This is a genomic window from Marinobacter nitratireducens (assembly GCF_000708045.1).
GTDB classification, from domain to species: Bacteria; Pseudomonadota; Gammaproteobacteria; order Pseudomonadales; family Oleiphilaceae; genus Marinobacter; species Marinobacter nitratireducens.
Window position 1 is genome coordinate 1 of record NZ_ANIE01000003.1, and the last position, 922746, is coordinate 922746.

Annotated in this window: 835 protein-coding genes, 22 tRNA genes, 1 other RNA gene, 1 pseudogene and 1 riboswitch (1 of these 860 only partly in view); of the genes and pseudogenes, 468 read left to right on the plus strand and 391 right to left on the minus strand. The window is 55.7% G+C overall.

Annotated elements, in window-relative coordinates; translation table 11 throughout:
- Positions 1-191: 191 nt before the first annotated feature.
- From fliE to flhB, 18 genes are all read left to right on the plus strand, one after another.
- Positions 192-560, plus strand: a complete 369-nt coding sequence (gene fliE / locus D777_RS01850) for a flagellar hook-basal body complex protein FliE (RefSeq protein WP_036128281.1) — start codon at positions 192-194, stop codon at positions 558-560.
- 15 nt (positions 561-575) lie between these two features.
- Entirely contained in the window at positions 576-2291 is a 1716-nt protein-coding gene (fliF, locus tag D777_RS01855; RefSeq protein WP_036128282.1) for a flagellar basal-body MS-ring/collar protein FliF, read from the plus strand.
- Positions 2292-2331: 40 nt separating this feature from the next.
- Positions 2332-3327 (plus strand): flagellar motor switch protein FliG, encoded by a 996-nt coding sequence (gene fliG, locus D777_RS01860; RefSeq protein WP_227501684.1) that lies wholly within the window; start codon positions 2332-2334, stop codon positions 3325-3327.
- The gene (locus D777_RS01865) at positions 3327-4133 is read left to right on the plus strand and encodes a flagellar assembly protein FliH (RefSeq protein WP_081849445.1); all 807 of its coding nucleotides are present in this window, start codon (positions 3327-3329) and stop codon (positions 4131-4133) included. Before fliG ends, D777_RS01865 begins: the two co-directional genes overlap by 1 nt.
- Entirely contained in the window at positions 4114-5505 is a 1392-nt protein-coding gene (gene fliI, locus D777_RS01870) for a flagellar protein export ATPase FliI (RefSeq protein ID WP_036128284.1), read from the plus strand. Before D777_RS01865 ends, fliI begins: the two co-directional genes overlap by 20 nt.
- Entirely contained in the window at positions 5505-5948 is a 444-nt protein-coding gene (fliJ, locus tag D777_RS01875; RefSeq protein WP_036128285.1) for a flagellar export protein FliJ, read from the plus strand. The genes fliI and fliJ overlap by 1 nt, the downstream gene beginning before the upstream one ends.
- A gap of 126 nt (positions 5949-6074) precedes the next feature.
- Positions 6075-6380, plus strand: coding sequence for an STAS domain-containing protein (locus D777_RS01880; RefSeq protein ID WP_036128287.1), 306 nt, complete (start codon positions 6075-6077; stop codon positions 6378-6380).
- A gap of 26 nt (positions 6381-6406) precedes the next feature.
- Positions 6407-8161, plus strand: coding sequence for an ATP-binding SpoIIE family protein phosphatase (locus D777_RS01885; protein ID WP_036128288.1), 1755 nt, complete (start codon positions 6407-6409; stop codon positions 8159-8161).
- 24 nt (positions 8162-8185) lie between these two features.
- Positions 8186-8533: an Hpt domain-containing protein gene (locus D777_RS01890; protein ID WP_036128289.1), complete on the plus strand. Its 348-nt coding sequence runs from the start codon at positions 8186-8188 to the stop codon at positions 8531-8533.
- A 126-nt stretch (positions 8534-8659) separates the two neighbouring features.
- Positions 8660-9814 (plus strand): flagellar hook-length control protein FliK, encoded by a 1155-nt coding sequence (locus D777_RS01895; protein WP_036128291.1) that lies wholly within the window; start codon positions 8660-8662, stop codon positions 9812-9814.
- Between the two features lie 176 nt (positions 9815-9990).
- The gene (locus D777_RS01900) at positions 9991-10503 is read left to right on the plus strand and encodes a flagellar basal body-associated FliL family protein (RefSeq protein WP_036128293.1); all 513 of its coding nucleotides are present in this window, start codon (positions 9991-9993) and stop codon (positions 10501-10503) included.
- Between the two features lie 40 nt (positions 10504-10543).
- Positions 10544-11542 carry a flagellar motor switch protein FliM gene (fliM, locus tag D777_RS01905; protein WP_036128294.1) on the plus strand — a complete coding sequence of 333 codons (999 nt, stop codon included), beginning with the start codon at positions 10544-10546 and terminating at the stop codon, positions 11540-11542.
- Positions 11535-12047 carry a flagellar motor switch protein FliN gene (fliN, locus tag D777_RS01910; RefSeq protein ID WP_036128296.1) on the plus strand — a complete coding sequence of 171 codons (513 nt, stop codon included), beginning with the start codon at positions 11535-11537 and terminating at the stop codon, positions 12045-12047. Before fliM ends, fliN begins: the two co-directional genes overlap by 8 nt.
- Before the next feature lies 1 nt (position 12048).
- Complete coding sequence (gene fliO / locus D777_RS01915; protein WP_036128297.1) at positions 12049-12495, plus strand: flagellar biosynthetic protein FliO; 447 nt, start codon at positions 12049-12051, stop codon at positions 12493-12495.
- Between the two features lie 4 nt (positions 12496-12499).
- Positions 12500-13279, plus strand: a complete 780-nt coding sequence (fliP, locus tag D777_RS01920; protein ID WP_036128299.1) for a flagellar type III secretion system pore protein FliP — start codon at positions 12500-12502, stop codon at positions 13277-13279.
- Between the two features lie 11 nt (positions 13280-13290).
- Positions 13291-13560 carry a flagellar biosynthesis protein FliQ gene (fliQ, locus tag D777_RS01925; protein ID WP_036128302.1) on the plus strand — a complete coding sequence of 90 codons (270 nt, stop codon included), beginning with the start codon at positions 13291-13293 and terminating at the stop codon, positions 13558-13560.
- Between the two features lie 3 nt (positions 13561-13563).
- Positions 13564-14349 carry a flagellar biosynthetic protein FliR gene (fliR, locus tag D777_RS01930; RefSeq protein WP_036128303.1) on the plus strand — a complete coding sequence of 262 codons (786 nt, stop codon included), beginning with the start codon at positions 13564-13566 and terminating at the stop codon, positions 14347-14349.
- Between the two features lie 191 nt (positions 14350-14540).
- On the plus strand, positions 14541-15677 hold the full coding sequence (gene flhB, locus D777_RS01935; RefSeq protein ID WP_036128305.1) for a flagellar biosynthesis protein FlhB: 1137 nt from the start codon (positions 14541-14543) through the stop codon (positions 15675-15677).
- A gap of 44 nt (positions 15678-15721) precedes the next feature.
- On the opposite strand, the gene D777_RS01940 is transcribed toward flhB, so the two are convergent.
- The 3 genes from D777_RS01940 to upp are packed head-to-tail and all read right to left on the minus strand — an operon-like array spanning position 15722 to position 18454.
- Positions 15722-16576, minus strand: coding sequence for a class I SAM-dependent methyltransferase (locus tag D777_RS01940; protein WP_036128307.1), 855 nt, complete (start codon positions 16574-16576; stop codon positions 15722-15724).
- Positions 16557-17813, minus strand: a complete 1257-nt coding sequence (locus tag D777_RS01945; protein ID WP_036128309.1) for a uracil-xanthine permease family protein — start codon at positions 17811-17813, stop codon at positions 16557-16559. Before D777_RS01945 ends, D777_RS01940 begins: the two co-directional genes overlap by 20 nt.
- A gap of 2 nt (positions 17814-17815) precedes the next feature.
- The gene (gene upp / locus D777_RS01950) at positions 17816-18454 is read right to left on the minus strand and encodes a uracil phosphoribosyltransferase (RefSeq protein ID WP_036128311.1); all 639 of its coding nucleotides are present in this window, start codon (positions 18452-18454) and stop codon (positions 17816-17818) included.
- 218 nt (positions 18455-18672) lie between these two features.
- Between upp and flhA the strand changes: the two genes are divergently transcribed.
- The 16 genes from flhA to D777_RS02030 all read left to right on the plus strand — a co-directional run bounded on the left by flhA (position 18673) and on the right by D777_RS02030 (position 36253).
- Positions 18673-20847 carry a flagellar biosynthesis protein FlhA gene (gene flhA / locus D777_RS01955; RefSeq protein ID WP_036128313.1) on the plus strand — a complete coding sequence of 725 codons (2175 nt, stop codon included), beginning with the start codon at positions 18673-18675 and terminating at the stop codon, positions 20845-20847.
- Positions 20848-20904: 57 nt separating this feature from the next.
- The gene (flhF, locus tag D777_RS01960; RefSeq protein ID WP_036128314.1) at positions 20905-22188 is read left to right on the plus strand and encodes a flagellar biosynthesis protein FlhF; all 1284 of its coding nucleotides are present in this window, start codon (positions 20905-20907) and stop codon (positions 22186-22188) included.
- An 8-nt stretch (positions 22189-22196) separates the two neighbouring features.
- Positions 22197-23009: a MinD/ParA family protein gene (locus D777_RS01965; RefSeq protein ID WP_036128316.1), complete on the plus strand. Its 813-nt coding sequence runs from the start codon at positions 22197-22199 to the stop codon at positions 23007-23009.
- 30 nt (positions 23010-23039) lie between these two features.
- A complete protein-coding gene (locus tag D777_RS01970) occupies positions 23040-23783 on the plus strand; it encodes an RNA polymerase sigma factor FliA (protein ID WP_036128318.1) in 744 nt (247 codons plus the stop codon).
- A 158-nt stretch (positions 23784-23941) separates the two neighbouring features.
- Positions 23942-24325 (plus strand): chemotaxis response regulator CheY, encoded by a 384-nt coding sequence (cheY, locus tag D777_RS01975; RefSeq protein ID WP_036128320.1) that lies wholly within the window; start codon positions 23942-23944, stop codon positions 24323-24325.
- A gap of 20 nt (positions 24326-24345) precedes the next feature.
- The gene (locus tag D777_RS01980) at positions 24346-25131 is read left to right on the plus strand and encodes a protein phosphatase CheZ (protein WP_036128321.1); all 786 of its coding nucleotides are present in this window, start codon (positions 24346-24348) and stop codon (positions 25129-25131) included.
- Between the two features lie 18 nt (positions 25132-25149).
- Entirely contained in the window at positions 25150-27315 is a 2166-nt protein-coding gene (locus tag D777_RS01985; RefSeq protein ID WP_036128323.1) for a chemotaxis protein CheA, read from the plus strand.
- A 40-nt stretch (positions 27316-27355) separates the two neighbouring features.
- Positions 27356-28504, plus strand: coding sequence for a protein-glutamate methylesterase/protein-glutamine glutaminase (locus tag D777_RS01990; protein WP_036128324.1), 1149 nt, complete (start codon positions 27356-27358; stop codon positions 28502-28504).
- Positions 28504-29244: a flagellar motor protein gene (locus D777_RS01995; protein ID WP_036128326.1), complete on the plus strand. Its 741-nt coding sequence runs from the start codon at positions 28504-28506 to the stop codon at positions 29242-29244. The genes D777_RS01990 and D777_RS01995 overlap by 1 nt, the downstream gene beginning before the upstream one ends.
- A gap of 18 nt (positions 29245-29262) precedes the next feature.
- Positions 29263-30045 (plus strand): flagellar motor protein MotD, encoded by a 783-nt coding sequence (motD, locus tag D777_RS02000; protein ID WP_036128327.1) that lies wholly within the window; start codon positions 29263-29265, stop codon positions 30043-30045.
- Positions 30046-30244: 199 nt separating this feature from the next.
- Positions 30245-31042, plus strand: a complete 798-nt coding sequence (locus D777_RS02005) for a ParA family protein (protein ID WP_036128329.1) — start codon at positions 30245-30247, stop codon at positions 31040-31042.
- Positions 31035-31778 (plus strand): chemotaxis protein CheW, encoded by a 744-nt coding sequence (locus D777_RS02010; protein WP_036128332.1) that lies wholly within the window; start codon positions 31035-31037, stop codon positions 31776-31778. The genes D777_RS02005 and D777_RS02010 overlap by 8 nt, the downstream gene beginning before the upstream one ends.
- Positions 31779-31911: 133 nt before the next feature.
- A complete protein-coding gene (locus D777_RS02015; protein ID WP_036128334.1) occupies positions 31912-32400 on the plus strand; it encodes a chemotaxis protein CheW in 489 nt (162 codons plus the stop codon).
- A gap of 54 nt (positions 32401-32454) precedes the next feature.
- A complete protein-coding gene (locus D777_RS02020) occupies positions 32455-32847 on the plus strand; it encodes a DUF2802 domain-containing protein (protein ID WP_036129545.1) in 393 nt (130 codons plus the stop codon).
- Between the two features lie 26 nt (positions 32848-32873).
- Positions 32874-35156 carry an ATPase, T2SS/T4P/T4SS family gene (locus tag D777_RS02025; RefSeq protein WP_036128335.1) on the plus strand — a complete coding sequence of 761 codons (2283 nt, stop codon included), beginning with the start codon at positions 32874-32876 and terminating at the stop codon, positions 35154-35156.
- Positions 35153-36253, plus strand: coding sequence for an ATP-binding protein (locus D777_RS02030; RefSeq protein WP_036128336.1), 1101 nt, complete (start codon positions 35153-35155; stop codon positions 36251-36253). The genes D777_RS02025 and D777_RS02030 overlap by 4 nt, the downstream gene beginning before the upstream one ends.
- Here D777_RS02030 and D777_RS02035 read toward each other — a convergent pair.
- The gene (locus tag D777_RS02035; RefSeq protein WP_036128337.1) at positions 36239-36559 is read right to left on the minus strand and encodes an EscU/YscU/HrcU family type III secretion system export apparatus switch protein; all 321 of its coding nucleotides are present in this window, start codon (positions 36557-36559) and stop codon (positions 36239-36241) included. The genes D777_RS02030 and D777_RS02035 overlap by 15 nt on opposite strands.
- Positions 36556-37935, minus strand: a complete 1380-nt coding sequence (gene fliK / locus D777_RS02040) for a flagellar hook-length control protein FliK (RefSeq protein WP_036128338.1) — start codon at positions 37933-37935, stop codon at positions 36556-36558. Before fliK ends, D777_RS02035 begins: the two co-directional genes overlap by 4 nt.
- A 133-nt stretch (positions 37936-38068) precedes the next feature.
- Here fliK and ccmA point away from each other — a divergent pair, with 133 nt between their 5' ends.
- Genes ccmA through ccmI form a run of 9 tightly spaced genes read left to right on the plus strand, consistent with a single transcriptional unit; the run spans position 38069 to position 45284 of the window.
- Positions 38069-38707: a cytochrome c biogenesis heme-transporting ATPase CcmA gene (ccmA, locus tag D777_RS02045; protein ID WP_036128339.1), complete on the plus strand. Its 639-nt coding sequence runs from the start codon at positions 38069-38071 to the stop codon at positions 38705-38707.
- Positions 38697-39422 carry a heme exporter protein CcmB gene (gene ccmB, locus D777_RS02050; RefSeq protein WP_036128341.1) on the plus strand — a complete coding sequence of 242 codons (726 nt, stop codon included), beginning with the start codon at positions 38697-38699 and terminating at the stop codon, positions 39420-39422. Before ccmA ends, ccmB begins: the two co-directional genes overlap by 11 nt.
- Positions 39423-39454: 32 nt before the next feature.
- Positions 39455-40198 carry a heme ABC transporter permease CcmC gene (ccmC, locus tag D777_RS02055; RefSeq protein ID WP_036128342.1) on the plus strand — a complete coding sequence of 248 codons (744 nt, stop codon included), beginning with the start codon at positions 39455-39457 and terminating at the stop codon, positions 40196-40198.
- A gap of 3 nt (positions 40199-40201) precedes the next feature.
- Positions 40202-40438 (plus strand): heme exporter protein CcmD, encoded by a 237-nt coding sequence (ccmD, locus tag D777_RS02060; protein WP_036128343.1) that lies wholly within the window; start codon positions 40202-40204, stop codon positions 40436-40438.
- A gap of 14 nt (positions 40439-40452) precedes the next feature.
- Complete coding sequence (gene ccmE, locus D777_RS02065; protein WP_036128344.1) at positions 40453-40923, plus strand: cytochrome c maturation protein CcmE; 471 nt, start codon at positions 40453-40455, stop codon at positions 40921-40923.
- 36 nt (positions 40924-40959) lie between these two features.
- Positions 40960-42960, plus strand: a complete 2001-nt coding sequence (locus tag D777_RS02070) for a heme lyase CcmF/NrfE family subunit (protein ID WP_036128346.1) — start codon at positions 40960-40962, stop codon at positions 42958-42960.
- On the plus strand, positions 42957-43493 hold the full coding sequence (locus D777_RS02075) for a DsbE family thiol:disulfide interchange protein (RefSeq protein ID WP_036128347.1): 537 nt from the start codon (positions 42957-42959) through the stop codon (positions 43491-43493). The genes D777_RS02070 and D777_RS02075 overlap by 4 nt, the downstream gene beginning before the upstream one ends.
- Complete coding sequence (locus tag D777_RS02080) at positions 43493-43972, plus strand: cytochrome c-type biogenesis protein (RefSeq protein WP_036128348.1); 480 nt, start codon at positions 43493-43495, stop codon at positions 43970-43972. Before D777_RS02075 ends, D777_RS02080 begins: the two co-directional genes overlap by 1 nt.
- A 55-nt stretch (positions 43973-44027) precedes the next feature.
- Positions 44028-45284, plus strand: a complete 1257-nt coding sequence (gene ccmI, locus D777_RS02085; protein WP_036129546.1) for a c-type cytochrome biogenesis protein CcmI — start codon at positions 44028-44030, stop codon at positions 45282-45284.
- A 37-nt stretch (positions 45285-45321) separates the two neighbouring features.
- Here the strand turns inward: ccmI and D777_RS02090 are convergent, their stop codons facing one another.
- From D777_RS02090 to D777_RS02115, 6 genes are read right to left on the minus strand one after another with little or no spacing between them, the layout of a single operon-like run.
- Entirely contained in the window at positions 45322-47070 is a 1749-nt protein-coding gene (locus D777_RS02090; RefSeq protein ID WP_036128350.1) for a BatD family protein, read from the minus strand.
- Entirely contained in the window at positions 47064-48890 is a 1827-nt protein-coding gene (locus D777_RS02095; RefSeq protein ID WP_036128352.1) for a VWA domain-containing protein, read from the minus strand. The genes D777_RS02090 and D777_RS02095 overlap by 7 nt, the downstream gene beginning before the upstream one ends.
- Positions 48883-49908, minus strand: coding sequence for a vWA domain-containing protein (locus tag D777_RS02100; RefSeq protein WP_036128354.1), 1026 nt, complete (start codon positions 49906-49908; stop codon positions 48883-48885). Before D777_RS02100 ends, D777_RS02095 begins: the two co-directional genes overlap by 8 nt.
- Positions 49902-50372 carry a DUF4381 domain-containing protein gene (locus D777_RS02105; RefSeq protein ID WP_036128355.1) on the minus strand — a complete coding sequence of 157 codons (471 nt, stop codon included), beginning with the start codon at positions 50370-50372 and terminating at the stop codon, positions 49902-49904. The genes D777_RS02100 and D777_RS02105 overlap by 7 nt, the downstream gene beginning before the upstream one ends.
- Positions 50369-51301 carry a DUF58 domain-containing protein gene (locus D777_RS02110; protein WP_036128357.1) on the minus strand — a complete coding sequence of 311 codons (933 nt, stop codon included), beginning with the start codon at positions 51299-51301 and terminating at the stop codon, positions 50369-50371. The genes D777_RS02105 and D777_RS02110 overlap by 4 nt, the downstream gene beginning before the upstream one ends.
- Positions 51301-52263, minus strand: coding sequence for an AAA family ATPase (locus tag D777_RS02115; RefSeq protein ID WP_036128359.1), 963 nt, complete (start codon positions 52261-52263; stop codon positions 51301-51303). The genes D777_RS02110 and D777_RS02115 overlap by 1 nt, the downstream gene beginning before the upstream one ends.
- A 161-nt stretch (positions 52264-52424) precedes the next feature.
- On the opposite strand from D777_RS02115, the gene D777_RS02120 reads away from it, so the two are divergent.
- The 5 genes from D777_RS02120 (at position 52425) to D777_RS02135 (ending at position 60830) form a co-directional block, all read left to right on the plus strand.
- Entirely contained in the window at positions 52425-57311 is a 4887-nt protein-coding gene (locus D777_RS02120; protein WP_036128361.1) for an NAD-glutamate dehydrogenase, read from the plus strand.
- Positions 57312-57377: 66 nt separating this feature from the next.
- The gene (can, locus tag D777_RS02125; RefSeq protein ID WP_036128363.1) at positions 57378-58061 is read left to right on the plus strand and encodes a carbonate dehydratase; all 684 of its coding nucleotides are present in this window, start codon (positions 57378-57380) and stop codon (positions 58059-58061) included.
- A gap of 119 nt (positions 58062-58180) precedes the next feature.
- Positions 58181-58351, plus strand: coding sequence for a hypothetical protein (locus D777_RS18035; protein ID WP_201443323.1), 171 nt, complete (start codon positions 58181-58183; stop codon positions 58349-58351).
- 118 nt (positions 58352-58469) lie between these two features.
- Entirely contained in the window at positions 58470-59513 is a 1044-nt protein-coding gene (locus D777_RS02130; protein ID WP_036128364.1) for a class I SAM-dependent methyltransferase, read from the plus strand.
- Positions 59514-59678: 165 nt separating this feature from the next.
- Entirely contained in the window at positions 59679-60830 is a 1152-nt protein-coding gene (locus tag D777_RS02135; RefSeq protein ID WP_036128365.1) for a class I SAM-dependent methyltransferase, read from the plus strand.
- Here the strand turns inward: D777_RS02135 and D777_RS02140 are convergent.
- Positions 60812-61423: a riboflavin synthase gene (locus D777_RS02140; RefSeq protein WP_036128367.1), complete on the minus strand. Its 612-nt coding sequence runs from the start codon at positions 61421-61423 to the stop codon at positions 60812-60814. The genes D777_RS02135 and D777_RS02140 overlap by 19 nt on opposite strands.
- Before the next feature lie 209 nt (positions 61424-61632).
- On the opposite strand from D777_RS02140, the gene D777_RS02145 reads away from it, so the two are divergent.
- The 5 genes from D777_RS02145 to D777_RS02165 all read left to right on the plus strand — a co-directional run bounded on the left by D777_RS02145 (position 61633) and on the right by D777_RS02165 (position 65867).
- Complete coding sequence (locus D777_RS02145) at positions 61633-62535, plus strand: hypothetical protein (protein WP_036128371.1); 903 nt, start codon at positions 61633-61635, stop codon at positions 62533-62535.
- 60 nt (positions 62536-62595) lie between these two features.
- Positions 62596-63273: a TetR/AcrR family transcriptional regulator gene (locus D777_RS02150; RefSeq protein ID WP_036128372.1), complete on the plus strand. Its 678-nt coding sequence runs from the start codon at positions 62596-62598 to the stop codon at positions 63271-63273.
- Between the two features lie 94 nt (positions 63274-63367).
- Entirely contained in the window at positions 63368-63832 is a 465-nt protein-coding gene (locus D777_RS02155) for a L,D-transpeptidase family protein (protein ID WP_406564757.1), read from the plus strand.
- Between the two features lie 23 nt (positions 63833-63855).
- Positions 63856-65088: a mechanosensitive ion channel family protein gene (locus tag D777_RS02160; RefSeq protein WP_036128376.1), complete on the plus strand. Its 1233-nt coding sequence runs from the start codon at positions 63856-63858 to the stop codon at positions 65086-65088.
- Positions 65085-65867, plus strand: a complete 783-nt coding sequence (locus tag D777_RS02165) for an S-methyl-5'-thioinosine phosphorylase (protein WP_036128378.1) — start codon at positions 65085-65087, stop codon at positions 65865-65867. The genes D777_RS02160 and D777_RS02165 overlap by 4 nt, the downstream gene beginning before the upstream one ends.
- Here D777_RS02165 and D777_RS02170 read toward each other — a convergent pair.
- On the minus strand, positions 65848-66633 hold the full coding sequence (locus tag D777_RS02170; RefSeq protein WP_150112588.1) for a CsiV family protein: 786 nt from the start codon (positions 66631-66633) through the stop codon (positions 65848-65850). The two genes, D777_RS02165 and D777_RS02170, sit on opposite strands and share 20 nt — an antisense overlap.
- A gap of 35 nt (positions 66634-66668) precedes the next feature.
- A complete protein-coding gene (mfd, locus tag D777_RS02175) occupies positions 66669-70196 on the minus strand; it encodes a transcription-repair coupling factor (protein ID WP_036128381.1) in 3528 nt (1175 codons plus the stop codon).
- Between the two features lie 160 nt (positions 70197-70356).
- Between mfd and D777_RS02180 the strand changes: the two genes are divergently transcribed.
- From D777_RS02180 to sthA, 10 genes are all read left to right on the plus strand, one after another.
- The gene (locus tag D777_RS02180) at positions 70357-71826 is read left to right on the plus strand and encodes a glyceraldehyde-3-phosphate dehydrogenase (protein WP_036128383.1); all 1470 of its coding nucleotides are present in this window, start codon (positions 70357-70359) and stop codon (positions 71824-71826) included.
- 321 nt (positions 71827-72147) lie between these two features.
- On the plus strand, positions 72148-73494 hold the full coding sequence (locus D777_RS02185; protein ID WP_036128384.1) for a Na(+)-translocating NADH-quinone reductase subunit A: 1347 nt from the start codon (positions 72148-72150) through the stop codon (positions 73492-73494).
- 4 nt (positions 73495-73498) lie between these two features.
- Complete coding sequence (locus D777_RS02190; RefSeq protein ID WP_036128386.1) at positions 73499-74707, plus strand: NADH:ubiquinone reductase (Na(+)-transporting) subunit B; 1209 nt, start codon at positions 73499-73501, stop codon at positions 74705-74707.
- Positions 74700-75503, plus strand: coding sequence for a Na(+)-translocating NADH-quinone reductase subunit C (locus D777_RS02195; RefSeq protein ID WP_036128388.1), 804 nt, complete (start codon positions 74700-74702; stop codon positions 75501-75503). Before D777_RS02190 ends, D777_RS02195 begins: the two co-directional genes overlap by 8 nt.
- Before the next feature lie 2 nt (positions 75504-75505).
- Complete coding sequence (locus D777_RS02200; RefSeq protein WP_036128389.1) at positions 75506-76171, plus strand: NADH:ubiquinone reductase (Na(+)-transporting) subunit D; 666 nt, start codon at positions 75506-75508, stop codon at positions 76169-76171.
- Entirely contained in the window at positions 76171-76779 is a 609-nt protein-coding gene (nqrE, locus tag D777_RS02205) for an NADH:ubiquinone reductase (Na(+)-transporting) subunit E (RefSeq protein ID WP_036128390.1), read from the plus strand. The genes D777_RS02200 and nqrE overlap by 1 nt, the downstream gene beginning before the upstream one ends.
- A gap of 37 nt (positions 76780-76816) precedes the next feature.
- Positions 76817-78043, plus strand: coding sequence for an NADH:ubiquinone reductase (Na(+)-transporting) subunit F (nqrF, locus tag D777_RS02210; RefSeq protein WP_036128392.1), 1227 nt, complete (start codon positions 76817-76819; stop codon positions 78041-78043).
- A 9-nt stretch (positions 78044-78052) separates the two neighbouring features.
- Positions 78053-79102 (plus strand): FAD:protein FMN transferase, encoded by a 1050-nt coding sequence (locus D777_RS02215; RefSeq protein ID WP_036128394.1) that lies wholly within the window; start codon positions 78053-78055, stop codon positions 79100-79102.
- A 12-nt stretch (positions 79103-79114) separates the two neighbouring features.
- Positions 79115-79363 (plus strand): (Na+)-NQR maturation NqrM, encoded by a 249-nt coding sequence (gene nqrM / locus D777_RS02220; protein WP_036128396.1) that lies wholly within the window; start codon positions 79115-79117, stop codon positions 79361-79363.
- A gap of 66 nt (positions 79364-79429) precedes the next feature.
- A complete protein-coding gene (gene sthA, locus D777_RS02225; protein ID WP_036128398.1) occupies positions 79430-80821 on the plus strand; it encodes a Si-specific NAD(P)(+) transhydrogenase in 1392 nt (463 codons plus the stop codon).
- A 6-nt stretch (positions 80822-80827) separates the two neighbouring features.
- Here the strand turns inward: sthA and D777_RS02230 are convergent, their stop codons facing one another.
- From D777_RS02230 to D777_RS02265, 8 genes are all read right to left on the minus strand, one after another.
- A complete protein-coding gene (locus tag D777_RS02230; protein WP_036128400.1) occupies positions 80828-81622 on the minus strand; it encodes a glycerophosphodiester phosphodiesterase in 795 nt (264 codons plus the stop codon).
- Positions 81619-82746: a 3-deoxy-7-phosphoheptulonate synthase gene (locus D777_RS02235; protein WP_036128402.1), complete on the minus strand. Its 1128-nt coding sequence runs from the start codon at positions 82744-82746 to the stop codon at positions 81619-81621. Before D777_RS02235 ends, D777_RS02230 begins: the two co-directional genes overlap by 4 nt.
- A gap of 15 nt (positions 82747-82761) precedes the next feature.
- A complete protein-coding gene (locus D777_RS02240; RefSeq protein WP_036128404.1) occupies positions 82762-83208 on the minus strand; it encodes a tellurite resistance TerB family protein in 447 nt (148 codons plus the stop codon).
- Positions 83209-83241: 33 nt separating this feature from the next.
- Positions 83242-84207 carry a transaldolase gene (gene tal / locus D777_RS02245; protein WP_036128406.1) on the minus strand — a complete coding sequence of 322 codons (966 nt, stop codon included), beginning with the start codon at positions 84205-84207 and terminating at the stop codon, positions 83242-83244.
- Between the two features lie 117 nt (positions 84208-84324).
- Complete coding sequence (gene dusA, locus D777_RS02250; protein WP_036128408.1) at positions 84325-85362, minus strand: tRNA dihydrouridine(20/20a) synthase DusA; 1038 nt, start codon at positions 85360-85362, stop codon at positions 84325-84327.
- A gap of 101 nt (positions 85363-85463) precedes the next feature.
- Complete coding sequence (locus D777_RS02255; protein WP_036128410.1) at positions 85464-86105, minus strand: RES family NAD+ phosphorylase; 642 nt, start codon at positions 86103-86105, stop codon at positions 85464-85466.
- 25 nt (positions 86106-86130) lie between these two features.
- Positions 86131-86673 carry a hypothetical protein gene (locus D777_RS02260; protein ID WP_051668918.1) on the minus strand — a complete coding sequence of 181 codons (543 nt, stop codon included), beginning with the start codon at positions 86671-86673 and terminating at the stop codon, positions 86131-86133.
- A gap of 47 nt (positions 86674-86720) precedes the next feature.
- Positions 86721-87167 carry an acyl-CoA thioesterase gene (locus tag D777_RS02265; RefSeq protein ID WP_036128413.1) on the minus strand — a complete coding sequence of 149 codons (447 nt, stop codon included), beginning with the start codon at positions 87165-87167 and terminating at the stop codon, positions 86721-86723.
- A 161-nt stretch (positions 87168-87328) separates the two neighbouring features.
- On the opposite strand from D777_RS02265, the gene D777_RS02270 reads away from it, so the two are divergent.
- Together D777_RS02270 and D777_RS02275 are read left to right on the plus strand one after the other, a co-directional pair.
- Positions 87329-88099 (plus strand): SDR family oxidoreductase, encoded by a 771-nt coding sequence (locus D777_RS02270; protein WP_036128416.1) that lies wholly within the window; start codon positions 87329-87331, stop codon positions 88097-88099.
- Positions 88100-89014: an AEC family transporter gene (locus D777_RS02275; RefSeq protein ID WP_036128418.1), complete on the plus strand. Its 915-nt coding sequence runs from the start codon at positions 88100-88102 to the stop codon at positions 89012-89014.
- On the opposite strand, the gene D777_RS02280 is transcribed toward D777_RS02275, so the two are convergent.
- Positions 88991-89929 (minus strand): zinc ABC transporter substrate-binding protein, encoded by a 939-nt coding sequence (locus D777_RS02280; protein WP_036128419.1) that lies wholly within the window; start codon positions 89927-89929, stop codon positions 88991-88993. The genes D777_RS02275 and D777_RS02280 overlap by 24 nt on opposite strands.
- Positions 89930-90091: 162 nt before the next feature.
- On the opposite strand from D777_RS02280, the gene gltX reads away from it, so the two are divergent.
- The 3 genes from gltX to D777_RS02295 all read left to right on the plus strand — a co-directional run bounded on the left by gltX (position 90092) and on the right by D777_RS02295 (position 91858).
- Positions 90092-91570 (plus strand): glutamate--tRNA ligase, encoded by a 1479-nt coding sequence (gene gltX / locus D777_RS02285; RefSeq protein ID WP_036128421.1) that lies wholly within the window; start codon positions 90092-90094, stop codon positions 91568-91570.
- 129 nt (positions 91571-91699) lie between these two features.
- Positions 91700-91775, plus strand: a tRNA-Ala gene (locus D777_RS02290).
- 7 nt (positions 91776-91782) lie between these two features.
- Positions 91783-91858, plus strand: a tRNA-Glu gene (locus D777_RS02295).
- Positions 91859-92004: 146 nt separating this feature from the next.
- Here the strand turns inward: D777_RS02295 and D777_RS02300 are convergent.
- Complete coding sequence (locus D777_RS02300; protein ID WP_036128423.1) at positions 92005-92856, minus strand: 6-carboxytetrahydropterin synthase; 852 nt, start codon at positions 92854-92856, stop codon at positions 92005-92007.
- Between the two features lie 56 nt (positions 92857-92912).
- Between D777_RS02300 and D777_RS02305 the strand changes: the two genes are divergently transcribed.
- Positions 92913-93560 (plus strand): nucleotidyltransferase family protein, encoded by a 648-nt coding sequence (locus tag D777_RS02305; RefSeq protein WP_227501638.1) that lies wholly within the window; start codon positions 92913-92915, stop codon positions 93558-93560.
- Here D777_RS02305 and D777_RS02310 read toward each other — a convergent pair.
- The 3 genes from D777_RS02310 to D777_RS02320 all read right to left on the minus strand — a co-directional run bounded on the left by D777_RS02310 (position 93520) and on the right by D777_RS02320 (position 96558).
- Positions 93520-94611: a response regulator gene (locus D777_RS02310; protein WP_036128426.1), complete on the minus strand. Its 1092-nt coding sequence runs from the start codon at positions 94609-94611 to the stop codon at positions 93520-93522. The two genes, D777_RS02305 and D777_RS02310, sit on opposite strands and share 41 nt — an antisense overlap.
- 54 nt (positions 94612-94665) lie before the next feature.
- Entirely contained in the window at positions 94666-95982 is a 1317-nt protein-coding gene (locus tag D777_RS02315) for an MORN repeat-containing protein (protein ID WP_036128427.1), read from the minus strand.
- A gap of 114 nt (positions 95983-96096) precedes the next feature.
- On the minus strand, positions 96097-96558 hold the full coding sequence (locus D777_RS02320; protein ID WP_036128428.1) for a hypothetical protein: 462 nt from the start codon (positions 96556-96558) through the stop codon (positions 96097-96099).
- 98 nt (positions 96559-96656) lie between these two features.
- Between D777_RS02320 and D777_RS02325 the strand changes: the two genes are divergently transcribed.
- Positions 96657-99581 carry an insulinase family protein gene (locus D777_RS02325; protein WP_036128429.1) on the plus strand — a complete coding sequence of 975 codons (2925 nt, stop codon included), beginning with the start codon at positions 96657-96659 and terminating at the stop codon, positions 99579-99581.
- Between the two features lie 63 nt (positions 99582-99644).
- Here the strand turns inward: D777_RS02325 and ppsR are convergent, their stop codons facing one another.
- The gene (ppsR, locus tag D777_RS02330; protein ID WP_036128430.1) at positions 99645-100460 is read right to left on the minus strand and encodes a posphoenolpyruvate synthetase regulatory kinase/phosphorylase PpsR; all 816 of its coding nucleotides are present in this window, start codon (positions 100458-100460) and stop codon (positions 99645-99647) included.
- Positions 100461-100640: 180 nt separating this feature from the next.
- Here ppsR and ppsA point away from each other — a divergent pair, with 180 nt between their 5' ends.
- Complete coding sequence (gene ppsA, locus D777_RS02335) at positions 100641-103013, plus strand: phosphoenolpyruvate synthase (RefSeq protein WP_036128431.1); 2373 nt, start codon at positions 100641-100643, stop codon at positions 103011-103013.
- Between the two features lie 36 nt (positions 103014-103049).
- Positions 103050-103529, plus strand: coding sequence for a ribonuclease E activity regulator RraA (gene rraA, locus D777_RS02340; protein WP_051668919.1), 480 nt, complete (start codon positions 103050-103052; stop codon positions 103527-103529).
- A gap of 64 nt (positions 103530-103593) precedes the next feature.
- Here rraA and D777_RS02345 read toward each other — a convergent pair whose 3' ends face one another.
- From D777_RS02345 to D777_RS02355, 3 genes are all read right to left on the minus strand, one after another.
- Positions 103594-103881 carry a PilZ domain-containing protein gene (locus tag D777_RS02345; protein ID WP_036128433.1) on the minus strand — a complete coding sequence of 96 codons (288 nt, stop codon included), beginning with the start codon at positions 103879-103881 and terminating at the stop codon, positions 103594-103596.
- Positions 103882-103885: 4 nt separating this feature from the next.
- Positions 103886-104557 carry a TIGR04211 family SH3 domain-containing protein gene (locus D777_RS02350; protein ID WP_036129548.1) on the minus strand — a complete coding sequence of 224 codons (672 nt, stop codon included), beginning with the start codon at positions 104555-104557 and terminating at the stop codon, positions 103886-103888.
- 123 nt (positions 104558-104680) lie between these two features.
- Positions 104681-104980 (minus strand): YciI family protein, encoded by a 300-nt coding sequence (locus D777_RS02355; protein WP_036128434.1) that lies wholly within the window; start codon positions 104978-104980, stop codon positions 104681-104683.
- A 108-nt stretch (positions 104981-105088) separates the two neighbouring features.
- On the opposite strand from D777_RS02355, the gene D777_RS02360 reads away from it, so the two are divergent.
- Positions 105089-105967 carry a PHP domain-containing protein gene (locus tag D777_RS02360; protein WP_051668920.1) on the plus strand — a complete coding sequence of 293 codons (879 nt, stop codon included), beginning with the start codon at positions 105089-105091 and terminating at the stop codon, positions 105965-105967.
- On the opposite strand, the gene D777_RS02365 is transcribed toward D777_RS02360, so the two are convergent.
- Entirely contained in the window at positions 105964-106506 is a 543-nt protein-coding gene (locus D777_RS02365; protein WP_036128435.1) for a YecA/YgfB family protein, read from the minus strand. The two genes, D777_RS02360 and D777_RS02365, sit on opposite strands and share 4 nt — an antisense overlap.
- Positions 106507-106513: 7 nt before the next feature.
- Positions 106514-109672, minus strand: coding sequence for a ribonuclease E (gene rne, locus D777_RS02370; RefSeq protein ID WP_036128436.1), 3159 nt, complete (start codon positions 109670-109672; stop codon positions 106514-106516).
- A 611-nt stretch (positions 109673-110283) separates the two neighbouring features.
- On the opposite strand from rne, the gene rluC reads away from it, so the two are divergent.
- From rluC to D777_RS02385, 3 genes are read left to right on the plus strand one after another with little or no spacing between them, the layout of a single operon-like run.
- Complete coding sequence (rluC, locus tag D777_RS02375) at positions 110284-111339, plus strand: 23S rRNA pseudouridine(955/2504/2580) synthase RluC (RefSeq protein ID WP_036128437.1); 1056 nt, start codon at positions 110284-110286, stop codon at positions 111337-111339.
- On the plus strand, positions 111336-111983 hold the full coding sequence (locus D777_RS02380) for an HAD family hydrolase (RefSeq protein ID WP_036128438.1): 648 nt from the start codon (positions 111336-111338) through the stop codon (positions 111981-111983). The genes rluC and D777_RS02380 overlap by 4 nt, the downstream gene beginning before the upstream one ends.
- Before the next feature lie 38 nt (positions 111984-112021).
- The gene (locus tag D777_RS02385) at positions 112022-113062 is read left to right on the plus strand and encodes a S49 family peptidase (RefSeq protein ID WP_036128439.1); all 1041 of its coding nucleotides are present in this window, start codon (positions 112022-112024) and stop codon (positions 113060-113062) included.
- Here D777_RS02385 and D777_RS02390 read toward each other — a convergent pair.
- Positions 113054-113674: a Maf family protein gene (locus tag D777_RS02390; protein ID WP_036128440.1), complete on the minus strand. Its 621-nt coding sequence runs from the start codon at positions 113672-113674 to the stop codon at positions 113054-113056. The two genes, D777_RS02385 and D777_RS02390, sit on opposite strands and share 9 nt — an antisense overlap.
- A 135-nt stretch (positions 113675-113809) precedes the next feature.
- On the opposite strand from D777_RS02390, the gene D777_RS02395 reads away from it, so the two are divergent.
- The 13 genes from D777_RS02395 to putP all read left to right on the plus strand — a co-directional run bounded on the left by D777_RS02395 (position 113810) and on the right by putP (position 127575).
- Positions 113810-114364: a YceD family protein gene (locus D777_RS02395; RefSeq protein ID WP_036128441.1), complete on the plus strand. Its 555-nt coding sequence runs from the start codon at positions 113810-113812 to the stop codon at positions 114362-114364.
- An 86-nt stretch (positions 114365-114450) separates the two neighbouring features.
- Positions 114451-114630: a 50S ribosomal protein L32 gene (gene rpmF, locus D777_RS02400; protein ID WP_036128442.1), complete on the plus strand. Its 180-nt coding sequence runs from the start codon at positions 114451-114453 to the stop codon at positions 114628-114630.
- A 43-nt stretch (positions 114631-114673) separates the two neighbouring features.
- On the plus strand, positions 114674-115675 hold the full coding sequence (gene plsX, locus D777_RS02405; protein WP_036128443.1) for a phosphate acyltransferase PlsX: 1002 nt from the start codon (positions 114674-114676) through the stop codon (positions 115673-115675).
- 112 nt (positions 115676-115787) lie between these two features.
- On the plus strand, positions 115788-116726 hold the full coding sequence (gene fabD / locus D777_RS02410; protein WP_036128444.1) for an ACP S-malonyltransferase: 939 nt from the start codon (positions 115788-115790) through the stop codon (positions 116724-116726).
- A 16-nt stretch (positions 116727-116742) separates the two neighbouring features.
- Positions 116743-117486 (plus strand): 3-oxoacyl-ACP reductase FabG, encoded by a 744-nt coding sequence (gene fabG, locus D777_RS02415; protein WP_036128445.1) that lies wholly within the window; start codon positions 116743-116745, stop codon positions 117484-117486.
- A gap of 135 nt (positions 117487-117621) precedes the next feature.
- Positions 117622-117855, plus strand: coding sequence for an acyl carrier protein (acpP, locus tag D777_RS02420; protein ID WP_008938713.1), 234 nt, complete (start codon positions 117622-117624; stop codon positions 117853-117855).
- 128 nt (positions 117856-117983) lie between these two features.
- Positions 117984-119231: a beta-ketoacyl-ACP synthase II gene (fabF, locus tag D777_RS02425; RefSeq protein WP_036129550.1), complete on the plus strand. Its 1248-nt coding sequence runs from the start codon at positions 117984-117986 to the stop codon at positions 119229-119231.
- 9 nt (positions 119232-119240) lie between these two features.
- Entirely contained in the window at positions 119241-120059 is an 819-nt protein-coding gene (locus tag D777_RS02430; protein ID WP_036128446.1) for an aminotransferase class IV, read from the plus strand.
- Between the two features lie 5 nt (positions 120060-120064).
- Positions 120065-121132 carry an endolytic transglycosylase MltG gene (gene mltG / locus D777_RS02435; protein WP_036128447.1) on the plus strand — a complete coding sequence of 356 codons (1068 nt, stop codon included), beginning with the start codon at positions 120065-120067 and terminating at the stop codon, positions 121130-121132.
- Complete coding sequence (gene tmk / locus D777_RS02440; RefSeq protein WP_036128448.1) at positions 121132-121764, plus strand: dTMP kinase; 633 nt, start codon at positions 121132-121134, stop codon at positions 121762-121764. The genes mltG and tmk overlap by 1 nt, the downstream gene beginning before the upstream one ends.
- Before the next feature lie 38 nt (positions 121765-121802).
- On the plus strand, positions 121803-122582 hold the full coding sequence (locus tag D777_RS02445) for a helix-turn-helix transcriptional regulator (protein WP_036128449.1): 780 nt from the start codon (positions 121803-121805) through the stop codon (positions 122580-122582).
- Positions 122583-122735: 153 nt separating this feature from the next.
- Positions 122736-125921, plus strand: coding sequence for a bifunctional proline dehydrogenase/L-glutamate gamma-semialdehyde dehydrogenase PutA (gene putA / locus D777_RS02450; protein WP_036128450.1), 3186 nt, complete (start codon positions 122736-122738; stop codon positions 125919-125921).
- Positions 125922-126084: 163 nt separating this feature from the next.
- Positions 126085-127575: a sodium/proline symporter PutP gene (gene putP, locus D777_RS02455; RefSeq protein ID WP_406564758.1), complete on the plus strand. Its 1491-nt coding sequence runs from the start codon at positions 126085-126087 to the stop codon at positions 127573-127575.
- Between the two features lie 164 nt (positions 127576-127739).
- Here putP and D777_RS02460 read toward each other — a convergent pair whose 3' ends face one another.
- The gene (locus D777_RS02460; RefSeq protein ID WP_036129551.1) at positions 127740-130334 is read right to left on the minus strand and encodes a bifunctional aconitate hydratase 2/2-methylisocitrate dehydratase; all 2595 of its coding nucleotides are present in this window, start codon (positions 130332-130334) and stop codon (positions 127740-127742) included.
- Between the two features lie 271 nt (positions 130335-130605).
- Here D777_RS02460 and miaE point away from each other — a divergent pair, with 271 nt between their 5' ends.
- Positions 130606-131211: a tRNA-(ms[2]io[6]A)-hydroxylase gene (gene miaE, locus D777_RS02465; protein ID WP_036128452.1), complete on the plus strand. Its 606-nt coding sequence runs from the start codon at positions 130606-130608 to the stop codon at positions 131209-131211.
- Positions 131212-131224: 13 nt separating this feature from the next.
- Here the strand turns inward: miaE and D777_RS02470 are convergent, their stop codons facing one another.
- Entirely contained in the window at positions 131225-132106 is an 882-nt protein-coding gene (locus D777_RS02470) for a LysR family transcriptional regulator (protein WP_036128453.1), read from the minus strand.
- 160 nt (positions 132107-132266) lie between these two features.
- On the opposite strand from D777_RS02470, the gene D777_RS02475 reads away from it, so the two are divergent.
- Positions 132267-133037 (plus strand): ferredoxin--NADP reductase, encoded by a 771-nt coding sequence (locus tag D777_RS02475; RefSeq protein WP_036128454.1) that lies wholly within the window; start codon positions 132267-132269, stop codon positions 133035-133037.
- Positions 133038-133094: 57 nt separating this feature from the next.
- Here the strand turns inward: D777_RS02475 and D777_RS02480 are convergent, their stop codons facing one another.
- A complete protein-coding gene (locus D777_RS02480; RefSeq protein WP_036128455.1) occupies positions 133095-133673 on the minus strand; it encodes an outer membrane beta-barrel protein in 579 nt (192 codons plus the stop codon).
- A gap of 191 nt (positions 133674-133864) precedes the next feature.
- Here D777_RS02480 and D777_RS02485 point away from each other — a divergent pair, with 191 nt between their 5' ends.
- Positions 133865-134851, plus strand: coding sequence for a hypothetical protein (locus D777_RS02485; RefSeq protein ID WP_227501640.1), 987 nt, complete (start codon positions 133865-133867; stop codon positions 134849-134851).
- On the opposite strand, the gene lpxH is transcribed toward D777_RS02485, so the two are convergent.
- Together lpxH and D777_RS02495 are read right to left on the minus strand one after the other, a co-directional pair.
- On the minus strand, positions 134843-135571 hold the full coding sequence (gene lpxH, locus D777_RS02490) for a UDP-2,3-diacylglucosamine diphosphatase (RefSeq protein WP_036128456.1): 729 nt from the start codon (positions 135569-135571) through the stop codon (positions 134843-134845). The two genes, D777_RS02485 and lpxH, sit on opposite strands and share 9 nt — an antisense overlap.
- Complete coding sequence (locus tag D777_RS02495) at positions 135568-136068, minus strand: peptidylprolyl isomerase (RefSeq protein ID WP_036128458.1); 501 nt, start codon at positions 136066-136068, stop codon at positions 135568-135570. The genes lpxH and D777_RS02495 overlap by 4 nt, the downstream gene beginning before the upstream one ends.
- A 138-nt stretch (positions 136069-136206) precedes the next feature.
- On the opposite strand from D777_RS02495, the gene D777_RS02500 reads away from it, so the two are divergent.
- From D777_RS02500 to D777_RS02510, 3 genes are all read left to right on the plus strand, one after another.
- Complete coding sequence (locus tag D777_RS02500) at positions 136207-137886, plus strand: glutamine--tRNA ligase/YqeY domain fusion protein (RefSeq protein ID WP_036128460.1); 1680 nt, start codon at positions 136207-136209, stop codon at positions 137884-137886.
- On the plus strand, positions 137883-139271 hold the full coding sequence (gene cysS / locus D777_RS02505) for a cysteine--tRNA ligase (protein WP_036128461.1): 1389 nt from the start codon (positions 137883-137885) through the stop codon (positions 139269-139271). Before D777_RS02500 ends, cysS begins: the two co-directional genes overlap by 4 nt.
- A gap of 150 nt (positions 139272-139421) precedes the next feature.
- The gene (locus tag D777_RS02510; RefSeq protein WP_036128462.1) at positions 139422-141602 is read left to right on the plus strand and encodes a malate synthase G; all 2181 of its coding nucleotides are present in this window, start codon (positions 139422-139424) and stop codon (positions 141600-141602) included.
- A gap of 96 nt (positions 141603-141698) precedes the next feature.
- Here the strand turns inward: D777_RS02510 and folD are convergent, their stop codons facing one another.
- On the minus strand, positions 141699-142556 hold the full coding sequence (gene folD, locus D777_RS02515) for a bifunctional methylenetetrahydrofolate dehydrogenase/methenyltetrahydrofolate cyclohydrolase FolD (RefSeq protein ID WP_036128464.1): 858 nt from the start codon (positions 142554-142556) through the stop codon (positions 141699-141701).
- A 229-nt stretch (positions 142557-142785) separates the two neighbouring features.
- On the opposite strand from folD, the gene D777_RS02520 reads away from it, so the two are divergent.
- The 10 genes from D777_RS02520 to D777_RS02565 all read left to right on the plus strand — a co-directional run bounded on the left by D777_RS02520 (position 142786) and on the right by D777_RS02565 (position 152160).
- Positions 142786-142862: transfer RNA gene (locus D777_RS02520), tRNA-Pro, on the plus strand.
- Between the two features lie 33 nt (positions 142863-142895).
- Positions 142896-142972, plus strand: a tRNA-Arg gene (locus D777_RS02525).
- A 120-nt stretch (positions 142973-143092) separates the two neighbouring features.
- Positions 143093-143168 (plus strand) — tRNA-His (locus D777_RS02530).
- Positions 143169-143272: 104 nt separating this feature from the next.
- Positions 143273-143357: transfer RNA gene (locus tag D777_RS02535), tRNA-Leu, on the plus strand.
- A 211-nt stretch (positions 143358-143568) separates the two neighbouring features.
- Positions 143569-144876: a trigger factor gene (gene tig, locus D777_RS02540; protein ID WP_036128465.1), complete on the plus strand. Its 1308-nt coding sequence runs from the start codon at positions 143569-143571 to the stop codon at positions 144874-144876.
- A 177-nt stretch (positions 144877-145053) separates the two neighbouring features.
- The gene (gene clpP, locus D777_RS02545) at positions 145054-145689 is read left to right on the plus strand and encodes an ATP-dependent Clp endopeptidase proteolytic subunit ClpP (RefSeq protein WP_036128467.1); all 636 of its coding nucleotides are present in this window, start codon (positions 145054-145056) and stop codon (positions 145687-145689) included.
- Positions 145690-145775: 86 nt separating this feature from the next.
- Complete coding sequence (clpX, locus tag D777_RS02550; RefSeq protein WP_036128469.1) at positions 145776-147059, plus strand: ATP-dependent Clp protease ATP-binding subunit ClpX; 1284 nt, start codon at positions 145776-145778, stop codon at positions 147057-147059.
- 166 nt (positions 147060-147225) lie between these two features.
- Positions 147226-149643 (plus strand): endopeptidase La, encoded by a 2418-nt coding sequence (gene lon / locus D777_RS02555; protein WP_036128471.1) that lies wholly within the window; start codon positions 147226-147228, stop codon positions 149641-149643.
- A gap of 238 nt (positions 149644-149881) precedes the next feature.
- On the plus strand, positions 149882-150154 hold the full coding sequence (locus D777_RS02560) for an HU family DNA-binding protein (protein WP_008174603.1): 273 nt from the start codon (positions 149882-149884) through the stop codon (positions 150152-150154).
- A gap of 152 nt (positions 150155-150306) precedes the next feature.
- The gene (locus D777_RS02565; RefSeq protein ID WP_036128473.1) at positions 150307-152160 is read left to right on the plus strand and encodes a SurA N-terminal domain-containing protein; all 1854 of its coding nucleotides are present in this window, start codon (positions 150307-150309) and stop codon (positions 152158-152160) included.
- A 60-nt stretch (positions 152161-152220) separates the two neighbouring features.
- Here the strand turns inward: D777_RS02565 and D777_RS02570 are convergent, their stop codons facing one another.
- A complete protein-coding gene (locus tag D777_RS02570; protein WP_150112589.1) occupies positions 152221-153093 on the minus strand; it encodes a MurR/RpiR family transcriptional regulator in 873 nt (290 codons plus the stop codon).
- Between the two features lie 280 nt (positions 153094-153373).
- Between D777_RS02570 and zwf the strand changes: the two genes are divergently transcribed.
- The 3 genes from zwf to D777_RS02585 are packed head-to-tail and all read left to right on the plus strand — an operon-like array spanning position 153374 to position 156248.
- Positions 153374-154849: a glucose-6-phosphate dehydrogenase gene (gene zwf / locus D777_RS02575; protein ID WP_036128476.1), complete on the plus strand. Its 1476-nt coding sequence runs from the start codon at positions 153374-153376 to the stop codon at positions 154847-154849.
- Positions 154836-155555 (plus strand): 6-phosphogluconolactonase, encoded by a 720-nt coding sequence (gene pgl / locus D777_RS02580; protein WP_227501641.1) that lies wholly within the window; start codon positions 154836-154838, stop codon positions 155553-155555. The genes zwf and pgl overlap by 14 nt, the downstream gene beginning before the upstream one ends.
- 45 nt (positions 155556-155600) lie before the next feature.
- Complete coding sequence (locus D777_RS02585) at positions 155601-156248, plus strand: bifunctional 4-hydroxy-2-oxoglutarate aldolase/2-dehydro-3-deoxy-phosphogluconate aldolase (protein WP_036128478.1); 648 nt, start codon at positions 155601-155603, stop codon at positions 156246-156248.
- Positions 156249-156251: 3 nt separating this feature from the next.
- Here the strand turns inward: D777_RS02585 and pyk are convergent, their stop codons facing one another.
- On the minus strand, positions 156252-157700 hold the full coding sequence (pyk, locus tag D777_RS02590; protein ID WP_036128480.1) for a pyruvate kinase: 1449 nt from the start codon (positions 157698-157700) through the stop codon (positions 156252-156254).
- Positions 157701-158053: 353 nt separating this feature from the next.
- On the opposite strand from pyk, the gene edd reads away from it, so the two are divergent.
- From edd to D777_RS02605, 3 genes are read left to right on the plus strand one after another with little or no spacing between them, the layout of a single operon-like run.
- Positions 158054-159874: a phosphogluconate dehydratase gene (edd, locus tag D777_RS02595; protein ID WP_036128481.1), complete on the plus strand. Its 1821-nt coding sequence runs from the start codon at positions 158054-158056 to the stop codon at positions 159872-159874.
- The gene (gene glk, locus D777_RS02600) at positions 159874-160845 is read left to right on the plus strand and encodes a glucokinase (RefSeq protein WP_036128483.1); all 972 of its coding nucleotides are present in this window, start codon (positions 159874-159876) and stop codon (positions 160843-160845) included. Before edd ends, glk begins: the two co-directional genes overlap by 1 nt.
- On the plus strand, positions 160842-161450 hold the full coding sequence (locus D777_RS02605; protein ID WP_036128485.1) for a uracil-DNA glycosylase family protein: 609 nt from the start codon (positions 160842-160844) through the stop codon (positions 161448-161450). The genes glk and D777_RS02605 overlap by 4 nt, the downstream gene beginning before the upstream one ends.
- Positions 161451-161462: 12 nt before the next feature.
- Here D777_RS02605 and glpD read toward each other — a convergent pair whose 3' ends face one another.
- The 3 genes from glpD to D777_RS02620 all read right to left on the minus strand — a co-directional run bounded on the left by glpD (position 161463) and on the right by D777_RS02620 (position 165213).
- Positions 161463-162965 carry a glycerol-3-phosphate dehydrogenase gene (glpD, locus tag D777_RS02610; protein ID WP_036128487.1) on the minus strand — a complete coding sequence of 501 codons (1503 nt, stop codon included), beginning with the start codon at positions 162963-162965 and terminating at the stop codon, positions 161463-161465.
- Between the two features lie 112 nt (positions 162966-163077).
- Positions 163078-163836 (minus strand): DeoR/GlpR family transcriptional regulator, encoded by a 759-nt coding sequence (locus D777_RS02615; RefSeq protein WP_036128488.1) that lies wholly within the window; start codon positions 163834-163836, stop codon positions 163078-163080.
- 126 nt (positions 163837-163962) lie between these two features.
- Entirely contained in the window at positions 163963-165213 is a 1251-nt protein-coding gene (locus tag D777_RS02620; RefSeq protein ID WP_036128489.1) for a substrate-binding protein, read from the minus strand.
- 397 nt (positions 165214-165610) lie between these two features.
- Between D777_RS02620 and D777_RS02625 the strand changes: the two genes are divergently transcribed.
- Both D777_RS02625 and D777_RS02630 read left to right on the plus strand, forming a co-directional pair.
- Positions 165611-167758: a methyl-accepting chemotaxis protein gene (locus D777_RS02625; RefSeq protein WP_036128491.1), complete on the plus strand. Its 2148-nt coding sequence runs from the start codon at positions 165611-165613 to the stop codon at positions 167756-167758.
- 98 nt (positions 167759-167856) lie between these two features.
- On the plus strand, positions 167857-168867 hold the full coding sequence (locus tag D777_RS02630; protein ID WP_227501642.1) for an FAD:protein FMN transferase: 1011 nt from the start codon (positions 167857-167859) through the stop codon (positions 168865-168867).
- 7 nt (positions 168868-168874) lie between these two features.
- On the opposite strand, the gene D777_RS02635 is transcribed toward D777_RS02630, so the two are convergent.
- From D777_RS02635 to D777_RS02645, 3 genes are read right to left on the minus strand one after another with little or no spacing between them, the layout of a single operon-like run.
- Positions 168875-170434 (minus strand): hypothetical protein, encoded by a 1560-nt coding sequence (locus tag D777_RS02635; protein WP_036128493.1) that lies wholly within the window; start codon positions 170432-170434, stop codon positions 168875-168877.
- Between the two features lie 12 nt (positions 170435-170446).
- Complete coding sequence (locus D777_RS02640) at positions 170447-172936, minus strand: LamG domain-containing protein (RefSeq protein ID WP_036128495.1); 2490 nt, start codon at positions 172934-172936, stop codon at positions 170447-170449.
- Between the two features lie 7 nt (positions 172937-172943).
- On the minus strand, positions 172944-174179 hold the full coding sequence (locus D777_RS02645; RefSeq protein ID WP_036128497.1) for a hypothetical protein: 1236 nt from the start codon (positions 174177-174179) through the stop codon (positions 172944-172946).
- A 360-nt stretch (positions 174180-174539) separates the two neighbouring features.
- Here D777_RS02645 and D777_RS02650 point away from each other — a divergent pair, with 360 nt between their 5' ends.
- The 14 genes from D777_RS02650 (at position 174540) to D777_RS02715 (ending at position 189275) form a co-directional block, all read left to right on the plus strand.
- The gene (locus tag D777_RS02650; protein ID WP_227501643.1) at positions 174540-177023 is read left to right on the plus strand and encodes an HzsA-related protein; all 2484 of its coding nucleotides are present in this window, start codon (positions 174540-174542) and stop codon (positions 177021-177023) included.
- A 4-nt stretch (positions 177024-177027) separates the two neighbouring features.
- Positions 177028-177795, plus strand: coding sequence for an SH3 domain-containing protein (locus D777_RS02655; protein WP_227501644.1), 768 nt, complete (start codon positions 177028-177030; stop codon positions 177793-177795).
- Complete coding sequence (locus D777_RS02660) at positions 177765-178397, plus strand: outer membrane beta-barrel domain-containing protein (RefSeq protein ID WP_036128499.1); 633 nt, start codon at positions 177765-177767, stop codon at positions 178395-178397. Before D777_RS02655 ends, D777_RS02660 begins: the two co-directional genes overlap by 31 nt.
- Positions 178398-178411: 14 nt before the next feature.
- Complete coding sequence (locus D777_RS02665) at positions 178412-178909, plus strand: TlpA disulfide reductase family protein (RefSeq protein WP_036128501.1); 498 nt, start codon at positions 178412-178414, stop codon at positions 178907-178909.
- 17 nt (positions 178910-178926) lie between these two features.
- The gene (locus tag D777_RS18295) at positions 178927-179166 is read left to right on the plus strand and encodes a DUF4266 domain-containing protein (protein ID WP_081849472.1); all 240 of its coding nucleotides are present in this window, start codon (positions 178927-178929) and stop codon (positions 179164-179166) included.
- Positions 179096-180310 carry a DUF3570 domain-containing protein gene (locus D777_RS02670; RefSeq protein ID WP_081849448.1) on the plus strand — a complete coding sequence of 405 codons (1215 nt, stop codon included), beginning with the start codon at positions 179096-179098 and terminating at the stop codon, positions 180308-180310. Before D777_RS18295 ends, D777_RS02670 begins: the two co-directional genes overlap by 71 nt.
- Before the next feature lie 19 nt (positions 180311-180329).
- The gene (locus D777_RS02675; RefSeq protein ID WP_036128504.1) at positions 180330-180890 is read left to right on the plus strand and encodes a hypothetical protein; all 561 of its coding nucleotides are present in this window, start codon (positions 180330-180332) and stop codon (positions 180888-180890) included.
- 17 nt (positions 180891-180907) lie between these two features.
- Positions 180908-185524, plus strand: a complete 4617-nt coding sequence (locus tag D777_RS18100) for a tetratricopeptide repeat protein (protein WP_227501687.1) — start codon at positions 180908-180910, stop codon at positions 185522-185524.
- The gene (locus D777_RS02690; protein ID WP_227501645.1) at positions 185511-186107 is read left to right on the plus strand and encodes a tetratricopeptide repeat protein; all 597 of its coding nucleotides are present in this window, start codon (positions 185511-185513) and stop codon (positions 186105-186107) included. The genes D777_RS18100 and D777_RS02690 overlap by 14 nt, the downstream gene beginning before the upstream one ends.
- Entirely contained in the window at positions 186104-186436 is a 333-nt protein-coding gene (locus D777_RS02695; RefSeq protein WP_051668924.1) for a hypothetical protein, read from the plus strand. The genes D777_RS02690 and D777_RS02695 overlap by 4 nt, the downstream gene beginning before the upstream one ends.
- Positions 186437-186569: 133 nt before the next feature.
- Positions 186570-187265: a MotA/TolQ/ExbB proton channel family protein gene (locus D777_RS02700; RefSeq protein ID WP_036128506.1), complete on the plus strand. Its 696-nt coding sequence runs from the start codon at positions 186570-186572 to the stop codon at positions 187263-187265.
- Positions 187266-187289: 24 nt separating this feature from the next.
- Complete coding sequence (locus D777_RS02705; RefSeq protein WP_036128508.1) at positions 187290-187802, plus strand: ExbD/TolR family protein; 513 nt, start codon at positions 187290-187292, stop codon at positions 187800-187802.
- The gene (locus D777_RS02710) at positions 187799-188299 is read left to right on the plus strand and encodes an ExbD/TolR family protein (protein ID WP_036128511.1); all 501 of its coding nucleotides are present in this window, start codon (positions 187799-187801) and stop codon (positions 188297-188299) included. Before D777_RS02705 ends, D777_RS02710 begins: the two co-directional genes overlap by 4 nt.
- A gap of 4 nt (positions 188300-188303) precedes the next feature.
- On the plus strand, positions 188304-189275 hold the full coding sequence (locus tag D777_RS02715; protein WP_036128513.1) for an AgmX/PglI C-terminal domain-containing protein: 972 nt from the start codon (positions 188304-188306) through the stop codon (positions 189273-189275).
- 45 nt (positions 189276-189320) lie between these two features.
- On the opposite strand, the gene D777_RS02720 is transcribed toward D777_RS02715, so the two are convergent.
- Both D777_RS02720 and D777_RS02725 read right to left on the minus strand, forming a co-directional pair.
- A complete protein-coding gene (locus D777_RS02720; RefSeq protein WP_036128515.1) occupies positions 189321-191123 on the minus strand; it encodes a PHA/PHB synthase family protein in 1803 nt (600 codons plus the stop codon).
- 71 nt (positions 191124-191194) lie between these two features.
- A complete protein-coding gene (locus tag D777_RS02725) occupies positions 191195-191545 on the minus strand; it encodes a phasin family protein (protein WP_051668925.1) in 351 nt (116 codons plus the stop codon).
- A gap of 156 nt (positions 191546-191701) precedes the next feature.
- On the opposite strand from D777_RS02725, the gene D777_RS02730 reads away from it, so the two are divergent.
- The 10 genes from D777_RS02730 (at position 191702) to D777_RS02775 (ending at position 203275) form a co-directional block, all read left to right on the plus strand.
- Complete coding sequence (locus D777_RS02730) at positions 191702-192022, plus strand: TraR/DksA family transcriptional regulator (RefSeq protein ID WP_036128517.1); 321 nt, start codon at positions 191702-191704, stop codon at positions 192020-192022.
- A gap of 29 nt (positions 192023-192051) precedes the next feature.
- Positions 192052-192762, plus strand: coding sequence for an ABC transporter ATP-binding protein (locus D777_RS02735; protein WP_081849449.1), 711 nt, complete (start codon positions 192052-192054; stop codon positions 192760-192762).
- Between the two features lie 4 nt (positions 192763-192766).
- Positions 192767-195142 (plus strand): ABC transporter permease, encoded by a 2376-nt coding sequence (locus D777_RS02740; RefSeq protein ID WP_036128521.1) that lies wholly within the window; start codon positions 192767-192769, stop codon positions 195140-195142.
- A 43-nt stretch (positions 195143-195185) separates the two neighbouring features.
- Positions 195186-196391 (plus strand): efflux RND transporter periplasmic adaptor subunit, encoded by a 1206-nt coding sequence (locus D777_RS02745; protein ID WP_036128522.1) that lies wholly within the window; start codon positions 195186-195188, stop codon positions 196389-196391.
- A gap of 80 nt (positions 196392-196471) precedes the next feature.
- Complete coding sequence (locus D777_RS02750; protein WP_036129562.1) at positions 196472-197071, plus strand: DUF2238 domain-containing protein; 600 nt, start codon at positions 196472-196474, stop codon at positions 197069-197071.
- Positions 197064-198524, plus strand: coding sequence for an SLC13 family permease (locus tag D777_RS02755; RefSeq protein WP_036128523.1), 1461 nt, complete (start codon positions 197064-197066; stop codon positions 198522-198524). Before D777_RS02750 ends, D777_RS02755 begins: the two co-directional genes overlap by 8 nt.
- 161 nt (positions 198525-198685) lie before the next feature.
- Positions 198686-199486, plus strand: coding sequence for a C39 family peptidase (locus tag D777_RS02760; protein WP_036128524.1), 801 nt, complete (start codon positions 198686-198688; stop codon positions 199484-199486).
- A 60-nt stretch (positions 199487-199546) separates the two neighbouring features.
- Positions 199547-200557: a hypothetical protein gene (locus D777_RS02765; protein WP_036128526.1), complete on the plus strand. Its 1011-nt coding sequence runs from the start codon at positions 199547-199549 to the stop codon at positions 200555-200557.
- 38 nt (positions 200558-200595) lie between these two features.
- A complete protein-coding gene (locus tag D777_RS02770; protein ID WP_036128528.1) occupies positions 200596-202221 on the plus strand; it encodes an OmpP1/FadL family transporter in 1626 nt (541 codons plus the stop codon).
- A gap of 31 nt (positions 202222-202252) precedes the next feature.
- Positions 202253-203275, plus strand: coding sequence for a MalM family protein (locus tag D777_RS02775; RefSeq protein ID WP_036128529.1), 1023 nt, complete (start codon positions 202253-202255; stop codon positions 203273-203275).
- Positions 203276-203284: 9 nt separating this feature from the next.
- Here the strand turns inward: D777_RS02775 and D777_RS02780 are convergent, their stop codons facing one another.
- From D777_RS02780 to D777_RS02790, 3 genes are read right to left on the minus strand one after another with little or no spacing between them, the layout of a single operon-like run.
- Entirely contained in the window at positions 203285-204319 is a 1035-nt protein-coding gene (locus D777_RS02780; RefSeq protein WP_036128531.1) for a polysaccharide deacetylase family protein, read from the minus strand.
- Between the two features lie 34 nt (positions 204320-204353).
- Positions 204354-205019 carry a DNA-J related domain-containing protein gene (locus D777_RS02785; protein ID WP_036128532.1) on the minus strand — a complete coding sequence of 222 codons (666 nt, stop codon included), beginning with the start codon at positions 205017-205019 and terminating at the stop codon, positions 204354-204356.
- A 30-nt stretch (positions 205020-205049) separates the two neighbouring features.
- The gene (locus tag D777_RS02790) at positions 205050-205691 is read right to left on the minus strand and encodes a TetR/AcrR family transcriptional regulator (RefSeq protein WP_036128533.1); all 642 of its coding nucleotides are present in this window, start codon (positions 205689-205691) and stop codon (positions 205050-205052) included.
- 72 nt (positions 205692-205763) lie between these two features.
- Between D777_RS02790 and ttcA the strand changes: the two genes are divergently transcribed.
- Positions 205764-206681, plus strand: a complete 918-nt coding sequence (gene ttcA, locus D777_RS02795; RefSeq protein ID WP_036129563.1) for a tRNA 2-thiocytidine(32) synthetase TtcA — start codon at positions 205764-205766, stop codon at positions 206679-206681.
- Here ttcA and D777_RS02800 read toward each other — a convergent pair whose 3' ends face one another.
- From D777_RS02800 to ccoN, 9 genes are all read right to left on the minus strand, one after another.
- Positions 206682-207377: a sulfite exporter TauE/SafE family protein gene (locus tag D777_RS02800; RefSeq protein WP_036128536.1), complete on the minus strand. Its 696-nt coding sequence runs from the start codon at positions 207375-207377 to the stop codon at positions 206682-206684.
- On the minus strand, positions 207377-207589 hold the full coding sequence (gene ccoS / locus D777_RS02805) for a cbb3-type cytochrome oxidase assembly protein CcoS (RefSeq protein ID WP_036128537.1): 213 nt from the start codon (positions 207587-207589) through the stop codon (positions 207377-207379). The genes D777_RS02800 and ccoS overlap by 1 nt, the downstream gene beginning before the upstream one ends.
- 36 nt (positions 207590-207625) lie before the next feature.
- Positions 207626-210073: a heavy metal translocating P-type ATPase gene (locus tag D777_RS02810; RefSeq protein WP_036128539.1), complete on the minus strand. Its 2448-nt coding sequence runs from the start codon at positions 210071-210073 to the stop codon at positions 207626-207628.
- Positions 210073-210588 carry a FixH family protein gene (locus D777_RS02815; protein ID WP_036128541.1) on the minus strand — a complete coding sequence of 172 codons (516 nt, stop codon included), beginning with the start codon at positions 210586-210588 and terminating at the stop codon, positions 210073-210075. Before D777_RS02815 ends, D777_RS02810 begins: the two co-directional genes overlap by 1 nt.
- A 45-nt stretch (positions 210589-210633) precedes the next feature.
- The gene (ccoG, locus tag D777_RS02820; protein WP_036128543.1) at positions 210634-212064 is read right to left on the minus strand and encodes a cytochrome c oxidase accessory protein CcoG; all 1431 of its coding nucleotides are present in this window, start codon (positions 212062-212064) and stop codon (positions 210634-210636) included.
- A 140-nt stretch (positions 212065-212204) separates the two neighbouring features.
- Positions 212205-213095, minus strand: coding sequence for a cytochrome-c oxidase, cbb3-type subunit III (gene ccoP, locus D777_RS02825; RefSeq protein WP_036128545.1), 891 nt, complete (start codon positions 213093-213095; stop codon positions 212205-212207).
- Positions 213092-213277, minus strand: a complete 186-nt coding sequence (locus tag D777_RS02830; RefSeq protein ID WP_036128546.1) for a CcoQ/FixQ family Cbb3-type cytochrome c oxidase assembly chaperone — start codon at positions 213275-213277, stop codon at positions 213092-213094. The genes ccoP and D777_RS02830 overlap by 4 nt, the downstream gene beginning before the upstream one ends.
- Before the next feature lie 5 nt (positions 213278-213282).
- Entirely contained in the window at positions 213283-213891 is a 609-nt protein-coding gene (gene ccoO / locus D777_RS02835) for a cytochrome-c oxidase, cbb3-type subunit II (RefSeq protein WP_036128549.1), read from the minus strand.
- Positions 213892-213906: 15 nt separating this feature from the next.
- Positions 213907-215337, minus strand: a complete 1431-nt coding sequence (gene ccoN, locus D777_RS02840) for a cytochrome-c oxidase, cbb3-type subunit I (protein ID WP_036128550.1) — start codon at positions 215335-215337, stop codon at positions 213907-213909.
- Positions 215338-215525: 188 nt separating this feature from the next.
- Here ccoN and D777_RS02845 point away from each other — a divergent pair, with 188 nt between their 5' ends.
- The gene (locus tag D777_RS02845) at positions 215526-216215 is read left to right on the plus strand and encodes an alpha/beta family hydrolase (RefSeq protein ID WP_081849450.1); all 690 of its coding nucleotides are present in this window, start codon (positions 215526-215528) and stop codon (positions 216213-216215) included.
- On the opposite strand, the gene D777_RS02850 is transcribed toward D777_RS02845, so the two are convergent.
- Positions 216196-218049 (minus strand): sensor domain-containing diguanylate cyclase, encoded by a 1854-nt coding sequence (locus D777_RS02850; protein ID WP_036128552.1) that lies wholly within the window; start codon positions 218047-218049, stop codon positions 216196-216198. The two genes, D777_RS02845 and D777_RS02850, sit on opposite strands and share 20 nt — an antisense overlap.
- Positions 218050-218164: 115 nt before the next feature.
- Between D777_RS02850 and rlmM the strand changes: the two genes are divergently transcribed.
- Positions 218165-219241: a 23S rRNA (cytidine(2498)-2'-O)-methyltransferase RlmM gene (gene rlmM, locus D777_RS02855; RefSeq protein ID WP_036128554.1), complete on the plus strand. Its 1077-nt coding sequence runs from the start codon at positions 218165-218167 to the stop codon at positions 219239-219241.
- Here rlmM and D777_RS02860 read toward each other — a convergent pair.
- Positions 219238-219528 carry an antibiotic biosynthesis monooxygenase family protein gene (locus tag D777_RS02860; RefSeq protein WP_036128556.1) on the minus strand — a complete coding sequence of 97 codons (291 nt, stop codon included), beginning with the start codon at positions 219526-219528 and terminating at the stop codon, positions 219238-219240. The genes rlmM and D777_RS02860 overlap by 4 nt on opposite strands.
- Before the next feature lie 78 nt (positions 219529-219606).
- Here D777_RS02860 and tusA point away from each other — a divergent pair, with 78 nt between their 5' ends.
- Entirely contained in the window at positions 219607-219855 is a 249-nt protein-coding gene (gene tusA, locus D777_RS02865) for a sulfurtransferase TusA (protein WP_406564759.1), read from the plus strand.
- Positions 219856-219862: 7 nt separating this feature from the next.
- On the opposite strand, the gene dsbD is transcribed toward tusA, so the two are convergent.
- Entirely contained in the window at positions 219863-221785 is a 1923-nt protein-coding gene (gene dsbD / locus D777_RS02870; RefSeq protein ID WP_036128558.1) for a protein-disulfide reductase DsbD, read from the minus strand.
- 108 nt (positions 221786-221893) lie between these two features.
- On the opposite strand from dsbD, the gene D777_RS02875 reads away from it, so the two are divergent.
- Genes D777_RS02875 through pdxB form a run of 3 tightly spaced genes read left to right on the plus strand, consistent with a single transcriptional unit; the run spans position 221894 to position 224926 of the window.
- Positions 221894-222484, plus strand: coding sequence for an elongation factor P hydroxylase (locus D777_RS02875; RefSeq protein ID WP_036128560.1), 591 nt, complete (start codon positions 221894-221896; stop codon positions 222482-222484).
- On the plus strand, positions 222481-223752 hold the full coding sequence (locus D777_RS02880; RefSeq protein WP_036128562.1) for a DEAD/DEAH box helicase: 1272 nt from the start codon (positions 222481-222483) through the stop codon (positions 223750-223752). The genes D777_RS02875 and D777_RS02880 overlap by 4 nt, the downstream gene beginning before the upstream one ends.
- A 16-nt stretch (positions 223753-223768) precedes the next feature.
- The gene (pdxB, locus tag D777_RS02885; RefSeq protein ID WP_036128564.1) at positions 223769-224926 is read left to right on the plus strand and encodes a 4-phosphoerythronate dehydrogenase PdxB; all 1158 of its coding nucleotides are present in this window, start codon (positions 223769-223771) and stop codon (positions 224924-224926) included.
- Between the two features lie 50 nt (positions 224927-224976).
- Here pdxB and htpX read toward each other — a convergent pair whose 3' ends face one another.
- From htpX to D777_RS02900, 3 genes are all read right to left on the minus strand, one after another.
- A complete protein-coding gene (gene htpX / locus D777_RS02890) occupies positions 224977-225858 on the minus strand; it encodes a protease HtpX (protein ID WP_036128566.1) in 882 nt (293 codons plus the stop codon).
- Between the two features lie 94 nt (positions 225859-225952).
- On the minus strand, positions 225953-226420 hold the full coding sequence (locus tag D777_RS02895) for a hypothetical protein (RefSeq protein WP_036128568.1): 468 nt from the start codon (positions 226418-226420) through the stop codon (positions 225953-225955).
- A 17-nt stretch (positions 226421-226437) separates the two neighbouring features.
- Positions 226438-227652: a pyridoxal phosphate-dependent aminotransferase gene (locus D777_RS02900; protein WP_036128570.1), complete on the minus strand. Its 1215-nt coding sequence runs from the start codon at positions 227650-227652 to the stop codon at positions 226438-226440.
- A gap of 291 nt (positions 227653-227943) precedes the next feature.
- On the opposite strand from D777_RS02900, the gene D777_RS02905 reads away from it, so the two are divergent.
- Together D777_RS02905 and D777_RS02910 are read left to right on the plus strand one after the other, a co-directional pair.
- The gene (locus D777_RS02905; protein ID WP_036128572.1) at positions 227944-228429 is read left to right on the plus strand and encodes a glutathione peroxidase; all 486 of its coding nucleotides are present in this window, start codon (positions 227944-227946) and stop codon (positions 228427-228429) included.
- Positions 228429-228899, plus strand: a complete 471-nt coding sequence (locus tag D777_RS02910) for a MarR family winged helix-turn-helix transcriptional regulator (protein WP_036128574.1) — start codon at positions 228429-228431, stop codon at positions 228897-228899. Before D777_RS02905 ends, D777_RS02910 begins: the two co-directional genes overlap by 1 nt.
- Here the strand turns inward: D777_RS02910 and D777_RS02915 are convergent.
- Positions 228862-231192 (minus strand): hybrid sensor histidine kinase/response regulator, encoded by a 2331-nt coding sequence (locus D777_RS02915; RefSeq protein WP_036128576.1) that lies wholly within the window; start codon positions 231190-231192, stop codon positions 228862-228864. The two genes, D777_RS02910 and D777_RS02915, sit on opposite strands and share 38 nt — an antisense overlap.
- A 52-nt stretch (positions 231193-231244) precedes the next feature.
- Positions 231245-232018 (minus strand): hypothetical protein, encoded by a 774-nt coding sequence (locus D777_RS02920; RefSeq protein WP_036128578.1) that lies wholly within the window; start codon positions 232016-232018, stop codon positions 231245-231247.
- 200 nt (positions 232019-232218) lie between these two features.
- Between D777_RS02920 and D777_RS02925 the strand changes: the two genes are divergently transcribed.
- Positions 232219-233229 carry a LysR family transcriptional regulator gene (locus tag D777_RS02925; RefSeq protein WP_036128580.1) on the plus strand — a complete coding sequence of 337 codons (1011 nt, stop codon included), beginning with the start codon at positions 232219-232221 and terminating at the stop codon, positions 233227-233229.
- On the opposite strand, the gene D777_RS18220 is transcribed toward D777_RS02925, so the two are convergent.
- The 8 genes from D777_RS18220 to D777_RS18110 form a co-directional block, all read right to left on the minus strand.
- Positions 233218-234186, minus strand: a complete 969-nt coding sequence (locus D777_RS18220; protein WP_036128582.1) for a GNAT family N-acetyltransferase — start codon at positions 234184-234186, stop codon at positions 233218-233220. The genes D777_RS02925 and D777_RS18220 overlap by 12 nt on opposite strands.
- A gap of 8 nt (positions 234187-234194) precedes the next feature.
- Positions 234195-235346 (minus strand): ribosomal protein uL16 3-hydroxylase, encoded by a 1152-nt coding sequence (locus D777_RS02935; RefSeq protein WP_036128584.1) that lies wholly within the window; start codon positions 235344-235346, stop codon positions 234195-234197.
- A 16-nt stretch (positions 235347-235362) separates the two neighbouring features.
- Positions 235363-236730, minus strand: a complete 1368-nt coding sequence (gene purB, locus D777_RS02940; protein ID WP_036128586.1) for an adenylosuccinate lyase — start codon at positions 236728-236730, stop codon at positions 235363-235365.
- A gap of 86 nt (positions 236731-236816) precedes the next feature.
- The gene (gene hflD / locus D777_RS02945; RefSeq protein ID WP_036128587.1) at positions 236817-237461 is read right to left on the minus strand and encodes a high frequency lysogenization protein HflD; all 645 of its coding nucleotides are present in this window, start codon (positions 237459-237461) and stop codon (positions 236817-236819) included.
- On the minus strand, positions 237458-238636 hold the full coding sequence (gene mnmA / locus D777_RS02950; protein WP_036128589.1) for a tRNA 2-thiouridine(34) synthase MnmA: 1179 nt from the start codon (positions 238634-238636) through the stop codon (positions 237458-237460). The genes hflD and mnmA overlap by 4 nt, the downstream gene beginning before the upstream one ends.
- A gap of 50 nt (positions 238637-238686) precedes the next feature.
- Positions 238687-239136 (minus strand): NUDIX hydrolase, encoded by a 450-nt coding sequence (locus D777_RS02955; RefSeq protein WP_036128591.1) that lies wholly within the window; start codon positions 239134-239136, stop codon positions 238687-238689.
- The gene (locus tag D777_RS02960) at positions 239133-239771 is read right to left on the minus strand and encodes a pseudouridine synthase (protein WP_036128593.1); all 639 of its coding nucleotides are present in this window, start codon (positions 239769-239771) and stop codon (positions 239133-239135) included. The genes D777_RS02955 and D777_RS02960 overlap by 4 nt, the downstream gene beginning before the upstream one ends.
- A 185-nt stretch (positions 239772-239956) precedes the next feature.
- Positions 239957-240256, minus strand: a complete 300-nt coding sequence (locus tag D777_RS18110) for a cold shock domain-containing protein (RefSeq protein WP_036128594.1) — start codon at positions 240254-240256, stop codon at positions 239957-239959.
- Between the two features lie 313 nt (positions 240257-240569).
- On the opposite strand from D777_RS18110, the gene clpS reads away from it, so the two are divergent.
- From clpS to D777_RS02980, 3 genes are all read left to right on the plus strand, one after another.
- On the plus strand, positions 240570-240929 hold the full coding sequence (gene clpS / locus D777_RS02970; RefSeq protein WP_036129565.1) for an ATP-dependent Clp protease adapter ClpS: 360 nt from the start codon (positions 240570-240572) through the stop codon (positions 240927-240929).
- Between the two features lie 18 nt (positions 240930-240947).
- Positions 240948-243218, plus strand: a complete 2271-nt coding sequence (gene clpA / locus D777_RS02975; RefSeq protein ID WP_036128595.1) for an ATP-dependent Clp protease ATP-binding subunit ClpA — start codon at positions 240948-240950, stop codon at positions 243216-243218.
- Positions 243219-243448: 230 nt separating this feature from the next.
- Positions 243449-244486 carry a putative solute-binding protein gene (locus D777_RS02980; protein WP_036128597.1) on the plus strand — a complete coding sequence of 346 codons (1038 nt, stop codon included), beginning with the start codon at positions 243449-243451 and terminating at the stop codon, positions 244484-244486.
- Positions 244487-244548: 62 nt separating this feature from the next.
- Here D777_RS02980 and infA read toward each other — a convergent pair whose 3' ends face one another.
- The 9 genes from infA to D777_RS03025 all read right to left on the minus strand — a co-directional run bounded on the left by infA (position 244549) and on the right by D777_RS03025 (position 251449).
- Positions 244549-244767, minus strand: coding sequence for a translation initiation factor IF-1 (gene infA / locus D777_RS02985; protein ID WP_014421226.1), 219 nt, complete (start codon positions 244765-244767; stop codon positions 244549-244551).
- Positions 244768-244849: 82 nt separating this feature from the next.
- Entirely contained in the window at positions 244850-245563 is a 714-nt protein-coding gene (locus D777_RS02990; protein WP_036128599.1) for an arginyltransferase, read from the minus strand.
- Positions 245564-246277 carry a leucyl/phenylalanyl-tRNA--protein transferase gene (aat, locus tag D777_RS02995; RefSeq protein ID WP_036128602.1) on the minus strand — a complete coding sequence of 238 codons (714 nt, stop codon included), beginning with the start codon at positions 246275-246277 and terminating at the stop codon, positions 245564-245566. It abuts the gene before it with no gap.
- A 175-nt stretch (positions 246278-246452) separates the two neighbouring features.
- Positions 246453-247406, minus strand: coding sequence for a thioredoxin-disulfide reductase (trxB, locus tag D777_RS03000; RefSeq protein ID WP_036128604.1), 954 nt, complete (start codon positions 247404-247406; stop codon positions 246453-246455).
- Positions 247407-247545: 139 nt separating this feature from the next.
- Positions 247546-248457 (minus strand): AAA family ATPase, encoded by a 912-nt coding sequence (locus D777_RS03005; RefSeq protein ID WP_036128606.1) that lies wholly within the window; start codon positions 248455-248457, stop codon positions 247546-247548.
- Between the two features lie 7 nt (positions 248458-248464).
- Positions 248465-249376: a carbon-nitrogen hydrolase gene (locus D777_RS03010; protein WP_036128608.1), complete on the minus strand. Its 912-nt coding sequence runs from the start codon at positions 249374-249376 to the stop codon at positions 248465-248467.
- Entirely contained in the window at positions 249373-250425 is a 1053-nt protein-coding gene (locus D777_RS03015) for an agmatine deiminase family protein (protein ID WP_081849452.1), read from the minus strand. The genes D777_RS03010 and D777_RS03015 overlap by 4 nt, the downstream gene beginning before the upstream one ends.
- A 27-nt stretch (positions 250426-250452) precedes the next feature.
- Complete coding sequence (locus D777_RS03020) at positions 250453-250755, minus strand: hypothetical protein (RefSeq protein ID WP_036128612.1); 303 nt, start codon at positions 250753-250755, stop codon at positions 250453-250455.
- Positions 250756-250861: 106 nt separating this feature from the next.
- Entirely contained in the window at positions 250862-251449 is a 588-nt protein-coding gene (locus D777_RS03025) for a PilZ domain-containing protein (RefSeq protein WP_036128613.1), read from the minus strand.
- 120 nt (positions 251450-251569) lie between these two features.
- Between D777_RS03025 and D777_RS03030 the strand changes: the two genes are divergently transcribed.
- Together D777_RS03030 and lolD are read left to right on the plus strand one after the other, a co-directional pair.
- Complete coding sequence (locus D777_RS03030) at positions 251570-252811, plus strand: lipoprotein-releasing ABC transporter permease subunit (RefSeq protein WP_036128615.1); 1242 nt, start codon at positions 251570-251572, stop codon at positions 252809-252811.
- 13 nt (positions 252812-252824) lie between these two features.
- On the plus strand, positions 252825-253511 hold the full coding sequence (gene lolD, locus D777_RS03035; RefSeq protein WP_406564760.1) for a lipoprotein-releasing ABC transporter ATP-binding protein LolD: 687 nt from the start codon (positions 252825-252827) through the stop codon (positions 253509-253511).
- Here the strand turns inward: lolD and D777_RS03040 are convergent.
- Positions 253499-254044, minus strand: a complete 546-nt coding sequence (locus tag D777_RS03040; RefSeq protein WP_036128619.1) for a DUF2062 domain-containing protein — start codon at positions 254042-254044, stop codon at positions 253499-253501. The genes lolD and D777_RS03040 overlap by 13 nt on opposite strands.
- 85 nt (positions 254045-254129) lie before the next feature.
- Between D777_RS03040 and D777_RS03045 the strand changes: the two genes are divergently transcribed.
- From D777_RS03045 to murB, 9 genes are all read left to right on the plus strand, one after another.
- On the plus strand, positions 254130-256574 hold the full coding sequence (locus D777_RS03045) for a DNA internalization-related competence protein ComEC/Rec2 (protein ID WP_036128621.1): 2445 nt from the start codon (positions 254130-254132) through the stop codon (positions 256572-256574).
- Positions 256575-256646: 72 nt separating this feature from the next.
- Complete coding sequence (locus D777_RS03050) at positions 256647-257273, plus strand: MotA/TolQ/ExbB proton channel family protein (RefSeq protein ID WP_036128623.1); 627 nt, start codon at positions 256647-256649, stop codon at positions 257271-257273.
- A 5-nt stretch (positions 257274-257278) separates the two neighbouring features.
- Entirely contained in the window at positions 257279-257704 is a 426-nt protein-coding gene (locus D777_RS03055; protein ID WP_036128624.1) for an ExbD/TolR family protein, read from the plus strand.
- Between the two features lie 53 nt (positions 257705-257757).
- The gene (gene msbA / locus D777_RS03060) at positions 257758-259479 is read left to right on the plus strand and encodes a lipid A export permease/ATP-binding protein MsbA (RefSeq protein ID WP_051668963.1); all 1722 of its coding nucleotides are present in this window, start codon (positions 257758-257760) and stop codon (positions 259477-259479) included.
- Positions 259476-260522, plus strand: a complete 1047-nt coding sequence (gene lpxK, locus D777_RS03065; RefSeq protein ID WP_036128626.1) for a tetraacyldisaccharide 4'-kinase — start codon at positions 259476-259478, stop codon at positions 260520-260522. Before msbA ends, lpxK begins: the two co-directional genes overlap by 4 nt.
- 18 nt (positions 260523-260540) lie before the next feature.
- Positions 260541-260729, plus strand: a complete 189-nt coding sequence (locus D777_RS03070; protein WP_036128627.1) for a Trm112 family protein — start codon at positions 260541-260543, stop codon at positions 260727-260729.
- A gap of 21 nt (positions 260730-260750) precedes the next feature.
- Positions 260751-261533, plus strand: coding sequence for a 3-deoxy-manno-octulosonate cytidylyltransferase (kdsB, locus tag D777_RS03075; RefSeq protein WP_036128629.1), 783 nt, complete (start codon positions 260751-260753; stop codon positions 261531-261533).
- 4 nt (positions 261534-261537) lie between these two features.
- Positions 261538-262017 (plus strand): low molecular weight protein-tyrosine-phosphatase, encoded by a 480-nt coding sequence (locus D777_RS03080; protein ID WP_036128631.1) that lies wholly within the window; start codon positions 261538-261540, stop codon positions 262015-262017.
- The gene (gene murB / locus D777_RS03085) at positions 262014-263063 is read left to right on the plus strand and encodes a UDP-N-acetylmuramate dehydrogenase (RefSeq protein WP_036128633.1); all 1050 of its coding nucleotides are present in this window, start codon (positions 262014-262016) and stop codon (positions 263061-263063) included. The genes D777_RS03080 and murB overlap by 4 nt, the downstream gene beginning before the upstream one ends.
- Before the next feature lie 44 nt (positions 263064-263107).
- Here murB and D777_RS03090 read toward each other — a convergent pair whose 3' ends face one another.
- On the minus strand, positions 263108-264841 hold the full coding sequence (locus tag D777_RS03090) for a proline--tRNA ligase (RefSeq protein WP_036128635.1): 1734 nt from the start codon (positions 264839-264841) through the stop codon (positions 263108-263110).
- A 123-nt stretch (positions 264842-264964) separates the two neighbouring features.
- Between D777_RS03090 and D777_RS03095 the strand changes: the two genes are divergently transcribed.
- Positions 264965-265582, plus strand: a complete 618-nt coding sequence (locus D777_RS03095; protein ID WP_227501648.1) for a TetR/AcrR family transcriptional regulator — start codon at positions 264965-264967, stop codon at positions 265580-265582.
- Positions 265583-265587: 5 nt separating this feature from the next.
- On the opposite strand, the gene D777_RS03100 is transcribed toward D777_RS03095, so the two are convergent.
- Entirely contained in the window at positions 265588-266085 is a 498-nt protein-coding gene (locus D777_RS03100) for an Lrp/AsnC family transcriptional regulator (RefSeq protein ID WP_036128637.1), read from the minus strand.
- Between the two features lie 145 nt (positions 266086-266230).
- Between D777_RS03100 and leuA the strand changes: the two genes are divergently transcribed.
- Entirely contained in the window at positions 266231-267934 is a 1704-nt protein-coding gene (gene leuA, locus D777_RS03105; protein WP_036128639.1) for a 2-isopropylmalate synthase, read from the plus strand.
- A gap of 81 nt (positions 267935-268015) precedes the next feature.
- On the opposite strand, the gene D777_RS03110 is transcribed toward leuA, so the two are convergent.
- The 3 genes from D777_RS03110 to xseA form a co-directional block, all read right to left on the minus strand.
- Entirely contained in the window at positions 268016-268225 is a 210-nt protein-coding gene (locus D777_RS03110) for a cold-shock protein (RefSeq protein WP_036128641.1), read from the minus strand.
- A 327-nt stretch (positions 268226-268552) separates the two neighbouring features.
- Complete coding sequence (locus D777_RS03115) at positions 268553-270427, minus strand: propionyl-CoA synthetase (protein WP_036128643.1); 1875 nt, start codon at positions 270425-270427, stop codon at positions 268553-268555.
- A 111-nt stretch (positions 270428-270538) separates the two neighbouring features.
- Positions 270539-271918: an exodeoxyribonuclease VII large subunit gene (gene xseA, locus D777_RS03120; protein ID WP_036128645.1), complete on the minus strand. Its 1380-nt coding sequence runs from the start codon at positions 271916-271918 to the stop codon at positions 270539-270541.
- A 192-nt stretch (positions 271919-272110) separates the two neighbouring features.
- Between xseA and guaB the strand changes: the two genes are divergently transcribed.
- The 6 genes from guaB to D777_RS03150 all read left to right on the plus strand — a co-directional run bounded on the left by guaB (position 272111) and on the right by D777_RS03150 (position 278582).
- Positions 272111-273574, plus strand: coding sequence for an IMP dehydrogenase (gene guaB / locus D777_RS03125; RefSeq protein WP_036128647.1), 1464 nt, complete (start codon positions 272111-272113; stop codon positions 273572-273574).
- 103 nt (positions 273575-273677) lie between these two features.
- The gene (gene guaA / locus D777_RS03130) at positions 273678-275255 is read left to right on the plus strand and encodes a glutamine-hydrolyzing GMP synthase (RefSeq protein ID WP_036128649.1); all 1578 of its coding nucleotides are present in this window, start codon (positions 273678-273680) and stop codon (positions 275253-275255) included.
- Between the two features lie 19 nt (positions 275256-275274).
- On the plus strand, positions 275275-275778 hold the full coding sequence (tadA, locus tag D777_RS03135) for a tRNA adenosine(34) deaminase TadA (protein ID WP_036128651.1): 504 nt from the start codon (positions 275275-275277) through the stop codon (positions 275776-275778).
- Positions 275779-275787: 9 nt separating this feature from the next.
- The gene (gene galE / locus D777_RS03140; protein ID WP_036128653.1) at positions 275788-276777 is read left to right on the plus strand and encodes a UDP-glucose 4-epimerase GalE; all 990 of its coding nucleotides are present in this window, start codon (positions 275788-275790) and stop codon (positions 276775-276777) included.
- A gap of 33 nt (positions 276778-276810) precedes the next feature.
- Positions 276811-278154 (plus strand): UDP-glucose dehydrogenase family protein, encoded by a 1344-nt coding sequence (locus D777_RS03145; protein WP_036128655.1) that lies wholly within the window; start codon positions 276811-276813, stop codon positions 278152-278154.
- A 2-nt stretch (positions 278155-278156) separates the two neighbouring features.
- Positions 278157-278582: an HIT domain-containing protein gene (locus D777_RS03150; protein WP_036128657.1), complete on the plus strand. Its 426-nt coding sequence runs from the start codon at positions 278157-278159 to the stop codon at positions 278580-278582.
- 149 nt (positions 278583-278731) lie between these two features.
- On the opposite strand, the gene fabR is transcribed toward D777_RS03150, so the two are convergent.
- Positions 278732-279343 carry an HTH-type transcriptional repressor FabR gene (gene fabR / locus D777_RS03155; protein WP_036128659.1) on the minus strand — a complete coding sequence of 204 codons (612 nt, stop codon included), beginning with the start codon at positions 279341-279343 and terminating at the stop codon, positions 278732-278734.
- 176 nt (positions 279344-279519) lie between these two features.
- On the opposite strand from fabR, the gene aspS reads away from it, so the two are divergent.
- The 14 genes from aspS (at position 279520) to nadA (ending at position 290679) form a co-directional block, all read left to right on the plus strand.
- Positions 279520-281316 (plus strand): aspartate--tRNA ligase, encoded by a 1797-nt coding sequence (gene aspS, locus D777_RS03160; RefSeq protein WP_036128661.1) that lies wholly within the window; start codon positions 279520-279522, stop codon positions 281314-281316.
- A 19-nt stretch (positions 281317-281335) separates the two neighbouring features.
- Positions 281336-281866, plus strand: a complete 531-nt coding sequence (gene ruvC / locus D777_RS03165) for a crossover junction endodeoxyribonuclease RuvC (RefSeq protein ID WP_036128663.1) — start codon at positions 281336-281338, stop codon at positions 281864-281866.
- A 27-nt stretch (positions 281867-281893) separates the two neighbouring features.
- Positions 281894-282523: a Holliday junction branch migration protein RuvA gene (gene ruvA, locus D777_RS03170; RefSeq protein ID WP_036128665.1), complete on the plus strand. Its 630-nt coding sequence runs from the start codon at positions 281894-281896 to the stop codon at positions 282521-282523.
- A 149-nt stretch (positions 282524-282672) separates the two neighbouring features.
- Positions 282673-283704: a Holliday junction branch migration DNA helicase RuvB gene (gene ruvB / locus D777_RS03175; protein WP_036128667.1), complete on the plus strand. Its 1032-nt coding sequence runs from the start codon at positions 282673-282675 to the stop codon at positions 283702-283704.
- A complete protein-coding gene (gene ybgC / locus D777_RS03180; protein ID WP_036128669.1) occupies positions 283697-284158 on the plus strand; it encodes a tol-pal system-associated acyl-CoA thioesterase in 462 nt (153 codons plus the stop codon). Before ruvB ends, ybgC begins: the two co-directional genes overlap by 8 nt.
- A gap of 3 nt (positions 284159-284161) precedes the next feature.
- A complete protein-coding gene (gene tolQ, locus D777_RS03185; RefSeq protein ID WP_036128671.1) occupies positions 284162-284851 on the plus strand; it encodes a protein TolQ in 690 nt (229 codons plus the stop codon).
- A gap of 37 nt (positions 284852-284888) precedes the next feature.
- Positions 284889-285335, plus strand: a complete 447-nt coding sequence (tolR, locus tag D777_RS03190) for a protein TolR (protein WP_036128673.1) — start codon at positions 284889-284891, stop codon at positions 285333-285335.
- Positions 285336-285414: 79 nt separating this feature from the next.
- On the plus strand, positions 285415-286368 hold the full coding sequence (gene tolA, locus D777_RS03195; protein ID WP_036128675.1) for a cell envelope integrity protein TolA: 954 nt from the start codon (positions 285415-285417) through the stop codon (positions 286366-286368).
- Between the two features lie 15 nt (positions 286369-286383).
- Complete coding sequence (tolB, locus tag D777_RS03200) at positions 286384-287697, plus strand: Tol-Pal system beta propeller repeat protein TolB (RefSeq protein ID WP_036128676.1); 1314 nt, start codon at positions 286384-286386, stop codon at positions 287695-287697.
- A 65-nt stretch (positions 287698-287762) separates the two neighbouring features.
- Complete coding sequence (gene pal / locus D777_RS03205) at positions 287763-288332, plus strand: peptidoglycan-associated lipoprotein Pal (protein WP_036128677.1); 570 nt, start codon at positions 287763-287765, stop codon at positions 288330-288332.
- Positions 288333-288356: 24 nt separating this feature from the next.
- On the plus strand, positions 288357-289121 hold the full coding sequence (gene ybgF, locus D777_RS03210) for a tol-pal system protein YbgF (RefSeq protein ID WP_036128678.1): 765 nt from the start codon (positions 288357-288359) through the stop codon (positions 289119-289121).
- Between the two features lie 85 nt (positions 289122-289206).
- Positions 289207-289282 (plus strand) — tRNA-Lys (locus tag D777_RS03215).
- A 68-nt stretch (positions 289283-289350) separates the two neighbouring features.
- Positions 289351-289426 (plus strand) — tRNA-Lys (locus D777_RS03220).
- A gap of 191 nt (positions 289427-289617) precedes the next feature.
- Complete coding sequence (gene nadA, locus D777_RS03225) at positions 289618-290679, plus strand: quinolinate synthase NadA (RefSeq protein WP_036128679.1); 1062 nt, start codon at positions 289618-289620, stop codon at positions 290677-290679.
- Between the two features lie 4 nt (positions 290680-290683).
- Here the strand turns inward: nadA and D777_RS03230 are convergent, their stop codons facing one another.
- On the minus strand, positions 290684-292156 hold the full coding sequence (locus tag D777_RS03230) for a M48 family metalloprotease (RefSeq protein WP_036128681.1): 1473 nt from the start codon (positions 292154-292156) through the stop codon (positions 290684-290686).
- A 165-nt stretch (positions 292157-292321) separates the two neighbouring features.
- On the opposite strand from D777_RS03230, the gene D777_RS03235 reads away from it, so the two are divergent.
- Positions 292322-292549: a sulfurtransferase TusA family protein gene (locus tag D777_RS03235; protein ID WP_036128683.1), complete on the plus strand. Its 228-nt coding sequence runs from the start codon at positions 292322-292324 to the stop codon at positions 292547-292549.
- Positions 292550-292565: 16 nt separating this feature from the next.
- Positions 292566-293651 carry an AI-2E family transporter gene (locus D777_RS03240; protein ID WP_036128685.1) on the plus strand — a complete coding sequence of 362 codons (1086 nt, stop codon included), beginning with the start codon at positions 292566-292568 and terminating at the stop codon, positions 293649-293651.
- On the opposite strand, the gene D777_RS03245 is transcribed toward D777_RS03240, so the two are convergent.
- Positions 293652-294119, minus strand: a complete 468-nt coding sequence (locus D777_RS03245) for a peroxiredoxin (protein ID WP_036128687.1) — start codon at positions 294117-294119, stop codon at positions 293652-293654.
- 74 nt (positions 294120-294193) lie between these two features.
- Between D777_RS03245 and dapA the strand changes: the two genes are divergently transcribed.
- The 5 genes from dapA to D777_RS03270 all read left to right on the plus strand — a co-directional run bounded on the left by dapA (position 294194) and on the right by D777_RS03270 (position 298747).
- On the plus strand, positions 294194-295072 hold the full coding sequence (gene dapA, locus D777_RS03250; RefSeq protein WP_036128689.1) for a 4-hydroxy-tetrahydrodipicolinate synthase: 879 nt from the start codon (positions 294194-294196) through the stop codon (positions 295070-295072).
- Positions 295073-295179: 107 nt separating this feature from the next.
- Positions 295180-296205, plus strand: coding sequence for an outer membrane protein assembly factor BamC (gene bamC, locus D777_RS03255; RefSeq protein ID WP_227501651.1), 1026 nt, complete (start codon positions 295180-295182; stop codon positions 296203-296205).
- Between the two features lie 43 nt (positions 296206-296248).
- Entirely contained in the window at positions 296249-296962 is a 714-nt protein-coding gene (gene purC / locus D777_RS03260) for a phosphoribosylaminoimidazolesuccinocarboxamide synthase (RefSeq protein WP_036128693.1), read from the plus strand.
- Positions 296963-296993: 31 nt separating this feature from the next.
- Entirely contained in the window at positions 296994-297728 is a 735-nt protein-coding gene (locus D777_RS03265) for a TIGR04219 family outer membrane beta-barrel protein (RefSeq protein WP_036128695.1), read from the plus strand.
- Between the two features lie 11 nt (positions 297729-297739).
- The gene (locus tag D777_RS03270) at positions 297740-298747 is read left to right on the plus strand and encodes an NAD-dependent epimerase (protein ID WP_036128697.1); all 1008 of its coding nucleotides are present in this window, start codon (positions 297740-297742) and stop codon (positions 298745-298747) included.
- Positions 298748-298767: 20 nt separating this feature from the next.
- Here the strand turns inward: D777_RS03270 and D777_RS03275 are convergent, their stop codons facing one another.
- Positions 298768-299595: an RluA family pseudouridine synthase gene (locus tag D777_RS03275; protein WP_036128700.1), complete on the minus strand. Its 828-nt coding sequence runs from the start codon at positions 299593-299595 to the stop codon at positions 298768-298770.
- Positions 299596-299713: 118 nt separating this feature from the next.
- On the opposite strand from D777_RS03275, the gene D777_RS03280 reads away from it, so the two are divergent.
- Positions 299714-300424 carry a 5-oxoprolinase subunit B family protein gene (locus D777_RS03280; RefSeq protein WP_036128702.1) on the plus strand — a complete coding sequence of 237 codons (711 nt, stop codon included), beginning with the start codon at positions 299714-299716 and terminating at the stop codon, positions 300422-300424.
- A gap of 2 nt (positions 300425-300426) precedes the next feature.
- Positions 300427-301374 (plus strand): 5-oxoprolinase subunit C family protein, encoded by a 948-nt coding sequence (locus D777_RS03285; RefSeq protein ID WP_036128703.1) that lies wholly within the window; start codon positions 300427-300429, stop codon positions 301372-301374.
- A 56-nt stretch (positions 301375-301430) separates the two neighbouring features.
- On the opposite strand, the gene D777_RS03290 is transcribed toward D777_RS03285, so the two are convergent.
- The 4 genes from D777_RS03290 to D777_RS03305 all read right to left on the minus strand — a co-directional run bounded on the left by D777_RS03290 (position 301431) and on the right by D777_RS03305 (position 304854).
- Positions 301431-301507: transfer RNA gene (locus D777_RS03290), tRNA-Val, on the minus strand.
- 52 nt (positions 301508-301559) lie between these two features.
- The gene (locus D777_RS03295; protein WP_036128705.1) at positions 301560-302510 is read right to left on the minus strand and encodes a DMT family transporter; all 951 of its coding nucleotides are present in this window, start codon (positions 302508-302510) and stop codon (positions 301560-301562) included.
- 147 nt (positions 302511-302657) lie between these two features.
- On the minus strand, positions 302658-303743 hold the full coding sequence (locus D777_RS03300; RefSeq protein ID WP_036128708.1) for a hypothetical protein: 1086 nt from the start codon (positions 303741-303743) through the stop codon (positions 302658-302660).
- Between the two features lie 37 nt (positions 303744-303780).
- Complete coding sequence (locus D777_RS03305) at positions 303781-304854, minus strand: hypothetical protein (protein WP_036128709.1); 1074 nt, start codon at positions 304852-304854, stop codon at positions 303781-303783.
- A 132-nt stretch (positions 304855-304986) separates the two neighbouring features.
- On the opposite strand from D777_RS03305, the gene D777_RS03310 reads away from it, so the two are divergent.
- A complete protein-coding gene (locus D777_RS03310) occupies positions 304987-305403 on the plus strand; it encodes a helix-turn-helix transcriptional regulator (protein ID WP_036128712.1) in 417 nt (138 codons plus the stop codon).
- Positions 305404-305420: 17 nt separating this feature from the next.
- On the opposite strand, the gene galU is transcribed toward D777_RS03310, so the two are convergent.
- Entirely contained in the window at positions 305421-306257 is an 837-nt protein-coding gene (gene galU, locus D777_RS03315) for a UTP--glucose-1-phosphate uridylyltransferase GalU (RefSeq protein ID WP_036128714.1), read from the minus strand.
- A gap of 270 nt (positions 306258-306527) precedes the next feature.
- On the opposite strand from galU, the gene D777_RS03320 reads away from it, so the two are divergent.
- From D777_RS03320 to D777_RS03385, 14 genes are all read left to right on the plus strand, one after another.
- Positions 306528-307646, plus strand: coding sequence for a ShlB/FhaC/HecB family hemolysin secretion/activation protein (locus tag D777_RS03320; RefSeq protein WP_036128716.1), 1119 nt, complete (start codon positions 306528-306530; stop codon positions 307644-307646).
- A 187-nt stretch (positions 307647-307833) separates the two neighbouring features.
- Positions 307834-308514, plus strand: a complete 681-nt coding sequence (locus tag D777_RS03325; protein WP_036128719.1) for a GntR family transcriptional regulator — start codon at positions 307834-307836, stop codon at positions 308512-308514.
- 17 nt (positions 308515-308531) lie between these two features.
- Complete coding sequence (prpB, locus tag D777_RS03330) at positions 308532-309419, plus strand: methylisocitrate lyase (protein WP_036128721.1); 888 nt, start codon at positions 308532-308534, stop codon at positions 309417-309419.
- A gap of 24 nt (positions 309420-309443) precedes the next feature.
- The gene (gene prpC, locus D777_RS03335) at positions 309444-310577 is read left to right on the plus strand and encodes a bifunctional 2-methylcitrate synthase/citrate synthase (RefSeq protein WP_036129568.1); all 1134 of its coding nucleotides are present in this window, start codon (positions 309444-309446) and stop codon (positions 310575-310577) included.
- A gap of 71 nt (positions 310578-310648) precedes the next feature.
- Positions 310649-313273: a Fe/S-dependent 2-methylisocitrate dehydratase AcnD gene (gene acnD, locus D777_RS03340; RefSeq protein ID WP_036128723.1), complete on the plus strand. Its 2625-nt coding sequence runs from the start codon at positions 310649-310651 to the stop codon at positions 313271-313273.
- Positions 313270-314439, plus strand: a complete 1170-nt coding sequence (prpF, locus tag D777_RS03345) for a 2-methylaconitate cis-trans isomerase PrpF (RefSeq protein ID WP_036128724.1) — start codon at positions 313270-313272, stop codon at positions 314437-314439. The genes acnD and prpF overlap by 4 nt, the downstream gene beginning before the upstream one ends.
- A 190-nt stretch (positions 314440-314629) precedes the next feature.
- The gene (locus tag D777_RS03350) at positions 314630-316042 is read left to right on the plus strand and encodes a TIGR03013 family XrtA/PEP-CTERM system glycosyltransferase (RefSeq protein WP_036128725.1); all 1413 of its coding nucleotides are present in this window, start codon (positions 314630-314632) and stop codon (positions 316040-316042) included.
- Positions 316043-316105: 63 nt separating this feature from the next.
- Positions 316106-316750: an XrtA/PEP-CTERM system exopolysaccharide export protein gene (locus D777_RS03355; RefSeq protein ID WP_036128727.1), complete on the plus strand. Its 645-nt coding sequence runs from the start codon at positions 316106-316108 to the stop codon at positions 316748-316750.
- Between the two features lie 41 nt (positions 316751-316791).
- Positions 316792-318318 (plus strand): XrtA system polysaccharide chain length determinant, encoded by a 1527-nt coding sequence (locus D777_RS03360; protein ID WP_036128729.1) that lies wholly within the window; start codon positions 316792-316794, stop codon positions 318316-318318.
- Positions 318318-319139, plus strand: a complete 822-nt coding sequence (locus D777_RS03365) for a P-loop NTPase family protein (protein ID WP_227501652.1) — start codon at positions 318318-318320, stop codon at positions 319137-319139. Before D777_RS03360 ends, D777_RS03365 begins: the two co-directional genes overlap by 1 nt.
- 19 nt (positions 319140-319158) lie before the next feature.
- Positions 319159-320418 carry an outer membrane beta-barrel protein gene (locus tag D777_RS03370; RefSeq protein ID WP_227501653.1) on the plus strand — a complete coding sequence of 420 codons (1260 nt, stop codon included), beginning with the start codon at positions 319159-319161 and terminating at the stop codon, positions 320416-320418.
- A gap of 24 nt (positions 320419-320442) precedes the next feature.
- Positions 320443-321303 carry an XrtA system polysaccharide deacetylase gene (locus D777_RS03375; protein WP_081849454.1) on the plus strand — a complete coding sequence of 287 codons (861 nt, stop codon included), beginning with the start codon at positions 320443-320445 and terminating at the stop codon, positions 321301-321303.
- A gap of 9 nt (positions 321304-321312) precedes the next feature.
- Positions 321313-322644 (plus strand): FemAB family XrtA/PEP-CTERM system-associated protein, encoded by a 1332-nt coding sequence (locus D777_RS03380; protein WP_051668927.1) that lies wholly within the window; start codon positions 321313-321315, stop codon positions 322642-322644.
- 28 nt (positions 322645-322672) lie between these two features.
- Entirely contained in the window at positions 322673-328462 is a 5790-nt protein-coding gene (locus D777_RS03385) for a non-ribosomal peptide synthetase (RefSeq protein ID WP_036128733.1), read from the plus strand.
- A 3-nt stretch (positions 328463-328465) separates the two neighbouring features.
- Here D777_RS03385 and D777_RS03390 read toward each other — a convergent pair whose 3' ends face one another.
- Complete coding sequence (locus tag D777_RS03390; RefSeq protein WP_036128735.1) at positions 328466-329575, minus strand: glycosyltransferase family 4 protein; 1110 nt, start codon at positions 329573-329575, stop codon at positions 328466-328468.
- On the minus strand, positions 329572-330588 hold the full coding sequence (locus tag D777_RS03395) for a polysaccharide deacetylase family protein (RefSeq protein WP_036128738.1): 1017 nt from the start codon (positions 330586-330588) through the stop codon (positions 329572-329574). Before D777_RS03395 ends, D777_RS03390 begins: the two co-directional genes overlap by 4 nt.
- A gap of 97 nt (positions 330589-330685) precedes the next feature.
- On the opposite strand from D777_RS03395, the gene D777_RS03400 reads away from it, so the two are divergent.
- The 3 genes from D777_RS03400 to D777_RS03410 all read left to right on the plus strand — a co-directional run bounded on the left by D777_RS03400 (position 330686) and on the right by D777_RS03410 (position 333775).
- Positions 330686-331468, plus strand: coding sequence for a 4'-phosphopantetheinyl transferase family protein (locus D777_RS03400; protein ID WP_036128740.1), 783 nt, complete (start codon positions 330686-330688; stop codon positions 331466-331468).
- Positions 331465-332592: a glycosyltransferase gene (locus D777_RS03405; RefSeq protein ID WP_036128742.1), complete on the plus strand. Its 1128-nt coding sequence runs from the start codon at positions 331465-331467 to the stop codon at positions 332590-332592. The genes D777_RS03400 and D777_RS03405 overlap by 4 nt, the downstream gene beginning before the upstream one ends.
- Positions 332593-332722: 130 nt before the next feature.
- Positions 332723-333775 carry a DegT/DnrJ/EryC1/StrS family aminotransferase gene (locus D777_RS03410; protein WP_036128744.1) on the plus strand — a complete coding sequence of 351 codons (1053 nt, stop codon included), beginning with the start codon at positions 332723-332725 and terminating at the stop codon, positions 333773-333775.
- Here the strand turns inward: D777_RS03410 and xrtA are convergent.
- The gene (xrtA, locus tag D777_RS03415; RefSeq protein ID WP_036128747.1) at positions 333767-335293 is read right to left on the minus strand and encodes an exosortase A; all 1527 of its coding nucleotides are present in this window, start codon (positions 335291-335293) and stop codon (positions 333767-333769) included. The genes D777_RS03410 and xrtA overlap by 9 nt on opposite strands.
- 128 nt (positions 335294-335421) lie before the next feature.
- Between xrtA and D777_RS03420 the strand changes: the two genes are divergently transcribed.
- The 4 genes from D777_RS03420 to D777_RS03435 all read left to right on the plus strand — a co-directional run bounded on the left by D777_RS03420 (position 335422) and on the right by D777_RS03435 (position 340848).
- Positions 335422-336792: a glycosyltransferase gene (locus D777_RS03420; protein WP_036128748.1), complete on the plus strand. Its 1371-nt coding sequence runs from the start codon at positions 335422-335424 to the stop codon at positions 336790-336792.
- Positions 336793-336832: 40 nt separating this feature from the next.
- Positions 336833-338098: an O-antigen ligase family protein gene (locus D777_RS03425; protein ID WP_036128750.1), complete on the plus strand. Its 1266-nt coding sequence runs from the start codon at positions 336833-336835 to the stop codon at positions 338096-338098.
- Positions 338098-339249 (plus strand): glycosyltransferase family 4 protein, encoded by a 1152-nt coding sequence (locus tag D777_RS03430; RefSeq protein WP_036128751.1) that lies wholly within the window; start codon positions 338098-338100, stop codon positions 339247-339249. The genes D777_RS03425 and D777_RS03430 overlap by 1 nt, the downstream gene beginning before the upstream one ends.
- A gap of 150 nt (positions 339250-339399) precedes the next feature.
- Positions 339400-340848, plus strand: coding sequence for a right-handed parallel beta-helix repeat-containing protein (locus D777_RS03435; protein WP_150112592.1), 1449 nt, complete (start codon positions 339400-339402; stop codon positions 340846-340848).
- A 41-nt stretch (positions 340849-340889) separates the two neighbouring features.
- Here D777_RS03435 and D777_RS03440 read toward each other — a convergent pair whose 3' ends face one another.
- The 7 genes from D777_RS03440 to D777_RS03470 all read right to left on the minus strand — a co-directional run bounded on the left by D777_RS03440 (position 340890) and on the right by D777_RS03470 (position 350147).
- Positions 340890-342233, minus strand: a complete 1344-nt coding sequence (locus D777_RS03440) for a phenylacetate--CoA ligase family protein (RefSeq protein WP_036128754.1) — start codon at positions 342231-342233, stop codon at positions 340890-340892.
- Complete coding sequence (locus D777_RS03445) at positions 342226-343479, minus strand: glycosyltransferase family 4 protein (protein WP_051668928.1); 1254 nt, start codon at positions 343477-343479, stop codon at positions 342226-342228. The genes D777_RS03440 and D777_RS03445 overlap by 8 nt, the downstream gene beginning before the upstream one ends.
- Entirely contained in the window at positions 343476-344447 is a 972-nt protein-coding gene (locus tag D777_RS17625; RefSeq protein WP_051668929.1) for a glycosyltransferase family A protein, read from the minus strand. Before D777_RS17625 ends, D777_RS03445 begins: the two co-directional genes overlap by 4 nt.
- A gap of 11 nt (positions 344448-344458) precedes the next feature.
- Entirely contained in the window at positions 344459-345988 is a 1530-nt protein-coding gene (locus D777_RS03455; protein WP_150112593.1) for a lipopolysaccharide biosynthesis protein, read from the minus strand.
- Between the two features lie 50 nt (positions 345989-346038).
- On the minus strand, positions 346039-347169 hold the full coding sequence (locus tag D777_RS03460) for a glycosyltransferase (protein WP_036128758.1): 1131 nt from the start codon (positions 347167-347169) through the stop codon (positions 346039-346041).
- Between the two features lie 140 nt (positions 347170-347309).
- Positions 347310-347879: a hypothetical protein gene (locus D777_RS03465; protein ID WP_036128760.1), complete on the minus strand. Its 570-nt coding sequence runs from the start codon at positions 347877-347879 to the stop codon at positions 347310-347312.
- 291 nt (positions 347880-348170) lie between these two features.
- A complete protein-coding gene (locus D777_RS03470) occupies positions 348171-350147 on the minus strand; it encodes a PA14 domain-containing protein (protein WP_036128762.1) in 1977 nt (658 codons plus the stop codon).
- Positions 350148-350453: 306 nt separating this feature from the next.
- Here D777_RS03470 and D777_RS18115 point away from each other — a divergent pair, with 306 nt between their 5' ends.
- The 5 genes from D777_RS18115 (at position 350454) to D777_RS03490 (ending at position 354905) form a co-directional block, all read left to right on the plus strand.
- Entirely contained in the window at positions 350454-351203 is a 750-nt protein-coding gene (locus D777_RS18115) for a PEP-CTERM sorting domain-containing protein (protein WP_036128764.1), read from the plus strand.
- 169 nt (positions 351204-351372) lie between these two features.
- Positions 351373-353232, plus strand: a complete 1860-nt coding sequence (locus D777_RS03480) for a carbamoyltransferase family protein (protein WP_036128766.1) — start codon at positions 351373-351375, stop codon at positions 353230-353232.
- A gap of 8 nt (positions 353233-353240) precedes the next feature.
- Complete coding sequence (locus D777_RS18325; RefSeq protein ID WP_036128767.1) at positions 353241-353633, plus strand: SxtJ family membrane protein; 393 nt, start codon at positions 353241-353243, stop codon at positions 353631-353633.
- Positions 353633-353785, plus strand: a complete 153-nt coding sequence (locus D777_RS18125) for a DUF5989 family protein (RefSeq protein WP_227501654.1) — start codon at positions 353633-353635, stop codon at positions 353783-353785. Before D777_RS18325 ends, D777_RS18125 begins: the two co-directional genes overlap by 1 nt.
- Positions 353786-353795: 10 nt before the next feature.
- Positions 353796-354905, plus strand: coding sequence for an SGNH/GDSL hydrolase family protein (locus tag D777_RS03490; protein WP_036128770.1), 1110 nt, complete (start codon positions 353796-353798; stop codon positions 354903-354905).
- Between the two features lie 54 nt (positions 354906-354959).
- Here the strand turns inward: D777_RS03490 and D777_RS03495 are convergent, their stop codons facing one another.
- The 6 genes from D777_RS03495 to D777_RS03520 form a co-directional block, all read right to left on the minus strand.
- Complete coding sequence (locus tag D777_RS03495; protein WP_036128772.1) at positions 354960-357662, minus strand: tetratricopeptide repeat protein; 2703 nt, start codon at positions 357660-357662, stop codon at positions 354960-354962.
- A gap of 50 nt (positions 357663-357712) precedes the next feature.
- A complete protein-coding gene (gene prsR, locus D777_RS03500) occupies positions 357713-359086 on the minus strand; it encodes a PEP-CTERM-box response regulator transcription factor (protein WP_036129574.1) in 1374 nt (457 codons plus the stop codon).
- A gap of 132 nt (positions 359087-359218) precedes the next feature.
- Complete coding sequence (gene prsK, locus D777_RS03505; protein WP_036128774.1) at positions 359219-361345, minus strand: XrtA/PEP-CTERM system histidine kinase PrsK; 2127 nt, start codon at positions 361343-361345, stop codon at positions 359219-359221.
- A gap of 51 nt (positions 361346-361396) precedes the next feature.
- Positions 361397-362344 (minus strand): SDR family oxidoreductase, encoded by a 948-nt coding sequence (locus D777_RS03510; protein WP_036128776.1) that lies wholly within the window; start codon positions 362342-362344, stop codon positions 361397-361399.
- Positions 362344-363159: a lysophospholipid acyltransferase family protein gene (locus tag D777_RS03515; RefSeq protein WP_036128777.1), complete on the minus strand. Its 816-nt coding sequence runs from the start codon at positions 363157-363159 to the stop codon at positions 362344-362346. The genes D777_RS03510 and D777_RS03515 overlap by 1 nt, the downstream gene beginning before the upstream one ends.
- Positions 363160-363185: 26 nt before the next feature.
- Positions 363186-364118 carry a D-hexose-6-phosphate mutarotase gene (locus D777_RS03520; protein WP_036128780.1) on the minus strand — a complete coding sequence of 311 codons (933 nt, stop codon included), beginning with the start codon at positions 364116-364118 and terminating at the stop codon, positions 363186-363188.
- Between the two features lie 156 nt (positions 364119-364274).
- Between D777_RS03520 and D777_RS03525 the strand changes: the two genes are divergently transcribed.
- The 21 genes from D777_RS03525 (at position 364275) to D777_RS03620 (ending at position 383452) form a co-directional block, all read left to right on the plus strand.
- A complete protein-coding gene (locus D777_RS03525; protein ID WP_036129575.1) occupies positions 364275-364940 on the plus strand; it encodes a 2OG-Fe(II) oxygenase in 666 nt (221 codons plus the stop codon).
- 112 nt (positions 364941-365052) lie between these two features.
- An RNA gene (gene ffs, locus D777_RS17740) (signal recognition particle sRNA small type) lies at positions 365053-365149 on the plus strand.
- A 141-nt stretch (positions 365150-365290) separates the two neighbouring features.
- The gene (gene dnaX, locus D777_RS03530; RefSeq protein ID WP_036129576.1) at positions 365291-367228 is read left to right on the plus strand and encodes a DNA polymerase III subunit gamma/tau; all 1938 of its coding nucleotides are present in this window, start codon (positions 365291-365293) and stop codon (positions 367226-367228) included.
- 4 nt (positions 367229-367232) lie between these two features.
- Positions 367233-367556, plus strand: coding sequence for a YbaB/EbfC family nucleoid-associated protein (locus tag D777_RS03535; protein WP_036128782.1), 324 nt, complete (start codon positions 367233-367235; stop codon positions 367554-367556).
- A gap of 33 nt (positions 367557-367589) precedes the next feature.
- Positions 367590-368192, plus strand: coding sequence for a recombination mediator RecR (gene recR, locus D777_RS03540; RefSeq protein WP_036128785.1), 603 nt, complete (start codon positions 367590-367592; stop codon positions 368190-368192).
- A gap of 21 nt (positions 368193-368213) precedes the next feature.
- Positions 368214-369362: a ribonuclease D gene (locus tag D777_RS03545; RefSeq protein ID WP_036128787.1), complete on the plus strand. Its 1149-nt coding sequence runs from the start codon at positions 368214-368216 to the stop codon at positions 369360-369362.
- The gene (locus D777_RS03550; RefSeq protein ID WP_036128789.1) at positions 369359-369652 is read left to right on the plus strand and encodes a YcgL domain-containing protein; all 294 of its coding nucleotides are present in this window, start codon (positions 369359-369361) and stop codon (positions 369650-369652) included. The genes D777_RS03545 and D777_RS03550 overlap by 4 nt, the downstream gene beginning before the upstream one ends.
- The gene (locus D777_RS03555; RefSeq protein WP_036128790.1) at positions 369649-370095 is read left to right on the plus strand and encodes a YcgN family cysteine cluster protein; all 447 of its coding nucleotides are present in this window, start codon (positions 369649-369651) and stop codon (positions 370093-370095) included. Before D777_RS03550 ends, D777_RS03555 begins: the two co-directional genes overlap by 4 nt.
- Positions 370095-370439, plus strand: coding sequence for a hypothetical protein (locus D777_RS03560; RefSeq protein ID WP_036128793.1), 345 nt, complete (start codon positions 370095-370097; stop codon positions 370437-370439). Before D777_RS03555 ends, D777_RS03560 begins: the two co-directional genes overlap by 1 nt.
- Positions 370440-370481: 42 nt before the next feature.
- Positions 370482-372542, plus strand: coding sequence for a VWA domain-containing protein (locus D777_RS03565; RefSeq protein ID WP_036129577.1), 2061 nt, complete (start codon positions 370482-370484; stop codon positions 372540-372542).
- Positions 372543-372560: 18 nt separating this feature from the next.
- On the plus strand, positions 372561-373403 hold the full coding sequence (locus D777_RS03570; RefSeq protein WP_036128795.1) for an AAA family ATPase: 843 nt from the start codon (positions 372561-372563) through the stop codon (positions 373401-373403).
- A 23-nt stretch (positions 373404-373426) separates the two neighbouring features.
- Positions 373427-374605, plus strand: a complete 1179-nt coding sequence (locus D777_RS03575; RefSeq protein WP_036128797.1) for a vWA domain-containing protein — start codon at positions 373427-373429, stop codon at positions 374603-374605.
- A 343-nt stretch (positions 374606-374948) separates the two neighbouring features.
- Positions 374949-375467 carry a hypothetical protein gene (locus D777_RS03580; RefSeq protein WP_227501655.1) on the plus strand — a complete coding sequence of 173 codons (519 nt, stop codon included), beginning with the start codon at positions 374949-374951 and terminating at the stop codon, positions 375465-375467.
- Positions 375468-375470: 3 nt separating this feature from the next.
- Positions 375471-377117: a tetratricopeptide repeat protein gene (locus D777_RS03585; protein ID WP_051668930.1), complete on the plus strand. Its 1647-nt coding sequence runs from the start codon at positions 375471-375473 to the stop codon at positions 377115-377117.
- Positions 377114-379930 carry a tetratricopeptide repeat protein gene (locus D777_RS03590; protein WP_036128799.1) on the plus strand — a complete coding sequence of 939 codons (2817 nt, stop codon included), beginning with the start codon at positions 377114-377116 and terminating at the stop codon, positions 379928-379930. The genes D777_RS03585 and D777_RS03590 overlap by 4 nt, the downstream gene beginning before the upstream one ends.
- Positions 379920-380405 (plus strand): tetratricopeptide repeat protein, encoded by a 486-nt coding sequence (locus tag D777_RS03595; protein ID WP_051668931.1) that lies wholly within the window; start codon positions 379920-379922, stop codon positions 380403-380405. Before D777_RS03590 ends, D777_RS03595 begins: the two co-directional genes overlap by 11 nt.
- Positions 380406-380756: a hypothetical protein gene (locus D777_RS03600; protein ID WP_051668932.1), complete on the plus strand. Its 351-nt coding sequence runs from the start codon at positions 380406-380408 to the stop codon at positions 380754-380756.
- Positions 380757-380776: 20 nt separating this feature from the next.
- Positions 380777-381421, plus strand: coding sequence for a MotA/TolQ/ExbB proton channel family protein (locus tag D777_RS03605; RefSeq protein WP_036128803.1), 645 nt, complete (start codon positions 380777-380779; stop codon positions 381419-381421).
- Between the two features lie 45 nt (positions 381422-381466).
- Positions 381467-381997 (plus strand): ExbD/TolR family protein, encoded by a 531-nt coding sequence (locus D777_RS03610; protein WP_036128804.1) that lies wholly within the window; start codon positions 381467-381469, stop codon positions 381995-381997.
- The gene (locus D777_RS03615) at positions 381994-382482 is read left to right on the plus strand and encodes an ExbD/TolR family protein (RefSeq protein ID WP_036128806.1); all 489 of its coding nucleotides are present in this window, start codon (positions 381994-381996) and stop codon (positions 382480-382482) included. Before D777_RS03610 ends, D777_RS03615 begins: the two co-directional genes overlap by 4 nt.
- Positions 382475-383452: an AgmX/PglI C-terminal domain-containing protein gene (locus D777_RS03620; protein ID WP_036128809.1), complete on the plus strand. Its 978-nt coding sequence runs from the start codon at positions 382475-382477 to the stop codon at positions 383450-383452. Before D777_RS03615 ends, D777_RS03620 begins: the two co-directional genes overlap by 8 nt.
- Before the next feature lie 10 nt (positions 383453-383462).
- Here the strand turns inward: D777_RS03620 and D777_RS03625 are convergent, their stop codons facing one another.
- Positions 383463-383948, minus strand: coding sequence for a MaoC/PaaZ C-terminal domain-containing protein (locus D777_RS03625; RefSeq protein WP_036128811.1), 486 nt, complete (start codon positions 383946-383948; stop codon positions 383463-383465).
- Positions 383949-384137: 189 nt separating this feature from the next.
- On the opposite strand from D777_RS03625, the gene D777_RS03630 reads away from it, so the two are divergent.
- The 3 genes from D777_RS03630 to D777_RS03640 all read left to right on the plus strand — a co-directional run bounded on the left by D777_RS03630 (position 384138) and on the right by D777_RS03640 (position 391182).
- Positions 384138-385811 (plus strand): long-chain fatty acid--CoA ligase, encoded by a 1674-nt coding sequence (locus tag D777_RS03630; protein WP_036128814.1) that lies wholly within the window; start codon positions 384138-384140, stop codon positions 385809-385811.
- Positions 385812-385970: 159 nt separating this feature from the next.
- Positions 385971-389906, plus strand: coding sequence for an ATP-dependent RNA helicase HrpA (hrpA, locus tag D777_RS03635; RefSeq protein WP_201443325.1), 3936 nt, complete (start codon positions 385971-385973; stop codon positions 389904-389906).
- A 154-nt stretch (positions 389907-390060) separates the two neighbouring features.
- Positions 390061-391182 carry a beta-ketoacyl-ACP synthase III gene (locus D777_RS03640; RefSeq protein ID WP_036128816.1) on the plus strand — a complete coding sequence of 374 codons (1122 nt, stop codon included), beginning with the start codon at positions 390061-390063 and terminating at the stop codon, positions 391180-391182.
- Between the two features lie 15 nt (positions 391183-391197).
- Here the strand turns inward: D777_RS03640 and D777_RS03645 are convergent, their stop codons facing one another.
- Positions 391198-391605, minus strand: coding sequence for an acyl-CoA thioesterase (locus D777_RS03645; protein ID WP_036128818.1), 408 nt, complete (start codon positions 391603-391605; stop codon positions 391198-391200).
- A gap of 91 nt (positions 391606-391696) precedes the next feature.
- Here D777_RS03645 and D777_RS03650 point away from each other — a divergent pair, with 91 nt between their 5' ends.
- From D777_RS03650 to dinG, 5 genes are all read left to right on the plus strand, one after another.
- Positions 391697-392485 carry an MlaA family lipoprotein gene (locus D777_RS03650; protein ID WP_036128820.1) on the plus strand — a complete coding sequence of 263 codons (789 nt, stop codon included), beginning with the start codon at positions 391697-391699 and terminating at the stop codon, positions 392483-392485.
- A gap of 28 nt (positions 392486-392513) precedes the next feature.
- Positions 392514-394001, plus strand: coding sequence for a DUF3336 domain-containing protein (locus D777_RS03655; RefSeq protein WP_036128822.1), 1488 nt, complete (start codon positions 392514-392516; stop codon positions 393999-394001).
- A 101-nt stretch (positions 394002-394102) separates the two neighbouring features.
- Positions 394103-395821, plus strand: coding sequence for an ExeA family protein (locus D777_RS03660; RefSeq protein WP_036128824.1), 1719 nt, complete (start codon positions 394103-394105; stop codon positions 395819-395821).
- A 3-nt stretch (positions 395822-395824) separates the two neighbouring features.
- Positions 395825-396592, plus strand: coding sequence for a general secretion pathway protein GspB (locus D777_RS03665; RefSeq protein ID WP_036128826.1), 768 nt, complete (start codon positions 395825-395827; stop codon positions 396590-396592).
- Positions 396592-398790 carry an ATP-dependent DNA helicase DinG gene (dinG, locus tag D777_RS03670; RefSeq protein WP_036128828.1) on the plus strand — a complete coding sequence of 733 codons (2199 nt, stop codon included), beginning with the start codon at positions 396592-396594 and terminating at the stop codon, positions 398788-398790. Before D777_RS03665 ends, dinG begins: the two co-directional genes overlap by 1 nt.
- A 266-nt stretch (positions 398791-399056) precedes the next feature.
- On the opposite strand, the gene D777_RS03675 is transcribed toward dinG, so the two are convergent.
- Positions 399057-401771, minus strand: coding sequence for a LuxR C-terminal-related transcriptional regulator (locus D777_RS03675; protein WP_036128830.1), 2715 nt, complete (start codon positions 401769-401771; stop codon positions 399057-399059).
- A gap of 253 nt (positions 401772-402024) precedes the next feature.
- Here D777_RS03675 and cysB point away from each other — a divergent pair, with 253 nt between their 5' ends.
- Positions 402025-403002: an HTH-type transcriptional regulator CysB gene (gene cysB / locus D777_RS03680; protein ID WP_036128831.1), complete on the plus strand. Its 978-nt coding sequence runs from the start codon at positions 402025-402027 to the stop codon at positions 403000-403002.
- A 52-nt stretch (positions 403003-403054) separates the two neighbouring features.
- On the opposite strand, the gene D777_RS03685 is transcribed toward cysB, so the two are convergent.
- Positions 403055-403777, minus strand: coding sequence for a phosphoadenylyl-sulfate reductase (locus D777_RS03685; protein WP_036129582.1), 723 nt, complete (start codon positions 403775-403777; stop codon positions 403055-403057).
- A 207-nt stretch (positions 403778-403984) separates the two neighbouring features.
- On the opposite strand from D777_RS03685, the gene thrH reads away from it, so the two are divergent.
- Complete coding sequence (gene thrH / locus D777_RS03690) at positions 403985-404599, plus strand: bifunctional phosphoserine phosphatase/homoserine phosphotransferase ThrH (protein WP_036128832.1); 615 nt, start codon at positions 403985-403987, stop codon at positions 404597-404599.
- Between the two features lie 63 nt (positions 404600-404662).
- Here the strand turns inward: thrH and pabB are convergent, their stop codons facing one another.
- The gene (gene pabB / locus D777_RS03695) at positions 404663-406000 is read right to left on the minus strand and encodes an aminodeoxychorismate synthase component I (protein ID WP_036128835.1); all 1338 of its coding nucleotides are present in this window, start codon (positions 405998-406000) and stop codon (positions 404663-404665) included.
- 193 nt (positions 406001-406193) lie between these two features.
- On the opposite strand from pabB, the gene D777_RS03700 reads away from it, so the two are divergent.
- Complete coding sequence (locus tag D777_RS03700) at positions 406194-406799, plus strand: hypothetical protein (RefSeq protein WP_036128837.1); 606 nt, start codon at positions 406194-406196, stop codon at positions 406797-406799.
- A 172-nt stretch (positions 406800-406971) separates the two neighbouring features.
- Complete coding sequence (locus tag D777_RS03705; protein WP_036128839.1) at positions 406972-407886, plus strand: DUF6160 family protein; 915 nt, start codon at positions 406972-406974, stop codon at positions 407884-407886.
- A 131-nt stretch (positions 407887-408017) separates the two neighbouring features.
- Here D777_RS03705 and D777_RS03710 read toward each other — a convergent pair whose 3' ends face one another.
- Positions 408018-408635, minus strand: a complete 618-nt coding sequence (locus D777_RS03710; RefSeq protein WP_036128841.1) for a hypothetical protein — start codon at positions 408633-408635, stop codon at positions 408018-408020.
- 248 nt (positions 408636-408883) lie between these two features.
- Between D777_RS03710 and D777_RS03715 the strand changes: the two genes are divergently transcribed.
- The 10 genes from D777_RS03715 (at position 408884) to D777_RS03760 (ending at position 420025) form a co-directional block, all read left to right on the plus strand.
- Positions 408884-409912, plus strand: coding sequence for a DUF58 domain-containing protein (locus tag D777_RS03715; RefSeq protein ID WP_036128843.1), 1029 nt, complete (start codon positions 408884-408886; stop codon positions 409910-409912).
- Positions 409912-411987, plus strand: a complete 2076-nt coding sequence (locus D777_RS03720) for a transglutaminase TgpA family protein (RefSeq protein WP_036128845.1) — start codon at positions 409912-409914, stop codon at positions 411985-411987. Before D777_RS03715 ends, D777_RS03720 begins: the two co-directional genes overlap by 1 nt.
- The gene (locus D777_RS03725; RefSeq protein WP_036128847.1) at positions 411988-413019 is read left to right on the plus strand and encodes a DNA polymerase; all 1032 of its coding nucleotides are present in this window, start codon (positions 411988-411990) and stop codon (positions 413017-413019) included.
- A 117-nt stretch (positions 413020-413136) separates the two neighbouring features.
- Entirely contained in the window at positions 413137-413487 is a 351-nt protein-coding gene (locus D777_RS03730) for a PilZ domain-containing protein (RefSeq protein ID WP_008171779.1), read from the plus strand.
- Between the two features lie 18 nt (positions 413488-413505).
- Positions 413506-414429: an alpha/beta fold hydrolase gene (locus D777_RS03735; protein WP_036128850.1), complete on the plus strand. Its 924-nt coding sequence runs from the start codon at positions 413506-413508 to the stop codon at positions 414427-414429.
- A gap of 7 nt (positions 414430-414436) precedes the next feature.
- Entirely contained in the window at positions 414437-415333 is an 897-nt protein-coding gene (locus tag D777_RS03740; RefSeq protein WP_150112608.1) for a DUF4892 domain-containing protein, read from the plus strand.
- A 14-nt stretch (positions 415334-415347) separates the two neighbouring features.
- Entirely contained in the window at positions 415348-416571 is a 1224-nt protein-coding gene (locus D777_RS03745; protein ID WP_081849460.1) for a patatin-like phospholipase family protein, read from the plus strand.
- 97 nt (positions 416572-416668) lie between these two features.
- Positions 416669-417574 (plus strand): 50S ribosomal protein L3 N(5)-glutamine methyltransferase, encoded by a 906-nt coding sequence (gene prmB / locus D777_RS03750; protein ID WP_036128852.1) that lies wholly within the window; start codon positions 416669-416671, stop codon positions 417572-417574.
- A 37-nt stretch (positions 417575-417611) separates the two neighbouring features.
- Entirely contained in the window at positions 417612-418706 is a 1095-nt protein-coding gene (gene aroC / locus D777_RS03755; RefSeq protein WP_036128854.1) for a chorismate synthase, read from the plus strand.
- A gap of 176 nt (positions 418707-418882) precedes the next feature.
- Positions 418883-420025, plus strand: coding sequence for an MFS transporter (locus D777_RS03760; protein ID WP_036128855.1), 1143 nt, complete (start codon positions 418883-418885; stop codon positions 420023-420025).
- Between the two features lie 2 nt (positions 420026-420027).
- Here D777_RS03760 and D777_RS03765 read toward each other — a convergent pair whose 3' ends face one another.
- Positions 420028-421176, minus strand: a complete 1149-nt coding sequence (locus D777_RS03765) for a PilT/PilU family type 4a pilus ATPase (protein ID WP_036128856.1) — start codon at positions 421174-421176, stop codon at positions 420028-420030.
- A gap of 23 nt (positions 421177-421199) precedes the next feature.
- Entirely contained in the window at positions 421200-422081 is an 882-nt protein-coding gene (locus tag D777_RS03770; RefSeq protein WP_036128857.1) for a LysR family transcriptional regulator, read from the minus strand.
- A 278-nt stretch (positions 422082-422359) separates the two neighbouring features.
- Here D777_RS03770 and leuC point away from each other — a divergent pair, with 278 nt between their 5' ends.
- The 20 genes and pseudogenes from leuC to cobA all read left to right on the plus strand — a co-directional run.
- A complete protein-coding gene (leuC, locus tag D777_RS03775) occupies positions 422360-423778 on the plus strand; it encodes a 3-isopropylmalate dehydratase large subunit (RefSeq protein WP_036128860.1) in 1419 nt (472 codons plus the stop codon).
- A gap of 17 nt (positions 423779-423795) precedes the next feature.
- Positions 423796-424443, plus strand: coding sequence for a 3-isopropylmalate dehydratase small subunit (gene leuD, locus D777_RS03780; RefSeq protein ID WP_036128861.1), 648 nt, complete (start codon positions 423796-423798; stop codon positions 424441-424443).
- A 35-nt stretch (positions 424444-424478) separates the two neighbouring features.
- Complete coding sequence (gene leuB / locus D777_RS03785) at positions 424479-425552, plus strand: 3-isopropylmalate dehydrogenase (protein WP_036128863.1); 1074 nt, start codon at positions 424479-424481, stop codon at positions 425550-425552.
- 131 nt (positions 425553-425683) lie between these two features.
- Entirely contained in the window at positions 425684-426799 is a 1116-nt protein-coding gene (gene asd / locus D777_RS03790; RefSeq protein ID WP_036128865.1) for an aspartate-semialdehyde dehydrogenase, read from the plus strand.
- Between the two features lie 315 nt (positions 426800-427114).
- Positions 427115-430531, plus strand: a complete 3417-nt coding sequence (locus D777_RS03795; RefSeq protein WP_036128867.1) for a FimV/HubP family polar landmark protein — start codon at positions 427115-427117, stop codon at positions 430529-430531.
- A gap of 95 nt (positions 430532-430626) precedes the next feature.
- Positions 430627-431535 (plus strand): tRNA pseudouridine(38-40) synthase TruA, encoded by a 909-nt coding sequence (gene truA / locus D777_RS03800; protein WP_036128869.1) that lies wholly within the window; start codon positions 430627-430629, stop codon positions 431533-431535.
- The gene (locus tag D777_RS03805) at positions 431532-432161 is read left to right on the plus strand and encodes a phosphoribosylanthranilate isomerase (protein WP_036128870.1); all 630 of its coding nucleotides are present in this window, start codon (positions 431532-431534) and stop codon (positions 432159-432161) included. Before truA ends, D777_RS03805 begins: the two co-directional genes overlap by 4 nt.
- Complete coding sequence (gene trpB / locus D777_RS03810; protein WP_406564761.1) at positions 432154-433362, plus strand: tryptophan synthase subunit beta; 1209 nt, start codon at positions 432154-432156, stop codon at positions 433360-433362. The genes D777_RS03805 and trpB overlap by 8 nt, the downstream gene beginning before the upstream one ends.
- Positions 433363-433382: 20 nt before the next feature.
- Positions 433383-434195 carry a tryptophan synthase subunit alpha gene (gene trpA / locus D777_RS03815; RefSeq protein ID WP_036128874.1) on the plus strand — a complete coding sequence of 271 codons (813 nt, stop codon included), beginning with the start codon at positions 433383-433385 and terminating at the stop codon, positions 434193-434195.
- 43 nt (positions 434196-434238) lie between these two features.
- Positions 434239-435165: an acetyl-CoA carboxylase, carboxyltransferase subunit beta gene (gene accD, locus D777_RS03820; protein ID WP_036128875.1), complete on the plus strand. Its 927-nt coding sequence runs from the start codon at positions 434239-434241 to the stop codon at positions 435163-435165.
- Entirely contained in the window at positions 435149-436477 is a 1329-nt protein-coding gene (gene folC / locus D777_RS03825) for a bifunctional tetrahydrofolate synthase/dihydrofolate synthase (RefSeq protein WP_036129585.1), read from the plus strand. Before accD ends, folC begins: the two co-directional genes overlap by 17 nt.
- A gap of 104 nt (positions 436478-436581) precedes the next feature.
- Positions 436582-437241, plus strand: a complete 660-nt coding sequence (locus tag D777_RS03830; RefSeq protein WP_036128877.1) for an SPOR domain-containing protein — start codon at positions 436582-436584, stop codon at positions 437239-437241.
- Between the two features lie 90 nt (positions 437242-437331).
- Positions 437332-437901 (plus strand): CvpA family protein, encoded by a 570-nt coding sequence (locus tag D777_RS03835; RefSeq protein ID WP_036128878.1) that lies wholly within the window; start codon positions 437332-437334, stop codon positions 437899-437901.
- A gap of 34 nt (positions 437902-437935) precedes the next feature.
- Positions 437936-439462 carry an amidophosphoribosyltransferase gene (gene purF, locus D777_RS03840; RefSeq protein ID WP_036128879.1) on the plus strand — a complete coding sequence of 509 codons (1527 nt, stop codon included), beginning with the start codon at positions 437936-437938 and terminating at the stop codon, positions 439460-439462.
- A 29-nt stretch (positions 439463-439491) separates the two neighbouring features.
- The gene (locus tag D777_RS03845; protein ID WP_036128880.1) at positions 439492-440733 is read left to right on the plus strand and encodes an O-succinylhomoserine sulfhydrylase; all 1242 of its coding nucleotides are present in this window, start codon (positions 439492-439494) and stop codon (positions 440731-440733) included.
- A 6-nt stretch (positions 440734-440739) separates the two neighbouring features.
- Entirely contained in the window at positions 440740-443334 is a 2595-nt protein-coding gene (locus tag D777_RS18225; protein WP_036128882.1) for a DNA translocase FtsK, read from the plus strand.
- Between the two features lie 8 nt (positions 443335-443342).
- Positions 443343-444005 (plus strand): outer membrane lipoprotein chaperone LolA, encoded by a 663-nt coding sequence (lolA, locus tag D777_RS03855; RefSeq protein WP_051668933.1) that lies wholly within the window; start codon positions 443343-443345, stop codon positions 444003-444005.
- On the plus strand, positions 444005-445342 hold the full coding sequence (locus tag D777_RS03860; RefSeq protein ID WP_036128883.1) for a replication-associated recombination protein A: 1338 nt from the start codon (positions 444005-444007) through the stop codon (positions 445340-445342). The genes lolA and D777_RS03860 overlap by 1 nt, the downstream gene beginning before the upstream one ends.
- An 89-nt stretch (positions 445343-445431) precedes the next feature.
- Positions 445432-446706: a serine--tRNA ligase gene (gene serS, locus D777_RS03865; protein ID WP_036128884.1), complete on the plus strand. Its 1275-nt coding sequence runs from the start codon at positions 445432-445434 to the stop codon at positions 446704-446706.
- A 101-nt stretch (positions 446707-446807) separates the two neighbouring features.
- Positions 446808-447542 (plus strand): annotated as a pseudogene (cobA, locus tag D777_RS03870) (uroporphyrinogen-III C-methyltransferase); the annotation flags it as partial.
- Between the two features lie 79 nt (positions 447543-447621).
- Here the strand turns inward: cobA and D777_RS03875 are convergent.
- Positions 447622-448698, minus strand: coding sequence for a 3-deoxy-7-phosphoheptulonate synthase (locus tag D777_RS03875; RefSeq protein ID WP_036128889.1), 1077 nt, complete (start codon positions 448696-448698; stop codon positions 447622-447624).
- Between the two features lie 122 nt (positions 448699-448820).
- Here D777_RS03875 and D777_RS03880 point away from each other — a divergent pair, with 122 nt between their 5' ends.
- Both D777_RS03880 and D777_RS03885 read left to right on the plus strand, forming a co-directional pair.
- Positions 448821-450641 carry a DUF1631 family protein gene (locus D777_RS03880; protein ID WP_036128890.1) on the plus strand — a complete coding sequence of 607 codons (1821 nt, stop codon included), beginning with the start codon at positions 448821-448823 and terminating at the stop codon, positions 450639-450641.
- 25 nt (positions 450642-450666) lie between these two features.
- On the plus strand, positions 450667-451077 hold the full coding sequence (locus D777_RS03885; RefSeq protein ID WP_036128892.1) for a PilZ domain-containing protein: 411 nt from the start codon (positions 450667-450669) through the stop codon (positions 451075-451077).
- Between the two features lie 52 nt (positions 451078-451129).
- On the opposite strand, the gene D777_RS03890 is transcribed toward D777_RS03885, so the two are convergent.
- The 7 genes from D777_RS03890 to gloB all read right to left on the minus strand — a co-directional run bounded on the left by D777_RS03890 (position 451130) and on the right by gloB (position 460393).
- Positions 451130-451915: an enoyl-ACP reductase FabI gene (locus D777_RS03890; protein WP_036128893.1), complete on the minus strand. Its 786-nt coding sequence runs from the start codon at positions 451913-451915 to the stop codon at positions 451130-451132.
- A 65-nt stretch (positions 451916-451980) separates the two neighbouring features.
- Positions 451981-453585 (minus strand): ABC transporter ATP-binding protein, encoded by a 1605-nt coding sequence (locus D777_RS03895; RefSeq protein ID WP_036128894.1) that lies wholly within the window; start codon positions 453583-453585, stop codon positions 451981-451983.
- A gap of 1 nt (position 453586) precedes the next feature.
- Complete coding sequence (locus D777_RS03900) at positions 453587-454609, minus strand: ABC transporter permease (protein ID WP_036128896.1); 1023 nt, start codon at positions 454607-454609, stop codon at positions 453587-453589.
- Positions 454610-454611: 2 nt separating this feature from the next.
- Positions 454612-455697, minus strand: coding sequence for a microcin C ABC transporter permease YejB (locus tag D777_RS03905; protein WP_036128897.1), 1086 nt, complete (start codon positions 455695-455697; stop codon positions 454612-454614).
- Between the two features lie 46 nt (positions 455698-455743).
- Positions 455744-457573, minus strand: a complete 1830-nt coding sequence (locus D777_RS03910; protein WP_036128898.1) for an extracellular solute-binding protein — start codon at positions 457571-457573, stop codon at positions 455744-455746.
- A gap of 125 nt (positions 457574-457698) precedes the next feature.
- The gene (locus D777_RS03915; RefSeq protein WP_036128900.1) at positions 457699-459444 is read right to left on the minus strand and encodes a LysM peptidoglycan-binding domain-containing protein; all 1746 of its coding nucleotides are present in this window, start codon (positions 459442-459444) and stop codon (positions 457699-457701) included.
- Positions 459445-459598: 154 nt separating this feature from the next.
- Positions 459599-460393, minus strand: coding sequence for a hydroxyacylglutathione hydrolase (gene gloB / locus D777_RS03920; protein ID WP_036128902.1), 795 nt, complete (start codon positions 460391-460393; stop codon positions 459599-459601).
- A 72-nt stretch (positions 460394-460465) separates the two neighbouring features.
- Between gloB and D777_RS03925 the strand changes: the two genes are divergently transcribed.
- The 5 genes from D777_RS03925 to D777_RS03945 all read left to right on the plus strand — a co-directional run bounded on the left by D777_RS03925 (position 460466) and on the right by D777_RS03945 (position 465063).
- Positions 460466-461263 (plus strand): class I SAM-dependent methyltransferase, encoded by a 798-nt coding sequence (locus tag D777_RS03925; protein ID WP_227501658.1) that lies wholly within the window; start codon positions 460466-460468, stop codon positions 461261-461263.
- 25 nt (positions 461264-461288) lie between these two features.
- Entirely contained in the window at positions 461289-461732 is a 444-nt protein-coding gene (rnhA, locus tag D777_RS03930) for a ribonuclease HI (RefSeq protein ID WP_036128903.1), read from the plus strand.
- A gap of 27 nt (positions 461733-461759) precedes the next feature.
- Entirely contained in the window at positions 461760-462470 is a 711-nt protein-coding gene (gene dnaQ, locus D777_RS03935) for a DNA polymerase III subunit epsilon (protein ID WP_036128904.1), read from the plus strand.
- Positions 462471-462706: 236 nt separating this feature from the next.
- The gene (locus D777_RS03940; protein WP_036128906.1) at positions 462707-464413 is read left to right on the plus strand and encodes a hypothetical protein; all 1707 of its coding nucleotides are present in this window, start codon (positions 462707-462709) and stop codon (positions 464411-464413) included.
- 2 nt (positions 464414-464415) lie between these two features.
- Positions 464416-465063: a hypothetical protein gene (locus D777_RS03945; protein WP_036128907.1), complete on the plus strand. Its 648-nt coding sequence runs from the start codon at positions 464416-464418 to the stop codon at positions 465061-465063.
- A gap of 66 nt (positions 465064-465129) precedes the next feature.
- On the opposite strand, the gene D777_RS03950 is transcribed toward D777_RS03945, so the two are convergent.
- Complete coding sequence (locus D777_RS03950) at positions 465130-465444, minus strand: SCP2 sterol-binding domain-containing protein (protein WP_036128908.1); 315 nt, start codon at positions 465442-465444, stop codon at positions 465130-465132.
- 229 nt (positions 465445-465673) lie between these two features.
- Here D777_RS03950 and sohB point away from each other — a divergent pair, with 229 nt between their 5' ends.
- Together sohB and D777_RS03960 are read left to right on the plus strand one after the other, a co-directional pair.
- Positions 465674-466738, plus strand: coding sequence for a protease SohB (sohB, locus tag D777_RS03955; RefSeq protein WP_036128910.1), 1065 nt, complete (start codon positions 465674-465676; stop codon positions 466736-466738).
- A gap of 20 nt (positions 466739-466758) precedes the next feature.
- Positions 466759-467757 (plus strand): YhdH/YhfP family quinone oxidoreductase, encoded by a 999-nt coding sequence (locus tag D777_RS03960; protein ID WP_036128911.1) that lies wholly within the window; start codon positions 466759-466761, stop codon positions 467755-467757.
- Positions 467758-467859: 102 nt separating this feature from the next.
- On the opposite strand, the gene D777_RS03965 is transcribed toward D777_RS03960, so the two are convergent.
- From D777_RS03965 to metH, 4 genes are all read right to left on the minus strand, one after another.
- Positions 467860-468366, minus strand: a complete 507-nt coding sequence (locus D777_RS03965; protein WP_036128913.1) for a DUF934 domain-containing protein — start codon at positions 468364-468366, stop codon at positions 467860-467862.
- On the minus strand, positions 468359-470011 hold the full coding sequence (locus D777_RS03970) for a nitrite/sulfite reductase (protein ID WP_036128915.1): 1653 nt from the start codon (positions 470009-470011) through the stop codon (positions 468359-468361). Before D777_RS03970 ends, D777_RS03965 begins: the two co-directional genes overlap by 8 nt.
- A gap of 342 nt (positions 470012-470353) precedes the next feature.
- Positions 470354-470584 carry a DUF2970 domain-containing protein gene (locus tag D777_RS03975; RefSeq protein ID WP_036128916.1) on the minus strand — a complete coding sequence of 77 codons (231 nt, stop codon included), beginning with the start codon at positions 470582-470584 and terminating at the stop codon, positions 470354-470356.
- A gap of 42 nt (positions 470585-470626) precedes the next feature.
- Positions 470627-474325: a methionine synthase gene (gene metH, locus D777_RS03980; RefSeq protein ID WP_036128918.1), complete on the minus strand. Its 3699-nt coding sequence runs from the start codon at positions 474323-474325 to the stop codon at positions 470627-470629.
- Positions 474326-474558: 233 nt separating this feature from the next.
- On the opposite strand from metH, the gene nfuA reads away from it, so the two are divergent.
- From nfuA to D777_RS03995, 3 genes are all read left to right on the plus strand, one after another.
- A complete protein-coding gene (gene nfuA, locus D777_RS03985) occupies positions 474559-475146 on the plus strand; it encodes a Fe-S biogenesis protein NfuA (RefSeq protein ID WP_036128920.1) in 588 nt (195 codons plus the stop codon).
- A 223-nt stretch (positions 475147-475369) separates the two neighbouring features.
- The gene (locus D777_RS03990) at positions 475370-476569 is read left to right on the plus strand and encodes a DUF445 domain-containing protein (protein ID WP_201443326.1); all 1200 of its coding nucleotides are present in this window, start codon (positions 475370-475372) and stop codon (positions 476567-476569) included.
- Positions 476570-476601: 32 nt separating this feature from the next.
- A complete protein-coding gene (locus D777_RS03995) occupies positions 476602-476964 on the plus strand; it encodes a hypothetical protein (RefSeq protein WP_036128922.1) in 363 nt (120 codons plus the stop codon).
- On the opposite strand, the gene D777_RS04000 is transcribed toward D777_RS03995, so the two are convergent.
- The 5 genes from D777_RS04000 to D777_RS04020 all read right to left on the minus strand — a co-directional run bounded on the left by D777_RS04000 (position 476961) and on the right by D777_RS04020 (position 479187).
- Positions 476961-477287 carry a TusE/DsrC/DsvC family sulfur relay protein gene (locus tag D777_RS04000; RefSeq protein ID WP_036128924.1) on the minus strand — a complete coding sequence of 109 codons (327 nt, stop codon included), beginning with the start codon at positions 477285-477287 and terminating at the stop codon, positions 476961-476963. The two genes, D777_RS03995 and D777_RS04000, sit on opposite strands and share 4 nt — an antisense overlap.
- A 2-nt stretch (positions 477288-477289) precedes the next feature.
- The gene (gene tusB, locus D777_RS04005) at positions 477290-477562 is read right to left on the minus strand and encodes a sulfurtransferase complex subunit TusB (protein WP_036128926.1); all 273 of its coding nucleotides are present in this window, start codon (positions 477560-477562) and stop codon (positions 477290-477292) included.
- 39 nt (positions 477563-477601) lie between these two features.
- Complete coding sequence (locus D777_RS04010; RefSeq protein ID WP_036128928.1) at positions 477602-477952, minus strand: DsrE family protein; 351 nt, start codon at positions 477950-477952, stop codon at positions 477602-477604.
- Between the two features lie 6 nt (positions 477953-477958).
- Positions 477959-478375, minus strand: a complete 417-nt coding sequence (gene tusD / locus D777_RS04015) for a sulfurtransferase complex subunit TusD (RefSeq protein ID WP_036128930.1) — start codon at positions 478373-478375, stop codon at positions 477959-477961.
- 92 nt (positions 478376-478467) lie between these two features.
- Positions 478468-479187: a Bax inhibitor-1/YccA family protein gene (locus D777_RS04020; protein ID WP_036128932.1), complete on the minus strand. Its 720-nt coding sequence runs from the start codon at positions 479185-479187 to the stop codon at positions 478468-478470.
- A gap of 250 nt (positions 479188-479437) precedes the next feature.
- Here D777_RS04020 and D777_RS04025 point away from each other — a divergent pair.
- Positions 479438-479528, plus strand: a tRNA-Ser gene (locus D777_RS04025).
- Between the two features lie 223 nt (positions 479529-479751).
- On the opposite strand, the gene D777_RS04030 is transcribed toward D777_RS04025, so the two are convergent.
- Positions 479752-480342 carry an NAD(P)H-dependent oxidoreductase gene (locus D777_RS04030; RefSeq protein ID WP_036128934.1) on the minus strand — a complete coding sequence of 197 codons (591 nt, stop codon included), beginning with the start codon at positions 480340-480342 and terminating at the stop codon, positions 479752-479754.
- Positions 480343-480463: 121 nt separating this feature from the next.
- On the opposite strand from D777_RS04030, the gene D777_RS04035 reads away from it, so the two are divergent.
- Positions 480464-480823, plus strand: a complete 360-nt coding sequence (locus D777_RS04035; RefSeq protein WP_036128936.1) for a winged helix-turn-helix transcriptional regulator — start codon at positions 480464-480466, stop codon at positions 480821-480823.
- A gap of 170 nt (positions 480824-480993) precedes the next feature.
- Here the strand turns inward: D777_RS04035 and D777_RS04040 are convergent, their stop codons facing one another.
- Positions 480994-481419 (minus strand): hypothetical protein, encoded by a 426-nt coding sequence (locus tag D777_RS04040; RefSeq protein ID WP_150112596.1) that lies wholly within the window; start codon positions 481417-481419, stop codon positions 480994-480996.
- 257 nt (positions 481420-481676) lie between these two features.
- Between D777_RS04040 and D777_RS04045 the strand changes: the two genes are divergently transcribed.
- Positions 481677-481874: a hypothetical protein gene (locus D777_RS04045; RefSeq protein WP_051668965.1), complete on the plus strand. Its 198-nt coding sequence runs from the start codon at positions 481677-481679 to the stop codon at positions 481872-481874.
- A 7-nt stretch (positions 481875-481881) separates the two neighbouring features.
- On the opposite strand, the gene hemH is transcribed toward D777_RS04045, so the two are convergent.
- Genes hemH through D777_RS04065 form a run of 4 tightly spaced genes read right to left on the minus strand, consistent with a single transcriptional unit; the run spans position 481882 to position 484358 of the window.
- Positions 481882-482991, minus strand: a complete 1110-nt coding sequence (gene hemH, locus D777_RS04050) for a ferrochelatase (RefSeq protein ID WP_036128941.1) — start codon at positions 482989-482991, stop codon at positions 481882-481884.
- 26 nt (positions 482992-483017) lie between these two features.
- A complete protein-coding gene (locus D777_RS04055; RefSeq protein WP_036128943.1) occupies positions 483018-483449 on the minus strand; it encodes a TIGR01244 family sulfur transferase in 432 nt (143 codons plus the stop codon).
- Between the two features lie 35 nt (positions 483450-483484).
- A complete protein-coding gene (locus D777_RS04060) occupies positions 483485-483916 on the minus strand; it encodes a DUF6691 family protein (RefSeq protein ID WP_036128945.1) in 432 nt (143 codons plus the stop codon).
- Positions 483917-483920: 4 nt separating this feature from the next.
- On the minus strand, positions 483921-484358 hold the full coding sequence (locus D777_RS04065) for a YeeE/YedE family protein (protein WP_036128948.1): 438 nt from the start codon (positions 484356-484358) through the stop codon (positions 483921-483923).
- Between the two features lie 347 nt (positions 484359-484705).
- Between D777_RS04065 and D777_RS04070 the strand changes: the two genes are divergently transcribed.
- The gene (locus tag D777_RS04070; protein ID WP_036128949.1) at positions 484706-485122 is read left to right on the plus strand and encodes a phasin family protein; all 417 of its coding nucleotides are present in this window, start codon (positions 484706-484708) and stop codon (positions 485120-485122) included.
- Between the two features lie 6 nt (positions 485123-485128).
- Here D777_RS04070 and D777_RS04075 read toward each other — a convergent pair whose 3' ends face one another.
- The 10 genes from D777_RS04075 to D777_RS04120 form a co-directional block, all read right to left on the minus strand.
- Positions 485129-485758, minus strand: coding sequence for a TetR/AcrR family transcriptional regulator (locus D777_RS04075; protein WP_036128951.1), 630 nt, complete (start codon positions 485756-485758; stop codon positions 485129-485131).
- Between the two features lie 18 nt (positions 485759-485776).
- Positions 485777-486589 (minus strand): exodeoxyribonuclease III, encoded by an 813-nt coding sequence (gene xthA, locus D777_RS04080; protein ID WP_036128952.1) that lies wholly within the window; start codon positions 486587-486589, stop codon positions 485777-485779.
- Positions 486590-486670: 81 nt separating this feature from the next.
- Complete coding sequence (locus D777_RS04085; RefSeq protein WP_036128954.1) at positions 486671-487405, minus strand: hypothetical protein; 735 nt, start codon at positions 487403-487405, stop codon at positions 486671-486673.
- Positions 487402-487923 carry a DUF2878 domain-containing protein gene (locus D777_RS04090; RefSeq protein WP_036128956.1) on the minus strand — a complete coding sequence of 174 codons (522 nt, stop codon included), beginning with the start codon at positions 487921-487923 and terminating at the stop codon, positions 487402-487404. The genes D777_RS04085 and D777_RS04090 overlap by 4 nt, the downstream gene beginning before the upstream one ends.
- Positions 487920-489200 (minus strand): SAM-dependent methyltransferase, encoded by a 1281-nt coding sequence (locus tag D777_RS04095; RefSeq protein WP_036128958.1) that lies wholly within the window; start codon positions 489198-489200, stop codon positions 487920-487922. The genes D777_RS04090 and D777_RS04095 overlap by 4 nt, the downstream gene beginning before the upstream one ends.
- 4 nt (positions 489201-489204) lie before the next feature.
- Complete coding sequence (locus D777_RS04100; protein ID WP_036128960.1) at positions 489205-489987, minus strand: DUF1365 domain-containing protein; 783 nt, start codon at positions 489985-489987, stop codon at positions 489205-489207.
- Between the two features lie 2 nt (positions 489988-489989).
- Positions 489990-491255: an NAD(P)/FAD-dependent oxidoreductase gene (locus D777_RS04105; RefSeq protein WP_036128962.1), complete on the minus strand. Its 1266-nt coding sequence runs from the start codon at positions 491253-491255 to the stop codon at positions 489990-489992.
- Positions 491256-491273: 18 nt separating this feature from the next.
- Complete coding sequence (locus tag D777_RS04110) at positions 491274-492053, minus strand: SDR family NAD(P)-dependent oxidoreductase (RefSeq protein WP_036128964.1); 780 nt, start codon at positions 492051-492053, stop codon at positions 491274-491276.
- On the minus strand, positions 492050-492517 hold the full coding sequence (locus tag D777_RS04115; protein WP_036128967.1) for a nuclear transport factor 2 family protein: 468 nt from the start codon (positions 492515-492517) through the stop codon (positions 492050-492052). Before D777_RS04115 ends, D777_RS04110 begins: the two co-directional genes overlap by 4 nt.
- Positions 492514-493497, minus strand: coding sequence for an acyl-CoA desaturase (locus D777_RS04120; protein ID WP_051668934.1), 984 nt, complete (start codon positions 493495-493497; stop codon positions 492514-492516). Before D777_RS04120 ends, D777_RS04115 begins: the two co-directional genes overlap by 4 nt.
- Here D777_RS04120 and D777_RS04125 point away from each other — a divergent pair.
- Positions 493496-494512 carry an NAD(P)/FAD-dependent oxidoreductase gene (locus D777_RS04125; protein WP_036128968.1) on the plus strand — a complete coding sequence of 339 codons (1017 nt, stop codon included), beginning with the start codon at positions 493496-493498 and terminating at the stop codon, positions 494510-494512. The genes D777_RS04120 and D777_RS04125 overlap by 2 nt on opposite strands.
- Before the next feature lie 6 nt (positions 494513-494518).
- On the opposite strand, the gene D777_RS04130 is transcribed toward D777_RS04125, so the two are convergent.
- Entirely contained in the window at positions 494519-496003 is a 1485-nt protein-coding gene (locus tag D777_RS04130) for an HD domain-containing protein (protein WP_036128970.1), read from the minus strand.
- A gap of 114 nt (positions 496004-496117) precedes the next feature.
- Here D777_RS04130 and D777_RS04135 point away from each other — a divergent pair, with 114 nt between their 5' ends.
- The 7 genes from D777_RS04135 to D777_RS04165 all read left to right on the plus strand — a co-directional run bounded on the left by D777_RS04135 (position 496118) and on the right by D777_RS04165 (position 501632).
- Entirely contained in the window at positions 496118-497326 is a 1209-nt protein-coding gene (locus D777_RS04135; RefSeq protein ID WP_036128972.1) for a PP2C family protein-serine/threonine phosphatase, read from the plus strand.
- 13 nt (positions 497327-497339) lie between these two features.
- Positions 497340-497831, plus strand: a complete 492-nt coding sequence (locus tag D777_RS04140; protein ID WP_036129590.1) for an STAS domain-containing protein — start codon at positions 497340-497342, stop codon at positions 497829-497831.
- Positions 497832-497900: 69 nt separating this feature from the next.
- Positions 497901-498968 (plus strand): NAD(P)H-dependent glycerol-3-phosphate dehydrogenase, encoded by a 1068-nt coding sequence (locus D777_RS04145; RefSeq protein ID WP_036128974.1) that lies wholly within the window; start codon positions 497901-497903, stop codon positions 498966-498968.
- Positions 498969-498988: 20 nt separating this feature from the next.
- Entirely contained in the window at positions 498989-499438 is a 450-nt protein-coding gene (locus tag D777_RS04150; protein WP_036128976.1) for a SixA phosphatase family protein, read from the plus strand.
- 42 nt (positions 499439-499480) lie between these two features.
- Positions 499481-500377, plus strand: a complete 897-nt coding sequence (locus tag D777_RS04155) for a radical SAM protein (RefSeq protein ID WP_036128977.1) — start codon at positions 499481-499483, stop codon at positions 500375-500377.
- Positions 500378-500399: 22 nt separating this feature from the next.
- The gene (locus D777_RS04160) at positions 500400-500969 is read left to right on the plus strand and encodes a DUF1285 domain-containing protein (RefSeq protein ID WP_036128979.1); all 570 of its coding nucleotides are present in this window, start codon (positions 500400-500402) and stop codon (positions 500967-500969) included.
- A 201-nt stretch (positions 500970-501170) separates the two neighbouring features.
- Entirely contained in the window at positions 501171-501632 is a 462-nt protein-coding gene (locus tag D777_RS04165; RefSeq protein WP_036128981.1) for an FKBP-type peptidyl-prolyl cis-trans isomerase, read from the plus strand.
- 120 nt (positions 501633-501752) lie between these two features.
- Here D777_RS04165 and D777_RS04170 read toward each other — a convergent pair whose 3' ends face one another.
- Positions 501753-503405 (minus strand): electron transfer flavoprotein-ubiquinone oxidoreductase, encoded by a 1653-nt coding sequence (locus tag D777_RS04170; protein WP_036129591.1) that lies wholly within the window; start codon positions 503403-503405, stop codon positions 501753-501755.
- A 420-nt stretch (positions 503406-503825) separates the two neighbouring features.
- Between D777_RS04170 and D777_RS04175 the strand changes: the two genes are divergently transcribed.
- The 3 genes from D777_RS04175 (at position 503826) to D777_RS04185 (ending at position 506427) form a co-directional block, all read left to right on the plus strand.
- On the plus strand, positions 503826-504575 hold the full coding sequence (locus D777_RS04175; protein WP_036128983.1) for an electron transfer flavoprotein subunit beta/FixA family protein: 750 nt from the start codon (positions 503826-503828) through the stop codon (positions 504573-504575).
- Positions 504576-505514: an electron transfer flavoprotein subunit alpha/FixB family protein gene (locus D777_RS04180; protein ID WP_036128984.1), complete on the plus strand. Its 939-nt coding sequence runs from the start codon at positions 504576-504578 to the stop codon at positions 505512-505514.
- Between the two features lie 73 nt (positions 505515-505587).
- The gene (locus D777_RS04185) at positions 505588-506427 is read left to right on the plus strand and encodes a putative RNA methyltransferase (protein ID WP_036128985.1); all 840 of its coding nucleotides are present in this window, start codon (positions 505588-505590) and stop codon (positions 506425-506427) included.
- A 7-nt stretch (positions 506428-506434) separates the two neighbouring features.
- Here D777_RS04185 and D777_RS04190 read toward each other — a convergent pair whose 3' ends face one another.
- Positions 506435-506908, minus strand: coding sequence for a hypothetical protein (locus D777_RS04190; RefSeq protein WP_036128986.1), 474 nt, complete (start codon positions 506906-506908; stop codon positions 506435-506437).
- Positions 506909-506920: 12 nt separating this feature from the next.
- The gene (locus D777_RS04195; RefSeq protein ID WP_036128988.1) at positions 506921-507250 is read right to left on the minus strand and encodes a hypothetical protein; all 330 of its coding nucleotides are present in this window, start codon (positions 507248-507250) and stop codon (positions 506921-506923) included.
- Positions 507251-507466: 216 nt separating this feature from the next.
- On the opposite strand from D777_RS04195, the gene D777_RS04200 reads away from it, so the two are divergent.
- Together D777_RS04200 and D777_RS04205 are read left to right on the plus strand one after the other, a co-directional pair.
- Positions 507467-507910 carry a hypothetical protein gene (locus tag D777_RS04200; RefSeq protein ID WP_051668935.1) on the plus strand — a complete coding sequence of 148 codons (444 nt, stop codon included), beginning with the start codon at positions 507467-507469 and terminating at the stop codon, positions 507908-507910.
- Positions 507907-509142 carry a saccharopine dehydrogenase family protein gene (locus D777_RS04205; protein ID WP_036128990.1) on the plus strand — a complete coding sequence of 412 codons (1236 nt, stop codon included), beginning with the start codon at positions 507907-507909 and terminating at the stop codon, positions 509140-509142. Before D777_RS04200 ends, D777_RS04205 begins: the two co-directional genes overlap by 4 nt.
- An 8-nt stretch (positions 509143-509150) precedes the next feature.
- Here the strand turns inward: D777_RS04205 and cydC are convergent, their stop codons facing one another.
- From cydC to D777_RS04225, 4 genes are read right to left on the minus strand one after another with little or no spacing between them, the layout of a single operon-like run.
- On the minus strand, positions 509151-510767 hold the full coding sequence (gene cydC / locus D777_RS04210; RefSeq protein ID WP_036128992.1) for a thiol reductant ABC exporter subunit CydC: 1617 nt from the start codon (positions 510765-510767) through the stop codon (positions 509151-509153).
- The gene (cydD, locus tag D777_RS04215) at positions 510760-512436 is read right to left on the minus strand and encodes a thiol reductant ABC exporter subunit CydD (RefSeq protein ID WP_036128995.1); all 1677 of its coding nucleotides are present in this window, start codon (positions 512434-512436) and stop codon (positions 510760-510762) included. Before cydD ends, cydC begins: the two co-directional genes overlap by 8 nt.
- Complete coding sequence (gene cydB, locus D777_RS04220; RefSeq protein ID WP_036128997.1) at positions 512437-513438, minus strand: cytochrome d ubiquinol oxidase subunit II; 1002 nt, start codon at positions 513436-513438, stop codon at positions 512437-512439. It abuts the gene before it with no gap.
- 2 nt (positions 513439-513440) lie between these two features.
- A complete protein-coding gene (locus D777_RS04225; RefSeq protein ID WP_036128999.1) occupies positions 513441-514886 on the minus strand; it encodes a cytochrome ubiquinol oxidase subunit I in 1446 nt (481 codons plus the stop codon).
- A 194-nt stretch (positions 514887-515080) separates the two neighbouring features.
- Here D777_RS04225 and D777_RS04230 point away from each other — a divergent pair, with 194 nt between their 5' ends.
- Both D777_RS04230 and D777_RS04235 read left to right on the plus strand, forming a co-directional pair.
- The gene (locus D777_RS04230) at positions 515081-515710 is read left to right on the plus strand and encodes a class I SAM-dependent methyltransferase (RefSeq protein WP_036129593.1); all 630 of its coding nucleotides are present in this window, start codon (positions 515081-515083) and stop codon (positions 515708-515710) included.
- Positions 515711-515791: 81 nt separating this feature from the next.
- Positions 515792-515878: transfer RNA gene (locus tag D777_RS04235), tRNA-Leu, on the plus strand.
- A gap of 55 nt (positions 515879-515933) precedes the next feature.
- Here the strand turns inward: D777_RS04235 and D777_RS04240 are convergent.
- Positions 515934-517529 (minus strand): sensor domain-containing diguanylate cyclase, encoded by a 1596-nt coding sequence (locus tag D777_RS04240; protein WP_036129594.1) that lies wholly within the window; start codon positions 517527-517529, stop codon positions 515934-515936.
- Positions 517530-517780: 251 nt separating this feature from the next.
- Here D777_RS04240 and D777_RS04245 point away from each other — a divergent pair, with 251 nt between their 5' ends.
- Positions 517781-518572, plus strand: a complete 792-nt coding sequence (locus D777_RS04245; RefSeq protein WP_036129000.1) for an enoyl-CoA hydratase — start codon at positions 517781-517783, stop codon at positions 518570-518572.
- Between the two features lie 12 nt (positions 518573-518584).
- Here D777_RS04245 and D777_RS04250 read toward each other — a convergent pair whose 3' ends face one another.
- Genes D777_RS04250 through D777_RS04260 form a run of 3 tightly spaced genes read right to left on the minus strand, consistent with a single transcriptional unit; the run spans position 518585 to position 520786 of the window.
- Positions 518585-519115 (minus strand): DUF192 domain-containing protein, encoded by a 531-nt coding sequence (locus D777_RS04250; RefSeq protein ID WP_227501660.1) that lies wholly within the window; start codon positions 519113-519115, stop codon positions 518585-518587.
- On the minus strand, positions 519079-519840 hold the full coding sequence (locus D777_RS04255) for an ABC transporter permease (RefSeq protein ID WP_036129004.1): 762 nt from the start codon (positions 519838-519840) through the stop codon (positions 519079-519081). The genes D777_RS04250 and D777_RS04255 overlap by 37 nt, the downstream gene beginning before the upstream one ends.
- A 25-nt stretch (positions 519841-519865) precedes the next feature.
- Positions 519866-520786: an ABC transporter ATP-binding protein gene (locus tag D777_RS04260; RefSeq protein ID WP_036129006.1), complete on the minus strand. Its 921-nt coding sequence runs from the start codon at positions 520784-520786 to the stop codon at positions 519866-519868.
- A gap of 131 nt (positions 520787-520917) precedes the next feature.
- Here D777_RS04260 and D777_RS04265 point away from each other — a divergent pair, with 131 nt between their 5' ends.
- Together D777_RS04265 and D777_RS04270 are read left to right on the plus strand one after the other, a co-directional pair.
- Positions 520918-521388: a hypothetical protein gene (locus D777_RS04265; RefSeq protein WP_036129595.1), complete on the plus strand. Its 471-nt coding sequence runs from the start codon at positions 520918-520920 to the stop codon at positions 521386-521388.
- An 89-nt stretch (positions 521389-521477) separates the two neighbouring features.
- Entirely contained in the window at positions 521478-521783 is a 306-nt protein-coding gene (locus tag D777_RS04270; RefSeq protein ID WP_036129008.1) for a hypothetical protein, read from the plus strand.
- On the opposite strand, the gene D777_RS04275 is transcribed toward D777_RS04270, so the two are convergent.
- From D777_RS04275 to D777_RS04290, 4 genes are all read right to left on the minus strand, one after another.
- Complete coding sequence (locus D777_RS04275; RefSeq protein ID WP_201443327.1) at positions 521776-522342, minus strand: hypothetical protein; 567 nt, start codon at positions 522340-522342, stop codon at positions 521776-521778. The two genes, D777_RS04270 and D777_RS04275, sit on opposite strands and share 8 nt — an antisense overlap.
- 136 nt (positions 522343-522478) lie before the next feature.
- Positions 522479-523945, minus strand: coding sequence for a PhnE/PtxC family ABC transporter permease (locus D777_RS04280; RefSeq protein ID WP_036129009.1), 1467 nt, complete (start codon positions 523943-523945; stop codon positions 522479-522481).
- 13 nt (positions 523946-523958) lie between these two features.
- Positions 523959-524609, minus strand: coding sequence for a phosphonate ABC transporter ATP-binding protein (locus tag D777_RS04285; RefSeq protein ID WP_036129010.1), 651 nt, complete (start codon positions 524607-524609; stop codon positions 523959-523961).
- Positions 524609-525484 (minus strand): putative selenate ABC transporter substrate-binding protein, encoded by an 876-nt coding sequence (locus tag D777_RS04290; RefSeq protein WP_036129012.1) that lies wholly within the window; start codon positions 525482-525484, stop codon positions 524609-524611. Before D777_RS04290 ends, D777_RS04285 begins: the two co-directional genes overlap by 1 nt.
- A 116-nt stretch (positions 525485-525600) precedes the next feature.
- On the opposite strand from D777_RS04290, the gene senB reads away from it, so the two are divergent.
- The gene (senB, locus tag D777_RS04295; RefSeq protein WP_036129015.1) at positions 525601-526590 is read left to right on the plus strand and encodes a selenoneine biosynthesis selenosugar synthase SenB; all 990 of its coding nucleotides are present in this window, start codon (positions 525601-525603) and stop codon (positions 526588-526590) included.
- Here senB and selD read toward each other — a convergent pair whose 3' ends face one another.
- From selD to D777_RS04315, 4 genes are all read right to left on the minus strand, one after another.
- Positions 526591-528867, minus strand: a complete 2277-nt coding sequence (gene selD, locus D777_RS04300) for a selenide, water dikinase SelD (protein WP_036129016.1) — start codon at positions 528865-528867, stop codon at positions 526591-526593.
- Positions 528867-529493 carry a helix-hairpin-helix domain-containing protein gene (locus tag D777_RS04305; RefSeq protein ID WP_036129018.1) on the minus strand — a complete coding sequence of 209 codons (627 nt, stop codon included), beginning with the start codon at positions 529491-529493 and terminating at the stop codon, positions 528867-528869. Before D777_RS04305 ends, selD begins: the two co-directional genes overlap by 1 nt.
- A gap of 42 nt (positions 529494-529535) precedes the next feature.
- Positions 529536-529934: a hypothetical protein gene (locus D777_RS04310; protein WP_036129020.1), complete on the minus strand. Its 399-nt coding sequence runs from the start codon at positions 529932-529934 to the stop codon at positions 529536-529538.
- 172 nt (positions 529935-530106) lie between these two features.
- The gene (locus D777_RS04315; protein ID WP_036129022.1) at positions 530107-531627 is read right to left on the minus strand and encodes a bifunctional GNAT family N-acetyltransferase/carbon-nitrogen hydrolase family protein; all 1521 of its coding nucleotides are present in this window, start codon (positions 531625-531627) and stop codon (positions 530107-530109) included.
- A 147-nt stretch (positions 531628-531774) separates the two neighbouring features.
- Here D777_RS04315 and D777_RS04320 point away from each other — a divergent pair, with 147 nt between their 5' ends.
- Positions 531775-533661: a methyl-accepting chemotaxis protein gene (locus D777_RS04320; RefSeq protein WP_036129024.1), complete on the plus strand. Its 1887-nt coding sequence runs from the start codon at positions 531775-531777 to the stop codon at positions 533659-533661.
- Here the strand turns inward: D777_RS04320 and D777_RS04325 are convergent.
- Positions 533658-534599: a transporter substrate-binding domain-containing protein gene (locus tag D777_RS04325; RefSeq protein ID WP_227501661.1), complete on the minus strand. Its 942-nt coding sequence runs from the start codon at positions 534597-534599 to the stop codon at positions 533658-533660. The two genes, D777_RS04320 and D777_RS04325, sit on opposite strands and share 4 nt — an antisense overlap.
- 176 nt (positions 534600-534775) lie before the next feature.
- On the opposite strand from D777_RS04325, the gene D777_RS04330 reads away from it, so the two are divergent.
- Positions 534776-535330: a PaaI family thioesterase gene (locus tag D777_RS04330; RefSeq protein ID WP_036129026.1), complete on the plus strand. Its 555-nt coding sequence runs from the start codon at positions 534776-534778 to the stop codon at positions 535328-535330.
- On the opposite strand, the gene recQ is transcribed toward D777_RS04330, so the two are convergent.
- Positions 535331-537202, minus strand: a complete 1872-nt coding sequence (gene recQ, locus D777_RS04335; RefSeq protein WP_036129598.1) for a DNA helicase RecQ — start codon at positions 537200-537202, stop codon at positions 535331-535333. It lies immediately after the preceding gene.
- A 217-nt stretch (positions 537203-537419) separates the two neighbouring features.
- On the opposite strand from recQ, the gene D777_RS04340 reads away from it, so the two are divergent.
- Together D777_RS04340 and D777_RS04345 are read left to right on the plus strand one after the other, a co-directional pair.
- On the plus strand, positions 537420-538613 hold the full coding sequence (locus D777_RS04340; RefSeq protein WP_036129027.1) for a 1-acyl-sn-glycerol-3-phosphate acyltransferase: 1194 nt from the start codon (positions 537420-537422) through the stop codon (positions 538611-538613).
- Between the two features lie 33 nt (positions 538614-538646).
- On the plus strand, positions 538647-539306 hold the full coding sequence (locus D777_RS04345; protein WP_036129030.1) for an alpha/beta hydrolase: 660 nt from the start codon (positions 538647-538649) through the stop codon (positions 539304-539306).
- Here the strand turns inward: D777_RS04345 and glgP (D777_RS04350) are convergent.
- From glgP (D777_RS04350) to glgB, 3 genes are read right to left on the minus strand one after another with little or no spacing between them, the layout of a single operon-like run.
- On the minus strand, positions 539303-541855 hold the full coding sequence (gene glgP, locus D777_RS04350) for an alpha-glucan family phosphorylase (protein WP_036129032.1): 2553 nt from the start codon (positions 541853-541855) through the stop codon (positions 539303-539305). The two genes, D777_RS04345 and glgP (D777_RS04350), sit on opposite strands and share 4 nt — an antisense overlap.
- 23 nt (positions 541856-541878) lie before the next feature.
- Positions 541879-543345, minus strand: coding sequence for a glycogen synthase GlgA (glgA, locus tag D777_RS04355; RefSeq protein ID WP_036129033.1), 1467 nt, complete (start codon positions 543343-543345; stop codon positions 541879-541881).
- Positions 543345-545228: a 1,4-alpha-glucan branching protein GlgB gene (gene glgB / locus D777_RS04360; RefSeq protein ID WP_036129035.1), complete on the minus strand. Its 1884-nt coding sequence runs from the start codon at positions 545226-545228 to the stop codon at positions 543345-543347. Before glgB ends, glgA begins: the two co-directional genes overlap by 1 nt.
- 193 nt (positions 545229-545421) lie before the next feature.
- Between glgB and glgC the strand changes: the two genes are divergently transcribed.
- From glgC to glgP (D777_RS04390), 6 genes are all read left to right on the plus strand, one after another.
- Positions 545422-546687: a glucose-1-phosphate adenylyltransferase gene (gene glgC, locus D777_RS04365; protein WP_036129037.1), complete on the plus strand. Its 1266-nt coding sequence runs from the start codon at positions 545422-545424 to the stop codon at positions 546685-546687.
- Positions 546677-548407, plus strand: coding sequence for a glycoside hydrolase family 57 protein (locus D777_RS04370; RefSeq protein ID WP_036129038.1), 1731 nt, complete (start codon positions 546677-546679; stop codon positions 548405-548407). Before glgC ends, D777_RS04370 begins: the two co-directional genes overlap by 11 nt.
- Positions 548404-549882, plus strand: a complete 1479-nt coding sequence (malQ, locus tag D777_RS04375) for a 4-alpha-glucanotransferase (RefSeq protein ID WP_036129039.1) — start codon at positions 548404-548406, stop codon at positions 549880-549882. The genes D777_RS04370 and malQ overlap by 4 nt, the downstream gene beginning before the upstream one ends.
- A 106-nt stretch (positions 549883-549988) precedes the next feature.
- Positions 549989-550351 (plus strand): PilZ domain-containing protein, encoded by a 363-nt coding sequence (locus tag D777_RS04380; protein ID WP_036129040.1) that lies wholly within the window; start codon positions 549989-549991, stop codon positions 550349-550351.
- 21 nt (positions 550352-550372) lie between these two features.
- Complete coding sequence (locus tag D777_RS04385; protein WP_036129042.1) at positions 550373-551143, plus strand: SDR family NAD(P)-dependent oxidoreductase; 771 nt, start codon at positions 550373-550375, stop codon at positions 551141-551143.
- A 27-nt stretch (positions 551144-551170) separates the two neighbouring features.
- Positions 551171-553702, plus strand: a complete 2532-nt coding sequence (glgP, locus tag D777_RS04390) for an alpha-glucan family phosphorylase (protein ID WP_036129043.1) — start codon at positions 551171-551173, stop codon at positions 553700-553702.
- Here the strand turns inward: glgP (D777_RS04390) and D777_RS04395 are convergent, their stop codons facing one another.
- Complete coding sequence (locus D777_RS04395) at positions 553703-555115, minus strand: TrkH family potassium uptake protein (RefSeq protein WP_036129599.1); 1413 nt, start codon at positions 555113-555115, stop codon at positions 553703-553705.
- A gap of 249 nt (positions 555116-555364) precedes the next feature.
- Here D777_RS04395 and D777_RS04400 point away from each other — a divergent pair, with 249 nt between their 5' ends.
- The 6 genes from D777_RS04400 (at position 555365) to D777_RS04425 (ending at position 558658) form a co-directional block, all read left to right on the plus strand.
- The gene (locus D777_RS04400; RefSeq protein WP_036129045.1) at positions 555365-555904 is read left to right on the plus strand and encodes a porin family protein; all 540 of its coding nucleotides are present in this window, start codon (positions 555365-555367) and stop codon (positions 555902-555904) included.
- A 26-nt stretch (positions 555905-555930) separates the two neighbouring features.
- The gene (locus D777_RS04405) at positions 555931-556503 is read left to right on the plus strand and encodes an acyl carrier protein phosphodiesterase (RefSeq protein WP_036129047.1); all 573 of its coding nucleotides are present in this window, start codon (positions 555931-555933) and stop codon (positions 556501-556503) included.
- Positions 556503-557105: an ATP-dependent zinc protease family protein gene (locus tag D777_RS04410; protein WP_036129048.1), complete on the plus strand. Its 603-nt coding sequence runs from the start codon at positions 556503-556505 to the stop codon at positions 557103-557105. The genes D777_RS04405 and D777_RS04410 overlap by 1 nt, the downstream gene beginning before the upstream one ends.
- 184 nt (positions 557106-557289) lie before the next feature.
- Positions 557290-557625 carry a hypothetical protein gene (locus D777_RS04415; protein ID WP_036129049.1) on the plus strand — a complete coding sequence of 112 codons (336 nt, stop codon included), beginning with the start codon at positions 557290-557292 and terminating at the stop codon, positions 557623-557625.
- A 65-nt stretch (positions 557626-557690) separates the two neighbouring features.
- Positions 557691-558263, plus strand: a complete 573-nt coding sequence (locus tag D777_RS04420; RefSeq protein WP_150112597.1) for a hypothetical protein — start codon at positions 557691-557693, stop codon at positions 558261-558263.
- 107 nt (positions 558264-558370) lie between these two features.
- The gene (locus D777_RS04425) at positions 558371-558658 is read left to right on the plus strand and encodes a YebG family protein (protein ID WP_036129053.1); all 288 of its coding nucleotides are present in this window, start codon (positions 558371-558373) and stop codon (positions 558656-558658) included.
- Here the strand turns inward: D777_RS04425 and D777_RS04430 are convergent.
- A complete protein-coding gene (locus D777_RS04430; protein WP_036129054.1) occupies positions 558655-559737 on the minus strand; it encodes an aldo/keto reductase in 1083 nt (360 codons plus the stop codon). The genes D777_RS04425 and D777_RS04430 overlap by 4 nt on opposite strands.
- Before the next feature lie 142 nt (positions 559738-559879).
- On the opposite strand from D777_RS04430, the gene D777_RS04435 reads away from it, so the two are divergent.
- Together D777_RS04435 and D777_RS04440 are read left to right on the plus strand one after the other, a co-directional pair.
- On the plus strand, positions 559880-560794 hold the full coding sequence (locus D777_RS04435) for an AraC family transcriptional regulator (RefSeq protein WP_150112598.1): 915 nt from the start codon (positions 559880-559882) through the stop codon (positions 560792-560794).
- A 655-nt stretch (positions 560795-561449) separates the two neighbouring features.
- A complete protein-coding gene (locus D777_RS04440; protein WP_227501663.1) occupies positions 561450-562781 on the plus strand; it encodes a tyrosine-type recombinase/integrase in 1332 nt (443 codons plus the stop codon).
- Positions 562782-562909: 128 nt separating this feature from the next.
- On the opposite strand, the gene D777_RS04445 is transcribed toward D777_RS04440, so the two are convergent.
- Both D777_RS04445 and D777_RS04450 read right to left on the minus strand, forming a co-directional pair.
- Positions 562910-564079 carry an alkane 1-monooxygenase gene (locus tag D777_RS04445; protein ID WP_201443328.1) on the minus strand — a complete coding sequence of 390 codons (1170 nt, stop codon included), beginning with the start codon at positions 564077-564079 and terminating at the stop codon, positions 562910-562912.
- A gap of 23 nt (positions 564080-564102) precedes the next feature.
- Positions 564103-565188: a 2Fe-2S iron-sulfur cluster-binding protein gene (locus tag D777_RS04450; protein ID WP_201443329.1), complete on the minus strand. Its 1086-nt coding sequence runs from the start codon at positions 565186-565188 to the stop codon at positions 564103-564105.
- An 81-nt stretch (positions 565189-565269) separates the two neighbouring features.
- On the opposite strand from D777_RS04450, the gene D777_RS04455 reads away from it, so the two are divergent.
- Positions 565270-566277 (plus strand): AraC family transcriptional regulator, encoded by a 1008-nt coding sequence (locus D777_RS04455; protein ID WP_036129058.1) that lies wholly within the window; start codon positions 565270-565272, stop codon positions 566275-566277.
- Between the two features lie 34 nt (positions 566278-566311).
- Here the strand turns inward: D777_RS04455 and ccoG (D777_RS04460) are convergent, their stop codons facing one another.
- The 3 genes from ccoG (D777_RS04460) to D777_RS04470 form a co-directional block, all read right to left on the minus strand.
- Positions 566312-567706 carry a cytochrome c oxidase accessory protein CcoG gene (gene ccoG / locus D777_RS04460; protein ID WP_036129060.1) on the minus strand — a complete coding sequence of 465 codons (1395 nt, stop codon included), beginning with the start codon at positions 567704-567706 and terminating at the stop codon, positions 566312-566314.
- 114 nt (positions 567707-567820) lie between these two features.
- Positions 567821-569236, minus strand: coding sequence for an aminotransferase-like domain-containing protein (locus tag D777_RS04465; protein WP_036129062.1), 1416 nt, complete (start codon positions 569234-569236; stop codon positions 567821-567823).
- Positions 569233-570141, minus strand: a complete 909-nt coding sequence (locus D777_RS04470; RefSeq protein ID WP_036129064.1) for a LysR substrate-binding domain-containing protein — start codon at positions 570139-570141, stop codon at positions 569233-569235. Before D777_RS04470 ends, D777_RS04465 begins: the two co-directional genes overlap by 4 nt.
- A 119-nt stretch (positions 570142-570260) precedes the next feature.
- Here D777_RS04470 and ycaC point away from each other — a divergent pair, with 119 nt between their 5' ends.
- The 4 genes from ycaC (at position 570261) to D777_RS04490 (ending at position 573713) form a co-directional block, all read left to right on the plus strand.
- On the plus strand, positions 570261-570881 hold the full coding sequence (gene ycaC / locus D777_RS04475) for an isochorismate family cysteine hydrolase YcaC (protein ID WP_036129066.1): 621 nt from the start codon (positions 570261-570263) through the stop codon (positions 570879-570881).
- 81 nt (positions 570882-570962) lie between these two features.
- Positions 570963-572150 carry a low temperature requirement protein A gene (locus D777_RS04480; RefSeq protein WP_036129068.1) on the plus strand — a complete coding sequence of 396 codons (1188 nt, stop codon included), beginning with the start codon at positions 570963-570965 and terminating at the stop codon, positions 572148-572150.
- Positions 572151-572220: 70 nt separating this feature from the next.
- On the plus strand, positions 572221-573138 hold the full coding sequence (locus D777_RS04485) for a pirin family protein (RefSeq protein WP_036129070.1): 918 nt from the start codon (positions 572221-572223) through the stop codon (positions 573136-573138).
- 143 nt (positions 573139-573281) lie between these two features.
- Positions 573282-573713, plus strand: coding sequence for a MerR family transcriptional regulator (locus tag D777_RS04490; protein ID WP_036129073.1), 432 nt, complete (start codon positions 573282-573284; stop codon positions 573711-573713).
- Between the two features lie 9 nt (positions 573714-573722).
- On the opposite strand, the gene D777_RS04495 is transcribed toward D777_RS04490, so the two are convergent.
- Positions 573723-574727: a hypothetical protein gene (locus tag D777_RS04495; RefSeq protein ID WP_036129074.1), complete on the minus strand. Its 1005-nt coding sequence runs from the start codon at positions 574725-574727 to the stop codon at positions 573723-573725.
- A gap of 189 nt (positions 574728-574916) precedes the next feature.
- Between D777_RS04495 and D777_RS04500 the strand changes: the two genes are divergently transcribed.
- The 3 genes from D777_RS04500 (at position 574917) to D777_RS04510 (ending at position 577748) form a co-directional block, all read left to right on the plus strand.
- Entirely contained in the window at positions 574917-576149 is a 1233-nt protein-coding gene (locus tag D777_RS04500; RefSeq protein ID WP_036129075.1) for an NADH:flavin oxidoreductase/NADH oxidase family protein, read from the plus strand.
- Between the two features lie 96 nt (positions 576150-576245).
- Complete coding sequence (locus tag D777_RS04505; RefSeq protein ID WP_036129076.1) at positions 576246-577166, plus strand: NAD-dependent epimerase/dehydratase family protein; 921 nt, start codon at positions 576246-576248, stop codon at positions 577164-577166.
- 225 nt (positions 577167-577391) lie between these two features.
- Complete coding sequence (locus D777_RS04510) at positions 577392-577748, plus strand: hypothetical protein (RefSeq protein WP_036129078.1); 357 nt, start codon at positions 577392-577394, stop codon at positions 577746-577748.
- On the opposite strand, the gene D777_RS04515 is transcribed toward D777_RS04510, so the two are convergent.
- Positions 577742-579193: a malate:quinone oxidoreductase gene (locus D777_RS04515; protein ID WP_036129080.1), complete on the minus strand. Its 1452-nt coding sequence runs from the start codon at positions 579191-579193 to the stop codon at positions 577742-577744. The genes D777_RS04510 and D777_RS04515 overlap by 7 nt on opposite strands.
- Positions 579194-579331: 138 nt before the next feature.
- Positions 579332-580255 (minus strand): AEC family transporter, encoded by a 924-nt coding sequence (locus D777_RS04520; protein WP_036129083.1) that lies wholly within the window; start codon positions 580253-580255, stop codon positions 579332-579334.
- A gap of 102 nt (positions 580256-580357) precedes the next feature.
- Here D777_RS04520 and D777_RS04525 point away from each other — a divergent pair, with 102 nt between their 5' ends.
- The 3 genes from D777_RS04525 (at position 580358) to D777_RS04535 (ending at position 584426) form a co-directional block, all read left to right on the plus strand.
- Positions 580358-581230, plus strand: a complete 873-nt coding sequence (locus D777_RS04525; protein WP_036129085.1) for a LysR family transcriptional regulator — start codon at positions 580358-580360, stop codon at positions 581228-581230.
- Positions 581231-581450: 220 nt separating this feature from the next.
- A complete protein-coding gene (locus tag D777_RS04530) occupies positions 581451-582416 on the plus strand; it encodes an ABC transporter substrate-binding protein (protein ID WP_036129087.1) in 966 nt (321 codons plus the stop codon).
- A gap of 9 nt (positions 582417-582425) precedes the next feature.
- Complete coding sequence (locus tag D777_RS04535) at positions 582426-584426, plus strand: methyl-accepting chemotaxis protein (RefSeq protein ID WP_227501665.1); 2001 nt, start codon at positions 582426-582428, stop codon at positions 584424-584426.
- A gap of 6 nt (positions 584427-584432) precedes the next feature.
- Here the strand turns inward: D777_RS04535 and D777_RS04540 are convergent, their stop codons facing one another.
- Together D777_RS04540 and D777_RS04545 are read right to left on the minus strand one after the other, a co-directional pair.
- Positions 584433-585053 carry a hypothetical protein gene (locus tag D777_RS04540; protein WP_227501666.1) on the minus strand — a complete coding sequence of 207 codons (621 nt, stop codon included), beginning with the start codon at positions 585051-585053 and terminating at the stop codon, positions 584433-584435.
- A gap of 115 nt (positions 585054-585168) precedes the next feature.
- Entirely contained in the window at positions 585169-585417 is a 249-nt protein-coding gene (locus D777_RS04545; protein ID WP_036129089.1) for a YdcH family protein, read from the minus strand.
- 165 nt (positions 585418-585582) lie between these two features.
- Between D777_RS04545 and D777_RS04550 the strand changes: the two genes are divergently transcribed.
- Positions 585583-586551: a beta-ketoacyl-ACP synthase III gene (locus D777_RS04550; RefSeq protein ID WP_036129092.1), complete on the plus strand. Its 969-nt coding sequence runs from the start codon at positions 585583-585585 to the stop codon at positions 586549-586551.
- A gap of 17 nt (positions 586552-586568) precedes the next feature.
- Here D777_RS04550 and D777_RS04555 read toward each other — a convergent pair whose 3' ends face one another.
- The gene (locus D777_RS04555; RefSeq protein WP_051668937.1) at positions 586569-589013 is read right to left on the minus strand and encodes a YbcC family protein; all 2445 of its coding nucleotides are present in this window, start codon (positions 589011-589013) and stop codon (positions 586569-586571) included.
- Positions 589010-590617 carry an NADH-quinone oxidoreductase subunit L gene (locus tag D777_RS04560; RefSeq protein WP_081849462.1) on the minus strand — a complete coding sequence of 536 codons (1608 nt, stop codon included), beginning with the start codon at positions 590615-590617 and terminating at the stop codon, positions 589010-589012. Before D777_RS04560 ends, D777_RS04555 begins: the two co-directional genes overlap by 4 nt.
- A gap of 106 nt (positions 590618-590723) precedes the next feature.
- On the opposite strand from D777_RS04560, the gene D777_RS04565 reads away from it, so the two are divergent.
- From D777_RS04565 to D777_RS04580, 4 genes are all read left to right on the plus strand, one after another.
- Positions 590724-591632, plus strand: a complete 909-nt coding sequence (locus tag D777_RS04565) for a LysR family transcriptional regulator (protein WP_036129094.1) — start codon at positions 590724-590726, stop codon at positions 591630-591632.
- A 95-nt stretch (positions 591633-591727) separates the two neighbouring features.
- Positions 591728-593215 carry a flavin-containing monooxygenase gene (locus D777_RS04570; protein ID WP_036129095.1) on the plus strand — a complete coding sequence of 496 codons (1488 nt, stop codon included), beginning with the start codon at positions 591728-591730 and terminating at the stop codon, positions 593213-593215.
- Between the two features lie 83 nt (positions 593216-593298).
- On the plus strand, positions 593299-593982 hold the full coding sequence (locus D777_RS04575; protein ID WP_036129098.1) for a FadR/GntR family transcriptional regulator: 684 nt from the start codon (positions 593299-593301) through the stop codon (positions 593980-593982).
- Between the two features lie 2 nt (positions 593983-593984).
- Positions 593985-595016 carry a bile acid:sodium symporter family protein gene (locus tag D777_RS04580; RefSeq protein WP_036129101.1) on the plus strand — a complete coding sequence of 344 codons (1032 nt, stop codon included), beginning with the start codon at positions 593985-593987 and terminating at the stop codon, positions 595014-595016.
- On the opposite strand, the gene D777_RS04585 is transcribed toward D777_RS04580, so the two are convergent.
- A complete protein-coding gene (locus D777_RS04585) occupies positions 594972-595607 on the minus strand; it encodes a molecular chaperone DnaJ (RefSeq protein ID WP_036129102.1) in 636 nt (211 codons plus the stop codon). The genes D777_RS04580 and D777_RS04585 overlap by 45 nt on opposite strands.
- A 179-nt stretch (positions 595608-595786) precedes the next feature.
- Here D777_RS04585 and D777_RS04590 point away from each other — a divergent pair, with 179 nt between their 5' ends.
- From D777_RS04590 to D777_RS04600, 3 genes are all read left to right on the plus strand, one after another.
- A complete protein-coding gene (locus D777_RS04590) occupies positions 595787-597889 on the plus strand; it encodes a TonB-dependent receptor plug domain-containing protein (protein ID WP_227501667.1) in 2103 nt (700 codons plus the stop codon).
- 237 nt (positions 597890-598126) lie between these two features.
- The gene (locus tag D777_RS04595) at positions 598127-598900 is read left to right on the plus strand and encodes an ABC transporter substrate-binding protein (RefSeq protein WP_227501668.1); all 774 of its coding nucleotides are present in this window, start codon (positions 598127-598129) and stop codon (positions 598898-598900) included.
- Positions 598893-600842, plus strand: a complete 1950-nt coding sequence (locus D777_RS04600; RefSeq protein WP_036129110.1) for an ATP-binding protein — start codon at positions 598893-598895, stop codon at positions 600840-600842. The genes D777_RS04595 and D777_RS04600 overlap by 8 nt, the downstream gene beginning before the upstream one ends.
- 11 nt (positions 600843-600853) lie before the next feature.
- Here D777_RS04600 and gorA read toward each other — a convergent pair whose 3' ends face one another.
- The 11 genes from gorA to gspE are packed head-to-tail and all read right to left on the minus strand — an operon-like array spanning position 600854 to position 610715.
- Positions 600854-602212 (minus strand): glutathione-disulfide reductase, encoded by a 1359-nt coding sequence (gorA, locus tag D777_RS04605; RefSeq protein ID WP_036129113.1) that lies wholly within the window; start codon positions 602210-602212, stop codon positions 600854-600856.
- Positions 602213-602238: 26 nt separating this feature from the next.
- Positions 602239-602910: a GNAT family N-acetyltransferase gene (locus tag D777_RS04610; protein WP_036129606.1), complete on the minus strand. Its 672-nt coding sequence runs from the start codon at positions 602908-602910 to the stop codon at positions 602239-602241.
- A 54-nt stretch (positions 602911-602964) separates the two neighbouring features.
- Complete coding sequence (gene gspM, locus D777_RS04615) at positions 602965-603495, minus strand: type II secretion system protein GspM (protein ID WP_036129115.1); 531 nt, start codon at positions 603493-603495, stop codon at positions 602965-602967.
- A 3-nt stretch (positions 603496-603498) separates the two neighbouring features.
- Positions 603499-604803, minus strand: coding sequence for a type II secretion system protein GspL (gene gspL / locus D777_RS04620; RefSeq protein ID WP_036129117.1), 1305 nt, complete (start codon positions 604801-604803; stop codon positions 603499-603501).
- Positions 604804-604805: 2 nt separating this feature from the next.
- Positions 604806-605813 (minus strand): type II secretion system minor pseudopilin GspK, encoded by a 1008-nt coding sequence (gspK, locus tag D777_RS04625; protein ID WP_036129119.1) that lies wholly within the window; start codon positions 605811-605813, stop codon positions 604806-604808.
- Between the two features lies 1 nt (position 605814).
- Positions 605815-606570, minus strand: a complete 756-nt coding sequence (gene gspJ / locus D777_RS04630; protein ID WP_036129121.1) for a type II secretion system minor pseudopilin GspJ — start codon at positions 606568-606570, stop codon at positions 605815-605817.
- Positions 606570-606944 carry a type II secretion system minor pseudopilin GspI gene (gspI, locus tag D777_RS04635; protein ID WP_036129123.1) on the minus strand — a complete coding sequence of 125 codons (375 nt, stop codon included), beginning with the start codon at positions 606942-606944 and terminating at the stop codon, positions 606570-606572. The genes gspJ and gspI overlap by 1 nt, the downstream gene beginning before the upstream one ends.
- Positions 606941-607468 carry a type II secretion system minor pseudopilin GspH gene (gene gspH, locus D777_RS04640; RefSeq protein ID WP_036129124.1) on the minus strand — a complete coding sequence of 176 codons (528 nt, stop codon included), beginning with the start codon at positions 607466-607468 and terminating at the stop codon, positions 606941-606943. Before gspH ends, gspI begins: the two co-directional genes overlap by 4 nt.
- Positions 607469-607474: 6 nt before the next feature.
- Positions 607475-607942 carry a type II secretion system major pseudopilin GspG gene (gene gspG / locus D777_RS04645; protein ID WP_406564751.1) on the minus strand — a complete coding sequence of 156 codons (468 nt, stop codon included), beginning with the start codon at positions 607940-607942 and terminating at the stop codon, positions 607475-607477.
- A gap of 49 nt (positions 607943-607991) precedes the next feature.
- Entirely contained in the window at positions 607992-609203 is a 1212-nt protein-coding gene (gene gspF, locus D777_RS04650) for a type II secretion system inner membrane protein GspF (protein WP_036129125.1), read from the minus strand.
- A 3-nt stretch (positions 609204-609206) separates the two neighbouring features.
- Complete coding sequence (gene gspE, locus D777_RS04655) at positions 609207-610715, minus strand: type II secretion system ATPase GspE (RefSeq protein ID WP_036129127.1); 1509 nt, start codon at positions 610713-610715, stop codon at positions 609207-609209.
- Between the two features lie 166 nt (positions 610716-610881).
- On the opposite strand from gspE, the gene D777_RS04660 reads away from it, so the two are divergent.
- From D777_RS04660 to D777_RS04680, 5 genes are all read left to right on the plus strand, one after another.
- The gene (locus D777_RS04660) at positions 610882-611529 is read left to right on the plus strand and encodes a type II secretion system protein N (RefSeq protein WP_036129129.1); all 648 of its coding nucleotides are present in this window, start codon (positions 610882-610884) and stop codon (positions 611527-611529) included.
- An 8-nt stretch (positions 611530-611537) separates the two neighbouring features.
- On the plus strand, positions 611538-612200 hold the full coding sequence (locus tag D777_RS04665) for a transglutaminase-like cysteine peptidase (protein ID WP_036129132.1): 663 nt from the start codon (positions 611538-611540) through the stop codon (positions 612198-612200).
- Positions 612201-612334: 134 nt separating this feature from the next.
- The gene (locus tag D777_RS04670; RefSeq protein WP_036129134.1) at positions 612335-613939 is read left to right on the plus strand and encodes an FAD-binding oxidoreductase; all 1605 of its coding nucleotides are present in this window, start codon (positions 612335-612337) and stop codon (positions 613937-613939) included.
- Between the two features lie 8 nt (positions 613940-613947).
- Positions 613948-615540 (plus strand): glycerol-3-phosphate dehydrogenase/oxidase, encoded by a 1593-nt coding sequence (locus tag D777_RS04675; RefSeq protein WP_036129136.1) that lies wholly within the window; start codon positions 613948-613950, stop codon positions 615538-615540.
- Positions 615530-617089, plus strand: a complete 1560-nt coding sequence (locus tag D777_RS04680; protein ID WP_036129140.1) for an FGGY-family carbohydrate kinase — start codon at positions 615530-615532, stop codon at positions 617087-617089. Before D777_RS04675 ends, D777_RS04680 begins: the two co-directional genes overlap by 11 nt.
- Positions 617090-617238: 149 nt before the next feature.
- Here the strand turns inward: D777_RS04680 and D777_RS04685 are convergent, their stop codons facing one another.
- The 5 genes from D777_RS04685 to D777_RS04705 form a co-directional block, all read right to left on the minus strand.
- Positions 617239-617868, minus strand: a complete 630-nt coding sequence (locus tag D777_RS04685; RefSeq protein WP_036129142.1) for a hypothetical protein — start codon at positions 617866-617868, stop codon at positions 617239-617241.
- A gap of 298 nt (positions 617869-618166) precedes the next feature.
- On the minus strand, positions 618167-619876 hold the full coding sequence (locus tag D777_RS04690; protein ID WP_051668938.1) for an ATP-binding domain-containing protein: 1710 nt from the start codon (positions 619874-619876) through the stop codon (positions 618167-618169).
- Positions 619857-624662, minus strand: a complete 4806-nt coding sequence (locus D777_RS04695; RefSeq protein ID WP_051668939.1) for a DUF3883 domain-containing protein — start codon at positions 624660-624662, stop codon at positions 619857-619859. The genes D777_RS04690 and D777_RS04695 overlap by 20 nt, the downstream gene beginning before the upstream one ends.
- Positions 624663-624695: 33 nt before the next feature.
- Positions 624696-625622 (minus strand): DUF5655 domain-containing protein, encoded by a 927-nt coding sequence (locus D777_RS04700; RefSeq protein WP_036129144.1) that lies wholly within the window; start codon positions 625620-625622, stop codon positions 624696-624698.
- A 56-nt stretch (positions 625623-625678) separates the two neighbouring features.
- Positions 625679-626053, minus strand: coding sequence for a hypothetical protein (locus D777_RS04705; protein WP_150112599.1), 375 nt, complete (start codon positions 626051-626053; stop codon positions 625679-625681).
- Between the two features lie 59 nt (positions 626054-626112).
- On the opposite strand from D777_RS04705, the gene D777_RS17795 reads away from it, so the two are divergent.
- On the plus strand, positions 626113-626340 hold the full coding sequence (locus D777_RS17795; RefSeq protein WP_081849463.1) for a hypothetical protein: 228 nt from the start codon (positions 626113-626115) through the stop codon (positions 626338-626340).
- A gap of 37 nt (positions 626341-626377) precedes the next feature.
- On the opposite strand, the gene D777_RS04710 is transcribed toward D777_RS17795, so the two are convergent.
- From D777_RS04710 to D777_RS04745, 8 genes are all read right to left on the minus strand, one after another.
- Positions 626378-626809, minus strand: a complete 432-nt coding sequence (locus tag D777_RS04710) for a hypothetical protein (protein ID WP_036129149.1) — start codon at positions 626807-626809, stop codon at positions 626378-626380.
- Positions 626806-628170, minus strand: a complete 1365-nt coding sequence (locus D777_RS04715) for a restriction endonuclease subunit S (RefSeq protein WP_036129151.1) — start codon at positions 628168-628170, stop codon at positions 626806-626808. Before D777_RS04715 ends, D777_RS04710 begins: the two co-directional genes overlap by 4 nt.
- Positions 628167-629783 carry a class I SAM-dependent DNA methyltransferase gene (locus tag D777_RS04720; RefSeq protein ID WP_036129154.1) on the minus strand — a complete coding sequence of 539 codons (1617 nt, stop codon included), beginning with the start codon at positions 629781-629783 and terminating at the stop codon, positions 628167-628169. Before D777_RS04720 ends, D777_RS04715 begins: the two co-directional genes overlap by 4 nt.
- Positions 629784-629832: 49 nt before the next feature.
- Positions 629833-633348 carry a type I restriction-modification system endonuclease gene (gene hsdR, locus D777_RS04725; RefSeq protein WP_036129156.1) on the minus strand — a complete coding sequence of 1172 codons (3516 nt, stop codon included), beginning with the start codon at positions 633346-633348 and terminating at the stop codon, positions 629833-629835.
- A 196-nt stretch (positions 633349-633544) separates the two neighbouring features.
- Positions 633545-636190 carry an AAA family ATPase gene (locus D777_RS04730; RefSeq protein ID WP_036129159.1) on the minus strand — a complete coding sequence of 882 codons (2646 nt, stop codon included), beginning with the start codon at positions 636188-636190 and terminating at the stop codon, positions 633545-633547.
- Positions 636187-637308, minus strand: a complete 1122-nt coding sequence (locus D777_RS04735) for a metallophosphoesterase family protein (protein ID WP_036129160.1) — start codon at positions 637306-637308, stop codon at positions 636187-636189. Before D777_RS04735 ends, D777_RS04730 begins: the two co-directional genes overlap by 4 nt.
- 198 nt (positions 637309-637506) lie before the next feature.
- Positions 637507-637580 (minus strand) — tRNA-Cys (locus D777_RS04740).
- Between the two features lie 60 nt (positions 637581-637640).
- Positions 637641-637716, minus strand: a tRNA-Gly gene (locus D777_RS04745).
- A gap of 154 nt (positions 637717-637870) precedes the next feature.
- Positions 637871-637968, plus strand: a riboswitch (TPP riboswitch).
- A 55-nt stretch (positions 637969-638023) separates the two neighbouring features.
- Between D777_RS04745 and thiB the strand changes: the two genes are divergently transcribed.
- From thiB to D777_RS04780, 7 genes are all read left to right on the plus strand, one after another.
- The gene (gene thiB / locus D777_RS04750) at positions 638024-639025 is read left to right on the plus strand and encodes a thiamine ABC transporter substrate binding subunit (RefSeq protein ID WP_036129163.1); all 1002 of its coding nucleotides are present in this window, start codon (positions 638024-638026) and stop codon (positions 639023-639025) included.
- 4 nt (positions 639026-639029) lie between these two features.
- Entirely contained in the window at positions 639030-640667 is a 1638-nt protein-coding gene (thiP, locus tag D777_RS04755; protein WP_036129165.1) for a thiamine/thiamine pyrophosphate ABC transporter permease, read from the plus strand.
- Positions 640660-641274, plus strand: coding sequence for a thiamine ABC transporter ATP-binding protein (locus D777_RS04760; protein ID WP_036129168.1), 615 nt, complete (start codon positions 640660-640662; stop codon positions 641272-641274). Before thiP ends, D777_RS04760 begins: the two co-directional genes overlap by 8 nt.
- Positions 641275-641390: 116 nt before the next feature.
- Positions 641391-642485 carry an MlaE family ABC transporter permease gene (locus D777_RS04765; RefSeq protein WP_150112612.1) on the plus strand — a complete coding sequence of 365 codons (1095 nt, stop codon included), beginning with the start codon at positions 641391-641393 and terminating at the stop codon, positions 642483-642485.
- Positions 642486-643289 (plus strand): ABC transporter ATP-binding protein, encoded by an 804-nt coding sequence (locus D777_RS04770; protein WP_036129171.1) that lies wholly within the window; start codon positions 642486-642488, stop codon positions 643287-643289. It abuts the gene before it with no gap.
- A gap of 5 nt (positions 643290-643294) precedes the next feature.
- Positions 643295-644236, plus strand: a complete 942-nt coding sequence (locus tag D777_RS04775; RefSeq protein ID WP_036129173.1) for an MlaD family protein — start codon at positions 643295-643297, stop codon at positions 644234-644236.
- Entirely contained in the window at positions 644233-644871 is a 639-nt protein-coding gene (locus tag D777_RS04780) for an ABC-type transport auxiliary lipoprotein family protein (protein ID WP_081849465.1), read from the plus strand. Before D777_RS04775 ends, D777_RS04780 begins: the two co-directional genes overlap by 4 nt.
- Here D777_RS04780 and pgsA read toward each other — a convergent pair.
- The 5 genes from pgsA to D777_RS04805 all read right to left on the minus strand — a co-directional run bounded on the left by pgsA (position 644837) and on the right by D777_RS04805 (position 649899).
- Positions 644837-645382 (minus strand): CDP-diacylglycerol--glycerol-3-phosphate 3-phosphatidyltransferase, encoded by a 546-nt coding sequence (gene pgsA / locus D777_RS04785; protein WP_036129174.1) that lies wholly within the window; start codon positions 645380-645382, stop codon positions 644837-644839. The two genes, D777_RS04780 and pgsA, sit on opposite strands and share 35 nt — an antisense overlap.
- A 7-nt stretch (positions 645383-645389) precedes the next feature.
- Positions 645390-647252, minus strand: a complete 1863-nt coding sequence (gene uvrC / locus D777_RS04790) for an excinuclease ABC subunit UvrC (protein WP_036129176.1) — start codon at positions 647250-647252, stop codon at positions 645390-645392.
- Entirely contained in the window at positions 647236-647895 is a 660-nt protein-coding gene (gene uvrY / locus D777_RS04795) for a UvrY/SirA/GacA family response regulator transcription factor (protein ID WP_036129178.1), read from the minus strand. The genes uvrC and uvrY overlap by 17 nt, the downstream gene beginning before the upstream one ends.
- 100 nt (positions 647896-647995) lie before the next feature.
- Entirely contained in the window at positions 647996-648247 is a 252-nt protein-coding gene (locus tag D777_RS04800; protein WP_036129180.1) for a YheU family protein, read from the minus strand.
- A 32-nt stretch (positions 648248-648279) separates the two neighbouring features.
- Positions 648280-649899 (minus strand): methyl-accepting chemotaxis protein, encoded by a 1620-nt coding sequence (locus D777_RS04805; RefSeq protein WP_036129182.1) that lies wholly within the window; start codon positions 649897-649899, stop codon positions 648280-648282.
- A gap of 160 nt (positions 649900-650059) precedes the next feature.
- Between D777_RS04805 and D777_RS04810 the strand changes: the two genes are divergently transcribed.
- The gene (locus tag D777_RS04810; protein ID WP_036129185.1) at positions 650060-650764 is read left to right on the plus strand and encodes an AzlC family ABC transporter permease; all 705 of its coding nucleotides are present in this window, start codon (positions 650060-650062) and stop codon (positions 650762-650764) included.
- Positions 650757-651095, plus strand: coding sequence for a branched-chain amino acid transporter permease (locus tag D777_RS04815; protein ID WP_036129187.1), 339 nt, complete (start codon positions 650757-650759; stop codon positions 651093-651095). The genes D777_RS04810 and D777_RS04815 overlap by 8 nt, the downstream gene beginning before the upstream one ends.
- A 14-nt stretch (positions 651096-651109) precedes the next feature.
- Here D777_RS04815 and D777_RS04820 read toward each other — a convergent pair whose 3' ends face one another.
- Complete coding sequence (locus tag D777_RS04820; protein ID WP_036129193.1) at positions 651110-651508, minus strand: DUF1330 domain-containing protein; 399 nt, start codon at positions 651506-651508, stop codon at positions 651110-651112.
- Positions 651509-651727: 219 nt separating this feature from the next.
- On the opposite strand from D777_RS04820, the gene D777_RS04825 reads away from it, so the two are divergent.
- Positions 651728-652675: an AEC family transporter gene (locus D777_RS04825; protein ID WP_036129196.1), complete on the plus strand. Its 948-nt coding sequence runs from the start codon at positions 651728-651730 to the stop codon at positions 652673-652675.
- Between the two features lie 9 nt (positions 652676-652684).
- Here the strand turns inward: D777_RS04825 and D777_RS18230 are convergent, their stop codons facing one another.
- Positions 652685-653026: a fructosamine kinase family protein gene (locus D777_RS18230; protein WP_264673427.1), complete on the minus strand. Its 342-nt coding sequence runs from the start codon at positions 653024-653026 to the stop codon at positions 652685-652687.
- Positions 652924-653442 carry a fructosamine kinase family protein gene (locus D777_RS04830; RefSeq protein ID WP_264673428.1) on the minus strand — a complete coding sequence of 173 codons (519 nt, stop codon included), beginning with the start codon at positions 653440-653442 and terminating at the stop codon, positions 652924-652926. The genes D777_RS18230 and D777_RS04830 overlap by 103 nt, the downstream gene beginning before the upstream one ends.
- A gap of 90 nt (positions 653443-653532) precedes the next feature.
- Between D777_RS04830 and D777_RS04835 the strand changes: the two genes are divergently transcribed.
- Entirely contained in the window at positions 653533-653811 is a 279-nt protein-coding gene (locus D777_RS04835) for an acylphosphatase (RefSeq protein ID WP_036129200.1), read from the plus strand.
- Positions 653812-653856: 45 nt separating this feature from the next.
- Here the strand turns inward: D777_RS04835 and D777_RS04840 are convergent.
- A tRNA-Ser gene (locus tag D777_RS04840) sits at positions 653857-653947 on the minus strand.
- 191 nt (positions 653948-654138) lie between these two features.
- Between D777_RS04840 and D777_RS04845 the strand changes: the two genes are divergently transcribed.
- A complete protein-coding gene (locus D777_RS04845) occupies positions 654139-654669 on the plus strand; it encodes an isochorismatase family protein (RefSeq protein ID WP_036129203.1) in 531 nt (176 codons plus the stop codon).
- A gap of 11 nt (positions 654670-654680) precedes the next feature.
- Positions 654681-655334, plus strand: coding sequence for a cupin domain-containing protein (locus D777_RS04850; protein WP_036129208.1), 654 nt, complete (start codon positions 654681-654683; stop codon positions 655332-655334).
- Between the two features lie 27 nt (positions 655335-655361).
- Here the strand turns inward: D777_RS04850 and D777_RS04855 are convergent, their stop codons facing one another.
- The 6 genes from D777_RS04855 to D777_RS04880 all read right to left on the minus strand — a co-directional run bounded on the left by D777_RS04855 (position 655362) and on the right by D777_RS04880 (position 660362).
- Positions 655362-655727, minus strand: a complete 366-nt coding sequence (locus tag D777_RS04855; protein ID WP_051668941.1) for a DUF7352 domain-containing protein — start codon at positions 655725-655727, stop codon at positions 655362-655364.
- A 102-nt stretch (positions 655728-655829) separates the two neighbouring features.
- Positions 655830-656729, minus strand: a complete 900-nt coding sequence (locus tag D777_RS04860) for a LysR family transcriptional regulator (protein WP_036129211.1) — start codon at positions 656727-656729, stop codon at positions 655830-655832.
- A 20-nt stretch (positions 656730-656749) separates the two neighbouring features.
- A complete protein-coding gene (locus tag D777_RS04865) occupies positions 656750-657367 on the minus strand; it encodes a flavin reductase family protein (protein WP_036129213.1) in 618 nt (205 codons plus the stop codon).
- Entirely contained in the window at positions 657367-658563 is a 1197-nt protein-coding gene (locus tag D777_RS04870; protein ID WP_036129215.1) for an MFS transporter, read from the minus strand. Before D777_RS04870 ends, D777_RS04865 begins: the two co-directional genes overlap by 1 nt.
- Positions 658564-658567: 4 nt before the next feature.
- Positions 658568-659395 carry a CheR family methyltransferase gene (locus D777_RS04875; protein WP_036129218.1) on the minus strand — a complete coding sequence of 276 codons (828 nt, stop codon included), beginning with the start codon at positions 659393-659395 and terminating at the stop codon, positions 658568-658570.
- Between the two features lie 37 nt (positions 659396-659432).
- On the minus strand, positions 659433-660362 hold the full coding sequence (locus tag D777_RS04880; protein WP_036129220.1) for a chemotaxis protein CheV: 930 nt from the start codon (positions 660360-660362) through the stop codon (positions 659433-659435).
- A gap of 184 nt (positions 660363-660546) precedes the next feature.
- On the opposite strand from D777_RS04880, the gene flgA reads away from it, so the two are divergent.
- From flgA to D777_RS04895, 3 genes are all read left to right on the plus strand, one after another.
- Entirely contained in the window at positions 660547-661248 is a 702-nt protein-coding gene (gene flgA / locus D777_RS04885) for a flagellar basal body P-ring formation chaperone FlgA (protein ID WP_036129223.1), read from the plus strand.
- A gap of 181 nt (positions 661249-661429) precedes the next feature.
- Positions 661430-661756 (plus strand): flagellar biosynthesis anti-sigma factor FlgM, encoded by a 327-nt coding sequence (gene flgM / locus D777_RS04890; protein WP_036129224.1) that lies wholly within the window; start codon positions 661430-661432, stop codon positions 661754-661756.
- 7 nt (positions 661757-661763) lie between these two features.
- Positions 661764-662234 carry a flagella synthesis protein FlgN gene (locus tag D777_RS04895; protein WP_036129227.1) on the plus strand — a complete coding sequence of 157 codons (471 nt, stop codon included), beginning with the start codon at positions 661764-661766 and terminating at the stop codon, positions 662232-662234.
- Positions 662235-662307: 73 nt separating this feature from the next.
- On the opposite strand, the gene D777_RS04900 is transcribed toward D777_RS04895, so the two are convergent.
- A complete protein-coding gene (locus D777_RS04900; RefSeq protein WP_036129231.1) occupies positions 662308-663042 on the minus strand; it encodes a hypothetical protein in 735 nt (244 codons plus the stop codon).
- 181 nt (positions 663043-663223) lie between these two features.
- Here D777_RS04900 and D777_RS04905 point away from each other — a divergent pair, with 181 nt between their 5' ends.
- From D777_RS04905 to D777_RS04915, 3 genes are all read left to right on the plus strand, one after another.
- The gene (locus D777_RS04905) at positions 663224-663844 is read left to right on the plus strand and encodes a peptidylprolyl isomerase (RefSeq protein WP_036129235.1); all 621 of its coding nucleotides are present in this window, start codon (positions 663224-663226) and stop codon (positions 663842-663844) included.
- A gap of 3 nt (positions 663845-663847) precedes the next feature.
- Positions 663848-665710, plus strand: a complete 1863-nt coding sequence (gene mnmC / locus D777_RS04910) for a bifunctional tRNA (5-methylaminomethyl-2-thiouridine)(34)-methyltransferase MnmD/FAD-dependent 5-carboxymethylaminomethyl-2-thiouridine(34) oxidoreductase MnmC (protein WP_036129238.1) — start codon at positions 663848-663850, stop codon at positions 665708-665710.
- Positions 665711-665802: 92 nt separating this feature from the next.
- The gene (locus D777_RS04915) at positions 665803-666438 is read left to right on the plus strand and encodes a CBS domain-containing protein (RefSeq protein ID WP_036129241.1); all 636 of its coding nucleotides are present in this window, start codon (positions 665803-665805) and stop codon (positions 666436-666438) included.
- Positions 666439-666467: 29 nt separating this feature from the next.
- Here the strand turns inward: D777_RS04915 and D777_RS04920 are convergent, their stop codons facing one another.
- From D777_RS04920 to D777_RS04940, 5 genes are all read right to left on the minus strand, one after another.
- Positions 666468-669197 carry a hypothetical protein gene (locus D777_RS04920; protein WP_036129244.1) on the minus strand — a complete coding sequence of 910 codons (2730 nt, stop codon included), beginning with the start codon at positions 669195-669197 and terminating at the stop codon, positions 666468-666470.
- A gap of 201 nt (positions 669198-669398) precedes the next feature.
- The gene (gene ligA, locus D777_RS04925; protein ID WP_036129245.1) at positions 669399-671435 is read right to left on the minus strand and encodes an NAD-dependent DNA ligase LigA; all 2037 of its coding nucleotides are present in this window, start codon (positions 671433-671435) and stop codon (positions 669399-669401) included.
- Positions 671436-671458: 23 nt separating this feature from the next.
- Positions 671459-672478, minus strand: coding sequence for a cell division protein ZipA (zipA, locus tag D777_RS04930; protein WP_036129248.1), 1020 nt, complete (start codon positions 672476-672478; stop codon positions 671459-671461).
- 127 nt (positions 672479-672605) lie between these two features.
- A complete protein-coding gene (smc, locus tag D777_RS04935) occupies positions 672606-676106 on the minus strand; it encodes a chromosome segregation protein SMC (protein WP_036129250.1) in 3501 nt (1166 codons plus the stop codon).
- Between the two features lies 1 nt (position 676107).
- Positions 676108-676791 carry a GntR family transcriptional regulator gene (locus D777_RS04940; RefSeq protein WP_036129253.1) on the minus strand — a complete coding sequence of 228 codons (684 nt, stop codon included), beginning with the start codon at positions 676789-676791 and terminating at the stop codon, positions 676108-676110.
- Between the two features lie 276 nt (positions 676792-677067).
- On the opposite strand from D777_RS04940, the gene D777_RS04945 reads away from it, so the two are divergent.
- A complete protein-coding gene (locus tag D777_RS04945; protein WP_036129256.1) occupies positions 677068-677994 on the plus strand; it encodes a GGDEF domain-containing protein in 927 nt (308 codons plus the stop codon).
- On the opposite strand, the gene rluB is transcribed toward D777_RS04945, so the two are convergent.
- The 13 genes from rluB to sdhC form a co-directional block, all read right to left on the minus strand.
- Positions 677991-678959 (minus strand): 23S rRNA pseudouridine(2605) synthase RluB, encoded by a 969-nt coding sequence (gene rluB / locus D777_RS04950; RefSeq protein WP_036129259.1) that lies wholly within the window; start codon positions 678957-678959, stop codon positions 677991-677993. The genes D777_RS04945 and rluB overlap by 4 nt on opposite strands.
- A 36-nt stretch (positions 678960-678995) precedes the next feature.
- On the minus strand, positions 678996-679625 hold the full coding sequence (gene scpB / locus D777_RS04955) for an SMC-Scp complex subunit ScpB (RefSeq protein WP_036129260.1): 630 nt from the start codon (positions 679623-679625) through the stop codon (positions 678996-678998).
- Positions 679626-679667: 42 nt separating this feature from the next.
- The gene (locus D777_RS04960; protein ID WP_036129263.1) at positions 679668-680498 is read right to left on the minus strand and encodes a segregation and condensation protein A; all 831 of its coding nucleotides are present in this window, start codon (positions 680496-680498) and stop codon (positions 679668-679670) included.
- A 57-nt stretch (positions 680499-680555) separates the two neighbouring features.
- Positions 680556-681770, minus strand: a complete 1215-nt coding sequence (locus D777_RS04965; protein ID WP_081849466.1) for a tryptophan--tRNA ligase — start codon at positions 681768-681770, stop codon at positions 680556-680558.
- A 120-nt stretch (positions 681771-681890) separates the two neighbouring features.
- Positions 681891-682763 (minus strand): succinate--CoA ligase subunit alpha, encoded by an 873-nt coding sequence (gene sucD / locus D777_RS04970; RefSeq protein WP_036129269.1) that lies wholly within the window; start codon positions 682761-682763, stop codon positions 681891-681893.
- Entirely contained in the window at positions 682763-683929 is a 1167-nt protein-coding gene (gene sucC, locus D777_RS04975; protein ID WP_036129272.1) for an ADP-forming succinate--CoA ligase subunit beta, read from the minus strand. Before sucC ends, sucD begins: the two co-directional genes overlap by 1 nt.
- Before the next feature lie 196 nt (positions 683930-684125).
- On the minus strand, positions 684126-685568 hold the full coding sequence (gene lpdA / locus D777_RS04980) for a dihydrolipoyl dehydrogenase (RefSeq protein WP_036129274.1): 1443 nt from the start codon (positions 685566-685568) through the stop codon (positions 684126-684128).
- Between the two features lie 35 nt (positions 685569-685603).
- Positions 685604-686821 carry a 2-oxoglutarate dehydrogenase complex dihydrolipoyllysine-residue succinyltransferase gene (odhB, locus tag D777_RS04985; RefSeq protein WP_036129277.1) on the minus strand — a complete coding sequence of 406 codons (1218 nt, stop codon included), beginning with the start codon at positions 686819-686821 and terminating at the stop codon, positions 685604-685606.
- 25 nt (positions 686822-686846) lie between these two features.
- Positions 686847-689684 (minus strand): 2-oxoglutarate dehydrogenase E1 component, encoded by a 2838-nt coding sequence (locus D777_RS04990; protein ID WP_036129280.1) that lies wholly within the window; start codon positions 689682-689684, stop codon positions 686847-686849.
- A 309-nt stretch (positions 689685-689993) separates the two neighbouring features.
- Positions 689994-690698 (minus strand): succinate dehydrogenase iron-sulfur subunit, encoded by a 705-nt coding sequence (locus D777_RS04995; RefSeq protein WP_036129283.1) that lies wholly within the window; start codon positions 690696-690698, stop codon positions 689994-689996.
- Between the two features lie 14 nt (positions 690699-690712).
- Entirely contained in the window at positions 690713-692485 is a 1773-nt protein-coding gene (gene sdhA / locus D777_RS05000) for a succinate dehydrogenase flavoprotein subunit (RefSeq protein ID WP_036129285.1), read from the minus strand.
- Between the two features lie 3 nt (positions 692486-692488).
- Positions 692489-692833, minus strand: coding sequence for a succinate dehydrogenase, hydrophobic membrane anchor protein (sdhD, locus tag D777_RS05005; protein ID WP_036129287.1), 345 nt, complete (start codon positions 692831-692833; stop codon positions 692489-692491).
- Entirely contained in the window at positions 692827-693201 is a 375-nt protein-coding gene (sdhC, locus tag D777_RS05010; RefSeq protein WP_036129290.1) for a succinate dehydrogenase, cytochrome b556 subunit, read from the minus strand. The genes sdhD and sdhC overlap by 7 nt, the downstream gene beginning before the upstream one ends.
- Positions 693202-693679: 478 nt before the next feature.
- Between sdhC and gltA the strand changes: the two genes are divergently transcribed.
- Positions 693680-694954, plus strand: coding sequence for a citrate synthase (gene gltA / locus D777_RS05015; protein WP_036129292.1), 1275 nt, complete (start codon positions 693680-693682; stop codon positions 694952-694954).
- A 230-nt stretch (positions 694955-695184) separates the two neighbouring features.
- Positions 695185-696060 carry an NAD(P)-dependent oxidoreductase gene (locus tag D777_RS05020; protein WP_036129294.1) on the plus strand — a complete coding sequence of 292 codons (876 nt, stop codon included), beginning with the start codon at positions 695185-695187 and terminating at the stop codon, positions 696058-696060.
- A gap of 37 nt (positions 696061-696097) precedes the next feature.
- Here the strand turns inward: D777_RS05020 and topA are convergent, their stop codons facing one another.
- The 3 genes from topA to fadB all read right to left on the minus strand — a co-directional run bounded on the left by topA (position 696098) and on the right by fadB (position 702374).
- On the minus strand, positions 696098-698743 hold the full coding sequence (gene topA / locus D777_RS05025) for a type I DNA topoisomerase (protein ID WP_036129296.1): 2646 nt from the start codon (positions 698741-698743) through the stop codon (positions 696098-696100).
- A gap of 274 nt (positions 698744-699017) precedes the next feature.
- Positions 699018-700193 (minus strand): acetyl-CoA C-acyltransferase FadA, encoded by a 1176-nt coding sequence (fadA, locus tag D777_RS05030; protein ID WP_036129298.1) that lies wholly within the window; start codon positions 700191-700193, stop codon positions 699018-699020.
- 33 nt (positions 700194-700226) lie between these two features.
- On the minus strand, positions 700227-702374 hold the full coding sequence (gene fadB, locus D777_RS05035; protein WP_036129299.1) for a fatty acid oxidation complex subunit alpha FadB: 2148 nt from the start codon (positions 702372-702374) through the stop codon (positions 700227-700229).
- A gap of 464 nt (positions 702375-702838) precedes the next feature.
- Between fadB and D777_RS05040 the strand changes: the two genes are divergently transcribed.
- Positions 702839-703660, plus strand: a complete 822-nt coding sequence (locus tag D777_RS05040; protein ID WP_036129300.1) for a hypothetical protein — start codon at positions 702839-702841, stop codon at positions 703658-703660.
- A gap of 146 nt (positions 703661-703806) precedes the next feature.
- Positions 703807-704238 carry a universal stress protein gene (locus D777_RS05045; protein WP_036129302.1) on the plus strand — a complete coding sequence of 144 codons (432 nt, stop codon included), beginning with the start codon at positions 703807-703809 and terminating at the stop codon, positions 704236-704238.
- 43 nt (positions 704239-704281) lie between these two features.
- Here D777_RS05045 and D777_RS05050 read toward each other — a convergent pair whose 3' ends face one another.
- The 6 genes from D777_RS05050 to D777_RS05075 all read right to left on the minus strand — a co-directional run bounded on the left by D777_RS05050 (position 704282) and on the right by D777_RS05075 (position 709442).
- Positions 704282-704950, minus strand: coding sequence for a DUF6901 family protein (locus D777_RS05050; protein ID WP_036129304.1), 669 nt, complete (start codon positions 704948-704950; stop codon positions 704282-704284).
- Positions 704947-706893, minus strand: a complete 1947-nt coding sequence (locus D777_RS05055; protein WP_036129306.1) for an ATP-binding cassette domain-containing protein — start codon at positions 706891-706893, stop codon at positions 704947-704949. Before D777_RS05055 ends, D777_RS05050 begins: the two co-directional genes overlap by 4 nt.
- Before the next feature lie 8 nt (positions 706894-706901).
- Positions 706902-707696 carry an MOSC domain-containing protein gene (locus tag D777_RS05060; protein ID WP_036129308.1) on the minus strand — a complete coding sequence of 265 codons (795 nt, stop codon included), beginning with the start codon at positions 707694-707696 and terminating at the stop codon, positions 706902-706904.
- A gap of 136 nt (positions 707697-707832) precedes the next feature.
- Positions 707833-707908, minus strand: a tRNA-Gly gene (locus D777_RS05065).
- 85 nt (positions 707909-707993) lie between these two features.
- Positions 707994-708731, minus strand: a complete 738-nt coding sequence (locus tag D777_RS05070) for a TetR/AcrR family transcriptional regulator (RefSeq protein WP_051668942.1) — start codon at positions 708729-708731, stop codon at positions 707994-707996.
- A 108-nt stretch (positions 708732-708839) separates the two neighbouring features.
- The gene (locus tag D777_RS05075; protein ID WP_036129310.1) at positions 708840-709442 is read right to left on the minus strand and encodes a DUF924 family protein; all 603 of its coding nucleotides are present in this window, start codon (positions 709440-709442) and stop codon (positions 708840-708842) included.
- 53 nt (positions 709443-709495) lie between these two features.
- Between D777_RS05075 and D777_RS05080 the strand changes: the two genes are divergently transcribed.
- From D777_RS05080 to D777_RS05090, 3 genes are all read left to right on the plus strand, one after another.
- On the plus strand, positions 709496-709867 hold the full coding sequence (locus D777_RS05080; protein WP_036129312.1) for a sirohydrochlorin chelatase: 372 nt from the start codon (positions 709496-709498) through the stop codon (positions 709865-709867).
- 28 nt (positions 709868-709895) lie between these two features.
- Positions 709896-710801 (plus strand): TIGR01777 family oxidoreductase, encoded by a 906-nt coding sequence (locus D777_RS05085; protein WP_036129314.1) that lies wholly within the window; start codon positions 709896-709898, stop codon positions 710799-710801.
- A gap of 109 nt (positions 710802-710910) precedes the next feature.
- A tRNA-Glu gene (locus D777_RS05090) sits at positions 710911-710986 on the plus strand.
- Positions 710987-711030: 44 nt separating this feature from the next.
- On the opposite strand, the gene ccoM is transcribed toward D777_RS05090, so the two are convergent.
- Complete coding sequence (gene ccoM / locus D777_RS18330) at positions 711031-711183, minus strand: cytochrome c oxidase subunit CcoM (protein ID WP_201443330.1); 153 nt, start codon at positions 711181-711183, stop codon at positions 711031-711033.
- Positions 711184-711423: 240 nt separating this feature from the next.
- On the opposite strand from ccoM, the gene D777_RS05095 reads away from it, so the two are divergent.
- Genes D777_RS05095 through pta form a run of 3 tightly spaced genes read left to right on the plus strand, consistent with a single transcriptional unit; the run spans position 711424 to position 717243 of the window.
- Positions 711424-713844 (plus strand): bifunctional diguanylate cyclase/phosphodiesterase, encoded by a 2421-nt coding sequence (locus D777_RS05095; RefSeq protein ID WP_036129316.1) that lies wholly within the window; start codon positions 711424-711426, stop codon positions 713842-713844.
- Positions 713845-713865: 21 nt separating this feature from the next.
- Complete coding sequence (locus tag D777_RS05100) at positions 713866-715062, plus strand: acetate/propionate family kinase (protein WP_036129319.1); 1197 nt, start codon at positions 713866-713868, stop codon at positions 715060-715062.
- A gap of 27 nt (positions 715063-715089) precedes the next feature.
- Entirely contained in the window at positions 715090-717243 is a 2154-nt protein-coding gene (pta, locus tag D777_RS05105; RefSeq protein WP_036129321.1) for a phosphate acetyltransferase, read from the plus strand.
- 20 nt (positions 717244-717263) lie between these two features.
- On the opposite strand, the gene der is transcribed toward pta, so the two are convergent.
- The 13 genes from der to trmJ all read right to left on the minus strand — a co-directional run bounded on the left by der (position 717264) and on the right by trmJ (position 730000).
- Entirely contained in the window at positions 717264-718685 is a 1422-nt protein-coding gene (gene der / locus D777_RS05110) for a ribosome biogenesis GTPase Der (RefSeq protein ID WP_036129323.1), read from the minus strand.
- A gap of 57 nt (positions 718686-718742) precedes the next feature.
- Entirely contained in the window at positions 718743-719894 is a 1152-nt protein-coding gene (gene bamB, locus D777_RS05115; RefSeq protein WP_406564762.1) for an outer membrane protein assembly factor BamB, read from the minus strand.
- Between the two features lie 20 nt (positions 719895-719914).
- Entirely contained in the window at positions 719915-720568 is a 654-nt protein-coding gene (locus D777_RS05120) for a YfgM family protein (RefSeq protein WP_036129326.1), read from the minus strand.
- 41 nt (positions 720569-720609) lie between these two features.
- Positions 720610-721890 (minus strand): histidine--tRNA ligase, encoded by a 1281-nt coding sequence (gene hisS / locus D777_RS05125; protein ID WP_081849467.1) that lies wholly within the window; start codon positions 721888-721890, stop codon positions 720610-720612.
- Positions 721891-721942: 52 nt separating this feature from the next.
- Complete coding sequence (ispG, locus tag D777_RS05130; protein WP_036129330.1) at positions 721943-723061, minus strand: flavodoxin-dependent (E)-4-hydroxy-3-methylbut-2-enyl-diphosphate synthase; 1119 nt, start codon at positions 723059-723061, stop codon at positions 721943-721945.
- A gap of 36 nt (positions 723062-723097) precedes the next feature.
- Positions 723098-724114, minus strand: coding sequence for a RodZ domain-containing protein (locus D777_RS05135; RefSeq protein WP_036129331.1), 1017 nt, complete (start codon positions 724112-724114; stop codon positions 723098-723100).
- On the minus strand, positions 724104-724910 hold the full coding sequence (pilW, locus tag D777_RS05140) for a type IV pilus biogenesis/stability protein PilW (RefSeq protein WP_051668943.1): 807 nt from the start codon (positions 724908-724910) through the stop codon (positions 724104-724106). The genes D777_RS05135 and pilW overlap by 11 nt, the downstream gene beginning before the upstream one ends.
- Positions 724911-724948: 38 nt before the next feature.
- A complete protein-coding gene (gene rlmN / locus D777_RS05145) occupies positions 724949-726061 on the minus strand; it encodes a 23S rRNA (adenine(2503)-C(2))-methyltransferase RlmN (protein WP_036129333.1) in 1113 nt (370 codons plus the stop codon).
- A gap of 62 nt (positions 726062-726123) precedes the next feature.
- Positions 726124-726552, minus strand: a complete 429-nt coding sequence (gene ndk / locus D777_RS05150) for a nucleoside-diphosphate kinase (RefSeq protein ID WP_036129335.1) — start codon at positions 726550-726552, stop codon at positions 726124-726126.
- A gap of 69 nt (positions 726553-726621) precedes the next feature.
- The gene (locus D777_RS05155; protein ID WP_036129337.1) at positions 726622-727770 is read right to left on the minus strand and encodes an IscS subfamily cysteine desulfurase; all 1149 of its coding nucleotides are present in this window, start codon (positions 727768-727770) and stop codon (positions 726622-726624) included.
- 19 nt (positions 727771-727789) lie between these two features.
- Positions 727790-728290 (minus strand): Fe-S cluster assembly transcriptional regulator IscR, encoded by a 501-nt coding sequence (iscR, locus tag D777_RS05160; protein ID WP_036129340.1) that lies wholly within the window; start codon positions 728288-728290, stop codon positions 727790-727792.
- Positions 728291-728367: 77 nt separating this feature from the next.
- Complete coding sequence (cysE, locus tag D777_RS05165) at positions 728368-729144, minus strand: serine O-acetyltransferase (RefSeq protein ID WP_036129341.1); 777 nt, start codon at positions 729142-729144, stop codon at positions 728368-728370.
- A complete protein-coding gene (gene trmJ / locus D777_RS05170) occupies positions 729137-730000 on the minus strand; it encodes a tRNA (cytosine(32)/uridine(32)-2'-O)-methyltransferase TrmJ (protein WP_051668944.1) in 864 nt (287 codons plus the stop codon). Before trmJ ends, cysE begins: the two co-directional genes overlap by 8 nt.
- Before the next feature lie 184 nt (positions 730001-730184).
- Between trmJ and D777_RS05175 the strand changes: the two genes are divergently transcribed.
- Complete coding sequence (locus D777_RS05175) at positions 730185-730985, plus strand: inositol monophosphatase family protein (protein WP_036129342.1); 801 nt, start codon at positions 730185-730187, stop codon at positions 730983-730985.
- A 69-nt stretch (positions 730986-731054) separates the two neighbouring features.
- Here the strand turns inward: D777_RS05175 and secF are convergent, their stop codons facing one another.
- The 18 genes from secF to D777_RS05265 all read right to left on the minus strand — a co-directional run bounded on the left by secF (position 731055) and on the right by D777_RS05265 (position 748885).
- Positions 731055-732008, minus strand: a complete 954-nt coding sequence (secF, locus tag D777_RS05180) for a protein translocase subunit SecF (RefSeq protein ID WP_036129344.1) — start codon at positions 732006-732008, stop codon at positions 731055-731057.
- Positions 732001-733875, minus strand: a complete 1875-nt coding sequence (secD, locus tag D777_RS05185) for a protein translocase subunit SecD (RefSeq protein ID WP_036129346.1) — start codon at positions 733873-733875, stop codon at positions 732001-732003. The genes secF and secD overlap by 8 nt, the downstream gene beginning before the upstream one ends.
- Before the next feature lie 82 nt (positions 733876-733957).
- On the minus strand, positions 733958-734320 hold the full coding sequence (yajC, locus tag D777_RS05190) for a preprotein translocase subunit YajC (protein WP_036129348.1): 363 nt from the start codon (positions 734318-734320) through the stop codon (positions 733958-733960).
- 29 nt (positions 734321-734349) lie between these two features.
- Positions 734350-735471 carry a tRNA guanosine(34) transglycosylase Tgt gene (gene tgt / locus D777_RS05195; RefSeq protein ID WP_036129615.1) on the minus strand — a complete coding sequence of 374 codons (1122 nt, stop codon included), beginning with the start codon at positions 735469-735471 and terminating at the stop codon, positions 734350-734352.
- 14 nt (positions 735472-735485) lie between these two features.
- On the minus strand, positions 735486-736589 hold the full coding sequence (gene queA, locus D777_RS05200) for a tRNA preQ1(34) S-adenosylmethionine ribosyltransferase-isomerase QueA (RefSeq protein ID WP_036129349.1): 1104 nt from the start codon (positions 736587-736589) through the stop codon (positions 735486-735488).
- Positions 736590-736620: 31 nt separating this feature from the next.
- A tRNA-Leu gene (locus D777_RS05205) sits at positions 736621-736707 on the minus strand.
- Positions 736708-736789: 82 nt separating this feature from the next.
- On the minus strand, positions 736790-738013 hold the full coding sequence (gene flgL / locus D777_RS05210; protein WP_036129351.1) for a flagellar hook-associated protein FlgL: 1224 nt from the start codon (positions 738011-738013) through the stop codon (positions 736790-736792).
- 35 nt (positions 738014-738048) lie between these two features.
- Positions 738049-740082, minus strand: a complete 2034-nt coding sequence (gene flgK, locus D777_RS05215) for a flagellar hook-associated protein FlgK (RefSeq protein ID WP_036129354.1) — start codon at positions 740080-740082, stop codon at positions 738049-738051.
- A gap of 3 nt (positions 740083-740085) precedes the next feature.
- Positions 740086-741093, minus strand: coding sequence for a flagellar assembly peptidoglycan hydrolase FlgJ (gene flgJ / locus D777_RS05220; protein ID WP_036129356.1), 1008 nt, complete (start codon positions 741091-741093; stop codon positions 740086-740088).
- An 8-nt stretch (positions 741094-741101) separates the two neighbouring features.
- Positions 741102-742199, minus strand: a complete 1098-nt coding sequence (locus D777_RS05225) for a flagellar basal body P-ring protein FlgI (RefSeq protein WP_036129358.1) — start codon at positions 742197-742199, stop codon at positions 741102-741104.
- Positions 742196-742897: a flagellar basal body L-ring protein FlgH gene (gene flgH, locus D777_RS05230; protein ID WP_036129616.1), complete on the minus strand. Its 702-nt coding sequence runs from the start codon at positions 742895-742897 to the stop codon at positions 742196-742198. Before flgH ends, D777_RS05225 begins: the two co-directional genes overlap by 4 nt.
- A gap of 4 nt (positions 742898-742901) precedes the next feature.
- On the minus strand, positions 742902-743690 hold the full coding sequence (flgG, locus tag D777_RS05235) for a flagellar basal-body rod protein FlgG (protein WP_036129360.1): 789 nt from the start codon (positions 743688-743690) through the stop codon (positions 742902-742904).
- Positions 743691-743772: 82 nt separating this feature from the next.
- Positions 743773-744525 carry a flagellar basal body rod protein FlgF gene (locus tag D777_RS05240; protein ID WP_036129362.1) on the minus strand — a complete coding sequence of 251 codons (753 nt, stop codon included), beginning with the start codon at positions 744523-744525 and terminating at the stop codon, positions 743773-743775.
- Between the two features lie 75 nt (positions 744526-744600).
- Positions 744601-746511: a flagellar hook protein FlgE gene (locus tag D777_RS05245; protein ID WP_036129364.1), complete on the minus strand. Its 1911-nt coding sequence runs from the start codon at positions 746509-746511 to the stop codon at positions 744601-744603.
- 27 nt (positions 746512-746538) lie between these two features.
- Positions 746539-747216 (minus strand): flagellar hook assembly protein FlgD, encoded by a 678-nt coding sequence (locus tag D777_RS05250; RefSeq protein WP_036129365.1) that lies wholly within the window; start codon positions 747214-747216, stop codon positions 746539-746541.
- Between the two features lie 18 nt (positions 747217-747234).
- Complete coding sequence (gene flgC / locus D777_RS05255) at positions 747235-747684, minus strand: flagellar basal body rod protein FlgC (protein WP_036129366.1); 450 nt, start codon at positions 747682-747684, stop codon at positions 747235-747237.
- Between the two features lie 45 nt (positions 747685-747729).
- Positions 747730-748128, minus strand: coding sequence for a flagellar basal body rod protein FlgB (gene flgB / locus D777_RS05260; protein ID WP_036129367.1), 399 nt, complete (start codon positions 748126-748128; stop codon positions 747730-747732).
- 202 nt (positions 748129-748330) lie between these two features.
- Entirely contained in the window at positions 748331-748885 is a 555-nt protein-coding gene (locus tag D777_RS05265) for a nitroreductase family protein (protein ID WP_036129368.1), read from the minus strand.
- Positions 748886-748987: 102 nt separating this feature from the next.
- Here D777_RS05265 and D777_RS05270 point away from each other — a divergent pair, with 102 nt between their 5' ends.
- Together D777_RS05270 and D777_RS05275 are read left to right on the plus strand one after the other, a co-directional pair.
- Complete coding sequence (locus D777_RS05270; protein ID WP_036129369.1) at positions 748988-749299, plus strand: Mpo1-like protein; 312 nt, start codon at positions 748988-748990, stop codon at positions 749297-749299.
- Between the two features lie 2 nt (positions 749300-749301).
- Positions 749302-750741: an adenylate/guanylate cyclase domain-containing protein gene (locus D777_RS05275; RefSeq protein ID WP_036129370.1), complete on the plus strand. Its 1440-nt coding sequence runs from the start codon at positions 749302-749304 to the stop codon at positions 750739-750741.
- Positions 750742-750766: 25 nt separating this feature from the next.
- Here the strand turns inward: D777_RS05275 and queF are convergent, their stop codons facing one another.
- From queF to D777_RS05290, 3 genes are read right to left on the minus strand one after another with little or no spacing between them, the layout of a single operon-like run.
- Positions 750767-751585, minus strand: a complete 819-nt coding sequence (gene queF / locus D777_RS05280) for an NADPH-dependent 7-cyano-7-deazaguanine reductase QueF (RefSeq protein ID WP_036129371.1) — start codon at positions 751583-751585, stop codon at positions 750767-750769.
- A gap of 14 nt (positions 751586-751599) precedes the next feature.
- Complete coding sequence (locus tag D777_RS05285) at positions 751600-752373, minus strand: ABC transporter permease (RefSeq protein ID WP_036129617.1); 774 nt, start codon at positions 752371-752373, stop codon at positions 751600-751602.
- 5 nt (positions 752374-752378) lie between these two features.
- Positions 752379-753329 (minus strand): ABC transporter ATP-binding protein, encoded by a 951-nt coding sequence (locus D777_RS05290; protein ID WP_036129372.1) that lies wholly within the window; start codon positions 753327-753329, stop codon positions 752379-752381.
- Between the two features lie 227 nt (positions 753330-753556).
- On the opposite strand from D777_RS05290, the gene D777_RS05295 reads away from it, so the two are divergent.
- A complete protein-coding gene (locus tag D777_RS05295) occupies positions 753557-754675 on the plus strand; it encodes a hypothetical protein (RefSeq protein WP_036129373.1) in 1119 nt (372 codons plus the stop codon).
- Here the strand turns inward: D777_RS05295 and D777_RS05300 are convergent.
- From D777_RS05300 to D777_RS05310, 3 genes are all read right to left on the minus strand, one after another.
- Positions 754665-755972, minus strand: coding sequence for an HD-GYP domain-containing protein (locus D777_RS05300; RefSeq protein ID WP_036129374.1), 1308 nt, complete (start codon positions 755970-755972; stop codon positions 754665-754667). The two genes, D777_RS05295 and D777_RS05300, sit on opposite strands and share 11 nt — an antisense overlap.
- A 177-nt stretch (positions 755973-756149) precedes the next feature.
- Entirely contained in the window at positions 756150-756731 is a 582-nt protein-coding gene (locus D777_RS05305; protein ID WP_227501671.1) for a hypothetical protein, read from the minus strand.
- Position 756732: 1 nt separating this feature from the next.
- Positions 756733-757011, minus strand: a complete 279-nt coding sequence (locus tag D777_RS05310; RefSeq protein ID WP_036129376.1) for a PilZ domain-containing protein — start codon at positions 757009-757011, stop codon at positions 756733-756735.
- Positions 757012-757195: 184 nt separating this feature from the next.
- Between D777_RS05310 and D777_RS05315 the strand changes: the two genes are divergently transcribed.
- Both D777_RS05315 and D777_RS05320 read left to right on the plus strand, forming a co-directional pair.
- Positions 757196-758212 carry a Fe(3+) ABC transporter substrate-binding protein gene (locus D777_RS05315; protein ID WP_036129377.1) on the plus strand — a complete coding sequence of 339 codons (1017 nt, stop codon included), beginning with the start codon at positions 757196-757198 and terminating at the stop codon, positions 758210-758212.
- A gap of 146 nt (positions 758213-758358) precedes the next feature.
- Positions 758359-760047, plus strand: coding sequence for an ABC transporter permease (locus D777_RS05320; protein ID WP_036129378.1), 1689 nt, complete (start codon positions 758359-758361; stop codon positions 760045-760047).
- Here D777_RS05320 and D777_RS05325 read toward each other — a convergent pair.
- Both D777_RS05325 and D777_RS05330 read right to left on the minus strand, forming a co-directional pair.
- Complete coding sequence (locus D777_RS05325) at positions 760044-760517, minus strand: thioesterase domain-containing protein (protein ID WP_036129379.1); 474 nt, start codon at positions 760515-760517, stop codon at positions 760044-760046. The genes D777_RS05320 and D777_RS05325 overlap by 4 nt on opposite strands.
- A 174-nt stretch (positions 760518-760691) precedes the next feature.
- A complete protein-coding gene (locus D777_RS05330; RefSeq protein ID WP_036129380.1) occupies positions 760692-762359 on the minus strand; it encodes an AMP-binding protein in 1668 nt (555 codons plus the stop codon).
- Between the two features lie 225 nt (positions 762360-762584).
- Here D777_RS05330 and D777_RS05335 point away from each other — a divergent pair, with 225 nt between their 5' ends.
- The 3 genes from D777_RS05335 to D777_RS05345 all read left to right on the plus strand — a co-directional run bounded on the left by D777_RS05335 (position 762585) and on the right by D777_RS05345 (position 765331).
- The gene (locus D777_RS05335; RefSeq protein ID WP_036129381.1) at positions 762585-763559 is read left to right on the plus strand and encodes an ABC transporter substrate-binding protein; all 975 of its coding nucleotides are present in this window, start codon (positions 762585-762587) and stop codon (positions 763557-763559) included.
- Positions 763560-763624: 65 nt separating this feature from the next.
- Positions 763625-764527: an ABC transporter permease gene (locus D777_RS05340; protein ID WP_036129382.1), complete on the plus strand. Its 903-nt coding sequence runs from the start codon at positions 763625-763627 to the stop codon at positions 764525-764527.
- Positions 764528-764536: 9 nt separating this feature from the next.
- Entirely contained in the window at positions 764537-765331 is a 795-nt protein-coding gene (locus D777_RS05345; RefSeq protein ID WP_036129383.1) for an ABC transporter ATP-binding protein, read from the plus strand.
- Between the two features lie 66 nt (positions 765332-765397).
- Here the strand turns inward: D777_RS05345 and D777_RS05350 are convergent, their stop codons facing one another.
- Positions 765398-766216 (minus strand): DUF6160 family protein, encoded by an 819-nt coding sequence (locus D777_RS05350; RefSeq protein WP_036129384.1) that lies wholly within the window; start codon positions 766214-766216, stop codon positions 765398-765400.
- 584 nt (positions 766217-766800) lie between these two features.
- Between D777_RS05350 and D777_RS05355 the strand changes: the two genes are divergently transcribed.
- The 9 genes from D777_RS05355 to D777_RS17995 all read left to right on the plus strand — a co-directional run bounded on the left by D777_RS05355 (position 766801) and on the right by D777_RS17995 (position 774947).
- Complete coding sequence (locus D777_RS05355) at positions 766801-768939, plus strand: adenosylcobalamin-dependent ribonucleoside-diphosphate reductase (RefSeq protein WP_036129385.1); 2139 nt, start codon at positions 766801-766803, stop codon at positions 768937-768939.
- Between the two features lie 27 nt (positions 768940-768966).
- Positions 768967-769662, plus strand: a complete 696-nt coding sequence (locus D777_RS05360) for a TSCPD domain-containing protein (RefSeq protein ID WP_036129386.1) — start codon at positions 768967-768969, stop codon at positions 769660-769662.
- Positions 769663-769945: 283 nt separating this feature from the next.
- Positions 769946-770647 (plus strand): hypothetical protein, encoded by a 702-nt coding sequence (locus tag D777_RS18050; protein ID WP_036129387.1) that lies wholly within the window; start codon positions 769946-769948, stop codon positions 770645-770647.
- A 93-nt stretch (positions 770648-770740) separates the two neighbouring features.
- Positions 770741-771214: a DUF6998 domain-containing protein gene (locus D777_RS05370; protein ID WP_051668971.1), complete on the plus strand. Its 474-nt coding sequence runs from the start codon at positions 770741-770743 to the stop codon at positions 771212-771214.
- A gap of 117 nt (positions 771215-771331) precedes the next feature.
- Positions 771332-772360: a DUF4062 domain-containing protein gene (locus tag D777_RS05375; protein ID WP_036129388.1), complete on the plus strand. Its 1029-nt coding sequence runs from the start codon at positions 771332-771334 to the stop codon at positions 772358-772360.
- A gap of 85 nt (positions 772361-772445) precedes the next feature.
- Entirely contained in the window at positions 772446-773255 is an 810-nt protein-coding gene (locus tag D777_RS05380) for a DUF3800 domain-containing protein (RefSeq protein WP_036129619.1), read from the plus strand.
- A 411-nt stretch (positions 773256-773666) separates the two neighbouring features.
- Positions 773667-774209: a DinB family protein gene (locus D777_RS05385; RefSeq protein ID WP_036129389.1), complete on the plus strand. Its 543-nt coding sequence runs from the start codon at positions 773667-773669 to the stop codon at positions 774207-774209.
- Between the two features lie 21 nt (positions 774210-774230).
- Positions 774231-774719 (plus strand): P-loop NTPase family protein, encoded by a 489-nt coding sequence (locus tag D777_RS17630; RefSeq protein ID WP_051668946.1) that lies wholly within the window; start codon positions 774231-774233, stop codon positions 774717-774719.
- 66 nt (positions 774720-774785) lie between these two features.
- Positions 774786-774947: a hypothetical protein gene (locus tag D777_RS17995; RefSeq protein WP_160171425.1), complete on the plus strand. Its 162-nt coding sequence runs from the start codon at positions 774786-774788 to the stop codon at positions 774945-774947.
- 46 nt (positions 774948-774993) lie between these two features.
- Here D777_RS17995 and D777_RS05395 read toward each other — a convergent pair whose 3' ends face one another.
- Both D777_RS05395 and D777_RS05400 read right to left on the minus strand, forming a co-directional pair.
- Positions 774994-775218: a DUF2798 domain-containing protein gene (locus D777_RS05395; RefSeq protein ID WP_036129390.1), complete on the minus strand. Its 225-nt coding sequence runs from the start codon at positions 775216-775218 to the stop codon at positions 774994-774996.
- 47 nt (positions 775219-775265) lie between these two features.
- On the minus strand, positions 775266-775757 hold the full coding sequence (locus D777_RS05400) for a DUF2938 domain-containing protein (protein WP_036129391.1): 492 nt from the start codon (positions 775755-775757) through the stop codon (positions 775266-775268).
- A gap of 79 nt (positions 775758-775836) precedes the next feature.
- Here D777_RS05400 and D777_RS05405 point away from each other — a divergent pair, with 79 nt between their 5' ends.
- Entirely contained in the window at positions 775837-776292 is a 456-nt protein-coding gene (locus D777_RS05405) for a helix-turn-helix domain-containing protein (protein WP_036129392.1), read from the plus strand.
- Here D777_RS05405 and D777_RS05410 read toward each other — a convergent pair.
- Together D777_RS05410 and D777_RS05415 are read right to left on the minus strand one after the other, a co-directional pair.
- Positions 776264-777304, minus strand: coding sequence for a M14 family metallopeptidase (locus D777_RS05410; RefSeq protein ID WP_227501672.1), 1041 nt, complete (start codon positions 777302-777304; stop codon positions 776264-776266). The genes D777_RS05405 and D777_RS05410 overlap by 29 nt on opposite strands.
- Complete coding sequence (locus D777_RS05415; RefSeq protein ID WP_227501673.1) at positions 777301-778809, minus strand: hypothetical protein; 1509 nt, start codon at positions 778807-778809, stop codon at positions 777301-777303. The genes D777_RS05410 and D777_RS05415 overlap by 4 nt, the downstream gene beginning before the upstream one ends.
- Positions 778810-778937: 128 nt before the next feature.
- Here D777_RS05415 and D777_RS05420 point away from each other — a divergent pair, with 128 nt between their 5' ends.
- The 9 genes from D777_RS05420 to D777_RS05460 all read left to right on the plus strand — a co-directional run bounded on the left by D777_RS05420 (position 778938) and on the right by D777_RS05460 (position 785939).
- Positions 778938-779420, plus strand: a complete 483-nt coding sequence (locus D777_RS05420) for a cupin domain-containing protein (protein ID WP_036129394.1) — start codon at positions 778938-778940, stop codon at positions 779418-779420.
- An 88-nt stretch (positions 779421-779508) separates the two neighbouring features.
- The gene (locus D777_RS05425) at positions 779509-779718 is read left to right on the plus strand and encodes a DUF3565 domain-containing protein (protein WP_036129395.1); all 210 of its coding nucleotides are present in this window, start codon (positions 779509-779511) and stop codon (positions 779716-779718) included.
- Positions 779719-779828: 110 nt separating this feature from the next.
- On the plus strand, positions 779829-781931 hold the full coding sequence (locus D777_RS05430; RefSeq protein WP_036129396.1) for a TonB-dependent siderophore receptor: 2103 nt from the start codon (positions 779829-779831) through the stop codon (positions 781929-781931).
- A 98-nt stretch (positions 781932-782029) separates the two neighbouring features.
- Positions 782030-782869, plus strand: a complete 840-nt coding sequence (locus D777_RS05435) for a DUF6544 family protein (RefSeq protein WP_036129397.1) — start codon at positions 782030-782032, stop codon at positions 782867-782869.
- Positions 782870-782884: 15 nt separating this feature from the next.
- Positions 782885-783202, plus strand: coding sequence for an antibiotic biosynthesis monooxygenase family protein (locus tag D777_RS05440; RefSeq protein ID WP_036129398.1), 318 nt, complete (start codon positions 782885-782887; stop codon positions 783200-783202).
- Positions 783203-783212: 10 nt separating this feature from the next.
- On the plus strand, positions 783213-784136 hold the full coding sequence (locus D777_RS05445) for an AraC family transcriptional regulator (RefSeq protein ID WP_036129399.1): 924 nt from the start codon (positions 783213-783215) through the stop codon (positions 784134-784136).
- 35 nt (positions 784137-784171) lie between these two features.
- Positions 784172-784570 (plus strand): hypothetical protein, encoded by a 399-nt coding sequence (locus D777_RS05450; protein WP_036129400.1) that lies wholly within the window; start codon positions 784172-784174, stop codon positions 784568-784570.
- A 26-nt stretch (positions 784571-784596) separates the two neighbouring features.
- On the plus strand, positions 784597-785073 hold the full coding sequence (locus D777_RS05455; protein WP_036129401.1) for a GNAT family N-acetyltransferase: 477 nt from the start codon (positions 784597-784599) through the stop codon (positions 785071-785073).
- Entirely contained in the window at positions 785070-785939 is an 870-nt protein-coding gene (locus D777_RS05460; protein ID WP_051668947.1) for an AraC family transcriptional regulator, read from the plus strand. Before D777_RS05455 ends, D777_RS05460 begins: the two co-directional genes overlap by 4 nt.
- On the opposite strand, the gene D777_RS05465 is transcribed toward D777_RS05460, so the two are convergent.
- The 3 genes from D777_RS05465 to D777_RS05475 all read right to left on the minus strand — a co-directional run bounded on the left by D777_RS05465 (position 785911) and on the right by D777_RS05475 (position 787897).
- Positions 785911-786498 carry a LysE family translocator gene (locus D777_RS05465; RefSeq protein WP_036129623.1) on the minus strand — a complete coding sequence of 196 codons (588 nt, stop codon included), beginning with the start codon at positions 786496-786498 and terminating at the stop codon, positions 785911-785913. The genes D777_RS05460 and D777_RS05465 overlap by 29 nt on opposite strands.
- Before the next feature lie 92 nt (positions 786499-786590).
- Complete coding sequence (locus D777_RS05470; RefSeq protein WP_036129402.1) at positions 786591-787469, minus strand: alpha/beta hydrolase family protein; 879 nt, start codon at positions 787467-787469, stop codon at positions 786591-786593.
- Between the two features lie 14 nt (positions 787470-787483).
- On the minus strand, positions 787484-787897 hold the full coding sequence (locus D777_RS05475; protein WP_036129403.1) for a MarR family winged helix-turn-helix transcriptional regulator: 414 nt from the start codon (positions 787895-787897) through the stop codon (positions 787484-787486).
- A 198-nt stretch (positions 787898-788095) separates the two neighbouring features.
- Here D777_RS05475 and D777_RS05480 point away from each other — a divergent pair, with 198 nt between their 5' ends.
- Complete coding sequence (locus D777_RS05480; protein ID WP_036129404.1) at positions 788096-788524, plus strand: META domain-containing protein; 429 nt, start codon at positions 788096-788098, stop codon at positions 788522-788524.
- Positions 788525-788616: 92 nt separating this feature from the next.
- Complete coding sequence (locus D777_RS05485) at positions 788617-790803, plus strand: OsmC domain/YcaO domain-containing protein (RefSeq protein WP_036129405.1); 2187 nt, start codon at positions 788617-788619, stop codon at positions 790801-790803.
- 70 nt (positions 790804-790873) lie between these two features.
- Here the strand turns inward: D777_RS05485 and katG are convergent, their stop codons facing one another.
- Together katG and D777_RS05495 are read right to left on the minus strand one after the other, a co-directional pair.
- Positions 790874-793042 (minus strand): catalase/peroxidase HPI, encoded by a 2169-nt coding sequence (gene katG, locus D777_RS05490; protein WP_036129406.1) that lies wholly within the window; start codon positions 793040-793042, stop codon positions 790874-790876.
- Between the two features lie 135 nt (positions 793043-793177).
- Complete coding sequence (locus D777_RS05495) at positions 793178-795232, minus strand: dehydrogenase (protein WP_036129407.1); 2055 nt, start codon at positions 795230-795232, stop codon at positions 793178-793180.
- Positions 795233-795386: 154 nt separating this feature from the next.
- Between D777_RS05495 and D777_RS05500 the strand changes: the two genes are divergently transcribed.
- On the plus strand, positions 795387-796400 hold the full coding sequence (locus tag D777_RS05500; RefSeq protein WP_036129408.1) for a class I fructose-bisphosphate aldolase: 1014 nt from the start codon (positions 795387-795389) through the stop codon (positions 796398-796400).
- A gap of 30 nt (positions 796401-796430) precedes the next feature.
- Here D777_RS05500 and D777_RS05505 read toward each other — a convergent pair whose 3' ends face one another.
- The 6 genes from D777_RS05505 to D777_RS05530 all read right to left on the minus strand — a co-directional run bounded on the left by D777_RS05505 (position 796431) and on the right by D777_RS05530 (position 801709).
- On the minus strand, positions 796431-797408 hold the full coding sequence (locus tag D777_RS05505; protein WP_036129409.1) for a tRNA dihydrouridine synthase: 978 nt from the start codon (positions 797406-797408) through the stop codon (positions 796431-796433).
- A 289-nt stretch (positions 797409-797697) separates the two neighbouring features.
- Entirely contained in the window at positions 797698-797916 is a 219-nt protein-coding gene (locus tag D777_RS05510; RefSeq protein ID WP_036129410.1) for a DUF2835 domain-containing protein, read from the minus strand.
- Positions 797917-797921: 5 nt separating this feature from the next.
- On the minus strand, positions 797922-799814 hold the full coding sequence (gene htpG, locus D777_RS05515) for a molecular chaperone HtpG (protein ID WP_036129411.1): 1893 nt from the start codon (positions 799812-799814) through the stop codon (positions 797922-797924).
- A gap of 216 nt (positions 799815-800030) precedes the next feature.
- On the minus strand, positions 800031-800465 hold the full coding sequence (locus tag D777_RS05520; RefSeq protein ID WP_036129412.1) for a PaaI family thioesterase: 435 nt from the start codon (positions 800463-800465) through the stop codon (positions 800031-800033).
- Positions 800462-800932, minus strand: a complete 471-nt coding sequence (locus D777_RS05525) for a PaaI family thioesterase (protein ID WP_036129413.1) — start codon at positions 800930-800932, stop codon at positions 800462-800464. The genes D777_RS05520 and D777_RS05525 overlap by 4 nt, the downstream gene beginning before the upstream one ends.
- Positions 800933-800950: 18 nt before the next feature.
- Complete coding sequence (locus D777_RS05530) at positions 800951-801709, minus strand: DUF599 domain-containing protein (RefSeq protein ID WP_036129414.1); 759 nt, start codon at positions 801707-801709, stop codon at positions 800951-800953.
- Positions 801710-801960: 251 nt separating this feature from the next.
- Here D777_RS05530 and D777_RS05535 point away from each other — a divergent pair, with 251 nt between their 5' ends.
- From D777_RS05535 to D777_RS05550, 4 genes are all read left to right on the plus strand, one after another.
- Positions 801961-803190, plus strand: a complete 1230-nt coding sequence (locus D777_RS05535; RefSeq protein WP_227501674.1) for a M48 family metalloprotease — start codon at positions 801961-801963, stop codon at positions 803188-803190.
- A gap of 164 nt (positions 803191-803354) precedes the next feature.
- The gene (locus D777_RS05540; RefSeq protein WP_036129415.1) at positions 803355-803900 is read left to right on the plus strand and encodes a hypothetical protein; all 546 of its coding nucleotides are present in this window, start codon (positions 803355-803357) and stop codon (positions 803898-803900) included.
- Positions 803900-805087: an iron-containing alcohol dehydrogenase gene (locus D777_RS05545; protein ID WP_036129416.1), complete on the plus strand. Its 1188-nt coding sequence runs from the start codon at positions 803900-803902 to the stop codon at positions 805085-805087. The genes D777_RS05540 and D777_RS05545 overlap by 1 nt, the downstream gene beginning before the upstream one ends.
- Before the next feature lie 162 nt (positions 805088-805249).
- Positions 805250-806023, plus strand: coding sequence for a substrate-binding periplasmic protein (locus tag D777_RS05550; protein ID WP_036129417.1), 774 nt, complete (start codon positions 805250-805252; stop codon positions 806021-806023).
- A gap of 8 nt (positions 806024-806031) precedes the next feature.
- Here D777_RS05550 and D777_RS05555 read toward each other — a convergent pair whose 3' ends face one another.
- Both D777_RS05555 and D777_RS05560 read right to left on the minus strand, forming a co-directional pair.
- Positions 806032-808518, minus strand: a complete 2487-nt coding sequence (locus D777_RS05555) for an ABC transporter permease (RefSeq protein WP_036129418.1) — start codon at positions 808516-808518, stop codon at positions 806032-806034.
- Positions 808518-809237, minus strand: coding sequence for an ABC transporter ATP-binding protein (locus D777_RS05560; RefSeq protein ID WP_036129625.1), 720 nt, complete (start codon positions 809235-809237; stop codon positions 808518-808520). The genes D777_RS05555 and D777_RS05560 overlap by 1 nt, the downstream gene beginning before the upstream one ends.
- Before the next feature lie 60 nt (positions 809238-809297).
- On the opposite strand from D777_RS05560, the gene D777_RS05565 reads away from it, so the two are divergent.
- Positions 809298-809927 carry an arylesterase gene (locus D777_RS05565; RefSeq protein WP_036129419.1) on the plus strand — a complete coding sequence of 210 codons (630 nt, stop codon included), beginning with the start codon at positions 809298-809300 and terminating at the stop codon, positions 809925-809927.
- A gap of 10 nt (positions 809928-809937) precedes the next feature.
- Here the strand turns inward: D777_RS05565 and D777_RS05570 are convergent, their stop codons facing one another.
- Complete coding sequence (locus D777_RS05570; RefSeq protein WP_227501675.1) at positions 809938-810837, minus strand: YheT family hydrolase; 900 nt, start codon at positions 810835-810837, stop codon at positions 809938-809940.
- 125 nt (positions 810838-810962) lie between these two features.
- Between D777_RS05570 and D777_RS05575 the strand changes: the two genes are divergently transcribed.
- Positions 810963-811038 (plus strand) — tRNA-Asn (locus D777_RS05575).
- A 56-nt stretch (positions 811039-811094) separates the two neighbouring features.
- Here the strand turns inward: D777_RS05575 and D777_RS05580 are convergent.
- Positions 811095-812384, minus strand: a complete 1290-nt coding sequence (locus tag D777_RS05580; RefSeq protein ID WP_036129421.1) for a M18 family aminopeptidase — start codon at positions 812382-812384, stop codon at positions 811095-811097.
- A gap of 121 nt (positions 812385-812505) precedes the next feature.
- On the opposite strand from D777_RS05580, the gene D777_RS05585 reads away from it, so the two are divergent.
- A complete protein-coding gene (locus D777_RS05585) occupies positions 812506-812991 on the plus strand; it encodes a hypothetical protein (protein WP_036129422.1) in 486 nt (161 codons plus the stop codon).
- A gap of 110 nt (positions 812992-813101) precedes the next feature.
- Positions 813102-813722, plus strand: coding sequence for an outer membrane beta-barrel protein (locus D777_RS05590; protein WP_036129423.1), 621 nt, complete (start codon positions 813102-813104; stop codon positions 813720-813722).
- Between the two features lie 146 nt (positions 813723-813868).
- Here the strand turns inward: D777_RS05590 and rlmKL are convergent, their stop codons facing one another.
- On the minus strand, positions 813869-816043 hold the full coding sequence (rlmKL, locus tag D777_RS05595) for a bifunctional 23S rRNA (guanine(2069)-N(7))-methyltransferase RlmK/23S rRNA (guanine(2445)-N(2))-methyltransferase RlmL (RefSeq protein ID WP_036129424.1): 2175 nt from the start codon (positions 816041-816043) through the stop codon (positions 813869-813871).
- Between the two features lie 318 nt (positions 816044-816361).
- Here rlmKL and rmf point away from each other — a divergent pair, with 318 nt between their 5' ends.
- Entirely contained in the window at positions 816362-816574 is a 213-nt protein-coding gene (gene rmf, locus D777_RS17805) for a ribosome modulation factor (protein ID WP_081849469.1), read from the plus strand.
- Positions 816575-816755: 181 nt separating this feature from the next.
- On the opposite strand, the gene D777_RS05600 is transcribed toward rmf, so the two are convergent.
- Positions 816756-817784 carry a quinone-dependent dihydroorotate dehydrogenase gene (locus tag D777_RS05600; RefSeq protein WP_036129425.1) on the minus strand — a complete coding sequence of 343 codons (1029 nt, stop codon included), beginning with the start codon at positions 817782-817784 and terminating at the stop codon, positions 816756-816758.
- Between the two features lie 406 nt (positions 817785-818190).
- On the opposite strand from D777_RS05600, the gene D777_RS05605 reads away from it, so the two are divergent.
- Positions 818191-819351: a cation diffusion facilitator family transporter gene (locus D777_RS05605; protein WP_036129426.1), complete on the plus strand. Its 1161-nt coding sequence runs from the start codon at positions 818191-818193 to the stop codon at positions 819349-819351.
- 16 nt (positions 819352-819367) lie between these two features.
- Here the strand turns inward: D777_RS05605 and D777_RS05610 are convergent, their stop codons facing one another.
- Positions 819368-820867, minus strand: a complete 1500-nt coding sequence (locus tag D777_RS05610) for a RimK family protein (RefSeq protein WP_036129427.1) — start codon at positions 820865-820867, stop codon at positions 819368-819370.
- Between the two features lie 201 nt (positions 820868-821068).
- Here D777_RS05610 and D777_RS05615 point away from each other — a divergent pair, with 201 nt between their 5' ends.
- Positions 821069-822202, plus strand: coding sequence for a GNAT family N-acetyltransferase/peptidase C39 family protein (locus tag D777_RS05615; protein WP_036129626.1), 1134 nt, complete (start codon positions 821069-821071; stop codon positions 822200-822202).
- Here D777_RS05615 and uvrB read toward each other — a convergent pair.
- Positions 822188-824245 (minus strand): excinuclease ABC subunit UvrB, encoded by a 2058-nt coding sequence (gene uvrB / locus D777_RS05620; RefSeq protein ID WP_036129428.1) that lies wholly within the window; start codon positions 824243-824245, stop codon positions 822188-822190. The two genes, D777_RS05615 and uvrB, sit on opposite strands and share 15 nt — an antisense overlap.
- 189 nt (positions 824246-824434) lie before the next feature.
- Between uvrB and D777_RS05625 the strand changes: the two genes are divergently transcribed.
- A complete protein-coding gene (locus D777_RS05625) occupies positions 824435-825619 on the plus strand; it encodes a pyridoxal phosphate-dependent aminotransferase (RefSeq protein ID WP_036129429.1) in 1185 nt (394 codons plus the stop codon).
- Between the two features lie 70 nt (positions 825620-825689).
- Positions 825690-825765: transfer RNA gene (locus D777_RS05630), tRNA-Asn, on the plus strand.
- 227 nt (positions 825766-825992) lie between these two features.
- Here D777_RS05630 and pyrF read toward each other — a convergent pair.
- The 12 genes from pyrF to purU all read right to left on the minus strand — a co-directional run bounded on the left by pyrF (position 825993) and on the right by purU (position 840319).
- A complete protein-coding gene (pyrF, locus tag D777_RS05635) occupies positions 825993-826703 on the minus strand; it encodes an orotidine-5'-phosphate decarboxylase (protein WP_036129430.1) in 711 nt (236 codons plus the stop codon).
- Positions 826704-826732: 29 nt separating this feature from the next.
- Complete coding sequence (lapB, locus tag D777_RS05640) at positions 826733-827902, minus strand: lipopolysaccharide assembly protein LapB (protein ID WP_036129431.1); 1170 nt, start codon at positions 827900-827902, stop codon at positions 826733-826735.
- On the minus strand, positions 827902-828204 hold the full coding sequence (locus tag D777_RS05645) for a LapA family protein (protein ID WP_036129432.1): 303 nt from the start codon (positions 828202-828204) through the stop codon (positions 827902-827904). Before D777_RS05645 ends, lapB begins: the two co-directional genes overlap by 1 nt.
- A gap of 71 nt (positions 828205-828275) precedes the next feature.
- Positions 828276-828572 (minus strand): integration host factor subunit beta, encoded by a 297-nt coding sequence (locus tag D777_RS05650; protein WP_036129433.1) that lies wholly within the window; start codon positions 828570-828572, stop codon positions 828276-828278.
- Positions 828573-828704: 132 nt separating this feature from the next.
- Complete coding sequence (rpsA, locus tag D777_RS05655; RefSeq protein WP_036129434.1) at positions 828705-830396, minus strand: 30S ribosomal protein S1; 1692 nt, start codon at positions 830394-830396, stop codon at positions 828705-828707.
- A 130-nt stretch (positions 830397-830526) separates the two neighbouring features.
- Entirely contained in the window at positions 830527-831207 is a 681-nt protein-coding gene (cmk, locus tag D777_RS05660) for a (d)CMP kinase (RefSeq protein ID WP_036129435.1), read from the minus strand.
- Positions 831207-833432: a bifunctional prephenate dehydrogenase/3-phosphoshikimate 1-carboxyvinyltransferase gene (locus tag D777_RS05665; RefSeq protein WP_036129436.1), complete on the minus strand. Its 2226-nt coding sequence runs from the start codon at positions 833430-833432 to the stop codon at positions 831207-831209. The genes cmk and D777_RS05665 overlap by 1 nt, the downstream gene beginning before the upstream one ends.
- A gap of 1 nt (position 833433) precedes the next feature.
- Entirely contained in the window at positions 833434-834558 is a 1125-nt protein-coding gene (hisC, locus tag D777_RS05670; protein ID WP_036129437.1) for a histidinol-phosphate transaminase, read from the minus strand.
- A 33-nt stretch (positions 834559-834591) separates the two neighbouring features.
- Positions 834592-835689: a prephenate dehydratase gene (gene pheA, locus D777_RS05675; protein ID WP_036129438.1), complete on the minus strand. Its 1098-nt coding sequence runs from the start codon at positions 835687-835689 to the stop codon at positions 834592-834594.
- Between the two features lie 2 nt (positions 835690-835691).
- A complete protein-coding gene (gene serC / locus D777_RS05680; protein WP_036129439.1) occupies positions 835692-836774 on the minus strand; it encodes a 3-phosphoserine/phosphohydroxythreonine transaminase in 1083 nt (360 codons plus the stop codon).
- Complete coding sequence (gyrA, locus tag D777_RS05685) at positions 836771-839338, minus strand: DNA gyrase subunit A (RefSeq protein WP_036129440.1); 2568 nt, start codon at positions 839336-839338, stop codon at positions 836771-836773. Before gyrA ends, serC begins: the two co-directional genes overlap by 4 nt.
- 126 nt (positions 839339-839464) lie before the next feature.
- Entirely contained in the window at positions 839465-840319 is an 855-nt protein-coding gene (gene purU, locus D777_RS05690) for a formyltetrahydrofolate deformylase (protein ID WP_036129441.1), read from the minus strand.
- A gap of 143 nt (positions 840320-840462) precedes the next feature.
- Here purU and ggt point away from each other — a divergent pair, with 143 nt between their 5' ends.
- From ggt to ftsH, 3 genes are read left to right on the plus strand one after another with little or no spacing between them, the layout of a single operon-like run.
- Positions 840463-842229, plus strand: coding sequence for a gamma-glutamyltransferase (gene ggt, locus D777_RS05695; protein ID WP_036129442.1), 1767 nt, complete (start codon positions 840463-840465; stop codon positions 842227-842229).
- Between the two features lie 30 nt (positions 842230-842259).
- Positions 842260-842508: a YkoF family thiamine/hydroxymethylpyrimidine-binding protein gene (locus tag D777_RS05700; RefSeq protein WP_036129443.1), complete on the plus strand. Its 249-nt coding sequence runs from the start codon at positions 842260-842262 to the stop codon at positions 842506-842508.
- Positions 842505-844415 carry an ATP-dependent zinc metalloprotease FtsH gene (gene ftsH, locus D777_RS05705; RefSeq protein ID WP_036129444.1) on the plus strand — a complete coding sequence of 637 codons (1911 nt, stop codon included), beginning with the start codon at positions 842505-842507 and terminating at the stop codon, positions 844413-844415. The genes D777_RS05700 and ftsH overlap by 4 nt, the downstream gene beginning before the upstream one ends.
- Here the strand turns inward: ftsH and D777_RS05710 are convergent, their stop codons facing one another.
- The 6 genes from D777_RS05710 to D777_RS05735 all read right to left on the minus strand — a co-directional run bounded on the left by D777_RS05710 (position 844416) and on the right by D777_RS05735 (position 851150).
- Positions 844416-845150 carry a ZIP family metal transporter gene (locus D777_RS05710; protein ID WP_227501677.1) on the minus strand — a complete coding sequence of 245 codons (735 nt, stop codon included), beginning with the start codon at positions 845148-845150 and terminating at the stop codon, positions 844416-844418.
- Entirely contained in the window at positions 845147-846013 is an 867-nt protein-coding gene (locus D777_RS05715) for a universal stress protein (protein WP_227501678.1), read from the minus strand. The genes D777_RS05710 and D777_RS05715 overlap by 4 nt, the downstream gene beginning before the upstream one ends.
- Complete coding sequence (locus tag D777_RS05720; protein WP_036129446.1) at positions 845979-848375, minus strand: AAA family ATPase; 2397 nt, start codon at positions 848373-848375, stop codon at positions 845979-845981. The genes D777_RS05715 and D777_RS05720 overlap by 35 nt, the downstream gene beginning before the upstream one ends.
- Positions 848376-848518: 143 nt before the next feature.
- Entirely contained in the window at positions 848519-849400 is an 882-nt protein-coding gene (gene yghU / locus D777_RS05725; RefSeq protein ID WP_036129447.1) for a glutathione-dependent disulfide-bond oxidoreductase, read from the minus strand.
- Positions 849401-849496: 96 nt separating this feature from the next.
- Positions 849497-850123 carry an NAD(P)H-dependent oxidoreductase gene (locus D777_RS05730; protein ID WP_036129448.1) on the minus strand — a complete coding sequence of 209 codons (627 nt, stop codon included), beginning with the start codon at positions 850121-850123 and terminating at the stop codon, positions 849497-849499.
- Between the two features lie 130 nt (positions 850124-850253).
- Positions 850254-851150, minus strand: coding sequence for a LysR family transcriptional regulator (locus D777_RS05735; RefSeq protein ID WP_036129449.1), 897 nt, complete (start codon positions 851148-851150; stop codon positions 850254-850256).
- A gap of 113 nt (positions 851151-851263) precedes the next feature.
- Here D777_RS05735 and D777_RS05740 point away from each other — a divergent pair, with 113 nt between their 5' ends.
- On the plus strand, positions 851264-852172 hold the full coding sequence (locus tag D777_RS05740) for a DMT family transporter (RefSeq protein ID WP_051668949.1): 909 nt from the start codon (positions 851264-851266) through the stop codon (positions 852170-852172).
- Here D777_RS05740 and D777_RS05745 read toward each other — a convergent pair.
- The 5 genes from D777_RS05745 to puuE all read right to left on the minus strand — a co-directional run bounded on the left by D777_RS05745 (position 852159) and on the right by puuE (position 855871).
- On the minus strand, positions 852159-852740 hold the full coding sequence (locus D777_RS05745) for a hypothetical protein (RefSeq protein ID WP_051668950.1): 582 nt from the start codon (positions 852738-852740) through the stop codon (positions 852159-852161). The two genes, D777_RS05740 and D777_RS05745, sit on opposite strands and share 14 nt — an antisense overlap.
- Positions 852741-852751: 11 nt before the next feature.
- Positions 852752-853474, minus strand: coding sequence for a HupE/UreJ family protein (locus tag D777_RS05750; protein ID WP_319802597.1), 723 nt, complete (start codon positions 853472-853474; stop codon positions 852752-852754).
- 109 nt (positions 853475-853583) lie between these two features.
- On the minus strand, positions 853584-854072 hold the full coding sequence (locus tag D777_RS05755; RefSeq protein ID WP_036129450.1) for an ureidoglycolate lyase: 489 nt from the start codon (positions 854070-854072) through the stop codon (positions 853584-853586).
- 18 nt (positions 854073-854090) lie between these two features.
- Positions 854091-854939 (minus strand): bifunctional allantoicase/(S)-ureidoglycine aminohydrolase, encoded by an 849-nt coding sequence (locus D777_RS05760; RefSeq protein WP_036129451.1) that lies wholly within the window; start codon positions 854937-854939, stop codon positions 854091-854093.
- Positions 854939-855871, minus strand: a complete 933-nt coding sequence (gene puuE / locus D777_RS05765; protein WP_201443345.1) for an allantoinase PuuE — start codon at positions 855869-855871, stop codon at positions 854939-854941. Before puuE ends, D777_RS05760 begins: the two co-directional genes overlap by 1 nt.
- A gap of 292 nt (positions 855872-856163) precedes the next feature.
- Between puuE and D777_RS05770 the strand changes: the two genes are divergently transcribed.
- Both D777_RS05770 and D777_RS05775 read left to right on the plus strand, forming a co-directional pair.
- Entirely contained in the window at positions 856164-856913 is a 750-nt protein-coding gene (locus D777_RS05770; protein ID WP_036129453.1) for an aspartate/glutamate racemase family protein, read from the plus strand.
- Positions 856914-857029: 116 nt separating this feature from the next.
- Entirely contained in the window at positions 857030-858403 is a 1374-nt protein-coding gene (locus D777_RS05775; RefSeq protein WP_036129454.1) for an NCS1 family transporter, read from the plus strand.
- Between the two features lie 83 nt (positions 858404-858486).
- Here D777_RS05775 and D777_RS05780 read toward each other — a convergent pair whose 3' ends face one another.
- The 6 genes from D777_RS05780 to D777_RS05805 all read right to left on the minus strand — a co-directional run bounded on the left by D777_RS05780 (position 858487) and on the right by D777_RS05805 (position 863281).
- Positions 858487-859224 (minus strand): GntR family transcriptional regulator, encoded by a 738-nt coding sequence (locus D777_RS05780; protein WP_036129455.1) that lies wholly within the window; start codon positions 859222-859224, stop codon positions 858487-858489.
- A gap of 79 nt (positions 859225-859303) precedes the next feature.
- On the minus strand, positions 859304-859951 hold the full coding sequence (locus tag D777_RS05785; protein WP_150112600.1) for an esterase/lipase family protein: 648 nt from the start codon (positions 859949-859951) through the stop codon (positions 859304-859306).
- A 136-nt stretch (positions 859952-860087) separates the two neighbouring features.
- Positions 860088-861140, minus strand: a complete 1053-nt coding sequence (locus D777_RS05790; RefSeq protein WP_036129456.1) for an NAD(P)-dependent alcohol dehydrogenase — start codon at positions 861138-861140, stop codon at positions 860088-860090.
- Between the two features lie 227 nt (positions 861141-861367).
- The gene (locus D777_RS05795; protein WP_036129457.1) at positions 861368-861775 is read right to left on the minus strand and encodes a DCC1-like thiol-disulfide oxidoreductase family protein; all 408 of its coding nucleotides are present in this window, start codon (positions 861773-861775) and stop codon (positions 861368-861370) included.
- 22 nt (positions 861776-861797) lie between these two features.
- Positions 861798-862073 carry a YrhK family protein gene (locus tag D777_RS05800; RefSeq protein ID WP_036129458.1) on the minus strand — a complete coding sequence of 92 codons (276 nt, stop codon included), beginning with the start codon at positions 862071-862073 and terminating at the stop codon, positions 861798-861800.
- 50 nt (positions 862074-862123) lie between these two features.
- A complete protein-coding gene (locus tag D777_RS05805) occupies positions 862124-863281 on the minus strand; it encodes an FAD-dependent monooxygenase (RefSeq protein ID WP_051668952.1) in 1158 nt (385 codons plus the stop codon).
- A 105-nt stretch (positions 863282-863386) separates the two neighbouring features.
- Here D777_RS05805 and D777_RS05810 point away from each other — a divergent pair, with 105 nt between their 5' ends.
- Positions 863387-864265 (plus strand): LysR family transcriptional regulator, encoded by an 879-nt coding sequence (locus D777_RS05810; RefSeq protein ID WP_036129459.1) that lies wholly within the window; start codon positions 863387-863389, stop codon positions 864263-864265.
- A gap of 152 nt (positions 864266-864417) precedes the next feature.
- Here D777_RS05810 and D777_RS05815 read toward each other — a convergent pair whose 3' ends face one another.
- The 5 genes from D777_RS05815 to D777_RS05835 all read right to left on the minus strand — a co-directional run bounded on the left by D777_RS05815 (position 864418) and on the right by D777_RS05835 (position 867079).
- Positions 864418-864732 (minus strand): cupin domain-containing protein, encoded by a 315-nt coding sequence (locus D777_RS05815; protein WP_036129460.1) that lies wholly within the window; start codon positions 864730-864732, stop codon positions 864418-864420.
- Between the two features lie 94 nt (positions 864733-864826).
- Positions 864827-865645, minus strand: a complete 819-nt coding sequence (gene lgt, locus D777_RS05820; protein ID WP_051668953.1) for a prolipoprotein diacylglyceryl transferase — start codon at positions 865643-865645, stop codon at positions 864827-864829.
- A gap of 13 nt (positions 865646-865658) precedes the next feature.
- Positions 865659-866102: a hypothetical protein gene (locus tag D777_RS05825; RefSeq protein WP_036129461.1), complete on the minus strand. Its 444-nt coding sequence runs from the start codon at positions 866100-866102 to the stop codon at positions 865659-865661.
- 93 nt (positions 866103-866195) lie between these two features.
- Complete coding sequence (locus tag D777_RS05830; protein ID WP_036129462.1) at positions 866196-866582, minus strand: tautomerase family protein; 387 nt, start codon at positions 866580-866582, stop codon at positions 866196-866198.
- 152 nt (positions 866583-866734) lie between these two features.
- Entirely contained in the window at positions 866735-867079 is a 345-nt protein-coding gene (locus D777_RS05835; RefSeq protein WP_036129463.1) for a 4a-hydroxytetrahydrobiopterin dehydratase, read from the minus strand.
- A gap of 190 nt (positions 867080-867269) precedes the next feature.
- Here D777_RS05835 and imuA point away from each other — a divergent pair, with 190 nt between their 5' ends.
- The 3 genes from imuA to D777_RS05850 are packed head-to-tail and all read left to right on the plus strand — an operon-like array spanning position 867270 to position 872508.
- Positions 867270-867959 carry a translesion DNA synthesis-associated protein ImuA gene (gene imuA / locus D777_RS05840; protein ID WP_036129464.1) on the plus strand — a complete coding sequence of 230 codons (690 nt, stop codon included), beginning with the start codon at positions 867270-867272 and terminating at the stop codon, positions 867957-867959.
- 5 nt (positions 867960-867964) lie between these two features.
- A complete protein-coding gene (locus D777_RS05845; RefSeq protein WP_036129634.1) occupies positions 867965-869383 on the plus strand; it encodes a Y-family DNA polymerase in 1419 nt (472 codons plus the stop codon).
- The gene (locus D777_RS05850; protein WP_036129465.1) at positions 869383-872508 is read left to right on the plus strand and encodes an error-prone DNA polymerase; all 3126 of its coding nucleotides are present in this window, start codon (positions 869383-869385) and stop codon (positions 872506-872508) included. Before D777_RS05845 ends, D777_RS05850 begins: the two co-directional genes overlap by 1 nt.
- Positions 872509-872723: 215 nt before the next feature.
- Here the strand turns inward: D777_RS05850 and D777_RS05855 are convergent, their stop codons facing one another.
- The 4 genes from D777_RS05855 to dbpA form a co-directional block, all read right to left on the minus strand.
- Positions 872724-874058: a sodium ion-translocating decarboxylase subunit beta gene (locus D777_RS05855; RefSeq protein WP_036129466.1), complete on the minus strand. Its 1335-nt coding sequence runs from the start codon at positions 874056-874058 to the stop codon at positions 872724-872726.
- A 13-nt stretch (positions 874059-874071) separates the two neighbouring features.
- Positions 874072-875856: a sodium-extruding oxaloacetate decarboxylase subunit alpha gene (gene oadA / locus D777_RS05860; RefSeq protein WP_036129467.1), complete on the minus strand. Its 1785-nt coding sequence runs from the start codon at positions 875854-875856 to the stop codon at positions 874072-874074.
- Between the two features lie 41 nt (positions 875857-875897).
- Positions 875898-876149, minus strand: a complete 252-nt coding sequence (locus tag D777_RS05865) for an OadG family protein (protein ID WP_036129468.1) — start codon at positions 876147-876149, stop codon at positions 875898-875900.
- Positions 876150-876375: 226 nt separating this feature from the next.
- Positions 876376-877749: an ATP-dependent RNA helicase DbpA gene (gene dbpA / locus D777_RS05870; RefSeq protein ID WP_036129469.1), complete on the minus strand. Its 1374-nt coding sequence runs from the start codon at positions 877747-877749 to the stop codon at positions 876376-876378.
- A 104-nt stretch (positions 877750-877853) separates the two neighbouring features.
- On the opposite strand from dbpA, the gene D777_RS05875 reads away from it, so the two are divergent.
- The 10 genes from D777_RS05875 to D777_RS05920 all read left to right on the plus strand — a co-directional run bounded on the left by D777_RS05875 (position 877854) and on the right by D777_RS05920 (position 885136).
- Positions 877854-878390 carry a DUF2058 domain-containing protein gene (locus tag D777_RS05875; RefSeq protein ID WP_036129470.1) on the plus strand — a complete coding sequence of 179 codons (537 nt, stop codon included), beginning with the start codon at positions 877854-877856 and terminating at the stop codon, positions 878388-878390.
- A gap of 108 nt (positions 878391-878498) precedes the next feature.
- Complete coding sequence (atpD, locus tag D777_RS05880) at positions 878499-879905, plus strand: F0F1 ATP synthase subunit beta (protein ID WP_201443333.1); 1407 nt, start codon at positions 878499-878501, stop codon at positions 879903-879905.
- Positions 879895-880323 carry a F0F1 ATP synthase subunit epsilon gene (locus D777_RS05885; RefSeq protein WP_201443334.1) on the plus strand — a complete coding sequence of 143 codons (429 nt, stop codon included), beginning with the start codon at positions 879895-879897 and terminating at the stop codon, positions 880321-880323. The genes atpD and D777_RS05885 overlap by 11 nt, the downstream gene beginning before the upstream one ends.
- Complete coding sequence (locus D777_RS05890; protein ID WP_051668954.1) at positions 880316-880627, plus strand: AtpZ/AtpI family protein; 312 nt, start codon at positions 880316-880318, stop codon at positions 880625-880627. The genes D777_RS05885 and D777_RS05890 overlap by 8 nt, the downstream gene beginning before the upstream one ends.
- Positions 880620-880937 carry an ATP synthase subunit I gene (locus tag D777_RS05895; RefSeq protein WP_051668955.1) on the plus strand — a complete coding sequence of 106 codons (318 nt, stop codon included), beginning with the start codon at positions 880620-880622 and terminating at the stop codon, positions 880935-880937. Before D777_RS05890 ends, D777_RS05895 begins: the two co-directional genes overlap by 8 nt.
- Positions 880934-881647: a F0F1 ATP synthase subunit A gene (locus tag D777_RS05900; protein WP_036129472.1), complete on the plus strand. Its 714-nt coding sequence runs from the start codon at positions 880934-880936 to the stop codon at positions 881645-881647. Before D777_RS05895 ends, D777_RS05900 begins: the two co-directional genes overlap by 4 nt.
- An 11-nt stretch (positions 881648-881658) precedes the next feature.
- Positions 881659-881937, plus strand: a complete 279-nt coding sequence (locus D777_RS05905; RefSeq protein ID WP_036129473.1) for a F0F1 ATP synthase subunit C — start codon at positions 881659-881661, stop codon at positions 881935-881937.
- Between the two features lie 3 nt (positions 881938-881940).
- Positions 881941-882708 carry a F0F1 ATP synthase subunit B family protein gene (locus D777_RS05910; protein WP_051668956.1) on the plus strand — a complete coding sequence of 256 codons (768 nt, stop codon included), beginning with the start codon at positions 881941-881943 and terminating at the stop codon, positions 882706-882708.
- A 4-nt stretch (positions 882709-882712) separates the two neighbouring features.
- Positions 882713-884242: an alternate F1F0 ATPase, F1 subunit alpha gene (locus D777_RS05915; protein ID WP_036129474.1), complete on the plus strand. Its 1530-nt coding sequence runs from the start codon at positions 882713-882715 to the stop codon at positions 884240-884242.
- Positions 884243-885136, plus strand: coding sequence for a F0F1 ATP synthase subunit gamma (locus tag D777_RS05920; protein WP_036129475.1), 894 nt, complete (start codon positions 884243-884245; stop codon positions 885134-885136). It begins immediately after the preceding gene.
- Here the strand turns inward: D777_RS05920 and D777_RS05925 are convergent.
- The 7 genes from D777_RS05925 to alaS form a co-directional block, all read right to left on the minus strand.
- The gene (locus D777_RS05925; RefSeq protein WP_036129476.1) at positions 885118-886515 is read right to left on the minus strand and encodes an MBL fold metallo-hydrolase RNA specificity domain-containing protein; all 1398 of its coding nucleotides are present in this window, start codon (positions 886513-886515) and stop codon (positions 885118-885120) included. The genes D777_RS05920 and D777_RS05925 overlap by 19 nt on opposite strands.
- 187 nt (positions 886516-886702) lie before the next feature.
- Positions 886703-886779: transfer RNA gene (locus D777_RS05930), tRNA-Arg, on the minus strand.
- A 29-nt stretch (positions 886780-886808) separates the two neighbouring features.
- Positions 886809-886885, minus strand: a tRNA-Arg gene (locus D777_RS05935).
- 62 nt (positions 886886-886947) lie between these two features.
- Positions 886948-887037 (minus strand) — tRNA-Ser (locus D777_RS05940).
- A 126-nt stretch (positions 887038-887163) separates the two neighbouring features.
- Positions 887164-887361, minus strand: a complete 198-nt coding sequence (gene csrA, locus D777_RS05945; RefSeq protein ID WP_036129477.1) for a carbon storage regulator CsrA — start codon at positions 887359-887361, stop codon at positions 887164-887166.
- A 182-nt stretch (positions 887362-887543) separates the two neighbouring features.
- Positions 887544-888782 (minus strand): aspartate kinase, encoded by a 1239-nt coding sequence (locus D777_RS05950; RefSeq protein WP_036129478.1) that lies wholly within the window; start codon positions 888780-888782, stop codon positions 887544-887546.
- A gap of 105 nt (positions 888783-888887) precedes the next feature.
- On the minus strand, positions 888888-891518 hold the full coding sequence (gene alaS / locus D777_RS05955) for an alanine--tRNA ligase (RefSeq protein ID WP_036129479.1): 2631 nt from the start codon (positions 891516-891518) through the stop codon (positions 888888-888890).
- Positions 891519-891658: 140 nt separating this feature from the next.
- Here alaS and D777_RS05960 point away from each other — a divergent pair, with 140 nt between their 5' ends.
- Positions 891659-892195 carry an RDD family protein gene (locus tag D777_RS05960; protein ID WP_036129480.1) on the plus strand — a complete coding sequence of 179 codons (537 nt, stop codon included), beginning with the start codon at positions 891659-891661 and terminating at the stop codon, positions 892193-892195.
- 18 nt (positions 892196-892213) lie between these two features.
- Here the strand turns inward: D777_RS05960 and lptG are convergent, their stop codons facing one another.
- A complete protein-coding gene (gene lptG, locus D777_RS05965) occupies positions 892214-893275 on the minus strand; it encodes an LPS export ABC transporter permease LptG (protein WP_036129481.1) in 1062 nt (353 codons plus the stop codon).
- A complete protein-coding gene (gene lptF, locus D777_RS05970) occupies positions 893268-894371 on the minus strand; it encodes an LPS export ABC transporter permease LptF (protein WP_036129482.1) in 1104 nt (367 codons plus the stop codon). The genes lptG and lptF overlap by 8 nt, the downstream gene beginning before the upstream one ends.
- Positions 894372-894612: 241 nt before the next feature.
- Between lptF and D777_RS05975 the strand changes: the two genes are divergently transcribed.
- The 5 genes from D777_RS05975 (at position 894613) to D777_RS05995 (ending at position 901081) form a co-directional block, all read left to right on the plus strand.
- Positions 894613-896106 carry a leucyl aminopeptidase gene (locus D777_RS05975; RefSeq protein ID WP_036129483.1) on the plus strand — a complete coding sequence of 498 codons (1494 nt, stop codon included), beginning with the start codon at positions 894613-894615 and terminating at the stop codon, positions 896104-896106.
- Positions 896093-896605, plus strand: a complete 513-nt coding sequence (locus tag D777_RS05980; RefSeq protein WP_036129484.1) for a DNA polymerase III subunit chi — start codon at positions 896093-896095, stop codon at positions 896603-896605. Before D777_RS05975 ends, D777_RS05980 begins: the two co-directional genes overlap by 14 nt.
- Positions 896606-896751: 146 nt before the next feature.
- Positions 896752-899604, plus strand: coding sequence for a valine--tRNA ligase (locus tag D777_RS05985; protein WP_036129639.1), 2853 nt, complete (start codon positions 896752-896754; stop codon positions 899602-899604).
- Positions 899605-899608: 4 nt separating this feature from the next.
- Positions 899609-900502 (plus strand): ketopantoate reductase family protein, encoded by an 894-nt coding sequence (locus D777_RS05990; protein WP_036129485.1) that lies wholly within the window; start codon positions 899609-899611, stop codon positions 900500-900502.
- A gap of 21 nt (positions 900503-900523) precedes the next feature.
- The gene (locus tag D777_RS05995) at positions 900524-901081 is read left to right on the plus strand and encodes a cob(I)yrinic acid a,c-diamide adenosyltransferase (protein ID WP_036129486.1); all 558 of its coding nucleotides are present in this window, start codon (positions 900524-900526) and stop codon (positions 901079-901081) included.
- A gap of 27 nt (positions 901082-901108) precedes the next feature.
- On the opposite strand, the gene D777_RS06000 is transcribed toward D777_RS05995, so the two are convergent.
- From D777_RS06000 to D777_RS06015, 4 genes are all read right to left on the minus strand, one after another.
- Positions 901109-903136 (minus strand): methyl-accepting chemotaxis protein, encoded by a 2028-nt coding sequence (locus tag D777_RS06000; protein WP_036129487.1) that lies wholly within the window; start codon positions 903134-903136, stop codon positions 901109-901111.
- 126 nt (positions 903137-903262) lie between these two features.
- Positions 903263-904153 (minus strand): regulatory signaling modulator protein AmpE, encoded by an 891-nt coding sequence (gene ampE, locus D777_RS06005; protein WP_036129488.1) that lies wholly within the window; start codon positions 904151-904153, stop codon positions 903263-903265.
- Positions 904154-904741 (minus strand): 1,6-anhydro-N-acetylmuramyl-L-alanine amidase AmpD, encoded by a 588-nt coding sequence (gene ampD, locus D777_RS06010; protein ID WP_264673433.1) that lies wholly within the window; start codon positions 904739-904741, stop codon positions 904154-904156. It lies immediately after the preceding gene.
- Positions 904742-904851: 110 nt separating this feature from the next.
- The gene (locus D777_RS06015; RefSeq protein WP_036129490.1) at positions 904852-907104 is read right to left on the minus strand and encodes a DUF1631 domain-containing protein; all 2253 of its coding nucleotides are present in this window, start codon (positions 907102-907104) and stop codon (positions 904852-904854) included.
- Between the two features lie 235 nt (positions 907105-907339).
- Here D777_RS06015 and nadC point away from each other — a divergent pair, with 235 nt between their 5' ends.
- Positions 907340-908179, plus strand: coding sequence for a carboxylating nicotinate-nucleotide diphosphorylase (gene nadC, locus D777_RS06020; RefSeq protein WP_036129491.1), 840 nt, complete (start codon positions 907340-907342; stop codon positions 908177-908179).
- Between the two features lies 1 nt (position 908180).
- Here nadC and D777_RS06025 read toward each other — a convergent pair whose 3' ends face one another.
- From D777_RS06025 to D777_RS06045, 5 genes are read right to left on the minus strand one after another with little or no spacing between them, the layout of a single operon-like run.
- Positions 908181-908516 (minus strand): YqcC family protein, encoded by a 336-nt coding sequence (locus tag D777_RS06025; RefSeq protein ID WP_036129492.1) that lies wholly within the window; start codon positions 908514-908516, stop codon positions 908181-908183.
- Positions 908517-908528: 12 nt separating this feature from the next.
- Complete coding sequence (locus tag D777_RS06030; RefSeq protein ID WP_036129493.1) at positions 908529-909326, minus strand: ParA family protein; 798 nt, start codon at positions 909324-909326, stop codon at positions 908529-908531.
- A 48-nt stretch (positions 909327-909374) separates the two neighbouring features.
- Entirely contained in the window at positions 909375-910091 is a 717-nt protein-coding gene (gene hda / locus D777_RS06035) for a DnaA regulatory inactivator Hda (protein WP_036129494.1), read from the minus strand.
- Complete coding sequence (locus D777_RS06040; protein WP_036129495.1) at positions 910070-910630, minus strand: CDP-alcohol phosphatidyltransferase family protein; 561 nt, start codon at positions 910628-910630, stop codon at positions 910070-910072. The genes hda and D777_RS06040 overlap by 22 nt, the downstream gene beginning before the upstream one ends.
- A 24-nt stretch (positions 910631-910654) precedes the next feature.
- Entirely contained in the window at positions 910655-911938 is a 1284-nt protein-coding gene (locus D777_RS06045; protein ID WP_036129496.1) for a DUF2066 domain-containing protein, read from the minus strand.
- A 157-nt stretch (positions 911939-912095) separates the two neighbouring features.
- On the opposite strand from D777_RS06045, the gene purM reads away from it, so the two are divergent.
- The 3 genes from purM to D777_RS06060 all read left to right on the plus strand — a co-directional run bounded on the left by purM (position 912096) and on the right by D777_RS06060 (position 914653).
- A complete protein-coding gene (gene purM / locus D777_RS06050) occupies positions 912096-913160 on the plus strand; it encodes a phosphoribosylformylglycinamidine cyclo-ligase (RefSeq protein ID WP_036129497.1) in 1065 nt (354 codons plus the stop codon).
- Positions 913157-913822: a phosphoribosylglycinamide formyltransferase gene (gene purN / locus D777_RS06055; RefSeq protein ID WP_036129498.1), complete on the plus strand. Its 666-nt coding sequence runs from the start codon at positions 913157-913159 to the stop codon at positions 913820-913822. The genes purM and purN overlap by 4 nt, the downstream gene beginning before the upstream one ends.
- 81 nt (positions 913823-913903) lie before the next feature.
- Positions 913904-914653, plus strand: a complete 750-nt coding sequence (locus tag D777_RS06060; RefSeq protein ID WP_051668957.1) for a DUF3108 domain-containing protein — start codon at positions 913904-913906, stop codon at positions 914651-914653.
- Here D777_RS06060 and D777_RS06065 read toward each other — a convergent pair.
- From D777_RS06065 to apbC, 4 genes are all read right to left on the minus strand, one after another.
- Positions 914650-915927, minus strand: coding sequence for a valine--pyruvate transaminase (locus D777_RS06065; protein ID WP_036129499.1), 1278 nt, complete (start codon positions 915925-915927; stop codon positions 914650-914652). The two genes, D777_RS06060 and D777_RS06065, sit on opposite strands and share 4 nt — an antisense overlap.
- A gap of 83 nt (positions 915928-916010) precedes the next feature.
- Complete coding sequence (locus D777_RS06070; protein WP_036129500.1) at positions 916011-916610, minus strand: YjaG family protein; 600 nt, start codon at positions 916608-916610, stop codon at positions 916011-916013.
- On the minus strand, positions 916607-917173 hold the full coding sequence (gene dcd / locus D777_RS06075) for a dCTP deaminase (RefSeq protein ID WP_036129501.1): 567 nt from the start codon (positions 917171-917173) through the stop codon (positions 916607-916609). Before dcd ends, D777_RS06070 begins: the two co-directional genes overlap by 4 nt.
- A 248-nt stretch (positions 917174-917421) precedes the next feature.
- Positions 917422-918522, minus strand: a complete 1101-nt coding sequence (gene apbC / locus D777_RS06080; RefSeq protein ID WP_036129502.1) for an iron-sulfur cluster carrier protein ApbC — start codon at positions 918520-918522, stop codon at positions 917422-917424.
- A 190-nt stretch (positions 918523-918712) separates the two neighbouring features.
- On the opposite strand from apbC, the gene metG reads away from it, so the two are divergent.
- The 4 genes in view from metG to rsxC are tightly spaced (at most 29 nt apart) and all read left to right on the plus strand, a layout consistent with a single transcriptional unit that may run on beyond the window.
- Positions 918713-920743: a methionine--tRNA ligase gene (gene metG, locus D777_RS06085; protein ID WP_036129503.1), complete on the plus strand. Its 2031-nt coding sequence runs from the start codon at positions 918713-918715 to the stop codon at positions 920741-920743.
- A 29-nt stretch (positions 920744-920772) separates the two neighbouring features.
- Complete coding sequence (gene rsxA, locus D777_RS06090) at positions 920773-921354, plus strand: electron transport complex subunit RsxA (protein WP_036129504.1); 582 nt, start codon at positions 920773-920775, stop codon at positions 921352-921354.
- Positions 921355-921369: 15 nt separating this feature from the next.
- Positions 921370-921948 (plus strand): electron transport complex subunit RsxB, encoded by a 579-nt coding sequence (gene rsxB, locus D777_RS06095; protein WP_036129505.1) that lies wholly within the window; start codon positions 921370-921372, stop codon positions 921946-921948.
- Positions 921948-922746, plus strand: the start of a protein-coding gene (gene rsxC, locus D777_RS06100; protein WP_036129506.1) for an electron transport complex subunit RsxC. Its footprint extends 1034 nt past the window's final position; the window shows 799 of its 1833 coding nt (coding positions 1-799); its start codon is at positions 921948-921950; the stop codon falls past the right edge of the window. Before rsxB ends, rsxC begins: the two co-directional genes overlap by 1 nt.

The window sequence follows — 922746 nt, forward strand, 5'->3', positions numbered from 1 at the left end:
CCCCCCCCCCCCTCAGTTGGGCTGTGCTCCTGTCAAAAGTTCGTCGGCAACATGGCACTTACCTTTTTCATTGCGTTTAAGTTTATGAAAAATATAGATAAACGAGTTTTGGCCTGCTGCTTGCTTTTAAACCCGTAACAATGGTTCAAGAGAACGTCCGCCTTTAGAACGGGTGGCATCGGGAGAAAGTTATGGTTCAGCGTGCCGACATCAACAGTGTGCTTTCTGACATCCGCTCATTGCGCGCCCAGATGATGCAGAACCAGCAGATTGAGCAGGATCAGTCGGTTCGTGGTCGTATCGACGGGCCGCGTCAGGTACAGGAAACTCAGGAAACACCCAGTTTCAGTGACATGCTGGGGAATGCGGTCAATAACGTGAACGAGTTGCAGCAGAACGCCAGTGCACTTCGCACCTCCTACGATATGGGGGATCCGAACGTCGACATTACCCGAGTTATGATTGCTGCCCAGAAGTCCTCTGTCTCGTTTGAGGCGCTGACCCAGGTGCGAAACCGGGTCGTTCGCGCCTACGAAGACATCATGAATATGCCTATTTGATAACGGAGCAGAGACATGGCCAGCGTTCCTGCAGAAACAGCTACCCAGAATATGCCAGCCTCCCAGGAGAGCGATGACGCTCCTGAAAACCGTAGCGATCTGTTTCTCGGCTTTAATCGACTGAACCTGCTTCGTCAGATTGGCCTGATGGTGGGGCTCGCCGCCAGCGTCGCGCTTGGCGTTGCGGTTGTGCTTTGGGCGCAGGAACCGAATTACCAGCCGGTGGTCGGGGACCTGTCCGCCTATAACCCTCAGGACGTCACCACGATCCTGGACAGTAATGGTATCGACTACAAAATGGACCCGCGGACCGGTGCGCTGCTGGTGCCGTCCGAGCAGGTTTACAACGCCCGCCTGAAGCTCGCTGCTGAGGGCGTCACCGATCAGAAAACACTGGGCTATGAGTTGCTGGACCAGGAGCGTGGACTTGGAACCTCCCAGTTCATGGAAACGGTCAGCTATCGCCGTGGTCTTGAGGGCGAGCTGGCTCGCACGATTGCAGCCATGCGAGGTGTGCGGAACGCCCGGGTTCATCTGGCCATACCCGAGCGCTCGGTATTCGTACGGGATGCGAGGGAACCTTCTGCATCGGTATTTCTTGAGGTATTTGCGGGTCGGCGTCCGGAGCAGGAGCAGATTGATGCGATCGTGAATCTGGTCGCCGGTAGTATTCCAATGATGAAGAAAGGCGGCGTTACCGTGGTCGATCAGAACGGTAATCTGCTCACTGGCAAAGAGGCGAAGAATGACGCCGATCGGATGAAAGACCAGTACGAGTACACGGCCCAGATTGAAGAACGGCTCAGCCGTCGTGTGGCATCACTGATTGGCCCCATCGTGGGCGAGGGACGTTATCGAACGGAGGTTTCGGCCGATCTCGATTTTTCTTCGGTGGAGCGTGCCGAGGAAGTATTTAACCCCGACCAGCAGGCGGTCCGTAGTGAGCGGGAACTGACCGAACAGCGCAGTTCCGGCGGTCCTGTGGGCATACCAGGGGCATTATCAAATCAGCCGCCCGCAAACGCTACCGTACCTGAGCAGGCCAATGCGAACGCCAATGCAGACGGCAACCAGGGGCAGGCTGCCCAACCCGTCAATGTTCGCAAAGAAGCCACCCGCAACTATGAGATGGATCGCAGCGTCAGTTATGTCCGTCAGGAGCTGGGGCGCGTTAAGCGGGTAACGGTCGCTCTTGCTGTTGATGATATGAAAGTTGTCGACCCCGAGACGGGAGAGGTCAGCTACCAACCCTGGCCCGAACAGGAGCTTCAGCGCCTGAACATGCTGGTGCGCGATGCTGTGGGCTATTCCGCCGCCCGGGGAGATAGCGTGACGGTCATGAATACGGCCTTTGCTCCGGAAGAGGCAGTTGAGTTCGAGGCCCCCGGATTCTGGGAGCAGCCCTGGTTCTGGGACCTGATGAAGCAGGTCCTTGCGGGACTGGTCATCCTGGTGTTGGTGCTCGGATTGTTGCGTCCGACGCTGAAAACCCTGTCCGGTGGTGGCCGCCAGGAGCGTGGGGGAGAACTGGCTGAAGGTGGCTACGGCGAGCTTGAAGGTATGGAAGGTGGCGATGCTCTTCGTGAAGCCATGTCCTCACAGGATGAACTGCTTTTGCCGGGCGCTACGGACAGTTATGATAGGCAGTTGAATGCACTGAAAGGCCTGATTGCAGAAGACCCGGGTCGGGTTGCTCAGGTCATGCGCCAGTGGGTGAATGTCGATGACTGATCAAGCCAATCAGCAGGGTGCGGATGCCCCGCAGAAGCCGATGCGGAAAATTCCGCGGGTGGAGCAGGCGGCAATTCTACTGATGTCACTCGGTGAGGCCGACGCCGCCGAAGTGCTCAAGCACATGGGGCCGAAAGAGGTTCAGCGTGTTGGTGTCGCGATGGCTCAGATGCAGGATATCAGCAAAGACGAAGTCACCTACGTACTGAATCAGTTTGTGGATGCCGTTGGTGGGCAGACCGGGCTGGGCGTTGGTAACGATGACTATATCCGAACCATGCTGACCCAGGCCTTGGGAGACGACAAAGCTGCCAGCCTGATCGACCGAATCCTGATCGGTGGAAACACAACAGGCCTCGACACGCTCAAGTGGATGGAGCCGCGCGCCGTTGGCGACATTATTCGCTATGAGCATCCGCAGATTCAGGCCATCGTTATTTCCTACCTTGATCCGGACCAGGCGTCTGAAATTCTGGCGACGCTGGACGAAAAAGTGCGACTTGATGTGATGATGCGGGTTGCCTCTCTCGAAAGCATCCAGCCCCAGGCGTTGCAAGAACTTAACGATATCCTCGAGAAGCAGTTCTCCGGCGGCTCCGCGGCCCAAACCAGTCGTATCGGCGGCATCAAGCGCGCTGCAGACATCATGAATTTCATGGATCGCAGTATCGAAGGATCCCTGATGGATTCCATCAAGGATATGGATCCGGACCTGGCGTCCACGATCGAGGACCTGATGTTCGTGTTTGATAACCTCAAAGACATTGACGATCGTGGCATTCAGGCTCTTCTCCGGGAAGTGTCTTCGGAAGTGCTCGTGGTTGCCCTCAAGGGTGCTGATGACGCGGTCAAAGACAAGATCTTCAAGAACATGTCCAAGCGGGCGGCCGAGTTGCTGCAGGATGATCTTGAAGCGAAAGGCCCGGTTAAAGTCAGCGAGGTTGAAGGCGCCCAGAAGGATATTATTACAGTGGCACGGCGCATGGCCGAGGCCGGGGAAATTTCCCTCGGCGGTGCCGGTGAAGAAATGATGTGATGAAAGATTCTTCCAGGGATTCCCGTCGTATACCCAAGGAGCAGCTCACCGCCTACGAGCGTTGGGAGCTGCCGTTGCTTGATGCCAGCGGCAACGAAGTGGCCCGGGAAGAGGAGCGCGAGGTCAAGCCGCTGACCGCATCGGATATCGATGAAATTCGTCAGGCTGCACGCGAAGATGGATTTCGGGAAGGCCGCGACGCGGGGTATCAGGAAGGATTTGCAGAAGGACAGGAAAAAGGCCACCAGGAGGGTCTTGAAGCGGGGCTTGCCGAGGGACGTGAGAAGGGCGAGCAACAGGGCCGGGAAGAGAGCCGGCAGGACGTAGACGCGAAGCTCGAACGACTTGAGCAGGTCATGGGTGAGTTGCTGCAGCCAATCAGTCGTCACGAGGATGAACTCGAGGCGGCGCTGGTGAATCTTACGACGGAGCTGGCCCGGGCCGTGGTCTATCGAGACCTGGCGACTGATTCTTCACAGATTCAGGCGGTTGTGCGCCGGGCAATTGAGGCTCTGCCGTCCACCACAGACAATGTTCGCATTCACGTTCATCCCGATGACGCGGCCCTGATCACCGAAGTTGCAACGCGTCTCGACGCCCCATCGTCCATTGTCGAGGATCCAGCGATCATGCCGGGAGGTTGTAAGGTCGAAACCCGCAACAGCCTGGTGGATTTTACCGTTGAAAAGCGTTTCCAAAAGGCCGTAAGAGGCATGTTCGACAAGCAGTCCGAACTGGATAGTGCCGTCGGTGCCGAGCGCGAAGGCGGAGAAGCAGGAGACGGCGATGACATCAACGCTGGCTGAACGCCTCTCACGATATCAGGCCACGTTATCCGATGACGAGCCCAAACCGGAGCTGTCTGGACGGCTGACCCGAATGGTCGGTCTGACCCTGGAATGCGTCGGCTGTCCCATGGTTGTCGGGGATCGCTGCATGATCCAGGGGCATGGTACCGGCAATGTCGAAGCAGAAGTCGTCGGGTTTGAGGACGATAAAGTCTATCTGATGCCGCTGACCGCCATTGAGGGTCTGAAACCCGGGGCCAGAGTGATTCCGCTGTCCGCAACCAGCCGGGTGCCCGTGGGACCTCAAATGCTCGGGCGGGTCGTTAACGGCAGCGGCGAACCATTGGATGGCAAGGGGCCGTTGCAGGAAGAAGCCCGAGTATCCCTCACAGGTGACATCATCAACCCGCTCAACCGGGCGCCAGTCCGGCAGTCCATGGACGTCGGTATCCGTGCGATTAACTCACTGCTGACGGTTGGGCAGGGCCAGCGACTGGGACTGTTCGCGGGCAGTGGTGTCGGTAAAAGCATGCTGCTGGGCATGATGACCCGGTTTACCGATGCCGACATCACCATCGTTGGATTGATTGGTGAGCGTGGCCGCGAGGTCAAGGAATTTATTGAAGACATTCTCGGTGACGAAGGCCTGGCGCGTTCTGTGGTGGTGGCATCGCCGGCCGATGACTCGCCGTTGATGCGCTTGCGGGCTGCAATGCTGACCACCCGTATTGCCGAGTACTATCGCGATCAGGGCAAGCGTGTGTTGTTGCTGATGGACTCGCTGACGCGCTATGCGCAGGCCCAACGTGAGATCGCCCTCGCTGTCGGAGAGCCTCCCGCCACCAAGGGTTACCCGCCATCGGTATTCGCGAAGCTTCCGCAACTGGTCGAGCGTACTGGTAATGGACGACCTGGGGGCGGGTCTATTACCGCATTCTATACCGTCTTGACCGAAGGTGATGACCAGCAAGATCCCATTGCAGACGCTGCACGGGCGATACTGGATGGCCACATCGTATTGTCCCGGCGTCTGGCCGAGGAAGGGCATTACCCGGCCATTGATGTCGAGGCGTCCATCAGCCGCGTGATGCCTCAGGTGACGGATCCGGAGCATTTCTCCCGTGCCCAACGTTTCAAGCAAGTCTATTCCCGCTATCAGCAGGCCAGGGATCTCATCAGTGTCGGCGCATATGTCAAAGGCTCTGATCCGGAAACCGACTTTGCTATTGCCCACATCGGGAACATGATCCAGTTCCTCAAGCAGGGCTTGAATGAAAGTGCTCCGCTCCAGCAGAGTATCGATCAGTTGCTGTCAGTTGTTCCGGAACGCCGCTCACCAGAACGTCGTAATGCACCGGCTCAGGCTGGATCCCCAGGAGAGCGTAGCTGATGTTGCGTTCCAAGCGACTGGCCGTGGTGCTCACCCTGGAAGAGAGAAAGGAGCAGGAAGCGCTGGAACGTATGGGGGAGGCCAGGGAAGCGGTAGACCAACAGCGCCAGCAGGTGGATAACCTGAACCGTTACCAGCAGGAGTATCGGGATCAGATTCGGAACAGTCAGCAAGGTGTTGTCCAGGTGTCTCGGTTGCAGGCCTGGCAGGCGTTTATCGCCCAGCTGGATCAGGTGATACGACAGCAACAGCAGCAGCTCGAGAAGGCTGAGCAAGTATTTGAGGCCCGTCGGCTGGAATGGCAGCAAGCCTGGGAGCGCAAACGGGGAATGGAAAAATACATAGAGTCCTGTCGGCAACAGGAACAGCGAGACCAGGACATCCGGGAGCAGAAGCTCGCTGATGAGGCCGCAGGAAGAGCATTTGCTCGACGTCACCGTTGAACTTGCGCCACGTCAATCCTTTGTCCATGCCAATTTCATGCAGGTAGACTATCCTTAGCCGAAGACAAGCCGCAGATCTATTCTGTTGGTTATCGGTATTAATTGAAGATCTTCGGAGGTTCCGGTATGTCGATACAGACGCGCCGTGGAGGGGATGGTGAAACCCTGATCATAAGCATTGAGGGGCGATTCGATTTCAGCACCCATCAGGCCTTTCGTGATGCCTACGAGCATGGCGAGAAGGATATCCGGAACTACGTTGTAGACCTTTCCAACACCACTTATCTGGACAGTTCAGCCCTTGGTATGCTCCTGCTGCTCCGGGATTATGCCGGAGGTGACAGCGCCCGCATCTCCATAGAGAACTGCAATAATGATGTCCGCCGCATTCTCTCCATTTCCAATTTCGAGCAGTTGTTCGCCATTCGGTGAAACAAAGGCTTCCGCAGGCAACCTCTGTGACTGAGCCAGCGCTTGATGACCAGCCCCTCAAGATACTGATAGCTGATGACAGCGACAGTGATCGCCTGATTCTCAAGGCATTGATAAAGCGTCTGGGGCACGACGTCAGAGACGCATGCAACGGCCGTGAGGCCGTTGAGCAGTATCAGACATACAGGCCGGATCTCGTCCTGCTTGATGCTCTGATGCCGGTTATGGATGGTATGGAAGCGGCCCGGCAGATCAAGACGCTGGCCGGTGAACGAATGGTTCCGCTGATCTTTTTGACCTCTTTGTCGGAAGCTGGCGCCTTGGCTCGATGCCTGGAGGCCGGGGGCGATGATTTCCTGAGTAAGCCCTACAACCGCGTGATTCTTGAAGCAAAGATCAATGCGTTTAACCGGATGCGCTTGATGCATCAGACGCTATCGGATCAGCGGGACATCATCCGCGAGCGAAACCAGCAGCTGACGGAAGAGCAGGAAGTGGCCAAGAGGGTGTTTGATAATGTCGCGCATACCGGATGTTTGCACGCGGACAATATTCGATATCACGCGTCGCCCCTCTCAATCTTTAATGGTGATGTCCTGTTCGCCTCTCCCGGACCTGCCGGTGGGATGCTGATATTTATTGGTGACTTCACGGGGCATGGTTTACCCGCAGCCATCGGTGCAATGCCGGTCGCTGAGATCTTTTATGGCATGGCGGCCAAGGGGTTCAACGGAGCCGATATCCTTAGAGAAATCAATCAAAAGCTGAAACGTATTCTACCGTCGGGCATGTTTTGTTGCGGCGCCATGATCGAGGCGGACTTCAAGCATAACCAGATAAAGGTGTGGAATGGGGGGCTTCCCGACGGTTGGCTGATCAGTCCGTCCGGGCAACGGAAGCCCTTGCCATCGCGGCACTTGCCGCTGGGGATTCTCGAACCTGAACGTTTCGACGACAGCATGGAGGCGGTTTCCACCGCAAGGCAGGACCGGCTGCTGCTCATGACGGACGGCGTGTTGGAGTGTCAGGATGCCAGCGGGCAGTTGTTTGGCGAGGGCAGGCTGCTTAGGGCCTTGGATAGGGCAGGCGATGTCTACGATGCTGTCATGGAGGAAGTGCAGACATTTACCGGGAATCAGAGCGGCCGGGACGATCTGACCCTGCTTTGTCTAGAAATGATTGAAGAGACACACAGCGCGGCCATGCCGGAGAGATCCGTGCCGTCGGTGCTGTCAGGCCCTCGGGAATGGCATTGTGCCTACGAGATTCGTGAAAGCACATTGGGTGAATTCAGTCCGCTTCCACTTTTGTTGCACATTTGTATGGAAGTGCCAGGACTTCGTCGTAAAAGTGGTGAGATATATACGCTTCTTGCTGAACTTTATAATAATGCACTCGAGCACGGTGTTCTGGAATTGCCGTCAGGTTGGAAGCATTCGCCGGATGGCTTTGGGCGCTACTATGAGGAGCGGCACAAGCGCCTGAAGGACGTAAAGGGACATTTCATACGCTTTGATCTCCGGCATTCTATGAAAGCGCATGGCGGCCAACTTCGTGTAATATGCGAGGATAGTGGCCCCGGTTTCGATTTCGAAAATCATCCGGCTCTGCATCCAGATAACGGGGAACGGAGTAGCCTTAACTATGCTGGAAGGGGACTTATGTTGCTCAGGCGTTTGGCCCAATCCGTCACGTTCCACCACCGGGGCAATCGCGTGGAAATTGTTTATGATTGGGAATATACCGGCGTCTCTTCTGGAGAAGAGGTCTCGGTCGGATGATCGTCAGGACCACAGGGGGTTGGTATGGTTGATAAGCCACACCTAGATGAAGAGGCATTGGCCGAGCTTCAGGACGTTATGGAGGATGAGTTTGAGGTTCTGATCCATACCTTCATCAATGATTCCAGGGATCGGATTGCCGGGTTGCGGCATGCAGCCACAAATGGTGACGCCGATGCCTTCGCAAAGATGGCGCACAGTTTCAAAGGAAGCAGCATCAATATCGGTGCTCCCCACCTCGGGGAACTCTGTCTGGTTGCAGAGAAAGCGGGAAAGGCTCAATCGCTTGAGGATTCTGAGTCGATGCTTTCGAATATTGAAGAGGAATTCCGGACCGTCACCGACATGCTAGAAGGTTTGATGGTCAGGTGACTCCGCTAGACGGGACTCTGGCATTGGTTTTGCTGGCTATAGGGTAAATCACTCGAAAACGGTTGCGCATTGTGTCCAACCGGCAAAAAGCGGGTGTTAACCAGACAATAGCGGCAAGAGGTTGCCATGCCACAGATGGTTCTTCCCCAGGCCCCCGCACCAGCGGGCGCAAAAGAGACAGGTTCCAGCAAGCCGGTGACTGGCAAAGACGCCGGTGGTGAAAGCCGCTACGAGTCAGTATCCCGCGCCGAGCAGGAGCGCACGGAACGTAAAAGGTCCGAGCGCAGTGAAGCTTCGCAGGCAAAGGACGAACCCCGGGAATCGGAGACAAGCCGGAACGATGAGAGCGTCGAATCACCCTCCGACGCTTCCGCGACATCTGAGACTAAACACTCTGAAAACCGCGCAGATAAGGCGACTGCCAAGCCCGGCTCCGTGGATGAGGAAGCCGAGACTACGGGTGATGAGCTGACGTTTGTGAATCTTCAGACGTTGTTGAGTCCGGTTACAGGCGAAGCCAAATCTGCTGAGGGCTCTGCTGTAAAAGCCGCTGCGACTGAGATGAGTACGCCCGTAGGTCAACAGATGGCAGCGAAAAGCCTGCTCGGTGGGCCGAACGCCGGCAAGCCGGGGCAGTCACTGCCTGGCGTCACTCAGGGGCTCCAGTTGCAGGAGATGATTTCTGGTTCCCAGGGGGCGGAAAGCAGTCGACCGGTGGATGCATCCAGTCTTGTCGCGTCAGCGCGTTTCCAGGGAGCCCTGGACGTAGCCTCCCAAGCAGCAGGGAGTCAGGCGGCAAAGGTCGCCACGGAAGCGGCGATTCCCCTCAGAAGCTATACCACGTCCATTGATCTTCCGGTCGGCCACACCGAATGGGGCGATAAAGTTGTTGGTAAACTCAGCTTCCTCACGGCCCGGAACATGTCGGTGGCTGAGATTCATCTGACGCCGCCGGATATGGGCCCGATGGAAGTCAAGGTCAAGGTCCATAACGAGCAGGCCAATATTACTGTTCACGCCGCCAATCCTGTTGTTCGGGATCAACTGGAACTGAACTCTCATCGTCTCCGGGACATGCTGGGGGAGCAGGGGCTGTCACTGGCGCAGTTCGATGTCTCCGACTCCCCGCAGCAACAAACCGGTGAACAGTCGTCTGGTGGCGAGGGCCACGCTGCAGGAGGAAGTGGTTTGGCCTCCGGAGTAACGGAGTCGGAGGCTGGCATAACCGAATCGGGTAGCCTTGATCTCAGCTGGAAAGGCGAAGTCGACGTATTTGCATGATTTTCGCCTGAAAGCACCCTCCCATTCTGCCCAATCGATTTTGCCCATCCTCCCTGGCAGCGCTAAACTGCGGTTCTGAATAGGCAGGGTGGGCCTTCTGGCCCAACCTTTGCATTCCATCCACTAAAGTCGCCAAAAAATGCTCCAGGTGACGGATTTCTGGCAAAGCGAAGATTATGGCTGAAAATAACGCGTCCGAAGCGGCACCCGCCAAGAAAGGCAAACTGAAGATGATCATCATGCTCTTGGTGGTGATTGTCCTTGCGATCGCTCTCTCCGTTGTTGGCACACTCTGGTTTCTGGGAGATGGGCTGCCAGGTATGGGAGGAGACGAGGGCGAAGCATCAGGAGAGCCCGCCGAGGAGCAGTTCGTGCCGAGTACCTACGTAGAGCTGGAGAAACCGCTGGTCACTACGGTTCAGGCAGAAGGCCGCCAGCGATATGCCCAGGTGTACCTGTCGCTGGAAGCTGTGGATCCCCAGGCACTTGCCGCTGCGGAATTGCATCTACCATTGATTAGAAGCCAGTTGGTCATGCAGCTGGGTAGTAGTGATTTTAATGAACTCCAGACACCGGAAGGTCGCCGCAGTCTTGCCGACAGAATGTTGGCAACGGTGAATCAGGTACTGGAGCAGGAAGGTGAACCCGCAATCAAGGCGGTGTTATTCCGGAATTTTGTGGTGCAATAGGCCCCTGAACGGGTAAGGCAACTGACGGGTAGGACGACACATGCAGGACTTGTTGTCACAGGACGAAATTGATGCGCTCCTCCACGGTGTGGACGATGGTGACATCGATACCTATGAAGAGACTGACGATACCGGTGTAAAGTCCTACGACCTTGCCAGCCAGGACAGGATTGTTCGGGGCAGGATGCCGACGCTGGAGATGATCAACGAGCGGTTTGCCCGTTATACCCGAATCAGTCTCTTCAACCTGATGCGCCGGAATGCTGACGTTTCCACCGGCGGCGTCCAGATCATGAAATTCGGTGAATACATCCATACGCTGTACGTTCCGACGAGTCTTAATCTGTGCAAGGTTCGTCCCCTGAGAGGTACGTCCCTGTTCGTTCTCGATGCCAAGCTGGTGTTCAAACTGGTGGACAACTTTTTTGGTGGGGAAGGGCGACACGCCAAGATTGAGGGGCGGGAATTCACGCCGACCGAAACCCGAATCGTACAGATGGTCCTGGACCAGGTATTCCATGACATGCGCGAGGCATGGCAGGCCGTGCTGAAGGTGGACTTCGAGTACTTGAGTTCCGAGGTTAACCCGGCCATGGCCAATATCGTCAGCCCCAGTGAAGTGGTGGTTGTCAGCACCTTTCACATAGAACTGGACGGTGGCGGGGGTGAGCTTCATTTCGCTTTGCCATACTCCATGATCGAACCGATTCGCGACGTGCTTGATGCGGGTGTCCAGAGCGATATTGACGATGTGGACGAGCGCTGGGTCAATGCCCTGCAGGAAGACATCAAGGATGTGAACGTGCCCGTTAACACCATGGTCTGCCGCAGACGGATTTCGCTGCGGGAAATCGCCAAGCTGAAGGAAGGGGATATTATCCCGGTGGAAATTCCCGATAAGCTGACCGTCACTGCTAACGGCATACCGATCTACAAAGCGACCATGGGCTCGCGGGACGGAAAACTGGCACTGAAGATTCACGAAAGGGCAGCGCTGCCCAAGGTCAAGAAACAACTGAAGGTGGGACGCAATGGCTGACGACGACAAGAAAGACGAGCAGGAACTCAGCGAAGACGAAAAGCTGGCTGCCGAGTGGGAAGCGGCTATGGAAGAGTCTGGTGACGCCGAAGAGGGCGATGCTGCGGAGGAATCCGGTTCCGGCGAAGATGAATGGGCAGCCGCCATGGCCGAAGCCGACTCCGCAGAACAGGACAATGTCCAGACTGCGCCAATGGAAGAGTTCGACCACAATGGCCCGGTTCAGCAAGGTGATGGACTGGCGCCTGATCTGGACGTGATTCTGGATATTCCCGTCACTATCTCGATGGAAGTGGGCAACACCCAGATCCCGATCCGTAATCTTTTGCAATTGAACCAGGGCTCTGTGATCGAGTTGGACCGGCTTGCCGGTGAGCCGCTGGATGTCCTGGTTAACGGAACATTGATTGCACATGGCGAAGTGGTGATGGTGAACGAAAAGTTCGGCATCCGTCTCACCGATGTCATCAGCCCGGGCGAACGCATCAAGCGGTTGCAGAAATAACATGTTGCAGAAACTTGCCGGACTCCCGCTGTTGCTTCTCGCATACCCTGTCATTGCACAGGAGGCGGCCGAGACCGCCCAGGCGGCCCCCGTTAAAGCGCCCGATACCGTTGGAACATTGGTCAGCCTTGGTATTGGTCTGGTTGCGGTGATCGCGATTATTTACGGTTGCGCCTGGATCATTCGCCGTATGAGTGGGATGACCGGCGCCAACAACAGTGCCATCAAGGTGGTATCCGTGATGGCGCTGGGTGCGCGGGAGCGTATCGCACTCATCGAAGTGGGTGGCCAGCAGATTCTTGTGGGCATCACCCCGAGCACTATTCGCACGCTCCAGGTTTTCGATGAACCCGTTGTCGACGCCGCCAGCGGCCCCTCGGGAGACTTCGCCCGCCGCCTGCAGGGCATGATCGGGAAATCCTGGACTTCGCCGACAAGGAACGACTGACTCAATGATTGTCGCCACGCTCAAGAGAATGAGCCCCTTCCTGATTCTGCTGATGGGACTCACCTGTGCGCAGCTGGCGCTCGCCCAGGATGCACCATCCGGCATCCCCGGCATTCCCGCCGTCACCGTTGGGCCGGGCGAAACAGAAGGGTCTCAGGAGTACTCGGTAACGCTACAGATTCTGGCGTTGATGACCGCGCTGACCTTCCTGCCGGCAATGTTGATGATGATGACGTCCTTTACGCGCATCATCGTCGTTTTCGCGATACTCCGCCAAGCGCTGGGGCTGCAGGCGACCCCCTCCAACCAGATTCTGCTCGGGCTGGCCCTGTTTCTCACCATCTTCATCATGAAACCGGTGTTCGAAGAGGCGAACCGAGTAGGGCTGCAACCCTACCTCCAGGAAGAAGTGACTTCCCTGGAAGCAGTGGAACTAGCCAGTCAACCGTTCAAGAATTTCATGCTGGCGCAGACCCGGGAAAGCGACCTGGCGCTGTTTATCCGCATGGCTGATGAGCAGTACGACACCCCGGAAGACGTCTCCTTCTGGGTGTTGATGCCGGCGTTTGTCACCAGTGAACTGAAAACGGCGTTCCAGATCGGGTTTATACTGTTCATCCCGTTCCTGATCATCGACATGGTGGTTGCCAGCGTCCTGATGGCCATGGGTATGATGATGCTGTCACCGATCATCATCTCATTGCCGTTCAAGATCATGTTATTCGTACTCGTGGATGGCTGGGCTCTGATCATGGGCACACTGGCCGCCAGTTACGGACTCTAGGAGAGGGCGAAATGACTCCGGAAACCGTGATCGACATACTGCGAGAAGCCCTCTGGCTGATCGTTCTGCTTGCCTCGGTTATCATTGGTCCCGGGCTCGTGATCGGCTTGGTGGTCAGTACCTTCCAGGCGGCCACCCAGATCAACGAGCAGACCCTGAGTTTCCTGCCCCGACTGCTGGTGACTCTGATTGTGATCATCGCTGCTGGCCCGTGGATGCTGACCCAGTTGCTGGATCACGCAAATCGCCTGATCTCCAGCATTCCCTACCTGATCGGTTAATTCATGGTCCCGGCTGAAATTGGCGCAGACGTCATCGGACAGTGGGTCGGCCAACACCTCTGGCCGCTGTTCCGCATCGCCAGTTTCTTGATGGTGATCCCGATCTTCGGCACCCAGCTCGTCCCGGCACGAGTCCGAATGGGGCTGGCATTGCTCATGACCGTCCTCATCGTACCAATGATCCCCGACGTACCTCAGGTCGAGGCGCTAAGCGCGGATGCCGTCGTTATCACCCTGCAGCAGATATTGATCGGTGTCGGCATGGGCTTCGCCCTGACCGCACTCTGGCAACTTTTTGTCATCGCCGGCCAGATGATCGCCATGCAGATGGGCCTCGGCTTCGCCTCCATGGTCGACCCGGCGAACGGCGTAAACGTACCGGTGCTCTCCCAGATCTACACCATCACCATTACCCTGCTGTTCCTGGCCATGAACGGCCATCTCGTTGCCTTTGAAATCTTTATCGAAAGCTTTCGAACATTGCCGATAGGCCTGGAAGGCCTCGGACAGGCCGGAGTGTGGGACCTGGCGCATCGAATCAGCTGGATGTTCGCCTCCGCCATGTTATTGGCATTGCCGGCGGTCACCGCTGTGCTGATCGTCAGTATCTCCTTCGGTGTCATGACCCGGGCGGCGCCCCAGATGAACATCTTCGCACTGGGTTTCCCGATTGGCCTGATTTTTGGATTGTTTGCCATATGGGTCCTGCACGCCAATTTCCTGCCGCACTTCGATCAGTACACGCGGGAAACCTACGATTTCATGCGACAGTTGCAGGGGCAGCCATAGTGAGCGGATGCTTGATCGTTTGAGGCAACGTGCAGGCGATACCAGAATTTTGATAGGCAGGTGGTGCCGGGCATCCAAAACTGTGCGGAGCCATGGATGGCGAAGCTCAAGCGTCACATGGACGTGCCAGAGCGGGTTTTGGATGCCCGGCACCGCCTGCCGACACACCAGGGTTTTAGGTAAACCGGCTAATGGCTGAAGAAAACGACAACAGTCAGGAAAAAACGGAAGAGGCCACGCCCCGAAGGCTTGAAAAAGCCCGAGAGGAAGGCCAGACCGCGCGTTCACGGGAACTGGCCACCATGGCCGTCCTGCTGGCGGGCGCCGGAGGCTTGCTCATGTTTGGCTCCAGCCTCGGGGCGTCGCTGGAGGGCATCATGCGGGATAGCTTCACGTTAGAGCGCTCCGCAATCTTCGACACGCGCCACATGAGCGTCCAGCTCATCGCCTCCGCCAAAGACGCTGCCTTTGCTCTTTCACCCATCCTGATCCTGCTGCTCATTGCCGCCATCGCCGGTTCCATTGGCATCGGCGGCATGCTCTTTAGCGGCAAAGCCATCGCGCCAAAGCTTAACCGCATGGACCCGATCAAAGGCCTCGGGAAGATGTTCTCAATGCGGTCTCTGGTCGAACTCGTTAAAGCCATTGCCAAAGTCGGTCTGGTCATGGCGGTGGCCATTCTGATACTGAACCTTCGAACCGAAGACCTGCTCAGCATCGCCGAAGAACCCACGGTTCCCGCCATGGAACACGTTGTCTGGACCCTGGCCTGGAGCTTCTTCCTGCTCTCGTGCGCGACCATTATCATCGCCATGATCGACGTGCCTTTTCAGATCTACGACCACCAGAAGAAACTGCGAATGACCAAGCAGGAGGTCAAAGACGAGTACAAAGAGACCGAGGGCAAGCCCGAAGTTAAAGGCAAGATCCGGCAGCTCCAGCGTGAAATGGCCCAGCGCCGTATGATGGAGGATGTGCCCAAGGCTGACGTCGTCATCACCAACCCGACTCACTACGCCGTCGCGCTGCAGTATGACCAGAAGAGCATGGGGGCGCCGGTCGTGGTTGCCAAGGGCGCCGATGAAGTCGCCTTCAAGATTATGGAAATTGCTCGGGAGCACAAGGTCGAAGTGCTGCGAACCCCGCCGCTGACCCGGGCCGTTTACCACAACACCGATATCGGAGAAGAGATTCCCGACGGCCTCTACATGGCGATTGCCCAGGTTCTTGCCTACGTATTCCAGTTGCGGCAATTCCGCAAGGGGCGCGGGGCCAAGCCGGGTATGCCGGATTTTCCGATTCCTTCTGATTTGCGGCGGGATATCTGAGTGCGTTCCATCACCATCAGGCTACAAACATTCAGCCAGAAAACTCAGGAGCAAGCCTCAATAACCCGAACCATCGGTTCCCCACGGCTCTCCGGTATTGGTAAATTTCCGTACCATGATCGGGGATCGTGAACGGTTGCCGATTTGAAACCGCGATCAATGAAGTGCTGATGGGCTTGCTGGTCTGTCTGGAAGTGGAACGACACCTGGCTGCGGGTTACGGAACCAAGTATTCCGCCCAGGGCCGTCAGGGAACCCTTCAAGAGCGGTGGTCGGGGGCGGTAGTAGCTTTCCGATAGGTAAACCGAACCTGGGCGATGGGTCAAAATGTCTGCCAGGCGGCGCCAGAAGCCGCTTATGACCTCTAACGAGAAATAGCTGGTCAGCCCTTCGGTCACGATAACGATGGGCTTGTCGTTGTCGAACACACGGCTCACGACGGCCTCAAGAGTGTTGTTGCCGGTGGTGGCCAGGATGTCGATGGGCGTCACCTGGTGATGATCTCCCAATTTTCCGGCAGCCAGAAGTCTTGTTGCCTTGCGAGTGGCCATATCGGGCAGGTCGGCCTCGACCATGTGCAGGTTAGGGTGTTTTTCCCGTAATCGAATCCCGCGGGGTGACATGCCACAGGCAATTTCCAGAACCTGGTTAATGCCCTGTTTTTCGATCGCCTGATCAATCAGGTGGTCAATGATCAGGTGCCGTTGCAGCAGGAAAGTTCGGATATTTCCGCCGATAACGGCCTTGCTGGCGCTTTCGAACGGCGTCATCAAGTGGTAGAGGAGTTTGCCCTGGGCGGTTGCCAGGGCATCGTCGGAGAGTCCGTACCGGTGCCAGACGGCACCGGTATACAGGGCAGTGAAACTTATTCCTGAACTGTCAGTTGGCGTTTTGCTCATAAACGGCTTTTCCCCATGCCTCGCGGCGACCGGGGAGTACCAGGTTCAGGGCTATGGCGACGACTGCACACAGAGCAATGCCTTCCAGATGGCCCAGAACCATGCCACCAATCCCGAATACCAGAGTCACGCCCACAATCACCAGATTGCGAGATTCCGCCAGATCCACCTGGTGGCGGATAAGCGTGTTCAGGCCTACCACGGCAATAGAGCCAAAGAGCAGGCACAGAATGCCACCCATAACCGGAACCGGAATGGTCTGGAGGGCGGCGCCAAATTTACCGACAAACGCCAGGACGATCGCAACAACCGCAGCCCACCACATGATCCGGGGGTTGAAGTTCTTGGTGAGCATCACGGCCCCGGTCACTTCAGAGTAGGTCGTATTGGGCGGTCCGCCGAAGGCGGCTGCTGCGCTGGTTGCCAGACCGTCGCCAAGCAGGGTTCGGTGAAGGCCGGGCTTGTCGAGATAGTTCTTGCGGGTGATGTTACCGATGGCGAGGATGTCGCCGATATGCTCAATCGCCGGAGCAATTGCTACAGGTATCATAAACAGGATTGCGCCCCAGCTGAATTCAGGCGCCACGAAATTGGGTACGGCGAGCCAGGCGGCTTCTTTGATTGGTGTCAGATCGACAATGCCTGCAAACGCTGAGAGCACATACCCCACGATGACACCGAACATGATCGGAATGAGGCGGAAAATGCCTTTGGCCCAGACCGAGGCGATAATTGTGGTTGCCAGTGATGCCATGGCAATGAGAATGGCCGTGTCATAGGGAACCAGTTCGGCCGCGCCATCACCTGTTCGCCCGGACGCCATGTGAACGGCGACCGGGGCAAGGCCAAGACCAATCGACATGATGACCGGGCCGATGACCACTGGAGGGAGAAGATTGCGGATAAAGGCATTACCACGCAGCCGAATAAGGCCACTGAGAAGAATATAGAGAATCCCTGCAGCCATCAGGCCACCGAGGGTTTCTTCCATGCCGAACTTGCCCTTGGAGGCAATCACCGGTGCTATAAATGCAAATGAGGAGGCCAGAAAAATGGGAATCTGGCCACCGGTCACAATGTGGAATATCAGGGTACCGATGCCGGCAGTGAACAGGGCGACGTTGGGGTCCATGCCGGTAATCAATGGCATCAGGACGAGGGCGCCGAAGGCCACCAGCAACATCTGGGAACCCGCGATGACCTGCTTCCAGATTGGGTCGTGCGTGTGGTCCTGCATGGTTATACGTCCTTCTGCTTGGTGCCGAAGATCTTGTCTCCCGCATCACCGAGTCCCGGCAGGATATAGCCTTTTTCGTTCAGCCGCTCGTCAATTGAGGCCGTATAGATAGAGACATCCGGATGGGCCTCAAGAACTTTCTCTACGCCTTCCGGGGCAGCGACAAGCACCAGGGCGCGAATTTCCGTGCTGCCCGCTTTCTTCAGCAAATCGATCGTGGAGATCAGGGAACCGCCGGTGGCCAGCATTGGATCCACAATCAAGGCCAGACGCTGGTCGAGTTCGCCCACCAACTTTTCCAGGTAGGTGCTGGCTTCCAGAGTCTCTTCGTTGCGAATCTGTCCAACCACGCTCACACGTGCGCTGGGAATCAGACTGAGCACGCCATCAAGCATACCGAGACCGGCCCGGAGGATGGGGACGATGGTGACCTTTTTGCCCTGAATCTGCTCCACCTTGACCGGGCCGGCCCAGCCCTCAATGGTTTCTTCCTGAAGCGTGAAGTCCTGGGTCGCTTCGTAGGTCAGCAGCGTTCCAACCTCCTGGGCCAACTCGCGAAAGTTCTTGGTGCTGATGTCGGCACGGCGCATCAGGCCGAGTTTGTGTTGAATCAGCGGGTGTTTAACCTCGTGGATGGGCATGGGGTCACCTGTGTGTCTGGATTGGTTGGGATAAGCGTACAAATGTCGCAAAGGATACCGTATCTCGCCTGCTGCGTCAGGCCGCCAGGGGGGAAACGGCCGCAATCTGTGTAAGGAGTGGTACGGATCTTGCCACGTTTCTAACAAGTGATGCTTCGGCGTCAGATTTTCGACCCTGAAAACGCCTGCGGGCGCGGCCAAGCGGAGATGTTTCCGGCATGGACAGAGCTCTAGTCCTCAACAACGTCAAATCCCTGACGCATGGAAATCTGGGCATTCCCATAATGCTGATGGGGCTTCTGGGTATGATGATCCTGCCCATGCCTGCGTTCCTGCTGGACGTCTTCTTCACGTTCAATATCACCCTCGCCATCGTTATTCTGCTGGTATGTGTTTACGCGCTGCGTCCCATGGAATTTGCCTCGTTCCCAACGGTGCTGCTGGTCGCAACGCTGCTACGTCTGGCGCTGAATGTGGCGTCGACCCGAATTGTATTGCTCGAAGGGCACGAGGGGGGCGATGCTGCGGGTAAGGTCATCGAATCCTTCGGTGCCGTCCTGATCGGCGGTAACTATGCCGTCGGTCTTGTGGTGTTTGCCATCCTGATGATTATCAACTTCCTGGTGGTCACCAAAGGTGCTGGCCGGGTCTCCGAGGTCAGTGCACGTTTTACCCTGGATGCGATGCCTGGCAAGCAGATGGCGATTGATGCTGATCTCAATGCGGGGCTGATCAATCAGGAAGAGGCCAAGCACCGTCGGGCGGAAATCGCCCAGGAAGCGGATTTCTACGGATCGATGGACGGTGCATCGAAATTCGTGAAAGGCGATGCGGTTGCCGGTCTGCTCATCCTCGCCATTAACATCGTTGGTGGTGTTGCTATTGGCATGCTGCAGCATGGTCTGGATTTTGGTCTGGCTATGCAGCGCTACGCGTTGCTGACCATTGGTGATGGTCTGGTCGCCCAGATCCCCTCTCTGTTGCTGTCTACTTCTGCGGCCATCATGGTCACCCGGGTTACCTCCAGTCAGGATATGGGCGGCCAGATACTCAGCCAGATGTTCAGTGCGCCCAAGGCCTTGGCCATTGCCGCCGGGATCCTGATCATCCTCGGTCTTATCCCAGGTATGCCCCATGTGGCTTTCCTCGGGTTGGGCGGGATCGCAGCCGGTGCCGCCTGGTATATCTGGAAGCGAGACCGGCAGACCGTGGAGGAGGAAGGTGTCTTTCCGGGGCGCGGTGGGCCAGCGCCTGGCGTGCGGCCAGCGGGGCGTGATCTGCCCCCCGGTGGAGAAGGCGAGTCTGGTGGTCAGTTGCCGGCTCCCAATGAGAGTAAAGAGCTGGGTTGGGATGATGTAGCAACGGTCGATATCGTCGGACTGGAGGTCGGATACAGGCTGATTCCTCTGGTCGATAAATCCCAGGGTGGTCAGTTGCTCAGCCGTATCAAAGGCGTGCGGAAGAAACTGTCACAGGACCTCGGCTTCCTGATGCCGTCCGTGCATATCCGCGACAACCTCGACCTGATGCCCAATGTTTATCGCATTACGCTGATGGGCGTGACCCTGGCAGAAGCGGAGATTCATCCGGATCGGGAGCTGGCCATTGATCCGGGGCAGGTATTTGGCAAGGTTGAAGGGATTGAAGGCAAGGATCCCGCCTTCGGTCTGGATGCCTGCTGGATTGAGGCAGACAAGAAAGACCAGGCGCAGACCCTGGGCTACACGGTCGTGGACGCCAGCACGGTTGTCGCGACCCATCTCAACCAGGTGCTTCAGAAGCATGCCCACGAGCTGCTGGGGCATGAGGAGGTCCAGAAGTGGCTTGATCAGCTGGAGAAGATTTCCCCGAAACTGGCGGAAGAGCTGGTGCCAACCACTATTTCTATCAGCTTGCTGCTGAAGGTGCTCCAGAACCTGCTGAAAGAGGAAGTGCCCATCCGGGATATGCGCTCCATTGCGGAGGCCGTCGTCAACGTCCATCCGAAGAGCCAGGATCCGAAACTGCTGACCACGGTGGCCCGCCAGGCGCTGCGTCGGATGATTGTCCAGAGTATCTGCGGCAACGAACCCGAAATCCCGGTGATCACCCTGGACCCAGAGTTGGAACAGTTATTGCTGAAGTCTGTTCAGCAGAGTCAACAATCCGGCGGTCAGGACGATATAGGGCTGGTTCTTGAACCAAACATGGTTGAAAAGCTGCAGCGATCGCTGCAGGACAGCGTCCAGCGTCAGGAAATGCTCGGTAAACCGGCCATTCTGCTGGTTTCCGGGCCGTTGAGACCGGTGCTGGCGAAGTTTGCGAGTTACGGCGTGGAGCGGTTGCACGTGCTCTCGTACCAGGAAATACCGGATAACAAACAGATCACGATTGTCGCGTCAGTTGGCCAGTAGTGGCTGGCTGACAGGAGAACCAGCGCATCGAATGTCGCCGGTGGAGGATGAAACAGCATGAAAGTAAAACGTTTTTTTGCTCAGTCAATGGCGGAAGCCCTGAAGCAGGTCAGCGAGCAGATGGGGCCCGATGCCGTAATCCTCTCCAATCGCCGGGTTGATGGAGGTGTCGAGATCGTGACGGCCCTCGACTACGACGAAAACATGGCGCGTCAGAAGCTTGGCGATCAGGCCCGAGAAGCCACCAATGGCTCTCGACTGGCGGAAATGCAGGCAGACCAGCATCGGCTTCTCCAAGACGAGTTGAGCCGCTCCCGGGATCGAATCCGGGAAGTTCGCGAAAAGCGGGCCGGCGTGGGCGCTTCCTACATGGATGCGGTCATCCCCGAGGAGCCGGAAGACGATCATGGTTTTGCCGACCTGACCTCGCCGGTAAAATCGGAGGGCTACTCTGATGAGCTGGCACAGATGCGCGCAGAAATCAGTTCCCTGCGGGACATGATGAGTGCACGGCACGGAGAGCCAGAAAAGCCGGTCAACACCGCAGTGCAGCAGCGTCTGGCTGAGCGGCTGCAGGAATTCGGATTGGGTGCTGAGCTGGCCACGTCTCTGTCCCATCGTCACAAAGCCGGGCGTCTGGAGGACGGCTGGAAGCAGTCTCTCAAGATGCTGGCGACCGGTGTTCGCACCTCCAGGCAGGAGTGGCTCGATGAGGGGGGCGTCTATGCGCTGGTTGGTCCGACCGGATCCGGAAAAACCACAACCATCGGCAAGCTGGCAGCACGTTATGTATTGCGTCATGGTGCCGATTCTCTGGCGCTGGTAACCACGGATCGGTACCGGGTCGCTGCCCACGAACAGTTGTTCGTGTTTGGGCGGATTCTAAACGTTCCGGTCAGGGTGGTGGACGAGAGCCATTCTCTGGATGATATTCTCGATGAGCTGTCGGACCGCCACCTGGTTCTGATCGATACGGCCGGCCTGACCAGCTCCGATCGCGGGTATCAGGAGCAGTTGGCCGAGCTGGCTCGTAGCCACCACAACATCCGGACCCATCTGGTGGTATCCGCCACGAGCCAGCCGCGCATCATGAAATCCGTCTGGCATTGCTATAAGATGGCAAATCTTGCGGGCTGCGTCATGACAAAAATTGACGAAGCCCTTACCCTCGGGGAGTCGCTGGGGTTTGTGATGGAAACGGCGTTGCCTGTGGCCTACTACACCGACGGACAGAAAATTCCCGAAGATCTGCATCATGCAGAAGCTGTCCCGCTGGTGCGACTGGCTGTGGAGCGGCTTAAAACGTTCAAACAGCAGCAGTCAGTCGCGGAAGGAGCCTGATAGAGATTATGAGCAAATCACATCCGGTACAGGTGATTGCGGTATCCGGTGGTAAGGGAGGGGTTGGTAAAAGCAACGTCTCGGTAAACCTCGGGATAGCCCTGGCTGAAAAAGGTCGGCGCGTTGTTTTGCTCGATGCGGATCTTGGCCTTGCCAATATCGATGTACTGTTGGGCCTGACTGCGAGCCGGAATCTGTCAGATGTGCTTTCAGGTGAGTGCGACCTCCGGGATGTCCTGGTTGATGGCCCGGGCGGCATCAAGATTGTGCCGGCCTCTTCCGGAACCCAACGTATGACGCAACTCAGCCCCATGGAGCATGCCGGGCTGATCAATGCGTTCAGCGAACTGGGCGACCAGATCGACGTGCTGATTGTCGACACCGCAGCGGGTATTTCGGAATCCGTTGTCAGTTTTTTGAGGGCGTCGCAGGAACTGCTGTTGGTGGTCTGCGACGAGCCAACCTCGATCACAGATGCCTACGCTTTGATCAAACTCATGAACCGTGACTACGGTACCAATCGCTTCCGCATTCTCGCTAACCAGGTGAGGAATGAGCAGGAAGGACGTCATCTCTTTGAAAAACTGACCCGGGTCACCGAGCGCTTCCTTGATGTGGCACTACAATATGTGGGTATGGTGCCTTACGACGAAGCCGTAAAAAAGGCCGTTCAGCGTCAACGGGCAGTGCTCGACGCTTATCCCCGGGCCAAAGCCTCCCTGGCTATAAAAGCCCTGGCAGACAAAGTCGATAGTTGGCCGCTGCCCTCAACGCCCCGCGGCCACCTGGAATTTTTCGTGGAGCGGCTCGTCGAAGTCTGAATCTGATCCAGTCAAAACAACACCGGATACGTGACATTGGCGAAAAAACTGGGACTTTATCAGCAGGCTAGCGCGCAGGGGCCTTCCCTCCTTATTGAGGAACATGCGCCGCTGGTCAAGAAAATTGCCCTGCATTTGATGGCCCGGTTGCCTGACTCAGTGCAACTGGACGATTTGATGCAGGCTGGCATGATCGGCCTTCTCGAGGCTGCCCAGCGCTATAGTTCCACCAAGGGGGCAACCTTTGAAACCTACGCGGGTATCCGAATCCGCGGAGCCATGGTGGATGAAATCCGAAAAGGTGACTGGGTGCCGCGCTCGGTTCATCGCAATGCCCGCCGAATTTCTCAGGCCATCAAGGCGGTTGAAGACCGTCTTGGCCGTGAAGCCCAGGATTCTGAAGTGGCCGATGAGCTGGGTATTGAACTAACCGAATACCATGCCTCTTTGTCTGACGCGAACGGCGGTCGACTTTTTAGCCTCGATGAACTCAATGAATCCGGAGAGTTGCCGATAGAAGAATCAGAGGGCAGCGGAAATCCGTTTGACGGTATGGCATCTGATGCATTCCGCCACAGCCTGGCAGCGGCCATTGAGGATCTGCCCGAGCGGGAAAAGCTGGTGTTGAGTCTTTACTACCAGGAAGAATTAAACCTTAAAGAAATCGGTGCGGTGCTTGGGGTTAGTGAAAGTCGAGTCAGCCAGATTCATAGCCAGGCGGCATTGAGATTACGAGGGCGCCTGTCTGATTGGCAGGAGGGCGCCGGAGAATAGGTTCTGGGCGGTCCATGAACCCTTTTGCTCTGTAGTTTTTGGTAACCGGTGCTTTACAACCGGAGTAAAGATCTGAAAATAAGCGATTAAACCAGCGGCCTGCTAGACTTCGAACACAAAGGTCAAACGAATTCCGGGTGTTACAAACGGAGGTCCCATTGGACAAGAACATGAAAATCCTCATCGTGGACGATTTCTCCACGATGCGACGGATCATCAAGAACCTGCTGCGTGATCTTGGCTTCACCAATACGGATGAAGCGGATGACGGCAACACCGCGTTGCCCATGCTGAAAAGCGGCAAGTACGATTTCCTGGTGACTGACTGGAACATGCCAGGCATGACCGGGTTCGATCTGCTGAAGGCGGTCCGTGCTGACGAGGATCTCAAGACCCTGCCGGTCCTGATGGTCACGGCGGAGGCGAAACGGGATCAGATTGTTGCGGCGGCGCAGGCTGGGGTTAATGGCTATGTGGTAAAACCGTTCACCGCGGCGGTCCTCAAGGAGAAAATCGAAAAGATTTTCGAGCGAATTCAATAACCAGAGGTCGGGTGGCTCTCATGAGCGATAGCAAAAAGCCCCATCGCGGCCTCGAACCCGAGGTGGCGGAAAAACTCAAACAGCAGGCCGCTGAACTCGCTGAAAGTACGCAAAACGGTGATTATGCCCGGTCGATGACCCTGATCAATGAACTCAGTGAGGTTCGCGATCAGAGTTTGTACCGTGAAGTGGGCCGGCTAACCCGGAGTCTTCACGAAGCGATACGGAACTTCCAGATTGATCCTCGCAGCGCCGAGCAGCAAGAGGCTCTGTCGAAGATGACCGACGCCTCGGACAGGCTTGAGTATGTCGTCCAGATGACCGGGGAAGCGGCCAATCGAACCATGGACCTGGTCGAAGAGACCATGCCGGTTGCCAGTGGGGTACGGGAGGAAGCCACAGCCCTGAGAGATGAGTGGCAGCGCTTGCGCCGACGTGAAATGGAGCCTGCGGAGTTCCGCGAGCTATACGGTCGTATTGACCGGTTTTTCGTTGGCCTGGCAAAGGATTCGGACACCATTTACGGAAATCTGTCTGAAATACTGATGGCGCAGGATTTCCAGGATCTCACCGGGCAGGTGATTCAGAAAGTTACCACTCTGGTGAAAGAGGTCGAAGAGCAAATGCTCAGTCTGGTTGTCATGGCGAGTCATGTTGATCAGTTGACGGGCACCGTGCACCAGATAGAGGAAAAAGAAGAGTCGCCAGAGAAGGGTGTAGGTCCTCAGATCAAAGCGGAAGAGCGTGAAGATGTAGTTTCGGGACAGGACGATGTCGATGACCTGCTGTCCAGTCTCGGTTTCTGAATAATAAGAGGATGACGCATGGCGTTTGATGCTGACGAAGAGATCCTGCAGGACTTCCTTGTTGAAGCGGGCGAGATACTCGAAAAGCTGTCCGAACAACTGGTAGATCTTGAGCAACATCCTGACGACAGCGATCTGCTCAACGCCATCTTCCGCGGATTCCACACGGTAAAGGGTGGTGCCGGCTTCCTGCAATTGGAAGCGCTGGTTAACTGCTGCCACTCCGCAGAAAACGTTTTCGACATTTTGCGCAATCACAAGCGTAAAGTGAGTGCTGAACTGATGGACGTTGTTCTGGAAGCTCTGGACAACGTCAACGCCATGTTCGAGCAGGTGCGCAACCATGAAGAACCAACACCGGCCCCGGAAGAACTGATCAATGCCCTGGACGCCTTTGCATTGCCCGAAGGTGAAGGCGAATCAGTCCCGGCTGTGGAGTCGGAAGCACCGGCCGAATCTGAACTGCCGGCCCAGGCTGAGACGGCAGGCAGTGATGAGTCGGGCGACGATGACGGTGGGGATATAACCGACGAAGAGTTCGAGCAGCTCCTGGATGCGCTGCATGACGGTGGCGCGCCGGGGCACGATGCGCCCAAGACTGCCGATGCTGATAGAAGCGCGGCAACCGGTGCGTCAGACGCTAACGGCGATGATGATATCACCGATGACGAGTTCGAGGCGCTGCTTGATGAGCTTCATGGCAAGGGCAAGTTCTCCGGTGCGCAGTCCGCGGAGGAAACTCCGGCGGAAACTAAGTCTGAACCGAAAGCAGCCTCGGACGGTGGTGACGATCTGATCACCGATGACGAGTTTGAAAAGCTGCTAGACGATCTTCACGGCAAGGGCGGCAGCCCGACTGCCCAGTCTGGCGGAGAAAAGGCTTCGGATAAGTCAGCTGAGGTACCCAGGCCGGAAACCAAGCCGACACCGAAGCCTGAACCCAAGCCAGAACCAAAAGCGGAAGCCAAGCCGGTGCCCAAGACATCGACGCCCGCAGCCCCGGGCCGGGATGCCGCACCTGCCGCTGAAACGACGGTTCGCGTTGACACCAAGCGCCTCGACGACATCATGAACATGGTGGGTGAGCTGGTGCTGGTCCGAAACCGGCTCCAGCGTCTGGGTGCCGAGAGTGAAGATGAGCAAATGCATAAGGCGGTGTCCAACCTGGACGTGGTGACCACCGACCTCCAGTCCGCGGTCATGCAGACTCGTATGCAGCCCATCAAAAAGGTGTTTGGCCGCTTTCCCAGGGTTGTTCGGGATCTTGCCCGCAGTCTGAAGAAAGAAGTCAATCTGGTGATGCATGGTGAAGACACTGATCTGGACAAAAACCTTGTGGAGGCACTCTCTGATCCGCTGGTTCACCTCGTCCGGAACTCGGTGGACCATGGGATTGAGGCTCCGGACGTCCGGGAGAACGCTGGCAAGCCCCGCAAAGGCACCGTGACCCTGTCAGCGGAGCAGGAAGGGGACCATATCCTGCTGTCGATCCAGGATGACGGTGCCGGCATGGATCCCGAGGTTCTGAGGCGCAAGGCTGTTGAGAAGGGCATCTATGATCAGGACGCCGCTGATCGCCTGACGGATAATGAGTGTTTTAACCTGATATTTGCGGCCGGATTCTCCACCAAAGAGCAGATTTCCGACGTGTCCGGTCGTGGCGTCGGCATGGATGTCGTCAAAACCAAGATTGGTCAGCTCAACGGCCAGATCAACATTGTGTCGGAGATGGGTAAAGGCTCTACGATCATTATCAAAGTGCCTCTGACACTGGCGATCATGCCGACCCTGATGATCATGCTTGGAGATCAGTCGTTTGCCTTGCCGCTGGTGAACGTGGTGGAAATTTTCCATCTGGATCTGACCAAGACCAACATTGTCGATGGCAAGGAATGCATCGTGGTCCGGGACAAAGTGTTCCCGCTCTTCCATGTCAAACGGTGGCTTGTGAGGGACAACGCAGGTGAGGTTGAACCTGAGAACGCCCATGTTGTGATCGTGGCCATGGGTACGAAGCAGGTGGGATTTGTCGTTGATCAACTGATCGGACAGGAAGAGGTGGTGATCAAGCCACTCGGCAAAGCTCTCCAGGGAACGCCTGGAATGGCTGGGGCAACCATCACCGGTGATGGTCGGATCGCGTTAATTATTGATGTTCCCAGCCTGCTGCAGCATTACAGCTGAGGCCATGCTTGCAGGGATAGGCTATCTGTAGGAGAAATGGATGACAGTTTCTGTCCTGGTCGTTGATGATTCAGGCTTTTTCAGAAAACGGCTGACGGAAATCCTGGCCGCCTCTGGCCAGATCAAGGTAGTCGGTGCTGCCACCAACGGCCGTGAAGGAGTTGAGCTCGCAGAGAAGCTCCGGCCTGACGTCATTACAATGGATTATGAGATGCCCGTTCTTGATGGCATCTCCGCCGTGCGTGAGATCATGAGAAAGCACCCCACGCCGGTGCTGATGTTCTCGTCATTGACCTATGAAGGCGCTCGAGTCACGCTCGATGCCCTCGAGGCGGGGGCCGTGGATTTCCTGCCCAAAAACTTTGAAGAAATCGCACGGGATTCCAGTCAGTTACAGAAGATTTTGATACAGCGCATCCTGGATGTTGCAGGTAGTCGTCCGGGCTCCCGACCAGCGCCGTCTCCGGCCCCTGCGCGTCCCACCGCATCAGCACCGCGAAGTCGCCCGGAGCCCACCAGGCCGGCGGCCAGAACATCCATTGCGACACCAGCCCGATCACCTGAAAAGAACGCCGAGGTTCAGGCACCACGTCGGCCTGCCCGCCGTGGTCCCGCCAAGCACTACAGTGTCGTTGGTATCGGTACGTCCACGGGCGGTCCGGTGGCACTGCAGAAGGTTCTGACCAAGTTACCGGCGTCCTTTCCTGCGCCGTTGGTATTGGTACAGCACATGCCTGCCAGTTTTACTCCGGCGTTTGCCGAGAGACTGAATAAGCTGTGCCAGATTGAAGTTCGCCAGGCGGCGGATGGTGATATGCTCCGGCCAGGCTTGGCGTTACTCGCCCCCGGGGGCAAACAGATGATGATCGAAAATCGGGGAGGGCAGCCCCGTGTCCGGATTTTGCCGGGTGACGAGCGCCTGAATTACAAACCCTGCGTGGACGTCACTTTTGGATCTCTGGCCAAAAGTTTCCCTGGTAAGACCCTTGGTGTGATCCTGACGGGTATGGGAGCGGACGGGCGCGAGGGTTGCCGGATGATGAAACAGAGTGGGTCGGACGTCTGGTCTCAGGACGAGAGGTCGTCGGTCATCTACGGCATGCCAATGGCGGTCGCCAAAGCCGGACTCAGTGACGAAGTGCTGGCCCTGGACGACATCGGCCCGCGGTTGATTGAAGGTGTCAGCTGATGGATATCCTCAGTCTGCTGGGTATCGTCCTTGCGTTCGCGGCAATTCTTGGTGGTAACCTGCTTGAAGGCGGGGCTCTGAGCTCGCTTTTCAACGGTCCTGCGGCGTTGATCGTGGTCGGTGGCACCCTGGCGGCGACCATTCTGCAAACGTCCTGGCCCATGCTGAAGCGTGCGTTCAGCCAGGTTCGCTGGGTGTTTGTTCCTCCGTTCATTAGCCTCGAAGATGGCATCGGGAAGGTGATCGACTGGAGTGTGAAGGCGCGTAAGCAGGGTCTGCTGGGGCTGGAGGGGCTGGCTGAAAAGGAGCCTGAGAAATTTGCCCAAAAGGGCCTTCAACTGCTGGTTGATGGTGCTGAAACCGAGACGATTCGAAGCATACTGGAAGTGGATCTGGAATCCAGAGAGCAGAGGGATCTGGAATCCGCTAGAGTCTTTGAAGCAATGGGCGGTTATTCGCCGACCATTGGTATTATTGGTGCCGTTATGGGACTGATCCAGGTGATGACCAATCTTGAGGATCCCCAGTCTCTGGGCGCCGGTATCGCGACTGCGTTCGTGGCGACAATCTATGGTGTCGCACTGGCCAACCTGCTGTTTTTCCCGGTGGCGAACAAGCTCCGGGGGATCGTCCGTGAACGCACGCGATACGAGGATATGATGATCGATGGGATCATCGCCATCGCAGACGGTGAGAACCCAAAATCCATCGAATTGAGGCTGCGGGGCTTCCTGCAGTAGCTCGTGAAAGGTCACCCCATGCGTCGCCGTAGACAACCCCAGGACGATCTTCATAACAAGGAGCGTTGGCTGATCTCCTACGCGGACTTCATTACGCTGCTGTTTGCCTTTTTTGTCGTAATGTATGCGGTCTCCTCGGTGAATGAGGGTAAATATAAAGTGCTGTCGGAAACGCTCACGGGCGTCTTTAATGCGCCGCAGCGTTCGTTTCAGCCGATTGAGGTGGGCGATCGACCGCAGCGCTCCCTCAATGCCCCCGCCGATACGGTCATACCACCGGCAGTGACAGAAGCTCCGAGGAATTCTGAGCGCGACACTCAGGCTCGCACCGAGGTGCTCCGGGCAATGGCCGACCAACTCTCGTTGGAGTTTGATGAGCTGATCAATCAGGGGGTTGTTACTCTGGAGACCAGTGATACCTGGCTGGAACTCAATCTGCCCAATAGCCTCCTGTTTGGCAGTGGTGACGCTGAGCCACACTATGATGCGTTTGAAGTTGTCGAGAAGATTGCCGTTGTGCTGAGGAACCGCGATAACGCGGTCAAGGTCGAGGGCTTTACCGACAACCAGCCGATAAACACCAATCGTTTCCCTTCCAACTGGGAACTTTCTGTCGCCCGGGCATCCGCAGTGGTTCGTATGCTGATGATGGAGGGGATTGAGCCGGAGCGCCTTGCCGCCGTTGGTTACGGGCAGTATCAACCGGTCGCCCGTAATGATACCGAGGAGGGGCGACGGCGTAACCGGCGCGTCGTGCTCCTGATTTCCCGTGATGCGAGCATCCGGGGAGCCATGCGGTAGTCTGCGACTCGGCTCTTGCGTATGTCCTCGTTGGCACGGTTCCTGTATTAATCCCCTTTAATGAGCAAACAACGGCAACGGGTTGCCGGTTTTCGTCTCCAGGCGCGGGCTCCCGGTTCAAGTTGAGTCCGTTCCGGCCGATAAACCCTGAAGCCATGTTTGAAACTGAAGTCAGTGACGTATCTCTGGAGATGCAAGCGTGCGAATCTGGGCGGTAGCCAATCAGAAAGGTGGTGTTGGAAAAACCACGTCCGTGGTCTCTCTGGGAGGCTTGCTTGCCGAGCGTGGTAAGCGCGTTCTGGTGGTGGATCTTGATCCCCATGGTTCCCTGACCAGCTGGTTTGGCTACGATCCGGACACCATTGCCCACAGTGTTTTTGATTTGTTCCAGCACCAGGGCAAAGTGCCGGAAGGTCTGCCGGCACAGCTGATCACCGAGACCGGCTGTAACGGGTTGTCACTGCTTCCTGCCAGTACTGCGTTGGCAACGTTGGAACGTCGGATGGTGGGCGTGGAAGGCATGGGGCTGATCATTTCCCGCGCCCTGGCTCAACTGTGGGACGATTTTGATTACGTCATTCTGGATAACACGCCGTCGCTGGGCGTGCTGATGGTCAATGCCCTGGCCGCGGCCCAGCACCTGATCATTCCAGTACAGACCGAGTTCCTTGCCATCAAGGGGCTTGAGCGCATGTTGCATACCCTGAAGATGATCATGCGATCCCAGAAAAATGAGCTGCCTTACACCATTGTGCCGACCCTGTTTGATCGACGCACCCAGGCTTCGGTGAAGAGTCTGAATCTGCTCCGAAAAACCTACCAGGAAAGTCTCTGGCGTTTTGCGATCCCGGTCGACACGAAATTCCGCGATGCGAGTCAGATGGGAAAAACGCCTTCGGTGCTTGATCCTTCCACGCATGGTGTCAGGGCATACACTCATCTGCTGGACGACTTGCTGGCCAGAACCGAATCCGTGACGGAGCGTCAGCATGGCTGACGAAAAATTGACAAAGCTGGCCGATCCGAAAACGGCCATCGCCAGCTATTTGGATGATCTTCTGCACACGGCCACGGATTCCGCCCGTTTGGAGGAGGAAGAGGTGGTCGTTGCAGAGCCCGTGGCTGAAGCCAGGTCAGAGTCTGCTCCCGAGCCAGAGCCAGAGCCAGAGCCAGAACCGATCGTAAAACCGGTCGTCAAGGAGCCGCCAAACCCGGTTGAAGTTGCTTACCCGGAACCAAAACCTGAGCCCGCAGCGCCTCCGGGGCGCCCGGAGTGGTCGGAAGAGCCGTTTGAGTGTCTGATCTTTACCGTGGCGGGGTTGCAGTTAGCCGTACCACTGATCCTGCTCGGTGCAATCCACCGGATCGAAGAAGAAATTCGACCGATTCCCGGCAGCCCTCGCTGGTACATGGGTATTCGGGCAGATCGCGACCAGAATCTTCGTGTGGTGGATACAGCGGAATGGATCATGGCAGGGCGCGTGCCAGAGGGTGTCCGTGACAATTACCGCTTTGTGATCCGGCTTGATAACAGCGAATGGGGATTGGCCTGTGACGATGTAGCGCAGTCGTTTACACTTCGACCCGATGAGGTTCGTTGGCGTACGGCCCGGAGCAAGCGGCCATGGCTAGCCGGAACGGTTATTGATCACATGTGCGCGTTGATTGATGTACGCACAATGGCAGATTTACTGGTCCGGGCAGAGCGAGAGCACCATCTGGACCTGAACTGAAGAAAACTTCGGTTACTCAATGAAACCGAGCCGGACTGGCACGGTTTGTGCCCTTAACTATAGTATTGGGCACTGATGATGAATTTTTGACGATCAGGTTGCCCGCGGGCAGCCTCACAGGAGATCTAGCACTATGGCTTCCCCCAGCGGACAACCGAATCAGTCCCAGGACGATCAGGTACTGCAGTACGTGACCTTCCGCCTGGATGATGAGACCTACGGTCTGAACGTCATGCAGATCCAGGAAGTGCTGAGATACACCGAGATCGCTCCGGTTCCGGGAGCGCCGGACTACGTGCTCGGCATCATCAACCTGCGGGGCAACGTGGTTACGGTTATCGACACCCGTCGCCGGTTCGGCCTGGCGGACGCAGATGTCACGGACGCCACCCGTATTGTGGTGATGGAATCTGCAAACCAGGTCATGGGCATTCTGGTGGATTCCGTGGCGGAAGTGGTTTACCTGAAATCCAGTGAAATTGAGACTGCGCCGAATGTGGGTAATGAGGAAAGTGCCAGATTTATCCAGGGCGTGTGCAACAAGGATGGCGAGCTGATCATTCTGGTCGAGTTCGACAAGATGCTGACTGAAAACGAATGGGCGGAAATCGCCTCGCTGTAACATTCAGCGACAACGATGGACGCCTTTCGTGAATACCAACGGGAGACGTCCGTCATGTTTGCAGAAATTCCTACCTATGTTCCCTGGGGCCTGACAGCCATGGCCCTTTGTCTTGTCCTCATCCAGGGCGTCCGGCAGAGTCGCCAGATCCGTCAGCTCCGAGGTTCTCTCAAGGAGCGATGCGACACACTCGGTCGTGAGCTTCACGCCACTACTAGCGGCAGTATGGGGGTGGGGCAGCGGCTGGTGGCGTGCGAGCGACAGCTGCACGAGCTGCGGACCATGCTTGATGAGATGCGCCAGAATGATCCTCTCCGGATTTCTTACGATGAAGCGTCCCGGTTGGTTGATTTGGGGGCAGAGATCGACGATCTTATGAATACGTGCGGAATATCCCGCCCCGAGGCCGAACTGGTGTCCGCGTTGAGAAAGCGCCAGGCGGCCTGAGACGCTGCCGTTAAGAGCGCTATTGAATGAAAGCTATTTACCCGAGGGCCCGTGAGGCCCTCCTTGCCGTTTCCCGACATGAATTTGTTGCCGGTTCGGATCTTGTAGGATCCATCACTGGTCATTCCATTCCCAGAGAAGAAACTGTCAGTCATATCCTCGAGGTGATGCCGGAGGTGGAACCGGATCAGATCGTGATGCACGTCGGCGGTGGCTCTGGTTACCTTGCTGCGGTTCTTTCCGGCCTGGCGCAGAGAGTGATCTACGTCGAGAAAAATGCCGCCGTTGCCGAGGCGGCCCGGGAACGTTTCTTCAGGCTTGGTAAGCATAATGTGGATGTGGTTGCCAAGAGTGTTGAGCAGACACTGGATCTCGATCAGCCGTGCGACACCATCCTTTGCACCACATTCATTGATGACCGGAACGTTATGGCTTCCTATCTTCGGGAAGGCGGTCATCTGATGTGTCTCGAAGGTCGGGCGGGCCCTGTTCCCAGCCTTGCCATGTTCGAGAAGCATGACGGCAAGCTGCAGCGTGTTCGAACCCTTGGCTGGATCGACTTCAACCGTAATGCGGAACAAATTCTGATTGACCTCGGTGTCGTAGACGAGCATGCGTTGGCTGCGGCTAAAGATGAAGCAGCCAGGGAAGACTGCCGTTTGCTGGATCTGCTGCGCCGAAAACTCAATCTTGAAGAGGCTGAGTTGTACAAATCTCTGGCCCGGCAGAGGGGGATGGAGTTCCGGGACGGCGACGAGTTACTGAACAGCCTTCAACCAAAGCTGTTCCGCCGGTTTTCCCGGACTTTCCTGGACCTCTCCCGGATGATTCCGGTTCAGGAAGAGGGAGACAAGGTTGTCGTAGCGACAGATGATCCAGACGCCAGGACAGACCAGCTTGAGCGGATGACCGGCAACCAGGCCGTGGAGTGTGTTCTGGTGACACCGACGGATTTTCGGCGCCTCTGGTCTGCTCTGGATCTGACGGTCAAGGGTAATCGGTTTGTGGCAGATCATGCTGCTGCGCCGGAAACCAGTGACAAAGCATCGAATGGGGATCTTCTGGGCGGCGACCAGAAAAATAGTAATGGCCACGTCAGCCCCTATCTGGTGTCCGTCTACGAGGCCATTCTGCTGGACGCGGTCAGTGAGAAAGCCAGCGATATTCATATCGAGCAGTACGAGGACCGGGTTCGTATCCGGCTGCGGGTCGACGGGGATCTCCATGACCTTCCCCAGTACCAGTTGTCGCCCCGTGAAATCAAAGGTGTCATTAACGTCATCAAACTCCGGGCTGAGCTGAATATCGCCGAACACCGATTGCCTCAGGGTGGGCGTTCGCGCTTGCAGCTCGGGGACATGGCATACGATCTCCGGATTCAGACCCAGCCTTCATTACACGGCGAAAACGCGATTATCCGTCTGCTGCCCCAAACCGGTCGGGCAATGACCATTGAAGAGCTGGGGATGTCAAAACAGATCGGCGGTCGCTATCAGCGCCTCCTCGATAACCCGGCAGGGCTGGTGTTGGTTGTCGGCCCCACGGGCTCGGGCAAGTCAACAACGCTTTACGCCGGTTTGCAGACGTTGGCGGATGACGGTCGCCGAAAGGTGATTACCGTTGAGGATCCCATCGAATATTCCATCGATAACATCCAGCAGACTCGGGTGCGGGCAGAGATTGGCTTTGGCTTCGCCGACGCCATGAAAGCGTTCGTCAGGGAAGATCCGGATGTCATTCTGGTCGGTGAAATTCGTGACCAGGAGACGGCTCTGGAAGCCATCCGAGCCTCCCAGACAGGCCACGTGGTGTTGTCGACCCTACACTGCAACGATGCCGTGGATTCCCTGCAGCGGCTCTATGATCTGGGCATTCACCCAAATTCCATTGCCGGTGAGCTGCTGGCGGTCATTGCCCAGCGACTTGCCAAGCGAATTTGTGAGCATTGCCGGAAACCAGCCACCCCTGACGCAGATATTCTCGAGGAGTTGTTCCCTGACGGACCACCCGCGAATTTCCGATGCTTTGAGGGAGATGGCTGTAACAACTGCAATGGGCGCGGAACTCATGGGCGAGTGGCCATTGTTGAATACATGGAGGTCGATTCCGATATCCGCAATGCCATTTCCAGTCAGCCGCCGATAGGAGAACTGCGTTGGCGGGCACTGGACGCTGGCTTGGTCACCATGCGTGACAGTGCGTTGGACCATGTTATTGAGGGCATTATTCCGTTGTCGGAGCTGCCACGTATCCTGCCCAGGGAGCGGATGGCTCCGGAAGTTCGTGGTGGCCGGAGGTCCCGTTCATGAGCGCGAAGAAAGAATACAAATCTGCCCAGCGAGAACCGGTTGAAGTGGCCTACGCGGATGAGCTGCAAAAACTTGCCTCCCTGGGGGAGGGGCCGGTGCCTCCCGGCTGGCGAATGTCCCCGAAGTCCGTTGAGAAATTTGTTTTGGGGGACGAGGCGCTGGGGATCGAGCGCAAGTTCGTTGCCGATCAGGCCATGGTGACCCGTATCATCATTTCGCTGTGTACCAGCCGCGGTTCTTTGCTGGTGGGTGAGCCGGGGACAGCGAAGTCCTGGCTGTCCGAACTGCTGGCTGCTGCGGTTTCCGGATCGTCCACGTTGACGTTGCAGGGCGGCGCTGTCAGTCAGGTGAGCCAACTCCTCTATGGCTGGAATGAGGCTATCCTGCGCTCCGATGGTCCCTGCCTCAAGGCGCTGGTTCCCAGCCCGCTGCTGCGGGGGATGATGGAAGGGCGCATCGTCCGTTTTGAGGAGATCGCTCGGTGTCCGCAGGCGTTACAGGACGCTTTGCTGTCGGTCCTGTCTGACCGGATCGTGGTGATACCGGAACTGGCCGGTGACGACGGGATCGTTCTTGCCCGGGAAGGGTTTAACGTGATTGCCACCTCCAACAGCATTGATGAGGGCGTTCACGCCATGAGTGCGGCGCTGAAGCGGCGAATGGACTTCGAAGAAATTCGCCCGATCCGTGATCTCCCGGATGAGATGGACGTTGTATTGAGAGAAGTCCGGAAGGCGAATACCCGGGTGGGTATTGACATGGAACTGGACGAGTCTGTCATTGAGGTGCTCGTGACCATGTTTCACGAACTGCGTAAGGGTCAGACGCTGGACGGACGAAGCACAGACCGTCTGGCAGGGGCTGCGCTTTCAACGGCCGAGGCGGTCTCCGTTGCCCATGCCGCCAGTCTGAATGCGTGGTACTACGGGGACGGTGCGATGACTGTGGCGCATCTGATGCACCATATCATTGGTTCGGCGCTCAAGGACCAGCCTGAGGACCGACGCCGCCTGAAGCATTATTTCGAGACGACGGTCGCACTTCGTACGACAGAAAACTGGCGCCAGGCCTGGGAGATGCGTTCACTCATCCAGTGAATCGTTGTCGGTTCGGGTTGGCCGGGTATCAGATGGTGTTCGACCACGTATGTGAAACGCGAAAGCCAGGATTTCCGCGATAACGCGATACAGGCTTTCCGGAATCTCGTCGTTCAGGGAGAGGCGCGCCAGAATGCCGGCCAATTCGGCATTCTCGTAGAGCGGCACGTTGTGCTCACGGGCAATCCGGATGATCTCTTCCGCCAGCTCGTGCGTTCCCGTGGCTGTAATGGTTGGCGCCCGATCGCCGTCATACTTGAGCGCGACCGCTGCATTGCCCTGATTGCCTTTGTGCTCGTTCGTCATGCCCGCGTATCCACCAGTCTGTGTTCCAGTCGCGTCGAGGCCCCTGCGGGGCTGCCTCGTCGACACTCGAGGTCGGTGACTTCCAGACCCAGATCCGTCAGGCTGCGCCTGAGCAAAGGCAACTCTTCATTCACCTGCTTCAGAGTTGCTTGCCGCTCTGCCCACACCCGGGCGCTGACGGCTTCCTGGCGTAGCGTTACATCAAAATGCAGGGGGCCGGCCTCGTCCAGATCCATAGCCAGCGACAGTCGCCATTCACTTCTGGCGGATGCCGGTTTGTCTCGTTCTTTGCCGGATTCGTGGTCATGCTGCTCTATCTTCAGTTGGGCGGTTCTGGGCTCGTTCTGTGGCGTCAGCCAGGGGAGTTCGATCAGCATGGTTGAGGTGGGCGCGGCAGCTGCCTCGCCACCAGCCCGGGAGGTCAGTACCTGACTATGCAGCTGATTAACCGTAATCCTGTTCAGCATGCCTGCGAGCATCCGGAGCATCTGGCCGACCGTCGAGGGTTCATTGCCGGCGGACGGTTGAGGGGTGGTCACAGGCTGGGGGAACTGAAGTGGGTTCTGGACCAGATCCGGGCTTGTCAACGGTGTCAGCCGGTTGAATTGTTCAGGGGCCTGTCCCTGATGGGAAAGCAACGCGGTAATGACGCGAGTGATGGCCAGTTTGAGGTCGGGTAATGTGGGGGAGGGCGTCTGTGTCAGTCGCGACTCGGCAAACAGGCCGCTTTCGGATAACCATTGTCGAATCTGATCCGGTGTTGCTTTGTTCGCCCCTACGCCTGGTGACAGGCTGCTGCTCGCGGGTAATCTGGAAACAATTTGATCGATCACCTGACGTGCTGATTCCGGCAGCGGCTGAGCCCCTCGTGTGGATGGTAGCTGTCCGGGAGATAAGTCGGGTTTGATGCCTCGAGTCAGGCTGCCAAGCAAATTTGTGAGGCCGGATTCCAGGTTGTGTTGCCAGGGGATTTTCTGGGCCAGAGCGCGGGCGATACCTGCTTCCTGGGTCGGGGCGAGTTTCCCGATCAACTGGAGTTCGTTTCCCGCGCGCATGACTTTTACCCAGTCGTCCACCGCGAGCTCTGTTTTCCCAAGAGATGCTTGTACGGTCAGGGACTTTCCTCTGATATCGAGCAGCAGTTCCGAGGCTGAACCTCCCTGTTGCCGAATTACCTGAGCGACGCGAGCGAGGGCGGTTTCACGGTTGGCCAGTTGCAGGGCATCGAGTTGCACTCTCGCCGAGCTGGCCACCGAGCCTTGTGCCGGGAGGCTGGCTGCGTCCCGGGTCGGCGTCGCAGCTTCGCCCGTCTTTGTGGACACATGCTGCGACGGTGTTGAGGGTTGTGGCGGTGGCTGGTTGCTGGGTAGTTTCATCGGCAATGATTTGATTCCGGACAAGAGTAATCCGCAAACGCTTTCGTTATAATACGCCGCGCCGGCGATTCTCGCCGTGAATAATGCACTCGATGCCTCGTTTTGTAAGCATCGTCCTTGTCATGGGGCCCTGATGTCTGAGCCGCTACTACAGGCTGTCAATCTGCAGTGTGAAAGGGATGAACGCGTACTGTTCCGTGACCTTTCCTTCTCCATAGTGCCCGGTACGGTCACCCGTGTCGAGGGTCCTAATGGCTCTGGCAAGACCACCCTGCTTCGCATCCTTGCCGGTTTGAACGATGCCTGGTCAGGTGAGCTCCTGTGGCGTGGTGAGCCGCGAGTGAATCTCCGTGAAGAGTTCCAGAGAAATATGCTCTATCTGGGGCATAGGACGGGTATCAAGACACTGCTGACACCCCTGGAGAATCTTCGGGCTTTGATGGCTGGCCGTCGCCCGCTGTCTGACGACGTACTGAGGCAGGCCCTGGCGGGCACCGGGCTGGCTGGTTTCCAGGACGTTCCCTGCCGCAACCTCTCCGCGGGGCAGCAGCGCCGGGTTGCTCTGGCCCGTTTACTGGTTGCCGATGAACCACTCTGGTTGCTTGATGAAGTATTCACGGCCATTGATGTGGATGGAGTTTCGGCGATTGAGTCTCTGCTGCAACAGCGTGCTGCTGAGGGCGGTGCCGTCGTCGTGACAACCCACCATGATCTCAGAATGGCCGGCATGCACCGAATTGTGTTGGGTGGAGGGCTCGACGATGAGCGCTGATCTTCGGCCGGAAATAAAACCGGTAAGTGCTGGCGTCGGGACCTTCGCTGCCATGAAAGCCGTCTTTGGCCGTGACCTGAAAGTCGCGTTTCGGCAAAAACAGGATTTACTCAATCCGTTGCTTTTCTTTGTCATGGTGGTGTCCCTATTCCCCCTCGGAGTTAGCCCGGAAGTGTCATTCCTGCGGGAGGCTGGGGCAGGTATCCTGTGGGTAGCAGCGCTTTTGTCTGTTTTGTTGTCACTGGATCATCTGTTCCGTCATGATTTTGATGACGGCTCTCTGGAGCAACTGGTGCTTCAGCCGCAACCGTTGTTCCTGCTGGTGCTGGCCAAGACGCTGGCTCACTGGATGCTGACAGGGTTGCCTCTCGTGGTGCTGACACCTGTGTTGGGCGTTATGGTCCATCAGGAAGGGAACTCTATTGCAGTTTTGTGTCTAACGCTGCTGATTGGTACACCGGTGCTGAGCCTGATTGGCGCCATCGGTGCGGCATTGACTCTGGGTTTGAGGTCAGCGGGCGTGCTCTTGTCGCTGCTGATCATTCCGCTGTACATTCCCGTGCTCATCTTTGGCACGGGAACGGTGGCCGCGGCGGCAGATGGGGCATCGGTTGGTGCCTACGTAGCGTTAATGGCAGCGTTTCTGGTGCTGGCTGTGACGCTGGCGCCTTTCGCCGCGGCGGCGGCTTTGAGAATCAGTCTGTCGAATGGCTAGGAAATCGAAATGAATAATGGGGTATCCCTCTGATGTGGCAATGGTTTCATAAACTGGGCTCTCCCAAATGGTTTTTCGGGATTGCAAACCGGTTGATGCCCTGGTTGTTAGCCGGTGGATTAATCATCCTGGCTGTTGGTGTTGTCTGGGGGTTGGCCTTTGCGCCGAAGGATTATCTGCAGGGCAACAGCTATCGGATTATTTTCATCCATGTTCCGACGGCATTCCTGGCCCAATCCGTTTACATCATGATGGCGGTCGCCGCCGTGGTAACACTGGTTTGGCGGATGAAGCTTGCCGACGTTTTTGTGAAGGCTGTGGCACCTGTTGGCCTTGTGTTGACCTTCCTGGCCCTGTTTACCGGCGCGGTTTGGGGCAAGCCAACCTGGGGAACCTGGTGGATCTGGGATGCCAGGCTTACTTCAATGCTGATTCTGTTGTTCCTCTATGGCGGTGTCATTGCTCTAGATCGCGCCATCAATGACGAGAAATCCGCCGCCAGGGCGGTGGCAGTGCTGGTGCTGGTTGGGGTGGTGAATATCCCTATCATCAAATATTCGGTTGAATGGTGGAATACACTCCACCAGCCGGCGACGTTAAAACTCACCGAGAAGCCCTCCATGTCCTCGGAAATGCTGATTCCGCTTCTGCTTTCCATTCTGGGCTTGTATCTACTGTTTGGCTGGTTGGCCTGTATTCGTATGCAGACAGAAATACTCGTGCGGGAACAGCGAACCAAGTGGGTTCGGGAGATGGTCATGGCGGGGAGAAACTGATTTATGGCATTTGACTCTTTTTCGGCGTTTCTGGCGATGGAGGGGCATGGCCCATACGTTTGGGCCTGTTACGGTGCGTTTGTTCTGCTGATGGCGACCCTTATGGTGTGGTCGCTTCGTCGCAGGAAGGCGGCGTTTGACGCCTGTCGCCGCGGATTTGAAGAGACCAGGAATACCGGCCGCACCGCGGCCTCCGGGGCGCAAGCGACCTTCGCCCGGGTAAATGTTTCCCAAGACTGAATGGCAGGTACTGAATGCATCCTCTGCGTAAAAAACGGCTCACTATTGTTCTCTTTCTGGTCGCGGGCATTGCGATTGCTGTCGGGCTGACGACCTATGCATTGCGGCAGAACATCAATCTGTTCTATGACCCCACACAAATCGCGGCGGGTGAGGCTCCTGTGGATGTCCGCATCCGTGCCGGTGGTATGGTAGAAGCGGGTTCCGTGGTCCGTGAACCGAACAGCCTGAAGGTGATTTTCCGGGTCACTGACTTCAATGAATCGGTTCCGGTTGAGTACGAGGGCATCCTGCCGGACCTGTTTGCAGAGGGGCAGGGCGTGGTCGCGATGGGGCGTCTGAATGACAGCGGCCGTTTTGTTGCCGACCAGGTACTGGCCAAACACGATGAGAACTATATGCCGCCTGAGGTTGCCGATTCCCTGAAGAAGGACGTGGCCGGACAGAGCTCGTCTGCCGAGACTACGGGTTCGGCTACCTACTGATTTTAAAGACTCACGCCAGATAGCTGGAGGCACTGAATGTATCCGGAACTTGGACAGCTTGCACTGATACTCGCACTGTTGCTGGCCGTACTCCTTTCCGTTGTCCCATTGGTGGGATCCATTACCGGACGGGATAACCTGCAGGCGTTTGCACGTCCTTTGGCATCGGGGATGTTTGTCTTCATAGCGATGGCGTTTGCCATCCTGACGCACTCCTTCCTGATCGATGATTTCTCCGTGGCTTACGTAGCCAATAACAGCAACAGCATGCTGCCGTGGTACTTCAAGTTCAGTGCTGTCTGGGGAGGGCACGAAGGCTCCCTGTTGCTCTGGATCCTGATGCTTTCAGGATGGACGCTGGCGGTGGCCATTTTTAGCCGGCGCCTGCCTTCGGAGATGATCTCCCAGGTGCTTTCCGTGCTTGGCATGGTGGCGGTGGGTTTCCTTCTGTTCATCATTATTACGTCCAACCCGTTCGACAGGCTGTTGCCCAATGTGCCGACTGACGGTACGGACCTCAATCCGCTGCTACAGGATTTCGGATTGATTGTGCACCCGCCTATGCTCTACATGGGTTACGTCGGATTTTCGGTTGCCTTTGCCTTTGCCATTGCGGCGCTGATCAATGGCCGCCTCGACGCCGCCTGGGCGCGTTGGTCCCGCCCTTGGACTACTGTCGCCTGGGCGTTTCTCTCCGTTGGTATCGCACTCGGCAGCTGGTGGGCCTATTACGAGCTTGGCTGGGGCGGCTGGTGGTTCTGGGATCCGGTGGAAAATGCTTCTCTGATGCCCTGGCTGTCCGGGACGGCGTTGATGCATACCCTCGCGGTGACGGAAAAGCGTGGTGTCTTCAAAAGCTGGACTGTTTTGCTGGCCATCGTCACCTTTGCGCTAAGCCTGCTCGGCACCTTCCTTGTTCGGTCTGGCGTGCTTACCTCGGTGCATGCCTTTGCCTCGGATCCTGAGCGGGGGGTATTCCTGCTGGCACTGTTGGGCATCACAATGTTTGCCAGCCTGGCGTTATATGCATTCAGGGCGCCGGTCGTGCATGTCAGGGCAAGCTATGCAGGCTTGTCCCGGGAAGTATTTCTGCTGCTCAATAACGTGTTGCTGGTATCGGCTACATTGTTGGTAGCTGTAGGCACACTCTACCCCTTGGTTCTGGATTATCTGGAGCTCGGTAAACTATCGATCGGTGAGCCGTTCTTCAACAGTACCTTTACACCCCTGGCGGTGGCGACAGCTCTGTTGCTGGGGGCGGGTATTTTCTCCCGCTGGAAGAAAACCGACGGTGGCTGGCTTGGCCGAAAACTGCTGTGGCCGATCGCCGTGAGTCTGGTTGCTTCCTGCTTCGTGGTGCTTTCATATGGTGGCTTCAAGCCCTGGGCCTTTATTGGGGTCTTCAGTGCGATGTGGATTGCAGTCGCCACCGCCTGGGATCTGTGGGATAAATCATCGTCCCGTAAGGGGCGTCTCCAGGGCCTGAAGCGTCAGTCCAGAAGCTATTACGGTATGGTGCTCGGTCATTTGGGGCTGGCGTTGACCATTGCCGGCGCCACAGTCGTGTCCAACTATGGCATTGAGCGGGATGTACGTATGGTCCCTGGTGATACCGCCACCGTTGGTGATTATCAGTTCGTGTTTCGTGAAATCGGCCAACGGCAGGGCGCCAACTTTACGGCGCAATACGGGCGCTTTGATGTGATCCTGGACGGCGAGCGTATTGCCCAGTTGCATCCGGAGAAGCGCCAGTATCCGGTTGGCATGAGCGTCATGACCGAAGCGGATATTGATGCCGGGCTGTTCCGGGATATCTTTGTCGCTGTCGCTGAGCGCCTGGATGATCGGGCCTGGGCCATACGTTTGCAGTACAAGCCTCTTATTCGGTGGCTCTGGCTCGGTGCTCTGGTGATGGCTATGGGTGGGTTCCTCGCGATCTCGGACCGCCGCTACAGGCTTCGCGTGCGTGATGAGCAGCCCGAAACCAAAACGGCTCAACCGATCAAGACGGACGACCCTGCTGGAGCGGTATCATGAAGAGGGTGTTGCTGTTTCTACCACTGATCATTGTTCTCGGCCTTGGTGTCGTCCTTTTCGCAGGTATCGGTAAAGATACGACGACGCTGGAATCGGCTTTGATTGGAAAGCCGGTGCCATCCTTTTCTCTGGCGGACCTTCATAGTCCGGGGCGACTGATCAGCAATGACGTTTTCAAGGGCAAGGTCCAGCTTCTCAATGTATGGGGCACCTGGTGTCCGTCATGCCGGGATGAGCATCCGGATCTGTTGCGCCTCGCCAAGCAGAAAGGTGTGTCCATTATTGGATTGAATTACAAGGATAGTCGCGATGAAGCTTTGACATGGCTAAGCCGCCTGGGCGACCCATACAGCACATCAATCTACGATCCGAAAGGCACCCTGGGCTTTGATCTTGGTGTTTACGGGGCGCCTGAAACCTTTGTGATTGATGCCAGCGGTGTCGTGCGCTACCGCCATGTTGGGGTGGTGAATCAGAAAGTCTGGGAAGAAACACTGCTTCCAGTGATCAACGAGGCGAAGGGGAACGGCTGATGTTGCGAGCTTTATTGGCCATTGGCCTGGTCATCGTTTCCACGCTTTCACTGGCAGAAGTCACCGATGTTTATGATTTTGATTCGCCGCAGCAGGAAGAACAGTTCCAGACCATGATCGAGGAATTGCGCTGCCCGAAATGCCAGAACCAGAACATCGCCGATTCTCATGCGCCCATTGCCAAGGATATGCGTAATGAGGCGTACCGGATGATGCAAGGCGGCGCTTCCCGGGATGAGGTTGTTGATGCGCTGGTCGACCGGTTCGGTGAGTTCATTCTGTACAAGCCTGCAGTCGAGAAACGCACATTCTTACTTTGGGCGACGCCCGTCATCGCCGTGTTTGTGGGGCTCCTGGCGGTGATCGGCGTCGTGATCCGCTCCCGGCGCAACGCCCGTTCCATCACCGAGCTGACCCCGGACGAAAAGGCCAGAGCAGAAGAGTTTCTGGCGGACATGGAGCAGGAGAAGCGGTCCTGAACCGCTAAATCAACCCGTTCCCGCACCCTTGATTCGAACCATTGACGATAACTTCATGACTGAAACATTCTGGATTGCCTCAGCGGTACTGATCATTCTCGCTATTGCCTTTGTACTTTACCCGGTCCTGTTCCACCGTTCCGGTGCCCGTGAGCGTACCGATCTGAGGAACCAGAACCTGATGGCTTACCGAACACGTCGGAAGGAACTTGATGACGAGTACGAAGCCGGTGCTGTTGATGAGGAAACCTACCAAAAGCTCAAGGATGAGCTGGCCGGTAGCATGCTGGATGACGTCGAGGACGGGCCGGTCCGTTCAAACCGGCACACCGGGCGCCGCAGCGCGATGGTTGTTGGCCTGTTGGCAATTGCCCTGATCCCGGCGTCGACTTTCCTGCTTTATCAGAAATGGGGCGCTATGGACCGCGTGGAGCAGTACATCACCATGCAGCAGATGGGTAACTCCGACAGCGCACGGGCTGAGCAAATGGGTGAGTTGGTGGCCAAGCTCCGTGAAAAGCTGGAGGCGAGTCCCGACAACCCGGATGGCTGGGCAATGCTGGGCCAGAGCTATATGCGTCTGGAGCGATACGATGACGCGTCCTGGGCATTCCAGCAACTGGCCGGTGTGACCGAGACGGAAAACGCCAAGGCCGTGGCGCTCGGGTTGGCAGCGCAAGCGCTGTTCTTCGGCAGTAAAGGTGAAATGACCGATAAGGTGACTGAGGCCATCTCGGCAGCCCGCGAGGTCAACCCGGACGAAGTGAATGCGCTGGGTCTTCTGGGCATTCATGCTTTTAGCCAGGAACAATACCGCGATGCCATCCGTTTTTGGGAACGGATCGTGACAGTGGCGCCGGATCATCCTCAAATTGCCTCGATCCAGGGTGGAATCAACGAGGCATACCGTCGCCTGGGTGAGGAGCCACCTGCGGTTGCAGAAGCGGCATCCGGTCCGGGTGTGACAGTTCGAGTTTCGCTGGATGATGCCTTCAAAGGCGACGTGCCCGACGATACAACGCTGTTTGTCTTTGCCCGCCAGGTAGGCGGTCAGGCGGGCCCCCCGCTTGCCATCGCCCGTTTGAGTGCCAGTGCCCTGCCTGCCGAGGTGCGCCTGGATGACAGCCGTTCCATGTCGCCACAGGCCCGTATCTCGGCAGCCGATCAGGTACTGATTACCGCACGGCTCAGCCGCTCAGGCACCGCAATGGCTCAGGCCGGTGATTGGCAGGGCAGCCTGGATAACCCGGTACCAGTCTTGAAAGACGGAGACACCGTCGAAATTGTTATTGATAAGCAGCTTACAAATTAACAGCCTTATCGAAAGTGCCTGCCGCTTGATTTTAGCGTCACGCGGTCAGGTTTTGCGGGTAGAGTGGGGGCAACTTGGCCCCCGCTTTTCCAGCGCCACGTTGGTGGCGATTCCGCAGTTCCTGTAATGCCCTCGCCAGCCCTTTTCCATCCCAGTTCGGAGGCATGTTCTGCCCGGAAAACAGGTGGGACTGAAGCTTCTCAAATTCTGTTTTCAGTTCTGGATTCTGCGCAAAGCGAACGGCGTCTGTAGCCGATTGGAAGTGATGCCCGGTGAAGCGGAGATTCATCCAGCGAACCAGCAGGGCTGGTGCCGTCGGGGATCCCTTGCGGGCGGCATCGATCAGCGCCTCAAAGGCGACAGATTCCCGGCCATCCTCCTGCTCATGGCCAACCTTTCGTTGCGTATTGGCGGCGCGTTTTCTGGTCACCCACCAGGCTGCCAGGGTTATTAGCCAGAGCGTACAGAACAGAATCGCCAGCCACTGCCAAGGGCTATGGTCACTGCCGTCGGCGGAGTCGGTTGCAGCCGGTTGAGCTTCAGCGGGCGCGCTTTGATCGCGAACTGGCGAGGCGGCCGCGGGTGTTTCCTCAGCTTTCGCAGGCGTAGAGCCTCCTACCTGAAGCGTCTTCGCTTCAACGATGGCAAATTTCTGACTATCCGTTTTCGTATCCCACCAGGGAATCCGTATCTCCGGCAATTCCATGGCACCGGGTTCAACCGGTACCAGGGCGGTTGTCTGAGCAAGCGTGGATGTCAGACCCTCGGGTGTTTTGATGGTTGTTCTCTCGGGCTGCTCAGGGTAGCTTCTTATGCCGTCTGGAACTTCATCCGGAAGCGGTGGGAGAGCTTCGGAGGGTAGGCCCTCGGCCTCAAGTACCAGTTCCCGTGTCAGGTTCTCCCCGGTTTCCACATTCATGGTTGGCGGCAGGCCTGATTCGGTCAGGCTGAGTTGGCTTGCAGGCAGCCAGGTGTCGCCGGTAAAGCTGGCCGGGATGTCCTTGACCGGAACATCGTACAGTTGCTCACTATCTCGCAGGAACACCAGTTTCCCATCGGCATCCCGGGCCTGCCCTTCGAATTTGATGGGCGACAGGGTCAGGGTGCCCGGCTTCTGCGGGAACAGCGCGTATCGGCGTTCCACCACACGGTAGCGAACGCCGTCCCGGTAGCGCGAAAATTCCTGCTGCTTGCCGAGCGGCTCAATGATCGCGTTCGGGTGTTCTGGTTCGGAAAGGTCACCCCTGATCAAATTGCCATTGAAGAACAACCGTACGGTCAGAGTAAGTTGCTCCTGAACGTAGACTTCGGCTTTGTCTGCAGAGAGTTCGATAAAACTGTCCCGGGCGTTGCTGGTGCCCTGGTCCGGTGGGGAGCCACTGATGACCTCGATGGTTACCGGGTCCGACGTGGAATCCCGGAAGGTGAGCGCGGGAATGGTTAACTTTCCGGTTTTTTCCGGCGCGAGCTGGTAGGTCCAGGTAATTTCGCCAACCATGTCATTGTTGACGGTTCGGATACTGTAACGCTGATTCTGGGCCAGGACCTTGAAATCCGGTTCAACCTTCTCAATGTCAGGCGTTGGTAAGTCCGACAGGTTGAAATCAAACAGATTGCTCAGGTTGATGTCGAGCTTCATGGTGCCTTTCACCGTGAGCGTAAGAACCTCTCCCTCATAAAGCTGGGTGCGATCCGGCTCTACTCTGAGTTCTTCGGCCTGTACCAACATCGCCTGCAAGGCCAGGATAGCGAGGAGGGTCAGTGGGAAGAAAAGCCGTTTTACCATGGTGTATCGCTCTCGTCGGAAGGTGTCTGCCTTTCCTGATATTGCTGCAGGAATTTGCGCCGTAACAAGCCACCGGGGTTGTCCGGTACTCGCCTTAACCATTGCTCCTGTCCTTGGGTCAGGGGCTGCTCAGAAATGTCTGCGGGTGCCTGAGACGGCTGTTTCGGAGTGTCCTGTTGGCTGCCCTTTTCGGGATTCTGTTGTTTGTCTTGCGCGTTATCCGCTTGATCTTTCTTGCCTTGTTGAGACTCATCGGATGGCGATGACTGTTTGTCCTGTTGCTGTTGCCCGTTCTGGTCGGACTGACTGTTATTTTGCTGATTCTGATTCTGATTTTGTTGTTGGCCCTGGTTGTTTTTTTTCTGTTGCTGATTCTGCTTCTGTTGGTTGTTCTTGTCGGACTGGTTTTTCTGGTCTTTGCTCTGGTTCTTGCCAGAGTTCTTCTGTTGCTGCTTTTGTTTCTCCAGCAGCTTCTCCACCAGTGCACGGTTGAACGTCGCGTCTTCCATTTTCGGGTTTTGCTTCAGGGCCTCATCGTACGCATCAAGGGCTTCTTTCAGCTTTCCGGCCTTGGCCAGGGCGTTGCCGCGATTGAAATCCGCAGCGGCGCCCGGGACCTCGGCAAATGTCTCAGCGGCCTGCTCAAACTGGTTTGCCCGAAACTGAGCCGAGCCACGCCAGGAAGGGGTGGTCAGGGTTTTTGCGGCGTTTTCAGGGTCGTTTTTAATCAGATCCGGTGCGCGTTGATCTTCCCGCTGCCAGAGGCTATCCCAGTCCATTGCCTGAGCCGGTCGGGGGGCCGCGAGCGGGATCAGGCTCACTGCAATCACTGCAAACGCCCCGCGCCGCCAACCCAATAACAACAGTGGCAGCAATGCCCAGAGAAACCAGTAGCCATCATCCTGCCATCGTTTGATCGTTCGCTCTTGCTCCGGATCCTGCCAATCGCTCTCGGCGTCCGGAGCCAGATTTAGCGCGTCGATATCCTTGTTGTCCAGGGTCAGGGTATGGCTCGTTCCATGGTTCTTGCTGGCAAGGAAAGTCATACCTTCGGGGTCGGCGCGGGTAATGACAACCTCGCCGTTATCTCGGATGAAGCCGCGCTTGGCCAATGGGATTGGGCCTCCCTCCGGAGTGCCGACGGTCAGGGTGCTGAGTGAGAGTTCGGTGTCCCTCAGGCTATCCCGTATGGCGTCGAAATAGCGGGCGGGCACGTCATCACTGATCAGCAGGATTCGGCCCTTGCCTGGTGCGCCCTGTTCAAGGAGAGAGCGGGCCTGGTCAATGGCCAGATCGGCCCGGTTGCCAGGTGCTGGCATGATGACCGGGTCTAGAACCTCCAGCATTCCTTCGATGGTCCGGCGATCCTCTGTCAGAGGTGAGACCACGTGGCTGTCAGCCGAATAGACAACCAGACCGTTGAGGCTGCCTTCACGCACGCCGAGGATGTCGCGGATTTTTCGCTTGGCCAGGGTTAAACGGTCAGGCTCAACATCGGTAGCCAGCATCGACAGCGAGAGGTCCAGAACTATGACAAGGCTGTCGCCTGGTTGCTTCAACGGTGTTGGCGCCTCTCGCCACGCAGGGCCAGCAAGGGCGATAGACAGAATGGCCATAGCCACCATCGCAGGAATGACTGGTGACTTGATCCGTTCCCTGGCGGTTCCCCGGCCGCTTAGTATCGGCGTAAGCAGTTGTTTGGGAATCAGACGGGCCCATCCGCTGTCGCCGGATCTGAGATGGCGAATTGTCACGTACAGAAAGGGTAGCGCCAACAGCATCAAGAGCCATGCGGGTCTGAGGAAATGAAACTCAGCCATGGGCACCCTCCCGGGACTCCAGGCGACGCTGCTCTCGCCAGGTGCCCAATGCCCGGCTCAAAACAAAAATCAGCCAGATGATTCCCGCGATACCAGCGGGCCAGGCATAGAGCTCTGTAACTGGACGATAAAACTGTCCTTCCAGTTCAATGGGCTCAAGTTGGTTAATGCTTTCGTAGATCATTTCCAGCTCCGGAAGGCTGCGAGCCCGGAAATAACGACCGCCAGTCTGTTCGGCCATTCGGGTAAGCAGCGCTTCGTCCAGATCACGGGATGGGTTCACCTGGCGGGAACCCAGAAAGCCCCGTTGAATCATCGATTCGGCGCCAATGCCAATGGTATAAAGGCGTACACTGGCGGCTTTGGCGATTTCGGTGGCTTTGTCGGGCGTGATTTCGCCGGCGGTATTGGCACCGTCTGTGAGCAGAATAACAACCCGTTGATCCTGAGGGCGGTCACGAAGCCGTTTGATGGAGAGCCCCACGGCGTCACCGATTGCGGTGGCGCGCCCTGCCATACCGAGCCCGGCCTCTTCAAGCAGGGTTTTTAGCGTCTTGAGATCGAACGTTAACGGTGCCTGCACGTAGGGCTCGGTGCCAAACAGTATAAGGCCCAGGCGGTCTCCCTGTCGGCGGGAGATGAAATCGTCCAGAACGACCTTGACGGCCTGAAGTCGGTTAATGCTTCTGCCCTGGATGACCATGTCTTGTTCATCCATGCTCGGGGAAATGTCCACCAGGAGCATGAGATCCCGACCGGTAACCGGCAGTTGGACCTGTTCGCCCACGTGCTGGGGTCGGGCGACGGCAATGACCAGAAGTAACCAGGTCAGAAATAGAATCAATCGTTGCCAGAGAGGGCTGACTTTGCCCCGTTGACTGACGCCCGGCAAGTCGGAAAACCAGTGCCCCATGGGCAAAACGGGTGCGTCCACAAACTGCCTGCCGGGTCGTAACCACATGAGAACCAGGGGCAGCAGTCCAAGCAGCAGTAGCCAGGGGTACGCAAGGCTCAGCATCTCTGATCCTCCAGCCAGCGTTGGGCAAACGACATGGCCTGGGCGGGCTCTGCGCTCACGGAGGGTTGCCAGGTACTGTGAACGATGGCTTCCACGACAGGGCGGGAGGCAATGCGTTCGTTTTTTGACGTTTCAAGCAGGAAGCATACCCAGGCGTCGCCTGTCAGGGCTTCCGGATACTGATCCGGATAACGCGTTCTTGCGGCTTTTTTAAGGAGCGCATTCAGAGCGCTGAACCACTGACTGTCCCGCGAGGATGCTGTTTCCAGTGTGGCAAGTTCCTGCATGGCGAGCCGGAGCCAATGGTTGCGGCGGCGTCTCCAGAGATACAGCCAGATGGTCGCGGCCGCGGCAAGGAGAATGGCCAGCGCGAGTAACCACCAGCCCGGTGCCGGCGGCCAGAAACCACCCGGTTCCGGCAGATGAATGTCCCGGAGTTCGCCCAACGGGTTCTGGGGAGTCATCCGATCCTTCCTCCCGCCCCAAGCAACGGTTTTAGTGCCGCGGCGGGGTCGTCGGCCGTCAACAGGTTGGCTGCCTGAACGCCTGAGGTCCTGAAACATTGCTCCAGCAAGTGCTCGTGAGCCTCGACTCTGTCTTTCCAGGCTTGCTGGAAGCGGTGGTTGGAGGCGTCAAACCAGACCGGCCCATCGGGGCCTGCAACGGCAAACTGACCGTTTTCGGGAAGGTGAAGCTCCAGTGGGTCGATAATCCGCAACGCACTGACGGCGTTGTGTCTTGCTAATGATCCAAGCAGCGTGGCGGTTTCTTCTGAGACGCCCATGAAATCGCTGATGACAAAGATGCGGCTGCCCGTGTGAGCAACCCGTCTCGCCTCGGCCAGCGCCTGGTCCAACCCGAATGCCTGGTCCGAAACTGGCTGCCGGGCTGTATTTTCTCCAGGCTGGTGTTGAAGGTCTGCGAGAGTGTCGAGCAGCTTCAGCACGGATTTCTTGCGCCGGGCCGGGCGCTGGACAACCAGATGCGGGCCATTGAAAACAATACCTCCGACCTGGTCACCCGCCCAGAGTGCGAGCCAGGCCAGGAGAGCGCCCACTTGCGCGCAACGAACTTGCTTGTACGCGCCGGTACTGGCAAAAAACAGGCTGGGCCCGAGATCGCAAAGCAAGAGCACTGGGCGTTCGCGTTCTTCCTCGTAAAGCTTGGTGTGTGGGGCCTGCCGCCTGGCCGTGACCCGCCAGTCGATGCTTCGGATATCGTCGCCGGGCTGATACTGGCGCACTTCGGCAAACGCCATACCGCGCCCGCGCTGGGGCGAGCGCTGAAGGCCCGCCTTCCGGGTCCGGATTTTGCGGGCCGATGGTAGTTTCAAGGCACGAGCCTCGGCTTGCAGTCGGATCAGCTCGGGCAGGTCGATGGTGACGTCAGCCATTATGCGGTAACCGGCACCCGATCAATCAACCGTTCGATCACGGCATCTGCCGTCATTCCTTCAGCTTCCGCTTCGAACGTCAGGAGAATTCTGTGCCTGAGGACGTCGAACGCCATGGCGCGCACGTCATCCGGAGTTACATAGTCACGCCCCTCCAGCCAGGCCAGCGCCCGGGAGCAACGATCCAGCGCGATGGTTCCCCGTGGGCTGGCACCGAACGCCGTCCAGCGGGCCAGCTCAGGGTCAAGGCTGGCAGCATCGCGGGTTGCGAGCACCAGGGCAAGCAAGTATTTCTCGACGGCTTCAGCCATGTAGATGTCCGCAACCTCGCCCCGTGCTTCGAATACTTCATCGGCCGAAAGGCGAATGTCGGCCTTTGGCTGCCCCTGTCTGTAATCGTTGCGGGCAAGGTGAAGGATGGCGCGTTCGGAGGCGGCATCGGGGTAGTCAATCACCACGTGCATCAGAAAACGATCCAGTTGTGCTTCTGGCAGCGGATAGGTGCCCTCCTGCTCAATGGGGTTCTGGGTAGCCATGACCATGAACAGTTTGTCGAGGGGGAAGGTTTGCATCCCGACACTGATCTGGCGCTCCCCCATGGCCTCAAGCAGCGCGGACTGTACTTTTGCCGGAGCCCGGTTAATCTCATCCGCCAGTACCAGATTGTGAAAAATTGGCCCGCGCTGGAACTCGAATTGGCCGGTCTCTGCCCGATATATCTCGCTACCGGTAACGTCGGATGGCAACAGGTCCGGGGTAAACTGGATGCGGTGGAAATCTCCTGCGAGATGCTCCGCGAGGGCCTTGATGGCGGTGGTTTTCGCGAGCCCGGGAGCGCCCTCCACCAGAAGGTGACCATCTGCGAGTAATGCAATCAGTAGACGATCAACCAGCTTTTCCTGGCCTATGATCCGTTTGGCTAACTGATCCCGCAATTCACCGAACGTATGCTGTAGCGACATTGGAAGTGATTGCCCCTCTTTCTGAGGTTTGTTTGAAGAATCCGCATGTTGCGTAAGTAGTTGCCGCAGTTTTTGCGTCTGGACGGCAAAAATCAAGGGTTTGACTATGCTTATGTGACGATACGTTGATTACGTTTATTTCACTTTAACCGAGGTCGAACATGAATGCGCTGACAGTGGCCAGCAAGGATCAGTTTTTCGAGAAGTTGGCTGACGCTTTCGCACAAAAAATTGCCAAAACCGAAGCAAAGAAAATCAGCGAATTTGCCAAGCAGCATTATGCCCATATTCCCCTCGAGGAATTGGTCAGCCGACGATTCTCGGATACGTACGGTGCTGTACTGGCCGCCTGGCAGTTTCTTCAGAAACGCAGCGGCGAGGAGACTCCGGTCTCAGTATTCAACCCAGATCTCGAAAGCGACGGTTGGCAATCGACCCACACCGTGGTTTTCATTCTGCACCCGAACATCCCGTTCCTGATTGATTCCCTGAGGATTGCAATCAATCAACGGGAGATTGGTACCCATTCTATCCAGCATTCCATACTCCAAGTAGAGCGCACAAAGGAGGGCAAACTCAAGAAGCTTCTGCCCACGAAAAAAAGCAGCTCTGGTGCTGAGTATGAAGCTTTCATCGTGCTTGAGATTGATCGCCACAGTGATCCAAAAGATCTGAAGGCGCTGGAGGAGGCTCTGCAAACCGTACTGCATGAAGTCCGGATAGCGGTTTCCGATTTTCCCGTGGTAACAGAGAAAGTCAGCGAAATTCTGGCCGGTCTGGACAAGACCAAGGCCGGAATAACGGATGAGGAAAAGGAGGAGGCCCGTGGCTTCCTGAACTGGCTTTTGCAGGATCACTTCACCTTCCTCGGCTATGACGAATACGACTTTGCCAAGGACAAGAGCGGCATCGTTGTTCGTCGTGTTGAGGATTCAGAGCTGGGGATACTGCGTGTCAATAACGAACGCCCGGACCGGGTACGGCTGAATGAGTTGCCCCAGCGCACCCGTCATGAAATGACCCGTACCGACGATATATTCATCTTCGCCAAGTCAGCTCAACGCTCCCGGGTGCATCGTCCGGCCTACCCGGACTACATTGCGGTGAAGAAATTCAACACCAAAGGCGAGGTAGTTGGCGAGCGTCGCTTCCTGGGTTTGTATACAGCCCGTGCCTACAACGAGCGCCCGGATGAAATTCCGCTATTGCGGCGCAAGTTCCAGTCTGTGATGAAACAATCCGGTTTTCTGAAAGACGATTATGCCGGTAAGGAACTGGAGCAGATTCTCACCCTGTACCCAAGGGATGAGCTGTTCCAGATCAAAACAGACGAGTTGCTCCGGGTTGCCAAGAGTATTCTCTATATTCAGGAGCGCAGGCGCATAGAGCTGTTCCTGCGCGAAGACGTGTACGGGCAGTTCGTGACTTGTCTGGCGTTCTTTCCGCGGGATATCTATAACACCGAATTGCGTCTGAGGGTTGAGCAGGTTCTCGTGGACACACTCGGGGCGGAGGACGTCGAGTTTGTAACGCATTTCTCAGAATCGGTTCTGGCTCGGGTCCAGTTCACGATTCGTGTGCCACAGGTTGAGAACCGGCAGCTGCCGGTAGCGGAGATCCGCGAAAAGGTCATTGCCTTGGCACAGTCCTGGCGTGACGGGCTCTACGATGCTCTGAGCGAGACCTATGGGGAAGAGCAGGGGAATGAACTCTATCGGTTGTGGGCGGGAGGATTTCCGGCCAGTTATACCGACATGTTCTCGGCTCGTCGTGCCGCCATTGATCTGGAGCATATTGCTTCCTCCGCTCAGACAAATGATCTGGCTATGAGCTTTTATCGTGCTCTCGAAGAAGATGAGAACACTCTGCACTTCAAGCTGTTTTTCCCGGACCAGCCATTGCCTCTATCCGATGTCATGCCGATTTTTGACAATCTCGGCTTTAGGGTTCTGGGTGAGCACCCGTTTGAGGTCATTGATCGAAACGGAAAAACCGTCTGGATCCATGACTTTTCACTCAAGGTGCACACGGGGGATGTCGTAGATATCCATCGTATTCGCCCCATTTTCGAGGATCTTTTCCGTAAGGTCTGGCACGGCGATGCAGAGAACGATGCCTTCAACCGGATGCTGCTCTCCTCCTACATGAGTTGGCGGGAAATCGCTCTGCTTCGCACGTTTGCCCGCTACATGAGGCAGATACGGTTTTCGAACAGTCAGACGTTTATTTCCAATACCCTGGTCAATCACGTGGATCTCACCAGGATTTTGCTGGATTACTTTGAGGCCCGATTCAATCCGGACAGGAACCAGAGCCCTGCAAAGAGCAAAGCCGCCCAGCAGAAACTTGAAATCGAGTTCAACGCCGGTCTGGATGAAGTGGAAAACCTCAGTGAAGACCGGGTGCTCCGGCTTTACCTGGAATTGATGCAGGCAACCCTCCGGACTAATTATTATCAGCCGGATGCGGAAGGCGGCACCAAGCCTTACATCAGTGTGAAGTTTGACCCATCGCGCATTCCGGATATGCCGTTGCCGTTGCCGATGTTTGAGATTTTCGTCTACTCGCCACGAGTCGAGGGTGTGCATCTGCGCGGTGGCAAGGTTGCCCGCGGCGGTCTGCGCTGGTCCGATCGGTTCGAGGATTACCGGACAGAGATCCTGGGGCTGGTGAAGGCGCAGCAGGTCAAGAACGCGGTCATCGTGCCTGTGGGTGCCAAGGGCGGATTCGTAGCCAAGCGTCTGCCTGATCCGGCAGACCGTGAGGCCTGGCTTGCCGAAGGCATCGAAGCCTACAAGACCTTTATCCGTGGACTTCTGGACATCACCGATAACCTGGTGGAGAGCGGGATACAACCGCCGGAGCGGGTAGTTCGCCACGACGAGGATGATCACTACCTGGTCGTGGCGGCTGACAAGGGCACCGCCACCTTCTCCGACATTGCCAATGGCCTGTCCGCGGAATACGGCTTCTGGATGGGCGATGCGTTCGCCTCCGGTGGCAGCAATGGTTATGACCACAAGAAAATGGGCATCACCGCCCGGGGTGCCTGGGTATCCGTGGAACGGCATTTCCGGGAAATGGGCATCAACCCGGCGCTGGATGAGTTTACTGCCATTGGTATTGGTGACATGGGCGGCGATGTATTTGGTAACGGCATGCTCTGCTCCGAGAAAACGAAGCTGGTCGCAGCCTTTAACCATGTCCATATTTTTGTCGATCCATCGCCAGACCCGGAGAAGAGTTTCAAGGAGCGTAAGCGGCTGTTTGAGCTTCCCCGTTCCGCCTGGACCGACTATGACAGCAAGCTGATATCAAAAGGGGGTGGCGTATTCAGCCGAAACGCGAAATCCATTCCTGTCAGCCCGGAGATGAAAAAGCTGCTGGGTATCAAGGCTGACCGGGTGCCGCCAAATATGCTGATCTCCCATATTCTCAAGGCCCAGGTGGACCTGTTGTGGGTTGGAGGCATCGGAACCTACGTCAAAGCGGCTTCCGAATCTCACGGTGATGTTGGTGACAAGGCCAATGACGGTCTCCGGATCAATGGCTCCGAGCTTCGATGCAAGGTTGTGGGTGAGGGCGGCAACCTCGGGTTGACCCAGTTGGGTCGGATTGAGTTTGCTCTCAAGGGCGGTCGCCTGAATACCGACTTTATCGACAACTCCGGTGGTGTTGACTGCTCGGACCACGAAGTCAACATGAAGATCCTCCTTAACCAGGTGGTGACCATGGGGGATCTCACCGACAAGCAGCGTAACGTCATGCTTGAGGAAATGACCGATGAGGTCGCCACATTGGTCCTGAAGAACAACTATCGCCAGACGCAGGCCATCAGTATTGCCAGCGAGGACGCGGCAACCCGGCTGGAGGAATACCGGCGTTTGATGAACACGCTGGAAAGCGAAGGCAAGCTCAATCGCGCCCTTGAATTCCTGCCGGATGACGAAACCCTCTCCGAGCGCAAACTCGACAAGAAGGGCCTGACCAGGCCAGAGTTGTCAGTGCTGATTTCCTATGTGAAGGGAGATCTCAAGCAGGCGCTGATTGACAGCAGTCTGCCGGATGAACCGTTATTGGCGGGTGAAATGTACAAGGTTTTCCCAAGGGAGCTGACTCAGAGATTCTCCGGAGAGTTGGGGGAGCACCAGCTCAGGCGTGAAATCATTGCCACACAGATTGCCAATGACATGGTCAATCACATGGGCATCACGTTTGTTGAGCGGTTGAACCAGTCTACGGGTGCGGATGCTGGCTCTATTGCTCTGGCTTGGATTATCGCCCGGGACGTCTTCCGAATTGACAACTGGTGGGACAAGATCGAAGCTCAGGATTTCCATGTGTCGGCGAAGCTGCAGATGGAACTGATGCAGGATCTGATGCGGTTGATGCGCCGCTCGGTTCGCTGGCTGTTGCGTAACCGTCGTGCCGAACTCAGCATTCAGGCGCATATGGAGCGGTTTGCTGACAGCGTCTGGGCGATTACTGCCGGGTTGCCGGACTACCTCGGCGAGCAGGCCCGGGTCGCGTGGGAAAAACGCCATCAGGCCCTTGTGGATTCGGGGTTGCCGAAGGAGTTGGCGTCTGTCGTTTCCGGAACCGATTATCTCTATTCCTCTCTTGGCATTATCGAGGCGAAAGAGGCCACTGGCCTGCCGCTGAAGACGGTTGCCAACCTGTACTACGAGCTTGGCGACAAGCTGGATCTGAACTGGTTCGCCAATGCCATCGCAGCGCTCACTCCGACTTCCCACTGGCAGGCGCTGGCCCGGGAAAGCTTCCGGGAAGATCTGGACTGGCAGCAACGGGCGCTGACCACCGGCGTTCTCAAGCTGGCAGGTAAACCGGAGAAGGTGCCCGCCAGTATCGAAAGCTGGCTTGAGTACCATGAGCCCATGATCGACCGCTGGAAATCCATGCTGGCGGAGCTGAAGGGGGTGAGGGAGCCTGAATATGCCATGTTCTCCGTGGCGTTGAGAGAATTGCTGGATCTGGCACAAAGCACGCTTCATTCAACCCAGGCGGAGAGTGATGGGCAGACTAACTGAGTATTGCTTTGTAGAAGTGATTCGCGTTCAATCACGGCCTTGGTATCAATGATGGGAGTGCACTGAATGGGTCAGTTAGACCACCTGCTCGACAAAAACCGGGCATGGGCCAATGGGATCAAGGCTGCCGATCCGAAGTTCTTTGATCGTCTGTCAAACCAGCAGGCGCCAGAGTATCTGTGGATCGGATGCGCGGACAGCCGGGTTCCGGCCAACCAGATTGTCGACCTGCTCCCCGGCGAGCTGTTTGTTCACCGAAATGTCGCAAACGTTGTTGTCCATACCGACTTCAACTGCCTCTCGGTGCTGCAGTTCGCCATTGAGGTACTCAAGGTTCGTCATGTCATGGTGGTCGGGCATTACGCGTGCGGTGGCGTCAAGGCGGCGTTGCTCGACGAGGGGTTTGGCTTGATCAGCAACTGGCTTCGCCATGTTCAGGATGTTCGGGATCGGCATCAGGGTGTTCTTGATGCGATTCCAAGTGAGCAGGACCGGATCGACCGGTTGTGCGAACTGAATGTTCTGGAGCAGGTCGGCCATGTATGCCAGAACAACATCGTTCGGGAAGCATGGACACGCGGTCAGCAACTGACCGTTCACGGCTTCGTGTACGATGTCGCTGACGGTATTCTGCGGGACCTGGGGTTGCACATTTCCAGTGAAGAGGATCGTGAGCAGACGCAGCAACGTGCTCTTGAGGAGCTGATCCAACGGCCTGTCCGGTCTGGTCGCCAAAAATTGGTCGACTGAAAATGTAAAATTGCGTCAAAAATTCGTGATGAGCGTCACTTCTAGACCGGTGGCGTCATCACATCTCGACGACCTCTGTTTTGTTACAGTGGCAACTGTAGTGAGTGAGGAGGTTGATCATGAAAGAAATGATGCAGAAAGCGCTGGACGCGATCGTTCACCGGAAGACCGGACATGCTGCTGAACGACGGCCATCCAGTGACCGGGGCCAGGTTGCCCCTCATCGCGAAGACTGGGGCATGTCTCCTGAGGATGCGCTCAGGGTCGGGACCGTCGCCCAGTACAAGTGACATCCGTTTTCGAGTTTCCTCCATTCGGTTCCCGGGGACGCCAATCCAGGCAAGACTCGGGGGCTGATTCCGGTTAGAGTAGCCCGCTTGACTGTTTGCTATCAGGGTACCTCTCTCCATGTCCATGCCCAACTCCCACGAAGCTCTTCTCAGAAACCGCCAACTGCTGGATGGTCGTCTGGCTTTGATTGGCCCCTCGTCTGTTGAACTACTCTCGGCCTTGCCGCAGGGCGGTATCGCGGTATGTGAGCACGTGGGTCAGGTTCAGGCGCTGAATACCCAGGGCAACTGGCGGGTGCATTATGGTTATGACGTCACGGAGCTTGAACGGGGTGGCTGTGATGTGGTGGTTGTATTTCTACCAAAAGCTCGAGCGGAACTGGATCTCCGGCTGGCGCTCGCTCGCTGGTTAACACGTGAGGGTGGTCGTCTTGTGCTGGTCGGAGAGAAAAAAGAGGGCATTTCGGGCGCTGTCAAACAGCTCCGGTCTGTGGCTCCGGACGCCGGCAAGGTCGACAGTGCCAGGCATTGCCAGGTGTGGGTGGCAACCAATACGGATTCGTTGTCAGACTTTGACGTTACCCAATGGCTTGACTGGCATACCATTGATTTCCGTGACGTAAGCGTGGACGTTGCCGGGCTGCCTGGTATTTTCAGCCGGGGAGAGTTGGATAGTGGCACCCGGTGCCTGCTTGAGACGCTGGCTGATCAGCCGCTTAAGGCATCTACTGTTCTTGATTTTGCCTGTGGAGCTGGCGTGATTGGAGCGTGGCTCCAGTCATGGCAGGCTGCCAACCATCTTCCGGTATCAACCGTCGATGGTGTCGATGTACAGTTCCAGGCGGTTACCTGTGCTCAGGCAACCTATGATCGTGCCGGCTCCAGGGGGAGCATCACTGCCTCAGACGGATTGAAGGCGTTGGATGGGCGTTGGTCTGCGGTTGTCACCAACCCCCCGTTCCATTCCGGGGTAAAAACGGACACGTCAATGACAGAAAGCTTCCTGCGGGAGGTGGCTCGCCATCTGACCTCGGGCGGCGAGTTGCGTCTGGTTGCAAATACTTTCCTGCCTTATGGATCGCTGATCCAGCGTTTTGTAGGGCCGGTTGAGCGACTGTACGAAGATCGACGCTTTACTGTTTACAAAGCGGTTCGTAGATAGCAGGCAAAAAAAAGCCCCTGGGGTGAGGGGCAAAAGGTTCGCGTCCATAACAACGGAGCCAACCGGAAAGGTTCAAGCGTGAACAGTTTCCAATCTAGGGTTAATTTCTAGAATAATCAGCCTAAAATGCCGCCCCTGTGATGAATCACCCACTGGATGCCTGAAATGACAAGTGCTGTATTCGAAACTCTGACCGGTCCCCTGACCTTGATGCGACCCGGCGCCGGGCGTTCCTTGCGGGCTTGGGATGCGGCTGACGAGTTGCTGGTTCAGCAGGCGCAGGAGCGTCTTTCGGGTTGCTGCGACCCCCGTGTTCTCGTAGTCGATGACAATTTTGGTGCGCTTGCTCTAGGCCTGAACTCGTATTCACCGGAACTGGTGGCAGACAGCGCTGTTCTCGCAGGCGCTCTGCCTCGCAACGCGGCGCTGAATCCAGACGTCGGTGATGTCGCGGCCGTTCAAAGCTGGCTGACCCCTCCTGAAGGCCCGTTTGACCTTGTGGTGATGCGGATTCCCCGTCATGCAGACTATCTGGGTTGGTTGCTCCGTTGGATTAACGGCGTACTTGCCGAAGGTGGGTTGCTCCTTGCGGGGGGCATGATCAAGCATCTGCCAGATCGCAGTGTTGACGTCTTTGGAGCTGCCGTCACAACCGAAGAGGTGTTGCCAGCCCGGAAAAAAGCCCGGGTTGTGGTCTGCCGTGCCGGGGTGTCATTACTTGACGGCTGGTCTGATTGCTGGAAAGGCTATGGGCTGGACTCAGGGATGTCTGTGCAGGCTTTGCCGGCTGTCTTCGCCCGGGATCGGTTGGATGTTGGTACCAGACTGTTCCTCCCGCAAGTTAGGAAGGCTGTGGCGACGTTGTCGGAGGGAAGTCGGGTTCTGGACCTTGCTTGCGGTAACGGCGTGGTTGGGTTGACGGCGCTTGAGCAGAATCAAGGCTTGTCGGTCACCTTTAGTGATGTGTCCAGTCAAGCTGTCATGAGTGTTCAGCGTAATCTGGCGGCCTGCTTTTCCGGATGTCACGTCGATGTGGCGCATGCTGATGGTATGCCCCGGGATGCCGGCCGGTTTGACCTGATTCTGTTGAACCCGCCGTTTCATGAGGGCGGCACGGTGGGTGATCACATTGCTCTGAGACTATTCCGGCAGGCTGCACGGCATCTTGCGCCAAATGGTCGCTTGCTGATCGTTGGCAACCGTCACCTGGGTTATCATCGCACGCTGCGTCAGTGGTTCGGTGACGTAACGCAGGTGGATGCTAACCCGAAATTTGTCGTCTTCTCGGCGCAGCGGCCTCAGGCTGGGCGGTCGTAACCCAGGCGGGCGAGGGTGTCGACAATTGTCTGGGTCTGACTGTCCACCTCAATATTTACTTGATCGCCCTCAGCAATGGAACCGAACGTTGTGGCTCTGAGTGTTTCCGGAATCAGGTGAACGTTGAAACGGTTGTCCTCAACGTCGCCGATGGTCAGGCTCGCTCCGTTGATGGCGATGTAGCCTTTTGGAAAGATATAGCGTTTCCAGTCTTCCGGCACGTCAAACCAGATGGTGACATTGTTTTCCGGACGCTCGATCTTCGACACCCGGGCGGTGGTGTGAATGTGGCCTGAGAGCAGGTGTCCGCCGATCTCATCGCCTATTCTGGCTGCTCTCTCAAAGTTGACGGTATCTCCCGACTCCAGGGCGCCCAGCGTCGTCAACCGCAAGGTCTCCTGCATGGCGTCGAAATAGAGCACATTGTTCTGCTGGCGGGTCACCGTCATGCAGGTGCCGTTGATGGCCACCGAAGCGCCAATGGTCACGCCTTCAACGCTGGTTTCCGGAAGGCGGATGGCGAACGTATTCAGGCCGGGTGCTCTGGTGACTTCGTCGATGGTTGCGATGCCTTGAACAATACCTGTGAACATTTTCAGACCTCATGGCGCGGTGGCGAAATGCCGACTGGAAAGATCGCAAAGGATAACGACCGAACCTTCTGTTGCCAAGGCGCGTCATAGTCTTGGGCTCGCAATAGAGGTGAATTGGGGCGGTGTTCGTTCAAGAAGGTGAGCGTCCGGCCGATAAGACGGGTATGGCCAGCCAAGTTAAGAGGCACGCTCACCAATGGAAAGGACCCATGGCAGAGAATCAGACCACCGCTGAACAAACCGTCCCGACTGCAGAGGCAGTTGCGTCGGCCGCAGGTGCTCAAGGCGCTGTTTTAAGGCCTGGCAGGGCAGCTGATCCTGTGCCCGCTGATGATTCTTCCAGACCCGCCATCAACGCAGGCCAGGCTCCGGCAGGCAGTGAACCTGATAAAGATGACGGTAAAGCGGCTTCACAAGTCAGCCCCGAACACCTTGTCACGGAAGATGGACCCAGCAAGGACATTGAGGAGGCGCTCGCGGAATCGCGCCAACGCAAGCTACGGCTGATATTGCGCCAGTGCGATCGAGTGCTATTGATGGACTTCGAACTTCTGGCAATGAACGGCTGGCCTGATAACTATTCACTGGCAGCGGCACGCAAGTCCCGGGATCTGTGGGTGTTCAGTGCGTTAATTGCTGCCAGTGTCTTCCTGAGTGGGCTGACGGGCTTCGTTCCTGCCTGGATTGCCGGCAGTGGGTTCGGTGCTTTCGTGATCATTCTACTGCTGGGTTTGCCCGCCATTCGACGCATCTATACCTCCAAACCGTCCTACCTTGATCTGGTCTTCAAGCGCCAGCGCATGCTGCGTGATGCACGGAAGCATATTGCGCATCTTGAGGGAGACGACGGGCTGATCTGGCAATGCGCCCGTATGGTGGAATTCAATCCGGCGCTGCGGAACACCCGGTTCAGCGATTTGCTGCGTCTGTCCGAGCAAAAGGTGATTTCCAGGTATCTGACCAGGAGAGAGCATATTAGGCTCTACCTCATATACTTGCTTGAGGCGGAGAAAGCCTACGCACGCGCTCAGAAGGCATTTTTCGAAGGGAATCAGGAGGCGCTCGACAAGGGTTGGCGTGAGGCTGTTGCCGAACCGGAGAGCAGAGCTTGACATGACTGAGTCTCAAACGTATGTTTCAAACAGACGTTTGCTAGAGGCACAGATAATAAAATGGCGCAGTCTGATACCGTTGACCGGATTCTCGATGCAGCCGAAGAGCTGTTCGCGGAGCGAGGGTTCTCCGAAACCTCGCTTCGAATGATCACCAGTAAGGCTAAAGTAAATCTCGCCGCTGTCAATTACCACTTTGGTTCCAAGAACGCGCTGATCCACGCGGTATTTGCGCGGTTCCTGACGCCGTTTTCGTCTACGCTTGAAACCGCTTTTGACGAACTTGAAGAGCGCTGTGCCGGCAAGCCACCCACACTGAACCAAACTCTCTGGGCGCTGACAGAAAGTGCGGTGCGCATGCCGCAGCGTACTGAAAAGGGTATTTCCATTTTTATGCGCCTGCTGGGTCTTGCCTACACGCAGTCCCAGGGGCATCTCAGGAAGTTTCTTGAGGATGAGTACAGTGAACCGTTCAGCCGCTTCATGCGTTTGTTGAAAGAAGCCACACCTCAGCTCTCGGCGGTTGATCGGTACTGGCGTATCCAGTTCATGTTGGGGGCGACGGCGTTCACCATGTCCAGCAGTGACGCCCTGATTGATATTCTCCAGAACAAGATCGGCGTAGACACGACCGTTCAGGAGATTGCCGCCCGCCTGGTGCCGTTCCTGGCGGCCGGCATGCAGGCCGAGGATGCCATGCTGGTTCCCCCTGCCGGAAGCAAGGTCTCTATTGCCTGACTTCCTCCCTCTCGGTTAGGCTTCCGATTGGCATCTGCCCCAGGGAGTCTGACCGGTTTTGAACGCACATCTCAGTAAGTTACCTCATATAGATATCAGTCTGGGCGACCAGACGCTTCGCTTGATTGACCCCGCGGGCAACCTGGTCAGGGAGTACTCCGTCTCGACCGGCTTGAACGGTCCTGGTGAGCAGGATGGTAGTGGCTGTACGCCCAGAGGAGAGCACTACATTCGAGCCATGATTGGCGGCGGGCAGCCGGAGCGTTCGGTCTTTCGGGGACGCCGCCCAACCGGCGAGGTCTACTCGCCTGAGCTTGCCGAGGAATTTCCCAACCGGGACTGGATTCTGAGTCGCATTCTCTGGCTTTGTGGCCGTGAATCGGGCACAAACCGGGGCCCTGGGGTCGATACTTTTCGTCGCTTCATATACATTCACGGCACGCCGGACTCCGAGCCCATGGGCATTCCCATGTCCCATGGCTGCGTGCGCATGCGTAATGCCGATGTTATTGATCTGTATGCCCGGGTAAGCCCGGGAACTGCGGTCGTTATTCGCTAAACCGGACCTGTCAGAGGAAGACGATGATCGATCAAGTAGTCTCGATGGTAAATGGCTGGATTGAAAATTTCGATCTGCTCTCCGAGGGCTGGCGGGCAGGTATTGTCGTGTTCGCGCTGGTCTTCGGCACGGCCACCGCGGCGTACCTGGCGGGGCACATGATTGTTGCGCTTGAGCGCAAGTTCACGAAAACCAAAAACCTCTGGGACGATGCGGTTCTCCATGCCGCACGAAAACCTGTGGTGGCGTTTGTCTGGTTGCAGGGCGTGTATTGGGCGGCAGAGGTCGCACACCACTATTCAAAAGCCGAGATATTCACGGTGAATGGAGCGGTCCTGCAGGTCGGATTTATCTGGATCGTGGTGTGGACCATGCTGCGGGCGATCAAGGAGATCGAGAAGATCCTGGTGTCGCCGCTGAAGATGAAGAGTCCGATGGACTACACTACGGTCAACGCGGTCAGCAAGCTCTCCCGGGCGGTGGTTATCATTACCGCGATCCTTATCGTGATGCAGACCCTGGGTTACAGCATTTCCGGTGTTCTGGCCTTTGGTGGCGTTGGCGGTATCGCTGTCGGTTTTGCGGCCAAGGATCTATTGGCGAACTTCTTTGGCGGATTCATTGTGCACCTTGATCGTCCCTTCAAAGTCGGTGACTGGGTGCGGTCGCCTGATAGGAGCATTGAAGGCACGGTAGAGCATATTGGCTGGCGGATGACCACCATTCGTACCTTCGACAAGCGTCCGCTATACGTTCCCAATGCGGCGTTCACGACTATCGTTGTCGAGAATCCATCGCGGATGACGAATCGCCGGATCAGCGAAACCATCGGGATCCGATATACTGACGTGAGCCACATGGCGCCGATCGTCTCTGACATCCGGACCATGCTGGAAAATCACGAAGACATTGATAGCCAGCAGACCCTGATCGTGAACTTTCTGGCGTTCAATGCGTCGTCCCTGGACATCATGGTGTACACCTTTACCAAGACCACGGAGTGGGTGCGCTTTCATGAAGTGAAGCAGGATGTCCTGCTGAAGATCAGCAACATTATCGAAGGTTATGGCGCTGAGGTTGCGTTTCCCACCCGCACATTGCATTTGCCGGATGGTCTCCGTCTGGAGAAAGACCGCAGTCCCACGGGGGCCACGTCAGAAGATCCGGCCCGCAAGCAGGGTGATGGCAAAAATACCGAATCGGCAGGTTCTGCCACGAAACTGGGCGATGAAGGTGAATCAGGAGAGGGTGAGTGAGCAGCGAATCTGAGCGTGGTCCGGTTGGCATCATTGGCGGTACTGGTCTGACAACATTGGCCGGTCTGAAAATAACAGGAGAAGAGGCGCGTAGCACGAGTTGGGGTGAACCGTCAGCTCCGCTGGTGCAAGGGCGTCTGGGGCATCAGTCGGTGGTGTTCCTGTCTCGGCATGGAAACCCTCATCGCATACAGCCCCACCAGGTGAACTACAGGGCGAATATTCAGGCTCTGTACGATGCTGGCGTCCGAACGGTGGTCGGGGTTAATGCGGTTGGTGGTATTCATCCAGACATGGGGCCGGCACATATTGTCGTTCCCGATCAGATCATTGATTACACGTGGGGGCGGGGAAGCACCTTCTTTGAGGGCGATCTTGAGGAGACCACGCATATCGACTTCACCTGGCCTTACGACGCTGACGCCCGGGCGATTCTTATTGCCGCAGCGACGGCCAGAGGCCTGCCGTTTTCCGATTTCGGAGTCTATGCGGCGACTCAGGGGCCTCGGCTGGAAACCGCTGCCGAGATCCGGAGACTTGAACGGGATGGTTGTGACCTTGTCGGCATGACGGGTATGCCGGAGGCCGTGTTGGCGGCAGAGCTGGGAATGCGTTATGTCTGCCTGGCGCTGGTGGTGAACTGGGCCGCCGGCAAGTCGGACCACATCATTACCATGGAAGAAATAGAGGCAGCCATTGAGCCAGGGATGTCCGGAGTGAAGGGCATCCTTGAGGCCTCAATGGCTGAGCTTGGTGCGCTTACTCCGAAATCTTCTTGAAGAAGACCAGAACGCCGATGGTCGGGGAGTCCAGAAAGTGGATCTCCTCGCTGCGCATTCTGCGGGTTTCCCGGATCCAGGTCAGTAGCTCCAGCGGTTTTTCAGTAGAAGCGGCGGTGATGCCCGTTGCCATGGCGGCTACATCGGTTTGCGCGGGTGAGTCCAGTTGCCCTGGTTGTTGGGGCGTCGGCTCTTCCGGTTGTGCCGGTGCGACGGTCTGCGGGTCAGCCTGAACTTCCTGCCAGTGATTCAGATGAACGCCGACATGAAGGTAGCGCTTTCGGTCTACAGTGATGGTGCCTTCAATTTCCCTTGTGCCGGCGTTCTCAAGCCAGTCTCCCAATTCCACGCGAAGTGGCTTCCCCTGGTAGTCTGGTGGGAAGGCTTCATACCAACCGGCTTTTGCCAGTACCCGATAGCGCCCGCTGCGCTCCAGCCTCTGGGCGGCGGCGTTTAGGTACATCTCGCTGCCCGGAACGAGCGATTGAGTGCTCTCCACAGAGCCGCCCGGGGCTACAGACCATAGAACCCCTTCGGTAGCTTCGGTGGGTTCAACAGCGCGGTCTGCCATGTGCTCATTGATCGATTCCGGATCGACAATTCGCTCCAGGATCACGAACTCGGCGCGATAGTAGTCATCGGGTACGCGCTGCGTGGTCTGCTGTTCGGGGGATTGAGCCAGTGCGGCGTCCGTCAGGGAAAACATCAGCAGCAGGGCCGCGACTACCGGGCGTGCCACCAGGTGGCGCAATTGATTACCGTCCATCTGCAAAGGGTCTACTCCACAATTGACTCAAGCGTTCATTGGGCGGCAGCGGCCGCGGGTTCTGGTACCAGCTCATTGAGCATGTCGGAAATGCCGTCGAGTTTACCATCGGTTGACGTGTCCTTCAGCCGGAAACGGAAGCTGTTGGCACCTTCGAGGCGGTATTGGTCCGGTGCGGATTGCATTTTCTTAACCAGAATCAGCGGATCCACGGGCGTCGTGTTGCCGAATTCCAGCCTCGCCCACTCATTACCCGCATCAATTTTGACGATGCCGAGGGCTTCAGCGCGAAGCCGGAGTTCGGTCTGCCGAACGAGATTCTTTGTGGATTGGGGTAACAATCCAAAGCGGTCGATCATTTCAACCTGAAGTTCTTTTAATGCGTCCTTGTTGTCCACACTGGCGATGCGCTTGTAGAGCATCAGTCGGTTGTGAACATCTGGCAGGTAATCCTCCGGGATGATCGCCGGGATCCTCAGGTTCATCTCGGTGCCATGGCTCAACGGCAGGTCGGCGTTGGGGGTGCGGCCCTCCCTGATGGCTTTGACGGCTTCATCGAGCAGCTGCATGTACAGCGTGAAACCGATGCTTTCAATCTGACCGCTCTGTTCCTCGCCGAGCAACTCGCCGGCGCCCCGGATTTCCAGGTCATGAGTCGCCAGCATGAAGCCGGCGCCCAGGTCCTGGGCTTCCGAAATAGCATCGAGTCGTTTTTTTGCATCCGATGTCAATGAGCGGGGTGGTGGCGTCAGGAGATACGCATAGGCCTGGTGGTGGGAGCGGCCGACTCGTCCTCGGAGCTGGTGTAGCTGGGCCAGGCCGAACTTGTCCGCCCGCTCGATAATGATGGTGTTGGCGCTGGGGATGTCGATCCCGGTCTCAATGATGGTGGTGCACACCAGTACGTTGAAACGCTTGTGGTAGAAGTCCGACATGATCTGCTCAAGTTCGCGCTCTCGCATCTGGCCGTGAGCAACGCCGACGCGGGCTTCGGGGATCAGTCGGCGAAGATCTTCAGCGGTCTTCTCGATGGTCGCGACGTCGTTGTGCAGGAAGTAGACCTGACCGCCCCGCAGGATTTCCCGGAGAATGGCCTCTTTGACCATAGCCTCTTCGCGCTGGCGAACAAAGGTCTTGACCGACAGGCGGCGGGCCGGAGGCGTGGCGATGATGGAGAGGTCCCGCAGGTGGCCCATGGCCATGTTCAGGGTTCGTGGAATCGGTGTGGCGGTGAGGTTGAGCATGTCTACTTCAGCTCTCAGCGCCTTCAGCTTTTCCTTCTGCTGGACACCGAAACGATGCTCCTCATCGATAATGACCAGGCCAAGGTTCTTGAACTTGATGTCACCCTGGAGCAGCTTGTGGGTGCCGATCACGATATCCGCCTTACCGCTTTCAATGGCTTCCATGGCCTTGGTGGTTTGCCCACCGGTGCGGAAGCGGCTCAGAAGTTCGACATTGACCGGCGTGTCGGAAAAGCGGTCACGGAAGGATTCATAATGCTGTTGGGCCAGCAGGGTGGTGGGTACCAGTACGGCCACCTGCTTGCCGGAATAGGTCGCCATGAAGGCGGCCCGCATGGCGACTTCCGTTTTACCGAAACCCACATCGCCGCAAACCAGGCGATCCATGGGACGCTCGCTGGTCATGTCTTCAATCACCGCCTGAATGGCGACTTGCTGATCCGGCGTTTCCTCAAACGGGAAGCCGGCCGCAAAGGCCCGGTAGGCCTCCTTGGGATCTTCGAAGCTGAAGCCCTTTCTCGCTTCCCGCCGGGCGTAAACATCCAGAAGTTCCGCGGCGGTATCCCGGATTTTCTCCAGGGCTTTCTGCTTGGCGTTGCTCCATTTCTCGGTACCGAGCTTGTGTAGCGGTGCATGCTCCGTGTCATTGCCGGCATAGCGGGAAATCAGGTGCAGGCTGGATACGGGGACATAGAGCTTTGAGCCGCCCGCATACTCCAGCATCAGGAATTCGTTGGATTCATTTTCCACGGTAATGGTTTCGAGCCCGCGGTATCGGCCAACGCCATGGTCGATGTGAACCACTGGGGCACCAATCTTTAGCTCGGACAGATCCCGGAAACCGGCGTCATCGGTTTCTGTCGGCTTATCCCGGCGCCGGCGTTGCAGGACGCGCTCGCCGAAAAGCGCGGTTTCCGTAATCAGGGCAAGGTGTTGGTCGGGCAGAAGAATGCCCTGTTCCATGGGGGCGATGCTGATGCCCAGAGTGCATTGGTCATCGTTCAGGAATGAGCGCCAATCCTCGACGGGGCGTGGCTTGAGCCCGTGGTCTGCCAGGTTTTCGATCAGCGCCTCCCGGCGGCCAGAGGACTCGGCACAAATGAGCACCCGTCCAGAAAAGTCGCCGAGGAATTGTTTGAGGCGGCGCGCGGGTTCCGTTGCCCGTCCGTCCATTGAAATATCTGGCAGTGCCTCGGCGGCGCAGTTAACGGCGCCTCCTCCGCTGGCGGTGTCGGTGAGGGTGGTGACCCTGGGGAATGCTTTCAGGTGTCCGAAAAGCTCGTCCTGTTGCAGAAACAGCTGAGTCGGAGGAAGAATCGGGCGCAGGCGATCGTGTCGGCGATCTTCGTGGCGGTTACGAGTCTCGGTGTCAAACTGGTTTACCGCCTCGTTCAGGCTCTCAGCGGTAAAGACCAACGTCTCGCCTGGCAAGTAATCGAATAGGGTAGCCGTGCTGTCGAAAAACAGGGGCAGATAGTATTCGATACCCGGGGGCGTAATGCCGTGGCTGACGTCCTGGTAGATGGGTGCATCCTTGTCGGCATTCGGGAATTGTTCGAACCACCGGTTCCGGAACCCGGAGCGGGCTTCCTTGTGCCAGGGGAATTCATACGCGGGCAGCAATTCGATGCGTTCGATCTTGTCGATCGAGCGCTGGGTTTCTGGGTCGAATGTTCGCAATGTTTCGATTTCATCGTCGAACAGATCGATCCGGTAGGGGAGATTGGCTCCCATGGGATAGATGTCGAGAATGGCGCCTCGCACGGCATACTCGCCGTGCTCGTAGACGTTGTCGGCGTGTCGGTATCCGGCAGCCTCCAGCTGCATGCGCCAGGAATCGATTTCCAGTGCCTGGCCCACCTCCAGAAGCAGGGTGTTTCCCTGCAGGTAGTCAACCGGAGGTAGGCGATGCATGAGCGTCCGTGCCGGCACCACGAGTACACCGTGTTTAGTGCTTGGCAGGCGATGCAGGGTTCGTATGCGGCGTGACGTTATATCCTGGTGTGGAGAAAACAGATCGTAGGGCAGGGTCTCCCAGTCCGGAAGGGATAAAAGCTCAAGGCCGTCTTCGGTGATTGCCGGCGCGTCTTCGTCCGTCGGCAGGCCCAGGAAAAACCGCATGGCCTGTTCGAGGCGGATTGCATCATTCGTACTTCGGGTGATGACCAGTGTCAGCCCTTCGTGTGCCCTCGCGCTCTCACAGATTGCCAGGGCGTCAGAGCTGCCCTTGAGTTGCCCCCAGGATCGGTGATCCGCCGGTTTTGTCGGGTAGTCCGGGGCGATCAACGGGCGTTGCGAATTCGATTCACCGTGGCTCATGGGCAGTCATTTTCTCCTGCTGTGGGGTCCGGAGTGGAGCGAGGCGCGTATTCTACCGCCGGTTGGTTTCGGTGTCATGGCAGCATGATTTGCCGTCGGGCCGTTTAAGTTGGATAATGTGCGCCCCAAATTATTACCAGTGCTAACAGAGGTCCCAACCGTGAGCCACGAACAGATCAATCAGCACCTGTCTAACTGGACTGAAAGAGAATCCACTGCGGAAGCAATGATCCCGCTGATCGGCCGTCTCTACCGCAAGAATAATGTGGTTACGTCCGTTTATGGTCGAGCCATTATCAATCAGTCGGTCATCGACATTATTCGTGCCCATCGCTTCGTTCGTCAGGTAGAAGACAGTGAACTGTCTGTTCATGACACCATGCCGATTCTTGAGGCCATGGATAAGCTGGACCTCGGCCGTGCTCACGTCGATATCGGCAAGCTGGCTGTCAAATTCAAAGAGGAAGGCGGTGATCTGACTGAATTCCTCAAGCGCGAAATTGGCCCGGTTGTGGGGCAGTACGCTGCCCAGTCAGAAGCGGATGCCAACAACGAAACCAAAGACGTTGTGCTGTACGGTTTTGGCCGTATCGGTCGTCTTCTGGCCCGCATTTTGATCGAAAAGGCGGGCGGCGGTAACAACCTGCGTCTGCGTGCGATTGTTGTGCGTCAGGGTGGTGCTGACAACGATTTGGAAAAGCGTGCCAGCCTGCTGCGTCGTGACTCTGTTCACGGGCCGTTTGATGGCACCATCACCGTCGATGAAGAAAACTCCGCTCTGGTTGCCAACGGTAACTTCATCAAGGTGATCTACTCTGATGGTCCGGACAAAGTGGATTACACCGAGTACGGCATCAACAATGCGATTGTTATCGACAACACCGGTAAGTGGCGTGACGAGGCCGGCCTGGGTCTGCATCTCAAGTCCAAGGGCGTAAGCCGCGTTATCCTGACCGCGCCCGGCAAAGGCGATATCAAGAACATTGTGTACGGTATCAATAACGGCGATATCACCGAAGACGACAAGATCCTGTCGGCCGCTTCCTGTACCACCAATGCCATCACCCCGGTTCTGAAGGCGATCCATGACGAGTACGTCATCGAAGACGGCCACGTTGAGACGGTTCACTCCTATACTAACGACCAGAACCTGATCGATAACTACCACAAGGGCAGTCGTCGTGGTCGCAGCGCTCCGTTGAACATGGTTATCACCGAGACTGGCGCTGCGAAGGCGGTTGCCAAGGCGCTGCCTGAGCTTAAGGGCAAGCTGAGCGGTAATGCGATCCGTGTTCCGACTCCTAACGTGTCCATGGCAATTCTGAACCTGAACCTGGAGAAAGATGTCACCACTGAGGGGGTCAACGACTACCTGCGCGATATGGCTCTGCACTCCGAGTTGCAGAAACAGATCGATTTCGTGAACTCTCCAGAAGTTGTTTCCACGGACTTCGTGGGTTCCCGCCATGCCGGCATTGTTGATGCGCAGGCAACCATTGCCAACGGCAAGCGCGCGATCCTGTACGTATGGTACGACAATGAGTTCGGGTACAGTGCTCAGGTGATCCGTTGCGTTAACCAGATGGCTGGCGTTGAGTACCCGATCTTCCCGAAGCGGGCACGCGACTAAAGTCGTAGAGCCTTTGTGCTGAAGGTCCTTGAAAAACCCCGCCAGCCTCGGCTGCCGGGGTTTTTTACTGCCTAAGAGGTACAAATCTGGCCCGGTTTCTGGTGGAAATAGGATTCCTTAATCTCTATAATTGGCGCGATTTTGGGTATGTCTGGCGCCCAGTTCCTCACCCTTATTCGTGTCGAAAGTCTGATCGCGTGCTGGCGGTTGTGAGTTTCACTGATCTTGAATAGCCATCCGGTCTGAGCCGGGTTAAAGCTGAGGCAATGGGGCCTGACGTTACGAATCCATAGAATAGTTTCTGATGATTGGATGAGGCTAATGATTAAGATCAAAAAAGGCCTGGATCTTCCCATCAGCGGCGCTCCCGAACAGACCATTACAGACGGCAAACCCGTGCGCCATGTGGCGCTGATCGGTTTTGACTACAACGGCATGAAGCCGACAATGGCTGTGAAGGAAGGGGACCGTGTCAAGCGCGGCTCGCTGCTGTTCACGGATAAGAAGACCGAAGGCGTTCGTTATACCTCACCTGCCGCCGGTGTGGTGAAAGAAGTCAATCGCGGTGAGCGTCGCGTGTTTCAGTCTATCGTCATCGAAATCGATGGCGACGACGCAGAAACCTACGCCAGGTACAGTGATGCCGATATTGCAGGTCTTGAGCGCCAGCAAGTGGTGGACAACCTGGTGGAATCCGGCCTCTGGACGGCCTTCAAGACCCGTCCTTACAGCAAGGTTCCGGAAATCGACGCTGCTCCGAACTCCATCTTCGTATCCGTCATGGATACCAACCCCCTGGCTGCAGATCCAACAGTCATCATTGGCGAGAACAGCAAGGCTTTTGAAAAGGGCCTTACCATCATTGCCAAGCTGACCGCAGGCAAGGTGTTCGTGACTGGCAAGCCCGGTGCGAACGTGTCTGTTCCTCAGGCCTCCAATATCGAAGTCCAGCAATTCGACGGTGTTCACCCGGCAGGCAACGTGGGTACTCATATCCACCACCTGGATCCGGTTTCTGTCAGCAAGACGGTCTGGAGTATCAACTATCAGGACGTCATCGACATCGCCAAGCTCTTCGAGACTGGCGAAGTGCCCGTCGAGAGAGTGGTTGCTATCGGTGGCCCCAAGGCTGTCAAGCCACGTCTGGTTCGCACCCGTATTGGTGCCTGTCTGCCTGAACTTCTTGACGGTGAAGTCGAGAATGGGACTGAAGTGCGCGCCATTTCAGGTTCTGTGTTCGGCGGCCGTCGTGGCGATGGCCCCTGTGCTTACCTGGGACGTTACGCCAATCAGGTTTCCGTCCTGGAAGAAGGCACCAAGCGTGAATTCATGGGTTGGTTGTCGCCCGGCGCCAACAGGTTCTCGGTGTTGAATATCTACCTGTCCAAGCTGGCTGGTGGCAAGTTGTTCAACTTCACCACCACCACCAATGGCAGCGAGCGTGCCATGGTGCCGGTTGGTGCTTATGAACAGGTCATGCCTCTGGATATTCTGCCCACTCAGTTGCTGCGTTCCCTGATCGTTGGCGACACCGAAATGGCGCAGAAACTGGGTGCTCTGGAGCTGGACGAAGAAGATCTGGCGCTGTGCACGTTCGTGTGCCCGGGCAAATATGAATACGGTCCGATTCTCCGCGAGAATCTGACCCGAATCGAGATCGAGGGCTAACGCGATGGCTATCAGACAGTTTCTCGATGGAATCGAGCACCACTTTGAAAAAGGTGGCAAGTATGAGCGCTGGTATGCGCTTTACGAAGCCGTAGATACTATTTTCTACACTCCGGGCAAGGTTACCTCAACCACGGCTCATGTACGCGACGGTGTTGATCTGAAGCGCATCATGATCACGGTGTGGATGTGTACCTTCCCGGCCATGTTCTTCGGTATGTGGAACATCGGCTACCAGGCAAACAGCTTCCTGGCCGCCAATCCTGATGCCCTCGTTGGCGACGGTGGTCTCCGAACAGCGTTTATTCAAGCGCTTGCGGTGACTGGTGCCGGTGCTGGCGCCTGGGATAACTTTGTATACGGCATGGCGTACTTCGTACCCATTTACTTTGTCACCTTCGTGGTTGGCGGTTTCTGGGAAGTGCTGTTCGCGACGGTTCGCCGTCACGAAGTGAACGAAGGCTTCTTTGTAACGTCAGTGCTGTTTGCACTGATCTGCCCGCCCACCATTCCGTTGTGGCAGGTGGCTCTGGGTATTACCTTCGGTGTTGTGATTGGCAAGGAAGTGTTCGGCGGTACTGGCAAGAACTTCCTGAACCCGGCACTGAGTGGTCGTGCCTTCCTGTACTTCGCCTATCCGGCTCAGATTTCCGGGGATACCGTCTGGACCGCAGTCGATGGCTTCAGTGGCGCGACAGCCCTGAGCTGGGCCGCATCCGGTGGTGTGGAAGCCCTGCAGAACCAGATTGGCTGGATGAACGCATTTATGGGCACGATTCAGGGCTCCATGGGTGAAACCTCCACTCTGGCGGTGTTGATTGGCGGAGCCATCCTGCTGATGATGAAGATTGCCTCCTACCGCATTGTCGGTGGTGTGCTGATCGGCATGATTGCCACGTCGTTGCTGTTTAACGCGATTGGATCTGACACCAATGCGATGTTCGCCGTACCGGCTCACTGGCATCTGGTCATGGGTGGCTTTGCCTTTGGCATGATGTTCATGGCAACGGATCCTGTGTCTGCCGCGATGACCAACACCGGTCGCTGGTGCTTCGGCATTCTGGTGGGTGTCATGACGGTACTGATCCGTGTGGTTAACCCGGCGTTCCCGGAAGGCATCATGCTGGCGATCCTGTTCGCTAACCTGTTCGCACCGCTGATGGACCACTTTGTGGTTCAGGCCAACATCAAACGGAGGCTTGCTCGTGGCTAAAGCTAAAGAAACTGTCTCCAGAACGGTTATTGTTGCCCTGGTGCTGAGTGTTTTCTTCTCAGTCATCGTATCCACCGCGGCCGTGTCGCTGAAACCGCTTCAGGTCAAGAACCAGACCCTCAACATGAAGATCAATATCCTCGCGGCCGCCGGTATGCTCCCGGATGGCGCGAGTCCGACGCAGGTTGAGGATGAGTTCTCGAAGTTTGAAGTGCTGCTGGTCGACCTTAACTCAGGTCAATACGTCGAGCCGTCTGCGGTAAACGTGGAAGACCCGATGAAGTACGATATGTACAAAGCAGCTTCCGATCCTCAGCTTTCAGAGGCGATTCCGGGCGATCAGGATCGAGCGAGCATTAAGCGTCGTCCTGACGTTGCTCGAGTGTTTGTCCTGAAAAACGGTGACGAACTGCAAAAAGTGGTTCTCCCGATCCATGGCTATGGCCTGTGGTCAACCCTTTACGGCTTTGTGTCGTTGAAGGGCGATGCCAACACCATCGAAGGTCTCGGCTTCTACCAGCACGCGGAGACACCGGGTCTGGGTGGTGAAGTGGATAATCCCCGATGGAAGGCGCTCTGGGAAGGTAAGGTTGTCTATGGTGACGACATGACCAAGCCGGAGATCCAGTTGGTTAAAGGCGGTGTCAGCCCCGATGCGAAGGATAAGGAGCACAAGGTTGATGCTCTGTCCGGCGCAACGCTGACCAGCCGTGGTGTGGAAAACCTTGTCAATTACTGGTTGAGTGACAGCGGTTACGCCCAGTATCTGAAAAACCTGCGTCAAGGGGAGGCCTGATCATGTCGACTGCATCAGCCAAACAGGTTCTGTTTGAACCGATTTTCAGTAACAACCCGATCGCGCTACAGATTCTTGGTATCTGTTCAGCTCTGGCGGTAACCGCCAGCCTGAACGTAACCATTGTCATGTGTCTCTCCGTGATCGCGGTAACTGCGTTTTCAAACCTCGCGGTATCCCTGATTCGTAATCAGATTCCGGGCAGCATCCGGATCATCGTTCAGATGACTATCATTGCCTCGCTGGTCATCGTGGTTGACCAGCTTCTCAAGGCGTATGCCTACGAGATCAGCAAACAGCTGTCGGTATTCGTTGGCCTGATTATCACCAACTGTATCGTTATGGGACGCGCTGAGGGCTTCGCCATGCAGAACAGCCCGGGCATGAGCTTCCTTGACGGGATCGGTAACGGCCTGGGCTATTCCGTCCTGTTGTTGTTCGTTGGCTTCTGGCGCGAGCTGTTCGGTTCCGGTTCCCTGTTTGGTGTCACCATCCTGTCTCCGGTTAACGAGGGCGGCTGGTACGTTACTAACGGTCTGTTGTTGCTGCCGCCGAGTGCGTTCTTCATCATCGGGCTTGGCATCTGGGCACTGCGTACCTGGAAGCCGGATCAGGTCGAAGAGCCGGATTACAAAATGTCAGCTCATAAAGTCAGGGAGGCCTTCTGATGGAACATTATCTGAGTCTTCTGGTTAAGGCTGTTTTTATTGAAAACATGGCGCTGGCCTTCTTCCTGGGGATGTGTACGTTCATTGCAATCTCCAAGAAAGTAGAGGCTGCCATTGGTCTCGGTATCGCCGTTATCGTGGTACTGACCATCACCGTTCCGGTTAACAACCTGATCTACAACAACGTGCTTCGCGAAGGTGCGCTTGAGTGGGCGGGTATGCCGAACACGGATCTTAGCTTCCTCGGGCTGATTACCTACATCGGTGTAATCGCTGCCATCGTACAGATCATGGAAATGGTGCTGGACAAGTACATTCCCGCGCTGTACTCGGCATTGGGTGTTTTCCTGCCATTGATCACCGTTAACTGCGCCATTATGGGTGCGGCGCTGTTCATGGTAGAGCGTGATTACAACTTCGGTGAGAGTGTGGTTTACGGTTTTGGTGCCGGTCTCGGTTGGGCGCTTGCCATCGTAGCCCTGGCGGGTATCCGCGAGAAACTGAAGTACAGCGATGTACCTCCGGGCCTGCGTGGCCTGGGTATCACGTTCATTACTGTTGGGCTGATGTCCATGGGCTTTATGTCCTTCTCGGGCATCTCTCTCTAAGGCATCCGGTGATTCGGTTTAACGAAAAGGCGAAACCATGAGTACAGAGATCATTCTTGGTGTAGTCATGTTCACCGTTATCGTGCTGGCGCTGGTCGCAGTTATTCTTGCGGCCCGTTCCAAGCTGGTAAGCACCGGTGACGTGACAATCGAAATAAATGACGACCCCGAGCACGAACTGAAAACCAGTGCCGGTGGAAAACTTCTTGGCACCCTGGCAAATAACGGCATCTTCCTGTCATCTGCCTGTGGTGGTGGCGGTACCTGCGCCCAGTGTAAGTGTAAGGTTCTGGATGGTGGCGGCGCTATGCTGCCCACGGAAAAAACCCACTTCACCAACCGTGAAGAGAAGGAAGGCTGGCGCTTGTCCTGTCAGGTTCCTGTCAAACAGGACATGAAGATCGAAGTGCCGGAAGAGTTCTTTGGTGTGAAGAAGTGGGAATGCGAAGTCGTGTCCAACCACAACGTCGCTACCTTTATCAAAGAGCTGGTTCTGAAGCTGCCTGAGGGCGAGGAAGTGGACTTCCGCGCTGGCGGTTACGTGCAGCTTGAGTGCCCTCCGTACGAGATCAACTTCAAGGATTTCGATATCGAGGAAGAGTTCCACGAAGACTGGGACAAGCACGATATCTGGCGCTACAAGGCTGTAAACAAAGAAGACACCATCCGGGCCTACTCCATGGCGAACTATCCGGAAGAAAAGGGTGTTCTCAAGTTCAACATCCGTATTGCCACGCCGCCTCCAGGAACGGATCATCCGCCGGGCATCATGTCCAGCTACGTGTTCAACCTGAAGCCGGGTGACAAGGTCACTGTGATGGGGCCGTTCGGTGAGTTCTTCGCCAAGAAGACCGACGCCGAAATGGTATTCATCGGCGGTGGTGCGGGCATGGCGCCCATGCGCTCCCACATCTTTGACCAGCTCAAGCGCCTGAACTCCGATCGCAAGATCAGCTTCTGGTACGGTGCTCGAAGTGTCCGCGAAATGTTCTACGTGGAAGACTTCGACATGCTGCAGGAAGAGAACGAGAACTTCGAGTGGCATGTGGCGCTCTCCGATGCGCTTCCTGAGGACAACTGGGAAGGCCCGACAGGCTTTATTCATAACGTACTTTATGAGAACTACCTGAAGGATCACCCGGCACCTGAGGACTGTGAGTTCTACATGTGCGGGCCTCCGATTATGAACGCGTCCGTCATCAAGATGCTCAAGGATCTTGGTGTTGAGGACGAAAACATCATGCTGGATGACTTTGGAGGTTAATCGGCTCCAATGACATCCCGCATGCATGAACCCGTCAGGGTGGTTCTGGCCAGCATCCTTGTGATGCTGGTCGTTACCGCCCTGGCGGGTTGTTCGTTTAAGCCCGAGGAAAAAGTCTGGGAAATTTCCGGGCCAGTCTTCGGCACCTCATACCACATCAATGTCGTATTGACCGACGATCCCGAACGGCTTGAAAATCTGGCATCAGGTATTGAAGCCGAGCTGGAGAAAGTCGACGCCGCCATGTCCACCTGGCGAGACGACTCTGAACTTTCTGCCATCAATCAGCACGCTGATCAGACCGACTGGATTAACCTGTCAGATCCGCTATACGAAGTGCTGACCAAGGCTGTGGAAGTTTCGGAACTCACGGGCGGCGCCTTCGATATTACCGTAGGGCCCGTCGTCAATCTGTGGGGGTTCGGACCGCGGGCCAGGCCGGAAACAGCGCCGACTGATGAGGAGCTTGCAGAGATGCTCTCCCGCATTGGCTATGACAAACTCGAATTAAAGGAAGCGCCAAAAGCCCTACGCAGCGATATTCCCCAATACATCGATTTGTCGGCGATTGCCAAGGGGTATGGTGTGGATGTTGTGTCCCGCTATCTCCAGAAGGAAGGGGTAACAGCGTATCTGGTGGAGATCGGTGGTGAAGTGCGCGTCAATGGTCGCAAGCCTGATGGTAGCGCGTGGCGCCTGGCAATAGAGCAGCCTGTGTCAGAAGGGCGCCAGGTTAATCGCGTCGTGGCGCTCGAGCAGCGTGCAATGGCGACGTCTGGAGACTATCGTAACTATTACGAATCGGAAGGTCGGCGCTATTCCCATACAATTGATCCATCTACGGGTAAACCGATAACCCACAACTTGGCGTCGGTGACGGTTATTGCCGGTGACTGCATGACTGCGGATGCCTTGGCGACCGGATTCAATGTTCTCGGCTATGAGCGTGCAAGCGAGCTTGCAACCCGAGAGAACATTCCGGCCTATTTCATAGTCCGGACGGACGACGGTTTTGAAACTCATCAGACACCGGCGTTTTCGTCTTTTGTTACCCAATAGGGGGAGGGCAACATGAGTACCTTTTTTCTGGTTCTGGCGATTGTAATCCTGCTGGTGGCGGGAATGTCTATCGGCGTTATCTTCGGTCGCAAGCCGATCAGCGGCACCTGTGGCGGTATCGGTGCTCTTGGAATTGATGCGTCCTGCGAAATCTGTGGCGGCAACACCAAGAAGTGCCAGGAAGAGAATGAGCGGCTGGAGAGTGAAGGAAAAGGCGCCAGGGATCTTGCCTACGACGCCAGCAATGCCGACCAACGTTGATTTCGGACACCTATAACCAAAATTAAAATCCAACATTTACGACGTAGATAAGGAGTTACTGCGGGCATGGCAGAGCATCATTACGACGTCGTCGTTATCGGCGCTGGTCCTTCCGGTGAAGGTGCGGCGATGAATGCGACGAAGCACGGTAAGCGTGTCGCGATCATCGAAGACAAACCCACCGTCGGGGGTAACTGCACTCATTGGGGGACTATCCCCTCCAAGGCCCTGCGTCACTCGGTCAAGCAGATCATTACCTTTAACACGAACCAGATGTTCCGTGATATTGGCGAGCCACGCTGGTTTTCGTTTCCCCGGGTCCTCCAGAATGCCCAGAAGGTAATTGGCAAGCAGGTAAAACTGCGAACACAGTTCTACGCCCGAAACCGGGTCGACCTGATCAACGGCCGGGCGTCGTTCCTCGACAGTAACCGCCTCGAAATTCGCGGCAACAAATCTGTAGAGGTTCTGCACTTCAAGCAGGCGATTGTTGCGACCGGCTCACGCCCGTATTTGCCGCCCGATGTAAACTTCCGTCATCACCGTATCTATAATTCCGACACCATTCTTAATCTGTCCCACACCCCGCGGACACTGATTATCTATGGTGCCGGGGTCATTGGTTCGGAGTACGCGTCTATCTTTGCCGGTCTGGGTGTCAAGGTCGACCTGATCAACCCGGGCAGCCGCCTGCTGTCGTTCCTGGATGACGAAATTTCGGACGCATTGAGCTACCACCTGCGTAATAATGGCGTTCTGGTTCGCCATAATGAGCAGTACGAGTCAGTGGAGGGAGACGATCACGGTGTTGTTCTCTCGCTCCAGTCCGGCAAGAAAATTCGTGCTGATGCATTCCTGTGGTGTAACGGCCGTAGCGGCAATACCGACAAGCTGGGCCTTGAGAACGTCGGGCTTGTTCCAAATGGCCGGGGGCAACTTGCGGTCGACGAGCACTATCGGACCGAGGTGGAACACATCTATGCAGCGGGTGACGTGATCGGCTGGCCAAGCCTTGCAAGCGCTGCCTACGATCAGGGACGCTCCGCGTCGTCCGATATCGTCAAAGATGATTACTTCCGTTATATCTCCGATGTGCCGACTGGTATCTATACCATCCCGGAGATCAGCTCTGTTGGTAAAACTGAGCGTGAGCTGACTGAGGCTAAAGTGCCGTATGAAGTTGGTCAGGCCTTTTTCAAGGACCTTGCGCGGGCTCAGATCACCGGCGAAGCGGTGGGGATGCTCAAAATCCTGTTCCACAGAGAAACCCGAGAGCTTCTTGGAATCCACTGTTTTGGAGACCAGGCTGCGGAAATCGTCCACATCGGTCAGGCGATCATGAACCAGGAAGGGGAAGCCAATACCCTGAACTACTTTATCAATACCACGTTCAACTACCCGACCATGGCGGAAGCCTACCGGGTAGCTGCGTTGAACGGCCTGAACCGGATCTTCTGATCCGGTTCAGCTTGCGGGCAGCACCCGGCTGCCCGGCATTCCCTCCGCCCCGCTCAGGGGTAACGCCATGAGTGCTCTGGCCCGGTTGTCGAAGAACATCCGGGTGCTTGTCGGATAGTCCGTAATGATGCTGTCGACGCCCATTTCCTCCAATTGGAGCATGTCGTGGATTCGGTTAACGGTCCAGGTCGACACGTGCATTCCCCGGCGGTGAGCGTTGTCCACCATCGCTTTTGAGCACAGCTTCCAGTTCAGTATCAGGTATTCGCAACCCAGGCGCATGGCGCTGTTGAGGGGGCGTGGGAATTTGCGCTCCGCGACCAGACCAATGTGGATGTTCTTGTTCCGGCGGCGTATTTCCTTCAGGAACCAGGTGTCCGTAGAGGTAATGACCACACGTTGATACAGCTCCCGCCGCTGAATGATCTCGGTGACCCGATTGCACAGTATGTTGAGCCGCTGGCGGCTGTCTTTCTTGACCTCCAGTTGCAGGTGTTCGAGATCGTCAAACTCGTCAAGAAGCGTTTCGAGCGAGGGGATGCCGACGGGTGTTGGCCAGGCGCTGGTGTTGCACCTGGCGTCCATGGCAGCCAGTTCCTGGGAGGTAAAACTGTGAACACTGCCTTTCTGGCCGGTTGTGCGGTCTACCGTCAGATCATGAATCAAAACGGGGATGCCGTCTTTGGAGAGCACCAGATCCAGCTCAAAATGCCGGATGCCATGGCGGTAGGCATGCACAAATCCGGGCAGGGTGTTCTCGGGAGCCTCACCTTTGGCTCCCCGGTGTCCGTAGACAATCATTCTGATACTGAATCCTTCAGTCGCTGATAAATGTCCTGGCGCTTCTTCCAGGTCTCATGGCACAGGCGGATGTCTTCAAGATAGGCAGGAAGTTCGTTCATCAGCAGTGCCTGGGGGCCGTCTACGAGCGCTTTCTCTGGTTTCGGGTGGAAGTCCACCAATACCATGTTGGCACCGGCAATAACGCCCTGAGCGGTTGCGTGCATCACGTCCAGAATGCCGTCAGGCGAGGCCTCACGGCTGCCCACGGAGTGAGACGGGTCAACACACACCGGCATACGGGTCAGGCGTTTGACTGCCGGCACATGGGCGAAGTCCACCATATTGCGATGGGGCTGGCCGGCTTCGGTTTTCATGCCGCGGAGGCAGAAGATGACGTTGGCGTTGCCTTCGCTCGCCAGGTATTCGGCGGCATTGAGTGATTCATTCAGGGTGATACCGAAGCCCCTCTTGAGCAGCACCGGATAAGTGCTTTGCCGGCCAATGGCCTTGAGGAGCTCGAAGTTCTGAGTATTGCGGGTGCCAATCTGCAGCATGACACCGGTTGGGCGCCCCAGTTTCTCGAGACAGGTGTCGATTTCCTCAATGTGGCTTTCATGGGTGATTTCCATGGCGACCACCTTGATGCCATGCTTTCCAGCTTTTTCGAACACCCACGGCAGGCAACCTTTTCCGTGTCCCTGAAATGAATAGGGGTTGGTGCGAGGCTTGTAGGCGCCCATACGGGTGCAGACTTCACCATGCTCTTCCAGGGCCTGCATCATCATTTCCACATGCTCGGGAACGTCGACCGCGCAAAGACCGGCGAAAATATTCAGGTTGTCCTGGCTGAAATCGACCCCGTTATAGTGGAAGCCGCTTTGGCGTCTGTCGTCTCGATGTCGGCCAAGAATCCGGTAATCATCGGAAATCCGTATGGCTCGCTCTACCGCCGGCAGGGCTTCGATTTCTTCCTTGTCCAGGGATTTTGTGTCCCCCAGAAGGTAGATTTCTGTCAGGCGCTGGCTGGAACCCTGGACTTCGTGCACCCGCAGGGATACCCCTGGCAGGTTTTCCAGGTAATGGAGGGTCTGCCGGTAGGCGTCGCTGTCCAGCGGGGTGTTGGGATGAAGAATGGCGAGCATGCTGCTGTCTCCTTGTTAACCGGTTGCTTCTGCCCGGTGTCGCGCCTGCATGTATTCCCTGTGATTAAGGTGCAACAGATCCGCCATGCGGCGAATCAGGTGTTCCTCGTACTTGTCGATCCGCCCGTCCGCGAAGGCCACGCGCCATATGTTGACCAGCAATGCCAGCTTGGCTTCCTGATCCAGGTGCTCATTGAGCTGGCCGGTAAACTCATACATGGAGGTGGCATCATCGGCGTGCCCGAGAGCGTCCTGCAGAATTTCCTCTGCCTCTTCCCGGGTCACCTGATTGGCTTTCACCGCGCATTCCACAATGATCTGCAGCTCGCGCTCGTCTTCATCATGGTCGATGCGGGATAGCTGCACCATCAGAGCGGTGGAGGCGACGGCCAACTGATGGGCATCCGGCGCCTTGTTCGTGGCTTCCGGTGAGGCAAAGAGTTGTTTCAGGCGTTCGATCATAGTCGGATCAACAGGCTCCCATTAGAGTGCATTTCAGGCGGCTTTGGCCAGTTGGCGGACGCGATTTTCCAGTTCGATCTGGTCGATCGTGAAGCGGCGAATGCCATCAGCCAGTTTTTCCGTCGCCATGGCATCTTCGTTGGACTCCCAGCGGAACAGCTTCTCATCGATCGGTCCAAATTTATCCGAGGAGTTTGCATTCTCAGAGGACAGGCGGCGGCTGAGGCTGCCGGTATCGTCCTGAAGCTCCTGGAGAAGGGCCGGGCTGATGGTCAGTCTGTCGCAGCCTGCCAGCATCTCGATTTCACCCGTGTTCCGGAAACTGGCGCCCATAACGACGGTGTCGAAGCCGTGGGTCTTGTAGTAATTGTAGATTCGGGAAACCGAAAGTACGCCAGGGTCTTCCGCAGCCGGGAAACCGTCCCGGCCGGAATTGGCAACGTGCCAATCAAGAATGCGGCCAACAAAAGGCGAAATCAGGAATGCACCGGCTTCAGCGCAGGCGGCGGCCTGGATGAACGAGAACAGCAGCGTCAGGTTGCAACGAATGCCTTCTTTTTCGAGCTGCTCGGCAGCCCGAATGCCTTCCCAGGTGGAGGCGATCTTGATCAGAACCCGGTTGGTATCGACGCCTTGTTTGTCATAAAACTCGACCAGTCTGCGAGCACGATCCAGAGTTCCTTCGGTGTCGAACGACAAACGCGCATCGACTTCGGTGGAGACAACACCAGGAATCAGATTCAGGATTTCCTGGCCGGCGAGCACGGCCAGCATGTCCGTTGCGGTTGTCAGTTGCTCGGCATCCGAGCCGCCGTACCGACGAGCTTCTGCGACGGCTTTGTCCAGCATTGGGCGGTAGGCGTCTGAGGCCGCGGCTTTCAGCAGCAGTGAAGGGTTGGTTGTCGCGTCTTCCGGTCGCCACTTGGCAATGGCTTCAATGTCGCCGGTATCCGCCACTACCGTGGTCATGGTTTTCAGTTGGTCGAGCTTGTTCGTCATTCGTTCTGTCGTCCCGGTTGATCTGTTTTGTAGGCATCCGTCTCCCGGATGTGGTGCTAATGCCTACAATAGCGGGCTGCTCTGACAGGAACAAGACAACAAAAGGTATGGAGCTGATTAAGCTTCCGCAATGGCCGGGGCTTCAGGTTCGCGAACCTTGCCGAGCGCCGTTTCGATAACTTCAATACCCGCTCCGGGCTTGTGCGCGTTTTCGCTGATGTAGCGACGGAACTGACGGCCACCGGGCATGCCGTGGAACAGTCCCAGGAGGTGACGGGACATGTGGGTCAGGTATACGCCGCGCTCGAGTTCACGTTCAATAAACGGCAGCATGGTGCGCAGAGCCTCGTGGCGGCTTTGAACGGGCGCTCCCTCACCAAAGAACACTGGGTCCACACCGGCCAGTAGCCACGGGTTGTGGTAAGCCTCCCGGCCCAGCATGACCCCATCGGTATGCCGTAGGTGCTCGTGGCATTCGTCAAACGTTTTGATGCCGCCGTTGATGATGATCTCAAGATCCGGGTAAGCCTGCTTCAGGCGATACACCCAATCGTATTTCAGGGGAGGAATATCCCGGTTTTCCTTCGGGCTCAGCCCCTCCAGTATCGCGATACGGGCATGGACAATGAAGGTCCTGCAGCCGGCGGCGGACACCGTCTCGATAAACTCGCACAAATCCTCCCAGGATTCCCGGCCATCGATGCCGATCCGGTGCTTGACCGTCACCGGGAGTTCTGTCGCCTCGATCATGGCTGCAACGCCTTCGGCGACCTTATCCGGGTGTCCCATCAGGCAGGCGCCAATCATGTTGTTTTGCACTCGATCGCTGGGGCAACCAACGTTCAGATTCACCTCATCAAACCCGAACTGCTCAGCCAGCTTCGCACAATGTGCCAACTCGCCGGCATCACTGCCGCCCAACTGCAACGCCAGGGGGTATTCCGCCGGATCGTGACGCAGGAACCGCTCGGTATCGCCATGAATCAGGGCGCCGGTGGTCACCATTTCGGTATAGAGCAGGGTGTGGCGGCTGAGGATGCGGGCCAGGTACCTGAAATGCGGGGTGGTCCAGTCCATCATCGGGGCCACGGAAAACCGGCGGGAGAGGGGGGCTGGCGTCTGCGGTGTGGTGCTTGTTCGGGGCATCACGGACATTTCAAGAACCTGTTTACAAATAATGTCGGGGGTATACGAGTGTTCTGGCGGCGTAGTTTAACAGGAACTCGAGGGTATTATCTGTAGGGCTTTGACGAAGACTAAAGCGGACTGTACTCCTCCAGCCGGGCATACTGGCTAAAGCGTTCCCCGTTCCATTGCAGCACATAGTGGCCTGCCTGGATAACGGGGGTGGTTCCGGGTGGCCGGAGCAGAGCAATGGCCTCGGCGCCGGGGTTGCGAATGGAGCTGAACAGGATGCCATATTCGCCGGCATTCAGCAGATCCGCGGCAATGTGCTGTCCCGGGGCGTAGTTGGTGTTGTGCATGTATTGAGGCTGGTTTCGAAGATCCACCAGCGGCTCGGCGGCGTGGCCGGTGTAGCAGCGAACAACAGCAGAGTAGTCGTTTCCGACGCCGAATCCCCGCCAGGTTTTGCCCGCGTGGTAGCTCCATTCCCTTAATGCCGTTTCAAGGCAGTCGCCGGCGTAGTAGGCCCCGCGGGACCGCGTATTGAAGCGGCCTTCTGCGGGGTAGCAGAAAGACGCCATGACTGCGCCCCAGCCGGGCCCGTAACGGAAGTCCTTCTCGTCAACGTATCGGGGCCAGTGTGCGATACGATCACTGGTGGCGGATTCCAGTTCCGCGAGCAGCAGGAAATCTTCGCTTTCGAAGCAGTCCAATGGCGGGAATTTACTGTGGATGACACGGTGGTGCTTCCAGTCAGGCTTGATTCGATCCAAGTGAGCCTCCTTGCCAGATATGGATTCAGCCGCGCATGGCATCCAGGTTACGGCGCACATAATACAGTGCGTCCATTGAGCCTTGCTCAAGCAGGTAACTGCGAATGGAACGCCCCTGTAGCCCCATCAGTTCAACAGGTTTCTGGAACCATTCGTAGGCCATGTTTTCATGCCCGGCCGGCGAAAGCAGCGTGAGTGCTTTATGGATGCCCAGCAGTAAACTGATTCTCTCCATGGTATCGCGGGAGACTTCCACCTCTGCTCCGGTATTCACCTTGCGTTGCCAATCCGTGAGAGTTCTGCGGCGAACACCCCCCAGGAGGGTTCCTAGCTCATCCATGGTGAGGTTCCAGCGCTCACGACGTTCGAACAGCCACCGCAGGCCTGCGGTGCTATGTTTGGCCGTCAGCTTGGGGCCGGATTGTGTCGGTGGAGTTGTATCGACCGGCTGCTGTTCTCTTAACCCGATCATGTTCTTGGCCTCCCAAAGCGTGAGATTTCGGGGGATCTGGCGTCCTCCTACAACCAGATTATAGGGCTGGCGGGCCAAAGGGGCAATATTGCTCATGTTCTCCAGTGTTGAGCGGGAGTGCGCATTTCGATGCCAGGGCTTGGTTACTCTCCCGCGTGGCTAATCAGAACTCCCGGCGCGCCCTCGTCTAGCAGGTCCCGGATAGGGCCTGGTATCGCGACCTTGGTCATGCTGGATGATTGAATCATGACGTAGGTGATATCCGCGTCCGCCACAAATTGCTCGTCCCCGTACCGATAGAATTCAAGGTGCAGGGTGAACGAGGTATTGCCTATCCGGCCCGCCTTTATTCGGGCTTCCAGGACGTCATCGAACCTTGCGGGTGCTTTCCAGTTCACCGTCAGGCTGACGACCTGAATGTCCAGATCCTGATCGAGAAGTTGCTGATAGCTCCCGAACACCGTGCGAATGTACTCGTTCACGGAAATGTCCACGAAGTCTGCGTAACGGGCGTTGAATGCCACGCCCTGGGCATCGCATTCGCCATAGCGAACCCGGAATCGGAAATGAAAGGGGGTGTTGTCAGTCATTCAGGTTTTCTCCTTAACGATGTGGCTAAGGCTAACGGATACGCCTGATGCTGTCTCCCGTCCTCATTGGCCTATTGTCCCTGTGATGGGTTAGTGTTTATCTATTGCTTTTCCGGGGCTTAGTTGTACTCCACCAATACTTATACAAAAGGATCTCAACCGTGACTCAATCCATCTTCATCACCGGCGCAGCCGCTGGCATTGGACGGGAAACTGCCCGCCTGTTTGTTTCAAAAGGCTGGTTTGTCGGCGCCGCCGATCGCGATGAAAAGGCTCTGGCAGAGCTGAAATCGGAGCTGGGGGAGGGGAACTGTTCGATTCACTTGATGGACGTAACCGATCAGGCGTCCGTTGCACGGGGGCTTGCGGACTTCGTCCGGCATACGGATGGAAAGATTAACGCGTTGCATAATAACGCGGGGATTCTCAGGGTAGGAGCCTTCGAAAATATTGAAATGGCCGAGCATCGGGCCATTGTGGAGGTCAATGTTGTTGGTCTGATGAATGTCCTGCACGCAGCGTTTCCGTACCTCAAGGAAACACCGGGGGCTGTGGTGATCAACATGAGTTCTGCCTCTGCCGCTTATGGTATACCGGATTTCGCTTCATACTCTGCCAGTAAGCACGCGGTGCGGGCGTTGACAGAAGCGCTGGATATTGAGTGGGAGGCCCACGATATTCGGGTTTGTGATCTGATGCCTCCGTTCGTTAACACCGGCATGGTCAAGAGTAATGCCGGTGGCTCAGGGCTGTTTGATAGCCTCGGTATTAACATGAAGCCGGAGCAGATTGCGCCCGAAGTTTGGGCGCAGGTCCAGTCGCCGCGCCTGCATCGACCTATCTCTGCCCAGTTCAAGGCGCTTTGGCCGATCACCCGGTCGGCACCAGCGAGTGTGACCCGCACGATCCTCAAGAAGCTGCGAGGGCGTTAAGTGCCTGTTGTAATACAGGCAATTTTCCCCGTCTTTGCTTTGATTCTGCTTGGGCACGTCCTGAACCGAGTGGCGTTCCCTGGTGGTGATTTCTGGTATCGGGCTGAGCGGTTTACCTACTACGTGCTGTTTCCGGCGATGCTGGTGTTCAAGCTCGGGCAGGCGCGTCTACCGCCCTCGGCTTACCTGGATGTTGTGCTGATTATCTGCGCCATGCTGGGTTCAATGAGTCTGGTGCTTGTACTTTCCCGGTGGATCTGGAAATGGCCGGGTGCGGTGTTTTCGTCCGTCTATCAGGGGGCGATACGTTTCAATTCCTATGTGGGGCTGGCAGCGGGTGGAATGCTGCTTGGAGACGAAGGCCTGTCGCTGACCGCCATTGCGGTGGCGGTCATGGTCCCGTTGCTGAATTTGCTCTGCATTCTTATGTTTTCCATGGTGGCCAGTCAGGACAAGGTGCGGCTGGCGTCGGTCATGAAGGCAATTGCCACCAATCCTCTGATTGTGGGTTCGGTTGTCGGGGTGCTCTGGAGCTTGTCTCAGGTCGGGTTTCATCCGCTTCTGGCAGGCATTCTGGAACCTCTGAGTAACCTGGCGTTGCCGATGGGATTAATGACGGTTGGGGCAGGGCTTCAGCTCAGGGCCCTTCGGGGCGCGTCCATGCCATTTATGGTCTCGTCTGTACTCAAGCTGTTTGCGTTTCCGTTGATGGCAGCCGGTCTGGCCAGGTTGTTGGGCATCGAGGGTTTGTTGGTGCAGGTCGTGGTTCTGCTTGCGGCGCTGCCCACCGCAACCTCGGCCTACATCCTTGCCAGGCAGCTCGGGGGCGATGCGCCTCTCACGGCCGGGATTATCAGTGGCCAGACACTGCTGGCCATGATCTCTATTCCGTTAATGCTGGGCATTCTCTGGTAGGCATTTCAAAACGGCATCGGCGATGCTGTTCTGGAAATCGAGGTAGCCGGTTTTGGTAACCTCGATGTCAGTCGCCAGTGGATCCCAGGTGCTGAATGACACATCCAGGCCGCGGGTGATGGATGTCCACCATTGGCGGTTGAACTGTGGCTCGGTGAGCAGGCAGGGGTGAGTCGCTTTTTTCAGCTTCGTCTGAACCTCTGCGATATGACGTGCACCCGGTGATAGTTCCGGGTTAAGCGTGAGAACGTCGGCCAGTTCAAGGTTGTAGTGCTCTGCAAAGCGCGTGAAGGCGTCGTGATAGGCGAAGAGGCTGATGTCGTGTACAGAAGTCAGGCGCGCCCGGATTCCGGATTCGGTTTCAGCGACCTGCTCACGGAAACGGGTAAAGTTTCGATCCAGGCTTTTTTTATCCGCGCCATCCAGCTCAGCCAGCGCATCCCGGATTTTCTCGGCCATTTCCACCGCCCGCTGCGGATCGGTCCAGATATGCGGATCTTCTCCTTCGCCGTGGTCGTGAGTGCCATGGCTGTGTCCTGAGTGTTCTTCGTCCCGATGGTTGTCTTCGGCTTCGCGGTATTCTGAATTGTCCTCGCTTATCAGTGATATGGCTTTGGCGTGGAAATCCTCTCCTGACAACAGCCGGGTCAGAAAGCTTTCCATTTCCGGTCCTACCCAGAAAATAACATCGGCTTTCTCCATCGCACGCCGCTGCGAGGGTTTCATGGTGTAGGTGTGAGGGCTTGAGCCCGCAGGTACGATGGTGCTGGTATGGGTGTCTTCGCCGGCAATGGCATGTACCAGCAATTCCAGGGGTTTGATGGAGGTCACGACCTCGGTGGCTGCTGCGAGTGAGGGCAGGGTCATCAGAGCGCCAGCGGTAACGGCGGTGATCAGGGGGTTGTGTTTGCGCATGGTGAAAAGCGTCCTGTACATCGTTGGAATGTTATAATGTTACATTAATGCCGGCGTGCAGCCAATAGGCCGGGTTTCGGTATTGCCGGTTATGCGAAATGCAGAGCGGGTCGGTATAATGCCGGCCTTAATAAACGGCCACCGATAATTCAGGAAGCTTTCATGACAGTACGTACCCGAATTGCACCTTCACCTACCGGTGATCCTCACGTTGGTACCGCCTACGTGGCCCTTTTCAATCTGTGTTTTGCTCGTCAGCATGGCGGCCAGTTCATTCTGAGGATTGAGGATACGGATCAGGTTCGCAGCACACCGGAATCCGAGCAGGATATCCTGAAGGCGCTTCGCTGGTTGGGGCTGAACTGGGATGAGGGCCCCGACGTGGGTGGGCCACACGGTCCGTATCGTCAGTCCGAGCGCAAGGATTCCTATCGCCAGTATGCCGAGGATCTGGTCACGGCAGGTCACGCCTTCTACTGCTTCCGTACCCCGGAAGAGCTGGATGCGATTCGTGAAGAGCGTAAGGCTAACGGCCAGAACCCGGGAATTAAAGGCGATCTGGAGTTGCCGGAAGACGAAGTCAAACGTCGCCTGGATGCTGGCGAGCCTCATGTTATCCGCATGAAGGTGCCAGATGAGGGGGTGTGCGAGATTCAGGATATGCTCCGCGGCGTCATCGAGATCGATTGGGCGCAGGTGGATTGCCAGATTCTTCTGAAATCGGACGGTATGCCGACCTACCACCTGGCCAACGTGGTAGATGACCATCTGATGGGCATCACGCACGTGCTCCGTGGGGAGGAGTGGATTAATTCCGCCCCGAAGCACAAGCTTCTTTACCAGTACTTTGGCTGGGACATGCCAGAGCTGTGTCATTTGCCGCTGCTGCGCAATCCGGACAAGAGCAAGTTGTCCAAGCGTAAGAACCCAACCAGCATCAATTTCTACGAGCGTATGGGGTTCCTGCCCGAGGCTGTCACCAACTACCTGGGCCGTATGGGCTGGTCGATGCCGGATGAGCGCGAGAAGTTTACTCTGGATGAGATGATCGAAAACTTTGATATCCAGCGTGTGTCTCTCGGTGGACCGGTGTTCGATGTTGAAAAGCTGCGGTGGCTAAACGGTCAGTGGCTGCGCGATGAACTGACCGACGAGCAGTTCGTGGAGCGCATGCGCCAGTGGTGGTTCAACGAGGACGCCCTGCAGGCGCTGATTCCACACATCAAGGGGCGGGCCGAGGTATTCTCGGACGTGGCGCCGATGTCCCAGTTCATGTTCTCCGGCATGTTGAACCTGACAGCGGAAGATTTTGCTCACAACAAGCTGGAAGAGGCGCAGGTCAAGCGGGTGTTGCAGTTTACGCTCTGGCGCCTGGAAGCCCAGCGCCATTGGAGCAAGGAAAACATCTTTGCAGACGTGAAAGCCCTGGCCAAGGCGATGGACCTGAAGATGGGGGATTTCATGTTTTCTATCTTCGTCGCCATTGCGGGTACCCCAAATTCCTGGTCGGTGATGGATTCCATGGCTCTTCTGGGGCCGGATATGACCCGTTCCCGCCTGCGCCATGCGCTCAATGTTCTGGGTGGTTTCTCCAAGAAAGAAACCAAGAAAGTGGAGAAGGAGTACGCTGCCCTGGGTTGAGTTGACTGCAATTTGACCGCTTTGAGCAAGAAGTAAACGGCTGCAGCACCGATGTTCAGAAAACTGCAAAAAAGTGTGTTTTAGAGGTTGACGCCCATAGGGCGGATCCTTAATATACGCAGCCGTTGAGGGGCCATAGCTCAGCTGGGAGAGCGCAACACTGGCAGTGTTGAGGTCAGCGGTTCGATCCCGCTTGGCTCCACCAATTTCTAGTCCCCTTCGTCTAGTGGCCTAGGACTCCGCCCTTTCACGGCGGCAACAGGGGTTCGAACCCCCTAGGGGACGCCAATACGGCTTGACGGTTTAGTCCACCGGAAAGCCATCAAAAAAACCGCCTTCGGGCGGTTTTTTTGTGTCTGAAAGAAATTCGTATACAGAAAAAGGCCAGAGGAGCGAGTCCTTGGCCTTTTGTGCTTGTGCATGCTGGGTGTGTTTTATCGTTCGGCGATGGCGCCTTTGCCGACGCCTTCGAATGCTTTGACCCGAATCGCGTCGGTGGGAAACTCAACCTTGAGAGTGTCGGCGATGTGGGCCGCAATCAGCTCTACGGTGGTGTCGGTGTCCAGCATGTAGACACGCTCCTCCGGCAAGGTCAGCGCGAATTCCCCCTGATTGGCTTCGTATTCGAAGGTCACATAGGGAACGCCGTCGTCACCGACGTGGCGACGTGCTACGTCCTCCTCAGAGCCGACGTAGATATCCCGCCACAAGGTTGCCCAGTGCTTTTCCAGGTCATAGTCCCGATGACCATTCCGATCAATGCGTATCGGGGAGCGGTGGCCATGGGCAATGCGCTGGCAGTTGCCGAGATGCTTTTTGAGGCCGTGCACATAGTGGTAGTAAGCGCCTTCAATGACCTCTTCCCGCAGGTTGATCTCGATGGAAACCACATTGGCAGGTAGCACGGATTTCAGTTCGCGTTCGAGCAGCGCGGCAACGGCAGAGGGTAACACCCGGTCAGTTGAGAGCCATGCCACGGCCTCGTCGGGGCCCTTGTGCACCAGTTCGCTGCCATCGGTCAGCGCCCAGGTGAAGGTGTCTTGCTGGTCTTCATCGATGGTGAGGCCCTGGTAGCCACGGGGAACCACGAGCCGATGGTCCACTCGCTCATCGATGATGCGCTTGATGGTGCGTTTGACGTTGCTGAAGTCGAACACCATACCCTGTTCGTCGAGGTTTCCTCCCAGGACAACGTCCACGATCCAGCTTTCACCAACCAGCCCTCTCGTGGGGTCCAGGTAGGCGAAATCGATAACAGTCAGGTTGTCCACAAACAGGTGATTCATCAGGGGTCCGGAAGGGTATGGTTGATTGATGGGCGGATTCTAGCAAAAATCGGGGTGTGAAAATAAACCTGTCCTCTGTTTCAAGCGATCAGCAATTCCCGGTACTTGTCCTGGCCGCGGGTGCATCTAGCCGAATGGGGCGTCCAAAGGCCCTGTTGCCGTTGGGTGGTGGCTGCGGAATTTTGCTGGATCGAGCCATCGCCCAGGCGCGGGTGTTGAGTCGCGATGTCCGCGTTGTCTGCGGGGCATGGTATCCGCTGGTCCGCTTTCGTTGCTCGGTCACCCCCTCTGCCTGGTTGCGAGCCGACGATTGGGGCGAAGGCCTGGCTGCGTCACTGCGTTGTGGCTTGTCTTCCGTGGGGCCGGAGGCTAAAGGCGCTTTTGTGTTGGTGGCAGACCAGCCCATGCTGGATGTTGTTGCGCTGCGGGCTTTCGGAGAGGCTGCCCGTTATGTGCCGGCACAACCGGTAGCGGCTGATTATGGCGGCAGACCAGGAGTGCCTGCCTATTTACCCCGGTGGTTGTGGCCGGAGGTTATGGGGCTGGAGGGCGACCGGGGGGCAGGGGGGCTGCTAGCCCGGGCCAAGGCTACCAGGGTCGGCATTCCGGGGGTGCTGGAAGATGTCGACACCCCGGACGACTGGCGGCGCATTCGCGCCCGGATTAGCCAAACAGGCCTGACAGCCAGGCAATACCGACGCTGAAAATGCCGAGGCTGATGGCCAGGCCCAGGGTGTATACCTTGGAAGAGGCCGTTCGTTGCTGGGCCACGAAAAGGTCGATGGTCCGCTGTGCGATGTCCTCGGCGGTTTCCCGGGAGATCTCGTGAGCCTGCTGGATCGCTTCTGATTGCAGCGTCTGCCAGAACTCGGTGTCGATGGTCTGCACGCTGGTGATGTGGTCTTTCAGTTCTGCCATGTGCTCGCCAGTGAAGCCGGTGTTCTGTTTCAGCTCCCGTTTCAGGTCGGCCAGCTCCCGCGCCAGATTCAGGTTTACTTCTGCCGCCACCTCGTCCCGGAGGTGTCGTGTGCGCTCCTCAATCAGCTGGTTCATGGCTTCCAGCTTGTCCTGGATTGCGCTTTCCTGTTTGTTGCGGGACTCGTCCAGCGCGCGCTTCAGGTGATCAAACTGTTCATCGAACAGGGAGCTCAGGAGTTCATGCAGGCGATTATTGATATGGGTTTTGACCGCAGAGCGGGCAATCTGCTCGATGAGCTCGCTGGTGAGCGGGACAACATTGGCTTCTGAGCCAACTGCAGCGGCGCCATTGCCCCCTTTGACTGACATCTCCACCGAGGCATCCTGGGGAACTTCCAGTTGCTCTTCTTCGTGCTCAACGATGTCGCCTACGGGTGGTACCTCGGGGAGTGTGCCGTCCGTTACATCCCGATCGAGCTGATCCAGTACCAGCGTCAGGCCCTCTGTATGGGGGGGCTTGGTGAGGATGTTATAAACGCCGAAGTTCCTGGCCTCTTCCATGAACGACGACGATTTTTTCGATGTACACATGATGATCGGAATGCCGGAGGTGTCCGGATTGCCTTTGATGGCCTTGGTCGCCTCGACTCCGTTCATCCCGGGCATCAGGTGATCCATGAAGATCACGTCTGGGCGGTCATGGCTGTTCAGGAAGTCCAGTGCTTCTTCCGCAGAACCCGCCATGTTTACTTCCATGTCACGACCCTCCAGCAATTTGCTCAAGGCAAATCGTGCTACCTTGGAGTCGTCCACCAGCAGAGCGTTCTTGATCGCCATGTCACTACCTCAATCGTTTACTGCAAAACGCGTGTGTTATCGAGCTGACGCCTGTCACCAACCTTCCAGTTCAGGGCACTGAGTCGCTCGGTAGCTCTTTTCCCGATAACAAACACCGGGTTCTGTAGTGCGGGCTGTGAAAATCTCTCCCGCCGCCGTTGTCAGGCGCACCTGTCCGTAGGGTTTGCCGTGTTTGAAAGTGGCTTCGATGGAGCTGCCGTTAGGGTTAAGCAGCAGTCCTTTGCCGTGAAACTTGCCTTCCATGTACTCGCCTTCGTATTTTTTACCGTCGGCGAAAACTTCCGACCCGTTACCGTGGAAGGCTCCGTTCGAAAACTCGCCCTCGTAATGCCTGCCATCCGGATAGGTCAGGGCGCCGCGGCCATGAAACTCATCGTTCCGGAAGCCGCCGACGTACAGCATTCCGTCTGCAGTGGTCAGTGAACCGTGGCCATTGAGGCGGCCTTGCTGCCAGTTTCCGGTCAGAATGTCGCCACTGGCCATGGTCAGGGTACCTTTGCCATTGAACTGGTCGTTCTTGAACGATCCGGTGTAATGGGAGCCGTCAGCGTCCCGCCAGACACCTTCACCGTTGCGCATTCCCGCTTCCCAGTCGCCTTCGTATCGGCTGCCGTCGGAATACCAGGCAGTGCCTTCGCCACTGAACTGACCATCAATGAAGTGGCCTTCGTATTTCAGTCCGTCACCGTTTTCGTAGGTCCCGTCGCCAGTCTTGACGCCGCCGACCCACTCCCCGTTTCGATAATTCACGGTCGTGTAGGCTTCAAGCTTGCCGACCAGTGTCAGCTCATTTCCAGCTTCCAAAGACACGCTCTGGCGCCACGGCTTGAATCCGTCCTTGCTGATAACAACTTGGTACTCACCGGGTTTCAGTTCCAGGTCCAGGCGGGTGGCGCCGTAGGTCTTGCCGTTGATTGATACTGAGTCATCAACGACGTTCGATCGCAGGGTCAGCATGCCGGTGGTCGGGGCCGGTTTTTCCGGCTCTGGTTCAACTTCGGGGGTTGCTGCTTTTTCAGCGCGCTTGGGCATCGCCTGTGGAGGTTCTGCCATGGCCAGCGTTTGGGGTTCGTCGGCCAATGGCGAAATCTCGAAGACCTCTGGCTCGGAGGCTTCGGTGTCCTTGGCAACCTTCAGGGTGGGCTCGGGTGCAGGTTCGGGGGTGGGGGGCGCTTCGGGCTCAGCGGCAATCACTCGTGAAGTGTTGGCGATCGCCGGGGCTTCAGCCTTTAGAGGTGTCGCAGTGTCGGCCATGCTTGCCATGTCCCTCTGCACCGATGCGAATCCGGCCGTTACCAGAAGCATCAGCGCCAGTGCATTAATGAACAGAAGTGGTCTGAAATCGACCATGGCCAAACCTCTTGAACCTGCTTTCCCTGGAATCTTTCTATCCGGTTATCTTAACCAGTGATTGCAACCTTATGTAACAGAAAGTGTCTGTAGTTAACCAGAATGCAGGCCAAATCACACTTTGTCCGGAAGCTGATCATGGTTGAGCTGTTCCCAGGACCGCATGTACACGTCTGCTTCATATTCATAGGGTGAGCGGAACGGTGTCAGCACGAAATCAAATACCAGGAAAATAAAGCCAATTGAGGCCCAGGCAATCGTCAGTGTGCTCAGGGTTGTCGCCTGGACTTCCGGGTTGGCATCCACGAAATCCTGGAGGAGCGGGATGAATTCCGAGGCCATAACCACGGGATTGAAGCTCGCCAGCACAAAGGGAATCCAGAACGCGATGAATATCGGGAAGAACCCAAACGACCATAGCACCCGTCGCAGAAGGTAGATGGCAACTTCCCGCCAGAATCGTTGCCGAATTTCCGGAACTTTCCGGATGCGCTCGATGTAACGCCGACGTTCAGCCCAGTAGGCGGCGACTTCCGGGGCATCGACGGATTTTGTTTTCGGGGGGGCGGTGGTCATGGATTGAAGTACTACCTTATCGGTTCTGGACTGTGCATGATAATCGAAACTACGTGTTACCCTACAAGTCTACTTACGTTAAAGACAGGATAGTTTGAATGGCTGCAGTGATCGACAACGCAACCCATCCGGCCTTTGAAAAGCTTCGTACGCACCGGATTGGCACCCTCAATCTCGATGTTGAGGAATATCGCCATAAAAAAACCGGTGCCCGTCATCTACACCTGGCGGCAGATAACGATGAAAACGTATTCTTCGTTGCCCTGCGAACCTTCCCGATGGATTCCACCGGCGTAGCCCACATCCTGGAACATACGGCGCTATGTGGCAGTGAGCGTTTCCCTGTTCGTGATCCGTTTTTCATGATGATCCGGCGTTCCCTTAATACCTTCATGAATGCTTTCACCAGCAGTGACTGGACGGCCTATCCGTTTGCGTCCATGAACCGAAAGGATTTCGATAACCTGCTGTCGGTGTATCTGGATTCGGTCTTTTTCTCCAAGCTCGATCCCATGGACTTCTCCCAGGAAGGTCATCGCCTGGAGTTCGACAAACCGGACGATCCTGAAACCGATCTTGTCTACCGGGGGGTTGTCTACAACGAGATGAAGGGGGCGATGAGTTCGCCTACCTCCCAGCTCTGGCAAAACCTGAGCAGCCATCTGTTTCCGACCACCACCTACCACTACAACAGTGGTGGTGAGCCGGATCATATCGTTGATCTCAGCTATGAGGACCTGGTCAAGTTTTACCGCCACCATTACCACCCCAGCAACGCTATTTTTGCCACTTATGGCAACATCCCGGCCCGGGAACACCATAACCGATTCGAGGAGCTGGCTCTGAAGCGCTTTGATCGTCTGGACATCAAGCTTCCGGTGCATGATGAAAAACGGATGTTCGCGCCTCTTCGGGTCGAGCAGGGGTACGCAGTGAACGAGGGTGAGGGGACCGACAGCAAAACCCATATCGTGATGGGGTGGCTGCTGGGTCACAGTTTTGACCTGCAGGAAAACCTGGAGGGGCAGTTGCTGTCTGCCGTGTTGCTTGAAAACAGCGCGTCTCCCCTGATGCGGGCGCTGGAAACGACCGAGCTTGGGCATGCCCCTTCTCCCATGTGCGGTCTTGAGGACTCGAACCGGGAAATGACGTTTGTCTGCGGCATCGAAGGCAGTGAGCCAGAGAAGCAGGCGGAGTTGGAGGAGCTGATTGAGGCCACACTGCAGAAGGTCGTAGACGAAGGTGTCAGTGAGGATCGCCTGGAAGCGATTCTGCACCAACTGGAACTGCATCAGCGAGAAATTGCCGGTGACCAGTTTCCTTACGGGCTTCAGTTGATCATGAGTGCCATCGCGCCGATGGTTCATGGGGGAGATCCGGTTGAGCTGTTGGACCTGGAGCCTGTGCTGGCAAGCCTGAGGGAGAAGATCAAGGATCCACAGTATGTGCCGGGCCTGATCCGAAAGAAACTGCTGGATAATCCGCACCGGGTGACCCTGACGTTGCGTCCCGATGACAAGCTTGAAGGCCGTCGTCAACAAGCGATTCGTGAGGCTCTGGCGGAGAAGAAGGCCAGGCTCACCGACGAGGAGAAGCAGCAGATCGTCGACCGGGCGAAGGCTCTGGAAGAGCGTCAGATGCATAAGGACGACCTGTCGATTCTGCCCAAAGTGGATCTGACCGATGTTCCCCTGCAGATGCCTGAACCTGAAGCGCGTTACGATGGGGATATTTCGGCCACTGTCTATGCCCGTGGTACCAATGGTCTCGTGTATGAGCAGGTCGTGGTTCCGGTGCCGGAGCTTTCTGAGGAAGAGCTATTGCTGGTCCCGTATTACACCACCCTCATTTCAGAGGTGGGCTGTGGTGATCTGGATTATCTTCAGATGCAGGACCGCATTTCAGCGGAATCCGGTGGCATCGGCGCGGCGTTTAGTTCGAAAGGCCGAATTGATGACGTGCAGGATCTGTCCGGCTACATCATCTTCAATGGCAAGGCCTTGGCACGTAACCGTGGCGCATTGACCAAACTTCTGAAAGATGTGTACACCAGCGCACGTTTCGATGAAAAGGGCCGGATCCGGGAGATCATTGCCCAGATTCGCGCGCGTCGTGAGCAGGCCGTGACTGGAAGCGGTCATGCGCTGGCAATGGGGGCAGCGGCTCAGGGCATCAGCTCTGGCGCGTGGTTGTCGTTCCGCCTCGGTGGGCTGGCTGGTATCCGCGGCACCAAGCAGCTGGATCAGTCTCTCAAAGAACCGGCAGAGCTGGACGCGTTCTGCAATAAGCTAGCGGCGCTCCATCAGAAGATCAGCCAGCAGCAACGTCAGTTCCTGGTGATCGGTGAGGATGAACAGCTGTCGGCCATGGTCGATGATCTCAAATCATGCTGGACCAATGAGCCCGGCGTTTCCGGGGTAGCCTGGAAGATGGATCCGGTCAACTACACCACGCGTGAAGCCTGGTTGACCTCGACGCAGGTCAATTTCTGCGCCAAGGCCTACAGCACTGTGCCGGTGGATCACCCCGACGCGGCAGCGCTGACGGTGCTGGGTGGGTTCTTGCGTAACGGGTATCTGCACACCGCCATTCGGGAAAAGGGCGGCGCCTATGGTGGGGGTGCAGGGCAGGACAGCGTGAATGGCACCTTCCGGTTCTTCTCCTACCGGGACCCCCGACTGGCTGAAACCCTGGATGACTTTGACAAGGCCCTGGAGTGGTTGCAGAAGGAAGAACATGATGCCCAGGATCTGGAGGAGTCCATTCTTGGTGTGATCGGCCAGCTGGATCGCCCCCGTTCACCGGCCGGTGCGGCCCGGCATGCCTTCCATAACAAGCTGTTCGGGCGCACCCCGGAGCAACGCGCGCGTTTCCGGGAGCGTGTGTTGTCGGTCACCCTGGAGGATCTCAGGCGAGTGGCCAGCACCTGGCTAGTGCCGGAAAACGCCAATACGGCCGTTGTGACCAGTCCTGAAAACCGGGATCTGGTGACGTCATTGGGGCTGTCCGTGCAGGAGCTGTAATCCGCCGACTGATCCGATTGAAAAAGAGGGCCGTTTGGTCCTCTTTTTTTCCACTCGGGTGACTTAGCGATTCCGTTTCAGGCCGGTTGTCACCATGATTCGCGTGGAAATCTCTTCCACGGAATAGGCTGTGGTGTTCAGGTAGGGAATTCGTTCCCGTCGGTACATCAGTTCAATCTCTTCGATTTCGTGCATGCACTGTTTCAGAGAGGAATACCTTGAATTGGGACGGCGCTCGTTGCGGATCGTGGCCAGCCGCTCGGGATCGATGGTGAGACCAAAGATCTTCTGCTTGTGCGGCCGGAGAGCGCCCGGAATCTTTTGATCCTCCAGGTCCTCTTCCGTGATCGGGTAGTTGGCTGCCTTGATTCCGTATTGCAGGGCCAGGTACAGGCAGGTTGGCGTTTTCCCACTTCGGGATGCGCCCACGAGAATCAGATCGGCTTCATCGTAATGGCGTGTGCGTGCGCCATCATCATTGTCCAGAGCGAAGTTGACGGCGTTGATCCGGCGCTCATAGCCGCCCTCGTTGTTGATGGAGTGGGATTTGCCGACGGTATACGAGGACGAGGACTGAAGCTCCTGCTCCAAGGGGCTCAGGAAAGTGCCGAAAATATCCACCATGAATCCGTCCGCCGTGGAAATGATGGCGCGGATATCACTGTTGACGATGGTGTCGAACACCAGCGGACGTTCACCGTCGGTTTCTGCGGCCTTGTTTATGCGCTTGACCATGTCGTGGGCCTTTTCTTCATCATCGATATAAGGCACCGTAATTCTTTCGAACTCAATTTTCTCAAATTGGGCCAACAAACTGTGGCCGAGTGCTTCAGCGGTCAGACCAGTGCCGTCTGAAATGAAGAAAGCAGTGCGTCTCATGGCAAAATATCCGGTAATGAATGGTCAGGGAGTTGGTTGTGTCCCTAGGTAATTTCCGCAGGTTACAGTATCATACACGCCAAGTTCGAGACTCCGCAGCGGATATTGTTTACTTCAGAGACTTCGATATCACGCTGGCCGGGCAGGCTCTTTGCAATACAGATTCAAGGGAGACGTGCTTTGGAAGATTACATTATCTGGTTTGATCACCTGGGAATGTCCGATGTTGACCGGGTGGGCGGAAAGAATGCCTCTCTCGGAGAAATGATCAGTAATCTCGCCAACGCAGGTGTTACCGTTCCGGGTGGTTTTGCGACCACAGCCCACGCCTACCGTGAGTTCCTGGCGACCGACGGACTGAAAGATAAGATCGACAACGCGCTGGACCAGCTTGACGTTAACGATGTGAACGAACTGGCTCGCGTAGGCGCCCAGATTCGTCAGTGGGTTATCGAAACCGATTTCCCGGATGTCCTTGAGAAATCGCTGGAAGAGGCGTTTGCCAAACTGCAGGATGGCAACGAACACATGGCCGTGGCAGTGCGCTCTTCTGCAACGGCTGAAGATCTGCCCGATGCATCATTCGCGGGCCAGCAGGAAACCTTCCTGAACGTGATCGGCCTGGAGCAGGTTAGAACATCGGTCAAAGAGGTCTTTGCCTCACTGTTCAACGACCGTGCCATCTCCTACCGCGTGCACCACGGCTTTGATCACAAGCTGGTTGCCCTCTCTGCCGGTATCCAGAAGATGGTCCGCAGCGAAACCGCCGCTAGTGGCGTCATGTTCACCCTGGATACCGAGTCGGGTTTCCGTGATGTCGTGTTTGTTACCGCCTCTTACGGGTTGGGGGAAACCGTGGTTCAGGGGGCCGTAAACCCGGATGAGTTCTATGTCCACAAGCCAACGCTGGCGGCGGGCCGTCCATCCGTACTGCGCCGTAACCTGGGTAGCAAGGCCATCAAGATGGTTTACCACACCAACCCGGGTGAGGGTGAGTTTGTGGAAACCGTGAAAGTTGAGCAGGAAGACCGTAATCGTTTCTGTATCACCGACGCGGAAGTTGAAGAACTGGCCAAGCAGGCCATGATCATCGAGAAGCACTACCAGCGTCCGATGGACATTGAGTGGGCCAAGGACGGTGATGACGGCAAGATTTACATCGTTCAGGCGCGTCCTGAGACGGTCAAGAGCCGTGCGTCAGCGAATGTCATGGAGCGGTACCTGCTGAAAGAAACCGGCAACGTGCTGGTAGAAGGCCGCAGTATTGGTCACAAGATTGGCAGCGGCCCGGTCAAGGTTATCACCAGCATCAATGAAATGGATCGGGTTCAGGCTGGTGACGTTCTGGTCACCGATATGACCGATCCGGACTGGGAACCGGTCATGAAGCGCGCTTCTGCCATTGTGACTGATCGTGGTGGCCGTACCTGTCACGCCGCGATCATTGCCCGCGAGCTGGGTATTCCGGCGGTTGTGGGTTGTGGCGATGCAACCGAGGTTCTGAAAGAAGGGCAGGAAGTCACGGTTTCCTGTGCCGAAGGCGACACCGGCATGATTTACGAAGGCGCACTGGACTTCGAGCTGCGCGAGAATACCGTCGATTCCATGCCGAACATTCCGTTCAAGATCATGATGAACGTGGGTAACCCGGATCGCGCGTTCGATTTCCAGGCACTGCCAAACGAAGGTGTGGGCCTGGCGCGTCTCGAATTCATCATCAACCGCATGATTGGTGTGCATCCGAAGGCGCTGTTGAATTTCGATGGCTTGCCGCGGGACATCAAGCAGACGGTTGAGAAACGGATCTCCGGCTATGATTCACCGGTCGACTTCTACGTGGACAAGCTGGTTGAGGGCATCTCCACCCTGGCAGCCGCGTTTGCGCCCAAGAAAGTGATCGTTCGTCTGTCCGACTTCAAATCGAACGAGTATGCGAACCTGATTGGCGGCACTCTCTACGAGCCGGATGAAGAAAACCCGATGCTGGGCTTCCGGGGTGCTTCCCGTTACATCTCTGACACCTTCCGGGACTGCTTCGAGCTGGAATGCCGTGCCCTGAAGAAGGTGCGTAACGACATGGGGCTGACCAACGTTGAGGTCATGGTACCGTTTGTCCGGACCGTCGGTGAGGCCGAGCAGGTGGTTAACCTGTTGGCGGAGAATGGTCTCAAGCGTGGTGAGAACGACCTGCGCGTGATCATGATGTGTGAGCTTCCGGCTAATGCATTGTTGGCTGACCAGTTCCTCGAGCACTTTGATGGCTTCTCAATCGGCTCCAACGATCTGACCCAGCTCACTCTTGGCCTGGATCGGGACTCAGGCATTATTGCCCACCTGTTTGATGAGCGTAACGATGCGGTCAAGGCCCTGCTGTCGAATGCGATTCAGGCGTGCAAGAAGGCTGGAAAATACATTGGCATCTGTGGCCAGGGGCCGTCAGATCATCCAGATCTTGCCAAGTGGTTGATGGATCAGGGGATTGATACTGTGTCCCTGAACCCGGACTCGGTTCTGGATACCTGGTTCTTCCTGGCCGATGAAAAAATCGACTGAGACCCATTATTCAATCCAGGAATAGGAGAACGAAAAGTGGCAGATATTATTACGCCTGATCTTTGTGACGAGTTTCCGGATGTGCAGGTGGTGGAGCCTGGTTTTAACAACTACGGTGGCATCAGGGCGTTTGGTGGTGAGATTGTCACCGTCAAGTGCTTCGAGGACAACTCGGTGGTCAAGGAGCAGGTCGGTCAGCCAGGCAATGGCCGTGTTATGGTCGTTGATGGTGGGGCGTCCAAGCGCAACGCCCTGCTGGGCGACATGCTGGCGGAGAAGGCAGCCAAGAACGGTTGGGCTGGGCTGGTCATCTATGGCTGCATCCGCGATGTCGATGAGATTGGTAAAACCGATCTGGGAGTGCAGGCGCTTGGAACAGTGCCCATGAAAACGGAAAAGCGTGGTATTGGTGACCTGAATGTACCGGTCAAATTCCACGGTGTGACATTCTACCCGGGACAATACATCTACGCCGACAACAACGGCATTATTGTCTCCGAGAAGCCTCTCGTTTAAGGCTTGTCTGTGTCTCGGGTGGTGCGGTTTCGCTGCACGCCCGGGACAGCTCCGACCCTGGCGGTCAGGTCACTTCATTGATTGTGGTTCCGATCAGGAATCCTTCTCCCTCAAGTTCACACCGAAGTACTTCACAGACCGTCTCGAGGGGCGGAATGGCATCCCCGGTAGGGTGAAGAACCGTTTTCAGCTCCTCCCCTACGGCGACTGGCCGATCTACAAACAGCTGCATGCCTGTGGCGCTGAGATCGCGGCAGGTGCCGCTGAAAACCTCGCCCTTGCTGTTGGTGATCTCAATTTCCGAGTTCACCTGCATGCGATGAAAATCGCGCTTTTCCGAATAGTCCTTCATAGCGTCATGCCCAGTTGTCGGTTTTTCTTGTCGGTTTCAGCATCGGGATAATCAGTGCGAGCAACACGCCGCCAAGTACGAGTCCTGCGCCGAGCAGCATGAAGTCGGACTCCTTGCTTGCTTCGAGGCGCTCATTCTCGGCGGTCAGTACTTCCAGATCGTTACGGATCTTCTGGTTTTCTTCAAGTAATTCTCTGTTGCGGCGCTCAAGATTGATTGAGTCGGCCGCAATGTTCTTGATGCGCTGAAGCTCTTGCTGCAGGTTCTGGGACTTCGAAGAAAGGGCGGTCTCGGAGCTTTCCAGCTGGTTCCGCTCGCTGGTTACCTGGGACAGTTGTTCCTTAGCCTTTGCAAGCTCCTGGCGAGCCTGCTCCAGTTCGCGGTTAGCTCGGCGAAGCTGGTCCTCCGCAACCGGTGTTTCGCTGATGTACTGGCTGGAGACCCAGCCCTCATTGCCCTTCGGGGTTCGTACCCGGGTGTAGCCACTATCGCTGGTCTCCAGCAGTTCCAGCGGGGTACCACTGGGGAGGGCGTTCTCTATGATTCTGTATTGGGTGCCAGCTCCGGACCTGACCGGTAGGTAGAGCATGTCATCGACCCAGACAGTTCGGGCCTGGGCTACGGCAACGGAAGACAGGATCAAGAGTGTGCTGAGGAGGAGACGAAAAGGCGTCACTGGATACGTTCCCTGAGTTGGACGGTTAAAAATTCGGTCGTAATACTGAAAGCGCAATTCTGTCATAGATGGACCGCCGTTCAAGCGGCCCATCATTACAATAAGCTCATCGATTGCCGCTACTCAGGGCAACACAACCTTGTACGGCTTGACGACAACTCGTGCGTAAACCCCGGCTTCAATGTAGGGATCAGCATCCGCCCAGGCCTGCGCAGCTTCGAGAGAGTCGAACTCGGCCACGACCAGGCTGCCGCTGAAGCCGGCGTCGCCGGGATCGGGCGTGTCGATGGCCGGGTGAGGGCCTGCAACCAGCAATCTACCCTCGGCCTTAAGCTTTTCCAGGCGTTCAAGGTGAGCGGGGCGGGCCGATTTCCGCATCGGCAGGCTGTTCTCGACATCTTCACTGATAATGGCGTAGTACATTCACAACTCCCAATTGAATGATCCCGACCGACAGCGTCGGTTGGAGAGACGAATACAGGGTTGGGGAGGGCTGATATACTGGCACCTCAACCCGAAACAGGATTTTTTGTGACTATACCGCAACACCCCGGCTTGTGCATTGATCTGCATTGCCATAGTACAGCCTCAGACGGCGCACTTGCGCCCCGAGATCTGGTCAGGCGCGCGGCTGAGCGCGGCGTCACTCATCTGGCACTAACCGACCACGATACGGTTGCGGGGCTTGCTGAGGCTCGCAGTGAAGCCGAGGCTTGTGAGGTAGAACTTATCGCCGGCGTCGAACTTTCCTGCCAGTGGAAAGGGCGGACCATCCATATCGTCGGTCTGGATTTTGATGAGCAGGATGAGGGCTTTCAGGCAGCACTGTCGCAGCAGAATGAAAACCGTTGGGCTCGGGCCCGCAAGATTGTTGATCGTCTGAGCCGGCTCAAGGTCGAGAACCTCCTGGAAGAGGCTACGCAAATTGCCGGAGGCGATGTGCCCGGGCGTCCCCATTTCGCTGAGGTAATGGTCAGTCAGGGGTTGGTGCGCAACACGGCACAGGCATTCAAACGCTACCTTGGCAACGGTAAGCCGGGGGATGTGAAAGCGTTCTGGCCGGAACTTCCTGAGGTGGTGCAGTGGATCCGGGCGGCCGGCGGTATGGCAGTTCTGGCCCACCCAAGGAAGTATCAGCTGACGGCCACGAAACTTCGTGAACTGACGAAGGACTTTATTCGGGCTGGCGGTCGCGGTATCGAGGTCTCGACATCCGGGCAGTCAAGTGGTGATCTCGGCTTTCTGGCGGAACTTTGCCGCCGGGAGGAGCTTCTGGCCTCGCAGGGCAGTGATTTTCACTTTCCTGGAGCTCCCTGGTGTGAGCTGGGAAAAATTATGAAAATGCCAGAGGGGCTGGAGCCCGTCTGGCATCATTTCAAAGTACCTGTTGACGTCCCTGCGCCGGCTTAGTCCGGCGCGTGGAACAGCAGGTAGAGGTCTGTCAGGGTATCGGGAATAGCATCTGCCATTTGTCGTGACAGCTTGTCGCTGTTGCGAACCTTCTGGAAGTCCTCATCATCGAACAGGCCTGACAGTGTCAGCATCGGCACCATCAGGTCTGCCGTTTCTTCTTCGCTGGCGTTTTCGAGCCACGCTTCCTCGTGCTCAAGGAAGGTGTCCACGAACCCTGCGCACCAGTTTTCCAAGGCGTTCATCGGGTCGCCATCTTCGGGTTCGGGGAGCTCGAGCGCCTGGCCCATATCCAGCGAGCTGGCCATGTCCTCAGCCAGCTGCTTGACGCAGCGGCTGAAAACTTCCGGGATATCGTTGTCAGCAATGCCGTCAACGCCGGTCGCCAGGCAGAACATTTCCCTGGCGCCGAGTTCCACCGGACCGATGACGCTGGCGCAAACCACGCCGTGCAGTCCGAAGAAGTCCAGAGCGTCATCGCCCCAGGGTTCAGCGAACAGAATGTCTTCCAGCGCTTCAATATCGGAATTCGATAGCATCGGTCATTTACTCCCCGGCTTTTTTGGCCTCTTCCGCTGCGCGCTGGCGCCGGCGGACTTCCCTTGGATCATTGTAGGCACGGCCCGGAGTTACCGGGAGTTCGACCTCTGGCTTCCGATCTGCCTCAGACGGCTTGCTTTCTGTCTGAGCAGGCTTCGGTTCAGGCGCTTCCGATTGTTTGGCTTCAGGCTTCTCATCGGCCTTGGCGGCTGGTTTGCTCTTGATTGGAGCCGGCTTTTCATCAGGCTTTGACTCAGCCTTTGGGGCCTCTGGTTTTTCAGCTGGCGCCTTTTCGGCCTGTTTTGTCTCAGCCGTCTTGCTGTCTGACTTGCTTTCCGGGGCCTTGTCGGTAGACGGAGCGGTTTTCTCCGTCGATGCGTCTTCGGTCGCCGGCTTTTCCTGGGCTGAGGCTGTTGCTTCGGCCGATGGCTTGGCTTTCGCTTTGGGTTCTTCCTTAGCTTTGACCTCGCCGCTCTCCGGAGCCTGCTTCGGTGCAGGTTTTTCGGCCGCAGGTGCTTTGTCTTCAGAGGACGCTTCCTTCACTGAGGTCTGCTCTGCCGGAGCAGGCTGTTCTGGAGGCGTTGAGCTCTTCTGTTCGTCAGCGGGCTTCGCTGGCGTTTCTGCTTTGGGCGTAGTCTTGGCCTTGGCGTTTTTGCTAGTCGCGTCTTCAGCGGGTTTGTCATCGGCTTTCGGTTTGGATTCCGGCTTTGCCTTTTGTTCGACATGACCCTTGGGCTCGCCTGCGCTTCTGGTTTCGGGTGCATTCTCTGCCGGCTTGGTACTCACCTTGTTGTCGGAGTCTGCCTCAGATTTCGGAGCGTTTTTCTTTCCGCCCTTTGGCGCACCTTTCTCTGCCTGGGGCTTTGCTTCTTTTGGCTGTTGTGAGCGTGCATCGGTGGACTGCTCGGGCTGAGTATCCTTCTGATGCTTTTCACTGCGAGCCGCTTTGCGATCCGCAGGCGTGGAACTCGGGGTTTCCGTTGGTGAACCATCGCGCCCACGTTGGCGACGTGGCTTGCGACGCTTGTCGTCTCCGCCTTTGTCGTTGCCCTTATCGTTGCTTTGTCCCTTCTGGGTATTGTCCTGATTACCCTTCTGGTCTTTCTTGTCGCGGTTGTCTTTCTGATCGCGCTGTTGTTTGTTGCGACCCTGGCCGCGGCCGCGACCCTGGCCGTCCCGGCGATTATCTCCGCCTTTGGCTTCAGCGCCTTTGTCCTGACCCTGGCGATTTTGTCCGCCACGGTTCTGGTCGTCATTACGGTTACGACCGCGTCCGCGATTATCGTCGCTGCGATTCTGCTGACCGCTCTGACGGCGATCGTTGCCACTGCGCTTGTCGCCGGTATTCTGCTCGTCCCGGGCTACTCGGGATTTACGGCGGTCCTGGCGGCCCTGGGTGCGGCGATCATCGCGGCTATTGCGATTCTTCTGGGGTGCAACGGTCTGTTCTTCCTCGCCATTGAAGAAGCAGGCAATTTTGCGCCCAATCCGGCGGAACAGGCCTTCTTCCTGCTCACTGGATTCTATGTTTTTGGCCTCAGGTTTCGGTGCCGGTGCCGCAGGACGGATAGCTTTGACCGCAGCCTGCTCTCGGGCTGGGCGCTCAGCGGCGGGCGCCTCGAACACTTCCTCTTCCCGAACGTTGTATTCTTCGGCAACCTGGTGGCTGGAAATGTGCTCCGGAGTTGTCTCGTCCTGGCGGATGCGGAGGATCTCGAAGTGCGGGGTCTCCATGTGCGGGACCGGCACGACGACAACGTCCACTTCCTGGCGTCGTTCGATTTCTGCGAGCTGGCGCCGCTTCTCGTTGAGGAGGAAGGTGGCAACGGATACCGGAACAACGGCGCGAACTTCTCCAGTCTTCTCCTTAGAAGACTCTTCGTAGATCAGGCGCATGATGCTGAGAGCAAGAGACTCAATGCCGCGAATGGTGCCTTGCCCTTCACAGCGGGGGCAGACCTCGCTGCGGGTCTCGCCCAGAGACGGGCGCAGACGCTGGCGCGACATCTCCAGGAGGCCGAAACGCGAGATTTTTCCAACCTGAACGCGGGCGCGGTCGATCTCCAAGGCTTCACGCATTTTCTGTTCGACCTCGCGCTGGTGCTTGGCGGGAGTCATGTCGATAAAATCGATCACGATCAGGCCGCCCATATCACGAAGCCTCAGCTGGCGAGCGATTTCCTCGGCCGCTTCCAGGTTTGTCTGGAGGGCCGTTTCTTCAATGTCGTGGCCTTTGGTGGCGCGTGAGGAGTTGATGTCGATGGACACCAGAGCCTCGGTCGGATCGATGACGATTGAACCGCCTGAGGGGAGTTTCACTTCCCGCTGGAAAGCAGTTTCGATCTGCCCTTCGATCTGGTACCGGCTGAACAGAGGGATCTCATCCTTGTACAGTTTGATCTTGTTCTCGAAGGTCGGCATCACGGCGCGAACGAAGTTAAGCACGTCTTCGTAGACATTCTCGGCGTCGATCAGAACCTCGCCGATGTCCTGGCGCAGGTAGTCACGCACCGCGCGGATGATGACGTTGCTTTCCTGGTGGATCAGGAAGGGTGCCTTGCGTTCGCCTGCGGCCTGCGTAATCGCTTCCCAGAACTGCACGAGGTAGTCGAGATCCCATTGCAGCTCTTCTGTGGTGCGACCAATGCCCGCGGTGCGAACGATGATGCCCATGGATTTGGGAACCTGGACGTCGTTCATGGCTTCTTTCAGCTGAGCCCGCTCTTCACCTTCGATGCGACGGGAGATCCCACCTGCGCGAGGGTTGTTGGGCATCAGCACCAGGTAGCGGCCAGCCAGGGAGATGAATGTGGTCAGGGCCGCGCCCTTGTTGCCACGCTCTTCCTTGTCCACCTGCACAATGACTTCCTGGCCTTCGGACACAACATCCTTGATGTTGATTTTGCCCTCGATCTGACCCGGAGATTTCTTGAAATATTCCTTGGAGATCTCTTTCAGGGGCAGGAAGCCGTGGCGCTCTGCACCGAAATCGACAAAGGCAGCCTCAAGGCTGGGCTCAACGCGGGTAATGCGGCCCTTGTAAATGTTGGCTTTTTTCTGCTCGCGGGTGCTTGATTCGATATCGAGATCAAAAAGTCTCTGGCCATCGACCAGTGCTACGCGCAACTCTTCTGGATGAGTTGCATTAATGAGCATTCTTTTCATGGAAGGAAAGGGTTCCTGTCGTTTGGTTTTGACAGAAAGCCGCGGGGGTTCGCATCAGCGAAGCAGGATGTGCGCGTTTGGGCCCGTATTACAGCAAAAGCGCGGGCCCACAGTCAGACGGATCAGGCCCGGTTGGGGCGTGATTGTTCTGGTTGTAAACCATTGCCGACAGTCCGGCTGCCATTTGGCAGGGGGAGGTCGTATTTTGTCTGTCTTTGTTGACGCATGTTATCCGTATTTCAGGTTCACACATGTGCCTGGGTCTCACGTCGTATTCTTAAGCTGGACGGCCCGGCCTTGCGTGACAATGAATCTTCGCGATGTCGCCCGACGGTTTTCCGTACGGTTTCTTGCTCTCCCGGTGCCGGTTCATTTGCCGTCATCGGCCAAATCCGGAGTGCCGGGAGCTCTTCTGTTCTCTAGCGCCGCTCCCTTGCATAGCGAATGGGTGCACGGCGTTCAAACTCTTCAATAGTGTCGGTATACTTCTGCCGCTCCGGCTTCTGATCAGAGTTTTGGATCAGGCCGTAGACAAACGGCAGAGCACGCCGGAATATATCAGTATTCCCAGGCCTGTTCAATGCTGCATTCAGATCGCAATAAGGAATTCCATGTCTCGCAAGCCTGCTGTCGGCAGAAAGCGCTCCGGGCATCGTCCCGCCAAGGCCGTGTCCCCCGGTTCAAAGCCGGGAAAGACGCCAAACGGTGAGATCCGTCAAAGTGTTCAGTGGGTTGATGTCGACGAGGAAAATGATGGCCAGCGTGTCGATAACTTTCTGATGTCCCGGCTGCGCGGCGTGCCGAAGAGTATCGTCTACCGGATCATTCGAAAGGGCGAAGTCCGGGTAAACAAGGGGCGGGTGAAGCCGGATACCCGGTTGAAGTCGGGCGATCAGGTTCGCATACCACCGGTCACCCAGAAGGAAAAAGCCACACAGCCCAAGCCTGGAGACAGGGTTCAGGGTGTGGTGGAAGCGGCTGTCGTTTTCGAGAACGAGCAGATGCTGGTGGTTAATAAGCCCTCAGGTATCGCCGTTCACGGTGGAAGCGGTCTCAGTTTCGGTTTGATCGAAGTGCTGCGCTCTGCGCGCCCGGAGGCGAGATTTCTTGAGTTGGTGCATCGTCTGGACCGGGATACGTCCGGGTTAGTGATGATTGCCAAGAAGCGTTCGGCGTTGCGTTTTCTTCAGGATGAGCTGAGACACAAGCGCATACGTAAGTACTATCACGCGCTCGTTGCGGGTGTGTGGCCGGAAAAGTTGAGCCGGGTTGAGGAGCCACTGCTGCGCTACGAAATGCCTAACGGTGAACGTAGGGTAAAGATCAGTTCAGAGGGCAAGCCGTCGCTTACGATGTATCGCCGCCTGTCCGTATTTGAGGGGTACAGTCTGGTTGAGGCGTCTCCGGTCACCGGCCGAACGCATCAGATTCGGGTTCATTGTGCCTCCTCCGGCTATCCCATTGCTGGCGACGACAAGTATATGGATGACGCTAGCCAGAAAGCCTTTCGCGCAGTGGGTGGGCAGCGTCTGATGCTGCATGCGAGGGCGCTTGAATTTCGTTTGCCGGGTAGCGAGGAGGCGATGCGTCTCGAGGCGCCCTACGATGAGGCATTTGCTGCCGTGCTGAGCACTCTCACGACAAGGTCAACAGGAAGTAATCAATGAACGTCAAAGTTGTCATATTCGATTGGGATGGAACGTTGGTGGATTCCGTCGACCATATTGCCGACAGCCTTCATCAGGCCGCTACCGATCTCGGGTACCCGGCGCGCGAGCGCGAAGCCTATCGGGACATCATCGGTCTTGGGATGGTTGAAGCTCTTGAGAAGCTTTATCCAGGGTTGAGTCGAGAGGAGATGGACGCAATCCGTGAAGGTTACGCCGGTTATTTCTTTAAAAAGGTTACCACACCTCAGAATGTATTTGCCGGCATGGCGGAGGTTGTGGCAGATATCCGGCGGAATGGCTGGGGCTGTTCGGTTGCGACGGGCAAGAGTCGTCGAGGGCTTGACAGGGCGTTGGGCACAAGCGGGCTCGGACCGCATTTTGATATCACCCGATGTGCCGATGAGACCCGCTCGAAACCGGACCCGGCCATGTTGGGTGAAATTGTTCGGTTTTATGGCATTGAGCCAGAAGAAGCGGTGATGATTGGTGATACCCGTTACGATCTGGATATGGCGCGGCGCATTGGAATGCCGTCCATCGGTGTTGAATGGGGGGTGCATAAGCGCGACGTGCTCGGTGACTATGCACCGCGAGCGATTGTGGATACGGTCCCGGAACTGCGTCGCGTTCTGGGGTTATGATCACCGGTCTAATTGAATGTTGAGGGAGGATGCCAGGAATGAGTGATTGGGAGTCGGACAAGGCCGCCGGGTGGGGTGACAAGCCTTCAGAGCCGGAGGCGACTGAAAAGCGCGGGTCCGGATCTCCGTCGCTTCCGCCCGAAAATGGGCGTGACTGGAAACTGATCGAAAAACTGGTGATGTCCCTGCAGTCAGAGCAGCGAAAGCATCGTCGGTGGGGCATTTTTTTCAAACTGCTCACGTTCGGATACCTGTTTGCTCTTTTGTTTCTCATCAAGTTTCCTCTGACAGACTCGATTGATGGTGTGGCCGGGAGCAAGCATACGGCCATGGTGGAAGTGGAGGGGCCGATTGCCGCAGACGAATCGGCCAATGCGGACGATGTTGTGGGTGCGTTGCGGGCCGCATTTGAGGAAAAGAATGCGGTGGCGGTCGTCATGCGTATCAATAGCCCTGGCGGAAGTCCGGTGCAGTCGGGCTATATCTACGACGAGATCCGGCGCCTGCGTGCGGAATATCCGGACAAGAAGCTTTACGCGGTGATCTCGGATATTGGAGCGTCAGGTGCATACTACATTGCCTCTGCGGCCGATGAGATATACGCGAATCGGGCGAGTCTGGTCGGTTCGATCGGAGTGGTCGCCGGAGGCTTCGGGTTCACCGGCATTATGGATAAGTTGGGTGTTGAGCGCAGGCTGTACACGGCCGGCGAAAACAAGGCATTTCTGGATCCGTTTTCGCCTGAGCAATCAGAAGAGGTTGCGTTTTGGCAGGGCGTGCTAGAGAACACGCACAAACAGTTTATTGAGGCGGTAAAGCAGGGGCGTGGTGATCGCCTCGGAGATGACGAGCGTTTGTTTAGCGGGTTGGTCTGGAGCGGTGAGCAGGCTCTCGAGTTGGGCTTGATTGACGGGCTAGGCAGCTCCTCCTGGGTGGCTCGGGAGGTTGTCGGCGAGGAAGAGTTTGTGGACTATACTCGCCGCCAGTCTCGTTTCAAGGATATCGTGGATCAGTTGGGCGTGGCTGTGGGCGAGGGTGTTGTCTCGCAGTTGATGGAGTCCCGGCTGGAATTACGCTGATCGGGTTTGAGGTGGCTCAGGGGGCAGGAGCGGGTTTCTGTCCCAGGCCCTGAGCATGTCGATTAGAGCGATCAGCGGCAATCCGATGAGACTGTTGGGGTCTCTCCCTTCCAGCTTGTCGAACAGAGCAATGCCCAGCCCTTCCATCCGGAAGCTGCCAGCGCAGTCGTAGGGTTGTTCCTTGCGGAGGTACGTCTCGATTTCCTCCGGCAGCAGGTCACGAAAATGGACTGAGAAGGGCTCGCAAAGTCGCTGAATGTCGCCAGTTTCGCTGTTGAGCAAGGTCAGACCAGTCAGGAACTGGACATGCTGTCCGCTGCTCCTGGCCAATTGATGGGTGGCGGCGTCGTGGTTTTCCGGTTTGTTCAGCAGGGTGCCGTCCGGCAGACAGGCAACCTGGTCGGAACCGATGATCCAGTGGTTTCGATGTGTTGTGGCAAGGGCCCGGGCTTTCTGCTCGGCCAGGCGCAGCGCGAGTGCTTCGGCGCTTTCTCCGGGGGTAGGTGTCTCATCAATGTCGGGGTTTGCACACTCGAACGGAAGTTCCAGACGGGACAGCAATTCCCGGCGGTAGGGGGAAGAAGAGGCCAGTAAGATTGGCAGTGCCTTCATATGCGATATCCGTGAATGGATCGGTAAACTGTCGTGGTTGTTATCGTAAAATACACTTATTCCACGGGGAAGCACGTCTTAAAACCGCAGGAAGTCTTTGACAGTCGAGGGTTCCGCCCCTAAAATTGCGCGCCTATGTCAAAAGCGTCACTCGCCGAGCTGCCCAAATCTGTCGATCCTTATCGATTGGCGGAACAGAACAGTACGCTGGAGGGAATCATTCCCCTCGGCGCGCTGAGTCGTTTTCAGGACGCGGTTCTGGGGTTTGATGAAGAGGCTGCGTGTAGCGTCAAGTTGTCCTTTTATATGGATGCAGAGCGCCGACGCATCGTCTCGGGAGAGCTGGAAGCTCCGGTCAGCCTGGAGTGCCAACGTTGCATGGGAGCCATGCCGGTGGCACTGACATCCCGGTTTAGCCTGGGGTTGGTTACCAGCGATGAGCAGGCGCAACAACTGCCGCGAGACCTTGAGCCGTTCCTGACCGATGATTTCAGTGCGGATCTCTGGTCAATGGTAGAAGACGAATTGTTGCTGGTGCTGCCACCGTTCCCGCTGCACGACAGAAATGAGTGCCCGGCTGCGGAAGATCTGGAAGCGTTCGAGTCTGATGGCTTGGAGGTGGAACCGGAAGCGCCGAAAAAAGAGAATCCGTTCAGCGTGCTGGCGGAACTCAAAAAGACGAAGCATTAATCTGGGCGCGGTGTCCTGTCGGAAGCCAGCGCGATTTTACGAACAAACGTTATTCAAGTTTACGTTAACAGGTCAGGAGCATAATCATGGCTGTACAGCAAAACCGTAAGACTCGTTCCAAGCGTGGTATGCGCCGTTCTCACGACGCGCTGAGCGCTACTACCCTGTCCACCGACGCGACCACTGGTGAAGTTCATCGTCGTCACCACGTGTCTCCGGACGGCTTCTACCGTGGTAAGCAGGTAATCGAAGCGCGCGACGAGTAATCTCGTTGCAGCCAGGCACCGCCAAGAGTCGGATGGACGAACGGTGAAACCGGTCACCATCGCGATTGATGCCATGAGCGGCGACCGCGGCCCTGCGGTTGTGGTCACGGCTGCACTTGAAGCGGTGCGCGAAAACGAAGCCTTGAGTCTTGTTCTGGTGGGTATCCGGAGCGAGCTTGAGGCTTTGTTCCGTGAGGGGCATGCACGAATCCGTGTGGTCGAAGCGGCGGATGTGGTGCGTATGAATGAGCGCCCGTCCCACGCCCTCAGGCATAAAAAGAATTCCTCCATGGCTGTGGCTCTTGGGCTGGTTCGTGACGGCGAAGCGCAGGGCTGTGTCAGCGCAGGCAATACCGGAGCCTTGATGGCCTTCGGGCGGTCGATCATTCGTATGTATCCTGGGATCGAACGGCCTGCCATTTCAAAGTTGATTCCTTCCCTTCGTGGTCGTTGTCACGTTCTGGACCTGGGTGCCAACGTCGATTCAACTGCCGAGAATCTCTACCAGTACGCCCTGATGGGCTCTTTGATGGCATCGGCTATCTCCAGCCAGCCAGAGCCCAGAGTGGCCCTTCTGAACGTTGGTGAAGAAGAGATCAAGGGGAATGAGCAGGTTCGGCTGGCCTCTCACATGTTGGCCCAGTGCGATACCATCAACTACATTGGTTACGTCGAGGGCAGTGATCTGTTCCGTGATGTGGCCGATGTGGTGGTGTGTGATGGTTTCGTGGGTAATATCGCCCTGAAAACCGGGGAGGGTGTTGCCGGGCTCCTGATCGAATTAATGGAGCAGGCTTTTACGAAAAACCTCTACGGGCGCTTGGTCGGGCTTCTGGCTCGCCCCATTGTCGGGCGTCTTCTGCAATTAATGGATCCCTCCCGCCACAACGGAGCCAGTCTTCTGGGCTTGCAGGGCGTGGTAATCAAGAGCCATGGCAACGCTAACGAGCGGGCTATGCTGGCAGCCATTCGTCAGGCCGTGAAAGAGGTCGAGCTTGAGGTGCCGCGACGCATCAACGAGCGCCTCGATGATTTGATGCTTTGACCTCCTGAGACTAAAGTCTGTTCCGTTTTTGTCCCTTAAAGCCGGATAATCGGCCAAACTTGTACTATTGGCTAATCTCCCGCAACCGTTCAATGACGATAAGATTCCGCCTATGAAATCAGCGTTTATTTTCCCCGGTCAGGGTTCACAGTCTGTTGGCATGCTTTCAGCCGCTGCCGAAGCGTGGCCCATCATCAACAAAACCTTTGCCGAAGCCTCGAATGTCCTTGGCTACGACCTGTGGCACGTATGCCAGAAAGGGCCGGCAGAGGAACTCAATCAAACCATGGTGACCCAGCCAGCGTTGCTGACGGCCAGTGTTGCTCTCTGGCGCCAGTGGTTCGTGGCGGGTGGTCAGGCCCCGGATTTCGTGGCTGGCCATAGCCTGGGCGAATACAGTGCCCTGGTGGCTGCCGAAAGTCTCGATTTTGTTGAGGCGGTCAAGCTGGTTCGCCTTCGTGGTGAGCTGATGCAGGAAGCGGTGCCGGCAGGCGAAGGCAAGATGGCTGCGATTCTCGGGCTTGAGGATGCGGATGTCGTTGCTGCCTGCGAAAGCGCGTCAGAGGGCGACGTGGTATCCGCGGTCAACTTCAATGCGCCGGGGCAGGTGGTCATTGCGGGATCTTCGGCAGCCGTTGATCGCGCAATCGAAGCCTGCAAAGAAAAGGGTGCCCGCAAGGCCATGCCGTTGCCAGTCAGCGTGCCTTCGCATTGCGCCTTGATGAAGGATGCGGCCGCGGAGCTTGCCAAGGCGCTGGATGACGTGCGGTTTAACGATGCTGTCATTCCCGTTATACAAAATGTTCACGCGGCTGCCGAGACGGATTCCGGTACACTCAAGGCCAATTTGCTGAAGCAGCTGTATTCGCCTGTGCTCTGGACCGATTCTGTAAAAACTCTGGCGGGCAACGGCGTAGAGCAGGCCGTAGAGTGTGGCACGGGCAAAGTCCTTGCCGGCCTGATTAAACGCATTGACCGGAGCCTGACCGTATATGGTTTCGAGGATCCGGATTCTCTGGCCAAAGCGCTGAGCGCGTTCGGCGAGTCATAACGAAAGGGAGTCATTCATGTCTCTGGAAGGAAAAATCGCACTGGTTACCGGCGCGACTCGCGGTATCGGCAAAGCAATCGCTCGTGGGTTGGCTGAGCAGGGGGCGGAAGTCATTGGCACTGCGACCAGTCCCGAGGGTGCTGAGTCCATCAGCGGTGATCTGGAATCCGCTGGGCTCAAGGGGTATGGCATCGTGATGAACGTCGCTGACCCCGAGAGCATCGAGGCCGGACTGAAAGCCATTGCCGAAAAGTCCGGAGCGCCACAGATCCTGGTAAACAACGCTGGTATTACCCGCGATAATCTGCTGATGCGCCTGAAAGATGATGACTGGACGTCGGTGCTTGAGACCAACCTCTCGAGTGTTTATCGCACCAGCAAGGCCGTGCTGCGCGGCATGGCCAAGGCAAAGTGGGGGCGTATTATCAATATCAGTTCCGTGGTTGCCGGCATGGGTAACCCGGGGCAGGGCAATTACTGCGCGGCGAAGGCGGGTGTGGAAGGCTTTACCCGCAGTCTAGCGAAGGAAATGTCAAACCGTGGTATCACGGCAAACTGCGTGGCTCCGGGCTTTATTGACACGGATATGACAAAAAAACTGGACGACAAGCAGCGTGAGGCTATGCTGGAAATCATACCTGCAGGTCGTCTGGGGGAGCCGGAAGAAGTGGCCGCTGTGGTTGCCTTTCTGGCCTCCGATGCAGCCGGTTACGTGACAGGCGAAACCATCAACGTAAACGGCGGAATGTACATGGGATAAGCGTTTCGGGGAGTGCGGTTTCGCAACTCCTTGTCGCACAACATGTTTAACCGAATCCCTGCTTGTTTGCAGGTGGGGTTTAATCTAAACTGGCAGCACTTGAGTTGCTTGGTTGACACACAAAGTGAGGACATTATGAGTACAGTTGAAGAGCGCGTTAAGAAGATCGTTTGTGAACAGTTGGGCGTTAAAGAGTCCGAGGTTCAGAACACATCTTCTTTTGTAGAGGATCTTGGCGCTGACTCACTGGACACCGTTGAGCTGGTCATGGCACTGGAAGAGGAATTCGAAACCGAAATTCCTGATGAAGAGGCCGAAAAGCTGGGCACCGTTCAGGACGCAATCGACTACATCGTCGCGCACACCTGATACTCTGCGTTTCAAGAAGCCAGGCAAAGCCGTCCTTGTTGTAAAATGAAGGACGGCTTTTTTATTGCCTGAAAATCGGGTTGAATCGGCGACTGCAATTTCACGGAAAAGATCGGGTGAAAGAGGTTATGAGTAAACGACGGGTTGTCATCACTGGTATGGGCATGTTGTCCCCACTGGGTAATGATGTGAAAACGTCATGGGAGGGTGTTCAGGCAGGTCGGAGCGGCATCGGTATGATTGATCGCTTCGATGCGACCGACTACAACACCCGTATTGGCGGTGCCATCAAGGATCTTGATCTGTCCACGTGGCTCTCACCCAAGGAAGCCCGAAAGCTCGACGCATTCATTCACTATGGATTGATCGCCGCGCAGCAGGCGGTCGATGACAGCGGTCTTGCTGAAGACGAGGCGCTGGATAAGGAGAGGGTCGGAGTCGCCATAGGCTCGGGGATCGGTGGTCTCGAGTACATCGAGAAAAGCGTGCTGACAATGGACAAGTCCGGGCCCCGAAAGGTGTCGCCGTTTTTTGTGCCAGCGTCTGTGATCAATATGATTTCCGGTAACGCAGCTATCCGTTTTGGCTTCAAGGGGCCAAACATTGCGATCGTTACTGCCTGCACCACCGGCACCCACAACATTGGTTACGCTGCCCGCACGATTGCCTACGGTGATGCCGATGTGATGCTGGCTGGCGGTTCCGAAATGGCAACGACGAGAACCGGTATCGCCGCGTTTTCTGCGGCGAGGGCCCTGTCCACCCGCAATGACGAGCCGGAGAAGGCCAGTCGCCCATGGGACAAGGACCGGGATGGCTTTGTTCTCAGTGACGGCGCCGGCGTCATGGTGCTCGAAGAGTTGGAACATGCCAAAGCCCGTGGCGCCACCATTTACGGCGAAGTCATCGGCTTCGGAATGAGTGATGACGCCCATCACATCACTGCGCCGCCGGAGAGTGGCGAAGGGGCTGCCCGTTCCATGGTTAACGCCATTCGGGACGCAGGCATTGATCCGTCTGAAGTGGGTTACATCAACGCTCACGGTACATCAACCCAAGTAGGGGATGTCGCCGAAGTGGGTGCCGTCAGGAGTGTGTTTGGTGCTCACGCAGACAAGCTTGCCATGAGCAGTACCAAGTCCATGACCGGGCATCTGCTTGGGGCAGCTGGGGCAGTGGAAGGCATTTTCTCTGTATTGGCGCTTCGTGATGGGATCCTTCCGCCGACCATAAATCTTGAAAATGTCGATGAAGGTTGTGACCTGGATTTTGTGCCCAATCAGGCCCGGAAGAGCGACGTTCGCATAGCACTTTCCAACTCGTTCGGCTTTGGCGGCACCAACGGAACGCTGATTTTCCGCCGCTACGACGATTGATTTCGAGGCATGATTAACCGTATCTGGGCTGATGAGGCGAGTCTGCCTGCCAATGACCGGGGGGCAGCCTACGGTGACGGCCTGTTTGAAACCATACGGATGGCGGGACGTAAAGGCGTACTCTTATCCCGCCACATTGAGCGCATGGTGAGCGATGCTCATCGGCTCGGCATTTCGGTCTCGCGCCATGAGCTGGACGCTGCTGTTGCGCAGGCTATTGAGCGTTGGAGCTCAGATGCGGGCGATCAGGGCTGGGTGCTCAAGCTGACGCTGACGCGAGGCGCTGGCGGGCGGGGTTACCGTCCGAGTGCCGGAATGGCGCCAAACCTTCTGATAAGCTCTGCGGGCCTGCCGCCGGAGCCTCCGGCGGGCGGTGTTGATGCGGATTTTTCGAGGGTGCCTCTGACGGTGAATCCTCTGCTGTCTGGCATTAAGTCTCTGAACCGTCTGGAACAGGTTATGGCTGCCCGGGAGCTGCATGAGCCGCTGTTCGAGCTGATTATGTCGAATCCGGAAGGGCATCTCGTCGAAGGCACCCGCACCAACCTTCTGATCAAGTCTCGTGATGGTTGGCTGACTCCTCCGGTTCGTGACCTGGCGGTTGCCGGCATCATGCGTCAATGGACGCTGGAGCGCCTGAGAGAGCTCGGTAACGTGGTTCAGGAGCGCTCTGTCGAAGTGGGCGATGTTCTGTCTGAGGCCTGTGAGGGGCTGTTCCTGCTTAATAGCGTGCTGGGTGTGGTGCCCGTCTGCAACCTGGCAGGTCACGATTTGCCTGTCGACCCCGGACTTGCGACAATCTGCCATCCTCTGGAATTACTGGAATAATTCGTTTGTTCAAGAAGTTAATTGTTGCCTCGCTTTGCGTTCTCATCTTGGTACTTGCCGGTAGTGGTCTCTGGGTATGGCAGGGATTGCAGACCCTTGAGCGCCCCGTCACCCTTGATGAGCCACTGCTGTTTAATGTGCCTGGTGGCTCTGCTTTCAGCCAGATTGCCCGCAAACTGGAGAATGAGGGACTGGTTCAGGACAGCCTGTGGTTGCGCATTTATGGCAGGCTTTATCCTGAGCAGGCGCGAATCAAAGCCGGCGAGTACGAGTTCTCCAGTGGTATGAGTCCTCTGTCCATGGTCGAGGCTATGGTGGCGGGCGATACCAAGCACTGGTCCGTGCAGTTCATTGAGGGATGGACCTTCACGGACATGCGGGCAGCGCTGGCCAGATCTGAGCGCCTGGCGCAGAAAACCGTGGATTGGACGGACGCCGAAATCATGAAGGCGATCGGCGCCGAGGGCGAACACCCTGAAGGGCGTTTTTTCCCTGATACGTATCTCTATGTCAGCAGTGACTCGGACCTTGATCTGATGCGCCGTGCCTATAAGAAAATGGCGGAAGTGCTGGCAGAGGAGTGGGAAGCTCGAGAGGAGGGGCTTCCATATAAGACACCCTATGAGGCGCTGATCATGTCATCCATTGTTGAGCGCGAGACGGGGGCTCCCCATGAGCGTGATCAGGTGGCAGGCGTTTTTGTTCGCCGGCTTGAGAAAGGCATGCGTTTGCAGACTGACCCCACGGTGATCTACGGCATGGGCGACAAATACAAGGGTAGAATCAGCAGCCGGGATCTGCGAACTCATACGCCCTACAACACTTATCGCATCAACGGGCTTCCTCCCACTCCTATTGCACTACCGGGCCGTGAAGCTATCCACGCGGCCCTGAATCCGGACGATGGTGACGCGCTCTACTTTGTTGCTCGGGGGGATGGTACTCACAAGTTTTCCCGAACCCTTCGGGAGCATCAGAAAGCGGTGCGTGAGTTTCAGCTGAACCGGAGGGACGATTATCGCTCATCTCCGTCAACGCCCTCAGAAACCGACCAGGATGAGGGGGGCTCGTGATGTCACTTCGTGGACAATTTATAACCTTTGAGGGTACCGAGGGAGTGGGTAAATCCACACAGATTCGCACTGCCGCAGAGACCCTTGAGTCGCTTGGTGTGGACTTTGTGGTGACCCGGGAACCGGGTGGCACCCCAATGGCTGAAGCGATCCGTGAGCTGTTGTTGGCGCCGAGAGATGAGCCAGTGAATGATCTCACGGAGCTGTTGCTGATGTTCGCCGCCAGGGCCCAGCACCTCTACACCTATATATTGCCGGCTCTGGAAAGAGGGCAGTGGGTGTTGTGTGATCGTTTCACCGACGCCACTTTTGCCTATCAGGGCGGCGGTCGAGGCGTTCCCCGGGAGCGGATTGAACTGCTCGAAAGCTTTGTTCAGGGCGAGATCCGGCCTGACCACATCATTTTGCTGGATGCACCAGTCGAAATCGGAATGAGCAGGGCGCGACAACGGGGAGAGCTTGATCGTTTCGAGCAGGAGGCCATCTCCTTTTTTCAGAGAATTCGGGATACCTACCTCGAGCGGGCGGATGGCGATAGCCGATACAGCATTGTCGATGCATCGGCATCCCTTGGGCAGGTCAGCGCTCGTGTAAAGAACCTGATGTGCAAGTTCCACGCAGATCTGCTTTAATTGAGTTACGTTCTCAGTTAAAGGCTTGATTTCCGGTTATGTTGGATGCCCGGTTACTTAAATTGCCCATCGCATCGCATCAGCATCGGCATGAACACCACCAGATTGTGGTGGGTGTTCAAGGCGAAGCAGACCTGAGCGTCGACGGAACCGGCTCCCATCTTGATACCTGGCGCGCTTGCCTGGTACCGACTGAGGCGCGTCACGATTATTGTGGTGATAACCAGAATCATGTGCTGGTGATTAACCTCGATCCCTACATTCCGGCAATCAATACCCCGGCTCACGCCGACTACGAACGTCTTTCCCCTCTTTTCGAGAAGCCGCGCACGCTGGACATGGATAACAAGCTTCAGGGCCTGGTCCAGTTCGCTGCTGGCGAATTTGACCGGGCGCCCGAGAACGAAGGGCTCAAGCGGCATCTTGCGGCCAGTATTCTGCACTGCATGGCAGAGCGATTGAATGACCGTCGCAGAACACATGGCAACCGGAACGCGTTGAGTCCGGATACCATACGCCGATACGTGATGGAGAATCTGCACAGGAAAATCAGTGTTCGTGACCTGGCCGGCGTTGCCTGCCTGAGTGTGAGTCGCTTTCACGAACTGTTCAGGGACGTTACCGGTCTCACTCCCCACCAGTTCCTGCTGCAGGCACGTCTCGAGCAGGCTGCCCAGTTGCTGACTTCCACATCGTTGTCCGTCTCGGAAGTCAGTTTTCGAACCGGTTTTTCCTCTCAGGGTGCGTTGACCAATGCCCTGAAAAAGCACAAGGGCACTACCCCAACAAAACTACGATTTGGTGAAAAAGTAGCCTGATTTGCGAATTTTTAGGCCTTTCAGGACAAATTTGCAAAAGAATCGTAGGAATTTGTAAGTCTTGGGTCCGTACTACTACTAAGTTAGCGTTAACTGGTTATGGCCAGGAGGCGGTGCTGCACCGAAGGTCCAAAATTCACAAGGGGCGTCCCGATGTTTCAAGCAAGCAGGGTTCTCGAACCTGCTTTCCAGGAGCAGCCAAGGTCGTTTTTCTGGCAGGGCATCACTGCGAACCATGCCGTGGACGAAGCTTTGTACCTGAAGGAACTGATTCCCCTTGCCGAGAGTGACGCAGCGGAACACCTTGCCGTCACAGAAATGGCAACAGACCTGATCCAGTCCGCCCGGGCGCGGGACGACGCCATTCACATGATCGATGCCCTGCTGCAGGAGTACAGCCTTGATACTCAGGAGGGCATCCTTCTGATGTGTCTGGCCGAGGCACTCATGCGAATTCCTGACCGGGAAACTGCAGACGCTCTTATCCAGGATAAGCTCTCGATTGCCGACTGGAACAAACACGTTGGTCGCAGTGAGTCCGCATTGGTTAACGCGTCAACTTGGGGGTTGCTGCTAACTGGCCGTGTGGTCCGTTTGGACAAGGATCTTGATGGCTCTCCCGGAGCGATATGGAAACGCTTGATAAAAAGCAGTGGCGAGACGGTCATTCGCAAGGCGATGTACCGAACCATGGCGATCATGGGGCAGCAGTTCGTGCTGGGGCAAGATATTGACGAGGCGCTCGCCAATGCTCGCGACTATTTCCAAAAAGGCTATACCTACTCCTTTGACATGCTTGGCGAGTCTGCAATCACCGCGGATGTCGCTGAACGCTATCTGCGCGAGTATCGCAGAGCCATTGATGCGGTAAGCAGATGCGACTCGGTATTGGCGCTTAGGGCTTTGCCATCGGTTTCCGTGAAGCTGTCTGCATTGCACCCCCGATTTGAAACGTCGCAGGAGCAACGGGTAATGACAGAACTCTACCGGAGTCTGTCCGATCTGGTGCTGTATGCGCGCGAACGGAATGTGGGTATCACACTCGACGCGGAGGAAATGGACCGGCTGGAATTGTCGCTGCGGCTCTTCGAAAACGTGTTCCAGTCAGATGTTGCGAGGGGGTGGGGACAGTTCGGGCTGGTGGTTCAGGCGTACTCGAAGCGTGCACTGCCAGTGCTTTGTTGGCTGAACCGGTTGGCGAAAGATCAGGGAGACCGGATTCCTGTAAGGTTGGTAAAAGGCGCCTATTGGGATACGGAAATCAAAATCTGCCAGCAACGAGGGTTAGAGGCGTACCCGGTGTTTACCCGCAAGGAGGCAACAGACACGTCCTACCTTGCGTGTTTGCGCTTTCTGTTGAGTGGCTATACCTGTGGATCCCTGTACCCCCAGGTCGCCAGCCACAATGCTCTCACAGTGGCTTCTGCCATGGTTATGGCGGAGCGGCAGGGCCGGGAGCTTGAGTTCCAGCGCCTCCATGGTATGGGCGTCGCACTCTACAACAGTGTTCTCGAGGCGGGAGATGTCCCTGTTCGCATATATGCCCCGGTCGGGGCACACAAGGACCTATTGCCCTATCTGGTTCGTCGTTTGCTGGAAAATGGCGCGAACTCATCGTTCGTTCATCGCTTGGTTGATGCCCGGACGCCGATTGAGGCACTGGTTCAGAACCCGGTGCAGGGGCTGTTCAGCTACGACTCATTGGTGAACGATCGCCTCGCAGCCCCTGCCGATATCTATGGGCCACAGAGGCGAAATGCCAGCGGGGTTAATTTGAATGCCTCGGTGGGACGGGAGCAATTGCTTGAAGAGCTACGGCATTGGCAGAACCATAGCTGGTCTGCGGCGCCGTTGGTGAATGGAGAATCCTGTTCCTCTGATGAGGTCTTGCCTGTTTACTCACCCTCCGAATCATTGCGGGTTGTTGGGCATATATCAGGTGCAAATGCCAAGCATGCGCAAGAAGCCCTGAAAGTGGCCTCCTCCGGGGTTTGGGCCTGGACAAGGCTGCCAGTGAGTGAGCGTTCCGGCTGTCTTGAGCGCTTTGCCAGGCTTATGGAACAAAATCTACCGGAGTTGGTGGCCCTGTGTTGCTACGAAACCGGGAAAACCATTCCGGAAGGCGTGGACGAAGTGCGCAGCGCCGTGGATCACTGCCGTTACTACGCGGTTCAAGCCCGCGCTTTGTTTGGTGATCCCATTGCAATGCCCGGCATCACGGGTGAAAACAACGAACTCTATCTGGAAGCACGGGGCGTTTTCCTCTGTATCAGCCCTTGGCATTGTCCGCTGGCCGTGTTTAGCGGTCAGGTTGCAGCGGCGCTTGTGGCGGGAAACAGTGTACTGGCGAAGCCCGCGAAACAGGCAACACTGATTGCATACCGTGCGGTGCAACTGATGCTGGAAGCCGGCATTCCGGCAAATGTCGTTCAACTGTTACCCGGTGATGGCTCTAAACTTGCCAGCGTCCTGATCCCGGACCCCAGGATCGCGGGCATAGCCTTCACCGGCTCTAATCATGTGGCCCGTGAGATAAACCGGACGTTGGCCGGGCGTCCTGGGCCTATCGTGCCTTTCATGGCCGCAACCGGCGGGAAAAACGCGATGATCGTTGACAGCAGTGCCGTGCCGGAACAGGTGGTCAAGGATGTTGTCCGATCTGCGTTCACGGGTGCCGGGCAAGGGTGTTCTGCGCTGAAGGTGCTATACCTTCAAGAGGATATTGGCGATCAAGTCGAGGAATTGTTGTCCGGGGCAATTGCGCAGCTAAGCGTCGGAGATCCGGAATGCCTGTCGACGGACGTTGGTCCGATGATTGATGGGCAGGCAAAGGAAAATTTTCAATCCAGTTTCGGTGGCCTGGAGGGTTGGGGCCGCCTCATTGCCAGGGGCAATACGCCGGTCGCCGGCAAACAGGGCAATTTTGTCGCTCCGGTTGTCTATGCTATCGACAGCATTCTGGAAATCAACGGCGAGGTTTCAGGGCCTGTCCTCCACGTTATCAGGTATCCCGCAGAGGGGTTGCAGGAGGTTGTCGATGAGATTAATCAGACCGGCTTCGGCCTGACTCTGGGCATTCATTCCAGGAGCGAATCCATGGCCGCCTGGATCGAGCAGCGGGTGAGGGCGGGTAACTGTTATATCAATCGGGACCAGATTGGTGCGGTTGCCGGCGCCCAGCCTTTTGGAGGTCTGGGACTGTCTGGCACCGGGCCGAAGGCGGGTGGTCCGCATTACTTGCTGCGCTTTTGTGTCGAGCGCACCCGAACAGTCAATACCGCGGCGGCCGGGGGAAATGCCTCGCTGCTGTCGCTGGGCATTGAGAGAATTAAGGAATGAAAACGATAACAGTGACAGGAGCGTCACAGAAAGTAGAGAAGGCTGCTGGCAAGCCTTCCATGCAGGGTTGTCCCTCTCATCCTGTGCTCAGGGTGCAGAAGGAGAGCCGTACCAAAGCCAATAACAACCAACCCAGATAGCGCACGGGGAGAAAACCAATATGATAGGAAACAGTGTAGGAATCAGTATTACGTTCCTTGCGTACATACTGCTGATGCTTGCAGTCGGCTATGTTGCCTGGAAGCGTACTTCGAATCTTTCTGATTACATTCTGGGCGGCAGGAGTCTCGGCCCTCTGCCATCGGCGATCAGTGCCGGCGCTTCCGATATGAGTGGCTGGCTGTTGCTGGGTTTGCCGGGCTACGCCTATGCGGCCGGTTATGAGGCAATCTGGATTGCTGTCGGTCTTCTGGCCGGTACCTGGCTGAACTGGCTGTTCGTGGCAAGTCGTCTGCGGACATACTCGGCAGCCGCTGGTGATTCTCTGACTCTGCCAGCATTCTTCGAGAACCGTTTTCACGATACCAGTCGCATCCTGCGGGTCGTGAGTGCGTTCTTCATTCTGCTGTTCTTCCTCTTCTATACCAGTTCTGGCCTCGTTGCAGGTGGCAAGTTGTTCGAAACGGTCTTCGGTCTCGATTACCAGGTTGCGGTTATCGTTGGCACCGTTGCGGTGGTTTCCTACACCTTCTTCGGTGGTTTCCTTGCGGTCACCTGGACCGATGTTATTCAGGGGCTGTTGATGTTCGCTGCGTTGCTGCTGGTGCCGATCATGGCGATCAATGCTGACGGTGGCTGGGCTGCAGTGACCAGTTCGATGGAAGCCAAGAACCCTGAGTTCCTTGATGCTTTCACCGGAACTGACGGCGCGGCTCTGGGCGTGCTCTCCATTCTGTCACTGCTTGGCTGGGGTCTGGGTTACTTCGGGCAGCCCCACATCCTTGCCCGCTTCAAGGCAATTCGCAGTGAGGACGACGTTCCTAACGCACGCCGTATTGCAGTAACCTGGAGTGGCCTCGGTCTGTTGGGCGCCCTGCTGTGTGGTTTCGCTGCGATTGGCTATTTTGAAACCCCGCTGGATGATGGTGAGCGTTCCTTCATGCTGCTGGTCGATGCGCTGTTCCATCCAGTCATTGCCGGTATCCTTCTGGCAGCCATTCTGGCCGCGATCATGAGTACTGCGGATTCCCAGCTGCTGGTGTCTTCTTCTGCACTCGCGGAAGATTTCTACAAGGCGCTGTTCCGTAAGGAAGCTTCTCAGGAGGAACTGGTATGGGTCGGTCGCTTTGCCGTTGTCGGCATAGCGGTGATTGCCTGTATTCTCGGTTTGAATCCGGACAGTAAGGTGCTGGAGTTGGTCTCCTATGCCTGGGCAGGCTTTGGTGCAGCGTTTGGTCCGGCATTGATCCTGTCTCTGTTCTGGCGCGGTATGACCCGTAACGGCGCGATTGCCGGTATCGTGGTCGGCGGTGCGACCGTGGTGATCTGGGGCAATATGTCCGGCGGTATTCTCGACCTGTACGAGATCATCCCGGGCTTCATCTTCGCTACAATCGCCATTGTGGCTGTATCCAAGTTTGGCGATGAGCCCCACGCGAAGATCCTTGAAGGCTTCGATAAGGCCATCAAGGCTCGGTACCACAACCTGCCGTAATGGCGGGCCAGTCCGTCAGGCCTGAGTCTGACGGCGCATAAAAAAAGCTCCCTTCGGGGAGCTTTTTTTATGCCCGATTCGCGGCTGACTAAGATTCCTTCAGGCACAAAAAAACGCCAGCCCGGAGGCTGGCGTTTCCTGAAGATCACCCTTCAGGCGGAAGCTTACTCGACGGCAGCTTCAGCAGCTTTGGAGGTGTAGTCTTCCATCTGGTCGAAGTTGAGATACTTGTAGATCTCTTTCGACATGCTGTTCAGGTCCTTGGCGTACTCCATGTACTCCGCAGGTGAGGGCAGCTTGCCCAGTACAGCACCAACAGCCGCAAGTTCCGCAGAGGTCAGGTACACGTTTGCGCCATCACCCAGACGGTTCGGGAAGTTACGGGTAGAAGTGGACAGAACGGTAGACTTCGGAGCTACACGTGCCTGGTTACCCATGCACAGGGAGCAGCCCGGCATCTCGGTGCGAACACCGGCGGTGCCATAGGTGTTGAAGTATCCTTCTTCCATCAGCTGGGCCTGGTCCATCTTGGTCGGCGGAGACATCCACAGGCGGGTGCTCAGCGGGCCTTTGTGCTGCTCAAGAAGCTTACCAGCGGCACGGAAGTGACCGATGTTGGTCATGCAGGAACCGATGAACACTTCGTCCACCTTGTCGCCGGCAACTTCGGACAGGAACTTGGCATCGTCCGGATCGTTCGGGCAGCAAACGATCGGCTCTTTGATGTCAGCCAGGTCGATTTCGATGACGTGAGCGTATTCAGCGTCCTTGTCGGCACGCATCAGGCTCGGGTTCGCCAGCCAGTCTTCCATGGCCTTGGCGCGACGCTCCAGGGTACGTGGATCGCCGTAACCTTCAGCAATCATCCAGCGCAGCATGGTGATGTTGGAACGCAGGTACTCAGCAACGGAGTCTTCAGACAGGTTGATGGTACAGCCGGCAGCAGAACGCTCAGCAGACGCGTCAGACAGCTCGAATGCCTGCTCAACGGTCAGGTGTTCCAGGCCTTCGATTTCAAGGATACGACCAGAGAACTCGTTGATCTTGCCTTTCTTCTCAACGGTCAGCATGCCTTGCTTGATGCCATACAGCGGGATGGCATGTACCAGGTCGCGCAGGGTAATGCCTGGCTGCATTTCGCCTTTGAAGCGAACCAGAACAGATTCCGGCATATCCAGAGGCATAACGCCGGTAGCCGCTGCGAAAGCAACCAGACCGGAACCGGCCGGGAAGGAGATGCCCATCGGGAAACGGGTGTGGGAGTCACCACCGGTACCCACGGTGTCCGGCAGCAGCATGCGGTTCAGCCAGGAGTGGATGATGCCGTCACCCGGACGCAGGGCAACACCGCCACGGGTCTGGATGAAGTCCGGCATGGTGTGCTGCATTTCAACGTCAACTGGCTTCGGATAAGCAGCGGTGTGACAGAAAGACTGCATAACCAGGTCAGACTGGAAGCCGAGGCAGGCCAGGTCTTTCAGTTCGTCACGGGTCATCGGACCAGTGGTGTCCTGGGAGCCAACGGTGGTCATCTTCGGCTCGCAGTAGGTGCCAGGACGAACGCCTTTGCCTTCTTCCAGACCGCAGGCCTTACCAACCATCTTCTGTGCCAGGGAGAAGCCTTTGGTGCCAGCTTCCGGATCAACCGGCAGACGGAAGGTGTCGGTAGCGCCCAGACCCAGAACTTCGCGGGCCTTGTTGGTCAGTCCGCGGCCAATGATCAGCGGGATACGACCGCCGGCCTGAACTTCGTCCAGGATGACGTCGGACTTGAACTTGAACTCGGAGATCACGTCGCCGGCTTCGTTCAGGATCTTGCCTTCGTACGGACGGATTTCGATCACGTCGCCCATATTCATGTCGTCAACCGGCGCTTCGAATACCAGCGCGCCAGCGTCTTCCATGGTGTTGAAGAAGATCGGGGCAACCTTGTTACCGATGCACACGCCGCCGGCGCGCTTGTTCGGTACGCCAGGCATGTCTTCACCGAAGTACCACAGCACGGAGTTGGTGCCGGACTTACGGGAAGAGCCGGTACCTACAACGTCACCAACGAAGGCAACGGGCAGGCCCTTGGACTGGATTTCTTCGATCTGCTTGATCGGACCGGTGACACCAGGCTCTTCCGGAGTCAGGCCGTCACGCTCCATTTTGTACATGGCGCGGGCGTGCAGCGGGATGTCAGGACGGGACCAGGCATCGGGAGCGGGAGACAGGTCATCGGTGTTGGTTTCACCAGTCACCTTGAACACGACCATTTTCATGCTCTCGGGAACGGCTTTCTTGCCAGTAAACCACTCGGCGTTGGCCCAGGACTCCATGATGCTCTTGGCGACGGCATTGCCAGCGTCCATCTTTTCCTTCACGTCGTTGAAGGCATCAAACATCAGCAGGGTTTTCTTCAGCTGCTCGCCGGCCAGTTCTGCCAGGTCAGCGTCGTCCAGCAGCTCGACCAGAGTGGCGATGTTGTAGCCACCCTGCATCATGCCCAGAAGCTGGACGGCCTTGCTCTTGTCGAGCAGGGGGGAGGAGGCTTCGCCTTTCACGATGGCGGTCAGGAAAGCGGCCTTTACGTAGGCAGCTTCATCCACGCCAGGCGGAATACGGTTTTCCAGGAGGTAAACGAGCGTTTCCTCTTCGCCGGCCGGCGGGTTTTTCAGCAGCTCAACCAGGGCTGCAGTTTGCTCGGCGTTCAGCGGCTTGGGAGGAATACCCAGGGCTTCACGTTCTTTCACGTGCTCACGATAGGCTTCTAACACGATATGGACCCTCATCAGTTGGAATGTTCCGCGCCGATGGCGTCATGCCTGGCGGGTGTTTTATGGCGAAAAGGCCACGGGAGCCTCTGAATAACGCCTCAAATCGCCGCCGGGGGATAACAGGTTTTATTCAGAGACTCCCTGATCTGGCGCTGCATTCTATAGGAAACCCCTTATAAAGTTAAGTTGGACAGAGGTCTGAGAGTTCTGTTATGGCTCCCGCCGAGTGCGATATACTCCGGCGCTCCAATGAATCACGCCAAATGCCGACATGAAAGAAGCCCTGCAGAACATTCACGATTTTTTGCCCTGCCGCACGCCCAAGCTATGGATTGATAATGCCCTGGCTAACCCCGACCTGATGCTTATTGATCATGCCCACTGCGAGAAGAAGGCAGCATCCACTGCGCTCAGTCTGATGTACCGGTACGTGGACAACGCCGATCTGCTGAACAAGATGTCGCGGTTGGCCCGCGAGGAGTTGCGCCATTTTGAACAGGTGCTGGCCATTATGAAAAAGCGGGGGGTGGAGTATGGACATCTGAGCCCGGCCCGGTACGCAGCCGGGTTGCGGGAGGAAGTGCGCAAGGAAGATCCCGGTCGGTTGGTGGATGTCCTGATCGTGGGCGCAATAATTGAAGCTCGTTCCTGCGAGCGGTTTGCGGCCCTGGCTCCTTATCTGGATGAAAAACTCGCCGATTTCTATAACGGGTTGTTGAAGTCCGAAGCCCGGCATTATCAGGACTACCTGAGCCTGGCCGAGCAGGCAAATGGCGGGCCTGTGAGCGAGCGAGTCGGGCGATTCCTGGCGATTGAGAAACGGCTCATTGAGGAACCGGATACAGAGTTCCGGTTCCACAGCGGTCCGGTCCAATAGCGCCGTTTGGGTTCTACAGTTCCCGACACAGGGCCATCCAGGCATCGATGCCCGCGCTGCGGTATTTCTGCTTGTGCAGGATAAAGTAGAACTGGCGGTCGAAGCGGCGATGGTCCGGAACTGTGAGCGGCACCAGGCTACCACGCTTGAACGCGTCCGCCAGTACAACCTCCGATAGGCAACCGATGCCCAGGTTGGCTTCAACGGCGCGCTTGATCGCTTCCGTGTGCTCCAGCTCCAACAGGACATTGAGATCCGGAAGCAGTCCGTGCATGCCACGCTCAAAACTTTGCCGGGTACCTGAGCCCTGTTCCCGCATGATCCAGGTGGCATCTCTCAGATCATCATCGGTGAGGTCTTTCTTCTGGGCATAGGGATGATCCGGGGAGCAGAACACCACCAACTCGTCGCCCCGCCAGGGCAGTACTTCCAACTCGGAAGATTGAAGCTCCCCTTCAATCAGGCCGATATCCAGCTCAAAATCCCGTACCCGCCGGGCGATGGTGCTGGTGTTGGCGACTTCCAGCGAAACCCTGGGATGGGTAGGGGTATTCATGTATTGGGCCATTACGCCAACGGCCAGATAGTTTCCAATAGTAAGGGTTGCGCCGACTTTCAGGGCGCCTACCTCGGAGTGTTTGCTGAAGGCCTGCTCCAGTTCGTTGGCCTGTGCCAGAACGGCCTCGACTTTGGGCCGATACAGCCGCCCAAGTTCATTCAGTTGCAGCCGTTTTCCGACGCGATCGAAGAGCTGGATGTCGAACTGGTTTTCCAACTCCTTCAATGCACTGCTGGCAGCTGACTGTGACATGGCGAGGGATTCCGCGGCGCGGGTGATGTTCTGGAAATGGGCGGCGGCGAGGAAAACTTCCAGCTGACGGAAACTGTATTTCATGGCAAATTGCTCTAAATCGATTTTGTCGAATAAGGTTATGAGTATAACCCATTTTCCCGATAGGTTGGTGCGGGAGTAGAATAAGTGCATTCCAAATTTGAACTGTAGCCGCTTTAAAGAGATAAGGCGCGCTCTGAATGGGTACGAGGTCCACAGCGAAATGAGCAATCTGATTAAAGAAACCGTCACCAGCGTTCATCACTGGAACGATACCCTGTTCAGTTTTAAGACCAGTCGCGATCCGGGCTTCCGTTTCAAGAACGGGCATTTTGTGATGATCGGTCTCGAAACCGAGGGCAAGCCGCTAATGCGTGCTTACAGTATTGCCAGCGCGAACTACGAGGAAGAATTGGAGTTCTTCTCTATCAAGGTCCAGGATGGCCCGCTTACCTCGCGCCTTCAGAAGATCCAGCCAGGCGATGAGATTCTCGTGAGCCGGAAACCGACTGGAACTTTGGTGCTGGACAACCTGTTACCCGGGAAGAACCTCTGGCTCATCAGTACTGGCACTGGTTTGGCGCCATTTATGAGTATCATCAAAGATCCGGAAGTCTACGAGGCGTTTGACAAGGTCATCCTTACTCACGGCGTTCGCTACGTATCAGAGTTGGCTTACCAGAAAGATATCGAAGGTTTGCCGGAAAATGAGTTCTTCGGTGAGATGGTGGAGGGGAAGCTTCTGTACTACCCCACGGTGACTCGTGAAGAGTTCCGTAATCAGGGGCGCCTGACGGATGCCATGGAAACCGGCAAGATCACCCGTGATCTGGGGCTCCCGGAGTTCGACCTGGAGAATGATCGATTCATGATCTGTGGTAGCCCAAGTATGCTCAAGGATACCTGTGCGATTCTCGATAACATGGGTTTCAAAGAAGCGCGGGGTGGTGATATGGGTCACTACGTGATTGAGCGGGCCTTTGTGGAGCAGTAAGGCAGAGGGCGAGTCGTATTGAAAAGCCCCGGCAATTCATTTGCCGGGGCTTTTTATTCAGAAGCGGTAGGTGGCGCCGAAGCTCAACACATCTATATCGTAGGTGTCGAATCGGGCAACAACTGCAAGGTTGTTTTGCAGGTTATAGCGGGCGCCGATACCAATGCCAAGCTCGATCGAAGAATCATCTGCCGATCCCGCCCAGGTGTTCGCTTCGGCATTGACGTAAACAAGGCCGCCGCGACCCAGAAGTTCCAGGCCCTTTACCTGAGGGTCGAGATCAAGCGTGTAAGTGGCATAGCCACCCAGCCCGAAATAGCTGCCTTCAACGGTGACAGAGTTTCCGAAGCCGTCGGAAACGGTCGTTTCGGCGTCGGAAGCGGTCAGTGTAAGTTCCGCTTCGGCGCCCAGCCCCGGCAGGAACTGATCAAGTGACGTCCCGAATGTGCCGGCAATAACAATGGCGTCGTCGCTCAGACCCATGTCCGCGAAGCCCAGGCGAGCTTCTGCGTAGCCATTGTTGATCAGATCGTTGGTGGTCAGCGCTCTTGAGTCTGACTGGCCGTGGTTGTCTGCGTTAGCAATACCGGACATGAGGGAGGCACACAGGGCCGAGCAAACCAATGCGTTTTTCATATAACGTCCTTTTTCTGATTTATTATTTCCGGTTCGGCATGCGAAGCCGGTGGCGTGACCATACAGAATTCAGGAGTCCCATTCGGTAATGCATCAGTAACACTTTGAAGTGGATCACGGAAAAGAGTTCTCGCGCCGTTGTTGAGTCAGACGAATCTAAACGATCTTTAAGTTGGTTGTTATTAATCTTGATGAGACGTTTGGCCATACTGGGGTTTTCTGATCGACGAAAGACCATGTTCCGGTTTGACCGCCATGTGGTTGCGGAATGGAGAAATGCCTTGTTTAAAGAAACGTCGGTTTTGATTGGGGTGCTCAGTGCTGTGATGCTGAGTGCCTGTGATTCTCAGTCGGGTGACGCTGCTGGTAAGCAGTCCGAAGCTGCATCTCACGTATCCTCTTCCCCCCAGACAGCTTCAGACACCGATATTTCGCTGGCACTCGAGCCTGCTCAACTGGACTGGGTGGGTGAGAAAATCTTTCAGAATGAATGCGCCGGAAAACTGGAGTGCCTGGTGCACTGGAATAAGGGGGAGGCTTTCCCCTCGCTTGGGATCGGGCACTTCATCTGGTATCCAAAAGGCGTCGATGGGCGTTTCACGGAAAGTTTCCCGAAGCTGATCCAATACATGGTTCAGCGTCAGGCCAGCCTTCCTGACTCGTTGGTTGGTCTTGATCCTTTTGATGCGCCCTGGCCCGACCGGGATGCATTCCTGCAGGCGAAGAATTCGCCTCGTCTGGCGGAGTTGCGTCAGTTTTTGGCAGGTACGCAGGGCCTGCAGGCCGAATTTATCTTTCGTAGGGCAAGGGAATCGCTGGAAAAGGTCGTTCAAGCAGCGCCTGAGCCGCGTCGTGAGGAAGTGCGTGCGAGACTGGTGGATCTGAGCGCAACCCCCGGAGGCGTTTATGCCCTGGCGGACTACGTCAATTTCAAGGGAGAGGGGATTGCACCCGCAGAGCGCTACCAGGGAAAAGGGTGGGGGTTGTTGCAGGTCCTGCTCAATATGGAGGCGGCCTCGGATAGACCTGCCCTGGATAAGTTTCGTGAGGCTGCGAGCTATGTCCTGACTCGTCGGGCGCAGAATGCGGAAAATCCAATCGAGCGGGAGCGTTGGTTGCCCGGATGGCTCAGGCGGCTCGAGAGCTATCGCGAACCACCTGAAGTAACGTCACGATAACGGCGCTTTTTTCAGCTCTGGCTCCTGTCCGGGCCGGGCTTCCAGCCACCAGACGTTCCGGTCCCAATCGCCCAGAACGATTCGCCATGCCTGCTGGCCGTTAGCGTTTAACTCGTGGATTGCCGGCCGGTGCGTGTGGCCATGGATCAGCCGCTGCACACTGTGCTTTTCCATTTCTTTCACAACTTCTTCCGGAGTCACGTCCATGATGGTCTCGGCCTTGCCCTGATTCTTGGCCATGGAGATTTCCCGGAGTTGACGTGCCATCTGCTGACGATCTTCCAGCGGCCGGGCGAGCATCATCTGGATCATCTGCGGATTACGCATACTGGCCCGGAATTTCTGATACTCCACATCGGCTGTGCACAGGCTGTCGCCATGCATCAACAGGGTCGGGGTGCCGTACAGATCGATGACAGTGGGGTCAGCGAGTAGCGTAGCCCCGGCCCGGTTGCAGAATGCCTCGCCAATCAGGAAATCTCGATTGCCGTGCATCAGGAAGATTTCGGTTCCACCGGCGCTTACTTCTTGCAGTGCCTCTGCGATACGTTCCTGAAGCGGAGTCTTTTCATCATCGCCAATCCAGGCTTCGAAGAAGTCCCCCAGAATATAGAGCTGTTCAACGCCACTGGCTTTTTGCTTCAGGAAGGAGAGGAATGCCTCCGTAATGTCGGGACGCGACTCCTCCAGGTGCAGGTCTGAGATAAACAGCGTGGTCACGCGTCCTCCAGGACCTCAGCTTTCTCGATCACCACGTCGTCGGCAGGCACGTCCTGATGCCCGGCGCGCATGGTAGTGCGAACGGCCCGGATCTTGTTAACGGTGTCCATGCCTTCGACAACCTTGCCAAACACGCAGTAACCCCAACCCTCGGCATTTTTGGCGGTGTGATCCAGGAAGCCATTGTTCTCAACGTTAATAAAGAACTGGGCCGTGGCGGAGTGGGGGTCCATGGTGCGGGCCATGGCGATGGTGCCCTGCATGTTGCTCAACCCATTATCAGCCTCGTTCTGGATGGCGTCACGGGTTTTGCGAGGTGCCATGCCTGGCTCGAAGCCACCGCCCTGAATCATGAAGTTGCTGATTACACGGTGGAAAATCAGACCGTCATAAAAACCGTCACGGACGTACTGCTCGAAATTTTTGGCGGTTTCCGGTGCCTTGTCATAATCCAGATCTAGTTTGATGTCACCGTAGTTGGTAGTCAGCAGAATCATCAGGGTTTCCTGTTTGCAAAGGTTAATCACAATAGTACGGCTATTGTACTCAAGAGTTTGCCGCTATGCATGAGTCCGGAAGGGATTTGTGGGTATAATACGCGGTTTCAGATTCACATCCCTGTCAACAGAGAACGTATGAGCGCCGAGTCGAAGAAAGCCCATAACTTTATCCAGAGCCTGATCGAAGACGCCATCGCGAAGGGCGAGCACACCGGAAAGGTGGTTACCCGTTTCCCGCCCGAGCCAAATGGCTACCTCCACATTGGTCACGCCAAGTCCATCTGCCTGAACTTCGGTATCGCAGAGACCTTTGCTGGTGACTGTAATCTCCGGTTTGATGACACCAATCCGGAGAAGGAAAGCCAGGAGTATATCGACGCCATCAAGCAGGACGTAGAGTGGCTTGGCTATAAGTGGGCGGGCGATGTTCGTTTTGCATCCGATTACTTTGATGCCCTGTACGAGTTTGCCGAAGAGCTGATTCGAAACGGCAAGGCTTACGTCTGCGAACTATCGGCTGAACAGATGGCCGAGTATCGGGGCAGCCTGAAGGAGCCGGGCAAGAACAGTCCATACCGTGATCGTCCCGTTGAAGAAAACCTGCAACTGTTCCGGGATATGCGGGCAGGCAAGTTTGGCAATGGCGAAAAGGTGCTTCGCGCCAAGATTGATATGGCGTCTCCGAACATCAATATGCGGGATCCGATCCTTTACCGGATTCGCTACGCGGATCACCATCAGACCGGTGATAAGTGGTGCATCTATCCGATGTATGACTTTACCCACCCGATTTCCGATGCCCTGGAAGGCATTACTCATTCCTTGTGTACGCTGGAGTTCGAGGACCATCGCCCGCTGTACGACTGGGCGCTGGACAATATTTCCGGTCCCTGTCATCCGCGTCAGATCGAGTTCGCCCGACTGAACCTGAACTACACCATTACCTCCAAGCGTAAACTCAAGCGCCTGGTTGACGAGAAGTTCGTGGATGGCTGGGACGATCCGCGGATGCCGACGATTTCCGGCATGCGCCGCCGTGGCTATACGCCGGAATCCATCCGCGCGTTTTGCGACATGATCGGTGTCAACAAGGCGGGCGGAACTGTCGATGTGGGTATGCTTGAGTATGCCATCCGGGAAGATCTCAATGCCCGAGCTCCGCGCGCCATGTGCGTCATGCGGCCGTTGAAGGTCACTCTGGTCAATTACCCGGCTGACAAGACGGAAACCCTGGTGTTGCCGGTTCATCCTCAGAATCCGGATATGGGCGAGCGAGAAGTGACCTGGAGTCAGACGCTTTTCATCGATCGGGAAGATTTTGTTGAAGAGCCGCCACGAAAGTGGAAGCGACTGGCGCCAGATCAGGCGGTGCGGTTGCGCGGCGGGTATGTGATGACCTGTCTTGAGATTGTTCGAGATGACAATGGCGAGATTGTCGAGCTGAAGTGCGAGTACGATCCCAATACGCTGGGCGTTAACCCCGAGGGCTACAAGCCCAATGGCGTTGTCCACTGGGTGTCCGCTACCGATAGCGTTGAGGCTGACATTCAACTCTACGACCGCCTGTTCAATCACGAATCGCCTGACAGTGACAAGGACGGCGACTTTGTCGATCATCTCAATCCCGAGTCGCTGGTGACACTGGCGGGTGCCCGAGTGGAGAAAGGCCTGGCCGATCCACGCACGGATGTGCCATACCAATTTGAGCGGGAAGGTTACTTTTTCTGTGACCCGGCGTTGACCGAAAAAGCCGGGCGTCCGGTATTCAATCGCACCGTTACCCTCCGGGATTCCTGGGGCAAGGGGGGCAAGTGATCCGTATATACAACACCCTGACGAAAGAGAAAGAAGAGTTCCGCCCGATCGAGCCGGGCAAGGTTCGCATGTATGTGTGTGGCATGACCGTTTATGACTACTGCCACCTCGGCCACGGGCGAGTGTTGGTGGCGTTCGACGTCATTACTCGCTATCTGCGGCACCGCGGCTTTGATGTGCATTACGTGCGGAACATCACTGATATTGATGACAAGATTCTGATTCGTGCTGACGAAAACGGTGAAGTCTTTACGGAACTGACTGGGCGTATGATTCAGGCAATGCATGAGGACGAGGCTCGGCTGGGCGTGCTTTCACCAAGTGAAGAGCCCCGAGCGACGGCCTACATTGACGATATTGTCGCCATGATTCAGCGCCTGATCTCCACAGGCCATGCCTACCCGGCCGATAATGGCGATGTTTACTTCGCCGTTGAATCCTTCCCGGAATACGGAAAGCTTAGTCGCAAAAAACTGGAAGATCTGGTTGCCGGTGCGCGGGTCGATGTGCAGGAAGCCAAGCGCAGTCCCGCCGATTTTGCACTCTGGAAAGGTGCAAAGTCCGGGGAGGTCAGTTGGCCTTCTCCCTGGGGCGATGGTCGCCCCGGATGGCATATAGAGTGTTCCGCGATGTCCACGAAGTGCCTGGGTGATACGTTCGACATTCATGGGGGTGGGCCCGATCTTCTTTTCCCGCATCATGAGAACGAAATCGCTCAATCAGAGTGCGCGACAGGGCACAAGTTCGTTCATACCTGGATGCATGCGGGCGCGATTCGCGTAAACAAGGAAAAGATGTCGAAATCTCTCGGCAACTTCTTCACGATTCGCGAGATACTCGAGAAGTATCCTGCAGAGGTCGTTCGTTACTTCCTGGTTTCCAGCCATTATCGCAGTCAGGTCGATTACTCGGAAGAGAGTCTGGAAGAAGCTACTCGCACGCTGACCAAGCTCTATCACGCACTGCGCGGCCTTGTTCCGGCGAAGCCAGGTGATGTCGGCGAGACTGAGCACGACCGCCGGTTTACGGAAGTGATGGATGATGATTTTAATACCGCGGGCGCTATTTCCGTCTTGCATGCGGTTGCCGGTGAAATCAATCAGCACCGTCGGGATGGGGATGAAGAGGCTGCCCGGAACAGTGCGGCCGTACTGGTTCGCCTGGGGGTAGTATTGGGGTTGCTACAGCAGGATCCTGAGGCCTTTTTCCAGAGCGGTTCGGATGACGATCTGACGGCTGAGGATATCGAGGCAATGATTCAGGCCAGGGCAGACGCCCGAAAGGCCAAGGATTTTGCTGAGGCTGACCGGATCAGGGATGAGCTTATGGCGAAAGGTGTCATCCTCGACGACTCCCGTGAAGGAACGAGCTGGCGTAGAGCCTGATTTAACGAAGATCGCGCATGGTCAGACCAGTTTTGTGCCTGAAGGAATGATCTCATAGGCATTTTCCCGTACAATGCGCGGCTCAAATTTGAATGCCCCCTTAACGTTGAAGGGGGAGTCGGGAAACGTAACCCACTGAGGCAGACAACGATGACAGAACGCGTACAAATCGGCGGCATTCAGGTCGCGAAGAATCTGTATGATTTCGTAAACAATGAAGCGATTCCGGGAACCGGGGTTGATGCGGAAAAATTCTGGGCCGAATTTGACAAGATCGTTAACGAGCTGGCCCCGCGCAACCGCGAGCTGCTGGCCAAGCGCGACGCGATTCAGGAAAAAATGGACAGCTGGAACCGTGACCACAAAGGTCAGAAGCTGGACATGGCTGAATACAAGTCATTCCTGACTGAAATCGGTTACCTCGTTGATGAGCCGGCGGATTTCAAGATTTCTACCTCCAACGTAGATCCTGAAGTCGCAACCATGGCTGGTCCTCAGCTTGTCGTGCCGATCATGAACGCGCGCTTTGCGCTGAATGCCGCGAATGCCCGCTGGGGTAGCCTGTATGACGCACTGTACGGCACCGACGCGATTTCTGAAGATGGCGGAGCCGACAAGGGCGCTGGCTACAATCCGGTTCGTGGTGCCAAGGTTATCGAGTGGGCACGCAACCTGCTGGACAGCTCTGCTCCGCTGGCATCTGGCAGCCACAAAGATTCTGCCAAGTACTACGTTGACGGTGGCAGGCTGGTGGTCAAGCTGCAGAACGGCGACGTTACCGGCCTGAAAGACGAGGCAGGCTTTGTTGGTTACGTCGGTGCTGCTGATGCCCCGACCGGTATTCTGCTGTCCAAAAACGGTATGCGTTTCGAAATCCAGTTCGATGCCAATCATCCGATCGGCAAGGATGACGGCGCCAACGTCAAAGACGTCCTGATGGAATCTGCTCTCACCACCATCATGGATTGTGAGGATTCCGTTGCTGCAGTAGACGCTGACGACAAGGTAGTTGCCTACAAGAATTGGCTTGGTCTGATGAAGGGTGACCTCGAGGAAACCTTCGAGAAGGGCGGTAAGTCTCTGACCCGCAAAATGAATGGTGACCGTTCTTACACCGCTGCGGATGGTGGCGAATTGAGCGTTAAGGGCCGTAGCCTGCTGTTCGTTCGTAACGTTGGCCACCTGATGACCAACCCGGCGATCCTGCTGAGCGATGGTAACGAGATCCCTGAAGGGCTGATGGATGGTCTGATGACCTCCCTGATCGCCATTCACGATCTGAAGGGCAACAGCCCATTCCAGAACAGCACCAAGGGTTCTGTTTACATCGTTAAGCCGAAGCAGCACGGCCCGGAAGAGGTTGCGTTTACCAACGAATTTTTCGGTCGTGTCGAAGACGCGCTTGGCCTGCCGCGTTTCACGTTGAAAGTCGGCATTATGGACGAAGAGCGTCGCACCACGGTTAACCTCAAGGCCTGTATTCACGCTGCCAAAGAGCGTGCGGTCTTCATTAACACCGGCTTCCTGGATCGCACCGGTGACGAGATTCACACCTCCATGGAGCTTGGTCCGTTCATCCGCAAGGGTGAGATGAAGCAGGCTGCCTGGATCAACGCCTATGAGAACTGGAACGTTGATATCGGTCTGGAAACCGGCTTCTCCGGTGTCGCTCAGATTGGTAAAGGTATGTGGGCAATGCCGGACCTGATGGCGGGCATGCTGGAAGCCAAGATCGGTCATCCGAAGTCTGGCGCTAACACTGCCTGGGTTCCGTCCCCGACCGCTGCAACCCTGCACGCGACCCATTATCATCAGGTCAATGTGTTTGACGTTCAGAAAGAGCTGGCTTCCCGTCAGCGCGCTGCTCTGGAAGACATCCTGACGGTGCCTGTTCTGGAAGATGCATCTTCTCTGAGTGCTGACGATATCCAGCAGGAGCTGGACAACAATGCCCAGGGCATTCTTGGCTACGTTGTACGCTGGATTGATCAGGGTGTGGGGTGTTCCAAGGTTCCGGACATCAACAACGTTGGTCTGATGGAAGACCGCGCCACCCTGCGTATTTCCTCCCAGCTGCTGGCCAACTGGCTGCACCACGGTGTCTGCACAGAAGCGCAGATCGAGGAAACCATGAAGCGCATGGCGGCGGTTGTGGATCAGCAGAATGCTGGCGATCCGGCTTACCGCAGCATGGCGCCTAACTTTGACGACAGCGTTGCCTTTGAGGCGGCTATGGCGCTGGTTCTGAAAGGTTGTGAGCAGCCGAATGGCTACACTGAGCCGCTTCTGCATGCCTACCGCCTGAAGGCGAAAGCCAAGTACGGCGCGTAAGCGAGCAGTACAGACACAAAAAACCCCGCTCAGGCGGGGTTTTTTGTGTCTTGCGCAAAGAGTTGAAAACCGCTGGCCGCGATTCCCGGAAGTGTCTCAGTCCTTGTGCAGAACGTCTGCGGCGTAGAGGGTGTTCTGGAGGAGCGTGGCGATGGTCATCGGTCCAACCCCGCCTGGAACCGGGGTGATATAGGCCGCGCGTTCTGCGGCAATGTCGAACTCCACATCGCCTCTCAGTTTGCCGTCCTCCATGCGATTGATGCCCACATCAATGACAGTTGCGCCGGGCTTGATCCACTCGCCTTTGACCAGCCCGGGCTTTCCGGCAGCTGCGATCAGTATGTCGGCCTCGCCCACGAACTTGTCGAGGTTCGGAGTGAAACGATGGCATACCGTGGTGGTAGCGCCTTTGAGCAGCAGTTCCATACTCATTGGCCGGCCGACAATGTTGGATGCGCCGACAATGACGGCGTGTTGACCCTTGTAAGGTGTGTCAATGCTGTCCAGCAGGGTGATGACGCCGGCCGGTGTGCAAGGGCGCAGTGTCGGTTTGCGTTGCATGAGGCGGCCGATGTTGTACGGGTGGAATCCGTCAACATCCTTGTCCGGGCGGATCTTGACGAGAATTGGGTCGTCGTCCAGGTGGTCGGGCAGGGGGAGTTGAACCAGAATGCCGTCTACCGCCGGGTTCTCGTTCAGTTCATCGATAAGAGCTTCCAGTGCCTCCTGAGAGGTGTCTGCGGGAAGGTCGTAGGACAGGGAGAGGATGCCAGCCTCGTCGCAGGCCTTGCGCTTGTTGCCGACGTATACCTGGGAAGCGGGGTCGTCGCCCACCAGAACGACGGCCAGTCCCGGAGCTCTCAGCCCTTGCTGTTTGCGGGCTTCCACACCGGCGGCGACTTGTTGTCTGACGGTGGCCGCGATTTCTTTTCCATTAATAAGTTTGGCGCTCATGTCTCGTCTTTGTAGATTAAGCATGGGTAAATGAAGATCGCGCATTGTCTCATGGTTATGAGTGAACTCCAATTGGCGCTTTCACGGTCGGAGTTGGAACTTTTCACGCCTGTGATGGTCATCCGTTAAGCAAGTGTTTCAGATAAATTGGAATTGCGTGTTGACGGGGCCGTTCGGCGCCGGTAATATGCGCGCCAACTTTGCTGAGGCACTTGTTGTTCAGTCGAAACGGGGTATAGCGCAGTCTGGTAGCGCGCCTGCTTTGGGAGCAGGATGTCGGGAGTTCGAATCTCTCTACCCCGACCATTTTTCTGGATATTCAGGTGGGCGAACGGTTAAGCGCCCGTAGCTCAGCTGGATAGAGCATCCGCCTTCTAAGCGGATGGTCGCAGGTTCGAGTCCTGCCGGGCGCGCCATTAAGCCGTCGGTATGGGCAGGTGTTAAGTGCCTAAGTGCCGCGGCCACCGTCGCCAGCAAAGTTGAAGTGTCAATGGTCGGCCGGGTGCCGACAGTACCGAGAGGTACATCTCTTTGTGGTGGACGTAGCTCAGTTGGTAGAGCTCAGGATTGTGACTCCTGCGGTCGAGGGTTCGAACCCCTTCGTCCACCCCACTTTTCCTTCTCTGTTAACGATCAGGGTTTGCCGCCGGGAGCGGTAAGGTTCCCGAAAGTCGTTATTCAAGTAGCGGAGTTGGAAAGCACCGAATTCAGGTTTTGCTCAGGTGGCGGAATTGGTAGACGCGCCAGATTTAGGTTCTGGTACCGAGAGGTGTGAGAGTTCGATTCTCTCCCTGAGCACCATCCTTTCTTGAAAAGCCCTCATTATCTGAGGGCTTTTTTCATTTCTATGCCTTGTCCTGCAATCTGCTTTTGGTAGGTGATTCTCTCGGCGGTGCAAACCGTGATAAACTACGTGCCTTTAATTTTTGGTCTTATTGTCGGCTGTAGTCCGGGGAAAGACTTTTAGGTTTAAATTCATTCACATACTGAACCTGTAATTTGAGGATCTTCCATGCAAGTGTCTGTTGAAACGACCTCCAACATCGAGCGTCGCATGACGATTGGTGTGCCCGCCCAGGAAATCGATCAGGCGGTCCAGAAACGCCTGCAGGAGACCGCACGTACCGTTCGTCTGAATGGTTTTCGTCCGGGTAAGGTGCCCATGAGCGTGGTGAAGCGTCGTTTCGGTGCCAGCGTTCGCCAGGAAATCGTTGGCGAGGTCATGCGCGACAACTACATCAAGGCGCTGCAGGAGCAGGACATTAATCCTGCCGGTTGGCCGCAGTTCGAGCCGAAAACCATGGAAGAAGGCAAGGACCTTGAGTTCGTTGCCGTTTTTGAGGTTCTGCCTGAAATTGAACTTGGTGACCTGAGCAAGATCTCCGTCGAAAAGATGAAGTCCGAGGTGACTGACAAGGATATCGACACCATGATCGATAACCTCCGTCGCCAGCAGGCCACCATGAAGGAAGTCAAACGCAAGTCCAAGAACAAGGACGTGCTGACCATCGACTTCAAAGGCTTTGTCGATGGTGAAGAGTTCGAAGGCGGCGCCGCAGAAGGTCATCGTCTGACTCTGGGCTCCGGTCAGATGATCCCTGGCTTCGAAAAGGCGGTTCAGGGTGGTAAGGCCGGTGAAGACATGGAAATTGAAGTCACCTTCCCGGAGGATTACCACAATGAAGACCTGGCGGGTAAGCCTGCCAAGTTCGAAATCAAGATCCACAAGGTTGAAGAGCCTCAGCTGCCAGAGCTGAACGCCGAATTCTTCCAGAAGTTCGGTATTGAAGCTGAGGACGAAGCTGCGTTCCGTGAAGAAGTTAAGAATAACATGGAGCGTGAGCTGAAGCAGGCCATCTCTAACAAGGTCAAGAACGATGTTGTTGACGGCCTTCTCGAAACCACCGAACTGGATGTGCCGGCTGCTCTGGTTGATCAGGAAATCGATCGCCTGCGCCAGGACGCGGTTCAGCGTTTCGGTGGTCAGGTGGATTTCAAGCAGCTGCCGAAGGAAATCTTTGAAGAGCAGGCCAAGCGTCGCGTCAAGACCGGTCTGTTGTTCCAGGAAGTGGTTAAGCAGAACGACCTGAAAGCTGATCCTGCCAAGGTGGATGAAAAGATCCAGGAAATCGCTTCTACGTATGAACAACCTGCAGAGGTTGTAGAGCACTTCAACAGCAATCCTGAACAGAAGTCCCAGATTGAGTCTTCCGTTCTCGAAGACGCTGTTGTTGACTACGTGCTGGAGCAGGCGAAGGTCAAAGAGAAGAAATACAAGTACGAAGATGCCGTCAAGGCTGGCCAGGCCCAGCAGGGCTGATCGTACCGGAGTTGGAGTTGAATCCGGCTCCGATGGCCGACCCGAGAAAACAGCCGGCATGTCCGGCTGTTTTCATCTGGGGCCACTGCTGGCAAAGTATGGGGTGGAATTACACCTATAATGAATGACGTGGCGGCGAGTCCACGATCCATTGTCCATAAGGAGTTCAGGCGCATCATGACGCAGAAACCAATTGATGGTCCCGCAATGGTAACCAGTTCCGGCCTGGTGCCGATCGTAATCGAGCAAACCGCTCGGGGTGAGCGATCTTTCGATATCTATTCCCGTTTGCTCAAAGAGCGCGTGATTTTCCTGGTCGGTCCGGTGGAAGACCACATGGCCAATCTGGTCGTGGCCCAGTTGCTTTTCCTGGAATCCGAAAATCCGGACAAGGACATTCATTTGTACATCAATAGCCCTGGCGGGTCTGTGACCGCGGGGATGTCCATCTACGACACCATGCAGTTCATCAAGCCGGATGTGGCCACGCTCTGCATTGGTCAGGCGGCCAGTATGGGTGCTTTCCTGCTTGCGGGGGGCGCCGCTGGCAAACGTGCCTGCTTACCCAACTCCCGGGTCATGATTCATCAGCCGCTGGGTGGCTATCAGGGCCAGGCGACCGACATCGAGATTCACACCCGTGAAATTCTCAAGATTCGCCATACCCTGAATTCAATCCTGGCTCACCACACCGGGCAGGATCTTGAGACTATCGCCAAAGATACAGATCGTGACAATTTTATGGATCCGAATCAGGCGAAAGAGTACGGCCTGATTGATTCGGTACTTGATAAGCGCGTACCGAATCAATAATACTGGAAGTAAGTGCATCATTATTGGCCGGCGCTCCAGTCCGTAGCGTCCCGTAGCGTCGGCAAAACGGAAACAGAGGTAATTCAATGGCAGATGAAAGAAACGGCAGGGGCGACGATAACGGCAAGTTGCTTTACTGCTCGTTTTGCGGAAAGAGCCAGCATGAAGTCCGCAAGCTCATTGCAGGGCCCTCGGTGTTCATCTGCGACGAGTGCGTAGACCTGTGCAATGACATTATCCGGGAAGAGATCCAGGAAAATGCACAGGAGGAGGCGAGTGATCGTCTGCCGACGCCGGCCGAAATCCGCGACACTCTGAATGAATACGTGATTGGTCAGGACCGCGCCAAGGTCGTGTTGTCTGTGGCGGTGTATAACCACTACAAGCGCCTGCGCTATGGCGAGGGCAAATCCGACGTTGAGCTTGGCAAGAGTAACATTCTGCTCATTGGTCCTACCGGGAGCGGTAAGACCCTGCTGGCAGAAACTCTGGCCCGGATGCTGAATGTTCCGTTCACCATCGCAGATGCCACCACGCTGACAGAAGCGGGTTATGTGGGTGAGGACGTCGAGAACATCATCCAGAAGTTGCTGCAGAAGTGTGACTATGATGTCGACAAGGCGCAGCGGGGAATTGTATACATCGATGAGATCGACAAGATTTCCCGTAAATCGGACAATCCGTCGATTACCCGTGATGTGTCGGGTGAGGGCGTGCAGCAGGCATTGCTCAAGCTGATTGAAGGCACTGTGGCGTCCGTACCTCCCCAGGGTGGGCGGAAGCATCCGCAGCAGGAATTTCTCCAGGTTGATACCGGGAACATCCTTTTCATCTGTGGTGGGGCCTTTGCCGGGTTGGACAAGGTTATTCAGGAACGATCCGAACGAAGCTCCATCGGTTTCTCTGCCACCGTCGTCAGCCAGGACGATAGCAAGAGCACCGGTGACATCATCAAGGACGTCGAGACAGAGGACCTGGTCAAGTTTGGATTGATTCCGGAGTTTGTTGGTCGTCTTCCGGTGGTGGCAACGCTGACCGAGTTGGACGAAGCGGCATTGGTTCAGATTCTGACCGAGCCCAAGAATGCCCTGACCAAGCAATACCAGAAGCTCTTTGATATGGAAGGTGTTGAGCTCGATTTCCGTGAAGACGCCCTCAGGGCGGTGGCCCACAAGGCTATGGAGCGGAAAACCGGTGCTCGAGGCCTGCGCTCAATCATGGAAGCGACGCTTCTGGATACCATGTACCAGATTCCGTCCGAGCACGATGTGAGCAAGGTTGTGATCGACGAGAGCGTTATCAAGGGCGACTCCGAACCTTTCAAGATATACGACAGTAGCGACCATGCGAAGGCTGTTCCCGAGGATTGAAGCTTTCGTGCTCGCATTGTTTATGAGAAAAGGGGCGGCAACGCCCCTTTTCTCATTCTGTATCCCTTTTCTCCCTTCTCGTTTCGTTTCGTAAAAAGATTGCAATTTCCGAAGCTGCCCCAATGAAGGGTGATATGCTGAAAGAAATACCGTCAGAGGATTCCCTATGACCCGGATACCCGAACATACCGTGCAAGATTACCCGATGCTGCCGTTGCGAGACGTGGTGGTCTTCCCGCACATGGTGGTCCCGCTCTTTGTGGGCCGAGAGAAATCCATCCAGGCGCTTGAAGCGGCCATGGAGGGAAGCAAGGAAATCCTACTGGTAGCCCAGCGCGATGCGTCTACTGATGAGCCCGGTCCTGAGGATGTGTTCGAGATGGGCACGCTGGCCACGGTTCTGCAGATGTTGCGTTTGCCCGATGGCACAGTAAAGGTGCTGGTTGAGGGCAACTCGCGCGCCACAATCAGCGATATCGCCGAGGGTGACTACCTCTCGGGCGGTGCAGTGTTGATGGATGAAGAGGCACTGCCTGAGCGCGAGCAGGAAGTGTTGATCAAGACCTTGATGGATGAGTTCGAGAAGTATGTGAAGCTCTCCAAGAAGGTCCCCTCTGAAGTATCCAACGCGCTGACAGGTATTGACGAGTTGGAGCGGCTGGCAGACACCATGGCGGCGCACCTGGAAATGCGCATTCCCGAGAAGCAGGAACTGCTGGAAGCGCTGGATATCCGCAAGCGGGTAGACCTGTTGCTTGGCAAACTCGATGGCGAGATTGACCTTATTGAGGTTGAAAAGCGCATCCGCGGGCGTGTGAAAAAGCAGATGGAGCGCAGTCAGCGGGAGTACTACCTCAACGAGCAGATGAAGGCCATCCAGAAAGAGATGGGGCAGCTCGGCGAGGGCAACAACGACTTCGAAGAGCTGGAGCAGAAGCTCGAAGAAGCCGGTTTGCCGGAAGAGGCCAGGAAGAAAACCGAGACCGAACTCAACAAGCTTAAGATGATGTCACCGATGTCTGCTGAGGCAACGGTGGTTCGCGGCTACATCGACTGGATGCTGGCGATTCCCTGGAAGAAGCGGAGTCGTGTGCGTCATAACCTCGAGAAGGCGCGGGAAATTCTGGATCGGGATCACTACGGTCTTGATGAAGTCAAAGAGCGTATTCTCGAATATCTGGCCGTCCAGAGTCGGGTGAAGAAGGTCAAGGGACCAGTGCTGTGCCTGGTAGGGCCCCCGGGGGTTGGTAAGACCTCGCTGGGGCAGTCTATTGCCAAGGCAACTAATCGCAAATACACCCGTATGGCCCTGGGTGGCGTGAGGGACGAAGCTGAGATTCGCGGCCATCGTAAGACCTATATCGGCGCCTTGCCTGGTAAGCTTCTGCAGAAGTTGTCCAAGGTCGAGGTCAAGAACCCTCTGTTCCTGTTCGACGAGATCGACAAGATGGGAATGGATCACCGTGGTGATCCGGCATCTGCGCTGCTCGAAGTCTTGGACCCCGAGCAAAACCACACATTCAACGATCACTACCTTGAGGTGGATTACGATCTCTCGGATGTGATGTTCGTGTGTACATCGAATTCAATGGATATTCCGCCGGCGTTGATGGACCGGATGGAGATTATTCGCATTCCGGGCTACACCGAAGACGAAAAGGTGAACATCGCCCTCCGATACCTGCTGCCGAAGCAGATCAAGGCCAATGGTCTGGGTAAGGACGAACTTAAGATTCCCGAGGAAACGCTTCGGGACCTGATCCGGTACTACACCCGTGAGGCCGGTGTCAGGGGGCTGGAGCGGGAGATCGCCAAGATCTGCCGCAAGGTGGTCCGCGAGCATGTAGAAGGCTCTGAGAAGGCACCTGTGACGCTCAGTCCGGACATGCTGGAGGACTACTCCGGCGTCAAGAAGTTCAAGTACGGACTGGCTGAAGAGAAGAATCAGATCGGTCAGGTAACGGGGCTGGCATGGACTCAGGTTGGCGGTGAATTACTGACGATCGAATGTGCGCTGACTCCGGGCAAAGGCCGAGTTGTCAAAACCGGTTCCCTGGGCGATGTCATGCAGGAGTCCATCCAGACGGCCTTGACCGTGGTTCGAAGCCGGGCTCCGGGACTGGGTGTGGCCGACGATTTCCACGAGAAGCACGATCTTCATGTCCACGTTCCCGAGGGTGCGACCCCCAAAGATGGTCCCAGTGCGGGTATTGGTATGTGCACAGCTCTCGTTTCCGCGCTGACAAGGATTCCCGTGCGGGCAGACGTCGCAATGACCGGTGAGATCACTCTCCGGGGTCGTGTTCTGGCGATTGGCGGACTCAAGGAAAAGCTGCTTGCAGCTCATCGCGGTGGCATCAAGACGGTGTTGATACCGGATGAAAATGTTCGGGATCTCAAGGAGATACCTGACAATATCAAAGAGTCGCTAGAGATCCGGCCGGTCAAGTGGATTGATGAAGTTCTGGACATTGCGCTGGCCTACCCGCCGGAGCCCCGTGCGGAAGATTCGTCGGCAAAATCCGGGGCAGGAAATCCTCGTGACGATGAAAGCGACAGTGCGGAGCGCATAAATACGCATTAAAGCCTTGATGAGTTGTTGACACGCCGGAGAGCCCATTGGTATAACTGTTTCGCCGTGAAGCAGCCAATACCAAGGGCTCCCGCGCAGTAAGTGCCTATTCCGAACGCCGGCTAACAACCGAAAGGAATAAGAAAACTGAAGAATGGAATTCTCTGACCGCTTATGCGATAGTCGAGAACGTCCGAGAAAAAACAAACCAACCTATAACATCTTCAACCTGGAATCGAAGGGGTTTAGTGTGAACAAGTCCGAACTAATCGATGCAATTGCAGAGTCCGCAGATATCTCCAAAGCCGCCGCTGGCCGTGCTCTGGACGCAATGACCAACTCTATCACCGGTGCACTGAAAAAAGGCGATCAGGTAACTCTGATCGGTTTTGGTACTTTCTCTGTTAAAGAGCGTGCTGCTCGTACTGGTCGTAACCCGCAGACTGGTGCCGAGATCAAGATTCCGGCCTCCAAAGTGCCTGGCTTCAAGGCTGGCAAGGCCCTGAAAGACGCCGTTAAGTAACGGTTCTTTCTCTGGCGGTTCCCTTCAAACGGAGCTGTCCTAGAAGATTCAAGGCGCATTCCGACAGGGTGCGCCTTTTTACGTTCAGCGCACCCAAAGATCGTCGCTAATTGATAACAACCGCACGACCTTGACAGGGATTCGAGAAAAACATGCTTCAAGATATTCGGGAAAACTCCCAGGGCACCATTGCCAAGATCATTATTGGTCTGTTGATTGTGTCGCTTTCGATCTGGGGAATGGATGCCATCATTGGCGGGTTCTCCGGCGAGCCGGAAGTGGCTACAGTGAACGGCGAAGACATTACCGAGCGGGACTTTCTGCGTCTGGTTCAGATTGAAAGCCAGCGCCGCCTGGCCAACATGGAGACGCCTGATCCGTCCTTGCTCAATGAAGATCAGATCCGCAAGGATGTCTTGGAGTCTCTGATACAGCAGCAGGTGTTGACTCAGGATGCGAACGAGCAGGGCCTGGAGCTCAGCGACAGCGACATTGATGCCCTGATCAGGCAGATGCCCCAGTTCCAGATCGACGGAAAATACAGTCCTGAGCGCCTTGCCGCGGCGGTTCGCAATATGGGTATGGGAATCGCCGAGTTCCGCCAAACCATGCGCAAGCAGTACGTGATCAACCAGATCCGGGCAGGCATTGCCCAGAGCGGTTTCGCCGCCGGAGAGAATGCCAGCCAGCTTCTGAGTATTCAGAACCAGACTCGTGATTTCCGCACTCTGACCATTCCGGCTGAGTCTGTTGCCGATCAGGTTGAAGTGACGGACGCAGAAATCCAGTCCTACTACGATGACAATCGTTCAAGCTTCCAGCAGCCTGAGCAGGTTGATGCTGCGTACATTTCCCTGTCACTGGGCGCGCTTGCCGAGTCTGTGGACGTGAGTGATGAAGAGCTGCAGGCGTACTATGAGCAGCGTTCCGATGACCTGGCTCGCGAAGAACGCCGGGCTGCCCATATTCTGATAGAAGACGGTGCCGATGCCGATAAGACCATTGCTGAGATCCAGAAGCGTCTGGCTGATGGCGAGGCGTTTTCCGATCTTGCGAAAGAGTACTCCATTGACACCATATCCGCAGAGCAGGGCGGTGATCTCGGGTTTGCTGGCCGGGGAGTGTACGATCCCGACTTCGAGGAGGCTCTCTTTGCGCTGGAGCCGGGTGAGGTTTCTGCAGCGGTGGAGACCAGCTTTGGCGTTCACCTGATCCAGCTAGAAGATGTCCGCCGTTCCGAGGTGCCACCTCTGGAAGAGTTGGCGGGACAACTTCGCGGCGAGCTGGCGCGTGACAAGGCTGAGGAGCGCTTTGCCGAGGTGCGTACCCAGTTGGCGGATGCGGCTTACTCTGCCGAGAATCTGACTGATCCTGCCGAGGAGTTTGGATTGGAGGTGCGTGAGGCGCGTGGCATCACTCGTGACGGCGGTTCTGCTCCGTTCGATCACGAGGGTCTGGTGAGACAGCTGTATTCCGAAGATGTGTTACAGGGCGGCTATAACACGGAGCTGATTGATATTGGAGACAATGTGTCTGTGGTTGCCCGGGTGCGCGAGCATCGGGACGCGCAACAGCTGACTGTTGATCAGGTTCGGGAAGATATCCGGGGCGTGCTTGTTACCCGGAAGACCCGGGAAGCGCTGGCTGATCGTGCCGAAGAAATCATTTCGTCCCTGGAAGACGGGCAGTCCCTGGAAGATCTCGAAGCGGGTAGTTGGCAGGCATTCGAGGAGCAGGGGCGAACGTCCCCGGAAGTGGGTATGTCGGTGATGCAAACCGTCTTCTCCATGGCGCGCCCGGATGAAGGTGGTGTCCGCTATGGTAAGAACGTAAGCCCTGAGCAGGCTGTGGTGGTTGCTCTTGATGACGTTCGCGAGGGCGAAGTGGATCAGGATGCTTCTGAGTTCCAGCAACTGACGCAGTTTCTGGCTTCGCTGGAAGGGCAGCGAGAATACGCCGCCTATCAGCAGTATCTCCGCAACAAGGCGGAGGTGGAGCGCCCGTAACGGTGCCCAGGCGGTATAGCGAAAGCCCGGCAGTTTGCCGGGCTTTTTTGTGCCTTTAACTCAGGAGGATGGGAAACGGGTTGGTTTCAGGCTTTCCTTGATCTTCTTGAGGTGACCGAGGAAATCTGCGCCACGTTTGAGGGTGACACCGGTTGCGAGGATGTCGATCACCGTAAGATGAATGATGCGTGAGGACATGGGCATGTAGACCTCGGTATCCTCCGGTGCGGTGACACCCAGGACGGCCGTACAGATCTCGGCCAGCGGTGAATCCGGGTTGGTGATGCCGATGACCGTCGCACCGTTGGACCTGGCTAATTGCGCGATATCGACGGTTTCACGGGTTCTGCCGGTATAGGAGATGAGCACCATGACATCACCAACATTTGCACCAGCAGCAACCATCCGTTGCATCAGTGCGTCATCATAGGACATGACGGGAATGTTGAAGCGGAAAAACTTGTGCTGGGCATCCATCGCGACGGCGGCGGAGCCGCCCATGCCAAAGAAGTTTATCTGCTTGGCCTGGATCAGGTAGTCGATGACAACGGACAGTTCTCTCGGATCCAGTGCTTGCCTTGCCTTGTCCAGATTTGCAATGGTGCTCAGCATGATCTTGTCAGCGAACTCTGCAACGGTATCGTCCGGTTCTACGTTCTGCCCGACGTAAGGTGTACCAGTGGCGATGCTTTGCGCAAGGCGAATCTTGAAGTCTGGAAAGCCGGTGGCAGAGAAGCCGCGACAGAAGCGGTTGACTGTCGGCTCGCTAACATCTGCGGCACGGGCCAGGGCGGCAATGCTGTAGCGGGTTGCTGCGCTCGGGTCCCGGAGTATCGCTTCCGCCACTTTGCGCTCGGATTTGTTGAGGCTGTCGAGACGGGCCTGAATATCCTCAAGCAGGTTGTCGTCGCGGTGTGCCTGGTTGCTGGCCATCAAGGAGGCTCCCATGATTCATGGCTGTCGTTGATTTAAAAACGGCCCGATTATACCGCTTTTCTAAAGGTTTAGCGTAGTAAAGCTATCATACTGGCAGTGGAGTTCTTGGATTCGTCAGATTTCAATGCCAATATTTACTTAAAGTTACGACATTCCGCCCATGTCCTACCTGTCCGCTTTCAGGGTCAGCCCGTTGTTGGCGAGATAGTTGCTTGGCTCTAAAGTGTTGGGGAGCGCCCGTCGGAACACAGTGGAATGACACGGAGAATCAGAGATCATGGTCAGTAAGGTTGATACCCGTTGCGATCTCATGCTGTTCGGTGCGCTGGGGGATCTGGCGCAACGAAAGCTCTTTCCGGCGCTGTATCAGCTGGCGCGTGCGAATTTGCTGGCTGAGGGGAGTCGGATCCTGGCGATCGCGCGGACCGAGACGGATACCGCCGGGGTCAGGGAGCAATTACTAGACAGGTTGCAGCAGGTGATACGCCCCGACGAGTTTGATCGCTCCGTGGCAGAGGCTTTTCTACAGCGCGTGGAATACCAACTGCTTGATTTCAATGACCCGGACGGATTTTCGGCGCTCAACAACTGGCGGGATAGTGCCCATAACGAATTGATTGTCTATATGGCGACGCCGCCGGCCATGTACGGCGTGATTGCGAGAAACCTCCGCACAGCCGGTTGCTGCACTGACAGAACCCGGGTGGTCGTGGAAAAACCCATCGGCCATGACCTGGAGTCTTCCAAGGTCATCAACGACGAGTTGGGTGAGGTGTACAGGGAGAATCAACTGTTCCGGATTGATCATTATCTGGGTAAGGAAACGGTTCAGAATCTGATCGCACTTCGATTTGCCAACAACCTGTTTGCGTCCCAGTGGGATCAGAACCACATCTCCCATGTGGAGATCACCGTCGCCGAGGCGGTAGGGATAGAGGGTCGCTGGGGCTATTTTGACAAGGCGGGCCAGATCCGGGACATGATCCAGAATCACCTGCTCCAGTTGTTGTGCCTGATTGCGATGGATCCGCCGTCGGATCTGTCTGCGGACAGCATCCGTGATGAGAAAGTGAAAGTGCTCAAGGCATTGCGCGAGATCACGCCGGACATGATGGAGCGCTATGTAGTCCGGGGGCAGTATACCGCCGGAACCAGCGGTGGCCAGCCGGTTCCGGGCTATCTTGAGGAAGAGGGTGCCAATCGCGGGAGTGAGACGGAGACCTTTGTCGCGCTGAAAGTGGAAATAGACAACTGGCGCTGGTCCGGGGTGCCCTTCTATATCCGGACGGGTAAACGGCTTCCAGAAAAGCTTTCCCAGATCATCATTCATTTCAAGCCGGCCCCGCACTACATTTTTGACCCGGACCAGAAACATCTGGCCAATAACAAGCTGATTATCCGGCTGCAGCCGGACGAGGGTATGGCCCTGAAAATTCTGACCAAGGACCAGGGCCTGGACAAAGGCATGCGCCTGAGGCAGGGACCACTGGAGCTGACATTCTCTGAAACCTTCGACGCGGAACGAATCCCGGACGCGTACGAGCGCCTGTTGTGGGAGGTGATGAAGGGAAACCAGTATCTGTTCGTCCGCCGCGATGAGGTTGAGCACGCGTGGCGTTGGGTGGACAGGGTCATTCGCAACTGGCACGACAGTGGCGAGCCTCCCAAGCGTTATGCAGCAGGAACCTGGGGGCCTGTTGCCTCGATTGCCATGATTACTCGGGATGGTCGGAGCTGGTATGAAGATGTCTGATATCGCTTTGCCAGCGGGTATTCAGTCCCAGATCGGGCGAAACTCACAGCAACTGGCGGAGTCACTGGCCGACGCGGTGGCGGATATGATTGAGGCTCGCCTGAAGGTAGCTCCCCGGGCCAGCCTTGCCGTTTCCGGCGGCTCTACCCCGGTGCCCTTTTTTCGGGCTCTGGCAACGAAGGCGTTGGACTGGAAGCGGGTAGACGTGTTGCTGGTCGACGAACGATGGGTGGATGAAGAGTCTCCAGACAGCAATACCCGCCTTGTCAGGGAGAACCTGCTCCAGGCCGGGGCGAGCGATGCCCGTTACTTCGCGCTGAAGCAGCCGGGAAACTCACCATCAAAAGTTTTGGGAGCGGTCGAGCGTGCGCTGGAGCAGCTTACTTTACCGCTGGATGTGCTCATTCTGGGTATGGGCAACGACGGGCATACAGCGTCACTGTTTCCCGATGCACCAGAGCTGCCTCGAGCCCTCGCTATCGACAATCCATCGAGGGTAGTGGCGATGACGCCGGTTTCCCAGCCCCAGGAAAGAATCACCCTGACATTGCGTGTGCTTTCAGCGGCGCGCGAAACGGTGCTTTACCTTCGTGGAGAAGACAAGCTCGAAACCCTGGCGGCAGCCTTGTCGGAGCCTGATCAGGTTGCGGCGATGCCGGTCAGAGCGTTCCTCAAACCCGGGCTAAAACTGTTCTGGAGTCCTTGAGCCGCCGTCTCGGGCGTAATCTGTAACGATTTCATGGAGAGAATCATGACTCAGCTTTCAAGCGATCATCGCGAGCGTATCCAGACGGTACTGGCGGCTTCACCTCTGGTGCCGGTGATTGCCATTCGGAATCTTGAGGATGCTGTGCCTCTTTGTCAGGCTCTGGTGGATGGCGGGATCAAGGTATTGGAAATTACTCTGAGAACGGAGCATGGGCTGCAAGCCATCAGGCAGGTACGAGAGGCGATTCCTGAAGCCTGGGTAGGGGCCGGCACCGTCACGAGTATTGCGCAGTATCGTCAGGTGGAAACCGCGGGCGCCCAGTTCGTGATCACGCCGGGTGTTACTGAGGCTATCCTGGAATTCGGGATAACGTCGGAAGTGCCGCTTTTACCCGGGGTGGCGACTGCGTCCGAGCTAATGCTTGGGTATGCGCTGGGCTATCGTGAGTTCAAGTTTTTCCCTGCTGAAATAGCGGGTGGTATCCCGGCGCTGAAGGCATTGAGCGGGCCTTTTGGAGATGTGACCTTCTGTCCTACGGGAGGTATTGGAAAGGAGACCGCCAGGGACTATCTGGCGTTGAGCAATGTGAAAGCGGTCGGGGGATCCTGGCTGACCCCGTCGGACCTGATGGCAGAGAAAGACTGGCCGAGGATCACGGAAATCGCCCGGTCCAGTCTTGAGGTCCTGTAGAGGTCAGCGGATATCAGGGCCGACGCGTACAATTTTCATCGTGTTGGTGCCGCCCTGGGCATTGACGTAATCACCTTTGGTCACCACAACCAGGTCACCCTCCTTGACGACGCCCTGGCTCACCAGCTCAGAGACCGCCAGCGCATTGGTCTGCTCGTTCGGAACGGTGGCAGAATCAAATGGCACTGTCTGGACCCCACGGAACAGTGCAACTCTGTGCTGGGTTGAATGATGCCGGGAGAACGCGAATATCGGCAGGCTGGACTTGATTCGTGACATCAGTCGCGGTGTGGCGCCGGTTTCTGTGAGGCAGATGATCGCGGTAACGCCAGTGAGGTGGTTGGCTGCGTACATGGCTGACAGTGCAACGGCCTCGTCAATCCGCTCCATAGTTTCATGGATCCGGTGCTGTGACTGGTGCATGGAGGGGTGCTTTTCAGCGCCCAGGCAGATTCGCACCATGGCCTCCACCGCTTCAGCCGGGTAGTCGCCTACCGCTGTTTCGGCCGAGAGCATGACCGCGTCGGTGTAGTCCATCACGGCGTTTGCCACGTCCGAGACCTCTGCCCGGGTCGGCATCGGGTTGGTGATCATGGATTCCATCATCTGCGTCGCGGTGATGACCGCCGTGTCGAGCTGGCGGGCCCGTCGGATGATGTGCTTCTGAACCGCAACCAGCTCCGCATCGCCGATCTCCACGGCGAGGTCGCCCCGGGCCACCATGACGGCATCGGAAGCCTCAATAACCGCGTCCAGGGCGGCTTCGTTGTAGGCGAGTTCAGCGCGTTCGATCTTGGCCACGAGGCCGGCATCGGAACCAGCTTCTTTGAGTAGCTGGCGAGCAATGTTCATGTCCTCGGCGGTGCGAACAAAAGAGACGGCCACGTAATCGGCGCCCAGCTCGGCCGCGGTCACGATGTCTTTCTTGTCTTTTTCTGTCAGCGCGTCTGCAGATAGCCCGCCGCCGCGCTTGTTCAGGCCTTTGTTGTTGGAAAGCGGACCGCCGATCAATACCCTGGAGGAAATGCTGTGATCGTCCACCGACTGCACTTCCATCTCAATTCGACCATCATCCAGAACCAGAATGTCGCCCGGCTCCACGTCCTGGATCAGTTGTTCATAATCAATGCCGACTCGCTCCTGATCACCCGCGCTTTTGTCCATGGACGCATCCAGCACGAAGGTCTGGCCGGCAATCAGAGTGACCTTGTTGTCAGTGAATCTGGCGATTCGGAGTTTGGGACCTTGAAGGTCCGCAAGAAGAGCAACAAAACGGCCCTGGGCAGCAGCTTCCTGGCGAACCCGTTTCGCTCGCTCCATGTGCTCATCGGCGCTGCCATGGGAAAAATTCAGGCGGGTGACATCGACCCCGGCCTTAATGACGGCGGCGAGGGATTCGGGGGCATCCGTGGCCGGACCTAATGTGGCGACAATTTTGGTGCGCCTGAGCATGCTGTGTGTCCTTATGGTTGGTTGTGTAGTGCGGATTCCTGATTCCACGATACCGTTACTCGTTCATGGCGTCGTTTAGCTTTTGGTCGTTGGTGCAATAGTTGCTGGGAATCGAGTGGGGCGCTGCCCGGTTACTTGATGCAAGCTATCATAAATGGTCAGACAAAATTGTTTCAGCAATACCTGATACCTCGGGCCGAGACGATCGTGCCATAACGGCTGGTGCTGCGATGCAAATATGTAGTAAAAGTATCAATTATTCACCCATGGTGCACGATATTTATCGTTATTACCGCCAGAAAGAAAGTAATGATACGTTTATTGGGTGAGGGCAGGAATTATGGGAGGTGGTCATGCACGCAACGGTTGAGAGGGTCACGCGACGGATTGCAGAGCGCAGCCGTCATACCCGGCAGGTATACCTGGAGCGAATGAATCGTCTAAAAGAGCAGTCACCGCACCGGAGTAGTCTTTCCTGCGGGAATCTCGCGCATGGATTTGCGGCGTGCAATCAGGGTGATAAAGACACCCTCAAGTTCATGAACCGAGCCAATGTGGCCATCATTACGGCCTACAACGACATGCTCTCCGCCCATCAACCCTATGAGGGATTCCCCGACGTTATCCGGGAGGCGGCCCATGGCATGGGGTCGGTCGCCCAGGTTGCGGGCGGTACGCCGGCCATGTGTGATGGCGTCACTCAAGGGCAGCCGGGAATGGAGCTGAGCCTGTTTTCCCGGGATACCATTGCCATGAGTACTGCAGTCGCCCTGAGCCACAACATGTTTGATGCTGCCCTGTTGTTGGGCATCTGTGACAAGATTGTGCCAGGTTTGTTGATCGGTGCGCTGAGTTTCGGCCATTTGCCTGCTGTTCTGGTCCCTGCTGGCCCAATGCCTTCCGGGCTCCCCAACAAGGAAAAGCAGCGGATACGCCAGCTCTATGCTGAGGGCAAGATTGGCAAGGAGGAGTTACTGGAAGCCGAGAGTAAGTCCTACCACAGCCCGGGAACCTGCACCTTCTATGGGACCGCCAACAGCAATCAGTTGTTGGTGGAGGTGATGGGGTTGCACATGCCTGGGGCCGCATTCATCCATCCGGGAACGGAATTACGAGACGCTCTGACCCGGGCTGCAACTGAGCAGGTCATCAAGCTCTCCAAACCCCATGGTGGCCAGTTAGGGCTCGCTGATCTGGTCAATGAGAAAAGTATCGTGAATGCCCTGGTGGCGCTGCTGGTTACCGGGGGCTCAACCAACCATACAATCCACTGGATTGCGATTGCGCGGGCCGCCGGCATCATCATTGACTGGAATGATTATGCCGAGCTGTCCGCCGTCGTGCCTTCGATGACCCGAATCTACCCCAATGGCCAGGAAGATGTGAATGCCTTCCATGAGGCGGGGGGTACGCCGCTGCTTATCCGCGAACTCCTTAATGCCGGGTATCTGCACAACGATGTGGAAACCGTGATCGGATTTGGTCTGGACAACTATGCGCAGTCGCCTTTTATGGACGATGGGCGTTTGTCCTGGAAGGCGGCACCGGAGAGAAGCCTGCGTCCCGATGTGCTTAGCTCCGCGGCAGAGCCTTTTGCGCCGGACGGCGGCCTGAGGGTATTGGATGGCAACCTGGGAAGGGGAGTCATCAAGGTATCGGCCGTCGCTGAGGAACATCGGGTGGTTGAAGCGCCCGCCGTGGTATTCAACGACCAGAATGAGCTTAAAGCCGCTTTCGAGGACGGGGAGCTGGACAGGGATTGTGTTGTGGTTGTTCGTTTCCAGGGACCGAAAGCCAATGGCATGCCTGAGCTGCATAAACTGACACCCTATCTGGGCGTGCTTCAGGATCGTGGGTTTCAGGTTGCCCTGGTGACAGACGGACGTATGTCCGGGGCTTCAGGTAAGGTGCCAGCTGCCATTCATGTCTACCCCGAAGCGCTCGATGGCGGGCCGCTTGCCCGTATCAGGAACGGCGACCGGGTCGTTGTTGATGCGAATCATGGGCAACTCCGGGTTGAGGTTGGTGAGGCTGAGTTTTCAGCGCGCGAGGTAGCCCAGGTCGATTTGACCGCCAGTCATCAGGACTACGGGCGTGAGTTGTTCGGCTGGATGCGGCGGGCCGCCGGAACGCCGGAAGAGGGCGCCAGTTTCTTCTGGACGACGGAGTCATAATGACGACGGTGCATATTCTGCTGGGTGACATCGGCGGAACCAACGTCCGGTTTGCGGTTATGCGTGAAGAAGGCGGAGCTCTTGAGTTGATCGACTCACGACCCTGCAGCCAGTATGGGAATCTTGAAGCAGCGATCCAGGACTATCTGATCCTGCAAGGTATTGATCGGGTAGACGTCGCCTGCCTTGCCGTCGCCGCGCCGGTTCAGGGTACCCGTATCCACCTCACCAACAGCAGCTGGCAGTTTGATTGCGAAGAACTCCGCACGCGATTTGGCTGGCGGGCTTGCCACGTTGTAAATGATTTTACCGCTATGGCGTTGGGCGTGCCGTGTGTACCTGAAAAGGATTTGGTGCGCGTATGCGGAGGGCCTGCTGAGGGCGCTGGTGTTCGTCTTGTGATGGGGCCGGGAACGGGACTTGGGATGTCTGGCCTTTTACCGGTTGGGGAGCGCTGGATCGCGCTCAGAACCGAGGGTGGGCACGTAGATTTTGCGCCGACCAACGAGATAGAAATGGCGATCCTGAGGATTCTACAGCACCGCTTTGGCCGGGTTTCTGTGGAACGAATTCTCTGCGGCGAGGGGTTACTCAATCTCTACCGTGCACACGCCGAGATTGTCGGGGGCAGGGCGGCCTTTGACGCGCCAGAAGAGATAAGTGCCGCTGCGCTCGCTGGCATCGATGATCTGGCCGTTCGCACACTCACCCATTTCTGCGAGATACTGGGGCGTACAGCCGGGAATGCCGCATTGACACTGGGGGCGACAGGCGGTGTCTTTCTGTGTGGCGGTATTCTTCCGGCCATACAGAGTTTTTTTCTGAAGAGCCCATTCCGTCAAGGATTTGAAGACAAGGGGCGAATGCGTTCTATCATGGAGAAAACGCCAGTCTATCTGGTAACCGATCCTTTTACGGCGTTGCGGGGAGCTGCGGAATATACTGCAACAGGTTCCATGGGAGGGCCATGAACCCAGGGTTAGATCAATTGAACTTTGATGAGTTGGTACGTCGGGTTCGAGCCTGCACGATCTGTGCGGAATCGCTTGATCATGAGCCTCGACCCGTCATACAGCTATCGGAATCTTCCAGAATCCTGGTGGTAGGGCAGGCTCCGGGGCGGCGGGTTCATGAGACCGGGTTGCCCTTCAACGACCCCAGCGGAGATCGTTTGCGGGACTGGATGGGCGTAACCCGCGATACATTCTACGATGAACAGCTGTTGGCGATCCTGCCCATGGGGTTCTGCTACCCAGGTACCGGAAAGTCCGGGGATTTGCCGCCGAGGCCTGAGTGTGCGCCGGCATGGCGGCAGTTGCTCCTGGACCGCCTGACAAATATAGAGCTGACGCTGGTGATTGGCCAGTATGCGCAAGCCTGGCATCTTGAGGCGCCGTCCAGCACGGTGACGGAAAACGTCAAACGTTGGCAGGAGTTCTGGCCGACCGTCGTTCCCTTGCCTCATCCCAGCCCCCGAAACAACCGGTGGTTAAGAAACAATCCCTGGTTTGAATCCGAGGTGGTTCCGGCCTTGCGAACGGAAATCCAGCGTTTGCTCGGTGCAGCCGTATGCTGACAACAGTGCTCGTCAGCGCCTTTCCGGAACCGTTTCTGCCAGATAGTGTTCCAGCAGGCTGAGCTTCTCTCTGGTGATATAAAGTCCCTGTTTGGTTCTCCGCCAGAGAACGTCCTCGGATGTCCGCGCCCATTCATTTTCAATCAGGTAGTCTACTTCGCGCTGGAACAGGGTATCGGTGAAGGCGGTGCCCAGATCGTCCCGGGCATGGCAGCCCTCAAGAATCCGGAAGCTATCCGTTCCATAGGTTCGAACATAGCGCTTGATGATCCGTCGGGCGAGCCAGGGAAACCGGGTTTCGAGTTGTTCGGACAGGGTTTCCTGGCTGCCGAATTCACCGCCCGGCAAGATCGCGCGACGGGTCCACGTGCTGCCCGCTTCCGGGAAATAGTCACACAGGCGATTGGTGGCGGCTTCTGCCAGCTTCCGAAATGTCGTGATCTTGCCGCCAAATACTGAAATGAGGGGCGCCATACCTTCAGATTCATTGACTTCGAAGGAGTAATCCCGTGAGGCCTTCTGGGCTGACTCGCCCTCGTCATCCATCAGTGGCCGTACACCGGAATAGGACCAGACGACATCGTTGCGTGTTAGCTGGTTCCGGAAATAGTCGTTGACGATGCCAATCAGGTAGTCTGTCTCTTCTTCTGAAATTTGCGCTTTTTTCGGGTCACCACGGTATTCCACGTCTGTTGTGCCAACCAGCGAAAACTGATCTTCATAGGGGATCACAAAAACAATGCGCTCGTCTTCATTCTGCAGTATGTAAGCTTCGTCGCCCTGATTGATTCTCGGCACGACGATATGGCTGCCTTTGACCATTCGGATCTGCTTGGGCGCTCTCATAGAAAGGCTTTCATCAAACAGGCGGCTGACCCAGGGGCCGGTGGCATTCACGATGACTTTGGCGGATACGCTCTTTTCGGTTCCCGACACCATGTCCCGCAGCGTCGCGTTCCATTGCGTCTCGCCCCGCTCGGCATGGATGCATTTTGTCCGGGTCAGGATCTTGGCGCCTTTCTCTTGGGCTTTGCGCGCGGTCAACACCACCAGGCGCGCATCATCGACCCAGCCATCGGAGTACTCGAAGCCTTTACTGATCTCAGGTTTGAGGGGGGAATCCGCGCCGAATCTGATGGAGTGCGAGCCTGCGAGTGTTTCCCGTTTGGCCAGGTGATCGTAGAGGAACAAGCCCGTGCGGATCATCCAGGCCGGGCGCAGGTGCGGTCGGTGTGGCAGGCGAAAGCGCATGGGCCACATGATGTGTGGGGCATTGCGAAGGAGAGCCTCCCGTTCCGCAAGGGCTTCCTTTACGAGCCTGAATTCGTAATGTTCCAGATAGCGCAGGCCGCCGTGTATCAGTTTGCTGCTGCTGGAGGAGGTGGCAGACGCGAGATCATCCATCTCGCACAGGAGCACTTTCAGTCCACGGCCTGCGGCGTCCAGGGCGATCCCGGTGCCGTTAACGCCACCCCCGACGACCAGAACGTCGTAAAGGTTGGATTCACTTTCCATGATTGAGTTTCCAAAACGAACATTGAATGTTTGATTTCGACTATAAATAGTTGGCGAGGGTTCGTAAAGGAAAACCTTTTGTGGATGCGCTAATTGTGACCCAAGGCGGAAATCAGACGACGTGAAGGCGAACGCTGTGGTCTTTCAGGATTCGGGAGATTTCGCGGGGAGGTTGGGCATCCGTAAACACCTGATCGGCCTGATCGATACTGCCGAGCCGGACCATTGCGTTGCGGCCGAATTTCGAGTGGTCTGCAGCAAGCAGTACCTGGCCGGAGTTGGCGATGATCGATTGGGCAACCCGAACCTCCCGGTAGTCAAAGTCGAGCAATGAGCCGTCATTGTGTATGCCACTGATGCCGATGATGCCGAAGTCCATTTTGAACTGGTTGATAAAATCCACCGCCGCCTCGCCAACAATCCCTCCGTCGCGATTACGAACTTCACCGCCTGCAATAATGATATGAAAGTCTTCTTTGGCCGAGAGAATGGAAGCGACGTGAAGATTGTTGGTCACCACTCGGAGGTTTCTTTTGGCCAGCAGAGCCCGGGCGATTGTTTCGGTCGTAGTGCCGATATTGATGAACATGGATGAGCCGTCGGGAATATCAGCCACCAGAGCCTTGGCTATGCGTTCCTTGGCATCCAGGTTCATGATCTTGCGTTCCTGATAGGCGGTATTGACGGTACTCGAGTCGATACCGGCACCACCATGATGACGTGTGAGTTTGTTTTGGCTCGCCAGCTCGTTCAGGTCTCGCCGGATGGTCTGTGGCGTAACGCGAAACTGTTCGACCAGTTGTTCGGTAGTGACAAACCCGTTGCGCTGGATCATATCCATGATCTGGTCGAGGCGGTGTTTCTGGGACATGCAGACATCCTGAGGGAGTTTTCGAAAACGAAAGTCTAAGCGTTCATTTGAGAACTTTCAAAATGAAAAAGCCTCCGTGTCTGCGGAGGCTTCTATCACTCAGGACAGTATTCCTGTCCATTCGGGTCAGAGGGAGGTCGGCTTTCCGGCCGCTCGCCGTCTTTGTTCCCATTCGGAACGCGTCTGGACCGCCTCATCACCGGGTAGGGAATCCACGATGGTAAAGTAGTCCGAGCTATATTCGTCAGCGACGATGCTGTCCCGGGGTTTTACCTTGACGACATAAACCGTTTGGACGTTCTGGTGGTCAAACGCTCTCCAGTACTGTTCATCCTTCAGGGATGTGTAGCGATGCCCTTCCAGTGCTTGGATCACACGGCCCGTGTTGGTGCTGCCGGCACGCTCAACCGCATCCTTGTATTGGTAAACGATGCTGTAGGCCGACGCCGCAGCGGTAGATGGGCGCATTTCGTAGCGCCGGGAGAAGGACTCAACGAACTCTTTGCCGCGAGGGTAGTTTAATTCGTAGGGAGCATTCCATACCCAGGGGGAGCCACCGACGACGTCTTCCATAATGGTTGGCCCAACCTGCCTTGCCATGCCAAGGGTAAGATTCGGTACCACGATCTGCATTTTGTCCTTCAGGCCCATTTCATAGGCCACATTCAGCGCCCGGACCATATCATCGCCAAAAAGCACCATCATCAGGACTTTGGCGCCACTGGCCTCCGCTTTCTCAAGAGCGCTCCGGAAATCGCTTATTAGAGCCCTCGGAAAGGGGGTTTTTACACCCGGGTGAGCCTCGCTATCTGTTGTCTCGGAAAACTTCCGCACGGACTCCTCAACGGACCAGCCCCAGGTATAGTCTGCCGTGATGTAAAAATACTTCTGGTTGGCATGGTTGGCCTGAAGGTACTTGCTCAGTGCTTTTGCTGTCATCCAGGCGTTGTAGGGCTCCCGGAACATGTGGGAATGACCTTCCTCTCCGGTCGTCGCGTTTGAGTAGGTCAGAGTACCGAAATACAGTCTGTCACGATCCCTTGCTGCTTTGCCGGAGGCGATGGCAACAGAGCTGGAGACGCCTCCGAAAACCATGCTGGCACCCTCCCGGTCAATCAGCTCAGCGGTGTTTCGGGCGCCCTTTTCAGGTTCGCTGCGGCTGTTTCGTATGACCAGCTCGAGTTGCCGCCCCATCACGCCGCCGGTCTTGTTGATTTCATCGACTGCAAGGAATGCTCCCAGTCGTTGTTGAAGCCCCTGGTCTTTGTATCGTCCGGTCTGGGGATAGTTCAGTCCGAGTTTCAATGTTTCAGCGGATACCGTGGTGCATGCGAGTGCGAGCACACACGCAGAAACGAGCGCTTTTCCGAAGTTCATTGTATTGGCCTCTGGGAAACTGCCCCACCTTGGGCGGAACAGAGGAGTTATTGTTTATTTGTTAGGCATATCTAGTCTCTTCCGAGCCACACCGGTCAACAATCGGACCAAAGTGGAAGTTTGCGTAACAAATTGTTATGCCGGATTGGCTGTCATTCAGCGACGCGCACTAACATGGTGCCTATATGGGCCTTCTGTCTCTCTATGCATTCGTCTGGTGCACTATAAATCCCTCGATTGATTCCGGTATTGCTCCAAGTCACTGAAAGAATGGAAATATTTGATAGATCCTGGCGCCTTTGTGTACAGGCCCGCTTTTTGCAGCGTTGGCTATTTTCCGAATTGGTTGCACCGGAATCGTGCCGGTAGGCCTGACGTACGGATCAAGGAGACAGAAATGACCCTGAAGAGTGACACCATGAATCTGACCGATAAAGAACGGCGATGGTTACCAGTCTGGGGCTCCACGGGAAAGTTGGCTATGGGCTGGTCATGCTTCCTGAACAGGTCTATGTACAGTACCAACGAGCAGATATTCGAGAGTATTGCACGAACCCGACGGGATGCGCTGATGGCCTGGGCGGAACATAAATGGGCCTTCCTGGATCAGTTGGCGGCCAGGCTGGATGGCCTGGATACGGCAACGGTTGAGGGGGTCATTCGAGCTTCTTCTGGACGGCTGCGTGAAATTTCCGAGCTGTTTGTTATTGATGGGGCAGGAACGGTACTGGCTTCAACCGCAAATGGCCGCCAGGGCCGATGCGACCTGCCACGGGGTGCGTTCGAGAAGGGGGTTCGGGAGCGTTTCTTACACGGCCCCTACCGGGATCCGGTCACCCTGACGCTCGGCCCGACGACCTCCCGGTTTCATGATGCGGTTACCCTGATGTTCTACCAGCCGATTACCCTGGGGAGTGGGCAGTCGGGCGCGGTGTGTGCACGGATACCCAATGACGTCATGAGCGACCTCATCCAGCGTGAGGCCGGCCATGTATTTGAGGAATCGGGTGACAACTACATCTTCATGAGAGAGAGTCGCTTCGATACCAGCATCCTTCCCGGTACAGCTCTGTCTCGCTCTCGGTTTGAGGATGCGACCTTCAGCCACGGAGACAACCTGAAAGACGGCATTCGCACTGGGTTTGGCACCGTAGGCGTTCGTGAGCATACCGAATTCGAGATTCGCTTTACCGACCCGGCGACCGGGCAACTGCATCCTGGTGTCCGGGAAACCATGGCCAGAGGCGAGAATCTCTATGTGAAATACCCGGGATACTCGGATTATCGGCACATACCGGTCATAGGCAAGGGCGTTACCTTTCAGCTTCCCGGGTCCCCGGATCGCTGGGGTATGATGTGTGAGGGGGATCTGGAAGAGGTCTATCGTCGTCGTTCGGTATCCTATTTGCTATCGGCGAGGCTGGCATTTTTTGTGGCCGCCTTCTGGGGCATCAATGTGGGCCTGGCATACAGTAGCGTTCCCTTATGGATCGATGCGAGCATCAGTGCTCTGGCTGCACTGGTGACGGTGCTGTTGTTCCGAGCGAGTTCAGTCCGGCCCTATTCGGAGCGCCTGGGGGCGATGGCCGATGTGATCAGAAACATAGCGGAGGGCGGAGGTAACCTCCGTCAGCGCCTCGATCTGTCAAAAATGAAGCGTGATGAATCTGGCGATCTGGCTCGTTGGATCAACAGCTTCATTGATAGTCTCGATGGTATGGTAGGGCAGGTCATTACCCTGGCAGCCGACACTCGGCAGGCTGGTGATCAGCTCATGGCTCAGAATCAGCTGGCCAATGAGAGGATCCGTCAGGTTCTGGAGCACATTGACGGCATGGTGAAAGGGGCGACGGAACAGGAAAACGAGATCACCAATGCGTCCACAACTGCCCAGGAAATGCGTTCCAGTATGGAAGAGGTGGTTGAGCGTGCCAGGGAGCAGTTTGCTCGTGTCAGTCAGGAAACCCAGAGTATACGTGACGTCATCAACCGGTCTGCCGAAGGCATACGGGCGGCCAACGATCGCACTGAAGAAATCAGCAAAACGGCCCTGGTCATCAACGACATTGCCGCTCAAACCAATCTCCTGGCGCTGAACGCCGCGATTGAAGCCGCCCGGGCCGGGGAATCCGGCAAGGGGTTTGCGGTTGTTGCCGATGAAGTCCGCCAACTTGCAATCCGAACCGCTCAGGCAACCAAGGATATTGGCGAACGCCTGGAGGGGGTTCAGGAGGAAACCCGCAGGGCGGTCCAGACCATGGAAGAGGGGATGTCGGAAATGGAGGAACGGTTGCAAAAGGCCGAAGCGGCCGCTGACGACAACTCCGCCTTACACCACATGGTCGAAAAACTGTTCAGGGCGATATCCGGAATCGAAGAAACCAACCGGCTGCAAGGTACGCAGACGTCTGGTGTGGCAGAGAGCGCATCGGTCATGAATGGCGTCATTGATCAGCTGATTCTGAGCTCTGAGCGGGCCCAGGCATCGGCCAACAAGTTGCAGCGACTGACCAGCCAGTTCCAGGTGACGACACACGCCGCATGACTCCTTGAACCAGTCGTTGGATTCCCCCTCTGGAGCCGGATACACTCGGTGCCCGAAGCGGGTGTCGGAGGCCTGCCGGTTGCTACAGGGGGAATGCTGTGACGTCAAACCACCCATGGTGTCTCAGGGCAGTAGGCCCGGCACTTTTGTTTTCGCTTCTGATGATTCCTGTTACGGCCCAGAGCGAGTGGTTCTATTATGCCGATACGGCCATGACGACGCGCGTGGAGCTGGAACTCTGGGCAGACAGTCGTAGGCTGGCAGATCCGATTGCCGAGCGGGTTCTAAGAGTCTTCCATAAGGTCGATCGTAGCATGAGCCGCTACCGTGAAGACTCTGAACTTTCACGGTTGAATCGGCAAGCGGCTGAGCGCCCAGTCGAAGTCAGCGAGGGGTTGTTCGACGTCTTCCGGAAAGCTCAGACGGTCTCTGAGCTCAGTAATGGTGCCTTTGACATCAGTTTTGGCTCTGTGGGCTATCTGTATGACTACCGTACCGGTGTAGCCCCGTCAGAAGAACAATTGTCCTCTCACCTTTCCCACATCAATTATCAGGACATAGTGCTGGATGATGCCAGCAGGACGATATTCTATCGGCAGGAGGGATTGCGGGTGGATTTGGGGGGAATCGCTAAAGGATATGCGGTCGACCTGGGGATAGAGCAGTTGAAGGCTGCCGGGATACGCCATGCGCGTCTCAGTGCCGGGGGGGATATGCGTCTGCTCGGCGACCGCCACGGGCGGCCCTGGGTAGTCGGGGTTCGTGACCCTCGCAGCAAAGATCGTAACGCCGTTGTTCTACCGCTGATGAATGCCGCACTCTCTACGTCAGGAGACTATGAGCGGTTTTTTATTGATGAGCAGGGCGATCGAGTCCACCACATCCTTTCCCCGAAAACCGGCAAGCCAGCACGGGGTGTTCAGAGCGTCAGTATATTGGGATCCGATGCCATGACCACCGACGGGCTCTCGACAGCGGTGTTCGTGTTGGGCACGGCACGAGGGCTGGATATGATCAATCAGCTCCCTGATATCGATGCCATCATCATTGATGAGGCTCGTCAGATGCATTATTCCGATGGTCTGCAACCCCCCGGTCCGGATGACTGACGAGTCCCTAGATTGTCCCTGTGACGATGCTCGACATGGCGATCAGACTATCCTGCATGGTGCTGTTTCCAAGTCCGTGGCCCGCGAATCGGTTACCAAAATCGGACTGCTCTCCATGAAGTGCCATGTAGTTAAGCAGTACCGTTTGCACCAGCTGATTTACATTGTTGGCGGCAGGGCTCGAAGCGGTTTCCACCGATGCATCCGGGCGCATGAATCCTATCTGGTTTCTGATAGCCTGGGGTCTCCCGTTTGGGTTGTAGACCAGAAAGAACGATGCGGCCGTTTGTTGATTGTCGCCGGTCCATTCGCCCTTGCCGCGGCCATCAATGGAGTCGTCGATGCGGCCATTGCTGGCAACGGACCCATCGCTGAAAACATAGAGCATCAGCGGCATTCCCAGTCGGGCAGCGTACTCGAGGCAGGCGCCCATGCAGCGACCGGCCTGTTCATCCCGGCGTTCTCCGGTGCCACGTTCGCCGGTATGGTAGTCGTAACCTCCCATGGTAACGGTGCCGGCTCCGGCATACCCATTCAGTACCAGCTTCATGACCGATGCGGTTTTACGGAATTCCCGGTTGCTGTTGAATTCATCGCGGCTGAAAATCCCGGATGATCCGACGATCTCCAAATCCAGTTCCGGATCCAGGGCGCTTGGATTCCCGAATCGATCGGCCAGGTCAGCGCTTTTTATGTAGCCACACCGGACCAATTCCTTGATGGTTTCATCGGTGGAGATCCCGAGCTTGGTATCGACATTTTTCATCTTGGCATCGCTGATGCGCGCAATGGCCTCCATGACCGCCACGGCGTCATTCTGATCCAGTATCCCGATCAGATCGCCCACATCCACCAGCCCGGTGACGTCGGAGGGGCGGTCGATCTTCGTTGGTCGCTTTTCCGGATCAAGCAGGTTCATTGGCGATAGCGAATTGCCGCCGGATTCTGAACTCTGGGAGCCCACCAGAGAGAGCAGTGAACCGTCGGCGCCTGCTTTATTGATGCCATACATGGGGTTGTGCGGGTTGTTACCGGTGTCGTTCTCTGAACGTGCGGCGATAATCGCCCCATTGACACCCGCTCTTGTCCCCGCGCTGGTGCTCTGGAGAATGCCCCGCAGAAACCCGCTATCAGAGTGAAACGCAAGGCCAAGTTCGTTGTTCACGAAGGTGGCGTTGCTGGGGAGCATATCCCCGGGGAGGCCCAGTTTGTTGTAGCCAGCGGTACTCAGGAAGTCCATCTGGCCGCCTGATTTTCCCATTAGCACGTTGGAGCCGGCGATATTGGCGCCACCGGCCAGATCGAAACAGATAAATGGTATTTTGCCGGCCCCCTGAACCGCGATGCCGCAGCTCTGTTTTAACGCCTCCAGATCCGATGACAGTGCCGCGGATGCCGTTCGGGGATTCCCGAAGAGGCTGAACACCGAGGCCCCGAACACGGTTGCGGATCCGGCTCTGAACCCCTGCGCCAGAAACTCGCGGCGGGTGCGTGGTTTGCCATGATCCAGATGACGCAGAGGTTCATTGTTGTCGAGAGGCTTGATGCGAGATCTACGAATAAACATGAAAAGCGTCCTTTACTGAACCAGGGTTGTCGCGCTACCCAGTACGGCGGCACAGCTTGCTTTGACGATGGTTTCGGTTCGGCCCGCAGGGCAGCTGGAGCCGCAGGCCGACAAGGTGTCGATCAACCCGTTCAGCTCGGCTTCGGTCTCTACCGTTGCCGGTTGTGAGGTCAGATTGTTCCCGACAAACCGGTTAATCAGTGACGTGATCACCAGGTTGCGACCTGACGAATCAAACGCCGTCGAGACTGGCGCGGAAAAGTCGAAGCCGGGGAAAACCTCATCTCGCGCCAGGGTATCTGAGACCAGAACATCGCAGTACTGGATGGCCATCTGGGTGATTGCCATTTGATGAGAGGAAAGAAAACCGCGGATACCTTCAACCGATGGAAGTTGCTGCCTGACGGTCCTGAAAGTGGCGTCCACATCGGCCTGGGTTTTGGCGATTCCGGTCATCCGGGACATGGATTCGTTGACCTCATCAAAGGTCTTCAGACCAATCTCGGAGCTTGGCTCCAGATCTGCTGGCTCGGGCGCCGGCAGTAGTCCCGGCTCAGTGCGGGCGAACGTGTTATCACCTGCCTGATCAAAGGTCAGGAAAAATTCGTCGCTCTCTGGACCGTTTTCAAGTGCGATAACGGTGCCCAGTCGTGACAGGCGCTGCCCACTGCCGGGTTCGTATTCGTCACTGTCGAGGACGATATCGAGGTTGGCCCAGGCTTGGCCCACGGTTGCTTCTTTCCCGTTGATACCCAGGCGCATGCCTTTGAGGGGAATGCCGCTTGGTACCGCATTGCTGTCGAGGCTAATAAAGAACGGACTGACGAATCGGTAGCTGTAACTATCGAACTGGCTCACCTCGAATACGATGTAACTTTGGGGCACGTCGACGAGGTGTGAGACGCCGAAAAGCAGGTAGAACTTCTCGCCAACGCCGACTTCGTAGTTCGCCTTCACCTGATCGGGAGTCAGCGCCCGGTTGTGGAGGGCAACGAGCCTGATAGCGCCCTCCCACGGAGAGTTACCATCGGTTTCATTGCCGAGAACGAGTGCAAAGCTGTCATCCCACTCCGAAAGGAGGCCGGCTGGGTCAGAGTCGACATCTCCGCTACTCTCACCGTTAACATAGATCTGCCTTCCCGTGCCGGGCGCATAGTTGACGACCACGTGCTGGAGCGTGGCTTGCAACAGCATGTCGGCGTCCTGAGTGCTGAAAGCCGTATTCTCATCGCTTGTGGTGCTCCGGTGCAGAACTTCGTAACGCTGGAGAGACTGGCTCAATGTGGTGTTGCGGGTGGTCGATGAGCCGGAGTAGGTTACGATTCTAGCGTCTTCCTGGGTCACGTTCCCGGGCGCAATCCAGGCTTCTATAGCGTACTCGCCGGTTGCTGTCAGGAGGGAGTGGAGTTTTCGGCTACTGGCGGTCGTTCCCTGAGCCTTACCGGCTGGAACCGAAAAGCCCTGATCGTTTTCATAAGCTCCCCCGAGTTTGATCCCCCAGCCACCGACCCAGTCCACATTACCGCTCAGGGTCAGGTCCAGGGCGGGGGAGACACCGCTTGTATCGAATGCAGTCTGCCCTTCACCGGATTTGAACTCATAGAGTGCAATAATGTTGTCTTCATAGCGGCCGCCGGAATTCGCAAGTAATCCATCTGCCGCAAGGTTCAGAGCTTTGCTCGTCAACAGGGCCGGGTCGACGGGCCGGGGTTGCTGGAGCCCAGCAAAGTCCTCAATCGCCATTTCCATCATCAGCGCCGAAGCGTCGCAGTCGCCATCCCAGCAATTGTGAAAATCATTTCTTAGCCTCTCTACCAGACGAGAAGCGGAGGGGTTTTCCAGGTTAATCCTGCTCTTGGCCTGGTCATAAGCTATCTGCACATCATCGCTGGCAATCAACGGCGTTTGAATGCCTTCAATGTGACAGTCGCTGCAGTACTGGGACAGAACCGGGTAGATCGTAGAGGAAAAGTCGCCCGAATCTGCAGGAAATGACAGGGTAGAGCCCGGCTCTTTTGCTTCGGGGGCGCGTAACTCAACGGTTTTGACCGACCCCTCGGAGCCGCCGGCCCAGTTTGTGATGTAGGTGGTTAGTATATCTGCGCAGGCAGAGGTGCTGCTCAGCCAACAATTGTGTCCTCCAGCGACCTTGGAGACCATTAGCGACTGCGACGGATCAGACAGGTTTACGATGGTGTTCGCCTGAGCGTAGGCGGTGTTTATGTCCTGATTATCAACAAACGCGGGAGTCTGGCCGCCAGCTCCATGGCATGCGCCGCAGCGATCCTGCGCGACCAAATTATCCCAAAGGTTGATTTTGAAGTTCTGGACATCGGCGCTGGCCGGTGCCGGGCCAGTGTAATTCACTTCGCTGGAGCCGGTGCTGGTGTTGGGTAACGGTTCTGTGGATTCACCGCCACATGCGCTCAGCAGCATTGCAAATAACGCGAGGCTCAGGAGCGAATTCAGGGAGTGTATAAGCTGCTTCCTGTTGTTGTTCATGACTGTTTCACTCCCCCATGCAATAAACAGCGGATTCGGCAAAGACCTGTTTCAGGTCGAACCCATGGCTGCGAAAGCTATTCACCATACTGGTCAGTTGGGCCCGATCTGCGCTATTCGATGGCGAGCGAAGACAGACGTTTTTGAAAACCTTGGTTACCTGGCATTCTGCAAACGCCTCTGAATGGGCAAACTCCTGCCCCAAACTCTTGGCACCGGTTCCCGAGCCGGGCAAAGCCTGATCCCAGCCCAGGCTGCGATTGGCTCCTGATCGCCAATAGTTATCCCAATGGTCATCGGGTGTGACGTACCCGTACTCAAACGTTGTGGCATTGATATGGTACTTGGCTTGTACCCGGGTCCCGGTAGCGGGATCGATATCGTTTGTCGTGTTGTACACGAGTCGGCCAAGCGTTCCGTCAGGATCGGTATTGGGATCGTACTCGTAGTCGTAATAGGCGAAAGCCTGGGTCATGGGGTCCATGCCACTGTGGCAGCCCACACAGCTGTTGAGAAAAACACGGCTGTCTCCACCAGGACTTCGGGAGACATCCTGCCGGATACGATCTGGCGGTAGGGTGACATCGGCGACTTGCTCCAGGTCGTTACACATATGGTTGAGCAGCGTGAAACGGAACATGGCGCGATTGGTTCCCGCACTGAAAAAAGCTCTGGCGGCGGCTCTGGAAGTGATTACACCAGCGGTGGCAGGAGAGGGAAGGCCGTTGTAGGTGGATTGATTTACCCGAACCAGATTGTCCTTCAGGCTCATGCCGGCATTTTCCAGGGCTTCGTAATGATCGTTGTTGCTGGTGGAATAGCCGGGAAGCCCGAGCGAGGGATCGGCAATATACAGGACGTCGTCAAACAAGACCTTCCTGAAGTCCTCGCCATCTCTGACAAGGCCGATCACTGTCGCGCTGTAGTCATTCAAGGGTACGAACTTCGACATGGCCTCGTTGGTCCATGGTGCAACCATGTTCTTGAGAGTGACGTCGAAAAATGCGCTGTCTTCCATGGCGGTATAGGCTGCATTCAATGCAGAGCCCGACTGTATGTCAGAGGCCATGTCGTCCAGAACCACGGCTGAAGGTGGCACACCCGCGATACGGTCGTGTATTCGTTTGGCTTGTTCCCTGGGGCCGGCACCTGCAATTCCGACCTGACATGCGAAGATAGCGGCGAGGAGAGATGTGCAACCGCCCTTGATTGTCGGGCTCCAGGTCCTTCTCAGTTCACACATTTCCTTACCCTCGCTGATTGTTCGCTTTTGCACCTTAATGCATATTTGACATCTATTAAAAGTTTATGGGTTGTAATAATCTGCGTTTTGAGTTCTGGGCCACGTTATTACATTGTGTTACGCAAATGCCGTAGTGAGTGGCGCCGAAGCGGACTTAATTTATGTCATGGAACGTATGCAATCACAGGGTTTAGTGAATTGGGAATTAAGTCATTTCATCCGCATTTTCATAGGCTTGGCCGCGTGTTTCCGATTCTGGGAGCGGTGGTGCTAAGTACTGGCTGTCTTTCCAGCAGTGAGAGTCAGCAAGCCGACCCGGTGGTTGTCGAGAATCCGGTGATATTTATCAAGAGACCGTTGATGTTTGATGAAAACACCGGTGCTCTCGTTGAAGATAATCTTGCCGACCCCTCTGCATTTCGTCCCGGTGCCAGATTATTTCTGAAAAAAAGCGCATCTGCGGATTCGACAATCAAAGATATTTCCTCCTCAGCGTTCTCCGCTGCGCCGGCTAGTGGCTACGACGTCAAGGATCTGCATGTCTCGCACGACGGTCGTCGCGTCCTATTCGCTATGCGAGCGCCAGAAATTGAGGGTGCTGATGACGATGAACAGCCTACCTGGAACATCTGGGAATATGACCTCGACAGCGCCGCTCTGAGCCGGGTTATTGATTCGGATGTGATTGCGAAGGCTGGCCAGGATATTGCCCCGGCCTACCTTCCGGACGGGCGGATCGTGTTTTCTTCAACCCGCCAGAGAGCCTCGAAGGCCATTCTTCTTGATGAGGGAAAGCCGCAGTTCACGGCTCAGGATGAAGAGGGGGACTCGCCCGCGTTTGTTTTGCACGTTATGGATGATGATGGCGGAAACATTGAACAGATTACGTTCAATCAGAGCCATGATCTTGATCCGTTGGTTGCGGAGGATGGCAAGATCCTGTTCAGTCGTTGGGACAACGCTGGCCAGACCCGGAACAACGGCGTCAATCTGTACAGCGTTAATCCAGACGGTACGGAGCTGGGGTATCTTTATGGTCGCCATTCCCACGATACCTCGAGTGGCTCTCTGGTTGTGCATTATCTGAACCCGCAGAAAACCGATTCTGGCTCTGTGCTTGCGCAGCTTCGACCGTTCGAAAGTGCCGACTATGCCTCTTATCCCGTCGAAGTGTCCGTTGCCCAGTACGTGGAAGCCGATTTGCGGGTTGACGGCGCACCGGGCTCGGGCCAGAGAGCGCTGGTCACCGGCGCCGGGTTCGCTGGCGAGGTGTCCCTGAACGGTAGTTTTGGCGCGGTTTCTCCATTGCTTGATGGCACCGGGCGGTACCTGGTGAGTTGGACCCCTTGCCGGTTGAGGGAAACAGCAGGCAACCGAATCGTAAACTGCACGCAGGAGCGCTTGAACTCAGAGAATTATGAACCTGCGGAGCCGGTATACGGCCTCTGGCTTTTTGATATTGCCGCCGGAACTCAGCGCCCCGTCGTGGAGCCGGTGGAAGGCGAGCAGTTTGATGAGGCGGTGCTGATGAGAGAGCGGCCACTGGAAACGTTTATTCCGGAGTCGCAATTTCCGGGTGAAGAGGCCACGCTGGCTGATTCGGGATATGGCGTGTTGCATATCCGAAGCGTCTACGACGTTGATGGAACAGATACTGCGCCGGGGAGCATTGCTGCCACCGCAGATCCGGCCCAGACTGATCCAAATGACCGGCCCGCGCGTTTTCTGCGTCTTGAGAAACCGGTATCCATGCCTGATGACAGTGTCCGCGATTTTGATAACAGTGCCTTCGGCCGAAGCCGTGGGCAGTTGATGCGGGAAATCCTGGGTTATGTGCCGATAGAGCCGGATGGTTCGGTGAAAGTGGCGGTACCTGCCAATGTTGCCTTCGCCGTGAGCGTCCTCGATGCAAATGGTCAACGTCTGGGGGCCCGCCATCAGAACTGGCTGACGGTTCGACCGGGCGAAACCCTTGAGTGTAATGGATGCCACAACCCGAATAGCGGGATATCCCATGGACGCGCTGACGCCACCCCAGCTTCAGTTTGGCCAGGTGCGGCTACGACGGGGCTGCCTTTCCCTAACACGGAGTCGTCACTTTTTGCGGACATGGGGGAAACAATGGCTGAGGCATATGGGCGTATCAACCAGATCCGTAAACCCGCACCCAACGTGGTATACGCCGATGAATGGACGGACTCCGCTGTCGTACCCAAGGCTGACTCTTTCGATTTTTCCTACAGCGATCTGCAGACACAGGCACCGATCTCTACGTCCTGTTCTATCGAATGGGCAGCGAACTGCCGAATCGTCATCAACTACGAGCAGCACATTCATCCGCTGTGGGATCTTTCCAGGGAGGTCCGTGATAGCGACGGGGTAGTCGTGGCTGATTACACCTGCACCGGTTGCCATACTGATCGCGATGCTGCGGGCGCGCAACAGGTGCCGGTGGCTCAGTTGGACCTTACCGATGGACCGTCGCCCGATGAACCTGACCATCTCAAGGCCTATAGGGAGTTGCTGTTTCCGGACAACCAGCAGGAACTGAGCGGAGGGGCGCTGATTGATGTGTTGGTGGATTCCGGTGACGTGCTCAGGGATGACGAGGGGAACCCGATTCTGGATGCCAATGGTGACCCTCAGCCGATTTTTGAAACGGTACCCGTCAATGCGTCCATGTCAGTCAATGGTGCGGCAGCGTCCTCCGTATTCCTGAATGTTTTTCGTCGTGGGGGAACCCATGAAGGGTTCCTGTCCCCAGCGGAGTTGCGCCTGATCAGTGAATGGCTGGATATCGGGGCTCAATACTGGAATAACCCGTTCCTGGCACCGGAAAACTGATGTCGTGATAGGCCTCCACATCGTGCGAATTCTCGTTGTGATCTTCGGATTGTTGCCCGCATCGCTGATGGCTGGTGGATTCTGGAACAGTGGCGACACGACTGACCTCAGGGTCCGGATTGTTGAGCCCTATATTGAAGTGCGCACCGGTCCTGCGCCCGGCTATCCGGTCGTGCATGCAAGCGAAAAAGGCGAGTGGCTGACGATTCTCAAGCGCAGAACCCGATGGATACAGGTCCGCGATGATCGGGGCCGCGAAGGCTGGGTGAGCGTCGCAGCCATTGCCAAGACCGAGGACCCGACGGGCGCCACGGTCGATCTGAAGGTAAGGAATTTTGACGAGTTCGCGCGGCGGGATTTTGAAGCGGGTCTGCTGATGGGAGAGTTTGATGGCGCCCCGGTCACGTCCGTTTATGGTGGCTACTCGATGACGCGAAATCTTGCCGCAGAGCTATGGGCAAGTCACGTCCTTGGAAGTGCCTCCGAGATCCGAATGGTCAATGCCAATCTGGTGCATCAGCCGTTTCCTGAATGGCGGTTTTCACCATTTTTCACGTTAGGGATCGGGCATCTCTGGGTAGACCCGAAGGTTACCCTGGCGCAGCCTGAGGAACGTGATAACAGTGTGGGCCATGCCGGTCTGGGTATCAGAGCCTACATTACGGACCGTTATTTTATCCGCGCCGAACTGAAGGAATACAAAATCTTTACCACCCGCAAGACAAACGAAGAAGCGACAGAATGGAAAATCGGATTAAGTATCTTTTTCTGAGCCTGGCACTGGTGCTGGTGCCAACGCCTGGTGTGGCGGAGAGTCTGCAGCCAATGATCGAGCCAGATGTTTCGCCGGTGCCGGTAGACGAAGCTCTGATTGATACCGAGGATTTTGAAATTGGCATTTTTGCTGGCGTCCTCAGTATCGAGGACTTTGAGTCCTCATTGCTCTATGGCGCGAGACTGAGCTATCACCTCAGCGAAACCCTGTTTTTTGAACTGGATGCCGGGTTTGCTGAGGGGGGCCAAACCAGCTTCGAAAAACTGGCAGGTAATGTCCAGGTTTTGAGTGATAGCGAGCGGGAATACAGCTATTACAGCATCAACCTTGGCTACAACGTGCTGCCGGGTGAGGCGTTTTTCAGTGAGAACTACGCGTTCAATACCAACTTTTATCTGATTGGCGGTGCTGGCGCTACGGAGTTTGCGGGTGATACCCGCTTCACCATCAATGTCGGCGCGGGTTATCAGATACTGTTGACGGACAGCGTTGCCATCCACCTCGGTCTGCGTCAGCACTATTTCCGCATGGACGCGTTGGGTGCCGAGAAAACCTCAATCAATACCGAAGTGAGCACAGCGCTCTCGGTGTTTTTCTAGTTGTAGGAGTCACTATGAAGACCGCATTTAAGTCCTTGCTGGCAGCCTTCCTGTTGGCCTGTGGTGCAGGTGCAAGCCAGGCTGAGACACTTGATGTTGCTGCACCGGATTTCACCCTCAAGAGCAGGAGTGGAGAGAACCTGAGGCTTGAGGACCATCGTGGACAAGTCGTTATGCTCAATTTCTGGGCATCCTGGTGCGGCCCCTGTCGTCAGGAAATGCCCTTGATGAATGACATATACGGCCAATACAAGGATCTCGGTTTTACGATCCTGGCTGTGAATGTTGATGAAAACCGGGAGGAAGCCCTGCGGTTCCTTGAATCGGTACCGGTGAACTATCCGATTCTCTACGATCCTGAAAGCCAGGTCAGTGAGCTGTACCAAGTTCAGGCCATGCCTACTACCGTCATGATCGATCGGAACGGCCAGGCCCGCTACATCCATTATGGTTTTAAGCCGGGCTACGAAGACGATTATGAGCAGCAGATTCGGGAACTTATTCGTGAGTGATTTTTTCGGGTGATGATATGGCCAGTCCGTTTTCTTTTATCGGGCCGCTGTTGATTGCGGTTTTGACAGTTTCAAGCGCCGGGTGCACTTCGATAAAACCCTGGGTAAAGCCCTATGAGCGAGATCGTTTGGCGGATCCGGTGATGAGCCTGAGCCGACATGGGAAGGCGGATGTCTATATGCACCATGTCTACCAAGCCAGGGAATCAGCCAGAGGCGCTGAGGGTGGTTCAGGGGGCGGCTGTGGCTGTAACTGATTTTCGTCCGGTCGGTGCCTTTCTGATCCTGGCACTTTTACCGTTTGCCGCTCCAGTTGCGGAATCGGCCACTCTTCCGGCAGATAACGTTGATGTTCTCTATCATCGATATGACGGCGGAGGAATGGTTATCGATGGCCCCTCCGTGCTCGTACGCAAGAGCGCGGGATCGCAGGTATCCCTGACTGGACAGTACTATGTTGATTCCGTGTCTGCGGCATCTGTTGATGTACTGGCTACGGCCAGTCCGTACCAGGAGGAAAGAACCGAGTATTCGGTGGGGCTCGACTACCTCTACGACCAGTCCACGATGAGTCTTGGTTTTACCAACAGCTCCGAAAACGATTTTGAATCCGACACCGTGTTTTTCTCTGTTACGCAGGAGTTCTTTGGTGGTATGTCCACATTGAAAATGGGATTTGCCAGTGGTTGGGACGAAGTGGGCAAAGTCGGAAACCCATCGTTCGAAGAAGATGTGGACCGACGTAATTACCAGCTGGGCCTGAGTCAGGTCCTCACACGTAACAGCCTGCTGGGAATTGATCTGGAGGTAGTGACTGATGAAGGGTATCTGCAGAACCCCTATCGTCAGAATCGCTACCTGAATCCGAACGACACGACCTCGTTCCTTTACCAGCCAGAGCGTTACCCGGAAACCCGGACCAGCACTGCTGTCGCTGCCCGCGCACTGTATCACCTGCCATATCGAGCGTCGCTGAGGGGAGAGTACCGCTTCTTTACCGACAGTTGGGGTATTGATGCCCATACCGTTGAGTTTGCCTACGTTCACGCATTGGATGCGCGCTGGACACTTGAAGGTTCGGTTCGCTACTACACGCAAAACGCCGCTGACTTCTACAGCGATCTTTACGCCTTTGAGAACTCTCAAACGCATCTGGGCAGAGATAAGGAGCTCAGTACCCTCTCCGGTACGACTCTGGGCACTGGTGCCGTGTATGAATGGAAACAGACGAGTCTTCCGGGTATAGATCGGCTCCAGTTCAGTCTGCTCTTGAGCTGGCTGAGTTTTGACTATGACGATTTCAGGGATGTGACTGCCGGGGACAATTTCCTTCCCGGCGAGGAACCGCTTTACTCCTTTGATGCCTGGGTGACGAGGGCATCAGTGATACTTGACTACTGAGTCCGTGGGAATACTGAACATGACTATTTTCTCTCCAATCAGATTAACGGCCCGGATGGTGCTCATCATAGCCGCAGGCCTCTGGCTTGGATCGGTGCTTCCTGCGACAGCAGCGCCGGAAGGCGAGGCCAAGGATCAGGCGGTCGCAGAGCAGGTGGAAGCGCTAAAAAAGAAAATCATCCGACTCAACCGTGACCTGTTTATCCTCGAAGAGGATCTGTTATTTCCAGCCAGTACTCAGTTTGCCGTATTTGTGAGCGTGGACGCGGGGGAATTTCTCAAGCTCGATGCAGTGAAACTCAAGGTCGATGGCCGGGTCGTCGCATCCTACCTCTACACCGAACGTCAGGTTAGGGCCCTGGAGCGCGGCGGAATGCAGCGCCTGTACATGGATAACCTGAAAACGGGCTCCCATGAGGTGACCGCTTTTGTTGAGGGAATCGGGCCGGATAACCGGGCCTACAAACAGGCCGCAACGCTGGCCTTTGATAAGGGAACGGGGACCACTGCCCTGGAAATCCGTGTGAAGGATCGGTCGTCAGATTACCAACCCGAAGTCACCATCGTGGAGTGGGAGTAATCCTGATCGTGGGACGGATGCGTCGTTTACCATTCTGGCTATTGCTCATGATGGCCCTCAACAGCCTGTCCCTGGTGGCGGTATCAGCATCGGCCAAGGCTGCGTCGGCCGCACCCGGGCAAGTGCACCCGGAACGCCCTTTGGACCTCCGTTATGGGGAGGTTCTCTACAACTACTACCAGGGGCAATCCTTCGAGGCACTGACGTTGCTGTCAGTTGCCGAGCAGCAAGGGGGCGTACGAAACCACGGTGACTACCCTGAACTGGTTAAAGGCGGACTGCTGCTCACCTACGGCATGACCCGAGAGGCTGAGAAACTCTTTACTGATCTTCTGGGCGAAGACGGTGACGGGCGGTTATTGCCGCCTGAGGTTCGCAACCATGCTTGGTTCTACCTGGGCAAGGTGTTTTTCTTGCGTGGCAAAACAGACGAAGCATTCGCAAACCTTGCTCGGGTCGATGGGGCAAATCTCAAGCAGACAGATCCTGCGTTATTCTCCGAATGGCAATACCTTCGGGCTCGCCTGGCGATGTCCGCTCCCCGATTGGGTGGTCACGAGGAGGCCGTTCGGATTCGGGCGCGAATGAACCCGACAACCCTGTGGCAGGCCTATCTGGATTATAACCTGTCGGTGTCGCTCATCGAGGACCGGCAATGGTCGAAAGCGATTCCCGCGCTCGAAAGCCTCTGCGCACGACTTGCGGATTTCTCAGAAACCCCTGATGGGATAGGCACCGAGCAAGAGGGACTTTTGGGACAGGCCAGGCTGACACTGGCACGAGCCTACCTGAACGAGGAACGCCTCGATCAGTCCCTGAAGATATTGGACGCCATGCCTGAAGACGGGATGTTTTTTGATCGGGCGCTGTTTGATTACGCCGTCGCAGCCTCGGGGCAAGGAGACATGGAAAAGGCGTTTCAGGCTCTGGACCGGCTGACTGACATTCGGAACCCTGGTGCTACCTGGGCTCAACCGGTTCCCTATGCGCGTGGGCAGGTCCTTGAGAATCTGGGCAGGCCCGTTGAGGCCTTGTCGGCATTTCGGGCTGCCGCTGAGCAGTATGAGCTTGAACAGGTGCGGTTGAAAGAGAGCCGCGCCGGATTTAGCGAATCGGCTTTGATGTCGAAGCTTGATGTTGAGTCCGATGGCGCCGGCTATGTCACCGATGCCTATGGACATCTGACCGTGCTCCCCCGGGATAGCGGTTTCTCAGATCTTTTGGCAACGGAGCCCTTCCAGCAGGCATTGTCTGAGTTGCAGGAGTTCTATCGATTACAGGCGTTGCTTGCAACATGGCAGCGTCAATTGGGCTCCTTCGATACCATGCTCGAAACCCGCGAAATTCAACGCGAGGAACGGATTCAGGAAACCCGGGCGGCCATGATCGAACAACGGGCAGAGGAGTGGTTAACACTGCACCAGCGCTATCGAGAGCAGATCGATCACGCTCTCGATAACGAGGATTATGCGTTTTTCCTCAGCAACGAACAGAAGCAGCTCAAATCGTCGCTGGAGCAGATCGCCGCCACATTGGAACATTTACCGATCGACGAGCGAACCCGGGCTCAGCGTCAACAGTATCGCCGAATGAAAGCGTATTTCGATTGGTCGATCGTGAATGATTATGGCATCAATCGGTGGGAGGTCCAGAAGCAGCAGGGTCAATTGGACCGAGCCATGGAAGTCTTTAATGAGCGGCGAGTGAAGCTTGATGAGCTGGTTGTTGGCGACGGGCAGCTTGGCGATCTGTCGAGGCGTGTCGAGCAGAAAAAGGATGAACTCACGGCGATCCGTCTGGAGCTTGATGAGGCGGTTGCGGACGCGCGTGAACGCTTAATGAGTCGCGTCGACTCAGCGCTGGCAGAGCGCCAGGCTGAACTTCAGGACTATCTGCGCGCCTCTCGTCACGCTCAGGCTCGTCTGGCTGACCGGCTTTACGAGGAAGACAAGAGTGACGCCTCGCTGGACCTTGTCGTGATGAGTTACGCAAGCCTGCTACCGCTGGTTAACGATCCTCGTAAGCGGATACAAATCCGTCACCGTCTCGCGGATTTGGAGTTCACCAGGGCCGAGCGTGTTCTGGCGGAAACGGCGGTGGATGAGCTGTCTACCGTCATAGGGTCTTATCAGAGGCTGCTGAAGGAATATCCGAATCGGAGTGCCAACGATCGGATTCATTATCAGATGGCCAGGGCTTGGGAACTCCGTGGAGAGGTCAACAAGCAGTTGCAGTCGCTTGACGCGTTGGTGGAAAGATATCCGGATTCCGATTATTGGATCGAGGCCCAGTTCCGGCGAGGGGATTTGTTGTTTTCGAATGGGCAATATGCCGCCGCCCAGCAGGCTTTTGATGACGTTGTCATTGCGAGTCAGGCCCAGGGGGCTGACGAATCATTCCTCGTCAACGCGCATTACATGAAGGGCTGGAGTCAGTTCAAACAAACCCGGTATCAACAGGCGTTATACAGTTATCTGGAAGTCCTTGATCTCGTTTTGCCGGAGGGGAAAACCCCGCAAGGTGCTGATCAGATTCAACAAACTCTCATTGAGGACCTGTTCCGGGTTGTGGGCCTGTCACTGTCATATCTGGATGGGGCAAAAACGCTGCAGGACTTGTTTGCCACTACGGGCAGCAGGCCTTATGAAACGCTCATTTATGATCGTTACAGCAAGCTGCTTGTTGAAAGAGAGCAGTATTCCGATGCGATTGATGTATATGCTGCCTACATCGAGACTCACCCCGAAAGCCCCTGGGCACCCCGATATCATATCAAGATGATACAGACGTTGGAGTTGGCTGGTTTCACGAGCACGATCGAACAACTCAAAGCCGACTTCATCCTGGATTACGGTCTCGGCGGCAGTTATCGGCTTTCAGCAGACGTTAAAACTCTGGAATACGTGGACCAGCAGCTAGAGCGCCTGTTGCCCGAACTGGCAGACCAACACTACCTGATGGCCTCAACGTCCGACAGTGATTCTGCCCGCAGCAGCCATTACCGACAGGCCGCGAACTACTACGCCGAGTTTGCATCGACGTTCCCGAACCATCCGAGAGCGCCAGAACGGCTTTTCCTGCTCGGGGAGTCCTATCTGGCTCTTGAGGAGTGGGCGCCAGCGATTGAAGCATTCGAACGAGTGGCCTACGACTTTTCCTATGATGGAGCTGGTGCCGCTCGGGCCGCTGAGGCCGGTTACGCGTCCGTATTGGCTTATCGGGATTACGCCCGCACATGGAATGCCAAGCCGCAAGGCCAGCTTGAATCTCACCGTGAATTTCAGCAACTGAACCGTTTGCGGTTTGCCAACGCCTTCCCCTCCGATAGCCGTGCACCGGGCGTGTTCTATGCCGCACTTCAGTATGAATACGAGAACGGAGAGTGGGAGGAAACCGTCAGTATGACGGCGCGGTTGCTTACCTGGCGTCCGCAGGCCCCGTCCTCACTGATTACCGAGGCGGTTTTGCTTTCGGGCCACAGCCTTTCGGAGCTCGGGCGGCATGAAGAAGCCGAGCAGGCTTATCGGGATGCCCTGGCACTCATGGGTGAAAGCGATGCGCGTCGGAAGGATACTCGTGAGAATCTGGCGGCATCCATCTATCGACAAGCCGAGGCATTGGCTGACGACGAGCAGATCGATCCGGCGGTGACCCAATACCTGAGGATCGGCAAAGTGGTCCCGGAGTCGGCCCTGCGGGCGAACGCAGAGTACGATGCCGCTTCGTTACTGATTGGCGCCGGTCTCTGGGAACGTGCCATTGGCGTGTTGAACGGATACCGTTCTGCCTTCCCGGAGCACCCATTGGCCAACACGGTGCCCGCCAAGCTGGCGCTTGCCTACCGAGAGACCGAACAATGGAGCAAAGCCGGCGACGAGCTCAACCGCATGGTTGATCTCGCCAACACCCCGGAAGAGCAGCGTGAGAACCTGCTAATTGCAGCCGAGTTGTACGATCGCGCGGGCGACACCGGCAAGGCAATCACGGCATGGCGCCGTTACGCGAACACATACCCGGAACCTGGAGATCAGTACATGGAGTCGGCTGATCGGCTGGCCAGCCTGTACCATGCCTCGGGCGACCTGGAACGGCGGAATTACTGGCTCAATAGGCAAATGGCGTATGTGGACAGCCACCCGTCGTCTTCCGATGACCGCATGCGTTGGCTGGCGGCCTCCGCTTCAGCTCTCTTGGCGCGGGAGGCGTTACAACGGTATGACCGTATTCGACTGACCCTTCCTTTGACCAAGAGCATGGTGGCCAAAACCGACGCCCTTGAGTCAGCCGTCAAAGCTTTCCAGAGGACGGCTGGCTATGGGGTGTCCGCGTATTCAACAGAAGCCGGGTATCAGATTGCCCGTATTTATGGCCGGCTCGGAGCTGACCTCATGGATTCGGAACGTCCTGAGGGGCTGACTCAATTGGAATTGGAGCAATACGAGATTCTGCTTGAAGAGCAGGCTTATCCGTTTGAAGACAATGCCATTGATATCCATGAACAGAACATCCGGCATGCCAGGGACGGGATCTATGACCAATGGGTCAAGCGCAGCTATGAGTCCCTGCAGCGTTTGCTGCCGGGACGTTACAACAAGACGGAAGTGAGCGTCGGGGTAGTGAATGATCTGGATTAGAACATACTCGATGACTTACCTGTTCTTGGCCATGCTTGCCATGTTGGCAGGTTGTGCCAGTGGACCCCGGCAGCCTGGAGAGGTAGCCGAGAGTGTGGCCCACCAGCAGGCTGAAGAGGCCCTGCTTGAGGAAAGATTTCAGCAAGCGGTTGCACTGATGGAATCGGGTGAGGCGGACGCGGCAGAATCGCGTTTTGTTCAGTTGGTCAAAGACTATCCGGGGCACACGGGGCCTCTGGTAAATCTGGGTATCCTGGCTTTTCAGAATGGCGACTTTGAAAACGCCACCGCCTATTTTAAGAGCGCGCTGGATTTGGATTCCGGTCATCCGGTGGCTCTCAACCAACTCGGCGTGATTGCCCGAATGCAGGGGAATTTTGACGCTGCGGAACAGAACTACCGTGAGGCCCTGAGGGTTGAACCTGACTATCTTCCCGCGATGCTCAATCTGGCGTTCCTGCTGGATATCTACCTCGGGCGTCCCGCCGAAGCGCTCGCGCTTTATGAACGATACCAGTCGCTGGCTGAAGAGCCTGATCCCAGAATCGAGGACTGGATTTTCGATACCAGGAACCGCTTATGACCCATCGAGTGCAGCGCAGTGCGCCATGCAGGCTGCTGATACCGATCATAATCCTGCTGATCGCTGGCCAGACCGGTTATGCCTCGGAGCCGGAGGTCGTTACGATCGAAGGCATAAAAGTCCGTGGTGATCAGGAAATGCCAACCGTGATGTACCTGGTGCCTTGGCAGGAACCAGTCGTTGATGGACTGGACGCGACCGATGAACGACTGATGATGGAGCCCGGTCACGAGGGGCTGGATCGCTATGAATTTCAGAGACGGGTTCGTTACCACCAGGTTTTCCGGGAGCAGGCAGAAAGAACAAGCCAGGGACAGAGCCGGGATTGAGAGCCAGATCACACAGTCACTGTGTCTGAGTGCAAGTTAAAACACTCTGCAACAAAGACTTTCCCTTACTTACCCCCCGGGTCGTGGCGTCGCCTTAAACTGACCCAAAACATGGACCATGGAGTGCCCAGCAATGATTGATACCGCCGCTCGTTTCTTTCAGGAAGGTGGCTTTTTTATGTACCCGATAGCCGTCGTCCTGATCATCGGAGTGATTGTGGCGATTGAGCGCTTCGTCTACCTGTCTGCCCAGAAAATGACCAATCGCAGGGACTTTAACCGACTTCATCAGTTGATCGCCAAGAAGGAGTTGAAGGGAGCGCTGAATTACGCCCAGGAATCCGGAACCGCCATGGCGACCATGATTGGGTTCGGGCTGCAACGTCTGGCTCGTCGTCAGGGCCGCGAAGAAATCGAATACGCCATGGAGGAAGGGCTACTCGATGTCATGCCTCGTTTGGAAAAACGGACACAGTATCTCGCGACACTGGCAAACATTGCCACGCTCCTGGGCCTCCTGGGAACCATTATCGGTCTGATATCCGCTTTTACTGCCGTAGCCGCAGCGGATCCTGCTGAAAAGGCGAGCCTGCTGTCCCAGAGCATTTCTGTTGCGATGAATACCACGGCGTTTGGATTGATGTCAGCCATTCCCCTGCTGGTCGTCCACTCGTTGCTACAGACCAAAACCAATGAAATTGTCGACAGTTTTGAAATGGCTGGCGTCAAGGTGCTTAACCTGCTGAGCGACGGCGCAGTGCCGAAGGCGACTGCCGCAAAAGCCAATGCTTCCGGGCAAATGGCAACACCGGCTGGGTCGCTCGCCTGATCAGCAACGAAAAGGAAGTCAGCCATGAGACGGAGACATCGACGGCTAAAGAGTGATGCCGACCTGGACATCACGCCATTCATGAATCTGATGATCGTTCTGGTACCGGTGTTGCTCCTGAATATGGTGTTTGCTCATACCAGTGTTCTGGAGTTGAACTTTCCTACCGGTGAGAGTTCGTCTCAGGAGACTGAGGAGGATCTGCAAATCCAGGTTGTGATTCTGGACAATCGCCTGTTCATTGCAGACAACAAAGGCGGCGCCATAAAAGATATACCTGCCCGGGAAGGGCAGTACGACTTCGCCATGCTTAAAGACGTCATGAAGGAGCTGAAGCGCCGTGTCCCGGAAAAGCGGGACGTCGTCATTATGCCGTCGGGAGGCACTTCGTATCAGACGCTTGTGACGGTCATGGATACGGTCAGGTCCTATGAAACCATGGTGGCAGGTGATGTCGTCGAGGCAGAGTTGTTCCCTGACATCTCACTGGGGGATGCGCCCGAGACATTTTCGGCCAGTGACGAGGTGAGGTCATGAAAGAATCCACCAAGGCCAGACGGCACAAGCGTCACTACCGTCGCAATAGGGCGCAGAGCAAAATGAATCTGGTGTCTCTGATGGATATTTTTACCATTCTGGTGTTCTTCCTGATGGTGAATTCCTCGTCGGAAGTTCAAGTCCTGACCCAGAACAATACCATTAAGCTTCCAGAATCTACTGCTGAGCAACGCCCGAAGGAAGTTCTGGCGTTGACCGTAACGGACCGTGACATACTCGTAAATGGACGGCTAGTTACGCAAAGAGCGGTTTTCCAGGCGTTCGAGGGGCAGGTTGAACCTCTTTTAAAAGAGGAGCTGGAGTATCAGGCCAATCGATCGGAGGCGAAGGTGCCAGAGACCGGGCGGCCGATAACGATACTGGCTGACCGGGAGCTGCCGTACGACCTACTCAAGAAGATCATGTCCACCTGCGTGGAGGCAGGCTACGCGGCTATTTCCCTGGCAGTGAGTCAGCAAGCAGAGCAGGGAGCCTGAGTTCATGGATTATCGGTACGGACTGCCCTGGAACCGCGAGCAAGGTGAGCGTAAGCGGCTGACAGCGATTTCTTTGATCATCGTTCCCCTGTTTCTGGGTTTTGGGGCTTACGTAACACTTGTGGACGTGCCTGAACAGGATCGTAAAGAAAAGGAAGCTCTGCCGCCGCAGCTGGCGAAGCTCATCGTTCAGAAGAAAGAACCGCCGAAACCTGTGCTCCCGGAGCCAAGGCCCGAGCATAAGCAACCAGAACCTGAAGAAAAACCGGAATCCCGGATGGTGCGGGAACCCAAACCCGTGTTACCGCAACCTGAACCCAAGGTGGCTGAAAAAACAGCGGAGCCCGAGCCCCAGAGAGTCGAGAGAGCGCGAGAGAAGGCAAGAAACAGCGGGATTCTCGCCATGGGCAGTGAGCTGGCAAGGTTGAGCAACCTGGCAGACTCGGTAAAGCTTGATACGCCGGTCACCAAGACGTCGGAGCCCGTGGCAAAATCAACGCCTGACACACTGGCTCAGAGGGCGAACGCCAAGACCAGTAGTGCGGGCGTTGATGAAACACGGCTCAAGCGGGAAGCCGGTCAGGTCGCCCTGGCTGAGCGTCAGCGGGCTGAAATCGCTGAGGCTGAGCGAGTCGCAGTGGCCAAAGACGTCGCGCGCAGAAAAGCTCAGGAAGTGGCGAACAAAACTCGGAGCAAGGAAGATCTGAGGCGCACCATGGATGCCAATAAGTCCGCAATCTACAGCATTTATAACCGGGAGCTACGCAGAAAACCCTCTTTGCGTGGCAGTATCACGCCGGAGCTGGTCATTGAAGAGAATGGGGCGGTGTCCAGTTGTTCCGTGGTGGAATCTACCCTCAATGAGCCCCGGCTCGAGCGCAAGATATGCAGTCGCCTGCGCCTGGTTGATTTCGGCGCGAGACCTGGTGTGGACAAGACCCGCATCCGGTACCCTATTGAACTGCTACCGGGCTGACGTGATGTCCCGGCGCCACGTGGTGGGTGGTGCCGGGGCATCATCCTAGGCCTTGGCGGCCTCAGCTGCCCTCACTTTTACGTAGCTGCCCGGCGCGTCCTCAATAGCTTTGAGTTTGCCGTCACCAGGGATTCGGGCCTCTATGGGTTCTCCCATATACTGCTCGAGCCATTCAAGCCAGTGGGGCCACCAGGAGCCCGGTTGGTGCTCGGCCTGAGCGAGCCATTCATCCGAGTCTGCGGGCAGGCTTCCGTTCGTCCAGAAGCCATACTTTTCCTTGTACGGTGGGTTGATGACACCGGCAATATGGCCCGAGCCGGAAAGCACAAACCGGACATCGCCACCGTGGACACATGCACCTTTGTAGGTTGTCTTCCACTTGGCGATGTGATCCTGGCGTGCTGACAGAAAGAACGACGGGATCGTGATTTCTGACAGATCAATTGACTCACCCGCCAAGGTTAAAGAGTTCGGCTGAACGAGCCGGTTGTTCAGGTACATCTCCCGGAGGTAAAAGCTGTGCATTTTCGCCGGGAGGTTCGTGCCATCGGTATTCCAGTAAAGCAGGTCGAACGCTTTCGGCTTTTCGCCCTTGAGGTAGTTGTTCGTCCAGAATGACCAGAACAACTCATTCTCCCGCAGTAGATTGAATGTGAAGGCCATGGCTCGACCATCCAGGTATCCCTTGCGTTTGAGCATGCGCTCGATACCGCGGATGGAGTGATCGTTGATGAAGACACCAATGCCGCCCGGGTCAGAAAAGTCCAGCAGGGTTGTCAGGTAGGTCGCGCTGATCACCCGGTTCTGTTTCCGTTTTTCCAGCCAGGCAAGGGTTGATCCTAACAGCGTGCCACCAATGCAGTAGCCGATCACATTCATCTTCTCTTCGCCGGTGGCTTGTGTGACGGCATCCATTGCCTCCAGCGGTCCCTGTGTCATGTAGTCGTCCCAGCTCTTATCGCGCAGAGAAGGGCCCGGATTGCGCCAGGAAATAATAAAGACTGTTTGTCCCTGATCGACCAGCCATTGAATGAATGAGTTTCGGGGAGCCAGGTCCAGAATGTAGTACTTGTTGATCCAGGGGGGGACGATGAGTACCGGAACACGAGCGACCGATTTGGTCGTCGGTGAATACTGGATCAACTGCATCAACTCATTCTGGTAGACCACTTTTCCCGGTGTTGTGGCGAGGTTGCGACCTACCTCAAACGCGGAGCGATCCGTCATGCCGACGTTGAACAGCGATGGGTTTTGGCGCAGATCCTCCATCAGTTGTTGCGTACCCTCGAGCAGATTCATGCCCTTGCGCTCCCAGGTGATTCTGAGAACTTCCGGGTTGGTGGCGGGAAAGTTCGAGGGTGACAGGGCACTGGTCAGTTGGCGGGCATAGAAGGCCATCTGATCTCGGTTCGCTGAGGGCAGGGCGCTCATGTCGCCCACCCAGTCGAGAAATGCGCGGGAATTGATCAGGTAGGCCTGGTGGAGTACGTCGAAGGGCAGAGAGCTGCGCCAGTCCTCCGCCATGAAGCGACGGTCGTCCGGGGCGGGAAGAGCAACGGGATCGCGCTCCCTTCCCATCAAGCGGGCAAGCGTGTAGGCGCCCAGGGCCAGGTGCTTTCGCGCCAGGTTGATTTCCGCATTGGCGAATCTGACAGGATGCATCAACAGGTCTTCGGCCATGGCCCGGTAGGCGTCGGACATTTCGTTGATGGTGGACAGTTTGGCGGCATCAATGACGCCGGTATCGCCAAACCATTCTTCCAGTTGATGCTGCCCCCGGTGAACATTGTGTTCAAAGGCTTCAACCAGACGGTTCGCGGTTGAGCTCAGAAATTCCATGCCGAACATAGGTGATCCCTGACGTAATAAGGAATGATGTCGGTAAGGGCGAGGCCCTTACCGTAAATCAGGCGTGGTCTTCAGGCGGCGTTGTTTTTGCTGTCGCCGTCTGTGTTTGCGGGCTCTTCCGGCGTATCAGTCTGTGCGCTAAACGCTTTCTGCAATTCCTGGCGCGTTTCAGAAAAATAGTCCTGCCATTGTTTCCAGTCAGAGTTGAACTGCTCGCTCAGGGACTTGAGTGTTTCTGCCTGGTCGCCAGTGACGTTTTTGAGACTATCCAAATCCTTTACATCAGAGATCTTGCGAGCCTGGTCCATGGCAACGTCGGCATAGCGACGGAATGCGTCCATCTGCATTTCTGCAGCTTTGCTGAACTGGGTCATCAGTGTTTCGTTCAGTCGGTTCATACGTTCAATCATTTCATTGGTCATCGATACAGCTCCTTTGTGTTGACGGTTGTACACTTTTTATTCTGCACTAAGTTTCATTGCGTGATTTTGACAGGCATCAAGCCGGGGTTCGGCTTATGATTTAGTGTATGCCTGAGTCGCAATGTGCGAATGCAATGGCGTAACTGGAGATGTGTTATGACCAACCGGAAATCGGAACTGGAAACACTCAGAGCGGACCTCAAGGCACGACTGGCCCGTTATGAGGCCCATCAGCGCCGGGAAGACGGCGCTCTGGAGAAGGATTTTGAGGAGCAGGCCACCCAGACTCAGAACGATGAAGTCGTTGATTCCCTGGAGACGGAAACCAGAGACGAGCTGAGTCAGATTGAGCATGCGCTGGAACGGATCGAGCATGGTCTTGGTGACAGCTGCGAATCCTGCGGTGAACCCATAGACCCAAGGCGGCTTCAGGTCTTGCCCTATACAACGTTGTGCGTCGACTGTGCCGGTGACTGAACCCTCAGCCTAAACCATGGATGGCCGTGATGAACCGGGAGCTGGTATTCCAGACACGAGGACTCACCAAGATCTATGATCAGGGGGAGGTAGAGGTCCGTGCCTTGCGTGGTGTGGACCTTGATCTTTATGCCGGAGAGCTGGTGGTGATGCTGGGTGCATCCGGGTCAGGCAAATCCACGTTGCTGAATATCCTCGGTGGCCTCGATGTCCCGACCGGGGGTGAGGTGCGTTACCGGGATGTGGATCTCAGTAACGCCGATGATCGAGCGCTGACCCGTTATCGGCGCGATCACGTCGGTTTTGTGTTCCAGTTCTACAATCTCATCCCCAGCCTCACGGCCCGAGAGAATGTCGCCGCGGTCACTGAAATAGCCCGCTCGCCGATGACACCTGAGAGCGCCCTGGACCTGGTTGGTCTCGGCAACCGGATGGATCATTTTCCGGCCCAGTTGTCCGGCGGTGAACAGCAGCGCGTCGCCATTGCCAGAGCCGTCGCTAAACGGCCTGAGGTCTTGTTGTGTGACGAGCCCACAGGCGCTCTGGATTCGACCACCGGTGTGTTAGTTCTGGCAGCCCTGGAAAAGGCGAATCGGGAGACTGGTACGACCACCGTGATCATTACCCACAATGCGTCGATCGCCGGCATGGGCGACCGGGTTATCACGCTTTCCGACGGCAATATCAGTGGCGAGCAACGTAATCTCCGGCGCCAGGATCCCACGAGCCTTACCTGGTGAGTACATGAAAGTGTTCACCGGTGTTCTGGCCATCAAGCTCCGCCGCGAATTGTGGCAGATGCGCGGTCAGGTACTTGCCATTGCTCTGGTGATTGCGGGCGGGGTCGCGGTATGCGTCATGTCTCTGGTGAATTATTCCTCCCTGAACGCGACCCGCAGCGAATATTACGATCAGTACCGTTTTGCCGATGTGTTTGCGGGTTTGAAAAGGGCCCCAGGACACGTCGCGAAACGCATCAAGTCACTGCCTGGGGTCGAAACTGCCGACGCTCGTGTGGAAGGCTGGGCGAAGCTCGAAGTACCGGGGTTCGACGATCCGGTTACCGGTCAGCTCTTGTCGCTGCCCCCCTCTGGCCAGCCGCTCGTCAATCAGGTGTTTGTCCGTGAGGGGCGTTTACCAGTAGGAGAGCGACGTCGAGAGGTGGCTGTCATTGGAAGCTTTGCGGACGCTCACGGGCTGGCACCCGGTGACCGTATCGGGGCGATTATCAATGGCCGTCGGCAACTGCTGACCATCAGTGGCATTGTTGAATCCCCTGAGTTCATCTATGTGATTCCTCCGGGTGGGATGCTTCCGGATTATGAGCGCTACGGGGTGCTCTGGATGAACCGGGAAGCGTTGGCCGCGGCCATGGATATGAAAGGAGCGTTCAACAGCCTGGTGCTCACGGTAAAAAGTGGATATCCAGCGGCGTCTGTGATTGACGCTCTCGATCGTCTGCTGGACAGATATGGTGCGACAGGCGCTTATGCAAGAGAGGATCAGTTTTCCCATCGTTTCCTGACCGACGAACTCAGGCAGCTGAAAACCATGGCGACCGTGTTCCCGTTGATTTTCATGAGCGTTGCGATGTTTCTTCTCAACGTTGTTATTACGCGGCTTATCAGCACCCAGCGAGACATCATTGCGGTTTTAAAGGCTTTTGGATACGGCAATCGGGACATTGCCGCGCACTACAGCCAACTCGTGCTGGTGATTGCTGTTATTGGTTTGGCCATTGGGCTCGCACTTGGCCTCTGGCTGGGGCAAGGGCTCGCGGAAATGTACATGCAATACTACCGTTTCCCCGGGCTTCTGTTTCGCATTAACCCCGGGTGGATTGCTCTCATTACCGCTATCACCCTCGTGGTTGCCTGGCTCGGGGGCTGGGCAGCGATTCGCAGGGCGGCGGCCTTGCCTCCCGCAGAAGCGATGCGCCCTGAGGGTCCGGCAACCTATCGAGTCTCTTGGGCAGAGCATGTTCTGTCCGGCATCGGTTTCAGTCAGCCGTCCCGGATGATAGTGCGACAAACGATGCGTCGACCCCTGCGGACTTTTTTATCCATGCTGGGTGTGGCCATGGCGACAGGCATTATTATGGTTGGCAACTTCCAGTTCGATTCCGTCACTCTGATGGTCCATACCCAATTCGCCCGGGTGCAACAACAGGATGTGACCGTTGCGTTCATCGACCCGGTCAACAGTGCTGCCCTGTTTGGTCTGCAGCGGCAGCCGGGCATCCGTTATGTTGAGGGGCGGCGCATGGTGCCGGCGCGGCTCATTAACGAGCAGCTTGAGTGGCGCACGGGCATTGCTGGCATCCCGGAAGGAGCCCGCTTACAGCATGTCATTGATGCCAACCTCAAGTCTGTAGAGCTGCCTGCACGAGGATTGTTGCTGACAGATTTCCTTGCGCAAAAAATGGCGGTGTCCCCAGGCGACGTTGTGAAGGTTGAGATTCTGGAAGGAGATCGCCGAATCCTGTCTGTTCCGGTTGCCGGTGTGACCAGCGAATTCCTTGGCGTTGGCGCCTACATGAGCCTTGAAGGTCTGAATCGGGCGCTTGGAGAAGGGCCGGTGATCAATCAGGTGGTGATGAACGTGGATCCCCGGTATGCGGACCGTATTTACAACGATCTCCGGGAAACCCCGAAAGTGCTCGGGATTGCCATTCGTCAGGCAATGTTGGACAGTTTTTACGAGACCCTCGCCAAAACTTTTCTGACGTTTACTTTCTTCAGCAGCCTGCTTGGTGGGGTTATTGCCTTCGGAGTGATCTATAACACGGTGCGTATCTCGCTTGCTGAAAAGGGACGAGAGCTCGCAAGTCTCCGGGTTCTTGGATACACCCACAATGAGATTGCCCACATCCTGTTGGGGGAAATGGCGATTTTGTTGCTCCTGGGGATACCCATGGGCTGGCTGATCGGTAACGGACTGGCCATGTTGTTGATTACGGCCATGCAAACCGAGCTGTATCGCGTACCCTTGATAGTGACTTCCCAGACACTTGGGGTATCCGCAGCAACTGTGGTTGTATCGGCAGTGGCATCAGGCGCAATCGCCTGGTGGCGGCTGAAAAAACTGGATCTCGTTGCGGTTTTGAAAACGCGGGAATGAGCGTCGCTGAGAATTGCACCGGCAAGATGAAGGAAAAGAACCTATGACGACAAAAACGTCGGTCGGAAAGTGGGGATTCTGGGCTTTTGTGGCAGTGCTCGCAGGGGCTGTGCTGTATCTTGCTGTGCGTCCCGATCCCGTTTGGGTGGACCTGGCAACGGTGTCCCGTGGAGCCCTTGAGGTGTCGATTGATGAGGAGGGGAAAACCCGGGTCAAGGATCGCTACCTGATTTCCTCGCCGGTGGCCGGTTACCTTCATCGCGTGCCCAATGAAGTGGGGGACCGAGTGTCCCCGGGGCAATTGCTCACCGAAGTCGATCCCATGCCTGCCAGTGTGCTGGATGCCAGGAGTCGGGCCGAGGCTGAAGCGCGTGTGGCAGTGGCTCGGTCCGCGCTGAACTCTACCCGCCAGAAGGTTGCCGCTGCGCAGGCGGAGGCCGATCTGGCGAGAAAGGAGCTGGCACGTTTACGGTCCCTGAGTGCGGACCGGTTTGTCTCGGAGGACCGACTGGAACAGGCGGTGTCTGCCGCGGACAGAGCGAACGCCATCCTGCGCTCAGCGAGGTTTGACGAAGAGGTGATGACCCATGAGTTGAAAGCGGCCAGAACTCGCCTGGAGGTTTCAGCAGCGCGTTCATCCGGCAATGGCAATGTCGAGCGTGTATCCGTGCGTTCCCCGGTTGAAGGAGCGGTGCTGGGCGTTGTGAGAAAAAGCGAGGGCGTCATCCAGGCCGGCGAGCCTATTCTTGAGGTCGGTGATCCTTCAGCGCTGGAGGTGGAGGTGGACGTTCTCAGCTTTGATGCAGTGAATCTCAGTCCCGGGATACCGGTGCGACTGACCGGTTGGGGTGGGCAGGTGCTAGAGGGGCGGGTACGTCGTGTAGAGCCGGTTGGCTTTGAAGATATTTCTGCTTTAGGGGTAGAGGAACAGCGGGTCAAAGTGGTTGCAGATATCGTCAGTCCGACTGGCGAGTGGTCTACCCTGGGAGACGGCTATCGGGTGGATGCCTCATTTATCCTGTGGTCAGGAGAGGATGTATTGATCGTGCCCACGTCCGCCATCTTTGACCACAATGGTGGTCAGGCCGTATTCGTCGCTGACAATGACGTGGCACGCCTGGTACCGGTGACGACGGGGCGAAGCAATGGGTTGCATACGGTCATCACCGAGGGGGTGGCCGCGGGTGGCATGGTCATTCGGCACCCGGATAGCGAGATTTTCGATGGCGCAAGAATTCGCGAACGGTAAGATGAGGAAGCCCTTTGAACGACAGTAACGGATCTGGTTTGAAAGTGTCGCTGTCAGCCCTGATTTGGGTTGCCACGTTCATGGCTGTCCTGATTTGGTCGGGCATCGAGCCGAAGGACCGCATGACATGGGTCCTTGAGGTTTTGCCTGCGATCATCGGCTTTGGGCTGGTTGTCTGGTGCTGGTTTCGCTATCCACTGACACCGCTTGTGTATGGATTGATTCTCGTTCACGCGATTATCCTGATGATCGGGGGACATTACACCTATGCGGAAGTACCGTTTTTCGACACCATCGGTGATTGGTTCAGTTGGGAGCGAAACAACTACGACAAGCTCGGTCACTTCGCACAGGGTTTCGTGCCCGCAATGATTGCAAGAGAGCTAGTGTTGGGGCTCGGGGTGTTTGCAAGACGAGGCTGGCCGGCATTCTTTATTGTCTGCTTCTGTTTAGCATTGAGCGCGTTCTATGAGCTGATCGAGTGGTGGGTTGCGCTGGCGAGTGGGCAGGGCGCTGAGGCCTTTCTTGGAACCCAGGGCTACGTTTGGGACACACAATCGGATATGGCCTGGGCGCTGTCTGGCTCAATATTGGCATTGATCATCTTGGGTCGCTGGCATGACCGTCAGATAAAGGCGTTGACGTTAACTGCATCGAGTCAGGGCGACTCGAATGCTTGATCGCGGAGCTTCCAGCAACACTCGTGGGTTGCCCAAGAGCCAGATCGCAGGCCTGCTGATTGGTGCGTCGTTTCTGCTAATGACGTTGCTCGCGCCCGCACCTGAGTCAATGGAGCCGAAGGCTTGGGCCGCTCTGGGCATGATGCTACTGATGGCCACATGGTGGTCGACTGAAGCGATTCCTATTCCCGCTACCGCTTTAGTGCCGATCGTTTTAATTCCGGCACTTGGCCTCGGCAGCATTGCAGAAGCGACGGCTCCTTATGCTCACCCCATTATTTTTCTTTTCCTGGGTGGGTTTACCCTGGGCCTTGCAATGCAGCGCTGGAACTTGCATCGCCGTATCGCCCTGGTGACGCTGAAAGCCGTTGGGGATCGGCCCAAACGCCAGATTGGCGGTTTTATGACCGCTACGGCGTTTCTGAGTATGTGGGTCAGCAATACTGCAACGGCGATTATGATGCTGCCGATAGGCCTTTCCGTTGTCGCCATGATGGATGGCTCCAACCCGGATGCGGTCAGGCGATATGCGACGTCTTTGTTGTTGGCGATCGCGTATTCAGCGAGTATCGGGGGAATCGCAACCCTGATCGGTACGCCGCCTAATGCGCTGCTGGCCGCCTATTTGAGTGACAGTCAGGGTGTTGAGGTGGGGTTCGCCCAGTGGATGCTCATCGGATTGCCCGTTTCGCTGGTTATGCTCGTGGCTGCCTGGTGGTGGCTGACTTTCCGGGATTTTGGTGTCACCCGAAGCGGTGACGCTGACGGAGGTATTGAGCAGGAATTGGCCGCGCTCGGGAAGCTGTCTCGGGGCGAAAAGCTGGTCGCAACGGTGTTTTTGCTGACTGCGAGTGCCTGGATTCTCCGTCCGCTTCTGTCCGAAACGCTGATGCCCTGGTTGAGCGATACCGGAATTGCCATCATCGCCGCAATCGCAATGTTTACAGTGCCTGTGGACACCCGCCATCGTGAATTCCTGCTTGATTGGGAAAGTGCCAAGGGCATTCCCTGGGGCGTGCTTTTACTGTTCGGAGGCGGGCTCGCAATGGCCGGTGTTATCAGCAGTTCCGGGCTTGCAGACTGGATTGCCGTCTCGCTCGGGGCCGCCGGTGCCTTGCCACTGCTGGTGATGGTTGCCCTGGTAGCTGCTGTCATCATTTTCCTGACCGAGGTAACCAGTAATACAGCAACCGCTGCAGCATTTCTGCCCTTGCTCGGCGCTTTAGCGCTTTCACAGGGAGTGCCGCCTGTGTTGCTGGCAGTGCCTGCTGCCCTGGCTGCCAGTTGCGCCTTCATGATGCCGGTAGCCACGCCTCCCAATGCCATCGTTTTTTCGTCTGGCCATATGCAGATTGGTGACATGATCCGTGCCGGTTTTGCGCTCAATCTGATCGGAATAGTGGTCGTGACTGCCTTCAGCTACGGCCTGTTGGGTTTTGTGTTTACCCTCTGATCTCTTGAACCAGTTCTCATACCGATTCCGATAGGCCTCTTCTGCAGCGGTAGATTTGAGGCACAGTTATCTTTCAGCGGGCAGGGTTTTCGGTATCTTACCGTAACAATATGTAACCCCGCTCAATGGTACAGCCAATAACAACAGGGATTGCCTCAAACATGTTGCTGGTGCTCGCCGGATCTATTCTCACATTCACCATGGTGCAGGAAGCAACCGTGGTGGAGCCTTTTGATAAGGGTACTGTCGTTATCGAGCAGGATCTGGATTCCGGGCCGGTTGAGCTGCGCTCGGATATCCATGTCGAGCCGTTGGTCGAGCAGAAATACCGCAACATTGTGCGTCAGGCCTATGACTACAGCTGTGGCAGTGCGGCACTGACAACGGTCTTGAATTATTACCTGGGGCGGACCCTGTCGGAACGGCAGGTGATGGAAGGTCTGCTGCATTACGGCGAGAGTGATCGGATCGTCCAGCGTCGGGCCTTCTCAATGCTGGATATGAAGCGTCTGGTGACGGCTTTGGGCTACCCATCTGGAGGGTTCAAGGCGTCCATCGAGGACCTTAAAGACCTCGATCACCCGGCGATCGTTCCGATTCACCATGCCGGTTTCAAGCATTTTGTTGTCCTGAGGACGATCAAGGATGGGCGGGTGTACATGGCCGATCCGTCGGTGGGCAACATCTCCTTCCCGCTGGCTCAGTTTGAAGAGAAGTGGGACGGCAATGTGCTGTTCATCGTTTTCCCGGGGAGCGATAAACCGCTCGATAACCTTGAGCTGAAAGAAGAAGACCTTCGTTTTGTGGATGACCAGACCATGACGTTAATGGCGCTTGAACGGATTCCGGCGTTCCACGAAGCGACAGAAAGGCGAATTCAGAATCTCCTGGAGCGTCAGAAAAATAATCCGGACGGTAGTGTCGAGAATACTCGAAAACAACTCTACTACCGCCGCAACTAATGAATGCTCCGGAGTGATGTCCGGACAGGAATACGACAAATAAAATCAAAGGGAGTCAGGATGAATCGTTGGTTTGTGCGAGGCGTTATCCTTTTTTCCGCGACCGGTCTGCTTCCAGGAATGGTTCTGGCGCAGGAAGGCAGTGTGGATCAGGCGCGGGAAGCGCTGGCCAAGCAGGAAGGTGATCAGGACGCCTCCCAGCAGCTGGAAGAGGTATTCCAGGCGGCCGAGAAGAACTATTCCCTGCAAAAAAAGGGCACCCATGCCCTGAACTACTCGTTTGACTACTCCTACACCGGAGATCAGCGACTGGATCTTGAGATTATTGGCGGCTCGGTACGGAACATGGATATTGTCCCTTCCGCTACCCATAGCTTCACGAACTCGTTTTCTTATGATTATGGTCTTCTGGACAACCTGACCATCGGTACCCGTGTGCCGTTGGTGGTGAAGTACGATACCGAGGACGAACTCAACGTCTACGACTTTGGTGATGTGTCCTTTACCGGGCGGTGGCAGCCCTTTGCTTACGTACCGGGCAAGATGTCCACAACCTTCTTCGGCACACTGACAACGAAAACCGGCGTCAGCCCGTACGAGATCGATATCAAGGAGCAACTGTCCACCGGGAGTGGTTACTACTCTCTGGGCGGCGGTGCCAGTCTCTCGAAAGTCCTTGATCCAGTGGTTGTCTTTGGGTCGATAAGCGCGACCTATAACCTGCCGGCGGAAGATCTCCAGCAGGTGCGCGGTGCGCGATTGCTGGAAGAAGTGAACCCGGGATTTGGTTTGTCCGGATCGGCTGGTTTTGCCTACTCCCTGTCCTACGATATTTCCCTGAGCATTTCCGCTCAGATCAGCTACAGCGATGAGACCACCCTGAGTTTCAGTGATGGGACCGAAGCAGTTGCACAGGATCAGATGACAGGATTCCTGAGCATGTCCCTGGGGACGCGAGTGAGTGATACCACGATTGTTAATACCAGTCTTGGTATCGGTCTCACCGAGGATGCCCCGGACTTTTCCCTGGGTATATCCCTGCCCATTAATTTCTCCGGCCTCAAAGAGTGATTGGAGCCGCAGACGTTCTACGGGAAGGGAAGGACTTCATGGGACATAATAGCCACAAACGGCAGATTCTCGCGGCGGTCATTGCCACGACCCTCTCGTGTGGTGCCGAGGCCCAGTTTGCGCAGAATCTGACCATTCACCCGAAGGCCCTGGCACTGGGTAATGCGGTGACCGCTGATCCCCCGGGGGTGATGGCAATCCATTACAACCCCGCAGGGTTAACGAAGCTGGACGATCGTCAGCTTGAGGTAAATTTGATGAGCATTTACCTCGATATTGACGCTGATTTTATCGCACCCGATGGGTATGAAATTTTTGGCATTGATGGTCTGGAAACGGACCCGCTGACCGGCAAACAGAGGGATCCGGTCGCCAACACCCATAGCCATACCAATAATGTCGCACTCTATCTGCCGGGTTTTGGGATTTTGAGGGCTCCCCCGGGGCCGGCTATCGCGCCGTCCGCTGGCATCAGTATCAACCCTCCAGGGTCCAAACTGACGTTCGCGAATGCGTTCTATCTGCCTCTTGCGGCAGGCTTCTATCGCGAAAAGGACGATCCGGGGCGCTATCAGCCTCAGGCCACCGCGTTGCAAAGGACGACCTATCTATCGCCCACCATAGGTTACGAGATAAACGATGAGTGGTCTGTGGGTGCCGGTATACACCTGTCCCACATGGGCATTGCCGCTGACCAGTACATGCGGGCCCCTAACATGCTGCTGGGGGTGGCAGAGGTTCTTCAGGATGCCTTTAACTGCGAAAGTGGCGATGAGCCACTGCAACCCTGGCTGGCGTTGTGCGGCGGTAATGTCGGCCCCTGGGACGACATCGGGGCCCTGAGTATCAACGTGCAGGAAACCATCTCACCGACCTATGCCCTCGGTGTGATGTGGGAACCTACAGACTGGTTCAGCTGGGGGGCAAGTTATACCTCTGAAGCTGAAATGAACATGAAGGGCACCTTCGAGATTGAGTACACGGACGACTGGTCGGGCTTCTGGCAAAGCGTGAACGGCTCGGTTCTTGGTGCGATCACCTCTGCCATACTGAGTTTGCCATCCGGTGCTCCCCGGGAAGCGGGCAATGTCAGCATGGATCTGGTCTATCCTCAGCACTTTCAGACTGGCATCAGTCTGGATGTTCATCCCAAGCTGACCCTGAACGCTGACATTGGCTGGACCGACTACAAGCAATGGGATGCGTTTGTGTTCCGGTTTGACCGGAACCTTGAGTTCCTAAACGCGGCGCGGATTCTGTCCCCGGCGAACGCAACGCCAAGCACTCTGAGGCTGCCGCTGGGCTTCAAAAGCCAATGGAACTGGGCTTTTGGTGCTGAGTTTCATGCCTCCTCACGACTCGATCTGAGGGCCGGTGTGGAAATCCGGGATTCCGTTATTCCGGACGACCAACGGCAGGTCATGGCCCCATTTGGTGGCGCAAACCTTTATAGCGTTGGCATGGGGTACAGGTGGGACAAGGATACGGAAATCGATATGAACCTCAGTTACCTGCATTCCATTGAGACCATTCCTGCAGACAGCAGTTGTAACGTAAACTGTGACAACATCACGAACATCATCTACAACCCCTATGCGGGCCTCGATATCAAAACATCGCTTCGGGTTGTGATGGCTGGTCTCAGCTTCAGGACGAAGTTCTGAGGGGCCAGAAGGCCGGGGATACCGTCGGGTTATGATCAGGTTCAGGTTGATTGGCGTTGTCTACGCAATACTGGCGTCCGTAGCTCTTGGTGGGTGTCAGGTCGGTGGCTCAACGGTTTCAGAGAGAGAGGGGTATTTCACTTGGGTCGATGAGCAGGGGCGGGTGCGCTATACCCCGATTGCCGAATCCGAGGAAAAGAATTCGGTCCAGGCGCTTGAAGCTGATGAGGCCAGCGCGGTCGTCGACGGCGCTGCAGGTGACGGGGAGTTTAACCTTGAAAACTATCCCGACGCGGAGCAGCTCGAGCAGAATGGTTATGTCCGTCCCGGTGATCCTCAGCCGTACTTTACCTGGCAGGATGCAGAAGGAAATGTCCGGGTCAGCTACTATCGACCAGACGTTCGCTCAGACACCGACAAGGGGGTGACGGCTACGCCGATTGAGATTACACCAGCCAGTGTGTATTACCCCGGTGTTGTTCCGGTGCCGGCAGAGCCAGTTGACGGTTATGACCCGGATGCGTTGGCGGTTCTGGGGGTTGAGAACCGCTCTGAGTCCTATTTCGAACGATTTACAGAAAGCTGTTGCCAGGGCCTGGACACCGAAGATCATACGGAGTGGCAGCAGGGCCGGGAGTTTGGTGTTGATATCAGCCCAGAGGCATCGGTTCATACGTTCATAACGGGTGAGAGCCCTTTCCATCTGGTGGCTCTGTCTAGTGTGATCACCCGTCCCGATTTCGTGATGCGATTGCGTTCCTATGAAAATGACGGGGTTTTTGTACCCTCTCTAGTCTTCCTGGATCGCAACTTTAAACCGCTGCGACTTGTGACTGATCTGGTACCGCGCTATGAGCCGGAAAACTGGCACCGGAGAGGATTCCTCGAAGCCTGGGTGCCCGTTTTCCCGGCTCAGGGCGAGCGTTGGGTGGTGATATTCACCCGGGACGAGGATCTGGCTGCCCAGGAAGTTATTGAGACTGCCAGTGGGCCCCGGGTCATATCGCACGTAAGGTCGGGTGAGCTCGGGTTGATGATGTTTGAGGACGAGTGACTGCTTGCCTCAGTCCTCAGGCTGTTCCAGATCCAGCCATTGCTGTGACATCCAGTAGTATTGTCCATTGCCTGATGGGTACGTGCAGTTGTAACGGAAGCGCCGGCTGTTGAACGGTTCTGGCGCCTCCACTGAAACCGCTCCATCGCCTGTTTCAAAAATCTCAATCTGCCCCATGCCAGATCCGAAGCAGGTGAGGCGTGATGCCGTGAAACCATCCGGAAGCGTAAATGTCAGTACCGGAGGATTATCTTCGATGACACCATCAGGTAACTGGCTTCCATCAATGGGGAACGCTTTGCTGAGAAGTTTATCCTTCAAGCTACCGAGCTGACCGTAAGCATTGGCCATTGGAAACCGCGGCAGTCTTGTCGGGTCTGAGCCTTTACCAATGGCGCCTGACTGCTGTCCATAGCCATACCAGCCGCGCTCCTGAACGGCGTGCAGTAAGCCTTTGTCAAATTCACCGTATGGATAGGCAAACAGAGGTGTACCGCTCCCAATACGTTGTTGCAGCTCCTCTGCTGCATCGTCAAGGCTGTATGCGATGCGCTCTGACCATCGGTCCTGTGATTCTCCCGGCTTGCGCGCCAAGTGTCCGTGATCGGTGCTGTGATTCGCCAGGGTAACGTGCTCTGTTGACGAAATCTCAGCCAGTTGTTCCCAGGTCATGTAACCCTGGCCTCCGACGGCGTCCGTATTTACAAACACGGTGTAGGGAACCCCCCTGGATTCAAGCAGGGGCCTGGCATTTCGATAGACCGATTCGTAGGCGTCATCGAAAGTGATGGCAACGAGTTGCTCGTTTTCGGCCTCGCCGGCTAATGCTTCTCTGGTTGCACTCTCGAGCGGCACGACGGACAGGTCCATTTCTGAGATCAGGTCCAGTTGGGCTGCAAACAGTGAGGTCGAGGTGCTCGTGGATGCCGGTGTTGCATCACTGACATGGTGGTATTGGAGCACGACCAGATCTGCACAGGCATTGCCGGAAAACGCAAGAATGGCGGGGGCAAGCAGGTTGGCGGATACAAGTCGTTTTGCCATGGAATCTCCTGTATGGATCTTGTGAGCCAAGGGATCAGGGGTGGGGCAATGCCCGAAAATGGGCCTTCAGCAACGAAAACGCCTGATTGAGTCGTTGAATCGTTTCCGTTTCACCACCGCGATCGGGATGGGCCTGCATAACGGCCCGCCGGAACCTGCGTTTCACCTGCTGAAATTCCGCAGGAACCTTATCAAAGCCGAGGGTTTCCGCCGCGGCGACCACGTCTGCCCGCGCTGGTTGGCCGGCCGACCTACCAGCCCAGAAATTGTCCATCATCTGGTGGATTACGGCTTCGGACATCTCGTACTGGGACAGATCCAGGTAGAACTGACGAAGACTGTCAACGCCGTCCGGCAGACCAGTACCAGCGACGGTGTCTTGCTTTGTCAGCCGTATTGCCAGGGGGGATATGTCTAGCTGTTCTCCCGATTCCGCGACCTGGTCCCGGAGCCGGTAAAGCACATGGAATAAGAGAAAGTGAACCGGGTAGAGCGCTTCTGGTCGATGGAACGAAACCTCGCCAATCAGCGACCAGGGCGGGCGCTGCAACGCTTTGATAAGCTCCAGTTCGCTCAGGCCACCCTGGGTCTCACGAAGTTCGTGTTCCACCGCGACCAAGAGGTGTTGGATATGTGCGTCCAGCACTCTGTCGGGTTCAGGCATGTCTGTGTTGGTGTCGCGGAGGCCCAAGTTGGTCATAGTCCAATTCTAGGTGAGTCAGGCTTACCCTTAAAGGCTGGAAAGCCTGGCTATGCCTCCCAGGAACAGATTCGTAGAGAATACAGTTGCCTTGCGGGCTTCATCATCAGCCTGTTGAGGGTGTTCATAGGCACGACGTGCCAGTGCAAGGCTGATCTCGTAGGCGACACCGAAAAATGCGGCACACAGGTATTCATGATCCATGTCGGGTAACAGTCCCCGCTCTATGGCCTCCCGGACGTCTTCCTCCAGGGAAAGCATCGTTAGCCCCAGGATGTCCGATCCGAATAACTCTCGTAGCGCCCATTCATTCCGGTGTGCCAACTCGTAGACCAGAGGGTCTCGCGCTGTGGCGGTATAGAGCGCCAGGTACGCCTGATGGATGAAATCCTCCCCGTCACTTGCCCCGCGCCGGCTCAGGCTCAGGTTGTCGTTGAGCCGAGAAAGAAAATCGGTGAGCAGGGCGGCGAAGATGTCCTGTTTATTGGAAAAGTAATTATAGAATGTGCCCGCTGCCAGCCCTGTTCGCCGGACGATGTCCCTGATCGTGGAATTGTCGTATCCCTGCTCTCTGAAGCACTCTCGTGCGGCACTGAGAATCGCCTGGCGGTTTCTGATCCGGTTACGTTCCCGTTTACCGGCAACGGCAGTGGTCGAATGCAACATATCCATGTCTGTATCCTGTCCCTGGCCTCTCGGGAGGCGTATAATTCGCGGTTCATTTTCCCTATGAACGTAGTTGGTATGTCTGAAGCAACAATCGCCAGTCCCGAATCATCCGCTGCTCCGGAGCTTGAGCGCCGCCAGAAGCAGGAACTGAACAAGCTGCAGAAGCGTCTGCGCCGTGAAGTCGGTCAGGCCATTGCCGATTTCTCGATGATTGAAGCCGGCGACAAGGTCATGTGTTGTCTGTCAGGCGGCAAGGATTCCTATGCCATGCTGGACATTCTGCTCAACCTGCAGAAAAGTGCGCCGGTGTCGTTTGAAATCATTGCCGTTAACCTGGACCAGAAACAACCAGGGTTTCCTGAAGAGGTGTTGCCGGCTTATCTGGCATCGATGGGAATCGAATACCACATCATCGAGAAAGACACTTACAGTATTGTTAAGGAAAAAGTCCCCGAAGGGAAGACCACTTGCGGGCTTTGCTCACGCTTGAGGCGAGGCATTTTGTACAACTTTGCCGAAGAGCACGGCGTAACCAAGATTGCCCTTGGTCACCACCGGGACGATCTGCTTGAAACCCTGTTCCTCAACATGTTTTATGGCGGCAAACTGAAGTCCATGCCGCCGGTGCTGCACAGTGATGATGGCCGCAACACCGTTATTCGCCCGATGGCCTATTGTCGCGAGAAGGATATTGCCCGCTATGCTGGGCTGCGAGAATTTCCGATCATTCCCTGTAATCTGTGTGGTTCTCAGGAAAATCTACAGCGGCAGGTGATCAAAGAGATGTTCCAGACGTGGGATAAGCAGCACCCGGGGCGCCTCGAAACCATGTTTCGTGCCATGTGCAACGTTGAACCTTCTCATCTGGCAGACACCGATCTGTACGACTTCAAGGACGGTAAAAGGCTTGGTGGCAAGCGTCAGGCTGTTGTTCAGTCTGGTGGGGCGGAAGACGGAGGTGATTTCGGCCGGTTGGACGTGTTGAATATCTGATCAGGCAAATGCCGTCTGGACGCTTGCCCAGGGCAGGGTCCAGAGGCCAAAGGCGATCAGGAAAAAGCCGGTGGTGCGTCTGAAAAGTGGGTTGCTCTGGACGTTTCGGACCCAGCCTGCGGCGTACCCTGTTGCTAACATGGAGGGCAGGGTGCCGAGACCAAAAAAGACCATGGTCAGCGCAGCTGAAGTCACTGTTGGTTGCAGCGCTGCCCAGCCCAGGGTGCTGTATATCAGCCCACAAGGTAGCCAGCCCCATAGCGCGCCCAGCGCCAACGCCTGACTCCCGTGATTGACGGGTAAAAGTCGGCGCGTTAGCGGCGACAGCCGTTTCCAGATTGGAGCGCCCACCCGTTCGATGTAACGGATGCCCTGCCACCATTGGACCATCGATAGCCCCATCATGATGAGAAGCAGTCCTGCGATCGCTCTCAGAACCAGGCCGACCCCTGTCCAATGGGTGGCGGCGGAGGTGCTCATTATTGCAATGAGCGTCGCAATGGTTGCATAGCTCGCAATGCGGCCCAGATTGAAGGCGAGAAGCATCAGGGTCTGGCGCGTCCGGAACCCTTTGCCTACCGGAAGCGCCATTGAGAGAGAGGCACTGATACCGCCGCACATGCCCAGGCAGTGGGCGCTCCCAAGCAAGCCAATCAGGAATGCGCTGGGGTAACTGATGTAAAGCTCTGGCGCCATCAGCTTTTCGGTTCACCCTCGTCTTTGGCTGTCTCGTCCCTGTCAACACGGGCTTCTTCCGGAATCATGTCTTTGTCATCGTCATAGAGAATGCGATGGGCTGGCCCCTCCAGGTCGTCATATTGACCACTCTTCACAGCCCACGAGAACAGGAGAACTCCCAAGCCAACGACGATCAGCACGAGCGGTACCAGGATCATGACAATTTGCACGGTACTATCTCCGAAAAAGGGTTTGAGTTCACGGTATCAGGACGGAACACGGGCGCCAACCGGTGTGTTGATGCTATCCGGCTCCGATCCGGGTGTCCGGCCCAACCTGAGTGCATTGAGAACCACAACCAGTGAGCTGATGGACATGCCGATGGCCGCGAGCCAGGGAGCGACCATACCTGCTGCGGCCAGGGGCAGGGCGCAGAGATTGTAAATTAACGCCCAGATCAGGTTCTGGCGAATGATTTTTCGGGTTTTCCGGCTCGTGCGCAAAGCTTCTACCAGTTGCAACAACTGGCCATTTAACAGCACGGCGTCTGCTTTCATCTGGGTCAGGTCTGCAGCGGATCCCATTGCCACGGAAACGCCAGCTCCGGCCATTGAGGGAAGGTCGTTAAGGCCGTCACCCACCATCATGATGTGGCGTCCCTGGTCCCTCAGTTGTTCCAGCACCTCAAGCTTCGTTTCTGGTGAAGCTTCGCCAATGGCCTCTTCGATCCCGAGACGACGTGCAATACTGGATACGTGTCCAGATCGGTCGCCACTGAGAAGCACGGTGTGAATGCCTGCCTGCTGGAGGGATTCAATCGCAGCCGCGGCGTCAGCTCTCGGCTCATCATCAAGCCGATAGCAGGCCAACCATTCCTGCTCGGAGCCGAGCCAGATTTCCATGCCATCGTGGGCGCTCGTTGAGGGGGGAAGAGCGTTCACGTGGTCGGCAACAAACGATTTGTGGCCAATGAAATACACATGATCGCCGAGAGAGCCCGACAGACCACCACCGAGATGGTTGGTCACGTCCTCCACAGCAGCTGCCGGGAATCCGTGGAAGACTCTGGCAATAGGATGTTCGGAATGCTTCTCCAGGCCCGCTGCAAGTTTGCGACAGGCCTCCTTGTCCAGCGACCCCGTGGTATCCTGATCAACAAGCGCAAGCTCGCCTCGGGTCAGGGTGCCTGTCTTGTCGAACACGACGGTATCGATATCATTCATGGCCTCCAGGGTGTGCCCCCTTGTTGGCAGGAAACCAAGCCGCCGCAATTTTACAGTTGCTGAGGTAATCGCCGTTGGTGTGGCCAGCGACAGGGCACAGGGGCAGGTGACGACAAGAACTGAAAGGGTAATATCAAACGCGTTGTCGGCGCCGGCAAGCCACCACCCAATCCATACCACCGGAGCGAGGATGAGCACCCGTCCCACAAACTTTCCGGCCATACGATCCGCCATCATGGCGACCTTCGGTTTATCCTCCTGGACCCGATCCAATACTCTCAAAATGCCGGACAAGCGGGTGTTTGCTCCGGCCTTGACTACCCGGATGTCCAGCGGGTTTTCGCCGTTGATACTGCCGGCGTGTACGGTGTCTCCCGGAAACCGGGTTTCGGGGAGGTATTCGCCGGTCAGAGCGGCCTCGTTCAGCGTGGATTGCCCCCTCGCGATTTCCCCGTCGACGGGAAGGGTTTCGCCGGGGCGGACCCGGATTATGTCGCCAGGAACGATCTCATGGATAGGGAGTATGTCGGTTTGTTCACCCTGCACTCGTGCGGCAACGGTCGGATGAAAGCCTGCGAGAGCATTGCCGGTCAAGCCTGCGCGGTAACGCGCCTGAACTTCAATGTAGCGTCCCAAAAGCAGGAAAAAAGTGAACATGCATACGGACTCGAAGTATACCTCTTCGCCGCCGGCCACCGTTACCCAGGCGCTGGCGGCATAGGCCAGGCCAATGGCGATAGCAACAGGGACATCCATGGTCAGGTGTCTGGACTGAATATCCCGGCGTGCGTTCCGGAAAAACGGTGCTGCACTATAGAACACCACCGGGGTGGCGATAAGCAGACTGAACCAGCGGAAGAAGGTGACGAACTCCGGGTCTACGCTGGTGATCATGTTGAAATAAAGCGGAAAGGCTAGCATCATGCTCTGGAAGGAGCCGATTCCCGCAAGAGTGAGCCGAATCAGCATCGAGCGATGCTCTGCCTTGAGTGCCTGTTCAGCCTCGTCAGGTTGATAGGGGCGGGCTGTGTAGCCCAACTCGTGTATGGCTATCAGGAGGTTACTCAGCGATGTCTGGTCCTGTGCCCAAACCAGACGCGCACGCTGAGTCGTATGGTTTACTGAAAACGACAGCACGCCAGGCTGCTGTTTCATGTGATTCTCAAGCAGCCAGATACAGGCTGCGCAGGTGATCCCGCCAATCAGGAGTTGGGCTTCCTGACCGCCTTTGACCGGTACAACAAAGGAGCGCTGGACCAGTGGGTGATCCAGTTCGCGTAGACGGGCTACCTCCGACTCTGTGAGCTCGCGAGGTGTGACCGCGGGCTCAGTTCGGAAGTTGTAGAAGCCGGTGAGGCCTTCCTGGTGGATGGTTTCGCAGACAGCTTTGCAGCCCTGGCAGCAGAAGGGGCGCGTTTTTCCATCCAGCTCAAGGCTGATTGGCGGCTCACCAGTGGCAGGCTCACCGCAGTGGAAGCAGTTGTCCGGCATCAGCCCTTGTCAGTATCTTTTGCGCGAATGGTCAGTCCATTTTCGGCAGGTAGCCAGGCTTCTCCCTTCAGTCGCCATTCGTTGCTCGGGCCGCGCAGGTCGTAGTACCAGCGGCCATCGATGTTGTCCATCATGCGACCCTGATAGTGTCCATCGCCAGTCGCCTGGAACTGAATGGTCCGATCGTTCTGAGACAGTGTGGGGTGGTACAGGTTGAGTACCAGGTAGGGAAAGTCTGTCGGCCCCTCGGTGGAGTCCAGTGACATATAGACTTCCCGTCCCTCGAAATCCAACTCGGCTGCCAAGCCCAAAGCACTGGCCCGTTCATCCCGGGCAATGTCCATATTAATGCTCCTTCCTTCCTTGGAATAGTCATCGGTGACCATGGTGTCTTTCATGTTGATCGCGACGATGATCATGAAAATACACCAGATGATGGCTGCCAGTGGAAAAATGGTCAGAAACCAGAACCAGGGCTGGCGATACCAGGGTGCTACAGGAGCTTGTTCACTCATAATGCTATATCTCTGTGATGTCTCAGTCGGGCGCTGATCTGCGGATCAGCGCGTTGGACCGACAAATCGGCTTTCAGTTTCAAGAGACAGTGATGTATCTGTTCCCGACGTTGCCTGGAAGACGATTTCATTGTTGGATTCGTTGATGGATTCCGGTGGAACGTCAACGACCGTCGGCAGCGAGCGGTTCTCACCACTGGCAACAGTGACTTCCGTTTCGGTGAGGATCTGAATGTCTTCAAGACCGGCCACGGACAAGGTGAAGGTCTGGGGAACCTCGGTCATATTGGCTATCTTCAACGTGTACGAGTTCTCGATCCGCCCCTGGCCGTTAAAACTGAACAGTGCGCCACGATCCCTGAGAACGTCAAGTTGGGCTGGTACGCGGGTGGCAATCGTGACGATGATCGCTGAGATCATCAAGGCCAGCATGATGCCATAACCAAACGTGCGTGGACGCAGCAGCTTCGATGTCTTGCCCTCGAGTTCATTTTCCGTGGTGTAACGAATGAGCCCTTTCGGGTAATCCATTTTCTCCATGATTTCATCGCAGGCGTCAATGCAAAGTGCGCAGCCAATGCACTCGTACTGAAGACCATCGCGAATATCGATGCCGGTCGGGCACACCTGTACGCATTGGCCGCAGTCGATACAGTCACCCAGTCCGACTTCGGACGGCGCGACGCCCTTTTTACGTCCGCCGCGTGGTTCACCACGATTGGGATCATAGGACACGACACGAGTATTCGGATCGAACATCACGGACTGGAATCTCGCGTATGGGCACATGTACAGGCACACCTGTTCGCGCATCCAACCGGCATTGAGGTAGGTGGCTATCGTGAAGAAGGATACCCAGAAATAGGCCCAGCCATTGGCCTGGAAGGTGAAGAGATCAACGATCAACTCCCGTATCGGATAGAAATAGCCAACGAACGTCAGACCCGTGGCCAGTGCTATCAGAAGCCAGGCCGCATGTTTGGCCGACTTCTTGAAGAGTTTTTCGGAACTGCTGGGACTCTTGTCCAGCTTCATGCGCTTGTTACGGCTGCCCTCTATGCGCTCTTCCACCCACATAAAAATGAACGTCCAGACGGTCTGAGGACAGGTATAACCGCACCAGACACGGCCAAACAGGGTGGTGATAAAGAACAGTCCATAGGCGCAGATGATCAGCATGCCTGAAAGTAATATGAAGTCTTTCGGGTAGAATGTGGCGCCGTAGAGGTGGAATTCCCGGGCCGGCAGGTCGAAGTGAATCAGCGGCTGACCATCCAATGTAAGCCACACGAACAGAAAATACATACCCATCAGCAAGGTCAGACTGACATTACGGATGCGCTGGAAGAAGCCTTTGACTTCCTTTACATAGATCTTTTTGCGGCTGGCGTACAGCTCGACGGCTTCGCCTTTTTTATTGTTTTTGGAGGGGCCGGGGGAAGGGTCAACCTGCTTGACCGGAATTTCACTGCTCATCGTTACCTCCCGAGGATACGGAAAATCTGGGAGCGGGCCCGGAGGGGTCTGCTGATCTTTTCAAGCCTGTGCCCGCGAGGGATCTCAGACACAGGGTTGAAAAGACCAGCCAGAGCGTTACCGCCCTGACTGAGTCACTTTCAGTTGGACAGACTGTAAACGTATGCCGCCAGGATCTGGATTTGATCTTCTGACAGACGTCCTGCCTGGGCCGGCATCTGGTTCTGACGACCGTTCATGACTGTTTCCTTGATCCAGTCATAGGTAGAGCCGTAGAGCCAGGTGTTGTCGGTCAGGTTAGGCGCTCCCATGGCCTGGTTGCCCTTGCCATCAGGGCCATGGCAGGCCACACAGGCTTGAGCAAACACGCCAGCGCCAGCTTCAGCAGCAGCAGCGTCTTTCTCACGACCACTGAAGCTGAGGACGTAGTTGACGACCTGGTCAACCTGTTCATTGGTCATGCCAGGCATGACGCCCTTGGCAGGCATATTGCCCATGCGGCCATTGTGGAGGGTTTCCAGAATCTTTTCCGGAGTACCACCATACAGCCAGTCATCGTCGGTCAGGTTCGGGAAACCGACCTGGCCGCGGGCCGCAGAGCCGTGACAAACGGCACAGTTGTTGGCGAACAGGCGTTGACCAATCTTCAGGGCGTCCTCGTTGGTAGCCAGCTCTTCCACCGGAGTCTGCCCGTACTGAGCATAGATTTCGCCGTACTTCTCTTCTGCTTCAGCGACCTCGGCTTCCCACTGGTTGTGAGATGTCCAGCCCAGCAGTCCCTTGTAGTTACCGAGGCCTGGATAGAGTGCCAGGTAACCCAGTGAAAACACGCAGGTTGCCATGAAGAGGTAGAACCACCACTTCGGCAGAGGGTTATCGTATTCCTCGATACCGTCAAAGGAATGGCCCATGGTGCGGTCTGTTTCAACGTCTGTGGTCTGGTTCTTACGGGTTGCCCACAGAAGCCAGACACAGCCAAAAACAGTACCGAGCACGATCACACTGATCCAGATGCTCCAGAAGGTACTCATTGTTTCTTCTCCGTTTTTTCCTGTTCCAGAGTACGCTTGTCGACTTCATCGTCGTCGAAGGGCAGGTGAGCTGCCTCATCGTTGGCCTTCTTTCGGTGGGCGCTGTACGCCCACCAGATGATTCCGAAGAATGCGGCCATGACGAGAAGGGTTTGAATTCCGCGTAACTCGTTCAAATCCATGGGGATCACCGTTTGTCTGAAATCACAGTACCCAGCTGCTGCAGGTATGCGACCAGAGCTTCGATTTCGAACTTGCCTTCAACCTGCGATGCAGCATTGGCGATCTGCTCGTCGGTGTAGGGAACACCCAGAGTTTGCAGAGTCTCCAGCTTTGCCGCGGTTCCGGTGTGGTCGACCTTGTTTTCAAACAGCCACGGGAATGCTGGCATGTTTGATTCAGGTACCACACTGCGAGGGTTGAACAGGTGCTGGCGCTGCCAGGCGTCCGAGTAGCGACCGCCTACACGGGCCAGATCCGGACCAGTCCGCTTGGAGCCCCAAAGGAACGGGCGGTCGTAAACAAACTCGCCCGCAACGGAGTAGTGGCCATAGCGCTCTGTTTCAGCCCGGAACGGACGAATCTGCTGCGTGTGGCACACGTGGCAACCTTCACGGATATAGATGTCCCGTCCTTCCAGTTCCAGGGCGGAGTAGGGCTCAAGGCCCTCTACCGGCTCGTTGGTCTCTTTCAGGAAGAAAAGGGGAACGATCTCAACGAGAAAGCCGCCTGAGATGGTCAGGATGATCAGTACGATCATCAGGCCAAGGTTCTTTTCTATAATTTCGTGATTCATCTGGTCTCTCTCCCGTTACGCCGCCTGGGCCGCTGCGTTGTCCTGCGCAACCGCATCTTTCTGGCGAACGGTCATGTACACGTTATAGGCCATGATCAGCATGCCGCTGAGGAAGATGGCGCCACCCAGGAAGCGGACAAAGTATCCCGGATAGGAAGCTTCGACAGATTCCACAAAGCTGTAAGTCAGGGTGCCATCAGCATTAACTGCGCGCCACATCAGGCCCTGCATGATGCCGTTTACCCACATGGCGACGATGTACAGAACAGTACCGACGGTAGCCAGCCAGAAGTGGATGTTGATCAATGCAGTGCTGTACATGGCCTGAACTCCCCAAAGCTTTGGAATCAGGTGATAGACAGAGCCAATGCTGATCATCGCTACCCAGCCCAGTGCACCGGAGTGTACGTGGCCGATGGTCCAGTCAGTGTTGTGAGACAGTGCGTTCACAGTTTTGATGGCCATCATCGGGCCTTCGAAGGTGGACATGCCGTAGAAGGACAGGGAAACCACCAGGAAGCGAAGGATCGGATCAGTGCGCAGTTTGTGCCAAGCGCCTGAGAGAGTCATCATGCCGTTGATCATGCCGCCCCAGGATGGAGCCAGAAGGATCAGGGACATGATCATGCCTGCAGTCTGAGCCCAGTCTGGCAGGGCAGAGTAATGCAGGTGGTGACCACCCGCCCATACGTAGGTGGCGATCAACGCCCAGAAGTGAACGATTGACAGGCGGTATGAGTATACCGGGCGGCCAGACTGCTTCGGAACGAAGTAGTACATCATGCCCAGGAAGCCGGCAGTCAGGAAGAAGCCTACCGCGTTGTGGCCCCACCACCATTGCATCATGGCGTCAGTCACACCTGCGTAGGCAGAGTAGGACTTGAATGCGCTGACTGGCAGCTCAAGGTTGTTGCCAACGTGCAGGAACGCAACCGTGATGATGAAGGCACCGAAGAACCAGTTAGCAACGTAGATGTGCGGTGTGCTCCGCTTCATCACGGTGCCGAAGAAGACCAATGCATAGGTCACCCAGACCAGGGTGATAGCAATGTCAATCGGCCATTCCAGTTCGGCGTATTCCTTGGTTGTTGTCAGACCCATTGGCAAGGTAATCGCTGCAGATACAATGATTGCCTGCCAGCCCCAGAACGTGAAGCTTGCCAGGCTGTCAGAGATCAGACGGGCCTGACAGGTGCGCTGCACGATGTAGTAGGAGGTGGCGAACAGGGCACTTCCACCAAAGCCGTAGATTACAGCGTTGGTATGCAACGGCCGCAGGCGGCCGAAATGGGTAAAGGGCAGGTCCAGGTTCATTGCAGGCCAGACGAGTTGAGAAGCGATCAACACGCCAAGGCCCATCCCGACGATACCCCATACCACTGTCATGATGGCGAACTGTCTCACCACCTTGTAGTTGTATGTCAGGTTTGGATTTACTGTGCTCATAGCCTTACCAATGGATTTAGAATGGGGAAATGTGCGGGCGCAAGTATGGAGAAACCATTAGCTGTTTGCAATGACTCAGGTCAACTGTAGATTCCCGTCAAATGCGCCGAAATCAGCAACATGCATCCTTGCAACCTTCGTTATTCAGCGGCTTTCTTGTGCAGGTTTTAGACGTTGCTTAGGAAGCAATGATAGCCCCTTGGGCCAGTGAGGTGAATTTCGTGAAATTGATTTATACCAAAGAAACTGCAAATAGTGCTCAAGTTGTACTTATTTTAGCCCATGGAGCCGGCGCCCCAGCCGATTCTCCCTTTATGGAAGCGCTTGCATGTGCTCTGGAGCAGGAGGGAATTGCCTGCGTCCGGTTTGAATTTCCTTACATGCAAAAACGCAGGGATGATGGCCGAAAACGTCCACCGGACCGGCAGCCCAAGCTGCTGGACTGCTTCTCAGAGGTAGTTGATCAGGTTAAGGGGGCGTTGGGTCCGGATATCCGGTTGCTGGTTGGCGGAAAATCCATGGGTGGTCGAATGGCGAGTATCCTGGCGGCAGACAAGCCCGGCATTGATGGCGTTGTGTGCTTTGGTTACCCGTTTCACCCGCCCGGTAAGCTCGACCGTTGGCGCATCGACCACTTTTCCTCTATTCCGGTGCCTATGCTGGTGCTGCAGGGAACCAGAGATCCTTTCGGCAAACCGGATGAGGTTCGTGAGCGCGTCTCGGAATTAGGTGGGGTCAGCGTGCAATGGCTTGAGGGCGGGAACCACGATTATTCGGCCCCAGTGCGTCTTAAGCGCTCACAGCAGGACCTGATCGATGAAGCTGCATCCGAAACGATGCGATTTGTCCAGCAGGCCATTATTGGTCGCACTGACTAACCGGCACGGCTTCCGAGACGATCGAACGGTTTCTTCCTTGTTCTTTGGCTTGGTACAACGCCTTATCTGCCCGGTCAAAAAGCTGTTCTTTGTCTTCATTCTCCCCAAGTGAGGCAATGCCTGCGCTCAGCGTGATGCGCGCGGGTTCGCCATCGGGGCCGGAAAGGGAAATGTGTTCAGCGTTGCCAAGTATGGCTTCGGAAACTTTCTGGGCGCCATGGACGTCTGTACCGGGTAACAGCAGAGCGAACTCCTCACCTCCGAAACGAATGGCAATATCGCGAGGTCGCTTAACATGCCGGGTCAGAATTTCAGCGATGACCTGAAGGCAGGTGTCGCCAAACCCGTGGCCCCAGGTGTCATTTATGGTCTTGAAGTGATCGGCATCGATCAGCACAAGTGTGAGAGGCTGGCCTGTTCTCCGGGCTTCAGCGCAGAGCTCTGGCAATACGTTGTCCATGTGGCGGCGATTATAAAGCCCGGTCAATGAATCGTTCAGGCTAAGAGTCGCCAGCTGCCGGTTAGCTTTCTCAAGCTCTCTCATTGTATTTCGCAACTGGGCTGTACGCTCATGGACCTTGAACTCAAGTTCGGTACGGGCACCGTGCTCGACCGCCAGAAGCTTTTCATGAAGCAGTCGCCAGCGCTGGACCATGGCGTAGTTCAGGAGAATAACCTGGCCGCCCACGGCCATTTGCATCAGTGATTCCCGGGCCAGGAAGTCGGCGAGATAGCCAAATGCCGCCATCGCATAAATGAGGGCGCCGATGAGCATGATGAGCCAGGAGCCCACGTACCAGATGGCGGGCTGGTAACCCTGTCGCCAGCGAATCAAGGCAATAACAAACAGGCTGGAGATAACAACGAGCGCCAGAACGGTATTCAGGAGTATGGTCTTCGTGTAGGGGAGCACGAAGGTCAGCGCCAGGAAAACAATGCAGGCCCAGGCGAGGGTTTTGACGGCCAAGGCTGGTCTGGTTCGTTTATCGATCTCAAGAAAAGAGCCCCCGAACAGTGTCATCGACAATGCGCATAGCGCGAGAGCCAGTGGTATCGAGGTATTTGCAAAGCCGGCGCTTTCCGGCCAGAAATACTGATTGCCGAAACCTCCCATGGCGAAGAGAAAAAGCCCCATGGCGGCCATGTAGAAAGCATTGTAGAAATAGTACGCCGTGCCCGAACTGAAGAATAAAAGTAGGTTGAAGGCGGCAAACACCAACATGGCGCCATAGAACATGCCGTGAGTCAGCGTTAGATGATTGCTATGGGAAATTACCTCTTCCGGGGTTTCGAAGGTAAGAGGTACGTTCAGGGCGCCACTGCTCTTCACCCGCAGCGTGATCGTGCGACTTTCATTGGGTTCCAGGGTGACGGGGAGCAGGAAATACCGGTAGTCTACGCCCCGCGAGGCGAAGGGGTAAGAATCACCTGTCTGTATTTTCTCCGGGGAATTGGGTCCCGACTGCCAGAAAGTCACCTCATCCAGTAGTGGGTAGTTAAGCTTGAGGTACCATAGGCGCTGGGTGCTGCCGGAGTTTCGGACCTTCAACTGAACCCAATACACGGAGTTGGTATGGCTAAAAACGAGATCGTGGCCGTTGGCAGGTGTCCAGTTCAGGTCTTGGCTAAGCTGTTCCGGGGATTTTGCCTGATGAGCGGGGTCTTCCGGTGGGGCGCTGTGAAAGCATACGTAGCTCATCAATGATTGCCGTGCCAGATCATCGGTAGCATCGAGGGTATTGCATCCAGTGTCAGCGCCGGGGTTCTGGGCCATGGCGCTGATGGCAAACAGGCCAAAACCGATGGCGAGGAACAGTCGGGTCAACAGTGACATTTCGGGCTTCCGCAATCCATAAGGCGGAGAATGTAGCCGATGTACACAAGTTTCGCTGTTAAACAGATTCAAATTTACGGAGTTGGTTGCTGCCGCTCCTCCAATTGGACCGCTTATGGACCAGATTCTTCTATTCTGTCGCCCCGGTTTTGAAACCGAGGCGGGGCGCGAGTTAACTGATACCGCAGGCAACCTGGGGATATTCGGATATTTCGAGCCGGTGAAGGGGCAGGGACTCGTCTGGTTTTCCCTGACGACGCCCGCAACATCCGATCTTTTGATGCAGCGGTTGCCGCTCGAGAAACTGGTTTTCACCCGTGACTGGTTTGTGGTTGTCGGCCGCTTTCCATTACCTGACAAGGATCGGGTTGGGGCTGTTATTGATGCTATAAGGGAGCTTGATTGCGACTTTCCTGAGTGCGCCCGTCTGGAGGTCCGGCTGCCCGAAAATAACAGTGACCGGGATCTTGGAAATTTCGCCAGGAAGTGGGTGTCACCGCTCTCCCGGGGCTTGCGAGATACCGGTTTCCTGATGAAGGCCCCGGACGCGCAGGCGGACGCTCGTTTTGAGATTCTGGTGCCGGATTTCTCTGTCGTGGTGATCGGATACAGCCTGAGAAAGAATCGGGCCCGGTTCGTTGGTGGGATACCTCGCCTGAGATTGCCCGCCTCTGCGCCCAGTCGCTCGGCACTGAAGCTTGAGGAGGCCTGGAAGGTGTTTCTTCCACCGGCGCAGGAGTTGGACTATCTCGGTGGCGGAAAAAAGGCTGCTGATCTGGGGGCGGCTCCCGGTGGCTGGACCTGGCAGTTGGTTCGTCAGGGTATGATGGTCACCGCCGTCGATAATGGTCCCATGAACGAGGACTTGATGGCCTCGGGCCATGTTGAGCATGTTAGGGCAGACGGTTACCTATGGCGGCCAAGGCGTGGGATCGACTGGATGGTCTGCGATATTGTCGATCAGCCCAGAAAAACTGCAAAACTGGCGGTTGACTGGCTAGCAAATGGACACTGCAAGTACACCATTTTCAATCTCAAACTACCGATGAAGAAGCGCTACGACGAGTGGCTGATCTGCCGTGATATGATTGAATCCGGTCTGGCAGAGGCCGGGGTTGGATACCAGCTCCGTGCCCGCCACCTGTACCATGACCGGGAAGAAATTACGTGTTTCATCGAGCGAACTGGTTAGACAGAACTTTGCTCCAATACAGTAATGGTCTCGTCGCGGTCCATCATTGGAACCAATTCACTCATCAGGTCCCGTCGTGCTTCCGAATGGTACCAGCGGTCCCAGTCGGCCTCAGAGCGCCAGTTGGCAAGAGTAATTCGGTGATTGGGGTCATGGCTGTCGGAGAGTGTCTCCCCGGAAATAAACCCCGGCGCTGCGACGGCTTGTTGGAGGACTTTGCGAGCGCGTTCCTCGTAAGCGGATTCCAGAGATTCGGCGATATGGCGTTCGATCAATACCCGGATCATTGTGTACCCCTCAATTATTCACGGTTATAAACAGTAATTTAGCAGATATTTTTGAAAATACAGGTGAAATTCAAGGAGCTGGCTTTGGTGGCAGACGCGTATGAATCCGAGTTGGATGCCCGGGGTTTATTCTGCCCGGAACCGGTCATGATGCTGCACAACCGTATCAATGACGTGTTGCCGGGAGAGATCCTGAGAGTCCTCGCAACCGACCCTTCAACCACGCGGGATATCCCGAGGTTTTGTCAGTTTCTGGGCCATGAATTGGTCAGCGAAGCTGAAAAAGATGGAGAATACGTGTATCTGATCCGTCGTGGGGGTGCTTGACGACGTTTCAGGCGCCCAGCTTGAGACCTTTCAGGTGCGCAACAAACTCTTCCTTATCCATTTCTCCCAGAACTCGTTGCTCTGTCCGTTCATTACCGTTCCGGCCGTAAAAAAGAATGGCCGGTGGGCCGAATAGACCGAGTTCATTTAACAGAGCTTGCTGTTCGGGCGTATTTTCAGTGATGTCGATTTGGAGCAGTCTGAATGACGACATGGCCGCTTGTACGTCGGGATGGCTGAATACGTTGCGCTCCATGACTTTGCAAGAGATGCACCAGTCGGCATAGAAATCGAGCATCACGGGTTGCTGCCGGGTGCTTGCCTGACTCAGGAGTTCCCGGATCTCCACAGGCGAGTCGGTGCGGAGGAAGCCGCCGTGCTCTGCTACCGCGATGGGGGAGGCAGCGGATGATGGCGACGCTGCAATAGCTGCCGTAAAGGGTGCCAGAGGTCTGAGCGGATCGTTTGCGCCGCTGACTGCGCCGGCCAGCAATGCAATACCATAGGCGAACATAACCAGCCCGAGTCCTTTACGGGTGCGTTCCCAGCCGGCTTTGGCCGCATCGAAGGCGCCGAGCTGAACGCCCGTGATTGCAACCAGCATTCCCCACAGGAACAGAGACGCCCATGCTGGCACCAGTCGCTCAACAAGCCAGATGGCAACGGCCAGCAACATCACCCCATAGAAGTGTTTGACCGAGGTCATCCAGTGGCCTGTGGTCGGCAGAAGTTTGCGTCCACCTACGGCAACCAGAATCAGGGGGACGCCCATGCCGAGGCCGAGTGCAAAAAGAGAGAGTCCGCCGATAACTGCATCCTGGGTTGTCGATATGTACAGCAGGCTGCCGGCGAGAGGGGCCGACACGCAGGGAGAGACAATCAGTGCAGACAGCGCACCGATGCCGAAAATGCTCAGCACCCTGGAACCTGTCAGGCGATGGCTTGCATCATTCAGGGGCTCCCGGATGAAGCGCGGCATTTGTATCTCGAACAAGTCGAACATGGAGAGCGCAAAGATGACGAAAAGAACCGCAAACACGCTGAGCACGAGGGGAGATTGCAGCTGGGCCTGAAGATTGAAACTGGCTCCCAGCAGACCTGTGATCACACCTGCAGCTGCGTAAGTCAGGGCCATACCCGTTACGTAGCTGCTTGACAGCATCAACGCGTGGCCAGTGGTTCGTGTGTTGTGGCCGGACACCAGGCTCGAGATGATGGGGACCATTGGCAGCACGCACGGTGTAAACGTCAGGCCGAGGCCGAGCAGGAAGAACACGCCGACAATCACGGCGGTGGACTGGCGGGCCAGGAAACCGGCAAGCCCTGTTGCGGAGGACGTGTCGAGCTCCTCTGTCTCTGCGGTCTCATTCCCAGCGGAAGAGCCTTTTCCTGAGGCTGTAGGTGAAGGTTCCGCTGCGGCCGTTGCTGAAGTGCCCGGATAGAACAGAACCTCACGTGTTTGAGGTGGGTAGCAAAGGCCGGCTTTGGCGCAGCCCTGATAGGTAACCTGTAGCGTGGCCTCTTCGACACCGCTTGCCAGGCTAACGGGAATTCGTGCCTCGACCGGGTCGTAGAAAACCTCAACGTCGCCGAAATATTCGTCCTGGTAAGCCTCGCTCTCCAGCGAGTAGGCGGGCTTACCGAGGGTAGCGCCGTCGGAATCGGACCTGACGCTGATTCGCCCTTTATAGAGATAATGGCCGGGTGTGATATCCCACGACAGTACAACGGCCGTGTCGTCGGTGCGATAGCTGAAAGGTAAGGCTTCGTCGACAGGCAGGAAGCCATTATTACTGTTTCCAAAAAGCGAAGAGCCGTTGCCCAGTGCCAGGCTTGGCAACGACGCACCGAGCAGGGGCAGAGCAACCAGCAGGTAGGCGATCAACCATTGTAGAGAGAGCTTCCGGGGACGAGTGGCTGATTTGCTCATGGGGCGTCGCTAATCCTGTCTGTGGAAAGGTTCGGGCCAGTGGACATAAAGTGGGGAATAAAGTTCCCTCTGGTATTGACGCGGGTAAAGTCGCACAATAGCCACCCAATGAAACACTGTCCAAATGATCTTATCATGCTGTTTAATGACCTGTTCCGGGAAGAGTACCGGACCATTCTGGTCAAGGGCAGTGATGAGCCAGAGTATATCCCTGTGTCCGATCCGGGTGGAATGGCCAAAGTGGTTTTTGCTCACGGATATTATGCCAGCGCTTTGCACGAAATCAGTCATTGGTGTATTGCAGGTGCGCATAGGCGCACACTTCACGACTATGGTTACTGGTACTGTCCCGATGGGAGGACACCGGAACAGCAGCGGCAATTTGAGCAGGTTGAGGTAAAGCCGCAGGCGATTGAGTGGCTTTTTTCCCTCGCTGCCGGCACCCGCTTTCACATCAGCGTGGACAACTTGAGTGGAAACGGTGCGGCGGACGATACCGGATTCCGCCAGCGGGTAAGGACGCAGGCTGGGCAGTACCTGAAATCCGGCCTGCCGTTGCGGGCAACCCAGTTTTTTGACGCATTGATGACCTTTTATGGCACCGGCGAACAGCTTGCTCAGGTATGGGAGCAGGACAAACATCGTATTGCGCCGTTGCAAACTGAATCCGACGTTCGAATAGAAACAGAGGCTGTATGACATCTGACACAAAGCACACCGGTGATCTGCGATTCCAGGATCTCCATCTGGACAAGCGTTTGCTGGACGCCATTACGGCCATTGGCTTTGAATACTGCACCCCGATACAGGCGGAAACCCTGCCATGGACCCTTGCTTGCGAGGATCTGATTGGTCAGGCCCAGACCGGAACAGGCAAGACCGCCGCGTTTCTGATTACGGCAATTCAAACGCTTCTTGAGACGCCCGTTCCCGAGAAAGAGCGGTTTGCATCGGAGCCCAGGGTCCTGGCGTTGGCACCTACCCGTGAACTGGCCATGCAGATTGCCAAGGACGCAGAGCAGCTGTGCAAGCATACCGGTCACAACGTAGTCACCGTTGTCGGCGGGATGAATTACGACAAACAGCGGGACCAGCTGCAGAACGAGATCGTGGATATCCTGGTCGCGACGCCCGGGCGCCTGATCGATTTCCTCGGCTCCCAGGATGTCTTCCTGGATCAACTTGATATCCTGATCCTCGACGAGGCGGACCGGATGCTGGATATGGGATTCATTCCGGACGTCAAACGCATCATCCGCAAGTGCACGCCAAAAGATGACCGCCAGACTCTTCTGTTCTCAGCCACCTTCAACCAGGACGTGCTGAATCTGGCGTCCATGTGGACCAAGAATGCCGAGTTCGTTGAAATCGAGCCGGAACAGAAAACTGCCGAGCGTGTGGAACAGACGGTCTACCTGATTGGCGAAGAAGAAAAGCTGCCGGTATTGGTCAATTACCTGAAAAATCCGGATGTGGAGAAGGCCATTGTCTTCGCCAATCGTCGGGACCAGTGTCGTGACCTGGAAGAGGACCTGCGTAACCAGGGTGTCAAAGTGGCACTGATGTCCGGCGAAATCGCGCAGAACAAACGTCTGAAGACCCTGGAACAGTTCAAAAAAGGGACCATTCAGGTTCTGGTTGCGACAGATGTTGCGGGCCGTGGTATCCACGTGAACGGTGTCACCCACGTCTTTAACTATAATCTGCCAGAGAACGCCGAAGATTATGTGCATCGGATTGGTCGTACCGGCCGGGCAGGGCAGACGGGTGTTTCTGTCAGTTTTGCCGGAGAGGACGACTCCTTTGCGCTGCCGGAAATTGAAAAATACATCAGCCAGAAGCTGAAAACCGCTGTACCGGATGAAAACCTGATGGCACCGCTGGAGAAACCACGCATCACGCGCCGGCGTGGCGGCGGTGGACGTCGTCCCCAGGGCGGTCGAAATCAGCGCCCGCGCAGGAACTGACAGGACAGAACCAGAGATGTTGATCGTAGCCGACGAAAATATACCGTTACTGGATTCCTTCTTTGGGGATATGGGGGACATCCGGCGGGTCCCGGGGCGAACCATGACAGCGGAACAGGTTCGCGATGCAGACATCCTGCTGGTTCGGTCCGTAACTCAGGTTGGGCCACGCCTGCTGGAGGGGAGTCGTGTTCGCTTCGTAGGCACGGCAACCATCGGTACCGATCATATTGATCTCGATTGGTTGGAGCAGCAGGGTATCGCGTTTTCTGCGGCTCCAGGGTGCAATGCAAACAGCGTCGTGGAATATGTTCTCTCTGTGGTCCTGTTGCATGCCGAACGCAAGGGGCTCGACGATTGGAGCAGTCTCAGTGTCGGTGTTGTTGGCGTCGGAAGCGTTGGAGGCAAGGTTGCCCGCAAGCTTGAGCGCCTCGGCTTTGATGTTCATCTCTGTGATCCGCCGCGAGCCGAAGACCCTGACGATGAGGACGCGGAAGGATTTGAATCCCTTGCCGACGTGCTCAAATGTGATGTTGTCACCCTGCATACGCCATTGACCCGTGACCAGGCGCATGCCACCTACCATATGATCGGTGCGGAGGAGTTGTCGCTCTTGCGATCGCCGCAATTGCTGATCAGCGCAGGCCGAGGTGCAGTTGTCGACTGTCAGTCGCTGTCTGACCGTTTGGATCAGCCGGATGCCCCGGCGGTTGCCCTGGATGTCTGGGAGCCAGAACCCGCGGTGGATCCCGCCTTGATGGACAAGGTCTGGTTGGCAACTCCCCATATTGCCGGCTATAGCCTTGAGGGGAAGGTGCATGGGACTGAAATGGTCTACCAGGCGTTGAGCCGGTACCTGGGACTTCCGGTTCGTAAAAAGTCGGGTCAGTTTCTGCCAGAGCCTGCGTTGAACAAGGTGTCCTTTACCAGTTCGGCGGACGAGGCCGATGCTCTCAGGATATCGCTCCTGTCCTGTTACGATCCGCGTCGGGACGATGCTCGGATGCGAGTGGCGATACGAGGCGATGAAGCGGAACGGTCGAAAGCGTTTGATCGACTGCGGCGGGACTACCCTGTCCGGAGGGAGTGTTCAAGCCTGAAAGTTCAGCTCAAGGGCACCAGCAAATCCCTGCAGGACAGTTTTCGGGCGATCGGTTTCAAGATCAAGATCTGACTGTGATCCGCCAGAGGTCCAAGAAAAACGGGGCATTTCGCCCCGTTTTTTTATGATTGAGCCTGCTGCAGCGCCTGAATCCTCTCTTCCAGGGGAGGGTGAGTCATGAACAGTGCGCTCAAGCCGCCTCGGGCACCTCGATTGATGCCGAATGCCTGCAGGGTGTCGGGCATCTGGTCAGGTACCTCGCTTTCCTGCTTGAGTCTGCTGAGGGCGCTGATCATCGCAGAGCGACCGGCTAACTGGGCGCCTGCAATGTCCGCTCTGTACTCCCGGCGGCGCGAGAACCAGAACACGATGGTGCTTGCCAGAATACCCAGAATCAGCTCCGCTATGATGCTGACAATGAAGAAACCGATGCCGTGGCCGTTCTCGTTTCTGAAAACCACTCGGTCCACAAAGGACCCAATAACCCTGGAAGCGAAGATGACAAAGGTGTTCACGACGCCTTGGATCAGGGTCAGTGTGACCATATCGCCGTTGGCCACATGTCCGATTTCGTGGCCGAGGACCGCGCGGATTTCGTCTTTGTCGAAGCGCTGCAGTAGCCCTTCACTGACCGCGACCAGGGCGTTGTTCTTGTTCCAGCCCGTGGCAAAAGCGTTTGACTGCGAAGCCGGAAAGATCGCGACCTCAGGCATGCCGATGCCGGCGTTCTTTGCCAGTTGTGCCACCGTGTCGACGAGCCACCGCTCTGCTGGTGTTCTCGGTGATTCGATCACTTGAGCGCGGGTGCTCCACTTCGCCATGGGCTTGGATATAAGGAGTGAGATGAAGGCACCTGCAAAGCCGAAGACGGCAGCAAAGGCGAGCAGAGGGCCGTACTGGATTCCATGTTGGGAGAGGTAGCTGTCTACGCCCAGTAGACGCAATGTGAAACTGGCGACCAGGATGACGGCCAGGTTTGTTGCCAGAAACAGCAGAATTCTCATGTTATATCCCTGAGTAGTTAAGCCAGTGTAGGAGGTTGATCCTCTGACAGGGATATGTGGGCGCGGTTCACCGCTTCAATAACTTTACAGCGATTTAATGCGACTGGTCCGCAAAGAACGTTGCCTGGATGATTCTACTGATCCGGCTTGAGTGGCCGTCCTTCAATGCCGTGCGAACCAGGTGGATATACGTTGAAAGATCCTCCTGCACAGAGGGAGGAAGGCCTTCGTCCACCCGTTGGTGTGCCTGACCGAATTCCCGCGTCAGGGCGGACGGGGCGGGAGCGCTCAGACGCACAAACGCGTTGCGGGTCAGAACCGCCTGATCCAGGGCCTCCTGGCGGATGGTGTCGACATAACGCAGCAATCCTTCCTCTTCAAGCCAGAGCAGAGCGCCAAAGCAGGCCATGTGCCGTTTGCTGTGGAGTCCAAATTCATCTGGCTCATCGGGACCGGCGATGTCCTCAACGAACAGGTTTACACGCCGGGGGAAGGCCCCATAGAGCTGAACAAGGGCAATGGCTACGTCCTTGTAGAATTCTTCAACGTGAATGTCGGCCATGGTGGATGGTGGCTCCGTTACTGCTGATAATTGTCCAGGAATCGTCCCAGGCGCATCATGGCATCTTCCAGGGCGTCTGCTCGGGGCAGGAATACCACGCGGAGGTGTTGTTTATCGTCGATGTTAAAGGCAGAGCCCTGCACCAGAAGAATCTTCTCCTGCAGCAGAAGGTCCAGAACCAGCTTTTCGTCGTTGGCAATGGGGAACCGCTTCGGATCCAGCTTAGGGAACAGATACAGAGCACCTTGCGGTTTCACACAACTGACGCCGGGAATGTCATTGAGCATGCGCCATGCCGTATCGCGCTGCTCGAACAGCCGGCCTCCAGGTGTCACCAGATCATTGATCGACTGATACCCGCCCAGAGCAGTCTGAATGGCAAGCTGCGCTGGCACGTTCGCACACAGGCGCATATTTGAGAGCATCTCGATACCCTCAATCAGATCGGTGGCGCGGTGCTTGGCGCCACTGATGATCATCCAGCCGGAACGGTAACCGGCAGCTCGATAGTTCTTGGACAGCCCGTTATAGGTGAAAAACAGCACGTCATCGGCCAGCGAGGCTGTTGATACGTGGGTTGTGCCATCGTAGAGGATTTTGTCGTAGATTTCGTCGGACAGGACGATCAGGTTGTGCTTGCGTGCAAGTTCAATAACCTGTTCGAGCAGTTCCGTCGAGTAGACTGCACCCGTCGGATTGTTCGGGTTGATCAGGACAATGGCACGGGTACGACTGGTGATCTTCTTCTTGATATCGTCGATGTCGGGAAACCAGTTCTGCTGCTCATCACAGCGATAATGAACGGGTTTACCGCTCGATAGCGTGACAGCCGCGGTCCATAGCGGGTAGTCAGGCGCTGGGATCAGGACTTCATCACCAGTGTTCAGCATTGCCTGCATTGACATGACGATCAGCTCACTGACGCCATTTCCCAGGAAAATGTCATCGATATCGACTTTGTCGATACCTCTTTGCTGGCAGTAGTGCATAACCGCTTTCCGGGCCGAAAAGAGCCCCTTGGATTCAACATAGCCCTGGGCCTGGTGCATGTTGTAGATGACGTCCTGCTGGATTTCCTCGGGAACGTCCAGTTCGAATGCCGCCGGATTGCCAATGTTGAGTTTGAGCACCCGATGGCCTTCTTCCTCCAGACGGCGCGCCTCCCGCAGAACTACGCCACGAATTTCGTAACACACATTATCCAGCTTGGCGGATTTGTAGTAGTTCTGCATGGGAATAGGACTTCCTTCGTCTGGGTTCTGAAAATATTTCTTGAAAACAGACTGTTATTCTAGCGGAGCCAGGGGGGGCGGCAATAGGGGAATTATGATGAATTGTGGCGTGTTCATGCAGATTTAGACGGTAAACCTGAGATTGGTTTGAGATCCTATCTGATCTGGCCCAAACAGCCTTTGCGTGGCAATAAATATTGTGCACAATTAAGTTGTGCAATCTGTTTTGAAATGAGCCACAATTTTTGTGGGTAAACAACGGTTGAGAAAATAGTCAGAAAGGAGAGCCGCATGGCCGGTGAAAACGTTTACGATTTTACGGTTCGGGACATCCAGGGGAACGAGAAAAGCATGGCCGACTACAAAGGCAACGTGCTTTTGATCGTCAATACAGCGAGCAAATGTGGCTTCACGCCACAGTTTGAAGGCTTGCAGGGGCTGCATCAGGATCTGGGGAACAAGGGCTTTGAGGTATTGGGCTTTCCCTGCAACCAGTTCATGAACCAGGATCCGGGAAACGATGATGCCATCAGCCAGTTCTGTAGCCTCAACTATGGCGTCGATTTTCCGATGTTCTCGAAAATCGAAGTAAATGGCCCCGATGCCCACCCCCTCTACCAGTTCCTCAAGAAGCAGGCGAAAGGCCTGATGGGGTCAGAGAAGGTAAAGTGGAACTTCACCAAGTTCCTGGTGAACAGGGAGGGTAATGTCGTCAAGCGTTATCCGCCGACGGCGAAACCGGAATCCATCCGCGCAGATATCGAGAAGCTGCTGTAATGGAATTGGAATCTGACGATGTGCTAGCGCTTGATAATCAGATCTGTTTTGCGCTGTACGCCGCGAACCGGGCGGTTACCGCCCGGTATCGGCCATTGCTTGATGAGCTGGGCCTGACCTATCCCCAATATTTGGCCATGCTTGTGCTCTGGGAGCGGGAGCAGGCGGGTTTGACGACCCGTGTATCCGATCTGGGGCAGCGGCTGCGACTGGACTCAGGAACCCTGACGCCATTGCTGAAACGCCTCTCCGAACGCGGCCTGTTGACCCGTGAAAGGCAAAGCCAGGATGAAAGAGTGGTGACGGTTGCGCTGACGGAGTCAGGGCGACGCCTGAGAGAGCGGGCGCAAGAGGTACCGGAGCAGTTGCTGTGCGGTCTTGAAATCGAGCCGGAGCGCCTGGTCGCCCTGCGTCAGGAGCTGAAGGATATGATCAGGATTCTGGAGGGAGCGGCGGCATCCAGCGATTGATGGCTGATTTCAGTTCATCGCGCTTGTAGGGTTTGGTGATGTAGTCATTCATACCCGCCGCCATGCAGTCCTCACGATCCCCCTGCATCACATTGGCGGTCATGGCGATGACCGGAAGGTTTTGCCACTCTGGGTTCTGTCGGATTTTTCTGGTGGCCTCGTAACCGTCCATCACCGGCATTTGGCAATCCATGAGCACGAGATCAAACGGCTGATGTTCGAGGGCTTCGAGCGCTCGTTGCCCGTTCTCTGCATGATAAACCGTGTGTCCCATCTTTTTGAGCATGCTGCTGGCGACCAGTTGGTTTACCTGGTTATCTTCGACCAGCAGGATGTTCATTGGTCTGGATAGCGCCTCGGCCTCGCCGACCCGAGCGTTCTTCTCCTTGCCCGGCTCATGAGCCAATCCCGCGACTCTGCACAGCGTCTGGTAAAGATTGTTCCGGTTCAGAGGAAGCGAAAGCACCTGGCAACGGGAGGTTTCATTTGAAACCGTACCAGTGGCATCGGCAATAATGCTGCCATGGCCCCGCCAGTGGTTTGCGAGTTCCGGAATAGCCGGGCCGTTTTCTGCCAGCGTGATTAAAATGGCGTCCGGCGCATCCTCGGGCAGGCTCACTGGTATGTTCCAGGCAAGGAGCTGTCGCCTGATGGCGTCACCGTGTGGGTTCCCGTTTGGAAAGGCAAGGGCAACGCCAATGGTCTGAAGATCGGCGGCAATGTCGGGTAGCTTCGTCGATCCGCTGTCTTCGTGTATCGGCAGGGGTAGGGTGACGGTGAAATGGGTGCCTTGCCCTTCGTGCGATTCGACAGATATCTGGCCGTGCATCCGCTCCACTAATTGCCGACAAAGCGCCAGCCCAAGGCCCGTGCCACCATAGAGCCGCGTTGTGTCTGCATCGGCTTGTGAGAACGGTGAAAAAATCCGCTGCATCCCCTCATCGGACATGCCAATACCGGTATCTGTCACATCCAGGCGGAAAATGCCCTCGTTGTGACTGGCTTCAATGCTCACGGTACCTTGCTCGGTAAATTTGATGGCATTACTTACCAGGTTATTAACGATCTGGCGTACCCGGGTCGGATCGCCAAGAAAGGTTTCAGGCAGATCCGGGGCCAGGTTTGTGACCAGATCGATATGCTTTCTGCGCGCCTGCTGGGCATGCAGTGTGGCGCATTCCTCTATCAAGGACCGAGAGCTGAACGGAATGTTTTCGAGGTTGAGCTTTCCGGCTTCGACCTTGGAAATATCGAGGATGTCATTCAGCAGGCCCAGCAGGCTTTCCCCAGCGTTCAGGGCGATTTCAAGTCGCCCCCTCTGACCCGGGTCGAGTTCCCCTTCGAGAGCAAGCCCGAGCATCCCCAAAACGCCGTTTAACGGGGTGCGTATCTCATGGCTCATGCTGGCAAGGAAGTTGGCCCGTGACCGGGCTCTGCGGACGGCGTCTTCCTTGGCTCGGACCAGTGCCCGGTTGCCGCGCTGCAGGGCTGTGTTCTTCTCCGAAATCTCGCGGGTCCGGTCTTCGACTTCCTGTTCCAGCTGGCTCGAGTAGTTTTTCATGGCGCTCTCGGCCAACCGCATCTGGGCAAGGCTGGAGTCAATGGTTTCAAGGTGCTGGTTGATAATACCCACCATGGTCCCGATTTCGTCCTCTCGGTGATTGGCGGGCACCGGGAGCCGGACCTTCTCCGGGGAGCTGGGGCGCACCTGACTGAGTGAATTGATCACATTAAGCATCGGGCGGGTCAGCACAAAGTAGAAAATACCCAGCAGAGCTGCGGAGAGCACCAGGCTCTTCAACAGGCCACTGACCAGCGTGTAGCTTGACCGTTGAAGGAACTGCAGTCCGTAATGATAGGTGTCGATGGTCAGGGTCAGGTGCCCCAGCGGCAGATTCTGGAGTTGGGGCACCTTCAGGGGCTGGCTGAACACGCGGCTGGAGCCGAATAGCAGGTCGCTGATCCATCGGTAGGCAGAGTCCGGGCTGCTTTGGCTGGCAGCAGCCATGGTTTGACCCTCACTGTCGATGATCCTGGCATCAATCGTCGCCGGGTGTCGAAGAAGGCCATCCAGCAATTCCTCGGCCAGGCGCACGTCGATGTTGTAGGCAATCTGGGAAGCGGGGCTGAGGCTGATACTGAGCAATGCCTGGATTTCCTCTTCCATGGAATCCCTGGCACTGAAAAAGTCGAGGGTGATCTGGACCACATTCAGAACGAGGCCCAGCGCCATGGCAACCAGCACTGTATCCCGCGTCAAACGGTAGGAAAGCCGCTTTCTGAAACCTTTCATCACGAGTGTTTACAGTCCTTGTTGGCCGGCATGACTGGATTTTCCGAGCGAATTAGTTGTCGTAGTCAGCCTTCTTCTTCCATTCATCGTCGTGGAGAAAGGTGTCCCACTCACGATCCAGTTTGGCCTGCGACTCCGCGCTCGCTTGATCCTTACCTTCGGTGTTCATCGCCTCAAGCTCCTTGATGCGGGTCCGGAAGCTTTTCACCGCTTTCATGGCCAGTGGGTTGTCCCGGGATTTGCCCATTTCCGTGCTCGCGAGGTGATAGGCGTGAATCGCTTTGCGGATCTGGTTTTGGCGCACGTAGTCTCGGGCCTGGAAAACGTGAAGATCCGCGTGGGTCTTGTGGATCAGAAACAACACATATTTCAGGTTCTTTTTGGCTGTGGCGGTGTTGATCTCCCCGCTCTTATGCATTGCTTCGATCATCTTGAACAGGTTCTGCAGCAGTTCTTTGACCTGCGCGGATTTCTCCGGCGAATCGATCTTGACCGGTGTTCGGGGATCACGCTTTTCAAGAATCTGGCTTTTGAGTTCCTGAGCGTCCGCTTTCCATTTGCTGACGGGCAGGTCTGACTTGAGTGCGGCGAGCTCGTTGCACGCGGCTTCCATGCGCTTGACCAGCAGAAGCTTGAGGTCAGGGTTCAAGTATTGTCCAGGTATTTCGGAGAGCAGCCTGTTCGCACGGTTATAGACGTCTTCCCGCATCGTGATCTTGCGGGAACGCTCGATGCGGGCTTTCTCACGCATCTGGCTCATAACGATAATGGCGATCGACAGAGTAACAATACCCGCCAATACAAGAACGATCGTGGTGGTATCCATGCTGTCAGTAGTGACTCCGGTTAAGGACAGGTTCAACAATTCTAGAAAGACTAGCAGAAATCCGGGGTTGAATCTGTTTTCTAAAGTTAACGGTCATTACTGTATTTCTCAGGTGAATTATTTGTGTAATGCATATTGGTTCTGTGAATGATAGCCTGTTGGCCGATCAATTCCATTGAATAACTGCTCCGGAGTCCGTCATGGATATATCCCGCGTTGATCTTAACCTGCTGGTGTATTTGGACGTACTGCTCCGTGAGCGGAATGTGACCAAGGCTGCGAACCACCTTGGTATCACCCAGCCCGCCATGAGTAACGGCTTGCGTCGTCTGAGGGACCTTTTCGGCGATCCGCTTCTCGTGCGCACCAGTGAGGGGATGACTGCGACGGAGCGAGCGCGGGAACTCCAACCGTTAGTGCGGGGCATACTGTCCGACATCGAGCAGGCGGTTCAGGAAAAAACACCGTTCTCCGCGTTGGAAAGCCAGCGGGTTTTCCGGATCATGGCCAGTGACTATGCCGAATCCTGCCTGATGCCCCGGGTGCTCAGGCGAATCCGCCAGGAGGCCCCCCATGTCACCCTGGACGTCCTGACACCCAGTGACGTGAGCTTTCTCGACGTGGAGCAGGGTCGGCTGGACATGGCCATAAACCGTTTCGATAAAATTCCGCAGTCATTCCACCAGAAGACGCTTTGGACCGAATACTTTGCGTGCTTGATGAACGCCAGGAACCCGATCCTCAAGGAGCCCTTCACGCTTGATACCTATCTTGATGCCAGTCATATCTGGGTGAGCAAGACGGGGTTTGGTGTCGGTGTGGGGGTAAACCCCAAGGACGTGCAGCGCCTCGGTTGGGTCGATGAAGCCCTTGCCCTGATTGGGCGCAAACGCCAGATCTCGGTGTTCACCCGCCATTATCAGGTGGCGATGCTGCTGGCCGAACAGCATGACCTGATTGCCACGCTGCCTTCCCGGGCTGCCTGGTTGCAGAAAGATAATGCGCACCTGGTTGTGAAGGTTCCACCTTTCGAAATCCCGCCTTTCGAACTGAAAATGGCCTGGAGTCCGCTGTTACAGCACAACACGGACCACCAGTGGTTGCGGAAGCTGATTGCGGAGGTGGCGGAAGAGGTCGATCAGGAATTTGCCGCCTTTGGCGCTCGCTTTGAGTCTGCGGACTTGCCCCAGGCTCACCACTCAGAGCGGTAGCTCTCTGAGTTCGAGGGAACTTCTGGCGGTATCCCACATCCTCTGAAAGGTCTCGGTGAGCAGTTTGACCCGTCCACCGTCGGCGAAGTTTGCGAACCCTTCGGGTTTGTCAAATGCGTGCCGATAGACCACGCCCTCACGGTCGGCCAGCATGAACGGCTGATCGTCTGCCGGGTAGTCATCGTTGACCAGCCTGAGCTCGATTTTACTGGGCAAGCGGCGCATCAGCTCAACCAGTTGGTGGCGTCTTTTCACCAGAGGTTTGTCATCATGTATCAGGATTCGTACTTCACTGAGCCGGTGTCTCCGGGCCAATGCGGAAATCAGTTCCCGAAAACGATGGCGGTCGTACAGATCATGATCGAGGAATCGGTCATAGAGCCAGAGCCGCTGACTGGTCTGGCCTGCCAACGTATCGACAAGGTCGAGCATCCTGAGCTCGTCCGAAAACAGCCACGATCGGGAATCGTGCCCGAGCAACAAAGGCCGGTTTCGGGATTCGAGGCCCTCGGCCTGTAGTGTTGGTGCCAGGCAACGCATATCGACATGGGGAATGCCGGCATCCTCGTAGGTGTCCGAGCAGACGTGGAACCCGGAGCTTTCATAGAAGGGGATGGCATACTCCTGGGCTGATAATCTCAATTCGCGGTACTGATTGTCGGCGGCTTCATGAATCAGGTGCTGAAGAAGAGTCTCGCCGATACCTTGCCCGCGGTACTCGGGAAGGATGGCCATTCGTCCGATACACGCCGTCTCTTCCAGTGCGGTGAACATTCGCGCGACACCAATGGGCGTATTGTCCGGCGTCACTGCGAGGAAATGATCGGCAATCTCGTCGGTATCATCCCACTCAAGTTCCGGCGGTACTCTCTGCTCGTCAATGAATACCCGTTGCCGGATATCCCTGATGTGGCCGGGTGCCAGCTGCCAGCTGTATTTCCGGATTCTTGCTTTCATGGCAACACTTATTCGAAATAGACGGAACCCTGATTATACAGGTTGCAGAGTAGGCCTAGCAGGGCCTCGTCTTCTGCGAAGGTTCGCAGAGCGCCCATGTCAATCCGGGAGCTGGCACAAAGGAGTGGGGCCAGGGGGCTGGCGTCACCGCGAAGCAGATATTGTTCACCATCCACAAAGAGTGCCGTTTCCTCGCCGAGATCGTGATAAGCAAACCGTGAGCCCTCATTCCACCGAAGTTGTTCGCCTGCGTTCAGTGCTTCGGCAAAGTCCTCGGGTTTCGCGGGCTCTTCAGCGGGTACAACAATGTCCATGCTCTTGGGAGAGGTCGTGAACTGACCGAACCACAGTGCGAGGTTGCGCTTGTCTTCAAGTTCCTCGCGAATGATTCGATCGAGTTTGTCGATGACACCGCTTTTGATGGTGCCTGGGTTATCCTGCACGGTCAGTTCCGGGTCGTTGATGTGCTGCGCGGCTTGCGATTTGCTGCAGAGGAAATCTGTGAAACCGGTCAGCACGTCTTCGATGGTTGGCGCCCGGAATCCGACCGACAGGGTGATGCAATCATCTTCGGCGACACCGTGATGGCCGATGCCCGGCGGCAGGTAGAGCATGTCGCCCGGCGCCAGGGTGACGGTCTCTTCGCCATCCCAGCTGCTGAGAATGCGAAGAGGCGTACCTTCAACCCGTGGTGAGGTATGGTCGCAATGACCTCCGAACGTCCAGCAACGATGGCCCTGGGCTTGAAGGAGGAAGACATCATACTGGTCATAGTGAGGGCCGACGCTGCCTCCGACCGGCGCATAACTCGCCATGATGTCGTCCAGTCGCCAATTGGGTATGAACCGAAAGTGTTCCAGGATGTCGGAAATCTCGGGCACCCAGTGATCCAAGCCCTGAACCAACAATGTCCAGTCTTTTTCTGGAAGCTCGCCGAATCGGTCTGCGGAAAAAGGGCCATTGTGCAGCTGCCAGGGTTTTCCGTTATCGTTTTCGATCACGATGCGGGATTCAACCCCTTCCTCACAGGCCAGGCCGGCGAGCTCATCGGCAGTGACAGGGCATTCAAACCCGGGAAAGGCCTGGCGGATCACCAAAGGCTTTTTCTGCCAATAGTCACGCAGAAATTCGTTGGGTGAGAGGCCGCCGAGCATTTCCATGGTTTAACTCCCGGATTCAGATGTTGTTTGCCTGATCGACCGCGTTGCCGATGTACGAACCTGGTGTCAGGTCCATCAGCTCGGCTTTGGCGGACTCAGGAATATCGAGTGTCTCAACGAAATTCTTGATCACTTCCGGCGTCATTGCCTTGCCCCGGGTCAACGCTTTCAGCTTTTCATAAGGCTTTTCGATGTTGTAGCGGCGCATAACGGTCTGGATGGGCTCGGCCAGAACCTCCCACGCGTGGTCGAGATCCTCGTCCAGACGCGTAGGGTTGATTTCCAGCTTGCCGAGGCCCTTCAGTGTCGCTTCATAGGCAATCAGGCTGTGGGCGAAGCCTACGCCCAAATTGCGGAGTACGGTGGAGTCGGTGAGATCGCGCTGCCAACGGGAAATGGGCAGTTTGGCCGACAGGTGGCCGAACAGGGCGTTAGCAATGCCCAGGTTGCCTTCGGAGTTCTCGAAATCAATCGGGTTGACCTTGTGGGGCATGGTGGAGGAGCCAACCTCCCCTTCAACGGTCTTCTGCTTGAAGTAGCCCAGGGAGATATAACCCCAGACGTCCCGATCCAGGTCAATCAGAATGGTGTTGAAGCGCGCAACGGCATCATACAGTTCGGCAATGTAATCATGAGGCTCAATCTGGGTGGTGTACGGGTTCCAGTCGAGGCCCAGGCTTTCAATAAACTCACGGGCATTCGCGGCCCAGTCAATCTGGGGGTAGGCGGAAAGATGGGCGTTGTAGTTACCCACCGCGCCGTTGATTTTGCCAAGCAGTTCTGTGGCGCGAATCTGCTTGAGCTGGCGGCGCAGGCGGTAGACCACGTTGGCCAGTTCTTTGCCAACGGTCGATGGGGACGCTGTCTGGCCGTGCGTGCGCGACAGCATGGGCTGTTGTGCGTGTTCGCGGGCAAGGTCTTCAAGCTTGGTCACGACCCGCTCCATGGCGGGGAGCATGCCCTGATCCAAACCTTCCCGGAGCATCAGTGCGTGGGAGAGGTTGTTGATGTCCTCCGACGTGCATGCAAAGTGCACAAATTCAGTCACGGCGTGGAGTTCGGGAACGTCTGCGATCTTTTCCTTGATAAAGTACTCGACGGCCTTTACATCATGATTGGTGGTCCGTTCAATGGCCTTGATGCTTTCGGCATCTTCCAGGCTGAACTCGCTCACCAGCGTGTTCAGAAACGCATTGGCTTCGGCGGAAAACGCCGGCACTTCAGAAATCTCGGGATGAGCCGCCAGTTTCTGGAGCCAGCGGATTTCGACGGTCACCCGGTTCCTGATCAGGCCATATTCACTGAATATTTCACGAAAGACGCTGACTTTGCTGCCGTAGCGTCCGTCCACCGGGGAAATGGCAGTCAGGGCGGTGAGTTCCATCGAAAACCTCTCAAATCGTCAAAGAATCGGGTCAAAAAAGATTGGGCCGCATATGATACACCAGCGCTGCCCCGGAATCAGTTGAATCAGTGGTAAAGGGAACGGTTGGCTTGCTCAGCCAGCTCCCGGGCGTGACGGATAACCTTCTTGCGGGCGAAGATTAGCTGCCAGCGACGACCACCGCACTGGCGCCAAAGAACCGCTGAGCGGATTCCGGCCAACAGAAGGGCGCGTATTTTTGCCGCATTTTCGTCTCGCTGGAGAATGGAGGGATTGCCAGTCACCTGAATTCGGAGGCGGAACGTGCTGATGGTATCGGCGTATATCGACGCAAGATTACTGATCAGGTTGGTATGGGTGTAGCCGAAATGGCTTGCCGTATGACGAGCCTGATCAATCCGGCTGGCGATAACGTCCAGCATATCTGTCTGTCGGTTGAGCTTCGATTCAAGGTGAATCAAGTTGAGGGCGTAGCGAAGAACTTCAACGTCCTGCTGTTTGCTTTGCTGGCTCAACACCGAAGACAGAGTAACCAGCCCTTCACGGATATCACTCAACTCCCCACCGAATACATCCAGCGTGGTGTCTGGGTTGGTGGCAAACAGCGAACGAATACAGGTTTCCAGGCTGGCATCGGAGCATTGACCGTTATGAGCAATCTGCTGAACCAGGTTCGTTGCCTGGAACAGCCCTGCAAGGGCCAGTGTCTGATCATGAATGGAGCGACTCATACACGAGCTCCCTGCGCCGGCTGGTCTTCAAGGCGTGCGGGAAGTGCTTCTCCATCACGCCAGGTTTCCTCAATAACCCCTCCACCGAGGCAGATATCGCCGTCATAGAACACAACGGACTGGCCCGGGGTAACGGCGCGCTGAGGCTCATCAAACACGACCTTGACGCCATTATCCAGAACGGTCACTTCACAGTCCTGGTCGGGCTGGCGGTAACGGGTCTTTGCCTTGCAGCGAAAGCTTGCGGCTGGGGGTTCCCCGGCCACCCAATCGATCGGGCCGGAAACAAGGCCGCGGGAGAATAACAGGGGATGATGCTTGCCCTGAACCGCAATCAACACATTGCGCTTGAGGTCTTTCTCTGCGACGTACCATGGGTCGTCGCTGTAATTACTCAGACCGCCAATGCCGAGGCCCTGACGCTGGCCAATCGTGTGGTACATCAGGCCCTGGTGCCGGCCTATCTTATCGCCTTCCGGGGTTTCGATATCGCCGGGTTGGGCGGGAAGATACTGTTTTAGAAAATCGGTGAACTTCCGCTCTCCGATGAAGCAGATCCCCGTGGAGTCTTTCTTGTCATGGGTGACGAAGCCTTGCTGTTCGGCAATGCGGCGTACTTCCGGTTTTTCCAGTTCACCAACCGGGAACAGGGTGCGGGCAATGCGGTCGCCCGACACGGCGTGCAGGAAATAGCTCTGATCCTTGTTGGGGTCCAGTCCTTTCAGCAGCAAAGCTTTACCCGAATGGTCATCCAACGGGCGCTGCCGGGTGTAGTGACCGGTCGCTATGTAGTCCGCGCCAAGCGTTACTGCATAATCAAGGAAGGCTCGGAATTTGACTTCTTTGTTGCAAAGGATGTCCGGATTGGGCGTTCGACCGGCCTTATACTCCGCCAGAAAATGTTCAAACACACGATCCCAGTATTCGTCTGCAAAGCTGGCGGTATGAAGCTTTATGCCGATAGCGTCGGCCACTGCCTGGGCATCGGCCAGATCCGTCATGGCGGTGCAGTATTCAGTGCCATCGTCCTCATCCCAGTTCTTCATGAACAGGCCTTCAACCTGGTAACCCTGCTCCTTGAGCAGCCAGGCGGCAACGGATGAATCCACGCCGCCAGACATGCCGACAATGACGCGAGTGCTTTCCCGGGGAGGGGTAGATGGTGTTGTGGTCATGAGTGCTTCAGTGCCAGTGAAAAGTTCGGAATTTTAACACTTCTGGAGGACTACGTCTGTGCGTCGACGATAACCTCAAGGGGGAAGCGGCGACCGTTTCGGTAATCTTCTATGCACTCGAGCACGAGGGGGCTGCGAAGTTTGTCACCGAGATCACGGATTTCCTCAAGGTCGAGCCAGTGCGCAGCGATTATGCCGTCATCCAGCTTGTTGGTGACGTGGCGAACCGCCCGGGCTGAATAGCAAAAACGGTAGTAGGTCACGCCATTAGCGGGTGCTCTGTAAGTGTACACGCCGAGAAAATAAGCCGGATCGACCTCCCAGCCGGTTTCCTCCAGAGTTTCCCGGCGCACGGCATCCAGAATGGCTTCGTTCTCTTCGATGTGGCCCGCCGGTTGGTTGAAAACAACGCGCCCACCGCTGAGTTCCTCCACCATAAGAAATCGGCCGTTCTGATCTTCAACGATGACTGCCACTGTGGCATGAGGTGTCCAGGTCATGATGATTTTGTTCTTCTCGGGTTAGGGGGACGTTTCCGGGATCGAGGGCCGGACTTTCTCGCGGGTGGCGCCGGAAGGTTGACCTGCTCGGTTCGGTACTCACCGGGGGAAAGCCCCTCCAGGGTCCACTGGCCGATTCGGAAACGAATAAGCCGAAGAGTTGGAAAGCCGACGGCTGCCGTCATGCGCCGGACCTGGCGGTTGCGGCCTTCGGAAATGGTCAGCTCAATCCAGCTGGTAGGCACGGATTCGCGATAACGAACCGGTGGTGTTCGATCCCAGACCGTCGGTGCCGCCATCCGCACTGCCTGGGCTGGTCTCGTTCTGCCGTCCTTGAGCTCGACCCCTTGCCGGAGCCTCGCAAGCGCGTTCCCGGTGATGTCACCTTCTACCTGTACCCAATAGGTTTTTGGCATTTTCTGAGAGGGGGAGGCGATCCGGTGTTGTAGGGCACCGTCATCGGTGAGCAGCAATAACCCCTCGGAATCGAAATCCAGCCGCCCTGCGGGATATATTCCGGGTGTGCTTATCCAGTCAGCGAGAGTGGATCGGGTTGGCTTGCCGCTGTCACCCCGGTCGTCAGTGAACTGGCTGAGCACATGGAAAGGTTTGTTGAAGAGAAAAAGGTCGGCCATTCCGGTCAGTATGATCCATCGGTTTGTCGGGGAACCAAGACCGCAAGGTTACTGGATCAAACAGGATTGGCAAGCCGGAATGAGGCTTGTGGCGAGTCAGCGTGTAAAATAGTGAGCACGCAGTCCTTCGCATCGCCCACCAGAACCAGGGATGGGCGAAGGGGGTTGCGGAGCGGGTGAGCCAATCAGGCGTTTACCGCGCGGGGCGGGTAGTCACCGTGATTGGAATCGCCAGAATCCGCCTTCTGCTCCGATGCAGCGCCATGATGCGATTGGGGCTGCTCGTCAGGAATAATGTTGACCGCATGAATGCCTTTTTCGCTGGGCTTTTTGTCAAACGTGACAGCCTGCCCGGCCTTGAGGGTCTTGTAGCCATCCATTTGCACCGAAGAAAAGTGAGCAAACAGGTCGTCACTGCAGCCATCTTCGATGATGAATCCGTACCCTTTGGCATTATTGAACCACTTTACTTTGCCTCTTGGCATGATGAACTCCCCTGTTCCTTTCCTGTCACATCTTATTGTTGGTGTTCTGTGTTTCGGAACCGGTGCAACCGGTCCGTTATGGTTACAAAAGCATTGGCTCTATTTACATTATTTTACATTGCACATTAACTTTCGACCAATCATGGCGTCGAGTCAATAGTTTCTATGGCCGGAATGTGTGGTTGAACGCAGTCTGGAAGCGGTATCATGCACGTAGTGTTAAATTTCTCGCACCCGACGCTCGAGTTAGCTTGAAAACGGGGGAGCGGACATCCACATTTAGGAAAGAGTACCGATCAACCGGTTAAGAATGATGCGAACTATCGAAAATTCTCTACTAGTATTTAATCAGGGGGAAGACGATCAGCCGGAGCGGCATGACGATCTCAGCGTCGCCCCGGAAAAGCCTGCTCTGAAGCGCCCGGCGCGTTATCGGGTGGTGCTGTTGAACGACGACTACACGCCCATGGACTTTGTGGTAGACGTATTGATGAAGTTCTTCGGAATGAACGAAGAGAAGGCGACGCAGGTGATGCTGCTCGTCCATACGCAGGGAAAAGCCGTATGCGGGGTGTATACCCGGGACATCGCCGAAACAAAGGCAGCACAGGTGAACCAGTATTCCTCGGAATGCGAACATCCGCTCCTTTGCGAGATTGAACGTGCGGACTGACAGACGTTGGGGTGGCCCATGCTGAGCAAAGATCTAGAAATTACACTGAATACGGCTTTCAAAAATGCCCGTGACAAGCGTCATGAGTTCATGACCGTCGAGCATTTGTTGTTGGCCCTCCTGGACAACGAATCGGCAGTGGGGGTGCTCAAGGCCTGTGGGGCAGACCTGACCAGGCTTCAGGAAGAGTTGGTCGAATTTGTTGATTCAACCACGCCACTCATTCCGAACAATGACAGTGAACGCGAGACACAGCCGACGCTGGGGTTCCAGCGGGTGCTGCAAAGGGCGGTGTTCCACGTCCAGTCCTCTGGCAAGAAGGAAGTGACCGGGGCCAATGTGCTGGTCGCTATCTTCAGTGAGCAGGAAAGCCAGGCGGTCTATGTATTGAAGAAGCAGAACATTGCGCGGATTGATGTTGTGAACTTTGTTTCCCATGGAATCTCCAGGGTTCAGGGTGCAGAGGATCAGGAAGGTCATGACCAGTCAGCTGCGGATGAAGTCGGTGAGGAAGGCGGACAGGCCAAGCCACTGGAAAGTTATGCGACAAACCTGAACGAACAGGCCCGGCAGGGTCGTATTGACCCGTTGATTGGTCGTGAGCATGAGGTTGAGCGGGTCGTACAGATTCTGGTGCGCAGGCGTAAGAATAATCCGCTTCTGGTCGGCGAGGCCGGTGTCGGCAAGACCGCTATTGCGGAAGGGTTGGCCAAGCGCATTGTTGACGGCCAGGTTCCGGAGATCATATCCGACGCGGTGGTTTATTCCCTGGACCTCGGCGCATTGCTGGCAGGAACCAAGTATCGCGGTGATTTTGAAAAGCGGCTGAAAGGCCTGCTGGCGGAACTGAAGAAAGAAAATCACGCCATCCTGTTTATCGATGAGATTCATACCATCATTGGTGCGGGTTCAGCGTCCGGCGGCGTGATGGATGCCTCGAACCTGCTCAAGCCCATGCTCAGTTCCGGCGAGCTGCGCTGCATCGGTTCCACAACCTTCCAGGAATTTCGTGGCATCTTCGAGAAGGACAGTGCCCTTGCGCGGCGCTTCCAGAAAATTGATGTGAATGAGCCGAGTGTCGAGGATACCTATCTGATTCTCAAGGGTCTGAAACCGAGCTTTGAGAAGCATCATGATCTCGAGTACACGGACAAGGCGCTGAGGGTTGCTGCGGAGCTGGCGGACCGGTACATCACCGATCGTCATTTGCCGGACAAGGCGATTGATGTCATCGATGAAGCCGGTGCCCGGCAGCGGTTGCAGGCAGAAGACAAGCGCAAGAAGACAATTGATGTCGGCGATATCGAGGATGTCGTCGCGCGTATCGCCCGCATTCCACCCAAAAATGTATCCACGAGCGACAAGGACCTGCTCCGCAACCTGGAGCGGAATCTCAAGATGGTGGTGTTTGGGCAGGATCCGGCGATCGAATCACTATCGACGGCCATCAAGCTGGCTCGCGCCGGCCTGAAGGCGCCCGAGAAGCCGGAAGGTGCCTTCCTGTTTGCCGGTCCAACCGGTGTCGGTAAGACAGAAGTGACCAAGCAGCTTGCCAAGGTACTCGGTATCGATCTGGTTCGCTTCGATATGTCGGAATACATGGAGCGTCATACGGTATCCCGTCTGATTGGCGCACCTCCCGGTTATGTAGGATACGATCAGGGGGGCTTGCTGACCGAGGCAGTAAACAAACAACCGCATTGCGTGTTGTTGCTGGATGAGATCGAAAAGGCGCACCCGGAAGTGTTCAACCTGCTGCTGCAGGTCATGGACCACGGTACGTTGACGGATAACAATGGTCGTAAAGCCGATTTCCGTCATGTGATTCTGGTGATGACCACGAACGCGGGGGCAGAAAGCATGGCCCGCCGTTCCATCGGCTTCAGCGAGCAGGATCACAGCACCGATGGTATGGAGGTGATTACCAAGACCTTCACGCCCGAGTTCCGGAACCGTCTCGATGGCATCATCCAGTTCGGCGATCTGCAAAAGGATACAATCACTCATGTGGTGGACAAGTTCCTGACCGAATTGCAGGCGCAGCTGGATGAGAAGCATGTCGTTCTGCACGTAGACGAGGACGCCAAGGTCTGGCTGGCGGAAAAGGGTTACGATGTCACCATGGGCGCACGTCCGATGTCCCGGCTGATCCAGGACAAGATCAAGCGCCCGTTGGCAGAGCAGATCCTGTTTGGCCGCTTGTCCGAGAAGGGGGGGGACGTCTTCATCCATCTCAAAGGCGACGAACTGGAGTTCGAGTACGAGGACGAACCGGCCGAAGCTGTCTAACAGACAACGTTGTACCTTACCTGAAAACCGCTGCATGACGCAGCGGTTTTTTTATGCGTGCCGGTCGTGTTTTGAGAAGGCAAGTGTCAGGTTGACCCCAGGGCAGGGGGCAGCGCGCTGTTGTCGTCAATTCATTCCATAACAGACTCTGTAATTCTATTGTCTGACAGCCCCTGTCTTTCGAGAAGGTGAGCTGCATGGTCACAATAATCACAATAGGGAGCAGACGAATGAAAGGCTTATGGTCTGTACTGCTGGTTTGCCTGGTGCTAACGAGTATTGATGCGCATGCCAGCGAAGGTGGCGACAAAAAGACGTTTTGTGTATTTGATGTGGCGGGCGCCGGAGGCTTTGTTTACCGAACCCTGCAGGATTACCACCGCAAGGCTCTGATGGCTGGCGTTGCGATGACGATGAAACCCTATACCGATGAGGATAGGGCCGTGGCTGATTTTCGCCAGGGTCTCTGTGATCTGGTCGCCGTGACCGACATGGGGGTTCGACGTTTCAACAGTTTCAGTGGATCGATCAGTGCTATCGGTGCTGTTCCTTACTACGAGGACCTGAGGGTCCTTCTTCACATACTGTCGAGCCCGCGGGTAGCGGATCATCTGGAAGAGGATGGGTACCAGGTGCTCGGCGTTGCGCCCATGGGAGCAGCGTACCTGTTCGTCAATGACCGCAGTATCGATCACGTAGACGCGCTCAAAGACAAGCGTATTACGGTGTTTGAAGGGCATTATGATGCCCGTCACATGGTCGAGTATGTGGGGGCGGTGCCTGTTGATGCCAGAATCTCCAATTTCGCCCGGCTTTTCAATACCGGCGAGGCCGATATCAGTTACGCGCCCGCGGCTGCTTACGAAGTCCTGGAGATGTTTCGGGGGATGGGTGAGTCGGGCGGTATTGTCCGTTACCCGGTTGGGCAGGTTACCGTTCAGCTCGTGGCAAGGTCCGGCACGTTCTCCGAAGCTTTTGTTCGAAAGTCCCGGAAGATTATGTCGCGACTCTACCCGGAAGCTATGCGTATCGTGAGACAGTACGAAAATGCCATCCCCGCTGAGCGCTGGATTGAAATTTCACCCAAGGCCATGCGCGGGTATCAGGAAATGCTGCGCGAGGTGCGTATTGATATGCAGGCGTCGCCCGAGAGCTCTGGCATGCTGGCGGCCGGAGTGTACGACGATGATATGATGACAATTCTCCGGAAGGTGCGGTGTTACACCAATCCCGGAGCGGTCGAATGTTCCGCGGATAACCGGGAGTAGAGCGGCCAGGGTTAACAACGAAAAAAGCCCCGGGGACGGGGCTTTTTCAGATGTCTGCAGGCTTAGCGGGCCCGGTAGACGATGCGCCCTTTGCTCAGGTCATAAGGCGTCAGTTCGACCTTGACCTTGTCGCCGGTGAGGATACGGATGTAGTTCTTGCGCATCTTGCCTGAAATATGAGCCGTGACCACGTGCCCGTTGCTCAGTTCAACACGGAACATGGTATTTGGAAGCGTATCGATGATAACCCCTTCCATTTCAATGACATCTGACTTCGCCATTCAGTAGAAACCTCGTTTGGAATATGCTTCTCGTGATTTTAAATTGCGCAATTCTGCCTGAATTCACGGCATTTGGCAAAATTCAGTCGGGATCAAGCTCTCGCCAATGACCATCCCGCAGTGCCTCAATGGGTCTGAAGCGGGTTTTGTAGTTCATTTTCCGGCACTCACGAATCCAGTAGCCCAGGTACAGGTGCGGTAAATCCCGACGCTGGGTCTCCTGTACCTGCCACAGTACGGCGAACGTACCCAGGCTACGGTCTTCAAGGTCCGGATCGAAAACGGTATAGATCGCGGAGAGGCCGTCATCAAGCAGGTCGACCGCTGCCAGCCCCACCAGTTCGCCTTTTAGGCGTATTTCCAGGAACCACGAATCGGTTGCCCCTTCGACCAGAAAGGAGATGAACTGCTCTCGGGAGGGCGGGTACATGTCTCCGTCTTTGTGGCGCTCTTCGATGTAGCGTTCATAGAGGCGATAATAGGTTTCGGAAAATGATGCAGGTGCAAACGTACAGTCCAGGTCCTGATTTTTTTTGACGATTCTGCGCTGGTTGCGGTCGGGCTTGAATTCACGGACATTGAGGCGAACCGGCACGCAGGCATTGCATTGCTCGCAATGGGGGCGGTAGTAATGTGATCCGCTCCGGCGGAAACCCAGGGCAGTCAGCTGGCTGTACAGCTTTTTGTCGATGTTGGCCCGGGGATCCACGAACATGGTGGTAGCCTCGCGGTCGGGAAGGTAGCTGCAGTCATGAGGGGGTGTCGCAAAAAACACCAGTGTCCTGAGATTGCTCATTCACACCTCCGGCTTCTGCCAGTGCCAGTGAATTTCCCAGTCATGTTGATCCGGTCGTTGATCGACATTTGCCTTGAGTATAGATAAAAACTCGCCCCTGGGAATACTTCGGGCTCCCATGGTTAGCAGATGAGGGCTTTCCACCTGGCAGTCGATGATTCGGTAACCCCAATGCTGTAGCTGATTGGCAAGATGCACCATCAGGACTTTTGAGGCGTTGGTTTCCAGCGAGAACATCGATTCGCCGAAAAAGCAGCGGCCAATGGCCAATCCATACATTCCGCCTGCCAGTTCGCCCTGCTGGTTCCATACTTCGATGGAATGGGCAACGCCCTGGCGATACAGCTCTGAATAGCTTGTGATCATGTCCTTGGTGATCCATGTGCCTTCGGCCCGGGTATTCGCACAGAGGCGAATGATACGCCCAAAGTTGCGGTCGGCCGTGACGGTGAATCGCTGCTGGTTCAGGGTTCTGCGCAGGCTGCGGGATATGTGAACTTCCTCCGGGAACAGGACGCAGCGAGGGTCAGGTGACCACCAGAGTATGGGCTGGTCGTCGCTGAACCATGGGAAGATGCCGTTGCGGTAGGCCAGGAGAAGCCTTTCCGTGGATAGGTCGCCTCCGAGGGCCAGCAGGCCGTCAGGGTCTTCCAGGGCTTCTTTGGCGGGGGGAAACCAGAGTTGGTCCGGGTCAAGCCAGGGTAGTGAGGTCATCCTGCTCGCTTTCAGAGGTTAGTCTGAGAACACGCTATGTATACCGGCCCTCGGGCCACTTCTTTCAGAAACACGCTGTAAATACCTCCAGGTACGCTTGGCTGCGCCATCCCTGGCTTTGCACAGTTTCCGAAAGAAGCGGCCCAAGGGCCTCCGGCTGTTCTCTCAGCTTAGTTCAGTCCTGCTGATCCAGGAACTTTTCTGCGTCCAGTGCCGCCATGCAGCCGAAGCCGGCAGAGGTTACCGCCTGGCGATAGACATGGTCTGCCACGTCACCGGCTGCAAATACGCCGGGGACGCTGGTCTGGGTCGCCATGCCTTCCAGGCCGGACCGGATCTTGAGGTAACCATTGTTCATATCCAACTGACCCTCAAACAGCGTGGTGTTCGGCTTGTGGCCAATCGCAATGAATACGCCTGCCAAGTCGATGTCCTGGGTTGCGTCGTTTTCGGTGCTTTTGATGCGCATGCCGGTCACGCCGGTGCCGTCGCCAAGGACTTCATCCAGGGTGTGGTTCCAGACGATGTTGACGTTTCCGTTTTCCGCTTTGTCAAACAGCTTGTCCTGCAGAATCTTTTCAGCCCTGAGGCTGTCTCTGCGGTGCACCAGGGTGACTTCATCGGCTATGTTGGAAAGGTACAGAGCTTCTTCAACGGCGGTGTTACCGCCGCCGATCACGGCAACTTTCTGCTTGCGGTAGAAAAAGCCATCGCAGGTTGCGCATGCAGAGACGCCCTGGCCTTTGAACTTTTCCTCAGATTCGAGGCCCAGGTACATTGCAGAGGCGCCGGTGGCGATGATCAGGGCATCACAGGTGTACTCGCCACTGTCGCCCTTCAGGCGGAACGGGCGATTCTGGAGATCGACTTCATTGATGGTGTCGTAGACGATGCTGGTTTCAAAGCGCTCAGCGTGTTTCTGCATGCGCTGCATCAGTTCCGGGCCCTGGACGCCATCGTTGTCGCCCGGCCAGTTGTCGACGTCGGTGGTGGTGGTGAGCTGACCACCTACTTCAATTCCGGTGATCAGAGTGGGGTTCAGGTTGGCTCGGGCTGCGTAAACGGCAGCGGTGTAGCCGGCAGGGCCGGAGCCAAGAATGATCAGTCGGGAGTGTTTGGATTCGCTCATTTGTGTGTCTCTCACTTCGAATTCGATGCAATGCTGACGTCTTTTGAGCGCCAGTTTGGCGAGGAAAGGGCCAAAGGCTACCACGAATACAGCGGGCTGCCATTTATTTTGCCCAATCTGGCTTATAAAAGTTTGCTATTTAGTCAAGGACGGATACGGCAGCCAGCAGCTGACGCACGCGTTCGGTGCTCTTGCCGGAATCGCCCTGTTCCAGGCGATGTTCCGCAATGGCGGGGAACACGGTCTGGATGTCATCAGGCAAGACATGATGGCGGCCCTCCATGAGCGCCCAGGCCTTGGCGGCACGAAGAAGTCCCAGGCCGGCACGTGGAGACAGCCCATAGAGCAGTCCCGGCATACGCCGGCTCTGTTCGAGCAGCCTTTGTACGTAATCAAGAAGGGCAGGGCTTGCGGTTACCCGTTCTACGGCTGCCTGCAAGGTACGGAGCTCCTCATGCGGTAGCAGAGCCTTGAGTCGGGCGGTCATGGCCCGTCGATCTTCACCTTCCAGCAACTCTCTTTCGGCGCGCGGGTCAGGGTAGCCAAGGCGCAGGCGCATCAGAAACCGGTCGAGCTGCGACTCTGGCAGAGGAAAGGTGCCGCCCTGTTCGATCGGATTCTGGGTGGCGATGACAAAAAAGGGTTCCGGCAGCGGCCTGGTTTCCCCCTCGATGGAAACCTGTCGCTCTTCCATCGCCTCGAGCAAGGCGCTCTGGGTACGCGGAGATGCCCGGTTAATCTCATCGGCAAGCACGACCTGGGCGAAAATCGGTCCGGGGTGAAAGACGAGGCTGCCGGCCTCCTTGTCGTACATGGAGTAACCGAGCACATCGGCAGGCAGCAGGTCGTTGGTAAACTGAATGCGCTGGTAGCTCAGTCCCATCACCTTGGCCAGGGCGTGTGAAAGTGTGGTCTTACCCATGCCCGGTATGTCTTCCACTAGTAGGTGACCTTTCGCCAGAAGGCCGCAAAGGGCAAGGCGGATTTGTGGCTCTTTGCCGAGCAATATCTGGTTCAGTTCCGCGACCACGGAATCAATCAATTTTTTCATTATCCGGTCAGTCTCTTACCCTTTTCAGAATGTCGCCGTACGCATCAATACGACGGTCTCTCAGGTACGGCCAGATGCGTCGGACGGATTCGGTGCGGGTGCGGTCCAGGGTGACAGACAACACGGATTCGTCATTTTCGTTGGCTCTCGCCAGCACTTCTCCCTGGGGACCACAGATAAAACTGTTGCCCCAGAATCGTATACCATCAGAGTGGCCGGAGGGGTCTGGCTCTGTCCCAACCCGGTTCGGAGCGATAACCGGCAAATTATTAGCGACGGCGTGGCCGCGCTGTACGGTGACCCAGGCTTCCAGCTGGCGGGCCTGTTCCTCGGGCTCATCGGTAATGTCCCATCCAATGGCTGTCGGGTAAATCAGGATTTCTGCGCCTGCCAGTGCCATCAGTCGTGCCGCTTCCGGGTACCATTGATCCCAGCATACCAGTACACCGAGTTTGCCGACGGATGTCTGGATCGGTGTGAAGCCGCTAGACCCGTCGTTGAAGTTGGCGTCTCCCGGGGTGAAATAGAATTTCTCATAAAAACCGGGATCATCAGGGATATGCATCTTGCGGTACAACCCGGCGAGACTGCCGTCTTTCTCAAACACGACGGCCGTATTGTGATACACCCCGTTCATCCGGCGTTCAAAGATCGACCCGACGAGAACAATGCCCAGTTCCCGAGCCAGGTTGGCGAGTCGCTCACTGGTGGGGCCGGGGATGGGTTCGGCAAGGTCGAAAATGCCGGTGTCTTCCGTCTGGCAGAAGTAAAGGGTTGAGTGCAGTTCCTGCAAAACAACCAAATCGGCACCATCTCCGACCGCCTTGCGAACCAGTCGTTCGGTGATATCCAGACTGGTGGCTTTGTCGGCGGAGCAGGCCTGCTGGATGGCGGCTACGTTCAGACCGGAGGCGCTCATGGATTCACCACGCCGGCTGGGATCTGCATGGTCACGCAATGGAGGCTCCCGTGCTGGTAGATGAGTGGGCGGCAGTTGATCGGGATAATTTCCCGTTCGGGAAAAATCCCCTGGAGTATCGTCACCGCCTGGCCATCCTGGGCAACGCCATATACGGGCAAAAGGACCGCCTCATTGATGATCAGGAAATTGGCATAGGTTGCAGGAAGGCGCTCGCCGTCTTCATCGTAAACAGGGTCGGGCCAAGGTAGGGCTGTCAGCCGGTAGGGTCGGCCATCTGGCTGACGAAATTCTCTCAGTTCCTCTTCCATCGCTGCCAGCGCGCTGTAGTGTTCATCGGCAACCTCGGGGCAGGCGACGTAGCAGATATGATCCGGGGCACAGAAGCGGGCGAGTGTGTCGATATGACTGTCCGTGTCGTCGCCGGCAAGGTAGCCGTGGTTGAGCCAGAGTAGTCGGCTTGCGCCGAGGGTCTCCGCCAGCAGTTGCTCAATATCTGTTCGGTCCATTGAAGGGTTGCGGCTGGGCGTCATGAGGCATTCGCTGGTCGTCAGAATGGAGCCCTGACCGTCGGATTCGATGGAGCCGCCTTCCAGTACGAAATCCACGGTCCGGATTGGCGAATCACCGAACGCGCCCGCGTTTGCCAGGTGACTGTTCAGTGCGTTGTCTTTCTCCCATGGGAATTTTCCGCCCCAGGCATTGAAGCGAAAGTCCAGAACGACGGCTTTGCCATCTTCCTCAATGGTGATCGGCCCGTGATCCCGGGCCCAAGTGTCATTGGCCGGCGCTGGCACGGTTATGACCTTGCCCGGTAACCCGTGTTTAGCGGCATAGGCCTTCAGATCCCGATCCAGTTCCTGAAGTCTGGCTACGTGTTCGCAACTGATCAGCAGGTTCTGGTAGCGAAGGACAGATTTAGCGATCTCTAAAAAAACCGGTTCAACGTCTTTCAGGGAATTGGCCCAATCCGTGCCGGGGTGGGGCCAGGTAAGCATTACGGCGCTTTGTGGAGCCCACTCGGCGGGCAGCACGCGTCTGGATGTCACGTTTGAATCACCTTGGGTATCTGGGAATCAGTTTTTCCGTTTTACAACGGTATGCAGGACTGTGTCATTTTCGAAATAGACAATAAAGTCCGGGTAGTGCCACTGAGTGATGGCGGGCTCCCCGACTGGCCCGTCGATGCCCGCGGGGGCACCCCACGAGGCACGTACAGCGCTCTTGCTCAGGCCGGTCCGGGGGATTTTCACCGCACTGCGATCAGCCTGCTTCCCGACCGGAACGGCAATTTCCTCAGCGTTCACGCTGGCCACCGGAGCTGCGAACAGGGTGGTGGCGACCGTCAGGGCGCAGAAAAGAGTTTTGGTCTGGTTCATCCGTAGTCTCCATTGATACTTCGGGCCATCCCGGGCGTGCCGGGATGGATATGGATAAAACGTAATATCCGAAAAAGACTGGTAAAAGTCACTTCTTTTTCGGAGTCTATCCTTTTTGTCGCTGGCGAATTTGCCAACGCATCACATGTCGAGCGATTTGCTGGCGATCACCGTCATGGATCTGTTCGTATTCGGTGTGGACTGTGACACCGCCGTGTTCGGCGGGCGTCACGTCGATGACCCGCGCCACTGCCTGGGGTTGAAAAAGCTCCGGTGGCAGGGTCAGGCGAACCGCCAGTCGATCTCCGGATACCCAGTCGCTGGTGTGGCTATGGAAAGCCAGCCCGCCCTCACTCAGCGTCACATCCTGCCAGTCAGCCTGTTGCAACGGATTTTGCTCAAAGGCCATAATGCGCGCGAGCGTATCCAGCTTGCTGTTCAGGGACTTGATGAGGCTGGTCAGAAGCCGGTCGCGTTCAGCGAGGCTGGCCAGCTGAGATTTCACGTCCTGATCCAGTCGCCGGAACTCGGCCTTCAGGCTCGAAAGGTGGTCGTCTTCAAAGGCCGTCTCCCCGGTGTGCGCTGAGGCAGCAGGCAGCCGCCGGATCTCCAGGCCGATGTGGTCATCGATGCGAAAGAAATCCCGGCGCTCCGATGTGTTTCCTGCCGGGGTTGGTTGGTTGTCAGACGGCATCCTGGCTCCGCAGATCAGAATTTTTATTGGTAAATAACAGTTTAGCAGTTTCCTGCCGCGCTGAAAGCGCGCGGGGAATACCCGAATCATCAGACCCCAAGGTAGCGGCAGGCTTACTCAATGTTCAAACCCTTATCGCTTTATATAGGTTTGCGGTACACCGCGGCCAAGCGTCGCAATCACTTTATTTCATTCATATCACTCACATCCATGATTGGCCTCATGCTCGGAGTTGCGGTGCTGATTATTGTGCTCTCGGTGATGAATGGGTTTGATCGCGAACTCAAGCAGCGAATTCTCGGCATGGTGCCCCATGCCATTATCGAGGGTGTCGGGCCTTTGCCGGACTGGCAGGAGGTTGACCGTCGTGTTGAAGAGCACCCTCGGATTCTGGCTGCAGCACCTTTCATCCAGGGGCAGGGGATGGTCACCGGCGGTGGCAATGTACGGGGTGTGATGCTCAATGGCGTGCTGCCAGAGCAGGAAAAGACCGTTTCCATCATCGAAAACCACATGGTTGAGGGAAGTATCGACGACCTGGTGTCCGGAGAGTTCGGCATCATTGTCGGTAAGCTTATGGCTGCCAGCCTGCGGCTGGAGATTGGTGACCGGGTGACGGTCGTCCTGCCCGAAGCATCGGTGACACCGGCTGGCGTGCTGCCCCGGCTCAAGCGTTTTACCGTCAAGGGCATTTTCAGCGTTGGTGCCGAATTGGATGGTAACTACACCCTGATTCACATGGAAGACGCCGCGAAACTGATGCGGACCGGCGGCAAGGCGCAGGGCGTCCGGCTGCTGGTCGATGATCTGTTTGCGGCACCCAAAGTGGCTGAGGAGGCTGCCCGGTTGCTTGATGGCCGCTACTATATCTCGGATTGGACCCGCACCCATGGCAACCTTTTCCAGGCCATTCGCATGGAGAAGACCATGATTGGCCTGCTGCTGATGTTTATTGTTGCGGTGGCGGCCTTCAACATTGTCTCGACGCTTGTGATGGTGGTGACTGACAAGACCGCTGACATCGCCATCCTGCGCACGATGGGCGCCACGCCCGGCCGGATTATGCGGATCTTTATTGTCCAGGGCGCGGTTATTGGCATTTTCGGAACGCTAGTAGGAACAACGCTCGGCGTTGTCGGCGCGTTGAATATCAGTGCGTTCATTTCATGGCTGGAAGGTGTGCTTGGCCACCAGTTCCTGAATGCAAACGTCTATTTCATCAGCTATCTGCCTTCCCAGTTGCAGTGGGTGGATGTGTTTATCATCAGCGGCGCGGGCCTGGCGATGAGCCTGCTGGCGACCATTTATCCTGCCTGGAGAGCCTCCAGAGTAGATCCGGCGGAGGCACTTAGATATGAGTAAGGTTAGTTCGGGTATGCAATCTGCACTGGTGATTGACTGTCGTCAGGTGACGCGGACCTACAGCGAAGGGCCGGAAAAGCTGACCATTTTTTCTGACATCTCACTGGAGGTGACCTCCGGGGAAACCGTTGCCATTGTGGGTAGCAGTGGCGCTGGCAAGACCACACTTCTGAACCTGTTGGGCGGTCTTGACCGTCCTTCCTCTGGTGATATTTCTATCTGCGGCCAGGATATCCATCGGCTTTCGGAAGCCGGGCGCGCCCGTTTCCGGAATCGTCATCTGGGCTTTGTCTACCAGTTCCATCACCTGCTGCCCGAATTCACCGCATTGGAAAATGTGATGATGCCATGCGCCCTTGGATCCCGGTCCCTGCCAGAGTCGAGGGAGAAGGCGGAGGCTCTGCTGGAAAAAGTGGGGTTAAAGCATCGTCTGACCCACAAGCCGGGAGAGCTTTCGGGTGGCGAGCGGCAGAGGGTTGCCATTGCCCGTGCTCTGGTGAATGAACCCGAGTGTGTATTGATGGATGAGCCGACCGGAAACCTGGATGAGCACACCGGAGAAGGTGTCCGGGCTCTGATCGAGGATCTGAGAGATCAACTGGGCATTTCTTTCGTCATGGTGACTCACGACATGGGTATGGCGAGAAGTCTGGGCCGGGTGCTGCGGCTTGAGCAGGGTCGGTTGATTCAGGAGGTCTGATCTGACGAGCGACGGCGTTTGCAGCGCTCCGATTGTCTGATGTGCCAGTCAGAGCGGATTTTTCGGCGCCAGAGATACTGGATAACGAGGTAGGCCAGGCAAGCACAGATGGTGGCAACGATCAGCGAGCCAAGGTAGAGCGGCACGCCGATATCCACCAGACGGTGGCTGATCCAGGACCAGGACAGTTCAAAATCAAAGTCGAGAACCGGCCGGTTCAGGGCAAGGGCACCAATCTTGTAATTGAAATAGAACAGCGGTGGCATGGTAATCGGGTTGCTGATCCATACCAGCACCACAGAGAGTGGTAAATTCGCATTGAACCAGATGGCGAAAAAAGCGGCTGCCACCATCTGAAAGGGCATCGGGATAAAGCAGAACCAGATACCCACCAGAAAAGCACGGGCCACACTGTGACGGTTGATGTGCCAGAGGTTGGGTTCATGAAGGATATCGCCGAGGAAGTGAAGCGATTTCATATCCTTCACCTTCTCCGGAGAGGGCAGATAGCGTTTCATGAACTTCTTTGGCATTGGAAGTTCTGCCTGTTGATGAAAAGATCACCTGCTGCACGGACGTAGCAGGCAAGTATTAGCAACACAGTCAGGAGGACACGGATTGTCCGAAGGCAATTACCCCTGTCCCGGGTCCCCGGTCCGACACGGCCTGGCGAGACTCGGCATCTTCGCGTTCGCGTGCGGCGCTATCTTACTGTATCGGTTGTCGGTGTTGCCACCTTGGCAATGGCTTATAGTATCGATTATCACCGTTTTTTTGATCTTTATCGCTTCCCGTTCCGGGAAATTTTTGGCGCTATGGTGTGTTGTTCTGGGCCTGGCTGTTGGCCTCGGATGGGCAGGGCTGCACTCTTGGGCGCGGTTGGCGGAAAGGATGCCGCCTTCCCTGGAAGGTCAGCGCCTGGCGGTTTCTGGTTACCTCTGTGATGTCCCTTCTGTAGGTAGTTTCCACAGCGTCCGCTTCAGTTTCTGCGTCACTGAATGGCATGTTCGCGAGGTGGCATCGGATGCCGGTTTGCGCCTTCCGAGCTTGTTGCGGCTGTCATGGTACGGGGCTTCGCCAGCAGACCTCCCCGGTCGAAGGCTCCGGCTCGAGGTTACCCTCAAGCGACCGCATGGAACGCTCAACAGTGCGGGGTTCAGGTACGAAGACTGGCTGTTCCGAAAAGGATACAGGGCCACCGGCTCGGTGAAGTCAGTGGCTGAGGACCTGCGGGTACCCTGTGGTATCCGCTGCACTTATCAGGGTGTCTATGCGGGTGCGGTGAGTTGGGTTAATCGGGAATTCGGTGATGCTGATCATTTCCCTCTTATTGCTTCACTGATCGTCGGCTATCGCGGTTATCTGGATGATGCACAATGGGATGTTCTTAAAGCTACCGGCACGATACATCTTGTTGCTATTTCTGGCCTTCACCTGGGGTTAGTGGCGTTGGGTGCGGGATTCATTGCGCGTCGTTTGTTCCTGCTACTGCCAGGTGGGCTCATGTCAGAATCCGGAAGCCGCTCCGGCACCTTTGCGCTCGTGCTTTTGTGTTGCCTGCTGTACGCGTTGACGGCGGGCTTTACCGTGCCAACACAGAGGGCGCTGGTTATGGTGGCAGTGGCGAGTTGGTCGGTACTTCTGGGGCGGGAGCAATCCCCGTGGCTGGCCTTGCTGATGGCCCTGGTGGCTGTTTTGCTGCTTGATCCCTTTGCGCCTCTGGATCAGGGGTTCTGGTTATCCTTTGGCGCAGTCTCGGTGCTGGTTTGGTCATTTGCCGGGCGATTCAAGCAGGCTGGCTGGCTCAAATCCCTGTTGATCGCCCAATGTGCGATATTCGCGGGCCTGTGGCCTGTTCTGGCGTTGCAGGGGCAGGGGCAGCCGTTAATGGGAGCCGTGGCCAATCTGCTGGCCATTCCGTGGGTTTCGTTGGTGGTGATGCCCGTGCTGGCTTTTGCTGCCGCGATTGCGGGGTTGGTGCCGGACGCATCCGCTGACCTGATACCTGTTGTCGATGCGGTTCTCGGGAGCCTCTGGTTTTTTCTGGATTGGGCTGCATTCTGTGGGGTGCCAGAACTCCAGCCTCCGGATTCGATATTGTTGTTGCTGGCTCCACTGGTATTGCTAATCGTGATTGTGCCCTGGGGACCGTGGCGAGTTGCGGGGGTGTCAGCGTTGTGCGTCTGGTTTCTCCAGGCGCCGGAAGCCGTGGAAACCGGCAATCCGTACGTTTCCGACCCGGAGGTCCACATCTGGGATGTGGGGCAGGGACTGTCCGTGCTGGTTCGGCATCAGCGGGACGTTCTGCTCTACGATACCGGGCCAGCGGTGCCAGGTGTGTTTTCCAGCGTCGAGTCGACGTTGCTGCCGAGCCTGGCAGCGCTGGGGGTGCGGCGTATCGACACGTTGGTGGTCAGCCACGGCGATAACGACCATTCCGGAGGTTTGCAGAGGCTCGTCGAGGCACTTCCTGTCGGCGCGGTAGTTTCGGGTGAGCCGGGCGTCGTTCAGGGCAAGTTGTCCGCTGCAGATATCCAGGTCTCTCCGTGCGAGGAGGGAGAGAGCAGAACGCTGGGTCGATTAACGATACGGTACTGGAGGAACCCGGTTGCGGAAGAAGGAAATGACGCCTCCTGTGTGGTGACTGTTCTGGATGACAAAACCGGTGCAGAGTGGATTCTGCCAGGTGATATCACCGGCGAGTCGGAAACCGCCTTTCTGCAGTACAGAAGCGCAATATCGGATCCGTCCGATGTTAGTGAAAGATTGGTTCTGGCACCGCATCATGGCAGCAAGACATCCTCGACCCACGCCTGGGTTGAGACTCTGTCGCCTGACTACGTTATTTACTCCGCTGGGTATCACCACCGTTTTGGCCATCCTCATCCCGATGTAGTAGCCAGATACCGGGAATCCGGAGCCGTTTCTTTGAATACAGCTTGTTCCGGAATGATTATGGTGAGGTCGGCGGCTAATCGCATGATCCTAAAGGAAATCAGAGACCAGGCGCCGTTCTGGATCAGTGCTCCCGGATTGACCCGTGACGATTGTAAAATACCGTGACATTCCGGGTGTGGCCTGCGCCTGCAGCTATGCTAAAGTAGCGCGGCTTGTAAATTTTCAGGGAGACCGAGCGTGTTCGAGCTTTTGAAAGCCGGTGGCATTCTGATGGTGCCAATTGTTGCCTGTTCCATTCTGGCCCTTGCCATTATCTTCGAGCGTTTCTGGACGCTGCGTGCCTCCAGAGTCGCGCCGCCTGAAACCATTAATGAACTTTGGCGCTGGATCAAGAAAAAAGACGTTAACGGTCGCAAGCTCAAGGCATTGCAGGGCTCGTCTCCCCTCGGGCGGATCCTGGCCGGTGGCCTGCTTAACGCAAAGCATGGTCGCGAGATCATGAAGGAAAGTATTGAGCACGAAGCCAGTCAGGTTATTCACGACCTGGAGCGTTTCCTGAACCCGCTGGGCACCGTCGCAACGATTGCGCCGCTGCTGGGGCTGCTCGGAACCGTTATCGGGATGATCAAGGTTTTTGCCGAAATCCAGCTGGCCGGTGTTGGTAACGCTGGCAATCTGGCCGGTGGTATCTCCGAAGCACTGATTACGACCGCAGCTGGCCTGAGTGTGGCCATTCCGGCGCTGATTGCCCATCGCTACTTCATCCGCAGGGTGGACGAGCTGGTTGTGGGTATGGAGCAGGAAGCCATCAAGCTCGTGGAAGTTGTTCACGGCGATCGCGAAATCGACGTGGAAGGAGCCTGAACGCCGTGAAGTTCAAGCGCCAGAGAAGCCAGGAGGTTGGGGTAGACCTGACGCCACTGATCGATGTGGTGTTCCTGCTGCTGATATTTTTTATGGTTTCCACCACGTTCACCCGGGAAAGTCATCTCGAGGTCGAGTTGCCTGAAGCCAGTGGCGAGCCAGCGTCACCCGCCGAGGTCAGGCAGATTGATGTTGTGATCAACGCCGCGGGGCAATACACGCTGAATGACAAAGCGCTGGTGAATAACCGCCGGGAGACCCTTGAGCGAGGCGTAAAAGAGCTGGCCGGGGGAGACAGTTCTCTGCCTTACATCATTACGGCTGATGCTCGCACACCCCACGAATTTGTAGTTCGTGCCATGGATGTTGCTGGACGCCTGGGATTTGCCAAACTCAGCATTACGACCGAGCGGGAGGCTGAGAGCGAGTGAGCAGTCCGGAGCCGGATCAGACCCTGTCTCAGACACCGCCTAGTAGCAGCTGGATGACTTACAAGCGGCTGCTGGCCTACGTAAAGCCTTTCTGGCTGGCGTTTGCCCTGGCTGTCGTTGGTAACGTGATATACGCAGGGGCTTCGACAGGAATGGCTGCCGCGATGGAGTATGTTATCGCGGCGATCGAGAATCCCACCGAAGGCAATCGCCTGTTGCTGACTCTCGTGATTGTCGGTGTCTTTGCTCTGCGTGGTGTTGGCACGTTCATGAGCCAATACTTCATCAATTATGTCGGGCGGCAGGTCATTAACGCGCTCCGTAACGACGTATTTGACCGTCTGCTGACGCTACCTTCCCGTTATTTCGATGACAATGCCGCCGGTCGTCTCGTTTCCAAGCTGACGTTTAATGTAGAGCAGGTCGCTGAAGCGACGACCAATGCGGTCACCATCTCCCTCAGGGAAGGTCTGACCATCGTTGGTCTGCTCAGTTTCATGCTGTACACCAACTGGAAACTGACCCTCATATTTCTGGCTGTCGGGCCCATCATCGGCGCGGTTGTCAGCTACGCCAGTAAGCGATTCCGCAGGATAAGCAAGCGGATACAAGGATCGATGGGGGACATCACGCATGTTGCCTCGGAATCCATCAGTGGGTATCGGGTAGTTCGTACCTTTGGTGGTGAGGACTATGAGCAGCAGCGTTTCCGGGAGGTCAATGAGCGGAACCTGAAGCAGAGCCTGAAGATGGCATCCACTCAGGCAATCAGTGTACCGGTCATTCAGGTTCTCGTGGCGATTGCCATTGCGGCGCTGGTCTGGACCATGCTGGCACCGGAGATCCGCGGCGGCATGACCACTGGCCAGTTGGTTGCGTTCATTACCGCGGCTACGACCATGGCCAAGCCGATCCGTCAGGTAACCTCGGTTCACGCCAAGATCCAGAAAGGGGTGGCCGCAGCTTACGATGTGTTTGAAACTATTGATGAGACGCCCGAGAAAGACCCGGGGACCTATGCTCCCGAGCGGGTCAAAGGCACCATCCGTTTTGAGGATGTCTCCTTCCGGTATCGGGACCAGCTGGACGACGTACTCGAAGGTATTTCCATCGAGATACCTGCAGGGCAGAGTGTTGCATTGGTTGGGCGCTCAGGGAGTGGCAAATCCACGCTTGTCAGCCTGTTGCCCCGTTTTTACGAGTTTACCGGTGGGGACATTGCGATTGATGATCGCTCCCTGCGGGACTACTCACTGAAAGCACTGCGCGCACAGATCGCACTGGTTACCCAAAATGTGGTTCTGTTTAACGACACGATTGCGGCCAATATTGCCTACGGGGCGTTGCGGGATTGCAGTCGCGAGGAGATTCAGCAAGCAGCGGCCAAGGCTCATGCGCTGGAGTTTATCGAGCGTATGCCGGACGGTCTGGATACCATGATCGGCGACAACGGCGTGATGTTGTCCGGCGGCCAGCGTCAGCGCCTCGCTATTGCCCGGGCGCTTCTCAAGGATGCGCCCATTCTGATTCTTGATGAGGCGACATCGGCACTGGATACGGAGTCCGAGCGTCATATTCAGGAAGCGCTGGAAACGGTTATGAAGGGCCGCACCACGCTGGTGATTGCGCACCGGCTTTCAACCATCGAAACCGCAGACAGGATACTGGTGATGGATAACGGCCGGATTGTTGAGTCGGGCCGTCACGATGAGTTGCTGTCTGCCGGTGGGGCATACGCCCAGCTTCACCAGATGCAGTTCAGTGAACAGGGATGAGTTCTCTGATTGATCGAATCTGGTATGGCAAGACCAGGCCCTTGCGGTTCCTTGCGCCTCTGGCGTGGCTGTATCAGTCGATCGCCGAGTCGAGGCGCCGGAAGGCCTGGTTTGCAAAAGATGACGGCCTTCCGGTACCGGTCATCGTCGTCGGTAACATTACCGCCGGGGGCACCGGAAAATCACCGTTGACGGCCTGGTTGGTAAAGCGCCTGAGCGAGGAAGGTTGGCGTCCGGTCATCATAAGCCGTGGTTACGGCGGAAAGTCCTCCTCTTACCCCCTCTTGGTGACCGCCGAGTCCGATCCGGCGGTAGCCGGTGACGAGCCAGTCATGCTTGCCCTGGCCACTGGAACGCCTGTGGTTGTCGATCCTGAACGACGTCGGGCAGCGGCCTGGGCTCTTGATCAGGATCTGGGTAATGTACTCGTCTGTGATGACGGGTTGCAGCATTACCGCTTGCCAAGGGATATTGAGTTGGCTGTCTTCGACGGTGAGCGAGGGGTTGGTAACGGGGCCATCATCCCGGTCGGGCCTCTCAGAGAGCCGGTGTCCCGTTTGTCTTCCGTCGATTTTCTGGTCATCAACGGTGGCGAACCGCTTCAGGATCAGCCCCTTGAGTCTTTCGACGGCATTGAGCATCCGGCCATCTACTCGATGGCCCTTGCGCCTGCGGCGCTGATAAATCTGCAATCCGACGAGTCAATACCACTCACCGAGCTTGTGGGCAGAAAGGTAAAAGCGGTCGCAGGCATCGGTAATCCTGGCCGCTTTTTCGATACACTGAGGGGCCTTGGCGCTGAGGTTTCCGAGGCCCCGTTTCCGGACCATCATGCGTTTCGGGAACAGGATCTGTCATCGTTGCCGGACGAGTGGGTGGTGATGACATCAAAGGACGCCGTAAAATGCCGGGCGTTCGCGGGCGCAAATGCCTGGGTGTTGTCTGTCGAGCCAGAGCTCCCCAAAGGCTTCGAGGAATCTTTATTGGCATCCGTACGAGCGTGTTTCGACCGGACGGCTACCACCATTGATGAGAGTCATTGAGAATATTCGAGAGCAATCATGGATAAAAAACTTCTGGGCCTGTTGGCCTGTCCGGTATGTAAAGGCGAACTCAAGCTTAATGAGAGCAAAACGGAACTGGTCTGCTACCAGGATGCTATGGCGTTTCCCGTGCGTGAGGGTATTCCGGTGATGTTGGCAACAGAGGCCCGCACACTGAGTACCGATGAGCGTCTCGATAAACGATAACTGAGCTTTGAGGCCGTTGCCATGTCTTTCACTGTCGTGATCCCGGCCCGTTATGGGTCCAGTCGTTTACCCGGCAAGCCGCTAGCCGATATTTGTGGCAAACCCATGGTGCAGCATGTGGTCGAGCGGGCTCAGGACAGCCGTGCCGACCGGGTGGTGGTTGCTACGGATGACGATCGAATCCGACGTGTCTGCGAGCAATTTGGTGTTGAGGTGGTCATGACCTCGCCGGAGCATGCCAGCGGCACAGATCGGTTGGAGGAAGTCTCCCGTGTGCTCGGGTTTGAGAGCGATCACCGGGTCGTCAATGTTCAGGGTGATGAGCCGCTGATTCCGCCTGCGCTGATCAATCAGGTCGCTGATAATCTTGAGCGTTACCCGGAGGCTGCTATTGCGACTCTGTGTGAGCGGATTCATGATCCAGAGCACGTATTCAACCCCAACGTTGTGAAGGTTGTGTTTGATCATCGGGGCATGGCTCACTATTTCAGTCGTGCGCCAATACCTTGGGCGAGGGATCTCTGGCAGGCAGGCACGCCCCTTAGCCGGGTGGATGTTTCGCTTCCCGAGAGTATTGGGTATTTCCGGCATATCGGCATCTATGGATACCGCGCCAGCGTCCTTGGAGAATTTGTATCCTGGGCGCCAGCACCAACGGAAAGGGTGGAGTCACTGGAGCAATTGCGGGCACTTTATAATGGTGCGGCGATCCATGTGGATGTGGCTGCTGAAAACCCACCCGCCGGCGTGGATACCGAGGCTGACCTTGATCGGCTCCGTCAGCGAATGGAATCCCGGAGTTAATGTGATGTCCCATTCAGTCAAAGTATTGTTTGTCTGCCTTGGCAATATCTGCCGCTCTCCCAGCGCTGAGGGCGTATTCCGGATGCTGGTCGAGAAGCATGGCCTCACAGAGCGGATTGCGATCGATTCCTGCGGTACGGGAAACTGGCATGTTGGCAGCAGTCCCGACCCCCGTGCCATAGAAGCGGCATCACGGAGGGGCGTCGATATCAGCGGTCTGAGGGCGCGACAGTTTGTTGCCGACGACCTGGACGAATTTGACTATGTCCTGGTGATGGACCGGCAAAACCTGGCTGACGTGAGGGATATCTGGCATCAGAACGGAGGTACGGAGCCTCGGCTATTCCTCACCTTTGGTCAGTCTTCGCACCCGGAGGTACCTGACCCGTATTACGGTGGTGACGACGGCTTCGAGATGGTGCTCGACCTCATTCACGAAGCCGGTGAGGGCCTGCTGATGGACATCCGGGAGCGATTCGATTGAGTATCGAGCTGGCCATCCAGAGCGGAGTTGAGCTCGAGGAGTTCAATACGCTTCATTTGCCGTCCATTGCGAAATACTACCTCGAGGTCACGGACTCCCAAACCTTGCTTCGTGCCTTGCATTGGGCTGACGAGAATCGTCTGCAAGTACTGATACTGGGCGGTGGTAGCAACCTCGTTTTCAGTGGTGATTTCGAGGGGCTTGTTATCCGGATTTCGATAAGAGGCCGATCCTGGGAGCAGGCTGCGAATTCGGAAGCGACTCTCGTCCTTGGTGCTGGGGAGAGTTGGCACGATGCGGTTCTTTATGCGGCCCGCTCCGGTTATCGGGGAATAGAGAATCTCGCCTTAATACCGGGTACCGCAGGTGCTGCCCCTGTCCAGAATATTGGCGCCTATGGCGTCGAACTTCAGGACACGTTGGCATCAGTCACTGCCTATGACCGAGAGGAGGGCGGCTGGGTCACCCTCAACAAAGAGCAGTGTGGGTTCGCCTATCGAGACAGTGTGTTCAAACGCAATCCGGGTCGTTTCATTATTACCGAGTTGCGACTCAAGCTCTCCCGCGATAGAGCACTTCAAACCGGGTATCGAGACCTTCAGGAATACCTTGGCGACCCGCTGCCCGATAAGCTTGAGGCCATTGATGTTGTTGAGGCCGTGATGGCGATTCGTCGCCGAAAATTGCCGGATCCCGAGATTCTGCCCAACGCCGGCAGCTTCTTCAAAAATCCCGTCGTACCGAACGAGGTTTACGAAGGCCTGCGGAACCAGTTTGACGGTATTGTCGGCTATGCACAGCCGGATTGTGTGAAGCTGGCAGCGGCCTGGCTTATCGACCAATGCGGGTGGAAAGGCTTCAGAAATGAGACCGTGGGGGTTCACAACCGTCAGGCGCTGGTTCTGATTAATCACAGCGGTGGCAGTGGCCGGGATATCCTGGCTCTGGCAGATCGTATCCGGCAGTCAGTCTGTGAGCGTTTTGGCGTGGAGCTGGAAATGGAGCCGGGTATCGTCGGCTCAGGATGTTCTTCAGAAATCGGATAAGCCCGCCGGTTTTGTTACCCGCGGGCTTATCCTCATGGCCCCGGTCAGAGGCCTTTGCGTGGTGATGTCTTGATCAAAAATGACAGGGCTTCCTCAACGGGAATGTCCTGCTTATCGGCGTCCCGGCGGCCTTTGTATTCGAGCGTGCCGGCCTTGAGCCCGCGATCAGATACCACGAACCGGTGGGGAATACCGATCAGTTCCATATCCGCGAACTTGACGCCGGGGCGTTCGTTCCGGTCGTCCAGCAGCACGTCGTAGCCAGCCTGGCGAAGCTGTTCGTAAAGCTTCTCGGCGGCTTCTGCCACAGCGGGGGATTTGTGGCCGTTAAGGGTCACAATGGACACCTCGAATGGCGCAATGGCGTCGGGCCAGATGATGCCCTTATCATCGTGGTTCTGCTCGATGGAGGCGGCAACGATTCGTGACACGCCGATGCCATAACAGCCCATTTCCATAATCGCATTCTTGCCGTTCTCGTCCAGCACTGTGGCGTTCATGGCCTGGCTGTACTTGTTGCCCAGCTTGAAAATGTGCCCGACTTCAATGCCCCGGCGGATCTCAAGGGTGCCTTTTCCATCCGGGCTGGCGTCGCCCTCAACGACATTGCGAAGGTCTTCGACGCGTGTCAGAGGCACGTCCCGCTCCCAGTTCACGCCGGTCAGGTGGAAGTCGTCTTTATTGGCGCCACACACGAAGTCGGCCAGGTGCGCAGCACTGCGATCTACGATGATGGGAACGTTAAGATTGACGGGGCCGATAGAGCCGGGTTTGCAGCCGGCGGCTTTCTCGATCTCTTCGTCGGTCGCCATGGTGAGAGGCTCTGCAACGCCGGCAAGATTCTCTGCCTTGATTTCGTTGAGCGTGTGATCGCCACGGAGGATCAGGGCAACCAGTCCTGCTTCTTCACCTTCATCGGCTTCTGCTTTGACCATCAGGGTTTTCACGGTGCGGGTCGCGTCGATACCAAGGAACTCGGAGATGGCGTCAATGGTTCGCTGGTCAGGTGTGGACACCTCTGTGAGCGCTTCTGACGGTGCCGGCCGATCTCCAGCAGGTGCAAGTGCCTCGGCCTTCTCGATGTTGGCCGCATAATCGCTTTCAGTGCTGAATGCGATGTCGTCCTCACCGGAGGAAGCCAGAACATGAAATTCGTGGGAAGCGTTGCCGCCAATAGCCCCGGAATCAGCCTGCACCGGGCGGTAATCCAGACCTAGTCGATCGAAGATAGCGCAGTAGGTGCGGTGCATCACGTCATAAGTTTCGTTCAGGGACTCACCATTAAGGTGGAATGAGTACGCATCCTTCATGATGAATTCCCGGGCACGCATGACGCCGAATCGGGGGCGGCGTTCATCCCGGAACTTGGTCTGGATCTGATAGAAGTTGGCCGGCAACTGCTTATAGCTGCTTAGCTCATTTCGAATCAGGTCGGTGATGACCTCCTCGTGGGTCGGCCCAAAACAGAACTCCCGGCCGTGCCGGTCATTCATTCGCAGCAATTCGCCACCGTATTGAGTCCAGCGACCGGATTCTTCCCAGAGTTCGGCAGGCTGCACCGCCGGCATCAGCACTTCCTGGGCGCCACTCTTGTCCATCTCTTCGCGAACGATCCGCTCTACTTTGCGCAGGGTTCTGAGCCCCATCGGCAGCCAGGTGTACAACCCCGCCGCAAGCTTACGGATCATGCCCGCACGCAGCATGAGCTGATGACTGATAATCTCGGCGTCTGCCGGAGTCTCTTTCTGGGTTGCAATAAGGTAGCGGCTCGCTCGCATTGTGTTTTCCGTTTGGTTCCGAAAAGGGTTGCTAGACTAATGGACAGGTGGCGGTTGGCCCGCCCAAACCTTTAATTGTCGTAGAGTGGTGGTATTGTACGGAGCCTGTGGAACAAGGTACAGATGATGACTGACGAATCTATCGATGTTAGCCCCCGACGACGGCCCGTTCAGGCGCGAAGCCGTGAGCGGGTAAACTCAATATTGGCGCACGCTGCGGAAATATTTCACGAGAACGGTGTCGATGCGACGAGCATGTCTGCAATTGCTCGTGAATCTGGCATGTCTCTGGCGTCGCTTTACCGTTATTTCCCGAACAAGGCCGCAGTGGTCCATGCCATTGCCGAGTTGCACGTGGAAAGGATGGAAACGGCACTTCGGGAGCGGTTGCCTGAACTGGATGTGATTGAGGCGGTGGATGTTCTGCTTGATCAGTTCTATGAATTTTACCGGACCGAGCCTGCGTATTCCGCGATCTGGAGTGGTATCGAGGCGATGCCGGAGCTTCGGGATCTGGATCTCAGGGAACTCTACAGCAACGCTGAAGACCTGAATGCGAAGTTGGCACAGGCATGCCCCCAGATTCCGGAGGATCGTCGCTGGACCGCCAGCCTCCTTCTGCCACGATCAGCAGGTACCATTTTGAGACTGGCGGCGACCCTGCCGGAAGTTGAGGGCCGTCGGATGGTGGATGAATTCAAGTGCATGGCGGCTTCTTACGTACGCGAACTCGTCAGTTGATCCTTTCAGTCCAGATACCCAAGGGGCAGTGCATTTGTATCGATAACCCGCCGAAGCACGAAACTTGAGTGCACCCCGCTGACTCCCTGGATTCTTGTTATCCGGTTCAGCAGGAACTGGTGGTAATGGTCCATATCCGGGACCACGATTTTTAACATGTAGTCTGCATCCTGCCCGGTAATCAGGTAGCACTCCTGCACTTCCGGATACTCGGATACCTTTTCTTCAAACTCTGCAAATCGTTCCGGTGTGTGACGGTCCATGCCGATCAGGATGATCGCGGTCAGATCCAGCCCAAGTTTTTTTTGGTCCAGGATGGTGACGGTGCGAACAATGATGCCGGCCTCCTCAAGTGCACGAACCCTTCTCAGGCACGGGGAGGGGGACAACCCAACCTGTTCCGCCAGCTCCTGGTTGGTAAAGGCCCCGTTTTTCTGGACCTGTTCAAGGATTCGGCGATCTGTTCGATCCAGTTTTACCAGTTTTTTCGACTTTATGGGCATAAAATGTCTATTGAGAAGTTGTTTGAGAAAATATATGCCAAAAAATAGCTTTCCGGAGACAAGAACGCAATCAAATGCTTCGGATTTGGCGTTAATCTGTACCCAGCTAATGACATTATTCGGGGAACTGAAAGGAAACACTAAAATGGCTTTCGATCATCGTAAATACGAGGCTTTCAAGCCGATCAGGAAAACCAACCGCCGCTGGCCGGACAGCGTTATCGAGAAGGCGCCGGTGTGGTGTGCGGTAGATCTTCGTGACGGTAACCAGGCATTGGTTAAACCGATGAATGTTGCCCAGAAGCAGCGGTTGTTCGACTTGCTCGTCAAGCTGGGGTTCAAGGAAATCGAAATCGGTTTTCCCGCTGCGAGCCAGCCGGACTTCGATTTTTGCAGGAAGCTGATTGATGAGAACCGTATCCCCGACGACGTCAAGATTCAGGTGCTGACCCAGGCGAGGCCGGAGCTCATTGAGCGTACCTACGAAGCTCTGAAGGGAGCCAAACAGGCGATTGTCCATGTCTACAATTCCACGTCGACGGTTCAGCGAGAGCAGGTGTTCGGGCTTGATCGAGACGGCATCCGGGATATCGCTATCAACGGCGCGGAACTGGTCAGGGATCTGGCGGCAAAGCACCCGGAAACCCAGTGGACATTCCAGTACTCACCAGAGAGCTTCACGGGGACCGAGCTGGACTTTGCAGTCGATGTCATTGATGCGGTGACCGAAGTCTGGAGGCCGGATCAGGGGCAGCCTGTGATCATTAATTTGCCGGCAACAGTTGAGATGGCGACACCCAACGTGTTTGCCGATCAGATCGAGTGGGTATGTGACAACATTCAGCGTCGCGAGCATATAAGCATCAGTTTGCACACCCACAACGATCGCGGGTGCGCGGTCGCTGCGGCAGAGCTCGGTGTTATGGCTGGTGCTGACCGCATTGAAGGCACCTTGATGGGGAACGGGGAGCGGACCGGCAACATGGACCTCGTCACCATGGCCATGAATCTGTACTCCCAGGGAATTGATCCCAACCTGGATCTGTCCGGTATGGCGGAGATTACGGAAGTTGTTGAGGCCTGTACCGAAATTTCAACACATCCCCGTCATCCATACGCAGGTGAACTGGTATTCACTGCGTTCTCGGGAAGTCACCAGGATGCGATCCGTAAATGTCTGGCTCGCCGCGAGGAGGGCGATGTCTGGAATGTCGCTTACCTGCCCATCGACCCGTCGGATGTAGGGCGTCGCTATGAAGAAGTCGTGCGGATCAACAGTCAGTCAGGAAAGGGCGGTGTAGCCTATGTTCTTGAGAGGGACTATGACATTACCTTACCCCGCTGGCTGCAGATCGAGTTCAGCAAGGTCGTACAGCGGGAGGCGGAGAGCAATGGAGGTGAGATCGACTCTCTCACCATTCACCGATTGTTTGAAGATCAGTACCTGAAGGTTCACAGGGATTGGGCACTGCGTTCTTACGACCTGCATCGTGACGATAACGGGGTCAAGGCCGACGTCTGCGTTGGAAGCGAGGAACGCCCGGTCAGGTTTGATGGTCGGGGCCTGGGCGCTGTGGAGGCGGTCTCGGATTCTCTGGAGAAAACGTTTGGTACATCCATTGCCGTTGAGGCTTATGACGAGTTTGCTCTGGGCGAGGGTACCAATGCCAATGCACTGGCCTGTATTCGTCTGACCGTCGGCGGCGATCCGAGCAGTGCTGCGGCTCTGGCGGAGGATACCACCTCTGCGACGCTGCAGGCGTTGTTGTCCGCAGTCGCCCGGGTGATCGGCCTGAACATGCCGGTGCCGGAGGGCGAGCGTCGGGGAATAGAGAGTGAAATGGCCTAGTCAAAAACAAAGAACCGGCGATGAGTCGCCGGTTCTTTGTTTATCCAATGCCCGTGAGGGGCAAAGGCGTCATCGAAACCCTTAGACCGGGGTTACGTTTTCCGCCTGCGGGCCTTTCGGGCCCTGAGTCACAGTAAACTGCACCTGCTGACCTTCAGCCAGGGTGCGGAAACCGGATGCATTGATTGCGCTGTAGTGAACGAATACGTCACTGCCACCGTCCTGAGCAATAAAGCCAAAGCCCTTGGCTTCGTTGAACCACTTCACGTGGCCGGTTTTGGTATCGGACATTGATCTTTCCTGTCTTCCTGAAATTTTTTGCCCTCACGGGACCTTCGTTAATGCATGTTCCTGAAATGAACATGTGCTGAGAAATCCAGATAGTACTGAGGAAGGGGCAACGCTGAGCTCGTGGGCAGGACGTTGAAACGCATTCACCAAATACCGCTGTATTTTCACAGCAATTTCAGTATAGACCGAGTTTGGGGGGCGTCAACGCTTTTTTGTGGATTTTTATGTATTTTTTATCCTTAAAAAACAATGAGTTGCTTGGCGCGAGAATAAAAAATCACCCGACCCTGGGGTAAGGGCCGGGATGGCAGGTTGTTGGAAGCGTGATCAGGCGTGGAACCGCTCGCTGATCTCGTCCAGTATTGCCGGGTCATCAATGGTGCTGGGTACGGTGAAGTCTTCACCATCCGCGATCTGCCTGATTACCCGACGCAGGATCTTGCCGGAGCGGGTCTTGGGCAAACGCTCAACCACCATGGCCCGCCGGAAGCAGGCAATTGCACCGATCTTGTCGCGAACCATCTCCACGAGCTCATCTTCCAGTTCATCGTGGTCGATGGTTGCTCCGTCCTTGATCAGTACCAGGCCGATGGGAATCTGGCCCTTCATGTCATCGTGAGCCCCAACAACACAGCATTCTGCTATGGCCGGGTGGGAGGCGACCACCTCTTCCATCTCACCGGTGGACAGCCGGTGGCCTGCCACGTTTATTACATCGTCTGTACGACCCATGATGAACACATAGCCATCGTCATCGATGTAGCCGCCATCACCGGAGCTGTAGAAGCCCTCAATTGGCTTGAGGTAGCTGCTCTGGAAGCGCTCGTCATCACCCCAGATCGTGGTCAGGCATCCGGGAGGCAGTGGCAGCTTCACGGCAACCTGGCCTTGCTCACCGGCAGGAACCTGGCCGCCGTTCATATCAACAACCTGCACATTGAACCCGGGTGAAGGCACGGTTGCGGAGCCGGGCTTGGTTTCCATCATCTCGATGCCAACCGGGTTACAACAGATTGCCCAACCGGTTTCGGTCTGCCACCAGTGATCCAGTATCGGCAGGCGGGTGTGCTCCCGCAGCCATTCGTAGGTTGGCGGGTCAAGGCGCTCGCCAGCCAGGAAAATTCGCTTGAGAGAGCTTACGTTATAACGGGACAGTTGGTCTGCCTCCGGATCTTCCTTTCGGATGGCTCGGAAGGCGGTCGGGGCGGTAAACAGCAGATTAACGCCGTGATCCTGCACGACGCGCCAGAATGCGCCGGCGTCCGGAGTTTTGACTGGCTTGCCTTCATAGAGAATCGTTGTGCAACCGGCGAACAGGGGGGCGTAAACGATGTAACTGTGGCCTACAACCCAGCCAACGTCCGAGGCGGCCCAGTAAACATCGCCGGGGCTGGCATCATAGACGAGGTTCATGGAGTAGTTCAGCGCCACTGCATGGCCACCGTTGTCCCTGACCACGCCCTTGGGTTTGCCGGTTGTGCCGGAGGTATAGAGGATATACAGCGGATCCGTGGATTTTACGGGCACCGGATCAATGGGGCGCGCAGCGGCTGTCAGTTCGTTCCAGTCGTAATCGCGGCCGGCTTGCATGCTGGCCTGGACCTGGGGTCGCTGGTACAGGATGCAGCAATCGGGTTTGTGGCTTGACTGCTCGATGGCCTTATCGACCAGCGGCTTGTATTCAATGACCTTGGTCACTTCGATACCGCAGGACGCGGTGATGACGGCTTTGGGCTGGGCGTCTTCAATCCGGACGGCCAATTCATGGGCCGCGAAACCGCCGAATACGACCGAGTGAATGGCGCCGATACGAGCACAGGCGAGCATGGCAATGGCGGCCTCAGGAATCATCGGCATGTAGACGATGACCCGGTCGCCCTTGCTGATTCCTCGATCCTTGAGAGCGCCGGCAAACGTTGCCACTGCATCGCGCAGCTCGTTGTAGGTATAGGACCGTTTCGTTTCGGTAACCGGAGAATCGTAGATCAATGCAGTCTGGTCACCGCGGCCAGCCCGGATATTGGCATCAAGAGCCACGTCACTGCTGTTCAGGACGCCGTCGGGAAACCATTGTCCGTGGCCATTGTCGGTTGGCTGCCAGATGGTTTGTGGTGCTTCGATCCAGTCAATCTTGGCAGCCTGATCACGCCAGAAGTCTTCCGGTTGGTCCACCGACCGCCGGAATTCTGAGTGGTAGTCCATACATTCCACCTCGTTGTGCCTGTTGTTGTTTTGTTAGTTATGTGAACAACTGTAGGCAGTTTGGTGGCTGGGACTAGTAGACCATAGGCTTAGTCAGTCGAAATCGGTTGGTCAATCGGTTGCAGATTTGATCGAGGTCACCTGTGCGCTTATTTCACCTTCGGACACCCTGGCAGTGATCTGGTCTCCGGAGCTGAGCGAGGCGGGGGTGCGAACTATATGGCCGCCGCTATCACGGACAATGGCATAGCCTCGTCCTAGAGTGGCGAGAGGGCTGACCACGTGGAGCGTCTGGGCTGAGCGTTCCAGGCGTTCCCGCTGGCGATTCAGTCTCTGTTGCATTCCGGTCGCCAGTCGTTCCGAGAGCCGGCCCAGGTTGTCAGTCGCTGTCGTAATCTGCCGTTTGGGCGTTTGCATGGAGAGACGCTGCGCCAGATGCTGCTGCCGTAGACTGATTCGTTCAATGCGATGTGTCATCACTTTTGCCAGCCGCAGTTCCAGTTCGTCCATGCGCTGGGCCTTTTCCTGCAATTCCCGCCTGGGGTCCCTGAGCCTGGCTTTGAGGTGTCCGATCTGGGATTCAAGACGCCTTAAGGTCTGCGCCAGGGCTCCGGATAGCCGTGTTTCGCGCTCTGCGAGCTGTTTTTGCCAGGTTGCCTGATCCGGGGAAATTTTTTCGGCAGCGGCGGATGGCGTTGGCGCACGAAGATCCGCGACAAAATCGGCGATGGTCACGTCAACTTCGTGCCCGACGGCGCTTACGGTTGGAATAGGGCAGTTGGCAATGGCCCGGGCCACCGGTTCCTCGTTGAAGCACCAGAGATCTTCGAGCGATCCACCGCCGCGACCAATGATCAGCACGTCGGCAACGTTGTGTTGAGAGGCCTTGTGTATCGCATCAACGATGTCTGCTGTCGCGGCCTTCCCCTGAACCGCAGTCGGGTAGAGTGTGACCGGGATGGCGGGGCATCGCCGTGCCAGGACGGTGAGAATGTCGTGGATTGCGGCGCCAGTGGGTGAGGTGACCACCCCGATATGCCTGGGCGTGGTCGGCAGAGCCTTTTTCCTTGCGGCGTCAAACAGGCCCTCGGTCTGCAGCTTGCGCTTCAGCTCTTCGAACGCCTGCTGGAGGGCGCCCAGCCCCGCGGGTTCCATGTGCTCGATAATGATCTGAAAATCGCCCCGGTTTTCGTACAGCGTAACCTTGCCCCGGATGCGGACCTGGTCCCCCTCCTTTGGAGTCATCCGTAAACGCTGGTTGGCGCCACGAAACATGGCGCACCGCACCTGGCATTTGCGATCTTTTAACGAGAAATACCAGTGCCCCGATGATGGACGGGAAAAACCGGACAACTCACCTTCTACCCACACCTGCATAAAGCTGGACTCCAGCAGGTGTCTGGCCTGATGGTTGAGTTCGCTGACACTCAGTGCTCGAGGGCGAGTGTCCTGGAATGAAGTCGGGGGTGGGGGTGTGCCGAACGGATCCATACGCAATAGCCGAAAAGTGGGAGGGTAAAAATAGCGAAAATTCAAAAAGATGCAACCGAACCTTCAAAAAGCCCCGGTTTACTGTCCCTGAGAGCCCCTTTATAATAGATCGATTAAGGATTTTGCTTTGCTGCGCCGTCGCGGCGGCGGCACGGAAATTCCCAACTTAGCACGTTCAAAAGGCGGATCCCAATGCTGCGTATTGCCGAAGAAGCCCTCACATTCGATGATGTTCTGCTTGTCCCTGGTTATTCCGAAGTTCTTCCCCATGAGGTGAATCTCCAGACTCAGCTGACTAAAGGTATTACCCTGAATATTCCGCTGGTGTCCGCTGCAATGGACACAGTTACCGAGGCTGAACTGGCCATCGCCATGGCTCAGGAAGGCGGCATCGGTATCATGCATAAGAATATGTCGGTCGATCAGCAGGCAGCGTCCGTTCGCAAGGTCAAGAAGTTTGAAAGTGGGGTTGTGAAAGACCCGATTACCGTATCTCCGGAAACGACCGTTCGTGAGCTGGTGGACATCACCATGGCGAACAGCATCTCCGGGCTGCCGGTTGTTGACGGGAACGATCTTGTCGGTATCGTCACCGGACGCGATATCCGCTTCGAAAGCCGCATGGAAACGCCTGTTCGGGACATTATGACCCCGAAAGAGAAACTGGTGACCGTCAAGGAAGGCGCCAGTCTCGATGAGATCAAAGAACTTCTGCACCGGCACCGCATCGAGAAAGTGCTGGTCGTCAATGACAACTTCGAGCTGCGTGGCCTGGTGACGGTCAAGGATATTCAGAAGGCAAAAGATTATCCGCTGGCGTGCAAGGACGATCAGGGCCGCCTGCGTGTGGGCGCGGCTGTCAGCACCGGCGGTGATACCGAGGCGCGGATTTCCGCTCTCGCTGAAGCCGGCGTGGATGTCATCGTAGTCGATACCGCCCATGGCCACTCCCGTGGGGTTGTGGAGCGTGTTCGCTGGGTCAAGCAGAACTTCCCGGAAGTCCAGGTGATTGGTGGCAACATCGCCACGGCCGAGGCTGCTCTTGATCTGGCGGAAGCCGGCGCAGACGCCGTTAAGGTCGGTATCGGTCCCGGTTCTATCTGTACCACCCGGATTGTTGCTGGAATCGGTGTGCCCCAGATTTCTGCGGTTTCAAATGTGGCCGCTGCCCTCAAGGATCGCGGCGTTCCGCTGATCGCCGATGGTGGCATCCGTTTTTCCGGTGATATCGCCAAAGCCCTTGCAGCAGGCGCTCATTGCGTGATGGTTGGCAGCCTGTTGGCCGGTACCGATGAAGCACCGGGCGAGGTTGAGTTGTTCCAGGGGCGTAGCTACAAAGCCTACCGTGGTATGGGTTCCCTGGGTGCCATGGGGCAGGGGTCCAGTGACCGCTACTTCCAGGATGCCAGCAAGGGCGTTGAGAAGCTGGTGCCGGAAGGTATTGAAGGCCGTGTGGCCTGCAAAGGGCCGATGCGTAACATCGTTCACCAGCTCGTTGGCGGTATCCGTGCGTCCATGGGGTATACCGGCAGTGCGACCATGGAAGTTATGCGCACTAAGCCGCAGTTTGTGCGAATTACCAACGCCGGCATGCGTGAAAGCCACGTGCACGACGTGACCATTACGAAAGAAGCACCAAACTACCGGATCGGTTAAACTACGGTTTCGGTAATGTCGGCACGCTGATTGATGCCTGACTTCAACGCGGCTCTCTACTTTTAAAGTGGGCCGCGTTTGTTATTTCTGACCCGAGGACTCCATGGCCCAGAACATCCACGACCACCGTATTCTGATTCTCGATTTTGGTTCCCAGTACACCCAACTGATTGCGCGACGTGTGCGTGAAGTCGGTGTCTATTGTGAAATCAGGGCGTTCGATATCACCAACGAAGAACTCGAAGAGTTCAATCCCAAGGGGATTATCCTGGCTGGCGGGCCGGAGTCCGTGACCCAGCTCGGAGGCCCGCGTGCCCCGGAAGGTCTGTTTGATCGCGGTGTACCGGTTTTGGGTATCTGTTATGGCATGCAGACCATGGCAGAGCAGCTTGGTGGGCGGGTCGCCAGCTCCGAAAAGCGTGAGTTCGGATACGCCCAGGTCAAGGTTCGTGCACAGGGTCCGCTGCTTGCGGACATCACCGATCACCTGACGCCCAGTGGCGAGTCCTTGCTGGATGTCTGGATGAGTCATGGTGACAAGGTAGTGGCGATGCCTGAAGGCTTCGAGCTTCTGGCGTCTACCGAGAGCGCGCCGATCGCCGCCATGCAGGATGTCAGTCGTAACCTTTACGGCGTCCAGTTTCATCCTGAGGTAACCCATACCCTCCAGGGCAAGCGCATCCTTGAGCATTTCATTCTGGGCATCTGCCAGTGTGAAGCTCTGTGGACGCCGGCCAAAATTGTGGATGATGCGGTCCAGCAGATTCGTGCCCAGGTGGGTGGTGACAAAGTGCTTCTCGGCCTGTCTGGAGGTGTCGACTCGTCGGTGACAGCCGCACTGCTTCACCGTGCCATTGGCGATCAGCTGACCTGTGTCTTCGTTGATAACGGTCTGCTGCGCCTGCACGAGGGTGATCAGGTCATGGATATGTTCGCCAGCAACATGGGCGTCAAGGTCATCCGTGCTGATGCCGAAGACTTGTTCCTTTCCAAGCTCAAGGGCGTTGATGATCCTGAGCAGAAGCGCAAGATCATTGGTAACACCTTCATCGATGTGTTTGATGAGGAAGCGGCGAAAATCACTGATGTGAACTGGCTTGCCCAGGGGACCATCTATCCGGATGTGATTGAATCTGCGGCGTCCAAAACCGGCAAGGCCCATGTGATCAAGTCTCACCACAACGTCGGCGGCCTGCCGGAGACCATGAAGCTCAAACTGGTGGAACCGCTGCGCGAGCTGTTCAAGGATGAGGTCCGTCGTATCGGGCTGGAGCTGGGCCTGCCTTACGATATGGTTTATCGCCATCCGTTCCCGGGACCTGGTCTCGGTGTCCGGATTCTGGGCGAGGTGAAGAAAGAGTACGCGGATATCCTGCGCCGTGCGGATGCCATTTTCCTCGAGGAGCTGCATCGGGCGGATCTTTACCATAAGACCAGTCAGGCTTTTGCCGTCTTCCTGCCGGTTAAATCCGTTGGTGTTGTGGGTGATGCGCGTCGCTATGAATATGTTGTCGCGCTCCGTGCGGTGGAGACCATCGATTTCATGACGGCTCGTTGGGCGCATTTGCCGTACGATTTGCTGGAAACGGTCTCCAATCGGATCATCAACGAGATCTCCGGCGTTTCCCGGGTGACCTACGACGTGTCATCCAAGCCACCTGCGACCATTGAGTGGGAATAATCGGGGCGAGTGACGGCTGATGCCTGAACAGTTGCCCTCGGACGAACACTGGATGGGTAGAGCCCTGGAATTGGCGGCCCAGGCGGCCGGGCAGGGCGAGGTGCCCGTCGGCGCGGTTGTGGTTCTGGAGGGGCGCGAAATTGGTGCCGGGTTTAATGCACCGATCAGCGGGTGCGATCCTACTGCCCATGCTGAAATCCGGGCGCTCAGGGATGCAGCAGCGAGAGTCGGAAACTACCGGCTCTCCGGTGCCACACTCTATGTGACGCTTGAGCCATGTACCATGTGCGTGGGGGCTATTGTCCATAGCCGGATCAGCAGGCTGGTGTTTGGCGCAACCGAGCCAAAGGCCGGCGCTGTTGAGTCGGCAAGGCGTACTCTGGAAGAACCGCGCCTGAACTGGATGGTTGAGGCGGTTTCCGGGGTTCTCGCCGATCAGTGCAGCAAGACGATCAGTGATTTTTTCAGCAGGCGTCGACGAGAAATCCGGCAGCGGCGCGAACAAACATCAGGGAAGGAGTGAGTAGCTGACATGAAAGTTCTCGTGACCGGCGGGGCCGGTTATATCGGCAGTCATGTGGTGCGGCAATTGGCACAGGCAGGGCATGACATTGTGGTGTTCGATAACTTGTCGACAGGGTACCGCTGGGCGGTAACGGCCGGGGAGCTGGTCGTTGGGGATCTGGCTGACGAGCAGGCCATCGACGATGTGTTTTCCCGCCATCGGTTCGAGGCAGTACTGCACTTCGCGGCCAACATCGTGGTTCCTGAGTCAGTTGCCAACCCTCTCAAGTATTACAGCAATAACACCCGCAACACCCTGAATCTTCTCAAAGCCGTCGAAAAGTACGACATCCCTTACATGGTCTTCTCTTCTACGGCTGCCGTTTATGGCATGCCGGATGAGACCGTGCTGACCGAAGATATGCCTCTGGCGCCCATTAACCCTTACGGTGCCTCGAAGATGATGAGCGAGCGGATGATTATGGATCTGTCTGCTGCTTCCAATCTTAACTACGTCATTCTACGTTACTTCAATGTCGCCGGAGCCAACCCGGAAGGGCTTCTTGGTCAGGCTACGCCCGAGGCAACCCACCTGATCAAGGTTGCCTGTGAATGCGTGACTGGCCAGCGGGAAGGTATGAGCGTCTTCGGCACTGACTACGACACCCGCGATGGCACCTGTATCCGTGATTACATTCATGTGGAGGATCTTGCCAAGGCTCATGTTATGGCACTGGACTACATGAGTTTGGGGGGAGAATCTCAGGTGCTGAACTGCGGATATGGGCGAGGATTTACCGTCCATGAGGTCATCGATATGGTCAAGCGGAAGTCCGGTGTGGATTTTCCGGTGGAGCTGGCTGGTCGCCGGGCGGGAGATCCAGCAGCATTGATGGCAGACAATGCCCGCGTGCGGGAAGTGCTCGGATGGAGTCCGGATCATGACGATCTCGAAACCATTGTGAGCACGGCCCTGGAATGGGAACACCGTTGGCTTGCGAAAAGACAGGCGCAATAGAGTTTTTTGATTCGAACAGCAGGGAATTAACCCATGAAGATTACGATTTTCGGCAGCGGGTATGTTGGACTGGTCACGGGTGCATGTCTCGCCGACGTTGGCCACGATGTGCTGTGCATGGACGTTGATCAGGGCAAGATCGAGCGATTGAAAAATGGCCAGATTCCGATTTATGAGCCGGGGCTGGACAGCATTGTAAAGCACACCGTAGAAGCTGGCAGGCTGTCTTTTACGACCGATACTGCTGAGGCGGTGAAGCATGGTTTACTTCAGTTTATTGCTGTGGGTACGCCCCCCGATGAAGATGGCTCTGCCGATCTTCAGTACGTCACCGCCGTTGCCCGGTCCATCGGTGAGCACATGGACGACTACAAGGTTGTGGTGGATAAATCTACGGTTCCCGTGGGTACCGCTGACAAGGTCAAGGCGGCCGTTCGGGCTCAGCTGGATCACCGCGGGCTGGAGCTGGATTTTGATGTGGTGTCGAACCCGGAATTCCTGAAAGAGGGTGCGGCCATCAACGACTTTATGAAGCCTGACCGCATCGTGGTTGGAACGGATAGTGACAAGGCCGCCGAGTTTTTGCGGGAAGTCTACTATCCGTTCAACCGCAACCATGACCGGATGATTTTCATGGATGTGCGTTCTGCTGAGCTGACCAAGTATGCCGCCAATGCCATGCTGGCCACCAAGATCAGCTTCATGAACGAAGTTGCCAATCTTGCCGAGCGCCTGGGCGCGGATATCGAGGCCGTACGCCGGGGTATCGGCTCTGATCCACGAATCGGTTACCACTTCATCTACCCTGGTTGTGGCTATGGCGGCTCCTGCTTCCCGAAAGATGTCCAGGCGCTTGCCCGGACTGCCCGTGACTGCGATTACGACGCGCGGTTGCTTAAGGCGGTCGAGTCGGTTAACTACGCGCAGAAGCACGTTCTGTTTGACAAGATCAGCCACTATTTCCGCGGGGATCTCAAAGGCAAGGTCATCGCCCTGTGGGGTTTGGCATTCAAGCCGAATACGGATGATATGCGCGAAGCATCAGCCCGAACGCTGATGGAAGATTTGTGGAAAGCTGGCGCTTCCGTTCAGGCGTTTGATCCCGAGGCAATGGAAGAAACCCAGCGTATCTATGGTGACCAGTCTGGGTTGACGCTTTGCGGAACCAAGGAGCAGGCGCTGAAAGGGGCGGATGTGCTGGCTATCTGCACCGAATGGAAGGAATTCCGCTCCCCTGACTTCGATACGGTTTCTGCGGCACTTCGGGAGCCAGCGGTCTTCGATGGTCGTAATCTCTATGAGCCCGAGATGGTCGAGCGGTACGGTCTTATTTATTATGCCATTGGTCGAGGCAAAAACCAGTTCCATTCGGAGTGAATATGGCCCGCACCGAGGATTTTCAGCTTCACGAACGGCTGGCGGCTGACACTGTCAGCCTTGGATGCAGCCGGTTATGTGAGGTCCGGTTGATGAACGATTCTTCGTGGCCCTGGATCATCCTCGTGCCGCGAGTGGCCGGAATTCGGGAGATCTACGAGCTGTCAGGCGATCAGCAGGCGCGTCTGGTGGAGGAATCGTCGATTCTGAGCCGGGGGATGATGGCGCTTTTCAGTGGCGACAAAATGAATGTTGCTGCACTGGGTAACATGGTTCCCCAGCTTCACCTTCATCACATCGTCCGCTTTCAGGCGGACCCTGCCTGGCCAGGTCCTGTCTGGGGTGTGCAGCCACCGGTTCCATACGAGGGCGGGCAGCTGTCCCGGATGGTTGAGCGTCTCAACCCGCTGTTGCAACAACTCAAGTAAATAACGGCGTTTCTGTCGGCCATAAAAAAGCCCGCCCAAAAGGGGCGGGCCAAAATTGCCCACGAGGGCAGCGACTCAACAACGGGTAGGCTCTTACCCGTAGTGATTAAAACGGACGCTGCCCAAAAAGGTTCCATCCCTCCCGGAAATTATTTTTTTGCCAGCGCCTGGGCGCCTACCAAAATCATTCTCAGCTCGGTTTTCAGCTTTGTTTTCAGGTCTTCCCGCTCTCGGGGTGTGGCGTCCAGGGCTTCCGCGCCTTGGTTGAACACCAGGGTTACCATCGCTTCGGCGACCAAGCGGGCATCGGATAGCGGCTTGTTCTGCTCATCTGCAAAGCGCTTGAGGTCATCAACAAGCTCTGTCACGAAATGGTCAATCTCAGCCTTGATGGCGGTACGAAAGGGTTTTGACACGCCCGTACGCTCCCTGAGCATCAATCTGAACAGGTTGGCGTTATTGCCAAGGTACTCCATGAACGTTTCCACCGAGGTGGAGATGGCGCTGCCGTCTCTGGCAATGCGTTTTCTGGCCTGGCGCATGAGCTGCCGGAGTGCAACGCCCCCTTCGTCAACCAGGGCAAGGCCCAGTTCGTCCAGTTCCGCAAAATGTCGATAGAACGAGGTTGGTGCTATACCTGCCTCCCGGGCGACTTCCCGCAGGCTCAGGCTACCGAATCCCCGATCGGCACTCAGTTGGGCCAGGGCGGCGTCCATGAGTGCTCGACGGGTGCGAAGTTTTTGCTCTGCTCTGGATGACAAGGCAGGACTCCATCTGCTGCATGAAGGCTGCATTCTAGCCGCCTGCTCACGGTGAGTCATCCGGCACGTTTTTGCGCTAGAAACACGCCTGATTTTCGCGCCTATTGTGTTTATAATGGGCGGCTTTTCCAGACATCGCGAACAAACGAACACATCAGACATTTACGGGAACCGGTATGCGCAGTCATTATTGCGGTGGGATCAACGAATCCCACATTGATCAGGAAGTCACTCTCTGCGGATGGGTACACCGCCGCCGTGACCATGGTGGGGTAATTTTCCTGGATCTGCGGGATCGGGATGGCATTTCCCAGGTGGTTGTGGATCCTGACACCCCCGAGAGCTTCGCGCTGGCAGAGAAAGTTCGCAGTGAGTTTGTAATTCAGGTGACCGGCCGCGTGCGTCGTCGCCCGGCAGGTACCGAGAATAACAACATGCCGACCGGTCAGGTCGAGCTTCTCGGCAAGCAGGTTGCTATTCTCAATGCCGCTGCAACGCCGCCGTTCCCGCTGGATGAGCACGTGGATGTGGGTGAGGACGTCCGTCTTCGATACCGCTTCGTGGATCTCCGTCGCCCGGAAATGATCAATCGCCTGCGTTTCCGCTCAAGGGTGACCAGCTATATCCGTAACTACCTCGACGGTAATGGGTTCATGGATGTGGAAACCCCGATCCTGACCCGCGCAACACCGGAAGGTGCCCGCGACTACCTCGTGCCCAGCCGTACCCACGAAGGTTCTTTCTTTGCACTTCCCCAGTCGCCGCAGCTCTTCAAGCAACTGCTGATGGTGTCTGGTGTTGATCGTTACTACCAGATCGCCAAGTGCTTCCGGGATGAAGACCTTCGCGCTGATCGTCAGCCTGAGTTCACCCAGGTGGACATCGAGGCGTCCTTTATTGATGAAGAAACCCTGATGGGCCTGAACGAGGAGATGGTTCGTTCACTCTTCAAGGATGTACTGAGCGTTGAACTGCCTGAATTCCCGCGTATGCCGCACTCCGAAGCCATGCGTCGGTTCGGAAGCGATAAGCCGGATCTGCGGATTCCGTTGGAGCTGCTTGACGTTGCAGACCTGGTCGAAAGCGTAGATTTCAAAGTGTTTGCCGGTCCTGCCAAGGATCCGAAGGGCCGCGTTGCAGCATTGCGCGTCCCGAAGGGTGCCGAGCTGACCCGTAAGCAGATCGACGACTACACCAAGTACGTTGGAATTTATGGTGCCAAGGGGCTGGCCTACATCAAGGTGAACGAATTGGCCAAAGGTGCTGAGGGTCTGCAGTCGCCAATCATCAAATTCCTCGGTGATGAGGTCGCCATGGCTATCATGGAGCGTGTGGGTGCTGAAGACGGGGACATCGTGTTCTTCGGTGCGGACAAGACTACCGTGGTAAACGAGGCGCTTGGTGCACTGCGGATCAAGGTTGGTCACGACCTGAACATGCTGACCAGAGAGTGGGCACCTTTATGGGTAGTGGACTTCCCGATGTTCGAAGAAACGCCGGATGGCGGACTGACCGCCATTCACCATCCGTTCACTGCACCGTCCTGCTCGCCGGAAGAGTTGGAGGCCAATCCGGCCGACGCGCTGTCCCGGGCGTATGACATGGTGTTGAACGGTACCGAGCTGGGTGGCGGTTCAATCCGTATCCACGATGAGAAAATGCAGGAAACCGTCTTCCGTATTCTCGGTATCGGTGAGGAAGAGGCTCGCGCCAAGTTCGGCTTCCTGCTGGATGCGCTGAAGTTTGGTTGTCCTCCTCACGGTGGACTGGCCTTCGGCCTTGATCGACTGGTGATGCTGATGACCGGTTCCAGCTCCATCCGTGATGTGATCGCCTTCCCGAAAACCCAGAGTGCGACCTGTCTGATGACACAGGCTCCGGGCGAGGTGGATGAAAAGCAATTGCGAGAGCTGAACATCCGCCTTCGCAAATCCGCCAAGGCGGCAGAGGCCAATAAGGCAGAGAGCCAGTAATACGGCGGCGAGGTACGATGTGGCGATCATTCTGGGGGTAGATCCGGGTTCAAGGATTACCGGTTACGGCATCATCCGTGCCCAGGGTCGCCACATCGAGTATATTGACAGTGGATGCATTCGGGTCGGCGAGAAGCCGATGGCCCAACGTCTACAGTCTATTTTCCAGAGTCTCGCCACACTGATTGGCGAGTACCGGCCTGAAGAGTTTGCCATAGAGCAGGTGTTCATGGCCCGGAATCCGGATTCGGCGCTCAAGTTGGGTCAGGCCCGTGGCGCTGCGATTGTCAGCGCCGCTAACAGCGGGCTGGAAGTCCACGAATACTCCGCGCGGCAGGTCAAGCAGGCCGTTGTCGGTAAAGGTGGCGCAGACAAATCCCAGGTCCAGCACATGGTTCAGGCTTTACTGGCCTTATCCAGAAAACCCCAGGCAGATGCTGCCGATGCACTCGCGATCGCACTTTGCCATGCCCATATGAGTCAGAGCGTGTTGAGGGTGGCCAGTGCTGGAGGCAAAGTCCGGAGTGGTCGGGTCAGACAACAGTCATAACGCTCCACGGAGCGGCAGGAGAATCTCTTGATCGGTCGTATCCGCGGCATACTTGTTGAAAAGTCACCGGGTCAGGCATTGGTTGAATGTTCCGGCCTGGGTTACGAAATCGACATCCCCTATACCACCTTTTTCCACCTTCCCGAGCTGGAGCAGGAAGTTCTGCTTCATACCCATTTTGCTGTTCGTGAGGACGCTCAGAGTCTTTATGGGTTCGCATCCAGGCTCGATCGTGATCTTTTCAGGTTGCTGATCAAGGTTAATGGCGTGGGGCCAAAACTCGCGGTTGGCATTTTGTCGGGCCTGGACGCGGCGCAGTTTATTCGTTGTGTTGAGGCAAAAGACGCAAATGCGCTGGTCAAGCTGCCGGGTGTTGGCAAGAAAACCGCGGAGCGGTTGCTTATTGAAATGGCGGACCGTATCGGGCAACTTGAGGGGCAGTTTGTGCCCTCATCGACCGACAGCGCCGTATCTGCTGGGCCAGCGGATGGCACGGTTGCGCGGGGGGCTGCTCCCAGTGAAGAGGCGGAAGCCGCGCTGATTGCCCTTGGTTACAAGCCGCAGGAGGCGGCCAAGGCAATCAGTAAGGTGGCGGAGGACGGAATGTCCAGCGAAGCCCTGATTCGACTGGCCCTGAAGAATATGATTCCGGCCTGATAACAGGTCGGTAATGTGTCGTTTGTATAACGCCAATTGTGTAGAGAGCGTAACGTGACAGCCCAAGGCCCGTTTGTACAATTGGGGCAACGTTAACTTCGAGGCGAACGCACAGGCACGATGTTGATTCCCAATAAGCGGGTGATGCCATGATTGAATCCGACCGACTGATTTCAGCCGGCGCCGGTGAATACGAGGACGTTCAGGATCGCGCCATTCGTCCGACGTTGCTTTCCGAGTACGTCGGGCAGCCTTCTGTGCGAGAGCAGATGGAGATTTTTATCTCGGCTGCCCGGGGGCGCAAAGAGGCACTGGATCATGTGCTGATTTTTGGTCCTCCCGGTCTCGGTAAAACGACTCTTGCCAACATCATCGCCAATGAAATGGGGGTGTCTATCAAGACGACCTCCGGGCCGGTGCTTGAGAAGGCCGGCGATCTTGCCGCGATGCTAACCAACCTCGAAGAAGGCGATGTCCTTTTCATTGATGAGATCCATCGCCTGAGTGCGGCAGTGGAAGAAGTGCTTTACCCGGCGATGGAAGACTATCAGCTGGATATCATGATTGGAGAAGGGCCGGCGGCTCGCTCCATCAAGCTGGATCTCCCTCCGTTTACCCTTGTGGGCGCTACCACACGCGCCGGCCTGCTGACATCGCCTTTAAGAGACCGATTCGGCATTGTTCAGCGTCTGGAGTTCTATAACACGGAAGATCTGACCAGCATCATCATGCGATCGGCCAGGCTCTCGTCAGTTGACATCGACGAGGCGGGTGCCTTCGAAATTGCCCGACGTTCCCGGGGTACACCCCGTATTGCCAATCGTCTGCTGCGGCGTGTGCGCGATTTTGCTGAAGTGCGGTCGAACGGCCATATCAGTTCGGATATCGCCGATCAGGCATTGAACATGCTGAAGGTCGATAATCAGGGCTTTGACCACATGGATCGGCGCTTGTTGCTCGCCATGATCGAGAAGTTCGATGGCGGGCCGGTGGGCGTGGAGAGTCTGGCAGCCGCGATCAGCGAAGAGCGGGGCACCATCGAAGATGTGCTTGAGCCTTTCCTGATCCAGCAGGGGTTCATGGTACGGACGCCGCGGGGAAGGATGGTGACCTCCAATGCCTACCAGCATTTCGGTGTGGTTCCGGCCAAATCGGGCAAGGAGGACGATCTCTTTGACTGATCTGGTCGAGTCCCCGCTTTTCGAGCTGCCCATTCGCGTGTATATCGAGGATACCGATGCCGGTGGCATCGTGTTTCACGCGCGATACCTCCACTACATGGAGAGGGCTCGAACCGAGTGGGTCAGAAGCTGTGGTGTCGGACTGCGTGCCGGCCTGGCGGACAATATCAGCTATGTCGTTCAGAAGATGGCCATTCATTACGTCGCTCCGGCCCGCCTCGACGATCAGTTAGTGGTCACGGCTGAGCCTGTCGGGTTTGGCCGGGTCTGGATGACTTTCCGGCAGCGGGTGCTGCGCGCCGAGGACAGAAATCTGCTGTGTGAAGCGGATGTGCGGGTCGCTTGTGTTGCGCTGGACAGCGGGCGCCCGAGACGGCTTCCGGAAAATATGCAGTCATTGCTGAGCGAGAACGTTCAGCCTATGGAAACAAATAACGGAACTAGCCAGGAGTAGAAGGTGGAATCGGAAGTTTCAGTCTGGTCTCTCATTGCCAATGCAGGCGTTCTTGTGCAGCTGGTCATGCTGCTACTCATGCTGGCATCAGTTATCTCATGGGCCCTGATTTTTCAGCGTTTGCAGGTGTTCCGGAAGGCAAAACAGGCACAGTTGGCGTTTGAGGATCGCTTCTGGTCCGGCATGGACCTCGGTCAACTGTATCGTGAGGTGAATGCCGAACCGACCCCTTACTCTGGCATGGAGTCGGTTTTCCGCGCCGGATTCAAGGAGTTCTCCCGATTGCGCCAGCAAAGCCGGGATGCGGACGCGGTGATGGAAGGCGCGCAGCGTGCCATGCGTGTTGCGTTTTCCCGGGAGCAGGAGCGTCTGGAACTCCACCTGCCTTTCCTTGCAACCGTCGGTTCCACAAGCCCATACGTGGGCCTGTTCGGTACGGTTTGGGGCATCATGAACTCCTTCCGTGGCCTGGCACAGGTCCAGCAGGCAACCCTTGCCACCGTCGCACCGGGTATTTCCGAAGCCCTGATCGCGACGGCGATGGGCCTGTTCGCCGCGATTCCCGCAGTTATTGCCTATAACCGCTTCTCCGCGATGTCCGACGCGCTGCTCAAGAACTACGAAACCTTTGCGGAGGAGTTTTCAAGCATCCTTCATCGCCGTGTGCACAGCAGTGAGAAGAGCAGCGCATGATGCCGGTTTTGGATGGTGAAGAACGGAGTGTAAGACAATGAAGGGCATAGGAATGATGCCTCGGCACGGGCGCAAGCCGATGTCCGAGATCAACGTTGTCCCATACATCGACGTGATGCTGGTATTGCTCGTGATCTTTATGGTGACAGCTCCCATGCTGACTCAGGGAGTAAAAGTCGATCTGCCGGAAACCACGTCGGATCCGATTCAGTCTGATAAGGATGTGGAGTCGATTATCGTATCTGTAGACACCAATGGGGCTTATTACGTCGAGATCGGTGATCAGGGAAGTGACCCGATGTCGCTGGCGGATCTTCGGGAGCAGATCTCCAAAATCCTGTCCCAGAGGGCCAACAGTGAAGTCCTGGTTCGTGGTGACGAACATGTGGAGTACGGCACGGTGGTTCGTTTGATGGCTGAGCTTCAGGGTGCTGGAGCCAGTAGCATTGGCCTTATCACTGAAGCGCCCGAGAACGACAAGTGACATTGGTGCAGGCGGGATTGTTGTGATAGGTCACGAGCGGGAACAAGACAGTACCGGAGTGCCGCCCTGGAAATCACCTGTGGCCATGTCGGTGGCGCTGCATGTATTGATTCTTGTGGTGGCGTTGGCGGGTTGGTCCTGGTCGGATCCGGACCATGAGGTTCCACCGCGCAGTATCTCTGCCAGATTGATTGCCCCGCAGCCAGAGCCCAGCCCGGTTGTGGACACTAAGGATCAGCCTGATCGAGATGCCCAGCGTCGTGAGGAAGAGCGCAAGCGCCAGCTTGAGGAGCAAAAGCGCGAGGAGCAGGCGAAAAAGGCGGCTGAAGAGAAGGCGCGGGCTGAACAAAAACGCAAAGCGGAAGAGCAGGAGCGAAAGCGGCAGGAAGCGCTTGCGCGTGAGCGTCAGGAAGAAAAGGCAAAGGCGGAAAAAGCAGCGAAGCAGAAGGCTGAAGCCGAAGCGAGGGAACGGGAGCGTCTGAAAGCGGAAAAAGAAAGAAAACGGCAGGAAGCAGAAAAGCGCAAAGCTGAAGAAGAGCGTCGAAAGCGCGAGGAAGCGGAGCGCAAACGCAAGGAGGAAGAGGCGCGCAAAGCCGCAGAGCAAAAGCGCCTGGAGGCAGAGCGAAGGCTGAAAGAGCGGCAGCTGGAAGCACTGGCCGAAGAGGCGCGCAAGGCTGAAGCCGCGGAAGCCCGGAAGCAGGCTCAGGCAGCGGCTGCTCGTGCCAGAGAAGCGCAGATGCTGACTGAAAGCGAAAAGTATCAGGCTCTGATCCGGGAGAGGCTGAGCCAGGCCTGGTATCCGCCGTCTTCGGCGACAGAAGAAATGACGGCCCGCTTGCAGATCACGCTTTTACCGACGGGCGAACTTGCCGGGGTAAAGCTTGTAAACAGCAGTGGCAATACGGCGTTCGATAATTCCGCGTTAAGTGCGGTGCGCTCGCTGGCTCGTTATCCCATACCGGATGAGCGTGATACCTTCGAGCGATATTTCCGGCAGTTTACGATCGAATTCAACCCTCGCCGGCTGAAATAAGGAATGGATGGCAACATGAGACAGCGGATTCACACGACGTGGTCTATCAGAATACTCTCGAGCATCACTCTGCTTTTGATCATCTCGGCGAATGCAAATGCGGAATTGCTCATACGCATCACGGAAGGGGCCGATTCCGCGCTTCCGATTGCCGTTGTGCCGTTTGCTGAAAACGGACAAATCCCACCCGGCGACAAGCTAAGCAATGTGGTGCAGAGTGACCTGACCATGAGCGGCGAGTTCAGAGCATTGCCGCCGTCGAAGATGCTCAGCCTTCCTTCCAAAAGAGAGGAAGTTTTTTTCCGGGACTGGCGGATGCTTGGCCAGCGCTATGTGCTGGTTGGCGAACTCACGCGGAGTGCGGACAAAATCAACGCGCGCTACGAACTGTTCGATGTGAACCGGGAAGAGCGCATTCTGGGTGAGCGGGCTGCCGCCTCAGTGAATAATCTCAGATCCCTGGCTCATCACATCAGCGATAAGGTCTACGAGGCGATCACCGGTGTTCCAGGAGCATTTTCAACGAAGCTGGCTTATGTGACGCTGGATTCCTTTAATGGCAAGCCGCGGTATCGACTTCAGGTCAGCGATGTAGACGGCAAGCGCTCCCGGATCCGTCTGGAGAGTGAGGAGCCTATTCTGTCTCCGGCCTGGTCGCCGGATGGAAAGCGCTTGGCCTATGTGTCGTTCGAGACGGGCAAGCCGGTGATTTTTGTTCACGAGCTGTCGAGCGGTAATCGCACCAAGGTGGCCGATTTCCCCGGGTTGAATTCCGCGCCGGCCTGGTCTGATGACGGGCGTTCCCTGCTGATGACCCTGTCCAAGGACGGTAACGCCGAGATCTATCGGATGGACCTTCAAAGTCGGCAACTGACCAAGCTGACTAATCATTGGGCCATCGATACCGAGCCGAGCTGGGATCACAACGGTAGGGGAGTGTTTTTCACCTCCGACCGGTCCGGCGGCCCGCAGATCTACCATATGGAAAAACCGGGCGCAGAGCCCCGGCGTATCACGTTCGGCAGTCGCTACAATGCTCGCCCGCGTCCGGACAGCGAGGGAAAATACGTCTATTACGTTCATCAGCGCGAGGGTTCGTTCCACATCGCGAGAACCAACCTGAAAACCGGGGAGGAGACAATCCTTACCAGAACTCAATCTGACGAGTCCCCGAGTGTCTCGCCTAATGGGCGCATGCTTATTTATGCAACCAAACAAGGGACGGACAGCGTGCTTACGGTGATTTCTGCTGACGGTGGCGCGGCATATAGTTTGCCCGCTTCCGAAGGCGATGTTCGTGAGCCGGCGTGGGGGCCATTGATACGTTGATTGCGGGCCTTGGTCCGTGGTCTTGTAAACTGTAAATAACACCAAGCAACTGAAAGGAAAAAACTATGACATTCTCGGCACAAACCAAGGCATTTGCTCTCCTTCTGTCCGTTGGCCTGTTCGCAGGCTGTAGCTCGACTGGCGAGACCATGGAAGACGGCTCCTATGGTTCTGACGTTGCCGCTATCGACCAGGATGGTGGATCCACTGTTTACGGTGGCGACGATCAGGGCGGCATCTCTTCTTCCACACTGACCGAGGAAGAGCGCATGGCAGCAGAGCAGCAGGCAGCGCAGGAAGCCCTTCGTGATATCACCACGTTCTACTTCGATTTCGATACCGCCGAAATCAAGCAGGAAGCGCGCGATGTGCTGGTTGCCCATGCTCAGTTCCTGGCCGCCAATCCTGGCCAGAACGTGCGACTCGAAGGTCATGCCGATGAACGCGGCACCAAGGAATACAACCTGGCTCTGGGTGAGCGTCGTGCCAACGCTGTTCAGCGTTTCCTGATTGTTAACGGCGCTTCCCGTGGTCAGATCGAAACCGTAAGCTACGGTGAGGAAAAGCCGGCGGTCATGGGCTCCAATGAAAGTTCCTGGGCTCAGAACCGTCGTGTTGAGCTTGTCTTCGATTAAACCTAAGACCAATCGGGTATCTCCATGAGAAAACGCCTCATGGCGACAGTGATTTTCCCGCTTGCCCTCGGGCAGGCGGGAGCGGCACTGGCGCAATCATCGACTCCTGCATTCCAGAGCAGTGCCTCTGAAGCGCAGCGTAAGGCCAACAGCAGCCAGGCTACTGCCGAACTCTTCTATATGATTCAGCAGCTTCAGGGCGACGTCAGGCGTCTCCAGGGGCAGGTCGAAGAGCAGCGGCACCTGATCAACAAACTGCAGGAGCAGGGCAGAGATCGCTACATTGATCTCGATCAGCGTATTCTGGACCTCTCTGAGAAGGTCTCTGAGAAAGCCGAAGCGCCCCAGTCAGCCAGTGCAGGTTCCTCCGGACCGGCGATGGAAACGAAAGAATACCGGCAGCCGGATTCAGAGGAGCGCAAGCGGTACGAGCAGATTCAGGACCTGATCCGGAACCAGAAGAAATACGATGAGGCGATTGGGCGTATCTATGAGTTCATCGATACTTACCCGGAAGGCGATCTCACCGTGAACGCCTATTACTGGCTCGGTGAGGTGTACTTGGTGAAGCCGCAACTTGAACAAGCCAAGCAGGCGTTTACCATTGTTGCCACTCGTTACCCGGACCACCGGAAAGCGCCTGATGCCGTTTACAAGCTCGGTATCACCCTTGACCGGATGGGGGAGAAGGATGAAGCCCGTCGGCGCATGGAACAGGTGCTGAGCAGCTACCCCGAGAGCAGTTCAGCCAAGCTGGCGGAGAAGTATCTGTCTGCGGAAAATGGCTGAGCCGGGGGTGAAGCAAAAATGTTGAGAAACCTTAAAAAAAGGGGTTGATCAACGGAAAAAAATCATTACTATATGCGCCTCGTTTGGGTCGTTAGCTCAGTTGGTAGAGCAGTTGGCTTTTAACCAATTGGTCGAAGGTTCGAATCCTTCACGACCCACCAAACACGATCTGTTGAAGTTATCTGAGTGACTTCAGCGGAGGTCAGGAAAGTTTCTGGCCAGCGGTCATGGGTCGTTAGCTCAGTTGGTAGAGCAGTTGGCTTTTAACCAATTGGTCGAAGGTTCGAATCCTTCACGACCCACCAAATAACCGGAATCCTGGGTTCCGGCGAAAAAAAGAGCCTTCGGGCTCTTTTTTTTTGCCTGTACGATCTTACCTAGTCAGTAAGGGCTGCCAATACCTCACCACCACGCTGTTACAGAGGTATGTCAGAACCATGAAAAAGGGTATTGAAGTGATATACTCCCCGGGTAAACGCAACACAGAGACGCAGTAATGACGCAAGCAGAAGACCGTATCCTCGTTCAGGAACATCTGGCCCATGCGGCGGAGCCCAAGCCGCTGAGTGCCGAGGAAAAAGCAGAGCTTGAGGCTCGAATCAAGGCAGAGCTGAAAGCCCGCGATGCTGTGCTGGTTGCTCATTACTATACGGATCCGGATCTCCAGCGTCTGGCGGAGGAAACCGGTGGTTGTGTTGCGGACTCGCTGGAGATGGCTCGTTTCGGAAATCAGCATCCGGCATCCACGGTGGTGGTGGCAGGCGTGCGTTTTATGGGAGAGACGGCAAAAATCCTTAACCCGGAAAAGAAGGTGCTGATGCCGACTCTGGAGGCGACCTGCTCGCTTGATGTGGGGTGTCCGGCCGATGAGTTTTCGGATTTTTGCGACCAGCATCCCGATCGCACCGTGGTGGTCTACGCCAACACATCAGCAGCGGTGAAAGCTCGGGCAGACTGGGTTGTTACCTCAAGTTGTGCGCAGTCCATCGTTGAGCACCTCGACAGCCAGGGGCAGAAGATTCTATGGGCGCCGGACAAACACCTTGGTCATTATGTTCAGAAAACCACCGGCGCTGATGTTCTGCTGTGGGATGGCTCCTGCATCGTCCATGAGGAGTTCAAGTATCGTGGGCTGGAGGATTTGAAGGCGTTGTACCCTGATGCCGCTGTTCTGGTTCACCCGGAATCACCGGACGCCGTTGTGGAAATGGCTGATGTGGTGGGCTCCACGTCCCAGCTTATCCACGCTGTGCAGACCTTGCCGAACGAGCAGTTCATTGTTGCGACTGACAACGGCATCTTCTACAAAATGCAGCAGCTGGCGCCAAACAAGACGTTGATTGAGGCGCCTACTGCCGGAAACGGCGCCACCTGCCGTAGTTGTGCTCACTGCCCATGGATGGCAATGAATGGCCTTGAAAACCTTCTGCACGTATTGGAAACCGGTGACCAGGAGGTGCTGGTTGATGACGAGTTGCGCGAGGATGCGCTCCGGCCATTGCGTCGTATGCTGGACTTTACGGCCAACATGAACTTGCAGGCCGCAGGAAACGCCTAGTCTTTCATTGCCCAGGCTGCATGCGCCGGGACAATTCCGCAAGCCGCTCGGTGACCACCTGTCTTTCGGTGGAGCCGGCCGGCAGCTTCTCCTGAGCCTGGCGTAGTTGACGTTGGGCGGATTCCAGGTCTCCCATCAGCGCATAGTATTCGGCGCGTGCGCGATGTACGCCGACGATATTGCGCGCCATTCCCTCCGCCTCCGCCAGGCGCAGCCAGAGGTGCTCCTGATCCGGCAATCTCCGGGTTAGCTGATGAAGGTATTCCGCCGCAGCCTGGCCATTACCGCTTTGCAGTTCTGTCTTCGCCAGTGTCAGAGTGATCGGATAGTTGTCCGGGTTTCTTGAAAGGGCCTGGGTCAATAGCTCCCGTGCGTTGCTGATCTGGTCTTGCGCCAACATGGCCTCAGCCAGCGTGACCTGAAGGGTGATCCTGCCTGGGTTGCGATCGAGCAAATCACGCAGAGTTGCTTCGGCTTCATTCGCTTGTTGATTCTCTAGATAAGCGACAGCCAGCCCGTAGCGTATGGCGTCGTTCGGCTTGCTGTCCGGGTGGTCCAGGTAGGCCTTGAACGTATTGACGGCCACTTCCGGGGACTTGGCGTAGTGGACCTGTAATCGGCTGCGGATAAGGTGGTATTCCTGGCCGTCGCGGATATCCGCATGGGGATACTGTTCCGCCCGATTTCGTGTATCAGAAACCCTGCTTTGCGTGAGGGGGTGTGTTGAAAGGTACTCAGGCAAACGATTTCCCTGCAGGCGGTTTTGACGCATCATGACCTCAAACATCTCTGGCATGCCGCGGGGGTCAAGGCCGGCGGATGCAAGAATATCCAGCCCGACCCGGTCTGCTTCCTGTTCATGGGCGCGACTGTAGGCCAGCATATTCTGCACTGCCATTGCCTGGGTGCCTGCAATGGCCGCGATGCCGATGTCGGACTGGGTCACTGCCGAGAGTACAATTCCGGCAATCATGCCGGCGAGGGTCAGGGGCGCGCTGGTCTCCTGCTGCTCGAGCCGGCGGGCAAAATGGCGCTGGCTCAAATGTGCCAGTTCGTGTGCGAGTACCGAGGCAAATTGCTGTTCGGTCGCCGCATTCAGGAACAGGCCGCCGTTAACGCCAACCACACCACCTGGAACTGCGAAGGCGTTGATCGCAGGATCGTCAATCAGAATCAGGGTGAGATCTCGATTTTCCAGTGGTGCTGATGGGACCAGTCGATAGGTGATTGCGCTGAGGTAGTCGTACACCAGAGGATCCGTGATCCTTGGGGTAGAGCGCCGAATCGTTGTTAGTACCTGTTGGCCAATCTCGGTTTCCTGCTGGTCCGAAATAAGTCCGCCTCCGGCACCACCGATGGTGGGGAGTCGGTTTTCCTGGGGGTAAGCTGGCGTGGCGGACAGGGCCAGCGCAATGCTGAGAGCCGTGGCTTTTACCAGTGCTCGGGGGCGTTCTGTCAGAAGTCTTGCGGGGGTCATGCGAATTGAATGGCCTTTGAATCGGATCGCCTGTGTGACAACAGCTTACGATAAAACGTTCCGGGCTTTCGATTAAAAAGTATTGTGATGCAATACATTAACACTGCCGGCATAATGCCGGCTTGCTTCATTTTTATTGTATTACAAGCAGGGTGCCCCTTCTCCATGGCTGATCGTACTCTTGATGCATCCGGACTCCGTTGCCCGATGCCACTTCTGAAAACAAAGCTGGAACTCAATGCGATGTCTCCTGGCGAGGACCTTGAGGTGATCGCCACCGACGCCGGCTCAGCCCGGGATATTCCGGCATTCCTGAATCTGTCCAGCCATACGCTGGTAGAGAGTACGGAAGCCAATGGTGAGTACCGGTTTGTGATAAAGTGCGGCGGCTAACCATACGGAGACATTCATGCTCAGAACACTACGCGGCCTTGCGCACAAGTATTTCTCAGATGAAGAAGCGGTCATCCTGTTTCTGCTTCTGGTTGCCGGTACTGCGTTCATTATCTGGTTTGGTGCCATGCTGGCACCGGTCATTGCATCCCTGATCGTAGCCTTCATCCTCCAGGGACTTGTGACCAAGCTGAATCGTATGGGGGTGCCGGAACTGGTCTCCATACTGGGGGTCTTCACGGTGTTTCTGGGCGTCATGGTCGGCGTTATTTTTGGGCTACTGCCATTAATCTGGACCCAGGTCAGCAAGTTGGCTGGCGAGACGCCCAGAATCGTTCGGGAGATGCAGTCTTACCTTGAGCTCCTTCCCGAGCAGTATCCTCAGTTGGTGTCGGCTGACGCGGTGAACACCATTTACCAGCAGGTGTCCACAGAGGTAGGACACATGACCCAGTTGCTGGTGTCCTTTTCCCTGTCCAGTATTCCTGATCTGGTGGCCTTGCTGATATATGTGGTGCTGGTGCCGATTCTTGTGTTCTTCTTCCTGAAGGATCGGGAAGTGCTGCTGAACTCGATTGCCAGGCTATTGCCGCCCCAGCGCCCCATGATGTTGAGAATATGGCATGAAGTGAATCTCCAGTGCGCGAATTATGTTCGGGGCAAGGCGCTTGAAATTGTCATCGTTGGCGGCGCTACCTACATCGCTTTCAAGTTCCTCGGGATGCCATACGCTGCGTTACTGTCGCTTCTGGTGGGTTTAAGTGTAGTCATTCCCTACATTGGTGCCGCGGTTGTCACTATCCCCGTCGCGATGATTGGCCTGTTTGCGTTTGGCTGGGGCACTCACTTTATCTGGGTGATGGTTGTTTACGGTGTCATTCAGGCACTGGACGGTAATGTGCTGGTGCCGGTGTTGTTTTCCGAGGTCAACAACCTGCATCCGGTGGCGATCATTGTTGCGGTGCTCTTCTTTGGAGGAATCTGGGGGCTTTGGGGGGTGTTCTTTGCCATCCCGCTGGCCACCATGCTGAAAGCCGTGTTCGCCGCGTGGCCGGTCGAGTACTCGGTACCCGAACCAGCCGAGGATGAAGCGAAAGCTTGATCAGAGGGCTTTTACGGCGTCGAGTACCTCATCGGCGTGGCCTTTGACCCGGACGCCCCGCCATTCCTGGCGTAGCACGCCTTCGGCATCAATCAGGAACGTGCTGCGCTCGATGCCAAGATGTTCCTTGCCGTAGAGCTTTTTCAGCTTGATGACATCGAACAGCTTGCACAGTGTCTCGTCTTTGTCGGAGATGAGGTGAAAAGGAAACTCGTGTTTAGCCCGGAAGTTCTCGTGGGCCTTCAGTCCATCCCGAGACACGCCGAAGATTTCCGTATCCAACTCGGCAAAGGATTGCATACGGTCACGGAAGTCCTGGCCCTCGGTGGTGCAGCCCGGGGTGTTGTCTTTGGGGTAAAAGTAGATCACAACATTTTTGCCGCGCAGATCGGCGAGGCGAACAACCTGATCACCGGTGGCTGGGGCCTCGAAATCGGGTACAGATTTGTTCAGTACAACGGATGACATGAGTTCTCCTTGAATTCCCTTGTGTCAGTTCGTGCCCAACATTACCATATCGGTTTTATTCGGACGGAGCTTTTATGATTACGGGTAGCCTTGTCGCACTGGTCACGCCCATGCACGCCAATGGAGATATCCACTGGCAGGAGCTGGACAAGCTGGTCGACTTTCACATCGAAAACGGTACGCATGGCATTGTTGCCGTAGGTACTACCGGCGAATCCGCGACCCTGGACCCTGAGGAGCATATCCAGGCGATAGGGCACATCATAAAACGTGTGGACGGCCGAATTCCTGTCATCGCCGGCACCGGTGGTAACAGCACCCGGGAAGCCATTGAGCTGACAAGCGAAGCTCACAAGCTTGGCGCCGATGCTTGCCTGCTGGTTGTGCCGTACTACAACAAGCCGACCCAGGAAGGTCTCTATCAGCACTTCAAGGCCATTGCCGAAGCCGTACCCGGAATGAAGCAGATGCTCTATAACGTGCCTGGTCGTACCTCCTGCGACATGCTCAATGAGACGGTGCTGAGACTCGCGGATATTCCGAACATCGTTGCAATCAAGGACGCGACCGGAAATATTCCCCGCGGCGCAGAGCTGATCGAGGCGCTTGAGGGACGTCTGGCGGTATACTCCGGAGACGACGCCACGGCTGCCGAGCTGATGCTTGCCGGAGCCAAGGGCAATGTCTCTGTCACCGCCAACGTGGCACCGAAGTCTATGGCACAGCTATGCGAAGCGGCTGTTGCAGGAAACAAGGAAGAGACTGAGCGTCTGAATGAGCTTCTAAGCCCGCTGAATCGCAAGCTTTTTCTCGAGGCAAATCCAATTCCAGTGAAGTGGGCCCTGCATCGCATGGGGATGATCAGCGAGGGTATCCGCCTGCCGCTGACACCGTTGAGTGAAAAGTTCCACGCGGAAGTGGAAGATGCTCTCAAGGCCTCAGGTGTACTCTGAGTTTGCTGAAATCGTCTATTACCCGGAGTAACACGATGTCGGTTCTTCAAAGAACCCGTAAGCCATTGTTTTCTGGACTTTTAGTGTGCGCAACTGGACTGCTGGTATTGACCGCAGTCTCCGGTTGCAGCCTGCTCGATGACCGCTCTGAACGATACGTCGATGCCCGGGAAGGTCAGCCTCTGGCGCTTCCCGAGAAGGCTGATTCATCCCGCTTTGGTCAGGTGATGCCCATCAGGGATATCACCGTGGCTGATGCCAGCAAGATGTACCCATCGGATATTCCCCGTCCTCCTGATATGACCTCCGGCATTCTGGATGAAAACTACGTCATTGAGGAGCTGGATGGGCGTGCCTGGTTGTTGGTGAATGATGTACCTGGCCGTCTCTGGCCCGCCGTTACGGCCTATATGACGGACCGCGGCCTTGGCGTGAGTCAGGAGAATCCCCAGATTGGCCTGCTGCAAAGCGAACTGCTGAATTTCAGCAAGCGCGCCCGCGAGTTGGCAGAGTTGCCCTCCGATCCCGGAGCTGAGGAAGCGCGGGTCGTACTCCAGCTCAAAATGGCACCGGGCGTTCGGCGAAAAACCACCGAGATTCAACTCCGCAAGCTGGAAGTGGCCGGTAACGGTGGTGAATTGGTTCCCTGGAGCGGGAGTGTTGCCCCCAGCCCGGAAGCGTTATCCCTGCAGAAGCGTATCCTGGCGGACCTGGGTGAGTTCCTGAAGAGCCGAGAGGAAAGCAAGTCATTCTCCCGCGCGGCGTCGGGGATGGAGAGTGCGCCACTGGTGCGCCTGGTATCTGATGGCGACGATGCTCGCGCGATATCAATGTCTCTCGATTTTGGCCGTTCCTGGGCCGAGGTCAGCAGGGCGTTGTCAGAGGCCGATATTCCTGTCGTCGATCTTAACCGGAGCGCCGGCTGGTTCTACGTTGACTTCCGGACGGCTGATGAGCGTGAACCCGGCTGGTTCGACTGGTTCAGCGACAAAGAGAAGCCCCGGCACACCCACACTCTTAATCTGGTTGAAGGTGATGGCACCATCGAAATCACCGCACAGCGCCAAGACGGCTACGAAGGCGATCAAACCGCCCCGGATTTGCTGACACAACTGTTTGACTACCTATACTGATTCAGTGAGGGCTGGTTAGGCGGCCCCACGTCGGAGACCTCTAATGGAAAAGCGCGAAGAACTTTACGCTGGTAAAGCCAAATCCGTATTCAAGACCGATGATCCGGATCGGTTTGTCCTTGTTTTTCGAGACGACACCTCGGCATTTGATGGTGAAAAGAAGGAGCAACTGAATCGCAAAGGTATGGTGAACAACAAGTTCAACGCCTTTGTGATGGAAAAGCTCGAAGCAGCGGGTGTGCCAACCCACTTCGAGGGGTTGCTTTCGTCCACGGAATCGCTTGTCAAGAAGCTCGATATGATTCCGGTGGAATGCGTCGTGCGTAACATTTCTGCAGGCAGCCTTTGCCGTCGTCTTGGTGTTGAGGAAGGGCAGGAGCTTAACCCGCCCACTTATGAACTGTTTCTCAAGGACGACGCCCTGCACGATCCGATGGTCAATGAATCTCTCGCGGTCAGCTTCGGCTGGGCGACCGCTGACGAGCTTGCCCGCATGAAAGAGCTGACCTACAAGGTAAACGATGTCCTCAAGACGCTGTTTGATGACGCGGGCATGCTGCTTGTGGACTACAAGCTCGAGTTCGGGCGTAGCGGCGGTGACATCGTACTGGGTGATGAGTTCAGTCCGGATGGCTGTCGTATTTGGGATAAGGAAACCCGCAAGAAAATGGATAAGGATCGTTTCCGCCAGGGGCTGGGTAGCGTTATTGAAACCTACGAAGAGGTAGGTGCCCGTCTGGGAATCGAATTCGACTGAGTTTGAAATACAACAAGTATAAGGGTGTGTTATGCGTAAACTGATGATAGCCGTAGGCAGTTCCATGGTTCTGGCTACGCCTCTGGCGCAAGCGGATGTTGTTGGCCTGGGCGCCAGCGTCAATTACTGGGATTCTGAGTTGTCCGGAAAGGTTCAGGACAATGGTGATGTTGTCGATGTCGAAAACCAGCTCAACCTGGACAGCGACACCAACGCTAACGCATCCCTCTACGTTGAGCATCCGATTCCGGTTTTGCCCAACGTCAGGCTGAGCTACACCCTGGTAGAACAGAGTGGGCGAGGGCAGCTCACAGCAGACTTTGGTGGCGTTAGTTTTGGTGGGGCTGATGTTCAGTCCGATCTTGATCTCGAGCAACTGGATCTGACGCTTTATTACGAAGTTCTCGACAACTGGGTGAATCTGGATCTGGGTCTCACCGCGCGGGATCTCGATGCCGAGCTTATCGTTCAGGAAGTAAACGGCACACTGACCAACAAGACTTCCATTGATGGTGTAGTGCCCATGGGGTATATCGCTGCACGTTTTGATCTGCCTCTTACAGGTGTCTCGGTTGGTGGTGAGGGCAATGTCATCAGTTTTGATGGTGATTCGCTCCATGATTTCAATGTGTACGGCCAGTATGAAATTTCGCTGCTACAGCTCAGGCTCGGCTATCGCCAGATGTCAGTGGATTATGACGACGGCGACGACCAGTTGGATATTGAAATCGACGGGCCTTTTGTTAGCGCCGGTCTTGCGTTTTAAGGAGAGAAAACTTGAAGATTCTCGTAACGGGAACCGCGGGATTTATCGGTTCACATCTGGCCCATCGCTTGCTGGATCGTGGCGATGAGGTCATTGGCGTGGACAACGTCAATGATTACTACGATGTGAACCTGAAGGAAGCCCGCCTTGAGCGCCTGACCTGTAAACCCGGCTTTACCGAGGTCCGGCAGGATGTATCGGACCGGGCTGCCATGGAAAAGCTGTTTGCCGAGCATCAGCCTGAGCGGGTTGTGCACCTGGCTGCTCAAGCCGGTGTCCGTTATTCCATCGAGAATCCTCATGCCTATGTGGATGCCAACCTTGTTGGCTTTATGAATATTCTGGAGGGGTGCCGACACAATGGTGTTAAGCACCTCGTCTATGCTTCCAGCAGTTCCGTGTACGGCGCTAACGAAACCATGCCGTTTTCCGTGCACGACAATGTAGACCATCCGCTAAGTCTGTATGCGGCCTCCAAGAAGGCCAACGAATTGATGGCCCACACCTACAGCCACCTCTACAACCTGCCGACGACTGGCCTGCGGTTTTTCACCGTTTATGGTCCCTGGGGACGGCCGGATATGGCATTGTTTATTTTTACCAAGAAGATCCTGGCGGGCGAGCCCATTGACGTGTTTAACCATGGCCACCACAAGCGGGACTTTACCTATATTGACGACATCGTCGAAGGGGTCATCCGAACCCTCGATAACGTTGCGCAACCCAACGAAGCGTGGACGGGTGCACAACCTGACCCGGGTACCAGCAAGGCGCCGTATCGTATTTACAACATCGGCAGCAACAACCCTGTCGAGCTGTCCCGCTTCATTGAAATCATTGAGGAACGTGTCGGCAAGAAGGCTCAAAAGAACCTTCTGCCTCTGCAGCCCGGGGATGTTCCCGCAACCTATGCGAACGTGGATGACCTGATCAACGATGTGGACTACAAACCGGCCACCTCGGTAGATGAGGGCATCGCCAACTTCGTTGACTGGTATCGCAACTTCTACAACGTCTGAGCTTTCGAAAGGTGGAACAGCTAATCTGACCGATGATTTGCAGGCGCGACGTCATCGGTCAGTGAATGGAGGCTTTCCGGCAATGTGAGTTCCACTCGGCGGCGAGTCAATGGACAGTCGAAAGTGAGTGCCACGGCAACCAGTTGAAGCGGTGCGCGAGCCTGGTTGCCATAGAGTCGGTCGCCGATGATTGGGTGGCCGATTCCAGCCAGATGTTTCCGGATCTGGTGCTTCCTCCCGGTCTCGATCCTCACCTCGACGGTATCGCCGGACACCGCCGATACCCAGCTCCGAGCTTCTTTGCCGTCTATGGGGGCGTCGATCAATCGATTTTCCGACACGAGCTTGCCTTCAACCCGGGCCCGGTAGATTTTGGTCATTTCGCGTCCGGAGAGGCATTGAGACAGGGCCGCCGCAGCCTTGCCATCGTGGGCGATCAGCATCAGGCCGGCGGCATCTGCATCAAGTCTGTGAACCAGAAAGCAGGGCCGGTTTAATCTTTGCTCGACCAGTCTCAGCAGACTGCAGTGATCTCCCCACTGGGAGCCCTGGGACAGGAGTCCATGGGGTTTGTACCAGACGCTGTAGCGAGACTTATCTTCGAGCAGTTCCGGTGTTTCCGGCGTTCTTGCGAGTACCTGCTCGTCGTAAAACAGCTGCAGCCGAGAACCTTTCTTTAGCGTCCGCTTGGCTTTCCGCAGTCGAACCTGCTTGCCTTTCTGGGTCCACCAGCAGGCGCCTTTGGCCATCGCATCCTTGATCCGTTGTTTGGGTAGACCTGATGCATCAGCGAGCGCATCTACGGCGGTGACAGGTGATTCGGCAGTAATATCGAAATGTTTTCTCATCGGGTACTTTGCGGGAAGATTTTCTGGGAGCAGGGTGCTGCATGTACACTCGCTATAATACCCCGAAACCCTCGCATTGCGTGAGCTTCACTACCCGTTCAAACAGAGACAGTGCTCGATGACACCAGTCCCAAAATTCGAAAACGCCGGCATCGGGTCCTGGATGGTTCGTCTTTTTGATGCCATTGATGAGGACAATCTCGGTTGGATCCTGTCGTTGGCCCGTCGATGTGAGACGCTATTTGGCACCGCGCTCGTTGATCTCGTGCCTTCCTATACCACCCTGCTGATCCAGTACGATCCGCTTACCTTCACGCCGGACGAAGCGCGGGCCGTGATTCGGCGTGCAGCAGATGGCCTTGCGCCGGAGAATGGCCCATCGGAAGCACCGGTCAAGAAAATCCCTGTGTGGTATGACCCGACGGTTGGCCCGGATTTGCCGAAGCTGGCGTCGAGATGGTCCATGGGGGTGGATGAGGTGGTTGAGTTACATGCAGGTACTGAGTACCGGGTCTATGCTCTTGGATTTGCGCCTGGCTTTGCATTCATGGGCGTTGTTGACCCTGCGTTGGAAACCACCCGGCTATCCACGCCGCGCCAACGGGTTCATGCAGGCAGTGTCTCCATCGCAGGTCGTCAGACATCGGCCTATCCCGCGGTGTCGCCCGGGGGTTGGAACATCATCGGCCGGACGCCCATAACGCTGTTCGACCGGCAGCGGGACGAGATGAGCTTTCTGCAGGTTGGCGACCGGGTCAGGATGGTTCCAGTGACCAAGGGCGAGTTTCTGAAGCTTGGCGGTGACCCAACACCTCAGGAGGAAGCGTGAGTATGGGGTCAGAACCTGTGTTCCGAGTGGTAACGCCAGGGCCGTTGGCAATGTTGCAGGATGCGGGCAGGTTTGGTGTTCGCCATCTGGGCATTACTCAGGGTGGAGCGGCGGATTTACATGCCTGGGCCTGGGCGAACTGGTTGCTGGGCAATGCATGGGGCGCGGCAACCGTGGAAGTGACCTTTGGAGGATTGGTTCTTGAGGCGGTCAGGGGCGCGTCGGTAGCACTGACAGGGGCAGACCTGGGGGTGACACTGGATGATGTGGCAGTAACGCCGTGGCAAACACTTCGGCTTGAGCCTGGTCAGCGGCTAGCCTTCGGGTCTCCCCGGTCTGGCCTTCGAGCCTACCTTGCTGTCGCGGGTGGTTTCTGCGCCGAAAACGTACTTGGCAGCCTTTCGGCCGTTGGTCGGGAACGGCTCGGCGGTCACGATGGGGAGGGTGGGGCTCTGGCAGTGGGTGATGTTGTGCACGGCATGCCGGAGGACGATCTCGCGGTCGATCATGCGGTGAGGAAAGTGCCTGAATCAGAAAGACTTGATTACAGCGAGTTGCCTGAGCTGGATATGATTCCCGGAGCCCAGATCGCGCACTTTACCGGGCGCAGTATCTTCGATGTTTTCAATAAAGTCTGGGAAGTCGACAACCGGTCAGACCGTATGGGCATTCGATTGAATGGCCCTCTCATTAGGGGGGCTGTAAACAATATGATATCTGAGGGGTTGGCGCTTGGTGCGGTTCAGGTACCGCCTGATGGGCATCCGATTGTTCTTCTGAACGACCGCCAGACTATTGGGGGATACCCCCGTCTGGGAACCGTGACTCCGTTGGCGTGTAGCCGTCTGGCACAATGTAAGCCCGGTACCCGGGTGCGCTTCCGACCGAAATCTCTTGAAAAGGCCCACCGACAATATGCTGAATTTTTGCGATTTTTTCGGGGAGGGTGAAATAAAAAAAGCCAGTTCTCACGGTTGCCGTAAGTAACTGACTTTCTTGGCAGGATTGGTAGGACCACCCAGATTCGAACTGGGGACCTCTACCATGTCAAGGTAGCGCTCTAACCAACTGAGCTATGGTCCTGTCCTGCAACGGGGTCGTAATATACTGATGCGCCTGTTGGCGGTCAACCACTTTATGCGGTTTTTTGTTTCCGCAGTGTGCTCTTGATGGCTTTGCTCAAGACGCCCCAGCGGTTGACGATCAGAGCTGCGAAAATCAGTCCACAACCGCCCATTTGCAGTGGCGTCATCATCTCTCCAAACCAGCCCGCAGCGAATAGCGTCACCCATACAGGTTCCAAGATAAGAATGACGACACCATGGCTATGGGCCGAAAGGCTCTGAGCCAGGGTTTGCAGCAAAAAGCGACCGGCAGTGCCAATGACAGCACTGGCTGCGACCCACCAGATCAGCATCGGGTCCGGGTTTTTGAATGTCGGGGCCCAGGATTCGAGGGTAAAGGAGATGGGTAACGTAACAAGACCTACCGTGAGCAGCGCCAGCGCCGTGAGGGGCAAGGGCGGAACCTTCTGTTTCTCGACGATCTGCCCGGAGCGTTTAACCACGGTCCGTTGGTTGGCGGCCCGGGTATTCAGTGTGAAGTAGAGCGCGAAGATCGTGGCGGCTACAACAAAGAAAATCTGCCCGGCTTCCGGATTGAAGCCGTTCTTGAGCGACAGGAGTGCCAGCCCCGCAACGGCGATGGGGAGTGCCAGCCAGGTTGATGCGGGCTGAGCTTCCTTGAACAGTAGTCGAGCAATGACCGGCACAATCACCACGCCAAGGCTGGTGAGAAATGCACCTTCACCGAGGCTGGTGATATGGAACAGCCCCATGACCCAGAAGCTCATAGCGATGCCGAAAACCGTCCCAACACCGGCGCTTCGGCTAATCTGATCCAGGCTTAGCTTTTTAACGGACGGCCAGGCGATGAGGGTAAGAACAAGACCGGCAATGAGAAAGCGAGACGCGGAAAACAGAAGCGGGGGCATGAGCAGAATTGCCTCTTTCGAGAACATCCAGCTTATAGCCGCAAGTAAGGTAACGACAACGAGGAGGAGATCGGATTTCTGGGCGTTCGACATTGCTTTTCCGTTTGTTGGATTTCGGCGACGGGAAAGCGGAACAATGTATAGTTTGCGAACTAAAAAAGATAGATCGGTGAAACCGATAGTTTCAAATTGGCTCTTCCCTGAGCCCCTATATCCTTTATTGGAATGGCGTTTCAGTGATCAGTTGTTCAGCGTGGTGTAGACCAGTGTCGACATGTCGGTCTGATCCGAACCGGGGACTTCAATGTAAGTGTCGCCGGCCCCCCACAACTGCCACCATGCCCGCTGATTGTAAGTACGGCTGGCGAAATCGACCTGCACCCCTAATGTACGGTTGTTCACCACAGGCACCGAGATGTTGCCGGTTTCTGTGCCCAGCACACCGCTATGGGTAACGCCTTCGTTCATCAGAATGGGAAAGTGGTTGTAGTAAAGTGCATCAGGGCCATCCTGGCTGGTTACTTTGCCGGCGAGGCTGATCGAATCGGAGCACGAATCGATCCCGACCGCGGTCGTAGCGCCGCAAGCCGAGTGAGTGGGTACCACACCGTCGTCAGTGCCGGAAATGAAGGGCTTGGTGATTCCACCGTAGGACGAGCCCCCAGCAACAAAGCGAAGCCGCGGGATTGTATTGGGGGAGACTGCAAGGTTACGGGACACGTTGGTCTGAAGGTCGTTAACGACGCCCAGTTTACCCGGCTCTGGCTCAATGCCAGTGAACGCCTCAACCGCCGCTCTCAGTGGCCAGTTGTACCAGCTGTCGTTGTAGGCGAGATCCATGGCCAGGTCGGCGAGGTCTGTGCCGCCACCGGCACCGGAATAATCCAGGGATGCCAGGATCTTAAGGGGCGGGAGCCCCTCTGACTGGAGCCAGCGCGCCTGGTTTTCCAACAGATAACGGGTCACCAGGTCTCCGGTTGAGTGGGATACGATGATGCAGTAGTTGTTGCACAGTCCCTGCTGGCTGATCTGACGAACCTGTTGGTAGGCTTGTTGTGCAATTTTGCCTTCAACCCGGCCGTCGCTTGCCCAGTCGATCCGTGCTTCAGCCCGAGACAGCCAGAACGTCCGCCAATAGTCTTCGCCCGCATCCTTGACCGCCTGCAAGTCGGCTGGCGGGTTGGCCAGATCCTCCTGCTGGAATCCATGCACCAGAATGACGTTGTGTCCAGCCAGCTGGGCCTGGGCGCTTCCAACAAAGAGGCTGCTGGTTACAGCAACTGCAAGGGCGGTTTTACAGGCACTTCCTAGTTTCATTGTTGTCATGATTGCTCCGTGTTTCTTGATTTATTGTTTTACGGCATCAGAACTTGTCGGCCAGCCGCTTGAGCAGGGCTGCCCGTTGTTCCGATTCGGGATTCACCGCCGGCGTGTCTTGGAGCGATTCGAGGTCCGGTGGTGTGAATGAATAGCCATCTTCAGGCCCGTAACCATAATTGGTGCGGTCACCGGGACGAGCGGGCATCTGTCTCAGCTGAAGATAGCGAATGGAAAAGTCGTTAATGGGGTCGAGGTTGGCCAGAACCGTACCGTGAGCGCGAAGCTTGAATGTATCCGATGATCCGTCAAGCTGCTTTTCCGCCTGGAGTTGTGCAACCGGGGTAGCGCCAGCATAGAGTTGTGCGGACAGGGAGTAGAAGCCTGATTGCTCAGCATCGAATTTGACCGGGATGATGAGGTTGTTGCCTTCGACGTAAGTGTCTCCGAGCCCTTTAAATTCGCCAAGAAAAGGCTCAATGGTGAGGGTGGATACGTGCCGGACGGGCGAGCCATCAATTCGGGCTTCGACAATCAGGCGGTATTCTCCGGGTTCATGATCACTTGAGAGTACGCCTTCGTAGTAACCGGATGTGCCGTCAATGGTGAGATCTGTCGCATCCACCTTTGAGGCGGTTTCAGGCTGAGAGAGTGTTGCCTGCAGTGTGCGACCCGCGACCTGGGGGCCGGTTATTGTGGCAATAACCAGAATGGATTCTCCCCGGGTAAATCGGAATTTGTCCAGGGTGACAACGAATTGGCCAGAATCACCCAGTGGTAGCGAGAGTGGGGAGTAAGTGTTGCCCTGATAGCCCTGGGCCTGACCAGGATTAAGTGGGATGGACCAGGAAGGATACCGAATAGATTGCTCGTACTGATCCGCCACGCGAGCTAACATGAACCCCATCGGATTTGCTTCCGGCGCGCTTTGAGTGTCATCTTCGGTGTCTTCAAAGGATTCGTGAGCAGCAGGGCGGGGAGCTAAGGGCTGCGTTTGCATTTCTGCCTCGCTGTATTGCCAGCTGAAACCGCTATTATTGTCTTTCAGTAATAGGAAGCCGGCTCCACCAACGCTAATGACGAGGAGGGCGCCTGCCAGCAGGATTCCCTTGTAGGGCATCAGACCAGTCCTTCTTGTTTTTATAGTGTGCCTGGCCAATTAACATACAGTTTCATTGTTTGAAACGGCAAAAGGTTAGGACGAAAATGTAACAAAATGTGTTTAGCTTGTGAGAGGAGTCACAATTCAGTCATGCGGTACCTCGAAACGTTCCATCGCCGCTTACGGCGTATTCGCGAGGCAGGCAAGCTTTCGACGCTGGATGTTGCCCAGATGTGTGGCGTGGATGAGAGCCAGGTGAAGAGCTGGGAGGCGACAGATGTCCGGAAGCGAAGCTACCCTGGTGTTAGTGAGTTGTTTGACCTGTGCCTGAAGACTGAAACGCCTTTGGATAACCTGCTGGATCTCGATGCCGCCGGGGATGACGGGCAGTTGGAGTTGCCGGGGCTGGCCTTCAGTAACAGTGATGATCTCTCTGCCGCGCTGAAACAGCTGGAGGAGGAGATTGATCGGGTTCAGCTTTCTGAGGATGAAGCCGAACTGCTGCGCCGGTTTCGGAAAAGCTCCTCCGATAACCAGCGCATGGTGCTGCAGATTCTGGGCGACTGATCCCAGTCGCCCGGTCTTTATTTGCCTTTCTTGTAGATGTTCTCGTAGACGTAATTTGTGGCTTCCACAAAACCGTCGATGCTTCCGCAGTCAAAGCGGCGCCCTTTGAACTGGTAGGCCAGCACGCAGCCGTTCTGTGCTTGCTGGAGTAGCGCGTCGGTAATCTGCACCTCACCGTTCTTTCCGGGCGGCGTATTCTCAATGATCTCGAATATATCCGGAGTAAGAATATATCGGCCGATAATGGCCAGGTTGCTTGGCGCGTCTTCCGGTGCCGGTTTCTCGACCATATCTGTAATACGGTAGAGTCCATCCTTCATGGGTTCGCCGGCGATGACGCCGTACTTGTGGGTCTCGTTCTCGGGCACTTCTTCAATGGCTACGATGGAGCACCGGAACTGCTTGTACAGCTTGACCATCTGGGTCAGTACGCCATCTTCGCCTTCATTCCCCAGACAGAAGTCATCGGCCAGGACGACGGCGAAAGGATTGTCGCCAACCAGATTGCGACCAGTCAGAATCGCATGGCCGAGGCCTTTCATTTCATTCTGGCGGGTAAAGGCAAAGCTGTTGTTGTTGATCAGATCCCTGATGGAGGTGAGAAGGTCCTCCTTACCGGAGCCGGCGATCTGGTGCTCCAGCTCATAACTGATATCGAAATGGTCCTCGATGGCCCGTTTGCCTCGACCGGTTACAAAGCCGAATTCGTGAATGCCGGCGTCAGCCGCTTCCTCAACCCCGTACTGAACCAGAGGTTTGTTGACCACCGGAAGGATTTCCTTGGGCATGGCCTTGGTTGCAGGGAGGAATCGGGTTCCGTAACCAGCAACGGGAAACAGGCATTTTTTGATCATGGTGCTCATCCTTCTGTTCAGCTTTCTGCCTTGAATTGAATATGTATCAGTTAGGGCTATTCACAAAGTGTGCCGAGTGTACCCAAAGCTATCTGTTAAATGGAGACCTTCCGGCGAAGAGCCTTCATTTCAGTACCGTCATAGAGTGATTCGAACTGAGTCGAATTGTAACGTTTGGCAAGCGTTGCTGGCGTGTTTCGGGCGCAACGAATACATTACATGAAATTAAGGATTGCCGGCTTGGCGCCGGGATGTTTCTTCGGTCACTAGATGGCTTGGTTTGTGAACAAACTCTTTTGCATCGCACTGATTTGGTGCGCTTACATTGCATCAGCTTCCGCGGCGCTCGTCACTGAGCATCGTCCACACTGGTTGGACTCCAAACTTCAGTTCTCTGGAGCATCTGCGCAGACCAGGGAAACGTTTCGTGGCAATGTCGGGGTGGAGGCGAATAGTCTGATCTTCCCGGGACACACCATGGGAGTTCGGTTCTATAATGACTCCGTCCCGAAAGCCGACCGTCATCGGGATTTATTGAGGTTGCAATACTCGTTCCCGCTGGAAGGTGCCCGTGTTCAGCTTAACCTCTCTGACCGAGGCTACCAGGACGCCGAGACGTCGAACGGGGCCAGGGTGTCTGAAGCCGTTCAGCGGCGTTCGATGGCGCTCCTGGTCACCAGACCTCTGATGTCGGCGCGCGGTATACGTTTTAATAGCACGATCAAGCATTTTGCAAGGTCCTCAGACGAGTTCCAGTCTGGAGCGTGGGACAGTAGTACAACAGAGCGGCGCTCTTCGATGGGGTTGCAAGCGGTTGGGGAAGGTCAGGTGCTGTCGCTGTTTTCGTTACAGACCCGAGTAGATGCCCAGGTCGGAACCGAATATGAGGCTACCCGCGCTTCTGAGCGGCGGGACGAGTCGAACGTCAGTTATCGCAAGTTGGCGGTTTCTTCGTCGCTCTCCCGCGAGTTAACAAACTGGCGTGTATCGCTGGATGGACACTATCAGTTTTCTGAAGAGCCGTTGCCGGATTCAGAACAGGTTACAGTCGCCTCTTCATCTCTTTTAACGGGATTTGCCGGTAACTCTCTGTCTGCAGATGAGGGTGGCTGGTTAAAACTGGGTGCTCAAAGCCCGTCGTTTATTGTTCCGTATGTGGCTGATGTTCGAACTAACTTCCGCCTGGCAACGCTGCGAGGGTGGGTGCCTGACACTGATGGCCAGCTCGGCCAGTCTGCGCGGGCGACCGCTTATGAGGCGTCCTTGTTTTTGCGGTCCGCCAGTTTTGACGCCAGCCTGACGGTTGGTAAGATGTTTGAAGCGGATGGCGGCAGCTTTGCTGTGCCCAAGTCTCCAGACGTTTCCTTGTCTTTGCATATTGACCTGTAGGTTCGGTAAGCCGGTTTTGTTAACAAAACCGAGTCCCATTTTCTTTCCTGTCCTCTAAGTTGCTGATTTCCTGTTGATGGCTCTGACCTGGTTGGCGATCCCTACTGACCTGCCCCTTCCTTTTTGTTGACAATCTCGCGAACTCGGCGTAATTTTCCATCATTCGATACAGGATTGTTAACAAAATATGGCTGAAGCACCGATCCAGACCCAAACCCGAGCCGATGAAGCCTTCGATTGTCTGCAAACAGCAATCGTCACGGGCGATCTGGCACCCGGCGAAAAGATTGGCGAAGTCGAGCTGTGCTCGCGCTTTGATCTTACCCGGGGGCCATTGCGAGAGGCGTTAGGGCGCCTTGAGTCTCGCGGTCTTCTGATTCGTCGCCCGCATGCGGGTGTGAAAGTGGTCTCTGTCAGTGCTTCCGAACTGCTCGAACTCTACCGAATCCGGGAAGTGATGGAAGGGTTGGCGGCAAAGCAGGCCGCTGAACGCATGACCGATGAGGAAATCAGAGATCTGAAGTCTACATTGGACAGCCACGAAAAAATGATCGAAGAGGCTCAGGGCCAGGCGTATTATCAAGCCGAGGGCGATTACGATTTCCATCATCGGATTGCCACAGGTAGCCGCAATACTAAGCTTGCTCAGATGCTCTTGGGCGATCTCTATTACATGGTGCGGATGTACCGTTACCGGTTAAGCACCTCAGCCGGGCGCCCCCATCTGGCGCTTGGTGAACACCGCCGTATCGTCGAAGCCATTGCTCAGCGCGATGGTGAACTCGCCGAATTCCTGATGAAAAGACACATCAATGCCGCGCGTTTGAATATCGAGAAAAAGATTGAAGAAGGCGTTCTAACGATCTGATAAGAGAGGATATTGTTATGGCCGATAAGCTTTCCCCGGGTGCCCGTTTCCGCAAGGCGCTGACAGAAAATCAACCGCTTCAAATCGTTGGCACTATCAACGCCTACGCCGCCATGATGGCGGAACGGGTGGGGCATCAAGCTATCTACCTGTCGGGCGGCGGTGTTGCAAACGCCTCTTACGGCCTTCCTGATCTTGGCATGACCAGCATGAACGACGTCGTTGAAGATGTCCGTCGAATCACTGCTGCGACGGATCTGCCGCTGCTGGTGGATATCGATACCGGTTGGGGTGGGGCGTTCAACATTGCCCGCACCATCAAGGAAATGGAACGAGCTGGTGCTGCGGCTGTCCACATTGAGGATCAGGTCGCCCAGAAGCGTTGCGGCCACCGTCCGAACAAGGAAATCGTCTCCAAAGAAGAAATGGTGGATCGGATCAAAGCCGCTGCCGATGCCCGTGAAGACAAAGATTTCTTCATCATGGCGCGTACGGACGCCTTCCAGAAGGAAGGCCTCGAAGCCGCCATCGACCGTGCAAAGGCCTGTATCGAAGCGGGTGCGGATGGCATCTTTGCTGAGGCCGTTCATGAGCTTTCTGATTACAAAGCATTTGCCGAGGCCATTGATGCGCCGATTCTGGCAAATATCACCGAGTTTGGAGCCACTCCGTTGTACAACAAGGCTGAGCTCGCCGAAGCCGGCGCCGCGATGGTGCTTTATCCGCTGAGCGCCTTCCGTGCCATGAACAAAGCGGCGCTGACTGTCTACCAGAACATTCTGGAAAAAGGCGATCAGAAAGATGTTGTGGACCTGATGCAGACTCGCATGGAGCTGTACGATTTCCTCAACTACCACGACTTTGAGCAGAAGCTGGACAAGCTTTTCACCCAGAACAAAGGCTAAACAACGACTAGAGGGAGAATGACCATGGCTGAAGCAAAGAAACTTGGTGGCGCAGGCCTGCGTGGACAGGTTGCCGGTGAAACCGCTCTGTGTACCGTCGGAAAAACTGGTACCGGCCTGACCTATCGTGGCTATGACATTACCGATCTGGCCGACAATGCCCAGTTCGAAGAAGTGGCGTACCTGCTACTGCGTGGAAAGCTGCCGAACCAGCAGGAGCTTGATGCTTATAAGCAGAAACTCCAGAGCCTGCGTACGCTGCCTGACGCGCTGAAGACCGTTCTTGAGCAGATTCCCAAGAACGCTCACCCGATGGATGTCATGCGCACCGGCTGCTCCATGCTGGGCAATCTGGAAACTGAAAACGACTTCAGTGAACAAGACGACAAGATCGACCGGATGCTGGCGGTATTCCCGGCCATCATTACCTACTGGTATCGCTTCGCGCATGAGGGTATCCGCATTGATACCAGTGCCACTGAAAGCGATTCCATCGGTGGTCTGTTCCTGGAGCTACTCCATGGCAAGAAGCCGAGCGAGCTGCATGAGCGTGTGATGAACGTGTCGCTGATTCTCTATGCAGAGCACGAATTCAACGCGTCTACCTTTACTGCTCGTGTGTGCGCCTCCACGCTGTCTGACATTCATAGCTGTGTCACCGGAGCAATTGGCTCCCTGCGCGGACCGCTGCACGGTGGTGCCAACGAGGCTGCCATGGAGCTGATTCAGAAGTTCCAGAGCCCGGAAGAGGCTGAAGCCGGCCTCATGGGTATGCTGGCGCGCAAGGATAAGATCATGGGCTTCGGTCACGCGATCTACAGCGAATCGGATCCGCGTAACGTGATCATCAAGAAATGGTCCGAGAAGCTGGCACAGGAAGTTGGCGATACCGTTCTTTACCCGGTGTCTGTCCGTTGCGAGGAAGTCATGTGGCGCGAGAAGAAGCTGTTCTGTAACGCGGACTTCTTCCATGCCTCTGCCTATCACTTCATGGGCATTCCGACCGAGCTGTTTACGCCGATCTTTGTGATGTCACGGGTATCTGGCTGGACTGCTCACGTTAAGGAGCAGCGGGCCAACAATCGGATTATCCGTCCAAGTGCCGAGTACACCGGCCCGGAAAGTGAAGAGTGGCTGCCAATCGACCAGCGTAGCTAAGGGCAATTCGAGGGCTGCCGCGGGCAGCCCTGTTTTTAGGACGAATGCCACGAATTGAGAGACCAACGACCATGAATACTGAATACAGAAAGTCCCTTCCGGGTACCGACCTGGAATACTACGACACTCGCCAGGCGGTAGAAGCGATCCAGTCTGGGTCCTACGACAAGCTTCCGTACACCTCCAAGATTCTCGCCGAGCAGCTGGTTCGCCGCTGCGATTCCGAGTCTCTGACCGATTCGCTGAAACAGCTGATCGAACGCAAGCGTGACCTGGATTTTCCCTGGTATCCGGCGCGGGTAGTGTGCCACGACATTCTCGGCCAGACCGCGCTGGTGGATCTGGCTGGCCTGCGTGATGCTATTGCCGAAAAGGGCGGTGATCCTGCCAAGGTAAACCCGGTGGTTCCGACTCAGCTGATTGTGGACCACTCGCTGGCGGTCGAAGCGCCGGGCTTCGATCCGGACGCATTCGACAAGAACCGTGCGATCGAGGATCGTCGCAACGAAGACCGTTTCCACTTTATTGACTGGACCCGTACCGCGTTCAAAAACGTGGACGTGATTCCGGCCGGTAACGGCATCATGCACCAGATTAACCTGGAGAAGATGTCTCCGGTGATTCAGGACCGTGCTGACGACGATGGCCACCGCATTGCATTCCCGGATACCTGTGTTGGTACCGACAGCCATACGCCCCACATTGACTGCCTGGGCGTGATCGCCATTGGCGTTGGCGGCCTGGAAGCAGAGACCGTGATGCTCGGCCGTCCGTCCATGATGCGCCTACCGGATATTGTCGGTGTGAAACTGACTGGCAAACGTCAGCCCGGTATCACTGCGACCGATATCGTTCTGGCTATTACTGAATTCCTGCGTAAGGAACGTGTCGTCGGTGCGTATCTGGAATTCTTTGGTGAGGGCGCGTCCACACTGACCATTGGTGACCGTGCGACCATTTCCAATATGACACCGGAGTACGGCGCCACCGCAGGTATGTTCTACATTGACGAACAAACCATCGATTATCTGAAACTGACTGGTCGTGAGCCGGAACAGGTTGATCTGGTGGAGAAATACGCCAAGGAAACCGGCCTGTGGGCAGACCAGATGACAGAAGCGCAGTACGAGCGCGTGCTGGAATTCGATCTCTCCACGGTCGAACGCAACATGGCTGGCCCGTCCAACCCGCATCGTCGCCTGCCGACGTCTGCATTGCATGAGCGCGGTATTGCGAAGGACCTGGACAAGGCCCTGGCTGAAGAAAAAGAAGGCAAGATGCCGGATGGTGCCGTCATCATCGCGGCCATTACCTCCTGTACGAACACCTCCAACCCCCGTAACGTCGTGGCTGCTGGCCTGCTGGCGAAGAAGGCCAATGAGCTGGGGCTGATTCGTCAGCCGTGGGTGAAGTCTTCCTTTGCACCGGGTTCCAAAGTTGCCCGTCTGTACCTCGAAGAAGCAGGATTGCTGCCCGAGTTGGAAAAGCTGGGCTTCGGTATCGTGGCCTACGCCTGCACCACCTGTAATGGGATGTCCGGTGCCCTGGATCCGAAGATCCAGCAGGAAATCATCGATCGTGACCTGTACGCCACGGCCGTGCTCTCGGGTAACCGTAACTTCGACGGCCGGATTCATCCGTATGCGAAGCAAGCCTTCCTGGCGTCACCGCCGCTGGTGGTTGCCTACGCGATCGCCGGTACCGTCCGTTTTGATATCGAACAGGATGCGCTTGGGTACGACAAAGACGGCAATGCCATCACGTTGAAGGATATTTGGCCTTCGGATGAAGAGATCGATCGCATCGTTGGCGAATACGTGAAGCCTGAGCAGTTCAACCAGGTTTATATCCCGATGTTCGATCTGGGTGACGCAGAGCAGGCCGAAAGCCCGCTGTACGACTGGCGTCCGAAGTCCACCTACATTCGCCGCCCGCCATACTGGGAAGGTGCTCTCGCTGCGGAGCGCACCCTGACCGGTATGCGTCCGCTAGCGGTGCTGGGCGACAACATCACAACGGATCACCTGTCTCCGTCCAATGCCATCATGATGGACTCCGCTGCGGGTGAATACCTGCACAAGATGGGCTTGCCGGAGGAAGACTTTAACTCCTATGCAACGCACCGTGGTGACCACCTGACTGCACAGCGTGCAACCCTGGCCAACCCGAAGATCCTGAACGAAATGGTTCGCGACGAGAACGGCGAAATCATCCAGGGTTCACTGGCGCGCCTGGAGCCGCAAGGCGAAGTCAAGCGTATGTGGGATGTCATTGAAACCTACATGGAGCGCAAACAGCCGCTGATCATCGTTGCCGGCGCTGATTATGGTCAGGGCTCGTCCCGCGACTGGGCCGCCAAAGGTGTTCGCCTTGCAGGTGTTGAAGCGATCGTGGCGGAAGGTTTCGAGCGCATCCATCGTACCAACCTGGTGGGCATGGGCGTTCTGCCCCTGCAGTTCAAGGAAGGGGAGACCCGCAATACCTATAACATCGACGGTACTGAAACCTATGATGTGAAGGGTGATATCGCCCCGGGTGCAGAGCTGACTCTGATTATTCATCGCAAGAATGGCGAGAGCGTTGAAGTGCCAGTGATCTGCCGCCTCGATACCGCTGCCGAGCTGAGCATCTATTCTGCGGGCGGCGTATTGCAGCGCTTTGCCAACGACTTCCTGGAGTCAGAGGGGGCAGCATGAGCTTCGCACCTCAAATAAAGGTACCCGCCACCTACATGCGTGGCGGAACGAGCAAAGGTGTGTTCTTCCGGCTGCAGGATCTGCCGGAAGCCTGCCAGGTCCCGGGTGAAGCCCGGGACAAGCTCCTGCTGAGGGTGATTGGAAGTCCTGATCCGTATCAGAAGCAGACGGACGGTATGGGCGGCGCAACCTCCAGTACCTCCAAAACGGTGATTCTGGCTGAGCCGACTCAGGCGGATCACGATGTGGACTATCTGTTCGGCCAGGTTTCCATCGACAAGCCGTTCGTAGACTGGAGCGGTAACTGCGGGAACCTGACAGCGGCGGTTGGGGCTTTCGCCATCAATGGTGGCTTCGTTGACAAAGACCGGATTCCGGAAAATGGCACCTGTACCGTTCGGATCTGGCAGGCCAACATCAAGAAAACGATTGTGGCCCACGTGCCGATTACCAATGGTGAAGTCCAGGAAACCGGCGATTTTGAGCTCGACGGGGTAACCTTCCCGGCGGCCGAAGTGCAGATCGAGTTCATGGACCCCGCTGATGGTGAAGGAGCGATGTTCCCGACAGGCAATTTGGTCGATGATCTTGAGGTTCCCGGGGTAGGGGTCCTCAAGGCCACCATGATCAACGCCGGCATCCCGACCATCTTCGTGAATGCCGATGCCATTGGATACAAGGGCACTGAACTGCAGGACGACATCAACAGCGATCCCAAGGCGCTCGAAATGTTTGAAACCATCCGCGCCCATGGGGCCGTGAAAATGGGTCTGATCTCGGATGTCAGCGAGGCTGCGGCACGCCAGCACACCCCGAAGGTCGCGTTTGTTGCCAGCCCGCAAGATTACATCGCCTCCAGTGGCAAAGCCATTGCCGCCGTAGACATTGACGTACTGGTTCGGGCTATGTCCATGGGTAAGCTGCATCATGCCATGATGGGCACCGCAGCTGTGGCCATCGCAACCGCGTCGGCCATACCCGGTACCCTGGTGAACCTCGCCGCTGGTGGCGGTGATCGCAACCAGGTAACCTTCGGTCATCCCTCCGGAACCTTGCGCGTTGGCGCCGAGGCAAAGGAGGTGCACGGTCAATGGACAGCAACGAAAGCCATCATGAGCCGGAGTGCTCGGGTGTTGATGGAGGGCTGGGTTAGGGTGCCTGGTTGAGTAAACAGGGGGTCAGGCAAAAGCCTGGCCCTTTTTTATATAAATTAACGAGTTACTGCGAATAGTTTAATAACTTCACAATCAAGTAATTGAACTTTCTAGCGATTTCGTTAAAATCGTGCAACATCTTGTTACATTTCCTGCAACGGACGCTTGTAGTACGACAGTGTGAACAGCACAAGGAGTCGGCGTGGCCCACGTCAGATTGTTCAGACACTATATCCACCTGCCTTTTGTCATCCTAGGTCTGATTGACTTTGCGGTCCTCGCCCTGGCTTTGGCTCTTGCCACGTTTTTCCGCTTTTTTGGCGATGTGGATCTCTTCTTCGGCAACATAATGTTTGTCGTGCCTTCCTGTATTGTTTTCTCTGCGCTTAACCTCGTGGTCATGATCGCGCTTGGTGTCCATCAATCGCGAGTTGAGGAAGGCATGTCCGGCATGATGCTCCGGACAATCATGGCATTGATCATTGCGCTACCTTTGTGCGGTTTTGCCTGGTTTCTCGGCAGCGACTGGCTATGGTATCTCGGTGATAGCGGTGTACTCACCTCTGCCTCAGTGTTTGGTGTATTTCTGTTAGGTATCGCCAGGTCTGTGTTCTTTGTTCTGGTTGGCAAGGACGCTTTCAAGCGTAAGGTTCTCGTGCTGGGTGCCGGGGTGCGAGCACGCCAATTGCTTCAGGATCTAACCACGCCATTCAATCGAAAGGGGTTTGTGCTTGCCGGCTTTGTACCCATGCCGGATGCACCGGTGGAAGTTAATGAGAAATACCTCCTCAACGTGCCTGGCTCCTTACACGATTATATCCTTCGGAACCCTGTCGCCGAGATCGTTGTCGCGGTCGATGACCGCCGCAAGGGGTTGCCCATGGAGGACCTCCTCGAATGCAAGATGGAAGGCATTCGCATCGTCGACGGAGCAAATTTCTATGAGCGAGAATCCCGCAAGGTTGCTCTGGAGATGATCACACCAGGCTGGCTGGTGTTTTCTGATGGTTTCAAGGTGTCATCAGTATTCGGGGTAGGAAAACGTTCCCTCGACCTACTTGCCGCGGGTGCGCTATTCATCGTGACTTGCCCTTTCATGCTGCTGACTGCAATTGCCATCAAACTTGAAGATGGCTGGAAGTCACCCGTCTTTTACAGTCAGGAACGAGTCGGGTTGAACGGAAAGCCGTTCATGGTTCACAAGTTTCGATCGATGATCACTGACGCTGAAAAAGACGGCGCTGTCTGGGCCAAGAAGAACGATGCCCGCGTGACCAAAGTTGGCGAGTTCATCAGGAAGGTCAGGATTGATGAGCTTCCACAAATCTTTAATGTCCTAAACGGTACCATGGCATTTGTCGGACCACGGCCGGAACGCCCGGTCTTCGTGGAGCAGCTGACAGAGAAAATCCCATTCTATAATGAGCGTCACCGGGTCAAACCCGGCCTGACTGGATGGGCCCAACTGTGCTTTGCCTATGCTGATAACGAGGAAGACACTCGGGAGAAGCTTCGGTACGACTTGTACTACATTAAGAACCAGAGTCTGCTGCTGGATTTGTTGGTTATAATTCAGACAGTAGAGGTGGTATTGTTCAAGAAGGGTTCCCGGTGATTTGATCTGAGCCGGTAAGAGCTGTGTGGGTTGTAATTCATGGATAAGAAGAGAGGAACCACTATGTCGAGGGCGATTTTCAAACGGGCGGCGTTGCTTTCCACTTTTGCAGTAGTTCTGCTGAGCGGGTGTGCGTCAACAACCTCATCATCTCCAGAGAAAATTGAGCAGGCACTGGCTCCTCTGCCCTCAGAGGAAGCGAAAGACTACGTTTTGGGGCCCACGGATGTGGTCCAGGTGTCTGTGTGGAGAAACGACGACCTCAGTATTTCGGTACCTGTACGTCCCGACGGGAAGATCTCTGTACCACTGGTGGGTGATGTGGTTGCAAGTGGCCGCACTCCCGAAGCGCTTGCTGAATCGATCGAAACTTCATTGATGCAGTACATTCGGGAGCCTCAGGTAAGTATCGTTGTTACGTCAATGGGTAGTCACGAATACACCGACCGGGTGCGTGTGACGGGTGCTGTGGCCCAACCTACCTCTGTGGCGCATCGCGACGGTATGACGGTGCTTGATATGATCCTTGGTGCGGGTGGCGTCACGCCGTTTGCGGCTCCAAACAATTCAATGCTTTACCGTGTCCACAAGGGGAGCGTAGTTGCGATTCCTGTTCGTCTTGGGGATATCCTCGAAAGGGGGGATGTCGAAACGAACTATTCTCTGAGACCCGGCGACATCGTCACAGTTCCAGAACGTAGCCTGTAATTTGCTTGTCGTTGATGTTTAAGCAGGAATAGGTACCAAAAATGGCATTACCTCTAAGCCAACTGCCACGTGAAGCCATCCGCGAAGTGCGGTCACGAAAGTGGTTGGCCTTCTTTTTGTTTGCTGCTGTTAGCATGGCTGTATTGGCGGTGGGCTATTTGTGGCCATACAAGTACCAGTCAAGTGTAGTGATATTCGTGGACGACCAGAATATCATTCGCCCACTCATGGAAGGCAGTGCGGTTACTACGAAGATTAATGAGCGAGCATCTGCAGCAAAGGAACTGTTGTGGTCCCGCAATGTAATCGAGAAAATTGCCCGGGATCCCGATATATATGGAGAGGGCACGTCTGATATCGGCCCGGCCGAACTTGAAGGTCGCATTGCAGGTTTGAGGGGAAACTTGATTGTCCGGCCCCGGGGTGACTCCTATTTCAGTATTGAATACACCGATAATTCTCAGCTTCGAGCGTTCAAGATTGCGCAACGCCTTGGGCAGTTGTTCATAGAAGAGAATAACGAGCGAAAGCGGGCTGAAAGTCGCGCAGCATACGAATTCATCGATAAACAGGTGAAGTCTTATGAACAGCAACTCGCTCAGGTTGAGCGTAATCTGAAGGACTTCCTCTCGGAAAACGTGGATGGAACGGAGTCGGAAGCAAATAGCCGGATGGCAGACCTGCGGCGTCAGCTAGAGCTTGCGACTCTTGAACGTGAGGAGCTTGAGACTCGTGCTGCCTCACTGCAGCAGCAACTGAATAGCCTGTCTCCATCGCTGACACAGAAGAAAACAGAAGACTCATTCCAGCAGAGAATCAATGCCCTTCAGGCTCGTTTAGATACTCTCAGATTGCAGTATCACGATAGCTACCCCGATATTGTCATTCTTCAGGAGCAACTGACTGAACTCAAGAATCAACGTAGGCAAGCCCTGGCGAACAGTGCTTCCGAGGATACGGCTGTTGAAGGGGAAAGCGTCGCAAACCCGGTGTATCAGGAAGTCCGATCCGAGCTGGTAACCACGCGCGCGGATGCCCAAACCATTCAGACGCGAATCAGGTCGATTGAGCGCTTGATCCAGGAACAGGCCAAACGTATGGAGCGTATCCAGGGAAACAAGGCCCAGTATTCTGAGCTCACCAGGGATATGGAAGTCAACAAGCAGATCTATGACGACCTGTTGAAGCGCAGAGAGAAGGCGCGTGTTTCCATGCATTTGGATATCGAAGGCCAAGGTCTTAACTACAGAATTAATGAGACTGCTCAATACCCATTATCTCCTGACGGGCCACGCTTCGAGTTGTTCGCAATCGCGGGGTTGCTGATTGGTATCGCTGCGCCTTTTGGAGCGGCGGTTGGTTGGGCCCAGGTTGATCCCCGGATTCGTGTTCGGGAGCAAATTGAGGAAGTGTTTGAGTTTCCAGTGCTGGAACAGCTTCCGGAAGTGAGAACTCCTTATGAGAAACGCAAAGACAGAAAGGTCACCGCTGTGATTATTGTCTTTAGCCTCATCGTTGTTGCTGTTTACCTGGGATTTGCCGGGGCAACTGTTTTCGGGGTGAATTAATGAGAGACTTTGATGCCGGCAAGAATGTTGAGCCTATTCCGGAGGATCAGCCGCCTGAGAATGCCGGTGACTGGAACGACTCAAGGCTTCTAGTTCCCAGTTCACTCGAACTCGGTAGCGGGGCGGTAGACAAGTATGTCATCAGTAAACAGATTTCTCGGATGCAAGAGCCGCGACGTCTTACTAATGACGACCTGGACGAGCGCAGAATCATTTACCCCGAATCCCCAAACCGAGATCTCGTCAATCGATTTCGTAATCTCCGGACCAAACTTCTTGAACGTTCCGGGGGCAACAACTTCACGATTGTTGTCAGTGGGGCTTCAGAGGGCGCAGGTTCATCTTTCGTAGCGTTGAATCTGGCAGCCGCATTCGCATTTGATCATGCCAAAACGGCTTTGGTCATTGACTGCAATTTGAGAGAGCCAGCGTTGCATTCATCTCTCGACATCATTCCTGAAAACGGCTTAACAGATTTCCTCGACGATCCTGACTTCGATATCGGGCGCATTCTTTACCCAACCGGAATTCCACGTCTACGTCTTATTCCTGCGGGTAGCCGGCGGGAAACGCCTGCCGAGTTCTTTACTTCTTTCCGGATGAAACAGTTCTTGCAAGCCGTGCGTCGCCGCTACCCCGATCGGTTTATTGTTCTGGACACCGCGCCGATTTCCGATTCACCTGACGCACGTATTTTGACAGAGCTATGTGACTACGGCCTGTTGGTTGTACCACATGGAAAAATCACAACGGCTGGCGTTGAGCAGGCCGCTGGGGCGTTCAGTCGGGAGAAGTTTGTAGGGGCAGTGATCAATGGATAGCAGGCGATTCAGGGGCAGGATGCCCGCTCTCAGCGCGATGATCTTTTGCTTGCTGGGCGCAGCGCCAGCCAGTGTCTATTCGGCGCCAGCGACCATAACAGGCGCACTCGACAACCGTTTCAGCGATAACATGGCGCAAAGCGCTGACAATGAGAGTAGCGATACTGAGACCAGAGTTACTGTCGGTATCTTTCATGAGACCGATCCCGGGAAGTGCTCTGCACAGACTGGTGCAGAGCTCGGCTATGGCCGGTGGTGGGATCGCACATACGACCCTGAAACCTACGTCGACGGGAATTTCTTTGGTCTATGTGAACTACGCGCTGGGCTGACTTGGGAAGTAAACGATAACCTGAGCCAGGTCAAACGCGATTCACGAGGCACAGATACGCCGGATAACCGGTCCGTTAAGAATATATTTCGAACCGGACCGAGGTACATGATCCCACTTGGCGCCCGGGATCAGTTGAATCTGTCCATCCAATATCAAAACACGGAGTTCAGGGAGCCTGAAGAAACAGACAGTGAACGGTACATTGGGTCAGCGGGGTGGAACCATGTGTTTCATCCGACCTTGTCCGGTGGTGTGAGCGTATCAACTAATCGGGCCGATCTGGACACTGGTGGAGAGATAGATACCAATGTTGTGTCCCTGAACTGGATAAAGAACTGGGCGGCAACGGATTTTACGGGAAGCTTGGGATACAGCAAGCTGACCAGTCGTTTCGGGACGTTCGAGCAGAGCTCCGACGGTTTGGTCGGTCAGGTGAGTATTGAACGTGACGTTTCCGGATCTCTTCGTCTTTATTTGAATGCCAGTCAGGAACTGACCGATCAAACGTCCGATTTTGATGTTCGCTTCGAAGATTTCACCTTTAACCTTCGTGAAACAACAGAGGTTCGGGTAACGACACTCAACTTTGGTGGCGAGAAAGAGTTCAGCTCTGGTGCCATTACGCGAATCAGTTTCTTCGCCAACCGGGCGGATTACCTGAGAGTGGATGACAAAGAAGATACTGCGGGCGTGGATGTGACTTATTCAAGGCCAATCAGCCCTCTGTGGTCATTTGATGCTGCCGGGCGATATGAATACGCTTATTTTAATAGCAATGGTCAGAACGATGAGACATTCAGTCTGTCTACTGGGTTGAGCTATTCAATGACACAGGACTTTCAGTTGACGGGTAGTGTTGGTCACAATCAAAGGCAAAGTGATGCAGCATCCAGCGAGTACAAGGAAAACTGGGTCATTCTCGGTTTAAATTATCAATTCCGATAGACAGTGTTTCCGGAGCGCAAGGAAGTGATCAAGAACGCTTTGACCATCGACGTAGAGGACTACTTCCAGGTTGCTGCATTAGCTGAAGCAGTCAAGCCGGAGGATTGGAATGCAATGGAGTACCGGGTCGAGCATAACACCGACCGGATTCTAGAGCTTCTTGATCAGAAAGGAATCAAGGGAACATTCTTCACGCTTGGCTGGGTCGCCAACAAATCCCCCGAGCTCGTACGTCGAATACACGAGGCCGGGCACGAAATTGCCAGTCACGGGTACAGCCATCAGTTAGTTTATAATCAAAAGCCAGAGGTTTTCGTCGAGGAAACCCGGAAATCAAAGAAGCTCCTGGAAGACATTGCCGGTACTGCCGTCACCGGTTATCGGGCTGCAAGCTATTCAATCACCGCTCAGTCGCGGTGGGCGCTTGACGTGCTCTGCGAGGAGGGATTTACCTGGGATTCCTCTATCTTTCCTGTCCACCATGATCGCTATGGGATGCCCGGAACTCCTCATGAGCCATACTTACTCAAAGCTCCTAATGGAGGGGTGCTGAGGGAATTTCCCCTGTCCACGTGCCCAATCGGCAATTATCGCCTTCCAATAGCAGGTGGCGGCTATTTCCGATTATATCCTTATTGGTTAAGTCGATGGGGGCTAGGCCGTATTAATAGAGCAGGGCAGCCGTTTATTTTCTACCTCCATCCGTGGGAAGTGGATCCGGAGCAGCCTCGCCTGAAAGTAAGCGCAATTTCTCGTTTCAGACATTACAACAATCTGAACCGATGCTTGTCACGCCTGGAACATCTGTTGGATGACTTCAGTTTTGGAACGGTCGACGAGGTTCTGTCGTTGGTAGATATCCCGTCAGAACCTGTTGCGGTCTGAGGCGCTTCTATGGGAACTGCTTTATCCGCAACCGACTTTGGTCAAATCAAGTCGCGTATTAACTCGCTGAAAGCGCAGAAGGCCGAGTTAGGGCGACATATAGCGAAAGCCAGGCGCCTGGACCCGGAATCAACAGGCTCTCTGATTGAACAGATGAAGGCTGTTTCCGATGAGCTAAAAGCTCTTCAGAAAACATTGAAGAAACGGCTAAAGGCGGTTGGTGAGGAATCAGACAGAACAACGCGTTGGTCGCCCGAGCTTGGAACAATCCCGAACGCTATTGGCGACCAACACGTAAGCCAATTCAAGATTTCCGACTATTTTTCCGACCCTTCCCGGAAATCTGCTATCAATAAATACGTTGCCGAACACCCTGCCGGGAGTATTTGGCATACGGTTGAGACGGTGGAGTTCATCGCCAAGACATATGGCCATCCCTCACGGTACCTGATAGCTACTGACGCTACTGACGGTGTGGTTGGGATCTTGCCTTTGGTTCAGCTCAACAGTCGATTGTTTGGAAACGTAATTGTCTCAACTCCGTATTTCAATTACGGAGGCGTATTGGCCGCAAATCGGTCAATAGCCGACGCTCTACTTGAGGAAGCGGCTGCCTGGAGACAGCAGGTAGGCGCCGACAGCATCGAACTCCGACATGTACCGGATTCTAAGTTGGGGCTAAAGCAACGCACCGATAAACTGACTTTTTGGCTACCGTTGCCGTCTGATTCCAAGGACCTCTGGGACAGTTTTCAACCAAAGGTACGGGCGCAGATTCGGCGCGGGGAGAAAGAAAAGGCAGAAATACTATTCGGTAGGCATGAACTCCTGAATGATTTTTATGCTGTTTTTTCGCGCAACATGAGAGACCTGGGAACGCCAGTTTACGGAAAGTCGTTCTTCGGCAACCTTCTGGACGCGTTAGGATCTCAAGCCACCCTTGTTGTCGCTCACATAGATAGTTTTCCAGTTGGGTGCGCGTTTATTACGGGCTTTGGCAATCGCATGGAGATCCCCTGGGCATCTACGTTGCGAGAATATAACCATACTGGCATCAATATGCTTATGTATTGGAAGGTCCTCGAGTTATCGATCGCCAAGAACTGCAACCTATTTGATTTTGGTCGATGCAGTAAGGACGCCGGAACCTACCGGTTCAAACAACAATGGGGGGCAACGCCAGTTCAGCTCAACTGGGATTATGTCCTGAATGATGGCGAAGAACTGCCAGGTTTAAACCCTCAGAATCCGAAGTTCCGGTTCCTTATCGCGGTATGGAAACGCATGCCAGTCTGGATGAGCCGTGTCATTGGTCCCCGTGTTGTGAAGTTTTTACCCTGAAGTCAGCAATTCAATGGATGTGATAACAATGGATTCGAAGATGTCGGAGTCTGCCGCCAATGTTTGTTATGACTCGATGGCTGTGAGTGAATGGCCAAACCAGTCGTTGGAGCAGCTATTTCTTGGGCATTGTGAACGCCAGCCCGGGAAAGAGGCGGTTCGGGGTAAAGACGGCTCGTTGACGTACTCTGATCTGGACGCCAGAAGTAAGGCTTGGGCGGGGTGGCTGATATCCCGGGGACTGGGTGCCGGTGATAACATTCTTGTATGTGTTGATCGAACCATTGAGTTACCCGCAATCCTGCTCGGGATTCTCCGAGCTGGCGCATGCTATGTGCCTGTTGATCCGGCTCTTCCGGCGGATCGCGTCGCAATCATTGTAGAAGACTCTGGTTCAAAGGCCGCAGTGACTGACCGGGCCAATACCCACCTGATACCGGAGGCATTTTCAGATAGAACGTTTTTGGTCGAGAGCCTACCAGAGTTAACCGAATACCACGCCTTACCATCATGGAACCCTGACGATCTTGCGTATCTGCTATTTACCTCAGGTTCAACCGGTAGGCCCAAGGGAGTGCCTATTCCCCGAGGGGCAATGGTTAACTTTCTTTTGGCAATGGCGAATGAACCGGGTATAGAGCCTTCGGACCGGGTTCTGGCTTTGACCACAGTATCGTTTGATATATCAGTTCTTGAGATTTTTTTGCCACTGATCTCGGGCGCCTCAATCTATTTGGTGTCTCGCAATGATGGACTGGATCCAGCACTTCTGTCTTCGATCATTGATGAGAATCAGCTGACGCTCATGCAAGCGACACCTGCTACATGGCGGATGCTCACAGATTACGGCTGGAGGCCTAACGGGGCTCATAGGCTGATCAGTGGGGGAGAGGCGTTTCCGGTCGGATTGGCCAAAGTTCTTTGTTCCTCTGCGGGCGCAGTTTGGAATTGTTATGGGCCTACCGAGGCGACCGTCTACGCGAGTGTTCATAGAGTAACGCTGACAGATGTTGAAAATGCGCAGATTCCTCTGGGCAGTGCTCTTCCGAACCTGGTTTACCGGATAAGCGATGAGAACGGTCTACCTTGTCGGGTTGGGCAGCCAGGTGAATTGTGGATTGCTGGTGTTGGCGTCACTCCGGGGTATTATGGGCGCCCAGAATTGAACCAGGAGCGTTTCGCAGAGGCGGAGCACGATGGCCAGGCTTTAAGATTCTATCGCACCGGTGATCTTGTCTGCATGACGGATGATGGTGCTTTGCTTTACATCGACCGCCTTGATAACCAGGTAAAGATTCGAGGGTTCCGTGTAGAGCTTGGAGAGATCGAAACGGTCCTTTCCAGCCTTCCCGGGATTGGAGAAAGTGCGGTAGTCCTTGCCGGCCCTGCTGGCGCTGAGCCGGCCTTGGTGGGGTGCATCCGAGGAACTGAGTCTGGAGATCAGAAAGCGCTGGAGTCTGCGTTAGCAGAAAAGCTACCGTCCTATATGATTCCAAAAGCTTGGCGTTGGTACCCGGACCTTCCAGTAACTCCGAGCCGTAAGATCGACCGGAAAGCTCTGAAAGCCTGGATTCAGTCTGAATCTCCTCAACAGGAGAACAGTGAAGAACGTGTCGAATTCGCGGATCCGTCTTTCGAGAACATGGCCCGATGCTGGCATGAGCTCCTGGGTGCTTGGCCGGAGAATGAACAGTCGGACTTTTTCTTGCTTGGCGGGCATTCGCTCATAGCCGCCAGCTTGTCGGTTATGCTCCTGCGCAAAACAGGCAAGCATGTCAGGCCGGTAGATCTGCTCACACACAGCAAGCTCGCAGAGCATGTTCAACTGTTTGAGCATGCGGAGCAGTGTGTTGATAGAAATCCGATGTACGCGAGAATTGAGGACCTTCCCGAGCGAATACCATTCTCCAGCGCTCAAAAGCGTATGTGGTATGCCGTGCTCGCAGCGAAGAGTGCCGGGGTATTCTATGAATCAGAAGCCTATCAGATAGACGAAGAAATTGATCTTGAGTTATTGAAGGAATCAATCCGGTCTGTTCTCGCAGATCACGTGGCGTTCCGCATGGTTATCGCAGACAGTGACGAGCTGGAATGGGTTATCGTCGATCCGCGCCAGGATGTGGATGTTGTCACCGTTGACCCTGAGGGCGGTTGGGATTCTCTTCCGGATACAATGACGGAGCGTGCGCGCCGGCCCTTTGATTTCCACGCGGAGCCGCTGGTGCGGTTTATTGTCTATACCGATCATGAAAAGCGGCACGTCATTCAGTATGTGGCGCATCACATGATCATCGATGGGCTTTCGCAGTCCGCTGTCTGGAAAGAAGTTGCCCGGAACTACGACAAGGGAACCAAAGAAGAGCGGACTGAAGCCGATCTCGGGTTTGCTGGGTACCTTAACGGCAAAAGAGAGATTGATCAGCGTTCTGATCTGGATTACTGGGTAGAGACTCTCGCAGACGCGCCGGGGCCATTGGATATCAAAACAGATTATCCCAGGCCACCAACGCAATCGTTTGATGGCGCCACTGTCTCCGTGGATCTACCGGAGGTGGTGGGTGAAAAACTGTTCACGGTTGCAAGGGACCTTCAGGTAACCCCATTCGCCGTTGCATTATCACTATATGCTCTGTTTTTAGATAAACATGCTCAGCAGGGAGCTTATGTCATTGGAGTGCCTGTCAGCGGCCGGCAACCGCCGATTACGCAGGACATGGTCGGGTTATTCATCAACACCATCGCTGTCCCCGTCAGAGTCGATCAGCATTTGAGCTTTGATAAATTGGCAAGGGACGTAAGTGCGTCGTCACTGGAGGCGATGCAGCATGACGGCATTCCCTTTGATGAAGTGGTTAACGCCGTATGTCCCGATAGGGATCCTTCTCGTATGCCCATTTATCAGACCATGCTCGGCCTCAACGACTACACGGGCAGGCCAAGTGGACTTTCTTCTGTTGTGGGCTGGGAACCTGTGGTCGTCGATACTGGTTTTTCGCAGTTTGACCTGCTGATGTTCGTCGAGACCTATTCAGATCGCCTCAGGCTGGTATTACAGGGCAACACATCACTGTATAAGCGCTCAACCCTCCAACGTTTTGTTGAGCGATTTGGCACGATGATGGAGGCGGCTCTGGATTCTCCAGACACGTCCTGTGAGAAGATCGATAGCGTAACGGGTATCGAAAAAAGGTTGATCGATAATTGGCATCTGGACCAAAGAGCCTATCACCGGGACTCCAGTGTTTTTCAGTGCTTTGCGGCTCAAGCGCGATCTACACCGGAAGCATCGGCAATCGCATGCGGCGACCTCGAACTCAGTTATCGTGAGCTCGAAGCCTATTCGGCGCGCATTGCAGGCAAGCTGATAGATTGCGGTGTGGAACAAGGGGCCAGGGTTGGTATTTCCTCAAGACGGACAGTGGAAACCGTTGCGGGCATTTTGGGAATTTTACGCGCTGGTGCGTCGTATGTTCCATTGGACTTCAACTATCCAGATGAACGGCTAGCGACCATTCTGCAGTTAACGGAAGTCCGCCATGTTCTAGTCGACGAAAGCGACGGTCCTCTGCTTGAGCAACGGAAGCTTTCTCTGCAAGTCATTACCGTTGCTCCTTTTGACGCGTCGAATCTAGCCGATATGTCGCACGTTGATCCCAGGCAGGTTGATCCCCTTGATGGGGCCTACGTCATGTTTACGTCGGGTTCGACGGGACTTCCGAAAGGGATTGAGGTCTGCCATCGCAACATCCTACGTCTTGTTCTCAACAACAACTTTATGCCATTGGATAGCGACACCCGATTCTTGATGTACGCGCCAGTTGCATTTGATGCGTCCACCCTGGAGATATGGGGCCCGTTGCTGAATGGCGGAACCCTGGTCATTCCAGAAAAAGAGCAGATTTCGATGGAAGAGCTCGGAGACGTTCTGGAATCCGGGAAGGTATCAGCCCTTTGGCTGACGGCAGCATTGTTTCATTACGTGGCCGAGTACTCGCCAGACATTTTTAAGAATGTCCGGCACCTACTGGCTGGGGGAGATGTACTCTCTCCGAAATGGGTAGCGAAAGTGCTAGAGGAAAACCCAGGTCTGACTTTGATTAATGGGTATGGTCCGACCGAGAACACCACGTTCACATGTTGCTACCCCATGCATTCTCCAGATCAGGTTCCGACGCCAATTCCAGTTGGTTTTCCGATCTCAAATACAACAGCTTATATATTGGATGCATACGGTAACGATTGTCCGATTGGTGTGCCGGGGAATCTCTTTACGGGGGGAGATGGCGTTGCGCTTGGATATGTGAACGATCAAGAACGGACCGACCAGGTATTTGTTACAAATCCGTGTGGAAGAGCAATTGGGCGCGTGTATAACACCGGAGACCTCGCATCCTGGCGGGAAGACGGCGCCATAGAGTTCCTTGGTCGAGTTGATAATCAGGTGAAGATCCGCGGGTTCCGTATTGAGCCAGATGAAATTTCGACATTGCTGGAACAATACCCCGGGGTTGAGCAGGCAATTACAGTTCCCTGGATAGCCCCATCCGGCGAGAAACAGCTCGTAAGCTATGTGACTCCTGAGTTCAAGAACGCGTCTCAAAGGCGAGAAATTGTCAGCTGGTTAAAGCAAAAACTTCCACGCTATATGGTTCCCGACTATCTGATCGATCTTTCTGTATTCCCGGTCGGTCAAACCGGAAAAGTTAATCGTAGACAGCTTCCCGAACCCCAGACTCAAAACAACGAAGAAGATGAGGGCCGCAAGACGCCACCCTCAACACCAACAGAAAAACAGCTCGCGGAGATCTGGAGCAGGGTGCTGAATCAGACGGTAATCGCTCGCGAGGACGATTTTTTCCGATTGGGGGGAACGTCAATCAAGGCGCTTCAGGTTTTCACCGCCATCGTGCGTGACATGAAACGTGACATCCCGCTTTCTACATTGCTGGAATACTCCTCATTGGTGGAACTCGCCCGGGTACTTGATGATCAGTTGGAACAGAGTGGCTCCGGAACGCGGCAGAAGAATGTTTCGAAGAATCGATCCTGGACCAGTCTGGTCCCAATGGGTGGAGAGGGAGTAGTCGGACCTCTTGTATGTGTTCATGCAGTGGGCGGTAACGTACTCAGTTATCGGACGACACTAGAAAAGATTGGCCAGAATCGGCCCCGCGTCGGATTTCAGTCAAAGGGGCTGGATGGTTATGGCGAGCCTAAGCCAACCCTTCGAGAACAGGCAGACGACTACGTGGCTGAGTTGCTCGACGCTGGATACACCGGCACCTTTACCCTGATGGGAGGTTCTATGGGCGGTACGATCGCGCTCGAAATGGCTTCTATCCTGACGGACAAAGGGTACGATGTTGACTATGTGGTACTTCTCGATACGATCGGTCCCTATGGGCGTGATAATGAATCCGACGAAGGCGCGGATGGGGGGTCTGAAGCGATACAGAGTATTGCCAAAAGAATAGTGCCTTCCTTAAAGAGTCGCGCCACGTACGCGCTGAAGAAACTTTCCATTGCGATCCATCGGATAATGGGAAAACCCGTCCCTTATGGACTGCGCCCCTTTTTCATTGAGGAACGGAACAAGCGAGCCTTGACCAGACACACCGAGAGACCTTATGCCGGGGATGTGCTACTGGTAAGGGGCACTGAGAAATTTGGTGGTGTTTACAAGGATCCAAAGCTTGGTTGGGAGGGCGTCCTCACAGGAAAGCTTGAAATCCGGGAAGCGCCAGTGGCCCATGAAGAATTCATGGAGTCACCGGAGGTGATCGATATTCTCGAAACATTTTTCTCGTCCTCAACTTGAGGGCTAGGTGAGTGATTGATAAAGAGCTATGTACTTCCGGACGTTTTCTCGCCGATCAAAATGCTCTCGTACATGACTCTCTCCGGCGGATGCCTTGAACTGGGCGTCTGCTGGCTGCTTAATCAGCCGATCCAGAGCTGCCGCATACCCAGATGCGGAATGTTCTTTTACGAGAGTTCCGCAGCGACCGTAATCGAGAGCCTCTGGTATGCCGCCTGTGTCATGGGCTACCACAGGAATCTTCAAGGCCAGCGCTTCAATGAGCGTCATTGGAAGGCCTTCGTGATCGGATGGCATGAGCAGCGCGTCGAGTTGCCTTATTGCGGGTGTAGCCGGGTTGAGAAAACCAACGAATGAAATATGTTGATCCAATTCATGCTCACGAGTTCGCGCTTCAAGGGATTTCCTGAGAGGCCCATCGCCGATGATTACTCCTCGCACATTATGCCCAAAGCGTTTTCTGAGTAAATCGAGGGCTTCAATAAAAAGATCCGCGCGTTTGACTGGTACCAAACGGCCGACCAGCCCGACAGTGAAAACCTGGCCGGCCTTCTCTTCGGCGGGCTGATGCTGCTCCTGCGATAGCTCCTGGACGTCGATAAAGTTATGAATCAAGGATGTTTTCCCGGGATAAGGGCGCTCTAACAATTCCTTGAGTTGCTTCGATACCGCGACAATGCCTTGCTGAAACCAGCGACCAATCAAGGTATCAATACCATCGAGAGTTCTTTTTACCGGTTTTTTCCAGCTTCGGGTATGTTCGGGATTACCGTGTACGGTTCGCACAGAACAGCGAACGCCGGCAAGACGTTGAGCTGTTACGCCAAGGATGTTCTCTTTGAATCCATGAGTGTGTATGACATTGGCACCATTACTCCTGATATGACATCGAATGGACTGAATCATCTGATAGGCGCTGAGTGAGGTTTCATCCGCCACTGTCACGGGAACCCCCAGGCTCTGGAGCTTATTAGCCAGTACGCCGTGGTTGAAGACGATGGCTGTGGGATTAATTTCGCGGGTTTCAGACAGGGCTTTGATGAGCTGATAGACCTGTACTTCTGCACCAGCCCACAAATCTCCTGACGCAATGTGAGTCACGGTGAGGCTCATGAGGAAAACAGGCTCCGTCCGATCGTAGACAGGCTTAAGCGGCGGGAGCGGCCATTGCCGTCATGAAAGTTAAAGCGCTTCAGGTTATGGACCGGTGTGGTCGTGTCATTCAGGCCATTTTGTGTCGTGCAGGCGCCGAGATAATTACCGCTGACAAGGTGCTCACCTTTGTCGGTAATGTCTCCATTGGGATAGCAGAACAAGGATATCGGGCCGATATTCAGTGATTCCAGTTCGTGCTTGCAAAGCACTATCTCATCTTCAAGGGATGCTTGATCCAAGAGCATATTGAGCCTGAAATGTTCTCTGGTATGGGCTCCAAAACGTACCAGACCTGATGAAGCCATTTCCCGGAGTTCGCTGTTATTGAGGATCAGGCGAGAGGATGAAGGATGGGGTGCTTCATTCAGTGTTATCCCGGAAAGGATCGTGTTGTCATCAAGCGATTTGAGATTGTTTACAAGGCCATCCGCCTCTTCCACAGATAGGCCACGTTCACTGAACGGCGTACCTGCGGCATACTGTTTCAGCCATTCATTGATTTCTGGCGGTCTGCTGGAAGGCTCAAGCCGTGATAGCTCGATGACGCGTTCCGGCCAGAACACGCGATTTGTGTTGAGGTACTGACTGACCAGAAATATCGTTGCAGGAACACGGTATTTCTCAAGCAGTGGGAAGGCGTAGCTGTAATTGTCTTGCCAGCCATCGTCGAAGGTCAGGGCGACGGCAAGTTTGGGGAGTTTTTCTCCGGCTTTTCTTTTTCTAACCCACTCATCCAAGTGGACGAACGAAGCGTTCAGGGATTGAAATAGCTCAAGATGGCTATCAAGGGTTTCAGGCGACGCGACCATTCCGGGTTGCTCGATGTTTCGAAGAGGGGATTCTGTGGGCAGTATCCGGTGGTAGGTCAAAATAACAAGAGTCGGCTTTTTTGCCATCCTGAGTCGAAGCAGGCCAATGTAAGAGAACGCTGAGTGCAAAGCACTTTTCACAAGACCTTTTACAATCGTCATTCAAGCCATCCCTGTGTATCTGTTAACCGGCTGTAAACGGCCGAATCCGACGATCGCTATGGTAACATAACGGATTGGATGCATACGGATCAGCTCCATGGATATAGGACACCCAGCCAACTTTCTTTTTGCCCTGGACGGTATTGTACTGTCTGACATACCAACTTGCGTCCTGGACAGCCTACCTCGTATTGAATCGGAGTATTGCCGAGCGTTCAGTAGAGAAAGCGACCAAGTCATGGCTTTCTGTTCAAGGCTATTACGTCGAGCATTGATCTCTGCGGCAACAATTACTGAAAAGCAGGAACTGGTATTCGGCAATACTCCAACAGGAAGGCCGTATGTCGACTCTGACTGCAGCCCATTCCCGGATCTTGAGTTCAATATATCCCATTCGAATGGTTTACTGGACGTGCTGCTGGTACCCGAGGGGGCGTGCGGCGTGGATATCGAAGTACACGACGACCAGATGGTTCCAGCCGATTTGATGACTGCCGCTCATTTTTCTGACAAAGAACTGGGATTTATGTCTCAGGCACAGGGTGAGCATGATCTGAAGCGTCGTTTCTATCTCGTGTGGACGCTTAAAGAAGCTTTATTGAAACATCGTGGCGATGGCTTGGCAGGAATCGGGGAGTTGGACATATTCGATGTCGTTAATGTATCGCCGCAGCGTCACACTTTTGATGTTCTGGGTTTGGATCCCGAACTCGAGTTTTACGTCGATTTGAATGAGCGATATTCTCTTGCCTGCGTGTACAGTAAACGATTGATGCCATTAAACTCCCGATTCTATTCACCAGAACAGAGTCTGGACTTTATTAAGGATCTTGAGAGGCGAGATAAGCCAAACACTATCACAAGGATGATGTTACCGTGATTGAAGTACTTTTCTGGGTTGCTTTGCTCGGCTCTGTTTACAGCTATTTTCTCTACCCGTTTGCCTTGAGTCTTATACCGACACGGGTTAGCCAAATGCGTCAAGCAGATGGATACCAGCCTCGGATTTCTTTGATTGTGACGGCACACAATGAAGAAGGGAGAATCGTAAAAAAGCTGGAAAACTGTCTGGCCATCGACTATCCCAATCTCGAAATTATTATTGCTTCTGACGCATCAACCGATCGTACGGACGACATCGTTAAGGGGTATTCCCAAAAGGGTGTAACCCTTGCCAGAGCGGACGAACGAAAGGGAAAAGAGTATGCCCAGTTGCAGGCGATTAAAGCTGCTAAGGGTGACATCCTGGTCTTTTCTGATGTGGCAACGGACATCCCGACTGATGCGCTGCAAAAGATGGTTTTTTACTTCCGAGATGACAGCGTCGGAGCCGTTTCAAGCGAGGACCGCTTCATCACCCGGGACGGGGGAATTGCAGGTGAAGGCGCCTATGTTAAGTACGAAATGTGGTTACGGAGCCTGGAATCCAAGCGGGCGGGCCTAGTTGGTCTCAGTGGTTCCTTCTTTGCCGCACGTAAGGAAGTTTGCCAGCAATGGGACATCGCTGCGCCAAGTGATTTCAACACCGCCCTTAATTGTGCGTCTCAGAAACTCGTTGCTGTCTCAGCGCCAGATGTACTCGGTTACTATCAGGATGTGGCGGACAGCAAAAAAGAATACGAACGAAAGCTACGGACCATAATCAGGGGCCTGACAGCGATTGAGCGTCACCCAGAGGTGATGAACCCTGTTAGATACGGATGGTTTTCGTTCCAGGTTCTCAGTCACAAACTGATGCGTTGGGCCGTTCCCTGGTTCCTGCTTCTTCTAATCGTTACCTCGGTACCAATGGCAGACGAGGGCGGTTTGTATTCATTGGCCCTGTTTGGCCAGCTTATTTTCTATCTGTGCGTGTTTCTGGCCTACGCGAGGCCATCGCTTCGTGACAACAAATTTCTGAAAATCCCGTTCTTTTTCATTCAGGTTAATCTGGCTATTGCTCATGCAACAATCCGCTTTTTATCGGGGACGAGGATGACTGTCTGGACACCGTCAAAACGATGATTTCTATGGAGTTATCCTGGGGGCAGACAGAATGACCTTGAGCATGTTGAGGCCTGTGGGAAATCGTGTTCCCCTGCCTGAAGTCTCAGCTGAGGGGGAATACCCTTGGCATTCGTACAATACGGAGTTCATGGATTCTGGTACCTCGTCGCTTTATGTCGCGTTGGTTTGTGCAAAGAAGTTAAGGCCTGATGTCGAAGATCCGGAGGTAATCATGCCCGCCTATGGCTGCCCTGATCTCATAGCTGCCGCTGTTGCAGCCGGGGTTCGGCCTGTGCTGGTAGATTTGGTCAAGGACTCGCCCTGGATGGACGAGGAAGGGGTAACATCGCGCGTTAGCGAAAATACGGTTGCCATACTGGCAGTGAACTTTCTCGGTATTCTTGCTCCCCTTTCGGGCCTCAGAGTGATCGCTGACGAGCACTCTATTTTCTTGATTGAGGACTCGGCACAGGCGATTCCGCCGTCGTCCGCACATAGCAACGAGGCGGATTTTGTTGTGCTTAGTTTCGGGCGAGGAAAGCCTGTGAACCTGATGGGAGGTGGGGCGCTCCTCTATAGGCATTCCTACAATTCTGTGGTGTCAGATGTAATCAATATGTATCCCGGCACTTCAATTGTTTGCGATGTCCGTTGGCATTTGAAGCGCGGCTTATTCAACCTACTTATGAGCAGGATAGCGTATGGGGTATTGCTCCGTATCCCAATGCTCCATCTGGGTGAAACGCGCTTCCATGCCTTGGGTGAGATAAGACGACTGTCAATTCCACGGGCATTGGTACTGTCTGGTATCACCAAATTTTCGGGGTCTTCGAGCCGGGTCCGCGTCTGGTTCCAGGAGCTTCACCATCTGGAAGAAGAGGGCTGGCTCTTACTCCATGGGAATAATTCTGAGTCGGATGAACCCGAATCGAACTTCCAACAAGCCTTGCGGTTTGGAGTACTCGCCCAATCAACGGTAGATCGGGATTGTGCCATCAGAGAGTTAAATAAGATCGGTATAGGTGCTAACGCTTTGTACGGTGTGTGTTTGCCTGCTATCTCAGGTGTTTCTGAGTATACGAAGGACGACGAGAACAGTTTTCCCAATGCCGAGAACTTTGCAAAACGCCTGTTAACCCTTCCAGTCCATGATGGTGTGACGGACCAGGATATCCGAAAGGCTGTTGGGGCGTTACTGTGAGTACTCGGTTTCACTCATGAATCGAATAAGTGATTGCCTTGCTTCTGTGCAGTCAGGAGATTCTCTTCCCTCACATTCCGCGGCAATAGCCAAAAAGCTCCCATTAGACCTTCCTGAGAGCCCACGAAGGCCACCGTACAACTTGATCTCAATGCGGGAAGCTGAGGCCAAATCCCCCAGGCGATACCATGACCATAGCAATACCGAGCGCCCATCTTCGAGGCTGACAAGTTGGGTTTCTTTCACGCGATCAATACCGAAGCCATTTTGGCGCGGGGCGGAGACCATAGACTGATCGAGGAGACTCCACTCAGCTTCGTCGTACAGATTATTCTTATAGTAAATCAGCTCTTTGCCCTGTTTTTGCTGTCGATAGGCTTCGATTTGAAACTGAACCTGCTGCAGTTGTTCAGATACATAGGTGCCGGCTGCCGAAATGTCGGGGTTAACGAATGACGGTGACCAGATGGTTGCAAACCGCAGAGGGCCCCGCCACTGTTCTCCGGCTACTGGCAGGCTTGGCGACCAGTCATTGTTGGAGTCTTCGAAAATGACGGTTTGCGAATAGAACGTCACAGGAACAAGTAACACAATGACAGAAGCGAGGAGGGCAGCGCGGTAACTCAACGATCTACTACCAAGAGGTGTAGCTTCTTGATCAACCGCTGATTGGATTCTTAGTTCAAGCGGAGTCGGATTGTTTGCCTCTGGTTCCAGGCGACGGGCTATAAAAAATAGGGGAACCAGGCAGATGGCTAGAAATGTTAGCCACCCGAACGCTTCGTGATCCTCGATAATTGAGCTTTGCATATCGGTCACATGACCAATCACGATGATCCCAAATACCCTAATCCAATTAGCCAACATCGAGAGCAGCGCCGCGAAAACAGTCAATATCAATGACCGCTTATATCCAGGGAGGTACAGGAACCCATAGAGCGGAGCAAGAAAAAGTCCGACCATCAGATAACGTACGCCGGAGCAGCCGCCCGCAACGAAAAAGGTACCGGCGGGTATCGTAATATAAAGTTCATGAATGTCTGCAGGAATGCCTACAACTTGAAGTAGCAAGCTATTAACGAAGACCGTAATGGCCTGAAAAATGGGCGACATATCGTCCCATATGGGGGAGGCGAAGATCAGTAGTCCGATGGGTACGCCTGCAAGTTTCAGGAACCGGGGGCCATAGATGGCCCAGCCCCAGCTGGCCATGAGGAACGGTAAGCAAAGGAGGCGAAGAGTCTTTATATCCGCAGATTTAGCAATCAGCATCACCAAGCTTACAAGTAGCAAGCTCAAAAAACCAATTCCGGACGGGTTGGGGGCGAGGTTGTAAAGCGCGCACCTTACTTTGAACAAAAGATATAGGCTAGCGCCAAGCACGAGAAATCCGTGCCCATATATGGTCCCTTGAAACCAAAGTTCAAAGAACTCAAGCCATTCAGGTAGAAAGAGTAAAGGTAAAAAGGTAGCATAAAGCCACGCTGTGGGACGGGGCCCTAAATGGACTGACTGCATTGGGTTGAAAGTCCTTTTCTTACGTCATAACAGAGCAGCAGTCTAGCACTACTCAGCAGGACGCAACAGCAATAGACGGCAGTTGGCTGAGCCAACGATGTGAAGTAAAGCAAAGGACAGCCTAGGTAATGAGCAAGCGTGTATTACTGATCTCGTATTATTTTTATCCCGATGTTGCCATTGGCGCCAAGCGACCGAGTCAGTTAGTGAAGGCGCTCATTGCGGAGGGGTGGTCTGTTGATGTTATTACCAATCGCTTAGGCGCAGCAGAAGAAGAATGTAGAAGAGGCTCATCAGATTATGGTGAAATCCTGTCTATTTATCACCATCCGGGGATCTTAAACCCTACTTGGAAATTCTTGAAGAGGCTAAAACAAAGAATTTCAAAGAGTACTGGTGTTGAAAGCACCCAAGAGCAGAAGCACGAGTTGACCGAAGCACAAAGCACGCATGCGTCTGGATTAAAGCGATGGCTTTTGTGGTTGCGTAGCCATATATTCTCATTACAGTCGTTATTTAGTGAGACGAAAGCTTGGGCCGCATTATCATTGGCTCGAATTCTTTTACTATGGAGCACTCGTAGAAAATACGACTTGGTAATTAGCACTAGCCCCCCAGATTCAGTCCATTTTCTAGGTCTCATATCGAAAAAGCTCTTCAATGCCCCGTTAATAACTGATCTTCGTGATCCATTGATTATGTGGGAGGAGGTTGATCCTCAGACAGTCACGAAGTTCAGACAGAGCTTTGAAGAGAGCATGGAAAAGACGTATTACAAAAATTCTGATCATATCGTCGTCACGTCTCCCAGATTGGAGGCTGAGTTGCTTCATAATCATGGTTTGAAGGTTGGATCTGTCACGACAATTTATAACGGGTTTGATGGGAAAATCTCAGATGCCATTGTGCCAGTAATGCCTCCGGTAAAAGGGGTGTTCGCGGGAAATCTTTATTTTAAAAGAAATCCTATCCCCTTATTTGAAGCAATCAAGGAATTGAAGAAAAATAATATTGTTAACGGTGACGTCTTTAGGTTCGATTTTTATGGTGACTGTGCGATTTGGAATGGAATAGACCTGAGGGAATGGTTGGAGGAAAATGGAATTGATGACATTGTATCAATTAAGGGGCTAATCTCTCCTCAAGAGGTCGAATCTATTTTAGGCCAGTATCATATCTTATTGAATTTCACACAGTTTCAGCCAAGACAGATTCCGGCAAAGACCTTCGAATATTTGAGGTTCCCAGGAAGAATGCTCCTTATTTCTGAGCCAGGGTCCGATGCCGCTAATCTCGTAAAGGATGATGAGCTTGGAGTAGTGGTAGCCCCGGATCGCGACTCTATATGCCGCGAGCTCAAAACAATAATAGATGGATGTGAATCCGAATTACGTATCGATAGAGAAGAGATGTCGCGGAGAATGAAATATTCTAGAGAGTTGCAGAATAGACGTTATGTCGCTCTAGCTGAACGAGTAGCTTTTAAAGAGTCGTTATAAGATGGTGTATTTTAGGGGATATGCCTAAAGGCAGGGTTTGATGACTAGCATACCTAGAACGACGCGTCGCATTAGGCCGGGCGGGCAAAAAAGACTCGTTAGCGGTGGTTTTCTACTAGTCATAATATACTTTATCTTTGAATATCTTCGGGTGCAGGATAACGTTGCTCCGTTTATGGCTGCAATAAAGGTTCCGGCATTAATAACTCTCTCTCTGTGTGTTTTCTTTCTGCGTACCGAAAAAGAGTACCTCAAAGATCCAATAGTTTTAGCATTATTATTTTTCTTCATTGAAATTGTCAGTTGGGTCCCGTTTGCGAAGAACAATTTCTACGCCTTTCAGACGGCTAGGAACATGTTTATTACCCTGGTTTCTGTTTTTGCACTCGTTGCAAGCATTAATAGCGAAGATAGGCTTTTTTATTTCTTAAAGTTCTACTCAATTTTGTTGTTTATAATAGCTATCTGGGTGCTCACTCATGGTGGGGTAGGTCCTGGTGGTTTTCTTCAAGATGAGAACGATGTTGCTTTGGTCTTGGTGACGGGGCTTCCAATTGTATTTTACATCCTTATTGGTAGTGAGGATAAGGTAGAAAGGGTTTTAGGATTAGTTATTTTCGTATTGGTCGTGTCTGCTGTTGTCGCAAGTGCTTCAAGAGGCGGGTTTTTAGGCCTGGTATCTTCCTTGTTGTTTATGCTTTGGAGTTCCAGAAAAAGGTGGCGAAATATTGCATTGGTTTTCTTTTTATCTATCAGTGTGGGAGGGGTATTTGTTGCTTTGCTACCAGATGATTATGTTGCCGAAGTTAAATCAATCAAGAATACGAATGAAGGCACTGCGAATATAAGATTCCTTCACTGGACTACCGCTATAGAGATATTTAAAGATAATCCCGTATGGGGGGTCGGACCTAATAACTATCCATGGACGTCAGGTGATTATTTGCATCTTAGCCCATATTTTGTAGAAGGGGCGAGATTTAGATCGGGAAGGCAAGCTCACTCTCTCTATTTTACTCTCATACCTGAACTTGGGGTTGTTGGAATCTCATTATTCTTTTTCATGACGTATAAATATTTTAAAAGATTTAGGAAACTTGGCCGATCTTCTACTGATTTAAGTCACCGAAAACTAAACATATTAGCAATATCAAAAGCCATGAAAGCCGCGATGGTGGGTTTTCTCGTTACCGCAGCATTTATTTCAGTTCTATACTATCCTGTTTATTGGCATCTTCTTGGTTTATCTGTGGTAATTTTTCGGATTGCACAAAAACCTGAAGGCTTAGATCATGGAGATCATTAATGAGCGGTGATCCAAAAGCTGGAAAAGAGCGTATTCTTTTGATCTCCCCTGGGCCGAAATTTAACCTTGAATATTCATTTTTTGATAGGTGCTCTGGCCTCTCGAAGCAGTACGAGGGGGTGATATTAACCAGTGGCCCGGAGAGAAAACGTTGCACGTTTGGTGATTTTGAAGTTATTTGTGTTGGGGACGCAAAAGGACACTCTTTATTTACATTTATATGGTTTATATTCAAAGGATTACGGTTGGTCTTGGGAGGAAGCTTTCTTAGGGGGGAGCGCCGCTTTAAACTGATTGGCACCTATGATCCGCTTAAGACAGGGCTTGTAGCTTTTTTTCTTGGCCTGTGTTCAAGGATTCCATACGTAGTAGAAGTTAATGGTGATTACACTTCAGATGCTCTTTACGTAGACATTGATAGTAAATTGAAAAGACAGGCAAGAAAGTGGCTTCTTTGTAAGATTGAGAAACTCGTACTTGATCATTCCTCTGGAGTAAAGCTTCTTTATGATAGTCAAATTGATTATTTTTTACCCCTTTTAAATAACGCTGTCATAACCAGGTTTCCAGACTATGTGAATACGACAAATATGGAAAATAAAGGTGAAGAAAAGCAAATACTTTTTATTGGGTTTCCATATTACGTTAAAGGCGTAGATATATTGATAAAAGCTTTCAAGTCACTATCAGATCAGTTCCCGGAGTGGAGCCTAAAGATACTGGGATACTTCCCTGATATGGAAGAACTGGAGTGCGCTATAGACAACCATCCTCAGATCAGCTACCACCCTCCCGTGGATCCAGCAGACATACCCGAGCACATCGGGCGTTGCGGAATCTTCGTGCTGCCGTCTAGAACGGAAGCGATGGGCAGAGTCCTCATCGAGGCGATGGCCTCAGGAAAACCCAGAGTAGGATCGAACGTAGGTGGCATCCCTACGGTGATTACACACAATGTTGATGGATTTCTCTTTTCCCCAGGTGATGAAGCCGACCTAGCATCCAAGCTTGAGATCTTGATGGCGGACGAGGCGATGCGTCGACGTCAAGGAGACGCAGGATTAGAGCGTTACAAGATCGAATTTGGTAATGAGCAGTATTTCAAGCGGTTGTCCAATTTTTATCAATCTGTAATTTCCTGTTCCTCTTGAGTTCATTTGTGATTGAGTTACGGATGAGAGCTTGCAGCCGCTCTATAGTGGGACTGTGATTTTAGTGTCTAAACGAAAAAGTGTAATTACCGCTTTTTATAACAGCTAGCTAGATTATGGGCTAAGATCTTATGGAGGAGATCACCCATCATGAGGTTTCGTATGAAGACGACGAATGTGATTTTTCTAATCGTGACACTAGGTTTGATAGGTACTCCTCTGATTGCCGCTTCCCAAGAGCTAAAGTCAGGAGCCTACTACGTATCGCCCCTAGGAGACGATTCAAACGACGGAAGGCTTGTCGAAGATGGCGGAAGTGGGCCCTGGCGCACGATTCAGCATGCCGCTCAGAAGGTAATTGCAGGGGACACGGTATATGTAAGGGAAGGAGTGTACACCGAACCCGCTCCAGTAGAAGGCTCGACGAAATATTGGGGGATAAGGCCAGCTAACGATGGTGCTGCGTCTTTGCCGATTACCTATGCTGCATATCCTGGAGATAGGGTGGTGATCGACATGAAGGACCAGGCGCCTTGTTTCACTTTGTATGGCAGACAGTACATTACTATCGAAGGGTTTGAGCTCACTAACTGCGTCCAGGGAGGGGTGTGGATTATGAGCGGCAGCGGGCGCGAGAATAGTAATATTAGTGTTATAAGTAATATCATCCATAATATCGACGGTGGGACCGGAAATAACGTGGCCGGCGTTAGAATTGATGATGCTGGCTATTCCCTGATATCTGACAACACTATTTATAATATTAGGGTTGGCGGTGTAGATAATGCCAATGCCGCTGGCGTTTTATCGTATGGGATGTACGAAACGACTATACAGAATAATAATATTTCTGATGCTTATTCTGGAGTTTTCCATAAAATTCCTGATGTGAATGGAAGAAAAGGCGGTGTATTTAAAAAGAATGTTATCCATGATGTAAAATTGGCATTTTATTTTAATAATAACGACGGCGTTCCGGAATCGACCATCCATTACAACACCGAGCTGGTTCAGAACATCGTTTACAACACTACAGCTTTTCTTTATGAAACAACTCATATTGCTTACGGTCAGAGTCGAGGGTTGAAGATATACAATAATACAGTAATTGGGGCTGACTTAGGTGTGCGCGGGTTTTCCGATGTAGAAATAAAAGATAATATATTTTATAATTTTACTGGCCTAAAGACTGTTTATCAACCTGATGCCTTGACTGATTCCAAGGTGCACTATCCATCCATAGCGCTATCTGATTACAATGTTTTTTATCCAGAATTTATTGGAGCGGTTGGCGTATATAGCGGGAACGAAATTCGCGCGTATTCTTTGTTGGATTGGCAGGGTATAGGTTACGGTGGTGATCCGCTAACTATGGACGTGCCTGCCCCTGGTCCGGATTCGCACAGTACGACTAGCGACCCTCTATTTGTAGACGCCGCTAATAACAACTACCATCTTTCAGATCAGTCTCCGGCGAGGAATATGTCATCTGAAGGTGGAGCCGTTGGGGCTTATATCACCGGCACAGAGATTATTGGTGTCAGAAACGCCCCTACGACAATTGCCAGACCTAATGCGCCGCAGCTATTGGTTGAATAGATATTGGTCAGGAATTTTTGCGTAGGGGGAGTTTTCTTCCCCTACGTATTTACTTGTGATTTCACTAATCGCAACTTACCCGAAGCTTCTCTTCGAATTGTATCGACATACCTAAAATTAAACTTTACCCCTTCGCCGAATTTTGATTTCAATTTATTCTCAAGAGTGCGCTCTGTCTGGTCTAAAAAGTTCTCTTCTTTAACCAGACTAATTTCCATACTCAGGTCTTTATGCTGTAAAACTTGGAATTGTTTAATTCCTCCAACGGTATCCTTAATTTCCTCAAACACATACATCACATATTCTGGGTGAATTGGGTTGAATTGGCTGTCATATAGAGTGTCGTATTCTCGCCCATGTATTTTTTTAAGGATCGATAACGTTCGGCCACAGCTGCATTGATCATTTGATAGTTGTGCGTTGTCGCCTACTTCATATCGTATTAATGGCATAGCATAGTTATGGAAGTCAGAGACAAGCAAGCTCCCACTACCTGAGGAATGGTGTTTTGATTGGGCCTCTAGGTAAAGACTCTCGTCCATGATATGCATGTTGCCCTGTTCACACTCGTGTGCGATTGAGCCCACTTCTCCACACCCATATTCATTGTAAACTTTAAGTCCGGTGACAGCTCCAATACGAGTTCTGGTGGTCTCTGTTAGTATCTCGGAAGTAGTTATAATAGATGCAACGCTATCGGGCAGGGTAAGATCATTTTCATCGAGAAAATTAACGAACTGAAGTATTACTGACACATAGCCATAAAGGTATTGTGGCCGAAACCTGTGGAGTTTTTCATAAAATTTTTGGAAACTATCGGGACTTATATCAAAAGCAGAGAAGCGCTGCCGATTTGTTACGAGATCGATGAGTCTGTACTTTCTTTGATTAAATTGCGAAAGAGGGATTCCCCAAAAACGTGCTTGTGGCGAACCAATAGTAACTCCTGCCCATTCATACGACCTCCATGTAACGGCCCGCTCATGGGCCAAAGCTCTAGCATTTTTAATAATAGTGACGGCCCTGCCAGTCGACCCGCCCGTAGTTTTATGCGTCACAAGAGGGCTATAAGAGCATTTTGTCCTGATCGTCGAAAAATGTTCTACGATATCTTGCTTCGATACCGTTGGAAAATTACTAAAGTCTTTTAGTTCTTTGAGGTCATTCGGGTGAACACTATTTTCGTCATATAACTTTCGATAGAAAAGAGAATTTTCATATGCAAAGTTGACTAACTTTCTTAGCGAATTTAACTGAAATGCAGAAATATCATCTCGGTCCCAGTACTGGAATTGCCGGGAAAACTTAAGGTATCTAGAAACATTTTCACCTCTCAGATACGTGGACGGGAGGTAGAAAAGGTATTTGGAAATCGTGCTATTCATTATCGTCTCGCATGAGCGTTTTAAGTTTGAGAGAATATCTCATTGCTATTGACTCAAAGGAATATTTTTCTGCGACTAGTTTGGGGCCATTCGCCGACAGGCGTTTTCGAAGATTCCTGTCAGAAAATATTCTTTCTATCTTCAAGTAAAATTCCTCTGGAGAGGAAGCATGTTCCACGGTTACGCCTTGCTCTACATCTATTCCTATAGTCGCAAATGGGTGTGAGACAACCGGGCATCCCATTGCTAATGCATCTAATATTTTAAGCTTAGTACCACCACCTTCTCGAATTGGGCAGACGTAGACATCTGCACGCTTTAAATATGGGCGTACATCATCTACAAATCCATGTACAAGAAAGTCCGGATCTTGTTTCGCCAAAGATAGGAACTTATTGGTCGGATTCCTGCCAATCAAGTGCATTGTCACATTCGGCATTTTCATTTTTAATAAAGGCCAAATCTCATCGACAAAATAGTTCATAGCGTCAAGGTTTGGATACCACCCTAACCCCCCAGCGAAAATCAGACTGAAATCCTCATATTCGCTTTTTTCATGCTTAAAGTATTCCGTATCAACGCCATTTGGAACAGTTAGGCAGTTGACTCCAGGGCTCTCTCTCGTTAATAGCGACGAATCTTGATCTGAGCACGTAATATTTAAATCGAACTTTGATAATACGCTGTGTTCATATGATCTGAGCTTTCTTCCTTCCAATCTATAATATAATCTTTTCGCACCATTGCCTTCATTGATTGAACGCTCGCACATCATTTGCGACTCGACATTATGATGGTTTAATACTGTCGGAATGCCTCGACAACACTTTAAATAAGGCGCGAGGCTTATCGTGTCAAAATGAACTACATCAGGTTTAACTATTTCGTACATCTTGGACAATTGGGATTCTGCTATCCTGCTGTGGAGCCAATTTATCGTATAGGGGCGGCTAGAGAATAAAGAGCGGAGTGCGAGAAGATACTTTCCAAGGGGCACTCTCTCGGACGGAATGTCAACAACCCTAATTTCTTTAATGTATGGTGCCAGGCCAGCCTTAGCATCTTCCAGCGGCGATGTGCTTTCAGTAAAGCTACTTTTTAGAAATGCTGACTGGTTAAATGTAAAAAGATAAATGTCGAAATCTTTGCTTAGGTATTTTATTAAGTTGAATGAGCGTTGAAGAACCCCCCCTTTAGGTGGGTAAGGGACTAGGTGTGACACCCAAAGTAGCTTCGGTTTAGTCATGATTGGTTTCGCGCAAACTTTTTAATGTTTAGCATGATAGCTGATGTGACCCTGATCTTTAGTGAGAGACCTCTTAGTGCGTTTGGGCCTAATGTTTTATATGCATCGGAATAAAGTTCGGACATTTTTAATATATTTCTCTCGATCCAGAGTTTATTTAAGCAGTATATGACTTCGAGACTAACTCTCCGAATCTCGGAATTGGGTAATAGGTCAGCGTAACTGAGAAGTTTTCTGGAATAATATATATGCTGGTCGATATTTTTTTGAAACCTACAGAATTGGCTGTTTCGAGAGTCGTTATTTTTTCGGCAAAGAACTTTAGGGCTAATAGCTTGAGATTTGGTATGAAGGCGAAATCTTATTAAGGAATCAGTGATCTCCCAAATTTTAAGATTTTCATCGAAACCACCCGATTTTAAAAATATGTCTTTGTCTATACAAAATGATCCGGCTGCTATATTTTCTATGAGTTTAAAGTTGAACCGACTGAACTCTCTGGGTTCTTGAGATTCATATGAATCGAGTCTACTGGTTAGTATTTGTTCTTCTGATACATCTTTTAATACATCATATATTTCGAATGAAACGTACGTTAATCTTGATTTTGGGAATAACTCTCTTAGCCTTAAGTGCTCTTCGCAAACTCCTTCAACTAACTCGTCATCTGCATCGAGGAAAACCAAGTGCTTATTTCTTGCGTGCTTGGCACCTAAATTTCGTGCAGATGACGGGCCTTTGTTTGTTTGTCGGTATAGTGAGATATTTTCAGAGAATTCTTGTGCAATTTTATATGATTGATCGGTGCTACCGTCGTCTACAACGATGATTTCATTTGGGTACGGACCAACTTTTAAAACCTGTGTAAGCGTTTTTCTTATCGTGTCTTCTTTGTTGAATAGCGGAATTATTATGGATACGGCGGATCCAAGCGGCATTTGTCGTTCAGTGCACTTGCTTTTGGTCATTGGTTTCTCGATTAGTTCCTGTTTCCGGTCCATTTAAGAGGTAGAAGCGACTTTAAATTTGATTTAATTATCGATTTCTCACTTTCGTTTGTGACAAACAGTACGTAAACTGAAACGTATGACAAATATAAAGGTATTGCCATTAATAGAGCTAATAAGAATGAGTGGTTATCTGAAAAAGATTTCAATATCAGGTAAACGGGATAGTGAAGCGCTAAAGATATAGCGGTGAAGTAAAGCGTCGAATAGTATGTTTTTCTTGCTGGCTTATTCCAAGCCATGCTGAGTAAAAGTGGTAAAACTAAGAATCGTGAAACCGCCAACGTTACACCTATCCCGACCGCTATTCCAGAGATTCCATAACTCTTGGAAAGCACAATTGTTACTAAAACAATTAAAAGGCTTTCAAGCAATTCATATCTAGAAAAATATTTATGTTCAGCAAGCGATACGAGAAGCTGGAATGTGGGGTAGTGTAGTAGAACGAAAAAATATCCAATGGCCATCGCCGAAACGGCGATATAAGCCTCATTGTATTCAGGACCTATCCAGAAAACGATAAAAGAATTTCCTAAAGATATCAATCCACCACACAAACACGATGAAATTAAAGCAGATACCTTTAAGGAAAAATCGTAGTTTTTAGAAAGTTGGTCATGCTTTCGCTCCCCGAGGAGTCTGGTAAAAGATGGCATTAATACGCCCAAAATGCTTGATTGCAGTTGGTTTATGTATTGTATTAATTGTGATGCGATTTGAAAGAGTGTCACTGTGGAAATTGAAAGAGCGCCAGCTATGACCATGTGAGGTCCCCGATCGCGAACCTGTCTTCCAATAAACATAACCAAGCTATTTACTCCAAAGTCTAATAGTTCAAACACCCCTTCTTTTTTGACTAGAGCGATCTTGGGATCTAACCAGTTTGCTTCGCGTTTTGCAAACCTAAGAACCAGGAGTTGTGATATTAAGTCGAATAATACTGTGATGAGTGCTAGATTTATAACGCTGGCATCTATTTGAAATATCAAGAATATCGTTATTGCGCGAAGTATTGATTTTGATATGTCAATGTATGACTGTATGTCAAATCGTAGATAGGCGCTGAGGATTCCATAATAAGCGTTCATTATGAAGTGTATAGAGAATGTGCTACCCATAACCAGGATTATCGTCTGGAAAACCTGTGCATCATCTTTTCCGGTAAAAAATACAGGGGCTGATACCGCAATTGCTATGCTTGCTAATACTGCAATTACCGCGATAAAGGTGTAAATGAATAGAGAATTGGAAAAGATCGAATTCAATCTTTCCTGGTCATGTTCACCGAGTGCGTGAGCAATATAACGTTGCGTAGCGCTGGCTATACCTAAATCGAACATGCCGTAGAAGCCGAGAGTGCTTGCTACAAGTATCCAAACCCCGTACCAATGATCGCCAAGGTTTCGAATAAGGAAAGGCATCATAAAAAATGAAATTGCCATTCCAATTATAAGCGCAATTGTCCGAAGGCCCGATCCAGTGATAAGTCTTTTTGCACTCACCTGTCAGTGTCTCTTTATGGTTGAAATTTATGGCGAATTTTGTAAGCAGACTATCGAACGAGTTTGAGAAGATCACAGTACAGGTGAAGGTACTTCATGTTGCAAGCGGATCTGGAAAAATATTTTCGTGCAACATTTTGCCCATATTTTCCGTATTTCTGCCTTGCTTCCGAATTCGTGACTAGTTCCTCTAGTGCGCTCGTTAATTCGGCAAGGTTCTCACTTTCAACGAGAATACCGTTCTCCCTGTCTCTGACGATTTCGCTGTTTCCTCCGACGTTACTTGCTATAACAGGCAAGCCTGTTGAGATTGCTTCTAGAATACTGCGCGATAGGCCTTCAGTTGTAGAGAACTGTACGAAGATATCGGCTTCTGATAACCATTCATCGACGTTCTTTTGTACTCCTCGGAGGAAAACTGTTTTATTTAGCAGGTCTCCTGCTTCGTTTGCGATCGATTCATGCTCTGGACCTTCACCGAGTATTTCCAGTCTTATGTTTCTATCTGCAGATAGAGATGAAAATGCTTTTACGATCAGGTCTATATTTTTCAGCTTTATCAATCGTCCAACGCAAATAACCACGATTTGTTTAGTGCTGCCACTCGTGTTTTGACTATTACTGTTTTCTCTGTTTTTATCTGAATTGTCTATTTCTATGCCATTGTAAATGGTGGTGATTGCGCTATCGTTGAAGCCGCAGATCTGTCTGTAATAGTTCTCCATGTTCTTCGAAACTGTTACAAACTTGGTGCCGAAAAGGCGTGCTAGCTTGAGTATATATCGTCGGGCTGTTTTTTCTTTGAGCATGTAGACGTCGTGAAGGGTGCCTACATGCGGGATGCGGGATAACGCAGCTGCTCCTGCTGCCCCTGTTATAGGGCCAAAAAGGTGGCTATGAAGAAGGTCAATGCGCTGCACCTTAAGAAACTTTGCGAATTCTAGTGCAAATAGAGGCAGCCTCGCTGTACTTTTAAAATGGCGGCGGAAAGGGATGACGACGTGCTCGATCCCGTACTTTTCACATTGCTCTCTTATCCATGGATGGTCGAAATGCAATACCACAGGAGTAAAAGTGTTGGTTTGCTCTTCAGTGTAACGACACAAATCAATCATGACCTGTTCGGCACCGCCAGCAATACCTGTTTCTATGAAGTGTCCTATTCGCATGTTCTTGGCCACTTGCTCTTCCTTGATTGCTGTGTCCCCGGAGCGAGATGGCAGTATATTACAGGTGGGGCCAAGATATACAGCGGCGGTCACAAAGGAGTTGCAGCGAACCTCGAATGTTCCCTTATGTTAGGGGCGTGTAAATGTTGTCATCAATCTATTTTTTTGAAATGCCTTATGGCTACGACGAGTAGTGCAAAGCAGGCGAGTAAGAAGCCAGAGGGTTCGTGAACCTTGGTGACTTCCAAGGTGATGTTGTGCTCGATACCAACCACCCAGTTCATGTCGCCGGAGAGGTGTGTGATTTGGTAGGTCATTGCTCGGTCATCTCCAATCTTTCTTAGCGTCCCTTGATCTGAGACCGGTCTGACACCGCTATATCCTGAGTACCTACCATCGAATTCTTTTGTTTGCAGGAAGGAGTAACCCGTGGGGAAGGTAACGGCGGCCTCAAAAGCTGGTCCCACAGCTGAGTCCATGAACATAATTTCCAACGCAAGAACTTCGATACGATAAGCGCTTGGGTCAGCAAAATAAGACGAGATCTCTTCAGAACCTATGGGTTGGTATGTGGAAAGGACATAGTCTAAAGACCTGCTGATCGTCCTTGATTCGCCTGGTACAGAATTTTGCCATGTCATGCCCATGGTGCCGTATGAGTCGATCACAAAAGCACTAACTGGTGAAGATGCAAAAAATAATGCCAGGATTAGATGTCTCACTTTACGCTCCTTGTATAGTAGTTTCGAAGGAGCTGTAGCAAAATTGAAACCAACTCTTAATGGCATGATTTTTATAGGATATCTCTCCGTTGCAGTTTCGTTATGTAAAATATGTCGACAAGGTAAGGAGGGGCAAGATTAATGAGGTTACGGTCCCCAGCGATCATTGGGTCTTGGGGCTTCCTGAAACGCTGATGATATTCCTTGGGGATTGCCATCACCGTCGTATGCAGGACCCCCATAGGATTGTGCCCAATTTAGACCAAACCTCTAACGAATTTCCATACAGATCTACTGCACGAGGAAATTGACAGGGGCTGATGGCTCGCTACTCAGTCCCTGAGTGTCAACTACTCTGACGGTAAAATACCAGGTTCCTGGAGAAAGCTGGTCAAAGGTATGACTCGTTTGAGTGCTGTCTATTTGCAGCGACTGATCCAAGCTAAGTTCCGATAGGCCATAGCTCAATACATAGTACGCAATCTCGCTAAGGGAAATTGACGTACCATCTGTTCGTGTCGAAGGTGCTGTCCAGCTTAACGTTACTGTGCCAGTTGGTGCTGGGGTCACACTTTCGTCTGTGCTGCCCGATGGCGTAGAAGCGGGGGTGGGTTCTAGAGTCCATGGATGCAGGTTTGATTGGTATGCCTCAAGAGCAGTTATTCCCTCTCCGTTAAATGCGATAGCAGCGTCGTTAACGAGAACGTCGGTTCCATACGTTAACTCCCAAATGTCGGGAAGGCTGTCACTGTCTGAATCGGTGACAGAGTTCCCGCTCAGATTAGGGGAGCTGATGATGTCCTGAGGGGGGAAAGTGGTTCCGGACTGTGCGTCTGCAATGGTCAGAGATGCAATAGCTGCCCCTGTTTTTTCATAGTACTCGACTTGAATGGGGACAGCAGTACCCGCCTGAAAGCTTCGCTCGACAACGTCGGACGTTGTGCCGCGATCCACCCATGAGTTAATGGCTGTCTCAGTACCGAGTTTCATACGCACACCGTCATCAGACGTCAGCGTAAACCTGTAGAGTCTTTCACCTGAATCGTGAGGGGGGGTGAATAATCCGTACCACCTTGCGCTAAAGCGATCTTTCGGTAGTTCCGGCAGTGGCGGGTTAGTGGACCAGTCAAATTGGAGCGTTTCTCCTTGGCGGGTTAAAACATAGCTGTCGAATTCTGTTCCGGAAAAGTACTGGCCCGTGAAGCCGGCTACCAGTTCTGTTGCAGTGGAATCTGTTTCCGTTACTGGAGAATCGGCTGAGTCATCCATGTTCGTGCCGGCTATAAATTCCTCAAGGTTGCTGAAGCCATCACCGTCCTGGTCCATGGCAGCATCTGCTGCATTTAGAGGATCTAAAGAATAAGCAAACTCCGCTCCGTCGGGGATTCCGTCTCCGTCTGTGTCGATGTTGTTTTCTCTTGTTCCAATTCTGAACTCTTCAATAGCGGTAAGAAGGTCGTTATCGGGGTCGGAAGTAGCATCACCGCTGTTTGAAGGGTTTAACCCCATAATGACTTCCCAGTTGTCATAGAGCCCGTCCTGATCCGTATCGAGTGGTGGGTAGGACTGTGAAAAGCTAAGTCCTTCAGAGCCGTCAAGGAAGCCTACTCGATATCCTAAAGAATAAGCATCAGCGGATGTTGCATCTGACTCATAAATCGGTGTGGCCCAGGAGTACAGTGCGCTTGAGTCAATGACCTTCATCGGAAATCCGGGCCCTTCCCACGCGACGCTGAAGTGGTCATCTCCAACCGCCTCTTTGAATAACAGTTTAAAGTAGTATTTGGCGCCGGCTTCTAGGTAAACAAGACCGGATGTTTGAGAACTGTACTGGTTATAGCTTTCTGTGTAGGTCCAGTTCGGCACAGATGCTATCGCCGAGGCGTTATCGGGGGATTGATCGCTACTTAGCCAAAACTCGGCACCATCGTCAGCGCTCAAAAAGAAACGGTATTCACCAGTTGTGGGAGGGGCAATAAAGCCCTGAACCATTGCCCCGTAGCTTTCGGCCCTGTTCACCAAAGACTGTAATGTCGTCAGTTCCGCGATTTCCGAGGGAGTGTCAGGGTATGTTGAGCTGGCAGTCAGGTCGCTAACCAACGTGCCTTCGATGCCATCCCAGTAGAGGATCTGTACCTTACCCGGTTCACTTTGTGCCGGGGTAGCAGCGGTGGCATCGAGTCCCTCTATATCCTCTATTTGCCAAGCCTGACAGCCAGACAGAACGATAGCCAACAATACTGGAACGATTAACTGATGAGTTTTCATAGGGCACCATTGATCAATGGATTCGGCCAATAATTTCAGTATTGGTTTCAGCGAGGCAGGTTTCCAATCGACGGTTGTATCGTTTTTTCATGCTTGAGGTGTGTTTATGCGATAAATACTTAAGTATGCGTTTCCATGCTCAACAGTGTCGGGAATCTTTACGATCGTTGGTTCTTTGCAGTCTTTATGGCTTATTAAAATATTGAAATAAAATGAAAAAATGTAGTTGGCGAGAAGATTGCTTAGTTTTTTCGTGCGGGTGATGACGAAAGCCCAGAAATGGCAAGACATTAAAGGACTGATACTATGAAAACGCTGAACAAAGTACTGATAGGATCATTGTTGTCGATGGGCATCGCATCCGGTGCTTCTGCGTACTCTATCGATGATAATGGTGCTGACCAGTTCATCGGTGCCAACAATAATCCTCTCGCGACAACCAACAACGACGTATTCGGCAACCCGGCAGAGTACGATGTGTTCGGGATGGATGTCTCCAGTGATGTAAACAACCTTTACGTGAGCGTATACACGAACTTCGATCCTAGTGCATCGACGTTTGATTACGGTGACCTCTTCATCAGCACTGATGGCTGGAACCCGTTTGGCACTGCTCCGTACGAGAACGACGATTACACGAACGGCGAAGATTGGGAATATGCGGTTGACGTTAGCAGCCTGTCCGGCGGCCTTGCTGACGTTGTCGACATCTCACTGTCTGATGGCCTCAATATTACGTCTGATTCTCCGACTCGAATTGGCCAGGAAGTTACCGTTGATCGTGCGTCTATCCTTGGTTTCCCGACAGGAGCAGACAAAGCCGGAGACGCTGGTCTGAACATCACGACTGGCGGCCTTACTACTTTGAGCTTCCAGATTGCCCTGAGCGACCTGGGTTTGAATGCTCTGACCCCTCAAGAGATCGGTCTGCGCTGGTCCATGACTTGTGCAAACGATATCACCGAAGGTTCATACACCGTTCCTGAGCCTGGAACTCTGGCTCTGCTGGGTCTTGGCCTGATCGGTCTGGGCCTGCGTAAGCGCGCAAAGGCGTAAGCCAGGCGGATAGAGTTCATAGCTCTGTTCGGTAGTGGAAAAGGGTGGGGTGCGTTGATTCGCATTCCGCCTTTTTTTTGGGCGTGCAACAACGTCGAATTAGTTTACAGTTGTTTCAGAAGAGCAAGTTGGACCAATCTTGCCGGCAAAAGGGGAGTTGAGACATTCCATGGAAGGCTGTAAGAGCCATGCTGCTACCTACATATTGGGGATCTCAGCCTACTATCATGATTCCGCTGCCGCTCTCATTAAAGACGGGCACATTGTGGCTGCGGCACAGGAAGAACGCTTTACCCGGATAAAGCACTACTCAGGCTTTCCTGGGAAGTCTGTAAAATATTGCCTGGAATTCGCTGGAATTGGCCTTGAGGACGTTCGATGTATCGTCTTCTATGACAAGCCCCTGCTGAAATTTGAGCGCCTGCTTGAAACTTACCTTAGTTTCTCACCGAGCGGGCTCAAATCCTTTCTGAAAGCTATGCCGGTATGGCTGAAAGAGAAGGTATATCTTAAGAGAGAACTTAGGCGAGCGCTTACCGAGGTATCCGGTTTAGCGCCAAAACAGTTGCCCAAATTACTGTTTACCGGGCATCACCAATCCCACGCGGCGTCAGCCTTTTTTCCATCACCGTTTGATCGGGCCGCCGTTCTTTGTCTTGACGGCGTTGGTGAATGGGCGACGACCTCCGCCTGGAATGGCGATGGTGCGGCCCTGGAACCACTTTGGCAGATAGACTTTCCGCATTCCCTAGGCTTGCTGTATTCCTCTTTCACCTACTACCTGGGGTTCAAGGTGAATTCCGGTGAGTACAAGGTGATGGGCCTGGCGCCGTATGGCGAGCCGCGTTTTGTAGAACTGATTCGCACTGAACTAATTGATATTAAAAGCGATGGGTCGTTTCGTTTGAACATGGCCTACTTCAATTATTGCACGGGATTGACCATGGTTAACCGCAGGTTCGAAGAGTTATTCGGAATGCCTGTAAGGAAGCCTGAGTCGGAATCTTTGACCCAGTTTCATATGGATGTCGCAGCATCTATCCAGCAGGTGCTCAATGAGTGCGTGGTATGCCTGGCTTCTGCGTTAAGGAAAGAGACTGGTCATGACAAGCTTTGTCTTGCCGGCGGTGTTGCACTGAACTGTGTGGCGAATAGTGAAGTGATCCGGCGTGCCGGATTTTCTGAAATATGGGTTCAGCCTGCGGCGGGGGATGCCGGGGGGGCTCTTGGTGCTGCCCTGTGTGCGTGGTACCAGCTGTCGGGAGAACGACAGCGTAACCAGGTTGATGGCATGTCAGGCACTTATCTTGGGCCTGAGTTTTCGAATGCCGAAATACGCGAAGCACTCGACGTGAGCGGCGCTGTTTATGGGTATGAAAATGAAGAGACATTGTATGCACGTACAGCGAGCCTGATTGAGGGTGGGAACGTAGTGGGCTGGTTTCAGGAACGAATGGAGTTTGGCCCCAGAGCCCTGGGGCACCGTTCTATCCTTGGAGACCCTCGGCGAGGCGAGATGCAGGAAACCATGAATTTGAAGATCAAGTTCCGGGAATCGTTTCGTCCTTTTGCGCCTTCAGTTTTGCTCGACGATGCCAAAGATTGGTTCGAGTGCCCGCAGGAGAGTCCTTACATGCTTTTGACTGCACCAGTTCATCCATCCAGGCGGCTGGCGGAGGCCAGTAATGCAGTGCGTGGGCTCGAGTTGCTTAAACATGCGCGTTCGGAAATTCCGGCCGTCACCCACGTGGATTACAGCGCCAGGTTGCAGACGGTTGGTGACCAGGGCTCAGTCAGATACCGCAGATTGCTGGAAGCGTTCAAGTCTTTGAGCGGATGTCCTGTCCTCATAAATACCTCCTTCAACGTGAGAGGTGAGCCGATAGTCGCTACTCCGGAGGATGCGTATCGATGCTTTATGGCAACAGGTATGGATTATCTGGTTATCGGGAACTATATCCTTGAGAAGACATCTCAACCCAATCAGGAGCAATACCTGGACCACATCAATCAGTTTGAACTGGATTAATTCTAATCATGGACGTTAGAAAAGAGCGTGAGGAAGCGAGAACCTTTGGGTATACCCTGGCCATTTTCCTGGGTGTGGTATTTGGGCTTTTGTTACCGTGGTGGGCTGAATACTCATTACCGGTCTGGCCCTGGGTTTTGGGGGCCGGTTTGGGTGTTATCGCGTTCCTTCATCCCACTGCCTTGAGCCCTTTGCGGAGAGGCTTTATCCGCGTTGGAGAACCTCTTGGTCGATTCAATTCCGTTTTCCTGCTGTCGCTCGTCTATTTTGTATTGATCTGCCCGATGGGTTTTTTAATGCGTTTGCTTGGCAAGGATCCGATTCACCGTTCATTTGATTCGCGGGTCTCCAGTTATCGTAAGCAGAGTGAATCAAGCACAAGTTTGGAGTTGCCGTTCTGATGTGGGAACTGTTAAAGGATTTTTCTCTGTTTGTTCGAGCCAGGAAGAAATTCTGGATGATTCCATTACTGGTCACATTAATTCTGCTTGGCGGGCTAATCGTTTTTGGCCAGGGTTCCGCATTTGCCCCGTTCATCTATACATTGTTCTGAGGTGATCTTGATGTCGCAGGGAGAGCGGAATAGGAATGCTGCTTTTGCCATAGCGAGCGCTGTGCTTGCGGTTGTAATGGCTGGGTCTGTTGTTGAGTGGGCCTTGAGGGCGTACAGCAATACCATTAGCGAATCTGAGTCTATGGACGATGGCTTTGTGCTCTACGATCCGGCCCTTGGATGGAAACTGAATCCGGGATGGTCCGGGCAGCACCATCACTACGATTTTAATGTCAGCTACTCTGTAAATGAGGAGGGGTTCCGAGGACCCGTCCCCGGGCGACTGACGGGCGATCCTGATATTTTCTTCGTAGGCGATTCATTTACATTCGGATTGGGCGTCAATGACTCCGAGACATTTGTAGCGGCTCTGAACAGGAAGCACTCTGAGGATACGGTTCGGTTCTCAAATCTGGGAGTGCCGGGCTATGCCCCGGACCAATCGCTTTTAGCTTTGGAACCTATACTGAAGTTTCAGCCCAGTAGCGTTATTTGGGTTGTCTACCTTGGTAACGATCTTCTTGATATTCGGTACCGGTTCCCATTACAGGCAGCGTATGGTAAGCCATTCTTTGATCTGGTCGGCGACCGGTTAGCATTGCGAAACAGCCCGGTTCCTATGGTGAGCAAGTCCACCTCGTTCCGCCCTGATTCTGTCCAGTCGGCGATTTTAAGAGACTTTGAGCTGTATAGCGCGGGGCGGGATGCCTTGAATGAGTTTCAGATAGGCAGGCGCCTGAATAGCCTGGTGGGCATTGATGAGCCTGGCCTGACCCAATATCTCGAAAAGGCGAACGAACAGGACATTCAGCTGTTCATGGCAATCACTTCTCGTGCCCAAACGTTGCTGAGGGGCGCCGGGGTGGAGCTTGAATTCGTTTTAATGCCTGGTTCTGGGTATTTCAGGGAGGGAACAGTGCCTGGGATATATCAACAAACGCTGGAACTGCAGCTCTCTCAGGCATTTGATCGGTTGGGTATCAGAGCCGTGAGTCTGGGCCCTCAATTAAGTAAATTGTATGATCAAGGACAGGTGTTGTTTCACCCGAACGAAGGGCATTTGACAGCCGTTGGCCATTCGAGAGTGAGCGAGATCCTTGACCAGGCATTCAGTTGGTGATGTTCCGGGATTAGAGAAAGGGGGGTAATCATCCCCCCCTTTCTCTCATAGCTGTCAGCCTCGCTCCCCAATCCCCTCAAGTATCACCTTTGCTTCGGCATTTTTTCCCGTGGCTTTATAGGCCTCTGCTAAATGCATGGCGATCTCGTCAGAGTTCGGCTGCAGTTTGTAAGCCTTCTCCAAAACAGGAAGACTCTCTTCGGCCTTGCCTGCCTTGAGCAGAATCCAGCCATAAGTATCTGCGATCGCGGCGTTTTCAGGGTTCAGCTCGTAAGCTCGGCCTGCGAGCTCCATGGCCCGTGCGTCGCCTTCTTCATGATAGAGCCAAGCCAGGTTGTTCAACGCAACAACGTTATCTGAGGTGATGTCGAGAAGGGCCTCGTAAGCGGATTTTGCTTTCTCAGTCTGCTGCTCGTTTTGATACAGCATCGCCGCATTCATCAGCAGAGTAGGGTTAGAGGGGTAGCTCTCCAACGCTGCGGCAGCCGCTTTAAGAGCACTGTCTTTTCGACCGTCTTTCTGGAGTGTTCGGATGTAGGCCACGTGGGTGTTGGCAGAGTCGTCCTTGGTGAGAGCGAGCTCATACAGCTCTGCGGCTTGCCGGAACTCTCCCTCCTGTTCGTAGAACGTCGCTTCTATCAAGTACGGATTGGCTGAATCAGGGTGAGCCTGTTTGGCCTCCTGAATAATGTTCCGCGCTTCGCTTTCGTCACCTGACTGGAAGGCGAGGTCAGCGGCTTGAAGTGATACACGTTCACTCTCAGGGAAAAGCACTCGGGCTCGGTCCAGAACGGTCTTGGCTTGCTCGGGGTTGCTCTTGCGTAGCCTCGTTGAGACCGCACTGTAGATATTAATCACAGCAGGTTCGGCCGCTGATGGTACGTTCTCTTCGGTCCGCTCAAGCAGTGTTGCGGAAAGCGAGTCAGCCTGGGTGTTGTCACCATTGGTCAACGCTGCTTCAAGCAAGACAAGCTTCGGTCCGACGGCATCTGGCTGGTCCTCAGAAAGCTGTGTTACCAGCTCAAGAACCGCGTCCTGAGAGCTTACCCGGGAGAATCCTGCCAGCGCTGCACGGTTATCTGCATTCAGCTCAAGGGCAGTTCTGAAGAGGGCTCTGGCGTTGTCGGATTTGTCCTGAGTCATGGCCAGGTTGCCAAGCGCTACCAGTGGCGCGGTAGATTCGGGGAATGCCTTCCTTGCGCGCTCAAAATAATCCTGAGCCTCACCTTGCTCGCCGGCTTCCAATGCAAGCTGTCCCCTTGTAAGAATTGCCGTCATGCTGTCCGGGGAATCCTTGATCCATTGATCGGCAACCGAAACAGCCTTTGTCGGCTGCTCAGAACGAAGGTAGGCCTGAATCAGCACCGCTCGCGCGGATTCGTTATCGGGCGCGGCTTCTTTGACTGTGTTGGCACTCTTTATAGCATCGTCGAATCGACCAATTTCGATGAGATAGCGAGCGTAGCGGATCCGAAGTTCATGATTGTCAGGATTCTGCTGAAGAGACTTCTGGATCAGCGCCTCACCGGTGTCCTGGTCGCCCGTTGAAAGCGCGGCGATGCCGGCAAGCGCAAGCGTTGCTGGGTTGCTGTCCGAGTCGTCCAGATCTTCGAGGACAGATTTTGCGCCCTCAGGGTCTTTTAGCTGAAGCCGAGTAGCGGCAAGCAGGCGGCTGGCTTCACTGTCGTGGGTCATCTCAGCAATGGGCGCCAAGAGCTTCTCTGCTTCTTCAACTCTTCCCTGGCGGAAACGGATCATTCCCAGCATCAGGTTGCTTTGTTCGTGGCTTGGAGCCTGACGAAGAATTTCTTCGAGATACTTGGCCGCTTCGTTCAGGTCTCCGCGGTTATAGGCATCCTGAGCCGCGATAAGATTGCTACGAACCATGCCCGGACCGGACTTGGCCAGAATCTCTTCATAGACAAATGCCTCCGAAGATTTTCCCTGGGCTCGCAGGACAGAAATCAACGCTGAAATGGTTTCATACTTACGCCGGGTCATGACATCAAACTGACCGATATCCTCCAGCGCCTTGATATAGGCTTCTTCAGCGGCTTCCCATTGTTCGCGGGCCTGGGCAAGCTGGCCTTTCCAGAGCCAGAGTTCAGGTTCTTGCGGATCCAGCTTTTCGGCCTCCGCCAGGTACTGGTCGACAGCCTGCTGATTGTCCTCGCTGAACGCGAGGCGGGAGAGACCTATCAGAGGTAACGGAGAGTTTGTGTCGATTTCCTGAGCGCTTTCAAACGCCGCACGTGCTTTGTCTGTCTTTCCGGAGGCATGGTAGATCTTGGCTTCCAGTATTTTTCCTTTGAGTTCCTTGGCTCTATCACCAAACGACGCTTCTGAAAGTGCACGGAGGGCCTCTTTGAAGTCCCTCTGATAGAAGTTTGCCTCGGCACGAATCAGGCTGGCTCGGGTCTGGTTTGCCTGGCTGATATCTGTCTCGTTCTCTTCCATCGCGTCGAGAAGCTGATCAAGCTGACGCTCGGCATTTTCGGCATCACCGGCTTTAAGCAGGTTCTCCAGGATAACGAAGTAGGGGTCGGGTTGATCTGCTTGCAGTTCGATAGCGCTGCGGGCTTCGAGGGTACTGGCTTTCAACTCCCCCTGGCGCTGAAAGAAACGAGCCTGATCCAGGTGGCTGATGTACTGAATTTCTTCCTGCGTCATTTCCTTCGCTTCTTCGCCACATCCGGCCATTGTCAGAGCGATGGCCGTGGAGAGGAGAGTCGTTCGCGCTAGCTGTAGTGCTTTCATGCCCTGTTCCTTCGTTAATCGGGTCTTGTTTCGAATTCCGCGTTTGCGCTTCAAGTACCGGTTTCGGTTTGTGACGTTTCGATCCTGTACTTGTCGGTCAGGTTGTATAGGGTTGGCCGGGTGATTCCGAGCAACCGGGAGGCCTGAGCCATATTAAAATTGCAGGATCTCAATGCCTGAATAATAGCTTGCCGCTCGGCGATTTCACGTACCTGGCGCAGATTGAGCTGGTTGCCAGTTACGGTCCCGTCACAGGAAAGCTCCAGGTCCTCGGCGGTGACGCGCTTTCCGTCGGCCATGATGGTCGCGCGCTTCACTTTGTTGATCATCTCGCGGACGTTACCCGGCCAGCTATAGCTGCTGATGGCGTTGACGGCATCCTCAGCGAAAGAGAGGTTAGGGCGGTCGAGTTCCTTGCCCAGAGTCTTGAGAAGCGATTGTGCGATGACAAGGGCGTCCCCATCACGTTCCCGAACAGATGGAACATCAAGCGTAATTTCGCTGATGCGGTAATAGAGATCTTCGCGGAAGTCTCCGGCATCGATCAGGTCTTTGACGTTGCGGTGGGTGGCGCATACCACTCTCACGTCGACTGGGATTGGTTGAACGGAGCCGACGCGATCAACCATGCGTTCCTGCAGAAAGCGCAGTAGTTTGGCCTGGAGCGCCATGGGCATATCCCCGATTTCGTCCAGGAACAGCGTGCCCCCATTGGCACTCTCTATCTTGCCCTTTTTGCTTTGAGTGGCCCCGGTAAAGGCCCCTTTCTCATAGCCGAAGAGTTCACTTTCGAGCAGGTTTTCGGGAATCGCAGCACAGTTGATGGCGGCAAATGGTTTACCGGCTCGGGGACTGAGGTCGTGAAGGGCGCGGGCCAGTAGCTCCTTGCCAGTACCGGTTTCCCCGGTGATCAGAGTAGTAACATCTGTCGGGGCAACTTTCTCAAGCGTACGGCAAATACCAAGCATCTGGGGACTGGCTGCTACGATGCCTTTGATATTGGTGCCATTGCCCTGGCGAGCCAACGCCTGGTTTTCTCGCTCAAGCTCTGCGAGCCGGAAAGCGCGATTGACCACAAAGGTGAGAATGTCGGCATCCAGAGGTTTCTGGTAAAAGTCAGACGCGCCCATTCCGATGGCTTTGACGGCGTTTTCCTTATCCTCCCGTCCGGTCACGACGATTACTTTGGTCATCGGCGACAATCGGAGGATGTCTTCTAACAGGGCAAAACCTTCAGTGGCACCGCCGGGATCTGGCGGCAAACCTAAATCCAGTGTAACAACGTCAGGTTCTTCACGTCTCAAGGCGGCTAGCGCAGAGTCTCTGTCAGACGCGACGGCCACTTCCAGATCTTCACTGAAGCACCACCTCATCTGACTCTGCAGGCCGGGATCATCCTCTACAATCAGGAGTCGTCTAGTCACAACAGCAACATGTCCCTTGTTTGTATTTTTTACAGCGTCGGGATCTTCCATCCCGATCCTTCCATAGCTAAATTCTCAACTGAACATTGACACTTTGCAATGCTTTGATCATGAGAAGTTTAGAATAGACAGTTAATTGACGCCTTCTTTGGGCTGGGGAGTGTCAGAAACTGAACTATTTGTCGGTTCTTTGGCCAACTCTGCAATCAGAGGGATGCGGACCGAGAAGCATGAGCCCACGCCAGGCTCGCTGGTAACGTCAATATTGCCGCCCAGCTTCTGGATGTATTCCCGTGCCTGATAGGCGCCAATGCCCATACCGGTAAGCCCTTTTGTGCTCTCAAACGGTTTGAACAACTGCGTACTGATGAACTCCTCGGTCATTCCCGAACCGGTATCCTGAATAAACAGCACCACACTGCCACGTGTGTTTTTGATTGTCAGGGTGATCTCGCCGTCTGCCGGTGTCGCATCCTGCGCATTCTGAATCAGGTGTCCGAGGACACTTCTGAGCTGCTCTGCATCTGCTTTGACAACCATAGACTCTGCAGTTCCCTCAAACTGTGGCGGCGGTTGTTGTCGGCCGTAATGCTCAACAAGCTGAGCCACCATGGCTGCAAGGTCTATAGGCGTGCAGGTGTCAGTATCATCGCGGGAGGGCTTGCGTATATGATCGACCAGGTTCGACATTTTTCGCACGGCGTGTTCGGTGGTGTTGATCATATCGTCAATGAACGCCGGGTTGTTTCGATGTTTGGGCGCGTTTTTGACGAGAAGAGAGAGCTGTGCGATCACGGTTTTCAGGTCGTGGACCATGAAGGCCGAGGCCTTGCTAACAGCTTCAAACTGCATGGCACGAGACAGCCGGTTCTGTGCGTCGGCCTGGGCCAGAAGGTTGCAAGCCTGGCGAGCAACAACCTTGATCAGGTCGAAGTTTTCCCAGTTCAATTCGACCCGTGCGTACGGGTTACCGACCATGGCAATGCCATAGAGCTCGTTGTCCAGAAACAGGGGAATAATCAGCCACGCATCGGGCGTCTGGGAGATGGCGTCGGGAATTTCGACCAGGTTGTAGCTGACCGGGTCATTGCGGTACTCATGAAGATTGATAATCCACTCACGGTCGCGGAAAAAACGGACCAACTCTGCGTCCTCATCAATCATGGTGTACTTGGGCATGGTGAGGTTGATTGATGAATTTAGGCTGTAGCTGTTCTGATCATTTTTGAGCCAAAGCGCCCCGGCGTTGCTTTCTACAAGTGCGGCCAGAATCCGGATAACCCGCTGGGGTAACGGGGGCTCCTGGCTCAGGTCCGAAAGCTCCCGGGTCATTTTCAGCCATTCTTCCCGGTAATCGTATTTGTAATCGAAAAAGTTCTGGCTGATCAAAACCATCAACTTCGCACGAATTCGGCGGGATACCAGCAGCGTGACCAGGAAGGTCAGGGAAATAGTCAGAAACAGCACTTGGAGAGCTTCGCCCCAATCCCCGCCGAGTGCGCGCACATAGTAGCCGCCGATTGAGAGGAAGAGCAGGTAGCCACCCGCAAAGACGAGTGTTCCCGCGTGGAAGACGGCCGAACGGGATAGCTGAAAATCGACGGGTTGTTTGCGGGTATTGATCACGTTCACTGCAAACAGTGGTACCAGCAAGGCATTCACCAGGCCTCGCGCATTCCAGAACGAATCGGCAATCTCGCCAAAGAGCAGGGCGTCGGCATACATGAAGAAATCAAAGGCGAAGATGGTCGCGATGCCGATGCAGATGTATTTAAGGCTGGACCTTCCGAATCCCGGATGGTTACGCCAGATTTGTTCGACCAGAGACAGGGCAAGCAGTGAAAGCGCGATCTGCCCCAACACTTTGGTTTTGCCGTCGAGGACCGACAAACCCGCAAAGTATTCAAGCAAACCGAAGGTGACCAGAAGTACAAGCAGGGCCACCGCAGAAGTGCCAAGCACTCTCTTTAGACGACCGGTAATGTTGCCCTGGCGAAAGGAGTCCCTGAGCATGGCGAAGAGCAGGGTGATCCACGATGCGTCGCGCAGCAGTTCAAGAAAATATCGGATGAAGAAACCGGGGAAGTCCCAAAGCGTCTGGGTGACGAGTGCCGAGGCCCAAATGGTCGTTACCAATGCAGACAAAAAGAGCGCCCGATCTACGTCGCGCCTGAGATATCGGGTGGCTACCAGCACCGACAGCAGCGCAAACATGATGGCTGCAGCGGCGTGGCTGATGAGGCTGAAATCGCTGAGCATCCCTTGCTACCTGCGTCTTCTCCGGGGCTTGTGGACCGCTGAACGCGGGCCTCACACCGGCTTTTTGTTGTCCCGGTAAAACCGGAAGATTTCCATGAGCGGTCGTTTGGGTTCGAAATCAAACTCTCGAGCGAACGCTCTGCCGTCTATAACGACAGGATACTTGAAAAAGGCCATCAGATACGATGGAAAACTTCTCAGCTTCAGAGTGTTAAGAATAAATTTTGGCACTGCCGGCGGAATTGATGGTATCGGGATTCGTCGGCAACCACACAGTTTCAGCGCGTGCTGATACGCAACCCAGTCCTGAGGTGCGACATTGAACACACCGCGCACAGGCTTGTTGTAGGCGAGCACAATGGCGTCTGACATGTCGTCAATGTGGATGAACTGCATCATTGGAGAGAATCCTGCCAACACCGGTGCGCGTTCACTGGCAAGCAGTGTGCTCATGGTGTTTCGCACGCCCGGGCCTACGATGTTGCAGGGGCGCAGGATCGTAATGTTGAGGTCCGGGTAGCGCCAGAGGTATATATTGGCGAGGTTTTCCAGTTCCACCGAATCGACCAGATCAGCGCTCAGGCCGACGCTCTTGAGTGGGGCGGATTCATCGATGAGGGCCGGGTTGTAGGCAACGGCACCATAGACGTGAAACGTGGAGAGTACGACAACTCTTTTGATGCCGTACTTGTGGCTCAGATCCAGAAGCTTCTGTGTGCCGAGAACATTGGCGTTATAGCGTCTCATGCGAGTCAGTTCGCTGGACATGATGCGGCCCAGGTGAATCACGCCATCAAACTGGTAGCGCCGGAAAAGGTCCTCGAATACCCGCTTGGTGAAGTCGATCCGGTAGCTCGGAATATCATCGCCCAGATAGACCTGCTCTCGAAAATCTACTGCGACCAGGTCGCAAGTATCCCTGAGCTGGCTGATGACTTTCTGGGCCAGGGCACCCGCAGCGCCTGTTACAAGAATGTGGGGTCTACGTTGTTGCGTCATCAGAACAGCCTTTTCCTTTCGCTGAGTCCCTTGTCAATCAGACGGTTAATTTCGGCCTTAACCATTTCAACCCGTTCCGTTACCTGTTCCTCTGGAATTTCCAGATCATCGAAATGCATGGGATCACCAAAGTTGAGATGGACCTTGGCTGGGAACACGACCGGGAGTGCGACGGGGGCGTAGGGAATGCCGAGGGCTTTGGCGAGCGGTTTGATGTTTGCAATCGCAGGAATGGTTTCCTCGCACCCGACCACGCCGACCGGAACAATCGGGGCGTTATATTTCATTGCCAGGTGCATGAAGCCATTTCCGAACCGCTTGAGTTCGTAGCGGTCGTGATAGAGCTTCCCGGAGCCGCGCACACCTTCGGGGAATACGATCACCGCTTCATCATTGGCCAGCATCTTGGCGCAGTTCACAGGGTCACCCAGTACCGCTCCAACTTCGTTGAGGAGATTGCCCAGCCAGGGGACGGTTGGGAAGAAGCGTTCGATCATTGCTCTGGGAATTCGGGGGTCTTTTTTTCGTGAGGCCAGGGCGTAGCCGATCAGCAGGCCGTCGATCGGGAGCTGACCGCTGTGGTTTGCAATGATCAGAACCGGTCCATCGGCGGGGATCTTTTCAACGCCGTGAGCGGATACCCGGAAGTATTTCTCGTAAATCTGTTTGGTCAATGAAAAACCGTATTTGACCGCATCGGCATTAAACCCCCATGGGTCGTAGCCCAATGTGCCTATTGGCTTGCGAATGCGGTTGATGTGTTGGTCCAGTTCCGCTGGAACCAACTTGGATTTCAGAAACGTTCCCAGACTCATGAGCTTTCCTGTTTGAAAAGGCGAGATTAGTAGTCGAATGTCTTGCGCCCGATAAACACCCCGAGGGTGTGACTTTGGCCTTCATTAAGCACGCGATAGTCGCTCGCGGCATTGGCGGTTTCGACACATAGCATGGATTTCCAGCCAGTATCCGGAAAATCAGAGAGCCTTGCTGCTTTTTCCGGCCCCGGGTTCCAGACCACAATTGAGTCGCTGCCGACGGATGTCAGGGTGCGGCCACCTGTCGGCGTCATGATGGTGAGTGGCTCATGGGATTCATAGATGCGATCCGTTTCACCGTGGAAATAGACGGGACCCTCCTGCGCTCGGTACTCCCAGTTGTCGAGCGTATCAATATAATGGCTGTCGCCAAGCCCGAGCACACGGGTTCTCTCGATATCCGTCGTCGGAAGGTAGGTGTGGAGAGCCTGGCTGAAGGCGAGGGGTGCAGACGATAGGTTGGTTGTTGTCAGGGCTATCTGGCATCCCCTCACCGAAAACACAAAGGTAACCAGGGCAAGGGCATGGCCATTCCAGGCGTCGGCGAAATCCTCATTGGCATCCAGCGAGAGGCTGATTTCCACTTCGTGAGCGCTCTCCCGGACATCTTCCAGTTTCCAGAGCGCGGTTCTCGCGAAACCGTGGGCGCTGTCGGTGGAAATACGCTTGCGTACCTCCGGTGCGTTTCGGGCCGGGTCACCGAACCACGGCCAGCAAATGGGAATGCCGCCGCGTATGGCGCGGCCTGGCTCGAATCGCGCGGTGTTGCTCAGCCAGAGCCAGTCGGCATGATCCTGGGGCGCAAAATGGGTTAGATGCGCACCTTGCAGGAACAGCGTTGCCCGAAACAGCGGGTGATGTATTTCAAGGGCTTCCAGTTGCCCAATGGTTTTCCAGCGCGTAAAGGACCATTGGCCCGGAGTGATGGAAAGCGGCGGTCTGTTACTGCTCTCAGACATGATGTGACGGTAGCTTGGCCTGGGTTAAGTGTATCTGCCTATACGTAAAGAGTAATTTAAAACTGCCTGCCCGGCGAGGAATGCGCATAAAATACTCGCAATTCTTTCAGGAGATTTGCTGTGGACGCACAGGTTGTTACCCCTCTTCATGCCGGATTGCCCGAAGGCGAGCCTCGTTCGCAGAACAGTACGGACGTTGTTGATGGCTGTATTGACTCTATCGCATCAGCGCTGAGCGAGTACGGCTGGTTGACGCTTGATGCCGGGGAGTTGCTGGGCCACGCCTTGTTGCGTGAGTTGGCTCATGAAGTGCGAATTCTGGATAAAACTGACAACCTCAAAAAGGCGGGTGTCGGAAGGGGGAGTGATCACCTTAAGGATCGCTCGGTGCGTCGGGACAAGATTGCCTGGTTGCAGGGGGAAACGGTGCCGCAGCAGGCATTGTTTTCCGTTCTGGAAGAGCTGCAGCGGAGTCTGAACCGCCGTCTGTTTCTGGGGTTGAACCGGTTTGAGGCTCACTATGCCACTTTCCATTCAGGTGATTTCTACCGTAAACACTTGGACAGCTTCCGTGGAAGGGCCTCGCGGGTAGTGAGCCTCGTGCTGTATCTCAATGATGACTGGAACGCCGGCGACGGCGGTGCCCTTCAGGTGTTTAACCGTGACAACGACAATGAAGTGTGCGGCGTTGTGACCCCGGAAATGGGGCGAATGGTGGTGTTTCTGAGTGAGGAAGTGCCGCATGAAGTGCTGCCGGCAAACCGCACGCGTTACAGCCTGGCCTGCTGGTTCCGCCAGGATGAGGTGCCTTTGCCGCTCTGAGGTCATCTCCTCAAAATGAATGAGGGGATTTCTCGTTGTAGTCCGTAAACCCTTTTGTTAATATGCGCGCCGCTTTCAGGGGAAATCCCCGGAAACGCCGTTATGGTGGCCCCATTGGTGCCCCCGCAACATGAAACCGTGAACCCGGTCAGGCCCGGAAGGGAGCAGCCGCAGCGGTGGAATTGTGTGCCGGGGTGTCGCTGATGGGGTCACCCCCAGATTTTCCTCTTTCTCCCTGTTATTTCTCGATTTTCTACTCTTTTTCCTGACAATTCCGGAATCATCTTAGCTTCTTATCAAAGCGGGTCCATGCTATGGTTAAGCCCGTTTTTCACAGCAGTTGGCGGAACATGAGCTACCAGGTACTTGCCCGTAAATGGCGCCCCCGGACCTTCGAGGATATGGTGGGGCAGGAACACGTTCTCCAGGCGTTGATTCACGCTCTGGAGCACCAGCGACTGCATCATGCCTACCTGTTCACCGGAACCCGCGGCGTGGGTAAGACCACGATTGGCAGACTGTTGGCCAGATGCCTGAATTGCGAGACCGGCATCACGCCAACGCCCTGCGGTGAATGTTCCAGTTGCAAGGAGATTCAGGAAGGTCGGTTTGTTGACCTGATCGAAATCGACGCCGCATCCCGCACGGGTGTGGACGACATGCGAGAGCTGACGGACAACGTTCAATATGCGCCGACCCGTGGTCGATATAAGGTGTACCTCATCGATGAGGTGCACATGCTCACCAATCAGTCGTTTAACGCCTTCCTGAAGACCCTTGAGGAGCCGCCTGAACACGTCAAGTTCCTGCTGGCGACAACGGATCCCCAGAAGCTGCCTGTCACGGTTCTTTCCCGCTGCCTTCAGTTCAATCTGAAACGAATGACCCCGGAGCACATTGCGGGGCACTTGCAGCACGTGCTGACCCAGGAGGAGATCCCGTTTGAGGAGCCGGCCTTGTGGTTACTCGCCCGCGCGGCGGACGGCAGTATGCGGGACGCGCTGAGTCTGACCGATCAGGCGATTGCCTTCGGGAATCAGAAACTGGCGGCCAGTGATGTCAGCAGCATGCTGGGTACGATTGATCAGCGAGACATCGAACGACTCGTCAATTCACTGGTCGAAAGGGACGGTCCGGGATTGCTGGCGGAAATTGGCCGTATCTCCGACTTTGCACCGGACTACGGCGTGATACTCGCGGACCTTCTATCCCTGTTCCACCGCGTCACGATGGAGCAGGTGGTTCCGGGTAGTGCAGATAACGCCCTCGGGGATGCAGCGCAGGTAAAGGCGCTGGCCCGAAAGCTTAGTGCGGAAGACGCACAGCTCTTCTACCAGGCCGCCCTGATGGGGCGCAAGGATCTGGCAGTCACCCCGGACGCCCGTATGGGGTTTGAAATGACGTTGTTGCGGATGCTGGCGTTCCGTCCGGGAACGGATCGTCGTGAGCCACCCGTTGTCAGTTCCGCAAACGGCTCGGGCGGCAGAGATTCCGGGGATGATCCTGAACCTGCGCCCTCGGTAACCCGAGAAACAGCGCCTGCCATAGAATCGCCTGCCGAGCCGGTTCAATCCGAGGATGGTCCGGAGACCGGTGCCAGTGAACAAGCCACTGAGCCCTCTGCATCGGAACCGGAGCTCGAAAAGGACGAACAGGACGACGCGCCCTTCTTTACCGACACGCCTCCGGTGCCCGAAATCGAGCCTCAGGCCGAGTCCGGGCCGCCGCCGGAAGAGCAGGTTGCTCCCGCGCCCCAGCCAGAACCCGAGCCTAAGCCAGAACCAGAATCTGCGAACCTGGCGCCAGAGGCCTCTGGAGCGGCTCCAGAGTTGGAGCCGCCGAACGTTGAATCAGTCGCGCCTGTCATTGACCAGTCGTTGCCCGTAGAAGAGCAGCATGATGGCTTCAGCTGGGAGCGGGACTTCCGCTCTCTGGGCATTGTGGGCATGCCTGGTAACCTGGCGAGCCATGGCTCGATGACGTGGGATAACGATACGGTCGTGCTGACAATCGACGAAGGTCATGCCCGGCTGCTTAATGCCCGGCATGAAGAAAAAATTCTGGCCGGCTTGAGAAATCGTTTCGGCGACACTACTCAGTTAAGGATAGAGCAGGGCGAAACCGGCCCGCATACACCGGCAGCGTTCGAAGAGCGTCAAAGGGTGGCGCGTCAACAGGCTGCCGAGGATTCGATCCGCCAGGACCCAGTGGTGCAATCGATCGTTGAACGATTTGAGGCACGGGTAGTCGAAGACAGTATCCGGCCAATAGAGACAAGCAGGAGATAATTGCATGATGAACAACATGGGCGATCTGATGAAAAAAGCCCAGAAAATGCAGGAAGAGATGCAAAAGGCCCAGGAAGAAATTGCCAAGGCCGAGGTGACCGGGGAGTCCGGCGCCGGGTTGGTGAAAGTCACCATGAATGGGCGTCACGATGTCCGGAAGGTCGAGATTGATCCATCCCTGATGACCGAAGACAAGGAAATCCTGGAAGACCTTCTTGCGGCAGCGGTCAATGATGCGGTCCGCCGGGTTGAAAGCAACCAGAAGGACAAGATGTCCGGCATGATGTCGGGAATGGGCATGCCTCCCGGCTTCAAAATGCCATTCTGAGGTAAAACACCCGGTAAGCAGTAAGGATCCCTCATGGCGTTTAGCCCCCTGGTTGACGAGTTGGTTGAATCTCTTCGGTGTTTGCCCGGTGTCGGGCAGAAGACCGCTCAGCGCATGGCATTCCATCTCCTGGAGCGAGGCCGTTCTGGTGGCTCCAGGCTGTCTGAGGCACTCGGCAAGGCAATGACAGGCGTTCGCCGCTGTGACCGGTGCCAGAATTTCGCGGATACTGACCTATGTGGCATCTGCGAGAACCCTCAACGCACCAACGGCACCATCTGCGTCGTTGAGAGTCCGTCCGACCTGCTGGCTATTGAGCAGGCAGGGGATTACCGGGGTGGGTATTTTGTCCTGATGGGACACCTCTCGCCGATTGATGGTGTCGGGCCCGAGGAAATTGGTATCGAACGGCTGCTGGATCGCATTCAGCAGGAGGGTGTCAGCGAATTGATCCTTGCCACCAATCCCACGGTGGAAGGCGAAGCGACCGCCCATTATATTGCCGACCGTCTGGACGGGCGAGGTATATTGATCACCCGGCTGGCTCACGGAATCCCGGTGGGCGGTGAGCTCGGGTATGTCGATGGCTTTACCCTCACTCATGCGTTCCGCGGACGCAAGCCGCTCAGCGATTAACCCCTTCAAGCAGGATGCTTTATGGCGCCTTCCATCCCGGCAGTTGATGTTCCTCCGGTTCCTGAAATCATTCTCTGGATCGATACCCCTGAAGATCTGGACCGTTGGCTCGCAGACGCCGCTGGTAAACTGCTGTCACTGGATACCGAGTTTGAACGGGTCAATACCTTTTACCCGATTCCTGGCTTGGTTCAGCTGGGTCTGGCCGGAGAGTTCCGGTTGGTCGATCCGTCCGTAGCGGAGGCATCGGAGCGGTTTCGGGAGCTGCTTGGCGATCCGGACACGACCAAACTGCTCTACGCCATGAGCGAGGATCTCGAACTGTTTCGGCATTGGCTGGACATTGATCTGAAAGGTGTCCTTGATCTTCAGATAGGCGCTGCCCTGGCGGGTGAGGGCTTCTCTCTGGGGTATGCCCGTATTGTTGAGGCTTTGTTTGGCGTTGTGCTGGACAAATCGGCGACGCGTTCCGATTGGTTGGCCAGACCCCTGTCCGATGCTCAACAGCATTATGCCGTGGAAGACATCCGGTTTCTCGAACCGATGTACGCACGAATCCTTTCCAGTTTGCGCGAAAAAGCTCTGGAAGGGGCATTTGTCGAAGAATCTGCGCGTTTCGCCAACGAACTGGCCCATCAGGAAAGCCCCGCCGAACACTACCTGAAACTGCGCGGTGGCTGGACGCTGACACCGCAGCAACAGAGTGTTCTGAAGGAGCTGGTGCAGTGGCGAGAACACGAGTGCGCCAGACGAGACAAACCCAGGAACCGGATACTAGCCGATGCACTGCTGATCGCTATCGCCGATCGTCTCCCGGAATCCTTGGCACAGCTCAGGAATATTCAAGGGGTGCCATCAGGGGTTGTCAGGCATCACGGCCAGGCATTGCTAGACCTTGTTGAGACTGGTTGTCACGCTGATAATTCCGGGATGACATTGATCTCGCCGCCCCTGACAAGGGATCAGCAGGGTCAGTTCAAGAGCCTCAAGAAGATTATAAGAAAAATGTCGGAACACTTTGATATTCCGATGGAAATACTTGCGCCACGAAAGCGGTTGGAGAAAGCGATCCAGCAACGCAGTCTGGCAAACCAGGAGTTTTTCACCGGGTGGCGGGCGAACATCCTGGCGCCGGTGCATGCTGAGATTGAGGAATTGTTGAAATCATGACTGAACGCCAGTTCGTATCCGTTTTTCGCAGTAGCAAGAAAAACGACACCTACATCTACGTCCGCCGCGGGCAGAATTGGGAGGATTTGCCGGAGGCTCTCCGGGGCATCTTCGGGCAACCTGTGCACGCCATGGATCTGATTATGACACCGGATCGCAAACTCGCGAGAACCACCGGAAAACAAGTTCTGGAAGCGATTGAAGAAAAGGACTTCTATCTTCAGATGCCGGAAGAGCAGGATAGCTACATTGTCGAGTTCCAACGCAAACTGGATCAGCGCAAACAATGATTGCCCAGATTCCGTTCTGGCAGAGAAAGCGTCTGGACGAGATGACACCCGCGGAATGGGAATCGCTTTGCGACGGTTGTGGTAAGTGTTGCCTCAACAAGCTGGAAGATGAGGACACAGGCGAGGTCTACAACACCGATCTGGTCTGTCGATATATGGATGAAGCGACCTGTCGATGCACGGTGTACTCTGACCGGCTCAAGAAAGTTCCCGGCTGCACGGTACTGACGCCAGATACCGTTACCGACTACCATTGGTTGCCGTTGACCTGTGCCTATCGGACCCTCGCAGAGGGGCGGCCGCTGGCGGAATGGCATCCACTGGTGAGTGGCGACCCAGAGTCGGTTCACCGGGCTGGCGTTTCCATTCGTGACAAGGTGATTTCGGAAGACCGCGTCGCGGAAGAAGACTGGGAAGAACATATCATTCACTGGATTTTGTAATGATCGATACTGATGCACAACTGGCTTACGGCATTTCCTGGGCGGCTTACGCGGTTGCCTTCATTGTGTTTTTCTACATGATGAAGCGGCTGTTCCGCATCTTGCCGTTGTATGGACTCCGGACGTTACTGTTGGCTGCTCTGGTGGTTCTCTTTCTAACCCCGGTGGAGTCTCCTGATGTAGCGGGCTGGTGGGTGCCTGCGTGGCTGTTCGGAGGCTACGAAATGATTCTTGGGGATGCTGATGCCGCTGGCCGGGCGCTGTTTAACCTGGGCATCGCCGGTTTGGTGATGGTACTGGTCTGGATTCTGGACCTGGTGAGGTATCGGCTGGTGAGCCGCTAGTTGGACAGCCTTCATGACGTTAAGGATCTAACAGGAATGGTGATGCGACGTTTCTTCGTAATACTGACGCTGACGTTTGCACTGACTCCGGGAATTCTCCTGGCTCAGTCGGCAACCGATTTGGCGCTCCCGGAGCAGTCTGATGTCCGTATCATCGTGGATATCTCGGGTTCGATGAAGGACACAGATCCGAACAATCTCCGGCAACCTGCCGTCAGGCTTCTCGCCCGAATGCTGCCGGAGGGTACCACGGCCGGTGTGTGGACCTTTGGTCAGTATGTGAACATGTTGGTCCCCCACCGGGAGGTTGACGACCCATGGCGCGAGAGCGCCATCATTGAATCTGCGAAGATCAACTCGGTCGCACTCAGAACGAACCTTGGAAAGGCGATCGAAGTCGCCAGCGACGACTATTTCACCAAGGGAAAGCTTGATAACACGCACTTTATTCTGCTTACAGATGGCAATGTGGACATCTCCGACAATTCAGCCGCCAACCGCGAAGAGGAAGCGCGCATCCTCAACGAGGTGGTTCCCGGATTGATTGCCAGAGGCGCAACGTTTCATCCGGTTGCACTCTCTGACCAGGCTGACGCGAATTTTCTTAAACAGCTGGCTGACAGGTCCGGCGGCCGGTTTCAGGTTGCCGCCAATGCGGATGCGCTGAGCCGGGCGTTTCTTGAGGCCCTCAATGCCGCAGTGCCCCAGGAACAGATCCCTCTGGAGGGTAATACCTTTACCGTTGATGGCGGCGTGGAGGAATTTACCGCGCTGGTTTTCTGGGGGCAGGATGAAACCCGCGACACCCGAGAGATGGCACTGATCGAGCCTGACGGCACCACATACACGGTCGATTCATCGGCTGACAAGGTTCGTTGGGCCCGCGAATCCGGTTATGACCTGGTGACGATCAATAAGCCGGCCTCAGGGACCTGGAGCATCGAGGGTGAGTTGGGAGAGGGCAGTCGTGTCACGGTTGTCAGCGATCTCAGAATGGTTGTGAGCCCGCTGCCACCAAACTTTTCAGAAGAGAATCCGGTTGAACTGAGCGTCGCCTTTTTTGAGGAGAACGAAAAGATTACCAGCCCGGATTTTCTGGGCGTTATCAACGTCAGCCTGACGATTACCGCCGAGGATGGTCGCAGCGGTTCCAAGGCATTGTCTGATGGTGTGCCACCCGAAGACGGTGTCTATACCGACACCATTGCCAAGCTCCCGGCAGCGGGTCTTTATAAGATTGACGTCATCGCCGATGGCAAAACCTTCGCCCGCAAATTCAGCACAACCACGGGCTTCACGGTTCCAGAGGCGGCTTCGGAGGTTTCCCCTGCGGTAGTCGATCCGGTTGATGAGGAGCCTGTTGCCGAGGAGCCCGCTGTTGAGCAACCACCAGAGCCCGAACCGGAAATACCGGCCCCGATTGATGTGTCTCAAGTAGAGGAAGCGGTGGAGCAACCCGCGACGCCTGAGCAGGAAGAGCCTGCGGCCTCCGAAGAGGATGAAAAGGCTGCCTCTGAATTACCATTCCCACTCTGGGTCCCTATTGCTGCCGGAGGCGTCCTGCTGACCCTCGTGGTGGTCTGGTTTGCATTGAAACAACGTAAATCCAGAGCCGAGGCGCAGGAAAAAGCCGCTGCTGACCGCGAGACAGTAGAGGATCTGGAGGAGGAGCTTCCAACAATCGACGAGGAAGTCCCAGAAGACCTTGTCGAGCCAGAGCCACAACCTGAGTCTGAACCAGAACCGGAGATGGACGTGGTTACCGAGGAGAAGGCAGTTCCCGAGGCTTTACCGGAAGAGGGCGATGAATCCGATCTGGAAGCCGTCTTTGATGAGGTGGAAGAAGAGATTCCCGTTGCCGATTCGGTCGTAGAGCCCGAACCGGAGGTGGTTGAAGAGGATATTCCTGAGTTGGAACCGGAGGCAACTGACGAGCCCGAAGATGCTTCAGAGGCCGATATGGGCGGGGATGAAGAAGAGTTCGGACTGGAAGACTTTGATCTCTCTGAATTTGATGACCTGCCAGACTATGAAGAAGATGACGGGAATGCGGATAAAAAAGCTGCAACCGATCAGACGAACCCGAAAGACCAGAAAAAGTAACGAACAGGAACGTGACAGATGAAGTTTACCGGTACCGATAAGTACGTAGCCACCGATGACCTGCAGATGGCCGTTAACGCGGCGATCGCTCTGCAACGCCCGCTGCTGATCAAGGGGGAACCCGGAACCGGCAAGACCCTGCTGGCAGAGGAAATGGCGGCTGCCCTCGGCATGAAGCTGATCCCCTGGCACATCAAGTCGACCACCAAGGCCCACCAGGGGCTTTACGAATATGATGCGGTCTCCCGTCTGCGGGACTCGCAGCTTGGTGATGAGAAGGTCAAGGACATCCGGAACTACATCGTCAAGGGTAAGCTTTGGGAAGCCTTCGAAGCGGATGAGCAGGTCGTGCTGCTGATTGATGAGATCGACAAAGCGGATATCGAATTCCCGAACGACCTGCTGCTGGAACTGGATCGGATGGAGTTCTTCGTTTACGAGACCCAGGAATTCGTTAAGGCGCACAAGCGGCCTATCGTTGTTATTACCAGTAACAACGAGAAAGAACTACCGGATGCCTTTCTGCGCCGTTGCTTTTTCCACTACATCAGCTTCCCCGATCATGACACCATGAAGGATATCGTGGACGTCCACTTCCCCGGCCTGCAGCAGGAAATTGTTCGCGATGCACTGGAAGTGTTTTTCGATGTGCGTAAGGTGCCGGGCTTGAAGAAAAAGCCGTCCACGTCTGAACTGATTGACTGGCTGAAGCTTCTCATGGCGGACGAGCTATCAGCCAAAATGCTCCAGGAAAAGGATTCCAGCACAGCGCTGCCACCGCTTTACGGTGCTCTGGTCAAGAATGAGCAGGACGTTCACCTCCTGCAGAAACTGGCGTTCATGACGCGGCGTCGTAGCTGATATCCGGCAAGAGTTGCATTGATATGCTGATTGATTTTTTTCTTGAAGTGCGGCGGGCAAAGGTGCCTGCCAGTCTGCGCGAATTTCTGGATTTGCTTGAAGCGCTCAGGAACCGGCTGGCATTTGCAGACATGGAAGAGTTCTATTACCTGGCCCGCTTGTGCCTGGTGAAGGACGAGCGCCACTTCGACAAGTTTGACCGTGCGTTCAAAGCTTACTTCGAGGGCATCGAGAACCTTGATGATCTGATGGAAGCGCTGATTCCGGATGATTGGCTCAGAGCCGAATTCGAAAAGCATCTGTCGGAAGAGGACAAGGCGAAGATTGATTCACTCGGCGGTCTTGAAGAGCTGATCGAAACTTTCAAGAAGCGCATGGAGGAGCAGAAAGAGCGCCATGCGGGCGGGAACAAGTGGATTGGTACCGGGGGAACCTCACCATTCGGTGCCAATGGCTATAACCCGGAAGGCTTCCGTATCGGGCAAAAAGACGGCCGGCAGGGAAGAGCCGTCAAGGTTTGGGAGAAGCGCCAGTACAAGGATCTGGACGACGGTATCACCCTCGGGATACGAAATATCAAGGTGGCGTTGCGTCGGTTGCGAAAATTTGCCCGCCAGGGGGCAGCCGATCAGCTCGATATGGATGACACCATTCGGTCCACCGCCAGGAATGCCGGATACCTGGACCTGAAGATGGTTCCTGAGCGCCACAACGCGGTCAAGGTGTTGATCTTTTTCGACGTAGGTGGATCCATGGATCCTCATATCCGGGTTTGTGAGGAGCTTTTCTCTGCCGCGCGGCTTGAGTTCAAGCATATGGAGTATTTCTACTTCCACAACTTCATTTATGAAAGCGTCTGGACAAATAATATTCGGCGGATGAACGAAACCACCAGCACGTGGGATATACTGCACAAATATACGCCAGACTATAAAGTGATCTTCGTCGGTGACGCCACCATGGCACCCTATGAAATCAGCCACCCGGGCGGCTCGATTGAGCACTGGAATGAGGAGGCTGGCGCAACCTGGTTTGAGCGGGTAACGGACCATTTTCGCAAGGTTGTCTGGCTCAACCCTCTGCCAGAGAGCTACTGGGGGACCGGAGGTTCACTGGGAATGACCCGCCAATTGGTTAACGATCATATGTATCCGCTTACCATTGAAGGCATGGAAGCTGCGATGAAGCAGCTCAGCAAATAAAAAAAGCCGATGCGGTTGAGGGCATCGGCAAAGCTCGGCATATCAAACGGGGTTGCCGGTCTATGGGCTACCCCGCCAAGCATTTACAAGCAATAACAAGGCCATTGCAAGAAAACGCATGTAAAACAGTCTATTACATGCTCGTTTGAGTGGTCGTCTCAGACTTGATCTGACACTTTGTCACTTCCGTGTCAAATTACTCGACACATTCCCGATCCTTCCAAGCGCTTTTTCATTTGGTGACCTGGATACCGTTCTTGCGAGTTACCAAGTGTTACTCTTCCTGTCGTCTTGTTACATAAGATTGCTCTGTGCACGCACAGGCAGGAGGCAGTTTACCCCCATGTTAACCCCTGCACGACTGGCCCAGTATGTCTTGCCGCTGATGGTATTGGGCTCTACCCAGCTCATGGCGTCGACAGCTGTCGACCAGCAGATCGAACAGTTGCGAGCCAGAGTCTCTGCGCATTCAGTCGAGGTTAACCGCTTTGAGCAGGAGCTTTTGCACCCCGTTGACACGAGAGTGGCAGTTTTTCTGACACTAGCGGGCAGAAATGGGTTGGAGGTCGACGCTGTGGAGTTGTTTATTGATGGTCAGCCTGTTGCCTCCCATCTTTATTCAAAGCGGGAACGGAATGCTCTGGAGCGAGGCGGCGTACAGCAGCTATTTACCGGCAACCTGAGTAACGGTGGCCATGAAATTAAGGCTGTAATTTCAGTAAGAACCGCTAAAGATCAGTTCATTCGACGCGAGAGTGTGCACCGCTTTACCAAAAGTACGGGCACTCACCGCTTACAACTCGCGCTCGACGCACACGCCCCTGATTACGAACCCGATGTAACGATCACAGAGTGGAAGTAGATCATGACAGGGTTGTTCCATTCCTGGGTAAGTGCTCCGGCTATCAAAATCTTCCTGTTGATTGCGTTGTTCTGCGACCCTGCAAAGGCAACATCACCGACCGTGCCTGAAGAGTTGTCCGAGGGGGTCGTCCGTTTTGCACTTGCAACCGGTGATATCACAGCGGCTTTACCGCTGCAGGACCGTTTGAAAGGGGATTCCGCAGACTATCTCCGGGGAAGGCTGTTGCTTGAGAGCGGGAATGTCCAGCAAGGCCTGGATACGCTTGTTCAAGTAGCTCAGGGCCGCTACCACCGTGGGGAGGCTGCTCTGATGGTTGCTAGACACTACGGTGCTGAAGGTGACGCTGACGAGTCACGAAACTGGTATCAGGTCGCAGCGAAAAACGGCTTCGGTGAAACCCGGCAGAAGGCCCGCTTTGCGTTGGCTGAGCTACAACGGCATGCAGGGAGGCTCGATGCGGCGGGTAAGACGCTTGCTGGAATGGATGAGGGCTACTGGACGGCGGTGGGTTATCTGAACCTTGCCACCGACTTCGCGCGTACGGACCTTAACCCTTCTCGCGCACTGGTTTCCTTGCGCGTCGCATTGGCCATGTGCGAGACGGATACCAATAGAGAGCGTTCGAAAGAGTTGAAAAGCCGCTTGCTGGTCAGAGCGGGGCAGTTGGCATACGCCCACGAGGACTACGACAAGGCCATCGGCTTTCTCAAGAAAGTCTCCCTGGACAGTTATCGGACCCCTCAGGCGCTGTATCTGCACGGCTTGGCATTGTCTGAACAGGGGAACTACCGGGCAGCCATGCAGAGCTGGCATCGCGCAAAGAAGTATCCGCTGGCCTATCCCGGGGTGGAGGATGCCTGGCTGGGAATGGGGCGCGGATATGATCTGGCGGGGTACCTTGGCCAGGCCGGCGAGGCCTTCCTGGCGGCCAGCGCCGCCTATGAGGGCGAGCGGGCCACACTGCGTGAGCTGGAAAAACGCATACGGGAGGCGGGGGCCTACAAGTCTCTTGTAGACGATGCGCGAAACGCGGATCTTGAATGGTTCCTTGCGGACAGCCGAACCCTGACGCAGCCACGCCTGGCTTACCTCCTCGGCCTGATTGAGAACCCGGTAACGCAGCGGGCGGTTGCGCGCGTGGCAGAACTGGAGGAGATGATCGCCAGCCTGGAGCAACAGGAGCGGGATCTCACCGTGTTTATGGCAGCGCTAGGAAACAAACCATCGAGCGATACCCAAGGGCGCTCTAAACAACTGTCTGCAGATCAGGATGCGCTGACGAACGCCGTTGCAGCGCTTTCCGGACCCAATATTTCTCCGGCCCAGAAACGCCATATTCGGGAGCTTCGCGATGCCCTGAATGCCAGCGGCTCGGTACTTGAACGTCTGAGCAACGTGGGCGGTGGTAACAATCAGAGGCAGCCACGGAAACGTCAGGCTGAACGGTTACGAAAGCAGACCCAATCGCTTCTCGTTGAGGTAAGAGCCGTCAGGGATGAGGCTGGCAAAGCGCTTGACCGTCTGGCACTCGAGTTCATAGAGCAAGAGGACCAGCGTATGGCCTTTGCTCTGGATAAAACGGAGCAGCAGATCGCCCATCTCTATGAGTATCTCGCGCTGAAGAAACTGGACGGAGGCAAACCATGAATCGGATGCGCTTTGCCATTTTCGCCATGGTCTGTGCCACCCCCTTGCTGGTGCAAACGAGTTTGGCGCAAGAGAGCTTTCAGGTTGAGTTGGGGAAAGACGGCGAAACGATTGAGGACATGCGCCCGGTTTTTCTCACCTTCGAAGCCCGTCCATTGCCCGCCATATCGCCGACGGAAGTGGCTCGCCGCTATCAGCGGCTGTTTGATGCATCCGATGAGCCTGAAGTTCGAATTGATGCGCTCAATCGCCTGAGTAACATCCAGGACGTATCTGGAGAAGACGTTGGCTTTTCGGCGGATCAGGAAGCCAGGGTCTATCAGCAGGCTCTGGAGAGTTACGAGAGTATCCTCACTCGAGGTTCCTACTCTGGAAAGCTTGATGAGCTGTTGTATCAGATGGCGCGGGCTCATGCCCTGACAGGGGAATCCGAGAAATCCATTGATCGCCTGGAGCAACTGGTCGGCCTATACCCTGACTCATCCTTGGTGCCCGAGGCTCATTTCCGCATTGCTGAATCAGAGTTTGCGTCGGGAGAATACTTCCAGGCAGAGGCCGCTTACCTGGCGGCGATCGAGGCTGCCGAGAATCCCGAGCTGACGCGGAAAGCCCGTTACATGCTTGGCTGGAGTCAGTTCAAACAAGGTGAGTCAGCGTGGAGCAGAGCCGGCAAGACCTTCTACACCGTGCTGGATTCGCTTTTACCGGATCCGCAATCGGTCAACGCCCTCAGCGACACCGAGGTGGATCTGATTGACGACGCTCTGCGAATCGTAGCGACCATGGCGGCGCGGCAGGGCGGCACCGACACCCTGGTGCAATGGCTGGGGGACGGGAATGAGCGCGCATGGACATACCTGGCATTTGATCGGCTGGCGGACTATTACGCAGCCAATGGTGCGTTCGAGCAAAGTGTTCAAACCAACAGGGCGTTTGTGGATTTTTCCCCGGAGCATGCCGCCAAGCCATTGTTCATGGTCCAGATAGCGGACGTTTGGCGGATGGTGGGGGATGCGGCCAAGGTTCGGCGCGCCCACGCGGATTATGTCGCCATGTTCGCGACGGATACGGCATTCATCCAATTGCCCCCCGAGGAACAGCAACGGTGGCGATCAGTCAGCCGGGAACTGGCGGACTACTACTATCATTCTGGTTCCGGACTGAAAGAGCAGGCTGGAGCCCGGGCGGAGTCCGCATTCGCGACAGCTGCTGGCTACTACCGTGCACTCGGGGATCGGCAGGATCGGCCGGGTGAGGTTTTGCGATTGGCCGGAGACGCTTACCTGCAAGCCGGCGACATACAAAATGCCCTTCAAAGCTTTCAACAGGCAGCTTACGACACCGCCGATTACGGTGAAGCGGCCGACTCTGGCTGGGCTGCTATCACGGTATTGAGACAGCAGTGGCTTGAAGGTGAGGGTGCTGCTACTGATCGCTTGACAGGATTAACGTCGGAAGCCGACCGGTTTGCCGGCAAATTCCCTGAAGACTCCCGGGTGTCGGGTCTTATGGCCGATCTGGCAGGAAAGTGGCTGGAAGCTGGTGACCGGGAGCAAGCGCTCAAGTACGCACAAACAGTGCTCACCAACCCAAGGGCAACACCCTCCACCCGGTATTCAGCGTGGGTGGTCACCGGGCGTGGGCGGCAGCAACTCGGAGAGTTTGGGCTGGCCGAACGAGCATGGAAGCATGCACTGGATCTGACTGCAGATCCCGCTGTGCCCGACGAGATCGCCGGGACCGATGATACGATTCGTTCCCAGCTCGCAACCGCCATATATCGCCAGGGTGAGAATGCCGCGGCAGCTGGGAATGCCGCCGCTGCGGTTGCTCATTTCCGTCGCGTCGGTCCGGTTGTTCCGGGGTCTGATATAGCTATCAAAGCACAGTTTGATGCCGGTAATACCCTGTTAAAAGCCGGGGAATACGCTCTGGCCATACCGGAGCTCGAAGCCTTTCGTCGCGATTACCCCAGCAATCCGTTGGCCTCCGAAATCAGTGAAAAACTTGTCCATGCGTATGTGTCATCCGATCAGCCAGCAGCGGCAGCGCAGGAATTGCTCGACCGGGCAAAGAACAGTCCCGATCCATGGCCGTTGAAACTCCGAGCCGCGGGACTCTTCCACGAAGCAGGAAGCATACCGAGGCGAAATCAGGTCTATGCGGCCTATCTTGATACTCAGCCCGCGGCTACCAGCGCCGCAGAACACATAGAGCTACAGACCCTGAGGCACAGACTTTTAATCACGGTTGAGGCGCCGGAACCCTATCGTCAGGCGTTGCTGAGTCAGGAGATGGACAGCCGTTGGCATTCAGACCAAACCCTGGCCTGGGCGGCGCGTCAGTCGCTGATACTTGGCGCGAAGGCGGCTGCATCCTTCGCAACAATCCGTCTCGGCCAGCCGTTGGCAGAATCATTGAGTGCGAAACAGGTGGCGCTTGAAAAGGCGCGCAAATATTTTCTTGATGCCGAAGCTCTGGCCGGGGACGCAGTGCTTTCTGAATCCCTCTACCGTCGGGCGGAATTGTATCGAGCCTTGGCGACGGACCTGATGAATTCAACGGTTCCGGGCGAGCTGAATGAGCTCGAGGCGATGCAGTATCAGATGTTACTTGAGGAAGAAGCGTTTCCGTTCGAGGAAAAAGCCATCCGCCTTCACGCGGACAATCATCGGAGGATTACATCCAGTGGCTATGACGCCTGGATCGGAAAGAGCCTTGATGTATTGGCAACCCTGAATCCGGGCAGGTACGACCGCTCTGTACGCTGGATGAGTTGGGCAAATGATGAGGAGGGCGACGATGCTGGCTAAACGACTCTATCGGGTAAGCCTGTTTATTCTCCTGACGGCCTGGTTGGCTGCATGTTCTACGCGATCGGCTGTTGAGCAGCCGGCGCCCCGGGCGGTGGCCGAGGACCCGGTATTGGCAGCAAAGCTATCCCTTAAAGGGCAAAAAGCCTATGAAGCCGGGCGAAAGGTGGCTGCCTTGAAAGCCTGGGAGCAGGCGGTGACACTGAATCCTAAGGACGCAGCTACGATCAACAACCTTGCTCTTCTCTATGCAGAGGATAAACAGTTCAGCAAGGCCGTTGAGTTACTGAAAACCGGCCTTGAGCATTCTCCCGACGTCGCGCAGCTGCATTTCAATCTTGCCGTGATCAGTGAACTCTATTTGCTGGATCTGGGCACGGCGCTTGAACATTACAAGCGATACGAGGAGCTCGCGGAATCAGAAGACAGCAGGGTAGCCGGTTGGATAGCCGACCTCGAACGGAGGGTTGACTGAATGCGTGTGCGCGGAATCCGGTTTGTCATCCTGAAACTGTGTTTGCTCGTCAGCATTCTCGGCGTTTCCGGGGCCGTTTGGGCGTCCTCTGAGAATGGAGCGGGCTCGAGAGGGGGGCACCTTGGCGTTGCGGGTTTGTCCGATACGGCAGGCGATGACGAGCCCCGCGTTCTCTATATCCTTCCATGGAAGCCGCCCACGCTGCCCAGACGCCAGCGGGCGGAGCTGGAAAGTGCCGCACCCAATCTGGAACAGACGCTGGATCCTCGTGTCATTGAGCGCCACCGTCTGTTCCGCAATACCCTTGATCCCCTGACTCTGAGTCCCAACCGGGACCAGGGCTCGATGTAGAAGGAAAACGGAGAAATAACATGCTGGATACGACCATTCGGTTTTTTCAGGAAGGCGGGCCTTTCATGTACCCCATCGCGGTTGTTCTGGCGATCGGACTCGCGATCACGGTGGAAAGGTTTTTTTACCTGGGCTCTGTGCGCCGTCGCAACCGGGTTGCCTTTGAAAAGGGCATTCTGCCGTTGCTTGAGAAACGGGACTACGAACGAGCGATGAAAGCTGCCACCAGCTCCAACAGCGCCATTGCGTCCGTCATGGGAGCCGGACTTGGCCGACTTCTTTCTAACAGTCGCCGAGAGGATATCGAATACGCGATGGAGGAGGGGCTGATGGAAGTGCTTCCTCGTCTTGAGAAGCGAACCCAGTACCTGGCGACGCTTGCCAATATCGCCACGCTCCTGGGGCTGCTCGGAACGATCATTGGCCTGATAGCGGCGTTCACTGCCGTAGCAGCGGCAGATCCGGCTCAGAAAGCCAGCCTGCTCTCAGAGAGTATCTCGGTGGCTATGAACACAACGGCGTTTGGGTTGATGTCGGCGATACCCCTGTTGATGTTCCATGCCGTGTTGCAAACCAGAACCAACGAGATCGTCGACAGCTTTGAGATGGCCGGGGTGAAGTTACTCAACATCGTGACTGAGCCGGCGGGGCGGGCAGCAGCCTGACCCTTCCAGTCCAAGAAAGCCCAGGAACGAATTGGAGAGTGATAGATGCGCCGTCGACATCGTAGACAATCCGTCTCGCCGGATCTGGATATCACCGCATTCATGAATTTGATGATCGTCCTCGTACCGGTTCTGCTGCTGGGGATGGTATTCAGTCAGATCAAGATGATCGAGCTCAACTTCCCGGGGGAGTCAGCCGGCAGCAGTGCCAAAAACGAGCAACTCAACCTGGTGGTGACGCTGCTGCCCGCCGGAATGGAAGTAGCTGATAGCAAGCGGGGGCTGCTCCGGGTTTTGCCAGCTCTTGATAGAGGTCAGGACTATACCGCGCTTCGGGAGGTGTTGCGTGGCATCAAGACTCGGTACCCCGACAAGACCGAAGTGATTCTGGAAGTCGGCCCCGACGTGGATTACCAGACTCTGGTTACCACGATGGATACGGTTCGATCCTATCCGGCGGTCGTTGCGGCCAGTGTGGTTGAAGGTGAACTGTTTCCCGACGTCTCTCTGATGAACGCCGCCGATGACCGCGTCCTTGCGGAGGCGCCCCCCGTTGAGAATGAGGAGGGCGCATGAAAACGTCTCGTAAATCCAGGCGTATACAACGCCATTATGGACGAATGCATCGGGCTGGCGGTCTGAACCTGGTGTCCTTGATGGATATCTTTACCATTCTGGTGTTCTTCCTGATGGTGAATTCCTCCGATGTAAAGGTGATGCAGAACAACTCTGACGTTACCTTGCCGACGTCTACGGCCGATCAGGCAGCGAAGGAGAACCTTACGGTGCAGGTTGTGGACGGTGCCGTGCTCGTTCAGGGGCGGGAAGTGGCCCGAATCGACGCGATCAACGCCGATGACACGACGGTTGCCGGGCTGTCGGAAGAGCTGGCCTACCGTCGTAGCCAATGGACAGACGTTCCAGAGGCGGGGCTGGAGGTGACGGTCATGGCTGATCGCGATACCGATTACCGGTTACTGAGGAAGATTATGCAGACCTGCGTCGACGAGCACTTCCGACAAGTACGACTGGCGGTGGAATCGGAGGTCCGCAATGGCTAGTTCGCAGGTTGTACCTGAGTACGGTGTGGCCTTACCGTGGTCATCGGGCACGAGGGAGAACCGGTGGTTCGGCGTTATCCTTGGGCTTACACTCGTTCTTTTTTCAGTGCCCGCCTTGCTGATTCCGTTGTTTGACCTGCCCGAACAGGCGCGGTCCGAGGCGGAAAAGATTCCTCCGCAGTTGGCGAAACTGGTGCAGCGGCCTGCTCCGGTTAAAGCTGAGCCCGAGCCTGTTGCCGAGGGACCTGAAGAAGCTCCGGAACCTGTTAAAAAAACACAAGAATCCAAGAAACCCAAGCTTGTAAAACCGAAAACGGAACGACCGAAGGCGCCACCAGAGCAAACTGTCGAAGCGGCGAGGGAAAAAGCCTCTCGCTCGGGGCTGCTGGCCATGAAAAGCCAGTTGGCGGCACTACGGGAACCGGAACCGACACAGACGCAACGCTTTGTGGCCAACGTTGACGCCGGCGCTGCCGACGTCGGCAAGGGAGCAGCGTCGAGCCAGGGGGCCAACGTGCTGCGGGGTAGTGGTGGAGTGTCTGAGGTGGCAGTACCGGATTCCAACGTCGACGTTGCATCCCACGAGGTAAAGACAGTGAGCGCCCCGGTGAGTGCTTCGGGGCAAGTGGCTGCAGCTGTAACACCGGCCGCCGCTGGGGAGAGTGCTCAGGAAGGCACTGCCGAGCGGGCGATGAGCAACATTCGTAGTGTATTTGATGCTCAGAAAACGGCGCTGTATTCCCTGTACCGTAGAGAGTTGAGGCAGGATCCAACGCTTGAGGGGAAGGTAATGCTCGAGTTGGTTATCGAGCCCGATGGCACGGTCTCGGCTTGCAGGGTGGTTAGCTCCGAACTGTCGAACCCGACGCTAGAGCAGCGGATTGTCATGCGGGTGCGTCTGTTTGATTTTGGGGCAGAAAATGTCGAGACGCGCAAAGTCCGGTTCCCGATTGATTTCCTGCCCGGTTAAGAGATAGGGCTCAGTCCTCGATCTTGATGTCAGGAAGTATCGGTTTTGGCAGGGAAACCTTTTCGGTGGGGGCAATGACCTTGGCCTCGCCGGATACAACCTGCTGATTATTCTGGTTTTTGACATCACACTGCAAGGTAACCCGGTTTTTCGGGGCTTTGGTCAGAACGGTGAGCGTGACGGTTAGTGTGTCGTCGAGTTTTACCGGGCGCTTGAATGCCAGGTTCTGTTCCAGGTAGATGGTACCGGGGCCTGGCATGACTGTTGCGAGAGCAGCAGATATCAGCGATCCACTCCACATACCGTGGGCAATTCGTTCACCAAACATGGACTCTGCTGCAAATTCCGGGTCCAGGTGGACGGGATTGACATCACCGGAGACTGCCGCAAAGAGGATCAGGTCGTTCTCCGTGAGTGTGCGAGTGAACGTGGCGGAATCGCCTTCATTCAGTTCGTCGTAAGTAATGTTTTCAAGCGTATCCAGGGCACTGCTCATGATGTAACTCCGTACGTTATTGATTTGAGTACAGCTGTTCGGACATATTTGCTGAACGCTACCTCATCGTTAACAAAACTGCTATTCTCTCCCCACTTTTTCGAGGGTGATACTTTTGTAGGGTTGATTTTTAAGTCAGGTCTGCAGTGGTGAGTCATTACAATGAAAAACGCCAAACAGGAGATGGTGATGGATTTTGAGCAGTTCTATCAGGATAAATACCCCGCCGGCGTACCCCGGGAGGTGGACCTGAACAAATACAAGAGCATGGTGGAGGTTTTCGAGCAGGCCGTTAAAAAATACGCGGACCGGCCGGCCTTCAGTGCTGTTGGTGCGACGCTCACTTACCGTGACCTTGATACCCAGAGCCGTAATTTTGCGGCCTGGTTGCAGAATAAGACCGATCTGAAGCCCGGCGATCGCATTGCAGTACAGATGCCGAACGTTTCACAGTATCCGGTTGTTGTTTTCGGCGCCATGCGCGCTGGCTTGATTGTGGTGAACACCAACCCGCTTTACACCACACGTGAAATGGAACACCAGTTTAACGATTCTGGTGCCAAGGCTCTTGTGGTGCTTGCCAATATGGCCGAGAACGCTGAAAAGGTTCTGCCGCATACGGGCATTGAGCACGTGATCGTGACCGAGATTGCAGACATGCACTCTCCGATCAAGCGTACTCTCATGAACGCTGTGATCAAACACGTTAAAAAGATGGTGCCACCGTTCAACATTCCCGGCGCGCACAAACTGCCGGCCGTGCTCAGTGCAGGTGCCCGGGAAAAGTTTACGCCGGTGGAATGCAAGTCTGATGATATCGCAGTGCTCCAGTACACCGGTGGTACCACGGGTGTGGCTAAGGGTGCGATGCTGACCCACGGTAATCTGGTCGCGAACCTGCTTCAGACACGACCGATGATGGGCGATATCGTGGAAGAGGGTAAGGAAGTGGTCATCGCTCCGCTGCCGCTCTACCACATTTACTCCTTTACCCTGAACTGCGGCATCATGCTGGAAGCTGGCGCCCACAACGTTCTGATCCCGAATCCCAGGGATATTCCGGGCTTTGTCAAAGAACTCAAGAACCATAAGTTCACTGCTTTCCTGGGGCTGAACACCTTGTTTGTTGCCCTTTGCAACAATGAAGATTTCCAGGGTTTGGACTTTAGTGCCCTCAAGCTGACATCTTCCGGTGGTATGGCACTCACCAGTGACACCGCCAAGATGTGGGAGCGTGTGACCGGTTGTGAGATTTCCGAAGGTTACGGCATGACCGAGACCTCGCCGGTTGTGACCTTCAACCCGCATGTGGCCATTCAGCTTGGCACCATCGGCCTGCCGATTCCTTCTACCGTGGTCAAGACCATTGACGAGGATGGCAATGAGACTCCTCTGGGTGAGCCGGGCGAGCTGTGTGTGCAAGGCCCCCAGGTGATGCGTGGATACTGGCAGCGTCCGGAGGATACCCAGAAGTCTTTCACTGAGGATGGCTTCCTGAAAACCGGCGATGTAGCCCTGATCCAGGAAGACGGCTATATCCGGATTGTTGATCGTAAGAAAGATATGATCATTGTGTCGGGCTTTAACGTCTTCCCGAATGAAATCGAAGACGTGGTAAGCAGCCATCCGAAAGTGGTGGAATGTGCCGCCGTTGGCGTGCCCGATGCGAAAAGTGGTGAGGCCGTCAAGGTGTTCCTGGTTCCGACCGAAGAAGGCGTGACCGAGAACGAACTCAAGGAATTCTGCCGTGAGCGACTGACCGCTTACAAAGTGCCGAAGCTGTTTGAGTTCCGGGAAGAGCTGCCGAAGACCAACGTGGGCAAGATCCTGCGCCGTGAATTGCGTGATGAAGCGAACGGCTGATGATCGCTGTTAAGTTTGCGTAGGTCAGCCCGCCCCGATGGCTGACAGCATGAAAACCCCGCTCAGGCGGGGTTTTCTGTTTTTACACAGGTCGCATTCCCGATAGACTGTCGCAGTTTTCTGACAATCACTGGTAAACGAAAGTAAGTCGAATCACCGATGACAAACCCCAGCACGGATAATCCTGCGGTCCCTGAAACAGCAGAGCAGAGGCAGGCCGCCGTCAAATCCATCATGGCGAAACTGGATACCTGCAATCAGCAGGAAGCGGCCCGTATCGTCCGCACGGTCGCGCGCACCAAGGGGAAACCAGGAACCAAAGACCTGGAGAAAATGGCCAAATGGCTGGAGCGAGGCTCCGAAAAGGTATCTGCCCGCCGGGCCATTCATAAAACGGCAACGTTTCCGGATGGGTTACCGGTCAGCAGTCGCGTTGATGATATTCGTGAGGCGATTGACCATAACCAGGTGGTGATCATCGCCGGTGAGACAGGGTCGGGTAAAACCACCCAGATACCCAAGATTTGCATGAACGCCGGTCGCGGAACTCGTGGCCTTATTGGTCACACCCAGCCTCGACGAATTGCTGCCAGGAGCGTTGCCGCTCGCATCGCTGAAGAGTTGGGTGAACAGACCGGGGAACAGATTGGTTACCAGGTACGGTTTACGGATACGACCTCCGAACAGTCTCGAGTGAAGGTCATGACCGACGGTATATTGCTGGCAGAAGTCCAGCATGACCGCTTCCTGGACCGTTACGACACGCTCATCATTGATGAGGCTCATGAGCGCAGCCTGAATATTGATTTTCTCCTTGGTTATCTGAAGCAGCTCCTGCCCAAGCGGCCGGACCTGAAAGTGATCATCACCTCGGCGACCATTGAGGTTGAGCGCTTCAGTGAGTTTTTTAACGAGGCGCCGGTGATCGAGGTGAGCGGGCGGACATACCCGGTTGATATCCGCTACCGTCCCCTGACGGGCGACGAGGACGACCGTGATCAGGGCACGACAGACGGCGTGATCCAGGCTCTGGAGGAGATTGAACAGCACGAGCGCCAGGAAAAACAGCCACCCGGTGACGTGCTCGTGTTTCTGCCCGGCGAGCGGGAAATTCGTAATCTCAGCAAGGTCCTGCGTCACGTAGATCTCAAGCACACCGAGGTCTTGCCGCTGTACTCCCGGTTGAGCAACCAGGAGCAGAATCGCGTATTCCAGTCCCACCGTGGGCGGCGAATCGTGCTCTCGACAAACGTTGCTGAGACGTCGTTAACGGTGCCAGGAATCCGTTATGTGATCGACACCGGCATGGCCCGGATCAGTCGATACAGTGTGCGCTCCAAAATTCAGCGACTACCAATTGAGCCGGTCTCCCAGGCCAGCGCAAATCAGCGGGCAGGGCGATGCGGTCGCGTTGCTCCGGGTATTTGCTTTCGTCTCTACGACGAGACCGATTTCATTAACCGCCCCGAATACACCGATCCTGAAATTCTCCGAACCAACCTGGCGTCCGTTATCCTGCAGATGGCGACGTCTGGGCTTGGCGAAATCCGGCAGTTCCCATTCCTGGAAGCCCCTGACCGACGGCAGGTTAACGATGGCTATAAACTCCTGGAAGAACTCAGCGCCGTGGATGACAAACGGCGGGTTACCAAACTGGGCCGGACCATGGCGCGTCTGCCATTGGATCCACGCTTGGCGAGAATGCTGGTAACCGCTGCGGAACTGGGTAGCCTGTCCGAAACACTGGTGATTATCGCCGGCTTGAGTGTTCAGGACCCGCGGGAACGGCCTCAGGAAAAACAACAGGCGGCCGATCAGGCCCACGCGCCGTTTAATGACAAAGAATCGGATTTTGTCACGTTGCTCAATATCTGGAATTTCTATGAGGAGCAGCGCCAGGAGTTGTCACAGAATCAGCTGAAAAAGCTCTGCCAGAGGACCTTTCTCAGCTGGATGCGGATGAGGGAATGGCGAGATATCCATCGACAGCTCACATTGATCTGCCGCGAACAGAAACTGGCTTTCAACAAAGATGTTGCCAGTTACGACAAGCTTCATAAAGCCATTCTCGCGGGCCTGCTCGGCCAGGTCGCTGTGAAGGTGGAGAACCGGGAATACCTCGCAACCCGAAACCGGAAAGTGATGATTTTTCCGGGCTCGAAAGTCGTGAAAACGGCCCCGAAGTGGATTGTGGCAACCGAAATCGTTGAAACCAGCAAAGTTTTTGCCCGAATGGTGGCAGCCATCCAGCCAGACTGGATTGAGCCTTTGGCGAAGCACGTTGTGAAGCATCACTACTTCGAACCTCATTGGGAGCAAAAGCGTGCTCAGGTGATGGGGTATGAGAAGGTGACGCTTTACGGCCTTGATGTGGTGCCCAAGCGCCGCATTGCCTACAGCAAGGTGGATCCTGAAGAGTGTCGAAACCTGTTTATTCGCAGGGCGCTGGTTGAGGGCGATTACCGGAGCAAGGCGCCGTTTATCGCCCGGAACCGGGCGCTCCTTGATACCGTTGAGAATCTCGAGAAAAAAATCCGCCGCCGTGACTTGCTTGTGGACGATGAAACGCTGGTGGGTTTCTATGATCAGCGGTTGCCGTCAGAGATCGTCAGCGGCCGGCATTTCGAGTCCTGGTGGAAGCAACTCTCAGCGCAGGGACTGAAAGATCTGGAGCTGAGCGAGGAGGACATTCTTCAGCGCCCTCTGGATGACGCCGCCGCACACCAGTATCCAGACTACCTGGAGTGGGAGGGCGTCCAATACCCGCTCAGCTATGAATTCGAACCGACCAGTGAGCGGGATGGTGTGACCCTTAAGGTGCCGCTGATGGCGCTGAAGCAAATCCCGACTCGCCGTCTCGAATGGTTGGTACCGGGGCTGTTACGGGAAAAGTGCATCGCACTGGTAAAAGGACTGCCCAAGTCCCTGCGCAGAAACTTCGTGCCTGTACCGGATTTTGTCGATGCGGCACTGGCAAACATGCAGCCGTCAAATGAGCCGCTGGCGGTGCAGCTCTGGGAACAGCTAAGACGAATGACGGGTGTCCGGATTGATCCGGAGGCCTGGTCTGACAAAGAGCTGCCAAGGCATCTTCGGATGAATGTCCGCGTGGTGGGCGATAAAGGGAAGATTCTGGCAGAAAGCCGTGATACGTCCAGCCTGCAGGATCGCCTGGAAGGTCGGGCAGAAGAAGCTCTGGCATCGGCCGCCTCGACCGAGGCCGAGCCTACTGAAACAAAAGAGTACAGTGACTGGCAGTTCGGCACCTTGCCGGTCGAGGTTCAAACCGAAAAAGGTGGCATGCAGGTCACGGTTTATCCGGCACTGGAAGACCTCGGTAAGCACGTTCGGCAGATCCGCTGCCTTGATCGTCTGACTGCTGAGGATGAGACCCGAAAAGCCATTGCGCGATTAATTCTAAACCGGTTCGGGAAGACCCTTGAGGGTCTGGAGCGCAAGCTGCCCAGGTTCAAACAATCTGCACTCATGTTTGCCCCGGTAGGTCAGGCCAAGCTGTTGCTGGATGATTTGCTGGTTTCCACAGCCATGCAACATTTTTTGTCGGAGGAGCTACCTCGATCCGCAGAGGCCTTTGATCGGCTCTATGATCGTCATCGTGGCGATTTTATTCCGGCACTGGAGGAGGCCGACGAGCGACTGTTTCAGGCGATGTCGGGGTATCAGAAGCTGGCTAAGCAGCTCAAAGGCAAGATTAGTCTGGCACTCGCGAACAGTATGGCGGACATAAAATTTCAGCTCGAGAACCTTGTCTACCCGGGGTTTCTGGTGGCAACGCCGCGGGAATGGCTGGATCAGTTCGGGCGATATTTTGATGCGGCCCTGATCAGGCTGGAGAAGATGCCACGGGAAATGGGCAGGGAGCGGGAGTTCCTGCACTCGATCGACCCGCTCTGGTCCCGTTACGCGAAAAAGCGCGACGAGCAGCAACGACAGGGCGTGCGGGACCCGGAACTGGTGCTGTATCGCTGGATGCTGGAAGAATACCGGGTATCATTTTTCGCTCAGCAGCTTGGCACTATTATGACCGTCTCGGTCAAGCGCCTGGACAAACAGTGGGAGCAGACCAGGGTCTAATCACCGGGAAATTTGCTTGGACGTTGGTCGAAAATGCACTGGATCGGTGCTGTCTGCACTGTTTGCTGGCGAGCAAATGCTAGAGACTGTGATAGTATTTTATCAAGAACGACATTCTGGTCGCCCGATTCTATAACCATGACGTGGGGTTAGCGTGATTAAAGCCGTCATTAGCGGAACAGGTCTCTACACACCGCCTGCAACCATTGATAACGACGAGCTGGTTGAAGCATTCAACCAGTACGTCGAGCTGTACAATGCTGAAAATGCCGATGCGATTGCCGCAGGGGATCTGGCACCGCTACAGCCGTCTTCTTCAGCCTTCATTGAGAAAGCTTCCGGTATCAAACGACGCCATGTGATCGACAAGACCGGTATTCTCGATCCAAAAAGAATGGCGCCTTTGATTCCCGAGCGAAGCAACGAAGAGCCTTCGGTCCAGTGTGAAATGGCAGTCTCTGCCTGTAAGGAAGCCCTGGAACAAGCCGGTAAGACGGTTGCCGATGTGGACGCACTTATTGTTGCTTGCTCTAACATGCAGCGTCCGTACCCTGCGATCTCCATTGAGGTTCAGGAAGCGCTTGGCATTGATGGGTTTGCCTACGACATGAACGTGGCCTGCAGTTCGGCCACCTTCGGCCTGCAAGCAGCGGTTAATTCCGTTGAGAACGGTTCTGCTCGTGCGGTGCTGGTTGTGAGTCCGGAAATCTGCTCTGGCCACCTTAATTTCAGGGATCGCGACAGCCACTTTATTTTCGGCGATGCCTGCACAGCGATTCTGGTGGAGCGTGAAGAGAATACCCGCGCGGGTGAGGGGTTCGAGATCCTTGGGACCAGCCTGAAAACCAAATTCTCCAATAACATCCGTAACAACTTCGGTTTCCTGAATCGCGGGGATGAATCAGGCATTGGTAAGCCGGACAAGCTGTTTATTCAGCAAGGCCGTAAGGTGTTCAAAGAGGTATCGCCTTTGGTGGCTGAAATGATCCAGGCTCAGCTGCGGTCACTCTCCTTGACACCGGATGATCTGAAGAGAATGTGGCTTCACCAGGCCAACCTGAACATGAATCAGTTGATTGCAAGGAAGGTACTGGGTCGAGATGCCAGCGAGGAAGAGGCGCCGGTGATTCTGGACGAATACGCCAATACGAGTTCGGCCGGGTCCATCATTGCATTCCACAAGCACAAGGAAGATCTGGTTGCCGGCGATCTGGGTGTGATTTGCTCGTTTGGTGCCGGTTACTCGGTCGGCAGCGTAGTGCTACGCCGCCGGTAATTCCGTGGGTGTTGTTCAGCGGGCTGCCACTGCTCTCAAAGCGTCTGGCAGCGCCGTTGAGGCTCTGGCCGAGCGATCGAACCAGACGATCTTGGCATAGCCTTCCGCGTATACCTCACCACTATCCGCATCCGTTAGCAGATGGTAAGAATCCAGGCTGGTATTGCCGGCCTTGTCCGCGTATGTTTTCACAACAACGTTGGCCGGGTGGGTCAGTTCCTTGAGGAATGTAGCGCTGGTTTTGATAATAACAGGTCCCGTGGGCTCTTCAGGCCCGCCTACTTCCAGTGAGGCCAGCCACACTATGCGTGCTTCCTCAAAGAACCGGAAGTAGACCGTATTATTCGCATGGCCGTATGCATCCATGTCCCCCCAGCGGAGAGGCAATGTAATAGTATGAACAAGATTTCCAGGTACTGACATCAGGTACCTCCAGAACAGCGGTTAAATAAGAATAAAAAAGCGCCGGTATTTTCGACGAACTGAAACCATTAAGACAACCCAAGAGCAGGCGATGACACAATCTTTTTTCCGGTGCTGGCAGTTTGCACTCGCTGTGACGGTTTCACTGGCCGCGGGCCAGGCGGGTATGGTCTCTGCCCAGACCGTAGACGAGGGCATGGTGTCTTCAGGGGCGGCGGACGTTGACCCCAAGGACCCATACGAAGGCTGGAACCGCAAGGTATTCAGTTTTAACGAAACCATCGACCGCTGGTTTCTTAAACCTGTGGCCCAGACCTATCGGGCGATAACGCCGGGGTTTGTGGATCGGGCGGTGACCAATTTCTTCAATAACCTCCAGGAAGTCCGGAATTTCACCAACAGCGTGTTGCAACTCAAAGGGGAGTCCGCCGTTGTTGCTGCGGGGCGGTTCACCTACAACACGGTATTCGGGCTGGGAGGGTTGATTGATGTTGCCACAGAGTTTGATCTGCCGGAGCGGCCAGAAGACTTCGGGCAGACGCTTGGCCATTGGGGCGTCGGCTCTGGGCCTTACCTGATGATGCCATTCCTGGGGCCCGCTACCCCGCGCTATTTTTCCGGGCTCGCAACGGATGGGTTCGTGTTTCCGTCATTGTGGGATAACGTGGACAGCCCTGAAAACTGGTACGCCCGGGGCGTTCAGATTGTCGACAAGCGAGCAGACCTGATTCCTGCTGAGGGCTTCATTTCCGGGGACAGCTATATTTTTGTCCGGAATGCCTTCCTGCAGCGCCGGGAATTCCTGATCAATGATGGTAAGGTGGTCGAAGACCCCTTCGCCAGTGGTGAAGATGAAGACCTGATGCTTGAGGATTTCTGAGCAAATCCGTTGCGGAAAGGAGATCAGAGTGATTAAGGATCCGAGGATCAGCAAGTTCCGGAAGATGCTTGCCGAGGCGCCCAACTATGAGGTGTGGAAGGCGGCAGCACTGGAACTGGACTTCCTGGAAGGCAATGCCGACTGGAAAGAGGACTTTGCGTCGGATCTTTACCACTTCGAACTGATCTATGACCGCCTGAGCAATTTGAAGCAATACCGTCAGCAGAACGACTTTGATCGCCTCAAGCGAGCCCTTCGGGAGGGGTTGCACCACGATCTGGGCAATATGGGAAACCCGGCGCTTTATACGCGCTCCAGGGTAGGCACCAAACACCTTATTGAAGAGTACATAACCCAGGTATGTGAGTCCCTTGATTACCTCTGTGATCACCCGGTTCCCGGTTTTCCGGTTGCGGATAAGCTTCAGTTTTTCCGGGACACCCTGACCAGCTATGGCCGGCCAGCACTGCTGCTCAGCGGTGGAGCGACGCTGGGTATGTTTCACTTCGGGGTCATCAAGGCACTGTGGGAAAAAGGGCTGTTACCCCAGGTGATCGCAGGTTCCAGCGCCGGCGCAATCATTGCCGGCATGCTTGGGGTGCATACCGATGCCGAAGTTCCTGAAATGCTCGTGCCGGAAAGCCATAACCTTAACGCCTGGAAATGGAAAGGTTTTCTGAGCGCCCTGAGGGGGGAAGGCATGATGGATCAGGAACAGCTTCGGTCCTGCCTGCGCGCAAACATCGGTGAGTATACCTTTGAGGAAGCCTTTCAACGTACCGGGCGTTCCATTAACGTGAGCGTTTCGCCGGTACAGGCACACCAGAAAGCGCGACTGCTGTGTGGGTATACGTCACCCTACCTTCTGGTCTGGAGTGCGGTCTTAGCCAGCGCCGCCGTGCCCATGGTGTTTCCGCCAGTAACCCTGATGAAAAAGGATCTTCAGGGTAATTCCTTGCCCTATATGCCACGCCTGCGATTTGTGGACGGCTCTGTGGTGAGTGACTTGCCGGTTGACCGCCTGATGCACCTGTACGATGTTAACTTTACGATCGTCAGCCAGACCAACCCCCATGTGGTTCCGTTCCTCAACGAAAAAGGGCTGGATGAAAAGCTGTCACTGGCCAATCTGCCGATGCATCTTCTCAAGTCCGAGATCCAGTTCCATGGAACCGGCGTGTTCGATTATCTGAGGAAACGGGTCAAGCCGGAGTTGTTCCGGCAGATTTCCGGCCAGATTTACACAATGATGGCCCAACGATACTCCGGTGATGTGACGATCGCGCCGTCATACTCACCACGGCATTACCGCCGGATCGTGTCCAATCCGGACCCGGAGTTTATTCGCGAGCTCATTCTGGCCGGCGAGAGAGCGACTTGGCCGAAGATATCCATGATTCGATCCCACGCGCGTATATCGAAGACTCTGGAGCGATGTGTGCAACGCCTCAAGCATCAAAACCGGCGCACGGCCGAACTTCGGTTGATAAGTAATTCCGATTCCAGCAGTTCCTGAGATGACAGCCCCTTGAAGCGGACGGTATGATACCGCCATACCAAGGCGGCATAGCGCCATTGGGGCTGCACCTCAACGCCTGAGCACCAGACTGGACATCCATGTATTACGATTTTTTCGGCTTTCGGGAACCGCCGTTTTCCATTGCCCCTGATCCCCGGTATCTATACCTCAGTGACCGCCACAAAGAGGCGCTCGCACATCTGATGTATGGGGTAAAAGGGCAAGGCGGGTTTATCGTAATCACCGGTGAAGTGGGTACTGGAAAAACCACGGTGTCACGCTGCTTTATCGAAAACGTGCCGGAGAATGTCGACATTGCCCTGGTACTCAACCCCAGGCTCTCTGCCCGGGAACTGCTCTCCAGTGTTTGTGATGAACTGGAAATTGATCACGAGGTGGGCGCGAGCATCAAACAACTGGTTGATCTGATCAACCAGGATCTGTTGAAGGCCCACGCGGCGGGCCGCCACAAGGTGCTGATGATTGACGAGGCTCAGAACCTGTCAGCGGAGGTTCTCGAACAGCTCCGCTTGCTCACCAATCTTGAAACAGCCGAGAAAAAGCTTCTCCAGATTGTTCTTTTGGGGCAACCCGAGTTGCAGCAGATGCTGGCATTGCCAGAACTGCGGCAGCTCAATCAGCGGGTGACCGCGCGATATCATCTCGATGCCATCGAAAAAACGGAGCTGCCGGCCTATCTTCGTTATCGATTGAGTGTCGCAGGTCTCAGGGGCGACATCTTTTCGCCGTCTGCCATCAAGCGCCTGTACAAGGAAAGTCAGGGCGTACCCCGTTTGATCAACCTGATTAGCGACCGGGCCCTGCTAGGTGCCTATGCGGAAGGTGAGCACGAGATTACGTCTTCCCACATACGACAGGCCGCCAGAGAGGTTCGCGGTAACGATCTGGGTCCCATACCCTACGGCAATGAAAGCAGGCGCCCTGCAATGCAGCGTTGGCTGATGGTGGCATCATCGGCATTGTTGGCCGTCATCCTGACGGTATGGCTGGTGGAGCAGTGGCCGATGTCAACGGCTGCAATCAGTAAGGCCGAGACCGCGCCAGACTCAGCCGACCCGGAGAATCAACTGGGAGGGTCTGTAGAGCGGACAGAGCCTGAGGCCAGCTCGATGCCGGCTCCAGACTCAGCGGGTCCTTCTGTTAGGGCATCAGAGCCCACGACCAGTCGCTTTTCGTTTGATCGTCAATCCACGGACCTTTCTACGGCGTTCCAGTTGCTGTTTTCTATATGGGGAAGGGAATATCAGCCCTCCCAGTCACCGATTGCCTGTGATTTTGCCCAACAGGCCGGGCTAGGGTGTCTGGAACGTCAGGGCAGTCGGCGCAGCCTGGAATTTCTTGATCGCCCGGTGATATTGCGCCTGCATGCAGACGGTGCGAATCAGGCCTTTATAGTCATTAAAAGTCTTCACAACGATCAGGCGCGAGTGCTTTTGCCGGACGGAGAGCAAGTCCTTTCTTTTGCGAGTATCGAGCCCTATTGGTTCGGAGAATATCGAATTCTATGGCGATTACCTGAATACCAGACCGAAGATCGTTTTTACGGCTCAGAGAATGGGCAGTCGCTGTGGATCGGTGCCCGCATGATGGAGCTCGCGGACAGATTGAGCCTTTCGGAATCCGAAGGCGAGAGGATCAAGCGACTGGCCTCTGAAGATCAGGTCCGGTGGTACCAGAAACAGAAAGGGCTGCTCGTAGATGGCATTGCAGGAGCGATGACCATTATTCAGATGAATAATGACCTGGATTCCGAGGTACCACGCCTGGTACCTGCTTCGTTACCGGAGGAGGGGTGAGATATGTCATACATTCTCGACGCCCTGAGAAAATCAGAAACCGAAAGACGACAGGGCAAGGTCCCTGACCTCGGGCAGCAGGTTCAGTTAATCCACCGCCCGAAGAAAAAGCCGGTCTCGCCGGCGATCTGGGTCGCGCTGGCGCTGGTGATTAATGCCGGTGTTCTGATTGCCATCTTCTGGCCGGCGAAACTGCCCGGGGAAATGTCCCAGACAGCGCCACTCAATGTGCCTGACCGTTCTCCTCCGCCTGCCGCCGTAGCGGCAGAAAACGCCGCAAAAGAGGTTACGCCACCATTACCCGAGGGTACGTCGTCAGCTTCGGATACCCAAGTAGCCGAGACGGTGCCGATCCCGGGACCTGTCGAGGAATCAGACGATGGTCCGGTGTCTGAACCGGCGATACAGGCAAGTGGCGGCAACGAAGCTGAGCAGGTTGAGCGTGAGCGACCGACCATCATCGTTCCGAGCAGCAGGGAAGAAAACACCACAGAAGCATTTCCTGAGCCGGAGTTCACTGGTAGGGTACCGCACCTTGTTGAGTTACCCCTTTCGTTTCAGAAGAGCATTCCGGATTTGACCTTCAACAGCCATATTTACGCATCCGATCCCTCCGCACGGCGGGTCATGATCAATGGTCAATACCTGCGGGTTAACGATAGATTTGATGGACTTCAGGTTGAGAGCATCACAGAGGAAGGTGTGGTTCTCAGTAAGCAGGGCCAACGGTTCCGTGTCGGCATTGTGCGCGATTGGGTGAGCCCACGGTAATGGCGCTGACTGACGACATCAAACAGCAGATTCAGCAGAGTTATCGGGAGGTTCTGGCCGGCAAGGGGATCAAGGCCCGTTATGGCCAGCGCCTGATGATTGCGGAAATTGCCCGTTACATGGGCGAGATTACTGAGAACGATGGCCTGCGCACGTCACCGCCGGCAGCCTGTGTCGTTGAAGCCGGAACGGGTACCGGCAAAACCCTCGCTTACCTGATTGCCGCGATTCCTGTCGCCAAGGCCCTTGGTAAGACGCTGGTGATCTCCACGGCAACCGTGGCGTTGCAGGATCAGATCGTGCTCAAGGATCTTCCGGATCTGAAGAAGCACAGCAAACTGGACTTTTCCTGGACTCTGGCAAAGGGGCGTGGCCGTTACCTCTGTATGTCCCGCCTGGAAGCCAGACTTCATGATGAGGGGAATACCGACAACGACACGATGCCGTTGTTTCTACTCGATGGTCCGCAGGGTGAGGAACCGGGCACCAGGGCGTTCTTCGAGGAAATGCTGGCAAGCTATGGATCTCGGGACTGGGATGGTGATCGGGATCATTGGCCGGAGCAGATCCCTGACGACGTCTGGCGACAGGTGACCACCGATCACCGTCAGTGCACCAATCGCCATTGTAGCTATTTCGACAGCTGTGCCTTTTTCGACGCCCGCAAGGACCTCGACGACGCGGATGTGATTGTCGCCAACCATGATCTGGTGCTGGCAGATCTGGCACTCGGCGGTGGGGCAATCCTGCCTGAGCCGGAGAACGCCCTGTTCATCTTCGACGAAGCCCACCATCTGCCGGACAAGGCACTGAACCACTTTGCGGCGTCGGTCCCGTTGAACGCCACCCGTCAATGGCTGAAGCAACTCTCCCAGGCCTTGACCAAGATGCAGCCGTACCTGGCGCCCGGTACGCAGGGGGCCAAGGCACTGGAGAAAATCGGGTCGGCATCCCGAGAGGTGGATCTGGCGCTCGGGAAGGTTTACGAAGACGCTGAAGAAAATACCGGCTGGGAGTTCAACGAGGAGCGGCGCACGGCCCAGTGGCGGTATCCTGAGGGTGAATTACCGGAAGGGCTGGCGGAACTTGCAGCGGAAGCCCGGATTGCCACCGCCAACCTGGTACGGCAACTCGGGGTACTGAATGACGAGCTCCAGGCTGCCTTTGATGATCGTAAGGAACACGATATCGACCGGGACACTGCAGAAGCCTGGTTTCCGGTGATCGGCTCATTCCATAGCCGGGCAGAAGATCAGCTGCGCCTCTGGGCGGCATGGTGCGAGCAAACCGGCAACCCGAAGACCGAGGAACAATCGGACGCCGAATCCGGCGAGCAACCGGCATCCGTGAAAAGCTACAAGAGCCCGGCACCGGCCCGGTGGTCGGTGAAACAACGTTGGGACCACGCCGAAGACATCACCCTGTTCAGCTCGCCAGTCCTGGCGGATAACCTTCTGTTTTCCCGGCTGTGGTCCAGAACCTTTGGTGCCGTTCTGACCAGTGCGACGCTGACGGCCCTGGGTAGGTTCGATCGGTTGAGATCCCGCGCCGGATTGCCGGAAGGGAGCCGGTATCTCGTGGTTCCGAGTTCATTCCGATACGGCGAGATGGCCACTGTGGAAGTCCCATCGATGCGGGCATTGCCGACCGATGATGGCTTCGGGGACGCGCTGGTCGAACGTTTGCCGGACCTGTGGGCAGGCGAAAAAGCGACTCTGGTCTTGTTCACGTCCCGGCGCCAGATGCAGCAGGTGCGCGATGCTCTCGCGCCCGAGTATCCGGATCTGATTGTTACCCAGGATGATATGGCGAAAGGCGAGGTGCTGAAACAGCATTGCCAGCGGGTTGATGAGGGCAGACCCAGCGTCCTGTTCGGCGTGGCGAGTTTTGCCGAGGGTATCGATCTTCCCGGTAAATATCTTCACCACGTGGTGATTACACGGCTGCCGTTTTCGGTTCCGGATGACCCTATTGAAGCGAGCCTTGCCGAGTGGGTGACGCTACGAGGCGGCAATCCATTTATGGAAATCACGGTTCCCGACGCATCGATCAAGCTGGTGCAGGCGGTAGGCCGATTGCTTCGTACCGAAAATGATACCGGGCGGGTCACCATCCTGGATCGTCGGATTGTGGCGAGGAGGTACGGCCAGCTACTGCTGGATGCATTACCCCCTTTCCGGCGAATCATTGAGCGCTGATCTGCGATCCCTCTTGCCATACGCCATAAAAAAAGAGCCAACCCAATCGGGATGGCTCTTATCAAAGTGGGTTCTTTCGAACCCGGGCGTCGAAACAACGCGGAACAAGAAATCTGAAGGCCTGAAGTTTCAGAATTCGTGGTAAGGGTTTGCCTCACCTTGGAAACAATAATAGGGGAGTAGGGGGCGTAAACGGATCGTCCAAAGGGCGTAGCCCCCGCAGAAATAACCGGATAAATGTGATGCGCGTCACAAAACGAGAGGCTTCAGCTCTGGAGTAACCCCAGGTCTCTGGCCCTTGCCAGTGCCTCAGTACGGCGCCCAACACCGAGTTTGCCATACAGGTTTCGGATGTGAGCCTTGACCGTGGCAGGCGCCACATCCATCTTGCTGGCGATCTCCTTGTTGGCGTACCCATCGTTGATCAGGATGAGGACTTCCTTTTCCCTGTGGCTTAGGGGTTCGAGCAGGGTTTCAGTCGGTTGCTGAGTGGCCTTAGGTTTCCCATCAACCGGCATTTCGGATTCGCCCTGGTGCTCATCGCTGAGTACGTCCCTTACCCGAGACTCCCATTGGCCCGCCGAGGACTTTATGGCCGGGTGGTCTTTGACAATGGCCCGCAGTCCGGCGCTTTCCTCAGCAAACAGCCGGATAAATCCGGCTTCCCGTGCCCTGTTCAGGGCGCGATCAACCATTGCGACTGACTCCTCCAGGCGACCAACCTGGTGCAATGCGTCGGCGTAAACCAGCAGTATTTCCACCAGGTGCCGGTTATGGGCGTTTCTCTCGGCGGCGGGAAGCAATCCGGAGAGCAGGTTCATTGCCCGTTCAGGATCCTCAAACGCGATCGCAAGTCGGGCTTCACTGATCCGGTTCTGCTCAAGGTGAAGGGGGTTGGTCAGCTGTTTCTTGTCTTCGGCTTCAAGGCAGGTTCGAGCCTGATCCAGGGTGCCAAGTGCAATGTAGCAACGGGCCAGCAGAGCCGAACTTGCAGGAGGCTCGAACAGAATGCTGTCTCGGCGCCGACGGCCTACCTGGGCGGCATCCTGAAGATACTCGATGGCGTCCTGAATGCGGCCTTCACTGAACGCAAGGTGACCGCGGACGTACTGAATGATCACGTGTTGGCCCGCCTCGGTGCCGCGTTCCACGTGTTCCAGGAGCGGGGCGAGATAGGTCGCCGCCAGTTCAGGCTCATTCCGTTCCCGGTAGATTTCCGTCAGGGCACTGTTTTGCCAACACGAGATGAGCCGTGGTTGTGTCGGATCAGAATAGTGATCATCCACCCACCCCCGCACGTTCGTGCAGGTCTCCAGCGCAATATCGATATCACCCCGGTTGTACTGAATCCACGCCAGCAGGCCGCCGCTGGTGAGGACCGTACTCGGTTTGCGTTCAACCTGCCCGTAGCGGACGGCCGACTGCAAGGCTTCTTCAGCGCCGGTGAAATCTCCCTTGCCGTAGTTGTCCAGACCGACTCCGTAATAGGTCACGGATTTGAGCGGTATCTGGGTGTGGTCGATGTCTTTAAGTACCTGACGGGTAAGATCGGTTGCACTTTTCGCATCGCTTCTAGAGCGGGCCAGATAGGAGCGAATGAGTGAAATTTCACTTTGCAGGGCCAGGGCGCCTTCCGCGTCCGGGTGCGAATCCGCAACCCTGCGGTCCAGGAGGTCCTCAAGCGAGGTCAACAGAGGGTCGAGGGTCTCAACACGGTTGGCAAAGAACAGCCCCCAGATCCGGAGCATTTGAAGTTGGGGGCGGTCATCGACCAGATGGGCCGGTAGGGCGTCAATCCAGTCCAGAACCGGCAGGTGGTAGCCGCCATGAATCAGGTTATTGCCATGTTCAGCCAGTACCAGTGCAAGCCAGTCCCAGTCTCTATGTTGAACGATCTGAGCGATCCCTTCCTGGACATGACTGTGGCTCAACAGCCAGTCAACGGTTTTGCGCCAGAGGCTCTCGGCTCTCTCCGGTTCCGTGTGCTGAATCCGGAGCAGCAGGGCTTCCCGGAAGAGGTCATGGTAGCGGAACCATTCATTTTTGGTGTCCAGAGGAATCAGGAAAAGATTCTGGGCCAGCAGGTTCTCAAGCTGGGCCTGGCCGTTGTCGGAATCCAGGATCGAATCGCACAGAGAGGCGCACAGCCTTGGACAGCAGGCGGTATCCAGTAAAAAGCGCCTCAGTTCTGCGGGCTGCTGTTCAAGAACTTCCGACAAAACGTAGTCACTGATGTGTCGTTCATCGAGATCCAGTTTCGGGCTCGTGTTCGCGTCGTTTGCGCCACTACGACCGGAAAGGGCGGACAATTGCATGGCGGCGACCCAGCCCTCGGTTCTTCGGCAGATATCCGTTGCTTGCTCGGCGGAGATATCCAGCCCCATCGTATTCTGGAAGAACTCCCTGCATTCGCTTTCGGAGAAGGCCAACAGGCCCGGGTGGATGTCCTGGATCCAGCGGCGAACTCTCCAACGGGCCAGGGGAAGGAGGGGTTCGGTACGAGAGGCGAGCGTTATGGTAATGCCCGGTGGCAGGTAGTCGATCAGGTACGCGAACTGGCGTTGAATGATGTTGGAGCTGATAAAGTGAAAGTCATCAATGACCAGGTTCCAGGCCGCACCGTCTGAAGCCAGTGTATTGATCAGCCCGGTTATCGCTGCATCAACGGCATCGTCCGAATCCCGGGTTAACTGCCTTCGGCTGTCCTCAAGCCCGGTCATCCCGGCGTATTCGAACGCGCCCAGGATGTACTCCCAGAACCGACGCGGTTCGTCATCATGCTCATCGAGGGATAGCCAGGCCGTCCGGGAGGGGTGCTGTGAGCACCATTGCGCCACCAGCGTGGTCTTGCCAAAACCGGCAGGAGCAACAACGAGATTGAGGCGCTTTGGATCGCCAGATTCCAGCAACGCACTCAGGCGCTCCCGTTTTACCGAGCGCGGGTCTGAAGTGGGTCGAAGAAACTTGGTGGTCAGCAGCATTGAGTCCCTGAATGCAAAGAAAAGTGTCGATAACGGATTGTCTGCTTTGGGGCGGCCAAGTCAAGGGCCGGGGCGACAAAGAGTTCTGTCACAGGCTGCGGAAATTCATTTTTGGTCTAAACTGATTTGGAGAATGTCCCTATACGAAAAAGAAATGAAAAAATCTTTTTTTATGCGTATTCTTTAGACCCATACAGGCTTTTATGAACACGCATCCGGACAGTGGCCGGGAATCCAGGGAGCAACCAACCCAATGAAATTACAACAGTTGCGTTACATCTGGGAAGTCGCACATCACGATCTTAATGTGTCTGCAACGGCCCAAAGTCTTTTTACCTCGCAGCCCGGCATATCCAAACAGATCCGTCTTCTGGAGGATGAGCTTGGGCTGGAGGTGTTTGCGAGAAGCGGAAAACACCTGACCCGAATCACCCCGGGCGGAGAAATTATCATTCGGGAAGCCGGTGAAATTCTGCGTCGGGTCGAAGGCATCAAAAAGATTGCTCAGGAATTCAGCAATCAGCGCAAGGGCGATCTGAGCATTGCCACTACCCATACTCAGGCGCGTTATGCTTTACCGCCGATCATTGGTGGCTTTATAGAAGCGTTCCCGGATGTGTCTCTGCATATGCATCAGGGTACTCCCATGCAGATCTCTGAGATGGCCGCCAATGGTGCTGTCGATTTTGCCATTGCCACTGAGGCGATGGAGCTTTTTAACGACCTGATTATGATGCCCTGTTACAAGTGGAACAGGACGGTGATCGTACCGAAAGATCACCCGCTGGCTCAGAAACCGGAGCTCACGCTGCCTGAACTGGCTGAATATCCGTTGGTGACCTACGTGTTCGGCTTTACTGGACGCTCCAAGCTTGATGAGGCGTTCCAGTCCCAGGGGCTGACCCCAAAGGTGGTCTTTACCGCTGCGGATGCGGATGTCATTAAAACCTACGTCAGGCTGGGGCTTGGCGTCGGCATCATCGCATCCATGGCGTTTGATCCGAAGGCGGATCCGGATCTGGTGGCGCTCGATGCCAGAAAGCTGTTCCGTCCAAGCGTTACGAGGATCGGTTTCCGTAAGGGGACCTTCCTGCGCGGTTACATGTATGACTTTATCGAGCGATTTGCGCCGCATCTGACCAAAGAGCGGGTAGACGAGGCCGTTGCTCACCAGGGCAGTCGTTCGGAAATAGAGGAATTGTTCAAGGACGTTGAGTTGCCCACCTATTGATCAGGCGGGCAACGTCACAGTTAAGTGCCAAACAGAATTAAGAGGGCGGCTGTCAGCTTCGGGCGATCAGGTTTCCGGCGTGAAGGCCGCACTCCTTCTGAGTGGCTTCTTCCCACCACCATCGGCCTTCCCGCTCATGCTGACCGGGCAGTACCGGCCGTGTGCAGGGCTGGCAACCGATGCTGATAAAGCCCTTCTCGTGCAATTCGTTGTATGGCGCTTCGGACATCCGGATGTAGTCCCAGACCTCTTTTGACGTCCAGTTTGCCAGCGGATTGAATTTCACCAGCGTGTTTGTCTCTGTCGAGAACGTCGTATCTTCCTGCACGACGGGGACGTCGTTGCGGGTCCCTGGGCTCTGGTCCTTACGTTGGCCGGTAATCCAGGCGTCAACGGTGGCCAGCTTCCGTTTCAAAGGGGCGACCTTACGTATACCGCAGCACTCGGAGTGCCCGTCTTCGTAAAAGCTGAAAAGGCCCTTTTTGTTTACCAGATCCTGAACGGCCTCGGTATCCGGGAACAGCACCTCGATCTCGATACCGTAGTGTTTGCGCACCTTTTCAACAAACTCGTAGGTTTCCGGATGAAGCCGGCCGGTATCGAGAGTGAATACCTGGAGGTTGTCGGTCAGTTTGTGGGCCATTTCAATCAGGACGACGTCTTCGGCACCGCTGAAGGAAATTGCGATGTTGTCATACTGTTTTAACGCTGCTTTGAGGATGGAGCGGGGGCTTTCGCCGGCCAATTCCTCTTGCCATTGCTCGATGTTGGTCATAGTCATCACGCGGCTGCTCAAAATGTAGGGAAAGGCTACCACTAAACCCCTCATACCCTGAAGGAATGACAATCTATATCTTTATGCCTTTGAATAGAGTGTGAACTTTCAATATCCACGATGCATTCCTGCGCGGATTTTCTTATCATACGGCGCTGATCAACGGGCAATACGGCCCAAAACCATTATTTCTATCAGGAGACCACTGTGGAACTCGCATGCCTTGACCTTGAAGGAGTACTGATCCCGGAGATCTGGATCGCATTTGCCGAGAAAACCGGTATTGAAGAACTCAAGGCGACAACCCGTGATATTCCTGATTATGACGTGCTGATGCAGCAGCGCCTGCGCCTGCTCGACGAGCATGGTTACGGTTTGCCCCAGATTCAGGAAGTGATTGGTGAGCTGGATCCGCTCCCGGGCGCTGCAGATTTTCTGAACTGGCTGCGTGAGCGTTTCCAGGTGGTGATTCTGTCAGACACCTTTTATGAGTTCGCGATGCCGCTCATGAAGAAGCTGGGTTTCCCGACCTTGCTTTGCCACAAGCTGGAGGTCGCGGAAAACGGGCAGATCACGGATTACCTGTTGCGTCAGCGTGATCCCAAACGCCAGTCTGTACGCGCGTTCCAGTTGCTCAACTACCGGGTGATTGCGGCTGGCGATTCCTACAACGACACCACCATGCTGGGGCAGGCCGAGGCCGGCATCCTGTTCCATGCGCCGGATAACGTCATTGCCGAGTTCCCGCAGTTCCCGGCGGTTCACAACTTTGACGACCTGAAACAGGAATTCCTGAAGGCCAGCGCGGTGCATAGCGCCTGAGAGCCATAAATCCGGTTTTAGTGTGTCAGCCCGGGGTTGGAGACGGTTTTCTCTGGTCCCGGGTTACAGGCTTTCCAAAAAACGCATTAACGGTCCCACCTTCGCCAGCGTCTCCTGGTATTCCTCCTCGGGGACTGAATCCGCCACGATGCCACCGCCACCCCAGCAACGAACCCTACCGTTGCCTTCGCAAAACAGCGTTCGAATAGCGATGTTACTGTCCAGCGTGCCATCGAGGCCCCGATAGAAGATCGAACCGCAATACGGCCCACGCCAATGTGGTTCCAGTTCGCGGATGATCTCCATCGCCCTTATTTTGGGCGCACCGGTGATTGAGCCGCCCGGGAATGCGTCAAACAGCGCCTTCATGGGCGAGGTGCCGGTAGCCAATTCCGCGCGGATATGACTGACCAGGTGATGAACATTCCGGAAGGACTCCAGTGCAAACAGCTTATCCACGCTGACACTGCCGGTCTCCGCATTGACGCTCAGATCATTGCGTAGCAAGTCCACAATCATCAGGTTCTCAGCCCGGTCCTTTTCCGATGCCAGCAGTTCTTCTGCCAGCCGGCTGTCTTCGACCGGAGAGGCGCCCCGGGGGCGCGTGCCCTTGATCGGGCTGGTCCTCACGATGCCATCGCGAATATCCAGAAACCGCTCTGGTGATATGGACAGCACGGCGTCGTCACCGCTGCGAATAAACGCGCTGTAGGGTGTTGGGTTGGCGTTGGAAAGCGCCATGAATGCCTGCCACGGATCACCTTCGCATTGGCCCGAAAATTCCTGGGACAGGTTCGCCTGGTAGCAGTCACCGGCTTCAATGTAATCGCGGATCGTCTGTACGCTGGCTTTGAAGGCGTCTGGGCTTTGCCGTGGCTTGAAAGGGGAGAGCATTTGCCAGTTTTCGACGGTTTCGGGTACTTCGTCCGTCAGCCAGCGCTCCAGTTCGGCCGTTGTCTGTTCCGGGCATTTCGGATGAACCCACAGATAGAACCTATCACTTTCCCGGTTGTAGCTGGCGCACCAGAGATAGAAGCCAGCGGACACCAGGGGCGCCGGAAGTTCAGGGCAGAGATCCGCTAGACGATTCTCTTTCACATAGCCGAGTTCGTAACTGAGGAAGCCTATCCAGCCACCGGTCAGGTATTCACCGGCCGTTGTCACGTACGTTTCGGTTCGGGATTCCATCTCTGCGGCGAGCAGATCGGTATCCGTTGCTCTGTCATCCGTCACATTCAGGCTCACGGAGGACTCGGCGAGCGCCGAAAATCCACTGGACTGCCCCCGCCCCTTGCCAGCACCCACGCTCCCGATATACGCGAAATCTGGCTGTGTTGACGCATGAGCCAACAACCGCTGATAGGTTTCGCTGGAAATAGGTTGGTTAAAGTGCTGGCTCAAAGCGTCCTCATGAAATTTTGGAAGAATGATAAACAGGCCACAAAAAGGCCGTTGTAGGCGCTGGAGCCACACTGATCTAATAAACGGGTTCGGCAACCACGGTGGCCAGCCCTCGACCTGGCGGGGCGGTATTTTACCTGAGTTGGCCGCGTTTCGCGTGGGAATTCAATGACAATAAGACAGGAATAACAAGATGCATTACCTCAGAAAATCTCTTATTTGCGCAGCGATGGTTGTTTCGTTTGGTGCTTCTCCGATGGTTGGGGCGCAAGACAGTATTGAAGTGGAAATACCAGAAGGTAGCGTTCTTTCCGATGGGCAACTGTCGAAAGAAGAGCTAGCTCACTACGCGATAGTTGGTCAGCGGCAGTTGGTCTACCTGACAGAAAAGGCTATGGAACAGTATTCATCCGAACTTTTGGATGAGGAACCAAATATGCCAGCCGCATGGATGCTGATGATGGATGGAGAAACTGTTAAGCGAATCAATATCGATTCGCAAGTGGGTGATGCTCCTGCACAAGTCAGAATACTTATGTATCGGGCTGCCCTTAAATCGGTAGCGCGTCGTGGAAAAATTAATGCTGTGGCGATCCTCTATACAGGGAAAGTTAAGGAGGGGAGTAACGAGGAGGCGTTAGTCATTGAGCACGAGCACCGACTTGGCATCTCCGGAAACAAAGTGATTCCGTACGATCTCGATAAAGGAAAAGTGAACTACTCAGATGCCGTTACATCCGAAAAGCCGTTTCAGCTTTTCTACGATGGTAAGCCTAATAGTGGCGCAATTCAGGGGTGATGTGAGAAGTAGTCGTGGTTTGTTTCAGGTTGTAAGCAAGTGGTAAAGAACTGTGAGCAGAGTCACGGACTAGGACTGTAAAACAATCTTAAATGGAATCGTGGAGTCGCGAATTCCACGACTAAAACCAAAAAACTCAGATAAGAACAAAAGAGTTTATAAGGAGATAAGAATGAAAGGCCTGAAGAAAATTGCTCTTGCTACCGCAATCGCTGCCGCTCCGTTCGCAGCCAACGCTGACCTGAAAGCTCTGGATGACAGCGCGATGGGTAACGTCACCGGTCAGGCTGGTGTGACCATCGAACTGGAAACCAAAGTAAGCATTGGTCAGTTCAAGTACACTGACGAAGGCTCCTTCGCTGTTAACGATATCGTTCTTGGTGGTGCTGGTGTGACTGCTGGCGGCGCAACTGCTGGTTACACTGACCTGCTGGACCAGCTGAAGATCGATATTGATGTGGCCGACGACGGCGACGCTATCATTCACGTTGGTACTCTGGACGGCAACCCGATCGACTGGGGTCTGACCGTTGGTTCCATGGAGCTGCTGGCCGGATCTACCGGTACTGACAGCACTACTCTGATCTCCAACATGAGCGGTTACGGTAACCTGGCGCAGTTGGACATCTCTGTTGATACTGCCACTGACCACCTGAACGTTGCGGCTGCGTTTGACGTGCAGGACATGGACTTCGACGTTGAGTTCCTCGGCGTTGGTATCCGTGACATGGTTATCACTGGTGCTGGTGATAACTTTGACTACAATGGCGATGGCAGCACTGCCGGTGAAGACAAGGCAGCTGTAGCCGCTGGTACCCAGGCAACTGTAGAAGGTATCGACGCTACTACTCCGCTGGGTCAGAAGATGATTGGCCTGACCACTCAGTTTGCCAACGTCAACCTCGACGTATACAAAGGCGCTGGTCTGGGTGCATCCACAGCTACCGACGTTCTGCGTATCGACGTGAACAACGTCTACATGGATATGTCTATCGGTGCAGTTGAAATCGGTGGTACTTCCATCGGTTCCCTGGCCATCGACAACCTGGCTGTAACCAACACCAAGCTGGCTGTATACGGTCACTAATCTGACCTGACACCAGTACTGGTGAAATGCCCCGCCTCGGCGGGGCATTTTTGTTTGGGCTCAGATACTATCCGCCCAAAAAAAGCGGCAGCCCGAGGGCTGCCGCTTTTGTACCTGAGTTCGGGAATGACTTACTGATCCGGTACCGCGATTGAGAGATCAAAGCCGCCGCCCGGGCGCGGAGTCAGGCTGATCGGCCCCTCGTTAATGGCCTGTGGAATCTCGATCTGGTCGATGCCGGGCGGGTTGCCGATGGAAAAGTTCAGGTTCTGGCCATCGAAGGCAATGCCAAGCTGATCATTCATAAACGTTTGCGCGAAGGGCTCGTCGGGAATCACGGCCTGTTGACCGAAAATAATCGGCGGGATGTTGGGGGTGAATTCCGCCGGGGGTTGTGCCCGGGCGATTTCATCGACTGGCAACAGGAGGGCGCGTCGAAGAAACTCGTCTTCTGCACTTTCCAGTGCGTCTGACTTATCGGCATCCACGTATCGCTGCAGCGCGTCGCGATAGGCCTGTTCTTCTGCTTCTGTTAACACCGGCTCACCGGGAGAGATGGTCAGTGACTGGAGAATACGCTTTCGATCCGCGTCCGATTTCCTGGTTTCCTTGGGGATGATGATAACGGCAGAATCCTTGACGTAGGTTTCAACCATCTCATCGGAGGTCAGCGTTTGTACGCCAGCGACTGCGGGAACGGACAGGGCCATCCCGGCAATTGAGGCGGCAAGTATCTGTCGACGTTTCATGACGAGACCTTTTCGTAAAATGGAGTCTTGGTAGCGTCCCTGAAACAGCTCCAGTCAGCACGCTCCTCACGTCGAGTATTCGGTTTGTCGGACACGTTTTCAAGTTCGATTCCCGTCATTTGTGATCAGTATCCGCGATTTGAGGGTATTGTTAATGTGAGGGCCGAAAAAGGTTATATTCCCGGAACTTTTTAGTGTCTCGAAGGCCTCAAGCGATGGGCTCACGAAGGCCGTATAACACGAGCGTTATGATGAAGAGTTATATGCGAGGGCGATGGCAGCGCTGGGTCAACCGGCGGATTCCGCGGTCCGATACACAGGCATTTCAGCAAAAGAACATCTTTATCCTGCCAACCGGCGCCGGCGTGGTGTTCGGCATGTTGTTGCTGATCATGCTGATTACCGGCATTAATTACCAGAACAGCCTGATCTATCTCATCACGTTTTTGCTTGGCGCGGTGTTTGTCGGCGCTATGCATCAAACCCATCGAAATCTTGCCGGCCTCGAGCTGACGCTATTGCGACCCGGTGAGGGCGTTGCCGGTGACGACATCCCTTTTCGTTTCCGCGCCGCGGCGGGGAAGGACGATGCGGTAGCCATTGTGTTGTCCGTCGAAGATTCTGAACTGGCTCCCGTGCACGTTGCGGCCGGGCAGGCGGTGGACGTGTCCCTCCCGATACCATCGGCCTACCGGGGCTATGTTCGGCCCGATCGGGTTCGTATTGAAACCCGCTTCCCGTTTGGCCTGTTGAAAGCCTGGTCCTGGATTCGACCGGCATCGGCCGGAATAGCGTTTCCCAGGCCCTTGAAGGCACCGGATCTCGATGCCACCGTAACGGATGGGACGGAAACAGAGCAGGCACGTTCGCGCGAAGGTAACGATCACGCTGATCTGCGCCCGTGGCGAGAGGGTGATATGAGTCAGCGCGTGATGTGGAAGCGCTATGCCCGCAGCGGTCAGATGGTCGTTGCCGACTGGGAGGGCGAGCAGGGCAGTCCGCATTGGTTGGATTTTAATGCATTCCCAGGAACAGACCACGAACTCCGTTTGAGTTACCTTGCCTACCTGGTGTCCGAGCGGGATAAAAAAGGCTCACGTTACGGGCTGAACCTGCCAGGGCAGATGATCGAGCCAGACGTTGGCGCTGCCCATGCCATGCGGTGCATGAGGGCGCTCGCGGTGTGGGGGGAGGAACCGCCGAGGGAAATGTCTCGAGAGGTGCATGGATCCCGAAGCGAAACGGACACCCCCGACCAGCTCGCGGAGCATGCTTGATGGCGTTACTGGATGTGTTGAAAAGCGGCGAGAGCGATGGCCCGATGCCCGCGATTCCCTCGAAGGCACTGATGTGGCTGCTGATCAGTTTTACGTTATTGATGGTTCCCCAGTGGGACCGGTTGCCAATCTGGTTGATTGCAGCTTGTGCCGTCCTCGCTGGGTGGCGCTGGCTGGCTCAGTTTGGGCGTGTAAGGCTGCCGGGACGTTTCCTTCGCATTGGTGTCATGCTACTCCTCATCGCCGTCTATGTAGCGACGGTACGTGGTCGTTTCACGGTCGACACGGCCGCCTCGTTCTTTGTCCTCGCGGTCGGCCTCAAATGGTTGGAGACCCGCACAAGCAGGGATTTCTACGTTCTGTTTTTTATCCTCGTCTACCTCGCTACGGTTAGTTTTCTGTTTCATCAGGAGATCCTCTGGACCCTGGTGAACATCGCGGGACTCGGCACCTTGCTGGTGGGTTTACAGGTGTTGAATGCGCCGGATCTGCCAGCCGGCATGCAGTCGGGGTGGCGCAGGTTGGGGTGGCTGCTGGTCAAGACATTGCCCATTGTCGTTATGCTATTTGTGTTTTTCCCGCGAATGGCGCCGCTGTGGAGCGTACCTCTGGTTTCCGGTGAAGCCCGCACTGGTATCAGCGACACCATGCGCCCCGGGGATATTTCCAATCTGGCCCAGAGTAGTGAACGTGCCTTCCGGGTGACGTTTGGTGGACAACTCCCCGTCTACCGCGACCGCTACTGGCGCGGCCTGATTCTGGATTACCTGGATGGGGAGACCTGGAAACAGTCCGCATATGAACCCTATCAACCACCGGGCAAAGTGGATCTTGATGGCGGAGTTGGCGATCTCCGGCCGGCGGAGTATGACGTGCTGATGGAGCCAACAGACCAGCGGTGGGCGTTTGCTCTTGCAGACTCCAGGGCGGTTTCGGCCAACATAGTCGAGCGGGAAGAGGACTTGTTCCGGTTCAGGCGGCCCGCGGACACGTCCGTTCGCTATCGTTTGGTCAGGGAGCAGGAGAACTCCGGAACATCAGAACGTCTCTCGCGATCGGAGGTTCGTCGTTATCTCCAGTTGCCGGCGTCCGGGAATCCCCGAGCGCGGGCGCTGGCGGACAACCTCCGCAATAGCGGCAGTGACATGGCTGTGGTTCAATCTTTGCTGACCCGGTTCCGGGGCCAGGAATACTACTACACGTTGCGGCCGCCGGAGATGCCCGAGGACGGTGTCGATACTCTGTTGTTCGACGCCAAGCGAGGCTTTTGCGCGCATTACGCGGGGGCGACGACCTTTGTTCTCAGGGCGGCGGGTATACCGGCTCGGATCGTCGTCGGTTACCAGGGTGGCGAGCCCGGAGCGGGTGGTGATTACCTCATTGTTCGTCAATACGACGCACATGCCTGGGTCGAAGCCTGGGTCAGGGGGCAAGGCTGGATACGGATTGATCCGACCGCCGCGATTGCTCCGGATCGCATTGAATCCGGTCTACGCGATGCGGTGGCTGAGGAAGGCTCGTTTCTGGAGCAGGATTGGGCGTCCCCGCAACGCTACGGAGATCTGGCTGTCTTGCAGTGGGCCAGCCTCCAGATGGACCGAATCAACTATCAATGGCAACGTTGGGTTGTTGGCTACCAGGGACAAAGCCAGATGGACCTGATGTCACGGTTGCCCGGTGGATTCGGGATGAAAGAGCTGGGATACCTCACCGCTGGCATTGTTGGATTTGCTCTGTTGATGGCGGGCGTTGTATCCGCCTGGCAGATGCGCAAGTCCGAGCGTCATGATGCGTTCAGGCGTATCGTTGATGCCTGGCATGGCCTGTGCGCGCGGTCGGGGGTTCCGGTAAGGCACGGCGAGACCCCGTCCGCACTGGCAGACCGGCTGGCTGTGGCCAAACCCGCGGCATCGGATTCCACCCGGCTTTTTGCCCGGATGGTTAACAGCCATTACTATAGCCCTGCGCCTGCAAAGGCCAGTGAGATAAAGCGAATGCGCAGATTGCTGTCTACCATGAAAAAGCAAGTGCGGCGTTCCCCGACAGATCCTTTGAAGCAACATGGGAAAGTGTGAGTGACTGATATAGCCGATGAAATGCCCTGGTTGAAGCAGGCCTGGAACCTTGTGCAGCATCGGTATGCCGAGGACCGATTGCCCCATGCCCTGATCGTTAATGGCGAACGGGGTGTCGGAAAACGACGTTGGGCGGATGCTGTTGCCGGGCTCCTGTTGTGTGATTCGCCAGAGCAAATCAGTCCAGGGGAGCCCGTAGCCTGCGGGCGCTGTAAGCAATGCGAGCTTTATGAGGCATCGAGCCATCCAGACATCAGGGTGTATACGCCGGAAAAATCACGGATGGTCAAGGTCGATCAGGTGAGGGCGTTGACAACGTTCGCGGTTGCTTCGCCCCAGGTCGGGCATCACAAGGTGGCTATCATCGATCGAGCCGATCAATTGAACATCAACGCCGCCAATGCGTTGCTGAAAACTCTCGAAGAGCCGTTACCGGATGTCACTCTGCTGCTACTTCAGGAAAGTGGTCGGCCTTTACTGCCTACCATTCGTTCGAGGTGTCAGACCCTGACCATCCCTCAGCCGACCCGAGAACAGGCGAGCCGCTGGCTTGTGCAACGTGTTGAGGCTTTGGACGATGAGAATCGGCCAGCCCAGGAAACCCTGAGCAAGGCGCTGATGCTGGCCGGCGATGCGCCCAGATTGGCGCTTGAGTACGCGACAGGGGACTTTATCCCTTTACGGGATGAGGCGTTTGAGCGCTTCAAAGAATTTATGAAAGGCAAGATCCCCGTCGGTGATGCTGCAAAAGCCTTCAAGGCTCTGGGGCTGGAAGACAGTCTGTGGTTGTTTGAAGGATGGGCGGCCGATCTGGCTCGGCTGGCTGCCGGTGGCCAACCTGCTGATACAGAGGCTGGGGAGATGCTCGGGTTTCTGGCCTCGCGAAACCCGCCTTGGCGTGCCCATGAGTTGTTGGATCTCGTCAAGGAATCGCGAGAGGCTGGAATATACAATGCCAATCCGGAACTGGAGGCCAGCCGGCTGCTGATTGCCTGGCAGCGACTTATGCCGGTCAAACGCCGTTCAGCCTGAATAGAAAGCCCTTTGCTGTTGCGTTTTTGGCTTCAACTACTGCTATGATTGTGAAATGTCGGGTTTTTTACCCCGAACCGCACAAACTCTGTGACACGTTAAACAAAGGTGTGAATTATGGGCCCCGGATTCGGTGCACGCAGTGGCATTCTAACCCTGACCATCAAGGATAAGGCGGTTCTGTACGCAGCCTATATGCCGTACATTCGCCAGGGAGGATTGTTCATACCGACCCAGAAACAATACCAGTTGGGCGACGAAGTGTTCCTGTTGCTGAACCTGATGGACGAACCCGAAAAGATTCCGGTAGCGGGAAAGGTTATTTGGATCACCCCGAAGGGCGCCCAAGGGAACAGGGCTGCGGGCATCGGTGTGCAGTTCAACGGCGATGACGAGACGGCTCGCACCAAGATCGAATCATACCTCGCAGGGTCTCTTAGCTCTGATCGACCAACCCACACCATGTGATGTGGGGCACGCTTCGAGATGAATGATATCGCCATGCCCGCCAATGCAATTCAGAGTGTCTCCGCGTTTGATGAAGCGAACTGGCCCCTTAGAAACATTAACCTGACGGGGTTGACCTGGCCGGCAAGGGTTGCAGGCAGCGAGTCGAAGCGACCGTTGCTGATGCTCCATGGTTGGCTGGATAACAGCCTTACCTTCGTGAAGCTGGCTCCAGAGCTTGCCGGTCAGAGGACGGTCCATGGAATCGATATGGCGGGCCACGGTCGGTCAGGCCATAGGCCAGCAGGTCAGAGTTATCTGCTGATGGATTATGTCGCGGACCTCGCAGAGTTGATTGAAGAGCACATCCATGAAGTGGATCCCGTACCCGTCGATCTCGTTGGACACTCACTGGGCGGGATAGTCTGTGCGCTCTATGCCGCAGCGTTTCCCGAGAACGTACGCAAACTGGTCATGATCGACAGTCTGGGGGCGATCAGCCGCCCGGTCGAAGAGACCATCCCTCAACTGCGTAAATCGATCCGCAAGCGGATTTCCGGTTCCGGAAGACAGGTCGTTTACCCGGATATCGCCACGGCGGCCAAGGCCCGGGAGGGTGGTTTGAGCCCCCTTAGCCCGGAAGCGGCACTGACCCTCATTCCCCGAAACATGAAGCCGGCATCTGGCGGCTATGTGTGGCGTACTGACCCGCGATTACGCCATCCTTCACCGCTGATGATGACGGAAGAGCAGGTGTATGCGTCGCTCAGATCCATCCAGACGCCAACCTTGTTTGTGAGAGCCGAAAAAGGTCTGCTGTCGTATCGAAAGGGGCTGGATGAACGCGCCGACGCGATACCCGACCTGAAAATTGCTCATGTTCCAGGTGGCCACCATTGCCATCTGGACGGGGATACAGGCCCGGTCGTGGAGGCAATCATGAAATTTTTGGGCGATGAGTAACTCTGTGATGAGATTGTTTGCGCTCAGCTGCGCGGCTTTGCTGTACTCGGCAGCTGCTGCAGCTGCTGCAGCTGCGGAAGTGAGTTTCCCGCAGGCTTTTCCCGAGTCTTCCCTGGAAGCCACAACCGAGATTGAATCGCCGGGTCACCTGGTGTTGTTCAGTCCGGTTCGTGAGGTGAATAACGAGATTCGATCCGAATCCATGGCGAGACTCCCCGTGATGGGTGAGGGTCGCCTTTACGAGATATCCCGGGATTCCAACCGGGAGAAAGCCCGGGACTACTACGTGCAGCTGCTTCAGGGCCGCAATGCAAACATCCTGTTTGAATGCCGGGGAATCCGGTGTGGCAGAAGCAATGTCTGGGCGAACCAGATCTTCGGGCAGCGCGTGCTCTACGGACGGGACGCAACTCAGGATTACCTGGTGGCCGGTACGGTTGATGACGAAGGCAGCCGCTGGCTCACCTCAATTTATACGGTGACCCGCGGTAACCTGCGGGAGTACGTCTGGGTGGAGCACCTGAGGCTGACCCGTGGTGCCTCTGTTCCCGGAATGGACAGGGGTAACAGTCGCGTCCTTGGCCCCATCGTGGTTCCCTGGGAAGGAGGCATCACGTACCGCTTTGACTGGAGTGCAAACGATCGTCGCAAGGTCCTTGAGTGGGCTGGTGATAGTGGCACTCAGGTTGCCATTACTGGTTTTTCGTCGCTGGTTCCCGGCCAGAGCATTGAGGAGGCGTTTGACCGCGCTGAGCAGGCGGCGATTTCGTTATCCGAGGTGTTGGCGAAAACCGGGGTGCCGGCAGAGCGCCATCGGATCATTGTGGCGGGACCCGCAATACCGTTTTCCGACCCGGATCGGCAAGGTAACCGTGTAGAAGTCACGGTTGTGCGGCAGCCATAGGGAGGAGAAACGATATGGACCCATCCAAAGACAACGATCAGGCCGGTGATCAATCTGGTCGTGTCCCTGAAACGCCTGCGCAGGATCAAGGTCTGTCGACCACTACTGAAAACCCTTCGGCTGGGAGCGTCACTGAACCCACTGAGTCATCCTCCTCTGCCAGAGCCCAGAAGAAAAAGATCTCGGTTGCGTTAACCCTTGGCAGTGGCGGTGCGAGGGGCTATGCCCATATTGGCGCCATCGAAGTGCTCACCGAGCGGGGCTACGACATTACCGCCATATCTGGCTGCTCAATGGGTGCATTGATTGGCGGCATGTACGCGGCGGGTAAGATGAAGGATTACAAGGATTGGGTGACCGGTCTGGGGCAGTTCGATGTGCTCAAGCTGCTCGATGTAACTTTCAGCTCGTTGGGGGCAATACGTGGTGACAAGATATTCTCGGTTGTTCGGGAGATGCTTGGAACGACTCGTATTGAGGATCTGCCGATGCCGTATACGGCGGTAGCGACGGACCTGCTTGGCCATAAGGAAATCTGGTTTCAGGAAGGCCCTCTCGATCAGGCAATTCGCGCATCGATTGCCATCCCCGGGGTCGTCACTCCTCTCGTTCACCAGGGACGCGTGCTGGTGGATGGTGCGCTTCTGAATCCTTTGCCGATTATTCCTACCATATCCGCCCATGCTGACCTGATTGTGGCCGTGAACCTGGCCGGCGAGGACGAGAAGAAGCAGCGCATTCCAGATGCGGCCTTCATCAGTGAGGATGAGGGGTCGGATATGGAAGAGTGGGTGGCCGGTCTCCGGGAAAAGGCATCGCGCTGGTTTGACTGGGACGCGCTCAGATCACTTGCTACGAAAAAGGGCGATCACGACGAGAGCCCGGAGGACAAGCTCTCCCGGGAAGTGCGGAAAAAAGAACAGCTCAAACGCGATGCCGAACCTGAAACGGCGGACAGGAAAGCCCATGAGGAGCACGAGACGATTGACTGGGACAAGCTCGGTATTGGCAAGTTTGATGTGATGAACCTGGGCATCGAGACCATGCAGAGTGCGCTTGTTCAATACAAAATCGCGGGGTATCCGCCGGACCTTCTGGTTAACGTCCCGAAAAATGCCTGCCGGAGCTATGACTATCATAAAGCACCTGAGCTGATTCAGCTTGGTCGGGACCGCATGGCTGCGGCACTGGATCGCTTCGAGGAAAATCGCGCAAGCTCCGGGCCGTTGTCGATCTGAGCGGCCGGTAAAGGCCGTTAATGACAGAAGGCTGCAGGGGCTATGATAAACAGCGTATAATTCCGCGCTGACACATACCCAACAGGATCTCTCTTACGTGACCAGCCCCATAACTGAGCTTCATACAATCCGCGACTATCTGCGTTATGCGGCTTCCCGTTTTGCTGAATCGCCCATTTTCTATGGCCATGGCACTGACAACGTGTGGGATGAAGCGGTTCATCTGGTTATGCGAACCCTGAAACTGCCCCTGGAAAACAATACGCTGTTTCTCGACGCCCGGCTGGTGCACGAAGAGCGTCAACAGATCCTTGAACGCATTGACCGTCGGATCAATGACCGGGTTCCTCTGGCTTACCTTCTGGGTGAAGCCTGGTTCATGGGGATGCCGTTCAACGTGGACGAGCGTGTGCTGGTGCCACGATCTCCCATTGGTGAATTGCTCGAAAACGGTCTTCAGCCCTGGCTGGGTGATCGGCAGGTCGTGCGCCTGCTGGACCTCTGCACCGGAAGCGGCTGTATCGGCATTGGCGCGGCAACGGTCTTTGAAGAGGCGGAAGTCGATCTTTCAGACATTTCATCCGACGCTCTGGACGTCGCTCAATCCAACATTGAGATGCACGGTGTGGGGGATCGCGTTCGTACGATCCAGTCCGATGTATTCGACAGCATTGATGAAATCTACGACGTTATCCTCAGCAACCCACCGTATGTGGATGCTGAGGATATTGCTGACATGCCGGATGAATTCCGCCATGAGCCCGAACTCGGCCTTGCCGCCGGGAACGACGGGTTGGATATCGCACACCGCATAATTGACAAGGCCGCGGACCACCTGGCCCCCGGTGGGCTTTTGATTGTAGAGGTGGGAAACAGTTGGGTGGCACTGGATGAAGCGTATCCGGATTTGCCGTTTACCTGGCTGGATTTTGAGCGCGGTGGTGACGGCGTGTTTGTGCTGACGGCTGAAGACCTTCGTGCATGGAAGGCTGGAAAGAATTAATCTTATTTCTTACAAAAACTGGATAACTGGCTGAAATATGTCTGGAAATACCTTCGGAAAACTGTTTACTGTCACCACCTTTGGCGAAAGCCATGGTGTGGCGCTCGGCTGCATCATCGATGGCTGCCCGCCTGGACTGGCGCTGTCCGAGGCGGATCTGCAGGCCGACCTGGATCGTCGCAAGCCTGGCACCTCTCGCCATACGACACAGCGTCGGGAAGCGGATGAGGTTCGAATTCTCTCCGGCGTGTTCGAAGGCAAAACCACGGGCACACCAATCGGCCTGCTGATCGAGAATACTGATCAGCGCTCCAAGGACTATTCCAAGATTGCCTCACAGTTCCGCCCGGCCCATGCGGACTACACCTACATGCACAAATACGGCACGCGGGATTACCGGGGTGGTGGTCGTTCCTCGGCTCGTGAAACGGCGATGCGTGTTGCTGCCGGGGCAGTGGCGAAAAAGTTCCTGGCGGAGCGGCTGGGGATACAGGTGCGTGGCTATCTGTCACAGCTTGGTCCGATCAAGGCAGAAAAGCACGACTGGGATCAGGTCATGGAAAACCCGTTCTTCTGCCCGGATGCTGACAAGGTTCCTGAGATGGAAGCCTATATGGATGCCCTGCGAAAGGAGGGCGATTCCATTGGTGCCCGGATAAATGTCGTCGCAGAAGGCGTTCCTCCGGGGTTGGGTGAGCCTATTTTCGACCGTCTTGATGCCGATCTGGCCCATGCGCTGATGAGCATCAATGCTGTCAAGGGTGTGGAAGTCGGCGCAGGCTTCGATTCGGTTGAGCAGAAGGGCACCGAGCACCGGGACGAAATGACCCCGGAAGGGTTTCTCTCAAACAACGCCGGCGGCGTGTTGGGAGGCATTTCGTCGGGGCAGCCGATTGTTGCGAGCATCGCTCTGAAGCCGACGTCGAGCCTGCGTTTGCCGGGGCGGGCAATCGATGTGGATGGTCATCCGGTCGAGGTCATCACGACCGGTCGCCATGATCCCTGTGTCGGCATTCGTGCGACGCCCATTGCCGAGGCGATGATGGCGATTGTGCTGATGGATCATTACCTTCGGCATCGTGGTCAGAACGGGGATGTTGAGGTTACAACGCCGGTGCTCGGCCAGCTCTGATTGTTAATCCGGATTGCCGGCTCTGGTGTAGGGCCTCCGTGAGGAGGCCTCGCTCAAAAGCGCCCTTGAATACGCCCGTGTAGGGCTTGGTCGCGCCGTCCCTGGCGCTCCACATTTTTGAATGGGCCGTCAGCCGGGGCCGCCAAACCCTTTTTTAAACCTGCAGGAGTCTCCGTATCTACTGGCGACTTTCCAACCTGTATTTCTGGTTCTTCGCTCTTCTGGGCGGACTTTTGCCTTACTGGTCTTTGTATCTTCAGGACCAGGGGTTTTCCTATCTCCAGATCGCCACCCTGATGGCAACCATTCAGTTAACCAAGATTATCGCGCCCAGTGTCTGGGGATGGCTTGGTGACCGGAGCGGTCAGCGGGTACGCCTGGTACGGTTTGGGGCGTTGACCGGGTCGCTGTTCTTTGCCGGCGTTTTCCTGGAGCCGGGGTTTTACGGTCTGTTGCTGGTCATGCTGGCGTTTACGTTCTTCTGGAATGCGGTTTTGCCTCTCTATGAGGTGATCACGCTGCGTACCCTGGGTGCACAGAAAGAGAAGTATGGTCGGGTTCGGCTGTGGGGGTCGGTCGGGTTTATCGGAGCGGTTGCGGGTGTGGGCGGCATCCTGGAGTTGGTCCCTGTTCAGTTCCTTCCGTGGCTATTGCTGCCGGTGTTTGCAGGAATTGCGGTGTCATCGTTTCTGGTTCCCTCTGAACGGGGAGAGGTTAGAGAGCGTGCGCCCTCGGGGAGTCTCAGGAGGATTATCACCAATCCGACGGTTGTGACGTTTTTCCTGATGAACTTCCTGTTGCAGGTATCCCACGGGCCTTACTACACGTTTTTCAGTATCCATCTGGAGCAACACGGTTACGGTAAGCTGCCGATTGGTCTGCTGTGGTCGTTGGGTGTGCTGGCAGAGATCGCTCTATTCCTGGTGATGCACCGCTTTACCCGCCGTTTTTCGGTCCGACAGATTGCGCTTGGCGCGCTTGGCCTCAGTATGATTCGCTGGGTTCTGATTGCCGAGCTTACGGATGAGATTGTGGTGCTGGTGTTTGCGCAACTCCTGCATGCGGCCTCTTACGGTGCGCTTCATGCGATTTCGGTGCAATACATTCAGGGCTTCTTCGGGAAGCACCATCATGGTCAGGGGCAGGCGCTCTACAGCGGGTTGACGTTCGGTGCCGGTGGTGCGCTGGGAGCGTGGATGTCCGGTTTTCTGGTCGAGGGCTTTAATACCTCGGCCGCGTTCCTTGGCGGAGCGGCCGCGCTGGGCCTGGCAATCGTGATTACCTGGCGGGGGTTGAAGCCGCCGCCAGGCGATCACTGAGTTTACTCTTCGGGATCTTCCTCATCTTCTTCAAGCTGAAGCGACAAACCACTTCCGGTTGGCCCGGACGGCTTTGAAGGGGCTGAGCTGTCCTGGCCATGCAGTTTAATCTTGAGGCGAAGGTTGTTTGCGGAATCGGCGTTTTTCAGAGCTTCCTCTTCCGAGATTTTTCCATCTTTCCAGAGATTGAACAGGGCCAGGTCGAAGGTCTGCATGCCCAGGTTGGCGGACTTCTCCATGATCTCCTTGATGCCCTCGATCTCACCCCGAAGGATCAGTTCGCTAATGGTGGGAGTTCCCAGCAGGATCTCGATGGCTGCACAGCGCTTCTTATCGATGGTGGGAATCAAGCGCTGAGACACGAACGCCCGGAGGTTCATTGCCAGGTCCATCAACAATTGAGGTCTCCGTTCTTCAGGGAAGAAGTTGATGATCCGGTCCAGGGCCTGGTTGGCATTGTTAGCGTGCAGGGTAGAAATACACAGATGCCCGGTTTCAGCGAATGCCAGTGCATGCTCCATGGTCTCCCGATCCCGGATCTCGCCGATCAGAATAACGTCGGGCGCCTGACGTAGCGTGTTCTTCAGTGCTTGATGGAAACTGCGGGTGTCAACGCCCACTTCCCGTTGGTTGATGATGCTTTTCTTATGCCGGTGGATATATTCCACCGGATCTTCAATTGTGATGATATGGCCGGCGGAATTGCTGTTCCGGTGGTCGATCAACGCCGCGAGTGACGTGGACTTACCCGAACCGGTGGCACCCACAAACAGAACCAGCCCCCGTTTGGACATCACAACGTCTTTCAGGATCGAAGGGAGCCCAAGGTCATCCGCGTTCGGGATTTCAGTCACAATATTCCGGGCGACAATGGAAATCTCATTACGCTGGCGGAAGATATTGATCCGAAAACGGCCAACATTTCGGATGCTGTAGGCGAGATTCATCTCGAGCTCCTGCTCGAATTCGCCGATTTGCTCGTCATCCATGATGCTGTAGGCGATCTCCTTGATCGTCCCCGGGGCCATCGGGGTTCGATCAATGGGCTTGAGGGTACCGTGAAACTTGGCACAGGGCGGGGCTCCGGTGCTCAGGTAAAGGTCCGAGCCGTCGTGCTTGGCCAGAATCTTGAGGTAATCGTCAAAGCCCATGATGTCTCCTGATAATGAGAGTATTAAGTTGAATCGCCTGTTTCTTCTTGTCTGACTATATCAAGCAGCGCCTTGGCCGCCTGGCTGAGCTGCCGGCCTGACAGGCCGATTGCCCCGAGAACACGGCTGATCGAATGGCCGGATTCCAGTCTGTGGAGCGACTCATCCGCCATGCTCAACGGCAACACACTCCAGCCGAGCCCCACGCTGGTCATCATCTTGATGGTTTCAAGATAATTGGTGGGAATCTGCTGATTAAGCGGCAGATTCGCCTCAAGGAACAGCCGACTGACTGTCCGGTACGTCGCGGTCGTCGTATCGGGAAGAATAGCTGGATAACGCGAAAGATCTTCCAGCGACGCCGAATCCTGAACCGATAAATCGTGGTCCGGCCCCACCACAAATGCCATCGGGTCCGGCCATTGTTGGTATACCATGAACTGGCTGCCCATACTGTCACTAAGTGTGACAAACGCCAGCTCAGCGTTACGCTTGAGCATCTGCGTGTAAGCTGCGTCAGATTCCATGAACTGCAGATTCAGCCGCACCTCGGGATACTCCCGGGAAAACCGTCGGAGCCACGTTGGCAAGTGATGAAGGCCAATATGGTGGGAAGCAATGATGTTCAGCTCACCCTGAATCGCTCCAGTGTTTTCGGACAGCGCCATGCGCGCGTTATGAATCTCATCAAGAATCCTGCGGGCATGGGGCAATAGCCGCGCGCCGGCATCCGTCAGACGAATCTCCCGGTGACTGCGATCCACCAACTTTTCACCCAACAGGTTCTCAAGCGCTGCAAGCCGTTTGCTGATGGCCGGTTGGGTCAAGTGGAGCACCGCCGCCGCCTCGGAGAAAGAGCCTAGGTCGACGATGGTGAGGAATGCCTTGAGGGAATTTGAGTCCATTAATAATCTCTTCTGGTAACTGCAGCACGGAGTCTGGGCGCAGGTCTGAATTGTTCTCCCAAAACTGTGCGGAGCCAAGGATGGCGGAGCTCAAGCGTCCCATGGACGGGCTAGAGCGGGTTTTGGGAGAACAATTCAGACCTGAGCTTCCACCAAAGCTAAAGTATTCCCCTGGGGAATTCAAAGAATAAAAAACATGAATTGAGGTTATCGGATAGAGGAGTAAGATAGCCCCATAGCAGTAGAAACCAGAAACCCCCAGACAGTGAGAGAGAATCATGGCGGGCAAAACCTTATACGACAAATTGTGGGACGACCATTTGGTCAAACAGCGGGACGACGGCTCCGCACTGATCTACATCGATCGTCAATTGCTGCACGAAGTCACCTCCCCGCAAGCCTTCGAAGGCCTGCGCATTGCCGGCCGAAAACCCTGGCGCCTGGACGCCAACCTGGCGACACCTGACCACAACGTACCGACCGTTGATCGTGAAAAAGGCATTGATGGCATTGTCGATCCGGTATCCCGCACCCAGGTAGAAACCCTGGACAAGAACTGCGACGAGTTCGGCATCCTGGAGTTCAAGATCAAGGACCAGCGTCAGGGCATCGTTCACGTTATTGGGCCTGAGCAGGGCGCGACACTGCCGGGCATGAGCATTGTCTGTGGTGACTCCCATACGTCTACCCACGGCGCGTTTGGTTGCCTGGCTCACGGTATCGGTACTTCCGAGGTCGAGCACGTGCTGGCAACTCAGTGCCTGGTGCAGAAGAAGATGAAAAATATGCTGGTCAAGGTCAACGGTAAACTTGGCCCGGGTGTAACCGGCAAAGACGTGGTGTTGGCCATCATCGGCAAAATCGGTACAGCCGGCGGAACTGGCTACGCCATCGAGTTTGGTGGTGAGGCCATTCAGAGCCTGAGCATGGAAGGCCGGATGACCATCTGCAATATGTCCATTGAGGCCGGTGCCCGTGTTGGCATGGTTGCAGTGGACGACACCACCATCAATTACGTCAAAGGGCGTCCCTTTGCGCCGACAGAGGCCCAGTGGGATCAGGCGGTCGAATACTGGAATACCCTGCACAGCGATGCGGATGCGGTGTTTGACAAGGTCGTTGAGCTGGAAGGCTCTGAGATCAAGCCTCAGGTCAGTTGGGGAACCTCCCCGGAAATGGTTGCCGGTGTTGATGGTTCTGTGCCGGATCCCGCCAGGGAAGAAGATCCGATCAAGCGCGAAGGCATTGTCCGCGCTTTGAAGTACATGGGTCTGGAAGCCAATCAAAAGATTACGGACATCCAGTTGGATCGCGTTTTCATCGGCTCCTGCACCAACAGTCGAATCGAAGATTTGCGTGAAGCGGCTGCGGTTGTCAAAGGCCGCAAGGTCGCTCCCTCCCTGAAGCAGGCGATGGTTGTACCGGGCTCCGGCCTGGTGAAGGCTCAGGCTGAGCAGGAAGGGTTGGATAAAGTGTTTATCGAAGCCGGTCTGGAGTGGCGTGACCCGGGGTGTTCCATGTGCCTGGCAATGAACGCCGACAAACTGGGGCAGGGCGAGCACTGCGCCTCCACGTCCAATCGCAACTTCGAAGGACGTCAGGGCTTCGGTGGCCGAACCCATCTGGTGAGTCCTGCGATGGCGGCCGCTGCTGCGGTGACTGGCCACTTCGTTGACGTCCGTGAACTGACCCACTGATCCACAGGAGAGAGACCATGCGCGCATTCACGCAACACAAGGGCATTGCGGCCCCCATGGACCGTTCCAATGTGGATACGGACATGATTATTCCGAAACAGTTTCTGAAATCCATCAAGCGCACCGGATTCGGTCCCAACCTGTTTGATGAATTGCGTTACCTGGACGAGGGCAAGCCCGATCAGGATTGCTCCAAGCGTCCGTTGAACCCGGATTTCGTGTTGAACCAGGACCGATATAAAAACGCCAGCGTTCTGTTGGCCCGTGCAAACTTCGGCTGTGGGTCCAGTCGTGAACACGCTCCCTGGGCGCTGGATGACTTTGGATTCCGGGCTGTTATCGCCCCGAGCTTTGCAGATATTTTCTACAACAACTGCTTTAAGAATGGCTTATTACCCATTGTTCTTGAAGAAGAAGTGGTGGATAAGCTGTTCCGTGAAACAGAGGAAACCGAGGGTTATGAGCTGACCGTCGATCTGGAATCAAAAACCGTCACGACACCGTCAGGCGAATCTTTCGGCTTTGAAGTTGATGACTTCCGTCGTCACTGCTTACTGAATGGTCTGGATGATATTGGTGTCACTCTCGAGGATGCTGATGCGATTCGAGAGTACGAAAGCAGCCGCAAGCAGACAGCGCCCTGGCTGTTCAACGCCAGCAACTGAATTGATTCTGATTCATAAACAATAAGGAAGTCTTCATGTCTCGAAATATTCTGTTACTGCCCGGCGATGGCATCGGTCCTGAAATTGTCGCTGAAGCAGAGAAGGTGCTGGCGAGCGTCAACGAAAAATTCTCGCTCGGCTTGAGCTTCGATACCGCCCTTGTGGGTGGTGCGGCCCTGGATGATTCCGACTCCCCGCTGCCAGATTTAACGCTGGATAAGGCCCGGAATGCAGACGCCATTCTGCTTGGCGCCGTTGGCGGGCCGAAGTGGGATAGCCTTCCGATGGCCAAGCGCCCGGAAAAAGGGCTTCTGGGGTTGCGTTCCAACCTGGAGCTGTTCGCTAACCTGCGTCCGGCGATTCTGTATCCGCAACTGGCCTCGGCGTCGTCGCTGAAGCCGGAAGTGGTATCGGGCCTGGATATCATGATTGTCCGGGAGCTGACGGGTGGTATTTACTTCGGCCAGCCCCGTGGTGTTCGCGAACTTGAGAATGGTGATCGCCAGGGCTACAACACCTATGCCTACACAGAATCGGAAATCCGTCGTATCGGACGGGTGGCGTTTGAAGCCGCGCAGCAACGCGGTAAAAAGCTATGCTCCGTAGACAAGGCCAATGTCCTTGAAGTCACTGTACTGTGGCGGGAAATCATGGAAGATCTCAAACGGGAATATCCCGATGTTGAGCTCTCACACATGTATGTTGATAACGCGGCAATGCAGCTCGTTCGCGCGCCCAAGCAGTTCGACGTGATTGTGACTGGAAACATGTTTGGTGATATTCTTTCTGACGAAGCGGCTATGCTCACCGGTTCTATTGGCATGCTGCCTTCGGCGTCCCTGAACTCCCAGAAGCAGGGTATGTACGAGCCGTGCCACGGTTCTGCGCCGGATATTGCCGGTCAGGGCGTTGCTAATCCTCTGGCAACCATTCTGAGTGCTGCCATGATGCTGCGTTACAGTCTGGGAGAAGAAAGCGCTGCAGAAGCCATTGAGGCGGCTGTCAGTAAGGTGCTGGATCAGGGCTTGCGCACCGCAGACATTATGTCTGAGGGAGCCACCAGGGTATCCACCCGTGAGATGGGTGAGGCGGTTCTGGCTGCGCTGTAATCGAATAGCCCAGATCCAATTAAATTGAGAACCCGACGGCAACAACATGCTGTTGCCGCGGGATCATCCATCCTGTCCCTGCCAGCGATAACGGTAGCGGGCGGGCATAAAACGAGGTTCAAAGGTCGCACATGAAGCGAGTTGGACTTGTAGGTTGGCGTGGCATGGTAGGCTCAGTCCTCATGCAACGCATGCGTGACGAAAACGATTTTGCCGATATCGATCCGGTGTTTTTCTCAACTTCCCAAACAGGGAAGCCTGCGCCGGACGTTGGTAAGGACGGTGTTCCTCCTCTGCAGGACGCTTTCGATATCGACACACTGAAAACCATGGATGTCATCGTGACCTGCCAAGGTGGCGATTACACGTCCAAGGTTTATCAGCCATTGCGTGATGCGGGTTGGGACGGCTATTGGATTGATGCCGCGTCCACCCTGCGTATGGTCGATCATTCTGTGATCGTGCTGGATCCGGTAAACCGCAACGTTATCGATGCGGCGCTGGACAAGGGCGTAAAGGACTATATCGGCGGTAACTGCACGGTCAGTTTGATGATGTTGGCCCTGGGTGGTCTGCTGGAGCAGAATCTCATTGAGTGGGTTTCACCAATGACCTACCAGGCGGCATCGGGTTCCGGTGCCCAGAATATGCGCGAACTGCTCAATCAGATGGGCGATCTGCGCGATTCCGTGAAGTCCGAACTGGAAGATCCGTCCTCGGCCATTCTGGAAATTGACCGCAAGGTAACTGACACCATGCGCGGCAGCAGTTTCCCGACCGAGCACTTTGGTGTTCCTCTCGCGGGCAGTCTGATTCCGTTCATCGATAAGCAGCTTGATAACGGTATGAGTAAGGAAGAGTGGAAGGCGGGTGTTGAGACCAACAAAATCCTTGGTCGTAGCGACAATCCGATTCCCATCGACGGCATCTGCGTGCGTATCGGTGCTATGCGCTCTCACAGCCAGGCGCTGACCATCAAGCTCAAGAAGGATCTGCCGGTCTCGGAAATCGAGGCTATCCTTGCCAAGGCCAATGACTGGGTCAAGGTGATTCCGAATGATCGCGATGCGACCATGGAAGAGCTGACACCGGCCAAGGTTACCGGCACGTTGAGCGTTCCGATCGGCCGCATTCGGAAACTCGCCATGGGGCCGGAATACATTTCCGCGTTTACGGTGGGTGACCAGTTGCTGTGGGGGGCTGCAGAACCGCTACGGCGCATGCTGCGGATCCTTCAAGAGCGTTAAAAATTGTTACACAGGGGTAATTAATGCCAACTGTGTCCGGTTTTCATAACGCCGGCGAGGGGCGAAGGCTGATTTCGGTCTTCGCCCCTGTTATTTTCAAGACCACTAGGAAATTCCGGTGGATAGATAAAAAATTGGTTCAAGGATTGCGGCTGATTGATTGATAAAGCGGGCATTATCAACAATACTTGCCCAATCCCATGTTTAGAACATGACACAATAACTAGAATGAATTAGACGGAAGTCATCCAACCTCGTCCGATGTCTGCTCAAGAGATAGCAGCAATGAACAACGGAGACTGGAAAGGAAGAAGCATGAAGGTACGCAAGCTTGCGGTTGCACTGGCTCTGGCGGGAGGGCTGGGTTCCGGCGTCGCACAGGCCCTGGGGCTGGGGGAAATCGAACTTCAGTCATATCTGAATGAGCCATTGGACGCGCAAATCGTTTTGCCGCAGAGCCGTGGCGTCAATCCCAACGATGTGTTTGTTAACGTTGCCCCTGAAGCGGCTTATGAAAGGGTGGGCCTTGATCGCAACCTTTTCCTGAGCAAGCTCCGGTTTCAGGTTATTACTGGTAACGATGGCAGTCTGATCGTTAATATTTCGTCCCGCGAACCGCTGCGGGAGCCGTACCTCAATTTCCTGCTGGAATTGACCTGGCCGAGCGGCCGGTTAATGCGGGAGTACGCCGTTCTGGTTGATCCGCCCGTGTACGCTGAAGAATCCGGTGTCCAGGAAACGGTCTCCGCTCCAGCGGCGGCGCCAGCTTCTACTCCTGCGTCTACAACCAGTCAGCGTGAACCTGCGCGGAATGTCGAGTCGGTTCGTCGTCAGGCTGAAGCCGAGCAAAGCCTCGGTCGTGGATATCAGGCTGATACCTTTGGCCCGACGGGGCCCTCAGACACGCTCTGGACCATTGCCTCTCGCGTTCGCCCGAACGACAGCGTGTCCATGCAGCAGGTGATGCTTGCGCTCCAGGACCTCAACCCGAACGCGTTCATTGGCGGCAATATCAATCGTCTGAAGCGTGGCGAGGTTCTTCGGATTCCGTCGATCGATCAGATCCAGTCCCGGACCCGCGCGCAAGCAACCCGTGCGGTTACCGCCCAGAACGAAGAATTTCAGTCCCCGAAACGCACCGTTGATGCAACGCCTTCCGTTTCTGCCGAATCCCAGGCCTCCGCTCCCGCTGAGACGTCTGGCGGTGGTGATGAGCTCAAGTTGCTGGTTGCCGATTCAGAGTCTGACATGTCGGCTGACTCCGGCTCAGCTGGTGGAGATAGCGATATCGCCGGTGGTGTTGATGCCGGATCCGCCGTTGCCATGGAAGAGCTCGACAGTGCTCGCCGGGAAAACGAAGAGCTAAGCGGCCGGGTTGAAGACCTCCAGGATCAGGTCGAAACCTTGCAACGTTTGCTTGAGTTGAAGAACAGCCAGTTGGCTGAGATGCAACAGCGGGGCGCTGAGACCGAAGAAATGCCTGCTGCGGATACCGCAGATGGCGGTGCAGCAATGGCCGAAGATGGTCCTGACGCTGGCATGGGTGACGACGCCTCTGGTGTGCCGGCTGATGCCGCTATTGAAGAAGCAACCGGTGATACCGCGATGGCGGCCGGGGCTGATGCTGCACAAGACGATGCTGCGATGGAAGGCACTGCCGAAGAGGCTCAGCCTGGCGCTGAGGTGGGCGCGGAATCCGGGATGGTCGCCGAGGAGTCGTCTGCGGATATGGCTGGCGATGACATGGCCGCAGTGGATTCAGAGGAAGGAGGCATGGATCAGGTCTCTGCTGAACCTGAGACCATGGAAGAGCCTGTCGCGGAAGCTGAAGAACCTGCAGCCGTGACTGAGTCTGCCCAGTCCCAAGCGCAGCCAACGACGGAGCAATCCCAACCGGCGCCCAAGCCTGCTCCTCAGGCGCCAGCCGCCGAGAAGAGCTTCCCCGGTAACGTTATTGACATGATCATGGGCAATCCGTTGTATCAGATTGCTCTCGGCGGCGGGCTGATTGTTCTGCTGTTGCTGCTGCTGTTGGTTGCGCGCCGCAATGCGAACCGCGAACAGAAGTTTTACGAAGAGCTGAATGCCGAATCGGATGAAGGTTCTGAAGAGCTGGATCTTGGCCTCGATGATGAAGCGGAAGAGGGCGCCAGCGCCTCGGATGCCATCTCAGAAGCGGATGCCTACATTGCTTACGGCCGACACGACCAGGCTGCGCAAACCCTGGAGAGTGCCATCTCTCGTGAGCCCAGCCGTACCGATCTTCGCCTGAAGCTGCTGGCTGTGTATGCGGACTCGCAGGATCGCGCGTCGTTTGAAAAGCAGTTCGGTGAAGTTGAAGCGCTGGACGACGAAGACGCACTGGCTCAGGCCGCCGAGTTGAAAGGTCGCCTTGAAGAAGCTGAGTCCATGCCGAGCATTGACGACCTGGAGTCCGAGCTGCGGTCCGACTCGTTCAACGCATCTCACGACGTTACCGAAGAAAGTGAGCCGAGTTCGGAGGAGCTCCTTGCTGATCAGTTTGAATCCAGTGACGAGGGTCCGGCCGAGAATGAGTTCGGCGACCTGGATTCTGATCTCACCGATTTTGATTTGAGTGATGAGTCAGCCTCTGAGGCTTCTGCACCCAGCGAAGACGAAAAGCTCGAAGGCTCTGATCAGGATTCACCGATCGAATACGATCTGTCTGATATCTCCCTCGATACGGATGAAACCGACGTGACCGGCGAGGATCAGCTCGCTGTCGAGGGCGAAGGCGAATCCGATTTCGGTGATTTCAATATCGATCTCGAAGAGTCTTTGGAGACCGAAGAAGGCGGTAGCGAGAGCGCGGATGCTGACACCGCTGAGGATCTTGGCTTGGACCTCGGAGAGTCCCTGGAGGATACGTCCCTTGAAGAATCGTCCGAGGACAATCTCGACGATCTGACGTCTGATCTTTCTGACGTCGATCTTGATGAAGGTGCGGATTCCGGTTTCGAGCTCGAGATTGACGAGAGCGACCTCGATGTGGGAGAGCTTGGCGAGGAGGCTTCCGTCGAGGAAGAGTCCGCCGGAACTGAAGGTGAGGATCTCGGCCTTGGAGATCTTTCCTCCGAAGGCGATATGGAATCTCTCGATGAATCCTTCCTCGATGAGCTGGATGCAGAGTTGGATAAAGTTGCTGGCGAAGATGAAGATCTTGGCGCGGCAGATGCGGACGACTCAACACTCGAGGATCTGGAACTGGATGTTTCTGACGAGGATCTGGCCCTGATGGAGGAATTTTCCGAGCCCGAAAGCCCGGCCTCCGAGGAAGAAACTCCGGCACTGGATGAAGAGCTTGGACTCGAAGACGCGCTGGAGGCGCCTGAGGAAGAGGCGGGTGACACCGAGTCCGACGACTTGGATAGTGGTGAAGTTCCGGATCTGGGTGATTTGGATCAGGCTATCGAAGAGCCCGAAGCCGAAGAGAAGCCTGAAGCCGGTGAGGATGTGCCTGTTGCTTCTGAATCGGTTGAGCCTGCGGCTGGTCCATCCAGCCTTGATCTCGATGAGAGCGATCTTGGCGAAGATGATGACTTTGATTTCCTGGCGGGAACGGATGAAGCAGCCACCAAGCTTGATCTGGCCAGGGCCTACATCGAGATGGGTGACAGTGACGGAGCCCGTGACATTCTTGAGGAAGTCGCACTCGAAGGCACAGAGGAGCAAAAAGCGGAAGCTCAGGAACTCCTTAAAAATCTGTCCTGATTCGTTATAATCAGGGCAATCAGGCTAAAGCGCCGGCGACCGGTATCAAACCCGGTTTGTGCCGGCGCTTTGTTTTTTGCAAGACGGAATCGCAATTGTTTCTTCAACCTCAGCATCTGACATCCGATATCAACATTGGCGGCGGGCGTGTTGTTCTGGCCTTCGAGTACGACGGCCGTGGTTTTCATGGCTGGCAGTTTCAAAAGTCCGGTGTCAGGTCAGTCGAGGGTGATCTCGCCAAAGCTGTTGCCAAAGTCGCCAACCATCCGGTGGAGCTGGTGTGCGCAGGTCGCACCGATGCCGGTGTGCATGCCAGTTATCAGATCGCTCATTTTGAGACAGCCTCCATTCGGAATCTTCGTTCCTGGGTTATGGGCATCAATACCTCTCTACCAGGTGATATCGCAGTGCATTGGGCAGGAAATGGATCGGATGATTTCCACGCGCGGTTCTCAGCGGTATACCGACGGTATCGCTACGTCATCTACAATCATGCGGTCCGTCCCGGAATTCAGCGGGGGCAGGTTAGCTGGACGTTTCGCCCATTGGATGCGGATCGGATGAACCAGGCGGCCCAGGCCCTGGTTGGTGAACATGATTTCTCGTCTTTCCGTGCGGCAGGGTGTCAGTCACGTACGCCTGTTCGCTTCATGGAGCAGATTTCGGTAACCCGAAAAGGCGATTACGTCGTAATAGATGTGCAGGCCAATGCCTTTCTTCACCATATGGTCAGAAACATCGCCGGCGCGCTGATGTCGGTAGGCGCAGGGCAGCAGCCTCCGGAATGGATTCGTGAGATACTGGCGCAAAGGGATCGGACAGTCGCTGGTGTGACGGCGCCGCCACACGGCCTGTATCTGGTCGATGTTGGCTATCCGGCGTGGTGTGGCGTGCCCGATGCTGCCTGTGGGCCAGGATTCCTGCGACCCTGGTTCTGCGATTCGGAGAATGCGCCAATTCCGCCAACCCACATTCATCCAAAAGAGCCGATGCAGCAATCGTGAAAAGCAGGGTCAAAATCTGCGGTCTCACCCGCACGGAAGATATCGATGGTGCCGTTGCTGCCGGGGCTGATGCGATCGGTCTGGTGTTCTATTCGCCTAGCCCACGGGCGGTGACGATCGAACAGGCAACGGTTTTGGCCCGGAGGGTGCCGGCGTTTGTCTCCTTGGTGGGCTTGTTTGTTAATCCGGAACCGCACGAAGTAGAAGCGGTCCTCGAGCGCGTCCCGCTGGATCTGTTGCAGTTTCACGGTGATGAATCGCCCGAGTACTGCGGCAGTTTTGGCCGCCGCTGGATTAAGGCCATCCGTGTTCGAAAGCCAGGCCAGATTGAGCAGGCATTCGAGGAGTACCGAGAGGGTGCAGGGTTGCTGGTGGATGCCTGGGACCCCGAGCGCTATGGAGGGACGGGCCAGTCCTTCAACTGGCAGCTGATTCCCGAACGGCGCCCGATGCCGCTTATATTGGCCGGTGGATTGACTTCTGATAACGTGTCCGGCGCCGTTGAGCAGGTCAAACCGTGGGCTGTCGATGTCAGCGGGGGTGTTGAAAAAGGCAAAGGTATCAAGGACATCGCTAAAATATCTGAGTTCATTAAAGAGGTTCACCGTGTCTGTAAAACTGACTAAAGAAATGCTGAGTGCGCTTCCGGACAACCGGGGTCACTTTGGTGTATTCGGGGGGCGTTTTGTCTCTGAGACCCTGATGGATTCCCTGATGACGCTTGAGCGAGAATATCTTCGTCTGAAGGAAGATCCCGATTTTCAGGCAGCATTTGACAAGGATCTTGCTCATTACGTCGGTCGCCCGAGCCCGCTTTATTTTGCTGAGCGCCTGACGCGGGAAACCGGTGGCGCCCAGATTTGGCTTAAACGGGAAGACCTCAACCACACCGGTGCCCACAAGGTAAACAATACCATTGGGCAGGCATTGCTTGCCGCGTTCCTCGGCAAGAAACGCATCATCGCCGAGACGGGTGCCGGCCAGCACGGTGTTGCTACGGCAACGGTCTGTGCCCGCCTGGGTCTGGAATGCCATGTATTCATGGGCGCAGAGGACGTTCAGCGTCAGGCGTTGAACGTTTATCGTATGAAGTTGCTAGGCGCTCAGGTTCACGCAGTTGAGAGCGGTACACGAACACTCAAGGATGCTATGAACGATGCCATGCGGGACTGGGTATCGAACGTTGATGACACCTTTTACATCATTGGCACCGTTGCAGGCCCACACCCATACCCGCTGCTGGTTCGTGATTTTCAGGCAGTGATTGGACGTGAAACCCGTCAGCAATCGCTGGACCAGGCTGGCAAGCTTCCTGATGCCTTGGTCGCCTGTGTCGGTGGCGGTTCCAATGCCATTGGTATGTTTTATCCGTTCCTGACCGACGAATCCGTGGAGTTGTACGGTGTCGAGGCGGGTGGACTGGGTATCGAAAGCGGGCAGCATGCCGCACCGCTGTGTGCCGGGCGTCCTGGCGTGCTGCACGGCAACCGCACCTACCTGATGGAAGACGAGAACGGCCAGATTGCCGGCACGCATTCGGTCAGTGCCGGGCTTGATTATCCTGGCGTAGGGCCGGAACACTCGTGGCTCAAGGATGTTGGCCGGGCGAACTATGTGTCCGTGACCGACGAAGAAGCACTCGACGGCTTCCGAACCCTGACCCGTGTTGAAGGCATTATGCCGGCGCTGGAGTCCTCCCACGCTGTGGCTTATGCTCTGAAGCTTGCCGCTGGCATGGACAAGGATCAAATGGTTGTGATCAACGTGTCGGGTCGTGGTGACAAAGACATCCATACCATCGCTCAGCTTGATGGCATTGAGATCTGATTATAGAGACAGGAGCAGGCATGAGCCGGATTGAACAGGTTCTGCAAACCCTTAAGGGGCAGGGAAGAAAGGCCCTTATTCCGTACATCACAGCCGGGGATCCGCACCCGGATCGAACCGTCGAGTTGATGCATACTCTGGTATCGGCAGGTGCGGATATCATTGAGCTGGGTGTCCCTTTTTCGGACCCGATGGCTGATGGGCCGGTCATTGCCCAGGCTTGTGAGCGCGCTTTGTCTCACGGTACGTCCTTGAGACAGGTCATTGCGATGGTCAAGGAGTTCCGGAAGACCGACAACGAGACGCCGGTCGTGCTGATGGGCTATCTGAACCCCATGGAGGCTATGGGCTATGAGGCGTTTGCCGATGCAGCGGCTGACGCTGGAGTCGACGGCATTCTGACCGTTGATCTGCCACCGGAAGAAGCGGAAGACGTCGCGCCGCTGTTTTCGGCCCGGAATCTCGACCCGATATTCCTGCTTGCGCCGACCACCACCGACGATCGTATTAGTGCGATCAGCGAGCACTCCTCCGGTTATGTGTACTATGTTTCATTCAAGGGCGTGACCGGAGCTGCCAAGATAAACGTCGAGGAAGTTGCGGAAAAAGTCGGGCATATTCACGCCTTGACTGCGCTTCCGGTCGGCGTCGGGTTTGGCATTCGTGATGCTGAAACCGCTGCCGCGGTCGGGCGGGTATCCGATGGTGTAATTGTTGGTAGTGTGCTGGTCGATACAATAGCCAGAAATCAAGCAGATACCGACCAGCTTAAACGGGCCCTGACGGATCTGCTCCACCCAATGCGTGAGGCACTGGATAGCCTGGCTTCCTGAGAGGGGCGCCAGGCTTGCAGGCATCAAAGGACAGGATGAGATCATGAGTAACTGGCTGGACAAGATAATGCCGAGCAAGATCCGCTCGGAATCCAAGCAGAGAACTGGCGTCCCCGAAGGTTTGTGGAAAAAATGCCCAAAATGCGGCGCCTTTCTCTACAAGCCGGAACTTGAGAAGAACCTGGATGTTTGTCCAAAGTGCAATCATCACCTCAGGGTCAGTGCGCGCCGCCGTCTCGATGTATTCCTGGACCCGGATGGCCGCGAGGAAATTGCCGCAGAGCTGGAGCCCTGGGATCGCTTGAAGTTCAAGGACAGCAAGCGGTACAAGGATCGTCTGTCTCAGGCTCAGAAGGCGACCGGAGAGAAAGATGCCCTGTTGGCAATGAAGGGAACCACGCTTGGTGTACCCCTGGTTGCGTGCGCGTTTGAGTTCAACTTCCTCGGCGGTTCCATGGGACAGGTAGTGGGCGAAAAATTCGTCCAGGCGGCCAATGTGGCGCTGGAGAATCGTATCCCGCTGGTTTGCTTTTCTGCCAGTGGGGGCGCCCGGATGCAGGAAGCGATTCTCTCACTGATGCAGATGTCCAAGACGGCTGCCGTTCTTGAGCGGATGAAGCAAGAAGGCATTCCCTATATTTCGGTGATGACCGATCCGGTATTCGGCGGGGTATCCGCCAGTTTGGCCATGTTGGGTGATCTGAATATTGCGGAGCCAAATGCGCTGATCGGTTTTGCCGGTCCCCGGGTTATTGAGCAAACGGTTCGAGAGAAACTCCCTGAGGGTTTCCAGCGCAGTGAATTCCTGCTGGAGCATGGCGCGATCGATATGATTCTTCACCGCCACCAGATGCGTGAGCGGATCGCCCACCTCCTGGCCAAGTTCACAGGCGACGAGCGTCCGGGTACGGAAGAGCCCATTGAATTTGAAGTGACTGAAAAATCGGATGCTGATGCCCCCACCGAGTAGCACCTCTGCAAGGCCCCCGGCGCCGCCGGGGGCAAATGCCTCTTTAGACAAGTGGCTGTCTTATCTGGAAGCAATACATCCCACGGAAATCGATCTCGGGCTCGACCGCGTTCTGGTGGTCCTGAGGCGCCTTTTTCCACGCAAGCCGGCGGCTCGAATCATCACTGTGGCTGGTACCAATGGCAAAGGCAGTTGCGTTGCCGCGCTCGAGGCTCTGTTACTTGCTGATGGGCGTACGACCGGCGCTTACACCTCACCGCACCTGCAGGACTACAATGAGCGGGTCCGGGTTAACGGTGTTGATGTTGATGACGAGGCATTGGTCAGCGCGTTTGAGCGGGTTGAAGCCGCAAGAAAGAGCGTCTCATTGACCTACTTCGAGTTCGGAACCCTTGCAGCCTTTGTTGTTTTTGCCGATTCGGGTGTGGATGACTGGATTCTTGAGGTGGGGCTTGGTGGCCGACTGGATGCCGTGAATGTGATGGATGCGGATTTTGCCATTCTCACATCGGTCGACATTGACCACGTCGCTTTCCTTGGTAATGACAGGGAAGTCATCGGGTTTGAAAAGGCCGGTGTGCTGAGGCCGGGAATTTCGGCGGTATATGCGGAGCCGGATCCGCCCCGCTCCGTCCTGCAGCAGGTCCAGGCCCAGAAGGTCGCGTTGGCTCTGGCAGGGCGAGACTATACGGTCGTTAAACCGGGCGATGAGGGCGGTGATCATCCCCTGCGGTTCGGAGCGGTGCGTCTGATTTACGGTGACGAACGCATAGAGCTTCCGGAGGGACCGCTGCCGGTGAATAGCGTGGCTGCGGCTGTCGTCGCTGTTCGTCAGCTCCAGCCCGGTCTGCCGGTTTCTATGATCGAGAATGTATTAAGAGGGCTTGCGGTACCTGGACGGTTAGAGCGCCTTGCTGAAAAACCGGCTATCTACGTCGATGTGGGTCACAACCCCCATGCGGCTGAATGGCTGTCCGGGCGGCTGGCCTCACTGCACAAGGATGGCGCAAAGGTTCGTGCCGTCTACGCGGCACTGGGTGATAAGGACGTTGAGGGCGTTGTGCGGGCCATGTCGAAGGTCGTCGACCATTGGTACCTTGCTGGCCTTGACGTTCCTCGCGGGTTGACCGGCCGTGAGCTCTTGCGGCGGTTTTCCAGCGTTGTCGATGCCGGAGCTGATGTCTCTGAGGATGTGCCGTCGGCGCTGTCCAGAGTGCGGGAAGATGCCGTTAACCAGGATCTGGTGATTGTTTTCGGTTCGTTTTTTACGGTTGCCAAGGCTAGGGCTTCGCTGGGTGCAAGCAGAACTTAAAGTTTGTCCATGGCAGGCTCCGGCCTTTGAGTTATTGGTAAGTGGCGGTTAATATCGTCGTGAAATCACGCTAGGCGGAAGTTCCAATACGGGGGTCGTGAAAGGTGGATGGATTAAAGCAAAGGATCATCGGAGCGTTGGTTCTTGTTTCGCTCGCGGTTATCTTTGTACCCATGGTGTTCGACGAACCACACTCAGAACGCACCTCGACGACCATCAAAATCCCGGAAGAACCGCCGTTCCCTGAAGTAACAGCGCCTGAGTCCAGGGCAGTAACTCCTCCGGATTATGAAGAGTCCAGTGCCAGTGCGAGCGCTGGTGCCGTCGACTCTCCGGCTCCGCAGGACACCTCTGACGATGCCCCCGGTTACCGGTTGGTCGAAGAGACTGATTCGGAGCCTGCGCCTCAGCCGTCCACTTCAGACACCACCGCAAAGACTACGCCTCCACCCGAAGTCGTCGAGAAAGAGGCGGAGCCTCAGCAAGATCCAGCCGTCAAACCCAAGGAATATACCCGATCCCTTGAGGGGGCTTGGGTAGTACAATTGGGCAGTTTTGGTAATTCCGACAATGCGAAGCGCCTTCGCGATGGCGTCCGAGAAAAGGGATATGGAGCCCATCTCCAGCAAGTCGAACGAGGTGATTCCGTGCTGACCCGTGTCTTCAGCGGGCCTTTTGCCAGCAAGGGTGACGCGGAATCCGCCAAAAAGGTACTGGATACCGCGTTTGGCTTGAACAGTTTGGTGACAACCGGCGATAAATAACGTTTTCCGCACGTTTATCGGTACGAGGCAGTTTGGTGAAGCTTCGATTCCTGATAGAATTCGCGCTTCCTTTTTTGCACCGGGTTCCTCATGGAAGCGCTGATCTGGATTGACTGGGTCATCATCACCCTGATAACAGTTTCCACCCTCATCAGCCTGAAACGGGGGTTCGTCAGAGAAGCGCTTTCTCTGGTGACCTGGGTGGGCGCGTTCATCCTGGCGCGTACCTTTCATCCGCAGATGCAAACCCTACTTGAAAGCACCGTTGAGACACCTCTGGTCAGGTTGATCGCAGCTTTTGCAATCCTGTTTTTCGGTACATTGATTGTTGGTGCCATCATCAACAATATGATCGGGCATCTTGTCAGGGCAACCGGACTATCTGCGACAGATCGCGTGCTCGGAATGGGATTCGGATTATTAAGGGGCGTTGTGGTGGTGATCGTTGCCATCGCATTCACCCGGTATACGCCGCTGGCACAGGACACCTGGTGGCGAGAGTCGCTGATGATCAATCGGCTCGCAGTCGTCGAGGACTGGTCTCGACGTACCCTGGGCGATGAGTTCGCCCGTTTTCTGGGCCCTGCTTCGGAGGGCAATGGTGCACCAGAAAGCCAAGCAGAGCAGGAAGGCGTGGAACCGGCGTCCACGTCCAGCTAACATTCAGTTTTAACACTCGGAGAAAACCGTATCCATGTGTGGCATTGTCGGCATCGTCAGTACATCCAACGTTAATCAGCTGCTTTATGATGCGTTGACCGTTCTTCAGCACCGGGGCCAGGATGCAGCGGGCATTGTGACATTTCAGGATGATCGTTTCTTTCTGCGAAAAGACAACGGGCTGGTGCGGGATGTTTTCCATACCCGTCATATGCGCCGCCTGGTTGGTAATGTCGGTATTGGTCATGTGCGTTACCCGACCGCCGGTTCATCAAGTTCAGCCGAGGCCCAGCCCTTCTACGTCAACAGCCCTTATGGCATTACGCTGGCGCACAATGGAAACCTGACCAACGCCGACGAGCTCAGCAAGGATCTGTTTCGCACCGACCTACGCCACATCAACACCAACTCCGATTCCGAAGTCCTGCTCAACGTGTTTGCCCACGAGTTGCAAAAGCAGGGCAAGCTGAACCCGACGCAGGAAGAAATCTTTTCAGCGGTTCAGGCCGTGCACAAGCGCTGCCGTGGTGCCTATGCGGTTATTGCGATGGTCACTGGCTATGGCATTGTCGGTTTTCGTGATCCCAACGGTATTCGCCCCGCCTGCTACGGTGTGAAAGAAGGTGAGGGTGGTCGCAAGGAATACATGATCGCCTCTGAAAGCGTGGCTCTCAATGCGGCAGGATTTACGCTGGTTCGTGATATTGCACCCGGCGAAGCCGTCTACATTGAGACGGATGGCACGATATACACCCGCCAGTGTGCCGAAAACCCGCATCTTTATCCGTGTATTTTTGAGCATGTCTATTTTGCCCGGCCGGATTCCATTATCGACAAGGTGTCGGTATATAAGGCGCGACTGCGGATGGGTGAGACCCTGGCCGACAAGGTCCTTCGTGACTTCCCGGACCATGATATCGATGTGGTGATGCCCATTCCGGACACCAGCCGAACCTCGGCTATGCAAATGGCGCATCGGTTGGGCGTCAAGTTTCGCGAGGGTTTCATTAAAAACCGCTACATCGGCCGAACGTTCATCATGCCCGGCCAGAAAATGCGCAAGAAATCGGTCCGCCAGAAGCTGAACCCCATTGATCTGGAGTTCAAGGACAAGAACGTCATGCTGGTTGATGATTCCATAGTCCGCGGTACAACCTGTAAAGAGATTGTTCAGATGGCAAGGGACGCGGGCGCCCGTAATGTGTATTTTGCCTCAGCGGCTCCCCCCGTCCGCTATCCCAACGTGTACGGTATCGATATGCCTTCTGCGAGCGAGCTTATCGCTCATGATCGCACGGTCGAGGAAATCAGGGATCAGATCGGCGCCGACTGGTTGCTGTACCAGGACCTTGACGATCTGATTACCTGTGTCAATGACGTTAACGAGGATATTGAAGGCTGGGAATGCTCGGTGTTTACCGGTAACTACGTGACCGGGGATGTCGATCGCGCCTACCTGGATCGCCTTGAGGACGCCAGGAACGACGAAAAGCGGTCGAAGCAGAATGGCGGCAATTCCAGTGATAACGGAATTATCGACCTGCATAACGATGAAGCCTGATACGGCCTGCAGAACCACAGGAGTAGACCATGACTAACCGCCGAGAAGAAAATGTCTGGATTCCCGAGTCGGATCTGGACGGTATGACGGTGGATACCCTGGCGGTTAGGGCAGGGCAGATTCGCACGGGGCAACTCGAGCACAGTGATCCGATTTTTCCGACCTCAAGCTTTGTATACGGCAGTGCTGCCCAGGCAGCCGCGCGTTTTGGTGGTGAAGAGCCGGGGAATATCTATTCACGCTTCACCAATCCAACGGTTCAGGCCTTCGAGGGTCGTATCGCGGCTATGGAAGGTGGTGAAAGAGCGGTCGCGACTGCATCGGGAATGGCCGCCATTCTCAGCACCTGCATGGCACTGCTGAAATCCGGTGACCATGTGGTATGTTCCCGGGGTGTCTTCGGCACCACCAATGTGCTGTTCCAGAAATACCTGGCAAAGTTTGGTGTTGAGACCACGTTTGTTGGTCTAACCGATATGGACCAATGGGAACGTGCTGTACGGCCGGAAACCCGCATGCTGTTCATAGAAACGCCGTCAAATCCGCTTTGTGAAGTGGCGGATATGAAGGCGCTCTCGTCGCTGGCCAAGGCCAACAAAGCCCTTTTCGTGGTCGATAACTGTTTCTGTACGCCGGTACTGCAGCGCCCTCTGGAGTTTGGTGCCGATATTGTCATTCATTCCGCTACGAAGTATCTGGATGGCCAGGGGCGGTGTGTCGGTGGCGTGGTTGTCGGGCCGAACAAACTGATGGAAGAGGTCTATGGTTTCCTGCGTTCAGCAGGGCCGACCATGAGTCCGTTCAATGCCTGGGTGTTCCTCAAGGGACTGGAAACGTTACCGATTCGTATGCGCGCCCACTGTGACAATGCGTTAGAGTTAGCGCTATGGCTGGACCAGCAGGACAACGTGGAAGAAGTCTTTTATGCCGGGCTTGAAACCCATCCACAGCACTCGTTGGCTAAATCGCAGCAAAGTGGGTTCGGCGGCGTGTTGTCGTTTCGGGTTAAAGGTGGTCGCGACGAGGCGTGGCGGTTCATCGATGCTACCCGGATGATTTCCATCACTGCCAACCTGGGTGATGTGAAAACAACCGTAACCCATCCGGCAACGACGACTCACGGTCGTCTGTCCCCAGAAGATAAGGATGCTGCCGGTATCACCGAAAACCTGATACGGATTTCGGTGGGCATCGAAGCAGTTGAGGATCTGAAAACCGATCTCGCCAGAGGGCTTGAAGCCCTTCAGAGTTCGAGCAACGGAAACGTCTAGGTATTCATGGCAGAGTCCGCAAAAGCGAAGAATGCACCGAAGGAACTGACGGAGAAGCAGTTACGCTTCCGCCGTCTGGTCGCACAAGGCGCACGGGAAGGGGCAGTCATCGGCCTGATTTCCCTGTGCATCTACCTGTCCATGGCCCTTGTGACATTCAGTCCCTCCGATCCAGGGTGGGCCAGCATTGGGCATGACACCAGTGTTCATAACTCGGCTGGGCGGACCGGAGCGTGGCTAGCGAGCCTGTTCATGGATTTCTTTGGTCACGTTGCGTATCTGTTCCCGGTGATGATTGCCGGTTACGCCATCATGTTGATCCGGCGGCGGAACGACTCTCTCGATTTGCACTGGCCACTGTTCATGGTTCGTTTCGGTGGTTTCCTGCTGATCCTTCTCTCGGCGACTAGTCTGTTGTCGCTGTACTCCGTTTTCGGCCTCGGTGCATCATCCGGTGGCGTGCTTGGCACTGCGGTGTCCGATGCCATGGTGCGGTTTTTCAATTTACCGGCAACCACACTGCTGCTGATCGCGATTTTCCTGTTTGCGCTGACCGTCACCACTGGTCTGTCATGGTTTTGGCTCATGGACCAGGTTGGTGGGCTGACCCTCAAGTTTGGGTTGGCTCTGAAGGGCATGGTAAGCAACGCATCCGAGCGAAAAGCCGAATCTGCGAATTCGGAGCCCAAGCCAAAGCCAGAACCGCCTATCGTCAGCGAGAGGGTCATGGGTAAACAGGGCCGTGCTGCTGAAACCAGCGGCTCGCCGTCGCCATGGTGGCGAAAGTTGCCCGGATTGGGTTCCAGAAAATCCAAAGGGGAACCAAAACCAGTCAAAGAGAGGAGGGAGCCCGGGCTGGAAGGTGACCTGCCTGAGGTCGATGACGAGCCGGTTCAGCTGGAAAGTTTCAGCTCACGGGGCCAAGAATTGGCGGCGACACCGAAACCCTCGGCTAAGAAGAAGCCTGCACAAGAGGCTTCTCCTCAGCCAGCGTCCCGATCTCTTAAGATATCCCCCTTCAAGAAAGAAGATCAGGGCAAGGCAAAGAAATCCGGTGACAGTAACCAGGCCTCGTTGCTGGAGGATATTGAGAGTACCTTGCCGCCTCTGTCACTGCTTGACCCTCCTGAGGAACATAAGGAAAGGGGCTATTCTGAAGAATCGCTGGAGCACATGTCCCGGCTGCTAGAAGAAAAACTGGCAGACTTCGGGGTATCGGTGGAAGTTGTCGAAGTGAACCCAGGCCCCGTTATCACCCGGTTTGAGATCAAGCCTGCGCCAGGGGTGAAGGTTAGTAAGATATCCAACCTGGCCAAGGACCTGGCTCGCTCACTTGCAGTATTGAGCGTCCGTGTCGTTGAGGTTATTCCCGGAAAATCGGTCGTCGGTATCGAGATCCCCAACGAGGAGCGGGAAATCGTACGGCTCAGTGAAGTCCTTGGTGCGCGGGTTTTTGAGGAATCATCGTCTCCGCTCACCCTGGCGTTGGGTAATGACATTGGTGGCAACCCGATGGTGGCCAATCTGGCAAAAATGCCGCATCTGCTTGTGGCGGGTACCACGGGGTCCGGTAAGTCAGTGGGCGTGAATGCCATGCTTCTTAGCATGTTGCTGAAAGCCACCCCCGAGGAAGTCCGCTTTATTATGGTCGACCCGAAGATGCTCGAGCTGAGCATCTATGACGGTATCCCGCATCTTCTCGCGCCGGTCGTCACTGATATGAAAGAGGCGGCTAATGCGCTGCGGTGGTGTGTTGCTGAGATGGAGCGGCGTTACCGCCTGATGGCCAGTCTTGGTGTCCGTAATATTGCCGGCTACAACCGGAAAGTGAAGGATGCGGCTGCGGCTGGTGAGCCGCTGTTGGATCCGTTGTGGAAACCGGACGAGTTCCTGGCAAATGATGAGCAGGAACGTCCCGAACTTGAAGCTCTGCCATTTATTGTCGTGGTCATTGACGAATTTGCTGACATGATGATGATTGTTGGCAAGAAGGTGGAGGAATTGATTGCCCGTATCGCCCAGAAGGCAAGGGCGGCCGGTATTCACCTGGTGCTGGCGACACAACGGCCTTCCGTTGACGTTATCACCGGTTTGATCAAAGCGAACATCCCGACGCGGATGTCTTTCCAGGTGTCCTCCAAGATTGATTCTCGTACTGTTCTTGACCAGGGCGGCGCCGAGCAACTTCTCGGCCATGGTGACATGCTCTACCTGCCGCCGGGCTCAGGACTGCCGGTTCGGGTTCACGGGGCCTTCGTAGATGATGATGAAGTGCACCGCGTCGTCAGTGCCTGGAAGGCCAGGGGCGAACCGGTGTACGTGGATGACGTTCTCAATGGTGCCGAGGGTGAGAGTCTGCCTGGCGTTCCAACCCTGAATGAGGGGGGCGGAGACAGCGAGGGCGATGCCCTGTATGACGAGGCTGTTGCCTTTGTGACCGAGGGCCGCAGGGTGTCTATTTCGTCCGTACAGCGGAAATTCAAGATCGGCTATAACCGGGCTGCAAACCTGGTAGATGCAATGGAAGCATCGGGTGTTGTTAGTGCGGCTGGGCACAATGGTGCCCGCGAAGTACTGGCTCCGCCACCGCCAAAAAACTAGGAGTAGTGATGATGCAGAGTCGAATGGCAAGCGTGGTTTTTGTGGTTTTCGCCATGATGTTGGCGATTGGCGCCCAGGCTGCGGAAAAAGGTGAGCAGGCGCAGCTTGAAGCTGCCAATGATCTCTCGGCGCTGCTGAGAGGGTACGAATCTTTTCAGGCAAAATTTATCCAGATTGTGGTAAACGAAAACGGCAACCAGGTTCAGGAAACCCGCGGGACACTCAAAGCCAAGCGTCCGGGCTTGTTCTACTGGGAAAGCAGTGCGCCGCTGTCACAGTTCATCGTGAGCAATGGCCAGACCGTTGAGGTCTATGACCCAGATCTGGAACAGGTCACGATTCACAAGCTGGATGAGCGGGTTCAGACTACCCCGGCCCTGCTGCTGAGCGGTGAAGTCGGTAATCTCGAGGAAACCTACCGTGTTTCACAGCGATCCATTGGCGACCACACCCGTGAATTTACGCTGGAGCCCAAAAGCCCGGATTCTCTGTTTGTCTCCCTGAGGCTGACCTTCTGGGATGGCGAATTGCAGGAAATGAGGATGAAAGACTCCCTGGCGCAGATGAGCATCCTCAGCTTTGATCATATTCAGCTCAACGAGTCACTCGACAACGGTGTGTTCTCTCTCGAATACCCTGACAGCGTGGACGTTATCCGGGACGGCGCCTGATGCAGGAGGGGCTGTTTGACGAACAGCCGGGTTTCCGGCCCCTGGCAGCCCGCATGCGGCCCGGGTCACTTGATGATTATGTTGGTCAGGAGCATCTTGTTGGTCCCGGCAAGCCCTTGAGGAGAGCCGTTGAGCAGGAACAACTCCACTCAATGATTCTCTGGGGGCCTCCCGGAGTAGGAAAGACCACGTTCGCCCAACTCCTGGCTAATCTTGGCGGCCTGAGTTTCGAAACCATCTCCGCCGTGCTCAGCGGCGTGAAAGATATACGCGCTGTTGTCGAGCGCGCACGCAGCCGCAAGCAGTTAGAGGGTAGGGACACTCTGCTTTTCGTTGACGAGGTTCATCGCTTCAACAAGAGTCAGCAGGATGCCTTTCTTCCTCATATTGAAGACGGCACCTTTATCTTTGTCGGCGCAACGACGGAGAATCCTTCCTTTGAGCTGAACAGCGCCCTGTTATCGCGAACCCGGGTTTACGTCCTGAAGAACCTGGAAGAGCCGCATATTCTCAAGCTCCTCCAACGGGCACTTAGCGCCACTGACGGTTTCGACGGTCGTCTTGAGGTTGATGTCGATACCCTTGGAATTATCGCCTCGGCATCCGGTGGCGACGCACGGAGAGCCTTGAATATTCTTGAGGTAGCTGCGGATCTTGCTGAACCATTGGCCGATGGTCGGGAGTGTATCGGTCCCGAGCAGCTGGAGCAGGTGATGCAAACCAGTTTGCGTCGCTTCGATAAGGGCGGTGATGTGTTCTACGATCAGATCTCCGCGATGCATAAATCCGTTCGTGGCTCTGACCCGGATGGTTCACTTTATTGGTTATGCCGGATGCTTGATGGTGGCTGCGATCCTTTGTATGTCGCCCGCCGCCTGGTCAGGATTGCCAGCGAAGACATCGGAAATGCAGACCCGCGCGCACTCCAGCTCAGCATGGACGCCTGGGACTCCCAGGAGCGTCTTGGATCGCCTGAGGGCGAGTTGGCGCTCGCCCAGGCGGTAACCTATCTCGCGCTGGCGCCTAAAAGCAACGCGGTGTACAACGCTTTTAACCAGTGCATGGCGGATATTCGTCAGGACCCGGATTATGATGTCCCGGTGCACCTTCGCAATGCGCCAACCAAACTGCTCAAGTCCATGGGACATGGTGAATCCTACCGATACGCCCATGACGAACCGGAGGCCTTCGCCGCCGGAGAGTCCTACCTGCCTGAAGCGATCCATGATCGTCGTTATTATCAGCCCGTGAACCGCGGCCTGGAAATCAAACTCGGGGAAAAGCGCGAACGGCTTCAGCGTATGAATGCTGAGAGTGCCCGTAAACGTTATTCCTGAGCGGCGCTCCCGGTAGCCAGCAGACTTTGGGCAGGTATAATGGCCTGTCATTCAATTCAACACCCAAATCGGATATTTTCAGGATAACCATGCTCGATCCCAAACGCGTCCGCACCCAGACAGAAGAGATCGCCCGTCGGCTGGCCATCAAGAACTATGACTTTGATACCGCCGCCTTCGAGCAGTTGGAGGAACGCCGCCGTGAACTTCAGGTGCGTACCGAAAGCCTCCAGAGCGAGCAGAACAAGCGGTCGAAGTCCATCGGCAAGGCCAAGGCAGCTGGTGAGGACATTCAACCTCTGCTGGACGAGGTGGAAAGCCTGAAAGCCCAGAGATCGGCGGCTGAGGACGAGCTGAGATCCCTTCAGGAAGAGCTGAACGGCTTTCTTGCCGGCATTCCCAACTTGCCGGACGAGGATGTGCCGGCTGGCGAGACTGAAGACGATAATGTTGAGGTTCGGACCTGGGGCACGCCGAGAGAAATGGCGTTTGAGCCCAAGGATCATGTGTCCCTGGGCGAGGGGCTGAAGGGGCTCGACTTTGAAACGGCCAGCCGGCTGGCGCATTCCCGCTTTGCGGTCATGCGCGGCCCGATTGCTCGCCTGCATCGGGCGTTGGCCCAGTTCATGTTGAATCTGCACACCGGTGACCATCAGTACACCGAGGCGTACGTGCCATACCTGGTCAATGCCGACACCCTTTACGGTACCGGCCAATTGCCGAAATTTGAGGAAGACCTGTTTAAAACCGAGGGCGAAAACCCTCTGTACCTCATACCGACAGCCGAGGTTCCGGCGACGAACCTGGTGGCGGATTCGATCCTTGACGCCAGCGAGTTGCCATTGAAGATGGTGTGCCATACACCGTGCTTCCGTAGCGAAGCCGGCTCTTACGGACGCGACACCCGGGGCATGATTCGCCAACATCAGTTCGACAAGGTAGAGCTGGTTCAGGTTGTTCGCCCGGAAGAGTCCGATGACGCTCTCGAGGCCCTGACAGGCCATGCTGAGAAAGTACTGCAACTGCTGGACCTCCCGTATCGCGTTGTCTCCCTGTGCGGCGGTGATATGGGCTTCTCGGCGGCAAAGACCTACGACCTGGAAGTATGGTTGCCCGGGCAACAGAAGTTCCGCGAAATTTCCTCTTGCTCCAATACGCGGGACTTTCAGGCACGCCGTATGCATGCTCGTTGGCGTAACCCGGAAACCGGGAAGCCGGAGCCTGTGCATACTTTGAACGGTTCAGGTCTCGCAGTCGGTCGCGCGCTGATTGCGGTGATGGAGAACTATCAGCAGGAAGATGGCTCAATTCTGGTTCCGGATGTACTTAAGCCATACATGGGAGGCATCGAACGGATCCAATGAGCAACACATCAGGCAGTGCACCAGGGAAGGGCGTGGGCACGACCCGTGCACCGGTAAGGTACAAAAGCAATCCGGTCACGGATAACCCGAACAACTCGGCCGGTGAGGTCGCTCTGGTTGGGGCCGGCCCCGGCGACCCGGAGCTCCTGACGCTAAAAGCATGGCGGTTGATCAGCTCCGCAGAGATTGTGCTGTTTGATCGGTTGGTGTCGCCTGAGATTCTTGCACTCATTCCGGAGACGGCAGAGAAGATTCACGTCGGAAAGCGGCGCTCGGATCATACATTGCCCCAGAACCAGATCAATCAGAAGCTGGTGGATCTGGCCAGGGCCGGTCACAAGGTTGTCCGCCTGAAGGGGGGCGATCCGTTTATTTTCGGGCGGGGCGGCGAAGAAATCGAAACCCTGGCAGAGGCCGGCATTCGTTTTCAGGTTGTCCCGGGCATCACGGCCGCGTCGGGATGTGCGGCCTATTCCGGCATTCCGTTGACCCATCGTGACCACGCACAGTCAGTGCGTTTTGTCACTGGCCACCTCAAGAACGATACCTGCGATCTGCCATGGCAGGATTTCGTCCAAAATAACCAGACCCTCGTGTTTTACATGGGACTGGTGGGCCTGCCCATCATCAGTCGTCAGCTGATTGAGCACGGTATGTCGCCGGATATGCCGGTGGCGCTGGTATCAAAAGGCACGACACCTGAGCAGGTTGTGGTCCAGGGAACGCTATCAAATATTGTTGAGCGAGTGGCTGACAGTCAGGTCCAGGCGCCGACACTCGTCATTATTGGTCATGTTGTCAGGCTGAGGGAGCGACTGGACTGGATTGGTGCGTAGTCAGCCGGTTCATGGCCAGGGAATCAAAAAGGGGAGCCTGGGCTCCCCTTTCTTGTGCACCGGAATCCGATTCGGATACTTACCTGGCGTTCCGGCCTGGTAGAACATCCTTCAGCTTGTCACGCATTTCGCGAATTGCTTTTTCGGTGGTTTCCCAGTCGATGCAGGCATCGGTCACCGATACGCCGTATTTAAGGTCGGCCTTGTTCTCGGGGATTGACTGGTTGCCCCAGTTGATATTGCTTTCAACCATCAGGCTCTGGATGGACTTATTGCCTTCGAGAATCTGGTGAGTGACATCCTGCATGACGAGCGGTTGGATCCCCGGATCCTTGTTGGAGTTCGCATGGCTGCAGTCCACCATGACGGAGGCGCGGAGGCCGGATTTCTCGAGCGCCTTTTCGCACAGCGCGACGCTGACGGAGTCATAGTTTGGCTTGCCGCCACCACCACGGAGAACAACATGGCCGTAGTCATTGCCTTTGGTGCGGATAATCGCGACTTTGCCTTGTTGGTCAATGCCCAGGAAGCTGTGGGGGTGAGAGACTGACTTCATGGCATTAACAGCTACATCCAGGCTTCCATCCGTTCCGTTCTTGAAACCGATGGCCATTGACAGGCCGCTGCTCATTTCCCGGTGAGTCTGGGACTCGGTGGTACGAGCCCCGATCGCTGACCAGGCAATGGTGTCCTGAAGGTATTGCGGAGATATTGGGTCCAGGGCTTCAGTAGCCGTTGGCAGGCCGAGCTCATTAATATCGAGCAACAGACGACGGCCAATATGAAGGCCCTCGGAAATGTCGAAGGTGTCGTTGAGGTGCGGATCGTTGATCAATCCCTTCCAACCGACAGTCGTGCGCGGCTTTTCAAAGTACACGCGCATAACAATGAGAAGGGTATCGCTAACCTCGTCAGCCAGTTTTTTCAGGCGCTGAGCATAATCTCGGGCAGCCTCCACATCATGGATCGAACAGGGCCCAACAACGACGAACAACCGGTGATCTTTACCATCCATGATGTCATAAATGGCCTGGCGACCATTAGCGACGGTCTCGGCGGCCTTATCGGAGAGTGGCATCTCCTGTTTTAGTGCTTCAGGAGTAATCAGTGCTTCCTGGCTTGCCACATTAAGATTCTCAAGTTTGTTGCCCGACATGTTGTTGTGCTTCCCAGATTAATTCGAATTACGCCGGTTTCAGGTTGCGGTAAACCCCGGCGAGGTGGTTATACTGCGACATTTAATAGGCCTTTTCAACGCTTCTTCTGTATAGGAACCGGATGTCACATCAAGCGAAAACTGGCCCTGGAGGCACTCATCAGAGTCGGTCCGATAAGATCAATGACGTACTTGATGGAATACGAGTACCTGATCTTCCATATCCCGCTGGCAAAGTGACCCAGGACGCAGCCAGCGACTGGCGACCACTGCTGCTTTCCTGCTGGAATGAACAGAGGGACGAGCGGGTTACCCACGTCATTCGATCGGTGCATCTGGATTGGTCCGCAGAGCAAGTCAACGCAGCGTATCTTGCGGACCGGATTATGGATCTGTTCCTGCAGACCAGCGGCCTTCACCCGTCGCTCGCCGGCCGCATTGCACGATTGCGATTCTACCTCGCCTGGCGGATGAATCTGGAGGGCGCCGGGGCATTCACGCCATCTTTAACCGAATGGCTGGACAGTCTTCAGGAATGGCGGGGCTGGAGTGATTCCGGTGGTCGATCCGCCAAAGCGCTTCTGGATCAGTTGGATGCTCTGGTGATCGCGGTTTCAGCCAGCTTTGAATCGGGCAGTTCGGAGCCAGTCGAAGCGTTTTGTGAGAAGTGGCAAAGCGATTCGCGCAAACGAGCGACTCAGGAAGCAATGCTTCGGCGGCGGCTTTTGGAAAAGGAGCAGGGGGTTGCTCGGCAATACCGTGCAGAACAGACGGCAAGAGCCCTGATAGGGCGAGCGCTGCAAGGTCGCCATCTTCCGCCTGCCATTATTGAATTTATCTTCAATCGTTGGCAGGGCCTGCTGAAACAGGCAGTCCTCGAGTATGGGCTTGAAAGCGATTCGTTTCGTCATGGCTCCAAGCTACTGGAATGGTTGGTGTGGGTCGGGGATCCGTCCTTATCCGATAAAGACCGGAACCGCCTCTATCACGTTGGCGAACAGATCGGCGATCGGCTTCTCGATGTCTGGCGAAGGGTCTACTCCACAGAGTTTCCAGCCGGAGATCTGACCGGGATTGAACAGGTGATGATGTCGAGGTTGAAGGGCGAGACCCCCGAACTCGAAGCTGCACTCCCGCCGCCTGACTCATTTCCGTGGAATCCGGAATTCCTGGAGCCCCCGACCGAAATTACGGACGCGGTACTTGAGGCCGAGGGCAAGTGGTATGTCGAAGGCGAGGGTCATAACGAACAACGCCGCTATTTCTATGCCTTTCTTCAGGACAGTGGGAACATTCTCTGGACCAACGGTGGTGGCGTGAAGTTTGGGCTCCAGCCATGGTCGGATTTTCAGTCAGCCAAAAGCCGTGGCGATATTCGGTCGTTGCCGCAGCTGACGCCTTTCGGCGATGTGCTGGCGGATACCGTGAATGTTCTATCGGCAGTCGCATTAAAGCAAAGGCAACAGCGCGAGCTCGCCGCCAGGAAGGCACGGGAAAAAGCAGAAGCGTTAAGGCAGGAACGTCAGGCGGCGGAGGAGGCTCGGCGCAAAGAAGAGGCTGCTCGGGAAGCTGAACTAAAGCGCCAGCGAGAAGAGGCAGAGGCCAGGCGGCTTGCTGATGAGAAAGCGGAACTTGAAAGGCTCGAAAAAGAAAATCTGCTCGTCGCGCAACAACAGGTGGATGGCATCAAGCTTGGAGGCTGGATATCCGTCGAACCGGATGGCGACAGGAATGAGCCACTACGAATGAAGTTGGCGGTACGGATAAATGCCTCCAGGAAGTTGATCTTTGTGGATCGCCTGGGATTGAACCGACAGGAGTATCAGGAAAAAGATCTGGTGTCGGGCATTGTTGATAAGCGGATCAGGGTGCTCGGAAGCACCGCTGAATTCGACGACACGCTCAGCCGGGTCGTCGGCAGGATTCGAGTTGGTCGCAGCTGATTTGGATGCACGCAGGACAATAATAATGAGAGACACTGATTACAGTTTCGGAAACAAAAGCGAGACTCCCGGTCGACAAGACAACCGGGGCGACTATCGCCTGACAGCACGGGCAACGGCAACGCTTGAACTGGAGGCATCCGGGCCGGGCATCAGCGGCCCGGATACAGATGGTCGACGACTTGAATGTCGTATAAGAGACATCTCCGCAGCGGGATGCAGTCTCTTCGCCAGTGAACCTTTGTCAATCGGCGCACTGCTGCCGGTGACCGTATTGCTTGAGCACCAGGATGAACCCATCAGCCTAGCGGCAGAGGTAGTGTGGTGTCGGCCAAATGATGCCGGCTTCCTTGTTGGTCTGCACGTCCTTGAGTCTGATGGCACAGGCTATGTGGAATGGGTTGAGGCGGTTGCAGCTGCCCTGGGCGAGGGATAAAAAAATAGCCAGCAAAAGCTGGCTATGTATCACTATCGTGGAGGACGAAGGTCTACTCTTCCATCTCGCCCATACCGGTGATGTTGAATCCGGCGTCCACGTACATGATCTCGCCGGTAATGCCGCTGGCAAGATCGGAACTCAGGAACGACGCAGCGTTACCAACTTCCTCAATGGTTACGTTTCGCTTGAGCGGCGCGCGTTTGGCGTTTTCAGCCAGCATGCGACGGAAGCTCTTGATGCCTGAAGCCGCCAGAGTCTTGATCGGACCGGCAGAGATGCCGTTAACCCGGATGCCATCCCGGCCGAGGCTGACCGCCATATAGCGTACGTTGGCTTCCAGAGAGGCCTTGGCCAGACCCATCACGTTGTAGTTTTGCAGAACGCGTTCCGCACCAAGGTAGCTCAGAGTCAGCAGAGAGCTGCCTTCGTGCATCATCTTACGGGCACCCTTGGCCAGCGCAACAAAGCTGTATGAGGAGATGTCGTGGGCGATCTTGAAGCCCTCACGGGTAGTGACGTCAACATAGTTGCCATCAAGTTCATGTCCCGGGGCGAAGCCTACGGCGTGGACAATAATGTCGATGTTGTCCCAGTGTTTGCCGAGCTCGGTGAATACGTTCTCGATTTCTTCATCGCTGGCGACGTCACAAGGGAAGGTCAGGTTGCTGCCCCATTGTTCCGCAAATTTCTCAACGCGCGGCTTCAGTTTGTCATTCTGGTAGGTGAAGGCCAGCTCCGCGCCTTCACGTGCAAACGCTTCGGCAATACCGTAAGCGATGGACAGTTTACTGGCGACACCAACAATCAGCGCTTTCTTGCCACTGAGTATTCCCATGGGTAGTTCTCCCTTGTTCCTGATTTTCGAGCATTATCCCCGATGCCTTGGCCGTCGGGTAACGCTCAATTGGTCGTAGTGGTGTTCTGGTAGAAGAAAGCCGCATTCAGAAGGTTACGAGTGTAATCCTCCCGGGGAGACTGGAATATGTCACCGGCATTTCCGTACTCCACGATCGTTCCCTGCTTGAGAACGAGCAATTTGTGGCTTAACGCTCTGACCACTGATAGGTCGTGGCTGATAAAAATGTAGCTTAGACCATATTTGGTCTGGATATCCCGTAGCAGTTCTATCACCTGTTTCTGTACGGTGCGATCCAGAGCAGACGTCGGTTCGTCGAGAATGATGATGTCCGGCTGCAGTACCAGCGCACGGGCGATTGCGATTCTCTGTCGCTGACCGCCGGAGAACTCATGGGGGTACCGGTGTTTTGCGTCCGGATCCAGGCCCACATCCCGTAGTGCCCGGGTAACTTTTTCGTCGTGTGTATCGGAGCCTTCAGGATCATGAATGCCCAGCCCCTCGCCAACGATCTCTGCAATCGACATGCGGGGACTCAGGCTCCCGAACGGATCCTGGAAGACAATCTGAATCCTGCGACGCCAGGGCCGGAATTCCCTCTGGTTAAGCCCTGAAAGGTGCTCTCCATCGAGCTGGAAATCACCCGTAGACGCGGTCAGTTTGAGCAGCGCATGTCCGATCGTGGTCTTACCACTACCACTTTCACCAACGATCCCGAGAGTTTCTCCACGCCCAAGTTCGAAGCTCGCCCGTTGAACCGCATGGAAGCTTTCCGTCACTTTGCCAAACAGGGAGCGTTTGGTCGGGAACTGTACGTCCAGATCCCGAACCTCCAGGAGAGGTTCAGGGTTTTCGGAAGGACTGGGTGGCGAGGATGGAGGTTCTGCATCCAGCAGTTTCCGAGTGTAGGGATGTGCTGGGGACTCAAACAGATGTTCTGCCGTTGCAGACTCCACCAATTCTCCTTTCTCCATGACGGCAACCCGATCGGCGTAGCGCCGAACAATGGTCAGATCATGGGTGATCAGCAGAATGGCCATGCCGAGTTTTTGCTGAAGTTCCCGAAGCAACTCGAGCACCTGCTGCTGCACGGTGACGTCCAATGCCGTTGTTGGCTCGTCAGCAATGAGGAGGTCGGGCTCATTCGCCAGGGCCATGGCGATCATAACCCTCTGTTTCTGGCCGCCTGACAACTGATGTGGGTAGCTTCCCAGGCGGCTCTCGGGGTTATGGACCCCAACGAGGTTCAACAATTCAAGGCAGCGTTTACGAGCCTGAGGACCACGCATGCCTTTGTGAAGCTCAAGCGTTTCGCTGATCTGTTTCTCGATGGTATGCAGCGGGTTTAGCGATGTCATCGGCTCCTGAAAAATCATGCTGATTTCTCGTCCGCGGATTTGTCTGAGGCGCTTTTCCGGTGCGGTTAACATATCTTCCCCGCGGAAGAGAATTTTTCCGCCGGGATAAGAGGCATGGCGCTCATCCAGCAACCGAAGCACCGATAACGCGGATATGGATTTTCCCGAGCCGCTTTCCCCCACCAGGGCAAGGGTTTCTCCGGCGTTGATACGCAATGACAAACTGTTCACCACCCGAGGGCCGTGGTCGAAGCAAATGGACAGATCGGAAATCTCTAGAAGATCACTCATATCAGTTCTTTCTTGGATCAAAGGCATCGCGAACGGCTTCGCCGACAAAAACCAGCAGCGTCAGCATGATCGACAGTGACACAAACGCTGAGATTCCCAGCCAGGGTGCATGCAGGTTGGCTTTGCCCTGAGCGATCAGTTCTCCGAGAGAAGGGGAGCCGGATGGTAAACCAAAGCCAAGAAAATCGAGAGACGTGAGGCCGGTTATCGCACCCGTTAGAATAAAGGGCAGGAAGGTCAGGGTGGCGACCATGGCATTGGGCAAAATGTGTCGGAACATGATCTGCCGGTTGCCAAGGCCCAGGGCTCTGGCGGCTTTCACATACTCGAAGTTTCTTGCCCTCAGGAACTCGGCGCGCACGACATCGACCAGCCCCATCCAGCTGAACAGCAGCATGATGCCAAGCAACCACCAGAAATTAGGCTGCACGATACTGGACAGAATGATCAGCAGATAGAGCACGGGCAGCCCGGACCACACCTCGATAAAGCGCTGGCCCAGCAAGTCTATCTTGCCTCCGTAGTATCCCTGGATGGCACCGACCACTACGCCGACGACGCAACTTGCGATTGTCAGTGTCAGGCCAAAGAGCACCGATACGCGAAAGCCGTAGATGACCCGGGCGGCGACATCCCGCCCCTGATCATCCGTGCCGAGCCAGTTCACGGGGCTCGGTGGCGCGGGTGAGGGCACGTCGAGATCGTAGTTGATGGTGTCGTAGCTGAACCGGATTGGCGGCCAGATCATCCAGCCATTGGCCTTGATCTCATCGGCGATGAACGGGTCGCGATAATCGGCTTCGGTTGGCAGGAAGCCTCCGAACGTTTCCTCGGTGACGGTTTCCACGACCGGGAAGTACAGGGACTCCTTGTAGGAAACCACCAGTGGGGAATCGTTGGCAATGACCTCAGCAATCAGAGACAGTCCGAAAAGCACCAGGAAAAGCCAGAGGGACCAATAGCCCCGTCGATTAGCCTGGAAGTTATTCAGGCGCCTTTGCTGGATGGGGGAGAGCGGCTTCAACGTTACGCGCCCTCCCTGCTTTCAAAGTCGATCCTCGGATCGACGACGACGTAAGTGATGTCGCTGATCAGCTTCAGGATCAGCCCCATGAGGGTAAAGATATACAGGGTGCCGAACATCACCGGATAGTCCCGGTTCAGCGCAGCTTCAAAACCCAGCAGTCCAAGGCCGTCCAGAGAGAAAATGACTTCGATCAGCAGCGATCCGGTGAAAAACAGAGCCACAAGCACGCCAGGGAGGCTGGCAATAACGATGAGCATGGCATTGCGGAAAACATGGCCATAGAGTACCTGCTTTTCCTCAAGCCCTTTGGCTCTCGCAGTGACCACATACTGCTTACTGATTTCATCAAGGAACGAGTTTTTGGTTAGCAGGGTCAGTGTGGCAAAACCGCCAATCACGTTGGCTGTTACCGGGAGCACCAGGTGCCAGAAATAGTCAGCGATCTTTTCGTACCAGGTAAGCTCGCTGAAATTCAGGGAGGTTAAGCCCCTGAGTGGGAACCAGTCGAAATAGGTGCCGCCGGCGAACAGCACAATCAGCAGCATGGCAAACAGGAAGCCGGGAATCGCGTAACCAATGACGATGGCGGAACTGCTCCATACATCAAATCGGGAGCCATCTGTTACCGCTTTGCGGATACCGAGGGGAATGGAAATCAAGTAGATGACAAGCGTCGACCACAGTCCGAGGGAGATAGACACGGGCATCTTGTCGATGATCAGCTCAATGACCGATTTTTCACGAAAGAAGGAGTCGCCGAAATCGAAGGTGGCATAGTCGCCAAGCATCTTCATAAACCGCTCGTGAGCCGGTTTATCGAAGCCATACATGACTTCGATCTCTTTCAGGAGTTCGTCCGGTATTCCCCGGGCCGCACGACTGTCACCAGAGCCACTGGAGACTTCACCGCCGGTATCACCACCGGATGCCCTGGACAGAGCGCTGCCGCCATGCCCCTCCATTTCTGCAATCAACTGCTCAACAGGGCCGCCAGGGGCCGCTTGAACGATAACGAAGTTAAGGAGCATGATCCCGATCAGCGTCGGGATAATCAGCGCAAGCCTGCGAAGAATGTAGATGCCCATTTAGCGAAGTATTCCTTCCGAAACAGCGTTGGTCAGAACCATTGGCTCAGGGTTTCATCCACCAGTTGTCGGGATCGACCCCGTTTTTGGGCGTATTTTTTGGTCGCTCGACAGTGCTCCAGTAAGCCACCCGATCCTTATCGAGGTACCAGTTGGGAATAACATAGTGTCCGTGCAGGAGAACCCGATCCAGTGCGCGGACCCGGTAAACGAGCTCTTTCCGGTCTGGTGCCTGGATCAGCAGGTCCACCAGTTCATCAACGACCGGGTCGTTCACGCCCATATAGTTGCGCGCTCCGGGTACATCCACGTTGGATGAGTACCAGAACTGCCGTTGCTCATTCCCCGGCGAGTCTGACTGGGGGATGCCCTGAACGGTCATGTCGAAATCAAACTTTCGGACCCGCTGTACGTACTGGTTGGTATCCACGAGCCGAACGGACACGTCGACGCCCAGCCTTGCGAGATTGTTCTTGAAGGGCAGAACCACTCGCTCGAACGTCTTCTGAGCCAGAAGGAACTCAAACGCCAGAGGATCACCGGTTGATTTGTTGACCATTTTGCCATCGCGAATCTCATACCCAGCCGACCGCAGAAGCTCCAGAGCTTTCCTGAGGTTTTCACGCAGGCCTTTCTGGCCGTCTGTTGTGGGAGGGGTGTAGACCTCGGTGAAGACGTCGTCGTTCAACTGATCACGGTAGGTCTCGAGTATTTCGAGTTCCCGGCCTTCGGGCAGACCGGAGGATGCCAACTCGCTGTTCGCGAAATAACTGTCCGTTCGGGTGTACTGGTCGAAGAACAGGTTTTTATTCGCCCACTCGAAATCAAACGCGTACGCCAGCGCTTCGCGAACCCTGGGGTCACTGAATATTTCTCGGCGGGTATTGAATGCAAACGCCTGCATGCCGGCGGGGCGGTGATGCTGAATGGCCTCGGTGATGATGGAGCCGTTATCAAACTGTGGGCCGGTGTAAGCGGTTGCCCAATTCTTTGCAGATGATTCCACCCGGAAGTCAAAGTTACCCGCTTTGAAGGCCTCCAGAGCCACGGTGTCGTCGGTGTAATAGTCGAAACGGATCTTCTCGAAATTGTATCGGCCTTTACGGGTTGGCAGGTCCTTGGCCCAGTAATCCGGCACGCGTTCATAGGTGATTGACCGACCTGCTTCGAAATCGCTGATCCGATAGGGGCCACTGCCCACCGGAGGTGTCAGCCCGTTTTCACCGAACTCCCGGTCTTTCCAGTAGTGAGCTGGCAGCACAGGAAGCTGGCCAAGTATCAACGGCAATTCCCGATTGGTGGTTTCCTTGAAGTCAAATCGCACCCGATGCGGATTTTCAACGGTTACGCTGTCTACGTCGGCGTAGTAGTTCCGAAACAGCGGGTGTCCTTTTGTGGTCAGCAGCTCAAAGGAAAATTTCACATCCGCGGCCGTAATTGGCTCACCATCATGAAACCGGGCCTCCTTGCGCAGGTTGTAGATGACGTAACTGCGGTCTTCCGGGGTTTCCAGGGATTCGGCAATGACGCCGTAGGCTGAAAACGGTTCGTCTGCGGAGGACGCCATGAGCGTGTCATACAGATAGCTGCTGATGCCGGTCGCAGCAACACCCCGAATCACAAACGGGTTGAACGAATCAAAGCCATTGGACACGACAGCACGCCGGAACGTACCGCCTTTCGGGGCGTCCGGATTCACATAGTCGAAATGGGAAAACCCGTCGGGATATTTTGGGGTTCCGTGCATTGCAATGCCGTGTCGGGGCTCTGCGTTGTCTGCCGGAGGCTCGCTGGCCAGTGATGTGGAAGAGGTGACCAGTAAGGCCAGGGAAGAAAGGATGGTTGTAAGGGTTGTGGCTGTCCGTATGCTCGTCATGGGTCTCGCACGTTCCGGATGATCAGGCCGGCGCCCGGAATCCGCTCCAAGGCGCCGTTGGACTCTTCACGAGCCCTTATGATTCTTATCGTTACGGAAAGTTCCGGTACACCGCTTTGTGTTTGTCAGGGACTGTTCCGAATGTCCACGTAGAGTACCAGACTTTGTCCCGGTTGCAGATAACGGGAGGTGTTCAGGTCGTTCCAGCTTGCGATGTCGCGCACATTCACGGAGAAACGGCTGGCGATTGTCGAGAGCGAGTCGCCTTTACGAACACGGTAGCCAACCTTTCGAACCATCGCCTTGCCCCGTGTGCTGTTGCTGGCCATGATGGTCGGCTGAGTTGTCTTGGACCAGATTACCAGCTCCTTGCCGGGAATAAGCGGGTCGCCAGGAGCCATACTGTTCCAGCCCGCAACCTCACGAACGGTGACCCGGTGTTCCCGGGCAATATCCCAGAAGGTATCGCCGCGGCGCACGGTGTAACGCACTTTGTTCCCATCGCGCTTGCGCTGCTGTTTGCGCTCGAGACGCTGTGACGCACTCAGTGCGTAGGCGTCAGACCCTTTGCTGGCGGAGGGGATCATCAGTCTCTGGCCGATACGGATCATGTCACCATTCAGCTTGTTTACCTGGCGGATGACGGACGGTGTGGTAGAGAATCTGTTGGCAATCCTGATCAGGCTGTCTCCGGACCGGACCTTGTAATTGCGCCATGAAACCCGCTTTGAGGGTGGGATTTCCGCAAGTGCATGCCGAAACTGCTCCGCGTTCTGGCGGGGCACGAGGAGGCGATGAGGGCCATCCGGGTTGGTAGCCCAGCGATTATAGGACGGGTTTAACAGGTAGATTTCGTCGATGTCGACACCGGCCAGCTTGGCGGCCTGGGCAAGGTCCAGTTGCGAGCCGGTTTTGACCACTTCGAAATAGGGTTCATCGTCCAGCGTCGGCAAGGTTATTCCGTAGGCCTGTGGGTCATCGAAGATTTTGGCCAGGGCAATCAGCTTGGGTACATAATGACGGGTTTCCTGGGGAAGCCGAAGAGACCAGAAATCCTGCGGCCGATTGGCTTTGCGGTTACGTCGCATGGCACTGGACACAGTGCCACCGCCGCTGTTGTAGGCTGCCAGCGCCAGTGTGTAATCACCATCAAATCGGTTGGCCAGACGCTCCAGATAGGTCAGGGCGGCATCTGTGGCGGAAATGACGTCTCTACGATCGTCGTGCCACCAGCTTTGTGTCAGCCCGAAATATTTTCCGGTAGACGGAATGAACTGCCACAGGCCGGCAGCACGCCCATGGGAGTAGGCGAACGGATCGAAGGCACTCTCGACCACGGGCAGCAACGCAAACTCAGAGGGTAAGCCGCGTTTCTCAGTTTCCGAAAGAATGTGGTGAAGGTAGCGGCTCCCCCGGTCAACCACGCGGTTAATATACTTCGGGTGCTTTGCGTACCAATTCAGCTGATCGCGTACCCGCTTATTGTCGACACTATGATCAAGCGCAAACCCATTCCTGAGACGGTGCCACAGATCCGGGGTTTCCTCGGGCACCGCTGACGCTTGTTGGGATGGGTTGTCCAGTGCCTCTCGTGCGTCCTGCGCTGCGGCCCTGAGTTCCGGTGCGATTGCATCATCAAGGGCACGCTGGGCGTCTTCTTCGGAACCACCCTCGACGGCCTGCTTAAGTCCGTCATCACCAGTGGCAACGGTTAGCTGGTCGGAATCCAGGGGATTCCTGGCATCGGATTCGCCGGATTTCTGGAACCACTGACTGGGCGACGCCCAGTAGTTATCTTGCTGGTTCAGCGAGCTGCAGCCGCTGACGAGTGTGCCGGTGAGGACCAGCACGGAAAATCGTTTGACCGACATAACATCATTCCGGTTCGGGGTTCTTACCGGCGTCTGTCTAAAATGCCGGCATATTTAAGGGCTTACGGTCACAAAGTTGCAATGATTCTATGGGAGCCCTTTTCCAGGGGTCAAGAAACCTCTCGTTACCACAGTGAGAGGATTTGTTAATCGATCAGAAATTGTCCTTGCCATGGCGTATGGCGGCAAAGATTGCATCGGCTGAATCGGATGCCAATCCCTGGTCGGCGCAGTAGTGTTCAGCTGCCGAAATCACCGCCGGATCGTCCCAGCGCAGGAAGGGGTTCAGCTTCTTCTCTACGTCCAGGGTCGAGGGTACGGTAAATTCGCCGGCCTGGCGCTTACTCTCGCACTCGCTTTCGAACGCTTTCAGGGCCTGATCGTCTGGCAGCCAGTGGCGGGCAAAACGCAGATTGGCGAGGGTGTATTCGTGGGCACAATAGACGGCGGTTTGTCCCGGCAGGGACCGAAGGCTCTCCAGCGAAGCTCTCATCTGTGCTGGTGTGCCTTCGAACAGCCGGCCGCAACCACAGACAAACAGCGTATCGCCGCAGAACAGCACCGGCCTGCCGGAAACTTCCTGCTCTGAGAAGTAGGCGATGTGGTCCAGCGTGTGGCCGGGCACTGCGAAGACTGTGAACTGAAGGTTGTGCCACTGGACCTTGGCGCCGGCCTCAACCTGTTCCGTTGCATTCTGGAAAGGGGAGGCCTTGGGAGCAACAATGCGGCATTCCGGCCACCTGTCTTTCAGGCTCTTTACGCCTCCCACGTGGTCGGGGTGATGGTGGGTGATCAGAATCGTGTCGAGCCGGAGGTGGTTGTTGTTCAGGAATTCCTCAACGGGTGCCGCCTGGCCCGGGTCGACAACGAGTGCGGTTTTCGTCGTGTTATCTGAAATGCACCAGATGTAATTGTCAGAAAATGCGGGGATGGCGGTAATGGTCAGCATAAGGGCCCCTGTAGGCGTTCTGAAAGTGTGGCTGATATGATAGAACATCGGGCAGCGACTTAGGAATTGCTCATGTTTAGGCTGAAGCACGCCGAGCCAATCGATTATCCGGCACGCCATGAGAGCTTTGAACGTTGGTTTCAGACTCCGCTTGGGCGGGCATTGCTGGCGGACCAGCGTCGTATGCTGGATCGGGAGCTTGCGTCGCTGACCGGTGCACGGCAGTTGCAGGTAGGCATCAGTCACCGCTTACCATTGGCGACCAGTACAGATTTTGTTCAGCGCATCATTACAACTCCCCGATGGTACCCTCATATCCCCGATGGCGTCGCTGTCTGCGATGCCGATGAACTGCCATTCCCGGGGGAATCCATGGATCTGGTGGTGCTGCACCATACCGCCGATTTCACTCGATACCCTCACGAGGTACTTCGCGAAGGGGCTCGGGTGCTGCGGGGCGAAGGGACAATCGTGTTGATGGGGTTGAATCCGGTCAGTCTCTGGGGTGCACGGCGGCTGCTCTCCAGACACCGAGAGGGGCCATGGGGGGGGCGGTTTCTTCTCCGGGGGCGTATGGAGGACTGGCTTCACCTGCTCGGCTTCAATGTCGAATCCTCTGTTACACGCTTTTTCCGGCTACCCCTTCAACGGAGTGGTCGAAAAGCAAGAGGCCGGATCGAATCCAGACTGTCGCAAAACAGGCTCCTGCCAGTCGGCGCATATTACTGTATCCTTGCGCGAAAACGGGTAGCCGCGGGCATACCAAAACGACCGGTCTGGCGACAGGCTAAGGTCATCGCGTTGCCCGGTGGTGGAGCGGTCGGTGCATCCAGAGGATGTGCCAGGACCAAACCCGGCAACGGAACATAACGATTGATCGTCAACAGGAGTAGTGATGTCCGGCAAGGTTGTTCTTTATACCGACGGGGCCTGTAAAGGGAATCCCGGCCCCGGCGGATGGGGCGTGGTACTTCGTTATGGAGATGCAAAGAAGACGCTCCATGGCGGCGAAGCCGATACCACCAATAACCGGATGGAACTGATGGCAGCGATTAAAGGGCTTGCCGCGTTGAAACGGGCCTGTCAGGTCGAGCTTTACACGGATTCCCAGTACGTTCGTAAAGGCATTACCGAGTGGCTGGCCGGCTGGAAGAAAAATGGCTGGAAAACCGCCGCGAAAAAGCCCGTCAAGAATGATGACCTGTGGAAGGCGCTTGATGCCGAAGTGGCGCGACATCAGGTTAACTGGCATTGGGTGAAAGGCCATGCCGGTATCCCGGACAACGAACTGGCAGACGAGCTGGCCAATCGGGGCGTCTCAGAACTCGCTAATATATGAACTATCCGAACACAGAAGAACTGAGCTATGAGACAGATTGTACTGGATACTGAAACAACGGGTATTGATCCGAACGAAGGGCACCGGATCATCGAAATCGGGTGTGTTGAGGTCATAGAGCGCCAGCTGACCGGCCGTCATTACCACGTGTACGTCAACCCCGAACGAGAGGTTGAGGCGGAAGCCATCACGGTCCACGGGATCACCAACGAATTCCTCGCCGACAAGCCAAAGTTTGCGGACGTTGCCGATGAGTTCTTCGAATTCATCAAGGGTGCGGAGCTGGTTATTCATAACGCGGCGTTTGACGTTGGCTTTATGGATTCCGAATTTGCGCGCCTGAAGCCGGTTCGCAAAACCGCCGATCATTGCGGCATCGTCGATTCGCTCGCGATTGCCAGGGCGAAGCATCCGGGTCAGAAAAACAACCTTGATGCACTGTGCAAGCGTTATGGTGTTGATAACAGCAGCCGTGAACTCCACGGCGCATTGCTGGATGCGGAGATTCTTGCGGATGTCTATCTGCTCCTTACGGGTGGCCAGACAGCCCTGTCTCTGGATGCAGGCTCGGAGGACGGCGGGGCTGCCGGCGGTATCCGCAGATTGTCCGGCGAACGGCCAGAGCTGCCCGTGATCCGGGCGTCTGACGACGAGTCGAGCGCCCATGATGAATTTATGGCCATGCTCGAGAAGCAGGCGGGTGAAACCGTCTGGGGGCGCTTGAAGTCCTCGGAATGAGAACTGGGTCGGTCTGTACCAAATGTTACATTCCGGCTTTCTTGAGGTACTTGAGTTTTGTGTTATAAGTAATGATAAGTTCGCCAGTTTTTTACAAGCACGAAAGGTACTTGGGCGAACCATGACCGGAGGGGATTGAGCCGGTTGATTACAAAAAGGTCCGCTCGATACGGCGCGAGCGGATCGCTGTCATTGTGAGGAAGCGGTAGTCTCCGCAAAGTTAACAGGAAGCGTTTATGGTTCAATCGTCTCTGGCGACGAAATCGCAGTCGTTTGATCTGGTCAAAGGTGAAATTGAACAGACCATCAAACAGGCAGAATCCAGCCTTGAACGCTTCCAGGAAAACCGGGAAAGTGGCGAAGATCTCCAGAACTGCGTGGACTTCATCAATCAGCTCCGGGGAATTTTTGTGCTCGTTGAGCTCCGGGGCGGCACGCTGCTTTGCCAGGAAGCCGTCAGCATGGCTAATGACGTACCTGTTGGCGCCAATGACGACAAAAACATCCTGCTTACCACGCTGAACACGGCACTGTTCATTCTTCGCAGGTACGTTGAGTATTACCATCAGCAGCGGGAAGATCATCCGGAACTGTTGTTGCCGGTTATCAATGACCTGCGCGAAGCCCGCAAAGAGAAACCTTATCCCGATTCCTGTTTTTTCGATGTCGACGTCAAGGAACGCCCGAATTTCTGTTCCAGCGTTCAGCTCCAGCCCTTTGATGGCGATGACAGTGAATATGAGATTCTCGCTCGACGCATGCGTCTTACCTTCCAGGTGGCACTGTTGGGCATCCTCAGGGATCGCAATGATGTCGTCAGCAAAAAGTTGATTGCTCGGTCGGCTCGCGGTTTGGCCCGCCTTTGCCAGGGCGCTCCGATGGGGCAGATGTGGTGCTTGCTTGCCACGGTAGCCGACACCATGCTCGATCGGGCGATGGCCATCGGCAAGGCCAGAAAGCGCATGTTCATGCGAATTGAGAAGTATGCCCGGGAAGTTGTCTATGTTGGCAAGGTGGCAACGACAAAGGACGCCCCCGATTCCCTGATTCGCGATCTTATCTATATCCTTTACCGGAGCGGCTCTGCCAATCCGGAAGTGAAGGAAATTCTGTCAGCGTACAAACTGGCTCCGGCCGAATATCCGGACTCCATGCTTGAGGCTCATGCCCGACGTCTCTATGGACCGGGTAGCGATGTCCTGCGTTCGCTCTCTGAAGCTCTCCAGGACGAGCTGAATCAGCTCAAGGATAAACTGGACATCATTGAGCGGGGCATTGAACCCGATTTGGCGGAACTGTCGTCCATCGCAGATGCGCTTGAGAGACTGGCCAACACACTGGTCATGCTCGATCTGAACAAACTGGCGTCGGTCTCCCGGGAAGAGGCGGCGAAGCTTCGCAGCTGGGAGGAGGAGTCTCGCTTACCCGGTGACGAAGAGCTATATCGTCTGGCCGACTCTGTTTTGGGTATTGAGGACGCGATCATGCAGATCGTTACCCGCGGTATCACCTCGGAAACCGATGCCCTGGCCAGCAGCCACCGCCAACGGGATGAGTCTCTTTATCTGCGCGAAGCACTCATTGTGGTTGCCGACGAGGCCCGTAGTGCACTGACCCTCGCAAAGCGGGCAATTACTGCGTTTATCGAGTCGGATTACGACAAACTCCACCTCGCCAACCTGCCGGGCACGCTCCATAGCATTTGGGGTGGCCTCCAGATGGTCAACGATCCCGATGCTGCAGACGTTCTTCAGCGCGTTGCCGGCTCAATTCAGGACCGACTGCTTGATGAGCGAGATGCGCCATCACGTCAGGTTCTTGAAGCGCTGGCCGATGCGCTGACCTCTCTGGAATACTACATCGAGAGCATTGGTCAGCGGGAAGACCGCAATGCCGACCTGTTGAAGCTGGCGGTCAATTCGCTGGATGATGTAGGTCTGTAAGCATGTCTCAGGAGCTTGCAACCATCGTGCTCGCAGCCGTTGGCTCGATACTGGTGATTGCAAGCCTGCTTTTCTTCCTTCGCCCACGCTGGCTGCTTGGCTGGTTGAAGGGGATGGCGGTTTTCGGCGTCCTTCTGTTTGGCCTCTACACCCTCGCCGTCGCTGTTAACGTCGCCCGATATCAGTCGCTCAGCGGCATGCAGACTGTTGCCAGTATTGCTACGACAAAGCAGGCCGAGCGATTGTGGCGGGTCACGTTTGAGCCGGTGGAAGGCGCACCGACGATTGAGACGGTAAACGGCGACCAATGGCAGGTTGATGCCAGGATTATCCGGTTTGCCGGCCCGCTCCGGTGGCTGGGTATTGCACCGGGGTACAGGCTTGAACGACTTTCAGGCCGTTACACCTCTCTGGAGCTTGAGCGAACTGCGCCAAGGTCGGTGATCCAGCTGTCGGACACCGGCTGGCTCGATCTTTGGGATCTTGATCAGGAGTTTGATCTGCCGTTTGTTGAGGGTGTCTATGGCAATGCCACATTCATGCCGATGCGGGACGGGGCGGTGTTTGAAGTTCGTTTGTCATCATCGGGACTGGTTGCCGTGCCGATGAATGAAGCGGCGAGACAGGCTGTTCAGTTCTGGAATGGGTAGTTGGCTTCAGGCAAAAAAAAACCTGCGCGTTGCGCAGGTTTTCTCATCACTGCTGAAAAAGGGCGATTAGCCCATTTTGAACAGTTCACCCAGCTTGGTTGCAAGCATCATGTCGCCTTCAGCGCGCAGCTGGCCAGCCATAAATGCCTGCATGCCGTCAGTCTCGCCAGATACGATACCGTTCAGGGTTTCGGAGTTCATAATGAGGGTAACGGACGGATCGTCATTAGCACCTTCGTGCAGCTTGCAGGCGCCATCGTTGATAACCAGGTGGTAGGTCTTGTCGTCTTCAATGTCGAACTGGAACACCAGGTCCAAGCCTTGTGCCGCGTCTGCGTTGAAATTCTGTTCGAGCTGTTCAAATACCTGTGCTACAGACATTGTTTTACCCTTTTGGTGGTTGTCGTGTCATGTGATGACGGCTTTGCTATCCGAGGCTGCCGGAGCCTGTACGGGAGCCTGGTGGTGCCGACCTCGCAATCCGACTTTATGGTTAGCGATGAATCCTGTCAAGCTCGATCGAACGCTTGTTTTAATTTTTTGATCTTCTTATCACTGAAGATCCGGTAAGTTACACTTCCGTCTTTCCATAACGACCTGGAGAAGCATTTTGGAGTTTCTTAGTGAATACGGATTGTTTCTGGCCAAGGTTGTCACATTTGTCGTGGCAGTCGTGGTTCTGATCTCGGTAATTGTCTCGGCAGCCCAGAAAGATCGTGATGATCATGAAGGCGACGGCGAACTGAAGATCCGCAAGCTCAACGAAAAGTACCAGAAACTGCGGGAAGCAATTCAGGCCAGACTAATGACCGACACTGAGCGCAAAGCGTTTGAGAAGAGTCGGAAGAAAGAACAGAAGGCTGAGAAAAAGGCCTCTAAGGCCAAGGCGAAAGAGGCCGACAAGTCCGAAGAGGGCAAATCCCGGATATTTGTTCTCGACTTTGACGGTGATATCAAAGCGAGCGATACCGACCCACTGCGACGCAGCATTACTGCCGTGCTGAGTGTTGCAGATCCAGAGCATGACGAAGTGGTGATTCGCCTGGAGAGCGGCGGAGGACTTGTTCATGCCTATGGACTTGCGGCGGCGCAACTGGACCGGATACGAAGCAAGGGCATTCCGCTGACAGCCTGCGTTGATAAGGTGGCTGCAAGCGGTGGTTACATGATGGCCTGTGTGGCCGATCGTATTGTGGCCTCTCCCTTTGCGATTCTCGGATCTATCGGGGTGGTTGCGCAGCTCCCGAACTTCCACCGATTCCTCAAGAAAAACGACGTTGATTTTGAGGTGCTGACCGCGGGTGAGCACAAGCGCACAATGACGGTGTTCGGGGAGAATACCGACAAGGGGCGCCAGAAATTCCTGGAAGATCTTGAAGATACCCATGTTCTATTCAAGGAATACGTGAGTGAACGGCGCCCTGATGTCGACATAGCCAAGGTGGCCAATGGGGACATCTGGTTTGGCCAGCGCGCACTTGAGGTGAAGCTGATTGACGAGATCAAGACCTCAGACGAATATCTGATTGAGGCGTGTGAGCGGGCAGAGGTAGTGTCGGTAGCCTATCAGCGTAAACGCACGTTGCCCGAGAAACTTGGCCTCGCAACCAGTGCCGCGCTTGAACACACCGTCTGGCGGGTGCTGAGCGCCTTCCGGAATCAGAAAATTCAGTAAGATCAGGAGGCGGTAGAATTATGACAACGAATACCGAATTCCAGGCCTGGCGCGTTGAAGAACGTGATGGCGAGTACGTTGGCGGTACCCAGACACTGAATACCGCAGACCTTCCCGAAGGCGAGGTGTTGATTCGCGTATCCCATTCGTCGCTGAACTATAAGGACGCACTCTCGGCGTCGGGCAACAAGGGTGTAACCCGGAAGTTTCCTCATACACCGGGCATCGATGCCGCCGGTGAGGTCGTGGAATCGTCCACCGGAACACCGGCCGTAGGGCAGCCGGTCATTGTTACCGGCTACGATCTTGGTATGAATACCGACGGCGGCTTCGGCGAGTATATCCGCGTGCCGTCGGCCTGGTGTGTGCCCATGCCAACTGGCTGGAATGCACGAACTGCCATGATCTACGGCACGGCGGGGCTCACCGCCGGTCTTTGCGTGCAGAAACTGTTAACCATGGGCGCCAAGCCTGATCAGGGCAAAGTGGCGGTCACCGGCGCTTCTGGCGCGGTGGGATCGGTCGCCGTTGAGCTTCTGAGCAAGCTCGGCTTTGACGTTGTGGCTATCAGTGGTAAGGCCTCCCACGCCGATGAGCTGAAAGCACTTGGCGCGTCAGAAGTCGTGGGTCGTGACGTTCTCGCAGCAGACAAGAAACCGCTTTTGAAGCCTGGTTTTGCCAACGCGGTCGATACGGTTGGAGGTGATCCGCTGGCTGAACTCCTTAAGCAGATACAGCCCAGTGGTTCGGTGTCCTGCTGCGGCCTTGTAGCCGGTCCGGGCCTTCAAACCACCGTACTTCCTTTCATTCTTCGCGGTGTTAATTTGCTGGGCGTGGATTCCGTCGAGATTCCACTGGAGGCAAAAGAGGGCGTTTGGAAGAAGTTTGCGTCTGACTGGGTGTGCAGCAAGACCGAAGCGGCTGCGAAGGACATCGGCAGGGACGATCTGGACAGCGCGCTGAAAGCGTTCTTGAAAGGTGAGTCATCCGGAAAGATCGTTCTGGATCATTCCAGATAATGGAGCTGAAAATCGTTGATTTGCTGACAAAGTGCAGAAGCCAGCACGCAGCGTTTAGATACAGAAAAGGGCCTTTCAAAGGCCCTTTTCTCGTACTCAGAGTCAGGAAGCCCGACGGCGGAACAAAGGCTCATCCGTATCAGTCGCAGCCTGGTACCCCTGACTGAAGAAGTTCAGACACTTCGCCGCCTTGTTGATGTCCTTGTCGGCACGAAGCACGTAGGTGTCGAAGCCGCAGCGCTTCATGAACTGAAGTTGATCCAGCAGCACATCACCGATAGCTCGAAGCTCATTGCGGTAACCAAACCGTTCCCGCAGCAGACGCGCAATGCTGTACCCACGGCCATCACTGAATTTCGGGAAGTTAACCGCAATCACCGGTAGCTCGTTGACCTTGTCTGCCAGTGCTTCCGGTTCCTCGTGGCTGTCAAACCAGACGCCGATATCATCACGTCCCGCATAGTGCTCATGCCCTGCAAGCCAGAGATCGGCAGGAATGAGTGCGGCCTGATCGTCAGGAACAGCCAGAGACTCGCCTTCGGCAGGTCGTGATACCACGACCCAGTTATCGTTGCGGATGCTTCCATCCAGAGTAATCAAATCAGGCATAGACCCGCTCCTTGAAAGGATCGATACCTACGCGGCGATAGGTATCCAGGAAGGTTTCTTCTTCGGTGCGCTTCTCGACGTAGACATCGATGATCTTCGATACCACGTTGGGCATATCCTCTCTCGCAAAGGAGGGGCCGAGGATCTTGCCGATTGACGCATCGTGATGGGAGGAGCCGCCAAGGCTGATCTGGTAGAACTCTTCACCCTTCTTGTCGACGCCCAGAACGCCAATGTTGCCAACATGATGGTGGCCACAGGCGTTCATGCAGCCTGAAATGTTCAGATCAATGCTGCCGAGGTCATACAGGTAGTCCATGTCGTCAAAACGGCGCTGGATTGCTTCCGCGACCGGGATCGACTTGGCGTTGGCCAGGGCGCAGTAGTCACCGCCAGGGCAGCAGATGACGTCGGTCAGGGTGTTCAGGTTCGCCGTTGCAAACCCCATCGGAGTGATGGCCTGCCAGAGTTCAAACAGACGATCCTGGCGAACATCGGCAAGAACGACGTTCTGCTGGTGCGTGACCCGAATTTCGCCAAAGCTGTACTCATCGGCGAGATCGGCAATCTGTTCGAGCTGGCGATCGGTGACGTCACCCGGAGGAGTTCCGGTCTTTTTCATGGTCAGCGAAACGATGGCGTAGCCGGGCTTCTTATGCGTATCGACGTTGTGGGTCAGCCACTGGTCGAACGCCCGATGCTCGAAGCGTTGTTCGGCGAGCAGATCCGTGGCGTTATCCAGAGCGGCATAGTCCGGTTCTGTAAAGTACGCCTGGATGCGTTGGATCGCTTCTGGCGTCAGCTTCGTGGGCGAGTCCTTGATGTGCGCCCATTCCGCTTCCACTTTTTCGGCAAACCCTTGCGGGGTTAACGCTTTCACCAAAATCTTGATGCGAGCCTTGAATTTGTTGTCGCGACGGCCGTATCGGTTATAGACGCGCAATACGGCTTCAAGGTAGGTGAGCAGATCCAGTTCAGGCAGGAAATCCCGAATGACCGGTGCCACCATTGGGGTGCGGCCGAGGCCTCCACCTACGTGAACCCGGAAACCGAGCTCTCCAGCATCGTTACGTACAATCTGGAGGCCGATGTCATGAACCTGGATGGCTGCACGGTCGGTATTCTCGGACGCGTTCACCGCAATCTTGAATTTCCGGGGCAGGAAGGCGAACTCCGGATGGAACGTGGACCACTGACGAATGATTTCGCAATAGGGCCGCGGATCAACCAGTTCATCGGACTGGACGCCTGAGAACTGATCGGTCGTGGTATTACGGATGCAGTTGCCACTGGTCTGGTTGGCGTGCATTTCCACTTCCGCCAGTTCGGCAAGAATGTCCGGCACATCTTCAAGCTCCGGCCAGTTGAGCTGAACGTTCTGGCGGGTCGTAAAGTGGGCGTATCCTTTGTCGTAGTCGCGGGTTATCCGGGCCAGACGACGAAGTTGAGCAGAACGCATCATGCCATAGGGCACCGCAATCCGAAGCATGGGAGCAAGGCGCTGAACGTAGAGGCCGTTCTGCAGACGCAGAGGAAGAAATTCGTCTTCTTCGAGTTCACCGGCCAAAGCCCGTTCGGTCTGGTCACGGAATTGGGCCACGCGCTCGGCAGCCAGTTGCCGGTCGTGCTCGTCGTATACGTACATAAGAGAAGGTCCTGCCTGAAACCGTTTCAATGGACCCGAGGGTCGGGTCCTTATATCTGCGAGGCAGGATATCACCCAGTTTTTATTCTTAAAATGATTATTTCAAAATATGTTTATCGGCTCAGGCGATAAGCAAACGGCGCCGGGACTGGACGGATATCAATTTGCAGGCTTAACTGAGACAGACAAAACAACAAGCTTAACGAGCAACTGGAAGAGGTGAGGTCCATGAAAAAGAATTCAGCACGTACCGACAGCCATGTTGACGCCATCGCGGCCGTATCTCTGGTGATGCTGGTTGTGGCCTTTGCGGTGGTCTGGGTGTCTGGGCAATAGGGATCGTCACTGGTTGGCAATGACCAGTTGAACCACAACGATCAGCCCCGCAACAAATATCGCCGTAAACAACACCCCGGCAATAATGTAGGGCCACGGGCTGTGGCTTGAAAAATCCTCTTCCCGGCGCCTGTTGGACTGAACGCCAATGGCGCCGGCAAGCACGCTTTGCATGATTTTCAAAATGCCGGGTTTGTTTCCGTTCTTGTTGTTCTCGGTTTCGGAGACATTGGTCATAGATTTCCCGTTTAGCAGGCGTACTGACGCTTCGATCCCTCGTTATTCTGCCGGGTCGTACGCCAGGCTGGGCGCCAGCCAGCGTTCTGCCTCGGCTTTAGAGATCCCCTTGCGTTCAGCATAGTCTTCAACCTGATCAACGCCAATTTTACCGACGGCAAAATATTTCGAATCCGGATGGGCAAAGTACCAGCCGGAGACCGCGGCGGTGGGGAACATCGCGAAATGCTCTGTCAGCTCGATGCCGGTGTTCTCGGTGGCCTCAAGCAGACGGAACAGCGTCGCCTTCTCCGTATGATCCGGGCATGCCGGATATCCGGGGGCAGGGCGGATACCACGGTAGCGCTCTTTGATCAGGTCGTCGTTGTCCAGGCTTTCCTCTCCGGCATAACCCCAGAACTCCTGCCGCACACGCTCATGCATACGCTCTGCAAAGGCTTCGGCCAGGCGGTCGGCCAGAGCCTTCACCATAATGGAGTTGTAGTCGTCGTGGGCATCTTTGAATTCCTGTGCGAATTCTTCAGCGCCAATGCCGGTCGTGACCGCGAAACCGCCAACGTAATCGGTATTGCCTGACCCTTCCGGAGCGACAAAATCCGAGAGCGCCATCATTGGCTTGCCCGGTGCCTTTTCGTCCTGCTGACGCAGATGGTGCAGGACCGTCAGCTCCTCGGAGCAGGACTCATCGCGATAGACCACGATGTCGTCACCGCGACGGTTTGCCGGCCAGAAACCAATGACCGCACGGGCTGTCACGCGTTTCTCGTCAATGATCCGGCGCAGAATTTTCTGGGCATCGTCGAACAGGGTGCGAGCTGCCTCGCCACGCTTGGGGTCGTCAAAGATAGCCGGGTATTTACCGGACATATCCCAGGAAATGAAGAACGGTGTCCAGTCGATGTAGTCAACGAGTTCGTTCAGGTCATATTCCTCGAACACACGCACGCCGGTGAACGCAGGCTTGGGAATGTCGTAACCCTCAAAGCCAATCTCCGGAGCGCGGTCGCGGGCTTCCTTGATGGAAACCAGCTTGGTGCGTTCTCCGCGGTTTTTCCGGCGTTCACGAATTTCGTCGTATTCCTTGCGGGTCGCCTCAATCAGGGCAGGCTTGGCTGTTTTGCTAAGCAGTTGTGAGGCCACGTTTACGCAGCGGGAGGCATCGGACACATACAGCGCGACGTCGTTCTTGAACTGCGGCTCGATTTTAACCGCCGTGTGGGCCTTGGAGGTCGTCGCGCCGCCGATCATCAGCGGAATATCAAAATCCAGACGCTGCATTTCCCGGGCCACGTGAACCATCTCATCCAGAGACGGTGTGATCAGCCCGCTGAGTCCGATGATGTCGACATTTTCCTGGCGAGCCGTCTCCAGAATCTTGTCGCACGGCACCATAACGCCAAGATCGATGACTTCGTAGTTGTTGCACTGCAAGACCACGCCGACGATGTTCTTGCCGATATCATGAACGTCGCCTTTAACCGTAGCCATCAGGATCTTGCCTTTCGCTTCCTGACCCTCGGATTTTTCCGCTTCAATAAACGGAATCAGGTGGGCAACGGCCTGCTTCATCACCCGAGCGCTTTTAACCACCTGGGGCAGGAACATCTTGCCGTCCCCGAACAGGTCACCGACCACGTTCATGCCGTCCATCAATGGCCCTTCGATAACCTGAATCGGCCGCTCGGCGTTGAGTCGGCAGGCTTCCGTGTCTTCAATAATGTAGTTGGTGATGCCTTTGACGAGCGCGTGTTCAAGGCGCTTCTCGACGGGCCATTCGCGCCATGCAAGATCTTCTTCCTGGGTCTTTCCGCCTTTGCCTTTAAAGCGCTCTGCGATTTCCAGAAGTCGATCGGTCGAATCGTCCCGGCGATTGAGTACCACATCTTCAACCAGTTCCTTGAGCTCGGGATCAATCTCGTCGTAGATCACGAGCTGGCCGGGGTTGACGATGCCCATGTTCATCCCTGCCTTGATGGCGTGATACAGGAACACCGAGTGAATGGCCTCCCGTACTACGTCATTCCCACGGAAGGAGAAGGAAACGTTGCTGACACCTCCGGAAATGGACGCATGGGGCAGATGCTCACGGATCCAGCGGGTGGCATTGATGAAATCCACCGCGTAGTTGTTGTGTTCCTCAATACCCGTAGCAATGGCGAAAATGTTGGGGTCAAAGATAATGTCGGCCGGGTTGAAGCCAATACCGGTGAGAACCTCGTAGGACCGTTTACAGATTTCGGTTTTCCGCTCAAAGGTATCTGCCTGGCCACTTTCATCGAAAGCCATGACCACAACCGCAGCGCCATAGCGCATGCAGTCCCTGGCGCGCTTGATGAACTCTTCTTCGCCTTCCTTGAGGCTGATGGAGTTGACCACCGCCTTGCCCTGAATGCAGCGCAGGCCAGCTTCGATCACATCCCACTTGGATGAATCGATCATGATGGGTACGCGTGAGATGTCCGGCTCAGAGGCCACCAGATTCAGGAACGTCACCATGACTTCCTTGGAATCCAGCATGCCTTCGTCCATGTTGATGTCGATGATCTGGGCACCGTTTTCAACCTGGTCGCGGGCGACGCTGAGCGCTTCCTCGTACTGCTCCTCCTTGATCAGGCGCAGAAAACGCTTGGAACCTGTGACGTTGGTGCGTTCGCCGACGTTGATGAACAGGGTGTTCTCATCGCCGGTAAACGGCTCAAGGCCAGACAGGCGCAGGGCCTTTGGGCGTTCAGGGATCTTACGGGGTTCGTATTTGGCGACCGCTTTTGCAACCGCCTCGATATGATCAGGGCGGGAGCCGCAGCAGCCACCGATAATGTTCAGGAAGCCGTCACGGGCAAACCCTTCGATGATCTCCGCCATTTCCTCTGGCGTCTGGTCATACTCCCCGAATTCGTTGGGAAGGCCGGCGTTGGGATGGGCGCTGACATAGGTTTCCGCTTTGGTGGCCAGTTCCTCGATATAGGGGCGTAATGCATCCGCGCCCAGGGCGCAGTTGAGGCCCACGGAGATGGGCTTGGCATGGGCCACGGAATTCCAGAACGCTTCGGTGGTCTGTCCGGACAGGGTACGGCCGGAAGCATCGGTAATGGTTCCGGAAATCATGATCGGCAGCTCGATGCCGCTGTCCTGGAAATACTGCTGAGTTGCGTAGATTGCCGCTTTCGCGTTCAGGGTATCGAAGATGGTTTCGATAAGAATCAGATCACAGCCACCTTCGACGAGGCCTGCTACGGCCTCGTAATAGTTGTCTACGAGGGTCTGGAAATCGACATTCCGGAACCCGGGGTTGTTAACGTCTGGTGAAATGGACGCGGTACGGGAGGTGGGGCCTACAGCGCCAGCAACAAAACGGGGTTTGGATGGGTTCTTGCGGGTAAATTCATCGGCAATTTCCCGGGCAAGCCTGGCGCCTTCAACGTTCAGTTCCTTTGCGATCTCCTCGAGCCCGTAGTCGGCTTGAGACAAACGGGTGGAGTTAAAGGTGTTGGTTTCGATGATATCGGCGCCGGCGTCAAGATAGTCAGCGTGGATGTTCCGGAGCAGGGCAGACTGGGTCAGATTGAGGAGGTCGTTATTGCCCTGTACTTCGCGCTCGTAATCCGCAAACCGATCACCACGAAAGGCCGTCTCGTCCAGCTTCTGGTTCTGGATCATGGTACCCATACCACCATCGAGAACCACGATACGATCCTTGAGGGCTTGTTTGAGCTGTTCCAGACGGGTGTTGCGATCGGTCATAGCGTTTACTTCCGGATGTCGTTGTTAACGGCGCATTTATGTCAATGGCGCGGGATCATAGCAAAAATGGTGGGTGTCGTCTTAGTACCAATGATGATTATCAACTACCGCCAGGTTTTACCGCGAATAAGGGAAATTCAGTAGTACCGATAATGCCCGACTATTTTACTCGGTCTTTTATGTTCCTGAGAACTCCCTTAAAATAGAGTCAAACTTACTAACGGGTTGGAAACATGGCATTGGTTACTGTGACAGATCCCGCACGGGATTATCTTGCTCAACTTATCGAAAAGCAGGACGTGGAGGGCATGGGGGTGCGTATCTTCGTCACTCAGCCCGGTACCAAGAACGCGGAAACCTGCCTTGCCTACTGTCCGCCTAACGAGATTGTGCCGACTGACGAGCAGGTTGATCTGGGCAAATTCACACTGTACCTCGATCACGCTTCGGTCCCGTTCCTTGAGGAAGCATTCGTTGACTATTCCAAGGACCAGATGGGTGGCCAGCTCACCATCAAGGCTCCGAATGCCAAGGTTCCGAATGTTGATGAGAATGCGCCATTGCCGGACCGTGTCAATTATGTTCTGGCTTCCGAGATCAATCCAAACCTGGCGGCTCACGGTGGCGAAGTGTCTCTCGTTGAGATCGTTGATGGTTCGGTGGCGGTTCTGCGTTTTGGTGGTGGGTGTCAGGGCTGCTCTGCGGTCAGCCTGACGCTCAAACAGGGCGTCGAGACAACGTTGACGGAGCGTGTCCCTGAAATTACAACCGTCCGCGATGTAACGGACCACACCAACACCGAAAACGCGTACTACCAGTAATTCCTTTCTGAGCCCTGCCCAGCCGTGCCTACCCGGGCACGGCTCACACTTCTGCAAGCTGCCGTATTTTCACTGTTGCCAGGGCGTCACGGCCAATGTTGTGACATTCCGGTTACTTCATGATTTGTCATATAAACGGCAGCGGCCCGAGGTTACCATGCTGTCTGCCAACGAACTTATAACTGTCGGCAACTAAGGCCGAATTTCTGACTCGGGGTTTCACTTGTTCGACGCTGCGCTTCTGTCCGTGCCTGTCATGGCCGCCGTGGTGGGCTGGTTAACCAACTGGCTTGCCATTCAGATGTCCTTCTATCCGGTTCAGTTCATCGGGATCGGAATGGTGGGCTGGCAGGGTGTTATCCCCAGGAAAGCGGAAAAGATGGCGCACATCTGCATTGACCGAACGCTCCAGCAGTTCGGTGACCTCAATGCCGTTTACCGAAAACTGGAACCCCAGCGCATTGTCGAACAGGTGGTGTCGCAGGTAACGCCGAGGCTTGATGAGTACATCGACGAAGTGATGTACGAGATTCAGCCGGTGCTTTGGGACAATCTGCCGCTTTTCCTTCGTAATCGAATCTACCAGTGGGCTCGTGAGCAACTGCCTTCACGTATTGAAGAGCTTGTGGAAGATTTCGGCGATGATCTTGATGATCTGGTGGACCTGAAAGCGCTGCTCAGTCGTGAGCTCGCGGGCAATCCGGATCTCATGAACCGGATCTTCCAGCAGGCAGGTGCTGTCGAACTGAAATCCGTCATTAATCGCGGAGCAATCATCGGCGCGATCCTCGGTGCTGCGCTGGTGCCTCTGTGGGTTCGGTATCCAGAGCCATGGTTGTTGCCGGTGGGCGGGTTCGTCATCGGATTCCTGACGAACTGGGTTGCTATTAACCTTATCTTTGCGCCGGTTCGTCCTCATCGTGTGTTTTTCTGGAACGTGCAGGGGCTGTTTCTGCGCCGTCAGCCGGAGATCAGCGATATCTGGGCCAAGCTGGTGGCCGAGGAGCTGATCACGGTGGAAAAAGTCGCGGATGCGATGATTCATGGCAGCCATGGTGATCGTACCCGCGCCATTATCCAGAAGCATCTGCGGCCCCTGCTTGATAACTCGATGATCATGAAGCTTTCTGCCCAGGTCACGGTCGGCATGACCGGTTACACAGAGCTCAAGAAGGCCATGAACCAGAAAGCGGTGCTGGCCACCCGGGATGTCTTTAGTGACCCGGAATTCAACCGCGAGCGGGCACCGGTGGTGGCTGAAGTGCTTTCGGGGCAGATGAAGTCGCTCGGGCCGACAGAATTCCAGGACATACTCAGGCCCGCGTTCCGTGAAGAAGAACTGCAGTTGATGGTTGTGGGGGGCATATTTGGAGCCCTGGCCGGCGCGTTGCAGTTCGTCTCGTTTACGTACCTCACTTTCTGAAGCGCGAACCTCGGCGCGCAGGAGACATTGTTATGCCGATCTGGTTATCCGTACTGGCTCATGCCCTGGCGTCAGCGACCTTGGTCCTGGCGGTTCTTTATGGGTTCTGGCGTGGCGTTGTTCGCCCCTACCTCGACCACAAGGTGGAAGAGCTTGTTGAAGCCACGAAGGAGATTGAGCCGTCCGTGACCCGGGGCGTCAAGAAAGGCGTCGGAGAAACTCTGCGAGAGCTTCCCGAGAGCGCGCTGGATGGAACGGTGCGCGAATCTACGCGTCAGTTCCTGAAATTTGGCTCAGGGCTGTTCGAGAACGGGCTTTCTTCTTTTCTTGGCACCGCCGCAGATGTGAACCGGCGCTCCCAGACCGACAACGATTCTTCACGCCGGGATTATTAAAGGCAATTCGTCGGCCTGGGTAATCCGGCAATCCGACAGGCCGTCTTAGCCGGTGTCCCCGGGAACAGCTGCATAAGGTAGATGCTGTTGCCCTTTTCCTCGCCCAACGCCTCCCTGACTGCTTTTACAAACAGCCGGTTTGAGGGAGGAGAGATTTCATGTTCTTTATAGAAATCCCTTAAAAACTCTATGATTTCCCAGTGTTTTTCACCAAGAGAAATGTCGTCTTCGGTGGCGATTTCCGCGGCGATGTCGTGAGTCCACGCGGAAGCGTCCTCAAGAAAGCCTTCGTTGTTTCTGGCAGGGGAGGTTGGGCTGTTCATGATTACCACGAGATGACTCGTTCGGCCTTGAGGGTTAAAGAGACCATGTCAGTGTAGTCCAGCAGCCCCTCAGAAGCTGTTAGGCCCCTGGCTCTGGCGTCTGGCGACAAGGCGTAGACCTTTCGGTCTGAAAGTCGTTCAGGACTGGCCAGCGCGAGTACACCGTTCTCGATCAGAAGCAGGGCGTCATCAGAGGACGACATGCCGAGGCATTCTGCAAATCGGGGATGCTCGGGCGGCTTGTTCAGGATGTGCAGGGTGTGAAAGTCGCTCATGGGGTCATTTCCGGTTCATTAGATTGTGCCGAAGGTCGGTTAGCCGGCAAAAAGCACCTGGGTAAAAGAAGCTATCACCTTGGCATCGGTATCGACCACAACGACACCTGCCGGCAAGTCCTCCTTGTCCAGGTTGTAGCGGAGACACGACGTTTCGTCCGCCAGCAGTTTCTCAATGCCAAAAACCGGCGCTGCCGACAGATTTTTCTCCACCGATTTCTGGTAAATCTCATCCGGCATCTGTCCCTTGCGCAGCCAGTTTACTCCGGCGCCCGTGAACAAGAGGCTGACAGGCTGATCGAATGCGGCCAGTGAGAAGGCCATATCCAGCGCCTCCCGCCCGGAGAATCCACCGTAGGGTGCCTGGTCGATAATGATCAGGGTTTCCATGGCGTTTCAGCTCCCGGCATGAAAGTAGATGGTTCTGGTGGACTTCACATTGCTCTCCACCCATTCACCGAGGCCGGCTATCTCAAAGGCTGGAAGCACATTGCTGGCACCGAGTTCATAGCGATCCTGCTCTTCCTGGTTTACCAGCCCGCGCCGGAGTGCGGAGGCGATACAGGCAACCGCTGGCACTTTATGCTCGGTCAGAAACTCAGACCAGGCGTGGGGCAGATGAAGTTCATCGGATGGGGGGGCGATGAGGGTTGAGGCAAGGTGGACGCCGTCGCCATACAGGAATACCCGGTCAATTAGGTGGCCGGAGTCCACGACGGCCTTGGCAAAGGCCAGGGCGGTCTGGGGAGCCTGGGAGGAATAGGGGGCTCCGGTAATGACCAGTGAAAATGTATTGTCGGGTGCGTCGCTCATGAAAGCCGGTCTCAAATTATCTGGTGTTCAGTGTACTGAAAGCAAAAGCCCCGGCAAGTGCCGGGGCTTTCTGGACGGATTGCAGTGGGCAATTAATCTTCGCCGCTGAATGCGCCGATCAGCTGAAGCAAGGCCACAAACAGGTTGTAGATGTTCAGGTACAGGCCTGTGGTCGCCAGGATGTAGTTCTGCTCACCGCCATTAATGATCCGGCTGGTGTCATAAAGGATGAAGCCGGACATCAGGAAGACGATCGCAGCGCTGATGGCCAGGCTGAATGCGGTGATTTCTACACCAAACATGCCGGCTACCATAGCACCAAGAGCCGCGACGAGAACTACCACGAGGCCTGCAACCAGCATGCCGCGCATGAAGCTGAAGTCTTTCTTGGTTGTCAGCACATAGCCTGACAGCGCGAAGAAGACCAGGGCAGTTCCGCCCAGAGCCTGCATAACGATCTGGCCGCCGTTAGCCATCTGCAGGTAGAAATTCAGGATAGGGCCAAGTGACAGGCCCAGCAGACCGGTGAAGGCAAAGACCACGCCGATGCCGGTACTGCTGTTAGCTGTGCGGGGGAGAACCAGCCATACAAGAGCAAGAGCACCCAGGCTGCACAGAAGGCTTGCGCCGCGGCCAAGGCCGATGCTCATGGATACGCCTGCCATTACCGCGCTGAAGAGCAGAGTCATCGCAAGCAGTGTGTAGGTGTTCTTGAGCACCTTGGAGGCAGCCGGGCTGATGGCGGCTGTCGCCGAACCACGGGCGATCATGTTTCCACGGTTCTGTTCGTAGTTGTACTCTCGGTTTTGCATCTCTTTCTCCGTCGGGGCCTGTTTGTATTCAGGTGTCCCTGAGTTGTTAATGAAAGAAGTTGAGTAATCTAACACTGATGATAATGACAGTTTACGGACTTTCAATCGTTTATGACCGAAAACCCGGCGCCAGATTCCATTAATTACAGTTAATGTTGGAAAGGGAGGCTAGATTTATGCAGGGCGTTGACAGCGCAGGCAATTCCGGTATCATGCACACCGCTGTCGACACAGGCAGCAATGGAAAAACGGTGGGCTGGCAGAGTGGCTGAATGCAGCGGTCTTGAAAACCGCCGAAGGTTAGTAGCCTTCCCGGGGTTCGAATCCCTGGCCCACCGCCATTTTCCAACTTTTCAGTATATTTCGATCTTCTATCCTTTCTTTTGGTTCTCCGAATATATCCTCTCGAATCGGTTTTTTATCCGTCTGGATAAAAAGGTTTCAAAGCGGGACGAGTTTTAGCCTTGTTGCTCATCGAGTTCGCTAATAAAGGCGCATCTAATCAAAGGCCGACATTCAGAGCTCGCAAGGCGGGTCGGAAACCCGACCGCCCGTGCTCATGACTTATCCCGGAATGTGGGCTTCGAGGTGTTTGGAAAAGCGTTGGAAGTCGTTTTCCACCCGCGGGTTTTTCATCACGTCGTAGCAGGCGAAGGTTTCCAGCGCTTCCATGGCAAAGAAGCGGAAGTTCATGTGCATCGGGAACAGCAGGTCGTCCATACTTTTGCCCTGGAACAGGTATTCGTTCGGATCGTCGAAGGATTCTTTCGGCGCGTTGAAGGTCAGCGAGATCAGGTACTTTTTTCCTGCCAAGGTGCCGCCGGTGCCGTAATTTGTTTTGGGCGCGTCTTCCGTGCGCCCATCACCATTGCATAACGCGCCACCCATGCCGGCGGTGTACACCTCGTCCATGTATTTTTTGAACGTCCAGGGTACGCCCATCCAGTTGACCGGGGTCTGGAGGATCACGATGTCTGCCCACTGATGGTTTTCCAGTTCCTGGTCCACGTCCCAGCCCTTGTCCACTTTTACGATGCGAGTCTGATGACCCTTGGCGGTCAGCAGTTCGTCGGCCATCTGGACCAGCGTGCCGTTCAGTTTGCCTTCGGCAAAGGAGTAGTGGTGATGGGCGTTAATGATGAGGATGTTGCTCATTGGGCCTCCGATCTCTTCAGTTGGTAGGTTACTAATTCATTTCAGGTATACTATGGGTACCTGTATTCTTCGATCAATTAGTATACTTTTAGTAACCTGCTTTTTTATTCAAGGTGTAACCATGGGAAGCCATGTAGAAACAGACGCTCAAGGCCGAAAAACCGCGATCAATGTCTGCCTGGAACCCTGCGCCATTGAGCGCGGCATGCGCATCATCGGAGGCAAGTGGACGGGGTCGATCATCTTTCACCTGAAAGACGGTCCGGTGCGCTTCAATGACCTGGCTCGCATGCTCGGCGGTGCCAGCAAGAAAATGATTGATCAACGGCTGAAGGAGTTGGAGGCCCGAAAGATGGTGGTGCGGAAAGTGATCAACGACCGGCCAGTGGCGGTGACCTACGAGCTGACGGACTTTGGGCGCAGTGCATTGAAGATTCTGGATGAGTTGCGGGTGTGGTCAAATGAGCACAACATCAGGTAACTGATCTACAAAGCGGTTTGAAGTCTTGGATTGTTAATGTCCGCTTTGTGACCAGTGCTCCTAGAATCCCCGTCCTGCCGAAGCACTGTCGACCAATCTTGTGAACTTAGGTATAGCTCAAAGAGAATTATGGGGAGCAGACTCGTGACCTCCGTCTTAGTCCAGACCAATTAGAGGGCGCGACATTTCCCGGCGACCAGCCAGGGGCTGCGATTGGAGCTGGCAGCCAGATGGCTGCCCGGGGAAGTCGCTACGAAGCGCAGGTTGGCCAAATTTAGCCGGAAGGTGGTTTGATTGTGAAGATCGCTGACCACGTGGTTATCCCGAACCTGGTAGTTGGCAAACGACACGGCGGGGCCGTCGCCTTCGCGCACAGTAATAAGCCGGGGCTTTTCCACCAGGAAGACTAAGCGTTTGAGCCGGTTCTTCTCTCGAAATCCGGTGCGATAACCCGCCGTGCTGATCACGTGGTCACCCCGACAGACGTATTCGACCTTTTTTCCGACATCTTCTTCCGCAGTCACTGGGGCGGAGAACAGCGTCAGCAGGAGCCCGGCAACCAGATATTTGAGCATGGCTGTGTTACATGTAGTCAAAAGTCCTCCCGGAGGCCGTTGGGCATTTTACGCGTCTAGGCGGGAAGTCTATCGTTCAATACGAGCCAGTCAAAACCCTAGCAGACGTTTACGATATGAATATCTGTCCTAACCTAAAGCCCACACCTACCGGCAGCCATTCGACGCCCAAGCGTTCCGTCGCCGTTATGATGTTTGCCGTGCAGGCGGGTTTCCCTTATTGGCGATGTGTTGCCGATTCCAAGATAATTGGATTAAGGCAGACGTCGGAGGGCACTATGTCGCAACACGAAAAAGAAAAGCCTCGGGAAGAGATCGATCGCGAGCAGCGAAAGTTCTTTGTCTCGGCTAATCGAGGGCAGGCAAGTCATCGGATCCGGTACGTGGAATCCGGAGGTGCGGCGGTGGATACGGAAGAGTGCACGTTCTGCCAGTCAGTTCCGACCGCATCCACCGAAGGGAGTAAGAGCGAGTAGGGCCCGGTCAGATTTTCCTGCCGGGGTAGGTGGCTTCTTGACGCTGATCCGCCAGCTGCTGGCGCCCTGAGAGCTCCTCCGGGGAGTTTGATGGCATATCCCACCCCTTCAGGTTTTCCTCAATGAGTGCCACCAGAGCCTCAATATGCACCGGCGAAGCATTCAGGGCCGGGATGTAACTGAACCCTTTGCCGCCGGACTCCATGAAGTACTCGCGGTTCTCCTCATTAATTTCCTCCACCGTTTCCAGGCAGTCCGACGAGAAGCCGGGACAGAACACATCAATGGTTTTTACACCTTTGCCGGGAAGGGACTTGAGGGTTTCGTCCGTGTAGGGTTTCAGCCATTCCTCACGCCCAAACCGAGACTGGAAGGTGGTCATGTAGTCGTCTTCGCCCAACCCGAGTCGTTCTGCTAACAGGCGCGATGTCTTATGGCACTCACAATGATAGGGGTCGCCCTTGAGCAGGTATTTCAGCGGAACCCCGTGGTAGGAGAGGATCAATTTGTCGTGCCGGCCGTGGTTGGCCCAATGGGCTTCGATGTGGCGTGCCATCGCCTCGATGTAGGGCGGGAAATCCGGGTAATGGGAAATGAACCGAAGATCCGGAAGCCACCGGCGTTTGGCGAAGTCACTGGACAGCGCATCAAAGGTCGAGGCGGATGTGGAGGCCGAATACTGTGGGTACAGGGGCAGCACGACGAGTTTCCGCACGCCTGCGTCCTGCATCTCGTCCAGAACCTTGCTGATGGACGGGTTGCCGTAGCGCATGGCAAAGCCGACCACCACGTTCTGCCCATATTTTTGCCGCAGGGAGTCCCGGATACCTTCAGCTTGCTTCGCGGTGTGGATCAGGAGCGGAGAGCCCTCGGGTTGCCAGACACCGGCGTAAGCCTTCGCAGACCGCCTGGGGCGAATACGAAGAATGACGCCGTGCAGGATCAGCCACCAGATCGGCCGTGGTACTTCAACGACCCGGGGGTCTGCCAGAAATTCCGCAAGGTACCGTCTGAGCGCCGAGGGTGTTGGCGCGTCCGGAGTGCCGAGATTGGTAATCAAAACCCCAACGCGCTCCGGCTGGTTATGACTGAAGTTCTCCGAACCTTTGTACTGCATGCGGCGTTTCCTGACCCTATGGCGTGTTATTGCTGATGACTGGCTTGTTGAATCATCCTGGGAGTGAGCCCGCTGATGTCATAGCCTGCGTTCCTGGCTCTGGCCACAACACTGGCTGGCTCTTCCGTGCGTGCTGCGCTCAGTGCCCACAGGATGGTACAGCGTGTGCCAGAACGACAGAAGGCCAATACGGGCTTTTCCGCATCCCGGATCATTGGTGCAAAGCTGTCGACGTCAGTGTCCGTGATGTTACCTGACTCGACCGGCAGGTATACCCAGTCAAGCCCGTGAGTCTTGGCCGCCTGTTCAATGTCGGACATCAGCGGCTGTCCGGGTTCCTCGTGATCCGGCCGATTGGCGACGATGGTTCTGAAGCCGAGGCGCGCCAGTTCCGCCACGTCATCGACGGTGATCTGGGGTGAGACGGAAATCGTTTCGTCGATCTTTCGTATGTCCATGAGTCCTCCGGATATTGTTCAGTCAGCGTGTATGATTACACAGCTGCCCTGGATCTTGCGCGCTCAATCACTTCGAAAATGATCATTCCCGAGACCATTGAGGCCACAAAGACGGCGGCCTTGGCTTCGCCGGCACCCAGTGCGACCAGTCCCGGCCCCGGGCAGAATCCAGCGATACCCCAGCCGGCACCAAACGCAAGGCCGCCGATAATCAGGCGCTTGTCGATGTGGTTATTGGTAGGGATCCTCATGTCGAAGCCCAGGAATGAGAGTGTGCGCTTTCGAGCGATTGCAAACGCACCGAGCCCGACGATGATCGCGCCGCCCATGACGAATGCCAGGGATGGGTCCCAGAGGCCTGCAATATCCAGGAATCCGAGTACTTTCTCCGGATTGGCCATGCCCGAGACAATAAGACCAAGCCCAAAAATCAGGCCGGAGAGTAGGGAAGCGAGCGAATATTTCATGGTGTCAGGCTCCCAGCAGGTGTCGGATGATGTAAACGGTGATGAAGCCGGCTGCCATGAAGCTCAGCGTAGCAGCCAGTGAGCGCACGGAGAGGCGCGACAGTCCGCAAACCCCGTGCCCGGATGTACAACCGGAACCGTAGCGTGTGCCAACACCAACGAGCAGGCCAGCGGCGATAAGCGCCGGGTAATCCGCGTTGATTTCGATGGGGGGAAGGTCTGAGCCGAGCATCCACACGGTGGGTGCGCCGATCAGGCCCAGAAGGAAGGCCACTCGCCAGGCGGTGTCACCGCGGGCGGGAACCAGCAACCCGCCCAGGATGCCGCTGATACCGGCTATCCTGCCGTTCAGCAGCAGGAATGCTGCGGCGGCGAGTCCAATCAGTACGCCGCCCAGAAGCGCGGCCCAGGGAGTGAAGTTACTCCACGCAATATCAATCATTTCAGTCTCCATGGTCATGCAAATGCCTATTATGGAATAAGCTTATAAGTATGCGCAATAACGGGCAAAAAAAGCCCGGCAAAGATTGCCGGGCAGAGGCGTGCGAGTAGTATCCATGAAAGACTTCCAGACAAACCGGCATCAGCAGGGATACCGGTATAGGGAAGTATTGACTATATTTTGAACACTTCAAGCGCGACTCACTCTCGTTTGAAAACATTTTTTCATATTGAAAGGGTGTTTATATTGAAGCCTTGTGTGGCGCGGGTTTCAGGCAGACTGAAATCACCGATCCAGTGTAATACAATAGGCCTTCAACGCGTATTTCCCATCCCCGAGGTTGTTACATGTCTGAAGAAAATGACAAGAAGCCGGAGAATGATCCGCAACTGGCAGCAAAAATCAAGGATTCTGCCCGGCAGATCTGGCTTGCAGGTTTGGGGGCGTATACCAAGGCCGAGGAAGATACGGGCCGCTTTTTCGATCGGCTTGTGCAGGAAGGCGAACAGCTGGAAAACAAAACCCGTGGTGTCGTAGAGAAACAGATCAAGTCTGTAGAGGACCGGGTTGGTGACGTGAAAGACCGTGCGACGGGTACCTGGGACAAGCTCGAAAACATGTTTGATGAGCGGGTTTCGGGCGCGTTGCGCCGCCTCGGCATTCATCGGCGCGAAGAAATTGAGGCCCTGGAACGCCGGATCGAGATCCTTGAAAGCGAGCTCAACAGGCGCCGCAGCTTGGAAGGAAGTGACGAGGAGGAGTAATCCGCCTCAAAGATAGTCCTGGCTCATGAGCAGCGCCTCGGCCTGCTCAGCCGGCGCGAGGTAGGGAATCATCAGGTGCATCATCTGGTACACCCCGCGGCCGGGATCAACCGAATCCCTGTCGTCAAGATGTGAAAGGCTATCAAAACTGCTCCAGTAACAGGCGGTTAGCGTTAACTGTTCACAAAGCGCCTCAAGTTGATGAGGCTCAATGTCCATGAAACCCTGGCGTCGGAAGCTGGCGCAGATGGTCGCAAAGGCGTCCGTCTTTTTCTTCAGAACTCTTCGAAAGCGGCCCTGCAACTGATCGTAGCGAGAGAGGATGTTCACCAGGTCTTGATAAATGAATCGGTATCTGGCGACGGCCTCGAACAGCAAGTGTAGGAAAAAGGCTTGCTGATCAAGACTGATATCGGCCTCGGTCGGCACGGCGAGCAGGTCGAGCATTTCCTCCTCAAATCCCGCAAACAGTTCCTCAACAATGTCACCTTTACTCTTGAAGTGGTAATAAAGGTTGCCTGGGCTGATATCAAGCTCATCCGAGATCAGCAGCGTCGTGACATTAGGTTCGCCGACGCTGTTAAACAGCGCCAGGCTGGTGTTGAGGATGCGGTCGCGGGTTTTGATTTTTTTCATAGCGAGCCGGAAAGTGCCTTAAAGGTCGAAACGCGCCCAGATCGGGCAGTGGTCGGATGGTCGTTCCATGCCCCGAATGTCATATGAGACACCGGATTCCGCCGCTTTGGACAGGAGGCTGTCGCTGGCCATGATCAGGTCGATTCGTAGCCCGCGCTTGGGCTCTCGCTCGAAGCCCTTACTGCGATAGTCGAACCAGCTGAAGGTATCCGACTCGTCAGGGTGGAGATGACGAAACACATCCGTAAAGCCCCGTTGCTCAACCTGACTGAGCCATTCCCGTTCTTCGGGAAGGAAGCTGCACTTGCCGGTTCTCAGCCAGCGCTTGGCATTGTCTGCACCGATGCCGATGTCGCTGTCTGTCGGCGATATATTCATATCTCCCATTAGTACCACATGCCCGCCCCGTTGTTTGAGTTCATCCAGGTATTTCATGAGGTCAGCGTAGAACTTTTCCTTGGCCGGGAATTTGACCGGATGGTCGCGGGATTCGCCCTGGGGGAAATATCCGTTAATGACCGTGAGTTCTTCGCCGTTGACTGTGAAATGGCCGGTGATGAGGCGACGCTGGGAGTCTTCACCGTCCCAGGGATACCCCTTCACAACCTCATTGGGTTCCATGCGGGAAAGCAGTGCAACCCCGTAATGGGTCTTCTGGCCATGGAAGTGAACGTGGTACCCAAGGTCCTTGATCGCTTCGACCGGGAATTCTTCATCGCGAACCTTGGTTTCCTGCAGGCCGATAAAGTCGGGCTTCAGGGTGTTCACGACCGCTTCGAGCTGGTGCAGTCGTGTACGTATGCTATTGACGTTGAAAGAAACAAACATCATGAGTGCGGTGTCTCCGGCGTGGATTCCGACCGGAGTTTACCACAGGACCGGGGTATTCAGGCTGTGGCTTGTGGGACGCGTCTAACCTGTCAGATTACAAGGTGACTGGCGTCTCATCTCATAGCGGATGTGAGCCGTGTAGTTTTTTTCCTTGGTCTTGCGAATGTTGGTCAGGCCAACATAGTCGGTCAGGAAACCGGAATTGCTGTATCCCAGAACAATCGGGTCGACAACAAACCGGAGCAACATGCCTCTCGGGCGTATCTGAACCACGTGATCCGCATCCACCCGGCCATCGTCAGCCGGCTCAAGAATGAAGTCGTAGGTTTCGCCCCGGGTCGGTGCCAGGAACTGGAACGTCACGGGTTCTCCGGATCGGATCTTGCGCCAGTTATTCTTCACCAACTGGTCAAAACCTGCGTCAACCACGACATTATCGGAGAAAGGCACAGTGAACGTCTTTTCTTGCTCGCCTGGCGGTACCCACGCAATAAGAAGCCTGGCGGTTTCCGGGTAACTGATTGACAGAGATTCCCGAAAATCCGGTTGTTCGAATGTGATGGCCGGTCTTAGAACCGAATTGTCATAGCGGATCTCTTTGTTGGCGAACACTGTCCCTCCGTCGGCGTGGCGATACTCCACATTCTGTCGGGTAGGGCGGAACTGCCCGGACTCACAGAGTCCCGAGACCTGATGACTTTCCGTGTACAGCAGTTCACCATTGCTGGACGTTGCAACTCCCTGGAAGGTCATGGTTGCGCTGGCGCAAACACCGATAGGCATCGCCAGGCAGCAGGCAACCACAAGCGTTTTCATGCCAGTAACTCCGGGTACAGAAGTCGGCGCAGGTACAAAAGCCCCGGAAAGATGACCAGCCAACCAATGGCCAGGGCCACGATGGATAACCAGAAATCAGGCAGTTCAACAGCGCCCAATTGGCTGGCGCTCCAATAGGCGAAGGGGCCGGCAAGCGGCGGGAACGCGAACAACAGCCAGCGCTGCTTGCTGATCCAGTCAAGTGAGTGACAGAGGGTCGTCATGAATAGCGCCCAGATTGCCACTAACCATGGCGGGGTGAGTAATACAGTGCCGCTGCCGTCATCCAGAATGCCGGTACGGAACCAGACGCCGTCCAGTATCCCGCCGAGCACGGTGCCCAGTCCGATGAACTGCAACTCGCTCCAGCGGTTTCGGCTAATCACCGCAATATGGAAACCGAGAAACAGGAGAGCGAGACCTGCAGCTGGAAGCCCAGGATAAAGCACGCATGCGATCCAGCCGGCCTGGAACAGTACGAAGTTGATGACGTTGCTCGCCGGGCCTGATTTGATCATACGCTTAGCAGGTTAGGGTTCTTGTTGCCCGGTTTGGCAAACAGAATCTGGGACACGCCAATGGCGCGTTCGCTGAACCCCGCTTCGCAGTAGGCAAAGTAGAAATGCCAGAGCCTGCGGAATTTCTGGTCGTATCCCAGCTTTTCGAGATCCTCGCTACGGGCCATGAAACGCTCGCACCAGTCGTTCAGTGTGCGGGCATAATGGAAGCCGATATCTTCCGCGTGGGTCAGAACGAGATCGCCCTGGCTACGTACGGAGTCCAGAATGGCGCCAAACGACGGGATGAAGCTGCCGGGGAAGATATAGCGCTGAATGAAATCGACGTTTTTCAGGGCTCTGCGATATCGTTGTTCCGGCATATTGATCGCCTGGATCAGCGCAATGCCGTCCGGCTTCAGCAGTGTGCTGATCTGGTTGATGTAACTGTCCAGATACTGCGGCCCCACCGCTTCGATCATTTCGATGGAGACGAGTTTGTCGTACTGGCCATGTAAGTCGCGATAGTCATCGAACAACAGGGTTATGCTGTCCTGCAGACCTTCCTCGGCCACGCGCGCTTGCGCCCAGGCCAGCTGCTCTCGAGAGATAGTTGTGGTGGTTACGTGACAACCGAAGTGCTTGGCGGCGTGGATGGCGAAACCACCCCAGCCGGTTCCGATCTCGATGACCTGATCGCCCGGCTTGAGATCCAGTTTCCTGCAGATGGTGTCCAGCTTATGGACGGACGCCGCATCGAGGGTGGAATTCGCCTCCGGGTAGATGGCGGAGGAATACATCATGGTCGGATCCAGGAACAGCTCAAAGAGGTCGTTGCCCAGATCGTAATGGGCACTGATGTTCTTTCTGGACCCTTCAGGCGTGTTTCTGTTGAGCCAGTGCAAGCCTTTGAGTGCGGGCTTGGTTATCCAACTGAAACGGTCCTCGAACTCGTTCATCCGGTCGACATTGCGAGTAAAGAAACGGAGCAGGGCGACAAGATCCGGTGTCGACCAGTCTCCGGCTACGAACGCTTCGGCTGCTCCGATGCTGCCGCCTGTGAGCAGGTCACTCCAGGTGCTATGGTCATGAATCACAAGCTCAGCCGCCGGGAAGGCGGTATTGCCATCCCCGAACACGAGATCATCAAATCCGGCTTCCCGGATGGTGAGCGTTCCAGCTTCCAGTCGTTTCAGCTGCTGTAGCACAAGGTTCCGGGCGATACGGCTGAACGCCGATGAATTCGTGCGGGTCGCCGCCGTGGAAGTCGGAGAGAGGGAGCCATTGAGGTTCGCCATAGAGTTACCTTTCCAGTTTGTCCGGGTGCGTGTAAAACGGCGCGCCCTTGAGCTTTAGCCTGAGTGCATTCCAGTAGATACCTGCCGTCACTTTTATCGCTTCGATGGGAAAGCGACGCAGGCTTCGATGTAGAACAGTACGAGTCAGTGGGGTTCTTTGGACCACTAGCGTGGAATCAAACTGCTTCTGGTACTGTTCGAGTACGTTCATGTGGATTCTCAGTTCGTCACCGCGAAAGCTGAATACCCACTGGTAGGTCTGATCCATGCCGTTGAAGGGCGAAACATGGAACTGCTTTTTGAAGGTAAATCGTTCCGTTCGCCATCCCGAGCCGTTCGCCAGCCCGCCTTTCGGCTGCAGGCAATACACATGGCGCTCTTTCCAGGGGGTGTTGGTGATCTGGGCCAGAATGACCCGGGGAACAGCCCCCTGAAGTGGATCGTCTCCGGCCTCATAGCAAAAATAGAAACTGACCGGGTTAAACACGTAACCAAAGTATCGGGGATGGGTGATCAATTCGATGGGGCCATCCGGAACCCATCCCGTGGCCTCACGGACATAGTCCGATACCGCGTCCCTGAGACTCCCATCGGCGGGGTTCAGATAGTCCGCGCGCTTTAGCCCCAGCCAGTTAAAACGCTCCAAAGAGAACAGGGGGCTGAGCCCAGTGACCGAGTTCCACTCATTCAGGTTGAGAGCAAGCATTCCCGTGCCGTACTGGAACTGATGGTTGATGGGGGACAGCCGCCGGTGCCGGATTGTGCCCTCCAGCCATTGGCTTCGCATGGTCAAAGCTCCACACCGAACGCCTCGGTGACCCGCAGCGCACTTTTCACGCCGTCTTCATGGAAGCCGTTGAACCAGTAGGCACCGCAATAGTGCGTCCGGTTACGATTTCCGATTTCGTGGTAGCGGTTCTGGGCGGCGACGGCGTCGAGCGTGAACACCGGATGGGAGTAGTCAAAACGCTTGATGATCCGGTCCGGAGAGATGTCGGAGGTCCTGTTCAAGGTGACGCAGAAGGTCTCCGGTGCATCGTCAAAATTCTGGAGAATGTTCATGTTGTAGGTGACCGAGACCGGTTCGGTGCGGTGGGTCGGGATGAAATAGTTCCAGGCCGCCCAGGCACGGCGGGTGGAAGGCAGGACCCGGGCATCGGTGTGCAGTACCACCTCGTTACTCTGAAACCCGATGGCCCCAAGGATCTGTTGTTCCTGCTTGGTGGGGTCCGCAAGCATTTTAAGCGCCTGATCGCTGTGACAGGCCATAACCACCTGATCGAAACGGTGTTCCTTGCCCTGGACCCGGAGTGTTACGCCGTTTTCGTCACGGGTGACGCTGTCTACCGGACAGTTGAGGTGTGTTCTCTCGCCAAGGCGTTCCATCATGCGCTCAACGTAGCGAGCGGAGCCTCCGGTTATAACCCGCCAGGTCGGTCGATCATCCACTGATAACATGCCGTGGTTATTGAAAAACTGCAGGAAAAAGCGAATAGGGAACTGTTCCAGGACTATCTCGGGGGCAGACCAGATTGCAGCGCCCATGGGTACGATGTAGTAGTTTCGAAAATACCGGGAATAGTCGTTGCGGTTGAGGTATTCACCGAGTGTTTCCGAGTCATTGATATTTCCCGCCTCCAGATCCGCACGGGTTTCCCGGTTGAATCGGAGTATCTCCCGGATCATTCGCAGAAACGGCAGGTTGAGCAGGTTCCTGCGTTGGGCAAACAGAGTATTCAGGCTCGTGCCGTTGTATTGAAGGCCCGTATTCTGGCAGTCAACGCTGAAGCTCATATCGCTGACTTCCGACTCGACCCCCAGACGCTCCATGAGGCGAATGAAGTTGGGGTAGGTCCAGTCATTGAATACGATGAAACCGGTATTTACCGGCCAGGTGCGTCCACCCAGTTCCACTTGCTCGGTATTGGTGTGTCCGCCGGCATAGTCATTCGCTTCGAAAATGTCTACATCGTGGTGTTCAGCAAGCAGCCAGGCTGCGGTGAGGCCCGACACTCCTGCTCCTATCACGGCAATGCGCTGACGTTCTTCGTTCATTCAATCAGATCCTGGTGTTTAATTGTTTTGCCTGGTCATGCTTGCGGCCATGCGGTCCACCAGGGGGCGTGGAAGCCCACCCAGAAACCGGATCAACCAGGTGAACCGCTTCGGAAATGCTATGTCGCTGGCCCCTTTCATCACACCGCTAACAATCCGCTCGGCCGCTTCTTTGGGCTCTATCAGAAAGGGCATGGGAAAGTCGTTCCGGTCGGTCAGCGGTGTTTTCACAAACCCCGGGGAGACGACAACGACATCGATACCTTCATGGGCGAGATCCGCGCGAAGCGCGTGGGCAAAGTAGGTAAGAGCCGCTTTCGAAGCCCCATACCCTTCCGCACGGCCAAACGGAAACCACCAGGCTGATGAGCTGATGATGACGATGGTGGCAGGTTCGCCCCTTGAGCGCGCCTTCCTGAGTAACGGCAGCGCGATGTCGAGGCTCCGGGCCGTTCCCACCACGTTGGTCTGGATGTTTCGCTCAATGACATCGCTGTCGTACGCCGCCACGTCCAGATACTCGCAGGTGCCGGCATTCAATATCGCCATGTTCAGGTGCCCGAGCGATTGCAACTCAGTCCGAACGTTGCTCAGGGAGTGCTTGTCAGTGGTATCACCCGGGCACACGTGGATCCGGTTTGGCGCCAGTGCTTGCAGCTTCTTGAGCGGTTCTTCCCGTCGGCCGGTCAGGGCCAGGCTATGCCCCTGGGAAGCGAGCGTGTGCACAAGTGACTCGCCGATGCCGGAGCCGGCACCTGTGACCCAGATATTGGATGGTTGAGAAAGGCGGGCACTCATCCTGCGTATCCTTTAACCCAGCGAACGACACGGCCAACGACTGGGAGGTTTTCATAAAGAAGCTGCCCGGCATCGAAGAAGTCCCGGTGATAAACCACACGCCCTTGATCGATTTTCAGTTGGCTGATGCCGTCCACCTGAATTTCCCGGCCTGCACGGATCCGCTTGTGGCGAAGCGTCATAACCCATGGGATGGCCGCGTAGGGGCCGTTCACAATCGCATCGCCGAATTCGAATCGGCAACTGATGGCATTGGCGTAAGCATGGGCGAAGTAATGGGTCAGTTCATCCAGTCCAGTTGCGCCCCCGAGAGGGTCTTTGAACTCTATGTTCTCACCGTAAACCTCGGGCAGGCGGTTGAGGTTGCCTCTGTCGAGCTCGTTAAACAGTTTTCGGAACCGCTCCAGCGTCGCTGGCACAGCGGATTCGAATGAGCCGATTTCTATGTTGGAGGCAGTAGTCATGAGCGTTTCCTCCTCAGACTGTCCAGCGTTTCGGTTTCCTTCTGGATATGCTCGGGTATTGGATTCAGGTCCCAGATGATGCCGAGTTTTGACATTAACCAGAGTCCGTACCAGGTAACATCAATCTCATACCATCGAAAACCCTGGCGGACCGACTGCGGCCAGCGGTGGTGGTTGTTGTGCCATCCTTCGCCAAGAGTGAGAAGCGCGAGCCAGAAATTATTCCTGCTGTCATCGTCAGTATCAAAACGGCGCTTTCCCCAGACGTGAGCAAGGGAGTTGATCGAAACCGTGGCGTGGAACAGGGCAACCGTGGAAATAAAGAAGCCCCACACCAGCAATTGAAGGCCGTTGGTTTCGAGACCGGGAGCCCATGCTGCAAGTGCTTCGCCAAGGCCGTATATGCCGACCGCAGCAAGGGCTGGCACCATCGAATCAAAGCGATTAATCAGTCGCAGTTCCGGGAACTTGAGCCAATCTCGGACACGTCGCTCGTCGGTAATAAATCCGGCGTCGCAAGTAAACCAGCCGGCGTGTGACCACCAGAACCCGCCCTGATGGGGGGAGTGCAGATCCAGCTCATGGTCCGAGTATTGATGATGATGGCGGTGATGGGCCGCCCACCAGAGAGGACCCCGCTGAGCGGAACTTGCGCCCAGCAAGGCGAAAAGGAACTGGGCAATGCGGCTTGTCTTGAAGGTTTTATGGGCAAAGTAACGGTGATAAAACCCTGTAATGGCAAACATCCGCACCAGGAAGAAGCCCACGGCGAACCAGGCAGCGAACGCGCTAACACCAGTGAAAATCGCAAGGAAACACGCAAGGTGAAGAGCGATAAAGGGGAGCACGCGTATAATGTTGAACGATCGGGAATGCGCGTCAATGTGATCCGATCCCGCGTTGGAGTCGAACCACCTCAGAATGTTTGTCAGCAAGTATTGCACGTTGTTACCACTCATTTTGGATACAAGATAGATCATGCCCGATAAAAGTCATCACTCGCATATACGTCGAATCGCCGTTATTGGTTCAGGACTTTCAGGATTAACCAGTGCAATTCTGCTTCGCCAAAAAGGCCACCAGGTTACTGTTTTTGAAAAGAGTCGTGGACCGGGCGGGAGGTTGGCCTCGAAGCGCGTGCCGGATAGTTCGGCAGATGTTGGAGCCCAGTATTTTACGGCCAGGAACCCGGAGTTCTTGCCCTTCCTGCGGCGCTATGCGGGCGCCGAGAGCTTCGCGCTCTGGCACGGAAAACTGGGGTTCCGGGACGCGGGCGGTGACTGGTCTGACTTCCCGGATGATGCCCGATACGTCGGTGTCCCAAGGATGACGGCGATCAGCCGCCAACTGTCGGCCCATGTGGATCTTGTGACGGAAACGCGAATAGAGCAACTGATTTGTGACAACGGCTCCTGGTGCCTGATTGACACCAGTGGACATCGTTACAACGGGTTTGATCAGGTCCTGATAACCGCCCCGCCGGCTCAGACCCAGGATCTGCTCAAGGCCAGCGGTCTTGACCCCATCGCCGAGTCGCTCAATGAGCCGGTAGAGGCCGTTTTGCCGTGTTGGGCGGTAGCCGCACGCTTCGACGAATCGCCCTGGGATCACTTTGAGGGCGCGAGAGTGGAGCATCCGGTGCTTTACTGGATAGGTAATAACTCCAGCAAGCCGGGCAGGCATGATGACGGGCAATGGTGGGTACTGCATGCGGGCGCAGAGTGGACCACTGCGAACGTGGACCGTACGCCCGAAGACGTTGCGGACGTTCTCCTCGAAGCCTTTAGCGAATTGACAGGGTACCGAGGCAGCCCATCAGACGTGGTAACCCACCGCTGGCTCTACGCCCGCTCCGAAGGCGACTGGCAGCCTGGACATCTGTGGTATCCGGACGATGGTATCGGTATTGCCGGAGACTGGCTGGCGGGCGGCCGAGTCGAAGGCGCCTTTAACAGCGCGTTCGACCTTGTGACTGCCATCGACGGAGAGCACTGACCCTATCTATTCGCTGAGACGCTCCGAAGTCTGAGTGGTGACTTCGGGTCGGACATAAAAATGGGTGATGGTGCCGTCACCGAATTTGCTAAAGAAGGCACTGATCTCCGTAATCTTGTGAAGAGCGCGGGTGCGATCAATCGGGTTGCGGGTCAGCACCTTGATGCCGTTGAAGTTTTCCTGGATTTTCGAAAACCGTGCCCGCATGGAGCAGGTGACCACCGTATCCGGGTCGAGATTGAGTTCGTTGGCGAGCCAGGCACAGTGCCGATCGATGGCTTTGCGGGACAGATCCTCCCGGGTGTCGAGGTGCTGTAACTTCACCCGATTGACAATGCAGAATGAGAAACTGCGAGGGTTCTTCCGCGCAACTTTCCGGAAGGCTTCCCAGAAAAAGTTATCTGTAAGTTCAGCGAACCAGCGCATATCACTCAGGCAGGTGTCGACCCATTCAAAGCTATCCGGATCATCCAGCACCTCGTTGATTGCCTCCCGCAGTAGCCAGTCAAAACCAAGCGCCGTTTTGTGGGCATACACCTTGCGGTACATCTGATGGCGGCTGTAGACGAAGTCTTCCAATGCGCCCAGCCCCTTCTGGGTGATGGCGAGTCCCAGCCAGGGTTCGTGTACGTCCCAGCCGAAGCGGAGGTTGCTGACCAGGTGGTCCAGGTTGAAACCGCCGATGGTGACCGATGAATGGAATCCGTCGCGAAGCATGTAATCCGCCCGATCGGCATCAATTTCGCCGGACACGATGGAGGACAGCAGGTCCATAACCAGTCTGGGAATGTTGTCGTTGATCAACGCTCCAGCGGCGGCTTCCTCGCCGGCGATAAACCCCCAGAAGGTGCGGGCATGCCGGCAAAAGGCCTCGCTTGGGTCAACGTCAGTGGTTTCCATGATGCCGACGATGTCTTTTGCACACAGCCCGGCGCTCTCCAGATCGATGGAAGAGAGCACTTCATGAGCCACACGAACCGAGTAGTGTTCATGTTCCAGTTCATCCGGTTCTTCACGGTGATAAACCGAATAATCGACTCCGGCCCACAAATCCCGGAACCGCTCCGGCCGGGACATCAGTTCCCGAATGCGTCTGGCCTGGGTGAACTGGTGGGAAAAGCTCGAATGGCCGCTGTCGTGTAAAAGGCATCCAAGTCGAATCGTTTTGGCGAGATAATCGATCGAATCGAGTTGGCTCAGGCTGAGATCGGTCTGCTCACTGAGCTTTCGCTCCCTTAGATACGCATCAATCATGGCCCGGAACATGCGGGTACCAACGTGCATCACGCCGATGCTGTGCAGGAAGCGGGAGTGGGTGGCGCCGGGGAAGACCAGGCTGAGGATGTCGTTCTGACAGATATTGCGCAGGCGCTGAAACAGAGGGTGATCAATCACCTGGATCTCATGCCGGTACAGGGGGATTCCACCGTGAACCGGATCCATGATCAGCTTGTCATAGGCTCCAAGCAGGTCGTTAACGGCACTCCGCATCGTTACGATTCTCCCAAATTCACCAAACTGGCCTTGTTATATCACAGGGGCGTGCCAGAATAGGCTTAAACATGGCAATTTTTCTTTTATCGCTGGTAGTTTAGGGCAGTAGCAATGACTTCGCGCACCGAGCGCATTCTTATTATTGATGCCGATGAAAAGGCTCGAACCGATCTGTCCCGATATCTGGAAGCCAGGGGCTTCTACGTGACCGGCTACAGCGATCTTTCCGCCGCCAGAGCATTGTTTGACGATAACATTCCCGATGTCATCTTTGCAGACCTGCCACCGGCGGCCATTCGGGACCTCGATACCCGCCTGGAAGAGGCTGAGACCTTTACGCCGATCGTCGCCTGTTATTCCACCGAATCCAGTGCCGATGTCGTCAACGCACTCCGGGCCGGGGCTGCAGATGTGGTTCTCAAACCCTGTAGTGACGATAAGGGAGCTCTCGATGATGTCATCGAGAAGTTGTTTGACCGGGTACGGGTGAATCGTCTTAACCAGCTTTACCGCCAGGAACTGGAAGAAGCCAACAGGGACCTCAGGGACGGTATTTCGGAGCTGCGGGCGGACCAGAGAGCCGGACGCAAGGTTCAGCTGCGGATGCTGCCAGACCGGGAGCAGGAATTCGCGGGGATACACGTTGACCACCTGATCAAACCGTCGCTCTATCTGAGTGGCGATTTCCTGGACTATTTCCCGATATCAAAGGACGAAGTGCTGGTTTACATCGCGGATGTATCCGGCCACGGCGCAAGCTCCGCGTTTGTGACAGTACTGCTCAAGAACCTGACCAACCGGCTGCAGCGCAATCTCAGGCGCGAATCCTCTGACGATATTCTTTATCCCGAACGGTTCCTCGAAAGAATCAATTCCGAATTACTCGACACCGGCCTTGGCAAGCACGTGACGGTATTTGTTGGCATCATATCGATTGAGAAGCGCACGCTGCGCTACGCCGTCGGTGCCCATTTTCCGATGCCCATTTTGTCGTTCGAGGGCGGGGAAACGGCGTTTCTCGAGGGCAGTGGTCTTCCGGTTGGCCTCTTTGAACAACCTGAATGGGAAGTCTACGAAGTCGCCCTAGACAAGCCTTTCCGGCTAATTCTGTTCTCAGACGGTATCCTTGAGGTCATAAAGGCGAAAAGTCTCGATGAAAAGGAGGGCACACTACTTGAACTCGTATCCGGAGGTCGTCACACTATCGCATCTCTTAATGAAGCTCTGAATCTCGACGGGATCACAGAGTTACCTGACGATATCGCTATTGTATCGGTTACTGATACGATAAACGGAACAGACTTCACGTCGTCGAAATAGTGGCAGTGTGAACATGGTTGGCTATAAAATCCTGCAAGCTGAGAAACAGGGCATCTATGTCCTGAAGTTTATTGGGGAAATCCGGCTGAACCTGTGTTCGACGCTGGACAACCTGGTTGAGTCCATCACCCAGGATCCCAACTTCAAGACCGTGGTCATCGATCTTACCGAGACCGAGATCATCGACAGCACCACCCTCGGCTTGCTTGCCAAGATCGCCATGGCAGCCCAGAAACAGAGCCATTTCCTACCTACACTGATCTCCACGAACCCAGACATCACCCGCATCATTACCTCCATGGGCTTCGACAAGATATTCATCATTGTTCGTGAGCCAGCCTCCCGTATTGAAGAGCTTGAAGAAATTCCTGTGCTTAAAGCCAGTGAACAGCAGGTTCGTGACAAAGTACTGGACGCACATCGGGTTTTGATGGGGCTTAACAGCCGTAACCGGGAAGAATTCAAGAATCTGGTGCGTGCTCTGGAGTGCGAAGAAGCCGGCTGATTCCGCCGCCTTCGCCATGCCCCCGGAGCGTTCCGGATTCCCCGACCAGACAGACATAACGGGACAACTATGCCTGAAAATACAGCGTCTCAGGATAAAGAGACTCAGGAGCGGGTACACGACGTCACGGTACTTGGCGGTGGCAGTTTCGGAACTGCCATGGCAAAAGTACTGGGAGAAAATGGTCATCGTGTTCACTTCTGGATGCGTGACGAAGCACAGGTGAACGAAGTCCGGGATACCCGGATAAACAGCCGGTATATGCCAGGCATCAAGCTCGAAGGTGATATCCAGCCAACGTCAGACTTTGAAGACGCCATCGGAAAATCAGAAATCGTATTTGTTGCCATACCCAGCAAGGCATTCCGCGCGGTGATCCGTCAGCACAGCGATCAGTTCCGGGAGGGACAGATTGTTATCAGCCTGACCAAGGGGATTGAAGAGCATGGCTTCAAGCTGATGAGCGAGATCCTGCAGGAAGAGATACCACGGTGCCAGATTGGCGTGCTGAGTGGCCCGAACCTGGCGGCCGAGATCGTGAACCGGGATCTCACCGCGACGGTTATTGCGGCAAAAGACCCCGATGTAAGGCGTGCCGTACAAGACCTGCTGGGCTGCGAGTACTTCAGGGTATACGCCAACGTTGATATATACGGCGTTGAGCTCGCCGGGGCATTGAAAAACATCTATGCCATTGTTGCCGGCATGGCATCAGCGCTGGACATGGGTGAAAACGCCAAGGCGATGCTGATTACCCGGGGGCTGGCGGAAATGAGCCGGTTTGCGGTCAGCCTGGGCGCCAACCCGATGACCTTCATGGGTTTGGCGGGCGTCGGTGACCTTATCGCAACGTGCACCTCTTCCAAAAGCCGTAACTTCCGGGTCGGATATGCGGTCGGCAAGGGCAAGCAGCTTGATGATGCGGTGGCAGAACTCGGGCAGGTTGCCGAGGGTATCTACACCCTCAAGCTGGTTAAGGAAAAGTCCGAGGCCATCGGTATTTACATGCCTTTGGTACGCGGGTTGTACGAAATCCTCTACGGCTCCGCGTCCATCAACGCGGTCATCAACAGTCTGATGATGGCGGTTCAGAATTCCGACGTGGAATTCATACTCCCTCGAACCATCACGCAATAACGACCCCGGGGAGGTTGCCAGTGCATCTGATCATAATGCGTCACGGTGAAGCCGGCTGGCATACCCTTGACCAGGAGCGGGAACTGACTGAGGTAGGGCGGGCTCATACCGCGCAAACGGCGGCCAGGATTGCCGAGTCCCCCTGGCGCCCGGAAGTAATCTGGACGAGCCCGTATACCCGGGCTCGTCAGACCACAGGGATTGTGTCTGAAATACTGAATTGCCCCGTTGAAGAGAAGTCTTTCATCACGCCGGATGATGACCCCGGTGTGTGTCTGGATGCGCTGCTGGACAATCAGTCCACGCCGCTGATGATCATCTCCCATATGCCGCTTGTGGGCAGCTTGTCCACGTTGCTGGTGGATAGCCATCGCCGCGGCATACCGTTCATGACATCCCAGGCGGTGTTGCTGGAAATGCCGGTGGTCGGGCCGGGCTGTGCGGACTTGAAAGCGCAGTTTTTGCCCTGATCTGCATAGCAATGCCCCGTGTAGAATTTTTGAGAGTCAACGATGTACAGTTTTCCAATTGAGTATGTGGAGCCGGTGTTCCGGCCGCCCAGCGAGGCCAAATCGCTGATCCTGCCGGTCACCAATGGGTGTTCGTGGAACAAATGCACCTTTTGCGAAATGTACACCCAACCCCAGAAAAAGTTCCGGGCCAGAAAGCCCGAGGATATTCGTGCCGATATCGACAAGGCTGCGCGAAGCCTTGGTGGTGTGAGAAGAGTGTTTCTCGCCGATGGTGACGCCATGGTGTTGCCTACGCGCCGTCTGCTGGAGATTCTGGCTGACCTCAAGGCCGCATTCCCGGATCTCCAGCGGGTGTCCAGTTATTGCCTGCCCAGAAATCTGGCGAAGAAGACGGTCGAGGAGCTCGCTCAGCTTCGGGAGGCGGGGCTGCAGATTCTGTATGTCGGGATGGAGTCAGGTGACGATGAGATCCTGGCTCGCGTCAATAAAGGTGAGACCTGGGAATCCACACGATCCGCACTACTCAAAATCAAAGAGGCCGGCCTGACGAGCTCGGTGATGGTGCTGAACGGGCTTGGCGGTGAATCGCTGTCACGGCAGCACGCCATCAACACGGCGACACTCTGCAATGAGACTCAGCCGGACTACCTGTCCACGCTGGTGGTCAGCTTTCCGCAGGGAGAGGAGCGTTTCCGGGAAGGGTTTGGTGATGATTTTGTGCCGCTGTCCCAGGAAGGCCTGTTTGAGGAGATCCGCCTGTTCCTCGAACATCTTGAGCTGGATCGGACTATTTTTCGTAGCGACCATGCCTCCAACTACCTGGTGCTGAAAGGCACGCTCGGAAGAGACAAACAGAAGATGCTTGATCAGGTGAACCTCGCCATCACCAGCCCCGGGGCGGTGCCATTGCGTGCCGAGTGGATGCGGGGCCTTTAATCATGTTGAGCGGACCATCTCTATGACTCAGGATCCGGAAAAGCTTGCCTCCCAGTTGGAGAGCACCCGCCAGGCCAAAGGCCTGCCACCACTGGATAAATGGCATCCCGAATTATCGGGTGACATGGATCTGATTATCACTCGTGACGGCAAATGGCTGTTCAAAGGCAGCCCCATCGCCCGGGAAGAAATCGTTCGCCTGTTTTCCACCATTCTGAGGCGGGAAGACGATGGCGAGTACTATCTCGTAACGCCTGTTGAGAAATGGCGAATCCGGGTTGAAGACGCGCCGTTGCTCGCTCACACCCTGGAGGTGGCTGAGCCGGGACAGGGCACCCAGGTCGTCAGCGTAACCACCAATGTTGGAGAGACCCTTGAGGTTGGCGCCGAGCACCCGCTTGTCATCAGCACCTATCCCGATTCGGACGAGCCTCGACCGGTTGTCTATGTCCGTCATGGCGTGGAAGCCAGACTCGTTACCACCGCCTTTTACGATCTCGTGGAGCACGCCATCGAACGGGAAGATGATGGAAAGGTTGAAGTGGGCGTTGTGAGTCACGGAATTTTCTACAAAATCGGCGATGCCGGTTGAAAAACAACGGTACGCCCCCAAAACTCACGGTAGAAAGCACGCTCCTACACTTGTTAAACTGTGCTTTCAGACTTGTTATCGAGCCTGGCTCTCTAACGAGGCCCGGTGGTCGTTAGTCCCTCTGTGCAGTCTGGCTGTTCATGATCACTTTCGATTACCTAATTTAAATCAAACAGTCATTGCTACACGCAAGGAGAACACATGGCCCAACCTCGTGTTGTTACCATCCACTACACGCTCACTAACGACCAGGGTGAAGAACTCGATTCCTCCCGCGTAGAAGGCCGTGAGCCTCTGACTTACCTGGAAGGTGCACAGAACATTATCGGTGGTCTGGAAAGCGCTCTGAACGAGAAGAACTCTGGCGATCAGGTGAAGGTATCTGTTGAGCCTGCCGAGGGCTACGGCGAGAAAAACGAAGAGCTGATCCAGCCGGTTCCTCGCTCCGCGTTTGAAGGCGTAGACACCATCGAGCCGGGCATGCAGTTCCAGGCTCAGACTCCGGGCGGCCCCCAGATCGTTCGCGTTGTTGAAGTCAGTGACGAGACCGTCACCATCGACGCAAACCATCCGCTGGCCGGTGAAACTCTGCACTTCGACGTTGAAGTGGTAGAGACCCGCGAAGCAACTGACGAAGAGCAAGAGCACGGTCACGTGCACTAAGCTTTTTGGCAGTATCAAAAACGGCTCCTCGTGAGCCGTTTTTTTATGCCTGTATGAAAATTGGCAGACCCAAATAAAAAAACGGCCCCAATTGGGACCGTTTTTCTCGGAGCGCCGAACTTACATGTTCGGGTAGTTCGGGCCGCCGCCGCCTTCCGGTGTCACCCAGGTGATGTTTTGTGCAGGATCCTTGATGTCACAGGTCTTGCAGTGAACACAGTTCTGGGCGTTGATCTGGAACTTATTACCGCTTCCGTCGTCAGCTTCGACAACCTCATAGACACCAGCAGGGCAGTAGCGCTGCGCCGGCTCGTCATATTTCGGTAAATTTTCCTTCAGCGGGATGTCCGGATCAGTCAGCTTCAGGTGAATCGGCTGATCTTCCTCATGGTTGGTGTTGGAGATAAACACCGAGGACAGGCGATCGAAGGTCAGTGTGTTATCCGGCTTCGGATAGCTGATCTTCTTGCAGTCGGACGCCGGCTTCATGGTGGCGTAGTCCGGAGTGGTATCGTGGAAGGTAATCGGCAGGCTGCCGCGCAGAATGTTCTGCTCGAAGAACGCAACCGCACCACCAACGATGTTACCGAACTTGTGCATGGCCGGGCCAAAGTTACGCTCGGCGTAGAGTTCTTTGTACAGCCAGCTGTCTTCAAAGCGCTTCTGGAAGCTGGTGATTTCTTCACCGGACTTGCCTTCCTTCAGGGCTTCAAAGACGGCTTCGGCACCCAGCAGGCCAGACTTCATGGCGGTGTGGGATCCCTTGATCTTGGAGCTGTTCAGGGTTCCTGCGTCACAGCCAAGCAGCAGGCCGCCCGGGAAGCTCATCTTGGGCAGAGCGTTGTAACCGCCTTTTGCGATGGCACGTGCGCCGTAAGCTACGCGCTTGCCGCCTTCCAGATATTTTTTCACTTCCGGATGGTGCTTCAGGCGCTGAAATTCCTCGAACGGGCTAACGTGCGGGTTGCTGTAGGACAGGTCAGTGATGAGGCCGACATAGACCTGGCCATTTTCCAGGTGATACAGGAAGGAACCGCCGGTGGAACCGGACTCGTTCAGCGGCCAGCCGGTGGTGTGAACAACCAGGCCTGGCTCGTGTTTGGCCGGGTCGATATCCCACAGTTCTTTGATACCGATGCCGTAATGCTGCGGGTCCTTGCCTTCGTCCAGCTTGTAGTCGGCGATCAGGCGCTTGCCCAGGTGACCCCGGCAGCCTTCGGTAAACAGGGTGTACTTGGCACGGAGTTCCATACCCGGCATGTAACCGTCTTTCTCGGAACCGTCACGGGCAACGCCCATGTCACCGGTGATGATGCCTTTAACCTGACCATCTTCAACAATGGTCTCGGCGGCAGCGAAGCCCGGATAAACTTCCACGCCCAGTTGCTCGGCCTGCTCGGCGAGCCAGCGGCACAGGTTGCCGAGGCTGATAATGTAGTTGCCGTGGTTGTGCATGTTCTTGGGCACAAAGGCATTCGGAATCTTGGTGGCGTTTTCCTGGTTCTTAAGCAGGAAAATGTCGTCACGGGTGACCGGTGTATTCAGCGGTGCACCTTTTTCTTTCCAGTCCGGGAAAAGCTCGTTGAGGGCAGTGGGCTCAAATACGGTACCGGCGAGGATGTGCGCGCCGATTTCCGAGCCTTTCTCCACTACACAAACGGTGAGTTCTTCGCCAGCTTCCTGCGCCAACTGCATGACACGGCAAGCTGCTGACAGGCCCGCAGGGCCGCCGCCGACGATCAGAACATCAAATTCCATCGATTCGCGTTCCACGTTGGTCTCCTCAAACATCTTTCTAATGGGTATTTTCAGCCCGGAGGCACTTGTCACTGGGTCGTCATCATACCTGTAAAAATACCTACAGACGACCGCAAGAAGCCGATAACTCCGACTTTTATACTCAGGAAGGATACCGTATTTAATGTATCAAACAAACGTTTGTTTGAAATTTGGATTATCCTTTGGCATTGTACGTGTACACCGAAACATCGTGTGTTTTGAGTCGAAATCTAGTATCGTCTCACCGCCAATTTCAGTCAACACATGAAATTGGCCAGAAAAGCAGTTCTGGCGCGTCGCTTGAGGCTATTGATTCTGCTGACCGTTGCCTCCATCATTAGTGCGCACTGAATTTCGGCAGGCTCTGCGCGAGATCTGCAAGTCATAAACCCATCGTAGAAGAACGAGGAATCTATGAAGGTTCTGGTCGCTGTAAAACGAGTAATCGACTACAACGTGAAGGTGCGCGTCAAGCCGGACAACACCGGCGTTGATCTCGCCAACGTCAAGATGGCAATGAACCCTTTCTGTGAAATCGCGGTTGAAGAAGCGGTTCGCCTGAAAGAAAAGGGTGTTGCCAGTGAAATCGTGGTGGTTTCCATTGGTCCCAAGGCTGCTCAAGAGCAGATCCGTACCGCTCTGGCTCTGGGTGCTGACCGTGGTATCCACGTCGAGACAGACGAAGAGGTTCAGTCTCTCGAAGCGGCCAAGCTGCTGAAGTCTGTTGTCGAGAAAGAAGAGCCGAAGCTGGTTATTCTCGGCAAGCAGTCTATCGACTCTGACAACAACCAAACCGGCCAGATGCTGGCTGCGCTGTCCGGCATGGGTCAGGGCACATTCGCTTCCGAAGTGGTTGTTGAAGGCGACAAGGTTAATGTAACCCGTGAGGTTGATGGCGGTCTGATGACTGTAGCTCTGAACCTCCCGGCTGTGGTCACCACTGACCTGCGTCTGAACGAGCCGCGTTACGCTTCTCTGCCGAACATCATGAAGGCCAAGAAGAAGCCGCTCGACACGACCACCCCGGCTGATCTGGGTGTCGATATTGCTGCACGTCTGTCCACCCTGAAAGTGGAAGCTCCGGCTGCCCGTCAGGCAGGTGTGAAGGTAGCGGACGTTGCTGAGCTGGTCGATAAACTGAAGAACGAAGCGAAGGTGATCTAAATGAGCATCCTGGTAATTGCTGAACATGACAACAGCAGCCTGAAGCAGGCGACCCTGAGTGTTGTAGCGGCTGCCAAGGCCATCGGTGGCGACATCGACGTGCTGGTTGCGGGTGAGAACGTAGGCGCCGTCGCTGAAGCCGCTGCCAAAGCAGAAGGCGTGAACAAGGTTCTGGTTGCAGACAATGCTGCCTACGGCCACTTCCTGGCAGAAAATCTGTCTGAGCTGGTTGCCGAAGTGGGTAAGGGCTACAGCCACATTCTGGCTGCTGCCGGTACTACTGGTAAGGATTTCATGCCGCGCGCTGCTGCGCTGCTGGATGTTGCCCAGGTATCCGACATCATCCGCGTTGAGTCTGACGACACTTTCGTTCGTCCGATCTACGCCGGTAACGCCATCGCGACTGTGAAGTCCAGCGATAGCATCAAGGTGATCACCGTTCGTCCGACCGCATTCGACGCTGTTGCTGAAAGCGGTTCTGCGGCTGTTGAAGCCCTCGACACTGTTAAGGACGCTGGTCTGTCCACGTTCGTTGGCGAAGAGAAGGCCGAGTCTGATCGTCCGGATCTGGCTTCTGCCGGCATCGTTATCTCTGGTGGTCGCGGTATGCAGAACGGCGACAACTTCAAGATGCTGGAGCAGGTTGCTGACGTACTGGGCGCTGCGGTTGGCGCATCCCGTGCCGCTGTTGACGCTGGCTTCGTACCGAACGACATGCAGGTCGGTCAGACCGGTAAGATCGTTGCACCGCAACTGTACGTAGCGGTTGGTATCTCCGGTGCCATCCAGCACCTGGCAGGTATGTCTGACTCCAAAGTGATCGTCGCGATCAACAAGGACGAAGAAGCCCCGATCTTCCAGGTAGCCGATTACGGCCTGGTCGCGGATCTGTTTGAAGCAGTACCGCAACTGGAAGAAGAGCTGAAGAAAGTCGTCTGATTTTCTGTCATGCTTGAAAAAGGCACCTACGGGTGCCTTTTTTATTGTATTCAACAAAAGATCCGACGAGCCGATGACCATCTCCCCATTTCAATCTCTCGCCTGTCCACTGGACGGAACTCCGCTAACCCGATCAGACCGATCCTGGACCTGCTGTTCCGGCCACAGCTTTGACATTGCCCGGCAGGGCTACGTGCATTTGCTTCCCGTGCAGAAAAAGCGGTCGAAAGATCCGGGTGACAGTAAAGAAATGGTCGCCGCCAGGCAGCGATTCCTTAATACAGGTCATTACGGTCCGATTGCGGATGCGGTTAACAGGGCTGTTCTTGAGGGAAGCGAAGAAGGCGAGTTGGCCTGCCTCGATGCGGGATGCGGTGAGGGCTACTATCTGCGCAAACTGGCTGCGTCGATTCCGGTGTCGTTGGCGTTGTCCGCTCTGGGGCTGGATATCTCGAAGTGGGCAGTCCTGGCCGCAGCGAAACAGGAAAAGGGGGGCGGGTACGTTGTCGGCAGTAATGCGAACCTGCCGGTGCTTCCTGGTTCTGTCGATCGAGTGCTTTGCCTGTTTGGCTTTCCTGTCTATTCCGAGTTTCATCGAGTGCTCAGGCCCGGAGGTCGGGTCATTCAGGTCGATGCAGGGCCTGACCATCTGCGGGAGTTACGCGAAATCATTTACCCGGAACTGAAACCCACCCGGGACAGGGATCCTGCCGCGCCAGAAGGCTTTTCCGCTGTCAGCACCGAAGAGATTCGGTATGAGCTGGCACTGGATGGCCGAGACACCATTGGGGATCTTTTGGCGATGACACCACACCTCTATCGCGCGAGCGCGGAGGGCAGGGAAAAGGCCCAACGGCTTGAGAGCATCCGGGTAACGGTCAGCGCGCTGGTGCGGGTCTTAGAAAAGCTCTGAACCCGGGTCACTGACCGGGTTTGCCACCCGAACGTGGGCGCTTTGATGCGCTCTGTTTTTCGGATTTACCAATAATCAACGTATCCGCCAGGATATGGAGAGCCCGGTTGGTGGTCCGAACGGACCGGTAGATCTTCTGGCTGGTCTGATCGTGGGATTCCTTGGCCTTTTGGGCACTTCGCCGGAAATCCTCATCGTTCGAAAACATATCGATCAGGCCGAACGTGGTGTCCGTGATGGCCTTATGAACTTTTTCCACGGCTGTGGCACCGCCGGTAACGGAATCTTCCAGTAACTTGGCCCGGTTACGCACCTCAAGCACCTCCATCCGCCGTTTCTGGATGGCACTGTGTGCCGCTATGCGGTGAGAATTCAGAATCCTTAGCTGGCGCCGATTTTGTAGGTGTTGCCAGTAAACGGTCCCCGCCAGAGAAGCGCCGGCGACCAGAGCGATGAACGTAAAGATGGCCTGTATGTTCATGGAATAAGTCTCCTAGCGGTACTCGATCCCCATCTCGACTTCGATTTCCCGTTCGTAAAGCTCCTGTTCCAGTTCTTTCATCACTTCCTGGTAAACCATCTTGCGAACCATCACGGGAAGTCTGTCTGCCAGCATCCGCGCTGAACGGGATTCTCGTTTGGCCACAGAGATCGGATCCACGACCCTGAGCGTAAGCACCAGCTCGGGATCCTGTTCCGAACTGGCCAGGTCTTCACTATCCATCATATGGGCAATCAGCTTTTTCTGTTCCTGAAGCTGCCAAAAGAGAAACCCGGAAAAACCGACCAGAAGCAGGCTGAAAATCAAAAGAAATGTGATCAAGGGGTCATACCTCCGGAACAACACAGTTCATGCACTGAAGTGTGCCTGACCCGGCCGCTCAAACGATTGGCCCTGTCGACGACACATCGAGTCAATTCCTGAAAGTGGTCCAGGCTCGCAAAATTGGTAACATGCTTTGACGTTGACAGCCCGAGGGCACAGAATCCTCGAAGTAGTCTAGCCGGCCTGCTTCCTACTAAGATCAAGGACAAGGACATGAACTGGATCAAGGCATTTCTCGCGGGCTTTCTCGCTACGCTGTTCTTCCATCAGGGGTTATTCACCGTATTTTATCTGGCGGGCGCGGTGCCGGTTGCACCGTTCAACCTCACTGCCGTTCCCCCGTTCGGGGTGCCCGCTGTCGTTTCACTGGCGTTTTTCGGTGGCGTCTGGGGCATGGTTTTGTGGGCTCTAGCGGCTCGCTTTACAGACTGGAAATACTGGCTGACGAACATCATCGCTGGTGCCATCGGGCCAACGGCCGTCGCCATGATCATTGTGTTCCCGTTGAAGGATCTGGATGTTTCCAGCAAAACCTGGATCGGGGGCCTGATCCTGAACGGATTCTGGGGCTTTGGGGTCGGCATCTTTATGACGCTTTTCGGTGGACGCTCCACCGGCCAGAACGATTCAAATCAAGACAACAAGGATAGGACATGACTGATTCAGCCAATGAGACATACGATCTGGTCGTCTTCGGCGCTACCAGTTTTGTCGGGCAGATTCTCACGCGTTATCTGTTCGAGACCTATGGGACCGATAAAGACGTTCGGTGGGCCATCGCCGGACGCTCCGACAAGAAGCTGCAAACGCTCAAAAACGAACTCGGTGCGAAGGATCTGCCTGTGATTCTGGCGGATGCCTCCGATGAGCCGGCCCTGCAGGCAATGTGTGAACAGACCCGGGTGGTTATCTCCACCGTTGGTCCCTACGCGCTCTATGGTGAGCCACTGATCCAGGCCTGTGTGCGAGTGGGCACGGATTACTGCGATCTCACTGGCGAAGTGCAGTGGATCCGGCGCATGATTCAGCGCTATGAAGAAGAGGCAAAGTCCTCCGGTGCGCGCATCGTTCACTGTTGCGGGTTTGATTCCATTCCTTCAGACATGGGCGTCTGGTTCCTGCAGCAGCAGGCTGAACAGACGTTTGGCATCACCTGTCAGGATGTGCGCATGCGCGTCAAGGTTGCCAAGGGCGAGTTCTCAGGTGGTACGGTCGCTTCAATGATTAATGTTGCCAAGGAAGCGTCAGCCGACCCTGCGTTGCGCAAGGAGCTGGCCAATCCGTTTTCGATTTGCCCACCCGAGCATCGCTCCAAAACCCGTCAGCCGAGCCTCAAATCCGCAGAACATGACCGCACGTTCGATGTCTGGCTGGCACCGTTTGTGATGGGCGCCATCAATACCCGGGTGGTTCATCGTTCCAATGCCCTGCAACAGGCACGGTATGGCCAGGAATTCACTTACGATGAAGCGATGATGACAGGGCGTGGCGTGAAAGGTCGTCTGGCCGCAACCGCCATTACCGGTGCGCTCGGGGCGTTTTTTGTCGCGTCCGCCATCAAGCCGACGCGCTGGCTGGTCGAAAAGTTTGTGCCTCAGCCGGGCGAGGGCCCAAGCCCGGAAGCACAGAAAAGCGGTTTTTATGACCTTCGGTTTGTCGGTCGCACCGGGGATGGAAAAACCATCATTACCAAGGTTACCGGTGATCAGGACCCGGGCTACGGGTCCACAGGGAAGATGCTGGGCGAGGCCGGACTTTGCCTCGCATTCGACATCCCGAAAGACGTACCGGGAGGCTTCTGGACACCGGCATCACTGCTCGATGGCAGTCTGCTGGATCGCCTGACCAGTAAGGCCGGTTTGACATTTGAGGTGGTCGAAACCCGCTAAATCTGGAATCACGGCGCCAGGTGAATCAAGTGCTGAACGCCGGGCAGGGCATCACTGGTGTGGGCGAACCCAATCATGGTTCGCCCCTCCAGCCAGGGTGTCATGCGTTCACTGATACGGCTCGCCGTTTTCTGATCAACACCGGTGAAGGGTTCATCCAGCAACAAGAGCGGTGCCGGATTAATCAACACCCTTGCCAGCGCGATTCGGCGGGCTTCGCCACCGGACAATCGGCTTCCCGAACTTCCCAGCCAGGTATCGAGCTGTTCTGGGGTTTCCGCAAAGCGCCCCGCCAGATCGAGCGCTTCGAGCACACGCCACAAATCCGTGTCGTTCGCGCCCGGATTCCCAATCAACAGATTCGCCCGTAGCGTGTCATCAAAAATCACGGTTTGTTGGGTCAGATAACAGCATGATGCAGCAGATAGTTCGCCGTGACTCGGTGTGATAAGCCCTGCAAACGCATCCGCCAGAGTCGACTTCCCGCTCCCCGAATGCCCAATAATCCCCAGCCGGTCTCCGGTTGATACCTGAAGGCTGAAGTGGGTGAGAATTGGCGGTAAATGCTCATGGCGAAGGCTGATATCGCTGGCCAGGAGTGCGGTACTTTCAGGGAGCGAAGAGGCATGCTTTTCGGGGCGATGCAGCTCTGTGCTCGTTAGGTTATTGAGGCGTGCTGCTGACGCCTGAGTGGCCCCGAGGCGACCGAATGCATCCGGAAGCATGCCATATACCTCGCCAAGACCCAGCAATACGATGGGCATCATCACGAGAACCGGCCCGGAGATCAGTTGGTGCTGATAGATTGCGAGCCCAAAGCCGAGTGCAGCAACGGCCGACAGGTTAATGAGCAGCCCGGAAACGGCCTGATGCCAGCCCGCGCGCCGGTCTGATCGGGCCTGGTCCGTATTGGCTTCAAGTCCTTGTCTCAGGAGGCGACTGGCATGTTTGCCGGTTCGTCCGGCAGCGGTGAGCTCGGCGAAGCCCTCCAGATGCTCGATAACGTCGCTCCTCAAGTGTTCAATTCGGTCACTTTGACGCCCGGCAAGCTGGCGTGTTCGCCAGTACGTGCCCACGGTGGAGAGAAGAAACGCGCTGGCCAAAGGAACCGCAAGCCAGGCCGCCGGGCCGACCCCGAATACCAGCGCCGAGCCGAGTAATACGAGCAGGGTTACCGCCAGCGCCAGTGCCGTGGGTGCAATCACCCGCAGGTATACCGTATCCAGTGCGTCCACGTCTGACGTCAGGCGGGAAAGCCATTGAGCACCGGTCAGGCCCGATCGGTTCAACCTGGGTGCCAGGGCAAGCCGTTCAAACAAGGCCACCCGGATATCGGTCAATAACCGAAGCACCGTATCGTGGTTGTAGACCCGCTCAAGATAACGCGTGACGGTTCGTGCCACCGCGAAGAACCGGATACCGCCACCCGGAGTATAGAGATTGATGGTGGCCTGGATTCCAGCAGCCAGCAGCAGGCCCACGAGGGCGGTTTCCGTAATAAACCAGCCAGAGAGCGCCAATAGTCCGATTCCAGACAGCAAGGTGAGCAGAATCAGGACGGCACCCAGCACAAGCCGTTTGGGCCGACGGAAAATCAGACGAAGCCAGGGAATCAGCTCACGCATCCCGAACCTCCCCGTCAGCAACGAGCAGAACGCGATCTGCCAGGGCCAGCAGTGCCTGGTGATGGGTTGAAAAGATCAGTGTCCGACCGGTTTCAGTCAGCTTATGCAATGCCTCAATCACGTACAGCTCGCTGTCGGTATCCAGGCCTGCGGTGGGTTCGTCCAGGAGAACAAGCGAATAATCGGAAACGAAGATCCGCGCCAGGCTCAGCCGCCGTGCTTGTCCACCTGACAGCCCCTGGCCATCCTCGGAGACCAGACTGTGTATTCCTTCGGGGCGAGCATCAATCAAGGCGCCCAGACCCACTTCCCGGATCGCATTCTCGATCGCAACGTCGGTGGCAGCAGGCGTCGTCAACCGAAGGTTATCTGCCCACGACCCATGAACCAGAAAGCCCCGTTGGCTCAGCCATCCAAACCGCACTGAGCCGGGTGCGTCGCCAAACACTGAGATCGACCCGCTATCCGGTGCAACAAACCCGGCCAGAAGGTGAAGCAGAGAACTCTTGCCGCTGCCGGACGGGCCGCTGAGGGCCACGCATTCACCTTGACGGATGGTCAGGTCGATATGACGGAATATCGGTACGCCATTTTCGTAGGACAGGCTGATATCACGCAGTGAAATTGCCTGCTCACCCGACGATTCCTTTATCGAAGAGGGGATAGGCCCATGGGGATGCCCGGAACGTAAACGAGCCAGAACTTCCGTACCGGCACCAAGGGCGGCGGCACGGTCGTGATAATGTTGGGACAGGGTTCGCAATGGCTGGAAGAACTCGGGCGCGAGCAACAGAATCAGCAAGCCTGAATAGAGGGTGAGCCCGTCAGATGGCCCATAACTGATGTACCCCAGCAGCCCGAAACCGATGTAGATCGCAACCACCGCAATGGCAACCGAGGCAAAGAACTCGAGCACAGCGGAAGAGAGAAACGCCACTTTCAGCGTCTTCATGGTGATGCGCCGGTAGTGGTCCGAACGCGCCTGAATCGTGGCATTTGCCTGCTCGGTCTGCCCGAACAGCTGGAGGGTGGTGATACCGCGAACCTTATCCAGGAATTGACCAGACAACCGGCTCACGGTTTCAAAGTGCTGTTGGTTCACCTTTTCGGCGCCCATCCCTACAAGGGCCATGAACAGCGGGATCAGCGGGGCGGAAAGCAACAGAAAAATTCCGGCCAGCCAGTCCAGCCAGAACACCACCACAAGGATCATCAGCGGAACAAACACCGACAGCATCATCTGCGGCAGAAAGCGGGCAAAATACCCGTGCAGGGCTTCGATATGGTCGATCCACTCCCGTGCCAGCGCTCCTGCCGAATAATGCCCGATGTCGATGGGCCCCATGGCCTGCCAGTGGTCACTCAACTGCCGCCGGGCATCTCTGCGCACCTGCTCGCTGCAGCGGGCGGCAAAACGCGTCTGCATTCCCTGGGCCAGCGCACGGACCACAATGGCCGCCACTAACCCAAGGAATAACGGGAGCAGGCCCTGCAGCGGTACTTCGTCAATGACACCCAGATGAACAATCCGCGCCAGCAGTGCCATCTGAACGATGGTGGCCATGCCGGCAACGACGCCCGAAACAATGGCGCCGTTAATCCAGCGTTGGCTTTCCTTGGCGAGGGCTTTCAGCCACTGGCTGACTTCCCGCTGCTCCGGGGGTGCCACTTAGTGGTAACCCTCACCGGCGCGTACCTTGCCCCGGAACACCCAATAGGTCCAGGCGGTATACACCAGCACAATCGGGATCACGAACAGCAAGCCAAGCAAAAGGAAGAGTTGCGACTCATAGGCTGAGGCCGCCTCCCAGAGGGTGTATTCCGGGGGAACCACGTAAGGCCAGCGGCTGACGATCAGGCCAAGGTAGGTGGTGACAAACAGTCCCATGGTGGCCACGAATGGCATGCCCTCAAACCGGTTGCGTACCGACCGGAAAATCTGGAACGCGCACAGCAGGGTCAGTACCGGTAGCACCCAGATGATGCTGAGATTCGAGAACCAGCGCTCGCGAACGAGATCGTCCACAAACGGCGTCCAGACACTGATCAGACCAAAAATGATCAGTACGGCAGCCAACAGGGGCAGGGTGATTTTATAAGCCCATTCCTGAAGGCGTCCGTCGGTTTTCAGGATCAGCCAGGTAGAGCCCAGCAGGGAGTACCCGGCGAGCATGCCGAGGCCCGTGAGCACGGTAAAGGGGGTCAGCCAGTCCAGCGCACCACCCACGTAGACGCCATTGGCCGTCTCAAAGCCCTGAATGTAGGCACCGACCACCGCACCCTGAGCAAACGACGCAATGGTGGAGCCACCCGCAAACGCCCAATTCCAGAGATACCGCGAGGTGCGGGCCTTGAACCGGAATTCAAACGCCACACCCCGGAAAATCAGGCCCGCCAGGAGCAGGAACACACCGATGTACAGCGCCGGCAGGAAGATGGAATACACCATCGGGAAAGCGGCAAGCAGCCCGGCACCGCCGAGAACCAGCCAGGTTTCATTGCCATCCCAGATGGGAGCCACCGTATTCATCATGGTATCCCGCGCCTCTTCATTGGGGGCAAACGGGAAAAGAATGCCAACGCCCAGGTCAAACCCGTCCATCAGCACATACATGATGACACCGAAGCCGATGATAAAGGCCCAGATGAGGGGGAGATCAAACAGTTCCATAATCAGTTTCCTCCCTGGTTAGCAGGCTTAACGAGAGCACTGTCGATTTGGTCATCGTGCTCGATCTCGAACGGAACATGAGCCGCAGAGAAAGGACGCATCGGGCGCTCGGCTTCGTGTTCGTCTTCGTCGTGGCGATCTTCAAGGCCAACGTAAAGAACCCGCATCAGGTAATAGACCCCGGCGGTGAACACCAGTGCATAGACAACCACATAACCGATCAAGGTAAAGAGCGCCATGCCGCCGGTCAGGGACGGAGTAACCGCCGAGGCCTGATCCATGATGCCGTAGACGAGCCACGGCGCGCGGCCGATCTCGGTCACAAACCAGCCGCTCAGCACTGCGAGGAAGGGGGAAATGCTCATAAATCGCAGCCCCTGCAGATACCACGTCGATTTGTAATAGCGCCCTCCGGCTCGCAGGAACAGGCCAGCAACCGCAAACAGAATCATCAACACACCCAGCCCGACCATCACGCGGAACGACCAGAACACGATGGCCACCGGCGGTTGTTCCGCCACGGGTACGTCCTTCAGACCGGGTACCACACCGTCCCATTTATGGGTGAGGATCATGCTCGCCAGGCTCGGAATACCGATCTCATAGAGGTTTTCCTGGTTTTCCTGATCCGGAATCGCAAACAGCAGCAACGGAACATGAGACGACGTCTCCCAGTTACCCTCCATGGCAGCTACCTTCGTGGGCTGGTGTTCCAGGGTATTCAGACCATGGAAATCACCCACAACCAGCTGTGCAGGGGCGATGAAGAGCAGCAGCCAAAGGCACATCGAAAGCGCCTTGCGGTTCGCTTCCACTTCTCGACCTCGGAGCAGATACCAGGCGCTGACACCGGCCACGACAAAACTTCCAGTGAGGAAAGAGGCCAGGGCCATATGCATGAAACGGTAGGGGAAAGACGGGTTGAAGATTGCTTCACTCCAGGAGGTTACATGAAACACGCCGTCACGAAGCTCAAAGCCGGCAGGCGTTTGCATCCAACTGTTCGCAGAAAGAATCCAGAAGGATGAAATGAATGTGCCGGTAGCGACCATGATCGCCGCAAACAGATGCAGTCCCGGTGGCACCTTGTCTCGACCGAATAGCAACACGCCGAGGAATGCGGCCTCCAGGAAGAAGGCGGTGATCACCTCATAGCTGAGTATCGGCCCAAGAAAGTTGGCGCTGGCCTGGGCGAAGTTGCTCCAGTTGGTGCCAAACTGGAACGACATGACAATGCCGGAGACGACACCCATCCCGAAAACGACGGCAAACACCTTGGTCCAGAAACCGGATAGCTTGGTCCATACCGGATTCTCGGTTTTGTAGGCCAGGCCTTCAAGAACCGCGATGTAGGAAGCGAGGCCGATGGTAAACACCGGAAAAATGGCGTGAAATGACACCACAAACGCGAACTGCATTCGCGATAGGATGAGAGGATCTAGTTCCATGGGAACCCTCCGGTAGCGCACTCATGACAAATAGCGGGAACAGCGTTCCTGCACGGCCGCTGCACAGGCTTATTTTGTTGATTGTTGTTACCGGCAGTGTCGGAATTATTACGAAAAACAGCAGTCACAAACATGGGGCGAAATGTCGCACCCTTGATTTATGACAAGAGTCAGCAATCAGTATGGGCCAGCCGATGAGCTTTTACGAAGACAAGATACTTCCACACATCATAGATAAAGCCTGTTCTATGGGCCAGGTGATGAAACTGCGCAGCCAGGTGGTGCCGCAGGCCAAAGGTAAGGTACTGGAAGTGGGCATGGGCTCGGGCATCAACCTTGAATTCTACAACCCGGAGCACGTTGAACTCGTGTACGGCCTGGAGCCATCGGAGGGTATGCGACGCAAGGCCCTGCCGAACCTTGAGCGTGCCAGTGTCGACGTGGAGTGGCTCGACCTGCCCGGAGAGCAAATTCCGCTAGCGGATGAGAGCGTAGACACGGTATTGCTGACCTTTACGCTGTGCACCATTCCGGACTGGCACGCAGCTCTGCAGCAAATGAAACGCGTCCTGAAACCGGGCGGGGAGCTGCTGTTCCTGGAACACGGTGAATCCCCGGATACGAGCACGCAGAAGTGGCAGCATCGAATTACCCCAGGCTGGAAAAAACTCGCCGGCGGCTGCCATTTGAACCGCAACATCGCCGACCTTATCCGCCTCGCAGGGTTCGAGATCCAGGAGCTGGAAAACCTGTACATCCCGAAGGCACCCAGGATCGCCGGCTACATCTACAAGGGCAGGGCAACCAAGCCCACGCAAAGCTGAATTGGACCGGGGGAGTGATTCGGAATTGCGTTACCGAACACGGCCTTATACAATTCCGCCCGTCATAATCTCCCTCCGAATGCCCGGATGGTGAAATTGGTAGACACAAGAGACTTAAAATCTCTCGGCCGCAAGGCCGTGCCGGTTCGATTCCGGCTCCGGGCACCATCATTGACGACGGTTTACGTTCTAAAAGCTGTCGACCCGTTTCGCAGATGTGAACTCAAACCACGGCCTCAGGCTTTCGATAACAGAAAACCCGATTCCTTCCGTTTGCCTTGGCGGCATAAAGCGCCTTGTCCGCGCTTCTCATCAGCGCAGTCGCTGAGCGGGTTTCGGCTTCGCGGGTGCTGGTTACGCCCACGCTCAGGGTGACCACGCTCGCCATGGGCGAGGCCTCGTGAATGAGCGCCAGCTCCTCAACGGCTTTCCGGAGCTTTTCGGCGTAGCGTGTTGCTACGTCCAGCGAAGTGTTCGGCATGAGCACGCTGAACTCTTCTCCGCCGGTTCGGGCGATCAGGAAGCCGGTGCCTTCCAGGCTTTTCTGCATACCCTCAGCGACCTTTACGAGGCACACGTCGCCGGCCTGGTGGCCGTACTGGTCGTTGTACTTTTTGAAGTGATCGATATCGACCATCATGGCCGATAATTCCTTTTCGTCGCCCTCAGCCAGTTGCTGCTCCAACGTCGCGTCATACTTGCGTCGGTTGGGCAGAGTGGTCAGTGGGTCCTGCATGGAGAGGGCTTTGAGGGTTTTGGCCTGATTGTTCTGTCGATTAATCATGCGCTGGAAGTGCCGGGCCAGTTTGCCGAACTCATCTTTACGGATGAGCAGGCTAGAGGGCACTCGGGACAGCTCTCCGAAATTGGTGGTGGATTCGAAGGTGTGCTGATTACTGGTAAACCGGATGAATTGGCTTAGGGGTCGTAACACCACAGTAAACAGCAACAGTAGGACCAACCCGATCACGGCAATGAGCAGCGCGGCGGTCCAGCTCAGAGCATAGCGAAAGGTTTCTGTGCCAGCTTTAAAGCGGTCTCTGGGAATGCGAGTGTTTAGGATCAGATCGTACCCGGGGGTGTCGCTCCGCAGGTAGTGGGACGATCGGAGTGCGTCGTCACTGCGCTGCAGGTTGATTTGATGGTCCGATTGGCTACCGGCGGGCTGCGCCAGGATTTGTACCGGCAGGCCGGTTTGTTCTTCCAGAAGATTGGTCAGCCTCGCATCGATCAGTCGAATGGTTAATAGCCAACCTTTGCGTGGGCCCTGACGATCGGTACGCAATATCGGTGCAATGGCGGCGAGTGAGGCTCTGGGGTGGGCCAGATTAAAGGACAAACCCGAGTCCGGAACGTCTGCCAGGATAGGGCGTACGCTCTTTACCATCGGTTCCGCCCACTCGCAGGGGCCCATCGCGCGGGTACACAGGCTATAGGCGTTTGTTTCCGGATCGATACCCGCTACAAACGCCGGGGCACCTTCGGCATCGAAGAACACCATGAGTTGTGTGTGCAGGTCCTCGAACATCTCTTTACTGAAGTTCGCATCGGCATAGGTGGTGTGTTGGCCCTGAATGAATTCGTAGGTGTCGTCCCAATGCGCCCAGTCCCTGACGTGAGCCATCAATGCCGCGCGGTTCTGGTTCAGGGAGTTTTCAATGCGAAGCAGTTCTTTGTTGGCTAATGCTACTTCTTCCCGCATTAAAGCCGGTGCGAACACGAAGTGGTCAATGAGAAACAACGCAGATACGGCCACAACAAGGAGAGTGCCGAGATAGGCCACAAAGCGGCGAATAAGTGAGTGGAAGCCAGATGTCATCTGTGTGTGTCTCGTGATCATTTGAACAGTGTGCATTATGCACCTGTTATCTTTCCTTACCAGTTAAAGCTTACTATGTTGCTAAAATGGACACATTGGGTAAAACACCTAGGTTTTGGCAGGTTTTACGGTAGTTGACGTTTTTGAATGGGTACGTCCTGTCCTGCGACAAAAGTCGCTTCGACACGGTGAGTTTGCTAGGGAATACTGAAACCATCCCATAATCCACAGAATAACCAGATGGAGCGGCTATGAGCACGAATGCGAAGCCCTTGGTGCACAAGTACAGCGAGCACGGAATAACCACGCTGACCCTGGATCAACCGGAACGCCGTAACAGCTTGTCGATGGCGATGCTGAAAGCGCTATCGGATGAGTTGGACCAGATCGCCGAGGACCCGGCTACCCGGGTAGTGGTGCTTGCCGCACATGGAAACGTGTTCTGTGCCGGGCACGATCTCAAGGAAATTCGGGAGCAGCTGGACAGTGATCAGTTCCAGCTGGAGCTGTTCCAGCAGTGCAGTAAGGTGATGCAGCAGATCGTGAATCTTCCCAGACCTGTGATTGCCCGTGTTGCCGGTATCGCCACGGCGGCAGGCTGTCAGCTTGTTGCCAGTTGTGACCTGGCGGTGGCGGCAGATACCGCAAGATTCGCAACACCCGGCGTCAATATCGGGCTGTTCTGCTCCACGCCGATGGTGGCGCTGTCTCGCAATGTCTCTCGGAAACACGCCATGGAGATGCTGCTGACAGGGGAGATGATCGGCGCCATCAAGGCCGAGCGCATCGGGCTGGTGAACCGGGTTGTCGACGAGCAGGTGCTCGATGAAACAGTCTACTCCCTGGCCAACACCATTGCCGGCAAGTCCAGCCATACCCTGAAGATCGGGAAGGAGGCCTTCTATAAGCAACTGGAAATGCCACTCTCAGAAGCCTACGACTACACCTCACAGGTGATGGCAGACAATCTCAAAGCGGATGATGCGGGCGAGGGGATCTGTGCGTTTCTGGATAAGCGCAAGCCGGACTGGAAGGATAGCTAAAGCCCTTCGCGCTTATTCTGGGCAGTTGGTGGCGCCGACAAGCAGGCGGTCACCAACGCCAATCCTGTTGGTCTCGAAATACCCCGAATTCATCTCAATGGCATATCGGAAGGGCTTCCCGGCGGGGTAGGTGGGGCACTGGCTGCTATCGGACGAGGCGCATGGCGTCATGGTCTGGATGTTGACGATACGCTTGCTTGACGAAAGATAGGCGATATCCAGCGGTATGAGTGTGTTGTACATCCAGAAGCCGTGGTCAGGGGACCGGTTCTGGTCGTAGATAAAAAGCATTCCAGTGTGCTCGGCTAATCGCGTGCGCTCCATCAGGCCTCGTTGCCGCTCGTTGAACGTCCGGGCGATCTCCAGGACAACTGGGAAAGCCCGGTTGCCGCTGATGAAGCACCCCGGGCGTTGTTCCAGACCGGTTTGTGGTGCGGCGACGGCAGACAGACTACCGGCAACCGCAACGGCAAGCGCCGCTCCACGAGCGCACCGCCGCAACCGGTTCATGAGCGGAGACGGTACCCGGTTTTGAAGATCCACCAGATGCTCGCCATGCAGCCCAGCATGAACACCATTGTCATCCCTACGCTGATGCCCACGTGCACGTCGGAGACCCCATAGAATGCCCACCGAAATCCGCTGATCAGGTACACCACCGGGTTGAACAGACTGATGGTCTGCCAGACCTCTGGCAGCATGTCGATGGAATAAAAGGTACCGCCAAGGAATACCAGTGGTGTCACCACCATCATGGGGACGATCTGGAGTTTCTCGAAGCCATCAGCCCAGATGCCGATGATGAATCCGAACAGACTGAAGGTGATGGAGGTCAGTATCAGGAACGAGATCATCCAGATTGGATGGAGAACACTGTAATCCACAAACAATCGAGCGGTCGCGAGGATGATCAGCCCGAGGATGACCGACTTGGTGGCGGCTGCGCCCACGTAACCAAGCACCACTTCCACGTAGGACACCGGTGCCGACAGCACCTCGTAGATGGTGCCAGAGAATTTGGGCATGTAGATACCGAAAGAGGCGTTGGAAATGCTCTGCATCAACAGCGACAGCATGACCAATCCGGGAATGATGTACGCCCCGTAACTGATGCTGTCGATGTCGCCCATTCGGGAACCAATGGCCGAACCAAAGACCACGAAGTATAGGCAGGTGGAGATGACCGGGGCGAGCACACTCTGCATTACGGTGCGTTTCATCCGGGCCATTTCGAAGTTGTAGATAGCGCGAACGCCGTAGAGGTTCATGCGTTTCTCCTGTTAGCCGGCTGGCTTATTCGTGGACCAGCCCGACGAAGATCTCTTCTAGGGAGCTCTCCCTGGTTTGCAGGTCTCGGTATTCGATGCCCAGGTCCCCCAATGTGCGGAGCAGTCGCGCTACTCCGGCTTGTTGCTGCTGGGAATCAAAGGTGTAAATGAGCTCATAGCCGTCTTCGGACAGCTCAATCGGTTCGAGGGTCAGTTCACCGGGCAGCTTGTCCAGTTTTGCCTGAAGCTGAAGGCGAAGTTCTTTCTTGCCCAGCTTGCTCATCAACCGGTCCTTCTCCTCAACGAGGATGATTTCCCCTTGCCGAATCACGCCAATCCGGTCGGCCATTTCCTCGGCTTCTTCGATGTAATGGGTTGTGAGGATAATGGTGGTTCCGTTCTCCCGGAGTTTACGAACCATTTCCCACATGTCGCGGCGGAGCTCGACATCGACACCGGCTGTTGGCTCATCGAGAAACAGGATCTGGGGCTCGTGGGAGAGCGCCTTGGCAATCATCACGCGCCGCTTCATGCCACCTGATAACGACATGATCCGATTGTTGCGCTTGTCCCAGAGCGAGAGATCCTTGAGGACTTTCTCGATGTGCGTGGGCTTGGGCGATTTACCAAACAGCCCCCGGCTGAACGAGACGGCATTCCAGACGGTTTCGAAGGAATCAGTATTCAGTTCCTGTGGGACCAGCCCAATGGCTGCACGAGCCTTGCGGTAGTCTTTTCGGATGTCGTAGCCAGACGCTTTGGCTTCGCCACTGGTCAGGTTGACGATACCGCAAATGATGCTGATGAGCGTGGTCTTACCAGCACCATTGGGGCCGAGCAGGGCAAAAATCTCGCCCCGGTTGATCTCCAGGTTAATCCCTTTCAGGGCCTGGAATCCGTCCTCGTAGACCTTGCTGAGGTTCTTTACGGAGATATCCGGCTGCACGGGCGTGTCCTGTTTCAAAATGGGTAAGGTATGGAGGCGTGGCATTTTCTCATGACTGGCGCCACTTTAGAAACCTTTGCCTTGTTGCGGATTACCTCCATAATGCACTCCGGATTTTACGTGGAATGGTTATGTTTAGAGCAATAGCAATTGTCGGATTGATTGTTGGCCTGGTCGCAGCCGTTGTTTTTGGTCCCAGGTATCTGCAGAACGATTCATCGTCAGAAACGGCAGGCATTGATCGGCCAGCCTGCGACTTGCTGGCAGGCCCCTGTACCTGGGCGGATGAGCGAGGTGACTGGCGGATGGTGCTCAAGCCGTTGGGCGATGATGGGCAAGGGCAGGAATACCGTCTTGAGATAGACGCCCCGGTGGAACCAGTGCGTTTCCTGGCGGTGCTGAGGGGCGAGTCCATGTATATGGGGGAGTATCCGGTGCCGTTGAAACGGGTTGCGTCGCGCACTTATGAAGCGCGTTTTACTGCCCCCGTCTGCACCGAGGATAACGCCATGGTTTGGCGGATTGACTTACAGTCCGGCCAAGCGCCTCTTCAAGGTGGTGGTTCGATGAAGCCTATCTTTCAGGCGGCGTCTCATGAATAGGCCTGATGATCCCTCGATCATGGCTGACATCACCCTGATTTGATGTAAAATTCCTGACACTTAATAACTCAAACGCCAGGGACTACGTGATGGATTACGGGGACAGCGTGCAGAAAGTGCTGCTACGCAAAATCAGAAAGGCCGAGCAGGATCTGGTTCAGCTCAAACTGGATTACTGTCGGTTCGTGTTTGGACTAACCCACCGGGCCCGAGTGGTCTCGGCAGGCGTTACCTATGTGGTGAGTTCCGTTGATGTGGAATCCATGGCCAATACAGACGATGGCGAATTCACCCGCCCGGTGATTACGGGGCTGCCGGCGGATCAGGCTGGGAGTAATGCGGTCGTGCTTGGAACAGACTGGACGCTCGAGAAAACCGCGACGGCCATCAAATAAAGGCGTTGGCAGTGATCGCCTGATACAGGCTCTGTTCTGGAGACACGTAGTGGTGTCGGCTCCAGAACTCGGCCCCTTCAAGCCCCCCACGAAAGCAGGCCAAGGTCATGCTGCTTGCGGCGATTGATTGGATTGCCTGTGAGGCGGTGGACTGAGCCAACCCCGTTTTCCGATTAGCGATATAAGTGACCAACTCAATCAGCGACTCCGAGTGACGAACCGACTTGTCGCACAGAGAACAGGCTGCGCCATAGAGCCACGCAGCCGCATAACACCGCACCAGTTCCGGCGCCTCGGCCAGATTGAGCCCCTGTACCCGACAATCCCGCTCCTGGAGCCCGGCCAGGATATGAAGCTGCGTGAACAATTCCGTCCGATCCAGTGTTGAAACAGGTGCCTTCTGGCTACCCGACCACCGGTACTGAGCAGTGGCACTGGCATCCTGGTAGGAAGCCGCTGCAAGAGGCTCGGATCGCGATAATGCCACCATCCTGAGTGCCAGTACGCCCAGCAGTGCAACGAGCCCGGCCTGGGTAATCAATACCAGTGCGTAAGCCATGATCCTTGTACGCTCACATATTTCTGAATGTAAGCAGAGTGTAACGCACTGTAACTGGGGTGAGGGGTAAACCGTTTGGCAAATTGCAGACAGAATTGGCTGAAATGACGTTTCTGTGACGGAATTCTCAGCGAAATTAGCAGGTTGGCATGGTCTGCAACGCGAGCTTGCTACGGATGTAGCGGCCGAGGGCGTCAATGCCAATGTTGAGACCCGCTGTAATCAGGATCAGCACCATGGCCTTGTCGAACTGAATGTTCTGAATCGCGCTGTCGACGTAAAAGCCGAGTGTATAGATACCCAGTATGCCGAGAATCGCGGTCTCCCGCATGATGATTTCCCAACGGTAGAACAGGAAGGCAAGGAATGAGCGGTAGATCCTGGGCACCAGCTCCCAGCTGTATCGACCGAAGCCCGTTACGGCATCCGGGCGAAGACGGATACCGTTGGTCTGTCGGCCGATCAGGTGCCCGATAATTGCACCGTTATGAAGTGCCAGAGCAATGACCGCCGGCAGCATGGACGGGCCCCAGAGCTGGAGGAGGATGTAGGCCAGTATGTACTCCGGGGTGGAGCGGGCGACAACCAGGAAGACATGCCCGGATGTGCGCCGAACAGGGCCGCCAAAATGTTTCGAAATCAGCGGAAACATCAGCAAGGCGAGTATGCCCGTCGCAACCAGCGCAACCTGGGTAAGTACCACGGTGTTCCAGATGCCCGGGAGCGCCTGCTCGACCATCAGGTCCCCGGCCCATGACATTAACCCGGACAAGCCTTCGCCATCTTTGAGCGGCGACGGAATGATATCTTCGGTAAAGAATCGCTCTACATTGCCCCAGACAATGGGCAAGCCCTCCCCGAGAAAAAAGGGCGCGCCCAGCACGTAGACCGGGAGAAGTTTGGGGCGAACCCAGAGTGGGATTGTGGCAATCAAGACGTAAAACAGGATGAGCATCGCACCCGCGTCCGAATACAGGCCCTGGGAGAACGAGGCCTCCAGATAGAACCCGAGGGTGGGCAGGCCCACAAATCCGAGAATCGCGCTGGAGCGCAGGCCGCACTCCAGTCGGTAGGCGGTGTAAGTGCGCATCTGGGCCCAGCAGTCTGGAATCCGGGCATAGAGAAACGCGGCAATCCGTCCCGTGCCCGGTGGCAGGAGTCGGCCAGGTTCGGGGTCCGCTTCGTCAAGGATCTCCGAGTACACCTTGGCAAAGATGCCCGAGTAGGGAATGGCAATCGCGAGCACGCCAGTCAACGGGTGAAAGCCAAAGAACTGGAGAAAGATCAGTGCCCAGAACAGTTCGTGTATGGCGCGAATGAAAGCACAGAAAATGCGCACCGGCCACGCACGATAGACAAGTGCCAGGAAGAAACCAAAAAAGCTGCCCAGTGCGACGCCGACAAACGCAAAGGCGACGGTACGGAGCAGGGCGGTCAGCAGCCCTTCAGAGCTGAAAAAGTTGGGGGTGATGACACCGAGAAAGAAGTTGCCCAGATCCCGCCATGGGTTGGCTGCGGTGATGGCGATATCGGCAAAGGCGAGCCCGACAACCGCTATCGCCAGAAATGCGAGACTTGTGCGCACCGTCGGGTAGGAAAACATCTGGGCGTTCGCTCTAGTAGAGGGCCATGATATCGGCGGAGGTCAGGCGCTCACTGTGCTCATCGAGAGCGACCTGGCCATCCTGGATACCAATGATCCGGTTGCAATATTTCAGCGCCAGATCTACATCGTGCAGGGCAATCACACTTGTGGCAAATCGCTTTTTCAATTCGTTCATGACCAGATGTGCAAGTGGCCCATCCAGCGCAGATACCGGTTCGTCCGCGAGCAAAAGGCCGGCATTGCGGTAAATGGCCCGGGCGATTGCGACGCGTTGGCGTTGCCCGCCGGAGAGTGATGCGGTTGGTGTCCATAGCTTCTCGGGCATGCCGAGTGCTTTCAGCAGCGCTTTGATCGATGAACGATCGGCTGAGAACGGACGGATCAGGGAGAGCGTGTTGTACCAGGTGGGATGCCGGTCCAGCTGCCCCATAAAAACGTTGTGAAACACCGGCAAGGCGTTGACCAGACCAAGTTCCTGAGGCACCAGTGAGGATTCACGGCCAACGTGTTCATGAACGAGGCGGATGAGCGTTGATTTACCTGCACCGCTCTTGCCGACCAGAGCGACCTGCTCACCGTCGTTCACTTTCAGTGAGAGCGGGCCAATCACCCGCTCGCCACCGAAAGAGGCCGTAAGGCCGGAAAGATCGAACCCTGACATCAATCGAGGATTCCGATCTCTTCTGCCGTTTTGCGAATTGGCTCGTAGTCGTCATTGGACGCCGGGATAAAGCCGGAACGCGGGAAACTCTCGAGCAGGGCAGGATCATCCAGATTCAGCAGAGCCTGCTTAACGCGATCCTTGAAGCCATCTCCGAACCGCTCGTCCACATCGCCACGAATGGTCCACTGATAATCCGGATAGGCCGGGGTCTTCCAGATGACTTCAACGGCATCCGTGTCGATGTTGCCGTCGCCCAGTTCCTTCTGCCAGACCTGGAAGTTCAGTGCGCCCACCTGGTAGGTGCCTGCTTCTACAAGACGTAGCGTGCGGGTATGGTTGCCGCTAAATCCGACACGGGAAAAGACGTCTTCCGGCGCGTCGCCAAAGGTGTCACGAATATAGAACTCTGGCATCAGGCGGCCGGAAGTCGATCCTTTCGAACCGAATGTGAAGGTTTTGTCCCGGAGCTGGTCTTCCAGACTTGCGAAATCGTCAGCAGGCTCGATACCGGTGGACGTATTCGCGATGAAGTAGGTTTCAAACGCTTCGTCCTCAACGCCCTGGGCGATTGCCTCGGAGCCTGGCACCAATCGACGTGCCTGAACCCCGGACAGCCCACCAAACCATGCCAGTTGTACCTGGTTATTGCGGAAAGCAGACACCGCTGCCGCATAGGATTTCACGGGAATGTAGCGAACCTCGGCATCCAGCTCCTCAGAGAGGTAATCCGCCACACCGCGGAATCGCTCAACCAGTTTGGTTTCGTCTTCGTCCGGAATCGCCGTGAACACGAAGGTCTCGGCAGAAGCGGTCACGGTCGCAGTCATCAGCAAGCTGGAAACCAGAAATTTCCGTATATGGTCAAGAGCCATGGGTCGTCCTTACTTGGAAGAGTTGGAATTTGTTTAGAGGATACCTTGATTTACGTTAACTCTGAACCGCTATACGATTTAAGCCTTTATATGGCTCAAATAACCAAGATGCCTCTATGCACATAATAATTATTACGCCGGCTCCGCCGGGATCGCGGGCCGGCAATCGGGCCACCGCGCTGCGTTGGCAACACCTACTTCAGTTGTCTGGCCACCGGGTCGATGTGGTTACCCGGTACAGTGGCGAGCCCTGTGATTTGTTTATAGCCCTTCATGCCTGGCGTAGCCATCAGGCAGTGAGGGAATTTCATGATGATTGGCCTGATCGTCCGCTTATCGTGGCGCTGACCGGTACGGATGTTTATCGTCACCAGTTTGAGTTCCCGGAGGAAACCCTTGCGTCTATGCGCCTCGCTGACGCCCTGATCGGTCTTCACTCACAAGTCGCAAACGATATTCCAGCTGATTTCCGCGCCAGGCTGATAGCACTTAAACAATCGGCTCCTGATCCCAGCGTCGCCTGGTCTGCGAATCACTCAGGTACTGACTTCAAGGTCTGCGTTATTGGTCATCTGCGGGAAGAAAAGGACTCATTGCTTACCGCGCGGGCGGCGCGATTGCTCCCTGAACGTTCTCAGGTTCGGGTGTGCAATGCGGGGAAGGCGAATGACGACAGCTGGCAACGCATGGCGGAGCAGGAAGCGGCGGTGAATCCCCGATTTGAATGGATTGGTGAGGTGGACCAGTCAGACGTTGAGTCACTGATGCTCTCCAGCCAGGCCATGGTCATCAGTTCCGTGATGGAAGGCGGCGCCAACGTTGTATCGGAAGCGTGTCGCATGGGCATTCCGATTCTCGCTTCCGATATTCCCGGTAATCGCGGGCTGCTGGGGGACGACTATAGCGGTTACTTTAAGGCACAAGACGCAAAGCAGCTCGCTACGTTGCTGGCCAGGGCAGAGAACGACCCCGGATTCCTGGCAACGCTGGCGTCGCAGGTAGCCGCCCTGGCGCCGGAATTCACGCCAGAGCGGGAGAGCGCTTCCCTTGATGAGGCCTTAAAGCGGGCCATCGAGCACTGCTCTGAACGGCAAGCCAATGAGTGATCAGTCAATCAGCGTAATGGGCTCGATGGCGCCTTCCATGTCCTGTTCGGTAACCCGTCCGATCACGGTGGTATGAGGGTAGCCCAGGGCCTTGAGCTCATGAATACAGGCTTCCGCCTTGTCTGCTGGAATACTCGCAAGCAGACCGCCGGCGGTTTGCGGGTCGAAAATCAGGGGGTAGCGCGGGTGGTTTACCCACTTGGCCTGATCCCGTATACCCCGGCGGAGTCTCACATTGGCCGGTTGCAAGGAGCTGAGGATGCCCGCCGCAGCGGTTTCTTCCGCTCCGGGTAGCATGGGAATGGACGACAGATCCAGTTCGGCATCAACGCCTGATGGCCGTGTCATTTCCACCAGGTGCCCGAGAAGGCCAAATCCGGTTACATCCGTACAGGCCTTTGAGCCATAGCGCCTCAGGCATTCCGCTGCCAGCCGGTTGGACTGAACCATGGATGCGAGGGCCGAGTCGATCCACCGGCCTTTGGCGGCAAGTCGTGCATGAGCAGCAAAGAGGGTGCCGGTTCCGATGGGCTTGGTCAGGATCAGAACATCTCCAGCCCGAAGGCCGCCCTTGCTCATGACCTCTTCGGGATCAATCAGCCCGTTGACGGCAAAGCCCAGCGCCAGTTCTTTGCCTTCGCCGGTGTGGCCGCCCACCAGGGCGCAACCTGCCTCGTTAAGCACCTCAACGGCTCCGGACATCATCTGGTAGACAACGTCTTCCACTTTCGATTCGATGCCATAGGGGACCGTTGCAACGGCGGTTGCACTCTGGGCTTCGGCACCCATGGCGAAGACATCGCCCAGGCTGTGATTGGCGGCAATGCGACCGAACACGTAGGGGTCGTCAATGAAGGCTCTGAAGAAGTCGACAGTGTGAACGACGGCTTTACCGGGAGGCACCCTCAGTACGGCGGCATCGTCCGGCGCGTGAAGGCCAATGATAATGTCATCCCGCTCTATCGGCTTCAGCTCTCCTAGTGCCCGGGAAAGCACGGTGCTGCCCACTTTGGCACCGCAGCCGCCACATCGCATGGCGACGGCGGAAATAGCCTGAGAAGCTTCCTCCGCCGACTGTGCGGCGCCTGTATCCGGCAGGGCGGCGGCGTCCTCCATGGGCGGCAGATCGTTGAATTTGGCCATAAAGCGCCGGTCGATCCAGTCTTTCCAGCGCCACACCCAGGCGCCGTCAAACTGGGTGTCACCCCTGGACGCCACGGCGTACTTGTCCCCGGTACTGATCAGGGCGAGCCATTTCTTCTGGGGGTTAAAATCTTTCGGGGCCTTACCGAGCGCCATTCGCTTGAGATTGTCGGCCAGCGGTGGCCCCTGGCGAACGGCAAACACACCGGCTTTTTCGCGGGGGTGATTGATGACATTGGCGATATCGCCTGCTGCGAAGATCGCGTCATCGGTTTCCGTTTGCAGGGTATCGCGCACCCTCAGAAACAGTCCGTCGTCCAGGGCCAGACCAGTCTCTTTCAACCATTCGGGACCGCCGGCGCGGGTCACCCAGAGTACCTCATCAGTTTCGAAGGACTGGCCGTTTTCCGTGACCAGCACACCCTGTTTCACCTGTTGCACAGGCGAGCCGAGATGCATCTTGACGCCTCGTTCTGACAGCTTTCGGCGGAAAACACCCCGCACCTTCGGGTTGTGAGTCGGTAGAATCTCATCGGCCGCATCAAACAGGTGGAAGTGAAGCTGATCAGGATCCTTTCCGCGCTGCCTGAATTCATTCTGGAGCCGGAACTGCATGGCGAGAGTGAGCTCGACGCCACCGGCACCTGCGCCAACCACGCTGATGGTCAACGGTCCTTCGTGGTTTTCCATGCGTGAAAGCAGGGCAAGCCAGCGGGCGTTAAACCCGTTGATGGGCTTCACCGGGACGGAATGCTCTGAAGCACCTTCAACGTCCTTTACCCGGGGCGACGATCCGATATTGATCGACAGCAGGTCATAGGGCACATCCGGACGGTTGCGACAGATGACTCGCTTGCGGTCACGGTCGAGCCCGACGGCTTCATCACGATAGAAACGTGCGCCCGCATACTCCGCGAGTTTGCTCAGATCAATATGGACGTCGTCGTAGCTGTAATGGCCGGCGACGTATCCAGGAAGCATTCCGGAGTAGGGCGTGTGGGTATCGCGGCAGATGAGTGTTAGGCGCACGCCGGGGACCGGGTTCATGGCGAACCGTTTGAGTACCCCGACGTGACTGTGCCCGCCGCCAACCAGGACGATGTCCCGTAATACAGGCTGGTCAGGCGTTCGCATTAGAGGAGTTTCTTGGCTTCGGCGCTAAACTCGGCAGAGCCTTTGACGTTGGAAAATGCTTTCAGCTTTTCCTGATCCGCCGCAGAGGGATTGGCGATCTGATCGATAGAAGTAATGCCCGCCTCTTTCATTTTTTTGGCGGTTGCGGGGCCGATGCCCTTCACCAGGGTGAGGTTGCTCTTGTCGAGCTTCTTAGGAGCTGCCGGTTTCTTGGCCGGGGCCTTCTTAGCCGCAGGCTTCTTGGCTACCGGCTTTTTGGCGGGGGCCTTCTTCTCAGCGGGTTTGCTGGCCTTGGCTGCAGGTTTAGCTGCGGGCTTTGCGGCCGGCTTGGTTTTCGGCAGATCTTTCTGCGCGACACCCAGGCGCTCAAGCACGCTGTTCTGAAGTTCCTGGAACTCCTTCATGCGGCGCTCGAATTCTTCATTGAAGCGTTTCATTTCGCGTTCACGGAGGTCATCGACTTCCTTGAGCAGCTTTTTGAACGGGTCCTGAATTTGATTCTGAAGCGAATCAAATTGCTTGAGGGCATCGTTAATCAGGCCTTCAATTTGCTGGGAGGTCTTCTCGATCTCCTTGTTGACCTTTTTCACGATCTTATCAACGCTCGGTTTGGCTTTCTTTGCCATGGAACTGTCTCCTTAGGGGACGAGGGGAATGATAAATCGAGATCAGGCCATTTGCCGGAAACCGGAGACTGGCCCTGAGGAACGCCTGGATTTCAGGCTCTGTTTCTTCGACAGCACTTCACGGATTCGACGCAGCTTTTCTGCGAGCGGCGAACGGTTGCCTGTGTCGGGCTCAACAAAATCAATCGAGTAGAAGAAGTTGCTGCAGTGTTTTCTACGCTCGGTAACGAGGCCTGACACACCTTCAGCCCGAATCTGATCGAACGGCATGTCCATGACCACATCCATAACGATCGTATCGCCCGGCTCAAACACCTTGTCTGTCTTGATCACGCAACCATAGGCGTCCAGCTCGTACAGGAAGGCCTCCACAAGCTCTTTCCGGAACAGGCTTTTTCGGATCCGGAAGCGGGCGATAAGATCTGGTAATGCTTCGTTCATGAACTCGTTTCTCTGATGATTTCCGTATCCAACAGCTGCCTGTCGAACCCAAGACAGGACTGGATAATGCCTAAACAATAGACACTGATGATGACTTTGACAATATCATCAGTGTCCTACAATGAATCTCTCATGAATTTTATCAACGTAACGGCTTCGCTTTTGAGGCCAATCACTTTTTGTTCAATTCGTACATATCAACGCGGCGGTCTTTGAGGTTCGTCACCGAGCCCTCGTTTCTAACCAGTGTCAGTTTTTCCAGATCCATATCCGAGAACATGATCATCTCGGTATTGGGTGTGGTTTCAGCCATCACCGCATCATGGGGGAACGCAAAATCTGACGGAGAGAACACCGAGGATTGCGCGTACTGTACGTCGAGATTTTCCACCTTGGGCAGGTTACCGACACTGCCGGTAATCACCACATAACACTCGTTTTCGATGGCCCGGGCCTGGGCGCAATGTCTGACTCTCAGGTAGCCGTTTTTGGTGTCGGTCCAGAAGGGCACCATGATGATGTCCACGCCCTGGCTCGCCGCAATACGGCCCAATTCCGGGAACTCGATATCGTAGCAGATCATGATCGCCACGCGGCCAGCGTCAGTGTCGAACACCTGAAAATCGTTACCGCCTTCAATAACCCAATCACGGCGCTCGTGGGGTGTTATGTGAATCTTGCGCTGTTCATCCACGCGGCCGTCACGGTGACACAGGTACGAGACGTTGTAGACCCGGTCGTTTTCGATCAGCGGCATCGAGCCGGTAATAATGTTGATGTTGTAGCTCACCGCCATTTCTGACATCTGGTCACGGAACTGTTCAGTGAAGCCGGCGAGGAAGCGGATGGCCCGAGTCTGGTCCACCTGATCGGTGAGTCCCATTAGCGGGGAATTGAAAAACTCCGGGAAAAGCGCGAAATCGCTCTTATAGTCCGAGAGCGCATCAACGAAGTATTCCACCTGCTTCAGAACCTCTTCAACGGAACTGAATTCACGCATCTGCCACTGCACCGCACCCAGCCTGACTTGAGTTTTCTTGGCATTGAGTACGAGAGAAGGCGGCGTGTAGAGGATGTTGCGCCATTCCAGCAACGTGGCATATCCCAGAGACTTCTCGTCTTCCGGAAGATATTTGTGCATCAGGCGTGTGACCTGAAAATCATTCGAGAGCTGGAATGTCAGGATCGGATCGTAGATTTCTTTGCGATCCACTCGCTGGATGTACTCCTCCGGCGTGTATTGATCCGCGTACTTGAAGTAACTGGGAATTCGCCCACCGGCCAGAATAGCCCGCAGGTTCATGGAGCGGCAAAGCTCCTTTCTGGCTTCATAGAGCCGGCGCCCCAAACGATAGCCGCGGTATTCGGGGTGGATGAACACATCGAGACCGTACAGTGAGTCGCCATTGGCATTGTGCCAGATCTTCTCGTTGCGAAGAATCAGGTCATCATAGGTGTGTGGGTTGCTGAACCGTTCGTACTTAACGCAAACCGTGAGCGCGACCGCGACCAGCTGGCCGTTGTCCTCGATGCAGATCTGCCCATCCGGAAACTGTTCCACCAGCGCCTTGATGGTGTCCTTGGGCCAGGCACCGCCAATGTCGTCGTAGATCCGGTCCATCAACTCCTGAAGCTGGCTGTAGTCCTCAAGCGTCAGGTTGCGGAGATTGAGATGCAGCTCCTCGTGGGCCATTCAGGTGGGCTCCCTAAAGATCATTAAAGAAATGTCATAAAAACGCGGGTTGTGAACTAAGTTTATCAGAAGAAATTAAAGACTTTGTACCACGGGCCGTAACTCTGATTAGTTCCGTGCACTTTTACGATACATGAGGGTCTCATCGTGCAGCTGAGTTTTGGACAAAAATTACTCATCGCGTTTGGCGTGCTCCTGGTGCTGGTGATGGCCGCTTTTACCATTTCAGGGGATATTCGCCTTCGGGATACCACCTCAACGTATGTGGACGCCTTGGTTGACGACACGGTGGCTCAAAGTACGTCGAGCATTGCTGATTGGCTCAATACCCGCCTTGCAATGACTGAATCGGCGGCCAAAGCCCTGGAAAGTGCCGGCAATGATGCGCAGGCCCGGACATTGCTGCAGGCCATGACGGCAGGCGGTGGTTTTCGCGATGTGTACGTGGGCACTTCCGGCGGTTACATGCTGATGAAGACCGCGGCGGACAACGCGACCTTACCCGCTGACTACGACCCCAGGTCCCGTCCCTGGTTCCAGAAAGCCCGGGAAACCGGACAAGCCTCGTTTACCGAGCCATACCATGACGCCAGTACGAACGACACCATCATTTCCACCATGGCGCCGGTCAAGCGTGGGTCCTATGAAGGGGTTGCCGGGGCTGACATAGGCCTGGGCGCCATCGACAAGATTCTTAAAACGATCACTCTCGCCGGTACCGGCTATGCTGCCCTGATCAATGAGGCGGGCACTATCCTGTTCCATCCGAATCAGGAGTTGGTTGGCAAGAACATTAGCGTTCTGATCGGGGCACAACCGAAACTGGACGGCTCGGAACACAGCTTCGATGTTGAAGGCGCATCCTGGCTCGCCAGTTTTCATGGTATCCGGGACGCACGAGGCGTTGACTGGTATCTCGCCACGTTTGTTAATCAGGACAAACTCAATGCGCCAGTTCAGGATGCCAGAGTCAGCGGGTTGATCATTGCAGCCGTTGGTTTGCTGATCTCTCTGGTCATCCTTCGCTTTGGTATCAATGTACTGCTCGCTCCGGTGCGCCGACTCAATACCGCGATGGCGGATATCGGCAGTGGTGACGCGGACCTTACCCAGCGTCTGGATGATAGTGCTCGGGACGAATTCGGTACGCTCGCAGGCAGTTTCAACCGCTTCGTCGAGAACATTCAGACGGTCGTTCGGGATGTTCAACACGGCAGTCGGGAACTGGGTGAGAACGTGACCGCACTGCGGGAGACTGCTCGCACCAGCCGTACCAGCGTCGAGAGCCAGCAATCTGAAGTGGATATGGTGGCAACGGCCATCAACGAAATGTCGGCAGCGGCCGGTGAGATTGCGCAGAATGCGCAGCAGACGGCCGATGCCGCCAACACGGCGGACCAGGACAGCCGAGCCTCTCTGGAAACGGTGACTGCGTCCCGAGATGCCGTTGAAAAGCTCGCCAGGGAAGTGACAGAGGCTGCCGAAGTGATCGATACCCTCGGCAAGGATGTCACCTCGATTACGTCGGTACTGGAAGTCATTCAGGGCATTGCCGAACAGACGAATCTGCTCGCTTTGAACGCGGCGATCGAAGCCGCGAGAGCTGGGGAAGCAGGCCGTGGCTTCGCGGTCGTTGCCGATGAAGTGCGCAATTTGGCTCAGCGCACGCAGGCCAGTACTGAAGAAATCAACAACATGATCGAGCGCCTGCAGAAGGGCGCGAATGACGCCGTGGAAGTGATGAAGGCGTCAACGGCGGTTTCCAATGTCAGCATGGAAAAAGCGCAGGATGCCATGGAGTCTCTCAATAGAATCGCGGAGGCAATCACGGCCATCAGCCAGATGACGTCCCAGATCGCGACGGCGTCGGAAGAGCAGACATCCGTCACCGAAGAACTGAATTCGTCCATCACGCGGATTTCTGATCAGGGCCAGGAGGCGGCTGCGGCGGCCAGCGAAAACGACGTATACAGCGGCCACATTGAGACGATCGGAGAAACCCTGAACCGTAATGTTTCCCGGTTCCGGGTCTAACGGGTAAGTATGTCGAGGCGGCGCTGGAGGTTCTCCAGTGTCCGCCGCCCTACGTGCCAGGACTCTTCGGTCAGGTAAGGGTTGTCCAGCACAACAACACTGCGACGATGCAGGTTCAGCATTTCCACGGCACGGCCATAGTATTTCTTCAGAAACACCGCAAAGCTGCCATCGCTGATTGCCCGCTCCATCCCCAACTGAAGGCGGTGGGCGGTCTCGTGATCCCCTGGCGCGACGAACAGGTAGGAGGGCATCGGGTAGGCGAGCAAAAGGTTTGGCTCGATCACCAGGTCTGCGTCGTGCTGGTTTTCCATATCATAGAGGACCTCACTGACGCCCCTGGCAAAGCATTCAAACCGGTTCTTCTTGAGCATTCCGAATAGAATTTCGAACCGGGTATGGGTAATCACCTTGATTCCATTTGCCTGCAGGACGGAGGTGTCCGGCCAGTGCGAGCCCTGGCCGATGCGAATGTCGGAATTGACCAGATCTTGAAGATTATGGATGCCTTTAAACATATCGAGCTTGTCGGGCATCACGAGACAAACCCGAAACCCCAACAAGCCACCGTCGATAGGGATAGGGATGGGCGTCAGGAATTCTTCCCTCTGGGCTGAGGTAGCTACATTTGCGATATCAACGAGTCCGGAGCGATTACTGCTTAGTTCGCGAAGCACCCGTCCCTGACTGAGTTCCTCGCTGCGCAGCACCCGGAAATCGCCGTACTCGGGGGTCTTTCGGAGTGATAGTTCGACCAGGGCTCGAATGGCAGGGCTGTCGTAGTTGCGGTACCAGAGAATGTAGTCTTTCGAAGAAACGACGTTCGCCTTCAGGGACGGGCACACCAGCGCAACGGCACACAGCAGCGCCGTTAGCGCCCTGATCGTTCGGTAGCGTCGTATTTGGGTGTGCGCCTGAGAAGCAACAGAGTGTTCCAATATCAGAGTCCTTTCTCCCGGGGGAACGGTTCAGCCTCAGCCCTTACTTTAGAACAGAATTGGTCTCAAAAACGCTAATACATTCAAAATAGTGTTAAAAGTTTTGGCATTGCACCTTGCGGCGAGGGGAAGTGGTTGTAATGATTCCCCTCCAACGACAGCATTGGAGCAGCTTCATGGCCCTTATTGACAACCTTATTGGCGCCACTGGTAGTTTTATCGCGGGGACCGACTCTCAGGCAACGCTTGCCAGCCCGCTTGAGTGGCTGAAAAAAACCGGCGGCTATGCCGCCGTGAATCGGATTATCGGATTTTCGATTCCTTTTGCCCCGAGAAACGGCTTCAGTGTGGAGGAGATCAAACCGGGATACGTACGCGCCAGAATCAAACTCAAAGGCAACAAGAACCACTTCGGTAGCCTCTATGCGGGCGCGTACTTCCTGGTTGCAGAGATTCCCGGCGGTGTATTGACACTATTCGATCTCGGCCCTGCTTACACGCCGATCCTCAAGGAGATGACGCTGCAATTCCTGCAGCCTGCGAATTCAGATGTTACGGTGGAGTTTTCACTGACCAAACAGGACGTGGCGAGCATTCTTGCGGACGCCGATGCTACGGGGCGGGCAAAATTCAGTCTGGAAGGGCAGTTGCGGGACGAGCAGGGCAACCATGTGGCCACATCCATTGCCCATTACCGGGTACGGAAAAAAGGGTTCAAACAGACCGCCTGATCAGGCTTCCTGTTGATCCAGATTGGCGAGGGCTTCCAGGAAGATCTCGCCATATTTCTCCAGCTTGGCCGCGCCGACACCGTTTACTTCCGCAAGATCTGACAAGGTACCCGGACGGCGCTCGAGCATGTCGAACAGCGTTGCGTCGTGGAAAATCACATAGGGCGGCACGCCCTGTTGCTCGGCCAGTTCTTTACGGCAGGCACGCAACGCCTCCCAGCCCGCCTGATCGGTAATGTGTTCACGGGTAACCGCGCTTTTGCGGCCTTTTGAGTTGCGACGTTCGGCTTTGACCACCGGATCCTTGCGTAGCTGAACCTGCTCCTGCCCCTTTAGAAGCGGGCGGCACTTCTCCGTTAGCTGAAGTGCACCATAACCGTCGGGATCCGCCCGAAGGTAACCATTCGCAACCAGTTGGCGAAATACGGATTTCCATTCATTGGCGGAAAGTTCGGTCCCGATACCGTAGGTCGACACCTGATTGTGGCCGGATTGGATAATCCGTTCGTTCTCGGATCCCCGAAGTACGTCTATCAGGTAAGTAACGCCAAACCGCTGTCCGGTGCGGTAGACACAGGAAAGTGCTTTCTGGACGGCTACGGTTCCATCCCAGGTTTCAGGCGGTGTCTGGCAGGTATCACAGTTGCCGCATGGTTGATCAAGCGTATCTCCGAAATACTGCAAAAGTACCTGCCGCCTGCATCCAGTGACTTCACAGAGTCCCAGCATGGCATCCAGTTTTTGCCGCTCGATACGTTTGAAATGGTCCGTGCCCTGGGATGCCTCGAGCATCTGGCGGAGCTTGATGACGTCCTGCAACCCGTAGACCATCCAGGCCGTAGAGGGTTTGCCATCCCGCCCGGCGCGCCCAGTTTCCTGGTAGTAGGCTTCGAGGCTTTTGGGGAGATCCAGGTGAGCGACAAAGCGAACATCGGGTTTGTCGATGCCCATTCCAAAGGCGATGGTGGCAACGATAATCACGCCATCTTCCCGCAGAAACCGCTCCTGATTCCTGGCTCGCTCCTCGGAGGACAGGCCTGCGTGATAGGGCAGTGCGGTGTAACCTTTGTCCGCCAGCATACGTGCCGTGGCTTCGACCTTGTTCCTGGAAAGACAGTAAACAATGCCACAATCACCTTCATGTTCTGCATCAATAAATGAAAGTAACTGTTTGTTCGCATTTGTTTTTGGTGAAATACGGTATTGAATATTCGGGCGATCAAATCCGCTGATAAAGTGCCTGGCCTCGGTCAGCGACAGGCGCTCCGCAATTTCCTTCCGTGTTCGCTCGTCAGCCGTTGCGGTCAGGGCAATCCGGGGCACACCGGGGAATGCCTGGGCGAGCATGCTGAGTTGGAGATAATCGGAACGAAAGTCATGGCCCCACTGGGATACGCAGTGAGCTTCGTCAATCGCAAACAGGGAAATCGAGGTGTTGTGCAACAGTTCCAGTGTGCGGGGCTGTATCAGGCGCTCAGGCGCGCAGTAGAGCAGATCCAGCTCACCGGTGTTCAAGGCGTATTCGGTATCGCGGGCCTGCTCGTAATCCATGGTTGAATTGAGAAACGCGGCGTTGACACCCAATTCACGAAGCGCAGCGACCTGATCCTGCATCAGAGCAATCAGTGGCGATACAACGATTGCCGTGCCGGGCCGGACCAGAGCCGGCACCTGGTAGCAGAGGGATTTACCACCGCCCGTTGGCATCAACACCAGCGCATCTTTTCCTTCAACCACCTCGCGTATGATGTCTCCCTGGAGCGGGCGGAAGGATTCGTATCCGAAGACTTCGTGGAGCACCTGTTCCGGATCCTTCTGCTGCCCGGTAGGGCGCTCAGTTGCCAGTTGTTCGAAGTCCTGATCAAAAAACATAAGGTAGCCCGATTGTCCGGCGCGCAGCCGGGTTTGGTGCAGAGATACAGAAAATGCCTGAGCAGCGGGCGCAAATGATAACAGATTAACCCGCGAATATGCGCCAACAGACCTTTCAATGAGGCAAATCAGGGAGAGAAACGCTACAATATCGCGCCTTTGAACAATAGCTTCCTGGCAGCCGTTTCTGCCAGCTTTCGAAAACAACAGGGCTTACATGCAGGAATTTGATGCCATCCGTCCATATTCGGACGAAGAAACCGGCCCCGCGATCAACCGTCTGGTTAATGACCAGGAGTTTCTGGACATGGTTGGCCGCTTCAAATCCCCTACGATGGCGCGTTGGGCACCCGCCGTGTTGCGGATGTTCGTACGCCGCTGGCTGATCAGTCATTTTGGCAAGTACCACCGGGTGGATGACCTACAGGCCAGGCTATCGAGCTACGTATCCGAACTGGTGGACGACACGACAACCCGGGTGACGACCAGCGGCCTGGAAAATCTCGATAAGAAAAGCGCCCATCTGTTCATATCCAACCATCGGGACATCGTCTTTGATCCGATGGTGGTCAATCACCTGCTTTTCCATAACGGTTTCAAAACCACCCGGATCGCCATCGGCGACAACCTGCTTTCAAACCGTGTGTTTGCCGAGATGATGCGCCTGAACAAAAGCTTTGTGGTGCGCCGGAACATGACCAGCCCCCGCGAAATGCGTGATGCCTATCTGACGCTGTCCGGTTTTATCAATCACAGCATTCAGACCAACCACAGCATCTGGATTGCTCAGCGCGAAGGGCGGGCAAAAGACGGGCTGGATTTCACCGACCCGGCCATCATCAAGATGTTTTACATGAGCCTTAAAAAGAGCGGGCTCAGCTTTGCAGAAGCGATGAACAGCCTTCACGTGGTGCCGGTTTCGATTGCCTACGAATACGACCCCTGTGACGCAGACAAGGCAAAAGAACTCGAGACCAAGGCCAGGACCGGCAGCTACACCAAGGCGGAAGGTGAGGATTCCGAGCAGATCATGCGTGGCCTGACGGGGTTCAAGGGGCATGTGCATGTGCATTTTGGTGCCCCGATCACCGATGCACCGGATAACGCCAAAGACATGGCTGCGCGGATCGACCGTGAAATGCATGCCAACTACCATCTGCACGCCTCCAACCTGGTGGCCTACCAGATGCGTGGCATTCACCCGGAAGCCCACGACACGCCAGACAGCGTGAGTGATTCCGTGGTTACCGCGGAAACCTGGTCTCCGGCGGAGATTGAAGCGGCCGAGGCCGAACTGGAACGCCGTCTTGATGCCTGCGACCCGGCTATTCGTCAGTACCTGCTGGACATGTACGCCAACCCGGTGGTTACGGCGCTGGACGCCAATGCAGAACTGAACAAACCGGAATAACGCCGGCCAACTTTTCCCGAATTGAGGTGACCTGTGCAGGACTTGCAGTACATCGAACTCGAAACCGCACCGGAACCCACTGCCTCCGTGATCTGGCTGCATGGCCTCGGGGCCAGTGGCCATGACTTCGAACCGGTTGTCCCGGAACTGGGGTTGCCGGAGGATGCTGCCGTGCGCTTCATCTTCCCGCATGCGCCAAATCTTCCGGTTACGATCAATGGCGGTATGGTGATGCCGGCATGGTATGACATCAAGGCGATGGATATTGACCGGGTTGTCGACACCGAGCAGCTCCGTGCATCCGCCGTAGCCATCGCAAAACTGATCGATCAGGAGATCGAACGGGGCATCAAGCCAGAGCACATCGTGATCGCCGGGTTTTCCCAGGGCGGGGCGGTTGCCTACGAAGTGGCGCTGACTTACCCGAAGCGGCTGGCCGGCGTACTGGCACTATCAACGTACTTTGCGACTGCGGACAGCATCGATCCGAATCCCGTAAATGCGGGCATTCCGATCAACGTCTACCACGGCACCTTTGACCCGATTGTGCCGGAATCTCTTGGTGTCCGGAGCGTGAAAACCCTGAAAACCATGGGCTTTGATCCCGCCTATCAAACCTACCCCATGGAACACAGCGTGTGCCTTGAGGAAGTCGTGGACATCGGTCGTTTTATCCGCCGCCACGCCCTCTAGATCCAGAGCATGGCGCCCATTTCCAGAGGGTGGGACAGGGCGTCATGATACGGATACATCCTCAGCTTCAGGGTTTGAAGGCCAGGATAGGACGGTGGAACGCGGGCTGAAAACAGCGTCCTGCCGTCAGACTCGGATTCATATTCGAGGAAAACGTGACCGGGCCCGGAATCCTCATAGGAACCGGTGCAGCGAGGTTCAATCAGGCACTGAACCTGGACGTCACTGGCACTGAGACCATTGAGTTGCGCCTCGACACGAATCTCTACCGCCTCATCATGTGCGCAGGTCTGGGACACACTCCCGCAAATGGTCAAGGAAACCCCGGGCCATGCACGATTCACCTTTGCTTTCCATTCAGCCAACTCGGCAGCCAGTGCGCCGTGTTCTGCGGATAGTCTCTTACCCTGTGCCGTGGCTGGACCGTAGTACTTTTCAACATAGTCCATCACCATGCGCTGACTATTGAACCGGGGGGTGATGGATTTCATGGAATTCTTGGACCGGCGAACCCAGCCGCTCGAATATCCCTGAGCAGCCCGATCGTAGTAGAGAGGCACCATTTCGTACTCCAGCAGGTCGAGCAGGTCCCGCGCCTCTTCTTCATTACGGAATTCCGCATCCAGCTCGGTGTCCCTCGGGGTAATGGCCCAGCCGTTGGTGCCGTCGTAGCCTTCACCCCACCAACCATCCAGGACGCTGAGATTCAGTGCCCCATTTAGCGCGGCTTTCTCACCCGAGGTTCCGCTGGCTTCCTTCGGGTACTGCGGTGTGTTCAGCCAGACGTCCACACCGCTCAGCATCCGCCTGGCCATCGCCTGGTCGTAGTCCTCGAGCAAAATGATGTGCCCCATAAATCGGGGATTCATCGAAAGGTCATGGATGACTTTGATCAGATGCTGACCGGGCTTGTCTCGGGGGTGAGCCTTGCCGGCAAACACAAGCACAACCGGGCAATCCGGGTTGGTAAGAATTTCCTCAAGCCTTTGCAGGTCCGAAAAAATCAGGGTGGCCCGTTTATAGGTGGCAAATCGACGCGCGAATCCGATGACCAACGTGTCTTTATCCGGTGACACCAAATGCCTGGTCATTCTCTCGGTAATCGAGTGGCCCGTACCGTTGCGCCGGTGTTGTCGACCGAGTTGATCCACCACAAATTCACCCATCTGTTGTTTCAGTGCTTTGTGAACGCTCCAGTAGTGGTAGTCAGGAATGTTGTCCACAAAACTCCAGAATTGGGGGTTACGCAGCTCGCTTTTCCAGGAGGGCGCCTGGATGTCGAACAGACTGGCCCATTCGGGCGCAAGAAACGTTGGAACGTGAACGCCATTGGTGATGTAGCCAATAGGGTTTTCTGCGGCGGGAACCTGTGGCCAGATATCGCCTTCCATTTCAGAAGCAACGGTACCGTGAATCCGGCTGACGCCGTTATGGAAACGTGATCCCCGAAGCCCCAGGCTGGTCATGTTGAAACTGTCCCCACCGTTTTTGGCTCCGAGGGAAAATACTTTCTCAAAGTCCAGGCCGGAATCGCCGAGATAGTCGCCCAGAGCGTGCTGCATCAGGCTGCGCTGAAAGATGTCGTGGCCGGCCGGCACCGGCGTGTGGGTAGTAAAGAGGGTGGCGCCGGCTACCGCCTCCAGTGCGGCCTCGAACTCCAAACCTTCGGCCATCTTCATCCGGCAACGTTCGAGAATCTGGAAGGCCGCGTGCCCCTCATTGATGTGCCAGACTGTCGGTTCCAGGCCAAGGGACTGCAGCACTCGCGTGCCGCCGATGCCCAGGAGCATCTCCTGGCTGATGCGCGTCGATTCATCACCGCCATAGAGCTGCAGGGTCAACTCCTGATCTTCAGCGCTGTTCTCTTCGGTGTGGGTATCAAGCAGATAGAGCCGAATATGACCAACCCGGGCTTCCCAGACGCGCGCGGTCACGGTCCGACCCGGAAACGGCACCGACACTTTCATCAGCGTGCCGTCTTGCTCGACCGGCACGATCGGTAGTTCATCGCTTGAGTGGGAGTGATAGCGGGCGATTTGATGGCCCTGAGAATCGATGGACTGGATGAAGTACCCCTGCTGGTAAAGCAGACCAACGGCAACGAAGGGCAATCCGAGGTCACTGGCTGCCTTGCAATGGTCTCCTGCGAGAATGCCTAGCCCTCCGGAGTAGATGGGAAAGCTCTCATGAAAACCAAACTCGGCGCAGAAATAGGCGACCAGGGATGTCTCCGGAGCCAGGTTGTCGACCACTTCCGGTACCGGCTCAGCGTCCAGATAGGCGTCATAACTGCTCAATACGCTTCGGTATTCGGCGAGAAAAGAGCGATCCTCGGAGGCCTCATCCAGTCTGGCCTGGGCGACCCGCCGGAGAAACAGCTTGGGATTGTGTTCCACCTTTTGCCACAGGGGAAGATCAATTCTGGCATAGAGGCTCCTTACCCCGTTGTCCCAGCTGTAGAACAGATCATTTGCCAACTCTTCCAGACGGCTAATCGGTTCCGGGATATCCGGACGGGCTTCAAGACGGAATTCAGTTACCTTGCGCATGATTGCCTCCTTGGGCACATCCCTCAGGGATCCTCGGCTAACTGCTCGCGTTCCTTCAATATGTCTTGGTATAGCTCACCGTAGAGGCGGGCGCTCTTTTTCCAGGAGTAGTCACCGGCCATGCCGTTTTCCTGAAGCCGGCGCCAGGCTTTACGATTACCCATCAAATCCAGGGCACGCTCAATAGCGTGCAGTAATGCGCTGGCTTCCGCTTCCCGGAAACAAAAGCCGTTTGCCTCGGCGCTTTTGCAGTCCTCGGGATCAAATACGGTATCCCGGAGCCCGCCAACGGCATGAACGATCGGGACAGTCCCGTAGCGCAAGCTGTACATCTGGTTCAGGCCACACGGTTCAAAACGTGACGGCATAACGAACAGGTCGGCGCCCGCGGTAATCCGGTGCGCCAGGGCTTCGTCGTAACCCAGGGTCAGTGAGAACTGTCCGGGCCATGCCCGCGCCAATTCGCCTAACGCCTCCTGATAAGAATCTTCACCCGATCCCAGCAAGGCAAATTGGCACCCTCGCTTAAGAAGTGGCGGAATAACCTCAAGCAGCCAGTCGATGCCTTTCTGCTCCACCAACCGGCCGACAAATCCGATCAATGGGGCTCCGTCGACCTCCAGGCCCAGTTGCTGGCGAAGTCTGGTCTGACACTGAACCTTGTCCTTGAGGTGATCTTGCCCGTAATGGAATTCCAGGTGCTCATCGTTCTCTGGATTCCAGAGCCGGGTATCAATGCCGTTCAGAATGCCCACGAGGGCGTGGCTGCGATGCTGGAGAAGTCCATCGAGACCGTAACCATGGTCGGCTCGCCTGATCTCATCCGCGTAGCTTGGGCTCACGGTGGTTACCCGGTCACTGAACACCAGCCCTCCTTTGATGAAGGACAGCTGACCATGGAACTCCAGCTGATCGAACTGCCAGAGCGAGTCCGGCAGTCCCAGCGCTCGAAAGGTTTCATGGGAGAACAGACCCTGGTATGCGAGATTATGCACCGTGAATACGGTGGCCGGGCGGCTCCGGTAATGGGAAAGGTAGGCCGGGATCAGCCCGGTTTGCCAGTCATTGCAATGGACGACATCCGGTACCCACCGAATGCCGGCCTGGCCGAGCGCCATCATCACGCCGACCCTCGCGAACAGATGGTAGCGATGCGCGTTGTCCCACCAGTCCTCACCTTCGTCATTCTGGTAAGGATTGCCTTCCCGCTGAAAAAGGGAAGGGCAATCAACCAGCCAGAGCGTTACCGCTGTGCCGGGTAAACGGGTGCGCCACAGGCTCACATCGTATTGCCCAATACTGAATCGACCTTGCCGGCGAGAACCGGCATCCCTGGCGGCAGAAAGGGCTTTGGGGTAGCCTGGAAGCAGGATGTTGACGTCATACCCCTGACGGCAAAGGGCCTCCGGTAGACTGGCGGACACATCGGCAAGGCCTCCGGTCTTGACCAGTGGAAAGACCTCGCTGGTGGCAAATAGCACGCGGATCATTACGACGGCCTCAGGACAACGGCCCCGAGTGGGGGGAGAGTCAGTTCGACGGACCAGTCCCTCCTCATCCATGGCTGCGGGTCCGGACGTATCGGCAACGGGTTGCCAACATTACTACCACCATAATATTCGGAATCGGAGTTAAGTATTTCCTGCCAGGTTTCACCGGAGGGCACGCCGATTCGATACCGGAACCTGGCGACGGGGGTGAAGTTGAGAACGATCACAGTGGCATCGTTTCCTTGCTGCCGAACATAACTGATGACGGACTGCGGGGAATCGTGGCAGTCGATCCATTCGAAACCCTCGTGGTCAAAATCATTGGCGTGCAGTGATGGCTCTTGCCGATAAACCCGGTTGAGGTCTTGCACGATCTTCCTCAGGCCCTGGTTGCTACCATTGGCGAGCAGCCCCCAGTCAAGTTCCCTGACTTCGCTCCACTCACGTTGCTGGCCGAACTCGCCGCCCATGAACAACAGTTTCGCGCCCGGATAGGTGAACATGAAAGTGAAGAGCAGGCGGATGGTTGCCCGCTTCTGCCAGTCATCCCCGGGCATCTTGTTGATCAGGCTTCCTTTACCATGGACAACCTCATCGTGGGACAGTGGCAACATGAAGTTTTCAGAGAAAGCATAGAGCAATCCGAACGTCAGTTTGTCGTGGTGATACTGCCGGTGAATCGGTTCATGGCTGAGGTAACCAAGGGTGTCGTGCATCCACCCCATATTCCACTTGAGGTTGAAGCCCAATCCTCCGAGCTCGGGTGGTCGCGTTACCGCCGGCCAGGAGGTGGACTCTTCTGCAATGATCAGTGCACCCGGGAAACGCTGCTGACACACCTGATTCAACTCTTTCAGAAAATCGATGGCCTCAAGGTTCTCATGGCCGCCATGAACATTGGGCAGCCATTCGCCTTCTTTGCGGGAATAGTTGAGATAGAGCATGGAAGCGACGGCATCGACTCGTAGTCCGTCAATGTGGAACGCATCCAACCAGAACAGCGCACTCCCAATGAGAAAATTACGAACCTCGTGGCGGCCGTAATTGTAGATCAGGGTGCCCCAGTCCTGATGCTGACCTCGCCGCGGATCTTCATGTTCATACAGTGCGGTGCCATCGAAACGCGCAAGGGCATGAGCATCGGTCGGGAAGTGCCCCGGGACCCAATCGAGGATAACCCCGATTTCGTGTCGGTGGCACTGATCAACCAGATATCGAAAGTCATCCGGTGAGCCGAAGCGGCTTGTGGGCGCGTAGTAGCCAGTTGTCTGATAGCCCCAGGATTCATCCAGTGGGTGCTCGGTGACAGGCAACAACTCGATGTGAGTGAACCCCATCTCCAGGACATAAGGCACCAGTTGATCCGCGAGTTCTCGATAGGTCAGCCAGCGTCCGGAACCATGGTGCCTCCAGGAAGCCGCGTGAACCTCATAAACGGAAATAGGGGACCTTTGCCAGTTCCAATGGGTTCGCCGGGCGAGCCAATCACCGTCGCCCCAACCGTAGCTGCCACGCTTGGTTACGACAGCGGCATTAGAGGGTCGTAATTCGAAACTCTGACCGTAGGGGTCTGTTTTAACAAGTTCGTGGCCATCCCTGTTGGTGATCGAATACTTATAGATCGCTCCGGCGTCTATTCCGGGAATGAACGTTGACCATACGCCGGTAGAGTCGTGCCCCTGCATCTGATTCCGGCCGGGCTGCCAGTCATTGAAGTCTCCAATTACGCTTACCTGCGCCGCATTGGGAGCCCAGACAGCGAATCGAACACCTTCAACACCTTTTACCCTGCACAGGTGTGCGCCGAGCACGTTATAGATATGCCAGTGGCGGCCTTCGCCAAAAAGGTGCAGGTCAAACTCGCTCAGAGGGGGACTTTCCATAGACCACGCTCCCGACAGGACAGAGTTTTCATTGAACGCGATAGTGAATGATCAAAAAATGATCCAAAACAATTTCACGTCACAATACTGAGATGATGTTCTACTATTATTACTGACGTCAAAAATATGTCGAACCTGGCGTTCGGTGACAGGCAAAGGGGCAGAAAGCCTGCTGGTTTTCAGGGAAGCTGCTATGCAAACGACCAAGCGTTACGTCAGCCGCCTGACGCGGCAAACCCTTGCGCTGGTTCTTGCCGGGGGGCGAGGATCCCGTCTACATGATCTGACGAAATGGCGGGCAAAACCCGCCGTTCCGTTTGGCGGTAAGTTCCGGATCATTGATTTTCCGCTGTCCAACTGCATTAACTCCGGCATCGGCCAGGTCGGCGTAATTACTCAATACAAAGCCCACTCACTGATTCGTCATATACAGCGCGGCTGGAGCTTTCTTCGGGCCGAGATGGACGAATTTGTCGAGCTGCTTCCTGCCCAGCAACGAATCGAAACCTCCTGGTACTCAGGCACCGCCGATGCGGTCCTTCAGAATCTGGACATCATTCGCAGCCACAATCCGGAATATGTGCTGATTCTCGCGGGTGATCATGTCTACAAAATGGACTACGGCACCATGTTGGCTGCCCACGTCGAAAGTGAAGCGGATATCACCGTGGGCTGCATCGAAGTGCCGCTTAAGGAGGCCTCAGCGTTCGGTGTGATGGCGGTTGATGACGATCTCCAGATAACGGAATTTTCAGAGAAGCCCGAGCACCCCAGGTCCATGCCTGGAGATCCGGAAAAGGCGCTCGTTTCCATGGGGATCTACGTATTCAGTACCCGGGTACTCCAGGAAGAATTGCTCAAAGACCATAAACAGGACGACAGCTCATCCCATGATTTCGGAAAGGACATTATCCCTTCCGTGATAAAGCGCCTGCGCGTGACAGCCTTTCCATTCCGGGACCCGGTCCACAACAAAGTCGCGTACTGGCGGGACGTTGGCACCGTCGATGCGCTCTGGCAGGCCAATCTGGAACTGATTGGCGTCAGCCCGGATCTCAACATGTACGATTCCGAATGGCCAATCTGGACCTACCAGGAACAACTCCCACCTGCCAAATTTGTATTTGATGATGAGAATCGCCGGGGAACCGCCGTCGACTCCATGGTAGCAGGGGGGTGTATTGTCTCCGGAGCGCAGGTACGGCATTCATTGCTGTTTTCACAGGTTGTCGTTCATTCCTACAGTGACGTGCAGGATTCGGTCATCTTCCCGGATGTTGAGATCGGCAGGCACTGCCGTATCCAGAAAGCATTGATTGATCGGGGATGCCGGATACCAGAGGGTACTCGGGTCGGCTTCGATGTGCGGGAAGACCGCAAACGATTCTTCGTGTCTCCCAATGGTGTCGTCTTAATCACCCCGGAAATGCTGGGGCAGGATTATCCTCATGGCCTCTGATACCCGCACGCCGGTTGTCTTGTGCTGGCACATGCACCAACCCTGTTACCAGGACCTTCGGACCGGAGAATTTCGCTTCCCGTGGGTGTATTTACACACCATCAAGGATTACAGCGATATGGCCGGTCATCTTGAAGCCCATCCGGAAGCACGGGCGGTCGTGAACTTTGCGCCCATCCTGTTGGAGCAGATTGAAACCTATCTGGTGCAAATTGAGCGCTGGCGGCATGGTGCTGGAACCATTGGTGACCCGCTATTGGCGGCCCTGGTAGCCGAGGATCTGCCGGAACCCGGAACGCCACCGTTTCTGGACTTGGTTGAGAAGTGCCTGCGGGCAAATAATGATCGAATCATCCAGCGTTTCCCGGCCTATGCAAAGCTCGCGGAGCTTGCCGGTTTCTATCAGACCAAGCCCCAGTTGCAGCGCTACATTTCGCCGACGCTGTTATCGGATCTTGTTGTCTGGTACCACATCGGCTGGATGGGGGAAACGATCCGGCGGAACAACGTTAGTCTCCAGGGCCTTCAGGAAAAGGCGCACGGTTTTACGCTCGTCGACAGGCACTCGCTGCTGGAACTGATTTTCGAGACACTCACCAGCATTGCCCCCCGATACCGGCAACTTGCCCAGAAAGGCCAGGTAGAGCTTTCTGTCAGCCCCTTCACACACGCCATACTGCCCCTGTTGCTGGATCTCGGCTCAGCCAGAGAAGCCATGCCGGATATTGATCTGCCGGCAAGCGCCGCCTATCCCGGCGGTGACGCACGGGTGAACCGCCAATTGGAAGTCGCTCGGGAGGTCTTCGCGCGATTCTTTGGTATGGAGCCAGTGGGTTGCTGGGCATCCGAGGGAGGACTCAGCCAGACTACGCTGGCGCATCTTCAGGAAAACGGCTTCAAGTGGACTGCCAGTGGCGATTCGGTCATCCATAACAGCCTGAATCAGGCGAAAGCCGCCGGCGTCAATGTCAAGGGAGCGGGGATTCACCAGCCTTATTACTTCGGCGATGGGCACACCGCGGTCTTCTTCAGAGATGATGGCCTTTCAGACTCCATCGGGTTCAACTATGCCGATTGGCACGCCAGGGACGCGGTCGGGGATCTTGTGCATCATATGGAGAACATCGCCAGCCACCGCGATTCCACTCAGTACAGCACGGTGATATCGATCATCCTTGACGGAGAAAATGCCTGGGAATATTTCCCCGAGAATGGGTATCACTTTCTGGACGAGCTTTACCGTGTTCTGGCACATCATCCAAACCTCCGGTTAACGACCTATAAAGAACTGTTGGATGAGAGCAGTTTTGTTGCCGCTAACCTGCCGCATCTGGTGGCCGGAAGCTGGATTTACGGCACCTTCTCGACCTGGATCGGTGATCCTGACAAAAACCGGGCCTGGGATCTGCTCTGCGAAGCAAAATGCCATTATGACCGGGTTATGGACAATGGCACGTTGACGGCGGAGCAAAAACGGGCTGCTGAGCGACAACTCGCCATCTGTGAGGGGTCAGACTGGTTCTGGTGGTTCGGTGATTACAATCCGGCGCAGGTGGTCAGTGATTTCGAGCATCTGTACCGCCGGCATTTGGTCAACCTCTACGAGTTGATCGAGTTCGAAGCGCCGACCTCGGTATTCCAGCAGCTTAGCCAGGGTGGTGGCGAACCAGCGAGAGGAGGTGCCATGAGACCCGGGCACGATCAGGGCGACTCGCCATGATCAGCCAGAATGATACCGATATTTTTTCCAGCCGACGGGCAGGCGTACTTCTTCACCCAACCTGTATCAAAGGGCCGGAAGGAGTACTCGGCGGACACGCCAGGGCCTTCGTGGATTTCCTCGCCGAGGCCGGGATAACCGTCTGGCAAACGCTCCCGCTCGGGCCCACACACAGTGATTTATCGCCGTATCAGTCACTCTCCGCCCATGCGGGCAACGCCGACTTGATCGATGTGGCCGAGTTGGAAGCGATGGGGCTACTTCAGGCATCCGAATTGGATACCGGGCTTGAGTCTCACGGTAGGGAAGCCCTTCTGGCACGCGCCATAACCCGATTCCTTCAGGGCGATGCGCCGCAATTTGACGCGGATTTCGAGGCATTTCGCCAGGAAAACCGTTACTGGCTCGACACCTATGCCGAGTTCATCGCAATTCGCAGGAAATATCCGGGGACAACCTGGCAGCAATGGCCGGTTGGCCTGAGGGATCGGGAAAGGGCTGAAATGGACGCACTTTCCCGGGAAGCGTCGGACATGATTCGCAGGGTTCAGTTCGAGCAGTTCCTGTTCCTGACCCAGTGGCGCGCAATCAAACGCTATGCCCACGATCGTGGCGTTCTGCTGTTCGGAGACATTCCGATCTTTGTTGCCCACGACAGCGCCGATGTCTGGGCCAACCGGCGCTGTTTCAAGCTAGACAACGAAGGCAACCCTCAGGTCGTCGCCGGTGTGCCTCCGGACTATTTTTCCGATGAAGGGCAACACTGGGGTAATCCTCTCTACGATTGGGATTACATCGCCGCTGATGGCTATCAGTGGTGGCTGCAACGGCTCGAAAGCCAGCGACATCTCTTTGATCTGATCCGCATTGACCACTTTCGGGGGCTCTCAGCGTATTGGGAAATCCCCGCAGATCGTCCTCAGCCCCGGAATGGTTATTGGGTGCCAGGCCCTGGTGCTGCGTTTCTCGACGCCTGCTTCGCGAAATTCCCGGACTTGCCTTTAGTCGCCGAAAATCTGGGAATCATCGGCCCGGAAGTTGAGGAACTCAGGCATCGATTCCGCCTTCCCGGTATGACGGTTCTTCAGTTCGGATTTGACGGTAGCCCGGATAACCCACACTTGCTGGGGAACCACAAGCAGAGGGATCTGGTCTATACCGGAACCCATGACAACGACACTACGCTGGGGTGGTACCAGAGCCTGGACGACCGTAGTCGTGATTACGTCAATCAGTATTTCGACACTGATGGCCGGGACATGCCCTGGCCGTTAATTAAAGCGGCGTTTCGTTCGGTGAGTTCCATTGCGCTTGTCCCCATGCAGGATTTTTTGGGTTTGGGGAGTTCTGCGCGATTCAACACGCCGGGCACCACTGAAAACAACTGGCTCTGGAAACTGGATCTGGCTGACTGCACGCCTGACCTCTCTTTGAAAATCAGGGAGATGCTGCAGATAAGCAATAGAACGTTTTAGTGGCGATCAAATGTTGATCAGGATCAATGTGGCGCTCGGTGAAATTGGATAAAAAAAGACCAGAATTCGAATAAAAATATCGCTCACTGATTCTATGGGGGGAACCATGGAACATCGACTCAGCAAACGCATCCCGGGCAAACTCGGGTTGCTTGTCTACAAACGGGGTCTGCCGGTTGCCACGGGCCAGATTCGTGACGCATCCAAACGCGGGCTCTTCATCGCGACCGACTACAACGACATTCAGCTCAACCAGATACTTGAGGTGGAGTTCCGCTTTCCGGAACGGGACGAAAAACATTTTCGTCGACTGAAGGCCCACGTCGTTCGGAAATCCGACAACGGTCTGGGCCTGGATTTCGACGGCGTCGAAAATGATCACTTCACGATTTCCGCCCTGATTCGCTGGCTGCATGAACACCATCGCGCTCAGGACTACTTTCCCGTTTCAAACTCAGCCATGCACTAGAGCGATGCCAGGAGGGACGAAATGAACCGATTAAAAGGAAAGGTTGCCGCTGTCACCGGCGGATCGCACGGCATTGGCGCAGCAGCGGTTACTCGCATGAGCGAGGAGGGCGCATCTGTAGCTGTCCTGGATTGCCTGGATGAAGAAGGCAAAGCTCTTGTCGAAAAACTGAAAGCCAAAGGCGGAAACGTGGCTTACTGGCACTGTGATGTCAGTAAGGAAGACGAGGTGAAAGCCGCGCTCAATGCGACTGCCGAGACATTTGGGCACCTGGACGTATTGGTCAATAACGCCGGTATTGCCGGTCCCAACAAGCCGACCCACGAACTGAGCGAGGAGGAGTGGGACAGAGTACAGACAGTCAATGTGAAGGGGGTTTTCTTCGGCACCAAACACGCTATACCTCTGATGAAAAAGGCAGGGCGGGGCAGCATTATTAATCTCTCCTCGATCTATGGATTGGTCAGTGCCCCGGACGTCCCCCCCTATCATGCTTCCAAAGGTGCTGTGCGGCTGATGACCAAGACCGATGCCATGCTTTATGCGCCTGACAACATACGGGCCAATTCCATACACCCGGGCTTTATCTGGACACCGATGGTCGAGGGGCATTTGAAATCCACCGGCTCGGATCTGGAAGAAGCGAAAGCAGCGACGGCTGCACTTCATCCGCTGGGCCACATGGGTGAACCGGACGACATTGCATGGGGCATCGTGTTCCTTGCGTCTGAGGAGTCAAAATTCATGACTGGCAGCGAACTCGTTATAGATGGGGGCTACACCGCTCACTGATTCCCGTAACCTGCTGGACGTTCAGCGATGACACTGGCCGCCTACACGCCAAGACACGTTCCTGAGGCACTGTCGGGCCTCTTTGATATTGCGCTTGATTTGCGCTGGACCTGGCATCATGGCAGTGACGAACTCTGGCGTGCTATTGATCAAGAGGTCTGGGACGCCACAGGCAATGCCTGGCTGGTGTTGAATAGCGTTTCCGGCGAATGCCTTGAATCTCTGGCCCAGGACCCCGCGTTTATGGCGCTCTATTCGCGGCAGCTCGAGTCACACCGTGAATTCACCGAGGCACCCACCTGGTACTCAGACACTCATCCCGATGAATTGGGACACGGCATTGCCTTTTTTTGTATGGAGTACGGTCTGGCGGAGTCCTTGCCGCTCTATTCCGGGGGACTCGGCGTTCTCGCCGGGGATTTTCTGAAGGCCTCCAGTGATCTGGGGGTGCCAGTGACGGCGGTCGGGCTTCTTTATCAGCAGGGATATTTCCGGCAGGCCTTGAATGCACAGGGGGAACAGCAGGAATTTTATCCCTACAACGACCCAACGATGCTCCCGGTCTCGCCTTTGACGGACAGTGACGGGCAATGGATCCGGATTCTGTTACCCTTTCCCGGGCGGGAATTACGGCTCAGAGCATGGCGCGCCCGTGTCGGAAGGTGCCAACTACTGCTTTTAGACAGTAACGATCCCAGAAACGAGCCGGGCGATCGTGGTATTACCAGTGAGCTCTATGGCGGAACGCCTGAAAAGCGTCTTCAGCAGGAGATTGTACTGGGCATCGGTGGATGGAGGCTGTTAAGCCAGCTCGGGTTAGCGCCGGACATCTGCCATATCAACGAAGGGCACAGTGCCTTTGCGTTTCTGGAACGTGCGGTCAGCTGGGCGCTGACTCATGACACCGACTTCGACACGGCAAGAGTTGCTAACCGCGCCAGCAACCTTTTTACCACGCACACATCGGTCGAAGCAGGCTTTGATCAGTTCCCAAACGACCTCATCCGGCTCTACCTTGAGCCCTGGATGGCCGAGTCTCACGTCTCAATGAAACAGCTGATGAAACTGGGCAGCAGTAGCGGCGGCCATTCACAGAGAGTGGGCGATGAAGGCACTTTCAATATGGCCTACCTCGGGCTCAATCTATGCGGCCGTCTGAACGGCGTCTCAGCTATTCATAGCGAGGTTACACAGGCCGTTCTGCAGCCGTATTTCCCTCGTTGGCCGAAATCCGAGATACCTGCGGAGTATGTGACCAACGGCGTTCATACTCCGAGCTGGGATTCCCGGGAAGCCGACACGGTATGGACCCGAGCCTGCGGAAAGGACCGATGGCGCCGGCCAATGGAATCAAGCTGCCCGATGGAATGCATTTCCGATGAAGAACTCTGGGGGATGCGGCAAAAGCAACGTAGCCATCTTGTCAGCTACCTGAGATCGAAGCTCCAAAGTCAGCATTGTGAACATGTACCGGGCGGCAATCCACCAGCGATGTGCGGACTCCTTCTCGACAGCGAGACCCTGACACTCGGGTTTGCCCGCAGGTTCACCGAATACAAACGACCGGATCTGCTACTCACAGACACGGATCGCCTTGCGGCGCTGATAAACGATCGTGATCGCCCGCTTCAGATTGTTCTGGCTGGCAAGGCACACCCCAGGGACGACTATGGCAAGGTTCTGATCCGGCGGTGGCGGGAGTTTGCTACCAGACCTGACGTGGAAGGCAAAGTCGTCTTTATCGAAGACTACGATCTTGCGGTGGCCGCGCATCTCGTTCAGGGCGTTGACGTCTGGCTCAACAATCCTCGACACCCGTGGGAAGCTTGTGGCACGAGCGGCATGAAAGTGTTGGTTAATGGAGGCCTGAATCTCTCCCAATACGATGGCTGGTGGGCCGAGGCGTGGACCCCGGAGCTGGGCTGGGCGATTCGACCGGGCGCAACCGTTGAGGAGCTGAGCCAGAACAATGAGCACGATTTTTCTGATGCCAATGAACTTTATGACCTGCTGGAAGGCTCGGTCATACCCGAATTCTACGACGTGGATGAGGAGGCCCGGCCGAAAGCCTGGATCAATCGTATTCGGGGGAGCATGAACCGCCTGACGGCACGCTATTCGGCCAACCGCATGGTTCGTGAGTACACAGAAAATTTCTACCTGCCAATGGTCAGCACTGGCTCAGAGCGCTCGGCAGATGAGGCCCGGGCAATGGTCGAGGAGTATCGGCAACTGGAGTGCGACTGGCCCAAGCTCCGTTTCGCCGGAATGGAAGTCGAGGAAGGACGTGAGGTCGACACGATCAAGGTTAACGCGTTCCTGAACGGCGTTAGTGAAGAACGGATTCGGGTCGAGCTGGTTGCGGAGGAAAGCGATTACGGTCCCAGAGAAGTGATCGAAATGCAGCGAATCCACTCTCTGGAGGGTGCGGTTCATGGCTTTGCCTATCAGGCATGCGTATCCAAAAGGCCGGCCGGTCATTTTACCCCAAGGATTCGGGTTCAGGATGACCGTCTCAACCTGCCACTGGAAAATGCATCCATTCTCTGGCTGAAATAATCAACTACGCCAGAATGCCGGCGAAAGCACGATCACTACACTCAAGATTTCCAGACGGCCCATCAGCATGCCGACCGAAAGCACCCATTTTGCGCCATCTGGGAGAGGTCCGAAGTTTCCGGCAGGGCCAATAATATCCCCGAGGCCGGGCCCGACATTGGTCAGGGACGTAAGCGCTCCGCTCAACGCGGTTACAAAATCGAGCTGCATGGCTGCAAGCGCCACGGTGATCAACAGCAGACACAGCAGAAAGATGAAGGTATAGGCAATCATCGAGGAAATTATCTCATCACTGACTGCCCGCCCATTGTAATTCCGGGTCATCACAGCGCGGGGGTGGAGCAGACGCATAAGCTGCTCCTTGAGGATGATGAGGGAAAGCTGGAAACGGAAAATTTTCATACCCCCGGCGGTGGAGCCCGAGCAGCCACCCACAAACATCAGGAAGAAGAAGACCACAAACGCCAGAGGCCCCCAGGCAGAGTAATCCTCGGAGGCGTATCCGGTGGTCGTCACCACGGAGGTCACGTTGAATAACGTTGCGGTGTAATTGTGAAGAGGGTCGAAGGGTACGGGGGAAACCGCCCAGCGGTATAGTGTCAGCAACGCTGGCACGACGAAAAGGATTGCCAGGAACATACGAACCTGCTGGTCCCTGAACAGAACGCCATGCTGGCCGTGCATCTCCCGCACAAACAGGAAAAACGGCAGACTGCCAATGATCATGAATAGTGTCGCTTCCATCAGGATCAGATCATTGAACTTGCCCATGGACATGTCTGAGGTGGAAAAGCCCCCAGTGGCGATGCTGGTAAGGCCGTGGTTAAAGGCGTCGAAGAGCGTCATACCTGAAAACCAGTAGGTTATGACCGCGATGACAGAAAACACCACGTAAACAAACAAAAGCCCGCGACTCAGGGTTTTCATCCGCGGCAGGGCTTTATCGGTCCACTCGGAGGATTCAGTCGCGAACAGACGCATGCCACCAACCCGGAGAAAGGGCAGTACGGCAACGAACATGCCGATGATACCGATGCCACCAATCCACTGGAGAATGGACCGCCAGAGGAGCAGATCCCGATCCATGGTATCCAGACCGCTGAGCACCGTCGCGCCCGTCGTGGTGATGCCGGACGCACCTTCGAAAAATGCATCGGCGGCAGAGATATTGTTATCACTCAAATAGAACGGCAGTGCGGCAAGGAGGGCAATAATGAACCAACTCGACACCGTGAGGACAAACATATAGCGGGGCTTGAGGTCCCGTTCCTGCCGATACGTCGCCAGGATGCCCGCGGTGCCGATACCAAAGGCAATAGCCGCCGACTCCGCAAACGCCATAGCGTTCGGCGCTTCGGAACCAAGCAACAGAAAGACCGGTAACGTCATGAAAATGCTCAGCAACACGAACATGACGCTGACGATAAAGATTACGGGAGTCAGATTTTTCAAAAGACGCTCTAGCCAGCTTGAACTCAGAGTCCGCGCCAGAATACCCGTGGCAGATAGTATGCGCAACAAATGGGGCGGTTAAGACAAGAATTAACCACATATTAAATGCCGTTAAACCATCGGTTATTACGGATCTATCCAATGTCGAAGATCGTCAGGATGATAGGTCTTGAGCAAATGCCGAATCGTCGGCCAAGGAGGAGTACCACTATGAACAATTATTCAAAAGCTGCATTCGTGATTGCCGGCCTGGTTGCGGCCGGGTCTGCAGGTGCACAGGATATGTACAAGTCTGGCATGGGAGGCGTGTATGCAGGCCTGAACTACACCTTCATGATGCTCGATGATAACGACCTGGACGCTGATGTCGGCACACTGTCCGGAAAAGTGGGTGTTGACGCGACTCCGTTCCTGAGTCTTGAAGGGCGAGCCGGGTTTGGCGTGGATGATGATACGATCAGCGGCGTCGACCTCTCTGTCGATAACTTCTTCGGCGGCTACGCCAATATCAAACTGCCCAACGAATCACCTGTGACGCCCTACGCCGTCATTGGTTTTACCCGGATTGAGGCGGAAGCGAAGTTTCTCGGCAACAAGGTCACAGACGACGACTCGGACCTGTCCTATGGTGTCGGCCTGAATATGAAGTTCCAGCAGAACCTTTCCGGTAACCTGGAATACATGCGTTACTATGACGACGACAACCTCACCGTAGACGGCCTGGGACTGGGCATTCAGGTGAATTTCTAACGATAAAACATCCATGGGGAACACGTTTGAATTACCTTGCCCACGCATTTCTCGCTCCGGACTCGGCCGAAGCCCGCGTAGGCAGTATTCTCGGTGATTTCACCCGTGGCGTGGATCTTGGCGGACTGCCTGCTGATGTATTAGCCGGTGTCCGCCATCACCGTGCGATTGATGCTTTTACCGATCGCCACCCGGCCGTGCTGGAGAGCAAACAGTTGTTCTCACGCCAACGGCGCAGATTTGCCGGCGTTGCGCTCGATATTCTGTACGACCACTACCTGTTGAGGCACTGGGAACGGTACGCAAACTGCCCGCGTGATCGCTTCATCAACCTGGTCTATTGCGAATTGCAGGAATATGAGCAGATCATGCCGGCAACAATGCTGACGATGTCCCGGCGCATGGTGTCGCACGACTGGTTCAGCGCCTACGCGGATCTGGACAATGTTGGTTATGCATTAGACAGGGTCGCAGGGCGATTGCGTTTTCCGAACGGGTTTGCCGGTATCATTGAAGAGATCCGCGAGTCAGATCGAGAACTAGAATACCTTTTTCTTGAATTTTTTCCAGATTTACAGAGTCATGCAGGAGATATTTAATGCGTTTTGTAGTAGTGGTAGCTACCGCAATTTCATTGATGGCGAGTTGCATGGTGGTGGCAGGCACCGACACTGATCCCGAGGATACCCGGGTTCCCGAAGTGCTTGGCTTTGTGGAATGGGCAGTTATCAACGACACCGGCCTTCGAATGAAAGCCAGGATGGACACGGGCGCAAAAACCTCCTCACTGCATGCGATCGATATCCGGGAATTCCAGAAAAACGGCGAGAAGTGGGTTAAATTCAATATTCCATTGGGAGATCACGAGGACCAGCCTTCCTCGGGAGAGTTGGACCACGACGCCGTCACGCTGCAATTTGAGCGCCCCGTGTATCGCACGGTTCTGATTAAACGAAAGGGCCTAGACTCCCAGAGACGCTACGTCGTTAAAATGAGCTTCTGCATTGCCGGAACTGAGCACGAAACTCAATTCTCCCTGGCCAATCGCAGCAACTTTTCATACCCGATGCTGCTGGGCCGTCGATTTATGGCGGACGACAACATCCTTATCGACTCTTCTAAAGCCTTCAAGGCTGATAAGGAATGTGAGTACCAGACACTGGAATCATTGGCTGGCAGTGCCCATAGGGTAAAGTCCTGAGCATTTGTCCAGACCGCTTTGTTGAGTCTCATTCTTAAGTACTACACCTAAAAGACGCCAACAATGGCACCACTTACAGAGTTCATGGCGAGACTATAAGCGTTAAGTTAAGGCTTAAGGAAGCTGTATAAACTACGCCCAGCCACGGAGGCGAGACACCAAAAACGCTTAAAAGGTGATCGTCATGAAAGCCCTGCAACAACCCGCCTTTCTCAAACAGGAAAACCAAAGGTTCGCTGGCACAGGTGGTGTCAGCGAAAACAACCGGCAAGCCTTCTTTGTTCCCGCTTTCAAAAACGCCCTGACAGGCGAGGTGGCACTTTCCAGGTTCCGGGACGGACGCATCGCACCCTGTCATCTGATCGATGGGCTACCTGACGAGTGGATCGCCGACCGTGACGGTTCTGGCCAGGTAACTGATATCAAGTCTTCCATCATTTCCGGGTTCGTCCGGCTTGGCCGCTTCTTTACCCGCCAGGAAGCCTGTGATTATATGGAGCTATGCAGTAAAGCTTCGTGATTGTCTGTCCTGCTTTACCCTGACGGTTGACGCACGGACAAACCGAACAATTCAGGGTAGGGCGGATGTCTATGAAACGAAAGGTGGGCCTGTTGGCGTCGGCCGGGTTAATGTTGAGCGGCTGCGCTCCCATGGCGGGTATCAGTAGTGGGGGCGGTCCCGTGACGGTGACAGGGATGGATGACCCGCAACAGGGCCAGGTTCAGGTTTCGAGCCTGAAATTCGCCCAGCCGTTACTGGGTTCAACAACCCTCAATACCGCGGACCCGTACCTGTATGGCGTTTACGATAAAGGAACTCAGCAGGTACGACGTATCGAACTTCATATAACGGCCAACAGTTCCAGCCAACATGACTGGAGTACGGTCAGTTTTCCCGACTACCCGGAACTACTTCCGATTGATCTTCAACGCAATCACGAACAGCGTAACTGCAGTGTCACCGACGATAACTGCTCGTACGTCGCCGAACTGACTGGGCATCTGGAGCTCAAACAGGTGAGCTGGATGGCCGCCCAGAACCAGCCAATCAACCTCTACGTGAATTCAACGTCCTCCCCGCCACTCATCCTGAAAACGAAGCTCATACCACTGGAAGCACAGACCTTTCTCCAGGCCCTCGAAAACCTCTCTCCGTAATTCGTCGGAACAATTAGAGGTCTTTTCTCAGCCACCTCGGCTTCAGTATCTGATTTATTGTGATACACTGTTCATATATACAGTATGCCAATGACATGAGGTGATACATGGCTGTTGAAGCACTCTATTTTTCAACGCGGGACGGACTCGATATGGCCAAGAAAAACCCGGACACGATGTTGTTTGCTTCCAAAGCAGAGGCGGATGCTCGGGACAAAATGCTGGAACTGACCGAAGAACTCCGGGAATTTCTGGTCAAACGGGTAGATGGCCTGAGTGAGGAACTGGCTGATCAGTGCGCCCTGGCCATCGCAGAAAACAGGGATCTGTTCCAGCGAGCGCTCAAGAAGCCTCATTTATTGAACGAGGCTTCTGAGGGCGGCGAAGAGGCTTAGCTCTTCATATGAGCGCGATATTCACCCTGGCGTTGTAACATCCAGCCGGGGTACTCCTCTGGGAGCCTGCTGACGTCATCTAGAGCGGTTAACTCGCCTTCTGATAAGCGGATCCCGGCTGCCTGTATGTTATCCATCAGTTGATCCACCCGCTTGGCTCCGACAATCACGCTGGTCACAACGGGCTGGTGCAGGAGCCAGGCGAGGGCGATTTGGGCAACGCTGACGGGTTTGCCGTTCACGTGCTTACCTACAGCGATTTCTCGCATAGTGGCGATAATCTTGCTGCCTCGCTCCCGGTTAACCGGCGGGAAATCGAACTTGGCGCGCCGGTTTTCCCCGGACACATCCGGGCCCTCGTATTTGCCAGACAGATAACCGCCTGCCAGAGGGCTCCAGACCATAAGCCCAACCTGCTCAGATTCCAGCATTGGCGTGACTTCCCGTTCGAGATCCCGGCCGGCGATTGTGTAGTGAGCTTGTAGAGAGAGAATAGGGCATAGCCGCCTGCTTTCTGCGATACCAATCGCTTTCATGACTTGCCATGCGGCCCAGTTAGAAAGTCCGACGTACCGCACATGCCCCTGTTGTACCAGGGTATTCAGGGCCTCGAGGGTTTCGACAATTGGTGTGGCCGGGTCGAAGCCGTGAATCTGATAAAGGTCTATATAATCGGTCTGCAATCGGCGAAGACTGGCTTTGCATTCATTCATGATATGAACACGAGAGGCACCGCGAGTATTCGGAGACGCCCCCATAGGGCCAAGCACCTTGGTTGCCAACACGATGTCTTCACGTTTAATCGCAAGATTCTGTAACGATTGACCAACGAATTGCTCGCTCGCACCAGCACCGTACACATTGGCGGTATCGATGAAGTTGATGCCGGTATCAATCGCGGTCCCCATGAGCCTATCGGCTTCGTCCTGCTGGAGCTGGCCGATCAGCCCCCACATGTCGTCACCGCCTCCAAACGTCATCGTGCCCAGGCACAATTCGGAGACAAATAGACCCGACCGTCCAAGTGTTCGGAGCTTCAAAGGGGCGTTGTTATCGGAATGCGGAACATTGATCGTCATATTGAATTCCTCATATGAATAGAGCCATCCAGGCTGTCGTTGAGGATTCATATTACGGCGACAGATACGGAATGAGGCTGTCAGAAAATCGCACCTTCTTGTACGATTCTCTCAACCCGCTTTTCATTTTAGGTAGTCGACCTTGTCTATTCCCCGCGAATTACATCTAACGAACCTACGAATACTCGTTGAAGACCAATGGCTTAAGGCTGGCTCTGAAAGTAATGTTGAAGGGCTTCGGCTAACAAGAGCAACTGAAGCCAGTGGCACAATCCGAGCAGTGTATGACACGTCTTTCTGCATGGTTCTCCAGGGAGCGAAGCTAAGCTCGATTGGTCATTGTTCGTTCAAGTACGGCGAGGGCCAGTGCCTGTTCGCCTCTGTGAATGTTCCCGTGACATCACGAATCATTGAAGCAGACCCGGACTCACCATACCTTGCACTGAGTTTGTCCATCGATCCGATGATGATTTCAGAGTTGCTCGTATCAAATCCTGAGATGGTTGATGACGGGTGCCAACAACAGGCCCTGATCACTGCCGACATCCCGGATGAACTTTACGACCCGTTTGTGCGCTTACTGCAACTTGTCGGAAAGCCGGAAGAGGATAGGCAGGTTCTGGAACCGATGATTCGCCGCGAGATCTGTTGGCGTCTGTTGCGATCACCACTAGGGCCAGCACTGCAAAGAACCGGAATTAAGGACAGTGAAACCGCTCGAATCGGGAGGGTAACCGCCTGGATCAAATCGAACTACCAACAACCATTCAAGGTCTCCGATCTGGCGGCCATGGCGAACATGAGCCCGGCGACATTTCATCGCCGCTTCAAAAACATCACACAGTTAACGCCGATCCAGTTTCAGAAGCAGGTTCGTCTCCAGGAAGCCAGACGGCTTTTGCTGGACCATCAGGAAGTCGCAAACGTAGGCTACGAAGTGGGCTATGAAAGCCCATCGCAGTTTAGCCGTGATTACAGAAAGCTGTTTGGTGCACCGCCAGGCAAGGACAGAGCGGTGATGCGCTCCAGTGTGGCAATCGAGATAACGGAGGTATGAGGGGGTTATGTGAGGATTGCGCTTTGGCATCCTCTATATCGAATTTAACATAATATACATTATGCGCAGTTATGTGTTGAGATAGATAGGAAAAGGTGAAAAGGATACGGGTATCTCCATATCCCCCGATAGCGGTTTCCGCATACGCGCTGAGGCAATGTAGCGAGTAAACTAAACATGAGCTTAATATCGATTCAGCGACCGAGAGACTATCAGCGCTGTAACCTATCACCTGAGGGGTTTAAAACTCATGAACATTATCCCAGTCGTTACTTTGTTTGGCGGTTTGGCAGCCTTTTTCATGTTGTCAGTCGCTCTGACCTATGTTGCTGGTAAAACGCGAGTAAGCAGCAAATAGTAACCAGTTCCTGACCCAAAACTGAAACGTAGGATCTAATTGATCCTACGTGTCACGCTCTTAGCCATCAACGGATGCCATGGGGTTCAGCCGTTGGGGTTTTAAGAGTGTCGCAGAGTCTCACAAACGTCGGGTATTCGTGGCGTGCCGGCGTCCTCCCCAAACCTGCCGGATCGTTTCGCGCTCGGCATGACACCTCCAGCTTTTTCCTGGCAGAGTTTTCTAACTCAGAATAGATAAACTGGCGTAATACGTTGATTTTATGCGAATATAATCCATGTCCAATATTTAGGAGTATTGGACATTTTAAGCTACCCACCAGTAAAGTCAGCAAAGAATCTAAGGAACCCGATAATCCTAATGAGCTCCAAGACGCGATTTCCGGGTTTTCCGCTCTTTGATACAGCGGAACTCGTACACGAACAGGCTGAACTTTCAACGTATCCTGATCTACAGGCAGCTTTGGCTGCTCTCGATGCTGGACTTGAATCCGTTCAGCACGACTACGAAATCACCCAGCGTTTTCTCACGAGATACAGCGATGTTTCAGGTACCTACAATCGGTTTCGGAGCGAGCTTCAGAGGTTTCTTAATTACACCTGGTTGATCGCAAAGCGCCACCTTTCGCAAATTGATCCCGATGTGGTAAGCAGCTATTTCAACTTCCTCAAAACGCCGCCCGCCTCTTGGGTGTCATCAGGCATATACCCCGCGTTTACAGACAAGGATGGTCTCCGGCGATCCAATCCAGCGTGGCGCCCAATGGCCCAACGCTCGAAAGAGCTGGAGGCCCCCTATTCTGTTTCTCAGGCGAGCCTGAATGCCAGCCGGACGGCACTGCAGACGTTCTTCAAATACCTCGTGTCGAGGGATCATCTTCAGCGGAATCCGCTTCTGGATGTCCGTAAACGGGATCGTAATGCCAAACCGAATTTAAATACCGACCAGGATGCAGCGGTTCGTAGGCTCACCGATTGGCAGTGGTCCTTTCTGCTGGAATCGCTCACCGATTTGGCCAGCGCCAACCCCAAATTCGAGCGCCACCTCTTCGTGATTGTCACGATGAAAAGTCTTTTCCTTCGTGTTAGCGAATTGGCTCCTCGACCCGTAGACCGAAACCAGATGCGAACACCGAGCTTCGGAGACTTCAGGCGAACCATAGTCGATGGCGAACCTTATTGGATCTATTCGGTTTTCGGAAAAGGCGATAAAACACGGCAAGTGACACTCCCGGATGCCTATCTGGACTACCTAAAACGTTGGCGTGCCCATCTGGGGTTACCGTCTCCCCTACCCGTACCCGGAGAATCCATTCCGATCCTCCCTTCCAGTAAAGGTGATGCTATCGGTAAAAGGCAGGTGCAAAGGATCTACGAGCAAGCCATGGTTGCTACGGCAGACCGGATGGACAAGCAAGGTTACACTGATGAAGCCAAGCAATTGCGCGCTATTCGATCCGAAACTCACTACCTCAGACATACCGGTGCAAGCCAGGCAATTGAAGCCGGTGGCGACATCCGCCATATCAGTGAAGAACTCGGCCACGCCAATGCGACGTTTACAGAGTCGGTTTATGTGAATTCGGAGCAGGCCCGGCGACGCACTGAAGGGCGCAGACGTTTGGTCTAGCGGCACAGTCTCGATGATCTACGGAAAGGCCATATAAGGTATTTGAATGAAAAATATTCGCACTCAGCTCAGTTTCTAACCGAATTCGCGCCCCTCAACAGCTAGCGTACGAGGGGCGCTCTTTGGCCTCAGCTCCTGTCGATGTTAAGAGCCGCTATTCCACTCCGGGCGTTGGCTTGTGCCGCGAGTTGGCGTTCCTCATCTGAAGCAAATCGCCGGTCCCAGTCGAGAACCTTGGGCGTCATCAGTTTGTGCCACAGCGGGGGGATCATCGCGACTACGATGGTTGTCAGATACCCGCTGATCATCATCGGCGCCTCCGGGAATGGCTTAAGATCCTGATACGGCACCTCACCCTGAGCATGATGATGGGAATGGCGAGTAAGATTGAACATGGTCCAGGAGCTGATGCGCTTGTTGGTGTTCCAGGAGTGGCGGGGCTGAACCGGCGTTTCAGGATTCCGCACCATACCGTAATGCTCCATGTAATTGACGATCTCGAGAAGGGCCTTACCCCAGAGACCACAAGCGACAAAGAACAGTGCCGCTTGCCATCCACCCATGGCGAAAGCAAATGCGACAAGCAACAAACTCATTAGATGGCCGCGAATCACTGCGTTGTGCCAGGACCAAAGCGACTGCCCTTTCCGAGATAGCCGACGTTTCTCGATCTTCCAGGCGCTGACATTCCCCTTCAGTGTCGATGCAAGTATGTGGAAGTACACGTTCCGGCCACGGGGAGCGGTGGCCGGATCTTCCGTCGTCGAAACGTAACGATGATGTCCGTACACGTGTTCAATAGAGAAAACCGTGTCAAAACTGAACGCCAACAACCAGCGACCAACGAGCAGGGATACCGGGTCCCAGGTGCGGTGGGTAAGTTCATGGCCAGTAATCGTCCCGATAATGCCGATCATCAAACCCGTCAACACCACCGCGGATACATGATGCCCCCAGAAAGTCGCATCCCGGGCGGACAAGGCATCGTAGCCAGTCAATTCTGTTATCCGGGCACCAAAGCTGAGGACATCGTCCGGAGAAAAGCTCCAAACCGCTGCAAACACGATCAGCGCCAACAGCGGCAAGGCCATCCAAAGCTGAACCGTGAGGATTGTCGGATGTTTGAATGTGGGCGTGGTTGTGTCATCCCCCAACAACCCATCACCGACAATGTAGAAGACCAGTACGGCGGCCAGGCCAAGGCTGATCCATGGCCCACCAGCCACCAGGGCCGCCAAAGCAATCAGCCCTACACCATGGAACATAAAGTACTTTAAGTAGTGAAGAAACATCATCATGCGAATCCTTTAAATATCACGTATCAATTAACCAACTCGGCAGAGGCATCAGCCTTTGCGGCATCCGCCGCCGTGGTGAACCGGTCTGCGTGCATACACTTTCTGTCGATTCCACCCGCGATCAGAAGCGATTCGGCCGCATCAATCATGGCCGGAGGTCCGCACAGGTATGCTTCGGAACCAATCAGGTTCAGCTTGGGGATGACGTCGGTGACATTGCCCCGGGCTCCTTGCCAACTTGAAGCGTCATCCTCCCGGGACAGAACCGGAAAAAACTCAAAACTGACAGGCCACTGGTCCTTGATTGCCTGGATCTGGTCGAGCGCATACAAATCGCTTTGAGTCTGGGCACCAAACAGCAAGGTGGCCGGCCGACGGCAGCCCTCGGCCAAGCTGTCCTGTAAAATCGCCAATATTGGTGCGAGACCGCTACCGCCCGCGATCAGGACCATCGGAGCCTCGGAGGTGCGTAGCCAAAAGTCTCCAGAGGGGCCGCTGACGGTCATGTCCCGCCCTATGAGATCTTCATTATTTACTTCACTTGAGAACACACCTCCGGGGACACCTCGAATAAAGAAGGAGACACAGGCATCCGGCTGCGAGGGTGTGGCGAACGAATAGCTGCGAGAGACGCCAGGCAAGGAGTCCAGCGAAAGATCTGCAAACTGCCCGGCGCGATAGCTAAGCATTTCGCCAAGTTGAATTTTGAGGTGGGTAATGTCGTGGGTCAGTTTTTCCTGCAGAACCACCCTGCCCTTCAGGGTTTTCCGTTTATTCTGGGCACGTAGATCGACGTCAATCTTCACGTCGCTTTGGGGCACGGCCTGGCAAGCAAGAATATAGCCCCGATCAAGCTCTTCATCGCTCAGGATATAACCGATATCGGTCAACTCTTTGACTGTCCCACTGACCAAACGACATTTGCAGGACGCGCACCCACCCACGCGGCAGCTGTGAGGGAAATCGAGGCCTTCCCTCAGCGCGGCGTGTAACAACGTCTCCTTTGGCTGAACCTCAATCCGCTTCCCATTGATTTCCGCATCGTGCGATTTCGCGGCACTCTTTTTGAAGAAAGAAAACATATAGCGCTCCCCTTTTTTGTTCTTCATCGGGAAACATGCTACCGGTGAGGGAGCGCGAATACGGGGTTATTTATTGACACCTATGGGTTATAAACTGACAATCAGGTCATGAGTCATCCAAGCGTAACCCTGCCAAATCATTACATCCTTCAAATTATCGACATTGTCCAGAATGCCGGCATTCGCACGGAGCTGTGGCTTCGCCACCTGGGTATAAGTCCTGATAAGGAGGAGGAGTCTTTGGTTACCATGCCCTGGGCAACGTTCCGGCAATTCCTGCTACAAGCCGGTAAGTTCTGTAATGATCAGGCCTTGGGGTTACTGATAGGCGAACGGTTGTTGATTAATACCCATGGCATCCTGGGCTATGCGGCAATGAGCAGTGGCACCATTCGCCAGGTGATAGAGCTGCTGGAGCAATACCTGGTACTAAGAACGGACCTCCTCTCAATGGAAACCGTCACCGAGGGCGACCGACTGTGGGTTCGTTTTCTGGAAACCCGGCCACTGGAAGACATACAACGTCCAGTCACAGAAGCCATCGTTCTGGCCATCCGGAACATCCTCGACTTCACCACAATGGGTACCTGCGACATACGTCAGGTCACCTTTCCATTTGAAGGCGATGCGAAGCTGGCAGAGGCCATGTTCCGTAGCCCTGTTTCCTATAACCAGGATGTTGCTGCTTTTTCCCTGCCCCTGAAGACCATCGATAAGCCTCTGAAAATGGCGAACAGCGTGAGTTTTCAGGAAGCCCTGAAGGTCTGTCGGCAAGAGCTGGACAAGCTTCCCACGGAACAAAGCTGGTCGGCTCGGGTGCGTCGGCTGCTGTTACAAACGCAGCACGGATTTCCAACACTGGATATAACCGCAAGGCGCTTTTATCTCACGCCGCGCACCCTTCATCGACGCCTGATTGAGGAAGGAACATCCTATCGTGAAGTGCTGGAGGGCGTGCGCCACCAACTTGCCGTCCGATACCTCGAAACCGGTCGAATGACGATTCAGGAGATTTCTTTCGCCCTGGGGTATTCCGATATCGCCAACTTCCGGAAAGCATTCAAACGCTGGGAATCAATCCCGCCATCCCAATATCAGCGGCGAGGTGAAAAGTAGCGGAATACCCCAGTCGCTCTCCAGCCAGGTTGGATTAATTATTACTCGGACCAATAAACGTGCTGGTCTCTGTAACCATTTCCCCTGCCCCATTTAGCGTGCTGACCTCAAAAACAAGCTCCTTGGCACCGGCGGTGCTGGCAGACGGTGGATACGCTACAGCTAAAGGTACCTCCGCCTTTTCGCCTGCTCCCAGAGCGACGCCTCGTGATCCGGTTATGCTGATGTCGTCACGCCCTTTAACCCCTATCAAGAGATACCTTGGCTGGCTGTCTTTATTGGTGAGCTTGAGCAGATAGCTGTTTTCAACTTTGCCGTCGTTTGTAAACCGAAACATGCCCCGGTCTCGCTCAACGTCCAGGGTGACCAGCGGCCTGGAGACGACGCCCCACGAGAACAACCCGATCATCAGGACCAAAAAGGCGAAATAGCCTATAAGGCGAGGCCTCAATAGTCTGGACGTTCCACCCTTGAGCTCCCGCTCGCTGGCGTAACGGACAAGCCCTCTCTGGTAGCCCATCTTGTCCATGATTGAATCGCAGGCATCTATGCAGGCGGCGCAACCGATACACTCCATCTGCAGACCATCACGAATATCAATACCGGTCGGGCAAACCTGAACGCACAACTGACAATCAATACAGTCGCCCAGGTGTGCAGGTACCTGTGAGGCATCCTTTTTTCGGGACCCCCTCGGTTCTCCACGGGCCGAATCGTAGGAGACAACCACGGAATCCGAATCCACCACGGAAGACTGAAACCGTCCATAGGGGCACATGTGGAAACAGACTTTCTCCCTGAGCCAACCAGCGTTCAAATAGGTAGCGGCAGTAAAAAACAGTATCCAGAAAACGGCCCAACCGGATGCATCAAACGATATAAGTTCAGTGACAAGACTCCGGATGGGAGAAAAGTAACCAACGAAAGTGACTGCGGTAACGAGACTGACCAACACCCAGAGACCGTGCTTTGCCGCCCTGCGGACAATCTTGTTCAGAGTATTTGGCGCGGCGTCCATCTTGAGACGTCTGCCCCGATCGCCCTCTGTCACCTTCTCGGCCCAAAGGAAGACCCAGGTCCAGACGCTCTGTGGGCAGGCGTAACCGCACCATACCCTGCCGGCCCAGACCGTGAGGAAAAAAAGGCCAAACGCGCATATCAGAAGAATCCCAGAGAGCAACACCAGGTCTTCGGGCCAGAATGTGGCCGAGAATATATGAAACTTCTTCTCCGAGAGGTCCCAGAGCACCGCCTGCCTGCCCTCCCAGTTAAGCCAAACCACACCAAAATACAGCGTAAAGAGCACAGAGCCGCCGGTGATTCGGAGGCGCCGGTAAAAGCCGGTAAAACTCCGTGGTTGTATTTTCTGCTTGCTCTCCGAGCCTGGAGACGTGGGTTCAATTTGCGTAACTGATATCAGGCGACTCATTCGCTCCGCACCTTGCCATGATCGTTCAAGAATGGATGGCAGGAGGATAATGGGTCAGAACCGATGGGGGCAGGACCAATTTTTTAAGATTTAATAGGTACAGTTGACTTCAGGTCAGAACAATAATTCAGGTAACCGCCTCAATGCGGCAACACGATCTTCATTCCAAGGATGGGCAAAGCTGATTCTCAGGCAATTTGTGAATTTTCCCGATACAGAGAATAGTGTGCCGGGCGTAATCACAATGCCTTCCGCAAGCGCAGTCCGAAAGAGGCAAAGGGTGTCTACTTCTTCCTGCAGCTCAACCCACAGAGCAAGGCCTCCATTGGGTGCTGTTGCCCGGAGCGGGACGTCCCAATCGGCGAGCAGCTCAAGCAATTGATCTCGCTGCTGGCGCAGTTCCTGCCGACGCCGGCGCAAAAAAGACCCATAGCCGCCTTCAGCAATAAATCCAGCCACGCCCTTCTGAAGAAAGCGACTACTCGCCAATTGGGAGGTCAGTTTCAGTTTGAGTATCTTTTCATGCCACCTGGCCCCGGAAATCCATCCCAATCGGAGATCCCGGGACAATACTTTGGAGAAAGAGCTGCAATGAATCACGCGGTCAGATTGGTCGATTGCTTTCAGCGTATCGGGCACGCTGAACCAACCTGATTCCCCATAGATGTCATCTTCGATTATCGCGAGGTCATATCGATCAGCAAGCTCCAGCAATCGTGCTCGGGCGTCGGGAGGCATAACGGCCCCGGTTGGCGTTGCAAATGCCGGGGACACCACACAGGCTTTCACATCCCAAACCTCCAGTGCATCTTCTAACGCCCTTACATCCAGTCCGCTTTCTGGAGATGCGGGTATCTCGATCACCTTCAATTGCAGCTGTTCAAGTAACTGCAGCACCCCATAAAACCCCGGGGCCTCGACAGCGACCACGTCGCCATGACGGCAAACGGCCATCAAAGCGAGGAATAACGACTGCTGGCATCCTGAGGTGATACAGAATTGGCTGGCATCAGCGAGCCATCCCCTTTTGGCGGATCTCAGAGCCAGCTGAGCCCTTAACTCTGAATCCCCAGCTGGCTCCTCATAGTACTGAAATCGGTCGGCTTGTTTCCGCAATGCCCTTGCAATGGAACGATTGAGTTGAATGATACCCGGTGGCAGCTCATCGCCGTCAGCATCAGGTAGCAGGTCGAAGGCTGCGCTGCGGCTCATGATGCCTTGAAAAACCTGGCTGACAGTGACCGGTTTAGGAGCCGCCAAAGTGGGCGACTGCCTGGGAGGCTCAAATCGTTTCTGCACAGCGGTCACAAAAAAACCACTTCGCTCGCGGGCCTCAACCAGCCCGAGTGCTTCCAGACGCTGCAAGGCATGCTGTACCGTAATTTTGGAAAAACCATAGATCTGGCACAGTGCTCTTATCGATGGCAACCGTTCACCCGCTTGCCATCGACCACGCGCTATCTGGTCTCGGAGGGTTCTCTCAAGTTCCAGGTATCTCGGCAATGCATGGGGCGCGGACAACACGTTCATAATTCGAAATCCACGTCATTCATCGACTCAGCGAGATAGTCCAGCAACGCCCTTACCGCAGGAAGCAAACCGCGCCGGGAGGGGAACACGGCATGGAGAATCCCGCCACGTGGTTGCCATCCTGGCAGAACATTAACCAATCGACCTTCCGTCAAATCCCTGCCGCCGACAATCAGCGGCATTCGAACTATGCCCAATCCCGCCAACGCCGCTTCTCGAAGGGTGAACACATCATCCGTCACCAGCCGCGGCGTGTGATGCACTTGAGCTGTGGCTCCATCAGGACCGTCGAGGCACCAGGCGTGTTTTCCGTGTGGATCCTCGAAATCGAGGCTCGGCAGGTTTGCCAGGTCGGAAGGTGTTTCAGGTTTTTCGTGGTAGTCAAAAAAATCCGCAGATGCCATCAGACACTGGGGACTTTTGGACAGCACCTTCATTGCGAGATCGCTGTCTTCCAGCGGAGGGAATCGTACTCGCAATGCCAGATCCAGCCCTTCCTGAATGACATCCACCCGGCGACTCGTCGCGTCGATCTCGACCTTTACCTGGGGATATTTGCTCATGAAACGGACCAGGATCTTACCAACATGAAAATAGATCAGGCCAGGCGGACAGCTCATCCTTACAACGCCCCTCGGCTCAGCACGTGATCGATCAATCGCCTCCTGTGCTGCTTCCGCTTCAACCAGCATGGCCACGCAATGACGGTAATACTCCATACCTAATTCAGTGACTGTAAATCGCCGGGTTGATCGGTTTATCAGACGCGTATCAAGGCGATCTTCAAGTGCAGCAATCCGGCGGCTCAATTTTGATTTCGGTATGCCCAGGGCCCGGCCTGCAGGCGCAAACCCTCCGTGATCAACCGCCTGAACAAAGAAATAAAGATCGTTAAGGTCCTGCATCAATCATCGTCCTATATATGAAACACAGAGTACAAAAACTGGAGGCTACTCAAGGCACTTAGCTCCGCCTAACCTTTGCAGGCCAACCCACCCATCAATGAAACATCAGGAGAATCATGATGGCATTTACGTACAAGCGCTTGAACAAAGACGATGTGGCTTTACTGATGGTAGACCATCAGGCTGGTCTGCTATCTCTGGTTCGGGACTTTAGCCCGGACGACTTCAAGAACAATGTACTGGCCCTGTCGGACATCGCCAAGTTTTTCAATATACCTACAATTCTGACAACCAGTTTCGAAGACGGCCCCAATGGTCCGATGGTACCTGAGCTTAAGGAGGCTTTCCCGGATGCCCCCTACTTCGCCCGCCCAGGCCAGATCAACGCATGGGATAACGAAGATTTCGTAGAAGCCGTAAAGGCAACCGGCAAAAAACAACTGCTGATCGCAGGTGTCGTCACTGATGTATGCGTCACCTTCCCCGTGCTATCTGCCCTGGAGGAAGGCTACGAGGTATTCGTTGTGACCGATGCCTCCGGCACGTTCAATCAGACCACTCGGGACGCTGCGTGGAGCCGGATGGAACAGGCTGGTGCGCAGCTGATGAACTGGTTCAGCGTAGGCTGTGAGCTGCACCGCGACTGGCGTAACGATATAGAGGGCTTTGGTGGCATCCTGGCCAATCATCTCCCTCACTATGCCAACCTGATGCAGAGTTACATGGCCCAGAAAAACTAACCGCACTGGGCTATGCTCGATACCCACAAGGAACGTGGGTACGACCATCGCCTGACTCTCATTGAGTGCTAAGAGGAATGTATGCTGGCTAATGATTCCAAGTTTTTATTTCGAATAAAAGGGAGCGATAACGAACACAAGGTCTCCTTCTCGGAACTCTTCTTTGACCTGGTGTTTGTCTACGCCATTACCCAGAGCGCCCACTTTCTGATTGGCCATTTCACCCCTTATGGACTGTTTCAATCGCTTTTAATCCTCCTGGCAGTGTGGTGGTGCTGGGTTTTCACTACCTGGGTAACTAACTGGCTGGATCCTGAAACCATTCCGGTTCGTCTATTGCTGTTCACGCTGATGTTACTGGGCATGTTCGTCGCTATTGCTATACCTAAAGCGTTCGAACAACACGGACTGTTGTTCGCCTGTTCTTATGTGGCGCTTCAAGTGGGGCGCACACTGTTCGTTTGCATTGCAAGTCGTAGAACAAAACCGGTTTTACACAACGACTTCTTTCGCATGGCGATCTGGTTTTCAGTCGCAGGCCTGTTCTGGATTACGGGCGCATTGCAGGACGGCACCAATCGGACTGCGCTTTGGACCCTGGCGCTCGGCGTTGAATATCTCTCAGCCTCGATGTCGTTTTATGTGCCCGGCATCGGTCGATCTGATAGCAAAAAATGGGATATCTCCGGGGCACACATGGCGGAACGGTGTGGCCTATTGATTATTATTGCATTAGGCGAGTCATTGCTTGTCACCGGCAACACGTTCTCCCACACCCCTTGGAATACCTCGACTGTCTTGGCATTCGTCAGCGCTTTTGTTGGTACTGTCGCCATGTGGTGGATTTACTTCAGCCTCTCCGCAGAGCGCGCCAGTGAACGCATCACAACCAGCGAGAGGAGCGGACACCTTGGTCGCCTCATCTATACCTATGTGCATTTCGCAATTATCGCCGGCATTGTGGTCGTCGCAGCGGCCGACGAATTCATCCTTGCTCATGCCTCAGGGCATGTCGGGAATAGCATGTTGATCGCCTCCATTGGCGGCCCTGCCCTTTACCTGATCGGCAACATTTTGTTCAAAAGGCTCATGTTCAATAGTCATCCACGCTCCCATTATGTAGGTCTGGTGCTACTGGGATGTCTTGTGCCCATGGCTCTGTTCGTCGCTCCGTTTGTGTTGGCACTCCTGACCACATCCGTATTGGTGATCGTTGGCACATGGGAAACCGTGGCTGTAAGACGTTCTGACTTGAAACAGACTCTGTAATTTTCAGCTAGATTGAAGCAAAGGCATCTTACCAATCGGCGATCTGAACCAGGCACCCAAAGGATACGTTATGAGCATTTCTACCCAATCACCGACGCTTGAATGTGACGTCACTCAGTCCTGCGGTGCCATCGAGCTATTGATCCAGCCCAGAAAAAAAGATCTTGGCGGGTTTTCTGTCAGGCGTGTCTTGCCGACGAAAGAGCGACAAATGGTTGGCCCGTGGATCTTCTTTGATCACATGGGGCCCGCGAATTTTCCAGCCGGGGACGGAATTAATGTTCGGCCGCATCCACACGTTAACCTGGCAACGGTTACCTACCTGTTTGAGGGCGAAATCCTGCACCGGGATTCCCTTGGCAGCATCCAGCCTATCAGGCCTGGTGATATTAACCTTATGGTCGCCGGCAAAGGGATCGTCCACTCTGAGCGAGAACGCCCGGAGGTAACCTCAACAGATCATACACTTCATGGCCTCCAACTCTGGCTGGCCCTCCCCAAAGACAAGGAAGAGATCGAGCCCGCGTTTTTGCACTATCCAAGTGCTGACATACCCGCCATCAAGGTTCAAGGTGTTCCCGTTCGGGTCATTATGGGCAGCGCATACGGCGTTGCATCTCCCGTGGCAACATTCGCTGAGACGCTGTATCTGGAAGCGCACCTTCAGCAAGGCCAGTCGCTGATACTCCCTAACGCACCGGAGCGTGCGATTTACGTTGCACAAGGTTCACTTGATGCAGGCGGAACGAATATCCCGGAATTCTCGATGGCAGTTCTCGGTCCGGAGGAAGGCGTGGAAATAACGGCCTTGGAGGCGTCTCGCATCGCCGTCATCGGAGGCGAGCCATTTGATGAACGTCATATGCTTTGGAACTTTGTATCCAGTCGGGCCGACCGTATTCAACAAGCCAAAAATGACTGGAAGGATGGGCGTTTTCCCACAATCCCTGGAGATGATGAAGAGTTCATTCCTTTTCCAGGGAAATAGGCGCCGCGGGATGGCGGCAGGAGTTTTCGGCCTAATGAACAATTCGGTAAAGTATTGCTTAACGAGCCAGAACTTAGGCGAAAGCGTTGTAATCAAAACTAACTGGCACTTGAAGTTATTCACTCAGATTCGGTTGAACTCAGATGAAAATAGGTGAGTTAGCAGATATTTCTGGCCTCGCGCCGTCACGAATCCGTTTTTATGAGCGCATTGGTTTGCTCCGCACGGTTGACCGGCAGGCGAATGGCTATAGAAGTTATCCTCCTGAAGCAGTGACTATGCTCAAGCTGATTACAACCGCCCAGCAGGCGGGTTTCACGTTAGAAGAGCTAACAGCGTTATTGCCGTCCAACATTGAGAATTGGGATCACGGGTCATTGCTCGATACCCTCAAGCAGAAGGTCCGCGACATCGAGGAGGTTCAGAAAAGGCTGGCCGAAAGCAAAAGTCAGCTTTTGGAAGTGTTAGCCGAGATTGAAAACAAGCCATCCGATATGGATTGCGCAGACAACGCAAAACGGGTTCTTTCTCAATTCGGAATGGTGCAGGCCAGCTCACCGAGTTCGGAAAGCTGACCCATAGTGTTAATGCTCTGCAAGCATGGCCGTCAGTGGTTTGGGCGCATACAGGGCGCTCTGGAAGGATGGCACATAGTCGTATCTGACCATCTCACCCAGATCGAGAGACTTGATGTACCGGGAGAATTCGCCGTCACCCAGCGTCAGATTGACCGCATCGTCATCCATCGTCGAGCCGTAGACCATTTGGCGTGACACAGCATAGCCCGTCGTCAGATTGCCCTGCTGATCAATATTCGTAAAGCTGTTGGTCACCAGCGCCGGCTCATCAGAAACATCTTCAAGCTTGTCCGTTTCGAACACGAAATCCACTTCGCCGGTCTCCGCGTCCATTACCTCAAAAGCGATTGAGTTGGCGTTATCCTTGTAATGAATTCCGGTCAACCATTTAGGCAGGTTGTAGCCAACGACACCGCGGACCCGTGCCAGTTCTGTATCAACAGGCAATTTGAGCACGTAGCCCCAGAGGTCCTTAGACATCGATTGGCTCAGCAAGCTGATCGGCCCAAGATTGGAGCTCCCGGGCTTGTTGGTCACGATAGCCAGGGAGATCTCGTTGTAGGTGTCATTGTCGCAATAGTGGTAGGCATAGCCCGTAAGTGCGACAAGCCCTCGGCCAGGCCATATTTGAATTGGTTGAACCTGTTCCAGAACCTCTTCCGGCATGAGCTCTTTCAAGCGATCAACATCAGCAGTAAATACCGCCGTGGTTTTCGTATTCTCGTAGTAGAAGTTTGGTGACCAGGATTCAAAACCGATATCGACCTTGGTCTTTTCAAGGGTTTTAAACCAGCTCAAATCAGTGTCTGGCGACTCTTTCTCGATTACGGACATGGGAGGATTTGAGCGATATCGATCGTACAGACCATCTTTCACGACAGGTACATCATGTCCTGCAATATCAATGACCGTGACACCCTGACCTGGCTCGGCCACCGGCGTTTGTGCAGATACTGATGTTGCCATCGCGCCCATAACAATAGCTGCTAATGCGAAGTTACTCACCCTCATGAACAATTACCTCTATCTAGCGATCTTTAGGTGTCGGCGGCGCTGCAGAAAGAACAGCCCTCCGACATAACACGGGTGCAGGCTATGATTAAACCTAGCTTTAAGGTCAACCAAAAATTTACCGTTGACCTTAAACTTAACTTCAAGGATAGAGTGCGATCACATTGAGGAAACCTGAGGTGATCGACTATGAGCGTATTTTCAAAACTGCCCCTCCCTAACGGTTCTGTTATCCCCAACCGTATCGCCAAAGCGGCCATGGAAGAAAACATGGCGGGTAGCGATTTTGCGCCATCAGACAAATTGATTCGTTTGTATGAAGCCTGGGCTGAAGGCGGCGCTGGCCTCCTTATAACAGGCAATGTCATGGTGGATCGTCGAGCCATGACGGGGCCTGGCGGTGTTGTATTAGAAACGGAAGAACAACTTGAAAAATTTCGACGGTGGGCAGAGACAGGACGATCAAACGGCGCCCACTTCTGGATGCAGATCAATCACCCTGGGCGGCAAATGCCAGGACAATTGGGCCAGAAAACCTGGGCACCTTCGGAAGTGTCGGTAGATCTTGGGAAGCTATCAAAGCATTTCAATCCACCTCAGGAAATGACCGAAGAGGTCATAAAAGATGTGATTGAACGGTTTGCCCGCACAGCCCAGCTGGCGGAGAAGGCAGGCTTTACGGGTGTGGAGGTACACGCAGCGCACGGTTATCTTCTGAGTCAGTTTCTATCGCCACTGACCAACAAGCGCACAGACCAATGGGGTGGATCTCTCGAAAACCGTGCTCGTATGCTACTCGAGATTGTCCGCAGAATTCGCGCGTCGGTCTCGAAGACGTTTGCTGTAGCTGTAAAGCTCAATTCGGCGGATTTCCAACGAGGTGGCTTCAGTACTGACGACGCTCGCAACGTCGTGACCAGGCTAAACGATCTTGGGGTGGATCTTGTTGAGCTATCTGGCGGAAGCTACGAGGCCCCGGCCATGCATGGACGCGCTCGCGACGGCCGAACACTAGCTCGAGAGGCCTATTTTCTGGAATTCGCAAAGGACCTTCTTGAAGTAGCGAGAATGCCTGTCATGGTTACGGGAGGGATTAAACGCCTGCAGGTGGCGCAACAAGTAGTCGACAGCGGAGTGGACATGGTTGGAATCGCGACAGCCCTCGCGATCGACCCGCAGTTGCCCAACGAATGGCGGCAGGGAAAAAACAGCGCTCCGGAACTTCAACCCATCACATGGAAGAATAAACCACTGGCCTCCCTCGCCTATATGGCGGTAGTGAAATACCAGCTGGTCAGACACAGCAAGCAGCGCAAGGCCAGCCCGAACGTTTCTCCGATGTGGGCGCTTATGATCAATCAAATTGATAACAATGTCAGGAGCCGGAAATATCGGCATAAACTGGCTTTGGTCTCACAGTAAATTCGGGCTTTAAGGCTCTCGGCGATGCACAACCGAGATGCTTGAACAGAGATTCGCATGAAGACTGAATCACTACCTATCCAGGAGGCACGCACCATGCAAACGATATTGGGCGCCAGTGGGCAAATCGGACGTGAATTGGCGCTAAGCCTTAAACGTGAATTTACCAGCAACATTCGTGTGGTCAGCCGAAATCCAAAGAAGATCAACGACACTGACGAAGCGATCAGTGCTGACCTGATGGATCCTCAGCAGACCCTGGATGCCGTGAAAGGTTCAGAAATCGTGTACATGACGGCAGGATTGCCCATCGACAGTCAGATGTGGGTTGAACGCTGGCCAGTTATGATGCGTAACGTCATAGACGCTTGCGCGACGCATGGAGCCAGGCTCGTTTATTTCGACAACACCTACATGTATCCGCAGACCAATACCCCACAGCGGGAAGACGCTCCGTTCCAGCCTAATGGGCCCAAAGGTCGCGCTCGGGCTGAGATAACCCGGATGCTGCTGGATGCGATGGAACAGGGGCGCGTTGAGGCGGTGATTTGCCGCGCGCCCGAGTTCTATGGGCCGGGCCAGACCCAGAGCATTACCAATACAACGGTCATTGACAACCTCCTGGCCGGTAAACCCGCCAAGGTTTTTCTTCGGGATGACACCCTGAGATCGCTGATCTATACACCGGACGCCAGTCGGGCGATGGCGTGGCTCGGCAATGCAGCTGACGCTTACGGGCAAACCTGGCACTTGCCCTGCGATGATAACCGACTGACCTATAAACAGTTTGTGGAACTGGCTGCCGATGTGTTCGGCACATCCAGCAACTACAAAGTTCTCAAGCGCTGGCAACTGTGGCTTGCATCGCGTTTCAATAAAACGATAGCGGAAACAGAAGAGCTGCTTCCCCGCTATAGCACCGACAACGTCTTTATATCGGATAAGTTCAAAGCGCGTTTCCCTGAGTTCAAAGTCACCACTTACCGGGAAGGTTTAACCGCGATTCGCGAGCAATAACCTTTGCCTCACGACCACCCAACAGCTTTTTGGTGTAGATCTGGTGACGAGGCTACCCGAATCGGCAAAATTAGTGATTGATTAATGATCAACGGCGGAGTGAAAATGTGATCAGAGTCCAAACGTACACTATGTAACACAAATGTACAGGTTTTGGTGCCGGTGGGCATATTCAGCCAGGTTCGTTAGCAATACAATTATATTACTAACGAATCAGGAGGTCTTGTGCGTTCACATCAGATCCATGCTTCCGGGCAAAAATTCACCGTAAGAGTCGTTACATGGATCGTAACCAGAACGTTGTTCGCAGCGGTCACTACACTCGCCGTTTGGTACGGCTTGTATGAACTCAACGCCATGGCGGAAGTTAAGTTCGCCACTGTGGGGTACCAGCTCAACCTGCCGCTGATCGACCTGCTACCTTTAGCAAATATTCCCAACCCTTCACTCAGTCTGGGCATGCCCTCTTGGGGAGCCACTATCCAGGAGAAAACTTCCGCAACCCTGGCAGTGGCGTTTGGCCTGGTGGCGTACTATCTGATCATAAAGGTTGTTGCCTTCAGGAAACCCGCGACTTACTGATCTATCCCCAAGCGCTTGTTAACAGCATCGCGAATTTCCCGGTACCGCTCTGGATCAGAAGCAAGCTTCTCCAGATCGTCCTCCGGGAATATCTCCTTCATTTTTTTCCTGGCTTCGTCCTTCGAGCACGCGGATGGAAGTAACTGCTCAAGCGCCCTAAGCATGACTTCCGGCGACACCGACGCACCTGGAGAAGCGCCAAGTAGCGTGCCATATGTCTTGTCACTGGATACCAGGATTTCAGTACCCATCTGAAGATCGCCGTCCTTGATAATCTGTACCCTCTGGCCTGCCTCAATGGGTTTCCAGTCAAACCGCTTGCTCATGCCGGGCGCAAAGCTTTCTAGCTCCTCAAACATACTCTTTTCCCCTTTGAAGGTTTCGGAAACCAGGTACTTCACCAAGGGGAAATGCTCCAGCGCGACGTTTAACAACCCGGGAATATCATGCAGCCTCATAGCTCTCAGATAATCGACGAACCCGCGCCCTTTTTCCAAAACCGGCTTGAAAGAGGCAAATGGACCAAACAGGAGATAGTGCTGGCCACCAGACACCCGCAAATCCAGGTGTGGAACCGACATTGGCGGTGCGCCAACTGCAGCTTTGCCGTAGGTCTTGGCACGGTACTGCTCGGCCTGTTCCCGGGTAACCGCTGCCTGCAGGAAGCGACCACCGACGGGAAATCCGGTAAACCGCCTCGCGAACGGTAGATGGCTTTTCTTGAGGATGGGGAAAGCGCCGCCACCCGCACCGACAAACAGCACATCCGCGCGGTACTGTTCTGGTCCCCCCGGGCGTTCGGTCTCGACCAGCCAGGTTCCGGAGGGGCTTTTATGAACTCGCTTCACATGGGTTCCGAATTCCATCTTAACGCCCAGCTCCCTTACCGCATAACTGGCCATCTGCTCAGTCAGGGATCCGAAATCCACATCTGTTCCAGTTTCAATCACCGTCGCCGCCATTTTGTCCGAACGAGGGCGGCCCTCCATCAGGTATGGAATCCAGCTTTTGATCTCGTCAAAATCTTCAGAAAACTGCATCTTTTCGAAGAAATGGTGGGCCGACATTTCCTTGAATCGCAGCCTGAGTTCTTCAATCGAAGACTCTGAAACGATGGTGCAATGCTTGGTTCGATTAATGAATGTCTTCGGATCAGGAATCGCGCCCTTCTCAACGAGGTAAGCCCAGAACTGTTTGGCAACATTGAACTGAGCATGAATTTTCAGGGCCTTGTCGACCGAGATAACTTCTTCATCCACGGGCGTGTAGTTGAGTTCACAGTTCGCCTCATGGCCAGTGCCGGCATTATTGAACACCCATGAATTCCCGGCCCCCGGGCCCGGCAACCTCTCGAGAATGGTTATATCCAGATCAGGAGCCACTTCTTTCGCCAAGGTGGCAAACGTGGTTCCCATGATCCCTGCACCGATAATGATTACATTCATAGCCCGTCCAATAGCCTCTGTGATCGGAAGTCGTTAAATGTATGTACCGAAGTTAGCACGCTTCGGACCAACACTGTAATCATCGGCTCGAACCAACTCATGCCACGGCGAGGTTATGACCACCAGTCTGATAGCGTTTCAGATCCAGAACAGAACGATAGACAGGGTAATGATCGACCCAACCGTCGACCAGAGGATGGAGTGGGCTACAACCGACGCCTCTCGCCCATAAAACTCCGATAGCATGAACGGCCCTGTCCCGGTTGGGAGGGCGCACAGGAGCAAGGCTGCTTTGGCCCACAACGCCGGTAACGCAAATACGTGAATTGCCAGCCCCCAAACGATGAGTGGATGAATCACAAGTTTGATACCGACCAGCGCCGCAGCACCGCCCTCTTGCGCCTGTTCCTTCTTGGCCAGGAATGCACCAAGAGAAATCAATGCGCAGGGCGTGGTAGCTGCGCCGAGCATATCCAGGAATCGACCGGCGGATGTTGGAATTTCCAGGCCTGAGGCAGCCCAGAACCCACCAAGGATTGGCGATACAACCAGCGGGTTTTTGGCCAGAGACATGGCCACCTTGCGGAGCGCTTTTGACGCTGAACCCTCATCCTGAAGGCCAACTTCCACAAACACGATCGCGACAGAAAACAGAACGCAGACCACAATGAGCGTTGCGATCAGCGCGGGTTCCAGCCCTTCATCGCCCAGGACCAGGATACACAGCGGGATACCGATATAACCGGTATTGGCGTATGACGCGCTGAGAGCATCGATGCTGGCATCGGAGAGGGAACGCTTGCCCTTCCAGCGCACCAGGAGCGTCACGAAAAAGACAAAGAGCGTGCCGATGGTCACAACCGCGACAAATCCCGGGTGCCAGATTTCTTCCAATGAGGCCGTGGCAGTGGCTGTGAACAACAATGCTGGCAGGCAGAGCCACACCACAAACCGGTTTAACTCGGTGGCGGCGTATTCACCCAGGCACCCGGTACGACGGCAAACGAAACCGGCCAGTATGAGCCCGAAAATAGGGAGAATTACATTGATAACGTTGGACATACTGGCACTCTTCCCGGTGTTGGAACCCCTAGCCTAAGCCTTGATGACCAATGCAGTCTAATGCTATATAAATTCCTTATTAATGCTTTCTGTGCATAGTTTATGGATTTACGTCACCTCCGAAGCTTTCTGATGTTGGCGGAAACGCTCAACTTCAGCCGAGCCGCCCAACGCCTGAACATGACCCAGCCACCGTTGAGTCGGCAGATTGCCGCGCTCGAAGCAAGCGTAGGAACCGCCCTTTTCTGGCGTCATTCTCGTTCCGTTGTACTGACACCTGCCGGTGAACAGTTCCGCAAGGACATCAGCCGCGTCATTGGCGATCTCGATTTCGCAGTCGAAGCCGCCAGGTCCGCCGCCTACGGCGAACGTGGAAAACTCACATTGGCATTCACCATGTACGCCGCGTGGAACGTGTTGCCGGAGCTGGTTGCGACGTTTTCACATGACTACCCCGAAGTAACCCTCTCCCTGAGCGAGACCCTCCCCCGGGACCTTCACGACTTGCTTATTCAGGGGGAGGCGGACATCGGGCTGAGTTTCCCGCTGCGCTTCGAGCATACCCTGCAGTACAAGCCGGTGTTCCGGGAGGCGCTGTGCGCAGTGGTGCCGGCAAACCATCTTCTGGCTGGAAAGGGTGTGATATCAGCGGGCGATCTCGCTCGCGATGAATTCATCACCTTCCCAAAATCTACCGCCCCCGCACTGCATGAGGCGGTCACAACGTGTTGCGAGAGCTATGGCTTTGAGCCTGCGATCAAGGTAGAAACCCAGCTGCAGCAGACCATCGTGAACCTTGTCGCGAAGGGCCTCGGGGTGGCCCTGGTTCCTGATTCTATGCGTAAACTGCAGCTTGAAGGGGCAGTTTTTGTCTCACTGGCGGACTCGCCCGTGATTGAGCAGGGGCTTTACTGGAATGAGCACAATCCCAACCCCTGCGTGCAACGGTTTATCGAGTCAGGATCGGCTACCTGATAAACAGTTTGTCTCGCTTTCCGGACAACCGGTCCGGGTTTTCTGACACTTTGGCGCCATCTGATGCGACCACGTCCGAAACGCCGGACACCCGGCAAGGTTGCACCCCGTAAAATCCGCGCAGGCATATAATTTATAACTTAATATCAACATCTTAAGACAATGGCACGGTTCGTGTATTTCTTCCTGAGATTCAACACAACAACAAGAAGGAAGCTCTATGCGCCTGCTGATTCTGGCTCTTATGCTAGTGAGCCCGCTGTGTTTCAGTAAAACCGTCGTTATCATCGAAAGCTATCACATCGAATACAAATGGGATTCGGACTACATCTCCGCGGTACAGTCTGTACTTGGAGACAAACACGACATCCACGTACTGGCGCTGGATACCAAGCGTCTCAAAAAATCGGAGTGGCCTGACAAGGTCGCGGACATTCAGCAATCGATAGAACAACTCAACCCCGACATTGCCATTCTCGGCGACGACAATGCGTTTTCCCTGATGGCGCAGAACCTGGTGGATTCCGGAATCCCGGTTGTCTTCCTGGGCGTGAATGGCGGAGCAGCACAACACCCTGCCCTTGAAAGCCCGCTGGTTACAGGCATCCTCGAGCGCCCATTCTTCGAAAAAAGCATCCGTCATCTGAAAAAAGTGTTACGCCAGAACGACCGCTTTCTGGTTCTGATGGACGACTCTCCGACGATGCGCAATGCAGTCAATGAATACTTTGGCGACAAGCGACAGGATACGATCTACGGGTCTCAGCTCGATATCGTGCTGACCAACGACAAAGACACCTGGCTCGATTCGGTTGTGAATGCCCACGAAACCTACGATGCCATCATCGTGGGCACTCATCACACCATCAGGGATAACGCCGGAAACTACGTCACGCCGGACGAGCTGATGAGTACGGCTTTCCGGCAAACCCGGGTACCGATTTTTTCCTTCTGGGACATCTTTATAGGTAAAGAGAAGAGCATCGGTGGTTTTACCGTGTCTGCCCACCAGGAAGGATTAACGGCCGCCCGTCTGGCCAGACTGATCATGAACGGAGTTCACCCGAACAAGATTCCCCAGCTAAAATCCCTGAGTGGTCACTTTGTTTATAGCGACAGTGGTCTAAAACACTGGAATCTGGAACTGTCACCATTGATTGCCAGCCAAGCCAAGTTTGTTCCTTGAGGCCTGATTGTGAACAACACTGTATTTAAAACCATTGAGCGTCGCCTGGGTGTGAGCGGGAAACTCCTGATCGCGCCGGTATTTATTTTGCTTCTCTTTGCCTTCGTGACCTACTTAAGCATCAAAGAGTTTCAGACTCTTCAACTGCGCATGGATACCGTTGCCAGGGATATCGCGCCTGAGACCTCGGTTGCCACCGGGGTGCTTTTACACCTCTATCAGATGAGACTTCAGGTCTTCGATTATTATCAGACCGGCAGTGATGAGGCATTGACTGGTTTCGGCGAGACCCGGGATCGGTTATTCAAACAAATTGCGTCCGCTCGGGAACAGATCAAGGCACCAGAGCGCCTTGCTCTCGTGGGTAAGATCGAAAAATCTGCGCGGGAGTACTCGGAGGTCTTTTCGAGCGAATTAGTGCCGGCCAAGCAGCAAGTACGATCGATCATCACAACACAGCTTGTTGACCATGGCGCCGATGCCTCCGAGGCCCTGAGGCGCGCGATGGATGGCATAACCAATCGCCAGCCGGACAGTCCCCTGAGGGTAGTGCTGGAACAACTGATTCATGACACTCTGCTGATGCGCCTCACCGCCCAACGTTACTTTGCTGATCCCGTGCAATCCCGCGAGCAGGATCTCAGCTACGCGATTGAGGACGTTACCCTCGCCCTCTCCTTCATTGATCCGGAAACGGTACCGGCGTTCGTTCGCGATTACATCCAAACCGCAACGACAGCGGTTGGCCAATATGAATCGTCAGTCCAGGACCTCCTCGCTCAGCAGGCGGCTCTCGCCAAGGCCAAAAACGAAAAACTTGATGTTGCCGGCCCCGCGATCACCGAGCTTGCCCGAACACTCGAAAGTCAGGTGTTCAAGGCGTTGGACACCGTTGCAGACGAAGCCGAGTCAGAAACCGAAACAGCCCTTCGTTATACGCTGAGCGCGTTTGCGGTTTCGGTCGTGCTTGGCATTATCGCGGCGGTTGTTTTTAGCCGGCTGATCGCCGCCAGTGTCAAAAAAGCGCGCGTGGAAATTCAGGATTACCTGCAGGCTATCGACAATAACGCCGGCAATCTTTCAGCCCGTTTGAGTGCAGGCCGGCCAGATGAGGTCGGTGACTTTATCCAGGCTGTTAATGCATTGCTGGAGACTCAGGAGGACATTATTTCCAGCATCGCCCGAGCCTCAGGCCAGCTTTCAACAGCGTCGGAGACGCTATCGACGATAACCAGACGTACCACGGCCAACTCCGAGCAACAGCGGGACCAGATAACCCAGGTCTCCGCTGCAATGCAGGAAATGGGCAGCACGTCTGATGAGATCGCAGGGAATACCAACGAAACCGACGAGTCCGCCCGGCAGGCCGCCAACCTCGCGGGTGATGGACAGGCCACCGTCGCATCCGCCATCCATGCGGTGTCCTCTCTGGCCGGACAGGTTGAGGAAGGTTCACAAAAGGTTCAGCGGCTGGAGCAGGAATCCGGCGAAATTGGCAACGTGCTTGAGGTCATCCAGAGCATTGCCGAACAGACCAACCTTCTTGCTCTGAATGCGGCCATTGAGGCAGCAAGAGCCGGAGAAGCGGGCCGTGGGTTCTCGGTCGTTGCTGACGAGGTCCGAGGACTGGCCAAACGGGTTCAGGCATCAACCGTCGATATCGAGCGTATCGTTTCAAACCTTCAGCATGGGGCTGCGGAGGCGGTGGTGAGTATGCAGCAGGCTCGTCAATTGGCAACCAACGCCAGTGACGAGGCGGGCAAGTCCGATACGGCGCTTGCCAATATCCTTGAGGCCACCCATCGGATCGTTGAAATGACCACACAGGTTGCGAGCGCGACCGAGCAACAACGGGCGACAGCTGCGGAAATGACACGCAATGTCGAAGCAAGCAGCGTGGCCATCGACAGCCTTGCTGAGGACATCTCGCAAGTGAATGAATCGGGGAAATCACTATCGGAAATGGCGGACCAACTGCATCGACTGGTCCGCCGCTTCAACATCGCCTGAGAAAACTTATTCGGCCTGGCGGCGCTCGATATCCCTCTCGGCGTCTTCCAGGAAGGATTCAACCGTTTCGCCGGGCAGCAGTAACTGCTTTTCAATCATCGAATCCCGCCACTCGGACTCTTCGAAGATGCACCGGTAGTGGTCCGGGAACTCGATGTACAGGCGCTTGAAATATTCCCGGGCCCGAGCCTTGTTGGGCGGTTCATTCCGGGAATGGAGTACCGCCATGTTGTACAGGGCGGCTGCGCGAACGGAGTCGGTCTGCTGCGGATCCCGGTATATGGTCTCAAGCCGTTCAACAACTTCCTTGAACCCGCTCAGCCTGTACTTTTTGATGATCTCGACAGCAGAGTCCAGAACACGATCCTCGCCATTGGTGCACGGCGAATCCGCATGATCCGCGATGTAGAGATCGACAGCCCTTTCAACGTTATGCTGGTATTCGTACTTGCGTTCCTGCTCAAGAACGATGCCGGTGCCCACCGCCGTTTCGATAGTGCCCGGCATGCAGGCCGTGAGCGCCCACGGCAACAACAGGCCGACGATCAGGCTTTTGCCTTTTACATAGCCAGTGGCGCGAGGTCCATACTCAGCATTACGGAGCATCCCTGTCCGGGAATTCGTCATGGTTTCTTCCCCAATCAGACGTCGTTGTTAAAAAATGTAACAGCGACGCCATTTAACCATGAGTCAATGCAGGTAAATGTGAGCCTGGTTGTAAAATCAGGATTGGCTCTGCGTATTATCCCTTACCATTTCCGGAAAGCGTCTGATAAAGCTCATCCTTAAGCTGAGCCCGTTTCTGTTTCAGGCGGTGAAGCTTGTCATCCCCGATGGGGGCATCCCGTTTCTCCAGCCCTTCTATTTCCTGATCCAGCTCTGAGTAGGCCTTGTACTTCTCGCCAAAGGCGAAATCCGTCGTTTTGAGTTCGTTGATCAAATCGCTGAACTGGGGGAATTCCTTGTGAAGTGCGTGGTTCGAGATACCCATTGTCGTGCTCTCCTGTTGATCGCAGTGCATTGGATCGTTGTTCACTTCAATCATAGTAGAGCCTGCCAATTTCAGGGGTCTTTGACAAATCGCTAATAACGCACGAAGTTACTTGGGTATAGCATGAGTGGATCTTATAACAGCTTTTCTTCGGGACACTCACGAATGACCTTTGCACGAATTACCGGCACTGGTTCCTATTTGCCGGACAACATCGTTACGAACAAAGACCTCGAACAAAAGGTCGACACTTCCGATCAGTGGATTCGCGAGCGGACCGGCATCGAACAGCGGCATATTGCGGTTGAGGGACAAACAACGGTGGACCTGGCCGAGCAGGCTGCGCTGAGAGCCATTGAGGCTTCCGGCGGCAAGGCCGATGACATCGACCTGATTGTGTTCGCCACCTCAACACCCGACAAGATATTTCCCAGCTCTGCCTGCATCCTGCAGGCCAGGCTCGGCATCCAGGGTTGCCCGGCCTTCGACATTCAGGCTGTCTGCAGCGGTTTCGTTTACGCGCTGGCCACGGCTGACAAGTTCATCAAAACCGGCACCAGCAAAAAGGCCCTGGTCGTGGGTGCCGAAGTGTTCTCCCGCATCATCGACTGGGATGACCGTGGCACCTGCGTCCTGTTTGGTGACGGTGCCGGCGCCGTCATCCTGGAAGCCGACGAAGAAACCGGCATCCTGTCGACACACATCCATGCAGACGGCCGTTACGAAGAGTTGCTGCACGTGCCCTGCGGCATTGCGGACGGCTACGATCAGGTCAAAGCCGGAAAGGCCTTCGTGGAAATGAAAGGCAATGAAGTCTTCAAAGTGGCCGTGAACACCCTTGGCAAGATCGTGGATGAGACCCTCAACGCCAACGCCATGCAGAAATCCGACATCGACTGGTTGGTTCCCCACCAGGCCAACCTTCGGATTATTGCGGCAACGGCCAAAAAGCTCAGCATGTCCATGGATCAAGTGGTCGTTACCGTGGACAAGCACGGCAACACTTCCGCCGCCTCCATACCGCTTGCGCTCGATGTGGCCGTGCGGGACGGACGCATCAAGCGCAATGATGTGATTCTGCTGGAAGCCTTTGGCGGCGGCTTTACGTGGGGCTCGGCTCTGGTTCGATTCTGATTCAAGCCGGTAACGGTTCAGCAAACCTGAACCGTTACCCATTCCCCGTGGTGATACTGCTCGATCCCGTCATCAACAAATCGGCATAACCACAGCCATTGATTCTCGACCAACCTTGCCACATCCGGCTGGGAGCCGATCACTGCTTCAATCCGCTTCCTCGGCGCATCTATGACAACGGTCAGCCTCACGGGCTCGTGGCGCCATTGCTTGCCATCATGCACGGACTGAAACGGCAGGCCCACTCTCAAATCAGGGTTGTTCCCTTCAACAACTCCCAGATTACCGCCCACGACTGAATGCAGGAGTTTGTTCCCTGCGCCCAGAACGTCCGGTGCCACAACCGATCCCATGTATTGAAGGTTTATCCAGTTGGCAACAATCATCGGCGCCGTCATCAGCGCTTCCAGGATCTTGCCATCACTGTCCTTGTGCTCGTCATAGTCGTGCAGGAATGCGCGGCCGCCAAGGTCCAGGGCCCGCGTCCGCGATCGCTTGGCGAATATAATGGAGGCGTTGTTCGCCAGCCCCCACTCAGCCCGAACCTGTGACCAGTCACCCGTCCGCCTGGCAAGGCTATCCGCGAGCTCTTCGTCCGTCAGGCCATTGCAGCCCAGGCTCGTTGCCCGCTCACGGCGGCAGCTCATGCCTGCCTGATGCAGCTTGCCCTCCAGATCACGGATTCTCCGGCGATGGGTTTCGGGCGTCTCATCAAGACCGAACAGCGTTATCTGATCCGTGACTGTGCAGTGTTCCGCGGCAAAGGCTCTGGTGGTTTCGGGGATCGATATTCCCGTGTCCCGGAGGCGGCTACGAACCTCCGGGTCGTTGATCAATTCCGCCGCCAGCCTGGCATTCACTCCACCGTTCTGACCTCCGCAAGCCCCACAAGCAAGGCTTGCCTGATGCGGGTTATTGTCGGCATGGCTACCATGGCCGGTAAAAACGATCACCGGTGCAAAGTTGTCCACCAGAGACATGCCCCGCAACATGGCTTCCGCCAGTTTTGCACGCTCGCCATCCGTCACCGGGTCCCCGCCATGCCGGTGATACAACCGGCCATGGGTGCAGGTCGCTGCCTCTTTTTTGGCCCTGGCGTAGTTTGGAAAGCTGTCCTTCAGTAATTTCCAGGCCCAGGCCAGCCCCGTGGTCTCTACCAGGGTAAAACTCGAGAGACTGTTGTATTTGGCCTTGCGGACCGACTGCCGGGTGAGTTCTCGCTGATCCCGGGATCTGGATAGCTTTCTGTCATCCGAGCCGCTGCCTGTTGTTTCGGCGTAGCGATACGATGGTGCAAGCAGACCGGGTACCGCGGGTAGCTCCTTGCCGGGCGCCAATGGACGAAAGCTGATCGGCAATCCGAAGAATCCGGCAAAGCCAACCGTCTGTATACCGGGGTTCGCGCTTTCGAGGTGGCGACGTACCGGTTCGGACCGTACATCAATGCAGAAGGCCATCTGAACCTCGGGTATCGAGAATTTCGCCTCCGGCTTTCCGCTGCCACCGGCCGTAAGCTTTTTGAACAGGGTTCTCTGGTACCCGGCTTCAAACGCCCGGTGCCACAGCCACCAGATCTGTTGCGGTGTATTCACGGATGATTGACGGCGATATCGCTGCCAATCTGCTTGCCATTGCAGACGTTGCTCGGTGTTCTTCAACTGCAGTGCACAAAGTTCCCAGGCCAACAAAACTGCGACAAGCTCTCTCATCAGGTTCGATTCACGACCCTCTTGTTGAGAACGCCAGGCCACACCCTGGCACCAGGATGCCCAGCCGTTCAGACTCCAAAGAAGCTTCTGAACCAGTGCTTCAAACTCTGTTTCGCTCAGTTCAAGGACCTTGAATGCCTCTGTCATGATCTTATCTGCATCTGCCGAGAGACCACTCAGGAATTTCCTGGCACCTCTCAGGTTGACTCTCTGATCGAGCCCGTAGTCGTACCTGAGGTCAGCCAGCCAGGCTGACAGTAACCCGTGGTCCTCGTTATGCTCCAGCCAGTGGGACTGACGCTTATCGAAGTACAGGCCAGACACCCGCGACACTTGCTCCAGTATGTGCACATTGACAACCCTGTCGCCCGCAGACGTTTCCACATCCATGGAGGATGGGACCACTGCCCTACCGATGACCTTCTCCCCTTCCAACGCACTGATCAAATCGGCTGGAGTCAGACCTGAAGCTGATTCCCGGATCGCGTACGCAAGATCCTGACGGGAAATACGACCACTTTGCCAGCAACTCCGGTAATACGCCGGCGGCATCAGCAAGGAGTACCCCGCCCTCTCCATTGAAAGGCGATCAACATGTTCGACAGGCAAATGACGGGATCCCCACCACGGATTGACCGCAATCCAACGATTGAGAGGCCACATGGGAGCAATTGAGGCCTCGGCCTCCTGTACCGCGCGCTTAACACTCGCCAAAAATGACGTCTCTCCAGCGGTGGCCACAAATCCACTCATGACGATTCTCCTGCTTCCGAACGAACACCTGCATTGCTCTGTGTCATCACGGCCTTCCTGCCTAACGCGGCCGACAAACGCCGGGCTACCCGATCAAAGGGAATGGCCAGGTAAAACCCGTGGGCTATATGCACACGAAGGTAACGCGCCGCCCCGGAGCCAGGTGCCAGGACAAGAATCAGTGAAATGCCAGCCAGAACGGCGATCAGGGAGACGCCTGCCGCAACTGCAGACGGAGGCAGAACCACACTGTCATAGGCCGGCAGCACCGGCCCAACCAGCCAGTGCAGTACTCCATACAAGGGCACCAACGCCAGGGCCAGCACGCCCAGGCCGGTACGACGCAGTGGAGACGCCCCGGCCGGGATCCCCATCGCCGCTCCGGCCACCGCAAACACAAGTACCGCACCCAGGACCGGATTCCGCTCAACCAATGCGGGATACTGCCAGAGGATGGCGACGGCGGTTCCCGCAATGGCGGTCGCCCAAACCACCTGCGTGGCGATACCTGCGCGCCCGAAATCCGGCACGTTAGAGGCACGGACGACCCGCCCTGACGCAAGGAAGGAGTGAGCCTTGTAAAGCGAATGTGCCAGCAGGTGAAGCAGAGCCAGGGTGTAGGCGCCCATACCGATCTCAAACAGCATGAACCCCATCTGGGAGGATGTAGACCAGGCCAGCGCATGTTTGACTGAGGCCTGACTCATCATCGTGAGTACGGCGACCACAGCGGTAATACCACCCACCATCAACAGGACGCCGTGCCCCGGGGTAAAGCCATCGAAAACGGGAAACAACCGCAACCAGAGAAAGCCCCCCAGGTTTACGACACCCGCGTGTAGCAATGCAGACACCGGTGTGGGCGCCTCCATCACCCGTAGCAGCCAGCTATGAAAGGGAACCTGGGCGCATTTCAGAAGCGCTGCCAGCGCCAGCAACACCGAAGCAACCTCAAGTTCAATTGAGCCTGGTGCCGCACTCGCGGCGAACACCTCCGGCAGACGAACGCTGCCGGTCACATGGTAGATCAGGCCAACAGCGCCGATCACACATGCATCGCCAATCCGGCTGATGATGAACTTCTGCAAGGCGGCAATCCGAGCTTCCTCACGATCGGCGTAGAGCGTCAGCAGATGGTGCAGTGCAAGGCTGACGCCTATCCAGGCACCGGCCAGCACCAGGAGGTTGTTGGTAAATACGAGGATCAAGACACAGGCCAGCGTAGTCAGGAACCAGGGCAGGAAACGTTCGCGAGCAGCGTCGTTATTGAGGTAGTTATTTGAGTAGCGAAGAATTGTCCATCCGATGAAACCAACCATCAGAGCCATGCACACCGCCAGAGCGTCGGGGTACAGCCCCAGGCTCGCGCCAAACTCCAGCAGCCCCCCAGGGGCAGACCACAGCCCGGTGGCAAGCAGCAGCCCGAGTACCGCAGAGGCCACCATCGACGCCGTCAGCAAACGGCTGGCTAACCGCCAGCAATGTTGAACCTTACGCTCATTTCTCGTCCAACCGCTGTAGCCAGCGAGAATGAGCAGCGACAGGGGCAAAAGTAACCACACGGTTAATGCCGGCGTGGAAAACACGGCTAAAATTCCATTCATGGGCGACCTCCGTATTCGAACGCTGCTACTTTGCCTTTGCCCAATACATAAATAAAATGGTTTATAAAGATCCATTCATTCTCTTTTACGGAACGGTATTGCGATCATGAAACTGAATTACCACCACCTGTACTATTTCTGGACGGTCGCCCGTACAGGCCACCTGACACGAGCCGCAGAATCCTTGCACGTGTCCCAGTCCGCACTGTCCGGACAGATTCGAAAACTCGAGGATGCCCTCGGACATGACCTGTTTATCCGTGAAGGCCGACGACTGAAACTCTCGGAAGCCGGTCGGATTGCGTTTGGCTACGCCGAGGAGATATTCAAACAGGGAGAGAAACTGACGGCCGTTCTAGGCTCCGGCACTGAAATCAACCGTGAAACCCTCAAGATTGGCGCCGTTGCAACACTTTCAAGGAATTTTCAGGAAGGGTTCCTGAGGCCGCTGCTTGGCCGTGAAGATCTCGAACTGAAACTCGTCAGTGGCACCCTTGAAGATCTGCTTCGCAGGCTTTCCGCGCACCACCTGGACCTGATTCTCTCGAACCAGCCCATTCAGGGAGATGAGGAAAACCCTTGGCGTTCGCGGCGCATAGCGCGGCAATCCGTCAGCATTATCGGCCCGCCAGGCGACGAGCAATCAACCAAAATACCGGAATTCCTTGATGGACGGAGCCTGATCATCCCCGGGCGGGAAAACAACATCCGTCACGCCTTCGATCAGCTTTGTGACTACCACAACGTGCGCCCCAGGATTGTGGCGGAGGTCGATGACATGGCCATGATGCGTCTGTTGGCCAGGGATACTCGCCACTATGCGGTGCTGCCCCCTGTCGTCGTCCGAGACGAATTGGAAACCGGATCCCTTGAGGACTACGGCGCATTGCCAGGAGTCTACGAGGAGTTCTATGCCATCAGCATTCGCAGACGGTTCGAACCTACCCTGCTCACCGAGTTGCTGTCACAACCCGCTGAGGAACTGCTAACCCGTTCAAGTAATTGGTCGTTCTGACAAGTAGATCTGTCACTTACCATCATGTTGAATGCCTGCGACAGATCGTATACTGGCCTTTTTGAGTGTCAGCAAAACAACAATCAGGTGAGAGTATGCCCCACAGTCCTTCAGCGCCATCCCCGTCCGTGATCATCATTGGAACCGGTTTCGGAGGGATTGGTATGGCTATTCAGCTTAAGAATGCCGGGCTGTCCGATATAACACTCCTTGAAAAGGCAGATAGGGTTGGCGGCACATGGCGCGACAATACATACCCTGGTGCCGCCTGCGACGTTCAGTCCCACCTGTACTCCTACTCGTTTGAACCCAAGCATGACTGGTCCAGAAAGTTTGGACTTCAGGCAGAAATCCTCGGTTACATGGAGCACTGTGTCGAGAAATACGATCTGGCCCGGCACCTTCGCCTGAATTCCGAGGTCAGTGACGCCTGCTTCAATGAGTCCAGTAACACCTGGACCGTCACGCTGAAAAATGGCGACACCCTGACTTCCGACATACTGATCACCGCTACGGGCCAGCTTAACCAGCCAGCCTGGCCCGACATCAAAGGCATGGACCGTTTCGAAGGAACCATCTTCCACTCCGCGCGCTGGAACCATGATTACGACCTGACCAACAAACGGGTTGCTGTGATCGGCACCGGTGCAAGCGCGATCCAGTTCGTTCCGGAAATTGCCAGCAAGGTGAAATCACTGACTCTGTTCCAACGCTCGGCCGCCTGGGTGCTTCCAAAACCGGACCGGCCATTCACCTCTCTGGAACAACACCTGTTCAAATCGGCGCCGCTGTGGGACCGGGCCTACCGTGCTTTCATTTATTGGAAAAATGAGAGCAGAGCCCTGGCGTTTACCCGCTTCAACCGACTACTGGACCTGTTTGCTTACCAGGCAAAAAAAGAGGCAGCCAAGCAGGTAACCGATCCGGATAAGCTCAAACGCATCATTCCCGATTACCAGATCGGTTGTAAGCGGATACTCATTTCCAATGACTGGTACCCCGCCATCAACCGTTCCAACGTAAATCTGGTCAGCGACGGTGTTGATCACATTGACGAGGACGGCGTCGTTGCGAAGGACGGCCACCATTACCCGGTGGATGCCATCATTTTCGGTACCGGATTCCGGGCCACCGAATTTCTCTCGCCGATCCGGATCACCGGCCGCGCCGGCCAGACGCTCAATGACGCCTGGAAAAATGGCGCATCTGCATTCAAAGGCATTACCGTCAGCGGGTTCCCCAACCTTTTCATGCTCTATGGCCCGAATACCAACCTCGCGCACAACTCCATCATTTACATGCTGGAATCCCAGTTCAACTATATTCTGGATGCGGTGAGCGCCCTGAAGAAATACCCGGGCTCCGCAATGGATGTGCGCCAGGATCGGCAGGATAGATTTTCACATGTCATCCAGGAAGGGCTTCATAACAGCGTCTGGGAGGCTGGCTGCTCGTCCTGGTATCTGGACGAAAACGGCCGTAACACCGTCAACTGGCCCGGGTTTACATTTACCTACCGGGCGAGTACCCGGAGGCTGGACACTGCGGACTACCAGTTCATCTACCCCGAAACCCGGCCCTGAATCCAGGGCTGGCGCGTCCACCGGTTGCGTTGCGCCCAGATTCATAGGATGATTGGTTCATATGTTTTCCGGATGACCAGACCATGCTAAAACCGATACAAAAGGGCTCCCTCGTCGAAACCGCGATCGATAGCCTGCGGAGCACCATCGAAGGCGGCCAGTGGCCTATTGGCGCCAAGCTGCCAATTGAAGCTGAGTTGTCGGAAGCACTCGGCGTCAGTCGGAACACGGTCCGGGAAGCCGTCAGGGTGCTGGTTCACATGGGTATGCTGGAAACCCGGCAGGGGGATGGCACCTACGTTCGCGCCAACCGTGATGCCGGTGAAACCCTGCGCCGGATTGCCCGGACAAAGCTGGCGGAACAAATCGAAGTGCGGATGATGCTGGAGACCGAGGCGGCAGCACTCGCCGCAACACGCCGCACCGATGACGATCTCAGAGTCATGTCGGAAGCACTCGATGCGCGGGCGGCGGCTGGCGACAACCTGGATCAACGGATAGCGCATGACGAACGCTTTCACCACGCCCTGATCCAGGCCGCGCACAACACTGCGCTAAAGGAGTTATACAGCTACTTTGCCCATGCCATAAGCCAAACCATCGAGCAGACCGAAACCCAGAGTGATTTGCCCGAGCCCAGTCAGGAGGATCACGAACTCCTGCTGGCGGCTGTGCGCCGCAAGGATGCGACCAAGGCCGGGGAACTGGCTCGTGCCCTACTCTACCCCAGCCTCAACGTGCTTAACCGGGATGGTGACCGGAGGTGAGCATGAAACTCGATAAGTTCACCCTGCTCCTCCTCGGTGCCATCGTCCTCGCATCGATTGTGCCGGTTACCGGAACCGCCGCGGATATCCTTGCGACCGCTGGTACGGTTGCAGTCGCCTTACTGTTCTTTTTCCACGGTGCCGCGTTGTCGCGGGAGCAGATCGTCGCGGGAGCCACTCACTGGCGCCTGCACATACTGATTACCACGCTGACCTTCGTCTTTTTTCCGCTGGCCGTCATGCCCATCAATGAACTGTCGGGCATAGCCCCGGCCTGGATGCCTGCGGATCTGGGTCTGGGATTTCTTTACCTGGGCGTACTGCCCTCGGCGGTATCTTCCTCGATTGCCTACACCGCCATGGCCCGCGGCAACGTGCCCGCTGCCATTTGCAGCGCGGCTGCCTCCAACGTGTTCGGCATGATGTTGACCCCTTTTCTTCTGCTCCTGCTGGTTAGCACGGCGGGGGCTGGCGAGTTCTCGGTTGTTGAGGCTCTGAAGGACATTGTGTTGCAACTCCTGCTGCCGTTTGCAGTCGGGCATGCCCTTCGCCCCTGGCTTGGCGGATTCCTTGGCAGGAACGAGGGCCTCATGGCCAGGTACGATCAATGTGTGATCTGGCTGATTGTTTACTCCGCCTTCTCCCACTCTGTCGAGAGCGGACTCTGGGAGAATCTGCCAGTGCAGGCGATCGTCTTCGCCATCGCGCTTTGCCTGGGGCTGCTCGGGTTATTTATGTGGGTTGCGCGCCTTCTGGTGCGCTATTTCGGCTTTGACCTGAAAGACGAGGCCGCCGTGGTGTTCTGCGGCTCAAAGAAAAGCCTGGCGTCCGGGCTGCCAATGGCGAAAGTTTTGTTTTCGGGGCATCCCGGTTTCGGCATGATCGTCCTTCCGATCATGTGCTACAACCAGATCCAGGTGATTGTTGGTGCTATCCTCGCCCAGAAATACCGGGCCAGGATTGATGCGGAAGAGCACAAAGGCGCGGAGTCAGTTGCCGCCCATGCCCCCAAAAAGAACGGAAAGAATCACTAAGGCCACGATCCAGCCAACAACGGCTGGCCAGAAATTGACCATTTGAGGCGATTCTTCTTCACCCGACGCGGCGTCCTCGGGTTCGGGATAGTTTCGGATATCCGCCGGCTCAGCGACATCCTGAAGGCTTCGCCAGTCGAACCACTCACCCAGAAACTGCGCAACCGGCAACGACAGGCTGCCATTCTCCGCCATAGGCCGCACCTGCGGCTCCAGCTGACTGGCAATCTCCCGCCTGATCGGTGGCTTGTCCGCAGGTGGTTCGCACAGGATGGCCTTCCAGATACCCGCATCGGCACTGCGACCGGAATCGTTCAACAATGCCTTGATCTGTATGACCACCTCACGAACGATCTGGCCGTCGTTGCCATCAAGTTGAGGCTCCGGAGTCGCGCTTTCCGGACTTACCTCTTCCGGAGCGTCTGCCGCTGTTGCCAGCTCATCCGGAACCTCTCCGGTCGCCTGCCGGAAAGCCTGCTGCAGCTTTTCGGCTTCCTCGCCCGAGGCAAACTTCATTTGTTGCTCGTACGCCTGTTGGATTTGACGGCGGTCGCCGGTCGGCTCAATACCCAGAATTTCCCAGCAATTCATTCAGAGACTACTCCCAACCCCGAGAATCATTACATTTATGAGAGACAAATGCCGTGTAGTTCCCTACGATAGATGGCAAAGAATATAAAGATATAATTTTAACTACCTCGGCAGATTATAAAACGTCCCCCATGAAAGTTTCGACCAGAATCAGACCTGCGGCAGCAACGATAACCTCTGTGAAACCATTCACTGCTGCAGTGGCTCTGGCGACGGTATTGCCCGTTGCTGGATACGCTCAATCGGACTCCCCGGATTTTTCAGCGGACCTGTTGGCACTGGATGGCAACAACTCTGAGATCCCCGAAGTTCTCACCACGACCCGATTGCGCCAGTCAAAACTCAAAGTACCGGGAAGCACCACCATCCTCACCGGCGATATGCTCCGAAACCTTGGCGTCCAGAACCTGGTTGAAGCGTTCCGACTGGTCCCCGGCATGGTGGTAGGGGATCGCGGCAGCACCAACCCCGTCACCAGTTATCACGGCACGTCCCAGTATGAGCAACGGCGTTTGCAGGTTCAGATTGACGGCCGAACCGCCTACCGGATCAGCCTGGCAGATGTGGATTGGATCGCAATGCCGGTCGCGCTCGAAAATATAGAGCGCATTGAAATCAGCCGGGGTCCAAACTCGGCAGCATACGGCATCAACGCGTTCCTGGGCAGTATAAACATCATTACTCGTTCACCCCAGGACACCGCCGGCGCAGAGGCCTATGCCTCAGCCGGATCACGAGGCCATCTGCGTACCTTCACATCCGTTGGGGACTCAAACCTGGGGGGGAGTTGGCGTCTTTCCTATGAAAAACGAAAGTCCAATGGCTATGACTCCCAGGTAGAAGGAGGGGAAGAGATCCCCTTCCATGATGGCCATGACGTCAATAACTTTAATTTTGACAGCATCATCAGGCTTGATGATAACCACTCCGTCGATGTTCGGGCTGGTGTTCTGGAGGGCGTCAACGAAGAAGACCTCAACAAGTCCGGCAAGCTCGGTGCCACCACCGACCCGGACATCCAGATGAACGACTACTATCTCCAGCTGCGCTTTGACGGCGCGACATCCGACACCCATTTCTACCACGTGCAGGCCAGCTACCAGAATCAACGGCGACGCCAGCGCTGGTCAGTGAGCATTCCTGCAACAACGATTAACGCGTTACTGCCACCCGGATCCCCAGCCTTCCCCACGAACCAGGGCCCGTTCATCGCGGATCTCAACGAAGACTCGGAAGAAGCACGGCAGGAATTTGAACTCCAGGATACGTTGATCTTCAATGACGATCTGAAACTGGTGTCAGGGCTTGGCTATCGAAAAGACACCTATATCTCCGAAACCTTCTTCAACGGGCGTGGCAACAATTACCAGTCACGGGTGTTCGCCAACCTTGAGTACTCCCCGCAGCGCTGGGTTACCTTCAATTTTGGCGGTAACTGGGAGAAAACCACCACCACAGACGAAGGCTACTTTTCACCCAGGGCCGCCACCAACCTGATTTTCAATGACAACCATGCCCTGAGATTTGTCTTCTCGCGCGCGGTGCGCACACCCGATGCCTTTGAACAGAGCCCGGATTGGTCGTATCGTCCAAGCAATGTCCAGGCACCCTTCGAGGCCCTGGAAGGCTACCGCATCGTCATCGAAGACCTCCTCGACCCGAGCACGTCCACTTATGGCAAAGAGCTTGAAGAAGAGTGGATAACATCCCGGGAAATAAGCTATTTTGGTCAGTTTCACTTGGACCGTGCATTGCTTTCCGTCGAGATCCGGTACTTTAATGATCACTTCCGCGACATGATCAGCGGCATTATTAACGAGGAAGAATGGTACATTGACAACAACGTGGCCATTGATCAGGAAGGTGCGGAACTGGAAGCATCGCTCGATTTCTCGGGCACCATGCTCCGCGCAAGCTATGGTTACCTTGAACAGGACGAGTGGTACACCGGTGACCCATCAGCCCTGCCCGCAAAGCAGCAGGAGAAAGCCGTTGATCTCATGGGCCGCCTCTCCGCCCGCAACTCGGGAAGTGTCGCCTGGATCCAGGACTGGCCACTGGAACTCACCTCTTCCCTGGCCTATTACTGGACCAACGAAGTTCGTGAAAGCCGATTCGAACGTGCAGATTTCCGATTAGCTCGACGGGTAGATTTGCCGGACTATAGTTATGTACTGGCACTTACGATTCAGCATTACCTGAATCCCAAACCCTGGATGAGTCCAGACAATCGCATCGAGGACCAGAACCAGTATTTTGTAGAAGCAGGTGTAAGATTCTAAGTCTCACAAGGACGGCACGAGCCATAAGGCAGTATGGAGCAAAGGAATAGCGACGCGTTGACAACCAGATCCACAGGAAGGTCGGGGAAGACAATCTCCCGACTTCTTCCAGGGTTGATTCTGCTGTTCTTCGTAACGGTCGTTTCTGCTGCCGGGGCGCCCTCAAGGACCGTCTATGTTGCAGGGTCCGGCAACACAGCTCTTGATCAGCATCTCACAAAACTGCTGCAGCAAAGGGTGGGAGAAAACACGGCGGTCCTGCCGATTGCTGAAAACGAGCTCTCGTCCATCAAGGATGCGCCGGTTGTTGCCGTTGGGCCCTCCGCATTCTCAAAAGCCCGCCAGGCGAATCGATCAGCCGCCATTCTTGGCATGTTGGTTGAGGAAGATCTGGTCTCGCGGTTTGCCGAACGGTCACCTGGCCAGATCAGCGCCGTCTATTACAACGTGCCTCTGCTACGCCAGGCCCTGACCGGCAAGGTCATCCTGCCTCATGCCACCAAGGTGTCCATTCTGGCAACCCCCACATCCGCAGGGCTGTATGAGGCCGTTCTTGATCAATTGTCCGGGTACGGAATGCAGGGGCGGGTGTTTCTGGTCGAAAGCTCAGATGATTTGATCCCGACACTGATCCGAGCCCTCGGTTATGGGGACTTTCTGCTGGCCGCCTCAGACGATGCCATTTACAACCCCAGAACCATAAAACACATCCTGCTGACAGCGTACCGCCGTAACCGAATCGTCATTGGTCCGAGTCAGGCTTACGTCAAAGCCGGATCGCTCGCATCCAGCTATGCGCCTTTCCCGGCCATGGCTTCGCTTGCAGCCGACTACATCAACGCCTACTTCAATGACGGCACATTGCCTCCGCCTGCCTATCCTGAGCAGTACCGCGTGGAAGTTAACGACCAGGTTGCCAGGTCTTTGAACATTCCCTTGCCAGACAGGGAAGAGATTGCAGGACTGGTCAATGAAAAGCTTGCCGAAACGGGAGGGCCAGACAATGAATAGGCCCGATAGAAAACAGGCACCTCTCGCGCGGAAATTGCTCCTTCTCGGGGCTTTACCTGCAGTTTTGATGTTTGTTGTGCTGATGGTGTTTTTTACCTCCGCCAGGTTGGAAGATGCCCGACGTGACCTGTCACAAAGCAGTCAGATGATGGCAGACAGCCTTGCGCCTGCGCTCGAGTACGCGGTGGTCTCTGGTAATGCCCTGGCACTCGAGCAGGTACTGACGCAATCGCTGAAACACAGCCGAGCCGAGTGGATCAGAGTCTATGACGTACTCGGCGACCAGATCGGCTTTGTGACAAACGCTCCGGATAGTGAGACGCTGAACAGCGATCGCTACAATGTGTATGAAGCCGAAATACTTCAGCAGCCATTGCAGCTCGACACAGGGCGGGAAGCGGAATGGTTCGAGCCTGACTATGGATTTGACTCCGGCGCCCTCCGGGTAGGCACGGTTCAGGTTGGCGTGAGCACTGATCTCCTGGCAACCCGGCGCCAGGATATCCTGTGGACCTCGCTGGCCGTCGGCGTATCCCTGCTCCTGTTTATTGTCATTCTCATTAATCACTACCTGAACACCGTGCTCTCGCCCATCAGGATGCTGTCTGACCGAATCGGAAAGCTGATTGATCGGGACTTCAGCCCGCAACCGCTCCATGACCAACGCAGCTCCCGGGAAGTCATTGCTATCGAGCGGCAACTCAATGAACTGGCCGCCCACCTGGAAGAATTGAGGGAATCGAGAGTACAAACACTGAAGGCCTCCGAAACAGCGCGCGAGAAGGCAGAGAAAGCAAACCAGGCAAAATCCGAATTCCTCGCCACCATGAGTCATGAACTGCGCACACCCCTGAACGGTATGCTGGGCATGATTGATCTGGTTCAGGAGGACCCGCTAACCAATCGCCAACAGGATTACCTGTCGACGGCCCGCCACTCAACGGAAGACCTGCTGATGGTCATCAACGACATCCTGGACTATTCCCAGATGGACGGCGGAACGCTGGAACTGGCCAATCAGGAATTTGACCTGCGCAAGGTCATCACCAATTGCACGGCCACCTACCGGCAAATGGCGGAGCAGCAAGGTCTAACACTGAACGTGAGCCTCTTTGGAGACTGGCCGGCCGAGCCGATTGTTATGGGCGATGCGCCGAGATTAAGGCAGGTGCTTTCCGGGCTGCTCGATAACGCCATCAAATTTACCGGCGACGGTTTCATCAACATACAGGCCGGCTATTTTGCCCTGGAAGACGATTGCATCATTCTTAACTGCTCGGTAAGCGATTCCGGCTCCGGTATTCCCCAAGACCGAGTGTCCGACATCTTCAACTCGTTCCAGCAACTGGATTCCGGGGATCAACGAGCCCACGGCGGCACTGGCCTAGGGCTTTCCCTCGTTCAGCGGTTGATCGAACTGATGGGCGGGCATATCCAGGTGGAAACTGACCTTGGAAAAGGGTCGTCATTCCGATTCGAATTACCGTTCGACACCGTACCGGATAGCGCGCCAGTGGTCCCGGCCATCGAAGCATCCCCGCTGGCAGCCGAGAACATGACCGGTAAGGCGCTGGTTGTGGAGGATAACCTCGTCAATCAGAGGGTCGCGAAGGCGATGCTCACCCGCTTCGGCTTCGAGACCCACGCCGCCAATAACGGCCAGGAAGCCCTCGAGCACATTCAGACACAGCATTCAGGCTTCGACGTGATCCTGATGGACTGCCAGATGCCCGTGATGGACGGCTACGAAACAACTCGCCTCATCCGGGACTGGGAGCGCAGTAATGGTCAGGCCGGAACGCCCATCATTGCCCTGACGGCCGATGCCCTGCCCGGCACCGAGGTGAATTGCCGGGAATCAGGGATGAACGACTATCTGGCCAAACCAGTACGCAAGGAAAACCTCAGAGAGGTTCTGAGCCGGTGGGTCCAGATCAAATAGATCGCCGGCCCTCAGACCGGCTCACGCATGGTCACAAACTCTTCGGCTGACGTCGGATGTATTCCGACCGTCGCGTCAAACTGAGCCTTGGTCGCCCCGGCCTTGATTGCCACGCCAAGCCCCTGGGTGATTTCTCCGGCATCCGGACCCACCATGTGGGCGCCGAGAACCTTGTCCGAAGTGTCGTCGACCACCAACTTCATCAGGCAACGCTCATCCCGGCCACTCAACGTGTGCTTCATGGGCCGGAATTCGGATTTGTAGATCCGAAGGGTATGCCCCTGTTCCCTGGCCTCTTCCTCGGTCAACCCAACGGTACCGATATTGGGCTGACAGAACACCGCAGTCGGAATGGCCGAGTAGTCCATCTCCCCCTGGCCATCCCCAAACAGCCTGCGAGAAAGCACCATGGCCTGGCCAATGGCAACCGGCGTGAGCTGGGGTGTGCCGATGACGTCGCCCAGTGCGGTAATCGACTCAACAGAGGTCTGGAAATGATCGTCCACCTGAATGTTCCCGGCCGACGTCAGTGCAACGCCCAACTCCTCAAGCCCCAAACCTTCGACCAACGCTTTCCGGCCCGTGGCGGCCATCACAAGCCCGGTTTCGATGACGTCACCGGTGGTCAGTCGAACCCTGTAATGGGAATTCTCCGCCTCAACGGACTCGATGTTCACACCAAACTGCAGGTCGACGCCTTTTTTCCGCATTTCCTGCTCGGTAAACCGGCGCACATCGTTGTCGAACCCACGAAGGAAAAGATCTCCGCGATACAACAACGTGGTCTCCACGCCCAATCCGTTAAGAATGCCGGCAAACTCCACCGCAATGTAGCCGCCGCCCCATACCACCGCGTGTTTTGGTAGCTGGGGCAGGTAGAACATCTCGTTTGAGGTAAGAACGCATTCCTTACCGGGAATATCGGGCACGACGGGCCAGCTCCCGGTAGCCACCGTGATGTGCTTTGATGAATATTCCTGGCTTCCCACCACCACGGTGTTGGCATCCTTGAACGTTGCCGTTCCCTCAATGAGCGTCACGCCGGCATTCTCGAGCAGTCGCCCGTATATGCCATTCAGGCGCTCAATCTCGGCGTTCTTGTTCGCCACCAGGGTCGGCCATTCAAACGTTGCCTGTTCCAGAGGAAGCTTCCATCCATAACCGGCCGCATCCTCCAGATCCTCATGTACGTGTGAGCCATAAACGAACAGTTTCTTTGGTACACACCCCACATTGACACATGTGCCCCCGAGATATCGGGACTCAACTACCGCAACCCGGGCTCCCCGCTGGGCCGACATACGCGCCAGCCGAACGCCACCCGAGCCGGCGCCGATTACGATCAAATCAAAATCATGGGTATCAGACACAGTGTCTCCTGTTGCTCAAGTAAACATCATCCCAGGCTTTCGCCCATTGCCTTTCCGTCGGCGTGAACTTCCCTGAACAAAACGTGATCTTCAAAATCGCCCAGGCGAATCTTGCCCAGGCTTCGGAATCCCTCGGATTCATAGAACGGAAGATACCGACTGTTGCCGGTATCGAGCACCAACCCGCTGCCTCTCGGGTTTTCCGAGCAGAGTTTTTCGACCGCTTTCAACAGAACCCGGCCGTATCCACGGTTCTGGTACTTGGGATTGACCCCCATTAACGGCAATTGGTGCGCCAGCGGCTGCGGCAGAAGTTCGCGGATTTTGTGGTGGTAATCGAGGTACCGACGCGTGGAGGCGAAGCCGGCGGTAAGGACCATTCGAATACGCCACCCGAACTGCTCAGTGAGGTTCATTCGAAGCTCTGGATCGCCAATGAACGCAACCGCCACCAGAGTGTCATCCACCATGACACCGATCGCTTCCTGATCAAGCTCCAGATAAAGATCAATCAGCTCTCGAATCGTCGCCCTGACGCGGGTCTCGTATCCGGGTCGTCGGTGATCAAACAGATACTGGAATGTCGGCTCATCACGATACGCGCTGAACAGAATCGATCTCGCCTCGTTGGTCGCCTCCTCATCCAGACGCACAATAACAGGCTCAACGTTGTTCTTGTTTTCGTTGTTGTTGCTCATCATGCACTCTCCTGCTTCAGCCAGAGCCAATGGCTCTTCACACTGGTTTAACAGTCAGATTGCCAGAGTCAGCCTGGCCGACACCAGCCCGGGCTCCCTTGAGCGATCCATGGCAGCCTGGTCAATAATAACGCCATGATTGGACTTGAGGGACTCCAGCCACGCAGCGACCTCCGCGAATGGGGCATCTTCAATCCAGACCCGAATCGCATCATCACCGCTGGGTTCAAAACGCTGCAGCGACAGCCCGCCTTCCCTCGCCGAGCGAGTCACCAGTGCCATCAGTGCCCTGCCATCGGCCGGTGCATTGGCCGTTGAAGCGCTGGAACCGGTCCCCGCAGAGCCAAGCCGTTTGATCGTTGATTCATTCGCCTGCATCCAGGCCAGCAGTTCGCCGGCGTTTTCACGCTGGGCTTCCGCTTTTTCGCTGAACGCCATGGCCGGGCGCCATATTGCGAAGTACAGAACCCCCAGAAAAACAGCCAGAGCCAGTACCATCAAAGCCTGCTGATCCCGCCGGGGCAACTGGTCGTATTGCGCAATTAACTTGCCGACGGCCGGCTGATCCTTGAGTTTTTCGAACATCCCTTAACCTCCAGAGACCGTGAGACGACCACGGGCACCATCAGACTCATTCACGACTGACCCGATCTGTGCTTCCAACCCCTGATTCGCCAGTCCGTTGCGAAGGGCGCTCAGTCGGTCGTAGCTGTCCGCCCGCACATCAACCACCAGCTCTGCACGGTTGCGGCTGTAATTCACGGAGTTGAAATTAACCGACGCGTTCGACGGCAATCTGGAATACTGCTCTCCGGTAAACTTCATCAAGGTAATAAAGTCCAGCTCCGGCCCTTCTGAACCCGCGACCCGTAACTGCCCCTGAATGACGCGCCGTACGTTGCCAGCCGTGGTCCGGCGGTCCTGAGGGAATGCCTGCCGGTAGATCTTCATGGCCTGCTGCTCCAGTCCCCGGGCCTGTTCCTGATGATAGAACCCCATCCCGACTTCCAGCGCCACCTGCACCACAAACCATACAGCCGCCACGGCAATCAGTGGCTTCCAGGGTTTGAGTGCACTGGATTTGTTGCCGCCAATCGCAAACGGCCCCTGGCACAGGTTAATCGGCTGACACAGATGATGATGGTGGGCATGCGCCAACAATTCGAGCGGCATGAGTTCCAGGATTTCCTGCTTTACCGTCAATCGGCCTTGCCCACCCATTTCCGCAATCAACGCAGGCTGATGTTCGTAATCCGCCTCGGTGGCATAGACCGTGACCGGCACCTCCGCAATCACTTCCTCGGAAGGCGGCGCAGCCAGTGTCTGGGCAAACATACCCAGGTTCGCTGACTGCATGCTCAACCATTCACCGTGATCACTGGCCATCAGCGCGGTATCGCCGGAAAGGCAGGCCGTCCAACCACCCTCGGTCACCGGCAACAACGCTGCATCGGGATAAATGGCTTCCAGCCGGATATGCTCCCAGCCTGTGAACAGTGCCGCCCATTGGGCCATGCGTTCCTGGTCAATCACGGCAACCCGGTAACCCGCATCGCCATGACGACCCAGTGCCAGATGAACGGAATCAATGTCCTGGGCGATCTGCTCTTCAACCGCGTAAGGAAGCGCCTGGTGGATAAACCGGCTCTGTTTCGCTGGAATGTCGGCCGTGCAGAAAAGGGCCTCTTCGCCCGGGATCAGGCCGACCAGCAATACATTTTCCAGCGCATTCTGAGCCAGGGTTTGTTCAATGGTCGCCCTTGGATCCGCCGTTCCCTGAGCCTGAGAGTCACCACTGGCATCCTGAAGTACCCAGTTAAACAGCTGGGCTTCCGGGCTTTCGTCCAGATCCGCGAGTGGTAACGTTGGTCGCACATAGAGGCGATATGACATGTCTATCCTTCTGAAATGGTAAAAGGCTCTTTTGTGATTCTGTTTTTCTGCCCGGTATCCCTATGAACCGTCCGGACCTGACCTTCCTGATCGCGGAACACAGTGCTGACCATATTCACAATCCGGTCATCGTAGGTAATCCGCGAAACAACTTCAAAAAATCGCGTCTGCACCGTCAACCCGGTGGATTTAACCCCCAGCCCGGCCAGCTCTGGCAGCGCCAGGAAATCCTGCACTTCTTCAAACCGTTCGTCCTGCCGTGTCTCAAGAATAGACTCGACCTGGGCGTCCGTCAGCTCTTCATTCAGGGTGCGCAGCACGTCCGCCGGGGCGGTATTCACATTGATGCCAATCCCGGTCACCGGAAGCGCAGCGACGTTCGGGCGAAGTGCCTGGTAGGCTTCCTCGGTCATGCCTTCGATCAAGCGTAATTCCGTCACACTGACAAACGGTTGGTTCCCGGCACGGTAGCCTGGGTCCGCCATCAGGTACTGTCCGTCCTCGGCACCATAGGCGCTGGTGGTCTGGTCATTCGGGTCAATCCAGTCGATCAGGGCGTCGACCCGAAATTCCGTGATCCCCAGATTGGTCAATAAGCGCTCCAGCCGCCCCTTGGTTTCCGGGTCAACCTTGCCATTCACATCGACCAGATCATTGAGGTTGAGACGACCACCCAGATCATCAATCTGAACCTCGACCACCCCAATCTCATCAACGGGCAGCACCGCCGCGTTTTTCGCCCAGAACTCATCAAGGCTATCGACCATGGCGTCGTCTTCCTGGTCCTCCTCGAAGTCCCGGACCAGAATCTGATTGGCGAAGGCTTCGGCACCCAGGGCAATGCTCATACCCTGCTGTTGGGCCAGTGCATGGCCAGCCTTGAAGATCCTCAGGCTCTGGTGCTGCGTCATACCCGCGGCCAGGATGACCACCAGTGCCATTGCCAGCAGCACCATGATCAGGGCGACGCCCGTCTGCTGTCGTGTCGATGCAAGCCTCCGGCTGGTCATATCAAGAGCCCTGCCCGCCAGCGTTATTCTGGGTACCGGATGCCTCCCCCGCATCGTCCTCATCGGCGGATGCGTTAAGGTCGTTGACCAGCCCCTGGGCCTGATCGACACTGAAATCCGGTAGTACGAACGTGCGCACGAGTTCGCCGAACACGTCGTGCTCAATCGTCAACTCCAGACCGATCGGCATCGGGATCTCTGGCCGGCTTCCCTGGGTCAGGTTTGCCATCATCTGGTCCGTGGGCCACTGGTCCTGCCATGCCCGGTTTTCATCCAGGAAACGCACCTCCAGGTCGGTAACATTATCCAACAGCAACAGATCAACGCTGTCGTCTTCCTGCCCCTGATCCACATTGGGCCAGTACCGCCGGTGCAGTTCACTCCCGGTAAACTCCCAGGCAACGCGCTGAAGCCCGCTGCGACGCGTACCCAGGGGGTTCCGCCAGCCCTGTCGTGTGAGCACCAGGGCAAATCCTTCCTGGCGGGTGGTCAGTGCCGGCTGGTAGTCCCCGTAAACGTCCCTCGCCGACCGATTGACGATCTGGGTGATGTCGCGTTCCAGAAGCAGCATCGCTCTCTGGAGGCCGTCGAACTGATCCGCCACTTCGTCGACCCGATCCCGTGAACGGACCACGCCATTGATCACCTGCCACACTCCGAGGCCAATCACGGCGGTAATGGTCACCGCGATCAGCACTTCCATCAGAGTGAAACCGCGCTCCCGGTAAAAGCCGCTGGGCAACCGAACAACCGCCATCAGTTTTCTCCCAGGAAGGCTGACAGAGTATGAATGGGTGCCGGCTCCGAACGCTCGTCGGTGTACCGTGCCACCGTCACTTCAATACGCCGCATCTTGGGGTCTTCGGTGGCCATCACCCGGGTTGTGACCTGCCATCGGTAGGGGCCGTATTCTGTATCGCGGCTATTCTCGGAAATGCCGGGCAGGTCTTCTTCCAACCGGAGTTCGTTAATGCGGTTGTCGGCAAGCCAACCGGCGAGGGTTTTGTCACGAATCCGCTCATAGCTGCCAATATACTGGCTGCCGACTTCGGCGGCTGCCGTTGCAATCAGTCCGAACACGAGCAACGCAACCAGCACTTCAATCAGGGTAAAACCGCGGACTCGTTTCACTGATCGCCCTCATCACCGGGCTTTCGCCACTCCATCGGTGAAAAACCGTCCGAGGCGATTACATGCATGGAATCCGTGTTCTTGCCGATGGTAAATTCCAGCTCGAAAGGTGTTGTCTCACCACTAGAGAAAAAGACAACGTCCGGGAGCAGATCATCCTCTTCGCTGGCCAGCTTCGGTGCGTCGGTTTCGATGAATTCGGTCACAACCATCCACTCAGGAAAGCTGCGCGCCTTGAACATGCGCTCCCCCGAGCCTTTCCATTCGCGGTTTTGGTCCTGAAAGGCAATAAAGCGATAACCGTCTTCGGTCAGTTTCAGGCCCATTTCAAGGTTATTCAGAACCGCCTGCTCCGATGCCGTCTGCATCAGCAGGTAAAGCTCCCGAACCTGGTTCTCCATCTCCCGTTGCTGGGAACTGCCGCCCATGCTGAACACCGCAAGAGCCGCCAGCAGCCCAACGATGATCAGGACAACCAGAATCTCGATGAGCGTGAAACCTGCCTGATGCGCCCGGGACTGCACAACAAATCAGCCCTCGGTATTCCAGACGCTGATGTCTGCGGCATCACCGTCACCACCTTCCACACCGTCGGAACCGTAGGAATACAGGTCGTATGGGCCTTCAACACCCGGGCTTACGTATTGGTACTGAGCACCCCACGGATCTTCCGGGACACTCTTCAGGTAACCGTCCGGGTTCCAGTTCCGGGGCTCAGGGGAACCACTGGGCTTGGAAACCAGTGCTTCAAGGCCCTGCTGGGTTGACGGATAGTGGCTGTTATCCAGGCGGTAGAGGTCCAGCGCGTTGGCAATGTTGCTGAGCTGGGTTTCCGCCACCGTAACCTTGGCCTGGTCACTGCGCCCCATGATGTTCGGTGCAACAATCGCAACCAGAAGGCCCAGGATAACCATGACCACCATGATTTCGATCAGGGTAAAACCCTGACTGGCGTTCCGTTTCATAATCGTTTGAGTCGTCATTTTCTCACTCGTCATTGACAGGAAATCCTTTCGTTTGTTTCGTTTGCTGTGGCCACACCCGTGACTAACCAACCAGGTTACTCATATTCAGGATAGGCAACATAATCGCCAGCACGATAATAAGCACCACCACACCCATGAATAACAGCATCATTGGCTCAAACAGCCCGACAATTGCCGCAATTTTCGACTGCAGGGAGTTCTCCTGCATGCGCGCGGTTCGCTCCAACATGCTGTCGAGTTCGCCACTGGCTTCTCCACTGGCAATCATGTGCAGCATCATGGGCGGAAAGTAACCACTCTGGTCAAGGGAACGGTGAAGCGAGCCGCCTTCACTGACCTTCTTCGCCGCCTCACGTAATTCCGAACGCAGATAATCGTTCGAGAGTACTTCGCCGGCGATTCTCATCGCCTCCACAAGCGGCACGCCACTGGTGGTCAGAATACTCAGGGTACTGGCATAGCGGGCCGTGTTCACACCCCGCACCATGCCTGAGAACAGAGGCAGATGCAGCAAGCGCTTGTGGAACTTCATGCGAAATGCCGGCTTTGATAACGCGAACCGGAAACCGACCAGGGCCAGAATGATCAGAATCAGCAGGTAAATGCCATAACTACCGAGGAAATCAGACACCACCAGCATGGCCTGGGTTAACGCGGGCAACTCCTGCCCTTGCTTCAGAAACACCTCGATGATGTCCGGCACAACGTAAGTCAGCAGGAAGACCACAATCGCAATGGCGACCACACTGAGAATGATGGGATAGATGGCGGCCAACTGGATCTTCTGCCGGGCCTCTTGCCGTCCTTCGGTGTAGTCAGCCAACCGGTTCAGCACGAGATCCAGGTGCCCGGCGTGTTCACCCGCCGCTACGGTTGACCGGTACAGGCGAGGAAACGCGCGTGGGAACTCGCCGAGGCTGTCGGCCAGGGTATACCCCTCCATGACCTTGGCCCGGATGGCGATCAGCATGCTGCGAATGCGGGGTTTCGTGGACTGCTGGGATGCGGCAGACAGCGCCTGCTCCACCGGAATACCGGACTGGATCAGGGTAGCGATTTGCCGGGTGACCAATGCCAGATCGCTTGCCGACAGGGTTCCGCCGCCGCTGAATGGCGTGCTTTTGGCCTGTTTTTCCGCCGCCGGCTCAACGGCCAGCGGTGTCATGCCCTTTTCACGGAGTTGCTGGCGCACCGCTCGCGCGGCATCCGCTTCCATCACACCCTGCTTCTGTTTGCCCCGGGCATCCAGTGCCTTGTATTCGTATGCGGGCATGGCTTACTGACCCCGGTGTGTGACGCGAAGAACCTCTTCGACGGTGGTAACGCCATCCAGTATCTTGCGCACCCCATCCGCGTGAATACTCGGGCCCTTAAGCCGGGCTTCCTTCTCAAGCTCCAGTTCACCCGCGCGTTTATGGATCAGGGCGCTAATTTCCTCGTTAACCTCAACCACTTCATAGATACCGATACGGCCACGGTAGCCAAGCTGGTTACAGTGCTCACAGCCCTTGGCGCGATAGATGGTCGGCGGATTTTCAGGATCTTGCTGAAGGAACTCGCAGTGTTCAGTGGTCGGCGTATAGGGCTCGCAACACTCTTTGCAGAGAACACGCACAAGCCGCTGGGCCACAATGCCCACCAGACTGGACGAAATCAGGAACGGCTCAATGCCCATATCCATCATACGGGTAATCGCACCCACCGCCGTATTGGTGTGCAGGGTCGACAGTACCAGGTGCCCGGTCAAACTCGCCTGGACCGCGATTTCCGCGGTTTCCAGATCCCGGATCTCACCAATCATCACCACATCGGGGTCCTGACGCAGAATGGCGCGCAGGCCACGGGCAAAGGTCATATCCACTTTCGGATTGACCTGGGTCTGACCGATACCCGCCAGGTTATACTCGATCGGGTCTTCGACGGTCAGTATGTTGCGGCTACGGTCGTTGATTTCCTGCAGTGCGGCATACAGCGTAGTGGACTTACCGGAGCCCGTGGGACCCGTCACCAGCATGATGCCGTAGGGGCGATGGATCAGTTTGCGCAGAATGGAAAGATCGGCTTCGCTCATTCCGAGAGATTCCAGACGAATCGCTCCCGCCTGCTTGTCCAGCAGACGCAACACCACACGCTCCCCGCTGGAAGACGGCATGGTCGATACCCGAATATCCACTTCCCGGCCGGCCACCCGGAGCGCTATCCGGCCATCCTGGGGAACCCGCTTTTCGGCGATATCCAGCTTGGCCATAACCTTGATACGGGAAACCAGCAAAGGCGCCAGCGCCCGTTTGGGCTGAACCACTTCCCGAAGAACACCATCCACCCGGAAACGAACAATCAGACGCTTTTCGTAGGTTTCGATGTGAACATCCGAGGCACTGGTCTTGACGGCTTCGGTCAGGATCGCGTTGATCAGGCGAATGATCGGCGCATCGTCTTCCTGTTCCAGCAGATCCTCGGTTTCAGGAACAGAATCCGCCAGCGACGCCAGGTCCATATCGTCGCCAATGCCCTCCACCATCTGCATCGCCTCGGCCGAATCGTTCTGGTAGGCGGCGTTGAGCGCTTCATCAAAACTGTCCGGGTCGATGGTTGAGAACCTGGCCCGACCGCCGCTGATCCGGTTTGCCTCGGCCAGCGCTGAGTGCGATGCCCCGGGCTTAACCAGAATAACCGGGTCCCCGTCGTCCGAGCGCGTCAGAATGACACCGTTGCGCTTGGCAAATGTGAAGGGAAGACGGCCCAGCGGAGCATCCTGCTGCTGAAGTTCGGTTTCTGTCGTCAAGGTCGTTCTCGTTATGAAATTCTTTTTGATTCAATTAATTCAGAAAGGCTACCACAGGATATGGACCCGCTGAATAACTCTATACACTATACTGCCACTATAACGTTTCAGTCTGATAACCTGTGGGCCTTTTTCTTCGCCCACCCAATTGCATCCGGGACGATCAATGCAGTTAAACAACCAACGGCTCCCTCTTATTCTAGCTCTGGCAGCCGGAGCCGCCATGCTGGGTACAACCGCCTGGCAGGGATACAGCGTATGGCAGAAGGAAAGCCAGCCCGCTGTATCGACGAATCAGAACGCCATCGCAGCGGACTCATCCAACACGCCCAAAGTGCCAACCGTCAATCTGGCCTCATTGGCGCTGTTTGGCGATGCAAGCGGCGTGAAGACGCCGGCGGTCGCGAACACAGAAAACCTGCCGGAAACCAACCTAAGGCTCTATCTTCGCGGCGTTATGGCCGCTGACGGCGAGTTCCCGGGAAGCGCCCTGATCGAGGATGAGAAACGAAACACCGAGGCCTATCTTGTGGGCGATGAACTTCCCGGTAACGCCACACTCCGTTCGGTGCATCCCAACAGAATCATCATTGAAAGAGGCGGCAAACTCGAAAACCTGTTCTTCCCGGAGGAAGACGATCCGTCAGGCATGACGGTGGCCGCAAACGACACTCCAGAGCCAGCCCGGACCGCCTCCCCCGAACCTTCGCCCTCCCCCCGTGCTGCGTCACCCAGCAATGGCGAACAACAGCGCCGGGAAGAAATACGCAGGCGCCTGGAACAACTCAGGGAACGCCTGCGTAACAACAACTGAGGTTGATCATGGTGTCGGCAGCCTCTTACCCGCGCCGCCGCTCCATGCTTATGCCAGCCTTGTTGCTGGCTACCGCCATCGTCAGCGCGGTCGAATTGAGCAACCGCTTGATGGACTACGTACGGCAGACCTTCGGCCAGGAAGCCCACCAACGGCTCGAAAACTGGCAACGCCTTGAGGCACTGGCCCAAAACGCCCCCATAGACCGCCAGCTACGGCTCATCAATTCCTTCTTCAACCGCGTCGCCTTTGTCAGCGATATCCAGCATTGGGGCGAGGAAGACTACTGGGCGACCCCGGTGGAACTGCTCACCACCAACGGTGGGGATTGCGAGGATTTCTCCATTGCCAAATACCTCAGCCTGAAATCCATGGGCGTACCGGATGAACAGCTCAGAATCGTCTACGTCAAAGCGCTCGAACTGAATCAGGCCCACATGGTTCTGGCCTGGTATTCGCAACCGGACGCCGACCCGCTAATCCTCGACAACTTAACAAACGACATAAAGCCTGCCTCACAACGTACTGATCTTGAACCCGTTTACAGTTTCAACGGTGAAGGCCTGTGGCTGAACAAATCGGAAGGTGAAGGCAAACGAATCGGCGAAGCGCAGAAACTGTCCCGCTGGCAGGAACTCAACAATCGACTGACCGAGTCGCTGCGCCCCTGAACCGGAATTGGGTCAGCCGTGATATCGGCCGTGACGCCAAATGACACCGTAATTGTCGCCAACCGACATCAGCGAATCACGCCAACACCCTACAATGCCGGCAACCGCACTATTTTTCATGGAGTACCAGAGCTATGCGACGATGGAACGGCTGGGGAGATGAGAACTTCGAGTTGACCCTCCCAGACGAAGGCCAGGGTTTTCTTTCAGCGCGAATATGCTCGGCAAAACCATTGCCGGATGCCTCCCTTGAAGCCGTTTGTCAACAGGTTCCTGCCTCAAGGCTGCCATCCGACGCCGATGTCGACCACCTGATCGATACCAGCGAAGAATGCCGGGTCCGTCACGCCCGCGGGCAAAGCCTCGCCGACTGGCTGGCGATGCGTAGCGGTGAATTCGGAATCTTTCCGGACGGTGTGGCATTGCCCAACACCAGCCTCGACGTACAAAAGCTATTGAAATATGCCGAGGCCAACAGCGTCACCGTGATCCCCTATGGCGGAGGCACCAGCGTTGCCGGGCACATCAACCCGGCGGATTCCGGCCAACCGATACTGACGATCGATATGGGCAACATGAACCGCCTGATCGACCTTGATCGAGAAAGCCAGATCGCAACCTTCGGCGCAGGCACCCCCGGGCCACTGGTTGAATCCCAGCTTCGCGCCCACGGTTATACCCTCGGCCACTTCCCTCAATCATTCGAGCTGTCCACCGTTGGCGGCTGGGTGGCGTCCCGTTCCAGCGGACAACAATCACTGCGGTACGGACGTATTGAACAGCTCTTTGCTGGCGGGCGGATTGAAACGCTCCAGGGCACACTCGACATCCCCACCATACCGGCCTCAAGTGCAGGGCCGGATATCCGCGAGATGATCCTCGGATCTGAAGGGCGGATGGGCCTGATTACCGAAGTCCGCGTTCGGGTCACACCGTTACCCGAAAAAGAAAGTTTTCATGTGGTGTTTTTCCCGGACTGGGACCGCGCCCGAACCGCCTGCCGAAAGCTGGTCCAGAGCCGGACACAGCTCTCCATGCTACGCCTGTCCAACGCGGTGGAGACCGAAACCCAGCTGGCACTGGCCGGCCATCCGAAACTGATTGGCCTGCTGGAACGCTACCTCTCCGCACGCGGTGCGGGAGATGGCAAATGCATGATGACGTTCGGACTCACAGGCACCCGGGCCCAGTGTCGTACCGGGCTGAAGGAGACCCGCGCGATCTGCAAGCAATACCAGGGGGTCTACACGGGCACCAAACTCGGCGACAAGTGGGCGGCCAAACGATTCACCATGCCCTACCTGAGAGAAGCGCTGTGGGGACTCGGCTATGCCGTCGACACCCTTGAAACCGCCACGGACTGGGACAACGTCGATAACCTGCTTAACAAGATAGAAAACAACCTCCGGGGCGGACTTAAGCCAGTGGGTGAAGACACCCACGTGTTTACCCATCTGTCGCATTTCTACGGTCAGGGTTGCAGCATCTACACCACCTACGTGTACCGAGTGGCGGATTCCTACGAAGAGACACTGTCCCGCTGGGAAACCCTCAAACGGACCACCTCGGATCTGATCGTTCGCAACCGGGGCACCATCAGTCATCAACACGGTGTGGGGAAAGACCATGCGCCCTACCTGCCCATCGAGAAAGGCGATCTCGGCATCCAGGCCATTACCGCCCTGTGCCACTCATTTGACCCCAAAGGCCTGCTCAATCCAGGCACACTGATCAAATGAGGACAGCCATGACACGGCAAGCCATCATCGACACGCTCCGAGCAGGCAACCAACGATTCGACGTTGTGGTTGTAGGCGGCGGCATTACCGGTGCCGGTGTTGCACGGGAAGCCGCCGGTAGTGGCCTGCGCACGCTGCTGGTCGAACAGAAGGATTTTGCCTGGGGCACCTCCAGCCGATCCTCCAAAATGGTCCATGGTGGCCTGCGTTACCTCGGTAGCGGTCAATACGGCCTGACCCGTGACGCTGTCCGTGAACGCCAGCGCCTGATGGCCGAGGCGCCCGGGCTGATCGAACCCCTCCCGTTCATCATGCCCCACTACAAAAAGCAGTTCCCCGGCCCCGCTCTGTTCCAGCTGCTGCTGCGGGTTTATGACCGGCTCGCCGGATTTCAGTCCCGGATCCGACTTAGTCCAACCGAAGCCAGCCAATGGGTACCGGGCCTTGCCTGCGAAAACCTGCAAGCGGCCAGCGGCTTTACCGATGCGGTCACCGACGATGCACGCCTGGTTCAGAGGGTCATTGAAGAGGCCCAACGAGACGGCGCACTGTGCCTGAACTACGTCAAAGCGACGGACATACAACGCACCGATGGCAAGGTGTCCGGCATCCAACTCCAGCCGGAAAATGAGTCAGAACAGATCCATGTGGAGACACCGCTGGTCATCAATGCGACCGGTGCCTGGGCCGGCCAGTTGCAGGATTCGGCATCCCGGACCATGACCATTCGACCATTGCGGGGCAGTCATCTCGTCGTGCCCTGGCAGCGACTCCCCGTTTCCTGCTCAGTGTCACTGTTTCATCCGGATGACGGCCGCCCCGTGTTTGCCTTCCCCTGGGCTGGCACCACGGTATTGGGAACTACCGACCTGGATCATCAGGGCGATCTCTCAACCGAGCCCTGCATTTCCGAGCAGGAAGTGGAGTATCTCCTTAAAATCGCCGGGCGACTCTTTCCCGGCAGCGGATTGTGCGAATCCGACGTCATCTCAACCTGGGCGGGTGTGCGCCCCGTGGTGACCGACGGCTCAGGAAAGGCACCCTCTAAAGAAAACCGGGAACATGAGATTCGTGCAGACAACGGCCTGATCAGCATCGCAGGCGGGAAGCTCACCACTTTCCGGCTGATTGCCCGGGAAGCGCTGACCGACGGTATTTCCCAAGAAGGCTCGCAAACACTTCGCGAGAACGACCTCCCCATCTTCGCACCGCCGGCAGACATCGAACGCCCGGAGCTCATAGGGCATCAGACCTGGAACCGGTTACGCGGGCAATACGGCCCCGACCTCCAGGAACTCCTGACTCACTCCGATGCGCAAGGTCTGGCAACGATCCCCGGAACGGATCTGCTTTGGGCGGAACTGGGCTGGGCCTGCCGCATGGAGTCTGTGCAACACCTGGACGACCTGATGCTTCGCCGGACCCGTTTGGGGCTGATTTGGCGGGATGGCGGCCGCGTATTGATGCCATCGATTCAGGCACTTTGCCAGCCGGCTCTGGGTTGGAGCGACCGCCAGTGGCAACAGGAAGTAAACCGCTATTTCGAGATTCACGAGGCGGCGTACAGTTTGCCACGCCGGAGGGCTGCCAATGGTTGCTGACCCTCTGATACTCGCCATTGATAACGGCACCCAAAGCATCCGGGCATTGCTGTTTGATACCAACGGCAACCTTGTCGGCAAGGGCAAACAGGAAATCGAGCCGTACTTTTCCGAGCATCCCGGTTGGGCCGAGCAACACCCGGAGTACTTCTGGGACAACCTTGGGGCAGCGTGCCGTCTCTTGTGGAACAGCACCGATGCCACCCCGGATCGTGTGGTCGGTGTCACGGTGACCACCCAGCGAGGCACCGTGATCAACCTGGACGCCGAGGGGCAGCCGCTCCGCCCCGCCATAATCTGGCTGGACCAGCGCCATGCCGAGGTCAAGGGCCGAGTCCAGGGCCCCTGGGGCTGGCTGTTCAAGATTGCCGGACTTGAAGACACCATCCATCGCTTTCGCGAGAAAACCCAGGCCAACTGGATCGCCCAGAACCAACCGGAGATCTGGGGCAAAACCCGGCATTTCCTGCTCCTCTCTGGCTACCTGAATTACCGGCTGACCGGAGAATTCCGGGACTCCACCGGCAGCCAGGTAGGCTACCTACCGTTTGATTATCGCCGCCACCGCTGGGCAGGAACACGCGATTTCAAGTGGCAAACCATGCCGGTGCGCCCGGATATGCTGCCCGAGCTCGTCAAACCCGGTGAGTTGGTGGGACACCTGACCCCGAGCGCAGCGCAGCATCTTGGACTACCAGAAGGTTTGCCGGTTCTCGCAGCCGCGTCTGACAAGGCCTGCGAAATACTGGGCTCGGGCGGCCTCACCCCTGAGGTCGGCTGCATGAGCTACGGCACCACGGCCACCATCAACACCACCAGCAAGCGGTACATCGAACCCATCCGACTGATGCCACCATACCCATCAGCGCTTCCGGGGCACTTCTCTACCGAAGTGATGATCTATCGCGGCTTCTGGATGGTGAGCTGGTTCAAGCGTGAATTCGGGCAGAGGGAGCAGAAGCTCGCCGATCAGCGCGGCATCGAACCTGAGGACCTGTTCGACGAACTGGTACGCTCCGTACCACCCGGCTCAATGGGGCTGATGCTGCAACCCTACTGGTCGCCAGGCGTCCGCCAGCCAGGCCCAGAGGCCAAGGGTTCTATTATCGGGTTTGGTGATGTCCATACCCGATCCCACATCTACCGCGCCATTCTCGAAGGGTTGGCCTATGCCCTGCGCGAAGGCAAAGAAAAAATCGAGAAACGCAGCGGCACCCGCATCAAAACGCTTCGGGTGGCCGGCGGAGGCTCCCAGAGCGATGCAGCCATGCAGCTCACTGCCGATGTCTTCGGACTGCCGGCAGAACGCCCTCACACCTATGAGACCTCAGGACTCGGCGCCGCCATTGATGCCGCCGTGGGGCTTGGATTGCATCCAGACTTTGAAACCGCGGTAAACGCAATGACGCGTGTGGGCGACGTTTTCCATCCTCAGGAAGAGACAAGAGAGCTGTACGAGCGGCTGTATTCTGAGGTGTATTTGAAGATGTATCGGCAGCTTCAGCCGCTTTATCGGCGGATCAGGGATATTACGGGGTATCCTAAGTAGCAGAGAGCCAGTCCAGGTGAACCTGCTGGAAGGTTAGCGACTGGTACTGTTCGTAAAAAGCTCTAGCCTTCTGGCTGTATACGTCAGTCACGGGTACCTATTCCGACAAGGGATATAGGCATTAACTCCGACCACTCTTAAATTGTCGATCAGGTTATCAAGGAAAGCGCGCTCGGATGAAACTCTGGCCTGAACCCACTCCTGAAGATATTTACCACCGAATGAGGCGTTAAAACATCAACAGTTTTTGGAAGGTTTTCCTTTTTGGCCGCTGAGTAGCCTTCGAAATCCCATTTTAAAACCTCGCCATCAAAGAGTGCATAGGTTTCGTCACCAGCTTTGAACATGGTTCCGTGAGGTAGGTCTGCCAAGGAATGCGACCAAGTGACTTTTTGACCATCATCCAATCGCTCAGTATGTAGAACGCCATCCATTTCAGGAGCACGAATGACAGATTTTCCCTCCTCGTTGTTGGCACGAATCCAAGCATCACGAAATTCGTTATACCGAGGCCGACGACACTCAGCACACGGGCGATGCCCGGCGGCGAAAGCTGTCACCTCATCGAGGAAAAATAGCTCCGTGTAAAGGCCGGGAGACATCAATTCGCGTTGCCTACCTTTGAACTCCAGTAGACAGGTAATCCAGGATTTTGTCTTGAATTGCCGTTTAAGCTCCTTCTTCGGAGTGTGGAGAACACCCCTATTGCCCATAAGGGTGCCTCTAGCGCTTTTTCTTTCAATAGTGCCGGTTGGGGTTACACGGTTCTCTAATGGCATGAAGGAAAACTCCTTTCTTCTACCTATGACATATCGTCAAAATCTGGGGGTCGGGTTAAGCAATGACTATGACTAAGCTGAAAAATCACTGCTCATTATCTTGAAATAATTCCTGTTAGCGTTTGGCATACCTCTCATACATTACTTTCGGAGGAAACGGTTCAATCAGCCGGCCCAAATCGTCCGGACTCAATTTCTAGAACTTATCCTCAGGTTGCTTTCGGAAACAGCGCCCCTGCTTTAACTCCTTGAGAAACATTTTTGTAAACGGCCCATTCGAGCTGCGAAAGCATTTTTACTACTGTAAACCATCGATTGTCGCCACCGTCCCGGAGACTATCAACAGGGACTTAGCTCTGCTCATACCGACATACAAAACCTCTCGATTTACCTCAGGATCAAGACCATCCAGGCCCCATAAAAGGACAACTGGTGACTCCAACCCTTTAAACCGGTGAACTGTCTCTAGCAATACAGTATTTTCAGCTCGATGCCCTTCCTCTAGCCATGAAGCTCCACCTGGTAAGGGGAGGTTCCGCAAGCAACCGTAATAGTTAAATTTATTCTGGGCGTCACCAATCAAAACAGTGATCTCATGTGGCGCAACGTGCTGTCGATCAATCAAGTCAACAATTTTTGAGTGAATCTTTCGAGCCTGAGCTGCGTGATTCGGGGCAGTGTCAAAAACCAGGTCAGAACCTTCAAGTTCTGGGGGATCGACTGCAGCGCCACGGTAATGGGCATAAGCTGCACGATGAATTGCAGAGGTATTGCGACAATTCTTGGTCAACGTAATTGGCGGTGTTTCAATCGGAAATGTCCCAGCTCGAGAATAAATATTCTGGTTTTCATCATAGAATACATAAAATGGACTCGAATCTGAGTCCGACAACAGAAGTTCGAGCGGTAACCAGTACTCTTCCCCAAAATCCTGGCCCTCATCACATACGATAGCCTCGTAGCGCTCAGGAACCTCATCAAGAGCAAATGACAATGCCACCGGGAGTTGCACGTCAAAAAAGCCTGCCCCAGGATAGTTTACTTTTGCCTCATGTTTAAGCTGCCTTCCCGAGACTTTCTCAACGCGCTCAACCCAATGATGGCAAAGCTGGTGAAACCCCATAACATCGAGGTTCTCGATATCGTGGCATAGACTTGCGAGGTGATCGGCCAATTGTCGGTTGTAACAGGTAAGTAATGTCCTAAAGCCTTCAGAAGCGAGACGACGCCCCTTTTCCAATGCCAAAACAGTTTTGCCAGTACCCGCACCACCTCGGATTGCTACTCGCCGGTGAGACTGGAGCAGGTCCAATGTTCTGATTTGCTCATTTGTAAGCTTGATTCGTTGTTGCTCAAGCTCATTGAGCTGCGAAGAAACCAGAGGGGCTACTGTAAAGGACCTGGCAAATACTTTCTCTATAAGGTCAATACCTGACTGCCCAATTGGCTTGTTACCGCTGTCCTCGGCGCCCCAATATGAGAATACTTCGTCAATCCATTCCTCGGGATTCCGCAGCGTCGCCTCAGTACCAATTAGACTTGCCGGCATGTCAGGCCTTGAAAGCGGTTTCGAATCTCCTATGTCAGGAAAATATACCGCATGCCCCCGAAGAACCGTGTTCAGATTGTAACCCCGAGATGCGGGATGCTCTTTGAGCTTGGAGAATAAAGAGTATTTGGCTCTGAGAGCTTGTTGAACAGGATCCTTTATTAGATGTTTCTGGCGGTGCCGGTCAAGCGAGTACCAGGCATTTGAGCCGGCTTCATAGGAGACGCCGCCGCCTTTTACCTCAATACAGAGATACCCCAGCTGGGGATGGCAGATAATAAAATCACACTCCCCATCTCGTGCTCTATCCTGCTCACGCTTCAGAATCCAACCAACTTGAAAAAGGGCTGTATAGGAGGAATCTAAGTTATCCCGAAATGACCTATAGACTTTGGCCTCAGCCTTAGACGGGAGTTCATGCAGTTGAGCCTCCGATAGTTCAGGAATCATCTTTGCCATTTTCAGGCTCCAAAATCTGCATTTGGTGAATATTTGCAAGAACGTTTCGGGTTGGCTGTGGTTTCCCTTCGAATTGCACAGTTAAAGACTTCACCAGTCCACGTTTTTTAACTTCAATAATTTCACCAACACCCATAGTAGAGTGCTTAATTCGAGCCCCTGGCACAAAGCCAGCAGCAGGGTCTTCTACTTCATCAACAGTCGCCGCCCTCCAGTTTCCATCAAACATAAAGGAAGTTACTTGAGAAGCGGGATTTTGAATGGGATGCACTCGAACGTTATCGGGGTCAGATACAAACTCGACCACGTACAGCCAATACCCATCGCCGTACTTCTGAGCACTATTAAACTGCAACCGTGAGAGCCCGACCCCAGCATTATTCCACTCGCCATTGATTCCTTTGACTTCGATCAACCGGCTTTCACCTGTTTCTGGCTCAATGCTCTCTATATCGTGACCAGGATGGGTTTGGGGCATTTGAGTGGGTATCCGTCCTCGATTTTCCTCATACTCGCGAACGGCTTGTCGTGCCGCAGCCTCAACCGCGAGATTATGCTCCCTGCCGCCACTATCTTCGGAAGAACCGTCTTCTTGTAAATCTCTCATCCTCACATAAGACAACAGACGCTTGTCCCATTGCTCTTTATGCTTGGGGCGAGCTTTGTGGTGGTTTGGCTTCACACCGTCATTTTTGTCAAATCTTCCCGATGCGGATTCAGATACGTCATTAACTTTCCGCTTCTCCGCCCCGCTGTCTTTGTCATTGGCCCCACTCGTCTCTAATGGAGCAGTTGGCTTGACCAACACATCATCAGGTTTACCTTCTGCAGCTTCATCACTTTTAGGCGTATCAGCTTCCCCTCCTTGATCCTCTGCCTCTTTTGGTGGCAAATTCTCAGCTTCTTCATCCACAGTGCCAGTATGTCCCAGCTCACCAAGTTGTTGAGTGCCAAGGTCATAGCCCTCCGACTCATCATCCATGGCAAGTTCTGGAACCCCAAAACTGGTCAGATGGGCATTCGCATCCTCAGGTGGCATTTTCAGCACAGAATGGAACATAAGCGTAAGCTTTGTAACATCCGTGCCAGACTCATCAGGCATAAGTTGATGCAAAAGGGAGGTAAGAACAGGCGCCCAACTCCCCTCAGCAAAGGGGCTCGTAACCAAAAGTTCGTCTTTGGTGTAGTCAAAAAATGCCTCCGCGGAACAGACCGGTGCTGGGATTTCCTGCTGGTCTACTACAGCTAATGCCTGCACGTGAATGCTCTCTACGCTATATACCCGTAGCTTGGTAAATGCCTCTGTGACGCGCTCTTGGACACCTTTTGGTTTGTCGTGCAAAAGTCTTCGAATAATTCTTGCTCTTTGGTTAAGGATTTCGCTGACTTCCCCTTCCAGAGAGCTCTCTCCATCTATCCGATCCAAGCTCAAAACACAGGCATTACTCAAAGCCTCAACACCCAGCTCTTGGGCCAATTCCCATAGTTCGGGATCTAACTTACATAGGGCAGAGTTAAGTTCCTCATCAAAGAACTTCGACAACCACTCGCTGTCATGTAGCAGTACTTCATCCGGATAAGCAAAGAGATCTTTTAGGTTTAGGATGGACGGAGCCTCCCGGAGCCTCACCAAGTCCTCGTCCTCCACTGAACCCTCGGAAAGCGCTTCAGCGATTCCACGCATGCATAACTCATATACCTTCCGATCAGCTCCGAACAAGGGCTCTGATCGCGGATAAAATTCGTAGATGATCTCGAGAACGATTTCAACGAGATCATCACTGCCAGGTGAGTCTTTTACCCCGATGACCTCGAAAAAATTCGTGAAACTCTCTAGCTTCGCGGGAACCCTGTAGGCAAACCGCCCCAGCTGCTGTTGAGACCAATAGACCTTACTGGGTTTAACAAATCCCTTGAGCTGATCAACGTAAATGCACCGAGTTCCGTGGAGCGTGGAAACTTCAGGGTCGTCTTTTGCCCTCTCGCTCAATATTCGATAAGTGGTTTCGTGCGGTGCAATACCGTTCTCGATGCAGTGTTGGAGGTGCGAGATCACCAGATCTGTAGGCGGCCTCTGGTTTATACCCAAATCATCTAGTAGGTTCAGGCTCAATCTCGCTGTATTCCGAAAATCCAGAATGTTAGCTTGGCTTTCAAAACCTTCAGAACGAAATGGTGCATAAAGCTCGCTTGGGTAGTACCAGTTTTCCTCATCACCTTTGGCAGGTAAGCAACGCGAATTTTTAAGTTCGGATAGTGCTATCGAAAGATTTTCTCGGTCCACTTGCCTCAGGGCCACTTCGCCAAGCGTGTAGAACGCCTCTGAGCTCAATTTCTTTACATCTTCATTTGGTACAAATCTCTCTGAGAGACTCTTCAGGCGATCAACAATATGAATCGGAGCAGGGTCATGCAAGACACCAAGCGCATCGACAAATACTCGAACTGATTGCTCTGGCGGGAGTTTCGAAAAGTCCAACCATAGGTGTTCCTCTCTTCCCAATACCTTTTCCAACCAATCTTTTCTCTCATAAACATTTCCCGGAGTTGCCCACCCGCCATCCTGAGTTGGCAGAATTGGCAAGCTACGCAAAGTTTTTAATGGGCTGGGGGTATCTAAAAGATCCGGATGATTCGAGAGCTCACGAATGAGGACGCCATAATGCTCTTCATCAGTGGGGCCAGAAGGGTCAAAAAACGAGGGCAATACTGTCTCAACGAAGGCGCTAATCGTCTGCGTCTTGACACCTAGCTTCTCAGAAACAAACTGCCTTGCCGCAGGGCTCAGAATCGAGGTATCTAAAAGAGCTCCACTGCCTGTCGGGTCTTTAAAATTACCTGGCAGTAGTGCTTTTGACGCCTTGATCAGACCTCGACTGGAATACCAGAGTGGAAGCTCTCGAAGGAGTGAATATACCTTGTCACTACTGGGGGCGGCCTCATCCAGATCAGCGAGGAGAGTGTAGAATGCGCGCAGAGCAGCAGGCTCAGCTTCTATTACATCCTGAACTCCATAGAGAGACACTTGTGAGTCAAGATGTTTTGATACCGATTCAAGATCAAGCCTATCAATTAGACGGCTCAGCTTCGGGTATCGGTTGATTTGGCGTGAGGCAATTGCCAACTTGGGGAATACATTAGTTGGACGACTTGCATCAATTGAGCTGGGAGATCGATATGCTGATCCCAGCGAAACTATGAACAAGTTCTCAGTTGCAAGGCACTCAAGGTTCTTCAAATGGTTGATAACTTTGTTACCAAAATACGGACGAGAACTTTTAACCGGCTCAGGTAACAGCTCTTCTAATACCTCCCACAAAGGCACCCAAAACTCTTGAAGCATCTTCTCATCGGTTTTCGGCGCTCCCGCTGTCACTCCCTCAAGACCATTTGAAAGAAGCCCCACCAGGCGATCAAGGCCAAGAATCGGAGTGCCAACCTTGCTGAGGGTATTCCTATACGGTGACAAGCTTGGCGAGATGAGATGGATGCCCAGACGATTCAACGCGGACACCTGAATTTCACTGGGAGTAACCCCTTTCGGCAAATAAACCTGATCGGGAGTTCGCAGCTGGCCATTATTATCAATTGCAACCTGGCTCTGCGAGACGCTAACGCTTAAGTGTTCCCAGAAAAAATCAAAACAGTCAGGGTAATCTGAACCGCTGTGAGGCATTTCAGCGGCTTGATGAACGATCCTCCAAAGGTTTTCTTCGCCTATCAGATGACCCAAAGCCTCTGGATCCTTAGCCAACTCGATCGCAGCAGCCTCGATGAGCATCTCATTCCAATATCGTGAGTGCTGATTACCTGCGAAGATGAGAGCCTTCCGATCAGCCTCCGGGAAAAAATCTGCATTGATATGTAGCGGCAACCCCGTGGCCTGCTCTGTGGGCAAAAAGGCATAAAGTAGACCCGCCCTCGGGGATTCAGATTCAAGGTTCAGGGCGATGGAGAACTCAGAACTGCGGTCATAAGTTTTCAGTAGCTCGTACTCTGCTGCCAACCTTGCTGCTGCTTGCTCAGCATCTCCTCGAATAATGTGCCAACGTTCAGTCTTATTCTCAGGGGTGTAAGTAAGAACCAGCAAGGATTCTCGGGGCCGAGAAAGCTCACAGCAAAGAAGCAATTTACCATTTCGGTGAACTTCGGCCTTTGTAACATAACGCAGAAAGAGCAAACTTTTTCGCAAGACAGATAGAAAGTCCTCCTGAAGCTGATCGATATCTCTAGATCTTACGGCGGAAGCCCCAAGTCCCTTGCGCGCCACTGAGTCCGGGTCAGTCGCCCACGGAAGATAAAATTTGGTCCCCCCTTCCTCAGTTACTCTAGAGGACAAACACTTGCCTCTTTCTGGAATTAGCTGAAGTTTTAATCCCGCCGAGTAGATTTCCGGACGATCCGTAATTTGATACGCAGATACGAACCCTATTCCGAATCTGCCAATGTTCTCGCTCTTCGCAAGCTTTCCCCCGCTACCGACATCGGAGACACGATGAAAATCACAGCTGTACCCCTCTTCTTGCATCATCCGACATTCAGGCGTCATTTCTCCACAATAGGAAAATGTTCCGCTGTTCCACACAACGAGAGCGTTGTCGGTAATATCGAAAACCACAGCGTCAGCTTTGGCATCGTCGGCGTTTTGAATAAGCTCCAACGCCATAATGTCGTAGCCTTGGAGCCCAGCGAGATGACTTCGTATATTTCCTAGCAAATTGGAGGTGTAATCACTCTCGGTAACGCGAGAGCCCTCTGGATCGCCGTTTTTTTTATTTTCTTCCATGTCTTTTTCCTTCCAATACCGAACTAATTCGAGTCAACTCTCCTGATATGCCTTGTCGACCAAATGGCGAGCCTTTTCCCAATCTTCTGGTGTTCGAACATTAACCTCAAGGTTTCCGGTCCCCCAGTGACCAATGTGAGTGACATCACGGCTGAAGGAGCTTTCTTCTCCTAGTTCTCCAGAAAGCTTCAAATACATCTGAAGCCGCGGATCTTTACCCGGTTGAACAACAATAGAAACGAAGTTTCGAATGCGCTTGAAGGCAGTGTAGAGCTTTAACTCTTTACGCTGGACCTCATCCCCAAGTTGCTCAACGTACTGGCAGGCGGACTCGTATAGGTCAAGAAGGGACGTAGACGCTTCGGCAAGGCGCTCTTGCTGACTTTTATCGCGAGGGTTGGACTTGGAGGGTTTCTTGGTGGTGGCCGAGGCTGCAGCTAGGACTGCCTGATTCACCGTTTGGGCATTCACCAGCTCCAGCAACAATAGCTCGTTGCCGAAGTAACGATAACGCATGAGTTCAATATTTCGATTGATCTGTTGGACGGCATGTTCGTCATATCGGTTAAAGTCAGAGGCGATGCATATCAATCGAGTACCACCCCATTCGATCGATTCGGCGGCTGGCTTGCCAATTCTCTCCATAACAAGCCATTTGAATTCGGCTTGATGGTCCAGAAGCCAATCTAGATAGAATAGCCCCTGGTTAATCACGTTTTCATTGCTGTGGCGCTTGTACTCAACAATAACGGGACATCCATTTTCATCCAGCCCGAGGGAGTCGATCCGGCCTTTGTGAGTTTTTCCGGTGCCATATTCGCTAGCCAAAAAGCGAACGCCAATCAGCGCTTCCATGTTGGACTCTATATGGTTCTGAAGGTCTTTTTCCAGCTGTGCGCTTTTACCACCCAGCTCTGTAGCGATTTCGCCATTTAGCTGAAAAAGCTTGATATCGCTCATTCGGTGGCTCTCCTGACTTGGCGTTATCCACGGACCCTGTGGCCGCGATGCTGGTTTCAATCGTGGTTTTCATCCCGGAGTGACTCCGACAGATCCTTTGAAAGGTCCAACAAAGCAGCTTTAACGTCCGGATCCATGCGTTTGGGAGCGACATACTGCGGTACAACAAGTCCGGCCTTCTCGACATCAGGTAATTGGCGCAGAACGTCAAGGTAACGTTCCAGCAACTCGGGCTTCGTTGTTGGCCGCGTCAGTTCCTTCTTGAGCCGCTCCTCGAACCGCTTCAGCTCGCCCTCATCATCAGTGTCATTCAGCTCCCAATGCAGCTGACGGGCAAGCGCCTTGCGTGACCATCCCACTCTCGCGATCAAAGACTCAATGGCCTTTTGAAGCTCCAGCGTTCGTTCAGTCCCCATTTGTCCCCGACCCATTCTGTATCTTTTGAACTGTCCCAGCGGGGACATAAACCAAACATTGATGGAGAAATACCATGAGCAAAGCAAAAACACCGATGTCGCCGGCCGCTGCTGCACGTATCCAGAGTGCAACCGCAAAACAGCATGGCGGGAACACCCCGAAAGGCTCTTTTGCTGCGAAAGCACAATCGGCTGCTGCCAGAAATATGGCTTCCAGTGGGCAACGACCACCGAATGGTCCGAGCACCACAGGTGGCAAATCTGGTAAGGGACGTGGGAACAATCCGCCCCGCTCCAAGTAAACCGAGCTGCACAAGCGGGGGCATGTCTGCCCCCGTTTTACCTGCACTCCTTTGCGCTAGCTGACAGCACGGTTTTGAGTTCAGATTTGCGCTCGTCGAGTTCGTTGTAGGGCAACGCTTCCACAGTTTTACCCACAGCGCAAAGACAGATCTCCTGCTTTGATTCGTAAAGCCCGCGTGGCAGAACGTTGATATCCCCATTGGTACACGCATTCACCATCGCATACTCCAGCTCCATGGGGTAACGCCTGCTATCCAGCAAGTTGCGATCGACCAGGCCGTATCCGGTAAAACCAACCGTAAATGCCAGAACTGCTGGCAAAGCACCTCGTGCGCCGTACTTCTGCCCCGTGATGGGTTTCTGGCACTTTTCGCACTCGATGTTGCGGTGCTGATCCAATTCGTTGACGGCAGAGCAGGCAGGGCAATTGACCGATACAGTGGTCGAGTGTTCGATTTCTTTGGTCATTTTGCAGCCTGTTCGGTTTTCCTGATTTTTGTGCGGCGCACTCCGGGTTTTTTCGCCGCTCGCTCCGCCTTGATCCGCTCCAGCAACGCCTCCGCACTGTTCTCCCCGCTGATCAGCTCCGGGTTGTCCTTGCGCCATTGCTCGGTGAGCTCGCCCCGGAAGGCCTTGGCCAGGATCGACTGGGTAAGGTTGTTGACGCGGGCCAGTGCGTTGTTGACCTGTTGTTCGATGCGGTCGGCGTGGGCGAAGAGTTGGTCTACTCGGCGTACGATTTCGGTTTGGTCGGCAATAGGTGGGAGTGAAATCGGCGTTTCTGAAACCGTTTTCTGGTTGATTTTTGGCATATTTCCGGACGTGCCGGTTGCGTTGTCTCTAAAGTATTTCCTTGTAGGCTCTGAGAGAAGTGTTAGATGTAAAAATTCCGGAATAGCACGTTCGTTGGTTGTGCACTTCATCATTAAGTCCGGATAAACATAGGCATTATCAGGCCCGCGATACAGAGCACTGATGCCAACATAATCAAGCGTGTTGGCGCGTTGTATCAGGATGTCACCATTTTTGACCCAGAGGTAGGAATCATCACCAATATCTAGCTCGACATATTTGAAATTGCCGTCCAAGAACTGCCCTGATGTAGTCGCGGAGAGTGTTAAATTTCGATACGGAGTCTCGTAATTCACCCCTTTCGGAGACCGGCCATTTCTCGGCTTTTCGGTGACAATATCAATAAGCTGAGCCCTGTCCCATTTGCTAATGTCACTGCCATTGATGCGCCCGCTCACCGCCGCAGCCAGCACGGACTGGCGGAAGCGTTTGAGGATTTGCGGGATTCGTTCGAGGCGGGCATTGGTGTTTTCCACCTGGGCCAGCAGGGTGTCTAGTTTGTCGGCGATGACTTTTTGTTCAGCGAGGGGGGGAAAAGCAACGTCGGTAGCTTCAAATTTGCCCTTTGTTACGTGCCGAAGCCCAACTCCTCCGTGCGCACCGGAAATGAGTTCGTCCAATGTTTGGTTGATTGCATATCGCAAAAAACGCTTGTCGATTAGAGCTTCAATAAATTCAATCTTGAAGATGTGTTGGTTGAGTGCCGCAGTCTCTCCCTTCCAAACATGGGCGCCGAATGATGTTCCGGGCGTTCCAGACCAGGCGAAAAGTAGTTCACCATTTTCAATCCTATGCTTGTCTGCCAGCTCTCCGTCATAGTGGTTATACGTTGCATTTGGATTGTTCAGGTTTTGAATTCTGATAATCGGAAGTCCTGCTTCGCTCCACTCCTTGGGCTTGAAGGCTCTTCCGTTTATCAAGTTACAGAGACTGCCAATACTGGTTTGTAACCATTTTGTGGGTTTTTCTACACTCATGATTGGTCAGCGTCCTTGAATCCAAAGGCTTCACTAAGGAGAGTCCTCGCCCCATCAGCCTCCTCCCCAGCCCCCAATTCCCGCATCAACGAATCCAGCTCCCCCAGAGCCTGCACCAATTCTCCCATCGCCTCACCCGCCAACACACTCGGCTCCGGCAGATTGGCGGCATCCACACTGTCACTGTCCTTGAGCCAGGCAATATCCAGCGAGTCGCCCTTGTGTTCGGCAATCCACTGGCGGCTGAAGCTGCGCCAGCGGCTATGGGCCAGGCGGGGGTCGATTCCTTCGTTTTCGTCGCTGTGTTCCGGCAGTTCGATGGCGTCGGAATGGAAGCTGTATTCGCCTTCCTTGCGCTCGCTGTCGCCATACACAGTTTCAAATGGCTTCAGGTGCTGGTCGCCGAAGGGGGTGCGTTTGCCAAAGCTGGGCATGTTGGTGCGCAGGTCGTAGACCCAGACGTGTTCGGTGCAGTTTTCTTCCTGGTATTTGTCGGTGGCACTGCCTTTGGTAAAGAAAAGCACGTTGGTTTTCACGCCCTGGGCGTAGAAGATGCCGGTGGGCAGGCGCAGTATGGTGTGCAGGTTGCACTTGTGCATCAGATCCCGGCGCACGTCGGTGCCCACGCCGGCTTCGAACAGTACGTTATCCGGCAGTACCACGGCAGCGCGGCCACCGGGCTTGAGGTTGCGATAGATGTGCTGCAGGAAGGCCAGCTGCTTGTTGCTGGTTTTGTAGGTCAGGTCGTCCCGGGTGATGCTGGCGTCGCCGCCCTTGCTGGTGCCGAACGGCGGGTTGGCGAGAATCACGTCGGCCTTTTCCAGCCCGGCGCCGGTCTGGCCCAGGGCGTTGCCCAGGTGCACCACGCCCTCGGCATCCCCCTCCATGCCGTGCAGCAGGCAGTTCATCAGGGCCAGGCGGCGGGTGCCGGGCACCAGTTCGATGCCCACATAGGCCTTGGTGGTCTGGAAGGCCTTCTGTTCGGTGCTCAGGTCGTACAGGTCGTCGGTCTGGCCTTTGATGTATTCATGGGCCGCAATCAGAAAGCCGGCGGTGCCGGCGGCCGGGTCCTGGATGCGCTCGCCCGATTGCGGCTTCAGGCAGCGCACCATGGTGTTGATCAGGGCGCGGGGGGTGAAGTACTGGCCGGCGCCGGATTTGGTTTCGTTGGCGTTCTTCTCCAGCAGGCCTTCATACAGATCACCCAGGCCGTCTTTCTGGGCGCTGAACCAGTCGATCTGGTCCAGGGTTTTGATCATCTGTTCGAGGTGGCGCGGCTCCCGCAGGCGGGTCTGGGCGTCAGCGTAGATAGCGCTGATCAGTGGGTCGTCGTGTACCCGGTTGCCGTCGCCGTCGTTGCCGGTGGACAGGCTGAGCAGAATGCGTTTGTAGTCGTTCAGTAGATTGATGCCGGATTTGCCATTGATGTCCGTCCAGCGGCAGCCTTCAGGCAGCGGGTGCTTTTTGAGGGTACCGGCTTCGGTGTTCTCATGGACCATTTTGATGAACAGCAGCAGTACTAATTCGGTCACATAATCCGAATAATTGATGCCATCGTCACGCAGGACGTCGCAGAGATTCCAGAGTTTTTGGACGATGTCGTTGTTGGTCATGGGTTCCGATAATTCAGATAGAGTTGAAAGTTAAAATTTGGTTCGCTCTTCAGGCACTTTGGCGAGGCCACATCGCTTCATTCAGTTCATCTAGCACAGTATCCAGCTGCTCCCCCAATATTTTGTCCATTTGCCGGGCACCGCCGTCGTCAGCAAAGCGGTTGTTAACGAATTCCCGATCTATGATCACTTCATGTACCAGTTGCTTTGCTAGCCGATCGAGCCATCGGCGCTGGTTCGGGTTCCAGTTGTGCTGAGTGTAAATCCGGTCCATAGCCTCTGCGACCCGCTGCTCGAACGGAATCAGTGGTTCACCGAGGGCGGCTCGACGGATGTAGCCAATGATGCTGGCGGCAATGTCCTTATTGGTCTGGTTGCGAACGGCGGTCTGTAGTCTGGCTTCAGAGTAACCGTTGTTATCCAGGAGTAGCCTCACTTCCCGAAGCTGGTCCCGGGTAAGATCCCGGGGTTTGTTGACTACCACGGCCAGGGCGGCAGACTGGTTGAGCTGCTCGTTAATGAATCGGTTGAATTCGTACAGGTAGTCTTCCGGTCGTTCGTGAATACCATAGGTTTGCGTTCGTTTTTCGAACTCATCCTCATGATTGGAAATCAACGGCATGTATTCGGTACCCGCGAGCTGTTTCACCTCGGCAAGCTGATTCAGTAGTCCGCTGTGCTGGCGAATGAATTCAGAGGCTTGTCGAGGACCCAGTTTGTGGAGGTGTTGGTGAAGGGATTTCGGTTCAACACCCCATACTTGCTGCAGTTCGTCCAGTTTCTTTCTTAGTGCAGGACGGCTTTCGGCCTTGCTTTCTGCCTTGCGAAGCACCCGCATCAGTTTCTGGCTCAGCTGACTGAGGACCACATCGGCCTGGCTCTCATCTTGCACTTCACCCGGGCTGTTGAGGGCTTTTTCCAGCTGGCTCTCGTCCGAAAGTTCGTCGACCAGTTGTTCCAGGGTGATGGCTGGGTCCTTCACCAGTGGCTTCATGGTGCTCACATCCTGAAGGGCGGCGTAGATATCCACCGGATCGTAGATGCGGAATACAGTCTTGCCAATTTCATCACAGCGACGGGTGGCACGGCCGATCATCTGCTCGTAAAGGATACGTGATCGTACCCGGCGCATGAATACGAGGTTGCAGATAGGTGGCACGTCGATACCGGTGGTGAGCAGATCCACGGTAATAGCGATACTGGGGTAGCGCTCGTTTTTGTAGCGGCGGATCAGCTGATTTACTTTGTCGCTCTGCCCGGTGATCTTGGCGACAGCGGCTTCGTTGTAGCTTCCGTTGTAGAGATTCTTGAAAGCATCATCCAGCAGACGCTTGACCATGTCTGCGTGCAGATCGGTGGCGCAGAAGATCATGGTTTTCTCGTCGCCTAGTGGATCGATCTCATGCACCAGTTGCTCGCAGATCACGCGATTGAAATTCTCGTTGATCACACGGCGGTTAAAGGCGTCCACTTCGAAGTTCAGCTCGTCTTCCAGTTCGGTGGTGTCGACCTCACCCGTCTGGGTGTTGATCACTTCCACCGGTTTGCCCTTCTCGAACTGGATACCGTTCCGGGTGAGCAGTGTCTCGTATCGGATGGGGGGTTCGTGGTCGATCAGCCAGTCATCTGCTACCGCCTCCCTGTAGGAGTAGGTGTAAACCGGTTTACCGAAGATTTCGCTAGTGTGCTTGGCCGGGGTGGCGGTAAGGCCAATTTTGACCGCATCGAAGTAGTCTAGGACCCGGCGATAGCTTGAGATGTATTGGCTGGTGTCTCGGGTGGCGAGCTCGCCTTCGGTCATTTCCTGGTCCAGCGTGTAGCCCCGGTGAGCTTCGTCGATGATGATGCAGTCAAACTGGTCGATTGGCGGCGGCTCATCACTCATAAAGATTCGTTTCACCATGGCCTGTACCGTGGCTACCTGTACCCGAGTTTCCGCTTCGGCGGCCATGTCGCCCAGCTCTGCAACGTTGTAGATCTCGCTGAGGGTGTGGCTCTGTTCCAACGGCGCTTCATTAAAGGCATCAATGGCTTGCTGGCCAAGGGCAGTGCGGTCAACCAGAAACAGGATGCGCCGGAAACGTTCCGTTTTGAGGAATCGGTACATCAGGCCAATAACCGTGCGGGTTTTACCGGTCCCAGTGGCCATCGCGAGGAGTGCAAACCGTATACCCTGAGCCAGTGTATTTTCAGTAGCGAGAATGGCTTTCTGCTGATAATCCCGTAGTTTCAGGTATCCAAAGGGTTCGTTCTTCAGTAGTTTTTCAGCGTTGTCCTTATCTCTTTCCAATAGGTCCAGTAGGCCTCCGGGGGTATGAAAGCCCGGAAGGGCTCGACGTATGTTGCTTGACTCTCTGACATCGCGGAACCAAGTGCCGGATTGCTCCGCCAGCTGAGGTATATAAGGCCGCCCGTTGCAGGAGTAGACAAAGGGCACAAGGAAGTGACCATCATCATCCGTCGGCCAGGCGATAGTGCGCCCGGTGATTTCCCAAGCTCCGATCATGGGCGCTTCAACCTTCAGGCCCTTGCTGTATCGCTCGGCCTGTCGAATTTTGCCGGCGACGTTAGTGTTTTCTTTCTTGGCTTCGACCACAGCGATAGGCGTTAGCCCGGCGAAAAGCAGGTAATCAGCGCGGCCTTTCTCCCCATTGTGATTGGTGGGCCACTCAGCAATAGCGCGGTAAGTGCCTTTCTCTGGCCGTGCACCCTTCTGATAGGTGAGTTCCTGGCTGTCCGCCTCCCAGCCTGCCTCAACGAGTTGCTGGTCGATAAGAATTCGGGTGAGCTCTTCATTTAAAATCAGGGTGTCGCTGGCCGCCTTGGTTTGCTTAGCCACCTCGTGGCGCTGCTCATTGACCGAGTCTTCGCCCTTTTGACTCAGCTGATCTTGCAGCGCTCGTATTTTCTTCTCGTAGTCTTTTTGCTGCTGCTCGAGGATTTGCTCATGGGCCTGCGCCTGTTCAGCCAGAGCGCGAGACTCTATATCCATCTCCAGAGCCAATGCTTCGTATTCCGCCTTCTCTTTTTCAATGAGCTGGCTCAGTTGCTGGCTGCTGTCCAGCTCCATGTTTGCCTGCTGAAGCTCATGGCGGAGTTTTTCAATGTCCCCATGGAGTTGGCGCAATTCGGCACTGGGGTCAGGTGGTGGAATAAAGGGACCAGGCTTAAAGCTTGCGCCTGCTTTTCCGAAGGAACGGTGGAACCAGATGGCCAGTTCTCGCGCCAGCTTGAGACCATCCATTGCTTCTTTATGGCGAGTGCGAAATTGGTGAGTGGCTTTGTTGCCCTCTATTCGCAGGGTGTGAAAAAGTTCTTTTACTTGAGGTTCCAGCCGCAGCTCTTTGTTGAGCCGGTAAAGAAGATCGGATTGACTGGTTTGCTCGTCGAACTCAACGCCGGACAGCGCGGCTAGATGCTGGGCTAGAGCCTCACCTAGTTGGCGAAGTTTGATCAGCGTGGAGTTCGGGTCGCTGGAGAACACTCGCTCTGCTGCACCTGCCAGATCTGCAAACAGCGGATCGTGTTCGGCGAGAAAGCCAAAGTTGGGTGATGCTTGTTCCATTTTATTATTCAACGTATCCCTCGAGAGCAACAACTTAAAGAGACAATAGCAGACTAACGAAAGGTTCAAAAACATCCCGCCAGTTTCCGCTCGCCCCAGCGCTTCGTCAGGCTACCCAAACATTCAACGAGGGCCAGATCAAAAGCAAAGCGGAGCCGGCACGACTGCCTTAAAGACTATGTGGTGGTATCGAAAATCAAAAATCGGACTTGCGCTCCTTCGATGCCTGAATATCCACAGGCGGCACTCCCAAGTCCTGCCACTTCTCCGGATGACAAGTAAACAGCAGTATCTGATGCCGGCTTGCCGCATCGAACAGGATGCGCTTCATGTCTTCAAGTCGATCGCTATCACTATGCACGAGGGTATCGTCCAAGATAACCAGCGTTGGCCTTCCGGCTTCTCGCAGGAGATCGGCATAGGCCAGGCGGCTGACCAGGCCCATCTGTTCCCTTGCGCCAAAACTCAGTTCAGTGATCTGCCCCAGTTCGGTGCCCCGGCTGAAGGTGCCCGGCCGAAGCTGTTCATCCACTTCCAGCGAGGCTTCCGGGAAAAGCACCGACAGGTAATGGTTGAGGTGCTTCTGCAGCGGTGCCTGCAAGCGACGTGTGAGGGCCTGGCGCCTTTCTGTGAGCAGGTTGAGCAACAGGTCCAGCGCCTGGGCACGGCGGTGCAGTTCCTCATAGCGGCGGTTGCACTGGTCGTACTCCGCCTCTTTCTCGTTGAGCTGTTCTTCCAACCCTTCCGCGCCCCAGGCTTCCAGCCTGACTTTGATGTCGCGCAGTTCTCGGCCCCGGTTTTCCTGGGTTTGGCGCAGTTGGTTGACCGCATTCTGGTAGCGTTCGATGTCCTGTTTTAGGAACTCCGGGCGGGCATCGCGGATTTCCCGTTCGCGGCGCTCAAGGCTGACTTCCATCTCGGCCTGCTGTTTGCCGAGGTTGGCCAGGTCGGTGGTTATCTGGCGAAGTTGCTGTTGGCGTTCCGGGCTTTTTTCTTCATCGGCCAGCCGCTGCCATTCGGTTTTTGCATTGTCACGAGCCTGTTTCAGGGCAGACAGCCTGGACTGGTGCTCACGGTCATCGGATTCGGCTTTGTCCAGCGCACTGCCAGCCCGGGCGAACGCTGCATCCGCTTCTTCCAGGGCCGGCAAATCCTCTTTCGGATCCGGTTTGGGGGTGGCTTCCAGTTGGCTTCTGGATTTCTCCAGTTCGCTTTCCGCCTCGTTCTGCTCGGAGAAAAGTTGCTCAATGCCGGCCGGTGCCACGGATTTCAGCAAGTCTTCGGCATGCTTCTGGGCTCTTTCAGCATTTTCAAAGGCAGCAAGACGTTCCTCTGCCTGCTCCACAGACTCCACGCGGACAGTTTTTAGCTGTTCTTCCAGGCTTTCCTCAAGGGTTTTGAGTTTCCTGCGGGTACTGGCCAGTTCTTCGCCGCCGGGTGTTATGCCGAGGGTGCCCACGCCGGGGATCACCAGTGTGGATTCTTCCAGAAGCTGCTGTTCGCCCTGCCCGGTGAGCGTTTCGTTGTTCAGCGTGAGGGATGCGTCGGCCTCCAGCTGCCAGCTTAATCGGGTGGCGATGGTTCGTGAGCGAATGGTTTCTTCGTTCAGCTGGTTCCCGGTTGCTCGCAGCTTCTTGACCAGCTCTGAATCGATGCGGTTTTCCCGGGCTTGCTGCCTGGCCTGCTCCAATTGCTGGTGGTATTCCCTTGCTTTGCCCAGGCTATCGGTCAGTACCTGTTTCTGCTGCTCAAGCCGGCGGACATCCTGCTCCAGCCGATGTCGCGTTTGCAGCAAGCCTGCGAGTTTGCGTTGCTTTTCCGCTTGCTCATAGGCGGCTCTGGCTTCTTGCAAACGGCCTGTAACCACCGGGGTTTGGGCTTCTGCGGTGGCGAGGTCTCGCTCCGCCCGGTCCAGTTCGGCTTTTCGGCCTTCAAGTTGGCGACTGAGCCCTTCGAGGTGTTCCTTGTTCTGCTGCAACAGGTGGTGGTTTTGCTTTAGCTGGCTGAGCGTGGCTTTCTCCTGGTTCTGTTGCTGCTCCAGGCGCTCAACCTGTTGATAGCGCGCCCGCGCTTCCTCCAGCTGGCGTTGGGCGTCTTCCCAGGGGCGCTCGGCCTCGGCCTGATCGTAGTCATGGGTCAGTTTGCCCAGCCGGTCGACCTGCTCCTGGTATTTGTGCACCCGCTCCTTCAGTTCTTCAATCTCAACTTCGTATTGGGCGCGGTCTTTTTCCAGTTTCAGGTAATCGCCCCGGGGCTTGCCGGTGCCAGTCAGCAGGGTGTCCCGCTGGCTACGGACCGTCTCGATAAGGTCGTCGCCTCCAGAGCTGGCTACCTCGCCCACCATGGAATTCAGAGCGGATTTCAGGTGATCGCCGGCGTGCTCTATGGACTGTTCGATGTCCTGCCCGGTGCCCTGCTCCACCCAAAGCAATCCCGGTATACCCCAGTGTTCGGCTTTGCTGGCACCCCGTTTCGGGTACTGATAGCCCAGGAGTTCGGCCAGTTTTTCTTCGGCGTCGTCTTCACTGTAGGTCTCGGTGCCTACAACCAAGTCGCAACGCTTGCGCTGAAGAAAGCTTTTGGTGAGGCGCCAGGCGCGGCCTTCGTGCTCGAAATCCAGCGCAATGGTGGGCGCCGCGGCGGAGTCGCCCCAGGGGCGCAGGTCGTCTACCGCCGTTGAACGATAACGCTCGAAAAACGCGGCGCGGATGGCACGTACCAAGGTGCTTTTGCCGGACTCATTGGGGCCATGAATCAGGTTTAGGCCGGGTTGCAGGTTGCCCAGAACAAAGGGTTTGCGGAACTGTCGCAGCTGTTCAATGCGCATTCGCTGCAGCTTCATTGCGCTGCCTCCTGTTCCCGTTCCCTGAGCAGCCCCGCCAGAATGGCCAGGGCATCCCGGGCGATATCGTCCTGCGCGCCTTCTTGCGGCTCCCGCAGGCTTTCAACCACCTCACCGACGTAGCCATCGGCCTTCAGGGCGGCGATATCCTCATCGGTGGGTGCAAGTTGAAGCCCGCTCCGCTCGCAGCGAAGGCTGCGGAATCGGGCTTCGGCAATCGACAACGCCTTCAACAGGGTTTCCTCACCAGCCAGGGTCACCGAGCCGTCGAGGCGCAGATCGACAACGACGGATTCGGGCAAGGTGTTCAAACGCGCCAGCAACTGCTCAAGATCGGACTGCACCGCCAGGGTTTCCCGGAACTGGTGCCATTGGTACCGCCCTGTTGGAACACGGGTTACCGCGGGTGTCGCGCCGGGTTCGGCAACCTCAACAATCAGGGCATTACCCGCTTCGTTGTTTCTGAACCGTTCGGGCTCTGGCGTTCCGCTGTACCAGGTGCGTTCACCGATCTGTTTGGTGCCGTGCCAGTCGCCCAGGGCAAGGTAATCGAGCTTGCTGGCTTGCGCCCGGTTCGGCGCGATGGGGTTGGTGGAATCAATCTCGTCCGGCAGCAGGCCCTGAACGCTGCCGTGGGCCAGGCCGATTCTGAGAAAACCTTCCGGGGTTTCATAGCCGCTGAAGGGCTCGGTCAAATCGCCGTAGGTGTGGCGCTGGGTCAGTGGCGCACAGAGGATGCTAAGTTTCTGGGGTTCCAGATCAATCACGCCGGGCTGAAGCGCGAGATGCACATTCTCGGGTATCGCCCCAAGACGCTGGGCCCGGGTCCACACGCTCTCGGCCAGCGCGGCGTCGTGGTTGCCGGGCAGCATGACCCAGGGGCCGGCAAACCCTTTGGTGGCGTTAAACACCCGGCGAATGGTTCGGTCGGAAACGGTCTGGGCATCAAACACATCACCGGCCACGAGGACAGCATCGCACTGGTGCTCGTTGGCCAGCCGCGCCAGCGTTTCTATGGCCTCGAAGCGGGCCTCCACCAGGGCAGCACCGTCTTCGGTTTCAAAACGGGTAAACGCCCGGCCCATCTGCCAGTCTGCCGTATGCAAAAACTTTGGCATTTTATCTACCTGAAAGATCTCGGAATTTCGGCGTTATTCTAGACTACCTGCGGCTGTTTTACAGACGTGATCCGATGAACACGGGCATCAGAGTTCCAGGAAAGCAGCATGAGATGAATCAGGCATCGCCAGACGCAAGCGAGTAAAGGGTTGCTTGGGGCGAATTAGTAACTTTAGATGAGTAACTAAGGGAAATAATGGAGGCGCGGGTCGGAATCGAACCGGCGTACACGGAGTTGCAGTCCGCTGCATAACCACTCTGCCACCGCGCCGGAAAAGATCAAAGGGATCCGATCTTTGTGCTCTCAGGTGGGCAATGAGAGACTTGAAATTGGAGCGGGAAACGAGATTCGAACTCGCGACCCCAACCTTGGCAAGGTTGTGCTCTACCAACTGAGCTATTCCCGCTCTTCGTGTCAGAGGCATTGCCTCGTCAACGGCTGCGTATTCTACGGATTACCGTTCGGGCGTCAACACCTTTTTTACAGGTTTCTGTTTTTTCTGGCTTTTGTGGACAAAGTTTAGCCAACTCCCGTGCGTATCCTGGCCCGTGATACACTACCACCACTCATCGGGGTGCCCGGTTTTATCGAGGCTGAGACCATACCCGCGGAACCTGATCCGGCTGATACCGGCGAAGGGATTGAGCGCTCACCTGTTAATGGTGGATTCCGCGATTGTGCCCCACACAAACAATTTCCGGAGGATCCACCCCATGCCGTTCCGCTCGACGCTTCTACTCTGTGCCGCCCTGCTCTGGACAACCTCGGCCATGGCAACAGATCAGCTCACCATCTACACCCACCCGTCGTTTGCTGCAGACTGGGGCCCGGGGCCAGCGATCAAGGAAGCGTTCGAGGAACAGTGTGATTGCGCGGTGAATCTGATCGCGCTGGAGAGTGGCGGCGATATTCTTCAGCGTCTCCGCCTCGAGGGTGAAAGCAGCCCTGCGGATATTGTCCTGGGCCTGGACACCGGCACCATGGAAACAGCCCGCCAGACCGGGTTGCTCGCGGCCCATGAAACGGCTTTGGATCGTTTGAACCTTCCCATTGAATGGACCGATCCACTGTTTGTGCCCTACGACTGGGGATATTTTGCGTTCGTCTACAACACCGACCAACTGCCAGAGCCGCCAACGAGCCTGGAAGCGCTGATCAATGCGCCAGATGACCTGAAGATCATCATCCAGGATCCTCGCACCAGCACACCGGGGCTCGGCCTTCTGCTCTGGATGCGGCATGTCTACGGCGACAAGGCACCGGAGAAGTGGGCTCAGTTGAAGGGTAAGATCCTGACAACCACCAAAAGCTGGAGCGATGGTTACTTTTCCCTGTTCATGAATGGCGAAGCGCCGATGATCCTTTCCTACAGCACGTCACCGGCTTATCACATGGCCATCGACAAAACCGAGCAGTATCAAGCTGTCAGGTTTGACGAGGGCCACTATTTGCAGGTAGAGGTGGCGGCTCTGGTTGCCTCCTCCAAAAACAAAGCGCTGGGAAGGCAGTTTCTTCAGTTCATGCTGACCCGCGATTTCCAGCGCCACATTCCGCTCAAGAATGTGATGTACCCAGCCACGGATATTGGGACAGAGTTACCGGATGTCTTTGGCAAATTGATCCAGCCCGGAAAAACGCTCTATTTCGATCCCGCCACGGTGGCCGACAATCGCCGCTCCTGGCTGAATGAATGGCTCGACGCCATGACCCGATAAGCCCATGGTTCCAGGCTCCAACACTCCGCCATTCACGCACCGCGGTTGGCGAATCTGGCCGGGCACAGCCCTGTCGCTGTGCCTGTATGGGTTGGGGATGGGTGGTCTCGGCGCCCTGCTCTGGCAAGCTCCGGCCATTGATATCCAGTCGCTGTGGAGCAGCGCCTACCTTCGTGGCGTACTGCGCTTCACCTTGTGGCAGGCAGCGATCTCTGTCTTGCTGAGCCTGGCGATTGCCATTCCCGTGGCCAGGGCTCTGGATCGCCACCGGAACTTCCCGGGCCGTGCAGCCTTACTCAGGGTGATGGAGCTGAGCCTGGTGTTGCCCACCATCGTCGCCGTATCTGGCCTCGTGGCCATTTATGGGCGACAAGGTTGGGTGACCCCATTCTTTGACTGGCTTCTGCCGTCCCAGGGCTGGAACCTGTATGGGCTTAACGGAGTCGTGCTGGCACACGTATTCTTCAATGCGCCCCTGGCCTCCCGCATTCTGTTGCAAGCTCTGGAGAACACCCCCGATTCTCAGCGCAAGGTCGCCAGTCAGCTGGGATTGGGTTCCCTGTGGTTATGGCGGACGCTGGACTGGCCCGCCATTCAGGGAATCCTACCGGGCCTGGCTGGCCTTATCTTTACACTCTGCTTTACCAGTTTCGCCATCGTGATGACCCTCGGTGGCGGGCCCTCGGCCACCACGCTTGAGGTGGCGATCTATCAGGCGCTGCGGTTTGAGTTCGACTTTGGACGTGCCGCGCTGCTGGCTCTGGTCCAGCTCATTATCTGTTCTGCGGTCTGGCTCATACTCGTTCGAGGTAAGACCGATTCGGCGTTGATGCCTGCCCAGGCCGCGATGAATTCTCTACCCCCGCGGCCAGACAGTCGTGGCCTGTACCGCCTGATGGATGGCATTCTTCTGCCGGTATTTTCCGCCTTCCTGCTGTTACCCCTGGTCGCCATCGCAATCAGAGGCCTGCCCGGTTTGAGCGACACGCTTCTGTCGGGACAGGGGCTGGTGCCCGCAACGGTCCGGAGCCTCGCTATCGCACTACCCGCAGGGTTACTCGCGGTACTGACGGCCATGATGATCTTGATGATTCCAACGGCTCGGGGACTCGGCAAACTGGCGAAGCTGGGCGACATGGCTGCTCACCTTCCCCTGATCATCCCAGCCCTGGTTCTGGGCACCGGGCTGTTTCTCCTGATTCGTCCTAGCCTGGGTGTCAGTTCCGAGGGGTTGGTTCTGGTCTCCCTGATTAATGCGATCATGGCGTTGCCATTCATCCTGCATTTGTTGCGCTCCCCCCTTAACGGGCTTGATTACGCCAGTGTGAGATTGGCAGACCAACTGGGGATACGGGGCTGGTATCGCTGGCGGTGGATGCACTGGCCTCGCATGAGGAAACCTCTGGCACTCGCCATGGCCTATGGGACAGCGCTCTCGCTCGGCGACTTTGGTGTCATTGCCCTGTTCGGCACACCCGCGCAGCCGACTCTGCCGGTTCTGCTATACCAGCAGCTGGGCAGCTATCAGGTATCGGCTGCCGCCGGCACGGGGCTTTGGCTCATCCTGCTTCTGCTGATCAACTTCAGCGTGTTCAATCTGATCGGTCGCTCATCGCGTTCACGAGGTTTACCGGATGCTTGATATTCGCCGCCTGACGTTTGCTTATTCCTCTCAAGCCACCCCCTGGGTTTTCGACTTCAAGGTTGAGCCCGGTCAATGCCTGGCGATTCAGGGCCCCAGCGGTTCCGGAAAATCCACGTTAATGAATCTCATCGCCGGTTTTCTGGCTCCTGAAAGCGGAGATATTCGTTTTAATGGCCAAAGCCTGCTTGCCGCGGCTCCCTGGGATCGGCCCGTGACCAGCGTGTTCCAGGACCACAACCTGTTCGAGCATCTGGATGTAAAAACCAACGTCGGGCTGGGCGTTCATCCGGGCATGAAGCTGTCCAGCACCCAAATGAACAGCATCATCCACGGGTTGCAGCGGGTTGGTCTGGCAGGCCTTGAAAACCGGTTACCCTCGGAATTGTCCGGAGGACAGCGGCAACGAGTCGCCCTGCTGAGAGCCGTGATGCGGAGCCAGCCGGTCCTGTTGCTGGATGAACCACTAACGGGCCTTGATAGCGCCACCCGAACCCAACTCAGAGACCTGTTGTTGGAACAGAAGTCCCGGGGTGTCACCATGATTCTGGCCAGCCATGACGATGAAGATCGCCACGTACTGGCAGACGCCTCGTGGAGCCTATAAGCTTGTACTGAAAAGCGTTTTAAACCAACACACTGGCAACGAATGTGACACCCGCTTCCAACGACCCACCGGCAGATTATGACGACCCGCCTTTCGCTGAGCATGGTAGCGCCGCAATCTCGGGTGACACGCTGTCGATACGAGGAAACTGGACGCTCTCAGGCTACCTCGAGCAAAAATCTGTGGCGTCACAGTTTCCCGACAGCCGCCTTGACGAGTTGCACGTTGACCTCACCAGCCTGGGCCAGGTCGATACGGCGGGTGTGTCCCAGCTGGTTTCGTTTCTCGGCACCGAAAAACTGAAGGCTGCACTCGCATCCGATGCCGTTCCCGAAGAAACCTCAGCACTGATCAATGCGGTTTGCACGGCAATGAGCGGCCGCACCCAGCCCTCGCCCCCGGCCGAGCCATGGTGGCTCAAGCTGCTCTCAGAGACCGGGCGGCAGGTCGAAGGGCTGTTCCAGTTGTTGAAAGCACTCAACGGATTCATCGGCCAAACCCTGGCCGCGCTGCTCTGGACGCTGCCACGCCCCCATCGCTGGCGATTCACACCGTTTGTTGCCGCGGTTCAGGACACGGGGCTGAACGCCCTGCCCATTGTTGCCCTGCTCACATTCCTGGTCGGCGCGGTGGTTGCGTTCCTGGGCGCTACCGTACTCGAAGAATTCGGCGCCACCATCTACACCGTCAACCTGGTGGCTTTCTCCTTCCTTCGGGAGTTCGGCGTACTCCTGGCAGCGATACTGCTGGCCGGCAGAACCGCAAGCTCGTTCACGGCGCACATTGGTGCCATGAAGGTAAACGAGGAGCTGGATGCGATCCGCACTCTGGGGCTCAACCCCATTGAGCTTCTGGTTCTGCCGCGCGTGCTGGCAATGATGGTGAGCCTTCCGATCCTCACGTTCGTTGGAATGATTGCTGGCCTGATCGGCGGTGCGACCGTATGCGCATTGGTGCTGGACATCTACCCGGCGCAATTCCTGGCGATTGTGGAACGGGATATCGACATTCGACACTTCCTGGTTGGGTTATCGAAGGCGCCGATCTTTGCGTTCCTGATTGCCGTCATCGGTTGCCTGGAAGGATTCAAGGTTCAGGGCAGCGCTCAATCCGTTGGCGAACACACGACCTCAAGCGTGGTCCAGTCCATCTTCACCGTTATCCTGCTCGACTCGATCGCTGCCCTGTTTTTCATGGAAATGGGGTGGTAAATGGCCTTAACCAGGGACACCGTCATTGAAGTCAGAGGTCTTGAAAACCGCTTTGGCAACCATGTTATTCATCAGGGGTTGGATCTGGATCTCTACAAGGGAGAAATCCTCGGCGTGGTCGGCGGCTCCGGCACCGGGAAAACGGTACTCCTGCGCAGCATCATCGGCCTGAACAAGCCCGCCTCCGGCCACATACGGGTGCTCGGCAAGGACCTGGACACGCTCAAGGCCCGGGAACGTTCCGCGATTGAGCAACGGTTTGGCGTACTGTTCCAGGGTGGCGCTCTGTTCACCTCTCTGAACCTTCAGGAAAACATCGCCATCCCGTTGATCGAGCACAAAGGGCTATCCCGCGCAGACGCAGAAGCCCTGGCAAGAGTAAAACTCGCACTGACCGGATTGCCGCAAGAAGCCGCACTCAAATACCCGTCTGAACTCTCCGGCGGTATGGTGAAAAGGGCAAGCCTTGCCCGTGCTCTGGCCCTGGACCCGGAGATTCTTTTTCTCGATGAGCCCACAGCCGGGCTGGACCCTATCGGTGCCGCCGCATTCGACCGGCTACTGGTGACCCTTCGGGATGCCCTCGGCTTTACGGTCTTCCTGGTGACTCACGATCTGGATACCCTGTACGCCAGCTGCGACAGGATTGCGGTTCTGTCACAGAAAAAGGTGCTGGTGACAGGCACTCTGGAGCAGGTCGCAACCACGGATGACAAGTGGGTTCAGGCGTACTTTAATGGCCCCAGAGGGCGGGCTGCCAGCCACGCAGCCCAAGCCCTGATACGGAATACCCCCCGGGAGTAGGCACTATGGAGCCTCGTGCTCATCACGTTATTATCGGACTATTCACCCTGCTCGCCTTCGCCTCGGCACTGATTTTTGCGCTGTGGCTGTCAAAATCGTCAGGTGACCGGGATTGGGCCTACTATGAGATCGGTTTTGACCATGCCGTCAGCGGCCTGTCTAAGGGAAATCCGGTCCTGTACAGCGGCGTTCAGGTTGGCGATGTCCTGGAATTGAATCTGGACACCCAGAACCCAAGCCACGTCCGCGCACTGGTCCGCGTGGATCGCGAGATCCCGATCCGTGAGAACACCCGGGCCGGGCTGATCCTCGCCAACATCACCGGCAGCATGAGTATCCAGTTCAGCGGCGGCACAACGGACAGCCCTCAACTCGCGGGTAATGAGGAAGATCCGCCGCTGATCATGGCGGAGCCGTCTGCGTTCAGTAATCTCGTCAACAATGGTGAAAGCTTGTTGGCACAGGCCGAGGATCTCCTTGTTAACGCCAACCGCGTTTTTTCCGAGGACAACGTCGACAACCTCTCTGCCCTGCTTGCGAATGCCCGCCAGGCCTCCAACGCATTGCTGGCGCAGAGGGAAGATCTGGTAGCCCTGCTCGAGCGCTTTGACACCGCGGCCCGTCGGGCGGAAGAGGCGGCCATCAAAGTGTCGCGGGTTTCTGACAATGCCAATGACATCCTGACGAATCAGGGCCAGGAAGCGCTTGACGCCATGACTCGTGCGCTGGGCAGCCTGCAAACCGTCACCAACCGTATTAACCGGATCACCCTTGAAAACGAAGGCGCCCTGGCCTCGGGATTTCAGGGTATGGGCGAGCTATCACCCGCGCTGCGGGAGTTGAGGAGCACGCTTCGTAACCTCAATCAGCTCACCCGGAATCTGCAGGAAAATCCGAGCGGTCTGATCTGGGGCGGTGAAACCTTCAAGGAGATGTCAGAACAATGAGAAGGATAGCAAAATCAGGAGCCGCACTGTTGGCCATCTCGGCGTTGGCAGGGTGTACGGTGTTCCCGAATGCGGAACCGCCACGGGTGATGGATCTGGCGGTCAAGCAGCCTGTGGTCGAGGTTCTGAAGCGCTCTTCGGTCAGCATCAGGGTGAGCACCCCCCAAGCCTCAGAACCCTTTACCGGCTCAAGAATCCTCGGTAAACCGACCCCGTACGAATACCGGGTTTATGGCAAGGTTCGCTGGCGCACAACGATGCCGGTGCTTGTCAGGGATTTGATGACGGATAGCCTGCGCTCCAGCAACGCGTTCCACACGGTGCTGAGTGACGCAAGTTCGGCCGAGGCCGACAAGACGCTCACCAGCGAGTTAACGGCGTTTCATACGGAACGGAAGGAAGGCGGACTCCAGGCGCTCATCGAACTGCATGCCCAGGTCGTCGACAACCAATCGAAAGCGATCCTCTGCAGCGCCAGTTTTCAGGCTACCGAGCAGTCCATCAGTGAGGATGTGGACCGGGTGACTCAAGCGTTCAGTGTTGCTGGCCAGTCACTGGCAACGGACATCACCCTCTGGGCAGTGAACTGCCAGCAGGAGGCTACTTCGGGAACAGGTCAGCCCACGCAGCCTTGAGGTAGAGCCCCATGGACCAGAGCGTCAGGCCGGCTGCCAGATAGAGCAGCGCGATGGAGACATCCGCCCAGATGATGCCGGGAGGGAATGCCAGCAGACCGACAATGGCCGCCATTTGAGCCGTGGTCTTGATCTTGCCGATGTAGGAAACCGCCACACTGGCCCGGCTGCCAATTTCAGCCATCCATTCGCGAAGTGCGGAGATCACGATTTCCCGACCGATAATGACCGTTGCGGGAATGGTCAGCACAATGGCCGCATGCTCTTCAATCAACACGGCCAGCGCCACGGCCACCATCAGCTTGTCCGCAACCGGGTCCAGAAAAGCACCGAATGGCGTGCTCTGGTCCAGTTTGCGGGCAAGGTAGCCGTCCAGCCAGTCCGTCGCGCCCGCCAGGGCGAAAATACTGGCACTGACGAGGTAACTCCACTCTACCGGCAGATAAAAGATCACCACGAAAACCGGGATCATGATGATGCGGGAGAGTGTCAGTATGTTGGGTAAATTCATGCTGTCCTTACTCGTCATGCAGTGCTGCGTAAATAGATTCGGCCAACGATTTACTGATGCCCTGAACCTTGGTTATCTCATCAATGCTGGCTTTTCGGATTTCCTGAATACCACCGAAGTACCGGATCAGCTCGCGGCGACGCTTTGGCCCAACGCCCTCAATGCCTTCCAGCGTGGACTGTCGGCGTTTCTTGTCACGGCGCGCCCGGTGGCCGGTGATCGCGAACCGGTGGGATTCATCCCGAATGTGCTGGATCAGGTGAAGTGCCGGAGAATCCGCCGGCACTCGAAATACATCGCCGGTCATGGCATCAATCAGTTGTTCCATGCCAGCCCTGCGTGTGACGCCCTTGGCGACACCTATCAGGGGTATATCAGATATACCCAGCTCATCAAACACTTCGCGGGCGATATTTAACTGCCCTTTGCCGCCGTCTATGAATACCAGATCCGGCCTTTTTCCCTCACCACCGACCATTCGTTTGTACCGGCGGGTAAGAACCTGACGCATTGCAGCATAATCGTCCCCGGCCGTCACGCCTTCGATGTTGTAAATCCGATAGTCGCTTTTCAGCGGGCCATTCTCATCGAAAACCACGCAGGATGCGACGGTATTCTCGCCATGGCTATGGCTGATGTCGAAACATTCCATGCGTGACGGGGTGTCGGTAAGGTCAAGCAGATCCCGAAGGGCCAGCAACCGACGATACACGGTTTCCTTGCTGGCCAGATGGCTGAGCAGTGTTTGCCGGGCGTTGGTCATGGCCAGCTCCAGCCAGCGCCGCCGCTCTCCTCTCACATTACCGCGAATGCGGGTTTCCCGATTGGCGGCCTCGCTTAACGCTTCCGCCAGCAGTTCCTGGCCTTCAACCGCCACCGGTACAAGAATATCTCTGGGAATTTCACGCCGGGTGTTGCCGCCAAAATAATATTGGCCCAGAAAGGCACTCAACAGCTCGCCTTCGGTCTGTTCGATGGAGAATCTCGGAAAATAGTCTTTGGTGCCCAGCACCCGACCACCCCGGACAATGATCACAACCACACAGACGATGCCGGCATCCTGTGCAATGGCAACGACGTCCGCATCGCCACCATCGCTATCCACGGCCTGCTGTTCCTGAACGTGCCGGAGATGGTTGATCTGGTCGCGATAGGCTCCCGCCTTCTCGAACTCGAGGTTCCGGGAGGCGTCTTCCATCGCAGCCATCAGGTCGTGGATGATCGCTGGGTTTTTGCCTTCCAGGAACATGGTCGCATGGCGAATATCTTCCAGATAATCCTCTGGTGAAATGTACTCCACGCAAGGCGCCGTACAGCGGTTGATCTGATACTGGAGGCAGGGTCTCGTTCTGTTCCTGAAATAGCTTTCATTACAGGATCTTATGCGAAATATCTTCTGTAGCACATTAAGACTTTCCTTGACCGCACCAGAGCTGGGAAACGGGCCAAACCAGGTGCCGCCCCCCTTTTTGGAGCGACCGCGCCGGAATGTCAGCGACGGGTAATCGCTGTGCGAGGAAAGGTAGATATACGGGTAGGATTTGTCGTCCCGAAGCAGGATGTTATAAGGCGGCCTCAAGGACTTGATCAGGTTCTGTTCGAGCAGCAGCGCTTCGGTTTCGCTGCCGGTAATCGTCACCTCGATCGACTCTATTTTTGAGACCAGAGCCTGGGTTTTCGGGGACAAACCACTCTGTCGGAAATAGCTGCTGACCCGGTTTTTAAGATTCCGGGCCTTGCCAACATACAGCACCTCGCCGGCCTCATCGTACATACGATAGACGCCGGGGCGCTCTGTCAGTTGTTTCAGGAAACTTTTGCTGTCGAACTTCCTGATATCGGCTTCTGCCGGATCAGACCTTTTCGGCATCAAGCAACCCAAGCCGAACGGCCATCAGTGCAAGTTCAACGTCACTGGAGATTTCCAGCTTTTCGAAGATGCGGTAGCGGTAACTGTTGACGGTTTTCGGGCTCAGGCAGAGCTTGTCAGAAATATCCTGAACCTTCTGACAATCCACCACCATCATCGCGATCTGCATTTCCCGCTCTGACAAACGCTCGAACAGGGACAGCTCGCCGTCTTGCTCACCGTCTCCGCCCAGCTGTTTCAGGGCCATCTTCTGGGCGATTTCAGGGCTGATGTAGCGCTGCCCTGAGTGAGCCATGCGGATCGCGCGGACCATCTCTTTGATGTCCGCGCCCTTGGTGATATAGGCGCTCGCTCCGCTTTGCATGACCCGCGTTGGATAGGGATCGTCTGCACAGGCGGTCACTACAATTACCCGAATGGAATCATCGATACGAAGGATGCGGCGTGTCGCCTCTAGACCACCAATTCCGGGCATGCGGATATCCATCAAGACGATATCCGGGCGATCCTTTCGCACAAACTCTATCGCATCTTCTCCCGAAGATGCCTGCCCGATGACTTCCAGGTCGGGGTTATCCGCCAGCATCCGGGTTATCCCGGAACGAACCAGCTCATGGTCATCGACAACCAGTACCCTGATCAAGATTCACCTCGCATACGGCTTTCGAAAACAGCAGGATTGTACCGTTTACCGCGAACGCGCGGTAGGTATCCTTGCAAATTCTGCCATCTGGTTAGTGTATTCAGGCCGGGGCTCCGAGGCCTGCTGTGTTCTCGACGGGATCGAACCAGACAACCAGTTCCCCCCGCTGGACGGCACCTCGAACCACCGCACGCTCTGCAAGAGGATTTTCGGTGTCATTAACGCCATGATAACGCGTGCAATATTCGTCTACCAAACCCTCCAACTGGTCTTCAGTCAGCAAGGCGGTATCCACGACAAATTTTTCCTGCCGCGGATCGGGTTGCGGCTCCTGGCCGGCATCGTTGGTCATGTTTCCTCCTGTCTATAGCGACATGGTAAGGATTATGACGCCTGGGGAGAAGTCCGGAATTGCGCAATCACCTGCCGCATACCCAGGGATTCCTGACGAATCTGCTCGCTGATGCTTCGGGTTGTCTCTACATTCTGGATCAGAAAATCCGCGCTTTCGTCCAGCACAGCAGAGCGACGCCCCACCCGACCAATCTCATCCCGCTGGTAGACCACGGCCGAACCGATTTCTACGCTGTGTTTTTCAAGCTCAACAAACTGATTCTTCAGATTTTCCAGATGTTCGCGCAGGGCAACGAGGTTGGTCCGGTTTTCGCCTCCTGCCGCACGCATTTCATCAAGCAATCCATCAACACCGCCCACCCCGGCGACAAGGTCCTGAACCCATTGACTGATATCCCGGGTAGACTCTGACGTCCGGCGAGAGAGCGTTCTAACCTCGTCCGCCACGACCGCAAAGCCCCGGCCATGTTCGCCGGCCCGCGCGGCTTCGATGGCGGCATTCAGCGCCAGCAGGTTGGTCTGTTCCGCAATATCCGCGATGACACCGATCACCTGCTCAATCTTGCCCGTGGATTCGTTAAGAGTATGGATGGAGTCCGACACCCGGCTGATGACATCCACGGTATGCTCGGCTGCCTGCTCACTCGCAACCAACCGTTGCTGAACCTCGTCATTCGCGACAACAGCGTCCTTGACCGTTTCAGCGGATTGGGAGGTTGCCGTATCGATCGCAGACGCCTGATCCGCGATCACCGACATGGCCTGGGTCACGTCCCGGATTTGCTGCCGGGTTCGTTCCGAGGCTTCCTGCAAGGACTCGGCGCCGTTATCCAGCGCACCGGAGCGCTCATCCAGCCCACCGGCAGCGTTCCGGATATCCGCGATGAAGTGCTCGAACCGTCCAACCAGGCCGCCGAGAGCGCGGCTCACGCCGGCTACCTCATCGCGACCGGTCAATGAAGGGACCCGGGTGAGATCAGAATTGGTTTCCATGTCGGAAAGGTCCTGCTCCATTTTCTGGAGTCGAAGAATGACCGAACGCCGGAGCCACAAGGTCATGCCGATAACGACCAACAGGAAGAGCACAGATCCAGCGGTGAGCCATACCTGCTGCTCGGAGAGAAACCGAAGCAGATCGTCGGCGCCGGCTGTGACTTGTTCACGGCTTTCCAGTTGCCGTTCATCGATGGCGGACAACATCGGCTCAAGACTGGGAAACAGCTGAAAATCCACCACCTTGCCAACGCTGTAGTAGCTCTTCTCGGCAACGCCGCCGGCCATTTCGTCCATCAACCCAGTGACCTGGGCAAATTTATCCCTATTGTCTGCTGCCCAACCAGCGAGCCCGTCGGATTCGGCAATCGCCTGCCAGTGCTCGGGTAATGCCGATCGGATCTCTTCAAACGCCGGCTGGATTTCATTCCACAACAACAGCTGGGCTTTGATCTTGAACGCGAGATCCTGCAGCTTGCGATGGTCCTTCTCCAGATCCGCAAGTAACCAGGATTCCTGGAGACTGGTACGAACCAGCGTATCGGAGGCTTCTTCCGCTTTAAGAATAATGGTCCACGACAGTGCGCCAAGCCCCGCCAGGGCAAACACCGATAAAAAGGCAAAACAGAGGATTCTATTGCGGACAGTACCGAGCATGACTACTCCAACGGTGGGATTCTAACGGCATGTTATGTCGAATACATGACACTTTTGTGTCACCCCCGGTGGATAGCGCCGCCCCTCCTACCACCAATCGCTGGCTTCCAAAATCGGCATGCGTTCTCTATTATCGCGGCTTTTGACACTGCGGATTCTCATGAACCGAACGGTATTCCCCCTGACCCTGCCCGTGCTATTTGGCTACCTTCCTCTTGGAACGGCTTTCGGTGTTCTATTTTCCACCCAGCTTGAATACGCCTGGTGGATAGCGCCATTGATGGGCATCGTGATCTATGCGGGCGCCGGGCAAATCCTTGCGGTCAGCTTGTTGGCAGCCCATGCCGGTTTGCTGGAGGTGTTCGTGGCCATGTTCGTACTCAACGCCAGGCACCTGTTTTATGGCCTGTCGCTACTTGGCCGCTTTCGTGGCGCCCGGTGGCGCAAGCCCTATCTGATTTTCGGCTTAACCGACGAAACGTATTCTCTGTTGACCAGCAGAGCCCGCAGTGAAGACCGTGAACATGAGCAGGAAATCGACTTCAGAATCACGGCGTTCAACCAGTGCTACTGGGTCATTGGCTGCACGATCGGAGCCCTGCTAGGAAAAAACGTTGCATTTGACAGTACCGGTATCGAGTTTGCCCTGGTCAGCCTTTTCATTGTTCTGACCATTGATCAGCTCAAAGCCCTGGGGGAAGGCTTTCCAATCTGGATCGGAGCCGGGGCCGCCGCTATCGCGGTGTGGTTGATTCCGCCATCTCATCAACTGATTGGCGCCATCGCGATCGTTTCGTCCGTATTACTGGCGCAATACGCTAGAACACGGGAAACGGGCATTGAGCGGGGATCTGAACATGGCTGAGGAGCTGTACGTCGGCGGTTTCATCGCTGCGGCCGCGCTGGCTACGTTTGCGACACGGGTAATCCCGTTTTTGTTCCTGCACAGGCACACGGATCACCCACTGATCAAACACCTGGGGCGATACCTACCGGCGGCGGTGATGGCATTGTTGGCGGGGATATTTCTGCAGCGCTCGGCGGACTGGTCGCTGAGCGCTCCGGGAGCAGACGCCCTGATTCCGGGAATGCTCGTGGTGGGGGTGCACTTGTGGCGGGGAAATGCCCTGCTCTCGATTGCGGTCGGCACAGCCTCGTACATGGTCACTCAGCAGACCGGCTGGTTGGCGAGCTAAGCCTAGCCCTCGACCTAGCCCTCGAGATTGGCCACCAGGCGTGAATCCTGAACAGCCGCCGTGCGATGCCGGACAATGCCTTTGTAGTCAGGGCTTTCGATCATGGCCATGAAGGCATCGATGGACGGATAACGAACCAGAAGCACCTGATCCCAGGATTCATCTGGTGGCGCAATCAGTGAACCCACGCTTCTGCCGGACCAGATAACCTCAGCGCCAACCGACTTCACGCATTCGGCAGCTTCCTGCATGTAAAGCTTATAGGCTTCCCGCCCCGTCAACTCAGGCTCATCATCCTTGTAGGCGGCCCAATCCCGGAAACGAAGCAGATTCAGCATAACCACCGGCTGATCTTTAGGGGTGTTGGCGAGCACTTGCTCCAGTTGCTCTGGCGTGGGATTGACGGCTTCCATTCTTATCCTCTTATTCTGCTGTGGTTCGGGCTTACTATAGCCCACCCGGGTGACCGTAACGCAACCATTTTCTCGGCTTTTTAGCCAATCCGATATGGGCTGGCTGCCAGCATGTCGCGGGATTAGACAAATTTCCGAGACGGCATAGATAGCTTACTATCCGACAACGCTCTAGACTGGCCTGCTTTTCCACTGAAAACGTACCGATCGAGACCGCCCATGACCCTGGCCGATGTATTCCTGCAGACCCTTGAAACCACGTTGCCGGTTTTCTCCATGGTGTTTATTGGCCTGGGCTTGCGGCGTGTGGGCTGGATTGACGCCGCCTTCATCCACACCGCATCAGCACTGGTATTCAAAGCCACCCTCCCGACACTGGTCTTTCTGAGCATCATCCGCGCAGACCTGAACGTTGCCTTGAATCCAGGCCTGCTGGTCTTTTTCCTCTGCGCCACCCTGGCCAGCTTCGCGCTGACCTGGCTATGGGCGGGCTTTCGGGTTCCGGAGAAGGATCGCGGTGTCTACGTGCAAGGTGCATTCCGGGGAAATTGTGGCATTGTCGGGCTGGCACTGGCGGCCAACCTCTATGGCGATTTTGGGCTCTCAGCAGGCGGCATACTGCTCGGACTGGTGATCATCTCCTACAATGCCCTCTCGGTGGTGGCCCTCATCGCTCATCAGCCGGGGCAAACCACGAGCTGGCGCAGGATTCTCCATGACATCTGCCGGAACCCACTGATACTGGCCGTCGTATTCGCGATCCCCGTGGCTTGGCTTGACCTGACGTTCCCGCAGTGGGTCCTGACGTCAGGCGACTATTTCGCCTCATTGACACTACCTCTGGCACTACTTTGTATCGGAGCAACCGTATCTTTAAGTGCCATTCGGGGCGACAGCGGAACCGCCATCAGTTCCAGCATGCTGAAGATGGTTATCTTACCCGCGCTGTGTACCGCTGCAGCCTGGTTGGCAGGCTTCCGAGGTCCCGAACTTGGCCTGCTGTTCCTTTATTTCGCCAGCCCGACAGCAGCGGCCAGTTTCGTCATGGCCAAGGCCCTGGGCGGTAACAGCCGGCTCGCAGCCAACATCATCGCCCTCACCACCCTGCTGGCAAGCATCACCGTAACGCTGGGGGTGTTCATCCTGCGTAGCGCCAATCTCGCCTGAACCCCGCACTCAGCGAATGGCCGCTATCTGTTCTAACCCTCGTTCACAGCCGCCAAGATAGCCGCTCCCGAACAGATTGAAGTGGTTCAGGTAGTGGTAAAGATTGTAAATCTCGCGCTTCTGAGCGTAGTCAGGCGAGCGGGGGTAAATCTGATCGTATGCCTCGTAGAACGAGGGGCCGAATCCCCCAAACATTTCGGTCATCGCCAGGTCGGCTTCGCGATCGCCACAGTAGACTGCTGGATCAATCATCCAGGGCGCATCCCCTTCAAACAGGACGTTGCCAGACCATAGATCTCCATGAAGCAGGCTGGGATGCTCACAACGCGCACTGAGCCACTCAGCCAGCATGCCCCCCTGATACCCAGAACACCTTCAATTCGATCACGAATATCGCGATCCCGAATGCGGGATACCTGGTATTCAAGCCGGTTGCGGACAAAAAACTGGCCCCAGGATTGAGACCAGCCATTCTTTTGCGGAGAAAGCCCAATGTAATTATCACGCCCCCAGCCATACTGAGGCTGCTGCCGTTTGTGGAGCCGGGCCAGCCCTTCTCCAAACTGAGCCAGCGCTTCACTGGTCGCGGGCCCGGACTCAATTTCTTCGATTTCCAGTACCGCCTCGTCAACATGCTGAATGCGCGGGACCCGGACCATCGAGCCGGATTTCTGGAGCTCTTCCGCAAGACACTCAAGCCCCTCCGCCTCACAAATCAGAGCATCCGGATACACCGTGGCATTCTGTTTTCTGAAGATCCTCGCCATCGCTGATCATCCCTTCTTGAACACCGCTGCGCGGTAGCGGTAGATTCTGTTAGATCAACACTGGCATCTGAATCCTGAAAGGACAAATTGATGGGCATAAAACGCTGGAAACTGCGTGTTTCAGGCATTGTTCAGGGTGTCTACTTCCGGGCATCGGCCGAAAAAAGCGCCACGGAAATCGGGGTTACCGGTTACACCCGAAACCTGCCCGATGGCGACGTGGAAATCGTTGCGGAAGGAAGCGAGGGGCAGCTGCAACAGTTGAAAGACTGGTGTCACCAGGGGCCACCTGCGTCACGAGTTGATGCTGTGGAGGTGATCGAAGAGAGCGCAACAGGTGAGTTTTCGGGATTTGTGATCAGGCGCTGATGCAGGCAATAAAAAACCCCGGCATTTCTGCCGGGGTTCTTCTATTGGCGGAGAGGGAGGGATTCGAACCCTCGATACGCTATTAACGTATACACACTTTCCAGGCGTGCGCCTTCAGCCACTCGGCCACCTCTCCAATAAACTGTTTCAAATCAGCAACCTTGTCGCTCATTTGAGGGCGCAAACTGTAATGGTTTTTCTGACGTTTGGCAACTCCCCTTGCTAAAATTCTCCAAAAAATTAGCCTATCTCTCCCGATTACACTGACCATCGGGCTGCTGGAGCGTATGGTTGTCAGCAAGCCCTCCCTAAACAAGGAACATCACCATGTTAATGAAAGCCGAGCAGTCCAGTCTTGTCTTCATCGATCTTCAGGAAAAACTGATGCCGGCAATCAGCCATGGCCAGGAGGTCATTGATCAATCCACGATCCTGGCGACCATCGCCGGCCTGCTGGACGTTCCCGTTCTCGGAACCGAGCAATTGCCGGAAAAGCTGGGGCCGAACGTTGCCGAAATCCGTGAACTTTGCCAGCAAACCATCGAAAAGCACCATTTCGATGCCTGCCCTGACGGCTTGATCGACAGCCTGCCGGAAGGCCGACCGCATATCGTGATCGGAGGATGCGAGACACACGTATGCATGCTCCAGACCGCCATGAGCCTTCTCGATGCGGGTTTCAAGGTTTGGGTTGTGGCGGACGCAACCGGATCCCGAAATGAGTTCGATCGCGATGTCGCGCTCGATAGGCTCCACCAGAGTGGCGCCAAAATTGTCACCGTTGAAATGGTGGCGTTCGAATGGATGCGCGACAGCCGGCATCCGCGCTTCAAAGACGTACAGGCCCTGATCAAGTAGGAGTGCTGGCAATGCTCAACATGGATTTTTCCGAACGCGTGGTTATCCGAACCGGAGATCAGCCCTGGATTCAAAGCCCCGCAGGCGGCGTACTGAGAAAGCCGCTGGCGCGTGAGGAGGCCGAACGAGGCCATGCTACGAGTATTGTGAAATATGAAGCAGGCGCCTCATTCAACCGGCACGAACATCCTCTTGGCGAGGAAATTCTGGTTCTGGATGGTGTTTTTTCAGACGAGACCGGTGATTACCCGGCAGGCACCTACCTCCGCAACCCACCAGGCAGCGGGCATGCTCCGTTCAGCGAGCACGGCTGCACGCTCCTGGTGAAGCTCCATCAGTTCAACCCAGACGATCTGGCTTCTGTCAGGGTAAACACAAAGACGTCAGAGTGGTTGCCAGGGATTGGCAACCTGCAGGTTATGCCATTGCACGATTTTGAGGGAGAGCACGTTGCGCTGGTCAAATGGCCAGCCCATGAGACGTTCCAGCCCCATCGCCATTTCGGCGGTGAGGAAATTCTGGTTCTGTCCGGGGAATTCTGTGATGAATATGGCCGCTATCCGGCGGGCACCTGGATCCGAAGCCCACACATGAGCAGTCACCACCCTTTCGTGGAGCAGGAGACGGTAATCTGGGTGAAAACCGGCCACCTCCCGATCACCTGAAAAAGGGGCCTCTCGGCCCCAAAACTGTCAAAAGACCCGTGCTTGATGAAGCTCCCGCCCCTGGAACTGATCACCACCGCCTTCAACGGCGTGGTAAACCTCCTGTTGATGCTCACCCACCGGTATCTCGAATACGTGATACGCCTCGGGTCCGAAAGGATCCAACGCTGTACCGATGTACTCGTTTGAATCGGCAACCGGCTGGCCGGAATATACCACCCGGAACTGACGCTCGACCGACGGAATTCCTACATTCAGGGGTTGCTCGATCCAGATGTAAACCGCTTTATCAGGAACGATGTACTCACAACGAACTACTCTGTGCCCCTCTCGCAGGGTTAAAGATGTTGGCTGGCTGCCAACTTCCAGGCGAAACTTGTGAATAGTCTTCATGGCTGCTCCTCCTTGGGTACTGCACTACACAGCTTCATGATGACGACCCACTAGGGTCGAAAAAATAAGTTTAAATGATTTTTTAAAACAGATTTTTTCGATCTATTCAGAGGGAAAGCTGAATTCGCTCTCACAGATCGCCCGAACCCCATCATGGGTCAGTTTCTTGCCTCGGGTAATCGCAAAAAGCTCATCCTTCACCTCTTCGATGGAGGTAATATGTTCAACCTCGTACTGTCGACAAACCTCGTCACGAATCACAGTTGGAGCCGCAAAGACGCCCTCGCCTTCCCGCCCGAAAACCTTGATCAGCGCACTGTCATCAACTCTGGCCACCACGTTCATTCGAACCCCATGCAGCGAGAACCAGTTCATCAGCCGTTCAAAGTACGGCGCGTCAGTCGCATTCGCGAGCAGTGGCTGCCCGTTGAGTGACTGCGGAAACCCGTCACGCAGCCGGTCCGCCATCTTGGGCTCTGCGAAAAGGCTGATACTCGAACCTACCAAGGGATGCACGGTGAAGGCACCGTATTCGTCCATACTGGGCATGCGATCCGTAAGCACGAGATCCAGCTCATTTCTCTTTAGCCCGAGTGTGAGGTCCTCTGTTGCCCCGGTCCGGCATTCAAGGTGCACAGCCCTTGGCAACTTCATGGCCGGCTGCAGCAGATAAAACGCAATCATCTTGTGGATCGACGCTGACACACCGGCTGACAGCGTCAGCGGACGCTCCTCCGGCGCTTGGCGCAGGATGTCATTAAGTTCGCCGGTTAGCGCAAAAATATCATTCGCATACCCGAGCACGGTACGCCCGAGGTCGGTCATCACCAGGCGCCTGCGTTCGCGCTGGAACAGCAACCCGCCAAGCGCGGATTCGAATGTCGCCAGTTGCCCGCTCAGAGTCTGTGGTGCGAGCTCCAGTACTTCGCTGGCACGCGCAATGGAGCCTTCACGACTGATCACCCAGAAATAGTACAGGTGGCGCAGATTGAGCTGATCCATAAATAATAATTCCCTGAACTTCAGGATGGACGCGGGATCTTGAGAATTTCGCCGAAGGTGACATATTCACTGCCCCCCAGTCGACCGATGGGGTCAATGGCGTCACCACGAATTTTCAGCCGCCCCTTGTCGTCCTCGGAGGTCACCGTATCGTCCAGATAGACGCCCTTCACTCGCCCGAATATGAGGGATTGCGGACCGGCTCCGATCTCCTTGATCTCTTCCAGCTCGCAGGCCATGGCCACCCGACAGTCTTTCAACCTCGGAAGACGGGAGCCGGAGAATGACACCAGTTCGAGGCCGAGATTATCAAGCTCTGATTCGCCCAGCGGCAAGGTTCGGGAGGTTTCTGTTACCGCACCGGCGAGTTCTCGATGAGCAATATGCAACACGAAGTCCTTTCTCTGTTCGATATTGACCCGCGTATCCTTGTTGGTTTTATCCGTTGGCTTATGCCCCACCGATAGCATGACCAGAGGCGGATTGCTGGTAATGGGCGTAAAAAACGAAAACGGCGCGAGGTTGTAGCCCCCATCCGGATTCTCGCTCAATACCCAGGCCACAGGCCTCGGAATAGCAGTCTGGGTGAGTACGTGATAGATATCGGTCGGCTTCATCCCCTCAAAATCGATGAACACTAGTCGTCTCCTTTGACAATTGCCTTGTTTTCCGGTCGCCGTGAAAGCCAAACCAGCATAAGCATGCCGTGCAGAATGAGGAACGGAACCGGCAACATCACCAGCCCGGACCAGCCCAGCCAACTCAGAACCGCACCCGCCGAGAGCGCCGCCGTCGCCTGAGATCCAAAAACCATCATGTCGTTCAAACCCTGAACGCGGAAACGCTCTTCATCACGGTAACCCTGCGGCAACAGCGAGGTTCCGCCCACGAAGAGAAAGTTCCAGCCCACGCCGAGAAGCAATAAGGCCCAAAGGTAGTGGTGAAAAGAAATACCACTGGCTGCCAGAACAACGCACACGGCATAGGCCAGCAGGCCCGCTGCCATCATGCGAGGGATCCCAACAACCCGAACCAGCCACCCACTGACAAGCGACGGCAGATACATGGCAACGATGTGGAGCTGGATGACCCGCTTCGCGTCGTCCAGTTGGTGGCCCGCCATTTCGGTCATGCTCAGGGGTGTTGCCGTCATGATGAAGCTCATAACGGCATAGCCCACGCCCGCCGCGCTGATGGCTGCCCAGACCAGCGGATTCCGCAAGATCTCACTTAACGGGCGACCACCGCCAACATGGTGCTCAGCGACCCGTTCGGAGCTTGCTCTGTAGCCGAGGCCGAGGATGACAAACGCTGAGAGCTGCACCAGTGCCAGGCCCACCCAGCTCACCAGAAATGGATAGGATTGGTCGGAATGGCTCCCCAATGCGGCGATTTCAGGCCCGAGCCAGGCCGCCCCCAAGCCGCCGAGGAGGACTCGAGCCGCAGCGGTTCCAGCTAACCCGGGCGGCACCGATTCCATGGCGGCAAAACGATACTGATGAACGACTGCCAGACCGGTTCCGCCAACGATCGCCGACAGACACAACAGGGGAAACATGCCTTGCCAGGACGCAAGCGCGCCAAGGACGCCCGCAACGATGCCCATGCCCGCGCCCAACAGCATCACAAGCTTTCGCCCGACACGCTCCATCAACCAGGTCGCGGGCTTGATCGCGAGAACCGTGCCGACAACCACAAGTCCCACCGGCAAGGTCGCAAACTCCGGTGCGGGAGCGAGCAGGCGCCCCTGGATACTACCAATGAAAACAATAAACGGCGCTGTGCACATAGCCAGCGCCTGAGCGGCTATCAGCACCCATACGTTCAGGGGCATGATGCTATTTTTTCCTGTAGATAATGCCAGGGTGGCACTGGACCATCTCATACAGGTGAGGCAATCCGTTCAGGGATTCCGATGCACCAAGAATGAGGTAGCCTCCCGGGTTCAGCGTGGCGTGAATTCGGGCAAGTATGTCTTTCTTGAGCTCCGCAGAGAAATAGATCAGCACATTGCGGCACATCACAATGTCAAACTTGCCGAACATATAGCGGTCCAGGAGATTAAGCTCCTTGAATTCCACCATGCTTTTGAGCTGTGGCCGGATCTGCCAGCCACCATTTGGTGAGGGGGAAAAGAACTGCTTTTGCCGTTCCGGTGAGAGCCCGCGACCAATCGCGAGCATCTCGTATTCGCCTTTGCGGGCAACCTCGAGGACACTCTTGGATATGTCGGTTGCTGTAATCCGAACATCACGGAGCTTACCCGGGCGGGTTCGACGAAATTCCTCCAGCACCATGCCGATCGAATAAGGTTCCTGCCCCGTCGAACACGCGGCAGACCATATTCTTAATGGCTGCAATCCATTGCGCTCGGCAAACTCCGGCAGAAGCTTCTCCTGAAGGATTCGGAATGGATGGTTATCGCGAAACCACAGGGTTTCGTTGGTCGTCATCGCGTCGATGACCACTTCCCTGAGTCCGCCGCGCCCAGGGCGCTTGAGACGCTCAAGCAACTCACCCAAAGAGTTGAGCTGATTTTCCTCCAGAATACGACGTAGCCGGCTTTTTACCAGGTACTGTTTATTTTCTCCGAGCAAAATGCCACACGCATCCTGCAGGAATGTTTTGAATGCTTCGTATTCCTGTGGGGTGATATCCGCTTTCATTGGATCTCTGTTCTGAGTGAATCCGTGAGCAACACCATCATTCGCGGTCGATGATTTCCATTACTCGCTCTGCCAGTTCATCAGGACTGAACTTGGCCATAAAATCATCCGCACCGACCTTCTGAACCATCGCCTTGTTGAAAACACCGCTTAACGAGGTGTGCAGCATGACAAACAAGTCACTCAGCGCCGGGTCCGACTTGCAACGGGTAACCAGGGTGTAGCCATCCATCTCAGGCATTTCCACATCGGAAATGACCAGCTCGAAATGATCTGTCGCTTTGCTACCGTCTTCGGTGATTTCTTTCAGATACTCGTATGCCTGCTTTCCATCGTTTTTGAGAACGACCTCCATGCCAATGGCTGTGAGGCAGCGCTCAATCTGACGGCGAGCGACGGCGGAATCATCCACGACGAGCACAGGCTTGTGCCCCGGAACGCGCTCAGCGCCTTTGCTGGCAATCGCTTCAGTGACCTCCTCCCGAAGCGGAGAAACTTCCGAAAGAATCTTCTCTACGTCGATGATTTCTACCAGTTTATCATCAATTTTCGTCACTGCGGTAAGGTAAACGTCCTTACCCGCGCCCTTCGGTGGCGGAAGAATGTCCTCCCAGTTCATGTTCATGATCCGGTCCACACCAGCGACAAGGAACCCCTGGGTTTTCCGGTTGTATTCGGTGATGATGATAAAACTGGTTGCCAGGTCTTCCTGGGGAATGCCGGAAAGACCGATGGACATGCCCAGATCAATAATGGGGATCGTTTCACCCCGGATATGAGCAACCCCTCGAACAACGGTTTTGCTGTTGGGAATGGAAGACAACCGGGGACACTGCAGAACCTCTTTCACTTTGAAGACATTGATGCCATACAGTTGCCGCCCCCTCAAGCGGAACAGCAGTAGCTCCAGGCGGTTCTGCCCTACCAGCTGGGTACGCTGGTTAACACTGTCCAATACCCCTGCCATGTTTTTTCTCCTGCCCCGGAATCACACCGGCATGCATTTTGCTCTTATTCTGATCAGGAACGGTTCGACAAAAAGCCGACACCGTCGCATACAGTCAGCCCGATTATCGGCGGGCACTCCCGAATCCTTAGTGGTATTCGGAAAATACGCCCCATAAACGACAGCATAGGACAAACTGACACTGATGCGCACCACCATTTTAAGCCTGATACTGTTATTGCCCGGTGTTAGCTGGGCCGCCTCTGGCCAAACCACGGCGGAACAGATCGATGGCGCTGTGAGCCGGTTTCTTGAGAACTTTGCCGCAGAGCAGGCCGAGTCCGGGTATCAGGTCAGCTATGAGGCTGGCGATCTTGATAACCGTCTTACGCTGGCACCCTGTAAAGCGCCTCTGGCCGTTGAATTCACCGGTGATCCCTGGAAAAGCACACGCCCATCACTGGAGGTCTCTTGCGAAGGCAAGCGCCCGTGGCGCATGTACGTTTCACCAAACGTCTCCATTCAGGGCCCGGCCCTGGTTGCGGCACGACCGCTGGCAAGAGGCGAAGTCCTGGACAGCAGTATGGTCACGAATCGCGAGGTACAGATCAACGCCAGCCGGCGTGGCTATATCCGGGATATCGCGAATGCCGAAGGCATGGCGGTGCGCCGCCCGATAAGCAGTGGATCGCTCCTCACGCCCGATCTGCTTGATGCACCGATCGCCGTGAAACGAGGCGACCATGTTATGATTGTCGCCCGTAGCGGAACCTTCTCAGTGAGTTCTCGTGGTGAAGCGCTTGCGAACGCTTCGGTTGGCGAACAGGTACAAGTGCGGAACCTTCGATCTGATCGCACGATCCGCGCCAGCGTCGTTGCCCCAGGCAAAGTAGAAATTCCCATGTGATTCGTCCCCCGACCGGCAATCTTTTGCCACTCCGGCGGCACTGGTTTGCAGGTAAATGAACGGACGTTAATAAAAAGATGCCAAACAAGGCTAAAGAACCCGACGGCATGGCCGTTAAGCAGATATAAACTCGAGTAGGCTGTGCGCGTACAGCATGGCATCCAAACAAGCAGGTATTGATATGTCAGTTGACTTTAATGGAATTGGCCCCGGCCAGGTCAACACCCAGAGGACCACGGCCGACAAGTCCACCGCCACCCAAAACACCAAGCCTTCCGCTGGCGAACAGGCCCGCACACAGGCACAGGGCGCACGTGGAGACCAGGTTAGTCTGAGCAATCAGGCCAAGAACATGAAACAGCTTGAGCAGAAGCTTGGCGACTATCCGGAAATGGATGATGAGCGCATTGCCGAGATTCGCTCTGCCCTTGAAAGCGGCACCTACAAGGTTGACGCAGACAAAGTGGCCCAGAAAATGCTTGAGATGGATGAAAGCATTTTCGGATGAGTAAAACATGGCCGCAATTGATGATCTCAAGCAACTCCTTTCTCAGGATGTTCGTCAGCTGGAAGCACTGACGGACATCCTCAAATCCGAGAAGGCATGCCTGGCCTCCTCTGACATCCAGTCCCTGCAAGCGCTGACCACTGAAAAGAACCAGCACCTTGGTGAGTTACGTGAGCGGGCGAAGAAGAAAATACACGCCCTGGTCGCCATGGGATATCGTCCGGAAACCGGCGATCCCTCGCGCTTTATTCGGAGTGCCGGTTTCACAGAGCTCTACGATGTCTGGCAGCAGGCGGATACTGGGCTAAAGCAATGCCAGGAGCTCAACCGTCATAACGGCAGGGTCCTGGGGCACCTCCAGACACGCCTCAATCGACTCACCGACATCTTCCGGGGCGCCAGCGGCCAGCAAAAGCTGTATGGTTCAACAGGGCATCAAACAACGGTGTCCAGCCGAAACGTACTCGCAAGCGCCTGAGGCCTCCTCCTGCAACGGATCTAAAAAGCCCACCCGTGGATCGGGGTGGGCTTTTTCGTTTCGAGCCCAAAAATTACCGTGTGTAGATCGTCATCCGGGAATCAGGATGAAAGCGGATATCGTTGATGCTGATATTCCCCATCGCGGGACTGGCTCCTCCAACCACACGGATGTTGTCCATTCTGACCTGATCAATCCGCTCCGGCAGTGCCAATATGAGCGCGCCATCCTCGCGAACGGAAAAGCGTGGCTGACCGTCCCGATAGTGAACGCCGGAAATCGTCAGGTCAGAATCGAGAAAATTAAGGACAGGCACAAAGATGTTCGCCGTAAGCTTGAGCCCTTCGATCGCATCGACCTGCTCATCCTCTCCGGCCGCACCCGCCGCGGGCATATCCGAAATGCGCTCGATCCTCTCGAGCAGAGAGGTATCGCCCTGACCGGCGATGGATGACATCTCATCATCCGTCATGGCCAGCAGCCCTTTCCCCTCATATAACTGCCCGGCGTCATCTACCTGGGTGGCATTGGCGTTACTGCTGGCAGCAAAACTGACCAGAGGCTGGAACGGCAACGCAACCATGGTGACCAATGCTGCTGCGTTACGATAGCGGGATTGGTGTTTGAGGACACGATGCAGCTCTTTTTCGCTGATCCATCCTGCCTGGATAAAGACTTCACCCAGGCGTTGGCCGGTATCGCGCTGGAGCTTCAAGCCTTCCTCAAGCTGCGCTTGCGACAGATACCCTCGATTGATGAGAAGTCGACCGAGTCGCGACTTTTCTTCAAATCCCTGACGGATTCTCACGTGCTTCTCCTTATTTGACAGTGAAAACCGTACAACCCGGCCCGGTGTCTAAATTTTTTGTAGCCCTTTGAGCCTAGCAGACCTAAAACCAACACAATCTGCTAACATCCTGCTCAATAGTCGGGACAGGCTGATTATTGCAGGAATCCCGGCCAACACTCACCAGGAGAAGCGTTTCGAAATGATAAATTCCGTAAAAGCGACACATAATGTGATCCCGACCCTGCTTTTCACGCTGATGACCATGCTTTTTGTGCCATTCGCTTCGGCGGACACAGGGGAAGCATCCGGCGATCCCGAGCTGCCGAAGGTTCGAGTACTCACAAGTGAAGGCGCGTTTGTGCTTCAGTTACGGCCTGATGTCGCCCCGGAAACCGTCAAGAACTTCCTTCAATATGTGTCTTCCGGCTTTTATGACGGAACTGTTTTTCACCGCGTGATCCCGGGCTTTATGGTTCAGGGCGGAGGCTTCACCGCCGACATGTCCCGTAAGACCACCCGTGATCCGATTACCAACGAGGCAACCCGCTCCCTGCCTAATCTCAGGGGCACCATAGCCATGGCGCGAACCAGCGCGCCCGACTCCGCCACATCACAGTTTTTCGTCAACGTGGTGAACAATGGCTTTCTGGATGCCGGTGTACGCGGAGCTGGCTACGCCGTCTTTGGTAAGGTAACCGAAGGCATGGGCGTTGTTGACGCTATCGCCTCCAAGAAAACCGGTGTTTCACGAGGTATGGCCGATGTGCCGGTTGAGCCAATCATCATCGAAAGCATGTCCGTTATCGAACCGTCTTCCTGATTCATGGCTCAGAGCGCATCAGGCCCGGCAATCGAACCGGCAGAGTTGGCGTGGAACGATGGCATTCCCGAATCGACGCAATTCGGGGATGTCTATTTCAGTCGCGACAACGGACTGGAAGAAACACGGTACGTTTTCCTGGATCACAACAACCTGGCGGATCGATTCGCCTCGATTGAACACGGCAGCCACTTCGTGGTTGCAGAAACGGGGTTCGGTACAGGGCTGAATTTCCTTGCAGCCTGGCAACTGTGGCGGGAATCGGTCACGGACAGTGACGCCATCCTCCACTTCGTCTCCGCAGAACGCTATCCGCTAACCCTGAAGGACCTCACACGTGCCCTGGCGGCGTGGCCAGAACTTGCGCCTTTGGCAGAGGAGCTCTGTGATCATTACCCGCCACTGACCCGCGGCGTACATCGTATCGTACTGGATGGTGGCAGAGTCCGGCTCACCCTGTTCTTTGGTGACGTACTTGATGCCTGGAACCAGCTCTCCTTCACCGCCGACGCATGGTTTCTGGACGGCTTCGCACCATCTCTGAACCCGGAAATGTGGCTCGACCAGGCCATCACACTGATTCGTTCCCATAGCGCACCCGGCACTACCCTCGCCACGTTCACCGCGGTCGGTCGCATTCGTCGTGCACTGGCCGATGCCGGGTTCACCATGCGGAAAACAGCGGGCTATGGGCGCAAAAGGGACATGCTGACCGGTGTCCTTGACGACGCAGGTACAGCCATGAGGGCGGGCCACAACGCGCCTGTTGCTATCGTGGGTTCCGGTATTTCCGGTTGCCTGCTGGCGCGGAATCTCGCCGGGCGAGGTATTCGAGTGACGTTAATTGATGCCGCTGACCGCGCCGGGGCTGCTGCGTCAGGCAATCTGCAAGGGGCGCTCTATGTAAAGCTCGGCGTCGAGTTTAACGATCAGACCGAACTGGGGCTGACCGCCCTGCTCTTCAGTCAGCGCTTCTATCAACCCTTTTCTGACAACTTCTGGCACCCGACCGGGCTTTTGCAGCTGGCATACGACGACTCGGAAGCGGACCGCCAGCGGCGATTTATCTGCCGAAACCATTATCCGGAGGACATTCTCAAACCAGTCGATCAATCCGAGGCGTCTCGTCTGAGCGGCGTAACCACTCAGAGTGGAGGACTGTGGTTTCCGGCTTGCGGCTGGCTTGAGCCCGCCAATGCCTGTGAAGTGCTCTCTGAACACCCGTTAATCGAGAAACGATTTGGCTGCCGGATCTCAAGCCTTACGCACCAGGGCAAGCAATGGCGGCTTAGGGATCACCAAGGCGGGGAAATCGCAGCGGAGCGCGTCGTTCTGTGCACGGGGCATTCAAGTGCTGATCTTATCCCGTACGAGGGCGACATCCGCTTGAAGCCCATTCGCGGCCAGGTTACGCACCTCCCGGCTGAGAGCCTGAACAGTCCGGATAGTGTTATCTGCGGGAAGCGGTATCTGAACCCGTTTAACGGTGATTGTGCGGTGACCGGGGCAACCTTCGACCTCCGCGACGAAAACCCGAACCAGTCGATGGAAAGCCATCGTGAAAACCTGACGGAACTGTCGAACATGATACCCGGAGTGATAGACACGGATTACCTCAGTCCCGATGGGGCCGAACGGGTTGACGGGCGAGTGGGTTTCAGATGTACCACCCATGACTATCAACCCGTAGCCGATGCCCTGGAAAACCAGCCCAATGGGCTATACCTGTTCACCGGGCTTGGCAGTAAAGGTCTCACCTATGCTCCCGTTCTCGCCGAGTATCTTGCGGACCGGTTGACGGGCCAGCCAGCCTGTCTGCCCAAGAAGCTGGCGCGAAGGGTCAATGCTCAACGTATACTTCGTTAATGATGGCCATTTCGTAATGAGTTAGCTGTGAAGATTTTCGCATGCTGGCCGTTAACCGGTTGTGAAGGTATGAAACTCGGAGTGTGACCTAGATGTCGATATTTGTCAGCGAACCCGGTCGCCCGGTTGGGACAAGGCTTCCGGAGGTCTATCGCGGCCGGCGGGTGGACGATGTGTCTGAGCTGACCGAAAGCCATCCCATCAATCCCAGTCGAAGCGAAGCCACCGATGCGGAATTCCAGCAGGCCGCACATTCCGGGCGCCAGGATCGAGCTGTTGCGGAATATGGTGCCGCAGCTGCCGACATGCCCAGAACCGAGCGCCCCTATCTGCCGGTGTCTTCCTTCTGCTCGCAGGCACTCTATTCTGTATCGGCCTCGGCCACCGTGTCAGAGGCCCTCTCCTCCATGGACGAACACGGAGTTAACCACCTGGTGGTGATGTCCGAAAACAACGTGGCGGGTGTTGTTGAGTTACGCTGGCTACTTGAATGGCTTCACGAACATCAGGTTAATGCCATGAGCCAAAGCCTGTTACACATTGAGCTACCGGCTTTTCTCACCGCCTCTCCGGAGACTGACGCGCATCAACTGGCAAGACTGATGCTCGCCCACCGCCTCAATGCGGCGCTGGTAATCGATGCCAACGGAGCGCCCGCCGGCATCGTCTCCAGTACCGACTATCTCCGGCTATACGCCAGCTCTGGTCGACAGGAAGGGGCGATCTGATCCAGCGCTGATAATGCGCCACTCGCCGGTTAATTCAGCGGCGTCAGCAATTCCCCTTCAGGGCTGTACACGAGAACCAGCCATTGACCGGCCTGGCGCGCGAGCATGGTGATCTCGTCGTCTCGATAGTTCGCAAGCGCGGTAATCTCAGTATCTCCAACAGGGAGCTGAGCTCGCCACTCATTTCTGAACGCCGTGTCCTCTTCACCGGCTGGCTCAAGCAAAGAGATGCGGGTCGCAATGCCCTGGCCCTGAGCTGAGCCTGCAGCGCCACCCTCGAAGTCACCGTCGGATTTGCCAGCAGCAACCAGGTCGCCACTGAAGACCATCACAGCCTCGAACGCCTCCTCTGCCGAATCTGACGGATCGTTTAGTGTGAACGCCCGATTGATATCTCCGGTCGAGGAGTAGCCGAGCAGAAAACCGGCTGAAGTGTTGATTGGCGTATGCACGAGCTGCCTGCTCTCTTCACCGGTCTCCTGAACAGAATACTCACCGGCACCGTTACCCAACAACCACAACCCGCTTTGCTCAAACAAACCATCGGAAACCGCTTCATCGCCCGCTGATCCAACCTGATTGACACTTATATCGCCCGCGCCGGCCGTTGCACTGTAGAAGTAGGCATCAACGCCACCGATAACCGGCGCGCCCCCCACAGAGCCCTGGGCGGACCCAAACAAGATGGGCGTCAGCGAAAGCGCACTGACACCGGCAACCGAATCATCGGCAGCAGAACCCACCTGGCGAGTCCAGGCAAGCTCAGGGACATAGCTGTTGCCATCCAGAGGAGCGTCAATGCGCTGCAGAAAGCTGTCGAAGCCACCGGCAGGGACCTGTTCGGGCCAGGATCCATTGGTCTCACCGGCCACCAGGACATAACCATTCTCACCAGCCAATGCCAGGGAACGAACGATATCGTCTGCCGCCGTGCCAGTACGGAAAACCCAATCTTCAACATACTCGCCACCGTTAACCGCGGTGTCATACCAGAACCGGTGCACAACCACATCCTGCCCGCCGTTTTCGTTTGTGCCTGTCAGGGGCTGGTCTGTGCTGTAGGCCACGGCAAACTCGTACCGGTCAACCTTGGTGGAGCCGGATGGCACTTTGCGCTTGAGCGTTGCCAGAGCTGTTTCAGGCGTGTTCAGGGCAACAGCCGGATCAGAGACTGGAATGTTCTGAAGCAAAGCGCCCTTCTGGTCAAAAATCTTTACCAGAACCTGATCATTATTGAGCTCATCATAGCCGGAAACGAAAATCCGGCCGGAATGTGCGATGTCGACATCCGTGGCGACGAAGCCATCCCCCGCATTCAGTGCAAGAGGTGCCGCCAATTCGTTCAGGTTTACCCTCAGAATCGAGTTATCGGCTGCCCTGGCGTAATACTCCCGCCCTGCCTGATAGCCTTCGTTCAGTGTCAGGAGAATAAAGCGATCATCGAGAGAGGGATTTGAGTAACCGGCACTGTCTACACGAATCCGAAAAGGCACCTCGTTTTCTGACGCGGGGAACACAACCTCATCGCTCTCCGCCCACGAATTATTCTGGTAGGTCTCGATCACAAACTCGGTGCCAAGCCTCGCCGTGGAATCCTCTGAGTGACCTAGCTTGGCCCTGTATTCCCAGGTTCTCTCGCCTTCAATACGGGCAACGTATTCCCGATAATCGCCAACGTTCAGAGCGTCACGTGTTCCACCCGCCGCCGTTTCGAGAACCACAACGGGTTCATCGTCATCGATGACCAGGCTTGACCTGACACCGCTGTTGCTCTCACCCAGCCCTGCCAGACCGGAGCGGACTTCCGTGAGGGTCAATCGTGCAGCTTCCGACGGCTCGGGGAAACTGTCATCAACCACTTCCAGGCGGATATAGCATTCGGTAATTCCCGGCTCGAAGGTCACCACACCCTTGGTGTAGTTGCCGTTGTTATCCAGTTCATATGTCAGGTAGTCGAGCTGTTCCAGCAACAGGTCACTGTTGCTACCCAGGGCCACCAGATCCTGGCCGACAGCGGCATCACCGGCGTTAGCCTCGCTGTAGTCACACCGCTGGTGCGGTGCCGTGAAGCCGTTGTCGCAGTCCGTCGCGTCGTACTCTGAGGTAAGGTCAAATGCGACGGCTACCCGGGTGACGGAGGGTTGATCCAACACCACCTTGACCACAACCGGGTGGGTCTCCACCGTCAACTGTTTGGTGCCGGTGACAGAGCCGTCGCTGGCATATTGATTGATCGTGAATTCATGCTCACCGGAAGATTCCAGATCCGGTAACGTACAATGATTACGATACCCTTCTTCAAGCTCCGCCGTGCTGCCTTCGGTAAACGTGTCAGCCTCCAGCGACAGTGGGTTGTATTTGACCTCGATATCAAACGGCTGCAGCCCGGCCATCCGGCTGTCCGTCGTGACCAGATTGATATCCTGAATCTTGCCAAGATCTGCGTCGCCCCGGTTGCCCCCGGTCAGCCCCGGCACGCCCCGCATGATAATGCCCTCACGGGCTTTATTGCTGGTGTCTTCCAGAGCAAGCCAGGATGGTGCATTTGTCAGGGAATAATCGAGGATATCCTCGCCACCGTAGGCCCCGAAGTTGTAGTAGTACTCGACGCCGAGATAGGCCGTGGAAGGCGGTACACCGAGAATGGTCGGCTGATCCGGAGCCTTCTCTGTCTTACACGCAGATAACGCGCTCACCATCAGGATGACGGTGAGGAGACGGGCGACTGAGGTAAATCGGAGGGCGGAATCGACGCGCATGAAAAAATCCGTTTAACACGTTGTTGTTATGGCCAAACCGAGCAGAACCCCGGTTTACATACCGTTACAGATCTGCACCATGGTAGCCAAATTATGCGCTCGGGGATCTGCGCGAGTTCTCAGATTCTTCGGCCAGCCTGCGTCCTTGCATGACTGGCACGAAATGAGATTTCTATGAAGGGGCAAGGCACAAACCGGCGTTTATTCTTCGGTGAGCCCGTGATGTCTCAGGAGTTCGGTCAACGCCGCCTCATCACGAACCTCAACTCCCAGCTGTTCCGCTTTGGCGAGCTTGGAACCGGCCGCCTCACCGGCAACCACGCAAGCCGTCTTTTTCGACACACTACCGGCAACCTTCGCGCCCAGCTGCTCCAGTTTCGCCTTGGCTTCATCCCGGGTCATGGTCGACAGCGTGCCGGTGAGCACCCAGGTCTCGCCTTCCAGTGGGCGTTCGCCCTCATTGATCGCTTCTTCCTGCCATTCAACTCCGGCTGCTTTCAGCGCATCCAGGGTTTCACGGTTGTGAGACTGATCGAAGAAACTGCGGATATGGCCGGCAACAATTGGACCGACATCGTTTACGGTCTGAAGGGTCTCCTCATCCGCTGCCGCGATGGCTTCCAGGGTTCCAAAATGGGAAGCCAGCCCCTTCGCCGTCGCTTCTCCGACTTCCCGGATTCCAAGAGCGTAAAGAAAGCGCCAAAGCACCGGATGTCGGGATTTGTCGATGGCAGCCACAAGGTTCGACGCAGATTTGTCTCCCATACGCTCAAGACCGGTCAGATCGGCCTTTTTGAGACGGTAAAGGTCGGCAACGGTTTCCACCAGTTCGCGATCCACCAGGATGTCTATCCATTTGTCACCCAAGCCTTCGATATCCATGGCTTTGCGTGAGGCATAGTGACGGATTGCCTCCTTGCGCTGCGCCGGACAATAGAGGCCGCCGGAGCAGCGGGCAACCGCCTCCCCTTCAATCTGGATGACATCGGAATCACACACAGGGCACCGGCTCGGCAGTTCTACCGCCAACGCGTTCTCGGGGCGCTTGTCGGTGACCACTTTCACCACCTGGGGAATCACATCCCCGGCGCGTCGGATGAATACCGTATCCCCGATATGCACATCAAGACGCCGGATTTCATCCATATTGTGCAGGGTCGCGTTGCTGACCGTGACACCGCCTACAAACACCGGCTTCAACCTCGCGACCGGGGTCACTGCGCCCGTGCGACCAACCTGGAATTCCACATCCTCAATGGTCGTCAGTTCTTCCTGTGCCGGGAATTTCTGGGCAATCGCCCAACGCGGCGCTCTGGATACAAAGCCAAGCTTCCGTTGCAAATCCAGTCGATTTACCTTGAATACAATGCCGTCGATCTCATAAGGCAGCGTATCTCGCTTTGCCATCAGGTCCTGGTAGGCCTCCAGGCAAGCTTGCGCTCCGACAGCTTTGCGCATCTCCGGGTTGATCCGGAAACCCCACTGACGGACTTGCTGCAAACCATCCCAGTGATTGTCCGCCAGCTCACTATCCTCTGCGAGTGCCACGCTATAGGCACACATTTCCAGAGGCCGCTTGGCTGTCACCGTTGACTTTTTCTGGCGAAGACTGCCTGCTGCCGCATTCCGGGGATTGACGAAGGTTTTCTCGCCCTGCGCAGCCAGCCTCTGGTTAAGCGCTTCGAACCCGGCTTTCGGCATGTACACCTCGCCTCGCACTTCGACGAGGTCCGGGATGTTTTCACCCCTGAGTTTGAGAGGAATGGAGCGAATGGTCCGAATGTTCGCGGTGATATCTTCGCCGGCATAACCGTCGCCCCGGGTAGACGCAACGGAAAGTGTGCCGTTTTCGTAGGTCAGGCTCACCGCCAGGCCATCAAGCTTTGGCTCGCAGACGTACTCTACCGGGCTATCATCGCCAAGGCGGTCCCGGACCCGGCGATCGAAATCTTCCAGTTCCTCTTCACTGAACGCATTGTCCAGCGACAGCATCGGGATACGATGAACAACCTCAGCAAAGCTGGTTTCCGCAGCACTGCCAACCCGCCGGGTCGGCGAATCATCGGAGGCCAGTTCCGGATAATCCGCCTCCAGCTTCTGCAACTCCCGAAACAGGCGGTCATACTCGGCGTCCGGAACCCTGGGGTCATCCAGAACGTAATAATGGTAGTTATGGTCATCAATGATCGAACGCAGTTCATCGACCCGCGTCCGGATGTCCGGCGTGGCTTTACTCATGGATTGCTGCTCTCACCCGCCGTTTAAACCTGATGAAACCGTTGCTTACGCTCAAATTCACGAATGCGTTGCCGACAATGCTCGATGGTCTGGCCGGTCATCACGCTCCGTCGCTCATCTTTGAGTTCGCCACCGAGGTTGCGAACCACGCATTGAGCGGTCTCCAGCATGAACTCAAATGCCTGAAGCGCGCTGGTGGGCCCCGGCATGCTCATGAAGAAACTGATACCCGGGGTCGACAAGGTATCGATATCGGACTGCCGAAAGGTTCCTGGCTCAACGGCACTGGCAACACTGAATTGCACCGGGCTGGTCGTGTCTGACGCTTCGTGGCGGTGATAGATGTCCATATCCCCGAACTCAAGACCGCAGGCCTCGAAAAGCTTTTTCAACGCAGGCCCCTTGTACTCCTGCTCGGCGGGCGCCAAGACGTTGATCACGATAACCTCTCTCGCCTCCGGACGGTTGGCGCCAGCGAGGGGCTGATCTTTACGGGGTTCTGAATCTCGTGACGCCGTGTCCTCTTGAACATCACGCGTAGGTGAAGGCCCAGATACCGCCTCTGGGGCTTTCGGGGATTCCATCTCCGGGGGATCTTCCTGCGCTGGCTCTTGTGCAGCGACTTCCTCAGTTGCACTCCAGCCCGATTCCAGTTCCGGCACTGGCTCGTCATGGGAAGAAAACCCGCCGTCTAAATCGTCGTCGCCAGTGGTGACTGGATCAGCAGCGACAAAGTCATCCTCCCGACTCTGTTTCACGGGACGAGTTGGCTTTGGTGAAGACGTCGCAACCCGAACGGGCTTTTCAGCCCGGACATACCCTCTTTCCTCAAGGATCTCTCGGGACACTGTTCGAGCGCCGCCGTTCGGCAGCTCAGGATTGTAGTCCTCATCCAATGGTGACTCTGCGAGGTCATCGGCGCCCATACCGGATGATATGGCCATGGACTCTTTACGAGCCCGCCGCATCCGCCTTACGCCATCGATGACAATGCCGATGATAACCAGGGTACCGATGGCAATTAACCATTCCCTAAGTGACATAGTGCTGCTGTCCTGTTTGCAGGTTCTGTAACGTTGCTACTCTAAGAAAAGCCCGTAATGAATACAACGCACACCGGGGCCAGATGGCGTTTTTGTCATGCTTGCCGAATTTCTGTGCACGGCTTTATCAGGCTTCCGCCAGCGCTGCGGCCTCGTCAACGTCGACGGACACCAGCCGCGAACAGCCAGGCTCATGCATGGTGACGCCCATTAACTGGTCCGCCATCTCCATCGCGATCTTGTTATGGGTAATGTAGATAAACTGAACCTGCTTGGACATTTCCTTGACCATGTTGGCGTAACGGCCGACGTTCGCGTCATCCAGCGGCGCATCCACCTCATCCAGCATACAGAACGGCGCAGGGTTAAGCTGGAAGATGGAGAACACCAGGGCGATGGCCGTTAGGGCCTTCTCGCCGCCAGACAACAAGTGAATGGTGCTGTTTTTCTTACCCGGGGGCCGGGCCATGATCGCCACCCCGGTTTCCAGCAGATCCTCTCCGGTCAGCTCCAGATAGGCGTTTCCGCCACCGAACACCTTCGGGAATAGAGCCTGTAGCCCGCCGTTGACCTGGTCAAAGGTCTCCTTGAAGCGCTGCCTGGTCTCCCGATCGATTTTCCGGATGGCGTTGTCCAGGGTTTCCAGAGCCTCAATCAGATCTTCGTGTTGGCTGTCAAGGTAGTTTTTACGCTCGCTCTGAACCTGATACTCCTCGATAGCCGCGAGGTTAATCGCACCAAGCCTTTGGATGCGGTTGCCAATCTTTTCAAGCTCGTCTGCCCATTCTTTCTCGTTTGCGTCCTCCGGCAACTGCTCCAGGACTTCCTGGAGTTTCACGTCCAGCTCCCTGAGCTGCTCGATATGGTTTCCGGAACGAATTTCGAGGGCCTGACATTCCATCTTCAGCTTTTCCAGCCGGGATCGAACGTCCTGAATCTTGTGATCGGTGCCGGAACGTCCCTGCTCTCTTTCCCGAACTTCGCGATCAATTTCCTCAAGCGCATCACGCGCTTCCGCGAGCTTTTCCTCTTCCGCAAGACGTCGGTCGAGAAGCCCCTCCAACTGCATCTGGAGGTCTTCGATGGGCTCTTCCGCACTTTCTCTGGACTCCCGCAGGATTTCCAGGCGCTCCTCGAGTCGCTCCTTCTGCAATTGCATGCGATCGATGGTCTGGCGAAGGGCATCCCGCTGGCTCGTCAGGGTCTGCGCCTGCAACTGCATCTGGTGCGCGTGATCACGGTCGTGGCGGGCATCCTGGCGCAATCTGTCGAGGTTTTCGCGAAGACTGTCTCGCTGCTCGAGCAGCCGCTCCTTCTCCTCGTCGCTGTCTTCCGTCAACGCGAGCGCTTGCTGCCACTCCTCTTTCGCCTCTTCCAGGCTTTCCTGCTGGTTCTCCAATTCCATGGAGACATCCGAAAGATCTTCTCGGATCCTGACCAGCCGGGCATCAATCTGTTCCGCGCGGGCTCGCAAACCACTGACCCGGGACTGCAAACCGCTCAGCTCCCTGTCAGCGTCCGCCAGCGAGGACTGGGCATCATCCCGGGTAGCTTCAGCCTTCTCCGCCCGCTCGACGAGCGCTTCCTGACGCTGCCCAAGCTCCTCCAGCTCCGCTTCCGCCTCTGAAAGCAGGTGGGACAATTCATTGACCTTGGCCTGGCGTTCAATAACACCGACCTGCCCCTGATCCGAATCGGGCATGAGCACCCAGTCGCGGGACACCCACACCCCTTCCGGCGTGATCGCGCTCTCTCCGGCAGCGAGTTCTGTGCGCATGCCAAGCGCATCAGACAGCGTTTCAATTGCGCGAATTCCCGAGAGCAGTGACGCAACTGCAGGCAAGCCTGACACCTTTGCCGCCAACCTATCCTGGCTCTCTTCTCGGGCCACTTCGGAAGAGCGGTCAATAACAGCAAGTCCTTTCGGAGCGCTGCTGAAGGCAGTGTCCAGGTGTCCTATCCCCGGCAAGGACAGTCCTTGCGTAAAACGACCAATCACCTGCTCGACGGCGAACTCCCAACCGCCCTCTATCGAAAGCTGACTTGCAACCCGGGGTGAATCGGCCAGATCATGCTGTGCCAACCAGCTCTGAAGATCGTCGTCCTGACTGCCCATCTGCTCATCAAGCAAGGCTTGCTGGGATTCCAGGGAGGCCCGAAGGGACTGGACGGTCTGGCGCTTTTCGGAAACCTGCTGTTCGGCTTCCTTCTGCTGATCCCTGGCCTCGTACAGGTCGTCCTGAACAGACGCGATCCGCTCAGCCGCTTCCTCTCTTCGAAGTTCGAGCGTCTCCTGTTGCTCCAACAGGTCTTCCAGCTCTTCACGGTCCACCTGATCATCAAGCAATGCCTGTTCATCAAGTAACTTCTGGTGACGGGTCCTCAGCTGTTCGATGGCATCTTCCGTCGAGCGGATACGGGATTGAGCCAACTCAGCCTGTCGACGGGCGTCGGAGGATCGGGAACTGAAGGATTCCCACTGATGCTGCCACTCAGTCATGGCATCCTCGGCCATTTGCAGCTTCTCACCCGATTCCTCAGCTCTGATCGCCAGCGCCTCTTGCTCGGGCTCGATCATGTCGAATTCTTCCTGAAGCGTGGCCAGCTTTTCTTCGTCCTGCTCCAGCTCCCGACTGATTTCCCGCTGATTGGCCATGGCCTGATCGAGCTCCGCGGCGGTTTGCCGACTCCGTTCCCTCTGGTGCTCCAGACTCTGCTCAATTCGCGCGATGTCCGCTCCGGCTTCGTAGTACCGGGCCTGGGCCCGATTGAAATGCTCGGTGCGATCCTGATGGTCATCACGGAGAGATTCCAGGGAGGTTTCGAGGCTGACTCGCTCGGTCAGATACTTTTCAAGTTCCAACTCGGTATCGCGAATCCTGGCGCGCCAGGTTTCGAGGTCATTATCCAGCGAACGCCAGCGGAGTACGGTCAACTCCGCTTTTTTCTGTCGCTCATCTTTCTTGTAAGCCTTGTACTTTTCTGCGGCAGCAGCCTGACGTTCCAGATGCTGCAACTGACGTCCGAGTTCTTCTCGCAGGTCCGTCAGACGCTCCAGGTTTTCCTGGGTCCGACGAATCCGGTTTTCGGTTTCCCGTCGTCGCTCCTTGTACTTCGAGATGCCGGCCGCTTCCTCAATGTAGATTCGCAGCTCTTCAGGCTTGGCTTCGATGAGCCGGGAAATCATCCCCTGCTCAATGATTGCGTAACTGCGGGGACCAAGACCGGTTCCCAGGAAAAGGTCGGTGATATCGCGGCGACGGCATTTGGAGCCATTGAGGAAGTACTCTGATTGCCCTTCCCGGGACACCCTGCGGCGAACGGAGATTTCGTTGAAGCTGACAAATTCACCAGGTGCAGAGCCATCGCTGTTATCGAAAACCAGCTCAATCGAGGCCTGTCCAACAGGCTTTCGCGCACTGGAGCCATTGAAGATGACGTCAGTCATGGATTCACCGCGCAGGTACTTGGCGGAACTCTCCCCCATGACCCAGCGCACAGCATCAATGATGTTGGACTTGCCACAACCGTTCGGCCCCACCACCGACGTCATGTTGGTGGGAAATGGTACCGTTGTCGGATCCACAAAGGATTTGAACCCGGCAAGCTTGATGGATTTAAGGCGCATATCAGGCGCTCTCCTCCTCCCTGAGAATCGTCAGAACCTGCTGCCGCTGATGCTCACCGAAGGCTTTGATAACCGATTGAAGACGCTCGGCATCGTCATTCACCGCGGCATCGGCCAACTGACGGAAAAACGTCGCCGTACCGGCGATATCTTCGCGAAAGTGCTCAAGCGCAACGTAATAGGTACGGCTGATCGCCGGCCTGAAATTTTCCAGGGTTTCCTGGAGAAACGGGTTTTCCACCAAGCCATAGGCATATTGCATGACGCCGAATCCGGCTTCGATCACCTTTTCTGCAGCATCGCTACCGGCCGTATTGAAGGCATCAACCACCGCCTGCAGCTCCCGCACCTGGCCCATCAGTCCGCCAAGCTGACCACCGGGCCAGCGTTCAAGAACTTTCCGGCCAAGCATGCAGAGCAGATCGATATAGATATCGTACAGCGCATTCACGCTGTCAGTCGTCAGGCTGGACACAACGGCACCGCGACGAGGAAAGATCTCCACCAGGTGACGACGTTCCATGATCAACAGCGCTTCGCGCACGGAACCACGGCTCACGTTCAGATCACCGGCAACCTTGAGTTCCTGAATACGCTCTCCGGGTTTGAGATCCCGGGTCACAATGCGCTGGCCAAGATGCTGGGCGATTTGTTCGGACAGACTTTCCGGTGCCTGAAACCTCATAGAATTGGGCGCTCACTTCTGCAGACGGCTGACTTACAAAGCGCCGAGTTTACCACAGCACACCGGCATCCCAATGCCCTTGTCGGACATTTTGACTGGCCGACGTCCGGGAGCGGCAAATAACTGCCGGATTTTTGACGATAGAACGGCTTTCAACGCCAACATTGACGATCATGTATGAAGTATCTCTCCTATCATATTGTTTATTATCATTTTATATTTTTAGGCATGGGATATGCTGAAACAGGGTAACTGACATTGATCGAGTAGATTTCCGTGAAACAGATTACCAGCATCCACACCTCTTCCTCGCAGCCTCAGAAGCTTGCCGCATTGCGCCAGGCACACCAGGATTGGGTATCTGCGCCGGACGTTCTCACGCGACTGACCCGCCGACTCTCCACAACCCTTTCCCTGGAAACGCAGCTGGGCGTGCTCGCAGACGAACTCGATCAGATTATCCCCTTCGATTCACTACAGTATCGCCACAGAATCGCGAACCAGGATTTTGTCTTCTCTACCGGCATGGGTGGCCCCCATCGCTGCGAATACCGCTTGAATCTTGAAGGGGAGCACTACGGCACCCTCACCCTCAACCGTAGACAGCGATTCTCAGAAGAAGAGCTACAGGGAATTGAAACCATCATCAGCGTCGTTATCTGTCCTCTGCGCAATGCCTGCCAGTTCCTTGCGATCGAGCAGACAGCGCTGACGGATGCACTGACTGGCGTTGCCAACAAGCGCGCGCTGGATGCTGAATTATCCCGCTCCGGACAACTCGCCGACAGACATAATCAGGAATATTCCCTCATTCTTTGCGATCTTGACCACTTCAAGGCAGTCAACGACAAGCATGGTCATGTCGTCGGCGATCACCTTCTCCAGATGGCGGCAAGTGCCATGGAGCAATCGCTGCGGACGTCCGATAGCATCTATCGATTCGGTGGTGAGGAATTTGCCATACTGTTGCCGCTGACAGGAGAGCGTGACGCTCGCGACGTGGCCGATCGCCTTCGTCATGCCATAGGTGGCATCCGGATCGACTGCGGCGGCGAGGCACTGTCTGTTACAACGAGTTGCGGGGTTGCCACTCATCTACACGGAGAGACAAGCGAGCAGTGGCTCGCCAGGGCGGATGAAGCGCTCTACCAGGCAAAACACCATGGGCGTAACTGCACCCAGGTGTTTGCCTCCATACGCTAGGACCGTTTCTTACCGGATTTGGGGCCACCGGTGCGGCGACTTCCAGCGGACTTGCCGGGTTTACTGTCACTCACCTGCCACCGACCGCCGGCCGGCTTGCGGCTTCGAGCAGGGCCTTTTCGACGCTGGCGTTCCTGAGCGGCTTTTTCGTTGGGTGTCTTTTGCGGTATTTCGACCGGCGCCAGATCAACGGTGCGACTCAGCGTATCCACCGCCTTCTGATCCAGCTCTTCCCACTTTCCGAGCGTGAGCCGGCTTGGCAGGAAAATCGGCCCATAACGAACACGTTTCAGGCGGCTGACTTTGACGCCCTGGGATTCCCATAATCGCCGAACCTCACGATTACGACCTTCCAGCAGCGTGACATGGAACCACCGGTTCATGCCGCTTCCGCCCGCTGGCGAAATATCGGTAAAGCGTGCCATCCCGTCTTCGAGAAGTACGCCTTCCAGCAGCCGATCCAACATAGCATCGTCGACTTCACCGAAAATACGTACCGCGTATTCGCGATCGATCTGTCGGGACGGATGCATCAAACGATTGGCAAGTTCTCCGTCCGTCGTGAACAGCACCAACCCGGTGGTATTGATATCCAGGCGCCCGATGGATATCCAGCGATGTTCCTTGAGCCGCGGTAAACGATCGAAAACCGTCGGGCGTCCTTCCGGATCCTTACGTGTCGTCACCTCGCCCTCGGGCTTGTTGTAAATCAACACCCGCCGCACCACTGCGGCTGCAGAGGAGACATCCAGACGCCTGCCATCAAGCTCGATCTGGTCTTCAACGGTCGCCTTCTGACCGGGGGTGACCACGACACCGTTTACAGTCAGTCGACCAGCTTCAATCCAGCCTTCGACCTCTCTGCGGGACCCAACACCGGCACGGGCCAGGAGTTTTTGAATACGTTCCGGCTCCTTATGACTGACAGGATCGCCGGCAGGCTTTTTTGGGCGTTGTGACGCCATGAATAAAATCCTTAGGTATGTGACACGCTAGCGGTGTCAGTGAAGTGTCTGCTCATCCGAGCTGTCACCCTTGGGGGATTCAAACTCGATCTCACCTTGCATGTTCTTCTCAATTTCCCGGCCGATCTCTTCGAGATCCCGCACTTCCGAAAGCGGCGGCAACTGATCCAGACCGTTCAAATTGAAATAATCGAGAAACTGCTTCGTGGTGGCATACATGGCCGGGCGCCCGGGTACATCACGGTGCCCGACAACACGCACCCACTCTCGCTCAAGTAAGGTACGAATGATATTGCTGCTAACCGTAACACCACGGATATCCTCGATTTCACCTCGGGTGATGGGTTGCCGATAAGCAATCAACGCCAGCGTTTCAAGTAGCGCCCTGGAATAGCGCTGGGGCTTTTCCTCAAAAAGGCGCGCAACCCAGGTGGCATATTCCTCACGCACCTGTAACCGGTAGCCGCTGGCAACCTGTTTTAGCTCGAAGCCCCGCCCCTCACAGGCCTGCTCGAGCATGACCATGACGTGCTCCATAACCTGCTTGGCGGGGCGCTCATCTTCGGTGAACAGCTCTCGCAGCTGTTCGAGCGAGAGGGGCTTCCCCGAAGCCAGTAATGCCGCTTCGACAATGGCCTGAATACGTCGCAGATGTTCGTCACTCATAACCGTCTTTCCGCTTACCGGTTCTACTCACAGATGAAGGAATCAATCCGCCGCGCGAGCCCGGACATGAATCGGCCCGAGCACTTCCGCCTGGACCAGTTCGATCAACTGCTCCTTGACCAGCTCCAGCGTTGCCAGGAACGTCACGACCACGCCAAGCCGCCCCTCCTCCGGAGTAAACAGGCTTTCAAAGCTCACAAACCGGTCGCCCTGAAGTACCGAAAGGATGCCAGACATCCGTTCCCGGGTAGAAAGTTTCTCCCGTTCAACATGGTGACTGGTGAACAGGTCTGCACGTTGCAAGACGCCCCGGAGAGCCAGAAGGAGCTCTTTCATGTCCACATCCGGATGCGGCTGGCTGGAAGGCAACTTGGGCAACGCCGCAGATGCCGCGAAGTTATCCCGCTCCAGCCGAGGCATCGTATCAATATCCTCGGCAGCCTTCTTGAATCGTTCGTACTGCTGCAATCGCCGAATGAGCTCCGCTCTTGGATCGAGCTCTTCGTCGTCTTCGCTTTCCTGCCGCGGAAGAAGCATACGGGATTTGATTTCCGCCAGCGTTGCTGCCATGACAAGGTACTCGGCCGCCAGCTCAAAGCGCATCGCCTCAACGACGTTGATGTAATCCATGTACTGGCGGGTAATTTCGCTGACATCAACATCCAGAATGTCCATGTTCTGGCGACGGATCAGATACAGCAAAAGGTCCAGCGGCCCTTCAAAGGCCTCGAGAAAGACAGCCAGCGCGTCAGGCGGAATGTACAGGTCCTTGGGAAGGTCCACCACGGGCTTTCCAGACACGAGCGCAAGGGCCGACTGATCCTCAGCCGGCTGCTGCTCTGCTTCTGATGTAACCGTGGTGTCGTCCGTCATACCCTCTCCCCGGGAAAAGCCGAAGCCTTTCCCGGCACGTTACCCCGAACTCGAGGATCAGCGATATTGCAGCCCCATGGCTTCCCGCACTTCTTCCAGGGTATCCCGGGCCGCATCCCGCGCCTGCTCACGCCCTTCCTGAAGGATAGAGTGAACCAGATCCGGGTTGCCCTCATATTCCCTGGCCCGCTCGTGGAGAGGACACTGCTCTTCAATGATGGCATCGATCAGGGGTTTCTTGCAGTCCAGACATCCGATACCCGCACTCCTGCAGCCAGTCTGTACCCATTCCTGAGTCTCAGAGTCCGAGTAAATCTGGTGCATACCCCAGACCGGGCATTTCTCCGGATCACCGGGATCGGTGCGCCGCACACGTTGCGGGTCTGTCTGCATCTTGCGGACTTTGTCGGCAACACTGTCAGGCTCTTCCCGCAAACCAATGTAGTTATTGTAGGACTTGGACATCTTCTGCCCGTCGAGCCCCGGCATCTTCGATTCCGGCGTCAGCAACGGCTGAGGTTCCGGCAGGATGACCTTGCCACCGCCCTCGATGTAACCATACAGGCGCTCACGGTCGCCAAGAGATATGTTTTGCTGCTCCTTGAGAAGCGCACGAGCTGTCTCAAGCGCTTCCATATCGCCCTCTTCCTGATAGCGCTTTTTAAGATTGCGATACAGCTTGGCGTTTTTCTTACCCATCTTGCCGATCGCTGCTTCCGCCTGTTCTTCGAAGCCAGGCTCACGACCATAAATATGGTTGAAACGACGGGCAATCTCCCGGGTAATCTCGACGTGAGACACCTGATCTGCGCCCACCGGCACCTTGCCAGCCCGATACATCAGAATATCGGCACTCTGCAGCAGCGGATACCCCAGGAAGCCGTATGTCGCGAGATCCTTTTCCCGTAGCTTTTCCTGTTGATCCTTGAAGGTGGGGATGCGCTCCAACCAGCCAAGCGGCGTAATCATCGACAGCAGCAGGTGCAACTCGGCGTGTTCGGGCACCTGTGACTGGATGAACATGGTGGAGGAACCAGGATTCACACCGGCCGCCAGCCAGTCGATGACCATATCCCAGACACTCTGTTCGATGCCGGAGGGATCGTCGTACTGAGTGGTCAATGCGTGCCAGTCCGCCACAAAGAAGAAGCACTCGAATTCGTGCTGAAGTTTCACCCAGTTTTTCAGCACACCATGGTAGTGGCCAAGGTGAAGCTTGCCGGTCGGACGCATGCCGGACAAAACTCTTTGCTGGGAATCTACAGAACTCAAAGCGCGAACTCCTTCTTTTTAAATGTAATCCGCCATGATTGTTCACGGCGATTGCGCATTATAAATAAAAAACCCCCGCACTGCAGAGCAGAAACGGGGGTTTCGTGAAAGAAGACGGACTTACCAGCCAGTTACTTCCTTCAGTGCCTTACCGATCTCGGCGAGACTACGCACGGTTTTTACGCCTGCGTCTTCCAGAGCAGCAAACTTCTCGTCCGCAGTACCCTTACCACCGGAGATGATCGCACCGGCGTGACCCATGCGCTTACCCGGAGGCGCAGTCACACCCGCAATGTAAGAAACAACGGGCTTGGTCACGTTTGCCTTGATGAAGGCAGCGGCTTCTTCCTCGGCGGTACCGCCGATTTCGCCGATCATAACGATGGCTTCAGTTTCCGGATCTTCCTGCAGAAGTGTCAGGATATCAATGAAGTTGGAACCCGGGATCGGGTCACCACCGATACCCACACACGTGGACTGACCGTAACCGAAGTCCGTGGTCTGCTTGACCGCTTCGTAAGTCAGAGTACCGGAACGGGAAACGATACCAACCTTGCCCTTCTTGTGGATGTGACCAGGCATGATACCGATCTTGCACTCGTCCGGAGTAATCAGACCAGGGCAGTTCGGACCAATCATGCGAACGCCTTTACGATCAACGTATTCTTTGGCGTACAGCATGTCGATGGTCGGAATGCCTTCGGTGATGCAAACAATCAGCTCAATGCCAGCATCTGCAGCTTCGATGATGGCATCTTTACAGAACGGAGCCGGTACGTAGATCACGGACGCCTGGGCGCCGGTCTTTTCAACTGCTTCACGAACGGTATTGAATACCGGCAGACCCAGATGCTCTGTGCCGCCTTTACCGGGGCTAACGCCACCAACCATCTGAGTTCCGTACTCAACGGCCTGCTCAGAGTGGAAAGTACCCTGTGCGCCGGTAAAGCCCTGGCAGATAACCTTGGTGTCTTTGTTGATCAGGATGCTCATTACTTACCCCCTGCGGCTTTAACGACTTGCTCTGCGGCATCCGCCAGACTGGTGGCGGCAATGATGTTCAGGCCACTTTCGGCGAGTACCTTGGTACCCAGCTCCGCATTGTTGCCTTCCAGACGAACCACAACGGGTACTTTTACACCAACTTCTTTAACGGCACCGATGATGCCCTCTGCGATCATGTCGCAGCGAACGATGCCACCGAAGATGTTGACCAGAACCGCCTGAACAGCGTCGTCGGACAGGATGATCTTGAACGCCTCGGATACGCGCTCTTTGGTCGCGCCGCCGCCTACGTCCAGGAAGTTTGCAGGCTGGCCTCCGGACAGTTTGATGATGTCCATGGTACCCATGGCCAGGCCAGCGCCGTTAACCATACAACCGATGTTGCCCTCGAGGGCGACGTAGTTCAGCTCCCACTTGGCCGCTTCGGCTTCACGAGCGTCTTCCTGTGAAGGATCGTGCATCTCGTGGATCTTCTTCTGGCGGTAAAGCGCGTTGCCGTCGATACCCACTTTGGCGTCCAGGCAGTGCAAATCACCAGCCGGCGTGATGACCAGCGGGTTAATCTCTACCAGAGCGAGGTCGCACTCTTCGAAAAGCTTGGCCAGACCCAGGAAAATCTTGGTGAACTGACCGATCTGCTTGCCTTCAAGACCCAGTTTGAAAGCCAGCTCGCGGCCCTGATACGGCTGTGCGCCGACCAGCGGATCGATTTCCGCTTTCAGGATCTTTTCGGGGGTCTCTTCAGCCACTTTTTCGATTTCAACGCCACCTTCGGTGGAAGCCATGAAAACGATACGACGGCTGCCGCGATCGACAACGGCACCGAGGTACAGTTCTTGATCGATGTCGGTGAGGGATTCAACCAGAATCTTGCTTACCGGCTGGCCATTTTCATCAGTCTGGTAAGTTACCAGGTTCTGGCCCAGCCACTTCTCGGCAAACTCGCGAATTTCGTCTTTGCTCTTGACCAGCTTTACACCGCCAGCCTTACCACGGCCACCTGCGTGAACCTGAGCTTTGACAACCCAGCCGTCACCGCCAATTTCGTCTGCTGCTGCGACAGCTTCCTTCGGAGTATCGCAGGCAATGCCCTTGGATACGGGCAGACCGTATTCAGCGAACAGCTGCTTGCCCTGATATTCGTGCAAATTCATAGTTAGTGTCCCGTCTTTTGATGGAGGATAACCACGTACGGATATGAACCCGCGGGCATGCCGCCATTGACATACCTGAAGCGAATTCTGTTTAGCGAGTCAGGGATCACCCGAACCCGCTTGTTACGCATCCGAAATGCTGCCTTTATGATGGCAGCGGGGCGCCGTATTTGGCGCCCCGAATTTCAGAACCGCGTTACTTCTTTTTGCGGCGGTTAGCGATATGAATCGCTCCGCCAGCAACGCCCAGCGCCGCTTCGTGCACAGACTCAGACAGAGTCGGGTGTGCGAAACAGGTAAGAGCGAGATCTTCCGCGCTGGAACCGAATTCCATGGCGATAACGCCCTGGGCAACGATTTCAGACGCTTGCGGACCACTCACGTGGAAGCCCAGAATACGGTCAGTCTTCGCGTCTGCGATGATCTTAACCATACCTGATGCCGCGTTGGCAGCCATGGCGCGGCCATTGGCTGCAAACGGGAAAGTACCCACGTTGTATTCTTCACCCTCGGCCTTGAGCTGCTCTTCGGTCTTACCGACCCAGGCAACTTCAGGGAACGTGTAGATAACGTTCGGAATGCAATCGTAATTGACTTGCGGCTTGTGTCCGGCAATGCGCTCAGCGACAACAACACCCTCTTCAGAGGCTTTGTGTGCCAGCATAGGACCGCGTACAACATCGCCAACCGCCCAAACACCCGGTGCTTCGGTTTTGCAGTTGTCATCCACGAAGATAAAACCGCGCTCGTCCATACTGACACCGGAATCCTCAGCCAGAGCACCGTCGGTGTACGGACGACGACCAACCGCAACAATCAGCTTGTCGAACTTGGCTTCCTGCTTGCCCTTGCTGTCTTCGTAGGTCACGTTAACCAGCTTGCGCTTCACCTCTGCGCCGGTCATACGAGCGCCAGTGATGATGTTCAGGCCCTGCTTCTTGAATTGCTTGAGCGTGTCCTTGGCAATTTGCTGATCGACCGCGGGCAGGAACGTATCCTGAGCTTCCAGAACGGTCACTTCAGAGCCCAGGCGAGCCCAGACACTGCCCAGCTCAAGGCCGATCACGCCGGCACCGATGATACCCAGACGTTTCGGAACTTCCGTGAACTCTAACGCTCCCTCGGAATCGACGATGTATTCGCCGTCGAACGGAGCGGGCGGAATCTCAATCGGCTTGGAGCCGGTCGCGATGATGACGTTATCCGCTTCATAGGTACTGGTCTTGCCATCCTTGTCGGTGACTTCAACCTTGCGACCTGCCAGCAGTTTGCCGTGACCATGAATGGAGGTCACGCCGTTGGCCTTGAAGAGACCTGCAATACCACCGGTCAGCTGCTTCACGATGCCGCTTTTGCGTTCCATCATCTTCGCAACATCGATTTTCACGCCACTGGTCTGAATGCCGAAACCATCGAAATCATGGCTTGCTTCTTCAAACTTGTGGGTGACTTCCAGCAGTGCTTTGGACGGAATACAACCTACGTTCAGGCAGGTACCACCGAGCACCTGGCTTTTGCCGTCCGTTGACGTCCAGGATTCAACGCAAGCGGTTTTCAGACCCAACTGAGCCGCTTTGATCGCTGCCACGTAACCACCGGGGCCCGCACCAATGACAATAACGTCGTACTTATCAGACATAATCTATCCCGTTTCCTGATTCGTTGAATATTGGTTTACACGTCCAGCAGGATACGTGCGGGGTCTTCCAGCATTTCTTTGATAGCGACCAGGAACTGCACTGCTTCCTTACCATCGATCATGCGGTGGTCGTATGACAGCGCCAGGTACATCATCGGCAGGATTTCTACCTTACCGTTGACCGCCATCGGACGCTCCTGAATCTTGTGCATGCCCAGGATGGCTGTCTGTGGTGGATTCAGGATCGGCGTGGAAATCAAGGAACCGAAAATACCACCGTTGGTGATGGTGAAAGTACCTCCGGTCATCTCCTCGATGCCGAGCTTGCCTTCTTTCGCCTTGGTACCGTATTCAACAATCTTCTTCTCGATATCGGCCAGGCCCATGGCGTCGGAATCACGGAGTACGGGCACAACCAGGCCGCGGTCGGTAGAGACAGCAACGCCGATGTCCTGATAGCCGTGGTACACCATGTCATTGCCGTCGATGGACGCGTTCACGGCCGGGAAGCGCTTGAGAGCTTCGGTTGCCGCTTTGGTGAAGAACGACATGAAACCGAGCTTGATGCCGTGGCGCTTAACAAAACTCTCCTGGTACTGTTTGCGCAGCTCCATGATCGGAGCCATGTTCACCTCGTTGAACGTGGTCAGCATGGCGGCGGTCTGTTGAGCATCCACCAGACGCTTGGCGATGCTTGCACGAAGGCGAGTCATCGGAACGCGTTTCTCGGCGCGCTCGCCCTGGGCAACATTCAACTCAGCCGCCGGTGCTGCCGCCGCTGGTTTGGCAGCGGGCTGGCCTTTGTTGCTGTCGATAAAGCTCTGAACGTCTTCCTTCGTCACGCGACCGTCTTTACCGGAACCTTTTACTGCGTTCGGATCAACGTTGTTTTCGTCAGCCAGCTTACGGGCAGCCGGGCTCAGAATCGCGTCACCGGAAGACGCTTCCTTGGCTTCTTCGGCCGGAGCCTCTTCAGCAGCCGGCTTACTTTCGGCGGGTGCGGCGGAACCCGCCGCGCCTTCCTTGAACTTACCAATGACCTCACCGCTCTCTACGGTATCGCCTTCACCCTTCAAGACTTCCTCGATAACACCATCAGCAGGTGCTACCACCTCAAGTACGACCTTGTCAGTCTCAATATCGACAATCAGCTCGTCGCGGGAACAGGCTTCACCCGGCTGTTTGTGCCAGGTCGCGACGGTACCCTCTGCGACCGACTCCGGGAAAACGGGGGCTTTAATCTCAGTTGACATTACAATTCCTTAGTTCGGTAGCTCGTCAGATTTCAAACGCGTCGTTAACCAGACTCTTCTGCTCTTCAATGTGGACAGACATGTGTCCGCACGCAGGAGCAGCCGAAGCCTCACGACCGGCATACTGGAGGTACAGCTTGGGGTTCAGGCGTTGCAGTGCATTACGCATGTGATGCTGACTGCAATACCAGGCACCCTGGTTCATCGGTTCTTCCTGACACCAGACAACATGCTTGAGCTTCGGATACTGGCTCAGCAGTTCGTCGAGGTCGTCCGCCGGGAACGGATAAAGCTGCTCGATACGGAGGATGGCTACATCGTCGCGCTCGTCAGCTTTTTTCTTTTCCAGAAGATCAAAATAGACCTTGCCGCTGCACATGATCAAACGGGTGATCTTCTTCGGATCGGAAGGCTCTTTCTCCGGCAATACCGTCTGGAACGTACCGCTGGTGAGATCATCAAGGTCAGACACGGCTTCCTTATGACGCAGCAGACTCTTTGGCGTTATTGCTACCAGAGGCTTGCGCAGTGGCCGCTTGACCTGCCGACGCAACATGTGGAAAACCTGCGACGGCGTGCTCGGAACGCACACCTGGATGTTGTGCTCGGCACACAGCTGCAGATAACGCTCAAGCCGCGCAGAACTATGCTCCGGCCCCTGCCCCTCATAACCATGAGGCAACAGGAGAGTCAGGCCACACAGACGGCCCCACTTGTGCTCACCGCTGGTCAGGAACTGGTCGATAACGACCTGCGCACCGTTGGCGAAGTCACCGAACTGGGCTTCCCAGACTACCAGCCCATTCGGCGAGGTGGTGGAGTAACCGTATTCGAACGCCATGACGGCTTCTTCCGACAGCAAGGAGTCATAGAGCTGGAAGCTCGGCTGATCCTCCGAGAGCTGCTGCAATGAAATATGGGTGGAACCATCTTTCTGGTTGTGCAGCACCGCATGCCGGTGAGAGAAGGTACCGCGACCGACGTCCTGACCGGTAATCCGGATGGGATGCCCTTCCGTCAGCAATGACGCATAGGCCATCATCTCGCCGTAACCCCAGTTAAGACCAAGGGCGCCTGCGGTCATCTTCTCGCGGTCGTTAACGATCTTGGAAACCTGGCGCTGAATGCTGAAGCCTTCCGGTACCGAGGTAATCTGCTTACCCAGTTTCTTGATGGTCTTCAGATTCACACTGGTTTTGCACTTGGCTGTCCACTCGTGCCCCAGGTAAGGCGTCCAGTCGACGTAAAGCTCGGTGTTCGGCTCTTTGACCAGTGACTTGACCACGTGCTCGCCTTTATCCAACGCGTCACGGTAGTCAGTTTCCTTGTGCTTCGCCTCTTCCTCGGTGATCACACCGGCAGCAACCAACTGCTCGGCGTAAAGCGCGCGCGTGGTTTTGAGCTTACGGATCTTGTCGTACATCAGCGGCTGGGTTGCTGCTGGTTCATCGGCCTCATTGTGGCCCCGACGACGGTAGCAGACCAGATCGATGACCACATCGCGCTTGAACTCATTGCGGTAGTCCATGGCCATCTGGGTGACAAACATCACCGCTTCCGGATCATCCGCATTGACGTGCAGGATAGGCGCCTGAACCATCTTGGCGACATCCGTACAATACTCAGTCGAACGAGCATCTTCCTGCTTGCTGGTGGTGAAGCCAACCTGGTTGTTGATCACGATGTGGATGGTGCCGCCGACACCATAACCACGAGTCTGTGACATCTGGAACGTTTCCATGACCACACCCTGACCGGCGAAAGCCGCATCACCGTGCATGACAATGGGAACTACCTGGCTGCCATCCGTATCACCACGACGGTCCTGGCGGGCCCGAACGGAGCCCTCAACCACCGGAGACACGATTTCAAGGTGCGAGGGGTTGAACGCCATCGCCAGGTGAACCTCACCACCCGGAGTCATAACGTTGGAAGAGAAGCCCTGGTGATACTTGACGTCACCGGATCCGGAGTCCGCCAGTTTTTTCCCCTCGAACTCATCAAAAAGTTCTTTCGGGTTTTTGCCGAGTGTATTTACCAGTACATTCAGTCGCCCGCGGTGTGCCATGCCGAGCACGATTTCCTTCGCTCCATAGGAGCCTGCACGCTGGATCAGCTCATCCAGACAAGGGATCAGGCTTTCGCCACCCTCAAGACCGAAACGCTTCACGCCCGGATAACGGGAGCCAAGATATTTCTCCAGCCCCTCTGCCGCAGTCAGGCGTTCAAGGATGTGCTTACGAGTAGACGCTTCGTACTCTGGCCGTGACCGGACCGGCTCCATACGCTGCTGGAACCAACGCTTGATGCGGGTATCGACGACGTGCATGTACTCTGCGCCAATACTCTGACAATAAGTTTTGCGAAGCCCATCTACGATGTCCGAGAGTTTCATGGTCTCGGAACCAAAACTCAGAGAACCGGTCTGGAATTCCAGATCAAGGTCGGCCTCGCTGAGTTCGTGGAATTTGGGATCGAGATCTTCTACCGGTTCGCGTTGCCAAACACCGAGGGGGTCGAGTTTGGACTCCTGATGACCTCGGAACCGATAGGCGTTGATCATCTGGAGAACACGAATCTGCTTTTTATCGGCATCTGAGGTCGCTGAGGCAGGAACGCCGCCAGAAACCAGAAAACGCTGATTACGGGAGATGTGCTCGAATTGTTCGCGGATTGAAGAGTGAACGACGTCCTGGCCATGATAGCCATCAACACTGGGCAACTTATCGAAGTAGCTGCGCCACTCTTCAGGTACGGCGTTGGGGTCTGTCAGGTAGGTCTCAAAAAGCTGTTCAACGTAGGCAAGATTTCCACCTTGCAGGTGGGAAGTCTGCCATAACTGCTCCATGATGCTTTCGTGCATTTGAATAGCTCACCTTGGGCTGGTGCGGGGAGCCGGTATGGTCGGTCAGGGGTAATTCTCAGTCAATACGCGTTATTACGGCATGACTTTAACCACCACACGCGACATGGATGTTTTCCTATCCCCAGTGGTTTTTATACTCGGCAATTCCGCGGAGGAATTTTATAAACTCCAGCCACGGCTTGCGTAGTTTGCACCCATGTAATACTTATGACTATAAGCCTTTGGTTGAAGGCCCTGCGCCGTTGCAGGGCCTTCTGGGTGCTAATCTGGTCAGAACAGTATAGCGGTTGCTGAGAATTCTGCTGCTTAAGTAGCCCGTTGCAGCAGGAGGTTCCGAATATGGCCGATAGCCCTTGTGGGGTTCAGGCCTTTCGGGCAAACACTGACACAGTTCATGATGCCGCGGCAGCGGAAAACGCTGAACGGATCATCGAGATTGGCAAGACGCTCGGGCTGAGCGGTATCCCGGCTGTCAGCCAGGAAGCGGTAGGCCTGCAGGAGACCGGCGGGACCGATGAACTTGTCCGGGTTCCACCAGAACGACGGGCAAGAAGTGGAACAGCATGCGCAGAGAATACACTCGTACAGGCCGTCCAGCTTTTCACGATCTTCCGGAGTCTGCAGACGCTCAATGGCCGGTGCCGGGTTGTCGTTGACAAGGTAAGGCATGACCTTCTCGTACTGCTTGTAGAAAAGGCTCATATCCACAACCAGGTCACGAATAACAGGCAGACCAGGCAGAGGGCGCAGAACGAGCTTGCCATTCTTGACCACTTCGGACACCGGAGTGATGCACGCCAGGCCGTTCTTGCCGTTCATGTTCATACCGTCCGAACCGCACACACCTTCACGACAGGAGCGGCGATAGGCGACAGTCGAGTCCTTCTCTTTTGCAAGAGCAAGGACATCCAGAACCATCAGATCCTTGCCTTCCGGCAACTCGATCTCAACGTCCTGCATGTAAGGGGCGTTATCGGTTTCCGGGTTATAACGGTAAAGGCTTACCAACATATCGTACTTCCCCCTTAGTAAGTCCGGATTTTCGGCTCAAACGTGTCGACGGTCTTCGGAGTGAAGTTTACGTCACGCTTACCAACCCGCTTGTCCAGCGGGAAGTACATGGAATGCTTGAGCCAGTTGTCATCATCACGCTCGGTGAAGTCATTACGGGCATGGGCACCACGACTTTCCTTACGCTCGATGGCCGACTTCGCTGTCGCATACGCAACCTCGAACAGGTTATCCAGCTCGAGCGCTTCGATGCGCGCTGTATTGAAGGCGTTGCTGGTATCGGTCAGCTTGGTCTTGCGGACCCGCTCGCCGATTTCCTCGAGCAACTTGAGCCCCTTCTCCATGCTATCGCCGTCACGGAATACACCGAAGTACAGCTGCATGCAGCTCTGAAGATCCTTACGCACCTGCGCAACATCTTCACCTTCAGAGGCACTGTTCAGACGATCAAGACGGGCCATCGCACGTTTGATGTCTTCCTCGCTGGCGCCATCAACCTCAAAACCGCCACGAAGCTGCTCTTCAATGTGGAGACCGGCCGCACGACCAAAGACCACAAGGTCAAGCAGAGAGTTGCCGCCCAGACGGTTGGCACCGTGAACGGATACACAGGCTGCTTCTCCACAAGCAAACAGACCCGGAATCGGTTTGTCGTTGCCATTCTCGTCCTGGGTCAGAGCCTGACCACCAACGTTGGTCGGAATACCACCCATCATGTAGTGACAGGTCGGAACAACCGGGACCGGCTCTTTAACAGGATCCACATGGGCGAACGTTTTCGACAGTTCGCAGATACCCGGCAGACGCAGATTCAGGGTTTCTTCACCCAGATGATCCAGCTTCAGCAGAACGTGATCTTTCTCAGGACCGCAACCACGACCTTCCAGGATCTCAAGAACCATGGAACGGGCAACAACGTCACGACCAGCCAGGTCCTTCGCGTTCGGAGCGTAACGCTCCATGAAGCGCTCACCCTCGGAGTTGATCAGGTAACCACCCTCACCCCGACAACCTTCGGTCACCAGAACACCTGCACCGTGGATACCGGTCGGGTGGAACTGCCACATCTCCATATCCTGAACCGGATAGCCGGCACGCAGCGCCATACCGATACCGTCACCGGTATTGATCAGGGCGTTTGTGGTTGAGGAGTAGATACGGCCAGCACCGCCGGTTGCAAGAACGGTCGCCTTACACTTGATGTAGGCTACTTCGCCGGATTCAATTTCGATGGCCACAACACCAACGACTTCGTCTTTGCTGTTTTTGACCAGATCGACCGCATACCACTCATTCAGGAAGGTGGTGCCGCCCTTGAGGTTGGCCTGATACAGCGTGTGCAGCAGCGCATGACCAGTACGGTCTGCAGCGGCACAGGTACGGGCAGCCTGACCACCCTTACCGAAGTCCTTGGACTGACCGCCGAACGGACGCTGGTAGATGCGGCCCTGCTCGGTACGGGAGAACGGTAGACCCATGTGCTCAAGCTCAAAAACAGCCTGAGGACCTACGGAACACATGTATTCGATCGCGTCCTGGTCGCCGATGTAGTCGGAGCCCTTGACGGTGTCATACATGTGCCAACGCCAGTCATCGTTGGGATCGGCACTCGCAATCGCACAGGTGATGCCACCCTGAGCGGAAACGGTGTGCGAACGCGTGGGAAATACTTTTGTAATACACGCAGTATTGATACCGGATTCGGTCAACTGCAGGGCGGCTCGCATACCGGCACCGCCGCCACCGATAACAATCGCGTCATAAGACATGGTCTTGATATTCGACATTACTTAAAGCCCCCAAAGAATCTGAATGCCCCAGACCACATATACGAACATGGTCAATCCACACGCTGCCTGAACCAGGAACCTGGGACCCATCGCCTTGATGTAGTCTGTCGTAACGGTCCACAGGCCGACCCACGCGTGGGCGCCAATTGACAGCAATGCCAACAGACTAAAAATACGGAACCATGTCTGGTCAAAGAGAGAGGACCAAGTTTCATAGTTGACGTCAGTGGTCACCATGAAGCCAAGCAGAAACACTGTGTACAACGCCAGTACGTAGGCGGTTACCCGCTGGATCAGCCAGTCGAAAACACCACTGCGACCCAGGTTCGTGACGCTATTTACCATACCCAGACTCCTGCCAGAACGATGAGAATGACGGAAACCACAATAGTAATCTTCGCGGCGAGGCGGCCGCTCTCCAGATCTTCACCGATACCCATGTCCATAAACAGGTGCTTGATACCTGCAACAAGGTGGTAAAGCAGAGCAGACAAGATGCCCCAGATAATCAGCTTGGCAAGGAAGCTGTCCAGCAGTTCACTCACACGACCGAAACCTTCTTCCCCAGACAGGGAAAGCTGCAATCCGTAGAGCAGGAACGCAACACCGACAAAAATGATAATGCCGCTGACGCGATGCAATATGGATGTAATGGCTGGCAGTGGGAAATGAAACTTGCCGAGATCGAGATTTACTGGTCGTTTGCTATTCACAGCGCTCTCACACTCTCTCTTGGTACCGCGAAACCGAAAAACCGGATGCGGATAGTTGGTATGTAAGGATCAATATGCAGTTACGAAACCGGCATACGATTGGCTCAGGAGGGAGGCTCACACCAGTATGAACTGCCGACAGGCGTCGCCAGCTACCGGGTGTATCCCCGTTTCCGGGCTACGGATTATAAGGAGTACCCGTAGTAATTACAAACCTGCAACAAGGCGCGACCCCTGATTTGGCGGGGCCAGCAGCAGCTATAAGGATTATTGACAAATCAGTTTTGTGCCCGAAAGCGCCATTATTCGGGTTATCACGGATTTACAGGAAAAGCTAAAAAGTGAGTTTTCCGCCCTCTTCCATTGACAAAAAAAGCCAACGCCCTATATTTTGCCGCCAGTTTTGCGATAATACGCGCCTTCTAGCGCATCTATAAATGCAGAAAAAGCTGTTTAAGCTGATAAATAGGAGAGCACCATGACCGACAGGAAAGCCAAGCTCTCGGTGGGAGACAAGTCCATTGAGCTACCGGTATATTCCGGCACCGTCGGCCCTGACGTTATCGACGTACGAGGCCTAGTCCAGGAAGGCGTTTTCACTTACGATCCAGGATTCGTATCCACAGCAGCCTGCGAATCGGCCATCACATATATCGACGGCGCAAAGGGCGTTCTGCTGCATCGCGGCTACCCTATTGATCAGCTCGCAGAGCATTCAGACTACCTCGAAGTCTGCTACCTGCTCCTGAACGGCGAATTGCCGTCTGCAGAGGAAAACAAGCGTTTCCACGACACCATCAAAAACCACACCATGCTGCACGATCAGATGCGCAATTTCTTCCACGGCTTCCGTCGTGACGCGCATCCCATGGCCATCATGTGTGGTGTTGTCGGAGCCCTGTCTGCGTTCTACCACGACCAGATGGACGTGACCGACGAGCATCAGCGCCAGATTACGGCTCACCGCCTGATCGCGAAAATGCCAACGATCGCCGCCTGGTGCTACAAGTACAGCCTCGGACAGCCGTTCATGTACCCGCGGAACGATCTATCCTACTCCGAGAACTTCCTGCAGATGATGTTTGGCGTTCCCTGCGAGGAATATAAGCCGAACCCGATTCTCGCGAAGGCAATGGACAAGATCTTCATTCTGCACGCAGACCACGAGCAGAACGCGTCCACCTCAACCGTCCGCCTGGCCGGCTCTACCGGCGCGAACCCTTACGCCTGCATCGCCTCCGGCATCGCGGCCCTATGGGGTCCAGCGCACGGTGGCGCTAACGAAGCGGTTCTGGACATGCTCGCCGAAATCGGTGACGAAGCGAACATTGAGCAGTTCATCGAAAAAGCCAAGGACAAGGACGACCCGTTCCGCCTGATGGGCTTTGGCCACCGCGTTTACAAGAACTTCGATCCGCGCGCCAAGGTGATGCGCGAGACCGCACATGAAGTTCTGCAGGAACTCGGCCTGGAAAACGACCCACTGCTGAAAATTGCCCAGCGCCTGGAGCAGATTGCCCTGGAAGACGAATACTTCGTAGAGCGCAAGCTGTACCCGAACGTCGACTTCTACTCCGGCATCATTCTCAAGGCGATCGGTATCCCGACCTCCATGTTCACAGTGATCTTTGCCATGTCCCGCACCATTGGATGGTTCTCTCACTGGAACGAAATGGTCAGCGGCAACTACCGCATCGGTCGCCCACGTCAGCTGTATACCGGCTCCGACAAGCGCGACTATCCGAAGAAGTAAGCCCCTCAGGGACCTACTCCAAGGAAACGAAAAGGCCGCTGACATCAGCGGCCTTTTTTGTTCAGTATCTCGCTCTGAAGCACCCGCATTAACAACACGGCACATAGGCAATTCATCGTAGATTTGCCAAAAAACACCTCAACTAGGCTATTCTCGCCTTACGCTAAAGATCACGAACACCTCGGAATATCACTCACCAAACCGTCACCTGATTTAGAGGGAGTATAGCAATGACAACAACCGCCACCTTCATTGGTCTGGGCGTTATGGGGTACCCAATGGCCGGTCACCTTGCCAATGCAGGCATCTCCGTACGGGTCTGGAACCGCAGCCAGGGCAAGGCCGAGCAGTGGGCAAAGGACTACCCCGGTAAAGCCTGTGCATCCATTGCCGAGGCGGTGAAAGGAGCCGACTTTGTGATGACTTGTGTCGGGGCCGACAAGGATCTTGTGGAGGTCTATGAAGATGATTCGGGCATTATCGCCAATGCTCCGGAGGGTGCCATTCTTATTGATCACACGACCGCCTCCGCCAGCATCGCAGAGCGCCTCGCGAGTGCCGCCGCTACCAGAAACCAACCATTTATTGATGCCCCCGTGTCTGGCGGCCAACAAGGTGCCGAAAATGGCCAGCTGACCATCATGTGCGGTGGCCCGGAGGCGGCATATGAAAAAGCCCGCCCGGTCATGGATCACTACGCCAGGGCACTGAATCTCATGGGTCCAGCAGGCAGCGGACAGAAAACCAAGATGGTGAATCAGATTGCCATTGCCGGTTTGGTACAGGGGCTGTCCGAGGCACTGCATTTCGCCGAGCAGGCCGAATTGGATGTTAGCAAGGTGGTGGACGTTATTTCCAAAGGTGCCGCTCAGTCCTGGCAGATGGAAAATCGCTCGGGAACCATGATCGCGGGTGAATTCGAACACGGATTTGCGGTTGACTGGATGCGAAAGGATCTTGGCATCTGCCTGGACGAGGCCAGAAAGGTCAAGGCATCGCTGCCAGTAACAGCGCTGGTAGACCAGTTTTATGCCGATGTTCAGGAGATGGGAGGACAGCGCTGGGACACGTCTTCCCTGATACAGCGGCTGCGCAAATTCCGTTAACCAGACAAAAAAAGGGGGCCAAGCCCCCTTTTTTAACTTACTTTTTCGACTTTTCCTGCGGCTGCCATTTCCCGTTGACGTACCAGGCCGACCAGCCGGTCGCCTTGCCATCTTTCTCTGACATAACGTACTGCTCCTTGGATTTCCGACTGAACCGGATAACCGTCGGATTCCCCTCCGGGTCGGTCTCGGGCGCCTCCATCAGAAAATCGTACTTGGGGTCGATTTCCTTGCGATGCGGTTTAATCTCTTTGACAAGAGGTGGCCGGGTTTCCCGGTTTTTCGGGAACTTGCTTGCTGCCAGGAACAGACCTGACGCACCATCCCGCAGCACGTAGGTATCTTCAACCTTCTGGCACTGAAGCTCGGGCATCGGCACCGGATCCATCTTGGGCGGCGCAGGCTCACCATTCTTCAGCAACTTACGAGTGTTTTTGCACTCAGCATTGGTGCATCCAAAGTACTTGCCGAAACGTCCTGTTTTGAGCTGCATTTCCGAGCCACACTTGTCGCATTCCAGTGTGGGACCGTCGTACCCCTTGATCCGGAACGTACCGGTTTCAATTTCATAGCCTGAGCAGTCCGGATTATTACCGCACACATGAAGCTTGCGAGTCTCATCAATGAGATAGCTGTCCATGGCAGTACCACACTTTGAACAACGACGCTTTTTACGGAGAAGACGAGTTTCACCCTCACCTTCCACATCGTCATCCGCGCTCACCACTTCATCGCCGGATACGAGGTTGATCGTGGTCTTGCAGCGCTCTTTGGGTGGCAGAGAATAGCCCGAACACCCGAGGAAAACCCCGGTGCTGGCAACCCGAATCTGCATGTTTCTGCCACAACTCGGGCACGGGATATCCGTCTCCGTTGGCGTGTTGGCGCGCATGCTTCCGTCGCCGGAACCTTCCGCCGATTCCAACTGCTGCCGGAACCGACCATAGAAATCATTCAGAACCTTCTTCCATTCAACATCCCCCTCAGCGATCTCATCCAGCTCATCTTCCATTTTGGCCGTGAAATCGAAATCCATCAGATTCGGGAAGGATTCTGACAAGCGCTCGGTAACAATCTCCCCCATTTTCTCGGCATAAAAACGCCGATTCTGGAGTCGGACATAGCCACGATCCTGAATGGTCGAAATAATCGAAGCGTAGGTAGATGGACGCCCAATACCCTGCTTTTCAAGCTCCTTGACCAGGCTGGCTTCCGTGTATCGCGGAGCCGGCTTGGTGAAGTGCTGACTCGGATCCAGTTTCTTGAGGTCGAGCATATCGTCAACCTGGATATCCGGCAGAGCAACGTCCTCGTCTTTTTTGGAAGACTGAGGCGCGGCTTTCAGGAACCCCTCAAACTTGATGATTCGGCCTCGGGTTCGGAGTTCGTATTCACCGTTCGCGACGACGATGGATGTACTGAGGAACTCCGCATCGGCCATCTGGCACGCAATAAACTGGCGCCAGATCAGGTCATAGAGCTTTTCAGCGTCCTTCTCGAGGCCACTGATATCCGCCGGCCGACGGGCTACGTCAGTAGGACGAATCGCCTCGTGAGCCTCCTGAGCGCCTTCTTTACTACCGTATACCCTAGGCTTTTCCGGAAGGTACTTCTCACCAAACTGTTTGCTAATGAAATCCCGGCACCCAGCCACCGCCTCCTGGCTGAGGTTAGTGGAATCGGTCCGCATGTAGGTGATAAAGCCGGCCTCATACAGGCGTTGCGCCAACATCATGGTTTTCTTGACGCTGAAGCCCATGCGATTGCTGGCGGCCTGCTGCAACGTCGAGGTAATAAACGGCGCCGAAGGACGTGATTTGGTTGGCTTGTCTTCACGCTTGGCGACCCGGAATGAGCCAGCCTTCAATCGTGCAACATGATCGTTGCTCTGGCTTTCGTTCTCCGGTCGGTAATTCTTGTCCTGATAGCGTGTAACCTCAAACCGAACCTGCTTTTCGGCCTTTTCCGGAAGCAGATCCGCGTGCAATTGCCAGAATTCCTCTGGCACGAATTTTCGGATTTCCCGCTCACGTTCGACGATGAGCCTCACGGCTACCGACTGCACTCGGCCCGCAGACAGACCACGGGCAAGCTTGGCCCACAACAGCGGAGACACCATATAGCCGACCACGCGATCCAGGAATCGGCGCGCCTGCTGGGCGTTTACCCTATTATTATCGAGGGTACCAGGGTCTTTGAACGCTTCCTGAATCGCTCGCTTGGTAATCTCGTTAAAAACAACACGGCGATATTTTTCGGGTTCACCACCAATGGTTTCCTGGAGATGCCAGGCGATCGCCTCCCCTTCGCGGTCCAAATCCGTCGCGAGATAGATGTGGTCAGCCGACTTTGCGAGACGCTTGAGCTCGCTCACCACCTTTTCTTTCCCCGGCAAGACCTCGTATCGGGCATCCCAGTTCTTGTCCGGATCAACCCCCATCCTGGCAACCAGCTGCTCCCTGGCCTTGCGCTTCTTGTGGGCAGCCTTTTCCTCCGGACTCATCTTCCGGGTGATGGCCGCCTGTCTCGCGCGCTCTTTCGGATCGCTCTGGGAACCACTTCCACTGACAGGAAGATCACGGATGTGCCCTACGCTCGACTTTACAATAAAGTCAGAGCCCAGGTATTTATTGATGGTCTTCGCTTTCGCTGGTGACTCGACAATTACGAGACTTTTACCCATATCGGAGATCTGTATCCTTGGCGATAAATCGGTCAATTAATCAGCAAACCGTAAACTCGCTGTAAAATCAGTCGGCTAGAAAACACACAAGCGCCGCCATTCTGTATAGGCTCACTGTTTTACAGGGTCAAGAATAGCAAGACAACCCATTCTTTGGTTTCGTTTGTGGTTTTTTTTCGCGATGCGAGCCTGCAAATGGACTCCTGGCCCAAATAGAAAGGCCCGGCATGATGCCGGGCCTTTCTGGACAGCGTTTCCTATTCCGTAACGGAAATCAGAGACGCTCCCACACAGTGGCAATGCCCTGACCCAGACCGATACACATGGTGGAAACACCATACTTACCGCCCTTGGCTTCCAGAACATTCACCAGGGTAGTGGAAATACGGGCACCGGAGCAGCCGAGCGGATGGCCAAGGGCAATCGCACCGCCGTTCAGGTTAACCTTCTCTTCCATAACACCCAGCAGTTTCAGGTCCTTCAGGACCGGCAGAGACTGCCCCGCAAACGCTTCGTTCAGTTCCCAGAAGTCGATATCTTCAACTTTCAGGCCTGCGCGCTTGAGCGCCTTCTTGGTTGCCGGAACCGGGCCGTAACCCATGATTGCGGGATCACAGCCAGCGACCGCCATGCTCACGATGCGGGCACGCGGCTTCAGGCCAAGGGCCTCGGCACGTTCAGCAGACATCAGCACCATTGCAGCAGCACCGTCAGTCAGCTGAGAAGAAGTACCAGCTGTCACTGTACCGTTCTTGGGATCGAATGCCGGACGCAGCTGACCCAGGGACTCGGCAGTGGTCTCGGGACGAATAGTCTCGTCTTCCTCGATCAGCGCCTTGAAGCCATTTTCATCGTGACCTTCAATGGGAACGATTTCGTTCTTGAAACGGCCTTCGACAGTGGCTTCGTGGGCCAGACGGTGAGAACGCGCGCCAAACTCGTCCTGCTGCTCACGGGTAATACCGTGCATCTTCGCCAGCATTTCTGCAGTCAGGCCCATCATGTTGGAGGCTTTCGCAGAATACTTGGAAGCTGCCGGGTTGTGGTCAAAGCCTTCAGTCATGGGTACATGCCCCATGTGCTCGACACCACCGACCACAAACACATCACCGTTGCCGGTCTGGATTGCCTGAGCCGCAGTGTGGATCGCGGACATGGCAGAACCACACAGGCGGTTCACTGTCTGAGCTGCGGACTCATGCGGGATACGGGTCAGCAGGGAAATCTGCCGCGCCACGTTAAAGCCCTGCTCTTTGGTCTGGTTCACACAGCCCCAGATAACGTCTTCTACTTCTTTCGGGTCGAGCTCAGGGTTACGCTCGAACAGTGCCTCGATCAGGGCAGCCGACAGGGTCTCCGCACGCACGTTGCGGAAACATCCGTTTTTGGCACGACCCATCGGAGTCCGCACGCAATCGACGACGACAACGTCTCTCGGATTAAGGCTCATAGATCTTTCTCCGTTCGGAAATCTCGTTCAGGGTTAGCCAAAGAACTTCTTGCCAGTCTTGGCCATTTCACGCAGCTTCTCGGTCGGATGGTACAGAGGACCAAGATCTGCATACTTGTCTGCCAGCTCGACGAACTTGTCTACACCCATGTCGTCGATGTAACGCAGGGCGCCACCACGGAACGGCGGGAAACCGATACCGAAGATCAGGCCCATGTCGGCGTCGGCCGGAGCCTCAACGATACCGTCTTCCAGGCAGCGAACTGTTTCCAGGCACAGAGGAATCATCATACGGGCGATGATTTCTTCTTCGTCGAAGTCCTTCTGACCCTGAACAACAGGCTCGATAAGCTTGTAGGTTTCTTCGTCTACAACCTTCTTCTTCTTGCCTTTGCGATCCAGTTCATACTTGTAGAAACCGAAGTCGTTCTTCTGACCGTAACGGTTGTTCTCGAACATAACGTCGATGGAGGACTTGTTCTCATCCTTCATACGATCCGGGAAGCCTTCAGCCATCACTTCGTTGGCGTGCTTCGCGGTATCCATGCCAACAACGTCCAGCAGGTAAGCCGGGCCCATCGGCCAGCCGAACTTCTCCATGACCTTATCGACTTTCTGGAAGTCGGCTCCATCGCGTACCAGACCGGCAAAGCCACCGAAGTACGGGAACAGAACACGGTTTACCAGGAAGCCCGGGCAGTCATTTACAACGATCGGCGTCTTGCCCATGGCCTTGGCGTAGGCAACGGTGGTCGCGATGGCGCGATCACTGGTCTTCTCGCCACGAATAACCTCAACCAGCGGCATCATGTGTACCGGGTTAAAGAAGTGCATGCCACAGAAGTTTTCCGGACGCTTCAGGTTCTTGGCCAGAAGGTTGATGGAAATCGTAGACGTGTTGGAGGTCAGAATCGCGTCCTCACGAACCTGATCTTCGGTTTCACGCAGAACAATGTCCTTGACCTTCGGGTTCTCAACAACGGCTTCAACAACCAGATCAACGTTCTTGAAGTCACCGTAGTTCAGAGTCGGCGTGATGCTGTTCAGAACATCCGCCATCTTGTCTGCCTTCATCTTGCCTTTGCTGACGCGTTTGGTCAGCAGGCCCTTGGCTTCCTTCAGACCCAGGTCAATACCTTCCTGGGCGATATCCTTCATCAGGATCGGGGTGCCTTTCAGTGCAGACTGGTAGGCAACACCACCACCCATGATGCCGGCGCCCAGTACGGCGGCCAGTTTCACATCAGAGGCTTCCTTCTCCCAGGCGCTGGCTTTCTTTTTCAGAGCCTGGTCATTCAGGAACAGACCGACCAAGCATGCAGCCACGTTGGTCTTGGCCATCTTGGCAAAACCTTTGGCTTCAACCTCGATTGCCTTGTCACGGGTCATGCTGGCATGTTTCTGCATGGTCTTGATGGCTTCGACCGGCGCAGGATAGTTCTTGCCAGCTTTACCACCAACGAAGGCCTTGGAGATCTCAAATGCCATCATGCTTTCCATGGCATTCAGCTTGATCTTGCCCTTTTTCTCTTCACGACGAGCCTGGTTGTCCAGCTTGCCTTCGTTGCACTGATCAATGATCGCAACAGCCGCCTCAACCAGTTTGTCGGCTTCAACGACGGCATCAACTGCGCCGATCTTGAGGGCGGCGTCAGCGCGGTTCTCAGTACCACCACAGATCCACTCGACAGCGTTATCCACGCCGACCAGACGTGACAGACGAACGGTACCACCAAAGCCCGGGAAGATACCCAGCTTAACTTCTGGCAGGCCAACCTTGGCTTTCGGAGCCATTACCCGATAATCGGTCGCGAGGCACATTTCGAAACCACCACCGAGCGCGATACCGTTGATTGCGGTAACGGTCGGGAACGGCAGGTCCTCAACGGCGTTGAAAACTTCGTTAGCCTTCAGGTTGTTGGCTACCAGATCTTCTTCCGGCCCTGCGAACAGGTCGGTAAATTCTGTGATATCAGCACCAACAATGAAGCTGTCCTTGGAGCTGGTTACAACCAGACCCTTCAGGTTATTCTGCGCCTTGATGGCGTCGGTAGCGGCACCCAGCTCTTCAATAGTGAGACGGTTGAACTTGTTCACTGACTCGCCCTGCAAGTCAAAGTTCAACTGAGCGATCCCGCCTTCGATCTCTTTAACCGTGATGGCTTTACCTTCGTAAATCATCAACTGATCTCCAGTCTGTGTTTGGAACTGCTTCCAGGCCCTGGGCGTACTGGTAGATACGCACTCCCCGAGCCTGTTTGTGCAGCGAGATTTCGGTCACTGCCCGATCAATCGATCCAAAATTCATACAGTCGTTTGAATCGTGAGGGCACACGATGAAAAAAAAACGGGCGTTTGTCAATTTGTTTCTTACCTAAGGGGCGCAAAAGTCTCCGCTGCATCGGAGGCGCCGAAAGAGAGGACTGCGAGATTTCTTGTAGTTCAGCGGCGTAGATCATACACCGCAGATAAAACCGGAACTTCGTCACGTAAATTTAATAGATATTTACAGTTATCGCCCGGGAAGCCGGCAAAACCGCTTGATTGGCCGACCCAGTTACTTTAACTTCGATCTACGACTTTGGTCCACAAACATTAGGGACTTTGGGTCAAAAACAATAAAACGCACTACGGAGAAGCATCCGATGAATGACACTCGCCTTCGGGTCCAATCGCTGGTCGCAGCCCTGATCCTTCTGGCCCTGACCTCCCTCGGCGCCCGCGCCCAGGAAACACCTGGTGGCTTTCTCTCCGATCTGCACACATTCCGGATCAGCAACTACATGGCCCTGGACGCCTACTACCGGTTCAGCGCCAGTGGCGACACCAACACCCTGAACGAGATTGTTGCCGGTATCAATGCCGCCAACGACGCGATGAACACCGTGGCAGGTAGCACCAGCGGCATCCTCTCCGAAGAGCAGGTCGAGTCGCTCAATAAAGAATTCGATACGTTCAAGGGACTGATGCGCGATAACATCAATGATGTTCGCAAGACGGGCTACCCGGACCTGCGACTAGTATCCGATATGGCAAACCAGGCGCTCGGCATGAACAACATGGCCACCGAGCTTTATCAGGTTGCGCAGGACAGTAGCCAGACCGAGACAAGCCCGCGCATTGAGGCGGCCCGTATGGCGGCCGTTAAAATGGCACAGATGATGGCCAAGTATTCCGCCCGCACCAATTCCTCTGTTTCTCAGACGTTCCAGGGGTCCTCCACCGAAACGCCGCTGGATGAGCAGGCTCGGGAGTTCGACGAACTGCTCGAAAAAGTCAAAAAAGGCAATGGCTCGAACCGGGAACTCAAAGCAACCATCGAGGATGTCGCTTCGAAATGGCTGTTTATCCGGAAGTCCTATATCAACTATAACGAGAACAACGTCAGCTTCGTTATTGACCGCTACTCAAAAGGCATTCTCGAAGGCCTTGCTACCACCATCACGCTCCTCGAAGAAACCGCCTGACTGTCATGCCTGGCGGGCGTAATTGCCCGCCATTCCTCATATTTTCTCGCCCGTTTGTTGATACCCGTCAGTTTCACACTACACTTTTGGGATTAGATTTGGAGTACTATCCTTGTATCAAGCCCGTTTATTAAAGGAGTGAAACGATGTCCGCCTTCAACAAAATGCTTGTTGCCATCGACCTGACCGAGGAGGCCCCTCAGGTTCTGAACAAAGCGAAGGCCATGAGCGAGGCACATAATGCCGAATTATTGCTGGTTCATGTTGTTGAACCCGTTGGTTACGCCTATGGCGGGGACATCCCGATGGACCTGACTGAACTTCAGGACCAGCTTGACAAGGCTGCTCACGAGCAGCTTGAGAGCTACGGCAACCAGTATGGCGTACCGAAAGACCAGCAGATGGTGACCGTTGGCCGGCCAGAGTCCGAGATACATCGCATCGCCAAGGAACAGGGCGTGGACCTGATTGTTGTGGGTAGTCACGGCCGTAAGGGCTTTCAGCTGCTCCTCGGCTCAACCGCGAACGGTGTGCTTCACGGTACGGAGTGTGACGTACTGGCTGTGCGAATCAATTGACACGATAGAAACTAAGAGCCCGGAGCCTTGGCTCCGGGAGCTCCTACTCTTCCCCGCTGATTTTCGCTTCAAGTTTTCTCAACTGGCTTTCCAGCGAAAAACTGACGCTCGACGCCATCGAAAAGAAATTAAGTAACGCTTTCAGGTTGCTATCACCCTGACAGACCGAATGTATTCGCTGCCACAATGCCTGATTGACCAGCTGAAGCCGTTGATTGCGCTCCACCAGACCCTTGAGGTCCCAGTCTGGCTCTTGATGATGGCGCTTGGCGAAGTATTGCTGGAGCAGATAGTAACCGACGCTGCGCATGATAAATTCGTCTGAACTGGCGAAAGGCAGGTGATGGATCGCCATGGGCTTGAGTTCCGCCAGCACGGGACAGCCACTGGTGGCCATTTTCAGACCCAGCAGCGAACGTAGCGCCTCTTCCAGCGTGGTTTCTTTGCGATAAGTTCGCCTCTCGTCAGTAACAACCACTTCGACACGCTGGTAGGCATCGTCCGCCTGAAACGCCTCGACAACGGGCAGTATCTCGGTCGCGGCAGGGCAATGCTGCACGTCCGCCGATTTCAATGGGCAGTTCGAGCACTGACAATGCTCTAGCCTCGTCCAGGCAGGCAGCTCTTTATCGTTCCGCCTGGCTGGCTGATCCGTGACCCGAAACTCAACGGTCCTGCCGTTCTGAAACCTGAAATCGTAGTTTACGTTCATCCGCTCGCCTGTTCTTCCAACTCCATCCACCTTTCGATCACCTGCTCCAACTGAGACTCCTTCTCTGCCAGAGATTCCAGTGTGCTCGATACCTCATTCGGTGGGCCTGAATAGAAATCAGCCGCTGATATGACGTCGTGCAAATGAGCGATTTCCTGCTCCAAAGCCTCAATCTGCGCGGGCAATTTCTCCAATTCAAGTTTAAGCTTATAGCTTAGCTTTGCGGGTTTTCTTTTTGTCGACTCATCCACAGCTTTCGGGGATTTAACAACTGGTTCGGCGTTGTCGCCAAATGCGGCTTTAGTGCCCGCCCTGTCCTGCCGGTCCGGTCGATTGCCAGTTTTCTCGGAGGGGAAACAGCCACCCTGACGGCGCCAGTCACTATAACCACCTACATATTCGCGAACCCTGCCCGTTCCGTCCAGAAAGAGCGTTTCAGTGACCACATTATCGAGGAATTCCCGGTCGTGACTGATGACGATCACCGTACCTTTGAACTCTGAGAGTTGTTCTTCGAGTAACTCCAGCGTCTCAACGTCAAGATCGTTAGTGGGTTCGTCCAGCACGAGGATGTTGGCAGGCTTACTGAAGAGTTTTGCCAGCAACAGGCGAGCCCTCTCCCCACCGGAAAACACGCTGACGGGTGATCGCGCGCGCTCCGGCGTAAACAGGAAGTCCTGCAGGTACCCCAATACGTGCTTTCGCTGACCATTGATGTCGATAAATTCCCGACCTTCCGCCAGGTTATCCAGCGCATTGCGCTCCAGATCAAGCTCACCACGCAACTGATCGAAGTAGGCGACCTCAAGGTTGGTGCCGAGGCGAATCTTTCCTTCCGTCGGTTGCAGGTCACCGAGCAGGAGCCTGACCAGCGTTGTCTTACCAGTGCCATTTTCGCCAACGAGTCCAATCTTGTCACCGCGAAGCACCGTGAGGTTCATGCCCTTGATAATCTGAGCCCCGCCGCTCCAACCAAAACCGGCGTCAGCTGCTTCTACGACCAGCTTACCGGACCGCGCTGCGTCTTCGACGGCAAAACTGGCCGTTCCCGACCGAACCCGGCGCTGACGGTGCTCCTCCCGCATAGCCTTGAGAGCCCGCACGCGCCCCATATTCCTGGTACGACGGGCCTTGATCCCCTGCCTGATCCAGGCTTCTTCCTGCTTGAGGCGCTTGTCAAACAGGGCATTTTGACGCTCCTCCTCCTCGAGCGCCTTTTCTTTCAGATCCAGGTAACGTTCATAAGTCGCTGCGAAACTGACCAGCTGACCACGGTCCAGTTCGACAATACGAGTTGCCATACGGCGGATGAAGGCCCGGTCGTGACTGACGAACAACATCGCTCCCCGGAACTGTCCGAGGGCTTCCTCCAGCCAGGCTATTGCCGGCACATCGAGGTGGTTGGTCGGTTCATCCAACAACAGGATATCCGGATCAGCAACGAGCGCCCGGGCGAGGAGTACACGGCGCTGCCAGCCACCGGACAGGGTGTTCAGGGTACAATCGGGATCAATACCGTATTGCCCTAGAATCGTGTTTACCTTCTGATCCAGACGCCAGCCATCCAGGGATTCGAGACGCTCCTGAACCTTCATCAGGCGTTCCAGGCTGACCTCGTCGGCCTGCTGCGAGAGACGGTGAAACTCGGCAAGCAATTCGCCAGTCTCTGGAAACGCTCCGGCAACCACATCGTAGGCCCGACGCTTGTCATCAAACGGAAGGTTCTGGGGTAACACCGACAACACGGATCCGTCTTCGAGCCTTACCACACCACCATCCGGCTCTACCTCGCCGGCAACGATCTTTAACAGCGTAGACTTTCCTTCACCATTTCTCCCGAGCAGGCAAACTCGCTCTCCCGGTTCAATCACCAGTGACGCATGGTCAAGTAACGGGTGCATCCCGAAGGCGAGGGATACGGAATCCAATGTTAATAATGGCACCTTCGAACTTACTCCTTATCGATAATTGAAACGGTATCGCCGACCTGCACCATGCCAGCCGATTCATGGATCGCGTTCATACCAAAGATGACGCCCTCCTCCGTTTTACGGAATCCTGTCAGCGTTCTCAGGGGCTGCACGCCGGGATCTTTGGTGCCTGCGTCGGGGTCAACCGTTGTCATGACACATCGGGAACAGGGCTTCACCACGCTAAAGCGAATTCCGCCAATGTCCAATGCCCGCCAGTCGTCTTCGCTCCAAGCCTGAGCCCCATCAAGAACGATGTTGGGTCTGAAGCGGCGCATTTCCACAGGCTGCTCCAAGCGATGATTCAAGTCATCCAGCGATGAACTGTTGGTGATAAGAAAGGGAAACCCGTCGGCAAAACTGACCCGTCTGCGGTCAGACACCCGCGCTACGTCCACCTGGCGAAATGAGTCGTCCGGCATGAATACAAACCTGAACGCCTGACCACAGTACCGACTCAGGGCCTCACTCGCGTCAGCGCTACCAATGCGGGCAAGTGCCCAGTCTCTCCAGACCTGCACGCGTACATCTTCGACTGTCGACATAAGAGGAAAGCGACCTTCACCGGGTATATCAACGATGACCCTGCCGTCGACGAATGATGTCTTGATCCGCGCCAACTCGGGGTATTTGCGCTGGGTGACAAAGTGGCGGTCGTCATCAATAATCATCCAGCGGCGGTCACCCGCCGGACCGAAGTCATCCAGCTCGAAACTCTGTACCTGGATGCCAGCCAAGGATTTGACCGGATATACCCAAAGTGCCTGAACGTTCATTTCCACCGGCCTCCAAACGCCCTGAAATAAGGTGATAAGGCAGCAGAGTATAACTGACGGCGAGGTCCGAAACCGACATTACAAAGGCGAAAAACGAAAAAACCCGGACTCTTTCGAGACCGGGTTTTCTGGAATCTGGAGCGGGAAACGAGATTCGAACTCGCGACCCCAACCTTGGCAAGGTTGTGCTCTACCAACTGAGCTATTCCCGCTTTGCTGACGGTTGATGCCGACAACGGAGGCGTATTTTACGGATCAGATCCCCGTCGTCAACAACTTTTCTTTGTTTTTTTCGATTCATCTATCTCCCACACCGAGCGCAAGATCCACAATACGCTCGACGGCCCTGGCCAGGGTGCCATCATCATCTCCGGGGACACCAAGCATCAGATCGTAGCCCATACCCAGTACAACGTGCACGATCAGAGAGGCGTCTTGCGTGGCGGACGGCGAATCAAGTTTCTCAAGCAACTCTGCGAGACCGGACACCCAGGACTTTCGGTACCGTCTGGCCAACCGTGAGAGACGATCATCCCGCAAGGCCTCAATAAGGAATGCCTGCTCGGCAAGCAGGTAAGCCCTTCGGTCCCTGAACTGGGTTTCCAGGTAAGCGGTAGCCACAGACGCCAAACGTTTTGCGAGCTGCGGTCTCTCCGGACTGGTGCGGAGACGCATCTCCGGAGACAGGCTGTCCAACAACACCTGTAGCGTGTCATAGAATGCCCGAACCTGCTCTCCCGCTTCTTCGGAAAACAGAATAAAGGCGTCATTGAGCAATTCATCAATGTCGCGGAAATAGTAGGTTGTTGCAGCCAGCGGCACATCCGCTTCGCGGGCAACGGAACGATGCTTGACGGCCCGAACGCCATCGCGCGCCACAATCCTCAGCGCCGCTGACAGAATTTCCTTCCGGCGCATTTCGCCTTTTGCCCGGGCTCCGCGACGCCCCCTGTATTCCTCGGCAAACTTGGACGCCGCCTGATTCGCAACAACGTAGTCCCGATCTGCCTGTGTCCTCCCTCTCATGTCGGCCATGCCTTCGATCCGTCATTAATAGTTCTGGTGTGAACCTCCGATTATGGAGAACGAAACCAGGGCAAACGTTGAACGGATCGGCAGAAATTCCCGCGAAGGTACCTTGCGTCATTGTCCGAATCGGCGTCCTCCCTTCAGATACGCCAACTCTTCTGGAGTCGAACTCCGACCCAATGCCCGGTTACGGTGGGGAAAGCGCCCAAATTGGTAGATAATGTCGCGATGATCACGGGCGGCCTCCACAAAGCTCCCCATGAACTCTCCCAGAACCCCATCATTTGCAGACGCCAACTGCTCATAACACTCGACCGATAGGTCCTGGTCATTTTTGCGCTCCGAGTGCTGCAACGGCATGTAAAGAAACGCCCTCTGCACCGGCGGTAATGCCATGTCGTACCCTTTCTCCATTGCCTGCCGACACAGGATCCGCGCCTGCCCGTCCTGATCGAAGGCCAGGGCCGCGCCTCGATAGATGTTTCGCGAAAACTGATCAAGCAGGATAATTTCCGCCAGGCACCCCCCAGGTTCCTTACGCCAATGCGATATTCCGTCTTCGGAGGCGAACAACACCATGGACAAAAATCGGCGGCGGATTTCCTGATCAAACTTCCGATCCGAACGAAACCATCGGTTCCGGTGAAAACTGTCGGGCAGCCCCTGGCTATCCAATTCTCCAAACCAGAAATCCAGAATCTCTTTCCAATCGAACATTCACGCACACCTTGTTATGTTTAAGACTCAGAACCGACGAATCAGGAGCTTTAATGAACCACCGCATTATTCTGTTGGCCCACGGTAGCAGTGACAAGCGCTGGTGCGACACCTTCGAGCAACTGGCCAGCCCGACACTCGACGCCGTCCCGGATTCCAGAATCGCCTATATGGAGTTGGCAGAACCCTCCCTTGATACCATCATTACAGAAGGTACTGCTGAAGGCGTCAGCCAGTTCACGATTGTTCCACTTTTTCTTGCGGCCGGCCGACACCTGCGCAAGGACGTGCCTGCGATGATATCGGAACTGGAGAAAGCCAATGGGGTGACGATAAAACTCGCACCTCCCATTGGCGAAAACCCGCTACTGGGTCAGGCGATTCGCGATCTCGTCCTTCAACAGCTGGACACCTCGGCAACGTGACTCCGCTTGAGTCTCGAGGAGGCGCATCATGAGTAAAACCGTATTGGTTACAGGGGGCACGGGGTTCATCGGACAAGTTCTATGTCGTGAGCTTCTCGCCCGGGGCTACGCTCTAACCGTCCTTAGCCGTCAACCCGACGACCAGGTCAAGGCAATCTGTGGCAGGGTCAAATCTGCGTCCAGCCTAAAGGAACTTGAGTCACGCAGTGGTTTCGATGCCGTCATTAACCTCGCCGGCGAGGGTATTGCCGACAAACGCTGGAGCAAGGCGCGAAAAAAAGCTTTGAGGGACAGCCGGATTCTGCTGACAAAGGAACTGGTGAGCGTCATCCGCGGCTGGGATCACTTGCCAGAAGTGCTCGTCTCGGGATCGGCGGTTGGCTTTTATGGTGACCAGGGAACCTCAACGGTTACCGAAGAAACGTCGCCCCACGACGAATTCACTCATCAACTCTGCCACGACTGGGAGTTGGCCGCCAGAGATCTGGAAAAGGACGGCGTTCGGGTTTGTATTTCACGAACGGGTGTCGTCGTGGGCGCCAACGGTGGGTTTTTAACCCGGATGATCCTACCATTCAAGCTCGGTCTTGGCGGAAGACTCGGCACAGGTCAACAGTTCATGCCCTGGGTTCATAGAACGGACGTGGTTCAGGCGCTGATCTGGATGCTGGAAACGCCGTCAGCGAAGGGTGCGTTCAATGTGGTGAGCCCGCAACCGGCGACCAATCAGGAATTTACCCGTCAACTGGGCAAGGTACTCCACCGGCCAACCCCATTCCCGGCACCCGGCCCCATTCTGCGAATAGCTCTTGGAGAGATGTCGCGGTTGCTGCTCACGGGACAACGGGCCATCCCGAAGAGGCTGAAGGACGCTGATTTCAATTTCAGGTATGCAGATTTGTCGTCTGCTCTTGAGGACGCGATTCGCGGTTGAACCTCCTTGCGGCTTCCAACGAAAAATAATTTAAAAAATCGTTGACACGCCCAGGAGGCTTACTTAATATACGCGCCACCTCGACGAGGCAAGGTTGAGAAAACGTTGCGTCCCCTTCGTCTAGTGGCCTAGGACTCCGCCCTTTCACGGCGGCAACAGGGGTTCGAACCCCCTAGGGGACGCCAATTTTTCCTACCGTATCTATCAGGAGCCCGCAGGCTCCCTGATATCAGACCGGTTTTCCAGAGTGCTTTTCCTTCTTCCTGCTCTGCGGGCCATGAGCCTTCTGGTCTTTCATTACGAATACCCCTACCCCGACGAAAAAGCCTACGATCAGCAATACAGTCACGATCCCGGCAATCACCACAGCGTCCATATACATATCTGTTTCCTCCTACCTGCAACTTTTCAATACGCTCAGGTTACGCCGCTGCCTCCCGTGGGGTATTGACCTACATCAAGCCCAAAGCGTCCCTGAAGATACGCAGAAATACTGAACCCGAACACATTTCTCTCGGTTTTTCCTGCATTTGCAAGGCATTCGCAACAAACTACTGCTATAGTCGGAAGGTGATGATTTATCCGCTTTTTTCCATAGGACTGGGTGGCGAACTCTTACGACATGCCAAAACTGTCGACGCGCTTACAACGTTTTCGTAAAGGGTCTCCCCTTTCTTTCCGTTTGCTGGCCTGGATACTGCTATTCAGTTCAGTCTTTACGCTGATTACGTCGGCCTTTCAGATTTACTCCGACTATCGAAAAGACATTTCCCAGATTGATAAACGAATGGCGGTGGTTGAATCCGGCTATGCATCCAGTCTGGCGCGCAGTCTGTGGGCACTGGATCAGAAACTGCTCCAGACCCAAATGGAAGGGATCCTGAGTTTACCGGATATCGTTCACTTGCGGCTGAGAATCGAACCGGATTCCGAACTGGTCATGGGAGAGATACCCCGCGAATCCGAAACGACCGTCCACAGCTTCGACCTGATTCATGAGGGCGATGAAACGTTCAAGCTCGGTGAACTTACCATCACCGCGGACCTTGCCCGCGTCTATCAGGAAATGGAACGTAAGGTCGGCATCATCCTTGCCACCCAATTCCTCAAGACCTTCCTAGTCTCCATTCTGATCATCTGGATATTCCAGCATTTTGTGACCCGCCACCTCACCACAATGGCGAATTATGCACGTGATTTTTCTCTGCAAAACCTTGCGCGCCCTCTGGTTCTCGACCGCCCCCACACTCCGTCCAATGAGTCAGACGAACTGGGTAAGGTCACCGATGCGATTAACCAGATGCGGGAGCGCCTGAACGACGATATCGGGCGTCAGGAGCGGGATGCTGCAGAAATCCGGAAGTTCTCCAAAGCCATCGAACAGAGCCCGTCGTCGGTTCTGATCTGTGACCGCCAATGGCGTATCGAATTTGCCAACCAGAAATTCAGCCAGCTCACCGGCTACGATGCCCAGAGTATCATTGGCAAACATCCCGGCGCGCTTGGAGAAAATGACCTCGACAATCGCGAAAGCCGGCATCTATGGCAATCCATCCGGCTGCAGGTGCAGCGGGTCGGCGTCTGGCAGGGCGAGGTCAACAGCGTTCGCAAAAACGGTGAGCGATTCTGGGAACAACTCATCGTTACGCCCATCAAGGATGGCGGCGGTGAAACCACCGGCTACCTGATACTTGGCGAGGACATCAGTATCCGGAAACGCTACGAACAACAACTGCTCAGACAGGCCAACTATGACATCCTGACGGGCCTGCCGAACAGAATGCTGGCCCTTGACCGCCTGAAACTCGCACTGGCCCAGGCCCGCCGGGAAAACTCACAAGTCGGGGTTATGTTCCTGGACCTCGATAACTTCAAACACATCAATGACACCCTGGGCCACGATGCCGGCGACAACCTGCTCATCGAGGCCGCGCGTCGTATTTCAAGCTGCCTCAGGGGCACCAGTACCGTCGCCAGACTTGGTGGTGACGAATTTCTGGTAATTCTACCCGGGCTTACCGGATCCGATGCTTCATCCCAGGTTGCAGACCGGATCCTCAAGACCTTCTCACCGCCCTACATCCTTAACGGGCAAGAGGTCTTTGTCACCACCAGCATCGGGATCTCCGTATTCCCGACCGACTCGGACAACAGCGGCACCCTGCTCCAGCATGCAGACGCAGCCATGTACCAGGCAAAACACAAGGGCAAGAGTGCCTACGCTCATTTTGCGCCGGAAATGACGGAAGTGTCCCACGAACGACTGCAAATGGAATCGAGAATGCGGCGAGCTCTCGAGCTCAACGAGTTCGAACTCAATTTCCAGCCCATTGTGGACACCGATTCCGGCAACCTCGTCGCAGCGGAAGCCCTTCTTCGCTGGAATAACCCTTCCATGGGCATGGTCATGCCGGATCGGTTCATTCCGCTTGCTGAAGAAACCGGACTGATTATCCCAATTGGCGAATGGGTATTGCAGGAAGCCTGCCGCGCAGCCGTCACCTGGAAAGAAACGACGGGGCGGGACATCGGTATTTCCGTCAACGTGTCGCCCCGGCAGTTCAGGGATCCGGGCTTTACCAGTACGGTATTGAATGCCGTCTCGTCGTCTGGCCTGAACCACAATCAACTGGAACTGGAGATCACCGAAAGGCTGATTCTCGATAACTCGATCGAAACCGCCGAGATTCTCCGGCAATTGGACGATGCCGGCGTTCGCCTTTCCGTTGATGACTTCGGCACGGGGTACTCAGCATTGAGCTATCTGAAGAGCTACCCCTTCGACACACTCAAGATCGATAAATCCTTCGTGCAGGATGTGATGAAAGAAGCCGAAGATGCCTCTCTCGTCCGGGCAATCATAAATATGGCCCATAGCCTCGGACTGAGCGTGATTGCTGAGGGCGTAGAAGAAGAAGCACAGACTCACTTCCTGAAACAGGAAGGGTGCGACTATTCCCAGGGCTACTTTTACAGCCGGCCACTTCCCACTGAAGACTTTGAAACCTGGCTAAAAACCACCCAACGCCTGCAACAGGCTTGAACCACCCGGATAAAGATGTCGATGGATGACACGATACTTGTGGTCAATTGCGGCAGCTCATCACTAAAGCTGGCACTGTTTGACCAGAACCACAAACCTCTTGCCTCTGCACTGGCAGAACGCCTGGGCGATCAGTCCCCCCATGCTCGAATTGGCGACGGCGGAGCCCCGGTAGCCCTGCCGCCCGGCGCAAACCACGAACAAGCACTGGAGGCGCTGATCCGCGCTTTCCAGGATCGCGGGTTAATGAGTTCACAGCCCTCAGCCGTTGGCCATCGCGTCGTCCATGGCGGCGAGACCTTCCGGCATTCCGCGCTCATTGACGATTCAGTTCGTGACGCGATCAGCGAATGCTCAGGCCTTGCTCCGTTGCACAATCCGGTCAACCTGACCGGAATCGACGCCACCCGGGCGCTTTTCCCCTGGGTTCCACAGATCGCGGTCTTTGACACCGCCTTTCATCAAACCCTGCCCCGAAAAGCGTTTCATTATGCCGTACCTGAATCCTGGTATCGTGACTGGGGCGTGCGGCGTTATGGCTTCCACGGTACCAGCCATAAGTTCATGAGCCAGGAGGCCCCCAGACTGCTTGGGCGCACGCCAGCCGCCACCTCCATCATCTCTGCGCATCTGGGCAATGGATGCAGCATTACGGCAATCCGTGATGGTGTCAGTGTCGACACCAGCATGGGGCTGACACCACTTGAAGGCCTGGTCATGGGTACTCGCAGTGGCGACGTCGACCCTGGCCTTTTCGAATACCTCGCCACTAAGGGACTGACCGCTAAGCGGGTCCATAAAGCCCTTAATGGCGAAAGTGGCCTGCTTGGTATTTCCGGCCAGACGAACGACATGCGCTCGCTTTGTGAACTGGCCGACCACGGACACGAGCCATCCAGCCTGGCCATCGACATATTCTGTTTCAGGTTGGCCAAATATGTCGGGGCCATGATGACCTCCCTGAAGCAATTGGACGCGCTGGTCTTCACCGGTGGCATTGGAGAAAACAGCGCCCGGATACGGCAACAGACCCTCGAAAACCTCGAAATCCTGGGATTTGTGGTAAACCCGGAAGCAAACAAACACCACGGGCGCCTGAGTGACGGTCACATTGAAGACAGCACGTCGCGTTTTCCAATACTGGTGATCCCCACCAATGAAGAGCTTGTTATTGCCCGGGAAGCCGCCCGATTCGCCAACCGCTCCGGCTCCGCATAGTTCGGGATTTCAATCAGGAACGACACCATGGCTAAAAGTCTTTTTATTGCCCCTACCTCCATTGACTCCGGTCTGACTTCCGTCTGCCTCGGACTGTTGAGGGCCCTTGAGCGGGTCGGCGTGAGCGTTGGTTTTTACAAACCGTTCTGTCAGTCAGTCCACCATGGCGAGCATCTCCACAATGACGGGAAAGATTCGTCCACTGAGTTCATCCGGGCCAGCAGCCATCTCACGCCGCCAACGCCGATTCCCCTCAAAGAAGCTCAGCATCAGCTCAACCGTGGCAAAACCGACCTGCTGATGGAAAACATTGTTGGGGAATACCAGGCGGTCGCACGCGACGTCGATGTGGTCATCATTGAAGGCCTGGTGCCGGATCGCAGTGAGGCCTATATCGCTCGCCTGAACGTCGAAGTCTCGCGCAACCTGGGCTCCGAGGTCATTCTCGTTGCGCCACCCAAGAATCGCGCACCAGCAGATCTCGACGAGGAGCTTGAATTCTCCGCCAGACTGTTCGCCAATCCATCAGACCCTGACGTCATCGCGGTTATCCTCAATAAAGTGGGAGAACCCGAATCATCGGGCCTTTCAGCACCCACCATCAATGATAAAGATACGCAAACACCGGACTACAGTAAGCGCTGCAGCGTATTCTCCAGTCAGAGATTCAGGTTATTGGCGACGATTCCCTGGCAACCGGATCTGTTGGCGCCCCGGGTTTCAGACGTCGCCCGAGAGCTTGAGATGAGAGTGCTGAATGAGGGCCAAATGCACACCCGAAGGATTCAGCGGGTATCGGTTTGCGCCAGGACGATCCGCAATATGACGGACACCCTCAGGCCCGGCACACTCATGGTCACACCGGGTGACCGGGACGATATCATCGTGGCAACCGCTGTTGCCGCACTGAACGGCGTTCCCCTGGCTGGCCTGCTGCTCACCGGCGGTCTGATGCCGGACCCCAAGGTAACTGATCTCTGCCGCAGTGCACTTGGCACCGGGTTGCCCGTGCTGTTCTCGGATAACAATACCTATGAAACGGCTTACCTCCTCGGCAACCTCTCCAGCGCCATACCCACCGATGACCCGGAAAGGATAGAAAAAGCGATGGAGGCAGTGGCGACCCGGATTGATACAGACTGGCTCCAGGAACACCTGAAAGTCCAACGGCAGAGCCGGTTATCGCCACCGGCCTTTCGATACCAGCTATCCGAGCGCTCAAGAGCGGCCAACAAGCGCATCGTCCTTCCCGAAGGATGTGAACCCAGAACGGTGCATGCCGCGATTATCTGCCATGACCGCGGTCTTGCCCGTTGTGTTCTGCTGGGTGACAAAAACGAAGTTGAGCGCGTTGCCTCTTCCCAAGGACTCGAACTTCCCGACGATATTGAAATCATTGATCCGGCCGCGGTTCGCCGCAACTACGTCACCCCAATGGTCGAGCTGCGTAAACACAAGGGGCTGGCACCCGACATGGCAGAAGCCATGCTTGAAGACAACGTTGTACTGGGCACCATGATGGTCGCCCTCGATGAAGCCGATGGCCTGGTTTCCGGTGCCATCCACACGACCGCAAACACCGTCCGGCCGGCGTTGCAGCTGATCAAGACACATGATCAGGCGCGGGTTGTCTCCTCGGTGTTTTTCATGTTGTTACCGCAGCAGGTGGTGGTCTATGGCGACTGCGCGATCAATCCCGATCCCGACGCGGAGGAACTGGCTGACATCGCCATTCAAAGCGCCCAGTCTGCTGAGGCGTTCGGGATCGACCCGGTCGTAGCAATGATCAGCTACAGTACCGGCGAATCAGGAAGTGGACAGGACGTGGACAAGGTTCGGGAAGCAACACGGATTGCGAGGGCCAGACGCCCCGACCTGCTGATTGATGGTCCGCTTCAATATGATGCTGCCGCCATCGAAAGCGTTGCCAAAAGCAAGGCGCCGGAGAGTAAGGTCGCTGGGCGGGCCACGGTCTTCGTATTCCCGGATCTGAACACTGGCAACACCACTTACAAGGCCGTGCAACGAAGCGCCAACGTGGTGAGTATCGGCCCAATGCTTCAAGGTCTGAGGAAGCCGGTAAACGATCTATCCAGGGGCGCCCTGGTAGAGGATATCGTGTTCACTATCGCCCTGACTGCCGTTCAGGCGCGCCAGGTGGAGGCTGCGGGGCTGAGCTGATACAGCCCCGTTTTGCAAAATCAGCGTTTGATGCTTTTCTGGCGGGTCTTCTTGATGCGCCGACCTTTCTTCAGGTCATTGTCTTTTTTGACTTTCTGACGGGGCGTCAGACGGTCAACCTTGCCGGCAAACGGGTTTTCTCCGCCTTTGAATTCGAAGCGGATCGGTGAACCGTTGACCTTGAGGACCTTACGGAACGTATTTTCAAGGTATCGCTTGTAAGCGCCTGGCAGGGACTCAACCTGGTTGCCGTGAACCACGATAACCGGAGGATTGGAACCACCCTGATGGGCGTAGCGCAACTTGATACGCCGGCCCTGAACCATCGGTGGCTGGTGCTGGGCAACGGCGTCCTGGAGAATGGCCGTGAGGCGGTTGGTTGGCCACTTTGCCATCGCCGACTCGTAGCAATCCTGCACCGAATCATACATAACGCCCACGCCGGAGCCGTGCAACGCGGAAATGTAGTGCTTGTCCGCATAATCGAGAAAGTCCAGGCGACGCTGAACCTGCTCCTTCACCCGCGCCCTCTCCTCCGGATCCATCCCATCCCATTTATTGACAGCAATGACCAGAGAACGCCCGGCATCAAGCACAAAGCCAATGAGGTGCAGATCCTGGTCCACCAATCCCTCTCTGGCATCGATAACCAGAATCACAACATGCGCATCATCAATGGCCTGCAGTGTTTTGATGATCGAGAATTTTTCGACGACTTCACGCACGTTTTTGCGACGGCGCACACCCGCTGTATCAATCAGGGTGTATTCCTTTCCCTGCCTTTCATAGGGAATATACACGCTGTCCCGGGTGGTGCCCGGCATGTCATAGACGACAACCCGTTCCTCGCCCAGCATCCGGTTTACCAGGGTAGATTTGCCGACATTCGGCCGACCCACCACACCGATGCGGATACCCGGATAGCGCTCGGCACGGTCCTCTTCTTCCCGCTCCTCTTCTGAAGGTAACAACGACTCCAGCAGGGACCGAATGCCGCGGTTGTGAGAAGCCGCGATCAGGAAGGTGGAATCAAATCCTAGGCTGTAAAAATCGGAGGCTGCAATATCCGGATCCTGGCCATCGGTCTTGTTCACGACCAGGTGGGCTTTCTTACCCGAGCGGCGAAGGTGATCCGCGATCAGCTCATCGCCGGCGGTGAGGCCCGCGCGACCATCAACGAGGAAAAGTACGATATCAGCCTCTTCCACCGCCTGCAGGGACTGGCGTGCCATTTCGGCATCAATACCCAGTTCGTCGCCGGTCAGACCACCGGTATCAATAACAATAAAGCGCTGACCCTCGTAGTTGCCCTCGCCATACTTCCGGTCCCGGGTCAGGCCCGGAAAATCCGCCACCAGCGCATCCCGGGAACGGGTCATCTGGTTAAAGAGCGTCGACTTACCCACATTCGGGCGGCCAACAAGAGCAATTACTGGGGTCATAAATGTGTCACTACGCAAAAGAAGGAGGCCACCCCGACGGCTGCCGGGGTAGAAAAATCACTCAACCGGACGGATCTTGTAGACCGCCATGTCGCCGCTGTTTCCAAAAACCAGCAGGTTACCATCGCTAAGGCGCTGCAAAGGTACGCGAATACCCTCATCGTCGAACTCCATCTGGCCCACCAGACGACCGTCCTCGCGAGAGAGAATGTGGAGGTAACCCTCAAAATCACCAACCACCAGGTAGTCTTCATACACCATGGGCTGGGTTGGCTGGCGCCATGCCAAACGATCCTGAGTCCACAGTTCCCGGCGATCCGACCCCTGCAGAGCGGTTATGTCTCCGTTCGCTTCGGCCAGGTAGATGCTGCCATCGCCCACCATCGGGGACTGAAGGCTTGATGCCTTGCGACTCCAGATCTCCTGACCGGTGCGAATATCCACCAGTGCCAGTTTGCCGTGGTAACCGACGACCAGCATGGCGGAATCAAGTACCAGCGGTTCACCACTGACATCTACCAACCGGTCCAATTCCGTCCGCCCTTGTGGCTGACCTACCTCATATTGCCAAACCGGCTGACCGGATTCCGTAGAAATCGCGATCAGACGGCCGTTGGAAAACGAGGCAACCACAAGATCGCCGCCGACAAGGGGGGCTGCAGCAGCCCGCATTGACAAAACCGGCACAACGCCGTCGTATTGCCAGAGCTTCTCACCATCGGTTGCGTCAAAGGCAAGGACCCGACCATCGGTAGTCTGTGCTACGACCAAACGACCATTGGAGCGAGGCGCAGACAGCACTTCCGTGGGCAGAGCGGCCCGCCATAATTCACTACCATCCGCCCTTGAGAGCGCAACCAGGTCCGCCTCACGGGTGGTCAGGTACAGCTGGTCAGCATCGCCACCGACTCCGGAAAAAATCCGGTCTTCGAGTTCAACTTCCCAGAGAGTATCGCCATTCTCGCGCTTAACAGCCACCAGCTCGCCATCGGCAGACGCTGCGTAGAGCATATCGCCGGCATTGAGAGGGGCCAGGTACAGGAACTCATCATCATGCCCGTCACCGACAGACATACTCCAAACCTGGTCAAACTCTGCGGATTCCTCAATATCCGGAACCGGCGCCGGTTGCTCAAACGTATCGGTGGTGCTGCAACCCGACAAGCCCATCGCGATGACAAGGCCACTGCTCAGGCAAGCACGAACCATCCTGTTGCGCGACAGACGCATCAGGCGTCCTCCCCGACGCCCAGGTCAGACAGTTTCAGGTCCAGGATTCCGCTGCGTCCCTGCTGACTGGATTCCCGCGCGGCCAGGTAGGCTTCCCGTGCACCATCCTGATCACCCTGGGCCAGCAGTATATCGCCCTTCAGTTCTGAGAAGATTGCATTGAAACTGTCTGCGTCGCCTGCCGAATCAATGGTCGCCAAAGCTTCATCGTACTTTTGCGCCGTAAACTGGGCGCGCGCCAGACGGTTACGAACCACGAGCGAAAGCGCCTTGTGCTCGCCAGCCTTGGCCAGTGCCCATTCCAGTGACGCAATGGCGTCTTCTGCCTGACCGGCTTCCAACTGTTGACGGGCAAGAATCAGGTTACCGTAGATCGCATAGGCACTATCGGTATATTCGTCACGGAGGGTACCGGCAACATACTCGACTGTATCAGCGCTGGTTTCATCCGCCTGATCACTGAATGCATTCAGCAGATTGGCGAACTCGTTGGCCGCTTCGGTGCGCTGTTGGGCCTGGTGGTCTTGCCAGCCCTGCCAGCCAAACACGATAGCCAGTGCAGCACCAACACCGATCAACAGAGAATTCCCGTTATTTTTCCACCAGTCCTTGATTGCCTGGACCTGTTCTTCTTCGGTGCGCATCTCCGCCATGGTGACTCCTGTAGTCGAATCTTTTTCTTTTATTTCGGTAATCAGTGATTTAGGGCATCGGCGAGAACTGACGCAAGGTCAGCCTGCGCCACTTCCTGCTGGGCTTCGTCAGCACGCAGAGGTTTAACGCCTGCTGTGCCCTGCTCAATTTCGTTTTCGCCCAGAATAACGGCATAGCGCGCGCCACTCCGGTCGGCTTTCTTCATCTGACTCTTGAAGCTGCCGCCGCCGCAGTGCGTGACAATAACACGACCGGGCAATTCGGAACGCAAATTTTCCGCCAGGGCCATTGCAGAGGCAACTGCCTTGTCCCCCATCGCCGTCACGTAAATATCAGCATCGTTGTTTACGCTTCCGGGGATCAGATCGAGTGTCTCAAGCAGAAGGATAAGCCGCTCGACACCCATGGCGAAACCAACGGCTTTGGTTGGCTTTCCGCCTAGCTGCTGAACCAGCCCATCGTAACGTCCGCCCGCACAAACCGTGCCCTGGGCCCCGAGGCTATCGGTAATCCATTCGAAGACGGTCTTGCCGTAATAGTCCAGCCCACGGACCAGGGCCGGATTTACGGTGTAGTCCACACCGGCAGCATCCAGTAGCGCCTTGAGCTGGTCGAAATGCTCTTTCGATTCATCATCCAGGTAGTCATCCAGACTCGGAGCATTTTCGAGAATTTTGCGGGTGCCTTGATCTTTGCTGTCCAGGATTCGCAGCGGATTGGTTTCCAGGCGGCGTTTGCTGTCAGCATCGAGGTCATCTTTGAACGCACCCAGGTATTCCACCAGTGCCTGGCGGTAGACCTTGCGCGCTTCGGATGTACCAATGGAATTGATCTCCAGCCGAGTATGTTCGACCAGTCCCAGCGCTTTCCAGAGGCGGGACGTCAATATCAGCAGTTCCGCGTCGATATCCGGACCATCGATGCCGAAGCACTCCACACCAATCTGATGAAACTGCCTGTAGCGCCCTTTCTGGGGCCGCTCATGACGAAACATCGGGCCCGTGTACCAGAGGCGACGGGTTTGATTGAAGAGCAGACCGTGCTCTTCGGCGGCGCGAACGCATCCCGCTGTTCCTTCGGGGCGAAGGGTGAGACTGTCCCCGTTACGATCCTCGAAGGTGTACATTTCTTTTTCAACAATGTCCGTCACCTCACCGATTGAACGTTTGAACAGGTCTGTCTGTTCAACGATGGGCATACGGATTTCCTGATAACCGTACTGAGCCAGAACGCCCCGCACGGTACTTTCGAGATACTGCCAAACCGGCGTCTGCTCCGGGAGAATGTCATTCATCCCGCGAATTGCCTGAATCTTTGCCAACTTAAACCCTTAAACGTCTGTCTGTAATTAGAATCGGAACCGTGACCGCCAGTCAGTCTTCGGAACGGGCGATAATCGCCTCTTCCTGCTCTTTGCGTTTGCTCACCTCTTCCCGGATCAGACGCTCCAGATCATCGGTCAGGGTTGCATTGTCGAGCTTCTGATTCGGCTTGCCATGCATATAGAAGAGATTCTTCGGGCTTCCGCCGGTCAGGCCGATATCGGCCTCTTTCGCTTCACCGGGGCCATTTACAATGCAGCCGATGATTGCCACGTCCATTGAGGTATTAACGTCCTCAAGACGGGCCTCGAGATCATTCATGGTCTGGATGACATCGAAATTCTGACGGGAGCAGCTCGGGCAGGCAATAAAGTTGATACCACGGCTACGCAGCCGCAAGCTCTTGAGGATATCAAAGCCAACCTTGATCTCCTGCACCGGATCAGCCGCCAGAGAGACACGGATGGTATCACCGATGCCATCCATGAGAAGCATGCCGAGACCGATGGAGGACTTGACGGTGCCAGAGCGGAAACCACCGGCTTCGGTAATACCCAGGTGCAGGGGCTGCTCGATCTGGGAGGCAATCTTGCGGTAGGCCGCCACCGTCATGAACACTTCGGATGCCTTAAGGCTGACTTTGAAGTCCTGGAAATCATGGCGATCAAGAATGTCGATGTGACGCATCGCCGACTCGACCAGGGCTTCCGGTGTCGGCTCGCCATACTTGCGCTGAAGGCTTTTCTCCAGCGAACCGGCATTCACCCCGATCCGGATCGGGATGTTGCGATCCCTGGCAGCATTAATAACGGCGCTGACCCGGTCGTCACGGCCAATATTGCCGGGGTTGATGCGAAGACAGTCAACACCAAGTTCGGCAACACGCAGCGCAATCTTGTAGTCGAAGTGGATATCCGCAACCAGCGGGAGAGAAACCTGCTGCCGGATCTTTCCGAAAGCCTCGGCTGCATCCATGTCGGGCACAGACACCCGCACGATATCCGCACCAGCGTCCTGAATAGCCTTGATCTGGGCAACGGTTGCTTCAACATCGCAGGTGTTGGTATTCGTCATACTCTGGACTGCGATAGGGGCATCACCGCCGACGGGTACATTGCCAACCATGATCTGGCGGGACTTGCGTCTGGTGATCGGGGATTCGTGTTTCATGTGTTACAGACCAATATCGATAAATTCGTCGGAAATTCAGATTGTCAGGGTAAATTCTGACCGGTTTCGATCAACCGGGTAGTCGCTCATGTTGAGAGGCTCGCCCTGGAAGCGGATCGTTCTCACGGCATCGACCGCTCCGATAACGACGGACAGCGGAGCCTCACCAGTCACATCAATCGTGTCACCCTCGCGTTTCAACGAGTTGACCAACCGGTTTCCCGCAGCATCGCTCACACGCACCCAACAATCGGCCGCAAAGGTAATCTGGAGCCTTCCATTGGTATCGGAAACCGGCTCTGCCGCTGTCACTTCAGCGTCAGCAAAAGCCTCCTCAGCAGGCACATCAGAACCCTCTACCGCTATATCCTCCGGTACGGTGGCTTCCGGCGCGACGCTATCACTTGCCTCAGCGATCGCTGTTACAGTGTCGGGTGCATCACCCTGAACGCCGTCAGCCTCGGCGGTTTCTTCCGGCATGGCTAGCCCGGCCTCTGACGGGGCAACCACCGGCGTATCCTGCTCAGAATTCGACACAAGATCACTTGCGCCATTATCCGTCGGCGCCGAAGAGGATGACGCACTCTCTTCAGTGGCGCTCGTTGCGTTATCGGGCGCCCCGCTGAACGGCTGGGACGGAAGCACGAAATAGACGACGATCCAGGCAACGATGGCGGCAGCAACCAGGAATAACACGCCCTTGGCCAACCGACGCTTGCGACTGCGGCGGCGCTCTATATCCACCAGCGGGTTTGCCTCAAATTCCTGCTTGCGTTGCTCCCTAAGGGGTTCGAGTTCTTTATCAAGATCGGCGATGATCGAGTCGGCATCGAGTCCAACCTGTCCCGCAAAAGCCCTGACATAGCCCTTGAGAAAAAGTTCGCTGTCGATCTTGCTGTAATCGCCGGCCTCTATCGCCTCTATGACAACGGTCCGCAAATGCTGGGCATTGGCGATATCGCTAACATCGAGCCCCCGCGCTTCTCGAGCTTTCTTCAGTTGTGTACCGACGGGATTGCTATTTACAGGCTGGGGTGTTTCTTCATTGGCCATTAGAAATCAGCACCTTATATTGTTGGTATTCGTCTGACTCCGGATAATTGTTCCTGAGCTGTAACGCCAGGCTGGCTTCCTGGTCGCGGCTTCCCAGATGGTGGGCAATGCGAATACCTGTCCACAGGCTTTCTGCAGAATGACGCATCCGGGTATTACGCTGCATCATGGAAGTGAGACGGCTGAAATACCGGCTGGCTGCACTGTAGCGCTCCTGCTCGACCAACACTCTGGACAAAGCGAGCAGCGGCCGCGCATCGCCTCGGGAGAGATCTATGGCACGCCGATAGGCTACTTCGGCTTCGTCCAGCGCTCCCAAGCGCTCCCGGGTCATACCCAGGTTGAAAAAGACCGATCCCCGGTCCGGGTATTCCGTGTCTTTCGATGCAGCGTCAAATTGTGCACTCGCATCCTCAAATCGATCCTGTCCAAACAGAAACGCGCCATAGTAGACACGACCACGGGTGTAACCACTGTCACTGGAGATGGCTCGCCGGAAGTTTTTCTCTGCAAGCTCCGGCTCGCCCTCTGCGTTGTATACCAGTCCCATCGCACTGAGCGCAGCAGCATTGTCGCTATCCAGCTCCAGGGCACGATCTAGGTGGTGACGGGCACGATCCAGGTTCCCCTGCCCGATGTAAGCCGTACCCAGCCGGACATAGTTGTCAATCGCTTCCTGCCGGTCGGCTTCCTTGGCAAAACGACTGTCGGTGGTGGTAACGCACCCGGCGACCAACAAGACGGCAAACAGGCATGCCGTCGCAGAGAAAAACCTGTTTGTCGTTTTGAACGTCACAGCTGTGCAATCCTCGCTAACTGTTGGATGGTTCCGTTTCAGGGATTAACCTGCTGTACCTGGATATAGCGCTGGCTGCGGCGGGTCCTGTCCTCAACCCGACCAACGAGCTGGCCACAGGCCGCGTCGATATCGTCACCGCGCGTGGTGCGGATTGTGGCGATATAACCAAGCTCATTCAGCACCGTCTGGAAACGGCGGGTCGCATTTTTGCTCGGGCGCCGGAAATCGCTCTCCGGGAATGGATTGAAGGGAATCAGGTTGATCTTGCACGGCAATCCACGAAGCAGTTCCGCCAATTGGCGCGCATGCTCGGGTTGATCATTCATGCCTTCAATCACGGTGTATTCGATGGTCGCCTTGCGCTTATCCGGCAAGCCGGCCAGATAACGTTTTGTCGCCGCCAGAAGCTCCGCGATGGGATACTTCTTGTTGAGCGGAACCAGCTTGTTCCGCAATTCATCATTGGGCGCGTGTAGCGAAATGGCCAGTGAAACATCGGTAACTTCGCCCAGGCGATCCAGTGCCGGTACAACACCTGAGGTACTCAGGGTCACTCGACGCTTGGAAATGCCGTACGCCAGATCTTCCATCATGAGATTCATGGCATCGACGACATTGTCGAAGTTCAGCAGTGGTTCGCCCATGCCCATCATCACAACGTTGGTAATTGGTCTGTCCGGCCCCGGCTCAAACGGCATAAAGGCTTTTCGCGCCACCCACACCTGACCAATAATCTCTGCCGCAGTCAGGTTGCGATTGAAACCGCGCTTGCCGGTGGAACAGAACGTGCAGTCGAGACTGCAACCAATCTGTGACGACACACAGAGCGTTCCGCGCTCGCCATCGGGGATGAGGACGGTTTCAACACTGTTCCCGTTGTCCATCCGCATTACCCATTTTCGGGTGCCATCTTTTGAGGTTTCATCATAGATGACCTCCGGGCCACGCACCTCGGCTTGCAGCTTGAGCTTCTCCCGAAGGGACTTGCTCATATTGGTCATTTGATCGAAGTCATCAACCCCGCGCTGGTGAATCCATTGCAGGACCTGCTGAGCGCGGAAGCGCTTTTCGCCCAGGGACTCGAAATACGCCTCAAGCTTGGCTTTGGGCATCCCCAGCAAATTGACTCGTTCAGCAGCAGCTGTCATTACATAACCTCGATCAGATAACCAATCCGGGGACGACCGTTCAGGTCGCCCCGGCAACGACATCAGCCCCGCGGGCAGATTTCATTGTCGTTAAAGAAATACGCAATTTCACGCTCGGCAGAAGCCGCAGAATCAGAACCGTGAACAGCGTTTGCATCGATGGAAGAGGCGAAATCTGCACGGATTGTGCCCGCGTCCGCTTCTTTCGGGTTGGTAGCACCCATCAGATCACGGTTCTTCAGGATAGCGCCTTCGCCTTCCAGAACCTGAACAACAACGGGACCAGAGGTCATGAACGCAACCAGATCGTTGAAGAACGGACGCTCTTTGTGCTCTGCGTAAAAGCCTTCAGCCTGCTCCTGCGTCAGGTGCATCATCTTGGCAGCAACAATGTTCAGGCCAGCCTTCTCGAAACGGCTGTAGATTTCGCCGATCACATTCTTGGCTACTGCGTCGGGCTTGATAATCGAGAGCGTGCGCTCGTTTGCCATGGTCTTTCTCCATTTGAGTTTGGGTTAAAAATTCCGGCCTGCGATTATACGCAGTCCTGCGCCAACTGCCTACCGCACCCCGCGAAGGCGGGTAACAACATCAACAATTTGCGAACTGGCGAATTCAATCTCCTCGGGAGACGTGAACCGGCCAAAGGAAAAGCGCAACGCCCGGTGAGCCTGTTCGTCGCTCAGACCAATTCCGCGAAGCACATAGGAAGGCTCAATGGTCGCAGAGGCGCAGGCAGACCCCGAAGACACCGCGAGATCTCTCAGGCCCAGCATCAGGGATTCCGCCTCAACGCCGTCGAACGACAGGTTCACGATTCCAGGGACACGCTGGCTATCAGTGCCATTCAGCGTAACACCGCCCAGCCCTTGCAGCCCTTCGAGGAAGGAACTGCGAAGCCCCTCCAAAACCTCCACTTCTGATTCAAGCTGCTCCTGAGCAATAGCAAACGCCTTGCCCATGCCCACAATCTGGTGAGTCGGCAAGGTACCCGAGCGCATACCGCGCTCATGCCCGCCGCCATGGATCTGGGCCTCTATTTTCACATCCGGCGAGCGGCGCACATAAAGCGCACCGACGCCTTTCGGGCCATATACTTTATGACCGGACAAGGCCATGAGATCCACCGGCATTGAGTTAACATCCACCGTCATCTTGCCCGCAGCCTGAGCCGCATCAACGTGGAACAGCACCCCGCGTTTCCTGAGCATGGCACCAATCGCCGCAACATCATTGATGCAACCCAGCTCATTATTGACCAGCATAAGGCTGACCAACACGGTATTGTCCTTTAACGCCTGCTCGACCTGACCGACACCAATCCGACCGGCAGCATCCGGCTGTAGCCAGGTGACTTCGACACCCTGCTGCTCCAGCCATTTGCAGGCATCGAGAACAGCCTTGTGCTCGATCATGGACGTAATAATGTGCGCGTTCGAACGCCCCGCGACCGCGCCCTTGATAGCCAGGTTATCGGATTCCGTGGCTCCGGATGTCCAAACGATTTCTCTCGGATCGGCATGAATCAGGTTAGCGACCTGCTTCCTGGCAGACTCCACCGCGGACTCCGCCTGCCAGCCAAATACGTGGGAACGGGATGCGGGATTGCCAAAGACGCCATCCAGGGTCAGATACTTGACCATGTCATCGGCAACGGACGGATCAACGGGCGTCGTAGCCGCGTAATCCAGATAAACGGGCTTTTTCATGGGCGTTAAGGAACTATATTCAGGCCGGCGCCTGGTCTGACAGGCGTTCGGTATTTATGGTTTCAGAGTCGGCATCAGGAGACTGACGGCGATTCTGCCGATCAGCTACACTGCGGATTTCCCGCTTCCTCATCAGATCTCCGAGGCTTATTTCGCTCAGGAACTGATGAATCTGATCACTCAGGTCCGACCAGAGATGGTGAGTCAGGCATTTTTCACCATTCTGGCAATCACCCTTGTTACCACAGCGGGTCGTATCGAGCGATTCGCTCACCGCGTCAACGACCTCAGCAACGTAGACATCGTCTGCTCCGCGACTCAGACGGTAACCACCGCCCGGGCCACGAATACTCTCGACGAGTTTTTGCCTGCGTAACCGTGAAAAGAGTTGTTCCAGGTAGGACAACGAGATCTCCTGACGAGCCGAAATATCGGCGAGACTGACCGGCCCCTGATCTCCATGGAGAGCAAGATCCAGCATTGCCGTCACTGCGTATCGGCCTTTGGTGGTCAGTTTCATAGCGTCAGCCCCGGGAAGGGATTGAATCTCGGACAACAGGAGCGAGTATGTATTGACCCAGTATTTCAGTCAAGTATTCACCCCTGCTTCTCTTCTTCCGGGTCCCGCACGCAATCAAAATCTTCTTCATGCAAGGGCGGCAATTCGCCATTCTGGTATTCACTGTTCACCTTGCGGATCGCCTTGCACATGGAATCTATGCGGTCATCCACTGCATGCATATGGTCAAGCAGAGAGCGTACCGCCCTGGCCACGGGGTCAGGCATTTCCTCGGTCACCCCGTACGCATCGAAGCCCATGCGCTCTTCCATTTCCTTACGACGAACATCATCTTCTGTCTGGCGCTTCACGATAACGCGGCCAGGTATTCCAACCACCGTAGCGCCGGCCGGAACCGCTTTGGTCACAACGGAATTTGACCCCACCTTGGCCCCCTCTCCGACCTCAAACGGCCCGAGGATCTTGGCCCCGGCACCAACAACGACACCGTTTCCGATTGTTGGATGGCGCTTGCCCTTGTTCCAGCTGGTGCCCCCCAGCGTGACCCCCTGATACAGCGTTACGTCGTCTCCGATCACTGTGGTCTCCCCGATCACCACCCCCATACCGTGATCGATAAAGAAACGCCGCCCGATGGTTGCTCCGGGATGAATCTCAACCCCGGTAAGCCAGCGGGAAATGGTCGACACCGTGCGAGCCAGCCATTTCAGCCCGAGATTCCAAAGCCAGTGGGCGAACCGATGCAACAACAGTGCATGCAAACCGGGATAGTTGGTCAGAACCTCAAAGGTGTTCCGCGCTGCGGGATCCCGATGAAAAACACTACCGATGTCTTCCCTCAATCTTTCAAACATGCCCGTCTTCCTGTTTCGCGGCCTTTTTGTCGGCCTCGCTTTTACTCCCCATCCCCGTGGCTCCGACCGCTTTTTGTACGGCCGTCAGCACCCCCCGAAGGATATTGATCTCCATTTGATCCAGTCTGGCCCTCTGAAACAGGCGACGCAAACGGATCATTAACTGGCGCGGATTCTCTCTGCGATGAAAGTTTACATCGACCAACACCTGCTCCAGGTGCCCAAAGAAGCCTTCGACATCGCTCACCGGTGCAGGTGGTACGTCCCAACCTTCATCGCCAGGCTTGGTCATGGGCTTTAGGTAAGGGCTCTCTTCCCCACCTTCAAGTCCACGAAGGTGGTGCATGCGCAATTCGTAGCACATTACCTGAACGGCCATGGCCAGGTTCAGGGAGCTGTAATCCGGGTTCGACGGTATATGAATGTGGTAATGACAACGTTGCAGTTCATCATTGCTCAGACCATGATTCTCACGCCCAAACACCATTGCGACAGAACCGCCCGCAGCAGCTTCAGACGCCTTTTCGGCGGCATCAGGCGGCGGAATGACGGGCCAAGGCACCTTACGACCACGAGCACTGGTGCCCATCACCACCACACAGTCCGCAATAGCCTCGTCCAGGCTTGCCACAACCGTTGCCTTGTCAAGAACATCAGAGGCGCCGGCTGAACGGGCATAGGATGCCTCATCGGGAAAGGACGACGGATTCACCAACCATAGATTCCCAAGGCCCATATTCTTCATCGCGCGGGCAACGGCGCCGATGTTGCCCGAGTGAGAAGTTTCGACCAGAACAATTCGAATCTGATCCCCAAAGGTGTCGGTTTCATCCTGCGGTAATGCCGGCTTATGCATTGCTAAAAAATCCAGCCAAAGTGAGTAAGGGACGCAATGATAGCAGAAACCGGCACTTGCCTGCGCCTCCGGGGAACCCGCAACCCGGCATCATCCGTGCTATTGCTGAGTCAAAAAACATACAAGCCGGGTCATCTTTTGCTATCATACCCGGCCTTCACACACCCGGATAATGAACACTCAGATGCAACCAGCGATTAAAATGGCCCTGCGCGTTGCGCGTCAGGGATCGGATTACCTGAAAGCACATTTCGAACGCCAGGCCTCCAATGCGAACGATGAAGAAGAACGCCGTCGTCAGCTGGACCGGGTCGAGCAATCCATTTACGACAATTTCCTGGAGCAGCTCGAAAAGGCCTACAAGGATCATAGCATTGCGCCATTAAACGAAGCGGATGCCGGGAGCGACGAAAAGAGTTGGCATATTTTCCCGGTACTTGGTCGTGAAAACTTCCTGCGCGGCATCCCGGAATTCGCCCTTGCCCTGGCCCAGAAACGGAATAACCGGACAGAAAACCTGCTCGTGGTTAACCCGATTACCGGTGAAGAGTATTCTGCCAGCCGCGGTCATGGCGCTGCGCTCAACAGCCGCCGGGTGCGGACATCCGAAATCAAAGTGGCAGGTAATGCCGCCATTTCCAGCAACCTTCTGGACCAGGCCCGCAAGAGCGAAGATGCTCAACTCTGGGGTGAAATGGCGACAGTACTGGCGAAAAACGCAGCCATGTTCCGTACTTCAGGCTGTGTTGTACTCGATATTGCCCGGGTCGCATCCGGCACCCTGGACGCTGCCGTGATTTTCCGGCCCGAGGCGGCAGACCTGGACCTTGGCGTTACTCTCGCTATGGAATCCGGTGCCCTGACCGGCGATTTCTCCGGTAACCCGTCCGCCTCCGGCGCTCGACAATTGGTCGTGGCTAACCCGAAACTCTTCCGTGAAGTCCTCAAGGAACTTCATCCGTTCCGGGGCCGTCTGCCGCGCTAAACAGTTTAGCCGGCCAAAAAAAACCGCCAACCCTCACGGGCCGGCGGTTTTTTTACGCCTTGCGAATACTCACATCCGGTTGAGCCATTCTGGCGGCTGCTCTTCTTCCTCTGCCCCCACTGCCCCTTCCTTGGACGGCAGCATCAGGTCCTCACGTGATACACCAAAGGCGATCAGCAGGTTGGCCGACACGTAGATCGAGGAATAGGTACCCACAACCACACCAATGATCAAAGCCAGCGAGAAGTTGTTAATGGCTTCCCCGCCGAACAGGTAAAGGGCAACAAGCACGACCAGCGTGGTACCTGAGGTATTGATGGTACGGCTGATAGTTTGGTGAATAGAGGTATTGATAATTTCCCAGGAATCCCCTACCCGCATTTTACGGAAGTTCTCACGAATCCGGTCAGCGACAACAATGGTGTCGTTCAGCGAATACCCGATAACGGCAAGTAATGCCGCCAGCACGGTCAGATCGAAGGTCCACTGGAACAGCGCAAACACACCAAGAACGATAATGACATCGTGCGCCAGAGGCAGCACTGACGCGATACCGAACTTGAACTGGAAACGCATTCCCACGTAGATAAGCACAACAGCCAGCGCCAGAAGCAGACCCAGGCCACTGTCTTCGCGAAGCTCCTCGCCAACCTGGGAGCCGATAAACTCAGAACTTATCAACTCCAGTTCTTCACCACTGGCCGACAGGGCCTCAGTAACGGATTCCGCAAGCTTGTCATTGCCAGCTTCCGCCAGTCGAACCAGGACCGTGGTATCTGCACCAAAATTCTGAACAACAAATTGTTCGTAACCCGCGTCGCTCAATGTGGTCCGGATCTCGTCCAGAGACGGAGCCTCGGCGTATTCAAATTCCACCGAAGTGCCTCCGGTGAAATCCATACCAAGATTCAGACCACGAACCGCCAGCAGAACCACAGAGGCAACCAGCAACGTAATCGAGAGCACGGAAGCGACCTTCCGAAGCCCCATAAAATCAAACGGCTTCTTCTCTTGCTCAGACATTTGCCAGTTTTCCTCCGATCGACAGTTTCTCGATTTTGCGACCGCCATAGACAAGGTTCACGATGCTGCGGCTGACCATGAGTCCCGAGAACATCGAGGTCAGGATACCCAGGCACAGGGTTACGGCGAAGCCTTTCACCGGACCTGAGCCCATGGCAAACAGAATCACTGCGACCAGCAGTGTCGTGATATTGGCATCAAAAATGGAAACGAACGCCCTCGAATAGCCGGAATTGATGGCTGACTGGGGCGGCACGCCCGCTCGGAGTTCTTCCCGGATACGCTCGAAAATAAGTACGTTTGCATCCACCGCCATGCCGACGGTCAGCACGATCCCCGCAATACCTGGCAGAGTCAGCGTTGCCGAGAGAATCGACATACACGCAACCAGAAGCATCAGATTCAGGGTCAGCGACACGTTGGCAATAAGACCGAAGCCACGGTAATACACGAGCATGTAGGCGAGTACGAGCGCAAAGCCCAGCGCCACAGACATCATCCCTGCATCAATATTCTGCTGCCCCAGGCTCGGACCGATTGTTCGCTCCTGCACAAAGTACATGGGGGCGGCAAGCGCACCGGCACGAAGCAGCAGCGCAAGCTCGGCAGCTTCAGGAATAGAATCGAGGCCGGTGATACGGAAACTGCTACCCAACGCAGACTGAACGGTGGCGAGGCTGATAATGCCCTTTTCCACCACACGCTTCTCTACCGTCGTCATTTCACCATCGACCATGCGATCTTCAGTGTCGGTACGGAACTCGATAAACAGCACGGCCATTCGACGCCCGATCGCATTGCGGGTTGCCCGGTTCATCTGATCGCCACCGACGGAGTCCATGGTGATATTGACCTGGGGCTGGCCGTTTTCATCGAATGCCTGCTGCGCATTGGACACGTTGTTACCGGTCGTGATGATGTCTTTTTCAAGGCGCGCGGTGCGCTGAGGGTTATCCCGGAAACCGAATGTTTCGACTTCGCCCGCCGACGCGTCCTGACGGGCCTCCATACGGAACTCGAGGTTCGCCGTCGCACCAAGCACACGCTTCGCCTGAGCTGTATCCTGAACGCCCGGAAGCTCAACGATAATGCGGTCCGCGCCCTGGCGCTGAACCAACGGTTCGGCAACACCAAGCTCGTTCACGCGGTTACGGATGGTGGTCAGGTTCTGCTCCAGGGCATATTCCTGAATCGACTTAACTTCGGCTTCGGAGAGTGACAGCACGATCTGGCGCACGTCCTCAACCGTCCGCTCATCCATCAAAAACTGGTTGTACTGACCGCGGATCAGATCAAAGGCTTCTGCCCTTGCATCCTCATCCCGGAAACTCAGCACGATTTCACGCTGGCCCTCCACATCGCCACCACGGTAACGAATACGCTCTTCACGAAGGTCGCCCTTGATCTGGCTCGCCAACGCCTCAAGACGCTGATTCACCGCGGTATCCATATCGACTTCCAGCAGGAAGTGAACACCACCGCGCAAGTCGAGGCCGAGTTTCATCGGGCCGGCACCCAGGCTCTTGAGCCACTCTGGCGTGGACGGTGCCATGTTGAGGGCAACGAGATAATCACGACCGAGGGCGGATTGAACAACCGGGCGAGCCTGCAACTGATCGTCTGCGCTGGTGAGACGAATCAGTGCGTCACGATCCTGCAGGGTGCTGCTTTTTACGTTGATTCCCTCGGACTCAAGGGCTTTGACGGCGCGATCCAGCACACTGGCGTTGACCTCGGTGCTACTGCGCGCACCGGTAATCTGGATGGCGTAATCGTCGGGGAAGAGATTGGGCAAAGCATAGATAAACCCGATCACAAGCGCGACCAGGATAACCAGGTTTTTCCAGAGCGGGTACTTGTTAAGCATGGGATCCCTTTTAGCCAGCCCGCGAGCCGGCCTTGGTGTTTCTGCCAGAAAAAATCAGGCCGCCCTGTAGGCGGCCTCCGGCTCAGATGTCCTTCAAAGTGCCCTTTGGCAGGGCTGCTGCAACAGCAACTTTCTGAACTTTGACCTCAACATTGTCGGCAATTTCCACAACGATAAAGTCGTCAGTTACCTTGGTAATCTTGCCGGCAACACCACCGGAAGTGACTACCTCATCGCCCTTATTCAGGCCTGACATCAGAGCCTTATGCTCTTTGGCACGCTTGGATTGCGGACGCCAGATCAGGAAATAGAAAATGGCAATAAAGCCGGCAAAGAAGATCACCTGCCCCATAACACCCATGCCCTGTGCGGCCGGATCCTGCGCCATTGCCAGTGCAGGCATCATCGCCATCAGGCCGGTCAAGAGCATCTTGATAGATTTCATTCAGTTTCTCCGTAGTTAAAGCAATGTATTCAGGCTTCAGCGAGGGCCGGAACGCTCTCGCCTCGTAGCGCGTAGAACTCTGATACAAAGTCCGACAATGTACCTGCTTCAATGGCCCCACGCAATCCAGCCATCAGGTTCTGATAGAACCGCAGGTTATGAATTGTGTTGAGCTGGGAGCCTAGCATTTCTCCACACTTATCAAGGTGATGCAGATAGCTTTTCGAAAAGTTCTTACAGGTGTAGCAGTCGCAACGCTCGTCCAGCGGCCCGGTGTCATGACGGTTCTTGGCGTTCCGGATCTTTACGATACCCGTGGAGGTGAACAGATAGCCATTTCGGGCGTTACGGGTCGGCATGACGCAATCAAACATATCCACGCCACGACGAACGGCCTCGACAATATCCTCCGGGCGGCCAACACCCATCAGATATCGGGGACGATCTTCCGGCATCTTCGGTGGCAGATGGTCGAGAATCCGGATCATATCCTCTTTCGGTTCGCCGACCGACAAGCCACCAATCGCATAACCGTCAAAGCCAATCTCGGTCAGGCCTTCAAGGGAGCGATCGCGCAGGTGTTCATACATACCGCCCTGAACGATGCCAAACAACGCTGACGGGTTGCCCTCGTGCGCCGCTTTACTGCGCGCAGCCCAACGCAAGGACAGCTCCATGGAGTCCTTTGCCTGGCGCTCTGTGGCCGGATACGGCGTGCACTCGTCAAAAATCATGACGATGTCCGAGCCAAGGTCTCGCTGGACCTGCATCGCAATTTCCGGGGACAGCTCAACGGGAGAGCCATCCACCGGAGAACGGAATTTGACGCCCTCTTCGGTGATCTTGCGCATGTCGCCGAGGCTGAAGACCTGGAATCCGCCGGAGTCGGTCAGAATCGGCCCCTGCCACTGGGTGAAGTCATGCAGATCGCCGTGCGCCTTGACCACCTCCGTACCCGGACGGAGCATCAGGTGAAAGGTATTACCAAGAATGATCTCGGCACCGATTTCCTCGATATCCCTGGGCAGCATGCCCTTAACGGTACCGTAGGTGCCAACCGGCATGAAAGCTGGCGTTTCAACGGTTCCTCGGGGAAAGGTTAGCCGCCCGCGGCGGGCCCGACCGTCTTCGCCGAGTTTTTCAAAAGACATGAAACTGGTCTGGCTCACTCCGCCTCCCCATCACGCTGCGCACGTGATTCGTTAGTTGTTTCTGAAGCCCCCAGCAGCATTCCGCGACTGGGTTCCTGGCCGGTAATGAACATGGCATCGCCGTAACTGAAAAAGCGATACCGCTCGGCAACGGCTTCCCGGTATGCATTCATCACATGGTCGTAACCGGCAAAGGCGCTAACCAGCATGATCAGGGTCGATTCCGGCAGGTGGAAATTGGTGATCAGGGCGTCTACGGTCTGGAACCGGTACCCAGGATGAATAAAGATATCGGTCTCGCCCTGAAAAGTACGCAACTGCCCCCCACGGCTGGCAGATTCCAGCGACCGTACCGACGTTGTTCCGACCGCAACGACACGCCCTCCCCGCGACCTGGCACGCTCAACCGCATCCACGGTTTCCTGGGGAACCTGGACCACCTCGCTGTGCATAACGTGATCTTCGATCCGGTCAACACGAACTGGCTGGAATGTGCCAGCGCCGACGTGCAGAGTCACAAATGCGGTTTCAACACCCTTTTCGCGGAGAGTTGCAAGCATAGCCTCATCAAAATGAAGCCCCGCCGTTGGGGCAGCCACGGCTCCAGCCTCCCGGGCATAAACGGTTTGATATCGCTCGCGGTCACTGCTCTCGTCAGGACGATCGACGTAGGGAGGCAATGGCATGTGACCAATGCGCTCAAGTACATCGAGAACCGGCTCGGAAGACTCACAGAACAGATCGAAGAGCGCATCATGACGACCGGCCATTCGCATCACGGTGCCATCTTCCAGAATGACGGCCTGCCCTTCTTTCAAGGCTTTCGAGGCACGAACATGGGCCATAATCTCGTGCTCGCCGGTTACCCGCTCTACCAGTATTTCTACCTGCCCTCCGGTTTCCTTCTTGCCGAACAGGCGCGCAGGAATCACTCGCGTATCGTTGAATACGAGAAGGTCGCCGGGCTGAAGCAGGCCGGGCAGATCAGAGAACTGGCGGTGGCTGGTGGAACCAGAGAGGCCATCAAGGCAAAGCAGGCGAGAGGCAGTCCGATCTTTCAGAGGGTATCGGGCTATCAGTTCGTCCGGCAGATCAAAGTGAAAATCAGAGACGTTCATGGAGTGGGATTGTCATGACACCGCAGGAAAGTGGTAGCGGCGGGCGGACTCGAACCGCCACGGGTTTTACCCCAACGGATTTTGAATCCGTCGTGTCTACCAATTTCACCACGCCGCCATCGGAGAGTGTGGGGATTATACTGAGCCTGTCCGTGAAAGCAACAGGGTCAGCGGGCAGATCTGCCCGCCGCGTCAAATATTTACAACCTGTCGAACAGCGACAGTTGCGAAACCTGCGCAAAAGACTGCTGGGCGGCCTGAAGGACGAAACTCTGGAAGCTCAGATTACTGATGGCTTCGGCGTAATCCACATCCTGCAACTGGGAACGGATTTTATTGGTATAGACCGAAGAATCCTCAAGAAACGTCTTGGTGGATTCAACCGCATTCATCCGCCCGCCAAGCTCGGTCTGCTTCAGAACAATACTTTCCTGGGCATTGTCGAGATTGATCAGCGACTGGGCGATCAGATCGTCATAGGCTGAGTTGCCCTCCCCCGTTGATTTGTCCAGGGAGGTCAGCCCGGAGATGAGGTTTTCGATGCTTTTGAAAACCGACTGTTTGCCGTTCACATCCACTGTAAACTGATCCCCTGTGCCCGCCACCGCGCCGGTAATGGTCATCTCGATACCGGCAACAACAAATGGCTCTCCGCTCTCGTACACAGCGGGATCAACCGTCAGGACATCGCCCTGGGCATCGGTGGCCAGTATGTTACCGCCAGCCTGGACTTCGATGGTGATGTCATCCGGAAATGCATTGGGGTACTCGGCAGCGAGGTCGGCCTCACTGACCAACTTGACGCCGGAGATGTAGGCATCTGGCGTATTGATCGTTGTATGCTGAGCGGTGACGGCTTCCGGTACATCGACAAAAATCCCTTTACCGTGATCACTGATGGGCACGGTAACGCCATCATCAATCTCCAACACGCGCTGACCTTCATCTCCCTGGTATACCCAGCTACCAGAGGCGTCCTGTTTGAAGGCCTGGACCGAACCCTGGAACCCGCTAAAAATATACTCACCCGAGGCATCCCGGGTATTGGCAATGTCAGCCAACTGCCCAAGCCGTTCCTCCAGCTCTGACGCAATGGACTGCCGGTCATTCACCGAAAGCGCACCATTACCGGCCTGAACCGTAAGCTCACGAACCCGCTGAATGATGTCGGTTGCGCTCTGAAGGGCGCTTTCTTCTTGGCTCAGACGATTATCCGCAAGATCGACATTGCGTTGATAGGTTTCAACCCGCGCCAGCTCCTGATCCAGCTTGAGGATTCGGGCAGCGGCAACCGGATCATCCGACGGCTGGTTTACACGCTTACCCGTCGAGATCTGCTGCTGGGTATTGTTGAGGCTGGTATTCAGCTCCTGAAGACGATTGATACCGCCGGAAAAAATCTGTTGAGATGAAATTCGCATCATCACACGTTACCTCTCGCTACCGGATTCCACTGACATCAGCGGAATGTCCCCAGCAATGTATCGAACAAATCCTGTGCCACCGACATAACCTGAGCCGATGCGTTGTAGGCCGCCTGGTACTGGATGAGCTTGCCGGCCTCCTCATCGAGATTCACCCCGGACACACTCTCCCGCTGGGCGGTTGACTGCTCGAGAAGGGTTTTACTGGCATCCATGTCCAGCTGGCTCTGGCGGGTCTTCACGCCAATATCCTCCACCAGCCCGGCATAGCCCTCAGTAAAATTCTGGGTGCCGTTGTTCATGGTGTTCGCCGTCCCCAATGCCGCCAGCAATTCCGCATTGCGGTTATCGGACACACCATTACTGTTGTAATCGATGGAAAAGGTGTCCCCCGGTGCCGGCTCTCCGGTTACGCGGAACTGGAATCCCTGATATGCCGCACCCGCGGCGGGATCATCAGTAAACAGCTCATTCGCCTGGCCAGCGGTGTAAGGCTGGTTAGCAGCACCAATCGCTGTGCCGCCAGCATCAGTCACCGTGAACGTGAGCCCCGTTGGCCCACCGCTGGCAAAGGTGACTGTCAGCGGGCCATTTGCCAGCTCACCGGCCGACTGAAAGCCGGGTAACAGCGAGTTGGTAAACGGATTCCGGACGTTGAGCATAGTGCCCTGATCGATCTCGCCGGTACCGATGTTCTGGTCTCCGGCCGCGGCCCGAATCGGACTGGCAAACGCCAGGTCCTCTTCCCGGCTCACTTCCAGACCAATATTCTCGGCCGCACTGCGGGTCGGCTGGATCAAATACTTGTCGCCCGCGTTGAAGGTGCCGCCCTCAACGCGAATATTGAATCCGGGAAGGCTGATTTCCGATTGAACCGGATCAGGAAGCCGCCCCTGACTGAGACTCTCGCCGGTCAGATTATCAGTCACCTCAAAGCTACGACCGTCGCCAGAGAACTGGATGGTGTAGCTGCCCCCACCAAGCTTCGCGCTGTCGGTGATTTCTACCGCCAGCTGCCCGTTCTGGGGAAGCTGATTGTTGGCATTCGGGATAACACGGCTCCGCTGGGCTTCCAGGGAATTGATGTCCGAGAAAAACAGTCCGCCGAGATCCCCTTCGAGATCCATCCCGATTTCATGCTGATGGTTCATGGTATCGGACAGGGCTATGGCAATCCGACCCAGTTCATCAAAAGCCGGTTTCAGCGCCTGATTGTCGAAATAGTACAGACCGCCCAGTTTGCCGCCCGTCACCTGCTCGTTGATATTCAGGGTCCGCCCGCCGTTGGTCAGGGTAAAGTCGAGTCGGCTCGGATCTTCATCGCTCTTCGTGGTTCCCAGTGTCGCCGCATTGTTACCCACGACCAGCGCCAGCCCGTTGCTCAGGGAGACGTTAACCTGACTGCCTTCAGTCTTGCTCACTTTGATACTGATCAGTCCGGCCAGCTCTTTCAGCTTCTCATCCCGCTGATCCAGCAGCTCGTTGGGCATCAGCCCCTGGGCGACTCCCGGCGATTCAGAAATCGCCTGATTCAACTCAGCGATACTTTTCAACAGTGAATTGGCATCAGCAACACCCTGCTGCATCTGGGTTTTGACCGATTCCCTCTGCTGGATGAACTCCTCATTCAGCGCCTGAAAACGATTTACGATCTGCTGAGCCTCACTCAGAACAAGCTGGCGCTGCGGAAGAGACGTGGGGTCCTCTGCCGCGTTTTGCAGGCTGGCAAAGAAGTTGTTCAGAGCGTTACTGAGGCCCGTGGTTTCGCCACCAAGAAGGTTATCCAGGCGGCTCAGTTCGGAATTAAGTGTTTCCTGCTCACCATACAGCGTGTTGTCTTCACGCAGCTGCTGGGACAGGTACTCGTCGGCGAGCCGACGAATATTCGAGATGGTAACGCCACTGCCAATCGTGCCGGCGCCGGTACGCTGCCCGGTCTGGGTTTCAAACATCACCTCCTGGCGGCTGTAACCCGGCGTATTGGCGTTGGTGATGTTGTTGCCGGTGGTATTCAGTGCAGTCTGATGGCTGAGCACGCCGCTCAGGCCGATGCCGATCAAGCCAGCCATAACTTACTCCTTACCTGCAGCGCTGCCCATCGACAGCGTTGTCATCGAATCCCTGGCCATAATCCGGCGGATTTTCTCGCCGTAGGCTGGATCCGTTGCGTAACCCGCCTGCTGCAATTTCTCAGCAAACAGTTCCGGTTGATCCGCCGACGCAAGAACATCCCGGTATCGCGGGTTTGATTCCAGGAACGACACATAGTCCCGGAAACTGGATTCGTAGTCGGGGTACGCCCGGAAAGCGGCTTGCTCTTTCATCGGAATACCCTCGCGATATTCTGTCGTGGTTATCGAAACCGAATCACCGGCCCAGCGGCTGTCTGCCTTGATACCGAACAGATTGAAACTGTGCCGATCCTCTTCACCACGGATCATGTGCCTGCCCCAGCCGGTTTCCAGTGCAGCCTGTGCAACCATGACTTTTGCGTCGATACCGGATTCACTGGCAATCCGCTCCGCCATCGGTAACAGCGTACGAACGAAGTGTTCCGGAGATTCAAAACGCTCAGGCACCGGTTGTTGATCAGTGCGCGCGTCTCCTGCAACAACTGCGGCAGTATCATCCTGATGGGACGCCACACGCGTAACTTCTTCAACCTGCTCCGGCAAAACGGGCGAGATCGCCGGCATGGACCGGTCATAATCACCAATACTGGTCCTGTGACCGGCCAATCGGCTGCCTTCACTGTCCATGCCGGGAATCTGTCGGCTCAGCTGCTGAACCATCGCTTCCGCCAGACCAGCCCCCTCACCGCTTGCCATGGTCAGACTGAGCTGGTTATCAAACATGTCCCGATAGAATTTGGATTGGTTGGTGTTCAGATAGTTACCCTCGGAGAACACATCACCCGCTTTGCGCATGGACTTCAGCATCTCGGACAAAAACAGGCTCTCGAACTGGCGAGCCACCTCTCTGAGTGCCGCTTGCTTGTCGTTGCCGGCTTCCGTCTTCAGCGCATTCAATCCACTGAAATCGGTATAAACCTGGGCCTGTTGAAGCTGATAGTCCTGCATCATCCCACCTAGATCACGATCAGCTCGGCGCGCAGGGCACCGGCCTGTTTCAGGGCCTCAAGAACAGCCATGACATCACCAGGAGCCGCGCCTACCTGATTCACCGCCTGGACAATTTCATTCAGCGTAACCGCCGGTCCGAACTTGAACATCCGTGACGGTTCTTCCGTTACGGCAATCTGTGTGTCCTGCTGGACAGCGGTCTCACCCTCCGAAAACGGGCCCGGCTGAACGACATTGGGGTTTTCCTGGATCGTGACCGTCAGGCTGCCATGGGTAATCGCCGCAGGGCTCACCTTCACATTCTGGCCAACCACAATCGTTCCGGTCCGGCTGTTGATGACGACTTTTGCAGCGTCTTCCGCTGGATCAACCTCGATGTTTTCCAGAATGGACAGAAAGCTGACACGCTGGGAAGGATCACGCGGCGCACGGACAGAGATCGACGTCGCGTCATGGGCATACGCCATATCCGGGCCAATGAACCCGTTGATGGCCTCGACAACCCTGCGAGCAGTGGTGAAATCGGACCGCATCAGATTGAATGTAATGGTATCGCCCTGAGTGAAGGGAGACGCCACCTCTCTCTCAATGGTTGCTCCATTGGGGATACGACCGACACTGGGCACGTTGACAGTGATTTTTGAACCATCTTGACCGTTGGCACCGAAGCCACCAACCACCATGTTTCCCTGAGCCATGGCGTAGATCTGGTTATCAGCTCCTTTCAGTGGCGTCATCAGCAAGGTGCCACCCCGCAGGCTATCGGCATTACCGATAGACGAAACGGTAATATCCAGTTCCTGCCCTGGCTTGGCGAATGGTGGCAGCACAGCGCTGACGGTAACCGCTGCCACATTCTCAAGGCTTGGGTTAACGCCTTCAGGCAAAGTCACACCGAACTGGTTCATCATGTTGCGGAAAGACTGGTTGGTGAACGGCGCTTTGTCCCCGGTACCATCCAGCCCCACAACCAGACCATAGCCCACCAGCTGGTTGTTCCGTACACCCTTGATGCGGGCAATATCCTTGAGACGATCCGCCAGCACTGGCGAAGCCAGTACCGACATTGCCAGCAACACGGCAAGTACTCTCCGGAGCATCATAGCGGCCACCATTCACTGTTAAAGAAGCGCCCGACCCAGCCCATCTGATTGGCCTGATCGAAGTCACCAGTGCCGCCGTAGCCAATTCGCGCATCCGCGATGCGTGTCGACGCAACGGTGTTATTGGGCTGAATATCCTGGGGGCGCACCAGACCGGTCAGACGAATGAATTCGTCACCGTTGGTCAGCGACAACCATTTCTCTCCCCGAATCCGCAGGACACCATTGGGCAGCACCTCTGTTACGGTCACGGTGATGTTGCCGTTCAGGCTGTTGCTCTGATCCGCTTCTGCGGAACCCTCAAAATCACGCTCCTGATTCAGCGACGTAGCGATGCCAAAGTTGCTCTTACCGAGAATGGTTGGCTCTGGCAATGATATGTCGTTGTCCTTGGTGATACTGGTGTCCGCGTTCTTGCTTGCCTGGGTCGATTCCTGAAGCGTAACCGTCAGAATATCGCCGACGTTCAACGCGGTGGTATCACCGTAGAAGTTGTAGTTTCTGGAACTCTGGAAGATGGCACCGGATGACGGGTCCTTCTGCATCATTGACTGCGCACGTACCGGCGCGTACCGGGGGTCATCCGGAACCGCCCGGGGACGGCTCATGGCGGTGCATCCCTGCAGTACAATCAGTGCTCCGACAAGCGCCAGCGAACTGGCGTGCCTGAACTTACTGGTTTGAATGATGCGCTTCATGGCGTTAACCAATATTGTTGGTGATGAATTGCAGCATCTGGTCCGTTGTGGACACCACCTTAGAGTTCATCTCGTAGGCGCGCTGGGTGGTAATCATGTTCACCAGCTCTTCCACAACCTCAACGTTTGATGCCTCGACCGTGCCCTGCTCAATGGTTCCCAGCCCTGCCAGGCCAGCTTCACCCTCAGTCGGGTCGCCACTGGCATTGGTCGCCTTGAACAGGTTGTTACCAATCGCCTGCAAACCCTGCGGATTGATGAAATCCACCAGCGTGATCTGTCCCAGATTGATCGGCGATGCCTGATCGTCGGTAACAGCGGTCACCGTACCGTCTTTGCCAATCGTTACCGTCGTCGCGTTATCCGGAATGGTGATCGCCGGGGACAACGCGTAGCCATCCGGATTCACCACATCACCGTTGGAATTGAGCTGGAACTGACCATCACGGGTATAGGCAATCTGGCCATCCGGCAGCTGCACCTGGAAGAAGCCCCTGCCATTCACGGCCATATCCAGAGGCTGCTCGGTGATCTGGAGGTTGCCCTGGGAAAACTGTTTGGCCGTGCCAACAACCCTGACACCAGTACCCAACTGCAAACCTGACGGCAGCTCGGAGTTCTGGGTGCTAAGACCTCCAGGCTGACGATTGATCTGGTACAACAGGTCCTGGAATACCGCTCGGTCGCGCTTGAACCCAGTGGTGTTCACGTTTGCCAGGTTGTTAGAGATGGTGGACATGTTGGTGTCCTGCGCACTCAACCCGGTTTTGCTGACCCAAAGTGCTGGATGCATCGATCTACTCCTTGCCGGAGACCTTCGATAGCGGCCATATTTTGCCGCTTTCAGTCTTCCCGACCATTGTGTTCAGTTGTTATCAAAGGTTCTGCAACAGCCGTGCCGCCGCCTCGGAATTGTCATTCGCCGTCCTCATCACCTTGACCTGCATCTCGTACTGCCGGGATTGTTCAAGGTTGGCGATCATTTCTTCGACGGCGTTCACGTTGGAGGCTTCCAGAAATCCGGTGGCCACACGGAGGTTGCCGTCTGGCGGCTCCAGCCCGTCAATCGCCTGATCAGGCTTGCGACGAATAAACCCATCGGTCCCCTTCTCAAGGGCTTCCGCCGGCGGGTTCACCAGTTTCAGGCGATCCACTTCGACCAGCTCATCAGGAGCCCCACCCACTGGCACGATTGATACGGTGCCGTCAGCACCAACCTGGACATTCTCGAAAGGCGGCAACGCAATCGGCCCACCATTGCCCATCACCATCTCGCCGCTGGACAGACGAAGCAGGCCATTCACATCGATCTGGAGACTGCCGGTACGGGTAAAGACCTCTTCGCCCTGCTCGTTCTGAATAGCGAGCCAGCCCTCGTTTTCGACGGCTACGTCCAGTTTTCGGCCGGTGTCCATCAAAGCGCCGGACGACAGATCGGTGCCGGGCCTTTCTGTCATGGCGTATGCCCGGGTCGGATAATGCTCACCGAACACAGGCATGCTGCGGGCCTGGGCAAAGTCTTTCTTGAACCCTGTGGTAGTGACGTTCGCCAGGTTGTTGGCGTGGGCACGCTGGGCCAGCATATTCTGCTTGGCGCCAGACATACCGATGTAGAGGGCTTTGTCCATGGGAAAACTCCTGCCGGAATTTTGACTGTTACCAGTCTTCCTGCAGGAGTCGTGCCATGTTCAGCTTATTGCGGATTAACGGAGGTTGATGATGGTCTGGGTGACCGCATCAGAGGTCTCGATGGTCTTGGCATTGGCCTGATAGTTCCGCTGGGCGATGATCAGGTTAACCAGTTCCTCGGACAGATCCACGTTCGACTCTTCGACCGAACTCGCTTCGATGGAGCCGAGGGTTCCAGTGTCCGGAGCGCCAATAATGGGCTGACCGGATTCAAAGGTCTCCACCCAGGAGGTGTCGCCGACCGGCGAAAGGCCATTGGTGTTGCTGAATGACGCCAGCGCCACCTGCCCCAGAGCTTTGGACTGGCCGTTGGTGTAGCGGGCAAAGATTACGCCTTCGCTCGACACGTCCAGGCCAGACAACCGACCGGTGGTGTATCCGTTTTGCTGCTGGTCGTTCACCCCGAACGCTGTGCCGTACTGGGTGGTGCCACTCAGATCCAGAACGAAAGCCGATGTCGTAGGCGGCTCGGGGATGGGTGTGACCACCGTGGTACCCGTGGCCGGGGGGCCATCAGCGCCGTTTGGCTGCCCGTCTTCGTCTTTCGGCACCCAGTCGGCAATCACGATTTCACCGGCCGGATCACCATTGATGGATTGCAGATTACCACTCTCATCGAAACGGGCGGTGTAGGGCGTTACATCGGTGCCCGCGACCATCTCGCCATCAATCTGCAGGTAGATAGACCATTCACTGACCCCGACACCGTTCCCCGGCGCCGGCTCCTTGACGTAGAACTGGGTCATTTCATGGGGATTGCCCAGGCTGTCATAGATGGTCGTGGATGTGGCGTGGTTGTAGGTGCGCTGATCAATTGGATTGAATTCGTTGGTGATTCGAATCGGAGACGCTGCGTATTCCGTTGCGAAATCCGCATCAGCGGTAACAGAGGTTACCCCGGCGACTACCCGCTCGCCGGTTACGTTCACGTCGCCCTCAACGGTAGTGGGCCCCACCGTGGTTGTGCCGTCACCATAGCTGTATTCCAGAGTCTCACCCTGGTTATGAATCACTCTCAGCACGTCGGTACCGGTGCCATCGTCAACGATGGACGCGGAAATTGAGGTTTCGCTGGAGTTGTTGATGGAGTCCACCAGATCCTGCAGTGACGTAATGTTGCTGGTGTCGATGGTCAGGGGCGAACCGTTAATGCTTAGACTGAAGTTGAAATTGGCGGGCCCGGCAGCGGTGATAAAACCGTCATCGAGCGTGGTGGTTGCCGTTGTTGTCGCAGAAGCACTAAGCCCTGGTGCGTCGTTGATGGCGGCAGCAGCCTGGCGAGCGGTCGTGATGGGACTGCCGTCCGGGGCAGTGCTCAGATCAACATTGTAGTCAGGCGTCCCGTCGTTGTAGGAAACGTCAAAACTTTCGCCTTGAATATCGGCATACGCCAGAGGTCCCACATCCCTCACCCGAGTTTCGAGCACCGGCTCTCGTGAATCAAGGTTCAGATCGGAAGTCAGGTTGGTGGTCCGGCGCGGCGCCAGGTTGTCGGTTTCGACCTGCAAATCGCCCCGGATGCCGGAGAGATTGCCATCTTCATCAGCGGTGTAGCCCTGAACTCGCATGTTCTGGTTATTGATGATGTTGCCTTCTTTATCAATACCAAACTGACCGGCACGGCTGTAGCGAATTTCGCCCCCGTTGTTGAGAATAAAGAAGCCATCGCCACTGATCGCCATATCGAGGCCATTGTCCGTGAAGCTCACGTTGCCCTGCCCGAATGACTGCTTGACGTCCTGAACACGAACACCGTCACCGATCGGGTTGGTACCCGCACTGAGGAATCCGCTGGCGTACAGGTCACCAAACTGAACTTCACTACTCTTGAAACCCACGGTACTGGCATTGGCAATGTTATTGCCCGTGACATCCAGATCCACCGATGCCGCCCGAAGGCCACTGAGTCCTGTGTTAAATGCCATAATTCACCTCTTGGTCTGACACCGGTATTAATTGATTTGTCGCACGTCGGACAGGGCAATCGAGCCCAGTCCCGCAAGATTCAGGGTTATAGAGCCATCACGGCCAAGGGAAACGCTGTCCACGTTGGCGCTGACCATGGTTGATAACTGCTCTGCGCCACCCGGGTAGCTACCCGAAGCAACGATACTGTAGGCGCCCTGCGGCAAAGCATTGCCGTCTGCATCTTTGCCGTCCCAGGAAAATGCCTGGATGCCCGCCTGGCTGGCACCCAGATCCATTTGATGGACCAGTTCGCCACTGCTGTTAACAACCGACAGGCGCACGTTGCCAGTGGAAGCCGGCACGTTAATGGTGCCCTTGATCTCGCCACCCTCTTCAAGAAGGCCGACGCTGGACGGAGCCAGTACGGTCTTGCCCACCATCGCCGAGGCCTGCAGCGCCTGGCTTGAGCGGAACTGGCCCACGGCGTCGTCAACCGTACTGGACAGCCCCTGGATCTCCTCCAGAGAGCTGAATTGCGCCAACTGGGCAATGAAGTCCCCGTTGTCCTGGGGCTCGAGTGGATTCTGGTTTTTCAGCTGGGCCAGCATCAGTTCCATGAACTCATTGCGGCCAAGCTCGTCACTACCTTTTGCACCGCCCTGTTGCTGAAGCTGGTATTGGCTCAGTACATCGGTGGCGTTGGCTGCGCTGGATACACTCATTGTCTGCTCCTCACCGAATTACTGCTGACCCAGCGTCAGAATGCGCTGCATCATGGATTTCGCGGTGTTCATCACGTCCACGTTGGTCTGGAAGCTCCTGGACGACGACATCATGTCAGCCATCTCTTCCACCACATTGACATTCGGGTAGTACACGTACCCATCCTCATTCGCCGCCGGGTGATTGGGCTCGTAGCGCATTTGCAGCTCGGCGTCGCTCTCTACAACACCCTCAACGCGGACACCCGCTCCTGGTCCCTGGGCACCAGTGAAACCCATGCCCTGCTGGTCCGGATTCAGCATCGATTGTTGAATGGCAGCAAAGACCGGCTTTCTGGCGCGGTATGTCGTATCAATGCTGGAGCTGGCGGTTTCGGCATTGGCTATATTCGACGCGGTTGTGTTTAGCCGCAGAGATTGCGCGGTCATACCTGAACCGGCGATGTCAAAAATGCTACCCAATGACATGTTTTTTCCCCTTCGCTGATCGCGTTCCTATCTCGTTAATGCGGCTTATTCGCCTTTGAGGGCCTTGGTCAGGCCACCAAATTTGCTGTTCAGAAACTGGAAGCTGGCCTGGTAGTCCATCGCATTGCGCATAAAGCGAGTCTGCTCCTGCTGCGCATCTACCGTATTGCCATCAACCGAAGGCTGATGCGGCACTCGGTAGAGAAGATCGGCGTCTTCGCCGGCGTTGGACGTATCCATGTGACTGGCATGGGTTCGCTCCATCTCGAAACCACTGAGATCCTGCTGGGCGCGGGCCATCATGGACTGGAAATCCACATCCCGGGCCTTAAACCCTGGGGTGTCGGCGTTGGCCAGGTTGTTCGCCAACACCTCGGCACGCTTGACCCGCGCCTCCAGTGCGTATTGGTGAATACCCAGAGCCTTGTCAAAAGAAATCGCCATACTGCCTCCCAAATGCTGCACTTATCGCCCGACCGTTTGCCGGTTGTGCCTTCTGAGAGAGTTAAAGCAAGGGTAATGCCAGAATATACAACCCCGGTGATATCAGGGGTTGCGGGGAAATGCGAAGAGGAAACAGGGGTGCAGGAGGGAACAAAGACGGCTGAACCGGCAAGGAATTTCCCCGCCGGTCGCCAAGCGGCAATCAGCCCGGCCAACGTTCCACGTACTCGGCAACCTCAGGCCTCGGAACCGCTGGTTTTTCGGATATCACCGTACCGGTATAAAGAAACGCGACAATGGATTCGCCCTCGGACAGTCCCAGCCCTTTATGCACGATTGGGCTGTAGGCAGGCGCACCTGTCCGCCACATAACACCAAATCCGGCGTCCTGAAGCGCCAACTCGATAAACGAAACCCCGGCGGCCGCCGACATGACCTGCTCGACTTCCGGTACCTTCGGATGCTCCTTTGGCGAAGCAATGCCGACGATCACCATCGGTGCGCGCAAGGGAGCATTTCGGGCCTTTTCCAACTCGGCCGGGGTGCTGGCATCGGGACAGCCGGCGGCGAACAGGTCGCCAAGTGCATTCCGGCCATCGCCTTCGATCACGAGATAACGCCAAGGCCTCAGAAGCGCATGATCCGGAGCCCGGGCTGCACAGGCGAGCGCCCGCTCCAGGGTATGCTGGTCAGGCGCGGGCGCCTGCAGCCGGGGTTCGGAATGCCGGTTGAGCAGAAATTCGGTGACTTCAGTCATAGTGTCTCGCATTACCTGGAATTGTGACTTATGTCTTATACTGTTAACCTTTAGTCGTAGTCCGGTCTGCCTCAAAAAAATAAATGAAGCGGTAGCAGCGCCATGAGTGACCAGCAGGTTTTCAACAGTTTTTCGGAATTCTATCCATACTATCTGGAAGAGCACAGCGACCGTACATGCCGTCGCCTCCACTTTGCTGGCAGCCTTCTCGTTCTGATGGTTGCCACCTGGGCCATTACGTCTGGCATGTTGGCCTGGTTGCTGATTCTACCAGTGATAGGCTACGGCTTCGCCTGGATCGGGCATTTCTGGTTTGAGAAAAATCGCCCTGCCACGTTCAAGCACCCTGTTTACAGTCTGATGGGTGATTGGGTCATGTTTCGTGACATGCTGATCGGTCGGATCCCCTTCTAATCATGATGAGCGCTCCAGCGGACCTACGTAACGCCAGCAGCTGCGCAGGCAAAAGCCTCGCCGTCGAAACCGGCGGCAGCACGGTGGCTATCCCGCCGATGCCGGACTACAACGGTCGGATTCTGGCTTACACCTCGGCGGCAGTCATCATTGTCTCAGGCGTTCTGCAGGGCGTTTTCCCGCAATGGACATTGTGGCTGGTTGCCGCAGCCCTGCTCTGGCCGCACATCGCCCACGCCATCAGCCGACGCACTTTCCTGCGGCAGTCCCCTCGCATCCGCCAGAAAATGCTGTTTGCCGATTGCATGGGTGGCGGGGTGTTCATTGGTGGTATTGGCCTGGTGGCGATTCCATCGGTGTCGGTCGCCCTGATGCTAATGTTCAGTTGTTTGATTGTCGGTGGCATTCGCCAGTGGTTCTTCGGTGTCGGCTTTATGGCGGCAGGCGTTGCCGCCTCCGTTGCGGTTGTCGGCCCGGCCGATACCCTTCAGTCTCCCTTGCTGACGAGCATCATAGCCATTGCCTCCACCGGCCTTTACATATGCGTTACCGCGTTTTATTCCCACCAACAGGCTCGTGCACTGATGCTGGCAAAAACCCAGATCCAGAACCAGCGCGAGCAATCGATTGCCCTCTCCCACAAACTGTCCAAATACCTGTCGCCACAGGTCTGGCAATCCATCTTCACCGGTGAGCGGGATGTAAGGCTGGAGACCCAGCGTAAAAAACTGGCGGTATTCTTCTCGGACATCAAGGGTTTCACCGAACTGTCCGAGGAAATGGAACCCGAAGCCCTGACCGAATTGCTCAACCACTACTTCAATGAGATGTCTGAAGTCGCTCTCAAGTATGGCGGTACCATCGACAAGTTTGTGGGCGACTCCATCATGGTTTTCTTCGGCGATCCCACCAGTCGAGGCCAGCGCGCGGACGCATTCGCCTGTGTTTCCATGGCCATTGAGATGCGCAAACACATGAAAATCATGCGACAGAAATGGCGAAGCCAGGGCATCAAGACACCGCTGGAAATCCGCATGGGCATCAGCACCGGCTACACCACCGTGGGTAACTTTGGCGCAGAAAACCGGATGGATTACACCATCATCGGGAAAGAAGTGAACCTGGCGAGCAGACTGGAATCACTGGCCGAGCCAGGGGAAATCCTGGTGTCCTACGAGACATTCTCGCTGATCAAGGACAAGATCATGTGCCGGGACAAAGGGGAGATTACCGTAAAAGGCTTCGCCAAGCCGGTCCCCATCTATGAAGTGGTGGATTTCCGCCGTGACATGGGGCCAAACCGGAGCTTCCTGGAACACGAACACAGCGGTTTTGCCATGTACCTGGATTCTGACAAGATCACGGAAAAAGAGCGCGAATCCATTCTGGCCGCCCTTGAAGACGCCGCTGACCGCCTGCGTCGTGAAGAAGAGGACGCCTGAGCGTCCTCGTAATGCCCCACGAAACTTACTGCCGTATCAGCCTCGGCCCCGCATCGCCAGCGGGTTCCGTGCTCCGCCAGGGATTGATATCCAGACCGCCCCTGCGCGTGTAACGGGCGCACACAGACAGCCTCTCTGGCTGGCACCTCGCCATGATGTCAGTGAAGATCGTCTCTACACAGTGCTCATGGAAATCCTGCTTTTGCCGGAAACTCACGATGTAACGGAGTAACCCTGCGCGGTCGATTTTCGGCCCGGAGTATTCGATCAGGACGGTTGCCCAATCCGGCTGCCCTGTCACGGGACAGTTGCTCTTCAGAAGGTGAGAACAAAGCTTTTCGGAAACAGAAGCACCAGAAGCAGTCAGGGATTCCGGTGCGTACTCGTAAACCACCTCGTCCAGCGATTCATCATCCACCAGCAGGAAGCCCCCGGGCCGCCCGACGGCTTCACCGGAATCATCCACACTGCGCATCCACACATCCACCGCCGATCCCGAGGCACTGGACAGATCAGATTTGATGGTTTCAGCAACCTGCTCCGCGGACGAGAAAATCGTCTGGTTCAGTGAATTCAGGTAAAGCTTCAGGGATTTCGATTCGATGATCGCCGGCGATGCGGCGGGAAAACAGATCTCCGCCCAGGCCACGGCAGGAACGCCTCCGGGGCGAACCCAGGAAACCTCCCAGGCTTGCCAGACATCCTCGCCAAACCAGGGCCACCGACCGTCCTCAAGCCCCAGACGCCGACGATTCTCCTCCCGGGAAACCGGGAACAGTAAATTGGGATCGTAGCGATCCGGGTAGGCACTGCTTTTACCCAGTGGCGCATCATGTAGAGCCATACTTATTCCTGAACTCAGTGACGAATACCTTTACCGCGCGCCAGCATCCGCAGGGCGATGGCGGTTAACACGGCGATGAAAACCAGAATCATACCAAGTGATACGAATGGATTGACATCAGAAACGCCCAGAATGCCGTAACGGAAACCATTGACCATATACAGGATGGGGTTCGCCATAGACACGCCCTGCCAGAACTCTGGCAACAGATCGATGCTGTAGAACACACCACCCAGGTAAGTTAAAGGTGTCAGCACAAAGGTCGGCACGATGGAGATATCGTCAAACTTGGTGGCTAACATGGCATTGATGAAACCACCCAGCGAAAACAGTGCGGACGTCAGAAAGACCGTGGCAACCATGATGACCAGGTTGTGAATCGACAGACTCGTAAACGCCAGGGAGAGCAACGTGACAACCAGGCCGATGCTCAGACCACGGGCCATGCCACCACACACCCAGCCGGCCAGAATCACCCAGTTCGGCACCGGAGAAACCAGAAGTTCCTCAATGTTGCGCTGAAATTTCATGGAGAAAAACGAGGACACAACGTTAGCGTAGGAGTTGGTGATCACCGCCATCATGATCAGGCCCGGGACAATAAATGCCATGTAATCCAGACCACCCATTTCACCAATTCGCGACCCGATGAGGTTCCCGAAAATAATAAAATAGAGCGTCATGGTGATCACGGGCGGCAACAGTGTCTGAACCCAGATTCGGGTAAAGCGACGAATTTCTTTGACAACAATCGTCCTGAAAGCCGTAAAAAGCGCAGCGGAAGTCATGCCACTCATGCCAGGCTCTCCTCAGCTTTCCGAGATTCCTGCGAGTTTTCCTCAATCATTCGAATAAAGAGCTCCTCCAGCCGATTCGCCTTTGTGCGCATGCTCACCACCTTGATTCCCAGCCGGTCGAGCTGAATGAACACATCATTGAGTGCCTGTCCCTTCCTGACCTCAACTTCGAGACTTCCCTCTCCATCCAGCCGGACACTGAACCCGTCAAGCTCGGGCGCTTCGGCCATGGTCGTTTCCGTATCCAGCACAAACGTCTCGATACTCAGCTGCTGCAGCAGATCCCGCTTGCTGGTGTGCTTCACAATCTGCCCGTGGTCGATAATGGCAATGTTCCGGCAAAGCGCCTCGGCCTCTTCCAAATAATGGGTCGTGAGAATGATGGTGGTGCCTTCCCGGTTCATCTCCTCCAGGAACGTCCACATTGAACGGCGAAGCTCAATATCTACACCGGCGGTGGGCTCATCCAGAATCAGCAGACCCGGCTCATGGACCAAAGCCCTTGCGATCATCAGACGGCGCTTCATACCGCCCGACAGCATTCTCGCCGGCGTGTTGCGTTTATCCCACAGGCCAAGCTTTTTCAGATATTTTTCTGCCGAAACGGACGCTTCCCGAAGCGGAATTCCGTAGTAACCGGCCTGGGTGGTGACAATATCAAAGACTTTCTCGAACTGGCCAAAATTGAATTCCTGGGGAACAACGCCGAGATTGACCTTGGCGTCTGACAGGTGGGTATCAATGTCGTACCCGAACACCCGCACCTTCCCCCCGGTTTTATTGACCAGAGAAGAGACAATACCAAGCGTGGTCGACTTCCCGGCGCCGTTGGGCCCGAGAAGCGCAAAAAAATCACCCTTTCTGACGTGCAGATCAATCCCTTTCAGGGCTTCGAACCCATCCCCATAGGTCTTCCTCAGCCCCTCGATTTCCAGTGCATTGGTCATAGAGATCCCCGATCTGGATTGGCGGCCGGGGCAACACCGGGCCGTCCGAATAAATATAGAATGCTATTGATTGAGGCTAATACCTGTATTTCAAGGCCAAACCGCCAAACTGCGACAGGAATCGCGATATCCTCCAGCCCCCATCCCTATAATTCGGTTACAACAACTTACAAACAGCGCGCCGGCTTACAAAGGGCGCGCCGAACCAAGGGAATGTACGACACACCATGAGAGCCGCTCACCTCATACGATGGTCATTCACCCTTTCAGCCGCCATCCTCCTCGCAGGGTGCCTCGATGACGGTGGCTCTGGTGGTAACGATGCCAATACCGGTCGCCTCAACTACAACGGGCTAAGCGGCCTCGGCTACCAGACCGCCAGCCAGACCGGCACAACCAATGCCAAAGGCGAGTTCCGTTACTATCCGGGAGAAACGCTCAGCCTCCGGGTCGGGAATCTCGCGCTTGTAGACAGCGTTCCCGCTCAGAACTACGTGACGCCGCTCGAATTTTTCGCCAATGTACGAGATGCATTGGATACTCCGGGCGTCGACAGTGAAGGGCTAAGCACCCACAAACTGACCGAACAGCAACTGCTGTACGATAACACCCTCAGCAACTTCACCCGTTTCCTGATCTCCTTGAACTGGACGGAAAACGTTCGGGAAGGCGAAGGCCTGGATATCCGCCAACGGGTGATTGATCAATTGAATGCCGCGCTTCCCAACCTGACGGCCCCCATTGACTTCACAGTCACCGAACCGGAGTTTACTGCCGGTGGCACCACACCGTCCCCGGCAAACCAGCTTCTTGCCGCCATTTGCTTTTATCCGGCCGATGACGAGCTATGCGAAGATCCTCCCACCCCGGAGGAAATCGCTAACGCGCCGGAACGCCCTGAAAACGAAGAGGACTGGGACCCTGACGTTGAATACCGGCAGGACCTGCAGGCAAAACGAGATCGGATTCTGGAGGCCGTCCGCACCCTTGAAGACATTGATGAAGAAGACGCCCGAACGTATTTAACCCGGGAATTGAATGCCATCAGCACCGATGTCGCCAACCGGTATTATCTGGACAACCACGTTGCCAGCCATCCGGCCACAGACACCGGCATAAAAAGCGTAAGCATTCGCAAGATTGGGGGCACCCCTGCCCTCGCGGATATTGAGGCCATCAGCACTCGCCCGTCGGATGTCGTCATTCATTCGGCGGACTGGCAAGGGGCAGCCGTAGAATATTTCGTGAGTGGGGAATCGGGCGGAGAGTCAGAACTCGTCCTGAGCTTCCGCCCGGAGGGAACCTATCGTTGGGTACGAAAACAGTTGCGGGTGATTATCCGCTGATCAACCGTGAAAAGTTCCAACGGGACTCAACACCGGTGACGTCGTAATTCGACGGATCCAAATCCTCGGCTCCGTGCGGCAGGCACTCACGAACGGTAATAACTTCGCCCGCGTCCCGGTCCTCGTTGAACCTCGCCAGATCAATAATCTTGGCAGACTTCAGCGGCTTGTGATCGGCATCCGTCATCACCATCACGCGAGGCCACAACCGGCGCTCAGGTGAATGTGACACGACAATACCTCGCTGGCCGTCGGTCAACTCGACCAGACTGCCCGTCGGGTAGATGCCAATGGCCTGGATAAAGACTTCAATCAGGTCTTCCTGAAATTCGATGTTACGCATGTCGTAGAGCATGGTAACCGCTTTAGCGGGCGTCATCGGCTGAGACTCATCCCGGGGACCAATCAACGATTCGAAAAACTCCGCGAGGCCAGCAACTTTGGCCAGCAGAGGAATCCGATCACCCCGAATACCTTCTGGAAATCCTGAGCCGTTATGGCGCTCACGGTGCCCCTGAACGATACTCAAAACTGCTCGAGACAAACCACTGCCGTCAAGCATTTCCACACCGCGGGCAACGTAGGTCTTGTACTCAGTGAACTCCTCAGCTCCCAGCTGGTTTTCACGCGCGAGCAGGTCATGGGGCAATGCCGTCTTACCCACCTGAGACAGCAGACAACCCAGCCCAAGATGATTCAACAGCCCTTCATTGAGACCAAGCTGGCGCCCACAGACGAGCGCCCACACCGCGGTATTCAGCGCATGGCGATAGAGGAAGTCGTCGTGTTGGCGAGTTCGGGACAACCACAACAGGGCATCCGGTTGCCGGATTACACTGCTGACCATCTTGCTGGTGAGACGAGCAATTGGCTTGAGGTCAGCCACGCCATCCGACCTGATCGTTTCGAACAGCCGATGAAGAGCAACTTCAATATCCCCGAGTACCTGACGGGACGTTTTCAGTTCTTTCTTCAGCGTGGTCAGCTCTTCGTATTCGACGGGCTCGCGGATGTTCAGGGGAGGCAGTTGCAGTACCTCACGGCCTTTGCCCCGGCTTTTGGCGTTACGGCCAAAAACGATCGGCTTGGAGTCACTCAGCTCAATGGACTCACGGACCTCGGCCACGTCGACCATCACCCAACGGCAATGGGATGAAACCGCACGAATGTCGTCCTGGGACCGAATCGGAAATCCCTGAATAGGAAAAGGAGTCTGGTGCCAGGGCCGATCCAGATCGGACACAAACATGCCCACTTCCAGATCGTGTACCGCTACTTTTTTCTGCTGGACGCCCACAAGTCACCTCAATACCTAAACTTTTCGATGACTACTATTCTGACGTCCCGGGGAAAAGAGTCCATTACAGTTTGGTAGCACAAAGTAACTACTGGGCAACAAAGCGTAACGCCACTTATCAACGGAGAAACAAAGTGTAGCAATGTGAACCCGTTCACACGCCGACGTCAGAAAGTGTCACTCTGCGTCACACACACCATCATCAAACTCGGGAACGCGGGCTCGGAGGGCGCCTCTTGGGGCTTTGCGCACATAAACTGTATAAGGAACAGAAGAGGCGCGAAGGTAATCAATGTTACGTTTTTCGTCACCCTGACCCACCGATACCGTCTTTGGCATGCAGGAAACCGCAAGCTCAAGCTTGCCATCAATGTCTGCAATTCGGGCGCCGGGTTCAGAGGGATTTACCGCCATACAACGAGTATGCGCGGTGGCCGGAACCTTCTTCGGGAAGGAGAGATCCTTGCCGGGCTCGCCACAGGCGGCTATTCCCTCACCGCAGTTCCCCGCCCCCTCGTGGCTGGCATCCCGCAAGCGCCACACGCGCTCACTGCACTGGGTTTCAAGACGGATCGGCGTGGATTGATTGCTGCGCAACCACCAACCCGGATATTCAGCTGTTTGCCAGGTCAGCCGTACCTGGCGAGGCTCCCCCCGGGAATTCTCGGCCGGGAACATGGCGGAGTGGGAATAGTAGGAAGCACAGCCCTGGGTGAACAGAGCCATAACGAACAGAGTGAGAACCAGAAAGCGACGCATCTCACTCTCCCTCATGATCAAACTGAAGCCCATAACCATCGTTTGTTTTGCGAACGACCACCATATCCAGAACCGGAGCCGGAACCGGCAACCCCTGTACCTGCACCGTGACATGCTCACCGATCTGTGGCGTGAATGGCTCGCTCTCCACAATCACGAATACACCACCATCCGAAATATCTCGTGTAGAAAACGTGAATTCCCCATATTCCGGATGAACAACTTTCACTTTGGCAGTCATTGCCGTGCGGATGTGCTCTCTTCGATCGTTCCCACTCATGAAGTGATGTCCGTCAATTTTTTTGCATAGTTTTTATGACTTTCCGAAGCATAACACCATTTTCCTATAAATTTCGCGAACTGGCTCTTGACTACATCGTTAACACAAATGAGAATAGTTGCTGTTTTTAACTACCGGCCAATGGTCGGTGAGAAATCAACTGAAATCGTGCAAGGACAATCACATGCGAATGAAGCTCGCAGCAACTGCTGCTATCGCACTGGCCACTCTGCCGATCACCGCCAACGCTGAAGGCGAAGTCAACATCTATTCCTATCGTCAGGCCTACCTGCTGGAACCACTGCTGAATGCTTTTGAGAAAGAAACCGGCATTGAAAGCAACGTGGTCTTCGCCAAGAAAGGCCTGGCAGAGCGCCTCGAACGTGAAGGTCGGAACAGCCCGGCGGACGTTGTGATGACCGTAGACATCTCCCGAATCAATGAACTCGTTGAGCGCGATCTGGTTCAAGGGGTCAGCACCGAGACGCTGGAAAAGAACATTCCCGAAAACCTCCGCCACCCGGAAGGCAAATGGTACGCCCTGACGACCCGTGGCCGCCTGATCTTCACATCCAGGGATCGGGTCGAGGAAGGTGAAATCACCACCTACGAAGAACTGGCTGATCCCAAGTGGGAAGACCGCATCTGCACCCGTAGCGGCAAGCACCCCTACAATATCGCGCTGTTCTCCTCGATGATTGCCCATCACGGCGAAGCCGAAACCGAAAAATGGCTGGCCGGCTTGAAGAACAACCTGGCGCGCAAACCCCAGGGTGGCGACCGCGACCAGATCAAAGCGATTGCCGAGGGTGTGTGCGACGTGTCCATCGGTAACAGCTACTACTACGGCAACATGCTGCAGGATGAAAACCAGCGTCCGATTGCCGAACAGGTGCGCCTGGTGTTCCCGAATGCCGAAGGCCGTGGCACCCACGTCAACATCAGCGGCATTGCGCTTACCAAAAGTGCTCCAAACAAGGAAGAAGCCATCAAGCTGATGGAATTTCTGTCTTCGCCTGAAGCCCAGCGCATCTACGCCGAAGCCAACACCGAGTACCCGGCTAACCCGGCGGTGAAGCCGTCCGGCCTGGTTGCAGAATGGGGAGAGATCCATCCGGATGACCTGCCCCTGCACACCATTGCCGAAAACCGCAATGCTGCGGTCAAAATGGTGGATCGCGTCGATTATAACGGCGAGTAAGTCTGTTCACCCCGGGGCCAGCATCGGCTCCGGGGGCCCCTCTTCTCAATTTATTCCTGTCGGAAATGACGCTGATCATTGCAGCGGGCTGTCGAGCTGACTAAAATCGACATTCTTTCTCATTTCGATTCATGACAGGACACCGAATGACCGAGGCTGTAACCAGCATTGATCCCGGGCTCACACAGCCCCTGCTGGCCAGGCGTACCTCCAAGCGGTGGCTGATCTCTGCCGTACTGACGACCGCTGTCGTAGCCCTCCCGGTTCTCTCAGTCATATTCCTGGCCTTCTTCCCTGAAGAGAACATCTGGCCGCATCTGCTGGAAACGACCCTGCCCCGCTACCTGGTCACGACTCTGCAACTCATGGCCGGCGTCGGTGTTCTCACTCTCGTTATTGGCCTCGCGACCGCCTGGGCCGTCACCATGTGCGAATTCCCGGGCCGCAAGTTCTTCGAATGGGCCATGTTGCTCCCGTTTGCGGTTCCGGCCTATGTCATCGCGTACGTCTACACCAGCCTGCTCGACTATGCCGGCCCGGTTCAGGGGGCACTGCGGGACTGGTTTGGCTGGCAGAATGCGACGGATTACTGGTTCCCGGAGATTCGCAGCCTGGAGGGTGCCATCCTGATGATTGGCCTGGTGCTCTACCCCTACGTTTACCTGCTGGGGCGTGCCGCTTTTCTTGAGCAGTCCCCGTCGCTGTTCGCCGTCAGCCGGAGCCTGGGCCATTCCGCGCTCAGCACCTTCTTCCGGGTCGTGCTCCCCATCGCACGCCCGGCCATTGCGGTTGGCCTCTCCCTCGTGCTGATGGAAACCCTGAATGACTTCGGTACCGTGGACTTCTTTGCGGTACAGACGCTCACGGCTGGCCTGTTTGATACCTGGATGAACCTTGGCAACCTCGGTGGCGCCGCACAGATTGCGACCACCATGTTGGTGTTTGTGGTGATTCTGGTTACGCTGGAGCGTTATTCACGCCGCCGGCAACAGCAGTTCGCGGCAAGGGACAACCGGGACCCGATCCAGCGCTTCACCATGTCCATGCCACGCCAGATGATTTGCGTGGCCGTATGCGCTATTCCCGTCATCCTCGGGTTCGCGATTCCCGGCGCTACGCTGGCACTCTATGCGTGGGAGTATTTTGATCAGAGCTGGAACCCGGACTTCCTCGAGAACGCGCTGAACAGCCTGTTTTTGTCGGGCACGGCAGCCCTCACCACGCTGATCGTCGGGGTTACCCTCGCCTACAGCCGCCGTCTGCACAATACCCGCGGCATGCAGGTCCTGATGCGCCTTTCCAGCCTCGGCTACGCCATGCCCGGCGCCGTTCTTGCTGTTGGCGTGATCGTACCCCTGGCCGGGTTCGACAACTGGCTGGATAGCCTTACCCGGGAATGGTTCGGCTTCAGCACCGGCCTGCTCCTGAGCGGCACCGCCTTCGCCATGATCTTTGCGTACACCGTCCGCTTCCTGGCGGTGTCCGCAGGCAGCGTCGAGAGCGCCTTGCAGAAGATTACCCCAAGCATGGATATGGCCTCACGCTCGCTCGGCCATACACCAGGAAAAACCCTGGTACACGTTCATCTGCCCATACTTCGCGGTACGCTGATGACGGCAGCACTGGTGGTCTTTGTGGACTGCATGAAGGAGTTGCCGGCCACCCTGATCCTGAGACCATTCAACTTCGAGACACTGGCCACGTACGTGTACCAGTTTGCGTCTGACGAACGCCTGTACCACAGCGCCCTGCCGGCTCTGATCATCGTTCTTGCGGGCATCATCCCCATCATTCTGATGAGCAGATCGATCTCGAACACTCGGGCAATCGGCTAGGAGCGTGCATCCTGAACCACAAAGCGCCCCTGGAACACGGCCACCGGTTCACCTCGCGGCTCTGTTGTCGGCTCACCGCAGAACACCTCAGCGGTAAGATCGAGGCGACCTTTGCCATGCCGGGCCAGACTCTTGCGGAACCGGTCTGGCACTTCGTCGCCCGGCAGCCGGCAAATCACATAAAAATCACTGTCGACCGGATCCATGTAATCGATGGTGCCCGTCTGCACCACCACACTGCCCTTTAGTCCCAGGTCTGCCAACGCCAGCTCTGTCACTCCCCATGCGGCGGTTACGGCCACGGAATACACACTGCCGCCAAACCCGGTACCCTGATGATTGCGATTGGGCTCCAGCGGGGCATCCAGTAACAGCGCATGCCCATCCCAGGACAGCAACCGGATTCCCAGCGCCCGGGACAAGGGAATTTCATCGTTGATTCGTTTCTGGAACAAGGCCAACTGGGTCATAGCATCCTCCTGACATCGTTCCAGTTTATTCCCCAGAACCCGTTTTCCCTATGCGACTTACGTAGGGAAAATCCGATACCCCGACAGCGCCGGAAACAAAGCATCTCCAAAAAAAATCGGGCCCGGCATTTCTGCCAGGCCCGATCTCATGCTGATACTGATCCAGACGAAACGTTACTGCCAGATCACCGGCTGCCGCTTGGCGTACCAGCTATCCACTTTTGCCTGATAGGCGTCTTCGACCACGTTCCGCTTCAGCTTCAGAGTTGGCGTCAGGAAGCTGTTCTCAATGGACCAGTCGTCCTTCACCACGGTGATAAAGGCAAGCTGCTCATGAGGATCCACGGTCTTGTTGACGTCCTGGATCAACTGCTTGAAGCTGGCCTCCAGCTCTTTGCGGAAGTTTTCATCCGCCAGTTTGGGCTCCAGCTCCTCACCCAGCTTGACCAACGCGTGTGGCTGCGTCTGATTCGCCCCGGAGACACACACCATCTCGATGGCATCGTGGGACATCAGGCGATTCTCGATTGGCGCTGGCGCAATGTATTTGCCCTTGCTGGTCTTGAAAATTTCCTTGATGCGGCCGGTCAGTTTCAGGCGGCCCATCTCGTCGATCTCCCCCTTGTCACCGGTACGCAGGAAACCGTCTTCGGTGAAGGCCTCTTTGGTCTTCTCTTCGTCCTTGTAGTAACCCATCATGGTGGCCGGGCTCTTGACCAGGACTTCGCCCTGCTCACTGATCTTCACTTCCACACCCGGTGCAGCCTCACCCACATAACCGGTGCGAGAGCGGCCCGGCTTGTTCATGTGAGAGTACGCGAAGTTCTCGGACATGCCGTAGCCTTCGAGCAGCTCCAGCCCAAGGTTGCGGTACCAGTCCAATACATCGCTCGACAACGGCGCAGAGCCACTGCCAGCCAGCTTGACCTTGTCCAGCCCCAGACCCTTGAGGATCTTCTTCTTGATCACCTTGTTGAGGAGCGGAATCTTCATCAGGCGATCCAGCTTCTTTTTCGGCATCTTCTGCAGTACACCGTGCTGGAACTTCACCCACAGGCGCGGTACAGACAGGAACAGCGTCGGCTGGGCGCGCTGAAGATCCTGAACAAACGTATCCAGGGATTCGGCGAAGAACAGGTGGAACCCGGTGTAAAGCGAACCCAACTCAACAAACGTACGCTCGAATACATGGGCCAACGGCAGATACGACAGCATTCTTTCATCCGGGCCGACGCCAAGGACTTCCGTGCCGCCGGCAGCGGCAAACGCCATATTGCGGAAGCTCAGCATGACCCCCTTCGGACGGCCGGTGCTTCCAGAGGTGTAAACAATCGTCGCCAGCTCATCGGGATCGCGGTGGGTCTCGCCTTCCAGAGGCGGGAACTTGGCCACGATATCATCCCAGGTTTCGAAGTCATTCTTCGGGCTCAGCGGGTAGGATATGCAGCGAACCGATTCCGGCACGCCCGGCTTCATCATGTCCCAGTCGTCCAGCTTACCCACGAACAACACCTCACAACCGGCGTGGTCGAGAATGTAGTTTACGGTGTCTGCATTCAGGGTGGGATAAAGCGGCACGGAGATGTGGCCAGCCATCCAGATCGCCCAATCGGTCATGATCCATTGCGCGCAGTTCTTGGAAATCAGACCAATGCGGCTCTTTTCCGGTAGGTTCAGGGATTTCAGGTAAGCCGCCATACGCCGCGCTTCATCAACGGCCCGCGCCCAGGTGTACTCAACCACCTTGCCGTCGCCGATGGGCTGGGTCATATACAGGGAGTTGGCCTTGGCCTTTTCCCAGTGATAGACCATATCGAGGGGAAGTTTGTTCGTTGTGTCCATGGATCTTCCTTGCATTCGTTGTTCGAGTTGTAAGGGCTTATTATTAGACTTTCGTAGGGTATTTCAACACACTATAGCCGGTCAAAACGTGACGCAAGCAAAAAGGTTCCCAAAAACAACTATTCCTTTAAATACCGCGCGCTACCGTAAGAACCCCTACTCCTCACAGGCGCTCGCTGTGGTAAACTTTCGCGCTTTCGTTTAACCCGATTCGGAGAACGCCACATGGCCAAGAAAACCCTGCGCACCCTGGTTGGTGCCTCGTTGCTGGCAGCCGCCGGCCTGGTGCAGGCGCAAGAACCCGCTACCGTTGCCATCACGCAGATCGTCGAACACCCCGCGCTGGATGCCGTATACCAGGGAGTTAAGGACGAACTCGCCGAGCAGGGTTATAAGGAAGGCGACAACCTGACGGTTATGCACGAAAGCGCACAGGGCAACGCCGCCATCGCATCCCAGATTGCCCGCAAGTTCGTGGGTGAAAGCCCAGACGTTATCGTGGCCATTGCGACACCCTCCGCCCAGACCGTTGCCGCAGCAGCGAGGAACATTCCGGTGGTGTTCTCGGCCGTTACCGATCCGGTCGGCGCCAAGCTGGTAAAAAGCTGGGACAAGCCTGGTGCCAACATCACCGGCGTCAGCGACATGCTCCCCATCGACAAGCACCTGGACATGCTCCAGCGCGTCATGCCGGATGCCAAGCACATCGGTACCGTTTATAACCCGGGTGAGGCAAACGCGGTTTCCTTGGTAGAAATGCTTCAGGAAAAACTGGAAGCCCGAGGCCTTACTCTGGAAAAAGCCGCCGCCACCAAGACTTCCGAAGTCCTCGGTGCCGCCCGCTCCCTGGTGGGCAAGGCCGACGCCATTTACCTGACCACAGATAACACCGTCATCAGCGCCGCAGAAGCGGTGGTGTCCGTTGGCGAGCGCGCCGACATTCCCGTATTTGCCGCCGATACGGCTACCGTTGAGCGTGGCGCCGTTGCCGCCATGGGCTTCGACTACTACAACCACGGACGCCAGACCGGCAAGATGGTTCTGCGGGTTCTGCAAGGCACCAAGCCTGCGGATATCCCGGTTGAGACCATGAGCACGCTTGATCTGTTCGTGAACCCGGCCGCCGCCGAGCGGATGGGCATCACTCTCTCCGACGATCTGATCGCGGAAGCCAAGGAAGTCGTCAAGAGCGACAAGTAACGCCTGACCCGAACGGGCGGACCCCACAAGGGCCCGCCCGTTTTCTTTCACAGTGAATATTACCCATGCTCAGTGAAATCGCTTTCTACGGTGCCGTTGAAACCGGCCTCATCTACGGCCTGGTTGCCTTCGGCATCTACATCTCTTTCCGGGTTCTGGACTTTCCGGACCTGACCGTTGACGGTAGTTTTCCCCTCGGTGCCGCCGTGGCCGCCGTTCTCATCATTAGCGGATGGAATCCATGGATTGCCACCGGCGCAGCCGTACTAGCCGGCATGGCCGCCGGTGCGGTGACCGCCATGCTGAACGTCAAGCTGAACATCCTGAACCTGCTGGCGTCCATCCTCACCATGATTGCGCTGTATTCCGTGAACCTGCGCATCATGGGCCGCCCGAACGTCGCACTGCTGACCGAAGACACCGTACTCACCCCCTGGTATGACCTCGGCCTGGCCTACCATCAGGTACCGGTGCTGCTGTTCATTCTTGTGGTGATTGTCGCCTTTATCCTGCTCTGGCGCTTTATGAAGTCCGAGACCGGCCTGGCCATGCGGGCCACCGGTGCCAACGCCCGAATGGCCCGCGCCCAGGGCATCGCCACGGGCGGCATGATCATTCTCGGCGTCGCGCTCTCCAACGGTCTGGTCGGTCTGGCGGGGGCGCTGTTTGCGCAGAGCCAGGGCGCAGCGGACGTCACCATGGGCGTGGGCGTGATCGTTATTGGCCTGGCCTCACTGATTGGTGGTGAAGCGGTGATTACACCCTCAACGGTTGTACGCGCCCTGCTTGCCTGTGTCTTCGGCGCCATCATCTACCGCCTCGCCATCGCGTTTGCCCTCAATGCAGACGTTCTCGGCCTGCAAGCGCAGGACCTCAACCTGATCACCGCCGTGCTCGTGACCCTGGCCATCGTTCTGCCTGGCGTACGCACTTCAGTGATGAGCAAACTTTCCCGGAAAAAGGCGTAAGGGGGCGACATGATCAGTGCAAGCGATCTCCGGCTGACCTTTGGTAAAGGAACGCCTCTGGAAAACCCCGCACTCCGGGGCATGAGCCTGACGGTTAACCAGGGCGAATTCGTTACCGTGATCGGCAGTAACGGTGCCGGCAAGTCCACCTTCCTGAACGCCCTCGCCGGCGAAGTGATGGTGGACAGCGGCGAAATCATCGTCGATAACACCGACGTCACCAAACTGCCCACTCACAAGCGCGCCAACCGGGTTGCCCGCGTGTTCCAGGATCCGCTGGCCGGCACCTGTGAAGGCCTGTCCATTGAGGAAAACCTGGCCCTGGCGATCAAGCGCGGCCAGCGCCGCGGGCTCACCGCCGCGGTCAAAAAGCAGTACATGGAAAAATTCCGGGACAGTCTTTCCTCCCTGAAACTGGGTCTGGAAAACCGGCTCGGCGACAAAATGGGCCTGCTCTCCGGTGGCCAACGCCAGGCTGTCAGCCTGCTGATGGCGAGCCTCACGCCCTCCAGCATCCTGCTGCTGGATGAGCACACCGCCGCCCTGGACCCGAAAACCGCCGCTTTCGTTCTGGAGCTGACGGAGAAGATCATTGAGGAGCAGAAGCTTACTGCCCTGATGGTCACCCACAGCATGAAGCAGGCGCTGGAAGTTGGCAGCCGCACCGTGATGCTGCATCAGGGACAAGTGGTTTTCGACATCGCCGGTAAGGAACGGGAAGGTTTGGAAGTCAAAGATCTTCTTGGTCTGTTTGAAAAACAGCGTGGCCTTTCCGTGGATGACGACAGCCTTCTGCTGGGCTGAAGCCAACGGCTATGCCACAAAAAAAGCGGGGCCAGGCCCCGCTTTTTTATGCGCTTGAGATCGCGATCAGTGACCGTAGATCCGCATCGCCGTGTTGGTAATTGCCAGGTTATCCATAGCAATGGAACCAATCGACGTACCACCCACAATCACACCACCGACGCGGATATCCGCCTCGAAGGTATTGAGGTCGATCGCCAGGCTATCCACGCCGGCGTTGTTCGGCGCCTTGTAGATATCCATGTCGACATTGGCGAACAGATCCAGCGGCTGAGGCGCCTGCAGATCATAGTTCGCACCGGTGAGCTGGAAGTCCTCGATACCAAGTGCCAGGAATGGAACATCAAAGTCCATGTCATCGATGGCGATGTCGGTCTGGAAGTTCAGCTTATCCGTCGCGGTATCCACACGGATCGTGCCGGAGCCGATCAGCGCGTCCATCCGGAAGTTATCCAGGATGGTGGTGCTGTCAGCAGACACAGCGCTGGTCAGGTTCCAGGCGCCAGTGGCTACGGTCAGATCCACCGCACCGAACGCCATCGGCAGAATGTTGATGATGGCATCACCATCCTGGGCGATATCAATGTTGATACGCACGTTATCCAGCAGATCAGACGGCGCACCACCAGTGAGATTGAACCCCAGCTCGGCAAAGTAGTCCGTCCGGTTGCCACCACCGACGGAGATGTCGTTCACTTCCAGTGAACCTTCATCGGTGTAGATGAACCGGTCGATGTTGACCTTGGTTTCGAGCTCAATGGTCACACCGGCCTGACCGGTAATGTTTCCCATCGAGGCTTCGTCCAGCATTTGAATCTCCGCCATGGCCACGGGTGGCGCACCCGCAACACACAGCGCCAGCAAAGAAGGTTTCAGGCCTTTCATTTGTTGTTTCCTTTTATAGTGGTTATCACTTCCTGTGGGCCACTGCATAAATCGACGCCACGTTAATACTTTAGCGACACGTTGTCGTTGGGTACGTGCAGGTGTCACATACTTAGTTCAGACTTCAAACGAACCCGCTGAAGAGTCCATTTTTTAACCACAAGATATAGTGGCAAGCGCCTACACCGCCGCAAACCCGCCAACGGCGGCATTTCCTCGGGATGCAAGCCCACTTTGATTGATTTTCTTTGCGCCATCGCGCTCTTCAATAGTTCCGTTCTTATTCACAGACCACTATATCCTGTTATACTTTCCAAAAAATAAGCCCACATATAGGGCCACAGACTTCCAAGCCACATAGCCTGCGAGCTGTGGGGCAATCGGCCACAGCCAGGCCGACAACAATGATCCAAAGCTAAAACAGACTCCGATACGTATGCCTCATGGCATCGTGCGGCCACCATATCTAGTGGTTGCACACAAACAATCGGACAATCTGACAAAAACGTGAATTTGAAGGGGTACAGGCTGTCCAAACGACAGTGCTGTCAAATCAGTACATACTGGGAAGACCGAGGGTGGCAATGAACGCTAAGGCACAGGCAGTGATCACAACGATTCCGATGCAGGAAGCTTCGCTCGACATCTGGAACAGCAAATATCAGCTGAAAACCAAGACTGGCGAGCCCGTAGACAAAGACATCAACGCGACCTACGAGCGGGTGGCCAAAGCCCTCGCGGAAGTCGAGAACAAGTCCGTGCGCACCAAGCACATGAAAGACTTCATCTGGGCGTTGCAGAACGGTGCCATTCCGGCGGGCCGTATTACGTCCAACGCCGGCGCGGAAGCTCACAAGCCTGCCACCTCCACCATTAACTGCACCGTGTCCGGAACCGTTCACGATTCCATGAACGACATCCTGGAGAAAAACCACGAAGCGGGCCTGACCCTCAAGGCCGGCTGCGGTATTGGTTACGAGTTCTCTACCCTGCGCCCACGCGGTGCTTACGTTGCGGGTGCCGGCGCCACCACCTCCGGCCCGCTGTCCTTCATGGATATCTTCGACCGCATGTGCTTCACCGTGTCTTCTGCCGGTGGCCGCCGCGGTGCCCAGATGGCCACCTTCGACATTCACCACCCGGACATCATCGAATTCATCCAGGCCAAGCGTGAAGACGGTCGCCTGCGCCAGTTCAACCTGTCCCTGCTGATCACCGAAGACTTCATCGAAGCCGTTCGCAACGGCGACGACTGGCACCTCTCCTTCCCTGTCACCCAGAAGGAAGCCGAAGAAGAAGGCCTGGACCTGGCCGACGCTTCCCAGTTCCTGTACCGCGACTTCCCGGTTCTAGATGGCTACGTCGTTAACGACGAAGGCAAAGTTGCCTGCCGCATCTACAAAACCGTGAAAGCCCAGTTCATCTGGGACACCATCATGACCAGCACCTACGACTACGCCGAGCCAGGATTCATCCTGATCGACAAGGTCAACCAGATGAATAACAACTGGTTCTGCGAAGACATCCGCGCCACCAACCCCTGTGGCGAGCAGCCCCTGCCCCCTTACGGCAGCTGCCTGCTGGGCTCCGTGAACCTGACCAAATTCGTGGACTACCCGTTCACCGAGAAGGCCAGCTTCAACTACGAGAAGTACCGCAAGGTTGTGGGCATCTTCACCCGCATGCTGGACAACGTGGTCGAGATCAACGGCCTGCCGCTGCCTGAGCAGCGCCACGAGATCACCCACAAGCGCCGCCACGGCATGGGCATCCTCGGCCTGGGTTCCACCCTCGCCATGCTCCGCATGCCCTACGGTTCTGACGAATCCGTTGCCTTCACCGAAGAAGTCGTCCGCGAGATGGCCGTGGAAGGCTGGCGCCAGTCCCTCTCCCTGGCGGAAGAGAAAGGCGTTGCCCCGGTGATGGACGAAGACTTCGAAATCACCCCGAAGATGATGGCCAAGCGCCCGCAACTGGCCGAAGACGGCTACAAGATCGGTGACGTACTGAAAGGCAAGCTGCTTCACGCCAAGTACAGCCACTACATGCAGGAAATCGCCAAGGTAGAGCCGGAGCTGGTGAAGCAACTGGCTGAGAAAGGTGGCCGCTTTACCCACCACACCTCCATCGCGCCGACCGGCACCATCAGCCTGTCACTGGCCAACAACGCCAGTAACGGTATCGAGCCGAGCTTCTCGCACCACTACGCCCGTAACATCATCCGGGAAGGTCGCAAGACCAAAGAAAAAGTGGACGTGTTCTCCTTCGAACTGCTGGCCTACCGCCAGCTGGTGAACCCGGGCGCCATGCCGTTCTCCGAGGAAGAAGACAAGAAACTGCCGAGCTACTTCACCACCTCTGACGACGTAACGCCGCAGCAGCACGTGGATATCCAGGCCGCTGCCCAGAAGTGGGTAGATTCCTCGATTTCCAAAACGGCCAACGTTCCTACAGAATTCCCGTATCCGGACTTCAAGGGCATTTACCTCTACGCCTACGACAAGGGCCTGAAAGGCTGCACCACCTTCCGCTTCAACCCGGAAGCCTTCCAGGGCGTACTGGTAAAAGAGAAAGACCTTGAGAACACCCTATACGAGTTCACCCTGGACGACGGCAGCAAAGTAACGCTGCGTGGAAACGAACAGGTAGAATACGACGGTGAAACCCACACCGCCGCCAACCTGTTTGATGCCCTCAAAGAAGGCACCTACGGCAAGTACTGATCCGGGAACCGACACAGGACAACGAACATGACAGTCAAAATCAGCAATCAGATCGTCGGCTACCGCGTTAAGAAAGCCGACGCAGACGCAACCGAGCACCAGGCACCGGTACACGCGGAAACCAAACCCGTTGAGATGAACGAAAACATCGAACGGCCGGACTTCCTGCTGGGTACCACCTACAAGATCAAGCCGCCGGTGGCCGAGCACGCGATGTACATCACCATCAACGACATCCTGCTCAACGAAGACACCGACCACGAGAGCCGGCAGCCGTACGAAGTGTTCATCAACTCCAAGTCCATGGAGCACTTCCAGTGGGTTATCGCCCTCACCCGCGTTATCTCTGCGGTATTCCGCAAAGGTGGCGACGTGACCTTCCTGGTGGAAGAGCTGCGCTCCGTGTACGACCCGAACGGCGGCTACTTCAAGAAAGGCGGCGTATTCATGCCCTCCCTGGTGGCTGAAATCGGCGCCGTCATCGAGAAGCACCTGAAGGCCATCGGCCTGCTGGAAAACGACGAACTCAGCGAAACCACCAAGCGCATCCTCGCGGAAAAGCGCGCCGAGTTCGAAGCCAGCCAGAGCACAGCCACGAACGACGACACTAGTAACGACTACCCCGCCAACGCCACCATGTGCGGCAAGTGCAACACCAAGGCGGTGATCGTGATGGACGGCTGCGCCACCTGCCTCTCCTGCGGCGACAGCAAGTGCGGTTGAGGTGATTGACTGCAGTGAGTGACGAGAAGGCCTGGAGTGAAAACTTCGGGCCTTTTTGTTTGGTGGGCTGGAAACGTGATCGGCTTGATCGAAAAGGCCGTGATATCAGGAAAACCGAGCGTGGTGATCGTTTTTATCGAAGCTCTGAGCAAGAGCTTTGGATTCAATCTGTTGAATCTGAAGCACTTTTAATTAGATTGAGAAGTGGTCATAGTGAATATTTGGTCGGGAAATATGATCATCGCGACTGCTATACAAATGTTATGCATATAGAGGGAGTTGAATGTTCTTTGATCCGGAATTTATCGCAAAGGTGGAAGAGAAACCTATCGAAGGTCTAGTCGAGGCATGCAAGAGGGCACTCGCTGCGCAAGATGAACTAGACAACAGAGAAGAATGGACTGATGAGGAGCATGAATTACTGTGGGACGCATCGACATTCGTGGATTTAATAATAAAAGCTAACGAAATAGATTTAGATTTGGAGCTTCCTGAGCCATCGATAAATATTCACGAGAACTGCAGTGCTCTTAGAATATATCTTGAGGAGGTTGAAAAATCTCTACGAGGGGAAGCTACAAAGTTAAAAATAAATTCCTTTAAAAGGCGGTATGACAACGTGCTTAAGTCATCATTCGCCTATGAGTTTACACAAGGTGATCTTGAGCGTGTGCAATTGCTCATCAATGAGATCAGATCGCATCTCTCAGAGGTTGAGCATCTAGACCCGGGACATAAGCAACGTCTTCTAAAAAGACTAGAGAATTTACAGGCTGAGTTGCACAAACGTGTCTCGGATCTTGATAGGTTCTGGGGATTGGTAGGCGACGCAGGAGTGGTTCTCGGAAAGCTTGGTAAAGACGCCAAGCCAATTGTAGACAGAATAAGAGAAGTTGCAGAAATTGTGTGGAAAACACAGGCACGGACAGAAGAATTGCCCAGCGGCACCGACAATCCGGTTTTAGAGCAGAAAACTGATGCATAACCAGTGCAGGCACGGCGACGCCCATTACATTGCGCCTTCGGCTCCACTCCATGGGCGCGCATGCTGCAGGCGTTAGCTGTAGAGAGGGTTCGAGTGAATCTCAAGCAAATGGATGTAAAAGAGCTCTTGCAGTTACAAGCATCGATTACGAAAGAGCTCAAAAGTCGTGGAGTGGTAAGAACTCAGAATAATCCGCTGGGCGACTATACAGAGTGGCTCGTGGCAAAAGCTCTGGATCTTGATCTCGAAGCCAACTCTAAAGCAGGCTACGACGGCGTTGATAAGAACGGCACTCGCGTCCAAATAAAAGGGCGTAGAGTTACGCCTACAAATAACTCGCGCCAGCTTAGTGCTATCCGAAAGTACGAAGAAAAAGACTTCGACGAATTGGCGGCAGTAATCTACGACGAAAACTTCAATGTCATTGAAGCGTTGTTAATTCCGCATGAAGTCGTAGGTGAGTATGCCTCATTTCGAGAGCACGTAAATGCTCATATTCTAATTCTCAAAGGGCCAATTCTTAGTGACCCTAGAGTAAGATGTATAAGGCAGGCGGTATGCAGCTAACAAGGCCAAGCACAATCGTGCAATGCAAAAAAGCGCATTGCACTGGACAGCCTACGCTGCGCTTCGGCTGCCTGTGTTGGCGGCGTTAGCCTCATTGAACTCAAAGTCTGGAGAATTATGGATAAAAAGTACCAAGTATTTGTGAGTTCCACATATGTCGATCTTTTGGAAGAGCGAAAAGAAGTAATCCAGGCTTTGCTTGAACTCGATTGTATCCCAGTAGGAATGGAGCTTTTCCCTGCGTCAGATGAGGACCAATGGACATTCATTCAATCTGTAATTGACGATTGCGACTATTACGTACTTATTCTGGGCGGGCGTTACGGCTCATGTTCTGAGTCTGGGATGGGCTATACGGAAATGGAATACCGTTACGCTCTCGAGACTGGAAAGCCAATAATTTCATTTGTCTATAAAGATCCAAGCCAGTTGGCGGTTAGCAAAACTGACCAAGACCAAGAGCTTTCCGAAAAGCTTGGGAAATTTAGAGAATTGGTTCAGAAGAAGCTCTGCAAGTATTGGGAGACACCAGCTGAACTTGGTGGAGTGGTAGGCAGGTCCCTAGTGCAGCTTAAAAAGCGCTCACCTGCGGTTGGTTGGGTAAAGGCCGATCTGCTTCCAGACGAAGACTCATCTCAAGAGATGCTTCGTCTAAGAAAGGAAATAGAAAAACTCGAAGAAGAATTAGAGCAGGCATCGTCGTCTTCAACCATCGACCAAACTAACCTTGCCCAAGGTGATGATCTATTTGAGGTATCCTTTATGGGCGAGGCCGGCGAGTTTTTTGAAAGAGTCTCAGTCCCACTGACTGCAACATATTCATGGAATACGATTTTTGGCGAGTTAGCTCCCTCTTTGATCGATGAAGAAAGCGATATTGGTTTGAAGAATAGGCTTAATGCCTTTTTATTACGAAATCATGAGGATGAAGTTCTAAGGAAGTGCCGAGGGCATCACGAGAGACCCAGTTGTGCAATTGATAGTTCATCATACGAAACAATAGTTGTTCAGCTACGTGCTTTAAACCTCATCGATAAAAGCACTAGAAACAGAAGTGTAAAAGATAAAAAAACCTATTGGTGTCTCACAACCAAGGGTGACCAAGTTATGGTGGGATTGAGAGCCATCCGCAGAGAGGATGGCTAACCAGTGGGTGAAGTCCACCGGTACTACGCTGCGCTCCGTCCCGGCGGCTTACCCAAGGCGTTATGAGTAGGTGGGGAGCACCCTTGTGCAATTGATCTACTGTGATGAGACCAACCTAGAAGAGAAGAAAGGGATATTTTTCGTCTATGGCGGCGTCTCAGTATCAGATACGAATATGCTCGCCTTGTCTAAGGCCATTGACGAAATCCGCGACAAGTATGGTGTTCCCGCCAATTTTCGGCTTAAGTTTAATCCTGGTCCAAAAGATCTACACCATCAGGATTTCATCAATCTTAAGCAAAGCATTATCGAAGAGGCGATACGTCATGATTGCCGCCTTTTCGCTTCGCTCATTCTCCATGATGTTGCAACAAGTCCGAACAATGCTCGTCGAAATGAAATAAACAGGATTTGCTACCACTTTTGGTGCTATCTGAATCGAATTAAAGACTCGGGGATGGTTTTAATTGACCATTTCAAAGACAAGCAAATAGACCACCACCTAAGAGAGAAGTTTTCGATTGGCCTCACAGACATGCCATATTCAAAGGAGATGAGGCTAGATCGTATCGTTGGGTTCCATTACTCAGCGATTGGTCAATCTCATATGTGCTCTGTAGTTGACATTGTCCTTGGGTCACTGCGGTTTGCCGTCAATGCTCACAATTCAGAAAATGAGAAGGAAAAGGAAACAGCAAAGAAATTGCTAAGCCTAATATCTCCTCTTTTCTTTCGAGAAGATGGGCGCGACTCAATCTCCGAAATTGGCCTTTTCTTCAGTCCGAAGATCATTAGGGCCCATCGGTATCGTGAGCAATACTGTAGCTTGCACGCTTTCATGAGCGATGCTGGATTGGATTTGGAACAAGCTATTACGAATGAGCGAAACTATTAAAATTCATAACAAGTCGCGCCACGCGGACGCACTAAAGTGCGCCGGTGCGCTCTGGCGTTATGCACTACATGGATGATGAGACATGAGTAAGATTTTTTATTTACTGCTGGTGTGTATTTTGGTGGCTGGATGTAGCAGCAAAGCCGTGTATGACAATATGCAGCGGAACAACCGACAAGAATGCGTAAGTGTGCCGCCCGCTCAGTATGACGAGTGCATCGAACGTTCCAGTAAGTCATATGAAGAATACGAGAGGGATCGGGCAGAGGTGCTCAAGTCTGAATCATAGAGCCGTGGGCCCTCAACAATCAGGCTCATAGGCCTGCCAATCGGTAGCGGCTGCATAACAAGTGTAGGCAAGGGACGCTGTAGTGCCCCCGCTGCAAGCGTTATACAGTAGAAGGAACTTCGATGAGCTTGAAGCAACATTTTGAATTGATGGCTGCTTACAATCAGTGGATGAATGAAAAAGAATACGACGCCGCAGGCCACCTTGATACATCGGCTCTTACAGAAGATCGGGGCGCGTTTTTCAGTTCTATCCTGGGTACATTGAATCACATCGTGGTAGGTGACACGATTTGGCTCAAGCGCTTCGCCACCCACCCTGCAAGCACAAAGGCCCTTACAGGTGTTATTGAGCTCCCGTTTCCCACCAGTCTAGATCAGATACTTTTCGAAAACTTCAGTGAGCTATATAGCCACCGAAAGTGGCTGGACGAGCAGATCATCCACTGGATATCAAAACTTTCCAACAATGATCTGGATTACATTTTGAGCTATCAGAACACTAAGGGTGTGTCAGCGAACAAGCGGTTTTCAGCGCTGATTCTGCATTTCTTCAATCACCAAACACATCACCGTGGCCAAGTATCCACTTTATTGTCACAAGCTGGCGAGGAGGTTGGGGTAACGGATTTGCTGGCATTGATCCCAGACGAGACCAGAGTGTAGTTAGCCACAACGAGAAAGCGTATGAACGCGACACGAGTGATGATCATCGGGGGCACCGGCGCTGGTAAATCCTGGTTGGCGCTCAGACTATCGAAGCTTCTTGGTCTTGCGGTTTATTGCGTTGATGACGCGGTTCATGATGAGGACGGGAAGCTTCGAACAAACGCCGACATTGATCGCACAGTACAATCCTGGGCATCGAAGGACCAATGGATCATAGAAGGAGGAAATAGCAGAACGTATCTGGATAGAGTATCCAGAGCTACCGTGCTGGTATTGATGAAGCCGCCCCGCTGGCTAAGGGTCTATCGCGTTGCTGTTCGGAATAAACTCAATTTCTCAATGGTTTATTGGTCCTGGAAGTATGATGAAGTATTTGGGATCAAGGATGAGAAGGTGGTGGAGGCTGCAGGACCAGGAGTCGCCAAATATATTGTCAAGAATAATAAAGATGCTCACGAATTGTTGGCTTTGCTAACGCCTGAAAGATGCTCGCGCCGGTGCGATTAGACGTTAGTTTTGTGCTTTCTCATCGACACCCTATGCTTTTGCCATACATCAAGATTTCACTGCAACTTGCTCTTTATAATTGAAAAATACTTCCGGGGCGACGCCTTTCTCAAGGCCGGGGAACCGCAGCAAGCCAAACGATACCTGCTGGACTACATTAACGCCGAAGGGAAACAGGGAAACTACTACCGCAAGGCGTTGGAGCTATTGAACCAGGCGGATGAATAGCTGATACCGCCGCTCAGCGAGCGGCGGCTCGAACACAGCGCGACGATCAAGCCGTCACCCGACCAACCATTCGCCTCACCAAAGGAGCCACTATCGCAACGGTTGGAAAAGCGACCGGCCATGTTGTCAGGCAACTCTCTAACCACTGCGCTGGAAATTCGGAGTCTATGCCCTGTGACGTCGCAAGAACGAATGCCGACACGATGCACACCATGATGGCTGAGAGCACGGCGCTGAAGAGGATTGGTGCAAAACGAGCTGGAATACGCATGTTATTCTCCTGAAGGAATGTTGGTCGAGCTACAGAGTTGCCGTCGGTTAGACAACATCAAATAGATTTACCGCCTGGCCCGACGCATACAGGCCAAGACCAAATACCGCATGGGTGATGAGGCTCTGAAGTCGGGCAGATGTGGGGTTAGGTGTCCTTGAAGCCGCAATGCCGGCACCCATGCCCGGCTGCATCAGCAAGAAAGGCGCCACCAAGGTGCTTATGCCCACGGTCAGTGCAGGACCAATCGTTGGCTGTTGTACCCACGCGTTCCCCCAGATACCAAGAAGTAACGCAGCAAACGCGATACCGATCAGGTAGTGAAAAGCCCACCCGATAACGCTTTCACCGCGCACCGGAGCAGACGCCGCGATCGAGTCGTGGCGGAAACGCCCCCGTGCCATATGGCCAATCCAACGCCCGACCAGTCCATAGTTCGGGGGTGGCACACCAAGCAACGGCTTTCGGGCCAGGCCCCACACGTCCATAACTGCCGTCGCGCCTATTCCGATGTACAAGGCCAATAAAAAAATGCTCATAGAGCTCTCCTGTGTTTGTCATGAATGAGCTGTGTTGGTAGCGTACAACTTCAAGTTAACTTGAGGTCAAGGGTTGGTTATGGACATCAGCGAGGTTTCTAAACGTTCTGGCCTGCCGGCCTCTACGTTGCGGTTTTATGAGGAAAAAGGATTAATCCGCTCTGTTGGTCGGCAAGGTTTACGCCGGGTTTTCAGCGGCAATGTGCTGGAGCGGCTGGCGTTAATTGCACTGGGGCGTGCCGTGGACTTTTCATTGGATGAAATCGTCCAGATGCTGGGTTCTGAGGGAACGCCCAGCATCGACAGAGAATTACTGTTGGATAAGGCCGACGAACTCGATAGACGCATCCAGAAGTTCACAGCGATGCGTGATGGGCTCCGGCATGCAGCAGTCTGTGATGCACCAAGCCACATGGAGTGTCCGAAGTTTCGCCGTCTGCTGGGGTTGGCAGCATCCGGCGCTTTAAGCAGCGACGACAGGATGAAGGCAACACAAAAACGACGCTCTAAAAAAGCGGCTCCCCTGTCGCCTTAACGGCGTAGAACAGGCAGTCACTCTTGGCGATGGCCGGGTTGGTGGTGATCATGAACACCTTGATCGCCTGCGCGGGATAGATCAGTCCGTCCTTGGCTCGTAGCACCTGCTCCACGCTCTCGGCCCGATTATGGCCGATGGCGGTGAGTATGCTCAGGCCTTTGTCGCCAACCCATCCCATGGGTTCATCCGGGGCGACAACTCCAAAATTGCGGTGCTCGATGTCCGGGGGCAGTGTGAGGTCTGCCCTGCCGGTGGGTTCCAGGCTGTACTCGATGGTTGCCTCCTCAGCCATCTCCACCCGAATCGGGTTTCTCAATACGCCAACGCCCCACTCCGCTTTCTCCAGTGACAGTACGTCTTGCCTTGAGGTGTACCGGACAAGCCCATCGTAAGCCAGTTGGTGGGCCTGCTCATCCTGCGAGCCGCCGCACTCGATGGTGACGGTGGGCACCTCCTGCTCCGAGTATTCCATCAGTGCACCCAGGCGAAGGTCCGTCATGATGAGGCGGTCGGTGTAGAGCGAGGTCAGTGCCTGGTGCGCGGCGTCATTGGTGATGGTCACCGCAAAGGCCGGGCCGGTGCCTGAGGTGTTGTGCACGTCGAGCAGGCATTCGGGTTGTGCGTTGTGCAGTTCGGCCAGCATGGCCCGGGCGATTTCCCCTTCCCGCCCTTCAAAGGGTTCTTTGAAGCAACGGTTGAGGTCGCGCCCGCCGGGCATCTGGCGCACGGTCAACCTTGGCGAGATCTTCGCCGGGTGCACCCCGCCCAGCAGAAACAGCATGTTGACCTCCGGTGTGTGCTGCTCCAGTAGCCACCGGTGCAGGGAAAATAGCCCGGACGGCTCATTGCCGTGAAGGAGCGTTGCCAGGGCGCGGGTCCGGGTGCGATCGCGGCCGGCAACCCGGATCACCGTGGGTTTCTGCAGTCCGTCCAGCCACTCAAGGGGTGAACGCCCGAGGGTCCGGGGAGACGGATTGTTGAGGTAATCAAGAACGTTCGAATTGCTCACGGTGTCGTTGTCCATTCGTGAAGCGGCGTGTTTGTCTTCTGGTTGGCCATGTAGAGCGCCAGCATCCGGTGAAAAGCCTCTTCGGGGCGCAGGGATTCACAGAGCTGCTCGGTGATGTGGCGCTGCCATCGGGCGCCGGTCATACCGGTCTCGATCCGGCCTTCAATGATCCCCAACAGCCGAGTGATTTCAGATTCGTCTACGGCCGTGCTCAGTAATGCGTTCCTCGCTCTTGGCAGCAGTTCCCGGGCGATGGTCAGCAGTGGCATATCCTGTAACTGGACCTGATCCTTGTGGGGCCAGATAACTTCTGCACCGATGCCGTATTTGGCGGCTCGGTAAAAATTGTGTTCGGTGTAATGGAACGGAAGTATGGAAGTCAGGTGCTGAATATCATCCAGCACGGCCAACGCCGCCCCGATCACGAACAGCCCGTTCGCGCACATGTCCACCGCCGTCGGACCTGCCGGCATGGAACGAAGCTCGATGCGCAGGTGCCCTCCCTCGGTATGGTCAAAGATGGCCCGGTTCCAGGGCCACGTTGTTCCCTGGTGCAGGCGTAGCTCGGCCAACGTAGGCACCTCTCCACGGTCAACCACCGCCATCGGATCCTCATCGGACATCGCCGGGATGATCGGCGGATACAGCGATGCCGATGCAGCAAACAGTTCCCAAGCGCTTCGGGCCCAGCCGTTTCCATAATAGACCCGGGGCGGATGGCGCCAAGTTTTATGGTTGGGGGATCGGCTGTCGATGGATTGTTTGAACAGGGCTATCCGGGTTTCATCCCACAGGTGGTGGCCAAACAGGCTCGGCGAATTGCTGGCCAGCGCCAGCGCAATCGGGGTAACCAGCTGGACTGCATTGAAGTAATCGGCAAAACGGTCGGCCGGCACCCGCCAGTGAAGCTGGAATGACGTGTTCGCCCCTTCCATGTAGACGTCGTCTGCTTCCAGGTTGATCACGTCGTTGCCACCGATGTGAATGCTGAATGGCTCGCCCCGTTGCCGGATCAAAGCCTTGGATAGCGCGTGGTAACGGGGCACATCGGTCATCACATGCGCGCCCATGTCCGACTGGCGGAGCGTTGGGAGTATACCGATTGGCACCAGTTCGCCATTCAGCGGGGCCGCCTGCTGGTTGATTCGATGAATGGCAGCGAGCAACTCCTGCTCTGTTCGGGCAAACGGATCACCATTGAACGCCTGGGGGCTCAAGTTGTACTCAAGATTGAAGCGATTGAGTTCAACGGTGAGTTGAGGGTCATTAACCCGAGCGGCGATGTCAGTATTGATGGGTAGTACACGCAGGTCAGGGTCTACGATGTAAAACTCGACCTCAGCCCCAATCGAACTCTCCCCCACCCCAAAGCCCGGTCGTTCCAGAAGACGACTCAGCGCTTTAAGGTCCGTCCGAACCTTGGCCGCAAAACGCTCAAACTCTTTTGCCGTAAATTCCGACTTCTCTATCGACAGCCCCACAGCAACGTCGCCTTCATGGCTCACCTACTTTGATAGTAGCGGAAATCCATAAGCCGTGTGGCAGCGCCCCATGATTTGGGGGGTATTATGAGGTAGTGTTTATTCGAGACAGCGGAAAGGAGCATTGGCTCCAGCAAAAAAGGGAATTTGGCGTGGATAAATATCTGGTTACCCGCGAAGAAATCGAACAGTACGAAGGCGTTTCCAAAACACACTTCCTTAACGAGAATGCCAGGCGCATCAACAAATCGTTAGGCGACCTGACCGGTCTTACCGGGTTTGGTTTCCATATCATTGAGATTGAACCCGGTCACCAATCCACCGAGTTGCACCGCCATCATCATGAAGATGAGTGCGTTTACATCCTTGATGGTGAAGCCGAGGCCACCGTCGGCGAGTCACGATTCGCCGTTAAGGCAGGAGATTTTCTGGGGTACCGTGCGGGAGGCGAGGCTCACACATTGCGAAATACCGGGAGTTCAACGCTCCGGTGCATTGTCGTGGGCCAGCGGCTGGACCACGATGTGGGTGATTACCCTGAGAAGAAAAAACGGATATACCGAAATAAAGGCCTGGCCTGGAACCTCGTCGATCTCGATCAGATTGAGGAGCCCGTCGCAGGCAAAAAGGCCTGAGACGAAACTTCCTCTCAAGCTGAACGCCCAATAGGTTTCCTACGCGAGCAGATCCAGCCCCCGAAAAATCAGGTAATCAGGTACCTTTATGCTGCAACCAATCACAGGTTTCCACAAAGACGATGAAAACCACTGGGTTGCGGAGCTTTCCTGTGGGCATTTCCAACACGTACGTCACGACCCACCCTGGACAAACCGACCGTGGACACAGAGCGAAGCCGGTCGTAATGGCATGGTCGGTTTCGAGCTCAACTGCGTAAAGTGCGACAACGGTGACCCCAGAGATCAGAACACCTGACCCCTGGGATCACCGTTGCACTGCCAACTGAATTTTCCGGCCAAAGCTTGTAACGCTAACGATAATTGTTATCATTCGCTTCCGTAAATTAACGGAGGTTCATGATACGAATGAAAACTCACAAAACGCATCTCAGTCAGTTAATCGCCCTCACCTCACTGTTTGGCGCCAGCGCATATGCCCTGGCGCAACAGCAGACGCAGGAAGAAGCCCCCAGTCTGGAGACCCTGGAAGTGGTTTCCGATGCCATCTCCACTCCGAGCTACTCAGATCTGGAAAAGGAACCCAAGGTCGGCAAAATGGATGTCCCTGTCGAAGAGCAGCCTTACTCGGTGTCCGTGGTTGACCGGAGTTTTATTGAGGATTCCGGAGCCAAAACCATTCAGGATGCCCTGCTCTACACGCCCGGCGTTTATGCCGGTGGGTTCGGGTTCGACACGCGGATTGATTCCGCCAAAGTCCGGGGTGTAGACGCCGGCCGTTACCTGGATGGACTGCGTCAGATTTATGGCTCCTATAACACAGTCCGTACCAATGTTTACGCCCTGGAGAGCATCGAGGTTCTCAAAGGCCCCTCTTCCATGCTCTACGGCCAGGGCGACCTGGGTGGCATTATCAATTCCGTGTCGAAGCTGCCCAAAGAAGAGTCCGAGGGCGAAATCTGGGCCCAGTATGGCACCTTCAATCGCAAGCAACTGGCGGTGGATGTCACCGGCCCGGCGACGGAAAACGGCGAACTGTTGTACCGGCTGGTTGCGCTTGGACGGGACAGTGACACCCAGGTTGATTATGTCGAAGATGACGGTTACCAGATCTCCCCATCCCTCACCTGGCGGCCCAGCGATTCCACCAGCGTTTCCCTGTTGCTGAATCGTCAGGAGAACAAAGGACAGGTATCCGCCCAGTTCCTGCCTCAGGCCGGCACTCTGGATCCGGGTTCACAGGGGTATATCGGCTCTGAACGGTTCGTGGGCGAGCCCGGTTGGGATCGTTATGATCGTGAGAAAACCGAGGCTACGTTGTTCCTGGATCATCAGCTGAACGAGAGCTGGGGAGTGTCCGCAACCGCACGATACACGCGCTCCAGCACCGAAAACCGTGAACACTGGGTCAGGATTCCAAGTGTTCCCGATGCCAATGGCGAGGTTGCACGAACTATCTATACCGCGGATGCGGAAACCCGCATATTCAACTTCGACGCCCGCCTGGAGGGGGATATCGATTTCGGCATCACACGCCATCAGATCATCGTTGGTGCGGATCGCCAGGATGCCCGCTGGGAACAGTCCAACTATTTCTACGGGTATGGTCTGGGTGGAACGTTCGATGTGTACGATCCCCAATACGGCAACCTGAACGATTCCGTGATCACGCCATCCGACCGGCCAGACAACGAGATCGAGCAGTTCGGCCTCTATGTGGCGGATCACATTGAGATCGGCCCAGTAGTCGTTTCGGCCGGGCTCCGCCATGACTGGGCGGAAAACCGACGCCTGAACCTGACCGGTGCGGATACCGTCAGCGACGAGGAGGCAACCACGGGCCGCGCCGGCGTAATGTACCGCTTCGATAACGGCCTTTCACCCTACATCAGCTACGCAGAAGCGTTCAGCATGAATCTGGGCACCGACGGAACTGCGTCCGCGAATACCCTGAAACCCACTACGGGTGAACAGCAGGAAGCCGGCATCAAGTATGTCTCTCCAGACCGCTCACTGGGCGTGACGGCAGCTTACTTCGACATTGAGCAGAAAAACCGTGTAAGTGATGGTTCCACACCGGGCGGCGTCGAACAGACCGGCGGTGTAATCCATGGCTGGGAGCTGCAGGTCAACAAGCGCTGGCAGCAGTTTGAAACCCAGTTGGCGTACACCGATATGAACGCCAAGGATGACGTATCTGGTAACCGCCTGCCCTTCGTGGCGGAGCGCCAGGCCTCCTGGTGGAACCAGCTCTATCTCGGCAGCAACTGGCGCTTTGGTGCCGGTGTTCGCTACGTCGGTGACAATGTGGGTTCAGGTGGTGCGCCCCGCGTTCCGTCCGTCACACTGTACGATGCCATGATCGGCTATATGTGGCGCAACTGGGACTTCAGCGTTGATGCCAAGAACCTCGCGGATGAGGAGTACATTACCTGGTGCCGTTACGAGGGCGGCGACTGTGGCTACGGTGAACGGCGCACCGTGAATGCCAACGCCCGATACCGTTTCTGATCGATTCGGAATGCGCACGACACCCCTTGCCGCACGGGTGTCGTGCCGGTGTTGTATGATTATCGCTTCTGGAAGGTTTCTATATGAGGTCTTGATTCTTGGAGCGGTTCATAGGTTTTATTTTTTCCCTGGTGATCATCGTTCTACTCGCGTTGCTCGTGCGACGGGGATTGGACCACCTTGCCGATCGCCGAAGAATCGCTCAGCTGGCATCGCTACAATCCGAACACCCGGACCCCTTTTCCCTCCACATGATCAAGGATCTGCCCGAGCCCGCCCGGCGTTTCTTCCAGTTCTGCATTGAACCCGGCACTCCCCTCTTCACGGTGGCATTCATCAACATGACCGGGCAGTTCGGAATGGGTACCAAAGCCAAACCAGATTACTTGAAGATGGCAGCCAACCAGGCCCTGGCCTGCCCTGCGGGGTTTGTCTGGAAGATGAACGCAACACGGGGGCTGATGAGGGTGTCCGGATCTGACAGCGCGTCCTGGACACGGTTCTGGCTGATGGGTTTGCTACCCGTGGCGCGCATGGGCAACAACCCCGACCATAAACGCTCAGCCTTCGGCCGCTACGTGTCTGAGGCAGTCATTTGGTCGCCAGCGGCTGTGCTACCAGGCCCTGATGTCGAATGGACGTTGATAGGCAACGATTGCGCTCGTGTGACGGTCCGGCATGACGAGCTTGAACAATCGGTCGACATCACGGTGGATGAAGACGGTCGTCCAACCACCGTCAGCTTTGAGCGCTGGACCAATGCCAACCCCGAGAAGCGGTATCAGCTCCAGCCGTTTGGTGCGTTCCTCTCGGATTATGAGTCGTTTCAGGGCTTCCGGTTGCCGACGCACGTTGAGGCGGGCAATGACTTTGGAACGGATCGTTACTTCCCCTTTTTTATCGCGGACGTTCGGTCCATCATGTTCCCCCCCAAATGAGACAGGGAGAACCTCATGTCAGAGCTCGCGAATACACCTGAACCACCCTATTACGCCGTCATTTTTTCCAGCCATCGCACCGATGGCGACAATGGCTATGCAGCCATGGCGGACCGGATGGTTGAGCTTGCCGCTCAGCAGCCCGGCTTCCTCGGCATGGAATCCGCCCGTGAAGATCTGGGCATTACCGTGTCCTACTGGGAAAGCCCCGACGCCATCCGAAACTGGAAGCAAAACGCAGAACACCGGGAAGCCCAACGCCGTGGGCATGAGCAGTGGTATTCAGGATTCAAGGTTCGGGTGGCGAAGGTTGAGCGGGATTACGGGATCTGACTCCGGAACCATGAACAAAACCTACAAAGCACGCATCGAAAACGTCATCCGGTACATCGAAGCGAACCTGGATGCCCGGCTGACTCTTACGGACATCGCCGAAATCAGTCACTTCTCGCCTTACCACTTCCACCGTATTTTTTCGGGGATCATGGGCGAAACGCTTAATGACTTCATGTCCAGGCGACGGCTTGAGCGGGCGGTTAATCAGCTCATTTTCAAGCCTGACCTGCCCATTACACAGATTGCACTGGCCAGTGGATTTTCATCCAGTGCTAACTTTTCCAAGGCCGTTAAGCTGCATTTCGGGTATAGCCCTTCAGAGCTTCGAAACCCGGATAAAGTGCAGGACAGCAAGATTGGAAAACTCTTTAGCAAGTATGGAAAAGAGTTCCAACCCTCTGATTTGTATCCTTCTCGCATCACAACTGACGTGATGAACCAAACGGAATTAAAGGATACAACTATGAAAATCGAAGTACGGGATCTGGAACGGAAATCGGTTTGTACCCTGGCCTCGCCAAAGGGATATGAGCCCGACGGTATCTATGCCGCCTGGGATAAACTCATTACCTGGGCTGACAACCACGGCATCAAACCTCAGGATCAGCAGCGATTCGCACTGGCTTTTGATAACCCAACCGTGACGCCGCTCGATAAATGCCGCTACACCGCCTCGATTGTGGTTGATGAGGGCGTGACGGTTAACCCACCGTTCGAATTGGCCGAAATCCCGAACGGCAAGTACGCGGTGCTGTACTATAAGGGCCCGGTTGAGGAAACCATTAACGCCCAACTGAGCATCTATTCCGACTGGCTTCCAGATAGTGGCTTCGAGCCTGACAACTATCCCCTGATGGAACGCTACCTGAACGATGCCAGGGAAGATGGGTACGTGGAAATGGAAATTTTCGTGAAGCTGAAGGAGATCTAGTGCCTTCTGCTGAGCGGTAGCAAGGTACGTTATTCATGATCAAATCAATTGCCCTGGCGGGACTGCTTATTGTCCTGCTGGGCTTTGTCGGTATTCAGTATTACATAACCTCGGTGCCTGATCTTGAAGCCCCCATTGGGGTCGAGGAAGTTCGGGATATCGAATCCGAAAAGTCGTTGGTGGTGACGCTGGTAGACGCTGACGGCTCGCGCTTCGTCGTCGGTCTGCGAGGGGATGTCAGCAAACCGGAGGATGCGGCTCTTTTCTATATACGTAACCCGGATGTGATCCCCTATGTATTCTGGCCTGGCCTTCGCAGCAACGATGAAAAGCGGGTTCTGGAGATGTTGGAAGACTGGCTCGAATCCCACGCTACCGATACCCACACGGCTGCGGTCAAGCGCATTCATTCCGTGTTAAAAGCACGCAACTGAGTGGCCTCTAAATCACGCAAGTCATCATGACCTTATCGATCACAATACATCCGTTCCGCGATTCCGAGACAGAGTCTCTGGTGTCGCTGTTTACTGAATCTGTCCATACACTGGCAACGACGGAATACACCGCCGAGCAGAGAGCTGCGTGGGCGCCGACCGACCCGGATATGGACGGATGGCGACAACGATTTCAGGAATGCCAGACACTGGTTGCCGAGGAGGAAGGCATTCCCCTGGGTTTTATCTCCTTCGAACCCGATGGGCACATCGACCTTCTTTACACAGCGCCGGACGCCGCCAGGCAAGGCGTAGCGTCTGCACTGTTGGGCGAGGCTGTGCGCCAACTGTCTGCATCCGGCTCAAGAACCTTCTACACTGAAGCGAGCCTGATTGCCGCACCCTTTTTCAAACGTCATGGGTTTGAGGTTATCGAAGAACAGAGGGTTTTCAGAGGCGGAGTTGGCTTTCGGAGGTATCTGATGCGAAAGGAGTCGGCATGAAAACCATTGGAACTTCACGCGACGCAGTTGCTAAACCCGTTTTCTGGCGGGATGACCGGATACCCCACGTGGAGTTACGCCAGGTCAGCGATGGCCGCAAGGTCTGTTATGCCCCTCACAGCCACACCCAGTGGTCTATCGGAGCGATTACCGGCGGAGAAAGCACCTTCCAGTACCGTGACAACCAGTACTGGATCAATGAAGGCGACCTTGTGTTGATGAACCCGGAGTGGGTGCATGCCTGCAATCCCATCGCGGACCGGCCCTGGGCCTATTTCATGCTCTACGTCGACACTGGCTGGCTCACAGATCTGCGCTACCGGGCGGGCCTGCTGGCAGCGCCACAATGGCGGGATATCCCCACACCGGTTATATCTGACCCCATCTGGTTCCAGCGATACTGTCGGATGGCGGAATGCCTTCTGGACAACAACCGGGAGCTTCTGGACAAACAGACGGAAGTGGTCGAATTCCTTTCTGATCTGATGCATGAACTGGCTGAGCAACCTGAGGAGCCTTCAGCCCGCACGCCCGGCCCTATGCTTGAACTTGCGCGCTACCTGGATGAGCACGCTGCAGAGGAATTGTCCCTGGATACGCTCTGCGAACGCTCAGGTTACAGCAGCGGCCACCTGATCCGGGCGTTCAAACAGCACTTCGGACTCACACCCCACGCCTATCTGGTGAATCGCCGTATTCAGCTTGGGCGTGACGAACTGAGGCATGGCACTCCAATTGCCGAGGTCGCGCAGAACGCAGGCTTTGCAGACCAACCTCACTTCCATCGCACCTTCAAAAAGCTGATGGCCGCGACGCCAAACCAGTATCAGGCAAAGCTCATCCGATCAGCAGATAAACACAGCTGAGCGCCAACAGAAGAGCCAGCGTCCGGTTTACTGCGACGAGCACTGAAGGTTTCTGGACATGTTGGCGAAGAAAGGCGCCCGCATAGACCCAGCAGGATAAGGACAGCCAACAGATCGGCAGATAGAGCGAGGCAAAGAGCAGTACCTGATCCAGTTCATTGGCGCTGGTGTATGCCCCGATACCAGAAGCCGACGCCAGCCAGGCCTTGGGGTTCAGCCACTGCATCAGCGCTCCTGTGCCGAATCCAGGGGCATTGGCCTCGTCGTCATCCGGTAACACACCTTTGTCAGCGGCGAGCCGGATACTCAAATACAGCAGAAACCCGACACCTGCCCAGCGAAGAAGGCTTTCAAGCACGGGTACCAGTGTAAGAATCGAGTACAGGCCTAAACCAACACCGATAAACAGCGCGATGAAACCCAATGTGGCGCCGGTTACGAATACCAGCCCCCTCGAAATCGGGTAGCGAGTTCCGCTGCTGAGGCACATCAGGTTCACGGGACCCGGCGAAATGGAGGCCGCCAGCGCGAAGGCGGACATGGGCAGGATAAGGGACAGTGTCACGGCAAGTTACTCCTCTAGACGAATAGCCGGAGTTTGCCCGTATCCGAACCCGGGATATTGAACAAAATTGATGTATGAGCCAAACGCTACTGCAACAACTCCAGCAGCGTTCCTTTCCAGACCGACTCCCGGTAGCGCTCCCGGAACCACCCAAGGTGCCCAACCCCGGTCTCTCCAATGTCCTCAGGCCTCAGCCGCAGCATCGTCATTGGCGCATTCTCGTAGAATCCATGAATGGAGGCTGTATTGCGCTCGGACATCATCTCATCATCGGTAAACGACACCGAGGTGATCGGCACCTTCACATCCGCATATTGCTGACGCAGTGCTTTTCCTTCCACGCCAACCGCGTATTCCGGGTGCAGACACCAACGCCGCCATTGGCGCATCACATTCGGTGGAAGATCACCCACGATATTCAACCGCTTGCCCGGAAAGTAACCACAAAGCGGAACAATCACCGGCACCAGGAAGTACCAGAGAAACCACGCAATGCGCTTTGTCGGTGGCGAATTTTCCCGCCAGTAGCCGCTTCCGCATGCAACGGTAATCGCATTATCCAGCAGATTCACATTTGGCGTCATACCCAATAGTTGCCCACCAACACTGTGACCGATCCACTGTAACCTCTGGCCTGGGAAGGATTCTCGAGCGAACTCGATCACCGCCTGACAGTCCTCCGTTCCCCAATCCGTTATGCGGGTACTGTGTTTTTTGAGCCGGCCATTTACCGACGCCCCCATACCCGAGTAATCGAAGGTGATGACGGTGAACCCCTCACTATTCAGGAAACGGGCAAACTTCTCATAACAGTTCTGGGCCACCCCCATGGCTCCGGCCATGATCACAACAGACCCGGAATCTTCTGCCTGAAACAGCCGCAAGACAATGTTGTGGCCGCCGTCAGTGGTCAAGTTCATTTCCTGCGGCTGACTGCGATGCAGGTTGGTTTCCAGTACGCCCATGGCAAAATCCTCCGTCAGAAATCGTTGGCCAGGTGATTCAGGAACTTGAGAATGACGGCAACTTCCTGCTCATCGAATCCCTCGGTCATGCGCGCATTCAAATCGGCAATAAGAGGCTTTGCCTCGGTGATCTTCTGCCGTCCCAGGTCTGTGAGATAGAGCCTCGATGCTCTTTTGTCCCGATCACAGGGCCTCCGCTCGAGCAGCCCTCTGGTCTCCATCCGAGCTGCAAGCCCGGTCAGGGCTGAGTTATTGAGGTTCAGGCGCCTGGCTACATCCTTCAGAAGACACCCCTCATTCTCATTAATCAGCAACAGGGCCCCTACCTGGGTGACCGAAATACCCAGATGTTCTTCACTTAGCTGGTCCGCTGATTTGTACACCCTGTGGCGGCCTTTGTTCAGCAGATAGAAAAAACGCTTGTCCATCGATTCACCATTTACTTCAGATGTGAATCACTTTACTTCATATGTGTATTAAATGACAAGCATTGGTTCGATTCCTCCTCTTCAGAGGCTTGCCGGTTATTAAATCTCATCCATCTGACGCTCGATTGTTACCTTGCCAACACGCTGCCTGGTCTATCCTGATATGCTTCGTCCAGGTTGAGGAATGAGGGAGAATCAATGAGTTTTAGAAGTCTGGCGCAGGCAGCACTGGCAACCGCTGTGGTCACAACCTCTTTGACAGGGTGTGCAACCTTTGGCAGTTCACAACGGCTTCATGACATCTGGGTTCTGGAGACAATGAACGGGAAAGAACTGGAGCTGCGCAGCGAACGCCAGCGCCCCCGCATGGAGATCAATCTCCAGGAAATGAAGGTCTCCGGATTCAATGGCTGCAACAACTACCTGGGACCTATCGAGGATGTGGGTTTCGGGGATATAGAATTTGGGCCGGTCGCCGTGACCCGCCGATTCTGTACCGACATGGTGGTCCCGGACAGGTTCAACAAGAACCTGAGCTCGGTCGAATCCTACTCACTTCAGGAACTTAAGCTGACTTTCTACGACGGCGAAGGCAACGAGCTTTTTTCATTCCAGAAAACGGACTGAAACCCGCGAGACGAAGCGCCTTAAAAACTGGATAATGGCGGGTCTTGGTCCACCGGGACTCGCCAAATTCTCCAATCCGGGTAGCTTCTTCCATGGAAATCAACGTCAACTTTCTCGATAACCTGCGGCTTGAAGCCAAGTTTGACGATTTTACCGTCATTACCGATCAGCCCATCCGCTACAAGGGTGACGGTTCAGCCCCCAGTCCCTTCGATTACTTCCTGGCCTCCTCTGCTCTTTGCGCCGCCTACTTCGTCCGGGTTTACTGCCTGGCCAGGGACATTCCCACCGAGAACATCCGGCTGTCCCAGAACAACATCGTGGATCCGGAGAACCGCTACAACCAGATCTTCCGGATTCAGGTAGAGCTGCCGGAGGATATTTCAGACAAGGACCGCCAGGGCATTCTCCGTTCCATCGAGCGCTGCACCGTGAAGAAGGTGGTTCAGACCGGTCCGCAATTCGAGATCGAGACGGTAGAGAATCTGGATGCTGACGCCCAGGCCCTGCTGATGACTGAACCGGATGGCACCCGCACCTTCATCGAAGGAAAGGATCTGCCACTGGAGCAGACCATCGCTAACATGACCAGTATCCTCGAAGACCTGGGCATGAAGATCGAGATCGCCTCCTGGCGCAATATTGTCCCCCATGTCTGGTCACTGCACATCCGGGATGCCGCCTCTCCCATGTGCTTCACCAACGGGAAAGGAGCCACCAAGGAAAGTGCGCTGTGTTCCGCCCTCGGTGAGTTTATCGAGCGCCTGAACTGCAACTTTTTCTACAACGACCAGTATTTCGGCGAGGAGATTGCCAACGCTGACTTCGTCCATTACCCGGAGGAAAAATGGTTCAAACCGGGGCCGGAGGACGAGCTTCCCGAGGGTATCCTCGATGAGCACTGCCTGGCGATTTACAACCCGGACGGCGAGCTCCGCGGCTCCAACCTGATTGATACCAACTCCGGACGCGTTGATCGCGGCATTTGCGCCCTGCCCTTCGTGCGCCAGTCAGACGGTGAGACGATCTATTTCCCTTCCAATCTGGTGGAAAACCTGTTCCTGAGTAACGGCATGAGTGCCGGCAACACCCAATATGAAGCCCAGGTGCAGTGCCTCTCAGAAATTTTTGAGCGGGCCGTCAAAAAGCAGATCATCGAAGATGAAATCGCCCTGCCGGATGTCCCGAAGGACGTTCTGGCGAAGTATCCGGAAATCGTCGAGGGCATCGAAGCACTGGAAGCTCAGGGATTCCCGGTGCTGGTGAAGGACGCTTCGCTTGGCGGGCAATTCCCGGTGATGTGCGTCACGTTGATGAACCCGAAAACCGGCGGCGTGTTTGCCTCCTTCGGCGCACACCCCAGCTTCCATGTGGCACTGGAGCGTAGCCTGACGGAATTGATGCAGGGCCGCAGCTTTGAAGGTCTCAACGATGTTCCGCCGCCGACCTTCAACAGTCTGGCCGTGGCGGAGCCCAACAACTACGTTGAGCACTTTATCGACTCCACGGGTGTTGTGTCGTGGCGCTTTTTCAGTGCCCAGTCTGACTACGAGTTCTGTGAATGGAACTTCTCCGGAACCAACGAAGAAGAGGCTGAAACGCTCTTCGGCATACTCCGTGAACTCGAAAAGGAAGTGTATGTTGCCGTTCACGATGAGCTCGGCGCCCAGACGTGCCGGATTCTGGTACCCGGTTATTCCGAGATCTACCCGGTCGAAGATCTGATCTGGGACAACACCAACATGGCCCTGGATTATCGTGAGGACATCCTCAACCTGCACAGACTGAGCAATGACCAGCTGGCTGATCTGGTCGAGCGACTCGAAGAGAGCCAGATCGATAACTACATGACGATCATTACCCTGATCGGTGTCGAGTTCGATGAGAACACCATCTGGGGTCAGCTCACCATCCTTGAGCTCAAACTGCTGATCTACCTGGCCTTGCAGCAGCACGAGGAAGCGCTGGATACGGTGGAGATGTTCCTGCAGTTCAACGACAACACCGTTGAGCGCGGGCTGTTCTATCAGGCCATGCAGGCTGTCCTGGAAATCACACTGGACAACGAGCTGGAGCTGGACGACTTCATCGACAACTTCCGCCGCATGTTCGGCGACGACACCATGGATAACGTCGTCGGCTCAGTAGACGGCAGCGTCCGCTTCCACGGACTGACACCCACGAACATGCAGCTTGAGGGCCTCGACAAACACCTGCGCCTGATTGAGAGCTACAAGAAACTTCACGCGGCCCGCGCCGCAAAGGCCGGGTTGAAATAACGCCCGGCCCAACAAAAAGCGGCGTTCCGAGTAAATCGGAACGCCCCTTTTTATGCCGTCCGTGTCCGGATCAGGCCAGATCGAACCGATCTGCGTTCATCACCTTGGTCCAGGCGGCAACAAAGTCATTCACGAATTTCTCTTTGTTGTCGTTCTGGGCATACACCTCGGCGTAGGCACGCAAAATGGAATTTGATCCGAACACCAGATCCACACGGGTTGCGGTGAACTTGGTATTGCCTGACGCCCGATCAACGATGTCGTATTTGTTGTAGCCTTTGGGCTCCCAACGATTACTCATGTCGGTCAGATTGACGAAAAAGTCATTGGTCAACTGACCTTCACGATCGGTGAAGACCCCATCCTTGCTGCCACCGTGGTTGGTACCGAGCACTCGCATACCACCCAGCAGAACGGTCATTTCCGGTGCTGTCAGGCCCATCAGCTGGGCGCGATCCAGCATCAGTTTCTCCGGCGATACCGAATAGTCCTTCTTCAACCAGTTACGGAACGCATCGTGGATCGGCTCCAGATACTCGAAAGACTCCGCATCGGTCTGATCATCTGTGGCGTCGCCTCGGCCCGGTGAAAACGGTACGGTCACGTTCACACCAGCCGCCTTGGCAGCCTGCTCGACACCGACATTACCCGCCAGCACGATCACATCCGCAACGCTGGCACCTGCCTCAGAGGCAATACCTTCCAGTACGCCAAGGACTTTGGACAGACGCTGCGGTTCGTTACCTTCCCAGTCTTTTTGTGGCGCCAGACGGATACGGGCACCGTTAGCGCCACCGCGCATATCGGAGCCTCGGTAGGTGCGGGCGCTGTCCCAGGCGGTGCTCACCATTTCACTGATACTGAGGCCGCTGTCAGCAATTTTCGCCTTTACCGCGTCTACGTCGTAGCTGGTGCTGCCAGCCGGAACCGGATCCTGCCAGATTAGATCTTCTGCCGGAACTTCCGGGCCAACGTAACGGGCTTTCGGCCCCATGTCCCGGTGGGTCAGCTTGAACCAGGCGCGCGCAAACACTTCATCAAAATAAGCAGGATCGGCGCGGAATTTCTCCGAGATCTTGCGATAGTCCGGATCTTCGCGCATCGCCATATCGGCGTCTGTCATCATCGGCATGCGGCGGACGGAAGGGTCGTCCACATCAACGGGCATGTCCTCTTCCTTGATGTCCTTCGGCTGCCACTGGTTGGCTCCGGCCGGGCTTTTGGTCAACTCCCACTCGTGACCGAGCAGCATCTCAAAGTAGCCGTGATCCCACTTGGTCGGGTTGGTCGTCCAGGCCCCTTCAAGGCCGCTTGTGACCGCCTGCCCGCCGACCCCACGGGTTTTGTGGTTCATCCAGCCGAAGCCCTGCTCTTCGATATCCGCACCTTCGGGTTCCGGCCCAAGATTGTCGGCATCACCATTGCCGTGGCACTTGCCCACGGTATGACCACCAGCGGTCAAAGCGACGGTCTCTTCATCGTCCATCGCCATGCGGGCGAAGGTCTCTCTCACATCTTTTGCTGTCTTCAGCGGGTCCGGATTGCCGTCCACCCCTTCCGGGTTCACGTAGATCAGCCCCATCATGACCGCAGCAAGAGGGTTCTCAAGGTCCCGCTCACCCGAATAACGGCTCTTGTCGTTGTCACTCGGAGCAAGCCACTCGTCTTCCGCACCCCAGTAAATATCCTCTTCCGGGTGCCAGATGTCTTCGCGACCAAATCCAAAGCCAAAGGTCTTGAAGCCCATGGATTCGTAGGCAACATTGCCCGCCAGGATGATCAGATCAGCCCAACTCAGTTTGTTGCCGTATTTCTGTTTGATCGGCCACAGCAAACGGCGAGCCTTATCGAGGTTGCCGTTATCCGGCCAGGAGTTCAGGGGAGCAAAACGCTGGTTTCCGGTGCCGGCACCGCCGCGCCCATCAGCTACGCGGTAAGATCCGGCGGCGTGCCAGGCCATACGGATCATCAGGCCGCCATAGTGGCCCCAGTCTGCCGGCCACCAGTCCTGACTGCTGGTCATCAGATCAGTCAGGTCTTTCTTGAGCGCTGCGACGTCCAGCTTTTTTACTTCGTCGCGGTAGTTGAACGCCTGCCCCATCGGATCAGTCTTGGTATCGTGTTGGCTCAGAATGTCGAGGTTCAGGGCATTCGGCCACCACTTCATGTTGGTACTGCCTTCGGTGCTATTCGCACCGTGCATTACCGGGCACTTTCCTGCATTACTGTTGTCAGCCATGGTTCTCTCCATTGTTCTTGGGCTTGCTCACTTTGTGAACAAAGCTGCGTTGACACCCATTCAATGTAGATCAGCCACCATGAATTGACTAAATTTCTTTTCCTATTGGTTTTATTAGTTTTTATCTATCGATAATCACCCCGCCTCCAACTGCTCTACCGCCAGTGTCCTGACGCGTTCGAAGTCTTCATCACTGAACACACCATTCACCCCGGATATAGCCGCCAGCTCCATCCCATGCCTGAGCCCCATCTTGTATATCTCGCGGACTTTCTCCCACTCGATGTTACGCCCGAGCGTGAAGTTCTCGAAGCGTCCCTCCAACGTGAGAACGATGGTTTCCGCCAGACAGGCATAGGCAATGCCTTTCGGTAAGCCGATGTCTTTCATTGTCGGTTCACCCGGAAGCTGAATCTCACCGGACTCAATCACCAGTACATCCGGCCGCTTGGCAACATCCTCCGGCGGGATATCCAGCGGGCGTGCAACGTCGGTAATAACACACCCGGGCTTAACCTTCGTAATGTCCAGTATCCGTTTACCGGCTCCGGAGGTGGCGGTAACGATCATGTCCATGTCCGCCACATCGCGGTCTGCCGAACCGGCGACATGGACAATGGCGCCCGGCGTTTCCTGTTCGATGCTTTCCTTCAGCGCCAGCAGCTTCGCCGGCTCCGGCGCGGCCAGGAATATCTCATCGACGGCTTTCGCCAACAGGCGGGCACAGACCGAACCAATGGCCCCGGTCGCCCCTACAACCATGGCCTTGCCCGCCATTTTTCCGCTCTTTCCGACACTGACAAGACCAACTCTCTTGAGCGCATCATGGGCCGCCCACAGGGCGCCGGAAGCGCTGTAACTGTTCCCGGTGGTGATTGGCAGCGGTGCCCGCTTGGCCACGGTTATGCCGGCGTCCCCTACGACTTTGGTAAACGCACCCAACCCCATAATCTGTGCGCCCAGTTTTTTCGCCAGTTTCGCCGCGGCCAGCAACCGGCTGTAGGTGAACTCGGGACCATGGGCCATGATTTCCCGAGGCGTTCCACCCACCGTGATCAACCAACCTTCGGCTTCATCTCCCGTTGGTGAACGGATACCGCTGACTTTGGAGTAGATGAAGGGCGGCGTGTAGGCCACGGCTTTTTCAACCAGATTCATGACAACGGGCGGCGACACCTCGGCGATCCAGTCCAGCGGTGGCGTTTTGGTCAGGTATTGCTGCGACAACGGGTGAATCACGAACGCAAACCGGTTCACCCGACGATATCCGTTTGGGTAAAGGATTCTCGGCTCAATACCCAGTTGCTGAATGATATCCAGGTAATCATCCGGGCTGAGCTGTTCCGGCGTTCGGGACAACGCGGCAGAGATCATCGCTTCCATGACATTTACCCCGACGGGCCGACCTTCCAGCCAGGGGCTGTAGTCCACGACCATGGCAACCTTTCGGGAGCGTAGCCAGTCCAGGGCACTCTCGGTTACCCGGGAAGTGATGACGGTTGTTCCGTCGAGCTCCTGTTCACCAAATTCGGCAAGATCACCCACCGAAGAGACCACAACATGGGCGTTCTCCACCGTGTGATGGAGTGAGCCTTTCACCAGCCGTTCTCCAAGACGGAACAACGGCGTGCGATGCAATGTCTCCAACGTTTTGACGGCCATGGGATGAAACATGAACTGGGCCGTCAGGGATGTATAGGTTTCAAGTTGTTTGAGCGACGTCAGTGTTCGCGGAATGCCGAAATCCTGGTAGGGATCAGCAAAGAAAAGGTTGTCCGTGTGCTCGGCAAGCGACCCGGCGATGCGGTACCCAGCTTGCCCGTTCATGAACAGCACCCGGGCGTTATCAAAAAAATGCCCAAGCTCGGATTGGGTATGGCGAACCGCCCATTCCTGAAGAATGCCTCGAAGCCCAGCCCCTGTTGTGACTGCTCGATCCGGTACACAAGCCTGCAACCGGGCCGTTTCCGGGTGTTCTATGACCTCCCTGCCAACCTGATAGTGGTCATGGACCATGCTCAACCCGATGGCATCAGCCTGTTCTCCCACCGAATCCAGAACAGACTCAGCACGCTCGAGATCGCCATCGGTTCCGATCCTCAGGATTCGGAAATGCTGCCCGAGAAACTCCGTTTCCAATTCGTAATCGTTCTCCGATGCCCCAAGGCTGACGCTGACCACGGTTTTCATAATTTGGCCCTGACTTGTCTGTTGTTGTGTCTTTCAGCGTAATTCACACCACCGGCTTTTGCCTTGGCTCAGGTCAAATTCCCTCTTGCATGTCAGGGTCTACAATGACGGAACCACCGACGAATAAATACCTGGTGCGCACAGGAGGAAAACAATGGGTATACAGGACGAACTCAGGGAAACAGTCGAAAAACTGGTGCAGCCTGGTAAAGGTATTCTGGCAGCCGACGAAAGCCATCCAACCATCGCAAAACGCTTCAAAGCAATCGGCGTGGAATCGACCGAGGAAAATCGGCGGGAGTACCGGAGCCTGATCCTCTCCACGCCGGGTCTGGGTGACTTCATCAGTGGAGTGATTCTGTTCGAGGAAACCCTTGGCCAGAAGAGCCTGGACGAGACTCCGATTCCGATGCTTCTCGAAAGCCAGGGCATTGTTCCTGGCATCAAGGTCGACAAAGGCAAGAAGCCTCTGGTCAACGCGCCAGGCGAAGAAATCACCTACGGTCTTGATGGGCTCGATGACCGCCTGGAAATCTATAAGAATCAGGGTGCCCGCTTTGCCAAATGGCGGGACGTGTTTCACATTACCGACACCCTTCCCTCACAACAGGCTATTGAAGCCAATGCGGAGATGCTGGCCCGCTATGCGGCGCTGTGCCAGGCCATCGGCGTGGTGCCGATTGTCGAGCCTGAGGTTTTGATTGATGGGGACCACACCATCGAACGATGCGCCCGCGTCAGTGAGGAGGTGTTGAATGGCGTATTCCAGGCGCTGTACCGGCACAGGGTTCAGCTTGAGTACATGATACTGAAACCCAGCATGGTCACGCCCGGCAAAGACAGCCCCAAGGCATCTCCCGAAGACGTTGCAAAAGCCACGCTTTCCGTTTTCCACCGCGTGGTACCTGCCGCCGTTCCGGGCATCAATTTTCTATCCGGCGGGCAGACGCCGGATGAGGCAACGAGGAACCTGAATGCTATCAACGGCCACGGGCCTCAACCCTGGGAACTGAGCTTTTCCTACGGGCGCGCTCTGCAGGAACCGGCTCAACATGCCTGGGCCGGCCGCCTTGAAAACAGCGCGGCGACGCAGCAAGCCATGCTCAAACGGGCTCGACTCAATGGCGCTGCGCGCTCGGGAAGCTACACACCGGATATGGAAGAATAAGGAAGAGACGCAGGATTCAGGCTGCGGGGATTACGCAGCCTGATGACGTTTCCCGGAGGTTTCAGGTGTCTGTTCAAGGCAGGCCAGCATGGGTGCGACGTCCCTCAATTTTCGGGCCTGGGGCCAGATCGCTTCCGCCTCTGCAAAGCCCTGGCGAAGGAAATTCATCCATTGCTTGATCCGCCCCGTGACATAGCGGTCCTCAAGCCAGCCCTGAAGCACCTCGGCGTATTCCCGCACCAGCGCAACGGCCTCGAGCCAACTCATTTCCGGGATCTGCTCGCCCTGCTGGCTGGCCTTGATCTGAAGGGCCAGATCAGGACGGGCGATCAGGCCGCGACCAATCATCACATCATCGCAGCCGGAAACCTTACGGCAGCGCCAGTAGTCATTAACGGTCCAGATCTCACCATTCGCGATCACATGGGCTGAGACGGCCTCGCGCACCCTGGCAATTTCTTCCCAGTAAGCTGGTGGCTTGTAGCCATCGACTTTGCTTCGGGCATGAATGACGATTTCGGAGGCGCCAGCTGCTTCCAGAGCCTGGCCACAAGCAACACCCATGGAGCGGTCGTCGTACCCCAGACGCATCTTGGCGGTTACTGGTACGCCGGCCGGAACCGCCTTGCGCACCGCTTCCGTGATTTCGTGCATCAACTCCGGCTCACGCATCAGAATACAGCCGCCCTTGTGACGATTCACGGTCTTCGCGGGACATCCAAAGTTGATATCCACCTGGGTGGCGCCCAGCTCCGCGGCTCTGGCTCCGTGAAGGCCCATCTGCACTGGGTCAGAGCCCAGCAGCTGAACGGCCACCGGTGTTCCTACCCGGGTCAGCGACTGGTTGTGCAGCTCCGGCGCGTATTTATAGAACACGCGCGGCGGCAGCATACCGTGGGTCACGCGCACGAACTCTGTCACACAACGGTCTATACCACCGACTTTGGTGAGTGTTTCGCGAATGGGTGCGTCAACCAGCCCTTCCATGGGGGCGAGGATAATGCGCATACCGGCTACGGAGCTCCGAAAAGGGGTGGTTAAATAGTAAGCGGGCCGGCATTGTAGACAGAATTGCCGGCGGATTGAAGTCAATCCGCCAACAAGACTTTACTGGGAGATGGCGTAATTGACGTAGTAGTCGACAAACAGTTTGCCCTGCTGCTTCAGGCTTACGCTCCAGGTTTGCATCCAGTGGGACATTTCACAACTCCTTTGTTGCTGTGAATACTCTCAGAGTAGTCAGCGGAGCGGGCGCTGTGAAATCAAAGAAACAAAATTTTACGAAAGGCTTTGGCTATCAAAGACGGTCAATTGATTGGAACTTTCCCTGATCGTCAAACACGATCCGAAAGGATCCGCGAACGCCATCTTGCAGATAGAAACGGGAAAGGATTCGGGCCGGGAAACGGACACTGCGTCCGTCCCGGGCCCTGGCGTGAACATCGGAGGCAACGCCCTGATAAAGCTTGATCCACTCATCAGGGCTGATGCTGATATCCACGATGATTTGCTGCATGGCTATCAGTTAGCGAGTTCCAACAGCAGACGGTTCAGCCGTGTGACATAAGCACCCGGATCCTTCAGCTGCTCGCCGCTGGCCAGAGTCGCCTGATCCAGCAGTACGGCTGACAATTCCTTGAAGCGCTCATCGCCCTGCTCGTTCTCGAGGCGCTGAACCAGCGGATGCTCAACGTTGATTTCGAAGATCGGCTTGCTGTCCGGTACTTTCTGACCAGCGGCTTCCATGATCTTCTTCATCTGCGCACCCATGTCGAAGTCGCCCACGACCAGACAGGCCGGAGAATCCGTCAGACGGTTCGTCACACGAACTTCCTGAACACGGTCTTCCAGCGCGGTCTTGATGCGCTCAAGCAGATCCTTGTGCTCCTCTGCGGCTTCTTCCTTGTGCTTTTTGTCTTCTTCGGTTTCGACTTCACCAAGATCCAGGTCACCACGGGCAACGTCCTGCATGGACTTGCCGTCGTACTCGTTGAGGTAACCCATCATCCACTCGTCAATGCGATCGGACAGGATCAGTACCTCAATCCCCTTCTTCTTGAACACTTCCAGGTGCGGGCTGCTCTTGGCGGCCATGAAGCTGTCGGCTGTGATGTAGTAGATCTTGCTCTGACCTTCTTTCATCCGGCTGATGTAGTCATCCAGAGACACGTTCTGGGTATCTTCGCCAGTGTGGGTCGAAGCGAAACGCAGCAGACCGGCGATTTTCTCACGGTTGCCGAAGTCCTCTGCCGGACCTTCCTTCAGAACGGTGCCGAACTCAGCCCAGAACTTCTGGTACTCGTCGCTGTCCTTCTTGGCCAGCTTGGAGAGCATGTCCAGAACACGCTTGGTGAGTGCCGTACGGATACTTTCAACGGTGCTGTCGTTTTGCAGAATCTCACGGGAAACGTTCAGGGACAGATCGTTGGAGTCGATGACGCCCTTGGCGAAGCGCAGATACAGCGGCAGGAACTGTTCGGCGTCGTCCATGATGAACACACGCTGCACGTACAGTTTCAAACCACGCGGTGCTTCCCGGTTGTACATATCAAACGGCGCGCGGGCCGGGATGTACAGCAGGCTGGTGTAATCCAGCTTACCTTCCACCTTGTTGTGGGACCAGGTCAGCGGATCTTCAAAATCGTGGGCGATGTGCTTGTAGAATTCCTTGTACTCTTCGTCCTTGATTTCCGTGCGAGGCAGGGTCCACAGAGCGGTTGCATCGTTGACGGTTTCGTCCTTGCCCTTCTCCTCTTCTTCCTCGGATTCAGACTTCATGATCACCGGGAAGGAAATGTGGTCAGAGTACTTCTTGACCAGGCTGCGCAGGCGCCAGCCGTCAGCGAATTCCTTGTCTTCAGATTTCAGGTGCAGAACGATCTCGGTACCGCGCTTTTCACGGGTGACCTGCTCAATCGCAAACTCACCGTCACCCTTGGACTCCCAGTGCACCCCCTCCTCAACCGGAGCACCGGCGCGGCGGGTAAATACGTCGACCTTGTCGGCCACGATGAAGGACGAGTAGAAGCCCACACCAAACTGACCGATCAGCTTGCTGTCCTTTTTCTCATCGCCTGAAAGCTGCTTGAGGAAATCCGCAGTGCCGGATTTGGCGATGGTACCCAGATTCGCAACCACGTCTTCACGGGTCATACCGATACCATTATCGGTGATGGTGATGGTGCCCGCGTCTTTGTCGTAGTCCAGACGGATATTCAGATCCGACTCGCCCTCGTAGAGACTGTCGTCTTTCAACGCCGCAAAACGAAGTTTGTCCTCGGCATCCGAGGCGTTCGAGATCAGCTCACGAAGGAAGATTTCCTTGTTGGAATAAAGGGAGTGGATCATCAGGTGAAGCAACTGCTTCACTTCCGTCTGAAAACCCAGGGTCTCTTTCTTTGACTCAACCGTCATGGCAACTAGTTCTCCTGATTCAACTCACAGTTCGGGGAAGCAGGTGCGGAGCCTTTGCCGAAACCGTGCGGAGCCATGGATGGCGGAGCCGAGCGTACATGGACGTATTCACAGCGTGTTTCGGCAAAGGCCCCGTACCTGCTTCTGCACGGATTCTTCGTCTTGCAAAAAAGTGGGGGCACCCGGAGGCTTTTCAAGTCCTGCCGGGTGAGGAAATCAATCTTCCATCAGGAAGTGAGCCCGGGCGGTTGCGATAGGCTGGGAGCGGGACTTCTGCCAGGCCGTAACCATCACATTGGCAACGCGGTTGCCCTGGCGGGTCAAACGGCATTCGGCATAGGTTTCGCGATTCAGGCCGGCACGGAGGTAGTCGAGAGAAAAGTCCACGATTCGGGGCATGCGGACCGTGTCTTGCGACATCATCAGATAGATCGCCGCAGACATTTCCATAAAGCCACCGATCACGCCGCCATGAATAGCCGGCAGGATGGGGTTACCAAGGTTCACCTCCTTCTGCGGCAGACGAAAGATCAGGTCATCCCCGAACTGATCACAGGCAAGGCCGATAAAGCGAGCATAAGGGATGCTTTCCAGCATGCGCGAGAAATCACCGGATTCACGGGTATAGCGAAGAATTTCGGGATCAGTCATTCGCCTGCTCCTGTGATCAGATCGCGATAATGTTTCGGAGTCGCATCTTTACCAATACGCATGAACGTGCCGACGCAGTTGGCAATGGTCTCACCACCTTCCTGAAACGCCTCGCAGCGAGTGAAGATGATATTACGGGTCACCTTGTAGGTTTCGGCCCGGGCATAAACCGGCTTGTTTGGTTCCGCCGGCCGCATGTAGTCGACCCGGAGGTCGAGTGTTGGGCAAAGCTCAAAGTCATCCAGTGCACAGAGGATGACGGATCCAGACGTCGTATCCATCAAGGTTGTGATCGCACCGCCATGAATCACACCGGTTTCAGGATTACCAATGATGCGGTCGCTGTATGGCATGCAGAGTGTCAGGCACCCTTTTCCAGCCTCAGTGACAGACAAGCCCAGTTCACGGGCCTGATTGAGGGTGTCAATAAACCGGGTCACCCGGTCTCGTCGGATTTGGTCATTCATTCAGCACCAACCTGTGGATCAAGAGTTTGGATCGGGAGCTGTCTCCCCTTTTGAACCCTTTGTGCTTTTTGTTGGCGCGGGTTCTTCGAATACTTTTCCTGAGCGTAAAGCCAGTAGCGCGTCTGAGCAGAATTCTCGGCGATAGAGTACGACCACCACCAGAGTGGACGCCGCGATGAAGACCGCTGGATGGATAAACCATCCCACAACCGCCAGGGCATAGTAGTACGACCGCAAGCCAAGGTTGAAAGCGTCTCCGGCCAGGTTGCATACGTTGCCAGCGCTTCGGGCAAACGCCTCCTTTGAGGCCGGGCTCGGCTTGGGATCGTCCGGCGTTGGCGCGCTTCCGATCATCACCGATACGAAGTTGTACATCCGCATCGACCAGGTGAACTTGAAGAATGCATAGATAAATACGACCAGCAGCACCACCATGCGCAGCTCCCAGATTTCACGACTGGGCAGTGCTCCGAAAGGCATGGTCCCAAACACCTCCATGACCTGCTCAGTGTAGCCCAGTGCGGTGATGATACCGGCCAGGATAAGGAGGCAACTCGACGCAAAAAAAGCACCATTACGCTCGAGGTTTCCGACGACAGAGGCATCCGCAATGCGATTCCCCCTCTTGAGCATGACCCGCATCCAATCCTCCCTGTATAAATCCAATGTATTGGATAGACAGGGCCGATCACCCGCCCGGCGCTTGGAGTACACAGCGTATCCGAGCCAACAGATCAGGAACCATAACAACGAGGCGAGCTCAAGGAGATTACCCATTAACATCCTTAGGAGGTTTGCGAAGACTGAAACTGTGAGGGAGCAGCTACTTATGATACGCCATGGGCGCATTGGTCACCAGAATCCTGGGGATGTTTAGCCACTCAAAGACGCGTAAACATATGTTATAAAGCTCACATGATGGAGCCGATCAAGTTCGCCGAACATGGCCGAAAATGGAAACGCAAAAAATGGAGTTAGGTGTGGCAAAAACCTTTAAACATCAGTTCGTCGCAGCAGTTATTTTAATTATGTCTTTAACTGGCTGTGCTGTTAATCCGGTCACCGGCAAACAGCAACTGTCGTTGATCCCGGAGAGCCAGGAACTGTCGATGGGAGCTGAGCAATATGCCCCGACCCAACAAACCCAGGGCGGTCAGTTTTACATCGACCCGGAATTGACGCTGTACGTGCGACAGATCGGTGAAAAGCTCGCCAGGGTCAGTGACCGACCAGACCTTCCTTATGAATTTGTGGTGCTGAACAACAGCGTTCCCAACGCCTGGGCATTGCCCGGTGGGAAGATTGCCGTCAATCGGGGTTTGCTGACCAAGCTTGAAGATGAAGCTCAACTGGCATCGGTAATCGGACATGAGATTGTCCATGCCGCCGCGCGCCATAGCGTGCAGCGCATGCAGAGCGGCATGATCATAAGTGCTGGCGTTGCGGGCCTCGGTATGGCGCTTTCAGACAATGAGTGGGCCGGCCTGATCATGGGCGGAGCCGCACTGGGCTCGCAACTGGCTCTGGCTCAATATGGTCAGGGGGACGAACTTGAGTCAGATCATTACGGCATCCTGTACATGAAAAAGGCCGGATACGACCCGGCTGCTGCCGTTGAACTTCAGGAAATCTTCCTGACGCTTTCCCAAGGCCGTGAGAGCAGCTTCATCGAAGGCCTGTTCGCGACCCATCCCCCATCAGCCAAACGGGTTGAGGAAAACCAGAAGCTCGTCAATAAGATTGGCTCAGGCGGTTATCGCGGGAAAGAGGTGTTCGACCGTAAGCTTGCAACCCTCCGCAAACTCCAACCAGCCTATGATGCCCACGATGCTGCCCGGAAGCTCGCATCCGAGGGTGACTTCAACGGCGCGTTGTCCAAGGTCAATGAAGCAATCCGGATCGCGCCTGACGAGGCCATGTTTTACTCCCTGAGGGGGAGAATATACGAAGAGCTGAACAAAACAGATAAGGCCGCTGCAGACTTTGACAAAGCGGTCTCTCTCTACCCGGAGATGTTCGAATACCGCCTGTACAACGGTCTGACAGCCCTGAAACAGAACCAACTGGAGAAAGCCAGAGATAATCTCTCCCGGGCAAATGAGGTCGTACCCACATCCATCGCTTACCTCCGACTTGGGGATATTGCGGTAAAACAGAATCGACGCGACGATGCCATCGCCTACTACACCCAGGTCGCTGAAGCGGGAGGTGACACCGCAGAAGAGGCCAAACGTAAACTTGCCCAATTGACTCAGTAAACCTACCAACACCCAAAGGCCGGTAAAGCCACGCTTACCGGCCTTTTTTTCGACTACGCCATCTATTTGCCAACATGACGCAGAGCATTTGTCAGAGCTTACATTGACATTTAGAGCATTAACTCTAAAAATCAGAATATACCAACAACGAACGGATGACGGCGATGCTAGCGAAACGTATCCAACCTATGATTTTCCACGCCCGCCGCCTGTACGTGGAACTCATGTTCCAGGTCATGGGCAGAGCCCTGCAGGCGGTCAGCGAAGTGGACAGTGAGGTAAAAGAGGAAGCCCAGGTGCTACCGGAAGGCTTCCTTTTTGAAATGATGGTTATGCCGAATGGCCCCAGCATGATTGTGGAACACACCGGCCTCGGCCGATTCCGTTATCACGGTGACAACGCTCCCAGACCCGTGGATCTGTCCATTCAGTTCAAACATATCGCTCATGCGTTTCTCGTGCTGTCATTCCAGGAGAAAACCTCTGTGGCTTTCGCCAACGACCGCATGCTGGTGGATGGTGACGTCAGTTACGCTGTGCGCATGACCCGTGTTCTCAATCGCCTGGAGTCGTTCATTTTGCCCAAGCTTGTCGCTGAACGGGCAGTGAAGGAATACCCACAAAACCTGCACCTGCCAGAAAAACTGGTTAGCGCAGCCCGGATTTATCTGAAAGTAGCAACTAACTTTGTCGAGACGGTGAGACCATAATGACTAACAAATACTATGAGTTCTTCTGCCCGGTGAAAGTCATTGCCGGCAAAGCTGCGCTAGAGCACATGCCTTACGAGTTGGCCGGGCTCGCCGCCAAGCGACCGATGATCATCACAGATAAAGGCGTTCGCGCAGCTGGCCTGCTTGAGCCCGTCATTGCCGCCTGCGAGGAGAGTGGGCTGGAAATCGTGACCATTTATGACGACGTCCCTCCGGACTCCTCCACGTCAGTGGTCCGTGACATTGCCGGTGTGTATCGATCCGAAAAATGCGATTCGATTATTGCGATTGGAGGTGGCTCAGCCATCGATACCGGTAAAGCGGTCAACATCCTAGTCTCCGAGGGTGGCGATGATATCGCCAAGTACAGCGGCGCCGGTATTCTCAAACACCCGCTGAAGCCATTCTTTGTGGTTCCGACCACTGCCGGGACCGGCTCAGAGGTCACGGCTGTCGCCGTCATCACCGACGAAGCCAAAGGCGTGAAACTGCCGTTCACCTCGTCTTTCCTGCTGCCTAACGCGGCAGTTATCGACCCTCGCATGACGCTGACGTTACCGCCTCATATTACCGCTGCAACAGCAATGGATGCGCTAACCCATGCCACGGAAGCCTTCACCTGCATGGCGAAGAACCCATTGAGCGATGCCTACGCCACAGCCGCTGTGAAGAAGGTGAGTCAATCTCTGCTTGCGGTGATGGACAACCCCAAAGACACAGATGGTCGTCTGGAGTTGGCTCAAGCCTCTACCATGGCGGGCATTGCGTTCTCCAACTCCATGGTAGGTTTGGTACATTCCCTGGGCCATGCCACCGGTGCGGTTTGCCATCTTCCCCATGGCCTGTGCATGAGCCTGTACCTGCCCTACGTGCTTGAGTTCAATCTGGAATCTATCCGCGAACCATTGGGAGAACTGCTGCTGTATCTGGAAGGCCCCGAGGTCTATGCCACTACACCCGCGAGCCGGCGCGCAGAGGCGAGCATTTCTGCTATCCGCAAACTCCGGGACCAGCTGTACAAGCGTTGCCAGTTGCCTCGCACCCTCAAAGAGACTGGCAAGGTCGAGGAAAGCCAACTGGATCATATTGCTGAAGTGGCACTGGATGACGGTTCAATCATGTTCAATCCCCGGGAAGTCAGTCTGGAAGATGCCCGAGCAGTGCTTCGTCGCGCCTGGTCATAATTCGTCGTCAGGGGGCCGGAGCCTGGCCCCCTGCCTGTAACATTCACTTACACACTGATTCGCCAGGTACTTGAATTCCCGCCGAGAACGGGCAAGAATGCAGTAGATTCTGGCAAGGAGGTAGCCGGGTAACGATCCATCCAACATCAGACGCGTGCGTAGATGAAAAACCTCCTCTCTTCCAGACCCGCTCTGTTTTCTTCCGTTGCAACACTCCTGATATTGTTGTGCTCCGGCATTGCCAGTGCCGAACCCGGTAACGACAAGCAGTTTCGATTTAACGTGTCCCCCAATGGTTATCCACCTTATCTGATCGTGGATCAGACATCCCCCTCCGGTATCATGTGGGACGTTGTTTCCCTGATCGTAGATCGCATGGGATACACGGTTGTTCCACATAAGATCCCCCGAAAACGTGTGGATTCGATGCTTTCTGAGGGATTTATTGACGGCACGCCGAGGGCCAGGGAGTGGACGAAAGACCCGGAGAAATTCCTTTTTACCGACGCGGTTGTAAACGTCGAAGAGGTGATTTTTTCCCGTGAGGCACTGAACCTGACCTATGAATCGCCCAAGGATCTGATTACACGAACGGTCGTGACTCATCTTGGATATATCTATCCAATGCTGGATCCCTACTTCGAGACCGGAGACATACAACGCTTTGACGTTCCCCGCGACCAGGACATGTTCACCTTTGTCCTTCACGACAACCACTACAACATTGCCGTGGCTGATCGCCTCGTCGGCCAGTGGTTCCTGAAGAATCATGGCCATCGGAATGAGTTCAACATTTCCGAGGCGAACATCAGCGAGTTCGGGTACCGGGTCATGGTACGCAAGGGAAACCAGGACTTCGTAGATCGGTTCAACCAGGAGCTTCGCCAAATTCGCGAGAATGGCGAACTGAATGCCATTCTCGCGAAGTACAAATAAGCCCGCGGTTACTCAAGACGCCGCAACAGCAGCATGGGTGACACCCTTAGCACAGGTCTCAGCTGCCAGCGGCCGAACAGGGCAAGCACAAGCGCACTAATCAGGGGAATTGGCACGACAACCTGCCAGTGCCACCCGAATTCCCCTTCAAACATTCCGAATTGAAGTGCCCACACTGCAGCCTCTGCCGAGGCAACACCAAGCACACCGGCAAACCCGCCCAGCAAGGCAAATTCAAGCATCGTGCTACGCACCAGGAGCGACTGTCTCCCGCCGAGTGTCCGCAACAAAGCGCCCTCGCGCTGGCGATCCTGCAATGTCGCGCTGACCACAGCAGCCATCACCACTAAGGCAGCCGCAAGAATGAGAGCCAGAATTGCTTCAATGGCCTGGGTGACCTGCTGAACGATCTGCTGTATCCGGTCAATGATGTGGTCGATCTCGAGCACCGACACCGTTGGGAAACGTCGGGAAAACGCATTCAGAGCGGTTTTATCGTCCCCGGGTAGATAAAAACTGGTTATCCACGTGGCCGGCATGTCCGTCAGCCCGCCACCGGGTGGAAACGCCATATAGAAATTGGGCTTCATGCTGTCCCATTGCACGGTGCGAATGCTGGTCACCGGCTCGGTGACTTTGCTGGACCCTATGGTGAACGTCAGTTCATCACCGATCGCCAGACCGAGACGTTCTGCCAGCTCCGCCTCAACCGAGACACCACGAGTCTGCTCAGGATTGAACCAGGCGCCCTGCACAATCTCGTTGTCTTGTGGTAGCTCAGGCATCCATGTGAGGTTCAGTTCGCGATTGAGTGCATTGATACGCTCGTCCTTGCTCACCGCTTCTTTCACCGGCTGACCATTAAGCCCGGTCAACCTGCCTCGCACCATCGGGTATAGGTGCTCGAGATCGTGCCCTTGTTCACTCCAGAAACGACTGACGTCACCCACGGAGTCCGGCGCTATGTTAATCAGGAAATGGTTGGGGGCATCGTCCGGCAGCTGCGCCTGCCAGTCATCCAGCAAGGAGGTCCTCACCAGAATCAGAGTGGCAGCAAGCATGAGCGTCATTGCGAAGACAGCAATCTGCGACAGGCTGGCACGACGATGTCGGTAGAGCCCAACCAGGGCCAGCCTCCAGGCATTACCACCACCGCGCACCTTCCGCAGCGCCGCCACAAGAACCCAACCCAGCAGGGCCAGAATGCCGAGCAACAAACCTAGCCCACCGAGCAGGGATATAACCAGACCCAGTTCGCCGGCGTACAGCCACACCAAGCCAAACACCGCGATGATTGCCACCAACATGTCCGGTATCGCTTCTCGGCCACTCTCTCCGGGCTGGCTCCTGAGCACCCTCATGGCGGGGACATTGCGAAGGCGACGTATTGGCGGATAGGCAAAGGCAAACAACGAGACAACCGCTGTTAGAAGCGCCGGCGCCAACGCCGACGGTTCCAGATAAAGATCCACCGGTCGCTCGAGTAGCTCACTCAACAGTCGCGTCAGCAACCAGAATAGCGGCAGGGCTAACGCCAGACCGGCTACGACCCCGGTTATTCCCCACAGCGCAAGCCGTCGCAGATAAAGTTGGCCAATTCCCCGACTGCGAACCCCGAGCGTCTTCAGCAGCGCGACCGTGTCCCTCTGAGCCAGAGAATACTGACGGCTCGCGACGGCAACCGCGACCGCAGCGAGCAACACGGCAAGACTGCCACCAAGCAGAAGGAAGCGCTCTGCACGCTGTAACGAGCGTGAGAAGGTTTCCCCGTCCTGAACGCTTTCCCATTCATGGCTCGGCTCAAGCTGGGGTTCCAGCCACCGGTAATAGCCCTCCAACGCGTCATCCGATCCGGCGAACAAATAGACGTATTCCACTCGGGAACCGGTCTGGATCACGCCGGTGGAAGCAACGTCATCTGCGTGCATCATGATTCTGGGCGCCAGGGCCGACAGTCGAAAACCGCCGTCTGGCTCCCGGATCAACAAGCCTGAGACCCGGAGGTTGCGGTTCCCCACTTCCAGGGAATCTCCGATGCTCATATTAAGCAGACGCAACAATCTGGGATTGATCCATACTTCTCCGGGGCCCGGCCCTTGAGCGACGAGTTGTCTCGCTCCGTCGGGGTCTTCCTGTACCTCAATCTGGCCTCGCAGCGGGTATTCATCGCTGACCGCCTTCACCGACACAAGCTGGAAGTTCTCGGCACCAAACACCATGGTGGAAAATTCCACCATACGCCCCGTTTCAAGCCCCCGCGATCGGGCTTCGGTTAACCAGCCCGAGGGTATTTCCCGACCATTTTCGGCTTCTAACTGACGATCAGCTGCAAGAAACGAGCTGGCAGACGATACTAACGTTCGCTGCAACTGGCCGGCGAACAAGGCAATGGTCGCAACGGTAGCAACAGCGATGATCAGTGCCGCAAGTACTACCCGAACGTCCCGCTCGCGCCAGTCACGACGCACCGACATGAGTTTTCTGGCAGCAGCCATCAGTCAGCCGCCTCCTGTGCCGGCGACGGTTCTGTCAATTCGCCGGCCTCGATGCTGAACTGGCGCCCGCAGCGAGCGGCCAGGTGCTCATCATGGGTCACCATAACCAACGTGGTGCCCTGCTCCCGATTGAGGGCCATCAAAAGATCCGATACCGCATGGCCCGTGCGGTTGTCTAGATTACCCGTGGGTTCGTCGGCGAACAGAACCACAGGATCGGAGGCAAAGGCACGAGCAATGGCCACCCTTTGCTGCTCGCCGCCAGACAATTGCCGGGGTGTGTGGTTCAAACGCTCTTCAAGCCCGACCCGCCCCAGAAGTTCCCGGGCACGAGCCTCCGGGTTCTCGATGCCGGCCAGTTCCAGCGGGAGCATGACATTTTCAAGGGCGGTCATGGCAGGAAGCAATTGAAACGACTGGAACACGAAGCCGACCCGACTGGCCCGCAGCTTCGCCCGCTCGTCTTCGCCAAATTCACTGATACGGGCACCGTCCAACTCCACCGCGCCCTCGCTGGGCGTATCAAGGCCAGCCAGCAGTCCCAGCAACGTGGTTTTGCCGGACCCGGAGCGCCCGACGATCGCTACGGACTCTCCGCGATTGATTTCCAGGTTGACCCCCTTCAAGATCGTCAGCGTATCGGTTTCAAGGCTGACCCGATGGGTCAAGTTGCTGACTCGCAGCATCGGCTGCGGCTGTCCGGCATTGAAATCAGTCATCTGATTCACGGATTCTCCCGTTCCCAAGGCGTTGAACTTAATAGGGTAACCATAGTCTTTATGCATACGGCACTGAAGTCTGCCAGATCAATTCTGATCCTTCTCTGCGTCGTCTTTACCACACCCGCGCTCTCCAACCAGAGCACGCTACTGGTGCTGGGTGACAGTCTCAGCGCCGCCTACGGCGTTCCGTCTGAAACCGCTTGGGTGGAGTTGCTCAAAGAAAAACTTGCGAACAACGGGTACAAGCAATGGCAGGTGGTTAACGCCAGCATCAGCGGCGAAACAACAGACGGCGGCGCCAGGCGCCTTCCAGGCCTTCTGGAAAAGCATTCACCGGACGTTGTCATCATTGAACTTGGCGGCAACGATGGCCTGCGTGGATTCCCACCAAACGTCATCGAATCCAACCTGGCCTCGATGATCAGCCAGGCCAAGGACTCCGGCGCCCTGACCATACTCGTCGGCATGCAGATACCCCCGAACTATGGCCAACGCTATACCTCCATGTTTGCAGATATCTTCCCGAAACTGTCCGACCAGTACGACACCGAATTGGTTCCCTTCTTTCTGGACGGAGTTTACGATCAGGAGGGACTCATGCAGGATGACGGAATCCATCCCACGGTCGAAGCTCAGCCAATACTATTGAACAACGTCTGGCCTGTGCTCGAGCCGATACTGCATTAACCGCTCCGCGTCACACCAGGTTCTGGAGGAACGCGATGGCTCGTCTCTCCGACCAGTAGTAGCCATCACGGGCATGCTCAACGAAGCCGACATGCCCTCCCCATCGGGGCGCCTCCAAACTGACGTGGGCGCCCAACTTTGTTTGATCGTCCGGAAAACATTGATCCGAGAGGAACGGATCATCAGCTGCATTCAACATCAGAGCCGGCACCCGAATGTCACGCAGGCGCCCGAGGGCAGAGCACTGGGCCCAGTAATCTTCAGCATCTGCAAACCCGTGTAAAGGAGCAGTGTAACGGTCATCAAATTCCCGGAAATTGCGAATAGTTTCAAACCCACCTACATCGACAACATCGGGAAAAATCTCGGACTTTTCTTTCATTTTCCCGTAAAGATCGTTCAGGAAACGCTGCATGTAAATTTTCCGGCTGGGTTTTGCCAGCACGTCAGCACTGCCGGCCAGATCACAAGGAACGGAATAAGCGATGGCTCCACAAATCCGGCTATCTACCTGCTCACTCTGCTGCCCGAGATACAGCAAGGTCAGGTTCCCACCCATGCTGAACCCTGACAAAAACAGGGTGTCATAGGCCTTGCTCAATGCGTGATTGACCACCCGCTCAAGATCTTCCGTTGCACCGCTGTGATAGAAACGTGGCTGCAGATTCATGACACCGCCACAAGAGCGGAAATTCCAGGCCAGAACATCCCAGCCGTCACTCAGCAACGCGCGGGTCAATCCAAGCACATACGGGCGGCGGCTGTGCCCCTCGAGCCCATGGGAGACGATGGCCAAACGGTTACTGCCTTGCCGGTACCAGTCCAGATGCAGTTCGTCCTCATCATCCGTCGCAATGACTTCCGGGCTCGGTGCCACCATTTCCACCTTGCGGAACAAGGTAGGCCACACGGATTGCACATGCCCGTTACGTAACCAGGGAGGCGGTCTGTAGTACAATTTTTAACCTTTCAATTCAGAGGGTTGACCCCACAAGATAAAGTGCTTAATATGCGCGCCATCTTGATTGATGCTGTTCCCCGATAGCTCAGTTGGTAGAGCAACGGACTGTTAATCCGTTTGTCGCTGGTTCGAGCCCAGCTCGGGGAGCCACTTATTTCTAAATGCCGCTACTTCATACGAAGCCGCGGCATTTTTCGTTTCTTGCCTCAGAAAATCTTCTTCCGCTGCATAAATTCGGTCAGCACCCTGAACAGCGTGAGGCTGTCTTCTGCACCAATCATTTCCCGAATCGAATGCATCCCGAACTGCGGCACACCAATATCCAGCGTTGTCACCCCGAGATTCCCCGCTGTTAGCGGTCCAATGGTACTGCCACACCCCATGTCGCTTCGCACCACGAACGACTGGTGCGGCAGCCCCAGTTCGTCGCTGATGTGACGGTAAACCGCCGCCGACCGACTGTTGGTGGCATAACGCTGGTTATGGTTGATCTTGATCACCGGCCCCTGATTGAGCAGCGGCCCGTGATTCTCATCGTGCTTGTCCATGTAGTTAGGATGGATCCCATGGGCGTTGTCCGCGGAGATCATCATTGAGCCAGCGATCGCTCTGGCCTTGCCTGCACCACACCAACGATCGAGAACCGCGGTCAGAAATGGGCCCTGCGCCCCCTCTGCCGAGACACTACCGACTTCCTCATGGTCGTTGCAGACCAGAAGCGCCGCTTCGTCACCCGACGTGCTAAGCAGCGCCTGAAGACCAATGAAGCAGCTCAGCAGGTTATCCAGCCGCGCTGAGGCAATGAACTCATCCCGCAGGCCTACAAACGAAGCACCATTGGCGTCGTAGAAGCTCAGCTCGTAACCCAACACCTTGCGTGCCTTCACGCCGCTCTCATCGCTCATCTGCTGACGAAGCAAATCGTGGAAGCTTGTGGTATCGTCCTCCGGCACCTGCATCATCACCGGCGGTAGATCGGTCTGGGCATTCACCGTTCGGTTGCTGTTCGCCTCGCGATCGAGGTGTATGGCAAGACTGGGTATAAACGCCACGGCCTTACGGAAATCCACCAGCGTATCCCGCACCTCTCCCTGGTCATCAAGATAGGTAACACGGCCGGCAAGGGACAGATCCCGATCAAACCAGGGGTTCAGCAATACGCCGCCGTACACCTCGACACCGAGCTGGTAAAAACCCTGTCGGCGCAGTTCCGGATTTGGTTTCACCTTCAGGCAGGGGCTGTCCGTATGCGCACCGACCATGCGAATGCCGGAACAAGACACATCGTTCTTGCCGGTGCGAAATGCGACAATGGAGGAGCCATTGCGAATGACGTAGTAACCGGAACCGGACTCCAGAGCCCAGTCATCCCGCTCGTTCAATTCCTGAAAGCCCGCAGCATCCAGCCGGCTCTTCATTGATGCAACCGCATGCCAGGGCGTTGGCGATGCATCCAGAAACTTCAGCAAACCTTTGTTAAATTCAGCGTGTTCCATGATGTCCCTGATTGAATGATAATTGCCTCAACAGTATGGCATGAAGCCCGCCAGCCTCCTACCGGCCCGGCGGACATTACCGATGAAATGCCACCCAACGAATCCAGTGCCGGAGCCCAGCGTGCAACTACCCACCTTCCTAGACATCGAATACTGCCAGACCGACACCACACTCGTTCCCGTCGCCATGGCCTGGTCACTCAGCGACGGCCGCATGAAAACCGTCGTGATCACACCGGAAGACGATTGGATGCCCGAAGACGGCGAGCTGCCAGACCTCGACCAGCGCTACCTGGATGAGCAAGGTGTGCCACTGCTGGAAATCGTCCGCGAACTCCACGAAGACCTCCCGGACCAGACCGTCTACGTGGATGGACTGGACCCGGACGACGTATTGATTGACCTGATCTTCAGCGCCGTGGGCCACGAACCGCCGTTCGAACTCGCCTCGATTTCCGAACTGATCACCGACCTCGACCGGGAAACCCTTGAGGACCGCCGTCGACAAATCATGATCGACGAAGGCCTGGAGCCCCAACTACCGGAGAACGGCGTCTATGCCCTACTCCTCCTGGCGCGGGAAGAAGGCCTGATGCAACAAGACTGACCCCGGAGGACCAGAACCGGCACAGGGAAGTGTGACACGGGTCGACGTAACAAACGGTTACACAAGGCAGAATCTGCCCGTAACCGCCCACGTCAGGAAACCCGATAACAATGAGCTACGTAGTGCGAAAAATCCGGACGGCCGCCAGGTCCCTCCCCTTATTCTTGATTCCCCTGCTCGCAGCCAACGACACCCTTGCGGAAGAAAAACCGCGTGCAGACAAGCACTACATCGGCCTGATGGTCACCGCACTCAATCACCGCACCATCGGCGAGCAAACCAACGAGGCTGCCTGGGGGAGCGCTGGCACCCTCATCGTAGGCGGACACATCACCGACCTATTCCACGCCGAACTCCGCGCCGGCGGCGGCTTCAAAGACGCCGAAGTGCCGGAGAGCAACCTGACCCTCGCCGTCGACTACTTCGCCAGCTGGTACATCGGACTGCACTACCCGATCACCGACTACTCCAACATTTACGGCCAGTTCGGCTTCTCCTTCATCAGCGGCGAAGCCACACTCGAAAACCCGGGTGCCGACGCTAACCGTCAGTTCCAGGACCTTGAGGGCGAATTCCCGGACAGCGGCTTCAGCGTCAGCTGGGTGGCCGGCATGGATTTCGAGGTGATGGATGACACCTTTCTGGTGTTCGAGGGCGGAAAGCTGTTCAAAGACACCGGAAGTGACGTTAACACCTTCCAGTTCTCAGGCGGACTACGTTACGAGTTCTAGAAAGCAGGCTATTTACCTGGGTCCGGGCGAGGCCATCTCACCAGGCCGCCCTGGAATGTGTGGCGCCAAGGACGGCGCCACTCAAGCGCACATGGATGTGCTCGTAGCGGTTCCGGGGTGGCCTGGTGAGATGGCCGACACTCGATTCAACCTGAGTGACGAATATGCCAGCACCGATGAATCTTCTGATTCCGCTGAAAATCCTTATCAATCGTCGAGCGCGACACCTCAACCACGTCAAACTCCGACTCCAGCGCCTCATCCAGCTTAAACCGGCGGAAATTATTCGAAAAAATCAGCAAGCCATCGGATGACAACCGCCCCATCGCCTGACGAATCAGCGTCCCATGGTCCTTCTGAATATCCAGAACACCCGCCATGCGAGCCGAATTGGAGAACGTTGGCGGATCCATGAAAATCAGATCAAACACCTCATTCTGAGCCGGCTTCGCCGCCAGCCAGGCCAGACAATCCGCCTGCTCCACGCGATGCTTCTTACGGTCGGCACCGTTCAACGCCAGATTATCCTGAGCCCAGCCAACGTAGGTTTTGGACATATCCAGACTCAGTGAACGACTGGCTCCGCCCACCATAGCGTGTACCGTGGCCGCACCGGTGTAACAGAACAGATTCAGGAACCGCTTGCCGGCGGCATGATCCTGAATCCAATGACGTACCGGACGGTGATCCAGGAACAAACCTGTATCCAGATAGTCCTTCAGGTTCACCTTAAGCACGCAACCGTGCTCGTGGACCTCGAAGAACTCTCCCGTCGCCCCCTGCTTCTCATACTGATTGGCTCCGGCCTGCCGCTGACGTTGCTTACAGACCATCTCATCCCGCTCAATCCCCAGAGCATCCGGGATCACCGCCAGCGCTTCCGCCAGCCTTTCCCGAGCGGCGCGCTCGTCTACCGACTTCGGGGCCGCGTATTCCTGCACATGCACTTTGCCCTCATAGATATCAATAGCCAGCGCAAACTCCGGCATATCCGCATCGTAGAGCCGGTAACACCCAATTCCCTGCTTGCGTGCCCACTGGCCAACGGTCTTCAGATTCTTCTTCAGCCGGTTTCGAAGCATGTCCGCCCGTTCCTGATTGCGAATCCTCGGCGTGATCTGCCCCGGCACATCCGGCTCCCGCGGCGTCATAGCGTTGGCGTCATTGATTTCGAACAGCAGAAGCTGGGCCGGCAGCTTTCCGTTAAACAACCGGTACTGCTTGTAACTTCGTAAACCAATGGATTTTCCGTACTCGGGGGCGCCGGTGAACACACCAAGACGCCAGCCCGGTACCGCCTGTTTAACCGCATCACCAAGGGAATGGTACAAGCCCCCTAATTCCTTGCGCTCACTCAGACGCTCACCGTAAGGCGGATTGGTCAGCACCAACCCGGCTTGAGACCAGTCGCCCTCAAGTTGAAGATCGGCAACCGGCCGGCTCTCAACGTGAACCACCCCCTCAAGTCCTGCCCGTTGAATGTTCTTCCAGGCAGTGGCAATCACCCGGCTGTCCTGATCGAAGCCGGCAAATTTCGGGATCCTGCCCTGCTTGCCTTCGTGGGCTCGACGCTCGGCCTCCTGACGCAACGAAAGCCAGAGTTCCGGCTGGTGACCAGGCCATTTCTCAAACCCGAATTTTTCCTGTTTCCGACCGGGCGCAAGGTCCAGCGCCATCAGGGCCGCTTCAATCACTAACGTCCCGGAGCCACACATCGGGTCGACAAAATCGCCGCCACTGGCGGCGATCTCAGGCCACCCGGCCCGCATCAACAAGGCAGCAGCGAGGTTTTCCTTGAGAGGAGCAATACCCTTGTCTGTCCTGTAGCCTCGCATGTGCAGACTGTGGCCACTCAGATCAATACCCAGGGAAAGTCGTCCACGGTTCAGCCTTGCCGAGACGATAATGTCGGGGTTCTTGGCATCGACCGAGGGGCGCAGGCCACCGCTGGTGCGAAAGCGATCGACGATACCGTCCTTCACCCGCTGAGCACCAAACTGGGTATTACGGATGGCGTCGCTCTGGCCCAGAAAGGTCACCCGGAAGCTGCCATCGACGGGAATGTGTTGCTGCCAGTCCAGATGCACCACACCGTCATACAGCTGATCCCCGCTGTTGGCGTTGACCTCGGCAATGTGAAGAATCACGCGATTCGCCAACCGGGACCACAGACAGGCCCGATAGCCCGCCTCCAACGAGCCTTCCACCCAGACACCCGCAGGCGCATTGCGTACCGGAACCAATCCAAACGTACTCAGTTCATCCGCCAGGACGTACTCGACACCCTTGGGGCAGGTTACAAAAAAGACAGACTTGGACAAGTTCGACTCCTGGTTGATCAGGTATTCCGGGTAAGTTTCTGGAATGGCGGCTGAATTCGCACAAGCCGCCATTCTTTTTATTTCACACAACTATAAGAAAAGCATCACATAGATGAAATAATTAGTGTACACCGACGCGAGATTCGACTTACCTTGTAGGTGACGCGTCGTTCTGGAAGCTGGAAAGCTTCCATTAACAGGATCCTGACTGCTCTGGCTTGAACTGACAATAGTGGGTTGTCCCCGAGAGGCCTCACATGTCGCAGCTACGGCAGATGTGTACACGCTTGTTCTGTTAATCCATCAGTGAGGAACGGCATGAAAAGACAGAAAAGAGACATGTACGCTCGTGCATACAAACGGGGTTACCTCGCCGGAGTTTCCGGAAAACCTAAAGACAGCTGCCCTATTGAACAAGTGGAGGTTCGCCAGGAATGGCTAAACGGGTGGCGAGAGGGCCGCACCGATAACTGGGAGGGAATGACCGGCGTCTCCGGCATCCATAAACTTTCCAACGTCACCTCTCCATGAGGGGCCTGAATTCAACAACCCCGGATCTTGATCTGATCTTTCAATACACAATTTGACGCAGTAAAAAGAGCAACCCAAACGGGGCCTCCCGCCCCGTATCATGCGAAGAAGCGCCACGGGGTTTATTCCCCGCTCGGGCCCGCTAAGCGGGCCCACCTTCTTTCTGGCCCACTCATATTCCTCAGGCGCCTTTTTTGACCTCTCTGATCGCTTCAACCGCTTCTCTGATCAGCTCAGGGCCGCGGTAAATAAAGCCCGTATAGATCTGTACCAGCTTAGCGCCGGCGCGAATTTTCTCCGCGGCACTTTCACCATCGGTGATACCGCCGACGCCAATAATCGGTAACGACTCGCCCAGTTCAGCGTAGAGCCCTTCAATGACGCGCAGAGACGGAGCACGAACTGGAGCCCCACTTAATCCACCCGCTTCACCCGCATGGCGATGACCAGTCACGGCCTCGCGATCAATCGTCGTGTTGGTTGCTATCACGCCGTCCAACCCGGTTTCCCGGAGGGCATTGGCCACAAAGCGGATACCGTCATCGTCCATATCCGGAGCGATTTTTACCGCCACCGGCACGTAACGCCCGAACTCAGACTCGCACTTGCTCTGCTCATCCTTTATGGCTTCCAGCAGTCCCTTCAGGGAATCGCCGAACTGCAGATCCCTGAGCCCCGGAGTATTCGGCGAGGAAACGTTGACCGTGATGTAATCCGCATGATCGTATACGGCGTGGATGCCCTTGCGGTAATCGGACTCGGACTCCTCGTTCGGCGTGTTCTTGTTCTTGCCGACATTGATGCCAAGAACACCCGAATACTTTCGACGCTCTACCCGGTTCAACAGATGATCCAGCCCTTCGTTGTTGAACCCCATTCGATTGATGATGGCCTGGTGTTCCGGTAACCGGAACATTCGCGGCTTAGGGTTACCCGGCTGGGCCAACGGCGTCACCGTCCCCACTTCGATGAATCCGAATCCGAGAGCCCCAAGAGCATCGAGATGATCGGCGTTTTTATCCAGTCCCGCAGCCAGCCCCACCGGATTCGGAAAGTCCAGCCCCATAACATTGACCGGCAATGCCTCAATTTTCGGCGTAAACGCTGACAACAAACCCATCCGGTTTGCGACATCGAGACCATTCAGTGCCAGGTTATGGGCCTGCTCCGGCGGCAAACGGAACAGAAGATTGCGGATTACGCCGTACATCAGATCACTCCTCTACATCAGGTGAGCGGAGTATACCGGAAGTTTTCCACAGCATCCCGATGGAAGCCTGAATCAGCTTTAAATGACTGTATGATTAAGATCCCGTGACCTTTTCCACGGATTCTGTGGATAACCCTGTTGAAAATTGAGGGGCAACGTTTGCTATCCCTTGATAACTGCGCCACTCTACAGATTGGTTATTTTTTGATCAGTTTTATTTTTCTTTATTTTCAATGAGTTATGTTTGTCCAGCTATTTTTTCTCAGTAAACGCAACAAACTGTTACATGGTCACACGAGTGCAACCATGTGCATAAAATAGCCAGATATTGCGCTCAAAGACCGCCTCACAAGGGCTTACATTACGGTTATACTGGCAAATCTGATCCACCTCCCGGAGTTCCAGGATGGAAGAACCGCTATCCCCGACTGAGCAAACCCGAAACAACCTGGCTGCAGAAATGCGAGAGGCGTCCCGCGTAACCATCATCGGGATGATTCTCGATGCCGTCCTTGGTGTCATAAAGGTCATCGCAGGTGCACTTTTCCACTCGCAGGCATTGATTGTCGATGGCATTCACTCTTTCAGTGACGTTGCATCGGATCTTGTGGTCCTGGGGGTCATGCGCGTGTCCAGACAGGAGCCCGATGACAACCACCCGTATGGCCACCAGCGTATCGAAACCTTCGGCACATTGCTGCTGGGCAGCATCCTGATTGCTGTCGGTGCTGCATTGGCCTGGGAAAACACACTAAGGCTCGTTGCCGGCGAAGCGACCATTGTTCCGGGATGGCCAGTTTTGGTTGCGGCAGCCATTTCCGTGCTCAGCAAGGAGTGGATCTACCGCTACACCCGGCACGTGGGCGAGCGCATTCGTTCAGACCTGATCATCGCCAACGCCTGGCACAGCCGCACTGACGCATTTTCATCCGTGGTGGTCCTGGTATCCACCGCCGGCGCCATGCTCGGTTACATCTGGCTGGATGTGCTCGCGGCAGTCGTGATTGCCATCATCATTATTCACATTGGCTGGACCTTCACCTGGGACAGCGTCAAGGAACTGGTCGACACCGGCCTTTCGCCTGAAGACACACAGATGCTCAAGGACATTGCCAGGAACACGGATGGCGTCCGGAATGTCCACGAACTACGCAGCAGACGGATGGGCCATGACATCCTGCTGGATGTCCATCTCGTGGTAAGGCCGGACATCAGTGTGTCCGAAGGCCATCAGATTGGCATTCAGGTGGTATCTGGAATGCGGGGCGCTCTCGAGAACATTCGGGACATCAACTTCCATATTGATGCCGAAAATGACGAAAACCAGCCCCACACCACCGAGGAACTGCCTTCCCGTGAGCAAGTTCGTCAAACGCTCTCGGATACGCTTGGCGAGCTGCCTGCCGACAGCCGGCTCCGGCTTCATTACCTCAAAGGTAAGGTTCATCTGGAGCTGTTCCTGGATTCACCGGACTCCAACGATCAACTGACCGCAGAGCACATCCGGGAGCAGCTGGGCGACCGGGAATGGTATGGCAGCGCCAGGGTGTGGCAAGCCCGCCCCTGACGGTTTCAGAGCGGCGTTATCGGCGCCGCTTTTCCTCCATCCGCGACAGAAACTCCTGCATGATCAGGGTGTAGAGTTCCCCGCCAAGGAACCGATCTTCCACCCCGGCATCAATGCTGGGGTTGTCGTTCACTTCAATCACGGCGACCCGGTTTCCGGACTGTTTGATGTCCACCCCATATAATCCATTGCCGATCAATCGCGTTGCATTCAAAGCCGCCTGGATGACATTCTTCGGCACCTCATACGTGGGCAGGGTTTCGAAATCCCCGCTTTCAATGGAGGCATCGCCATGCTGGTAGATCTGCCAGTGCCCTTTGACCATCATATATTTGCAGGCATAGATCGCCCGCCCACCCAGTACCCCAATGCGCCAATCGTAATCGGTGTATAGATACTCCTGCGCCAGTACCAGTGCAGACTGTTTGAACAGTGCCCTCAGGCCGGCACGCAGTGACGCTTCGTTTTCCGCCTTGGTGACACCTCGCGAGAAGGCACCGTCCGGTATCTTCAGGACGACCGGGAAGCCAATTTCCTCCATCACCTGATCAGCAGCCTCTTTTCTGTCCTTCGAAAGGATCATCGTTTTCGGTGTCGGAACCTTGTTGTTCTTGAGCAGGTCCGCAAGAAACACCTTGTTCGTGCATTTCAGAATCGATGCCGGATCATCAATCACCACCATGCCCTCGGCGTCGGCCTTGCGGGCAAATCGGTAGGTATGGTGATCAATCGCTGTGGTCTCACGAATAAACAAACCGTCGTATTCAGGCAATCTCATGTAATCCCGACGGGTAATCTGCTCGACGTTGATACCGAGTTTACGGCCTGCTTTCTCGAAACGCTTCAGCGCAACCTGATCACTGGGCGGCATGTCCTCCTCGGGGTTCACCAGCACAGCCAAATCAAAGCGGTAACGGCGCCTGGTTCTGGGTTTGCGCCAGACCATACTGCTGAACCCGTCAAACGCTGCGGCGAACAGATCCTGCTCATGCTCATCAAGGTCCGACGGAGCCCCCGGGCGCATCGATTCTATCTGCCATTGTTTACGACGCTTGAAGACCACGTTGAGAATCGGGCAAGGAAATCGTTCAAACAAAGCCCGGGCGACTGGTTTGAGTTCCGGTTGCTCGGCCTGACCAAAATAGGTGCGGATTCTCACTTCATGGGTCGCATCACGATCGTCACTGGCCGGGTCGATGGCGGCTCCCGACGCTTCCAGCCAGTTCACAACGCTGGAATCAAGCTCTTCAAGCTCCAGCGAAAACAGCCCCTTTCGCCCAAGATCGTTGAGGGTGAGCACGGACGGGACAACATGATGGCCACGAGCCTCAGCCAGTAATGAGCAATAATAACCCTGGCTCAGGTATCTGGCGCTTTGGCAAAGATTGATAACCCGGACCCGACCGGTACTTGGTGACGAGAACTGGAGGTACTGATCGAACGTGAGCACATCATCACTTGGATAATACGGCGCCCAGTCCTTCACACGGTCAACCACAATAAGCAATCGAGACATCCGGCCACGCCTCCCTGATGGGTAATCCGGTGTAATTTTCCGCAACAATACGCCTGCGGCGCACGCGGTACAATTATCCTCAGATGCGTGCTTTTACGCATGCCACGGCCGTTTGTACAAATCGGGATGTCTACCATAATAGCGCTTTGGGGAGCCTCTCTCCTGAGCCGCCCACAGACACTGCCCATGGTCCAATCCTATATGTCTGAACTTCAGCTCCGCACGGCCGTTCAATCCGACCTGACCGCCCTCGAACGTCTCGAAAACCGTTGCTTTTCGGAAGACAGAATTTCTCGCCGGAGCTTCCGACGGTTTATTGAAATGCCAAGGGATCGCCTGATCGTTGCCACCCTGGCGGACGAGCTGATCGGCTACTGCCTGGTGCTGATGAACGCCGCTACAAGACTCGCGCGCATCTACTCTATTGCCGTAGTCCCGGAGGCCAGGGGCCATGGCTCTGCCGAACTCCTCGTTCGACAAGCGGAGATGGAGGCGGCTGAGGCGGGAAGGATTATCATGCGTCTGGAAGTTCGGGAAGATAATGCCCCAGCGATCAGACTCTACCAACGCCTGGGCTACCGACAATTCGGCACCTACCGCGATTATTACGAGGATCACGGAGATGCCCTGCGATTTGAGCGTCGGATACTGTTCTACGAGCCTTCCAGGCATTTTCTGAAGGTGCCCTATTACCCCCAAACGACCGACTTCTCATGCGGCCCCGCCGCCTTGCTCATGGCTATGGCGGCACTCGACGAACAACAACCCCTGTCGAGCCTGGATGAGCTCAGGATATGGCGCGAGGCAACCACCATCTTCATGCTTGCAGGCCACGGGGGCTGCGGCCCTCATGGTCTTGCTCTTGCCGGCTGGAACCGGGGTTTTCAGACCGAGGTCTGGATCAGCAAGGAAGGGCCTTTGTTCCGAGACACCGTCAGGAACCCGGATAAGAAGAAAGTGCTCGAACTGGTCCACGAGGGGTTCATGCATGACATTCGTGAGGCCGACATTCAGATCCACCATGAACCGTTAACACTGGAGAACATGGAAGCAGCCCTGCACGCCGGTAAAATACCGATCATCCTGATCAGTACCTGGCAACTCAATCGCAGCCGGGTGCCCCACTGGGTAACGGTGTGCGCCATGGACAAGCAGTTTGTTTACCTGCACGATCCCGAAGTCGATACGGCTGCTGGCGAAACGGTAGCCGACAAGCAATATCTCCCCGTGGACAGAAAGGTGTTCGGGAAAATGTCCCGATACGGCGGCGCACAACCTCTGCAGGCTGCCGTCATTCTCGGGCCGAAACGGGACCAGGAATCAGCCGGTACGTAAGGCAGCTTCCTTGAGCTCGGAGATCTCATCCCGGAGCCTTGCCGCAGTTTCGAAATCCAGCTCGGAGGCCGCTTTATACATATCATCCTCAAGCTGCGAGACTTTCTTCAACACCTCTTCCGGAGACTGGTTGCCGGCCTTGACCCGGTAGGCTTCCGCCTCCTCTGCCGCTTTCTGACCGGGGCGCTCGGCCTTGCGACGACCACGGCCACCGCCGGCCGCCCCCTCCATGATGTCGGCGATTTTCTTGTCCAGTCCCTTGGGCGTAATGCCGTGTTCTTCGTTGTGGGCAACCTGCTTGGCACGGCGGCGCTCGGTTTCGTCGATGGCGGTCTGCATTGAGCCGGTGATCCGGTCACCATAGAGAATCGCTTTACCGTTCACATTCCGCGCAGCCCGGCCAATGGTCTGGATCAGTGAACGTTCGGAACGCAGGAAGCCTTCCTTATCCGCATCCAGAATCGCCACCAGCGACACTTCCGGCATATCCAGACCTTCCCGTAGGAGGTTGATCCCGACCAGGACATCAAATTCGCCACGGCGAAGATCCCGAATGATCTCGACTCGTTCGACGGTATCGATATCGGAGTGCAGGTATCGTACTTTGATGTCATGCTCCATCAGGAAGTCGGTCAGATCTTCCGCCATGCGCTTGGTCAGAGTAGTCACCAGTACCCGCTCCTGTACCGCTACGCGGGCCCGGATTTCGGACAACAGATCGTCAACCTGGGTGGAGGCCGGCCGAACTTCGATCTCGGGATCCAGCAAGCCGGTGGGCCTGACCACCTGCTCCACCACCTGTCCGGCGTGCTCACCCTCGTATTTGCCGGGCGTTGCCGAAACGAAGATCATCTGCGGCGCGATCCGTTCCCATTCCTCAAAACGCATAGGCCGGTTGTCCAGCGCGGATGGTAACCGGAACCCATACTCCACCAGCGTTTCCTTCCGGGAACGGTCGCCCTTGTACATCGCACCGATTTGAGGAATCGTCACGTGGGACTCATCGACAACCAGCAATGCATTGGGAGGCAGGTAGTCAAACAACGTCGGCGGTGCCTCGCCGGGCTTGCGGCCCGAGAGGTAACGGGAATAGTTTTCGATACCGTTGCAATAGCCCAGCTCCAACATCATCTCAATGTCATAACGGGTACGTTCCTCAAGTCGCTGGGCTTCAACCAGCCGATTGTTATCCCGGAGCTGCTGCAAGCGCTCATCCAGCTCGACTTTGATCTTTTCTGTCGCGTCCAGAACCGTCTGACGCGGCGTGACATAGTGAGATTTCGGATAGATCGTCACACGGGGCACGCGACGCAGGACCTCGCCGGTCAACGGGTCGAAATAGCTCAGGTTTTCGACCTCGTCATCAAACAGTTCGATGCGAATGGCTTCCCGCTCCGATTCCGCCGGAAACACATCAATCACATCCCCCCGCACCCGGTAGTTGGCGCGGTGAAACTCAATATCGTTGCGGGTGTATTGCAGCTCCGCCAGGCGACGCAGGATGAACCGCTGATCGATCTGATCGCCGCGATCCAGATGCAGCATCATCTTCAGATACGATTGAGGGTCACCCAGACCGTAGATGGACGAGACCGTAGCGACAATGATGGCATCTGGCCGCTCCAGCAGCGCCTTGGTCGCCGATAACCGCATCTGCTCAATGTGCTCGTTAATCGACGCATCCTTCTCAATAAACGTGTCTGAAGACGGCACATAGGCTTCTGGTTGGTAATAGTCGTAGTAGGAAACAAAGTACTCGACGGCGTTGTCCGGGAAAAACTCGCGAAACTCCCCATAAAGCTGGGCCGCCAGGGTCTTGTTGTGCGCCATGATGATGGTTGGCCGCTGAATCTCCTGAACCACATTGGCGATGGTGAACGTCTTGCCCGACCCGGTAACACCAAGAAGTGTCTGGTGGGCGAGCCCAGACTGGATACCATCCACCAGCCCCTCGATCGCTTTGGGCTGGTCGCCCGCCGGTTTATAGGGCGAATCGACCCTGAAAACGCCTTCTTTGGCTGTACTGGACTCGTTTTTTGCCATAGCGGGCGGCAAACCTCCGGTTGTTAGCGTGTCTGAGCTCTCAGACTATCGAGAAATTTAGCGTTCTGCTGGCTTCATGATACCATCAGTGCGATCGACGGCTGGGCGAAATTCAGCCAAACCAATTGGTTTTCAATACTTCCCGGCCGATCGCAGCCCAATAAGACGCAGCTTTAAGGAGCTCAAAGTTTGGACCTTCAACTTTCCAGCCGAGTACAGGCTATCAAGCCCTCTCCCACCCTCGCAGTCACCAACAAAGCAGCTGAACTCCGCGCTGCTGGCCAGGATATTATTGGCCTGGGTGCTGGCGAGCCGGACTTCGACACCCCCGAGCACATCAAACAGGCAGCCATTGAAGCCATCAACAATGGCCAGACCAAATACACTGCAGTAGACGGTACGCCTGCGCTCAAGAAAGCGATTATCGCGAAGTTCAAACGGGATAACGGCCTGGATTACGAAGCCAACCAGATTCTGGTATCCAGTGGTGGCAAACAGAGCTTTTTCAACCTTGCACTGGCCACGCTTAACCCGGGTGACGAAGCCATTATTCCGGCACCCTACTGGGTGTCCTACCCGGACATGGTTCTGGTTGCAGAAGGCAAGCCAGTGGTTATTGAAACAACCGCTGACACCCGCTTCAAGATCACACCGGAACAGCTCGAAAACGCCATCACTGACCGCACTCGCCTGTTCGTGATCAACAGCCCTTCCAACCCGAGCGGCATGGCTTACAGCCTTGAGGAACTCCAGGCGCTGGGCGAGGTACTGAAGAAGTACCCGAACATCATGATCGCGACGGACGACATGTACGAGCCCATTCTCTGGACCGGCAAGCCGTTCTGCAACATCGTAAACGCCACGCCGGAACTCTATGACCGCACGTTCGTTCTCAACGGTGTTTCCAAGGCCTACTCGATGACAGGCTGGCGTATCGGCTATGCCGCAGGCCCGGCCAAGATCATCGGCGCCATGAAAAAGATTCAGTCTCAGAGCACCTCCAACCCCTGCTCCATCTCCCAGGCGGCTGCGACAGCGGCACTGGACGGCGACCAGGCGTGCGTAGGTGAAATGGTCAAAGCGTTCAAAGAGCGCCACGACTGGCTGGTGGAATCACTGAACAAACTGCCCGGCGTTGAGTGCCTCAACGGCGACGGAACGTTCTATGTGTTCCCGAGCTTCCAGGGCGCCATCGACGCAGACAGCAGTGCCAGCACCGACGTTGAGTTTGCCGAGAAGCTGCTCAGCGAGGCAGGCGTTGCTCTGGTTCCAGGCTCCGCCTTCGGCTGCCCGGGCCACATGCGTCTGAGCTTCGCGACCAGCATGGAGAACCTGCAAAAGGCGGTTGAGCGCCTGCAGAAAGCCCTCGGATAAAAAGTTTGCCTGAGGGGTTGACGAGGCGCTATCTCCAACTTAATATACGCGCCTCGTCACATGACGACGTTCCCCGATAGCTCAGTTGGTAGAGCAACGGACTGTTAATCCGTTTGTCGCTGGTTCGAGCCCAGCTCGGGGAGCCACTATTCTGAAAACCCGCTTACTCTTTGAGTTAGCGGGTTTTTTATTGCCCACTCCTAATTGGCGCGTCCGTTCGCCCGCCCCCAGCCTGCCTGCATCGGTGACTGGCCTGACAGGGTATGGCGTAGCCCAAGCGCACATGGATGTGCTTGAAGCGGTTTTGTGAAGGGCGGCACCGCACACCCAGCCCGCACAATTTGCAGGCTGAAGGGTACGTGAGGATCTAGGCTCAGATGCCGGTGATTTCGGAATGGATCGCCTCAAGGGCAGCTAGCGGATCGGCAGCCTGGGTGATCGGGCGACCGATAACAAGATAATCGGAACCGGCTTTTAGGGCATCTGTCGGGGTCATGATGCGCTGCTGGTCACCTTTGTCGGCAGAAAGGGGGCGAATGCCCGGGGTCACCAACTGAAAGTCCGCGCCCTGCTCTGCTTTAAGCTTGGTTGCTTCCTGTGCTGAGCAAACGACGCCATCGAGTCCACAGTTTCTCGTCAGAGTGGCCAGCCGCGACACCTGGCTTTCCGGGGAATCAGTGATGCCGACACCGGCCAGATCGTCAGCCCCCATGCTGGTCAGCACGGTTACGGCGATGAGTAACGGCTTATCGGCACCGAAGGATTCCAGCCGCTCCCGACAAGCCACCATCATTTTCTCACCGCCAGAGGCGTGGACGTTCACCATCCAGACACCGAGATCCGCTGCAGCGGCGACGGCCGCCGACGTGGTGTTGGGAATGTCGTGGAATTTCAGATCCAGAAATACATCAAACCCCCGTCCCTGAAGGCCTTTTACCAACTGGGGGCCAGAGCGGGTAAACAGTTCCTTCCCTACTTTCAGGCGACATTTCGCCGGATCGAGTTGATCAACGAGTTCGAGCGCAGGATTCTCGGATGGGAAATCAAGGGCAACGATAATTTTGGGATCATTCTGGGTTTGCACGGTCGGTATCCTGAACTCTTTAGGTAAATTTATTCAGCTTCAACGCCTTGAATCGGTCGAATGGTTTCCCATTGCTTGCAACTCGGGCACAGCCAGTGCAGTTGCTGCCCTGAGAAACCGCAATTCGCGCAACGGTAAACCGGTCGGTTGGCAAGAATCAGATGACCAATACGGCTCACAAGGCGCCCCTCATCCGTGGTCATCCCTTTTTCATAGCCTGCCATTTCCACCAATCGGAGCAGCCCCCGGACACTGGGCCGGATCTCCAACTCCTGCCGGAGAAGGTCGATGGCCGCTGGTCGCCCATGCGAGCGCTCGACGGATTCGACGAGGGCCAGCAACAGGCTCGTGCTCGGATAACTTTCATAAAGCTTCCGCAGTTTCTTGACCAGGCGCCCGATGTCGCCATGCTCATGCTCAAGTTTCATCAGGCGATCTACGGCCTCAGAACCGAACTCCGGGTTCTGCTCGAACACTTTCAGGCCCTGATTCGCCGCATCCCGGAAGTTGCCCTGGCGAACGAGCAGCTTCATCATGATAAAGGTCGCGCGAACGCATGAGCGATCATGCTCGAGGGCCTCTTTTGCCAGCTTTTGAGCCATCCAGCGGTCGTCGTGCTTTAACGCGTCTTCTGCCAGCTCACAGGTGATATAGGCCAGTATTTTGAACATTGCGGGATCAACGTCACCGCGCGTGAGGGTCCGAGCCACGTCACCAGCCTTTCGCCATTCCTTTTCCTGTTGGTACAACTCGATCAGCTGCCTTGCCGACTTCTGCCCATAGTCCCGATCACCCATCAACTGGTGCAACAACGCCTCAGCGCGGTCGAGCAGCCCGGCATTGAGATAGTCCTTCGCCAGTTCCAGGGTAACCTGGGGCGTGTATCTTGCCGGGAGTTCCGGTCGCGCCAACAGGTTTTGATGGATCAGAATGGCTCGATCGGTTTCGCCCTTCAGCCGGAAGTGACTGCCGATCGAAAGGTGAAGGCTGACAGTGTCGCGATTAACCGCCAGGGACTGCACGAAGTTCTCGACGGCTTCGTCGGAATAGTTGGTAAACAGGAACTGAAGTCGATCGCGAACCGAGTCCTCGTCAGCAATGGCGGCCTTGGATCGACCGCCGTTATTGCCAAGCCGACCAACCAGCCAGCCTGCTGCCACGGCCACGGTTAGCAGCAGCCACTGAAGTACGATATCCATTAAAGAGTCCGGTCGTTCTGGGCCCTGGATTTCTCCAATGCCTGCTCGGCACGATCAAGTCGTTTCTGGAGGGTACGTCGGGAAACGGACGTACGGACGGTAGCCATCACGGTCATCAAAACCCCAAACAGGGATCCGATCACAAAAGACATGATAATCCAGACGGCTATGCCATGGGGTTGGGTCTCGAAAAGGAGAAAGTTGAGAGACACCGCCATCTGGTTATTCAGGGAAAATACGAGCGCGAGCAGGATCAGAACCAAAACCAACAGAATAATAACGATCTTCTGCAATCCTGCCATAGCAATAGCACTCCCTACCGAGCTCAAGAACACTTGGCTCACATTATACGTGGATCAAGCTCCGGTTTTAATCAAAAGCCTTTCTTCAAGCTGTCGTTAACCTGCTCCCTGAGCTCTTTGCCGGGCTTGAAGTGAGGAACATACTTGGCCGGGAGTTGAACAGCTTCACCGGTCTTGGGATTTCGTCCGGTGCGGGCCGCCCTGTGATGAAGGGAAAAACTTCCAAACCCACGAATTTCAATTCTATGACCATCAGCCAATGACTGAGACATATGCTCAATGATGGTTTTAACTGCGAGCTCAACATCCTTGACGGACAACTGTGTTTGCTTCGAAGCAATTAACTCAACCAGCTCGGATTTCGTCATGAGGCGATTCCCTCTTCTTTATTATACGGCCGTCGAATACCGGATTCCCATGCCTTCTAGTTTAGCCAAACACAAAAAAAACACAAAAAAAACGGGCTCTTAGAGCCCGTTTTTTTCTTACCAACCGGAAAATTATTCCTTGTTGGCGTTCTGCTGCTGCATCTGCTCCTTGATGAGATCACCGATGGTGGTCGCACCAGAAGTTTCAGCGGCCTTGCTGCGCACATTTTCCAGAGCCTGCTTGTCGTCCTCGACGTCTTTGGACTTAACAGACAGGTTGATGATGCGGTTTTTGCGATCGATGCTGATGATCTTCGCTTCAACTTCTTCGCCTTCCTTCAGCGCGTTACGTGCGTCTTCAACACGGTCACGGCTGATTTCGGAAGCCTTCAGAACAGCTTCAACTTCGTCGTTCAGAGCGATGGTTGCTGCCTTGGCGTCAACGGCAGACACGGTTCCTTTAACGATGGAGCCCTTGTCGTTCAGCTGAACAAACTCGGCGAACGGATCGCTTTCCAGCTGCTTGATGCCCAGGGAGATACGCTCGCGCTCGGGATCAACAGACAGGATAACGGTTTCAACTTCGTCACCCTTCTTGTACTCACGAACGGCTTCTTCGCCAGTCTCGTTCCAGCTGATGTCAGACAGGTGAACCAGACCGTCGATGCCGCCATCCAGACCGATGAAGATACCAAAGTCAGTGATTGACTTGATCTTGCCGGAGATGCGATCGCCTTTGTTGAAGTTGCTGGAGAACTCTTCCCACGGGTTAGCAACACACTGCTTGATACCCAGAGAGATACGACGACGCTCTTCGTCGATATCCAGAATCATGACTTCAACTTCGTCACCTACCTGAACAACCTTGGACGGATGGATGTTCTTGTTGGTCCAATCCATTTCGGATACGTGAACCAGACCTTCAACACCCTCTTCCAGCTCGGCAAAGCAGCCGTAGTCGGTCAGGTTGGTAACACGCGCCTTAACGCGGCCACCTTCAGGGTAACGACCCTTGATATCAACCCATGGATCCTCACCCAGCTGCTTCAGGCCGAGGGATACACGGTTACGCTCACGGTCGAACTTCAGGACCTTAACGTTGATTTCGTCACCAACGTTGACGATCTCACTCGGATGCTTGATGCGCTTCCAAGCCATGTCAGTGATGTGCAGCAGGCCGTCAACACCGCCCAGATCTACGAACGCACCGTAGTCGGTCAGGTTCTTGACGATACCTTTGATTTCCAGACCTTCGGTCAGGGTCTCAAGCAGGGCTTCGCGCTCTGCACTGTTTTCAGCTTCCAGAACGGCACGACGGGAAACAACCACGTTGTTACGCTTCTGGTCGAGCTTGATAACCTTGAATTCGAGTTCTTTGTTCTCCAGGTGCGCGGTGTCGCGAACCGGACGAACGTCAACGAGAGAACCAGGCAGGAACGCGCGGATACCGGCCAGATCGACAGTGAAACCGCCTTTGACCTTACCGTTGATAATACCCTTGACCACTTCTTCAGCTTCGAAGGACTTCTCGAGTACCTTCCAGGCTTCTGCGCGCTTGGCCTTCTCGCGGGACAGACGGGTTTCACCGAAGCCGTCTTCAACAGCGTCGAGAGCTACATCGACAACATCGCCGACAGCAATTTCCAACTCGCCTTTTTCATTCAGGAACTGGGAGGCGGGGATAACGCCTTCGGACTTCAGTCCGGCGTTAACGGTGACCCAGTCATTGTCGACGTCAACTACGGTTCCCTGGACGATGGAACCTGGTTGCATGTCAATTTCTTTCAGACTTTCTTCAAAAAGATCCGCAAAGCTCTCGCTCATTATGTGCCCTATATGATCTACGCAAGTTTACTCCGTGCTACCAGCAACACGGTCTGTTAGCGATTTCCGGAAGCAGCCTGTGGCTGGCAGGTTTCGCTGATTCCGGCATTCCAACGACAAAAAGGTGCAGTCAGGCCTGGCCAGCTACAGCCATACACCTGTCTAACACCTCCTTAATACTCAAACCTGTAGAATCAATGACTTGCGCATCATCCGCAGGTTTGAGAGGGGCCGCAGAACGGTTCATATCCCGCTCGTCACGCACCCGTATCTCTTCCAAAAGGGCGTCAATGTTAACATCGACCCCAGCTTCCTTCAACTGATTGTAACGTCTGCGCGCCCGCTCTTCGGCACTCGCGGTCAGGAAAATCTTCGCCGGCGCATTCGGGAAAACCACGGTTCCCATATCACGGCCGTCGGCTACCAGCCCGGGGTATTGCCGAAAATCCCGTTGACGCTGCAGCAAAGCATCCCGAACAGACTGGATGACAGCGACTTTGGAGGCATTGTCGCCGCAGGTCTCGGTGCGGATTTCTGAGGTCACGTCCTCACCCGCCAGAATCACTCTCGCCGGCTCGCCCGGTGGCGTGGGCTCGAACGACACATCCAGCGACGCCGCCACTTTGACCAGTTCGGACTCGTTATCCAACGCTACGCCCTGCCTCATCGCCGCCAGAGCTGTCAGCCGATAGAGAGCGCCGCTATCGAGAAGATGCCACCCCAACTCTCGGGCCAGCATCTGGGTAACGGTCCCTTTGCCTGATCCGCCAGGGCCATCCACCGTAATGACCGGGGCCTGCTCCTGAGACATTATTCAACTCCTTCGGAGGAAATATGGATTCCGGTCTGCCGGGCAAGTTCCACGAAGCCCGGGAAGGACGTGGCCACATTGGCGCAATCGGTCACTTCGATTTCCCCTTGTGCGCGAAGCGAGGCAACCGCAAACGACATGGCAATGCGGTGATCGCCATGGCTGTCGACCTTGCCGCCCACGATAGGCTGGCCACCATCAATGATGATGCCATCCGGGGTCACGGTTGTTTCCACGCCTACCGCAGCCAGACCGTCGGCCATGACCTGAATACGGTCACTCTCCTTAACCCGAAGCTCTTCCGCACCGCGCAATACGGTACGCCCTTCAGCGCAGGCTGCGGCAACAAACAGCACAGGAAACTCGTCGATTGCCAGAGGCACCTGATCTTCAGGAATATCAATGCCTTTCAGATCTGCAGAGCGAACACGCAGATCCGCAACCGGCTCACCACCGATCTCGCGCTCATTGAGCACCTCAATGTTTGCGCCCATCTGTTTGAGAATATTGATCACCCCCACCCGCGTGGGGTTCATTCCCACATGGCGCAGTGTAAGGTCAGAGCCTGGCGCGATGCTTGCCGCCACGAGGAAGAAGGCAGCGGATGATATATCCGCCGGTACATCGATATTGGATGCGGTGAGTGACCCACCGCCCACAACACTGGCAGTCGCTCCGTCCCGATGGACGTGATACCCGAACCCGGCCAGCATGCGCTCAGTGTGATCACGGGTTGGAGCGGGCTCGGTCACGGAGGTGCTGCCTTCCGCGTACAAACCGGCCAACAGCAGGCAGGATTTTACCTGAGCACTGGCCACCGGCATTTCATAATGAATGCCAGTCAGCGGCTGACCACCGTGGATTTTCAGTGGGGGGCGGCCACCCTCCGCGGTATCAATCCGCGCACCCATCGCCCTCAACGGATCGGCCACACGGCCCATTGGGCGCTTGGACAGACTTTCATCGCCCGTCAGCTCAGAGTCGAATGCCTGCGCTGCGAGCAAACCGGCAAACAGGCGCATGGCCGTCCCCGAATTACCGAGGTAAAGCGGCCCGCGAGGCGCCTGCAGGCCATTGATACCAACACCATGAATGCGAACGAAGCCGTTTTCAGGGCCTTCAATGGTAACCCCCATATCCCGGAAGGCCTGCAGTGTTGCGAGGCTGTCCTCTCCCTCGAGAAAACCCTGCACCTCGGTCACACCGTCCGCCAGCGCACCAAGCATGATGGAACGGTGGGACATGGATTTATCACCGGGCACCCGGATATCTCCGGAAATCGATCCACCGGGCTGGAGGCGGAACGTTACCTGTTTTTCAGCGTTGTTTGTCACGTAAGCCTGTCCTGAAAGCATCTTCGAAAAGTGTTCCCGCGCCGCCTTGGCGCGACTGAAAACCCGCATGAGCGTGGCGCTGTCCTGATCGGCGATCGCCGTCCTTAACTGATCCAGATCGTGGGTAAAATGATCGATCACCCGCAGTACCGCCTCGCGGTTCGACAGGAAGATATCGTGCCACATCACCGGATCACTGGCAGCAATCCGGGTAAAGTCCCGGAAACCGCCAGCGGCATACCGGAAGATATCCATGTTTTCGTCTTCACCGGCAAGCGTGTCCACCAGCGAAAAAGCAATCAGATGAGGCAGATGGCTGGTCGCCGCCAACACCTCATCATGGTATTCCACAGACATGGTGAGCACGGTCGCGCCGCACCCCTCCCAAAGACCTTTGAGGCGTTCCAATCCTGCTTTGTCAGAATGCTCATCCGGGGTCAGAATCACCTTATGATTCGCAAAAAGGTCTGGGTTGGCTGCCCGGATACCGCTTTTTTCGGAGCCAGCGATCGGATGGCCAGGAATCACATTGGGAGGTAACTGACCGAAAACGGCTTCGACGTCGGCCACAAAACTGGATTTGGTGCTGCCCACGTCGGTCAACAGAGCACCCTCGGGGAGCCAGGGCTGGATTTGCTCGAGAACCGCCCTGGTTGCACGCACGGGAACCGCCAGCACCACGAGGTCAGCCCCTGAAACGGCATCCTGAACGTTGGCGGCAATCTCGTCGATGACCCCCAACTCAACACCCAATGCCAGCTCATCCTGGCGTGTGTCGGTACCAACAACAACGGTAGCCAGGCCTTGACGGCGAATGGCAGAAGCCAGGGAGCCTCCGATCAGGCCCAGACCGATCACGGCAACCCGCTTGAACAGTGGCGCCCTCGTCACGTCAGTCTCCCTGCCCTACAGCCTCAAGAGCCTTAGCCAGAGCCTTGATAAACGTCTCATTTTCGTCCGGAAGACCAATTGATACCCTCAGGTGCCGGGGCATGCCGTATCCCGCAACGGGTCGGACGATCACGCCCTGCTCCAGCAACGACTGATAGACCGCCATTGCCTGCCCCCCCACATCGACGGCAATAAAGTTACCGACAGACGGGATATAATCCAGCCCCAGCTCCTCAAACGCCCTCTCCAGTTGTTTGAGCCCGGCGGCGTTCACCTCCCGCGAACGCCGAAGGTAGTCCTCGTCACCGAGCACAGCTGTTGCCGCAGCCAGAGCAATGCTATCGACGTTAAACGGCTGCCTCACACGGTTGAGGACATCCGCTATTTCCGGAGAACTGAAGCTATACCCAACTCTCAATGCCGCTAATCCCCATGCTTTGGAGAAGGTGCGGCAGACAATCAAGTTAGGATAGCGGGAAAGCAGTTTGAGCCCGTCCGGAGTATCCTCGCCTTCAAAGAATTCACAGTAAGCCTCGTCGAGGACCACGATAATGTTGGCCGGAATGCGATCAAGAAATGACTCAATCGCCTCCTGGCCGTGCACCGTGCCGGTGGGATTGTTCGGATTGGCAATGAAGATCAGCCGGGTTCGATCCGTCACCGCTTCGGCCATTGCATCCAGATCATGCCCCCAATCCTTGGCGGGCACCGAGACACCTTTGGCACCAATAGCCTGGGTTACGATGGGATAGACTGCGAACGCATACTGGGAAAATACCACCTCGGAATCGCTGTCCACAAAACAGCGGGCGATAATTTCAAGCAGATCGTTGGAACCATTCCCCAATGTAATCTGCGCCATATCAACATCAAAGCGTCGCGCCAGTGCGCTCTTCAGATTGAACCCATTTCCGTCCGGGTACATGCACAATTCCGACAGCGCTTCCCGGGCTGCAGCCAATGCTTTTTCACTGGGCCCCAGCGGGTTTTCATTACTTGCGAGTTTGATGATGTCCGCGGGGTCAAGCCCCAGCTCTCGCGCCAGTTCATCAATCGGCTTGCCAGGTTGATAAGGAGACAGTGCCTGAACACCTCTGACAGCCAGACTCTGGTAATCAATCGACATGATTCATCCTTATATTCGGGGCCTTATCCCGGCTTACAGAACACCAATCGGGTAGGAGCCCAGACGCTTCAGTTCAACCGCCTCGTCGTCCACTTCAGCCAATAGGTTGCTCACCTGTTCGTCGTCCATGTGCCCTTCAAAATCGATGTAGAACACATAGGCCCAGGTGCCGCTCGGCGACGGACGGGTTTCAATACGGGTCAGACTGACACCATGACGATGGAAAGGTTCGAGAAGCTGGTAGAGCGCCCCTGGCTTGTTTCGCATCGAGACGAGGATCGACGATTTGTCTTGGCCACTGGCGGGAACCTCTTCCCGACCAATGATCAGGAAGCGCGTCGTGTTATCCGGGCGGTCTTCAATGCTGTTCGCCAACGTATCAAGACCATAAAGTTCGGCAGCCATATCCCCCGCAATGGCCGCTGTGCCCGGCTCCTCTGCCGCCCGACGAGCCGCTTCGGCGTTACTGGAGACGGTTACACGCTCGATGCCATAACGGTGAGTGTCGAGCCACTGGCGACACTGAGCGAAGGACTGCTGATGGGAATAAATCCGCACAATTTCCTGGTCCTGGTGTTTTGGCGACACCAGAAGGTGGTGATGGATACGCAGCTGAACCTCACCACAGATCTTCAGGGGCGACGACATGAACATATCCAGCGTGTGGTTGATCATCCCTTCAGTGGAATTTTCGACCGGCACCACACCGTAATGGGCAGCTCCAGACTCAACTTCCCGGAAGACGGCATCAATCGCCGGCAACGGAACACTAACAACGGAATGCCCGAAATGTTTCAGCGCCGCAGCCTGAGTAAAGGTCCCCACCGGACCAAGAAACGCAATGTGCATCGGTTTTTCAAGCGCCAGGCAGGCCGACATAATTTCCCGGAACAGCCTTGCCATTTCCTCTCCCGAGAGCGGGCCGGGGTTCTGCTCCTTGATACGGCGCAGTACCTGTGCCTCGCGCTCCGGGCGATAGAAAAACACATCCTCGCCGGGATTGGCGTCCATTTTCACATGGGCCACTTCCTGGGCACAGCGAGCCCGGGCACTGATCAGATCCATGATCTCCTGATCAAGCCGGTCGATCTCTTCCCGGAGTTTGCCCAGGCGAACCTGCTCGTCACTCATGATCAGCCCCGCTCCCGTGCAAATTCCGTCATGTACTGGATCAGCGCGTCTACACCCGCCTCCGGCATGGCGTTGTAGATACTGGCGCGCATGCCTCCGACCGAACGGTGCCCCTTCAGGTTCAGCAGGCCGCGAGCGTCCGCGCCTTTGAGGAATTCCCCGTTGAGGCCGTCATCCGCCAGCGTGAACGGGACATTCATCCAGGAACGGAAACGCGGATCAATCGGGTTGGCGTAGAAATCGTTGCCATCGATAAAGTCATAGAGTTTGGTGGCCTTGCGCGAGTTGATCTCAGCCATCGCCTCGACACCACCCTGGGCCTTCAACCATTTGAAAACCAGTCCGGCAAGGTACCAGGAATAGGTCGCCGGGGTGTTGTACATGGAATCGTTATCGGCGATGACCTGGTAATTCATCATCGTGGGCGTTTCTTTGCGCGCCTTGCCGAGCAGGTCCTTGCGGACAAAAACGACCACAAGACCCGAGGGGCCGATATTTTTCTGGGCACCGGCGTAGATCAGGCCAAACTTCGATACATCCAGCGGGCGGGACAGAATCGTGGAGGACAGGTCCGCCACCAGCGGCACATCTCCGCTCTCGGGCACAAAGTCATACTCCAGGCCACCAATGGTCTCGTTCGGCGTGTAATGCAGATAGGCCGCATCCGGGTTCGTCCGCCAGGAAGACTGTTCGGGAATGGAGGTAAAGCCGTTATCCTCAGCGCTCGCAACAACGTTCACGTCGGCGTAGCGCTTGGCTTCCGCAATCGCCTTTTTAGACCAGATTCCGGTGTTCACGTAGTCGGCGGAGGTCTTGTCACCCAGCAAATTCAGGGGAATCGTTGAAAACTGACTGGAGGCGCCGCCCTGCATGAACAGCACTGCGTAGTCATCGGACACGCCAGCCAGTTCGCGCAGATCCTTTTCAGCGGTTTCGGCGATTTCGACAAATTCGTCACTGCGATGGCTCATTTCCATCACAGACATGCCAGTGCCACGCCAGTCCAGCATTTCTTCCTGGGCCTGTTTCAGCACGGCTTCGGGCAAGGTAGCCGGCCCCGCGCAAAAGTTGAACGCCCTGCTCATTCTTCGCTTTCCTCGCCTTCAATTTCTTCGTCATCGGTCTCCGCAATCCGCTCGACACCCACCAGGCGCTCGTCTTCCTGAGCCAGACGGATCAGACGTACGCCCTGAGTATTCCGACTCAGAATGGAGACTTCATCGGTACGGGTGCGCACAAGCGTGCCCTTGTCGGAAATCAGCATCATCTCGTCGCCCTCGAACAGCTGAAGGGCGCGGACAAGATCGCCATTCCGATCAGAACACTGCATGGCAATAACGCCCTGACTGCCGCGGCTGTAGGCCGGGAACTCGTCGATGGCAGTGCGCTTGCCGTAACCATGCTCACTGGCAGTCAGAATGACACCACCCTCTTCCGGAATGATGAGAGACACGAGATGTTTACCTTCAGGCATCTTGATGCCGCGAACACCACGGGCGGTCCGGCTCATCGGACGCACCTGCTCTTCGGCGAAGCGTACGGCTTTACCGGCGCTGGAGAAGAGCATGATTTCCGCATTGCCATCGGTAATAGCAGCACCAACCAGGGTATCGCCCTCATCCAGATTCAGCGCAATCAAGCCACTGCTGCGCGGACGGGAGAAGTTCGGCAGCGGCGTCTTTTTGACCACACCGTTGGACGTTGCCATCAGAACAAACTGGTCTTCCGGGTAATCCCGTACCGGCAGGAAGGTGGTGATACGCTCACCTTCGTCAAGCGGCAAGATATTCACCATCGGACGGCCGCGGGAACCACGGCTGCCACGGGGAATTTCAAAGACCCTCAGCCAATACACCTTGCCGCGGTTTGAGAAACACAGGATGGTGTCGTGGGAGTTGGCAACCAGCAGCTTCTCGATGAAGTCTTCATCCTTCATGGAGGTGGCTGCTTTACCCCGCCCGCCTCGACGCTGGGCCTGGTAGTCTTCCACGGCCTGGGTTTTGGCGTAACCGGTGTGGGAAATAGTCACCACCAGATCTTCTTCGTCAATCAGGTCAGCAACGGTCAGATCACGACGTGAGCTGGTGATCTCCGTGCGACGCTCATCGCCGTAGTCATTCACGATTTCCTTCAGTTCGTCACGGATAACCTGCAACAAACGCTCCGGATCGCCCAGAATGTCCAGCAGGTCGGCAATCTTTTCCAGGATTTCCTTGTACTCGTTCTGCAGCTTTTCCGTCTCCAGACCGGTCAGGCGGTGCAGACGCAGATCCAGGATGGCCTGGGCCTGTTCAGGAGAGAGGTGATACAGGCCGTTGCGCAGACCATAAATCTCCGGCAGATCGTCCGGGCGGCAGGCGTCTTCACCAGCGCGCTCCAACATCGCCATCACGTCACCAGGCGCCCAGCCTTTGTCCATCAACTTCTCTTTGGCTTCCGCTGCGGACGGTGACTTCTTGATCAGCTCGATGATCTCGTCGATGTTCGCCAACGCGACGGTGAGACCTTCGAGGATATGGCCGCGTTCGCGGGCTTTACGCAATTCGTAGATGGTCCGGCGGGTCACCACTTCACGTCGATGACGGAGGAACGCATCCAGAAGTTCTTTAAGATTCAGGGTCTTGGGTTCGCCGTTGATCAGACCAACCATGTTGATGCCGAATACGGTTTCCAGCTGGGTCTGGGCAAACAGGTTGTTGATGACCACTTCCGGGTTTTCCCCGCGGCGCAGCTCGATCACAACACGGATCCCTTCCTTGTTGGATTCGTCCCGCAGCTCGGTAATACCCTCGATACGCTTTTCCTTGACCAGCTCGGCGATCTTTTCGATCAGGCGGGCCTTGTTCAGCTGGTACGGAAGTTCGGTAATGATAATGGACTCTTTACCGCTCTTCTTGTCCTGCTCGATCTCGTGGCGGGCACGGATATAGATACGCCCGCGGCCAGTCCGATACGCTTCCATAATACCGGCACGACCATTGATGATGCCCTGGGTCGGAAAGTCCGGCCCCGGAATGTATTCCATCAACTCATCAATGGAGAGATCGGAGTTATCAATCAGAGCCAGGCAGCCGTTGACGACTTCCGTCAGGTTGTGGGGCGGAATGTTGGTCGCCATACCAACCGCGATGCCAGAGGATCCGTTAACCAGAAGATTAGGAACACGGGTAGGCAGAACTTCCGGAATGCGCTCGGTGCCGTCGTAGTTGTCAACGTAGTCCACCGTTTCCTTGTCTAGGTCCGCCAGCAGAGAGTGCGCAATCTTCTCCATGCGGATCTCGGTGTAACGCATGGCGGCCGCGTTATCGCCGTCGATGGAACCGAAGTTACCCTGGCCGTCCACCAGCGGGTAGCGCAGTGAAAATGGCTGAGCCATACGAACGATGGTGTCGTAGACCGCGGAATCACCATGTGGGTGGTATTTACCGATAACATCACCCACCACACGGGCAGACTTCTTATAGGCTTTGTTCCAGTCATTGTTCAGTTCGGACATGGCGAACAGAACACGACGGTGTACCGGCTTGAGGCCATCCCTCACGTCCGGAAGCGCCCGGCCGACGATAACGCTCATGGCGTAGTCGAGGTAGGACTGTTTCAGCTCATCTTCAATATTAACCGGCAGGATCTCTTTGGCTAGTTCACCCATCGAGAAAGGTTCCTTTGCGTTATCTGGAAGTCGTACCGGGACCGTATCCGGGCCCCATGATTATTCTTCAACAAGCCGCCAAGTCTACCACAGTCAGCCCCTCTCAGGGCCAACTGCGGGGCAGCCTCAGTCAAACACCACGGTTTTGTTTTCGTAGGTAATGACCCGATCTTCAATATGAGAACGAAGCCCCCGGGCCAACACGTTCTTTTCAACGTCCTTACCCAGGCGAACCATGTCTTCGATGGAATCGCTGTGGGTGATACGAATCACGTCCTGTTCGATGATCGGACCTTCATCCAGGTCCTGGGTCACGTAGTGACAGGTGGCACCAATCAGCTTTACTCCGCGGCTGTAGGCCTGATGATAAGGCCGCGCACCCGCAAAAGACGGCAGGAAGCTGTGGTGAATATTGATGACCTTGCCTGCATACTTGGCGCACAGTTCGGACGGCAGGATTTGCATGTAGCGGGCCAGCACGACAACGTCCGCCTCATACTGCTGGAACAGGCCGTCTACCTGAGCAAATGCTTCGTCCTTGTTTTCCTTGCTCACCGGAATGTGGTGGTAAGGAATATCGTGCCAATCCACCATACGACGCAGATCGTCGTGGTTGGAGATCACCGCCACGATCTCGGCGTTCAATTCCTTGCTGTGCCAGCGATGCAGGAGATCCGCCACACAGTGGGATTCCTTGCTGCACATCAGAATGACCTTCTTGGGCTGTGCCGAGTCGGCAATGTGCCAGTTCATGTTGAACTCTTTGGCAATCGGCTCGAACGCCGCACGGAACTGATCCAGGCCAAACGGAATGGAACTGGCCTTGATTTCGTGCCGCATAAAGAACCACCCTGACTGAAAATCCGAGTGGTGGCTTGCCTCAGTAATCCAGCCGTTGTAGGTGGACAAGAAATTACTCACCTTGGCGACAATTCCGACCCGATCGGGGCAGGAAATCACAAGACGATACGTATGCTCCATGAAAGCCTTTCCTTAACAAAATTCCGGGAAAGCAGATGCGTCGTGGACGCGCTGGCGAATATGTCGCCAGGTTAACGGTACGCACCTATTAAAATGACCGGCTATCATAGCCTATCTGAGCGGCAGAAACGAGGAACACAAACATGGACGGCCTTCCCCACTGGCATTTCAGCAAAACAGCATCCAGAAGGTGCTCAGGAGGCCTGAGCGCGACACTGCTCACCGCCATCCTGAGCCTCACGAGTCTGCATGCAGGAGCCCAGGCAATCCTCGAAGGCGAGCGCTTTCATCCGGTGACTGCACAGCATGGCATGGTCGCCACGAGTCACACGCTGGCCACGAAGGTGGCACTGGATGTCCTGGAAAACGGCGGCAATGCCATTGATGCTGCCGTAACAGCCGGCTTCGCTCTCGCCGTCACCCAGCCCAGATCCGGCAACATTGGTGGTGGCGGCTTCATGTTGATTGCTCCCGGCGATGGTGGCGAACCGGAGGCCATCGACTACCGGGAAATGGCACCGGCAGGTGCGTCCGAGGCCATGTTCCAGGATGAGGACGGCAATGTCGTCAAGAATCGAAGCCGGTTCACGCACCTTGCGGCTGGCGTTCCGGGAACGGTCGCCGGGCTTGCCCTCGCCCTGGAACGCCATGGCACCATTTCACTGCGACAGGCCCTTGCCCCGGCGATACGACTCGCAAAGGACGGTTTTACCGTGCCCCAGAGATTCACAGCCGGGCTGGAACAGGCCCGGGAGAGACTGACCCGCTGGCCGGCAACACGAGCCACCTTCTATAAGGAAGATGGATCTGCCTGGCAGCCGGGCGAGCTATTCCGGCAGCCAGACCTGGCCCAAACCCTTCAGCGCATCGCAGATAATGGGGTCAAGGGCTTCTACGAAGGTGAAACCGCCCGCCTGATTGCCGAGGAAATGGAGCGCCATGATGGCCTGATTACGCTTGAAGACCTCAAAAACTACACACCCAGAGTTCGTAAACCCGTGCACGGCAATTACCGGGGCTACGATATCTATTCCATGTCTCCGCCCTCCTCCGGCGGCACCCACATCGTTCAGATTCTGAACATCCTCGAGGGTTACCCCATCCAGGAATCCGGCCACAATTCCGCGAAGACCATTCATCTCATGGCCGAAGCCATGAAACTTGCCTATGCGGATCGCGCCGAATACCTGGGCGACACGGATTATGTGGATGTACCGCTTGAGGGCCTCACGAGCAAAGCCTACGCCAAACAGCTCAGGGCCGACATTGATCCCGCGAACGCCAGGCCCGCCAGCGACATCCGCGCTGGCCAGCCAGCGCCCTACGAAAGCAATGAAACCACCCATTTCTCGGTGGTCGATCAGTGGGGCAATGCCGTTTCCAACACCTACACCATCAATTTCAGCTACGGCTCCGGCATTACCGTCGAGGGCGCCGGTTTCCTGCTCAATAACGAAATGGACGATTTCAGCGCAAAGCCCGGCGTTCCCAACGCATACGGTCTGATTGGGGGTGAAGCCAATAAGGTCGAACCGGGCAAACGCATGCTCAGTTCGATGTCCCCCACGATCGTTCGCAAGGACGGTCGCAATGTACTTGTGACCGGCAGCCCGGGAGGCTCCAGAATTATCACCACCACGCTGCAGGTGATCATGAACGTGATCGACCACGGCATGAACATTCAAACGGCGGTGAGCGCCCCACGGGTACACCACCAATGGCTGCCGGACGAAATCCGGATTGAGCAAGGTGTCAGCCCTGACACGATTCGTCTCCTCGAAGACCTCGGACACACCGTGGTCACCAACTCGGCGATGGGCGCAATTCAGAGTATTATGGTGGGAGAAGACGGCACACTCTACGGTGGCGCGGATCCCAGGCGAAGCACATCGTCCGCCATGGGGTTCTGACAGTCACCGAGCAAGAGAAAGGAGTTGAGTATGTATTTGTCTGTGCAACTGAGCTGCTACCCGCTCAAGGATGACTACAAACAACCGATCTGGGACCTGATTGCCCGGCTGGAGCAGACTGGCCTGGAGGTTTACCCGGGGCGAATGAGCACCGAAATCTTCGGCGAATACGATGAGGTCATGAACGTGCTCTCCGACACCATGAAGTGGTCTTTCGAGACCTATGGAAAATCCGTCTTCGTGGCCAAGATCATGGAGGGGGACCGGAGACCAAAATGACCGAGCCGAACGGACCTCAAGACCAGAAACCGTCCAACACGCCTCAGCCGGCGATACCCAACCAGTTTTCCTTTCTCTGGCTGAGCGCCGCCATCTTTTTGATGGTGCTGTGGCTGCAGGACGCCGACAAACCACGACTTCACGAGCTGCCCTATTCTGACTTCAAGACGGCGGTCGTCAATGATGAGGTCGCGGAGGTTACACTCAAGGAGGAGAACATTTCCGGCCTGTTTACGGACAGCGGCGCTGCACGATTCAGTGCAGACTCAGCGTCATCCTCTCAAAGCAGTCCGGGATTCCACACCATTCGTCCCCCCATGGAAGACCCGGAACTCCTCGCGTTACTGGAAGACCATCAGGTCACCATCACGGCAGCGCCCTCCGGCTTACCCTGGTGGCAGGAAATGTTGAGAGGGTTCTTGCCCTGGATTCTTCTGCTTGCGCTCATGTTCTGGTTCTGGGGTGCGGCCCAGAAGCGAATGGGCCAAGGCAGTGGGCCATTTGATTTCGGCAAATCCAAAGCCCGCCGGGCCAGAAAGGAAACCTCCACGACCACCCTCGATGACGTAGCAGGCATTGAGTCCGCAAAGCGGGAAATCACCGAGATTATCGACTTCCTGAAAACGCCCGAACGGTTTCGAGAGCTGGGCGCGGTCATGCCAAAAGGTGTTCTTCTGGTGGGCCCTCCAGGCACGGGTAAGACCCTGCTGGCACGAGCCATTGCGGGCGAAGCGGAAGTGCCTTTTTTCAGTATCAGCGCCTCCGAATTCATTGAAATGTTCGTTGGCGTGGGCGCCTCACGGGTTCGTGACATGTTCCAGACCGCCCGCAAGGAAGCACCGGCACTGATATTCATCGACGAGTTGGACGCAGTGGGACGGTCCCGGGGAGCCGGCCTCGGCGGCGGCCATGATGAGCGGGAACAGACCCTGAACCAGATCCTCACGGAAATGGACGGCTTTGAAGCCCATGAAAACATTCTGGTGCTGGCGGCGACCAACCGCCCGGACGTGCTGGATAGCGCGCTGCTCCGCCCCGGCCGGTTCGATCGAAAGATCACGCTGGATCGCCCTCACAAGGACGCGCGGGAGGCCATTCTCAAGGTCCATGTTCGCAAAGTTCCTCTGGCCAACGATGTCGACCTGGGCGTGATCGCCGCCCGAACAATTGGTTTCTCCGGCGCGGATCTAAAGAATCTTGTAAACGAAGCGGCGCTCACTGCCGTCCGGGAAGACCTGGATGAGGTCAACACCCACTGCTTTGACCTGGCCAGGGACAGAATTATCCTTGGCGAAGAACGAGACGCCCATATGACGCCGGAAGAGCGGGAGGCGGTCGCTTACCATGAGTGCGGACACGCACTCATGGCCTATCACATGCCCAAAGCGGATCCGCTGACCAAAGTGACCATTATTCCCCACGGTATGGCCATGGGCGTCACCGAACAAACACCGCGGGAAGACCACTACACCTACACCGAGAGCTACCTCAAAGACCGCATCAAGGTGATGCTGGGCGGCCGTTCAGCGGAAAAGCTGATCTATGGCGAGGTCAGCACCGGTGCCCAGAATGACCTGAAAGAAGCCACATCATTGATACGGAAGATGATCGGCCAGTGGGGCATGAGCGAAAAAATCGGCCCCCTGGGCCTGAGCATCGGTGAAGAGAACGTGTTCCTCGGCCGCGAAATGGGACTGCCAAGGGAGTTCAGTGAAAAGATGGCGGAGCTGATCGATGCCGAAATTCAGTCACAGCTCCTCGCTCTGGAAAAAGCCACCCTGGACTTCCTGAGTGAACATCGGAATCAATTGGAAGTCCTGGCCAAAGAGGTTTTGAAGCAGGAAACCCTATCGGCCGAACAAATCGAGGAAATCCTGCGCAAGGAGCAGACCCGGAAAATTGCCTGATCAGAAGTGAACCATCACATCATGACTGAACAAGGCTACGCAGAAGCCGATGACCGCACCTAAAGGCGGCCCCCAGTGCCGGTCCAGACGGGATTGGGGGGCTATATCCTGAAAGATCAGGTACAAAATGCCCCCGGATGCAATCAGCATGATCGCGCCGAGAATCACAGGCTGCCCTGATAACAGGAAGTAGCCTGACAACCCCGCCAATGGGCCAGCCCCTACCAGAACGGTCATAAAAGCCAGGGTCTTGCGGGAGGTATAGCCCAGATCACACAACTCCCGGTAGGCATTGAACCCCTCTGGCAGATTCTGGAGCGCGATAAGGATAGCCAGCAACCAGGCCGTGCTCGGACTGACAATGGCCAGACCACCAAGCGCCGTGGCTTCAGGTATGAAATCCAGCATGACGCCCATTAACTGGGGGGATTCCCGGCGTTTGAGTCCCAACACACGCTCAATAATAAAGAACAGCAGACCACCAAAGATGATGGCGGGAATGGCCCATAGAGAATCCCCCATACTGTCCTTACCCTGGGGAACCAGAACGACGGCGACGGCACCCAATAAAATCCCGCCACCCAGAGCGATCAGGAAATGACGAAACTCCTGCTCCAGCCATCCAGGGCTTAGCCGCTCCAGACTGGCCAGCAAGCCACCCAGAGGAATAAAGGCGCCTGCCATCACGGTCAGAAGGGTGATATAAACAATGTCCAACAGCATATTCTGGCTCACGGGGTGACGGTCACCGGGAGGTTAAGGCCTTCGACAAGCTCTTCCATACCCGGCGCCCTGAACAGCGAGCATTCGCGACTCATAACCAGTTGCGTCGCTCGCTCCTCATGCAGTATCCGGGCGATACTCGAAAGGTCAAACCCGGCAAGCTGACGCAGACGAGTACCCGAGCCCAATACATCGAGGTCTCGCTTTATACTCTCAACCCGTTCATTTGTCAGCTCCGTATCCGACGGCAATATCAGAGTTACCGGTAAGTGACGATGCCGGGAGGCATCCACAGCCGCGCTGATAGCGCGCTGATTGGCCGGTTCGTGATCATTGAGAAACACAACGACGCGATCACGATCAGACTGGGGCCGTTTGCACCACAACAACACCCGGGAAGGCGATTTCCGTATCAGGGTCCGGGCGGTGGATCCAAGCCTTGCCCCATACCCGGAGGACCAGCCGGTGCGACCGAGCACCAGCACATCCTCTGGCCCGGCAAGGGGCAAAACAACATCAACCACTTCGCCCCGGACAATGTTCAAGGTGTGATGGCCGCCCTGCCCTGACATCGCCTGCGCAAGTGCCTTTCGGGCATGCTCAGCCATGCGCTGCATACGCTCTTCCACCAGGTCCGTGCTGAAGGGCCGGCTAACCCCAGATGCCGCACCCACTTCCCGGGCAAATCCGTACCCAGCACTCCGCAAAAGGTTAGCCTCTTCAACGAACACCCCCAACACATCGGCGCCCGTGCGGCGAGCAATATCCGTTGCGGCCTCCAGGGCGGCATAACTCATTTGCGACCCATCCAAAAGGACGAGAACCCGCCCTCGGGGAGCATCACTCACCTTGCTTGCCTCCACTGCCATTTCCATCAGACGTTTCGTCCTGACGACTTATTTTTGCGAACGCAGCCAGTCGATCAGCAACCTTTCTGTTGAAGGTGCCCTCAGGAAATTCGCCATGACCATCTGCCTCTCCGATCTCCATTCCGGTCAGCAGTTCGATCGCTTCCGAGACGTCTGAGATCGGATAGATCTGGAAATCACCCGCGGCGAGGGCTGAGCGAACCGTTTCTTTCAGCATCAGGTGCTCGACGTTGCTAGCTGGCAAAAGCACGCCGTGCGCCCCAACACTCCCCTTTTTCTGGCAAACATCAAAAAATCCCTCGATTTTCTCGTTCACACCGCCTACCGCCTGAACCTCGCCGTGCTGGTTCATCGACCCAGTAACCGCAAAGTTCTGTTTGAGCGGAACCCTGGCAATGGCTGAAAGCAATACACAGGTTTCGGCGATGGAAGCGGAGTCGCCCTCCACACCACCGTATGACTGCTCGAAGGCGAGACTAGCTGAGAGGGATAGCTCGCCGTCGCCGGCATAACGCCCCGCCAGAAACCGGGACAGAATCATCACGGCCTTGCTGTGGATGGGCCCTCCCAGTTTCGCTTCCCGCTCGATATCGACAACCTGCCCCTTACCCGGTCGGGCGGTCGCGGTGATTCGAGTGGGTTGGCCAAACATGGTGGCGCCAATGGTTAATACCGAGAGCCCGTTAATCTGAGCCACCTCCGCCCCCTCGGTTGCGATCATCACAATGCCACGCTGAATTTGCTCGCGGCTGCGTTCACGAATACGGCTTGCCCGATACTCCCGCTCATCAATGGCCTGTTGTATGTGACCGGCGCTAATCACGTCCTCCCCTGACTGCAGGGCCCAATGGTCGGCTTCGCTGAGCAGGTCCCGCAATACCCGGTCCTGGGCGGTCAGTTTACGCTGATCCGCCGCAAGCCGACTGGCATGTTCAATCAGGCGCCCCACAGCCAGCCTGTCCAGCGGGCGCGCCTTAAGTTTACGGGCCATGGTGGCAATCATCCGGGCGTAGAGACTGTAACACTCGTCGTCTCTGGTGAGATCATCCTCGAAATCGGCCTCCACCTTGAACAGGTCCTGAAAGTCCTGATCATAATGGGATAGCAGGTAATACAGCATCCGGTCTCCAAGCAGAACGACCTTGACCGACACCGGTATTGCTTCGGGTTGCAAACTGACGGTGCTGACCAAACCGTATAGTCGCTCCAGGGACTCAATCCGGATTTCACCGGAGAACAGAATCCGCTTCAGACTTTCCCATGCCATGGGCTGGGTCAGTACTCGCCGGGCATCGATCACCAGATAACCGCCATTGGCCCGATGGAAAGCGCCGCCCCTGATCAGCGTGAAATCAGTGTAAAGCGTACCCTGCCTGGCATGATGCTCGATCTGGCCAACCAGATGCTGGTGATTAGGGAGGTCCTCGTATATGACCGGGGCTCCGCTGGTCTTGCTGTTATCCACCAGCAGGTTCACCTTGTAACGACCGAGTAAGCCCGCGGGGGGACCGTTCTCTCCGTCCTGGAACGCCTCGGCATGATCGGCCACATCTTCGCGAACCGCATCGAGATGCTCCACAACAGCCGGGAGATCACGCCACTTTTCGCGCAACTCCCCGATGGGTCCGCCAAGTGTGAGTTGCACCATTTCCTCGTTCAACGCTTTTACACGCTCGCGAACTTCCTTTTTCAACCGGGGAATTTGCTGGATGGCCTGCTGGAGTTTCTTTTGCAGGTCCTCAACCTTGCTCTCGATCAGTGCCTTCTCGTCATCCGAGAAGTTCTTGTATTCCTCGGGCTCAATCACCTCTCCGTCCCGCATGGGCGCAAAGGTAAATCCTGCGGGGGTGGTGATCATGGCAATGTTGTTCTGATTAGCTTCCTGCTGGATATCAAACAGTCCCTGGTGCTGGCGCTTGGACATTTCCTCCTGAAGCTCCTGAAGCCGGGACTGGTACTCCTCGCTTTCGAACGCTGCAGGAATCGCTGTTCGTAATTCATCGGCCAGATCATTCATGTCCGACTTGAAAGCCTGTCCCTGGCCGGATGGCAGTTGGATCGCTCTGGGGTGATCGGACATTCTGAAATTGAACACGTAGCACCAGTCCGGAGGTGCCTGCTGATCCGCAGCATGTTTGGCCAGGAACCGTTGAACCAACTCATGCTTACCCGCACCGGAAGGCCCAAGCACAAACAGGTTGAAGCCCTGAGCCTGCATGCTCGCTCCGAATTCCAGCGCACGAAGGACCCGTTCCTGTCCGCACGGGAGCTCAAGATCTTCAAGCGATTCGGTTGTTTCAAAATCCAGCTTCTCAACCGGGCAGTGGTGGTAAACCTGATCTTCCGTCAGCGCGGCGGGAACAGCCATTCCTATCCTCCTGATGAACGCAATGCAGGAACTCAATGACCACAAGAATAGACCACCGCCGTTACCTTTGAGGCGCCTGAAATCAAGAAACCGGGCCAAAGGCCCGGTTTCTCGTAGATTCTTGATGCAATGGCCGAAAAGCGTCAGGCGTGGCCTTCTTCCGCTTCCAGTTTGTCCTGGGTTCTGAGCTCGAAATCGCTGGCATCGTGTCGCTCATGCAGTTGCTCAGTCGGGTCGCCCCAGGTACGGTTGACCATCCGGCCACGCTTCACGGCAGGACGCTTCGCGATGTCCTCCGCCCAGCGGTTCACATTGGTATAGGTGTGAGCTTCAAGGAACTCCGCGGCCTCATAGACCACGTTTTTAACCAGTGCACCGTACCAGGGCCAGATCGCCATATCGGCAATCGTGTACTCGTCGCCAGCAATGTACCGGTTGTTGGCTAACTGACGGTCAAGCACATCCAGCTGCCTCTTCACTTCCATAGTGTAACGATCAATCGGGTACTGGAATTTCTCGGGCGCATAGGCGTAAAAATGCCCGAAACCGCCTCCCAGAATCGGGGCACTGGCCATCTGCCAGAACAACCAGTTCATGGTTTCAGTGCGGCCATGGACATCGGAAGGCAGAAAAGCACCAAACTTCTCCGCCAGGTACAGCATGATCGAGCCGGACTCGAAAACCCGGATGGCCGGATCCTCGCTTCGATCCAACAAGGCGGGAATCTTGGAGTTGGGGTTCACGCCAACGAACCCACTGCCGAACTGATCTCCTTCCATGATTCGGATGGGATAAGCATCGTATTCGGCACCCTCGATTCCCTTCTCGATCAACTCTTCCAGCATGACAGTCACCTTCACACCGTTCGGAGTCGCCAGTGAGTATAGCTGCAGCAGGTGCTTGCCGACCGGTAGATCTTTGTCGTGCGTCGGGCCTGCGATCGGGCGGTTGATGTTGGCAAACTGACCGCCATTGCCCTGCTCCCAGGTCCAGACTTTCGGTGGCGTGTAGGTAGGGTCGCTCATGCTGATGTCTCCGTGCCTTTGAATGAATTCTTCACTCTACCAAGAGGAAGCTAATGATCTTAACTTGGTAAAAACCCGCATAGAACCAACAAACCGTCATATCCTGATCACAAGCTGCTGGTCATCAAAGCGCACTTTAGGCAATGAGGCACTGGCGTCGCCCGGGCTGCGGTATCCCAGTGCTACGATTGCCGTGCTTTCCAGGCCCCGCTGAGACAGGCCCAGAACCTCATCGTAGGCGCCGTGATCAAATCCGGTCATGGGGCAAGCATCTATCCGGAGTGCTGCTGCGGCAGTTAAAAGGGTACCCAATGCGATATAAGCCTGCTGATGAGCCCATTCACGCTTTTCCTGTCCCGACTTCGCTGACAGCGCCTGCTTCATGTGGTCCGCGTACCCGGCGAGCGTATCGAACGCTACACCCCGAACCTGTATATGCCGATCAACATATCGGTCAACCGTGTGATCCCCCACTGACGAATGCGCCGCCAGCACGACAAGATGGGAACAATCCAACACCTTCTGCTGCCCAAAGGAATACGGTAGCAGGTCGCGACGTACCGCCTCGGACTCAATAACAATCATCTTGTACGGCTGCAATCCGTATGAGGATGCGCTTTTCCGGGTCGCCGAAATCAGTGCCTCCACCGAATCATTGGTGAGTTTTTCGGCGGAAAATTCCCGTACGGCATAACGCCAGTCCAAAGCTTCGTGTATATCCATGCGTGATCTCCTTTGTCGTGGAGACACTACTCTAGGAGAGCCCTGTCCCTCATTAAATGGATAAAACAGAACTACATTTATTCCTGACAGGAAATAGTAACCATATTGCGGAGCGGCTATGGAACATCACTCATAACCAGTATGGCCGTTCGCCAAGATGCTGGTTGAGGTGTTCAACAAACAGCCTGACCTTGGTTGGGGGCTTCCGGCCAGGTGGAAATATCGCGAATATGGTGTAGGGCCTTGGAGGGTATTGTTCGAGCAAACGCACAAGTGCGCCACTCTCTATGTCCTGCTGAACCAGAAACCCGGGCACATACCCGACTCCCAGCCCCTTCAACAGACTTTGCCGAATCGCCAGACTACTGTCGGTACGGTAGTTCCCACTGACCATCACCTCTTCATCTCCGAGTTCCCAGACTCTCGGACGATCATGCAGGGAAAACGTCAGACAGTTGTGCTCATTGAGGTCCGAAGGCTCTCGGATTGGCGAACGATTCCGCAGGTAATCTGGCGACGCACAGACCACATTTCTGGTTTGCCGCAGCGGCTTGGCCATCAAGGTTGAATCCGGAAGCCGCGTTCGCACACGTATCGCCATATCAACGCCCTGCTCAACCAAATCCACCATACGATCATTGAGCTGAAGATCGATGTTGATGCTTGGATAACGCGCCAGGAATCCATCAATCGAATCTGTAATATGGGTCAGTCCGAACGACATGGGCACATTGATCCGGATCGTTCCCTTGGGTTCCGCCTGAAATCCTCGCGCTTCCAGTTCTGCGTCTTCCAGATCATCCAGCAGCGCCTGGGTCCGCTTCAGGAACGCCAGGCCGGCATCGGTAAGATTCATACGCCGGGTCGTGCGGTTTATCAGACGGGTTTCAAGATCGCGCTCAAGATAGGCAATGTGTTTGCTGACCGTCGCCGCCGTTATCTCAAGGTCATCCGCAGCACGTGTGAAACTGCCTAACTCCGCTACACGTCGGAATATCCTCATCGCAACCAGTTTGTCTGTGGCCACACTTCACTCCTCACTATTTCCAAAGTGGAATCAGTATTATTCGACTCCATCCCGTTATCAACCCAATAACATCGATCACAATGGCACCTCATGCATTGGAGGAGTACTTGGCGATGACGGTGGAAGCTCAACGAATTTACCCATCCCCCCATATGGTTCTGTGGGGCTTACTGTTGATCAACGGTTTTTTGATCGCGCTGATGCTGGCTCTTTCAAAATCGGCAACGTCACAGGGCATGCCAGCGATTACCTACGCCTTCTGGCAGACGCTCCTTGCCGGTTTCATTCTGCTGCTGCGTTCAGGGCCACCCCAGGTTCTGCTCAAAAGACGCCTGACGACCTATTTTCTCATTAGCGGCTTAGCAGGCATTGCCATACCCAATACAACTGCCTTCTACCTGGTGACTAAACTGGGGGCTGGCTTTACCGGGATCATGTACGCCCTTCCGCCGATTTTTACCTTTTTGATCGCTGCGTCCATGGGGCTGGAAAAACGCAGGTGGCAAAAACTCATCGGTTTATCGATCGCCGTGGTTGCGTGTGGATGGATCGTTTTGCAACGTCACGCTGACGTGGGTGAGTCCAACCCCGCCTGGTATATCCTTGGGATACTCATTCCCGTCGCGCTATCGATTGGAAACGTCTACCGCTCTGTGGCTTGGCCGGCTCAAACGGGCCCCACAGCGCTGGCGGCGGGTACCCTCCTGGCTTCCGCAGCCTCATTGGGAGTGTTTGCTCTGATAACAGGTACTCCACTGCTTCCCGACACAACCACGCCCGATGTTTTGGCCATCGTGGTTGTGCAGGGTGTGGTGACTGCTTTGGCCTATCTCTGTGCCTTTGAGATCCAGCGGCGATCCAACCCTGTTTTCTTCAGCCAGCTCGGCGCTGTCGCAGCGGTATTCGGTTTGCTGATCGGGGTGATCTGGTTTGGTGAGGAATACTCGATGATGATCTGGCTCGGGGTTGCGATGGTTATTGCAGGCCTGAGGGTCAGTAACCGCTCGGCTACCACGGCATGAACAAGTCACCATAGAACCCGCTGGTTTCGAGAACAATTGTCACCGGAGTATTTCCCGTATTCTCCCAGTACCAGCCGTGGGTTCCTTCAAATGGCGCGGTGAAAGAACCGCTGGCTTGGTGCTGGTTTTCTCCGGCCCAATAGCTGGTGAACGCACCCTTTGAATCCGGGCGCTCGCCATGCATATCAAAGGAGACAGCTCCACCCTCTGCCCGCCAGCTGAACACAAAGTTGTCGCCGGGTTTCATATAGGATTTGATCTCACGCCCCGTGCCAGGCTGCAGCGGCACTCTCATGGTGCCAGTGCGTGGCGCGGTGTTCGCCTTCATTACCGGATCAGATGATAGAAGAACTCCCGCCGGCCCATCAGCTGCGGCGGCGTCCTCGGCCTCATTCAGTTGATCCAGGCCGATCACCTCACCAAGGCCGGTCGGGTCTACGCCATACTCCGCAGGTAAGACGGCCACGACGAGAACAACCAATGAAACCAGCATCGCCCCCAGCGTTGCCTTGATCAGGGTGGATGCAGACGGCGTCGCCCCCTGGTTCAAATGAGAAATGTCAGACACTGTTGTACCTCCTAGACCGCCAGCCAGTACCCGGATAGCTGGTACCCCATTAAACCAAAGCCAGCCACCATCAGGCCCACATTGGCCAGCACAGCCCGTCGAGAAAACGAGGGGGTTTGTCGCCACGCAGTCATGGCTAGCAAAATGAACGTGAGCGCCAGAAGCTGCCCCAACTCAACACCCACGTTAAAGGCCAGGATGTTCGGTACTAGCCCGGCTTCAGAGAGCGTAAAGTCCTGCAGTTTGGTCGCCAGACCAAATCCATGGAAGAATCCAAAAATCAGGACCGCAGCCCGGGTATCCGGTTGAAATCCGAACCAGGTTCGAAAGGCCCCAAGGTTATCCAATGCCTTGTAGACGACAGAGAGGCCGATAATCGCGTCGACAATATAGGGATTAACCTCCGTGCCACTCAACACGCCATAAAGCAGCGTTACGCTATGGCCAACGGCGAAAAGCGTGACATAGAGACTTACATCCCGCATCCGGAACAGAAAGAACACAACGCCGAACAGGAAAAGCAGGTGATCGTAGCCGGTGACCATGTGCTTGGCACCGAGATAGATAAAAGGAACGAGATGCAGCCCGCTGGCACCTTCGATGAATGCAGCATCACTCTCGGCAACGCCGTGCGCCTGGGCACTCAGGGGCAGGCCTGCCGCAAGCACAGTCAGCAATAAGCTGCCCGCGAAACGGAACAGGTAGCTCCGGCCTTTTTTGTTTTTCGTACTCACTGACCTTCGGGTTTCCATGACCAACACGCTACCCGGTCAGCGCCAGCCATCAAATACTACTTGAGAGCGTTTCTTTCGGCCGAAAGTACTACGCGGCATGAGCGAGGAGTCAGCGAAGGGTCACACGCACCGCCATGGGCATCTCATCACAGTTATTCCCGGGACCTCCGCGATCAACCACTAAAAACTCGCCTTTGCAATCAAGGACGGAATGCACGGCATGCCAGGTACCCGCACGATAGTTGATTCCCTGATAACCATCCGTGATAAACGCCCGAACGGTATCTGGATGGATATCATCCCCCGGTGGCGCCACCACAATCAGAAACTTTTCTTCATGCATGGGGATAAATGCCTGGCTTCCCAGCGGATGCCGTTCCAGGCAGTCGACGTCCAGTGGCACCTGAACCGGATGACTCACGAAAATACTGATCATCGGACGAGCCCCATCGCCAAGAACCTCAACACGCGCAAGGTCATGGAAGCGCGCCGTTCGGCCCCCATTTATGGGGAAGGAATTCGCAACCCGACGGTCAATCACATCCCCGAACGGAGCAAACGCGTCTGGCGTGAGTGGCTGGGCTTCAAGATTCAACATTGTGCTTCCCCTACGGACTCAACAACGGCCAAGGCCGCTCAGCTTCATGTGGCGGTTCACGTCCTTGTAAAGCAGGTAGCGAAACTGACCCGGTCCCCCTGCATAACAGGCCTGGGGGCAGAAGGCGCGAAGCCACATGTAGTCACCCGCTTCTACCTCAACCCAGTCCTTGTTAAGCAGGTAAACGGCCTTGCCCTCCAGCACGTAGAGTCCGTGCTCCATCACGTGGGTTTCCGCAAAAGGGATGGCGCCCCCAGGCTGAAACGTAACGATATTTACATGCATATCATGCCGCATGTCGCTTTGATCAACGAACCTGGTTGTAGCCCAGGAACCGTTGGTATCCGGCATTTCGATCGGTTCGATATCCTGTTCATTGGTCACGAATGCATTGGGCACCTCAATACCATCAACATACTCATAAGCTTTCCGAATCCAGTGGAAACGAACAGCTGAAGAAGCATTGTTGCGAACCTGCCAGGAACTGCCAGGTGGGATGAATGCATAACCTCCGCTCGACATCTGGTGGGTTGCGCCCTCCAGCGTCAGGATAAGCTCACCCTCTACAACAAAAAGCACAGACTCCGCCCCGGGATCCGCTTCGGGCTTTTCGCTGCCGCCACCGGGAGAGACCTCCATGATGTACTGGGAAAACGTTTCCGAAAATCCAGACAACGGACGCGAAAGCACCCATAGCCGTGTCTTCTCCCAGAACGGCAGATAGCTGATCACAATGTCACGCATCACTCCCTTTGGGATGACTGCATAGGCCTCTGTGAATACGGCCCGGTCCGTCGTCAGTTGCGTCTGCGGCGGGTGCCCGCCAGTCGGGGCATAGTAAGAAGGAGGTGTTTGCTTGCCAGCCATCAGAAATCTCCGGATTCAAAAGGATGATGCTCTACCCAGTGCCGGGCGACATCCACACGTCGTGTCACCCACACTCGATCGTGAGCCTCAATATGATCAAGAAAGCGCTGCAGTCCGCGGAAACGCCCCGGACGCCCAATAAGCCTGCAATGAAGACCTACCGATAGCATTTTGGGTGTGTCCTTGCCTTCGGCGTAAAGGACATCGAAGGCGTCCCTCAAGTATTCAAAGAAATGATCCCCTGTATTGAACCCCTGCGGCGTCGCGAAGCGCATATCATTGGTGTCCAGGGTGTAAGGCACAACGAGATGGTTGTGCATGTCACCCGCTGAATCGCTCTGACGAACCCAAAACGGCAGGTCATCGCCATAGTAGTCGCTGTCATAGAGGAAACTGCCCTCATCCAGCAGCAAGCGGCGAGTGTTGGGACTATCGCGCCCGGTGTACCAGCCCATGGGTTTCTCACCGTAGAGCTCCTGAAAGATTTCGATGGCGCGCTTCATGTGCTCTCGCTCGATCTCCTCAGAGACGTTCTGGTAATGCAACCAGCGCCAGCCATGGCAGGCAATCTCATGATTCAGTTCACGAAAGGCCTGCGCAACTTCCGGGTTACGCTGAAGTGCCATGGCAACGCCGAACACCGTCAGGGGGAGGTCACGACGCTGAAATTCGTTCAGTATTCGCCAGACACCCACCCGGGAGCCATACTCGTATATAGACTCCATACTCATGTGGCGGTCGGGGAACGCCTCTGCACCCACGATCTCAGACAGGAATCGCTCGGAATGACTGTCCCCATGAAGAATACAGTTCTCGCCGCCCTCTTCGTAATTGAGGACAAACTGCACCGCGACACGAGCCCTGCCCGGCCAGGTAACTTCGGGCAATGCGCGACCGTAGCCGATCAAATCACGGGGATACTCTGAAGTCATACTCATGGGAGTAAACGTCCTCTCTGACATCAAATTCTTTGCTAAAACCAGCCACCAATAACGACAATTTCGCCACATTTTTGTATACAAGACAACATATTTTTGTCCTATAAGCTAAAGGTCAAAAAATTTAAGACACATATAATACTCTGTTTTATAGACCTTTTTTATACCTGGAGGCTTTGTTTTTGCATTTTTCTGAAACAAAAGCTTGCGTACCCAAGCCATGCTGTACAAAATTGTGTACAACTACTTATTGTATTGTTCACCAGAAAAATGAGCCAGGGACACCATGCACATTCGAGTTATCAACCCCAACACCACCCGCGGAATGACCGACACAATCGGGAAAGCAGCGGCCAGTGTGGCTGCACCCGGCACACGGATAACCGCTACCCAGCCCGCCAGCGGCCCGGTGTCGATTGAGAGCCATTTTGATGAAGCCATCAGTGCCGTCGGCGTTGTTGAGGAAGTTCTCGCTGCTGAGCGCGGCGAAGATCCTGTCGATGCTTATGTTATCGCGTGTTTTGGCGACCCCGGGCTCCTTGCAGCGCGTGAAGTGACCCGCGCGCCCGTCATTGGCATTGCTGAAGCCGCTTTTCACATGGCGACACTCATCAGCACGCGGTTTTCCGTGGTCACCACATTGGGCCGCACAGGCATTATTGCTGAACACCTACTGGAAAATTATGGCTTCAGCCATCACTGCCGACGAGTGCGCGCGGCCGAAATTCCGGTACTGGATCTGGAAGAGAACCCGGATCTCGCAGTTGAGCGGTTGATTGACGAATGCCTGAGAGCGAAGAAAGAAGACAACATTGGCGCCATCGTACTTGGTTGCGGCGGCATGGCCGACCTCACCGATCAGCTGACGGACGCAATTGGCTTGCCAATCATTGAGGGCGTGAGTTCCGGCGTCAAGCTCGCCGAAGCCCTGGCGGGCCTAAAGCTTGGCACAAGCAAATACGGTGATCTCGCGTACCCACGCCCGAAACCTTTCACAGGCCAGTTCGAACACCATTCAAATATAAAAATCCAATAAGACAACAACGAGATCTGATGCAGTCCTAACTATAAAGCCCCACAGCCAAAGCAGGGGCACACATCTACATCCTTATCGGAGTGGAAAATGAAACTGCACGCACAACGAGGACGCACATGAACAACCCTCAGGCCTACACATCGTCATTAGAGAACAGCCATGCGAACACGCATGATGCGGACACCAAGGCGCTCGGCGAAGAATCCCTTGCACCTCAGGAAACCCGCATCATGGGACGCATTTCCTATCTGCTTGCCTGGTTCGGTGGCTGCGTGTCGATCGGCACTTTCACCATGGGCTCAAGCGTAGTTGGCACGCTCAATCTCATCCAGGCCTCTGTGGCCATCGCTATTGGTTGCTTTGTCATCGGCGCCGCTCTGGCGTTAAACGGGGCTGCCGGCTACAAGTACGGCATCCCTTTCATGGTTCAGGCGCGCAGCGCTTTTGGTTTTTCAGGCACACGTCTGCCCGGCCTTGTTCGGGCCGTACCAGCCATTGTCTGGTACGGGTTCCAGAGCTGGATTGGCGCCGGCGCACTGAATATGGTTTCAACCACCCTGTTCGGTTTCGACAACCTTGTCTTCTTCTTTATTGCCTTCCAGTTCCTGCAAATCGGCCTCTCGGTCATGGGCTTCCAGGGAATCAAATGGCTTGAGAACGTTGGAAGCGCCTTCATTCTCGCGTCCCTCGTCTACATGTTCTACAGCACCATTGAGCGATACGGCGACACGCTATCGACCAACCTGCTCACCATGGAAGGCTCATGGGGATTGCCGTTCTGGGGGGCGACCATGCTCTTTCTCGGCATCTACAGCACCATGATCCTGAACGTGAGCGATTACGCTCGTGAACACAAGCACGGTACAGGCCCGGGGCTTCTGACCACGATCTACTCCATGTCTATCCTGCCCTGCACCCTGTTCATGGGACTCATCGGCTTCATGGTTTCCGAGGCCACCGGCGTGGCAGATCCGATTCAGGTCTTCTCCAATGCGGTAGACAACACCCCACTGCTGATGACGACGCTGATGTTCATTGCCTTCGCTCAGGTCACCACAAACGTACTCAATAACGTGGTGCCACCGACCTACGTGTTAATGGATGTATTCAAACTGAGCTTCCGGAAAGCAACGGTGATTGTCGGCTTGCTGGCATTCGCGACCTTTCCCTGGGAGCTGGTGAAAGACGGTTCTGCCGCAGGCCTGCAAATTTTTGTTCAGACCTACTCCGCCTTCCTGGGGCCGATCTTCGCTGTACTGGTGGTTGATTACTACCTGATTCGAGGTCGCAACCTGAACCTTCAGCACTTGTACAACCCCCAGGGCCCCTATCAAGGCGTCAACTACTCCGCATTGGTCGCAACAGCCATCGGTGCAGTGGTCGCCCTGAGCTTTTCTGCAGTGTCCTGGTACGCCAGCCTGATTCCGGCAGGCCTGAGCTACTACCTGCTGATGATGTATTGGCCCGCCAGCCAACGCTTCCGCACCTAATCAGACACCCGATAAAGAACTCAGCGGTTACCCTCCGCTTTGCTGCCCTCACTCCCAATGGGGGTAGCGTTTTTCCGGTTCGCCTAAACGGAGAATATATCCCGCAGGTCCGGCGTTTCGTCAGACTCCTCAACGAATGAAAGCGACGCTTCAATAGATTTCAGGTGTCGCTCCATAAAGCTACTCGCCTTCTTGCCCTCCCCGGCACACAGATAATCGACCAGGTTTTCATGATCGTGGGACTCGCATCCCAGGTGCCCGGAGTTGCCATAAACCGCCAGAATCAATGAGGAGCGCGAGCAGAGCTGGCCAACAAACTCGGACAGCGTTTTGTTGCCCGACAGCTCCGCCAGGCGCGCATGAAACGCGGCTGACAGCTTAATCGCGACCCTCTGCTCCCGGTTGCGCAGTGCCTGTTTTTCCTCTTGCGCCATTTTGCGCAGCTCTTTTACGTCAGCGTCGGTGACCCGTCGGGCAGCCACTTCCATGAGCCCGCATTCAACCATGCGACGGGCCTCGAACACGTCTTTTGCCTCCTCAACCGAAGGGCGGTTAACGCTGGCTCCGCGCCGTGGGGTCAGGGTAACTAACTGCTCCAGAGCCAGTCGTTGTAACACCTTGCGGATGCCCGTTCGGCTGACCCCGAATACGTCGGACAGTGCATCTTCACGCAAGCGGGCACCGGGTTTCAGACGATGTTCGATAATCGCATCGGAAATGGAACGATAGATCGCATCAAGACCTTTGCTCTTTGGCCTGGAATCCCGTTTCTGATCCTGACCATCGGCAACAGATTCGGATACTGCCTGACTGCGACTCATCTCATTCCCCGCTATTTAAGATCCAATACCGTTCCTTATTGTATACGCTCCCAATATGACAAGGCGACAAAACCGCTATTTACCCTGGATTTTCCATCAGAGATAGCTCCCTCATGAGTCTGCCCAGCACCAAAGACCTGACCTGAGGGTGGACCCTGCCTTCGGGATAACACCTCACCAGATCAATGTGGGAGATGCCATCGACTCTTGAGAAACCGTGGTTTTCCACAAACTGCCCTGCCATCGTTGGTGTTGCGAGATTACGCTGATAACGCCGGTCACAGCCCAGTATGTCGCCCTCCGAGAAGAGGTTGATACATTGCTTGACGTTGGAGGGAATCTGACGCGGCTCGGCCCTCCACCGGCCAGGAAAGGCTCGGCCCAGGCCACCTGCAGCAATCGTCACAAGCAGGTCAACCGGAACGCCGGCACCGTGTAATTCTCGGGCCACTTCAACGGCCTGAAATCCTCCCTGGCTGTATCCAATCAGCGCGATCTTTCGGTTGGCATCGACCGCAGACCTTAGCTCCTCCGCAATGGCTCGCGGCGAATGCAGATGACCATACATGGTTGTGTCTGTATGCCCTTGGTCCCTCAGGTAATGCAACAGATGACGCTGCATGTGTGACCGAGCCATCAGCCCGTGAATCAGCGCTATTTTCGGACCGCTAAAAGCCGAATCCGAAATGGGACGATCCGGAAACTGAAACAGTGGTTCTCGGGGCATACAGGAAAGCCTCTTGTGGGGACAGGCCAGACAAAATACCAGCCATTCTCCTCCCATCCACGGCCCGGAAACTCCCCATACAGAAAAGGCCCGGGATGACAGCCAATGCACCACCAGGCCAGTCGTCTGCCTTGGATCAGTCCTCAACAGACAACGCAGACATATCCATCACATAGCGATGGGCAATGTCGCCTTTGTTCATCACTTCAAAGGCATCATTGATCTGGTCCGGACGGATGATCTCGCAAATCGGGTGGATATCATGTTCCGCACAGAAATCCAGTACTTCCTGTGTTTCCTTGATGCCACCGATCAGCGAACCAGCCACACGACGGCGCCCCATGATCATCGGCACCGACATGAACTCTTTCATCGGGCCAACCTGACCGACAATCACCAACGTGCCGTCGATGTCCAGAAGCGGCGTGTAAGGCGTGACATCGTGCTCAACCGGCACAGTATCGATGATCAGATCCATAGACGCTGCGGCTGCTGCCATGGCGTCTTCATCGGTTGATGCCAGGATACCGAGGGCGCCGATGGATTTCGCCTCTTCCTCTTTTTTCTTCGAACGGCTGAGTACAGTCACCTCAGCGCCCATCGCCACGGCCAGCTTGACCGCCATATGACCAAGACCACCCAGACCGATCACCCCTACCCGGCTGCCTTTGCCAATATTCCAGGTACGCAGCGGTGAGAAGGTGGTAATACCGGCACACAGAATCGGCGCAGCGCGTGACAGGTCCAGAGCCCCCGGAATTCGCAATACGAACTCTTCCCGCACCACAATGTGCTTGGAGTAACCGCCCTGGGTAATCTCGCCGTCAATGCGATCCGGAGCACCGTAGGTCGGAGTCATCCCGTGTCGGCAGTACTGCTCTTCATGGTGATGGCACTGGTCACACTCCTGACAGCTGTCCACCATGCAGCCTACACCAACGTGATCGCCGGCTTTGTAATGAGTGACTTCGGGACCGACTTCCAAAACACGCCCAATGATTTCATGGCCAGGCACCAGCGGGTAAGGCTGAGGCCCCCAATCGCCATTGACCGTGTGCAAATCCGAGTGGCACACACCGCTGTAGAGAATTTCAATGGCCACATCGTTTGCGCGCAAGGCGCGACGTTCGAAGTGGTAGGGTGCCATTATCGCATCAGAGGAATAGGCAGCGTATCCAACCGTTTTCATGGAAACTCCTTACACACAGGTTCAGATTGAATGTAGAAAGACAGCGCGACGGACATCGCGCCAACAATGGAACCATTGTAGAAGCAGAGCCCCCTTGGCTTCCTGTCCGATTCTGCTCGTTGATTGCCTGATTCTCTCCCGCAATACCAATAACAGGAAAAAGACCCATAAAAGCTTGCCAATTACGACGTTGAACGCAGCGGCGCGCGAAAAGAGGGAAAGAGGTTTTAGAATGTGTCGTTGCCGTCGACACCGAGGTTGTTGATGCGCGTTTTCCCCAAAACCTTTAGCAGAAGGTTTCGGCAGGCTCGTAATACCGGATACAGAACGGACGACGCAAGCCGGGACCTGAAAATCCAGTAGTTCAGACAATTGAATACACCGGAACGACTCCCAATCAACGCCAGGGCATGAATGGCATCGGCTCCGTAATAGAGCTGATCGCCCATCTTCAACACCATCCCCTGATCAATATCCAGTCCCTGAGCAGTCACCTCTCTCAGAACCTCAGAGTCGTCACGAGCATTCACAATAACCAGTTCCCCCACACTCCTCCGGATATTCACCAGCTGGCAGTAGGCATTACACGCAGGGCATTCCCGATCATAAACGAGCAGTATTTTTTCGTGGTCCATCTGCATCGGTCCTCTACGCTACCTAGGATTCCCAGTTACTCGCCGGTATCCGCTGAATGTGGATATGACTGATCAAGCGGATCGTCGGGCGAATCAGGAACTGGGCACTACCAATGATAAACAGCCAGACGGCTTGCGTTTCATATTCAGGATACAGAAACAGGATGCTGCCAGTCAGAAACCAGATCGCAATAAAAAAGTCGTTGATGATGCTGAGCATCTCATAACGGCGGCGGATGATGAGCTCTTCGTCGCCCAATCGGATGGTGAGAGGGTTATCAGTCTGGCTTTCACGCATAGTTGGATGCCTCCCATAGGTTTCCATCAGGATATCGTCAGTGTGTCACCTTACCTGAGAGCCATTCGCCCTGACGAGACAGATTGCCTCTTAATTGGTTCCAACCCTTGCATCCACAACTGGCTTAACTGCTCAGCGGAGATACCCGACGGAGGGGACGTGGGTTCTGCGGCCCCTGAAAAAATCCGTTGGGCCATTTGTCTTCCAGCGGCTTGGGCCGCAGAAGTTTTGGCAATGCGTTGTTGATAAAAGTCGGTCAGAACGCCATCCAACTGACCTCCGGTGCCAAGCAGCCGGGAGAGGTGCCAGGCATCCTCCAGAGCCTGACACGCTCCCTGCCCAGAGGTTGGTAAAGACGCATGGGCAGCATCGCCAATGATCAAAACATTGCCTCGATGCCAATAGGGCAAAGGATCCAGGTCGTGAACAAAAATGCATCTTAGCGACGCACTATCGTATGATTTCAGAACATGGCGTACCGGATCAGGCCAGTTCAGAAAGCGGTTATGCATCTCGTCATACCAGGCGGATAACGCTCGCCCCTTTTCAATATCAGTGCGCCAGGCTCCGGCCCAATAACACAAGTCACCTCTGACAGGCACAATGCCAAAGCGCTCACCGGGGGCACGAACGTCATGGATCGAATGCTCAAGCACGCTCTCCTGCAGCTGGCTTATTCCAATGACGTTGATGAATCCCTGATAGCAGGGCCTTACCTCCTCTTCATATAGAGCCTGACGTACCACCGAATTCATACGCCCATCGGCTCCTACCACCAGATCAAATTTCTGTTTCAATCCGGCAATATCCTGCAGGGTCATTGGGCGGCCAAAGTGTCTCTCTACACCTAATGTGTCCAATGCTGAAGCCAATATGCTCATAAGGTCACGGCGTAATATGGTCACACTTGAGAAGCCACTCAGCATGTTCACTTCTTCTATATTAAACTCGCCCTGCTGAACGCCGTAATGATCAAACTGGCGCATTAAGCCGGGCCTGCCACCCATTCGTTTGATCTCTTCTTCCAACCCCATCTGTTGCAGAACAAACATGGCATTTGGCCATAAGGTTACACCGGCACCAATGGATGATATCTGGTTATCCCGTTCATACAGGCTCACCTGATAACCCTGCCTGGTGGCAAGTACGGCGAGTGCTATCCCAGCGACACCCGCGCCGACAATAGCAATTCTATTGGTTTTGCTCATCTGGCCCTACCTCGAAAACAACATTCGATAAGGATTGTCACAAGGTCAAAAAACAGGATAAATAGGCTATTATTGCTTTGTTTATCCCGTTTCATGAGCCAATTAATGATTGAAAAATTTGAACTACGGTGGATTCTTAGCTTTCAGGCCGTATACGAGCACCTGAGCTTCAAACTGGCAGCAGAAAGACTTCACTTGCCAACGTCTAATGTCAGTCGGCATGTTGCCCTGTTGGAACAACAACTCAATTTGCGCTTATTGGAACGGACGACACGTAAGATGGTCCCGACCACTGCAGGCAAGCAACTTTATCGGTCCATCAGGCCTCTCACACAGGCAATGGATGATGCACTGGAAGAAGTCTCTCTTTATGGAGACTCCCTCGCTGGGCACCTTAAGATCATCATGCCGGACCTGCCTATACTGGCCGAGGTCCTTGCAGATTTTTGTCTGCAGCATCCGCAGATACAACTCAGTTGTGATACCCAGTTAGATCCGACGGAAGGCTTGCTGGAAGGATTCGATCTGGTGTTACGCTTTGGCCGTGGGCCATTGGAAGATTCAGGGTGGGTTGCCAGGGAGATTCTGCGATGGCCCAGCTGCGTGGTTGCCGCACCACAATTGCTTGACCGGCATACGTTGCCACGCTCGCTGGATGAACTGAGCAAAGCCCCCTGCATTACCAGCCTGTCTGTGCTTCAAGGCATGCCCTGGCGATTTAAAGGGGATCAAATTATTCAGGTGCGATCCAGCTACAAGGTCAACAGTGGCCACATGGCCAAAGCCGCTGCACTGAAAGGGCTTGGCTTTGCTATATTACCCGTTCATGCGTGCCAAGCTGATATAGACAGCGGCTCTCTTATCAAAATTGATCTTACCTGCGAACCGGCAGACCTGGTGTTATACGCATTGTACTCGGGCAGAAACTACCCACTGGTGAGGGTAAAAGCCTTTCTGGAGCATCTGCGCCTGAAGCTTCATTGACTCGACCTCTTCGGAAAACTCCTTGGCCACCCCAGAACAGTCTTACTGAGGTAGGAATATTGTTTCGAAAAAGGAGGCCAGTAATCACCGAGGCCCAGCGCGTCGTTAATCACAGCGCCAATGTGATATTCCATGTGCTCTATGATGATGGGTTATCCTCCCGCCCCAAACCAGAACTCGATTTCGTCAGTATCCTTTTCAAAATCTGCCGCATGTTCCACACCGGCCGGAACATGGTACCAATCCCCCACCCCATACCTCTTGGTGCCGCCATCAATCGAGAGAATCAGCTCCCCACGGATAATGACACCATGGTTGTCTGTCTCATGGGTATGAGGCGGGATGCTAGTGCCAGCCGGATACGACGCAAACAAAACGTCAGCGCCATTTGCGGCTAACCGGTACGCATCGAATCGACCATCAAAAAGAGGAAGAGTACGGATCTTGTCTGGGTATTTCCCTGGCATTTAAACCTCCCTGGTATTTTCCATGTGCCAAATAACGGTCTGAACCGTGTCGGCCCGGCCCGTTGTATCGAGAACCGGATCATAAATGCATGCCTCACAGACGCGCGGCTTTCGCGCGTTCGATGGGGCGAACTTTTCGGTATCCAGCTGAACGCAGCACCATGACAGCCCCCAAAACCACGAACGGCAAACTCAAATATTGGCCGACGCTCAATAACTGCCCGGGTTGATATGCAGCCTGAGGAACCTTGTAAAATTCAAGTGCCAAGCGCGCAGAGAATACGAGGATCAGGAATACGCCAAACAATAGACCGTGTGGTGTGCGCTGTCCCAAACGCCGGTATATGGCTGCCAATATTAAAAAGATGATCAGATATGCGACCGCTTCATACAGCTGCACTGGGTGGCGAGGCAGGTTATCGACCGCCTCGAACACCACTCCCCATCCCCCGGAAGTTGGAATACCTACAATTTCAGAATTGAGGAAATTGGCCCCCCGGACAAACACTGCCCCCAACGCTGCAGGAACACTCACTCGATCCACAAGCCAGAGAAATGGCATTTTGGGCTTTAGGATCCGGGTACCAAGCCAAAGGCTGAGCAGCATTCCTGCAGCGCCACCATGGCTTGCAAGACCACCCTCCCAAATGCGAAGAATCGCTAACGGGTTTGAAAGGTAGTACTGCGGATCGTAGAACAGGCAATGAGCCAACCTCGCACCCGCAATCGTTCCCAGTAACGCATATAGCAACAGGCGTTCCGCGTTTTCCTTTGGAACCCCCTCGGCTCTGAAAATCCGGGTTAACACTGCCTGCCCGGCAATAAATGCTCCGACGAACAAGAGACCGTACCACCGGATAGCTAAGGGGCCGACGGAGATTAAAATGGGATCGAAATTCCAGTGTATTATCATGCTCTCGCTTATCTCATGAAAAGAGGTTCGGTCCTCGGACTTGACGGGTCAGAGCGCTGACTTTTTTCAAGCAGGCAATGACCAAAGGCAGCACGCCAATAAAAATCAATGTTGAAACACTGGTTGTTATGAGGACACTGATTAAATCACCTCCAGACAGCTGCTTTGTTATGGCGAAATCAACATACAAATAATAAATTGTCAGAGGTATGACAGCCGCTGCACCGGCAGTTGCCAGGGCCATGCCATTCTTATGGTTTAGCCTGACAATGATCATGGCTGGAACGATAGCGGTGACCACTTCGACGATAATGGAATAACACAGATGAAATAACCAAGGGTAGTCGCTAAAAACCCCGTCATTGGGTATTGGAACTTCATTTCCAACATAACCGGTGAGTCCCAGGCCAATAAAACAATAGGCCAATCCCAACACAAACGTTATGGAAGCTACCACTTTTCGTTATTCCTTTATTGATTTGGATCCCTGCCTTCCGGCCAGGCCTTGCTGGATGATTAGGGGAAGTCCAGAACCTACTTAAGCGATCTGTTACACATTGACTGAGTACTTGAGGTCACGTGCCTCGTCTCCAGTCATGCCCCGAAACCCCCAACAATGCGCAGGCTGCTCCTTTATAGTCACTTCGATATCCACAGGAGATATGCCAACCACAGACTCAATCCTGTTAAAGAGCTCCTTGATCAGAGCTTTTTGGGTCTCGGGAGCCCGCCCCTGCATCATGTTGATCTCGATGGCAGTGTAGGCTGGAGTTCTGCCACCCGGGTAATAAAAATCCTCGGCATCCATCGGGATAAAACGATGAGCCCGCTTGTCTTCCGGCATACCCAGTACAGCCTGCATACATCCGTGAATGACCTCAGAGAGCTGAGCCTTGATCGGATTAAGGTGTTCTTTGATTCCATAGATAACTATCACGATGCCTCCTGCAATGTGTGTAACAGCTAATTATACGAACGCATGCATATAGTTCCGCTCAGCGGTAGACTTTCAGAAAAGACCGTGCGGCACAAGAACGCTGTTAACCAGGGATGATTGGATATAGATATCCGAACAACCGAAATCAATATTCACGTTCCCGGATAGGCCTCATCAGTGCGAGCAGCCATGACGAAATCATTCTTGTGAAGGCCGCCAATTTTATGGGTCCACCAGCGCACGGTGACCCTGCCCCACTCCAACAGAATGGCGGGATGATGATTCTCGGTTTCCGCTAGCTCACCGACGGTGTTGGTAAAGGCCAGTGCCTGGGCAAAATTCCTGAACCGGAATTCCCGGCGCAGTTGTTCTTCGCCATCCAGCTCAATCAGTTCCCAATCCGGCACGCTCTGGTGCAGTTGCCGCTTCTCGTCTTCAGTCACCCGTGGCGCATCGGCGCTGCAGGCTTCGCAGGATTGTTGCTTCAGTTCTGTCATAGTGTTTCTCCTTTCCAATTTCCCTTCCCTACACCTTGGATTCCTGCCAACCGTTTATCAACCCGTGAAAATGTAACCGCCAACCACCATCCTCGCAGAGCAGATACTAACGCCTCAATGCTCACGGCACTTGAAATTCTACCCTCTTCAGAATACTGTATATTTAAACAGTATATTGAGGTGAAGAGCCATGAGCGAGTTGCTGAACACGCTGATGCAAGACGCCCGTGTCTGGCAGGGGCACCGGCACCGGCAGACAACACAGTCTTCAGAGTCCACGGGGTATCAGGTTCTGGACAACCAACTCGGTGGCATTGGCTGGCCCAAAGGTGCCTTGAGCGAATGCCTGCTGAATGTTCATGGCATTGGTGAACTGCATCTGGTTCTGCCATTAATGCAGCGCCTTACCCAGGCAGGCAAAACCGTCTTCTGGTTAAACCCACCCCAAACACCCTATGCCCCGGCACTGGCACGCGAGGGCGTGGACCTGGATCACGTGGTGATGATCCACGCAGACGATGCCAATGATTTCTTGTGGACTCTCGAAAACTGCCTGCGCTCTCCGGTGACCGGACTGGTACTGGCCTGGCCGGGTAAGCTGGCCACCCGAGATGTTCGCCGCCTGCAACTGGCTGCAGAGGCCGGGAGTAACGTCTGTGTGCTATTCCGGGAGCAACGGTATGCCGGGCAGAATTCTCCGGCCGCCCTGCGCCTTGAACTGACTCCTGATGAGCACCAGGCGTTATCCATCAATGTGCTCAAGCGCCGCGGTAGCTGGCCCGGCCAGCGCTGCACCCTGGCCATGGCGCACCGGGCAGACCTGACATGTCAGGAACCACCCCGGGTTATTCAGGGGCCGTGGACGTCTGGCCGCGGGTAGCCGTCATGCTCTGGGTATACCTTCATTTTCCGCACTTGTTGCTGGATCACATCCGGCGGGACCGGGTGAGCCCGCAAGCCATGGTGATTGTCGAAGGCACAGGCCAGCGCGTTGTACAGGCCTGCCCGGATGCAAGGGATCAGGGCATCCAGTCCGGCATGCGTCTGAAAACAGCCATCAGCCTGGTGCCGGATCTGGCTATCGTCCGGGCAGAAGCCGATCGGGAGGCCCGGATTCTGGAGGATCAGGCTCGCTGGCTGTATCGCTACGTGGCCCACATCGCCCTGGTGCCTCCGAATGGCCTGTTAGCAGAAATCAGTAGTCTGCAAAAACTGTATGGAGGGCTGCCCGCCGTCTGGCAAACCATTGATCAGGCCCTGAACGAACATCAGCTCACAGCCTGGGTTGCCACTGGCCATTCGCCCCTTGCCGCCCGATTGCTGGCTCGTGCCGGTAAAGGAGAATACACGGCAGACAAGGGGCACATCCTCAGAGCCCTGGAACAGCTGCCGCTCACGGACGCTGAGTTTGATGACAAAACCTGCACTCACCTGCAACGGCTCGGCTTGAATACTCTGGGCGAAGTCGTTGCTCTGCCGGCGCCGGAACTGGCCCGTCGGCTATCACCGGAAACCCTGGCCCACATCCAGAAAATTCAGGGTAGCCGCCCCGACCCACAAACACCTTGGCAGCCTCCCCATTCGTTCCGACAACAGGCAGACTTTATTCAGGAAATTGAACACAGCCAGGGTCTGCTGTTCCCGCTTCAAAGAATGCTTTCAGAACTGGAAGAAGACCTGTGTTGGCGCCAGCAGGACACAGACACCCTGTTTCTTGTACTGCAACATCGCCATGAAGAAGACACCCGTTTGCGCCTCCGTACCGCAGGGCCGGAACATCGCTCCGAAGCATTTCTGGAGCTGATTCGCCTGCGCCTGGAGCAACAACCGTTACGGGCTCCGGTGATTTCGCTGGTGCTGTCTGTGCGCCGTTTCCTGTCCAGAGAAGCGCCTGTCGCCCAGGATCTGTTGGGAGAAACGCAGGATCTCAACGAAGCCTGGCACACGCTGATCAGCCGGCTGCAAGCCAGGCTGGGGGAACAAGCGCTAACCCGCCTGTCCCCCCAGGCGGATCATCGTCCGGAGAGGGCCTGGTCAGCTGCGGCCGTGCATCAGGGGATGAAGCTCAGCCAGGCTAACCCTGCCCACTTACCCCGGCGCCCGCTCTGGTTGCTCAGGGGGCCGCAACCGCTCCTGGAGCAACCGGTTGCCTGGTTCTCCGGGCCGGAACGCATCAGTGGCGGCTGGTGGGACGGCCAGCGGGTAATGCGGGACTACTACATTGCTCAGCTGGAAAGCGGACAGCTAGCCTGGGTTTACCGGGATGTGCAGGATGGCTGGTTTGTACATGGGTGGTTCGGTTGATGAGCGTGAACCACTATGCCGAACTGTTCTGCTTCAGCAACTTTACCTTTCTGACCGGTGCTTCCCACCCCCATGAACTGGCAGAAAGAGCCGACGAGCTGGGCTACCACGCCCTGGCCATCACCGATGCCTGCTCCGTAGCCGGAATACCCCGTGCCTGGGCCGCCCTGAAGGAAAGCTCGGTCAAGCTAATCACCGGCAGCTGGTTTGAACTGGACGATACACCCAGTAGCGCCGCCCGCCCTCGTTTTATCCTCCTGGCCCGGGGGCGTAAAGGCTATGGGCAGCTCTGCAAGCTGATTACCACCGGCCGACGTCAAGCCGAGAAGGGGCAGTACCGCCTGTTTATGCAGGATGTCGAAACCCATGAACTGGACGACTGCCTGTGTCTCTGGCTCCCCCCCGCACCCAGCGAAGCCGATGCCGACCAGGCGCTGGTTTGTGGCACATGGCTGCACAGGCTCTTTGATTACCGATTCTGGATAGGGGCTTCACGTGCCCTGGAGTCTGGAGAGGAGCAACACCTGGCCCGGGTACGCTGGCTCGCCAGTGAGCTCCAATGCCCGGTCACGGCCATGGGCGAGGTGCACATGCACAGCCGTGATCGGCAACCCTTGCAGGATGTACTCACTGCCCTGAGGCACCACACCAACCTTGAAAACGCCGGGCATTGCCTGTTCCAGAATGGCGAACGTTATCTGCGTCCGGTGCCGGTTCTGCAACGCCTGTTCCCGGACGCCTGGATTCAGGAAAGCATCGCTATCGCAGATCAATGCACCTTCACACCAGGCGAACTCCGCTATGAATACCCGGCCGATCTCGTGCCCGAAGGAGAGACACCCGCCGGCTATCTGCAACACCTGACCCGCGAGGGCGAAAAGCGCCGCTACCCTGAAGGCACACCGGTTAAAGTTCAGGCACTGATCCGCAAAGAGCTGGAGCTCATCTCGGTGATGAAGTACGAACATTACTTCCTCACCATCCACGACATCGTTGCCTTCGCCAGACAGCAGGGCATTCTCTGCCAGGGCCGTGGTTCGGCTGCCAATTCAGCCGTGTGTTACTGCCTGGGGATTACGGAAGTCAACCCGGCCAACGTGGAGCTTCTGTTCGAGCGTTTCATCTCAAAAGACCGCGACGAACCACCGGATATCGACGTGGACTTTGAACACGACCGCCGGGAAGAGGTGATCCAGTACATCTACCGCCGTTATACCCGCGAACGAGCAGCACTGGCAGCCACGGTGATCCGCTATCGTCCCCGCAGCGCCATTCGCGACGTTGGCAAGGCTCTGGGATTCGATCCGACCCTGGTGGAGCAGTTACTGGAAGGCATCGACTGGCGGGACAAGGACAGCAACTGGCGCCAGCAGATCCTGGACAAGAACCTCACCCGGAACCCGAAGGTGGCAGATCAATTCTTCGCCCTGGTGAACACCCTGCTCGGTTTCCCTCGCCACCTGTCCCAACACGTGGGTGGTTTTGTCATCAGCGCCGGGCCACTGTCGGAACTGGTGCCGGTTGAAAACGCCGCCATGGCAGAGCGCACCGTCATCCAATGGGACAAGGACGACCTGGAAAGCCTGGGGCTGATGAAAGTAGACGTTCTGGCCCTGGGGATGCTCTCAGCCATCCGCCGTGCTCTGGAGCACATCAGCCAGAAACTGGGCCGCCCCTTTGGCCTGCCAGACATTGAGCGGGAAGACCCCAGGGTGTACGACATGCTCTGCAGGGGCGACAGCATTGGCGTCTTCCAGGTGGAATCCCGTGCCCAGATCAACATGCTGCCCCGACTGCGCCCCCGCAAGTACTATGACCTGGTCATCGAAGTGGCAATTGTGCGCCCAGGGCCCATCCAGGGTGACATGGTGCACCCTTACCTGAAGCGCCGGGACGGCATCGAGCCGGTCGATTACCCGAGCGATGACGTCGCCTCCGTGCTTGAACGTACCCTGGGTGTTCCCATCTTCCAGGAACAGGTCATCAAGCTGGCGATGGTGGCCGCCGGCTTCAGCGCCGGAGAAGCTGATCGCCTGCGCCGTGCCATGGCCGCCTGGAAGTCCCACGGCGATCTGACGCCCTTCCGGGATAAACTCATCCACGGCATGCTCGAACGCGGCTACAACGAGAACTTTGCAGAGCGGCTTTACCGTCAGATCTGCGGTTTTGGCGGCTACGGTTTTCCGGAATCCCACGCGGCCAGCTTCGCCTTGCTGGTGTACGTCTCCTCGTGGATCAAGTGCCATCACCCGGAGGCCTTCTACTGCGCCCTGCTCAACAGCCAGCCCATGGGATTCTACTCCCCGTCACAACTCATCCAGGATGCAAAACGCCATGGGGTGACGGTCCTCCCCCCGGACGTTAACCTCAGCCAATGGGACCACACCCTGGAAAACTCTGGTGAACAACAGCACCTCCGCCTGGGCCTGAGAATCATCCAGGGATTCCCACACAAAAGCGCCGAACGCGTCTGCCAGAACCGCCCCGAAACCGGCTACCGTTCCACCTCGGAGCTGCGAAAGCTGGCTTCACTCAACCAGAGGGACATGGAAACCCTGGCCGGCGCCAACGCCATGCCTGGCTTCACCTCCAACCGCCATCAGGCATACTGGCAGTTACTTGATCACGAACAACCTACTGAGCTGTTCGCCAATGAAGCCCTCGCCAGCTACCAGATCGAGCACTGCGCCCAGCTCCCCGAGCCAAGCGAAGGCCAGAACATCATGGCCGATTACAACAGCCAGGGCCTCACCCTCCAGCGCCACCCCCTGGCCCTGCTGCGGCAACAGGGCCACCTGCAACACTGCCTCAACGCGGAACAACTCAAAACCACCAAAGCCGGCATCCCTGTTCAGGTTGCCGGACTCGTCACCGGCCGCCAACGCCCCGGCTCCGCCGCCGGTGTCACCTTCGTCACCCTTGAAGACGAAACCGGCAACGTCAACGTCGTCGTCTGGCTCGAAACCGCCCGCCGGCAACGAAAGCCATTGCTGACGGCCCGGTTGTTACACGTAAAAGGCGTATTGGAACGAGAGGGAGAAATTGTGCATGTGATGGCGGGGAAGCTGTCAGATCTGAGCCACTTGATTAACGCATTACCGGTGACATCCAGAGATTTCCATTAACGTTGAAAAGGCAAACTCCCAACGTTAGAAGCACTGGTGTGGCTGGCCTTTTCAGGAATGTTGAAGGCCAAGGATGGCCGTAAACAAGCGCACATGGATGTGCTCGTAGCGGTTCCTGAAAAGGCCAGCCACATCAGTGCCGGCACCAAAGTTATAGGCCAGAAACAAGAAAGCCCCGCACAAAGGCGGGGCTTTCTCAGTACAGCGGAGCGAGATCAGCTAAGCAGCTTGATCATCACACCAGCCGCAACCGCAGAGCCGATAACACCAGCCACGTTTGGACCCATGGCGTGCATCAGCAGGAAGTTCTGCGGGTTAGCCTCGAGACCAACCTTGTTGGATACCCGCGCCGCCATCGGCACCGCAGATACACCGGCAGAACCAATCAGCGGGTTGATCTGCTCCTTGCTGAACTTGTTCATCAGCTTGGCCATCAGAACACCACACGCAGTACCAACACCAAATGCGCAGATACCCAGGGCCAGAATGCCCAGAGTCTGAGTATCCAGGAACTTGTCAGCCATCAGCTTGGAACCGACAGACAGCCCCAGGAAAATGGTCATGATGTTGATCAGAGCGTTTTGGGCGGTATCACTCAGACGCTCAACCACGCCACACTCGCGCATCAGGTTACCGAAGCAGAACATACCGAGCAGCGGAGCCGCATCCGGCAGGAACAGAACCACCGCAATCAGAACCACCAGCGGGAAGATAATCTTCTCTTTCTTGCTGACAGGGCGCAGCTGAGACATCTTGATCTTGCGCTCTTCAGAAGACGTCAGCGCCTTCATGATGGGCGGCTGGATCATCGGAACCATCGCCATGTAAGCATAGGCAGAGACTGCGATAGCACCCAGAAGATGGGGAGCCAGAACGCTCGATACGTAGATCGAAGTCGGACCGTCCGCGCCACCGATGATACCAACAGCTGCAGCTTCCAGAATGGTGAAGTCAAGAACTCCAGCCCAATCCAGCAACGCCGCACCCAGTACCGTGCCAAAAATACCAAACTGCGCAGCAGCGCCTAGCAGCATGGTCTTCGGGTTTGCCAGCAGAGGACCGAAATCGGTCATCGCACCAACACCCATGAAGATAATCAGCGGGCCAACAGTACTGCCGATGACAACCAGATAGAAGTTGTACAGCATGCCATTGCCATAACCGAAGTCTTGGGCAATAGAGTTCGCCATCGCCATTTCGGAATGGCTGGCCTCTTTAACCGCAATCTTAAATGCTTCCTTCAGCTCGGGCGTTATAGCCTGTCCTGCCTGATAAGCAACATCCAACGGTGCTGCAAGCGCTACCAGAATGTCCGAGAGGCCATCCTTCAGTGCGAAGTGGATCGCGTTTTCTGCCGCAGTCAGGGCCAGCCCCGCCTCCGGAATATTCGCCAGAATACCGCCGAACCCGATGGGAACCAGCAGCAATGGCTCAAAACCCTTACGAATCGCAAGGTAGAGAAGAAGCAGGCCAACGGCGATCATGATCCCCTGACCCGGTTCCATATTGAACAGGCCACTACCTGTCCACAGCGTAATCAACTTTTCCATGGAATGCTGGCCCTTATGCGATTGTCAGCATTTCATCATCAACAGCGACGGCGTCACCGACCTTGATGAAGACTTCGCCGATGGTTCCGGCCTTGGATGCACGAACCTCGGTTTCCATCTTCATGGCTTCGAGGATAATCAGCACATCACCTTCTTCCACAGTGTCACCCGGGGAAACCAGAACCTTGAAGATGTTACCACCCAGAGGAGCTACAACCGGCTCACCTTCACCAGCGGCGGGCACTGGGGCAGAAGCCGCAGGTGCGGAGGCAGCGCCACCTTCACCCTGGATCTGGGAAATCTCACCACCTTCGGAAACCGCAACCACGTACTTCTGGCCGTTAACCTCAACGGTGTAAGTCTCGGGGCCGCCAGCTTTCTTGGCAGGAGCCGCGTCTTCAGCGGTAGGAACAGGCTCAAACGCATCAGCGTTGCCACGGTTCTCAAGGAACTTCAGGCCGATTTGCGGGAACAACGCGTAAGTCAGAACATCATCAACGGTGTTCTCGGCCAGCTTGATGCCCTTCTCGTCCGCCAGCTTCTTGAGCTCGTCAGACAACTTGTCCATTTCCGGCTCGATCAGATCCGCCGGACGGCAAGTGATGGCTTCAGCGCCATCCAGAACGCGCTCTTGCAGCTCCTTGTTGAAAGCGGCCGGCGCGGAACCGTACTCGCCTTTCAGGATCGCAGAAGTTTCTTTGGAGATGGACTTGTAGCGCTCACCAGTCAGTACGTTCAGTACCGCCTGGGTACCAACGATCTGAGAGGTCGGAGTCACTAGCGGGATGTAGCCCAGATCTTCACGAACCTTCGGAATCTCAGCCAGAACCTGGTCGAACTTGTCGGCCGCATTCTGTTCTTTCAGCTGGCTTTCCATGTTGGTCAGCATGCCGCCAGGAACCTGTGCAGTCAGGATGCGAGAATCAACACCCTTCAGGCTGCCTTCAAACTTGGCGTACTTCTTACGCACTTCGCGGAAGTAGCCGGCGATTTCTTCCAGCAGGTTCAGGTCCAGACCGGTATCACGGTCGGTACCTTCCAGAATCGCAACAACTGCCTCGGTGGGAGAATGACCGTAGGTCATGCTCATTGAGGAGATGGCGGTATCCACGTTATCAATGCCCGCCTCAGCGGCCTTGATCGCAGTGGCCGTAGACATGCCAGTCGTGGCGTGGCACTGCATGTGGATGGGGATGTCCAGCTCTTTCTTCAGTCGGCTGACCAGGTCGTAAGCCACGTAAGGCTTCAGCAGACCGGCCATGTCCTTGATGGCGATGGAGTCGGCGCCCATGGAAGCCACTTCCTTGGCCAGCTCAACCCACATATCAACGGTATGAACCGGGCTGGTGGTGTAGGAAATGGTACCCTGTGCGTGTTTGCCAGTCTTGCGAACGGCTTTGATGGCGGTATCCAGGTTGCGCGGATCGTTCATCGCGTCGAAAATCCGGAATACGTCAACGCCGTTTTCAGCGGCACGGTCAACAAACCGCTCTACCACATCGTCCGCATAGTGACGGTAGCCCAGGAGGTTCTGGCCGCGCAGAAGCATTTGCTGCGGCGTGTTGGGCATAGCTTTTTTCAGCTCACGGATACGATCCCAGGGATCTTCGCCCAGGTAGCGAATGCAGGAGTCAAAGGTAGCGCCACCCCAGGATTCCAGCGACCAGAAACCGACTTTGTCGAGTTTCTCGGCAATGGGCAGCATGTCATCAAGCCGCATGCGGGTGGCAAGCAGGGACTGGTGGGCGTCACGCAGGATAACGTCCGTAATCCCCAGCGGTTTTTTGGTGTCAGTCATCGTGTCAGCCTTCTGTTTAAAGGTTCTAGTCGTTTACCGGATCACTTCTTGTGGCGTGCCCGGAATTGTGCGATCGCCTTCTTGATGGCCTCGGCGGTGTCAGGGTCAACCGACGTTGGCGCCTTCGGCTTGGCACGTGGCGTTTTCGCCGGGGTTGCCGGCTCTGGCGGCGCAAACCGTCCGATGAGCTTGGACATAAGCAGTGTTGCGAACACCAGGATTACCAGGAATACGAACACGAAACCCATGCCTGCAATCATCAGGTCTACGGCTTGTGACATCAGGTCATTCATATCGAATAGCTACCTGTTATTGGCTTAAATGATTTTTCCGATCTTGCCCGGTATGACCACTTAGACTAAGGTCTAGGGCCACCCTGTAACAATTCGGGCGGCAAAATCCTGCGTAATTTACCGGTTTAGCCTCCCATGAGCAACCTATATACGAATTACTATACGGGGTTTCCGAGGCCAAACACATCTCCCTGCAGCCCGCGTGATTACTCATCACCTTGTCGATTCAGGCAAACCTGACGCGAACTTTCCGCCCCTTGATTCGCCCATTTTCCAGCCGCTTCAACGCCTTTCGGGCCAGGTTTCGCTCAATTGCAACAAAACACTGGTAATCGAACAGGTCGATCTTCCCGACCGCCGAACCAGGCACACCCGCTTCTCCCGTCAAAGCTCCCAGAACATCACCAGGGCGGATCTTATCCTTGCGCCCGCCAGCGATACACAATGTCTTCATCGGCGGCGCGCTTGGCGAGAGTTCAACTGTCATCAGGACACGGGCATCACCCCACTCTACGGACGCTCCCCGCTCAGATTCCAACCGGTTAACCTTGTGGCCTTGAGAAGGCGTGCAGAACGTCACCGCCAGACCCTGCTCGCCAGCACGCCCTGTTCGCCCGACTCGGTGAGTGTGAACTTCCGGGTCTCTTGCCGGCTCGGCATTGATCACCAGAGGCAGGGATTTGATGTCCAACCCCCTCGCAGCCACATCGGTTGCCACCAGCACAGAACAGCTCTGGTTACCGAACCGCACCAAAACACTGTCCCGGTCTCGCTGATCGAGGTCACCATGCAGGGCAAGCGCAGAGAACCCCTCTTCATTCAGTGTGTAAGCCAACTCATCACACTGCTGCTTGGTCGTGCAGAACACAATGCAGGACGACGGTTGCTGCTCTGAAAGCAATGCCATGATGGCCGCATCAGTCTGACCTCGCTCCACCTCGTAAAACAGCTCTCGGATGTCTGGATTGCCCTGCCCGCTTTCCACGCGAACATCAACCGGGTCAGACTGGTAACGGCCGCTCAGGCGACGAATGTCGGTAGGCCAGGTCGCTGAGAACAACAGGGTCTGGCGCTTGCTCGGACAATGAGAAAGAATGTCTTCAACGGCTTCCTGGAAGCCCATATCCAGCATCCGGTCGGCCTCATCAAGCACCACGGTACCCACACGATCCAGCGAAAGCGTCTGCTTGCGAAGATGGTCCTGAATCCGCCCTGGCGTCCCCACCACAATATGAGCGCCATGGCTAAGGGATCCGATCTGGGGGCCGATGGGCACACCGCCGCAAAGCGTCAGCACCTTGATGTTGTGCTGAGCACGGGCAAGCTCTCGAATGGCTTTGGCCACCTGATCCGCCAGTTCGCGGGTTGGGCATAACACAAGGCCCTGGACGGCAAACAATCGGGGGTTTAGGTGCTCAATTAGCCCTATACCGAACGCAGCCGTTTTGCCACTCCCGGTCTGGGCCATGGCAATCACGTCCTTCCCTGCCAGACAAACCGGTAAAGCCTTTGCCTGGATGTCTGTGGGTTGCTCAAAACCGAGTTGTTCAAGGTTCGAGACCATGGCTTTGGACAGGCCAAAGGAGTTAAAGGAAGACATAAAAAGGAGTCCCGGATTGTCGACTGCTGGTTATAGAGGTGCAAACGAGGGCGTATAATGCGCCAGAGGATACCAGAATTTGCCAATCATTTACGGAGTAACCAATGGCATCCCTTCAGGATCAGCTATTAAAAGCGGGACTCGCTGACGAAAAGAAAGTGAAAGCGGTCCGAAACGAGAAGCGCAAACAACGCAAACAGCAGCCGAAAGGCGCCGTTCAGGTAAACGAAGCAGAGGAGCGGGCGCGCAAGGCGCGGGCAGAGAAGGCTGAAAAGGATCGGCAACTGAATAGGCAACGCCAGGCGGAAGCCGAGAGGAAGGCCATTCAGGCCCAGATTCGACAATTGGTGGAAACAAACCGTGTTGATCTGAGTAAAGGTGAAGAGTCGTACCAGTTCGCGCACGGCAAGAAGATCAAGAAGATTTTCGTCGAGGCGTCCATGGTCGATCAACTGTCTCGTGGCCGCCTTGCCGTCGTCTGCCTTGGCGAACGTTATGACGTTGTCCCTGAGGGTGTTGCCCGAAAAATCATGGAGCGGGATGAGTCTGCAGTCGTCGTGCTGCACGACCGCACATCGGAGGATACCGGCGAGGACGATCCTTATGCGGGCTATGAGATTCCCGATGACCTGATGTGGTAACGCGGGCTTCCCGCATTAACAGCCCATCCCCCTGAAATCAGAGGCGATTCTCTCATCATCTGCTAATCTTCAGATGAGAGTCTGATCAAATCTTCAGGGTGGATGGACATGAGCATTGCCCAGTCAGAAAGTCCGCAGGGCAGCATCACGACCGTGCGCGGCAACGTGGTGGATGTCAGCTTCCCAACCGCCCTCCCTCCCCGGAATTCCAAGCTGATAACCGGCGCAGAGTTTACCGTTGTCCTTGAGGTTCAGAGCCACCTTGATACCCGCACGGTTCGATGCATCGCCCTGAATTCAACACGCCGCCTCGCCCGAGGAATGCCGGTTGAAAATACTGGCGCAGGCCTCCAAATACCGGTGGGCCCTACTCTGCTAAGTCGTATGCTTAACGTCTTCGGCGCCCCCATTGACGGCCTCCCGCCTTTCAAAATCTCAGAGCATTGGCCGATTCACCGACCGGTGCTGCCCCTTTCCGAGCGCAAGACGAGCACGGAAATCTTCGAGACAGGCATCAAAGCCATCGATCTGCTTGCGCCTTTGGAGAGGGGCGGCAAGTCCGGCATGTTTGGCGGTGCCGGCGTGGGGAAAACGGTATTGATCAATGAGCTGATCAATAACATGGCCGAGCAGTATGAGGGCATCAGTCTGTTTTGCGGCATCGGGGAGCGCATGCGCGAAGCGGAAGAAATGTATCGCTCCATGCAGGAATCCGGTGTGCTTGAAAAAGCCGTGCTGGTTTATGGTCAGATGAACGAGCCCCCGGGCGCCAGATTCCGGGTCGGCCACACCGCACTGACCGTGGCCGAGTACTTTCGGGACGTGCAGAAGCGCGATGTTCTGCTGCTGATCGACAACGTGTTCCGGTTTGTCCAGTCCGGCACGGAGGTCTCCGGCCTGATGGGGCGTATTCCCTCACGTGTCGGATACCAGCCTACCCTGGCCACGGAATTGGCCGAACTTGAAGAACGGATCTGCAGTTCCAGGAACGGCAGCATTACCTCCGTGCAGGCGGTCTATGTTCCAGCCGATGATCTGACGGATCCGTCTGCGACCCACATTTTCTCGCACCTTACCGCGACCATCGTGCTGTCCCGGAAACGTGCAAGTCAGGGCCTGTATCCGGCCGTAGACCCACTGAAAACCGACTCGAAGATGCTAACCCCCCCCATTGTTGGCACCCGGCACTATCAGGTGGCGCAATCCGTGCGCAGCACCCTCGCCGAATACGAGGATCTCAAAGACATTATCTCCATGCTGGGCATGGAGGAACTGTCGAGGACGGATCGGGCTACCGTCACTCGGGCAAGACAACTTGAGCATTTCCTTACACAACCGTTTTTCACCACCGGTCAGTTTACTGGCAAGGGTGGTCGGCTTGTTCCACTATCAAAAACCATCGAAGGCTGCGAACGGATACTGGCCGGAGAGTTCGAGGGGTTGAATGAGTCGGCCCTGTATATGATTGGGGATATCGACGAAATCCAGTCCCGGGAGGATGCTTATGCCTCCTGACACATCCGATATCCGGAACACCATGAATTTTCGTCTGTTGTTGCCGACTGAGATTCTGGTGGATGAACGGGTCAACAAGATCGTCGCCCCGGCAGAGAATGGCGAGTTCTGCCTGTTGCCCCGGCACATAGACTTTGTCGCTGCTCTGGCTCCGGGACTGCTCTCTTTTGTCGATATGCAGGGTTCGGAGAGATTTGCCGCGATTGATAGCGGCATCCTGGTTAAATGCGGCCCGGACGTTTCCGTTTCCGCGTATCGCGGTGTCGTCGGCGCCGATATTTCCGAGCTCCAAGCCCTGATTGATGAACGTTTCCTGGAGCTGGACGAATACGAGCGCAAGGCCAGAAGCGCCCTTGCAAGACTGGAGGCCGGCACACTGAGGGGCTTTCTCAATCTCAGGGAACAACACCATGGCTGAGAAACCATCCACGCCACCAGAAAAAGCCCCCGAAGGCCTCAGCAAAACGGTGGGTCAACGCGCCAGGCGCAAACAAAGGGCGCGGGCCCAGACGCATCGCACAGCCTGGTTCGGGCTAGGCATGTTCGGGCTTGTTGGCTGGTCGATCGCCATCCCGACCCTCAGTGGTATTGCTCTGGGGGCTTGGGCCGACCGCCGATGGCCGGGCGACCCGTCGTGGACGCTTACGTTCCTGATTATCGGTGTTGCCCTGGGGTGCCTGAATGCGTGGTACTGGATCAAGCAGGAGAGCAAAGATGATTGAGAGCGATCTGTTCGGTCACATCTCCGGCTATCTGGCCAGTTTTGGTGCTGGCTGCCTGCTTGGCGCCATTTTCCTCTGGGGGCTCTGGCTAACCGTCCAGCGAATCCCGCAGTCAACCCATCCGGCCGCGCTCACACTGATGAGCCTGGGGCTCAGATTCAGCGCCGTCTTGTCGGTCTTTTACGTCATTGCTCATTTTGGGACCTGGCAGCATCTGGTCATCGCTGCAGTCGGCTTTACGCTCCCACGACTGATCATTAGCCGCAGGATTCTGAGCACCGTGAAAGCCCGGGAGGGTATGCACTCATGACCATCACCCCCGATGATGTCGTTTACTGGCAGTGGGGCCTGTTTACCCTTAACGGCACTATCGCCTTCACGTGGCTGGTGATGGCGTTACTGACGCTCGGTTCCTGGCTAATTACACGCAATCTGGGGGATGACCCCAACCTGACCCGATGGCAAAACCTGCTTGAAGTGCTGGTAACCGGTATTCGCGACCAGATCGCGCAGGTCAGCCGACAGCAGCCCGGGATATATCTGCCCTTTGTCGGCACCTTGTTTCTGTTTATCGCCATGTCGAACCTGCTGACGATCGTTCCCGGCTACGAAGCCCCCACAGGCTCGCTATCTACCACTACCGCGCTTGCGATCTGCGTTTTTGTAGCCGTTCCTGTCTTTGGCATTGCCAGCAAGGGAGCCGGGATATTCCTCAGGCATTACGTCAAACCCACCCCGCTGATGCTGCCCTTCAACGTGATCGGCGAGATTTCACGTACGGTCGCCCTGGCTGTTCGTCTGTACGGAAACATCATGAGCGGCACCGTCATTGTTGCCATACTCCTGAGCCTGACACCCTATTTTTTTCCAGTAGTCATGCAATTGCTGGGACTGCTTACGGGCATGATTCAGGCCTACATCTTCGCCATCCTGGCCATGGTCTACATTGCCTCTGCAACCTCCGTTCACGAGGGTTCTCAGGACCAGGACGAGAAACCTCAACCACCCGTTAGCCCGTAAAGGAGTTATTCATGGACAGCGTATCTCTTATCGGCATGATTTCCGTCATCACCGCCGGCCTGACCGTCGCGATCGGGTCTATAGGCCCCTCCCTCGGTGAAGCAAGATCCATTGCCCAGGCCCTCAGTGCAATCGCACAGCAGCCGGACGAATCTGCCACCATCACCAGAACGCTCTTTGTAGGTCTGGCCATGATTGAATCCACCGCAATCTACTGTTTCGTGGTCGCCATGATCATCATCTTTGCCAATCCGTTCTGGGATTACGTTGCTGCCAGCGCTGGAGGTTGATCCATGGAGATCGACTGGATCACCGTCTCGGCTCAGGTCGTCAATTTTCTGATTCTGGTGTGGCTGCTGAAGCGTTTTCTCTATCAGCCCGTAATTCATGCCATGGACAAGCGTGAGAACAGGATCCGCAGCCGCATGACGACCGCAGAGCAACGCGAGCGGGCAGCAAACCAGGCAAGACAGGACTACGAACGAAAACTTGCCGACCTCGAACAACAACAGGCTTCTTTACTGGCCGAAGCAGAGAAAGAAGCCAGGCAATCCCGTCGCGACATGATAGAGCAGGCTCGCATAGACACTGCCGAAGCAAGAAACCAATGGATGCAAGAGGTCAAGGAGGAAAAGGCGTCGTTCATCAAGGGCGTGCAACAGCAGTCCCTGTTCGCGGTTGAAAGCATTGCACGCAGAGCACTGGAGGATCTTGCTGACGAGCAACTGGAAGAAAGGATCACGCACACATTTATCGATCAGCTCTCCACTCTCGACCAGGGCATCATTGACACCCTGAGCAAGACCAGGAAGCCCGCCACCCTCTCCAGTTCTTTCGAGCTAGCCCCTGATCTGAAAAATGCGATCTCCCGCGAGCTACAAACCGCAATCGGGGCGGCGGTTCCCATGACATTCCAACGCTCGGAGCGTCTCATCTGCGGTATAGAGCTTGTCTGCGAAGGGCACGTCCTCAGCTGGAACCTTTCGGATTATCTGACCGACCTGACGTCATTGATGGAGAAAGCCTTTGAAACGGCCAGATCCCGCGAGCCGGAGGCCTGACTTGATGCTCAAGGACATGCTTGATCAAACAATGGGCACCATTCAGACCGTCGTTCGGGACCACAGGCCCACACTCAAGTCATACGAGGCTGGTACGGTCATACAGGTGGGCGGAGGTATCGCTCGGATCGAAGGACTTGCCAGTGTCTCCTCTGAAGAACTGATCCAGTTTCCCGGTGGTGTACTGGGGGTTGCCATTAACCTGGAGCCTGACGAGGTTGGCGTCATGCTCCTGGGCGACAGCGACGAACTTGGTGCCGGTGCCAGAGTCACAGCCACTGGCCGGGAGACTGACACTCCGGTCGGCGAAGGCCTACTGGGCCGTGTGATTGACGCCACGGGCCGCGTACTGGATGGTGGCCAAGCGCTGGAATGCCGGGAACGCCGCCCTATTGAGCGAACCGCCCCGGAAATCATTGATCGCGCGCCCGTTACGATACCGCTGGAAACCGGCATCAAGACCATAGACGCCCTGATTCCGATCGGCCGAGGGCAGCGGGAACTCATCCTCGGAGATCGACAAACCGGCAAAACGTCCGTTGCTATCGATACCATCATCAACCAGAAAGACAAGGGTGTGGTATGCATCTACTGCGCCGTCGGGCAGCGAGCCACCTCCGTTGCCAAAGCCGTGCAAACGCTTCGGCATTATGGAGCCCTTGACCACACCGTCATTGTCGTAGCGTCCGATGACGACCCACCCGGCCTGCGGTATATCACACCGTATGCTGCCACCACCATGGCGGAATACTTCATGGAGCAGGGCCGGGATGCATTGATCGTCTACGACGATCTGACTCGCCACGCCCGCGCCTACCGGGAACTCTCCCTGCTGTTACGACGCCCGCCGGGCCGGGAAGCCTACCCTGGCGACATTTTCTATATTCATTCTCGCTTGCTGGAGCGCAGCACCCACCTGTCTCCCCAATTAGGTGGTGGATCGCTCACGGCGTTACCCATTGTCGAAACCCAGGCCCAGGACATCTCGGCCTATATTCCGACAAATCTGATATCCATTACTGACGGCCAACTGTACTTATCACCAACGCTGTTCCAGAAAGGCCTCCTGCCCGCGATTCATGTGGGCAAATCGGTGTCTCGTGTCGGAGGCAAGACCCAACATCCAGCCTTGCGAGCCGTCGCCAGCGATCTTCGTCTGGCTTACTCCCAATTCGAAGAACTGGAAACCTTTGCTCGTTTCTCGACGCGCCTGGATCAGCAAACGCGATCAACCATTGAGCGTGGCCGCCGTGTTCGGGAGGTTCTGAGGCAGGATGAGCACCAACTTCTCCGGGCCAGCGAGCAGGCAGCCATTCTCTCGACCGTGAATGCGGGCTTGCTGGACAATCTGCCTATCGCAATCATTCAGGAGGCCGAACATCGTCTGAATCAGGCTTTACTGGAAGCATTACCGGACATCTGTGCTCGAATGGACAGCGGCAACGAGCTGACCACGGAGCAGTGGAGCCAGGTAAATTCCACGCTACGTGAAGCTGTAGAGAAACTGTCCACGGCCGACGGGAGTCACCCCTGAATGGAATCCCTTGAGCAACTGCAGAAACAACTCGGAAGCCTCGAAGAGCTGCGCGGTATCGTCAAGACCATGAAGGCGCTATCAGCCGCTAATATCCACCAGTACGAGCAGGCAGTTACCGCCATGTCCGGCTACTACCAGACGGTTGAAATGGGTTTACGTGCCCTGCTCCGGGGATACCCCACGAGCGGGTTCAATGGCAGAAACTTCAAGGGGAATCCACGTCTGGGAGCCATCATTTTCGGATCCGATCATGGCCTGTGCGGTCGATTCAATGAGGATATCGTGACCTTTGCGCTTGAAAAGATGGATGCCGTCCCCGCAGACACAACAAGCCGGCGGATTCTCACCGTTGGCGCCCGCCTGGCCCCAGGGCTTGAGCAAGCCGGCCAATCCATCGAAAAGGAATTTCTGGTTCCCGGTGCCGCCAGCCAGATTACCAGAACCGTTGAAGAACTCTTGCTCCAGATCGATGAATGGCGAGCACAGGACGATATCCACTATGTCTTCCTCTTTTACAACCGGCACTCAAAGTTACAGAGCTACCACCCTACCTTGGTAGAGCTACTGCCGATCGATTTTGATCATATCCATCGGCTGGTCACGAAACCCTGGCCGTCACGAAGCATCCCGACCTACACCATGGATCGGCAGAACCTCCTTCGTCGTTTACTGGATCAGTATCTGTTTGTATTGCTGTTCCGCGCCTGCGCCGAGTCCCAGGCCAGCGAGCACAGCGGAAGGCTGGCCGCCATGCAGGTCGCGGAACGTAATCTTGGTGAACGACTCGATGACGTAACCATGGAGTACCGGCGCGCCCGGCAATCCGTCATCACCTCAGAACTCCTAGATCTGGTCGCCGGTTTTGAAGCCAATCAGAGCTCAAACTCCTGACCAAGCGTCGGCATGATGACCTCCGTATTCTCCAGCAGCTCACCAAAAGCAGTCATGGCATCCTCTTCACCATGAACCAGGAAGGTACGTCCCGGATTCCCGGTCTGCTTGTGCCAGGCCAACAATTCATTCTGATCGGCGTGGGCGGAAAAGCCGCCAATGGTATAGACCGCCGCCCGGACCGGTATATCCTCACCGAAAAGCCGTATTTCAGTTGCACCATCCACGATTCTCCGCGCCAGAGTGCCGTTGGCGGCATACCCGACAAACACCATACTGCTTTCGTGACGCCACAGATTGTGCTTGATGTGATGCCTGACGCGGCCACCGGTGCACATCCCCGACCCGGCCAGAATGACCGCACCACCCCCTACCCTGTTCAGAGCCATCGAATCGGAGGTCTGGCGGGTAAAATGCAGCCCCTGAAAGCCGAAGGGATCAAACCCATTGGTAAATAGTTCGCACGCCTCCTCGTTGTAGCATTCCGGATGACGTCGAAATATCTCCGTCGCAGAGATCGCCATCGGGGAATCCAGAAAGACCTGAGTTGATGGCGGCAGAGCACGGCTTTCCATACCCTCTCTCAGGTAATAGAGAATCTCCTGCGCCCGCTCCATCGCGAATGTGGGAATCACGACATTGCCGCCCCGACGAAAGGTATCGTTGATCGCCTCGTACAGTTCTTCAATCGACGGGTGCAGGCTCTTATGCAGCCGATCCCCGTAGGTTGTCTCCATAATGACGATATCGGCCTCCGGCGGAGGTGTCGGATCGTTAAGGATGGCCCGGTCGCTGTATCCCAGGTCTCCAGAAAAAAGCACTGTCTTAGTGCGGCCTTGCTCTTCCAGTTCCAGAAAAATGCAGGCGGAACCGAGAATGTGCCCCGCGTCCAGAAACGTAGCCCGGACGCCACCACCCAGAGGGATGGCCTTGCCATAAGAGGCATTACGACCGAAATAGTCGAGGCTGTTCAGAGCATCCAGGACGGAGTAAAGAGGCTTGGTGTCCTTATCCTTCTTGCCATTGCCATGGCGGGCCTTTTTCCTGGCTTTCCATTCCGCCTCCTCTTCCTGCAGATGGGCAGCGTCCAGCATGACCAATTTCGCCAACTCGCGAGTTGCTGCGGTGGTGATAATCTCTCCTTTGAATCCCCGCCTGACGAGCAAAGGAATACGGCCACAGTGATCGAGGTGGGCATGGGTCAGAAGCAGATAATCAATGGTGGAAGGATCAAACCCCAATGGCCCGTTATTATCCTCATTCACTTCCCGCCCGCCCTGATACATTCCGCAATCGATCAGTATTCGGGTGCCACCACACTCCACCAAATGGCAGGATCCGGTGACCTCCTGATCGGCACCGTGGAAGGAAAGCTTCATTGTCGTACTCCATTGATGATTGTCCTTAAAGGGTAGGACATAGCCTCAGCTCTGGCCCTGACACAGATCCATTTTTCAGAACAGAGTTGCGGTACGACATTGAGTAGAAAAGAAACAGGCAGGGGCAACCTGCAGATTCATACAGGCAACAAAAAACCCCGCACTGGGCGGGGTTCTCTGCGTAATATGGCGCGGCTGGGAGGATTCGAACCTCCGACCGCCTGGTTCGTAGCCAGGTACTCTATCCAGCTGAGCTACAGCCGCTTAAAACTGATGGCAAGTATCGAGAGAAGTGGCGCGGCTGGGAGGATTCGAACCTCCGACCGCCTGGTTCGTAGCCAGGTACTCTATCCAGCTGAGCTACAGCCGCGCATCGATCACTTGCGTTGGTTGAATGCTAAATCAACCTGTCCCAAATTCCCTCGAAGGGAATGGCGGAGAGGGAGGGATTCGAACCCTCGGTACGATTGCTCGTACGGTTCCTTAGCAGGGAACTGGTTTCAGCCACTCACCCACCTCTCCTTGAGAACGGGGCGTATACTACCATAATTTTTCTGTTTTCATAGGGTTGACACGAGATTTTTGCATCCCGATTTGGCCAGATATAAAAAAAGCCGTTCAGGTCTCCCTTGAACGGCTTTTTCTTGATCAACGATTGCCCGGTTCGGGCTCTTCGCTACCTTTCTCGGTCTGAATCCGCTGATAAATTTCTTCGCGGTGAACCGCAACTTCCTTTGGGGCATTCACGCCAATACGAACCTGATTCCCCTTTACTCCGAGTACGGTGACTGTGATGTCGTCACCTACCATCAGAGTTTCGCCAACACGGCGAGTCAAAATCAACATATCCCATACTCCCTATCCAGAGCTACCTGTTTCGACAAACGCTAGTTATGTACTTGTTGCTTTTATATCGAGATCACTACTAATCCAATAGACGCACTTTCCCTTATAAGGTTCCAGTTTTCTATAGGATCTATTAATGACTCCCTTATTAGATACTCTGCCTAATTAAAGACCGTTCCGCTTCAAGCCTCTTCGGAAACAGCAGGCTTGTCCAGTTCGAATGCACTGTGAAGTGCCCGAACTGCCAACTCAAGATACTTCTCATCAATCACCACGGAGATTTTGATTTCTGACGTGGAGATCATCTGGATGTTGATTCCCTCATTGGACAGGGCTTCAAACATCTCGGTTGCCACACCGGCATGAGAGCGCATACCCACGCCTACAATACTTACTTTAGCAATTTTACAGTCACCGCCAACCTCGCGGGCACCAAGCTCATCAGCAACACGTTGCAGAACTTCCTGGGCACGCTTGAAATCATTGCGGTGAACCGTGAACGTAAACGCGGTTTTATTATCTTCACCGACGTTCTGAACGATCATGTCCACTTCAATATTTGCGTCACTGATCGGTTTGAGAATGCGCAGTGCGCTACCCGGTGTGTCAGGCACACCAGAAATGGTCAGTTTTGCTTCATCACGATTAAAAGCAATGCCGGAAACAACCGGTTGTTCCATGGCGTTTTCATCCTCAAGAGTAATCAGGGTGCCCCCACCTTCCTGAAAGCTGGAAAGGACCCTTAATGGAACATTGTATTTGCCTGCAAACTCTACAGAGCGGATCTGGAGAACCTTGGAACCAAGGCTCGCCATCTCGATCATTTCTTCAAACGTAATCCGGTCGAGCCGGCGCGCGCTGTCCACGACACGAGGGTCGGTGGTATACACGCCATCCACGTCGGTGTAGATCTGGCACTCGTCAGCCTTCAACGCAGCTGCCAGGGCAACGGCGGTGGTATCGGAACCACCACGCCCGAGCGTGGTGATATTTCCGTTCTCGTCGATTCCCTGAAACCCGGCTACGACAACCACACGGCCGGCATCCAGATCCTCGCGCATGCGCTGCTCGTCAATCTGCTTGATTCTGGCCTTGGTGTGGGTGCTGTCGGTGACAATCCGCACCTGCGAACCGGTATAAGAACGAGCATCACAGCCACGCTTCTGCAGCGCCATGGATAGCAAGGCAATGGTCACCTGCTCACCGGTGGACACCAACACGTCCATTTCCCGGGGCACGGGTTCCTCCATAATCTCGCTAGCCAACCCGATCAACCGGTTGGTCTCGCCACTCATGGCCGAAACCACGACAACCACGTCGTGACCTTCCTTGCGGAACTTGCACACTTTGTCGGCAACCGCCGAGATACGATCGGTCGTCCCGACCGAGGTGCCACCAAATTTCTGAACCAACAGAGCCATGTTCTTCCCAAACTCCGAAACGGGGACTCACAGCGGGGCACCGCCCCACCAATAAAAGAAAACGGGCGGAATTATAAACTCCGACCCGTTCTCAAAAACAGTTGCTTAGCCGATATTTTTTTCAACCCACTCGGGCACACCGGCCAGCGCGTCTGCCAGCTTGTCAGGATCGTTACCGCCACCTTGCGCCATATCCGGACGACCGCCCCCCTTTCCATCAACCTGAGCAGCGAGATGCTTCATCAGATCCCCGGCCTTGATCCGGTCAGTCGCAGATTTGGTAACGCCTGCTACCAGTGTGACTTTTCCGTCCTCAACACTGGCCAGAACCACAACCCCTTCGCCCAGTTTATTCTTGAGCTGATCGGCGGTTTCCATCAGCGCCTTGCGATCCGCACCTTCGAGATTGGCCGCCACAACTTTCAGCCCTCCAACCTCAACCGCAGAGCCCGCCAGGTCACTACCGGCGGAGCTTGCCAGCTTACCCTTGAGAGCATCGACTTCCTTCTCAAGCTGACGGTTACGATCAATTGTCTGCTGGACTTTTTCAATCACAGAATCCCGGGTTCCCTTAACCAAACGTGCCGTCTCACGCAGGGCACGCTCTGTTTCGTCTACCCATTCCAGAGCGCCAAAGCCTGTGACCGCCTCAATACGACGGACACCGGCGGAGATGCCGCTCTCAGATGTGATCCGGAACAGTCCGATATCGCCGGTTCTGGCAACGTGGGTGCCACCACAGAGCTCAACTGAGAAGTTGTCGGTTCCCATGCTGAGCACACGAACCTCATCGCCGTATTTCTCACCGAACAGCGCCATCGCACCTTTCTGCTGGGCCGTTTCCATATCGGTGACATCGATATTGACCGGGGTATTTTCCAGCACCTGCTCGTTCACCTGACGCTCAATCTCTTTGAGCTGCTCCGGGGTAACCGGCTCGAAATGCGAGAAATCGAAACGCAGCTTGTCAGGATCAACCAGAGAGCCCTTCTGACTCACGTGCTCACCCAGAATGTTGCGCAGAGCGGCATGCAACAGGTGGGTCGCCGAGTGGTTGCGTTTGGTTCGTTCGCGGCGGGCGTGATCAATGCGCGCATCCACCTCAAGGCCCGGGAACAGCTCACCTTCGATCAGCGTGCCCACGTGCAGGTGGTTGTCACCTTCCTTGCGGGTGTCGGTCACCTTGAACCGACCGCCACTCCAGGTGAGTAAACCGGTATCACCGACCTGGCCGCCGGATTCGGCATAGAACGGTGTGCGCTCAAGAACCACCACCGCTTCGTCACCGGTCTCGGGATTCTTCTCTTCGCCGTCGACGATGACCGTACGAATGCGCTCCTGACCATCAATGTGATCGTAACCGGTAAACTCGGTCGCGCCTTCAATATTCAGCCCGGCCGCGTTGTAATCAATACCAAACTTGCTGGCAGCACGGGCACGCTCACGCTGGTTTTCCATGGCCTGCTCGTACCCTTCGTAATCCAGGGTCAAGCCGCGCTCACGAGCAATATCGTTGGTCAGGTCGACAGGGAAGCCGTAGGTGTCGTAGAGGGTAAATACAGTTTCACCCGGAATCACGCTGCCCTTGAGCTCGGCAATATCCTGCTCAAGCAGGCGCAAGCCCTTGTCGAGCGTCTTGGCGAACTGCTCTTCTTCCTGAAACAGTACCTTTTCGATCTGCTTCTGGCTGCTAACCAGTTGCGGATAGGCTTCGCCCATCAACTCAACCAGTGCATCCGTCAGCTTGTGGAAGAATGCGCCCTTGGCACCGAGCTTGTTTCCATGCCGGGCAGCGCGGCGAATGATACGGCGCAGAACAAACCCACGACCTTCATTGGATGGCATCACGCCGTCGGAAATCAGAAACGCACAAGAGCGAATGTGGTCGGCAACCACCCGCAGAGACGCTTCGGTGGTAGGCACGCCGCCAAGCACATCAGACGCGGCTTTCAACAGATCCTGGAACAGGTCGATTTCATAGTTGCTGTGCACGCCCTGCAGAACCGCCGTAATACGCTCCAGGCCCATGCCCGTATCCACAGACGGCTTGGGCAACTTGAGCATTTCACCGTCGGCGGTGCGGTTGTACTGCATGAAGACCACATTCCAGATTTCGATGTAGCGGTCGCCGTCTTCCTCAGGACTTCCCGGAGGGCCACCAGCCACGTCCGGGCCATGGTCATAGAAGATTTCGGTGCATGGGCCGCAGGGGCCGGTATCGCCCATCTGCCAGAAGTTGTCAGAGGCGTAACGGCCGCCCTTGTTGTCACCGATGCGGACAATCCGATCTGCGGGGACACCGATCTCCTTGTTCCAGATATCGAAGGCTTCGTCATCTTCTGCGTAAACCGTTACCCACAGCTTCTCCGTCGGCAGCTTCAACCAGTCATCACCGGTGAGGAACGTCCACGCAAAATTGATCGCTTCCCGCTTGAAGTAGTCACCGAAGCTGAAATTACCCAGCATTTCGAAAAAGGTGTGGTGGCGTGCGGTGTAACCCACGTTCTCCAGGTCGTTGTGCTTACCACCGGCGCGCACGCATTTCTGAGAGGTTGTCGCTCGAGTGTAATCACGCTCTTCGCGACCAAGGAATACATCCTTGAACTGGTTCATACCCGCGTTGGTAAACAGCAACGTCGGGTCGTCATGAGGAACCAGTGAACTGCTTCCAACGATGGTATGTCCCTGCTGTTTAAAATACTCGAGAAACGCTTTTCGCAACTCTGCGGTTTTCATAGCCCTTTGATACCTTTCCAGAACCCGCCGGATTACCCCTCGGGTCCTCCATTGAAGTCGATTACTTACATGCGTGTGCAAATCGGCTACTCTAGCACACGCCGAGTACAGGAAAAACGTGAAACATCACAGGAGACCCCATGCCCCGACGCTTTCATAATGCTGAGGAACTGTTCCCGCCAGCGACGTTTGTGAAACGCGCTCTCGCCATTATTTACGACGGTTTGATCAGCATCGCCGTCCTGTTGGTAACCAGCTGGATTTACACCATGATCGCGGGGTCACTGACAGGGTGGGATCGCTATGAGCAAATGGCCGAGAAAGGCCAGATTTCCGGAGACCCGGGCCTGACCTTCGTGCTGTTCCTGGTGCTTTATCTGTTTTTTGCCTACTTCTGGACCCGAATCGGCCAGACACTGGGCATGCAGGTGTGGCGGGTCAGGATCGAGAACCTGGATGGAACATCCGTCAGCTGGACCCAGGCATTGATTCGATACGTGACGGCTTCAGCCGTGGTGTTCGTTATGATGCTGGCCGCGTATTACATCGGAGCGGTTACGCTCCTGATTACGGTGCCGGCTGTCATCGCCCTGTTCCTGCCAATCAACGGCTTATCACTCACAGACAGGGCGTCAAACAGCCTTGTCGTCCAGGTGCCCAAAGCAACGAAGAAGTAAAGGCCCGCCGGGCCGGAATCAACCGGCCCGCTTCATCAGCGCAGCGCCAGCCAAGGCGCTGACCGCAATCGGTATCAACACGGCCAACATCGGGTTGAATCCATAGACCAGACTCATTGGGCCAAGCAAGTCCTGCATGTATTTGAACAGCAACCCGACCATGAGTCCGGTAAAGATCCGGAACCCCATGGTGACCGACCGCAGAGGTCCGAAAATAAAGGATATGGCCACCAGCACCATCACCGAGGTTCCCAGGGGCATCAACGCTTTCTTCCAGAATGCCAGCCAGTAAGGGGAAGCATTCAGATCCTGATCCCCGAGATAACTGGCGTAGGTATAGAGACCCGACATCGACAGGTTCTCAGGCTTGACAATCAGCACGCTGAGAACGTCGGGCGACAGCCCCGTGTCCCAACGCCGGGTACGCGCCTCCGTCACTTCCGTGCCATCAGACCCAATGCGAGTTGTCCTGACATCTTCAAGCAGCCAGTAATCCCCTTGGTAAATGGCACGGCGTGCAAAGCTGGAAGACAACAACTTTCTCTGATCATTAAACGTGAACAACGAGACCCCATGCAGCACGCCATTCGGCTGAACGGCATTGAGGTGGATAAACTCATCACCTTCGCGGTGCCAGACACCACTCGCTGCCGCGACGCTGCGCCCGGCGCCGAGAGCAACCGCTTTATCGCTCTGGGCAAAGCGCTCCGCCGGTGGCGCAACGTATTCACCGATCACGACACCAAGCATCACAACGACCAATGCGGGCTTCATGGCTGACCAGACAATTCGCCTGAGTGATACACCCGCAGCTCGGATAACAGTGAGCTCGGAGGAGCTTGCCATCGAACCGAGCCCCACGAGACACCCCATAAAAGCGCCCAGCGGCAAATAATCGTAGATACGCCTCGGCAGCGTCAGAAACACATACCAGAGAGCGTCCAGCGTCTGATAGCCATTGCGGGTGTCTTCCAGTTCGGCAATAAAAGCAAAGATCAAATCTAGTGACAGCACCACAACCATAACCAGAAACATGGCCCCGCCAACCGTACGCATAACATAGCCATCTATCCTACGCATCAGCCGGCATCTCCCTCAGCGCTCTGCGACGCTGAAGCCACGCAGGTCCGAACTGCAGCCAGAGCCCGAACCCTAGAAACAGAGCATGCACCCAAAGCATGCCAACCCACTCAGGCACTTTGTTATCGGCCAGGGCATCCCGGGCAACAATCAGCAAACCAAGGTAGGTAATGTAAACCAGCATGGCCGGGAGGAGATGGAAAAAGCGGCCTTGCCTCGGATTTACACGGCTAAGGCGGACCGCCAGAAGGGTCACGATCGGAACGATCAGCGGAAGCGAAAAGCGCCAATGCAGAAGCGCGCGATCCTCTGGGCTGTCTGACTGCATCAAGTCCCATGTACTGATACCCTCTTCCAGCTCTCGAGTGCCCTTCTCACCACTCTGAATTTTCAGCCCGTAGGCGCCAAATTCAGTGATGTTGTATTCCGGAGTACCTGCCGCTCCGTCAAACCGGCCGCCGTCCTCCAGAATGAGAAAACGACTACCGGTATCCTGATCAATCAGCTGGGAACCGGACTCTGCCGTAAAGATGGTAATGCCCTCGCCGTCAGCACCATATTCGGCGATAAACACCCCCTGCAGCTCACGCTTATCGTCACTGAGCGCTTCGGTATAGGTCACTCTGTCGCCGGAGCTGAAATCCTGAAACCGGCCAGGCGCCAGCATTTCGAACTCCGTGGCCTGGCGCTGTTCGTTGAAAATCTGCTCTACCTGTTTCATGCCCCAGGGCGACACGTAGAGACTCATGGCTCCGACAATGATCATGACGGGCACGCTACCCAGCAGCGTTTTTATCAGCAGCTGACGGTCACTCACGCCACAGGCAAACAGCACCGTCATCTCGCTCTCCAGGTACATGCGCCCGTAGGCCAGCAGTATGCCGATAAACAGCCCCAGAGGAAGTATCAGTTCCAGAAAGCCCGGGAAACGATAAGCCATGATGGAAAACAGCACGTCAGCCGCTATATTGCCTTCCGCGGCGCTGCTGAGGTATTTCAGGAAGCGGCCACTCATGAACACCATCAGCAAAACACCGGAAACGGCGATCATGCTGATCATGACCTGGCGAATGAGATAACGGAAAATAATCGTCAAAAGGGTCTCTCTGGCCTAGTCTGTTGCAACTTTGGAGGAAACAGGGGTCAGCGCGTATTCTATGTAACCTTTGCCGTGAATGACAGTACGACAGAATTACATCAGGCTATGAAAACAGTACGGCCTGCCAGCTTGATAAATTCGACCGTTACCCTGATCCTAGATTAAAAGCAGACGCAACCCGGAATACCGGGAACGTCGTCGTGTCCGACGACAGCCAAAACGAATAACAGGAGATGCCATGAATTTCAGCCTCAGTAGCAAAGCTCTGACAAGCACCAAAGCCGACTGCCTTGTGATCGGCCTCCCGGAAAAAGGAGATTGGCCGGAGTCCACAACCCAGGCAGACGAGTCACTGGGCGGGCTGATCAAATCTCTGGAAAAGGCCGGCGACATCAGTGGCAAAAACGCCAAGACCAGCGTCGTACCTCTGACTGACCAACCCTGGGCCCGTCTTGTTGTCGTTGGCACGGGCAAGGATTCCGACCGCACCCAGGCGAACTATCGCAAAGCCCTGATCGCCGTCGTAGGTGCCCTGAAAGACGGCCCCTCCAAATCTGCCCTGATTGCCCTCGGTGATACCACCGTCAGCGGCGATGAGTCCGCAAGCTCTGAAAGCGCAAAGCTCACACTGATCGGCCGTATTCTGGAAGAGCACCTGTACACCTTCCACGACTACAAGAGCGAAAAACCAACCGCCAGCAAACTGAACAAAGTCGTCGTTCTGGCTTCCAGCGCCGGAAAAGCGCAAAAAGACGCGTTCAATCTCGGCCTCGCAACCGGCCGTGGCATGAACTTCACCCGCGATCTGGGCAACACGCCACCAAACATCTGTCACCCGGTCTGGCTGGCCGAACAGGCCAAGGCAATGGCCAAGGAATACGACGACATCAAGACCGAAGTGCTTGATGAAAAGCAGATGGAAAAAATGGGCATGAACACCATCCTGGCCGTCGGCAAAGGCAGCAAGCAGCCCCCGCGCCTGATCGTCATGGAATACCGTGGCGGTAAAGCAAAGGACAAGCCCTACGTACTGGTGGGCAAGGGCATCACCTTCGACACCGGCGGAATCAGCCTCAAGCCAGGCGAAGGCATGGACGAAATGAAATACGACATGGGCGGTTCCGCCAGCGTATTTGGCACCATGAAGGTCATCGCGGAGACCAAGCCCAAGATTAACGTCGTGGCCGTGATCGCCGCCGCCGAGAACATGCCGGACGGCGGCGCATCCCGCCCGGGCGACATCGTCACCACCCTCAGCGGCCTGACCGTTGAAATCCTCAACACCGACGCCGAAGGACGCCTCGTACTCTGCGACGCCCTCACCTACGTCAAGAAATTCAACCCGGCTGCGGTCGTCGACATGGCGACCCTCACCGGCGCCTGCATCATTGCCCTGGGCAACCACGCCACCGGACTGCTCGCCAATAACGACGAACTCGCCAACGAACTCCTGGCCGCGGGTGAACGTACCGGCGATCGCGCCTGGCGCCTGCCGCTTTGGGACGAATATCAGAGCCAGCTGGACAGCAACTTTGCGGACATGCAGAACATCGGCGGCCGCCCCGCGGGCACCATCACCGCAGCCTGCTTCCTGTCACGGTTTGCCAAAGATTACCCCTGGGCACACCTGGACATCGCCGGTACCGCCTGGCACTCCGGCAAAGCCAAAGGCGCCACCGGCCGTCCGGTACCCTTGCTGGTCAACTATCTGATGTCCCATGCAGGAAAATAACCAGAGCGCATCCCCGGAAACCGGCAGCCCTGCTGCCGGTTCTTCCGAGGACAGCAACAGGAATCAACGCTACTGGTTCCACATCCTCTCCCAGGCCACCCCGGCTGCCCGCAACCTCCACACTGCCAAACTCGTGGACAAAGCCTGGCAACAAGGGGACCGCGTGTGCGTCGTCTGCGACACCATGCAGCATGCACAGGAACTGGATGACCTGCTCTGGAACTTCAACCCGGACGCCTTCATACCCCACTCCATCGTCCCGGACTCCACAACCACCTGCCCCGACCCCGTTGGTATCCTGCTGTGCCCGCCGGTAGCCGAAGACTGGGATACCATCATCGTCCTCTCGGACACCCTCCCCGCCGACGCCGACCGGTTCAGCCGCCTGGCGCTGGTTGCCCACAACGAACCAGACGTTCTAAACCAGGCCCGATCGCATTTCAGGCAGTTAAGGGCCCTGGGAATCGAGCCCAAGGTTCATGACCAGCGAAAACGGTGAGCGAGTAGCACCTGGCCCGACTTTGCGCAGCACCCAGCTCGCAGTCTTCGAAGCAAGAGACGTTCGCCGCAACCTCCGTGAGCATGTATAATCGGCGCTCTAATTTTTCCCTTGTGAATCAACCAAACGGTCACCAGCAGAAACCCATGGAAAAAACCTACCAGCCAGAAAACATCGAGCGCCAGTGGTACGAAAACTGGGAATCCAAAGGGTACTTCCGCCCCAGCGGTGAAGGCCAGTCCTACAGCATTGCCATCCCGCCCCCCAACGTGACCGGCAGCCTGCATATGGGCCACGCGTTCCAGCACACCATCATGGACACCCTGACCCGCTACAAGCGCATGCAGGGCCGCAACGCCCTCTGGACAGTCGGCACCGACCACGCCGGTATTGCGACCCAGATGGTCGTCGAGCGCAAACTGGCTGCAGAAGAAGAGAAAACCCGCCACGATCTCGGCCGGGAAGAATTCATCAAACGCATCTGGGACTGGAAAGAACATTCCGGCGGCACCATCACCCGCCAGATTCGCCGCCTGGGTAACTCCGTGGACTGGGAAAACGAACGCTTCACCATGGACGATGGCTTCTACAAGGCGGTCCAGGAAGTGTTCATCCGACTGTACGAAGAAGACCTGGTCTACCGCGGCAAACGGCTCGTGAACTGGGATCCGAAGCTGCACACCGCCATCTCGGATCTTGAGGTTGAGAACAAGGAAGAAAAGGGCTTTTTCTGGCACCTGCGCTATCCGCTGGCTGACGGCGCAACAACCCAGGATGGCAAAGACTACGTCGTGGTTGCTACCACCCGTCCAGAGACCATGCTTGGCGACACCGCCGTTGCCGTGCACCCGGACGACGAGCGCTACCAGCATCTGATCGGCAAGCACGTGCTGCTGCCGCTGGTGAACCGCCGAATCCCGATTGTTGCGGACCACCACGCCGACCCGGAGAAGGGCTCAGGCTGCGTAAAGATCACACCGGCTCACGACTTCAACGACTATGCGGTAGGCAAGCGCAACGACCTGCCCATGATCAACGTCATGACCCAGGACGCGAACATCCGGGACATTGCGGAAGTCTTCAACGCCGACGGCACCGATAACACCGACATCGACGGCACCCTGCCCTCTGCCTACGCCGGTCTGACTCGCGAAGCTGCCCGCAAGCAGATCGTGGCCGACATGGATACCGAAGGCCTGGTAGAGAACATTGAAGACCACGTACTGAGCGTGCCCCGCGGTGATCGCTCTGGACTGATCATCGAACCGATGCTGACCGATCAGTGGTTTGCCGATGCCAAGACCCTGGCCAAGCCGGCTATCGAGGCTGTCGAAGACGGCCGTATCCAGTTTGTACCCAAGCAGTATGAAAACATGTACTTCGCCTGGATGCGTGACATCCAGGACTGGTGTATTTCCCGTCAACTCTGGTGGGGCCATCGGATTCCCGCCTGGTACGACGCCGAGGGCAACATCTACGTTGGCCGCAGTGAAGAAGAAGTCCGCCAGAAGCACAACCTGGGCGCTGATCTTGAGCTCAAGCAGGACGACGACGTTCTGGATACCTGGTTCAGCTCCGCGCTCTGGACCTTCGGCACCCTGGGGTGGCCAGAGATTACCGAGCGCCTGAAGACCTTCCACCCGACCGACGTACTGGTCACCGGCTTCGATATCATCTTCTTCTGGGTCGCCCGGATGATCATGATGACCATGCACTTCATGAAGGACGAAGACGGCACCCCGCAGGTGCCCTTCCATACCGTCTATGTCACCGGCCTGATCCGGGACGAACACGGCGACAAGATGTCCAAGTCCAAGGGCAACGTGATTGACCCACTGGACATGATCGACGGCATCAGCCTGGACGACCTGCTTGAAAAACGCACGGGCAACATGATGCAGCCGAAACTCGCGGAGAAAATCGGCAAGCGCACCCAGAAGGAGTTCCCGGAAGGCATTGCTGCCCACGGTACCGATGCCCTGCGCTTCACCCTCGCCTCGATGGCCACCACCGGCCGCGACATCAACTGGGACATGAAGCGCCTGGAAGGTTACCGGAACTTCTGCAACAAACTCTGGAACGCAGCTCGCTACGTACTGATGAACACCGAAGGCGAAGACTGCGGCGTGAATGATGAGCCAGTCGAGCTGTCCCTTGCGGACCGCTGGATCATCAGCGAGCTTCAGAACTGCGAACAGGAAGTGACCCGCCATCTTGAGCAGTATCGCTTCGACCTGGCGGCTTACTCGCTGTACGAATTTATCTGGAATGAATACTGCGACTGGTACCTGGAACTGTCCAAACCGGCGCTGAATGACGACAGTGCAAGCGCTGAAGCAAAGCGCGGTACCCGCCGTACTCTGGTGCGCGTACTCGAGGCGGTATTGCGCCTGGCCCATCCGATGATGCCATTCATCACCGAAGAAATCTGGCAGCGCATCGCACCACTGGCCGGCGCCTCCGGCGACAGCATCATGCTGCAGCCATTCCCGCAGCCAGATTCCAGCAAGCAGGACGACACCGTTGCAGCTGATATTGAGTGGCTCAAAGGGGTCATCGTTGCTGTACGAAACATCCGTGGCGAAATGAACATCTCTCCGGCCAAACAGGTTCCGGTATTGCTCAAGGGCGGTAGCAACGAAGACGAGCGCCGCCTGGAGGAAAACCGCCAGTTCCTGATCTCCCTGGCCAAGCTTGAGAAGCTGGAATGGTTCCAGGGTGACAAGGCGCCGATGTCTGCCACGCAGCTGGTTGGCGAGATGGAAGTGCTGGTGCCCATGGCCGGCCTGATCGACAAGGATGCCGAGCTCAAGCGACTGGACAAGGAACTGGATCGCCTGAAGAAAGAAATCGGTCGCCTCGAAGGCAAGCTGGGTAACGAGAAATTCACCGCCAAGGCTCCCGCCGAGGTCGTTGAAAAAGAGAAAGAAAAGCTGAAGGACGCGCAGGGCAGCCTGTCCCGACTGAGCGACCAGCGAGCCGAAATCGAGGCCATGTAAGCCGATGATCGGCATCCTGGGCGCAGGTGCTCTCGGGCGGCTTTGGGCCGCCCTGCTCCCTGAGGGTGAGAGCGCCTTTCTGCCAAGGCCGGGCATGGACCCGGCCGCACCTCCCGTCCGCTATACGTTTGCCTCATTGGATGGCAGGCAAACAATCATGACCCGCTCATGGCTGGCCTCGGGTACCCAACCTGATCTGGTGCTGGTAGCGACCAAAGCCGGCGACACGCGCGAAGCACTAACCCCGTGGGTTTCGAACCTGCCGACCAAGGTGCCGATACTGCTGCTCCAGAATGGCCTCGGCAGCCAGCAAGCAGTGGCAAATGCCTGGCCAACACGCCCCATACTCGCAGCTTCGACGACCGAGGGAGCCAATCGCCCCACCCCAAATGAAGTGATTCATGCCGGCAGTGGCGATACCTGGATCGGTCCGCTGACAGCACCAGGCAAAAACCACCTTGATTCGGTCGTAACCGAGCTTAGAGCCAGTGGGCTGCGAGTCCACGAAGAGCTCGACATCCTTCACCGGCTTTGGCAAAAACTGGTTGTTAACGCTGGCATCAATCCTTTCACCGCCATTCTCGATTGCGCCAATGGCGAGATCCTCTCGGATCCGTTTTTCCTCACTCAGATCGATCCGTTATGCAACGAGATAGCCGCGATCATGCAAGCTGAGGGTATCGGCGAAGCTAACCCAAAAGAACTCAGAGACCGCATTGAGACCGTTGCCAGAAACACGGCGCGAAATACCTCCTCCATGCGGGCGGACAGGTTGGCTGGCCGAAAAACCGAGATCGATTACATCAACGGCTACCTGGCCCGACTCGGCCAGCAATTGAAAATCCCCGTACCAGTGAACCAGTCACTGACCGACAGAGTAAAACAACTGTCAGAATAACCATTTCAAAGGAGCTTCCCGATGGGCAACCGTCTCTCAAAAATATACACCCGAACCGGTGATGACGGCTCAACCGGCCTCGCAGACGGCAATCGGATTGCCAAGAATGCCCAGCGGGTCGAAGCCATGGGCACCGCCGATGAAGTGAACTGCCATATTGGCCTGTTAATCGAATGCCTCGACGATGACGACGGTCTGACCGAGCCTTTGCGGCGAATACAGCACCATCTGTTTGACCTGGGCGGAGAATTCGCGATACCCGGCAGCGTCGTCATTGGCACGGACCACATAGACTGGCTGGAAAAGACGCTCGACCACTACAATGAAGATCTACCGCCGCTAAAAAATTTCATACTCCCGGGAGGCACGCCAGCAGCAGCTCAGTGCCATCTCGCCCGAGCGGTTTGCCGCCGCGCAGAGAGGATCGTCGTCGCACTCGGGCACGAAGACTCCATCAACCCGGCATCCCGCCATTACCTGAACCGACTGTCCGACCTGTTGTTCGTGATTGCCAGGGTATTGGCCCGGCGGGACGGGGGGGACGAAATTTTGTGGGAACAAAAAAAATCCGGCCTATAGGGGCCGGATTTTTCGGTGCTGTGGCACCTAGACTTTGAACGCTTCAACCAGCCTCTGAAGGGAAGCGGTCAACTCAGACATTTCTCTGGAAGAGCCCAGCGTTTCCTCCGCATTCGCCGCAGTTTCCTGACCAAGCTCTCCAATCTGCTCTACGTTGGTGTTCACGTTGCGAGCCACGGCGGACTGCTCCTCGGCTGCCTGGGCAATCTGATGGCTCATATCGACGATGATCGCAATGCCACGGGCGATTCGATCCAGCGCCTCGGTAACCTGCCCGGACTTCTGTACGGTCGTCTCCGTGACATCCCGGCTGTTCGTCATGGCTGACACCGCATCCTTCACGCCACTTTGTAGTCGGGAAATCATGCCTTCAATTTCTTCTGTGGACTTATGGGTGCGCTGGGACAAAGAACGCACTTCATCAGCAACCACCGCGAAGCCACGCCCCTGCTCGCCAGCACGAGCCGCCTCAATGGCAGCATTCAGCGCGAGCAGGTTGGTCTGCTCGGCGATTGCCTTGATCTCCACCAGCACCTGACTGATGTTGTCACTGTCCTGACTGACGCGATTGATGACCTCCACGGCGCCGGAAATTTCCTCCGCCAGGCGATTGATCGTACCGACGGTATCAGCCACAACCTCCCGCCCGGTTTCGGTGTCGGTTTCAGCGGTTCCTGCGCTGTCAGCAACCCGGTGAGCGCTCTCGGTTACTTCGTGGACCGCCTCAACCATCTGATTCATGGCCTCGTTGATCTGGCCGCTCTCTTCCATCTGGCGGGCCACGGCCTCGCTGTTCGCAGCGGCGGTGCTGTTTACCCGGCTCGCCTGCTGATCCACGTCAGCGGTTGTTCGACTGACCGAGCGAATCAGCTCGGCAATGCGATCCGTCATGTTATTGAACTCGGCGGTAAGCTCTCCCAACTCATCCTTGTTACGGAGCTGAATGCGGGTGGTCATGTCCCCTGCGGCCACCCCACGAGCGGCTTCTGAGAAGCGGTTGATGGCGGTACGAACGGACATGAAAAAGCCAACGTAAAGATAAACAACCACCAGAAGAACCGCGATCAGCGCCACGACAATGAGCATGCGCTGGTTTCGGGCCTGCTCCAGTTTGGCCGCGAGATTAGCCTCCACCAGGTCAAAAATGGTGTTGTTCAGCTTGTCGTAGTGGTCCAGCTGGCCACGAATGAGTTCGCTGTACTCGCTCCACGGCATTTCAAGACGCATGGGTGTAATGATGTTGAGATCCAACACGTCCCGAACAACGGTCAGGCTCTCCCCAACCCTGTCCATAGTGCCTCCGGCACGCTGAGCCAGAGCAGGAGACGCGTCTTTTGCGACAGACAAAGCGGATGAAAGCCGTGAAGCCTGATTGGTCAGTTGGTCATAGGTCTGATTCAGAATTTCGCTCAGCGCGTAACCCACCTGGCCATTAACGAGAGCAAAGGTTCCGTAGGAACGAGCTTGCCCAATAGTGCCTCGAGCGCCGGGAAGACTTTCACGAATCAGTCCCAGTAACGCCTGGTTTTCCCGGGAATCCTGCCCCAGCCCCGACAGCTCCATGGTCGCCGGCAACAGGGCAATGACTTTCTGGACAAACTGTTGATAGTACTTGAACTGGGGGTCGATATTACCCTGATAATTGTCATCGCCACGCAGGGCCTCCCAGTCACCCTGGAGTTCCTCCACCTGTGCAGCCCAGGTACCAGAGCGGTCAAACGAATGCTCCTTCGCGCTCAATGCCGTGAATATACCGCTGATCTGCTCTGCCGTCTTATTCGACTCCTCCAGCAACACATCATGGTTTCGCAGAACACCGACGGCTCGGAAATCCCGATAGTCCACCGACAGCGACAGCAGACGATTGACCTGCTCAACCTGTTCCAACCCCTCGACACCCTGGGTAATGGTCTGAACCGAACGGTTCAACTCGGACATAACCAGCCAGGAAAGGCCCCCTATGGGAAGAAGGAACAGGATGCTGATAAGACTGAACTTGTATACCATCGGCAACCGGTTCATCAGCGCTATGGCAGGATTAATAAGTTGTTTCACGGAGCCCTCACTGCTATCAACAACTGAATGCTTGTTCTTTTCTTTATATATCGTCTAAGGTACTAGATCTTCAGGCATTAACTATTGTTAAAGTGTAATGTTTTTTTAAAGCTCCCGTCACTCGGTTTATATCGTCCAGCCGGAAATAACCAGCAGCGCCATCAGGCATATCCACACGAGCATACTCCGGTTCAGCAAATCCCTGATTGCGCTCAGGCTGCGGCCGCCGAAATCCACCCACTCATTTGGGTGAATCCTGGAGAACCTCTCGGGATCAAGTGCATACCCGGTTAACGACCCATTGGCAGAAAACATGAGTATGTCATCTGAACTTTTTTTGCCGTCATGATGGCCAGTGCGTATTTCACGTAACCAGCCGGACAGATCACCGGCAATCCCGAACGTCATCGACAACAATCGGACAGGGATCCATGCCATAACTTCCTCCAACCGCCGGAATCCGGGGCGGGCAGCGGCTTGCGGCCACTGCTCCGACAGGGCGACCAGTCCCCTTACGAGAACTGCTAGACCTATTCCCCCAACCACATACCAGAATGCAATCAAAAAGAATCGCTGAAACATCGCGTGCATAAAGGCTCTCGACAAAGCGAGATGCATCGCATCGGGAGACAGCGCAGCACCTCGATCCTCAGCCGGCAGCCGATGTTGAACATGATGCCAGGCGGCCTGCATGTCTCCCCGCCGCCAGGCTTCAGCATAGACCCTCAGAGTGTGGCGCCAACCGGGCGCCCCCATAAGCAGGACAAGCACAAGCAGTTCCAGCGGATAAACCAGCAGTTCGAGCCGGTAGGACTGAAGGAAATAGACCACAACACCCAGCAACAAGGCCGGTAGAACGATGAGCACGAGCCCGGATCGCAGTGACTGTTCCTGACCGGCCTCAACCTTTGCAGCCTTGTGAAACCATCGTAACCAGAAGCGATCACCGGACAGATGATCCAAAGTGTCCAGTCTCCGTCGCAGCAGGTAAGCCAATAGAAATACAACCAGAACCATTCAGGCAAGCTCCATCGCGTTCAGTACAGTCGATAGTTCACTTTTGTAGTAGGACCAATCAAAAGCGGGCCCGGGATCGGTTTTCCGTCCTGGGGCAATATCACAATGCCCCGTCAGCCGATCCGGCGTAATCTCAGGCCAGGCTGCCATGACGATGCCGGTGATCTCTGCCAGAGCACGGTATTGTTCCGGGGAGTAAGGAATGTCATCCGCACCCTCCAGCTCAATGCCAATGGAATAATCATTGCACTCCTCTTCCCCTCGAAAACTGGAACGGCCAGCGTGCCATGCCCGCTCAAGCAGACTGACGAACTGAACCACAGAGCCGTCTCGTCGAATCAGCGCGTGGGCCGACACCTGCATACCGGCAATCGTTTCAAAATAGGGGTGAGCGGCGTGGTCAAGCCGGTTACAAAAGAAGTCTTCGATTTCAGGGCCGCCAAACTGGCCGGGAGGCAGGCTAATATTGTGGACAACGAGCAAGCTGATTGAGGCGCCATCCGGGCGTGGCCCGAAATTGGGTGAAGGACACCATCGAGCCATGGGAAGCCTGCCGCTCTGTCTGAGGGTCGAGACTTCTTCGGCTATCGACGGACGGCCAGGAGCTTGGTCAGAGTTGGACAAGGTCGATCCATAGAGTTCAGGGCATGAAAGAATGCCCTGATTGAAGCACAAAGTGGCACAGCTTTGCTACGACTTCAGTCCTTGCGGCTATGGCGCAGGTTATCGATGATCGATTCGAGTGCTCGGTCAAAGATCAGACCGTCATCCAGCATACCAATTTCGCCCGCCGCCATCGCAGCAGCCAATTCTTCACGCAGGTATTCGGCGACTTTGGCGCCACTCCGATTGACGAAGATGTATTTGCCCGTTGCCTTGATAAAGGCTGCCAGCTTGCAGCGTACACGGGTATCGCCTTTGGCCATCTCCACCCAGGATCCTACCCTCAGACTGTCTGCTCGGCCGAACCATTCGCCTGCGATTTGGTCTGACGCTTCTGCTGCGGAAGGCACGGCCGGCTCTTCAACATCAACAGACCCCTGAGGCACCTCCTCATCAGCTGGCGCTTGCTGCACGTCTTCGGCCACCTCGGACATCTGATCAACGACCACGACATCCGGCTCTGGCTGAGGATCGGCGACGGGTGGCTCTTCACGGGATGGAGCCGTCACCAGCTTCTGGAACACATCAACATGGGCCAGTTCGAGGTCATGGATGGCGGAGTCGGTGGCAAACGGGTCCCAAGAGATATCCTGCAACGCACGACGCAGCTCATCCACGATTGAGGGTATGGCACGCAACAACTCGGTTCGCGTGTCGTCGGTTACCGGCTTCGGATCAACACTCCAGACAAGACGTTCGGTCAGTTTCCGGGCATCATCCCACCGTGCGCTATCCTCGCCCTCGCGAAGAATTACCCACTGCAGGTATTTGCTCCAAGGTTCTCGAAGAAGTTGCAACACGGGCTCAGGAACCGAACGATGTCGGATGGAATCTTCCACCAGGTTCCGGGTGGCCTCACCCGCACGCTCCTGGCGCGCTCGCCCCTCTTCCGCATCCCTCAAACGCTGCTCAACCAACTCACGGCGACGACGATCCAAATCGGTAAAATGGCTGAAATCCTTCAACAGCTCATCAAACAGCTCGACGTTGTCGGTGAACTCGCTCAGCACACGCTCTACCACGGACTCAATTTTTTCACGCAAGGGGTCTTTCTGACCCTCCTTCTTCTCCGTCCAGCCAATGGCTGACAGAGCAAGTTCATTGAGAAGCTTCCGAACAGGGTGCCCGCCACGGTTAAAGAAGTTCCTGTCGCTCAGTGCAACCTTAAGGACCGGAATCTGCAACCGGCCGATGAGAGACTTCATGATCGGGTGAAGTTGACGATCTTCCAGAATGAAATCGAACAGCATGGAGACAAGGTTGATGACATCATTATCAACCTGGCCCACGTTAAACGGATTGTCCGAATCTGCCCTCAGAACGGGTTTGAGGAGATCTCCGAGTGCGATGACACGGCCGGCACCCAAACGACCGGATGCGACTTGGATCTTGCTTAGCCGGGCCATAAGACGGCCGGTATCAAGCTCTACCCCACCAGTTGTAGCGCCTTGGCTTCCGCTTCCCTCATGCTGGTGCAACAGCGCACTCAGCTCGGAAAATGTTGCCTGTGGAATGGTGCGCTCTTCCTGCGGGTTGCCCGCCTCACTCCTGTCGTCTGAGCGCCGGGGATTTGATCCAGAGGCCTGACCTTTCTGGGTCGGTGCCCGCTTCAGGTCCGGCATGACACCTTCACCAACCAGTGTACGGTTTGCCTTTTCGTAAAAGTCGCCAAGAGAGTCCTGGAGCAGACGCTCAAACAGCTTGAAAACAACGAGTTTGGCGCGAATGTCGATATCCAGCTCAGAACATGCTTCGGCCACACCTCCACATATCACTTCCGGACTCAACGGCATCTGGCTGTCGGTCAGTTTAACCTGAGAAATGAGATGATTGATCCGGACTGTCAGCAAACGGGTCTGGTCGGCGAAATGATTGCGCAGCTTATTGATCAGATTGTCGATGGCAACCTGTTGCTCCAGCTGGGAGTGATCGAGAAGGCTGAGCGAGTCCTGGTCAACATCATCAAGCGCGGTTGAACCATACTCCGGGCGGAAGCGGCCAATGTCATTAAAGGCCTGGCTTACGTACTGTAGCACCGATACAACAATCGCCTTCCGCCGCAGACGCAGCTCACGCATGGCATCAAAGAAAGCGGTCTGATCGGTATTCGAGCCAGCCCGATCCGCCAGTTCGAACAGTGCGTCATCGGAGCGGTCGAAAAAATTGGCAAGCATGGACTTTAAAGACTGACCCGATGCGTCACGCAAGCGGATCAGCGAGCTCGGCAACACAAACCGTTGTGACGGTTGTTTGCCAGTAAAACTCACTACATTGTTGTCCTGCGCCATGGAGAGCTGCTCCGGGAGTTGATCCAGTCAATAAAATGGAATTACTTGTATTACATAGTAGGACCTGCACGCGTCACCTTGTGTCAGGATTTGTCACCTTTTGTGTACATCTGACGCAGGTCACAATTTTCGGTTCCTTGTTTCCACGCGATCAAGCGTTTGGCGAATCGGTTCCCGATCTATAAAATCGACACCCTACTTTACCATCCATCCAAATATCACCGGACCCACCAACATGATTCCAGCAGAGCTACTTCGCCAGTCCCGCGTTGAGAACGTTGCCCAGAGCCTCCGGGAGGATGTCGGCGATGGGGACATCACGGCTATGCTGATTCCCGCAGAAAAACAGTCAACGGGCCGTGTGATTACCCGGGAACCGGCGACCATTGCCGGACGGGAATGGGTCGATGAAGTCTTCCGCCAGGTCGATCCACGAGTCACGCTGAGTTGGGCGGTTAACGATGGGGAACGTGCAACCGCGAATCAGGAACTTTTCCGAATGGATGGCCCCGCCAGAAGCCTCCTGACAGCCGAGCGCGCGGCTCTGAACTGGCTTCAGACACTCTCCGGAGTGGCGACCACCTGCTCCGAGTATGCCGAACAAGTCGCACACACCAACGTGCGCCTTCTTGATACTCGCAAAACCCTGCCCGGACTGCGCCTTGCCCTGAAATATGCCGTGACTTGCGGCGGCTGCCACAATCATCGGATCGGGCTCTGGGATGCCTTCCTGATCAAGGAAAACCACATCTCTGCCTGTGGCTCCATTGCCAAGGCCATTGAAGAGGCGCGCAGGATTGCGCCGGGCAAACCCGTCGAGGTGGAAACCGAGAACTTAGAGGAGTTGGATCAGGCATTGAGCGCAGGCGCTGACATCATCATGCTCGATGAGTTCTCTCTGGAGGACATGCGCACCGCCGTGAAAACAACCGCTGGCAAAGCCAGGCTGGAGGCATCCGGCGGCATCAATGCGGATACTCTGGTACCCATTGCGGAAACTGGCGTGGACTACATTTCCATTGGAGCCCTGACCAAAGACGTGAAAGCCATCGACCTGTCCATGAGACTGGACTGACTCATTCTCCAGACAGTAAGCGGTCGATTTCCTCCAGCTCTCGAATCAGATCAGCTCCTGATTCGGGGCGCCCGCGAAAATGCTCCTCAGCCATGGGGGCAATACCCGACACAGCTGGCAGCTGATGCCCGCCTTCAATTAGCACCTTTATCCGTTCAACAAACACGAACTGAAGCCACTGGGTGAACTCCAGTGTATCGATGCAGAAGGGCTGAGTGCTCTGGAGTGCCTCTTCGGGAGGAGGCTCGGACTCCCAGACATCCAGCCGGCGAAGTTCGATCTCGATTCTCAGCAGGCTGTCTGCAACCTCAGCAACCTGCTTTCCCGATGTCGTCATTGATGTCGCTCTCTAATCTGCGAGGGGTTCCAGCTCTACCGCCTCACCGTGCAGGACCCGAAACAGGTCCTCGTACTGCTGGGTCAGCGTGTGTTTCGGAGCCATATGAATCAGCGGCTGCCGAGCCTGATGGGATTCTTTCATCTTAACCGAGCTCGACAGCCTGACAGGCAACACCGGAAGCCCCTCTTCGGTCAACTCCTGGACCAGCTTGCGGGGCAGGCTTGCCCTGGGCTGGAACTGGTTGGCGACAATACCTTCGACAACCAGATCCTCATTGTGATCTTCCTGCAGTTCGCGGATCTCGTTCAGAATGTTGTAGAGGGCCTGACGGGAAAAATCGTCGCAATCAAATGGAATCAGGCACCGCTGCGCCGCAATCAGTGCGGATCGGGTGTAGAAGTTAAGCGCAGGGGCCGTGTCGACATAGATCGCGTCAAACGATTCTCCCAACTTCTTGAGCGCTTCCCGCAACTTGTAGATCTTGTGCTTGGCCTCCAGTTTGCGCTCAAGGAAATCCAGCTCGGGACTGGAAGGCATGACAAACAGGTTATCGAAGGGAGAGGCATGAACAAACTCGTCTGGCCGGCGATTGAACACGGTAAACGCGACCGTTTGCTCCATGAGATCGGCGACCGTGTCCTTGAGTTCACTTGCGGGCTTCCCCAGCAGATAGTGTGTGGAGTTGCCCTGCGGGTCCAGGTCCACCACCAGCGTCCGCTTACCTCTCGCAGCGCTGATGGCCGCAAGGTTACAGGTAATACTGGATTTACCAACACCACCCTTCTGATTGAAAACAACCCGCCTCATGTCATCTCTCCTTGCACGCATTATCGTTTTTATGGCACGCAGCGCGACCTACCAGTCCATCACGGTCTTGACGAACGGAATGGTCAGCCTGCGTTGAGCCTTTAATGAATTCTCATCCAGAGTATCAAGGATTGCCAGCAGGTCTCCAAGACGACGTGGCGCCCTGCGCATGATAAAACTGACAACATCCTCACCCATCACCAGTCCGCGCTGCTCTGCTCGTGCTACCAGAATTCGCGCGCGGTCCTCGTCCCGATAAATGCCTAACTGGAGGGTCAGGCCATGGCTGAGACGGGAGCGTAAATCCGGCAAATGGAACGGTGTCGCTCCAGGCACCTCAGACAGACTGACAATTAAGAGCCCATTCCGGTCATGCACCCGGTTATAGAGGTGAAAAATCGCTTCTTCCCAGGCCGGCTGCCCGACAACCTGATCAAGGTCATCCAGACATACAATGTCCTTTCCATCCAAACCCGCCAAGGCTTCCGGTCCGAAGGGCTGTAACTCTAACAGACTGATACAAACGGCCGATCGGCCCCGCTTCTCGGCATCGTGACAGGCCGCCTGAAGAAGGTGGCTTTTCCCGGTATCGGAATCACCACAGATAGCCACAACAGGAATACCGACAGGCTGATCCAGAATCGCGAGCAGACGCGACGCTACATCCCGGTTCCGGTCTCCCAAAAAATTATCGAAACGAGCATCGTCCCTGAGCTTTACACCCAGGATCATCTGCGAGGTACTCACGACCGCTTGGCCCTCCATGCCCGCATCCCCCAGACCAGAACATAATGGCCTCCACTGACAACTGCTGACACTGCCACCAGAAGAATGCCAACCTCCCTCACCCAGGGCAACATGGGTAGCCCGGCCTGAAGAATGATGATGGCCAAAACCGCCACAATCTGAATAAAGGTATTAAGCTTGCCCGGGATACTGGGCTGCATTTCAAATCGTCCAATACCGTAATGATACGCCAGAGCCCCGCCAACAATCAGCAGATCCCGGCCAAGAACCAGTAAAAAGAGCCACACCGGCAGTACCGACGTGATGGTCAACATGAGGTAGGCAGTAACAAGCAGGGCTTTATCAGCGAGCGGATCGGCAACTGCGCCGAAACGGGATCGCCAATTAAAATGCCTTGCCAGGAACCCATCGAAACCGTCTGTGACCGCAGCTACAAAGAAGATGACCAGCGCAGCCCGATAGTTTCCTGCCAACAGCGCCCCCGCAAAAGGAACGACAAGCACGATCCTCAGAAATGTCAGTGCATTGGGAATCCAGCGCCATGTTTCCAGGCTCAAAAGATTTTCCCCTCCGGCAACGTGTTACTGTCCACTGCCAATGACAGAGGCAGGTTGCCAACGATAATAAAGCACCTGATAGAGGGATTCGAAGGCCTCTTCGGCTTCCTGCTCGTCAACCTCAACGGGCTGATATGTAAACAGTGAGGCCTCACCCGGCTCCATCCTGCCCTGACCATCATCAGCTTCGGTCGCACGCTCATCCCCCGCGGCAGGAAGATCGCCCTGAGCAGGCGGCTCAGCCATTGCCTGAGAATTCGTTTCTGGTGCCGGGGAGTCTCCCTCCAGCGGCACAAACCTTGGATCAAGCGCAATATACTCGCGAAGCTGATCCAATTCACCGGAGAAAGCTACGCGCAGGGTTAACTGATCCCCCTTCACCCTCGCAGCACCAACACTGACGACCGGAGTGAGCCCGCCCAACACATTATTGACGTCACCATAGTCTGCCAGTGAGCTTACGCCACGAACGACAATATCGACCTGCGGGGACTCAGCAATATCGCCGGCAGCGACGGCGTAACGTTCCGCATAAAGGTCGGCCCAACGATTGATAACCGCTTCGGCGAGTGCGCCTGGCGAAGCGGCGGTTACTGCCTCCTCGCCCACATCCATACCCATACCATCAAAAACCCAGCCGGCACGCCATTGACCGCCGCTCCGACTGACCCTCATGACCGCCAGTACATCGTGATCAAGGTCGTCGGACCGGTCCTGGATGCGCCCGATAAACTGACCCCATATATCAGAAAGAAGCTCACGGTTCCCGGAAAGCTGCGATGGCGGGAGACTGATCGGCAACCCCCGATTCCTCGCTGCCGCGCTGAAGGCTGCCTGCCACGAATCGAACGGTTCGCTGGCGTTGTCGTCAGCAGCGGTCACGAGTGTGCGGGCACCACGATCCTCAACGGCGACCCAAGCCAATGTCAAAGGACGGTTTGCCCCCCACACAGGTGCATCAACAGAGGCCAGAGCCCGATTGACACCAACCGCCCCAAATCCCATGCGCAAACGATTGCCACCCTCTTCGTCGCGAAGAAACTGATAGGACAACAGCAACGACTCGGCATTCTCAAGCAAGGCAGGCACCCCCTCACGCTCCAACACGCTCCGAGAGCCGGACACCCGAACAAAGACCCGGGCAAGACCATCCGCATAACCATCTTTAAGCTCGCTCTCGGACGAACCGGCCACCGGCACTTCAACCGAATACAATCCGGAAACGGTGACGGCAGATACCGGTGATCCAATCATCACCAACATGAGCCCAAGTACACCGAGCCATGCGAATCGAGTGGATCTGCACATCGACTTTGGTCCTGCTACTGACATGAAATACCCTGCTATTGGCGTTAATGGCGCATAGGATACACCATGCCCCAAGACGTGAGTAGCGATGAGGATTTCAGAAAAGCAATCTGTTAAAATCCGCCGCCTGACCCACTGTCCAACGGTTAAGTACATAATGAGCGAACAGAAGCCCTCCCTGACCTACCGCGACGCAGGCGTTGATATCGACGCAGGCAACGATCTCGTCAACCGCATCAAGGATACTGCCGCGCGCACCCGTCGCCCGGAAGTTCTGGGCGGACTCGGCGGTTTTGGCGCCATGGTTTCCATCCCGGCAGGCTATAAAGAGCCGGTACTGGTTTCCGGTACTGACGGCGTGGGCACCAAGCTCCGGCTGGCAATGCAGTTGGACAAGCATGACAGTATTGGTATTGATCTGGTCGCGATGTGCGTCAACGACCTGGTGGTTGGCGGCGCCGAGCCCCTGTTCTTCCTCGATTACTATGCCACCGGCAAGCTGAACGTGGATGTAGCTGCGCAGGTAGTTGCCGGCATCGGTGAAGGCTGCGAACAAGCCGGCTGCGCATTGGTCGGTGGTGAGACCGCGGAAATGCCTGGCATGTACGAGGGTGACGACTACGATCTTGCCGGTTTCTGTGTCGGCGTTGCAGAGCGCAGCGAGATCATCGACGGCAGTCGGGTTCAACCGGGCGACGCCCTGATTGCGCTGGGCTCCTCGGGCCCCCACTCCAATGGCTACTCCCTGATCCGAAAGATCATTGAGGTCAGCGACGCCGACCTGAACACCGCGATGGGTGACACCACCCTGGCAGATGCACTGATGGCTCCTACCCGCATTTACGTCAAGAACCTGCTGAAGCTGATCAAGGAAGTTGACGTTCGCGCGCTGTCTCACATTACCGGTGGCGGACTACCGGAAAACATCCCCAGGGTTCTGCCGAAAGGCACTGTTGCGGCCATCGACACTGCCAGCTGGACGCTGCCCCCGGTGTTCCAGTGGCTACAGCAAGAAGGTGGCGTGGCCATCGAAGAGATGTACCGTACTTTCAACTGCGGCATTGGCATGATTGTTTGCGTGCCGGATGCCCAAAAAGAACTTGCACTGGATACCCTCAAGGCACTGGGTGAACACGCCTGGCAAGTCGGCGTGATGGAAGCCGCCGAAAACGCTGACGGCGACGCAAGTGTGCGCTACGCGCCGGAGCTGCTTTCCGCATGAAGGCAGACCAGACTCCAGCCCCAAAGATCCTGGTACTGGCATCAGGCAGCGGCACCAACCTTCAGGCGCTGATTGATGCCAGCCGTGAGCGGGATTTTCCGGGCGAAATCGTTGCCGTAGGCTGCAACAAACCCAAAGCCTTTGCGCTTGAACGTGCCGCACAGGCCAACATCGAAACCTTCGTTGTGGATCACACCAAATACGATTCCCGCGAGGCTTTTGACGGGGCGCTGATGGCCGAAATCCGCCGCCATAATCCGGACCTGATTGTGCTGGCAGGGTTTATGCGAATCCTGACTACGGATTTCGTTCGTGCGTTGCGGGGCCAGATGCTGAATATCCACCCGTCATTGCTACCCAAGTATACCGGCCTGAACACGCATCAGCGGGCACTGGAAGCCGGTGACGACACCCATGGCGTCTCAGTCCATTTCGTGACCGAAGAATTGGATGGCGGTCCGGTTATCGCCCAGGCCGAAGTCAAGGTTCTGGAGGACGACACGCCGGAAAGCCTCGCCGCCAGGGTCCAGGAAAAGGAGCACCTGCTCTACCCCATTGTCGTTCGCTGGTTCTGCGAAGGCCGCGTCCAGCTTGGCAGCGACTACGTGCTTTTCGACGGTGAGCTGCTCAAGTCACCCATGAGACTTCCGGACAGCGAGTAAGCGCCTGAACGGATTGTCATACTGTGGCGTGATGTAAGCAGCTAGACTGTCGTCATACAAGACGGCTTTGGATGCAAGCACATGACCAGAATCCGACGACTCATACTCTCCGTACTCCGCGCCACGGCTCTGCCGCTGGCGCTGTTCTCGGGGACCGCACTGGCAACGAACAACCTGCCCCCCGTCCAACCGGGCCTTCAACCCTTCGAAGCCAGCTATTCCGCCACGATGGACAAGGGCATCTCCCTCAACGGCAGCGCCAAACGGACACTGACATCCAAGGGCAATGGCATCTGGCTCTATCGGACAGACGTCGACTCCTTTATCGCCGACATCGACGAGTCCATCATCCTGAAATGGGAGAATGATCGCGTCGTACCGCTGCGTTATCGATACCGGCTTTCCGGCTTTCTGATCAAGGATCGGGAGGAATCTATCGACTTTGACTGGAGTTCCGGCAAGGCGACCGGGCGCTACAAGGGCAAGGCGTTCACCCTTGATCTTGAACCCGGCACCCTCGACCCGCTGGGCTTTCAGTTGCAGCTCCATCAAGACATCAAAGCCGGCAAGCGGGATGTGACTTACCGGATTATCGACGGCGACAACTATGACACCGACCGGTTTGCCGTGATCGACAAGGAACCCCTTGAGAACAATGGCCAGACCCATACAACGCTCAAGGCCGAAAAAGTCCGGGAGGAAAATGCCAAACGCCAGACCCTGATGTGGTTCGCACCGGATGAAGGGTTCATGCTAATGCGACTGCTGCAAGTGGAACCTGATGGCAGCCACTATGAGCTCCGCCTGAAAGAGGCAGAGCTCGGCGGTTAAACCGAGCGATCTGCTTCAGCCCACACCGCCTTTACCTCGTCTGCGATAATGCGCAGCCCTTCTGCCACGCGATCATCATCCTGGGAATAGGTTACCCGGAGGCATTCGTGGCGATGCCTCCAGCCATCTTCGGGTAGCCCGGGGAAGAAGTAATGACCGGAAACCACCAGAACACCGCGCTGCTTCAGGCGCTGGTATAGCTCCAGACTGGAAACCGGCAAACCCGGAAACCAGAGCCACAGAAACATGGCACCCTCCGGTTTGTGAATATACCAGCGGCAGCTGTCCTCACCCATGGCATCCCGGAAGGTCGTGACGGCTCGCTCCATCTTGGCCTTATAGAACGGGCAGACCACGTCGCGACTCAGGGACAGGATTTCCCCGGACCGAACCAGTGGCTCCGCCAGCATTGCGCCGAAACTGCCGGTTGCCAGGTTCAGAATGGCATTGATTCCGGACAATGCCTTGATAATGGGCTCTGCTGCAATGACGATACCCGTCCGCGCCGCAGGAAGTCCCAGCTTGGACAGACTGAGACACAATATAATCTGCTCATTCCAGGTGGGCTCCGCATCCACGAAAAGCAGACTGGGAAACGGCGTGCCATAGGCCCCGTCAACGATCAGAGGAATATCGTGATCCCGGGCGAGCGCCTCAAGGCGGGCAAGCTCTTCATCGGTAATCACATTTCCGGTCGGATTGGTCGGCCTTGATACGCAGATCGCTCCGGTTTCACCGGTCACTTCAACGGCATCAAAGTCAATGCGATACTTGAACTCGTGAGCATCGGTGAACGAGATGTCCGGCTGCACCGCCCGGAACAGGTCAGGCTCGACACCGGCGTCGGCATAGCCAATATATTCCGGAGCAAGCGGCAGCAGGATGTGCTTATTATTGCCGTCCTCGTACCGTCCGCCAAACATGTTAAACAGCATGAAAAAAGCAGCCTGACTGCCGTTGGTCAGGGCGATATTCTCAGGCTTTAGCCCCCAGCCGTATTCCCGGTTGAGCAAGTCAGCAAGGGAAGCAATAAACTGCTTTTCCCCCTGCGGAGGATCATAGATCCCCACGAGGCGGCGCATATCCTCTTCGTTATCGCTGATTCCGGCCAGTATTTCCTGCACCCGCGCCTGGATCTCGGGAATGTGCCCCGGGTTCCCGCCTCCCATCATGATCATGTCATCACCGGATGCCATTGCATTGCCCAGATCATCCATCAGGGACGTGATTCCGGCATCGGCGGTGAACTTTCGACCAAAGGCTGACAGCTTCATAAAATCATCCAATCAATGATGAAACATCGGGTTTACAACAAGGATTCTTTCACCAAGTGTAGCGCGGACAGCTGCCGCTCTGCTCAGCTGTCCAACGAAATACCCAGATTGCTGACGCCGCCGTTGGCAGCATCTTCAATCAGCTCGGCAATATAAACTTCGGTAGGAGCTCGCTGACGCTTCAGGGAAAGGACCAGGTCACGCTGAAACATCTTGTCTTCTTTCATCAGGGGATGCTGATCCAGCAGCCGAACCAGCTCGTCCTCACTCAGCTCTTCGCCTTCGGACAACTCGATGAAATTCATGACAGTGGATGTCGCCAGTTGGGCGGCTTCCGTAGCCCGGTGTTTGGCCGGGTTCAAGCGATTCAGCAAGGCCTGCTCAAGCAGCTGGCAGAAATCAAATGCAGGGTACACGCCATAGGCGTCGTATTCATCAACGTTCGGAGCAAGGCTCTCGAGCTTGGCGAGTAGCTGTGGAATCGCCGCCTCCTGAACCTCTTTCTGCAGCATGTCCCAGGCCAGATCGAGTAGCTGGCGCATTTTAGCACCGCTTTTTAGCCCCATGGTCTCTGCAAACAGGGCGTAGTTCGGGAAGGAGCGCTCGGCGAGCGAGAGCAGGAAGGCACACTCGCGCCATCCCTGCAACTGCGATACGGCTTTGAAGAACTGGTTGGCGTTCATGTCCTGGGCAGAGTGACGCCGGTTTGGCCGAGGTATTTTCCGCCCCGGTCCTTATAGCTGGTCTCACAGACTTCATCTGACTCAAAGAACAGCATTTGCGCCACGCCTTCGTTGGCATAGATTTTTGCCGGCAAGTTCGTGGTGTTTGAGAACTCCAGGGTTACCTGTCCTTCCCACTCTGGCTCCAGTGGTGTGACGTTGACGATGATGCCACAGCGCGCGTAGGTGGACTTGCCGAGGCAGATGGTCAACACGCTACGGGGAATGCGGAAGTATTCCACGGTCCGGGCCAGTGCAAAGGAGTTCGGCGGGATGACGCAGACGTCGCCGGTGTAGTTGACGAAGCTGTTGTCGTCAAAATTCTTCGGGTCGACGGTGGCGCTGTGGACGTTGGTGAAAATTTTAAACTCGTTGCTGCAGCGGACGTCGTAGCCGTAGCTGGAGGTGCCGTAGGAGATGACTCGGCCCTTTTCGGATTCACGTACCTGTCCGTGCTCGAACGGCTCGATCATGCCGTGCTGTTCGGACATCCGGCGGATCCACTTGTCGGATTTGATGCTCATTTGGGAGGTCTCGGTTCCACTGGGAAAATTGGGGCGTAGTTTAACCGTTACCGGGTTGTCTGTCGAAGCCCTCTGGCTTTGGGGGCTGCGGTTACAGGGCCGTTCTTCCAAAAACCGCTACGAGCACATCCATGTGGACTTGTCTCCGGCCATCCATGGCCTACGACATTTTTGGAAGAGCGGCCCTGCAACCGCGATCAGACAACTGTCGGTGGACCGCCGCCAATCAATGGTTTTAGCCAATCACCTCAGTGTTCGGTGACAGAAACACTGGAGATGGAACCCGTCAGGTTCCTCTCCCTGGTCGACAGTTCCGCGCCCACGCGGCGGGCAATGTCCCGATAGCGGCGGGCTACCTCGGAATCCGGCTCAGCGACGACTGACGGCAAACCACTATCGGTCTGTTCCCGGATGGTCATGTGCAGGGGAAGCTGGCCGAGCAGTGTGGTGTCGTATTCCTCGGCAATGCGTTCACCGCCGCCATGACCAAACAGGGGTTCTTCGTGGCCGCAGTTGCTGCAGATGTGGACACTCATGTTTTCGACGACACCGAGTACCGGAATGTCGACTTTGCGGAACATTTCGATGCCCTTTTTGCCATCCAGCAGGGCGATGTCCTGCGGGGTGGTAACAATCACGGCGCCAGTGACAGGAACTTTTTGGGCCAGGGTAAGCTGGATGTCGCCGGTTCCCGGGGGCATGTCGATGATCAGGTAGTCGAGTTCATCCCACAGAGTCTGTTGCAGCAGCTGCATAACTGCGCCGCTGACCATTGGGCCGCGCCAGACCATCGGGGTCTTGTCGGTGACGACGAAGGCCATGGAATTGGCCTGCAAGCCGTGGGCTTCCATAGGGACGAAGTATTTGTTTTCCCGAGTGTCCGGGCGTTTGCCCTCGGGTACGCCGAGCATCATGCCGATGCTGGGGCCGTAGATGTCGGCGTCCAGAATACCGACTCGGGCGCCTTCGGCTTTTAGCGCCAGCGCCAGGTTGACGGCAGTCGTGGATTTGCCGACTCCGCCCTTGCCGGATGCGACGGCGATGATGTTCTTGACGCCGGCAACGGAGGGGATGTCTTTCTGGGTCTGGTAGGCGTGAATTTTCTGCCCCACGTGCACGTCCGCGTCTTCCACACCATCCACGTTTTCAAGTGCATTGGCGACGATCTGCTTGAGCCCTCCGGCAATGCCTTTGGACGGATACGGCAGTTCGACCATCAGGGTGACTTTACCGTTCTCGTCGGCGGTCAAGTTCTTGACGGCGCCAAGTTCATACAGGTCCTTTTCAAGGTAAGGGTCGCGGTATTCGCGGACGGCTGTTTCCAGGGCCTGCTGGGAAATCTGGGTCATCGGGTTCTCCGGAATAAGCTCATAAGCACAGAAACGGGTGTTTCAGGTGAAAATTAATGGCTTGGAAGGTATCATCTGTGCCCGTTTCTGACCATATGGGGTCTTTGTCTGGAGCAATCAATGCCGGTTGCGCACCTGAACCCCGTTTTTGTCTTTCCAACCCTTATCAACAGAAGGTTCGGACATCACCATGACGCAAGCTAGCAAGCCACAGCGCGATATTCTGGTTACCAGCGCCCTGCCCTATGCCAACGGGCCGATCCACCTGGGTCACCTGCTGGAGTACATTCAGACGGACATCTGGGTGCGCTACCAGAACATGCGTGGCCACAACTGCTATTACGTTTGCGCTGACGATGCCCACGGCACGGCCATCATGCTCCGCGCCGAGCGCGAGGGCATCACGCCTGAGCAACTGATTGATCGTATCAGCCAGGAACACCAGGAGGATTTCGCCGGCTTCCACATCCGGTTCGATAATTACTACTCCACCCATTCGGAGGAGAACCAGTACTTCTCGGAGTACATCTACCGCCAGTTGCAGGAAAACGGTCACATCGCAACCCGGAAGATCACTCAGTTTTTCGATCCGGAAAAAGAGATGTTCCTGGCAGACCGTTTCATCAAGGGCACCTGCCCCAAGTGCAAAACCGAGGACCAGTACGGCGACAACTGTGAGGCCTGCGGTGCCACCTACACACCGGCAGAGCTGATCAACCCGCGTTCGGCAGTGTCCGGTGCCACACCGGTTGAGAAGGAATCTGAACACTATTTCTTCAAACTTCCGGATTTCCAGGATTTTCTCGCCAACTGGACGCGAAGCGGCACGCTTCAGCCGCAGGTTGCCAACAAACTGGCCGAGTGGCTGGATGCCGGCCTGCAAGAATGGGATATCAGCCGTGATGCGCCCTATTTTGGTTTCGAGATTCCGGACGCCCCGGGCAAATACTTCTATGTCTGGCTGGATGCCCCGATCGGCTACCTGGCCAGCTTCAAGAACCTGTGCAACCGCGAGAACATCGATTTCGAGTATTTCTGGAAGGCGGATTCCGACGCCGAGGTTTACCACTTCATTGGCAAGGACATCATCAACTTCCACGCGCTGTTCTGGCCATCCATGCTTCATGATGCCGGGTTCCGCACGCCAACGGCCGTCTGGGCTCACGGCTTTGTGACGGTGAACGGCAAGAAGATGTCCAAGTCCCGCGGTACCTTTATCATGGCGCGGACCTATCTGGATCACCTCAATCCGGAATATCTGCGGTACTACTTCGCGGCCAAGCTTACAGGCAGCGTCGATGACATGGACCTCAACCTTGAAGACTTTGCCGCCCGAGTGAATTCTGACCTGGTTGGCAAGGTAGTGAACATCGCCAGCCGCAGTGCCGGCTTCATCACCAAGCGCTTTGACGGGCAGCTGGGCAAAGTTACCGAATCCGAGAAGCTACGCGAGTTTATCGAGGCCGGCCAACAGATCGAGGAATTCTACGAGGCACGGGAATTCGGTCGCGCCATGCGTCGGATCATGGAACTGGCGGATATCGCCAACCAGTATGTGAATGATGAACAGCCCTGGGTTATTGCCAAGCAGGACGGTCAGGAAGACAACCTGCAGGCGATCTGTACCAACGCCATCAACATGTTCCGGCTGTTGATGACATACCTGGCACCGGTACTTCCGAAAACCGCGGAAGCCGCCCAATCGTTCCTCAACGCGCAGCTGAACTGGAATGATCGCGCCGAGCTGCTTGAAAATCACGGCATTGACAAGTTCAAGCCCCTGATGAACCGGGTCGACATGAAACAGATCGACAAGATGCTGGATGCCTCCAAGGAAGAGCTTCCCGCAGCGACCGCACAGCCGGAGCCGGCAGCCAATCTCGAGCCCATTGCCGATGAGATAGAATTTGGCGACTTTGCGAAAGTGGATCTCCGGGTCGTAAAGATCGTCAATGCAGAACACGTGGAAGGGGCTGACAAGCTACTTCGCCTGACTCTTGACGTGGGACATGGCGAACGCAACGTATTCGCTGGTATCAAGTCAGCCTACAAACCGGAAGATCTCGTTGGCCGTATGACCGTGATGGTTGCCAACCTGAAGCCAAGAAAGATGAAATTCGGTATGTCTGAAGGCATGGTCCTGGCGGCTGGCCCGGGCGGCAAGGATATCTTCATCCTCTCTCCCGATTCAGGCGCCACCCCGGGCATGCGGGTAATGTAAGACCAGGCAGGAATGAAGAGTACGCAACGATGACAGAGTATTTACTGATACTGGTCAGCACCATACTGGTGAACAACTTCGTGTTGGTACAGTTCCTCGGCCTGTGCCCGTTCATGGGGGTTTCCGGCAAGCTGGAGACCGCCATGGGCATGTCTCTGGCCACTACCTTTGTACTGACCCTGTCATCGGTATGCAGCTATCTTGCCTATACCTACCTGCTGGCTCCACTGGACCTCGCGTTCCTCAAAACCATCACCTTCATTCTGGTGATTGCCGTGGTGGTTCAGTTCACCGAAATGGTGGTCAGGAAAACCAGCCCCCTCCTGTATCGGGTTCTGGGTATTTTTCTGCCCCTGATCACCACCAATTGCGCGGTTCTTGGTGTCGCGCTTCTCAACCTGAACAAAAACAACAACTTCGTTGAATCGGTTTTGTATGGATTCGGCGCAGCGGCCGGCTTTTCCCTGGTGCTGGTTCTGTTTGCGGCGATGCGTGAACGGATCGCCGTGGCGGATGTACCGGTCGCCTTTCGTGGCGCTGCCATCGGCATGGTGACGGCCGGCTTGATGGCCCTGGCGTTCCTCGGCTTTACCGGCCTCGTCAGCGTTTAACGGAGACACGTTGTTATGTGGACAGGCATATTAATCGCCGTACTGGTGCTTCTTGCGCTCTCCCTGGCTTTTGGCGGGCTGCTCGGTTTCGCCGCTGAACGCTTCAAGGTCGAGGGCAATCCGCTGGTGGATCAAATCGATTCCCTCTTGCCACAGACCCAATGCGGCCAATGCGGCTTCCCGGGCTGCCGCCCTTACGCCGAGTCCATCGCGGATGGCGATGCGATCAACAAATGTCCTCCCGGCGGGGAATCCACTATCAAGGCACTGGCGGACCTACTTGATGTTGAGCCCCAACCGCTGGACGCTGAGCACGGCGTTGAACAGGAAAAGCGGGTTGCCGTCATCCGGGAGGACGAGTGCATCGGCTGCACCAAGTGCATTCAGGCATGCCCGGTAGACGCGATCCTCGGCGCCGCCAAGCACATGCATACGGTGATTGAGAGTGAATGCACCGGTTGTGATCTCTGCGTGGAGCCCTGTCCCGTTGACTGCATTGATATGATCACGATCGAACCGGATATCCGTACCTGGACCTGGACGCCTCCGTCCAGTGGCATTATCGCAACAGACCGGCAGGGGGTAAGCGCCTGATGTCACAGCTCTGGGATTTTTCCGGCGGCATTCACCCACCCGAAAACAAGCGCCAGTCCACCGCAGGCCCGATTCGGCCGGCGGCGCTGCCCGAACGCCTGGTATTGCCCCTGCAACAGCACATTGGGGTCCCCGCCGAACCGTTGGTTCATGTTGGCGACAGGGTACTCAAGGGCCAGAAAATCGCCGATGTTACGGGCGGTCTCGGGGTTCCGGTTCATGCTCCGACATCGGGTATTGTTGAACAGATCGCTCTGCGGCCCGTGCCCCACCCGTCCGGCATGGAAGACTGGTGCATCGTTCTGAAACCGGACGGAGAGGATCAATGGCTGCCTCTCGAGCCGGTTCGAGACTACAAAAAGCTGGAACGGGACCAGGTACTGGAACTCATCCGGGAAGCCGGTGTGTCTGGCATGGGTGGCGCCGGTTTCCCAACCAACGTGAAACTTCGTCCGCCCAGAGACCGGAAGGTTCAGACCCTTATTCTCAATGGTGCGGAGTGCGAGCCGTACATTACTGCCGATGACATGACGATGCGGGAACGCGCGGACGAAGTGATTGCCGGGCTGAAAGTCATGTCCTGGATCCTTCGTCCGGAACGGTGCGTGATCGGTATTGAGGACAACAAGCCCGAAGCTATCCAGGCCATGGGCAAGGCGATCAAAGGCACACAGATCGAACTGGCGGTCATCCCGACGAAATACCCCTCCGGCGGAGAAAAGCAGCTCATCCAGATTCTGACCGGCATGGAAGTCCCTAGTGGAGGGATACCAGCAGATATCGGGGTAATGTGCCAGA

Coding starts and splice junctions, on each gene's coding strand:
- fliE (WP_036128281.1), top strand. CDS start 192: ATGGTTCAGCGTGCCGACATCAACAGTGTGCTTTCTGACATCCGCTCA.
- fliF (WP_036128282.1), top strand. CDS start 576: ATGGCCAGCGTTCCTGCAGAAACAGCTACCCAGAATATGCCAGCCTCC.
- fliG (WP_227501684.1), top strand. CDS start 2,332: ATGCGGAAAATTCCGCGGGTGGAGCAGGCGGCAATTCTACTGATGTCA.
- D777_RS01865 (WP_081849445.1), top strand. CDS start 3,327: ATGAAAGATTCTTCCAGGGATTCCCGTCGTATACCCAAGGAGCAGCTC.
- fliI (WP_036128284.1), top strand. CDS start 4,114: ATGACATCAACGCTGGCTGAACGCCTCTCACGATATCAGGCCACGTTA.
- fliJ (WP_036128285.1), top strand. CDS start 5,505: ATGTTGCGTTCCAAGCGACTGGCCGTGGTGCTCACCCTGGAAGAGAGA.
- D777_RS01880 (WP_036128287.1), top strand. CDS start 6,075: ATGTCGATACAGACGCGCCGTGGAGGGGATGGTGAAACCCTGATCATA.
- D777_RS01890 (WP_036128289.1), top strand. CDS start 8,186: ATGGTTGATAAGCCACACCTAGATGAAGAGGCATTGGCCGAGCTTCAG.
- D777_RS01895 (WP_036128291.1), top strand. CDS start 8,660: ATGCCACAGATGGTTCTTCCCCAGGCCCCCGCACCAGCGGGCGCAAAA.
- D777_RS01900 (WP_036128293.1), top strand. CDS start 9,991: ATGGCTGAAAATAACGCGTCCGAAGCGGCACCCGCCAAGAAAGGCAAA.
- fliM (WP_036128294.1), top strand. CDS start 10,544: ATGCAGGACTTGTTGTCACAGGACGAAATTGATGCGCTCCTCCACGGT.
- fliN (WP_036128296.1), top strand. CDS start 11,535: ATGGCTGACGACGACAAGAAAGACGAGCAGGAACTCAGCGAAGACGAA.
- fliO (WP_036128297.1), top strand. CDS start 12,049: ATGTTGCAGAAACTTGCCGGACTCCCGCTGTTGCTTCTCGCATACCCT.
- fliP (WP_036128299.1), top strand. CDS start 12,500: ATGATTGTCGCCACGCTCAAGAGAATGAGCCCCTTCCTGATTCTGCTG.
- fliQ (WP_036128302.1), top strand. CDS start 13,291: ATGACTCCGGAAACCGTGATCGACATACTGCGAGAAGCCCTCTGGCTG.
- fliR (WP_036128303.1), top strand. CDS start 13,564: ATGGTCCCGGCTGAAATTGGCGCAGACGTCATCGGACAGTGGGTCGGC.
- flhB (WP_036128305.1), top strand. CDS start 14,541: ATGGCTGAAGAAAACGACAACAGTCAGGAAAAAACGGAAGAGGCCACG.
- D777_RS01940 (WP_036128307.1), bottom strand. CDS start 16,576: ATGAGCAAAACGCCAACTGACAGTTCAGGAATAAGTTTCACTGCCCTG.
- D777_RS01945 (WP_036128309.1), bottom strand. CDS start 17,813: ATGCAGGACCACACGCACGACCCAATCTGGAAGCAGGTCATCGCGGGT.
- upp (WP_036128311.1), bottom strand. CDS start 18,454: ATGCCCATCCACGAGGTTAAACACCCGCTGATTCAACACAAACTCGGC.
- flhA (WP_036128313.1), top strand. CDS start 18,673: ATGGACAGAGCTCTAGTCCTCAACAACGTCAAATCCCTGACGCATGGA.
- flhF (WP_036128314.1), top strand. CDS start 20,905: ATGAAAGTAAAACGTTTTTTTGCTCAGTCAATGGCGGAAGCCCTGAAG.
- D777_RS01965 (WP_036128316.1), top strand. CDS start 22,197: ATGAGCAAATCACATCCGGTACAGGTGATTGCGGTATCCGGTGGTAAG.
- D777_RS01980 (WP_036128321.1), top strand. CDS start 24,346: ATGAGCGATAGCAAAAAGCCCCATCGCGGCCTCGAACCCGAGGTGGCG.
- D777_RS01985 (WP_036128323.1), top strand. CDS start 25,150: ATGGCGTTTGATGCTGACGAAGAGATCCTGCAGGACTTCCTTGTTGAA.
- D777_RS01990 (WP_036128324.1), top strand. CDS start 27,356: ATGACAGTTTCTGTCCTGGTCGTTGATGATTCAGGCTTTTTCAGAAAA.
- D777_RS01995 (WP_036128326.1), top strand. CDS start 28,504: ATGGATATCCTCAGTCTGCTGGGTATCGTCCTTGCGTTCGCGGCAATT.
- motD (WP_036128327.1), top strand. CDS start 29,263: ATGCGTCGCCGTAGACAACCCCAGGACGATCTTCATAACAAGGAGCGT.
- D777_RS02010 (WP_036128332.1), top strand. CDS start 31,035: ATGGCTGACGAAAAATTGACAAAGCTGGCCGATCCGAAAACGGCCATC.
- D777_RS02015 (WP_036128334.1), top strand. CDS start 31,912: ATGGCTTCCCCCAGCGGACAACCGAATCAGTCCCAGGACGATCAGGTA.
- D777_RS02020 (WP_036129545.1), top strand. CDS start 32,455: ATGTTTGCAGAAATTCCTACCTATGTTCCCTGGGGCCTGACAGCCATG.
- D777_RS02025 (WP_036128335.1), top strand. CDS start 32,874: ATGAAAGCTATTTACCCGAGGGCCCGTGAGGCCCTCCTTGCCGTTTCC.
- D777_RS02030 (WP_036128336.1), top strand. CDS start 35,153: ATGAGCGCGAAGAAAGAATACAAATCTGCCCAGCGAGAACCGGTTGAA.
- D777_RS02035 (WP_036128337.1), bottom strand. CDS start 36,559: ATGACGAACGAGCACAAAGGCAATCAGGGCAATGCAGCGGTCGCGCTC.
- fliK (WP_036128338.1), bottom strand. CDS start 37,935: ATGAAACTACCCAGCAACCAGCCACCGCCACAACCCTCAACACCGTCG.
- ccmA (WP_036128339.1), top strand. CDS start 38,069: ATGTCTGAGCCGCTACTACAGGCTGTCAATCTGCAGTGTGAAAGGGAT.
- ccmB (WP_036128341.1), top strand. CDS start 38,697: ATGAGCGCTGATCTTCGGCCGGAAATAAAACCGGTAAGTGCTGGCGTC.
- ccmC (WP_036128342.1), top strand. CDS start 39,455: ATGTGGCAATGGTTTCATAAACTGGGCTCTCCCAAATGGTTTTTCGGG.
- ccmD (WP_036128343.1), top strand. CDS start 40,202: ATGGCATTTGACTCTTTTTCGGCGTTTCTGGCGATGGAGGGGCATGGC.
- ccmE (WP_036128344.1), top strand. CDS start 40,453: ATGCATCCTCTGCGTAAAAAACGGCTCACTATTGTTCTCTTTCTGGTC.
- D777_RS02070 (WP_036128346.1), top strand. CDS start 40,960: ATGTATCCGGAACTTGGACAGCTTGCACTGATACTCGCACTGTTGCTG.
- D777_RS02075 (WP_036128347.1), top strand. CDS start 42,957: ATGAAGAGGGTGTTGCTGTTTCTACCACTGATCATTGTTCTCGGCCTT.
- D777_RS02080 (WP_036128348.1), top strand. CDS start 43,493: ATGTTGCGAGCTTTATTGGCCATTGGCCTGGTCATCGTTTCCACGCTT.
- ccmI (WP_036129546.1), top strand. CDS start 44,028: ATGACTGAAACATTCTGGATTGCCTCAGCGGTACTGATCATTCTCGCT.
- D777_RS02090 (WP_036128350.1), bottom strand. CDS start 47,070: ATGGTAAAACGGCTTTTCTTCCCACTGACCCTCCTCGCTATCCTGGCC.
- D777_RS02095 (WP_036128352.1), bottom strand. CDS start 48,890: ATGGCTGAGTTTCATTTCCTCAGACCCGCATGGCTCTTGATGCTGTTG.
- D777_RS02100 (WP_036128354.1), bottom strand. CDS start 49,908: ATGCTGAGCCTTGCGTACCCCTGGCTACTGCTGCTTGGACTGCTGCCC.
- D777_RS02105 (WP_036128355.1), bottom strand. CDS start 50,372: ATGACTCCCCAGAACCCGTTGGGCGAACTCCGGGACATTCATCTGCCG.
- D777_RS02110 (WP_036128357.1), bottom strand. CDS start 51,301: ATGGCTGACGTCACCATCGACCTGCCCGAGCTGATCCGACTGCAAGCC.
- D777_RS02115 (WP_036128359.1), bottom strand. CDS start 52,263: ATGTCGCTACAGCATACGTTCGGTGAATTGCGGGATCAGTTAGCCAAA.
- D777_RS02120 (WP_036128361.1), top strand. CDS start 52,425: ATGAATGCGCTGACAGTGGCCAGCAAGGATCAGTTTTTCGAGAAGTTG.
- can (WP_036128363.1), top strand. CDS start 57,378: ATGGGTCAGTTAGACCACCTGCTCGACAAAAACCGGGCATGGGCCAAT.
- D777_RS18035 (WP_201443323.1), top strand. CDS start 58,181: ATGAAAGAAATGATGCAGAAAGCGCTGGACGCGATCGTTCACCGGAAG.
- D777_RS02130 (WP_036128364.1), top strand. CDS start 58,470: ATGTCCATGCCCAACTCCCACGAAGCTCTTCTCAGAAACCGCCAACTG.
- D777_RS02135 (WP_036128365.1), top strand. CDS start 59,679: ATGACAAGTGCTGTATTCGAAACTCTGACCGGTCCCCTGACCTTGATG.
- D777_RS02140 (WP_036128367.1), bottom strand. CDS start 61,423: ATGTTCACAGGTATTGTTCAAGGCATCGCAACCATCGACGAAGTCACC.
- D777_RS02145 (WP_036128371.1), top strand. CDS start 61,633: ATGGCAGAGAATCAGACCACCGCTGAACAAACCGTCCCGACTGCAGAG.
- D777_RS02150 (WP_036128372.1), top strand. CDS start 62,596: ATGGCGCAGTCTGATACCGTTGACCGGATTCTCGATGCAGCCGAAGAG.
- D777_RS02160 (WP_036128376.1), top strand. CDS start 63,856: ATGATCGATCAAGTAGTCTCGATGGTAAATGGCTGGATTGAAAATTTC.
- D777_RS02170 (WP_150112588.1), bottom strand. CDS start 66,633: ATGGACGGTAATCAATTGCGCCACCTGGTGGCACGCCCGGTAGTCGCG.
- mfd (WP_036128381.1), bottom strand. CDS start 70,196: ATGAGCCACGGTGAATCGAATTCGCAACGCCCGTTGATCGCCCCGGAC.
- D777_RS02185 (WP_036128384.1), top strand. CDS start 72,148: ATGATTAAGATCAAAAAAGGCCTGGATCTTCCCATCAGCGGCGCTCCC.
- D777_RS02190 (WP_036128386.1), top strand. CDS start 73,499: ATGGCTATCAGACAGTTTCTCGATGGAATCGAGCACCACTTTGAAAAA.
- D777_RS02200 (WP_036128389.1), top strand. CDS start 75,506: ATGTCGACTGCATCAGCCAAACAGGTTCTGTTTGAACCGATTTTCAGT.
- nqrE (WP_036128390.1), top strand. CDS start 76,171: ATGGAACATTATCTGAGTCTTCTGGTTAAGGCTGTTTTTATTGAAAAC.
- nqrF (WP_036128392.1), top strand. CDS start 76,817: ATGAGTACAGAGATCATTCTTGGTGTAGTCATGTTCACCGTTATCGTG.
- D777_RS02215 (WP_036128394.1), top strand. CDS start 78,053: ATGACATCCCGCATGCATGAACCCGTCAGGGTGGTTCTGGCCAGCATC.
- nqrM (WP_036128396.1), top strand. CDS start 79,115: ATGAGTACCTTTTTTCTGGTTCTGGCGATTGTAATCCTGCTGGTGGCG.
- sthA (WP_036128398.1), top strand. CDS start 79,430: ATGGCAGAGCATCATTACGACGTCGTCGTTATCGGCGCTGGTCCTTCC.
- D777_RS02230 (WP_036128400.1), bottom strand. CDS start 81,622: ATGATTGTCTACGGACACCGGGGAGCCAAAGGTGAGGCTCCCGAGAAC.
- D777_RS02235 (WP_036128402.1), bottom strand. CDS start 82,746: ATGCTCGCCATTCTTCATCCCAACACCCCGCTGGACAGCGACGCCTAC.
- D777_RS02240 (WP_036128404.1), bottom strand. CDS start 83,208: ATGATCGAACGCCTGAAACAACTCTTTGCCTCACCGGAAGCCACGAAC.
- tal (WP_036128406.1), bottom strand. CDS start 84,207: ATGACGAACAAGCTCGACCAACTGAAAACCATGACCACGGTAGTGGCG.
- dusA (WP_036128408.1), bottom strand. CDS start 85,362: ATGTCCGTGATGCCCCGAACAAGCACCACACCGCAGACGCCAGCCCCC.
- D777_RS02260 (WP_051668918.1), bottom strand. CDS start 86,673: ATGAGCAATATTGCCCCTTTGGCCCGCCAGCCCTATAATCTGGTTGTA.
- D777_RS02265 (WP_036128413.1), bottom strand. CDS start 87,167: ATGACTGACAACACCCCCTTTCATTTCCGATTCCGGGTTCGCTATGGC.
- D777_RS02280 (WP_036128419.1), bottom strand. CDS start 89,929: ATGCGCAAACACAACCCCCTGATCACCGCCGTTACCGCTGGCGCTCTG.
- gltX (WP_036128421.1), top strand. CDS start 90,092: ATGACAGTACGTACCCGAATTGCACCTTCACCTACCGGTGATCCTCAC.
- D777_RS02300 (WP_036128423.1), bottom strand. CDS start 92,856: ATGAATCACCTGTTTGTGGACAACCTGACTGTTATCGATTTCGCCTAC.
- D777_RS02310 (WP_036128426.1), bottom strand. CDS start 94,611: ATGGCGATCAAGAACGCTCTGCTGGTGGACGACTCCAAGGTAGCACGA.
- D777_RS02315 (WP_036128427.1), bottom strand. CDS start 95,982: ATGGTCGATTTCAGACCACTTCTGTTCATTAATGCACTGGCGCTGATG.
- D777_RS02320 (WP_036128428.1), bottom strand. CDS start 96,558: ATGACCACCGCCCCCCCGAAAACAAAATCCGTCGATGCCCCGGAAGTC.
- D777_RS02325 (WP_036128429.1), top strand. CDS start 96,657: ATGGCTGCAGTGATCGACAACGCAACCCATCCGGCCTTTGAAAAGCTT.
- ppsR (WP_036128430.1), bottom strand. CDS start 100,460: ATGAGACGCACTGCTTTCTTCATTTCAGACGGCACTGGTCTGACCGCT.
- D777_RS02345 (WP_036128433.1), bottom strand. CDS start 103,881: ATGAAGGACTATTCGGAAAAGCGCGATTTTCATCGCATGCAGGTGAAC.
- D777_RS02355 (WP_036128434.1), bottom strand. CDS start 104,980: ATGTACTACGCCATTATCAGTGAAGATGTCGAGAACAGCCTGCCGATG.
- D777_RS02365 (WP_036128435.1), bottom strand. CDS start 106,506: ATGCTATCGAATTCCGATATTGAAGCGCTGGAAGACATTCTGTTCGCT.
- rne (WP_036128436.1), bottom strand. CDS start 109,672: ATGAAAAGAATGCTCATTAATGCAACTCATCCAGAAGAGTTGCGCGTA.
- rluC (WP_036128437.1), top strand. CDS start 110,284: ATGTCTCGCAAGCCTGCTGTCGGCAGAAAGCGCTCCGGGCATCGTCCC.
- D777_RS02380 (WP_036128438.1), top strand. CDS start 111,336: ATGAACGTCAAAGTTGTCATATTCGATTGGGATGGAACGTTGGTGGAT.
- D777_RS02385 (WP_036128439.1), top strand. CDS start 112,022: ATGAGTGATTGGGAGTCGGACAAGGCCGCCGGGTGGGGTGACAAGCCT.
- D777_RS02390 (WP_036128440.1), bottom strand. CDS start 113,674: ATGAAGGCACTGCCAATCTTACTGGCCTCTTCTTCCCCCTACCGCCGG.
- D777_RS02395 (WP_036128441.1), top strand. CDS start 113,810: ATGTCAAAAGCGTCACTCGCCGAGCTGCCCAAATCTGTCGATCCTTAT.
- rpmF (WP_036128442.1), top strand. CDS start 114,451: ATGGCTGTACAGCAAAACCGTAAGACTCGTTCCAAGCGTGGTATGCGC.
- fabD (WP_036128444.1), top strand. CDS start 115,788: ATGAAATCAGCGTTTATTTTCCCCGGTCAGGGTTCACAGTCTGTTGGC.
- fabG (WP_036128445.1), top strand. CDS start 116,743: ATGTCTCTGGAAGGAAAAATCGCACTGGTTACCGGCGCGACTCGCGGT.
- acpP (WP_008938713.1), top strand. CDS start 117,622: ATGAGTACAGTTGAAGAGCGCGTTAAGAAGATCGTTTGTGAACAGTTG.
- fabF (WP_036129550.1), top strand. CDS start 117,984: ATGAGTAAACGACGGGTTGTCATCACTGGTATGGGCATGTTGTCCCCA.
- D777_RS02430 (WP_036128446.1), top strand. CDS start 119,241: ATGATTAACCGTATCTGGGCTGATGAGGCGAGTCTGCCTGCCAATGAC.
- tmk (WP_036128448.1), top strand. CDS start 121,132: ATGTCACTTCGTGGACAATTTATAACCTTTGAGGGTACCGAGGGAGTG.
- D777_RS02445 (WP_036128449.1), top strand. CDS start 121,803: ATGTTGGATGCCCGGTTACTTAAATTGCCCATCGCATCGCATCAGCAT.
- putA (WP_036128450.1), top strand. CDS start 122,736: ATGTTTCAAGCAAGCAGGGTTCTCGAACCTGCTTTCCAGGAGCAGCCA.
- miaE (WP_036128452.1), top strand. CDS start 130,606: ATGAAAGAAGCCCTGCAGAACATTCACGATTTTTTGCCCTGCCGCACG.
- D777_RS02470 (WP_036128453.1), bottom strand. CDS start 132,106: ATGAAATACAGTTTCCGTCAGCTGGAAGTTTTCCTCGCCGCCGCCCAT.
- D777_RS02475 (WP_036128454.1), top strand. CDS start 132,267: ATGAGCAATCTGATTAAAGAAACCGTCACCAGCGTTCATCACTGGAAC.
- D777_RS02480 (WP_036128455.1), bottom strand. CDS start 133,673: ATGAAAAACGCATTGGTTTGCTCGGCCCTGTGTGCCTCCCTCATGTCC.
- D777_RS02485 (WP_227501640.1), top strand. CDS start 133,865: ATGAGACGTTTGGCCATACTGGGGTTTTCTGATCGACGAAAGACCATG.
- D777_RS02495 (WP_036128458.1), bottom strand. CDS start 136,068: ATGATTCTGCTGACTACCAACTACGGTGACATCAAACTAGATCTGGAT.
- D777_RS02500 (WP_036128460.1), top strand. CDS start 136,207: ATGAGCGCCGAGTCGAAGAAAGCCCATAACTTTATCCAGAGCCTGATC.
- D777_RS02510 (WP_036128462.1), top strand. CDS start 139,422: ATGACAGAACGCGTACAAATCGGCGGCATTCAGGTCGCGAAGAATCTG.
- folD (WP_036128464.1), bottom strand. CDS start 142,556: ATGAGCGCCAAACTTATTAATGGAAAAGAAATCGCGGCCACCGTCAGA.
- tig (WP_036128465.1), top strand. CDS start 143,569: ATGCAAGTGTCTGTTGAAACGACCTCCAACATCGAGCGTCGCATGACG.
- clpP (WP_036128467.1), top strand. CDS start 145,054: ATGACGCAGAAACCAATTGATGGTCCCGCAATGGTAACCAGTTCCGGC.
- clpX (WP_036128469.1), top strand. CDS start 145,776: ATGGCAGATGAAAGAAACGGCAGGGGCGACGATAACGGCAAGTTGCTT.
- lon (WP_036128471.1), top strand. CDS start 147,226: ATGACCCGGATACCCGAACATACCGTGCAAGATTACCCGATGCTGCCG.
- D777_RS02565 (WP_036128473.1), top strand. CDS start 150,307: ATGCTTCAAGATATTCGGGAAAACTCCCAGGGCACCATTGCCAAGATC.
- D777_RS02570 (WP_150112589.1), bottom strand. CDS start 153,093: ATGGCCAGCAACCAGGCACACCGCGACGACAACCTGCTTGAGGATATT.
- zwf (WP_036128476.1), top strand. CDS start 153,374: ATGGTCAGTAAGGTTGATACCCGTTGCGATCTCATGCTGTTCGGTGCG.
- pgl (WP_227501641.1), top strand. CDS start 154,836: ATGAAGATGTCTGATATCGCTTTGCCAGCGGGTATTCAGTCCCAGATC.
- D777_RS02585 (WP_036128478.1), top strand. CDS start 155,601: ATGACTCAGCTTTCAAGCGATCATCGCGAGCGTATCCAGACGGTACTG.
- pyk (WP_036128480.1), bottom strand. CDS start 157,700: ATGCTCAGGCGCACCAAAATTGTCGCCACATTAGGTCCGGCCACGGAT.
- edd (WP_036128481.1), top strand. CDS start 158,054: ATGCACGCAACGGTTGAGAGGGTCACGCGACGGATTGCAGAGCGCAGC.
- glk (WP_036128483.1), top strand. CDS start 159,874: ATGACGACGGTGCATATTCTGCTGGGTGACATCGGCGGAACCAACGTC.
- D777_RS02605 (WP_036128485.1), top strand. CDS start 160,842: ATGAACCCAGGGTTAGATCAATTGAACTTTGATGAGTTGGTACGTCGG.
- glpD (WP_036128487.1), bottom strand. CDS start 162,965: ATGGAAAGTGAATCCAACCTTTACGACGTTCTGGTCGTCGGGGGTGGC.
- D777_RS02615 (WP_036128488.1), bottom strand. CDS start 163,836: ATGTCCCAGAAACACCGCCTCGACCAGATCATGGATATGATCCAGCGC.
- D777_RS02620 (WP_036128489.1), bottom strand. CDS start 165,213: ATGAACTTCGGAAAAGCGCTCGTTTCTGCGTGTGTGCTCGCACTCGCA.
- D777_RS02625 (WP_036128491.1), top strand. CDS start 165,611: ATGACCCTGAAGAGTGACACCATGAATCTGACCGATAAAGAACGGCGA.
- D777_RS02635 (WP_036128493.1), bottom strand. CDS start 170,434: ATGTTTATTCGTAGATCTCGCATCAAGCCTCTCGACAACAATGAACCT.
- D777_RS02640 (WP_036128495.1), bottom strand. CDS start 172,936: ATGAACAACAACAGGAAGCAGCTTATACACTCCCTGAATTCGCTCCTG.
- D777_RS02645 (WP_036128497.1), bottom strand. CDS start 174,179: ATGTGTGAACTGAGAAGGACCTGGAGCCCGACAATCAAGGGCGGTTGC.
- D777_RS02650 (WP_227501643.1), top strand. CDS start 174,540: ATGTTTGATGAAAACACCGGTGCTCTCGTTGAAGATAATCTTGCCGAC.
- D777_RS02660 (WP_036128499.1), top strand. CDS start 177,765: ATGGAAAATCGGATTAAGTATCTTTTTCTGAGCCTGGCACTGGTGCTG.
- D777_RS02665 (WP_036128501.1), top strand. CDS start 178,412: ATGAAGACCGCATTTAAGTCCTTGCTGGCAGCCTTCCTGTTGGCCTGT.
- D777_RS18295 (WP_081849472.1), top strand. CDS start 178,927: ATGGCCAGTCCGTTTTCTTTTATCGGGCCGCTGTTGATTGCGGTTTTG.
- D777_RS02670 (WP_081849448.1), top strand. CDS start 179,096: ATGTCTACCAAGCCAGGGAATCAGCCAGAGGCGCTGAGGGTGGTTCAG.
- D777_RS02675 (WP_036128504.1), top strand. CDS start 180,330: ATGACTATTTTCTCTCCAATCAGATTAACGGCCCGGATGGTGCTCATC.
- D777_RS18100 (WP_227501687.1), top strand. CDS start 180,908: ATGCGTCGTTTACCATTCTGGCTATTGCTCATGATGGCCCTCAACAGC.
- D777_RS02690 (WP_227501645.1), top strand. CDS start 185,511: ATGATCTGGATTAGAACATACTCGATGACTTACCTGTTCTTGGCCATG.
- D777_RS02695 (WP_051668924.1), top strand. CDS start 186,104: ATGACCCATCGAGTGCAGCGCAGTGCGCCATGCAGGCTGCTGATACCG.
- D777_RS02700 (WP_036128506.1), top strand. CDS start 186,570: ATGATTGATACCGCCGCTCGTTTCTTTCAGGAAGGTGGCTTTTTTATG.
- D777_RS02705 (WP_036128508.1), top strand. CDS start 187,290: ATGAGACGGAGACATCGACGGCTAAAGAGTGATGCCGACCTGGACATC.
- D777_RS02710 (WP_036128511.1), top strand. CDS start 187,799: ATGAAAGAATCCACCAAGGCCAGACGGCACAAGCGTCACTACCGTCGC.
- D777_RS02715 (WP_036128513.1), top strand. CDS start 188,304: ATGGATTATCGGTACGGACTGCCCTGGAACCGCGAGCAAGGTGAGCGT.
- D777_RS02720 (WP_036128515.1), bottom strand. CDS start 191,123: ATGTTCGGCATGGAATTTCTGAGCTCAACCGCGAACCGTCTGGTTGAA.
- D777_RS02725 (WP_051668925.1), bottom strand. CDS start 191,545: ATGACCAATGAAATGATTGAACGTATGAACCGACTGAACGAAACACTG.
- D777_RS02730 (WP_036128517.1), top strand. CDS start 191,702: ATGACCAACCGGAAATCGGAACTGGAAACACTCAGAGCGGACCTCAAG.
- D777_RS02735 (WP_081849449.1), top strand. CDS start 192,052: ATGAACCGGGAGCTGGTATTCCAGACACGAGGACTCACCAAGATCTAT.
- D777_RS02740 (WP_036128521.1), top strand. CDS start 192,767: ATGAAAGTGTTCACCGGTGTTCTGGCCATCAAGCTCCGCCGCGAATTG.
- D777_RS02745 (WP_036128522.1), top strand. CDS start 195,186: ATGACGACAAAAACGTCGGTCGGAAAGTGGGGATTCTGGGCTTTTGTG.
- D777_RS02750 (WP_036129562.1), top strand. CDS start 196,472: ATGGCTGTCCTGATTTGGTCGGGCATCGAGCCGAAGGACCGCATGACA.
- D777_RS02755 (WP_036128523.1), top strand. CDS start 197,064: ATGCTTGATCGCGGAGCTTCCAGCAACACTCGTGGGTTGCCCAAGAGC.
- D777_RS02760 (WP_036128524.1), top strand. CDS start 198,686: ATGTTGCTGGTGCTCGCCGGATCTATTCTCACATTCACCATGGTGCAG.
- D777_RS02765 (WP_036128526.1), top strand. CDS start 199,547: ATGAATCGTTGGTTTGTGCGAGGCGTTATCCTTTTTTCCGCGACCGGT.
- D777_RS02770 (WP_036128528.1), top strand. CDS start 200,596: ATGGGACATAATAGCCACAAACGGCAGATTCTCGCGGCGGTCATTGCC.
- D777_RS02775 (WP_036128529.1), top strand. CDS start 202,253: ATGATCAGGTTCAGGTTGATTGGCGTTGTCTACGCAATACTGGCGTCC.
- D777_RS02780 (WP_036128531.1), bottom strand. CDS start 204,319: ATGGCAAAACGACTTGTATCCGCCAACCTGCTTGCCCCCGCCATTCTT.
- D777_RS02785 (WP_036128532.1), bottom strand. CDS start 205,019: ATGACCAACTTGGGCCTCCGCGACACCAACACAGACATGCCTGAACCC.
- D777_RS02790 (WP_036128533.1), bottom strand. CDS start 205,691: ATGGATATGTTGCATTCGACCACTGCCGTTGCCGGTAAACGGGAACGT.
- ttcA (WP_036129563.1), top strand. CDS start 205,764: ATGTCTGAAGCAACAATCGCCAGTCCCGAATCATCCGCTGCTCCGGAG.
- D777_RS02800 (WP_036128536.1), bottom strand. CDS start 207,377: ATGGCGCCAGAGCTTTACATCAGTTACCCCAGCGCATTCCTGATTGGC.
- D777_RS02810 (WP_036128539.1), bottom strand. CDS start 210,073: ATGCCGGACAACTGCTTCCACTGCGGTGAGCCTGCCACTGGTGAGCCG.
- D777_RS02815 (WP_036128541.1), bottom strand. CDS start 210,588: ATGAGTGAACAAGCTCCTGTAGCACCCTGGTATCGCCAGCCCTGGTTC.
- ccoG (WP_036128543.1), bottom strand. CDS start 212,064: ATGAGCAGTGAAATTCCGGTCAAGCAGGTTGACCCTTCCCCCGGCCCC.
- ccoP (WP_036128545.1), bottom strand. CDS start 213,095: ATGAGTACCTTCTGGAGCATCTGGATCAGTGTGATCGTGCTCGGTACT.
- D777_RS02830 (WP_036128546.1), bottom strand. CDS start 213,277: ATGGATTTGAACGAGTTACGCGGAATTCAAACCCTTCTCGTCATGGCC.
- ccoO (WP_036128549.1), bottom strand. CDS start 213,891: ATGAATCACGAAATTATAGAAAAGAACCTTGGCCTGATGATCGTACTG.
- ccoN (WP_036128550.1), bottom strand. CDS start 215,337: ATGAGCACAGTAAATCCAAACCTGACATACAACTACAAGGTGGTGAGA.
- D777_RS02845 (WP_081849450.1), top strand. CDS start 215,526: ATGATAGCCCCTTGGGCCAGTGAGGTGAATTTCGTGAAATTGATTTAT.
- D777_RS02850 (WP_036128552.1), bottom strand. CDS start 218,049: ATGTCACTGTTGACCCGACTGTTCCTCGCCATCGGTTTTGGCCTGTTT.
- rlmM (WP_036128554.1), top strand. CDS start 218,165: ATGGACCAGATTCTTCTATTCTGTCGCCCCGGTTTTGAAACCGAGGCG.
- D777_RS02860 (WP_036128556.1), bottom strand. CDS start 219,528: ATGATCCGGGTATTGATCGAACGCCATATCGCCGAATCTCTGGAATCC.
- dsbD (WP_036128558.1), bottom strand. CDS start 221,785: ATGAGCAAATCAGCCACTCGTCCCCGGAAGCTCTCTCTACAATGGTTG.
- D777_RS02875 (WP_036128560.1), top strand. CDS start 221,894: ATGAAACACTGTCCAAATGATCTTATCATGCTGTTTAATGACCTGTTC.
- D777_RS02880 (WP_036128562.1), top strand. CDS start 222,481: ATGACATCTGACACAAAGCACACCGGTGATCTGCGATTCCAGGATCTC.
- pdxB (WP_036128564.1), top strand. CDS start 223,769: ATGTTGATCGTAGCCGACGAAAATATACCGTTACTGGATTCCTTCTTT.
- htpX (WP_036128566.1), bottom strand. CDS start 225,858: ATGAGAATTCTGCTGTTTCTGGCAACAAACCTGGCCGTCATCCTGGTC.
- D777_RS02895 (WP_036128568.1), bottom strand. CDS start 226,420: ATGGCCGACATTCACGTTGAAGAATTCTACAAGGACGTAGCCATTGCC.
- D777_RS02900 (WP_036128570.1), bottom strand. CDS start 227,652: ATGCAGAACTACTACAAATCCGCCAAGCTGGATAATGTGTGTTACGAA.
- D777_RS02905 (WP_036128572.1), top strand. CDS start 227,944: ATGGCCGGTGAAAACGTTTACGATTTTACGGTTCGGGACATCCAGGGG.
- D777_RS02910 (WP_036128574.1), top strand. CDS start 228,429: ATGGAATTGGAATCTGACGATGTGCTAGCGCTTGATAATCAGATCTGT.
- D777_RS02915 (WP_036128576.1), bottom strand. CDS start 231,192: ATGAAAGGTTTCAGAAAGCGGCTTTCCTACCGTTTGACGCGGGATACA.
- D777_RS02920 (WP_036128578.1), bottom strand. CDS start 232,018: ATGGATACCACCACGATCGTTCTTGTATTGGCGGGTATTGTTACTCTG.
- D777_RS02925 (WP_036128580.1), top strand. CDS start 232,219: ATGGATATATCCCGCGTTGATCTTAACCTGCTGGTGTATTTGGACGTA.
- D777_RS18220 (WP_036128582.1), bottom strand. CDS start 234,186: ATGAAAGCAAGAATCCGGAAATACAGCTGGCAGCTGGCACCCGGCCAC.
- D777_RS02935 (WP_036128584.1), bottom strand. CDS start 235,346: ATGGAAATGCTCGGCGGCCTCTCACCCAACGAATTTCTGCGTGACTAT.
- purB (WP_036128586.1), bottom strand. CDS start 236,730: ATGGAACTCACCGCCCTGACTGCCATTTCCCCGGTGGACGGACGCTAC.
- hflD (WP_036128587.1), bottom strand. CDS start 237,461: ATGAGTCGCTCCATTCATGATCAGACACTGGCCCTTGCAGGGCTGTTC.
- mnmA (WP_036128589.1), bottom strand. CDS start 238,636: ATGACCACAACACCATCTACCCCTCCCCGGGAAAGCACTCGCGTCATT.
- D777_RS02955 (WP_036128591.1), bottom strand. CDS start 239,136: ATGACCTGGACACCTCATGCCACAGTGGCAGTCATCGTTGAAGATCAG.
- D777_RS02960 (WP_036128593.1), bottom strand. CDS start 239,771: ATGGCCGACCTTTTTCTCTTCAACAAACCTTTCCATGTGCTCAGCCAG.
- D777_RS18110 (WP_036128594.1), bottom strand. CDS start 240,256: ATGCCAAGAGGCAAAGTAAAGTGGTTCAATAATGCCAAAGGGTACGGA.
- clpS (WP_036129565.1), top strand. CDS start 240,570: ATGCGAACTATCGAAAATTCTCTACTAGTATTTAATCAGGGGGAAGAC.
- clpA (WP_036128595.1), top strand. CDS start 240,948: ATGCTGAGCAAAGATCTAGAAATTACACTGAATACGGCTTTCAAAAAT.
- D777_RS02980 (WP_036128597.1), top strand. CDS start 243,449: ATGAAAGGCTTATGGTCTGTACTGCTGGTTTGCCTGGTGCTAACGAGT.
- infA (WP_014421226.1), bottom strand. CDS start 244,767: ATGGCGAAGTCAGATGTCATTGAAATGGAAGGGGTTATCATCGATACG.
- D777_RS02990 (WP_036128599.1), bottom strand. CDS start 245,563: ATGAGCAATCTCAGGACACTGGTGTTTTTTGCGACACCCCCTCATGAC.
- aat (WP_036128602.1), bottom strand. CDS start 246,277: ATGACCTCACTACCCTGGCTTGACCCGGACCAACTCTGGTTTCCCCCC.
- trxB (WP_036128604.1), bottom strand. CDS start 247,406: ATGAGCGAATCCAAACACTCCCGACTGATCATTCTTGGCTCCGGCCCT.
- D777_RS03005 (WP_036128606.1), bottom strand. CDS start 248,457: ATGAAAAAATTGATTGATTCCGTGGTCGCGGAACTGAACCAGATATTG.
- D777_RS03010 (WP_036128608.1), bottom strand. CDS start 249,376: ATGAGCGCCTCCGGTCTGAACGTAGCCGCCATCCAGCAGGCCTGCTCC.
- D777_RS03020 (WP_036128612.1), bottom strand. CDS start 250,755: ATGAACCAGACCAAAACTCTTTTCTGCGCCCTGACGGTCGCCACCACC.
- D777_RS03025 (WP_036128613.1), bottom strand. CDS start 251,449: ATGCCGTCTGACAACCAACCAACCCCGGCAGGAAACACATCGGAGCGC.
- D777_RS03030 (WP_036128615.1), top strand. CDS start 251,570: ATGTTCAAACCCTTATCGCTTTATATAGGTTTGCGGTACACCGCGGCC.
- lolD (WP_406564760.1), top strand. CDS start 252,825: ATGCAATCTGCACTGGTGATTGACTGTCGTCAGGTGACGCGGACCTAC.
- D777_RS03040 (WP_036128619.1), bottom strand. CDS start 254,044: ATGCCAAAGAAGTTCATGAAACGCTATCTGCCCTCTCCGGAGAAGGTG.
- msbA (WP_051668963.1), top strand. CDS start 257,758: ATGACTTACAAGCGGCTGCTGGCCTACGTAAAGCCTTTCTGGCTGGCG.
- lpxK (WP_036128626.1), top strand. CDS start 259,476: ATGAGTTCTCTGATTGATCGAATCTGGTATGGCAAGACCAGGCCCTTG.
- D777_RS03070 (WP_036128627.1), top strand. CDS start 260,541: ATGGATAAAAAACTTCTGGGCCTGTTGGCCTGTCCGGTATGTAAAGGC.
- kdsB (WP_036128629.1), top strand. CDS start 260,751: ATGTCTTTCACTGTCGTGATCCCGGCCCGTTATGGGTCCAGTCGTTTA.
- D777_RS03080 (WP_036128631.1), top strand. CDS start 261,538: ATGTCCCATTCAGTCAAAGTATTGTTTGTCTGCCTTGGCAATATCTGC.
- D777_RS03090 (WP_036128635.1), bottom strand. CDS start 264,841: ATGCGAGCGAGCCGCTACCTTATTGCAACCCAGAAAGAGACTCCGGCA.
- D777_RS03095 (WP_227501648.1), top strand. CDS start 264,965: ATGATGACTGACGAATCTATCGATGTTAGCCCCCGACGACGGCCCGTT.
- D777_RS03100 (WP_036128637.1), bottom strand. CDS start 266,085: ATGCCCATAAAGTCGAAAAAACTGGTAAAACTGGATCGAACAGATCGC.
- leuA (WP_036128639.1), top strand. CDS start 266,231: ATGGCTTTCGATCATCGTAAATACGAGGCTTTCAAGCCGATCAGGAAA.
- D777_RS03110 (WP_036128641.1), bottom strand. CDS start 268,225: ATGTCCGATACCAAAACCGGCCACGTGAAGTGGTTCAACGAAGCCAAG.
- D777_RS03115 (WP_036128643.1), bottom strand. CDS start 270,427: ATGGACTACCACTCAGAATTCCGGCGGTCGGTGGACCAACCGGAAGAC.
- xseA (WP_036128645.1), bottom strand. CDS start 271,918: ATGGATCCGTTCGGCACACCCCCACCCCCGACTTCATTCCAGGACACT.
- guaB (WP_036128647.1), top strand. CDS start 272,111: ATGCTGCGTATTGCCGAAGAAGCCCTCACATTCGATGATGTTCTGCTT.
- guaA (WP_036128649.1), top strand. CDS start 273,678: ATGGCCCAGAACATCCACGACCACCGTATTCTGATTCTCGATTTTGGT.
- tadA (WP_036128651.1), top strand. CDS start 275,275: ATGCCTGAACAGTTGCCCTCGGACGAACACTGGATGGGTAGAGCCCTG.
- galE (WP_036128653.1), top strand. CDS start 275,788: ATGAAAGTTCTCGTGACCGGCGGGGCCGGTTATATCGGCAGTCATGTG.
- D777_RS03145 (WP_036128655.1), top strand. CDS start 276,811: ATGAAGATTACGATTTTCGGCAGCGGGTATGTTGGACTGGTCACGGGT.
- D777_RS03150 (WP_036128657.1), top strand. CDS start 278,157: ATGGCCCGCACCGAGGATTTTCAGCTTCACGAACGGCTGGCGGCTGAC.
- aspS (WP_036128661.1), top strand. CDS start 279,520: ATGCGCAGTCATTATTGCGGTGGGATCAACGAATCCCACATTGATCAG.
- ruvB (WP_036128667.1), top strand. CDS start 282,673: ATGATTGAATCCGACCGACTGATTTCAGCCGGCGCCGGTGAATACGAG.
- tolR (WP_036128673.1), top strand. CDS start 284,889: ATGAAGGGCATAGGAATGATGCCTCGGCACGGGCGCAAGCCGATGTCC.
- tolB (WP_036128676.1), top strand. CDS start 286,384: ATGAGACAGCGGATTCACACGACGTGGTCTATCAGAATACTCTCGAGC.
- pal (WP_036128677.1), top strand. CDS start 287,763: ATGACATTCTCGGCACAAACCAAGGCATTTGCTCTCCTTCTGTCCGTT.
- ybgF (WP_036128678.1), top strand. CDS start 288,357: ATGAGAAAACGCCTCATGGCGACAGTGATTTTCCCGCTTGCCCTCGGG.
- nadA (WP_036128679.1), top strand. CDS start 289,618: ATGACGCAAGCAGAAGACCGTATCCTCGTTCAGGAACATCTGGCCCAT.
- D777_RS03230 (WP_036128681.1), bottom strand. CDS start 292,156: ATGACCCCCGCAAGACTTCTGACAGAACGCCCCCGAGCACTGGTAAAA.
- D777_RS03235 (WP_036128683.1), top strand. CDS start 292,322: ATGGCTGATCGTACTCTTGATGCATCCGGACTCCGTTGCCCGATGCCA.
- D777_RS03240 (WP_036128685.1), top strand. CDS start 292,566: ATGCTCAGAACACTACGCGGCCTTGCGCACAAGTATTTCTCAGATGAA.
- D777_RS03245 (WP_036128687.1), bottom strand. CDS start 294,119: ATGTCATCCGTTGTACTGAACAAATCTGTACCCGATTTCGAGGCCCCA.
- dapA (WP_036128689.1), top strand. CDS start 294,194: ATGATTACGGGTAGCCTTGTCGCACTGGTCACGCCCATGCACGCCAAT.
- purC (WP_036128693.1), top strand. CDS start 296,249: ATGGAAAAGCGCGAAGAACTTTACGCTGGTAAAGCCAAATCCGTATTC.
- D777_RS03265 (WP_036128695.1), top strand. CDS start 296,994: ATGCGTAAACTGATGATAGCCGTAGGCAGTTCCATGGTTCTGGCTACG.
- D777_RS03275 (WP_036128700.1), bottom strand. CDS start 299,595: ATGAGAAAACATTTCGATATTACTGCCGAATCACCTGTCACCGCCGTA.
- D777_RS03280 (WP_036128702.1), top strand. CDS start 299,714: ATGACACCAGTCCCAAAATTCGAAAACGCCGGCATCGGGTCCTGGATG.
- D777_RS03285 (WP_036128703.1), top strand. CDS start 300,427: ATGGGGTCAGAACCTGTGTTCCGAGTGGTAACGCCAGGGCCGTTGGCA.
- D777_RS03295 (WP_036128705.1), bottom strand. CDS start 302,510: ATGTCGAACGCCCAGAAATCCGATCTCCTCCTCGTTGTCGTTACCTTA.
- D777_RS03300 (WP_036128708.1), bottom strand. CDS start 303,743: ATGACAACAATGAAACTAGGAAGTGCCTGTAAAACCGCCCTTGCAGTT.
- D777_RS03305 (WP_036128709.1), bottom strand. CDS start 304,854: ATGCCCTACAAGGGAATCCTGCTGGCAGGCGCCCTCCTCGTCATTAGC.
- D777_RS03310 (WP_036128712.1), top strand. CDS start 304,987: ATGCGGTACCTCGAAACGTTCCATCGCCGCTTACGGCGTATTCGCGAG.
- galU (WP_036128714.1), bottom strand. CDS start 306,257: ATGATCAAAAAATGCCTGTTTCCCGTTGCTGGTTACGGAACCCGATTC.
- D777_RS03320 (WP_036128716.1), top strand. CDS start 306,528: ATGGCTTGGTTTGTGAACAAACTCTTTTGCATCGCACTGATTTGGTGC.
- D777_RS03325 (WP_036128719.1), top strand. CDS start 307,834: ATGGCTGAAGCACCGATCCAGACCCAAACCCGAGCCGATGAAGCCTTC.
- prpB (WP_036128721.1), top strand. CDS start 308,532: ATGGCCGATAAGCTTTCCCCGGGTGCCCGTTTCCGCAAGGCGCTGACA.
- prpC (WP_036129568.1), top strand. CDS start 309,444: ATGGCTGAAGCAAAGAAACTTGGTGGCGCAGGCCTGCGTGGACAGGTT.
- acnD (WP_036128723.1), top strand. CDS start 310,649: ATGAATACTGAATACAGAAAGTCCCTTCCGGGTACCGACCTGGAATAC.
- prpF (WP_036128724.1), top strand. CDS start 313,270: ATGAGCTTCGCACCTCAAATAAAGGTACCCGCCACCTACATGCGTGGC.
- D777_RS03355 (WP_036128727.1), top strand. CDS start 316,106: ATGTCGAGGGCGATTTTCAAACGGGCGGCGTTGCTTTCCACTTTTGCA.
- D777_RS03360 (WP_036128729.1), top strand. CDS start 316,792: ATGGCATTACCTCTAAGCCAACTGCCACGTGAAGCCATCCGCGAAGTG.
- D777_RS03365 (WP_227501652.1), top strand. CDS start 318,318: ATGAGAGACTTTGATGCCGGCAAGAATGTTGAGCCTATTCCGGAGGAT.
- D777_RS03370 (WP_227501653.1), top strand. CDS start 319,159: ATGCCCGCTCTCAGCGCGATGATCTTTTGCTTGCTGGGCGCAGCGCCA.
- D777_RS03380 (WP_051668927.1), top strand. CDS start 321,313: ATGGGAACTGCTTTATCCGCAACCGACTTTGGTCAAATCAAGTCGCGT.
- D777_RS03385 (WP_036128733.1), top strand. CDS start 322,673: ATGGATTCGAAGATGTCGGAGTCTGCCGCCAATGTTTGTTATGACTCG.
- D777_RS03390 (WP_036128735.1), bottom strand. CDS start 329,575: ATGAGCCTCACCGTGACTCACATTGCGTCAGGAGATTTGTGGGCTGGT.
- D777_RS03395 (WP_036128738.1), bottom strand. CDS start 330,588: ATGACGATTGTAAAAGGTCTTGTGAAAAGTGCTTTGCACTCAGCGTTC.
- D777_RS03400 (WP_036128740.1), top strand. CDS start 330,686: ATGGATATAGGACACCCAGCCAACTTTCTTTTTGCCCTGGACGGTATT.
- D777_RS03410 (WP_036128744.1), top strand. CDS start 332,723: ATGGATTCTGGTACCTCGTCGCTTTATGTCGCGTTGGTTTGTGCAAAG.
- xrtA (WP_036128747.1), bottom strand. CDS start 335,293: ATGCAGTCAGTCCATTTAGGGCCCCGTCCCACAGCGTGGCTTTATGCT.
- D777_RS03420 (WP_036128748.1), top strand. CDS start 335,422: ATGAGCAAGCGTGTATTACTGATCTCGTATTATTTTTATCCCGATGTT.
- D777_RS03425 (WP_036128750.1), top strand. CDS start 336,833: ATGACTAGCATACCTAGAACGACGCGTCGCATTAGGCCGGGCGGGCAA.
- D777_RS03430 (WP_036128751.1), top strand. CDS start 338,098: ATGAGCGGTGATCCAAAAGCTGGAAAAGAGCGTATTCTTTTGATCTCC.
- D777_RS03435 (WP_150112592.1), top strand. CDS start 339,400: ATGAGGTTTCGTATGAAGACGACGAATGTGATTTTTCTAATCGTGACA.
- D777_RS03440 (WP_036128754.1), bottom strand. CDS start 342,233: ATGAATAGCACGATTTCCAAATACCTTTTCTACCTCCCGTCCACGTAT.
- D777_RS03445 (WP_051668928.1), bottom strand. CDS start 343,479: ATGACTAAACCGAAGCTACTTTGGGTGTCACACCTAGTCCCTTACCCA.
- D777_RS17625 (WP_051668929.1), bottom strand. CDS start 344,447: ATGACCAAAAGCAAGTGCACTGAACGACAAATGCCGCTTGGATCCGCC.
- D777_RS03470 (WP_036128762.1), bottom strand. CDS start 350,147: ATGAAAACTCATCAGTTAATCGTTCCAGTATTGTTGGCTATCGTTCTG.
- D777_RS18115 (WP_036128764.1), top strand. CDS start 350,454: ATGAAAACGCTGAACAAAGTACTGATAGGATCATTGTTGTCGATGGGC.
- D777_RS03480 (WP_036128766.1), top strand. CDS start 351,373: ATGGAAGGCTGTAAGAGCCATGCTGCTACCTACATATTGGGGATCTCA.
- D777_RS18325 (WP_036128767.1), top strand. CDS start 353,241: ATGGACGTTAGAAAAGAGCGTGAGGAAGCGAGAACCTTTGGGTATACC.
- D777_RS18125 (WP_227501654.1), top strand. CDS start 353,633: ATGTGGGAACTGTTAAAGGATTTTTCTCTGTTTGTTCGAGCCAGGAAG.
- D777_RS03490 (WP_036128770.1), top strand. CDS start 353,796: ATGTCGCAGGGAGAGCGGAATAGGAATGCTGCTTTTGCCATAGCGAGC.
- D777_RS03495 (WP_036128772.1), bottom strand. CDS start 357,662: ATGAAAGCACTACAGCTAGCGCGAACGACTCTCCTCTCCACGGCCATC.
- prsK (WP_036128774.1), bottom strand. CDS start 361,345: ATGCTCAGCGATTTCAGCCTCATCAGCCACGCCGCTGCAGCCATCATG.
- D777_RS03510 (WP_036128776.1), bottom strand. CDS start 362,344: ATGACGCAACAACGTAGACCCCACATTCTTGTAACAGGCGCTGCGGGT.
- D777_RS03515 (WP_036128777.1), bottom strand. CDS start 363,159: ATGAGTCTGGGAACGTTTCTGAAATCCAAGTTGGTTCCAGCGGAACTG.
- D777_RS03520 (WP_036128780.1), bottom strand. CDS start 364,118: ATGTCTGAGAGCAGTAACAGACCGCCGCTTTCCATCACTCCGGGCCAA.
- dnaX (WP_036129576.1), top strand. CDS start 365,291: ATGAGCTACCAGGTACTTGCCCGTAAATGGCGCCCCCGGACCTTCGAG.
- D777_RS03535 (WP_036128782.1), top strand. CDS start 367,233: ATGATGAACAACATGGGCGATCTGATGAAAAAAGCCCAGAAAATGCAG.
- recR (WP_036128785.1), top strand. CDS start 367,590: ATGGCGTTTAGCCCCCTGGTTGACGAGTTGGTTGAATCTCTTCGGTGT.
- D777_RS03545 (WP_036128787.1), top strand. CDS start 368,214: ATGGCGCCTTCCATCCCGGCAGTTGATGTTCCTCCGGTTCCTGAAATC.
- D777_RS03550 (WP_036128789.1), top strand. CDS start 369,359: ATGACTGAACGCCAGTTCGTATCCGTTTTTCGCAGTAGCAAGAAAAAC.
- D777_RS03555 (WP_036128790.1), top strand. CDS start 369,649: ATGATTGCCCAGATTCCGTTCTGGCAGAGAAAGCGTCTGGACGAGATG.
- D777_RS03560 (WP_036128793.1), top strand. CDS start 370,095: ATGATCGATACTGATGCACAACTGGCTTACGGCATTTCCTGGGCGGCT.
- D777_RS03565 (WP_036129577.1), top strand. CDS start 370,482: ATGCGACGTTTCTTCGTAATACTGACGCTGACGTTTGCACTGACTCCG.
- D777_RS03570 (WP_036128795.1), top strand. CDS start 372,561: ATGAAGTTTACCGGTACCGATAAGTACGTAGCCACCGATGACCTGCAG.
- D777_RS03575 (WP_036128797.1), top strand. CDS start 373,427: ATGCTGATTGATTTTTTTCTTGAAGTGCGGCGGGCAAAGGTGCCTGCC.
- D777_RS03580 (WP_227501655.1), top strand. CDS start 374,949: ATGTTAACCCCTGCACGACTGGCCCAGTATGTCTTGCCGCTGATGGTA.
- D777_RS03585 (WP_051668930.1), top strand. CDS start 375,471: ATGACAGGGTTGTTCCATTCCTGGGTAAGTGCTCCGGCTATCAAAATC.
- D777_RS03590 (WP_036128799.1), top strand. CDS start 377,114: ATGAATCGGATGCGCTTTGCCATTTTCGCCATGGTCTGTGCCACCCCC.
- D777_RS03595 (WP_051668931.1), top strand. CDS start 379,920: ATGCTGGCTAAACGACTCTATCGGGTAAGCCTGTTTATTCTCCTGACG.
- D777_RS03600 (WP_051668932.1), top strand. CDS start 380,406: ATGCGTGTGCGCGGAATCCGGTTTGTCATCCTGAAACTGTGTTTGCTC.
- D777_RS03605 (WP_036128803.1), top strand. CDS start 380,777: ATGCTGGATACGACCATTCGGTTTTTTCAGGAAGGCGGGCCTTTCATG.
- D777_RS03610 (WP_036128804.1), top strand. CDS start 381,467: ATGCGCCGTCGACATCGTAGACAATCCGTCTCGCCGGATCTGGATATC.
- D777_RS03615 (WP_036128806.1), top strand. CDS start 381,994: ATGAAAACGTCTCGTAAATCCAGGCGTATACAACGCCATTATGGACGA.
- D777_RS03620 (WP_036128809.1), top strand. CDS start 382,475: ATGGCTAGTTCGCAGGTTGTACCTGAGTACGGTGTGGCCTTACCGTGG.
- D777_RS03625 (WP_036128811.1), bottom strand. CDS start 383,948: ATGAGCAGTGCCCTGGATACGCTTGAAAACATTACTTACGACGAACTG.
- D777_RS03630 (WP_036128814.1), top strand. CDS start 384,138: ATGGATTTTGAGCAGTTCTATCAGGATAAATACCCCGCCGGCGTACCC.
- hrpA (WP_201443325.1), top strand. CDS start 385,971: ATGACAAACCCCAGCACGGATAATCCTGCGGTCCCTGAAACAGCAGAG.
- D777_RS03645 (WP_036128818.1), bottom strand. CDS start 391,605: ATGTCAGTACCTGGAAATCTTGTTCATACTATTACATTGCCTCTCCGC.
- D777_RS03650 (WP_036128820.1), top strand. CDS start 391,697: ATGACACAATCTTTTTTCCGGTGCTGGCAGTTTGCACTCGCTGTGACG.
- D777_RS03660 (WP_036128824.1), top strand. CDS start 394,103: ATGTATTACGATTTTTTCGGCTTTCGGGAACCGCCGTTTTCCATTGCC.
- D777_RS03665 (WP_036128826.1), top strand. CDS start 395,825: ATGTCATACATTCTCGACGCCCTGAGAAAATCAGAAACCGAAAGACGA.
- dinG (WP_036128828.1), top strand. CDS start 396,592: ATGGCGCTGACTGACGACATCAAACAGCAGATTCAGCAGAGTTATCGG.
- D777_RS03675 (WP_036128830.1), bottom strand. CDS start 401,771: ATGCTGCTGACCACCAAGTTTCTTCGACCCACTTCAGACCCGCGCTCG.
- cysB (WP_036128831.1), top strand. CDS start 402,025: ATGAAATTACAACAGTTGCGTTACATCTGGGAAGTCGCACATCACGAT.
- D777_RS03685 (WP_036129582.1), bottom strand. CDS start 403,777: ATGACCAACATCGAGCAATGGCAAGAGGAATTGGCCGGCGAAAGCCCC.
- D777_RS03700 (WP_036128837.1), top strand. CDS start 406,194: ATGCATTACCTCAGAAAATCTCTTATTTGCGCAGCGATGGTTGTTTCG.
- D777_RS03705 (WP_036128839.1), top strand. CDS start 406,972: ATGAAAGGCCTGAAGAAAATTGCTCTTGCTACCGCAATCGCTGCCGCT.
- D777_RS03710 (WP_036128841.1), bottom strand. CDS start 408,635: ATGAAACGTCGACAGATACTTGCCGCCTCAATTGCCGGGATGGCCCTG.
- D777_RS03715 (WP_036128843.1), top strand. CDS start 408,884: ATGATGAAGAGTTATATGCGAGGGCGATGGCAGCGCTGGGTCAACCGG.
- D777_RS03720 (WP_036128845.1), top strand. CDS start 409,912: ATGGCGTTACTGGATGTGTTGAAAAGCGGCGAGAGCGATGGCCCGATG.
- D777_RS03730 (WP_008171779.1), top strand. CDS start 413,137: ATGGGCCCCGGATTCGGTGCACGCAGTGGCATTCTAACCCTGACCATC.
- D777_RS03735 (WP_036128850.1), top strand. CDS start 413,506: ATGAATGATATCGCCATGCCCGCCAATGCAATTCAGAGTGTCTCCGCG.
- D777_RS03740 (WP_150112608.1), top strand. CDS start 414,437: ATGAGATTGTTTGCGCTCAGCTGCGCGGCTTTGCTGTACTCGGCAGCT.
- D777_RS03745 (WP_081849460.1), top strand. CDS start 415,348: ATGGACCCATCCAAAGACAACGATCAGGCCGGTGATCAATCTGGTCGT.
- aroC (WP_036128854.1), top strand. CDS start 417,612: ATGTCTGGAAATACCTTCGGAAAACTGTTTACTGTCACCACCTTTGGC.
- D777_RS03765 (WP_036128856.1), bottom strand. CDS start 421,176: ATGGGCTTTGACGATTACCTCAAGATTCTGGCCAAGCACGACGGCTCG.
- D777_RS03770 (WP_036128857.1), bottom strand. CDS start 422,081: ATGGACTCAAATTCCCTCAAGGCATTCCTCACCATCGTCGACCTAGGC.
- leuC (WP_036128860.1), top strand. CDS start 422,360: ATGGCGGGCAAAACCTTATACGACAAATTGTGGGACGACCATTTGGTC.
- leuD (WP_036128861.1), top strand. CDS start 423,796: ATGCGCGCATTCACGCAACACAAGGGCATTGCGGCCCCCATGGACCGT.
- leuB (WP_036128863.1), top strand. CDS start 424,479: ATGTCTCGAAATATTCTGTTACTGCCCGGCGATGGCATCGGTCCTGAA.
- asd (WP_036128865.1), top strand. CDS start 425,684: ATGAAGCGAGTTGGACTTGTAGGTTGGCGTGGCATGGTAGGCTCAGTC.
- D777_RS03795 (WP_036128867.1), top strand. CDS start 427,115: ATGAAGGTACGCAAGCTTGCGGTTGCACTGGCTCTGGCGGGAGGGCTG.
- trpA (WP_036128874.1), top strand. CDS start 433,383: ATGAGCCGGATTGAACAGGTTCTGCAAACCCTTAAGGGGCAGGGAAGA.
- accD (WP_036128875.1), top strand. CDS start 434,239: ATGAGTAACTGGCTGGACAAGATAATGCCGAGCAAGATCCGCTCGGAA.
- folC (WP_036129585.1), top strand. CDS start 435,149: ATGCCCCCACCGAGTAGCACCTCTGCAAGGCCCCCGGCGCCGCCGGGG.
- D777_RS03835 (WP_036128878.1), top strand. CDS start 437,332: ATGGAAGCGCTGATCTGGATTGACTGGGTCATCATCACCCTGATAACA.
- purF (WP_036128879.1), top strand. CDS start 437,936: ATGTGTGGCATTGTCGGCATCGTCAGTACATCCAACGTTAATCAGCTG.
- D777_RS03845 (WP_036128880.1), top strand. CDS start 439,492: ATGACTAACCGCCGAGAAGAAAATGTCTGGATTCCCGAGTCGGATCTG.
- D777_RS18225 (WP_036128882.1), top strand. CDS start 440,740: ATGGCAGAGTCCGCAAAAGCGAAGAATGCACCGAAGGAACTGACGGAG.
- lolA (WP_051668933.1), top strand. CDS start 443,343: ATGATGCAGAGTCGAATGGCAAGCGTGGTTTTTGTGGTTTTCGCCATG.
- D777_RS03860 (WP_036128883.1), top strand. CDS start 444,005: ATGCAGGAGGGGCTGTTTGACGAACAGCCGGGTTTCCGGCCCCTGGCA.
- serS (WP_036128884.1), top strand. CDS start 445,432: ATGCTCGATCCCAAACGCGTCCGCACCCAGACAGAAGAGATCGCCCGT.
- D777_RS03875 (WP_036128889.1), bottom strand. CDS start 448,698: ATGTCGGGCAACAAACTTGAGAATCTTAATGTGGCAAGCCAGGAAGCA.
- D777_RS03880 (WP_036128890.1), top strand. CDS start 448,821: ATGTCACATCAAGCGAAAACTGGCCCTGGAGGCACTCATCAGAGTCGG.
- D777_RS03885 (WP_036128892.1), top strand. CDS start 450,667: ATGAGAGACACTGATTACAGTTTCGGAAACAAAAGCGAGACTCCCGGT.
- D777_RS03890 (WP_036128893.1), bottom strand. CDS start 451,915: ATGGGAATACTCAGTGGCAAGAAAGCGCTGATTGTTGGTGTCGCCAGT.
- D777_RS03895 (WP_036128894.1), bottom strand. CDS start 453,585: ATGAGTGATCTTCTAGAGATTTCCGATCTGTCCATTTGCTTCGACCAC.
- D777_RS03905 (WP_036128897.1), bottom strand. CDS start 455,697: ATGGGCATCTACATTCTTCGCAGGCTTGCGCTGATTATCCCGACGCTG.
- D777_RS03910 (WP_036128898.1), bottom strand. CDS start 457,573: ATGACGAGCATACGGACAGCCACAACCCTTACAACCATCCTTTCTTCC.
- D777_RS03915 (WP_036128900.1), bottom strand. CDS start 459,444: ATGTCGGTCAAACGATTTTCCGTGCTGGTCCTCACCGGCACACTCGTC.
- gloB (WP_036128902.1), bottom strand. CDS start 460,393: ATGCTGACCATTACCGCCATCCCCGCATTTTCTGACAATTACATCTGG.
- D777_RS03925 (WP_227501658.1), top strand. CDS start 460,466: ATGTTTAGGCTGAAGCACGCCGAGCCAATCGATTATCCGGCACGCCAT.
- rnhA (WP_036128903.1), top strand. CDS start 461,289: ATGTCCGGCAAGGTTGTTCTTTATACCGACGGGGCCTGTAAAGGGAAT.
- dnaQ (WP_036128904.1), top strand. CDS start 461,760: ATGAGACAGATTGTACTGGATACTGAAACAACGGGTATTGATCCGAAC.
- D777_RS03940 (WP_036128906.1), top strand. CDS start 462,707: ATGGTTCAATCGTCTCTGGCGACGAAATCGCAGTCGTTTGATCTGGTC.
- D777_RS03945 (WP_036128907.1), top strand. CDS start 464,416: ATGTCTCAGGAGCTTGCAACCATCGTGCTCGCAGCCGTTGGCTCGATA.
- D777_RS03950 (WP_036128908.1), bottom strand. CDS start 465,444: ATGTCTGTAGCACAGGTATTTGAACAGCTCGAACAGAATTTCAACGCA.
- D777_RS03960 (WP_036128911.1), top strand. CDS start 466,759: ATGACAACGAATACCGAATTCCAGGCCTGGCGCGTTGAAGAACGTGAT.
- D777_RS03965 (WP_036128913.1), bottom strand. CDS start 468,366: ATGCCTGATTTGATTACTCTGGATGGAAGCATCCGCAACGATAACTGG.
- D777_RS03970 (WP_036128915.1), bottom strand. CDS start 470,011: ATGTACGTATACGACGAGCACGACCGGCAACTGGCTGCCGAGCGCGTG.
- D777_RS03975 (WP_036128916.1), bottom strand. CDS start 470,584: ATGACCAATGTCTCCGAAACCGAGAACAACAAGAACGGAAACAAACCC.
- metH (WP_036128918.1), bottom strand. CDS start 474,325: ATGACCGATCGCAACACCCGTCTGGAACAGCTCAAACAAGCCCTCAAG.
- nfuA (WP_036128920.1), top strand. CDS start 474,559: ATGGCATTGGTTACTGTGACAGATCCCGCACGGGATTATCTTGCTCAA.
- D777_RS03995 (WP_036128922.1), top strand. CDS start 476,602: ATGCCGATCTGGTTATCCGTACTGGCTCATGCCCTGGCGTCAGCGACC.
- D777_RS04000 (WP_036128924.1), bottom strand. CDS start 477,287: ATGAACAGCCCAACCTCCCCTGCCAGAAACAACGAAGGCTTTCTTGAG.
- tusB (WP_036128926.1), bottom strand. CDS start 477,562: ATGAGCGACTTTCACACCCTGCACATCCTGAACAAGCCGCCCGAGCAT.
- D777_RS04010 (WP_036128928.1), bottom strand. CDS start 477,952: ATGGAAACCCTGATCATTATCGACCAGGCACCCTACGGTGGATTCTCC.
- tusD (WP_036128930.1), bottom strand. CDS start 478,375: ATGAGCGACGCACCCGACAATACATTTTCACTGGTCATTACCGGAGCC.
- D777_RS04020 (WP_036128932.1), bottom strand. CDS start 479,187: ATGCAAAACCGAGAGTACAACTACGAACAGAACCGTGGAAACATGATC.
- D777_RS04030 (WP_036128934.1), bottom strand. CDS start 480,342: ATGAGCAACATCCTCATCATTAACGCCCATCACCACTACTCCTTTGCC.
- D777_RS04035 (WP_036128936.1), top strand. CDS start 480,464: ATGGGAAGCCATGTAGAAACAGACGCTCAAGGCCGAAAAACCGCGATC.
- D777_RS04045 (WP_051668965.1), top strand. CDS start 481,677: ATGTCGCAACACGAAAAAGAAAAGCCTCGGGAAGAGATCGATCGCGAG.
- hemH (WP_036128941.1), bottom strand. CDS start 482,991: ATGCAGTACAAAGGTTCGGAGAACTTCAGTCATAACCAGCCGGAGCGC.
- D777_RS04055 (WP_036128943.1), bottom strand. CDS start 483,449: ATGGACATACGAAAGATCGACGAAACGATTTCCGTCTCACCCCAGATC.
- D777_RS04060 (WP_036128945.1), bottom strand. CDS start 483,916: ATGAAATATTCGCTCGCTTCCCTACTCTCCGGCCTGATTTTTGGGCTT.
- D777_RS04065 (WP_036128948.1), bottom strand. CDS start 484,358: ATGATTGATATTGCGTGGAGTAACTTCACTCCCTGGGCCGCGCTTCTG.
- D777_RS04070 (WP_036128949.1), top strand. CDS start 484,706: ATGTCTGAAGAAAATGACAAGAAGCCGGAGAATGATCCGCAACTGGCA.
- D777_RS04075 (WP_036128951.1), bottom strand. CDS start 485,758: ATGAAAAAAATCAAAACCCGCGACCGCATCCTCAACACCAGCCTGGCG.
- xthA (WP_036128952.1), bottom strand. CDS start 486,589: ATGATGTTTGTTTCTTTCAACGTCAATAGCATACGTACACGACTGCAC.
- D777_RS04085 (WP_036128954.1), bottom strand. CDS start 487,405: ATGAAAACGCTTGTGGTTGCCTGCTGCCTGGCGATGCCTATCGGTGTT.
- D777_RS04090 (WP_036128956.1), bottom strand. CDS start 487,923: ATGATCAAATCAGGCCCGGCGAGCAACGTCATCAACTTCGTACTGTTC.
- D777_RS04095 (WP_036128958.1), bottom strand. CDS start 489,200: ATGGCGAACCTCAATGGCTCCCTCTCTCCGACTTCCACGGCGGCGACC.
- D777_RS04100 (WP_036128960.1), bottom strand. CDS start 489,987: ATGCGAAGCCAATGGCTGGAGGGCACAATCCGGCACCGGCGGCTGTCC.
- D777_RS04105 (WP_036128962.1), bottom strand. CDS start 491,255: ATGAACGAAGAACGTCAGCGCATTGCCGTGATAGGAGCAGGAGTGTCG.
- D777_RS04110 (WP_036128964.1), bottom strand. CDS start 492,053: ATGAGTGCCCGCCTTTCTCAACCATCCAATATCTGGGTCACAGGTGCC.
- D777_RS04115 (WP_036128967.1), bottom strand. CDS start 492,517: ATGACTACTGCCTCCAACATAGAAATCGGCTCATTCGAATCCGCTGTG.
- D777_RS04125 (WP_036128968.1), top strand. CDS start 493,496: ATGCCCGATAAAAGTCATCACTCGCATATACGTCGAATCGCCGTTATT.
- D777_RS04120 (WP_051668934.1), bottom strand. CDS start 493,497: ATGATCTATCTTGTATCCAAAATGAGTGGTAACAACGTGCAATACTTG.
- D777_RS04130 (WP_036128970.1), bottom strand. CDS start 496,003: ATGCGGAGTGCCGTTAACGACCTGCTTGGAGCCTATGACAAGCTGATC.
- D777_RS04135 (WP_036128972.1), top strand. CDS start 496,118: ATGACTTCGCGCACCGAGCGCATTCTTATTATTGATGCCGATGAAAAG.
- D777_RS04140 (WP_036129590.1), top strand. CDS start 497,340: ATGGTTGGCTATAAAATCCTGCAAGCTGAGAAACAGGGCATCTATGTC.
- D777_RS04145 (WP_036128974.1), top strand. CDS start 497,901: ATGCCTGAAAATACAGCGTCTCAGGATAAAGAGACTCAGGAGCGGGTA.
- D777_RS04155 (WP_036128977.1), top strand. CDS start 499,481: ATGTACAGTTTTCCAATTGAGTATGTGGAGCCGGTGTTCCGGCCGCCC.
- D777_RS04160 (WP_036128979.1), top strand. CDS start 500,400: ATGACTCAGGATCCGGAAAAGCTTGCCTCCCAGTTGGAGAGCACCCGC.
- D777_RS04165 (WP_036128981.1), top strand. CDS start 501,171: ATGGCCCAACCTCGTGTTGTTACCATCCACTACACGCTCACTAACGAC.
- D777_RS04175 (WP_036128983.1), top strand. CDS start 503,826: ATGAAGGTTCTGGTCGCTGTAAAACGAGTAATCGACTACAACGTGAAG.
- D777_RS04180 (WP_036128984.1), top strand. CDS start 504,576: ATGAGCATCCTGGTAATTGCTGAACATGACAACAGCAGCCTGAAGCAG.
- D777_RS04185 (WP_036128985.1), top strand. CDS start 505,588: ATGACCATCTCCCCATTTCAATCTCTCGCCTGTCCACTGGACGGAACT.
- D777_RS04190 (WP_036128986.1), bottom strand. CDS start 506,908: ATGAACATACAGGCCATCTTTACGTTCATCGCTCTGGTCGCCGGCGCT.
- D777_RS04200 (WP_051668935.1), top strand. CDS start 507,467: ATGAACTGGATCAAGGCATTTCTCGCGGGCTTTCTCGCTACGCTGTTC.
- D777_RS04205 (WP_036128990.1), top strand. CDS start 507,907: ATGACTGATTCAGCCAATGAGACATACGATCTGGTCGTCTTCGGCGCT.
- cydC (WP_036128992.1), bottom strand. CDS start 510,767: ATGCGTGAGCTGATTCCCTGGCTTCGTCTGATTTTCCGTCGGCCCAAA.
- cydB (WP_036128997.1), bottom strand. CDS start 513,438: ATGGAACTGTTTGATCTCCCCCTCATCTGGGCCTTTATCATCGGCTTC.
- D777_RS04225 (WP_036128999.1), bottom strand. CDS start 514,886: ATGGAACTAGATCCTCTCATCCTATCGCGAATGCAGTTCGCGTTTGTG.
- D777_RS04230 (WP_036129593.1), top strand. CDS start 515,081: ATGAGCTTTTACGAAGACAAGATACTTCCACACATCATAGATAAAGCC.
- D777_RS04240 (WP_036129594.1), bottom strand. CDS start 517,529: ATGACATCTGGCTTCCACTCACTTATTCGCCGCTTTGTGGCCTATCTC.
- D777_RS04245 (WP_036129000.1), top strand. CDS start 517,781: ATGAGCACGAATGCGAAGCCCTTGGTGCACAAGTACAGCGAGCACGGA.
- D777_RS04255 (WP_036129004.1), bottom strand. CDS start 519,840: ATGAACCTCTACGGCGTTCGCGCTATCTACAACTTCGAAATGGCCCGG.
- D777_RS04265 (WP_036129595.1), top strand. CDS start 520,918: ATGTTTAGAGCAATAGCAATTGTCGGATTGATTGTTGGCCTGGTCGCA.
- D777_RS04270 (WP_036129008.1), top strand. CDS start 521,478: ATGGATTACGGGGACAGCGTGCAGAAAGTGCTGCTACGCAAAATCAGA.
- D777_RS04275 (WP_201443327.1), bottom strand. CDS start 522,342: ATGGCTTACGCACTGGTATTGATTACCCAGGCCGGGCTCGTTGCACTG.
- D777_RS04280 (WP_036129009.1), bottom strand. CDS start 523,945: ATGTTTTCCTACCCGACGGTGCGCACAAGTCTCGCATTTCTGGCGATA.
- D777_RS04285 (WP_036129010.1), bottom strand. CDS start 524,609: ATGTCAGGGTTCGATCTTTCCGGCCTTACGGCCTCTTTCGGTGGCGAG.
- D777_RS04290 (WP_036129012.1), bottom strand. CDS start 525,484: ATGGCTCTTGACCATATACGGAAATTTCTGGTTTCCAGCTTGCTGATG.
- senB (WP_036129015.1), top strand. CDS start 525,601: ATGCACATAATAATTATTACGCCGGCTCCGCCGGGATCGCGGGCCGGC.
- selD (WP_036129016.1), bottom strand. CDS start 528,867: ATGCGAACGCCTGACCAGCCTGTATTACGGGACATCGTCCTGGTTGGC.
- D777_RS04305 (WP_036129018.1), bottom strand. CDS start 529,493: ATGGCAAAGAAAGCCAAACCGAGCGTTGATAAGATCGTGAAAAAGGTC.
- D777_RS04310 (WP_036129020.1), bottom strand. CDS start 529,934: ATGAACGAAGCATTACCAGATCTTATCGCCCGCTTCCGGATCCGAAAA.
- D777_RS04315 (WP_036129022.1), bottom strand. CDS start 531,627: ATGGCCCACGAGGAGCTGCATCTCAATCTCCGCAACCTGACGCTTGAG.
- D777_RS04330 (WP_036129026.1), top strand. CDS start 534,776: ATGGCCCTTATTGACAACCTTATTGGCGCCACTGGTAGTTTTATCGCG.
- recQ (WP_036129598.1), bottom strand. CDS start 537,202: ATGTTTTTTGATCAGGACTTCGAACAACTGGCAACTGAGCGCCCTACC.
- D777_RS04340 (WP_036129027.1), top strand. CDS start 537,420: ATGCAGGAATTTGATGCCATCCGTCCATATTCGGACGAAGAAACCGGC.
- glgP (WP_036129032.1), bottom strand. CDS start 541,855: ATGCGCAAGGTAACTGAATTCCGTCTTGAAGCCCGTCCGGATATCCCG.
- glgA (WP_036129033.1), bottom strand. CDS start 543,345: ATGATCCGCGTGCTATTTGCCACCAGCGAGGTCTTTCCACTGGTCAAG.
- glgB (WP_036129035.1), bottom strand. CDS start 545,228: ATGGAAAGTCCCCCTCTGAGCGAGTTTGACCTGCACCTTTTTGGCGAA.
- glgC (WP_036129037.1), top strand. CDS start 545,422: ATGCAAACGACCAAGCGTTACGTCAGCCGCCTGACGCGGCAAACCCTT.
- D777_RS04370 (WP_036129038.1), top strand. CDS start 546,677: ATGGCCTCTGATACCCGCACGCCGGTTGTCTTGTGCTGGCACATGCAC.
- malQ (WP_036129039.1), top strand. CDS start 548,404: ATGATCAGCCAGAATGATACCGATATTTTTTCCAGCCGACGGGCAGGC.
- D777_RS04380 (WP_036129040.1), top strand. CDS start 549,989: ATGGAACATCGACTCAGCAAACGCATCCCGGGCAAACTCGGGTTGCTT.
- D777_RS04385 (WP_036129042.1), top strand. CDS start 550,373: ATGAACCGATTAAAAGGAAAGGTTGCCGCTGTCACCGGCGGATCGCAC.
- glgP (WP_036129043.1), top strand. CDS start 551,171: ATGACACTGGCCGCCTACACGCCAAGACACGTTCCTGAGGCACTGTCG.
- D777_RS04395 (WP_036129599.1), bottom strand. CDS start 555,115: ATGTTCGTGTTGCTGAGCATTTTCATGACGTTACCGGTCTTTCTGTTG.
- D777_RS04400 (WP_036129045.1), top strand. CDS start 555,365: ATGAACAATTATTCAAAAGCTGCATTCGTGATTGCCGGCCTGGTTGCG.
- D777_RS04410 (WP_036129048.1), top strand. CDS start 556,503: ATGCGTTTTGTAGTAGTGGTAGCTACCGCAATTTCATTGATGGCGAGT.
- D777_RS04415 (WP_036129049.1), top strand. CDS start 557,290: ATGAAAGCCCTGCAACAACCCGCCTTTCTCAAACAGGAAAACCAAAGG.
- D777_RS04420 (WP_150112597.1), top strand. CDS start 557,691: ATGTCTATGAAACGAAAGGTGGGCCTGTTGGCGTCGGCCGGGTTAATG.
- D777_RS04425 (WP_036129053.1), top strand. CDS start 558,371: ATGGCTGTTGAAGCACTCTATTTTTCAACGCGGGACGGACTCGATATG.
- D777_RS04430 (WP_036129054.1), bottom strand. CDS start 559,737: ATGACGATCAATGTTCCGCATTCCGATAACAACGCCCCTTTGAAGCTC.
- D777_RS04445 (WP_201443328.1), bottom strand. CDS start 564,079: ATGATGATGTTTCTTCACTACTTAAAGTACTTTATGTTCCATGGTGTA.
- D777_RS04450 (WP_201443329.1), bottom strand. CDS start 565,188: ATGAAGAACAAAAAAGGGGAGCGCTATATGTTTTCTTTCTTCAAAAAG.
- D777_RS04455 (WP_036129058.1), top strand. CDS start 565,270: ATGAGTCATCCAAGCGTAACCCTGCCAAATCATTACATCCTTCAAATT.
- ccoG (WP_036129060.1), bottom strand. CDS start 567,706: ATGAGTCGCCTGATATCAGTTACGCAAATTGAACCCACGTCTCCAGGC.
- D777_RS04465 (WP_036129062.1), bottom strand. CDS start 569,236: ATGAACGTGTTGTCCGCGCCCCATGCATTGCCGAGATACCTGGAACTT.
- D777_RS04470 (WP_036129064.1), bottom strand. CDS start 570,141: ATGCAGGACCTTAACGATCTTTATTTCTTTGTTCAGGCGGTTGATCAC.
- ycaC (WP_036129066.1), top strand. CDS start 570,261: ATGGCATTTACGTACAAGCGCTTGAACAAAGACGATGTGGCTTTACTG.
- D777_RS04480 (WP_036129068.1), top strand. CDS start 570,963: ATGCTGGCTAATGATTCCAAGTTTTTATTTCGAATAAAAGGGAGCGAT.
- D777_RS04485 (WP_036129070.1), top strand. CDS start 572,221: ATGAGCATTTCTACCCAATCACCGACGCTTGAATGTGACGTCACTCAG.
- D777_RS04490 (WP_036129073.1), top strand. CDS start 573,282: ATGAAAATAGGTGAGTTAGCAGATATTTCTGGCCTCGCGCCGTCACGA.
- D777_RS04495 (WP_036129074.1), bottom strand. CDS start 574,727: ATGAGGGTGAGTAACTTCGCATTAGCAGCTATTGTTATGGGCGCGATG.
- D777_RS04500 (WP_036129075.1), top strand. CDS start 574,917: ATGAGCGTATTTTCAAAACTGCCCCTCCCTAACGGTTCTGTTATCCCC.
- D777_RS04505 (WP_036129076.1), top strand. CDS start 576,246: ATGCAAACGATATTGGGCGCCAGTGGGCAAATCGGACGTGAATTGGCG.
- D777_RS04515 (WP_036129080.1), bottom strand. CDS start 579,193: ATGAATGTAATCATTATCGGTGCAGGGATCATGGGAACCACGTTTGCC.
- D777_RS04520 (WP_036129083.1), bottom strand. CDS start 580,255: ATGTCCAACGTTATCAATGTAATTCTCCCTATTTTCGGGCTCATACTG.
- D777_RS04525 (WP_036129085.1), top strand. CDS start 580,358: ATGGATTTACGTCACCTCCGAAGCTTTCTGATGTTGGCGGAAACGCTC.
- D777_RS04530 (WP_036129087.1), top strand. CDS start 581,451: ATGCGCCTGCTGATTCTGGCTCTTATGCTAGTGAGCCCGCTGTGTTTC.
- D777_RS04540 (WP_227501666.1), bottom strand. CDS start 585,053: ATGACGAATTCCCGGACAGGGATGCTCCGTAATGCTGAGTATGGACCT.
- D777_RS04545 (WP_036129089.1), bottom strand. CDS start 585,417: ATGGGTATCTCGAACCACGCACTTCACAAGGAATTCCCCCAGTTCAGC.
- D777_RS04550 (WP_036129092.1), top strand. CDS start 585,583: ATGACCTTTGCACGAATTACCGGCACTGGTTCCTATTTGCCGGACAAC.
- D777_RS04555 (WP_051668937.1), bottom strand. CDS start 589,013: ATGAGTGGATTTGTGGCCACCGCTGGAGAGACGTCATTTTTGGCGAGT.
- D777_RS04560 (WP_081849462.1), bottom strand. CDS start 590,617: ATGAATGGAATTTTAGCCGTGTTTTCCACGCCGGCATTAACCGTGTGG.
- D777_RS04565 (WP_036129094.1), top strand. CDS start 590,724: ATGAAACTGAATTACCACCACCTGTACTATTTCTGGACGGTCGCCCGT.
- D777_RS04570 (WP_036129095.1), top strand. CDS start 591,728: ATGCCCCACAGTCCTTCAGCGCCATCCCCGTCCGTGATCATCATTGGA.
- D777_RS04575 (WP_036129098.1), top strand. CDS start 593,299: ATGCTAAAACCGATACAAAAGGGCTCCCTCGTCGAAACCGCGATCGAT.
- D777_RS04580 (WP_036129101.1), top strand. CDS start 593,985: ATGAAACTCGATAAGTTCACCCTGCTCCTCCTCGGTGCCATCGTCCTC.
- D777_RS04585 (WP_036129102.1), bottom strand. CDS start 595,607: ATGAATTGCTGGGAAATTCTGGGTATTGAGCCGACCGGCGACCGCCGT.
- D777_RS04600 (WP_036129110.1), top strand. CDS start 598,893: ATGAATAGGCCCGATAGAAAACAGGCACCTCTCGCGCGGAAATTGCTC.
- D777_RS04610 (WP_036129606.1), bottom strand. CDS start 602,910: ATGAGCAACAACAACGAAAACAAGAACAACGTTGAGCCTGTTATTGTG.
- gspM (WP_036129115.1), bottom strand. CDS start 603,495: ATGTTCGAAAAACTCAAGGATCAGCCGGCCGTCGGCAAGTTAATTGCG.
- gspL (WP_036129117.1), bottom strand. CDS start 604,803: ATGTCATATCGCCTCTATGTGCGACCAACGTTACCACTCGCGGATCTG.
- gspK (WP_036129119.1), bottom strand. CDS start 605,813: ATGACCAGCCGGAGGCTTGCATCGACACGACAGCAGACGGGCGTCGCC.
- gspJ (WP_036129121.1), bottom strand. CDS start 606,570: ATGGCGGTTGTTCGGTTGCCCAGCGGCTTTTACCGGGAGCGCGGTTTC.
- gspG (WP_406564751.1), bottom strand. CDS start 607,942: ATGACGAGTGAGAAAATGACGACTCAAACGATTATGAAACGGAACGCC.
- gspF (WP_036129125.1), bottom strand. CDS start 609,203: ATGCCCGCATACGAATACAAGGCACTGGATGCCCGGGGCAAACAGAAG.
- D777_RS04660 (WP_036129129.1), top strand. CDS start 610,882: ATGCAGTTAAACAACCAACGGCTCCCTCTTATTCTAGCTCTGGCAGCC.
- D777_RS04665 (WP_036129132.1), top strand. CDS start 611,538: ATGGTGTCGGCAGCCTCTTACCCGCGCCGCCGCTCCATGCTTATGCCA.
- D777_RS04670 (WP_036129134.1), top strand. CDS start 612,335: ATGCGACGATGGAACGGCTGGGGAGATGAGAACTTCGAGTTGACCCTC.
- D777_RS04675 (WP_036129136.1), top strand. CDS start 613,948: ATGACACGGCAAGCCATCATCGACACGCTCCGAGCAGGCAACCAACGA.
- D777_RS04680 (WP_036129140.1), top strand. CDS start 615,530: ATGGTTGCTGACCCTCTGATACTCGCCATTGATAACGGCACCCAAAGC.
- D777_RS04685 (WP_036129142.1), bottom strand. CDS start 617,868: ATGCCATTAGAGAACCGTGTAACCCCAACCGGCACTATTGAAAGAAAA.
- D777_RS04690 (WP_051668938.1), bottom strand. CDS start 619,876: ATGGCAAAGATGATTCCTGAACTATCGGAGGCTCAACTGCATGAACTC.
- D777_RS04695 (WP_051668939.1), bottom strand. CDS start 624,662: ATGGAAGAAAATAAAAAAAACGGCGATCCAGAGGGCTCTCGCGTTACC.
- D777_RS04700 (WP_036129144.1), bottom strand. CDS start 625,622: ATGAGCGATATCAAGCTTTTTCAGCTAAATGGCGAAATCGCTACAGAG.
- D777_RS04705 (WP_150112599.1), bottom strand. CDS start 626,053: ATGGGTCGGGGACAAATGGGGACTGAACGAACGCTGGAGCTTCAAAAG.
- D777_RS17795 (WP_081849463.1), top strand. CDS start 626,113: ATGAGCAAAGCAAAAACACCGATGTCGCCGGCCGCTGCTGCACGTATC.
- D777_RS04710 (WP_036129149.1), bottom strand. CDS start 626,809: ATGACCAAAGAAATCGAACACTCGACCACTGTATCGGTCAATTGCCCT.
- D777_RS04715 (WP_036129151.1), bottom strand. CDS start 628,170: ATGAGTGTAGAAAAACCCACAAAATGGTTACAAACCAGTATTGGCAGT.
- D777_RS04720 (WP_036129154.1), bottom strand. CDS start 629,783: ATGACCAACAACGACATCGTCCAAAAACTCTGGAATCTCTGCGACGTC.
- hsdR (WP_036129156.1), bottom strand. CDS start 633,348: ATGGAACAAGCATCACCCAACTTTGGCTTTCTCGCCGAACACGATCCG.
- D777_RS04730 (WP_036129159.1), bottom strand. CDS start 636,190: ATGAAGCTGCAGCGAATGCGCATTGAACAGCTGCGACAGTTCCGCAAA.
- D777_RS04735 (WP_036129160.1), bottom strand. CDS start 637,308: ATGCCAAAGTTTTTGCATACGGCAGACTGGCAGATGGGCCGGGCGTTT.
- thiB (WP_036129163.1), top strand. CDS start 638,024: ATGCCGTTCCGCTCGACGCTTCTACTCTGTGCCGCCCTGCTCTGGACA.
- thiP (WP_036129165.1), top strand. CDS start 639,030: ATGGTTCCAGGCTCCAACACTCCGCCATTCACGCACCGCGGTTGGCGA.
- D777_RS04760 (WP_036129168.1), top strand. CDS start 640,660: ATGCTTGATATTCGCCGCCTGACGTTTGCTTATTCCTCTCAAGCCACC.
- D777_RS04770 (WP_036129171.1), top strand. CDS start 642,486: ATGGCCTTAACCAGGGACACCGTCATTGAAGTCAGAGGTCTTGAAAAC.
- D777_RS04775 (WP_036129173.1), top strand. CDS start 643,295: ATGGAGCCTCGTGCTCATCACGTTATTATCGGACTATTCACCCTGCTC.
- D777_RS04780 (WP_081849465.1), top strand. CDS start 644,233: ATGAGAAGGATAGCAAAATCAGGAGCCGCACTGTTGGCCATCTCGGCG.
- pgsA (WP_036129174.1), bottom strand. CDS start 645,382: ATGAATTTACCCAACATACTGACACTCTCCCGCATCATCATGATCCCG.
- uvrC (WP_036129176.1), bottom strand. CDS start 647,252: ATGCCGAAAAGGTCTGATCCGGCAGAAGCCGATATCAGGAAGTTCGAC.
- D777_RS04800 (WP_036129180.1), bottom strand. CDS start 648,247: ATGACCAACGATGCCGGCCAGGAGCCGCAACCCGATCCGCGGCAGGAA.
- D777_RS04805 (WP_036129182.1), bottom strand. CDS start 649,899: ATGCTCGGTACTGTCCGCAATAGAATCCTCTGTTTTGCCTTTTTATCG.
- D777_RS04810 (WP_036129185.1), top strand. CDS start 650,060: ATGAACCGAACGGTATTCCCCCTGACCCTGCCCGTGCTATTTGGCTAC.
- D777_RS04815 (WP_036129187.1), top strand. CDS start 650,757: ATGGCTGAGGAGCTGTACGTCGGCGGTTTCATCGCTGCGGCCGCGCTG.
- D777_RS04820 (WP_036129193.1), bottom strand. CDS start 651,508: ATGGAAGCCGTCAATCCCACGCCAGAGCAACTGGAGCAAGTGCTCGCC.
- D777_RS04825 (WP_036129196.1), top strand. CDS start 651,728: ATGACCCTGGCCGATGTATTCCTGCAGACCCTTGAAACCACGTTGCCG.
- D777_RS18230 (WP_264673427.1), bottom strand. CDS start 653,026: ATGCTGGCTGAGTGGCTCAGTGCGCGTTGTGAGCATCCCAGCCTGCTT.
- D777_RS04830 (WP_264673428.1), bottom strand. CDS start 653,442: ATGGCGAGGATCTTCAGAAAACAGAATGCCACGGTGTATCCGGATGCT.
- D777_RS04835 (WP_036129200.1), top strand. CDS start 653,533: ATGGGCATAAAACGCTGGAAACTGCGTGTTTCAGGCATTGTTCAGGGT.
- D777_RS04845 (WP_036129203.1), top strand. CDS start 654,139: ATGTTAATGAAAGCCGAGCAGTCCAGTCTTGTCTTCATCGATCTTCAG.
- D777_RS04850 (WP_036129208.1), top strand. CDS start 654,681: ATGCTCAACATGGATTTTTCCGAACGCGTGGTTATCCGAACCGGAGAT.
- D777_RS04855 (WP_051668941.1), bottom strand. CDS start 655,727: ATGAAGACTATTCACAAGTTTCGCCTGGAAGTTGGCAGCCAGCCAACA.
- D777_RS04860 (WP_036129211.1), bottom strand. CDS start 656,729: ATGGATCAGCTCAATCTGCGCCACCTGTACTATTTCTGGGTGATCAGT.
- D777_RS04870 (WP_036129215.1), bottom strand. CDS start 658,563: ATGCCCCTGAACGTATGGGTGCTGATAGCCGCTCAGGCGCTGGCTATG.
- D777_RS04875 (WP_036129218.1), bottom strand. CDS start 659,395: ATGAAAGCGGATATCACCCCACAGGAATACGAAGCATTCAAAACATTC.
- D777_RS04880 (WP_036129220.1), bottom strand. CDS start 660,362: ATGGCAGGGGTATTGGACAGTGTTAACCAGCGTACCCAGCTGGTAGGG.
- flgA (WP_036129223.1), top strand. CDS start 660,547: ATGCGCACCACCATTTTAAGCCTGATACTGTTATTGCCCGGTGTTAGC.
- flgM (WP_036129224.1), top strand. CDS start 661,430: ATGTCAGTTGACTTTAATGGAATTGGCCCCGGCCAGGTCAACACCCAG.
- D777_RS04895 (WP_036129227.1), top strand. CDS start 661,764: ATGGCCGCAATTGATGATCTCAAGCAACTCCTTTCTCAGGATGTTCGT.
- D777_RS04905 (WP_036129235.1), top strand. CDS start 663,224: ATGATAAATTCCGTAAAAGCGACACATAATGTGATCCCGACCCTGCTT.
- mnmC (WP_036129238.1), top strand. CDS start 663,848: ATGGCTCAGAGCGCATCAGGCCCGGCAATCGAACCGGCAGAGTTGGCG.
- D777_RS04915 (WP_036129241.1), top strand. CDS start 665,803: ATGTCGATATTTGTCAGCGAACCCGGTCGCCCGGTTGGGACAAGGCTT.
- D777_RS04920 (WP_036129244.1), bottom strand. CDS start 669,197: ATGCGCGTCGATTCCGCCCTCCGATTTACCTCAGTCGCCCGTCTCCTC.
- ligA (WP_036129245.1), bottom strand. CDS start 671,435: ATGAGTAAAGCCACGCCGGACATCCGGACGCGGGTCGATGAACTGCGT.
- zipA (WP_036129248.1), bottom strand. CDS start 672,478: ATGTCACTTAGGGAATGGTTAATTGCCATCGGTACCCTGGTTATCATC.
- smc (WP_036129250.1), bottom strand. CDS start 676,106: ATGCGCCTTAAATCCATCAAGCTTGCCGGGTTCAAATCCTTTGTGGAT.
- D777_RS04940 (WP_036129253.1), bottom strand. CDS start 676,791: ATGAGGTTTCAGGCACCGGAAAGTCTGTCCGAACAAATCGCCCAGCAT.
- rluB (WP_036129259.1), bottom strand. CDS start 678,959: ATGGCGTCACAACGCCCAAAAAAGCCTGCCGGCGATCCTGTCAGTCAT.
- scpB (WP_036129260.1), bottom strand. CDS start 679,625: ATGAGTGACGAACATCTGCGACGTATTCAGGCCATTGTCGAAGCGGCA.
- D777_RS04960 (WP_036129263.1), bottom strand. CDS start 680,498: ATGACGGACGACACCACGGTTACATCAGAAGCAGAGCAGCAGCCGGCT.
- sucD (WP_036129269.1), bottom strand. CDS start 682,763: ATGAGCATCCTGATCAACAAAGACACCAAGGTTATCTGCCAGGGCTTT.
- sucC (WP_036129272.1), bottom strand. CDS start 683,929: ATGAATTTGCACGAATATCAGGGCAAGCAGCTGTTCGCTGAATACGGT.
- lpdA (WP_036129274.1), bottom strand. CDS start 685,568: ATGTCTGATAAGTACGACGTTATTGTCATTGGTGCGGGCCCCGGTGGT.
- odhB (WP_036129277.1), bottom strand. CDS start 686,821: ATGTCAACTGAGATTAAAGCCCCCGTTTTCCCGGAGTCGGTCGCAGAG.
- D777_RS04990 (WP_036129280.1), bottom strand. CDS start 689,684: ATGCACGAAAGCATCATGGAGCAGTTATGGCAGACTTCCCACCTGCAA.
- D777_RS04995 (WP_036129283.1), bottom strand. CDS start 690,698: ATGTTGGTAAGCCTTTACCGTTATAACCCGGAAACCGATAACGCCCCT.
- sdhA (WP_036129285.1), bottom strand. CDS start 692,485: ATGTCGAATATCAAGACCATGTCTTATGACGCGATTGTTATCGGTGGC.
- sdhD (WP_036129287.1), bottom strand. CDS start 692,833: ATGGTAAATAGCGTCACGAACCTGGGTCGCAGTGGTGTTTTCGACTGG.
- gltA (WP_036129292.1), top strand. CDS start 693,680: ATGACCGACAGGAAAGCCAAGCTCTCGGTGGGAGACAAGTCCATTGAG.
- D777_RS05020 (WP_036129294.1), top strand. CDS start 695,185: ATGACAACAACCGCCACCTTCATTGGTCTGGGCGTTATGGGGTACCCA.
- topA (WP_036129296.1), bottom strand. CDS start 698,743: ATGGGTAAAAGTCTCGTAATTGTCGAGTCACCAGCGAAAGCGAAGACC.
- fadA (WP_036129298.1), bottom strand. CDS start 700,193: ATGAGCCTTAATCCGAGAGACGTTGTCGTCGTCGATTGCGTGCGGACT.
- fadB (WP_036129299.1), bottom strand. CDS start 702,374: ATGATTTACGAAGGTAAAGCCATCACGGTTAAAGAGATCGAAGGCGGG.
- D777_RS05040 (WP_036129300.1), top strand. CDS start 702,839: ATGAATGACACTCGCCTTCGGGTCCAATCGCTGGTCGCAGCCCTGATC.
- D777_RS05045 (WP_036129302.1), top strand. CDS start 703,807: ATGTCCGCCTTCAACAAAATGCTTGTTGCCATCGACCTGACCGAGGAG.
- D777_RS05050 (WP_036129304.1), bottom strand. CDS start 704,950: ATGAACGTAAACTACGATTTCAGGTTTCAGAACGGCAGGACCGTTGAG.
- D777_RS05060 (WP_036129308.1), bottom strand. CDS start 707,696: ATGAACGTTCAGGCACTTTGGGTATATCCGGTCAAATCCTTGGCTGGC.
- D777_RS05070 (WP_051668942.1), bottom strand. CDS start 708,731: ATGGCCGACATGAGAGGGAGGACACAGGCAGATCGGGACTACGTTGTT.
- D777_RS05075 (WP_036129310.1), bottom strand. CDS start 709,442: ATGTTCGATTGGAAAGAGATTCTGGATTTCTGGTTTGGAGAATTGGAT.
- D777_RS05080 (WP_036129312.1), top strand. CDS start 709,496: ATGAACCACCGCATTATTCTGTTGGCCCACGGTAGCAGTGACAAGCGC.
- D777_RS05085 (WP_036129314.1), top strand. CDS start 709,896: ATGAGTAAAACCGTATTGGTTACAGGGGGCACGGGGTTCATCGGACAA.
- ccoM (WP_201443330.1), bottom strand. CDS start 711,183: ATGTATATGGACGCTGTGGTGATTGCCGGGATCGTGACTGTATTGCTG.
- D777_RS05095 (WP_036129316.1), top strand. CDS start 711,424: ATGCCAAAACTGTCGACGCGCTTACAACGTTTTCGTAAAGGGTCTCCC.
- D777_RS05100 (WP_036129319.1), top strand. CDS start 713,866: ATGGATGACACGATACTTGTGGTCAATTGCGGCAGCTCATCACTAAAG.
- pta (WP_036129321.1), top strand. CDS start 715,090: ATGGCTAAAAGTCTTTTTATTGCCCCTACCTCCATTGACTCCGGTCTG.
- der (WP_036129323.1), bottom strand. CDS start 718,685: ATGACCCCAGTAATTGCTCTTGTTGGCCGCCCGAATGTGGGTAAGTCG.
- bamB (WP_406564762.1), bottom strand. CDS start 719,894: ATGGTTCGTGCTTGCCTGAGCAGTGGCCTTGTCATCGCGATGGGCTTG.
- D777_RS05120 (WP_036129326.1), bottom strand. CDS start 720,568: ATGGCGGAGATGCGCACCGAAGAAGAACAGGTCCAGGCAATCAAGGAC.
- ispG (WP_036129330.1), bottom strand. CDS start 723,061: ATGAAACACGAATCCCCGATCACCAGACGCAAGTCCCGCCAGATCATG.
- D777_RS05135 (WP_036129331.1), bottom strand. CDS start 724,114: ATGGCCAATGAAGAAACACCCCAGCCTGTAAATAGCAATCCCGTCGGT.
- rlmN (WP_036129333.1), bottom strand. CDS start 726,061: ATGACAGCTGCTGCTGAACGAGTCAATTTGCTGGGGATGCCCAAAGCC.
- ndk (WP_036129335.1), bottom strand. CDS start 726,552: ATGGCAAACGAGCGCACGCTCTCGATTATCAAGCCCGACGCAGTAGCC.
- D777_RS05155 (WP_036129337.1), bottom strand. CDS start 727,770: ATGAAAAAGCCCGTTTATCTGGATTACGCGGCTACGACGCCCGTTGAT.
- iscR (WP_036129340.1), bottom strand. CDS start 728,290: ATGAAACTGACCACCAAAGGCCGATACGCAGTGACGGCAATGCTGGAT.
- cysE (WP_036129341.1), bottom strand. CDS start 729,144: ATGTTTGAAAGATTGAGGGAAGACATCGGTAGTGTTTTTCATCGGGAT.
- trmJ (WP_051668944.1), bottom strand. CDS start 730,000: ATGCATAAGCCGGCATTACCGCAGGATGAAACCGACACCTTTGGGGAT.
- D777_RS05175 (WP_036129342.1), top strand. CDS start 730,185: ATGCAACCAGCGATTAAAATGGCCCTGCGCGTTGCGCGTCAGGGATCG.
- secF (WP_036129344.1), bottom strand. CDS start 732,008: ATGTCTGAGCAAGAGAAGAAGCCGTTTGATTTTATGGGGCTTCGGAAG.
- secD (WP_036129346.1), bottom strand. CDS start 733,875: ATGCTTAACAAGTACCCGCTCTGGAAAAACCTGGTTATCCTGGTCGCG.
- yajC (WP_036129348.1), bottom strand. CDS start 734,320: ATGAAATCTATCAAGATGCTCTTGACCGGCCTGATGGCGATGATGCCT.
- tgt (WP_036129615.1), bottom strand. CDS start 735,471: ATGTCTTTTGAAAAACTCGGCGAAGACGGTCGGGCCCGCCGCGGGCGG.
- queA (WP_036129349.1), bottom strand. CDS start 736,589: ATGAACGTCTCTGATTTTCACTTTGATCTGCCGGACGAACTGATAGCC.
- flgL (WP_036129351.1), bottom strand. CDS start 738,013: ATGATGCGAATTTCATCTCAACAGATTTTTTCCGGCGGTATCAATCGT.
- flgK (WP_036129354.1), bottom strand. CDS start 740,082: ATGGCTGGCTTGATCGGCATCGGCCTGAGCGGCGTGCTCAGCCATCAG.
- flgJ (WP_036129356.1), bottom strand. CDS start 741,093: ATGCAGGACTATCAGCTTCAACAGGCCCAGGTTTATACCGATTTCAGT.
- D777_RS05225 (WP_036129358.1), bottom strand. CDS start 742,199: ATGATGCTCCGGAGAGTACTTGCCGTGTTGCTGGCAATGTCGGTACTG.
- flgH (WP_036129616.1), bottom strand. CDS start 742,897: ATGAAGCGCATCATTCAAACCAGTAAGTTCAGGCACGCCAGTTCGCTG.
- flgG (WP_036129360.1), bottom strand. CDS start 743,690: ATGCATCCAGCACTTTGGGTCAGCAAAACCGGGTTGAGTGCGCAGGAC.
- D777_RS05240 (WP_036129362.1), bottom strand. CDS start 744,525: ATGGACAAAGCCCTCTACATCGGTATGTCTGGCGCCAAGCAGAATATG.
- D777_RS05245 (WP_036129364.1), bottom strand. CDS start 746,511: ATGGCATTTAACACAGGACTCAGTGGCCTTCGGGCGGCATCGGTGGAT.
- D777_RS05250 (WP_036129365.1), bottom strand. CDS start 747,216: ATGAGTGTATCCAGCGCAGCCAACGCCACCGATGTACTGAGCCAATAC.
- flgC (WP_036129366.1), bottom strand. CDS start 747,684: ATGTCATTGGGTAGCATTTTTGACATCGCCGGTTCAGGTATGACCGCG.
- flgB (WP_036129367.1), bottom strand. CDS start 748,128: ATGGCGATTTCTTTTGACAAGGCTCTGGGTATTCACCAATACGCACTG.
- D777_RS05265 (WP_036129368.1), bottom strand. CDS start 748,885: ATGACTGAAGTCACCGAATTTCTGCTCAACCGGCATTCCGAACCCCGG.
- D777_RS05270 (WP_036129369.1), top strand. CDS start 748,988: ATGAGTGACCAGCAGGTTTTCAACAGTTTTTCGGAATTCTATCCATAC.
- D777_RS05275 (WP_036129370.1), top strand. CDS start 749,302: ATGATGAGCGCTCCAGCGGACCTACGTAACGCCAGCAGCTGCGCAGGC.
- queF (WP_036129371.1), bottom strand. CDS start 751,585: ATGGCTCTACATGATGCGCCACTGGGTAAAAGCAGTGCCTACCCGGAT.
- D777_RS05285 (WP_036129617.1), bottom strand. CDS start 752,373: ATGACTTCCGCTGCGCTTTTTACGGCTTTCAGGACGATTGTTGTCAAA.
- D777_RS05290 (WP_036129372.1), bottom strand. CDS start 753,329: ATGACCAATGCACTGGAAATCGAGGGGCTGAGGAAGACCTATGGGGAT.
- D777_RS05295 (WP_036129373.1), top strand. CDS start 753,557: ATGAGAGCCGCTCACCTCATACGATGGTCATTCACCCTTTCAGCCGCC.
- D777_RS05305 (WP_227501671.1), bottom strand. CDS start 756,731: ATGCGTCGCTTTCTGGTTCTCACTCTGTTCGTTATGGCTCTGTTCACC.
- D777_RS05310 (WP_036129376.1), bottom strand. CDS start 757,011: ATGAGTGGGAACGATCGAAGAGAGCACATCCGCACGGCAATGACTGCC.
- D777_RS05315 (WP_036129377.1), top strand. CDS start 757,196: ATGCGAATGAAGCTCGCAGCAACTGCTGCTATCGCACTGGCCACTCTG.
- D777_RS05320 (WP_036129378.1), top strand. CDS start 758,359: ATGACCGAGGCTGTAACCAGCATTGATCCCGGGCTCACACAGCCCCTG.
- D777_RS05325 (WP_036129379.1), bottom strand. CDS start 760,517: ATGACCCAGTTGGCCTTGTTCCAGAAACGAATCAACGATGAAATTCCC.
- D777_RS05330 (WP_036129380.1), bottom strand. CDS start 762,359: ATGGACACAACGAACAAACTTCCCCTCGATATGGTCTATCACTGGGAA.
- D777_RS05335 (WP_036129381.1), top strand. CDS start 762,585: ATGGCCAAGAAAACCCTGCGCACCCTGGTTGGTGCCTCGTTGCTGGCA.
- D777_RS05340 (WP_036129382.1), top strand. CDS start 763,625: ATGCTCAGTGAAATCGCTTTCTACGGTGCCGTTGAAACCGGCCTCATC.
- D777_RS05345 (WP_036129383.1), top strand. CDS start 764,537: ATGATCAGTGCAAGCGATCTCCGGCTGACCTTTGGTAAAGGAACGCCT.
- D777_RS05350 (WP_036129384.1), bottom strand. CDS start 766,216: ATGAAAGGCCTGAAACCTTCTTTGCTGGCGCTGTGTGTTGCGGGTGCG.
- D777_RS05355 (WP_036129385.1), top strand. CDS start 766,801: ATGAACGCTAAGGCACAGGCAGTGATCACAACGATTCCGATGCAGGAA.
- D777_RS05360 (WP_036129386.1), top strand. CDS start 768,967: ATGACAGTCAAAATCAGCAATCAGATCGTCGGCTACCGCGTTAAGAAA.
- D777_RS18050 (WP_036129387.1), top strand. CDS start 769,946: ATGTTCTTTGATCCGGAATTTATCGCAAAGGTGGAAGAGAAACCTATC.
- D777_RS05375 (WP_036129388.1), top strand. CDS start 771,332: ATGGATAAAAAGTACCAAGTATTTGTGAGTTCCACATATGTCGATCTT.
- D777_RS05385 (WP_036129389.1), top strand. CDS start 773,667: ATGAGCTTGAAGCAACATTTTGAATTGATGGCTGCTTACAATCAGTGG.
- D777_RS17630 (WP_051668946.1), top strand. CDS start 774,231: ATGAACGCGACACGAGTGATGATCATCGGGGGCACCGGCGCTGGTAAA.
- D777_RS05395 (WP_036129390.1), bottom strand. CDS start 775,218: ATGCGTATTCCAGCTCGTTTTGCACCAATCCTCTTCAGCGCCGTGCTC.
- D777_RS05400 (WP_036129391.1), bottom strand. CDS start 775,757: ATGAGCATTTTTTTATTGGCCTTGTACATCGGAATAGGCGCGACGGCA.
- D777_RS05405 (WP_036129392.1), top strand. CDS start 775,837: ATGGACATCAGCGAGGTTTCTAAACGTTCTGGCCTGCCGGCCTCTACG.
- D777_RS05425 (WP_036129395.1), top strand. CDS start 779,509: ATGCTGCAACCAATCACAGGTTTCCACAAAGACGATGAAAACCACTGG.
- D777_RS05430 (WP_036129396.1), top strand. CDS start 779,829: ATGAAAACTCACAAAACGCATCTCAGTCAGTTAATCGCCCTCACCTCA.
- D777_RS05440 (WP_036129398.1), top strand. CDS start 782,885: ATGTCAGAGCTCGCGAATACACCTGAACCACCCTATTACGCCGTCATT.
- D777_RS05445 (WP_036129399.1), top strand. CDS start 783,213: ATGAACAAAACCTACAAAGCACGCATCGAAAACGTCATCCGGTACATC.
- D777_RS05450 (WP_036129400.1), top strand. CDS start 784,172: ATGATCAAATCAATTGCCCTGGCGGGACTGCTTATTGTCCTGCTGGGC.
- D777_RS05455 (WP_036129401.1), top strand. CDS start 784,597: ATGACCTTATCGATCACAATACATCCGTTCCGCGATTCCGAGACAGAG.
- D777_RS05460 (WP_051668947.1), top strand. CDS start 785,070: ATGAAAACCATTGGAACTTCACGCGACGCAGTTGCTAAACCCGTTTTC.
- D777_RS05470 (WP_036129402.1), bottom strand. CDS start 787,469: ATGGGCGTACTGGAAACCAACCTGCATCGCAGTCAGCCGCAGGAAATG.
- D777_RS05475 (WP_036129403.1), bottom strand. CDS start 787,897: ATGGACAAGCGTTTTTTCTATCTGCTGAACAAAGGCCGCCACAGGGTG.
- D777_RS05480 (WP_036129404.1), top strand. CDS start 788,096: ATGAGTTTTAGAAGTCTGGCGCAGGCAGCACTGGCAACCGCTGTGGTC.
- D777_RS05485 (WP_036129405.1), top strand. CDS start 788,617: ATGGAAATCAACGTCAACTTTCTCGATAACCTGCGGCTTGAAGCCAAG.
- katG (WP_036129406.1), bottom strand. CDS start 793,042: ATGGCTGACAACAGTAATGCAGGAAAGTGCCCGGTAATGCACGGTGCG.
- D777_RS05495 (WP_036129407.1), bottom strand. CDS start 795,232: ATGAAAACCGTGGTCAGCGTCAGCCTTGGGGCATCGGAGAACGATTAC.
- D777_RS05500 (WP_036129408.1), top strand. CDS start 795,387: ATGGGTATACAGGACGAACTCAGGGAAACAGTCGAAAAACTGGTGCAG.
- D777_RS05505 (WP_036129409.1), bottom strand. CDS start 797,408: ATGCGCATTATCCTCGCCCCCATGGAAGGGCTGGTTGACGCACCCATT.
- D777_RS05510 (WP_036129410.1), bottom strand. CDS start 797,916: ATGCAGCAAATCATCGTGGATATCAGCATCAGCCCTGATGAGTGGATC.
- htpG (WP_036129411.1), bottom strand. CDS start 799,814: ATGACGGTTGAGTCAAAGAAAGAGACCCTGGGTTTTCAGACGGAAGTG.
- D777_RS05520 (WP_036129412.1), bottom strand. CDS start 800,465: ATGACTGATCCCGAAATTCTTCGCTATACCCGTGAATCCGGTGATTTC.
- D777_RS05525 (WP_036129413.1), bottom strand. CDS start 800,932: ATGAATGACCAAATCCGACGAGACCGGGTGACCCGGTTTATTGACACC.
- D777_RS05530 (WP_036129414.1), bottom strand. CDS start 801,709: ATGGGTAATCTCCTTGAGCTCGCCTCGTTGTTATGGTTCCTGATCTGT.
- D777_RS05535 (WP_227501674.1), top strand. CDS start 801,961: ATGTCTTTAACTGGCTGTGCTGTTAATCCGGTCACCGGCAAACAGCAA.
- D777_RS05540 (WP_036129415.1), top strand. CDS start 803,355: ATGCTAGCGAAACGTATCCAACCTATGATTTTCCACGCCCGCCGCCTG.
- D777_RS05545 (WP_036129416.1), top strand. CDS start 803,900: ATGACTAACAAATACTATGAGTTCTTCTGCCCGGTGAAAGTCATTGCC.
- D777_RS05550 (WP_036129417.1), top strand. CDS start 805,250: ATGAAAAACCTCCTCTCTTCCAGACCCGCTCTGTTTTCTTCCGTTGCA.
- D777_RS05555 (WP_036129418.1), bottom strand. CDS start 808,518: ATGGCTGCTGCCAGAAAACTCATGTCGGTGCGTCGTGACTGGCGCGAG.
- D777_RS05560 (WP_036129625.1), bottom strand. CDS start 809,237: ATGACTGATTTCAATGCCGGACAGCCGCAGCCGATGCTGCGAGTCAGC.
- D777_RS05565 (WP_036129419.1), top strand. CDS start 809,298: ATGCATACGGCACTGAAGTCTGCCAGATCAATTCTGATCCTTCTCTGC.
- D777_RS05580 (WP_036129421.1), bottom strand. CDS start 812,384: ATGGAACACGCTGAATTTAACAAAGGTTTGCTGAAGTTTCTGGATGCA.
- D777_RS05590 (WP_036129423.1), top strand. CDS start 813,102: ATGAGCTACGTAGTGCGAAAAATCCGGACGGCCGCCAGGTCCCTCCCC.
- rmf (WP_081849469.1), top strand. CDS start 816,362: ATGAAAAGACAGAAAAGAGACATGTACGCTCGTGCATACAAACGGGGT.
- D777_RS05600 (WP_036129425.1), bottom strand. CDS start 817,784: ATGTACGGCGTAATCCGCAATCTTCTGTTCCGTTTGCCGCCGGAGCAG.
- D777_RS05605 (WP_036129426.1), top strand. CDS start 818,191: ATGGAAGAACCGCTATCCCCGACTGAGCAAACCCGAAACAACCTGGCT.
- D777_RS05610 (WP_036129427.1), bottom strand. CDS start 820,867: ATGTCTCGATTGCTTATTGTGGTTGACCGTGTGAAGGACTGGGCGCCG.
- D777_RS05615 (WP_036129626.1), top strand. CDS start 821,069: ATGTCTGAACTTCAGCTCCGCACGGCCGTTCAATCCGACCTGACCGCC.
- uvrB (WP_036129428.1), bottom strand. CDS start 824,245: ATGGCAAAAAACGAGTCCAGTACAGCCAAAGAAGGCGTTTTCAGGGTC.
- lapB (WP_036129431.1), bottom strand. CDS start 827,902: ATGGATATCGTACTTCAGTGGCTGCTGCTAACCGTGGCCGTGGCAGCA.
- D777_RS05645 (WP_036129432.1), bottom strand. CDS start 828,204: ATGGCAGGATTGCAGAAGATCGTTATTATTCTGTTGGTTTTGGTTCTG.
- D777_RS05650 (WP_036129433.1), bottom strand. CDS start 828,572: ATGACGAAATCCGAGCTGGTTGAGTTAATTGCTTCGAAGCAAACACAG.
- rpsA (WP_036129434.1), bottom strand. CDS start 830,396: ATGAGCGAGAGCTTTGCGGATCTTTTTGAAGAAAGTCTGAAAGAAATT.
- cmk (WP_036129435.1), bottom strand. CDS start 831,207: ATGTCTCAGGAGCAGGCCCCGGTCATTACGGTGGATGGCCCTGGCGGA.
- hisC (WP_036129437.1), bottom strand. CDS start 834,558: ATGTCGATTGATTACCAGAGTCTGGCTGTCAGAGGTGTTCAGGCACTG.
- pheA (WP_036129438.1), bottom strand. CDS start 835,689: ATGAGTGACGAGCAGGTTCGCCTGGGCAAACTCCGGGAAGAGATCGAC.
- serC (WP_036129439.1), bottom strand. CDS start 836,774: ATGAGCAGGGCGTTCAACTTTTGCGCGGGGCCGGCTACCTTGCCCGAA.
- gyrA (WP_036129440.1), bottom strand. CDS start 839,338: ATGGGTGAACTAGCCAAAGAGATCCTGCCGGTTAATATTGAAGATGAG.
- purU (WP_036129441.1), bottom strand. CDS start 840,319: ATGGAGCATACGTATCGTCTTGTGATTTCCTGCCCCGATCGGGTCGGA.
- ggt (WP_036129442.1), top strand. CDS start 840,463: ATGGACGGCCTTCCCCACTGGCATTTCAGCAAAACAGCATCCAGAAGG.
- D777_RS05700 (WP_036129443.1), top strand. CDS start 842,260: ATGTATTTGTCTGTGCAACTGAGCTGCTACCCGCTCAAGGATGACTAC.
- ftsH (WP_036129444.1), top strand. CDS start 842,505: ATGACCGAGCCGAACGGACCTCAAGACCAGAAACCGTCCAACACGCCT.
- D777_RS05715 (WP_227501678.1), bottom strand. CDS start 846,013: ATGGAAATGGCAGTGGAGGCAAGCAAGGTGAGTGATGCTCCCCGAGGG.
- D777_RS05720 (WP_036129446.1), bottom strand. CDS start 848,375: ATGGCTGTTCCCGCCGCGCTGACGGAAGATCAGGTTTACCACCACTGC.
- yghU (WP_036129447.1), bottom strand. CDS start 849,400: ATGAGCGACCCTACCTACACGCCACCGAAAGTCTGGACCTGGGAGCAG.
- D777_RS05730 (WP_036129448.1), bottom strand. CDS start 850,123: ATGGATATACACGAAGCTTTGGACTGGCGTTATGCCGTACGGGAATTT.
- D777_RS05740 (WP_051668949.1), top strand. CDS start 851,264: ATGACGGTGGAAGCTCAACGAATTTACCCATCCCCCCATATGGTTCTG.
- D777_RS05755 (WP_036129450.1), bottom strand. CDS start 854,072: ATGTTGAATCTTGAAGCCCAGCCACTCACGCCAGACGCGTTTGCTCCG.
- D777_RS05760 (WP_036129451.1), bottom strand. CDS start 854,939: ATGGCTGGCAAGCAAACACCTCCTTCTTACTATGCCCCGACTGGCGGG.
- puuE (WP_201443345.1), bottom strand. CDS start 855,871: ATGACTTCAGAGTATCCCCGTGATTTGATCGGCTACGGTCGCGCATTG.
- D777_RS05770 (WP_036129453.1), top strand. CDS start 856,164: ATGCACATTCGAGTTATCAACCCCAACACCACCCGCGGAATGACCGAC.
- D777_RS05775 (WP_036129454.1), top strand. CDS start 857,030: ATGAACAACCCTCAGGCCTACACATCGTCATTAGAGAACAGCCATGCG.
- D777_RS05780 (WP_036129455.1), bottom strand. CDS start 859,224: ATGAGTCGCAGTCAGGCAGTATCCGAATCTGTTGCCGATGGTCAGGAT.
- D777_RS05785 (WP_150112600.1), bottom strand. CDS start 859,951: ATGCCCCGAGAACCACTGTTTCAGTTTCCGGATCGTCCCATTTCGGAT.
- D777_RS05790 (WP_036129456.1), bottom strand. CDS start 861,140: ATGAAAACGGTTGGATACGCTGCCTATTCCTCTGATGCGATAATGGCA.
- D777_RS05795 (WP_036129457.1), bottom strand. CDS start 861,775: ATGGACCACGAAAAAATACTGCTCGTTTATGATCGGGAATGCCCTGCG.
- D777_RS05800 (WP_036129458.1), bottom strand. CDS start 862,073: ATGCGTGAAAGCCAGACTGATAACCCTCTCACCATCCGATTGGGCGAC.
- D777_RS05805 (WP_051668952.1), bottom strand. CDS start 863,281: ATGAGCAAAACCAATAGAATTGCTATTGTCGGCGCGGGTGTCGCTGGG.
- D777_RS05810 (WP_036129459.1), top strand. CDS start 863,387: ATGATTGAAAAATTTGAACTACGGTGGATTCTTAGCTTTCAGGCCGTA.
- D777_RS05815 (WP_036129460.1), bottom strand. CDS start 864,732: ATGCCAGGGAAATACCCAGACAAGATCCGTACTCTTCCTCTTTTTGAT.
- lgt (WP_051668953.1), bottom strand. CDS start 865,645: ATGATAATACACTGGAATTTCGATCCCATTTTAATCTCCGTCGGCCCC.
- D777_RS05835 (WP_036129463.1), bottom strand. CDS start 867,079: ATGACAGAACTGAAGCAACAATCCTGCGAAGCCTGCAGCGCCGATGCG.
- imuA (WP_036129464.1), top strand. CDS start 867,270: ATGAGCGAGTTGCTGAACACGCTGATGCAAGACGCCCGTGTCTGGCAG.
- D777_RS05845 (WP_036129634.1), top strand. CDS start 867,965: ATGCTCTGGGTATACCTTCATTTTCCGCACTTGTTGCTGGATCACATC.
- D777_RS05850 (WP_036129465.1), top strand. CDS start 869,383: ATGAGCGTGAACCACTATGCCGAACTGTTCTGCTTCAGCAACTTTACC.
- D777_RS05855 (WP_036129466.1), bottom strand. CDS start 874,058: ATGGAAAAGTTGATTACGCTGTGGACAGGTAGTGGCCTGTTCAATATG.
- oadA (WP_036129467.1), bottom strand. CDS start 875,856: ATGACTGACACCAAAAAACCGCTGGGGATTACGGACGTTATCCTGCGT.
- D777_RS05865 (WP_036129468.1), bottom strand. CDS start 876,149: ATGAATGACCTGATGTCACAAGCCGTAGACCTGATGATTGCAGGCATG.
- dbpA (WP_036129469.1), bottom strand. CDS start 877,749: ATGTCTTCCTTTAACTCCTTTGGCCTGTCCAAAGCCATGGTCTCGAAC.
- D777_RS05875 (WP_036129470.1), top strand. CDS start 877,854: ATGGCATCCCTTCAGGATCAGCTATTAAAAGCGGGACTCGCTGACGAA.
- atpD (WP_201443333.1), top strand. CDS start 878,499: ATGAGCATTGCCCAGTCAGAAAGTCCGCAGGGCAGCATCACGACCGTG.
- D777_RS05885 (WP_201443334.1), top strand. CDS start 879,895: ATGCCTCCTGACACATCCGATATCCGGAACACCATGAATTTTCGTCTG.
- D777_RS05890 (WP_051668954.1), top strand. CDS start 880,316: ATGGCTGAGAAACCATCCACGCCACCAGAAAAAGCCCCCGAAGGCCTC.
- D777_RS05895 (WP_051668955.1), top strand. CDS start 880,620: ATGATTGAGAGCGATCTGTTCGGTCACATCTCCGGCTATCTGGCCAGT.
- D777_RS05900 (WP_036129472.1), top strand. CDS start 880,934: ATGACCATCACCCCCGATGATGTCGTTTACTGGCAGTGGGGCCTGTTT.
- D777_RS05905 (WP_036129473.1), top strand. CDS start 881,659: ATGGACAGCGTATCTCTTATCGGCATGATTTCCGTCATCACCGCCGGC.
- D777_RS05910 (WP_051668956.1), top strand. CDS start 881,941: ATGGAGATCGACTGGATCACCGTCTCGGCTCAGGTCGTCAATTTTCTG.
- D777_RS05915 (WP_036129474.1), top strand. CDS start 882,713: ATGCTCAAGGACATGCTTGATCAAACAATGGGCACCATTCAGACCGTC.
- D777_RS05920 (WP_036129475.1), top strand. CDS start 884,243: ATGGAATCCCTTGAGCAACTGCAGAAACAACTCGGAAGCCTCGAAGAG.
- D777_RS05925 (WP_036129476.1), bottom strand. CDS start 886,515: ATGAAGCTTTCCTTCCACGGTGCCGATCAGGAGGTCACCGGATCCTGC.
- csrA (WP_036129477.1), bottom strand. CDS start 887,361: ATGTTGATTTTGACTCGCCGTGTTGGCGAAACTCTGATGGTAGGTGAC.
- D777_RS05950 (WP_036129478.1), bottom strand. CDS start 888,782: ATGGCTCTGTTGGTTCAGAAATTTGGTGGCACCTCGGTCGGGACGACC.
- alaS (WP_036129479.1), bottom strand. CDS start 891,518: ATGAAAACCGCAGAGTTGCGAAAAGCGTTTCTCGAGTATTTTAAACAG.
- D777_RS05960 (WP_036129480.1), top strand. CDS start 891,659: ATGCCCCGACGCTTTCATAATGCTGAGGAACTGTTCCCGCCAGCGACG.
- lptG (WP_036129481.1), bottom strand. CDS start 893,275: ATGCGTAGGATAGATGGCTATGTTATGCGTACGGTTGGCGGGGCCATG.
- D777_RS05975 (WP_036129483.1), top strand. CDS start 894,613: ATGAATTTCAGCCTCAGTAGCAAAGCTCTGACAAGCACCAAAGCCGAC.
- D777_RS05980 (WP_036129484.1), top strand. CDS start 896,093: ATGCAGGAAAATAACCAGAGCGCATCCCCGGAAACCGGCAGCCCTGCT.
- D777_RS05985 (WP_036129639.1), top strand. CDS start 896,752: ATGGAAAAAACCTACCAGCCAGAAAACATCGAGCGCCAGTGGTACGAA.
- D777_RS05990 (WP_036129485.1), top strand. CDS start 899,609: ATGATCGGCATCCTGGGCGCAGGTGCTCTCGGGCGGCTTTGGGCCGCC.
- D777_RS05995 (WP_036129486.1), top strand. CDS start 900,524: ATGGGCAACCGTCTCTCAAAAATATACACCCGAACCGGTGATGACGGC.
- ampE (WP_036129488.1), bottom strand. CDS start 904,153: ATGGTTCTGGTTGTATTTCTATTGGCTTACCTGCTGCGACGGAGACTG.
- D777_RS06015 (WP_036129490.1), bottom strand. CDS start 907,104: ATGGCGCAGGACAACAATGTAGTGAGTTTTACTGGCAAACAACCGTCA.
- nadC (WP_036129491.1), top strand. CDS start 907,340: ATGATTCCAGCAGAGCTACTTCGCCAGTCCCGCGTTGAGAACGTTGCC.
- D777_RS06025 (WP_036129492.1), bottom strand. CDS start 908,516: ATGACGACATCGGGAAAGCAGGTTGCTGAGGTTGCAGACAGCCTGCTG.
- D777_RS06030 (WP_036129493.1), bottom strand. CDS start 909,326: ATGAGGCGGGTTGTTTTCAATCAGAAGGGTGGTGTTGGTAAATCCAGT.
- hda (WP_036129494.1), bottom strand. CDS start 910,091: ATGGAGGGCCAAGCGGTCGTGAGTACCTCGCAGATGATCCTGGGTGTA.
- D777_RS06045 (WP_036129496.1), bottom strand. CDS start 911,938: ATGTGCAGATCCACTCGATTCGCATGGCTCGGTGTACTTGGGCTCATG.
- purM (WP_036129497.1), top strand. CDS start 912,096: ATGAGCGAACAGAAGCCCTCCCTGACCTACCGCGACGCAGGCGTTGAT.
- purN (WP_036129498.1), top strand. CDS start 913,157: ATGAAGGCAGACCAGACTCCAGCCCCAAAGATCCTGGTACTGGCATCA.
- D777_RS06060 (WP_051668957.1), top strand. CDS start 913,904: ATGACCAGAATCCGACGACTCATACTCTCCGTACTCCGCGCCACGGCT.
- D777_RS06065 (WP_036129499.1), bottom strand. CDS start 915,927: ATGAAGCTGTCAGCCTTTGGTCGAAAGTTCACCGCCGATGCCGGAATC.
- D777_RS06070 (WP_036129500.1), bottom strand. CDS start 916,610: ATGAACGCCAACCAGTTCTTCAAAGCCGTATCGCAGTTGCAGGGATGG.
- dcd (WP_036129501.1), bottom strand. CDS start 917,173: ATGAGCATCAAATCCGACAAGTGGATCCGCCGGATGTCCGAACAGCAC.
- apbC (WP_036129502.1), bottom strand. CDS start 918,522: ATGACCCAGATTTCCCAGCAGGCCCTGGAAACAGCCGTCCGCGAATAC.
- metG (WP_036129503.1), top strand. CDS start 918,713: ATGACGCAAGCTAGCAAGCCACAGCGCGATATTCTGGTTACCAGCGCC.
- rsxA (WP_036129504.1), top strand. CDS start 920,773: ATGACAGAGTATTTACTGATACTGGTCAGCACCATACTGGTGAACAAC.
- rsxB (WP_036129505.1), top strand. CDS start 921,370: ATGTGGACAGGCATATTAATCGCCGTACTGGTGCTTCTTGCGCTCTCC.